Origin of the sequence: Streptomyces sp. NBC_01217 (assembly GCF_035994185.1) — a bacterium.
Classification (GTDB): domain Bacteria; phylum Actinomycetota; class Actinomycetes; order Streptomycetales; family Streptomycetaceae; genus Streptomyces.
This window is the reverse complement of record NZ_CP108538.1, coordinates 2986568-3909313: the sequence shown is the minus strand read 5'-3', so window position 1 is coordinate 3909313 and position 922746 is coordinate 2986568. Positions and strand designations below refer to the sequence as shown.

Here is a 922746-nt window from a genome sequence, read left to right as displayed (position 1 = left end):
CGGCAGCGACTCCACCCCGTCCTCGTTCGTCGTGCTCGCCACCGCCGATCTGCGGCACTGGCGCGACTACGGGCAGGGCGGCGCCGCCACCATGGGGATCTTCCGGCTGGGCGCGGGCACGGTGTTCAACGCCGCCACGATCAACTGGGGCAGCGTGCTCGACGAGGACCCCGTCGCGGACCGGATCACCCGCAACGTGCTCGACCGGCTGAGCGGCGCCGCTCCGGGCGACGCCTGGGAGATCGCGGGCGCCCCGGCCGAAGTGCACGCCCTGGCCGTCTGCGAGGGGGTGCTGTTCGGTGTGGACGGCGCCGGCTCACTGCTGTGCCGGGAGCCGTCGGGGCAGAACCTTCCCTGGCGGCGGATCGGCGAGGCGCCCGGGGTGCGTGCGCTGGCCTCCTCACGGGAGGCCGCGGGCGCGCTGCCGCTGGAGCTGTACGCCGCCACCGACGACGGCCTGCTGCTGCGCCGCGACCCGGTCGCGGGCCCCGCCGAGTGGCACGAGGCGGGCACCGTGCCTCCCGGGATCACCGCACTGGCCCTGTGCGACGCAGGGGTGTTCGCGGTGACCCCGCACGACGACACCCTGCACCACCTCTCCGCGCTGGAGCCCCATGCGCCCTGGCGGGTCCTCGGCGACGCGGGCGGTGCGGTCGCGCTCACCACGATGAACTGCAGGCTGTGGGCGGTGACGGCCGACGGCCGGCTGCGCACCCGCCTCCCGGAGGCCTCCGGCACGAAGGACGCAGGCTTCACGGACTGCTCCTCGCCGGGTCCCTCGGGCGGCTGCGACGCCCTGGCCGCCCGCGCCGGAACGCTGTACGCGGCGGGCAGCGGCGGCCCGCTGCGGATACGACGGCAACCGGCCATCTGACCCCGCGCGGCCCCTGCTCCGTACGACGGCGACGAGACCCGCGCCGTACTCTTGCCGGGAGTGGCACAGCGGGGGTGGGAGGAAGTCGACGTGGGTGCTGTGAAGAGCAAACGGATGCCGCGTGCCGTGCGTGAGCAGCAGATGATGGACGCCGCCGTGCGGACCTTCGGGCAGCTCGGATACCGTGCCGCATCGATGGACGAGATCGCCGAGCTGGCCGGGGTGTCCAAGCCGCTCGTCTACCTCTACCTCAACTCCAAGGAAGAGCTTTTCACCGCGTGCATCAGGCGCGAGGCAAAGGCGCTGGTCGACGCGGTGCGGGCGGGGGCGGAGCCGGATCTGCCGGCCGATCGGCAACTGTGGGCCGGGCTGCGCGCGTTCTTCACGCACACGGCGGAGCATCCGGACGGCTGGGCGGTGCTGCACCGCCAGGCGCGCACCCACGGGGAGCCGTTCGCCACCGAGGTCACGGTCATGCGGGACGAGATCGTTGCGTTCGTGACGGGTCTGATCGGGGCCGCGGCGCGCGAGGCGCACCACGATCCGGCGCTCCCGGACCGCGATGTGTCGGGGCTGGCGCAGGCGCTCGTGGGGGCGGCGGAGTCGCTCGCCGGGTGGGCGAACGAGACCCCGGGTGTCTCGGCCAAGGAGGCCGCGGCGACCCTGATGAACTTCTCCTGGGCGGGTCTGGAGAACCTCATGAACGGCCGTCCGTGGCAGCCCCCGGCCCCTGCCCCGGCTGCGGGCCGGGCGCGCCGAGCATCCTCCCGGTGAGGTGGACGCGGCTTGCGCCGCGCAGCTGGAAGCCGGTGGAGTCGGCCGCGTAGGTGACGGTGGAGGGCAGCAGGACGGGGGCCCTGAAGTCGGCCCGCACCCAGCGGATCTCGTGGGGCCGCGGCGCCTCGGCCAGACAGCGGGCGACGGTCCACATGCCGTGGGCGATGGCCCGGGGAAAGCCGAAGAGCCGGGCGGTGAGCGGATAGAGGTGGATGGGGTTGCGGTCGCCGGACGCGGCGCCGTAACGACGTCCCAGATTCCCGGGCAGCGACCATTCGGCGACGACGGGCAGCTCCACGTCGGCCGGGGCCGCGTCCGCCGCGGTGGGGGCCGCGTCCGTCGCGTGCCGGGAGAGGTAGCCGCTGCGGGACTCCCAGACCAGTTCGCCCGCGATCCGTGCCTCGGTGACCATCGTGACCTCGGTGCCCCGCCGGTGCGGGGCCAACCCGTCGGTGTACACGGTGAGTTCGAGCAGATCGGTCGGGTGCAGGACCCGGTGGCAGGTGATCTCGATCCAGGTGTGGACGAGCCCGATGACCGGCAGCGGGAACCTCCGGGCGGTCATCAGCCGCATGGCGAGCGGGAAACCCAGCACATGCGGGTACGCGAGCGGCAGTGTGCCCGGATCGGAGCAGCCGCAGATCCTGCTGTACGAGGCGAGGGGGCCGGGTGCGACCGGAGCGGCCGGGAGCACCGCCCGGCCGGCGGGCACGGTGGCGCCCGGGCGGCCGGCCTTCTTGAACGGGGACGTGACGGCCGCCCGTACGAGTGTCACGTTCGGACTCGGCACGTGGTCACGCACCCAGCAGGCTCTGGCCGCAGACCCGCACGATCTGGCCGTTGACGGCCGTCGACGCGGGCTGGGCGAACCAGGCGGTCGTCTCGGCGACATCGACCGGGAGGCCGCCCTGCGCAAGGGAGTTCATCCGGCGGCCCGCCTCCCGGATGAGGAGCGGGACGGCCGCGGTCATCTTCGTCTCGATGAAGCCGGGGGCCACCGCGTTGACCGTGACGCCGTGCTCGGCGGCGGCGCGCGGGGCCAGCGAACGGACCAGGCCGATGATGCCCGCCTTGCCGGCCGCGTAGTTCGTCTGGCCGTTGTTGCCCGCGATTCCGGCGATGGACGCGGTGGCGACGATCCGGCCGCCGCGGTTGACGGCGCCCGCCTTGAGCAGGGCGTCCGTGGTGCGCAGCACGCTGTCGAGGTTGACGTCGATGACCGGGGCCCAGCGGTCGGCCGGCATGTTCGCGAGGCGGCGGTCGCGGGTGATGCCCGCGTTGTGCACGAGGACGTCGAGACCGCCGGGGACCGCGGCGGCGATCCGTTCCGCGGCGTCCGCCGCGGTGATGTCCAGCGCCAGCGCGGTGGCGCCGAGCCGGTCGGCGGTACGGGTCAACTCCTCGTGCGACTGCGGGATGTCGAGGCAGAAGACCCGGGCGCCGTCGCGGGCCAGCACGGAGGCGACCGAGGCGCCGATGCCGCGCGCCGCGCCGGTGACCAGCGCGGTGCGCCCGGCGAGCGGGGCCGCCCAGTCGGCGACCGTGCCGGGGGCGTCCGCGGTCAGCTCGATCACCTGGCCGCTGATGTATGCGGACCGGGGCGAGAGCAGGAAGCGGAGGGTGGACCCGGCCGGGGCGACGGCATCCGGCGCGATACGGAGCAGCTGTACGGTGGCGCCCCTGCCGACCTCCTTGCCCAGCGAGCGTACGAACCCTTCGAGGGCCTGCTGGGCGGCGGCCTGGTGGTGGTCGTCGGCCGACGGGCGCACCCCCACCACCACGATGCGCCCGCCCGGCGCCAGGGAACGGACCACCGGGTGCAGGGCCGCATGGACATCGCCGAGCCCGCGGGGGGTGTCGACGGCCGTCGCGTCCAGCACAATCCCCGCAGGACGTTCGGCGCGCGCGGCGATTTCGAGTCCGGTCGCCGCGAGAAGTGCGCCGAGCTCCTCCGTGACGGCGGAGTCCCCGGCGGTGAGGTGGAGAAGCGGCCCGTCCAGCGACGGGGTCTCCAGGGACCAGCGGCGCAACGGGGCGGGCTGCGGCAGACCGAGCCTCCGGGTCAGAAAACGGCCGGGTGCTGTGCCGGTGAAGTGCAGATATCGGTCGGCCATTGTCCGGACTCCCTGCTCGGTCGTAGATTTACTACAGAGTAAGGTTACTCAAGGGTCAGGAACAGGTCGAGATGAGTTGGTCGAGTTGATCCCCCTCGCGCTTCCGCGGCCCGGCAGGGCCGCGGTCATCGGCGGGCCGCCGCACCGAACGGCCCGGTCGAGCGGTTCAACCTGGACCGGACAGGACCGAATTCCAGCCCGTCCGGCGACTGAGGACACCTATTGAGCCCGTCCGGCGACTGAGGACGAACCGGCCGCCGGGCGGACCCGGCGAACCCGCCCGACCCCACGTTGAGGAGCCGCACGTGTCCACGCCACCCACCACCGCCACAGTCCCCACCCCCACCCTCGTCGAGCCGACCAAGGTCAAAGCCGCGGACGGATCGGTACGGCAGGTCTCCGTACCCCCCTTCGCACCCCCCGTCCGCCGCGGCTCCCTCGCCGAGATCCCGTTCGACAACGCCCGCGAGGCCCCCGCCGACGCCGTCCTCAGCCGCAAGCGGCCCGACGGCAGCTGGCAGGACGTGACGGCGGCCGAGTTCGCCGACGAGGTACTCGCCGTCGCCAAGGGCCTCGTCGCCGAGGGCCTTGCCACCGGCGACCGGATCGCGATCATGGCGCGTACGACGTACGAATGGACACTGCTCGACTTCGCGGCCTGGGCCGCCGGGCTCGTCACCGTGCCCATATACCCGACCTCCTCCGCCTTCCAGGCCCGCTGGATCCTCCAGGACTCCGGCGCCGTCGCCTGCGCCGTGGAGACCGCGGACCAGGGCCGGCTGATCAGCCAGGAACGCAAACAGCTCGGTGACCTCACCCATCTGTGGCAGTTCGACACGGGAGCGGTCGGCCGGCTGAAGAGCCACGGCCGGGACGTACCCGACGACATCGTCGCCGCCCGCCGCGCCACGCTCGAACCGGAAACCCCCGCCACCCTCATCTACACCTCGGGCACCACGGGCCGCCCCAAGGGCTGCGTCCTCACTCACGGCAACTTCTTCGCCGAGGTCGACAACGCGATCGAACTGCTCCACCCGGTCTTCAAGTCGGTCAGCAAGTACCCCGCGTCCACGCTCCTCTTCCTCCCCCTCTCCCATGTCTTCGGACGCATGGTCGCGATCGGCTGTCTGCGCGCCCGGGTCCGCCTCGGCCACGCCCCGTCCATCCAGACCGAGGACCTCCTCGCCGACCTGGCCGGATTCAGGCCGTCGTTCCTGCTGGCCATCCCGTACGTACTGGAGAAGGTCTACAACACCGGCCGCGCCACGGCCGAGAAGATGGGCCGCGCCTCGTCGTTCGACCGCGCCGCGAGGATCGCCCGGCGGTACGGACAGGCCGTCGAGGCCGCCGAACACGGCACGGGCCCCGGCCCCGGACCGCTGCTCCGTGCGGCCCGTGCCCTGTACGACCCGCTGGTCTACCGCCGCATCCGGGCCGCACTCGGCGGACACGTCCGGTACGCGATCTGCGGCGGCTCCCCGCTGGGCCGCCGCCTCGCCTCGTTCTACGCGGGCGCGGGCATCGAGATCTTCGAGGGATACGGCCTGACGGAGACCACCGCCGCCGCCACCGTCACCCCACCGCTCAGGCCACGCCTCGGCACCGTAGGCTGGCCGCTGCCCGGCACCGCCGTACGGATCGCGGACGACGGCGAGGTGCTGCTCAGCGGCGGCCAGGTGTTCCAGGGCTACTGGGACGCCGAACGCGCCGAGCCCGTACCCGTACAGGACGGTGGCTGGTTCGCCACCGGCGACCTCGGCGCGCTCGACGAGGACGGCTACCTCACGATCACCGGCCGCAAGAAGGACATCATCATCACCTCCGGCGGCAAGAACGTCGCCCCGGCCCCCCTGGAGGACTGGCTGCGCGCCCACCCGCTGGTGAGCCAGTGCATCGTGGTCGGCGACAACCGGTCGTTCATCACCGCGCTGATCACCCTGGAGGCGGACGGAATCACCCACTGGCGGCGGATGAAGAAGAAGCAGGACGTGCCGATCCGCGAACTGCTGGCGGACGAGGAACTGCTCAGCACGCTCCAGCGCGCGGTCGACGAGGCCAACCGACTGGTCTCGCGTGCCGAATCAATCCGGAAATTTGCCGTGCTGCCGGTGGACTTCACGGAGAGCAGCGGCCACCTGACACCGTCGCTGAAGCTGAAACGGGACGAGATCGCACGGGACTTCGAGAAGGAGATCGAGGCGCTATACCGGAAGTGACCGCGCAGTCGGCGGCGCAGCGCCACCCGCGCAGGCCGCCCTGTCCCGTGCCACGCCCCGGTCTCCTCTCCGCCTCTCGTGTGCCCGTCATGCGCCCCTCATGCGTCCCTCATGCGCTCTTCGGGCGGGCAAAGGTGGCCGGTGCGGACCGGCCGGGGCCTGCGGCGACACGATCGGCCGCGAATTTCCGGTTGCTGATGGTCTGATCGCGGTAGGAGGCCGGAAGGTCGGGCAGGGCGAGGAGGCGGTCGCAGGAATCCAGCGATCCGCGCGCGTCGCCGGTCCAGTAGGCCGTGATGGAGTGCTCGAAGAGCAGGCCCCAGCTGTAGATCCAGGGTTCCATGAACAGCCAGTCCTTGGGGGCGGGGCGATTGAGGCCGGCGACGGCAATGGCGTGCGCGGCCTGATAGCGCCCCATCTTCCGCAGCCGGGAGGCGAGTTCGAAGCACGCCTCCAGCCGCTGCGGACGGCTTTCCCAGGCGCGGGTGAGCGCGTCCATGGCACCGGGCCAGTCACCGCTGCCGGCCTTGAGCACCCCCACTTGCAGCAGGGCGTAATACACCTCCTCCTCCCAACCGCCCATGCCGGACCGGCGCTCGTACGCCGCGATCGCCTCCCGGGTCTCACCCATGTCACGGAGCGTCTGCGCGAGGTAGAAGACCGTGCGGGGATTGTCCGGATCGCGCTTGAGGTCCTGGCGCAGCAGGCGGGCGTCCCGGGTGAACTTGTCCCCGCGCGAGCCGCCGTCGGCGAAGTGCTCGATGCTGAGCACCTGGAGATCGGCGACGGTGTGCTGCTGCGCGGTGGTCAGATACTCATGGGTCGCACCCTCGTACCGCCATGGGATGTCCCCTCTGACCAGCCGGGGGATGCGGTATTCGAGGGCGCCGAGATGACGCACCATGTACGAGTCGGCGCTCAGTTCGGACAGTGCGGACAGCGGACCCTCTCGTCGGACGGCCATATCGGCGTCGATGAGAAGGAGATAGTCGGCCCTGCCGCGTGCGCGCTGGATGTTCAGTGTGCGGTTGTGGCCGAAATTGGTCCACGGGTCCTCGTGAAGCTCCCCCGGAATTCCCTTCATCGTGGCGCGGATCAATTCCTGTGTTCCGTCACGGGAACCGGTGTCGGAAATGACCCATGCATCCACCAGGTCGCGCACGGAGTCGAGGCACCGCTCGATGACCTTTGCCTCGTCCTTGACAATCATGCACAGGCAGATCGACGGCTTGCGGTGCAGGGTGGGAGGCCGTTCTTCGGTCGGGCGGTCGATCAGATTTGTCATATACGTCTCCTGATCCGGCTTGTATGGAGTAAAGCCACGCGGCGAATCCGTGCGGTGTACGGGATCGGCCGATCCGGTCACCGCGGAAAGCGACGCTAGTGCGCATGAATCCGGCTGCCATGACGCGACACGGGGTTCTCGGGGGCGTGCAGGTGGTCAGGCAGACATTTCGAATGCGCCTAACCAGGCTGTAAATAGGGGCAGATAGAGCAGATAGCCGAAGCACCCCTCACTCACAAGGGGAGCGGTCTGCACCCAGACGGAAGATCATCGGCGTGGCGCATATGCGCTGGCCCTGTTCCGCCTGTCACAGTCACGGCTCCGATCCACGCAGAACCGGTAAGGAATCCGAGATGCATAAATCGAGAAGCTGGGACATTCTGTCCCGTTCAACCCTGGGTGCCATGTCGCTGGGGATGACCCTGGCTCTGTGCCCCATGGACATCGCTCACGGGGCGCCGAACCCCACGGGTTCGCAGGCGGCCAACCGGGTCATGGCCAGCCGGGTGGCGGCGAGCGTGTCCGGGACGGTCACTGCCCAGACCTCTCAGAACATCCGCAGCGGTCCCACGACCCAGTCGTCGATCGTGGGCAGCGTGCCCTCCGGCGGCACGGTGTCCATCGCCTGCCAGGTGTTCGGTCAGAGCGTCCAAGGGAACTCTCTGTGGTACCTGCTGTCCAACGGCAGCGGCTGGATGAGCGCCCGCTACATCTCGACGCAGACCTCTGTGCCGTTCTGTGACGACTTCCCGGGAGATGGCGCCACCGGTCCCACGGGGCCCACCGGGCCCACCGGGCCCACGGGCCCGACGGGCGCCAACGGCGCGACCGGTCCTACTGGTCCGACGGGTGCGACGGGTCTGACGGGCGCCACTGGTGCCACTGGTCCGGCGGGTGTCGACGGTGCGACCGGTCCGACCGGTCCCAGCGGTCCGACGGGTGCGACGGGTCTGACGGGCGCCACCGGTGCCACGGGCGCGTCCGGTGCGGTCGGTGCTCACGGTCCGACCGGTGCGACCGGTCCGACGGGTGCGACGGGTCTGCCGGGCGCCACTGGTGCCACTGGTCCGGCGGGTGTCGACGGTGCGACCGGTCCGACCGGGCCCACGGGTCCGACGGGTCCGACGGGTGCTGCCGGACTCGATGGTACTGACGGACTCGATGGTGCCACTGGACCCACTGGTCCGACGGGCGCCACCGGTGACACGGGTGCCGCAGGCCTCCCCGGTACCAATGGTGCTGACGGTGCGACCGGTCCGGAGGGTCCTGTGGGTCCGACGGGTGCTGCCGGTACCAATGGTGCTGACGGTGCGACCGGTCCGGAGGGTCCTGTGGGTCCGACGGGTGCTGCCGGTACCAATGGTGCTGACGGTGCGACCGGTCCGGAGGGTCCTGTGGGTCCGACGGGTGCTGCCGGTACCAATGGTGCTGACGGTGCGACCGGTCCGACTGGTCCGACTGGTCCGGCTGGTGCTGACGGTGCGACCGGTCCGACTGGTCCGGCTGGTGCTGACGGTGCGACCGGTCCGACTGGTCCGACTGGTCCGGCTGGTGCTGACGGTGCGACCGGTCCGACTGGTCCGGCTGGTGCTGACGGTGCGACCGGTGCGACCGGTCCGACCGGTCCGACGGGCCCTGTTGGTCCGTCGCAGACCGCCACCAGCGCCGCCACGCTCATTCCCGCCGGCGGCAGCGTCGAGAACATCAACGCCCAGTGCCCGGCCGGGACCGTGCTGACCGGGGGAGGTGCCGTGAACCAGCTGCAGAACGAGGAGATCCACTGGACCGCGAGCTACCCGGACACCGCGACCAACACCTGGCACGTCTCCGCGTACAACAGCGGTGCCGGCCCGCAGACCGTCCAGTCGTACGCGGTCTGCGTCCCCGCCACCCCGTGAGGTGACTGAATCGAAGGGGGAGGGACAGGAACCCGCTTAGGGTCCCGGACAGCCCCCAGTGGTTGCTGCCACAGCAGATGAAGGGTCTTCCGCTGCGGCAGCTCCGTGTCGATCACGTCGCGTTCCGCAGCCCCTGAGTTTCCCTCCGGTGCAAACCGCACCGGTGCACGCCGACCGCACGTCTCCATAGCGGCCGGCCCGGGTACTCGGGGGCTGCCGGGTCTGTCGAGGCACCCCCGCTCACGCAGGTGGAACACTTCAAAGCGTCCCCGGCCTCTTCGCTGCGCCCGCTGCCATCGACGCCTCGTCGGCGGAGCTGATGGAGAAGAACGTCAGCAGGCACCACGCCGGCCGCGATGCCGCGTCCGTCTGACGCGAACGGGCGCGAGCGGGCGGGAAGCAGGAGCGGGATCACGAGGCGGGAGCGAGCCGTGTTCGCGCCCGCCTCTTGTCTGATGTGACGTGAGGCACGACGATGGCCCCGCGCCGTCAGATGACGATGCGTCAGATTGCGTCGGGAAGGGGACCGGTCGATGCCGATATCGCCCACCGGACCGCTGTCGTACGGGATGCAGCTGCCGATCCAGTCGCAGAGCACCATCTACGCGGAGGGGTGGGAGGCCGAGGCCACCCCCGCCGACCTCGCCGAGATCACCCGCACCGCCGATCGCACCGGCTTCGCCTACCTGGCGAGCTGTGACCATGTCGCGATCCCGCGGCGGCTCGCCGGGGTCATGGGCACGGTCTGGTACGACCCGGTCGCCACTCTTGCCTTTCTTGCGGGGATCACCGAGCGGGTCCTGCTGATGAGCCATGTCGCCGTCGTCGGCCTGCGGCACCCGCTGGCCACCGCCAAGCAGTACGCCACCCTCGACCACCTCTGCGGCGGCCGGCTGATCCTCGGGGTCGGGGCCGGGCACGTACCGGAGGAGTTCCGGGCGCTCGGGGCGGACTTCGAGGGGCGGGGCGGGGTCCTGGACGAGACCATCGACGCGCTGAAGGCGGCGCTCGGGCCCGAGGAGTACCCGGAGTTCGCGGGGGAGCGGTTCTCCTTCGCCGGGCTGGGGCAGCTGCCGCGTCCGGCCCAGGAACGGGTGCCGGTCTGGGTGGGCGGCTCCTCGCCCGCCGCCGTGCGCAGGGCCGCGGTGCGCGGGGACGGCTGGTTGCCGCAGGGCGATCCGCGGGACAGGCTGCCCGCCCAGATCGCCCGGCTGAAGGAGCTGCGCGAGGCGGCGGGCGTCGGGGAGCCGATCGTCATCGGAGCGATCACCGAGCCGTTGTACGTCGGTGAGCCGGAGTGGTCCGTGGGGAGGCGCACCCTCACCGGAAAGCCGGAGGCCGTCGCCGAGTCGCTGCGCGCGTACCGGGCCATGGGCGTCCACCAGATCCAGGTGCGGTTCCGCAGCCGGAGCCGCAGTGAACTGACCGACCAGATGACGGCGTTCGCCGCCGAGGTCGCACCCCTTCTCGACAGGTAGGAGTCAGGCCATGGGAGAGCTGGACGGGCGGGTCGTGCTGATCAGCGGTGCGGCGCGCGGGCAGGGCGAGCAGGAGGCGCGGCTCTTCGCCGCGGAGGGCGCACGGGTGGTGATCGCCGATGTGCTGGACGAGCAGGGCGAGGCGCTGGCCAAGGAGCTGGGGGAGGACGTCGCCCGGTTCGTCCATCTGGATGTGAGCCGGGAGGAGGGCTGGCGGGCCGCCGTCGCCGCCGCGAAGGACGCCTTCGGCAGGATCGACGGGCTGGTCAACAACGCGGGGATTCTCCGGTTCAACGAGTTGGTGACCACGCCGCTGGAGGAGTTCCAGCAGGTGGTGCAGGTCAACCAGGTGGGCGCGTTTCTCGGGATCAAGAACGTCGCGCCCGAGATCGAGGCCGCGGGCGGCGGGACCATCGTCAACACCGCCTCGTACACGGGGCTCACGGGTATGGCCTTCGTGGGCGCGTACGCCGCCGCCAAGCACGCGGTGCTCGGTCTGACCAAGGTGGCGGCGGTGGAGCTGGCGGCAAAGGGGATACGGGTCAACGCCGTCTGCCCCGGGGCCGTGGATACCGCGATGACCAACCCGGCCGCGCTGGACCCGGCCGCGGACCCGGAGGAGTCCAGGGCCGCGGTGGCCCAGCTGTACAAGAAGCTCGTACCGCTGGGGCGGATCGGGCAGCCGGAGGAGGTGGCGGCCCTGGCGCTCTTCCTGACCTCGGACGACTCCTCGTACATCACCGGGCAGCCGTTCGTCATCGACGGGGGATGGCTGGCGGGCGTCAGCCTGTTCTGAGCGAGTGCCGAGCTGACGAGGTGTCAGGTATTGACGGGTCGGGCCGTCGGTGGAACAGTCGGTCGCATCACGATCTGACGGTGTGTCAGAAATGATTGAGGACGGTGAACCTCCTTGGAATTCGGGCTGTTTGTGCAGGGGTACGTGCCCGCCGCGCGTGCCGAGGTCGATCCCGAGGCGGAGCACAAGGCGCTGATCGAGGAGACCGAGTACGTCATCCAGGCGGACAAGTCCGGCTTCAAGTACGCCTGGGCCTCCGAGCACCACTTCCTGGAGGAGTACTCGCATCTCTCGGCCAACGACGTGTACCTGGGCTACCTCGCGCACGCCACCGACCGCATCCACCTCGGCTCCGGCATCTTCAACCCCCTCGCCCCCGTCAACCACCCCGTGAAGGTGGCCGAGAAGGTCGCCATGCTCGACCATCTGTCGGAGGGAAGATTCGAGTTCGGCTCGGGGCGCGGGGCCGGCAGCCACGAGATCCTGGGCTTCATGCCGGGCATCACCGACATGAACCACACGAAGGAACTCTGGGAGGAGACCATCGCCGAGTTCCCCAAGATGTGGCTCCAGGACGAGTACGTCGGCTTCCAGGGCAAGCACTGGTCGCTGCCGCCCCGCAAGATCCTGCCGAAGCCGTACGGGAAGTCGCACCCGGCGATGTGGTACGCGGCCGGGTCGCCGTCCTCGTACGCCATGGCCGGCAAGAAGGGGCTCGGCGTGCTGGGGTTCAGCGTGCAGAAGGTCTCCGACATGGAGTGGGTCGTCGAGTCGTACAAGACGGCCGTCAAGGACGCGGAGCCGGTCGGGGACTTCGTCAACGACAACGTCATGGTGACGTCGACGGCCATATGCGCCGAGACGCACGCGAAGGCCGTCGAGATCGCGGTGGGGGGCGGGCTCAACTACCTGCAGTCGCTGCTGTTCCGCTACCACGACACGTTCCCCCGGCCCGAGGGCATTCCCGAGTGGCCCGAGCTGCTCCCGGAGTACTCCGAGGAGATCATCGAGCTCCTGATCGCCGAGGAGCTGATGATCTGCGGCGATCCGGACGAGGTGCTGCGGCAGTGCAAGCGGTGGGAGCAGGCGGGGGCGGATCAGCTGAGCTTCGGGCTGCCGATCGGGATGAGTCGGCAGGACACGCTGAATTCGATCCGGCTGATCGGTGAGCATGTGATTCCGGAGATCGATACGGATCCTGTGCACAGGACCTCGCGGTTCCGGGGGGCGGCGGGGGCGTAGGGGGCGGGGTGCGGGTGCGGTGCGCCTGCGGCGGGCGTTGTCCCCTACCCGCCCCTTCCCGAACCGGGGCTCTGCCCCGGACCCCGCTCCTCAATCGCCGGAGGGGCTGGAATCGCCCCGGTGAGGCTGGATTTCGCGGCGGCGGGGCTGAAGACAGCGGCGTCTTCCCGGATCGCCGCTCTGTGGGGCCGGGGTGCGTACCGCGGTCGTGCGCACCCCGGCTGCATTTCCGTACAGGAAGAAGGGACCCCGTCATGCTCGACCACCTCATCCGCGGAGCGACCGTCGTGGACGGCGCCGGCGGACCCTCGTACCCCGCCGACGTCGGCCTCCGTGACGGCCGCATCGCCGTCATCGCCGAACCGGGCGCACTCACCGGGAAAGAGCAAGCCGTCACCACCGAGGACGCCACCGGCCTCGTCCTCGCTCCCGGCTTCGTCGACCCCCACACCCACTACGACGCCCAGCTCTTCTGGGACCCGTACGCCACCCCGTCCATGAACCACGGCGTCACCACCGTCGCCGGAGGCAACTGCGGATTCACCCTTGCCCCGCTCCACCCCGACCGGCCCGAGGACGCGGACTACACCCGTCGCATGATGTCCAGGGTGGAGGGCATGGCCCTCAAGGCCCTGGAGGAGGGCGTCGACTGGACCTGGTCCAGCTTCCGCGAGTACCTCGACGCCCTCGAAGGGCGGATCGCCGTCAACGCCGGGTTCATGGTCGGCCACTGCGCCCTGCGCAGACACGTCATGGGCGCCGACGCGATCGGCGGACAGCCCACCCCCGAACAGCTCGACGCCATGCTCGCGCTCTTCCACGACACGATGGACGCCGGAGCCTGGGGGCTGTCCACCACCCAGTCCTCCACCCACTCCGACGGCGACGGGCAGCCGGTCGCCTCCCGTCACGCGCTCCCCGAGGAACTCCTCGCCCTCGCCCGGGCCGTCGGTGAACACGAAGGCACCCAGCTCGAAGCGATCGTCGCGGGCTGCCTCGACCAGTTCTCCGACGAGGAGATCGACCTCCTCGTCGACATGACCGCCACCGCGGGACGGCCGCTGAACTGGAACGTCCTGACCATCGACGCCGCCGTCCCCGAACGCGTACCCCGCCAGCTGATACCCAGCGAACGCGCCCGCCGGGCGGGCGGGCGGATCGTCGCGCTCACCATGCCGATCCTCACCCCCATGAACATGTCGCTCGGCACCTTCTGCGCCCTCAACCTCATCCCCGGCTGGGGAGAGATCCTCTCCCTTCCTGTTCCCGAACGGATCGAGCGGCTCCGCGAGGCCGCCACCCGTGCCGAGATGCTCCGCCGCGCCCACAGCAAGGAGGCCGGTGTCTTCCGCCGCCTCGCCGACTTCGGCCGGTACGTCATCGGCGACACGTACAGCGCGGCGAACGAGGGCCTCAGCGGCCGCGTCGTGCGCGACATCGCCGCCGAACGCGGACAGGACCCCTTCCACTGCCTCGTCGAGATCTGCGCCGCCGACGGACTCCGTACGGTGCTGTGGCCCATGCCCACCGACAACGACCCCGACTCCTGGGCGCTGCGGCGCCGGACCTGGGAGCACGAGGACGTCATGCTCGGCGGCTCCGACGCGGGCGCGCACCTGGACCGGATGTGCGGCGCCCCGTACACCACCCGCTTCCTCGGCGACTGCCTGCGACGGCGCAAGCTCCTCCCTCTCGAACAGGCCGTCAAGATGCTCACCGACGACCCCGCCCGCCTCTTCGGGCTCCGCGACCGCGGCCGCGTCCAGGAGGGCTTCCACGCCGACCTCGTCCTCTTCGACCCCGAACGCATCGACGCCGGGCCGGCCACCCTCGTACACGATCTGCCCGGCGACAGCCCGCGCCTCGACTCCAGGGCCATCGGCATCGTGTCGGTCCGCGTCAACGGGGTGGAGACCCTGCGCGACGACAAGGTGACCGGCGCGGTCCCCGGCACGGTGCTCCGCTCCGGCCGCGACACCCGGACGGTGAGCACTGTATGAGCGACCGCAGCGGGCGGCTCTTCATCGGCGGACGGTGGACCGAACCCGACCACGGGCACTACGAGGTCGTCAACCCCGCCACCGAGGAGGTCGTCGGCCTCGCCCCCGAGGCGAGCCGCGAGCAGGTGTACGCGGCAGCGGCCGCGGCCCGCGAGGCCTTCGCCGCCTGGGCCCGTACCCGCCCCGAGGAGCGCGCCGCGATCCTCGACCGCGCCGCCGACCTCATGCAGCGCGACCTCACCGCCAACGCCGCACTCGCCGGGGCGGAGAGCGGCGCCACCACGGCAACGGCCAGGGGTATGCAGGTCGCCGTCGGCGCCGCCCGCTTCCGCCGGTACGCCAGGGGCGCCCTGGAACCGGTCGAGGAGGCCATCGCGCCACAGATCAACGAGGCCGGGCCGATGGGCCGGGCCGGTGTCTTCGGGGCGCTCGCCGTACGCCAGCCGGTCGGTGTCGTCACCTGCATCACCTCGTACAACAACCCCTGGGCCAACCCGGCCGGCAAGGTCGCCCCCGCGCTCGCCATGGGCAACACGGTCGTCGTGAAGCCCGCACCGCAGGACCCGCTCTCCGTCTACCGGATGGCCGAGGCGCTCGAAGAGGCGGGCGTTCCGGCGGGCGTCGTCAACGTCGTCACCGGATCGGGCCCCGGGGCGGGCGAGGCCGCCGTCGACTCACCGGACGTCGACATGGTCAGCTTCACCGGCTCCACGGCAGTGGGGCAGCGCATCGCCGAGGTGTGCGGGCGGGGGATGAAACGGCAACTGATGGAGCTGGGCGGGAAGGGGGCCGCCGTCGTCCTCGACGACGCGGACCTGGACTCCACGGCGGCGGGCATCGGCACCACGTTCTCCTTCTACAGCGGACAGATCTGTACGGCTCCGACCCGCGTCCTCGTCCAGCGCGCGGCCCACGACGCCCTGATCGAGAGGCTCACCGCGTACGCGGGCCGTCTGAAGGTGGGCGACCCGACGGACCGGTCCACCGTCGTCGGCCCGGTCATCTCCGCCGCCCACCGCGACCGCGTCGAGTCGTACATCGAACTCGGCCGGAAGGAGGGCGCGAGGATCGTCACGGGCGGCGAACGCCCGGTCGGCCTCGACCGGGGCTTCTATGTCGCCCCCGCCCTCCTCGCCGACTGCACCAACGACATGCGCGTCGTCCGCGAGGAGATCTTCGGCCCGGTCGTCGTGGTCGTCGTCTTCGACGACGAGGAGGAGGGCATCGCACTCGCCAACGACAGCGACTACGGACTGATCGACTACGTCTGGTCCTCGGATGTGGCACGAGCCTTCCGGGTGGCCCGGCGACTGCGCGCCGGAGGGGTCGGCGTGAACACCACCGGGCGGAACATGGAGGCCCCGTTCGGCGGGTTCAAGAAGAGCGGGGTCGGGCGCGACGTCGGCTCCTACGCCCTGCACGCGTACAGCGAAGTCCAGGCGATCGTCTGGCCGGGCTGAAGCGGGGCGCCCCAGACGGCCGTCGGCTCCGGATGCGGAGACGGCTCTCTCGCCCATCGGGATGAGGTGGACACCGGAGGGGCGACCCCTGCCCTGGTCAGGGCTGTCGGATCCCGGCGCAGTGTGCTCCGGGGGACCTCGACCCGGGCAAGGTTGCTCGCGCGGTGCGCGCTGGTGCGGTATGCCGCCCTGCTCGAACCAGATCCTGCCCCACATTGTCGGGTGCGTGCCGCAGGTCGCGGCGAGCAGCCCGCCGTCGGTGAGGTGCACCCGGTGGAAGGCCCCGGTCACGGTGAACGTCAACTTCTCGGCCGTGAACGGCCGAGCCTGTGCACTCGGTTCAGTTCACACCTTGTCGCGCTCCCGACTACCCCCTACGACGGGACGGTCACGGGTGGGCCGGTTGGCCCGCTCGGTGTGTCCGCAGCGCGGGCAGCGCTGCGAGGTGTAGGCCGGATCGACCTCCAGGAACGGCACCCCGGCCCGACGGGCTTTGTACCTCAGGTGCTGTCCGAGCTGTGGAACGGCCAGGAGGAGAGCGTGCCCTGCTGGTCGCGTCGAAGCCGTACCCGGTCCCGGATGCCGTCGAGTGCTTCGACGGCGATCCCTCGACCGGTGCGTTTCGCGACGGACACGATCTCTTTGGAGATCCTGTGGTTCACATGCGTGGCAAAACGCTGTTTCCTTCCCCGCGCGGCGGGCGAGACGGCGTTTCGCAGAACGGGTGCCCACCGCCTGGAGCTGAGCCCGCTTGCGGGCGTGCCACCTTCGGCAGCGGTTGAGGCGGCGGCCTTGGTAGTTGGTGGCGTCACTGGTGGTGGCGAGGTTGACGATGCCCCGGTCGACCCCGATGAAGTCGGCCGGTTCGACCACCTCGGGGTCCTTGAGGACAACGCCCTCCCAGCCGTGGCCCACAGCTGTCCCTCCCCGTCCGAAAGATTACTTTAGGTTAGGCTAACCTAAATTCTGGGGGCTTGGGAAGTCGAACGGACCGGCACGGACTGGCAAGGGGCGGAATACGGCATGCGTGGAACCATCTACCGGGACGGCTGGGGCATACCCCACCTCCGGGCGGGCAGTGCCCTCGAACTCGCCCGCGCCCAGGGCCGTAACGCCGCCCGGGACCGCGCCTGGCAGATCGAGGTCGAACGGCACCGGGTGCAGGGCAGCACGGCCGCGTTCCTCGGCGCCGACGCCGTCGACTGGGACCGGTTCGCCCGGCAGGCCCGGCTCGCCGACACCGCGCAGCGCTGCTTCGACCGTCTGGAGCGCGTCGCTCCGGAGGCCGCCGCATGGGTCGTCTCGTACGTCGACGGCGTCAACGAGGGCCTGGCCGAAGGGGCCCGCCCCGCACCGGAGTTCGCGGCCGCCGGGCTCGCCCCCGGACGGTGGGAGCCCTGGACCCCGCTGGGCGTCTGGCTCTCCACCCACATCCTGTTCGCGGGCTTCCCCGCCAAGCTCTGGCGCGAGGAGGTCGCCCGCCGGCTCGGCGACGGCGCGACGGAGCTCTTCGCCACCGACGGCCCCGGCACCTCCGGCTCCAACGGCTGGCTGCTGACCGGGGACCGCACCGCCACCGGGGCGGCGGTCATCGCGGGCGACCCGCACCGCTTCGTCGAGGACCCGGGCGTCTACCAGCAGATCCGGCTAGCCTGCCCCGAGTTCGACGTGGTGGGCCTCGCGGTTCCCGGCGTACCCGGCATCGCCCACTTCGGGCACACGGGCGGCGTCGCCTGGGCGATCACCAACGCGATGGCCGACTACCAGGACCTGTACCGGGAGCGGTTGCGGCGCACGGCGACGGGCGGGGTCGAGGCGTTCGGCCCCGAGGGCTGGGAGCCTGCCGCCGTCCACACCGAGACGATCGAGGTGGCGGGCGCCGGCCCGGTCACGGTCGAGATCATCGAGACCGAGCGCGGCCCGGTGATCATCGGCGGCCCGGACGGGGACGGCGGCGCTGGCGGTGACGCGGGTGGCATCAGTCTTCGTTACCCGCCCCGCGTCACCCATGAGTTGGGCTTCGAGGTGCTGCCCGCCCTGCTGCGGGCCCGTACCGTCGCCGATCTCGACACCGCCCTGGACCACTGGGCCGAGCCGGTCAACGTCGTCCTCGCCGCCGACACCGCGGGCGCCACCCTGCACCGGGTCGCCGGGCACGTCCCGCTGCGCCCGCGCGAGAACCGGCTGCGCGTCGTACCGGCCCACGATCCCGCGTACGCCTGGCGCGGCCGCCATGCGCCGATGCCCCGCGCCGGGGTCGAGGACGGTGCGGCCGTGATGGCCAACGCGCGTGGCCTCGCCTCCCCGCTCGGCGTCGAGTTCGCGCCCCCGCACCGGGAGGAGCGGATACGGGAGCTGCTCGGCCGGAGCGATCAGTGGTCCGCCAAGGGCATGGCGGACATCCACACCGACACCCGCCTCGCCTCCGCCGGCCCGCTGCTGGAGCTGCTGGCCGCGGCGACCGGTCTCGGCCCCGGGGCCACCCGTCTGCGGGACCGGCTCCTGCGCTGGGACCGGCACATGGAGGCCGACAGCACGGACGCCACGCTCTACGCGGCCGTGCGCGCCGATGTCGTCCACCGGCTGGCCGCCCACCCCGCCCTGGCCGCCCTCACCGGCTCCGCCGACCCGGCCGCCTCGCCCGCGTACCCGGCGATGTTCCGCCCCTGGCTGGCCGCGCTGCCGAGGATCGCGTACGCCCTGGAGACCCTGCTGACGCACGGGCCGCTGCCGCACGCCGACCGGATGGCGGCCGTCGCCGCGGCGGCGGAGGCGGTGGCGGCCCGGTATCCGCAGGACGACGCCCCGCCGCGGCCCTGGCGCGAGGTGCACCGGCTGGCGCCCTGGCAGGCGCTGCCCGGCGAGGACCCGGACGCCGACTGGCCGGGCCTCGCAGGTGACCACGACTGCGTGCTGTCCACCTCCAGCGTCCCCGGCATCACCGACCGGTTCGCCCGCGGTCCCGCCGCCCGCTACGTCTGGGACCTGGCCCGCCGTGAGGACAGCCTGTGGGTGGTCCCGTTCGGGGCGTCCGGGGTCCGCGGCGAGGCCCATCACCGTGACCAGCTGCCGCTGTGGGCAGAGGGCGGGCTCGCGCCCGTGGTCATGGACTGGAACAAACTGCACCGAACGGAAGAGAGACCCGAGATGGCCGCCGACCCCGCCGTGAGCGCGGTGCGCACCCCCGTCCACGAGCAGGAGATCCCCGGATTCGGGACCGTCCGCCTCGTGCCCGTGGACCCCGCCGCGGACCTCGACGTGATCCACGGCTGGGTCACCGAGGAGCGCGCCCGCTTCTGGGGCATGGGCGGCGCGAGCCGCGAAGAGGTCCTGGAGACCTATGAGTTCCTGGACTCGCTCACCACGCACCACGCCTATCTGGCCGTGCGCGAGGGCGTTCCGGTCGCCCTCTTCCAGACGTACGAACCGGCCGCCGACCCGATCGCGGACTGCTACGACGTCCAGCCCGGCGACTTCGGCGTCCACCTCCTGATCGGCCCCGGCGACACCGCCGAACACGGCTACACCGGCGCCCTGCTCTCGGTGCTCATCACCTACGTCTTCAGCGACCCGGCGCACCTGCGGGTCGTCGTGGAACCGGACGTCCGCAACGAGAAGGCCGTCGCGCGGATGGTCCGGGCAGGCTTCGAACTCGGCCCGGAGATCGACAAGCCGGAGAAGCGGGCCCGCCTGGCGTTCCTGAGCCGGGCGACTGTGGTGGGGGCGTAGGGGGGCCGGGGCCCGGGAGGCGGGGCGCCGGGTCCTCTCAGGCCTGCGCCTCGACGTCGTCCACGACGTGCTTGTCCAGCGCGGCGCGCACCAGGGCCGCCGCGAGTGTCGCCGGGCCGTGGTCGGCAAGATGTCCGGACTCCCCGGCGGGCTCCGCCTGCTCTGCTTGTTCCGCCAGGCGTACGAGCTTTGCCGGGGAGGCGGGCAGCCCCAGGTTCTCGGCGCCCTGGAGTGCCTTTCCGTCCAGGAACGGTGCCGTCTCCGGCCATACGGCCTGCACTTCGCGTACGAAGATGTCCGCACCGGCCGGTCCCACGCCCGGGGTCCTGCGCAGACCGGACCGCAGGATGTCGAGGTCGCCGTCGGCCTCCCCGCGCAGTCGCCGCAGGTCGCCGCCGTACTCGAAGAGCAGGAGCTCCGCCCCGTCGCCGAGCTGGGTGGCGGTCCGTTCGTCGTAGCGCCGGTAGCCGCCCTCGCCCAGGGCGTCGACGCGCTGCTGCCAGGTCGCCCCGATCATCCGGTCGGGGGACCGCAGTCCGTGGGCGAACAGTGCGCGTGCCGCCGCCACCGCCACGGATGCCCGGATGCGGGCGCTCAACAGGTCGCTGAGGACGAGGAGTTGGTAGAGCGGCTGCGGTGCGTTCCGCAGCCTGATACCGGCCTCTGCGGCATATGTGGTGCCGTAGCGGCTGAGCAGGACCTCCACGGTTCTGCGGTCGGTCACGGTCGCGGTCACGAAGGCCTGCCCCCTTCCTCGGCGGCGACCTGCTGCAGCGTGCGCCCCGTACGGGCCGAACGGGCCAGGTACGGATCCGGGGTCTCCGGCCCGTCATGGGTGGCGCGCCCGTTCTTGGCCTTGATCAGCAGCCAGATCTCCTCGCCTGGGGCGTCGCCCTCGCCGCGTCCCTTGAAGCGGGTGAGGGCGAACTCGCCGTGCAGCTTGGTGCCGTCGAGCCAGAAGGTCGCGTGCCCGTTCTCCAGGGACTGCTCGAACGGCACGGGCGCGCCCCAACGGTCGTGGCTGAGCGGGCGATACGTGCCCTGGTCCCAGACGATCACCGTGCCGCCGCCGTACTCGCCCTTCGCGATGACTCCCTCGAACGTGCGGTACTCCAGCGGGTGGTCCTCCGTGGGGACCGCCAGCCGTCGCTCGCGCGGGTTCTCCGACGGCCCGCGCGGGACCGCCCATGACTTCAGCACGCCGCCGACCTCCAGCCGGAAGTCGAAGTGCATGCGCCGCGCCTGGTGGATCTGGACGACGAAGCAGGGCGCCGCGCCCGTGCGCCCGCCGTCCCCGTACGGCTCCGCGGTCGCGTCGAAGTGCCGTTTGCCGCGGTAGTTCCGGAGCCGGTCGTCGTTTTCGCCGGTCACATCCATCCGGATACCTCCTCCGGCAGCCCCGCCCGGTGTCCTCCTTCCACTGTGACGCCCCCGGCCGCGAAGCGCACAGGGACGGGCGGGCGGTATCTCGACATCAAGTATCTTGACATCGAGATGACTTCTCCGGCAAGGTCCTCCCTGGTCTTTGATCCATTGATCTCCTGGTGTCGAGATATGTCATGGGGGCGTGCTATGCGGCGCGGCAAGGGGAACGGGGAGCCGGCGAAGGGCGGACGGGGGAAACGAGGGCTGCTGGCCCAACTGCGCAACCCACCGGGCGGCCGCAACGCGCGCATCATGCTGCTCGCCCTGGCCGTGGACCGCACCGGATCGGGGCTGTGGGCCGCGTCCTCGGTCCTGTATCTCACCTTCGTGACGCAGCTGAGCGCCCAGCAGACCGGTGTGCTGCTGGGCGCGGCCGGGGTCGCGGGCATCGCGGGTTCACCGCTGGCCGGGCGGCTGGCCGGCCGCTTCCCGGTGCGTCCGCTGCTGATCGGCTGCCATCTGCTCCGCCTGGTGACGCTCGCCCTGGTGCTGGTGTGCGGCGGCTTCGACGCGCTGCTGCCCGTCGTCGCCGTCACGTATCTGGGGGACAGGGCGGCGAAGACGCTGGAGATGCTGTTCGCCACCCGGACCGCCGGCGAGCGGCGCGCCGCCTATCAGGCGCTGTCCCGCAGCGCGGCCAACGCGGGCTACGCCCTCGGCGCGGGGATCGCGGCCATCGGCCTGGCCGTGGGGACCGACGCCGCCTACCGGGCGCTGATCCTGGGCAACGCGCTGTCCTTCGTCGTCGCCGCTGCGCTGGTGTGGCGTACGCAGGAGCCGCGGGAGACGAGCACCGTGGTGGCCGGTGCGCCGACGGCCGCGGACGGGAAGCGGCCGCCGGTCCGCCCGGCCGGCCCGTGGCGGGACCGCGGCTATCTCACGTTCGTACTGCTGGACATCCCGATGAACCTCGACGACTCGATCCTCAACGTCGGCCTGCCGCTGTGGCTGGTGAACCGCACCTCCGCGCCGCACGCCCTCGTCCCGGCATTCCTGATCATCAACACCGTGATGGTCGTGGTGCTGCAGATCAGTGTGTCGGCGCGGGCCGAGGGCCCGCACCGGGCCACCCGGGCGGTGCTGCTGTACGGGGCCATGGTGTTCACGTGCTGCGGGTTCCTGGCCGCGGCCACCCGGGGCGGGACCTGGGTGGCCACGGCCGTCCTGCTCGCCGCGGCCCTGGTGGTCACCCTGGCGGAACTGATGCGGTCGGTGAGCTCCTGGGAGCTGGCGGTCCTCCTCGCGCCCCCGGACGCCCGCGCCGAGTATCTGGGCGTGGCCGGGATGTCCCAGTCCATCCAGAAGTCCGCCGGGCCGCCGCTGCTGACCGGTGTGGTGATGGCGGCGGGACCGGCGGGCTGGCTGGTGCTGGGCGCGCTGGTCGCGGGCCTCTCGGCCGTACAGCGACGAGCCTGTGCTCGACGGCTCCGTACCCTTTCGGCATCCGCGCCGGCGAGGGCCGCCCCCGTACCCGCGCCCTGATCCTCAGCCCTCCAGGAACACCGGATTGGTGAGCGCCGCCAGCGCGCCCGGCAGGCCCGGCACCGTCGCCGGGTGGCGGACCTCGGCCCGTACGTAGGCGGCGTAGACCGGCGTCGTACGCCACTGCACCGTCCCCGTTCCCGACTCCGGCAGCGTGGCCGTGAACAGCGTGCCCTGGTCGGTGACGAAGTGCGCGGTGCAGCCCGGAGCCCCGGTCACCTCCAGCCGTACGGTGACCGGGGCGTCGTCCCCGTCCACCCGCAGCCGCTCACCGATCCCCGCGTGCCGGCCGCGCCCGCCCGAGGCGCCGAAGGACAGGGTGATGTCGCGGGACTCGGCGATGTACGAGTGCCCGGCCCGGATTCCGTCCGTGATGGCCTCGCGCGACAGCTCCTCGGCGAGGACGACGGTCTGCGGGAGCCCCACCTTGTCCGGCTCCCGGTGCGCGTCGCTGTTGCCCATCGCCGGAACCCACGGCTTCGACGTACGGACCGCGGCCACAAGGGAGTTGTCCCACTCGGCCAGGGCGATCTCGTCCTCCGGGGTGTACGCCCCGTTCCACACCTCCACCGCATCCGCCTCGCCGAAGCCGAACTTCCAGTGGCAGCCGATGCAGGTGGCGTGCGGATGCGCGGGCACGACCAGGCCACCGGCCCGGCGCACCGCCTTCGCGTAGTGCCCGAAGCGGTTGTCACGGGCCCGGTAGCGCCAGTCGACGAACGTGCCCGGGTCGGTGGCGAGCGCGATCACATGCCCGTTGCGGGTGGTGACCTCCTCGCCCGTCAGGACGAGCAGATCGTCGCCCCACAGCCCGCCCCACGCGCCGTGCGCGGAGTACGTGTTGTGCTCACTGCTGTTGATGAAGTCGAGCCCGGCCGCGCGTGCGGCGGCGGCGATCTCCGCCGGGGTGCGCCTGCCGTCGGAGTGGACGGAGTGCAGGTGGCAGTCCCCGCGGTACCAGGCGCGCCCGCGCCCCTTCGCGCGTTCCGGCGGATACACCGGCTTCGGCGTGGACCCGGTGGGCCCGAAGCGCAGGGTGATCGTCACCTCGTACGGGAGTCCCTCCGGGGCGACGGTGTACGGCCCGAGGGCGATGTTCCAGGTCCCGGCCCGTACCGGACCCGCGATGTAGCCGGGCGTCGCCTCGTCCGCGCGGATGAAGAAGCCGGTGCGCGCCCCGCCGGACCAGCCCCGGAACCCGCGCCCGCCCAGCTCCGTGCCGCGCTCGTCGAAGATGCCGATGTCGAGGGCGTTGCCCTGCGTCCCGGCCGGGACGGGCGTCTTCTCGTACGTGTACGAGACGGCTATCTCCCTTACCCCGCGCGGCACTTCGACCGGCAGGTACACATAGTCGGGCGACCCGGTCGGCAGAGTGCCGCGCACGGTCGTGGTCCGGTCCGGGGCGCCGTCCCCGGTCGCGGCGTCGGCGAAGCTCACAGTGCCCAACGTTAGAGCGGTGGCGGCCGTCCCGACGAGAAGGCCGCGCCTGGCCATCGGGTGGCCGTGGGCGGATTGCGATGCGGACATACGAATGGCTCCCCGGGGTGTGGTGACTGGTGAGAGGTGACATACCCGACCCTGGCCGGGGGCCGTGAACTCCGGGGAAACGGCGGGCGGCACGACCGGGGCCCGGACAACCGCGCGTCCGGGCACTCGGCTTTCCGCACCGCACGGCATACCTTGGGGCCCTCACCGGACCACGACGGAGGTGTCCTCTACATGCGGATCGCCACAACGATCTTCCTCACCGATGAGACGATCACGCCGCTGCGGCTCGCCCACGAGCTCGAACAGCGCGGGTTCGCCGGGCTCTACCTGCCCGAGCACACCCACATCCCGGTGAGCAGGGACACCCCCTACCCGGCGGGCGGCGAACTCCCGCCCGAGTACGGCCGCACCCTCGACCCCTTCGTCGCCCTCGCCCAGGCCGCCGCGGTCACCGAACGCCTCGCCCTCGGCACCGGCATCACCCTCATCGCCCAGCACGACCCGATCGACCTGGCGAAGCAGATCGCCACCCTCGACCATCTCTCCGGCGGCCGCTTCACGCTGGGCCTGGGCTTCGGCTGGAACGTCGAGGAAGCCGCGGACCACGGCGTGAACTGGTCGACGCGCCGGGAGCTCGGCCGCGACCGGATGGCCCTGATGCGCGCTCTGTGGTCGGAGGAACCGACGGCGTACGACGGCGAGTTCGGCTCGGTCCGCGCCAGCCACGCGCACCCGAAGCCGGTCCAGAAGCCCCGCGGCCCGGTGAACGGCCCCCGCACCCTGATCGGTGGCGCGGCGGGCCCGAAGCTGTTCGCGCACATCGCCCAGTACGCGGACGGCTGGCTCCCGATCGGTGGCCGGGGCCTGACGGAGTCCGTACCGAAGCTCCGCGAGACCTGGGAGTCGGCGGGCCGAGACCCGAAGCAGCTCCAGGTGGTCCTGTACGCGGTGCTCCCGAGCCCGGGGAAGCTGGCGCACTACGCGGACCTGGGCATCGAGGAGGTCGTCCTCCAGCTGCCCCCGGCGGGGGAGCCGGAAGTGCTGCGGGTGCTGGACGCGTACGCGGAGTATCTGTAACCGCACTCCGTATTCGTACCCGTAGGGGGGCGTTTCGGGCCTATTGCCCGTACGCATGGTGACCCAGAGCACTTCCGGCCACGGATTGTGCATGCTTTCCGCGCCCCAGGGCAGGGGCTTTCGACGTCGCGGGCTCTTTGGAAAAAGGGAGATCCGGCGGCGCTCGGGGGACTGACCGGGAACGGAAGGCAAAACGGGACGTGTCTGAACAGCAGAGCATTTACGTGGACGGAAAGTGGCGCCGCGCCGCCTCCGGAGCCACGCGCGAAATTCTCGACCCCGCGGATGCCCAACCGTTCGCGCTGATCGCCGAGGGCGGTGCAGAAGACGTGGACGCCGCGGTCGCCGCCGCGCGCCGCGCCTTCGACGAAGGGCCATGGCCCGGGACGCCCGTCGCCGAGCGCGCCGCGCTACTGCGCCGCGTCGCCGATCTCCTCGTACGCGACCGGGAGAAGATCGGCCGGCTCGAAAGCCGCGACGCGGGCAAGACCGTGGAGGAGGGGCGCATCGATGTCGACTGCGTCGCCGATTCCTTCCGGTACTTCGCCGACCTGGTCGTGGGCGAGGGCGGCGGGCGCGTCGTCGACGCCGGGTCCGACGAGATCCACAGCGTCGTCGTGCACGAGCCCGTGGGGGTCTGCTCCCTCATCACGCCATGGAACTACCCGCTCCTCCAGGCGAGTTGGAAGGTCGCCCCGGCCCTCGCCGCGGGCAACACCTTTGTCGTCAAGCCGAGCGAGATCACGCCGCTGACGACCGTGGTCCTCATCGAGCTCCTCGAAGAGGCGGGGCTTCCCGCTGGTGTCGCCAATATCGTGACCGGGCCCGGCCATTCCGTCGGCGCGCGCCTCGCCGAGCACCCGGACGTCGATCTCGTCTCCTTCACCGGCGGGCTCGTCAGCGGCACGAAGGTCGCGCGGGCCGCGGCCGCCGACGTGAAGAAGCTCGCCCTCGAACTGGGCGGGAAGAACCCGAATGTCGTGTTCGCGGACTCGTGCGGGACCGAGGCCGGGTTCGACACCGCCGTCGACCAGGCACTCAACGCCGCCTTCATACACAGCGGGCAGGTCTGCTCCGCCGGGTCCCGGCTCATCATCGAGGAGTCCGTGCGCGAACGCTTCGTCGCCGAACTCGCCCGGCGCGCCCGGAAGATCAGGCTCGGCCGCGGCGACGGGGACGGAGTGGAGTGCGGTCCCCTCGTCTCCGCGCAGCAGCGCGAGAAGACCGAGGCGTACGTCGCCTCCGCGCTCGCCGAGGGCGCCGTCCTGCGCTCCGGCGGCAAGCGGCCCGAGCCGAATGAAGTGCGCCCCGCCACCGGGTACTTCTACGAGCCGACCGTTCTCGACCGGTGCCACCGCGAGATGCGGGTCGTGCGTGAGGAGGTCTTCGGGCCCGTCCTGACCGTCGAGACGTTCCGGACCGAGGACGAGGCCGTCGCCCTCGCCAACGACACCGAGTACGGCCTCGCCGGCGCCGTCTGGACCGCCGACGCGGGACGCGCCCGGCGCGTCGCAGGGCGGCTGCGCCACGGCACCGTATGGATCAACGACTTCCACCCCTATCTCCCGCAGGCGGAGTGGGGCGGCTTCGGGAAGAGCGGGATCGGACGCGAGCTGGGCCCGGCAGGGCTCGCCGAGTACCGGGAGACCAAGCACGTGTACCAGAACCTGGCGCCGAAGCCGGTGCGGTGGTTCGCGGGCTGAGCGCGCCCGCGCCCCCGCCCCGTACGACCGGCTCATCACGCGCAGAACCTTGGAGTCAACGCATGTCCGAATACGAGAGCGTGCACGAAAACGCGTACGACTACGTCATCGTCGGCGGCGGCACCGCCGGGTCCGTCATCGCGTCCCGGCTGACCGAGAACCCCGACGTCACCGTCGCCGTCATCGAGGGCGGGCCGAGCGACATCGACCGGGACGACGTCCTGACCCTGCGCCGCTGGCTCGGCCTCCTCGGCGGCGAACTCGACTACGGCTACACGACCACCGAACAGCCGCGCGGCAACTCGCACATCCTGCACAGCCGCGCCAAGGTGCTCGGAGGATGCTCGTCGCACAACACGCTCATCTCGTTCAAGCCGCTGCCGGGCGACTGGGACGAGTGGGCCGCGGCCGGCGCCGAGGGCTGGGACCACAAGGCGATGGACCCGTACTTCGGCAGGCTGCGCAACAACATCGTGCCGGTCGACGAGAAGGACCGGAACGCCATCGCCCGGGACTTCGTGGAAGCCGCGCGGACCGCGACCGGCGTGCCGCGCGTCGACGGGTTCAACAAGGCCCCCTTCAAGGACGGCGTCGGCTTCTTCGACCTCGCGTACCACCCGGAGAACAACAAGCGCTCCTCCGCCTCGGTCGCGTATCTGCACCCCCACATGGAGGCGGGCGACCGGCCCAACCTGACTCTCCTGCTGGAGACATGGGCGTACAGGCTGGAGCTGGACGGCCCGCGCGCGCGTGGAGTCCGCGTACGGACGAAGGACGGAAGCGAGTCGCTCGTCGTCGCGCGGCGCGAGGTCGTCGTGTGTGCGGGCGCCGTCGACACGCCCCGGCTGCTCCTGCACTCCGGCATCGGCCCCAGGGCCGACCTGGAGGAGCTCGGGATTCCCGTCGTGCACGACCTGCCCGGCGTCGGCGAGAACCTGCTCGACCACCCCGAGTCCGTGATCGTGTGGGAGACGGACGGGCCGATCCCCGACAACTCCGCCATGGACAGCGACGCGGGTCTCTTCGTGCAGCGCGACCCCGGGGCGAGCGGGCCGGACCTGATGTTCCACTTCTACCAGATCCCGTTCACCGACAACCCGGAGCGCCTCGGCTACGAGAAGCCCGAGCACGGGGTGTCGATGACGCCGAACATCCCCAAGCCGCGCAGCCGCGGCCGCCTCTTCCTGACCAGCGCCGACCCGGAGGAGAAGCCAGCCCTCGACTTCCGCTACTTCACGGACGAGGACGACTACGACGGGCGGACCCTGGTCGACGGCATCAGGATCGCCCGCGAGATCGCGAGGACTGAACCGCTCGCCGGCTGGCTCGGGCGCGAGGTGTGCCCGGGGCCCGATGTCGTGGGCGACGAAGAGCTCGGCGAGTACGCACGGAAGGCCGCACACACCGTGTACCACCCCGCGGGTACCTGTCGCATGGGTGCGAAGGGTGACGAACTCGCTGTCGTCGACCCGGAGCTGAGGATTCGGGGACTCGAAGCGATCCGCATCGCCGACGCGTCCGTCTTCCCGACGATGCCGGCGGTGAACCCGATGATCGGGGTGCTCATGGTCGGGGAGAAATGTGCCGAGCTGCTGGGCGGTGAGGCGTGATGAGTACGGACGCAGAGGTGACGGTCGAGGCGGACGCGCAGATGAGTCCGCCCGTGTTCTCGGTGCGCAACCTGTGGAAGGTCTTCGGGCCGAAGGCCGACCGCGTGCCGGGCGACCCGGAGCTCGCCGCTCTGGGCGCCGCCGAGCTGCGCACCCGCACCGGGTGCACCGCCGCCGTGCGCGATGTCGGTTTCGATGTGCGCAGGGGCGAGGTCTTCGTCGTCATGGGCCTCTCCGGCTCCGGCAAGTCCACCCTCGTACGCTGTCTGACCCGCCTCATCGAGCCGACCTCCGGAGACATTTCCATCGACGGCGAGGACGTCCTCGGCATGGACAAGGGGCGGCTTCGCCGACTGCGGCGCCACCGTGCCGCCATGGTCTTCCAGCACTTCGGACTGCTGCCGCACCGGTCCGTGCTCGACAACGTCGCGTACGGGCTCGAAATCCAGGGCGTGGGGCGCGCCGAGCGGCGCGCCAGGGCGGCGGAGGTCGTCGCCAAGGTGGGCCTGGAAGGGCTTGAACAGCGGCGTCCCGGGCAGCTGTCCGGTGGTCAGCAGCAGCGCGTCGGACTCGCGCGTGCCCTCGCGGTCGACCCCGAAGTGCTGCTGTTCGACGAGCCGTTCAGCGCACTGGACCCGCTGATCCGGCGCGATATGCAGGAGGAGGTCATCCGGCTCCACCGCGAGGAGGGCCGGACCATGGTCTTCATCACGCACGACCTGAACGAGGCGCTGCGGCTCGGCGACCGGATCGCGCTCATGCGCGACGGCCGGATCGTGCAGCTGGGCACGTCCGAGGAGATCGTGGGCTCGCCCGCCGACGACTACGTACGCGAGTTCGTACGGGACGTGCCGCGCGAGCAGGTCATGACCGTGCGCCGGGCGATGCGGCCCGCAGGCGCCGACGAGGCGGGGCGCGGTCCCGCCGTCGCGGCCGGCGCGACCGTGTCGGAGGCGATCGAGGCGGTCGCCAGGACCGGGTTCGCGGCTCGGGTGATGGACGAGGGCCGGTGCCTGGGGGTCGTGGACCATGCGCGGCTGCTGAGGGTGGTGGCGGGGGCGGAGTTCGGTTCGGCGGCTGATTCCGGTTCGGGCTCCGACGGTGGTGTTTCTGCTGATGCCGGCTCCGGCGCGGGCGATGTACCCGCGCCCGCGGTGTCGCCGGGTGAGGAGGTGGCCTGATGGCTGCCGTCGGTACCGCCCCCGCGGCGGGCACCACCCCGCGCCTTGCCGCCCTCCTGCGCAATCACGCCCTGGGCAAGCTCCTGCTGCTGGCCGTGGTGGCATCCGTCCTCGTGCCGGTCCTCCACGCCAAGTGGGCGAGCGGGAGCTGGCCTGACGCACTCACCGTCGACCTGTCCGAGCCGCTCGGCAGAACCAGCGACTGGATCATCGACAACCGGGACAGCCACCCGCTGTTCCTCCACTTCTTCGGCCACATCAGCAACGCCGTCGTCGTCTGCGTGCGCGCCGTTTACCTGGTGCTGCTCGCCGCAGGCTGGGCCGGTGTCACTGCCGCGGCCGGGCTCGTGGCCTGGCGTGTCGCGGGCCTGCGGCTCGCGGCGGCGGCCGTCGTCGCGTTCCTCGCCTGCGGCTGGCTCGGCATGTGGGTGCCGACCATGCAGACCCTGGCGCTGATGGTCGTCACCGTCCTCGTCTCGGTCGTGCTCGGCGTGGTCCTCGGGCTGGCGGCCGGGCTGTCCGACCGTACGTACCGGGCGCTGCGTCCCGTCCTGGACACCATGCAGGTGCTGCCGGCCTTCGCGTATCTGCTGCCGGTCGTCCTCGTGTTCGGCATCGGTGTCCCCGCGGCCGTCCTCGCGACCGTCGTCTACGCCGCCCCGCCGATGGCCCGCCTGACCGCACTCGGTCTGCGCGGCGCCGACGGAGGCGTCATGGAAGCCGTCGCCTCGATCGGTGCGACCGCGAGGCAGCGGCTGCTGACGGCCCGGCTCCCGCTCGCCCGTAAGGAGCTCCTCCTCGGGCTCAACCAGACGATCATGATGGCGCTCTCGATGGCCGTCATCGCGTCGGTGATCGGCGCGGGCGGTCTCGGTGACCGCGTGTACCAGGCGCTGGCCTCCGTGGACGTCGGCGCGGCCCTCGCGGCCGGCATCCCGATCGTGCTGCTCGCCGTGATCCTGGACCGTACGACGGGTGCGGCGGGGGAGCGCCTCGGCGCCGCCGAGCCCGACGGCCGCCGTCTGCACGGCCTGCACGGCTGGGGGGCCGCCGCCGTCCTCGCGGCCGCTGTCGCCCTCGTTGCCCGCTTCGCCGGCCGGCTCGACTGGCCCGGCTCCTGGAGCGCGGACATCGCGGACCCGGTCAACGAGGCCGTCGGCTGGATGACCGACCACCTCTACTCCGGCGTCCCCTACATCGGCGGAACGGCCGACTGGGCCGGTCACTTCACCACCTGGGTCCTCGACCCGGTGCGCGACGGCCTGCAGGGGCTGCCCTGGTGGTCCGTGCTCCTCGTCGTCGCCGCGCTCGCCTGGCTGATCGGCACGTGGCGGACCGCGCTGACCGCCGTACTCGCCATGGCCGCGACCGGTGTCCTCGGCGTATGGAAGCCGTCGCTCGACACGCTGTCGCAGGTACTCGCCGCCGTCGCCGTGACGCTGGTCGTCGGCTTCGCGGCCGGGATCGCGGCGGCGCGCAGCGAGCGGCTCGAACGGCTGCTCCGCCCCGTGCTCGACGTCTTCCAGACGATGCCGCAGTTCGTGTATCTGATCCCGGTGGTCGCGCTCTTCGGCGTAGGCCGCGCACCGGCGGTCGCCGCCGCGGTCGTCTACGCACTCCCGGCCGTCATCCGCATCACGACGCAGGGCCTTCGCCAGGTGGACGGAGCCGCGCTGGAGTCCGCGCGGTCGATGGGGGCGACCAGCGGTCAGCAACTGCGTCAGGTCCAGCTGCCGCTGGCCCGCCCCGCTCTGCTGCTCGCCGTCAACCAGGGGGTCGTCCTCGTCCTCGCCGTCGTGATCATCGGCGGTCTGGTGGGCGGTGGTGCGCTCGGATACGAGGTCGTCCTCGGCCTCGCACAGGGCGACCTGGCGACCGGGCTCGTGGGCGGCGCGGCGATCGTGTGTCTGGGTCTCATGCTCGACCGGGTCACCCAGCCGACCGGGCGCCGTACGAAGAAGGGAGCGTGACATGCGCGCACGCAGGATGACCATGGGGCTCGCGGCCGCGGGCACCCTCCTGGTGACGACCGGTTGCGGCGCCGCCGACATGACCGAGCAGTCGTCGCCGTACGCCAATGCCCGGGGCGCGAAGACGGTGACCCTGTCCGTCCAGTCCTGGGTCGGCGCGCAGGCCAATGTCGCCGTCGCGGAGTATCTGCTCAAGCACGAGCTCGGCTACCGCGTCGACACCGTGCAGGTCGACGAGGTCCCGGCCTGGGACGCGCTCAGCCAGGGCCGCGTCGACGCGATCATGGAGGACTGGGGCCACCCCGACCAGGAGCAGCGCTACGTCAAGGACAAGAGGACGATCGTGAACGGCGGCGACCTCGGCGTCACCGGACACATCGGCTGGTTCGTCCCGACGTACTTCGCGAAGCGGCACCCGGACGTCACCGACTGGAAGAACCTCAACAAGTACGCGTCACAGCTGCGCACCGCGGAGAGCGGCGGCAAGGGGCAGTTGCTGGACGGCTCCCCGTCGTACGTCACGAACGACAAGGCCCTGGTCGGCAACCTGAAGCTGGACTACCAGGTCGTCTTCTCCGGTTCCGAGGCCGCGCAGATCACCCAGATCAAGCAGTTCGCCAAGGCCCAGAAGCCGTTCCTGACGTACTGGTACCAGCCGCAGTGGCTGTTCAAGAAGGTGCCGATGACGGAGGTGAAGCTGCCCGCGTACAAGGAGGGCTGCGACGCCGACCCGGAGAAGGTGGCCTGCGCCTATCCGAATACGCCGCTGCAGAAGTACCTCAACGCGGACTTCTCGAAGAGCGGCGGCGAGGCCGCCGCCTTCCTGAAGAACTTCGAGTGGACGACCGAGGACCAGAACGAGGTCTCCCTGCTCATCGCCGACCGGAAACTGTCGCCGGCCGAGGCGGCGAAGAAGTGGCTCGACGGGCATGAGTCCACGTGGCGGTCCTGGCTTGCGAAGTAGCCGCGGCAAAGGCGCCGAAGGCGCCGGGCGGCCGCCGGTCAGCGAAGGCGCGAGGAGGACAGGATCGAGGCCAGGTGCGCCACGACCATGACCCACGTGATGGCCGCGATCGCCAGCACCGTCGCCTGGGTCGCCCCGATGCCGCCGACGAACAGGTCGACCACGGCGACCACCAGCAGGACGAGGGATGCCTCGATGCCGTTGGTGATCCGGTGGATCTTGAAGGCCGAGGCCAGACGGCGGGCCGAGGCGAGCCCCTCCGAGCGGGGCCGGGTCGCCTCGTCGTCGGCGACCGGCAGACCGCGGCGGTGGCGTGCGACGTCCACGAGGTCGGTGGACGCCTTCAGCAGGACGACTCCGAGTGCCGCGGCGAGCCCCACCGACACCCAGAGGTCCGAGGAGCCGTGCGCCGCCCGGAACCCCGCCCCGATCATGAGCGCGGCGTCGGCCAAGTAGGCGCCCAGCCGGTCGACATAGATGCCCGTCGCGCTGTTCTGCCCCCGCCAGCGGGCCACTTCGCCGTCCACGCAGTCGAAGAGCAGGAACAGCTGGAAGAGCACCGCCGCGAGCACGGCCCCTGTCAGGCCGGGTATGAGGAGTGCGAAGCCGGACGCCACGCCGCACACCACCATCGTCCAGGTCAGGGCATCGGGCGTCACCCGGGTACGCACGAGCTGCCGGGTGGTCCGCAGGGAGATCCGCCGCATGTACATGCGGCCCGCCCAGTGCTCTCCGTTACGGCTCGCAAGCTTCGCGTTCGGCTGGCAGACCTCACGCAGCTCTTCCAATGCCGGAGCACTCGTCATGACGTTCCTTCACCCACCTGTCCCATCGGCCCAGCAGTGATCACCACAGGGTAGAGACCCCGCTCGGGCGGACCGACAGGAGGTGCGATCCATCGGCCCGCGCGGCCTTCGGGGGCTTCCCGGGGGCTCCCCGTGTACTCGCGGTGGCAGGTCGGGCCGCCGCTGGGGCAGGATGGACCCATTGCCCCCCGACCAGGGAGAACCCATGTCCATCGCGGTACTCGGCGCGACCGGCGGCCAGGGCGGCGCGGTGGCCGCCGCCCTTCTTGAGGCGGGGCGTGCCGTGCGCGCCGTGGTGCGTGATCCCGGCAGCGGGCGGGCCAGGGCGCTGGTGTCGGCCGGGGCGGAGGTCGTCCCCGGGGATCTGTTCGACGCGGACTCGCTCGCCGAGGCGTTCCGGGGCACGACGGCCGCGTACGCCGTCACCACGCCGTTCCAGGACGGTCTGGACGCCGAGGTCGCCCAGGGCGCGGCGATCGTACGGGCCGCCGAGGCGGCCGCCCTGCCGCATCTGGTGCTGGCCTCCGTCGCCAGTGCGGACCGCGGCACCGGCATCCCGCACTTCGAGACCAAGGCCAGGACCGAGGAACTGCTCGCCGCCTCCGGACTCCCGGCGACGGTGGTGGCGCCGAGCTACTTCTACGACAACGCGCTGGGCGCGCTGGACGAGGTCGCCGCGGGCATCCTCACCATGCCGCTCTCCGGCGACACCCCGCTCCAGCAGGTGGCACGGCAGGACCTCGGCCGGGTCGTGGCCGCGGTCGTGGCCGATCCGGACCGGTGGATCGGGCAGCGGATCGAGGTGGCGGGCGACGATCCCACACCGGTCCGGATGGCCGCGGAGATCGGACGGGCAGCGGGCGGCACGGTGGCGTTCCGGCAGACATCGCTGGAGGATCTGCGCACGGTCAGTCCCGACATGTTCGCGATGTACAACTTCCTGGAGGGCACGGGATACCAGGTGGACCTGGAGGCGCTGCGCGCGCAGTTCCCCGATGTCCCCTGGACTTCGTACGCGGCCTGGGCGGACACCCAGGAATGGCCGACGCCCCGCGTGTGACGTCACGCAGGGCGCGCGGGTGACGGGGTCCTGTCCTCGAACGCCGGACGGGCGGATGAGGCAGGTCGCCTGCGCCGGGTCCTGCGGCCCAGGCGCCCCGCCGCTGCCCCGGAGTCGCCGGTCCGGGTCGCGCGCGCCGCTCGTATGCTCGGTCCATGACCGATCCTCAGCGCGGACGTCCGACCACCAACTCCATGCGGCGCGCCCTCAAGCGGGCCCGCGACGGTGTCGCTCTCGATGTGACCGAGGCCGCCGTTCTGCTCCGGGCGCGAGGTGACGACCTGACGGATCTCGCCGCCTCGGCCGCCCGGGTGCGCGACGCCGGCCTCGAAGCCGCCGGCCGGCCGGGGGTCATCACGTACTCCCGCAAGGTCTTCATCCCGCTGACCCGGCTCTGCCGCGACAAGTGCCACTACTGCACCTTCGTCACCGTCCCCGGCAAGCTCAGGCGCGCCGGCCACGGGATGTTCCTGTCGCCCGACGAGGTGCTGGACATCGCCCGCAAGGGCGCGGCCATGGGCTGCAAGGAAGCGCTGTTCACCCTCGGCGACCGGCCCGAGGACCGCTGGCCCGAGGCGCGGGAGTGGCTGGAGGCCGAGGGGTACGACGACACCCTCGCGTACGTACGCGCCATGGCGATCCGGGTACTCGAAGAGACCGGACTCCTTCCGCATCTCAACCCCGGCGTGCTGACCTGGACCGACCTCCAGCGCCTCAAGCCCGTCGCCCCGTCCATGGGCATGATGCTGGAGACGACGGCCACCCGTCTGTGGTCCGAGCCGGGCGGCCCGCACCATGGCTCCCCGGACAAGGAACCCGCCGTACGCCTGCGCGTCCTCGAAGACGCGGGCCGCTCCAACGTCCCGTTCACGACCGGCATCCTGATCGGGATCGGCGAATCGTACGAGGAGCGCGCCGACTCCCTCTTCGAACTGCGCAAGACGGCCCGCGCCTACCACGGCATCCAGGAAGTCATCGTCCAGAACTTCCGCGCCAAGCCGGACACGGCGATGCGCGGCATGCCGGACGCCGAGCTGGAGGAGCTGGCCGCGGCCATCGCCGTCGCCCGGCACATCCTCGGCCCGTCCGCCCGCATCCAGGCCCCGCCGAACCTCGTCGACGCCGAGTACGCGCTGCTCATCGGCGCGGGCATCGACGACTGGGGCGGCGTCTCCCCGCTGACGCCCGACCATGTGAACCCCGAACGCCCATGGCCCCACATCGACGAACTGGCCGCAAGGACGGCCGAGTCGGGCTTCACGCTCCGCGAACGCCTCACCATCTACCCGGAGTTCATCCGGCGCGGCGAGCCCTGGCTCGACCCCCGCCTCCTCCCGCACGTCCGCGCCCTCGCCGACCCGGAGACGGGCCTCGCGAAGGAGGGCGCGATCCCCGCCGGTCTGCCCTGGCAGGAGCCCGACGAGGAGTTCGGCGCCACCGGCCGCACCGACCTGCACCACACCATCGACACCGAGGGCCGCACCGGTGACCGCCGCGAGGACTTCGACGAGGTGTACGGGGACTGGGAGGCCCTGCGCGAGGCGGCCACCCCCGGCATGGTCCCCTCCCGCATCGACGCCGACGTGCGCCAGGCACTGAGCCGGGCTGCCGACGACCCGACGAGGCTCACCGACGACCAGGCCCTCGCCCTGCTCCACGCGGACGGCCCCGCGCTCGACGAACTGTGCCGGATCGCGGACACCCTGCGCCGTGACGTGGTCGGTGACGACGTCACCTACATCGTCACCAGGAACATCAACTTCACCAACGTCTGCTACACCGGCTGCCGCTTCTGCGCCTTCGCCCAGCGGCGCACCGACGCCGACGCGTACACCCTGTCCGTGGCACAGGTCGCCGACCGCGCCGCGCAGGCGTGGGACGTCGGCGCGGTCGAGGTCTGCATGCAGGGCGGCATCCACCCGGACCTGCCCGGCACCGCGTACTTCGACATCGCGCGGGCGGTGAAGGAACGCGTCCCCGGCATGCACGTCCACGCCTTCTCGCCGATGGAGGTCGTCAACGGCGCGACCCGCACCGGCATGTCCATCCGCGACTGGCTGACCGCCGCGAAGGAGGCCGGACTCGGCTCGATCCCCGGCACGGCGGCCGAGATCCTGGACGACGAGGTCCGCTGGGTCCTCACCAAGGGCAAGCTGCCCACGGCGACCTGGCTGGAGGTCATCAGGACCGCCCACGAGGTGGGCCTGCGCTCCTCGTCGACGATGATGTACGGCCATGTCGACCAGCCCCGGCACTGGCTCGGCCACCTCAGGACCCTGGCCGGCCTCCAGCAGGAGACGGGCGGCTTCACGGAGTTCGTCACCCTCCCCTTCATCCACACCAACGCCCCGGTCTATCTGGCAGGCATCGCCCGCCCCGGCCCGACCGACCGCGACAACCGCGCCGTCACCGCCATGGCCCGGCTGCTGCTCCACCCGCACATCACCAACATCCAGACCAGCTGGGTCAAGCTCGGCACGGAGGGCGCGGCGCAGATGCTGCGCTCGGGCGCCAACGACCTGGGCGGCACGCTGATGGAGGAGACCATCTCCCGTATGGCGGGCTCCGGTTACGGTTCGTACCGCTCCGTCCAGGACCTCGTCGCGATCGCCGAGCTCGCGGGCCGCCCGGCGAAGCCGCGTACGACCCTGTACGGAGAGGTCCCCGAGGAGCGGATCGCGGCGGCCGCCGCATCCGACGGCCACCTTCCGGAGCTGCTGCCGGTGCTGCCGGGCTGAACGGACCGGCATGGGGTCCGACCGGTCAAAAACGACCTGCGGGACGTCCGTCCACATACCCCCGCTTACCCGATTTCGCCCCCTCAGCCGTCCGTTGCCGTTCGATTACAGTGCTGCGCAGTCGGAGGCGGGCGGGCGGACGGGTCGACGGGGAGGGGCGCGGTGAGTACGGGGACCACAGCTGTCTGGGGCCGTGCCGAGCAGCAGGACTTCCGCAGCCGGGTGCGTGGTGCTCTGCTGGGCGGGGCCATCGGTGACGCGCTCGGGGCGGGGGTCGACGGGCTCACGCTCGAAGAGATCCGGGCGGCCCACGGCACCGACGCCGTCACCGACTTCGTGCCCGCGCACGGCGGACGCGGCGCCGTCACCGCCGTCACCCAGCTCAATCTGTTCACCGTCGACGGACTGATCCGCGCCCAGGTCCGCCGCGACACCGGTGCCTGGCACCCGCCCACCGATGTGCACCGGGCCCATCTGCGGTGGGCGGCCACCCAGCGCGACTGGGGGCCCGACGAGCGCCGCACGGATGACGGCTGGCTCGCCCGGCAGGAGTGGCTCTACGCCCGCCGCGCCCCCACCCGGGAGTGTCTGACGGGGTTCGGGGACGCCACGATGGGCACCCTCGACAAGCCCAAGAACCCCACCGCGCGCGACTCGTCGGCCCTCACCCGGTCCGCGCCGTTCGGGCTGCTCGTCGGATGGGAGCCCCAGCTCGTCCTGCAACTGGCCGTCGAGTGCGCCTCCCAGACCCACGGCCACCCCGCCGCCCTGCTCTCCGCGGGCGCCCTCGCCGTCATGGTGCACGGGCTGGCCCGCGGCGAGACCCTGGACGGCTCCGTCCAGCACGCCCTGGCCCTGCTCGTGGAGCGCCCGGGGCACGAACCGGTGACCGGGGCGCTGATGCAGGCCCTCGGCACCGTACGCCAGGGCATTCCGGGACCGGCCCTGATCGAGTCGCTGGGCGCCACGGACGCCGCCGAGGAGGTGCTCGCCGTCGCCGTGTACTGCGCCCTGGTCGGCGAGGACGTACGGCACGGTCTGCGGCTGGCCGTCAACCACGGCGGGCCCTCCGCGGCCACCGGAGCGCTGTGCGGGGCGCTGCTCGGCACACTGCACGGCGAGACCGCGCTGCCGCCGGCCTGGCTCGCCGAACTTGAGGGCCGGGCGACCCTCCTGGAACTCGCCGACGACTTCGCGATGGAGATGACCCAGGGCCCCGCCCTGCACGGCCCGTCGGCCGCGGCGCCGGGCTGGCTGACCCGCTACCCGCGCGGCGGGCAGTGAGCAGGGAGGGGCGGGGTACGGATGCCGCCGCGTCCGTACCCCGCCCCTCGCCGTAAACACCCTCTACAACCGCGGATGTCAGTCCTTCAGGCCCTCCGCGACCGCGGCATCCCCGGAACCGGCCTGGGCCGGAACCATCGCCCCGGCATCCGAGCCGCCGTCGCCGTCCGTGTTGATCTGCTCGATGATCGCGTCGCGCTCCGGGGTGTCCTCCGGCTTGATGAAGCCGATCACGATGTAGAGGATCAGCGAGATCGCCAGCGGCAGCGCCACCTGGTACTGCAGCGCGACGTCCGTCTTCACCGAACCGTCGAAGTTGTAGTTGGTGAAGTAGAACGCCAGCAGACCCGCCGCCCAGCTGACGAGCGCCGCCGTCGGACCCGACTTACGGAACCTGCGCAGCAGGCCCAGCATGAACGGGATCGCGATCGGACCCATCAGACCGGCCACCCACTTGATGACGACGGAGATGATGTCCTTGAACGTCGGCGAGTTGATCTGGGTGGCCAGCGCCATCGACAGACCGAGGAAGCCGAGCGTGGACAGCCGCGCCGCCAGCAGCCCCGCCCGGCTGCCCCAGGTGCGTGCCGCCTTGGAGAGGACGGGGGCGATGTCCCGGGTGAAGACCGCCGCGATGGCGTTGGCGTCCGAGGAGCACATGGCCATCGTGTGCGAGAAGAAGCCGACGACGACCAGGCCCAGCAGACCGTGCGGCAGCAGCTGCTCGGTCATCAGGGCGTAGCTGTCGGACGCGTCCGGCTTCTGCGCCTGGACCAGCAGCGGGGCGCACCACATCGGGAAGAACAGGACGGTGGGCCAGACCAGCCACAGCACCGCGGAGAGCCGGGCCGAACGCTTCGCGGCGGCGGGGGACTCCGTGGCCATGTAGCGCTGGGCCTGGTTCCACATGCCGCCGTTGTACTCGAAGGTCTTGATGAAGAGGTACGCGAGCAGGAAGGTCACGGTGTACGGACCGGCCGTCGGGTCCGTGTGGCCCTCGGGCAGCTTGTCCCAGACCGTCCACAGGGTGCTGACGCCGTCCAGCTCGGCCATCGCCGTGACGAGCATCGCGACACCGGCGAAGAGCTGGATGACGAACTGCCCCAGCTCCGTGAGCGCGTCGGCCCACAGACCGCCGACCGTGCAGTAGACGGCGGTGATGCAGCCGGTGATGAAGATGCCCTGGGTGATCGAGATGCCGGTGAAGACGGAGAGCAGGGTGGCGATGGCCGCCCACTTGGCGCCGACGTCCACGATCTTCAGCAGCAGACCGGACCAGGCGAGCGCCTGCTGGGTCGGGATGTTGTAGCGGTTCTTCAGATATTCGAGCGGGGACGCGACATGCAGCCGCGAGCGCAGCCGGTTGAGCCGGGGCGCGAAGAGCTGGGAGCCGATGCCGATGCCGATGGCGATCGGCAGCGACCAGGTCACGAAGGACGTGACGCCGTACTGGTACGCGATACCGGCGTAACCGGTGAACATCACCGCGCTGTAGCCGGACATGTGGTGCGAGATGCCCGACAGCCACCACGGCATCTTGCCGCCGGCCGTGAAGAAGTCGCTGACGTTGTCCACACGCTTGTGGGACCAGATACCGATCGCGATCATCACGCCGAAGTAGCCGATGAGCACGACCCAGTCGAGACTGTTCATGTGTCCCCTCCGGGGGTCCGCCTTGTGAACGGGTACGCACTTCGTCAGTACGGCCGCTCAGCGGTGCCCCCGTGCGGGAGCGGGGACTTCGGGGATTGAACCGCCAGTCCGGGCCTTCGGTCAAGGTTTTTGGCGATCAGAGATGTGAACATCGATCAGCAAGTCGAACGTTTTTACTTGTTATTGACCAACGCGGGCGTTGTCGTGAACGTGACGACAGCCACACGATGGGCGGGCACTTCGTCAGGCTGTGCAGAACATCAGGAGTACCGAGGAGCGCAGAAAGACCGCACGGGATGCGGGTCCCGTGCGGCCGAGAAGGAGGAGCCGCTTCGTCAGCGCGCTGGCGCGCCAGCACGCGCATGCCCTTCTTGGGGGTATGCCGGAAGTGTGCAGGCGAGCAGGTTGTGACGTTTTATGGTCACGATGAAGCGCGGCTCGATTTATGAGACGGCGATGTCGACCAGTTCCGATCTTGTCGCACGGGTCGTCGAGTCTCAGTCGTACGGTCGTGCGTGTGCAGCTTCGCTATTCGTTTCGAATCGAGCCGAGTCCTGGTCAACGCAAGGCGTTGGGCCAGGCGTTCGGCTGTGCGCGGGTGGTGTTCAACGACTGTCTGCGGGCCCGAAAGCAGGCCCATGAGCAGAGCCTGCCGTATCCGACGTCGGCAGAGCTGTCGAAGCGGTACATCACCGAGGCGAAGAAGACCCCTGAGCGGTCGTGGCTCGGGGAGGTGTCGTCGGTTGTGCTGCAGCAGTCGTTGCGGGATCTGGACGCGGCGTACCGGGGTTTCTTCGGAAGTATCAAGGGCGCCCGAAGGGGGCCGAAGGCCGGCGAGCCGCGGTTCAAGTCGAAACGTGACAGCCGCCAATCCGTGCGGTTCACAGCGAACGCCCGGTGGTCGATCACGGCGGACGGGAAGCTGAACCTGCCGAAGATCGGCCCGGTGCGGGTGCGCTGGTCCCGGACCCTGCCGTCGGTCCCGTCGACGGTGACGGTGGTCAAGGACGCTGCCGACCGGTACTGGGCCAGCTTCGTCGTGGAGACCGACCCGGCGGACGAGGTCCTGCCCCCGCTCGACCGTGACCAGGGCATTGACCTGGGGCTGACGCACTTTGCGGTCATGGCGGACGGCTCCCGCGTACGGTCGCCCCGGTTTCTGCGCCGGGCGGAGAAGAAACTCAAACGCGAGCAGCGGAGCCTGTCGCGGAAGAAGAAGGGGTCGAAGAACCGGAACAAGCAGCGGGTCAAGGTTGCGCGGGCTCACGCCAAGGTGGTCGACGCGCGCCGGGACTTTCACCACAAGCTGTCCACGAAGCTGATACGCGAGAACCAAGCGGTCAGTGTGGAGAGCCTGGGTGTGAAGGGCCTGGCTCGTACGCGGCTGTCGAAGTCCGTGCACGACGCGGGCTGGTCGGCGTTCGTGACCATGCTGGAGTACAAGGCGTCCCGGTACGGGCGCACTCTGACCAAGGTCGACCGGGCGTTCCCGTCCTCGCAGATCTGCTCGGCCTGCGGACACCGCGACGGCCCGAAGCCGTTGCACGTCCGTGTCTGGATGTGCTCCGCGTGTGGTGCCCGGCATGACCGGGACCACAACGCGGGCCAGAACATCAGGGACGAAGGGCGGCGCATCCGCGCCGCAACAACAGGCTGAACCATCCACCCCCGGGCCGGGGGCCTCACGCTGGTAACGACGTGAGTACACGCCTGCGGAGCACAGGTAAGACCAGGACTTGTCCCGGCACAGTGCACAACCCCCACCCCCATGGGTGGGAAAGAACCAGGAACCCACCTCAAGGCGATCCGTTCGCACGGACACCAGAGAGAGAATCCCCCAGACTCATGCGGGGGAGGAGGTCAAGACGACCACATGAAGTGGACCGTCGGGATCAATAAGCGGCTGTACAAGGACGACCAGGCCTACCAGGGCCGCACCCATGCCTTCACAGCCTTCCAGGGGCAGGAGGCCCCGCGGGACTGCTGGGCCGAGCGCTTCACCGGGTTCGAAGCGGTGGTCGCGGAATCCGGCCTGGGGCGGGTGGAGCTGGTGGCGCTGTTCCTCCCGACCGTGCCCCGCACCGATTTCCATGTCGATCGGCTGCGCCGACTTCGACAATGCGTTTGGCTCTGTCGTGCCGGACCACGCCCGACGGTGGGCCCACCTGACAGCGCAAACCGCCGCACCTATTGTGGGCGTTCGACCCAGGTGCTGACGGGTACCGGCGGAGTGGGGGCGTAGATGGAAGCACAGATGATCGAGCTGGCGCGGGCTGCAGGAACCGCTGTGGTCACGCTCATGGCCACCGATGCGTGGGAGAGGACACGGGAGGGGATTGTTGCTCTGTGGCGACGGGCCAGCCCGGCGCGTGCCGAGGGGGTCCTCAACGAACTGGATGCAGCTCGGGATGATCTGCTCACGGCCAGGGAAACCGGCGACGAACTGACGGAGCAGGAGCTTCGCGAGGCGTGGACGGGCCGTGTCCGACGCCTTCTCAGCGAAAGGCCCGAGGTGGCCTCGGACTTGCGTCAGATTTTGTCGGAACTTGATCCCGAACTGCGGGACGGTGCGCCGCGCACGGTGCGGATGCGTGCCGAAGCGTCTGGTAGCGGCCGTGTTTACCAGGCAGGCCGCGACCAGCACATCACCGAACGGTGAGCGGGGCCGAAAAGGGCGCAGAGCATCTGGTGCAGGGGCGGGCATCAGGCCAGGGCCGCGTATACCAGACGACCGGCGACCAGTACATAACTGAACACCACCACCATCACCTTCCGGGCCAGAGCGCGTCCCTCTTCGGGCCGTCCATGCAGCGAACGGTGGTGCGGGCGCAGCCCAGTCATCGGTTCGACTGGCCGGCCCCGGATTCGGTGCGCACTCCGCTGGTCGGTCGGACTCCTCTGGTCCTTCGGGACCGGAAGGACCTCGTGAGCAGACTGATGGGCGCCGTTCAGAATGAGAGCGGAGGAATTCACGTCCTTTACGGGCTGGGTGGCTGTGGCAAGACGGCTGTGGCCCAGGGCGTCTTCAACGCAGTCACGCGCCAGGACGGCCGCATAGGCTTGTGGGTCAACGCCTCCGAACGAGCCACCCTCCGAGCAGGAATGCTTGCAGTGGCCGCCGACCGTGGTGCTGAGTCGTACGAGCTTGCTGCTGCGTATGACGGACAGCGCGCGTCGGCTGACCTTGTCTGGCATTACCTGCACTGCTCGTCGCAGCCGTGGGTCCTGGTTCTGGACAATGCGGATGACCCTGCAGCCCTCGAAGAAGGCACGTGGCTGAGGCCGAGTTCGCAAGGCACTGTCATCGTGACCACCCGCCAGGCCAGCTCACATGTATGGAATGGAGCAGAGCTGCACCGCGTGGGCGTACTGCCTGTGGAAGATGCGGCATTGGTGCTGCGCGATCTGGCTCCTGCGGCCGGCACCCTGGAAGAGGCCGAAACCGTGGCCCGAAGACTCGATTGCCTCCCGCTTGCACTGACCTTGGCCGGATCCTTCCTGTCCCGTCAACTTCTGGAGAGTTGGTCCATGAGCGATTACCGGCGGCACTTGGACAGCAACCCGACCGAACTCATTGACCGAGGAGTGGCGCCAGGGAGCTCGGAGAAGAATGCGCGGCAACTCGTGGGCCGGACGTGGGAGATTACGCTGAGAGCTCTCGCCGAAGAAGGATTTCCCGAGTGCGTTTCGTTGCTACGTCTGCTGTCCTGTTGGAGCTCTGACCCGGTTCCGCTTTCGCTGCTGCTTCCCTCGTCTGTCGATGCCGCCGGTCTGAGCGCCTTCGATCCGCCACTGTCTGGGCATCGGATCGAGATGGCGCTCCGCGGCCTACTGGATCATTCGATGGTTTCGCTCGTCGAGTCGGAGGAGAGCGGCGAGGTAGTGCGGTGTATCAAGACGCATGGCGTTCTTCTCGACAGCGTGGCGGCTGCGGCGCCGAAGGATCAGTGGCCGCTCCTGGTCGAGGCGGCAGCGCGTCTGCTCGGCGGTGAGATCCCTTCCGAGACGCGCGGAGCGCAGACGGTAGGCCGTGTTCGGCGACTCGTCCCGCATGCGGCGAACCTGCTTCGCCGCGTGGAGGATGCAGCCACAGGCCTCAATGCGGTCGGGGTCACAACTCTCGTGGCCAAGCACGTTTTTGAGAGCGGAGACTACCAAGCCTCCCTCTCCTTGGCTCAGGCCGCCGCGGAGACGGCGCAGACGCACCTGGGCTCGGATCATCCACTGACATTCCGTGCGGAGCATCGCGCTGCCGTGGCCCTGTTCAGGCTCGGCCGCTTCGAGGAGTCCGAGACCCTGCACCGGAGAGTTCTTGACGGGCGGGAAAGGGTGCTCGGGGCGCAGCACGCAGAAACAATGGAGAGTCGCCAGGACATCCATGAGCCGCTCGCCCAACTGGGAAGAGTGGAGGATTGTATTGCGATTCTGAGGGAGACGGAGGGAATTCGCAGCAGAGTTCTTGGTAACACCCATCCGGACACGCTCTACGTTCGAGCGCTTCTCGTCGAATATTTGGCTGTTGCCAATCTCGTCGAGGAATTCGACAGAATGGGGCCGGCAACTGTGGCAGTCTGTGAGGAGATTCTCGGATGTGACTCCCTGGTCACCGTGACTGGGCGCCACAATCTCGCCTACGGTCTCTATCATTTCGGTAGGTACGAGCAGGCTGAGCCGATTGCCCGAAGGGCCTTGTCGGACCGTGAACGTGTGCACGGCGCTGCTCACCCACTGACTCTCTCGGCCACGGTCCTCCTGAGCTGGATCCTTGCTGAGCGGGGATTGCTGGAGGAGTCCATTTCGTTCGGGCGTCTTGCGGTGGCCGGCCAGGAGCGGGCTCTCGGGCCCGAGCACCCCTATCTGCTCTCGAATCGAGCGGGACTGGCTGCTTCGCTCGCGGCCTTCGGCCAATTGACCGAGGCGCAGGCGCTTGCACGGCTCAATCTGCCGTTGTGTGAGCGCGTGCTGGGGGCAGAGAGTTCCGTCACGACGAAGACCCGCAGCCTGCTGGTTGACCAGTAGGCGGGCAACCAGCCCTCTCGGCCAGGACGGCGGGCCAGTCGAGAGGGCTTGACTCAGGCTGCGGCTCACGTGATCGGCTGGCCGCTCCGTTCAGCTTCAGTGCTGAGTGGTCCGGCTGACGTCCAAGAGGAACATCGACCACGTCGTCGCGGTGAAGTCGAGGACTCCGCAGCGCGGATCCTTCGAATCGCGAACCGCTACGGCGTGGTGCCCCGTTGCCTTGACCTCTACGCAATCCCCATTTACGGCGGAGTATGAGGACTTGGTCCATTCCGTCAGCGCGTCATGCCGAATCAGCATATTGACTCCGATGGTTGTGCCAGGTGTTGGGCCTAGTGTGCCCAGCCGCTGCGCTCAGCGGCTCTACGGGCGACGCTACGCCGCAACATCACCGGAGGTGAGTGGCGTTCACTCATACGGATGGCAGATCTCTTTGAGGCCTTCCCGGCTGGGGTTGCGTACGTGTACTGTCCGTCCTTCCGCGCCGGGGTGGATCGCTCATGTGCCGCAGCTTTCAGCTGCTCCGAGGATGAACTCGCGGGATTTCTCGGCGCTCAGTGCCTTGGCTCGCAGGTGCTCGTACATCACGGCGTAGCTCTGAACGTCGTTCGCCTTCTCCAGGTACAGGTCGCTCGTGACGCCCTCAAGGTAAACGACACTTGCGTCCATGGCTTCCTGGAACTCAAGGATGGCGAACTTTCCGTACATGCCCGGATGTGCTCCGACGGCATATGGCAAGACCTGCAGCGTCACGTGCGGCAGTTCACTCAACTCTGCCAGGTGCGACAGCTGGTCAGTCATGATCTGCGGATTGCCCACGACGCGACGCAGTAGCGCTTCATCGATCACTGCCCAGAAGCGGAGTGGGTTGACCGGATCGGTAAGGCGATCCTGGCGCTTGAGGCGGATCTGGATGCGCTTGTTGATCTCGCTGGGCGTGGCCTCGGGCCACATCCCCTCGATGACCGCTTGTGCGTACTCCCGTGTCTGCAGCAGGCCGGGAACGATCAGTGACTCGTATACACGGAGCGAAGCTGCGTCGGTCTCCAGACCGATGTAGACGCTGTACGGGATGTCGCCGAAGGCATGCCACCAGCCCTGCTGGCGGGAGTCCTTGGCCATCTGCATGAGCGAGTCGACGATCCGGTGGTCCTCGACCTCGTACACCCCGCAGAGATCGCGTACATCGCGCTGGCTGATGGAACGGCGGCCGTTCTCGAGGCGGCTGATCTTCGACTGCGAGACCAGCAGCCGCTCCGCCACCTCCTCGGCCGTCATACCCTTGAGCTCGCGCAGTCGGCGCAATTCCTGGCCCAACCGGCGTCGCCTGACGGTGGGATTGACGTTGGACGGCACGGAAACGGCACCTCCGGCTATGTAGCTGTGTGTATCTACTGCTGAGCAGATTGCCACCCCTGCCCCCGGCCGCGCTGGGAAATGACCACACGCAGACGCGCGGGGCAGCCGTGATTCCGGCTGCCCCGCGCTTGGTGCGGCTCCCGAACCGGGTCATGGGGACGACGGTGCGGCGGGTATTCGGTTGGTACTGCGGTGTTGCGGTGCTGCGGTGCGTGTGGCGACGGGTGCGGTCCTAGTGGACCGCGGTGTGCGCCATGCTGCCGCGGCGTGACTGCGACTGCACTTGCGGTTGCAACGGCACTCCGGCCGCCTGGTTACGGCGCGGCTGTGCGACCGCCCCGTTCTGGACGTCCATCACGGCGTGCGCCACGAGTCCGCCCATCGGGTCGTGTCTGATCAGGTCCCGGAGCCGGGAGCGCGATGAACGCCCCTCGTTCCCGGGGTACAGGTGCTTGCCGAGTCCGACCGCATGGGCCAGCGCGGCAAGCGCCGCGGTCCGCGGGTCCGGCGGTACGCCGGTGCGGATCGCACTGTCCAGCCTGGCTCTGATGTCCCGGCTGATTGCCGTGTCCGTCGCCTGGTAGCGAGTCGTCGGCAGCACTCCGCACATCTGGCCCGCCACGGCATGCACCATGCCGCACCGCTCCAGATGAGCGAGGTAGATCTGGCGAAGCCCCAGCCGGGGTCCGCCGATCCAGTGGACCGCCCGAACCGGGCTGCCGCGACGGCGCAGCAGTTCCAGTGCGGAGTCCAGAGTCGGATCTCCTGTCGGCCGTGGCATCACCACGGCGATACGATCCCCGTCAGGGGCTATCCGTCCTGCCAGAGCCAGCTCCACTAGCTGAGCTCCGGCGAGGCCGAGGTCGAGCGACTGCGGCTGCGCTGTGGTACCCGTGGCCGGGTCCAGAGCGAGCAGCAGAAGCTCCTCCGGAATTGTTCTGCGGCTCCTGCCCATCCATGCCTCCCCGCGTGGATGAATGACAGGGTGACCCCTCTCACATTGGTCTGTCGAGAGTGCCTGGGTGCTTTGTATGGGAACCAGTAAGTATGTCGTTCTCGTCTAGCAGCCGGGCCGGTGGTTCACACAGGACACTGGTAGATGGTTCGGACAGCGCGGGGATGTCCCCGCGCCGCATGGAGGAGGCATCGGTGGCGGGCGAGTCCCCCGACAAGTCGAAGCAGCAGAAGTCGTCGGGAACGGCTCGGAGCGAGAGCGATCCGCGGCTTGCCGTCTTCCGTGAACCGTCAGCCGGGGACGAGACCGGCGGCGGGACGGACACGGCGACGGCCGTCTTCCGGACGCGGCCGTCCGGGCCGTCCGGGGATGGCGAGGGCGCCGGAGAGGACGCCGGAACCGTCGAGTCCGGCGAGAGCCCGGAGCAGCCTGAGGGCTCCGGGGCCCAGGAGGGCTCCGTGGACGCGGAGGGCGCTCGGGGTGCCGAGAGGGCTGGGGAGGTCGCCGAGGGCCCGGAGGAGGCCTCTGAGACCTCCGATGAGTCCTCCGAGCCCGAGGCCGCCGAGTCCTCGGAGGACGCGGAGCCCGCGGAGGCCTCGGACGTCGTCGATGCTGCTGAGGGTGCCGAGCCCTCGGAGAGCACGGACGTTGCCGAGTCCTCGGAGGGCGAGGACGTCGCCGAGCCCGCCGATGCTGCCGTGCCCGAGGAAGGCGACACGCGGCTGCGGGCGGCGGTTGCTGCGTGGGTCGGCAAGGGGGACGGCGCGAAGGACGGCGCCTCCGAGGACGCCGACGTCGTTGCGGAGGGTGACGCGCCTGAGCCGGCAGCTCCGGCCGCTCCCGTCGCTGAGGTCTCGGACAAGGCGACCACCTCGGATGAATCGGATGAAGCCGACGAGGCTGATGAGGCTGATGAAGCCGACGAGGTCGATGAAGCCGACGCCAAGCGCACCGAAGAACGCCCGGTTGATCAGCCGACCGCCGTCTTCAGGGCCCCCGTGGTCAAGGTCGACCAGCCGACGACCGCGCTGAAGATCGTCCCGCCCGTCCCTAAGCCCGAGTCCGCCGCGGAGCGGACCAGCAAGTTCGTACCGCTGCGCGGGGAGGACGCCCCGCCGGCACCGGCACCGGCACAGGCGCCCGCACCCCGCAAGCCGCAGATGCCGACCGCGCTCTCCGGTGCCGAGCGGACCACGCAGCAGCCGATGCCGCCCAAGCCGCCGCTCGATCTGCTCGCCGAGCTGACGAACACGCCCCCGCCGCCGCAGACGCCGGTCCGCACCGCCGTCCGCCGGGTCAAGATCTGGACCCCGCTGGTCCTGCTCCTGTTGATCGTCTTTGCGATCGCGCAGGCGGTGCGTCCGCTCCCGGAGCCCGAGCTGGGCCTGTCGGCGCAGTCGACGTACACCTTCAAGGGCACTGACCTGGACCTCGCCTGGCCGGAGCAGGGGCAGTCGGCGGTGAGCGTGGACGGCGTCGGTTCGCTCGGTTCCGCCGGGGCGCAGAAGCCCGCGCCCATCGCCAGCGTCGCCAAGGTCATGACGGCGTACGTGATCCTCAAGGAGCACCCCCTCACCGGCAAGGAGGAGGGCGAGAAGATCACCGTCGACCAGCAGGCGGAGGACGAGTCCAAGCGCGAGGACGAGTCGACGGCGCCGATCACGAAGGGCCAGCAGTTCACCCAGAAGCAGCTGCTCCAGCTGCTGATGATCCCGTCCGGGAACAACGCGGCGCGCCTGTTCGCCCGCTGGGACTCCGCGTCCGAGGAAGAGTTCGTCGCGAAGATGAACGACGCCGCCAAGGACCTCGGCATGACCGGCACCACGTACACGGACCCGAGCGGTCTGGAGAAGAGCACCGTCTCCACCGCCCAGGACCAGCTCAAGCTGGCCAAGGCGGTCATGCAGAACGATGTGTTCCGGGAGATCGTCGACACCCCGGAGATAAAGATCCCGGGTATCGACCAGACGATCTACAACAACAACACCATCCTGTTGCAGCCGGGCGTGAGCGGCATCAAGACCGGCTCGTCCACCCCCGCGGGCGGCAACCTGCTCTGGTCCGCGAACACGGTTGTCGACGGGAAGAAGCTCTGGATCTACGGCGCCGTCATGGGCCAGCAGGCGGGCACCGGCCAGCCGTACGACAGCCTCGTGATGTCGCTGGACAACAGCCTCAAGCTGATCAAGGGCGCCCAGAAGGCCGTCACCTCGGCCACGGTCGTGAAGAAGGGCGACGTCGTCGGGTACGTGGACGACGGACTCGGCAGCCGGACACCGGTGGTCGCCACCCGCGACCTGAAGGCGAAGGGCTGGTCGGGCCTCGATGTCGAGCTGTCCATGACGGACAACGGCAAGGAGATCCCGCACAGCGCGGCGGCAGGCACCGAGGTGGGCGTGGTGACCGTGGGCACGGGGCCCGGCAAGGTCAGCGCCCCGGTGGCACTGCAGCAGGACCTGAAGGCTCCCGGGTTCGGCCAGAAGCTGACCCGGATCGCCTGACCCGGATCAAGCGCCTGAAAGACCTGTGCCCCGCAGCGCGTACCGCGCCGCGGGGCACAGTCCGTCCGCCCACCTGCCCACCGACTCGATGATCTTGAACGCCCATTGCCGGGCACATCGGGGAACATCCCGCTTCAGGGACCTTTCGGATCAGGGCAAAAAGCCGCGTGCTAGCGTCCCGGAAGCAACGTGTGGACCCCGGGACGCGTCTTCCGGCCAAGAGGCCCGTGCAGTACATCGTCGGTTCCGACGCGTCCGGGCGAGGACGGGGGAGAGTCGCAGTGACCACTGCTGAGCCCACACGGGCGAAGCGCAGCACCGCCCGCACGTACTCGGCCGAGGATTCCGGACGGGCCCCCGCGCCGGGGGAGGGCAACCGGGCCGGCCGTTTCCAGGAGCGCTGCCGCCGCCACCCGGTCCTGCTGACGACCGCGGTCGCCGCGGCCGCCCACCTGCTCTGGTTCTTCTTCTTCGCGAACAGCGGCGGCGACCTCGCCGCCCAGGACGCCTGGGCGGAATTCGTCGGCCGGCACCCCGGGACCGCGTACAACCTCGCCTGGTACGGGGGCATGCACCCCGTCTCGTACAGCGTCGTCTCGCCGTATCTGATGTCGATGCTCGGCGTGCGTACGACGATGATGATCGCCGGTACCGTGTCGGCGGCGCTGACCGCGCTGATCCTGGTACGGGTCCGGGCCGTCCGTAATCCGCTCGCCTGCTCGCTCGCCGGGGCGTTCGCGTACCTGTGCAACGCGCTGTCCGGGCGGGTGACGTTCGGGCTCGGCATGATGTTCGCGGTGGGGGCGGCCGCAGCGGTGTTCTGCTGGCCCCACCGGTGGCGGTACAAGCGCTGGGCGAAGGCGGCCGTCGCCGCCCCGCTCGCCGGGCTCGCGACGGCGAGCAGCCCCGTGGCCGGACTGTTCCTGGGCGTGGTCGCCGCCGCGCTCTTCCTGAACAAGCGGCGCCCCGGGGCGTACGCGCTGGGCCTGGCCCCGGTCGTGGTCGTGGCGCTGTCCTCGTGGCTGTTCCCGTTCTCCGGCACGCAGCCGATGTCGATCGCGACCCTGTCGCTGCCGTTCCTCTTCGCGGTGCTCGTCTTCGTACTCGTACCGCGCGACTGGAAGACGGTCCGCACCGCGGCCGCCGTGTACGGCGTCGGGACGCTGCTGACCTATGTGGTCGACTCGCAGATCGGCTCGAACGTCACCCGGATGGCGATGCTGTTCGCCGGTGTGGTGCTGCTCGCCGCACTGCCGTACACGGAGCCGCGCTCCCGCCGCTGGTACGCGCTCGTTCTCGCGTTCGCCGGGCTGAACTTCTGGATCGGTTTCAAGGGCGTCGACGACATCGTCCGGACCGCCCCCACCGCCTCCTGGACACGTGAGCTGGCCCCGCTCGTCAATGAGCTGCAGGAGGTCGGCGCCGAGCGCGGCAGGGTCGAGGTCGTGCCCGCGAGCAGCCACCGGGAGGCGTCCGCGCTCGCGCCGTACGTCAATCTGGCCCGCGGCTGGAACCGGCAGGCGGACATGGAGCGCAACCCGCTCTTCTACGACGACACCCTGGACAGCGCCAATTACCGGCAGTGGCTCGACCGCTGGGCCGTGCACTACGTGGTGCTGCCCAGCGGGACGCCGGACTCCACCGGCGCCATGCAGGAGGCGGAGCTGGTCGATGGGGGGCTGTCGTATCTGAAGCTCGTCTGGTCGGACGCCAACTGGCGGCTCTTCGAGGTCGACAGCCCGGTGCCGCTGGCCGATCCGCCGGCCACGGTGGACCAGGCCGGTGCGGGCGAGCTGACCATCCATGTGAAGAAGGCCGGCCGGATCCTGATCCGTATCCCGTACTCGCGCTGGCTCGCCCTGGTCGACGAGGAGGGCAAGAGCGTGGAGCGGCCGCAGGAGACCGAGGCGTCCAAGCGGCGCGAGGACGAGAACAGTCCGCGTACGTATCTCAACACCAACGGCTGCCTCATCAAGGTCGAGGAGGACGGCGACGGCGACGAGTGGACGGAACTGCTCGCGCCGCGGCCGGGCGTCTACCGGCTGGCCGCGCCCTATCAGCTGTCACCCGGCACACCGTGCCCGGAGGAGCTGCGCTGAACCCGCCCGCTGCCGCGGGGCGGGGGCCGATCGTGCGCGATCCCTCCCTCCGGGCGCGATGCCCTGGCATGGTGTGCTGCCATGAGGTGCCAACGGTGCGGTGGTGAACGGCGGGGTGCGCTACCGGGAATGGTCTGTCCGGACTGCGGCTCGGTGACCCGCGCGAATGGCCCGGGCGGCCCGGACGGTTCCTGGATCGTTCGCGAGACGCTCGCGGGCCGGATATCCACGCTGTCCCGCAACCGAAAGGCGTTGCTGCTGGCGGGAGTCGTGGCGCTGACCGGTTCGCTGGTCGCGGCCGTCACACTCCTGGCATCGGCGGGCGGCGCGGGCAGCCGTACGGAGGCGGTGGGCCGCACGGGCGTGGCACCGGACGACATCAGGGGCGGCGCGCCCACCCGGATCGGCCCCTCGGGCACCGAGATCCCGGAGCCGTCACCCGTCAACACCCCGTCCCCGTCCCGTACCGCCGGATCGCCGTCGGGGAACGACCGCTACCGGTACACGGCATGGGCCGGGCCCGGCTGCACCACCGGCGAGTACCGCGAGCACGGCCGCTACGAGAACGGCGACGACGGCTGGTACACGGTCGACTCGGGCGGCTACCACGGCAGTTCGTGCGACGGCCGGTTCAGCGCCGTCCCCATGTCCGGCAGCCCGGACCAGGACCGGGGCAACACCGCCACGTGGTCCTGGCACCTGGGTGACGGCTACCGGGAGTGCGCGCTGACCGTCTTCGTACCGAGCAGCGCCCACGACCGTGATGTCGCCGGTGACCCCACCTTCTACCGGCTGCTCTTCGACCCCGACGACGCGGACTCCGCCTACCGGGGCTTTGCCGTACGCCAGAGCGCGCACCGGGGCAGCCAGGTGGCGGTGGGCAGTTACCCGGTCAAGGGCGACATCTTTGCCGTGCGGCTGATCGACCGGGGGCGGGACTGGGGCGACGAGGAGCGGGTGGGCGCGCATCACGCGGCGGCGCAGCTGATGGTCTCCTGCCGCTGACGGGCGGTCCGGGCCTGTACGGCGGTCCGGGCCTGTGTGGCGGGCCGCGCCCGTGCGGTGGTCCGGTGCCCGGAAACCGGCACCGCGGGGCCGACTCCCCGTCCATAGTGGGTGTATGAGCCTGACCACAGACGGAGAGCCACCCGGCCCTGTGCGGTTCTACCTCGCGTGCGACCGCCGCGGCTGCCCGGCACGGGCCGTGTTCGACCTGGTCATCGCGGAGCCGCCGCCGGACATCGAGACCGACCTGTTCGGCCATGTGCTGCACAGCGCGACGGTTGCCTCGCCGTACATCGCGGAGCGCGGCTGGATATTCATCCAGCAGGAGGGCTACTGGTGCCCGAACTGCGCCTCGCCGGGCCGGCGTCCGTGGTCGAAGGACGTCACGTCGTCCTGAACCCGGGCGGACTGGGACGGACTGGGGCGGGCCGGGGTGGAGACCACCTGGCCGGTGTTCGGGCGCGGCCGGACAGTAGAGTTCGGCTGCGTCAGCCCCCCGAGCACCGAGGTACCGGCCGTGACCCTTGCACCACCCGAACACCCCGCCCCACCTGCGGTGACCGTCGTGGGAATCGGTGCCGACGGATGGGCGGGACTGACCGAGGCGGCGCGCTCGGAGCTGGTCGGCGCACAGGTCCTGATCGGTGGCGAGCGGCAACTGGGACTGCTCCCGTCATCGTGTCCGGGACAACGCGTGCCGTGGCCCTCGCCGTTGCGGCCCGCCGTCCCCGGCCTGCTCGCCGCGCACGCGGGGAGCAGGATCGCCGTCCTGGCCAGTGGCGACCCGATGTTCTACGGAATCGGCCGGGCCCTCACCGAAGTGCTGGGCGCCGACGCGCTGCGGATCCTGCCGCACCCGTCGTCCGTCTCCTACGCCTGCGCCCGCATCGGCTGGCCGGTGGAGGACACCGAGGTCGTCACCCTGGTCGGCCGCCCCGCCGCCCGGCTGGCCGCCGCCCTGCACGACGGCCGACGGCTGCTGGTCCTCAGCGCGGACGCAGGCACTCCCGCCGCGGTGGCCGGGCTGCTGAGCGAGCAGGGCTTCGGGCCCAGCCGACTGCGCGTGCTCGAACAGCTCGGCGGGGCGGACGAAGCGTGTGTGGAGGGCACCGCGGAGCACTGGCCGCACCCACCGGGCGACCCGCTGAACGTCATCGCCGTCGAGTGCCGGCGCACTCCCGACGCCCTGCGGCTCGGCGCCGTCCCCGGCCTGCCCGACGAGGCGTACGAGCACGACGGGCAGCTCACCAAGCGTCACATCCGGGCCGCCACCCTCGGCGTGCTCGCGCCCGCCCCCGGCGAACTCCTGTGGGACATCGGCGGAGGCTCGGGATCCATCGCGATCGAATGGATGCGGACCCATCCGTCCTGCCGCGCGATCACCGTGGAAAGCGATCCGGCACGGGCGGAACGCATCGCGCACAACGCCGACCGCCTCGGGGTGCCCGCCCTGCACGTGGTCACCGGCCGGGCCCCTGACGATCTGGCCGAACTGCCCGTGCCCGACGCGGTGTTCATCGGCGGCGGCCTGACCGTGCCCGGCCTGCTCGACACCTGCTGGGACGCCCTGCCCGCCGGGGGCCGGCTGGTCGCCAACACGGTCACGCTGGAGTCCGAGGCACTGCTCGCCGAGCGGTACCGGCGCTACGGCGGCGACCTGGTCCGACTCGCGGTCGCCCACGCCGTCCCGGTCGGTGGCTTCACCGGCTGGCGGCAGGCGATGCCCGTCACGCAGTGGTCCGTACACAAACCCGCGAGCACTCCGGGCTCCGGAAGCAACAGCTGACCGCGCCGCCCTCCGCCTCGCCTCGCCCATGGACGGACCCGATGCACGTACTCGTACTCGGCGGGACGACGGAGGCCCGCCGCCTCGCCGGGCTGCTGGTGGCGGAGCTCCCCGGGGCCAGGGTGACCAGCTCGCTCGCGGGACGCGTGGCCGGTCCGAGACTCCCCCCGGGCGAGGTGCGCATCGGCGGCTTCGGCGGGGCCGACGGGCTCGCCGCATGGCTGCGTACGCACCGGGTGGACGCGCTGATCGACGCCACCCATCCCTTCGCCGGGACGATCGGCTTCCACGCGGCCGCTGCCGCCGCTGCCGCCCATGTCCCCCTGCTGGCGCTGCGCCGGCCCGGCTGGGTGCCCGGCGACGGCGACGACTGGCGCCCGGCGGGTTCCCTGGCGGAGGCCGCGGCGGCACTGCCCGCGCTGGGGCGGCGCGTCTTCCTCACCACCGGACGGACCGGGCTGTCCGCCTTCGCCGGCCTGGATGAGCTGTGGTTCCTGATGCGTTCGGTGGACGCCCCGGACGCGCCGCACCCCGCGCGGATGGAGGTGCTGCTCGACCGGGGCCCGTTCACGCTCGACGGGGAGCGCGAGCTGATCCGCCGCCATCGCATCGATGTCGTCGTCACGAAGGACAGCGGCGGAGCCGCCACCGCCCCCAAGCTCACCGCGGCCCGCGAGGCGGGGATTGCGGTCGTGGTGGTCAGGCGCCCGCCCGTTCCCCCCGGCGTCCCGGTCGTCGGCGCGCCGGAATCGGCCGTCGCCTGGCTGCGCGAGCACGTCCTCCACAAGGCGTAGCCGACGGCGACCCGGGCCCGCACGCCCGCACGCTCATTCCTCCTCGCTGGCGATCGCGTTGAGGACGGCGGCCGCGATGGCGCTGCCGCCGCGACGGCCTCGCACGATCAGATGCTCCAGCCCGGACGGGTGCGCGGCCAGGGCGTCCTTGGACTCGGCGGCCCCGACGAAACCGACCGGCACGCCGATGATCGCGGCGGGCCGCGGTGCGCCCTCCTCGATCATTTCGAGCAGCCGGAACAGGGCGGTAGGCGCGTTTCCGACAGCGACGACCGCGCCGTCCAGCCGGTCGCGCCACAGCTCCAGGGCGGCGGCGCTACGGGTGGTACCCAGCCGCGCCGCGAGGCCGGGCACCGCCGGGTCGGACAGGGTGCACACCACCTCGTTGGCCGCGGGCAGCCGCTTGCGGGTGACGCCGCTGGCAACCATGGCCACATCGCACAGGACGGGCGCACCGCCCCGCAGCGCGGCACGGGCGCGGGCCACCACGTCCGGCGTGAAGGCGATGTCGCGTACGAGGTCGACCATGCCGCAGGCGTGGATCATGCGGACCACGACCTGGCTGACATCGGCGGGCAGGCCTGCCAGATCCGCCTCCGCGCGGATGGTGGCGAAGGACTGGCGGTAGATCGCCGGTCCGTCCTTCTCGTACTGGTGCACAGCGCTTTCGCTCTCTTCATCGGGCGTGGAACGGTCAGGTGTTGGGGGTGTCGGGCGGGTAACGGGTCAGCCGCGACCGCGGCGGCGTGAGCGGAGGTCGCGATCTCCGCCCCGTACAGGGAACATCCGATCGCACCCGGACCTGCACACATGCAGCACTCCCGCGTTCCTTTGCTTTCCGGTCGACCAAGGGCAGCATCGTCGAGGCCGAGGACGACGCAGCCCGAGTCGCCCCACGGGCGTCCCCCAAGTCGGCGAACCTCAAAGCCCTCAGGCTTCGCGAGGTCGTCCAACGCCGCTCCTGTCTGCTGTCGTTGATACCGGTCGTAGCTGTCTGATGACACGCCTGCCGTGAGGCGCCGCGCCAACTGTTCCCGTTCTAAAGGAGATCATCTTCTGGGAGGATTTCGCCATGTGGATGGCAGTGTTGGGCTTGATTCTGCTACTCAGTGTGGCATCGGCCATCAACCAGGCGCGCAAAGGGCGGTGGTACACCGCTGGTGGGATCCTTTTCCCGACCCTGGGCATTGACCTGATGGTGTTTGGCGCAGTGGAACGGCAAAGCCTGTTGCTCTTCCGGCTGGGTATCGTCCTCGCCGTCGTCGGGTTCGGCATGGAGTTCATGGCCTACTGGAGGACTCGTGCTTCCGGCGCCGAACGAGATGCCTGAAGTCCCAGGTCGAAAGAGCGCGCATGCGGATGGCATCTGACCTGGCGCGATGCTGGCTCGTGCCACGGCGCTCGCGCATGGCGATGGCCCGGGACCGGACCATGTGGGGCCGCAGGGGGCGATGTCACGGGGCCAGTGAGAAGTAGTTCTCCTCCTCCTGGGTGAAGTGCAGGCGCAGGACGGTGTTCAGCCCGTAGAGGCAGGAGCGCAGGTCGTCGAGTTGCCCGGGGGCCAGGCCGTCGTCGGCGTGGGCCAGTTGCAGGTGGGTGGCGATGCGCCGGGAGAGGCGTTCGATCTCGGCGTGGGCGCGGCTCATGGTGGCGGTGGCCTCGGGGCCGCCGAGGGTGGGGGCCAGGGCCGGGTAGAGCTGGTGTTCTTCGGCGTACTCGTGCGGCAGCAGCCGTTCGGTGAGCAGCCGGTGGGTCTCTTCGACGGCGGCGAGGGCTTGCGGGCCGGGGCTGTCGGAGAGGCGGTCGGCGGCGTCGCGTACGGCTTCGAGGACGTCCTGGAGGTCGTCGTGTTCGGCCGCGAAGCGGTGGATGAGTGCTTCGGCGCCGGGGGCGAGGGCGGGCTGCGCGGTCCGGTCGACGCGCAGGGCGCGCAGGGCGTTGAGGATGACGGCGACGTCGATGCCCTCCTGGAGCAGCGCACCGGCGGCGGGTGGGAGCAGGCCGAAGGCGGCTGCGGCCATGGCTGCCAGGGACATGAGCATGCCCCCGAGAGCGCTCTGGACGGCGATGCGCCGGGCGCGTTGGGCGATGATGACGGCGTCGGCGAGGCGGTCGACGCGGTCGGTGGTCAAGACGATGTCGGCGGCCTCGGAGGAGGCGGTGGAGCCGTGTGCTCCCATGGCCACGCCGATGTCGGCGGCGGCGAGGGCGGGGGCGTCGTTGACGCCGTCGCCGACCATCAGGGTGACCGCGTGTTCGCGTTCGGCGCGCACGGCGGAGACCTTGTCGGCCGGGCTGAGCTCGGCGCGTACGCCGTCGAGGCCGAGGACGGCGGCGATTTCCTGGGCGGGTTCGGCGCGGTCGCCGGTGAGCATCAGCAGCCGTTCGATACCCGCCGCCCGCAGGAGGCGCAGGGTGCGTGGCGCGTCGGGCCGTACAGGGTCGCGCAGCAGGACGGCGCCGGCCGGCCGGCCGTCGACGGTGAGCCAGGCGACGGCCGCGCCGTCGAGGAGCGCGCGGTTGTCGACGGCTTCTGCCCAGGGCGGCTGTGCGTCCGAGGTGTCGACGCGGCCGATGGAGACCTGGTGCCCGTCCACGGTGCCCGAGGCACCCCGTCCGGGTTCCTCGGTGACGTCCGACGGAACCGACAGCTCCAGCTTGCGTTCGCGGGCCGTGTCGACGATGGTCCGGGCCAGGACGTGCGGCGAGTACTGGTCGATCGAGGCCGCTAGGCGGAGTATTTCCGCCGGTTTCCGGTCCGGCGCGGCGGTTACGTCCAGGACACGGGGGCGGCCGCCGGTGAGGGTGCCGGTCTTGTCCAGCAGGAGGGTGCGGGCGCGGCCGAGGTTCTCCAGGGCGCCGCCGTCGCGGATGACCACACCGAGGCGGGAGGCGCGGGAGAGGCCGGAGACGATCGCGATCGGCGCGGCCAGCAGCAGGGGGCACGGGGTGGCGACCACCAGGACCGCGACCGCCCTTACCGCAGAGCCGCCGACCAGCCAGGACAGTCCCGCCACCACCAGGGTCAGGGGCAGGAACCACGCCGCGTAACGGTCGGCGAGCCGCACGACGGGCGCGGATTCCGCCCCGGCCTGCTGGGCCAGGCGGACGATGCCCGCATAGGTGCTGTCCTGCTCGGTTGCGGTCGCCCGAAGCTCGAAGGCGCCGCCCGCGTTGACCACACCGCTGCGGACCCCTTCGCCATTCGCCCGTTCGACCTGGAGAGGCTCACCGGTGAGCACCGATTCGTCGAGGACGGCGGAGGTGCTCTCCACCCGGCCGTCCACAGGGACCACTTCGCCGGGACCCACGACGAGCAGGTCACCGACGACAACCTCGGCCAGCGGCACTGTGTCCACCCCGGCATCGGTGCGGCGGCGTGCCGAGCGCGGCGCGTGTTCCAGCAGGGCGCGCAGGTCGTGGGAGGCACGCCGCTGGGCGGCGGTTTCGAGGGTGCGGCCGGTGGCGAGCATCAGCGCGATCAGGGCCCCGGCCAGGTACTCGCCCACAGCCAGGGTGCCGCCCAGCGCCAGTACGGCGATCAGGTCCACGCCCGCGTGCCCGTGCCGCAGCGCGGCCAGCACCCACCCGACCGCCGGGAGGACGGCGGATACGGTGCCCAGGCCCCAGAAGAGGTCTGCGAGGCTGCCGTCCCCGACGAGCCAGGCGATGCCGCCGGCCACCAGGGCCGCCGCTGTGACGGCCAGGAGAACGGGTTCGAGCCGTGGCGGGACGAACGCGCCGGTCAGGAGGCGCGGCCGTGCGGTGGGGGTGGGGGTGGGGGAGTTGTGCATGGCGCACCTCGGTCCGTCCTGCGCGGCGACCCTCGGTCCGGTCCTCCTCCATCACATCGCGGCACCCGGCGTCTCCGGCAGGGGCCGAACGGTCCCGTCATCAGGGCCGTACGACGGTGTGGACGTCTGCCGTTCAGGTCCGGCCGTCGTCCATGTGCAGGGCCGGAACGCTTGTGCAGGGCCGGAGCGGGGCAGGCGGCCTCATGTGTGCCGAACCCGTCCCGCTCGGCCACTGGGCCGGGAGTGGTACCTGGTGACGAGGACGGCCGGGCGGACTCCGTAGGAGTGCCCTTGGCCGTGATCTGCGTCCGGCCGATCCAGCCGGCTGCCGGGGCGCACGCGATGGTCTCGATGTCGATGTCGATGTCGATGTCGATGTCGAAGTCCGAGTCGGTGTCGGCCGTGAAGTCCGCAGCGGCCTTGAGCGTGGTGCTGCCCTGCGGTGCCATCTCGTTTCCTTCCTGTGCGGGCGGATGTGCCTTGCTGCCCGATCCGGAGCGCTCTCCACGCTCAGGGCCAGGTGATCAGGGCCCGTGTGTGCGTCCGGTCGACGTGCGGCCCACGGGAAGCTGCGTGTCCGGCGTGCCCGCCGTCGGTCCGTGGCCGATTGCGCCCAGATCGAACCGGTCCGGCATGTCGGTGCAGCGGACTGTGCGGTAGGCGAAGCTGTTGCCATCGACGAGAGTGGGCACGCCGAGCGGCGAGACCAGGCCGCGCTTGCGGGCGGCCGGTGTTCCTGCCAGGAGCGGCGAATCGGCCCGAACGACCGCGGCTCTGGTCACTCTCTTGATGCCAAGGTCACGCACGAGGACGCGCCGCTCACGGGCTGACCAGTTAGTTGCTGTCGCATGTCAGCGTCGATTCGCCTGGGACAGCTTGGATGCGGCCCGGATCCTTGCTCTTGTGGGCAGGGATCGGGCACGGTTGCGTTCTCATCCGCAGCCCGACAAGCGCTCGGCTGACGCTTCCCGGTCAGGTATGACGAGCGTCATGAGCTGGGGTGCCAGTGTGGTGGTTTCGATCGATCCGGACGACTGGGTCAATGCTGAGGCCCTGGGTGATTGGCTGCGTGAGGAGGCACCGTGGCGCAGACAGCCGGATCAATTGACTTCCGCCGCACGCTGGTTCGCCCGCCGCTGAGGTTCGACGTTGGGCGGAGTCGTTCCCGCCTGTTGGCGTCAGCGGTTGATGTCAGGAATCGGTGCCCTCTTGACGAACCTGTGCTCGCCATTCCCGGTGAGAAAAGGATGGGCGCGCCAGCAGTGAGTGGATAGGTTCAGTCCGGCCACGCGTCGTCCAGCGGCCCAGGACACCGCACTCGGGTTCGCCCCGATGCGGAAACCCCGGTTCGAATCCGGGCGATGGCCACCCTCGGCTCGCATGCACCACTTCGCGGGAGGCGAGCCACCTCGATCCACCACTCACCCCAGCTCCCGTCCCGCCCGCCTTCGGCCCACACATACGGCCCCGGACGAGGAGTCCGAGGCCGAATGGAAAGTGCTTCCCTGGGAGAGAAACCCCAGGTCAGTGGCTTAACGTGCTGCGCCCGGCAGGATTCGAACCTGCGGCAGCCGCTTTGGCGGTTCGATCGCCGCGTGGGGCGACCTCATGGAACGGGCCCTCATGGCTGTCTGCCCTCGTGCGGCGATCTGTGCCTCGCCGGGATCCGCCCGGTCCCGGCGAGGCGAGGGACCTGGTCGGCTAGCCGTTGACGCAGGCGTTACCCGTTGCCGGGTTGAGTACTCCGAGGACGTTCACGGAGTTGCCGCACACGTTGACGGGGATGTCCACCGGGGCCTGTACGACGTTGCCGGACAGCAGGCCGGGCGAGCCTGTCGCGGTGCCCACGGCTGAGTCCTTTGCCATGACGGTCAGGGTCGCGGGGTCCGGGAGATTCAGGCCGACCGTGGTGATGGATTCGGGGCGGTTGACGTAGGTGCCGGGCCTGTTGGTGGTGACGTCCACCGTGACCGTGCAGGACTTCTCGCCGACGGCCAGGTCGCCGCCGTCCAGAGCGACGGACGCACCCCCCGCCGTCGCGGACACCGTGCCGTTGCCACAGGTCGTCGATGCGTTCGCATTCGAGGCCACCTCCACTCCGGCGGGCAGGTTGTCGGCGAAGCTGAAGTCGTCCTTCGCCGCCAGTTCGCTGGTGTTGGTCACCGTCATGGCGAGTGTCGAGGTGCCACCCTGATCGATCGTGGCAGGACCGAACGCCTTGTCCAGCTGCGGTGTCGCATCCAGGATCCGGATGTTGTCGAATGCGTGGTCATTACCGAACCAGTCGCCTTGCTCATTGACCAGCTTGATACCCAACTGGCTGTCGTTGAACAGTACAGCTCTGTTGCCGGCGAACGTCCCGGCCCTCAGCCCGCTTCCTTCGGGATAGGGCTTGGAGTTGGGATCGGTACAGGGATTGATGGGGGTGGTGAAGGTAGGGATGTCCGACCCGTTGCCGGTCAGATAGAACTTCAGCAGCGGGTTCGCTTGGTCGCAGTTCATGGCGGCTGCGTCCACTGCGAAGGTGATGTAGCGGTTCGGCTTCGCGATCGGGATCGGCTGCTCGGTCCGGAACTCCACCCGGTCGGCGCCGGGTGGCACCCAGTTGGTGTAGGCCGCGACCACGTGGTTGGTCGGCGGATTCGTTCCCCCCACCTGCCCCAGCGCATTGGCCATGTCCTTCAATACTGCCGGGCAGTTGGGCTGATCAGCACCGGTCTGATTGAGGATGATGCCGTTGCACTGGTCGTGGTCAAGCCACGAGGGGTCGGCCGTGTACGTCGCGTTGAGCGGTGGAGCGCCGACGTAGTCCTCCAGGAAGGTCGGAGTCTCGCCCGTGTTTTCGAAGTCCTCGACGAACACCGTGACCGGGGTTTGCGGGGCCCCCGGAGTGCCAGGTGCATGCAGGGCGTTCACACCCGGCGACATGACCAGGGCCTGGGCTTGAGAGACCAGCGGGGCACTCGCGATCGCAAGTGCTGCCAGGGACACCGATACAGTGCGCGTGCGCCGGGAAAGCTTAGAGGGTGTCTCACGTGGCAAGTTTCGCGAGTTTCTTGTAGCAGGTCAGGACGGCGGCCAGGCCGAGGAAGGCGAGGAAGTGCGAGCCCTTTCGTTCGTACCGGACGGTGAGGCGGCGGTAGCCGAACAACCAGGCGATGGACCGCTCGATCTTCCAGCGGTGCCGGCCGAGCCGTTCGCCGGATTCGATGCCCGGCCGGGCGATGCGCGGGATCAGCCCCCGTTCACGCAGCCAGGCGAGGTGGTCAGCGGAGAAGTACGCCTTATCGGCGCGGAGTTTGACTGGGCGGCGCCGACGGGGTCCGCGCCGGGAACGGATGGCGGGTATGCCACGGATCAGCGGCTTGAGGGCGAGGCTGTCGTGCATGTTTGCGCCGGACACGGCGATGGCGAGTGGGATGCCCTGGGCCTCGGACAGCACGTGCAGTTTGCTGCCCTTCTTGCCGCGATCGACCGGGTTCGGCCCGGTCAGCGAACCCCCCTTTTCGCCCGCACCGACGCGGCGTCAACGATTGCGGAGGTCCAGTCGAGCTCGCCCCTGGCGCCGAGTTCGTCCAGGATCGCCCGGTGCAATCGGCGCCACAGCCCCGCCTGGGTCCACGCGGTGAACCGACGGTGTGCCGTCGCGGGCGACACCCCGAACGTCTCCGGCAGGTGCCGCCAGGCGCACCCGCTGGTCAGCACGTACACCACCGCCGTGAACACAGCCCGCTCATCCAGCGGCGCAGTCCCACCACCCTGCGGACGGGAGTTGAACGACGGCAACAACGGGGCGACGAGTTCCCACAGACCGTCAGGAACCAGCCGCTGCGACAGATCGGCACTCACGAAGAGACATCATGCCGCAGCTCACACCATCACCACGTGAGACATCCTCTTAACTGTGGAAATTTCCACCATCTCTTTTCCAATCACCACGGCGTACAAGCAACAGCGGACATGGGCAGAAAATGGCGCAGTCCAGACCACGAGCTATGCACCCCGATAGGCAGGTCGCCTTAATCCCATCACACTCCCTAAAAAAAGGCGGCCAGCTACCTCAGTGACTGCATATTTCACTGTGTTGGCTGAACCGGGAACGGGCGCTGTGGGCTCATACAGTAATTTGATCCAGCAATGTAATTCATGAATGTGCGTCTTCCGGAAATTTCCAGCGAGTTCGAATTGATGTCGGTGGAACGGGGAGGTGGCTGAAGCCGTGGAGCCGACCGGCCCAGCCGCGGAGGCGGCGCGCGTACGCGCCGTGCGCGGACCATGCTGTGGCGCCGGAGGGTGTTTTCTCCCGTGTGGGAGTTCCTGCCGGCGGCGCTCAGCGATCCGGTCTCGGCCTTTCCGGTGTCGGCAAAGAGCTTGCTCGCCGCGGAATTTCCCCAGCAGATGCAAGCCCGCACCGTCCTTTCGGCGATCGGCAGTGAGCGGACGTTCTCGACAGCGCCGACGATCGACCTGCCGAGGTGTTCCGTAAGGGGATCCCTCAACGGAACACCGGCCGACGGGAACGGAGCCCCAGGTCAGGGTCTTCCGTACAGGTGTTCCGCGAACCGTCCCGGTGAAGGCGGCTATACGGACCAACCCGGGACCTGTCCTCGATGACGGCATCCTGGCCGACACCGCCTACCGTCTGCTGACCGCCAGACGGCCCGGCCTCACTTCAGGTGCCGGTCCAAGAACCTGCACCCGTCCTCCAGCTCGAAGCGCGGGGTGCCGGTGTGCCCTCCCAGATTGGCGTGCAGCGTCTTCTCCTTGCTGCCGAAGGCGTCGAACAGGTCCAGGGCCCGTTGCCGAGGGTTCCCTTCGTCGTCCCACTGCAACAGGAACAGCAGCGGAATGGTGACCTGCCGGGCCTCCTCGCGCTGGGCACGGGGCACGTACCCCCCGGCGAAGAAGCCTGCGGCCGCGATGCGCGGCTCGGCCACTGCCAGCTGAATGCCGAGGGCGGTCCACCCCCCGGAGTACCCGACCGGGCCGCCGATCCCGGGCAGTTCAAGGAGGGCGTCCAGAGTGGTCTGCCATTCCGGGACCGCGTTTTCGACCAGCGGGCCGATGAAGGACTCCAAGATCTCGTCGACCGGCTCGCCGGCCTGCATCGCCCGCCGGAGGTCGGCACGGGCCTGCTCGTCGGCGGCGGAACGGGGACGGTCACCGCACCCGGGGGCGTCGATGGTGGCCACCGCGTAGCCGCGCGCCGCGGTGTACCGGGCCCGGGCCACCAGCCGGGGATCCGCCTTGGGCAGGCCGTTGTTGTGGGCCATCAGGACCAGCGGTGCCGGTGCGGATCCAGGCGTCCACAGGGTGCCGGGGATCTCGCCGAGGGTGAATTCGCGTTCGAGGACGCCGTCGTCGAGGCGCTGTTCGGAAGTGAAGTGCATGGTCGTGCCTTTCGGGAGTGCTCAGAGCGGCGCTCCCGGACGACCTATCGCCCGACCGTGACCCCGGAGGGGAGCACCCATGTCGATACTGCGTTCACGGGTACCACCTCCTCGTTCTCTCGCACGGCCTCCGGGAAAGTAGCAGTGGTCGCCGTGGCTCGCCAAACGGGTTTTTGCGGAGGCTTCGTGGCCGGATGCCACGGAGCCACTCACCCAAAGGCCAAGCCGGCCCGGCGCACATCCTTGAGATCGCCCATCTCCTCGGGGTCGGCCTCGCCCAGGACCAGCTGCCCCCGGTAGCCCTCGTACTGGGCTTTCGGAGTCCTCCGACCGCCGTTGTCTCGACTGGACAACACGAGACCGCCCGACTCCAGGGGCTGACTGCACTCGGGAGGGGACGGGGCGTCGTCGGCCGTATGACGAACCCCAAGTGGTCGGCTCCGGAAGTCCTTCGGGGGTTGCCCCCGGCACCGGCGGGTGGGTTCGGGGGTCGGGTGTCAAAGACGGTGGGGTAGAGGTCGATTCGATCGCCGGCCGAACAGAGCCGCAGGCATCTCGCGCGCGTCCCGCGCATGCTCCATGACGTTCGACAGGACATCCGCTTCAGCTCACGCGGACCGGACGGCGGCCCCCCTCAGCGGCTCCATCATCGTCCCGCTCATCCCTCGGAGCGCAGGCGCGCGTGCACGTGCACGTCGTGCCGACCGTCCGACTGGAGCCATGCACTGCGGAGCACGCCCTCCGCGACGAAGCCGGTCTTCTCCGCCACGCGGCAGGACGCCGTATTGCCGATGGCGTGTTTGAGATCAAGACGGTGAAAGCCGGCGACTTCGAAGGCCCAGCGCGCCATCGCGTCGACTGCCCGCGGACAGACGCCCTTTCCTCGGGCGGCTGGTACGGTCCAGTAGGCGACGTCGGCGGCACCGTCTGCGAACTTCAGCCCCTTCAACGCGGCGCGAGCCAGCAGGACATCGCTCGCCGAGTCGACCACTGCCCAGTGCGCACCGGTCTCGGCCGCCCAGCCGCCCTGCCAGCCTGCGATCCACTCCCGGGCCTCGGCAGGGGAGTCGGCCCGCTGCACATGCCAGCGCTGGATCTCCCCGTCCTGGTAGGCGTCCATGACGGCCTGGGCATCGCCGGGATTCCACGGCCGCAGCAGCACGCCGCCGCCGGCGGTCAAAGTGGGCTGGGACCGCGCAGCGAGGGAGCCGACCGGAACTGTTGGGTCGACGAGAACAGACATGGCCCGGATTATTCGAGATCGCCGGCCACGTTGTCCAGAGCCGGACCGGCTCCGGCGGGCTGCGGCCGACCTGGTCCACTTCTGCTGATCGTTCTGCCTGCCCTGCCTGTTGCCACCGCGCGCCCGATGGTCCCGACTGCCGCCGAGCGGCACGGCACCGGTTGAAGAAGCCGGCCCGGGGTCACAAGACCGAGCACCAGGCTCGGGTGCGTGCGCGGTGCCGCTGTCGCGGTGGTCGTGCCGGAACCAGTACGTCATCAGCGCGGACGAGAAGACCTCCATCCTGGCCTACCTGTCCGCCTGCGATGTCCCGCGCGAGCGTGAAACGCATGTTCTGGGTCGTGGTCAACGGCTCCTCCCACCGCGGCAAGAAGGCCGCCGCCCGCCCGGCCGCCGCGTTCCCCAACGCGGTGCTGGTCCACACCCCGTGCACGCCTCCTGGCCGAACCAGGTGGAGATCTTCTTCTCTGTCGTGCAGCGCAAGCTCGTGGCGCCCAACGACTTCACCGACCTTGCCCGGGCCGGGGTCGCCCATGCCCATGCCCATGCCCGTATACCTGCTCTCCAACGGGTATCTCACAGCCGAGAATGTGCTCGGCAGTCCCGCGGAGAGCGAGCGGGTACGACCAGGGCCGTGCCATTGTTGAACCCGTTGATGACCGGTTGGCGCGGGGGGAACGGCGTGCGGCTGTCGCGGGACATCACTGGGTGGGCGTTCACGGTGGAGGTGGACGGTGTCCGGCATGCCGGACTGGCGGTAGGACTGGCCGGCATCAGCCCGTTCACCGCCGGTGACGGGGCCGGAGGCAGCCTGTTCACCCGCGCGAACGGCTGGTGGGGCCTGCCGGCGCTCCTCTCGCTGAACGAACTGCCCTTCGGCCACCCTGTCGATCACAGGTGGTGTGTCACGCGGGATGACGGAGGCGTGCTGTCCGTCCTCAGCCCGGATGGCGCGGACTTCGTGCACGACCTCTGCCCGGAAGAGCCGCCGGGCTGGCGGGAGGCGGCGATCGCCTCGGGTTCGGTCATGCTGGTCGTCTCCCATGTGCTGCCGGCCACGGACGATCCGATCGGCGCGCTCGACCTCGAGACGCGGCAGGGGATGGTGTGTGCCGGCCCCGTACGCTTCGGCGAGCCGGGCCACGAACCGCGTGATGAGAAGGACAGCGCGCCGACGGTCAGGTTCCTCATCGACCCGGTCGGCACGCTGATGGAGCTGGCACATCACGTGTGCGACCGGATCCTGTCGTTGTCCCAGGCGAAGCAACAGGCGCGCGAACTGGAGCAGACGCGAAAAGCCCTGGCGGAACACGCGGACCAGGCGCTGCCCGCCGAGGCGATGGTGGAACTGCTGTTCCGGGACGAGTTCCTCGACCATCGCGGTCTGGTCGAGTACATGTACGTCTACTGGAGGCTGGTCGCCGAGGTCGCCGACGCCTGCGGGGCGGAGGCCGCCTGGCGGGACGCGGCGCTCCGTACCGTCGAGTCGGCCGTCCACCTGGTGGCGGACCGGTGCGATCGCGCGGTGTTCGAGGAAGCCGACGCGGTGGTGTCACGGCTGATCGACAAGCTGAGCGAGCCCGCCGAGCTGGAAGCCGGGTTGCTGGCCGCCGCCCGTTTGCGGATGGCCACCCGGGGAGCGGAGGACTTCGCCGCCGATCACTACGCCCGCGGGATGTGTACCGTCTGGTCCGCCCGGCTGGACGCGGACCTGTACCGCACGTGGTTCACCGACGAGGAGCCCTTCCAAGCCGAGTCCCACCGGCTGGTGGCGGAGGCGGGACATCTGGTGGTGCGCGCGCTGGAGCTGGACGGCGGGTCGCGAAAGCCCCGGCTCCTGGCGTTGTTGGCGCAGATCCTCGCGGACGAGGAGGGAGTTCACCGGGATGCCGCCGGTGCCGCGCTGTCGGCGTGGCTCGACTCGTCCACCGCCGACGATCCGGATGTCGCCCTGTTCCTGCTCAGGGTGGTGGACGGGATTCCCCCGGCCCTGGCCGACGGGTTGCCCAGGGCGGTGTTCGGGTCGCCCCTGGCCGACTTCGTCGCCGCCCATGGCAGCAACGTAACCGCGAAGGTGATCAGCCAGGGCGTCAACCTGGCCCGGGAACACGCCGACCGGCCGCTGCTGCGCACCGTGCTGGACTGGGCAGAACAGCTCGACGTCCGCTGGGACCCCGCCCACCGCCGGCAGTTGACCGAGGCACGGCTTCACGTGCTGCCCGACGACCCCACCGACTGCCCGGGGCCCGACCATCCGCTCGCGGCGTCGCTCCCGCAGTCCTCGCAGTCCTGGACCCCGGCGCAGCGGTCGGCGGCGCTGCTGCATACGGCCGCACACGCCCGCGACCTGCGGCAGCCGGCGCTGGGGCTGACCCTCCTGCGGCAGGCGGGCGACGTACGGAGCGAAGAAGCCAGACTGCTGACGGCGGACCTGTACCACCAGTCGGCCCAGGCGGGCGAGCCGGTCTCCAGCCCTGTCCCGTTCCCGTGGGGTTACTACGCGTACGCGGCACTCGGCTACGCCTCGCTCGGCTTCGAGGAACTGGCGCGGGCGAGCCTCGTGCCGTTCGTGCAGCAGGTGGGCAACCTCCACGGTGAAGAACTCCAGGCAGCGCTGTTCGCGATCATCGTGGACGTGCCGAACTTCGACACGAGCCGCACACCCGAACTCGGCGGGGTACTGCGCGACCTCGTGCACTCGGCGGTCTGGCAGCTCACCGCAGAATCCGAGACGCTGCCGATGGGGCTGATGCTCGGTCTGCACCAGGCGGGCAAGGGGCCGGAGCTGGGCGCATGGTGGCGGATCGACGGTCCGCTCGCGCTGCCCGCGCACATCCAGCACCTTCTCGGCAAGCTGCGCGACCTGGAGGATCCCGCCGCCTCCCGCGGTGCGTCCGGCACGTCGCCGCACCTGCTGAACGTACTGGACTCCGACCGCCGCCTGGGAGGCCACGACACCCAGCAGACCGCCCGTAACGTGCGGTGGCGCATCTCGTCGCTCATCGACGACGAGCTGAGTCGCCGCTCCGCACCGCTCATCGACGATCAGCGCCTCTGGGCGAAGACGCACGAACTGCTGGACGACCGGACCGTACTGCTGACCTGGTTCCTGCCCGCCGCCGTGAACGGCGCGGCCGTGCTTCTCGCGGTCACCAGGCAGGGCCGGGAGCTCATCGTGCACCTGGGCGACGGCGCGGACGAGAACGACGACCGGCACCCGGTGGCGGACCGGGTCGAGGCGATCCGGACGGAGGCCGAACGCGACCCGCTGTTCGGCGACGTGACACCGGAAGGCAGCCGACTGCTGCGGCAGCCGGGCGACATGCCGCTCGGCGGCAGCGAACTGTGGGACAAGTGGCGGGCCCGGGGCAAGGACCGGATCCTGGCGTGGCCGCACGGCGCGCTGCACTACCTGCCGCTACCGCTGTGCCGCACCGGGGACCGGATGATCGCCGACGACTGGACGGTCACCACCATCGCCGGCCTCGAAGCCCTGATGCCCACCGCAGGTCCCGTACGGCCGCGCCGCACCGCGGTGCTGGCCTCCGCCGACGGCGGCGTGCCCTACGGGCTGCACGCCGAACCGGCGCTGGAGGAGCACGCGCGGAAGGTCGCCGACGCGGTCGGCACGGACGCCGTCACCGGGTCCGCGGCCACGCGCGACAGGCTGCTCGCCGAACTGGCCACCGCGGACGTGGTCCACATCGCCGTACACGGGACGCTGGACCAGGACGCGCCGTGGATGCACTGTCTCTACCTCACCCCTGACCGTGACGACGACGGCCGGGTCTTCGCCTACGACTTCCTGGAGGCCGACCTGCGCGGTGTCCGCCTGGTCACTCTCGCCGCGTGCGAGTCCGCGCTGGGCCGGTTCGACCGCGCGGACAACGTCCGTGGCATCCCGTCGGCACTGATCACCGCCGGCGCGCAGGCCGTCGTCGGGTGTCTGTGGCCCGTACGCCCGGAGCCGGCCACGTACTTCTACCACCACATGCACCATCGGATCGCGCAAGGCACGGACCCGGAGCGGGCCTTCCGCGAGGCCCAACTCGCCACCCGTGCCCGGCATCCCCACTACCGTGACTGGGGAGCGTTCACCTACCTGCATGGTCGGAGCAAGGGAGCCGTGGCATGACCGAGGTCCGGTTGCACGATGTCGAGCTCGTGCCGGAGCGCACGCTCGGCAGCCCGGCCGACGACGAGCCGCTGCGCGGCAGGCTCACGTTCGGCTGGGACGTGCTGCCCGCCGACCACGAGGGCGTGCCCGATCAGTGGGCGTCCTACGTCAAGGCAACGCCCGACCGCGAGTTCCGGCAAATGCTGTTGGTGTGCTCGTTCCGTCCGGAGACACCAGCCGGCAAAGGTGCGTTCCGCCACGCCTCCCTGGGGGTGGCACTGTCCACACCGGACGGCCGGTCACGGCCCGTCGCGCGGCTGATCGACCCCGGCGAGCGCACCCGTCCGGTCGTCGGCTCCGACATGGGCATGAGCTTCACGGTCAAGGCAGGTCTGCTGGACGTGGGCGTGGAGAGGCCGTCGGGTGCGGGGCCGGAAAGGAACGAGTGGATCGTCCGCGGCCACGGCGCGTCCCAGCCGAACCCGCAGTGGGAGTTCCGTCAGGTCAAGGGCTTCCCGCTGGTCGGTGACCATCCGGTGGCAGCGCTGGTGGAACTCGTGCCCGATCGGCTGAACACGGCGGAGGTGCTGGTGGCGGCAGAGCTGGAGCACCGCAGCTGGGGGATCCGCCGCTACCGGGCACGGCTCGCGCCGTCGCCGCACGCCATCGTGCTGGCGGGGTGACCCCGCCCCATTCCGTCACCGGCGGGCCCCTGCGCCGAGCAGAGACGCGACACAGCCGTCGGACACTCGCCGCCGACGCGGACCGAGTGATTGGCGGGAGTGCGCAGTCAACTGCCAACCGCTGGAAGCTGCTGGTGAGCGCATTTCCGGAAAAACGACACCAGGAGAGGCGGGACATACTTCTGTCTCCAGCGAACCCCGGGTGGTTCAGTAGTGGAGGTCGACCGGCGGCCGGCGCGGATCCCGGGCGTACGTCACCGGTGTCTGTCGTCCCTGCCGCCGCAGAAACCCGACGTGCGTCCACTTGGCGGGGGTCGGCAGGTCGTGAACACCGACGGCGTCACTGCACTGCGTGTCATCCGGATGCCGCAACGGAAACCGCATCACCCATACGGCAGACCTGACGTGCCGTTGGGTGCCGGGCCGGGAAGCCTAGGATCCGCCACTAGAGAGAGGGACGTCGCCTGCCTCCGGCCGGCATCGGCGAGCCCACCTCATGACCGGAGGAGACGGGATGCTGCACCGCGCCGGCAAGACCTCCTGGAAGCGCTTTGCCGGCGTCCTCGTACCGAGTGTCATGGCTGCCACGGCCCTTGGTATCGGCATGGCGCAAGGAGCGCTGGCAGCGTCGTTCCTCATCTCCGGCCAGAAGTTCCAGGTGGCCATGGACACTCTGGACGTCCGTGGTCTGAGCATCTACGGCATGGTGGACGTGACCAGGAAGGGTGCCCTCGTGCCGGTCGTGGTCACCGGGGCCAGTCGTGCGGAGATCAGCGGACTGTGCCAGTCCGTCGTGGTCCCGATCCCAGCCCTGGGCCCGTACACGCTGAGGATCACCGGCGGCGAACGCAGACGGGTCGAGGCGAGGAACTTGTTCCTCGACGCGACATCCTTGTCGAGCGGGCAGGCCAATTTCGACGACCTCGACATCGGTGTGGCAGCGGGAGCGGTCAGCAAGGGCCCGATCAATCAGGGGGACAGGAACTCCCGGTTCTTCGATCCCAACGGCTTTGCTCAGCAGGCGGATTCGGCCCTCCTGCGCGACGTGCGCTTCACTACGGTCGCAGCCTCGGCCGCCACGTTCAACATTCCGGACCTCGATGTGCGGCTCAGACAAGGCAACCACGAGTGCTTCTGACTCACCGGCATGAAACACGCGTGTTTCGCGCCCGCTCGCCGCACACTCCCGCCGCCGAACATCATGGAAAGCCCACGTGTTCTTCGAACGATTCGGCAGGAGCCGGAACTTGCGCGTCGCCGCTAACGACGCCCGACGAGGATTCAGGACCTGGCGGGACGAACGTCCCTTCTGGGCAGGCCTGTTCACCTTCACCGCGAGCCTGCCCATCATCTACTTTCCGTACGCGCACTTGGACTTCGGCGCCATCCCACTGGCACTGTCGACCTCGGCAGGTGCGGGTTCGCTGATCATCGGGGTGCTGCTCGTGGTCCTTGCCATCTCCCTCTGGTTCCACCAGCAGGTGCACGTATTCGCGGGGATCACGGTCATTCTGCTCGCCCTCGTCTCGTTTCCCGTCGCCAATTTCGGCGGCCTCCTCATGGGGTTGATTTTCGGCCTGATCGGTGGATCCCTGGCCTGTGCGTGGATTCCTCCGACGGGCGCCCCCGAGTCGCAGCCCGCAGCGAACCGTGCATCAACGGCCATTCCCGCGGGTGAGGACCGCGGTGGGAAGTGACGACCTGACCGGCTGTGCAGCAAGCGGACCGGAGTCCGATCCCTGCCATCCGAGCAGTGCGGTGAACAGCCGCTGGGCCGGCCGACTGCTGCGACCCCTCGCCTGCGCACTGGCAGTGGCCGTCCTGTCCTTGGCCCTACAGCTCGCCACACCAGCGGCCTCGAAGGCATTGCTCACCCCTGGTGGCATCCGTACGTCCGATGCACCAGCAGGTGCCGGAACGCCGGTCGCCGAACTGCCGGACCGTCCGGCGAACGTCCCCTGGGTGCTGCGTGCCGACAGACTCGTGCTGCACGGCGGTGCCTTCCGCGGCGTGGTCACCGCCCGGACCGCGGCCGGGTCCGAGCGGGTGCTGAAGTTCACCGCACGGTCGCTGGGCTTCGACGACCTCGACCTGACGGCGGGCCGCGGCCATGCGGCGATGCGTCTGCGGGCCAAGTCCGCGACCACATCCACGGTCAAAGGCAAGGACGTGGTGACCCTGTACACCCAGAAGCTGTCCGGCACGCTCGTCGGACTGGGCGGCGATCCGCTCCCGGCGCACCGCAGCGTCACCGTCACCCCCGACGCGCTGCCCGCATGGCTCGCCCACCCCGCTGTTCCCACCCGCACAATCACCTTCGAGAACGTGACCGTTTCACAGGTCGCCCAGCTCAGCGGCGACATATCCATCGACGGGCCGACGACCCTCGGCGTCGTGGCCGGGTGACCGGAGCAAATCCGCTGCCTTCGGCAGATCAACGTCACCATGGACGTCTGCACGCACGTCGTGCAGGACACGCAGCGCGAGGTCATGAGCCACATCGGAGAGGGGTCACCTCCCGAACTCGTGAGGTGACCCCTCTCCGAACCGGTGCCCCGGCAGGATTCGAACCTGCGACGCCCGCTTTAGGAGTGGGGTCGAGTCCTTGCCGGGGGGTGCCTGGCGCTGCCGCACGGTGCTGTTTCCCCTGGTCAGAACCGCACGGCGAGCCACTTGATCCGGCTCATGCCGCTCTGTAGCGGGCCATCCGCTCGCGCATCGCTCACGCGCTGCCGGCTGCTGAGCAGCGCGTGGGTCAGATCTGGCCGAGGTCGATCTCCACCGGGAAGGGAGCCGCTGCCTTGAGGACGCCGGTGAACACGTCTCCGTCGCGGTAGGTCTTCGTCGCAGGGTCGAGAACGTAGGTGTATACGAGAGGAACGCCTGTCGCGGCCTGCTCGATCCGCCAGTAGAAGCCGATGCCTGCCTTGGCGTACTGGTCGACCTTCACGATCCGGTCGGTGGTCTCCGAGCCTGGCGACACCACCTCCGCGACCAGTAGCACGTGCTCAGGACGGGTGGGGGTGATGTCGATCGTGTCTGCGCGGTACACGACGACGTCCGGGCGGCGATTGGTGAGAGGGACGTCCTGAAGCCGGACGTCGAAGTCCGTGTCGGCGTTCCACTCCGGGCCCGAGGCGGCGTCCAGGGCGTTCGCCAGGATCCGGGCCAGCCGGTTGTGCCGCTTGGACGCACTCGGACTCACGACGACCATCCCGTCCACGATCTCGATACCGGCGCACTGCTCCTCGGACCAGGACTCGTACTCCTCCGCCGTGATCTGCTCATGCATCCATGCCGGGGCCGTCATCTCGGCCGTCATGAAGCACCTCCCGGACACTGTGCTGCGGGCCCGATCCCGTTGGAGTCAGCGTACTGTCTGCCGTCCGTCCGGCACGCTGATCTCGCTCACACCCCTCCCCGTCGGCCGGCATCCGACCAGTGAGCCCACGACAAGTGAGGAACCGGCGTCGGCCTGCGGAACGTCCCGGTCGGCAGCCGCGCCTTCGTCGAGGGACCGTACGGGGCGTTCACCTCGCTGCTCCGGACCCGGCCCGGCACCCTGCTGATCGCCGGGGGTGCGGGTATCACGCCCGTGCGGGCCATGCTGGAGGAGGAAGCGCCCGGTGAAGTTCCACCGTTGACTGGGACGGATGGGTCCCGGAGGAAGCAGTCCAGGTAGTGAGTAGCAAGAGCAGCATGAGCAAGCGGTATACCGCCGAGTTCAAGCGCGATGCCGTGGAGCTGGCGCTGGCCTCCGGCAAGACCGTTACCGAGGTCGCCCGGGACCTCGGAGTGAGCCCCGAGAGTCTGCGTGGCTGGGTCAAGCAGGCCAAGGCCGACCGGGGCCAGGGCCCCGAGGGTGCTCTGACCAGCGACGAGAAGGAAGAACTGCGGCGGCTGCGGCGGGAGAACCGGGAACAGCAGCAGACGATCGACATCTTGAAAAAAGGTCTGGCCTTCTTCGCGAAGGACACGATGAAGTAGGCCAATTGTGCCGCTTCATCGACGCGGAGAAGGCCGCCGAGGACAACCCCGGCGGCTACAGCGTCAGTCTGCTGTGCCGGGTCGCGGGCGTGAGCCGCTCCACCTGCTGCTCCTGGCTCGCCGCTCGGCCGGCGGTCGCCGGGCGTCGGCGTGTGGAGGACGAACTCGCGGAGGAGATAGGGGAGATTAACGCCGCTTCGCGCGGCGCGTACGGTGCCCCGCGCGTCCACGCCGCGCTGCGGCGAGGGGGCCGTGCGATCAGCCGGAAGAAGGTCGGGCGGATCATGCGCGAGCGTGACATCCGTGGCGTCACCCGCCGCAAGCGCCGCCATCTGACGAAGCAGGACACCAGGGCCGCCCCGGCCCCGGACCTGATCGGCCGCGACTTCACCGCGGCCGTACCCGGCACGAAGCTTGTCGGGGACATCACGTACCTGCCGACGATCGAGGGCTGGTGGTATCTGGCGACGGTCATCGACCTGGCGACACGCGAGGTGATCGGGTACGCGATGGCCGACCATCACCGCGCCGGGCTGGTCACCGACGCACTGCGGATGGCTGCGGCCCTCGGCGGCCTGCAGCCTGACTGCATCATGCACACCGATCGCGGCAGCGAGTACACGAGCAGCGAATTCCGCCGTGAAATAAGGAAGTTGAACCTGAGGCAGAGCATGGGGCGAACCGGTATATGTTATGATAATGCCGCAGCCGAGAGCTTTTTCGGACTGCTGAAAGCGAAGATCGGCACCACGGTCTGGGAGAGCCGCGAAGCGGCCCGCGCCGACGTCTTCCGCTTCATCGAGGTCGAGTACAACCGCACCAGGCTCCGCAAACACCCCGAGTTCGGGTACCTCACCCCACTCGAAACCCGAGCCAGGCTGCAACAAGACTTCACCCCCGCAGCGTAAGCAACCGCTGTCCACGATCAGGGTGGAACTTCAGGTGTCGGCGGCGATGCCGGTTGCGATGCAAGCGAGGTCGGCTCTTCTGTCGAGTGGGAGACCCGTAGCGAGAAGGCCGAAGACCGCCAGCGAGGATCAGTAGAAGTCGAAAGAGGCGCTTCGTGCTTCCCGGGGCTGGGGTCAGTGGCTGGTGAGTTCGCCGGTGAGCTTGCCGTGCAGGTCGGCGCTGGGGTCGTTCAGGCCGATGATCTCCACCGTCTTGCCGCGCTGGGCGTATTTGGCCTCGATGGCGTCCAGGGCAGCTACCGAGGAGGCGTCCCAGATGTGTGCGGCGGAGAGGTCGATGACGATCTTCTTCGGGTCGCCCGCGTAGTCGAACTGGCCGACGAGGTCGTTGGATGAGGCGAAGAAGAGTTCGCCGGTCACGGAGTAGACGACTGTGCTGCCGTCGGGGTCGGTGACGGCGGTGACGTCGGCGAGGTGGGCAACGCGCTTGGCGAAGATGACCATGGCGGTAATGGAGCCGATGACGACGCCGATGGCGAGGTTACTGGTGGCGACCACGCAGATCACGGTGATGACCATGACGGCGATCTCACCGGCGGGCATTCGCTTGAGGGTCTTGGGGGCGATGGAGTGCCAGTCGAAAGTCGCGCAGGACACCATCACCATGACGGCGACCAGGGCCGCCATGGGGATGTCGGAGACGACCGGGCCGAAGACGATGCACAGCACCATCAGGAACGCGCCGGCGAAAAAAGTGGAGAGGCGGGTGCGGGCGCCGGAAACCTTCACGTTGATCATCGTCTGGCCGATCATGGCGCAGCCACCCATGCCGCCGAAGAAGCCGGTGAGGATGTTGGCGATGCCCTGGCCGATGGATTCGCGGGTCTTGGAGGAGTGGGTGTCGGTGATGTCGTCGACCAGTTTGGCGGTCATGAGCGACTCCATGAGGCCGACCAGCGCCATGGCGAGGGCGTAGGGGGCAATGGTGGTCAGGGTGTCCATGGTGAAGGGCACGTCCGGCAGGCCGGGTACCGGCAGGGAGGAGGGCAGGTCGCCCTTGTCGCCGACGGTCGGCACCGCGATCCCCGCGGCAAGAGTGATCACGGTGAGGATGACGATGGAGACGAGCGGGGCCGGGATCACCTTGGTGACCTTCGGGAAGAACACCATGAGCGCCAGGCCGCCGATGATCAGCGGATATACGGCCCACGGAACGTCGTGCATCTCGGGGACCTGGGCCATGAAGATGAGGATCGCGAGAGAGTTGACGAACCCGACCATCACGCTGCGGGGCACGAATCGCATCAGCTTGGCGACGCCGAGTGCACCGAGGACGATCTGGAAGAGGCCGGCCAGGATCACGGCCGCGACGAGATACCCGAAGCCGTGCTCACGGTTCAGGGGCGCGATCACCAGCGCGACGGCGCCGGTCGCCGCGGAGATCATCGCCCGGCGGCCGCCGACGATCGAGATGGTCACAGCCATTGTGAACGAGGCGAACAGACCGACCGCCGGGTCCACTCCGGCAATGATGGAGAACGAGATCGCCTCGGGGATCAGTGCGAGGGCGACGACCAGGCCCGCGAGGACCTCGGTACGCCAGACCTTCGGGTTGTTCAGCCAGTCAGGGCGCATGCCGCGCAGCCGCGCGGCGGGAGACACAACGGAAGAAGACAAGAGGGAAAGAACCTGTCGTGCGCGGGCACGCCCCGTTCCTGGGAGGCTCGGGTGTGCGGGAGGACGCGGAAGTGCCGGGCTTGACATCCCGCGGGCGGCCCACCAAGTGTGGGCCGGAAGTAAGAAGGGGACGGAGCAAGGGCTGTGCGAAGGCACGGCCGGACTCACGTTCCGAGGCGAAGCGTCACGGCGGGCAGGCGGCGGCGATGGGCGTCATGAGCTCGCGCACGCTCTCTCCTGCAGGAATCGGATCTTCGCCGGGGGCGCCATCGGCCCCGACACGGCAGTGCGGGGCAGCGGGGCCGCCCTCGTCGAATGCAACTGTACCCTAACGTTAGAGTAGGGATGGTTGAGGTCGCTCGGACGCGGCCGACCACGACGAGAAGGGCCAGGACCACAGGCGTGGAAGACAAGCACATGCAGATCGGCGAAGTCGCCACGCGGACGGAGCTGTCCCTGCGCACCATCCGGCATTATGAGGAGACCGGCCTAGTCATCCCCTCCGCACGCTCCCAGGGTGGATTCCGTCTCTACACTGAGGCCGACGTACAGCGGCTCATGGTCATCCGCCGCATGAAGCCGCTCGGCTTCACTCTGGACCAGATGCGCGAGCTGCTGGAGGCCACCGACCGCCTCGATGGCGAGGACGCACTCGACGCCGGTGAGCGCGAGGCTCTGCTGGGCCGCGTGCACGAGTACGAGCGGGCCGCCAACGAGCAGGTCGACAAGCTCCGCGTCCAGTTGTCCCGAGCCGAGGACTTCGCCGCCACCCTCCGCTCCCGCCTGGAGCAGACCGTGCCGACTGTGCGTCCCTGACGCGGCGTCGTCACGCCGGGGCGGCGCCCCGGATGGACGACTGTGCGTCCCTGACGCGGCGTCGTCACGCCGGGGCGGCGCCCCGGATGGTGCGGGCCTTGCCGCACGGACCTGTGGGGGCGGGCGGTGCTGGGTAGGGTGTGAGTAACGCGTTAAGAATCGCGCTGGTGTGCCGGGAAGCCTGGTCGGCGGTCAGGGGACAAATGACTCCCGATCACGACAGCAACCCGGAGGACACCCCTGATGACTGGCGCACCACGTCAGCGCTCCGCGTTCCTCTCGCTCCTGCCCTGGGGTGAACGCCGAGCGATCTCTGGAGCGCTACGGACGGAGACCGTCGGCGGTCTGGTCCTCCTTGCGGCTGCTTTGATTGCCCTGATCTGGGCGAACTCTCCTTGGAGTGGCGCTTACGAAACCGTGCGTGAGACCCACTTCGGGATTCGGGCGCTGGGAGTGGATCTGTCGGTGGGGCACTGGGCCTCGGACGGGTTGCTGACCGTCTTCTTCCTGGTCGCGGGGATCGAGCTGAAGCGTGAACTGGTCGTCGGTGAGCTGCGGACACCGGCGGCCGCAGCGTTGCCGGTAGTTGCCGCGGTGTGTGGCATGGCTGTCCCGGCCGCCCTCTACGCGGTCATCGCGGCCGCGGGGGGTGGTTCGCTGTCGGGGTGGGCGGTGCCGATGGCCACCGACATTGCGTTCGCACTGGCTGTCCTCGCTGTCCTCAGCACGAGCCTTCCCACCGCTCTGCGCGCGTTCCTGCTGACCCTGGCGGTGGTTGATGACCTCGGCGCGATCCTGATTATCGCGGTGTTCTTCACCAGCAACCTCAACTTCCTCGCACTCGCCGGCGCCGTCGGCGGTCTGATGCTGTTCTACGTGCTGCAGCGCAGACGGGTCCGCGGCTGGTGGTGGTATGCGCCCCTGGGCGTGCTGATCTGGGCGCTGATGTACAACGGCGGTGTCCACGCCACCGTCGCCGGCGTCGCCATGGGACTGATCCTGCGCACCAAGTCGGACACCCCAGCACCCCAAGGCAGGCAGCCAGGGCTGGAAGTTATGTCGGCCGGGGACCGGACGGCACACCTGTTGCGCCCGTTCTCCGCCGGGGTGGCCGTCCCGCTCTTCGCTCTGTTCGCGGCCGGTGTGAGCGTGTCCCCGGCATCCATCGGCGCGGTGTTTGCACGGCCTGAGCCTCTGGGTGTGGTGGCCGGACTCGTTATCGGCAAGAGTGTCGGGATCTTTGCCGGAACCTATCTGACGGCGCGGTTCACTCGGGCCCGGCTGAATCCGGATCTGGCCTGGGCCGATGTCTTCGCCTTGGCTGTCCTCGCCGGTATCGGGTTCACCGTCGCGCTCCTGATCGGTGAACTCGCCTTCCCGGATCCGGCAGAGGCCGCCCATGTCAAGGCAGCTGTCCTGACCGGATCCGTAATCGCGGCTGTGCTCGCCGCCGTCCTTCTCAAAGGCCGCGACCGCGTCTACCGGCGGCTGTGTGAGGAGGAAGACCGCGACGACGACGGGGACGGTATCCCCGACATCTACCAGCACGGTGGGCGAGGCGCGGCATGAACGCCCGCCGGAAGAAGGCGCTGACCACGACCGTCTGGCTGGCGTGGACCGGCGCCGCCGTCTGGACCGGAGTGGTCGCCGACCCGTACTGGCTCCAGATCACCTGCCTGATCGCCGCGGCCACAGCACTTCGCCTGGCCCTGCGCGGAGTGCGGCCCGCCACAGGGCACGTCCGCCCGGGCCTCCGCTTTGGCGGGGGACGCGCCGTCGTGCGCCTGAAAGGTGACCTCACCGCAACGAGCGCCGAGAACGCGACCCGCCGCCTAACCGAGGCACTCGACCCACCCCCCAGCGTCCTGGAGATCGACCTGGCCAACGTCAGCTCACTCGGCAAGGACAGCATCCAGGCCCTCTTCACAGCCCTGCGCACAGCCGGCGAACAAGGCATCCCGGTCCTCGTCAGCGGTGCCAACCGGCAGACCCGCACGACTCTGCACGGCAAGGGCCTTGACCGGTTCTTTCGCTACGCCGACGTCCCCGGCCAGCCCGGCCACGAGGACCGCCGGTGAACCTCCCCGCCGCACACTCCGACCACTGCACCGGCTACACCGCCCTCCTGGCCGATGCAGCGACCACCGGCCGGCGCCTCACCCGCACCGAACTCGACAACCTGCGTGCCTTCGGAGAACAGGCAGCCGCAGACGGGACCCCACTGCGCGAGATCGTCGCGCAGCACCTTCAGCTCACCCGTTCGGCCTGGCCCGCCCGCGACAGCCGACAGTGCCCTGGCCGTGATGGCTCAGACCATCGATGCCATGGCCGAGGGCTACGACCGGGCCCAGCACTTGGCCGTCCGCCGGCAAGAAGCGGAGCGCCGCGAGTTCATCGACGACCTTCTTTACGGCCGCAGCAAGCGGGTCATGCCCCGCGCCGTGCAGTCGGTGCGAGAAGTCCTGCCGCTCGCTAGCGGCCGGGGCGGGGCTCTGACCTGGGGGCTCTCCAGTAAATGCCTGCCGCGAGAGGGTTGCCTGCGATGGCGCGAGTGCAGTCTTCGGGAGTCAGGCGCGGTGCTTCTCGGCCCACACGGTGACCACAGACGGGCGAGGGATGTTGCCGGGCCCGTCGGGCCAGGCGGAGGCGGGCTTGTCCGCTGTTGAGCCGTCGGCCTCGCCCGGGTGCTGGGCAGCGACGAGTACGCGCTCTTCGGTGATGATCGGGCCGCAGGTCTCGGCCGACTTCGGGACGGTCAGGAACTGCTTGACGTGTCCGCGGTGCGGACCCTTGACGGGGACGACGAACAGGCCGTCGTTGGAACCAAGGGCGTTGCCGTCGGTGGCGAGCCAGAGGTTGCCGTGTTCGTCGAAGGCGATGTTGTCCGGGCAGGAGATCGGGCTGACCTCGGACTTGTCGTAGCCGGCGAAGTACGTCGACGGGTCTGCGGGGTCGCCACAGACGAGCATGAGCCGCCAGCGGAAGGAGGTGGCACCCGCGTCGGAGTGGTGCTCGTCGAGTTCGAGGATGTGACCGTGCTTGTTGCCTGTGCGGGGGTTGGCTTCGTCCGGTCCGGCCTTGCCGGCCTTGCCACGGTCGGAGTTGTTGGTGAGGGCGACGTACAGGCGGCCGTTGTGCGGGTGGGGTTCGACGTCCTCGGGACGGTCCATCTTGGTGGCGCCTGCCTTGTCGGCGGCCAGGCGCGTATAGACGTATACCTCCTCCGCTGTCATGCCGGGGACGAAGGATTTCGTACCGCTGGCGAGCGGGATCCAGCCGCCACTTCCGTCGAAGACACCATCCTCCGGGAGCCTTCCGGTTCCGTCGATCTCGGCGGCGGGGCTGTCGCCGGTGAACTTGGCGACGTACAGGGTGCCCTCGTCGAGGAGGCGCAGGTTGTGCTCGCGTGCCGAGCGGCTGTTGCCCTTCTTGTACCTGTTGGTGGAGACGTACTTGTAGAGGTAGTCGAAGCGTTCGTCGTCGCCCATGTAGAGAGCCACACGGCCGTCGTCGGTCAGCCGGGGCTCGGCGGCCTCGTGCTTGAACCGGCCGAGCGCTGTGCGCTTACGCGGGGTGAAGTGAGGGTCGTACGGGTCGATTTCGACGATCCAGCCGTGTCGGTTGGGCTCGTTCGGCTCCTTGCCGATGTCGAAGCGGTCGTCGAACCGCTCCCACTTGCGCTGACTGGTTCCGGTGGGCAGGCCGTAGCGGGCGAGCCTCTGCTTGGCTGTGGGGTCGGTGATTGCGGCGGCGTTGGCGAAGTACTGGTTGAAGTTCTCCTCGCCGGAGAGCACGGTGCCCCACGGGGTGACCCCGCCGCCGCAGTTGTTCAGGGTGCCCAGGACCGTGCGGCCCGTGGGGTCGGCGCTCGTCTTGAGGAGATCGCTGCCCGCGGCCGGGCCGGTGAGCCTGATCGGGGTGGTGGCGGTGACGCGCCGGTTGAGGACGTCGCCCGGGACCGGCCACAGCCGTCCGGAGCCGTCGTCGCCGTGGACGACCACGATGCTCAGGCCGTGTGCCGCCCAGGCCGTCTCGACCTGCTCGCGGGTGGGGTTGGCGGGGTCGTACCCGAAGAACATGATCTCTTCGTTGGTGTACTCGTGGTTGACGACCAGGAGCTGATGCCTGTGCCGGTGCGGCAGGTCGAGGAGCGCCATGTAGTCGCAGTTGTAGCCGAACTGGCGGGCCTGGTTCCTCGCCGTCTGCCGGTGGGCGTCGAATCGCGGGGCGCCGGACAGGATCGGGTCTCCCCAGCGGATGACAACCTGCTGCGCGTAGCCGGGCGGCACGGTGACGGCGTCAGCGGCATTCGGCGGGACCGGCTCGAATTGCAGACCGCGGGGGAGATGCCCCCCACCAGGGTGCGGAGTGGCTGCAGCTTCGGTGAGGGCTGTTGTGCCGGCCGCTGCCGCCAGAGTCAGTACCGCGCCGGTCTTGAGGGCACCTCTGCGGGAGAGAGCCTGGCGGGCGATGTCTCCGAAGTAGGGGTTCAGTGATCGGTTGGGCGCCTCGTGGGAACACGCGTCCGCGCACCGGTATCGACAGGTCAGGGCTGAGCGGGCGGTGTTGTGGGCGGGCAGCAGGGGCAGCCGCTGCGTACGGGCAGCGCTGTCGCCGGGCTGTTCGGGCACGTTTGCCTCCACGCGAAGGGGTTCAAATGAGCGCGAGCCGACCCATAGATAGGCGGCCATCGATCTCAGACGGTAGGCGTGGGACACGCGAGTCGAGGCGGCTGGCCGGTGAACACCGCTGGAACAGTGGCCACTTGCCGGAGCTCGGCTTCACGGTGGGTCGCGCGCGCCAGTAGATGCAGCCTCTTTGCATCATGATTCATCTATATAGATGAACGACTATCGTTCATCGTCGAGGGGTCTCCCGTGCACCGTCTATTCATATAGACACGTTTCGATCTAAGCGTCCGAACGGCGCGCGCCGCGCACCTGATACAGACAGCCGGGGCACCCGGCAGACACGAGGGTCGAGAGTCGTGAACATTTCCACTTCGTTGCGCCGGTCCAGGGTTCCCCTGGCGCTGACGGCTGCTGTGATGCTGGCCGCGAGTGCGTGCGGCGGTGCCGACGCGGGCTCTGGCAGCGGTGACGGTGACAAGCTGGCCGGAACCATCAAGGCCGACGGCTCCAGCACGGTCGCTCCGCTTTCCACGGTGGCGGCCCAGCTCTTCCAGGGTGAGAACGCCGGGGTGAAGGTCACCGTCGGTACCTCCGGCACCGGCGGCGGCTTCGAGAAGTTCTGCGCGGGCGAGACCGACATCTCCAACGCCTCACGTCCCATCAAGGACGAGGAGAAGGCGGCCTGCGACAAGAAGGGCATCAAGTACGAGGAGTTCCAGGTCGCCAACGACGGTCTGTCCGTCGTGGTGAGCAAGGACAACGACTTCGCCGACTGCCTGACCGTCGAGCAGCTGAAGAAGATCTGGGAACCCGGGTCCAAGGTGAACAACTGGAACCAGGTCGACCCGAAGTTCCCGAACCAGAAGCTGGAGCTCTTCGGCGCCGGTACGGACTCGGGCACCTTCGACTACTTCACCGACGCGATCAATGGCGAAGAGGGCGCGTCCCGCACCGACTACAGCCCCAGCGAGGACGACAACGTCACCGTCCAGGGTGTCTCCGGCTCCAAGGGCGGCATGGGTTACTTCGGTCTCTCCTACTACGAGGAGAACCAGGACAAGCTCAAGCTCCTGAAGATCGACGGCGGCGATGGTTGCGTTGCCCCCGACACCAAGACGGTGCAGGAGGGCACGTACAAGCCGCTCTCCCGTCCGCTGTTCATCTACCCGAAGGCCAGCTCGCTGGAGAAGAAGGAGGTCGAGGCGTTCGTCGAGTTCTACGTCGAGAACAACGCCGACATCGCCTCGAAGTCCCAGTTCGTGCCGCTGAACGCGCAGCAGGAGACCGAGCTGAAGAAGGACCTCGAGACCCTCAAGGCGCAGCACAAGTCATGAGTTCCCCCTCCCTCGGGCGGCGGACCGCTTCAGGAAGCACCAGCTTCCTGGGGCGGTCCCAGCCGCGCTACGGTGAGAAGGCCATCAAGGTCCTCTTGGTGGCCGCCTCCCTGGTCTCGGTGCTGACCACGATCGGCATTGTCATCGCCCTGATCCCGCCGGCCGTCACGTTCTTCGGAAAGGTCGACTTCGGCGACTTCATCGCCGGCACCAACTGGTCGCCCCTGTTCAAGCCACCCTCCTTCGGTGTGATCCCGCTGGTCACCGGCACCCTCATGGTCACCCTCATCGCGCTGCTGGTAGCCGTGCCGCTGGGCCTTGGCGCGGCCGTCTATCTGAGCGAGTACTCCAACGCGCGGGTGCGGAACATCTTCAAGCCGATGCTGGAGGTGCTCGCGGGCATTCCCACCGTCGTCTACGGCTTCTTCGCGCTGAAGGCCATCACGCCGCTTCTGCAGGACATCTGGCCGGGTGGCGAGGGACCGCAGGTCTTCAACGCTCTCGCGGCCGGCTTCGTCATGGGCATCATGATCATTCCGACGATCGCCTCGCTCGCCGAGGACTCCATGAGCGCGGTGCCACGCGCCCTGCGCGATGGCGCATACGGGCTCGGGTCATCGCGCATGCAGGTCTCCACCCGCGTGGTGGTGCCTGCCGCTCTGTCCGGAATCGTCGCCGCTGTGGTGCTGGGCATCTCCCGCGCCCTGGGCGAGACGATGATCGTGGCCATCGCGGCCGGCGGCCGTCCGAACCTCTCCTTCGACCCGCTCGAAGGCATGCAGACCATGACCGCGTTCATTGCCGCAGCCGGTATCGGCGACCTGCCCACCGGGTCCGTCGGCTACCAGACGATCTTTGCTGTGGGATCGCTGCTCTTCGTGATGACCCTGGTGATGAATCTGCTCAGCATCCGTCTCGTGCGCAAGTACCGCGAGGTGTACGAATGAGTTCTCCTGTCATCGAGCGCAACCGCGTAACAGACACGCCTGAAGTGCCCCGGCTCAAGGGCCGTGGCACGCCGTGGCGGGAGAGGTTCTTCCACCTCAGCCTGTGGGTGTCCCTCGCCGTCGCTGTCGTCTTCCTCGCCTCCCTCCTCACCTACGTGATCGTCGAAGGATGGCCCCGCCTGGATCCGCGGATCTGGTCGAACTTCCCCGACATCATCGACCCGGGTAAGGCCGGAGCCCAGTCCGCGATCATGGGCACGATCTGGGTGATCGCGTTCACCGCTCTGTACTGCCTGCCGACCGGCATCCTCACCGCGATCTACCTGGAGGAGTACGCCGACCCCAACCGGTGGTGGAACCGGGCGATCGAGATCAACATCCAGAACCTCGCTGCGGTGCCATCCATCGTCTACGGCATCTTGGGGCTCGGCGTCATCTCCCGCGGCCTGGGCTTCGGACAGACCGTCATGACGGCCTCGCTCACCCTGTCGCTGCTGGTCCTGCCAGTGGTGATCATCTCCTCCCGGGAGGCGATCCGCGCAGTGCCGCAGTCCATCCGACAGGCGTCCCTCGCCCTGGGGGCAACCCAGTGGCAGACGATCCGCCGCCAGGTCTTGCCCGCCGCCGTACCAGGTATGGCGACCGGCTCGATCCTGGCCCTGTCCCGCGCCATCGGCGAGGCGGCCCCGCTCCTGCTGCTCGGCGGGCTGACGTTCATCACGTTCAACCCGACCGGCGCACAGAGTGCCTTCACCGTCCTGCCCATCCAGATCTTCAACTGGATCAGCCAGTCCCGCGCCGAGTTCACCGCCCTGGCATCCGCCGCGATCGTCGTCCTGCTGGTGATCCTGCTGGCCATGAACTCTGTGGCGATCTGGCTCCGTAACCACTACTCCCGCCGCTGGTGACCACCATGGATTCCGTAACAGACCTCACGAAGAAGCCAGTTGACTCTGCGCAGGAGAACGCGATGACCCCTCCTTCCGACGCCACCGGCGGCACCAAGACGCCGCAGGTCAGCTTCCGGTTCGCTCCGCCCCTGGCCAGCCCGGTGTTCGAGGTCGGCAGCCTCTCGGTCTTCTACGGCGACCACGAAGCCGTCCGCGACGTCAACATGAACATCGGACACCAGCAGATCACCGCGATGATCGGTCCCTCCGGGTGCGGCAAGTCCACGGTGCTGCGCTGCTTCAACCGGATGAACGACCTGGTGCCCACGGCCCGCGTCGTGGGCAAAGTCCGCTACCACGACCAAGACCTGTACGGCCGTGAAGTCGACCCCATCGAGGTGCGCCGCCGCATCGGCATGGTCTTCCAGAAGCCCAACCCGTTCCCCAAGTCGATCTACGACAACATCGCTTACGGGCCCAGGGTTTCCGGATTCAAGGGCAACCTTGACGACCTGGTCGAAGAGACCCTCACCCGTGCCGCTCTGTGGGACGAGGTCAAGGACAAGCTCAAGACGTCCGCGCTGGCGCTGTCCGGCGGTCAGCAGCAGCGGCTGTGCATCGCCCGGACCATTGCGGTCAAGCCCGAAGTGATCCTGATGGACGAGCCGTGCTCCGCGCTGGACCCGATTGCCACCGCCAAGATCGAAGACCTGATGGAGCAGCTGTCCCAGCAGTTCACGATCATCGTCGTCACCCACAACATGCAGCAGGCCGCACGCGTCTCGCACCGCACGGCGTTCTTCACCGCGGACGTCGACGGCAACGGCGTACGACACGGCCGCCTGATCGAGTACGACGAGACCGCCAGGATTTTCGGCAACCCCTCCGACCAGCGCACCGAGGACTACATCTCCGGCCGCTTCGGCTGACGGACCCGTCCGATGTCCGCCCCTTTACGCACGACACGTGAAGGAGTACCCCGGGTGACCCCCGATGCACACCGGCTCCCAGAAACCGCAACGCAAGGCAGTTCCGGCGGCCCAGAGGACGGCAAGGCCCCAGGTCTGCTGCTGGCCGAGCCGGACATGCGACTCGCCGACGAGACGGTGAGCCGCTTCGCCGCGGCAGGTGTTACGGCTGTTGTCTGTCACGACGGCGCCGAAGCACTGCTTCAGGTCGGCGCCCGCCGCCCTCGAGCGGTGCTGCTCGGCGCCCCGTTGCCGGTTGTGGGCGCGGCAGCGGTTACCGAGCTGATCGCACGTCTGCACCCGGTCCCCGTCATCGTGGGTGCGGGCACCGACGGTTCGCAGGAAGCCACAGCAGCGTTGGCTGTCGGCGCCGTTGCCGTCGTGGCCCGCCCCTACCGGACCGAGGAGATCCTGCCCCTGCTCCTGGGCACCCGGCCGAGTGGCGACGGCTCGGTGCAGACGTTGGTCATCGGTGATATCGAGCTTGATGCCGCGGGCTTTCACGTCTATGTACGCGGCCGTGCACTTCAGTTGCCGGTGCGTGAATTCATGCTGCTGCGCTACCTGATGGAGCACGCCAACCGTGTGGTCAGCCGCAGCGAACTCACCCAGGCGATCTGGGGCGTGGAGTCCTTGGACAGCAACAGCCTCACCGTCCACATCCGACGCGTACGCAACCGTCTTCGCGAAGACTCCGGCAGCTGCTGCACGATCGATGCCATCCGCGGCATGGGCTACCGCCTGGATTGCGGCACCAAGAGACGGCAGAGTGCGTCCTCAGGTCTCTCCGCTCCCGGATCGGCCACGTAGCGGCCGAGGCGGTGGTGCAGTTGGATGCCAAGACCACTGCTCCGGGGTATCGCTCAGGTATCAGCGGCTCGGGACGGACGCCGAACCCGCGGGCGGTCCTGATTCGGGGCTGCGCGCGTCGAGCAGCTCCTGTGCAAGTCTGCCGACACGAATTGCCAGTGCGTCGCGGACTGCTCGCGCGCTCTCGATGTCCAGGCCGCTCAGGTCGGGCAGGTCCCAGTCCTGGTAGCGGCGACCGGGCCGCACCGGGCAGGCGTCGCCGCAGCCAAGGGTGACAACGACATCGGCAGCGGTGAACACTTCGGGTGTCAGAGGCTTCGGGAACTCGTCATCGATGCCGAGTCCGGCTTCGGCGAGCAGCCGGCGCACCACCGGCGCGATCTCGACACCGGGCTCGGACCCGGCGCTCAGGACCCGGACCGCCCCCTGGACCTGCTGACGCATGAGGGCAGCGGCCAGTTGAGAGCGGCCCGCGTTCTCCGTGCAGACGAACAGGGCCTCGGGAACCCGCTTGGGAGACAGACCCAGCCCCCGGGCCAGGGCGCTCAGCCGCTGATCTGCGAAGCGTTCGATCAGGACAGGCAGATGGGTGCCCACCCGGGCCCGGCTCGACAGCTGCTCGGCGCATTCCTCGACGTAGCCGGCCACCGTCTGCCGGGAGAAGGCCCGGCTGTGCCGTGCGGACAGCCGTCGGACGATGCGTTCCAGCACCGTGCGTGTGTCCCGGAGCGGGGGCGTGGCAGGGCCGAGCGAAGCGTGATCTTCCATGGCGCACCCCATCCGGTCGGCGGAGATTTGCTACTCTCCGCACCCCAAATTATAGATGGATATCTATGTTCTGAGTAGGCTGCAACCAAAGTGAACGCTCGGTGAACACACGGTCGGCGGGGCCTCTGACCACGGGGGTGTCACTCGAACGGCGCTTATGGTGAATAGATGGCTATCACTGCATACGGTGTGGCGGGTACGGCGGTGGACGCAGCGGAATCGTCGTCCTGCACCTCCGGCCTGGCCTGCCTGCTCATCGAACGAGAAGAAGCCCAGCGCCTCGCCGACATGCTCAAGGCCATCGCCGACCCCACCCGGCTACAGCTGCTGCGGCTGATCGAGCAGGCGCCCGGCGGCGAAGCGTGTGTCTGCGACCTCACAGAGTGCCTCGGCCTTCGCCAGCCGACCGTCAGCCACCACCTCAAGAAGATGACCGAGGCCGGCCTTCTGGACCGGGAACGCCGGGGCACCTGGGCCTGGTTCTCGGTCAACCACGACGGTCTGCGCCGCGTGCGCCAGATACTGGATCCAGCGGTCAGCTAGGGCCGGTTCTTCCGCTCCCACGCCTGTGCGGCGACCTGGACGGCGTCCCAGGGTGAACCGAGCGGCGGCGTGTACGAGAGGTCGAGGTCGCTGATGCCGTCGACGCTCATTCCGTGGAAGAGCGCGGTGGCGTACGTGTCGACCCGCTTGGAGATCTCCGCGCCGCGATGCCCGACGAGCTGGGCACCCAGGAGGAGACCGGTCGAAGCGTCGCCGGTGACGCGTACCGCGATGGGCGTCGCGCCCGGGTAGTACGCCTTGTGATCGTCCGGACTGCTGGCCGTGGTGACCGGGGCCCAGCCACGGGCCGCCGCAACGGCCTCGTGCTCGCGCAGGCCCGTGCGTGCGGCGACGAGATCGAAGACCTTCACCACTTGAGTGCCGAGGCTGCCTGCGAAACGGCGGTCGCCGCCGAGGGCGTTCTCACCGGCGACTCGGCCCTGCTTGTGCGCGGTGGTGCCGAGAGGCAGCCAGGTCTCTCCAAGCAGCCGGTGGTGGGTGACGACGCAGTCTCCCGCGGCGTACACATCCGGGAGCGAGGTGCGCATGTGGGCGTCGACCTCGATGGCGCCCTTGGCTCCCGTACGGGCTCCGGCCTCGACGGCGAGCGCGGTGTCGGGTCGTACACCCACGACGACCAGGACCAGGTCGACGTCGCGGGTGAGAGCTTCTCCGTGCGGACCGGTTGCCCGGATGCGCAGCGAGCTGCCTTCACGCGAGACAGCGGAAACGGTGGTGCCGGTGATGACTTCGACGCCGTGAGCGGTGAGCTCGGTGTGGACCAGGGCGCCGAGTTCGGGGTCGACGGTCGGCAGGACCTCGGGCAGGGCTTCGATCTGCGTGACGGCGATGCCGCGCGTAGTGAGGGCTTCCGCCATCTCCAGGCCGATGTATCCGGCGCCGATCACGGCCGCCTTGGCGGGCCGACGTTTCTCGATGCTGCGCATGACCTCGAAGGTGTCGCCCATGCTGTGCAGCAGATGGACACCGTCGCGCGGGCCGAGCGGGTCGGGGCCGGTCAGGCCCGCGATCGGCGGCCGGGCGCTGACCGCACCCGTGCCAACGACGAGCGCTTCGTACGGCAGGTCCTCGACCTGTCCGTCCTCGCCGCGGACGGTCAGGAGCTTGCCGGCCACATCGATCGAGGTGGCCAGGGTGTTCGTCCGGACCTGCATGCCCGTGGCCTTGAGGTCCTCGGCCGTGCGATGGGCCAGGTCGGTCCAGTGCGGCACGTCGCCCGAGACGTAGTACGGGATGCCGCAGATGGAAAAGTTGGGGTACCCGTCGGCCACGACCACGGTCACGTCGCTGTCGGGGTCGAGTTCGCGTGCACGGAGCGCGGCACTGATTCCGGCGTCGCTTCCGCCGACGGCGACTATGCGCTTGCTGGCCACGTGGACCTCCCAGGAGGGGCGTCGTACTAAAGGATCAAGGGCGGGACACCGCGCCCCCGGCAGAGTGGGACCTCTGCCGGGAAGCGACGGTGCTGATCAGCTGATGAAGTCTTCGAGGTCGCGTTCCAGCGCGGCCTTCGGCTTCGCGCCGACGATGGTCTTGGTGACCTCGCCGCCCTGGTAGACGTTCATCGTGGGGATGGACATGACGCCGTACTTGGCGGCGGTGGCCGGGTTCTCGTCGATGTTGAGCTTGACGATCTCGATCTTGTCGCCGTGTTCGGCGGCGATCGCCTCCAGGGAGGGGGCGAGCTGGCGGCACGGGCCGCACCAGGCGGCCCAGAAGTCGACGAGCACGGGCTTGCCGCTCTTGAGGACTTCCTCGTCGAAGCTGTCGTCGGTGACGCTCTTGAGAGCCATGGCGGCCTCCTGTTACAGGTGGTTCAGACGGTGGCCGGGGCCTTGACCGGCTCCGCGGCGTTCTCAATGTCGGCGAGGGCGGCGAGGTAACGCTCGGCGTCCAGGGCCGCCGCGCAGCCGGAGCCGGCAGCGGTGATGGCCTGACGGTAGGTGTGGTCGACAACGTCGCCGGCGCCGAAGACGCCCGGGATGTTCGTCCGAGTGGAGGGGAACTGGACCTTGAGGTATCCCTCATCGTCCAGGTCCAGCTGGTCCTTGAACAGTTCGCTGCGCGGGTCGTGGCCGATCGCGATGAACAGTCCGGTGGCGTCGATGTCGCGCGTGGCGCCGGTGAAGGTGTCACGCAAGGTCAGGCCGGAGAGCATGCCGCCCTCGTCCTTGATCTCGGCGACCTCGCTGTCGAACGCGAAGGAGATCTTGTCGTCGGCGAACGCGCGGTTCTGCATCACCTGCGAGGCCCGCAACGCGGAGCGGCGGTGGACGACGGTGACCGACTTCGCGAACCGGGTCAGGAAGGTGGCCTCTTCCATCGCGGTGTCGCCACCGCCGACCACGACGATGTCGCGGTCGCGGAAGAAGAACCCGTCGCAGGTGGCGCACCAGGACACACCCCGCCCGGAGAGTTCGTCCTCCTTGGGCAGGCCGAGCTTGCGATAGCCGGACCCGGTCGCGACGATCACGGCCTTCGCCCGGTGGACGGTACCGGTGGTGTCTGTGACGGTCTTGATGTCCCCGGTGAGATCGACTTCGACGATGTCGTCGTCGATCATCTCGGCGCCGAAGCGCTCGGCCTGGGCCCGCATGTCCTCCATGAGCTGCGGACCCTGCACGCCCTCGGGGAAGCCGGGGAAGTTCTCGACCTCGGTCGTCGTCGTCAGGGAACCCCCGACGAAGATCGCACCGCCGAAGACCAGCGGGTTGAGGTCCGCGCGCGCCGTGTAGAGCGCGGCAGTGTAACCGGCCGGACCGGAGCCGATGACGATCACATTGCGGATCTCCGCGCTCATGCCGTCTTCTCCGGGGCGATCTCCTTGATCAGGCCCTCAACCATCGTCTTGATCTCGTCGCGGATGGGGCGGACGGCCTCGACGCCCCGGCCGGCCGGGTCGTCGAGCTTCCAGTCGAGGTAGCGCTTGCCGGGGAAGACCGGGCAGGTGTCGCCACAGCCCATCGTGATGCAGACGTCCGACTCCTTGACCGCGTCCACTGTGAGGATCTTCGGGGTCTCGGCGGAGATGTCGATACCGACCTCGGCCATCGCCTCGACTGCGGCGGGGTTCACGGCGTCCCCGGGGTTGGACCCCGCAGAGCGGACCTCGACGCGGTCCCCGGCCAGGTGGGTCAGCCAGGCAGCGGCCATCTGGGAACGGCCGGCGTTGTGGACACAGACGAACAGCACAGAAGGCTTGTCGGACATCAGAGATCTCTCTTGTCTCACGGTGGAATCAGGTGCAAGTGATGTCAGCACCCGGTGGCGTCAGCCGTCACTGATGTGAGAGTATCAGTCCATGATGACGTCAGTCGACACTGACCTGATTCGGGTTCTGGCCGACCCGCTCAGGCTCCAGATCGTGACCCTGCTCGCCCACGAGACGCTCTGCACCACGCACCTGGTCGAGGAGACTGGTGCCAAGCAGACAAACCTCTCCAACCACCTGCGCGTGCTGCGCGAGGCCGGGGTGGTGGAGACGGAGCCGTGCGGACGCTTCACGTATTACAAGCTCCGCCCGGACGTCATCGAAGCTGTGGCGGGCTCCTTCACCACCCTCGCTGCAGCTGCTCGTGCCACCCAAGCCACCGACACGAAGAGGGCCTGTCCGTGACCAGCACCGAACCGACCACCACCCCACGCACAGAGCAAGGGGAAGACTCGGTTGTCGCAAAGCTCTCCACACTGGACCGGTTCCTGGCCGTGTGGATCCTGATCGCCATGGGCCTCGGGCTCGGTCTCGGCCGGCTGATCCCCGGCCTGAACGACGCCCTGGCCAAGGTCGAGATCGGTGGTATCTCCCTGCCGATCGCCGTCGGCCTGCTGATCATGATGTACCCGGTCCTGGCGAAGGTCCGCTACGACAAGCTCGACGCCGTCACCGGCGACAAGAAGCTCATGGTGTCGTCGCTCGTCATCAACTGGATCGTCGGCCCGGCCGTCATGTTCGCGCTGGCCTGGATCTTCCTTCCCGACCTGCCCGAATACCGCACCGGCCTGATCATCGTCGGGCTCGCCCGCTGCATCGCCATGGTCATCATCTGGAACGACCTGGCCTGCGGCGACCGCGAAGCCGCCGCCGTACTGGTCGCCCTCAACTCGGTCTTCCAGGTCATCGCCTTCGGTCTCCTGGGCTGGCTCTACCTCGACCTGCTGCCCGGCTGGCTCGGCCTCGGAGACGGCGAGAAGCTCGACATCTCGATGTGGAAGATCGCGCTGAACGTCGTCATCTTCCTGGGTGTGCCGCTGCTGGCGGGCTTCCTGACCCGGCGGATCGGCGAGAAGAAGCTCGGCCGCGAGCGTTACGAGTCCAACTTCCTGCCGAAGATCGGCCCCTGGGCGCTCTACGGCCTGCTGTTCACGATCGTCATCCTCTTCGCACTGCAGGGAAAGACGATCACCTCGCAGCCGCTGGACGTCGTACGCATCGCCCTGCCGCTCCTCGTCTACTTCGCCGTGATGTGGTTCGGCACCTTCGCCCTTGGCAAGGGCCTCGGCCTGAACTACGACCGCACCGCGACGCTGGCCTTCACGGCGGCGGGCAACAACTTCGAACTCGCGATCGCGGTAGCCATCGCCACCTTCGGCGTCACCTCCGGCCAGGCGCTCTCCGGAGTCGTCGGCCCTCTCATCGAGGTCCCGGTGCTGGTCGCACTCGTCTACGTCTCCCTGGCCTGGCGCAAGAAGTTCGCAGCGTCACAGCTGGGTTCATGACGTCACGCATCGATGTGGTGGTGATCGGCGGCGGCCAGGCAGGACTCGCCGCCGGCTACCACCTGCGCCGCCTCGGCCTGGACTTCGTCATCCTCGATGCCCAGGCCGGGGCGGGCGGCGCCTGGCAGCACGCCTGGGACTCGCTGCACCTGTTTTCCCCGGCCGCCTACTCCTCACTGCCCGGCCGCCCGATGCCGAACCAGCCCGGCGAGACCTATCCGGACGCCGCCCACGTCGTTCAGTACCTCAACGCGTACGAACAGCGCTACGAACTCCCCATCCACCGCCCCGTGCAGGTCCGCGGCGTCCACCGCGACGGACCGCACCTGTGCGTCACGTCCGACTCCGGCGCCTGGTTGGCACGCGCCGTGATCAGCGCCAGCGGAACCTGGTGGCGGCCCTTCCTCCCCACCGTCCCCGGCATGGATCTCTTCACCGGCCGCCAACTCCACACCGTGGAGTACCGCAGTCCGACGGACTTCGCCGGGCAGCGCGTCATCGTCGTCGGCGGTGGCAACTCCGGTGCTCAAGTAGCCGCTGACCTTGCGTACAGCACCGAGCTGACGTGGGTCACCCGGCGTCCGCCCCGGTTCCTCGCCGACGACATCGACGGCCGCGCGCTCTTCGACACCGCCACCGCCCGCCGTCGCGCCCTCGACGCGGGTGCGGCCGACACCGGGGGCGTGGGTTCACTGGGCGACATCGTCGCCGTACCACCGGTGCGGGAAGCACGCGACGCAGGACTCCTGAAAACGTCCCCGATGTTCACCCGGCTCACCACCAATGGAGTCGAATGGGCCGATGGAACACGAGCCGACGCCGACGCCGTCATCTGGTGCACCGGCTTCCGTCCCGCCCTCGCTCACCTCGCACCCCTGGGACTGCGCGGACCGCGGGGCCACATCCCCACCGACGGCACCCAGGCGATCGGTGAACCCCGTCTCCACTTGCTCGGCTACGGCGACTGGACCGGCCCCGCCTCTGCCACGCTTATCGGCGTGGGTCGTGCCGCCCGGGACGCCGTGCGCCAGGTCGCCGATCTGCTGGACTGATGGCGTCCGCGAGGTGCGTTCGAGTGTCGTGAGCGGCTCGGCACAGGAGCGGGTCGTCAAGACAGCGTGCGAATCACCTCACGCACCTGGTCGGCAACGGTCTGAGGAAGTGGCGCGTAGTGGATGCCGGGAAGGATCTTCTGCCCCTCCTTACTGGCGGTGTAGGACAGAAAGGACTTCAAGGCGGGGAGGGTAGCTGCGTCGTTTCCCGTGTCGCACACGATCTCGTACGTGATCAGGACGATCGGATACGCCCCCGCAGCAGCGGTCCCGTAGTCGAACTCCAGAGTCAGGTCCTTGCCCTTACCGGCGACCCGGGCTTCGCCCATCCCTGCCGAGGCTGTCTTGGGAGCGGGACCGACGGGCCGGGACGCACCCGTGTCGATCCTTACGGTACTGATCTTGAAGGAGGCGGCGAACGACAGCTCGAAGTACCCGATCGAGCCGTCCTGCGACAGAACCTGCCGGGCAACGGCGGTTGACCCGCTCGCTGATTCACCTCCCTTGCCCTGCCAGGACTTCACCACCGGATGCGGCCACTCCCGGCCGGCGGCTCCCGCAAGATAGGCATTCAAGTTCTGTGTGGTGCCGGATCCGTCCGACCGGTGCACCGCGCGTATGGGCAGCGAAGGGAGCCTTGCATCGGGATTCAGCCGCTGGATGTCAGGATCGTTCCAGGAGGTGATCCGCGCGTCGAAGATCTTCGCCAACGTCTTCGCGTCCAGCACCAGTTCGTCGACTCCGGAAACGTTGTAGCCGATCGCAATCGGGCCGCCGGCCATCGGAACATCAATGGCATGGCCGCCGGGGCAGACATCTGCGGACCACTCGATCTCCTCGGGATCCAGTGCACTGTCGGTGCCGCCGAATCTTGTCGCACCGCGGAGGAACTGGGCCACGCCGGCGCCCGAACCCAACGCGTTGTACGCAACCTGCACACCTGGACAGGCGCGTTGGTAGTGATCGATCCAGTACTCCATGGCGTTCTGCTGGGCCGTGGACCCGGATCCGGGCAGTTGGCCTTCGGCAGCGCAGTCAAACCCGGCCCCGGCGTGCTCGACTGCCGGATGTGTGCCGGTGGCGGAGTCGCCCGAGTCACAAGCAGCCGACAACAGGCAGGCGGCCACGCCTGCAACTGCCCACCCGATCCGTCCGTTTCCACGGTGACGCCGCACTTTGCTCCCCTGAAGTACCGAGACCGAAAGGCCGTACCGCGACGGGTGCCGACGGGCACCACATATCAATCGACAGCCGGGAATATAGATGTTTGACGATCTATAGTGCGCGCGGGTGACATGTGGGGGAACATCTGTCGTCGCTCTGTCGTCGTGGAGGGGGAAGCTCCCGTCTGACGTTCCCCTGACGGCCGACTGGGTCAGTCGCTTCGTCCGCAGCGCGACGCGGGTGCGCACTTCATCTGCGCAGAAGGGCGTGCGGGCAAAAAACTCGATGTGACTCACTCTCGCGGTGCTGCCTGTGGTCAAGCGCTGACCGGATCGTTGGAGCAGGACACGGAGGTGCCGGTGTGGCCAGGTCGGGACGACTGGGCTGGTGAGGATGGTGTACGCCGGGCGCCGCCCACAGTGGAGGCAGGGGGGCCTGCTGCGTCGACCCGGAGCTGTGGGGAACCTCTTACGTGGGCATGGACGATGTCGACCGCTGCGGAACGACGCCTGCGCTTTGGCCCGGGCACCGTGTCGTCATCGCCCTCCGGCGCGTCCCGCTTGCCGAGGCTGAGTGGGGTCAGCTCTGCGACGCCAGCATCTGGCCCATCGAGGCCAGGACGGACGGCTCGACGCGGTAGTAGACCCAGGTGCCGCGCCGCTCCGAGGAGAGCAGGCCGGCTTCCTTGAGCTTCTTCAGGTGGTGGGACACGGTCGGCTGGGAGACACCCACGTCGGAGATGTCGCACACGCAGGCTTCGCCGCCCTCATGCGAGGCCACCAGCGAGAACAGGCGCAGCCGGACCGGATCGCCGAGCGCTTTGAACATCGCGGCCGTCCGTACGGCCTCCTCGGCGGTCAGAGCGCGCTCGGTCATCGGCGGGCAGCACGGCGCGACCACGGGCTCCAGCACGGGCAACGCCTTCACATTCGACATATGTCTATGTTGACACACATCGAACTAGTCACCCAGGTGTGCGGTCAGGTGCGGGCGAGGTGCTTGGTCAGGCGGCGGGCGACGCGGTCGGCGTCGCGGCCGACGCCGCGCAGGGAGGCGGAGGACAGGCTGCGCTGCCACTCAAGGCCGACGAAGCCGAGCCCGGGGTGGGTGAGGGATGTTCCGTCCCGGTGGCGTGGGCAGCCGTCCTCGTCGAGTGCGCCGAGCGGGGCGAGGTATTCGAGGTCTGGGCGATATCCGGTGGCGAGGATGATCGCATCGATGCTCTCGCTCACTCCGTCCTCCCAGGTCACCTTGGCGCCCTCGATCGCGGTGAACAGGGATCGGCGCTCGGGCCTGCCCGAGTCGAGGGCGCCCCGATACCGGCCGTCGTCGATGACCGCCATGGTGGGCGGATCGGGCATGAACCGGCCCAGCGGCGCGATGTCCAGGCCCGTGATCCTGAGCCAGAAGTGCAGGTCACGGCCGCCCAGCGGGCGCTGCTTGAACCACTTCACCGGCGCGCGGCTGGCCAGCGTGACACTGGCGCGGGAGGCCAGTTCGGTGGCCACCTGGATCGCGGAATTGCCCGCCCCCACCACCACGACCCGCTGCGCCGTGAATGCTTCTGGGGAGCGGTAGTCCTTCACGTGCAGTAGCTGCCCCGTGTACGTGTCGAGGCCCGGCAGTGTCGGCAGGTTCGGGTATCCGAAGCCGCCAGTGGCGGCGATCACGCCGCGCGCGGCCAGTTCGCTGCCGTTCTCCAGGGTGAGGGCGAAGCCGTGGTCCGCACTGCGAACCTGCCTGACCCGGTGCCCTGTGCGGATGTCGGCGTCCAGGTGGTCGGCGTAACGAAGGAGGTACTCGACGACCTCGTCACGGCGTGGGTACCGGTCCCCGTCGCCGCCGAAGGGCAGGCCGGGAAGGGAGCTGTACCGGGCGGGCGAGAAAAGCGTAAGGCTGTCGTAGTAGCAAGGCCAGGACCCCGCTGTCTGATCGGATGCCTCAAGCACCACGGGGGTCAGGCCGCGACTGCGCAGTGCGTATGCGGCAGCAAGGCCGGACTGTCCGCCACCGATCACCGCGACGTTGAGCTGTTCCATGAATCCATCCCTGCTTCGATGAATGTCTATGTTGACGTATATCGAAGCAGGTGCAATGCTGGCCGTGCAAGTCATCGACGGATGTCGAAGCAAAAGGGGAGTCATCGTGAACGCGCACACCGCCGCCCTGCCCACCGTGGTGATCGGGGCCGGACCCATCGGCCTGGCAGCCGCAGCCCACCTTGTTGAGCGCGGCATCGAGCCCCTGGTCCTGGAAGCTGGTCCGCGTGCTGCCAGTGCGGTGCGCGAGTGGAGTCACGTACGGCTGTTCTCCACCTGGTCCGAGCTCGTCGATCCGGCCGCCGAGAAGCTCCTCGCCCCCACCGGCTGGACCGCACCCGACGGCGCCACCTACCCGTCGGGCGGGGACTGGGCCGAGAAGTACCTCCAGCCGCTCGCCGACGTGCTCGGCGACAGGGTTCGTTACGGCGCCCGGGTCACGGGTGTCTCCCGCCTCGGCCGCGACCGCGTCGTCGACGCCGACCGCCACGAGCAGCCCTTCACGGTCCACATCGCGTTTGCGGACGGTACGCAGGAGCGGATCACCGTCCGCGCAGTCATTGACGCCTCTGGTACCTGGACCACGCCCAGCCCCATTGGCGGCGACGGCCTCCCCGCTTTGGGCGAGCACGCGGCAGCCGAGCGCATCTCCTATCGCGTGCCCGACCTCAAGAGCCCGGCCGTCCGCGCCCGTTACGCAGGAAAGCGCACTGCTGTCATCGGTTCCGGCGCCTCCGCCTTCACCGCCCTCGCGTACTTGGCGGACCTTGCCAAGGACGTCCCCGGTACCCATGCCGTGTGGATTCTGCGGCGTGGCATCAGCGGTTCCACCTTCGGTGGCGGCACCGCCGACCAGCTCCCCGCCCGGGGCGCCCTCGGGCTCGCCGCAAAGGCGGCTGTCGACAACGGATACGCCGACGCGGTCACCGGCTTCCGCACCCTGGCCACGGAGAAGTCCGGCGACCAGCTGGTGCTCGTCGCCGAGGACGGCCGTCGCCTCGACCCGGTTGACGAGGTCATCGCCCTGACCGGCTTCCGCCCCGACACCGATGTCCTGTCCGAGCTGCGTCTGAACCTGGACGAGCGCCTTCAGGCTCCGGTGGAGCTGGCCCCGCTGATCGACCCCAACCAGCACTCCTGCGGCACGGTCTACCCGCACGGCGCCAAGGAACTGGCCCACCCGGAGCGGGACGTGTACGTCGTCGGCATGAAGTCCTACGGCCGCGCCCCGACCTTCCTCGCCATGACCGGATACGAGCAGGTCCGTTCCATCGCCGCCGCCCTCGCCGGAGACCAGGAGGCGGCCGAGCGCGTCGAACTGACCCTGCCTGACACCGGCGTCTGCGGCGGCGCCGGACTCTTCGACGCCCCGAACGGCGCACAGACCGAGGGTGACGGCGGCGGCTGCTGCGCCGCCCCGGCCACGCTCCAGATCGGCATCGGCGCTCCCGCAGCCACTTCCGGCGGCTGCTGACCGGCAGCCGTGACCAGCGCCCCGAGCGACGTGGCCGCGACAGGAGTCCACCTCCGGTCGCGGCCACGCGCCGCTCTGCCCGCACTGTGCGCCACCCAGATCACTGGCTGGGGCATCGTCTACTACGCCTTTCCCGTCCTGCTGCCGTACCTGACCGCTGACACAGGTTGGTCCACTGGCGGCGCCACCGCCGCATTTTCCCTGGGACTTCTCGTCTCGGCTGCGGCGGAGATCCCCGTTGGTCGCCTCCTGGACCACCGGGGGCCACGGGCTGTAATGACCGCAGGATCCGTTCTCGCAGTTCTCTCTGTGCTTGCCCTGGCCTGTGCACCCAACCTGGTTGTTTTCACCGGCGCCTGGATCTTTGCGGGCTTCGCCATGGCCGCGACGTTCTACCAGCCGGCGTTCGCCGCACTCACGCGCTGGTGGGGCGCCGACCGCGTCCGCGCCCTCACGATCGTCACCCTCGCCGGAGGTCTGGCCAGCACCTTCTTCGCACCCCTGACCGCCACTCTCGCCGACCACCTCGACTGGCGCACCACCTACGCCGTCCTCGCTGCGATCCTCGCCCTCGTCACCATCCCCGCCCACGCCCACGCCCTCGCACTGCGGGCGCCCTGGCCCCAAACACCCGCTCCGGCACCGGAGACCAGCGGCAGTGACTCGGTCATCCGTAGTCGGCCCTTCATCCTCCTGGCAGTCGCCTTCACCCTTTCGGGCTTCGCGTTGTACGCCGTCCCTGCCGGAGGACCGGCGTCGGCACTTCGACGCTGAGCTCGCCGACACGGAGATCGAGGCGCTGCCCGAGATGCTCCATCGCTGGGTGACACTGAGCAACGACGGCTTCGAGGAGTTCATGCTCTCCCGGCCCTTCGACGGCCTGGAGTTCGGTGCCCGCTCCTACGACGAGCAGACGGACGCCGAGTGATCTAGCTGTTCGACACCAATGTCGTCGCCGAGCTCACGACCCGGGCGAAGCCCGACCCCCGCGTCATGGCTTGGTTCCGCTCCACGGCTAGACCCAACCGCTTCCTGAGTGTGATCACTGTCGCTGAGATTGAGGTTGGCGTGGCCGCCACCCCGGATCCCGTACGACAGGCCCGTTACGCCCGAGCCCTTGCCGCGGTGCGGCACGAATACGGCGACCGCATCGCGCCGATCGGCGAACGGGAGGCGGCTGCCTACCTCGCCATCCACAAGACGCTCAAGGCCACCGGCACCAGCATCGATCCGCCGGACGCACTGATCGCCGCCACCGCCCTGGCCAACGGCTGGACGGTCGCCACCCGCAACATCAAACACATGGCCCGAACCGGGGCTCTGGTCGTCAATCCGTGGGAACAGCAACTGGGAGTGGGCGGTAACGGTCAGCGTTCCTGACTCACGGGCGACACCGCAGGAGGACAACGAGATCCTGCGCAAGGCTGCCGCCAAATTCCCCAGAAGACGACAGGCTGATCCGCTTTCGTTTCGTCGACAAGCACCGGAACGCCCACGGAGCGAGCGGGCGGGGAACAGAACTACCGGCTGACTCCGCCAGGAGAAGAAGACGACACCCGGTCGTCCCGACGCCGGGTCAGCTCGTGCCGTATATGTGCTGTGAGCGCAGAGGCCCTGCCGTCCGCTAGGACGACAGGGCCTCTGGCCTGCTGCTCTGCTGTGCCCCCGGCAGGATTCGAACCTGCGACACCCGCTTTAGGAGTGGGATTGGATCCTTGCCGGGGGATGCTCGATGATGACGGGTGGTGCTGTCTTACCTGGTCAGCGTCACCCGACATCGTGGACGATCCCGCTCATGACGTCTCGTGCCGAGCTATCCGCTCACGCATCGCTCACGCACTTCGCGGCCACAGGCAGTCTGCGGTGGTTGCCTCCACTCGACGCGCCGCGCGCGGCCGTCACTCCTGACCCACCCCTCAGGACCGAGGGCGCACACCGTCGTCACACCCCGGACAGTCCTCTGTGTCGAGGGCCTGGACCGTCCGGCAGTGGTTGCAACTCCAGTGCGTCGGGCCAGGCGTCGCTTGATGCGCGTCCTTCGGACGGACCGACAGGTCGGTGTCCCGGCGTAGCGCCTCCACGATCGAACCGTTGGGGTCGAGACGCGGTACGGCAGAGATCAGTATTTTCGCCGCCACTCGGTGGTCTGCCGACTCCGAGGAAGCAGCCCGTGCCAGGAGCGAAGGGCGCCGATCGCCTGAGGTCATGAGGGCGACGGCGTGGAATAGGGCCGCCCGGTGGCGAGGCCAATGGGTCATGTCCCTGTCTAACAGCTCCTGACCGTCCCACGGAACACGACCTCCCTCCAGGTTGATCAGCACGTTCGCCGCCGACCACGCCATCCACGAGGAGTCCGCTTCCAGGCACGCCAGCAACGCCGTCTGCTGGGCGTCCGTGAGGACCTGCCCGACGCCGGGGATGGGCGAGGGCTTGACCAGAGGCGGTGTGCCCGCGACGAGCCATTCGCCCAGCAGGGCATCGGGCGCGGTGATCTGCTGGAGGTGACGAGCCTGGGTGGCCACGGCCGCCTTGTCGATGCCGTACGCGTCAGCCATCGCGTCGAGCCACGCCCGGCGTTCCGCCGCGCTGTCGTGGGCGAAGGCGCGGTCGATCTCGTTCGCCGGGGAATCAGAGTATCCGGTCGCCGCGAGAAGGTCGCCGAGGGCGGTGAGCGACCAGAAGTCCCCACCTGTGGACTCCGGGCACGGGCCGTGGAGTGACACGAGGTCCGAGAGGAGAACCGCTCTGTCGTCCCAGGCGCCGGATGCCCAGTCTCGCAGCTGGGTGGCGATGTTCCCCCAACGCCGACTCGTGTCGAATCCCGCGCGTGCGAGTACGGCGTAGATCCTCTCGGCGACGTACCCAGGCGTGTGCATCGCGAGGGCGAACACGTACTCACCCGCGTCGTCGGGAAGCTCTCCCAGGTGCTCGGCCGCGCCTAGGGCGACCTGCTCGAGCCCTGGTGTGAGGCGGCCGCCGCCGACCATCTCCCAACTGCGACGCCCTTTTTGCACCATCTCGGAGTCCTGCGGCAGGGGAAGCGCCAGCACCCCGCGGAGCGCGTCGATCTCCGCTCCGCCCAAGGGGGCCGCGTCCGTGCGGGCGTCCGTCAGCGCGCAGAGGGCCCGGGCGATCGACTCGGCGGTGCCATCGAGCTCGGACAGTTCCACAAGGTCCGCTCGCCGACGCCGCGATGTCGAGGGCAGGGCCAGCAGACACGCGGCCTCCACGAAGGGCCAGGGCCCCGCGTCACGCGTCTTGTCCCACAGCGCCGGGAAGAGCTCCGGGGGTTTGCCAGGGCCGCGCGGGAGTACCGGCTCGCCCGCGAGCGCGCCAAGAGCACCGTCCGTGAGGTGGTCCAGGGCCCGTTCCAGTTCGCCGTCGGAAAGAGTCACGACACCGCGCGCCGCGAGGTCAGCCACCATGAGGGTGGCCTCCCGCTGTGTCTCGCCGACATCGAGCAGAGCCTCAGCCGTACGGGAATCGAGTCCGGCGGCGAGTGCGATAGCCCCGTCGGAGTCCGTGTGGACGAGGGCGTGGCGCAGCCAGTCCCGCAGTTCCTCTGCCCCGCACGACCGTGCCCACATGGCCGTTGCGATCTCAGCGAAGACCTTGCTGCGGGCGGTGAGTTCGCCCGCGCCGTTCACCACGAACACGGCGACGTGCTCGTCCCAGAAACGGAGCACGTGCTCCGCCACCTCGCCGGCTGCGGCGGGCGGCATGGCCCATCGCAGCGGGGCCCTCAGCATGCCGGTCAGTGACTCGAGGGCGCGTCCCGCTGGAGGAGTCGCCTCGCCGTCGAGGAGCCGTCCGAGCGTGACGAATCCGTCGAGGAGCATGCCCGTCGTCAGGGCGGGTGCCCAGGGCCGGGCCGGGTCGAGCGTCCCCCGTAGCCTCTCCCACCGGTGCACGGACTGTTCCACCGCGCGGTGCAACAACGCCGCACGCCCTTTGGGAAGGTCGGCGTCCGGCGCGTCCGCGCAGACGAGGGCGAGCAGAGCGGCGAGCAGCGGCACCGCGAGCAGATGCGCGTGCTCCTTCTTCGCATCCTTGATCCAGGCGCGTCGCGTTGCAAGGAAGGCTGCTCGGTCCGGCCCGGGAATCCGTGCTTTGGCACAGGCGACGAGGATGCTGTCGACCGTTGCGTCGAGATCCTGTGGAGGCGCGAGCTCGACCCGGGGCAGGCCGAGCCGCGCCGCGGCCCCTTGCCCGTTCGTCCGTGTCGTGACCACGAACCCGCAGGAGGGGTGCAGAGACGCGAGAATCTCTTCGAGTTGTTGCGCGACCCACGGCGCGCGCGCCCCGCATTCGTCCAGCCCGTCGCAGAGGAGGAGCACGCGCCCCTGACCGATTTCCTCATGGAGGTACGCGGCGAGCGGTCCCCGGTCCGCGTCCTGCACGGTGTCCGCCACGGCGTCATTGACCAGGCCGTCGAGGGTCAGGCGTCGCGGCTGTCCCTTCAGTAGACGCGGCAGCGACACGAGGATCGGGGCGGGGGCGTCGGCGTGGCTGGCGCAGTGGGCCGCGATCTCACGTACCGCCACAGACTTGCCTGAGCCCGGTTGCCCCACGATGAGCATGCGGCGCCAGCGCCTCATGTATCGGTGGAGGAAGGAGGAGGTGCGCTCGCCCTCCACGTCGATTCGGAGGCCGCCGATGAGGTCGTCGACGACGAGGGGCGGGAGGTCATCGGCGAGCAGGCTGAGGTCGATCCGTCCGGCCTCCGCTGTAAGCCGGGTGCGGTACGAGTCGACGGCGTTCCGACGGGAGGCCAGACGCATCGCCACCGGACCCCCCTGGTCCGGGAGCACGGTCACCCCCGAGGCGGTCAGGGCGGCAACCCAGTCCTCGGCGGAACTCCCGAGCGCCTCGCCCGCCTGCCGATGGAAGAAGTCGGCCAGGGCGCTCACGGCACGGTGTCCCTGCGCGTCTGCCACGACGAGGTCCATCAGGGCAGCCAGGAAGTCACGGTGCGGTGCCGGTCCGGTCGAGCCGGGTAGGTGGAGAACACGCGCCCGGTCGAGGACGAGCCCGCGGACCCGTGAAGGAAGCCGGTCGGCGAGGAGCGCGAGGGCCCTGGACTCGTCACCAGTCTCCATGCGCAGGCCCGCACGGTGGCGTCGCAGAGCCCGGTCGAGGTTCTTTACCGGCCCGACGAGTTCCTCGCCGGCGATGACCAGAAGATCGTCGGGGCCGAGCGTCGGAACCTGTCCCACCCACCCCGTCAGCGTTTCTTCCAGCGGACGCCCTCGGTCGATCTTCCGCTTCGCGGACACGTAGGCGCGGCGCCCGTCGGAGAAGGTGACACGGATGTCGTCGGTCGGGTCGCTGGTCTCGAAGTCCAGCCGGACGGGCCACACCCCTGCGGGAACGACCAGCCCCGACACCGGGCGGCCACGGAGCCCGTGTACGGCCAAGTGCGCGGCCAGCTCGCATCGGAAGACACTGCCGACCTCCCCAGCCTGCCCCGCCCTGCTCACCCCGACCGTACCCCGTCCGACCGACCCACACTGCTTGCCCCGAACCTCCGGCGGAGCACCGCCTCATGGTAAGACGTCACACTGAGAGGCGGGGGCGAGACAAGGACGGTTCGCGTTCGGGCGCCTGAGCCCTCGTGGTCTCCGCCCTGTGAAAGTCCGGGCGCGATCAGCGTCCGCCCGGACCAGTACCGCGAGTCCCGCAGCCGGGGCTCCTGCTTGCCGTCCTACCAGCGTGGCCGGGCATCAGCACGAAGCACATCAGAGCCTCCACCAGAACCGGGGCCGGTTCACCCTGCTGGTGGCGGAGAGCTGTCTCTTGCCACTTGCGCAGCGATTGGTGAAGGGAGGGCGCTGACCTGTTGTTTCGCAAGGAAATGCGCTTTGACTTGTGAGAACTCCTCTCGGCAGTTCTCACAGGTCAACGCCGTTTCCCAGGCTCATGTGCCCTGGATGTGCCCTCGCGGCCTCTCACCAGAGGGCGCCTTGCTCGGCTGACGGACGGGTAGTGGGCGGCGTCGCAGCCAGGCTCACTCGCGTCTTGGAGTTGATGGCACGAGGTTCCGTTGTCACGGCCCCCGCCTCACGCAACTGTCGGATGGCCTCGATCACTTGGGCGGGCCGATAGACGGTTTCCAACAGGGCGTATCGCTTGAGCTCGGGGATGGTTCGCCCATCGGGCATTTCGGAGATGAAGTCGTGCAGGATCCGTCGCAGCGGAGCCGTATCCGGCTCGAACACGAGATCAAGCATCTGCTGTTGAGTGTCCCTGGGGTCGCGGTAGCGGACGCCATAGGAAGGGTCCACCTTCCACATGGCGTCCTTCATCTTCTCCAGTCCCAGTTCGTGCTGGGTGCCGAAGATCAGGTAGAGCATCCTGCCGCCCTCGTCGACCATCTCGAAGTAGAGCGTGTGCGTGAAGCCGGCCTGGCGCAGGGTGTTCCGGTATTGCTCGCGCAGGAAGGTGAACTTGCCTGACGGCGGCTGTTGGAAGACGCTTTGCCACTCCTGGCTTCCGAAGGCTTCGTCGCCGAGTTGGCGGTGGCCGTCGTGCTTCTCGGCGAACCGGGTGAGGAAGCTAGTGTCTCGTGATCCTGTTCATGTCAGTTCGAGTTGTTATTAACGAGTTTCTTCACGTTGGTCGCGACGAGTCGGACCTTCGCGAGGACCTCGCCGGCGGTCGCGGTCCAAGTGAACGGTTTCGCTGTCGTGTTCCAGGAGTTGATGTAGTCGCGGATCTGTTTGATCAGGACGTTGACGCTGGAGAACGTGCCGCGGCGGATGGACTGCCGGGTCAGGATTCCGAACCAGATCTCGATCTGGTTCAGCCACGAGGAACCGACGGGAGTGAAATGGAAGTGGACTTGCGGGTTCTTGACCAGCCACTCCTTGACCTCCGGGGTGGTGTGCGTCGAGAGGTTGTCCAGGACGACATGGATGTCCTTCCCGGCGTGCGGTTTCACCGCCTTCTTCAAGAAGGCCAGGAAATCCTTGCCGTTCCGGGTCGGCCTGCACTCGCCGAGCACTTCACCAGTGGTCACGTTCAGGGCGGCGAACAGGTTCGTGGTGCCGTGCCGGACGTAGTCGGCGGTGCGCTTCTCGCTCGCCGCGAAGGCGACCGGCAGCACCGGCTGGGTCCGGTCCAGCGCCTGGATCTGCGTCTTCTCGTCGATCGAGAGGACCACCGCGCCGCCCGGCGGGGCCAGATACAGGCCGATCACGTCGGCCACCTTCTCCGCGAACGCGGGATCTTTGGAAATCTTGAAGGTGCCGGACCGGTGCGGCTTCAGGCTCTCCTCCCGCCAGACGCGCGCGATGTAGTGCCAGGACACGGTGATGTTCTCGGCCCGCTCCAGATACTTCGCCAACTCCCGCGTGGACCAGCGCGAAAGCCCCGTGCCGTCCGGCGGCGTCATGCGCGTCAGCGCAATCACCCGGGCCCGCACCCGCGCCGGCACCTGTTCCCGCGCGCCACCGGGACGCTCACCTTCCAGCCCGGCCAGGCCCTGCTCGGCATAGCGGATCTTCCAGCGGTCCACGGTCGGCAGCGACACCCCGAGCAGCTCCGCAATGTCCTTGCGCCGACGCCCCTCACTCGACCACAGAACGATCCGGCCCCGCGTAGCGATGTCCGCAGGAACGTCCCGGCTGTTCACCAACTCCCGCAACTCGGCGGCCTGTTCCACGGAGATCTCCACACCAAGAGACCCTGCCATACAAGATCAAGTAACGCTGACGGAATCACGAGACACTAGGCTCGAAGGTCACCATCACTTCGGTGCTGGGATGCCGCCCCAGCTCCTGGAGGAGCGAGAAGGGGATATCAGGTCCGCCGAAGCTGTCCAGCAGGACGAAGAGGGGTTTCCCCAATGCTCCGATGCCCCGCAGCTTCTGGAGGAGGGCCGGGTGGAAATCTCCGTGACGTATGTCCACAGCTATTCGTTTGGTGATGCCGTCCGTTTGCCGGGAGCGGACGAGCTCCATCTGGCGCTGTAACTCTTTGACGCGCCGAGCGTTCTCCTCCATGAGGATCACGCGCATACGTTTCGGGAACCTGTGCAGAGTGTCGGCGAAGACTTCGTAAGCGATGACCGGGGAGCCGGGCTCGCCCTGTTTGTAGACGCCAGCACCCGCGAAGCCTTCGGCGTAACTGATCACGTCGAGTCGTGACAGCAGAATCGGCGCCCATGCCGCCAAGTACTGCTTCAGTAAGTCATGTTTGGCCGCCGTGTGCGGATCGCGTTCCCACACGGCATCCTTCGGTACGGCCACGATCGGTCCCCCTACTCCCGTCGGCCCCGCTAGGGAGAGGGTCACACACCGTTGCCATGTGCCACCAGAGTGCGTACGGCGTCTGCTGGACTTTGGCCGTTAATGGGCTGCGACAGGCAGTCGGGGCGGCATCTCGTCCCAGGTCGCTCCGTCGAGTTCGCGGCCCCCTGACTTCGGGCTGCGGCCACCCCATTGCTTGAAGAAGAAGGGCACTCCGGCGTCATTGCAGGCGTCGCGGATGTCCACCAGCCACTCCTCCTGTACGGGGCGATGGTGGGGCCCGGACTCGCCTCCGGCGATAACCCAGCCGATGCCGTCCAGTTGCAGACCGGTAAGCGGGCCGAGAAGCGGCTCGCAGGAAAGGAAGCGCACGGCAGCGGGAACGTGTCGAAGGTCGTCGACACGATCCAGGTGCTCTGCATCTTCGACGGATACGCCCATCCACAGGTTGGAGGGCCAGTCGAGTTCGTCAGCCACACGTCGCAGCCTGCGGGCTCTCTTGGTCAGTAGCTGATAGGTGTGCTGGGGTGTCTCGGCAATCACCTGGAAGACCTGCCGGACGAAGTCCAGGGGGACCTTGGCGTGGAAGAGGTCGCTCATGGAATTGACGAAGACCATCCGTGGGGCCTTCCACTGACGGGGGATGGCCAGTGCGTCAGGGTGAGGGGCGAGGCCGAAGCCCGGGCCGGATGTCCTGGGATCCCCGTCCGTCTGGTACTTGGCAACACCCATGGCCTTGAGGCGCCTGGATAACGTCAAGGCGTAGCAGTTGTCACACCCGGGGGAGATCCGGTCGCATCCTGTGGTGGGATTCCAGGTCGCCTCGGTCCACTCGATTGTGCTGCGATCGCCCATGGGTCCCCTCCCGTAGCGGGTGGACACTGGTCATCAGCGCTTTCCCACCCGGCGCTTCGACTGCGCTGCCTAACGAGCGACGTGCCGAACTGACACGCGATCGCCCCCATCTTTCAGGTCGAATGCATGTTCTGTGAAGAGGGTCCCCCCCGGCGTCATCGTCAACGAGTGTGCAGCTGGGTACTTGGCCAGTTCGACCGAATGCACCCCTCTGCCCTGGATGCGCCCTCGTGGGACGGCTGGGATCAGATCCACACGCTCCAGGCAACGGCGGCAGCAACGGCGAGGAGGGTGATCGAGACTGTCCATGCAACTGCTGCTTGCGGAAAGCTCTGCTGCGGTCCTCCGGCGATCTCGGTTCGGGCTGATCCGCGACGGTGCGCGACGGCGACGGGCGCAGTGACGGTCACGGAGGAGTTGTCGCCTGCCACGATGTTGATGTTCTGGAGGGCCTGCGCGACTTGGGCGGCAGTCGGATCGTGCTGGCCGTGAGGCATCGTGGCGCGTAGTTCCCCGACCAACTGAACGAGTCGGGTGCGCACCTGGTCGAGAACGCCTTCCAGGGCCGACGGGTGGACGGCCCAGTACAACCGGAGCACCTGACGATGGGAGTTCTGGCTCATGAGCACGGCGAGGTCGGCAGCCATGGCGTCCCCAAGCTGTACGGTCTGGCCAGCGCTTCCGGCGACGAGGGATTCGATCTGGCCGACTCCCTTACCGAGGCGGAGTTCGCTGCCCAGGTCGTCGCGGGCGAAATCCGGGAGGTCGAACATGCTCACCGGTTGCTCCTTGAACCGGTACATCCCGGCAAAGCCGTCCATCACCAGAGGCGCCGATACGCGTCGATAATCGGGAAGTGGTACGTCGATGCCCTCGTAGCCCTGGAGTTCGCGCAGTGCCCATGCTCTCAACGGTTCGGAGTGAGCGTGTCCACCCAGGGCGATCACCTGGCGCAGGATCGGGGCGAGAGGACGTCTCTCGTCTAGAACGTCCGCCTCCAATCGGTCGAGGCGGCTTCTACGGAGCCTCATTTCACGACCACGGTGGCAATGACGCCGGCGACGGCCGCGAGCGCCGCGACGGCGCCCCAGATCACCGTGGTGCGGTGCCACCAGGGCTGGGGGGTCGTGGTTGCGGACTCGTTGACGTTGGCGTTCGCGGTGCTGCCACGATCCGCCTTCGCGTTCGGAGCGACGATGTGGAAGGTGGAGTTGTCACCTCCCGTGATGTTGAGGGCCTGCTGCGCGGCCGAGTCGATCTGGCTGGGGTCGGGGTTCTGCTGGCCGGGGGGCATGGCTGCTCTCACTTCCGCGACGAACTGGGTCAGACGGGTTCTGATGTGGTCGAGGACGCCCTCGACGCTGGCCACGGAGACATCCCAATGCAGAGACGTGATGTCGGCGGCCTCGTTGCCGAGGCGATGCTGCTCCTGCGTCATCTGCAGGACGTACTCCGCGGAGCCAGGCGGGCTGAGACGTAGCACCCGGTCGCCGTGCGCGACCAAGGCTTCGAGTTCTCGGACGCCTTGCCGGATCGGTGCGCTCTCCCCGATACGGCGATCACGAGCGTGCTGGGGAAGTTGGTGGGGGCTGATTCGCCGGGTGTTGCCCTGAATGATCTGGCCCGGGAGGTTGAGATCCACCGCGACTTCGAGCGCTGCTGGCACCTTGCGGTACGGCGGCAGCTCATCCGTCGCCGTGTACCCTTCCAGCTCCTTCAGCGCCCAGACACGCAGTTCCGCATGGTGGGCGTAGCCAGCGAGCATGAGGCACTGGCGGAGGGCGGTCGCGAGAGAAGCGGTGTCGTCCAGGACGGTGCGCTCAAGCTGCTCCAGCCCTCGGACGTCGGGTGTCGTCACGACATCCAGTCTGCACTGCCCCACTGACAACACCGGCTGACTTCGTTGTTCCGCCGCTCAGCCACGCCGCGGCGGTTCAGTCTTGGCTGGTCAGTGGCTGGCCCGGATCATCACACTGAGGACCGGCGAGGCCGGTGACGGCTGGCTCTGGCCGATGTCCTCGTACCCCCACGACTTGTAGAGCGCGTGGACCTTTCCGTCCCCAGCGGCTGGGTTGACCATGAGCGTGACGAAGGGCTCGTCGCGGGTGACGAGGAGGGCGTCGTGGATGCGGCGGGCGGTGCCGGTCTTCCGCCAGGTCGGTCGGACGCCGATCTCCTTCAGGGCCACGGCCGGGCGCTCGGTGTACTTCTCCGCCGGCGTCGGGCTGGTGCGCTGCCAGTAGCGGTCGCCGTGCTCGATGGTGTTGCCGTAGGCGTAGCCGACTGGATGTCCGTCTGCGTACGCGAGGACGGCTGTGAACCCCGGCTCGGAGCCGTGTCGGTCCAGGCGTTTGCCGAACGCGGTGACGGCGTAGTTCGGCAGGTGGAGGAGTGGGGCGCGTACTTCGGCGTACACGTCGAGGAGGTCGCCGCGGGCGGTTTCAAGGGTGGTGAAGGTGCGTAGCTCGATGGCGGGCGCCGTGGTCATGCGGTCATCCTCCAGGCGGCGGTGTGCTCGGTCCAAGTCTGCACGGTGGAGGTGCCCGGCGCGGTGGCGCGCAGTGCGGCTCCGAACTCCTGCAGCATGCGCGTGACCCTGGCGTGCTGGGTGGCGGCTTCGGCGGGGACCTTCATCGCGGTGGCCGTGGCGGCATCGGGGGCGCCTTGTGCGAGCTGGGCGTGGGCGAGCCGGGTGGTGGTGATGGCCCGGGACCTGATCATGTGGGGTCGTAGGGCTGACAGGCAGCGGTGGGCGTGGTACTCGGCGGTGGAGTAGTCGCCGAGTGCCAAGTGTGCGGAGAGGGCCAGGGAGTCCAGTTCGGCCTGGTCGTAGAAGGCGAGCATCCATACCGGCCGGTAGTTGGCGGGGTCGGCGCGCAGCATGGCGTCTTGCGCCTGCTCGAAGGCCCGGCGGGTGCCGGTGCGGTCCTGTGCCGTGCCGTGAATGGCTCCCTGGCGGGCCAGGCCGAGGGACGCGAACAGGGGGTCTCGGCGGGTGAGGTGCAGGTTGCGGGCTACGTCGTTGGCGGCAAGCGCGTCGGCGGGACGGCCCATGTGGCGGTACATGGTGCCCGCGTGGCTCCAGATGCGGAACTTGATCGCCTGGTCGCCGGACATCTCTGCGAGGGCCTGGGCCTCGCGCATGTGCGCCTTGGCGACGTCGTAGCGTCGGCCGTCGATGGCGGCCCACATCGCGGAGGAGCGGAAGGCGGCTGCGGAGGCGTAGAGGTTGCTGCGTACCCGCTGGGTGGCGCTGCCGGCGTTCTGGAGGTTGAGCGCCTCCTCGGCGAGGGCGGCGGCCCGCTGTTCGATGCCGAGTTGTCCGCCGTGGCGGTGGTCGCTGGCGATGATCTCGGCGAAGCGCTTGTTGAGGCGGTTGACGTCGCTCATGCCGATACGGCGCGGCGATACGGTGCCGGGAGCGGCGGCTGCTGCTGCGGCCGCCGCTGCGATGCTGCCGACGAGGGTGCGGCGCTTCATGTCGGGATCCTCCTGCTGCGGTGGGACCGGGGCGGACGAAGGCCGGCTCCGTGGCACGAACCCTAAAGCGACGGCGGGTAGTCCGGTGACGCCCTCAAGTGCCTTGCGGGCGGCTGACTTTGGCCACACGACGCGGCCCGCTTTCCATGCCCGGACCGATGAACCGTCGAGTCCTCCAGGGCGCCCGGTCAACCGTTCAATGGCCCTGTTCACTGCCTCGGCGAGGCTGTTGGAGCTGTAGCCGTGTTCGGTCATCCACGCCTCAAGAACGGTGTTGCGGGTGGTGTCCATGCGGGCACGGTAGCCCGCGCGATCCCCACCCGCCAGGTAAAGGAGAGGTCAAAACGTCCTAGGTGAGTCCGTCGGCTGAGTGGCTGAACACCCTAACCAACTGGCGAGTGAAGGGAGTTGTCTGGGTGCTGGTCGCCCGCCGCGCCCCACCGTGCGGGCGGCTGTTGACGGCCCGGACCGCCCCTGAGGTTCCCCCGCGGGGGCGGGCCGGGCGCCGAGACGACACGAAGGCTCTGCCCCAATGACGAGTGCGAGAACACCAGTTGAGGCCCTCTCCGTCGGCCACCCCACGTACAGCCAGACCTTCCCGTGCGAGCCGTCCACGGCCGAGCTCGGCCGTCGACTCGTCCGAGACGTCCTCGACGTGTGGCACCTCGACGGCCTCGCCGACCGCGCCGCGCTGATCATTACAGAGCTGATCGCGAACGCCTCCAGGCACACTCCGTGTCCCGAGATCCGCCTCACGGTTGGGCGGCCGAGCGCGACACGACTGCGTGTCGGGGTTGTGGACCGGGAACCATCGCGTCTGCCCATACTCAGCCAGGCGGCTGACGACGACGAGTCGGGGCGCGGGCTGCTCCTCGTCGATGCCGTCGCCGACCGGTGGGGCTACGACCTGCACGGCTCAGGCAGACGCCCTTGGGGCAAGGAGGTCTGGGCGGAACTCCGTACCGAGGGCGGCAAGTGAGCATCTCGGCCACGGCACCCTCGCCCCTTCCGGATCTCGCCCGACTCCGGTCCCGCCAGCAGATGGCCATGGACTGCGCCCTCTGCGCCCGGCCGCTGGGAGCAAGCGGTCGACGGCTGGGCGATCTACGCCACCGGGGCCTGCCGTTCCAGCTCTGGGCCTGCGCTCCCAACTGCCAGGCCACCAATCGACTATCCCGACCAGCTGAGAAAGGGGACGTCCTTTCATGGAGTGGCCGTGGATCACCGGTGATTGCTGGCTCGGCTGCGGGCGTACGGGAGTCCTGGTGATCTGGCTCGGCCCGGTGCAGTGGGACGGGCAATACGCCCTTTTCTGCACGTGCGAGCCGTGCCTCGATCGCCTCAAGGCGCAGGCGCTCGCCTACTTCATGGAGCGGCGACCGGCATCCGCTTGATCAGTCTCCCGGCACACGACTTCCCGGCGTGAGGGAGGCAGCCCGCGAGGACTTCCTACGCGGAGCACGTCCCCTCGCGCCGGGCGGCCAGGAGCCGTCAGGGGAGCAGCCGCTGGCAGCGCTCCCGTGGCGGCACCTGGTGGGCGCTCCAGCCCAGTAACACCACAACGATTACGAGGAGTTGAAGCATGACGCGCAGCACCGTAGTTCCCAGCCGCACGGAAGTACGCCCGCAGATCCCTGGGGCGTCGGACGGATTCGACCTGGATGTCTCTCTCGTCGAGATCGCCGACCCGGCTGGCCTGGTCAACCTGACCGACGACAACTGCGGGTCCACCTGCGGCGCCTGCACCACCAACGTCGCCTGACCTGGACTCCAGATCACCCAGGGCTGGTGCCGCCGCGTCTCCGCGCGGCGGCACCAGCCGCCCCCCTCACCTACGGAGGTACTTGGTGGTTGCTCCGCCTGCAGCGTTCCGCACCGCTTCCACTGTTCTCGTGCGCGCCGTGGCCCGGCCCTCGCTGCCGATTCCTCCATGCCCTGACCTCGACGACCGCTCGCCCAGTGGTTCGTTTGCCCGTGTGTCGTGGCTACGCGCGGCCTGGGCGGACAGGGATGTCGCCGAGGCCCTCCGGTACTCCAGCCCGGTCCTGGCTGAGCAGGTAGGGGCCTTGTGCACGGCCGAGCACCCAGCCCTCCGGGATGTGCAGCGCGCGGCGCTGTCCGTGGCCCGCTACCTGCTGCGGGCCCAGCACCGGGCGACACCCTTCGGCCTGTTCGCCGGCGTGGCCACCGCGGCGTTCGGTCCGCAGGCGCGGGCCGACTGGGGCGAGGAGCACGTGGCCGTCGGCCGGGCAGGGGCGGAGTGGTTGGCGGCCCTGGTCACACGGCTGGAGTCATGCCCGGACCTCCTCGAACGGCTGCCCGTCGTCATCAACAACACCGTGATGTACCGGGGAGACCGGCTCATCGTGCCGTTCCAGCCCGACGTTAAGGACGACCGGACTCGCGCGGTCGAAGCGTCTTTGGCCCTGACTGGACCGGTGCGCGCGGTCCTGGCCGCGACCCGGGCGCCGATTCGGTTCGGCACCCTCGTGGACAAGCTCCAGGCGGAGTTCCCCGAGGCTGATCCCGAGAAGGCGCGTCAACTGCTGGCGGAACTGATCCGGCGGCGGGTACTGATCACGGGCCTGCACACTCCGAGCACCGAGACCGATGCCCTCGGGTATCTGGTGGGCCAACTCGACGCGATCGACGCCGGCAGCCTCGTCCCGGTCGCCGAGACCGTACGCGAACTCCACGCCATCCGGGCGGGTCTGGAGGAGTGCGCCACGTACGGCGGCCGGGACAGCGTCGCGGCGCGGATGCGAGACCTCGTCTCGGGCCTGCGTCGCCACCCCGTCGCGCTCGACCTCCGCCTGGATGCGCGGCTCGTTCTGCCGGAAGCGGTCGCCCGAGAGATCGAGCGCGCCGCTCTCGTCCTGTCCCGCTTGAGCATCCGCCCGTACGGGACCGCCGCCTGGAAGGATTACCACCAGCGCTTCTACGAGCGGTACGGCATCGGCACGATGGTGCCGCTCAAGGAGGCCGTGGCGGACAGTGGCACCGGCTATCCCGACGGCTACCCAGGTGCTCCGGCCGGCGCACGCAGGTCCCGCGTCTCCGCTCGGGATGACGCCCTCGTACGACTGGCTCAGGCCGCCGCGCTCGACGGCCGTGACGAAGTGATCCTCACGGACGAACAGATTGAGGCCCTGGACGTGGGTCCCGACGAGCCCCGGTTGCCGTCGCACTTGGAGATCGGAGTGCGGGTTCACGCGGCCAGCCTGGAGGAATTGCAGCGCGGGCGGTTCCGGCTGGAGATGGTGAGCGTGTCCCGTGGCGCCGGCGTCTCCACGGGCCGGTTCCTCAGCGTGCTGGCCCCCGCCGACCGCGAGGCCCTGGCCGCCGAGCTTGCCGACCTCCCGGCCGCAGACGGCAACACCATGCCCGCGCAGCTCTCTTTCCCGCCCCTGCTCCCCGCGAGCGCCCACGTCACTCGCACCCCACAGGTCCTGCCCACTGTGATCAGCCTTCAGGAGCACCGCGTCCCGCAGGACACCGTCCTCACCCTGGAGGACTTGGCCGTGGGATGCGACGGCCGCCGCATGTACCTCGCCGTCCCCGAGCGAGGCCACCGCGTGGAGGCCGTTGGGATGCACGCGTTGAGCCTGCGCACCCACACCCCGCCGCTGGTGCGGTTCCTCACTGAACTGTCCCGCGCCCAGTGCGCGCAGGTCACCGTCTTCGACTGGGGTGCCGCGGCAGCGATGCCGTTTCTTCCACGTCTGCGGTACGGCCGCACTGTGCTCGCCCCGGCACGCTGGCGGCTGGAAGCGTCCGAACTGCCCGGCCATGTCCGCCCTCGGGCCGAGTGGGACGCCGCGCTCAGCGACTGGCGTGCCCGGCGGAGGCTGCCGCGCCGTGTCCATCTCGTTGAGGACGACCGACGTCTCTTCCTCGACCTCGGCGAGGCCGGCCACCGTGCGCTCCTGCGCAGACACCTCGACCGTTCGTGCCTGGCCGTGCTCGTCGAGGCCCCGGAACCAGAGGCGTACGGCTGGTGCGGTGGGCGAGCCCACGAGGTCGTAGTTCCGCTCAAGGCGACCCGACCGCCGACGTGGCCACTACTGCCCGCCCCCAGCCGTGCCCGTGCCCTGTCTGCGGCCCAGACGCAGACGCCCGCCGCTTCCTCTGTTCTTCTGGCCGCTCTGTACGGCGATTATCGACGCCAAGTCGTCCTGATCTCCCGGTACTTGCCTGGCCTTCTCGAACAACTCGGCAGCCCGCCGTGGTGGTTCATCCGCTTCCGCGACCCGGACCAGCACCTCCGCGTACGCATCGCCCTCCCCGACCCGGAAGCCTTCGCCGACACGGCCCGAACGGTGAGCGCCTGGGCCGACGAGCTACGAAGCATCGGCTTGCTGACCGACCTGCGCTATCCCACCTCCTACCGCGAGATGGGCCGCTGGGGCTCCGGCACCGCATGGGAGGCGGCCGAGGAGGTGTTCCGGGCGGACTCGCGCGCCGTCCTGGCCCAGCTCGCGCAGCCACAGTGCCCCGGACTGCGCACGCTGGTGGCGGCCCACACCGTTGCCATCGCCTCCGCGTTCCTCGGCAGCACCGAGGCCGGGACGCGATGGCTGATCGACCACATCCCTCCGAAAGCCCCCGCTCCCGTTCGGCGCCCGCAGTTCACCGACGCCGTACGGCTTGCCGACCCGAGCGACGACTGGGCGGCGCTGCGCTCTGTCCCGGGCGGGGACGCCATCGTGTCGGGATGGGCTGACCGGGACACGGCGCTCGCCGCGTACCGGCCGCACCTGCCCGGCCCGGACACCCAGGGCATCGCCGTCGACGATGTCCTGACCTCCCTGTTGCACGTCCACTTCGTGCGCCACGTCGCCGTGAACTTTCCGGAGGAAGAGGTGTGCCTCTACCTGGCGCGTGCCGCGGCCCTGGCCTGGACCGCCCGCACTCGGGGGAGGGCCTCGTGACCGCCCACCCCGCGCTCGGCTTGGTCGCAGCCATCGCCGCGCGGCTTGCCGACCCCGACATCGTGCCCCTCGGCTCCAGGACGCTTTCCTCGGACCGGCAGCACCTTGCTTACGGCCCGCCCGGGATGGCGCTCCTGCACATCGAGCGGGCCGCGAGCGGCCTCGGCTCGTGGCAGCGCGCCCACGACTGGCTCGCCGCCGCCTCCCGGCAGCCGCTCACCAGCGGCCCGGACAGCCACCCGTTCTACGGGGCGTCCGCCTTCGCCCACGCCCTGAGCTGTGCCGCCGACCATCTTCCCGGCTCCTACCAGCGTGCCCTCAAAGCGATGGACGGACAGATCGCCGTCGACGTCGGGCGCCGTCTCGATGCCGCGTACCGCCGCATCGACGCCGGACGCCTGCCGCAGCTCGCCGAGTTCGACGCCATCCGGGGCCTCACCGGATACGGCGCCTACCTACTGCGCCGAAACCCCGGCAGTTCCACGATGCGCGCCGTTCTCGACTATTGCGTGCGCCTCACTGAACCGATCACCCATCACGGCGAGACCCTGCCGGGCTGGTGGACGGAGACCGGGCCCTCCGGCAGCCCGGACGACCGCTTCCCCGGCGGACACGCCAACACCGGCATGGCGCACGGCATCGGCGGCGTGCTCGCGCTCTTGGCCCTCGCCGCTCGGAACGGCTCCGTGGACGACGGGCACCACGCGGCAATGCGCACCATCCTGACCTGGCTGGACTGCTGGAAGGAGAAGAGGGCCGACCGTGGACCGGTCTGGCCGTACTGGGTCACTCGGGGCGAGCTGCGGACGGGGCGTCTCGCCTCGTCCGCGCCCCGGCGGCCCTCCTGGTGCTATGGCACCGCTGGCCTCGCCCGCGCCCAGCAACTTGCCGCACTGGCCCTCGGCGATACCAGCCGCCAGATCTACGCGGAGAACGAGCTCGTGGCCGCCCTCACCGACCCCGCGCAGCTGAAGGCCACGACGGACAACGGCCTCTGCCACGGGTTCGCCGGCCTTGCCCACGCTGCCGCGCGTACGGCAGACGACGCCCACCCCTCGACCGCGGGAAAACTCCGAGCCACTATCCCGGCCCTCCTGGCTGCGGTCATCCCGCCGGGCGCCGACCCCGAACTCATGGCCACGGCGCTCATCCAGGACGAGGAAGGAGGCCACGGCCTCCTCGACGGCGCCGCCGGCATAGCCCTGGCCCTCCTTGCGCCCAGCACCGCCGCACCACCCCGGTCCGCCTGGGACGCATGCCTCCTCATCGCTTGATTCACCGACCGAAGGACCCCTATGCCTCCCGATCTCTGGCACCAGCACAACATCACCTTCGTCGACCGCGAGAGCGCCCGCCGCACCATCGCCGAACGCCTCGGCCCCGCCTTGATCGCGGCTGAGGCCGACGGGCAGCTCACCGGCTGGTGGTTCATGAACAAGCAGCCTTGGCCACTGCGTTACCTCGCCGACAAGCCCTCATCAGCAATCGAGTCACTCCTGAGCGACCTCATCGGCGACGCCGTGGTCGTGTCGAGCCTGCCCTGCGTCTACGAGCCCGAGACCGACGCATTCGGTGGGCCCGAGGCCATGGATGCGGGCCACGAACTCTTCCACCGTGACTCCCGCCACCTGCTCACCTACCAGCCGGGCCTGGTGCACTTGGGACGCCGGGAAACCGCCATCCTGCTCGCGAGCGCCATGATGCGCGGCGCCGGACTCGACTGGTTCGAACAGGGCGACGTATGGGCGAAGGTCGCAGCTCTTCGACCGGTCACCAATCCACCACACCCCGAACGATCCGCCGAACTGATCACGCCCATGCTTAAGTTGATGACCGCGGATGCCCGCAGCCTCAGCCGCCCGAACGGTCCACTGCACAGGTATGACGAGTGGGTAACCGCCTTCGAACGGGCTGGAGCCATGCTCGCCGACCTCGCAGCCCGCGGCGCCCTCACCCGCGGCCTGCGCGCCGTCATCGCCCACCACGTGATCTTCCACGCCAACCGCGCCGGTCTCCTCCGGGACGACCAGAGAACCCTGTCCCACATCGCACGAGAGGTAGTCATGGGAACAAGTGACCGGACCGCATCGCCCACTGAGGCAACGGCCGACGCCGATAGCGTCAGCGCGGTGAACACCGACACGATCACCACCCCCACGGCGGACGCCGAGCGCCTCCGCAACGCCCTTGTCGACCAGCTCCGCGCGGACGGACACGCCCGCACGCCCGCCGTCGAGACCGCGTTGCGGACCGTGCCCCGCCACGTGTTCGTGCCCGAGGCGTCGCTCGAAGACGCCTATGCCAACGCACCCGTGCACATCAAGTACGACAGCGACGGCACCTCCATCTCCTGCGCCTCCCATCCAGGCGTCGTCGCCCTCATGCTGGATCAGCTCGAAGCTCAGCCCGGCGAGCGCATCCTCGAACTCGGCGCCGGCACCGGCTACAACGCCGGTCTCCTCGCCCACCTGGTCGGCGAGAGCGGACACGTGACCACCCTCGATGTCGACGACGACCTCGTGGAAGGCGCCCGTGCGCACCTCGCCGCCGCAGGGATCACCAACGCCGAGGCCGTGACCCGCGACGGGGCTCTCGGCTACGCCGAAGCAGCGCAGTACGACCGGATCATCGCCACCGTCGGCGCCCACGGGGTGCCGCACGCCTGGCTGCAGCAGCTCGCCCCCGGCGGCCGGCTCCTCGTCCCCCAGCGCCTCAAGGGCACGGTGTCTCGCTCCATCGCCTACGAGCAGCGTGACGGCCGGTGGGTGTCCCTCGGCAGCGAGATGAACACCTTCATGCCGCTTCGGCGGGGCATCGCCGACGATGACCGCCGAGTGATCCCGCTCAGTACGGACGGCGCCGTACGGCTCCAGGCCCCCGCCGGGCTCAACATCGACGCCGATGCCCTCGCAGGTGTGCTTGACCAGCCGCGTACCGAGGAGTGGACCGGCATGACGGTCCGCGCCATGGAATCGCCGGAGTGGATGGAACTGTTCGTCACCTGCTCCCTCCCCTCTGGCCTCATCCGGATGCTGTTCCCCCGCAGCGCCAAGGGCACCCTACTCACCGAGGACCCCTACCCCTCGTCGACCGCGGTCGTCGACAAGGGTGCCGTCACCTACCTCGCCCGGCGCCTGTCGAAGGAGCAGACCCCCGAGGGCGACAAGCTCTGGGAGTTCGGCGTCATCGGCCACGGCCCCGGCAGCGACGAGTTGACCGCGAAGGTCGCCGACGCCATCCGTACCTGGGACCGCTACTACCGCGACCGTGAGGCCACGTTCGAGATCCAGCCCCTCGACGCCCCCGCCATCGAGCAGCGCCCCGGTCTTTTCGTCCTCGACACGCCGCTGAACCGCATCGTCGTCGACTGGCGATGACGCACGACGCGTAGCGGACGGTGCCCGTCGGTACACGGCTGGCGGGCACCGTCGCCTCAGCAATCCTTACTTTCAACCCGGGGGAGATCCATGGACCCGCACGGCCTCACAGCCCAGCGCTTCCCGCTCGTCGCCCGATTCCGCCCCGCCTGCCTGCCCCTGCCTGAACGTGTGCGTGCACTCGTCGACCTGGCCGACACCGCGGTGAGGAAGGCCGACCAGGGTCTCGCATCGGCCGTCTACAACCAGGCCGCGCTCATCGCCTCCGACCTCGGCCTCCCCGACCTCGCCCGCGAGATGTGCCACCAGCACGCCGCCGCCTACCTCCACGCCTGCCCCTTGCCCGGCATGACCGCGATCCGAGGACTGGAGCCGGTCGTCAACCTCGCCCGCCTCAAGATCCGCGCTGGCCACGCCGACGAGGGGCGCCAGCGACTCCTCGACCTGTACAAGGCCGTCGAGACGGGCACAGCGGCACGGTTCGAGGGCGTCAACGTCCCTGCGGACCTCACAGCGACCGGCGAAGACCGCCAGGAAGTTCGCGCGTGGCTGTGGCGCGTCCTCCTCGCCGACGGCACCCGCACCCTCACCACCGAGGGGCGCTGGGCCGAGGCGCTGGTGCACATCAAAGCCCACCATGGCATCGGACAGCGGATGCTCGACGGTCGGCAGGTCGCCGTACTCGCCGCCCTCGTTGCGAACGACACGGCAGGGGCTGCTGGTCTCCTCGCCGGCACGCTGCCCGGCGACCCATGGGAACAAGCCGTCACGGCGTGCCTGACGGTTCTATGCCGCCGCGACGCCGGGCAGCTGATCGACGGTCACCTGGCCGACCTGGTGACGACCTACTCCGGACGGAAGGCCGAACCCGGGATGACCGTCTTCGACACCCGGCTCGGCCTTACAGTCCTCGACGCGATCGGTTCCGCCGAGGCGCTCGCCGCGCACCGCATCGTCGAAGACCTCCACCGCAGGACGACGGACGCCGAGGACGGCTACGCGGCCCGCGAGAACTTGGCTCACCCTCTGTTCACCGCGATCGCCACGGACCGGCAAGTGCAGGACTGCCGAGCGCTGGTGCGCGCCTGCGCCCTCGGCACAGGGGTCCTCTCGGACGAGCTGCGAAGAGAACTGACGCCAGCTCTGCGCGTCAGCGACAGCGTGATCCGAGAAAGCCTCGTATGTTCCTCCAGGCCCGGAGGAACGTAACCCCCTGCGGGCCTGACGGTGTCTGTCGGCTCTGTCGGCGCTGCTGTTCGGTAGGCGGCGTAGCCGCCGACGGAAGCTGACCGTCGTGGGTCTGCCGGACGCGGACCGAGGCTGCGAGGGCGGAGCGTCGGCGGGCGGCTTCGGCGCGGCGGTTGGGTGCTGGGTTTCGGCCAGTGTGCTGGATGCGGGTGATGAGGACACGGGCGGGTTGGCGGGCGGTGGTTAGCTCACTCTGAGCTGCGGCTTCCCGAAGGAGTTGGCGGGGTTGGTGGCCGCGGGCTTCGGCGTCGGCCAGGACGGTGGCGAGCGCGGGCCAGGCCGGGTCGGCGAGGATCCGCCCAGCGTGGCCGGGGACGGCTGCTCGCACGTCGCTGGCGAGGGCGCGACGGGCTTGATCCCTGGGCGGTCGCACACTGCCCGCCCCCCTCATGCGACGGCACATTCCCGTACCCGAGCGCCGGGCCGCGCTCTGGGTGGACGCCGCCCGCGCCTACAGCCAGCAGGGCAGACTCGCCGACGGCTACCAGGCGCTGCGCATCGCTGAGAGCTGCGCGGCACAGGACGTCCGCCGCCCGGTCGTACGCGAACTGGTCGCCGACATGGCAGCCCGCGACCGCCGCCGGACACTGCCCGAACTGCACCACTTCAGCCGCCAACTGGGAGTACCCGCGTGAGCGATCAGCACGACACGCCGCTCCTCCAGATCGTGGTCTGCGTGGCCGGAGTCGCCGCCGACGTCGGCCGGCTGATCACCGCGGCGCAGGAGCGCTGCCGTTTTTCCGAGGAACCGCGTTCGTAGGGAGCGTGCGACGCGGCAGCTCGTCGACCGTCTGCGCCCGTAGAGCAACGCCCTGAACGGCGGAGAACGGGAGGGCAGTGGACGCGACCGTAGCCAGTGGGGGTGGGGATGTTCGTCGGGTGGCCGGTTTTCGGGCGGTGTCAGTGGGGGCGGCCAGACTGGGCGCATGGATGTTTCTCACGAACCCGACCGCAGTGACCGTGCTGGGCTGGTGTGGGTCCGGTCGATGGGCGGCCCCTTGATCGTCGTTCCGGAGTCCTCGGTGAACGCCTGGGGTGGATGCACCGAGGACGGTTCCGTTGTCGGTGATGCCGGTGGCCGTGACGACTATGACCGTGCCTGCGAGGTGGAGGACTTGGCCGGGCTGATCACCGTGGGCGCAAGCGGCGCCACCGCGCTTGTTCTGGCCGATGAACCTGCGAAGACGTCTTTCCTGCCCAAGGAGCTGATGTTCGTGCGCTGGCTGGCTGCGGACTCGGAGGACGAGTTGTTCGAGGGGGTTGAGGCGGTCCTGGCCGATCCCGACACCGAATGGGAAGACAGCGGGCTGTGGGTCACTGATGGCCCGGCGGTATTGATGGATTCGGCCGAAGCGGGCGCCGATCTGGGAGTGGAGTATCCCGATGGGGGACATCCGGATCAGACTCTGGTGCAGCTCCCTGCCGGTCGATGGAGGGTGCGTGCGGCCCACAAGACAGGCGAGTTCCCCTGGGTGGGTGTGGTGCAGCTCGTCGCCGAGAGTGGCCGGGACTGACGAACAAGACCCCGTGACAATGAAGTTCGGTGACACGGGACACCGACACATGAAGCCCGCAGTGCAGCACCGCGTCCACGGCAGACTGTGACCGAGCGCTCCACTTGGCCGGTGAGTGGTTGAGATGGCCAGTTGAGCAAAGGACGTGGAGGGGGGACGGCGTGTGAAGACGCTGGTGGAAGAGACCGTCGTGGCTGAGCTTCAGACCGGGGCAGACGAGGCGGTTCGTCTGTACGTTGCAGCCTGTGCAGAACGGATGGCTCCGATGTTCATCGGTCTGCGGGCGGGTGAGGCGGACCGGGAGGCCGATGTGAGCTTCTACAGGGAGTCTGCGGGCGACCTCTGGAGCGTCGACCGTCCGCTTCCGGACGCCGCTGACCGTGCATGCCGACTGGAGCAGTTCCCCGAGTGGCAGTCAACCGAGGATGGGATCACCGATGTCGCCGGTACCTACGCGTTCTTCGCGAGTCTGGTCCTACGGTACGCCCTGCTGGCCAACGGTTCTGGAAACGCCGAGCACGCGGTCTCCTGCGGTCACACGGCGCTCACCGCGATGGGCATGCTTGACCAGAATGTGACGGGCGCCGATTTCAGCAGCGAAGAGCAGCGGCTTCAGTCGCTCTCCGTATCCGGTACCGCCGCAGGTCTATGGGAAGCCAGCGTCAGTGCCGGACGGGAGCGATTCCGCGCGGTGCTGAGCCGTACCCCAGCCGGAGGGATCCAGACCTGACTGTATGTCGGTGTGAGCGCTCGACTGGCCAAGTTAATCGCTCAGTCGCGCAGACTCCTACGAGCCCGCCGCGTCGACTGCATTGATCTTGCACCCGAAAGGAAGCCTTCAGTGAACGATCAGTCTGATGAACTCGTGCTTCAGATCGTGGTCTGCGCGGCCGGGGTCGCCGCCGACGTCGGTCGGCTGATTACCGCGGCGCAGGAACGGCACTGGGACGTGGCTGTCATCACCACCCCGGACGGGCTCGGTTTCCTGGACGTGGAGGCGATCGAGACGCAGACCGGCCGTCCCGTCCGATCGGCCTGGCGGGCACCTGGCGAACCGCGTCCGACGCGCCCCGCGGACGCGATCGCGGTCGCTCCGGCCACGTTCAACACGGTCAACAAGTGGGCCGCGGGGATCTCCGACAATCTCGCGCTGGGCATCCTGTGCGAGGCGCCGGCCATGGGTGTCCCGGTGGCCGTGCTGCCGTACCTGAACTCCGCCCAGGCAGCCCATCCCGCTTACCGGCAGAGCCTTGATCGGCTGCGGGAGATGGGCGTCCTGGTCGGCTCGTACGAGCCTCACCTGCCGAAGGCCGGGGGTGGGGCCGACCGGTACCGCTGGGAGGAAGTGCTGGAGCTGCTTGCTCCCAGGGTGTCCGCGCGGTCGTGATCAGCGCTGTCGTGGGCGTGGTCGCTGCGGGGCCGTGATCGCGACGGTCGTTTCGGGGGCCGGGGTGGTGGGGTGCTGGGGCGCGGTCCGAGGGGTCACCGTGCTGCGGGCTCGTGCTGCGCGGGCTCGTGCGCTCGGGGCCGGCCGCTCGCTGAGGCGCTGGACGCGCCAGGTCAGTACCCGTGCGGGGCGGCGGGCGTCGTGGAGAGCGCGCTGGTCGGTCGCTTGACGTAGGAGATCGTCCGGGTTGTGGCCTGCTGCTTCCGCGTGGGCGAGGGCGGCGCTGAGGGCGTCGAAGGCGGGGTCCTCGATGATCTGCTCGGCGTGCCCGGGCAGCGTCTCGCGGAGGCGGCGGACGTGCCGGGCTGCGGTCGCCGCTGGTGGCCGGTTCCGGGCGAGCGCGGCCAGGGGAGCGGGCGCGGCTTGCTCGTAGGCGGTCTGCAGGTGGAGCAGTGCCCGCTGGGCTGCGGCGACCTGCTGGTCGTGGTGGCGGAGCTGGTGCCAGTGCGAGGCGGCGATGACGACGAGGATCGCGGCGTCGAGGAGCATCGCCAGCGCGGCGCCCTCCTTGGGCGCGGGCTCGCGGACCATGGCGCGGATGGCGCCGCGCAGGGCGCGGGCGTGGTGGTGTTCGGCGTGGATGCGGGAGCGGGTGGCGCGCTCGAACACGAATGCCGCTTCGCGGAGTTGGGACTTCAGGGGGTGGGGCGCGAGGAGGGGGAGGGCGTCGAGGGCTTCGCCGAAGGCGGCGAGGTGGGCCTGGGAGGCGTGGTCGTCGTCCTGGGCGAGATGGTGGGGGATGCGTTCGGTGGCGGCGGTGGCATGGTGCCAGGGGTTGGTCCGGCGCACGCCCGGCTGGATGGTGGGCTGCGGGGCGGTGCTGGCCAGGCGTTCTTGGATCTTGGGGAGGGAGAGGTCCGGGGCGAGCTTGGAACCCGAGTACCAGATCGGTGCGTCGGCGCCGTCGGTGAGGGCGACCTTGTAGCCGCGTACGTCGCCGGAGGGGAAGTAAACGACCTCGGCGAGCACGCCCTCGGTGTGGCTGAGGAACTGGATGAACTCCTCCATGCCGGTTGCGGCGGCCACGGCGGTGCGGACGAGGGCGCGCAGGCGTTCGGGGGCGGTCTTGTCGTGGCCGGCGCGGCGGGCCTTCTCCTGTTCGGCACGGGTGGGTCGCTTGGCGGCCGTGCGGTCCCCGCGGACGACCTCGAAGAGGCCGTGTTCTTTCTCGATGGCGGCGAGTTCGCGGTCGGCGGTGAGGTAGTCGTTCCAGTGGCGGGCGGTGCGCAGGTCGGCGCGGACCTTGGTGGCGGCGATGTGGATGTGGTCGGGGGCGTGGCGCACGGCGACCCAGCGGCAGCCGTCCGGGTCACCTTCGGGCGCGATGCCGGTGGCGGCGACGATCCGGCGGGCGACGTGGGCCCACTCCTCGTCGTCGAGGATCCGGTCCTCGGGCGCGGCACGGACCGAGCAGTGCCACACGTGGCGCTCGGGGGCACGGCCCAGACGCCTGGCCTGCTTGACGTGGAGGTCGAGGTCCGCCACGAGGAGCTTCCTCGTGGCGTCGATGTCGTCGGCGCGGCCGGGGTCGGGGGCGAAGCCGTCCCAGGAGGCGACGAGGTGGGGGTCGGTGTGGCTCTTGGCCCTGACGGTGTCGAACAGATAGCGGATCAGGCCCCCGGTGTCCTTGCCGCCGCTGATCTTCGCGATCACCGGGGGGCCTTCGTGGTGGACACGGCCTGGTTCGTGGCGGCGGCGATGTGGCGGACGGTGGCGCCGACCGATGCCAGGGTCTGCTCGGCGCGGGCGAGAAGCCTGCTGTCCCCAGGGTGTGGATGTCCGCCGGAGTTGAGCCTCTTGGCGATCTGGTTGACGTTGTGGCCGATCCTGGCGACCTCGCCACGCAGAGCGGTCAGCTCGTCGATGTAGTCGTCGAGCGCGGTGCGCTGGCCGGGCAGGGCCAGGTCGCCGTGCACGTGGGCCATGACGACGGCGCCGACGTAGTGCGCGCCGGCGATGTTCAGCGACCGGGCCACGCGCAGGATGTCCGCCTTCTCGCCGACGCTGTAGCGGGCGTCGACACGCTGCTTGCGCTGGCCGTTCGGATCGCGCCGACGGCGTCGGGCGACGCGGTGGAGGGCGGCGGCTTCGGCGGCGCGCGGGAGCGGCGGGTACGCGGTGGTGCCGACCAGCTGCTCCTCCTCGGGCACCCCCTGGTGCCCGAGTGCCTCCGCCACCCCCGGGGCGGAGGCTTCCCCGTGGAACCGGCCCGTGGACGGTCCAGCGGGATACCTTGCTCCGCCTGGTGCTGGGGAGGAGGTCAGCTGCTGCTGTGATGACGAGGGTTCGTGGTCGGGGCTGTGCATGTGGGCTCCTGCAAGCGGTGGTGGAGGGAGAGGGCCCGTTCCTCCCGTCCTGATTCACGGGAGGAACGGGCTGGGGGACGTGGGCTGCGAGTATCAGCCGTTGCTTGTGGTGGCGGCGTCGAGCTCGGCCTGCAGCAGGTCCTTGACCTCATCCAGACGGCTTCGGGAGATCCCGAAACCCTCGTCCCTGACTGCCTTCTCGATGCTGCGGCGCGAGGCACGGCCGGCTCGTCCGAGCGGAGCCGTGCGGCCGATAGCCACGGCCTGCTCTCGGGAAACGCTCGGCCGTTTGCTTCCCGGCTTCCCAGGCTGCTGTGGCGTCTCCGTCTCTCGCTTCGCGGGTGGCCCAGGCACGCCGTCGTCGGTGTCCGTGACGGCTGGCGGAGCGAGCGGGCCGGTCTGGTGTTCCTTGGCGGGTTCGTGGCGGTCTTCGGGGTTGTGGCGGTCAGGGGTATCGGGGCGCCGGGCGACGAGGAGGTAGAAGTGGACGGCTCCGGCCAGGGCGAGTGGCGCGATGGCGGAGATGGCCCCGACGGTGAGGTCGTCGAGGGAGAGCCCGTTGTGGCGGGTCTGCTGGTTGAGGCGGATGGCGTGCAGGACGTTGGCCCAGATGCTTGTGGCGGTGGCGGTGCCGACCAGCGCCGAGACGTAGAGGCGGGCGGACAGGGGCGCGGTCCGCAGGACGAGCAGGGCGCCGATCCCGATGGCGATGAACCCGTCGATGACGAGCGGGAAGGCGTAGGTGAGCGCCGGGTGGATGTGGCTGGCGGCGGCCATCTGACGCAGGGCGTCGTAGGAAAGCGCGAAGGCTGCCACGGCCAGCAGCGCCACGCCCGTGCGGATCGCTGCGGTCAAGGGCACCGGGGCAGGGGAAGGTGCCGCGGTGAAGGTGGGAGAAGGCAAGGGGAAGCGCTCCAGGAGTACGGAGGTGGGACTGGTGTGGCCCGGTGGCGGGTGGGAGTGACCCGTCGCAACTCGTCGCGTGCCTGGTCAGGGCAGGTACGGGTGCGGAGGTGACATCGAGTCGACTCGTCACCGGGTCCCGACTCGTCACCGCTCTGACCTGCGCAGAGACGAGTCGCGCCGGGTCGCGCCGGGTCAGGCCCCGGTCGTGGCTTCCGGTACGGGCTCGGGGCAGTAGCGTGCCCAGGAGTCGGTGAAATGCAGGAGGGCGTAGCCCCGGGCCTGGACGTTGCCGTGGAAGCGGCGGGGGGCGGAGCTGATGCCGTACTCCTTGAGCAGGATCTGCAGGCCCCGAGGAGTCAGGCCGTTGGTGGTGTACTCCGGCCAGGGGGTTTCGGCGTCCTGGTTGAGGATGTCGAGGAGCCGACTGGTACGGAGAGCCGGCGGATTGCCTTCGGTGGCGAAGGCACGGCGGATGTCGGCCAGGAGGCGGATGCCGAGGCTACTGCTGTCCTGGTCCTGCTCTGCCTCGTGCTTGGCCATGACACGGCAGGCAGTGCGGGCGAGGTCGGGCCATGCTCCGCCGGCGAGGTCGGCGACGGTCACCAGCGGCTGCCAGGTGTCGGCCGCACGGTCTTCGACCGGCATGGCCGGTGTCAGCTCCATCGCCTCGGCGTGGAGCGGGGCCAGCCAGGCGGCGAGCCGGTCGCGCAGGGCGTGGAGGGGCGGGGTGTCCCGGAAGGTACGGAACTCCGCCACCTTCTCGCCCGGCCTGCGGCGGCGCATCCGGATGACGATCGACCGGTCCATGATCGTGTCCGGCAGGTCACCGATGCCGGCGAGGGCGGCCATGGCGAAGGTGGGGAACTTCGCCACCTCGTGGTTGGGTCCACTGACCCGGAGGGTGGGGCGGTTGCGCTGGTGCCCTGCGTTGAGCAGGCCACGCATCTCCTCGTTCTTCTCCGCGACCTTCGCGGAGCCGAAGAGAGTGTCGGCCTCGTCGACCAGCAGGGTGGGCGGTGTGGCGGTGATCGACCGGAACACCGCGGCGGCCGACGCGTTGACCGTGATCAGCGGGTTGTGGACGCTCTCCGTGATCACGTCCAGCAGCCGTGACTTGCCGCAGCGCTTTGCAGGCCCGACCACGGCCAGCCGCGGAGCGTGCTGCCATGCCGTCTGCAGATGGGTCGCCGCCACCCACAACGTCACTGCCGTGAACGCTTCCTCGCTGGGCAGTACGACGTAATGACGGATCTGCTCCCGCAGCTCCGTCAGCACCTGCTCCCCCTCGGATACCGGGGCAGCCTCGGAGACGGCTGCGTGCGGCTCTCCCGGTGAAGCAGGGCGGCCCGTCGGCTGGCCGGGTATGGCGACCGGCGGCCAGGAGGGCTTGTCAGGGGTGGAATAGGGCTCGGTTCCCGCGTGTTCCACGGGGCAGCTCCTCGTCTGGCGGTGGTGGGCTTGCCTGCCCTTGCCGCCGGGTTGGTTCTTCCAGGGCCGTTCGGGGCTGCTCGGGCCTCCGGCGTTGCCTCGCCGGAGGCCCACTTCGTACCCCGAGGGAACACGGACCGTACGTCCACTCCTGCCAACAGTCCAGCGATTCTGTGTCAGCTCAACGCAGAACGCTTTGCTAGGCTGCCGTCCCTTCATGCCGCCAGCCCGAGCAGATTCAGCAGGTCTGCGGTCACGACGCGGTAGGCGTTACCGAGCCGCAGGACCTTGCACGGGTACGCGCCCCGCTTCGCCAGCTCATACCCCTTGCTTCGGCCAAGCCCCAGGGCGCGATTGCTCGTTTCCAGGTCAACGGCTACCGGCAAGGCCAACAGGTCTTCTCGGCTCATCCCCTTGGGCTGCCCTCCTGTGGTGTTTTCGCGCATGCGGCATCCCTTTCGGTACAGCCCTCGGCGAACGTGGTCATCCCGTCCGGCTCCAGGCGTCTACCAATCAGCATCCTCAAGCTAATGTGTCTGCATGACACAACGCCATTCGGATGATGAAGAGGATGACTTCCCGGAGTGGGTGGACCGGGTCCAGGCAAACGTGGCCGGTGAGGTCCGCCGGAGAAGGAAGGAGATGGGGTGGAGCGCGCAGGATCTGGCCGACCGGTGCGAGGAGCTCGGGCACCCCATTCCCCGCAACGTGATTGCCAACATGGAGTCGGGCCGCCGGGCCGGCCTCCCGCTGGTGGACGTCATCGTCTTGGCCGCCGCGTTGGAGACGTATCCGGCCTGCCTGATTTTCCCGGTTGGTTACGTCGACCGGACGCAGGAACTCCCCTTTCAGGGACTTGTGCCGACCTGGGATGCCCTGCGCCGCTTCACCGGCGAAGAGGAAGTGCTCGGTTATGACTCGGGCCTCGTGCCCGATTTCGAAGCCCACACCAGTCTCGTGCGCACCGCGCTGGCCGCGCTCGACGAGGAAGAGCAGGCACGGTTCGCGGCCAGGACGGCAACGAGCCGCGCCCAGCAGGAAGAGGCCGAACGCAAGCAGAGCGCGTACGCCGACCAGGCCATCTCCGCCAAGTACAAGCTCCGCTACCTCCGTCGCGAGCTCCGCGAAGACGGAGCCACCCCACCCGACCTCCCACCCGCACTTCACGACGTAGACCCGCCCGAATGGGCCCCTGAGACCACCCAGGAGGAACGCCCTTGAAGGGCTCCACCCACCGCCGCTGCTACTGCCGCGACCCCAAGACCGGCAAGCCGCTCGGCAAGAAGTGCCCCAGGCTCGCCGGCCGCAAGCACGGCTCCTACTCCGTACGCCAGGAGCTCCCACCCCGAGCCGACGGAACCCGCCGCTCGTTCAGCCGTGCCGGCTACGAGAGCCTCAAAGCCGCCCAAGCCGACCTCGACCACATACGCGCCCTTCTCGGCCTTGCCGACACCGATGACTCCGAAGGTCTCGATCAGATCGCCGAGTTGCTGGAGAAGGTGGCAGACGAGAAGGCTCCGCTACCGGACATCGAGGCGACCCGTCGGCGCCTGAGCCACGGCCTGGACCTCACCAGCCGCCTCACGGTCGGTGAGTGGCTGGACATCTGGCTGGCGGGCAAGAAGGGGCGGCAGAGTGCAATCAGCCGCGACGAGAGCAACATTCGCGTCCACCTTCAGCCGCGCATCGGGTACGTTCGGCTCGACCGCCTTCGGGTCACTCACCTCTCGGAGATGTTCGAGGCCATAGCCGAGGCCAACGTCGAGATCGCCGAGGGGAACGCCGCACGACGCAAGGCGTTCGAGGATCTCGCGCAGATTGCCTGGAAGGGGCGCGAGCCCCGCGCCCGCCGTAAGGCGATGAAAGCGGCCATCGCCGAGATGGATCCCTACCGCCGCATTGTCGGTCCAGCGACGCGGCAACGTGTTCGCTCCACACTGCGGGCAGCGCTGAACGCGGCGATCGCCCAGCAGCTGATCACCTTCAACCCGGCCGCCCACGTCGAGCTGGAGGCAGGCAGGCGCCCCAAGGCGCTCGTGTGGACCGAGGAGCGCATCCTCCATTGGAAGCGCACCGGCGAGAAGCCCTCGCCGGTGATGGTCTGGACGCCGGAACACACCGGCCTCTTTCTCGACCATGTAGCCGAGGACCGGCTGTACGCGTTGTTTCACCTGGTCGCCTTCCGCGGACTTCGGCGAGGCGAGGCGTGCGGTCAGAGGTGGACCGACGCGAACCTGGAGGCCGGGCTTCTTACGGTCGCCAAGCAACTCGTCGTGAATGGCTGGGAGGTGTACGAGGACGATCCGAAGACGGACGCCGGAGCGCGCACCATCGCCCTCGACGCCGACACCGTCCAGGCACTCAAGCGGCACCGAGCCCAGCAGGACAAGGATCGCGAGAAGTGGGGGAGCGCCTGGGCGGAGACCGGAAGGGTCTTCACCCGCGAGAACGGAGAACTGCTCCACCCCGCCAACGTCACACGACGATTCATCGAGCTGTATGAGGAGATCGGCCTCCCGCCGGTCCGGCTCCACGACCTCCGCCACGGTGCCGCGACCCTGGCTCACGCTGCAGGTGCCGGCCTGAAGGACATCCAGGAGATGCTCGGCCACTCCTCGATCACCATCACGTCGGACACGTACACGAGCCTGCTCCCCGAGGCGGATCTGGCGATCGCGGAGGCTGCGGCCCGGCTCGTGCCGCGAGCGCGCACAACCCCCGAGAACACCGCTCCCGAAGCGGAGGCCGAGCCCGACGACGCGGAGTCCGCCGAAGCGGAATCCGTGCCGGATGGTGCTGATCCTTTGGGGAAAATTCGGGAGATCAACTCCCCGTCCGCTCACGCACCGCTCACGCAAACGGCCCCGGACGAGGAGTCCGAGGCCGAGTAAGACCCCTCCCTGGGGAGAAACGCCAGGTCAGAGCGGTAACGCGTTGTGCCCCCGGCAGGATTCGAACCTGCGACACCCGCTTTAGGAGAGCGGTGCTCTATCCCCTGAGCTACGAAGGCGGGGATCTGTCGGAAGCTGTGCCCGGGGCCCGGCCCGGATGGGCGATGGAGTTCCGGTCAGCTGTCGACAGGGTTGTGGTGGTCTCGCCCCTGAGGGTTCGGCCACCGGGGTCAGTGTAGCGGGTGGGATGCAGCCGGTACCTGGGGTTCTTGATCAGTGGTGCCTGTGGCGTGTGAGCCCGGGGGTGTGGTGGCTGGGTGCGGGGGCTGTGGGGCGGGTTCGGGAAGAGGGCTGGTCATTTCGGTGGAAGTGTTGGCCTGTGTGGTTTGGTGGCGCTTTGGGTTGGTTCGGGTTCTGTGTTCGTCCATGGTCGATGGGGCCTCGGCGCTTGGCGTCGTCAGAGCGTGTGGCGAGGCCCCATCGGGCCGTTCGGTGGTTGAGTTCGTTGCGGTCCGAATCCGGGCGGCTACAGGGCGAGTTGGGCTATGGGGGTGGTGGTGGGCTGCTGGGAGCCGCCGGCCGGTTCGGTGGTTACGGCGAGTGATGTGGTGGTCGTCTTCAGTCCGGTGGCGATCAGTGGGGTGTCGCCGTGGAGCAGGCCGAGGGAGCGGGGTGGTGTGTCGGGGGTCATGAGCCAGAGCTGGTGGACCTTGCCCGTGGGCGGGGTGCCCAGTCCGGTGACGGTCACTACGGCTCGTCCCTGTGTTGCGGAGGCGACCACTCCGATGCCGCCTCCGCTGGTTGCGCGGGCGTCGGGGGCTGCCAGTACTGACGTGATCGCCTGTGTCCGGGCCCGCTCCTGTGCGAGCTGGTCGTCGGCGCGTACCGCCTGTACGGCGAAAAGCACCGCCGCGACAAGGGACATGACGGCCGTGCCCAGGGCGAGTGGGACCAGGAGGGGGCGGCGTATCCGGGGGCCTTGCGCCGCGGCCGGTGGTGGTGATTGTTGTTGTCGGGGACCGGCGACGGGCTCTGGGGAGTTGTCGGCCCGGGCCGTCGTGCGGATGGCCGTGAGGACCCGCTCGCGCATCGCGGGCGGTGCCGGAGTGGTTGTCGGCAGCGCGAGGCGGACCACGCCTTCGGCCAGGGTCCGCACCTCGCCGGCGCACCTCGGGCAGCCGTCCAGATGCCGTTCGAATTGCCGGCGCTCGTCGGGCTCCAGCGCGTCGAGCACGTAAGGGGCGGCGAGTGCGTGCCGGTCACGGCCGAGCAGGCGGCCGAGGGTGATCATGCGGCACCTCCCAGGCATGCGCGCAGCCGCGTGAGTCCGTCGCGCATGCGCGTCTTGACCGTGCCCAGGGGCAGGGAGAGCCGCTCGGCCACTTCACGGTACGTGAAGCCGTCGTAGTAGGCGAGAGTGACGGACTGCCGCTGCAGCTCGGTGAGCTTGTCCAGGCAGCGGCGCACCCAGTCGCGTTCGAGCCCGGCCTCGACCTCCTCGGCGACCTGGTCGAAGGCCGGCTGCTCCGCGCGCCGGGCCTCGCGCTGCTCGCGCTCACCGGCCGCGCGGGCGCTGCGTACCCGGTCGACGGCCCGGCGGTGCGCCAGGGTGAGGATCCAGGACTGGGCGCTGCCGCGGTCCGGGTCGAACCGTGCAGCGCTGCGCCAGACGTCGAGCAGCACCTCCTGGGCCACCTCCTCCGACTGGTCGGGGTCACGCAGGACCCGGCGTACCAGACCGAACACCGGTCCCGACATCGTGTCGTACAGATTCTCGAACGCCGTCTGGTCGCCCCCGGCCACGAGCACCAGCAGCTCGTCCGTCCCCACTGTCCCCACCCGCCCCACCTCTCGGTCCCGTTCCTGCCCGCCCCGCCCCGCCACTTCCGGCAGGCGCGGTGAACGCGCCGTCAGATGTGGTCGTCGAACAGCCTCCCGAAGACCAGGACCGTTGTCGACGCGACGAAGTCGAAGATCTGACCAATCCGCCCCGGCGACCGCACCGAATGGCATGCGTCAGGCAACCGAGACCTCAGGACGGATGGCATGAATCCTTCTTCCAGGAGCGGCGTGGGACGCAGGAGTCTCACCACCCTCATATGCGCAGCGCTGGCAGCCGGGGGCCTCGTCGCCGTCGGCGTGAGCGCGCTGGAGCCCGGGGCGGCCACCGCCTCCAGTCACCGGGAGGCCCCGCTGATCTCGGGGCAGCCGCAGTACGACAACACGGACCTGTACGCGTTCGTGAGCCCCGACGCGCCCGACACGACGACCATCGTGGCGGACTGGACGCCGTTCGAGGACCCGGCCGGCGGACCGAACTTCTTCACCTTCGCCGACGACGCCCAGTACGACATCCACATCGACAACAACGGTGATGCACAAGGTGAGTTGCTCTACCGGTACACCTTCACCACGCACCGCAAAAACGGCAGCACCTTCCTGTACGACACCGGCCCCGTCACCAGCATCGACGACCCGGACCTCAACATCACACAGACCTACGACATCGACCTGCTGAGGCTGCACAACCAGGCCGTCGTCTCCAGGTCGAAGGTCGCGAACGATGTGCCGGTGGCGCCGTCGAACGTCGGCAAGGCATCGATGCCGGACTACGGGAAGCTGCGCGATCAGGCCGTGCGCAGGCTCCCCGGCGGGGCCACCACGTTCGCCGGCCAGGCGGACGACCCGTTCTTCCTGGACCTGCGCGTTTTTGACCTGCTGTACGGCGGGAACCTGTCGGAGGTCGGACGGGACACGCTCGCCGGTTACAACGTCAACTCGATCGCCCTGCAGGTGCCGACGTCGGTGATCCGGCAGTCCGGGAGCCAGCCGGTCGTCGGGATCTGGTCGACCACGCAGCGCAGGAACGCCGGGGGGCAGTGGACCCAGGTCTCACGGCTCGGCAACCCGCTGGTCAACGAGGTCGTCAACCCGCTGAAGGACAAGGACAGGTTCAACGCGTCCGCTCCCTGGACCGACGCCCAGTTCCTGAGGAACGTGACCAATCCGGAGCTGCCCAGGCTCCTCCAGGCGATCTACAAGGTCCCGGCCGCCAAGGAGCCCCGGAACGACCTGGTGGGCGTCTACCTCAAGGGCGTCAAGGGCCTCAACCAGCCGCCTCGCGTACGCCCGGCGGAGGAATTGCGGCTCAACACCTCGATCCCGCCGTCCGCCGACCCCAAGAGGCTCGGTGTGCTGGACGGCGACAACGCGGGCTTCCCGAACGGACGCCGGCTCACCGACGACGTCGTGGACGTCTCGATGCAGGCCGCCGCCGGTGAACTCGTCGGCAACAAGAACGACTTGGGTGACGCCGTCGACAAGAACGACCGGAAGTTCGGCAGCACCTTCCCGTACCTGGCTCTGCCGGAAACGGGCTCGCGCGGGCCGCTTGCCGGGGTCAAGGGCAGCGACGTCAGCAAGCAGGACGACGTCGGCAGCTCGCTCGGCGGCGGCGTGAGCACCGTCGGTTCCAGTGACGACTCCCGCACCACGCTGATCGCCGCCTCCGCCGCGGCGGGCGCGGCCGGCGTCCTGTTGACCGGCACCGGCCTGCTGTGGTGGCGCAACCGCCGCCGCAACCCGGTCGTCTGACCCGCCCCGCCCCGCCCCGCCCCGTCCTCCGGCGCGGCCCGCGCGTACTCATCCCTCACAGCGCGGGCCGCGCCGCCGGCACCGCATCATCCGTTCCACCGAGAAGACCGAGAAGACCGAGAAGACCGAGGAGAGGGCATGTTCCCGCGCGCAGATGACAGCGCACTCAAAAGTGAACGCAGCCAGGAGGGCGGGCTCCACGCCCCGCAGGGCACCTTCACCCCCGGAGGGAGGCGGAGGGCCGTCCTCCTCGCCGTATGCGCCGCCGCGCTCGCCGTCGTACTCACCGCCGGAGCCGCCGTTCTCGGCTCGCAGGGCCGTGACGGCGGCAGACCGGCCGCCGCCTCCGCCGCCCGCGGCGTCGACCCCGTCCTGTTCGCCGCAGGCGATTTCCGTACGACCATCGGCGCCCTGCAGTCTCAACTGCGCGCCCAGCCCGAGGACTTCGGCTCCTGGGCCACGCTGGGGCTCGCCTACGTCGAGCAGGCCCGCACCGACGGTGATCCGTCGCGCTATCCGCAGGCCGAGCAGGCGCTGAACCGGTCTCTGGCGCTCCGCCCCGGCAACGACCCCGCGCTCGCGGGCCGTGCCGCTCTCGCCGCGGCCCGGCACGACTTCGACGGCGCTCTGCGGTACGCGGACCAGGCACTCGCGGTGAATCCGTACAGCGAACGCGCCCTGTGCTCGCGTATCGACGCCCTGGTCGAACTCGGCCGCTACGACGAGGCGTCGAAGGCCGCGGACGTCGCCGACGCGCGGCGCCCCGGCATTCCGGTCTTCACCCGGTACGCCCACGTCCGCGAGCTGCGCGGTGACGTGGCGAGCGCGAACCGGGTCCTGGAGCAGGCCTCCGCCACGGCCACCAGCCCCGGCGATGTGGCGTACGTGGCCACCGCGCTGGGGCAACTCGCCTGGAACCAGGGCCACTACCCGGCCGCGTTGCGGCACTACGCGCGCGCCCTGCAGGCCGACGCGTCCTACCTACCCGCCCTGGAGGGCCGCGCCCGCGCCCTGGACGCCGACGGCGACCACGCGCAGGCGATCCGCGACATGGAGGCGGTCGTGGCCCGCTACCCGCTGCCCGGTCCCCTCGTCGCGCTGGGCGAGATGTACGAGGCCCGCGGCGGCGAGGGCGACCGGGCGAAGGCCCGGCAGCAGTACGCACTCGTCGACGTATGGATCTCGCTGGCCCGTGCCAACGAAGTCGACGCGGATCTCGACACCGCCCTCGCTGCCGCCGATCACGGCGACCGCACGGCCGCGCTGAGTGCGGCCCGCGCCGAGTGGGCCCGCCGCCGCACCGTGCACACCGCGGACGCCCTTGCCTGGGCCCTGCATGTCAACGGCCGGGACGCGGAAGCCCTCCCCTACGCCCGTCGGGCCACGGCCACCGGCTACCGCAGCGCGGCCTTCCGCTACCACCGGGGCGTGATCGAGTACGCCACCGGCGACACCGCGGCCGCACGCCGCTCCCTGTCCGCGGCGCTCGGCCTCAACGCCGGTTTCTCCCCGCTCGGCGCCCGCCGGGCCCACCAGGTGCTGGAGGCCGCCAAATGACCGCCCACCACGCCGGATCGACCGTACGCGGAGCCCGCAGGACTCCGGCGCCGCGTCGCTTCGGCGCCTCGTGCGCGGCCGTCCTCCTGGCCGTCTGTGCCCTCGTGCTAGTTCCCTCGGGAGCAGCGAGCGCGCATCCGCTCGGCAACTTCACGGTCAACCGTTACGACGGTCTGGTCGCCGCTCCCGGGCTGCTGCGGATCGACCACGTCGAGGACCTCGCGGAGATACCGGCAACCCAGGCCGAGCCGCAGATCAAGCAGTCCGGGATGGCGGACTGGGCCCGACAGCGCTGCGAGATTGCCGCGCGCGGCAGCGAGATCACGGTCGACGGCCGCCGGGCCGTGCCGACGGCAGGCGCGAGCCGGGCGGTCCAGCGCCCCGGGCAGGCCGGACTCCGCACCCTCCGGGTGGAGTGCCGGCTGACCGTGCCGCTCCCACAGGGGCGCACCGTTTCCGTCGCCTTCCGCAGCGACCGGCCCGACTCGGGGCCCGGCTGGCGCGAGATCACCGCGCGCGGCGACGGGATGACGCTCACCTCCCGTGACGTACCCGAGAATTCGGTGTCCCACGAGCTGACCCGGTATCCCGAGGAACTGCTGTCCTCACCCGCCGACACCGCGACCGCCTTGCTGCGGGTTCGCCCGGGTGGTCCCGCCCTGGCGGACACCGGCCGGGACGCGCCCGCGTCGTCCGTCCTCCCGCGCGGCGCCGACCGCTGGACGCAGGCGCTCGACGGGCTGGTCGCCCGCCGCGACCTCACCCCCGGCTTCGCCGTGCTCGCCCTGGCCGCCGCCGTGGCCCTGGGCGCACTGCACGCGCTGGCACCGGGCCACGGCAAGACGCTGATGGCAGCCGCGGCCGCCGCCCGCAGGCGCGCCACGCTCCGCGACGTCCTGCCCCTGGCCGCTTCCGTGACCGTCACGCACACCCTGGGGGTCGTCGCCCTGGGCCTCCCCATCGCCGCGGGATCCGCGGCGGCGCCCTCCGTGATCGGATGGCTGGGCGTCACGAGCGGGATCCTGGTGACGCTCGCGGGCGCCGGTCTCGTACGACGCGCCTGGCACAACCGCGGACACGGACACGCGCATCACCATCAGCACGCGCACGACAACTCCCACGACCATGCGCACACCCACGGCGGTCACACCCACACACACCCCACCGCCCCCACAGTGCGCGGCACGATCCTGCTCGGCTTCGCCGGTGGGCTCGTCCCCAGCCCCTCGGCCGTGGTCGTCCTGGTCGGCGCGTCGGCCCTGGGACAGGCATGGTTCGGCGTGCTGCTCGTCGTCGCCTACGGGGCCGGTCTCGCCCTCACCCTCACGGCGGCCGGGTTCGCCGTGGTCAAGGCCGGCGGCCGAGTGGCGCGCCTGCTGGACAGGCCGCCCCGCTGGATCGGCGGCAGGTCCGCGGCGCTCATCAAGCGGGCCGTACCCCTGGGTTCGGCGTTCGCGGTCGTCGCCCTGGGGGCGGGTCTGGTGCTGAGGGAGGCGTCATCCGTACTCGGCTGAGCCGCGCGGCGGAGCCGGTCACCCGCCTCGCCGCGCCATCGGCGTCAGGACATCCGTCAGCACGGCAACGCGAAAAGGAGAAGCCCCATGACCGACGGCACAGCGCGCACAGCGGGGGACCGGGTGATCGCGGGGCGCTACCGTCTTCTCTCCGTCCTGGGAGAGGGCGGCATGGGCACCGTGTGGCAGGCCGAGGACGACGTACTGCACCGCGAGGTCGCGCTCAAGGCGATACGCGCCCCCGCCGGACTCCCCACGGGGATGGTCGAGCGGCTCTACACCCGCCTTGAGCGCGAAGCCCGGGCCGCGGCCCGTATCTCGAACCCCAACGCTGTGACCGTCCACGACGTCGTCATCCACGACGGCCGCCCCTGGATCGTCATGGAGCTGATCCGGGGCGTGGCGCTCTCCGACCTCCTGAACGCCGAGGGCCCCCTGCCCCCGCGACGCGCCGCGCAAGTGGGCGCCGAGGTTCTCGCCGCCCTGCGCGCCGCGCACGCGGCCGGGGTCCTGCACCGCGACGTCAAGCCGGGCAACGTCCTCATGGCGAACGACGGCCGTGTCGTCCTGACCGACTTCGGCATCGCCATGGTCGAGGGCACTTCCAAACTGACCCTGGCAGGCGAGGTGGTCGGCTCGCCGGAATTCCTCGCCCCGGAGCGGGCCCTGGGGCAGAGCGCGCGGCCCGAGTCCGACCTGTGGTCCCTCGGAGTGCTGCTGTACGCGGCGGTCGAGGGAAATTCGCCCTTCCAGCGGAACACCCCGCTGGGCACCGTACGGGCCGTCGTCGAACAGGAACTGCCGCCGCCCCGCCGCGCGGACGCGCTGGCACCGGTGATCGAGGGGCTGCTGCGCAAGGACCCGGCCCAGCGGCTGGACGCCACGCGGGCCGCTCAGGAACTGCGCGTCATCGCGGCAGGCGGTCCCTCGCAGCGGCGCCCGCCCGCAGCGTCCTCCTACGCGCCGACACCCCCACGCAACCTCCGCGCCGCGGCCTTCCTGATCGCCGGCCTGCTCGCCCTCGCTCTCGCCCTGGCCGGACTGACGTACGCCCTGCTCAATGGCGGCAGCGCAGGCAGCGCAGGCAGCGCAGGCAGCACGGGCAGCGCAGGCGGCACGGACGGCACGGGCAGCGCAGTCAGCGCGGGCAGTGGTCCGATCGCTCCGACGGGTGTCCGGGCCACCGGCGCAGTGGCGGTGTTCTTACCGACCGGTGACGTGCCGCGCCGGAACCCGGTCATGTGACTCCGGGCGGCCTAGCGTGGGCGCCATGCGCGTACTGGTCACCGGCGGAGCCGGGTTCATCGGGTCGGAGATCGTCCGTGCCCTCGCATCTGCCGGGCACCGGGCCGTCGTGTTCGACGCCCTGCTGCCCTCGGTGCACGGTGCGCAGGCGCCCCCTGCGGACGCCGACGCCGAGCGGAGAATCATCGCGGACGTACGCGATCGCGCGGCGGTGGACGGGGCGTTGCGGGGCATCGACGCCGTGTGTCATCAGGCGGCGATGGTCGGCCTGGGCACCGACTTCGCCGACGCGCCCGAGTACGTCGGGTGCAACGATCTCGGGACAGCGGTGCTGCTTGCCGCGATGGCCGACGCGGGTGTGCGGCGTCTGGTGCTGGCCGGATCGATGGTGGTCTACGGCGAGGGGCGCTACGACTGTCCGCGCCACGGCACGGTCCGGCCGGGGCCGAGGGCGGCGGCCGACCTGGACGCGGGGCGGTTCGAGCCGCACTGTCCGCGCTGCGGTGCGGAGTTGGCGTCCGGTCTGGTCGCCGAGGACGCGCCCACGGACCCGCGCAATGTGTACGCGGCCACCAAGCTCGCCCAGGAACACCTCACCGCGGCCTGGGCGCGCGCGGCGGGTGGGTCGGCGGTGTCGCTGCGCTACCACAATGTGTACGGGCCGGGGATGCCGCGAGACACCCCGTACGCCGGTGTCGCGTCCTTCTTCCGCTCGGCTCTGGCACGTGGAGAGGCTCCCCGGGTCTTCGAGGACGGTTGCCAGCGGCGGGATTTCGTCCACGTACGGGATGTGGCGGCCGCGAACGTGCTGGCGCTGGAGGCCGTCCAGGAGTACGAGCCGGGCGGGTTCGACGCTTACAACACGGGGAGCGGGGAACCGCACACCATCGGCGAGATGGCCTCGGCGCTGGCCTCGGCACACGGTGGTCCCGCTCCGGAGATCACCGGCGAGTACCGGCTCGGTGACGTACGCCATGTCACGGCGGACTCGCAGCGACTGCGCGACGAGCTGGGCTGGAAACCGAAGGAAGGGTTCGCCGAGGGAATGGCGGAGTTCGCGACCGCCCCGTTGAGGGGGATGCGCCCGAACGCCGACGCCCAAAGGCCCTGAGGAGTGTTCGAGCCGGATTGCCGTCCACCGTGCTCAACGCGCAGAGCGCCGGTGCCCGACCGGTGCCAGGGGGAGTGTGACCTCGAAGCAGCAGCCGCCGGCCACGTTACGGACGCCCGCGCGGCCCTCGTGCGCCTCGACGATGCCGCGGACGATGGCGAGTCCGAGGCCCGCGCCTGCCGGGGGCGTCCGGGCATGACTGCCGCGCCAGCCGGTGTCGAAGACCCTGGGCAGATCCTCCTCGGGGATGCCCCCGCAGCCGTCCGTCACCGAGAGCACCACCGTGTCGTCGCTGCGCTGCGCTGCCACGGCGACGGTTCCGTCGGCGGGCGTGCGGCGGATCGCGTTGATCAGGAGGTTGCCCAGGACCCGGCTCATCTCCTTGCTGTCGACGTCCACCGGAAGGGCGTCGACACGGCTCCCGACCAGCCGCACACCGTGCTCGCGGGCCAGCGGATCGGCGCCCGCGAGAGCGTCGCCGACCAGGTCGTGGACGGAGGTGCGGGAGGGCGTCAGGGTGAGCGATCCGGCGTGGATACGTGAGAGTTCGAAGAGGTCGCCGACCATGTCGTTCATGCGCTCCACCTCGGTGCGGATCTGCCGCAGATAGCGCCCGGTGTCGGTGGCCATGCCGTCCTCCAGCGCCTCCGACATGGCCCGCAGCCCGGCCAGCGGGGTCCGCAGATCGTGCGAGATCCAGGCGACGAGCTCGCGCCGCGATGCCTCCAGCGTGCGCTCCCGAGCGCGGGAGCTGTCGAGCTTGGCGCTGGTGGCGGCCAGTTCCTCCGCCAGGGAGGCCAGTTCGGCCGTCGTCTGTTCCACGGGGGCGGCGAATGTGCCGCCTTCGCCGAACGAGCGGGCCGCGAGCGTCAGTTCGCGGCTTCTGGCGGCTACCCAGCGGCCCAGGAGCATCGCGGTGACGAGCGACACCACCGCGGCCATGGCGACGACGGTGGTGACGACGGTCAGATCGTGCGGTGACAGGAACATCGCCCAGGCGACCGCGAGGGTTCCGGCGAGCATCGCGGTGACGGCGACAGCGGCGACGACGGTCAGCGACACGACGAGCGAACGGTGCCGGAAGAGCCGCAGGACGAGCGCACCGAGCAGTCCGGCCACGGCGGCGCCCAGGAACGCGAAGAGTGCGATGAGGAGTATGTCGGTCACGCCGGCTCCGTATCGGTCGTCGCACCCCGGTGCTCGTCCGGGGCCGGGTCCAGGCGGTAGCCGACACCCCACACCGTCTGGATCACCTGCGGACGGGCCGGGTCCGTCTCGACCTTCCCGCGCAGCCGCCGCACATGGACCGTCACCGTCGACAGGTCGCCGAAGTCCCAGCCCCAGACCTGCCGCATCAGTTCCTCCCGGGTGAATACCCGGCCGGGGTGGCGCAGCAGGAACGCGAGCAGATCGAACTCCCGCAGGGTCAGGGTCAGTTCACGGCCGCGACGCGTCGCCCGGCGGGCCGTCGGGTCGAGGTGCAGTCCGGCGCCCCGCAGCGGGGCCCGGGGAGCGTCCGCGGTGGTGGCAGCGGCGCGGCTGCGGCGCAGCACCGAGTCGACGCGCAGCACGAGCTCGCGCGGGCTGAACGGCTTGGTGACGTAGTCGTCCGCGCCCGTCTCCAGGCCCAGGATGCGGTCGTCCTCGTCGCCGCGCGCCGTCAGCATGATGACCGGTACGGAACTGTGGGCGCGGATGCGACGGCAGACCTCGAACCCGTCCATGCCCGGCAGCATCAGATCGAGGACGACCAGGTCCGGCCGGCGCCCGGCGAAGCGCTCCAGCGCCGCCGGGCCGTCCTCCGCCCGCTCGACGTCGTACCCGGCCCGGTCCAGGTAGCTGACGACGACCTCTGCGACCGTCGGATCGTCGTCGACGACGAGGACGTGACTGTGTACGGGGGCGGGCGATGAGGCGGTACCTGGGCCTGGGCGGTCCGGGATGTTCTGCATCTCACCACCCTGGCACGCATATGAGGCGGCCGGACCGCCGGTTTGCCGCCCCCGGGCCGACGTCCATATTTCGTAAGAAAATGGAGCCCGGAATGTCGGTTTCCGCTCCGTAGGGTGAGCGGCGTGACCGATTCCCCTCCGGCGGGCCTGTCGTCCGCCGATCTTCCTGCCCCGACCGCCGATGTGGTCCTGCCCTGCCTGGACGAGGCCGCGGCCCTGCCCGGGGTGCTGGGCGCCGTCCCGGACGGCTGGCGCGCGATCGTCGTCGACAACGGGTCCACCGACGGCTCGGCGGAGCTGGCCCGCTCGCTCGGTGCGACCGTCGTGCACGAGCCGCGGCGCGGCTTCGGCGCCGCCTGCCATGCCGGACTGCTCGCCGCGGAGGCGGAGTTCGTCTGCTTCTGCGACTGCGACGGCTCCCTCGACCCGGCCCTGCTCCCCGCCTTCGTACGCCGGATCGCCGAGGGGGAGACCGATCTGCTGCTCGGCCGTCGCCGCCCCCGGGGCCGCGGTGCCTGGCCGCTGCACGCCCGGGCCGGCAATCTCGCGCTGGCCCGGATGCTGCACCGCCGCACCGGTCTGCGGCTGCACGACCTCGGCCCGATGCGCGCCGGGCGGCGGACGGATCTACTGGTGCTCGGCATCGCCGACCGGCGCAGCGGCTATCCGCTGGAGATGGTGGTCCGCGCGGCCGACGCCGGGCTGCGGGTCACGGAGACCGATGTCCCGTATCTCCCCCGTACGGGGAGGTCGAAGGTCACCGGTACGTGGCGGGGCACCTGGCAGGCGGTGCGCGACATGCGTGCGGTGCTGCTGCGGCCACCGGCCGGGACGGTGCCGGGGGCTGCGCGCCAGGGGGTCCGGCGGTGAGCGCCCCGGCCGGGCCGACCACCCTGCTGGTCATCGCGAAGGAGCCGCTGCCGGGCCGGGTCAAGACCCGGCTCACCCCGCCGTTCACGCCTGCCCAGGCCGCCCGGCTCGCCGAGGCGGCGCTCGGCGACACCCTGCGGACCGTGTGCGCCCTGCCCGCCCGGCGCCGCGCCGTCGTTCTGGACGGCCGGCCGGGACCATGGCTGCCGGCCGGTATCGAGGTGCTGCCGCAGAGCACCGGCCGCCTCGACGAGCGGCTCGCCGCGGCGTTCGCCGCCGTCACCGGCCCGACGCTTCTCATCGGCATGGATACGCCGCAGGTCACCGCCGCCCATCTGGCCGCCGCGCTCGGTCCGGCCGCCTGGGACGGCTGCGACGCCTGGTTCGGGCCGGCCGACGACGGCGGCTTCTGGGCGCTGGGCCTGGCCGTCCCCGCCCCGGAACTCCTGCGGGGCGTGCCCATGTCCGTACCCGAGACCGGCGCGGTTCAGCGCAGACGTCTGGTCGATGCCGGGCTGACCGTGCGTGACCTGCCACGGCTGCGTGACGTGGACACCGCGCAGGACGCCACAGCCGTCGCCGCCGCCGCGCCGGACGGCGGCTTCGCCGCAACCTTGGCCCGGCTGACCGGACCGGAGGCGCGGTGAGCACGGCTTCCCGCCGCAGCCGGCTCGGCACCGCGACCCCGGCCGCGGATCGTGATGCCGCGTCCTGGGGCATCGACCCGTATGCCAACGCGTTGCGCAACGGTCATGGGCCGCTCTTCCTCCGGCGCACCGATGGCTGGCTGCTGCCCCTGGACGTCGAGCGCTGGTGCGCGGATGCCGATGCCGCTGATCTGTCGGCGCTGCGTCGTTGCGAAGGGCCCGTCCTGGACATCGGCTGCGGGCCCGGGCGGCTGGTCGTCGAGCTGTCCGTCCGCGGCCATCGCGCGCTGGGCATCGACATCAGCGAGACGGCCGTCGCCCGCACTCTCCGGCTCGGTGGTGCGGCGCTGCACCGTTCTGTCTTCGACCCGCTGCCGGGCGAGAGCCGCTGGGGAACCGCCCTGCTCCTCGACGGCAACATCGGCATCGGCGGGAACCCGCGCCGCCTGCTGCGCCGCACGGCCGACCTGCTCTACCCGGGCGGTCTGCTCATCGCCGAGACGACACCGCAGGACATCGACGAGCGACTCCAGGTCCGGTTGGACGACGGACGCGGGCACGGATACGGACGCGGACACGGCACAAGGAACGTCGGCGCAGGCGCGGTCGAGCCCGCGGACGGCTCGGCATTTCCCTGGGCCCGGCTCGGCACACCTGCCCTGCTGCGGTACGCGCAGCCGTACGGATGGCAGTCCGTCGATCAGTGGGAGGCCGGCGGCCGGTGCTTCGTGTCCCTGCGCCGCAGCCGTACGGCCCTGGCCACGAGCAGGAGCGCCGACGCCCCGAACAGCACGGCCGTGATCAGTAGCCAGTTCCCCAGGAACACATCGAGAGACAGCCCGCTGTAGGGCTCGTAGCGCACCGCCCACCGGGTGATCAGCGGGAGCCACATCAGCAGGAGCAGGCCGGAGAGGAAGGCCGGGACGCGGATGTGGTTGATCAGCCCGGAGCGGGGCCCGAGCGACCGGCGTACGGCCAGGTCCGCCGACGCGTACAGCGGAAGCAGCACCAGGTCGTGCAGGAGGGCCGAGCCGACGAACCACAGCACCACCGCGAACGTCTCGCCCTCCAGCAGCCGCATGCCCGCATAGCCCGCCAGGGCGAACGTGGCGGCCAGCAGGAGGAGATGCAGCGGCCCTTCCCCGTACCAACGGCGCAGGAACATCCGAGGACTCACCCTGTTCACAGCTCTCCAAAGGCCAGCCGGGCCACCCATTTGGTGTTGAGCACACCGGGAGCGGCCGGGACGATGATCCGTGCGGGGTATCCGTGGTCGAGCGACAGTTCCTCGCCGTTGACCTCCAGGGCCAGCAGTGAACGCGGGTCGCGCACCTGGTTGTCGCGGAGCGCCGCCCTGCGGAACGCCCCACTGCGCTGGAGGGACTCAACCAGCACTCCCGGCGGCCGGTCCGGATACCCCGCGAGCGCCGCCAGATCCCGCAGCCGTACTCCTCGCCACCACTGGTCCGAGGTCGCCCAGCCCTCCACACAGGCGATGGGCAGCGCCGCGCTGTACTGGTCCATGGCCAGCAACTGTTCGCGGCCGAGCCGGAACTCCCCGGCCGGCCCGCTGACGGTGAGCTGCCACCCCTGCCCCGTGTCGGCCGCCGTCACTCCGACCGACGCGGCCGTCTTGTTGATCTGGAAGCCGTTCGGCCCCGGGCCGGGTTCGGCCGCGCCGTGCGGGGTGAGGAGGGCGATCTGCCGCAGTGGCCCGTCGAAGCTCCGGCCCGCCGAGGTGATCAGCAGCAGCAGCGACCCGCTGCCCACCATGGCGAGCGCGCCGCGCCGGGAGATGGTCGGCGCGTGGGGCGCGGGGGCAGCAAGCTCATCCACTTCACCGCGCAGTTCTCCGTTGCGCAGCACCCTTACGGCCCGCGGGAGTTTCAGTCCGATGTGAGCGAGGAACGCGGCGAAGAACACCCACGCCCCGTAGAAGTGCAGCGGATAGAACGACCCCGGAAACACGTACTCCAGCTGGATGTTGAGCAGCCCGGTGATGAACTCGAACAGCGCCCCGCCCACGAGCAGCAGCAGGGACACCCGCTCCAGCGCATGCGCCACCGAACGGGCCGGAGGCAGCGTGAAGAGCTTCGGGATCACCGACCACAGCTTCGCCAGCAGTACGGGGACGAGCGCGATGCCCACCGTGACGTGCAGCCCCTGAGTCAGCCGGTACAGCCAGTGCGGACTCGTCGGCCAGGCGAAGAGATAGAACCCCAGCAGCCCCTTGCCCGGAGTCTTGTCGTTGACCCGTGCGAGATCCGGGTTGTACGCGGCGTACGACAGCAGACCGGTCACGAACAGCAGGGTGAGCCCGGCGAGCAGGACGAGCCCGAGCACCGCCGTGAACCTGACGCCGCGCACCGGACTGCGCCAGAACCCGGGCGAGGAGGGAAGCCGCTCCGCAACGGCCGGGCCCCGACCCGCAACCGTGCCGGAGCGGGGGAAGGGGAAGCCTTTGCCGAAACGTCTGTCGCCCATGTCCCGAAGCTATGCCCGGGACACCCGGCCGGAGCGCGTACGACTCCTGACGAAAGTCTGACGTCACACGCCGGAGCGGCTGGTCGGAGCAAGGACAGGAGCAAGGACAGGAGCAAGACGGGAGCAGGACGGGAGCAGGACGGGAGCAGGACGGGAGCGGGTCCGGAGCAGGACCGGAGCAAGATCTGACGGTTCGGTGACGCGCCCCGGTGGCACCGCGCGCAACGGCCCCTCTGCGCATACCGTGCGTGCGTGAAGACCGAGGAGCGCACAGCACATCCCACCAGGGACGACACCGAGGACCGCACCGGCCGCCGCCTGGACCTGACGGCCGCCGCCGCGGGCGTCCTGCTCGTCACCGCCGCCGTGGTCGTGGGCCGGGCGATCCAGAGCGCCGACCAGAGCCTCTTCGTCCACTGGCCTCCCCTGCTGGCGTCCTGGTACCCGCACATCGGCCCCGGCACCCCGGCCGCCGCGGCCGTCGCGGCGGCCGTCGTCGCGTACGGGCCGCCGCTGGCCGACCGTATCCGCCGGCGGGCGCTGCTCCCGGCGGCCTGGGCGGCATCGCTCGCCTGGGTCCTCTCACTGGCGATGATCGACGGCTGGGGACGGGGCATCGCCGAACGGCTCACCACCAAACATGAATACCTACAGGTCATCGACCGCTTCCACGACATCGGCGCGGCCCTGCACGGCTTCAACGGCCACATCCTGATCGGCCCTGCGGGCAACTGGCCCGCCCATGTCGCCGGTCACCCGCCGGGCGCCACGCTCACCTTCGTCCTCCTCGACCGCATCGGGCTCGGCGGCGGCGCCTGGGCCGGGGTCTGGTGCATCGTGGCCGGCACCTCCGCCGTCCCCGCCGCACTGATCGCGCTCCGCGCCCTGGCCGATGAGCGCCTGGCCCGCCGCGCCGCGCCGTTCCTGGTCCTCGCACCGGTCGCGGTGTGGACGGGCACCTCGGCCGACGCCTACTTCACCGCCGTCGCCGCCTGGTCCGTGGCACTCCTCGCCGTGGCCGCGACCCGGTCGGTCCGTCTCCCCTGTACCGCGGCACTCGCCTCCGGTCTGCTGTACGGCCTGACCTGCTACCTCAGTTACGGCCTGACGCTGATCGCGGTCCTGCTCCTGGCCGTCCTCGTGCTCACCCGCACCGTCCGCCCGCTCCCCTTCGTCCTCCTCGGAGCGCTGGTCGTCCCGGCCGCCTTCACCCTGGCGGGCTACAACTGGTGGGAGGGCTACCGGCTGTTGGTCGAGCGCTACTACCAGGGGGCGGGCGGACTGCGCCCGTACTCCTACTGGGTCTGGGCGAATCTCGCCTGCACCACGATCGCCGCGGGCCTCGCCACGGTCGCCGGACTCCGCCGTGCCGCGGCCGGAGCCCCCGGAGCCGTACGTGCCCTGCGCACCGGTACCGGGGGCCCGGCCCAACGGCTGATCCTGCTCACCCTGGCGGCGCTCCTGGCACTCCTGGTCGCCGACCTGTCCGGGATGAGCAAGGCGGAGACCGAGCGCATCTGGCAGCCCTTCATCCTCTGGCTGCTGCCCGCCGCCGCGCTGCTGCCCACCGGCACCCGGCGCGGCTGGCTGGCAGCTCAGGCCGTCGTCGCCCTGCTCGTCAATCACCTCGTGTGGACCGGGTGGTGAGGAGAGGGCGACCGCGGTTGGCTGTCTTGACGGGGCGCGGGTGCGGGCATAGCGTCGCGAACGTCCTGAGCAAGCGCTTAGAGAGGCCGTTCGTGCCGCACACCGACCCGACCCCCGCCGCCGAGGAAGCTGCCGCCGCGGAGGCCGCCGCCCGTATCGAAGGCGTGCTCACCGGTCCCGGAGCCCCGTTCGCCGTGGTGCGGGCGGAGGACGGGACGCATGCCGGGTCGCTCGTGTACGCGGACGGGCCCAGGACACTCCGTGAGTTCGTGGAGGCCACCTGGGCCTTCGGGGACCGGCCGTTCCTGATCGCGGAAGAGCGCAGCTACTCCTACGCCGAGTTCTTCGCCGCCGCGTCCGCGCTGGCCTGCCGGATGACCGGGACGTACGGGCTGCGCCGGGGCGACCGGGCCGTCGTCGCGATGCGCAACCACCCGGAGTGGCAGATCGCCTTCTGGGCCGCGCAGCTGGCCGGACTGGTCGCCGTACCGCTCAACGCCTGGTGGACCGAGGACGAGTTCACGTACGCGCTGGACGACTCCGGGCCCAGGGTGCTCCTGGTGGACGGCGAGCGGCTGCCCGGGATCGCCGGGTGGGCGGCGAAGAACGGGGCGCGCGTGGTCGTCTTCCACGAGGAGGGGGAGGTGCCCGACGGCGTCGAGCGGTACGAGGACCTGCCCGCGCCCGATCCGCTCGCCGCGCCCCCCGAGGCCGAGATCCGGCCCGAGGACGACGCGACGATCATCTACACCTCCGGCACCACCGGCCGGCCCAAGGGGGCCGTCGCCACCCATCTCGCCCAGGCGGGCGCCGCGCTCAACCCGCGGTACCACGCGGCCGCCTCCGCGCTCGGGCGCGGGATCATCCCCGGGCAGGGGCCCGCCCCGGTGCCGCTGCTGACGTTCCCGTTCTTCCACGTCGCCGCGTTCACCGGCTTCTACGCGGCGATGGCGGCGGGCGGCACCCTCGTCCTGATGCGGAAGTGGGACGCCGAGGAGGCGCTCCGGCTGATCCGTGAGCACCGCGTCACGCACTACGCGGGCGTCCCGGCGACCGCGCTCCAGCTGCTCGCCGCGGCCGAGCACGCGGGCGACGGCCTGGAGAGCCTCCAGATGCTGAACACCGGCGGGGCCGCCGCCCCGCCCGACCTCGTCGCGCGGCTGACCGCCCGCCACGGCGACCGCATCGAGCCCCGCAACGGCTACGGCCTGACCGAGACCAGCGGCGGTGTCCTGGCGAACTTCGGCGCCGAATACCGGCTGCACCCCGGCAGCGTCGGCCGTCCGACACCCACCACCGAGGTGCGGATCGCCGGTCCCGCGGGCGAGGCGCTGCCCGAGGGCGAGGTCGGTGAGCTGTGGCTGCGCGGTCAGTCCCTGGTCCGCGGCTACTGGCGCGACGAGGCGGCGACCGCTCGGGCGTTCACCCGCGGGTGGTTGCGGACCGGTGATCTCGCGGTGGTGCACGGGGGGCTGGTCAGCGTCGTCGACCGGATCAAGGACATGGTGATCCGCGGCGGGGAGAACGTGTACTGCGTGGAGGTCGAGGCGGCGCTGCACGACCACCCGGACGTCGAGGACGCGGCGGTGCTGGGGGTGGCGCACCCGGTCCTGGGCGAGGAGGTCGCCGCCGTCGTCCGGCTGCGGGCCGGTGCCACCGTCACGGCCGAGGAGCTGCGGGCGCACGTCGGGCGGAGCCTGGCCGCGTTCAAGGTCCCGGCCCATGTGCTCGTACGCGAGGAACCGCTGCCCCGGAATCCGACCGGGAAGATCCTCAAGCGGGAGCTGCGCGGGCCTGTCGAGGCCGAGGTGCGGCAGTCGGCCGGCGGCGCGTGACGCGGGTGGCGTCCACGGACCCTGCGGCGATCCGCAGGGTCTGCGGGGAGGGGGAGCGGGTCAGGGGCGAGTGATCCGGACGTGGTAGTTCCCCTTGTCGTCCTTGTCGACCACGGTTATGCGTATCCCGTTGGTCCGGTCGGTGAACGTCCCGCCCTTCTGGTAGGTGGCGTCGGAGAGCTGGGCATGCACATTGGGCAGCCGGGTGCAGCCGCTGCTGTCCTTGGTGCTGTCGGCCACGGACACCGGCTTCTGGCCGGTGTCGACGTCCGAGCTCACCTTGTAGATCAGCACGCCGGGGCGGCAGACCGCATGGTCGTTGCCCGCCTGGGTCCGTACCTCCACGGCGTAGCCGGACTCGCCGCTCAGCGGTACGAACGCCAGCTTCGTGCCGCCCCGGGTGGAGAGCGGTTCGAGTACGTGGTCGCTGGTGCCGGACCCGGAGGCGCAGCTGATCTGCTTGTTGTCCAGCCAGCCGAGCTTCCACTTGTGCCAGCCCAGCAGGTCGTTGTTGGCCCCCCAGTCCTCGGACATGATGTCCCAGTGCCCGACCGAGCCGCCGCCCTCCGTCGTATAGAGGTCGGGAAGGCCGAAGACATGGCCGTTCTCGTGCGGCAGGACGCGGTAGCCGGTCTGCGGGTAGGACCCCGAGCCGTCGTCCTGGCGGCTGTATATGAAGGACATGTTGGAGAGCGCGACACCGTCCGCGTGCAGGGCGTCGTCGTTGCCGGAGAAGGTCACGGACAGGACGGTGTCCAGGGCGGAGGGCCCGGCGTTGGGTGTGACCAGGATGTTGACCAGGTCGTACCTGCCGAAGTCGATCTTCGGGTCGGCCGTGGCGACTATGTCCTGGACGAGGTGGCGGTAGCCCGGTTCGTACGGCGATCCGCGGTCTATCCCGTACTCCGAGAACGGCAGTGGCATCCGCAGCCAGGACTTCAGGGGGGCGTCGGGGATGTAGGTGAGCCGTCCGTACGAACCGGTCCGGAACCAGTTCGTGGTCTGCGGGAAGAATTCGGCGTACCGGTCCATCGCCGGCTCGGTGCCCGGTGCGTCCGGGAAGTCGACCATCAGGTTGAGGGCGTGGACCTTGCCCGTGGAGCGGGCGTAGCCCGTCGGTGTCGGCATGCCCTCCGACATCTGTACGCCCATGGCCGCCGGTATCCGGCACGGGGCGATGCCCGCCGAACGGGCCTCGGCGGTGGGGCCGGCCGAGGCCCGGCTGGGTATCGGGAGACTGCTGCTGGCCGTGGCCATGGTGGTGACGACCAGGGCCGTTGCGGAGACGAGCGCGACCGGGTGGCGGTGCTTGCGTATCCGGCGGCGGGATTTCTGCATAGAGGCGCCTCGGGGTCCGCGGCAGTCGGCCGGCCCTGACTGCGCTCTGCGGATCAGCCTGTGGCGGGTGATGCGGCACCGCTCGTTGAGTGCGCCGATCGGCTGGTTTTCCCGTTCCGGGGATGTGCTTCAGGTCACATTGTGCTGGGAAATAACCGGGGATCCCTTCCCCGTTTGAACCTGTGTCCCCGCCGAAACGGGGAGACGGTCCCCGGTTACGGGAAAGTATCGTCAATGAGAACGAAGAGCGTCGTCACGGCGAAGAGTGAAGAGCGTCGTGACGAGGACCGGAAGAGTCGGAAGGCAGGGGCACTCGTCGTGGATACCGTCACCCGCACCGCCAGCGCGGCCGCGCAGCCCAGGACGACCCGTCCGCGGGCCGATGCACTGCGCAACCGGGAGCGGATCGTGGCGGCGGCGCGCGAGATGTTCGTCGAGTTCGGGCCGGATGTGCCGCTCGACGAGGTGGCCCGCCGTGCCGGTGTCGGCAATGCCACGCTCTACCGGAATTTCCCCGACCGGGCCGCGCTGACGCACGAGGTCGTGCTCGCGGTCACCTCCCGCACCACCGACCGCGCCGAAGAGGCGACGGCCGGGGAAACCGATCCCTTCGCCGCGCTCAGCCGCTTCGTGCACGCGGCGGCCGACGAACGGATCGGTGCGCTGTGCCCGATGCTGGCCGGCGGCTTCGACAAGTCCCATCCCGATCTGCTCGCCGAGCGCCGGCGCCTCGAAGAGGCCGTCGAAGGGCTCGTGTCGCGCGCCATGTCCGCGGGGCGCCTGCGTACCGACATCGCCGTCGGTGACGTCATGGTCGCCCTCTTCCAGCTCACCCGGCCCCTGCCCGGCACCGGCTGCCTGGCCATCGACCGGTTCACCCACCGCCATCTACAGCTGTTCCTGGACGGACTGGAGGCTCCGGCCCGGTCCCGACTGCCCGGAACGGCTGCGACCCTGGAGGATCTGCGGCGACGGCCATGACTCCCGCGCCGGGCGCCTGAACCAGGCGCCCGGGGGCGCGCCCGCCACGCCTTGACCATCCCTTTCCTTGCATCGCAGACCACATCGCACACCACGACGCGGACCGCATCGCAGACCACATTGCGCACCGCGTTTCCCTTTGCCGACTGTCGCCCCGCCGACCGTCGTCGACCGACTGCCCGTTCACCGACCTTCCGGTTCATGACTTCGCGCGCCCACGCGCGTCCTTAGGTGGATACATCCATGTCAAAAACAGCTGATATCCGACTTCCGGACCCCAGCCGCTGGAAAGCGCTGGCGTTCATCGCCCTCGCGCAGCTGATGGTCGTGCTCGACGCCACGATCGTGAACATCGCGCTGCCGCACGCCCAGACGGCCCTGGGCATATCCGACGCCAACAAGCAGTGGGTCATCACGGCCTATGCCCTCGCCTTCGGCGGACTGCTGCTCTTCGGCGGCCGGATCGCCGACCTCTGGGGCCGCAAGCGGACCTTCGTCGTCGGCCTGATCGGCTTCGCGCTGGCCTCCGCGCTCGGTGGCGCGGCGCAGAACCAGGGCATGCTCTTCGGCTCCCGGGCACTCCAGGGTGTCTTCGGCGCGCTGCTCGCCCCGGCGGCCCTGTCGCTGCTCGCCGTGATGTTCACCGATGCCAAGGAGCGCGCCAAGGCGTTCGGCATCTACGGTGCGATCGCCGGTGGCGGTGGCGCCGTCGGCCTGATCCTCGGCGGCTTCCTCACCCAGGCGCTGAACTGGCGCTGGACGTTCTTCGTCAACATCCCGTTCGCCATCGTCGCGGCCGCGGGCGCGTACTTCGTGATCCGTGAGCCGTCCGGCAGCCGCAACCGCTCGTCGCTCGACATCCCGGGCGTCGTCCTGTCCGCGCTGGGTCTGGTCTCGCTGGTGTACGGATTCACCCGCGCCGAGTCCTCCGGCTGGTCGGACGCGGTGACCATCGGCATGTTCGTCGCATCCGGTGTGCTGCTCCTGGCGTTCGTGCTGACCGAGGCCCGGGTCAAGTCGCCGCTGCTGCCGCTGCGGGTCGTGCTGGACCGCAACCGCGGTGGTGTCTACCTCTCGCTGGGTCTGGCCATCATCGCGATGTTCGGGCTGTTCCTCTTCCTGACGTACTACCTGCAGGTCGTGAGGGGCTACTCGCCGATCAGGACGGGCTTCGCCTTCCTCCCGATGATCGCGGGCATGATCACCGGCTCGACGCAGATCGGTGCCCGGCTGATGACCCGGGTCCCGGCGCGCAGGCTCATGGGCCCCGGCTTCCTGGCCGCCGCCATCGGCATGCTGCTGCTGACGCAGCTGGAGATCGACTCCTCGTACACCGCGCTCATCCTGCCCGCACAGCTCCTGCTGGGGCTGGGCATGGGTACGGCGTTCATGCCGGCCATGTCGCTGGCCACGCACGGCGTCGAGCCGAGGGACTCGGGTGTCGCCTCCGCGATGGTCAACACCTCGCAGCAGGTGGGCGGCGCGATCGGTACAGCGCTGCTGAACACCATCGCCGCCTCCGCCGCGACGGCGTACGCCACCTCGCACGCCGCACTCGGCGCCTCCGACCCGGAGCTGCTGAAGCTCCAGTCGATGGTGCACGGCTTCACCGGCGCCATCTGGTGGGCCGTCGGCATCCTGGTGGTGGCCTCCGCGATCGCGGTGACCTTCATCAACGCCGGGCGCCCCTCCGCGACCATCACCGGAGCCTCCGGTTCGGGTGACGCGGACGGTGCCGAGGAGTTCAAGGTCCCGGTCGTCGCTCACTGACGTGGGTCGCGCGACGCGCGAAGTGAAGTGAACGCGGCTCTGCCCCGGTTCCGTTCGACGGAACCGGGGCAGAGCCGTTTCGGTATATGGAGTGCGGCGTGTCGCTCAGCGCAGCCAGGGCAGGTCCGCGTCCGTGCCCTCCGGCTGCAGTCCGGTGGCGACGGCCTGCATGATCTCGCCGAGCGAGCGCACCTGCTCGGGTGTGAGCCGGTCGAACATCGCCTGGCGTACGGCGCTGACATGACCCGGCGCGGACCGGCGGAGCATCTCGTAGCCCTCGTCGGTGAGGACCGCGTTCTGGCCGCGCTTGTCGGACGGGCAGTCCTCGCGGCGCACCCAGCCGTTCTTCTCCAGCCGCGCGACGGCGTGCGAGAGCCGGGAGCGGGTGATCTTGGCGTCCTTGGCGAGCTCGGTCATCCGCTTCTGGCGGCGCGGCGCCCGGGAGAGCTGGACGAGCAGTCCGTAGTAGATGTGCGGCATCCCGGCATCGCGCTGCAACTGGCGGTCGAGGTGGTCCTCCATGAGCGTGGTGGCGTGGAGATACGCACTCCAGACGCCCTGCTCTTCGTCGGAGAGCCAGCGGGGCTCGCCGGGTGGTGCCGTGGTCATGTACTCCACTGTACGACCTTTTCTTGAAAGTTTAACTAGACAGGGCTAAGGTCTGCGGTAGCAGAAGCTTGAAGATTAAAGAAATCTTCTTTCTCGAAGACTCAAAGCTCAAAGACTCAAAGAGAAGACTTACCTCGATCAGCAGCGGATGGGGAGTGTCATGACAGTCACCGCGGAGCGCATGCCCGCCCTCTATCTCTCCCACGGCGCACCGCCGCTGGCGGACGACCCGGTCTGGCCCGGCGAACTGGCCGCCTGGTCCGCCCAGTTGCCCCGCCCCCGCGCGATCCTGATGGTCTCCGCCCACTGGGAGGAGGCCCCGCTCGCCCTCGGCGCCACGCAGGCGGTCCCGCTCGTCTACGACTTCTGGGGTTTCCCGGAGCACTACTACCAGGTGCAGTACGCCGCCCCGGGCGCGCCCGCGCTGGCGGAGAACGTACGCAAGCTGCTGCGCGGCGCCGGTACACCGGTCCAGGACATCCCGGACCGCGGGCTCGACCACGGGGCGTACGTCCCGCTGGTGGAGATGTTCCCCGGCGCCGACATCCCCGTACTCCAGATCTCCATGCCCACGCTGGACCCGCAGAAGCTGATGGACATCGGACGCAGGCTCGCACCGCTGCGCGACGAGGGCGTCCTGATCGTCGGCAGCGGCTTCTTCACCCACAACCTGGCCGCCCTGCGGCATGCGGGCGGCGGCACGCCCGGCTGGTCGGCGGAGTTCGACGACTGGGGGAACCGGGCGCTGCGGGCGCAGGACATCGACGCCCTGCTCGACTTCGAGCACAAGTCCCCGGCGGGCCGGCTGGCCCACCCGCGCACCGAGCACTTCGCGCCGCTCTTCGTGACGCTCGGCGCCTCGGAGAACGAACTGGACCGGGGGCGCAGTGTCATCGACGGGTTCTGGATGGGGCTCGCGAAGCGTTCGGTGCAGTTCGGCTGAGAGCGTCGGCGAGGCCGGGTGCATGGGCCGGCTGTCACAGGACCGGCGGGTTCAGCTCGATCGAGCGGAGAGCGGCGGCGAGGGCCGTCGTATCGCCGACGTCCAGCGCGGTGTCGGTGAACTTGATGGTGTGATCGTCGCCGTGCGCCGCCGCCCGGGCGAAGAGCTCCCCGGCGGACGCGGACGCCGGTGTGTACGGGGCCAGCCCGGCCGGACTGTACGCGGCGGTGACCGCCGCGCTCGCCGCCCAGGCGGCGTGCAGGCTCGCCACCCACAGGGCGCGGGGGAGCGCGGGCAGCGTACGCAGCACGGCATTGGGCGCGGTCGCGGCGTGCACCAGCATGATCGGTTCGCCGTGGCCGTGCGTGGCATAGCGGTGGGTCGCGGCCCGCACCAGCTCCTCCAGCCCGGCCCGTGCCTCGTCCGGGTCGTCGGTGAACCGCTGCGGCCACACGGGGAACGCGGTGAGCTGCGCCAACCGGTCCCGGATGCCGCCGCTCTGCTCGGGCACCGGCGGTACGGCGTCCAGCGCGGCCGCGGCGCTCGGCGCGGGCGGGAGCGGGGCCAGGGCGCGCAGTGGCTGGTGGCGGGCGGCCCAGTAGCCGAGGCCGTGGGCGAGCTCGGCGATCCGGGGCGCGCTCGCCTCACCGGCGAGCAGGGTGCGCACGGAGTGGCCGACCCGGATCACGGGGTGGGTGGCGCCCGCCGCGATGCCGGGCAGCAGCCGCGGCCACCACTCGGTCAGCACGTCCCGCCAGGGGCGCTCGGCCGTCTCCCGCTCGAAGTGCGCCGTCCAGTCCGCGATCCGGCGCGGGTCGCCCAGGGCCTCGCGCCAGTTCTCCGCGGTCACCCGGGACGCGGTGGCCGGCATGTCCTCCAGCTTGTGGCTGTAGTGGTCGAGCCATCGGTGGACGGCCGGTGCCTGACCGTGCCGGACCAGCGCCTCTACGGCCATCGGGCCGTGATTGCTCAGCCAGCCGTTCCGTTCGGGGCCCGCGGTGTGGAGGCGCTCCAGTGCCTCGTCGAGCGTGCCCGTGGTGTCGGGGGCGGCCTCTTTCGTCGTGTCGTCCATACGGAGGCACGCTAGGCGCGGCGCCCGGGGTGCGTAACGGGCCGTGGACCTAGGACGCGGCGGGGCCGGGCCCTAGGACTGTGGTCCCAGCGGCCTCTCGTACCAGGCCACGTCCCAGTACGTGCCGAACTTCCGGCCCACCTCGGCGTACGTACCGACATGGCGGAAACCGAAGCGCTCGTGCAGCCGGACCGAGGCGTCGTTGGGCTGGGTGATGCCCGCGTACGCGCGGTGCACGTCCTCGCCCGCCAGCGCCTCGAACAGGGACGAGTACAGGAGCGTGCCGATGCCGCGGCCGGTGGCCGACGGGGCGCAGTACACGCTCACCTCGACCGAGGTCGCGTACGCCGCCTTGGGGCGGAAAGCGCTGCTGGTGGCATATCCCAGAACCGAGGCCGGGCCGACAATGCGGACATCCTGAGCAACCAGAAGACGGTGCGGGCCGTCTTCAGGATGGGAACGAAGCCACGGCAGCCGCTGTTCGAGTGAGAAGGGAGCCGTATCGAAGGTGAGCGCGGTCTCACGCACGTAATGGTTGTAGATGTCCGTGAGCGCCACCAAATCATCTTCGACGCCCGGCCTGACCTGCACTTCTGTCTGGGTGCTCGGCATGTGCACTCCCTTCGCGGCCGAACAGGGTACTGCATGATCGCGAAATCAATGCCAGGCATGGGAATTCTGTCCGGATTCCAGTCGTTGTTTCCATCGGATGCAGGGCACCCGGGAAGGGTGTCGCGACCTACTCAGCAAGGGAGCACGCATGGCAACCCGTGCCGTCGCCCGTCGTTCGTCCGCCTCCGGCGGGACCAACCGGGCAAGCAGCGTTCGCGCCTCGGGCGGGGAGATCGCCGATCGCGACCTGGTCGGCATGTACCTGGACGAGATCGCGCGTACGCCACTGCTCGATGCCGCAAAGGAGGTCGAGCTGTCGCAGACCATCGAGGCGGGTGTTTACGCGCGACAGATACTCGACGGCGCGGTGGAGAGCGAAGCCGGTGGAGCGACGCGAGAAGAGCTGGAGGCGCTGGTCGCCGAGGGCGAGCGCGCCAAGGACATATTCATCCGTTCCAACCTCCGACTCGTCGTTGCCGTCGCCCGGCGCTATCCGCGGGCAGGGCTGCCCCTGCTCGACCTGATCCAGGAGGGCAACGCCGGCTTGGTGCGCGCGGTCGAGAAGTTCGACTACGCCAAGGGCTTCAAGTTCTCCACGTATGCGACGTGGTGGATCCGTCAGGCCATCACCCGATCCATAGCCGACCAGTCCCGTACGATCCGGCTCCCCGTCCACCTGGTGGAGGAGCTCGGCCGGATCCGCAGGGTGCAGCGCGAATTCAACCGCGAGCACGGGCGCGAGCCGGAGCACGCGGAGATAGCCGCCGAGCTGGACACCACGCCGCAGCGCGTGGGCGACGTCCTGGACTGGGCCCGTGACCCGGTCAGTCTCAACATGTCCGTGGACGACGAGGGCGACACGCAGTTCGGCGATCTGCTGGAGGACACCTCCGCGGTGTCGCCCGAGCAGTCGGTGATGACGCTGCTGCGCAGCGAGGAGCTGGAGGACCTGATCGGCAAGCTCGACAACCGCACCGCGTCGATCATCCGCATGCGGTACGGCATCGAGGACGGCCGTGAGCGGACCCTCACCGAGGTGGGCAAGCAGCACGGGCTGACCCGTGAGCGGATTCGCCAGATCGAGAAGCACGCGCTGCTCGAACTGAAGCGAATGGCCCACGACACGGGTTTTGACGCTGCGGCGTGAGCCCTCGTCCAGTATCCTCCGAAATAGGTCGCTTCGTGCGACCCCTGAGCTGAGTCCCGGCGCCCACCCCCCCTGGCGCCGGGGCTCATTCTTTTCTGCGTGCTGCGTGCTGCGTGCTGCGCTCTCAGTGGGCCGTCGCGCGGGTCAGCCGGGCCCCCAGATCGCCCAGGTACTCCACCAGCTGCGGCGGCTCGTGCGCGGTGAACTCGCAGTCCACCAGCGCCAGCCGGAGCGCCACCCACTCCAGCGAGTCCGCCAGCACCGCCCGCAGCCGGCAGCCGTTCTCGCCGGTCCGCTCCAACGGCCGGAACGAGGCCGGCAGCCGCGCGGACACATAGTCCGCCGGCGCCGCGAAGCTCACATCGACCGCCAGCTCCGGCTGCCGCCGGGCGATGGAGCGGCCGAGGAACGCCGCCGCGTCACCCGTCGGAAGCTCGCGCGGCGTGAACCGGACCCCGGTCGCCAACGGCTCGCTGACCCGGTCGACCCGGAACGTACGCCAGTCCTCGCGCTCCAGGTCGTATGCGACGAGATACCAGCGCCACCCCGTGCTCACCAGCCGGTACGGCTCGGCCTGCCGCTTCGTCTCGGCGCCGTCCCCCGCGCGGTAGGCGAACCGCAGCCGCTCCCGGCCGGTGACCGCCGCGGCCATCACTGTCAGCGTGTGCGGATCGATCGTCGAGCCGTCGCCGCGGGTCAGCGGCATCGTGGCGTTCTGCAGCGTCGAGACCCGGTGCCGCAGCCGCGACGGCAGCACCTGCTCCAGCTTCGCCAGAGCCCGCACGGAGGCCTCGTCGACGCCCTCGATGGCATGCCCCGCGCCCGCCCGCAGGCCCACCGCGATGGCCACCGCCTCCTCGTCGTCGAGGAGCAGAGGCGGCATCGCCGCGCCCGCGACGAGGCGGTAGCCGCCGACCGATCCGCGCGAGGCCTCCACCGGATAGCCGAGCTCGCGGAGCCGGTCGATGTCGCGGCGGATCGTGCGCGGGCTGACACTGAGCCGTTCGGCGAGTTCGCTGCCGGGCCACTCGCGGGGCGTCTGGAGGAGCGACAGCAGATTCAGCAGCCGTGCCGGGGTGTCGGTCATGGGCTCGGCCTCCTTGCCGGGGTGTCCGTCATCTCACCAGGGTGCGCCCCCATTGGGTCATGATCTGACCTAATGGCCGTTTAGCTTCCTTCCATGACTTCTTCCACATCTCTGCCGTCCACGGCATCCGGGCCCACGGTGTCCTCGGACCCGTCGGACCGGCGACGCTGGTTCGCGCTCGCCATCGTGATGACCGCGGCCTTCATGGACCTGGTCGACGTCACGATCGTCAACATCGCCATACCGAGCATCAAGAGCGACACCGGTGCCTCGTTCAGCTCGATCCAGTGGATCACCGCCGGGTATGCCCTGGCCTTCGCCGCCGGTCTGATCACGGGCGGCCGGCTGGGCGACATCTACGGCCGCAAGCGGCTCTTCCTCATCGGCATCGGCGGCTTCACGCTGGCCTCCGCGCTCTGCGGCTTCGCCGCGAACCCGGAGATGCTGGTCGCCTCCCGCATCCTCCAGGGCGGCACCGCCGCGCTGATGGTTCCGCAGGTGCTGTCGATCGTGCACGCCACCTTCCCGGCGCACGAGCGTGGCAAGGTCTTCGGCCTCTTCGGCGCGATAGTCGGTCTCGGTGCCGTCTCCGGACCGCTGCTGGGCGCGCTGCTCACCGAGTGGAACATCGCCGGTCTCGAATGGCGCCCGATCTTCCTGATCAACCTCCCGGTCGGCATCGCGGGCCTGATCCTGGGAGCCAGGTTCATCACCGAGTCCAAGGCCCCGAAGGCGCTCCGGCTCGACCTGGTCGGCGTCGCGCTGGTGACGCTGGGGCTGCTGATGCTGATCTACCCGCTGACCCGTGGGCGCGAGCTGGACTGGCCGCTGTGGGGCCACCTGTCGATGGCGGGCAGCCTGCTGGTCCTCCTGGTCCTGGTGCTGTTCGAGCGGGCGAAGGCGCGCAAGGACGGTTCGCCGCTGATCGAGCTGTCGCTGTTCCGGGTCAAGAGCTTCGCGGCGGGCATCGCCGTGCAGCTGACCTTCGGCATCGGCCTCGGCATCTTCTTCCTGGTCTGGACGCTGTACATGCAGATGGGCCTCGGCTGGAGCGCGCTGCGGGCCGGCCTGACCGGCGTCCCGTTCTCGATCGCCGTCTCGTTCGCCGCGGGTATCTCCGTACAGAAGCTGGTGCCCCGCTTCGGCCGCAAGGTCCTTCAGGCGGGCGCGCTGCTGATGGTCGTCGGCCTGCTGCTCTACATCTGGGAGTCCGACCGGTACGGCATGGGCATCACGTCCTGGCAGATGGTGCCGCCGCTGGTGCTCATGGGCCTCGGCATGGGGCTGATCGTGGCCCCGCTGACGGACGTGGTGCTGTCCGAGGTGCCGAAGGAGCACTCCGGCTCGGCCTCCGGCCTGATCAACACCGTGCAGCAGATGGGCAATGCGCTCGGGCTCGGACTGGTCGCGGTCGTCTTCTTCGGCTCGATCGGGGACCGGCTGACGCCCCAGCAGGTGGGCCCGGCGTTCGCGGAGGCGTTCCAGAACTCGCTGTGGTGGGTGGCGGGGGTGCTCGCGGTGATCTTCCTGGTGATGTTCGCGCTGCCCGCGCAGCCGCGGCAGCACGTGGAGGGCAGCGGCGAGGGGGCGGACGCCGTGGACGAGCCCGAACTCGGCAAGGAGCCCGCGCTGACGCCGTGACGTTCTGAAGTGCTGACGTTCTGAAGTGCGAAGGTGCCCGCGCCCCTTGGGGTGCGGGCACCTTCGTGTGTGCGGGCGCGGGCGCGGGCCCCGGCCCCGCCCGGTCAGCAGATGCGCGTACGGCTCTCCATGGCCCCGCGGGCGGAGTCCTCGTCGCCGTACACCTCGCACATGTGCCGGCCGTCCGGCGTGGCCGTGTGCTCGACCTCCCACAGGCTCGTCTCGCTGCCGTCGAGCAGCAGGAAGGCGTGCTCGTACAGCGTGAATCCGGCGTCCCGTCCGTCCACCCGGCACTGTCGGCCGAAGACCTGGGTGATGTGGTGGGCGAAGGCGGCGCGCAGCAGCCGGGCGGTCTCCTCGCCGGGGCTGTCGCCGTTCTCCGCGCGGCGCAGGACGCGGCGGGCGTGGTCGGCGGAGTTGTCAGGGGCGTAGGTCCGGGGCATCGGGGCCGGGGGAGCCGTCAACAGGACCGTGAGGATCTCCAGATCGCCCTGCGATCCGTCGTCCCCGAACACCGGGACCTCACTGACGCCGCCGGTCAGCCGGGCGGCGGCGATGCGGACATCGGCCTCGTCGTTGTACAGCTCGTGGTGCCGCAGGTCGGGCCCCGTCCCGGTCCGCGGGTCCGTCGCGCCCCGCGGGCCGCCGTGCACCAGCTCCCACAGGGTGAAGGGGGTGCCGTCGGACAGCAGGTAGGTGTGCCGGTAGGTCTCGCGGTGGAGTACGGAGCTGTGGTGCGAGGAGTGCAGGGAACTGCTGTGGGCGAGCGCGGTACCGAGTCTCTCGACCGTGCTGTCGGGCAGGTCGAAAGAGTTGAGTGCCCGTCGCAGGAGTCGCTCGAGGTGCTGCTCGGTTGTCTCGTACGGATCGCTCAAGGTGCTGTCTCCAGGCCGTCGCCGCGTGTTACGTGGTGCGTGCTTAACGTAGTCCCTGGGTCCGACATCGTGACCGGGGTTCTGGAAAACGTATGACGCACATGGATGGTTCCTGGGGGTTCGTCCGAACTTCCTTGACCGGCAGGCGAGTCGAGATTCGGACGGCCGTGCGGTTACGGTCATGAGAGGTGCGGGCGGGCGCCGTAGAGATCGCTGTACGAGGGGTAGTTGCCGCCGCCCGGTCCGCCGTCGACGCTCTGAGCTGCCCGGACGGCCTTCACGATGGCCCGGGTCAGGGCGTCCGCGCCGGCCGCCAGCAGATCGTTGAGCGCGATCGGGTTCTGCGGATCCATCGGCCGGTCACCGGTGGCCAACGCGAAAACGGTGTCCCCGTCGGTCAGCAGATGTACGGGGCGGACGGCGCGCGCCAGTCCGTCGTGGGCCGTACCCGCGAGCTTCTGCGCCTGGGCGCGGGTCAGGCCGGCGTCCGTGGCGACGACCGCGAGCGTGGTGTTGAGCGGGGGCCGTGCGGACTCCTGACGCGCCTCGGCCAGACGCTGCTGCGCCGCGCGGTGGACCTCGGGCGCGGGGTGCACCGGCGGTTCGGCGGCGCCGTACTCCCCGTACAGCACTCCGGTACGCGGATCGAGGACCGAACCTGCCGCGTTCACCACGACGAGCGCGCCCACCGTGATCCCGGACGCCAGCCGCACGCTCGCCGTGCCCACCCCGCCCTTGAGCTGCCCGGCGACCGCGCCCGTACCGGCGCCGACGCCTCCCTCGGCGACCGGGGCGCCCGGCTCCGTACCCGCCGCGTCCTCCACCGCCGCGCGACCGGTCGAGGCATCCGGACGGGCCCGCCAGTCACCGCCCCGCCCCAGGTCGAAGATGCATGCGGCCGGAACCACGGGCACCACCTGCGCCGGATCGGGGCCGACCCGCACCCCGCGCCCCTGCTCCTCCAGCCAGGCCATCACACCGGACGCCGCGTCAAGTCCGTACGCGCTGCCGCCCGTAAGGACGACGGCATCGATGCGCTGCACCAGATTGCGCGGATCGAGCGCGTCCGTCTCGCGGGTGCCGGGGCCGCCGCCGCGTACGTCGACGGCGGCGATGGCACCACCCTCGGGAGCGAGGACGACGGTGGTGCCGCTCAGCGCACCCGCGCCCGCCACCTGCGCGTGACCGACCCGCAGCCCGGCGACATCGGTCAACGCGTCCAGCGGCCCGGACGGTATGGCCGACGCGTCGAGGGGCCCGGACTGCGCGGCCGACGCGCGCTGCCCGGCGGAGCCTGCCGGCTTCCGCGACTCTTGCGTCACTGCGAGCTCCTCACCGGGTCCACCGCGGGCCGCCGGGACAACAGCACCCCCACGGTCACCGTCGCGGCCGCCACCAGGCCCGCCGCGAGCACCGCCCACCCGCCCCCGGCGAACGTACAGGCCAGGATGGCCAGCGCGGCCACGGGAAGGGACAGTTGCTCCGCGAGATCGCGTTTGAAGTGGCGGGCGTGCAGCGCCCACACCGTCAGCAGGAAGAGCGCGGAGGGCACGGTCACCGCGGCGGCGGCCACTGTGTCCGAGACATGGGCCTTGCCCACGGCCTCCTCCACCGCGACCTCGATGCCCGCGCCGATCGCGGCCGCGGAGCCGAAGATCAGGAAGTGCCCGTACCCCCAGACGAACGCTTCCCTGCTGCCGCGGAGGTAGTCATGGATCGGCACGGCGAAGTAGATCCACCAGGCGGAGAAGACGATCAGCAGCCCACCCGCGGCGATCGGCAGCAGTTCACCCAACGCCTCGTGCTCATCCACCGCCTCCTGGACCGCGACCGTGGCCGCCGCGATCGTCTCGCCCAGCACGATGATCGTGAACAGGCCGTACCGCTCGCCGATGTGGCGCGGATGCCAGCTCGTCGCGCGGTCGCGCTCGGCGATCGCCGGAACGGACATCTCCGCGAGCGCGAGCACGACGAAGACGACGGCACGTGCGCTGCCCCTGTCGTCGGTCAGCAGCATGGCGATCCAGCCCAGCTGCACCACGGTGATCCCGACGGCGTACCGCAGCGCGACGCGCCGCTCGCTGCCCCGGGTGCAGTACGCGGCGCGCAGCCACTGGCTGGTCAGGGCGAGCCGCATCACGACATAGCCGATGACGCCGAGCGTCCAGTCGCCCGCGTCGAAGGCGCGCGGCACCCCGGCGGCGAAGATCAGCACACCGGTGATCTGGACGAACGTGACCACGCGGTACAGCGGGTCGTCGGTGTCGTACGCCGAGGCGAACCAGGTGAAGTTGACCCAGGCCCACCAGATCGCGAAGAAGACAGCCGCGTAACTGACGACTCCGGTGGCGGCGTGGCCCTCGGCGACGGCATGCAGCAGCCTCCCGCCCGCCTGGGCCACGGCGACGACGAAGCAGAGATCGAAGAAGAGTTCCAGCGGGGTCGCCGCACGATGTTTCTCGGCGCGGCTGCGGGCAGTCATTCCAGGCATGTGGATCAGCACACCAGACGGGGTCTTCGGCGTTCGGGGGACGCGCCCCCGACGCGGGTCGGGATTCTTATGAACACATTCACAAATGGGCAGGGGTCCAAAGTCCCCCGAGAACTCGCAGGTCGGCGCGGCCGAGCCGGACCGAACCCGATATCTGACGGGACCTTGGGCCTTCGACAGGGACCATTGCGGGCTCCGAGCGGTGGAGAACGGGAGTGCAATGGACGGAGCTGCGAGAGACGCACGGACGATATCGGAAGGTGCGGGCCATGACGGCTGCTTCGGAAGAGGCGGCGACGGACACCGGGGCTGAGAGGTCTTCAGGGACGGGCCGTGGCGCGACGCGATCGACGTCCGTGACTTCCTCCAGCGGAACTGCACCCCGTACGAGGGCGACGGCTCCTTGGGCGGTCAACTTCGTGCGGCCGGCCCGCGAACAGCAGCTCGACGTCATCGACCGCACCTTCCACGGCTCGCCCTGATCCTCCTGATCCTCCTGATCCTCCTGCCGAGCCGTCTGAGACGCTGCGAGCCGGTCGGGCGTACGACTCACCCCGCTGAGCCGCAAATCAGGACCAAGCGCCCCATACAGCCCTACGGTGACGGGGTGACCGAGCCACCAGACGCCTCTGCCGCGGCCGCGCACCCCACCCCCGGTGCACGCACCACCGGCTCCGCTGGCCCCCGGGCCGCCGCGCCCCGGTCCGTCACCGCCCGCGCGACCGCGGCCGGTGTCATCGTCTCCGCCCTGCTGATCCTCGCGATGGTGTTCGGCAGCCGGCTGCTGGAGAACTTCGACTCCGCCCTCCTCCCGTACGCCGTCGCCACCGTCTTCCTCGCCTTCGGCGTCGCCTACCGCTACACGGTCTGGGTCTCCGCTCCCGGCGCCCGGCGCCTGTTCAAGCAGGGGTGGGGGAGCTTCTTCTCCCTGGCCAACTTCCGCAAGGCCCCCACCGCCCTGCCCAGGATGATCGCCACCTATCTGGGCTTCCAGAGATTCCTCGGCGCCCGCTCCTACCCCCGCTGGGTCGCCCACCAGCTGATCTTCTGGGGCTGCATCCTCGCCGCCCTGATCACCTTCCCGCTGACCTGGGGCTGGTTCACCTTCACCTCCGGTTCCGGTTCGGGCCCCGGCTACGAGATGCGCATCTGGGGCTTCAAGGTCATCGGCTTCGACTCCCTGGACATCCTGGGCTGGCTGATGTTCCACGGCCTGGACATCGCCGCCGTGCTCGTCATCCCCGGCGCCTCCTACTTCCTCTGGCGGCGGATGAAGGACCGCGGCGCCATCACCGGCCAGCGCTTCGCCTACGACCTGGTGCCGCTGATCGCCCTGATCGTCATCTCCGTGACCGGTCTGCTGCTCACCTTCTCTTCGATCTTCCTGCAAGGCGGCGGCTACGAATTCCTCGCGATCCTCCACATGGTGTCGGTGGTCTTCACCCTCATCTACATCCCGTTCGGGAAGTTCTTCCACATCGTCCAGCGCCCGGCCGCGGTCGGCATGCAGCTGTTCAAATACACCGCCCGGCAGGACCAGGAGGTCTTCGGCTGCCGCCGCTGCGAGGAGCCCATCGACACCGGGCCGTACGTCGAGAACCTCCGGGGCACCATGCGCGATCTCAGCCTCGACTTCGACGGGTGGGCCGAGTACTGCCCGCGCTGCAAGCGGGTGCTGCGCGGCAGCGCCTATCTCTCCCAGGTGAAGAAGGGCTTCAAGTGACCCCGGACCCGCGAGCGGCCGAACCCGGTACGGACGTCCCTCTCGACCCCTCCCTCGCGCCGCCCGGCACCCGGGCCTTCCGGGACGCGGGCGGTATCCCCGCCGACCGCTGGCACGCCGACCAGGAGGGCGAGACGCTCGTCCCCACCCACTGCTGCTTCTGCGGGGTCCAGTGCGGGATGTATCTGCGCGTCGACCGGGGAGGCAAGGTCTTCGGCGTCGAACCCCGCAACCACGACATCAACCGGATGCGGCTGTGCCCCAAGGGCATCAACGCGTATCAGCAGGTCAACCACCCCGACCGGCTCACCGCCCCGCTCCTGCGCCGCTCCCGCGACGAGGACTTCCACGAGGTCTCCTGGGACGAGGCGCTCGACTTCACCGTCGCCGAGATCAAGCGCATCCAGCAGACCCACGGGAACGACGCCTTCGGGCTCCTCGGCGGCGCCAGCCTCTTCTCCGAAAAGACCTATCTGGTCGGCAAATTCGCCCGGGTCGCCCTCAAGTCCCGGCATGTCGACTACAACGGCCGACTCTGCATGGTCAGCGCCGCGGGCGCCAACAAACTCGCCTTCGGTATCGACCGGGCCGGCAACCCCTTCTCCGACATTCTGCTCACCGACTGCCTGCTGATCGCGGGCTCCAACGTCGGCGAGTGCTTCCCCGTGATGACCCAGTACGTATGGGGAGCCCGGGACCGCGGCGCGATCCTGATCGTCGTGGACCCGCGGCAGACCGCGATCGCCCGCACCGCCGACATCCATGTCGCACTCAAGCCCGGCACCGACTCGGCCTTCTTCAACTCCGTACTGAACGTCGTCATCGAGGAGGGCCTGACCGACGAGGCCTATCTCGCCGCCCACGCCACCGGCTGGGAGGAGGTGAAGGCCAAGGCTGCCGAGTACCCGCCGGCCCGGGCCGCCGAGATCTGCGGCATCCCCGCCGAGCAGATCGTCCAGGTCGCCCGTGCCTTCGCCCGTGCCCCCAAGGCCATGGCCTGGCACGCCCGCGGCATCGAGCACCACTCGCAGGGCGTCGAGAACTGCCTCAGCGTGATCAACCTCTGTACCGCCACCGGCCACATCGGCAAGCCCGGCGCCGGATACGGCACCATCACCGGCCAGGGCAACGGGCAGGGCGGCCGCGAACACGGCCAGAAGGCCGACCTCCTCCCCGGAGGCCGCTCGATCATGAACGAGGAGCACCGCAGGCAGATCTGCGAGATCTGGGGCATCGAGGAGTCCGAACTCCCGCGGGCGGGAACCTCGATGATGGAAATGGTCTGGCAGATGCAGCGCCGCGAGATCCGCGGACTGATCGGCATCTGCAACAACCCCTTTGTCTCCCTGCCCAACTACAAAGTGGTCAAGGAGGGGTACGACGCCACAGAGTTCCATGCCCAATTCGACTTCTTCCTTTCCGAGACCGCTGCCAACGCACATGTCGTCTTCCCCGTCACCACCTGGGCCGAGGACGAAGGGGTGATGGCCAACGCCGAGGCCCGGGTGGTCAAGCACAACAAGGCCCAGGACCCGCCCCCCGGCGTACGGACCGACACCTGGGTGATGTGCGAACTCGCCAGGCGGCTCGGCTCGGGCGACAAATTCGCCTTCGCCGACTCCCGCGAGGTCTTCGACGAACTGCGGACCGCCTCCGCCGGCACCGTCAACGACTACTACGGCATCACCTACGAACGTCTGGAGGAGACGGGCGGCATCGCCTGGCCGTGCCCCTCCACCGACCACCCCGGCACCCCCCGGCTCTTCGAGGACGGGAAGACCTACCACCCCGACGGCAGGATCCACCTCCAGGTCGTCGAGTGGCATCCGCCGATGGATCCGTACGACGACGAGCACCCCATGTCGCTCACCACAGGACGCACCGTCGCCCACTTCCTCTCCGGCAACCAGACCCGCCGCCTGGGCGCCCTCGTCGAACAGACCCCGCGCCCCTGGGCCGAGCTCCATCCCTCCCACGGCTTCCGCAACGGCGAACCGGTCCGCGTCGTCACCCGGCGCGGCAGCGAGGTCTTCCCCGCCCTGGTCACCGAGGCGATCCGCCCCGACACCGTCTTCATCCCGTACCACTGGCCCGTCCCCACCGCGGTCAACGCCCTGACCATCGACGCCCTCGACCCCCGCTCCAAGATCCCCGAGTACAAGGTGTGCGCCTGCCGCATCGAGCACGCCCGGACGATCGACGAGGTCCCCGCACCCCCTGTCGCCCCCGGCCATGTCGCCTACCCGCAGGCCCAGGTCTCCCGCACCGACCCGCTGCCGCCCACCTCCCCCCAGGGCCGCGGCACCTCGGAGAGGGGCTGATCACCGCATGATGGGCAGAACGATCTTCATCGATCCCGGGCGTTGCATCGGCTGCCAGGCCTGTGTCTCCGCCTGCCGCGAGTGCGACTCGCACCGCGGCAAGTCGATGATCCACCTCGACTACACCGACGAGGGCCAGTCCGTCGCCTCCCTTCCCACGGTCTGCATGCACTGCGAGGACCCGGTCGCCCCGTGCGCCGAGGTCTGCCCCGCCGATGCGATCCTGGTGACCGCCGACGGCGTGGTGCAGCAGGCCGACACCACCCGCTGCATCGGCTGCGCCAACTGCGTCAACGCCTGCCCCTTCGGAGTCCCGAAGATCGACCTGCAGGCGAAGCTGCAGATGAAATGCAACCTCTGCTACGACCGCACCGCCTACGGCCTCGCCCCCATGTGCGCGACCGTCTGCCCGACGGGAGCCCTGTTCTACGGGACCGTCGAGGAGCTCCAGGCCGAGCGCCCCGGCGTCCAGGTGGCCGACACCTTCGTCTTCGGCCGGAGCGAGGTCCGCACCGGCGTCGCCATGGTCGTCCCCGCCGACAAGGTCCAGTGGCCGGTGCCCGGTGGTCTTCCCGTGGTCGAGATCAACGGGAAGGACGTCCGCCGATGAGCATCACCGGCCGGCAGCCCGCCGGGGACCCGCGCGAGGCCCTGCACGACCGGATCGCCGCCGACTCCCTCACCACCCGGCGCGACTACCTCCGGATCGTCACGACCGTCTCGGGCGGACTCGCCGCCGGCGGCCTCGGCGTGGCCGGCGGAATCCTTCCACGCCACGGCGACCCCGACGACGCCAGGACACCCGCGCCGAAGAAGATCACTCCACAGCTCCTTCCCGGTGAGTCCATCGCCTTCCGCTACCCGGACGAAGAGGACCGTGCGGTCGCCGTCCGCCTCGACGACGGCACACTCGTCGGCTACTCCGCGATCTGCACCCATCTCGCCTGCGCGGTGCTCTGGCGCAAGGACCGCGGATCCGAGGGCGAGCTGTACTGTCCCTGCCACGAGGGCGTCTTCGACGCCCGCACCGGCGAGGTCACCGCCGGGCCGCCGCCCCGCGCACTGCCCAAGGTGGTGCTCACCGAACAGGCCGACGGCAGCGTCTGGGCGGTCGGCACGACCCGCTCCGGCGAGAGCATCGAACACGGCCTGTGCCGCCAGCTCAGCACCGACCGCCCGGACCTCGCGTCCCGCATCGGCTGCCCCGCGGTCAAAGGCGCAGGCGCGGAGGCCCCCGGCGCAGCCGAGCCGTCGGGGACAGCCAAGCCGTCCGGAGCAGCCGAGCCGTCCGGGACAGCCAAGGCGTCCGGTGCGGCAGGTTCGCGGGGCGGTGTGTCCCGTATCCCGGCCGCTGAGGACGAGACTCCGGGGAGGCGGACATGACCGACGCCCGGCAGCCCCGTGACCAGGAGTCCACCGACTACCCGGCCTATCACCCGGGCAGCGCCCACCCCGAGCTCAACCGCCCCGTCCGCGACCGTTATCCGCAGATCCGCTCCACCAGCGGCTACGGCGACCCCCGGGTCCGCCACACCGGTCCCGGCCCGGGCGCGGGCACCGACCAGGAACCCGAGCGCACCTCGAAACTGACGGCCCGGCTGGCCCTGGCGATGACCGTCGTCATCGGACAGCTCTGGGGCCTGATCACCGTCGTCGACGCGTGGATGGAGGGCAACACCGGTACGGCCTGGTGGGGTGCGGGCTTCCTCTGTCTGTCGTTCCTCGTCGTCCTCGGGCTGTGGCTGCTCGATCCGAAGGACCGCTGACCATCGCCGTACTCTTGAGGTATGAGCACCGCCCCCGCCCCCGGCCCGCGCGATTCGAAGCCGCCCCAGCCGGCACAGACGAAACCGAAACCGGCTCTGATCTTCGACGATCCGCTGGACCAGCAGTCCGCGGACGATACGGACCGAGGGTGGGGCGAGCGGGCCCCGGCCGGTGGCAGCGCCGCCGATCTGGCGCGCTTCCTCGACGAGAAGCCGCCCCACCACATCTGAGCCCCCGCTCGGACGCTGGTCCGACGACGCCGCTGCCGGTCCTCCCGAAGCGCGTCCCGCTACTGCCCCGGACCCCGGCCGGGGGTCTCGCCCCCGGGGGCGCCGCGCTGGGGGACCAGGGCGTCGCGGATCTCCTTCAGCACCTCCAGCTCGCTGACCTCCAGCGTCTCCTGCACGCCCTCCTTCGCGGCCTGCATGGCCGCCCGCCTGGCGAGGTACTTGGCCATGGGCAGCACCATCAGGAAGTAGACGACGGCCGCCGTGATCACAAAGCTGAGAGTGGCGCTGAGCACCGAGCCCCACAGGATCCGGATGCCCTCGGTAGCCTCGCCCGTCTTCGGGTCCGTGACGCAGGGCCCCTTGAAGCACGAGCTGTAGCTCTCCAGGTCCTTGGTGCCGAACGCGCCGACCAGCGGGTTGATGACGCCCTTGACGATCGCGTTCACGATCTGTGTGAACGCGGCGCCGATGACGACGGCGACCGCCAGGTCGATCACATTGCCGCGCAGCAGGAAGGCTTTGAACCCCTGCAGCAGGCTGACCTTCTTCTCGCTCACGGATGAGTCTTTCTGCGCATGTGCCATAAGCGGAGCAAACTCCTCCGCAACTTACGGCAGTAGGCGATGAAACCACCCCATCTGCGCCTTTGGGTAGGTGACTTGACAGCTCATCAGTACGAATCAGCACAGGGTCACCGCCAGCCTGGCCGAGATGCCCGCACCGGCCAGCGCGGCGGCCGTGCCCCGGGGAACGGACAGCACGATCAGCGCGCCGTCCTCCGCGAGCCCTTCGGTGCCGGCCCGCGGCACATCCGCCACCCGCGCGCCCTTCGCCAGCACCCTGGCATCGGCCCCGGCCCCCTCGGCGGCGATCACGTCGACACGGTCACCCGGCCGTAACAGCCGCACCGTCCCCGCATCCGCGATCCGTACCGGCGCGGACACCAGGGGAACCGGCCGCCGCACCCGCTCCGGCGCCGCCCCGGCCGTACCCCCGGCCCCCGCACCATGCGCCGCGTCGCCACCCCCGCCCAGCCCTGTCGCGGCCAGCGTCGCAGCCGTCAGGGCCAGCCCGGCGGCCATGGCGCGGCGCTGTCGCCACACCGCCCGCCGCAGCCGGTGGCCACCGCCTCCGCGCACCCGCAGCGGCTCGAACGCGGGCACGCCGCAGGGCGGGGGTGCCGGTGCCGGAGGCCCCGGCACCGTCGGACGTACCTCGCTGGATGACTGAGACGACGGGAACATGGCCAACACCACCTGCCGTGAGGAGTTTCGGACGAACACCCCTCACGATCCACCGTCCGCGAGATTCCCGCCGAGGCCTGTGGACGGCCCCGGCATTGTGGATATCTCCGTCACCCACGCACGCCGTAACCGTCACCCACGCACGCCGTAACCGTCACCCACCCACGCCGTAACCGTCACCCACCCACGCCGCCAATCGTCACCCACCCACGCCGCCAATCGTCACCCACCCACGCCGCCAATCGTCACCCACCCACGCCGCCAACCATCACCCAACCCACCCGCTACGGAAGCTCGATCCCCGTCTCCAGCCCGTCCAGCGCATGCGAGCACGGGCAGTCCCGGTCCGCCTCCGCAGGCAGCGCCGTCACCACGTCGAAGAGCACCGCGCGCAGCCGGTCCACATTGGCCGCGAACACCTTCAGCACCTCTCCGTGCGAGACGCCCTCCCCGGCCTCCGCGCCCGCGTCGAGGTCCGTCACCAGGGTCATCGTCGTGTAGCAGAGGCCCAGTTCGCGCGCGAGAACCGCCTCCGGGTGCCCGGTCATCCCGACCACCGACCAGCCCATCGCCGCATGCCAGCGCGATTCCGCCCGGGTCGAGAAGCGCGGTCCCTCGACGACCACCAGCGTTCCGCCGTCCACCGGCTCCCAGCTCTTCGCGCGAGCCGCCGCCAGCGCGGCCCTGCGCCCGTCGGGGCAGTACGGATCGGCGAAGCCCAGATGCAGCACGTTCGGCTCGGCGCCGTCGGCCCGGGTCTCTCCGTCGTAGTACGTCTGCGTCCGGGCCTTGGTGCGGTCCACCAGCTGGTCGGGAACGAGCAGCGTGCCCGGCCCGTACTCCGGGCGCAGGCCGCCCACCGCGCACGGGCCGAGCACCTGACGTACGCCGACGGAGCGCAGTGCCCACAGATTGGCCCGGTAGTTGATGCGGTGCGGCGGCAGATGGTGACCGCGTCCGTGGCGGGGCAGGAAGGCGACCCGGCGGCCGCCGACCTCGCCGAGGAAGAGGGAGTCGCTCGGCTGTCCGTACGGAGTGTCCACACGCACCTCCGTGACGTCCTCCAGGAAGGAGTACAAGCCTGATCCGCCGATGACACCGATCTCTGCGTTCGCCATGCGATCACAGTAGCGGCGCCGAAAAACGCCGAGGACCCCGCCCGAACGGATCGGCGGGGTCCTCAAGGAGGTGCGGTTCGGCTAGGCGGCCGAAGACGTACCGCTCGTCGACGACGAGGCGGACGAAGAAGAGGACGCGGTGGACGAGGAGGAGGCGGACGACTTCGTGCCGGACCCCGTCGACGACGATGAATCGGACGAAGCGGAACCGGACGTCTTCGCCGAGGACGACGCCGGCGCGCTGCTCGATGAGGAGCCGCGGCTGTCGTTCCGGTAGAAACCGGAACCCTTGAAGACAATGCCGACCGCCGAGAACACCTTCTTCAGGCGTCCATCGCAGTTCGGGCACACGGTCAGGGCATCATCGGTGAACTTCTGCACCGCCTCAAGGCCCTCGCCACATTCGGTGCACTGATACTGATAGGTCGGCACTTGCTCCTCCTGGCACTCTGACTCAATGAGTGCTAACGACGCTCCATACTGACGTATTCCGCTGGATCAGTCCACCGTGACCGGCTCCCGGTGACCGATACCACGTGCCACGGTCCGTCCCGGAGCGGTCGGCACGAGCCTGGAACGCAGTGCCACCAGGGTGACCAGCGCCAGTACGGTCCCCACCAGCGGTACGACGAATCCGGTGCTCGCGCCGTGGGCGTCGGCGAGCCGCCCCGCGACCGTCACCGCGGCCGCCTGGCCGAGGGCGACCGAGCCCGTCAGCCAGGTGAACGCCTCGGTCCGCGCGGACCCCGGCACCAGCGCCTCGACCAGCGTGTAGCCGCTGATCAGGGCCGGCGCGATGGAGAGACCGACCAGCAGTCCGAGCCCGGCCAGCAGGGGTACGGAGTGCACCGCCCACAGTCCGGACGCGGTCAGGGTCAGCGCCGCGTACCCGACGATCAGCCGCCGCCGCGGCCCGCTCTTCCAGGCGATGGCGCCGCAGGTGATCCCGGCCAGCATGTTGCCGGCCGCGAAGACCCCGTACAGCAGGCCGTTCGCCCCCGGCCGGCCGATCTCGTCGGCGAAGGCGGTCAGCGAGACCTGCATGCCGCCGAAGACCGCGCCGATCCCCAGGAAGGCCACCGCGAGCACCCGTACACCCGGTACGGACAGGGCGGACACATGCCGCTGGGAGGTGCCGGACGCGGCGCCGCGCACCGCGGGCTGGGTGCTTCGCCGTGCGGCGAAGAGCAGCCCGCCGACCAGGGTCAGCCCGGCCTCCGTGATCAGGCCGGCCGCCGGGTGCACCCCGGTGCACAGCGCGGTGGCGAGCACCGGGCCGATGACGAAGGTGAACTCGTCCGTCACCGATTCGAAGGCTGCCGCGGTGGACATCAGTGGTGAGGCCTTGCGGCCCGGTGCCGCGCCCAGCACGGCCGCCCAGCGGGCCCGTACCATCGGCCCGATCTGCGGAACGGACGCACCGGTCGGCACGGCCGCCGCGAACAGGGCCCACAGGGGCGCGCCCGCCAGCGCAAGCGCCGTGAGGGCCGATACGGACGCCGCGTGCACCAGGACACCGGGCAGCAGCACGGCGCGCTGTCCGAATCGGTCGGCGAGCTTGCCGGTCTGCGGTGCGAACAGGGCCATGGAGACACCGGTCACGGCGGCGACGGAGCCCGCGCTGCCGTAGGAGCCGGTGGTGTGCTGAACCAGGAGCACGATGCCGATCGTCAGCATCGCGAAGGGCTGCCGTGCGGCGAAGCCCGGCAGGAGAAACGTCCACGCACCGGGGGTGCGCAGCAACTGCCCGTAACCGGGGCGGTCGGAGACCGTGGATGCCACGGTCCATGCCTTTCTGCCGCCTGGTGGCCGAGCTCCCGCGGGTCCGGGCCGGCACGGATGGGTGCGGGCTCGTGCGGGTGCTGCCGAGAGCTGTCCTCTTCGCGCGGAACTGCGGTAGATGCCGGGCGCTCAGCAGAGGCGGAGGACGCCACGACCGCCATACGGTCGCGCCAGCTCTGCATCAGGCAGAGTTGGTCGTTCGGGTTGGTCGATCAGATCGGCCGGCCCCTCGACGGGGGTCGGTCAGGTTTCCTTGATGATACAGGCAGGTTTCCCTGCGCACCTCTGATTGTGCGCAGGGACACCGCCCCCGCCTCGGATCGTCAGCACGCGACGCCCGGTTCGCCGGCTCTCAGGAGTGTGCCTTCGGCCCTTCGGCCTTCCCCAGCTTCTTCGCGGACTTCAGCGCGTGTGCCACATCATGTGCCATATGGGGCCTGGCGAGGTTCTCGCCGCCGCTGCCGCTCTTGCCCAGCCAGCCCGCGAGCTTGCCGCCCTCGCCAACCGCGCGCAGCCGTTCCTCCGCCGCGTCGCGCACCGGGTCGGTGGTGATCACCAGCAGCTCGTCGCCGCGCCGCAGCACGGTCGACGGCGCCGGTACGAAGCTCTTCCCGTCCCGTACGACCAGGGTGACCGCGGCCCCGGCGGGCAGTCGCAGCTCCCCGATCTCCACGCCGTGCATCTTCGACTTCCCGGGGATCGCCACCGACAGCAGATGGCCGCGCAGCCTCTCCAGCGGCGCCGACTCGATGCCCAGGTCGGCGGCCTCGGCCGGGTCGTCGGCGATCTTCAGGGCCCTTGCCACCCAGGGCAGGGTCGGTCCCTGGATGAGGGTGTAGACGACGACGAGCACGAAGACGATGTTGAAGACCCGGGTGGAGCCCTCGATTCCGGACACCATCGGAATGGTCGCCAGGATGATGGGCACGGCGCCGCGCAGCCCCGCCCAGGACATCAGCGCCTTCTCCTGCCAGGGCAGCCGGAACGGCGCCAGCGAGATGAAGACCTCCAGCGGGCGTGCCACCACGGTCAGCACCAGTCCCACGATGACCGCGGGCCAGAAGTCGTCGAGCAGATCGTGCGGAGTGACCAGGAGTCCGAGCAGCACGAACATGCCGATCTGGGCCAGCCAGCCGAGCCCGTCGGCGAAGCCGCGGGTGGCGGGCCAGTGCGGCAGTTTGGCGTTGCCGAGGATCATCGCGGCCAGATAGACGGCGAGGAAGCCGCTGCCGTGGGCCATGGCGCCCGCCGCGTACGCGGACACCGCGATCGCCATCACGGCGATCGGATACAGACCGGACGCGGGCAGTGCCACATGACGCAGTCCGAACGCGCCGAGCCAGCCGACGGCGAGACCGATGGCCGCACCGATCGCGAGCTCCAGGGCTATCTCGCCGACCAGTACGTACCAGCTCTCCACCGGCCCCCTGGTCGAGAAGGCCACCACCAGGATCACGACGGGTGCGTCGTTGAATCCGGACTCGGCCTCCAGTACGCCGGTGACCCGGGCGGGCAGCGGCACCTTGCGCAGCACCGAGAAGACCGCGGCGGCGTCCGTCGACGAGACGACCGCGCCGATGATCAGCGACTGCCGCCAGTCCAGGCCGACCAGGTAGTGCGCCCCGGCCGCGGTGACGCCGACGCTCACCGCGACACCGACGATCGAGAGCATCGCGGCAGCCGGCAGCGCGGGTTTGATCTCTTTCCACTTCGTGCCCAGGCCGCCCTCGGCGAGGATCACGACAAGTGCGGCATAGCCGAACACCTGGGTCAGTTCCGCGTTGTCGAACTTGACGTCGAAGATGCCGTCCTGCCCTATGGCGATCCCGATGCCGAGGTACAGGAGCAGGCTGGGGAGCCCGCTGCGGGACGAGATGCGTACCGCCGCCACGGCGACGAGCAGGACGAGTGAGCAGACGAGCAGGAGTTCGTTGAGCGCGTGGACAGTCAGTGGCCGTTCCTTCCCTGCGTACGTCTGCCGAGTCGATTCTCGGCATCGGCCGTTGACGGCCGGTACTTCGTTACCTTACCTAATCTTTAACGTTTTCTTGACGCGGTCGACCATTCGTACGATCGCCATGCAATGCGAACCATGCCGATGCCGCGTCAGAGCCGCCCGGGCGCTGCGCCTATGGTTGCTCCTGCACTCCCTGGACCACCTGCCCCTCGAAGGACAGCGATGCCCGCCAACACAACCGCCTCTTCCGGCACCACGGGTTCCGCCGGTGGGAAGACCGGCAGGAAGAAGGGGCGACGCGCCCGCCTGATCGTGATCGTTCTGGTGCTGGCGCTTGTCGCGGGTATCGGATACGGCGCGTTCTGGTCCGTATCAACCGTGCGGGCCTCGTACCCGCAGACGACCGGCTCCATCAAACTCGACGGCCTCGACGGCAGCGTCGACGTCCGGCGCGACAGCTACGGGATCCCGCAGCTGTACGCGGACTCCGACACCGACCTCTTCCGCGCCCAGGGATTCGTACAGGCGCAGGACCGCTTCTGGGAGATGGACGTCCGCCGTCACATGACGGCGGGACGGCTCTCCGAGATGTTCGGCTCCGGACAGGTCGAGACGGACTCCTTCCTGCGCACGCTCGGCTGGCACAGGATCGCGCAGGAGGAGTACGACGACGTCCTGTCCGCGGACACCAAGAAGAACCTCCAGGCGTACGCGGACGGCGTGAACGCCTATCTCAAGGGGCGCGACGGCAAGGACATCTCCGTCGAGTACGCCGCCCTCGGCCTCACCAACGACTACAAGCCGGCCGAGTGGACCCCGGTCGACTCGGTCGCCTGGCTCAAAGCCATGGCCTGGGACCTGCGCGGCAACATGCAGGAGGAGATCGACCGCTCGCTGATGACCAGCAGGCTCGACTCGAAGCAGATCAAGGATCTCTACCCGGCCTATCCGTACAAGACGCACGAGCCGATCGTCAGCGAGGGCGCGATCTCCCCGGTCACCGGGAAGTTCGACCCGGAGGCGACACCGTCCGACAGCATCGGCTCGAACACCATGGCGGGCGCGACGGAGGGCCTGAACACCCAGCTCTCCTCGCTCTCCGACACCCTGGACCAGATCCCGGCACTGCTCGGCCCGAACGGCAACGGCATCGGGTCCAACTCCTGGGTGGTCTCCGGCGACTACACGACGACCGGCAAGCCGCTGCTCGCCAACGACCCGCACCTGGCGCCGCAGCTGCCCTCGCTCTGGTACCAGATGGGGCTGCACTGCCGCGAGATCACGGCGAAGTGCCGGTACGACACCGCCGGCTACACCTTCTCCGGCATGCCCGGCGTGATAATCGGCCACAACCAGGACATCGCCTGGGGCTTCACCAACCTCGGCGCCGACGTCACCGACCTCTTCCTGGAGAAGGTCTCGGGCGACGGCTATCTGTACGACGGCAAGGTCAAGCCCTTCACCGCCCGTGAGGAGACCATCAAGGTCGCGGGCGGCAAGAGCCGGAAGATCACTGTCCGCGAGACCAACAACGGTCCGCTGGTCTCCGACCGCAGCAGCGAACTGGAGAGGGTCGGCCAGAAGGCCCCCGTCACCAACGCGGCTCCGGACCGGGCCGACGGTTACGCGGTCGCCCTGAAGTGGACCGCGCTGGCACCCGGCCACTCCATGGACGCCGTCTTCGAGCTCAACCGGGCCAAGGACTTCCCGTCCTTCCGCAAGGCGGCCGCACACTTCGAGGTTCCCTCGCAGAACCTCATCTACGCCGACACCAAGGGCCACATTGGCTACCAGGCGCCGGGGAAGATCCCGGTCCGTCTCCAGGGCGACGGCACGATGCCCAGCCCCGGCTGGTCCTCGGCGTACGGCTGGAAGAAGGAGCCGGTCCCGTTCGACGAGCTGCCCTACGAGTACGACCCGAAGCGCGGCTACATCGTCACCGCCAACCAGGCCGTCATCGACGAGAACACGTACGCCCCCATGCTCACCAAGGACTGGGGCTACGGCACCCGCAGCCAGCGGATCAACGACCTCATCAAGTCGAAGATCAAGGGCGGCGGGAAGATCTCGACCGAGGACATGCAGAAGATGCAGATGGACAACAGCAGCGAGATCGCCGCGCTGCTGGTGCCCGAGCTGATGAAGATCAACATCTCGGACAAGAGCGTCCGCGAGGCACAGAAGCTCCTGGAGGGCTGGGACTACACGCAGGAGCCCGACTCGGCCGCCGCCGCGTACTTCAACGCGGTCTGGCGCAACATCCTCAAGCTGGCCTTCGGCGACAAGCTGCCCAAGGAGCTGAGGGTCAAGGGCGAGTGCCTCTACGTGCCCAGGGCCGACACCTCGGGCCCGGTCGACGAGCAGGGCAAGCTGGTGCGCGAGTGCGGCAGGCGCGACGCGGACACGGCGCAGCCGGACGGCGGCGACCGCTGGTACCAGGTGGTCGACAAGCTGATGGACGACTCGGACAGCGACTGGTGGAAGTCGCCGGAGCGCGGCCGTGACGAGGCGACCCAGAACCGGGACCAGCTCTTCGCCCGAGCCATGGAGGACGCCCGCTGGGAGCTGACCGCCGAGCTCGGCAAGGACATCACCACCTGGAGCTGGGGCCGGCTGCACCAGCTGACCCTGAAGAACCAGACTCTCGGCACCGAGGGCCCCGATCTGCTCCAGCGGGTCCTCAACCGCGGCCCGTGGAACCTCGGCGGCGGCGAGGCCGCGGTGAACGCCACCGGCTGGAACGCGGCGGGCGGCTACGAGGTCGTCTGGGTGCCGTCGATGCGGATGGTCGTCAACGTGGGGGACTGGGACAAGTCCCGCTGGATCAACCTCACCGGCGCCTCCGGGCACGCGTTCAGCGCGCACTACACCGATCAGACCGAGAAATGGGTCGACGGTGAACTGCTCGACTGGTCCTTCGGGACGAACGCCGTCGCCCACTCGACGACCGACACCCTGACCCTCAAGCCCTAGGGCCCGTCCGGCGGGTCATGGCCGGTGTCACCACCACGTCCACGGGGTGGTCGTGCGGTTCCTCGGGGACCTGCGCGACCACCTCGTCGTCGTACAGCAGGACGATCAGCGCCGGGTGCGCCCCCGCCGCGGCGAGCCGGGCCAGCACCCGGTCGTAACTGCCGCCGCCGCGGCCGAGCCGCATCCCGCGCGCGTCCACCGCGAGGCCCGGCAGCAGGACAGCGCCGGCCTCCAGGACCGCGTCGGGGCCGAGCCGCTCCCCGTCCGGCTCCAGGAGCCCGCGGCCGGCCCGGACCAGACGGTCCGCCCCCTCGTACGCCGCCCAGTCCAGATCGTTGTCCGGAAGGAGCACCGGAAGCAGCACCCTTGCGCCCCGCGCGCACAGCGCGTCCAGTAGCGTGCGGGTGCCCGGCTCGCTCCCCACCGAGACATACGCGGCGACGGTACGGGCCCCGGACAGTTCCGGAAGACTCAATGCGCCCCGGCACAGAACCATCGCGGCGTTTTCCACGTCTTTTCCGGTCAGAAGGCGCCGGGCGGCCAGCAGTTCACGTCTGAGCAATGCTTTTTCGGACATGTCCTTATTCAACGGGCACCCCGGGCCTCTCGTATGTGCATATAGGCGTACAAAGTTAACCGGAACCTCATCTTCCTCCCATACGCACCGGTTATGGTTCTGCTCATGACTCAGTCGCACCCCAGGATCAGCAAGGCTGTCATCCCGGCCGCAGGCCTCGGTACCCGCTTCCTGCCGGCCACCAAAGCCACTCCCAAGGAGATGCTGCCTGTCGTCGACAAGCCCGCGATCCAGTACGTCGTCGAGGAAGCGGTGGCCGCCGGTCTCTCCGACGTCCTGATGATCACCGGCCGCAACAAGCGCCCCCTTGAGGACCACTTCGACCGCAATTACGAACTGGAGTCCGCGCTCACCCGCAAGGGAGACGCCGAACGGCTCCAGAAGGTCCAGGAGTCGAGCGACCTGGCCACCATGCACTACGTCCGGCAGGGCGACCCGCGCGGCCTCGGCCACGCCGTGCTGTGCGCCGCACCGCACGTCGGCGACCAGCCCTTCGCGGTCCTCCTCGGCGACGACCTGATCGACCCGCGCGACCCGCTGCTGGCCCGCATGGTCGAGATCCAGGAGCGTGAGGGCGGCAGCGTCATCGCACTGATGGAGGTCGCGCCGGAGCAGATCCACCTGTACGGCTGCGCGGCCGTCGAGCTCACCGCCGAGGACGATCTGGTGCGCGTCACCGGCCTGGTCGAGAAGCCCGATGTGTCCGATGCGCCCAGCAACCTCGCGGTCATCGGCCGCTATGTCCTGGACCCCGCCGTCTTCGACATACTGCGCAAGACCGAGCCGGGCCGCGGTGGCGAGATCCAGCTCACCGACGCCCTTCAGCTTCTCGCCGATGACGAGAAGATCGGCGGCCCCGTGCACGGCGTCGTCTTCAAGGGGCGCCGCTATGACACCGGTGACCGCGGCGACTACCTCCGTGCCATTGTCAGACTCGCGTGCGAACGTGAAGACCTGGGCCCGGACTTCCGGACCTGGCTCCGCAGTTACGTCACCGAGGAGATGTAGCAATTTGAGCAGCACGACCTGGTCGGTGGACGAGCACCTGGAAGACATTCTCGGCGCGGTACGACCGCTCGAACCCATCGAGCTGCAACTGCACGACGCCCAGGGCTGCGTCCTCGTCGAGGACGTCGTCGTGGAGATCGCCCTGCCGCCCTTCGACAACAGCTCGATGGACGGGTACGCGGTCCGCGTCGCCGATGTCGAGGGCGCCGACGAGGAGTTCCCCGCGGTGCTCACCGTCATCGGTGACGTCGCGGCGGGCAGCGACGGGCTGCCCGGCGACCGGAGCGTGGGCCCCGGCGAGGCCGCCCGCATCATGACCGGAGCCCCGCTGCCGGCCGGCGCCGAGGCCGTGATCCCGGTCGAGTGGACCGACGGCGGTACGGGCGGCGGCCCCGCCGACACCATGCGTGCCCATCGGGACGCCCCCGAGGGCGCAGGCGGTGAGGTCCGGGTCCACCGCCCCGTCGAGGCCCGCGCCCATGTAAGGGCCCGCGGCAGCGACGTCGAGCCGGGCGATCTGGCCCTGCGCGCCGGAGCGGTGATCGGCCCGCCGCAGATCGGGCTGCTCGCCGCGATCGGCCGCTCCACGGTGAAGGTACGGCCCCGGCCGCGCGTCGTCGTCATCTCGACCGGCAGCGAACTGGTGCAGCCCGGCGAGGAGCTGACCGGCGGCCGGATCTACGACTCGAACAGCTTCGCGCTCACGGCCGCCGCCCGGGACGCCGGAGCGATCGCCTACCGGGTCGGCGCCGTCACCGACGACGCCGACACGCTCCGCGCCACGATCGAGGACCAGCTGATCCGCGCCGACATCGTCGTCACCACCGGAGGCGTCAGCGTCGGCGCGTACGACGTCGTCAAGGAGGCCCTGTCGTCGGTGGGCGACGAGGACGAGCCCGGCAGCGGCGTCGACTTCCGCAAGCTCGCCATGCAGCCGGGCAAGCCGCAGGGCTTCGGCTCGATCGGCCCCGAACACACACCGCTGCTGGCGCTCCCGGGCAACCCCGTCTCCTCGTACATCTCCTTCGAGCTGTTCGTGCGGCCCGCGATCCGTGCCCTGATGGGCCTCAAGGACGTGAACCGCCCCACCGCCCGGGCCACGCTCAACACCGACAAGGTACTCACCTCGCCGTCCGGCAAACGCCAGTTCCTGCGCGGTACGTACGACGCGGAGGCCGGCGCGGTCACCCCCGTCGGCGGCTCCGGATCGCATCTGATCGCCGCCCTCGCCCAGGCGGACGCCCTGATCGTGCTGCCCGAGGACGTCACCTCCGCCGAGCCCGGCGCGGACACCGAGGTGATCCTGCTCCGCTGATCCCCGGGCGGTGGCGGTACGGTATCTGCCGCTGTGCCTTCCCGGGGACACCCCCGGGCCCCCGGCCCGCACCCCGGTGCGGGCGGGCGGGCAACCGGCGCCCTACCGCGAGGCGGAGTTAGTTGAGTACGCAGAACAGGCTGACGCACATCGACGAGGCGGGCGCGGCCCGCATGGTCGACGTGTCCGAGAAGGAGGTCACCGCGCGCGTCGCCCGCGCGAGCGGCCGGGTCCTCGTCTCGCCGCGCGTCGTCGAGCTGCTCCGCGGTGAGGGCGTTCCCAAGGGCGACGCCCTCGCCACCGCCCGTATCGCCGGGATCATGGGCGCCAAGCGCACCCCCGACCTGATCCCGCTCTGCCACCCGCTCCCCGTCTCCGGCGTGAAGGTCGACCTGAGTGTCGCCGACGACGCGGTGGAGATCGCCGCCACGGTGCGGACCACGGACCGCACCGGCGTCGAGATGGAGGCCCTGACCGCCGTCTCGGTCGCCGCGCTCACCGTGATCGACATGATCAAGGCGGTCGACAAGGCGGCGGTCATCACGGACGTAAGGGTCGAGTCGAAGTCGGGCGGCAAGTCCGGCGACTACCGGCGCACCGCGGCGGACGGGGCGGACGCATGACGGCGCCCGCCCCCCGTACCGCGCTCGTCGTGACCGCGTCCAACCGCGCCTCCGCCGGGGTCTACGCGGACAAGGGCGGTCCCCTGATCTCCGAGGCGCTCACACGGCTCGGCTTCGCCGTCGACGGGCCGCAGGTCGTGCCCGACGGCGACCCGGTCGAGCAGGCCCTGCGCGCCGGGGTGGCCGCCGGGTACGACGTCATCGTCACCACCGGCGGTACGGGCGTCTCGCCCACCGACCGCACCCCCGAGGCCACCCGCCGCGTCCTCGACCACGAGATCCCAGGCATCCCCGAGGCGATCCGCGCCGAGGGCCGTGACAAGGTCCCCACAGCCGCGCTCTCCCGGGGCCTCGCGGGCGTCGCCGCCCACACGCTCATCGTGAATCTGCCGGGCTCCACCGGCGGGGTGCGCGACGGCCTCGCCGTCCTCGAACGCCTTCTGGTGCACGCCGTCGACCAGCTTCGCGGCGGCGATCACCCCCGACCCGGGAGCCCGAGCTGAACGTCCCGACCTGGCCGGTGGTCCTCCGCGACGGCGAGATCACCCTTCGTCCGGTGAAGCTGCGCGACCAGCGCATGTGGCGCGAGGTCAACCGGCGCAACCGCGACTGGCTGCGCCCCTGGGAGGCGACCGTGCCGCCGCCCGCCCCGGGCGGCCCCGTGGCCCAGCGCCCCACCTACCGTCAGATGGTCCGTCATCTGCGCTCCGAGGCCAACGCGGGCCGGATGCTGCCCTTCGCCATCGAGTACGAGGGCCGTCTGGTCGGCCAGCTGACCGTCGCCGGGATCACCTGGGGCTCGATGTGCTCGGGCCACATCGGCTACTGGGTCGACCAGGACGTGGCGGGCCGCGGCGTGATGCCGACCGCGGTCGCCCTCGTCGTCGACCACTGCTTCCGCCGGGTCGGACTGCACCGCGTCGAGGTGTGCATCCGGCCGGAGAACGGGCCCAGCAGAAGGGTCGTCGAGAAACTGGGATTCCGTGAGGAGGGTCTGCGTCCGCGCTATCTCCACATCGACGGCGCCTGGCGGGACCATCTGATCTATGCGCTCACGGCGGAGGAAGTGCCCGACGGACTGCTCCGGCGCTGGCACCGGGCGCACCCCGGAACGCCACGAGAAATAAAATAAGTGTTCGATATTGATCGGCAGATGACCACTAACGAGCGCGCAAACACCCACCGCTGATCTGAACAATCACAAAAAAAGTCCTTGATATCAGCCGGATCGTGCGACACACCGGGCCAATTGGCGGATGTCCCCGTGCAAACCCCTCTACGGTGTGAGACGTGAGCAGCAGCGGCCTGATCTATGCAGTCATCGTCGGGGCCTGGGCCGCCTACTTGGTGCCGATGTGGCTCCGCAGGCAGGACGAGCTCAACGAAGCCCGTCCGACGGAACGCTTCAGCACCGCCATCCGGCTGCTGTCCGGACGGGCGGCCATGGAGCGCCGGTACGCCAAGGAGCTGCGGGAGCGCACCACCGAGGAGGCGGCACCCGACGCCGACCCGGACGTGATTACGGACCGAATGGATTCCGTGGACGTCCGGGCCTTCGCCGCGCCCGAGGCGCATACCGAAGCCCGGGTGCACGACCCGGCTCCCGCGCCCGAGCGCATGGCGCGGGAGCGCCCCGAACCCGGTCCCGCGCGGCGCGCGCGCCAGCGCCCGGGCGGTGAGGCGGACGCCGAGCGCGTCCGGCGCGCCCAGCGCCTCCAGGTCCTCGCGCGCCGTCGGCGTACCACCGTCGTCCTCTTCCTCGCCTTCACCCTCGGCGCGATCGTCGCGGCGGTCGGCGGCCTCGGCTTCCTCTGGGCACCCGCGGTTCCGGCGGTGCTGCTGAGCACGTACATCGTGCATCTGCGCGCCCAGGAGCGACGCCGGTTCGCCTTCACCATGGACCGGCGCCGGGCCGAGGTGGCGGCGCAGCATCTGCGCGAGAACCGTCCCCGCAGGCACCAGCCCGCGACCACGGCCCCCGCCGAGGCCGACGAGGAGCCCGAAGGGCGCCGCCCCGAGCCCGAGCCGGCTCCCGCGCTCTCCCCGCAGGAGGCCGGCCGCCGCGCCCTGGTCGAGCAGACGGACCACGCGGAATGGGTGGACCAGCAGCGCGAACGGGGCCAGGTCCAGGGCGACAGCTGGGAGCCGGTCCCGGTTCCCCTGCCGACATACGTCACCGCCCCGGTCGCCCCGCGCGCCACGGGCGGCGTCGAGGTCGGCAACCCGGAGACCTGGAGCGCGGCCCGCTCCAGCACCGCCGAGCCCACCCAGACGGGCACCTCGCACCCCACGGTGCCCCCCGTCGACCCGGCCCCGCGCCAGCGCACCAACCAGTCCCGCCGCACCCGCGACCGCGGCCGGACCCCGCTCTTCGACCAGTACGAGGACGGGGAACGCCCCCGAGCGGCCAACGAGTGAGCCCCTTCGGCCCCGCTGTGACCCCGACTCGGCTGACCAGCAAGGACCGGATTTCCGAGCACCCCCGAGGGGGTGCTAGAGTTTCTCTCGTTGCAAGGGCCTGTGGCGCAGTCTGGTAGCGCACCTCGTTCGCATCGAGGGGGTCTGGGGTTCAAATCCCCACAGGTCCACCGCACACAAGATCCCGTCAGGTCGTGAAGACCTGGCGGGATCTTGGCGTTCCGGGAGGTGCGGTTCTGACCCTGCCGGCCCCGCGGAAATGACTCTCCTCAAGTGCGCTCGCGCATGAAGGAATTGCAGATCCGGCCGTCAGGGGCCTTGGCCGGCGGGGGCGAGCTCGGCTGACCCGGCGGGGGCGAGCTCGGCTGACCCGGCGGGGCCCTCGCCCGGCGTGGACCATTGCTTAAGCTCGGTGCGGCGTAGGCGGCGGCATTGGATGTGCTGAGGGGTGGAATTCATGGCTCGTTTTTCTCTCCGTCGAAGATTCTTCGTTCTCGGTTTGGTCGTGATTGCTGTGGCGGGTGCGGTGAAGGTGCAATCCGGGGCGGACGAGCCGGACGACAGGGCCAGGGGTTCGGAACGAGGCTGCACGCTGTCGATTCCGTACAGCTCGGGTTCCGGTGGCTATGCCTCGTTCCGGATACCTGCCGTCGTGCGGACGCGCGCGGGTGCGCTGCTTGCGTTCGCCGAAGGCCGTGTCGGCGGGCGGGGGGACAGTGGTGACATCGACGTCGTGGTCAGGCGGTCCCGTGACGGGGGCTGCACCTGGGGGCCGCTGCAGGTTGTCGCGGCAGGCCGGGGGGACACCCGGGGCAATCCGGCACCGGTGGTCGACCCGCGTACCGGCGACATCGTGCTCGTCACCTCGTACAACAGCGGTGAGGTGACCGAGGATCAGATACTCAGGGGCGAGGCGGCGGATGCGGAGAGCCGTCGGGTGTTCGTGCAGACGAGCCAGGACGAGGGGCGGTCGTTCTCGGAGCCGCGTGAGATCACATCAGCGGTGAAGCGCGCGGACTGGCGGTGGTACGCGACGGGGCCGGGCCATGCGGTCGCGCTGACCCGCGGTGAGCATGCCGGCCGGCTGGTGGTGCCCGCGAACCACTCCGCTGCGCCCCTTGCCGGGTCCGGGGACACCGGTCAGGAGCCCAAGTACTACGGGGCGCATGCGATCTACAGTGACGATTCGGGCCGGTCCTGGCACCTCGGATTTGTGGATGACACTTACGACGGTGCGGTGAATGCGAATGAATCCATTGCCGCACAACTGCCGGACGGTCGCCTGTACTTCGGCGCCAGGAATCAGCGCGGGACGAGTCCGGGCAATCGTCTGGATGCCTATTCCGGTGACGGTGCTGCGTCGCTCGACCGACCCTACGCGGTGCAGCCGACCCTCGGCGACGTCCCGATGGTCCAGGGGAGTGCGCTGCAACTGGCGGGCGAGCGAGGTGAGTTGCTGTTTTCCGGACCTTCGGTGCCGTCCGGCCGAGTCGCCATGGCCCTCTGGAACAGCGCGGATGGTGGGCACTCGTTCCGGAAGGTGCTGACCTTGTCGTCACGGAAGGCCGGGTACTCGGACCTGGTGCAGCTCGATGACAGGACGGTCGGGATTCTGTATGAGACAGGGGACGGCAGCCCGTACGAAGAGATCGCATTCCATCGCGTTCCTGTGGGGTCTTCAGGAGGGGACGGGGTCACACGGACCGTCAACGACGGTGGGCGGCTCAACTAGGCTGGCCGTGCTCGTCCGTTCCGTGGAGCCTGCCAGGGGCTCGCGGCGGGGTGAGTGCACAGTTGCTCGTGATGTCCCCGTACGGAGGAGTGTCCTGTGACGGCCGGAATGCCCAAGCCTCGGATCGACACCAGCAAGCCCCACCCCGCTCGCGTCTACGACTGGCTGCTGGGCGGGAAGGACAACTATCCGGTCGACCAGCAGGTGGGGGAGACGCTGCCCGAGGAGGCGCGGGGCAACGCGGCGCGGAACCGGGCCTTCATGCATCGGGCCTCCGCCTGGCTGGCAGGCAAGGGGGTCGATCAGTTCCTCGACATCGGCACCGGTATACCCACGGCGCCCAATCTGCACCAGGTCGTCCAGGCCGTCGCACCGGCCGCCCGGGTCGTCTACGCGGACAACGACCCGATCGTCCTGCGTCACGCGGAAGCGTTGCTGATCAGCAGTCCGGAAGGCGTCACCGACTACATCCACGCGGATGTGCGGCAGCCGCAGCTGATCCTCGAACGCGCCCGTGAGCTGCTGGACTTCAGCAGGCCCATCGCGTTGTCCCTGATCGCCCTGATGCACTTCCTGCCGGATGACCAGGACCCGTACGGCATCACACGCACCCTGGTCGACGCCCTGCCCGCGGGCAGCTTCCTGGTGCTTTCGCACGGTACCGCCGACCAGCATCCCGAGCTGCGGCAGGAGACCGAGACCGCGTACAAGAAGGGGGCGATTCCGCTGCGGATGCGTACCCGGAGCGAGGTCGAGCCCTTCTTCGAAGGCCTGGATCTCGTCGAGCCCGGGCTGGTGTACGCCACGCAGTGGTATCAGGAGGAGCCCGCACCGGCCGACGAACGCAGTGGCTTCTATGTGGGAGTCGGCCGGGTGCGACGCTGACGCGGGAGTTCCGGCAGTACGTGGCCGGGGCTTGCGGCCCGGGGTTCCGCGGCTGCGGTTACCGCAGCGGCTTCGCGAAGCAGCGGCTGCTCTCGTATTTGCGGTAGTGGCCGAACTTCTCGCACGGGGCGTAGCCGCTGGATGTGTACAACGCGATCGCCTCGGGCTGCTTGTCCCCGGTCTCCAGCACCATGCGGCTGCGGCCCGCCGCCCGGGCGTCGGCCTCCAGGGCGGCCAGGATGCGGCGCGCCAGCCCGTTGCCGCGGCCCTCGGGGATCACGAACATCCGCTTGAGCTCGGCGTCGCCGTCGGAGTAGCCCTCGTCGTTCTGCTCCTGGGAGCGCCAGCCGCCGGTGGCGACCGGGTAGCCCTGCGCATCGTAGGCAAGGAGATACAGACCGTTCGGCGGCTCGAACATCGACGCGTCGAGCGGTGTGACATCGCCCTCGTCGCCGTACCGCGCGGCGTATTCGAGCTGCACCTGATCGTTGAGTTTGACGGCATCGGCGTGATCGAAAGGCCGAGGGTGGATATTCATGCAGGCAATGGTACATGTATGCGAACGCCGGGTGTCGGTATCGTGCCGGAATGCTCACTGTGACCACCGTCAATGTAAACGGGCTCCGCGCGGCCGCCAAAAAGGGCTTCGTCGAGTGGCTGGCCCGGACCGAAGCCGATGTGATCTGTCTGCAGGAGGTGCGGGCCGAGCCGCAGCAGCTGCCCGACGAGGTGCGTGAACCCGAGGGCTGGCACACCGTGCACGCACCGGCCGCCGCCAAGGGGCGGGCGGGGGTCTCCCTCTTCACGCGGCGTGCGCCCGAGCGCGTGCAGATCGGGTTCAGCGGCTTCGGGGACGCCGGGAGTGAGGAGTTCGACACCAGCGGCCGCTACATCGAGGTCGACCTGCCCGGTGTCACGGTCGCGAGCCTGTATCTGCCCTCCGGGGAGGTCGGCACGGAGAAGCAGGACGAGAAGGAGCGGTTCATGGCCGCGTTCCTGCCGTATCTGAAGGGCCTCAAGGAGCGGGCGGCGGCCGACGGGCGTGAGGTCGTGGTGTGCGGCGACTGGAACATCGCCCACCAGGAGGCCGACCTGAAGAACTGGAAGGCCAACAAGAAGAACTCCGGCTTCCTCCCCGAGGAGCGGGAGTGGCTGACCCGGGTCTTCGACGAGGCCGAGTACGTCGATGTCGTACGGGCGCTGCACCCGGAGGAGGAGGGGCCGTACTCGTGGTGGTCCTACCGCGGGCGGGCCTTCGATAACGACGCGGGCTGGCGGATCGACTACCAGGTGGCGACGCCGGGGCTGGCCGGGCGCGCGGTGAAGGGCTGGGTCGAGCGGGCCGCGACGCACGGTGAGCGGTGGAGTGACCACGCGCCGGTGACGGTGGTCTTCGAGCTGTAGCGGGAGCGGGCGGGGGCGGGCGGGGGCGGGCTTGGGCCGTCCCGTCAGGGGGCGGGCGTTTGCGGCGGGTGCTCGGTGTTCTCGTGGCGCAGGCGGCGGTCCAGTGCCATGGAGAGTTCCGCGTCCACCACCGCGCGGGCGAGCGGGCGCAGTTGGGGCGGTTCGGTCTCCGCGGCGTGGGCCCGCATCACCCCTACGAACAGCTCGGCGAGCGCGTCCGCGTGCGCGCGGACCCGGCGGCCGGCCGCGAGCACCGTGGCCAGCGGCACCCCTTCCCGTACCAGCTCCGCCGACACCTCCAGCAGGCGGCGGCTGATGTGGACGATCTCGTCGCCGTCGGTGGCCAGATAGCCCAGGTCCAGGGCGGCGGCCAGATTCTCCGGGGTGACCTCGCCCTCGAAGTAGTCCGCGAGCTGTTCCGGAGTGAGGCGGACCGGGGTCTCCTCGGTCGGTTCGCCCAGCCCCAGCACCTCGGCGACATCGCGGCCGCTCTCGAAGGTGCGGGCGAGATCGGCGATGCCGGTGAGGGTGTGGCCGCGCTCCAGCAGGCCCGCGATGGTGCGCAGCCGGGCCAGGTGGTGGTCGTCGTACCAGGCGATGCGCCCCTCGCGGCGGGGTGGCGAGATCAGGCCGCGCTCCCGGTAGAAGCGCACGGTCCGCACGGGGATGCCGGCCTCCTTGGCCAGCTCCTCCATCCGGTATTCACGGTGCTCGCGTTCGTCGGCCACACCCGCACCCTATGTTGTACCGTCGGTAACTTTCCCTTGTCGCACCCCTACCCATCGGTACTGGGCTGCTCTACTCTCCCAACAATGCCAGTGATTGCTGGCGGAGTCGTGTGACGTACCGCGGGAGGCGGCAGCATGGCCCAGCACGAGCACGTACGAGTGGCGGTGATCGGATCCGGATTCGGGGGCCTCGGGGCCGCGGTCCGGCTGCGCCGCGAAGGCATCACGGACTTCGTCGTCCTGGAACGTGCCGGCTCCGTCGGCGGCACCTGGCGCGACAACAGCTATCCGGGCTGCGCCTGCGACGTACCGTCCCACCTCTACTCGTTCTCGTTCGCCCCCAACCCCGAGTGGCCGCGCACCTTCTCCGGGCAGGAGAACATCCGCGCCTACCTGGACCATGTCGCGGACACCTTCGGGCTGCGCCCGCACATCAGGCTCAACCATGAAGTGACGCGGATGCGCTGGGACCGCGACGAACTGCACTGGGTCATCGAGACCGGCAACGGGGCCACGTTCACCGCCGATGTCGTCGTCTCCGCGACCGGGCCGCTCTCCGACCCGAAGACGCCCGATGTGCCGGGGCTCTCCGGCTTCCCCGGCAAGGTCTTCCACTCGGCCCGCTGGGACCACGACTACGACCTGACCGGCAAGCGCGTCGCGATGATAGGCACCGGTGCCTCCGCCATCCAGATCGTGCCCTCGATCCAGCCGAAGGCCGCCAGGCTGACGCTCTTCCAGCGCACGCCGCCCTGGGTCATGCCGCGCATGGACCGGAAGATCAGCGGCGCCGAGCGCTGGCTGCACCGCACGCTCCCCTTCACCGGCGCCGCACGCCGCGGACTGCTCTGGGGCATAAGGGAGTTGCAGGTCAGCGCCTTCACCAAGCACCCGGGCGAGCTGGGCCTGGTCGAGAAGATGGCCAAGTCCAACATGGCGCGGTCCATCAAGGACCCGGCGCTGCGGGCCAAGCTGACCCCCTCGTACCGCATCGGCTGCAAGCGCATCCTGCTCTCCAGCGCCTACTACCCGGCGCTCGCCCGGCCCAATGTGGACGTGGTCGCCTCCGGTCTGGCCGAGGTGCGCGGCTCCACGGCCGTCGCCTTCGACGGTACGGAGACCGAGGTCGACGCGATCATCTTCGGCACCGGCTTCCATGTGACCGACATGCCGATCGCCGACCGGGTGGTGGGCGCGGAGGGCATCACGCTCGCCGAGTCCTGGAAGGACGGCATGCAGGCGCTGCGCGGTGCGAGCGCGGCCGGTTTCCCCAACTGGATGACGATCATCGGCCCCAACACGGGACTCGGGAACTCCTCGATGATCCTCATGATCGAGTCCCAGCTGAACTACATGGCCGACTATCTGCGTCAGCTGAACGTGCTGGGCGGCCGCGTCGCACTCGACGCGCGGGCCTCGGCGGTCGGGGCGTGGAACCGCCGGGTCCAGGAGCGGATGAAGCGCACCGTGTGGAACACCGGCGGCTGCAACAGCTGGTACCTGGACGCCAATGGGCGCAACACCACGGTCTGGCCGGGCACCACCTCCGAGTTCCGCAAGGTGACGCGGTCGGTGGACCTCGCGGAGTACGAGGTCGTGCGGATGCCGAAGCAGGCCGCCGCGAAGAAGTCCGTCGCCGAGGAGGTCGTGGGATGAGCCGGCTGCTGCGGCGCGAGGACGCCCCGCCCGTTCCCGCGCGCGAGTTGACCGTCGTCTCCGCCGACGGCGCCCGGATCCATGTCGAGGTGCACGGGCAGGACGGCGCCCCCACGGTGGTCCTGTCGCACGGCTGGACGTGCAGCACCCACTTCTGGGCGGCGCAGATCCGGGACCTCGCGGTGGATCACCGGGTCGTCGCCTACGACCAGCGCGGTCACGGCCGTTCGCCCGCGGCCGGGCGCGACGGATACAGCACGAAGGCCCTCGCCGACGACCTCGAAGCGGTGCTGGCCGCCACCCTCGAACCGGGCGAGAAGGCCGTGCTCGCCGGGCACTCCATGGGCGGCATGACGATGATGGCCGCCTCGCGGCGGGCCGGGGTGCGGGAACATGCGGCCGCCGTACTGCTGTGCAGCACCGGAAGTTCACGGCTGATCGAGGAGTCGCTGGTGGTGCCCTTGCGGGCCGGGGCGGTCCGTACCCGGATCACCCGCGCGATTCTCGGGGCGCGCGCGCCGCTCGGGCCCGTCACGCCGGTCTCCAGGCGGATACTCAAGTACGGGACGATGGGGGCGGGTTCATCCCCCGAACGGGTCGACATCTGTGCCCGGATCGTGCACGCGTGCCCGCGGGCGGCCAGGGTGGCCTGGGGGCACGTCCTCGCGGAGCTCGATCTCGACGCGGGGGTACGGGAGTTGCGGGTGCCCACGGCGGTGATCGCGGGTACGGAGGACCGGCTGACGCCGCCCGTGCACGCCCGCGCCATCGCGGCGGCGCTGCCCGACTGCCTGGGCCTCACCGAGCTGGCGGGCATGGGGCACATGACGCCGGTGGAGGCGCCGGAGGCCGTCACCGCGAAGATCCGGGAGCTCGTCACCGCGTACGTCCCGGCGGGCGGCGCGGGCAGTGCAGACGGTGTGGACGGTACGGCCGAGAAGGAGGATGTCGCATGAGAGGCAGGCGGAGTCTCGAAGGACAGGTCGTCGTCGTCACGGGCGCGGCGCGCGGCGTGGGCGAGCTGCTGGCGCGCAAGCTCTCGGCGCGCGGGGCCACGCTCGCGCTGGTCGGTCTGGAACCCGACGAGCTGAAGAAGGTCTCCGAGCGGCTGCACTCGGAGAGCGACCACTGGTTCGCGGACGTCACCGACCACGAGGCGATGGCGCGCGTCGCCGAGCAGGTCAAGGAGCGGTTCGGGAAGGTCGACGTCGTCGTCGCCAACGCGGGAGTGGCGTCGGGCGGTCCGTTCGTCGACTCGGACCCCGAGGCGTGGCGCCGGGTCATCGAGGTCAATCTGATCGGTGGCGCGGTGACGGGGCGGGCGTTCCTGCCGGTGCTCATGGAGAGCCGCGGGTACTTTCTCCAGATCGCCTCGCTCGCCGCGATCACCCCGGCGCCGATGATGACCGCGTACTGCGCGTCCAAGTCGGGCGTGGAGGCGTTCGCGCACAGCCTGCGGGCCGAGGTCGGCTACCGCGGGGTGAAGGTCGGGGTCGGCTATCTGTCCTGGACCGACACGGACATGGTGCGGGGCGCCGACGAGGACGACGTGATGCGGGAGCTGCGGCAGCGGCTGCCCTGGCCGTCGAACCGTACGTATCCGCTGGGCCCGGCGGTCGACCGGATCGTGGCCGGTATCGAGCGGCGGTCCGCGCACGTGTACGCGCAGTGGTGGCTGCGCGGGATGCAGTCCGTGCGGGGCTACCTGCCCGCGCTGATCGGGGTCGTCGGACAGCGGGAGATGCGTCGGTTCGGGCCGCGGCTGGAGGGCGTGAGCAAGGGGCTCGTGGGCGCGGGAGGCGCTGCGGACCGGGATGCGCAGGCGGTGCGCACGGAGAGTAAGTGATCGAAATGCGGTGAATGTCCGGGCGTGTCACTCTGGTCGAGGTCCTTACGGACCGTCCCCCACACACCCACTAGGAGTGAACAGCATGGGTATCGCAGACCAGTTCAAGGACAAGGCGCAGGAGCTCGCCGAGCAGGCGAAGCGCAAGGCGAACGAGGGCAAGGACTCGTCGGGCCGCGAGCGGACGCACGACGCGTCCGAGCGGGCCTCGAAGACGTCGCAGCAGGGCCAGAACAAGGCCCAGCAGACGGGGCGTCAGGCGAGGGACGACGTCCGCAACGAGTTCGACCGCTGACGCGGCTTCGCGAATCTGCGCACTGTCTCTGAGAGGGGCGCACCCGGGTGACCGGGTGCGCCCTTTCGCGTGCGTGTGCGTTTGAGTGTGCGCGGGGTTGGGTGCGGGTGCGACCGGGGCTCTGCCCCGGACACCGCGCCTCAAACGCCGGCGGGGCTGGATTTTGCCTGGCCGGGCTGGATTCTGCTTGCCCTACCTCGGGGGGAGCGGGGGGCGTCGGCGGTCGGGGGCCGATTCGTAGGTCGGGGGTGTTGCCGCCGGGTGCGCTGCGAGCAGGTCCAGTGCCACCCGGACCGCGTCGTCCAGCACCGCGTACCGGCCCTCCGCCCAGTCGAGTGGCGTGCGCAGGGCCTCCAGATCCGGTTCGACACCGTAGTTCTCCACCGACCACCCGTACGCGTCGAACCAGGCCGCGTTCATCGGCACCGTGATCACCGTCCCGTCACCCAGCCGGTGCCGCCCGGTCATGCCGACCACACCGCCCCACGTCCGCTGGCCCACCACCGGGCCCAGTTTCAGCAGGCGGAACACGGCGGTGATCATGTCGCCGTCGGAGGACGTCGCCTCGTCGGCCAGCGCGACCACCGGGCCGCGGGGGGCGTTCGAGGCGTACGAGACCGGCTGGGCGTTGCGGGTCAGGTCCCAGCCGAGGATCGTGCGGGTGAGCTTCTCGACCACCAACTCGCTGATGTGGCCGCCCGCGTTGCCGCGTACGTCGACGATCAGGGCCGGGCGGGAGACCTCCATGCGCAGGTCCCGGTTGAACTGGGCCCAGCCCGAGCCGCCCATGTCGGGGATGTGCAGATACCCGCACTTGCCGCCGCTCAAGTCGCGTACGACTTCGCGGCGTTTGGCCACCCAGTCCTGATAGCGCAGGGGTCGTTCGTCGACCAGGGGGACGATTGCCACGCGGCGGGAGTGGCCCTCGCCGCCGGGCGATCGGAAGGTCAGCTCGACCGTGGTGCCGCCCGCCGCGGAGAGCAGGGGGTACGGGCCCGTCACCGGGTCGACCGGGCGGCCGTCGATATGGGTGAGGGCCGCGCCCTCCCGGATGCCCGTACCGGCCAGCGGGGAGCGGGCCTTGGAGTCGGAGGAGTCACCGGGCAGGATGCGCTGGACCGTCCAGTCGCCGTCCCGGCACACCAGGTTCGCGCCGAGCAGCCCGATCGCCCGCTGGTAGTGCGGCGGGCCCTCGTTGCGCCGAGCCGGTGCCACGTACGCGTGCGACGTACCCAGCTCGCCCAGGACCTCGCGCATCAGATCCGCGAACTCGTCGGGGGAGGCGACCCGTTCGACCAGGGGACGGTACTGGTCGAGCACGCCGTCCCAGTCGATGCCGCACATGTCCGGTTCCCAGAAGTACGAGCGGATGATGCGGCCGCCCTCCCCGTAGGCCTGGCGCCACTCCGCCCCCGGGTCGACCTCGTGCAGGATGCGGCGCAGGTCGATGTAGACCGTCGAGTCGCTGTCGCCGATCTCGGTGGCGGGCACGGCGCGCAGCTCGCCCTCGTCCATGACGACCAGCCGCGTCGCGTCGCCGCTGACCGAGAACCAGTCCAGATCCTTGACGAGTTCGGTCTTCCTGGCCTTGGAGATGTTGAAGTGCTCGAGCGTGGGGCGGCCCGACATGTCCGCCGGGTTGGCGAACGTCTCGCCGAGCGCGCCCGAGATCGGCCAGCGCAGCCAGACGAGACCGCCGCCGCTCACCGGGTGCAGGGCCGAGTACTTCGACGCGGAGACCGGGAACGGCGTCACCCGGTTCTCCAGGCCCTCGAACTCGACCGTGACCGTCGATGTCCCCTCGCCCGCACCGGTGTCGGGCACGTCGTCGGCCGGGTCGAGACCGCCCGCCGCCGGGCGCCCCTCCGGCGACAGGGCGAAGGGCGAGGGTGTGGCGGAGGAGAGCGGCACCAGATACGGGCGGCAGCCCAGCGGAAAGGAGAGGTCGCCGGTGTGGACGTCGTACACCGGGTCGAAACCGCGCCAGGAGAGGAAGGCGAGATAGCGTCCGTCGCCCGTGAAGACGGGATTCTCGTCCTCGAAGCGGCCGTTGGTGACATCGACGATCACCGGGGAGCCGGACCCCAGGATGCGCGCCAGTTTGATCTGGCGCAGGGAACGGCCGATCCCTGGGTGCGACCAGGCCAGCCACGCGCCGTCCGGTGAGAACGCCATGTCACGGACCGGGCCGTTGATGGAGCGGACCAGTTCGGTGGGTTCGCCGGTGGACGTCTCCTCGTCCGTGTCCAGGAGCAGCAGCCGCCCGTCGTTCGTGGCGATGGCCAGGCGTTCGCCGTCCGGGTCGGCGATCAGCTCCTGGACCCTGCCGACCTGGCCGGAGGCCAGCCGGCGCGGCTCGCGGTCGCCGCTGGCGCGCGGCAGATAGGCGATCTCGACGGCGTCCTCGCCGTCCGCGTCCGTGACGTAGGCGACCTGGCCGCCGCTGCCGAGCATCTCGGGCAGCCGGACCCGGACCCCCGGGGTGTCGGAGATCGTCCGGGCGGGGCCGTCGCGGTGGGTGAGCCAGTACAGGCTGCCGCGTACGGAGACGGCGCTGGCCCGGCCCGTCTCGTCCACGGACAGCGAGTCGACGTTGCTGGCGGCCGGCACCTGGTACGTACGCCGTCCGGCGCGCGGCCCGCCGAGCCGCACCTCCAGCTTCCGCGGCACCGCGTCCGGCGACTCCAGGTCGTCCACCAGCCACACCTCGCCCGCGCACTGGTACACGACCCGGTGTCCGTCGCTGGAGGCGTGCCGGGCGTAGAAGGCGTCGTGGTCCGTGTGGCGGCGCAGATCGCGCCCGTCCGGCAGGCAGGAGTACAGATTGCCGACGCCCTCGTGGTCGGAGAGGAACGCGATCCGGCCGCCGACGAACATGGGTGAGTCGAGATGGCCGCCGATGTCCGGGAGCAGCCGCTTGCCGTGCAGCCACAGCCGCCCCATCGCGCCGCCCCGGTACCGCTTCCAGGCGGCCGGTTCGTGCGGCGGCTTGCCGGTGAGCAGCAGGGTGCGCCGCTCGCCGTCGATGTCGGCGACCGCGATGTCGCAGACCGGCCCCCAGGGCAGCTTGCCGCCGGGGCCGCCGTCCGTGGAGACGGAGTAGGCCCAGGAGAAATACGAGAACGGCTGGTTGTGCGAGGACACGGCGAGGATCTGGGAGGCGTCCCCCGGATCGGGGGTCCAGCCGCAGACCCGGGCGTCCGTCGACCCCCAGTAGGTGAGCCGGCGCGTCGGGCCGCCGTCCACGGGTGCGAGATGGATCTCGGGGTCCAGGCTGCGCCAGGTCGTGTACGCGATGCGGCTCCCGTCGGGGGAGAACCGTGGGTGGCTGACTCTGGTCCGGTCGACGGTCACCCGCCACGCGCGGCCGGGCCGCTGCCCCTCGGGGGCGAGGGGAGCGACCCAGAGGTCGTCCTCGGCCGCGAAGCAGAGGAGATCCTCGTGGAGGTGCGGGAAGCGGAGATACGCGGCGTCGTCACTCACCCTCCAATGCTTTCCGCGCGGAAGGGCCCCGGCAACTTGTGGTGGGGAACACAAGCGAAACGATTTCGTTTCGCTGGGCGGGCGGGGTACCGTCGATGTGTACGAAACAGTTTCGTTCGATTGACTGATGTACGGATACGCGAACAGGAGGTCGGCGCATGGCGCGCACCCGGCTCACGCCCGAGCGTGAGAGCGAGCTGTACGCCGCCGTGCTCGACCTGCTCCGCGAGGTCGGCTACGACGCCCTGACCATGGACGCCATAGCCGCCCGCACCCGTTCCAGCAAGGCCACCCTCTACCGCCAGTGGGGGAGCAAGGCCGAGCTGGTCGTGAAGGCCATGCGGCACAACAAGCCGGTCTCCCTCGCGGAGATCGACACCGGATCGCTGCGCGGCGACTTCAGCGCCGCGCTGGGCCGTAGCGACGACTGTCAGATGGAGAAGGACTCCGCGCTGATGCGGGGCCTGATGCATGCCGTCCACGAGAACCCCGATCTTTACCAGGCGCTGCGCGAGCTGCTCGTCGAGCCGGAGATGACCGGTCTCGACACGCTGCTGCGCCGAGCCGTGGACCGGGGTGAGCTGCGTCCGGACAATCCGGCGCTGAAATATGTACCGCACATGCTGATCGGCGCCTTCGCCGCTCGGCAGCTGGTCGAGGACCGCGCCGTCGACCAGGCGTTTCTCATCGACTACGTCGACTCCGTGGTTCTCCCCGCCCTCGGCGTCTGACCCCCGTCCCCTTAGTACGGCCCCCTCCCCAAGCTCCACCTGACACGCCGCTCTCGTCGTCGGGCTGGTTTCTCACGCCCTTTCCACTCAAACGACCTGACCGGGAGTACCCCTCCGTGGCCACATTCCTCTACAAGCTCGGACGGCTCGCCTTCCGGCGCCGCCGCTATGTCGCCCTGATCTGGGTGGCACTGCTGGCACTCGCCGGATTCGGCGCGGCCTCCGCGTCCACCGCCACCTCCAGCTCCTTCTCGATCCCGGGTACGGAGGCTCAGAGGGCCTTCGACCTGCTGGAACAGCGCTTCCCGAACTCCAGCGCCGACGGCGCGACCGCACGAGTCGTCTTCAAGGCCCCCGACGGCCAGAAGATGACGGACCCGGCCAACAAGGCCGAGGTGAACAAGATCGCCGACGAGCTGAAGTCCGGCTCCGACCAGATCGCCTCGGTCACCGACCCGTACACCGGCAACGCCGTCAGCAAGAACGGCTCCACGGCGTACGTCTCCGTGTCCTACAAGGTCAACTCGATGGAGCTGACCGATGCGACCCGGGACGCCCTGGAGGAGGCGGGCCACACGGCGCAGAAGAGCGGGATGACCGTGGAGATCGGCGGTGACGCGCTCCAGGCCATGCCGGAGACCGGGGCCACCGAGATCATCGGTGTCGCGATCGCCGCGGTGGTGCTGGTCATCACCTTCGGCTCGCTGATCGCCGCCGGGCTGCCGCTGCTCACCGCCCTGATCGGGGTCGGCATCGGTGTCTCGACGATCACGGCGCTGGCGAACGTCCTGGACCTGGGCTCCACCACCTCCACCCTCGCGATGATGATCGGCCTCGCGGTCGGCATCGACTACGCGTTGTTCATCGTCTCCCGCTACCGCGCCGAGCTGGCCGAGGGCCGGGAGCGCGAGGAAGCGGCCGGACGGGCCGTCGGCACCGCGGGTTCCGCGGTCGTCTTCGCCGGTCTCACCGTCGTGATCGCGCTGGTCGGCCTCGCCGTCGTGAACATCCCGATGCTGTCGAAGATGGGCTTCGCCGCGGCCGGTACGGTCGCGATCGCCGTCCTCATCGCGCTCACCCTGGTCCCGGCCATGATGGGCTTCGCGGGCAAGCGGATCATGGGACGCAGGGCGCGCAGGGCCGCCGAGGCCGAGAACCGGCCCGAGGCCAAGCCCAACATGGGCACCCGCTGGGCGCGGTTCGTGCTGCGCAAGCCGGTGTGGGTGCTGCTGGTGGGGGTCCTCGGCCTCGGTGCGATCGCCGTACCGGCCGCGTCCCTGGAGATGGGTCTGCCCGACGACGGCTCCCAGCCCACCAGCACCACACAGCGGCGCGCCTACGACCTGCTCTCCGACGGCTTCGGCCCCGGCTTCAACGGGCCGCTGATGGTCGTCGTCGACACCGCGGACAGCTCCGACGGCAAGACCGCCGCCAAGCAGGTGTCCGACGAGATCTCCGGCATCCCGGGCGTCGTCGCCGTCACTCCGGCCCAGTTCAACAAGGCCGGTGACGCCGCGATGATCACCGTGATCCCGAAGGACCGGCCGAGTTCCACCGAGACCGAGAACGTGGTCCACGCGATCCGTGACACGGGCAAGGACATCAGGTCCCAGACCGGCGCGGAGGTCCTGGTCACCGGCTCCACGGCGATGAACATCGACTTCTCGCAGAAGATGAACGACGCGCTGCTGCCGTACCTGGCGCTCGTGGTCGGCCTGGCCTTCCTGCTGCTGATGGTGGTCTTCCGGTCGGTGCTGGTGCCACTGAAGGCGGCCCTGGGCTTCCTGCTCTCGGTCGTCGCGGCCCTGGGCGCGGTCGTCGCGGTCTTCCAGTGGGGCTGGCTCGGCTCGCTCTTCGGTGTGGAACAGACCGGCCCGATCATGTCGATGATGCCGATCTTCATGGTGGGTGTGGTCTTCGGTCTCGCGATGGACTACGAGGTCTTCCTCGTGACCCGGATGCGGGAGGCGTACGTCCATGGCGAGAAGCCCGGCCAGGCGATCGTCACCGGCTTCAAGCACGGCGCCCGGGTCGTCACGGCCGCCGCCGTGATCATGATGGCGGTCTTCTCCGGCTTCATCGGCTCCAGCGAGCAGATGATCAAGATGATCGGCTTCTCGCTCGCCATCGCCGTCTTCTTCGACGCGTTCGTCGTCCGGATGGCGATCGTGCCCGCGGTCCTCGCCCTGCTCGGCAAGCGCGCCTGGTGGCTGCCGCGCTGGCTGGACCGGCTCCTGCCGAACGTGGACGTGGAGGGCGAGGGGCTGCGCAAGCAGCTCGGCGAGACGTCCGGGGGTCTGGCCGGCCACGACGGACGCGGCGGTGACGCCGAGGACGAGCGTGAGCTGGTCCGCGTCTGAGCCGTGTACGGCCCGGGTCCGAGCCGTGTACGGCCCGGGTCGTAGAGCCTCCGGGGTCCGCGTCTGAGCGGAGCGCGGCCCCGGATGCGCCGGTTACCTGTGGGGACGGGGGACCGGGGCAATGACAGAAGCCCCCGTGCGAGCTGCACGGGGGCTTCTGTCATGCGTACGCCTTCTGTCGTGCGTACGTGTCGTGTGCAGGCGTCATGCGGGTGTCTGTGTCCTGCCTGCGGGAGCGGCTGCGGCGCTCTCGCCGTGTGTGCGGTGCAGGAAGCGGATCAGCGGCGCGTTGTCGAACTGCACCACCTCCACGCCCTCCTTCGAGCGCAGCTCCACGACCAGCTGTGTCCGTCCGCACGGCCACACCCGGATGCCGCCGCGCTCGGCGGGGGAGCGCAGTCCGCGCTCCAGCAGGTCGCGACCGAACGCCCAGTCGGTGCCGCCGGGGAAGGCGACATGGACGGTGCGCGGGTCGACATCGGCGTCGTACAACAGGTCCACCGGCACCGCCGGGAGATCAGGGGTGTCATTGACGAGCCAGGCCTCGGCCTGCTCATGGATCACGGGGGGCATGGGCCGACTCCTCCTGTGTGTTCTTCTTCAACCTCTAATGTCGCATATTTCACATTATGTGCGCGGCGAGCAGTCGACTGTGACATCTGCGCTCTTGCGAATGGTTTGCAACAAGGCTCTATCATTGAACGGTTCACGACACCGTCCGCGGCAACGCAGGTCGCAGGAAGCGGAGCCTCACCCATGCATGTACCCGACGGATTCATCAACGCGCCCGTCTCCGCCGTCGCGGGAGTCGTAGCCGCCGGTGCCGTGGCCGTCAGTCTGCGGGGCGCTCGGAGGGAGCTGGACGAGCGCACCGCGCCGCTCGCCGGTCTCGTCGCCGCGTTCATCTTCGCCGTACAGATGCTGAACTTCCCGGTCGCTGCGGGCACCAGCGGGCATCTGCTGGGCGGGGCGCTCGCCGCGATCCTGGTCGGGCCCTATACCGGGGTGCTCTGCATCTCCGTCGTCCTGCTCATGCAGGGCATCCTCTTCGCCGACGGCGGCCTCACCGCGCTCGGTGTGAACGTGCTCGACATGGGCATCACGACCACCGTCGTCGCCTACGCCCTCTTCCGCGGACTGGTCGCCGTGCTGCCGAGGACACGCCGCTCCACGACGGCCGCGTCCTTCGTCGCCGCCCTGGTCTCCGTACCGGCCGCGGCCTGTGTCTTCACGCTGATCTACTGGATCGGCGGCACCACCGACATCCCGATCGGCAAGGTCTTCACCGCCATGGTCGGGGTCCATGTCCTCATCGGCATCGGCGAGGCCGCGATCACCGCGCTGACCGTCGGCGCCGTCCTCGCCGTACGCCCCGATCTCGTCCACGGCGCCCGCGGACTCACCGCACCGCTCAAGCTCCGTGTCGACGGCGAACTGATCGACATCCCCGCCCGGCAGCCCGGCGCCCCCGCCCCCGTCGCCGCCCGGTCCACCCGCGGGATCTGGGCCACCGGCCTGGTCACCGCCCTCGTCCTGGCGGGCTTCGTCTCCTTCTACGCCTCCGCCAGCCCCGACGGCCTGGAGAAGGTCGCCGCCGACCAGGGCATCGACAAGAAGACCGAGGAACACGCCGCCAAGGACTCCCCGCTCGCCGACTACGGCGTCAAGGACGTCTCCGACGCCCGGATCTCCGGAGGCCTCGCCGGAGTGATCGGTGTCGGCGCGACGATCGTGGCCGGCAGCGGAGTCTTCTACCTGGTCCGCCGCCGTCGCACGCCGGACGCCCCCGTCGCCGCGACCCGGGAAGCCGTCTGACATGGGCGCCGGACACTCTCACCGGCTCTACCGGCACGGGCACTCGCCCGTGCACGGCCTGCCACCGCACTGCAAGCTCGCCGCCGCCTTCTGCTTCGTCGTGGTCGTCGTCTCCACGCCGCGCGAGGCGGTGTGGGCGTTCGCGCTGTACGCGGTACTGATCGGCGCCGTCACCGCCCTGGCCCGCATCCCCGCGGGCTTCCTGCTGGGGCGGCTGCTGATCGAGGTGCCGTTCGTCGCGTTCGCGCTGCTCATGCCGTTCGTGGTGCCCGGCGAGCAGACCCATGTCCTCGGCCTCTCCGTCAGCGTCCCCGGCCTCTGGGGCGCCTGGAACGTGCTGGCCAAGGGCACCCTCGGCGTCGCCGCCTCCGTGCTCCTCGCCTCCACCACCGAACTGCGCTCACTTCTGCTCGGCCTCCAACGCCTCAGGCTGCCGCCGCTGCTCGTCCAGATCGCCTCCTTCATGCTCCGGTACGGCGATGTGATCACCGACGAGATGCGCCGGATGTCGATCGCCCGCCGCTCCCGCGGCTTCGAGGCGCGCGGGATACGGCAATGGGGTGTCCTCGCCAAGTCGGCGGGCGCGCTCTTCATCAGGTCGTACGAGCGCGGCGAACGCGTCCACCTCGCGATGGTCAGCCGCGGCTACGCCGGATCGATGCCGGTCATCGACGAGGTGACGGCCTCCCGGACCCAGTGGGCGTACGCCTCGGCACTCCCCGTCCTCGCCCTCGTCATCTGTCTGCTGGGATGGACCCTATGAGCCCCACCACCACCGCCCCCGCGCCGTCCCTGGAGGTCAGCGGCCTCGCCTACGCCTACCCCGACGGCCACCAGGCGCTCTTCGGAGTGGACCTGACGGTCGCCCGCGGCGAACGCGTCGCCCTGCTCGGCCCGAACGGCGCGGGCAAGACCACCCTCGTCCTCCACCTCAACGGCATCCTCGACGCCGGCGCGGGCACCGTCCGGGTCGCCGGGCTCCCGGTCGAGAAGCGCAACCTCGCCGAGATCCGCCGCCGCGTCGGCATCGTCTTCCAGGACCCCGACGACCAGCTCTTCATGCCCACCGTCCGCGAGGACGTCGCCTTCGGACCCGCCGCCTCCGGAATGCGCGGCGCCGAACTGGAGGAACGCGTCACCGAGGCGCTCAAGCAGGTCGGCATGGAGGAGTACGCGGACCGGCCGCCGCACCACCTCTCCTTCGGCCAGCGCCGCCGCGTCGCCGTCGCCACCGTCCTCGCCATGCGGCCGGAGATCCTCGTCCTGGACGAGCCGTCCTCCAACCTGGACCCGGCCTCGCGGCGCGAGCTCGCCGACATCCTGCGGTCCCTGGACGTCACCGTGCTCATGGTCACGCACGACCTGCCGTACGCCCTGGAGCTCTGCCCCCGCGCGGTCGTCCTGAGCGAGGGCGTCATCGCCGCCGACGACCGCACCCAGGACCTGCTCTGCGACGAGGAGCTGATGCGCAGCCACCGTCTGGAGCTGCCCTTCGGCTTCGATCCGCGTTCCGTGACTGTGAACATGAGGTGACCCGCCACGCGTTCCACCTGCGAAGGGATGCACCATGGGGGGATGAGCGGCAGCGCAGGAGCAGGTGTGGACGTACGGGGCACGGTGGCGGCCGGATTCGAACCGGTCCGGGATGCTTTCGTCCGTAACTTCGAGCAGCGCGGCGAACGCGGTGCGGCCGTCACGGTCTACCGGGACGGCCGCAAGGTCGTCGATCTGTGGGCCGGTACGAGAGACGTCGACGGCGTCGAACCGTGGGCCGTCGACACCGTGCAGATCGTCCGCTCGGCGGGCAAGGGCATAGCCGCCGCGGTACCACTGCTGCTGCACCAGCGCGGCCAGGTCGACCTCGACGCCCCGGTCGGCACGTACTGGCCGGAGTTCAAGGCCGCCGGCAAGGAGCGCGTGCTCGTGCGCCACCTCCTCGCCCACCGGGCCGGCATCCCCGCCCTCGACTGCCCGCTGACCCCCTCCGAGGCGGCCGACGGGATCTCCGGGCCGCAGGCCGTCGCGGCCCAGCGCCCCCAGTGGGAACCCGGCACCGACCACGGCTACCACGCCCAGACCTACAGCTGGCTCGTCGGCGAACTGGTGCGCAGGGTCACCGGCCGCACCGTCGGCCGCTGGGTCGCCGAGGAGATCGCCCGCCCCCTCGGCCTCGACTTCTGGTTCGGACTCCCGGCGGACGAGGCGCACCGGGTGGGCCGGATCGGCCCCGCCGAACCGCCCGCCGACGAGGGCAACGGTGGCTCCCTGCGGATGCGCCCCAAGCGGTCGGTCACCGAGGCCTACCGCGACCCGGCCTCCCTCACCCGCCGCGCCTTCGGGGCCATCGACCCCCTCCCCGACGAGAACGACCCCTCCTACCGGGCGGCCGAACTCCCCGCGTCCAACGGCATCGCCACCGCCCGCGCGCTGGCCCGCTGCTACGCCGCGATGATCGGCCCGGTCGACGGCCACCGCCTGTTCGCCCCGGCCACGCTGACCCTCGCCCGCACCGAGGAGTCGGCGGGCCCGGACCGGGTCCTGGTCGTCAACACCCGCTTCGGCCTCGGCTACATGCTGCACGGCCCGGCGGCACCGCTGCTGGCCCCCGGCTCCTTCGGCCACCCCGGCCGGGGCGGCTCGCTCGGCTTCGCCGATCCCGAATCCGGCATCGCGCTGGGCTATGTGACGAACGGTCTGCAGAAGGGAGTCACCGCCGATCCCCGTGCCCAGGCCCTGGTCAGGGCAGTACGGTCGGCGCTATGACTCCTCCTTCCTCCACCGGTTCACGGTTCGACGGATACGGCGTGCTCATCACCGGAGCGGGCCAGGGCATCGGCGCGGCCACGGCCCGCCGGCTGGCCTCGGAGGGCGCGCGCGTCCTGGTCACCGACCTGGACGGCGACCGCGCCGCACGCACCGCCGCGGAGATACGCGAGAGCGGTGCGACGGCCGGTTCGCTGCCCTGCGACGTGGGCGACCGGGCGGCGGTCGAGGCCGCGGTCGCCCACGCCGTCAGCGCCTTCGGCTCCCTCGACGTACTGGTGAACAACGCCTACGCCTGCACCCCCGACGCCCCGCTCTTCGAGGACGAGCCGGACGAGGTCTGGCAGCGCGACCTGGACATCACCCTCACCGGCCCCTACCGCTGCGCCCGCGCCGCCCTCCCGCACCTGGCGGCCTGCGGCCGGGGCGCGATCGTCAACATCGGCTCGGTCAACGGCGAACAGGACTTCGGCAATCACGCCTACAGCGCCGCCAAGGCGGGCCTGGGCAGCCTGACCCGTACCCTCGCGGGCCATGCGGGACCGCGCGGCGTACGCGTCAATCTCGTCGTCCCCGGCACGATCCGCACGGACGCCTGGGCGGGCCGCGACGCGGAACTGTCCCGGGTGAGCGGCCTCTACCCGCTGGGCCGGGTCGGCGAGCCGGACGACATCGCCTCCGCCGTCGCCTTCCTCGCCTCGCGCGACGCGGCCTGGATCACGGGAACGACACTGCGCGTGGACGGCGGCCTGACCGCGGCGAACTACGGCTTCCGGCAGGCGGTTTCGGGCGGGTAGCGGCGGCCTGGGTGCGGGGGCATTCGCCCGCGTAGGTGGCGCCCCGCCCCCGCCGTGCTCAGCTCGTGTGCAGCATCAGCCCGATGCCGACCACCATCAGCCCCGCCGCCGCGATGCGCGGTGCGCCGAAGCGTTCCTTGAAGAACACCGTCCCTATGGCCGCGCCGACGATGATCGACGACTCGCGGAGCGCCGCGATCGGGGCCAGTGCCGCCTGCGTCTGGGCCCACAGGACGAGGCCGTACGCGGCCACGGACAGCGCCGCCCCCAGCAGTCCGCGCGCGACGAACGGCTTCAGCTGGGCGGCGAGTTCGCCCCGGCGGCGGTGGAGCGCGTAGAGGGGGATGGCCGTCCCCTGCAGGACGATCAGCCAGGCGATATAGCCGAGCGAGGTGCCGGAGGCGCGTACCCCGACCCCGTCGACCGTGGTGTACCCGGCGATGGCCAGGCCGGTCGCGACGGCGGCCAGCAGCGCCGGCCAGTCCGGGCGGCTGCCGGAGCCCCGGATGCCCCAGAGGGCGAGCCCGACGAGCCCCGCGGAGGCCACCGCGACGCCCGCGGTGGCCCAGGCGTCGGGGCGTTCACCGACGAACACGGCGGCGAGGACCGTCACCACCAGCGGTGCCGTGCCCCGGGCGATCGGGTACATCTGGCCGAAGTCGCCCAGGGTGAACGAGCGCATCAGCAGCAGCATGTACGCCACGTGCAGCACGGCCGAGGTGAGGAGATACGGCCAGGCCCCGGCGGCCGGGAAGGGGGCGAAGCAGGCCAGCGGCACGCAGATCAGCAGCCCGCACCCGGAGATCAGGGTGAAGGAGAGGAGCTGGTCCTTGACCGCGTGCGCGATCGCGTTCCAACTGGCGTGCGTGATCGCGGCGATCAGTACGGCGAAGGCGACCAGCGGCGTCACCGGGACTGCTCGCGCACATCCACCAGGGTTCCGCCGGCATGCCCGATCAGCGTCTTGGGGTCGAGGGGGAAGACGGTGTGCGGGGTGCCCGCGGCCGCCCACACCACGTCGTGGTCCAGCAGCCCGCGGTCGGCCAGCACCCGGGTCCTCGTACGGTGGCCGAAGGGCGGCACGCCCCCGATCGCGTACCCGGTCGTCTCCCGGACCAGATCGGCCCCGGCCCGCTTGACCTTCCCGGCGCCCAGTTCCTCGCGTACGAGCTCGACGTCGACGCGCGACGATCCGTCCATCAGGACCAGCACCGGGTCGCCGTCGGCCTCGAAGACCAGGGACTTGACGATCTCGCTGAGTTCGCAGCCGATCGCGGCGGCGGCCTCGGCGGCCGTCCGCGTGGCCTCCGGGAACCGGCGGATCTCGACCCGCAGCCCCAGCTCCCGCAGGGCTTCGGCGAATCGGGGATGGGCTTCGGCGGCGGTGGTGTCGGGAGTGCTCATGCCGTGCACGCTAGCGAACGCTGTATGGGGCACGCGACGGGATTGCACGCATGGCGCAACCCCGGCCGCCCGCCACGCCTCCCGTCCGCGCGGGCGGCCTTGCCGGCCGGCGCGTCATGAACCCGCTCGCAGCACCGCAGCCACCACCGGTCCCGCCGCGTCCCCGCCGTGGCCGCCGGACTGGACGACCGCCGCCGCGGCCAGGTCGTTACTGAAGCCGGTGAACCAGCTGTTGGACGTGGCCTGGCCGTCCACCTCCGCCGAGCCCGTCTTGGCGCCCTTGTCGCCGCCGACCGAGGCCATCGCGTTCTTGCCGGTGCCCCAACTCGCGGTCTGGCGCATCATGTTGGTGAGCTGTTGGGAGACGGACGGAGACAGCGACCGGGAGGCGGTGGCGAGCGTCCGGCCGTCCAGGGAACGGTCCACGAGGATCGGCTGGTGGAAGGTGCCGTTCTTCGCGGTGGCGGTGATGGACGCCATGTTGAGGGCGTTCATCTGGACCGTGCCCTGACCGATGTACTGCGCTGCCGCCTCGCCGTGGGTCTCCTCGGGCACGCTGCCGTCGAAGGACACCACACCGGTCTGCCAGTCCAGGCCGATCCCGAAGACGTCGCGGGCCTCCTTGGCGAGCGCCGCGTCGTCCTTCGCGTCGTCGATCAGCTTGATGAAGGCCGTGTTGCAGGACCGGGCGAAGCTGGTCGTCAGGGTGCCGTCGGGAATGGAGAAGTCGTCCAGGTTCTTGAAGGTGCGGCTGTAGTACGTCGCGGTCGGCGGGCACTCGATCTTCTGGTTGGCCGAGGTGAGGCCCTTCTCGATCAGCATCGCCGCGGTCACGATCTTCATCGTCGATCCCGGCGCCTGCTTGCCCTGCATCGCCGCGTTGAATCCGGTGGCCGGATTGTTGGCGACCGCGCGGATCGCGCCCGTGGACGGCCGGACCGCGACCACCGAGGCCTGGCTGAACTTCTTCACGGCCACCTCGGCCGCCGCCTGGGCGTCGGCGTCCAGCGTCGTCTGCAGCCTGCCGGGCTTTCCCTTGGTGAGGGTCAGCAGGGTCTTGTCCGTGCCGCCCGCGTCCGCGCTCTCGATCCAGGTCTCGATGCCCGCGGTGCCGCCCGACTTCTCCCCGTACTTCTCGCGCAGCGCGTCCAGGATCGGCCCCAGAGAGGGGTACTTCTCCTTGGTGAGCACCTTGCCGTTGTGGTCGAGGGCCTCGATCGACGGCGTCGACGCCTCACCCGTCTTCAGCGACGCGCCGGCCGTCAGATCAGGGTGGATCACGGTGGGGGACCAGTCGACCAGGGGCCTGCCGGTGGTCAGGCCGCGCACCACGGTCAGTTCGGAGGAGTACGACCAGGGCTTGGACTTTCCCCCGAACGACACGGTCGCCTTCACCGTGTACGGCACCTTCGTGCCGACCGCGGGGCCCGGAGTGATCACGGCCTCGGTGACATGGGCGATCTCGCGGTAGCCGCTCAGGGCCGGTTCGGCCTCGGCCGCGTTGTTGGTGAGCTGGGACGCGACGGCCGCGTCACCGCTCGCCCAGGCCTTGAGGAACTTCTCCGACGCGTCGTCGATCTCCGCCTTGGTGACCGGTCCCGTCTTCACCTCGGCGGCGGTGGACTTGCTGTCCGTGCCGCCGCCCCCGCCGTTCAGTGCGTCCAGAACGTTGTAGGCCCCATAGCCCACCCCGCCGACCACGACCGCGAACACTCCGCCGACTATCGCAACCTTCGCTCCACTGCGCATCCCTGCAGTCCCCCTCCCCAGGAAGTTCCCCTTGAACGTGTTCAAGGGGATGCTGCTGGCACCCTACGGGACGGTGGTGACGGCCGGGACGGTCTTTATCGGAACGCAATGCGTGGGGGTTGAATACATCGTGAATACATCGGTCAAATCAAGGTGTGACGGTCAAATCCAGGTATCCAGCCACATCCGGTCCCGCCATGAACCGTCGGGAATGGGCGTTCCCGTGTAGATGGGCCAGAAGTAAATGAAGTTCCAGATGATCAGCAGCACCAGCACGCCCGCCGCGATCGCCCCCAGTGTCCGTCGCCGTTCCCCCGACAGATCGCCGGTCACCAGACCGAGTTCGCGTCTGGCCCCGGTCCCCGCCGCCGGTCCCAGCATCGCGCCGATCATCATCGTGACCGCCAGACACAGGAACGGCACGAACACGACCGCGTAGAAGAGGAAGATCGTCCGCTCCTGGTAGAGGAACCAGGGCAGCCAGCCCGCCGCCACACCGCAGGCGATCGCGCCCGCCCGCCAGTCACGCCGGAAGAACCACCGCCACAGCACGTACACCAGGGCGAAGCACGCCGCCCACCACAGCAGCGGCGTCCCGATCGCCAGCACCTCGCGCGAGCACTTGCCGGTCTCCGACGCCGCGCAGCCGGGCTCCTCCGCCCAGAAGTACGAGACGGGCCGGCCGAGCACGATCCAGCTCCAGGGATTGGACTGGTAGGTGTGGCCGGACGTCAGATTCACATGGAATTCGTAGACCTGGTACTCGTAGTGCCACAGGCTGCGCAGCCAGTCCGGCAGCCACGTCCAGCTGCCGCCCCTGCCGTCGGTCTGCGCCCAGTTCCGGTAGTAGCCCTTGTCGGTGACGATCCAGCCGGTCCAGGAGACGAGGTAGGTGAGGACCGCGACCGGGACCGTCGAGGCGAACGCCGGCAGCAGATCCCGCTTCAGCACCGCCTCGTGCGGCCGGACCGCACCCGCGGTCCGGCGCGCGCCCACATCCCACAGCACCGTCATCAGACCGAAGCCGACCAGGATGTACAGACCGTTCCACTTGGTGGCGAAGGCGAGCCCCAGCATCAGCCCGGCGACGAGCCGCCAGGGACGCCATCCCAGCCGCAGGTTCTCCGCGACCCGGGCGTCCGGGCGCAGCACCCCCTCCTCGTCGACCGGCAGCGCGGCGGCGAGGCGGCGCCGCGCCCAGTCGCGGTCGGTCAGCAGAGCGCCGAACGCCGCCAGCACGAAGAACATCAGCACCAGGTCGAGCAGTGCGGTGCGGCTCATCACGAAGTGCAGACCGTCGACGGCGAGCAGCGCGCCCGCCAGACACCCCAGGAACGTCGAGCGGAACAGCCGCCGCCCGATCCGGCACAGCATCAGCACCGACAGCGTGCCGAGCACCGCGACCATGAACCGCCAGCCGAACGGCGTGAAACCGAAGAGCTGCTCACCGAAGCCGATGATCCACTTGCCGACCGGCGGGTGCACCACATAACCCGGATCCACCGGGATGTGCACCCTCGACGGATCGTCGAGGATCAGCTTGTCGACGTCCTTGGGCCAGTCGCCCTCGTACCCCTGGTGGATCAGCGCCCAGGAATCCTTGGCGTAGTACGTCTCGTCGAATATCAGCGCGTGCGGGCTGCCCAGGTTCCAGAACCGCAGCACCCCGGCGACCAGCGCCACCAGCAGCGGACCGCCCCAGGCGGACCACCGCACCAGCCGCTCGGCCGTCGGCGGGGAGATCCCGAGCACCGCCCACAGCTGGGCTCCGGGCCTGGTGTACGGCGGTACCAGCCGTTCACGCAGCCCGATTCCGGGCCGGGGCGAATGGCCGAAGCGGCGCAGCCGCTGCTGCCAGGAGGCCGGCTCTTCGCCGCAGGATTCCCCGGCGTCTTGGCCCTGTCGGGCTTCGGGCGCAGTACTCGTCACCGCGCCATCGTAGGGAACGCTTCTGTGCGAGTGCTGTCGCCCGTGCTGGGAGGATGACTCATGTGACTGGAACGACTGGAACGCTGGTACTCGCAGGAACCCCCATCGGCGATGTGGCGGACGCCCCGCCACGCCTCGCCGCCGAACTGGAGACGGCCGATGTCGTCGCCGCCGAGGACACCCGCAGGCTGCGCCGCCTCACCCAGGCCCTCGGCATCCACACCACGGGGCGGGTCGTCTCCTACTTCGAGGGCAACGAGTCGGCGCGTACGCCCGAACTCGTCGAGGCGCTGACCGGCGGCGCCCGCGTCCTGCTGGTCACGGACGCCGGGATGCCGTCCGTCTCCGACCCCGGCTACCGGCTCGTGGCCGCCGCCGTGGAGAAGAACATCAAGGTCACCGCGGTCCCCGGCCCGTCCGCCGTGCTCACCGCGCTCGCCCTGTCCGCGCTGCCCGTCGACCGTTTCTGCTTCGAGGGCTTCCTGCCGCGCAAGGCCGGCGAACGGCTCGGCAAGCTGCGCGAGGTCGCCGAGGAGCGCCGCACCATGGTCTTCTTCGAGGCCCCGCACCGGCTCGACGACACCCTCGCCGCGATGGCCGAGGTCTTCGGCGCCGACCGCCGGGCCGCCGTGTGCCGGGAGCTGACCAAGACGTACGAGGAAGTGAAGCGAGGCCCGCTCGGCGAGCTGGCGGCCTGGGCGGCCGAAGGGGTACGCGGCGAGATCACCGTCGTCGTCGAGGGCGCGGCCGACTCCGGACCCGGGGAACTGGATGCCGCGGAGCTGGTGCGCAGGGTGCGGGTGCGCGAGGAGGCGGGGGAGCGGCGCAAGGAGGCCATCGCCGCCGTCGCCGCGGATGCGGGGCTGCCCAAGCGCGAAGTCTTCGATGCGGTCGTCGCGGCAAAGAACGCGGAGCGAACCGGCCCCCAGTAAGAGGGTGTCTCACGTGGCAAGTTTCGCGAGTTTCTTGTAGCAGGTCAGGACGGCGGCCAGGCCGAGGAAGGCGAGGAAGTGCGAGCCCTTTCGTTCGTACCGGACGGTGAGGCGGCGGTAGCCGAACAACCAGGCGATGGACCGCTCGATCTTCCAGCGGTGCCGGCCGAGCCGTTCGCCGGATTCGATGCCCGGCCGGGCGATGCGCGGGATCAGCCCCCGTTCACGCAGCCAGGCGAGGTGGTCAGCGGAGAAGTACGCCTTATCGGCGCGGAGTTTGACTGGGCGGCGCCGACGGGGTCCGCGCCGGGAACGGATGGCGGGTATGCCACGGATCAGCGGCTTGAGGGCGAGGCTGTCGTGCATGTTTGCGCCGGACACGGCGATGGCGAGTGGGATGCCCTGGGCCTCGGACAGCACGTGCAGTTTGCTGCCCTTCTTGCCGCGATCGACCGGGTTCGGCCCGGTCAGCGAACCCCCCTTTTCGCCCGCACCGACGCGGCGTCAACGATTGCGGAGGTCCAGTCGAGCTCGCCCCTGGCGCCGAGTTCGTCCAGGATCGCCCGGTGCAATCGGCGCCACAGCCCCGCCTGGGTCCACGCGGTGAACCGACGGTGTGCCGTCGCGGGCGACACCCCGAACGTCTCCGGCAGGTGCCGCCAGGCGCACCCGCTGGTCAGCACGTACACCACCGCCGTGAACACAGCCCGCTCATCCAGCGGCGCAGTCCCACCACCCTGCGGACGGGAGTTGAACGACGGCAACAACGGGGCGACGAGTTCCCACAGACCGTCAGGAACCAGCCGCTGCGACAGATCGGCACTCACGAAGAGACATCATGCCGCAGCTCACACCATCACCACGTGAGACATCCTCTAAGGCAAAGGACTATCGTGAAATGCAAAGCGCGAGCCGTGCGCCGGGCCTTTCTGCCACGGAAAGGCCAAATCCGCTCCAACACTCGACAGGCCTGATGCGCCCCCGCCGGTAAAGGCGTCCACTGGATCGGGGACGCACTTTTCGGAGTGCCAGTCCGGCGGACTAAGGAGCAGGCATGAGCGAGAGCGCAGCAACCACCGTGCACGAGGCGTATGCCTTCGCCTGCATGAGGTGCGGATACGGCTGGGAGCAGGCCTACGAAATAGAGCACCACGTCGACGGCTCCAACAAGGATTTCGTCATCTACAAGGCCGACGGGGAACGGGTGCCCTCCCCCCTTTCCAGGCCGACGTGCACGAACTGCGGCGGACACGTGGTCCGGATCATGGGGGCCGGCCGGGTCTCGACCGTCCAGCAGCTGCTCCACAACCCCGGGCCGAAGCGGCGGGCGATCGAGGACACCGGCGCCCGGGACGGCGGGGCCGTGGCCGCCGCCGTCGCCCACACGGGCGCGGAGCGCCACTGGCACCTGTCCGACCTGCTGCACCCCTTCCACCGGAAGTAGGACCCGGCCCATCGGGCGCAAGGCCCCCGGCGCGGTCCTCGTACGATCGTCGGCATGAGCCGTACCGAAGCCCCGCCGCTGCCCGAACCCCTCCGGGTGCCGGTCGCCGATTCGCACACCCACCTGGACATGCAGGACGCGACCGTCGAGGAGGGTCTGGCCAGGGCCGCCGCGGTCAATGTGACCACCGTGATCCAGGTGGGCTGCGACGTGGCCGGTTCGCGCTGGGCCGCGGAGACCGCCGCCGCGCACGCGAACGTGCACGCGGCGGTCGCCCTGCACCCCAACGAGGCGCCGCGCATCGTGCACGGCGACCCCGATGGCTGGTCCCGGCAGGGGGCGCGGGAAGGGGGCGGGGCCGCGGCGCTGCACGAGGCGCTCGCGGAGATCGACGCGCTGGCCGCACTCGACCACGTACGCGGTGTCGGCGAGACCGGGCTCGACCGCTTCCGCACCGGCCCCGAGGGCCTGGCCGCGCAGGAGGAGTCCTTCCGGGCCCACATCGAGATCGCCAAGCGGCACGGCAAGGCACTGGTCATCCACGACCGCGAGGCGCACGCGGACGTGCTGCGGATCCTCGCCGACGCGGGCGCCCCCGAACGGACCGTCTTCCACTGCTACTCCGGCGACGCCGAGATGGCCAGGATCTGCGCGGAAGCCGGGTACTTCATGTCCTTCGCGGGCAATGTCACCTTCAAGAACGCCCAGCCGCTGCGGGACGCACTGGCCGTCGCGCCGACGGAACTGGTGCTGGTCGAGACGGACGCGCCTTTCCTGACCCCCGCCCCGTACCGCGGACGGCCCAACGCGCCGTACCTCATTCCCGTCACGCTGCGTGCCATGGCGGAGGTGAAGGGCGTGGACGAGGACACTCTGGCCTCGGCCGTCTCCGACAACACCGCGCGGGCATTCGACTACTGACCGGTACCGGTCGCTGCCGGTCAACTCCCCGGCGACGGTGCGTAGTCGAGCCGTTTTGGAGAGTCACCGATGCTCCGCTATCGTCCCGGGCGCCATCGGGCGAGCCGGCCGATCCGATCCTCTGGAGCGTCGTGAGCAATTCGAAGGGCAGTCACCGCGCAGCACGCGGCAGGGGGCGCACGGCGGTGGCGACGCCGCCCGCCGCTTCTCCGCCGGCCCCCGCGTCCGTACCGCTCCACGAGCGGCTGACGCTCGTCGTCCGGGCGGTCCGCACCCCGACCGTCCTCGACACGCCCCTGGTGCCCCGGCAGGTCCGCCCCGGCGCAAGCGGCGCGACCGGTACGACCGGCGGGCGGGCGGCGGCGCGCAGGGCCGCCCGGCGGCGCAAGGCGCCCGTACGCCCCGAGAGCCTGCGCCGCCTCGTGCCGCAGGCCCTCGTCGTCGCGGTCCTGGCCGGTGGCACCACCGCGTTCGTGGTCTGCGACAAGGCGGTGACGCTGGACGTCGACGGCACGCCCCGCACCCTGCACACCTTCGCGGACGACGTCGACGGACTCCTCGACGACCAGGGCGTCACCGTCGCCGCCCACGACACGGTCGTCCCCGCCCTCGGCAGCCCGCTCGCCGACGGCGACGCGGTCGTCGTCAGGCCGCGGAGGTAGCGGACCGCCGTACGGCCGTAGGCTTACCGGGTGAGCACCACTGATCCCGACGCCCTCCTGGGCCCCGCAGACATCCGCGAGCTGGCCGCCGCGCTGGGCGTACGCCCGACCAAGCAGCGCGGTCAGAACTTCGTCATCGACGCCAATACGGTCCGCAGGATCGTGCGGACGGCGGAAGTCCGCCCGGACGACGTCGTCGTGGAGGTCGGACCGGGGCTCGGTTCGCTGACCCTGGCGCTGCTGGAGGCGGCGGACCGGGTCGTCGCCGTCGAGATCGACGACGTGCTGGCGGGCGCCCTGCCGGCCACGGTCGCCGCCCGGATGCCGGGGCGCGCCGACCGGTTCACCCTGGTGCACTCCGACGCGATGCTGGTCCGGGAGCTGCCGGGTCCGGCGCCGACCGCGCTGGTCGCGAACCTTCCGTACAACGTCGCCGTGCCGGTCCTGCTGACCATGCTGGAACGCTTCCCGACCATCGAGCGGACCCTCGTCATGGTCCAGGCCGAGGTCGCCGACCGGCTGGCCGCCAGGCCGGGCAACAAGGTCTACGGCGTGCCGTCGGTGAAGGCCAACTGGTACGCGCACGTCAAGCGGGCCGGGTCCATCGGCCGCAATGTCTTCTGGCCCGCCCCGAACGTCGACTCCGGTCTGGTGTCGCTGGTCCGGCGCACCGAGCCGATCACGACGAGCGCGAGCCGGACCGAAGTCTTCGCGGTCGTCGACGCGGCCTTCGCCCAGCGCCGCAAGACCCTGCGGGCGGCCCTGGCCGGCTGGGCGGGCTCCGCACCCGCCGCCGAGGCGGCCCTGGTGGCGGCCGGGATCTCGCCCCAGGCCCGCGGTGAGGCGCTGACGGTCGAGGAATTCGCCGCCATCGCCGAGAACAAGCCGGCCGGGACCGCCGGCAACGGGACTTCGGCGCCTGCCGGCGACGAGACCTCCGGGAGTGGCGAGTGAGCGTCACCGTTCGCGTGTCCGCCAAGGTCAACGTCCAGCTCGCGGTCGGCGCGCCGCGCTCCGACGGCTTTCACGACCTGGCCAATGTCTTCCTCGCCGTCGGTCTGTACGACGAGGTCACCGTCACCCCCGCCGACGAGCTGCGCATCACCTGCTCGGGCCCGGACGCCGCCAAGGTGCCGCTGGACGCGACGAACCTCGCCGCACGCGCCGCGATCGCCCTGGCCGGGCGGTACGGCATCGCACCCGATGTGCACATCCACATCGCCAAGGACATCCCCGTCGCGGGCGGCATGGCGGGCGGCAGCGCCGACGGTGCGGCCGCTCTGCTGGCCTGCGACGCCCTGTGGTCCACCGGCGCGACGCGCGATGAGCTCCTCGCCATCTGCGCGGAGCTCGGCAGCGACGTCCCGTTCAGCCTGGTCGGCGGCGCGGCCCTCGGGGTCGGGCGCGGCGAGCAGCTGACCCCGATCGACGTCGGCGGAACCTTCCACTGGGTCTTCGCGGTCGCCGACGGCGGGCTCTCCACCCCCGCCGTCTACGGCGAGTTCGACCGGCTCACGGCCGATGCGGACGTCCCGGAGCCCACCGCGTCCGCCGCACTCCTGGACGCGCTGCGGTCCGGCGACACCACCGCGCTCGCGGACGCCCTGAGCAACGACCTCCAGCCCGCCGCGCTCTCCCTGCGCCCCTCGCTGGCCGACACCCTCGCCGCGGGCACCGGGGCCGGGGCACTGGCCGCCCTGGTCTCGGGCTCCGGACCGACCACCGCGTTCCTGGTGGCGGACGCGGAGTCGGCGCGGAAGGTGGCCGAGGCGCTGATCTCTTCGGGGACGTGCAGAAACGCACGGGCCGCGGTGTCGCCGGCCCCGGGCGCCACGGTCCAGCAGTCCGGCTGACCGGGTTGCACCGCCGCCCGGTCAGCCGCCGAGGCGCATGCTCTTCTTCGCCAGCTCGTACGCGGGGAGCATCGCCTCGTGCTCCGCGGTGTCCATCCCGCCCAGATGGACCACGACCGGCCCGTCCGGGGTGGAGACGGCGAAGGCCCGCTCCTTCTTGAGCTCGTCCAGCAGCTTGCTCCTGACCGTGTAGCCGGCCTCGGCCGCGGGCAGCTCACCGGCCCTGGTCCCGCCGTACGTGATCTTCTCGGCGCCGTCCTCGTCGGCCAGGAACGCCTCCAGGACCTGGCGCGGGGTGAGGTCGGACCGCTCGCCCTGCCACACCCGCAGATACCCGATGTTCCCCGCGGGCTTCGCGTCGATCTCGCAGACCATGGTGACCCCGCCCTGCATGCCCAGCGCGGCACCGAGCTCGGAGTCCGGATCGACGTGGACGGCCTTCGGCTTCCAGGACGCCGCGAGGTCGAAGGCGACGGGCAGCGGACAGGCCGAGCCGGAGCCGCCGACCGTGCCTCCATCGGCGGCGGCTGCGGAAGCGGCCTTCCCGGCTGCTTCCGCCTTCGGCGACGGCGACGGCGACGGCGGCGGCGACGAACAGCCCGCCAGTACGGCCGTCACCAGCAGCGCCGCCGGAACCACTGAAGCCCTCGCTGAAATCCCCATGAAGTCCCCACCCCTGAGATGTCCGACGCTCTCGCGACCCGGGCCCACGCCCCTTGATCGATCGCAGCACGTTATCGCGGCCGCGAGCCGACTACCCTGGGACGTCGATCGAACCCCCGGACAGGAGTGAAATGGCCGTCAATCTGGTCAATGTCGAGCAGGTCAGCAAGGTGTACGGCACCCGTGCCCTGCTCGATGGTGTGTCCCTCGGAGTGTCCGAGGGGGACCGGATCGGTGTCGTGGGCCGTAACGGCGACGGCAAGACGACCCTCATCCGGATGCTCGCCAGGCTGGAGGATGCGGACAGCGGCCGCGTCACCCACAGCGGCGGGCTGCGCCTCGGCGTCCTCACCCAGCACGACTCGCTCGACCCGCAGGCGACCATCCGCCACGAGGTGATCGGCGACCTCGCCGACCACGAGTGGGCGGGCAGCGCGAAGATCCGCGACGTGCTCACCGGACTCTTCGGCGGGCTCGCCCTGCCGGGCTTCGAGCACGGCCTGGACACCGTCATCGCCCCGCTCTCCGGCGGCGAGCGGCGCCGTATCGCGCTGGCCAAGCTGCTCATCGCCGAACAGGACCTGATCGTCCTCGACGAGCCGACCAACCACCTCGACGTCGAGGGCATCTCCTGGCTGGCCGGCCATCTGCGCGCCCGCCGCTCGGCGCTCGTCTGCGTCACCCACGACCGCTGGTTCCTCGACCAGGTCTGCACCCGCATGTGGGACGTCCAGCGCGGCACGGTCCACGAGTACGAGGGTGGCTACAGCGACTACGTCTTCGCGCGGGCCGAGCGGGAGCGGATCGCCGCGACCGAGGAGTCCAAGCGGCAGAACCTGATGCGCAAGGAGCTGGCCTGGCTGCGCCGCGGCGCCCCCGCCCGTACCTCCAAGCCGCGCTACCGCATCGAGGCGGCCAATGAGCTGATCGCCGACGTGCCGCCGCCGCGCGACACCAGCGAGCTGATGAAGTTCGCCAACGCCAGGCTCGGCAGGACCGTCTTCGACCTGGAGGACGTGACCGTCCAGGCCGGACCCAAGACGCTGCTCACCCACCTCACCTGGCACCTCGGCCCCGGCGACCGGATCGGTCTGGTCGGGATCAACGGCGCGGGCAAGACCTCGCTGCTGCGGGCGCTCGCCGAGGCGGCCCGCACCCAGGGCGAGGCGCAGCCCGCGGCCGGGAAGATCGTCGTCGGCAAGACCGTCAAGCTCGCCTACCTCTCCCAGGAGGTCCACGAGCTCAACCCGAACCTGCGGGTGCTCGAAGCGGTTCAGCAGGTACGGGACCGGGTCGACCTCGGCAAGGGCCGGGAGATGACCGCGGGCCAGCTCTGCGAGCAGTTCGGCTTCTCGAAGGAGAAGCAGTGGACCCCGGTCGGCGACCTGTCCGGCGGTGAGCGGCGCCGGCTCCAGATCCTGCGCCTGCTGATGGACGAGCCGAACGTCCTCTTCCTCGACGAGCCCACCAACGACCTCGACATCGAGACGCTGACCCAGCTGGAGGACCTCCTCGACGGCTGGCCCGGATCGATGGTCGTGATCTCCCACGACCGGTTCTTCATCGAGCGGACCACGGACCGGGTGATGGCGCTGCTCGGCGACCGCACGCTGCGGATGCTCCCGCGCGGGATCGACGAGTACCTGGAGCGCAGGCAGCGGATGGAGGAGACGGCGACCCCGTCCGCCGCACCCGCGGCCGCCAAGGAGAAGGCCGCTGTGGCCACGGCCGTCTCCCCGCAGGCCGCACGCGCGGCGAAGAAGGAGCTGCAGAAGGTGGAGCGGCAGCTCGACAAGATCTCCACGCGGGAGACCGCGCTGCACGCGCAGATCGCGGACTACGCCACGGACTTCGAGAAGGTGGCGAAGCTGGACGCGGAGCTGCGCGAACTGGTCGTGGAGCGCGATGAGTTGGAGATGCGCTGGCTGGAACTGGCCGAGGACGCCTGAGCGTCGGAGCGCCTTCGGTGTGACCGATGGGGCTTGTGGGGTGGGTGGTAGAAAGAAACCCTGCCCGGTACAGGTTGAGTTGCCGGACCGGTCCGCACGAAGGGGGACGTGCTGCTGGCCGGCGGTGGCATCTGGTTCGCCACCGGCGGGAGCGACGAGGGGCCGGGGCCCACGGCGGGGGCGAGCACCGATCCCGGACCGGGTTCCACGAGCGACGGCAGCGACGGCAAGGGCAAAGCCAAGGACCGGGACCAGGGCACGCACGACCTCCGCGCCGAGGCCGACGCGCTCAACGCCGAGCGCGGGCCCGGCGAGGCGAGGGACCTCTGGCTCCAGGAGGGCGGCGTCGACCTGCCGCGCAACGGCTCGGACGTGTACGGCCCCTGGATCGTCGGCGACACCATCGTCAAGGCCATGTTCCACACGCTCACCGGGTATTCGGTCACCGACGGCAGCCTGAAGTGGCGTCTTCGCATGCCGTCGGAGCTGTGCGCGGCGCCCTCGCAGGCCACCGCCGACGGCAGGATCGTCCTCGGGATCGAGACCGGCACCGCGGACGACGCGCTCTGCAACTCCCTCCAGATGGTGGATCTCACGACGGGCAGGGCGGGCTGGCGCAAGACGTACAAGCGCCAGGGCGCCTGGGATCTGCTCTCCGACGTCTCGATGGCGATCAACGGGGACACCGTGACCGTGGGGCGCACCAGCAGGACGGACGCATTCCGGGTCGGCGACGGCAAGGTGCTCTTCGGTGAACTTCCGGGCAACTGCCAGCCGTTCGGCTTCGCGAGCGGTCCGGTGGCGATCGCCGCCACCAGCTGTCGGACGGCGGCCGACGACCACAAGGAACAGCAGGTGCAGCGGATCGATCCGGTCACCGGCAAGGTGCTGTGGACGTACAAGGTCAAGAAGGGCTGGGAGATCGCCCAGTTCTACTCTGTCAGCCCGCTGGTCGTCTCGCTGAAGCAGGAGGACAAGTGGGCGGTCATCGTGCTTGGCGAGAACGGCACCTACCGCTCCCAACTGGTCGGCGGCACCGACGACTACGCGACGAAGTGCGGCGGTGACCTCCTCACCCAGGGCAAGAACCTCGACAACTGCCTCGGGGTGGCGGCCGACGACCGGACGGTCTATCTGGCGACCAGGCCCGGCGAGGACGACCTCACCCCCACCAACCAGGTCGTGGCCTTCGACCTGAACACCGGCCGGGCGAAGTGGAAGGCCGCGGCCCCGGCCGGGCAGACCCTGATGCCGCTGCGGGTGGAGGGCGGCAGGCTGCTGATGTATCTGGCGGCGGGCAGGAACAAGGGCGGTGGCATCGCGTCCCTCCCGCCGGCCGGCGGCGCCCCGCAGATGGTGCTGCGGCACCCGGTGGCGGCGGCCCAGGTCGAACGGGGCTTCTTCGATTCCAGGGTCGCCTATCTGAACGGGCGTTGCTTCCTCGTGCACGCGAGGATCAGCGGGATCGAGGACGACGACGAGAAGTCGATGAAGTCGATGGCGGGCTTCGGCAGCTGACGGGCCGGGGCGTAACGGGGGCATCACGGGGCGGTTCTCCCTTGGGAACAGGGGGCGGACCGACCCGGTGCCCCCGGTGTTGCGGGTGGTACAAAGAAGCCCCGCTCGACTGTCGTAACGCCGCGGGATCCATGCCCGATTCGCTCCTTTCCGAGGAGTTCTGGGGGTCTTGCCGGACCCTTCGAACTCTGCGGAATCGCGGGGGAGAACGGAACGGGCACCGGACCGCACGAAGGGGGACGTGCTGATGACCCAGCCACCCAGCCAGCAACCGCCGCAGGGAGGCTTCGGCGCACCGCAGGAGCCGCCGCAGGGAAGTCCTCAGCCGAAGCCGCAGGGTCCGCCGCCGAGCGGCCCGCCGCAGACCCCGCCGCCCGCGCAGCCGCCCCAGGCCCCGCCCGCCCCCCAGACCCCGCCGCCCGCGCAGCCCGGTTACGGCTATCCGCAGACGCCCGGTCAGGCGCCGGGCCAGGCCCCCGGTTACGGCTACCCCCAGCAGCCCGGACCGTACAGCCAGCAGCCCGGTCCCTACGGTCAGCAGCCGGGTCCGTACAACCAGCAGCCCGGACCGTACGGTCAGCAGCCCGGACCGTACAGCCAACAGCCGGGCCCCTACGGTCAGCAGCCCGGTTACGGCTACCCGCAGCAGCAGTACCCCGGCGCACCGGCCCCCGCCGGCCCCGGCGGTGGCAACCCCCTCAAGCGCAAGCCCGCGCTGATCATCGGCGCCGCGGTCGTCGCGCTCCTGGTGATCGGCGGCGGCATCTTCCTCGCCACGAGCGGGAGCGACGACGACAAGAAGCCCGTCGCGCACAAGAGCGACGACGCCAAGCCGAGCACCTCGCCCTCCGTCGACGAGGGCAACGGCAGCGGCGACGGCCGCGAGAGCGACGAGGACCTCAACGCCGGTCGCAAGGAGGGCGAGGCGAAGGTCCTCTGGCTGCAGAAGAACGACATCGACCTGCCGCGCAACGGCTCGGACGTGTATGGCCCGTGGGTCGTCGGTGACACCCTCGTCAGGGGCATGTACCGCTCGGTCTCCGGTTACTCCGTCGCCGACGGCAAGCAGAAGTGGACGCTGAAGCTGCCCGCCGACCTGTGCGCGGCGCCCTCGCAGCCCACCGCCGACGGCAAGATCGTCATCGGGGTCGAGAACGGCACCACCGACAAGGCGGACTGCTCGGACCTCCAGATGATCGACCTCGCCACCGGCAAGGCCGGCTGGAAGAAGTCGATCAAGAAGAACGGCATCTGGGACATGATGTCGGACATCTCCCTCGCCATCAGCGGCGACACCGTGACGGTCGGGCGCACCGGCAACTCCAACGCCTACCGGGTCAGCGACGGCAAGGAGCTGTTCGGCAAGTCGGCGGGCAACTGCCAGCCGTTCGCCTTCGCGGGCGGGCCCAGGCTGATCGCCGCCTCCAGCTGCCGCACCGACGACGTCGACAACCCGCAGCACCAGATCCAGGAGATCGACCCGGTCACCGGGAAGCCCAGGTGGACGTACCGGCCCAAGGCCGGATGGGAGGTCGACCGGGTCTATTCGGTGAGCCCGCTCGTGGTCTCCCTGAAGAAGGACAAGGAGTGGAGCATCCTCTCGATCAAGGAGAACGGCACGCTCCGCTCCGGACTCGTCAGCGACAAGGGCGACAAGTTCTCGCCGGACTGCGGCAACACCTTCGCCATCTTCGGCAAGTCCCTGGACGGCTGCACCGGTGTCGCCGCCGACGCCAACACGTTCTACATGGCGACCGCACCCGACTCCGGCGGAACCGCCCGTACGAACAAGGTCGTGGCGTTCAACCTGAACACCGGCAAGCCCAGGTGGAAGGCGGCGGCCCCGGCGGACCGCATGGTGAAGCCGCTGCGTATGGAGGGCGGCAACGTGCTGCTCTACGTGGAGGCCGGGTACAACAAGGGCGGCGGGATCGCCACCCTCGCACCGGCCGGCGGCACGGTGCAGATGGTGCTGAAGCACCCCGTGTCCACGGCAGAGATCGAGAGCTCCTTCTACAACTCGAAGATCGTCTACGCGGGCGGCCGTTCCTTCATCGCGAGTGGACGGGTCAGCGCGCGCAACGACGAGGAGGAGCTGGAGACGAAGACCATGATGGCCTTCGGCAACTGACGGCTCACGAAGGCTTTCCACGGCCCCGACCCACCGACTCCCTTTTCCCAGAGGTACGTACGCCATGACGCAGCCCCCCCAGCCGCCCAACGAGCCGCCCAACGAACCGCCCCAGGGCGGATTCGGAGCCCCGCAGGACCCCCCGCCGGGCGGGTTCGGAGCGCCGACCCCACCGCCCGCGGGCACCCCGCAGACCCCGCCGCAGCAGCCGGGCCCGGGTTACGGCTACCCGCAGGGCCAGCCCCCGCAGCCGGGTTACGGCTATCCGCAGGGCCAGCCGCCACAGCCGGGTTACGGCTATCCGCAGGCGCCCGCGCCCGGTCAGCCGCCGCAGGGTTACGGATTCCCGCAGGGTCTGCCGCCCGGCCAGCCGCCGCAGCAGGGATACGGCTACCCGACCGCCCCGATGCAGCAGCCCTACCCGCCGCAGCAGAACGGGAACGGGGGCAAGAAGTTCAGCACCCAGATGCAGATCATCGTCGCCGCGTCGGTCGCCGTGGTGCTGATCATCGCCGCGGGCGTCTGGTTCTCCTCCAGCAGTGGTGACGACGGCAAGAAGGACCAGGCGTCCCGGTCCAGCGGCGGCACCGAGGGCAAGGGTGGCGGCCAGGGCGGCGCGGTAGGTGGCGGCGGCAAGGAGAAGGCCCCGGCGGACCCCAAGTCCAGGGTCGCCTTCCAGCTTCCGGAGCCGAAGGTCGACGACGTCACCAAGGTCGACGGCTCCTGGCTGACCGACAAGGCGTATGTGAAGACCGGCATGAACGAGATCGTCGGCTACGACATCGTCAAGGGCACCAAGCTGTGGTCGATCCCGCTGGCCGGCCAGCTCTGCGCCGCCTCCCGGCACATGTCCAAGGACTACAAGACGGCCGTCGCCTTCGAGGCGGGCAGGCCGACCAAGGCCAAGAAGTACCAGCCGTGCAACCAGGTCGGCGCGATCGACCTGAACACCGGCAAGCTGATGTGGAGCAAGTCGGTGACCGCCGCCACCAGCGGTGACGAGCCGGTCAGGTACGACGAGATCACGCTCAGCGGCACCACTGTCGCCGCGGCCGGCACCGAGGGCGGCGCGGCGTTCGACCTCGATACCGGCGCCGAGCGCTGGAAGCCCAAGGTCTCCACCGACGGCTGCTACGACTCGGGTTACGGCGGCGGCGAGGCGCTCGCAGTCGTCCGCAAGTGCGGTACGTACGACGACCCGCAGCTCGTCATCCAGGCGCTGAACCCGACCACCGGCGCCCCGCTCTCCTCGTACAAGATGCCGCCCGGCGTCGACTACGCGAGCATCGTCTCCACCAAGCCGCTGGTCGTCGCGGCCGACGTCGGCGACACCGCCGGTGACGGCAGCGGCATCTCGGACTTCTTCTCGATCGACGCCGCCACCGGCAAGCTCCTCACCAGGATCGCGGCGGACGGCGAGAAGTACGCCGCGCGCTGCGCCTCCACCGAGGTCGAGAGCTGCCGTGCGGTGGCCGTCGGCAACAACCGCATCTATGTGCCGACCGAGGACCACGAGGGCACCGGGGAGTACGGCGACACCAACGAGATCGTCTCCTTCGACCTCACCACGGGCAAGCCGACCAGTGACCGGGCCGACGCGGGCGAGCGGTACACGATGTTCCCCTTGCGCATGGACGGCGGCAACATCATCGCGTACAAGTCGCCCCCGTACGACAAGGGCGGCCAGATCGTCTCCATCGACGGCTCCACGTTCAAGCAGACCGTGCTGATGGAGAACCCGAGCGAGAAGTCCGTCCGCGACGCCGAGACCAGCTTCTCGGGGGACTACTCGGAGATCCTCTACTCCGCCGGCCGGCTGTGCATCTCCCAGACGGTGATCAGCAAGGGGGGCGGGAGCTCGCTGATCGACAAGGAGTACCTCGCCATCTCCTTCAGCACCGGCTGATCCCCGCGCGGGATCCGTGCCCCGGCCCTGCCGGTCGATCATTCGACCGGCAGGGCCGATCGTTTTGCGCCTGCTTTCCGCCCGCTGAATGGCCTTGAATGGCACATAATCCGACACTCCGGGGGTCTTCTGCCCGGTAAGGGGTCCGCAACGTCGAACAAGCGTGTAGCTTGCCGGGTCAGGGCGGGCCGGGGGCCTGGCGCCGGTGCTACGGGGGTGTGCTCGATGGGCGTGCGGCTCATGGTGGTCGATGATCACCGACTGCTCGCCGAGGCGCTCGCCTCGGCGTTGAAACTGCGGGGCCACCGGGTGCTCGCGGCGGCCGCGCCGGCCTCGGGGGCGGCGGAGCTGGTGGTCAGCAGGGCTCCGGAGGTCTGTCTGTTCGGTACCGCGGCGCCCGCGGCCCCCGGCGCCTTCGACGCGATCGTACGGATCCGGCGGGAGCGCCCGCAGGTGGCCGTGGTGGTGCTCGGCCCTGTGCCCAGTCCGCGCGGGATCGCGGCGGCCTTCGCGGCGGGCGCCGCCGGATACGTCCGGCACGACGAGCGCATGGAGGGTGTCGAGCGGGCGATGGTCAAGGCGCGCGCCGGGGAGGCCGCGGTGGCGCCGCAACTGCTCCAGGGCGCCTTCGCCGAGCTGCTCAATCCGGCCGCGGCGCCGGACGACGAGGGGCAGCGGCTGCTGCAGATGCTCACCCCGCGCGAGGTCGAGGTACTGGTGCGGGTCGCCGAGGGCGAGGACACCCGGCTGATCGCGGCGGGGATGCGGATCGCGTCGAGCACCGCGCGTACGCATGTGCAGCGGGTGCTGATGAAGCTGGGCGTCGGCTCCCGGCTGGAGGCCGCGGCGCTCGCGGCCCGCACGGGACTGCTGGACCGGGTGCCGCTCGAAAAGCAGGAGCCCGACGGCATCGGGTGATGCGGCCGGGCCCCTGCCGAAGGCGGTACGGACGTCAGTCGTCGGCCCGGTCGGGACCGTCGGCAGGCGTCGGCGTCTGCGCCGGGCGCAGCTTCAGCCAGATCAGGAAGAACAGGCCGAGGACCAGCATGGCCAGGCCGGTCCACAGGTTGATGTGGACGCCCTGGGCCTTCTTCAGGTCCGCGTCGGACGGGCTGATCCCGGCGATGGTGACGATCACGCCGTAGACCACGAAGAGGCCGCCGATGATCCGCCGGATGTCGAAGAGACGGGCCGCGGTCGCGGACTTCTGCTCCAGTTCGGAGACTTCCTTGCGCAGGTCGGACATGGTGTTCCTCCGATCAGAACGAGTACGGGACGTAGCACAGGGCGGCGAGCACGATCGCGCCCCAGCCCAGCAGGGCCGGCTTGCGGTACCAGGCGCTGTCGCCCTCGGCCGGTGCCTCATCGGCGTCCGGGGACTCGGTTCCGTAGACCAGACCGGCCAGTTCGGCCTCCGGCTTCGGGGCCGTGAAGAGCGTGACGGCGATCATGACCACCGCACCGGCGACGAAACCGACGATCGCGGAGACGAAGTTGGCGCCCTGGTCGGTGGGGATGTCGATGACCCCCTGCTTGTAGATCACGAAGTAGTTGACCATCGCGGCGGTGGTGCCCGCGACCAGACCCCAGACGCCGGACTTCATCGAGGCCCGCTTCCAGAACATGCCGATGATGAAGACCACGAACATCGGGACGTTGAAGAAGGAGAACAGCGTCTGGAGGTAGCTCATGATGTTGGAGAAGCTGGCGGCGATGAAGGCCGTGCCGATCGAGGCCAGCACCCCGATCGCCGTGATGAGCCGGCCGAAGCGCAGGTAGTACGTGTCCGGCTGGTCCTTCTTCACGTACCGGGCCCAGATGTCGGTCGTGAACACCGTGTTGAACGACGAGACGTTCGCCGCCATACCGGCCATGAACGCGGCCAGCAGCCCGGTCACCGCGATGCCGAGCACACCGTTGGGCAGCAGCTCCTGCATCAGCAGCGGGATCGCGTCGTTGTAGGTCAGGTCGGAGCCGGGGGTGCCGATCTTCGGTACGAGGACGGCGGCCACCAGGCCCGGGATCATCACCAGGAAGACGATGAAGATCTTCGGGAACGCGGCGATCAGCGGGGTGCGCTGGGCGGCGGAGAGGTTCTTCGCGGACAGGGCGCGCTGCACCTCGGCGAAGTTGGTCGTCCAGTAGCCGAAGGAGAGCACGAAGCCGAGGCCGAGGATGATCGTCAGCCAGTTGGCGCCGAGCGGGTTGGCGTCACCGATGCCGGTGCCGCCCCAGGCGGAGAGGAAGTCGGAGCCGTGGCTCTTCTCCAGCGAGCCGGTCAGACCGTCCCAGCCGCCGACGCGCTTGAGACCCAGCAGGGTCAGCGGGATCAGCGCGGCGAGGATGACGAAGAACTGCAGCACCTCGTTGTAGATCGCCGAGGAGAGACCGCCGATGGTGATGTAGACGAGGACGAAGAGGCCCGCGACGACGATCGCGACCCACTGCGGCCAGCCGAGGAGCGCCTCCACGACGATCGACAGGGCGTAGAGGTTGACGCCCGCGATCAGGATCGCCGCGAAGGCGAAAAGTATGGAGCTCAGCAGGTGCGCCGACTTGTCGAAGCGCTGGAGCAGGAACTCCGGTACGGAGCGGACCTTCGACCGGTAGTAGAACGGCATCATCACCAGGCCAAGGAAGACCATGGCGGGGATGGCACCGATCCAGTACCAGTGCACGACCGCGACGCCGTACTGCGCGCCGGTCGCCGCCATGCCGAGGATCTCGGTGGCGCCGAGGTTGGCCGCCACGAAGGCGAGCCCGGTCACCCAGGCCGGCAGTGACCGCCCGGAGAGGAAGAAGTCGAGGCTCGTCTTCACGCTCGCCCGTGCGGCGAAGCCGATGCCGAGGACGACGACGAAGTAGATCGCCAGGATCGTGTAGTCGAGCCCGTTCGTGGGGAGCCGAAGCCCTTCGGCCAGGTAGTGCATGTGGGGGTACTCGCTTCTTTGCGCGAACTGAACGCGAAGGAAACTACGCTCTTATGTTCAAAAACTGAACAGTTTTCCTGGGGTTCTTTGTTTGATTGTGATCGCATGGCCGAAAACCTGGGCAGAAGGCGGTAGAGATCCTGCTCACATGCGCTCTGGCGGCGTCATTGACGCGTCTGTTGACTTGTGGTTCATTGTGTTCGGTTATGTTTGGAGGAACCTGGTGAAGAAGACGGTTACGACGCTCGCCGACGGCCGTGAGCTGCTCTACTACGACAGCCGGGACGACGTCGTGCGCGACGCCGTCGACAAGCGGCCCCTCGACGCCGTGTCGACCTCGTCCGAGATCCGTCGTGACCCGTTCCTCGGCGACAGCGTCGCCATCGCCTCGCACCGCCAGGGCCGCATCTACCACCCGCCGGCCGACGAGTGCCCGCTCTGCCCCTCGCGGGAGGGGCGGCTGAGCGAGATCCCCGAGGCCGACTACGACGTCGCCGTCTTCGAGAACCGCTTCCCCTCGCTCGCCGGTGACTCCGGCCGCTGCGAGGTCGTCTGCTTCACCTCCGACCACGACGCCTCGTTCGCCGACCTCACCGAGGAGCAGGCCGCCCTGGTCCTTTCGGCATGGACCGACCGCACCGCCGAATTCGCCGGACTTCCGCAGGTCGAGCAGGTGTTCTGCTTCGAGAACCGGGGCGCCGAGATCGGCGTCACGCTCGGCCATCCGCACGGACAGATATACGGCTACCCCTTCGTCACCCCGCGCACCGAGCTGATGCTCCGCGCCATGGAGGCCCACCGCGCCGAGACCGGCGGCAACCTCTTCGACGACGTCGTGGCCCGCGAGGAGAAGGACGGCTCGCGGATCGTCATCAGCGGCGAGCACTGGATCGCCTTCGTGCCGTACGCGGCGCACTGGCCCTACGAGGTCCACCTCCACCCGCGCCGCCGCGTCCCCGACCTGCGGGAGCTCGACGAGGCCGCGCGCACGGAGTTCCCACAGATTTATCTGGAACTCTTGAGACGATTCGACCGGATCTTCGGCCCCGGCGAGCCCCCGACCCCGTACATCTCCGCCTGGCACCAGGCCCCGTTCGGCGTCGCGGGACGAGAGGACTTCGGGCTCCATCTGGAGCTTTTCACCATCCGACGCACCTCCGGCAAGCTGAAGTTCCTCGCGGGTTCCGAATCCGGCATGAACGTGTTCATCAACGATGTGCCGCCGGAGGCCGCGGCCCAGCGACTGCGAGAGGTAGCGAGCGAGTGAGCAAGCCCCAGAAGAAGTACCTGGTCACCGGTGGTGCGGGCTATGTCGGCAGCGTGGTCGCCCAGCATCTGCTGGAGGCCGGACACGCGGTCACCGTCCTCGACGACCTCTCGACCGGGTTCCGGGAGGGCGTCCCGGCCGGGGCCGAGTTCATCGAGGGCCGCGTCCAGGACGCGGCGAAGTGGCTGGACCCCTCCTACGACGGGGTGCTGCACTTCGCCGCGTACTCGCAGGTCGGCGAGTCCGTCGTGGACCCGGAGAAGTACTGGGTGAACAACGTCGGCGGCTCCGTGGCGCTGCTCGCCGCCATGCGGGACGCCGGGGTGCGGACGCTGGTCTTCTCCTCCACCGCCGCCACCTACGGCGAACCGGTCACCACCCCCATCACGGAGTCCGACGCGACCGCGCCCACCAACCCCTACGGCGCCACCAAGCTCGCCGTCGACCACATGATCACCGGCGAGGCCGCCGCGCACGGACTGGCCGCGGTCTCGCTGCGCTACTTCAACGTGGCGGGGGCGTACGGCAGTCAGGGAGAGCGGCACAGCCCCGAGTCGCACCTCATCCCGCTCGTCCTCCAGGTCGCGCTCGGCCGACGCGAGTCGATCAACGTGTACGGCGACGACTACCCGACCCCCGACGGCACCTGCGTACGCGACTACATCCACGTCGCGGACCTCGCCGAGGCCCACCTGCTGGCCCTGGGCGCGGCCACCGCGGGCGAGCACCTGATCTGCAACCTCGGCAACGGCAACGGCTTCTCGGTGCGCCAGGTCATCGAGACCGTGCGCGAGGTCACCGGCCACCCGGTCCCCGAGACCGCGGCCCCGCGCCGCGCCGGTGACCCCGCCGTGCTGGTCGCCTCCGCCGCCACCGCCAGGGAGAGGCTCGGCTGGACGCCCTCGCGCGCCGACCTGACCGGAATCGTTTCCGACGCCTGGACGTTCGCCCGCCGAGAGGAGCCCACCACGCCATGACCGACAACGCCATGACCGACAACGCTGAGCTGGTCACCGCTTTCACCGAGCTGTACGGCGCCGCCCCCGAAGGAGTCTGGGCGGCGCCAGGCCGGGTCAACCTGATCGGCGAGTACACCGACTTCAACGACGGCTTCGTGATGCCGCTCGCGCTGCCGCACACCGCGCGCGCCGCAGTCGCCCGCCGCACCGACGGCGAGCTGAGGCTCCACTCGACCGACGTGCCCGGCGGTGTCGTCCGGCTCCGCGTCGAGGAGCTGGCCCCGCACCAGGGCCACGGCTGGGCGGCGTACCCGGCCGGAGTCGTCTGGGCGCTGCGCGAGGCCGGTCACCCGGTCACGGGGGCGGACATCCAGCTGACCTCCACCGTTCCCACCGGCGCCGGGCTCTCCTCCTCCGCGGCCCTCGAAGTCGTCACCGCGCTGGCGCTGAACGACCTCTTCGAACTGGGGCTCTCCGCCGCGGAGCTGGCGGTCATGGGCCAGCGCGCCGAGAACGAGTTCGTCGGCGTGCCGTGCGGGGTCATGGACCAGATGGCCTCCGCCTGCTGCACCGAGGGCCATGCCCTGTACCTCGACACCCGCGACCTCGGCCAGCGCCAGGTCCCCTTCGACCTGGCCGCCCATGGGCTGCGGCTGCTGGTCGTCGACACGCAGGTCAAGCACGCGCTCGGCGACGGCGCGTACGCCGAGCGGCGGGCAGGCTGCGAGGCGGGGGCCGCCGCGCTCGGCCTGCGGACGCTGCGCGAGCTGCCGTACGAGGGTCTCGGCGAGGCCCTGGACACCCTGGCCGCGCTCGGCGTCGACGAGTCCGTGGTGCGCTACGTGCGCCATGTGGTCAGCGACAACGAGCGGGTGGAGCAGGTCATCGCGCTGCTCGACGCGGGCGATGTGCGGGCGGCGGGCCCTGTCCTGGACGCGGGTCACGTCTCGCTCCGGGACGATCTGCGGGTCTCCTGCCAGGAGCTGGACCTGGTGGTGTCGGCGGCAGGCGCGGCCGGGGCGCTCGGTGCGCGGATGACCGGCGGCGGCTTCGGCGGCTCGGCGATCGTGCTGGTGGACGAGGCACAGGCGGACACGGTCGCGAAGTCCGTGCTGGAGGCGTTCGCCTCGGCGGGGTACGCGGCGCCGCGGATCTTCCCGGCCGTCCCCTCGGCGGGTGCCCGCCGCATCGGCTGAGGCTCTCCGCCCGGGCACATGGGCTGAGGCTCTCCGCCCGGTGCCTCAGTGGCCGAGGTCCTTCGTCAGGATGAACTCGGTGACACCGGGCGGGTAGTTCTCGACCCGCCCGCTCACCTCGTAGCCCCGCTTCCGGTAGAAGTCCGGGGCCTGGAAACCCCAGGTCTCCAGCCGGGAGCGGGTACAGCCCCGGTCGGCCCCGGCCGTCCGTTCCGCCTCGGCGAGCAGCCGTGAGCCGAGACCGCGGCCGCGATGGCGGGCGTCCACCCAGAGCTGGTCGACATGGAGCCAGTACGCCCAGGTGCGGCCGGTCAGGCCACCGGCCAAGGCGCCGCTCCCGTCCAGCACCCACACTTCCAGGGGCAGTTCCTGCCCCGCGGGGCCGGTGCGCAGCGCACGGAGCTCGGGGGAGCCGGCCGTGTTGTCGTCGTGCAGCCGCCGGCTCAGCAGGGTGCGCCGTCCTTTGTCCACTTCTGTCACAAGACGGAACATGTTTCACAGGGTACGGAGCAGAGCCTGTCAGTTCTGCGAATCGCTTTCCGCACCGGCGCCCCGGCCGTACCCTGATGCACAGCACCGGTGGGGGCCGGTGCTGATTCAGGGGTACGAGACAGTCGGGTACGGCGCCCGGGGCGGGTAGCAGTCAGAACACGGCGGCGGTCGTGGGACTGCGGTCCACCTCCCCGATCCGGGCGGCCGTACCCGCGCCGTTCCGTCCCTTCGTCGGGCCGGGGGTGGCCCAGCAACAGAGGCAGCATGGGGGTGCCTGTGGTTCGTATCCGGGTTCTCGTGGTGGACGACCACCGAATTTTCGCCGAGTCGCTCGCAGCGGCGCTCGCGGCCGAGCCCGACGTCGAGGTGGCGGCGGCGGGCAGCGGCCCCGCCGCACTGCGCTGTCTGGAACGGGCGGCCGCCGAGGGGCGGGGCTATGACGTGATGCTGATCGATGCCGAACTGGGCATCCTGGCCGCGGCGGGGGGCCGCCGGGCGCCCGTCCCGGTCCCGCGCAGCGGGGTGGACGGCCCGGTGGACGGCATCTCGCTGGTCGCGGGGGTCCGTTCTGGCCGGCCCTCGGTGCATACGGTGGTGCTCGCCGAGAAGGACGACCCGCAGCGGGCCGCGCTCGCGCTGCAGGCCGGGGCCTCGGGGTGGGTCGCCAAGGACTGCTCGCTGCAACGGCTGCTCACGGTCATCCGGGGGGTGCTGAGGGATGAGACCCATCTGCCCCCCGCGCTGCTCACGGGCGTGCTGCGGGAGCTGACGGCGGCGCGCAAGCACCGCACCGAGAGCGAGGAACTGGTCGCGTCGCTGACCCCGCGCGAGCGCGAGGTGCTGCGCTGCATGGTGGCGGGCCTGGGGCGCAAGGCGGTGGCGGAGCGGCTCTATCTCTCCCCGCACACGGTGCGTACGCACATGCAGAACGTGCTGGGGAAGCTCGGCGTGCACTCCACGCTGGCCGCCGTCGCGCTGGCCCGGCGCGCGGGCGTCGGACCGGCCGACCTGGAACCGCCCGGGATCCTAACCGGGGACGTTGTCGAACGGGGCGGTCAACTGGCGTAGCAGTCCGGCCAGTTCGCTGCGCTGGTGGGGGGAGAGCTCGCCCAGGATGGCGCGCTCCTGGGCGAGCAGGCCGGCCAGCGACTGGTCGGCCTTGTCGCGCCCTTCGGCGGTGAGCCGGACGAGCACGCCGCGGCGGTCGCTGGGGTCGGGCAGCCGTTCGACGAGGTTCTTCTTGGTCAGCCGGTCGATGCGGTTGGTCATCGTGCCCGAGGTGACCAGCGTCTGGGTGAGCAGCTGGCCGGGGGAGAGCTGATAGGGGGCACCTGCGCGGCGCAGGGATGTCAGTACGTCGAACTCCCATGGCTCCAGATGATGCTCGGCGAAGGCGATCCGGCGGGCCCGGTCCAGATGGCGGGCCAGGCGGGAGACGCGGCTGAGCACCTCGAGTGGTTCCACGTCGAGGTCGGGGCGCTCGCGGCGCCAGGCAGCAACCAGTCGGTCGACCTCGTCCTCCATGTGGATCAGTGTAGAGGGTCTGTCGACATGAAGTCTCTTGAATTCAAGTGTCTTGACATCAAGATATTTCTCGCGTGATCCTGAACCCATGACCTCACCCACCTGGGATCCACAGCAGTACCTGCGCCACGCGGACCATCGCACCCGTCCCTTCCACGACCTCCTGGCCCGCATTCCCGAGCCTCCGGCCGCCCCCGCACCCCGTGTCGCCGACCTCGGCTGCGGAGCGGGAAACGTCACCGTCCTGCTCGCCGACCGCTGGCCGAAGGCCCGGATCACCGGCTACGACAACTCCCCCCAGATGCTGGAACGGGCCCGGGCCCGGGCCCACGCCACCGCGTTCCTGGACTTCGCCGAGGCCGACGCCACGACCTGGACGCCGTCGGAGCCGTACGACGTGATCGTCTCCAACGCCCTGCTCCAGTGGGTCCCGGACCACACGGCCCGCTTCCCGGCCTGGCTGGACGCGATCACCCCCGGCGGTACGTTCGCCTTCCAGGTCCCCGGCAACTTCGACCGGCCCAGCCACGTCCTGATGCGGGAACTCGCCGAGTCCCCGCGCTGGCGCGACCGTCTGGCCGGCGAGCTGCGCCACTCCGACGCGGTGCTCGACCCCGCTGCCTATCTCGACGCGCTGACAGGCCCCGGCATCACCGCGGACGTCTGGGAGACCACGTATCTGCATCTGCTGCCCGGCGAGGACCCCGTGCTCGACTGGGTCGAGGGCACCGGCCTGCGCCCCGTCCTGACCGCCCTCGCCGACGACCCCGAGGCCCGCGAGGCATTCATCACCGAATACCGCGACCTGCTCCGCGCCGCCTACCCCCGGGGCCCGCACGGGACGGTCTTCCCGTTCCGCCGCATCTTCGCCGTCGCCCGCAAGGAGCAGCGATGATCGCCGCCGTCCGGCCTCAGTTCTTGCGGTGGCCGATCAGGCGTGGCTTCGACTCCAGGTTCTCCAGGCCGTGCCAGGCCAGGTTCACCAGGTGGGCCGCCACCTCGGCCTTCTTCGGTTTGCGGGCGTTGACCCACCACTGGCCGGTCAGGGCGACCATGCCGACCAGGGCCTGGGCGTACAGCGGGGCCAGCTTCGGGTCGAAGCCGCGGGCCTTGAACTCCAGGCCCAGGATGTCCTCCACCTGGGTGGCGATGTCGCTGATGAGGGAGGCGAAGGTGCCCGTCGACTGGGCGACGGGGGAGTCGCGGACCAGGATGCGGAAGCCGTCCGTATACGTCTCGATGTAGTCGAGCAGGGCGAACGCGGCCTGTTCCAGGAGTTCGCGGGGGTGGCCCGCGGTCAGGGCGCCGGTGACCATGTCGAGGAGCTGGCGCATCTCGCGGTCGACCACGACGGCGTACAGGCCCTCCTTGCCGCCGAAGTGCTCGTAGACGACCGGCTTGGAGACCCCGGCACGAGCCGCGATCTCCTCCACCGATGTGCCCTCGAAACCCTTGTCGGCGAAGAGGGTGCGGCCGATGTCCAGCAGCTGTTCGCGGCGTTCCTTGCCGGTCATCCGCACCCGGCGGGTGCGCCGTGCGGGGGAGGGACGGTTGTTCTCGCTGCTGGTGCTGGAGTCGGTCGCCACGTCGTCAATCATGCCGCGTCGGCGCGCGCGGGGTCGCGCCGGGAGTCGATCCGGCGGGACTCGATCCGGGCGGCGTCCGGCCAGCGCACGTCGTACGCCCAGCCCAGTTTCTCGAACCAGCGGATCAGCCGGGCGCTCGAATCGATCTGGCCCCGCATCACGCCGTGGCGCGCGCTCGTCGGGTCCGCGTGGTGCAGGTTGTGCCAGGACTCGCCGCAGGACAGGACCGCGAGCCACCACACATTGCCGGACCGGTCACGGGACTTGAAGGGGCGCTTGCCGACCGCGTGGCAGATGGAGTTGATCGACCAGGTGACGTGGTGCAGCAGGGCCACCCGTACGAGAGAGCCCCAGAAGAAGGCGGTCGCCGCGCCCCACCAGGACATCGTCACCAGACCGCCGACCAGCGGCGGGAGTGCCAGGGACGCGATGGTGAACGTGAGGAAGTGGCGGGAGATCCCGCGGATCGCCGGGTCCTTGATCAGGTCGGGGGCGTACTTCTGCTGCGGGGTCTGCTCCTCGTCGAACATCCAGCCGATGTGGGCCCACCACAGGCCCTTCATCAGGGCGGGGAGGGTCTCGCCGAAACGCCACGGCGAGTGCGGGTCGCCCTCCGCGTCGGAGAAGCGGTGGTGCTTGCGGTGGTCGGCCACCCAGCGCACCAGCGGACCCTCGACAGCCAGCGAACCGGCGACGGCCAGGGCGATGTGGAGCGGGCGCTTCGCCTTGAAGGAGCCATGGGTGAAGTAGCGGTGGAAACCGATCGTGATGCCGTGGCAGCCGATGTAGTACATCGCCACGAGCAGGCCCAGATCGAGCCAGCTCACGCCGCGGCCCCAGGCCAGCGGCACCGCCGCGACCAGCGCCAGGAACGGCACCACGATGAACAGCAGGAGGGCGATCTGCTCGATCGACCGTTTGTTGTCCCCGCCGAGCGTGGCGGAGGGAAGGTTCTGACCGTCGGCCGCCGGTGGCTGGGCGTCGTCGATCACGGAGGGGCGGGTGTTCATGGGGAGTCCCCTGGGGATGAGGAGTACGACGGATAGCTCTGGCTACGATTCCGTAACCTACGGCTACGTAAGTATGGCAGCGCGGAGGCCCGCTGTACGAGAGCGCGGCGGCCGCCCGTGAAGGGGAAACCCGATCGGGGCGCGAGCGGCGCCGACGGCGTGGACACCTATCCTGGTGGGGTCGGACAGCGCGGTCCGCACTCTGCTTTCCCGGGGCCCGTGCCGGCCGCCGGCCCCGGATCCGGTGCTCAACCACTGCAAGGAGCCGCACACTGTGAGCAGTGCCGACCAGACTCCCGCCGCCAGCCCCGAGCTGCGCGCCGACATCCGCCGCCTCGGTGACCTGCTGGGCGAGACCCTCGTACGCCAGGAGGGCCAGGAGCTTCTCGACCTCGTCGAGCGGGTGCGCGCCCTGACCCGCACCGACGGCGAGGCCGCGGCCGAACTCCTCGGCGACACGGACCTGGAGACCGCCGCGCAGCTGGTGCGCGCCTTCTCCACCTACTTCCACCTCGCCAACGTCACCGAGCAGGTCCACCGCGCCCACGAGATGCGCGACCGGCGTGCCGCCGAGGGCGGTGTACTCGCCCGCACCGCCGACCGGCTGAAGGACGCGGACCCGGTCCACCTGCGCGAGACCGTCAAGAACCTCAACGTACGGCCCGTCTTCACCGCCCACCCGACCGAGGCCGCGCGGCGCTCCGTGCTGAACAAGCTCCGCCGCATCGCCGAGCTGCTGGAGACGCCCGTCATCGACGCCGACCGGCGCCGCCAGGACCTGCGTCTCGCCGAGAACATCGACCTCATCTGGCAGACCGACGAACTGCGTGTGGTCCGGCCCGAACCGGCCGACGAGGCCCGCAACGCCATCTACTACCTCGACGAGCTGCATACGGGCGCCGTCGGGGACGTGCTGGAGGACCTGGCGGCCGAGCTGGAGCGGGTCGGCGTCGAACTGCCCGCCGGCACCCGCCCCCTCACCTTCGGTACGTGGATCGGCGGCGACCGCGACGGCAACCCCAACGTGACGCCCGACGTCACCAGGGAGGTGCTGATCCTCCAGCACGAGCACGGCATCACCGACGCCCTGGAACTCGTCGACCACCTGCGCGGACAGCTCTCCAACTCCATCCGCTACACCGGCGCCACCGACGAGCTGCTGACCTCGCTCCAGGCCGATCTGGAGCGCCTGCCCGAGATCAGCCCGCGCTACAAGCGGCTGAACGCCGAGGAGCCGTACCGCCTCAAGGCCACCTGCATCCGGCAGAAGCTCGTCAACACCCGCGAGCGCCTCGCGGGCGGCACCCCGCACCGCCCCGGCTGCGACTACCTCGGCACCGCCGAGCTCATCGCCGACCTGAAGCTCATCCAGACCTCGCTGCGCGAGCACCGCGGCGGCCTGTTCGCCGACGGCCGCCTCGACCGCACGATCCGTACGCTCTCCGCGTTCGGCCTGCAGCTCGCCACCATGGATGTGCGCGAGCACGCCGACGCCCACCACCACGCCCTCGGCCAGCTCTTCGACCGGCTCGGCGAGGAGTCCTGGCGCTACGCCGACATGCCGCGCGACTACCGGCAGAAGCTGCTCGCCAAGGAACTGCGCTCGCGCCGCCCGCTCGCCCCGACCCCGGCCCCGCTGGATGCCGCGGGCGCGAAGACCCTCGGTGTCTTCCACACCGTCAAGGAAGCCTTCGAGCGGTTCGGTCCCGAGGTCATCGAGTCGTACATCATCTCGATGTGCCAGGGCGCCGACGACGTCTTCGCGGCCGCCGTCCTGGCCCGTGAGGCAGGGCTGCTCGATCTGCACGCCGGCTGGGCCAAGATCGGCATCGTGCCGCTCCTGGAGACCACCGACGAGCTGCGCGCCGCCGACGTCATCCTCGACGAGATGCTCGCCGACCCCTCGTACCGCCGTCTCGTCTCGCTGCGCGGCGACGTCCAGGAGGTCATGCTCGGGTACTCCGACTCCTCCAAGTTCGGCGGCATCACCACCTCGCAGTGGGAGATCCACCGGGCCCAGCGCCGGCTGCGTGACGTCGCACACCGCTACGGCGTACGGCTGCGGCTCTTCCACGGCCGCGGCGGCACCGTCGGCCGCGGCGGCGGCCCCTCGCACGACGCGATCCTCGCGCAGCCGTGGGGCACCCTCGAAGGCGAGATCAAGGTGACCGAGCAGGGCGAGGTCATCTCCGACAAGTACCTCATCCCGGCGCTCGCCCGGGAGAACCTGGAGCTGACCGTCGCGGCCACCCTCCAGGCCTCCGCGCTGCACACCGCGCCCCGCCAGTCCGACGAGGCCCTGGCCCGCTGGGACGCGGCGATGGACACCGTCTCCGACGCCGCGCACGCCGTGTACCGCAGGCTGGTGGAGGACCCGGACCTGCCCGCGTACTTCTTCGCCTCCACCCCGGTCGACCAGCTCGCCGAGCTGCACCTCGGTTCGCGTCCGTCGCGGCGTCCGGACTCCGGCGCAGGTCTGGACGGGCTGCGGGCCATCCCGTGGGTCTTCGGCTGGACCCAGTCGCGGCAGATCGTGCCCGGCTGGTACGGCGTCGGCTCCGGGCTCAGGGCGCTGCGCGAGGCCGGTCTGGACACCGTCCTGGACGAGATGCACGAGCAGTGGCACTTCTTCCGGAACTTCATCTCGAACGTGGAGATGACGCTCGCCAAGACCGATCTGCGGATCGCCCGCCACTACGTCGACACGCTCGTCCCGGACGAGCTGAAGCATGTCTTCGCCGACATCGAGGCCGAGCACGCGCTCACGGTCCAGGAGGTCCTGAGGGTCACCGGCGGCTCCGAGCTGCTCGGCTCCAGCCCGGTGCTCCAGCAGACCTTCGCCATCCGGGACGCCTACCTGGACCCGATCTCCTATCTCCAGGTCTCGCTGCTGGCCCGCCAGCGCGAGGCGGCGGCGCGCGGCGAGGAAGCGGACCCGCTGCTCGCCAGGGCCCTGCTGCTCACCGTGAACGGTGTCGCGGCGGGTCTGCGCAACACCGGCTGAGCGGCCCGGACGCGGGTGCGGCCCTGCTCAGAGGGCGATGAACGTCGCCATCAGCAGGGTCGCGCCCGCGATCCCGGTGCCCCAGGCGATCCGGGGCAGCCGCAGACCGCCGCCGATGACCAGGGCGGCCAGCAGCAGCGCACCGCCCAGCGGCACCCAGGCGTGCAGGAAGCCGGGCGTGCCGGTGCGTATGACCTCGTCCGTGCCGGGCTTCACGACGACGGGGAAGCGGTCGCCCCTGCGCGCCGCTACGGACTTCTCGATCGTCACCCGGGGGCGCGCGGCGGCCTGTCCGGACGGTACGAACGGTCCGGTGCAGACATCGCCGCCGCAGCCCGTGACCGTCATCGTGCCGTGCTCGCGGCCCTTGGGCAGAACGATGTGGTGCGCCGAACCCCAGGAGGACATCGCGCCCGCGACGAGCAGCAGCAGGACTACACAGCCCATGGCGGCGCTGCGGGCGTGGACAAGGGCGCGGTGGGAGGAGCTCCGCTTCATGGGGAGCGATCCTTGGGCAGAGCCACGCTCTCGGTCAACTCATGGCCGAGAATCGCCAGGGTACCGGCGGGAATGTCAGGCTTGTACTCGCCCTGCCGCTCTACGAGTTGTACGCGCTCTGCGCGCGCTCCAGGCCCTCCGCGAGCAGGCACTCCACCGAGTCGGCGGCCCGGTCCACGAGGTAGGCGAGTTCCTTGCGCTCGGTGGAGGAGAAGTCCTTCAGCACGAAGTCCGCGACCTGCATCCGGCCCGGCGGCCTGCCGATCCCGAACCGGATCCGGTGGTAGTCGGCGCCCATCGACTTCGTCATCGACTTGAGCCCGTTGTGCCCGTTGTCGCCGCCGCCCAGCTTCAGCCGGAGGGTGCCGTAGTCGATGTCCAGCTCGTCATGGATCGCCACGATGTGGTCGGTCGGCACCTTGTAGAAGTCGCGCAGCGCGGTGACGGGGCCGCCGGAGAGGTTCATGTACGACATCGGCTTGGCCAGGATCACCCGGCGGTTCTCCGGTCCGGGCGGGCCCATGCGGCCCTCGACGACCTGTGCCTGGGCCTTCTGGGCCCGCTTGAACTTCCCGCCGATCCGCTCGGCGAGGAGGTCGGCGACCATGAAACCGACGTTGTGCCGGTTCGCCGCGTACTCGGGACCGGGGTTGCCGAGGCCCACGATGAGCCAGGGTTCGGTGGCGTCGGACATCTGCGCTCGGTCTCCTCGCGTACGGATGGTTCCGGATGGTCCGGTGGCAGGGAAGAAAAACGGGGCGGCGGGCCCTGGATGAGGAACCGCCGCCCCGTCGGTGAAGCAGTGGGGGCGGGGCTCAGGCCTCGGTGCCCTCAGCGGCCTCGGCGGCCTCGGCGGTCGGCTCCTCGGCCTGCGCGGCGACGACCTGCAGGACGACGGCGTCCTCGTCACCGGCGAGCACGGAGCCCTTGGGCAGCGGGATGTCCTTGGCGAGGATGGAGTCGCCGGCGTCCAGGCCCGCGATGGAGACCGTGACGGACTCGGGGATGTGGGTGGCCTCGGCCTCGACGAGCAGGGTGTTCTGCACGTACTCCAGGAGGTTGCCGCCCGGGGCCAGCTCGCCCTCGACGTGCACGGCGATCTCGACGTTGACCTTCTCGCCGCGCTTGACGGTCAGCAGGTCGACGTGCTCGATGTTGCCCTTGAGCGGGTTGCGCTGCACGGCCTTGGGGATGACGAGGGCGTCCTTGCCGTCCAGCTCCAGGCCGATCAGGACGTTGGCGGTGCGGAGCGCGAGGAGCAGCTCGTGGGCCGGCAGCGTGACGTGGACCGGCTCGGCGCCGTGGCCGTAGACGACCGCGGGGACCTGGTTGTCACGACGGGCGCGGCGGGCGGCACCCTTGCCGAACTCGGTACGGACCTGGGTGGCGAGCTTGATCTCGGCCATGACTGCACTCCTCGTGGGGTGACGGAAACTGAATGGTCACCCGGCCCACGACAGGCCTGCTACGAAGAGCGCGTCGATAACGGACCGCCGTACATATGAGTACGGCCTCCCTCGCCGAGCAACTCGCTGAGTCTACCCGGCGGGGAGGCCGCACCCAAAGTGGATCTTCGGAACCCTGTTGCCTACTGCCCCTCTTACTGCTCCTCGAAGAGGCTGGTGACCGAGCCGTCCTCGAAGACCTCGCGCACAGCGCGGGCGATCGTCGGGGCGATCGAGAGCACCGTGATCTTGTCGAGCTCCAGCTCGCTCGGGGTCGGCAGGGTGTCCGTGAAGACGAACTCGCTGACCTTGGAGTTCTTCAGACGGTCCGCGGCCGGGCCGGAGAGCACACCGTGCGTGGCCGTCACTATGACGTCCTCGGCGCCGTGCGCGAACAGGGCGTCGGCGGCGGCGCAGATGGTGCCGCCGGTGTCGATCATGTCGTCGACCAGGACGCAGACGCGGCCCTTGACGTTGCCGACGACCTCGTGGACGGTCACCTGGTTGGCGACGTCCTTGTCACGGCGCTTGTGGACGATCGCGAGGGGGGCGTCCAGGCGATCGCACCAGCGGTCGGCGACGCGCACGCGGCCGGCGTCCGGGGAGACGATCGTCAGCTTCGAGCGGTCGACCTTGGCGCCGACGTAGTCGGCCAGGATCGGCAGCGCGAAGAGGTGGTCGACCGGGCCGTCGAAGAAGCCCTGGATCTGGTCGGTGTGCAGGTCGACGGTGAGGATGCGGTCGGCACCGGCCGTCTTCATCAGGTCGGCGACCAGACGGGCCGAGATCGGCTCGCGGCCGCGGTGCTTCTTGTCCTGGCGGGCGTAGCCGTAGAACGGCACGATCACCGTGATGGAGCGGGCCGAGGCGCGCTTCAGCGCGTCCAGCATGATGAGCTGCTCCATGATCCACTTGTTGATCGGAGCGGTGTGGCTCTGGATCAGGAAGCAGTCGGCGCCGCGGGCGGACTCCTGGAAGCGGACGTAGATCTCACCGTTGGCGAAATCGAAGGCCTTCGTCGGCACGAGGCCGACACCCAGTTGGTGCGCAACCTCCTCGGCCAGCTCGGGGTGGGCGCGGCCGGAGAAGAGCATCAGCTTCTTCTCGCCGGTCGTCTTGATCCCGGTCACAGCACAGTCTCCTCAGACGTGTTCCTGGCGCTGCACGCATGTGTCCCGATGTGCAACGAGCCAGCCGAAATGGGGTGAGCATCTATCACGGTACGCCGTGCGCGGCGCACCTGTTTCCGGTCAGCTTTCGTCGTCGTGCTCCGGGACGGCGGCCTGAGCCGCCTGCGCGGCGGCGCTTCCCGGACGCTTGCGTGCCACCCAGCCCTCGATATTCCTTTGCTGGCCGCGGGCGACGGCCAGCGAACCGGGCGGTACGTCCTTGGTGATGACCGAGCCGGCCGCTGTGTAGACGCCGTCCCCGATCGTGACGGGAGCCACAAACATATTGTCCGAGCCGGTGCGGCAGTGGGAGCCGATCGTCGTGTGGTGCTTGGCCACACCGTCGTAGTTCACGAAGACGCTGGCGGCACCGATGTTGGTGTGATCGCCGATCGTCGCGTCGCCGACGTAGCTCAGGTGCGGGACCTTGGTGCCCTCACCGATCGTGGCGTTCTTCATCTCCACGTACGTACCGGCCTTGGCCTTCGGGCCGAGCTTCGTGCCGGGCCGCAGATAGGCGAACGGGCCGACGCTCGCGCCCTCGCCGACCTCGGCCCGGTCCGCGACCGTGTTGTCCACGTGGGCGCCCGCGTGGACGACGGTGTCCGTGAGCCGGGAGTTGGGGCCGACCTCGGCGTCCTCGCCGAGGTGCGTGGTGCCGAGCAGCTGGGTGCCGGGGTGCACGATCGCGTCGCGCTCGTAGGTGACGGTGGCGTCGATCAGCGTGGACGCCGGGTCGACGACGGTCACACCGGCCAGCATGGCCCGCTCCAGCAGCCGCTGGTTCAGCAGGCGCCGGGCCTCGGCGAGCTGGAGGCGGTTGTTGATGCCGAGGATCTCGCGGTGGTCGCCCGCGACCGAGGCGCCGACCCGGTGCCCGGCCTCGCGCAGGATGGAGAGCACATCGGTGAGGTACTCCTCGCCCTGGCTGTTGTCGGTACGGACCTTGCCGAGGGCCTCCGCGAGCAGCCGGCCGTCGAAGGCGAAGACCCCGGAGTTGATCTCCCGGATCGCGCGCTGGGCGTCGGTGGCGTCCTTGTGCTCGACGATCTCGGTGACCGCGCCGCTGGCGGCGTCCCGGACGATCCGGCCGTAGCCGGTGGAGTCCGGGACCTCGGCGGTCAGCACGGTCACGGCGTTGGCGTCGGCCGTGTGGGTGGCGGCGAGCGCGGTGAGGGTCTCGCCGGAGAGCAGCGGGGTGTCGCCGCAGACGACGATCACGGTGCCCTCGACGGTCCCGCCGAGCTCGTCGAGTCCGACGCGTACCGCGTTTCCGGTGCCCTTCTGCTCGGCCTGGTAGGCGGTCCGCAGCCGGTCGTCGACGGCGGTGAGATGCGCGCTGACCTGCTCGCTCGCGTGGCCGACGACCACGACGAGGTGCTCTGGGTCCAGTTCGCGGGAGGCGGCGACGACATGTCCGACGAGCGAGCGCCCGGAGATCTCGTGCAGAACCTTGGGAGTCTTCGACTTCATGCGGGTGCCCTCACCCGCTGCGAGGACGACGACGGCTGCCGGGCGTTCGGAGCTCACAGAAATGCCCTTCGGCTTCGGGTGGTGGACACCCGAAGGATACCGGGGCGCTTCTGGACCGACATGGGCGCGGGCCCCGACCGCACTGGTCGGGGCCCGCTCGCAGAAGCTCCCCTGCCAGGATTCGAACCCGGACAAATGGCACCAAAAGCCACTGTGCTGCCGTTACACCACAGGGGACAGCAAAGCCGATCGACTGGACATACCGTCAGGTCGTCGACCGGGCAGACAACACTATGCCGTACCACCGGCCCCGGACGCGACGGGTCACGGTGCACCGATCCGCGCCCGCTGTCCGGGTCGCCCGAAAATGAGGTGCGCCCGCCCGTAGGCTGGACGGCATGACCACAACGGGGGCATACCGGGAAGCCGCGGGTACGACCACCCGCGGCTATTGGTGGTGGGAACGGCGGCGCGGTGTCGCCCTGGACGTGGGGCTCGCGCTCCTGTCGGCGCTGGAATGCGCACTGGAAGGGGTGGAGTTCGCCGGGGACACCGGGCTGCCGGTGCCGGTCGGAGTGGTGTTCGGACTGCTCGCGGGGGCCGTCCTGGTGGTACGGCGGCGCTGGCCCATCGCCGTGGTGCTGGTGTCGATCGCGACGACGCCCGCCGAGATGGGTTTCCTGATGGGACTGGTCGGCCTCTACACGCTGGCCGCCTCCGATGTGCCGCGAAGAATCACCGCGGTACTGATGGGGATGTCCTTCGCGGGGACGTTCATCGTCACGTACGTACGGCTGCGGCAGAGCGTCTCGGCGCAGGCCGACTTCGGACGCGACGACTGGTACGTACCGCTGCTCTCCCTCTTCATGTCGCTCGGGCTCACCGCGCCGCCCGTGCTGTTCGGCCTCTACATAGGGGCCCGGCGGCGGCTGATGGAGAGCCTGCGGGAGCGGGCGGACTCGCTGGAGCGGGAGCTGTCGCTGCTCGCCGACCGGGCCGAGGAGCGGGCCGAGTGGGCGCGCAGGGAGGAGCGCCACCGGATCGCCCGCGAGATGCACGACGTGGTCGCCCACCGGGTCAGCCTGATGGTGGTGCACGCCGCCGCGCTCCAGGCCGTCGCTCCGAAGGACCCTGCGAAGGCGGTACGGAACGCGGCCCTGGTCGGCGACATGGGGCGCCAGGCGCTGACAGAACTCCGCGAGATGCTCGGGGTGCTGCGGAGCGGGGAGCCCGCGGCGGTCCGGTCCGCAGCGCAGGTGCCGCTCGCCGCGGTCGGCCAGGCGGCCGCCGCCGCCGCGGCCGCCGCTGTGGAGGACGGGCCCCGGCTGCACGAGGTGGAGATCCTGGTCGGGGAGTCCAGGGAGGCCGGCATGACCGTGGAACTCTCGGTGGACGGCGAGGCCCGCCCGTACGCCCCCGAGGTCGAGCAGACCGCGTACCGGGTGGTGCAGGAGGCCCTGACGAACGTGCACAAGCACGCGGCGGGCGCGCGGACGTGGGTGCGGCTCGCGCACCGGGGCTCGGAAGTCGCGATGCAGGTGGAGAACGGCCCGTCGGACGCGACCACGGCGGACGCGGGGCTGCCGAGCGGGGGCAACGGGCTCGTCGGCATGCGGGAGCGCGTGCTGGGGCTGGGCGGCGTCTTCGTCTCCGGTCCGACGGATGCGGGGGGTTTCCGGGTGTCGGCGGTACTGCCGGCCCAGGGGACGGCCTGATCCTGCGCCCGGACGGGTTGCCGGTTCCGGGAGGCGGGCCCGGGCCGGAACGGGTCGCTCAGCCCGACACGAGCCGCTCCGGCTGGATGCCGCCGATCAGTGTCGCCAGCGCCTGGTCGATGTCCTGGCCCAGGTACCAGTCCCCGGTGTGATCGATGCTGTACACCCGCCCCTGTATGTCGATCGCGAGGACCGCCTGCCCGTCCCCCTCCTCGCCCAGCGGGCTGACCTCGGTCTCCAGCGCCCGGCCGAGGTCGCCGAGCGTGCGCGCGAGATGCAGCCCGCCCAGCGGATCGATCCGCACCGCGGCCGGTGCGATCTGCCGGCCCGGCGCGGAGGCGGTGATGTGCAGCCCGCCGAACTCCGCCCATGCCTCCACGGCCGCCGGGAAGACCGCGTGCTGATGGCCGGCGGGCGAGGCGTGCGAGCGCAGCGCGTCGGCCCACCCCTCGGCCTGCCGGATGTCCCAGCGGCCCGGCAGCCAGCCCGCGGCGCGCAGGGCGGCGTCGACGGCGACGGGGAAACGGGTCGTGGCATGGCGGTCGCGGTCCGCGGGGCCCGCCTGCTCGGGTAGATCGGTTCTGTCGTGCATCGGAGCGCGATCAGCCCTTCTCGGCGGTGGTCGCCGCCCCGGTGGCGGTGAGGTCGACGGGACGCACGCCGAAATGGGCGAGCATCGCCGCGCAGGAGCGGCACGGCGGCGCGTAACTGCCGTGCATCGGGTCGCCGTCCTCACGGATGCGCCGTGCGGTGAGCCGCGAGTGCTTCAGGGCGCGGCGGGCCTCGCCGTTGGTCAACGGCTTGCGCTGGGCCCGCTTGGAGCGGCCGGCGTCCGTCGCGGTGAGCTGCCGGGAGAGCAGTATCGCCTCGGGGCAGCGGCCGGTGAATCGTTCGCGCTGGCCGCTGGTGAGGGTGTCGAGGAAGTCCTGGACCAGCGGGTGCAGTACGGGCGGCTGGTCGCCCTTGCCCGCGGTGCAGGTGAGCGTCTCACCGCGTACGGACAGCGCCGCGGCCACCGCGGGCAGGATGCCGTCGCGGCGGTGGTGCAGACGGGGTGTGTGGCCGCTCCCGGTGCTGCTCCAGTTGAGGCGCGGATCGCCGGATGTGACTGTTTGTGCGCTGTGCATGGTGCTTTTCCCTCCCGTGCCCGCAGCGGTAGCTGCGCGATGTGCACGCCCCCGAGTTGCGGTGACAGCCTGCCAAATGTCCGGGCTGGTGGGGAAGCTGGGGCGGACAAACACCCTTCCGTGTCGCGCGGCGGGGGCAGGAGTGTCGCTCGTCCGTCACGCCGCTGTGACGGTTCGTGACGAGGCGTACCAACGGGTACCAGGGGTGGGACCAGCCCTTGCGCCACCGCATAGGCTGTGCCCGGACCGTCCCCTTGGGCAGGCCGGTCCTCACCAGTCGGACGCAGCAGGGGGCAACCGCCATGACGACAGGTCGGCTCGGGCAGCAAGCCGCGCCACCGAACGCGGCCTACGCCGGGCAGCTCGTGCATTTCCCGGACCCGGTCCGGGCGTCCCGCCACCCCAGAGGTGTGCGCATGGACGAGAACGGCAGCCCGGACTTCGCGCCGTACGCGCGCGCCGCCGCGGAGATCGCCGAGCCCCCGCAGGGCTTCGGCGTCGACGAGCTGCGGCTCACCGACTACGTGTCGGCCAACGCGGCGCTGGCGGCGAGCGGCCACGAGCTGTGGGACACGATCCCCGCGGTCGCCACCCCGCACGGCTGGACCTGGCACCACGTCCCCGGCGGCCGGCGCATGGAGCTGATCCCGGTCGAGGTCAAGGCGCTGCTCAGGCACCACGGCGGTCTCGCCGCCACCGCGGTCGACCAGAACAAGCGCGGCACCCGGCCGCTGCAGGAGACCCGGCCCGCGCACTTCCGGCTGCCCAAGGGCGCCGTGGCGGTGAGCGAGCAGCAGATCCTGGGCGTCGAGGAGGACCTCGGCTACCGGCTGCCCGGTGCGTACCGCTCCTTCCTCAAGGCGGCGGGCGGCTCGGCCCCCGTCGGCGCGGCGCTCGACGCGGAGCTCGGTCTCCTGGTCGACCAGCCGTTCTTCACGGTGCGCGAGGAGGCCGCCGTGAACGACCTGGTGTACGTCAACAAATGCCTGCGGGACCACCTCACCAAGGACTACCTGGGCGTCGGCTTCGTCCAGGGCGGCATCCTCGCGGTGAAGGTGAGGGGCAACGGCGTCGGCTCGGTCTGGTTCTGCGCGTACGACGACGCCCGCGACCAGGACGGCTGGGACGTGCAGGAGCGGGTGGACCGGCTGCTGCTGCCGTGCGGCGGCGACTTCGACGCATTCCTGCAGCGGCTGGCGGGCAATCCGCCGGAGCTGGAGACCGTGGCGAACCTGATGGTGGACGGCGGCTTCGCGCGGGCCGTCCCGGTGGAGGGGTGAGCGCGATGGTGACCTTTGCGCAGGCGCAGCAGCGCGCGGACGAGTGGATCAACGGTGATGTGCCCGCGTACCAGCACCGCGAGGTGCGGGTGCGGGAGTTCGAGCTGGGCTTCGTGGTGTGGGCCGAGGACCGCGCCGAGGGTCCGGTCTCGGACGGCGGCCGGCAGCGGCTGGTGATCGCCAGGGACAGCGGCGAGGCCACCCTGTGGCCCGGACTGCCGGTGGGCGAGGTGATCCGGCGGTACGAGGAGGAGTACGGCGCGCTCGACGCGGCACCGGCCGCTCCGGAGCCGCCGCAGCGCATCGATCTGAACCAGACGTCCTTCCTGCTGAGCCCCCCGCAGTGGCTCCAGGAGGCGGCCGACAAGCTGGGCATCCCGGACCACCGGGCGGACCGGGACGGCGCCCCTCGGCCCTCCGCGGGTGCGGCGGGCGGACCGGTCGCCTACGAGCCCACCGCCAACGACGGCATCCCGGCATCCCCGCCGAACGTGCCCGCCGGGTCCACCCCCTGGGCCGGGACCGACACCAACGCGGGCTCCGACGAGGGTGCGGTGCCCCTGCCGGCCACGGTGTTCGCACCGCCGCTCTCGGGCACCGACGACGACGGCACCCCGCCGCCGGCGGTACCGGCCGATGCGCCGACCGCCCTGATGTCCGGCGGCAGCCGGCTGCCCCGGACGGCGATCGTCCCCGGACAGGGAACACCCGCACCGGGAACACCCGCACCGGGCGCCCCGAATGCTCCGGGTGCTCCCGGTCCCGGCGCCGGTGACATAGCGGACGCGGCCACCAGCAAGGCCGTCGTGCCGCCGCGCGGTGCGCGCGGGGGCGGCCAGACCACTCCGCCGCCGCCCGGTGCCCCCGGCACTCCGGGAGCCAGGCCGGGCGCGCCCGTGCCGCCGCCCTCGGGACCGGGTGCGCCCGGCGCCCCGGCGGGCGGATACCTGCCGACGCAGCTCGTCCCCCAGCAGGGCCCGCCCGGAGTCCCTGCCGCACCCCAGCCGCCCGCGCCTCCCGGTCCGCCCGGACCTCCCGGTGGTGGTGTGCACCACGCCGCGACGATGCTCGCCGATCCGGGCCCGGGCGGCCCTGGCGCGCCCCAGCCGCCCGCGCCTCCGGGCCCGCCCGGAGCCCCTGGCGCGCCCCAGCCCCCGGCGCCTCCCGGTCCGCCCGGTGGCGGGGTCCACCACGCCGCGACGATGCTCGCGGGCCCCGGCCAGGTCGGGCCGTCGGCGCCGCAGCCGCCCGGTCCGCCCGGTCCGCCCGGAATGCCGCAGAGGGGTGCCCCCGGCCCCGTACCGCCGAATCCGCACACCCCGCCGCCCCCGCCTTCCCCGGCGTACGGATATCCGCAGGCGCCGGCCGGTCAGCCGACCGTCGGGCCCGGCTACCAGGCCGTGCTGCGCTACCGCGCGCCCGACGGCAGCGAGCAGCAGCTGATCCGCCGCTCGGCGCCCGGCACCCCGCACCCCGAGTGGCAGATGCTGCACGAGCTGCGGGCCATGAACGTGCCGCCGCAGCAGGTCATCGAGCTGCACACCGAGCTGGAGTCGTGCGAGCTGCCCGGTGGCTACTGCGCGCGGATGATCCGCGAGACCTGGCCGCAGGTACGGATCACCAGCGTCGCCCCGTACGGCACCGATCACGCCAGCCGCCAGCAGGGCATGCAGCATCTGCTCACCCATCAGGGCGAGCTGCACCAGGTGGCGGACGGCCCTGCGCGTCCGGCGCCGGTGCGGGCGCCGCTGCCGCAGATGCCGCCCGCGCCGCCGGTGCCGCCGGAGGCCATCGCCGAGGAGATGCTGCACACCTTCGGGCCGCAGGGCGTCCTGCGCTTCGACCAGCGCGCGGTGTCCCGCCAGGGTGTGCCCGAGGCGGTGGCACGGACGCTGGTGTGGGCGGGGCTGCCCGCCGACTTCGGGCCGTTCTTCTGGGCGCAGCCGGGTCAGCCGGTGGTGCCGACGCTGGCCGAGCTGGCCGCGCAGCGGCAGGTGCAGGCCGCACCCGACGCGGGGTCGTACCTCGTCATGGGGTCCGACTTCGGGCGGGCGATCTGTGTCCAGTACGGCACGGCGAACATCGTGGCCGTACCGGTCGAGGCAGGTTCCCCTGCGGGCGGGCACAGTCATCCGGTGGCGCCGCAGTTCGTGAACACCGGGCTGCCGGAGTTCCAGCGCTCGATGGCGCTGCTCGGCCGGATGTGGCGGCTGCGCTTCGGGCTCAACCCGGAGCAGGCGGGCCGCTGGACGGTCGATTTCCAGGCCCAGCTGGTGGCGCTGGACCCGGCGGCGCTGGCGTCGCCGGAGAGCTGGTGGTCCGTACTCCTTGAGCAGATGTGGGACGGGCTGATCTGACCCGGCAGGCTCCGCGTACGGCGCCCGGCACCCCGAGACAGGGGGCCGGGCGCCGTCGTGTGTGCGGGCTGTGATGCCGGTCGCTTCCGTCCGGAAAGCAGCGAAACGATTCCGACTTCTGAGTCAATTGCCGCATCCTTGACGTATCGCAACTGGGTCGGAGAGTCGGAAAGAGGCTTCTGGGATGAGTTCTGCACCGGTGTCCGCGTATGACGTCGTCGGAGTACGGGGGCGTGGTTACCGTCCGGAGCAGGTCGACCGCACCGTGGCCGCCCTGTCGGCGGAGCGGGACGAGGCCCGGGAGCGGGTGGCCCGGCTGACCGCGCTGGTGGAGGAGCTCTCGGCCGAGTCGGTCCGGCTGGGCGAGGTCGTTGCCGGGCTCGCCCCGCAGACCTACGAATCGCTGGGCGAGCGCGCCCGGCAGATCCTGGCGCTCGCCGAGAGCGAGGACCGGGATCTGCGGGGCGCCGCACAGGAAGCCGCGCAGGCGCTGCGGGACGCGGCGGACGCGGTGGGTCGCAGGCTCCGCGAGTCGGCGCGCGCGGACTGCGATGCGATGCGGGCGGCGGCCGGGAACCACGCCGACCAGGCGTTGACGGCGGCCACGGCCACCGCCGAGGAGACCCTCGCCGAGGCACGGCAGGAGGCCGCGCGGATGCGGGAGGAGGCGGAGGCCGTGATGGCCGGGACACGCCGCCGCACCGCGAGCGTCCTCGCGCACCAGGAGACGGAGCACGGCGAGCGGTGGCAGACGGCCGAACGCGAACTGGCCGAGGCGCAGGCCGCGCAGACCGCACACCACGACGAGCTGACCGAGCGGGCGGAGGCCCGCCTGGCCGAGGCGCGGCGGGCGCTGGCGCAGACCGAGGAGGCCGTACGACACGGCCAGGAGGACGCCGAGGCGCAGGGCGCGGAGCTGATCGCGGCGGCCAGGGCCCGCGAGGAGCGGGTGATCCGTGAGACGGAGCGGATCCTGCGGGAGCACGAAGAGGGCCGCGAGGAGGTCCGGGCGCACATGACACATGTACGGAACGCACTCGCGGCCCTCACCGGGCGGGTGACCCCGGACCCGGCGGAGGACTGAGGCCGGGGCGGCTCGCCGGCCGGACCGGCCGGGGCCTTCAGGGGCGGGTCGTCGGTTTCTGTGGGGGGCCTGCCAGGATGCGGGGTTCCTCGGTCTCGTACCGGCGTCGTTCCCGCGCCGCCGTGCGGCGGCCGAGCACCGTTCCCAGCCAGCCCGCCAGGAAGCCGGCCGGGATGGAGACGAGGCCGGTCGTGGTGAACGGGAACCAGTTGAAGTCGTACTCGGGGAAGACCGAAGAAGGGGAGCCCGAGACCAGGTCGGTGCCGGTGATCAGCACCAGGACGGTGACGGTGCCGACGATCAGGGTGCAGAGCAGCCCGGTGCGGCTGAAGCGGCGCCAGAACATGCTGTAGACGAGCGCCGGGGCCAGCGCCGACGCACCGACGCAGAACGAGAGCGCCGCCAGCGCCTGTACGTTCCAGTGCCGGGCCACGACGGCGAGCGTGGTGGCGAGCAGTCCGACGACGACCGCCGCGACCTGTGCCGTACGCATTTCGGACAGGCCCGGCAGCGGCGCCCTGTCCGGGTCGCGCACCCCGTGCAGGCCATGGGCGACGAGATCGTGGGCGAGGGAGTTCGCGCAGGCCAGGATCATTCCGGCGACCGAGGCGAGCAGCGTCAGGAAGATCGCCGTCGTCATCGTCGTGACGACCAGCGCGCCCAGCTGGCCACCGCCCGCGACCACCCCGCTGACCTGAAGGATCGAGCTGTTCCCGGAGGCCCCGGCAGCCGTGATGCGGGCATGGCCGACGAGCGCCGCCGCACCGAAGCCGATCACGACGAGCAGCAGACAGAGCCCGGCGACCACGGCGACCGCCCAGGACAGCGAGCGGCGGACGGCCTGGGTGGAGCGGGCGTTCGTCATGCGCATGGTGACGTGCGGCAGACAGGCCGCGCCGAGCACCACGGTCAGTTCGGAGCTGACCATGTCGAGTCCGCTGCCGTCGAACTGGAGCCCCGAGCGCAGATACGCGGCCCCCGCGCCGCTGCCGCGCCGGGCGGCCGAGAGCAGCGCGCCGGTGTCCCAGTCGAACCGGTTCATGATCAGTACGGCGATGGTGAACGCCGCGGTGAACAGGACCACGGTCTTCACGATCTGGATCAGCGCGGTGCCCTTCATCCCGCCGATCGCCGCGTAGCCGATCATCAGCATGCCGAGCCCGATGATGACGCCGCTGCGGAATCCGGAGCTGTCGAACCCCAGGATGAACGCGAGCAGATCGCCGGTGCCCGCGAGCTGGACGACCATCAGCGGAACGAGCGCGGCGACGGTGGCCGCGCAGGCGGTGATGCGGACCGCGCGGCCGGGTGCGCGGCGCACGAGCAGGTCGCCCATGGTGAACCCGCCCGTGTTGCGCAGCGGTTCGGCCAGCAGGAACATCAGCAGGACGAGCGAGAGGGTGATGCTCAGCGCGAGGATCATCCCGTCGTAGCCGGTGAGGGCGATGATGCCGGTGGTGCCGAGAACGGTGGCCGCGGAGAGGTAGTCACCCGCGAGCGCGAGGCCGTTCTGCAGGGGCGAGAGCGCGCGGGAGCCGGTGTAGAACTCGTCGAGGTCCTCGCGGTCCGGGCCGGTCATCACGCAGAGCAGCAGGGCGATGGTGGCCACGGCGAGGAAGGCCACCAGGGACATCGACTGCGCGGAATCGTCGAATCCGTTCACCGGGCCGCTCCCGCCCTTCGGAGCCGGGCGGCGAGCGGGTCGACCGTGCTGCGGGCGGTCCGCTCGTACACGACGATGGCGAGCAGCGTCACGGGCAGCTGACAGAGCCCCAGTGCCAGGCCGATGTTGAGACCGCCGGACAGGGGGCGGTCCATCAGGTCCTCGGCGAATCCGGAGAGCAGCAGGAAGACCACGAAGTAGCCGAGCGCGGTCAGGGTCGCGATGCGCCGCAGCAGCCGGTACGCGGTGCGCAGCCGGCGCAGATCGCTGTGGCGTCCCGGGGCGGGCACGGGTGCCGCGGGCGGGTCCGGCCACGGCGGGGGCGGTGCCGGCCGCGAACTCTGCCAGGGCAGCAGGTATTCGGGCTGATGCGGAGGTGGGGGCTGGCTTCCGTACGACATCTGGTGCTGCTCCTTGCGTGGCTCGGGTCCTGGGCTGGACGGCAAGGCAGGAGTGCGGGTGTGCTGTCGGAAGCGCGAACATTACTCGCGGGTACGGGAGTTGGGGAGGGTCTGGCCAGAACTACCCACGGTAATGTCTCGGTCGCATGAGGTTTTGGCCAAAGGCGGCATCCGCTACGGGATCGGGACACGGACGTACACGAGCTGCTGACTACGGCGCCGGGGTGTCGCTCCCGGATTCCTCCGCGAGGACCGGGAAGCGGCGCGGGGCCATCAGGACAAGCACCAGCAGGGCGAGCGCCGCGGCCCCGGCGGCACCCAGGTAGACATGGTCGACGGCGGCATCGACGGCCCGGCGCAGATAGTCCGCCGCCGCCGAGAGCCTGCCCGGGTCGTCCAGGGCGTGCGAGATCGCGTCCAGGTCGCCCGGCAGCCCGGGGACGGGGGCGGCGGCCAGCCGGGATGCGAGGACCCCGTTGGCCACGGCCCCGAAGAGCGCGGCGCCGACGCTCTGGCCGACCTGGCGGCAGAAGAGCACGGAGGCCGTCGTCGTACCGCGCTCGGCCCAGCCGACCGTCGACTGGACCCCGACGATCAGCGGCAGCTGGAACAGCCCGAGCGCCGCGCCCAGCAGCAGCATGATCAGGGCGGGCTGCCAGGGCTCGCCGGGATACGGCAGCAGCGGGAAGGCGAGCAGGATCAGCAGCGCGCAGCTCATGCCGATGATCGCGGTGCGGCGGAAACCGATGCGGTTGTAGACGCGGTTGGAGAACGCCGCCGACACCGGCCAGCTCAGCGTCATCACGGAGAGCACGAAACCGGCGGCGATCGGGCCGAGGCCCAGCACCGACTGGGCGTACGTCGGCAGGAAGACGGTGGGGGCGACCATCAGCAGCCCCATCGCGCCCAGCGCCAGATTGACCGAGGCGATGGTCCGCCGCCGCCAGACCCAGCCGGGGATGATCGGCTCGGCGGCGCGACGCTCGATGACGACGGTCAGCGCGGCGAGAGCGGCGCTCGCGCCCAGCAGGCCGAGCGACGGGGCCGACAGCCAGGGCCAGGCGACCCCGCCCTGGACGAGCGCGGTCAGCAGCAGCGTCCCGGTGGCGAAGACGGCGAGCGCGCCCGCCCAGTCGATCCGGGGGCGGGGCGCGCCGGCCGCCCGGCGGGTGCGGGACGGCTCGTGGAGATGGCGTACGACGAGCCAGAGCGCGAGCGCCCCGATCGGCAGATTGATCAGGAAGATCCAGCGCCAGTCCGCGTACACCGCGAACAGCCCGCCGATCACCGGCCCCGCGACCGCCGATGTGGCCCATACGGTCGACAGCCTGGCCTGGATCCTGGGGCGTTCCTTGAGCGGGTAGAGGTCGGCGGCGATGGTCTGCACCGTGCCCTGCAGCGCGCCGCCGCCCAGGCCCTGGACGACCCGGAAGGCGATCAGTGCGGCCATGTTCCAGGCGGCGGCGCAGAGCACCGAACCGAACAGGAAGAGGACGATCCCGGCGATCAGGACCGGCTTGCGGCCGAAGGTGTCGGAGAGCTTCCCGTACACCGGCAGGGTGACCGTCACGGCCAGCAGATAGCCGGAGAACAGCCACGAGAAGACGGAGAAGCCGCCGAGGTCGCCGACGATCTGCGGAACGGCGGTGGAGACGATGGTGCCGTCGATGGCCGAAAGGGCCATCCCGAGCATCAGGGCGGCGACCACCGGGCCGCGCCTGTGCGGCACCACGGGGGAGGGCGCCGGGGCGGCCCCTGGCCCGGACACCGCTTCGGTACTGCCGCCCGCACTGCCGCCCGCGCCGCTCACCAAGATTCCTTCCCCTTGCACGTATTTCCTCGGGACACTGTCTCACCCGGGGGTCCCGGCGGGGAGGGCGCTGCCGGCGGACGGGGCGCAGGACCTCCGGGCGCGCCGGGTGTGCACCCATGGGTCCAGTCCCCGATACGGGTCTCCACCCGGGGGCCGAGACCCCTAGGGGACACTCCTCAGTTCTGCCCAGGGGCGGTTCCTCCCGGCGGAGGACGTGAGGGCGGGGGCCCGCTCCTTACTGTTTTCCTACACCGCGAAAAGCGGCTGACCACAGGGGACGGGGTGGGGAAAACCCCACCCGAAGACTGCGCCGGGCACCAGCGCGCCGGACCCCCTCGCCGCACCAGACTTCACACGTACACCGCAGCAACCCACACGCTCACCGACATAGGAGAAAAAACGTGACAACGGCTGTGACCATTCCCAGGCACGGGGGTACTGGAGGGCGTACGGCCGTCGCTGCGCGAGCGCGGCAGGTCGTCAAGGCGTACGGCACGGGGGAGACCCGGGTCGTCGCGCTCGACCATGTCGATGTGGACATCGCCCGCGGGCAGTTCACGGCGATCATGGGCCCCTCCGGCTCCGGCAAGTCGACCCTGATGCACTGCCTGGCCGGCCTGGACACCGTGACCTCGGGTCAGATTTACCTCGACGAGACCGAGATCACCGGGCTCAAGGACAAGAAGCTCACCCAGCTCCGCCGCGACCGGATCGGCTTCATCTTCCAGGCGTTCAACCTCCTCCCGACGCTCAACGCGCTGGAGAACATCACGCTGCCGATGGACATCGCGGGCCGCAGGCCCGACGCGGCCTGGCTGCGGCAGGTCGTGGAGACGGTCGGACTCGCCGAGCGGCTGAAGCACCGGCCCACCGAGCTCTCCGGCGGCCAGCAGCAGCGCGTCGCGGTGGCCAGGGCGCTCGCCGCCCGGCCGGAGATCATCTTCGGTGACGAGCCCACCGGAAACCTGGACTCGCGGGCCGGTGCCGAGGTGCTGAGCTTCCTGCGCAGGTCGGTCGACGAGCTGGGCCAGACCATCGTCATGGTCACCCACGACCCGGTCGCCGCCTCCTACGCGGACCGGGTGCTGTACCTCGCCGACGGACGCATCGTCGACGAGATGCTGAACCCGACGGCCGACCAGGTCCTCGACCGCATGAAGGACTTCGACGCGCGCGGGCGGACCTCATGACCGTCTGGAAGACATCGAGGCGCAACTTCTTCGCGCACAAGGGACGCATGGCGCTCTCCGCCGTCGCGGTCCTGCTGTCGGTGGCGTTCGTGTGCGGCACGCTCGTCTTCACCGACACCATGAACACCACGTTCGACAAGCTCTTCGCCGCGACATCGGCCGATGTCACCGTGAGCCCCAGGAGCGCCGAGGACGACGAGCAGCTCCCGCAGAACGGCAAGCCCGTCACGCTCCCCGCCTCGACCGTCGAGCAGGTCGGCCGGGCCACCGGTGTGAAGGCCGCCGAGGGCGCGGTCACCAGCATGTCCGTCACCGTCGTCGACAGCCACGACAAGAACATGGGCTCGACGACGGGTGCCCCGACGATCGCGGGCAACTGGACGAAGAACGACCTGCGTTCGATGGAGATCACCTCCGGCCACGCACCGCGCGGCCCGACCGAGGTCATGGTCGACGCCGACACCGCCGACAAGCACCATCTGAAGATCGGCGACGAGCTGCGCACCATCGCCGCCACCGGCGACATCAACGCGAAGATCAGCGGCATCGCCACCTTCAAGGTCACCAACCCCGGCGCGGCGATCGTCTACTTCGACACCGCCACCGCGCAGACGAAGCTGCTCGGCAGGCCCGACGTCTTCAGCCTCATCTCCGTCACCGCCGACTCCGGCGTCACCGACGCCCAGCTGAAGCGGAACGTCGCCACGGCGCTCGGCGACACCTCCGCGTACAAGCTCCAGACCCAGAAGGAGGCCGCGGCCGCCAACAAGGACTCGATGGGCTCCTTCCTCGACGTCATGAAGTACGCGATGCTCGGCTTCGCCGGGATCGCCTTCCTCGTCGGCATCTTCCTGATCGTCAACACCTTCTCGATGCTGGTCGCCCAGCGCACCCGTGAGATCGGCCTGATGCGGGCCATCGGCTCCAGCCGCAGGCAGGTCAACAGGTCCGTGCTGATCGAGGCGCTGTTCCTCGGAATCCTCGGCTCCGTCCTCGGCGTCGGAGCCGGGGTCGGCCTCGCCGTCGGCCTGATGAAGCTCATGGGTGCCATGGGCATGGACCTGTCCACCAAGGACCTCACGGTCGCCTGGACGACCCCGGTGGTCGGCCTCGCGCTCGGCATCGTCGTCACCGTCGTCGCCGCGTACATCCCCGCCCGCCGGGCCGGGAAGATCTCCCCGATGGCCGCCCTGCGCGACGCCGGAACTCCGGCGGACGGCCGCGCCGGACGGGTCCGGGCCGCGATCGGACTGGTCCTCACCCTCGGCGGAGGCGCCGCGCTCTACACCGCGACGCGGGCCGACAAGGCGAGCGAGGGCTCGCTCTTCCTCGGCGCCGGCGTGGTCCTCACCCTGATCGGCTTCATCGTGATCGGCCCGCTGCTGGCCGGCTTCGTGGTCCGGGTGCTCAGCGCGGTCCTGCTGCGGATGTTCGGCCCCGTCGGACGGCTCGCGGAGCGCAACGCCCTGCGCAACCCGCGCCGCACCGGAGCGACCGGCGCCGCCCTGATGATCGGCCTCGCCCTGGTGGCCTGCCTCTCGGTCGTCGGCTCCTCCATGGTCGCCTCGGCCACCGAGGAACTCGACAAGTCGGTCGGCGCGGACTTCATCGTCCAGGCGACCGGCGGCGTGCCCACCCTGATCGTGGACCAGGCCGTCAAGTCCCTGGAATCCGCACCGGACATCGAGCACTTCACCAGCTACAAGGTCGTCGACGCCAAGCTCACCGCCCCCGACGGCTCCACCGAGGACGAGGGCCTGGTCGCCGCCGATCCGACGTACAAGGACGACGTCCGCCGCGAGACCGTCTCCGGCAACCTGGCCGACGCCTACGGCAAGGACGCCATGTCCGTCGGCGACGGCTACGCCACCCGCCACCACATCGAGGTCGGTGACCGGATCACCGTCGCGTTCAAGGGCGGTGAGAGCGCGAAGCTGAAGGTCGCCGCGATCACCTCGGACGACGTGAACATCGACAAGGGCGCGATGTACATGAACATCGCGACCGCCGCGAAGTACGTCCCCGCCGACACCCTGCCGGAGAACATGATCATGTTCGCCAAGGCCGCGGACGGCAAGGAGAAGGAGGCGTACGCCGCCCTCAAGGACGCCCTCGTCAAGTACCCGCAGTACGAGGTGAAGAACCAGGCCGACTTCAAGCAGCAGCTGAAGGACCAGATCGGCCAGCTGCTGAACATCGTCTACGGCCTGCTGGCCCTCGCGATCATCGTCGCGGTGCTCGGTGTGGTGAACACCCTCGCCCTGTCGGTGGTCGAACGGACCCGCGAGATCGGCCTGATGCGCGCCATCGGCCTCTCCCGCCGCCAGCTGCGCCGGATGATCCGCCTGGAGTCGGTGGTCATCGCGGTCTTCGGCGCCCTGCTCGGCCTGGGCCTCGGCATGGGCTGGGGCACGGCGGCCCAGAAGCTGCTGGCCCTGGAGGGCCTCGGTGTCCTGGAGATCCCGTGGCCGACGATCCTCACGGTCTTCGTCGCCTCGGCCTTCGTGGGCCTGTTCGCGGCGCTGGTCCCGGCGTTCCGGGCGGGCAGGATGAACGTTCTGAACGCGATCGCCACGGAATAGCGGGAGCGACGGCCGACGTAGGATGACGGATCCGGCCCCCGGGGTGTTCCTCCAAACACCCCGGGGGCCGGATCCGTGTCCGGTGCCGATGTCAGGCGGGCATGACGGGGACGTCGTACTTGGGGATCCACTTGTCGCGGGTGACGAGTGTCATCGCTTCGAGCTGGGCCTGCGCGACGAGAACCCGGTCGAAGGGGTCTCGGTGAATCTGGGGGAGGCGTCCGGCGCGAACGCCGTGTGCCGCGGTGATGGCCAGTGTGGTGAACTGCATGTCCCGCGCGCGTTCAGCGAGGTCTCCGGAGCCCTCCAGCTTCCCGAGGCCCTGTTTGATTGCGATTTCCCACGGGGTCACAGCGCTGATGTACACCTCGGGTTCGGTACGCAACAGGTCCTTCAGGTCGTTGGACAGCTCGGGCGAGGCGTCCAGCCACCACAGGACGACGCGCGTGTCCAGAAGCAGTTTCATCCGCGCATCCCGAAGGCATCGGCGATGTCGTCGGGAAGGTCGTCGAAGTCCTCGGCGATGTGGATCTGCCCCCGGAGCACCCCGTAGTCGGTCCGGTCGACCTTCGGATGCAGCGGTACGACCTTGGCGATGGGCTTGCCCGCCCTGCTGATCACGACCTCTTCACCGGTCTCGACCTGTTGCAGTATCCGGGAGAAGTGGGTCTTGGCCTCGTGCACGTTGTACTGCCGCGCTGCTTCCACGACTGCCTCACAGGGAACGAGATCGGACTAGGTGCGGACTAAGGGTAGCTCCGGCGCCACCGCACGGGCAACGGCGTTCCCTCGCCCGGGCGCGCACACGGTGGCCCGATACACCGGGCAGTGACCGGCGGAGCGAAAACGGCGCAGGGCGGGACGTCCTTGACCCGCGGACAGGGTCCGGGGCCGGATCCTTGTCCGTACGGGTATGGCCCGGGCCGCTTTTCGGACGCTGTGGCCGGGGCGTTTGCACAAAGCTGCCGTGGTCCGTGCAGCAAGCTGACACGGCCGGGCACGCCCCCGTGCCCTCCTCGCTGGCATGGTCGTCGTGCCGGGAATCCCCGGCAGGACGCAACAGCCGAAGGGGAAAACGTGTTCAGGTCTTCGCTTTCGCGGCATTCGGCCGGCGCCGTGCGCACCGCCGCCGTCACCGGTCTCGCCGTCGTCATGCTCGCGCTCTCGGCCGGTGCCGCCACCGCCTCGGGCCCGGCAACCCCCGGGTCCGCGTCCCAGCACGGCGGCGGTCCGGAGCATGCGGCCCAGACGATATGTACGCGGCTGGAGGCGGTGGTGGACCGGCTCCCGGACGTCGCCGCACCCGTAGAGGTGTGCAAGCTGGTCAACGGCTGGGACTAGACCGCCGTGATGCGGTTTCAGCTGCTCGGGCCGCTGACCCTCGCGGACGGCCCCGAAACCGTCGTGCTCCCGCCGTCGAAACCGACGATCCTGCTGGCCGCGCTTCTCCTGCACGCCAATGCGGTCGTGTCCGCCGACTACCTCCAGCGGGCCGTGTGGGGCGAGGAGCAGCCGGCCACCGCCAAGGCCGCGCTCCAGACCTGCGTGCTGCGGCTGCGCCGGCTCTTCACCAAGCACGGAGTGACGCAGACCTCGATCGAGGCGGTGCCCGGCGGTTACCGGATCACCGCGGGACCGCACTCCCTCGATCTGCTCGGTTTCCGGGACCAGGTGCGCCGGGCGGTGGTGCTGTCGGAGGATCCGGAGGCGGAACTCGGCACGCTCAGGGACGCGTTGTCCCTCTGGCAGGGCTCGCTGCTGGCCAATGTGCGCTCCGACGTGCTGCACCGGGACGAGGTGCCGCGCCTCGCGGAGGAGCGGCTGCGCAGCGTGGAGCGGGTCTGCGATCTGCTGCTGGGGATGGGGCGTTACGGAGAGGCCCTCGTCGAACTGTGGACGGCTACGCGCGTATACCCGGGCCATGAGCGGCTCCACGAGCAGCTGATCGAGGCGCTCTACCGCACGGGACGGCAGACCCAGGCACTCGCGGAGTACCGCAGGGTCAAGGGGTTCCTGCTGGACGAGCTGGGTGTCGACCCCTCACCCGCCCTCCAGCAGCTGGAGCTCGCGATCCTGCGCGGCGAGGAGCCGGGGGCGGCGGACGGGCGCGGCTCTCAGCTGCCCCGTGCCGTCGCCCGGGTCGTGGAGGGCTCCCGGGTCGTGGAAGGGGAGGTGGTTGTTGCCAAGGACGCCGGGGTTCCGGGTCCGCCGTCCCCCTCCAGGGTCACGTCCGTGGAGCCGCCCGCGGCCGTCCCGGCTGTACCGAACTTCACCGGGCGGGACGCCGGTACCGCCGCGATGGTTGCCCGGCTCACTGCCCCCGACGCACCCGGCGAGGGCGGCCGCCAGCCGCTCACCGTCCTGGTGTCGGGCGCGCCCGGCATCGGCAAGTCGGCCCTCGCCCACCATGTCGCGCACCTGGTGCGCGACAGCTTCCCGGCCGGCCGGCTGCTCGTCCGGATGACCCGGCCCGACGGCGAACCCCGCGGCGCCGCCGATGTCGCGGCCGAGGTGGCGGCGGCCCTCGCAACCGGATCCGGACCGGCGGACGGGCGGACCCTGCTCGTCCTCGACGACGTGGTGGACGCCGACCAGGTGCGCCCGCTGCTGCCCCTTGTCGCACAGGCGCAGGGCGCGGTGATCGTCACCAGCCGGATGGGGCTCGCCGGGCTCATCGCCACGCACGGCGGCTGGGTGCACCGGCTCTCCGCGTTCACCGGGGCGGAGTCGTACGCGCTGCTGGAGTCCGTGCTCGGCACCGAACGCGTCGAGGCGGAACCGGACGCCGCGCGCCGGCTCACCGCGCTGTGCGGTCACTTCCCGCTCGCGCTGCGCATCCTGACGGCCCGGCTGCTGACCCGGCCCGGGCTCCGGCTCGCCGACGCCGTCGGCTGGCTGGGCGAGGACCCGCTCGCCCGGCTCACCCTCACCGACTCCCCGGACCTCTCCGTGACGGCCCGTGTCGACGGTGCGCTGAACCGGCTCGACCCGCGCCTGTCCGAGGCGTTCCTGCGGCTCGCGGCGGCCCCCGGGGACGCCTTCACGGCCGAGGACGTACCCGCCGTCACCGAAGCGGTACTGGAGCGGCTGGCCGACGCCGGACTGCTGGAGGACGGCCCGCCGGGCCCGTACCGCATCCATGAACTGCTCCGCGCCTACGTACGAAGAACCGACCAGGAACGCATCCGCCGCACAGAGAAGGTGTGACCCCATGGCCGAGACTGCCGAGACTGCCGCGAGTTCCGTTGGTGCCGTGAGTGCCCGGACCGCAGCGACCGCGACGTTCGACGCGCTCGCCGCGACCCGGCCGCGCATCCGCCGGGACGTGCTGTTCACCGAGACCCCCGGCGGAGTGCTCTTCCACAACGCCGACGGCGGGTTCCACCTGTCCGGTCGCACCGCCTACCGCTTCGCCTCCCTCGTCGTCCCGCACCTGGCCGGCCACCACCGGCTCGCCGACATCTGCGCGGGCTTCGGACCGGGGCAGCGGGCGATGGCGGCGGAACTGGTCAAGACTCTGTACGAGCGGGAGTTCGCCCGCGACGTGCCGGAGGAATCCGCCGGGCCCCGGCCGGTACCGGACGAGGTGGCGGAGCGGTTCGCAGCCCAGATCGCCTATGTCGACCACTACGCCGACGGCGCGCCGGAGCGCTTCGCCCGCTTCCGCGCCACGCGTGTCGCCGTCCTCGGTGACGACGAGACCGCCCGGTGGTGCGCACTGAGCCTGCTGCGCAACGGGTGCGCGCGGATCGGCACGACCGCGCGGTCGGGCGAGGTCACGGCCGAGGCCGCCGGGGTGGCTGCCCGGGCGGACCGCATCGGCGCCGGTACCGACGCAGGCTGGGCGGAACTCGACGGCTACGACGTCGTAGTGGTGACCGGGGCGGGGGCCGGGCCACGCACCCACCGGCTGCTTGCCGCCGGGGTGCCCGAGGGCCGGACCCTGATCCCCGCCTGGCTGTTCGGCGAGCGTCTGGTCGTCGGCCCGCTCTCCACCGCCGCCTCCACCGGCTGCTGGTCCTGCGCCCTGCTGCGGCTGGGCGGCAATGTCTCCGCCGCGCAGGCCGCCGCGCTCTGGGGGGAGGCGGCGGGCGCCACACCCGTGTCCGGGGACGAACTGTCGGGCCCGGTCGCCGCGATGGCGGGCAACCTCATCGGCTACGAGATCTTCCGCCTCACCACCGGGGCGCTGCCCGCCGAGACGGACGGCCAGATCCTGGTCCAGGACCTGGCCTCGCTGGACGTGGTGTCCGAGCCGGTCCGCCCGCACCCCCGCTGCGTCCGCTGCACGGCCGCGAAGGCGAGTGAGGCGGCGGCCTCGCTGCCGGACGGCCTGGCGCTGCCGGTCACCCCGACCGTGGAGACCGCCCGCGAGGCGGAGGCCGTGGTCGAGGACCTGAACCGGATCGGCACGGCTCTGGTGCGCCCGTACACCGGGGTCTTCAGCCGTTACGACGACGAGCGGCTGACCCAGACCCCGCTGAAGATCAGCCGGGTCGAGGTGGCGCTCGGCGCCGGGGAGCGGCGCCGGATCGCCGCCTTCGACGTGCACCATCTGGCGGGTGCGCGGATGCGGGCGCTGTACGCGGCGGCGACGGCGTACGTCGAGCACATGGTGCCCCTCGACACGGCGGCCGGGGCGGCGGTGGACCGGACCCTGGGCCCGGACGCGCTGACCACCGGCGGCGGGAGCGGCGCACAGCCGGGTGCCTGGACCCTCGCGACCTCGCTGATCGGCAAGGAACCGGTCAGGGTGCCGGCCGCGGCCGTGCGGACCTTCGGGGCGCACAACCGGGGCCGCCTCCACCTCGCGACGGCCGCGGGTGCGGGCGCGGGCGCCGACGCGCGGGAGGCGGCGGGCACCGGTCTGCTGTCGGCGCTGGCGCACGACGCGCTGCTGCGGGCGGTCCGGGGCACGACGGTGGTGAGCCCCGTCGCCGCCGACGGCGACGACCCGGAGCTGGTGTTCCTGCTGAAGTCCGCGGCCAACCTGGACCTCGCGGTGGAACTGCTGGACCTGGGGGAGGGGGAGCGCACCTCGGCCCAGGTGGTGCTGGCCCGGGAGTCCGACGGCGCGCAGGGGCGTTGGGCGGTCGGTGCGGGTCTGTCGCGCCGGGCGGCGGCCTGCGCCGCGCTGCGGGACCTGCTCGGGCAGGCGCAGCTGGCCGCCGAGGACGGGGAAGGGGAGGCCGACCTCGGCGACCCGCTGGTCGGTGATCTCGCGGCCGGGAGCATCGCGGTGACGGGCGGCCCGGTCACGGCGGACGGGTCCGAGGCGACGTTCGACGCGGTGCTCGACCGGCTGCGGCTCGCCGGGCGCGACGCCCTGTACGTGCCGACCACGCCGGCCGATCTCGCCGGTTCCCTCAGCACCGCCCGGGTGCTGCTCACCGTGGACGGCGAGGGCGGAACCGATGCCCGTTGAGACCCCGGTGCGCGAACAGGGCCGGGCGGTGGACTCCACGGCCGCGTTCGCGGCGCTCCTCCACGACGCGCTGGCCCTGATCCGCCGCGGCACCCCGCCACCGCTGGACGTGGCGCCGCTCGGCACGTACGACGCCTTCGCGGACGGGGCCGCGGCCACCGGCGCCCCGGCGGGAGCCGTGCCCGTACGGCTCTACGGACGGCACGCCGTCGTCGGCCCGTTCGCACCGCCCGTACACGCGCACGCAGGCCGGAGGCAGCCCTGTGCCCACTGTCTCGAAAGGCGCTGGCAGGCGGTCCGCTCCATCGCGCTGCGCGAGGCGCTGGAGCTCGGTGCGGGCACCCGGGCGGCCGGGGAGTCCCCCCACCTCACCCCGTTCGCCGCACACGCGCTCGCCGGGGTCGTCGCCGCCCGGCTCGGCGGCACGGGGCCGGAGACCGGCGCCCTGTCCGCCGTACACCTGGTGGACCTCGCTGCCCTGACGGTCCGCCACTACCCGCTCGTCCCCGACCCCGAGTGCCCGCGCTGCGGGGTGCCGGAGCCGGACACCGACGAGGCCGCCACGCTCGCCCTGCGCCCGGCTCCCAAGCACCGGCCCGGCAGCTTCCGGGTCAGGTCCATCGAGGAGTACGAGCTGCCCGTCGAGCCGTACGCCAACCCGGTGTGCGGCTCGCTCGGCCCCTCCGTCGTCCAGGACGTCTCCTCCACCTCCACCTCCGCCACCATCGGCTGCTTCTCCCTGCGCTCGGGGGAGTATCTGCGCGAGACCTTCTGGGGCGGCCACGCCGACACCTTCGCCGAGAGCGTGCGCATCGGTGTGCTCGAAGGGCTTGAGCGGTACGCGGGCATGCGCCCCCGGTCCCGGAAGGCGCGGACACGGGACTCCCTGAACGCCCTGCGCGCCCGCGGCGAGCACGCGCTCGACCCGCGGGTGTGCGGGCTGTACTCGGACGCCTTCCACCGCGCCAACCCCCGCGTCACCCCGTTCACCCCGGACCGCGCGATCCCGTGGGTGCGGGGCTGGTCCCTGCGCGAGGGCCGCACGGTCCTGGTGCCCGAGGTCCTCACGTACTACCACGCACCAGGCCTGGAGAACCGCTTCGTCCAGGAGAGCTCCAACGGCTGCGCCTCCGGGGGCTGTCTGGAGGAGGCCGTCTACTTCGGGCTCATGGAGGTCGTCGAGCGCGACGCGTTCCTGCTCGCCTGGTACGGGCGGGCATCCCTGCCGGAGATCGATCCGCGCACCAGCCGCCGCCCGGCCACCCGGCAGATGGTCGACCGGCTGGAGATGTACGGCTACGAGGCCCGTTTCTTCGACACCCGGATCTCCTTCCCGGTCCCGGTCGTCACGGGGGTCGCCGTGCGCAGGGACGGCGGCCCGGGGCTGATGTGCTTCGGCGCGGGCGCCGGACTGGACCCGGAGGCGGCCCTGGCCGGTGCGCTGTGCGAGATCGCCACCGACGCGGTCAACCTGCGCCGGCGCACCGAGCGCGACGAGGAGCGGCTGCGCGCCATGGCGCACGACTTCGACCGCGTCGAGGCGCTGCACGACCACCCCCTGGTCTACGGCATCCCGGAGATGGGCCGCCACGCGCACTTCCTGACCGGCGGACCGGGAGAGCCGCGCCCGCCGCTGCGGACCTTCGACCAGCTGTACGGGGACGGGTCCGTGCTGCCCGTCTCCGACGACCTGCGGGACGACCTGACCCGCTGCGTCGACGCCGTCACCGCCGCCGGATTCGATGTGATCGTCGTCGACCAGACCATGCCGGCCCAGCGCGAGCTGGGACTGACCACGGTCGGCGTCCTCGTGCCCGGGCTGCTGCCGATCGACTTCGGCTGGACCCGGCAGCGCGCCCTCGGCATGGACCGGCTGCGCACCGCACTGCGCGAGGCCGGGCTGCGCGAGCGCGATCTCACCGACGCCGACCTCAACCCCGCCCCGCACCCCTTCCCATGACCGAGGAGCCCGCCATGGGGTACGCCCATGACTATGCAGCCGCGATCCTTCGGCGCGGCCGGGTCCCGATGGACCCCGCCGATTTCGTACCGAACTGGTCCGACGGCCCGCGCAAGGCCAAGTTCTACCCCGGCGTCGACAGCCTGCCGCTGCCCGCCTGCGACTACCCGCCCCACGCGGCACTCGACCGGGGACTCGCCCAGGACGTGGACGAGGGGGCGGAGTTCGACCTCGCGCTGCTCTCCGGGATGCTCCGCGACTCCTACGGGCTGACCGGCCGCCGCCTGGGCGTCCAGGCCAACACCGACCTCGGCGCCCTGCCGCACTACCCGCTCGCCAACTGGTCCCGGGGCTCCGCGTCCGGCGGCGGTCTCTACCCGGTCAGCCTCTACTGGGTGTCCGGGCCGAGCGCTCCCGTACCGCCGGGGGTGCACTACTACTCCACCCGGCACCACGCGATGCAGCGGCTGCTGACCGGCGATGTGTCGGGCGAGGTGCGGGAGGCACTCGGCGACGGGGCGCCGGGTCCGGACACCGACCAGTACCTGATCCTCGGCATCAAGTACTGGCAGAACGCCTTCAAGTACAACAACTTCTCCTTCCACGCCGTGACCATGGACCTCGGGGCGTGCGTCCAGACCTGGCGGATGTGGGCCGGGGCGCGGGGGCTGTCCGTGCAGCCCGCGCTCTGGTTCGACGAGGAGCGGCTCGGACGGCTGCTCGGCGTGGACACGGCGGAGGAGGGCGTCTTCGCCGTCGTACCGCTGAAGTGGGCCGCCTCCGTACCGCCGGTGCGATCCGCGCCGCCCGCCGGTCCGGTCTCCGTGCGCCACCGGGACCATGAGCGTTCGCGTACGGTCCTCACCTTCGACGCGCTCCGGCGGATGCAGGCCGTCACCGCCGCCGGTGCCACCGACCGCCCCGGCCCCGCGGCCCTCGACCCGGCCGTCGCGCACCCCGCCGACCCGGCCCGCCCGGAGGTCGCGCTGCCGTCCTGCCCGCCGCTCGGCACGGACGTACGCACCGCACTGCGCGCCCGCCGCAGCAGCTTCGGCCGCTTCGATGCCCAACGCCCGCTGGAAGCCGCGCAGTTGGCGGCATGTCTGGCGGCCTCCGTGGCCGGTTCGCGGATCGGCGGGGATGCCGGAGGGCAGCGGCTGGCGAAGCTCTACGCGTTCGTCGGCCATGTCGAGGGGATCGCGCCCGGCGCGTACGAGTACGACCCCGACGCGCACGCCCTGCGGCTGGTGAAGGCGGGCGGGCCGGGCGAATTCCTCCAGAAGAACTACTTCCTGGCGAACTACAACCTGGAGCAGGCCGGTGCGGTGCTGGTGCCCACCGTCCGCAGCGAAGCCGTCATCGACGCCGTCGGGGACCGTGGATACCGCGTGGTCAACGCCACTGTCGGGGCGATCGCCCAGACCGCGTACACCACCGCGTCCGCGCTGGGCATCGGCTGCGGGGTGGCGCTCGGCTTCGACAACATCTCGTACATCGAGGAACTCTCCCTCGCCGGGACCGGCGAAGCGCCGCTGCTGATCATGCTGATCGGCAACGAACGGCCCGCCCCGGCCGACTTCCGGTACGAGCTCGCCTGAGCGCCGCCTCCCGTACGAGCTCGCCCCAGCGCCGCCACTTCCTACGACGACCGGAACGAGAAGGGGAGACCCCGCCATGACGCCGGACCACCCACCCACCGCCGCAACCCGCTCCCGCTTCATGCTGCGGGTCGCCGGGCTGCCGGTCGAGAGCGTGCGGGCGCTGCGCTGCCCGGACAGCCGCCGCTGGGCCGACGAAGTCCTGTACGCCACCGAGCGGTTGCGCGCCGACGGCGAACGGCTCGGCGACCTGATCCACGGCCTCGTCGGCGGCAGTGAGGACGAGGCGCTGCGCCGCACCCTCCTCGCACTGCGCCGCGACGTCTTCAACAACCGGCTGCCCAGGCCCGAGGCCGCCGACCGCGCCACGGACCTCGTGGAGAAACTCGACACGGCGGCCGGCGAGGCGCTGGCGGCCTGGCTCACCGGCCGCCGCCGACTGGAGGAGCACAGGGCGGCGGGCGCCGCCCTGCTCGCCGACGAGACCGGGCGTGCCCGCGCCGCGCTGCGCCGGATGGCGGGGGAGGAGCGGCTGCGCAAGGGGCTGCCGCTGGCGTCCCCGACGCTGGACGCCCAGCTCGACGCGTACGCGAGGAGCGATGCGGCCGCGCCCCCGGACAAAAAGCAGCGCAAGATCGAACGCTCGCTGCTCTCGTACCTCTACCGCACGGCGTGCAAGACCAGCCCGTTCTCCACGTTCACCGGCGTCGCGCTCGGCACCTTCACCAAGGGCGCGGGGGACGGGGGCCAGGGGCTTGGAGTCCAGGGGCTCGGAGTCCGGGTGGACGACGCATGGGCCGGGCGGCTGCGCCTCAATGTCGCCGCCGTCGGCAGGCTCGCGGAAGCCGTGATCGCGGACCCGGTCCGCCGCGCCGATCTGCCGGTCGCCCTCGCCTCCGGCTGGGGCCGGGACGACGACCGGGTCCGCTATGTGCGCCGCTGGGTCACCCAGGGCGACGAGGACAGCGCCGTCACCTTCGACGCGGTGAAGGACCGGCTGTTCTTTCTGCGCCGCAGCGGCACCCTGGAACGCCTCCTCGGCCTGTTCGAGGAGCACGGCACCCTCCGCTACGGGGAACTGGCCGGCTGGCTGGCCGAGGACCGGGGCGCGGACGAGCCGGAGTGCGCCCACTACCTCCGGGCGCTCCTCGACCTCGGCATGATCCAGGTCCCCTGCCTGCGGACCGAGGTCCACGACACCGATCCGCTGCGCGCCTTCCAGACCTCGCTGCGCGGACTCGGCCGCCCCTGGGCCGACCGCCTCGCCGAGCGGCTCGAAGCCCCCGCGGCCTGCGTCGAACGCTTCGCGGACGCCGGCCCGGACGAACGGCGGTCCCTGATGGAGGAGTTGCGCACCGCCCTGCGCGCCCTTCAGGAGGAGGAGCTCGGCACGGACCGGGCGAGAGTCCCGCAGACCCTGCTGTACGAGGACGTGTCGGCCGGGCGGCACACCGAACTCTCCGCCCCGGCCTGGGAGGAGCTGGCGGCCGGACCGCTCGGCGCGGTGGAACGCGTCCTGCCCGCCTTCGACCTGACCCTGCCGCAGCGCGTCACGTTCAAGGGGTTCTTCCTCGCCCGCTACGGGCAGGGCGGGCGCTGCGACGACCTGCTGAAGCTGGTCCACGACTTCCACGAGGACTTCTTCGACCAGTACATGTCGTTCACCGCGAAGCGCACGACGTTCGACGCGGACGGGAACTACGTACCCGAGGAGAACTGGCTCTCGCTGCCGCAGCTCAAGGCGCTCGACACGGCCCGGCAGACCTTCGTGGAGCGGATGCGCACGCTGTGGTCGCAGTGGGAGAAGGAGGGTGCGGGCAGCGGCGAGATCCGGATCGGTGACGACTTCCTCGACGAGGTGGCGTCCCAGCTGGAGCCGGTGGCAGCGGAGTTCACCCCGCTCGCCCACCATGTGCAGATCGTGGACCGGCCCGCAGACCCGCTGCTCGTCCTCAACCGTTCCTACGGGGGCGTCTCCTTCCCGTTCAGCAGGTTCACGCACCTCTTCGACGGCCTCGACGAGCAACTCCTCGATGCCGACGCCGACCTCGTGCCCGAGGGCGCCGTCCTTGCCGAGGTCACCGGCGGGCCCGTCACCAGCAACCTCAATCTGCACGGCCGGCTCACCGAGTACGAGATCGTCTGCCCCGGCGAGCGCGGCACCCTGCCCGAGGCGAACCGCATCCACCTGGACGACCTCCACCTCGCCCACGACCTGGCCACCGACCGGCTCGTGCTGCGCTCCACCCGGCTGGGCAAGGAGGTGGTGCCCGTCTACCTCGGCTATCTCGTCCCCCTCGCCCTGCCCGAACTGCCCCGCACCCTGCTGCTGCTCTCGCCGACCTCCATGTCCCCGCTCAATGTGTGGGGCGGCGTGCCCGAGGGCGCACCGGAGGGCGGGGTCACGACGAGGCCGCGGGTGCGGCACGGCAGCGTGGTGCTCGGCCGGCGCAGCTGGAGCGCGCCCGCCGCCGTACTTCCGCTGCGCGGACCGGGGGCCGGGGACGACGCGTGGTTCCTGGACTGGCACGCGTTCCGCCGCGCCCACGCACTGCCCGACCGGGTCTTCGCCACCATCGCGGACAGCGGCGCGCGCGGGGCGACCGGGGCCAAGCCGAGCTATGTCGACTTCGACAGCCCGCTCTCCCTGGCCGCCTTCGAGGCACTGATCAAGACCGCCGGGGCCCGGGTCGTCTTCCGGGAAATGCTGCCCGACGAGGACGGGCTGCACACCGTCTCCGGCCGGGGCCGCCATGTCGCCGAACTGGCGGTGGAGACCGCCGCCCCCGCCCGAAGGAGGGACCACTCATGACCTCAGCCCCGCCCACCCCCGCCGCCACGGAGACCCGCGGGGCGGGAGCCTGGCAGGCGCACCACATCTTCTACGCCGCCAACCCCCGCTTCATGCTGACCCGGTGCATCCGCCGGCTGGTGGAGGAGTTGGAGGCGGACGGCCTGCTGGACGGCTACTTCTTCATCAACTACTGGCTGGAGGGCCCCCATGTGAGGCTGCGGATCAGGCCCTCGTCCCCGGACGCCGAGGCCGAGGTCCGGCGCCGCACTGAGGCCGCCGTCGACGCGTTCCTGGCCGAACGGCCCGCGCTGTACGAGGTGGACTCCGGATTCCTCAACGACTTCTACAACACCCTCTTCGACATCGAGTTCCCCGGCGCCGAACGCGGCCAGTACCTGGACGACCGGGGCCGGATGAACCTGCGCCCCAACAACTCGCGCAGCGAGGAGCGTTACGAGCCGGAGTACGGCAAATACGGCGGCCCGGCCGGGATCGAGCTCGCCGAATGGCACTTCAGGCACTCCAGCGATCTGGTCATCGACGCCTTCCGGACCAAGAACCTCCATCTGCGGACCGTGCTGCTCGGCACGTCCGCCCAGCTCATGATGGTGATGGCCGCCGCCTTCCTGCCGGAGAGGCGGGAACTCGCCGACTACCTCGACAGCTATTACGAGTTCTGGCACCGGGCCTTCCCGGGCACCGGCTTCATCGGCAGCGACGAGTACGACCGCAACTACGCCTCGATGGCCGCCGGTCTGGCCGCCCGCTTCGCCGGCATCCGGGCCGCCGTGGCCGGCGGGGAGGGCGCGGCGCGACTGCCCGGCTCCCTCGCGGGCTGGGCCGAGCACTGCATCGAACTGCGTGACAGAGCGGTCGAGTTGACCCTCAGAGGTGATCTGACGTTCCGTTCGTGGAACGGCGAGCGCGACGAGGTGGTCACCGACCCGGCACTCTCCCTGCCGCTGCTCCTGTCCCCGTACATGCATATGACCAACAACCGGCTGCACGTGACGATCAGGGACGAGGCCTACCTCGCGCATGTGCTCGGCCGGGCCCTGCGGGAGCCGGAATGAGCGCCGCAGCCGATGCCGACGCCGCTGCCGGCGCACTCGCCGAGTACCGGCCCGCACTGCGGTCCCGGGTCCTGCTCAGCGGCGCGCTGCTGCAGGGCGCCGCGACGGTGCACCTGATCAAGGACGCCGACAGCGGCAGCTCCTTCAGGGTCGGCCCCAAGGAGCACTTCCTCATCGCCAGGATGGACGGGGAGCGCAGCCTGCGGGAGATCGGCGAGGAGTACGCGCGGGAGTACGGGCGCAGGCTGGACGGCGCCCGCTGGCAGCAGATCCTGCGGACGCTCGGGACGCGGGGTCTGCTGGCCGGGGCCGACGCGCGTACGCCCGCCACTCCGGCGCCTGCGCCTGCCGTGAAGGCTCCCGCCGAGTCCGGGCGCGGGGTGCTGCGCGGCAGCATCCGGGTGGTCGCCGACGCGGACGCCACCACCGCCCGGCTGCACCGGGCGGTCGGCTTCCTGCTGACCCCGGGATGGCTGGTGCCGCTGTTGGCCCTGGTGGTGGCGATGGAGGTGCTGGTAGTTCTGCGGGCGGGTGAACTCCTCATCGACGTAAGGGGATTGTTCGCCGACCCTGTCCTGCTCACGGCCGCCGCCATGCTGCTCTGGCTCAGCACCGCCCTGCATGAACTCGCCCATGGAGTCGTCGCCCGGCACTACGGCGGCACAGTGGCCGAAATCGGACTGCGCTGGCGGCTGCCCGTGGTCATCATGTACTGCACGGTCGACAACTACCTTTATCTGGGCACCCGTTGGCAACGCATTCACACGGCACTGGCGGGCGCGGTCATGAACCTGCTGTTCCTGCTGCCGTTCTGCGCGCTGTGGCTGTACGCCCCGCTCGACACGGCCACCCACGAGGCGCTCGGCGCCCTGCTGCTCATCGGCAGCGCGCAGGCGCTCGCCATGCTGGTCCCCCTCCCGCCGCTCGACGGCTACCGGGTCGTGAGCCAGCTGTGCGGGGCCACCGAACTGGCCGCGTCGACCGGTGCGTACCTGCGCCTGGCTGCCCGCCGCGACCCGGCGGCGGGCGGCTACCCGCGCCGCGCCCGGACCGCGTACCTCGCCTACGGGCTGGGCACGGTCCTCGTCCTCGTACTGATCCTCGCCGCCTTCGTGGCGGGCACCCGCCACCTGCTGACCGCATGACCGCCGACCGCACGCCGACCCGCAGCCCAGCAGGTCCGACCCGCCGATCAGCGGCGGACAAGGAGAAGTCCATGACCCCCACCGCCCCTTCCGCCTCCCCGGGGAGCCAGGCAGGACCTGACGGCGGCGGCCGTCCGGCGGCCGTCGTCCTCGACGACGTACACAAGCGGTACGGCGACACACATGCGGTCGACGGGGTGTCCTTCACCGTGGCGCGCGGCGAGTTCTTCGGACTGCTCGGCCCCAACGGGGCGGGCAAGACCACCCTCGTCGAGATCATGGAGGGGCAGCGCAGGGCCGACTCCGGGACCGTGACCGTCCTCGGCGCCGCCCCCTGGCCGCGCAACACGGCCCTGCTGCCCAGACTCGGCGTACAGACCCAGACCTCGGCGTTCTTCGTCCGCCTCACCGCCCGGGAACATCTGCGCACCATGGCCGCTCTCTACCGGACGGACCACGCGGCGGCCGAACGCGCACTGGCCGGTGTCGGTCTCACCGAGCAGGGCGACACCCGGGTCGACGACCTCTCCGGGGGCCAGCGCCAGCGGCTCGCCATCGCCTCCGCGCTGGTCCACGACCCCGAGCTGATCTTCCTGGACGAGCCGACCGCCGCCCTCGACCCACAGGCCCGGCGCGCCCTGTGGCAGGTGCTGCGCGACCTCAAGGGCGCGGGCCGCACCATCGTCTACACCACCCACCATCTCGACGAGGCCGAGGCGCTCTGCGACCGCGTCGCCATCATGGTCGACGGCGCCGTGGTCGCCCTCGACAGCCCCGCCCGGCTGATCGCCGCCGCCGAACCCACCACCCGGCTGCTGGTCCCGGCGGGCCGGATGACCCTTGACGAGGCGCGGGCCATCGAGGGCGTCGACAGTGTCACCGAGGAGTCCGGCGCCCTCGTGCTGGAGACCCTCGAATCGGGCAGGGTCCTGGCCGCGATCGACGCCCTGGCCGGACTCCAGGGCGTACAGACGCGCACCGTCGGCCTCGAAGACGTCTATCTGACGCTCACCGGGACAAGGCTCACCGGGACACAGTCCGGCGCACCGCAGCCATAGGCCCGAACAGCCGCCCCGGCCCCTGTGGCCCCCGCGCCCCCACCACCCTCGCACCCAGCGATACGGAGACACCCCGATGAGCGCATACACGGCGCTGAGCCAGGCCGGATACCGGGCCTACACGCGCGACCGGACCACCCTCTTCTTCACCTTCGCCTTCCCGCTCATCTTCCTGGTGGTCTTCGGACTGATCTTCCACGGCAAGACGGTCGAGGAGAGCGGCAAGCCGTACATCAACTACATCGCCCCCGGCGTCCTGTCGTGGGGCGTTGCCAACGCCGCCGTGTTCGGGGTCGGATTCGTCCTCATGCAGTGGCGGCGCGACGACATCCTGCGTCTGATCCGGATGTCCCCGACTCCGGTCTCCGCCGTCCTGGCCTCCCGCTACGTCCTGACGCTGGGCATCGGAGCCGTACAGGCCGTGCTGTTCGTGGCCGTGGCCCTGCTGCCCTCGTTCGGCCTCCGGCTGGACGGCCGCTGGCCGCTCGCCCTGCCGGTCCTGGTCATCGGCATCACCGCGTTCCTCGGGCTGGGGGTCATCGTCGGCAGTTACGCCAGGACGCCCGAGGCCGTCGCCGCCGTCGCCAACTGCCTGATGATTCCCATGGCGTTCCTGTCCGGATCGTTCTTCCCGCTGGACGCCATGCCCAACTGGATGCAGAACCTCTCGCGCGTACTGCCGCTGCGCTACTTCAACGACGCCGTCTCCGGCGCCCTCACCGGCGACGGCACCACCGGGGACATCGCACTGTCCTGCGCGGTGCTCGCCGGTTTCGCCCTCGTCCTGTGCGCGATCGCGATCAAGACCTTCCGCTGGAGCGACAAGTCATGACGACCGCCGCCGCCATCGCCACGACCCCGCCCGTGCGCGGCGAGAGCCCACTGGAAGCGGCCCGCGCCGACCTCCAGCGGGAACTGACCCTCCGATACGGGAAGCTGTCCGCGCCGCCGTCCCTGCCCGCCCCGCTCGTCGTCCCCCTCGGCGCGGCTGACACCCTCGGCCACGGCCTCCCCGACCCGTACGCGGACACCCGCCCGCCCGCCAACATCCAGCTCACCGCCCGTGCCGTGCTGATCGGGCCCTGGGGCGGTGAGCCCGGCACCACCGTCTGCGGGCAGTGCCTGGCCATGCGCTGGCAGCGGCTGCGCAGCCGCTCGGAGCGCGAGGCCCTGGAGCTCGGCCACGCACCGCAGGGTGCCGCCCACTGGCCGGTCCTCACCGACTACGCGGTCGACGCCGTCTGGGCCCTCTACCGCGCCGTGCTGGGCGGCGGCCACGACACCCCCGACGCGACCCCGGCCGACCGCGCCCTGCCCCGGGTCACCCGGCTCGACGTGGTGACCCTCGCCACCGCGACGTTCCCGCTCCTGCCCGAACCCCTCTGCCCCTCCTGCGTCCACGAGGTCCCCGACACCGCCGCCTCGGCCCGCATGGTCCTGCGCCCCGCGCCCAAACCCGACCCGGACGGCTACCGGCTGCGCACCCTCGCCTCCTACCCCCTGCCGCTCGCGGCCCTCGCCAACCCGGTGTGCGGCGCTCTTGGCTCCGACATCCGGATCAACCCGACGTCCACCACCACGGCACCGGTCGCGGGCAGCCATTTCGTACGCGGTCACGCCGGCCTCAACGACGTCACCTGGAGCGGCCAGGCCAACAGCTACGGCACCAGCCGCACCCTCGCCCACCTGGAGGGCCTGGAGCGGTACGCGGGCACCACGCGCAGACGCGGCACCTCACCCGTCGTCGGCGCCCACACCCGGCTGGCCGACCACGCGCTCGACCCCGCCGACTGCGGTCTCTACGCCCCCGAGACGTACGCGAGCGACCCCATGGTCTCCCCGTTCGACCCGGACCGGCCCATTCCATGGGTGTGGGGGCACTCCCTGCGCGACGACCGCCCTCTCCTGGTACCCGCCAGGCTCGCCCACTACAGCTCCGGGACCGACGCCGACAACTTCGTCTTCGAATGCTCCAACGGCTGTGCCACCGGCGCCGCTCCGGAGGAGGCCATCCTCTACGGGCTCCTGGAAATCATCGAACGGGACGCCTTCCTCCTGGCCTGGCACGGCCGCGTTCCGCTCACCGCGATCGACCTCACGAGCTGCCGTTCCCCGGCCGTCCGCACGATGACCGACCGGGCGGCGCTGCACGGCTACGACGTCCATGCCTTCGACACACGGATGGACCTGGGCGTCCCCGTCGTCACGGCCCTCGCGGTGCGCAGGGACGGCGGGCCGGGGACGCTGTCGTTCGCGGCCGCCGCCGGATTCGACCCGGAGAGCACGGTCGAGTCGGCCCTGTCCGAAGTCCTCACCTACATTCCGCACCTGCCCCGCCAGGTCGCCGAACGCCACGGTGAACTCGCCGCCATGGCCGAGGACTTCACTCTCGTGCGGCAGCTGAAGGACCACGCCCAGCTCTACGGGCTTCCCGCGATGACCGAGCACGCGAAGGAGTACCTGAACCCCGTCGCCGTACTCCCGCTCGCCGAGACCTTCGCTGACTGGGAGCCGCAGCGCCCCCGCACCGGAGACCTGCTGGACGACCTGAACCTGCTGCGCGACCGGCTCACCGCCGCCGGGCACGACGTCATCGCGGTCGATCAGACCACCCCCGAGCAGCGCCGGATGGGCCTGCACACCGTCGCCGCCCTCGTCCCTGGCCTCCTGCCGCTGGACTTCGGCTGGAGCAGGCAGCGCGCCCTGCTGATGCCCCGGCTGCGGACGGCGCTGCGGGCGGCGGGACGGCGGGGCGAGGACCTTCCGGAGTCCGCGGTCAAGCGCGTCCCGCACCCCTTCCCGTGACCGGCACGGACGCAACGGCCGCAGGCCCCCTTCGCGTTCGCGCCGCGAAGAGGGCCTGCGGACGTGCGGGGTGTGCGACCGGCTCAGGCGGAGCAGGAGGTGGTGCTGGTGGTGCTGGAGCAGGTCGACGTCGAGGAGCAGGACGTCGAAGCGGCGAGCACGACCTCCGCGGCGTCCGAGTAGTCCGAGATCTCGAAGGTCTCCGACTCCAGCTCCAGGATCTCGTCGGCGAGAGTGGCGAGCTCGGTCTTCGGGGCCATGGTGTTCTCCCTCGGGTCGTGGGGACCGGCCGGTTGTTCCGGCGCTGTTCCCCTGTGGGTGAAGCCATTGGAGCGGGGGCCGCTGTCAGATCGGCCGCGCTTTCGCTGTCAGATCGCTGGCACCCGATGACAGCGGAACGCCGAATTTCTGAGGCCGGGGCGGCGCAGGCTCACGGAAGAGGCCGAACCCGCCCGGCGGAACGAGGTGAGATGCCATGAAGGAGACCCCCACCCCGCCCGAATCCCCGCCCCCGCTCGGTGATGTTCCGCGGGAGATCCTGCGCAGCGCGATCGAGCTCTACCTCGATGTGCACGCACACCCGGAGCTCTCCGGGGCCGAGAGGCGCACCGCCGACCGGTTCGCCGCCCATCTGGAGGCGAGCGGCTGCACGGTCACCCGCAAGGTCGGCGGCGGCCACGGACTCGTGGGCGTCCTGCGCAACGGGGCGGGTCCGGTCGTCATGCTCCGCACCGAACTCGACGCGCTCCCGGTCACCGAGCGCACCGGCCTCGCCTACGCGAGCACCGTGCCCGGTGTGATGCACGCCTGCGGACACGACCTCCATCTCGCCGCGGTCGCCGGTGCGGTGGCCGAACTCGCCCGGACACGCTCCGCATGGCGCGGCACCGTCCTGGTGGTGGGCCAGCCCGCCGAGGAGACCCTGACCGGGGCGCGGCAGATGCTGGCGGACGGGCTGTACGAGCGGTTCGGGACGCCGGACGTGGTCCTCGCCCAGCACACCTCGCCCGCACCCGCGGGAACCCTCGCGCATGCCGCGGACTTCCGCACCCCGCTGATGGCGGCCGGCGCGGCGGTGGACGTCACCCTGTACGGCCGCGGCGGCCACGCGGGCACCCCGCACCTCGCCGTCGACCCGGTCCTCGCGGCGGCGGCCACCGTCCTGCGGCTCCAGTCCGTCGTCTCGCGGGAGACCGCACCGGCCGAGCACGCGGTGCTGAGCGTCGGAACGCTGCGGGCCGGGGAGCGCGGCAACGTGATCCCGGACACGGCCGAACTCACCCTGTGCATGAGGGCGTTGTCCGATCCGGTGCTCGACCGCATGACGGCCGCCGCGCTGCGGATCGTGAGGGCCGAATGCGCGGCGTCCGGCTGCCCGAGGGATCCGGACTTCACCGTCACCGCCCGCTCGCCCGCCCTGCTGACCGACGCCGCCGCCACCGCGTCCGTACGCGGGGCGCACGAGGCGCTGTTCGGACCGGAACGCGTCACGGACTGCGGCCCCCTCACGGCCACCGAGGACTTCTCGTGGTTCGGCTCCCGGGGCGTGGCGACGGTGTACTGGATGCTCGGCGTGAGCGGGGTACGGCAGTGGCGCGCGGCACGGGACGGCGGGACGCACGTGCCGCCCAACCATTCCCCGGAGTTCGCCCCGGACGTCCGTACCGCGCTGCCTGCCGGGATCACGGCGATGGCGTCGGCCGCCGGACAGGTGCTGACCCGGGAAGGGGACACGACATGACCCACCCCGATCCTCCGCAGCCCCCGCCCCGCGCCAACCCCGCCCATGTCGACATGGTCACCGTCCGCCGGGACAGCACCGCGCCGACCGGCGAGACCACCGTCGTACGCCTGTTGAGCCTGCTCCCCGCCCACTGGGCCTGCACCCCGCGGTTCGTGGGCCCCGACCGGATCGCCCTGCGCATCGCCCTGGACCCCGCCGTCGATCCCCGCACGGTCCGCCGCGCCGTCTCCAGTGCCCTCGCCGACCGGGCACTGGAGGGCTGGGCGGAGGAGAAGCGGTGAGGACACGCAGGCGCCCCGCGGCCCGGTTCAGATCCAGCCGCGTTCCCGGGCCAGCAGCGCCGCCTGAGCCCGGCTGGCCGCGCCGAGCTTCTGCATCAGGTCGGCGACGTGCCGCCGGTAGGTCCGCACCGAGACGCCCAACTCACGGGCGCCCGCCTCGTCCTTGCCGACGGTGCACATCGACACCAGCACCCGCCGTTCGGTCTCCGACAGGCCGGCGTCCGACACCGCGGTGTCCGCGCCGATCGCCTGCGAGAGATCGTCCGCCTGGTCCCAGATCTTCTCGAAGAGGGCGATGATGTTGGAGACCAGACCGCTGCGGTGGGCGAGCAGCGCGCCGCGCGAGGTGTTGTGCGGATCGAGGGGTACGAGCGCCGCCTTGCGGTCGTACACCAGCAGCCGCTCGGCGGCGTGCGCCGTGACCCGGATCGAGGCCCCGTGCTCGGCGAGCTCCCGCAGATAGGCGGCGGTCGCCGGGTCCCGCAGCGCGGCCTGTGCGACGACGTTGCGGATGCGCACGCCGCGCCGCAGGCATCGCAGGTCCAGCGGGCGGGAGCGGGCGATGTTCTCGGGCGACAGCTTGGTGTACGGCTCCACGGAGAGGATCTCGTCCCGGGCGAAGAAGGCGAGGTCGTCGATCCGGTTACGGATCTGCGCGAGCCCCTCCAGCTGCTCGATGCCCGGGGGCGGGGGTCTTCGCGTCCCCTGCTCCGCGCGTAGACCGTCGATGACATGGCGGGACCGGGTGACGCGCTGCAGCTCCTGGTGGAGGGTGTGCAGCCGTAAGTCGATCAGCCGGGCCAGCGCGACTTCGGGGTCTGTCGGGAAGATGCGCAGGTCGGTGCCCTCGGGGTGGAGCAGTCCGAGCTCCTGGAGCCGGTCGACGCACGAGCGCGCGAGCTGTGGATCGGTGTGCAGCAGGAGGTGCAGATCGTCGGTGGCGGTGCCGGGGTTGCGCAGGAAGTGCCGGTAGATCTCTTCCTCGGTCTCCGAGACCCCGAATATCGACATCTCGTTCTCGCCCACGTGTGCCCTCGCTGCCTGGTCCATGCGCGGCCGCGCACTTCCGGGGATCGCCCGTGAGTGCCGGTCGACGGCTGCCGTACTCACTACCCGTGCAACTGTTTGTGGAATCTTGACCAAAGCGTAGACGCTGGGGACATTTCTGTGACGGTCCGGGACGCAACTGTGTGGGATCACGGAGATGAATGGTGCGTGGCCGACGACGAGCGGCGCCGGACGGGCGCCGGACGGTGCGACTCCCCGTCGTCCGCTCCCGTCGCCCGCGCCCCGAGCCGACCCGCTGGCCGGATTGCGCACGCGGCTGTCACAGGGGAGTCGTACGCTGGGAAACACCCCGGCCCGTGAGACGTGTCGGGTCCTTCGCGTTGCCCCCTGGCAGCAGCCGGCTGTCAGACCTCGCCCTCGTTACCCGGACGGAAGCCCTTCATGAGCCTGCACGGCCTGCTGGATGTCGTCGTACGTGACCCGGCACTCTCCGAAGCGGTGAAGGCCGCCGCCGACGGTCACCGGATGCATGTCGACCTCGTCGGCCCGTCCGCCGCCCGGCCCTTCGCCGTGGCCGCGCTGGCCCGTGAGACCGGGCGCACCGTGCTCGCCGTCACCGCGACCGGCCGGGAGGCCGAGGACCTCGCGGCCGCGCTGCGCACCCTGCTGCCGCCGGACACGGTCGCCGAGTTCCCGTCCTGGGAGACCCTGCCGCACGAGCGGCTCTCGCCCCGCTCCGACACCGTGGGCCGCCGCCTCGCCGTGCTGCGGCGCCTGGCGCACCCGCGGAAGGACGACCCGGAGACCGGTCCGGTCAACGTGGTCGTCGCACCGGTTCGTTCCGTGCTCCAGCCGCAGGTCAAGGGGCTGGGCGACCTGGAACCCGTAGCGCTGCGCATCGGGCAGAGCGCCGACCTCGGCAAGACGGTCCAGGCGCTGGCGGCAGCCGCGTACTCCCGGGTCGAACTGGTCGAGAAGCGCGGCGAGTTCGCCGTGCGCGGCGGCATCCTGGACGTCTTCCCGCCGACCGAGGAGCACCCCCTTCGGGTGGAGTTCTGGGGCGACGACGTCGAGGAGATCCGCTACTTCAAGATCGCCGACCAGCGGTCGCTGGAGATCGCCGAGCACGGGCTGTGGGCACCGCCCTGCCGTGAGCTGCTGCTGACCGACGAGGTGCGCGAGCGGGCCGCCGCGCTCGCCGAGCTCCACCCGGAGCTGGGCGAACTGCTCGGCAAGATCGCCGAGGGGATCGCGGTGGAGGGCATGGAGTCCCTCGCCCCGGTCCTCGTCGACGACATGGAACTGCTGCTGGACGTGCTGCCGAAGGGCTCGATGGCGCTGGTCTGCGACCCTGAGCGGGTCCGTACCAGGGCGGCGGACCTGGTCGCCACCAGCCAGGAGTTCCTCCAGGCGTCCTGGGCGGCGACCGCGGGCGGCGGCGAGGCCCCGATCGATGTCGGCGCGGCCTCCCTGTGGGGCATCGCGGACGTCCGGGACCGGGCCCGCGAGCTGGAGATGATGTGGTGGTCGGTCTCCCCGTTCGCCGCGGACGACGAGCTCGACGAGGACACCCTCAAACTCTCGATGCACGCTCCCGAGACGTACCGCGGCGACACCGCCCGCGCGCTGGCCGACACCAAGGGCTGGATCGCCGACGGCTGGCGCACGGTGTACGTCACCGAGGGCCAGGGGCTCGCCTCCCGTACCGTCGAGGTGCTGAGCGGCGAGGGCATCGCCGCCCGCCTCGACGCGGACCTGGCGGAGATCTCCCCGTCCCTCGTCCATGTCTCGTGCGGCGCGATCGACCAGGGCTTCGTCGACCCGGCGCTCAGGCTCGCCGTCCTGACCGAGACGGACCTGACGGGTCAGCGCACCGCGACCAAGGACCTGGGCCGGATGCCGGCCCGCCGCCGCAAGACGATCGACCCGCTGACGCTGGAGACCGGCGACTACATCGTCCACGAACAGCACGGTGTGGGCCGCTACATCGAGATGGTGCAGCGCACCGTGCAGGGCGCCACCCGCGAGTACCTCCTCGTCGAGTACGCCCCCGCCAAGCGCGGCCAGCCCGGCGACCGTCTGTACATCCCGACCGACCAGCTGGAACAGGTCACCAAGTACGTCGGCGGCGAGGCGCCCACCCTGCACCGGCTCGGCGGCGCCGACTGGACGAAGACCAAGGCGCGCGCGAAGAAGGCCGTCAAGGAGATCGCCGCCGACCTGATCAAGCTGTACTCGGCGCGGATGGCGGCCCCCGGCCATGTCTTCGGCCCCGACACCCCCTGGCAGCGCGAACTGGAGGACGCCTTCCCGTACGCGGAGACGCCCGACCAGCTCACCACCATCGCCGAGGTCAAGGAGGACATGGAGAAGTCCGTCCCGATGGACCGGCTGATCTGCGGCGACGTCGGCTACGGCAAGACGGAGATCGCGGTACGGGCGGCCTTCAAGGCGGTCCAGGACGGCAAGCAGGTCGCCGTCCTCGTCCCCACCACCCTCCTGGTCCAGCAGCACTACGGCACGTTCACCGAGCGCTACTCCCAATTCCCGGTCAACGTGAGGGCGCTGAGCCGCTTCCAGTCCGACTCCGAGTCCAAGTCGACTCTCGAAGGACTCCGCGAGGGCTCCGTCGACCTGGTCATCGGCACCCACCGCCTCTTCTCCTCCGAGACGAAGTTCAAGGACCTGGGCCTGGTCATCGTCGACGAGGAGCAGCGCTTCGGCGTCGAGCACAAGGAGCAGCTGAAGAAGCTCCGCGCCAACGTGGACGTCCTCACCATGTCCGCGACGCCCATCCCCCGTACGCTCGAAATGGCCGTGACGGGCATCCGCGAGATGTCGACGATCACCACGCCTCCCGAGGAGCGCCACCCGGTCCTCACCTTCGTCGGCCCGTACGAGGAGAAGCAGATCGGCGCGGCGATCCGCCGTGAACTGCTCCGTGAGGGCCAGGCGTTCTACATCCACAACCGCGTCGAGTCGATCGACCGGGCCGCCGCCCGCCTGCGCGAGATCGTCCCCGAGGCGCGGATCGCGACCGCACACGGCCAGATGTCCGAACAGTCCCTGGAGCAGGTGGTGGTGGACTTCTGGGAGAAGAAGTTCGACGTCCTGGTCTCCACGACGATCGTCGAGTCCGGCATCGACATCTCCAACGCCAACACCCTGATCGTGGAGCGCGGCGACAACTTCGGTCTCTCCCAGCTCCACCAGCTGCGCGGCCGCGTCGGCCGTGGCCGCGAGCGCGGCTACGCCTACTTCCTGTATCCGCCGGAGAAGCCCCTCACCGAGACGGCCCACGAGCGCCTGGCCACGATCGCCCAGCACACCGAGATGGGCGCGGGCATGTACGTGGCGATGAAGGACCTCGAAATCCGCGGCGCCGGAAACCTTCTGGGAGGCGAACAGTCCGGCCACATCGCGGGCGTCGGCTTCGACCTCTACGTACGCATGGTCGGCGAGGCGGTGGCCGACTACCGGGCCTCCCTCGAAGGCGGCGTCGAGGAGGAAGCGCCCCTGGAGGTCAAGATCGAGCTCCCGGTCGACGCCCACGTCCCCCACGACTACGCCCCCGGCGAGCGGCTGCGCCTCCAGGCGTACCGCGCCATCGCCTCCGCCAACACGGAGGACGACATCAGGGCCGTCCGCGAGGAACTCACCGACCGCTACGGCAAGCTCCCCGAACCGGTCGAGAACCTCCTCCTGGTCGCCGGCCTGCGCATGCTCTCCCGCGCCTGCGGCGTCGGCGAGATCGTGCTCCAGGGCCCGAACATCCGCTTCGCCCCGGTCGAGCTGCGCGAATCCCAGGAACTCCGCCTGAAGCGCCTCTACCCCAAAACGGTCATCAAACCGGCCGTCCACCAGATCCTGGTCCCCCGCCCCACCACCGGCAAGATCGGCGGCAAGCCGGTCGTCGGCCGTGAACTGCTGGCGTGGACGGGGGAGTTCCTCGCGACGATCCTGGGGTCGTGAGGAGGACGGGCGCGGCCTTGAACACCAGCCACACGGTCTTGCCGACGACGTGATCGTCGACCCCGAAGTCGTCGGCAAGATCGTTCACCAGGTGTAACCCGCGCCCCGAGCAGGCGCCGTCGTCAGGGCGCCGGACCACTGGCCGACCGGGCCCACTGTCACGAACCTCCAGCCGGACCAGCTCCTCGCTCCGGTGGAGGCCGACGCAGAACTCGCGCCCGGCGGCACGCCGTGCAGCAGCGCATTGGTGGCGAGCTCCGAGACGCACAGCTTTATGTCCTCGATCAGAGGGTGTAGCTCCCACTCGATGAGGACGCCGGTGACGAAGTCGCGTGAGGCACCAACGGAGGTGCGCCTGCGGGGGAAGTGTCGTTGCTGCGACAGGGACACAGTGGTTCACCGCCTTGCTCGCGGGCCGTAATGTGACGATGACTGTACTGCTATTCGCGAAAAGCGGCAAGGTTTACCCTGTGGAGTTGCGTCTGCCTCGCCTACCGTGTGGTGCGGCAGGCTGTTACGGGTGTCGGCTGCGGAGGAGAAGGACATGGGCGGCAGTGAATGGATCAGCACCTCGGTGCCGTACCTTGCGGCGTCTCCCGGAGCCCGAGGTGACATGTGGGCCGCAAAAGCCGCCGCAGAGGGGCGCAGGGGCAGCCAGCGCGTTGTTCAGGCGGGTGAGGTGAAGGCGCCCGGAGCGGTCGCCGAGCTGTTGGGAGTGCCCGCCGGACAGAACGTTGTCGCTCGTCGCAGAATCATGTATCTCGACGACGAGCCCTGCGAGTTGACAGACACGTACTACCCCGTGGACATCGCGCGTGGCACCGGCCTGGCCGGGACGGCCAAGATCCCGGGCGGGGCGATTCGGCTCCTGGCGGACCCGGGGCATGTCGGCGTCCGCGTACGCGAGGACGTGACCGCGCGGCCGGCGACCGGCCACGAACAGGAGCAACTGCGGCTGACGGCCGGGGAACCCGTCCTGCAACTGACCCGGCTCACGCTGGACGACGCCGACCGGCCCATTCAGGTCGACGTGCTGGCCATGCCGCCACGGCGTCAGAAGCTGCGATACGAGATCAGGATCGGATGACTGTGCCCAGACCCGAAGCGGATGCCGTCGACCGCCGTTCGCTGCATGAGCGGATCGCGGCCGACCTCAGGGACCAGATCATGGACGGCGACCTCGCCCCTGGCGCCAGCCTTCCGTCCACCGTGCACCTCAAGGATCGGTTCAACGCCTCGAACGCGACCGTGCAGAAGGCCCTGCAACTGCTCAAGGATGAACAGCTGGTGGTCGGCAGGGCCGGAGCCGCGGTGACGGTCCGCGAGCATCGGCAGCGGACCGTCCGCCCGGCCTCGTACATGGCCCCGGCGGCTTCGGGCGAGTCGTACCGCTGGCTGACGGAGACCGCGAAGAACGGCTCCCGCGCACACAGCACACTCCTTGAGGTTGCGGAGAGTACGCCGCCCGCGGACGTCGCCGAGGCGCTCCGACTCCCGAAGCCCGGCATCGCGCTCCTGCGACGACAACTCCTCATGATCGACGACGAACCGGCGGAACTGGTCGCGTCGTACTACCCACTGGAGATCGCCCGCGGCACGGCGATGACGGAACGCCGAAAGACCCCCGGCGGGACACCGACCCTGCTCGCGGAGCTGGGTCACCCACCCCGGCTCAGCGTGGACCGGGTCTCCGCGCGAGTGCCCACCCAGGACCAGTACCAGGCGCTGCGGCTGCCCGGTGGGCTGCCGGTTCTGCGGACGCTGCGTGTCGTCTACAGCGACGACGAGCGGCCCATCGAAGCGACGGTGATGGTCAAGGCGGGACATCTGTATGAGGTGCAGTACGAGTTCGCGACCGAGGGCGCCTGAGGCGAGATGGGCCGGCTGCGCTCGTCGGGCGCGCCGCGGAGGCGACCTCCGGTGGTGCTGGCCGTGGCGGCCGTGAGCCCGAGCAGGGGTCCTCCCGCGGGACCGGGCAGAAGGGCGGCGGACAGGGCGGCCGGGCGCGGCTGCGGGCATTGGAGAGTGCAATGCCCACGCGGTCTTTCACAACCACCGCCGCTGTGTTCCGATGGGCGGTATGGGCGGGCGGGGGCGCAAGGGTTACCGAGGAACCGGACCAGGAGCAATCACGCCGGATGGGTGTGCGGTCGAACTGTATGAACGGCTCCCTGTGGGCGACGAGCCTGACATTGTCGAACAGGCGGTCTCCGCCCGGGCTCGTATCCTCGAACTGGGATCCGGTGTGGGCAGGGTGACGCATCCGCTGGTGAAACGAGGTTTCACCGTGACGGCCGTCGATGAATCTCCCCAGATGCTGGAGCGGGTCCACGGCGCCCGGACCGTCTGCAGCCCGATCGAGGAGCTGGAGCTCGACGAGCGCTTCGATGTGGTGTTGCTGGGGTCGTTCCTTGTTCACGCCGGTGATCCGCAGGTGCGTCAGGGACTGCTGCGGACCTGTCGACGGCATGTCGCGGAGGACGGCTGCGTGCTGATCCAGCGAGAAAGCGAGGACAGGCACGAGAGCCTGCCGCGAGAGAGGGAGATTGCCGGCGGCCTCGTCCGGGTGGTGTCCTCCGATCCGGTCGGCCCTGGTGTGCGGTCTGTTCACGTCGAGTACGTCTTCTCGGACGCGCAGTGGACCCAGACGTTTCTGTCACGCCCCCTGACCACGGAGGCCTTCGAACTTGCTCTGGCCGAGGAAGGGCTCGCCGTCAATGCCTACCTGACTCCCGACCGCACATGGGTACGGGCTCGGCCGGTCACCGGTCAGCTGTAGTGGGCAGGCCGGTACCAGGTCGGTGCGGGGGCTGATGGCCCAGCGGTCGCTTCGCGGAAATCGGTCCGCGAACGTTACGTTGCGTTCGGCGGAGGAGATCGGCGCATGCCGTTCAGCGGGAGGCGGTGCTCACTCGCGGGGGAGTGAGTCCAGGAGCTCACGCGCGGCCTCCAGGTCATTGTTGTCCGCCGTGTCGCCGAGGGCGAGGAGCCGGCGGAGGCAGGAGCGGGCCTCGTCGGTCTCTCCCAGTTCGATCAGGGCCTGACCCAGGTCCAGGAGCAGGCTGCCCTCCACGTCGGGAACGCCGATGCGCTGCATCTGGAGCAGACCGCTGCGAAAGTGGTCGGCTGCCTCGCGCCACCGCCCCAGAGCGGCGTAGTCGCGGCCGAGTCCGCTGATCGTCTTGGCGCGGCACCTGTCGGCGATGTGCCCGCGCACCGGGCAGTCGGGCGCGTCCAGGAAGGCGATGATGCGCTCGTGCAGGGGCAGGGCTTCCTCGGCACGGCCGAGTGCGCGCGGGAAGACCCGGTAGAAGGTCATGGCCTGGAGCCAGGCCTCGTGGTCGCCGGCGGCTTCGAACAGGTCGACGGCGGCGCGAACCTTGTCGAAGCCCTCCTGGCTCTCTCCGAGGTAATAGTGGGCCAGTGCCGCATAGTTCAGTGCCCAGGCCTGCTGGGAGGCGTTTTGGGCGCGGCGGGCGCACTCAAGCGCTTCGTCGGCTCGTTCGAGGGCCTCGCGGTAGCGTTGCCCGCAGTCGGCCAGGGTCCAGGAGTAGTGGTTGAGGTGGACGGCCTGCAGGTGCGGGTCGTCGAGTGCGGCGGCGGCCTCGCTGGACAGGCGGAAGACCTCGGGCCAGTGCCCCCAGAAGGCCCACAGGCCGACGAACCATTCCATGGCGGCGGCGGTCTCCACCACCCGGGTGTGCTCGCCCCGGGCGGCCGCGCTGCGCAGTGCGGCGAACCAGGCGGGGGCTTCGCTCTCGAGCCAGGCCCGGGCCTGCTCCGGGCTCTCCAGCGGGACGGGGTCCTGCCAGGACAGGGGCGGTGCGCCGTCCACCCAGTGGCCGGCGACGGCGGCGGTGTCCAGCAGCCAGGCGCGCAGCCGGTCCTCGGCCGCTTCCCGCTCGCCGGGCTCCTCCTCGCGCGACAGGCGGGTGCGCGCGAACAGCCGCAGCAGGTCGTGCAGCTGATACCGGCCGGTGAAGGAGGCCTGCAGCAGTCCGGCCTCCGCCAGATCCTCCATCACGTCCTCGGCCTCGAAGACGTCGGTGCCGGTGAGGGCGGCGCCATAGGCGGCGGTCATGTCCGGACCCGGGACCAGGCTCAGCAGCCGCAGCATCCGGGCGGCCGGGGGAGTCAGCTGGCGGTAGGAGAGCTCGAACGCCGCCTCCACCCGCACGTCACCCGCGGCCAGGGCGCCCAGCCGGCGTTCCTCGTCGGTCAGGCGGCGGACCAGGTGCTCCACGCTCCACCCCGACCGGACCGTCAGCCAGTTCCCCGCCACCCGCAAGGCCAACGGCAGGCGTCCGCACAGCTCCGCCACCCGCGCCACGGCCTCGGTTTCCGCCTCGGCCCGTTCCTTGCCCAGGATTCGGCTCAGCAGCTCGACGGCTTCAGCCTGCGCCATCTCCGACAGCGCCAGGCGGTCGACGTTCTCCAGCCCGGTCAACGGCCGCCGGCTGGTGACCAGCACCAGACTCCGCCCGCCCGGGGGCAGCAGCGCACGGACCTGCCCCTCGTCGCGGGCGTTGTCCAACACCACCAGGCACCGGCGCTCACCCAGCAGAGCCCGCAGCAATCCCGCACGGCCCTGCGCATCCTCCTGCGCCAGCCGGCGGTCCGGCACCCCCAGGGCCTTCAGCAGCTTCAGCAGCGCCTCACCCGGGTCCACAGCGCCTTCCACCCCGTGCAGGTCCACCACAAAACGCCCGTCAGGGAATTCCCCCGCCAGATCCGCCGCCGCCTTCAGCGCCAGCGTCGTCTTCCCGCACCCCGGAGGACCCGAGACGACCGACACCGACACCCCCACACCGGTACGTGACCGGTCCGCGGCCTCCCGCAACCGCGCCAGCTCACGATCGCGCCCCGTGAAGTCCCCCACGGACCGCGGCGGCACAGACGCCCCCGCCACCGCTGCCGCACCCGTTTGACGCCCCACCCGGGCAGCCGCGAGCAGAGCCTCCCGCTCCGCATCCGCCAGCCCCAGCCCCTCCGCCAGCGCCACGACCGTGCGCCGCTGCGGAACCCGGCTGCGCCCCCGCTCTATATTGCCGATCGCCCGGGCACTCACACCCGACGTCTCGGCCAACTCCTCCATCGTCAAACTGGCCTGCCGCCGCAGACCACGCAGCACAACCCCGAACGGCTTCTCCCCGGACACAACCCCAACCTCCTTCTCCACCCCGACGCTGCTGTGGACGGTCGGCCAGGCACCGAACTGCCGAGGCGTCGCCCGCCCCGTCGTGAACCTCGCAGTCGGGGAGGGGAGTGGTCACCGTAACCCTCCAGCGGTGGATCCGTGGTGGCTCCGGCGGCCGGTGCGCGTGTGATCCGGGCCGCATCCGGCCCGCGCTGTAGCCATGAGCATGCCTCGCGGGTAAAGGCCTCCGTAGGATTCCCGGGTCCAGCTCTCCCCCCGTCAGGACGGCGTCGAGTGATATCTCCCCGTACGTATCGAGTGATGCTGCCCGCCCTCGGCGTGGCTGCGGTGCTGGCCGTGGCCGGCTGTGAGCCCGGACAGGGGTCCTCCTCCGGGGCCGGGCAGAAGGGCGGCGGGGCCGGAGGCGGCGGACAGGCCGTTGCCGGATTCGGGGCCAGTCCGCTCGACAATGCCGACGGTACGAAGCCGGGGCTCGCGCCGCTCACCTCCGAGGCGGACAGGGCGGCCGGGCGGAAGGTCATCGAGAAGGTGGCGACCAAGGGGCGCGGTCCCAGGACCGGGTACGCGCGGGACGAGTTCGGCTACGCGTGGAAGGACTCGATCGACGGGATACCGCTCGCGAGGAACGGCTGCGACACCCGCATTATCTCCATGCTTCGCGCCGTGATGAGACTGTTCTCGCAGCGTATGCAGGGTGTGGTCGGCTGTGCGTAGTGAGAGGTACGTGAGTCACAGGACGCTGTCTGCTCGCGGGAAGAGGGCCGTCCTTACGATCGCCGTTGCCGCCGCACTCGTTGCGGGCTGTGATGGCCTGGAGCCGGGCGGCAGCTCTGCGGGGTCCGGACCATACGCCGCTGCCGGGCGGGCGGCGAGCCCGCTGACGAATCCGGACGGAACGAAGCCGGGGCTCGGCGCGCTCACGTCGGAGGCGGACAAGGCCAACGCGCGCAAGCTCGTCGACGAACTCACAGCCAAGGGGCGTGGGCCGAAGACGGGCTACGAACGGGACAAGTTCGGCTATGCGTGGATGGACACGGCGGACGGGGTGCCGCTGGCGCGGAACGGTTGTGACACGCGGAACGACTTGCTGAAACTCCATGGACGGGACGTGCAGTTCCGTACAGGTTCCGACTGCGTGGTCGTGTCGATGGACCTGCACGACCCGTACACCGGCAAGGACATTGCCTGGACGAAGGCGAAGGCCGCCGAGGTGCAGATCGACCATGTGGTGCCGCTGTCGTACGCCTGGCAGTTGGGGGCTGCCCGGTGGGACAAGGAGAAGCGGCAGAGACTGGCCAACGACGTACTGAATCTTCTGCCGGTCTCGGGCTCCGCGAACTCCGCCAAGCGCGATTCCGGTCCGGCGTCCTGGCTGCCGCCGAACAAGGAGATCCGCTGCTCGTACGCGGTGCGGTTCGCGCAGGTGTCCCTGAAGTACGGCCTGCCGGTGACGGCCGCGGACAAGCGGACCATGCTGGAGCAGTGCGGCGGGTGAATCCGCGGACGGAACCCGCCCCGGGTGGGGCGGGTTCCGTCGTTCTGTCGTCCGCTTCGGGTTCTTCGGGTTGTTCGGGCGCTTCAGGTCTTTGGCCTGCTTGCTGTGAACGGCTTGTCGAAGGCGGAGAACTCGACCGTTACGGAGCCGGTGTCACGTCCTGTTCCGCCCTGCGGGAAGTGCAGGTTCAGCAGGTAGGGCCTGCCGTCCGTCGCGACGTTCGCCGCCCACTTCCCGCCGTCCGCCCTGCCGGTGACGGTCAGGACGCGCGCGCCGGAGTCGAGTGTCGCCGTCTCTTTCTTGCGGGCCGTTCCGCTCTTCGGCGCGAGGAGGCCGAGGAACGTCTCCCGGTCGCAGTAGCGCAGGGCCAGCTTCGTGTGCCGGTCCCCGGCGGGCGGCTTCACCCAGCGGCCCGCGAGTTTCCCGACGTCGGCGGCGGAGGCCGACCGCAGCATCGCGGCGTCGGACTGGGTGTAGACCGTGCCGCCCGTCCGCACCAGTTGCATGGTGTCCGCCGCGCCGATCGACAGCGTGACCGTGCACTCACCCCTGATGTCCGTGGCGACGTACGCCTCGACCGGGCCCTCGGGGGAGTCCGTCTTCACCGTCATGCGTACCGACTTGGCGCCCCGGGTCGCCGCGAGGGCCTTGTTGACTACCTCGGGGCCGGTCAGCCGTGCGTAGGGCGCGGTGTTTTGCGCATCGTCGAAGAGCGTGTCACAGGCCGCCGTGAGACCGAGGGCGGTCACGGTGCAGAGGGCGGCTGCCGCGGTGCGGGCGAGTGGATGCATGGTGGTCGGCTCCGGTCGAGGGGGAAGGTCAGAGCTTCAGGTCCCACTGGGTGGCGTCGTACGTAAACCCGGGGTTGACCTCGACGGTCAGGTTCTTGGTGTCCGCGGGGGCGTCGAAGGCGAACTGGACCGTGACCTTCTTGCCCGGCAGCACCGTGCCGCTGAAGCCCTGGCCGACCTTGCCGTCGAAGATCTGCTCGGCGTCCACACCGTCCTGGCCGGCGCGCGCCGTGACGTTCGCGAGTGCGGAGTCGTACTTCTCCTTGCCCGCGTTCTCGATGACGACGGCGATCCGGTAGGCCTTGTTTCCCTTGGTGTGCCCGGCGGCGTACGCGTCCGGGGTGTACGAGGTGGCGTCGCCGACCGTGACCGTCAGATCGTCGTCGTACACGGCCGAGTCACCGGCCTCCAGCGCCTTGCCGGTGCTCTTCTCCTTGTCCGCGCCGTCGTCCTTCGTGTCGCCCTTGGCGCCGTCCTTGGCGGAACCGTCGCCGCCGGGCTCCGGCTTCGCGGAGGCCGTGGTGTCCGACACCGCCTTGTTGAGGTCGTTCACCGCGTCGTCCACGGCCTTGAACGTGATCACCGCGCCCACCACCGCGAGGATCAGCGAGACCAGGCCGAGGACCGCTCCGAAGGTCGTCACGCCCTTGTTGGTGGCCTCGCCGCGCTTCGCCCGGCCCCGACCGGCCAGGCCCAGGATCAGGGCGATGACGCCGAGGGTGCCCGCCAGCCAGAACAGGAACGGGATCAGTCCCGAGACGGCGCCGATGACACCCAGGACGAGAGCGGCGATGCCCAGTCCGTTACGGGCCGGGCGCGTGCCCGGCGCCTGGGCGGGGGCGTACGGCTGCTGAGGCTGCGGGGACTGCGGCGGCTGAGTGAACTGGGACATGGCTGTGCCCTCCGGCAAATGCAGAGATGAGTGGTGGTGAGCGGTTCCGTGCATCGCTCTCGTGCAGCGACAGGTCAATAAGACCAGAGCCTGTGAACCGAGTCAACACTGTTAACGCCGGAGAGGTTGATGCACGCTGTGAATCGGTGTCGCGCGAACGGGATCGGTATGCTCGCCGACACCGCACAAAGGCGAGCGCCAGGACCAGGGAGACAGTCAGTGCCGGAGAACTCGACAGAGGTGACCGCGGCCGGGATCGCCCGGCTCGCGGGAGTGGGGCGCGCCGCCGTCAGTAACTGGCGCCGCCGTCACGCCGACTTCCCCAAGCCCGTCGGCGGCACCGAGACGAGCCCGTCCTTCGCACTGCCCGAGGTCGAGCAGTGGCTGCGCGACCAGGGGAAACTCGCCGAGGTTCCGCTCCGCGAGCGGGTCTGGCAGCAGCTCGCGGGGCACCCGGCCGGTGCGGTCCCCGCGCTGGTCCACACGGGCTGCGCGCTGCTGCTCCTGCGGAACAGCCCCACCGCCTGGCAGGAGATCACCCCCGTGTCGGACGAGGCGATGGCCGGTGTGCTGTCCCTCGTCCTCAACGACGTGCTCACCGTCCGCTTCGGACCGGCCGTGGAGGCCGGGCGGGCTGTCCGCACCCCCAGCCGTGCGGAACTGCTGCCGTCCATCCCGCTGCTCCGCGGCGCCGCAGAGCTCGCCGCCGGGGCCGGGGTCCGGCAGACCTTCGAGTTCCTGCTCGGCCGCCAGCTGGACGCCAACCCGCGCCAGTACACACTCACCCCGCCCGGACTCGCCGAACTGATGGCCGCCCTGGTGGAGACCGGAAAGCGGCCCGCCCGCACGGTCCTCGACCCCGCCGCGGGCACCGGAGCCCTGCTGAGCGCCGTCGGCCGCCCGGCCGCCCTGTACGCGCAGGAGGCCGACCCCGACCTCGCCGCTCTCACCGCACTGAGGCTCGCCCTGCACACCGGCACCGACAACAGCTGCGCCCTCGCGGTGCGGACCGGCGACACCCTGCGCGCCGATGCCTTCCCGCAGCTCGCCGTCGACGCCGTGCTCTGCCACCCGCCGTTCAACGAACGCAACTGGGGCCACGACGAGCTCGCCTACGACCCGCGCTGGGAGTACGGCTTCCCGGCCCGCACCGAGTCCGAACTCGCCTGGGTACAGCACGCCCTGGCCCATCTGCGCGAGGGCGGCACCGCCGTACTCCTGATGCCCCCGGCCGCCGCGTCGCGTCGTTCCGGCCGCCGGATCCGCGCCGACCTGCTCCGCCGCGGCGCCCTGCGCGCCGTCATCGCGCTCCCCGCCGGTGCCGCACCCCCGTACGGCATCCCGCTCCACCTCTGGGTGCTGCGCGGGCCGGGCAGCGGCCTGCACCCCTCGCCCGAGCTGCTGCTCGTCGACACCGCCGAGCCCTCCGAATCCCCTTCGGCGGGCCCGGCCGCCACCGTCCCGTCCGGCGGGCGCGACCGGCTCGACTGGCAGGCCGTGCGCAGCGCCGTGCTCGGAGCCTGGCAGTCGTTCCAGGGCGAGGGAGAGGGCGAGCACGGGGGAGCGGGAGAGAGCGGGGGCGAGGACGCGGGCAGATCCGCCCGCCCTGGCGTCAGCCGAGCCGTCCCCGTCATCGAACTCCTCGACGACGACGTGGACCTGGCCCCCGCCCGCCATCTGCCGCCCCCGGCAGCCGGGGGCGGACCGGCCGAACTGGTCCGCGTACGGGAACGGCTCACCGAGACGCTCGGCCTCACCGGCACCCTCACCCCGCCGGCCGTGACCCTCTCCGACCCGGCCCACTGGCCCCTCACCACCGTCGGCGAACTCGCCCGCGCCGGCGCACTCCAGCTCCGCACCGGCGGCTCCGGTACCGGTACCGGCTCCGTCCCTGCCCAGGCCCCCGTCCCCGTCCTCACGGAACACGACGTCCTCGGCTCCACCGCCCCTTCGGGAAGCCTCCCCGTCGACGGACCCCCCGAGGAGCCGGTCCTCGTCGAGACGGGCGATGTCGTCGTCCCCGTGCTCGGCGGTGGCTCCGTCGCCCGCGTCATCGACGAGGCCACCGCGGGAGCCGCGCTGGGCCGCAACCTCCAGCTGCTGCGCCCCGATCCGGCCGCCCTCGACCCCTGGTTCCTCGCCGGTTTCCTGCGCGGCACCGCCAACAACCGTCAGGCCAGCAGCTACGCCTCCACCGCCACCCGACTGGATGCCCGCCGCCTCCAACTGCCCCGGCTCCCGCTCGCGGAGCAGCAGAGGTACGGGGAACGGTTCCGCTCCCTCGCCGAGTTCGAGGACGCGCTCCGGCTGGCCGGCCGGCTCGGCGGGCAGCTGGTCCAGGGGATGTACGACGGACTGACGGACGGCACGGTCACGCCCGGGTGAGCCGAAGCGAGCCGAAGCACAACGGTTCTGCACAACCCGGGGCCTGTTGTCGGTGTCGCCCCTTACGCTCGGGTCTGCGTGCACGCAGCGTGTGCGTGGACGTTCAACGACCAGGTCTCCAGGAGCAGCCATGTCCGCCCCGGGTCATCCGCCGACGCCTTCGCGCCGGGTTCCGAGCAGGGCCTGGATCGTCTCGATGCGGGTGCTGTTCGTCGCGCTCTCGGTGTGCTCGCTCGGACTGCTGCTGTGGAGTCCGCTGCTCCGGCTCGCGATCGTCCGCCGCCGGACGTCCGACTGGTGGCTGACCGGCGCCGGTTTCGTGTTCGTCTGTGTGCTCCTGCCGATCCTCGGCAGGGACGGCAGCGACGACCCCACCGGCATCGACAACGTCCTCATACCGCTGCTGTTGCTGGCGATGGTGGGCGCCCCCGCGTACTACCTGGTCGCGGACATCCGCCACTACGAACAGCTCACGAAGCGCAACCTCATGGGCGGGTTCCAACCCCCGGCGCCGGGATACGGATACGCACCCACGGCGCCGATGTACGGTCCCGCACCCATGCCCGTACCGGCGCCCGCACCCATGCCCGTACCGGCGCCCGCACCCATGCCCGTACAGCCGCCCGCCGTGCCGCCGCAGCAGTACCAGCAGCCCCGACCGCAGCTCCGTTCCCAGCCCCAGCGCATAGACCAGGTCCGTGCCGAGCTCGATGAGTTGAGTGACTACCTCCGTAAGGAGGAGGGGCGGTGAGCGGACGCCTCATCGGCGGGCGGTACGAGCTGGCGACCATACTCGGCCAGGGCGGCATGGGCCAGGTCTGGACGGCCTACGACCAGCGCCTGGACCGCCGGGTCGCGGTGAAGCTGCTCCGCCCCGACCGGGTCACCGGCCCCATCGGCAGCGAGGCCGCGGGCGAGCTGCGCCGCCGCTTCGTCCGCGAGTGCCGGGTCACCGCCCAGGTCGACCACCCGGGCCTGGTCACCGTCCATGACGCGGGCAGCGACGGCGACGACCTGTTCCTCGTCATGCAGTACGTCGAGGGCGCCGACCTCGCCGACCATCTCGCCGAGCACGACCCGTACCCCTGGCAGTGGTCCGTCGCGGTCGCCGCCCAGCTCTGTGCCGTCCTCTGCGCCGTGCACGCGGGGCCGATCGTCCACCGCGACCTCAAGCCCCGCAATGTGATGGTGCGTCCGGACGGCACCGTCACCGTCCTCGACCTGGGCGTCGCCTCGGTCCTGGACACCGACACCACCCGTCTCACCCATACCGGTTCACCGATAGGCTCCCCGGCCTACATGGCCCCCGAGCAGGCGATGGGCGGCGCCGTCGGCCCGTACACCGATCTGTATGCGCTCGGTGTGCTCCTCCACGAACTGCTCAGCGGGGATGTGCCGTTCGCCGGATCCACCGCCCTCGGCGTGCTCCACCGCCACCTCTACGAGCCGCCGCTCCCGGTCCGCCGGATCAGGCCCGACATCCCCGAGCCGCTCGAAGCGCTGGTGCTGCGGCTGCTGGCCAAGGATCCGCAGCACCGCCCGTCCGGCGCCCAGGAGGTCTACGAACACCTCGCCCCGCTGCTCCCCACCCGGGGCGCCGGGCTCCCGACGGGACCGCTCGACCCGACCCGCCCCTTCCTGCGCCCGCACGCCCCCTGGCCCGACCGCACCGCCGCCGCCACTACGCCCCCGCTCCCGGCCCCGCCCGCTGCACCGGCGGCCGCCCGGCCCGATGTCGCCGCCGCCGTCGACGACGTCAAGAAGCTGCTCGGCGAGGGCCGCATCACCCAGGCCGTGGACATCCTCGGCTCCATCCTCCCGGTCGCGGCCCAGCAGCACGGCGAGGACTCCGCCGTGGTCCGCATCCTGCGCAAGCAGTACGCGGCGACGCTGATGGACGACGGCCAGTACCGCCGCGCCCTGCCCGAACTGCGCCGCCTCGCCGACGACCGCGCGGCGGAGGCCGGCCCGGCCGACGCCCAGACCCTCCAGTTCCGCTACGACGCGGCCCAGTGCCTGGAACAGCTCGGCGAACCGGCCGCCGCGCTCGCGGAGTACCGCGCGGTCCTCCCGTACTACGAGAACCACCGTGCCACGGGCGGCGACCCGGCCCGCTCCTTCGAGATCCGCAACCGCATCGGGCACCTCCTGCTCGCGGTCGGCGACCACATGGCGGCGCGCGTACAGCTCCAGGGGCTGCTGTACGACACCGAGCGGGCGTACGGACCGCACCATCCGCTGCCGGTGGAGCTGCGCCGCCGCCTCGACCGCCAGATGGAGGTGCGCGGCGGCTGACCCGCGGTCACGGCGAGGTGGGCGCCGCCAAGTAGTGGACGCGCCAAGCTTCCGCAATGGATTGCCACGGAGATCGCCGCCGGGGGTGAAGACCGGCCGCGGCGTGAGACCGTGATCTGCCGCCGGGTGGCTGACCACTCGCCCGTCCCGTCGGCCTCTCACTTCTCCCGAGCTTTTTTCGAGCACTGCTGAGGTCTCTGTGCCTTCTCACCGAATATCCAAGAAGCGCCGCCGCATCTCCATGGCCGTCGCAGGCGTCGCCGTTCTCGCCGGTGGCGCGTTCGCCGCCGAGGCCGCCACCGCCACCACGGTCTCCAGGCCCGCGCCGAAGATCTACACCGGGCATGTCTTCGACACCTGCACCGCACCGTCGCTGACCACCATGAAGGGCTGGTACAGCTCCTCCGTCTACCACGGCGCCGCCGTGTACGTCGGTGGGAAGAACCGCGGCTGCGCCCAGCCCAACCTGACCGCCTCCTGGGTGAAGTCCGTCAGCGCCACCGGATGGAAGCTGGTCCCGCTGTACGTCGGCGCGCAGCCGCCGTGCCAGACGAGCGCCAACCCCGAGAAGATGACCGCCACCAACGCCACCTCACTGGCCGTCACCGACGCCAACGACGCCGTGGCGAAGGAGGCGGCCCTGGGGATGAAGCCCGGCAGCCCGGTCTACCTCGACATGGAGTACTTCGACCCGAAGAACACCTCCTGTGTGAACACCGTCCTCGCCTACATCCGGTCGTTCGACAAGACGGTCAAGGCCAAGGGGTACTGGTCCGGCTTCTACGGCTTCAGCAACTCCAGCGCCGCCGTCGTCGCCAACGCCACGAACCGCACGGACCTGCCGGAGATCCTCTGGTACGCCCGTTACGACGACGTCTACTCCACCACCACGGGCTTCCCGTACGCCTCGACGCTGTACACCGGCCACCGCCGCGGCCACCAGTACGCCGTCAACAAGAAGGTGACGCACACCGGAGGCACGCTCACGATCGACCGGAACGCCTGGGACGCCCCGGTCGCGATCGTGGGCTAGTTCAGGAAGGCCGGGTCCCGCTCCCGACGCCGCTGCCGCGCCGCCCACACCCCCGCCACCAGCAGGGCGAGCGCCGCGCCCGCGCCCACCGCCGCACCCGCCCGCAGGCCCGGGGGCCGGAACGTGCAGTCGACGGACGTGCCGCGGGCGGGGACCGGGGTGGCGACCAGGCCCAGGTAGCTGTCGGCGGGGCGGCCCTGACAGGTCCAGCCGGCGATCCTGGGCGCGGCGATCACGGCCGTCCCGGTGGCGCCGGGCGGGAGTTCGGCCCGGATGCCGTCCGCGGTGACATGGACGGCGGTCGCGCCGGTGCGCTTCAGCCCGGCGACCGCCGAGGCCAGCCGCGCCCGGTCCAGGCAGCCGATCGCCTCGTGAGGCACGGTTCCTTCGCGTACGGAGGTCAGCCTGACCACCACCGGCGCACTCCCGCCCGCCGTCCCCAGGTGCTCCATCGCGGCGCGGCGGGCCGGGAGCCGCCCCTTGAGCTCGACCATCGGGCCCGTGCCGAGCCGCGCCGAGCCGAACAGGTCGGGCGTCCACAGATACGCCTCCGAGGCGGCCGGACAGCGGGCGGTCAGCGTGTACGTGCCGTGCCCCACCCGGTAGTCGTACGCGCCCCGGTCCGCCACCGCACCACCCCCGGCCGCGCGCAGCGCCGTAGTGGGCACCGTGTACACCGCCGAGCCCAGTAGCTCCTCCTGGTTGCGGAACGGCGAGCGGCCGTAGGGCACCGGCCCGCCCGGACGCCGTACCGTCACCAGCGGCGGCGCCTCCTCGCGGGTCACCGTCACCGGCCGGTCGTCCGGGGCGTTCCACTTCTGATACGGATCGCGCGGCCCGCGCACCCGTGCGCCGACCGAGAAGATCGCGTCCGTGACGGGGTTGTCGAGGCTCTGCACGGCCCGTCCGTTCGACGTCCATCCGCCGCCCAGCGCACGCAGCGTGCGGGTCAGCACGGCGGGTGTGTGGCTGCTGTAGTACGCGGCGCCCTGCCCGCCCACCAGCAGCGGGTCGTTGGCCGTGGTCTCCTCCAGGCCGGGGTCGGTGCGATAGTGCGGCCAGTCGTCGGCCCCCGCGACGGCGGCCGCCTGTGTCTGCTGCCGCTCCCCCAGGGGCGCGTAGTGGTCGAGCCGCCGCAGCTTCTGCCGGTCGGCGAACGCCGTGGTCGTGGCGGCCTGCCCGGCCTGTGCGCCGATCAGCAGCACGGCGGCCAGCACCGCGAACCTCCCGCCGCGGCCCGCCAGCAGCAGCGCCCCCACCGCCGCCACCAGACCGGCCGCGAACAGTGGATACGTCCACCGCGTGACCAGGCCGCTGAAGCCCGCCCCGGCCGCGATCAGCACCAGCACCGCGCCCCCGCCGAGCAGTGCCCGCCACCCCGGCCAGTCGTACGAGACCGTGATCCAGGCGGCGATCACCACCAGCCCGGCCAGTACGAACGTCTGCCGGTACGGGCTGCCGTTGGGCGTGGCGAACGCATGCCAGAGCAGATGCGTCGGCCCCCACTGCAACGACAGCGCGACCCCTGCCACCAGCCCCGCCCACGCCCACCGCTCGCGCCGCGGCACGGACCGCTGGAAGGCCAGAGCACAGGCCAGGAGCAGGGTGCCCGTGCCGAGGAAGAGCGCCGGGGTGAAGAAGCTGTACGTGTCGGGCAGCAGCCGGGCGAGCACATCGGGCCAGGCGGCCGGCGCGAACGTGCGGTCCCAGCCCGGGTAGGCGTGCTTCGTGCCCAGGTAGACGGGGATCAGCACGGGGGCGGAGAGGCCGATCCCGATTCCGACCGTGCAGACGGCCCGCACCAGTCCCCGGCCCACCGCCCGCCGGTCGTCCCGCTCGGTGAACAGCCGGACCGCGAGCACCAGAGCGGCCCCGAGCGTCGCCATGTAGGCCGTGTAGAAGTTGGCCGCCCACACCACCGCGACGATCAACGGCGCGGCGATCCGGTGCCGTCCCCTCCGGGCCCACTCACCGACCAGACAGAGCAGCGGCAGCGCGACCAGACCGTCCAGCCACATCGGGTTGTACGACGCCTCGATGACCGACCAGCCGCACAGCGCGTACGAACCGCCGAGAACCCCCGCCGCCCACCAGCGCCCGCCGCGCAGGGTCAGCAGCAACAGGGCCATGAGCGCCGCGGCGGACGCCATCTTCAAGGCCGTCACCACATAGACCGCGAGATCCATTCGGTCGCGCGGGAAGACCCCGACGAGCAGGGCGAACGGGCTGGTCAGATAGGTACCGAGATCCGGCAGGAAGCTTGTCCCGTACCCGGACGACCAGTTGAGCAGCACCCCGCCGTCGGCGTTCTTGTGCAGCAGGTCCCACAGCCGGGCGTGGAACGGGACGAACTGATTGCCCAGGTCGCTGACGCTCCGCGTGCGCGGCCCGAACGGAAAGCTGCGTGCCCAGGCGTCACCCGCGCAGACGGCGGCGACGGTGAGCAGCACGGCGAGCGAGCCCGCACGAAGGCGGGGACGGAAAGTCGGCATACGCAGAAATATGCCAGCCTCGAACGTATGAACCCGTCCCAAAATGGGTCAGTTCACTTGATGGGCGCCCATCGGTCGTATGAAGCATTGGATTCCGACATGTGGGCAGGCTGGTGTACATCCGTGCTGATCTCGCTGGTGGTGCCTTGTTTCAATGAGGAAGAGATCCTCGAACGCTTCCACGAACGCGTCACGAACGAAATGAGCAGGCTGGGACATGAATTCCAGCTGGTGTACGTCGACGACGGCAGCGCGGACCGGACCCTGGTGATCCTCCAGGATCTGGCAGCCGTCGATCCGCGGGCCCGCTATGTCTCCTTCAGCCGCAACTTCGGCAAGGAGGCCGCCATGCTGGCCGGTCTCCAGCACGCCGAGGGCGACGCCGTCGTCATCATGGACGCCGACCTCCAGCACCCGCCGGAGCTCGTGGGCCGCATGCTCCAGGAGCACGCGGACGGCTACGACCAGGTGATCGCACGCCGCACCCGCAAGGGCGACCGCGTCACCCGCACCATCAGCGCCCGCGCCTACTACTGGCTGATCAACCGCCTGGTGGACGTGGAACTGGTCGACGGCGTCGGAGACTTCAGGCTGCTGTCCCGCCGAACCGTCGACGCCGTACTGGAACTCACCGAGTACAACCGGTTCTCCAAGGGCCTTTTCGCATGGGTGGGATTCCGGACGGCGACCTTCAGTTACGAGAATGCCGTCCGCGAACAGGGCCGTTCCGCCTGGACCTTCGGAAAGCTTCTCAATTACGGTCTCGACGGACCTCTCTCCTTCAACAACAAACCGCTGCGCGCCGCGCTCTACCTGGGCATGCTGCTGCTTTCCGTCGCCTTCGCCTATGCCGCGTGGATCGTCGGCGTCGCACTGGTCGAAGGGGTCGACACGCCCGGCTATGTCACGCTGATCGTCGTGGTCACGGCCCTCGCCGGGGTACAGATGGTGATGGTCGGGGTGATCGGCGAGTACGTCGGCCGTATCTACTACGAGGTGAAGCGGCGCCCGCACTTCCTGGTGAAGGCCACGAACACCGAAGCGGCGCCGCAGCCGATACGCGAGCCCCGGGAGTTCGTACGCCGATGACGGTCACAGCGCAGATGGCCCGATTCGCCCTCGTCGGAGTCGTGAACACCGCCACGTACTACGGCTGCTACCTCGTCCTGCTGACCTGGCTGCCGTACATCGCCGCCCATGTGGTCGCCTTCGCGCTGAGCATGACCGGCTCCTTCTTCCTGAACTCGTACTTCACCTACCGGACCCGCCCCACCTGGCGGAAGTTCCTGCTCTTCCCGCTCACCAACGCCGCCAACTTCGTCATCACGACCGGCGGTGTCTATCTGCTGGTCGACCTCGCCGGGTTCAGCAGCCGGTACGCGCCGCTGGTGGCGGCCGCGGCGGCCATCCCGATCACGTTCGTCGTCTCGCGCACGATCATGCTGCGCCCGGACAGCGACGGCGACACGGCCCGGGCGGCCGAACGCGTGCTCTGATCACCGCCTCCGGCGCTCCCGGGCGGGCCCACATCCCCAACTCCTTCCGAATCGTTGGTCGAACCAGTGGCCCCAACCACATCCACTGCCTAACATCGATCACCGCAAGGCTTGTGCACTGATGCACAAACTCTCCCCGGGAGGTTCCTTTGCACCGCCGCCGTCGCACCGCGCTCACCGTCTCCGCCGCCCTGCTCGCCGGAGCACCGCTCCTGGCCGCCTGCGGCAACCAGGCCCACCCCGGCGCCGCGGCCCTCGTGGGCGGGGACCGCATCGAGGTGTCCACGCTCCAGGGCCAGGTGGCGGCGGTACGCGAGGCCCAGCGCGAATCGAAGGACGCCACCCAGCTCATCGACAAGTCCGGGCAGCTCAGCCGGGCCAAGCTGCACGGCATGATCTTCGACCGGGTCCTGGACCGGGCCGCGCAGGACGCGGGCGTGACCGTCAGCCGCAACGAGATCCAGCAGATGCGGAAGGCGGCGGCCGCCCAGTCCGGGGGAGAGGCGCAGCTGCGGACGGCGATGCTCCAGCAGAGCTGGGTCGCCCCCGCCCAGATCGACGCCGTCCTGCGCGAGCAGGTCCAGCTGACGAAGCTGGCCCAGGCACTCGGCGCCGACCTCCAGCAGCCCGAGGGCCAGAAGGCCGTCGGTGACGCGCTCAGCAAGGCGTCCAAGGCGCTGAGCATCGACGTCAACCCGCGCTACGGGGCGTGGGACGACAAGCAGACCCAGCTGGCCAACTACAAGGCCCCCTGGATCACCCAGGTCACCAAGCCCGCCACGACGGGCGCGGAGGCCGGGGCCTAGGAGGCCGCGGAAGCGGAAATCGGCGGCCCGGCCGACCGGGGTAGATTCGAACGGTGAACGCTGAAGACCCCGGCCGTATCGTCCTGCTCACCGCCAGCCACCGTGTCGCGCCCGGACTCCTGTCCTGGCCCGCATGGCAGACGCTGCACGCCGCCGACCGGGTGCTCTGCGCCGAGCAGGACCATCCGCAGCTGCCGTATCTGCGCGAGGCGGGCGTCACCGTCGAGCACGTGGCGCCCACCGCGCAGGAGCTCGTCGACGCCTGTGCGGGCGGCCGGAGCGTCGTCGTCCTCACCGGCGGCGAGGGCAACCAGCCGCTGACCGACGGGCTGGCCCGCCTTGCCGGATCGGGCCGGGTGCAGATGCCGAACCTGGAGCTGCTGCCCGGATCGTACGATCTGCCCGGCGCCCGGTTCCTCGATCTGGTCCAGGTCATGGACCGGATCCGGATCGAATGTCCCTGGACCTCGCAGAAGACCCACAAGGGCCTCGCCAAGTACGCCATCGAGGAGGCGTACGAACTCGTCGAGGCGATCGAGGACGGCGACCGCGACGAGCTGCGCGAGGAACTCGGGGACGTACTCCTCCAGGTCGTCTTCCACGCCAGGATCGCGGAGGAGGACGAGAACGGGCCGTTCTCCGTCGACGATGTCGCGGCCACCCTCGTCGAGAAGCTGATCCACCGCCATCCGCATGTCTTCGGCGACGAGAGCGCCGAGACCCCGCAGGACGTACACGCGCACTGGCTGCGCACCAAGGCCATCGAGAAGCAGCGCGACTCGGTCACCGACGGAGTCCCGCTCGGCCAGCCCGGGCTCGCGCTCGCGGCGAAACTGGCCGGCCGGGTCCGTACCGCAGGGCTCGATGTGGCGCTTCCGACGGGCGACGGCATCGGTTACGAGCTGCTCGCCCTCGCCGTACGCGCCGAACAGGACGGCATCGACCCCGAGGCCGCACTACGGGCCGCGGGCCGCGCCTACCGGGACGCCATCCGGGCGGCGGAGACCAACGGATAACGTCAGGGGGTGAACGACAGCCCCGCCGACGCCCCCGCCGACGCCCCTGAACTCTTCACGTGGGAGTTCGCCACCGATCCGTACCCGGCCTACGCCTGGCTGCGCGAGCACAGCCCCGTGCACCGGACCGTGCTGCCCAGCGGCGTCGAGGCCTGGCTCGTGACGCGGTACGCGGACGCCCGGCAGGCGCTCGCCGACACCCGGCTCTCCAAGAACCCGGCGCACCACGCCGAGCCGGCGCACGCCAAGGGGAAGACGGGTATCCCGGGCGAGCGCAAGGCGGAGTTGATGACGCATCTGCTGAACATCGACCCGCCCGACCACACCCGGCTGCGCCGCCTGGTCTCGAAGGCTTTCACCCCGCGCCGGGTCGCCGAGTTCGCGCCGCGCGTGCAGGAGCTGACGGACCGGCTCATCGACAACTTCATCGAGGAGGGAAGCGCGGACCTCATCCACGACTTCGCCTTCCCGCTGCCCATCTACGCGATCTGCGATCTGCTCGGCGTTCCGCGCGAGGACCAGGACGACTTCCGGGACTGGGCGGGCATGATGATCCGCCACGGCGGCGGCCCGCGTGGCGGGGTGGCCAGGTCGGTGAAGAAGATGCGCGGCTATCTCGCCGAGCTGATCCACCGCAAGCGGGAGAACCCCGGCGACGACCTGATCTCGGGGCTGATCCGGGCCAGCGACCACGGCGAGCACCTCACCGAGAACGAGGCCGCCGCGATGGCGTTCATCCTGCTCTTCGCAGGGTTCGAGACCACGGTCAACCTCATCGGCAACGGGATGTACGCCCTGCTGCGCGACCCGGCACAGCGCGAGCGGCTGCAGCGCTCGCTCGACGCGGGGGAGACGGGGCTGCTGGAGACCGGGATCGAGGAACTGCTGCGGTACGACGGGCCGGTGGAGCTGGCGACCTGGCGGTTCGCCACCGAGCCCATGACCCTCGGCGGACGGGGCATCGCGGCCGGCGACCCCGTACTGGTCGTGCTCGCCGCCGCCGACCGCGACCCGGAACGCTTCGAGGACCCCGACACGCTCGACCTCGCACGGAGTGACAATCAGCACCTCGGATACGGGCACGGCATCCACTACTGCCTGGGGGCACCGCTCGCCCGTCTGGAGGGGCAGACCGCGCTCGCCACGCTCCTGAGGCGCCTCCCGGACCTGCGGCTCGCGGCGGAACCTACCGATTTGCGCTGGCGGGGCGGGCTCATCATGCGCGGACTGCGCACGCTGCCCGTGGAGTTCGAGCCCCAGGCCGCCGCGACGCAAGGTGACACTCTGTCAACTCTGTGACTTTCACGTGATCTGCGCTGCATCGACTTGTGACACACGTTCGAGTCCGGCTAGGTTCACCGTTCGACTCACCAGTCACTCTTCAGTCACACGGAAGGCATCTCCATGGGCTCCGCGAACGGCAGACACCGTCGCCCTCGTCAGGCACCCGCCATCGTCGTCGCCGCAGGCGTGACCGGATCGGCCATCGCCATCCCGCTGCTCGGCGCGGCCGGTGCGCACGCGGCCGAGGCCACGACCTGGGACCGGGTGGCCGAGTGCGAGAGCGGCGGCATGTGGAGCGCCGACCTCGGCAACGGCTTCTACGGCGGTCTGCAGTTCTCGCAGGAGACCTGGAAGGCTTACGGCGGCGATTCGTACGCCCCGCGTGCCGACCTCGCCAGCCGCTCGCAGCAGATAGCGGTGGCCGAGAAGGTCCTGGACGACCGGGGCCCGCAGGCCTGGCCCAGCTGTGCGGTCATCTCCGGCCTCGCGGAGGACGGGACGCTGCCGGGCGTCGACCCGGGGTCCGCGCCTTCCGCGGAGCCGACGCAGAGCGCGGACCCGGCTGACGGTGCGTCGTCGGACAGCGCATCGGACGGCAAGGACGGCTCCAAGAGCTCGAAGGGCTCCAAGGGCTCCAAGGGCTCGGGCGGTGCCGACACGTCGGCCGGTGAGACCGACGCGTCCGCGAAGTCCCCGGCCACCGAGTCGGCCACGCCGTCCTCCGAAGCGTCCGACTCCTCCGAATCATCCGACTCGTCCGACGGTGTGAGCGGCAAGCACCGCGGCGCGCCGGCCCCCGAGGGCAGTCAGGGCGCGAACGGCGGCACCGACCGCGAGTCGGGCCGCCACGCCTCCCGCAGCGACAGCGACGTGCGCGACGAGGGCGGTCCGGCCGCCGATGGTACGTACACCGTCCGCCCCGGCGACAACCTCTGGGCGATTGCTGATGCACAGAAGGTTCACGGCGGTTGGCCCGCGCTCTATGAGGCCAACAAGGCTGCCGTCGGCTCCGACCCGGACCTCATCCTCCCTGGCCAGAGCCTCGATCTCGACGTGAAGGCCGAGTGAGCGCGGTCTGATAATCAGCTGAAAGAGCCCCAAAAACTGGGGTAGTTCAGAGGCCTATGTCCGCTTATGCGTAAGTGAGACATGGGTCTCTTTGCGTCAACTGGCGTGTCGCACCTGGAGGGCCCTTCCGCGTCACCTCCCACCTGCGGAAACGATGGTTCCTCAGATGCAAGTAAGGGCAGATTGTCCGATGTGTCCATCTTTGAATGTAGGGGTTGCGTATGTTTACGGTCGGAACCGCTCGCACCGCGGGCCCCGTCGACCGTCACGCCGAATCCTGCCGTCGGTCGAAGGGAACAGACGCGTAAAGCGCCGTAGGCAGGAGCGGGGGACCCAGGTAAGCGCCGGGCCCGATCGTCGAAAGACGCATCAGGACCGGCTTGGGGTGAAGTCGCGTGCTAGGACGTGCGACCGGGCAACTCACTTGGCCCGAACCCGACAGCTCACCTCGTAGGCGTCGGTGAGGAGAAGTTCCATGCTGTTTTCCAGCAAGGGCAAGCACCGCCGCCCGTCCAAGGCCGTCCGTTTCGCCGCGCTCGCCGGTGTCGCCGGTACCACCGTGGCCCTGCCGCTGATGGGCGCGACCGGCGCCTCCGCCGCCTCCGTCGCCACCTGGGACGCCGTCGCCCAGTGCGAGTCCGGTGGCAACTGGTCCATCAACACCGGCAACGGCTACTACGGCGGCCTGCAGTTCTCGCAGTCCAGCTGGGCCGCCGCCGGCGGTACGCAGTACGCCCCCCGCGCCGACCTGGCCACCAAGGCCCAGCAGATCGCCACCGCCGAGCGGCTGCTCGACATGCAGGGCCCGGGCGCCTGGGGCTGTGCGGGTGCGGGCAACCTGACCAACGACGGTGTCGACCCGGGCGTCGACACCGGCTCCGGCGCCGCCGAGCAGGAGAGCGCCCCCGCCGCTCCGAAGCAGCAGGCCCAGCCGAAGAAGGCCGAGCGCACCGAGGCCCCCGTCGCCTCCCGCTCGGACCGCTCCGCCGCCCCGAAGGCCGAGTCGGAGAAGACCGTCACCACCCCGACCGGCGAGAAGGTCAAGAAGGGCGACGGCGAGTACAAGGTCGTCTCCGGCGACTCCCTGAGCAAGATCGCCGCCGACCACAAGGTCAAGGGCGGCTGGCAGCACCTGTTCGAGCTGAACAAGGACATCGTCAAGGACGCCGACCTGATCTACCCGGGTCAGCAGCTGCACCTGACGAAGTAGTCCGGGCTCTCTCCTCCCGAACCACCCCGACCCGGCGCGGAATCCCCCGTGCGCGCCGGGTCGGGGTTTCTTGCTGCTGTCTGTCCGGCAATGAGCGCTCTCGGGTCCTTTTTCGTCCCAGGGGGCGGGCGGTCGTCCGATGGAGCGGGCCGGGCCGGTTAGGCTCTTGTCGCAAGGCCAAAGTGACCCTGCACAACCAGTGTCATATCCCAGAAGGAGATGCCTCGTGCCGTCCATCGACGTCGTCGTAGCCCGGGAAATCCTCGACTCCCGCGGAAATCCCACGGTCGAGGTCGAGGTCGGCCTCGACGACGGCAGCACGGGCCGTGCTGCCGTGCCGTCCGGCGCCTCCACCGGTGCGTTCGAGGCCATTGAGCTTCGCGACGGTGACCCCAACCGTTACCAGGGCAAGGGCGTGGAGAAGGCCGTCCTCGCCGTCATCGAGCAGATCGGCCCGGAGCTCGTCGGCTACGACGCGACCGAGCAGCGGCTGATCGACCAGGCGATGTTCGACCTGGACGCCACCGAGAACAAGGGCTCGCTCGGCGCCAACGCCATCCTCGGTGTCTCGCTGGCCGTCGCGCACGCCGCCTCCGAGGCCTCGGACCTGCCGCTGTTCCGCTACCTCGGTGGCCCGAACGCGCACCTGCTGCCCGTCCCGATGATGAACATCCTCAACGGTGGGTCGCACGCCGACTCCAACGTGGACATCCAGGAGTTCATGATCGCCCCGATCGGCGCGGAGTCCTTCTCCGAGGCCCTGCGCTGGGGCGCCGAGGTCTACCACACGCTGAAGAAGGTCCTGAAGACCAAGGGCCTGTCGACCGGTCTCGGCGACGAGGGCGGCTTCGCGCCGAACCTGGAGTCGAACCGCGCCGCCCTCGACCTCATCCTGGAGGCCATCAAGGAGGCCGGCTACGCCCCGGGCAAGGACATCGCGCTCGCGCTCGACGTCGCCGCGTCCGAGTTCTACAAGGACGGCAAGTACGAGTTCGAGGGCAAGTCCCGCTCGGCCGCCGAGATGACCGAGTACTACGAGGAGCTCGTCTCCGCGTACCCGCTGGTCTCCATCGAGGACCCGCTGTACGAGGACGACTGGGCCGGCTGGAACGTCATCACCCAGAAGCTCGGCGCCAAGGTGCAGATCGTCGGCGACGACCTGTTCGTCACCAACCCGGAGCGCCTGGCCCGCGGCATCGAGGAGGGCTCCGCCAACGCCCTGCTCGTCAAGGTCAACCAGATCGGTTCGCTGACCGAGACCCTGGACGCCGTCGAGCTGGCCCAGCGCAACGGCTTCAAGTGCATGATGTCCCACCGCTCCGGTGAGACCGAGGACGTCACCATCGCCGACCTCGCCGTCGCGGTGAACTGCGGCCAGATCAAGACCGGTGCCCCGGCCCGCTCGGACCGCGTCGCCAAGTACAACCAGCTGCTGCGCATCGAGGAGATCCTCGACGACGCCGCGGTGTACGCCGGCCGCTCGGCGTTCCCCCGCTTCAAGGGCTGATCCGGCCAAGGGCCGATCCGACGGCCCGTCACGGGCCCGAAGGCCCCGGCCTCCGTCCGTCCCCGCACTCGGTCCCGTACCGTGTGCGGGGACGGACGTGCGTAATGGGGAGGCGGGGACATGGCCGCGAAGGACCGGGACCGGTTCTCCACCGCGACCCGGCTGCGGCTGCTCGGCGAGCAGACCGCCGCCCGCGTCTACCGGTCGCAGAACCGCCGTCAGGCCCGCCGCTCCCGCCTCACCGGCAGGGCGGCCTTCCTCGCCCTCGTCGTCTGCTCCCTGGTGGTCGCGCTCGCGTACCCGATGCGCCAGTACGTGTCGCAGCGTGAGGAGATCGCCGACCAGGAGCGCATGGCACGGGAGGCCCGGGCCCGCACCGAGGAACTGCGCGACGAGAAGGCGCGCCTCCAGGACGATGCGTACATCAGGCAGCTGGCCCGCAAGCATCTGCACTACCTTCTCCCCGGGGAGACCGGTTACACGGTGATCGACCCCGACGCGGTCAAGGAGCGCAACGGCGAGACGGACGAGTCCGGGCGGCCGTGGCACTCCAACCTCTGGGACGGCGTGGACAGCGCCGACCGCGACTGACCGACTTCATCCATCTGCAGAACCGCAGTTCGAGCAGCCCGATCAGAACCTAGGCAGGCATGGAAACCCCCCCTCCGCAGACCGAGTCCACCGCGCCCACCGAGGCGGACATCGCCGCGTTCCAGCAGCAGCTGGGCCGCCCGCCGCGCGGGCTGCGCGCGATCGCGCACCGCTGCCCGTGCGGCAACCCGGACGTGGTCGAGACACAGCCCCGGCTGGAGGACGGTACGCCGTTCCCGACGACGTACTACCTGACGTGCCCGCGAGCCGCGTCGGCCATCGGCACGCTGGAGGCGAACGGCGTCATGAAGGAGATGACCGAGCGTCTCGGTACGGACCCCGAGCTGGCCGCCGCGTACCGGGCGGCGCACGAGGACTACATCGCGCGGCGCGATGCCATCGAGGTGCTTGAGGGCTTTCCGAGTGCGGGGGGCATGCCGGACCGCGTGAAGTGCCTGCACGTACTGGTCGGGCACTCGCTGGCCGCGGGGCCCGGGGTGAACCCGCTCGGGGACGAGGCGATCGCGATGCTGCCGGAGTGGTGGCGCAAGGGGCCTTGCGTTTCGCCGTGCGGCGCGCCGGACGAGGGCTGACCGTCGCCACGGGGGCTCTGCCCCCGGCCCCCGCTCCTCGATCGCCGGAGGGGCTCCATCTGCTTGATTCGGGAGTACTTCATGAGCCGCGTGGCCGCCATCGACTGCGGTACCAACTCCATCCGTCTGCTCGTCGCCGACGCGGATCCGTCCAGCGGTGAGCTCGTCGAGCTCGATCGCCGGATGGAGATCGTCCGGCTCGGGCAGGGCGTCGACCGCACCGGGCGGCTCGCGCCCGAGGCGTTGGAGCGTACGTTCGCGGCCTGCCGTCAGTACGCGGAGGTGATCAAGGAGCACGGGGCGCAGAAGGTCCGCTTCGTCGCGACCTCCGCCTCCCGCGACGCGGAGAACAGGGACGAGTTCGTCCGCGGCGTGCTGGACATCCTGGGCGTCGAGCCCGAGGTGATCAGCGGCGACCAGGAGGCGGAGTTCTCGTTCACCGGCGCCACCAAGGAGCTCGCGGGCCGCAATCACCTCGCGAAGCCGTATCTCGTCGTGGACATCGGCGGCGGCTCCACCGAGTTCGTCGTCGGCGACGACCATGTGCGGGCCGCGCGCTCCGTGGACATCGGCTGCGTACGGATGACCGAGCGGCACCTCGTGCACGACGGTGTCGTGAGCGATCCCCCGACCCCGGGCCAGGTCACCGCGATCCGCGCCGACATCGAAGCCGCCCTCGATCTCGCCGAGGAGAGCGTCCCCCTCACCGGGGCCGCCACCCTCGTCGGCCTCGCCGGCACGGTCACCACCGTCGCCGCGATCGCCCTGGGACTCGACGCGTACGACTCCGAGGCGATCCACCACTCCCGTATCGCCCTCGGCCAGGTCCAGGAGATCACCGGACGGCTCCTGGCCTCCACCCACGCCGAGCGTGCCGCGATCGGCGCGATGCACCCGGGAAGGGTCGATGTGATCACCTCCGGGGCGCTGATCCTGCTCGCCGTGATGGAGCGGACCGGGGCCCGGGAGATCGTCGTCAGCGAGCACGACATCCTCGACGGAATCGGCTGGTCGATCGCGTAGCTCCGCCGGTGCGCGGGCGGGGCGCGACGGGCCTTTTGCAGGGTGCCGGAACGGTGCTCATGCGCTCTTTGGCCTGCACTTATGAGCCCGCGTGGGCCACCCGGGGGGTACTCCGCGGGACACGTCGCAACGAAGTTCGTGAACTTCTTCACAAGGAATTCGGCCCGGTGGAGGGCAGTTCTGGTCCGTATGGCCATCCGGGGCCGCTCGCGGGGTCGTTCCCTGTCGATACGGGACTGTTCCGGACGCGTTGCCGGAGTGTGAATCGGGACGGCGGCTCGCCCGGTTCTCCGGCTCAACGGCCAGCTCACAGGCGGTGAACAACGTTCGCAACCGCACCGTGGTTCCCCTGCGGTGTCATGACCTCGGTTACGCGGGCGGCGAAGTGTAGCAGAGGGTGGGTCAAACCTTGTGAAGGGGCTCACGAGCCCTCCCCGCGAGGGGGGTGGATACTCGATGGCATGAGCACCACGGAGCGTCCCAGGATCCTCGTAGTAGGCGGTGGGTACGTAGGCCTGTACGCAGCTCGGCGCATTCTGAAGAAGATGCGCTACGGCGAGGCGACCGTCACGGTCGTCGACCCCCGGTCGTACATGACCTACCAGCCCTTCCTCCCCGAAGCTGCCGCCGGCAGCATCTCGCCCCGGCATGTCGTCGTCCCGCTGCGACGCGTACTGCCGAAGGCCGAGGTGCTCACCGGCCGAGTCACGACCATCGATCAGGACCGCAAGGTCGCCACGGTCGCGCCGCTCGTCGGCGAGGCCTACGAGCTGCCCTTCGACTACCTGGTCATCGCGATGGGCGCGGTCTCCCGCACCTTCCCGATCCCCGGCCTCGCCGAGCAGGGCATCGGCATGAAGGGCATCGAGGAGGCCATCGGCCTGCGCAACCACGTCCTCGAGCAGCTGGACAAGGCCGACTCGACGACCGATGAGGACGTCCGGCGCAGGGCGCTGACGTTCGTCTTCGTGGGCGGCGGGTTCGCCGGTGCGGAGACCATCGGCGAGGTTGAGGACATGGCCCGCGACGCGGCGAAGTACTACACGAGCGTGAAGCGCGAGGACATGCGTTTCATCCTCGTCGACGCCGCCGACAAGATCCTTCCCGAGGTCGGCCCGAAGCTGGGCACCTGGGGCCGGGAGCACCTGGAGTCCCGTGGCGTCGAGGTCTTCCTCTCGACCTCCATGGACTCCTGCGTGGACGGTCACGTCGTGCTGAAGAACGGCCTGGAGGTCGACTCCAACACGATCGTGTGGACGGCCGGTGTGAAGCCGAACCCGGCGCTGGCCCGCTTCGGTCTGCCGCTCGGTCCGCGCGGTCACGTGGACACCTCCGAGAAGCTCCAGGTGCAGGGCACCGACTACATCTGGGCCGCGGGCGACAACGCCCAGGTTCCGGACCTGGTCGGCCGCAGGGCCGGCAACCCGAACGCCTGGTGCCCGCCGAACGCCCAGCACGCGCTGCGTCAGGCCAAGGTCCTCGGCGACAACGTCATCTCCGGCATGCGGGGCTTCCCGCAGAAGGAGTACAGCCACGCCAACAAGGGTGCCGTCGCCGGTCTGGGGCTGCACAAGGGCGTTGCGATGATCGTCATGGGCAAGATGAAGATCAAGCTCAAGGGCCGTCTCGCCTGGTACATGCACCGTGGCTACCACGGTCTGGCCATGCCGACCTGGAACCGTAAGATCCGGATCTTCGCCGACTGGACCCTTGCGATGTTCCTCAAGCGCGAGGTCGTCTCGCTCGGCGCCATGGAGACGCCGCGCGAGGAGTTCTACGAGGCCGCCAAGCCGGCCCCGGCACCGGCCGCCGTCAAGGCCGAGGGCGAGAAGGCGAAGGCCTCCTAGCCCGCCCGCGCAGTACGTGCACAACGCCCGAAGGGGCCGTCCGCCATCCGTGGTGCGGGCGGCCCTTTCGGTGTTTGCGGTTTCCGACGGACGGACCCGTGGGCGGCGTACCCGCGGGTATATGTGCCGTACAGGTATTTTGCCGTTCCATTGCGCCGTAGCGGGATGGCCCGTGCTTCGCAGACTGTTGAGGAGTACGTACCGCGTCGTGGCGCCGTGGGTGTCCGGCGTGGTTGCACGCATGGTTGGGCATGTTTGGGCACATTGGGAACACCATCACGGAGGTGTGCGCCATGGCAGACGCCGCATCGCGGCTGACCGATCTCGCCGAGGAGTTGCTGGGAGAAGGGCTGCCGGTCCGTATCCGGGCCTGGGACGGCAGCGAATCGGGACCGCCCGGTGCCCCCGTCCTGGTCATCCGGAGCCGCCGCGCGCTGCGCAGGCTGCTCTGGAAGCCGGGCGAACTGGGCCTGGCCCGCGCCTGGGTGGCGGGCGAGCTGGACATCGAAGGCGACCTGTACGAGGCCCTGGACCTGATGGCCTCGCTGATCTGGGACCGCGGCGCGGAGGCCAAGGACAGCGTCCACCCGGTCCGCGACCCGAAGGTGCGGGCCTTCGGCAAGGGGCTGCTGCAGCTCGCGGGCCCCTGGCCCCCGCCGCCCCCGCCGCCCGAGGAGGTACGCCGCCGCGCCGGCACCCTCCACACCAAGCGCCGCGACAAGGAGGCCATCAGCCACCACTACGACGTGGGCAATGACTTCTACGAACTGGTCCTCGGCCCGTCCATGGTCTACTCCTGCGCCTACTGGGAGGACGACGGAAACCTTGAGGACGCCCAGCGCGACAAGCTCGACCTGGTCTGCCGCAAGCTCGCGCTGAAGGAGGGCGACCGCCTCCTCGACGTCGGCTGCGGCTGGGGCTCCATGGCCATCCACGCGGCCCGTGAGTACGGCGTCAAGGTCACCGGAGTGACCCTCTCCGTCGAACAGGCCGCCTACGCCAGGAAGCGCATCGCGGAAGAGGGCCTGACCGACCGGATCGAGATCCGGGTCCAGGACTACCGGGACGTCAGGGACGGCCCGTACGACGCCATCTCGTCCATCGGCATGGCGGAACACGTCGGCTCGGTCCGCTTCCGCGAGTACGCCGACGCCCTCCACGCGCTCCTCAAGCCCGGCGGCAGGCTGCTCAACCACCAGATCGCCCGCCGCCCCGAGAAGGACGAGTCCGCGTACCACGTGGACGAGTTCATCGACTCCTACGTCTTCCCGGACGGCGAACTGGCCCCGGTGGGACGCACCGTGGCCACCCTCGAAGAAGCGGGTTTCGAGGCCCGTGACGTCGAGTCGATCCGTGAGCACTACGCGCTGACCCTGCGCGGCTGGGTCGCCAACCTGGAGAAGGGCTGGGACCGTGCGGTTCGGATGACCTCGCCCGGACGGGCCAGGGTCTGGCGCCTCTACATGGCCGCCTCCGCCCTCTCCTTCGAGCACAACAAGATCGGTGTCAACCAGATCCTGGTGGTGCGCCCGGCGGAGGGCGGGGCCTCCCGCATACCGCTGCGGGCCCGCGACTGGACGGCGTCGGCGAAGGGCTGACACCGGGACAGGGAGACTCCGGCACCGGAGGGAACACACCGAGGGCCGGTACCCGCAGTTCCGTACTGCGCGTACCGGCCCTCGGCCGCCTTGGTGCCGGCCGGCTGCTACTCGGTCTTGATCGCGTTCAGCATGTTCAGCCTCGCGGCGCTGCGGGCCGGCCACAGCGAGGCCAGGACGCCGACCAGTCCCGCGAGCACCAGGAAGATCCCGATCCGGTCCCAGGGCAGGACCAGTTCGTAGCCCGGGATCGACGCCCTGATGGTCTCGCCGATCGCCCAGCCGAGGAACGCGCCGAGGCCGATGCCGATCAGTGCGCCGAAGAGGGAGATGACCACGGCCTCCAGCCGGACCATCCGTTTCACCCTGCGCCGGTCGAGACCGATCGCGCGGAGCATGCCGATCTCCTGCTGCCGCTCGAAGACCGACATCGCGAGGGTGTTGACCACACCGAGGACGGCGATGAGGAGGGCCATCGCGAGCAGACCGTACAGGATGTTCAGCATCAGGTTGATCATTCCGCCGAACTGGTCGCGGATGTCCTGGTGGTCCATCACCGTGATGGCGGGGTTCTCACCGAGGGCGCTGATCAGGGCCTTCTCGTTCGCCGCGGTCTGACCGCCGTCCATCTTGACGAAGATCTGCGGGATGAACGGCTTGGCCTCGTGCGGGTTGACGACCTTGGTGCTGACGATGACGGGGGACACGAACTCGCTGTCCTTGTAGACCGCGCCGACCGTCAGGGTGCCCTGCTTCTTGTCGCCGAAGGTGACGGGGACGTCCGTGCCGACCTTCCAGCCCCTCTTCTCGGCCGTCTTCTCGGCGACGGCGATCCGTCCTTCGGCGAGCGAGCCGAGGCCGCCCTGCACGACGTCGATGTTCAGGACCTGCTCGATGGCGCCCGGGGTGACCGCCGACGCCGACACGAAGCCGTCCCTCCCGGCCTTGCCGCCCTTCCTGAGTTCGAGGTACACGGACTGCTGCGGCGAGACCGCGCTCACGCCGTCCGCCTTCTCCAGGGCGGTCAGCGCGGACTGGTCGAGGTCACCGCCGTTCGCCATCACGACCATGTAGTCGGCCTTGATGTTGTCCGTGGTCATCTTGTCGAGGGCCTGGCCGACCGTGACACCGAGCACCGACAGACCGGTCACCAGCGTCAGACCGATGGCGAGCGCGGAGGCCGTGGCGCCGGTGCGGCGCGGGTTGCGGACCGCGTTCTGCCCGGCCAGCTTGCCGGAGACCCCGAACGGGCCGGTGAGCAGCGGGCGGATGAGCGCGATGACGGGCCGCGAAAGCAGCGGGATCAGGACGATGATGCCGATCAGCGCGAAGAACGCGCCTGCCGCGATACGGAGGCGGCCGTCGTCGCCGCCCATTCCGGCGCCCCACACGATGGCGGCCGCGCCGAGCGCGGTGATGAACGCGCCGATGGAGTTCCGTACCACCAGCGACTTGGTGGTGGCGACCGCGTGGACGCTGCTCATCGCCGCCACCGGCGGGATCTTCGCGGCCCTGCGGCCCGGCAGCCAGGCGGCGAGCATCGTGATCAGCACGCCGACGGCGAGGGCGGCGATCACCGGCGTGGCGGTCAGGATCAGCGGTCCGGGCGGGACCTTCATGCCGAACGCGGCCATGCCCGAGCGCAGCCCGAGCGCCAGGCCGACGCCGATGACGAAGCCGATCGCCGAGGCGATCGCACCGACGACTGCGGCCTCGATGAGCACCGAGCGGGTGATCTGCTTGCGCGAGGCGCCGACGGCGCGCATCAGCGCGAGCTCCTTGGTGCGCTGGGCGACCAGCATCGAGAAGGTGTTGGAGATCAGGAAGATACCGACGAAGAGCGCGATGCCGGCGAAGCCCAGCAGCACCTGCTTGAGGGCGCCCAGGCCCGACTCGATGTCCTTCGCCTGCTCTTCGGCGATCGCCTGGCCGGTCTTGGCCCCGGCGGACTTCGGCAGCAGCGGTTCGATCGCGTCGAGGAGCTTCGTGTCGTCGGCGCCGGCGGCGGCGACGACGGTGACGTCCTGGTACCAGCCCTCCTTGAGGTACTGCTTCTGAGCGACGGCCGTGTCGAAGAGCACGAGGCTTCCGCCGGCCTTCACCTCGCCGTCGTCGGTGGTGAAGACGCCGCTGAGGGTGAACTCCTTGACGGGGCCGTTGCTGGCGACCCGGACCCGGTCGCCGACCTCGTACGCGCCCTTGGCGGCGGTGCCCTCGTCCAGCGCGATCTGGTCGGCCTTCAGCGGACCCGATCCGTCGGTGAAGGTGTAGGCGGGGTCCTTGCCGTCCTTGCCGGGGGCGAAGTTGGCGCCCTTGGGGCTGCCGAAGGTGCCGTCGATGAGCTTGCCGTCGGGGTCGGGAACCCCGGCAAAGCCTTCGACGCGGCCGTACGCGGCGGCGACGCCGTCCAGCGCGCGGATCTTGTCGAGGGTCTTCTGGGAGACGCCGGGGTCGGCCTCGGGGTCGCTCGGGTCGCCGTACGAGGTGACGGCCACTGCCACGTTGTCGTAGCTCTTGGCGGACTGGCTTCGGAAGGCGTTCGAGAGGGTGTCGGTGAAGACCAGGGTGCCGGAGACGAAGGCAACGCCGAGCATCACGGCGAGGACGGTCATCAGCAGCCTGGCCTTGTGCGCGAGCACATTGCGCAGGGCAGTACGGAACATGTCTGTCAGTCCTGGGATGGGGAGGGGGCCGGAAGAGGGCGCGGGGAAGGGCGGAATCAGCTGGTGCGGCCCTTGGCGTCGAACGCCTTCATCCGGTCGAGGACCCCGTCCGCGGTGGGGTGCATCATCTGGTCGACGATCCGGCCATCCGCGAGGAAGACGACCCGGTCCGCGTAGGAGGCCGCCGCCGGGTCGTGGGTCACCATGACGACGGTCTGTCCCAGCTCCCGTACGGAGTTGCGCAGGAAGCCCAGCACCTCGGCGCCGGAGCGTGAGTCGAGGTTTCCGGTCGGCTCGTCACCGAAGATGATCTCGGGCTGGGAGGCGAGGGCGCGGGCGACGGCGACGCGCTGCTGCTGGCCGCCGGAGAGCTGGGCGGGCCGGTGGCTGAGCCGATCGGCGAGCCCGATCATGTCGATGACCCGGTCCACCCACTGCTTGTCCGGCCTGCGGCCCGCGATGTCCATGGGGAGCGTGATGTTCTCCAGTGCCGTCAGGGTCGGCAGCAGGTTGAACGCCTGGAAGATGAAGCCGATCTTGTCCCGGCGGAGCTGGGTGAGCTGCTTGTCCTTGAGGGAGCCCAGCTCCGTCTCACCGATCCGTACCGAACCGCTGCTGAAGCTGTCGAGGCCGGCCACGCAGTGCATCAGCGTGGACTTGCCGGAGCCGGACGGGCCCATGATCGCGGTGAACTCGCCCCGCGGGAAGTCCACGGAGACCCGGTCCAGGGCCGTGACCCTGGTCTCGCCCTCTCCGTAGACCTTCGACAGATCCGTGGCGCGGGCAGCCACCGTGGTGACGCGGTGTGCGGTGGAAGTGGTCACGGGAAACTCCTGATTCGGGCTCCGGCCGAGGGCTCGTCCGGGGGGCGGGGTCGGTTGCTTTGGGAACCCCTCCATCGTCACCGCCGCAACCCCGCGGATCGTCAGCCCCCGTGCCCGTTCCAGGGGCCGTCTTGAGTCGCACCGAGGGGGCTTGTGCGTCCTCCTCGGGTATGACACCGACCCTGACGCGGGTACGACCCCGGCGGCCCGCACGGCGAGCCGTCCCGCGCGACCGGGAAGCGCCTCGGGTTCCTGTTCGATCGGCCGAGCGGGTGCGGCGACTTTACGTCAATCCGGATTGCCGCCCGCCGCGCCCGCTACCCCGCCCAGGCATGTGGCGATGCCCTCTCGCGAGTGCTGACGATCCCTCAAACGGTCAATAAAATAAGACAACATCGCGCCACTGATCCGCTGATCAGAGGAAGCCCCCGGATAGGGTCATGTGCCAACGCGGAGCCGCGCGCCAGGCCCGGATGGTGGAATGCAGACACGGCGAGCTTAAACCTCGCTGCCCCTCGGGGGCGTACCGGTTCGAGTCCGGTTCCGGGCACCACAGCGCGCACGACGGGACGCCGGCACGAGCCATCGCGTGGTCTTCCGGTGCCGCCGCCACGGCGCTCCTTCCCGCACCTGCCCCAGGGCATTCCGAATTGCTAATCTTAGGAATTCACGAGGTCCGCACGTTGGAGCGGACGCGCGAGGATGGCCCCATGGCGAAAAGTTCTGGGTGGACGCGATGCACGAGGCCGGTTCGATGAGCGCGCCCCTGTACCAGCTGAAGGCGGAGTTCTTCAAGACGCTCGGGCACCCCGTACGGATCAGGGTGCTGGAACTGCTCAGTGAGCGGGATCACGCGGTGTCCGAGATGCTGTCCGCGATCGGGGTCGAGCCCGCCCATCTCTCGCAGCAGCTGGCCGTGCTGCGGCGGGCCAACCTGGTCGTCGCACGCCGGGAGGGCTCGGGCGTGTACTACTCCCTGACCAATGCGCAGGTGGCGGAGCTCCTCCGGGTCGCCCGGACCATCCTGTCCGACGTCCTCGCAGGCCAGGCCGAACTCCTGGCCGATCTGCGTGCCACGGACAGGGAAAGCGGGGACAGGTCCTAGGCGACTTCCCCAAAGATCCTCCCCAAGCACTAGTCTGATTCTTTTGCCTACCCATTACTCTTATGGGAAGGCCACGCAGGGTGGCCATGGAGGAGTGAGATGAGGAGCAGCAACCCGGTCTTCTCGCGACGGGGCTTCAGCCGCGACAACGGTTACGCGGGCTTCAACGCGGCGCCGCAGGCCGGGGCCACCGCAGCGGGCGCCAACCCGTACGCGCAGGGCACCGCCGCGAACCCGTACGCCACCAACCCCTACGCCCAGCCGGACACCCAGTACGGCGTCCCGCAGGCACCGGCGCGTTCCGGTGCGATGACGATCGACGATGTCGTCACGCGCACCGCGATCACACTGGGCACCGTGGTGCTCGGTGCCGCGCTCGCCTGGGCCCTGCTGCCGGTCGACGAGGCCAACCTCGGCAAGTCCTACGGCATCGCGATCGGCGCCGCCCTGGTGGCGTTCGTCCTGTCGCTCGTCCAGTCCTTCAAGCGCAGGCCGTCCCCGGCGCTGATCGTCTCGTACGCGGCCTTCGAGGGTGTCTTCCTCGGAGTGATCTCCAGCGCGGTCAGCACGTACATCGGGCCGGGCGTCGTGATGCAGGCGGTGCTGGGCACCATGTGTGTCTTCGCCGGTGTGCTTCTCGCGTACAAGATGCGCTGGATCCGCGTCACCCGCCGCTTCTACGGCTTCGTGATGGCCGCCGCCGTGGGCTTCATGCTCCTGATGGTGGTCAACCTGCTGTTCGCCGTCTTCGGCGGGGGCGACGGCCTGGGCTTCCGCAGCGGCGGCCTCGGCATCCTCTTCGGCGTCATCGGGGTCATCCTCGGTGCGTGCTTCCTGGCCCTGGACTTCAAGCAGGTAGAGGACGGCATCGCCTACGGCGCCCCGCGCGAGGAGTCCTGGCTGGCGGCCTTCGGCCTCACCATGACCCTGGTGTGGATCTACCTGGAGATGCTGCGTCTCTTCTCCATCCTCAGCGGCGACGACTGACCGCACCGCCCCGCACGACGGAACGGCCCGCAGGCACCGCCTGCGGGCCGTTCCGCCTGTCCGGGTCTCGTACGTGCCTAGAGCAGCTTCCGCGCCGCCCTTCTCAGGTCGTACTCGTGGATGAGTGCCTTCGCGTGTCCGTAGGCGAGGTCGTGTTCGCTCCGCAGCCAGCTGACCTTCTCCTCGAAGCGGAGAGCGGGTCCTTCCTCGACGGTGCGGAGCCAGTCGGAGACTTCACGACCGGTGCAGCGGGGGATTCGGGAGAGCAGATTGCGATGGGTCTCTTCGGAGAAGACTTGGGACATCGGCGCCTCCGACGCAGTGCGCGTTGCTGGTCCTTCCCGACACCGTGCCCGAGCATCGGCCCGTTGGCAACCATCCCCGGGGGGCGCGTAGGGTCGCGGAGTGCTCGATACGACCCCGCTGATCACCGCCGTGGACCGATTCGCCGACCGGCTGCGTGCCGCCCCGCAGAGCCGTCTGCAGCGCGGCGCGGCTGCCGAAGGGCTGGCCACGGCCAGGGAATTGGCCCTGCGGGCCCAGCGCATCGAGGCTCCGGACCGGGAGCCGCGGATCATGGCGGACGCCGGGATCTTCGCAATCGGCGACCAACTCGCCGTAGCGGGCCGTGACTTGGCGGTGGCACTGGAAACGGCCCCGTCTGCCGAGCTGGACGAGGCCGTGCAATTCGTTACGGAGGCGGCTGCGCGGGCGTTCGCGTAGCGGCGGGCGATGGCCGGAGGGCGGCGGCCGGCGAGAGCCGCTCCGCCCGGATGCGCCGGGGGCTAGAACGAGGCGATGACGCGGTCGGCGAGGATGTAGACGTTCTCCTTGCCGCAGGAGAACGTCAGGGCGTACGCACCGGAGACACCGGAGCCGCCCAGCAGTACCGGATGCTCACCCGCGAGCAGCGACTCGGCCAGGCGCTCGGCCGTCTCGCGGTGGCCGGGGGTCATACAGAGCGTGGTGCCGTCGGCGAAGACATAGACATCGAGGGTGCCGAGCGGGCCGGGGCGCACGTCGGCGAGCTCCGTACGGCTGTCGGCGAGCTCTTCGAGGCGGCTCACGGTGCGCTCGTGGTCGGTGACCACCGGGGTCTGCACCGGTACGAAATCGGGGTGCGAGGGGTGGCGGCGACGGGCCGCGGCCAGCTCGGGGGAGTCCTCGGCGAACTCCGCCGTCTCGGGCAGCTCGGTCATCTCCGCCAGCTCGGCCAGCTCCGTCAGCTCTTCGAGCGCCTCGGTGGCGTCGAGGTCCATCGCCTCAAGGCCCGCGAAGTCGGCCTGGCGCGGCAGGAAGAACGGCGCGTCCTCGCCCATGCCGGCCAGCCCGCCCAGCAGCGAGGGGGCATCGGCGGCATCGCGCGCTTCCTGGGTGGCCCAGAAGGCGCGGGCCTCGGCGAGCTCCCGCTCCCGCTCCTCGGCGAGCGCTTCGGCCACCGCCGCGCGTATCTCGTCGGCCGCGGTGACGCCGCTGCGGCTCTGCGAGGGCACCGCGGCACCGTGGACGGGGGCCGTGGCCAGTTCCGTACGAAGAGCCGTGATCTGCTTGCGCAGCCCGTGAGCAGCGTGCAGAGCGGCAGCACCGACGACCGTGGCGGCGGCGGTGGTCAGCAACAGGGCAAGAGACAAGGCGCTCACTCACATACTCCCGGTTTCAATCGATCCCCCGACTTCCTACCTCAGCTTGTCTTCTACCTGCACCCTGTGTCAGTGCATTACGTCACGAATTGGACAGGTCTTTATGCCTGGGGTTTAACCCAGTTATGGGTGTGACCTGCGGGAATGACTCTCCCCCAGGACATAGGTCACATCCTGGGGGAGATTCGGTCACGCTCGGAGCTCGGAACCGGCCGACGGGCAGGTGCCGCCTTCGTGCCTCAGGCGACCCCTACCCTCCGCTGCAGCTCAGCTCAGCCGCTCGATGACCATCGCCATGCCCTGGCCGCCGCCCACGCACATGGTCTCCAGGCCGAACTGCTTGTCGTGGAACTGCAGGCTGTTGATCAGCGTGCCGGTGATCCGGGCGCCGGTCATGCCGAAGGGGTGGCCGATGGCGATGGCGCCACCGTTGACGTTGACCTTCTCCAGCGGCAGGCCGAGGTCGCGGTAGGAGGGGATCACCTGGGCGGCGAACGCCTCGTTGATCTCGGCCAGGTCGATGTCGTCGATGGTCAGCCCGGCACGCTTCAGCGCCTGCTTGCTGGCCTCGACCGGTCCGTACCCCATGATCTCGGGGGAGAGACCGCAGACACCGGTCGAGACGATCCGGGCCAGCGGGGTCAGGCCCAGCTCGCGCGCCTTCGTGTCGGACATGATCACGAGCGCGGCGGCGCCGTCGTTGAGCGGGCAGCAGTTGCCCGCGGTGACCAGGCCGTCGGGGCGGAAGACCGGCTTGAGGCCCTGCACGCCCTCCAGGGTGACGCCCGCGCGCGGGCCGTCGTCCTTCGAGACGACCGTGCCGTCCGGGGTGGTGACCGGGGTGATCTCACGCTCCCAGAAGCCGTTCTTGATGGCTTCCTCGGCGAGGTTCTGCGAGCGGACGCCGAACTCGTCCATGTCCTGGCGGGTGACACCCTTGAGCCGGGCCAGGTTCTCCGCGGTCTGCCCCATCGCGATGTACGCGTCCGGGACCAGGCCGTCCTCGCGCGGGTCGCGCCAGTCGTCGCCGCCCCGCTCGGCGCGGGCCGCGGTGCGGGCCTCGGCGTCGGCGAAGAGCGGGTTGTGCGTGTCCGGCAGGCTGTCGGAGTTGCCCTTCACGAAGCGGGACACCATCTCGACACCGGCCGAGATGAAGACGTCGCCCTCGCCGGCCTTGATGGCGTGCAGCGCCATGCGGCTGGTCTGCAGGGAGGACGAGCAGTAGCGGGTGACCGTACATCCGGGAAGGTGGTCCATTCCCATCTGTACGGCGATGATGCGGCCCAGGTTGTTGCCCTGTTCACCGCCCGGCAGGCCGCAGCCGAGCATCAGGTCGTCGATGTCCTTCGGGTCCAGCTCGGGCACCTTGGCCAGCGCGGTCTGGATGATCGTGGCGGTCAGGTCGTCCGCGCGCAGGTCCTTCAGCGAACCCTTGAAGGCCCGGCCGATGGGGGAACGGGCAGCAGAGACGATCACGGCTTCGGGCATCACGCGGCTCCATGAGGGCTGGAAGGCGGGTTCTGGCAGGTGCTGACTTGGAAGTTACCTGTACGTAGGTGCTTGGTCACCGGGCAGCGCATGTGACGCCGACCTCTTTTCTAAGCGGCCGCTCAGTCGATCGGACCGGTCGAGCCGGTCGAGCCGGTCAATTGGCAGGCAGGTTGTGCGACTCCCCGGCGGAGCCCCCTTGCGACTCGCCGTAGGGCGCTTGGGGTGCCCGCTGTGGTTCCGCGTCCGTCTCCCCGTTCATTTCTCCGTCCATCTCCGGGTGCGGATGGGGCTCCGTGGCCGCAGGCAGACGCCGTCGCCTGCGGTGCTTGAGGAGTGCCCAGGGCGCCCGCGCCCCCGTGACCTCCGTACCGGCCTCCTTGGCCGCCTGGGACGCCGCCTTGGCCACCGGCAGCATGTCCTCGCGCCGGGCCCCGTCCAGACGGTCGGACTCCGGCCACAGCCCGAGCACCGCACAGAGCGTGGGCAGGACCGCCATCGCCGCCGTGGCGTACCCCTCCGCCGACGGGTGGTAGTTGTCGGGCCCGAACAGCTCCCGCGGATTCGCCTCGAACTCCGGCCCCAGCAGGTCGCCCAGCGACACCGTGCGTCCGCCCTGTTCCACCGAACCGATCGTCTGGGCCGCCGCCAGCTGCCGGCTCACCCGCCGGGCCAGCCAGCGCAGCGGCTGGTAGACCGGCTCGATCGTGCCGAGATCCGGGCACGTGCCGACCACCACCTCCGCGCCCGCCGTACGAAGCCTGCGCACCGCCGTGGTCAGACAGCGCACCGACTGGGTGGCGGGCATCCGGTGCGTCACATCGTTCGCCCCGATCATGATCACGCAGACGTCGGGCGTACGGGACGGGTCGGCGAGCAGCAGCGAGACCTGACGCTCCAGATCGTCCGACCGGGCGCCCGGCTGTGCCACATTGCGCAGGTCCACCGGCCGCTCGGAGACCGCCGCGAGCCCCGATGCCAGCAGCGCTCCCGGTGTCTGCCCGGCCCGGCGCACCCCCTGTCCGGCCGCCGTCGAATCACCCAGCAACCCCAGCCGCAGCGGGTCCTCCAGGCCCGCGAACGCCACGCCGTACCGCCCGTCCGCGCTCGGCGGGACCGGCGCGATGCCGCCGCCCACGTGCCGTTTCGCCAGCTGGACCTCCGCCAGCAGTACGCCCACCGCCGCCGCGCCGATCAGCCCGATGCTGCCGCCGCCATAGGCCGCGCCCGCCGCGATCCGCCGTGCCACCCTTGCCCTTGACACAGTCCGGTCCACCTCCTCGTTGCCGTACCGCCGTACATACAGCTAACTGCCCCGCAGCGACCGTCGCTCAATCGCTTCGCCCAATCCCGTCCCCGGTACGCATACGCTTGCCGCAATATCTCGGAGACCCCGGAGTACACGGTGCAATTCCACGATTCGATGATCAGTCTCGTAGGCAATACCCCGCTGGTGAGGCTGCGCAGTGTCACGGCCGGCATCCAGGCGACGGTCCTGGCCAAGGTCGAGTACTTCAATCCCGGAGGTTCGGTCAAGGACCGCATCGCCCTGCGCATGATCGAGGCCGCCGAACAGAGCGGTGAACTGCAGCCCGGCGGCACGATCGTCGAGCCGACCAGCGGCAACACGGGCGTCGGCCTGGCGATCGTCGCCCAGCAGAAGGGGTACAAGTGCGTCTTCGTCTGCCCGGACAAGGTGTCGACGGACAAGATCAATGTGCTGCGCGCCTACGGGGCCGAGGTCGTCGTCTGCCCGACGGCCGTTGACCCCGAGCATCCCGACTCGTACTACAACGTCTCCGACCGGCTGGTCCGCGAGACGCCGGGAGCCTGGAAGCCCGATCAGTACTCCAACCCGAACAACCCCCGCTCGCACTACGAGACCACCGGTCCCGAGCTGTGGGAGCAGACGGACGGGAAGATCACCCATTTCGTCGCGGGCGTCGGCACCGGCGGCACGATCAGCGGCACCGGCCGCTATCTGAAGGAGGTCAGCGGCGGCTCGGTCAAGATCGTCGGCGCGGACCCGGAGGGCTCGGTCTACTCCGGCGGCTCCGGGCGTCCGTACCTTGTCGAGGGCGTCGGCGAGGACTTCTGGCCGAGCGCGTACGACCGTACGGTCACGGACGAGATCGTCGCCGTGTCCGACAAGGACTCCTTCCAGATGACCCGCCGCCTCGCCAAGGAGGAGGGCCTGCTCGTCGGCGGTTCCTGCGGCATGGCGGTCGTGGCGGCCCTGGAGGTCGCGCAGCGCCTCGGCCCGGACGACGTGGTCGTCGTCCTGCTGCCCGACAGCGGCCGCGGTTACCTGAGCAAGATCTTCAACGACGAGTGGATGGCCGACTACGGCTTCCTGGAGGACACCGGCCCGTCGGCGCGTGTCGGGGACGTACTCGCCCACAAGGAAGGCGCGATCCCGACGCTCGTCCACATGCACCCGGAGGAGACCGTCGGCGAGGCGATCGACGTCCTGCGCGAGTACGGCGTCTCGCAGATGCCGATCGTGAAGCCGGGCGCGGGTCACCCGGACGTGATGGCCGCAGAGGTCATCGGCTCGGTGGTGGAGCGGGAGCTGCTGAACGCGCTGTTCGCGCAGCGCGCCTCGCTCACCGACCCGCTGGAGAAGCACATGTCGCCGCCGCTGCCGCAGGTCGGCTCCGGCGAGCCGGTCGAGGACCTGATGTCGGTGCTCGGCGGTACGAACGCGGCGGACGCGGCGATCGTGCTGGTGGAGGGCAAGCCGAAGGGCGTGGTCAGCAGGCAGGACCTGCTGGCGTTCCTCGCCAAGGACGCCTCGGCCGGCAAGCCGTAGCGTTTCGCGGCGTCGGGACGCCGAGGCGGTCCGGGACGCCGAGGCGGTCCGGGATGCCGGGCTTCGCGAAAACGGTACGAGCGCGACACGTACGCGCAGCACCGGCTTAACACGAGTCCGGCACATTGATGGGTGTCGGCAGGGAAACCCGCCGACACCCGATACGGCGACACGGACTACGGAGCGGCTCCCGGACCTCCACCGTCGCCAGGACGCGGTGACCGGCCCTGACCCGGACCGTGTCCCTCGCGGGGACCGCCGTCGTCCCGCCCCCTGGGAAACCGGGGGTGCGGCGGTCCCCGCGATACAACCATGTGCCCGGACGCGAGGTACGGGCAGGTGCAAGGCGTAGCCCCTGCCGCCCTCAGTCCTCCCAGTCGGAGCCCGCGCGCCCGGAGCGGCGCTGGAACCAGGGCCAACCGCGTGCGGCATGCACGGCGTTGACGGCGACGATCCCGAACCACGCGACGACCAGGCCCTCGGTATGAGCGGTCGCGGCGCCGATCGCCGACAGCGGGATGGCCAGGATCAGCGAGATGATCCCGAAGCCGTAGCGCTCGCCGAAATTCCCCATGGGCTGCGCCGTACGCGCCCCCCTGGCGACGCTCACCTGCTGCTCGGCGAGATGACGCCGGACACGCCGGTCGAGCGTGGTGTCGAGCCGCTGTTCGACCTTCTCCAGAAACGACTCGACGAGCGCGGACTCGTAATCCGAACCCAGCTCACTACGGGCGTGCAGGGTGGCATCGAGCTCGCTCTTGAGCTCAGGGTCACGGGTATCCATGTCCATTACGGTACGAATCGGGGGCGCCGGGGGCAGTGGGGCTAACCCCCCTCTTTGCCGGCTGCGCGTCCTTGCCGGCTACGCGCGGGCGGCCGCGGCGTCGGAGGTGCCGGTCCCGCTGTTCTCGCCCGCTGTCGTCCGGGCGGGGAGGATCGTACGTTCCGGGATGTGCGCGGTGTTGCGGCGGGCGAGCAGCCAGTACAGCAGTGCCGGTACGAGCAGGCCGATCACCCACGAGATGTCGGCCCCGCCCAGTGGCTCGACCAGCGGCCCGGTGTAGAAGTGCGTCACCAGGAACGGCAGCTGGGCGATCAGCCCGATCCCGTAGACCGCCAGGGCGTCCCAGCGCCACGCGCCGTAGCGCCCGCGCGGATCGGCCAGGGCCGGGATGTCGTAGCGCTCTCGCGAGATCAGGTAGTAGTCGACCAGGTTGATCGCCGACCACGGGGTGAAGAAGGTCAGCAGGAAGAGCAGGAAGTCCTTGAAGGAGGTGAGGAAGCTGTCCTTGCCGAGCAGGGCGACGGCCGTCCCGGCGAGCATGATGACCGTGATGTAGAGAACCCGGCCGCGCGGGGAGAGGGTCTTTTGACCGCGGAAGCCGCTGATGCCGGTCACCATCGACATGAAGCCGCCGTAGGTGTTGAGGACATTGATGGTCAGCTTGCCGAGCGCGATCACGAAGTACAGGAACGAGGCGATCAGACCGGTCCCGCCGAGGGCGACGACATAGCCGACCTGGCCCGCCAGGAACGCGTCCCCGGCGGTGGCCGCGACCAGCACGCCGAAGACCATGGACCACTGGGAGCCGAGCGCCGAGCCGGAGAGCGTCCACCAGAAGGTGGCGCGGGCACTGGTCGTACGCGGCAGATAGCGGGAGTAGTCGGCGACGTACGGGCCGAACGCCAGCTGCCAGGACGCGGCGAGCGAGACCGCGAGCAGGAACATCGGGAGATCGAAGGCGCGGTCGGCGAGGACGGCCCCGAGGTCGATGCGTCCGAGCAGCCGCATGCCGAGATAGACGAAGGCGAGCGCGCAGATCACGCCGGCGACCCGGCCGAGCACATGGATGACGCGATAGCCGATCGCCGCCATCACGGCTGTGACCAGCGCGAAGATGACGATGCCGGGCGTCTCGCCGAGGTGGGTGAGCTCCCCGACCGCCTGCCCCGCCAGCACGCTGCCGCTGGCGAAGAAGCCGACGTACATCACGATCACCAGGAGTAGCGGTACGACTGCGCCCTTCACCCCGAACTGGGCGCGGGACTGGATCATCTGGGGCAGTCCCAGACGCGGGCCCTGCGCGGAGTGCAGGGCCATCACGGCTCCGCCGAGCAGATTGCCCAGCGCCAGACCGATGACCGACCAGAACGCGCCGCCGCCGAAGACGACCGCGAGCGCGCCGGTGACGACGGCGGTGATCTGGAGGTTCGCGCCGAGCCAGAGCGTGAACTGGCTGAACGCGGTGCCGTGACGTTCGTCGTCCGGTACGACGTCGATCGAGCGGCGCTCGACGAGAGAGTCGGCCATGAGGGTGCTCCTTTTCGCTTACTTCTGTGCCAGGCCGTGCGCCGCGGCCCAGTCGTGCGCCACGTCCTCTGGATCCTTCTTGTCCTTGTCCACCAGGCGGTTCAGCTCCGTGAGGTCCTTCGTCGTGAGCGTGGCGCCCAGGCGGGCCAGTGCCTTGCGGACCGTGGAGTCCGCCGCGCGGTCCGCGATCAGGGGGACCACGTGCTGGCCGGGGATCAGGTTCTTGGGGTCGGTGAGGACCACCCAGCCCTCGGTGGTGATGTCCGTGTCGGTGGTGAAGAGGTTGGCGACGTCGACGTCGCCTTTCTTCAGGGCCCCCTTGACCAGCGGTCCGGAGGAATCCAGCGACTTGAACTCCTTGAACTCGACTCCGTACACGTCCTTCAGGCCTACCGCCCCGACCGTCCGCTTCTTCACCTCGGGGGCCGCGCCGATGATGAGCTTTCCGTTCTGCTTCGCCAGGTCGGCGAGGGAGGACAGGCCGTACTTCTCGGCGGTCGCGGGGGTGACGACGAAGGCGTCCGAGTCCTCGGCCATGCCGTACGGGAGGATCTGGAGGCCCTTGGGCAGGGCGATGGCCAGGGCGTTCTGCATCTCGCCCTCCTCGGTGGCCTTCGCCTTCGGGTCGAGGTAGTGCAGGAGTGCGCCCTGGTACTCGGGGAGCAGATCGATGTCGCCGCCCTTGAGAGCGGGGATGAGGATCTCGCGGGTGCCCAGGTTGGCGCGGACCTTCGTCTTCACTCCGGCGGTCTGCAGGGCTTCGGCGTACAGGTAGCCGAGCAACTGGTTCTCGGTGAAGTTGGCCGTGCCGATGGTGATGCCGCCGGCGCTGGAGCCGGCGCCGCCGCTGCTGCCTGCGTCCTGGCCGTCGAGCGAGGTGATGCCGCTGCTGCAGGCCGCGAGTGCGGGTACGGCGGCCGCGGCGAGGAGGCCGCCCAGCAGGGAGCGGCGGGTAGGGCTGTGGGGGTGGTGGGTCATGGGTGGTCTCCTCAGGCGGTGCGGTGGCGGAAGAGGATGCGCTGCAGTCCGGACAGGGCCAGGTCCAGGGCGACGGCCACGACCGCCACCAGGACCGCGCCGCCCAGTACCTGGACGAGGTCACGCTGGGCCAGGCCGTCGAAGACGTACCGGCCGAGGCCGCCGAAGCTGACGTAGGCGGCGACCGTGGCGGTGGCGACGACCTGGATCAGGGCGAGGCGCAGGCCGGTCATGATCAGGGGGAGGGCGAGGGGGAGTTCCACCTGCCACAGGATCTGGTGGCCACGCATGCCCTGGCCGCGGGCGGCGTTCTTCACCTCCGGGTCGACGGCGGTCATCCCGGCGTAGGTGTTGGTGACGATCGACGGGACGGCGAGGGCGACCAGCGCCACGTACACGGGGGTCATCGACAGACCGCTGGCCAGGAAGACCAGCACCACCAGGCCGACCGTGGGGAGCGCCCGGCCGAACGACGAGAGGTTGATGGCGAGGAACGCGCCGCGCCCCGTGTGGCCGATGAGCAGGCCGATCGGGAGCGCGATGGCCGTCGCGATCAAGGTGGCGAGGAGCGAGTACTGGAGATGCTCGGCCAGGCGGTGCCCGATGCCGTCCGGGCCCTGCCACTGTTCGGCGCTGGTCAGCCAGGTGCCGAGGTTCGCGAAGAGTTCGTACATCGGTCAGGCCCTCTGCTTCCGCTTCCAGGGGGTGAGCACGTACTGCACGGCCACCAGCGCCGCGTCCGCGACCAGCGCGAGCAGCAGGGTCAGGGCGGTGCCGACGACCACCGGGGTCGGGAAGTTGCGCTGGAACCCGTCGGTGAAGAGCTGGCCGAGGCCGCCGTCGCCGATGTACGTGGCCACGCTGACCAGCGAGATCGACATGACCGTGGCGATCCGTACGCCCGCCATGATCACGGGGAGGGCGAGGGGGAGCTCGACGGCGAGCAGGATGCGCAACGGGCGGGTGCCCATGGCTTTGGCGGCCTCCCTGGTGCGCGCCGGGACGGAGTCCAGGCCCTCGACCGTGTTGCGGAGGAGCACGACCAGTGTGTAGACGGTCAGGCCGATCACCGTGGTGGTGCGGGTGAGGCCGGACACCGGCAGGAGAAGGACGAAGACCGCGATGGACGGGATCGTGAAGAGGATGTTCGACAGGCCCAGGAGGAAGCCGCGCAGGGGGCGCACCCGGTGGGCCAGGACGGCCAGCGGGAGCGAGATCAGCAGGCCGAGGAGCACGGCGGTCAGGGCGGCCTGGAGATGGGAGACGGTGAGGGTGGCGAGGTTGCTCGCGTGGTCGGAGATCCACGACCGGTCGATGGTCATGCGCTGCCCTTTCCGGCCGGAACCGTCATGGGCCCAGGGGTCGCGACCGCTGCGGTGTGGGCGTCCCCAGCCCGCACGTGGACGGCCTCGCGCGCGGTGACCCCGGTCAGTACGCCCGCCTCGTCGACCCGGGCTATCAGGCCGGCCGGGGAAGCGACCGACTCGTTCAGCGCGGAGAGCAGCGAGTCGGTGTCGCGCAGCGGCCGTACGGGGAGCAGCGGGGCGTCGCCCGCCGGGCCCGACGGAGCGGCTGCCGGGTCCAGCCAGCCGAGGGGTTCGCCCTTGGCGGAGACGACCAGCTGCCAGTCGGCGCGCCCGGCGGGGGCGGGTTCGTCGGCCCGTACCGTCGTCGCCGGCTGTCGGGGGAGATCCGCGAGCGTGCTCAAGGAGAGCAGCTTCAGGCCGCGTTCGGCGCCGAGGAAGTCGGCGACGAAGTCGTCGGCCGGGCGCGCGAGGAGTTCGGCGGGCGGTGCGCACTGCACCAGATGACCGCCGGTGCGGAAGACGGCGATCCGGTCGCCGAGCCGCACCGCCTCGTCGATGTCATGGGTGACGAAGACGATGGTCTTGTTCAGCTCCTGCTGGAGGCGGAGCAGCTCGTCCTGGAGCTGGGTCCTGACGACGGGGTCGACCGCGCCGAACGGCTCGTCCATCAGCAGCACCGGCGGATCGGCGGCGAGCGCACGTGCGACACCGACGCGCTGCTGCTGGCCGCCGGAGAGCTGGTGCGGGTAGCGCTTGGCGGCGTCTGCCGGAAGTCCGACCGTCTCCAGCAGTTCGGCCGCGCGGGCCCGGGCGCGCTTTCGTCCGTGGCCCAGCAGCAGCGGGACCGTGGCGATGTTGTCGAGGATCGTGCGGTGCGGAAAGAGCCCGGCCTGCTGGATGACGTATCCGATGCCCCGGCGGAGCTCGGCGGCGTCCGCTTCGAGGATGTTCCGGCCGCCGAGCGTGATCGTGCCGGAGCTCGGATCGACCATACGGTTGATCATCCGGAGAGTGGTGGTCTTGCCGCAGCCGGACGAACCGACCAGGACGGTGATGCCGCCCTCCGGCATGGTCAGGCTGAGCTCATGAACTGCTGTCGTGCCGCTCGGGAAACGCTTGTTCACTGCGTCGAATTTGATCATCGATCGTCCCTTGCCCCGGCTGCATATAGTCATGCAGAGTTCTTGTTGACTGAATAGGTTGTCAATGCCTCGGGGTAAAACACTGGTTACAGAAGCCCGAGCGGCGAGACGCAGTGTCTGAATGAGGAGGGTTCGCGCATGATGTCGTCCCACATGATGGACTCCTCGCCCTTCGGTGGGTGGGCCGCGGACCATGCCGTCTCCGTCGTCGAGCTCGACGGCCGGACCCTTCCCGTCGCCGATGTCGTCCGGATCGCCCGTGGTACCGCCCGGCCCGTGCCCGGTGCCGAGGCGATGAGGCGTGTCGACCGGTCCTGGACGGCCGCCCGCGAGCTCGCCGCGACCGGGCGGGTGTACGGGCGCTCCACCGGGGTCGGCGCCAATCGCAGCGAGGGCGTACCCACCGAGGCCGCCGCCGATCACGGGCTGCGCCTGCTGCGCAGCCACGCCGGGGCCATCGGCGACCCGCTGCCCGCCCGCGAGGTCCGCGCCATGCTCGCCGTGCGCGCCAACCAGCTGCTCGCGGGCGGCGCCGGACTGCGGCTCGCCGTCGTCGTCGCTCTCTGCGAGGCGCTGGAGGCCGGCGCGCATCCGGTGGTCAACGAGTTCGGTTCGGTCGGTACCGGTGACATCGCGGCTCTCGCCCAGGTCGGACTCGCGATCGCCGGGGAGCACCCCTGGCAGGGGCCCGGCGCCGCCCCGGAGCCCCAGCCGCTCGACAACAACGACGCCCTCGCCCTGATCAGCAGCAACGCCCTGACCCTCGGCCAGGCGGCCCTCGCGCTCGACGAGCTGCGCCGGCTCGTCACCGCCACCGAAGCGGTCGCCGCGCTCTCGCTGCTCGCGGTCGACGGTTCGTACGAGGCGTACGCCGAGCCGGTCCACGCCGCCCGTCCGCACCCCGGCTCGTACCAGGTAGCGGCGCGGATGCGGCAGTTGCTCGGCGCCCCCGACCGCCCGGGACCGCCGCTCGGCCGGATCCAGGACCCGTACGGATTCCGCTGTCTGCCGCAGATCCACGGCCCCGCGCAGGACGCCGCCGACGCGCTCGAACGTGTCCTCGCCGTCGAGATCAACGCCGCCGCCGAGAACCCGCTGATCTGCCCGGACGCCGGTCTCAACGACAGCCCCGCCGCCTACCACCACGGCGGCTTCTACATGGCCCAACTCGCCCTGGCTCTCGATCACTTCAGGCTCGCGGTCACCCAGGTGGCCCGGCTCTCCACCTCCCGGCTCTCGGCTCTCAACGAGCCGTCCTTCACCCGGCTGCGGCCGTTCCTCGCGGACGGCGAGCCCGCCGCCTCGGGCGTGATGATCCTGGAGTACGCGGCCGGGGCGGCCCTCGGTGATCTGCGGGCGTTCTCCGCGCCCGCCTCGCTCGGGCATGCCGTGCTCTCCCGCGGGGTCGAGGAGCAGGCCAGCTTCGCCTCGCTGGCCGCCCGTCAGGCACTGCGCGCCTGCGGTGCCTACCGGCAGGTCGTCGCCTGCGAACTCGTCTCCGCCGTACGGGCGTTGCGCCTGCGCGATCTGCGGCCCGATCCTGAGCTGCCGGTCGGGCGGGCGTTCGCGCTCGCCGATTCACTGCTCGACGCGGACCTCGCGGACCGGCCGCTCACCGATGATGTGAAGACGGCGGCCGGGGAACTGCTCGACCGCTGCACGGATCTGTGGAACACCGGACTCACCGGAACGAGCCGGGACACCGGACTCACCAGTACAAGGGGGACAGCATGAGCAGCCCGGCCGCGCGGTTGCAGCAGCTCTTCGAGGGGCACCGGCTCACGCCCACCCAGCGGCGCATCGCGCACTCCATGGTCCGGCGGGCCGCTGATGTGCCGTTCCTGTCCAGCGTGGAACTGGCCGAGCTGGCCGGGGTCAGCCAGCCGTCCGTCACCCGTTTCGCCGTCGCGCTCGGATTCGACGGGTATCCGGCGCTGCGCAAGCACCTGCGGGAGGTCGCGCCGGGATCCGGTGAGGCGGCGGGCGCCGTCGACGACACGTACAACGAATACCAGCAGGCCGTCCACGCCGAGATCGAGAACCTGCAGCACCTCGCCGAGCTGCTCGCCGACCCCACTCCCGTCGAGCGGGCGGGACGGCTGCTCGCCGCGTCACGGCCGCTGCCCGTGCTCGGGCTGCGCGCCGCCTCCTCGCAGGCGCGTGGCTTCGGCTACTTCGCAGCCAAGGTCCACCCGGATGTGCGGGTGCTCGACGAGGGCGGCAGCATGCTGCGCGACCGTATCGACGCCGCGCGGCGGGCAGGGGCGAGCGCGCTGGTCTGCTTCGCGCTGCCGCGCCACCCGAAGGAGGTCGTGGACGCGCTCGCGTACGCCCAGGAACAGGGGCTGACCGTGGTGTCGGTGGCCGATTCGGCGTTCGCCCCGGTGGCCAGACACAGCGATCTACTGATTCCGGCGGCCGTCGGCACCGGGCTCGCCTTCGACACGGCATGTGCGCCGATGCTGCTGGGGCGGGTGCTGCTGGAGGCGATGTGCGACGACCTGCCCGACGCGCAGGCGCGGCTGGAGGAGTTCGACGCACGGGCGGCGGCGCGCGGTCTGTTCGCCGAGTGAGCGCGGGCCGGGGCTACTGACGGATGCTCGGCCGGGAGTCCGGGAGTCCGGGAATCACTGCGGATTTTCAGAAATTGCTCAGACACGGCCATTAATCTGCGCCCACGTAAACAGCACCGATGGCTGTCGAGAGGGGTACGGACGTGGGGCGCGGAGCGCAGTCGTTGGCAAGGGTGGCCGTGATCGTACGGGCAGGAGCCGCAGTGCTGTGGTGGCCGGGGCTGCTCGCCGCCGCTGTCGGCGCGCTCGTCCCGGGGCTCACCGGCCGGCGGATCGGACTGCTCGCCGGAGCCGCGCTCTTCCTGGTCACCGCAGTGGTGGTGGCGCTCGTACGTGGAGGCAGGTACGCGGAACTGGCCCGGGCCGCCACCCGTGCCGGGCGGACCGACTTCCTCCAGGACCGGGCCGTGACCGTACGCAACTGGCGTCGCGGGCACCGGTGGTGGCTGCTGGGCGCATTCCTCGTGGCGATCGCCAGTGGGTTCCTGCTGCCCGGCGCCGGTGGGCTGGTGCTCGCGGGTGCCGGGGCCGGGCTGTGGCTCAAGGCCGTGCGGATCGGCCGGCGGGAGCGCAAGGACGACGTCCTGTACTGGGTGCGGACCGACTGGGTGGAGAGGGGGCGGCCGGCGGGCAGGCAGGTTGCGGCGTACCGGACGACCGGGCCTGTGGCGGGCGACGCCGCACCCGGTGGGGCGCGGCGCCGCTGAGGGGCGTGCGGCGGAGGTCAGACCTCCAGTTCTGCTTCGATCCGCTTCAGCCGGTGGCGGGCCATCGCCAGGTTGGCGCGGGCGGAGTCCAGCACCAGGTAGAGGAAGAGACCGCTGGTGCCGCGTGCCTTGAGCAGCCGGATCAGGTGGTACTGGGTGCCGAGGGTGATCAGGATGTCCTCGATGCGCCGGTGGCGCCCTCGGCGGCGAGGCGCTGGAGCATGGGAGAGAGGGCGGAGGCTGCTCTCGCGGGGGAGGTTCTCCCGGGCGCGGTGGTTCTCATGCCAGGACCAGCCGCTCCGTCATCTCGCCCAGCCGGATCCGGGCGAGCGCCAGGTTGCCGTCGGAGCGGTCGAGCCACAGATGCAGGAAGACGCTGCTGTCGAAGGCCGTATCGACGAATCGGAGGATGTGGTAGCCGGTGCGGGTGGTGACGATGACGTCCTCCACCACAGGCGCCGCACCCGTCCGCGTAACGGCGTTCTCGCCTGGGGTGGGGGTTCTGGCATTTTCCATTGGTACATGCGAAAGGCGGTCGGAAACGGTCGGACCCGTCGACGCCCCTGTCGCGTTCTGTCCGTCTTCGGTGCCGCTCCCCGGCTTCCGGACTGGTCTTTCGGGCGCGGGCTGTTGACTACAAGTATTCATGGCGACAGGATGTGAATAGAAGCATCACAGACGCGAGGAGGCATTGCCATGTCAGGACCCCGCCCCGTACGGGCACCGCGCGGTACGGAACTGAGCGCCCTGGGATGGCAGCAGGAAGCCGCCCTGCGCATGCTGCAGAACAACCTCGACCCCGAGGTGGCCGAGCACCCCGACAAGCTCGTCGTCTACGGCGGCACGGGCAAGGCGGCCCGCGACTGGCGCTCGTTCGACGCGATGGTGCGCACGCTGCGCACGCTCAAGCAGGACGAGACGATGCTCGTCCAGTCCGGGCGGCCGGTCGGCGTCATGCAGACCCACGAGTGGGCGCCGCGCGTCCTGATCGCCAACTCCAACCTGGTCGGCGACTGGGCGAACTGGGAGGAGTTCCGCCGCCTGGAGGCGCTCGGACTCACCATGTACGGCCAGATGACCGCCGGGTCGTGGATCTACATCGGCACGCAGGGCATCCTGCAGGGCACGTACGAGACCTTCGCCGCCGTCGCCGCCAAGAAGTTCAACGGGACGCTGGCCGGCACGATCACCCTGACCGCCGGACTCGGCGGCATGGGCGGCGCCCAGCCGCTCGCGGTCACCATGAACGACGGCGTCGCGATCTGTATCGACTGCGACCCGCGCGCCATCGAGCGCCGCATCGAGCACCGCTACCTGGACGTGCGCGCCGACTCCCTGGAGCACGCGCTCCAGCTCGCCACCGAGGCCCGCGACGCGCGCAGGCCGCTCTCCATCGGGCTGCTCGGCAACGCCGCGGAGCTGCTGCCCCGGATGCTCGCCGAGGGCGCCCCGATCGACATCGTCACCGACCAGACCAGCGCGCACGACCCGCTCGCCTACCTGCCGCTCGGCGTCGACTTCGACGACATGGCCTCGTACGCCGCCGAGAAGCCCGCCGACTTCACGCAGCGCGCACGGGAGTCGATGGCCAAGCACGTCGAGGCGATGGTCGGCTTCATGGACGCCGGGGCCGAGGTCTTCGACTACGGCAACTCGATCCGCGGCGAGGCCCGGCTGGCGGGCTACGACCGGGCGTTCGACTTCCCCGGGTTCGTCCCCGCGTACATCCGGCCGCTGTTCTGCGAGGGCAAGGGCCCGTTCCGCTGGGCCGCGCTCTCTGGCGAGGCATCGGACATCCACAAGACCGACAAGGCGATGCTCGAACTCTTCCCCGAGAACGAGTCGCTGCACCGCTGGATCAAGATGGCCGGCGAACGCGTCCACTTCCAGGGACTGCCCGCCCGGATCTGCTGGCTCGGCTACGGCGAGCGCGACCGGGCCGGCGAGCGGTTCAACGACATGGTGGCGAGCGGCGAGCTGGCCGCCCCGCTGGCCATCGGCCGGGACCACCTGGACTGCGGGTCGGTGGCCTCCCCGTACCGCGAGACCGAGGCCATGCTGGACGGCTCCGACGCGATCGCCGACTGGCCGCTGCTGAACGCCATGGTCAACGTGGCGTCCGGCGCCTCCTGGGTCTCCATCCACCACGGCGGCGGCGTCGGGATGGGGCGCTCCATCCACGCCGGACAGGTGACCGTCGCCGACGGTACGAAGCTGGCCGGCGAGAAGATCCGCCGGGTGCTCACCAACGACCCGGGCATGGGCGTGATCCGGCATGTCGACGCCGGGTACGACATCGCGGAGTCCGTCGCCGCGGACAAGGGTGTGCGCGTGCCGATGACGGAGGAGCAGTGACCCGGGACGGTGGCGCGCAGGCCGTGGTCCGTGCACGGAGCGGGGCCGGGGGCGGTGCATCCTCGTTCCAGGACATGTGGCGGGAGCTCCTTCCCGTCGGCAGGCACCAGGACAGCGGCGGCTACCGCCGCTACGCCTGGACCGGGGCCGATGCCGACTGCCGTGCCTGGTTCCGGGCGCAGGCCGAGGCGCGCGGACTCACCTACGAGGTCGACCGGAACGGCAACCAGTGGGCCTGGCTCGGGGACCCGCTCGGTGACGATGCCGTCGTCACCGGGTCGCACCTCGACTCGGTGCCCGACGGCGGCGCCTTCGACGGACCGCTCGGCGTGATCTCCTCCTTCGCCGCGCTCGATGAACTCCGCCGCAGGGGAGCGGAGTTCACCCGGCCGCTGGCCATCAGCAACTTCGGCGACGAGGAGGGGGCCCGGTTCGGGCTCGCCTGTGTGGGCTCCCGGCTCGCCGCCGGGCAGCTGACCGTCGAGGCGGCGCACCGGCTCCGCGACGGCGACGGCATCACGCTGCCGCAGGCCATGGAGGCGGCCGGGTACGACGCCGACGCCATCGGCCCGGACCCGGAACGGCTCGCCCGTATCGGTGCGTTCGTCGAGCTGCACGTCGAGCAGGGGCGCGCCCTCGACCTCACCGGCGATCCGGTCGGCATCGCCTCCGCGATCTGGCCGCACGGGCGCTGGAGGTTCGACTTCCGGGGCGAGGCCAACCACGCGGGCACCACCCGCCTGGCCGACCGGCGCGACCCGATGCTCACGTACGCCGAGACCGTGCTGGCCGCCCGCCGCGAGGCGGAACTCGCCGGGGCCGTCGCCACCTTCGGCAAGGTCGCCGTCGAGCCGAACGGTGTCAACGCCATCCCCTCCCTCGTCCGCGGCTGGCTCGACTCCCGCGCCGCCGACCAGTCCCGCCTGGACGCCGTGGTCACTGGCATCGAGCGGGCCGCCCGGGAACACGCCGAGCGCGCCGGGATCGACCTCGATGTCGTACGCGAGTCCTTCACGCCCGTCGTGGAGTTCGAGCACGCCCTGCGCGACGAGCTCGGCAAGATCCTGGCGGGCCGGGACGAGGCCGAGCGCGCCGTACCCGTCCTCGGCACCGGCGCCGGGCACGACGCGGGTATTTTGTCCGCATCGGCCCCGACCGCCATGCTGTTCGTACGGAACCCCACCGGGATCTCGCACTCGCCGGCCGAACACGCCGCCGAGGACGACTGCGTGGCCGGGGTGATCGCTCTCGCCGATGTACTGGAAGGTCTCGCGTGCAGCTGACAACGGAGCCGACGGGCGGGCCCGTCACCGACACGTACTGGTTGTCGCACGCCTGGCTCGGCACCCATGTCGAGCCCGGCGTCGTCCTGGACGTGTCCGGCGGGGTCATCGCGGGCGTCCGCACCGGCGTCGCCACCCCGCCGCCGGGCGCCACGGTGCTGCGCGGACTCACCCTTCCCGGGCTCGCCAACACCCACTCGCACGCCTTCCACCGCGCCCTGCGCTCCACCGTCCAGGTCGGCTCCGGCACCTTCTGGACCTGGCGCGAGACCATGTACCAGGTCGCCTCCCGGCTCACCCCCGATTCGTACTACGACCTCGCCCGTGCCGTGTATGCCGAGATGGCCCTGGCCGGCATCACCGCGGTCGGCGAATTCCACTATCTGCACCACGCGCCGGGCGGCACCCCGTACGCCAACCCGAACGCGATGGGCGAGGCGCTGATCGCGGCGGCGGGCGAGGCCGGTATCCGGATCACGCTGCTGGACACCGCCTATCTCTCCGCCGGATTCGGTCGGCGCCCCAACCGGTACCAGGAGCCCGACCAGCACCAGCTGCGGTTCTCCGACCTCACCGCGGACGCCTGGGCCGAACGCGCCTCCCTCCTCAAGGGCGGCGACCACGCCCTGATCGGCGCGGCCGTCCACTCCGTGCGCGCCGTACCGGCCGCGCAGCTCGCGACCGTCGCCGCCTGGGCCGAGGAGCGGCAGGCTCCGCTCCATGTCCACCTCTCCGAACAGACCGCGGAGAACGACGCCTGCCTCGCCGCCCACGGCTGCACACCCACCCGGCTCCTCGCCGACCACGGGGTCCTCGGCCCGCGCACCACCGGCATCCACAACACCCATCTCACCGGCGAGGACATCGCGCTCCTCGGCTCCTCGGCGACCGGCACCTGTATGTGCCCCACCACGGAACGCGACCTCGCCGACGGGATCGGCCCCGCCGTCGCCCTCCAGCGCGCCGGCTCGCCGCTCTCCCTGGGCAGCGACAGCCACGCCGTGATCGACCTCTTCGAAGAGGCCCGGGCGATGGAGCTCAACGAACGCCTGCGCACCCGGGCGCGCGGTCACTGGACGGCCGCCGCCCTGCTGCGCGCCGCGACGGCCGACGGACATGCCGCACTCGGCCGGCCGCAGGCGGGCACCATCGAACCCGGTGCGCCCGCCGATCTGGCGACCGTCGCCCTGGACTCCGTCAGAACAGTGGGAGCGGCGCCCCGGCTCGCTGCCGAAGCAGCCGTATTCGCCGCCTCCGCAGCCGATGTGCGGCACACGGTCGTGGCAGGCCGGCACATCGTCCGCGACGGGCAGCACACGCTGGTCGAGGACGTCCCCGCAGCACTCGCCTCGGCCATCGCAGCCCTGCACGGCTGACGCCGGACCCCCGCAAGGAGAGCAGCCCCCCGATGACGACGACCGCCATCATCAACATCGCCAGTCTGGTCACCAACGACCCCTCCCTCCGCGCGGATTCCCCCCTGGGCCCGATCCGGAACGCGGCCGTCGTCATCGAGGGCGACCGGGTCGTCTGGACCGGTGAATCAAGCAAAGCACCCGCCACTGACAACGCCGTCGACGCGGGCGGCCGGGCAATGATCCCCGGCTTCGTCGACTCCCACTCCCACCTCCTGTTCGCGGGCGACCGCACCGAGGAGTTCAACGCCCGGATGTCCGGCCGCCCCTACAGCGCGGGCGGCATCAGGACCACGGTCGCCGCCACCCGCGCCGCCACCGACGACGAACTCTCCGCCAACGTCACCCGCTACCTCGCCGAGGCCCTGCGCCAGGGCACCACCACCTTCGAGACCAAGTCCGGCTACGGCCTCACCGTCGAGGACGAGGCCCGCGCCCTGCGCATCGCCGCCCGGCACACCGAGGAGGTCACCTACCTCGGCGCCCACATCGTCCCCCCGGACTACACCGACGACCCGGCCGGCTACGTCGACCTGGTCACCGGAGCGATGCTCGACGCCTGTGCCCCGTACGCCCGTTGGGTCGACGTCTTCTGCGAGAGGGGCGCCTTCGACGGGGACCAGGCCCGCGCGATCCTGACCGCGGGCATGGCGAAGGGCCTGCACCCCCGCGTCCACGCCAATCAGCTCGGCCACGGCCCCGGTGTGCAGCTCGCCGTCGAACTCGACGCCGCGTCCGCCGACCACTGCACCCACCTCACCGACGCGGACGTCGACGCCCTGGCCCAGGGCAACACCGTCGCAACGCTGCTCCCCGGCGCCGAGTTCTCCACCCGCGCCACCTGGCCGGACGCCCGCCGCATCCTCGACGCGGGCGTCACCGTCGCGCTCTCCACCGACTGCAACCCGGGCTCGTCGTTCACGTCCTCCGTACCCTTCTGCATCGCCCTCGCCGTACGCGACATGGGCATGACCCCGGACGAGGCCCTCTGGTCCGCCACCGCGGGCGGCGCGACGGCCCTGCGCCGTACGGACATCGGCCGCATCGCCCCCGGCGCCCGCGCCGATCTGGTCCTCCTCGACGCACCCAGCCATGTCCACCTCGCCTACCGGCCCGGCGTCCCGCTGGTCCACGCGGTCTGGCAGCGCGGCGAACGCGTCGTCTGAGCGAGCGTCAGCCGCCGCAGTCCCAACGTTCCTGCTTGCTGCGTCATAGTTCCTGATGCTGCGTCAAGCGCGCGGAAGGACCCGCCCCTTGCCGGGCAGGTCCTTCCGTGGGACGGCGTGCGACGGTCCCGTTCACTCCTCCAGCGTCAGGCCCTTGCGGAGCCTGCCCAGCGTGCGGGAGAGCAGCCGCGACACATGCATCTGGGAGATGCCCAGCTCCTCGCCGATCTCCGACTGCGTCATGTTGGCGACGAACCGGAGCGAGAGGATCCTGCGGTCGCGGCCGGGCAGCGCGGCGATCAGCGGCTTCAGCGACTCGACGTACTCGATGCCTTCGAGCCCGTGGTCCTCGTAGCCGATGCGGTCCGCCAGTGCGCCCTCGTGGTCGTCCTCCACGGGCTTGGCGTCCAGCGAGCTCGCGGTGTACGCGTTGCTCGCGGCCATACCCTCGACGACCTCGTCGTGGGTGATGCCCAGGCGGTCGGCGAGCTCGCCCACGGTGGGTGAACGATCCAGCTTCTGGGCGAGCTCGTCGCCCGCCTTGGCCAGGTCGAGCCGCAGCTCCTGCAGCCGGCGCGGTACGCGCACGGACCAACTGGTGTCGCGGAAGAAGCGCTTGATCTCACCGACGACGGTCGGCATCGCGAACGTCGGGAACTCCACGCCCCTGCTGAGCTCGAAGCGGTCGATCGCCTTGATCAGTCCGATCGTGCCGACCTGGATGATGTCCTCCATCGGTTCGCTGCGGGAGCGGAACCGGGAGGCGGCGAACTTGACCAGGGCCAGGTTCAGTTCGACGAGCGTGTTGCGTACGTACGCGTGCTCGTGGGTGCCCTCTTCGAGGGATTCGAGCCGCGCGAAGAGCGTCTTCGACAGGGCCCTGGCGTCCAGCGGTCCCACTTCGCCGAAGGGCGGGATCTCGGGAAGTCCTTCGAGACCTTCGGGGGCGCCGTAGTTGTGGACAGCGGTGCTGCTGCTACTGCTGTTGCGCGTGCCGTCTCCGGCGTTCGCGGCAGGGGAGTCTGATTGGGTCAGTCCCTGAGGACGTGCTGACGTCGCGTCGGGGGTACGCGGTCCGTCGAGCCGGGGTGACATGGTCTCCTCCATCGTTCTCGGCATATGGCTGCCGATGCCCATACGTGTGCGTGCGGTGAAGCGGCGCCTCCGAGCCGGCCGTGTTTTGGGTGGACCTCTACCCTTACCCGGTCCGGACGGGCAGTTACAAGCGCCAATTACTGCTATATGTCCGGTTTGTTGGGTTTTTCGGGTACCGCGTGGCGTACGGAACGCGTACTGTTTCAAGAACGTCAGCGACAGCACGTACGAATCTGCGTACACAGAGACGCAGGCAGTGACGAACGGCGAAGAGGAACGGGCATGGACCGCGGGACGGTCGGCAGTGCGAACCAGGGTCGGCTTCAGGTCGAGGCCCGCACCGAAGGGCGCAGCGAGGTCGTGACGCCGGTGGGTGAGCTGGATCACCACACGGCGGATCTGCTGCGGGAGCCCCTGGAGAGCGCGGTCGAGCAAGGGCGGGTACGCCTGGTGGTCGACTGCTCGCGACTCGAATTCTGTGATTCCACCGGGCTCAATGTGCTGCTCGGTGCCCGCCTCAAGGCGGAGGCGGCCGGGGGAGGGGTCCATTTGGCCGGAATGCTGCCCGTGGTGGCGCGGGTCTTCGAGATCACCGGGGCCGAGGCGGTCTTCACCGTCCACGACTCCCTCGAAGAGGCCCTGGATACGTGATCGTGGCGCGGTTCACGCGCCCGGGAGCCCCATGTGTTGCCCGTGTCACGCGATCCGCGTAGATGAAGTGGGTGTTGTCACGATTCGGCCGGGCAGGAGACACCCGGCGGAGCCATGGGCGGCCCGCACACTCCGTATCCGTACCTGCGACTATCTGTACTCGTAACTGTTCAATGGCGACATGGTGAATCGGTGAGGTGAAGCGCTGATGAGCACCACCCGGCAGCATCCGCCGGGCGATCTCGGCCGTGAGCCGGAGGACGCCGGCGTGGGCGAACGCCCGGACGCGGGTGCCGGTGCGGCCTCCCCCGAACCGGCCGAGCGGCAGTGGCGCACGCTGTCGCTGCGGGGAATCGGCGGCATCGTGCCGACGGCCCGTGACTTCGCCCGCCAGGCGCTCCACGACTGGGGCTGGCTCCCCGCGTCGAGCGCCGACGGAAGGGCCGCCGCCGAGGACGTCCTGCTGGTCGTCTCCGAGCTGGTCACCAACGCCTGTCTGCATGCGGAGGGCCCTGAGGAACTGCGTATCGCCTGCACGGTGAAGGTGCTGCGGGTGGAGGTCGTCGACGGGGGTGCGGGACAGCCCGCGCCGCGCACCCCGCACCGGGCCGGACGGCCCGGCGGGCACGGCATGTTCATCGTGCAGCGGCTCTGCCTGGACTGGGGCGTCCTGCGGGTGGACGGCCGGGCAGGGAAAACGGTCTGGGCGGAACTGGCCGCCCCCGCATAGCCACTTGTCCGGGCCGCGGATGCGCGTATGCATTCGGATACCTGTGTGGATGTGTGTGCGGACACGCGTACGAGTGCCTGCGTCCCCGCATTTGCGCCCTTGAAGAGCGCGCCGGATCGGCGCGCTCTTTGTCTTCCCTCCACAAGGCCCCGGGCGTACCTTGAGCGCCCGATCTGATGTGTCGTCAGTAACTTGCGTCGGTGAGAGACGGCGCGCGGCGACTTCCGGCATGAGGGGAACTCAAGGTGTCCTACCAGAAGCGAACAGCTCTCGCGCTGGCGTCCGCGCTGGCGGGCACGGTGGTGCTGCTGGCCGCGCCCGCCGCCCACGCCACGGTCGTGGACGTCGACTACCAGTGCAAGACCCCGATCGGGGACAAGAGCGCTGTGTCCCCCATCGACATCAAGAGCGTCAGGAGCGGCGGCGGATACAAGCTCACGATGTCCTTCCAGAAGGGCGTCTCGTCCAGCCCCGTCGAGCTGGGCAAGGGCGCGATGAACCCCAGTGCGGTCATCAGGGTGAGCGGCGCCGACACGGGCCAGGTCCGGGTCTCCGGCGCGCCGAACCCCGCGGCCATCCCCGCCAACACCCCCATCAAGATCAGTGACCTGACGGGTACGTACACCCCGAAGAACAGCGGAAAGGTCGACTTCACCGCCGGTGTGCTGACCATCAAGGCGCTGGGTACGACCACGACCTGCACCCCCTCCAACAACCCGGGGCCTTCGCTCCGACTCGATGTGACGGCCGCGGGCAACGCGTCGCAGAGCACCCCGGACAACGGCGGTCAGCTGCCGAAGACCGGTCCGCTCGACTCGGCCGTGGCGCTCGGCACGCTCGGCGGCACGGTGCTGCTGACCGGCGCGGCCGGGGTGCTCTGGCTGACCAGACGCGGACAGGGGGCCGTCGGCCGCTAGGGACCTTCCTTCCGGATCCTGCCGGACCCGGAAGGAAGGTCCCGGCCCCACGATCCCTCCGCCGTCGACCACGCACCAGGGAGCAGCCCATGCCGTCGCCGACCGGTCACGCCACCCGACTCGCCCTCGCCGTACTGCTGTTCACCCTCGCCATGACCCCGGCGGCCGGTGCCGAGACGCGGACACCGAAGCCCGCGGGCACCGAGTCGTGGACGGCGCAGCCCGCGGTGAGCGGTTCCGGTACCGGCGGCGCAAGACCGTACTTCTATCTGGAGGGACCGCCCGGCACCGTGCTCCAGGACCGGCTCTCCGTCACCAACTCCGGTACGGCCCCGGTCACCGTGCGGCTGCGCGGCGCCGACGCGTACAACACCGACGACGGCGGATTCGCGGTACGCGACGGCAAGGGCTCCACCGGGACCGGCGCCTGGCTGCGGACCGCCGCCGCCGAGGTGACCGTGCCGGCCCGCACCCGCGCCGATGTGCCGTTCTCCGTCACGGTCCCGGCGGGCGCGACGCCCGGCGACCACCCCGGCGCGATCATCGTGCGCAGCGGCGACCGCTCGATGGGCGTACGCATCCAACTACGGGTCGGCGGACCGACGCTGGCCGCGCTCACCGTCGAGGACGTCTCCGTGTCCGGGCGGACCATCCACTACACGCTGGTCAACCGCGGCAACACGGCACTGACCCCGCGCCTCGCCGTCGGCGCCGACGGGGTGTTCGGGAAGCTGCTGCGGCGCGGGGCGCGCACGCTCCCGGTGGAGCTGCTGCCCGGACAGCGCGTCAGGCTCAGTGAGCCGTGGCGGGACGCCCCGGCCCTCGATTCGGCGACCGTCCGGCTGCGCGTCACGGCGGCGGGCGGAGCGCACGGCGAGGCGACGGCCCGCGCGGTATTCGTCCCGTGGGCGGCGGGCGGCGCCGCGCTGCTGCTCCTGGCCGCGGTCGCCGCAGGCGCGTACGCCTGCCGGCTCCGGCGCGCACGCGGACGGCCACCGGGCGATGGCGACGGCGGCCGGCCCGGACCGTCCTCGGGAGGCCAACGGCATACCGGAAGAAGGTATTTGGTGAAGGCGGGAGTGGAATCGTGACTGGACAGGCCGGACCGGCATCACTCCGCGGCGGCAGCCACCGGCGGGCGGCCGTGCTCCTCGGCACACTGCTGACCGCCCTGCTGATGGTGTCCGCGACCGGCGCCGACGCGGCGGGTGCACATGCGCGGGGCGTAAGAGCCGCGGACACGAAGCCCGTCGTCACCCTCTCCGAGCAGCAGGCGGGCAAGGGCGGTGAGATCACCGTCAAGGGCAGCGGCTGGCGTCCGGACACGCTGTTGATGATGCTGATCTGCGGACGGTCCACGCCGGATCGCGGGGTGATCGGCGGCACCAACTCCTGTGCCAACGCCGAGGGCCGCGCCGTCACCACCGGCGCCGACGGCGGCTTCAGCAAGAAGATGCCGGTCGCCGAGCCGCCCGTGCCCTGCCCCTGCGTGGTGCATGTCGCCACCGTCACCGGGGAACAGGTCCTCACCGACGCCGTGTTCGTCGTCGCCGGACACCCGGTCGCCGCACTGCCCGAGGAGACCGAGGGCGGCAGGCTCGCGGTGCTGGCCACCACCCGGCTGGAGGGCGACAGCGGAATCCTCACCTGGTTCGGCGCCCCGCCCGCCCGGCACCTGGTCTTCACCGTGGGCAACCTCGGCTCCGCCCCCGTCAAGGACCCGGTCTTCCAGGTCGGCACCGCGCACGGCGTCTTCGCCCCGCAGTGGGAGGAGCGGCAGTGGCGCGGCACCATCGAGTCCGGCCGCAAGGCGCAGATCAAGCTGCCGGTCGAACTCACGGCGGGCGCCCACGGCGGCTACCAGGTCTCGCTGAAGTACGGCGGCAAGGTGCTGGCCGAGCAGCCGTGGGGGGTCGGCCGCCCCTGGGGTGTCACCCTCTTCTGGATCCTGCTGTGTGTCGTCGTACCGGCCGCCGTGTTCCGGATCGGCATGGCGATCGTCGACAAGGTACGCCCCCGCAGCTCGCGCACTCCTGTCCGCGCCGGGCGCCACCGCCATCCGCAACCGGCCGATGCGAGCGCGAAGCTCCCCAGGCTGCGCCGCGCGCCCGAGCCCGCCGTGAGTCCCCCGGCCCCGACCGTCACCACCGCCACGCTGCCGTGGTTCACACCGGATTCCGCACCGCCAGAGAACAGACCGACGACGAAGGGACATTCGTGAGTACGCAACGCAGGACGGTCGCGGCGGGAGTCGCGATGATGCTCGGCGGCGCGGGCATGCTGCTGGCCGCGAGCCCGGCACAGGCCGCGGAGATCTCGTACAGGACGGAGTGCATTCCGCCGTCCATCTCGGGACTGCCGCCCGTGCAGGGCACGACAAAGGCGCAGTTGACCGCGCCTGCCGAGGCGAAGGTCGGGGACACCGTCGAGGTGGTGTGGAAGACGGTCGCGGCCGCCTCCGACAACCCCGACGTACTCGACCTGGAGAAGGACACGGTCAAGCCGACCGGCACGATCAAGGTGGGCGGCGCGGCCAGTGGCGATCTGTCGATGGAAGGGCCCCGGCAGAACCCGCCGATCCCCAAGAACAGCCCCATGGTGCTGCCCGACATGAAGGGCACGCTGAAGCTGGAGAAGGCTGGTGAGATCACGCTGACGCCGGACGCGTACAACATCAACGTCTCCAAGCCGATCTCCACGGACACCAAGTGCTCCCCGAAGGAGACCGTCCAGCCGGGCGCGACCATCAAGGTCACGGACGGCGGCGGCGGTACGGCGGGCGGCACGACGAGCGGCTCCACCACCGCAGGCGGTACGACCACCACGGGTGGTTCGACCGCCGACGGCGGCACCACGGCAGGTACGACGGCCGGCGGTATCGACTCCGGCGGCACCACCGCCGGGTCGAGCGGTGGGGCAACCGGTGGCGGCGGTGGTCAGACCGACTTCGAGGGCAAGGAGGTGTCCGTCGCGTACGCCTGCAAGACGCCGATCGGCGACAAGAACGCCACCTCCCCGGTGCAGATCAACGCGAAGAAGAACGGCGGCGGCTTCGACCTCACGGTGAAGTTCAGCAAGTCGGTCATGGACAGCCCCGCCGACATTCCTGCCGATTCGGTGAAGCCCTCCATGGAGGTCGAGCTGGGCGGAGCCGACAAGGGCACGGTCCATGTCGAGGGTCCCGCCAACAAGGAGCCCATCAAATCCGGCGCCCCGATCGAGATCCCCGATCTCACGGGTACGTACAAGCCGGGCGCGAGCGGCACGTCCACCCTCAGCCCGGGCGTACTGACCGTCATGGCGCTCGGCACGACGACGACCTGCACTCCGCCCGCCGGTGTCGGGGTCTCCCTGGAGCTCGACACCTCGGCCCAGCCCGGCGGGGCCGTCGGCGGCTCGGACGCGGGCGGGGCCACGAGCGGCGGCGGTACGGACTCCGGCGGTACGGACTCCGGCGGCGGACTGGCCGCCACCGGGGCCGGGGACAACGGCACCCTGCACGCCCTCGGCCTGGTCGCGGGGACGACGATCCTGCTGGGCGGCGCCGTGTTCACCTTCACCCCGTGGCGCAGGCTGCGCGGCACCAGGTGAGCCGAGCTCCGTACGGAAACACGCGGAGGTACGGATACACGTAGAGGTACGGATACACGTAGAGGTACGGAAAGAGCGGAGGGCCGCCGCACCGGAATCCCGGTGCGGCGGCCCTCCGTACAGCAGGGGCGGGTGCGTCAGTGCACGTCGCCCATGAGCTGCTTGACCTTGCCGCGGTACATGAAGATCGCGACACCCGCGGCCACCGCGAGGGCGGCCTGCAGCGCGACCACACCGGTGCCGTTGAGGTCGACACCCGCGATGGAGAGCAGACCCGTGGTGCAGTCACCGGCGGTGACTGCCAGGAACCAGACACCCATCATCTGACTGGCGTACTTGGCCGGGGCCATCTTCGTGGTGACGGAGAGACCCACCGGGGACAGCGTCAGCTCGGCGACCGTCTGGACGAAGTAGATCGCGACCAGCCACATCGCGGCGGCCTTGTGGCCGTCCGAGGCGATCGTCAGCGGCATCAGGAAGAGGAAGAACGACGCACCGACCAGCACCAGGCCGGAGCTGAACTTCACGATGGTGCTGGGCTCCTTGCCGCGCCGGTTCAGCGACAGCCAGAAGGCGGCGAAGACCGGGGCCAGCGCCATGATCAGGACCGGGTTGACCGACTGGTACCAGGAGACCGGGAAGTCCCACCCGAGGACGCTGTTGTCGGCCGAGGAGTCGGCGAAGATCGCGAGGGTCGAACCGCCCTGGTCGTAGATCATCCAGAAGATGGCGGCGGCGACGAAGAACCAGATGTAGCCGGACATCTTCGACTGCTCGGTGGCGCTGAGCTCCTTGTCGCGCTTGATGCGCGCCAGGACCACGATCGGAATGATCAGACCCGCGACGGTGATCGGGACCAGGATCCAGTTGAGCGTGTAGACGCCGGTGACCACGGTGACGATGTAGAAGACCGCGGCGACGGCCATCCAGATCATGGCCTTGCGCAGCGTGCTCGTCCGCTCGACGTGCGACAGCGGCTTCGGGACGACCAGGCTGCGCTCGTTCAGGTGGCGGGTGCCCATCATGAACTGGGCGAGACCCAGGCCCATGCCGAGCGCGGCGAGGGCGAAGCCCAGGTGCCAGTTGACGTTCTCACCGACGGTGCCGATGATCAGCGGCGCCGCGAAGGCACCGATGTTGATGCCCATGTAGAAGATCGTGAAGCCGCCGTCGCGGCGCGGGTCGTCCGGGCCGTCGTAGAGCTGGCCGACCATCGTCGAGATGTTGGACTTCAGCAGACCGGAGCCGATGGCGACCAGTCCGAGTCCGGCGAAGAAGGTGCCCTGCGTGGGCAGCGCCAGCGTCAGGTGGCCGAGCATGATGACGACGCCGGCGACGGCGACGGTCTTGCGCGGACCCCAGACACGGTCACCGAACCAGCCGCCGGGCATGGCGAGCAGGTAGACCAGCGACACGTAGACCGAGTAGATCGCCGTGGCCGTGGCCGGGTTCATGTGAAGCCCGTTGGGGGCGATCAGGTAGAGGGGAAGCAGGGCCCTCATGCCGTAGTAGCTGAAGCGCTCCCACATCTCGGTCATGAAGAGAGTGGCCAGGCCGCGGGGGTGGCCGAAGAAGGTCTTCTCGGAGCCGGAAGTGCCGGCCGAGTCCTTCGTCAGGCTGGACGCCATGGTCGATCCTTGGGTGCTCGGGACGCGGTGCCTCGTGAGCGTTACGCGCCCGGTGGGGGGAGGCCGGCACCGGCGCGGTCACGCCCCACCCCCACGCCTGACAGGGGATTCGTCCCGACCGCCGGACTCATCGAGGAGCCGACCGGAGGAGACGGGGGACCGACCGCATCGGGATCCACGCCCGGTGCGCATCCTCACGCTCCGGGCCCGGCCACAGGTCATTCACTGAATTCACGACTGGCGGGAACCAGCCGGCAGAACAAAAGAGACCCTCGGCGCTAAAAGCTGCCCAAGGGTCCTTGAGTAGTGCAACAGGCGTCGAGCCACCATACGACATGACTCAGTCGGAAATAAATGCACTTGAGAGATGGATCACAGGCGGCACTGGAATCACACTCCCATATTCGAAGGCATTTCTCCGATTTCCTCACGGACCCGCAGGCCTTTTGGATCACCTCACGGCAGGCGCCCCGCGCGGACTACCATCACTCCATGACCCGTGTACTGCTCGCCGAGGACGACGCATCCATCTCGGAGCCACTGGCCCGCGCACTGCGTCGGGAGGGTTACGAGGTCGAGGTCCGCGAAGACGGTCCGACCGCTCTCGACGCCGGCCTCCAGGGCGGGATCGACCTGGTCGTACTCGACCTGGGCCTGCCCGGGATGGACGGCCTCGAAGTCGCCCGCAGGCTCCGTGCCGAAGGCCACACCGTGCCGATCCTGGTGCTGACCGCCCGTGCCGACGAGGTGGACACCGTCGTCGGCCTGGACGCGGGCGCCGACGACTACGTCACCAAGCCCTTCCGCCTGGCCGAACTGCTCGCCCGCGTCCGGGCCCTGCTGCGCCGCGGCGCCACCGAGCCCGCCCCGCAGCCCGCCACCCACGGCGTCAGGATCGACGTCGAATCGCACCGGGCGTGGATGGGCGACGAGGAACTCCAGCTCACCGCCAAGGAATTCGACCTGCTGCGGGTCCTGGTCCGCGACGCGGGCCGGGTCGTCACCCGGGACCAGTTGATGCGCGAGGTCTGGGACACCACCTGGTGGTCGTCGACCAAGACCCTCGACATGCACATCTCCTGGCTCCGCAAGAAGCTCGGTGACGACGCGGCCAATCCCCGCTACATCGCGACCGTACGGGGCGTCGGCTTCCGCTTCGAGAAGAGCTGACGTACAGAAACACCCATGCGCCGCAGACTGATCAACTCCACGCTCGCCGTGGTGCTCGTGGTGATCGCCGTCTTCGGCGTCTCCCTCGTCATCGTCGAGAGCCGCACCATCAGCAACAGCGCCCAGGAGAGCGTCGACTCCGAGGCGCTGCGGCTGATCAGCGTGGTCGAGAGCCGGCTCCTGGGGGCCGAGCGGATCAACCCCGCGCTGCTGGCCGAGCAGATCTCCAGCAAGCGCTACGCCCTGGTCACGATCCCCGGACGCGCCCCCATCGAAGTCGGTACGCGCCCCACCGGCAGTGTGATCAGGAGCACGGCCGAGGGGGAGCAGGGTGAGCGCGTCACCGTCGAGGAGTCCAGCTCCGCCGTCACCCGTGAGGTCGGCCGCACCCTGATGATCATCGGCGCGGTGGCGCTGCTGGCCATCGTCTCCGCCGTGCTCCTCGCCGTACGCCAGGCCAACAAGCTGACCTCGCCGCTGACCGACCTCGCCGAGACCGCCGAGCGCCTGGGCTCCGGCGACCCGCGCCCGCGCCACAAGCGGTACGGAGTACCGGAACTGGACCGGGTCGCCGACGTCCTGGACTCCTCCGCCGAACGGATCGCCCGGATGCTGACCGCGGAACGCCGGCTGGCCGCCGACGCCTCGCACCAGCTCCGTACGCCGCTGACCGCGCTCTCCATGCGGATCGAGGAGATCTCCGTCACCGACGACCCGGACACGGTGAAGGAGGAGGCGAACTTCGCCCTCACCCAGGTCGAGCGGCTCACCGACGTGGTGGAGCGGCTGCTGACCAACGCCCGCGATCCGCGTACCGGCTCCGCCGTCGTCTTCGACCTCGACGAGGTCGTCAAGCAGCAGATCGAGGAGTGGCGCCCGGCCTACCGGGGCGAGGGCCGCGCCATCGTCCGCTCCGGGAAGCAGGGGCTGCGGGCCGTCGGCACACCCGGCGCGGTCGCCCAGGTGCTGGCCGCACTGATCGAGAACTCACTGATGCACGGCGGCGGTACGGTCGCGCTGCGCACCCGGGTCACCGGCAATCAGGCGGTGATCGAGGTCACGGACGAGGGCCCGGGCGTGCCGCCCGACCTCGGTGCCCGGATCTTCGAGCGGACGATCAGCGGCCGCAACTCCACCGGTATCGGCCTCGCGGTGGCCAGGGACCTCGCGGAGGCGGACGGCGGCCGTCTCGAACTGCTCCAGCAGCAGCCGGCGGTCTTCGCCCTCTTCCTCAGCCGGGTGGCCCTGAAGAGACAGGAACCGGAACGCCCGGTGCGCTGAGCGGACGCGGCGAGCGGTGCTACGGCCGCACCGAATCGGCCTCGACCCGCGGCACCTGCTCCGTACGCCCCTGCTTCAGGAACCCCTCCGCGCTCAGCACGGTCTCCTTCGCGGGCAGCGCCTTGAACACCCACGTCCGGTAGGACCAGAAGCGGAACAGCGTCGCGATACCGATGCCGAGGATCTTGAAGACATTGCTCTGGACCGGGCTGTTCCACCCGAACCCGTACGTCGCCGCGTACAGCACACCCGTCTCGATGACCGCGCCCACCGCGCTGAACAGCAGGAACAGCGTCAGCTCCCGGGTCCGGCCGCTCTTGTCGCGGTCCCGGTACGTCCAGTAGCGGAAGCCGACGTAATTGAAGAGGATGGCGACGAGCGTGGCCAGCAGGCCTGCACGCACCACCTGGAGGTCCGTGGTGCGCCAGAGCAGGTTGGATACCGCGATATTGACGACCAGGCCGAGTGCGCCGACCGCGCCGAACTTGGCGACCTCCCGGGCCAGCAGATCCAGCCGGGTCCGCAGTGCGCCCCGTTCGCTCATGGTGATCGCTCAGCCCGTCTGTCGGTTACGTCGGTCCAGCCATGCTAACCAGCCCGTCCAGGGGCCACCCGTGGATGAGCCGGCAGGTGTGGCGATGCTGTGACGCACCCCGCAGGCCGGGGCGGGCACAGGGCTTCGTCGGGCGACCCCCGGGGCGCCGGATACCCTGGAGGAGTGACGTTCCCGGTAGTCGGCATGGTCGGCGGCGGTCAGCTCGCCCGTATGACCCACGAGGCGGGCATCCCCCTCGGCATCAAGTTCAAGCTCCTCAGTGACACCCCCCAGGACTCGGCGGCCCAGGTGGTGAGCGAAGTCGTCGTCGGCGACTATCGCGACCTGGACACGCTGCGTGCCTTCGCGCGCGGCTGTGACGTGATCACCTTCGATCACGAGCACGTACCGACCGAACACCTGCGGGCCCTGGAGGCGGACGGCATTCCCGTGCGCCCGGGACCCGATGCGCTGGTGCACGCCCAGGACAAGGGGGTGATGCGCGCGAAGCTCACCGAGGTCGGCGCGCCCTGCCCCCGTCACCGCGTCGTGGAGGACCCGGCCGACGTCGTGGCCTTCGCGCAGGAGGTCGGGGGCTTCCCCGTCGTCCTCAAGACGGTCCGCGGCGGCTACGACGGCAAGGGCGTCTGGGTGGTCCGCTCCGAGGCGGACGCGGCCGACCCCTTCCTGGCCGGTGTCCAGGTCCTCGCCGAGGAGAAGGTCGACTTCGTACGGGAGCTGGCGGCCAACATCGTCCGCTCGCCGCACGGCCAGGCCGTCGCCTACCCGGTCGTCGAGTCGATCCAGGTCGACGGGGTCTGCGACACGGTCATCGCCCCGGCCCCGGAGCTGGACGAGCGGCTCGCGGGCGAGGCCCAGCAGCTCGCCCTCCGCATCGCCGCCGAGCTGGGCGTCGTCGGCCACCTCGCCGTCGAGCTCTTCGAGACGCGTGACGGACACATCCTGGTCAACGAGCTGGCAATGCGTCCGCACAACTCCGGGCACTGGACCCAGGACGGCGCGATCACCTCGCAGTTCGCCAACCACGTCCGGGCCATCCTGGACCTGCCGCTCGGCGACCCGCGCCCGCGCGCCACCTGGACGGTCATGTCGAACGTCCTCGGCGGCGACTACCCGGACATGTACCAGGCGTATCTGCACTGCATGGCCCGCGACCCGCAGCTCAAGATCCACATGTACGGCAAGGACGTGAAGCCGGGCCGCAAGGTCGGACACGTCAACACCTACGGCGACGACCTGGCGGACGTGCGAGACCGGGCCCGTCATGCAGCTGACTACCTCAGAGGAACGATCACCGAATGACCTCCCCTGCCACCGCCGCGCCCCTCGTCGGCATCGTCATGGGCTCGGACTCCGACTGGCCCGTCATGGAAGCGGCGGCCAAGGCCCTCGCCGAGTTCGAGATCCCCTACGAGGTCGACGTCGTCTCCGCCCACCGCATGCCGCGCGAGATGATCGCGTACGGCGAGCAGGCGGCGGACCGCGGCCTCAGGGCGATCATCGCGGGCGCGGGCGGCGCCGCCCACCTGCCCGGCATGCTCGCCTCGGTCACCCCGCTGCCGGTCATCGGCGTCCCGGTCCCGCTGAAGTACCTCGACGGCATGGACAGCCTGCTCTCCATCGTGCAGATGCCCGCCGGAATCCCCGTCGCCACCGTCTCGGTCGGCGGCGCGCGCAACGCGGGCCTGCTCGCCGCGCGCATCCTCGCCGCCCACGACACCGACCTTCAGGGCCGTATGAACGAGTTCCTGCAGGAGCTGAACGACCTGGCGACGGAGAAGGGCAAGCGGCTCCGCAGCAAGGTCGAGGGCGCCGACTCCTTCGGCTTCGGGAAGTAGGCGGCCGTGGAGCAGCTGGAGCGGGCGAGGGAACTCCTCGCCGAATACCCCGTCGTCGACGGCCACAACGACCTGCCGTGGGCGCTGCGCGAACAGGTCGGCTACGACCTCGACGCCCGTGACATCGCCACCGACCAGTCCGGCCATCTGCACACCGACATTCCGCGGCTGCGCGCGGGCGGCGTCGGCGCGCAGTTCTGGTCCGTTTACGTACGGTCCGACCTCGCGGGCGACGCGGCGGTCAGCGCCACCCTCGAACAGATCGACGTGGTCACCGAGCTGCTGGAGCGCTACCCCGCGGACCTGCGGCGCGCCCTGACCGCCGACGACATGGAGGCGGCCCGCGCCGAGGGCCGTATCGCCTCTCTGATGGGCGCCGAGGGCGGCCACTCCATCAACAACTCGCTGGGCACCCTGCGCGCCCTGCACACCCTGGGCGTCCGCTACATGACGCTCACACACAACGACAACATCGCGTGGGCGGACTCGGCGACCGACGAACCGGGCGTAGGCGGTCTCTCGCCCTTCGGCCACGAGGTCGTACGGGAGATGAACCGCACCGGCATGCTGGTCGACCTCTCCCACGTGGCGGCCACCACGATGCGCGACGCGCTCGACACCTCCACCGCGCCGGTGGTCTTCTCGCACTCCTCGTCACGCGCGATCTGCGACCACCCGCGCAACATCCCCGACGACGTCCTCGGCCGGCTCCCGGCCAACGGCGGCATCGCGATGGCGACCTTCGTGCCGAAGTTCGTCCTTCCGGCGGCCGTCGCCTGGACCCACGCCGCGGACGAGAACATGCGCGCCCACGGCCTGCACCACCTCGACACCACGGCGCAGGCCATGAAGATCCACGCCGCCTTCGAAGCGGCCAACCCGCGCCCGATGGCCACCGTGGCGACGATCGCCGACCATCTCGACCACATGCGCGAGGTCGCCGGGATCGACCACATCGGCATCGGCGGCGACTACGACGGCACCGCCTTCCTCCCGGAGGGCCTCCAGGACGTCGCGGGCTACCCGAATCTGATCGCGGAGCTGCTCGGCCGCGGCTGGTCCGGCGCCGATCTCGCCAAGCTGACCTGGCAGAACGCGGTACGGGTGCTGCGCGACGCGGAGGACGTCGCCCGCGAACTGAGCACGCACCGGGCCCCGTCCCACGCCACGCTCGAACAGCTGGACGCCCCCTCGGGCCCGTCCGGCGATTGAGGACGGAGTGGTCACCGGGCGCCCCCGGTGACCGCCACGCTCCCGGTACCTAAGACGCGCACAGACAGAACGGATGCCCCGCAGGATCCGCGTACACCCGGAAACTCCGCTTCCGGTCCTCCGCGTCCAGCACGGTCGCACCCAGCGCAAGAACCTCCCGCTCCGCCGCGTCCAGATCCGGCACGGTCAGATCCAGATGGAACTGCTGCGAGCCGTCCGGACGCGGCCACTGCGGCGGTACGAAGCCGGGCGCGGCCTGGAACGCGAGCAGGGTGTTCGTGGCCTCGATCAGCTCCGCCCAGCCCTCGCCGTCCTGCACGACCTTCCCGCCGAGCAGCCCGGCGTAGAAACCGGCGAGCGCGGCGGGATCGGGGCAGTCCACGACGACGGCACCCAGTGTGGCGACAGCCATGACACATCCTCCTACGGACTTCGGACCTTCGGACCTTCGGGCAGAGGCGGTTACCGCTAGATCCACTCAACGGGTAACCGTTACTGCATGCTCCCGTATTGGAGGTAACGTCGCAACCATGAACGCGAAGGATTCCGCGCCCGGTGGACTCGCGCTGATCGAGGACCTGGTCAACACACTGAACATCGAGACCGGTGCGGACACCCTCGACACGGTGGAGGGGCGCGCCGCCTTCTCTCTCACCGAGCCGGACGTCCCGGACGCCCGCGTCCTGCGCGAGGCGCTCCGCAGCGCCTGCCTCGCCCATGCCGGACACCGCCCGCCGGACGGCGCCGCGGCGCCCCCGCTCGACCGGCTCCTCGCCGAAGCGCCCCTGCGCGTCACCGTGGACGCGGCGGGCGCCGCCGCGCTGCGGCCCGCGGCCGAACCGGCCGGCCTGACCGCCCGCGTCGCGGCAGCCATCGCCACCGCGGCGGCCGATGGCACCTGGTCCCGGCTCAAGGCGTGCGAGGCCGAGGACTGCCAGTGGGCCTATTACGACCGCAGCCCGGCGGGGCGCCGCCGCTGGTGCTCCATGTCGGTGTGCGGCGCCCGCGCCAAGATGCGCACCTACCGCGCCAAGCGCGGCTAGGGCTTCCGCCGGGGTGGGGCTGTTTGCCGGTCAGGGTTTTTGCGCGGACCGGACGTGTCAGGCCTTCGGGCGGCCCATCGCCCGGTACGTCCAGCCGGCCTCGCGCCACAGCCCGCTGTCCAGGGCGTTGCGGCCGTCCAGGATGATCCGGCGGGAGGCGACCTCGCCGAGCGCCGCCGGGTCCAGCTCGCGGAACTCGCGCCACTCCGTCAGATGCAGCACCACATCCGCGCCGCGCACCGCGTCCAGCGCCGAGTCGGCGTAACCGAGCGTCGGGAAGAGGCGCCGGGCGTTGTCCATGCCCTTCGGGTCGAAGACCGTGACCTGACCGCCCTGGAGATGGATCTGCCCGGCCACGTTCAGCGCGGGCGAGTCCCGTACGTCGTCCGAGTCCGGCTTGAACGTCGCGCCGAGGACCGCCACCCGCTTGCCGAGGAACGAATCGCCGCCCACGGCCTCCCGGGCCAGCTCCACCATGTGGCCGCGGCGCCGCATGTTGATCGAGTCGACCTCGCGCAGGAAGGTCAGCGCCTGGTCCGCGCCCAGCTCACCGGCGCGCGCCATGAAGGCCCGGATGTCCTTGGGCAGACAGCCGCCGCCGAAGCCGATCCCGGCCCGCAGGAACTTGCTGCCGATCCGCTCGTCGTGCCCGATCGCCTCGGCCAGCTTCTTCACATCGCCGTCGGCGGCCTCGCAGACCTCCGCCATGGCGTTGATGAACGAGATCTTCGTGGCCAGGAAGGAATTGGCCGCGGTCTTCACCAGCTCGGCGGTCGGGAAGTCCGTCACCACGAAGGGCGACCCGTCCGCGACCGGAATCGCGTACACCTCGCGCAGCAGCTTCTCGGACCGCTCGCTCGCCACACCGACGACGATCCGGTCGGGCTGCAGGGTGTCCTTCACGGCGAAGCCCTCGCGCAGGAACTCCGGGTTCCAGGCCAGCTCCGCATCCGCGCCCGCCGGTGCCAGCTCCGCCAGCCGCGCCGCGAGCCGGGCCGCCGAGCCCACCGGCACGGTCGACTTGCCGACGACCAGGACGGGCCGGGTCAGATGCGGCGCCAGCGACTCGAAGGCGCTGTCCACGTAGCTCATGTCGCAGGCGTACTCGCCGTGCTTCTGCGGGGTGTTCACGCAGACGAAGTGCACATCGCCGAAGGCCGCCACCTCTTCCCACGAAGTGGTGAACCGCAGCCGCCCGGTGGACCCCTCGATGCCCTCGACGTGCTGCCGCAGCAGCTCCTCCAGGCCCGGCTCGTACATCGGGACCCGGCCTGCGCCGAGCATCTCGATCTTCTCGGGCACGACATCGAGGCCGAGTACTTCGAAGCCCAGTTCCGCCATGGCCGCTGCATGGGTGGCGCCGAGGTAGCCGGTGCCGATCACGGTGATCCTGAGGGCCATGGTGTGCTCCTGGGAGATGCGGACAGACGTGCGGTGAACGAGCATAGTCGTGCCCCCGGAGGCCCGTATTCCTGCCGCCGGTGCAGCTTCTGCCACCCCTGTCGCCAAGCTCACGCGCGCATTGCATAGGCCATTGCGGGAGCGGCGCTCTAAAATCTGGTTACTTAACGGTAGTTAGCATCTTTGGGGAGTGAGCGTCTTGGCGGGTTCGACCGATTTCGACCTGTACCGTCCGGCCGAGGAGCACGAGATGCTTCGCGAGACGGTGCGTGCGCTCGCCGAGGCGAAGATCGCCCCGTACGCGGCGGCGGTCGACGAGGAGGCGCGCTTCCCGCAGGAGGCGCTGGACGCCCTGACCGCCGCGGACCTCCAGGCGGTGCACGTCCCCGACGAGTACGGCGGCGCGGGCGCCGACGCCCTCGCCACGGTCATCGTGATCGAGGAGGTGGCCCGTGTCTGCGCCTCCTCCTCCCTCATCCCGGCCGTGAACAAACTCGGCTCGCTGCCCGTGATCCTCTCCGGTTCCGAGGACCTGAAGAAGAAGTACCTGGGCCCCCTCGCCAAGGGCGACGGCATGTTCTCGTACTGCCTCTCCGAGCCCGACGCGGGTTCCGACGCTGCGGGCATGAAGACCCGGGCCGTGCGCGACGGCGACTTCTGGGTGCTCAACGGCGTGAAGCGCTGGATCACCAACGCGGGCGTCTCCGAGTACTACACGGTCATGGCCGTCACCGACCCGACCAAGCGTTCCAAGGGCATCTCGGCCTTCGTCGTCGAGAAGTCGGACGAGGGCGTCTCCTTCGGCGCCCCGGAGAAGAAGCTCGGCATCAAGGGCTCCCCGACCCGCGAGGTCTACTTCGACAACGTCCGCATCCCCGCCGACCGCATCATCGGCGAGGAGGGCACCGGCTTCGCCACCGCGATGAAGACCCTGGACCACACCCGCATCACGATCGCGGCCCAGGCCCTCGGCATCGCCCAGGGTGCCCTCGACTACGCCAAGGGCTACGTCCAGGAGCGCAAGCAGTTCGGCAAGCCGATCGGCGACTTCCAGGGCGTCCAGTTCATGCTCGCCGACATGGCCATGAAGCTGGAGGCGGCCCGTCAGCTCACCTACTCCGCCGCCGCCAAGTCCGAGCGCCTAGACAGCGACCTCACCTTCTTCGGCGCCGCGGCCAAGTGTTTCGCCTCCGACGTGGCGATGGAGATCACCACGGACGCGGTCCAGCTGCTCGGCGGCTACGGCTACACGCGGGACTACCCGGTGGAGCGGATGATGCGCGACGCCAAGATCACGCAGATCTACGAGGGCACGAACCAGGTCCAGCGCATCGTCATGGCGCGCAACCTGCCGTAACCGGCACCCGTGGTCCGAGGTACGCAGCGAGAGAACCGGTCATTCCGGCGTCGGCAACCGGCGCGGGGATGACCGGTTTCCCATATTTCCCCCATCTTCCGCCGAGCGCCTCGGCACACTGGGTGCATGGGCGATCACCTTCAGAAACCGCCGGATCACCTCGTGATCAACGTGGAGCACCGGGACGATCCGGTGTCCCTGGTCACCGAGGCGGACGCCTTCGCCGCGTCCCGGACGTACGGGAGGATCGCGCTCCGGGGGCCGCTCTTCGGCATCGCCGAGCAGCGGCGCGGCGAGCGGCCGCGATGGCGGCTGATCACCGACATGGGCACCGGCTTTCCGCAGGACGCCCGCGACGAGCTGAACTCCCATCTCTGGTTCAGGGCCAAGGACGACACGGACGACCCCCGCGAGCGGCGTGTCCTGCTCGACGCGGTGCACCGGCTGGAGACCGAGCCGCTGAACGAACTGACCGTCGGCGACACGCGTTACCGCGTCGTGCGCGCCGACGAGTTCGCCAGGAGCAGCGGGGGCCGCCTGGAGCCGCCCAGGCCCACCGACGTCGACTCGGAGGGCTGGGACGTCCAGACGCGCACGCCCTCGACCACCAAGGGCTTCGTCATCGACCACGCGGCGGCGGTGGGGCTGACGGAGGGGCTCGACCGGGTGGGCCTGCTGCCGCTCTCGTACACCTCGGACCGCTACCCGCCCGACGTACTGGCGGATTCGCAGAGGGCGTTGCGGACGCATCCCGGTGTGGTGCTGCTACCGGTCGTCTTCCGGGTCATGGAGCGCAAGGAGAAGTCCTGGTCGATGGCGTCGAGCCAGCACCCCACCCCGCAGGACGCGCGGCGCTCACTGGCCCACTATCTGAAGGAGGTCATGCCGCTGATCGGGGAGGTCGACGAGCGGGAGGCCGCCGTGTACGCGCGGGCGGCGGACGGGTTCATGAAGCGGCTGAGGCCCAATGAGCTGGAGGTACGGGGGCGTTGCTACCAGATCGTCCGGGTCGAACGGATGATGCGCATCGGGCCGGCGGGACCGGAGGGTCCACGGCGCTCGGACATCGACGTCCAGGAACCCATGAAGATCCGCCCCACGATGGACGAGTGGGGCAACATCGAACACAACGAATAGCCGACCACCGCGGCTTCGTGGCCCGTGGCGTACCTTCCCCTTCCATGACCGACATCGACATCGACAAGCTCACCGACCTGTTCACCGCGCTCGGTGCCGAGGACGCCGTCGGCTGGGCCGACTCCGAGGCCGAGGAGAACATCCCGCAGCTCGCCCGCTACCGCTTCCTGCGCATGGTCTGGCAGGACATCGACGGGTGGAGCTCGGCGGCCGCCGACTGGGTCGAGGCCTACCGGAAGGACGGGCTCGCCGGTGGCGCCGTCGAGCGGGCGCTGGCCCTCGGTCTGAGCCCCGGCGATCTGGGGGAGATAGCCCGCGAGGTGGCGAAGGAGACCGCGTTCGGCCTTCTCTACGGACTGGCCGACCCGGCCGACGGCGATCTGCCGCCCGTGATCGAGCAGGAACTGCCCGGCTGGTGCCTGGCCGAGCTCTCGCCGCAGGGCGAGCCCACAGGGCGGATTCTGGACGCGCTGTACGAGGACCTGGACGAGGTCGAGCCGCAGGGGCCCGCGGTAGGCGGGCGATGACCGCGGGCGACGCGGCGAGCGGGCGGCGGATCCGGGGAGGGGTCGACTGACGCAGGGCCCGGACGGTTCGCCGTCCGGGCCCTGCGTGGGCTGCTGTCAGTCGTTTCCGCCGTCAGTTGCTGGAGACGGTGACCTTCTCGTCGTTGTTGAGCTGTTCCACCAGCTGCTTGACCTTGGCCTTGTCCCAGACCAGATTGCCGCCGGTGGAGCCCGAGATCGGCATGTTCATCGAGGTGCCGTCGCCGCCCGTGACGCCCTTCATCGCGAAGAACATCTGGCTCAGCGACCAGAGCGACATGTCCTTGTCCACGATCAGGGTGTCCAGGCCGGCGCCCATCGTCGGGTACAGCTTGAACGGGTTGAGGATCGTGGACGGCGTCGCCGTCTGGCTCGCCAGCGCCGCGAGGAACTTCTGCTGGTTCTTCGTACGGTCCAGGTCGCTGCCCGCGAACGCGTACCGGGTCCGCACGAAGGCGAGCGACTGCTCGCCGTTCAGCGTCTGCTTGCCGGCCTGGAAGTCGGCGCCGGAGTTCTTGTCCTTGAACGCCTTGGGGATGTCGAGTTCCACCCCGCCGATCGCGTCCACGATCTGGGCGAAACCGCCGAAGCCGATCTCGACGTAGTGGTCGATGTGCAGTCCGGTGTTGAACTCGACGGTACGGACGAGGAGTTCGGGACCGTCCTCGGCATAGGCGGCGTTCAGCTTGGTGAAGCGGCCACGGCCCGGGTAGAGCTTGCCGGAGTCGGAGCCCTTGAACGAGGGGATCTCGACGTTCGAGTCACGCGGCAGGGAGATCAGCGTCGGGCCGTTCGACCCGTCGTGCAGGATCATCATCGAGTCGGTCCGCTTGCCCTCGGCGGAGCCGGTGTGCAGCCGCTTCTTGTCCTCGTCCGTCATGCCCGCGCGGCTGTCGGAACCGACGATCAGGTAGTTGGTGCCGTCGCCGCTCTCCGGCCGCTCGATGACCTTGGAGAGGTCCACCTCGCGCTTGAGCTTGGAGTCGGCCCAGAAGTAGGTGCCTATGGAGACCGCGAGCACCACGACGACCAGGGACAGCGCGCCTATCTTTATTCGGCGGCGCCAGTCGGGCGCCGGGCGCCCCTGGGGGTAACCGCCCTCCCCCCGGCCGTCGCCGCCACCGTGGCCGTTGCCCTGGCCGCCGCCGTAGACGTGGCCCGTGTTGTAACCGCTGTCGTACCCTGCGCTGTCGTTGTAGCCGCCGGCGTACTGCGGCGGCTCCGGCTGCCGCTGCCTCGGCGGTGCGGGACGCTGCTGAGGCGGTGCGGGGCGCCGCTGGACGTGCGGCATCACACGGGCGCCCTCGGGCCGGTCGCTGTCGCTGCCCTGCCCGTAGCGGTTGCCGCCGCGGTCGTTGTCGGTCCAGCCCTCGGGCCAATCGTTCATGCGGACCAGTGTGCAGGCCGGGCGTACTGCTATCACAGGGTGTACGGGAAATCGCATCAGGGCTGTTGCGAAGCTGATGCATTGCTGTCGGACGGAAGACCCCGCATAAGGTGGACGGTATGACAGATCAGGCCCCGCGTCCGGAGGGCGACATTCCGGGCAAGCCGACCGCCGCTTCCCGGACCACCCTCAGCCACATCATGACCGGCAACGACACCAATCTGCTGGGCACGGTGCACGGCGGCGTGATCATGAAGCTGGTCGACGACGCGGCGGGCGCCGTGGCCGGCCGGCACTCCGGCGGACCCGCGGTGACGGCCTCGATGGACGAGATGGTCTTCCTGGAGCCGGTCCGCGTGGGTGACCTTGTTCACGTCCGCGCCCAGGTGAACTGGACCGGCCGCTCCTCCATGGAGGTCGGCGTGCGCGTCATGGCCGAGCGTTGGAACGAATCCACCCCCGCCCAGCAGGTCGGCAGCGCGTATCTGGTCTTCGCCGCGGTCGACGCGGACGGCAAGCCGCGCCCCGTACCGCAGGTGATCCCGGAGACGGAGCGCGACAAGCGGCGCTACGAGGAGGCGCAGATCCGGCGCACCCACCGCCTCGCCCGACGCCGCGCGATCAAGGAACTGCGGGAGAAGCGCGTGGCGGACGGCATCGACGACTGAGCCCCCCGCCCGCCCGTGGTCACGGGCAGGCCACCTGGTCGCCCCTGACCGCGTCGAACTCGCCCCGGTGCGGCTCCTCGGCCCCTACCCGCTGCACCTTCTCGAAGTCCGCGCCCGCCGTCACCTTCATCGTGGCGCCCTGCCCGTTCACCGCCCGCAGCTCCGCCCCGGGCAACGCGATGGCCAGGGCCTTCGCGGAGCGGTCCCAGCGCGGGTCGTAGGTGATCAGGGTGCGCTTGAGATCCTGCGGCTCTCCGTTCAGCGGGGCCCGCGTGGTGGCGAAACCGGTGGCGCGCAGTCCGTCGTCGACCGTCCTGCCGAGCCCGTCCTTCGGGGTCCCGTTGTAGACCTGGACCCGGATCTGCCGCGGGGCGACATCGACCTTCACGGTCTTCGGCTGCTCGGGCCGCCCCGGGGCGAGCGGCCGGTCGTCGCGCAGCGCCTGGAAGAGCTTCTTCGACTTCACCTCGTCCCACCTGACCGTGGAGCCGATCTTCTTGACCGGGTAGGCGACGTTCGCCAGCGGTACGGAGGTGAACTCGGACGAGGCGGGGGAGAAGCCGCGCATAGCCTGGCCGAGCTCCAGCATCTGCTCCGTACCGAATCCCTTGTCGGCCCGGACCGAGCTCAGCATCGTCGAGGCGAGGTCCCGGAACTTCACCGGGTTCAGCAGCACACCGCTGTGGGTCGCCTGCTCGATCAGCGAGGCGAGGAATTTCTGCTGGCGCTGCATCCGCCCCAGGTCGGAGGCCCCGTCGATGTGCCGGGAGCGCACGAACTGGAGCGCCTGCCCGCCGTTCAGATCATGCGTGCCCGCGGCGAGGTCGAGACCGGTGTACGCGTCCTTCAGCGGCCGGGCCGTGCAGATCTGCACCCCGCCCAGGGTGTCCACCGTCTTCATGAAGCTGGTGAAGTCGACCTCCAGATAGTGGTCGATCTTGATGCCCGTCATGTGCTCGACGGTCCGTACGGTCAGCCCGGGCCCGCCCTCGGCATAGGCGGCGTTCAGCTTCACCGGGTGGGCGGTGTGCGCCTTGCCGGTGGTCCGGTCCGTGTGCTCGGGAATCTCGGCGTAGCTGTCCCGCGGCAGCGAGACGATGCTCGCGCGCTCCTTGTCCGCCGACAGATGCACCAGCATGACCGTGTCGGTGCAGTTGCAGGGCGCACCGCCCAGCCGGTATTTCCGCTTCTCCTCCCGGGTGATCCTGTCGCGGCCGTCGGTGCCCACGAGCAGCAGATTCATGCCATGACCGGCTCGGGGCCGGTTCTTCATGTCCTTGAACGGGTCGACCCGGTCGATCCCGGTCTCCAGGCTGGTCACCACCGCGTGGCCGATCCCGCCTGCCCCGAGCACCAGCACGGAGAGACCGGTCACCACCCGCATTCCCCAGCGTGGCCGTTCGTCCTGCCTTCTGGACCTGCGCTGCGGCGGAACCGGGCGGTGGCGGGGTGAACGGGGGGAGGGGTGCGGCGTGGGCACGGGGGGAACCTCCGTGGTGCAAAGGGGATTATTCGCACAGTAGGTCCATACGATCTGCACTCCGCGAAGCCGCCCGGCGGCGCGCGCCGGTGTCCCCCATTCGCGGTAACGTGGCGGCCGAATAACGCCGCCTGGTGGGGTGCGAACCCCCGGCGCCCCCGAGGACCACCCGAGGACCACCATGTCTGCCGCGCAGCACCCCGCCGTCTCCGTGATCATGCCGGTGCTCAATGAGGAACGTCATCTCAGGAACTCCGTCCGGCACATCCTGGAGCAGGAGTACGCAGGTGAGATGGAGGTGGTGATCGCGCTCGGCCCCTCCACGGACCGTACCGACGAGATCGCCGCGGAGCTGGTACGGGAGGACCCCCGGGTCCACACCGTCCCGAACCCGACCGGCCGCACCCCGGCCGCCCTCAACGCCGCGATCAAGGCTTCCAGCCACCCCATAGTCGTGCGGGTCGACGGTCACGGCATGCTCTCGCCGAACTACATCGCGACCGCCGTCCGCCTCCTGGAGGAGACCGGCGCGCAGAACGTCGGCGGCATCATGCACGCCGAGGGCGAGAACGCCTGGGAGGACGCCGTCGCCGCGGCCATGACGTCGAGGATCGGCGTCGGCAACGCGGCCTTCCACACCGGAGGCCAGGCAGGACCGGCGGAGACCGTGTATCTCGGTGTCTTTCGCCGGGAGGCCCTGGAGAAGGCCGACGGCTACAACGTGGAGTTCATCCGCGCCCAGGACTGGGAGCTGAACTTCCGCATCCGCGAGGCGGGCGGTCTGATCTGGTTCTCACCGGAGCTGAAGGTGCAGTACCGTCCGCGGCCCTCCATCAGGGCACTCGCCAAGCAGTACAAGGACTACGGCCGCTGGCGGCACGTCGTCGCCCGCTACCACTCCGGCTCGATCAACCTGCGCTACCTGGCTCCGCCCACCGCCGTCTGCGCGATCGCGGCGGGCCTCGTGCTCGGTGCGGCGCTCACTCCATGGGCGTTCGTCGTCCCCGCCGGATACGCCGCGGCGATCGTCGCCGGGTCCGTACCCGCCGGCAAGGGCCTGTCGCTGAAGGCGCGGGCACAGATCCCGGTGGCCCTCGCGACCATGCACATGGCGTGGGGGTACGGCTTCCTGACCAGCCCGCGTTCGCTGGCGAAGAAGGTCATCGCCAGCCGGCGCCCGGCCGTCACCGTGTAGCGGCCGACAACCGCGTGGGGGCCTTCCGGCGCATCGGAAGGCCCCCACTGTCTTGCTACCGGGCGTCGTTAAAAGCCGAAGCCCGGCTGGATGTCCATACAGGCCCCTTCGTCGTCGCCGTTGAGGGCGCGCGCGCTGTCAGGGGTCTTCTCCTCGGCGCTGGGCGCCTTGTAGTCCCCGCTCTCGCGCCAGTCGGCCCCCACGGTCAGGGTGATGCCCGAGACGGCGGTCGACTTCTTCACAGCCGTCAGCGGGATGCCGAGCGCCTTGGCCACGGCCTGGGCGTTGCCCTCCATGTCGACGCTGGGGAAGAGCACCCCGGTCCGTACCGCCGCATCGGTGTTCTGCGCGTCGATCGCGGCCTGGGTGAAGCCCTTCGCGGCCAGCAGCTCCTGGACCGCCGAGGCGCGGCCCTTGACCGGGTACTCGGTCTCGGTACGGGTTCCGTTGCGGACGCTGACCGGGATCTCGGCGTCGGGCGAGGTGGGCTCCTTGGCGGCCGGGGCCTTGCGCTTGGACGCCTTGCCGTCGAGCGGGACGTCGTCGCGGACCATCTGGAACAGCTGATCGGCGTCGACGGGCTTGGGGAGCACCCGGCCGTTGTTCACTCCCGTTCCGTAGACGTTCGGCATCGTCGTCATCGTGATGCGCCCGGTGGGCGCCTTCTTGAGCTCGTCCGCGAGGTCGTACAGCTTCTTGACCGAGTCGAGGCCCTTGTCGACCGTCAGCGCGCTCGTCGCCGCCTCGGCAAGGCCCATCAGCTTGCCCGGGTCGGTGAGCTTGGTGCCCTTGCGCAGCTCACGGACCATCGAGTTCATGTACATGTGCTGGGCGTGGGTGCGGCCGAGGTCCGTGCCGTCCTCGAAGCCGTAGCGGGTACGCAGCCACTGCAGGGCCTGCTTGCCCTTGATCTTGGTGGTGCCCTTCTCCAGCTTCAGCCCGGAGCCCTTGCCGTCCCTCGTGTGGGAGTAGACGTTGCCCTTGACGCAGACCGGGACGCCGCCGATCGCGTCGGCCATCGAGACCACACCGGCGAAGTCGATCATCATGAAGTGGTCGATGGTGATGCCGGTCAGCTCGTACCAGGTGGCCACGGTGCATCCGGGACCGCCGCGGCCGAGCGTCTCGTTGGTCATCGCCAGACCGGTGGTGGCGGGGTAGACGCGCCCCGTCTTCGGGTCGGTGCACTTCGGGATCTTCAGCAGCGTGTCGCGCGGCATGCTGATCACCGACATGTTGCTGCGGTCGGCGGAGAGATGGAGCAGCATCTGCACATCGGCCAGCGGCGGCGCCCCGAAGGTGTCCTTGGCCCCGCCGAGCTTCTGGTTCTCCTTGGAGTCCCGTGCGTCCGAGCCGATGAGCAGGATGTTCAGCGGGGTCTGACCGGCGGAATTGGCCTTGTGGTCGGCCATCTTCTTGTCGCCGATGTTCAGGTCCTCTTTCTTGAGGTTCCCGTTGAGGTGCTGGTAGTAGGCGTATCCGGCTCCCGCGCCGCCGAGTATGAGCAGCGCGACAACGGCGGCGACCCAGCGCAGTGCCCGGCGCTTGCCCTTCTTGCCTCGCTTCTTCGGACCGCCGCGCCGATGGCCGCTGTCCGCCGGGGCGGACCGCCGGCGGGACGCGCCGGAGTCCGGTTCCGTCTTCGGCGCGTCCTCGTAGAGCCCGTCGTCCCAGCCGAGTTGACCGGCGTGCCGGACGCGTGGTCGCGTCCCCTCCCCGGGCGTACTGCTCCGTCCCACCAGGACCCCCTGCTGCTCAGACTCGTGGTTTGGCGCAGTGACCCGGTGTCACTTGGCGCACTCTGCCTTGTCGGCGTTTGCCTGCTGAATACCGTCCGGCACCTTTGCCGGCCCCGTGAGGGGAATGCCCGCGCCCTTGAAGTCGGCGCCGAGCGTCAGCACCATCGCCTGGAGCCCCTCGGCGTCCGTGGTGCCCTGCTTCAGGGCCGAGCCGGGCAGGCCCATCATGGCGGCCAGGGCGCGGGCCTGGTCCGCCTGGTTCGGCGCGTACTCCAGTGTCGTCTTGTCGATCTTCGCCGGGGCGTTGGCCTTGTTCGTGGACTTGAGCACGCCCTGGTCGTTCTGCAGCCAGGTGACGGTCGTCTGGGCGGCACCGGCGATCTCGCCGCCGTTGTACACATCGACGCGGACATCGGCCGCGGCGGCCTTGGTGCCCTTGAGGAGCGCGTCCTGCTTGCTCTTCGCGGCCTGCTTCTGCGCCTTCACCTCGGTCAGCGAGGTGTCCTCGCGCATCATGGCGAACAGCGGGTCGGCCTTGGCCGTGTCCACTACGACGGTCGCCTTTATCTTCTCTGCCGGGTTGTCCAGCACCGGCACCGTCACGAAGGTGACGTTCTTGGTGTTGACCTTGCCGAGCTCCTGGGCCAGCGACGTCAGCTTCTTCACCGAGCCGATGCCGGAGTCGACGGTGAGCGCCTTGGTCGCCGCGTCCGCCAGCTTGAACATCTTGGTCGGGCTGGTCAGGGTGTCGTCCGACTGCATCTGCCGGATCATCGAGCCGATGAACTGCTGCTGGACCTTGATCCGGTCCAGGTCGCTCTGATTGCCGAAGCTGTGCCGGGTACGTACGAACGCCAGCGCGTCCTCGCCCTGGATCGTGCTCTCGCCCTTCGGGAGGTCGAGGTGCGACTTGGGGTCCTTGACCGGATGTGCCAGGCAGACCTTGACGCCGCCGACCGCCGTGGACAGCTCCTTCACCGCGTTGAAGTCGACCATCATGAAGTGATCGGGCCGCAGGCCGGTGATCTCCTCGACCGTACGCATGGTGCAGCCCGGGTCGCGGCCGTCCTGGCCGAGGCTGACGTTGAAGCGGGTGTTGTCCGTCCCCGGAATGACCTTGTCCGAGCCGTCCGGCTGCTTGCTGGTGCACTCCGGGATGTCGGTGATCAGGTCGCGGGGGATGCTGAGCGCCGTCGCGTTGGTGCGGTCCTTGGAGACGTGGAAGAGGATGTTGGTGTCGGCGTGGCCGGTGCTGCCCTTGTCGCCGTAGCCCTCGTTGCCCTTACCGGTGCGCTTGTCGGTGCCGATGATCAGGATGTTGAGCGGGGCGTTGCTGACGACGTTCTTGTTCCCGGCGCTGCCGATGTCGACGGTGTTCAGGTTGCCGTTGAAGTGCTGGTACAGCGCGTACCCGCCCACCGACAGGCCGACCAGTACGAAGGCCATCACGCCGCCCGTCCACAGCAGCGCCTTCTTGCGGCGCGCCTTGGGGGCCTTGCGGCTGCGGCGTCCTGCGCTCTCGCCGCGGCCGGGGCCCTCCTGGCCGCGCGGGCCATTGGCGGAACGGCGGCCGCGCTGTCCCGGCACCTCGCGGCGCGGGGCGGAGCCGTGTCCGTCACGGGCCGGCCCCCTGCGCTCGCCACTGCTCTCGCGTACCGGCTCCCTGCGACGGGGGACACGCGGTTTCGGCGGCTGCGAAGTGCCGGCCGAATCCCCTCCGGAATGATTCAGTCGCAGTTCGTAATCGCCGGTATGCGGGTTGAGAACCCACTGGTCTGCCGGGTCGATTTCATCGGCCCGCCCACGGCTTTGCGCATCCACGGTTGCTTGAGTCCTCCGTCGGTGCCACGCGAGGCGCCTCCCCCGATCAGGCGCTCGATCTTTCGCTCCGGAAGTGCGCGGCCTGATGGCCGGAAGTACCGGATCGCGTCACACTATCGGCCCTGTTCGGCGTGGAGCGACGAGCGTGACAAATTCCACGGTCCTTACAACTGGTCATTCTGCTCATTACACGCCGAACACCTGCTTCTGCTTGGGAATTGCTTTACTGCTTGCACAGGTCGGCCGCGGCGTTGTTGCCCGAATAGGTCGGTGTGGGGCTGGGGCCCGCGGCCCCCGGCGTATCGGTCGCGTCATTGTTTTTCCCGTCGCTCCCGCCGCCGTCGCGCTTGAACACGTCCGCCGGGACCACGGCCACCGGGGTGTCGTCGCGCAGCCGCTTGAAGAGCCGTTTCGCATCGGGCTGGACGAGTTCGTCCCGGTTCGGGTCGGCGGTGTAAGGCTGCCGGGGCACGGTCAGGAACTGCACCTTGTCGGTCGGTACGTCGCGCAGGCCGCGCACCAGCTCGTACAGGTCCTTGAGGCTGTCCAGGCCCGGGTCCGTGGTCAGCGCCTTGGTGGCCGCGTCGAGCACCGGGTAGAGGCGGGTCGGATTGAGCAGGACGCCGTTGCTCTGCACCTTGTTCACCAGCGCGCCCAGGAACTGCTGCTGGCGGTCCATCCGTTCGGTGTCGCTGCCGTCGCCGATGGACTTGCGGGCCCGTACGTATCCCAGCGCCTGCTCGCCGTTGAGCTTCTGGCGCCCTGCGGGGAGTTTCAGATGGGCGGCGGTGTCGTCGACCGGCTTCTTGAGGCAGACCTCGACGCCGTGCACGGCGTCGACCATGTCCTTGAAGCCGTTGAAGTCGACGACCATCTGGTGGTCGATCCGGATACCGGTCATCTTCTCGACCGTACGGATCGTGCAGGCGGTGCCGCCGAATTCGAAGGCCCAGTTGAACTGGGCGAATTGTTTCTTCGTGGTCGTACCGTCCGCTTTGTGGCAGACCGGGATCTCCACCATCAGATCACGCGGAAGCGACATGGCGGTGACGCTTTTGCGGTCCGCGGCCAGGTGCAGCAGGATCGTGGTGTCCGAACGCTGGCTGCCGCCGTCGTCACGGCCGTACTCACGGTTGTCACCGGCCCGGCTGTCGGAGCCGATGAGCAGAATGTTCTCCGCGTCGTGCACCACGGATGCGGGCCGCTCCCGCTCGTACGTCTTGAGTTCGGCGGCCGCCGAGGTATCGGTCCTGATGTTGCCGTCGAGCTTCCGGTACAGCCACCAGCCCGCGCCCGCGGCGGCCAGGACGACGAGCGAGACGCCGAGCGCGGTCCAGCGCAGCCAGCGGCGCCGGTGCCCGCCGAGGGGCTCGGGGGCGGCGCCGGAACCATCTCCGTCCCGCGGCCTGCCCTCGTCCGCGGCCGAGTCGTCGGAGTCGTCCGGCGGGCCGGCGCTTTCGCTCACGTCTGCGTCCATCCTTCGCGTTCGGCGGCGCGCTGGGGCCGCCGGTCGCAGAAGTAGACGGCTGAACCTCACGCTTGGTTGTGTTCCGAGTGGTCTGTACCGCCGATCATGTACCGCAGTTGACGTGCAGCCCCGAGGACTCGGCCCGGCATGGGCCGGACGAGTGGCATCAGGATGCTTGTCAAACCGCGGTGTTGGTGACCCGTTCACTCTCGACGCGCTTCGCCAGGCCGTCCTCGCCCAGCTGCCCCAGGTGCCGGCACAGGACCACGGACCCCCCGGAGGCCAGCGGCGCGAACAGCCCCGCGCTCAGGCCCTCCCAGCTGTCGTACGTACGCCCCGTCAGCAGCCGCGACCCGGCGGTCAGGCCGAGAGCGGACGCATCCTCGCGGGCCCGCGCCACCAGTTGCGCGGCAGTCAGCTCGCCGCCGCCCACCGCCAGTGCGGGAGCGTCCGGGTCCACGGGTGCGAACGGGGTGAAGCGGTCGCCCTGGCTCGGCACCTCGACCGCGTAGTCCGCGAAGCCCTCGGGAGCCTGCGGGAACCTGCCGCCCAGCGGGCGCAGTGCCAGGGCGACCCGCTCGCCGCGGCAGGCGCGCGCGGCCTCCAACGTGTCCGGGCCGCTGACGACGAGGTCGGCACCGGCCGGGTCGCCCTGCACATCGGCGATCACGCCGACCGAGGAGCAGGCGAGCAGCCAGACCGCGGACTGCCAGTGCGCGGGCAGCAGAAGGGCGAGCCGGTCGCCGGGTTCCGCGGCGAGGTCGCCCTGCAGAAGGTTGGCGGTCTTGGCCACCCAATTGGCGAAGGTGGCCACCGACAGTTCGACGCGTTCTCCGGTGGCGTCGTCGTAGAAAGTGACCAAGGGGCGGGCCGGGTCCGCGGCGAGCGCGGAACGCAGCAGGTCGGCGGGGGTGCGGTCGGTGGCGTTCATCCGCGCAAGGGTACGCGGCGGCGCCGGGCCGGGCGGGGGCAACAGGCGTCGGGTACACCGGTTCGGCAGACGGCCCGTCAATTGTACGGAGACACCCCGGTAGCCGGAGTTGTCAAAATATGGCCAGGATCGTTCGTATGCGTGCCTTCCTTGCATCCTCGATCGGTGTCACCTGCGCGGCGGTTCTCGTACTGCCGCTGGCCGCGCCCGCGGGCGCCGTCCCCGACACCCGCACCGCCCCCGCCGAGTCCGCCGAGCCCTCCGATGCGGCGGGCTCGACGCAGTCCCTGGCGATGTCGCCGCTGCCGGCGCCGTCCGGCCGGACCACCGAGTCCACCGAGTCCGCCGAGCAGGGCCTGCCCGAACGTGAGGTCGACCCCTTCTCCCTGGTCGGCGTCGTCTGGGATGACGCCGGCGCCGAGCTCCACGGCACCGTCCAGGTCCGCACCCGCGCCATCGGCACCACCCGCTGGTCGGACTGGCAGTCCCTGGAGACGCACAACGCCGAGCACGGCGCCGACCCCGGGACCGCCGAGCGCGAGTCCGGCACCGTCCGCGGCTCCACCGCCCCGCTCTGGGTCGGCGCCTCGGACGGCGTCGCGGTCCGCGTACGCCCGGAGACCACCGACCCGCAGGACCGCGGCGCCCCCGCCGTACCGCTGCCCACCGGTCTGCGCCTGGAACTCGTCGACCCCGGAGAGGACCCGCAGCGGCTGCCCGCAGCAGGCGCCGAGGCGGCCGAGGCGGCCGGGGATGTCCGGCCCGTCGGGGACGCCAAGGACGATCGCACCGGCGCGCTCGACGAGAGCGTGCTCCCCGCCCTGAGCAAGGCCGAGACCGAGGCGCTCGCCGAGGAGGAGGCCCGGCTCGCGCCCGGCGCCCAGCCGTTCATCGGACCCCGGCCGGGCATCATCACCCGCAAGGGCTGGGGCGCCGACGAGAAGCTCAGGGAGCGCACCTTCGTGTATACCAAGAGCGTCAAGGCCGCGTTCATCCACCACAGCGCCACGGGCAACAACTACACGTGCTCCCAGGCGCCCTCGGTCCTGCGCGGCATCTACCGCTACCACGTCAAGAGCAGCGGCTGGCGCGACATCGGCTACAACTTCGCCGTCGACAAGTGCGGAAACATCTACGAAGGACGTGCGGGAGGCGTGACGAAGGCAGTCCTCGGAGCCCACACCCTCGGCTTCAACAGCAACACCATGGGCATCGCGGTGCTCGGAACCTTCACCAGCTCCAACCCGCCCGCCGCCGCGGTGAACGCCATCGCGAAGCTCACCGCCTGGAAGCTCGGCCTGTTCGGGGCCGACCCGCGCGGCAAGACCACGCTCGTCTCCGCCGGAAGCAACAAGTACAAGAAGGGCAAGAAGGTCAAACTCAACGTCATCTCCGGCCACAGGGACGGCTATGTGACCGAATGCCCCGGGGCGCGGCTCTACGTGAAACTGGGCTCGGCCCGGACCAGCTCCGCCCAACTGCAGGGACGCTGAGCGGAACACCGAGAAGGCTGCCGCGGACCGCTGTGGGCTGCCGACCGGGTACGGCAGAACCGGTCTGCATACACTGGCCAGCCGAAACCAGGCCAGGCCCCACCAGGAAGCAGAGTCAGCGCTGTGACAGAGGCAAGAGAAGCGATCCTCCTGGCCGGCGGCAAGGGAACCAGGCTGCGCCCGCTCACGGTGCACACGCCCAAGCCGATGGTTCCGGCGGCGGGGGTCCCGTTCCTCACGCACCAGCTGGCACGCGCCCGGGCCGCCGGGGTCGAGCACATCGTGCTCGCGACGTCCTATCTGGCGGAGGTCTTCGAACCGTACTTCGGGGACGGTTCGTCGCTCGGCCTCCACATCGAGTACGTCACCGAACGCGAACCGCTCGGCACCGGCGGAGCGATACGCAACGTCGCGTCCCGGCTCACCGCGGGACCCGACGAACCGGTGCTCATCTTCAACGGCGACATCCTCACCGGCCTCGACATCCGGGCACTGGTCGCCTCGCACACCACCTCCGGCGCGGACGTCTCCCTCCACCTCACCCGCGTCGAGGACCCGCGCGCCTTCGGTCTCGTACCGACGGACGGCAGCGGCAGGGTCACCGCGTTCCTGGAGAAGCCCCAGACGCCCGAGGAGATCGTCACCGACCAGATCAACGCGGGGGCGTACATCTTCCGCCGGTCGGTCATCGACACCATCCCGGCGGACCGGCCGGTCTCCGTCGAGCGCGAGACCTTCCCCGGACTGCTCGTCTCCGGTGCGCATCTGCAGGGCATGGTCGACTCCACGTACTGGCTGGACCTCGGCACCCCGCATGCCTTCGTACGCGGCTCCGCCGACCTGGTGCTCGGCCACGCCCCGTCCCCGGCCGTCCCGGGCCGGTGCGGCGAGCGGCTGGTCCTGCCGACGGCCTCCGTGGCCGCCGACGCCAAGCTCAGCGGCGGCACGGTCATAGGCGAGGGCGCCGTGATCGGCGAAGGGGCCCGGATCGACGGCTCCGCGGTGCTGGCCGGCGCGGTCGTCGAACCGGGAGCCGTGATCACCGACTCGCTGGTCGGAGCCGGTGCCAGGATCGGCAGCCGTACGGTGCTGGCCGGCGCGGTCATCGGGGACGGGGCCCGGGTCGGCGCCGACAACGAACTGCGCGACGGCATCCGCATCTGGTGCGGGGCGGTCCTGCCGGACGCCGCGGTGCGCTTCTCGTCCGACGAATAGCCCGGCGAACGGCACGGGCACCCGCCGCTGCGCATACCCTCGACAGGCACCCGACGACCGAGGACCTCACCGTGGCAGGACGATTCGCACCCCGCAGCGCTCCTCGCGCGGCCATCCCGCACCAGACGGCGGCCACGGCGGCGGCGGACGCGCTGACCCGCGACTGGACCCCGCCCGGCCCGCTCGATCTGCGCCTGGTCCTCGGCCCGCTGCGCCGCGGCCCCGCCGACCCCACCTTCCGGATGACCCGGGACGGCGCCGTCTGGCGGACCGGCCGCACACCCGCGGGCCCCGGCACCCTGCGCGTCACGGCCCGGGGCGGCCGGATCGAGGCGGCGGCCTGGGGAGCCGGCGCCCCCTGGCTGCTGGACCGGCTCCCGACGCTGCTCGGCGCGCAGGACGACCCGGACGCCTTCAGCCCGCGCCACCGGCTGCTCGCCCTGACCCGGCACAGCCGCCCCGGCCTGCGCCTGCTGCGCACCGGGCTGGTCATGGAGTCCCTGATCCCGTCGATCCTCGAACAGAAGGTCACCACGGACGAGGCCTACCGCGCCTGGCGTCATCTGGTCCGTAAACACGGCACCCCGGCGCCCGGTCCCTCGGACCACGCCGCGTTCAACGCTCTCGGCCTGCACGTCATGCCGGACGCCCGCACCTGGTCCCTGATCCCGTCCTGGGAATGGCACCGCGCGGGCGTCGACGCCAAACGCTCGGCCACGATCCTGCGCGCGGTACGCGTGGCCCGCCGCCTGGAGGAGGCGGCCGCCATGGAGCTCCCGGAGGCCATGGCCCGTCTGGAACTGATCCCCGGCATCGGCCCCTGGACCTCGGCCGAGACCCTGCAGCGCTCGAACGGCGCGGCGGACGCGGTCACGGTCGGCGACCTCCACCTCCCCGGCATCGTCGGCCACGCCCTGGCAGGCAACAGAGACGCCGACGACGAGGAAATGCTGGCCCTCCTGGCCCCCTACGAGGGCCAGCGCCACCGGGCCACCCGCCTCATCCTGCTGTCGGGCCACACCCCGCCCCGCCGGGCCCCGCGCATGCCCCGGGGCGACATCGCCGCCCTGTAACGCGAGTTGACCCGGCGATTTCCCCCACCTCACCGCACCGCGACAAACCCCTCCGCGTCCCGTCCCACCCGCGCCACAGGCGCGACCGCCGCCCGCCCCACCGCGACCGCCCCCAGCGGATCCCACGCCCCGGGCAACTCCAGCACCTCACGCACCACAGCGCGGCAGAACATCGTCGACGACACCCACGCCGAGGCGAGCTGCTCGCCCGCGAGCGCCACGAGGAAGTTCTGGATGCCCGCCCCCGCGGCGACCACGAACATCTCGCGCTCCGCGGTGTCCCGCCGCTCGTCCCCGTACGTGTGCGCGCCGTCCATCACCAGACACGGCACCACCAGATACGGCGCCCGGCGCAGCACATCGCCCCGCCGCACCCGCTTGGCGATCGACTCCTCGCTCCTGCCGTCCCGGCGCAGATCCGCGATCCACGCGTCCCGCATCGCGTCGAGCAGCCGGGTCCGCGACTCCTCGGACTCCAGCAGGACGAACCGCCACGGCGTCGTGTGATGCGGCGCGGGCGCCGTCACCGCCGCGGCCACCGCCCGCCGCACCGCCCCGGGGTCCACCGGATCGTCGGTGAACTCGCGCACCGTACGCCGCTGGGTCACCGCTTCCCGTACCGCCTCCGACGTGCCCAGACGGAACATGTCGTCGGCCGCGACCCGCACCATCGCCCGGGCCCCGCCCGCCGAATCCGCCGGGTCCACGACATGGCCGAGCCCGCGCACCACCGCGACCGGCAGCCCCGAGGCCTTGCCCTTGACCAGATCACCGGCCGAGGCCAGCTCATCGGCGGTGGCGACCACCGTCGCGCTCAGCGGATTGCCGTACGCGTCCCTGCCGCCGCGCAGATCGTCCAGCACCAGGACCCCGGCCGCCCCGATCGCGACATCGGTCAGCCCGTTGCGCCACGGGCGCCCGAAGGTGTCCGTGACGACGACCCCGACCTCGACGCCGAGCGTGTCCCGCAGCCCGTCCCGGATCGCACGCGCCGAGGCGTCCGGGTCCTCGGGCAGCAACAGGACCGTCCCGGCAGGGGTGTTCGAGGCATCGACCCCGGCCGCGGCCATGACCAGCCCCTGCCGGTTCTCGACGATCCGCAGCATGCCGCGCCGGGCCACCACCCGTACCGTCTCGGCATCGATCGCCGCCTCCCGGTCGGTGGCCTCGACGATCCGGCCCTCCGCCTTGGAAACGATCTTCGAGGTGACCAGCAGGACGTCGCCGTCGGCGAGCCCCGGCTCGGTGGCGGCGATCAGCTTCGCCAGGTCGTCCCCGGCCCGCACCTCGGGCATCCCGGGCAGCGCCCAGACCCGGTACGAGGGCGCCTCGCCGGAGGCCGCACCGGCGCTCACGCCCGCACCTCCCCGGCCAGCACCAACGCCTGCCGGGCCATCTCCGCCGCGGCATCGACGTCGGTCATCATCAGCGGTACGGAACGGCAGCGGATGCCCGCGGCCTCCACCTCGTCGACCGCCCCCGCGTCCACCGTGTCCACGAGCCAGCCGTCGAGCAGCCCGGAGCCGTAGTGCGTGGCGACGGCCGCGGCCGTCGACTCGACGCCCACCGCGGCGAGCACCTTGTCCGCCATGCCGCGCACCGGTGCGTCCCCGACGATGGGGGAGAGGCCGACGACCGGCACCCCGGCCTCGGCGATCGCCTCACGGATCCCGGGCACGGCAAGAATGGTCCCCACCGACACGACGGGGTTGGACGGCGGGAAGATGATGACGTCGGCCTCGGCGATGGCCTCCAGCACGCCTGGCGCCGGCTTGGCCTGCTCCGCGCCGACCGGCACGATCGCCTGCGCCTCGACCGAGGCGCGCAGCTTCACCCAGTACTCCTGGAAGTGGATCGCTCTGCGCTCGCCGTCCATGTCGACCGCGACATGCGTCTCGACCCGGTCGTCGGACATCGGCAGCAGCCGGACCCCCGGCTTCCAGCGCGCACAGAGCGCCTCGGTGACGGCGCTCAGCGGATAGCCCGCGCCCAGCATCTGCGTACGGACGATGTGGGTCGCGAAGTCGCGGTCGCCGAGCCCGAACCATTCGGGCCCCACGCCGTACGCCGCGAGCTCCTCCTTGACCTGGAAGCTCTCGTCCGTACGCCCCCAGCCCTGCTCCTCGTTGATGCCACCGCCGAGGGTGTACATCACGGTGTCGAGGTCGGGGCAGACCTTCAGCCCGAACAGATGGATGTCGTCACCGGTGTTGCCGATCACCGTGATGTCCGCGTCGGGCGCGGCCTGCTTGAGGCCACGCAGAAAACGAGCACCACCGATACCGCCGGCCAGAACCACAATGCGCATGCACAGCAGTTTGTCAGGCGGGTACGACATCCACAGCCGCCGGGGCGCATTGCGCCGTGTGCATCGGCATCTCGGTCAGACCCGGGTAGTAGATGTGCAGACTGACGGCCGGTTCGAGGGAGTCGTTGACCACTTCGTGCACATAGCCGGGCGCGAAGACGCGCTCCGCGCCGGCGTGCAGCGCCCGTGCCCCGCGCTCGGTGCGCTCGGTCAACCGGCCTTCCAGGACGGTCAGTACACCGGAGGACGGCCCGTGGTCGTGGCGCCCGCTGCCCTGACCGGGCACCCAGCTGAGCAGCCAGACCTCGTAACCGGGGCCCGTGTGCACCCGGTGGTACCAGCGGGTGGTGGTGTCGTACCGGACGAGCGGCGCCCACTGGGCGCGGTCGGCGGCGATGTTGCGGGCGAGTCCGACGAACTCGGCCACGGTGGAGGGGTGCTCGCGGGCCGGCTGGAGGAGGTGCTGGACCTCAAGGATGTCGCCGGCGATCTGAAGGTCGCTGTCGCTGTTCATGGAAGCGGTGGTTCCTCGGCATGGGGAGTGCATGTGCGGGGTGTCTCGGAGACCGGAGAGCCGCGAAAGGGCAGAGAGAAAGCTCTGCGTAAGGAAGCCCTGCGGAGACGCTCTGCGCGAAGCTCCGCGAAGAGGAGCTGGATCAGAGCCGGTGCCTCATGGCATCAACAGCTGTGACAGCTGGAACAGCAACAGCGGGCCTGGACAGCGGTGCGGAACCCACGGACATGGGTGGCGTACATCGCTGCGGTCGCTGGCATGCAGTCAAGGAGACCGGCTCGGCCCCCCGCTGTCAACTCAATGACCGATTTGGGGGTAATGTTTCACCTCATCCGGTTGCTGAGAGTGGGGAAAGGTTTGTGCGGCCACCGTCGCGGAGATGTGGCGCATCAACCGCGTCCGCAAACGTCGTTGGGGTCTCGTGACCCGACTGTGATCTTGATCGCTTCGGTGATCGAATCGAAACATGAAGGTGGCCCCGGTCGTCTCACTCGGTGAGAGGGGGTGCGGTGAAACCCGTGGCATATGTCAGTTTTTTTGGTGATTTGCACACTTTCCGCATACGCTTGGTTCCGCAGAGTGAATACCGGGACCAATAGCAGATCTTCGCTTGACTGGCCTGGAGCTACACACTTGTAATTTCACTCGTGTCGTTCGGCCGCAATCAGTAACGGCTGCATCACGGGGACGCAAGAGACAGACGAGGGGCGCACATGACCGAGCTGTTCCAGCAACTGCTGGTCGAGGACGCGGACGAGGAACTCGGCTGGCAGGAGCGCGCACTGTGCGCCCAGACCGATCCCGAGTCCTTCTTCCCCGAGAAGGGCGGATCGACCCGCGAGGCCAAGAAGGTCTGCCTCGCCTGTGAAGTCCGCTCCGAATGCCTTGAGTACGCGCTTTCGAATGATGAGCGGTTCGGAATCTGGGGCGGTCTTTCGGAACGTGAGCGGCGCCGCCTGAAGAAGGCCGCCGTCTGACCGCGGATCACCCGGAACGCAGGAACGCCGGAACAACAGAACATCGGGACCACGGACGACGAAACGTCCGGACCGCGCACCGGAGCGCCACGACCACGCACCGGACCTCGCGCGAAGCACGCACCGGCCGCCCACCGGACCGCGAGCGACCATGGCCCGCCGCCTGCACCCACCCCGCAGACGACGGGCCATCGCCGTTCCCGCCGCCGCTCCACCACCGCCCTGTCGCCGCCCTCGTTCACCGCTCGGCGCCACCTCGGTTATCCGTACCGTTAGTGTGGGGCCCCGTCCGAGACGCGCCAACGCCCCGACAGAGCGCGCGTGTACACCGATGCAGCCCCCGGGGGGACGTCCCCCGGACCCGGCCGGAGGGCCCGTACCTCGATGTCCGTGCACAGCCAATCGACGGCGCCGTACGCGGCTGCCGCCGCCCCAGAGTTCCCCCGGCATGTCGTCACCGCCGTGCTCGTCTCCCACGACGGCGCACGCTGGCTGCCCGACGCGCTCGCCGGGCTGCTCGGGCAGGAACGCCCCGTACAGAACGTCGTCGCCGCCGACACAGGCAGCGCCGACGACTCCGCGCGGCTGGTCACCGAGGCGCTCGGCGCCGAACGCGTCCTGCACCTCGCGCGCCGTACGAGCTTCGGCACCGCCGTCGACGAGGCGACCCGCACGGCAGGCGTCCTCACCCCCGAGGACCTGCCGTACCTGAAGCGCCCCAGCGGCTGGGACCCCGTCACCAGGACCTGGCGCGACGACGCCTACGACCTGCCCGAACTGCCGCACGGCGAACCGGTGCAGTGGCTCTGGCTGCTCCACGACGACTGCGCACCCGAGCCCGACGCGCTCGCCGAGCTGCTGCGCGTCGTCGACACCGACCCGCACGCCGCGATCGTCGGCCCCAAGCTCCGCGGCTGGTACGACCGCAAGCAGCTCCTCGAAGTCGGCGTCTCCATCGCCAACAGCGGGCGCCGCTGGACCGGACTCGACCGGCGCGAGCAGGACCAGGGCCAGCACGACCAGGTCCGTACCGTGCTCTCCGTCTCCTCCGCGGGCATGCTGATCCGCCGTGACGTCTGGGAGGAGCTCGGCGGGTTCGACCGCAGGCTCCCGCTGATGCGTGACGACGTCGACCTGTGCTGGCGCGCGCACACCGCCGGACACCGGGTGCTCATCGCCCCCGACGCCATCCTCAGGCACGCCGAGGCCTCCGCCCGCGAGCGCCGCCCCATCGACTGCGCGGGACGCTCCGTCGCCTCCCCGCACCGCGTCGACAAGGCCGGCGCCGTCTACACGATGCTGGTCAACGCGCGGGGCAAGGCCCTGCTCTGGGTGATGCTCCGGCTCGTCCTCGGCACCCTGCTGCGCACCCTCGCCTATCTCGTCGGCAAGGTGCCCGGCCAGGCCCTCGACGAGGTCGCCGGACTCTTCGGCACCCTGCTGCGCCCCGGACGGATCCTCTCGGCCCGGCGCAGCCGCGGCAGGGGCGCCGTCGACCAGGCGGAGCTGCGCGCTCTCTTCCCGCCGCCCGGCGCCACCGTCCGCGCCACCTTCGAGCAGGTCGCCGGAAACTTCGGCAGCTCCGACGCCGACTCGGGCGGCTCACGGCACGGCGCCGTCGAGTCGGGTCCCGGCGGGGACGACGCCGACTTCCTGGAGATCGAGCAGTTCGCGCGGCTGAAGCGGATCGGGCGCAAGCCGGGCCCGGTGCTCTTCGCCATCCTGCTGTTCGTCTCGCTCGTCGCCTGCCGCAGCCTCCTCGGCGGCGGAGCACTGGCGGGCGGCGCGCTGCTGCCCGCGCCCGCCGACGTCTCCGACCTGTGGGGCCGGTACGCGGACGGCTGGCACACGGTCGGTACCGGCGGCACCCAGATCGCACCGCCCTACCTCGCCGTGATCTCGGCCCTGTCCGCGCTGTTCCTCGGCTCGACCGGCTTCGCGCTCACGCTGCTGCTGGTCTGCTCGGTCCCGCTCGCCGGACTCACGGCGTACTTCGCCTCCCGGCCGCTGCTCGAATCGAGGCTGCTGCGGGCCTGGGCGAGCATCGCGTACGCCTTCCTGCCCGCCGCGACCGGCGCACTGGCGACGGGCCGCCTCGGCACCGCCGTACTGGCCGTCCTGCTCCCGCTGATCGCCCGTGCCGCCGTCGCCGCGCATGGCATGCGTGCCACCGGCGATGCCCGCGGCAGCTGGCGCGCCACCTGGGCCTACACCCTGCTCCTCACCTTCGCGATGGCCTTCACACCCATCGTCTGGCCGCTCGCCGTGGTCCTCGGCATCGGGGTGCTCGCCCTGCGCCGCGACGACATCGCCGCGTACGGGCTCCGCTTCCTCGCCGCGATCGGCACCCCGCTGCTGGCCCTCGCGCCCTGGTCGCTCTCGCTCCTGACCGGACCGTCGGCCTTCCTGAAGGAAGCGGGACTGGAGTTCGGTACGGGCACGGCCTCCGCACTCGATCTGCTCGGCATCAGCCCCGGCGGCCCGAAGGCGGCGGGCGGCGTACTGCTGCTCGGCATCGTGTTCGCGGCGCTGGCGGCGCTGCTGCGCGGGGAGCGTCAGTTCGCGGTACGCACCGCGTGGGCGGTCGCGCTCGTGGCGCTGGTCTTCGCCGCTCTCGCCAACGGCTCGGGCTGGGCCGGACCCGCGACCCTCGTCTACGGCATCGCGCTGATCGCCGCCGCACTGGTCGGCGCGGACGGCGCCCGGGTACGCGTCGCCGAGCTCAGCTTCGGCTGGCGCCAGCCCGTCGCCGCAGTGATCGCCCTCGCCGCGGGCATTGCCCCGGTGCTGGCCGCCGCGGGCTGGATGATCGGCGGTGCCGCGGGCCCGCTGGAGCGCCGCGACCCGGTGCAGGTGCCCGCGTTCGTCGCGGAGGAGAGTGCCACCCGCGACCAGCCGCGGACCCTGGTACTCGGCGGCACCTCGCCCGCCGCCGTCTCGTACACCCTGGTACGTGGCTCCGGCGCGCGGCTCGGTGACGCGGAACTGGCCGAGGCGGGCGGCAGCAACAGCCACCTCGACAAGGTCGTCGCCAATCTGGTCGCGGGCTCCGGGGCCGACCAGGGCAGCCAGCTCAGCGGCTTCGCGATCCGTTACGTACTGGTACGGGACGGCGCTCCGAAGGAGATGAGCCGGGTCCTCGACGCGACCCCGGGCCTCAGCCGGCTGAGCCAGCTGGACGGCAGCGCGCTGTGGCGGGTCGACCGCCAGGTCGCCCGCGTCATGATCATCCCGTCCGGCACCGGTGGCGAACCCCTGCCCGTGGGCTCGCTCCCCGTCGAGGCGCACACGAAGATTCCCGCGGGCGGCTCCGGCCGGGTGCTGCGGATCGCCGACGCCGCCGACCCCGGCTGGGAGGCCACACTCAATGGGCGTGCGCTGAACCGCAAGACCGTCGACGGCTGGGCCCAGGGCTTCGAGCTCCCCTCCGAGGGCGGCACGCTGGACCTCACGTACAACACCCCGCTCACCCACACCGCCTGGATCTGGGCCCAGGTCCTGCTGGCCGTGGTCCTGGTGGTCCTCGCCCTGCCGGGACGGCGCCGGGAGATCGACGACGACCTGCCCGAGGAGGCCATGGCGGTCTCCGCGGAGCCCATCGAGGGCGAGGGCCGCCGGGCACGCAGGCTCCGCGCGGCCGCCCAGGCGGAGGCGGAGGCGGAGGCGGAGGCCGAGCTGGAGCAGGCCGGGAGCGCCGAGGGGGCGGGGGAGTACATCCCCGCTCAGCGGACCGACGACCAGGACGTCTACCCGGCACAGGCCGACGGCCAGGACGCGTACACCCAGCAGGCCGACGGCCAGGACGCGTACACGCAGCAGACCGACGGCCAGGACATCTACGGCTCGCAGGCCGACAGCGGTCAGTACGCGGCGGTGCCCCAGCAGCAGTACGGCGAATGGGACGCGCAGCAGTACCAGGGGGCCGACTACCAGCAGTACCAGGGCGGCGAGCAGTACCAGGACGGTGGCCAGTACGGCACGCAGCAGGAGCACCAGGGCGCCGCCGACCCGTACCAGCAGAACGCCTACGACCCGTACGGCTACGCACAGCAGCAACAGCAACAGCCGTACGACCCACAGGCCCAGTACGCCCCGCAGCCCCCCCAGTACGACCCCCAGGCGCCGTACGACCCGCAGGCCCACTACGGCCAACAGGGGCACTACGACCCGCAGAACCCCGACGAGAAACCCGCCCCGGGCCAGAACCCGTGGCCGACCGGTAACGCATCGCGAGGCGAGTCCGAGTGAAGTCCACCAGCCTGTCCCTCATCGCGGGCACCGTCGCCCTCGCCGCCGTCACCGGATTCGCCGCGCTCACCGCACCCGGCGACGGGGACACGACCCAGGCGGGGGCCGCCACCCGGCTGCCGGTGGAACGGTCCAGCCTGCTCTGCCCGGCACCCGGTCTCTCGGAGCTCGCGGAGACCACGTACACGTCCTTCACCCCGGCGGGCGGTGGCGGCGAGGCCGGTACGGCCGAACTGCTGCAGTCCACGGCCACGACGGCCGACGACGCCACGACCGGGGACGAGAACGACGAGAGCAAGGACAAGAGCAAGGACAAGGACGAGGAAGACAAGGGCAAGAAGAAGGCGGACCCCGAAAAGCCGGTCGTCTCCCTCAAGGAGCCCGGAAAGCCGGCGACGGCCGATGTGTCCGGCGGCGACGCCCCCGCGCTGGTAGGCACCGCCACCGGCCGTCTGGCCCCCGGCTGGACCACCCAGCAGACCACCACGGTCGAGGTGGGCAGCTCCCGCGGCCTGCTCGGCGTCAGCTGCACCGGCCCCGACACCGACTTCTGGTTCCCGGCCGCGAGCACCGCGAAGTCCCGTGAGGACTACGTCCACCTCACCAACCCGGACGACACCGCGGCCGTTGCCGACATCGAGCTGTACGGTCCGGACGGCACCCTCAAGTCCGATGTGGGCGAAGGCATCACCGTGCCCGCCCGGTCCAGCGTCCCGGTCCTGATCTCCACGCTGACCAGCGAGGCGGCCGAGGACGTGACCGTCCACGTCACCACCCGTACCGGACGCGTCGGCGCGGTCGTCAGGGCCGCGGACGAAGCCACCGGCAGCGACTGGCTGGCCGCCTCCGCCGACCCGACGGGCACCCTGGTGCTCCCGGGCATCCCGGCGGACGCCACCTCGGTCCGTCTGGTGGCCTTCGCACCCGGCGACGACGACGCCGATCTGAAGGTGAAACTGCTCGGCAAGAACGGCGCGATCTCCCCGGCCGGGCACGAGGACCTCCACGTCAAGTCGAGGATGACCGCGGGCGTCGACCTGAAGGACATCACCAGGGGCGAAGCCGGCTCCCTGCTGCTGACCCCGGCCGATGGCGGCAAGGGCACCCCGGTGGTGGCCGCGCTGCGCGTGGTCCGCGGCAAGGGCGACGGGCAGGAGGTCGGCTACATCCCGGCGACCGGCCCGGTGGGCGCACAGGCGACCGCGGCCGACAACCGGGCCAAGGGCACCACTCTCTCGCTCACCGCGCCGGATGCCACCGCCACCGTGAAGGTCACCGCCTCCGCGGGCAGCGAGGGCGGCGAACAGGCCGTCAAGACGTACACGGTCAAGGGCGGTACGACGCTCGCGGTCACCCCGCCCGTACCGGTCGGGCTCAAGGGCAGTTACGCGCTGACGGTGGAGACGCAGTCGGGCGGCCCGGTCCATGCCGCGCGCACACTCGCCCTGCCGCAGGACGGCATCCAGATGTTCACCGTGCAGACCCTGCCGGACGACGGCGGAACGGTCGAGGTACCCGCGGCCGAGCAGGACCTGTCGGTCCTGGACGACTGAGCGAAGACGGTACGGGCGGGCAGTACGGGCGGGCCCGGTCTCCGGGCCCGCCCCGTCCGTGCCACCGCCCCTACTCCTGCCCGTACCGCGGATCCACCGACTCCGGCGAAAGACCGAGCAGGTCCGCGACCTGCTCCACCACGACCTCGTGCACCAGCAGGGCGCGCTCGTCGCGGTTCTTGGTACGGATCTCGACGGGCCGCCGGTAGATGACGATCTGCGCGGGCCGGTTCTTCTCCGCGGAGACCGCACGCCCCAGCGGTACGGTCTCCTCCTGCGTCCCCGGCACGTCGAGAACCATGAAGTCGACATCGGCCAGCTGCGGCCAGCGCCGCTCCAGTCGTTCCACCGAGTCCTGCACGAGATCGCGGAAGTTCTCCGCCCTGCTGGCCGAGAGCGGCACCTGGGGCGGGGCGACCGGCCCGCGCATGCCGCGGCCATGGCGGTCACGACGGCGTGGGCGTGGCTCGGACGGGTGGGGAGGTACGGGACTGTCCATCACTGACGCAGGGTAACTCCCGGCGGGGCGGCAGGATCGCCGCTCCCTGACAGGGCGTCGGCATGTCCAATCCTGAACAATCCGGCCAGACAGGAGCACGTTTCAGGCCCCGCTCCTGACCATTGATCTCTCGCTGAATGACAGCTTTTGTGCCGAGTGGTGACAGCAATCGTTGCCGGTACGGCCTGTGCCGCCGTGTTCCTCCGCAGGTCAGAGGGACTGCCCGGAAGGCGGCTGTGCCGGAGGTCACAGGACGACACGGTGGGGTGACCTGAGGGAGAGTCGTCGCAGCCCGCTCAAGAGTGCGGTACCGTCCAACATCGTGAGCCCTGTACGTCGCTGTTCGCGCACCGCGTGCGGCCGCCCTGCCGTCGCGACACTGACGTACGTCTATGCCGACTCGACTGCGGTCCTCGGCCCGCTCGCCACCTATGCCGAGCCCCACTGCTACGACCTCTGTGCCGAGCACAGCGAGCGGTTGACCGCGCCACGTGGCTGGGAGGTCGTCAGGCTCTCCGATCCCTCCGCTCCCATGCGCCCCAGCGGTGACGACCTCGAAGCGCTCGCCAATGCCGTAAGGGAAGCAGCGCGTCCGCACGACCGCGGTGCCGACAGCAGGAACGGCGGCCAGCAGACCGCGGACCCGTTGGAGGTCGCGCGCCGCGGCCATCTGCGGGTGCTGCGCTCACCGGACTCCTGAGTGCGGCGCGCCTCGCCGCGATCGCCGTCGGCTCGCTCGCGTACGGCATGCCCTTCGGCCAGACCCTCTCCGCAGGCGCTCAGGGCGTGCTCTTCGGCCTTTTCCCATCATGTGGATCGTCGTCAACGCGCTCTGGGTGTACCGGATGACCATACGCACCCAGCACTTCGACATCCTCCGCCGCTCCTTCGGCAGGCTCTCCGACGATCCCCGCATCCAGGCGCTGGTCATCGCCTTCTGCTTCGGCGCGCTCCTCGAAGCGCTCGCCGGATTCGGTGCGCCCGTGGCGATCTGCTCCGTGATGCTGGTGGCGCTCGGCTTCGACCCGGTGAAGGCGGCCGTCGTCTCGCTCGTGGCCAACACCGCACCGGTCGCGTTCGGCGCCATGGGCACCCCCGTGGTGACGCTCGCCCAGGTCACCGGCCTGCCGCTGGACGACGTGGCCTCCGTCGTGGGCCGCCAGACCCCGCTGCTGGCCCTCCTCGTACCACTGATCCTGGTCTTCCTGGTGGACGGCAGGCGCGGACTGCGCGAGACCTGGCTGCCCGCGCTTGTCTGCGGAACCGCCTTCGCCGCGGCACAGTTCGCCGCGTCCAACTACGTCTCCGCCCAGCTCGCGGACATCGCCGCCGCGCTCGTGGGCGCGGCAGCGCTGATGGCCGTCCCCGGGGCGCGCAGGCCGGCCGAGGAACCGGTACGCACGGCGGTCCTGACGGGCGTACGGAGCGAGGACCTCGACCAGGAGGACCCGCACCGCGAGGTGCTGCGCGCCTACGCCCCGTACGCCCTCATCGTCGCCGTCTTCTCCGTCGCGCAGATCCCGCCGGTCAAGGATCTGCTGGCCGAGGCGACCCGGGTGTTCGACTGGCCCCTCCTCGATGTGGCGAGCCCGGCGGGCAAGCCGGTCGGCGCCAACCTCTTCACGCTCCCGCTCGTCGCCACCGGCGGCACGCTCGTCCTGCTGGCCGGCCCGATCACCGCCGTCGTACTCGGCGTACGGCCCCGCGCCGCGGTGCGCGAGTGGGCGGGCACGGTGCATGAACTGCGGTACGCGATCCTCACCGTGACCTCCGTACTGGCACTCGCGTACGTCATGAACCTCTCCGGACAGGCCGCCACGATCGGCCAGTTCGTGGCCGCCGCGGGCGCCGGCCTGGCCTTCCTCTCCCCGGTGCTCGGCTGGTTCGGCGTCGCGGTCTCCGGCTCCGACACCTCCGCGAACGCCCTCTTCGGCGCGCTCCAGGTCTCGGCGGCACACGAATCGGGTCTCTCACCGGAACTGCTCGCCGCTGCGAACAGCTCCGGCGGGGTGCTCGGCAAGATGATCTCCCCGCAGAATCTGACGATCGCGTGCGCGGCCGTCGGTCTGGCCGGACGCGAGGGGGATCTGCTGCGCAAGGTGCTGCCGTGGAGCCTGGGACTGCTGCTGGTGATGTGCCTGATCGTGCTGGCGCAGAGTACGGCGGTGCTGGGCTGGATGCTGCCGTGAGCACCGGGGCCGAGAGATCCTGGGGGCCCGAGAGCCTGAAGGCCTGAGGTCCGCCCTCGTTCACCGCACGTGCCGGCCCGCCGGTAGTTTGGGCGGTCCGCAGATATCTCAGGAGGACCGGCCGTGGCTGCTGATCTGTCGCAGATCGTCAAGGCGTACGACGTGCGCGGAGTGGTGCCCGACCAGTGGGACGAATCGCTGGCCGCGCTGTTCGGGGCGGCGTTCGTCGAGGTGACGGACGCGGACGCGATCGTGATCGGCCACGACATGCGGCCCTCCTCGCCCGGCCTCTCGGGAGCCTTCGCACGCGGCGCGGCGGCGCGGGGCGCGGATGTCACGCTCATCGGCCTCTGCTCGACCGACCAGCTGTACTTCGCCTCCGGGAGCCTCGGCCTGCCCGGCGCGATGTTCACGGCCTCGCACAACCCCGCGCAGTACAACGGCATCAAGCTCTGCCGGGCGGGCGCCGCACCCGTGGGCCAGGACACCGGGCTCGCAGAGATCCGTGCCCTGGTCGAGAAGTGGACGGAGACCGGCGCCCCGCAACCGTCCCCCACCCCCGGCAGCGTCACCGAACGCGAGACGCTCACCGACTACGCGGCGCACCTGCTGTCCCTGGTCGACCTCGCATCGATCCGCCCGCTGAAGGTCGTCGTCGACGCGGGCAACGGCATGGGCGGCCACACCGTCCCGACCGTCTTCGCGAACCTCCCCGTCGACCTCGTACCGATGTACTTCGAACTCGACGGCACGTTCCCCAACCACGAGGCCAACCCCCTCGACCCGAAGAACCTCGTCGACCTCCAGGCCCGCGTCGTGGCCGAGGGCGCCGACCTGGGCCTCGCCTTCGACGGCGACGCGGACCGCTGCTTCGTCGTCGACGAGTGCGGCGCGGGCGTCTCCCCGTCCGCGATCACCGCCCTGGTCGCGGCCCGAGAACTCGCCCGCAACGGGCACAAGGGCACCGTCATCCACAACCTGATCACGTCCCACTCGGTCCCCGAGGTCGTCCGGGAGAACGGCGGCACCCCGATCCGCACCCGCGTGGGCCACTCCTTCATCAAGGCGGAGATGGCCGAGCACGGCGCGATCTTCGGCGGCGAGCACTCCGCGCACTACTACTTCCGCGACTTCTGGAACGCCGATACGGGCATGCTGGCCGCCCTCCACGTCCTGACCGCGCTGGGAGGCCAGCCGGGCACGCTGTCGGACCTGCTCGCCCAGTACGACCGCTACACGGGCTCCGGCGAGATCAACTCCACGGTCGCCGACCAGTCGGCCTGCACGGCAGCGGTACGCGACTCCTTCGCCCCCCGCACCGGCGTCACCACCGACGACCTGGACGGCCTGACGGTCACGGCGCCGGACTGGTGGTTCAACCTCAGAGCATCCAACACGGAACCTCTGCTGCGTCTGAACGTCGAGGCCCGAGACGAGCAGACGATGACAGCAGTACGGGACGAGGTCCTGACCTTGATCCGAACCACCGCCGGCCCCTTCGGGGTTTGAGGACGTCTTTCAGCCTCTCCGGCGTTTGAGGAGCGGGGCCCGGGGCAGAGCTCTGCTCGCGCCCGCCTCAGCCCGTCCGGCGTTTGAGGACCTGGGTCCGGGGCGGAGCCCCGGTTTCGGGAAGGGGCGGGTAGGGGACAAGCCCGCCGCAGGCGCCTCACCGCTCCCGCACCCGCTTCCGTCCTGCCAAGCCCCACCCCGCCAAGCCCTACCCCTACCCCCACCCCGGCCCAGGCCGCGCCCCCCACCCCCCAGCGGTAGGCTGACGTCGCCCGATCCGCCCGCCCCGAACCGCTTGTTCGAATGCTCGAAGGGACGCACCCCATGCCGCTCGAAGCCGGCCTCCTGGAGATCCTCGCCTGCCCGGCCTGCCACTCTCCGCTCGACGACCGGTCGGCAGCCGACACCCCCGAGCTGGTCTGCACCGGCAACGACTGCGGCCTGGCCTACCCGGTACGGGACGGCATCCCCGTCCTCCTCGTCGACGAGGCCCGCCGCCCCGCCTGACGGCAGCCGCGCCCCGCGCCCACACCCCGCACGGTGATCAGCACGTGATCGGAGGACCGTCCCCATGCTCGACGAGTCGCTGCTCGACGCCCCGGAATCCCTGGCCCGAGCCGACCGCCGCGGCCTGCTCCGCGGCGCCGCCGAGGCCGGGGCCCGGGTCCGTACCGCCGCCCGGCACGCGGCGGAGGCCGGGATCGCCGCGCTGAACCCGGAGGGCCGCCCCCGCGCCGTGCTCGTCGCGGGCTCCGGCACCGCCGCATCCGGCGTCGCCGACCTGATCACCGCCCTGGCAGGCGCCTCCGCCCCGGTCACCCGCATCCGCCCCACCGGCGTCGCTCCCGCCGCGGGCGCGATGCGCTGGACCCTGCCCGGCTGGGCCGGCTCCGTGGACCTGCTGCTCATCGTCACGGCCGACGGTTCCGAGCCGGGACTATCCCTCCTCGCCGAACAGGCGTACCGCCGCGGCTGCAGCGTCGTAGCCGTCGCTCCCCACCAGTCACCGCTGCGCGAGGCGATCGACGGCGTGCATGGACTCGTCGTACCGATGGCCTCCGCCCCGCACGGCGAGTACGACGCCGAGACATCGGCGGCCGGCCCCGGCACGCTCTGGGCCCTGTTCACCCCGCTGCTCGCGCTGCTCGACCGGGTCGGCCTGGTCACCGCGCCCGCCGAGGCCCTGCAGGGCGTCGCCGACCGCCTCGACCGCACCGCGGAACGCTGCGGTCCGGCCATCGCCACATACAGCAACCCGGCCAAGACCCTCGCCGCCGAACTCGCCGACAGCCTGCCCCTCATCTGGACGGAGGGCGACGCCGCGGCCCCGGTCGGCCGCAGATTCGCCGCCGTCCTGGCCGAGCTGTCCGGCCGCCCGGCCCTCGCGGCCGAGCTCCCGGAGGCGCTTCCCGCCCATGGCGCGCTGCTGGCGGGCAGCTTCGCCGCCGGGGCCGACCCGGACGACTTCTTCCGCGACCGGGTCGACGAGCCGGAGCCCCTGCACGCCCGCGTCGTACTGCTCCGCGACCGCCCCACCGGCGGCCTGAGCGCCGGTCCCGCCGCCCGCGAACTGGCCCTGGGCCACGACACGGCGATCAGCGAACTCGAACCGGACGAGGGCACCGAACTCGAAGCCCTCGCCGAACTGCTCGCGGTCACCGATTTCGCCGCGGTGTACCTGGCACTGGCGTCGGCATCCCACGCCTGACCGCACCCACACACCACCCCCCCCCACGCCCCCGATCCACGCATCTCATCTCATCTCACAAGGACGAACCCATGGACCGGCTGTCCAACACCGTGCGCCCATACGCCTGGGGCTCCACCACGGCCATCCCGGAGCTGCTCGGCATCGCCCCGACCGGCGAACCCCAGGCCGAGATGTGGATGGGCGCCCACCCCGGAGCCCCCTCCCGGCTCATCCGCATAACCGGCACCGGAGAGGCCGGCCCCGAACAGCCCCTCACCGAGGTCATCGCCGCCGACCCCGAGCGTGAACTGGGCCGGGCCACCGTCGAGAAGTTCGGCCCCCGCCTGCCCTTCCTCCTCAAACTCCTCGCCGCGGGCGCCCCGCTCTCCCTCCAGGTCCACCCCGACCTGGCACAGGCCAAGCAGGGTTACGAGGACGAGGAACGCCGGTCCGTCCCGATCGATGCCCCCCACCGCACGTACAAGGACGCCAACCACAAGCCCGAGCTGATCTGCGCGCTCACCCCCTTCGCCGGCCTGTGCGGCTTCCGCAGGCCCACCGAGGCGGCCGAGGCTATGGCGGCTCTCGGCGTCGACTCCCTCAAGCCGTACGTCGACCTGCTCGGCGCCCACCCCGAAGAGGCGGCCCTGCGCGAGGTGCTCACGGCGATCCTCAGCGCCGACCCGGCCGAGATGGCCGAGACGGTGACCGCGGCGGCCGCCGCCGCGGAACGCCTCGGCGGCGCCCACGCCCTATACGCCCGGATCGCCCACCACTTCCCCGGCGACCCCGGTGTCATCGCGGCGATGCTGCTCAACTATGTGGAACTCCAGCCCGGCGAAGCCCTCTACCTCGGCGCGGGCGTCCCGCACGCCTACCTCGACGGCCTCGGCGTCGAGATCATGGCCAACTCGGACAATGTGCTGCGCTGCGGACTCACGCCCAAGCACATCGACGTACCCGAACTCCTGCGCATCGTCCGCTTCGAGGCGACCGACCCCGGCGTCCTGCGCCCCGAGGCATCCCCGTCCGGTGAGGAGCTGTACGAGACACCCGTGGACGAATTCCGGCTCTCGCGCTTCGACCTGTCACCCGGCGCCGAGCCCGTCGACCTGACCAGGAACACCCCGCAGATCCTGCTCTGCACCGCGGGCGCCCCGAAGGCCGGCACGCTCGGCCTCACCCCCGGCGCCTCGGTCTTCGTACCCTCCGGCGAGAAGGTCGAAGTGTCCGGTACGGGAACCCTGTTCCGCGCCACAGTGGTGGTCTGACGTACCGTCCGCATCAGCGACTGCAACAATGTCCGGCCGTACCGCGGCGCCAGGGCCGCAGCACCGAAGAAGGGACACCAGGCACCCATGAGTGCGTCAGGCGGAACCAAGGCGATCGTGGCGGCACTCGGCGCCAACCTCGCGATCGCAGTGGCCAAATTCGTGGCGTTCCTGTTCAGTGGCTCGTCATCGATGCTCGCGGAGAGCGTCCACTCGCTCGCCGACTCGGGCAACCAGGGACTCCTGCTGCTCGGCGGCAAGAAGGCCCAGCGCGAGGCCACCCCCCAGCACCCCTTCGGCTACGGCCGCGAGCGCTACATCTACGCCTTCCTCGTCTCCATCGTGCTGTTCTCGGTCGGTGGCATGTTCGCCGTGTACGAGGGCTACGAGAAGATCAAGCACCCGCACGAGATCGAGGCCTGGTACTGGCCGGTCGGCGTGCTGGTCTTCGCGATCATCGCCGAGAGCTTCTCCTTCCGTACGGCCATCAAGGAGTCCAACGAGACCCGCGGATTGCTCTCCTGGAAGGAGTTCATCCGCCGCGCGAAGGCCCCCGAACTCCCCGTCGTTCTCCTGGAGGACCTCGGCGCGCTGATCGGTCTGATCCTCGCCCTCGGAGGTGTCGGCCTGGCCCTCGGAACCGGCAACGGCGTCTGGGACGGCATCGGCACCCTCTGCATCGGTGTCCTGCTGATCGCCATCGCGATCGTGCTCGCCGCCGAGACGAAGTCACTGCTGCTCGGCGAGGCCGCCGGCACCGACCAGGTCGAGAAGATCAAGGCCGCGGTCGTCGACGGCGCGACGGTCACCGGCGTCATCCACATGCGTACGCTCCACCTCGGCCCGGAGGAACTGCTCGTCGCGGCCAAGATCGCGGTGCAGCACGACGACACGGCCACCGAAGTGGCCAACGCCATCAACGCCGCCGAGAACCGCATCCGCGCAGCCGTCCCGATCGCCCGGGTCATCTATCTGGAGCCGGACATCTACAGCGAGGCGGCTGCCGCAGCGGGCACCAACCCCGGCAAGACCCCAGGTGGAACCCCGAGCACCCCGACGGATCCCGCCCACTGACCCGGCCCGCTGCCCCCGCCCGCGCACACCTCCCAACCGCCCCGACGAGCCCTCCCAACCACCCCCGACAAGCCCGTCGGCCCGCCCCGGACACGGCTTTCCAGCCACTGACAGCCCCGGGCGGGCTGGGAGCGGCTGGGCCGATCGGTGTAGATTCGACGGCAGTGTCAGACGTCGCTGCTGATGGCGGTCGATCGGTCCGTATGCACGGACCGGCCGAGGGAGAGAGGGCCTCCGACGGACTGTGCTGCGAGCGCCCGGGCATTCGTGTGCCCGCCGCCGCAGAGCCAGCCGTGCCCCACCTCGACACCCATCACGAGGAGCAGCCCGTTATGACGACGGTCGCAAATCAGCAGGACTTCAAGGTCGCCGACCTGTCCCTCGCGGCGTTCGGCCGCAAGGAGATCACCCTCGCCGAGCACGAGATGCCCGGCCTGATGTCGATCCGCAAGGAGTACGCCGCCACGCAGCCGCTGGCCGGCGCCCGCGTCACCGGTTCGCTGCACATGACCGTGCAGACAGCCGTGCTGATCGAGACCCTGGTCGCCCTCGGCGCCGAGGTCCGCTGGGCCTCCTGCAATATCTTCTCCACCCAGGACCACGCCGCCGCGGCCATCGCCGTCGGCCCGAACGGCACCCCGGACGCCCCCGCGGGCGTCCCGGTCTTCGCCTGGAAGGGCGAGACGCTCGAAGAGTACTGGTGGTGCACGGAGCAGGCCCTGACCTGGCCGAACACCCCCACCGGCGGCCCGAACATGATTCTCGACGACGGTGGTGACGCCACCCTCCTCGTCCACAAGGGCGTCGAGTTCGAGAAGGCCGGAGCGGCCCCGGACCCGTCGACCGCGGACAGCGAGGAGTACGGCCACATCCTCACCCTGCTGAACCGCACCCTCGGCGAGTCCCCGCAGAAGTGGACCCAGCTGGCGTCCGAGATCCGCGGTGTCACCGAAGAGACCACGACCGGTGTGCACCGGCTGTACGAGATGCACCGCGACGGCACCCTCCTCTTCCCGGCGATCAACGTCAACGACGCCGTCACCAAGTCCAAGTTCGACAACAAGTACGGCTGCCGCCACTCCCTGATCGACGGCATCAACCGTGCAACCGACACCCTCATCGGCGGCAAGACCGCGGTCGTCTGCGGCTACGGCGATGTCGGCAAGGGCTGCGCCGAGTCGCTGCGGGGCCAGGGCGCCCGCGTGATCATCACCGAGATCGACCCGATCTGCGCGCTGCAGGCGGCGATGGACGGCTACCAGGTCACCACGCTCGACGAGGTCATCGACAAGGCCGACATCTTCGTCACCACGACGGGCAACAAGGACATCATCATGGCCGCCGACATGGCCAAGATGAAGCACCAGGCCATCGTCGGGAACATCGGCCACTTCGACAACGAGATCGACATGGCCGGCCTGGCCAAGATCGACGGCATTGTCAAGGACGAGGTCAAGCCGCAGGTCCACACCTGGAAGTTCCCCGACGGCAAGGTCCTCATCGTGCTGTCCGAGGGACGCCTCCTGAACCTGGGCAACGCCACCGGCCACCCCTCGTTCGTGATGTCCAACTCGTTCGCGGACCAGACCCTGGCCCAGATCGAGCTGTACACCAAGCCCGAGGAGTACCCGACCGACGTCTACGTGCTGCCCAAGCACCTGGACGAGAAGGTCGCCCGTCTCCACCTCGACGCGCTCGGCGTGAAGCTGACGACGCTCCGCCCCGAGCAGGCCGCCTACATCGGCGTCGAGGTCGACGGTCCGTACAAGTCCGACCACTACCGCTACTGATCCCGCCCGTCAGCGACCGCGCACATCACCACCGGTCAGTGACGACCGGCCGCTGACAGACGGAACAGCCTCAGCAGCGGCTACGAGCGCAGGCCCCCGCACCCCCGTGTCGGGGGCCTGCCCCGTACCGCACCCGCTCAGCGCGAGGAACCTCGAAGGACCCCATGCCCCGCGGCCGATATTCGCTCCACGATCTCCACGATCACACCCCCCTCGGCGAAGAACACTTCCAGTGCGCCCCCGGCCCCTCCGGCTGGCGCTATGTCTCCCAGACCACCGCCCCTTCCGGCGACCACCTGGGCTCCGTCGACCTCACCCTCGACGAACTGGGCCGCCCTATCCGCCTCGAACTCCACGCCGCGAGCTGGCAGGTCCGCGGCGCCGCCCTGGAAGGCGTCACCTGGGTCCGTACCGACCCGACCGGCACTCATGCCACCGACGGCAATGTGCGCGCCCACGCCTTCACCGGCACATCTCCCGCATTCCTCATCGCGACTTCACGACTGCTGCGCCTCACCCCCGATTCCCCCGCTACCCGCGTCCGTCTGGTCGCCTTCACGGACCCGGTCCTCGCCCCCCGCACCGTCGACCAGTCCTGGGCCCTGATCAACAGTGAAGCGCACGCCACTGACAACGGTCCCCTGACGGTGGACGAATACCAGGTCAGCGCCCTGGACACCGGCGAGCAGTACACCGTCCACATCGCCGGTGACGTGGTCCTCTCGGCCCCCGGGATCGAGCTCGAAGATCTGGAGTCCCCGCCCTCACCGCGCTAGGCAGGCGGCGCGAACCCCGTCGCAGCGGGCCGAGCCGCGCCCTCCTCCGCCACCGGGACCACAGGAACACCCGCCCCCGCGGCCGCCTCGGCAGGCACCCCCGACCCCATCTCCGGCCGGGAAGCAACGACCCCACCCTCCGGCACCCCGCTCCCCGCGTACGCAGCACCGACCCGAGCAGCGACGAGCACCCGCCGCGCATCCCGTGCCTGCCGCTCGTTCACCACCGCAGCCAGATACGCCCCGGCAGGCACCCCCTCGGGCACCGGAACCCCGGTCCGCGCCGCCAACTCGCCGGCCAGCCGTTCCGCCATCGATCGGCCCACCTGCGCGTCGAGCTGATGCATCCGCGTCAGGTACTGCCGTATCGCGAGCCACAGACCGTCCGGCACCGCCGACAGGTCCAGCTCCGCGAACCGCCCGACCAGCCAAGGCGGCGGAGGCGGCACAGCAGCCGCCCGCCCCGCCGGCACCCGCTCCCGTACGACGAGCGTCCCCGCGAACACATCCCCGAGCCGCCGCCCCCGCGCCGAAACCAGCGAAGCGATACAGGCGACGACCCCGACCGTCATCAGGATCTCGACGACCCCCATGGCCCCACGCACCAGTGCATGGCGGAATCGGATCGGCCCCCCGTCATCCCGGACCACCCGCAGCCCGCACGCCAGCTTCCCCAGCGAACGCCCGTGGCTGAGCGTTTCCACCGCGATCGGCCCTCCCACCAGCACCAGCAGGAAGGCCGCGACGGACACCGCCGCGAGAGCCGCCTCGTCCAGCGTCGCCGTCGCTATGGCCAGCCCGATCGACACCAGGACGAACGCCGCCCCCACCACCACAAGATCGATGGCCAGCGCCAGCGCGCGACTCGGCAATTTCGCCGGCTGCAGCCCCAGCACGACCGCGTCCCCGGTCACGAGCTCACTCATCGCCGCCCCATCCTTCGCCGGTCTTCCCTGCCCCTCGGGGCCACAGTCTGCCAAGCTGACCCGCAGCGCGCCGCCGTAGTACGAACCCGTACGCACCCATGCCTGGAGCAACAGCCGACCATGGACCTCGACGTCTTCGTGACCGCCCACCGCACCGAGTGGGACCGTCTGGACCATCTCCTGCACCGCGGGCGCCGACTCACCGGCGCGGAAGCCGACGAACTTGTCGAGCTCTACCAGCGCACGGCCACCCATCTCTCCCTTCTCCAGTCCAGCGCCCCGGATCCACTGCTCACCGCACGCCTCACCCAGCTCGTGGCCCGCGCCCGATCCACGGTGACAGGAACCCGCCGAGCCTCATGGCGCGACGCGACACGCTTCCTGACCGCCGGATTCCCCGCCGCGGTCTACCGATCCAGGCACTGGTGGATACCCACGGCAGTGTTCTCCGTACTGCTGGCCGCGGTCATCGGCTGGTGGATCGGCACGCACCCGGAAGTCCAGTCGGCCATAGCGGCCCCGGACGACCTCCGTCGCCTGACCAGCCCGGGCGGAGAGTACGAGACCTACTACTCCAGCCACCCGGCCGCGTCCTTCGCCGCCCAGGTGTGGACGAACAACGCCCGGGCCGCAGCCATGTGCCTGGTCCTGGGAGCGTTTCTCGGCATCCCGGTCATCTGGATCCTCTTCGTCAACGTGCTCAACCTCGGCGTCGGCATCGGCCTGATGTCCTCAGCCGGCCGACTCGACGCCTTCCTGGGCCTGGTGCTCCCGCACGGCCTGCTCGAACTCACCGCCGTCTTCGTCGCAGCCGGTACAGGCCTGCGCCTCGGCTGGACGGTCATCGACCCGGGCCCGCGGTCCCGCCGCTCAGCCCTGGCGCAACAAGGACGAGCCGCGATCGGCATGGCCATCGGCCTCGCCCTGGTCCTCTTCGTCTCGGGCGTCATCGAAGGCTTCGTCACCCCCTCCGGCCTGCCGACCTGGGGACGCATCACCATCGGCATCGCAGCGGAACTGGCCTTTCTCGCGTACATCTACATCCTGGGCAGCCGAGCAGCCCGGTCGGGTGACCAGGGCGACGTCGATCCCACGGAGCGCAGCGCCGAGCTTCCAGTCGCTGCGTGATGTGCGTACGACCCCGCTGACCTGCTAGTCTCCTCTTCGCCCCAAAAAACCATTGACATGGTCGGCTGGGGGAGGTAGATTTTAACGGTTGCGTCGGACTGGACAGGTCCGATCCCAACGGTTAGTGTCTTCCTCGCTCTCACCGGAAATTGAATTTCCGCAGAGCCATTGATTCTCTTACTTACTCGGATCGCGCAGCTGATTAGCTCAGCTGAACGCTTCTGATAAAGTCGGATCCGCCGAAAGGCAAAGGCCACTCCAACGGCCACCGGAATTCAAATTCGGACCGGAAACGGAACGAAAAGGTTCTGGTAAGGTTGGAACCGCCGGAAAGGGAAACGCGAAAGCGAAGAACTGGAAAGCGGAACCCGCTTCGACCGGGAATCGGACACGAAAGAGTCTGATAGAGTCGGAAACGCAAGACCGAAGGGAAAAGCCCGGAGGAAAGCCCCAGAGAATGTTCTGTGGGTGAGTACGAAGGAAGCGTCCGTTCCTTGAGAACTCAACAGCGTGCCAAAAGTCAACGCCAGATATGTTGATACCCCGGCCTGCTTCGGCAGGTTGGTGGTTCCTTTGAAAGTCCTGCCGGATCACTGATCTGGTGGGCAATGTACACAGCGAGGACGCTGTGAATAACCGGTCTTATTCCGACCGGTTATTCCGCTCTCGTGTTGTGTTGTCCCGATTACGGGAAAACATTCACGGAGAGTTTGATCCTGGCTCAGGACGAACGCTGGCGGCGTGCTTAACACATGCAAGTCGAACGATGAAGCCTTTCGGGGTGGATTAGTGGCGAACGGGTGAGTAACACGTGGGCAATCTGCCCTTCACTCTGGGACAAGCCCTGGAAACGGGGTCTAATACCGGATAACACTCTGTCCCGCATGGGACGGGGTTGAAAGCTCCGGCGGTGAAGGATGAGCCCGCGGCCTATCAGCTTGTTGGTGGGGTGATGGCCTACCAAGGCGACGACGGGTAGCCGGCCTGAGAGGGCGACCGGCCACACTGGGACTGAGACACGGCCCAGACTCCTACGGGAGGCAGCAGTGGGGAATATTGCACAATGGGCGAAAGCCTGATGCAGCGACGCCGCGTGAGGGATGACGGCCTTCGGGTTGTAAACCTCTTTCAGCAGGGAAGAAGCGAGAGTGACGGTACCTGCAGAAGAAGCGCCGGCTAACTACGTGCCAGCAGCCGCGGTAATACGTAGGGCGCAAGCGTTGTCCGGAATTATTGGGCGTAAAGAGCTCGTAGGCGGCTTGTTGCGTCGGTTGTGAAAGCCCGGGGCTTAACCCCGGGTCTGCAGTCGATACGGGCAGGCTAGAGTGTGGTAGGGGAGATCGGAATTCCTGGTGTAGCGGTGAAATGCGCAGATATCAGGAGGAACACCGGTGGCGAAGGCGGATCTCTGGGCCATTACTGACGCTGAGGAGCGAAAGCGTGGGGAGCGAACAGGATTAGATACCCTGGTAGTCCACGCCGTAAACGTTGGGAACTAGGTGTTGGCGACATTCCACGTCGTCGGTGCCGCAGCTAACGCATTAAGTTCCCCGCCTGGGGAGTACGGCCGCAAGGCTAAAACTCAAAGGAATTGACGGGGGCCCGCACAAGCAGCGGAGCATGTGGCTTAATTCGACGCAACGCGAAGAACCTTACCAAGGCTTGACATACACCGGAAAGCATCAGAGATGGTGCCCCCCTTGTGGTCGGTGTACAGGTGGTGCATGGCTGTCGTCAGCTCGTGTCGTGAGATGTTGGGTTAAGTCCCGCAACGAGCGCAACCCTTGTTCTGTGTTGCCAGCATGCCCTTCGGGGTGATGGGGACTCACAGGAGACTGCCGGGGTCAACTCGGAGGAAGGTGGGGACGACGTCAAGTCATCATGCCCCTTATGTCTTGGGCTGCACACGTGCTACAATGGCCGGTACAATGAGCTGCGATGCCGTGAGGCGGAGCGAATCTCAAAAAGCCGGTCTCAGTTCGGATTGGGGTCTGCAACTCGACCCCATGAAGTCGGAGTTGCTAGTAATCGCAGATCAGCATTGCTGCGGTGAATACGTTCCCGGGCCTTGTACACACCGCCCGTCACGTCACGAAAGTCGGTAACACCCGAAGCCGGTGGCCCAACCCCTTGTGGGAGGGAGCTGTCGAAGGTGGGACTGGCGATTGGGACGAAGTCGTAACAAGGTAGCCGTACCGGAAGGTGCGGCTGGATCACCTCCTTTCTAAGGAGCACTTCTTACCAGGTCTGGCCTGGTCAGAGGCCATTACGCTGGCAAATGTCCGGCGGTGGTTGCTCATGGGTGGAACGTTGACTATTCGGTGCGACAGGTTTTTTTCACTAGTACTGCTTCGGCGTGGAACGTGGGAAGGGGCCGGTTGTGCCGGGCACGTTGTTGGGTGTCTGAGGGTTCGGCCGTGAGGTCGCCTTCAGTTGCCGGCCCCAGTGAACTCGCCTTTCAGGGTGGGGTGGTGGGTGGCTGGTCGTTGTTTGAGAACTGCACAGTGGACGCGAGCATCTGTGGCCAAGTTTTTAAGGGCGCACGGTGGATGCCTTGGCACCAGGAACCGATGAAGGACGTGGGAGGCCACGATAGGCCCCGGGGAGCTGTCAACCGAGCTTTGATCCGGGGGTGTCCGAATGGGGAAACCCGGCAGTCGTCATGGGCTGTCACCCGCTGCTGAACACATAGGCAGTGTGGAGGGAACGAGGGGAAGTGAAACATCTCAGTACCCTCAGGAAGAGAAAACAACCGTGATTCCGGGAGTAGTGGCGAGCGAAACCGGATGAGGCCAAACCGTATGTGTGTGATACCCGGCAGGGGTTGCGCATGCGGGGTTGCGGGAGTTCTCTTGATCAATCTGCCGATTGGTCGACGAGTCAGAAACCGTTGATGTAGGCGAAGGACATGCGAAAGGTCCGGCGTAGAGGGTAAGACCCCCGTAGCTGAAACATCAACGGCTCGTTTGAGGATTTCCCAAGTAGCACGGGGCCCGAGAAATCCCGTGTGAATCTGGCGGGACCACCCGCTAAGCCTAAATATTCCCTGGTGACCGATAGCGGATAGTACCGTGAGGGAATGGTGAAAAGTACCGCGGGAGCGGAGTGAAATAGTACCTGAAACCGTGTGCCTACAAGCCGTGGGAGCGTCGCATGCGAGCTTGCTTGCATGTCGTGACTGCGTGCCTTTTGAAGAATGAGCCTGCGAGTTTGCGGTGTGTTGCGAGGTTAACCCGTGTGGGGAAGCCGTAGCGAAAGCGAGTCCGAATAGGGCGTTTTAGTAGCACGCTCAAGACCCGAAGCGGAGTGATCTAGCCATGGGCAGGTTGAAGCGGAGGTAAGACTTCGTGGAGGACCGAACCCACCAGGGTTGAAAACCTGGGGGATGACCTGTGGTTAGGGGTGAAAGGCCAATCAAACTCCGTGATAGCTGGTTCTCCCCGAAATGCATTTAGGTGCAGCGTCGTGTGTTTCTTGCCGGAGGTAGAGCACTGGATAGGCGATGGGCCCTACCGGGTTACTGACCTTAGCCAAACTCCGAATGCCGGTAAGTGAGAGCGCGGCAGTGAGACTGTGGGGGATAAGCTCCATGGTCGAGAGGGAAACAGCCCAGAGCATCGACTAAGGCCCCTAAGCGTACGCTAAGTGGGAAAGGATGTGGAGTCGCAGAGACAACCAGGAGGTTGGCTTAGAAGCAGCCACCCTTGAAAGAGTGCGTAATAGCTCACTGGTCAAGTGATTCCGCGCCGACAATGTAGCGGGGCTCAAGCGTACCGCCGAAGTCGTGTCATTCACACATTGAGGGCCAACGCCTGTGTGGATGGGTAGGGGAGCGTCGTGTGCCGGGTGAAGCAGCCGCGGAAGCGAGTTGTGGACGGTTCACGAGTGAGAATGCAGGCATGAGTAGCGATACACACGTGAGAAACGTGTGCGCCGATTGACTAAGGGTTCCTGGGTCAAGCTGATCTGCCCAGGGTAAGTCGGGACCTAAGGCGAGGCCGACAGGCGTAGTCGATGGACAACCGGTTGATATTCCGGTACCCGCTTTGAAACGCCCAGTACTGAATCAGGCGATGCTAAGTCCGTGAAGCCGGCCCGATCTCTTCGGAGTTGAGGGTAGTGGTGGAGCCGACGGACCAGACTTGTATTAGGTAAGCGATGGGGTGACGCAGGAAGGTAGTCCAGCCCGGGCGGTGGTTGTCCCGGGGTAAGGGTGTAGGGCGTGTGATAGGCAAATCCGTCACACATTAAGTCTGAGACCTGATGCCGAGCCGATTGTGGTGAAGTGGATGATCCTATGCTGTCGAGAAAAGCCTCTAGCGAGTTTCATGGCGGCCCGTACCCTAAACCGACTCAGGTGGTCAGGTAGAGAATACCGAGGCGTTCGGGTGAACTATGGTTAAGGAACTCGGCAAAATGCCCCCGTAACTTCGGGAGAAGGGGGGCCATCACTGGTGATCCGATTTACTCGGTGAGCTGGGGGTGGCCGCAGAGACCAGCGAGAAGCGACTGTTTACTAAAAACACAGGTCCGTGCGAAGCCGTAAGGCGATGTATACGGACTGACGCCTGCCCGGTGCTGGAACGTTAAGGGGACCGGTTAGCTGACTTTCGGGTCGGCGAAGCTGAGAACTTAAGCGCCAGTAAACGGCGGTGGTAACTATAACCATCCTAAGGTAGCGAAATTCCTTGTCGGGTAAGTTCCGACCTGCACGAATGGCGTAACGACTTCTCGACTGTCTCAACCATAGGCCCGGTGAAATTGCACTACGAGTAAAGATGCTCGTTTCGCGCAGCAGGACGGAAAGACCCCGGGACCTTTACTACAGTTTGATATTGGTGTTCGGTTCGGCTTGTGTAGGATAGGTGGGAGACTTTGAAGCGGCCACGCCAGTGGTTGTGGAGTCGTCGTTGAAATACCACTCTGGTCGTGCTGGATGTCTAACCTGGGTCCGTGATCCGGATCAGGGACAGTGTCTGATGGGTAGTTTAACTGGGGCGGTTGCCTCCTAAAGAGTAACGGAGGCGCCCAAAGGTTCCCTCAGCCTGGTTGGCAATCAGGTGTTGAGTGTAAGTGCACAAGGGAGCTTGACTGTGAGACCGACGGGTCGAGCAGGGACGAAAGTCGGGACTAGTGATCCGGCAGTGGCTTGTGGAAGCGCTGTCGCTCAACGGATAAAAGGTACCCCGGGGATAACAGGCTGATCTTCCCCAAGAGTCCATATCGACGGGATGGTTTGGCACCTCGATGTCGGCTCGTCGCATCCTGGGGCTGGAGTCGGTCCCAAGGGTTGGGCTGTTCGCCCATTAAAGCGGTACGCGAGCTGGGTTTAGAACGTCGTGAGACAGTTCGGTCCCTATCCGCTGTGCGCGTAGGAATATTGAGAAGGGCTGTCCCTAGTACGAGAGGACCGGGACGGACGAACCTCTGGTGTGCCAGTTGTTCTGCCAAGGGCATGGCTGGTTGGCTACGTTCGGAAAGGATAACCGCTGAAAGCATCTAAGCGGGAAGCCTGCTTCGAGATGAGTATTCCCACCAACTTGATTGGTTAAGGCTCCCAGTAGACGACTGGGTTGATAGGCCAGATGTGGAAGCCTGGTAACGGGTGGAGCTGACTGGTACTAATAGGCCGAGGGCTTGTCCTCAGTTGCTCGCGTCCACTGTGTTAGTTCTGAAATAACGAACGGCCGTGTTGTTCCGGTGTTTGTTTGTTTCATAGTGTTTCGGTGGTCATTGCGTTAGGGAAACGCCCGGTTACATTCCGAACCCGGAAGCTAAGCCTTTCAGCGCCGATGGTACTGCAGGGGGGACCCTGTGGGAGAGTAGGACGCCGCCGAACTCCTTTTACGGGAAAGCCCCGTGCCCTTGTGGCACGGGGCTTTCCTGCGTTCAGGGCACATTGAGAGGCCCCTTTCTCGACGGACGATTTTCATTTGACGCACGGGGTGGGTCAGAGGCGTCCCGCTCCCTTGAGAGCGAGATAGGCGTCGGCGAGAGCCGGGGCGAGGTTGTCCGGGGTGGCATCGACGACCACCGCGCCATGACGCTGGAGCTGCTCAGCGGTGTGGAGCCGCCTCGCTTGGGCCTGTGCGCCGGCTGCGGACTCGTAAATCGCGTCCACGGTTCCCCTGGCCCCCGCCATCTGTTCGATGTGTGGGTCGGCCACTGAAGCCACCAGCACGGTGTGGCGCTGGGTCAGTCGACGGAGGACCGGAAGCAGGCCCTCTTCTACGGGGGCTGCGTCCAGACCGGTGAGAAGCACGATGAGGGAGCGACGAGGAGCGCCGGCGAGCACGGCAGCACTGAGACCTCGGGCATCCGTTTCTACGAGTGCGGGTTCGATCGGTGCCAGCGCATTCACCATGGCTGACAGGACTTCTCCCGCGGACCTGCCCTGGACCTGGGCGCGGATGCGGCGGTCGTAGGCGAGCAGGTCCACGCGGTCGCCCGCACGAGTGGCAAGCGCGGTGAGGAGCAGGGCCGCGTCCAGAGCGGCGTCGAGGCGGGGCACATCACCTACGCGACCCGCCGAAGTACGGCCGGTGTCCAGGACGACGAGGATGTGACGGTCCCGCTCGGGGCGCCAGGTTCGCACGGCGACGGTGGACTGACGTGCTGTGGCCCGCCAGTCGATGGAGCGCGTGTCGTCACCGGGCACATAAGCACGCAGGCTGTCGAACTCCGTGCCTTCTCCACGAGTCAGGACGCTGGTGCGGCCATCGAGCTCGCGGAGTCTGGCCAGGCGGGACGGCAGATGCTTGCGGCTGGTGAAGGGGGGCAGAACACGTACCGTCCAGGGGACTTCGTGATTTCCCTGGCGGGCCGCGAGCCCCAGAGGTCCGAACGAGCGGACGGTGACACGTTCGGCTCGGCGGTCACCTCGCCGTGTTGGTCGCAGGAAGGTGGTCAGCCGACGGCGTTCCCCGGCCGGGATCGTCAGCGTGTGACGGGATGAGGACTGTTCCGTCCCGGTGGACCAGCTGCTGGGCGGCCAGGCGTCGCGAAGGTGTCCGCGCAGGCGGCGACGGGAAGGATTGGTTACGGTGAGTTGCACCTCGGCGGTCTCGCCGAGTCGAACGGTTGTTTCACCGGATCGGGTGAACTGGAGCGTTCGCACTGGTGCAGCCAGGGCATAGTCGCACAGAATTGCTAGAGAGAGCGGTGCGTTGACCGCGAGCATGCCTGTCCAGCTGGGCGTCAGGATGCCTACGGGGAGTGACCCCAGGGCGGCCAGCAAGGCGGTTCGTCCGGTGAGGGCCACGGTCACCGCCTCATCGGGGTACGGGGACGTGTGCGAGGACTGCGGTGATGACGGAGTCGGGGGTGACTCCCTCCATCTCCGCTTCGGGGCGCAGTTGGATGCGATGGCGAAGCGTGGGGAGTGCCAGGGCTTTCACGTCATCCGGAATGACGTAGTCGCGGCCGGTGAGCCAGGCCCAGGCTCGTGCGGTGGACAACAGCGCGGTAGCGCCTCGGGGAGAGACGCCGAGGGAGAGCGAGGGGGATTCACGCGTGGCACGACAGATATCGACGACGTATCCGGCGATCTCGGGGGAGACCTTGGTCTGGGCGACTGCGTTGCGGGCGGCTTCCAGATCGGCCGGGCCGGCGACGGGGCGGATGCCTGCTGACTTGAGATCGCGCGGATTGAAGCCGCTGGAATGACGGGTGAGGACGCTGATCTCCTCGTCGCGGGACGGCAGAGGCACCGTCAATTTGAGGAGGAACCGGTCCAGTTGGGCCTCGGGGAGAGGGTAGGTGCCTTCGTATTCGACGGGATTCTGTGTGGCGGCTACGAGGAAGGGATCAGGCAGCAGCCGTGGGGTGCCGTCGACGGTGACCTGGCGCTCTTCCATCGCTTCCAGGAGAGAGGACTGCGTCTTGGGAGGGGTGCGGTTGATCTCGTCGGCGAGAAGCAGGTTGGTGAAGACGGGGCCGGGCTGGAAGGAGAACTCTGCTGTGCGGGCGTCGTAGACCAGTGAGCCGGTGACGTCGCTCGGCATCAGGTCGGGGGTGAACTGGACGCGTTTGGTGTCGAGTTCGAGTGAGGCCGCGAGAGCCCGGACCAAGAGGGTCTTGGCCACGCCGGGAACGCCTTCGAGCAGGACGTGGCCTCGGCAGAGTAGCGCGACGACGAGCCCGGTGACTGCAGGGTCCTGGCCGACCACGGCCTTGGCGATCTCGGAGCGCAACGCTTCCAGGGATGCGCGGGCTGTGTCGCCGTTCCCGATGGTCTCGGTAGTCCCGGCGGGCACTGGGGGCGGGGCGCTCATGACGTGCGTACCTCTCTTTCGAGGGTGTCGAGTTGGTCTGCCAGATGTACGAGAGCGGTGTCGTCGGACGGGGCGGGTCCGAAGAGCAGGGCTTGGAGGTCGTTGTCGGTGGCGCTGAGACGGGCGGAAACGGCGGGGAGGAGTTTTGCGGCGGAGTGGGCGTCGCGTGGGGAGACGCCGATGAGTGGGGCGATACGGGTGCGGGTGGCGGCGCGCAGTGAGTCGGCGGCCCGGTCGCGGGCGTTCGCCCTGCGGTAAAGGCGGGCTCGGCCCTCGGCGGATTCGGAGGCGCGGATGGCCACGGGCAGCCGTTCGGTCACCAGGGGGCCCAGACGACGGGCCCGCCAGATGGCGGCGAGCACGGCGGCGAGCGCGAGTTGGAGGGTTCCCCACAGCCAGCCTTGAGGGATCAGGTCGGCGAAGCTGCGATCGTCGTGGGCCCCGTCGCTGCCGTCGCTGCTGTCCCCGTTGTCCGCGCCGGTCCCGGCGGTAGCAGAGGTATCAGGGGGCGAGGGGAGGTACCAGACCAGATGTGGGCGGGAACCGAGGAGTTGCAGGGCCAGGGAAGCATTGCCCTGGTTGTCGAGTCGGTCGTTGTAGAGAAGGTCGGGGGAGCCGAGGAGCACGGTGTCTCCCGCGCCCTGTTCGATCAGGAGGAGGGTGGGCAGACCGTCGATCGGGAAGCAGGCGATCGTGTCGAGGACGGCCGAGGCGTAGCGGAAGCCCCCCGTTTCGGAGCTGCCGGCGTTACGGGCGGCGGGCAGGGAGCACTGAGGGGTGCGGGTGGCCACCGGTCCGGAGGACTCCGCGCGGACGCCGGGGACCAGTGTGCCGACGGAAGGGGGGCCTGCCGCGAGAAGGACGGTGCGGCCGGCCGAGTGCTCGGTCGTGGCACGGAGTTCGTTCTGCTGGCGCGGTGTCAGCAGATTGGGGGAGGCGACGAGCAGCGTGGTTTCGGGGCCGGTCCGGGCCATGGCCTCGTCGAGCGTGGTGACCACGCGAACGGAGACGCCACGGTCCTTGAGGAGTTCGGCGACGGCCCGGCTGCCGTAGCGGTCGGCGGAACGGGGGTCGAGGCGGCCGTGCTGGTCGCCGGAGCGCACGCTTGCCAGAGCGATTCCGGCAGCGACGAGTATGAGCAGGGCGAGCAGCAGGCCGCGGATGCGGACCCAGATCTGGTGCGGGGTGAGCGATGCCGAGGTGGTGGGGGCGGCGGAGACCTCGGTCATTCGGCTGCTCCCTGGGCCGCGGTTGTCAGGAGAGGCTTGGCGTTCTCGAGGTCGAGGTCCAGGGCTCGTATGTCCAGATACGCCTGCTGGTTCGCGGTGCGGCCGCCGTATGTGACGTCGTCGAATTCTCTGGCGGCGGCGTGGAGCCGCGTGGCGTGTGCGGGCAGTGGACGGCCCGCTTCGGCGGCGGCCTCGTCGGCGGTGCGCCCGGGGCGGGGGTCGAGCAGGGCGCGTTCCTCCAGGGAGCGGACGATGGCGCGCATGCGCTCCTGGACCGCCTCGTTCCAGCGGTGGGCGGAGGCGTGGGCCTCGGCGGCCGCCCGGTGTTCGCCCGCGCTGTGGGGGCTGTCGCCGAAGAGCGCGTCCGCGGAACGCACGGTTCGGTGCGGGGTGCCCAGTCGCCACCAGAGTGCGGCGACCAGGCCGATGACGACCAGTACGAGCACGACGAGCCCGAGTGGGCCGCCGGGTGCGGCGCCGGAGGCCGTGCTCAGCAGATCGCCGATCCACCCCCAGAGGCGGTCGAGACCGCGCTGGAGGAGGTTGGGATCGTTCTCGTGGTACATCGGTTTGGACAGCTCGTGCTCCGCGGCCTCGCGGGCTGGGACCCGTGGAGTGTCCACGGGTATGTCGCCGCCGGCGCGTATGAGTAGCTGTGCTGCTGTTTTGCCCCCCGCCCCCGACACGGCATCAGCTCCTGGTGTCGTATCCGGGCAGGCCTGCGGCCCGGGCGAGATCGAGGTCGAGTGCCTCGCGACGGATGCGCTGATCGATGTAGAGCAGGGCCGCCACACCGGCGGAGAACGGGTAGGTGATCGTTGCGGTGATCACCTGACCGATGCCGGAGATGATCAGGAACGGCCAGCCGAAGTCCGGGGAGCTGCCCGTGAGGAGGGAGCCGATACCGTCGCCGTCCGCGGCCATCGCGATGACGGTGAAAGGGATGGCGATGATCACGGTCACGACGACAGTCAGCAGCCAGGTGAGCGCGAGGATGCCGAAGGTCCGCCACCATGCGCCCCTGACCAGCTTTGCGGAGCGGCGCATGGAGGCCGTGATCGATTGCCGTTCCAGCATCAGCGCCGGCGAGGCGAGGCAGAAGCGGACCATCAGCCAGATGAAGACGACGATCGCGGCCACGAATCCGACGACGACGAGTGCGGCGCCTGCAGCGGAGCCGATCAGCATCCCCGGCAGCAGGCCCGCCGTCAGGATGGCGGCGCTCATCAGGGCCAGCAGCAGCGTCAGACCCAGCAGCTGAGCGAGCCGGGGCCGGGCCTCGGCCCATGCGTCGGAGAGCGTCACCGGGCGGCCCAGCACAGAACGGCTGATCACCACGGTCAGTACGGATGTCGTGACCAGTGTGGTGATCATGGTGATGAGCAGGGACGGGACACTGTTGACCAGTGCCGACTGAGTCGAGTCGGCGGCTTGTCGGAGTGCTTCAGAACCGGTGGCGTTCGGGTCGATCGCCGCGGGTTCCGGCAGCAGATAGCGCTGTACGAGGATGATCGCGATCTCGGCGATCACGGACACGGTCAGCGTGATGCCGAGGACCGTGCGCCAGTGGGCACGCATCGTGGAGACCGCGCCGTCGAGGATCTCGCCCACGCCCAGTGGCCGGAGCGGGATGACACCGGGCTTGGCCGCGGCGGGCGGCTGCTGCAGGCCAGGGCCGTGCGGCCCACCTACCCAGCCGGCGCCCCGAGGTGCGCCGCCCCAGCCGGGGGCGGGGGGTGGTGCGCCTGGACCGGTGCCGGGAGCACTCGGTGGGGACCACTGCCCTGCGGGCGGCTGCGTGGGAGACCAGTTCCCTGCCGGGCCGCTGCCGTCGACGGGCTCGGAAGGCCGGGGGATACCGGCCTCCTGGTCCTCGGAGGGGGCAGATCCGGGCGAGGCCCAGCCCGGAGTGTCGTTCATTCTCGCTCCTTAACGGTCCTGTCCGCTCATCGGGGCGGCAGGTTGGCAGCCATCGTGCCACGCGTTGCTTCGGTACGGGCCTGGCGATGTATGTCCTTCGTACCTTCATTTGTGGGCGGCTCACCGGGCAGACTGGGCGGATGTTTGATCAGGACGCGCAATCGCCGGTGGGCAGCGAGCCTCCCGCGCTTTCCGTACTCCGTTGGGACGAGCTTCCGGAAGGTCCCGCGCTGGTGCTCCTCGACCAGACTCGGCTGCCTGCCGAGGAGGCCGAACTGGCGTGTACCGATGTGCCCGCGCTGGTGCGGGCGATCCGGACGCTGGCGGTCCGCGGGGCGCCCTTGCTGGGTATCGCAGGGGCTTATGGGGTGGCTCTCGCGGCGGTGCGGGGGGACGACGTGGTGGAGGCCGCCGGGTTGTTGGAGCGGGCGCGGCCCACCGCGGTGAACCTCGGGTACGGGGTGCGCCGGGCTGCCGGGGCGTACCGGGTGGCCGTGGAGAAGGGGGCGGCGCCGGAGCGGGCCGCGGCGGCGGCATTGGCCGAGGCCAGAGCGTTGCACCGGGAGGATGCCGAGGCCAGTGGGCGTATGGCGCGGTACGGGCTTGCCCTGCTGGACGAGCTGCTGCCCGGTGGTGCGCATCGGCTGCTGACCCACTGCAACACGGGGGCCCTGGTCTCGGGTGGTGAGGGCACCGCCTTCGCCGTGGCGCTAGGGGCGCACCGGGAGGGGCGGTTGCGCCGGCTGTGGGTGGACGAGACACGTCCGCTGCTGCAGGGCGCACGGCTGACCGCGTACGAAGCGGCGCGCAATGGCATGCCGTACAGCTTGCTCACGGACAACGCAGCAGGTTCCCTGTTCGCTGCGGGGGAGGTGGATGCCGTGCTCATCGGGGCGGACCGCATCGCTGCGGACGGATCGGTGGCGAACAAGGTGGGAAGCTATCCGCTGGCGGTGCTCGCGAAGTACCACCACATACCCTTCATCGTGGTGGCGCCGACCACGACCGTGGATCTGGATACCGCGGGCGGGTCATCGATCATCGTGGAGCAGCGGCCGGGGAATGAAGTGACGGAGCTCACATCGCCGCAGGTTGGGGTGGTGGGCGAGGAATCCGGCGGATTGCTCGTGGCACCGGTGGGAACCCCGGCGTACAACCCCGCGTTCGATATCACGCCGCCGGAGCTGGTCACGGCGATCGTCACGGAGGAGGGCGCAGTTTCCCCGGTCACGGGGGTCGGACTGGCAGAGCTGTGTGCCAGGTCATCGCAGATAACGATTAGCTAATGGGATGATGTCGATTATGAAGGGACGCGTCCTTGTCGTCGACGACGACACCGCACTGGCCGAGATGCTCGGGATTGTGCTGCGTGGTGAAGGGTTCGAGCCGTCGTTCGTAGCGGACGGCGACAAGGCACTTGCCGCATTTCGTGAGGCCAAGCCGGACCTGGTCCTGCTGGATCTGATGCTGCCCGGTAGGGACGGCATCGAGGTCTGCAGGCTGATCAGGGCCGAGTCGGGTGTGCCGATCGTCATGCTCACTGCCAAGAGCGACACGGTTGACGTGGTGGTGGGCCTGGAGTCCGGGGCCGACGACTACATCGTCAAGCCGTTCAAACCTAAGGAGTTGGTTGCCCGGATCAGGGCACGTCTGCGGAGGTCCGAGGAACCGGCGCCGGAACAGCTGGCCATCGGGGATCTGGTCATCGATGTGGCCGGTCACTCGGTGAAGCGGGAGGGGCAGTCGATCGCCCTCACCCCGCTGGAGTTCGACCTGCTGGTCGCGCTCGCCCGTAAGCCGTGGCAGGTCTTCACCCGTGAGGTACTGCTCGAGCAGGTATGGGGGTACCGCCACGCCGCCGACACCCGGCTGGTGAATGTCCATGTCCAGCGACTGCGCTCCAAGGTCGAGAAGGACCCGGAGCGGCCCGAGATCGTGGTGACCGTCCGTGGTGTCGGTTACAAGGCCGGACCGAGCTGATATGTCCCTGAGTAGCGCTGCTCCGCAGCCCGGGGAGCCGGGAGCCCGTGCGGAGCGGGCTGCTGCTCCAGGACACGAGGCGTCCCAGGCCGGGCGCCTTCTGCAAGGTGGCCGGTTGTTCCACGACCGGATGCACGGCGGCCCCGTGCCGCGACTGCTGATGCGCTGGGTGCGGCGTCCGCTGCTGCCCGCCGTGCGGCTGTGGCGGCGCAACCTCCAGCTGCGGGTCGTCGCGGGCACGCTGCTCATGTCGCTCGGTGTGGTGCTGCTTCTCGGGCTGGTGGTGATCGGGCAGGTGCGCAACGGCCTGCTCGACGCGAAGGGCAAGGCCGCCCAGACCCAGGCCGCCGGTGGTTTCGCGGCGGCCCAGGAGAAGGCGAACGCCCCGCTCACCCCCGGTGGGCCGGGCGGCGACACGGCGGACGGCACCTCGGCCAACAACTCCTGGCGGACCGAGCTTGTCGACCAGCTCGCCAGTGGCGGCAAGAACGCCTTCAACGTGGTGGCGCTCAGTGCCGACGAGGGCACCCGTGCGCCGCGCGGCTCGGGCAGCGTGGAGGCGGCGAGCATTCCGCAGAACCTGCGGGACTCCGTGAACAAGGGCCCGGGAGCGTTCCAGACCTACTCCCTGATCCAGTACGCGAACGGGCAGGAGCCGCAGCCCGGGCTCGTCGTGGGCAAGCGGCTCTACGACATCGACCACAATCCGTACCAGCTCTACTACCTCTTCCCGCTGACGCAGGAGGAGAAGTCATTGACGCTGGTCAGGGGCACACTGGCGACCGCGGGACTCTTCGTGGTCGTGCTGCTCGGGGCCATCGCCTGGTTCGTGGTGCGCCAGGTCGTCACGCCCGTACGGATGGCGGCTGGCATTGCCGAGCGGCTCTCCGCCGGCAGGCTCCAGGAGCGGATGAAGGTCACCGGCGAGGACGACATCGCCCGGCTCGGTGAAGCTTTCAACAAGATGGCGCAGAACCTGCAGCTGAAGATCCAGCAGCTGGAGGAGCTGTCCCGGATGCAGCGGCGCTTCGTCTCCGACGTCTCCCACGAGCTGCGGACGCCGCTGACGACCGTACGGATGGCCGCCGATGTCATTCATGAGGCCCGCAGCGACTTCGATCCCGTGACCGCACGCTCCGCGGAGCTGCTCGGGGATCAGCTCGACCGGTTCGAGTCGCTGCTCTCCGATCTGCTGGAGATCAGCCGGTTCGACGCGGGCGCGGCCGCGCTGGAGGCCGAGCCGATAGATCTGCGGCAGGTCGTGCGCCGGGTGATCGGTGGGGCCGAGCCGCTGGCCGAGCGCAAGGGCACCCGGATCCGGGTGGTCGGCGACGAGCAGCCGGTGATCGCTGAGGCCGACGCGCGGCGGGTGGAGCGCGTCCTGCGCAACCTGGTGGTCAACGCCGTCGAGCACGGCGAGGGCCGGGACGTCGTGGTGCGGATGGGGGTGGCCGGAGGCGCGGTCGCCGTGGCCGTCCGGGACTACGGCGTGGGGCTCAAGCCCGGCGAGGCGACGCGGGTGTTCAACCGTTTCTGGCGGGCCGACCCGGCCCGTGCGCGGACGACCGGTGGCACCGGACTCGGACTGTCCATCGCCGTGGAGGACGCCCGGCTGCACGGCGGCTGGCTGCAGGCATGGGGTGAGCCGGGCGGCGGTTCGCAGTTCCGGCTGACCCTGCCGCGCACGGCGGACGAGCCGCTGCGCGGATCGCCGATACCGCTGGAACCCGAGGACTCCCGGCGCAACCGGGAGAACCGGGAACGGGCCGCGGCCGCTTCCACGACCGGGAGCGAGCACCGGCTGACGACGGTGCCGACCCAGCCCGGTGGCAACGACCGGTCGGCGCTGCCCGTACCCTCGCGTACCCCCGCGGCTTCCCGGACGGCGCCGGTCTCGGTGCATCCGGCTGCCCTGCCGGGGAACGGCGCACGGGTGGTCGCACGCGCCGCCGAGGACCGGCCGGGCGGCGATTTCGAATCTGCAGTGAAGGATCCGGAGCGGGGGGACAGGAATCGTGGGCACTGACCGTCGCAGGGACGGCCATGGACGTGCGCTGGGGCTGTTCGCGTTGCTCGGATGCGGTGTCGCGCTGCTGTCTGCGTGCGGCTCGATGCCCGTCACCGGGGATGTCAAGGCTGTCGACGCCTCGCAGCCCGGTGACTCCCAGGTGCAGGTGTACGCCGTGGCGCCGCGTGACAACGCCACGCCCAACGAGGTCGTCGACGGCTTCCTGGAGTCCATGACCAGCGATGACTCCGACTTCAGGACGACCCGCAAGTATCTGACGAAGAGGGCGGCCAGTACCTGGAAGCCGAGTGCGTTCACGACGGTGCTCGCCAAGGCGCCGAACCGGAGCGACCGCCCGTTCCACGAGAACGACCCCGGCGTCACGGAGGTCACCTACACCCTGACCGGTGAGAAGGTGGCGACGATCGACGCCCAGAGCGCCTATCAGCCGCTCGCGCCCACGGACTACAACCAGAGCCTGCATCTGGTGAGGGAGAACGGTCCGGAGGGCAAGGAGTGGCGCATCGACCTCGTGCCGGACGGCCTTCTGCTCGGGCAGTCGGACTTCAAGCGCCTCTACCGCTCCGTCGACAAGTACTACTTCGCCGCGGGGCGGACGGCGGAGCAGTCGGCCCTGGTCGCCGATCCTGTCTATCTCCGCAGCCGGACGGATCCCGTCACCGGGATGGACACCGTGACGCAGGCGGTCCGCAGCCTTCTGGCCGGGCCGACCAACTGGCTGCGGCCGGTGGTCGACTCCCGCTTCCCCGCCGGTACGGCGCTGAGGAAGGGTGTCACCTCGCTGGCGCCCGACGACCGCAACGTACTGAAGGTACCGCTCAACAAGAAGGCCGACGGGGTCGGGCAGCGCTCCTGCCGCATGATGGCCTCGCAGGTCCTGTACACCCTGCGGGACCTGACGTCCGCACGGGTCGAGCAGGTCGAGCTGCAGCGCTCCGACGGCTCCCCGCTGTGCGTCCTCGGGACGGACCAGGCGGAGGAGTTCGCCCCTGACGGTTCGTCGAGCGGGCCGGACAGCCAGTACTTCGTCGATGCCAAGGGGCATGTGGAGCGAATTCCCGGCAGCACCAAGGGCAGTGGCACCCCCGAGGTGGTGGCCGGTCCGCTCGGCGACGGTCCGATGCGGATGGGCTCGGTCGGTGTGTCCAGGGACGAGCAGTGGGCGGCGGCGGTCTCGCGCGACAGGGCGGCTCTCTATGTGTCGTCCATCGTCGCGGACGGCGAGCTTCCCGCGGCCGCGGTGACCAGCAGCGCCAAGAACCCGAACGACCGCCTGTCGGTGCCGAGCTGGGACGGCCGCGGCGACCTCTGGGTGGCCGATCGGGATCCCCGCAGACCCCGGCTGCTGCGGCTGACCGGTGGCGCCGGCAAGCCGCAGGAGGTCACCGTGCCGAGCCTGGACGGCGGGCGCATCGAGGCGCTGCGGATGTCTGCGGACGGAGTGCGGATCGCCCTTCTGGTGACCCAGGGCGGCCACAACACGCTGAAGATCGGCCGGATCGAGCGGCGTGTGCCGGAGGCGGAGCAGAAGGTCTCGGTGGTGGATCTGCGACAGGCCGCACCACAGCTGATGGATGTGACCGCGATGTCGTGGTCGGGCCGGAGCCGTCTCGTGGTGGTCGGCAAGGAGCAGGGCGGCGTGCAGCAGGTGCGCTATGTGCAGGCGGACGGCTCGGCGCCGGCATCGGGTGTTCTGCCCGGTGTGAACCAGGTGTCGTCGGTCGCGGCGGCCGACGACGAGCAGTTGCCGCTGATGGCGGCCACGTCGAGCGACGGGATCGTCAAGCTGTCGCCGGGTGACAACTGGCAGACGGTGGTCAAGGAAGGCTCGTCGCTGGTCTACCCGGGCTGAGGTCCAGCAGGGCCGCTCCCGCGTTTTCCACAGGGGTGGCCCGGTCCCTCCGAGGAGGGCACAGTGGAGTCATGCGGGGATGGTGGCGGGAGATCTCCGGACTGGTTCTGCCGGTGGCCTGCGGTGGCTGCGGCAGACCGCGTACCGAACTGTGCGACGAATGCTGTACGGAGCTGTACGGCGGGGCACCGCGCCGGGTACGGCCCGTGCCGGAGCCCGTGGGCCTGCCGGTGGTGCATGCGGCCGCCGCGTACGAGAACGCGGTACGCGCGGTGCTCCTGGCTCATAAGGAGCGGGGCGCACTGGGGCTGGCCGGGGCGCTCGGCAAGGCGCTGGCGGGGGCCGTACGGGCCGGGACGGGGCAGGTGGGCGGCGGCGGCCCGCTCCTGCTCGTACCCGTGCCGTCGACACGGCGGGCCGTGGCGGCGCGGGGGCACGATCCGATGCGCCGGATCGCGCTGGCCGCCGCGGGCGAGCTGCGGCGCGCAGGTGCCCGGGCCCGGATGGCCGCGGTGCTGCGGCAGCGGCGCCCGGTGGTTGATCAGGCGGGGCTCGGAGCCCGGCAGCGGCTGGCGAATCTTGCAGGGGCGCTGGAGGTCGTGGCCGGGGGTGAACGGCTGCTTGCGGCCGGACGGGTGGTGCTGGTGGACGACCTTTTGACGACCGGTGCCTCGCTGGCCGAGGCGGCCCGGGCGATCGGGGCCGCGCGCGGGCGCACAGATGCTGCATTCGGCAGCGGGCAGGCGGCCGTTGTCGCAGTATCTCCGTCTGCCTTCGAAATAAACCGGAACTGCTGATGAACTTGCATCGTCGCAGGTGGTGAGTGGGTAAAAAGACCTGAACGGAGGTACGTGCGAGTAGCGGGTGCCGACATCCGGCCAGGCAGGCTATGTTCGGTTGTGAGGAATGGTGAATGCCAGACCTCGGCGAATGTGCCACCAGGTTTCGGGCAGGCAACTCACCGGTAGTCCAGAGGCAGAGAATTCGGTGGGGTGGAGACCTTGCCGATGGGGGAGGAGGAGGTGGAAGTCACCGAGTCCGCGGCTCCGGCGACCACCGGGGCCTGGTGCAAAAGGGAGATGCTCCGCCGCTGAGCGGAGTGATCCGGGAACGGAGTTCTGCGTGGACATCGTCGTCAAGGGCCGCAAGACCGAGGTGCCCGAGCGGTTCCGCAAGCACGTGGCCGAGAAGCTGAAGCTGGACAAGATCCAGAAGTTCGACGGCAAGGTGATCAGCCTCGACGTCGAGGTGTCCAAGGAGCCGAATCCCCGTCAGGCCGACCGTTCCGACCGGGTGGAGATCACGCTCCGCTCGCGTGGGCCGGTCATCCGGGCGGAAGCGGCCGCAGGCGACCCGTACGCAGCGCTGGACCTGGCCACCGGCAAGCTGGAGGCGCGGCTGCGCAAGCAGCACGACAAGCGCTACAGCCGCCGTGGCAACGGCCGGATTCCCGCTGCCGAAGTCGCCGAGACCGTGCCGGGCGCGGCGTCGTTCAACGGCGAGGGCGATCTGGTCGGCAACGAGACGGCTCAGTCCGTACCCACCACCAGGTTCGGCTCGCTGGAGGTACAGGGCGAGGGACCTCTGGTGATGCGCGAGAAGACGCACGTCGCCGCACCGATGTCGCTCGATCAGGCGCTCTACGAGATGGAGCTGGTCGGGCACGACTTCTATCTGTTCGTCGACTCCGAGACGAAGGAACCCAGTGTCGTCTACCGACGGCATGCCTATGACTACGGTGTCATCCACCTGAGGACCGATCCGCTGGCCGCCGACGAGGCGGGCGGCGCGGGCGGTGCGCTCGGCGGCTGACGCCACCCTTCTGTGGTGCCCCTGGAGCGTCTGTGCGCCCCCAGGGGCACCCGTGTGCGGACACAGGATCACCGCTCCGACGTCCAGGCATGAAATCATGTCGTCCCAAGCCAACCGGTGCTCTGTGAACTGCCGTTGGCGGACGACTCATGAACTTCAGGCCATGGCCTTCAGGGGGAGGAACGATGGCGGACACCTTCGGGCCCGTGCGCGATGCGAATGACGCCGGCGATGCTGCCGGTGGTGATACCGGCGCGGACGCGGACAGCGGCTCACGCAAGGAGCCGATCCGGGTCCTCGTGGTGGACGACCACGCGCTCTTCCGCAGAGGTCTGGAGATCGTCCTCGCCCAGGAGGAGGACATCCAGGTCATCGGTGAGGCGGGTGACGGGGCGGAGGCGGTCGACAAGGCGGCGGACCTGCTGCCCGACATCGTGCTGATGGACGTACGGATGCCCAAGCGCGGCGGCATCGAGGCCTGCACGTCCATCAAGGAGGTGGCCCCCAGTGCGAAGATCATCATGCTGACGATCAGCGACGAGGAGGCCGACCTCTACGACGCGATCAAGGCGGGCGCCACCGGCTATCTCCTCAAGGAGATCTCCACGGACGAGGTGGCCACGGCGATCCGGGCGGTCGCCGACGGGCAGTCCCAGATCAGCCCCTCCATGGCGTCCAAACTGCTCACGGAGTTCAAGTCGATGATCCAGCGGACCGACGAGCGCAGGCTGGTGCCGGCGCCTCGGCTCACCGACCGGGAACTCGAGGTCCTGAAACTCGTTGCAACGGGCATGAACAATCGCGATATCGCGAAGGAGCTGTTCATTTCCGAGAACACCGTGAAGAACCACGTCCGCAACATTCTGGAGAAGCTGCAGCTGCACTCCAGGATGGAGGCCGTGGTCTATGCCATGCGGGAGAAGATCCTGGAGATCAGATGACCGGTCCCACGACGGGACCGGTCAGGGCGACGCCGGGTAAAGGGACGGAAATGCGTGCTCACGCCAGAAGGCGGGAGATTTCCCGATCGAGCGGCCCGCGCAGTTCGGGTGCGTCGACCCGCTCCAGCCGGACATCCGTACAGCCGACCCAGGACGCGGCCTCCACCAGCGCCTCGGCCATCGGTACCACGGCCTTCCCGCCCTCCAGAGTCACCTGACGGGCGACCAGCGTGCTCCCCTCGCGCGCCGGGTCGACGCGGCCCTGCAGTTTTCCGCCCGCCAGCAGAGGCATCGCGAAATAGCCGTGTATCCGCTTGGCCTTGGGGACGTAGGCCTCCAGGCGATGCGTGAAACCGAAGATCCGCTCGGTGCGCGCCCGCTCCCAGACCAGTGAGTCGAACGGCGACAACAGGGTCGTACGGTGCCGCCCGCGCGGCTCCGAGGCCAGCGCCGCCGGGTCCGCCCAGGCCGGCTTCGCCCAGCCCTGTACCGTCACGGGCACCAGACCGGAGTCCGCCACCACCGCGTCGAACTGCTCGCCCTTGAGACGGTGGTAGTCCGCGATGTCCGCGCGGGTGCCGATGCCCAGGGACTGCCCCGCGAGCGCGACCAGCCGGCGCAGACACTCCGCGTCGTCCAGATCGTCGTGCAGCACGGCATCGGGCAGGGCCCGCTCGGCGAGGTCGTACACCCGCTTCCAGCTGCGCCGCTCGGTGCACACCACCTCGCCGTACATCAGGGCGCGCTCGACGGCGACCTTCGACTCCGACCAGTCCCACCACTCCCCGCCGTTCTTCGCGCCGCCCAGCTCCGTCGCCGTCAGAGGGCCCTCGGCGCGCAGCTGCTTGATCACCGTCTCGTACGCGCCGTCGGGCAGGTCGTGGTGCCAGTGGGGGCGCGAGCGGTAGGCGCGGCGCCGGAACGCGAAGTGCGGCCACTCCTCGACCGGCAGGATGCAGGCCGCGTGCGACCAGTACTCGAAGGTGCGGCCACCCGACCAGTACGCCTCCTCGACCGTGCGCCGGCCGACCGCGCCCAGGCGCGCGTACGGAATCAGCTCGTGCGAACGCGCGAGCACCGAGATCGTGTCGAGCTGTACGGCACCGAGATGCCGCAGCACGCCCGGAACCCCGGCCCGGCGGTCCGGGGCGCCCAGGAAGCCCTGGGCGCGCAGAGCGATCCTGCGCGCCTGGTCGGCGGAGAGTTCGGCGGCGGGAGGCGGCACAGACGTCATGCCTCGCACCCTAGAGGGCGGCACTGACATTCGGCCGGGGAGTCCACCGACCTGTGACCGGACGCCGGTGAGTCAGCCGGCGGCGGGCAGATAGGCATGGGCGCCGGGCAGGCCGAGATCGGAAGGGAGCAGCGCGCCGATCCAGGCGTCGCGCCGTACGCCATTGTTCAGCAGACCCGACCGCTGCTCGCCCTCCATCCGGAATCCCGTCCTCAGCGCCACGGCACGCGAGGCAAGGTTGCCGACCTCGGCCCGCCACTCCAGCCGGTCGCCGCCGAGCGAGGTGAAGGTCCAGCGGGCGGCGCACAGCACCGCCTCCGTCGTGTAACCGCGGCCCCGGTGCTCCTCGGCCGTCCAGAAGCCCACCTCGTACGTGTTCGGCAGGTTGCGGCGGTTGATGCCGAGCGCGCCCGTCAGGGCCCCGTCCTCGCGCAGGACCACCGCGAAGTTGTACATGGAGTCGTCGTGCCAGCCGCCAGGGGACAGCTTCCCCGCGAAGAACTCCGCGTCGGCGCGGCTGTACGGGGAGGGCACGGTCGTCCAGCGCTGGATGTCCGGATCCTGACAAGCTGCGTGGATCTCGTCCACGTCATCGCCGGCGAAGGGGCGCAGCAGCAGACGCTCAGTGGTGAGGGTGATCGGCTCCATGTACGGATTCTGGTGAGGCACCGGCCGCGAAGCGAACACTTTTCGGACTTCCCGGCACCTTCGGAGCTTCCCGGCCGTTGACTCGGAAGGGACGACGGAGCCGACGCGGCGGCGGCCCTCCCGGCGCGGCGGGGTCCTCGCTTACGATGGCCGTTGCGGTGGGGCCCACCTGCCGTGCCCGCGCCAGAGTCCATAACACGACCCAGTGCCAGGCCCGACCGGCAAGGAGACCAGCCTCAGTGTCCGTCTTCAACAAGCTCATGCGTGCAGGCGAAGGCAAGATCCTGCGCAAACTGCACCGCATCGCGGACCAGGTCAGCTCCATCGAAGAGGACTTCGTCAACCTCTCCGACGCCGAGCTGCGGGCGCTCACCGACGAGTACAAGGAACGGTACGCGGACGGCGAGAGCCTGGACGACCTGCTCCCCGAGGCATTCGCCACCGTCCGTGAGGCCGCCAAGCGGGTCCTCGGACAGCGCCACTACGACGTCCAGATGATGGGCGGCGCAGCCCTGCACCTCGGCTATGTGGCCGAGATGAAGACCGGCGAGGGCAAGACCCTCGTCGGCACCCTGCCGGCGTATCTCAACGCGCTCTCCGGCAAGGGCGTTCACCTGATCACGGTCAATGACTATCTGGCCGAGCGTGACTCCGAAATGATGGGCCGGGTCCACAAGTTCCTGGGCCTGACCGTCGGCTGCATCCTGGCCAACATGACGCCGGCCCAGCGCCGTGAGCAGTACGCCTGCGACATCACGTACGGCACGAACAACGAGTTCGGCTTCGACTATCTCCGCGACAACATGGCGTGGTCCGCCGACGAGCTCGTCCAGCGCGGCCACAACTTCGCCGTGGTCGACGAGGTCGACTCGATCCTCGTCGACGAGGCCCGTACGCCGCTGATCATCTCCGGCCCGGCCGACCAGGCCACCAAGTGGTACGGCGACTTCGCCAAGCTGGTCACGCGTCTGACCAAGGGTGAGGCGGGCAACCCGCTCAAGGGCGTCGAGGAGACCGGCGACTACGAGGTCGACGAGAAGAAGCGGACCGTCGCCATCCATGAGCCCGGCGTCGCGAAGGTCGAGGACTGGCTCGGCATCGAGAACCTCTACGAGTCGGTGAACACCCCGCTCGTCGGGTACCTCAACAACGCCATCAAGGCCAAGGAACTCTTCAAGAAGGACAAGGACTACGTCGTCATCGACGGCGAAGTCATGATCGTCGACGAGCACACCGGCCGTATCCTCGCCGGCCGCCGCTACAACGAGGGCATGCACCAGGCGATCGAGGCGAAGGAAGGGGTGGACATCAAGGACGAGAACCAGACGCTCGCCACGATCACCCTGCAGAACTTCTTCCGCCTCTACGGCAAGCTCTCCGGCATGACCGGTACGGCGATGACCGAGGCCGCCGAGTTCCACCAGATCTACAAGCTCGGTGTGGTGCCGATCCCGACCAACCGGCCGATGGTCCGTGCCGACCAGTCGGACCTGATCTACCGCACCGAGGTCGCGAAGTTCGCGGCGGTCGTCGACGACATCGCGGAGAAGCACGAGAAGGGCCAGCCGATCCTGGTCGGCACCACCTCGGTCGAGAAGTCCGAGTACCTCTCGCAGCAGCTCTCCAAGCGCGGTGTCCAGCACGAGGTCCTCAACGCCAAGCAGCACGACCGTGAGGCGACGATCGTCGCCCAGGCCGGCCGCAAGGGCGCTGTCACGGTCGCGACGAACATGGCCGGACGAGGCACCGACATCAAGCTCGGCGGCAACCCCGACGACCTCGCCGAGGCGGAGCTGCGCCAGCGCGGCCTCGACCCCGTGGAGCACGTCGAGGAGTGGGCGGCCGCGCTGCCCGCCGCGCTGGAGAAGGCCGAGCAGGCCGTGAAGGCGGAGTTCGAAGAGGTCAAGGAACTCGGCGGGCTGTATGTGCTCGGTACCGAGCGGCACGAGTCGCGGCGTATCGACAACCAGCTGCGCGGTCGTTCCGGCCGTCAGGGCGACCCGGGCGAGTCCCGCTTCTATCTGTCGCTCGGCGACGACCTGATGCGGCTGTTCAAGGCGCAGATGGTCGAGCGCGTCATGTCGATGGCCAATGTGCCGGACGATGTGCCGATCGAGAACAAGATGGTGACGCGGGCGATCGCGTCGGCGCAGTCGCAGGTCGAGCAGCAGAACTTCGAGACGCGCAAGAACGTCCTGAAGTACGACGAGGTGCTCAACCGGCAGCGTGAGGTCATCTACGGCGAGCGCCGCCGGGTCCTGGAGGGCGAGGATCTGCAGGACCAGATCCGCCACTTCATGGACGACACGATCGACGACTACATCCGCCAGGAGACCTCCGAGGGCTTCGCCGAGGAGTGGGACCTGGACCGGCTGTGGGGTGCGTTCAAGCAGCTCTATCCGGTGAAGGTCACCGTCGAGGAGCTGGAGGAGGCGGCCGGGGACCGGGCCGGGATCACCGCCGAGTTCATCGGCGAGTCCATCAAGGACGACATCCACGAGCAGTACGAGGAGCGCGAGAAGCAGCTCGGGTCGGACATCATGCGTGAGCTGGAGCGGCGTGTGGTGCTGTCCGTCCTGGACCGCAAGTGGCGCGAGCACCTCTACGAGATGGACTACCTCCAGGAGGGCATCGGCCTTCGTGCCATGGCGCAGAAGGACCCGCTGGTCGAGTACCAGCGAGAGGGCTTCGACATGTTCAACGCCATGATGGAGGGCATCAAGGAGGAGTCCGTCGGCTACCTGTTCAACCTGGAGGTCCAGGTCGAGCAGCAGGTCGAGGAGGTTCCGGTGCAGGACGAGGCCGAGCGGACCTCGCTCGCGAAGGAGGACCTCGTGCCGGCGGCGCGTCCGGAGATCCGGGCGAAGGGGCTCGATGCTCCGCAGCGTCCCGACCGGCTGCACTTCTCCGCTCCCACGGTGGACGGGGAGGGCGGGGTCGTCGAGGGCGACTTCTCCAACGGTGACGGTGGGGTCGTGTCGGAGTCGGACGGGCTGACTCGGGCGGAGCGGCGCAAGGCGCAGAAGAATGGTGGGGGTGGGCGGCGCCGCAAGAAGTAGCGCGTGGCTTGATCGGCCGGGGTCGGGCACCTTTGTGGGTGGCCGGCCCCGGCTTTTTTGGCCCGGGGCAGGGGTTTGGGCTTCGGGCTCGGGCTCGGGCGTGCGGGGGCTGGTGCGGGTGGGTGGGCCGCTGCGCGGGGCTGTCCCCTCCCCGCCCCTTCCCGAAACCGGGGCTCCGCCCCGGGCCCCGCTCCTCAAACGCCGGAGGGGCTGGGGATGCAGGGCGGGGCTGGGAATGCGGGCGGGGCTGGGGACGCGGGGCGGGGAGATGGGCCTGCGGGCGCAGCCCGTGGATTGCCGGCGAGGTGGGTGTCGTGGGTGTCGGGCGGGTGCTCATCGGGTGAGTGCGGCCCGCAGGGCCGCCGGGTCGGTGTGGTCGCTCGCCTTTCCAGTGGGCGTGCACCAGCAGGGTCAGCGGGGGCGGGCCGGCTGGGAGTGGTCGTTGCCCAGTTCCACTGCTGCGCAGCGCCAGCGGAGGTCTGTGCCTTGTTCCAGGCGGAAGGCCATGGCCCTTACCTGTTCGCCCGCTGCGATGCTCGCGCAGGCCTCCACCACGCCCGGGGCCGGCTGGGCGCCGTGGCACATGCGGATGACGGGGCGGGCGCCGCGGGCCCTGAGGGGGGTGTGGGGGGCCAGTTCGGCCAGCTGGTCGTATGCGGCACCGATGGTGTGCCCGAGCATCCAGTGCACCGGGCGCTGGCCGCTGAGGACCGCCAGGAGGCGTTCCGCGAACCAGTGGTGGGGGCGGATGCGTCGGGGAGTCCTCGCGCGTTGCGGAGGTACGGCTTCGGGCCTGCGTCCGTCGTGTCGCCCGGCGGGCCGGGTCCTGTTCGTGGTCATCGCTCATTGCCCCCGTGCTTCGGAGCCCGGCGAATACCGGGCGGTAACTTCTGCTGTGGACCTTCTACGGCGGCGGTGGAGGCCGCCGCAAGCGGCGGTGGGGTGCCGGGCGCGATCGGGAGGAATCACCTATCCGGGTGATGCACCCGGTGTCGCGCGGTGCGCGGGGCGGGCGTGGGGAGGGTGAGAAGCGGTTGCCGGGTGGACGGGGCGGGAGTGGTACACGTAACCCCAAAGGGGGACGTCGCACGTATCCTGAGGGCGTTTCCGACTACGAAAGCGGCCAGCCATGCGCGTGTACGTCCCCCTGACGCTCCCCGGTCTCGCAGCGGCGCACCAGGCGGGCGAGATCGGTCCCGGTCCGCTGACCGCCTACGCGGTGACCCCCGGACTGCGCGAGTGGTACGTCTCCGACGACATCGAGGAGCTGGAGTACGCGGCTCTCAACCGGGCCGCTTCCGCCTCGCTGCGTCTGATCGCCGGGAACCCCGACGCGGTCCGCCGACGGGTCGTCGTCGCCGTCGACGTACCGGACGGCGCGGCCGTCGCCGACCCCGACCGCAGCCTCGACTCCTCATCGCTCGGCGAGGTGCGGATCGCGTCCTCCGTCGCGCTGGCCGAGGCCGCCGCCGTGCATGTCGACGCCGACGACGCGGAGAAGGACGTCACGGCCGCCGCGGCCGTGCTGGGCGCGGCGGACCTCGGTGACGACGACGCCCAGTTCACCGTCGACGGCGCCGAGGACCACGAGCTGCTGTGGTTCGGCATTCAGGAGATCCCGAATCTCATCGGGTGAGGACCGGGTGAGGCGGGACATCCCCGCCGATGGAACGGGTGTCAGTGCCTGCGGGTACTTTCTTGTGCATGGGGACGCATGGGAAGCACCGCACGCATCTGGTCTGGGACTGGAACGGCACACTGCTCGACGACAACGCCGCCGTCGTCGGCGCGACGAACGCTGCGTTCGGTGAGGTCGGCCTGGAGCCGATCACGCTGGAGCAGTACCGCGAGATGTACTGCATCCCGATCCCCCGCTTCTACGAACGGCTGATGGGCCGGCTGCCCACGGAGGCCGAGTGGGAGCGGATGGACGGGATATTTCACCGGTACTACACCGAGCAGCGGGCCGCCTGCGGGCTCACCGAAGGTGCCGAGGAGCTTCTCTCGCAGTGGCAGCTGGCCGGGCGCAGCCAGTCACTCCTGAGCATGTACGGGCATGACCAGCTGGTCCCCGTGGTCCGGGGATACGGCATCGAGCGGCACTTCCTGCGCGTCGACGGGCGCACCGGGCCGTCCGGCGGCAGCAAGGCGCGGCACATGGAACGGCACATCGCCGCGCTGGACGGGATATCCCCTGAGCGCACCGTGGTCATCGGCGATGCCGTGGACGACGCCGTGGCCGCCGCCCATGTCGGTGCGAAGGCCGTGCTGTACACCGGCGGATCGCACAGCAGAGTCAGCCTTGAGGCGGCCGGGGTGCCCGTGGTCGACAGCCTCGCCGAGGCCGCGCACCTCGCCGAGCAGATGGCCGGATAGCGACCTCCGGGCGCCGTCAGGCGGTCACCGGGGCCTTCGTGCGGAGCACCTTCAGGAATTCGCGCATCCACGCCGAATGGTCCGGCCATGCGCGCGACGAGATCAGGGTTCCGTCGACCACCGCCTCATGGTCCTCGAAGGTGGCGCCCGCCGCCTGCATGTCCAGCTCCAGCGCGGGGTACGCGGTGACGTGCCGGCCGACCAGTGCGCCGACCGCCGCCGTCATCAGCGGGCCGTGGCAGATCTGGGCCACCGGCCGGTCGGAGTCGAAGAACGCCTTGAGGATCTTGCGCAGCTCGGCATCGTTGCGCAGATACTCCGGGGCCCGGCCGCCCGGGACGACCAGGGCCACGTAATCTCCGGGGTCGACCTCGGAGAAGGCCAGGTCGGCGGGCCAGGTGTAGCCGGGCTTCTCGGTGTACGTGTCGAAGCCGGGCTCGAAGTCGTGGACCACGAAGCGGAGCGTCTTGCGGGCGGGGGCCGCGATATGGACGTCGTAACCCTCCTCGCGCAGCCGCTGGTAGGGATAGAGGACTTCCAGGGATTCGGCGGCGTCGCCGGTGACGATCAGGATCTTCGGTGCCATGGCGGGGCTCCCACGGTTCGTCTGCCTGTTCCGTCTACCAGAGTGCGGCAATCCGGGCCGATGCGCTGTCCAGAGTGTCAAACTTCGGGGCCATCTTTTGTACACATACGGCTCGTGACGGTGACGGGGGCGGGCGAGATAGCCTGGACCCCGTGATCAGCGCGATACGCCTCGGGGGCAGCGAAGCCCCCGGCCTGCGCCCGGAGTGCCACAACACCCGGGCCATCACTGATCCTCACAGCCCGGACCGACTGCCAAAAATGGCCAATATGGTCCCGGGCATCTCTCATAGCGGCATAGCGTCGACTCAGACCGGAAACCCCGTGTCGTGGCGGTACGTCGTCTTTTTCACCTACGTCACGCAACGGCGCGCGACAGGAGCCAGAGGACATGCAGACCAAGCTGGACGAAGCCAAGGCCGAGCTGCTCGCACGGGCCGCCAAGGTAGCTGACAACAGCCCGGGCGGTGGTGTCGGTGGCCCGGGCGGTACCCCCCGGGTGCGTGTCGCGGCCACCGGCACCGGGGCCGACCAGGAGCGCCCCGGACAGGACGTACTCCTCGCCTACCTCCAGCGCTACTACCTGCACACCGCTCCGGAGGACATCGCGGGCCGCGACCCCGTCGACGTCTTCGGTGCCGCCTCCTCCCACTACCGGCTCGCGGAGACCCGTCCGCAGGGCACGGCGAACGTCCGGGTGCACACCCCGACCGTCGAGGAGAACGGCTGGACGTGCAGCCACTCCGTCGTCGAGGTGGTCACCGACGACATGCCGTTCCTGGTCGACTCCGTGACCAACGAGCTGTCCCGGCAGGGGCGCGGCATCCATGTCGTGATCCACCCGCAGGTCGTCGTACGCCGCGATGTCACCGGCAAGCTCATCGAGGTCCTCGCCGAGGGCAACGGCATCTCGGCCGGCCCGCAGGGCCGCAAGAACACCGGGAACGGCAAGAAGGGCGGTACGGCCGAGCTGCCGCACGACGCCCTCGTCGAGTCCTGGATCCACGTCGAGATCGACCGCGAGACCGACCGCTCCGACCTTCAGCAGATCGCCACCGACCTGCTGCGCGTGCTGTCCGACGTACGGGAGACCGTCGAGGACTGGGAGAAGATGCGCGAGGCCGCGCTGCGCATCGCCGACGACCTGCCCGGTGAGCCGCTCGACGCCCTCGCCGACGAAGAGGTGAACGAGGCCAGGGAGCTGCTGCGCTGGCTCGCCGCCGATCACTTCACCTTCCTCGGCTACCGCGAGTACGAGCTGAGGGAGACCGACGCGCTGGCCGCCGTACCCGGCACCGGCCTCGGCATCCTGCGCTCCGACCCGCACCACAGTGTCGACGAGGCGCACCCCGTCAGCCCGTCCTTCGACCGGCTGCCCGCCGACGCCCGGGCCAAGGCCCGCGAGCACAAGCTCCTCATCCTCACCAAGGCCAACAGCCGGGCGACCGTCCACCGCCCCAGCTACCTCGACTACGTCGGTGTGAAGAAGTTCGACGCCGACGGCAACGTCATCGGTGAGCGCCGCTTCCTCGGACTGTTCTCGTCCGCCGCCTACACCGAGTCCGTGCGCCGGGTGCCCGTCATCCGCCGCAAGGTCGCCGAGGTGCTGGAGGGCGCGGGCTTCTCGCCCAACAGCCACGACGGCCGCGACCTGCTGCAGATCCTGGAGACGTACCCGCGCGACGAGCTCTTCCAGACGCCCGTCGACCAGCTGCGCTCCGTCGTCACCTCCGTGCTGTACCTCCAGGAGCGCCGCCGGCTGCGGCTCTACCTGCGCCAGGACGAGTACGGGCGCTACTACTCCGCGATCGTCTACCTGCCGCGCGACCGCTACACCACCGGCGTACGGCTCCGCCTGATCGACATCCTCAAGGAGGAACTGGGCGGCACCAGCGTCGACTTCACCGCCTGGAACACCGAGTCGATCCTCTCCCGGCTGCACTTCGTCGTCCGGGTCGCACCCGGCACCGAGCTGCCCGACCTCACCGACGCCGAGAAGGACCGCATCGAGGCCCGTCTCGTCGAGGCCGCCCGTTCCTGGTCCGACGGCTTCCAGGAGGCGCTGGGCGCCGAGTGCGGCGAGGAGCGCGCCGCCGAACTGCTGCGCCAGTACGGCCACTCCTTCCCCGAGGGCTACAAGGCCGACCACACGCCGCGCGCGGCCGTGGCCGACCTGGTCCACCTCGAAGCGCTCAAGCACGACGGGAAGGACTTCGCCCTCAGCCTGTACGAGCCGGTCGGCGCAGGCCCCGGCGAGCGCCGCTTCAAGATCTACCGGACCGGTGAGCAGGTCTCCCTGTCCGCCGTGCTCCCGGCGCTCCAGCGGCTCGGTGTCGAGGTCGTCGACGAGCGTCCGTACGAGCTGCGCTGCGCGGACCGCACCCACGCCTGGATCTACGACTTCGGGCTGCGGATGCCGCAGACCAACGGCAACGGCAGCTACCTCGCCGACGACGCCCGCGACCGCTTCCAGGATGCCTTCGCCGCCGTATGGACCGGTGCGGCCGAGAACGACGGCTTCAACTCGCTCGTACTGGGCGCCGGTCTGAACTGGCGGCAGGCGATGGTGCTGCGCGCCTACGCGAAGTACCTGCGCCAGGCCGGGTCGACCTTCAGCCAGGACTACATGGAGAGCACTCTCCGCAATAACGTCCACACCACCCGGCTGCTGATCTCGCTCTTCGAGGCGCGGATGTCGCCCGGGCGCCAGCGGGCCGGTACGGAGCTGATCGACGGGCTCCTCGAAGAGCTGGACGGGGCCCTGGACCAGGTCGCCTCGCTCGACGAGGACCGGATCCTGCGGTCCTTCCTCACCGTCATCAAGGCCACCCTGCGTACCAACTTCTTCCAGATGGCGGACGGCGGCAAGCCGCACAGTTACGTCTCGATGAAGTTCGACCCGCAGTCCATCCCGGATCTGCCCGCGCCCCGCCCGGCGTTCGAGATCTGGGTCTACTCGCCGCGCGTCGAGGGCGTGCACCTGCGCTTCGGCAAGGTCGCCCGAGGCGGTCTGCGCTGGTCGGACCGGCGTGAGGACTTCCGTACGGAGATCCTCGGCCTGGTCAAGGCGCAGATGGTGAAGAACACCGTCATCGTGCCGGTCGGCGCCAAGGGCGGCTTCGTCGCCAAGCAGCTCCCGGACCCGGCCGTCGACCGCGACGCCTGGATGGCCGAGGGCATCGCCTCGTACCGCACCTTCATCTCGGCGCTGCTGGACATCACCGACAACATGGTGGCCGGCGAGATCGTGCCGCCCGGGGACGTCGTCCGTCACGACGAGGACGACACGTACCTGGTCGTCGCCGCCGACAAGGGCACCGCGAGCTTCTCCGACATCGCCAACGAGGTCGCCGTCTCGTACGGCTTCTGGCTCGGCGACGCGTTCGCCTCCGGCGGCTCCGCCGGTTACGACCACAAGGGCATGGGCATCACCGCCCGAGGCGCCTGGGAATCCGTCGAGCGGCACTTCCGTGAGCTCGGCCACGACACCCAGACCGAGGACTTCACCGTCGTCGGCGTCGGTGACATGTCCGGTGACGTGTTCGGCAACGGCATGCTGCTGTCCGAGCACATCCGGCTCGTCGCCGCCTTCGACCACCGGCACATCTTCATCGACCCCACCCCGGACGCCGCCACCTCCTACGCCGAGCGCCGCCGCCTCTTCGACCTGCCGCGCAGCTCCTGGGCCGACTACAGCAAGAACCTGCTCTCCGCGGGCGGCGGCATCCACCCGCGCAGCGCCAAGTCCATCCCGGTCAACGCGCACATCCGTGAGGCGCTCGGCATCGAGTCGGGGGTCACGAAGATGACGCCCGCCGACCTGATGCAGACCATCCTCAAGGCCCGTGTCGACCTGCTGTGGAACGGCGGCATCGGTACGTACATCAAGTCCTCCGCCGAGTCGAACGCGGACGTCGGCGACAAGGCCAACGACGCGATCCGCGTCAACGGGCAGGACCTGCGGGCCAAGGTCGTCGGCGAGGGCGGCAACCTCGGAGCCACCCAGCTCGGCCGGATCGAGTTCGCCCGCAACGGCGGCCGGATCAACACCGACGCGATCGACAACAGCGCCGGTGTGGACACCTCCGACCACGAGGTGAACATCAAGATCCTGCTCAACGGTCTGGTCCGGGACGGCGACATGACCATCAAGCAGCGCAACAAGCTGCTTGCCGAGATGACCGACGAGATCGGCCGCCTGGTGCTGCGCAACAACTACGCGCAGAACGTGGCACTGTCCAACGCCACCGCCCAGTCGCCCTCCCTGCTCCACGCCCACCAGCGCTTCATGCGCCGGCTGGTCCGGGACGGGGACCTCGACCGCGGGCTGGAGTTCCTGCCCAGCGACCGGCAGATCCGTGAACTGCTCAACGCCGGCAGGGGGCTCAGCCAGCCCGAACTGGCCGTGCTCCTCGCGTACACGAAGATCACGGTGGCCCGGGAGCTGATCCACACCAGCCTGCCGGACGACCCGCACCTGCAGAAGCTGCTGCACGCCTACTTCCCGCAGCAGCTGCGGGAGCAGTTCCCCGAGGCGGTCGACGGGCACGCGCTGCGTCGCGAGATCATCACCACGGTCCTGGTCAACGACACGGTGAACAGCGGTGGTTCGACCATCCTGCACCGGCTGCGGGAGGAGACCGGCGCGTCGATCGAGGAGATCGTGCGGGCGCAGTTCGCGGCTCGCGAGATCTTCGGCCTCGGCCAGGTGTGGGACGCCGTCGAGGCGCTCGACAACAAGGTCGCCGCCGATGTGCAGACCCGTATCCGGCTGCACTCGCGCCGGCTCGTCGAGCGCGGTTCGCGCTGGCTGCTCGGCAACCGGCCGCAGCCGCTGGAGATCGCCGGGACGATCGACTTCTTCAAGGCGGGTGTCGAGCAGGTCTGGGCCGAGCTGCCCAAGATGCTGATGGGCGCCGACCTCGACTGGTACCAGTCGATCCTGGACGAGCTCACCGAGGCGGGTGCCCCGGGCGAGCTGGCTCAGCGGGTCGCCGGATTCTCCTCCGCCTTCCCGGCGCTGGACATCGTGGCGATCGCGGAGCGCACCGGCAAGGACCCGCTCTCCGTCGCCGAGGTGTACTACGACCTCGCGGACCGGCTGGGCGTCACCCAGCTGATGGACCGGATCATCGAGCTGCCGCGGGCCGACCGCTGGCAGTCCATGGCCCGGGCCTCCATCCGCGAGGACCTGTACGCCGCGCATGCCGGACTCACCGCGGATGTGCTGTCGGTGGGCAACGGGACCTCCACGCCGGAGGAGCGGTTCACGGCGTGGGAGGAGAAGAACGCGGCGATCCTCACCCGGTCGCGGTCGACGCTGGAGGAGATCCGGGGGTCGGACGCGTTCGATCTGGCGAATCTGTCGGTGGCCATGCGAACGATGCGGACGCTGCTGCGTACGCACGCGTAGGGAGTGGTGACGGGGGCGGGGTGGCCGGCCGGGGGTTTCCGGTGGCCGCCCCGCCCCTATCGCCGGGCGGGCTGTTTTTCGGTTACTTCTTGCCCGTGAACTTCTCGTACGCCGCCACGACCTCCTGCGCCGGACCGTCCATCCGAAGCGTCCCCGCCTCCAGCCAGATCGCCCGGTCGCAGGTCTCGGTGATCGACCTGTTGCTGTGGCTGACCAGGAAGACCGTGCCCGCCTCCTTGCGCAGCTCCATGATCCGTTCCTTGCTGCGCCGCTGGAACCTGGCGTCGCCGGTGGACAGGGCCTCGTCGATCAGGAGGACGTCGTGGCTCTTGGCGGCCGCGATCGAGAAGCGCAGCCGGGCGCCCATGCCGGAGGAGTACGTCCGCATCGGCAGGGTGATGAAGTCGCCCTTCTCGTTGATGCCGGAGAAGTCGACTATCTGCTGGTAGCGCTCGCGGATCTGGTCCCGGGTCATGCCCATCGCGAGGCCGCCGAGCACGACGTTGCGCTCACCGGTCAGATCGCTCATCAGCGCCGCGTTCACACCGAGCAGCGAGGGCTGGCCCTGGGTGTGCACCCGGCCCTTCGTCGCGGGCAGCAGTCCGGCGATCGCCTTCAGCAGCGTCGACTTGCCCGAGCCGTTGGAACCGATCAGTCCGATGGCCTCCCCCTTGTACGCCGCGAAGCTCACGCCCTTCACGGCGTGCACCTCGCGCACCCCGGGGGTCTGCCGGCGCGAGACGATCCGGCTGAGCGCCGAGGTGGCGCTGCCCTTTCCGGTACGGGCGCCGTTGACCTTGTAGGTGATGTGGACGTCGTCCACGACGACGGTCGGCACCCGCTCGTTGTTGTCGCTCACGTTGTCAGCCACGTCCGTACCGCTCCTCCGCCTGCCAGAAGTACACGAAACCGCCCGCGCCGCAGACGAGCGCCCAGCCCGCGGCGACCGCCCACACATGCGGCGGCAGATGGGACGCGCCGAAGCTGTCGATGAGCGCGAACCGCATCAGATCGATGAACACGGCGGCCGGATTGCACTCCAGCATCACCATCACGAAGTGCGGGACCCGGTTCCCCTTGAGCATGGTGTCCACGCTCCACATGACGCCCGAGGCGTACATCCAGGTGCGCAGGATGAACGGCATCAGCTGGGCGATGTCCGGGGTCCGGGCGGCCAGCCGCGCCACCACCATGGAGACGCCGGTGTTGAACACGGCCTGCAGGAACAGCGCCGGGATCGCCAGCAGCCAGGACGGCCTGGGGAACTGCCCGAACCCGATCAGGATCAGCACCAGCGCGCCCAGCGAGAACAGCAGCTGCTGGAGCTGCTGGAGGGCCAGCGCGATCGGCAGCGAGGCGCGTGGGAAGTGCAGGGCCCGGACGAGGCCGAGGTTGCCGCTGATCGCACGGGTGCCCGCGGTGATCGAGCTGCTGGTGAAGGTCCAGATGAACACGCCCGTGACGAGGAACGGAACGAAGTCCTCGACGTTGTGCTTCGTGTTCAGCAGGACGCCGAAGATGAAGTAGTAGACCGTCGCGTTCAGCAGCGGGGTCATGATCTGCCAGATCTGGCCGAGCTTCGCCTGGCTGTACTGGGCGGTCAGCTTGGCGGTGGCGAACGCCGTGATGAAGTGCCGCCGCCCCCACAGCTGCCGGATGTACGCGCCCAGCGAGGGCCGGGCCCCGCTCATGGTCAGTCCGTGCCGGGCGGCGAGCGCGGCGAGCTCACCCGGTCCGTACACCGGGAGGGGCGCAGCGGCGGGGGTGTCGGCCGGGGCCACTGGGGTTGTTGTCTGGCTCACCACGATCGCTTTCGACGGGGGGCGGGAACGCGACGGTCGATGGGACGGAACCGTATCGTCGCAACGCCGAGGGTAGGGCGCATTCACGTCGCAACGCAACCGTTTCGTCGTTACGGTCTATGATTCGGCCATGACCACCGACCCGGGAACCCGCCGTCGCGTCCCCGCCGGAGCCGCGGTGCTGCGCGAGGACGTCACCGATGCGATTCGCAGCGCCGTCTTCGAGGAGCTGGCCGCGGTGGGCTTCGCCCGGATGTCGATCGAGGGCATCGCCCGCCGCGCGGGCGTCGGCAAGACCGCCGTCTACCGCCGCTGGAAGTCCAAGCTGGCCCTGGTCCTCGACCTGGTCTCCGCCGTCGCCGTCCAGGGCATGCCGGCTCCGGCCACCGGTTCGCTGTACGGGGATGTCCGCGCCGTGCTCCAGCTGGCCTCCTACGCCCTGCGCCACCCCGTCGCCTCGCAGGTCATCCCGGATCTGCTGGTCGAGGCGGCCCGCAGCCCGGAGATCTCCGACACGATCAAGGCCGCCCTGCTGGATCCGCAGCAGGGCATCGCCGCCGTCGTCGTACGCGATGCCGTGGCGCGCGGCGAGCTGCCCGAGGACAGCGACCCGGACCGGGCGCTGGACCTGATCGTCGGCCCGCTCTACTGGCGGCTCGCCGTCGTCCGCACCCCGCTGCCCAAGGGCTATCTCGACGACCTGGCGGCGTCCGCCGTCGCTGCGCTCAAGAACCGGGCCCGGTAGAACTGGACCCGGTAGAACCGGACCCGGTAGGTACCGCTCACCCCTCGGCCAGCAGCCGGTCCGCGACCCGCGCCGCCGCCTTGCCGTCGTCCAGGTCGCAGAAGTCCCTGCGGAAGCTCTCGTACGCCTCCGCGTGCCGGGCCGCCGACGCGGTCAGGGCGCCCAGGTCGCGCAAAACCGCGGCGATCTCGTCCGTGGCGACGAGCAGCGGCCCCGGCGCCCGGGTCTCGAAGTCCAGACAGAAGCCGCGCACCGTGTCGCGGTAGTGCTCCAGGTCGTACGTGTGGAAGAGCATCGGGCGGCCCGTGAGCGCGTAGTCGAAAATCAGCCCCGCGTAGTCCGTGACCAGCACATCGGCGATCAGGAGCAGCTCCGCGGTGTCCGGGTGCGCCGACACGTCGCGTACGCCGTGCCCCTCGGACATGCTTCCGGTCACCCGAGGATGTCGCCGCACCAGCACGGTGTGGCCGTCGCCGAGGGAGCGCGCCAGCGCTGTCAGGTCGAGCGCCGGGTCCCAGCGGTAGCGGGGCCGCTCGCCGCCGTCGCCGGGCGGGTGGGCCAGCTGGTCGCGGTAGGTCGGCGCGTACAGCACGACCCGGCGGCCGTCCGGGATGCCGAGCCTGCGCCGGACCCGCTCGGCGGTCCTGGCCCGGTCCGCCGAGAAGAGCAGATCGTTGGCCGGGGAACCCGCCTCCAGGACTTCGCCCCCGTAGCCGAGCGCGCGGCGCAGCAGCGGAGTGGAGTGGCTGTTGGGGGAGACCAGGACGGACCACTGGGCCGCCCGGCGCGGCAGCGAGGCGAGGCGGTGGTGGTCGGCGTACAGGGTGCCGCCCAGATCCGTGCCGAAGCGGCCGAGCGGGGCGCCGTGCCAGGTCTGTACGACGAACTGGCCGGGCCGCCGCTCGAACCATTCGGGCAACTGGTCGGCGGTGACGATCCGGCGGGACCGCGCCAGCGCCTCGTGCCAGGCGGCGCTGTGCTCGATGACGGGGACGGCGGCGGACGGGACGTGCCCGTGGAGCCCGTCCGTGACCCAGAGATGCTCCGACTCCACGCCTCGGCGCACGAGCTCGGCGTGGACGGCGCGCGGTGAGTCGCCGCCGGTGTAGAGGACGGCGTCCCGCAGCGGCAGCGCGCGCCGGGCCGGATAGTGCGTGCCGCGCAGTTCGGCCTGGCGGTACGCGCCCCGCTCGGCGACCGCGAGCACGGAGCCGGCCTGCACGGTCAGCCGGTCGCCGGAGCGGCGGTCAAGGGCGAACTCCCGGCCGGGGGCGGGGGCCGTGGCATCCGTGCCGGGTCGGCGGAGCGGCAGGCGGGTGCCGAGCGCGGTCAGCACCCGGACCGGGCGGCCGCCCAGATACGCGTCCCAGCGGCCCTCGTGCAGCCCCGCCGCCACCGACGGCGCGAGGAAGGCGGTGAAGCGGCGCCCTTCGTACACCCCCGCGCGTGCTCCCTCGTGCGTGACGGGGACCGTCACCGTCTCGCGCAGTGCCTCGTGGCGCAGTACGAGGTGGGACGGGCCCTCGTCCTGCCGTCCCCCCGTCCCGGCGCCGGTCACCCCCTCCATCCGCAGCGCCCCGTCCGACGTCCACACCGCCCCGTCCACGAACGGCTGCCCGCTCAGGTCCAGCACCAGTTCGCCCGCAGCATCGGCCACGACCGGCGGCGCCGCCTCCGGGGCCGCGGCCAGTGCCACCCTCGACCCGTCCGCCAGCACCAGCCGCGCCCGCCACTGCCCGCCGGGCCCGGGCTCGACCTCACGCGGCGCCCGGTGCGGTGCCTGGGGTGCGGCTGCCATCCCCGCGAGGTCGGCGAGCGGAATCCGTACCGTGAAACGGTCGCCCGCCCGGCACTCGACCGGGTGACCGAACTCCTGGTCCGCCACCCCTTCGCAGGTCAGCACCAGGGCCTTCGGCCGGGCGCCCCCGTACAGCCGGCCGGTCAACTCCAGCTCCTCGCCGGTGCGATGGGCCTCGCACCGGGCGGGCAGCTGCGTCAGGGTCAGCCGGAGCCGCCCGCCCAGGTAGTCGAGCACCGCCCGTCGCCCGTCGCCCAGATCATGCACGAGCGGCTGCACGGCCCCCGCCTCCACGGCACGCACGGCCACCCGGCGGACCGTGCCATGAGCGGCCACCATCATGCCCACCAGCCAGCCGCCGGGCCGCAGCCGACGCGGGTCGAGCGTCAGCTCGAAACCCGAATGATCGTAACTGTGCATCTCCTGGCCCGAGTTGATAGTCGCCTCGGGTGCGGGCACGTCCCGTACCGGTACCGTCCGCAGCTGCTGGCCGCGCGTCGCGCGCACCATGCCCACCTTCAGCGAGTGACGCGGCGACGCGGTCGGCAGGTTGCGGATGTACGCGTAACCGCGCAGCCGCAGCTTCCCGTCGTCGCCCCACTGCGCATCCAACAGCCGTGCCACGGCCGGGAGATCGGTACGCGCGATGCGGGGAGTGTCCGGGACGCCGGGAAAGCCGGCCTGCCGCCGCCCCGGCACGCCGCCGACCATGAACGTCCCTGCGCCGTTGGCCCGTTCGAAGGCAAGCGCCGACAGCAGTTCCGCAAGCCTGCGCTCCTTCACCAGCTGCCACTTGATCCGCAGCTCCACCGGCAGCTCGTGGGCCACGGCCCGGCCCGACCTGGCCGCGCCGTCCATCCTCTCCATCCGGTCCAGGAACGCCCCCGCGTCCGTCATGAACGCCTCGCGGTACTCGGGCCCGCCCATCGCGAGCCCCTCCAGGAAGTACACGAAGTCGTCGCGCAGACACGAGAGGTCGTAGCGGCGCCGCGCCCCGCTGTTCGCCGCCCCACCCCGGCCCGCCAGGAACGCGCTGACCTGTTCGCACGCCGAGATCCTGTCCCGTACGCCCCTTACGTCCGTACGTCGCCGGGTGATGGAGCCCTCCCGCACCCGCCAGTAGTAGACGTGCTCGTGCAGCACATCGACCGAGCTCGCGAGGAAGTGCGCCGGGATCATCACCGGGGTGTCCTCGTAGAGCTTCCCCTCGGGGAACGCGAAGGCGTGCCGGTCCCAGAAGGAGCGCCGGAACACCTTGTTCCAGGCGACCCGGTCGGCGAGCAGCCGGGGATCGCGGCTGATGTGGGTGCGGGGCCGGGTGGCGGTCAGCCAGCGGTACTGCCAGGCCTGTTGCCGTCCCTGCTCGGTCAGCCGCCACACGTTGCCGGTCGCGAGGTCGGAGCCGGTCGACTCCAGCGAGGCGAGCATCCGCTCGTAGGCGTCGTGGACGACGATGTCGTCGCTGTCGACGAACGCCAGATACGGCACGTGCGCCGTGGTGTGCCGCACACCCGTGTTGCGGGCCGCGCTCAGCCCGGCGTTGGGCTGGTGGACATAGCGGAAGCGGCGGTCACGGGCGGTGAACGCCCTGGCGACGGCCGCGCTGGCGTCGGTCGAACCGTCGTCGACGAGGACCACCTCGATGTCGGTGACCGACTGCTCGGCCACCGACCGCAGGCAGTCCTCCAGACAGTCCTCGACGTTGTGGACCGGGACGACGACACTGAGGCGCGGCTTCATGCCCGGTCAACCGGGGCGGACGCCCCTGGTCACCGGCACTGCCCCGAACGGGTGAACTCGCGATTCGGCGCGCGGTGGGTGCGCGATTACGCTCGGCTGCCATGCTTCTCAGTGTTGTCGTGCCTGTCCACCGCGTTCACGGATATCTCAGGGCGACCCTGGAGTCCGTGCTCGGCCACGGCCCCGGTGACCTGGAGCTTCTGGTCGTCGACGACGGGTCGCGGGACGGCGGTGCCAAGATCGCCGCCGAGTTCGCGGCGCGCGACCCGAGGGTCCAGGTGATCACGCTCCCCGAACACCGCGGCCCGGGCCCGGCCCGCAACGCCGGGGCGGACGCGGCGCGCGGCCGGTACCTGCTCTTCCTCGACGGCGACGACCTGCTGCGGCCGGGCGCCCTGGAAGCGATCACCGGCCGACTGGCCGAGAGCGATCCGGACGTGCTCCTCCTGGGCCACGACCGGGTCGACTGGTGGGGCAAGGCCCAGCCCGCCGAGCCTGCGCTCCCGGACCCGGCGCCCACGGCCCGGCCCCCCGCAGCGGCAGGCCTCTCCACCGACGTCCCACGCCTCTTTCGCCGCGGCTTCTGGAGCGGGCACGGTCTTCACTTCACCGACGGGTCGTACGAGGACATCCTTCCCGTCCTCCGGGCCACCCTTCTCGCCTCCGACGCGGGCACGCTCGATGTTCTCGGGCGGGTCTGCGTACGGCACCGGACCCGCCGCTGTGGCACCTTCGGTACGACGCCGGGGCGTCACCACTTCGCGGTCCTCGACGCGTACGAACGGCTGCTCGCCGAGACCGGGCGCGATCCGCGGATCCAGGCGGCGCGCACCCGTCACCTGCGGGCCGTTCTCGCCGACCCCGGCCGGATCGCACCGAAGGACCGTGCCGCCTTTTACCGTGCCGCAGGTCTCCCCGGCAGTTACGCCGGCCACCGCGCCCGGGAAGCCGTCCGCACCGTCCGCACCCGCGCCCGGGCCGCCCTGCGCCACCGTAAGAGGACGCTCCGGGCCCTTGTGACGCGCGCCGCCTACCGCGTCGACCTGCACCGGCCCCTGGATCCGAACCTCGCGGTGTACGGGGCCTACTGGAACAGGGGCGTCGCCTGCAACCCGGCAGCCATCCATGCCAAGGCCCTCGAACTCGCCCCGCACATCCAGGGTGTCTGGGCCGTCTCCTCCCGGCACCGCGACCGCATGCCGCCCGGGGTTCCGTACGTCATCGAGGGCTCCCTCGCCTACTGGCGGATGATGGCCACGGCCACGTACCTGATCAGCAACTCCAGCTTCCCCGGCGGCTTCACCAAGCGCCCCGGCCAGCGCTACCTCCAGACCCACCACGGCACCCCGCTGAAGACGATGGGCCTGGACCAGCGCGCCTACCCGGCCCTCACCAACGGCATCAGCTTCGAGAGGATCGTCGCCCACGCCGACCAGTGGGACTTCTCCCTCTCCGCCAACCCGCACACCACCGAGATCTGGGACCGGGTCTACCCGTCCCGGTACGAGCATCTGAACCTCGGCTACCCCCGCAACGACATCTTCTTCACCGCCACCCCCGAGCGCATCACCGGGATCCGGCAGCGCCTCGCCCTCGCCCCGGACCGGACCGTGCTGCTGTACGCGCCCACCCACCGCGACTACCGCAAGGGCTTCGTCCCCCACCTCGATCTGGACCGGCTGGCCCGCGAACTCGGCCCGCGGTACGTGGTGCTGGTCCGGGCGCACTACTTCTACGGCCGCTCGGCGCGGCTGGACAGTGCCCGGGTGGTGGATGTGACGGGGCATCCCTCCGTCGAGGAACTCTGCCTGGTGTCCGACGCGTTGATCACCGACTACTCGTCGCTGATGTTCGACTACGCCTGCCTGGACCGCCCGATCATCAGCCACGCCCCGGACTGGGCCGCCTACCGGGCCTCGCGCGGCACCTACTTCGACCTGCTCTCCGGACGCCCGGGCGACACCCCGGGCGCGGTCACCACCACCGAGGACGAGCTGATGGAACTGTTCAGGACGGGCGAGTGGCGCTCGGCGCGGACGGCACGGCTGCGGGCGGCGTTCCGGGAGCGCTTCTGCCCGTACGACGACGGACACGCGGCCGAGCGGGTGGTGCGGCGGCTGTTCCTGAGCGACGAAGGGAGCGACGAAGGGAGCGACGAAGGGTAAGCACGGCGCAGCCGATGTCACTCGTTCGGGAAAGACCGCAACCGGTGACCCCCGGCCCTTCACGGGGTTGAGCCATACGGACAACCAGGCTCCCGATGAACGGACGTGCTCAACATGCCGCCACGGCTCAGTGTCGTCGTACCCGTCCACAACGTCGAGCTCTATCTGACGGACTGCCTGAAGTCCCTCGCGGAGCAGACCATGACCGACCTGGAGGTGGTGATGGTCGACGACGGGTCCACCGACGACAGCGCGGCCCTGGCAGCCGGATTCGCCGCACAGGACGGCCGGTTCCGGCTGGTGAGCCAGGAGAACGGCGGACTCGGGCACGCCCGCAACACCGGGGTCCGCAACTGCGACCCGGGCGCCCGCCATCTCGCCTTCGTCGACAGCGACGACGTGCTCCCGCCCCGCGCGTACGAACTCCTCGTCGGCGCCCTGGACGAGACCGGATCGGACATCGCGTCCGGCAATGTGCTGCGGCTGCGGCCCTCAGGCAAGCTCCAGCAGTCGCCCAACTTCCGCAAGCCCATGGCGACGACCCGGCTGCGCACCCACATCTCCCGCGACTGGGACCTCGCCGCCGACCGGATCGCCTGCAACAAGGTCTTCCGCCGGTCCTTCTGGGACGAGCACGCCTTCGCCTTCCCGGTCGGCGCCCTCTACGAGGACATCCCGGTCGTCCTGCCCGCCCACTTCCTGGCCCGCTCCGTCGACGTACTGAAGGACCCCGTCTACCACTGGCGCGACCGGGCCGGCTCGATCACCGCCCGCCGTGCCGTCGTCCGCGGCATCCAGGACCGGGCCTCGCATGTGCTGGGCGTCTCCACCTTCCTCGACGAGCACCGCGGCGCCGCCGACAAACGGCGCTACGAGGCGCACGTCCTCGCCAACGACCTCTGGTACTTCATGGAGGCGCTGCCCGACGGCGACGAGGAGTACCAGCGCGCCTTCCTCACGTACGCGAACGAGTTCACCGACCAGGTCGACCCGGCCGTCCTCGACGCGCTCCCGCTGCGGCTGCGCCTGATGTGGCACCTCGTGCGCGAACGCCGGACCGAGGAACTGCTGGCGCTGCTCGCCTTCGACAAGGCAGAACCGGGAGCGTTCGCAGTACGGGGCATGCGGCGCCGCAGCGCCTTCTTCCCGGCCCTCACCCGGCCGGTGCCGCGCCCGGTGCTGCGGGTCACCGACCGGGAGCTGCCCCTCACCGCCCGGCTGCGGGAAGCCCACTGGCAGGGCGGCAGGCTGCACCTCAAGGGGTACGCGTACGTCCGCAACCTGCCCGCCGCCTCGCGCGGCAGCGAGTTCCGGGCCGGCTGGCTGCGGGCGGGGCGGCGGCATGTGGTGCCGCTCCGGCTGCGTACGGTCGTCGAATCGGAGGCCACCGCCCGGTCCCGGCAGAGCCTGCACGACTACGACCGGTCAGGTTTCGAGACCGTCATCGACCCGGCCAGGCTCCGCATCCACGCAAACGGCAGTCCCGAACGGCTCACCTGGCGCCTGGAGATCGGCATCGCCGGACACGGCATGCTGCGCCGCTCCGACCTCTCGACGAACGAGGCGGCCGCACCGCCGCCCGTGCACCGGCCCGACGGCGACCACCGTATCGTGCCCGCCTTCGAGAACGACAGGCTCGTGCTGCACGCCGAGCGGATCGACGCCCGCTTCGAGACGCACCGAGCGGCCGGCACGGGCGACGGCGCGGCAACCGTGGTGATCGACGGCATGATCCGTGACCGCCTCGGCAGGGGGCCGCTGCGCCTGGCACTCACCCACCGGGCCTCCGGCACCTTCTTCGACTGTCCGGTCACCGTGCAGGAGGGGACCGTGCCCTCGGCGGCGGGATGGCGGCGCTTCACGGCCGTCGTCCCGCTCGGCGCCTTCGCCGAGGCCCGGCGGAGCGCGGGGGAGGGGGCGGCGCCCGCGCAACTGCCGTACAGCCCGCATCTCGTCGGCCCGGACGGGCGCAGGACACCGATCGATGTGCCGGGGCCCGTACCGCCGGGCCGCTACCCGCTGGGCGGGGACGGCGGGGAGCGGCGCGAACTCGGTCTCACCGCCGGTTCCCGCGGCAATCTGCTGATCAGCGACCGGACCGTGCAGCCCGCCGTCGACCTGGCAACCTGGACCGAGGACGGACAGCTCCTGCTGGAGGGCAGCTACCCCGACGTCCCCGGACGGCCCGTCGAGCTGGTGGCCCGGCACAGCGGGCACGGCGAGGAGGCCGTCTTCCCCCTCACCTCCTCCGGGGCCGCCGGGGTCCGGCGGTTCAGGGCGGCGCTCCGGCCGGACGCAGTAGAAAGCCCCGGCGGGAAACTGCCGCTGGGCCAGGGCCACTGGTACCTCTTCCTCCGCGAGAGGGGCGCGCGGGACGACGCGTACGACACCCCGCTGCGCATCCCGGCCGCCGCCCACCGCACCCTGCCCGCCGCCCGCACCCTCGCGGGCCGGACGTACCTCATCGACCGGCGCTTCCACGACCAGCTGCTGATCGACTGCGCATCGGTCCTGACCGCCACGGAGCGCGGCGCGCGCGGCAAGCGGCTGCTGCGCGAGGCGTACCGGGCCCTGCGCATGGCGCCCCTGCGCGACACCGTGCTCTACAGCAGCTTCGACGGCCGCCAGTACTCCGACTCGCCGCGCGCGATCCACGAGGAAGTGGTCCGGCGCGGACCCGATCTGGAGCACCTGTGGGTGGTCCGTGACCAGCAGGCCGTCGTCCCGCAGGGCGCCACGGCCGTCGAGCACGGCTCCACCGCCTGGCACGAGGCGCTGGCCCGCAGCCGGCACATCGTCACCAACACCCAGCTGCCGGAGTGGTTCGAGCGGCGCGAGGGCCAGTGCGTCGTCCAGACCTGGCACGGCACACCCCTCAAGCGCATCGGACTCGACCTCGCGGGCACCGACCGGGCCAACGCCGCCTATATCGCCACCATCGAGGAGCGCGCCCGCCAGTGGAGCGTCCTGGTCTCCCCGAACAGCTTCTCCACCCCCGTCCTGCGGCGCTCGTTCGGCTACCGGGGCGAGGTCCTGGAGTGCGGCTACCCCCGCAACGACCTCTTCCACGCCTCGGACCGCACCAAGGTCGCCGCGGCCGTACGGGAGCGGCTCGCCGTCCCCGAGGACAAGCGGGTCGTGCTGTACGCCCCGACCTGGCGCGAGGACCGGCCGCAGGGCGGCGGTCGTTACGCCCTCGACCTGCAGCTCGACCTGGCCGCCGCCGAACGCGAACTCGGCGCGGACACCGTCCTGTTGGTGCGCCGCCACTATCTGGTCACCGACCGCCTCCCGGACAGCGGCAGCGGCTTCGTGCGCGACGTCTCGCGCTACGGGGACGTCGGCGAGCTGATGCTGATCAGCGACGCACTGGTCACCGACTACTCCTCACTGATGTTCGACTTCGCCCAGACCGGCCGCCCGATGCTCTTCCACACCTACGACCTGGCCCACTACCGCGACACCCTGCGCGGCTTCTGCTTCGACTTCGAGTCCCGTGCCCCCGGCCCGCTGATCCCCGGCTCCGCCGGACTCGTCGAGGCGTTGCGCGACCCGGAGCGGGCCACCGAGGGACACGCGCAGGCGTACGAGGCATTTCGCCGGGACTTCTGCGACCTGGACGACGGACACGCGGCGACGGCGGTGGTCGACCGGATGCTCCAGGGCCCTGACCGGCCTTGACGGGCGGGGTGGCCGCAGGCCCGGGGCCCCCGGGCCACCGCGCCCGTCTGAACCGTTCGAGTGATTCGGGGATTCGGACGTTTGCACTGATACACGGGGCTGTGGAGCCGCGATCCATATAAGTGTGGTCATCGGTGCGTTGCTCTGCGTCTCCCGGTTGCTACGTTCTGTGTTCATGGGTATCCGGATGCGATGCGAAACCTGGGACGTACGTCGGGCGAGAGCGGTGGTGCTCATTGCCGCAGCCGCCGGTCTCCTCACCCGAATGCTGATCGCGGCGAACATGCCGGGCCCGGCCGACGTGCGAATCTTTCAGGGTTTCGCACAGGCCATCGCGCGGTACGGCCCCATTCGGATTTATGAACAGCCCTTGCCGGGACTGCCCGTCTACAACCATCCGCCACTGGCCGGCTGGATGCTCCTCGGGATGGACGAACTCACCGAACTCGGAATTCCGTTCGGGACGCTGATCAGATCACCCGCCTCGATCGCCGACTTCTTCTGCGCACTCCTCGTGTTCGAAATCGTGCGCAGGCGCGGCTCCCTCGGCACGGCGGCCGCCTGCGGGGCGGGCGTGGCCCTCAGTCCCGTACTGATCGCCACCTCCGGCTATCACGGCAACACCGATGCGGCCGCCATCACGTTCGCCCTGGCAGCCGCCCATCTGCTCGTGGACCGGAAGTCCCCGCTGGCCGCCGGGATCTGTGCCGCGCTCTCGATCAGCATCAAGTTCATCCCGGTGGTGGTGATCCCGGCGCTGTTCCTGGTCGCGCTGCGGTCGGGCCGGCCGGCGCTCATCCGCTTCACCGCCGGGTTCACCGCCCTGGCCGCGCTCCTCTGGGTGCCGGTTCTGGTGACCGTTCCGCAGCACCTCAGGGAGAACGTCCTGGAGTACGCGGGGGGCGGCTACCGGCTCTGGGGCCTCGTCCGGTTCGCCGATGTGCTCGGCCTGCCGCAGTCGTCCATCACGTTCATCCAGGGCGACGGACACTTCCTCTTCGTGCTGGCCTGTGTGGCGGCGGGCGTCTGGCTCGCCCGGCTGCGGCCCGGTCAGCTGCCCGGTGTCGTCGCCGTCACGATGTGCCTCCTGCTGCTGCTCTCCACCGCATCCGCCCTGCAGTACCTGACCTGGGCGGCCGCCGGGCTGTTCGTCATCGGGTTCTGGGAAGGCGCCGCGTACAGCTGTCTGCTCGGCCTGACCGCGGTCCTCGGCTACCAGGGGCGCTCCGCCGTGCACTGGAGCGACACGGTGCTGCACTTCGGCGAGGCCGGCTGGTTCGTCCTCGCCGCCGCTCTCGTCAGCGCAATCCGCAAGATCCTCGCCGCGCCGCCCGCCGTACCCCCGCAACCCTCCGCCGAGCGGTCCCCGGCCCCGGCGCCCTGCGCCTCGCAGTCCACCGGTTCCGCCGTCAACTGACCGCCCGCCCGAGCACCGAGCACCGAGCACCGAGCACCGAGCACCGAGCACCGAGCACAACTGGAGAACGCCCCGTGAAGGAAAGCCCGAGCCCCAGGATCGGCATCCTGGTGGTCGCGTACAACGCCGAGACGACGCTGGAGAGGACCCTCGACCGCATTCCGGAGGACTTCCGGTCCAAGGTCGCCGAGGTCCTCATTCTCGACGACGCGAGCCATGACGCGACCTTCACCGCGGGCTGCCGCTGGTCGCAGACGGAGGGCATGCCGCGGACCGTGGTGATGCGGCACACCAAGAATCTCGGATACGGCGGAAACCAGAAGGCCGGATACGCGCTGGCCGCCGAACACGGACTCGACATCATCGTGCTGCTGCACGGCGACGGGCAGTACGCCCCCGAATTCCTCCCCGAGATGGTCGCACCCATCGAACGCGGTGAATGCGAGGCCGTGTTCGGATCACGGATGATGAAATCCGGGTCCGCCCTCAAGGGCGGCATGCCGATGTACAAATGGCTCGGCAACCGCATTCTCACCCGTCTGGAGAACACCCTTCTCGGCTCGCAGCTCACCGAATTCCACTCCGGGTACCGCGCCTACAGCGTCGCGGCACTCAAGAAGCTGCCGATCCACCGGAACACCGACGCGTTCGACTTCGACACCCAGATCATCGTCCAGCTGCTCAACGAGGGAATGCGGATCAAGGAGATCCCCGTCCCCACCTACTACGGCGACGAGATCTGCTACGTCAACGGCATGAAGTACGCGAAGGACGTCGTCAAGGACGTCCTCGAATACCGGCTCGCCGTCAAGGGATTCGGCACCTGCGCCTGGATCCCCAAGCCCGTCGAGTACGCGTTCAAGGAGGGCGACGGCTCCTCACACGCCGTCATCCTGGAGAGGATGCGCAGTCTCCCGCCCGGCCGGGTCCTCGATCTCGGCTGCTCCGGCGGCCTGTTCGCACAGCGCCTCGAAGCACTCGGCCACGAAGTGACGGGCGTGGACTACGTCGAGGTCCCCGGCGTGCGCGAGAAGTGCACCCACTTCCACCTCGCCGACCTGGAGGAGGGGCTGCCCGCGGAGATCGGCGCCGACTACGACTACGTGGTCGCCGGTGATGTCATCGAGCACCTCTCACGCCCCGAGCGTGTGCTCTGTGAGGTTGCCGGGGTGCTGCGGCCGGGCGGCCATGTGCTGCTCTCCGTACCGAACTTCAGTCACTGGTACTCACGGCTGCGGGTCGCGTTCGGCGTCTTCGACTACGACCGGCGCGGCATCCTCGACGAAACGCATCTGCGCTTCTTCACCCGGGCCAGCCTGCGCCGCACGGTCAGGAACGCGGGCTATGACGTCCTGGACATCACCTCCACCGGGGCCCCGTTCTGGGCGCTGCTCGGCGGCGGACCGCTCCCCGCGGTCCTCGGCGGGGTGTCCAAGCTGCTCACCCGGATCCGGCCGACGCTGTTCGGCTATCAGCACGTCGCACTGCTCACCCCGCATGCGGCCGAGACGATCATCGCTGGAGAGCACGTCGATGTACAGGACATCCTCAACCGAGAGTACGCCGCTGCCGACCGGGTCGGCGTCTGAGGCCGCAGTCCCCCGTCCCGTCCCCGCCCCGGCGTCCGGGACCCCGGTCGCCGCAGTCAGGAGCAAGACCTTGACCCTCCCCAGTCTGATGCTGCTGCTGTTCGCCGTGTTCTCGTCGGCGGGTGGCCAGATCATGCTCAAGCACGGGATGAAGGGGGCCGCCGCGGCCGCCGCGCAGAGCGGTGGGTCCGTCGCCCTGCGCGCCGCGACCAGCCCGTGGGTGGTCCTCGGACTGGTGGTCTTCGCGGTGTCCGCCGTCGCCTGGATGACCACCCTGGCCAAGGTGCCGCTGTCCATCGCCTACCCGTTCAACGCCCTCGGGTATCTGCTGATCGTGCTGGCCGGAGCGACCGTGCTGCACGAGCGGACGTCGATGTGGACCTGGGGCGGCTCGCTCCTCGTGGTCGTCGGCCTCGTGACGGTGATGGCCGGCCAGCAGCGCTGAGGGGAATGCTGAGGGGAATCAAGCCCGTCCGGCGGCCGAGGACACGCCGCCGGACGGGCCCGGCACCGCGCTCTTCCCCAGCAGCACCTGCCGGACCACCCGCTCCGCCGCGCGCCCGTCGTCGTACGGACAGAACCGGGCGCGGAACGCGGCCCGCAGCGCATCGTTCGCCGGGCTCCGCCAGCTGCCGTCGAGGAAGATCCGGGCCAGCTCCTCCGTATCCGTGGAGACCGCCCCGGGGGTGTCGCCGGGCTTCCCGGACAGCAGGTCGAAGCAGACCCCGCGGACCGTGCGGTACGTCTCCCAGTCGGGGGCGTGCACCACGATCGGGCGGTCCAGGTGCGCGTAGTCGAACATCACCGATGAGTAGTCCGTCACCAGCGCGTCCGCCGCCAGGCACAGCTCCTCGATCCGCGGATGGGCGCAGACGTCGACGAGCGAAGGGTGCTCCGGCAGCCCGGCACCCTCGTAGAAGTAGTGGGCGCGGACCAGCACCACGGTGTCCGGGCCGAGCGCCTCGCAGAGCCGGACCAGATCGAGCCGGCTGGTGAACGCCGCCTCGTAGTCGCGGTGCGTCGGCGCGTACAGGACGGCGCGCTGACCGGGCCGGATGCCGAGATCCTCGCGGATCCGTGCGATCCGCCCGTCCGTCGCCGTCGCGAAGACGTCATTGCGCGGATAGCCCGATTCGAGGGACCGCGCGGCGCCCGGATAGGCACGGGCCCACACCTCGGTGGAGTGCGGATTGGCGGAGACGCTCCAGTCCCACCGGTCGACGCGCTGGAGCAGCCGGTCGAAGTTCAGCCCCTGGGCGGCTGCCGGATGGTCCTGCTGGTCGAGCCCCATGATCTTCAGCGGGGTGCCGTGATGGGTCATCACATGGATCTGGCCGGGGCGCTTGACCAGGTGGTCGGGGAAGTTGACGTTGTTGAAGAAGTACGTGGCCCGGGCCAGCGCCTGCCAGTAGCGGCGGGTTCCCGGCACCACGTGGTCGATGCCCTTGGGCACCGTGTCCACCTGGTTCCTCGACACCACCCACACCCCGCGCACCCGCGGGGCCAGCTCCTGGGCCTTGCGGAAGATCGCCTCCGGATTGCAGCTCACGCCACGGTTCCAGTACGCGGCGTAGACGGCGAGCCCGGGGTCCAGCGGCAGCCTGCGCTGCCACCAGTAGTAGCGCGGCGCGAGCGTGCGCCTGGCCCGCGCCCGCACCGCGCCGGGCGCCGCCCGCAGGCCCCGGCGCAGCGCCAGGACGGCATCGAGGGCGCCGAGCAGGGCGTACCGGCCACCGCCGATCAGCTTCGGCCGCAGCCCCTTGGCGCCGCCCGGGAAGCGGTGCCCCTCGGGCCGGTGCGCACGGTGGAACGCCGCGACGGACCGTACGTAGCGCCTGCGCCGCCGGGTCACCGACGGGTATCCGGCGAGGAGTTCCTGGACTGCCCGTTCGAAGAGCAGGGGCTGTACGGGGTGCAGGAGCGGCCGGTCCCGTACGAACTGCATCAGAGCGGCGAACGCGTCGACCAGCTCGTGCGGCGTGGAGCCGTCGGCGGGTTCCGTGGCGTCGGCCGGAACGGGCAGACTGCGTCGGCTGCGGTGCTCGACGCAAGGGGTCGGGAGCACGGCGACGGACTCGGCCGCGGCGAGGGTCTGGAGCGCGTACATCCGCTCTCCGTGCCGACCAGGTCCGAAGGTCAGCTTCTCGCCCTCGTGGAGGGTGCGGCGTACGGCGCGGTTCCAGGAGACCGGTGCGATGTCCAGGAGTGCGGGGTGCCCGGTCAGGGTGAGCCGCCCCTCGGGCAGTTCGCCGAGCAGCTCCAGCGACCGGGTCGGGCGGGGGCGGCCCCGGAACGGGCGCCGGTGATGGCCGAACAGCAGCAGTTCGGGGTCACCGGTGGCCTCCAGCCGGTCGGCGACGGCCCGCAGGGCGCCCGGCAGATGAACGAAGTTGCCCTCCAGGAAGAGGAGATAGTCCCCGACGGCACGCTCGGCCCCGGCGTTGCGCCGACCGTCCTGGCCGGCCCCCGGCGGCAGATGAATGGCCTGCACCCGCCCGTCCCGTGCGGCGAACTCGTCGAACAGCAGCCCCGAACCGTCCGGAGCGCCGTCGTCGACCCCGATCACCTCGATGTCCGTGAACGACTGGGTGAGCACCGACTCCAGGCACTCGCGCAGCTGTCCTCGGGCGCGGCGGACGGGGATGATGACACTCAGCCGGGGCATACAGGCTCTTTCTCGGACTGGGGAAACGGGAAACGGGGCGCGGTCAGGGGCGGTTGGCGGGCCGGGCCCCGGCGAGGCCGAGGCCCGGGGGCGCGTGCCGGCCGGCGGGAACCGCGGCGGTGGCCGGTGCGGGGACCGGCACCGGAGCCGGGTTGTCCGCCGCCGGTGCGGGCCGACGCCCGGCCAAAGGGAGCGCGGGCGGCCGGGCGGATGTGTCGCCCAGGAAGACCCGGCGCACCACCCGCTCAGCCGCGTGCCCGTCGTCGTAAGGGCAGAAGCGCTCCCGGAACGCCTTGCGCAGCCGGTCGGAGCGGGAGCCCCGCCAGTGGCCGGTCACGAAGATGTCCAGCAGTGCGTCCTGGCTGTGCGCGGTCGGACCGGGCGGGCAGGAGTGCAGGTCGAAGTAGGTGCCGCGGGCCGCTTCATACGCCTCGCGGTCGCCGCAGTGGATGACGACGGGGCGGTCCAGATTGGCGTAGTCGAACATCAGCGACGAGTAGTCCGTGATCAGCGCGTCCGAGGCGAGCGCGAGCGCCTCGACGCAGGGGTGGCCGCTGACGTCGATGAGCCGCGGGTGCGGCTCGTGGAGGGGCACGGCCCCGTACGAGTAGTGCGCGCGGGTCAGGATCACGAAGCCGGGACCGAGGACCCGCAGCATGTGCGCCAGGTCCAGCTGGGGGTGCCTGTCGCGCCGGTAGTCGCGGTGCGTGGGCGCGTACAGCAGGGCCAGGGTGCCCTCGGGGATGCCGAGGGACTTGCGCAGCCGTGCCACGTCGTCGGCGGTGGCCCGCTGGTAGACGTCGTTGCGCGGATACCCGTACTCCAGCGTCACGCAGTTCGCCGAGGCCGGGGGATAGGCCTTCTCCCAGACGAGGGTGGAGTGCTGGTTCGCGGAGAGGGAGTAGTCCCACTTGTCGACATTGGCGAGCAGCCGGCCGAAGTCCATCCCGCGGGCCGCCGCGGGACGGTCCTGGAGGTCGAGGCCCATGGTCTTCAGGGGGGTGCCGTGGTGGGTCTGGAGCAGTACCTGGCCGCGCCGCTTGACCAGCCGCCGGTCGAAGTTGACGTTGTTCACCAGGTACTTGGACCGGGCCAGCGCCCGCCAGTAGGCGTACGTTCCCGGGGTGATCCTGCGCGTCGCGGCGGGCACGGTGTGGGCGTCCTCGGGTCGGCAGATCCAGGCGGTCCGCAGGCCGGGGACAAGTTCACGGGCCTTCGCCTCGATCGCCGCCGGATTGCAGGCGTAGCCGCGGTGCCAGTACGCGGCGAACACAGCCCGGTCCGTCCGGACGGGCAGCCGCAGCTGGATGCGGTAGTACGCCTGGAGCGTGGCGGCCCGCAGCACCCGGCGAACGGCCGCCGCGGTCCTGCGCAGCCTGCCGTGCGCCAGCTGCGCGGTCCACAGCGCGCGGTAGGTGCGGTGCGCGCCCAGCCGGATCAGGCCGTGGCGCAGCCGGGCGCGGCGCGGGGCGGGGGCGCCCGGGGCGCGGTAGCGGCCGTGGTGGGCGCGGGCGCGGCGGAAGAACTCGGCGCGGCTGCCGCGCGGCAGCCGGCCCGGGGCGGTGAACAGGGTGCAGAAGTGGTCGAGCATCCTGCGGAAGATCACCGGCCGCCAGGGCGCGAGTTCGGGGCGGGCCTCGATGAACGCGAAGACCCGGTCGTACTGTTCGAAGATGTCGAAGTGCTTGCGGCTGGTGGTGGCCAGGATGTTGCCCTGGCGCCGCTGCCGGTAGCCGACGCACACCCGGTCGAGGACCGCGATGGAGCGGGCGGCCATCAGCACCGGGTAGGTCCAGGGCGTGTCCTCGTAGTAGCCGGGCGGGAAGACGAACCCCTCGGTTTCGACGAAGGCGCGGCGGTACGCCTTGTTCCAGACGACCATCAGGACCTTCAGCAGCCCGGGCCGGCCGGCGAGCGTGAAGGTGGCGGGGCCGGTCTCGGAGAGGTGCTCGGCGAAGCTGTTGCGTACGCTCTCGCCGGTCCAGTACGTACGGGCGTAGTCGTAGACCACGACGTCCGGTTCGCCGGTCTCCTCGATCCGGTCGGCGACGGCCCGCAGCGCGCCGGGGGCGAGGGTGTCGTCGCTGTCCAGGAAGATCAGGTAGTCGCCGGTGGCCTGTGCGATCCCGGCGTTACGGGCCCGGCCCAGGCCCACGTTCTCCGGCAGGTGCACGGCCCGTACCCGGTGGTCGCGGGCGGCGAACTCGTCGATGACGGCGCCGCAGGCATCGGGCGAGCAGTCGTTCACCGCGATGATCTCGAAGTCCTCGAAGGACTGGGCCAGCACCGAGTCCAGGCTCTCGTGCAGATACGCCTGAACCCGGTACGCGGGCACGATGACACTGAACCGGGGCACAACACATCCATGGGTCGTTCGCAGCGCGGGGGCGGTCCGCAAACGGCCGATGGAGTGACAGAGTTACGCCAAATCGTGGCAAATCTGCGAAGTTGCAGGTGGGGCGGTCCTGTTGTGATGAACAGGACCGCCCCGCGTTGACGCACGGCTGTGCGTATTACTTCACTGCTTGCTGCACCGGCTGGTTCACCGCCTACTTCACCGCGCCCGCCATCACCCCGGAGACGAACTGACGCTGGAAGGCGAAGAAGACCGCGAGCGGAATCACCATCGACACGAAGGCGCCGGGCGCCAGCACATCGATGTTGTTGCCGAACTGCCGTACCTGCTGCTGCAGGGCCACCGTGATCGGCGGGGAGTCGGAGTCCGCGAAGATCAGCGCGACCAGCATGTCGTTCCACACCCAGAGGAACTGGAAGATCCCCAGCGAGGCGATCGCCGGACCGCCCAGGGGCATCACGACCCGGGTGAAGAGCCGGATCTCGCCCGCCCCGTCGAGCCGGGCCGCCTCCAGCAGTTCCCTCGGGATCTCCGCGAAGAAGTTCCGCAGCAGGAAGATCGCGAAGGGCAGCCCGAAGGCCGTGTGGAAGATGATCACGCCGAAGGTCGTCTCGAAGATCCCCACCGCGCCGAAGAGCTTGGAGACCGGGACCAGTGCGACCTGCACCGGCACCACCAACAGCCCCACGACCAACAGGAACCACCAGTCGCGGCCGGGGAACTCCATCCAGGCGAAGGCGTATCCGGCCAGTGAACCGATCACGACGACCAGGACGGTCGCCGGGACGGTGATCATGACCGTGCTGAGGAGGGAGTGGGTGATGGTCGAATTGTCCAGCAGGCGTGAGTAGTTGTCGAAGGTGATCTGGGACGGGGCCGTGAAGATCTTCCACCAGCCGGTCGCCGCGATGTCGTCCGCGCCGCGCAGCGAGGACAGCAGCAGCCCGATGGTCGGCATCAGCCAGAACAGGCCCACCAGGATGAGGAAGGCCCGCATCACACCGCCGCCCGCGCGGGCGGCGATGCGCGAACCGAGGGACTGCTCGGCCTTCACCGCTCCGGTTCCGGCTGTCGCGGTCGTGTCCGTGTCCGCGGTCGACGCTGTCGTCATCGGCGTCCCTCCTTCCGGATGCGGCGAATATTGAAGAACATCACCGGGAGCACCAGCAGCAGCAGGAGTACGGCGATGGCGCTGCCGATCCCCAGGTCCGCGTCCGTGCCGAACGAGGAGCGGTAGAGCTGGAGCGCCAGCACGTTCGCGTCGTCCTGCGAGGAGCCGGGTGCGATGATGAAGACCAGGTCGAAGATCTTCAGGACGTTGATCATCAGCGTGACCAGCACCACTGCGAGGACGGGCGCCAGCATCGGCACCGTGATCCGGCGGAAGACCTGCCACTCGTTCGCGCCGTCCACCCGGGCGGCTTCGAGGAGTTCACGCGGCAGGCCCGCCAGGCCCGCGGCGATCAGCACCATCGCGAACCCGGCCCACATCCAGACGTAGGAGCCGATGATCCCCGGGGTGACGAGGGTCGGGCCCAGCCATTCGACTCCGTTGTACGGCTCGTTGAAGTTCGAGGCGGGGAGCCGGAGTCCGGCGCCGTCGGCCGAGGCGGGCAGGGTGAACGTACCGTCCGCGCCCGCCGTCGCCGAGGCGACCACCTTGCCGTCCTTGACCGCCTCCACCTTGATGCCCTTGAGCCCCAACTCCTTGGCGTCGATGACATTGGGCTTTCCGCCGCCGCCCCGGGTGAAGTCCAGCCACGCGGTGCCGGTGATCTTCCCGGCCTCCGTCGCGGCGGCCTTCGCGGGCTTCGCGTCCGTCGGCATCTTCGCCGGTGCCACGCCGACCAGCGGCAGTTGCACCGGCTGCCCGGCCCGTACCGGCGCCTTGGTGACGAACGAGCCGCCGCCACCCTCCTTGAGCGGGTGGACGGGCAGCGGATGCGCCTTCGGATAGCCCGCCGACTCGGCGAACGTGTCGTGCACACCCACCCATACGGCGTTGGCGACCCCGCGTTCCGGGGCCGCGTCGTACACCAGCCGGAAGATGATGCCCGCGGCGAGCATGGAGATCGCCATCGGCATGAAGACGATCAGCTTGAACGCCGTGCCCCAGCGGATCCGTTCCGTCAGCACCGCGAAGATCAGCCCGAGGGCCGTGGAGACCGTCGGCGCGAACACCACCCAGATCGCGTTGTTCTTGACCGCCGTACGGATGGTGTCGTCCGTGAACAGCGCCTTGTAGTTGTCGAGTCCGGCGAAGCCCGTACCCGCCTGGTCGAAGAACGACCGGTAGACGGAGTACACGATCGGATAGACCACGAGCGCGCCCAGCAGCACCAGCGCGGGCGCCAGGAACAGCGCCGCGAAGATCCGGCGGGTGCCGGTCACACTCCTGCGGCTGCGTCCCGGGCCGCCGGCCGGGGTGTCGGACGGCTTTCTGGGTGCGGGCAGCGACGGCTGTCCGGACGGATGCTTGTCGGCGGGGGGCACCGCTTCGGCGCCCCCCGCTGCGGCTGTCGTCATCCCGTCAGCTCTTGTACGCCTTGGCCGCGTCGGACTCCAGCTTCGCCTGGGTCCCCGCGATGTCCTTCGGGTTCTTCAGGAAGTCCTGGAGGGTCTTCCACTCGCCCTTCCCGGGCGTCCCGCCGAACGACTGCGGGGCCTGGTCGGACATGTCGAACCGGACGGCGTCACCGGCCGCGATCAGCGCCTTCGCCATCGTGCTCTGCACCTCGTTCGGATACGCGGCGGCGTCCAGGGACTTGTTCGGCGAGATGAACCCGCCCTGCTCGGCCATGATCTTCGCCGCGTCCGTCGAACCCAGCCAGGTCAGCAGCGCCTGGGCGCCCTTGCCGTCCTTCAGCGCCACCGCCGCGTCGCCACCCGTCACCACGGGGGACTCGGCGCCGACCGCCGGGAACGGGAACACCTTGGCGTCGGTCCCGATCTTCGCCTTCGTCTGCGCGATGTTGACGGCCACGAAGTCGCCTTCGTATACCATCGCGGCCTTTGGCTGGTCGCCGCCGGTGAAGGTCTGGGTGACCGAGGCCGGGAACTCCGTCTGCAGTGCGCCATCGGCACCGCCCGCGATCAGCGACGGCTTGCCGAACAGCTCCGCGAGCGTGGTCAGCGCGTCCTTGACGGACGGGTCCGTCCACTTGATCTCGTGCTTGGCCAGCTGGTCGTACTTCTCCGGGCCCGCCTGGGAGAGATAGATGTTCTCGAACCAGTCGGTGAGGGTCCAGCCGTCCGCGCCGCCGACCGAGACAGGGGTGACACCCGAGGCGGAGACCGTCTCGGCCGTCGCCAGGAAGTCCTTCCAGGTCTTCGGCTCGGACGCGCCCGCGTTCTCGAACGCCTGGGCGTTGTACCAGATCAGGGACTTGTTGGCGGCCTTGAAGTAGACGCCGTACTGGGTGCCGTCAACGGTGCCGAGGTCCTGCCAGACCTTCGCGTAGTTCTTGGCCAGCTGGGCCTTGGCCTCGGCGCCGACCGGCTTGGCCCACTTCTTCTCGGCGGCCTGCTGGATCGCGCCGACCTGCGGGATCATCGCGACGTCCGGCGGCTGACCGCCCGCGATCTTCGTACCGAGGAAGTTGACAATCGGGTCCTGCGCCGGGACGAAGGTGACCGTCGCCCCCGTGCGGTTCTCGAACTCCTTGAGGACCTTGACGAAGTTGGCCTGCTCGACCCCGGTCCAGACCGCCGCGACCGAGAGCTTCTCGCCGTCCAGCTTCGGCAGTGTGACGCCCGACGAGTTCTTGTCGCCGCCCCCGGAGCTCTTGTCCGGCTTGCCTTTCCCGCTGCCACCGTCGTCGCCGCAACCGGTGAGGGCCAGTGCACCTATGGCTGTGAACACCACGGCGGCCCTGCTGATCCGAAGGGTTGTGCGCATCGCTGCCCCGTCTCTCACGTCGTCGTGTGCGCACAGTCCTACGCCCGGTGTAACGGCGCCGCAATACCGCTTCCGGTCCCAACTCGATGATCGTGATGGGCTCGTGACATGATGTCAGTGAATGTACGGAACAGGTATCCCCTCAGGTGTGAACGGGCCCGAACGGGGCTATCGGCTCGGCGTTCACCGACCGGGCCGCCCGCTCCAGCGCACTGGCCAGCAGCGCCAGGTCCGTCGGACCGTTGCCCAGCTCACGGACCGGGCGCCTGGTCGGCGGATCGCCCATCCGCTCCCACTCCAGCGGGACGACGGTGGGGCGCAGGGTCGCCGTACGCGGAATGCGCCCCGTCACCCTGCCGCCCTGGAACGGGGTCACCCGCCCGTCCGGATGCCCCAGCCTGCCCCGTCCGGGCGCCGGGTCCTCCGGTGACTGCGGGACGACCGGCGCGTCGAGCACGATGCGCAGCCGGGCGCCATGAGCCAGGTCCGTGTCGTCCGTACGGTCCGGGCGGGCGGACGTCGCGACCAGATGGACGCCGAGCCTGCCGCCGTCCCTCGCCACGGCCTCCAGGGCCCGCACGACCGAACCCGCGGCGGGGCGGCCGGGGCTGCCGAGCGCCGGGGCGACCAGCGCGTCGAAGTCGTCGACGAGGACGACGAGCCGGGGCAGCGGGGAGGGACCGGGGTCCGTGGACCGCGCGGCGGCGGGCCTCAGCCGCAGCGTGCCGCTCATCGGGGAGTCCACGTCGCCGCGCTGCTCCGCGGCGCTCGGCGGGCGCTGGCCCACCATCCGCTGCGCCACCTCGTGCCGGTGATGCCATTCGGTGAAGTCGTACGGGCCGAGCAGCTCGGCGCGCCGCTTCAGCTCGCCGCCCAGCTCCTGCGCGAACTCCCGCATCCTGACCGGATCGGAGGCCACCAGGTGGGCGAACGCGTGCGGGAGCTCGGTGCACGGGCGCAGGCTCTCGCCGCGCTCGCCACCGGCGCCGTCGACCAGGAGCAGGCCCAGCCGGTCGGGCCGGGCGGCCGCGGCCAGCGAGGCGGCGACGGCCCGCAGCAGCTCCGTACGTCCGCTGCCGGACGGCCCCTCGATGAGGAGATGGGGGCCCTCCTCCGCCAGATCCACACCGACCGCGCCCCGGGGCCCGGCCCCGAGCACCACGACGGGACGGCCCGCGGCCACGGCAGCGGTGCCTTCGGTGGAGGCGGGCGTTTTGGTGCTCGCGTCCGTGTTCGTGTCGGTGTCCACGGCGGTACGTACGGCCGCCGCCCCGCTCTCGGAGCCCCGGGCCGCGACCCGGGGTGTGTCGCCGCCGCGCGGACCGCTGACCCGGTTCGAGGTCCGCCCGGACCCGGTGGAAGGGAGACTGGCGGCCCCCTGGGCATCGCCACCGCTCCAGGTGCCGGACCCGGGAACGGTGCGGGAGCTGGGGGTGTCCCCGGGCGAACCGCCGTAATGCCCCGGGTACGGGGTGCGCCCCGAGCCGTGGGTGTCGCGGGTGTCGTCGCGCGCGAGGCCGTGGCCCGCTGTGCCGACGTGGGTGGTGGTCTCGCTGCCGGGGTACAGGGTGCGGCCCGGGCCCGGGCCGTATCCGCCCTCGCCGCTCGTGCGCTGGGCGCCGACGCGCGGACCCGTGCCGCGCGGGTACTCCGTACGGCCCGAACCGCGGGCATCCGTCTCGGCCGCGCCCGCAACACCACCGGCGCCCGCGGGCCCGCCGGACCAGCGGCCCGAGCCGCTGACCGTGGCGCCGGGCTGGTGGTCCGCCGTGGAGGCCCAGCGTGCCATCAGGGAGGCCGGGGTGGCACGGGCCAGACCCAGCTCGTCCAGCAGACGGGCGGTCGGCGGGAGCGCGGCCGAGGCGGACCGGCCGTGGGCTGTCGCCGAACCCTCCGTACGCAGCGGGGCCAGCGCCCGGCCGAACCGCTCGGCCCAGTGCGCCGACACCGCGTCCACCGCGGCGACCGTGCCGTGGCCCGCGGCCCGGCCGTCCGCCGTGCGCAGCAGCCGCAGCGCCGTCGCCACGTCGCCGCTCAGCATCGCCACCGCCCCGCACTCGCGGAACGCGATCGAGGCGTGGCACGCGGCCTCGTACGTCGCCGCGACCGGCGAGGTGGGTGTGGCGGCCGGGGTCTCGGCCAGGCAGATCAGATGGATCCCGGCGGCGGCACCCGCGGCGGCCAGCCGCGCGGTGTTCTCGCGCAGCACCGCCGAGCCGGGGTCGCCGTCGAGAATCACCACGGTGTACGGACCCGTGTACTGCGCGGCGGCCTCGGCGACCGTGCTCCGGTCCAGGCTCGCCCAGCCGGGCCCGAGAGGTCCGTCGTCCAGCCGGCGCACCAGCTCCGTCGTACGGGCGGCGGCCTGCTCGCGGTCGTACGCGAGGAGCAGCCGGCAGTCCTGGCCGTGCATCGGCCGCAGATGGGGCAGCCAGCCGAGCCAGGCCCACTCGCGCCTGCGCTCGTCCGCGCCGCGGGCGCGGTCCGTGCTGATCAGGACGATCTCCAGATCGGCGGGGGAGTGCAGCGCGGCGAGCTGCGCGACCGTGGAACGAGCGAGTCCGGCCAGCCGGGTCCGCGGCCCGGCGAGGCCGAGGGAACCGGCCTCCCGCAGCGCCACGGTCACCGGCACGGCGGGCAGCCCGGCCCGGTCCGTCGTCCCCAGACGCACCACGAGTGCCTCCGGATGCGCCGTGTCACGCTCCCACAGGCGGGGGCCGGGGCCGAGCGCGGTCAGCAGCACGGCCGAGGGGTCGGGCCAGGTGCTCTCCGGGGCGGCCCCCGAGGGCATCACGGGGGAGGTGGCCGGGAAGGGCTGTTCGGCCGCGCCCGTCTCATCGGGTGCCGCCTCGTGCACCGGCTCGCCCTTGTTGCCCGCGAGTCTGCGTGCCCAGGCACCTATCCCGCCCCGGCGGGGCGTTTCGTCGTCCGGAAAGCGGGGGGAGCGCTCGGTGGAGGGCGGGCGGCCGGTGTCCGATCCGCCGTCGCCGCTCCCGTACGTGTGAGAGGCGCCGGGTCCTTCATGCGGGGTAGGGGCGGCCGGGGCGTAACCGTGGCCGGAGCCGTACTCCTCGGCGAAGCCGTCGTCGGCGGCGCCCGCGGCCGCCGTACCGGACACCCGTAGATGTCCCTCGCCGTCCGGGGCCGTCGCCAGCGTCGGCGTACGCGCGCCGGAGGTCAGCCGGAGCGACGATTCGCCGAGCCGCAGCAGCGCGCCGGGCTTCAGGCGGACCGGGCGGTCGCCGACCTCCCTGCCGTCGAGCAGGGTGCCGTTGGTGGAGCCCAGGTCGGCCACCGCGACCAGGCCGTCCGCGGAGACCGTCACCGCGCAGTGCAGCCGGGACACATCGGGATCGTCGAGCGGGACGTCCGCCTCGGTGGAGCGGCCGATCCTTATCCGGCCGCCGTGCAGCAGATGGACCCCGCCCGCGTCGGGCCCCGCGACCACGTGCAGCTGTGCCGGAACGGCGTCGTCCACCGCCTCGTCCTCGCCCGGGACCTGGAGGGAGAGCACCGCTCCGTCCACCAGCGGGGGCTCACCCAGCGCACATCGCTGCGCGTCGAGCCGCTCACGCCCGGCATACAGCACCACCGCGCCGCTGCCGAGCGAGCCGTCTGGCCCGGAGACGGCCGCGGCCAGCTGGGACGTCACGGTGTTGAGCGCCGTCCCCGGCGGGGCGGTGACCAGCACGTCGCAGGCGCGCGCCGGGGTCTGGCCGCTGCGCGGCGCGAGGACGGTCAGCCGGATCTGCATCGCCGTCAGCGGTCCCTTCTGCGCGGGGCGCCGGGCAGGGGAAACGCCCTGTGATTCCCCCCACCCGACACGGACGCGTCGTCCGGTACAGGTTCGTCACGCACCGCAGGGCTCCCTGAGCCCACAGTCCGTGCTGGAGGCATCCTCGCACCTGCCACTGACAACACGCCCGGGGGTCACCGCTAAGTGATCTTGAAAGGTCGGCTGTGCGCCCATAAGTGCCTGCTTGGAACGTTCTCGACGGTGGCCGATTCCTTACGGGAGGGTGCTGGGAGAGGTTCGTCGCACGTCTGTGCGGCAACCATCCGCCCGGTGTGAGCGTCTTGTTCCGCAACCGGCCGGTACCTCCTTCCAGGAGGCACCCGGAGCCGGCGGACAGGTGCGGCGGAGGCAACCGGGCGGACCAGCCCGACCTCGCCGGTCACCCCACTAGAGTGGGCCGGAACTCCCGGGTGTATCCGGGAGCACCGTAAGCACCACGATCTGCAGGGAGCGCATGACGTGCGGCCGGTAGGCAGCAAGTACCTCCTGGAGGAGCCGCTGGGACGCGGCGCCACGGGCACCGTCTGGCGTGCCCGCCAGCGGGAGACCGCGGGCGCCGAGGCGGCCGTCGCCGGCCAGCCCGGCGAGACCGTGGCGATCAAGGTCCTGAAGGAGGAGCTCGCCAACGACGCGGACGTCGTGATGCGGTTCCTGCGCGAGCGCTCCGTGCTGCTCCGGCTCACCCACGAGAACATCGTGCGCACCCGCGACCTGGTCGTGGAAGGCGATCTCCTCGCCCTCGTCATGGACCTGATCGACGGCCCCGACCTGCACCGCTACCTGCGCGAGAACGGCCCGCTCACCCCGGTCGCCGCCGCGCTGCTCACCGCGCAGATCGCGGACGCGCTCGCCGCCAGCCATGCCGACGGCGTCGTCCACCGCGACCTGAAACCCGCCAACGTCCTGCTCGACGAGCGCGACGGCCAGATGCACCCGATGCTCACCGACTTCGGCATCGCGCGTCTGGCCGACTCCCCGGGGCTCACCCGGACCCATGAGTTCGTCGGCACGCCCGCCTATGTGGCGCCGGAGTCCGCCGAGGGCCGCCCGCAGACCTCCGCCGTCGACATCTACGGCGCGGGCATCCTGCTGTACGAGCTGGTCACAGGCCGCCCGCCGTTCTCCGGCGGCACCGCCCTCGAAGTCCTGCACCGGCACCTCAGCGAGGAACCCCGCCGCCCCACCACCGTCCCGGCCCCGCTGTGGACGGTCATAGAGCGCTGCCTGAGCAAGGACCCGGACCGGCGGCCCAGCGCCGAGAACCTGGCCCGCGGACTGCGCACCGTCGCGGCCGGCATCGGTGTGCACGCCAACTCCGCCCAGATCGCGGCGGCCGACGGCGTGGGCGCCCTGCTCGCACCCGACCCCGCGCCGACGGCCGTGCCCCGGACCCCCGGAGCGGCCGACCCGACCCAGGTGCTGCCCGGCAACGCGGGCTCGTACGATCCGAACGCCGCGACCAGCGTCATGCAGCACGCCCCCGGCCCGGGCCAGGGCGCGGGCGGGCACGCCGACCCGACCACGGTCATGCCGCCCGTACCGCCGCACCCGGACGGCCCGCCGCAGCCCGAGGAGCCGCACCCCTGGCAGTCCCAGCTCCGGGCGGCCCGCGACCGCAACGAGCAGACGCAGGTCCAGTACCTCGACCCGAGCCAGGACCCGCTGCGCCGCCGGCCCCAGCGCTCCCAGCCGCAGCAGCAGTCCCAGCAGCCTCAGCGACGGCAGCAGCCGCCGCAGCATCAGCAGTACCAGCAGCCGCAGCAGTACCCCCAGCCCCGGCAGCAGCAGTACCAGCCGCAACCCCAGTACCAGCAGCCGCAGCAGCCCCAGCGCCAGCAGTACGCGCCCCCGCAGCAGCCGGCGCCCCAGCAGCCGGTGCCGCGCCAGCCCCGCGAGCCGAGGCAGGGCAACGCCAACCCGATGAAGATCCCCGGCCTCGGCTGCCTCAAGGGCTGTCTGTTCACCCTGGTGCTGCTGTTCGTCGCGGGCTGGCTGATCTGGGAACTGACCCCGCTGCAGGACTGGATCGGCCAGGGCAAGAGCTACTGGCAGGCGATCAGCGACGCCGTCTCCAGCTTCACGGACTGGGTCTCGAAGTTGGGCGGCGACAGCGGCAGCAACGGCAGCAACGGCGCCTGAACACCCGCGACATCATCAATTCTGTAGCTATATCGACTTCTGCGGGCCAGTTTCCACCGCAATTCGCCCGCAGAAGTGAAGGTTGGCGCCGACCCGGGCACTCAACACCCCGATCGACGCGTAACTTTGTCGACCGGGGGTCATGAGCGACGGTCCATCGCCAGCCGCTGAGGGAGCAGTCTTGGCACGGAATATCGGCAGCCGGTACACCGCCCACCAGATCCTGGGGCGCGGCAGCGCCGGCACGGTGTGGCTCGGCGACGGGCCCGAGGGCCCGGTGGCCATCAAACTGCTCCGCGAGGACCTCGCGTCCGACCAGGAGCTCGTGGGCCGCTTCGTCCAGGAGCGCACCGCCCTGCTCGGCCTGGACCATCCCCATGTCGTCGCCGTCCGCGACCTCGTGGTGGACGGCAACGACCTGGCGCTGGTCATGGACCTGGTGCGCGGCACGGACCTGCGCACCCGCCTCGACCGCGAACGCCGCCTCGCGCCCGAGGCCGCCGTCGCGATCATCGCGGACGTCGCCGACGGCCTGGCCGCCGCGCACGCCGCCGGAGTCGTCCACCGCGACGTCAAGCCGGAGAACATCCTGCTCGACATGGAGGGCCCGCTCGGTCCCGGCGGCTCGCACCCGGCGCTGCTCACCGACTTCGGCGTCGCGAAGCTCATCGACACCCCGCGCCGCACCAAGGCCACGAAGATCATCGGTACGCCGGACTATCTGGCCCCCGAGATCGTCGAGGGTCTCCCGCCGCGCGCCGCCGTGGACATCTACGCCCTTGCGACGGTGCTGTACGAGCTCCTCGCGGGCTTCACCCCCTTCGGCGGCGGCCACCCCGGCGCGGTGCTGCGCCGCCACGTCACGGAGACGGTCGTCCCGCTCCCGGGCATCCCCGAGGAACTCTGGCAGCTCCTGGTCCAGTGCCTGGCCAAGGCCCCGGCCTCCCGGCTGCGCGCCTCCGAGCTCGCGGCCCGGCTGCGCGAGCAGCTCCCGCACCTGGCCGGCATCCCACCGCTCGACGTGGACGAGCCGGACGCCGAACCGGAGCCCCCGGTCTACGACGAGCAGCAGTACACCCCCGTACCCGAGGAACCCCGCCGCCGCGGCGCGGTCCCGCTGGTCCCCGGCTCGTCCACCGATTCCAACCGGGACACCCACACGAGCATGCGGGTACCGGCCCCCGACGAGCTCTCCGGCGGCCCCCGCGGCACGGCCAGGGCCCCCCGCTCCCCGGGCAGCCCCCGCCCCGGCTCGGCCCGCAACAAGTCCGCGGCCGTCCGCAAACGCCGACTGACGCTGGGTGCCGCGGCGCTGGTGCTGGTGGTGGCCCTCGGTGTGGGCGGCTGGCTGGCACTGGGCGGCGACGACACGGAGGCACCTGCCCAGGACACGGAGAACTCGGCGCCGGGAACACCCTGACCCGTGAGCCCCGGCAAGGCGGTCCCCGGTGGCCTCAGGGGCCTTAGGGGCCTTTAGGGCACGCCGTCCCCATACCGCCCGCGGACGCGTCCCGCACCCGGTCGCCGGGTCGTGATCCTGCGGCCCGAGGAACGTCCGTGCCGACAGCCGTTACGCTGGACCCGTGGCAGTCGTCGATATTTCCGAAGAGCTGAAGTCCCTCTCCTCGACCATGGGGTCGATCGAGGCCGTCCTGGACCTGGATGCGCTGAGGGCGGACATCGCCGCGCTCGAGGAGCAGGCGGCCGCGCCTTCCCTCTGGGACGACCCGGAGGCGGCGCAGAAGATCACCAGCAAGCTTTCCCACCTCCAGGCCGAGGTCCGCAAGACCGAGGCCCTCCGCGGCCGGATCGACGACCTCGAAATCCTCTTCGAGCTCGCCCAGGACGAGGGCGACGCCGACGCCCTGGCCGAGGCCGAGTCCGAGCTGGCGTCCGTCAAGAAGGCGCTGGACGAGATGGAGGTCCGTACGCTCCTGTCCGGCGAGTACGACTCCCGCGAGGCGCTGGTCAACATCCGGGCCGAGGCCGGTGGCGTGGACGCCGCCGACTTCGCCGAGAAGCTCCAGCGCATGTACATCCGCTGGGCCGAGCGGCACGGCTACAAGACCGACGTCTACGAGACGTCGTACGCGGAAGAGGCCGGCATCAAGTCGACCACCTTCGCCGTCCAGGTGCCGTACGCCTACGGCACGCTCTCCGTCGAGCAGGGCACCCACCGGCTCGTCCGGATCTCGCCCTTCGACAACCAGGGCCGCCGCCAGACGTCCTTCGCGGGTGTCGAGGTGCTGCCCGTGGTCGAGCAGACCGACCACATCGAGATCGACGAGTCCGAGCTGCGCGTCGACGTGTACCGCTCGTCGGGCCCCGGCGGCCAGGGCGTCAACACCACGGACTCCGCGGTGCGCCTGACCCACCTCCCGACCGGCATCGTCGTCTCCTGCCAGAACGAGCGCTCGCAGATCCAGAACAAGGCGTCCGCGATGAACGTCCTCCAGGCGAAGCTCCTTGAGCGCCGCCGCCAGGAGGAGCAGGCCAAGATGGACGCCCTCAAGGGCGACGGCGGCAACTCCTGGGGCAACCAGATGCGGTCGTACGTCCTGCACCCGTACCAGATGGTCAAGGACCTGCGTACGGAGTACGAGATGGGCAACCCGGAAGCGGTCTTCAACGGCGAGATCGACGGCTTCCTGGAGGCGGGCATCCGCTGGCGCAAGCAGCGGGAGAAGTAGGCGGCCTGTTCCAGGTCTTTACGGCGGTGCCGGAATCCCCGAGGGGTTTCCGGCACCGCCGTTTTCGTCGGGGACGGGCACGGGGCGGCCCCCGAAGGGGAGTTGGGGTTCCGAGTTACGAAGGAGCCGTGGTGAGTGCGTCACAGTCGTGGTTCTGAATGGGGGTCAACTGCGAGCAAAACGGTGCGCATTGCACGGAACGGCCTTGACGTAGCCCTTAACTCTGGACAGGGTGCTGGAACAGCATGCGTATGTCTGGGACGGATGTGAACGGGGGCGGGCGGCATGACCACGGTTTTAGGTGGCACCGCTCGGAGCGAACTCCGCAGCGCCGGGGCCCGCATATGGCTGCTCCATTGACGAGAACAGCTACTGGGGGTAGCAGCAGATGACCAAGAAGACGCGAGTACGCGTCGCGCGGATAGCCGCGGGTGCGGTGATCGCCGCGGGCGCCTCGCTCACCGCTGCGGGTGCGGCGTCGGCCGTCGGCATCGGGATTGGCGTGGACGCCGGTGACGCCTCCGTCAGCGCCAATGTGCAGGTGAACGACTTCAACGGTGCCTCCGAGGGCAGTGACGGCGCCGGCGGTGCCGACGTTTCCGGCGGTGGCGATGTCTCCGGTGGCGGTGACGTGTCCGGCGGTGCCGATGTCTCCGGCGGCGGTGATGTGTCCGGCGGGGGCGACGTGTCCGGTGGCGAGGATGTCTCCGGTGGCGGCGATGTCTCCGGTGGCGGTGACGTGTCCGGTGGCGAGGATGTCTCCGGTGGCGGTGACGTGTCCGGTGGCGAGGATGTCTCCGGCGGGGGTGACGTCTCCGGTGGTGGCGACGTGTCCGGTGGCGAGGATGTCTCCGGCGGCGGCGACGCCACCGGCGGTGGTGACTCCGCTGCGGGCGGTGGCGACGCGGCTTCCGGCGGCGGCCACTCGGCCACGGGCGGCAACGCCTCCGGCGGCAACCAGTCCGGTGGTACCAGCACCTCCGGCGGCTCCGGCACCACCGGCAGCGCCTCCTCCGGCTCCGCGACCGGTGGCGACACCGGCACCTGCACCGTCGACCTCGACGGTGCGAAGTGCGTGGACAACACCACCCCCGACTCCGCCGGCAACCAGCCGGTCGAGCAGGGCAAGGGCAAGGACGAGCTCGCCGAGACCGGTGCCGCCGAGACCACGTTCCTGCTGGTCGGCGCCGCGACGATGATCGCCGGAGGCATCGGCTTCCGGATCCTGCCGCGCCTGGTGAACGGCCGTACGGTCGCCTAAGGGCCGCCTGCGGTACTGATACGCACAGAGGGGCCCGGGACGCCAGTGGCAGATTCTCGGGGTCCTCGCAACACCTGATGGCTTACGTGGTCGTCAGTAGATCACGCAGACGCTCGGCTGGAGTTTTCCAGCCGAGCGTTTTGCGTGGGCGGCCGTTGAGTTGCTGAGCGACGTGTTCGAGGTCTTCGGGGCTGTGCACGGACAGGTCGGTGCCCTTGGGGAAGTACTGCCGTAGCAGGCCGTTGGTGTTCTCGTTCGATCCGCGCTGCCAGGGTGAGTGCGGGTCGCAGAAGTAGACCGGAACACCGGTGGACACGGTGAACTGCTTGTGCGCGGCCATCTCGCAGCCCTGGTCCCAGGTCAGCGAGCCGCGCAGGTGCTCGGGAAGGGTCTGGATCAGGGGCACCAGCACGTCACGGACTTCCTCGGCGGTGTGCCCGCCGGGCAGGTGGCCGAGCATGACATAGCGGGTGGAGCGCTCGACCAGGGTGACGATCGCGCTCTCGTTGCGGGTGCCGACGATCAGGTCGCCTTCCCAGTGGCCGGGAACCGCCCGGTCTGCGACCTCGGGCGGCCGCTCGGAGATCATCACCATCTCGTCGACGAACCGGCGCGTTCGCTGGTCCGGGCTGCGGTGCGGCTTGCGGCGGGTGCGCCCGGTGCGCAGCGCTGCCGCGACTTCACGGCGCAGTCCGCCACGGGCCTGCACGTAGATCGCCTGGTAGATCGTCTCCGGACTCACGCGCATGCTCTCGTCGTCGGGGAACTCGGTGACCAGAGCGTGACAGATCTGCTCAGGTGACCACTGCTGCTGCAGCTTGTGGGCGACGTAATCACGCAGCGGACCGTCCGTAGCGAGCTTGGACGCCTTGGGCCTCGGACGGCTCTTCGCCCACGCCCGCTGTGCCCGGTGCGGCTGATAGACGCCCTCGACCGAATGGGCGTCGATCTCCCGCTTGACCGTGGAGGCCGGTCGGCTCAGCGCTCGCCCGATCGCCCGCAGCGATTGACCCTCACGACGCAAGTCAGCGATCAACTCCCGCTCCGCCACCGTCAGGAACCGGTGGTGCAGCTCGGCCTCGACCGCCGCAACGGACGGCTCCCGCGATGCGGCACTGGTGGTTGTCACACCGGTCTTGTAATCGATCCGGCGCCCGTCCGGGTGCAGGCGCGCGCCGTTGCTCTTCCTGATACCACGGTCCCAGTCCCGCGCAGTGCGTTCATGGACCCCGACCAGTGCCGCGGCCTCCCGCTGCCGGACCCCGGACGCGCGAAGCCTGTCGTACTCCACTCGCCCCGGATGCCCGGCCGCGCCCGGCTTCCCACGCCCACGCACGCCGGCTTTCCGCGCCCACCCGGCCGCCGTGTGACGGCTCACCCCGACCACCCGAGCAGCCCCCGCGACACTGCCGTTCTCCCGGTCCAGCGCCTCGAAGAACCTCACCTTCAAGCCCTCAAAATCCACGATCCCCGCAACTCCCTGAAGACCAGGGTGTTGCGGGGATCGCTAGAACCCGCCAGTCGGCATCCCGGGCCCCTCTGTGTACGCGTACACGCTCCGGCAGGCGGGCGGACGGCCTTGGCTGTGCAGTCGCTACACGGTCTGGTGCGCCAGCAGTGCCAGCGCGCCCACCAGCACCACCAGCAGGGCCACCAGCGTCACAGGGCTCAGCCCCGCGAACATTCCCTGCCCCTGTTCCTGCTGCAGCCGTGCGCGGCTTGCCCGGCACACGGGGCAACGCCCCTCGTTCACGGGCGCCGCGCAGTTCGCGCACACCAATCGGTCATAGGTCATGCGCTTTCCTCCTCCCGCGCGGCGGAGCCGCACAAGCTTTCACTCCGCACAACGCTCATGGAAACGCAAACGTTCCCTACCACTGTGCCAGCTCGCGCGGAATTCGGCGCGGCCCGCCGGACATCACCCGTTCCGTAGCGCTTCGCGCCCGCAGGTCACCGGTGCCGTTCCGCCATAAATCGCCCATCCTCGGACGCTCGCCTGCACGCGTCAGCCCGGTTCGCGTATGGTCACGCACACCTACTCCCGGCCGACCGTGGTGCATCCGTGATCCGATTCGACAACGTCTCCAAGACCTACCCGAAGCAGAGCCGTCCCGCTCTACGGGATGTGTCTCTCGATATCGAGAAGGGCGAGTTCGTCTTCCTGGTGGGCTCCTCCGGCTCCGGCAAGTCCACCTTCATGCGACTCATCCTCCGCGAAGAGCGCGCCAGTCAGGGCATGGTCCACGTCCTGGGCAAGGACCTCGCGCGCATGTCCAACTGGAAGGTGCCGCACATGCGCCGCCAGCTGGGCACGGTGTTCCAGGACTTCCGGCTCCTCCCCAACAAGACCGTCGCGGAGAACGTGGCGTTCGCGCAGGAGGTCATCGGCAAGCCGCGCGGTGAGATCCGCAAGGCCGTCCCCCAGGTCCTCGACCTGGTCGGCCTCGGCGGCAAGGAGGATCGGATGCCCGGCGAGCTCTCCGGTGGTGAGCAGCAGCGCGTGGCGATCGCGCGGGCGTTCGTGAACCGTCCCATGCTGCTGATCGCGGACGAGCCGACCGGCAACCTCGACCCGCAGACCTCCGTCGGCATCATGAAGCTGCTGGACCGGATCAACCGGACCGGCACCACCGTGATCATGGCCACCCACGACCAGAACATCGTCGACCAGATGCGCAAGCGCGTCATCGAGCTGGAGCAGGGCCGTCTCGTACGCGACCAGGCCCGCGGCGTCTACGGCTACCAGCACTGAGCATCGAGCACTGAAAGGACGCCATGCGCGCCCAGTTCGTCCTGTCGGAGATCGGCGTCGGCCTCCGTCGCAACCTCACGATGACCTTCGCCGTCGTCGTCTCCGTCGCCCTCTCGCTCGCCCTGTTCGGCGGCGCGCTGCTCATGCGCGAGCAGGTCAGCACGATGAAGGACTACTGGTACGACAAGGTCAACGTCTCGATCTTCCTGTGCAGCAAGAGTGATGTGACCTCGACGCCCAAGTGCGCCAAGGGTGCTGTCACCAAGGAGCAGAAGGAGCAGATCGAGGGCGACCTCAAGAAGATGGACGCCGTCCAGACGGTCACGTACGAGTCGGCAGACCAGGCGTACAAGCACTACCAGCAGCAGTTCGGCGACTCGCCCATGGCGAGCAACATCACGCCGGACCAGATGCAGGAGTCGTTCCGGGTCAAGCTCCACGACCCGAAGAAGTACAAGGTCGTCGCCACCGCCTTCGCCGGCCGTGACGGGGTGCAGTCGGTCCAGGACCAGAGATCCATCCTGGACAACCTCTTCGGGCTGATGAACGGCATGAATGTGGCAGCCCTCTTCGTGATGGCGCTGATGCTGGTCATTGCGCTGATGCTGATCGTGAACACCGTCCGGGTGTCCGCGTTCAGCCGGCGGCGCGAAACCGGCATCATGCGGCTCGTCGGCGCGTCCGGCTTCTACATCCAGATGCCGTTCATCATGGAGGCCGCGTTCGCCGGTCTCATCGGCGGTGTGCTCGCCTGCGTGATGCTGCTGGCCGGGCGGTACTTCCTGATCGACGGTGGTCTGGCGCTCCAGTCGAAGCTGAACCTGATCGACTTCATCGGCTGGGACGCGGTCTTCACCAAGCTGCCCCTGGTGCTGGCAATCGGGCTGCTGATGCCCGCCGTTGCCGCTCTCTTCGCGCTCCGCAAGTACCTGAAGGTGTGAGAAGCGCCCCTGTGGCGCGCGGCCAACCGGCCGTGCGCCTCAGGGGCGTTGTCCTAGACTCGTCGCCATGTCCGGCCCCACGCAATGTCCTGGGCCCCGCGGTGTGCGCCGCGGGGCGGCCCTGACATTGGTCTTCGCGACCGTGCTGGCCACCGCGGCGGCCACCGGCTCGCTGCCGCACGGCGGGGCGAAGTCCCCGGACCTGGCGACCCGTTCCGTCGCCTCCACCGTCGACGGCGAGGAGGTGGCCGAGGCCGCCGCCCGGGCAGTGGCCGACGGCAAGTCCGGCAAGGAGGCGGCCGAGGAGGTCGTCAGCCGCAGCGGCGACCGCTGGGGCGCGGTGTACGACGAGCGCCAGTACGAGGAGTTCGAGCAGGCACTCGACGGCTCTTACACCGGGGTCGGGCTCGCCGCCAAGCGCTCCACCGGCGGGCTGGTCGAGGTGGCCCGGGTCCAGCCCGGCGGCCCCGCCGACCTGGCCGGCATCGAGCGGGGCGACCTGCTCCGTACGATCGACGGCCACCGGGTCGACCGGCGCCCCGTCGCCGACGTCGTCGCCCTGCTGCGCGGAGACCGTACGGAGGCGGCCGCGGGTACCACCGTCGTGCTGGGGGTCCAGCGGGGCGCCGCCCTGTGGACCGAGACGCTGCACCGGGCCACGCTCACCACCGAGCCCGTCACCGTGCGGCGAATCGGACCGGCCCGTTCCGATTCCTCCACAGCTGTACTGATCGAGGTCGACTCGTTCACCAAGGGCTCGGGTGCCGAGGTCCGTGACGCGGTCCGGAACGCACCGGCGGGTGCCGGGGTTCTCCTGGATCTCCGCGGCAACTCCGGCGGCCTGGTCGCCGAGGCCGTCACCGCCGCCTCCGCCTTCCTGGACGGCGGCCTCGTCGCCACGTACGACGTGCACGGCGAGCAGCGCGCCCTGTACGCGCAGCCGGGCGGCGACACCGTCCGCCCTCTCGTCGTCCTCGTCGACGGCGGCACGATGAGTGCTGCCGAACTCCTCACCGGCGCCCTCCAGGACCGGGGCCGCGCCGTCACCGTCGGATCGCGCACCTTCGGCAAGGGGTCGGTCCAGATGCCCAGCAAGCTCCCGGGCGGCTCGGTGGCCGAGCTGACCGTCGGCCACTACCGCACCCCGGCGGGCCGCGGCGTCGACGGCCAGGGCATCACCCCGGACCTCGCGGTCAGCTCCCGGGCCGAGCAGCGGGCCGAGATGGTATTGAGTGGCCTCGGGGGTGGGTCGTAGTGCGAAAATGGCCACACTATGGCTAAGGAAAAGGACACGGGGCGCAAGCTCATCGCGCAGAACAAGAAGGCGCGGCACGACTACCACATCATCGACACCTACGAGTGCGGCGTCGTACTCATGGGTACCGAGGTCAAGTCGCTGCGGCTGGGCCGGGCCTCGCTGGTGGACGGCTTCGTCCAGATCGACGGGGGCGAGGCGTGGCTGCACAACATCCACATCCCCGAGTACGTGCAAGGGACCTGGACCAACCACTCGGCCAAGCGCAAGCGCAAGCTGCTGCTGCACCGGGCGGAGATCGACAAGCTGGAGTCGAAGTCCGGCGAGACGGGGCACACGATCGTGCCGCTCGCCCTCTACTTCAAGGACAGCCGGGTCAAGGTCGAGATCGCGCTCGCCAAGGGCAAGAAGGAGTACGACAAGCGGCAGACCCTGCGAGAGAAGCAGGACCTGCGGGAGACCAACCGCGCCATCTCGGCCGTGCGCCGACGTCAGCGCAGCGCCTAGCCGGGAGCGTACGGACGTGGCCGAGAGGCGTACGGGCGGGCCGGCAGGAATGGGCTGGCATCGTCATGCGTTGGTCACGTACGATGGCACTGCACCGCACAGCAGGTGCGCATTTTGAAAAAACAACATGGGGATGATCGGTTTCGACAGCGGATGTCGAAGCAGGGGAAGCGAGTCGAGGAAGCGGCAATGATCTCGTAAACCATATGTCGCAACCAATAATCGCCAATTCCAAGCGCGATTCCTCCGCCTTCGCCCTCGCTGCCTAATTAGCAGCTAAGCGAAGACTCTGCGGAGTGTCAGCCCGGGGTTGATCCCGACCCGGATCCTGACATCATCAAGGGATCTAAACTTCTGGACCCGGCCACGGGGCCCGGAAGGAAATCAAACAGTGGCTGGGCCCGTCGGCAGCTTGTCCGCGTGACTGCCGGGGCCGAGAAAAGCGCAGCGGACTGCACTCGGAGAAGCCCTGATTCTGCACCGTTGGACGCGGGTTCGATTCCCGCCATCTCCACAATTCCCATGTGAACGAGGACCCCGTTGCCCACCGGCAACGGGGTCCTCGTTTTTCTGTCCCGCTTTCTCCGCCGCATTGTTTGTTCCCGTCATCGGGTCCGGGGCGCCCGGACCCCGGCCGCCGCGACGGCCAGCGCCAGTGCTGCCGCGCACACCGGTACGGCATAGCCCGTCACCTGCCCCGTGTGCTCCACCATCCAGCCGCCGGTCGCCGAACCCGCGGCTATCCCGCCGAGCAGCGCGGTCACGGCCAGGGTCATGCCCTCGTTCAACTGGCTCTCGGGGGTGAGGCGTTGGACCAGCGTCATGCCGGTGACCATGGTCGGGGCCGTCGCCGCACCGGCCAGCAGCAGGGCGCCCGCGAGGGCGAGCAGCGAATCGGTCGAGGAGGCGGCGAGCAGTGGCAGGGACATCAGCGTCGTCATCCCCGCCAGGCAGCCCAGCAGCCGGCGCCGGATGTCGGTGGCCGGGCGCAGCGATCCGTACAGCAGCCCCGCCGCACACGACCCGGTCGCCTGGAGGGCCAGGATCGCGCCCCCGGCGTGGGCGATCGTGACGACCTCCATCGCGCCGAAGACCGCGCCGGTGGCGAGGAAGGCGGCGAGCAGGGCCGGCATGCCCGGGGCCCGGAGCGGGGAGCCCGCGTGGGTGCGGGGGGCCACCGGAGGTTCGGTGGCGCGCTGGGCGGCGAAGATCAGCACGCCGGTCATGAGCAGGATCGCCCCGACGAGGGTTCCGGCCTCCGGGAAGAGCGCCGCGCACAGCAGCGCGGCGAGCGCCGGGCCGAGCATGAAGCAGAGCTCGTCGACGGCCTGTTCGAAGGAGTTCGCGGTGTGCAGGGCGGCCGGGTCGCCCCGGTGCAGATGGGCCCAGCGGGCCCGGGACATCCCGCCGGTGTTGGGCGTGGTGGCGGTCGCGGCGTAGGAGGCGAAGAGCGTCCAGGCCGGGGCGTCGTAGTGCACACAGAGCAGCAGCGCGAGCGATCCGAGCGCGGCGAGCGCGGTGGCGGGCACCGCCACCTTCGCCTGTCCGTACCGGTCGACGAGCCGGGCCGTCCAGGGCGCGACGACCGCTGTCGCGGCGAGGCCGGTCGCGGTGACGGCACCGGCCAGGGCGTACGAGCCGCGCGAACCGGCGATCATGATCACCGCGCTGACGCTGAACATGCCCATGGGGAGCCGGGCCAGGAGATTGCCCGCGGTGAAGGCGCGGGCACCTGGGGTGGCGAGCAGTCGGCGGTACGGGTTGGTGGACGCGGGCCGGGAGGGGGCGGCGGTGACCGGCAGGTCCCCGGAGGCGGCAGTGCGCGGGGCGATGACCAGCAGGTTTCCTGAGACGGTGAGCATCGGGTCGGCGTGCGGGGTTCTCTCGTACGGCATGGATCAACCCTTGCGGTGTGCGGCCCGCGGGGTCCAACACCTTCTCCGTGCCGATTAACGCATCTGTGTTGTAAATTGCCGGGTGTGGTCTCATCCGCTGCCGATCCGGGCACCCCGACGCATCCCCCCACCGACCCCCGGCTGCTCCGAGCCTTCGTCACCGTCGCCGAGGAACTGCACTTCACCCGTGCCGCAGCCCGGCTCTACATCGCCCAGCAGGCGCTGAGCCGGGACATCCGCCGGCTGGAGCGCGAGCTGGGTGCGGAACTGTTCGTACGCACCACCCGGCAGGTCACCCTCACCGCCGACGGCGAGCGGCTTCTTCCGTACGCCCGGCGGGTGCTGGAGGCGCATGCCGATCTTGCCGCCGCCTTCGCCGACCCCGCGGCCCGGCCGCTCTTCGTCGACCTCAACACCGACGGCATGACGGCCGCCCGCGTGCTCACCCGCGCGCGGGAGCTGGCTCCGGCATGCGAGCTGATGGCGCGCTTCGAGAGCGGGCTCACCTGGGCCGCGGACGAGATCCTCGCCGGGCGGCTCGACGTCTCCTTCGGCCGCGCCGCCGGGCTCGCCCCCGCGGTCCGGGCACGGCTCGGCGTACAGCCGGTGCGGTACGAGCCGATGGCCGTTCTGCTCCCCGACGATCACCCCCTCGCCGCGCACGAGGTCGTCGCGCTGGACGAGCTGACCGATGAGACCGTCTACGCGGGCGCCGGGAATCCGCGCACCGAGGAGTGGACGGACCTCGCCGGGCTGCTCTTCGCCGAGTGGGGCATCTCGCTGGCGCCACCCGCACCCCTCGCGATCGGCGTGGCCGAATTCCAGCGGGTGATGGCGAAGTCGGGGAACCCCGTTCTGTGCGTGGTCGACTTCCCCCCGATGCCGGACACCGTGGTGCGTCCACTGGTCCGTCCCGTACCGCTCTCGCCGCTCCTGCTGGTCTGGCGCAAGGGGCTGCGCCACCCCGGGCTCGACGCCCTGCGTAAAGCCGCAGTTCAACTCGGATCCGAGGAGGACTGGATGGTGCGGCCCGGCGGAAGCTGGCTGCCGGAGATCGATGCATCTCTCATGTTGAAAACCACCTGATCGGGGGACAGAAGTACGTTTCGCATGCGCTACATTCATCGCTCGGGTGCAATGTGATGGGGGCGCGGACAGGGTGGGGGCCCGGTCCGGAAGCACATAATCGGACAGCCGTGCGCACCCGATCCTTGAGTGGGGGAAGTGCGTACACCTGTGGAAACCTGGCGTGAAGGTGCCCGTTCGGGGCACACACACGAGCCGAACGAAGTCACGGTCCAGCTCGACGGCCTCGGCCGGCAGCTCTCCGAGCTGATCGCGCAGCCGAGCGAGCCCGAGGGCTCGGACAACCCCGTGTTCGTCGACGAGAGCGGCCGGCGCAGCAAGACGTTCAGGCGTCTGGGCTGGGTCCTCGCCGTGGGCTGCGCCTGTTACGCGGTGACGCTGGTCGTCGCCGTGCTCGGCGGCAATTCGAGCGCGCCCTGGCTGCCTCTCTCCGGCCAGGAAGGGCACAAGAACGCGGACGTGGTCCAGGCGCCGCCCGCACCGGCGGACAGCACCGGCGCGGCGCTCCCGCCCGGCAGTCCGTCCGGCCGCGCCACCACCGGCCCGACCCCGGGCGGTGGCGTGACGCCCTCGGGCAGCGCGGCCGCCAGTGCCTCGTCGAGCCCCGGCAAGGGCGCCTCGGCCTCCGCGTCCGTCGCACCGCCCAAGGCGCACAACGGCACCGGCGGCGGCACGAAGCCCGGTCCGTCCAGCTCGGCCCCCGTACCGCCCGTGGACAGCGCGACACCGTCCGCCGAACCCCCGACCCCGCCCGCGGACAGCACGTCGCCGCCCGCTCAGTCCCCGGAACCCCCCGTGCAAGAGCGAGAAAGCGCCGAGTAAATGACCTCCCCCGCCCCGCGGGGCAGACGCAACGTCAGGAAGCGGATCCGGCAGCGCAGACTGCCCATGCGCTACCTGCTGCCGTCACTGCTCCTCGTCGCCCTGCTCGCCATGCTGATGCTGCGCGGCTACGTACACAGCGAAATCCTCGCCGACCACCGGATCCAGCCCCCGGCGGCCACCGACCAGGTACCCGAGGCGATCCTCGGCGGCGGCCCGGTCATCGACGCCCGGAGCACCACCCGGCCCGCCGGGTCGCTGCGCATCCCCGACCACCGCATCGTCCTGACCTTCGACGACGGCCCCGACCCCGAGTGGACCCCGAAGGTGCTCGACGAGCTGAGGAAGCACCACGCGCACGGCGTCTTCTTCGTCACCGGCACCATGGCCTCGCGCTACCCCGACCTCGTACGGCGCATGGTCGACGAGGGGCACGAGGTCGGGCTGCACACCTTCGACCACCCCGATCTCTCCTACCAGTCGCACTCCCGCATCGACTGGGAGCTGTCCCAGAACCAGCTGGCACTGGCGGGCGCGGCCGGTATCCGTACGTCCCTGTTCCGGCCGCCGTACTCCTCGTTCGCCGACGCCATGGACAACAAGTCCTGGCCCGTCACCCGGTACGTCGGCAGCCGCGGCTATCTCACCGTCGTCAACGACACCGACAGCGAGGACTGGAAGCGCCCCGGCGTCCCCGCGATCATCGAGCGCGCCACCCCCGAGGGCGGCAAGGGCGCCGTCATCCTGATGCACGACTCCGGCGGGAACAGGTCCCAGACCGTCGCCGCCCTTGGTGAGTTCCTGCCGCGGATGCAGCAGCGGGGCTATGAGTTCACCAACCTCACCACCGCCCTCGGCGCCCCCAGCGCGCACACCCCGGTCACCGGATTCGCGCTCTGGAAGGGCAAGGCGTTCGTCCAGGCCGTGGACCTCTCGGAGAACGTCACCGGGGTCCTGGTGGCCGGGCTCGCGGTGATCGGCGTCCTCGTCCTCGTCCGCTTCGGGCTGATGCTGCTGCTGTCCTTCCTGCACGCCCGCAGGGTCCGCCGCAGGGACTTCAGCTGGGGACCGGCGCTCACCCGCCCGGTCTCGGTCCTCGTGCCCGCGTACAACGAACGCGAATGCATCGCCAACACCGTGCGCTCCCTGGTCGTGAGCGACCATCCCGTCGAGATCATCGTCATCGACGACGGCTCCACGGACGGCACCGCCGACATCGTCGAGGCGATGCGGCTGCCGCGGGTGCGTGTCATCCGCCAGCGCAACGCCGGAAAGCCCGCCGCCCTCAACAACGGCATCGCGCACGCCCGTCACGACATCGTCGTGATGATGGACGGCGACACCGTCTTCGAACCCGCCACCGTCCGCGAACTGGTCCAGCCCTTCGCCGACCCGCGCGTCGGCGCCGTCGCCGGGAACGCCAAGGTCGGCAACCGCGACTCGCTGATCGGCGCCTGGCAGCACATCGAGTACGTGATGGGCTTCAACCTGGACCGCAGGATGTACGACGTCCTGCGCTGCATGCCCACCATCCCCGGTGCGGTCGGCGCCTTCCGCAAGGAGGCGCTGGACCGGATCGGCGGCATGAGCGAGGACACCCTCGCCGAGGACACCGACGTCACCATGGCACTGCACCGCGACGGCTGGCAGGTCGTCTACGCGGAGAACGCCCGCGCCTGGACCGAGGCCCCGGAGAGCGTGCAGCAGCTGTGGTCGCAGCGCTACCGCTGGTCGTACGGCACCATGCAGGCGATCTGGAAGCACCGCCGCGCCGTCGTCGAACGCGGCCCGTCCGGCCGCTTCGGCCGCGTCGGACTGCCCTTCGTCGCCCTGTTCATGGTGGTCGCCCCGCTGCTCGCCCCGCTCATCGACGTCTTCCTGCTGTACGGACTCGTCTTCGGCCCCACCCAGAAGACCGTCCTCGCCTGGCTCGGCGTCCTCGCGGTACAGGCCGTCTGCGCCGCGTACGCCTTCCGGCTCGACCGGGAACGCATGACGCATCTGATCTCGCTGCCCCTCCAGCAGATCCTCTACCGGCAGCTGATGTACGTGGTGCTGCTCCAGTCCTGGATCACGGCGCTCACCGGCGGCCGGCTGCGCTGGCAGAAGCTGCGCCGTACGGGAGTGGTGGAGGCGCCCGGAGCCCTGCCGGGGCGGCCGCGGCCGAGCAGTGACCGGAGGCCGGTCGCATGAGCCACCACTCCACCGCGCGGCTCCCGCAACAGGCCCCGGCCGCTGACCATGAGCCGGTGTCCGCCCGCGAGCAGAGCGCCGTCTCCGAGCCGGGTGGCGGTCGGGCGTCGGGCGGCGGCCGGGACCGCTATCTCGATCTGCTGCGTACCGTCGCACTCGTACGCGTCGTCGTCTTCCATGTCTTCGGCTGGGCCTGGCTGACCATCCTGTTCCCCTCCATGGGCGTCATGTTCGCCCTGGCCGGTTCGCTGATGGCCCGCTCGCTGGCCCGCCCGGCACGGGACGTCATCCGCGGCCGGCTCCGCAGGCTGCTGCCCCCGATGTGGGCGTTCGCGGCGGCCGTCGTTCCGGTGATGTTCCTGCTCGGCTGGAAGCCCGTGAAGGAGGAGGGCATCTGGTGGTTCATCAAGCTGGGCTGCTACCTCCTACCCGTCGGCACCCCGCCGTACCCATGGGAGAACGGCTCGCCGAGCGGCCTCCTGGAGCAGTCCTGGGCCGACCAGGCCGTGGGCCCGCTCTGGTACATCCGCGCCTACCTGTGGTTCGTGCTCGCCTCGCCGCTGCTGCTGAAGGCCTTCCGCCGCATGCCCTGGCCGACGCTGCTCGCCCCGCTCGGACTGACCGCCGTGATCGGCACCGGACTGGTCACCGTCCCCGGCGAGACCGGTGAGGGGCTACTCGACTTCGCGGTGTTCGGCTCCTGCTGGATCCTCGGCTTCGCCCACCACGACGGCCTCCTGAAGAAGATCCCGCGCTATCTGACGGTCTCGCTCGCCGCGTTCCTCATGGCGTTCGGGCTGTGGTGGGCCTCGGGGCACCTCACCGAGGAGGGCTGGAACCTCGACGAGATCCCGCTCGCACAGGCGACGTGGTCGTTCGGCTTCTGCGTGATCCTGCTCCACTACGCACCGTCCTGGCGGCAACTGCCCGGCCGGCTGGCCCGGTGGGACGGACTGATCACTCTCGCCAACAACCGTGCCGTGACGATCTACCTCTGGCACAACCTGCTGATCCTGACCGCGGCACCGCTCGTCGACGAGCTGTGGAACGTCCCGTACGTCGGCGACCACTTCGGTACGTACATCGGCGCCGCGTACTCGGAGCTGACGCTGCTGCTCGTCTGGCCGTTGCTCGCGCTGACGATCCCGGCGGCCGGCTGGGTCGAGGACATCGCGGCCGGGCGCGCACCGAGGCTCTGGCCGAACGGAGCGCGCAAGCGGTCCCGGTGACCGGGGACGGTATACCTTCGCCGCTCCCGGTCCCACCACGCCCGCGCCCACGAAGCCGCAGCTCAGCCGTACCGGAGCAGTGCCGGTGACCGCCCGGTGTCCTGTGACGTAACGGCCGGGAAATACGGGTGAACCAGCGCTGTCACGCACCGTTGGCAGGCTCGCCCCTCGGCATCATCGGGCAGCAGCGGGACGAGAGCCGGGTAGACCACATGCACGAGGGCGAAGAGCACGGGCCCCTCGCGGGCTTCACCGTCGGGGTCACCGCCGCACGGCGCGCGGAGGAGTTCGGCGCGCTGCTGGAGCGGCGGGGCGCCGCCGTCCTGCACGCACCCGCCCTGCGGATCGTGCCGCTCGCCGACGACGGCGAACTCCTCGCCGCCACCCGCGAAATCATCGAATCCGCCCCCGATGCGGTCGTCGGCACCACCGCGGTCGGCTTCCGGGGCTGGATCGAGGCCGCCGAGGGCTGGGGCCTCGGCGACCGGCTGCTGGAGACCCTGCGCGGCGTCGAACTGCTGGTCCGCGGCCCCAAGGTCAAGGGCGCCGTCCGGGCCGCCGGACTGACCGAGGCGTGGTCACCCGGCTCCGAGTCCATGGCCGAGGTACTGGACCGGCTCCTTGCCCAGGGCGTGGCGGGCCGCCGCATCGCCCTCCAACTGCACGGCGAACCCGTCCCCGGCTTCATCGAGCCGCTGCGTGCCGCGGGCGCAGAGGTCGTCGCCGTACCCGTCTACCGCTGGGTGGACCCCGTGGACATCACCCCGCTCGACCGGCTGCTCGACATCACCCTCGCCCGGGGCCTGGACGCCCTCACCTTCACCAGCGCCCCCGCCGCCGCCTCGCTGCTCGGCCGGGCCGAGAAGCGCGGGCTGCTCCCGGAGCTCCTGAGCGCGCTGCGGGACGACGTCCTGGTGGCCTGCGTCGGACCGGTCACCGCCCTGCCGCTGAGGGCCCGCGGGATCGACACCGTCCAGCCGGAGCGCTTCCGGCTCGCCCCGCTCGTCCAGCTGCTGTGCGCGGAACTCCCCGCCAGGGCACATACGCTGCCGGTCGCCGGGCACCGGGTCGAGATCCGCGGTCACGCCGTGCTCGTCGACGGCGGACAGCGCCCGGTGCCGCCCGCCGGAATGGCCCTGCTGCACACCCTGGCCCGCCGTCCGGGCTGGGTGGTCTCCCGCGCCGACCTGCTGCGCGCACTGCCCGGCAGCGGCACGGACGAACACGCGGTGGAGACAGCCATGGCGAGGCTGCGCACGGCCCTGGGCGCGCCCCGCCTCATCCAGACGGTCGTCAAGCGCGGCTACCGGCTGGCGCTGGACCCGGTGGCGGACAACCCCGATGTCAGTGGCGCTTGCTAGAACTGGGCAGGTACCCAACGACCGGCGGAGGGGGGGCCTCATGGGCACCTGGGGCAGTGGGAATTTCGACAGCGACACGGCCGCGGATCACCTGTCGAGCATCACCGGGCGCCTCGTCTCGGAGATCGAGGAGGCGATGGCGGATGACCCGGTCGGTCTGGAGCCCGACGCGTACTGGGGCGTCGCCGTGCCGTGCAACGTCGAGCTGCTGTGCCTGATCGCGGAGCGGCATCACGTCGGCGCGGCGGTGCCGGAGGCGGCGGTGACCGAGGGCTGGAAGAAGACCTTCATGGACGTGTGGGAGCGGACCATCGACGGCCTGGAGCCCGAGCCGGAGTACAAGGAGATACGCCGGGCGGGGCTGATCCGCACCTTCGACCGCCTGGCAGCCCTGGCCGCGCCGGACGCGGCGAACTGAGGGCGGGATGAGCTGAGGCCGCGAAGAGCGGTGGCCGGGAAGAACTGCGGCCGGGGAAAGCCGGGGCCGGGATACCGTGCGGGGATGATCAATGACATCCACCGCCTGGACGCGGAGGTACGACTCCGTCCCGTCACCCCGGCCGACGCCGCCTCCCTCGCCGTGTCCCTGACCCGCAGCCGCGCGTATCTGCGGCCCTGGGAGCCGGTGCGGCCCGACGCCTTCTACACCGAGCAGGGACAGCGGGAACGGCTGGCCGCAATCCTCGCGGAGCGCGACGAGGGCCGGGTGATGCCATGGGTGCTTGCCGACGAACAGGACCGCGCGGTGGGCGCGTTCACGCTCTCCGGGATCGTGCTCGGGGTGTTCCGCAGCGCGGTTCTCGGCTACTGGGTGGATGTCGAGCACGCGGGCCGGGGCCTGGCCACGGCCGCCGTGGAACGGATCTGCGAGCTGGCGAGGGACGGGCTGGGCCTGCACCGGGTCGAGGCGGGGACGGTACTGGACAACGTGGCGTCGCAGCGGGTGCTGGCCAAGTGCGGATTCGAGCAGTACGGGATGGCGCCGCGCTACCTCCACATCAACGGCGAATGGCGCGACCACCGGCTGTTCCAGCGGATCCTGCACGACGGAGGACTGACGGGCGCGAACGGCTGACGGTCACCGGACGCCTCCGGCGCGCAGCCGCACATGCAGGTGCCCGTCCAGCGGCCACGGCGGCTGCGCCGGAAGCACCTGCGCGAAGTCGTACCCGCTCTTCTCGGCCACCCGGCAGGAAGCCTTGTTGTCCACCTGATGCAGCAGGTCCAGCCGCACGAGCCCGTCCCCGGCGAACGCCTCGAACGCCCAGTCGGTGAGCGCCCCCAGCGCCCGCGGCGCGATGCCGCGCCCGCGTGCCCGCGCCGCCGTCCAGTAGCCGACCTCCGCGCTGCCGGAGCCCGGTGCGGGGTACTTGAGCACCACGTTCCCGACCAGCTCGTCGGCGTGATCGCGATCGACGACCGCGAAACTGAAGCGGATGCCGGTTTCCCTGCCCTCCCGCTGCACCCGCAGCCACCGCTGCGCGTCCGCCTCGTCCGCGACGGGCATGCGCAGCGCGGCGTGCATCGCGGGATCGCGGTACGTCTCGATCAGGGCAGGTATGTCGTCGGTCAGCCACGGCCTGAGCAGGAGCGGGCCCGCCTCAGGGCTTGCGGAACGGAGATCGTCCTCCATCAGGACACCGTACGGGCTCGCGCACGCACCGACCCGCGTGGCGGCAGGGGTTCCGGGGCGGCGCGCCGAGGGGCACTCTGGGGGGACCCCACCGGTGACCCCGAGGCGGTGACATACGCATGACGGCGGGCAAGAGCTCGTACGACTGGCGGTTCGACTCCGGCCGCCCCTGCCTGGACCTGGTCGCCACCGGCATCGGCACCTCGGGCGCGTGCGAACTGCTGGACGGCGCCGAGCGGCTCGCCGACTGGCTGGTGGCCACCGGGCTCGTACCGGGTGGCACCCACCTCGGCGCCGTGGATGACACCTGGGTGGGGCGCTTCCGGCAGCTGAGGGCCGGCGTCGACAGCCTTCTGACCGCCGAACTCGGCGGCCGCAGAGCCGAGAGCGCCCTGGAACGGGTCAACGCCTTCGCCGCGGCCGCGCCACCGGGGCTGCGCGCCGTACGCGGCACGAGCGGCACGCTGGTCCGGACACTGAGCGCCGACCCCGAATGCGGGGCACTGCTGGCAGCCGTCGCCCGTGACGCCGTGGAGCTGCTGACCGACCCCGTGGCGCGGGCCGGCCTGCGCCGCTGCGAGGCCGACAACTGCCGCCGTCTCTACCTGGACACCTCGCGCGGCCGACGCCGCCGCTGGTGTTCCAGCGAGGTGTGCGGGAACCGGGAGCGGGTGGCCCGGCACCGGCGCCGGGCGGCGGCCGTGACGGACGCGGGCGCGGGCGAGCGGCCGAGAACACCGTAAAGAATCTTGGAACCCGTTTGAATGGATCGCGGTTCCTCTCCGTATTCGATGGCCAAGGAGCTCTACAGGGTCTCGACCGGGAGGTTCGGGTGCGCAAGGATGCGGCCGTGGCCGATGACCGTCCGCACAGGGCTCGACATCGCAGTGAGCCGCCCCCGTCCTCCTCCGACGTCCCCGACGAGGAGCTGATGCGGGCGCTCTACCGCGAACACGCCGGACCTCTGCTCGCGTACGTGCTCCGCCTCGTCGCCGGCGACCGACAGCGCGCCGAGGACGTGGTGCAGGAAACGCTCATCCGTGCCTGGAAGAACGCCGGTCGGCTCAACCGGGCCACCGGATCGGTCCGCCCCTGGCTGGTGACGGTCGCCCGGCGCATCGTCATCGACGGCCACCGCAGCCGGCAGGCCCGGCCGCACGAGGTCGATCCGTCGCCGCTGGAGGTCATTCCCGCGGAGGACGAGATAGACAAGGCGCTGTGGCTGATGACGCTCTCGGACGCGCTCGACGATTTGACCCCTGCCCACCGGGAAGCATTGGTCGAGACCTACTTCAAGGGACGTACGGTCAATGAGGCGGCCGATGTGCTGGGCATACCCAGCGGGACGGTGCGGTCCCGGGTCTTCTACGCACTGCGTTCGATGAAGCTCGCACTCGAAGAGAGGGGGATCACGGCATGAGCGACCACGAGTGGGAGCCCTTCGGGCCCCGGCCGACCGGTCCCTCCGGCCCTGGTGGCCCCGCAGGCCCGGCCCGCCGTACCGCCCCCGGCGGAGCCGTCGAGGGGCCTGGGCACGACGCAGCGGGTGCCTATCTCCTCGGTGTTCTGGACGATGCCGAGGCCTCCGCCTTCGAGGCACATCTGGCCGGCTGCGACCTGTGCGCCGCCCACCTCGACGAGTTCGCCGGCCTGGAACCCATGCTCGCGATGCTCTCCGAGTCCCCGGCCGCCGCACCGGGCACCCGCCCCGTCCCGCACGTGCCGCAGCGGCCCGCGCCCCGCATGCTCGACCGGCTGGTCGACGAGGTGGCGGTCAAGCGGGCCCGGCGCAGGCGCCGCTCCATGTATCTGGTGGCGGCGGCAGCGGCGCTGGTCATCGGCGGTCCGGTGGTCGCGGTCCTGGCGACCGGCAACGAAGGCACCTCGGCGCAGGCCGCCGACCCGCACCCCACCAGCCCCGCCGAGGACGCCTTCTTCCACCACATGACGGAGAAGGTGCGGGCCACCGACCCCACCACCAAGGTCGACGCCACCATCGGCATGGAGAAGAAGGCCTGGGGCACCCACACCGTGCTGGAGCTCAAGAACGTCACGGGGCCGGAGAAATGCAGCCTGATCGCCGTGTCCAAGACCGGTGAGGAGGAGGTCGTCACCTCCTGGTCCGTACCGAAATGGGGATACGGCATCAAGGACTCCCCGCACCCGGGCGCGAAGTACCCGCTCTATGTCCACGGCGGCGCGGCCATGGACCGCGGCGACATCGACCACTTCGAGGTGCGTACGTTCGACGGCGAGCGGCTGGTGGAGGTCGACGCCTGATCGAGACCCTGCCCGCGTCATTTCGATACGCGCGGCAGGTGCGCGGCGGCCCCCGCTTCGCATAGGGTTGACGGCTGCCCAATGCACGTCAGAAGGGGGCCTCGGTGGCCGCGCAGGATGCCGCTGTCGATTCGATGCGGGACCGGGAAATCGGTGTCGAGCAAGAACATCTAGACCGTGTTTATCACCGCCTCGAAGAGAAGATCCACGAAGCGGAATTTCTCATGAGTGACGCCGTCAAGCGCGGCCAGGTCGGTACCCCCGGCGCGCTTGCCGAGCGTGACGCCCAGGTGTTCCGGGCCGGAATACACCTCAACCGGCTGAACAGCGAGTTCGAGGACTTCCTCTTCGGGAGGATCGATCTGCTGCTCGGCAAGGACGGCGAGCGCGGCCCGGACGGCGCGTTCACCTCCGTCGAGCCGGCCGACGACGCCGTGCGCGACGACAGCACGGCCGATATCGCGGAGACGCTCCATATCGGCCGGATCGGGGTCCTCGACTCCGACTACGCGCCGCTGGTCATCGACTGGCGGGCACCGGCCGCCGCGCCGTTCTACCGGTCGACGCCCAAGGATCCGGGCCGGGTGGTACGCCGCCGGGTCATCCGCTCCAAGGGCCGCAGGGTCCTCGGGGTCGAGGACGACCTGATGCGCCCCGAGCTGACCGCGTACCTGGGCGGCGACAAGCTCCCCGTCATCGGAGACGGCGCCCTGATGGCGGCGCTCGGCCAGGCCCGCAGCCACACCATGCGGGACATCGTCTCCTCCATCCAGGCCGAGCAGGACCTGGTGATCCGGGCGCCCGCCGCCTCCGTCACCGAGGTCTCCGGCGGCCCCGGCACCGGCAAGACCGCCGTCGCCCTGCACCGCGCCGCGTACCTCCTCTACCAGGACCGGCGGCGGTACGCGGGCGGCATCCTCGTCGTCTCACCGACCCCGCTCCTCGTCGCGTACACCGAAGGCGTGCTGCCCTCGCTGGGCGAGGAGGGGCAGGTCGCGATCCGCGCGGTCGGCTCGCTCTCCGACGAGGCGGCCGGCGTCGAGGGTGCCACCACGTACGACGATCCGGCCGTCGCCCGGATCAAGGGCTCCTCCCGGATGCTCCAGGTGCTGCGCAAGGCGGCCCGAGGGGCGCTGGAGCAGCCCGGCACCCCCCGCGGGGCGGTCGGCCAGGACGGCCAGCTCTCCTTCGGTGACGGAGCAGACGCAGCAGACGGAGCCGACGAGGCCCCGGCCACCCCGACCCGGCTGCGGGTCGTCGCCTTCGGTGCCCGCGTCGAGCTGAACGCCGACGAGCTGCACCGCATCCGGCAGTCCGTCCTCGGCGGCACCGCCCCGGTCAACCTGCTGCGCCCGCGCGCCCGCCGAGTGCTTCTGGACGCCCTGTGGAACAAGTCCTCGGGCCGGGGCCGCTACACCGACCCCGAGCTGGTCGCCGAGCTGCGCTCCTCCTTCGACGAGGACGTCTCCACAGAGACGCCCTTCCTCGAATTCCTCAACGCCTGGTGGCCCGAGCTCACCCCGCGCGGGGTGCTCGCCGCGATGGCCGACGAGAAGCGGCTCGGCCGCTGGGCGCGCCGGGTCCTCAACCAGGGCGAGGTGCGCCGCCTCGCCCGCTCCCTGAAGCGGCTCGACAGTGAGGGGAACGGCCCGCTGTCCGTACACGACGTGGCGATTCTCGACGAGCTGCACACGCTGCTCGGCACCCCGCACCGGCCGAGGAAGAAGCGCGAGTTCGATCCGCTGGACCAGCTCTCCGGCCTGGAGGAGCTGATGCCGCAGCGCGAGGAGACCCAGCGCGAGCGGGCCGAGCGGCTGGCCGCGGAGCGTACGGAGTACGCGCACGTCATCGTCGACGAGGCGCAGGACCTCACGCCCATGCAGTGGCGCATGATCGGCCGCCGCGGCCGGACGGCCACCTGGACGATCGTCGGCGACCCGGCGCAGTCCTCCTGGTCCGATCCGGACGAGGCGGCCCGCGCGCGCGACGAGGCGCTCGGCAACCGGCCGCGCCGCCGCTTCACGCTCACGGTCAACTACCGCAGCCCGGCGGAGATCGCCGAGCTGGCCTCGAAGGTCCTGGCGCTCGCGATGCCCGGAATGGAGTCACCGGCCGCGGTACGTTCCACGGGCGTGAAGCCGCGCTTCGAGACCGTACGGGACGGCGATCTGGCGGCTTCGGTCCGCGAGCAGGCCCGGCGGCTGCTGGCCGAGGTGGACGGCACGGTGGGCGTGGTCGTCGCGATGAACCGCCGGGCGCAGGCCCGCGACTGGCTCGCCGAGCTCGGCGAGCGGGTGGTGGCGCTGGGCAGCCTGGAGGCGAAGGGCCTGGAGTACGACGCCACGGTGGTCGTCTCGCCCGCGGAGATCGCGGACGAGTCCCCGGCCGGCCTGCGGGTGCTGTACGTGGCGCTGACGCGTGCGACGCAGCAGCTCACGGTGGTCTCGGGCGCGCGCGATCTGCCCGACGAGAACGGTGTCCCGGACCTGCTGAGGGACTGAGGAGGACCGAGGCGGGCAGCGGCGGGGCGCGGACGCGCGCACCGCCGGTGGGACGGTTTTTCGAACCGGCCCCTCCCGCGGGAATCACTTCTCCGGGGTCTTTGTTAGCCTGGTGTCGGCACCGGCTCGATCCAAGCCCCCGGGCCCAACCTTCGTCGCTTCGAGCGACCACTTGCCGCGAGGCGAGCATGGCGGGTCGGTGCCGCTTGACCGAGAAGACAGACCCGCGTCACCTTTTGGTGGCGCGGGTCTGTTCTTGTTTACGGACCTGGCTGGTTCCGCCCCGTCGTCGGGAGCAGCCGAGAGCGGTCGGAAGCGGCCGCGGACCGGTTGGGACTTCCACTGAAGTGGTCATCTCTCGTATGTTGGAAAATACTTTCCGAAATGTGGCAGTCATTACCGGGTACCAGCCAGTAGGTGCGACGATCGGGAAGCGCGCCCGGGGCGAGTGCTCCGGCCGCGCGGCAAAGAAGCTAAAGGAAAGCGAAGGACTCGGCCATGGCAACGGCGCCCAGCGTCTCGTACTCGATGACGGTCAGGCTGGAGGTGCCCGCGAGCGGCACAGCGGTCTCCCAGCTCACCACGGCCGTGGAGTCCTCCGGCGGTTCGGTCACCGGCCTCGATGTGACCGCCTCCGGCCACGAGAAGCTGCGGATCGACGTCACCATCGCCGCCAGCTCCACCTCGCACGCCGACGAGATCGTCGAAGGCCTGCGCGGCATCGAGGGCGTCGTGCTGGGCAAGGTCTCCGACCGTACGTTCCTGATGCACCTCGGCGGCAAGATCGAGATGGCGTCCAAGCACCCCATCCGCAACCGTGACGACCTCTCGATGATCTACACCCCGGGCGTGGCCCGGGTCTGCATGGCGATCGCCGAGAACCCCGAGGACGCCCGCCGCCTCACCATCAAGCGCAACTCCGTCGCAGTTGTGACGGACGGCTCCGCGGTGCTCGGCCTCGGCAACATCGGCCCGATGGCCGCCCTGCCGGTGATGGAGGGCAAGGCGGCCCTCTTCAAGCGCTTCGCCGGCATCGACGCCTGGCCGATCTGCCTGGACACCCAGGACACCGACGCCATCGTAGAGATCGTCAAGGCGATCGCCCCCGGCTTCGCGGGCATCAACCTGGAGGACATCTCGGCGCCCCGCTGCTTCGAGATCGAGGCACGGCTGCGCGAGGCCCTGGACATCCCCGTCTTCCATGACGACCAGCACGGCACCGCGATCGTGGTCCTGGCCGCGCTGACCAACGCACTGCGCGTGGTGGGCAAGGGAATCGGGGACGTGCGCGTCGTCATGTCCGGCGCCGGAGCGGCCGGTACGGCCATCCTGAAGCTCCTCATCGCCGCGGGCGTCAAGCACGCCGTCGTCGCCGACATCCACGGCGTGGTGCACGCGGGCCGCGAGGACCTGGTCGACGCCGACGCCGACTCGCCGCTGCGCTGGATCGCCGACAACACCAACCCCGAGTCCGTCACCGGCACCCTCAAGCAGGCCGTCGTGGGCGCCGACGTCTTCATCGGTGTCTCCGCTCCGAACGTGCTGGACGGCGACGATGTCGCCGCCATGGCCGACGACGCGATCGTGTTCGCGCTCGCGAACCCGGACCCCGAGGTCGACCCGGCAATCGCCCGCCAGACCGCGGCAGTTGTCGCCACCGGCCGCTCCGACTTCCCGAACCAGATCAACAACGTGCTGGTCTTCCCGGGCGTCTTCCGCGGTCTGCTGGACGCCCAGTCCCGCACCGTCAACACGGAGATGATGCTCGCCGCGGCCGGCGCGCTCGCCGAGACCGTCGCCGAGGACGAGCTGAACGCGAACTACATCGTTCCGTCGGTCTTCAACGACAGGGTCGCGGGAGCGGTCGCCGGTGCCGTCCGCGAAGCCGCGAAGGCCGCGAGCGGTTCCGTGACGGGCTCGGGCGACCTCGGCTGAACCAGCCGCTCACCGAACCCGCCGCGGCCCCTGCCGACGGCGCCCACGGCCGCGGTACACCCCCACGTCGGCCCGATGTACGGCGCGTCGCGGGTCGCGGCGCCCCAAACGCCCCTTTAGGGTGGGCGGGCGGCGAGTCCCGCTGAGCCCGCATCGCTGCGGACCGCTTTCGGGGAGTCGACGGAACGTCACCACGACGAGGCAGTGGCGCTTTTCGTGTGACTCCGGAGGGTGCCGGATTGGCTTTCCCGCCGCAGGTGGGGGCAGGATGCGTAATCGGGCGCGAGGGTCTGACGACAGACCCGGGTCCGGGGACTGTCCGAGGGCCCTGGCAGCATCGGCTTCGATCTCACGCCTCACAGGCAAGAAGAACACGGGAGTAACAACATGAACCGCAGTGAGCTGGTGGCCGCCCTGGCCGACCGCGCCGAGGTGACTCGCAAGGACGCCGACGCCGTGCTGGCCGCGCTCGCCGAGACCGTCGGTGAGATCGTCGCCAAGGGCGACGAGAAGGTCACCATCCCCGGCTTCCTGACCTTCGAGCGCACCCACCGTGCCGCTCGCACCGCTCGTAACCCGCAGACCGGCGACCCGATCAACATCCCGGCCGGCTACAGCGTGAAGGTCTCCGCGGGCTCCAAGCTCAAGGAAGCCGCCAAGGGCAAGTAAGCCCCACAGGCGCGACGAAGGGCGGTCACCCGGCCAGGGTGACCGCCCTTCGGTGTACCGGCCCGAGAGGCCCCGTTCTGTGCCTCTACGGGCCGGTACACGGCCGGTGGACGGGAACGGGGGCCCGGGGCAGCGCCCCGAACCCCCGTCAGCAGCCCTGGGGCCGCCCGTCTCAGACCAGCGCCCCGCCCGGCAGCTCCACCTTCGCGCCGAGCTTCTCCAGCTTCTCCATGAAGTTCTCGTAGCCGCGGTTGATCAGGTCGATGCCGTGCACCCGCGAGGTGCCCTGTGCCGCCAGCGCGGCGATCAGGTACGAGAAACCGCCGCGCAGGTCCGGGATGACCAGATCCGCGCCCTGCAGCTTCGTCGGCCCGGACACGACCGCGGAGTGCAGGAAGTTGCGCTGGCCGAAGCGGCAGTCGGAGCCGCCCAGGCACTCGCGGTAGAGCTGGATGTGCGCGCCCATCTGGTTGAGCGCGGAGGTGAAGCCGAGCCGCGACTCGTACACCGTCTCGTGGACGATGGACAGGCCCGAGGCCTGCGTCAGGGCCACGACCAGCGGCTGCTGCCAGTCGGTCTGGAAACCGGGGTGCACGTCCGTCTCCAGGGCGATGGCGTTCAGCGCGCCGCCCGGGTGCCAGAAGCGGATGCCCTCGTCGTCGATCTCGAAGGTGCCGCCGACCCGGCGGAAGGTGTTCAGGAACGTCATCATCGAGCGCTGCTGTGCGCCGCGCACATAGATGTTGCCCTCGGTGGCCAGCGCCGCGGACGCCCAGGAGGCCGCCTCCAGGCGGTCCGGGATCGCCCGGTGCGTATAGCCGTCCAGCCGGTCGACACCGGTGATCCGGATCGTCCGGTCGGTGTCCATGGAGATGATCGCGCCCATCTTCTGCAGTACGCAGATGAGGTCCTCGATCTCCGGCTCCACGGCCGCGTTGGACAGCTCGGTGACGCCCTCGGCGAGCACGGCGGTCAGCAGCACCTGCTCGGTGGAGCCCACCGACGGGTACGGCAGCCGGATCTTCGTGCCGCGCAGCCGCTGCGGGGCCTCCAGGTACTGGCCGTCCGCACGCTTCTCGATGGTCGCGCCGAACTGCCGCAGCACGTCGAAGTGGAAGTCGATCGGCCGTCCGCCGATGTCACAGCCGCCGAGCCCGGGGATGAACGCGTGTCCCAGCCGGTGCAGCAGCGGGCCGCAGAAGAGGATCGGGATGCGCGACGAGCCCGCGTGGGCATCGATGTCGGCGACGTTGGCGCTCTCGACATGGGTCGGATCGAGGATCAGCTCGCCCGGTTCGTCACCCGGCCGGACCGTCACACCGTGCAGCTGCAGCAGCCCCCGCACCACCCGCACGTCGCGGATGTCGGGCACATTGCGCAGCCGGCTGGGCCCGCTGCCGAGCAGCGCGGCGACCATCGCCTTCGGCACCAGGTTCTTGGCGCCTCTGACGCGGATCTCGCCCTCCAGCGGGGTTCCGCCGTGGACAAGCAGGACATCGTCTGTGCCGGTCATGAATCTCGCGTTCCGGAGTGGTCGGGCAGGGGGCCAAACGAAAGAGTAATGGCCGACCGCCCCCCTTCCGTAAGAGTGCGGGCGGTACGCGAACGTCATGAATTCGCCACAACACGCTCTGCTCCCCGTCTCTTGCGGAGGGTTACCGTCCGCAAAACCCTCCGGGCCGTGCGCTCCCCGTGCATCCGTGCGCCCTGAGCTGCGCTCGGGCCCCGCGGGTGACCGGGCGGCCCGCTTGGCCCCCGCGGGGAGCGAAGATGCGGGATCATTTCTGCCATGACCGAGGTGTCCTCGCTCACAGGGCGACTGCTCGTGGCCACACCCGCGCTGGCGGACCCGAACTTCGACCGCGCGGTGGTGCTGCTCCTCGACCACGACGAGGAGGGCTCGCTCGGCGTGGTCCTGAACCGCCCGACCCCGGTCGGCGTCGGCGACATCCTCACGTCCTGGGCCGGCCTGACCGGCGAACCCGACGTCGTCTTCCAGGGCGGTCCGGTCTCGCTCGACTCGGCGCTCGGTGTGGCCGTCATCCCCGGCGACGAGGGCCCTCTGGGCTGGCGCCGGGTGTACGGGGCGATCGGCCTGGTGGACCTGGAGGCCCCGCCGGAGCTGCTGGCCGCGGCGCTCGGTTCGCTGCGGATCTTCGCCGGGTACGCGGGCTGGGGCCCCGGACAGCTGGAGACGGAACTGGCCGAGGGCGCCTGGTACGTCGTCGAGTCCGAGCCGGGGGACGTCTCCTTCCCGCGCCCCGAACACCTCTGGCGGGCGGTCCTGCGCCGCCAGCGCAGCGAACTGGCGATGATCGCCACCTATCCGGACGACCCTTCGCTGAACTGAAGCCCGGGGCTTTCAGTACCCTTGGCGGTTATGAGCACTCTTGAGCCCGAGCGCGGGGCAGGTACGGGCACCCTCGTAGAGCCGACGCCACAGGTGTCGAACGGCGACGGCGACCACGAGCGCTACGCCCATTACGTCCAGAAGGACAAGATCATGGCGAGCGCCCTGGAGGGCACCCCCGTGGTCGCACTGTGCGGGAAGGTCTGGGTACCGGGCCGCGACCCGAAGAAGTACCCGGTCTGTCCCATGTGCAAGGAGATCTACGAGTCCATGGGCGCCGGTGGCGACAAGGACAAGGGCAAGGGCGGCAAGGACAAGAAGTAGTCCGGAGCCGTTCGGCCGTTTCTGCTTCGGGCCCCCGGAGCGCGCATCGATGCGCGCTCCGGGGGCCTTTTGCGTTGCACGGGGTGCATCACCGGGTCACAGAGTGATTGAGACCACTTGTCGGCGTCTGCGTGCGGACCTACTCTCCTGCCAGTTGTGCAGAACGAAACGCACGTTGCGTATGTTGCAACGCCTACCGGTAGAGGTTCCCAGATGAAGCTGTCTGCCCGAATTGCCGCCCCGGCCGCGGCGCTTGTGCTGGCGGGTCTCACCGCCACCGCCTGCGCGCCGCAGACCTCCGACACCGGTGCCAAGGGGGACGAGAAGTCCGGCACGCTGCGCGTCTGGCTCTTCCAGGAGGTCGGCAACAAGCCCAAGGAGCAGGTCGTCGACGCCGCGGTGGCCGGCTTCGAGAAGGCGCACAAGGGCGCGAAGGTCGAGGTCGAGTACATACCGGTCGACACCCGTGCCCAGCGCATCAAGGCGGCGTTCAACGACCCGAAGAGCGCCCCGGACCTCATCGAGTACGGCAACACGGACACCGCCGGATACGTCAAGGACGGCGGACTCGCCGATGTGAGCGCCGAGTTCGCCGCCTGGGACGAGGCCGAGGACACCGACCCGACGGCCAAGCAGTCGGTGACGGTCGACGGCAAGATCTACGGAGCGCCGCTCTTCGTCGGCGTACGGGCGCTCTACTACCGCACCGACATCTTCGAGGACCTGGGGATCGAGGCTCCCAAGTCCCAGGCCGAGCTGATCTCCACCGCCAAGAAGATCCACCGGAAGAAGCCGGACCTGTACGGACTGGCGGTCGGCGGCGCGTACACCTACGGCGCGATGCCGTTCATCTGGGCGAACGGCGGCGAACTGGCCGACGGGAGCGGCGGTACGTACAAGGCGGCCATCAACAGCGACAAGGCCCGCAAGGGCATCGAGGCCTACACCTCGCTCTTCGGCGACGACAACTGCCCGGCCGCCAAGTGCGCGGCCATGGGCGGCAACGCCACCGTCACCGCGTTCGCCTCCGGCAAGGCCGCCATGGCGATCGGCGGCGACTTCAGCCACGCGGCCGTCGAGGCGGGATCGGTCAAGGGCAAGTACGCGGTGGTGCCGCTGCCCGGCGTCGGCGAGGGCTCCATCGCCCCGGCGTTCGCGGGCGGGAACAACATCGGCGTACTGAAGAGCAGCTCGCACCGCACCCTCGCCGTCGACCTGATGAAGTCCCTGACCGGCAAGCAGACACAGACGAAGATGTTCGACGCGATGGGCTTCCTGCCCACGTACACGGACGTGCGGACGACGGTCGCGCAGAAGGCGCCGTTCGTCGAGCCGTTCGTCAAGACGCTCGGCGCGGGCGCGAAGTTCGTCCCGGCCTCGCCGGGCTGGGGCCAGATCGACTCCTCGCTGGTCCTGCCGACGATGTTCCAGGAGATCGTCAGCGGCCGCAAGGACGTGGCGAAGGCCTCGGACGACGCGGCGAAGAAGATGGACGCGGCGTTCGCCGACGCGGGCTGACGATGACCACGAACAGCACGGCGTACAAAGCGCCCAGCACGTCCGGAGCGGGCGGCGCGTCCCCCCGCCCGCTCCGGCAGCGCCGCCCGGCCTCGCCCGCACGCCGCTCCGGCTGGACCCCCTGGCTCTACCTCCTGCCCGCGCTCGTCCTCCTCGGCGGGCTGCTCGTCTACCCGATCTACCAGCTCGGCCTGATCTCCTTCCTGGAGTACACCCAGGCCCAGGTCAGCGGCGGTGAACCGACCACCTTCCAGGGGCTGGGGAACTACGCGACGCTCTTCGGGGACAGTCAGTTCTGGCAGGTGCTCCTGGCGACCGTGGTCTTCGCCGCCACCTGCGTACTGGCCACCCTGCTGGTCGGCTGCGCGCTGGCCGTCCTGCTGACCCGGATCCGGGCCCTGCCGCGGCTCGCGCTGATGATGGCCGCGCTCGGCGCCTGGGCGACCCCCGCGATCACCGGGTCCACCGTCTGGGTGTTCCTCTTCGACCCCGACTTCGGCCCGGTCAACCGGGTGCTGGGGCTCGGCGACTTCTCCTGGACGTACGGGCGCTACAGCGCCTTCGCCCTGGTGCTCCTGGAAGTCCTGTGGTGCTCGTTCCCGTTCGTGATGGTGACGGTGTACGCGGGCATCCGGGCGATCCCCACCGAGGTGCTCGAAGCGGCCTCGCTGGACGGCGCCTCGCAGTGGCGGATCTGGCGGTCGGTCATGGCCCCGATGCTGCGGCCGATCCTCGTCGTCGTCACCATCCAGTCGATCATCTGGGACTTCAAGGTCTTCACCCAGATCTATGTCATGACCAACGGCGGCGGCATCGCGGGACAGAACCTGGTGCTCAACGTGTACGCGTACCAGAAGGCGTTCGCGTCCTCGCAGTACAGCCTCGGCTCGGCGATCGGCGTCGTGATGCTGGTGATCCTGCTGGCCGTCACGCTCGTGTATCTGCGCCTGGTGCGGCGCCAGGGGGAGGAACTGTGAGCGCACGGAGCATGCTGCGCATCCGCCGGCCCGGCCGGCTGGCCGCCGAGGCCGCGGCCCTGCTGATCGCCGCCGCGGTCGCCTTCCCGCTGTACTGGATGGTGCTCTCCGCCCTCAAGCCGGCCGGTGAGATCCAGTCCACCGACCCCCGCCCCTGGACGCTCTCGCCGTCCCTGGACTCGTTCCGCCGGGTCTTCGAACAGAACGACTTCGGGCGGTACTTCCTCAACAGCCTGATCGTCGCCGGCACGGTCGTGATCGCCTCCGCGCTGATCGCCTTCCTGGCGGCGACGGCGGTGACCCGGTTCAAATTCCGTTTCCGCACCACGCTGCTGATCATGTTCCTGGTCGCGCAGATGGTGCCGGTCGAGGCGCTGACCATCCCGCTGTTCTTCCTGATGCGGGACTTCGGTCAGCTGAACACGCTCGGCTCGCTGATCCTGCCGCACCTCGCCTTCTCGTTGCCGTTCGCGATCTGGATGCTGCGCGGCTTCGTCAAGGCCGTCCCGGACGCGCTGGAGGAGGCCGCCTACATCGACGGTGCCAGCCGCACCCGCTTCCTGTGGCAGATCCTCTTCCCGCTGGTCTTCCCCGGCCTGGTGGCCACCAGCGTCTTCTCGTTCATCTCGACCTGGAACGACTTCCTGTTCGCGAAGTCGTTCATCATCAGCGACACCTCCCAGTCGACGCTCCCGATGGCGCTGCTGGTCTTCTTCAAACCCGATGAGAACGACTGGGGAGGGATCATGGCAGCCTCGACGGTGATGACCGTCCCCGTGCTGGTCTTCTTCGTACTCGTACAGCGCCGCCTGGTCTCGGGACTGGGCGGAGCGGTAAAGGACTGACGCCATGGACAGGGATACGGATACGGATACGGATACGGGCATGGACACGGACGCGGACGCGGCCATGGGTGCGTCCGTGGACGCGGACATGGGCCTGATCCCGGCGCCCGTACGCGTCGGCCACCAGGGACGCCGCGGCTTCCTGCTGGACCGGGCCACGGCCATCTCCGCGCAGGACGGCACCGAGAACACCGAACGCTGGCTGCGCTCCACGCTCGGAGCCGCCTTCGGCCTGCCGCTGGCGCCGGGCAGCGAGGGCGGGGACAACACCATCCGGCTGAGCATCGACCTCGCACTGGAGCCCGAGGGCTACCGGCTGTCCACCGGGACCGGCGGGAGCGTCGAGATCACCGGCGGCAGCCCCGCCGGGGTCTTCTGGGGCGCCCAGACCCTCCGTCAGCTCCTGGGCCCCGAAGCCTTCCGCCGCGCACCCGTCAACCCCGGCGCGCGGCCCGCCATCCCCGTCACGGACATCGAGGACGGCCCCCGCTTCCCCTGGCGCGGCATGATGCTCGACGTGGCGCGGCACTTCCTGCCCAAGGACGACGTCCTGCGCTATCTCGACCTCCTCGCCGCGCACAAGCTGAACGTCTTCCACTTCCACCTCACCGACGACCAGGGCTGGCGCATCGAGATCAAGCGCCACCCGCGGCTGACCGAGGTCGGCTCCTGGCGGTCCCGCACCAAGCACGGCCACCGGGCCTCCGAGCTGTGGGACGAGACCCCGCACGGCGGCTACTACACGCAGGACGACATCCGCGAGATCGTGGCGTACGCCGCCGAGCGGCATATCCGGGTCGTCCCCGAGATCGACATCCCGGGCCACTCGCAGGCCGCCATCGCCGCGTACCCCGAGCTGGGCAACACCGACGTCATCGACACCACCACCCTCTCCGTCTGGGACACCTGGGGCATCAACCCGAACGTACTCGCCCCCACTGACAACACCCTGCGCTTCTTCGAGGGCGTGCTCGAAGAGGTCCTCGACCTCTTCCCCGCGGCCACCTCGCCGTTCATCCACATCGGCGGCGACGAGTGCCGCAAGGACCAGTGGAAGGAGTCCCCGGCTGCCCAGTCCCGGATCGACGAATTCGGCCTGGCCAACGAGGACGAGCTGCAGTCCTGGGTCATCAAGCACTTCGACGCCTGGCTCACCGCACGCGGACGCCGGCTCATCGGCTGGGACGAGATCCTCGAAGGCGGCCTCCCGGCGGGCGCCGCGGTGTCGTCCTGGCGGGGTTACGGGGGAGGTATCGCCGCCGCCGAGGCAGGGCACGACGTGGTGATGTGCCCGGAGCAGCACGTGTACCTGGACCACCGTCAGGACGGCGGCGCCGACGAGCCGATGCCCATCGGCTTCATCCGTACCCTGGAGGACGTCTACCGCTTCGAGCCCGTACCGGCGGGCCTCTCCGAGGAGGCGGCCCGTCACATCCTCGGCGCCCAGGCCAATGTCTGGACCGAGGTCATGCAGAACCGGGCCCGCGTCGACTACCAGGTCTTCCCGCGCCTTGCGGCGTTCGCGGAGGTCGCCTGGTCGCCCCTGCCCGCCTCCGCCGACCGGGACTTCGCCGGCTTCGAGCGCCGAATGACCCCGCACTACGCCCGACTTGACGCTCTCGGCGTCGACTACCGGCCGCCGAACGGCCCGTTGCCCCGGCAGCAGCGCCCCGGCGTCCTCGGGCGCCCTCTTGAGGGGCCGCCCCCGAACGTGTGATCCCGGCCGCACTCCGGGTCCGGCCGTCGCCCTCCCAGGGAGCGCGACGGCCGGTGTCCGTTCCCCGGAACACGCCCCCGCCGGACGGAAATGTCCGGAACGTTCTCCCTCGCCGGAACGGAACACTCCGGAATGCGCTCTCCCTGGAACGGAACGACCGGGACGGAACAAGCCGCACAAGGTTCGCCGAAGAGCGGCAATTCGTACTCCATGCCAAAGCGGGGTGAATCGGGAGTATCTCCCCGAGTGCGGACGGATGCACCCTTCGCGGACCCTCGCGTCGGTCCGATCGGAAGATGTGCCAGAGTTGCCACGTCCAGGCTTTGAGCACGTACCGTACGGCGAAACAAGCCGGACAGCCGGGACACCGGGAAGGGGCAGCTGGGTTGACCACGCACGCACCGCAGGCGACGCAGTCCGTGACGCTGCCGGCCTCGCTCGACGAGGCCGTGGCGGCGCTCGGAGCCATGCCTGCCGCCGTTCCCGTGGCAGGCGGTACAGACCTGATGTCGGCCGTCAACAAGGGGCTGCTGCGCCCCTCGGGGCTGGTCGGACTCGGCCGGATCAGCGAGCTCCGCGGCTGGCACTACCAGGACGGCCACGCCCTGCTCGGCGCCGGACTCACCCACGCGCGCATGGGGCGGCCGGACTTCGCCGCCCTCATCCCCGCCCTGGCCGCCTCGGCGCGTGCCGCGGGCCCGCCCCAGATCCGTAACGCCGGAACGCTCGGCGGCAACATCGCCACCGCTGCCCCGACCGGTGACGCCCTGCCGGTGCTCGCGGCCCTGGAGGCCGAGCTGGTCATCGCGGGCCCGGGCGGCGCCCGCCGCGAGATCCCGGTCTCGCACCTGCTGGCCGGCCGCGACATGCTCGAACCCGCCGAACTGATCGGCTTCGTCCGGGTACCGCTGCTGCACGCCCCGCAGGTCTTCCTGAAGGCCACCGGCCGCACCGGCCCCGGCCGCGCCACCGCATCCGTCGCGATCGTCCTCGACCCGGCCCGGCGCGGGGTGCGCTGCGCGGTCGGCGCCATCGCGCCGATGCCGCTGCGGCCGCTGGAGGCCGAGCGCTGGATCGCCTCGCTGATCGACTGGGACGGCGAACGGGGCCTGGCACCCGACGCGCTGGCCGCCTTCGGCGAGTACGTCGCCGCGGCCTGCATCCCGGACCAGGCACCGCCCGCCGACGGGGGAGAGGCGCCACCGCTGTCCCCCGCCGTACTGCATCTGCGGCGGACCGTCGCCGCGCTGGCCCGACGCGCGCTGGGGAGGGCACTGTCGTGAGCAACGAGGACCACAACGACCAGCACGGACAGCGGGAGCAGCCGCAGCACGGTGGCTGGCAGCCCACGCCGCAGAGCGGCGAGTACGACGCCGAGGCGACCGCCTTCGTCCACCTGCCGCCGGAGGACCTGGCGAACATCCCGCTGGCCGCGCCCGGCCAGGGCTACGTACCGCCGATGATCGTGCCGCTGACCCCCGCGGCCGGGCTCGACCCGGCGGCCACGGGCAGCTGGGTCGTGCAGACGCAGAGCCAGCAGGAGCGGGAGCGGGGTACGGGAGCGGAGCAGCCGGCCCCCGGCGCGGTGCACTGGCCGGACGCGAACCAGCAGCAGCCGCAGTACGGGTACGAGTACCCGCAGGCGCAACAGCAGCAGGCACAGGAGCAGCAGGAGCAGTACCAGGAGACGTCGGCGGCGACGGGCCAGTGGAACTTCACCGAGCCCACGGAGTTCGGCGGCCACACCGACCACACCGACCACGGCGGCCACACCGACCACGGCGGTCACACCGACCCCGGCGGCCACACCGACCACGGCGGTCACACCGACCACGGCGGCCACACCGACCCCGGCGGGCAGGCCGGCTCCGTCGGCCACACCGGCCAGTGGACGATTCCGGTCGCCGACGGTGACCTCCCGGAGGAGTCCGGCGAGTTCGCGGCCTCGGCCCTGGCCTCCCAGTGGTACGCGGACCGGACTCCGCCGGCCACGCTGCCGGGCGGTGCGCCCGCGCCCTGGGCGCCCCAGCAGCCGGCAGCGGACCCCGAGCCCGAGCCTCCCGTGACGTCCTCCGTGTCGTACTCGGCCCCCGAGGCGGCACCGGAGGAGCCCGCTGCCGCGGACACCCCCGCTCCAGGCGTGGACCTGGCACAGATCCCGGCGGACGAGGCGGCCGACTTCGAGCCGGACACGACGACCGCGACGCCCCCCGACGTACCCCTCCAGAGCACCCCGCCCGAATCCCAGCCGCTCGAAGCCCAACCCGACGAGACCGACCTCCCCGAAGCTGACCTCCCCGACTCCCAGCCCGTCGACTCCCAGCTCCTCGACTCCCAGCCCGTCGACGTCCCCAGTGAGCACCCTGCCGCCTCGTACGTCCTGCATGTGAACGGCGCCGACCGCCCCGTCACCGACGCCTGGATCGGCGAGTCGCTGCTCTACGTGCTCCGTGAGCGCCTCGGCCTTGCCGGTGCCAAGGACGGCTGCTCGCAGGGCGAGTGCGGTGCCTGCAACGTCCAGGTGGACGGCCGTCTGGTCGCCTCCTGCCTGGTCCCCGCTGCGACCGCGGCGGGCAGCGAGGTCTGTACGGTCGAAGGCCTGGCCGTTGACGGCGAGCCGTCCGACGTCCAGCGCGCCCTCGCCAAGTGCGGTGCCGTCCAGTGCGGCTTCTGCATCCCCGGCATGGCCATGACCGTCCACGACCTGCTGGAGGGCAACCACGCCCCAAGCGAGCTGGAGACGCGCCAGGCGCTCTGCGGCAACCTCTGCCGCTGCTCCGGCTACCGGGGCGTGCTCGACGCCGTGAACGAGGTCATCGCGGGCCGCGAGGCGCTCACCGACCTCGCCTCGCCGGACCCGGCGTCCCCGGGCCCCGACGAGGCCCGCATCCCGCACCAGGCCGCCCCCGGCGCCGGTAGTGTCCAGCCGCACCCGCAGGACGGAGGCATGGCGTGAGCAACGACGCAGCCACCGCTGCCAACGCGACCAGTACACGGATCACCACCCCGCCGTTCGAGGGCCCCGACACCGAACCGCCCGCACTCGGCATCGGCGCCTCCCTCCCGCCCGCCGACACGCGTGCCAAGACCGAGGGCACCTTCCCGTACGCCGCCGACCTCTGGGCCGAGGGCCTGCTGTGGGCGGCCGTCCTGCGCTCCCCGCACCCGCATGCCCGCATCCTGTCGATCGACACCTCCGGTGCTGTCGGGATGCCGGGGGTACGGGCCGTCGTCACGCACGAGGACGTCCCCGGGGAGGGTGCGTACGGGCGCAGGGTCGTCGACCGCCCGGTCTTCGCCTCCGACCTGGTGCGCCACCACGGCGAGCCGATCGCCGCGGTCGCCGCCGACCACCCGGACACGGCCCGGCTCGCCGCCGCGGCGATCGCAGTCGAGTACGAGGTGCTCGAACCGGTCACCGACCCGGAGAAGGCATTCGAGGCCGAGCCCCTGCACCCGGACGGCAACCTGATCCGGCACATCCCGCTGCGCTACGGCGACCCGGACATCACCGGCGAGGTCATCGTCGACGGGCTGTACCGCATCGGCCGCCAGGACCCGGCCCCGATCGGCGCCGAGGCCGGGCTCGCCGTGCCCCGCCCCGACGGCGGCGTGGAGATCTACACCGCCTCCACCGACCCGCACGCCGACCGCGATCTCGCCGCCGCCTGCTTCGGCCTCGAACCGGACCGGGTGAAGATCGTCGTCACGGGAGTCCCCGGCGCGACCGGCGACCGGGAGGACCCCGGTTTCCAGCTCCCGCTCGGACTGCTCGCCCTGCGCACCGGCTGCCCGGTCAAACTGGCCGCCACCCGCGAGGAGTCCTTCCTCGGCCACGCCCACCGCCACCCGACGCTGCTGCGCTACCGCCACCACGCGGACGCCGAGGGCCGGCTGGTGAAGGTCGAGGCACAGATCCTGCTCGACGCGGGCGCGTACGCCGACGCCTCGTCCGAATCGCTGGCTGCGGCGGTCGCGTTCGCCTGCGGTCCGTACGTCGTACCGCACGCCTTCATCGAGGGCTGGGCGGTCCGTACGAACAACCCGCCGTCCGGCCATGTGCGTGGCGAGGGCGCGATGCAGGTCTGCGCGGCGTACGAGGGCCAGATGGACAAGCTGGCCGCCAAGCTGGGCATCGACCCGGCGGAGCTGCGCCTGCGCAACGTCCTGTCCACCGGCGACATCCTGCCCACGGGCCAGACGGTGACCTGCCCGGCACCGGTGTCCGAACTCCTGCAGTCCGTACGGGACTTCCCCCTCCCCACGCTTCCCAAGGACGCCCCGGAGGACGACTGGCTGCTCCCCGGCGGCCCGGAGGGCGCGGGCGAGCCGGGCGCGGTGCGCCGGGGCGTCGGCTATGCGCTGGGCATGGTCCACATGCTCGGGGCGGAGGGCGCCGACGAGGTCTCCACGGCCACTGTCAGGGTCCACGACGGCATCGCGACGGTCATCTGCGCCGCGGTCGAGACGGGCCAGGGCTTCTCGACGCTCGCCCGTCAGGTGGTCCAGGAAACCCTGGGCATCGAAGAGGTCCACGTGGCGTCCGTCGACACCGACCAGCCCCCTGCGGGCCCGGCGACGCACGGCCGCCACACCTGGGTCTCGGCGGGAGCGGTGGAACGCGCCGCCAAGATGGTCCGTACGCAGCTTCTCCAGCCCCTGGCCCACAAGTTCGGCATGTCCACGGAGCTGCTGCAGATCGCGGGCGGCAAGATCACCTCGTACGACGGGGTGCTGTCCACGACGGTCACGGAGGCGATGGACGGCAAGGAACTCTGGGCCACCGCCCAGTGCCGGCCCCACCCGACCGAGCCCCTGGACGACTCCGGCCAGGGCGACGCCTTCGTCGGCCTCGCCTTCTGCGCGGTCCGCGCGGTGGTGGACGTCGACATCGAACTCGGCTCCGTACGGGTCGTGGAGATGGCGGTCGCCCAGGATGTCGGCCGCGTCCTCAACCCGTCCCAGCTGGCGACCCGTATCGAGGCGGGCATCACCCAGGGCATCGGCGCCGCCCTCACCGAAAACCTCCGCAGCGCCCGCGGCGTGATCCGCCACCCCGACCTCACCGGCTACGCCCTGCCAACAGCCCTGGACGCACCGGACATTCGCATCGTCAAACTCATCGAGGAACGCGACGTGGTCGCCCCCTTCGGCGCCAAGCCCGCCTCGGCGATCCCCGTGGTGACGTCCCCCGCAGCAGTGGCAGCAGCCGTACGAGCCGCCACCGGCCGCCCGATAAACCGCCTCCCCATCAGACCCCAGGCGGCAGTGGCAGCCCCCAAGTCCTGATCCCCGCACGGTTGGCGCGATCCGGGTTGCAGATGCAACCCGGAGATGCACACAGTCACCGCCGCTGACTAAGGTGAACCCCGAAGCTGAGGCCGAAGCGGTAATCGGCTGTTGCTAAACGGGGGAGGGTGCAGTGCGACCGAGCGATCCGGGAACGGAATCACCAGCGTTTCCACCGGGCGTCCTGGGCGGCGTCGTCGCGGCGGCCCAGAACGCAGTGGGCGAACTGGTCACCGAGCTTTCATCGTTCACAAAATTCCGCGACCGCATAGACGAACTCCTGCGCGACCTCAAGACATCTCCGGCCGGCCCGGGGAAGGTCGGCGAGGACACGATGGGGCGCGGCCGGTTCGGCGGCGGCAAGGGCGAGTGGTCGGAGGCGGACGGCCTCCACGGCGCGTACTACAAGGTCGTCAAGGAACTGGAAGGGCTGTCCCAACTCCTGTCCGACTCCATCGAGGGCATGAGCATCGCGGTCCTGGCATCCCACAAGGGCTACGAGAACGTCGACTTGGACGTCCGCGACCGCATGCGCGCGATCCAGAGCAGCACGATCGCCCACCACGAGGCCGAGCAGGCCGCGGCGGACGCTGCGGCGAAGCAGGAGCACAAGTCCACGGCCAAGCAGGAAAAGCCATTGGACACGTCCGACGGCGCCTATTGATGCCGACGACGGTGTGTTCTGCACGCGATTGACGGGGACGGGGAAAGAGGGACGGCGTCATGGGTACGGATTTCGACAAAAAGACTCACGAGGAGATGCTGGACTGGCTGGACCACGCCAACAGCGGCGAGATCCAGGCCGCGGCGGACCGTCTGGTGAGCGCGGCCTCCGAGATCCGCAAGATCGCCGAGGACTTGAAGGTCCGTCCGCAATGGGTGGAGTGGAAGGGCAAAGGAGCCGACGCCTTCCGCACATGGAGCGCGGACCTGGCCAACGCGACGCTGCGCCTTGGGGACTACAGCGAGGGCGTCTCGAAGTGGCTCGGTGAGGCGTCGAATGCGATTGCATCGGCGCAGACATCGATCCCTAGGACGGAAGCGGGCGCGCAGGCGAAGCTGGAGGCAGCTCTCGCCGCACGGAACGACCCGGACGCGTCGGCAGTGGAGAAGAAGTCCGCAGAGACGCTGATCGAGTCCGGGCAGAGGAACCGCGCAGATGCGGCCGCGCAGATGCGGAGGCTGTCGCAGACGTACAGCTTCTCGTCGTTGCAGATGGCGTCTCTGGAGAAGCCGGTATTTCCGGCCATGCCGGAGGTGATCGCGCCGGACGGTGCCGGAGACAGGGCGGGAAGTGGAGAGCATCTGCAACGGGATGGAGGAGCATCCGGCGCTGCAGAGGGTCATGTGGGCCGTGCCACTGCGTCTGTGCGCGGTCCTGAGCCGGAAGGCGGAGCAGTAACCCAGTCCGGGACGGCAAGCACGCCCTCATCGGCAGTTCATGCGGTGTCGCGACCGGTAGGTATGGACATAGACAGCGTTGCTGTGTTGCCGGATACGTCAGCGGTGACGCCGGTGACTCCCCCGGCTGTGCCCAGCGGAGGAACGGCCGACCGCACTGGTACTCCTGCACTTGGGGCAGTTCCTCCCATCGTCAGCACGAGCCCCGTCTCGCCACCGGCGACGACTGGCGGCGGCAGGAATCCGGGAGGTGTGCGCCAGCCAGTGACCTCGGCCGGCAGGGTAGGTCCGGGCATCGGGCCGCTCGGCCGACCAGCAGGCGGTGACGGCATTGTTGGTGGCCGTCCGGCTCCGCAGACTTCCGGTCGGCCGACGGGTGGCCTTCCTCGCGGCACCGTGATCGGGGGCGAGGGAACCCAATCCGGCCGTGCGCCAATGGGGCACGGTATGGGTGCGGGCGGCATCGGTGGCGGTCAAAGCGGCATTGTCGGCGGTCGACGTCTGGCGGGTGAGACCGGTGGAGTGGTGGGTGGCCGCTCACAGCAGTTTGGACGCGCGAGCGCTCGCCCCTTCACTCCAGGCGGCACCGGTTTGGTGCGGGGAACTGAGGGGGTGGGTGCTGGGGGACCGGCAGGACGGGCGGGCGCAGTTACTCCGCAGCGCCAGGGTGATTCCCGTCGTAATGAGCGGGAAGAGAGGCCGGATTACCTCACAGAGGATGAGGAGACCTGGCAGCCCAACGGGCGGCGTGTAGTGCCCCCAGTGATCGACTGAATGGCTCGAATTCATTGAAAGGGATTGCATGTATACCAGTAGTAGCCGCGCGAGAGTTTCTCGCTTCGGAACTGTGGCGTCCGCCGCTTTGGGGCTGCTACTGGTTGGAGCGGTCCCTGCATCTGCAGATTCTGTGCGTTCAAGGCAGTGGCACCTGGACACCATGAAGGCTGAGCAGATGTGGGAGTCAAGTACCGGGAAAAATGTGACGGTTGCAGTCATCGACACCGGTGTGGATGCCACAAATCCTGACCTTCTTGGACAGGTGCTCAAGGGGCTGGATCTGGCGCCTGGATCGCCCGGTGACGAACGGGTCGACTATGACTCCCACGGAACGGCCATGGCTGGCCTGATCGCAGGAACGGGAAAGTCGGGCGGAGGTGATGGTGCATTCGGGCTCGCTCCGGGAGCAAAAATCCTGCCAATTCGTCTAAGGGACGACACTGGAAGGGTAAATGGCGCCACGGGGAGTGTGAATTTTAGCGAGGATGTGTCTGCAGGTATCCATTTCGCAGTGGACAATGGTGCCAAGGTTATCAATATCTCGCAAGGTGACGAAATTGGCTCACGGGAGATTTCGGATGCAGTGAAATATGCGATCGAAAAAGGGTCGCTCATTTTTGCTGCAGTGGGAAATGCTGGGGATAAGGGGAATGGGCTGGAGTATCCAGCAGCAACTCCCGGTGTTGTCGGCGTCGGGGCGCTTGGCAGGAACGCCAAGAAGACCGAAGAATCTCAGCATGGTGCGCAAGTGGACCTCTCGGCTCCCGGAATCGACATGGTCCACCCCTGCACAGGTGGAACCCAGTTGTGCAAGACGAGCGGAACCAGCGATGCCACCGCCATCGCTTCCGCCTCCGCCGCCCTCATCTGGTCCAAGCATCCCGACTGGACCAACAACCAGGTCCTCCGCGTCATGTTGAACACGGCAGGCGGACCGACCAGCGGTGCGAAGCGCAACGACTACGTCGGGTACGGCGCGGTCCGCCCCCGCATCGCCCTGAAGACCCCGGGCGACCCCGGCCCGGCCGACGTGTACCCGCTCCCCGATCTGGCGGCGGCCGAGACCCCCAGCCCCTCGGCCAAGCCCTCCAAGGCGACCGGAGGCTCGGAGGACGCCGACAAGCCCGCTGCCGCAGCACCGGCGTACGACGACGACAGCAGCAACACAGGTCTGTGGATCGGCCTGGGTATCGGCGCAGTCGCACTCATCGGCGTAGTGGCCGCAGCCCTGGCCATCCGCTCCCGCCGCCGCAAGGCCACCGCAGCAGCCCCGCCCGCGTACCCGCACCAACCTCCGTACCCGTACCCCTACCAGCAACCCCAGCCGCAGCAGCAGCCCACGCACCCCGCCTACGCGCCCCCTCCGCACGGCGATGGGTCGCGCAACTGAAGTCGTTCTCATTTGGGTGCAGATCCAATGAGGGTTCTGCCGATCAGGTGTGGAGGTGGCGGGCCTGGTGGCTGCGGGTGAGCTCCTGCTTCTCGTGCCGGACCCAGTAGACGTCGAAGTCGCCGTTGCTGCGCAGGGCGCGGAGTTTCAGGACCGCCTCGGCGCGGGAGAGGCCAGCGTGCGCCGGTGATGTCGCGCCGGTCTTTGACCAGGGGGCGGCAGGCTCCTTCGGTGATCCCGGTGGCGATCGGGAGGCATTCGTCCAGCGCGAGGCCGTAGCGCAGTTGGGCGGCCCATGAAGAACCCGTACATATGATTGATCGCCTGTCGCGGATCGTTTGATCACATGGGTAGCGTGGCGTGCGGGGCAACTTTCTGTTCAGGAACACGGGGTTGTGGACGATGTCGTTCGAAGACGAGTGGGCCGCGGAGAAGGCCGTCGCCATGAGGCTGAACCAGGCCGGCAGCACCGGCGGTTCGACGCCGGCGAAGGGATCGGCCGACTACGTGGTCGCGGACGACGAGCTAGGGGGTATCGGCCACGCCGCCTATGGGCTTTTCAACGGCCTCGAACCGGGCGGCAAGCACGCGAACGCGGCGAGCGAGACCGCCGGCACGAGCCTGAAGGGCGACGGCTTCGAAACCGGCGCGGCGCTCGCCGAGGTGAACCGCACCTGGGAGACGCAGGTGAAGACCCTCCTCCAGGCGTGCGCGCACATCTCCAACCACCTCGACTACACGAAGGCCTCAAGCAAGGCCGATGACGAATGGATCGAGGCACAGATGCGCATCGTCGGGCCCGTCGCCCCCGGGGCCGATGCGTCCGTTTCCGCCTCCAAGATCGACAAGTACTTTCGGTAAGGAGCTGCCGCCATGCCCACCTTCGAGCAGCTCCTCAACGCCAGACTCGGCCCGCTCGACACCGCCGCCACCCAGTGGACCGAGATGATCGGCAAGCTGACGGCCCTCCAGACCGATGCGTCGGCCATGAAGACCAAGGCCGACAAGTCCACCTGGAAGGGCGAGAACGCCACCGTCACCAAGGAGTTCGTCACCAAGACCGCGAAGGAGTTCAGCGACGCCGTCACCGAGGCCGAGTCCGTACGCGACCTCCTGAAGGACGCCCACGCCCTTCTCAAGTTCGCCCAGGACGACCTCAAGGACACCTACGAGAACCCGCCGCCGGGCATCACCATCTACCCCAACGGCGTCCTCAGTCACCGCGTCCACCCCGACCACAGGTCCAAGGACAGCACTGAACCCATCGCCACCGAAGCGCAGTTCGACGCACTGCGCAGCAAGCTCGAAGGCATCCTGCAGCGCGCCAACGAGGTCGATGAGCTCTGTGCCTGGGGTCTGCGGGCGCTGATCCGGAACCACCCCAACGACTTCGGCAGCACGGACCTCGGCGGTGTCGCCGACGCCAAGAAGATGCGTGCCGAGGAGAAGCAGCAGGCGGAGAACGGTCGCGAGGCTGCCAAGCTCTACGCCCGGTGGGACTACCTCGACGGCAAGGAGCGCGAGCGGCTTCTCACGCTCGTCGAGGGCGGGCAGGACTCGCCGGCGTTCTCCGCCGAGCTCATGCAGAACCTCAGCTACAACGGCCGCGAGGACCAGGAGGCGCTGCTGCTGCTCGCCGGCGGCCTGGAGGGCGGTGGCCGCGACGGCCAGGTCTCCGCCACCGATGCCCGCCTCTACAAAGCCCTGTCCGGTAGCCTCGCCACCGCCACCGCCACCGCCACCGCCACCGCCACCGCCACCGGCCCCGACTCCCCGATCGGGTCGCCCGGCGGCGTCACCTCCGCCTGGACCGACCGACTCGTCGCCATGGCCCGCGACGGCAACGGCCTGCCCGACCGGCACCCCGGGGCGCTCAAAGGCGGGGCTGCGGGCTGGAACGCCCTCACTCACCTGATGGCCGCCGACGCCGGAGACTCGACGTACGACCCGAACGTCAAGGGGTCCTCCCCCTGGAGCAAGGACAAGGACGACCCGGTCTACAGCGCAGCCTTCCTGACCGAGGTCGGCGACTCCATCCGCGAGTGGGAGACCAACGACAAGGACGCGTACGACGGCGTCATGAAGAACTGGCAGGGGACGCAGGAGGACCCGATGAAGGGCCTGCTGAACGCGATGAGCCGCAACCCGTCCGCCTCCACCCACTACTTCGACCCGAACACCACGGACAATCTGAAGTACTTCATGGAAGACCGGCACTGGCCCGGCGGAGACGTCGAGAACAAGATGCCGCCCGAGTCCCAGTACACCTCGGCTCGCGCCGAGTTCGGGGCAGCGCTGGAGGCGGCGGCGACCGGCCGGGCGCCGGGTACCCCTCTGCACCCCATTCCCGCCCACCACGACGGTGCGCAGACAGCGATCTTCGAGCGGGTGATGGACGAGTACGCCGAGGCGACGAAGAAGGACCAGAGCGCCGTCCCCCTCCCCATGCGCGTGCCCATGGGCGACATGATCGCCGACTACGCCTCCGACGTGCACCAGATACTTGGCAAGAGCATGGACGGGCCCACCGACTTCAACAACCTCGACATCGATCGGGGTGCCCTCACCCGGATCATCCGGTCCACGGCCGAGGACCCGAACGCCTTCGGCGTCATCCACAATGCGCAGAGCACGGTCATCGCCGACGGGCTCGACCGCTTCCCGGCGGACTCGTACCGGAAGGAGGACCCCGAGCTGCGTGCCTGGATCAAGCAGTCCGCGGCGGTACTGGGCCACATCGACGGTGTGCGAGGCGACATCATCTACGACCTCGGCCAGGCGCAGAAGGACGCGAACGGCTGGAACAAGATGATGAACTACCACATCATCGGCGCGCCCCTGACAGCCATCCCTATCGCTGGCGACGCCATCCAGCGCACGGTCGACGTCGGCACGGCCGCATACATGAACGAGCTGAACGCCAAGGTCGATGCCGAAACCCGCAACAACATGATCAACCACTACGACAACGGCGAGCGTCAGATGTACGCCATGCTGCGGGGGACAGCGATGGCAAAGGGGATCAAGGAGTCGGAACTGGACGTGAGCCCCGGCGAGTACGAGGACGGCCTTCAGCCGACTGCCCAGCAGTGGTACCAGAGCGGCATCAAGGACGCCGACATGAAGATGGGCCAGCCGTAGCGATGAACCGGAAGTACCTGATCCTGCCAGCCGCACTCGTGGTCGCGGCGGCCGTCGTGGCCGCCGTCCAGCTGTGGCCCAGTCCGCTGAAGGACCTGCGCGCACGCAATCTGTGCCTGGGCATGCTCACCAAAAAGACCGCGGGTCTCCTGAACGACGGCAACGGAGGCCGCCTCACCGTCGACGAGGAGACGGCGGACGGATCCGCGTCCAAGGCGTCGGACCCGGTCTTCTCCACCATCTGCTTCGTCAACCGGGACCCCGAAGGGGACGCGGCGGACCGGCTTCAGTACACCCTCGACGTGCGGCCGACCGACACCCTCAACAAGCCCGCCAAGGACGCAACCCCGGTCGGCGGCGGGCAGTCCGGCTGGATCGGGCCGCGCCAGAGCGAAGTCCAGCTCCCCGCCTCCTGCGCCAGACCCATGGGAACCAGCGCCCCTCACGTCACCGTGACTCTGAAGATCGCCCCGGGCGTCCTGGTCAAGGAGAACTGGGACACGGCAGCTCTGATCTCCAAAAGCCGCACCATCCTCCTGGAGGGCATCGACAACCTCACCGAGCAGTACGACTGCACAGCCTAGAAGCGCGAACGGGACTTCGCGCGATCAGGCGAGCTGGAGCGATCTGCGCCGGTGGTTCGGCCGACAGTACGTCTGCCGATTCGGTCGTGCGGTCCTCTCCGCGCCCGTCTCACCCCTCCTCCGGGGCCAACTGAGCCATCACCAACCCGTACAGCAACTCCGCGTCCACAAACTCCCCTTGCTGCGGCGCCCCGCACCGCCAACTCAGTGGGTACGTGTTGCCGGTCGATGCGGGGATTCCCACGTACTGGTCCCTGGCGGCCGGCCCGAAGCATCTGGCGCCCGGCGGCCAGTCGTACTCCTTGCTCGACCCGGGCGGGATCAGGAAGTACATCCACCTTCCGCCCGCCAGCTCCCGTACGACCGGGCCCGGTTCGCCCTCGGTGAAAGTTCCGAGGTGGTGCAGCACCGCCTCGCCCCGTATGCCCCGCAGTCGGATCGCGTCGAAGTGGATGCCGGTCAGGTGGAGTTGGTGCCCGGTGGCGGGTACCCATTCGGGGAGTTCCTTGCTCGTCATGACCCCAAGGATTCCGATGGCTGCGTAGCGTGACCAGGAGGACGCGGTCCACATCGAGGGGATGTAGTGAGGGTGGTGGTGACTGTGGGGACGAGTGGTGAGCCGTCACAGGTGCGGAGGCTTGTGGGCGAACTGATCCGTATCCACCGGGTACGGGCGGCGCTCACGCAGAAGGACGCTGCGGACAGGCTGTTGATCTCCGAGTCGCTGATGGGTGCGGCCGAGCGGGCGGAGCGCATCCCGACGCTGGAGTTACTGGCCGACGCGGACCGGGTCTTCGTCGCGGGGGGTGCGCTGAAGGCGTGCATCGAGCTGATCGACGAGGAGAAGTACCCGGCGAAGTTCCTGGACTGGGCGCGGCTGGAACGGAAGGCGCGGGTCATCAGCGCGTACGAGACGATGCTGATTCCGGGGCTGCTTCAGACGGAGGCGTACGCGTACGCCCTGTACCGGTCACGCAAACCCGCCTACACCGAGGACGAGGTCGTCCGGCACGTCGAGGCGCGGCTGGAACGGCAGGCGGTGCTGATGCGTACGCCTCCGCCACACGTGGGGCTCGTCATCGAGGAGTCGGTCCTGGACCGGACGCTCGGCGGCGCTGCGGTGCTGAAGGAGCAGCTGTTGCATCTGCTGGATTGCATGGGGCGGATGAACCACCTCACGGTGCAGGTGATGCCTGCGGATCAGCACACGCACGCGGGATTGAACGGGCCAATGCAGTTGATGTGCACGGCGGAAGGCCGCAATCTGGTGTTCGCGGAGAGCCAGGGCGGCGATAGGTTGATCTCCAGGCCGGAGCAGGTGGGCGATACGTTCGACCTCTTCGGAATCCTGCGGGCCCAGGCGCTCACCCCCTGGAAGTCGGCGGAGATCATCGAAACGAAGGCGAGACAACTGTGACCACCGGGCCCGAGCTCTCCTGGTTCAAGTCCAGCTACAGCAACAACGAGGGCGGCGCCTGTATCGAAGTCGCCTACGACTGGCGCAAGTCCAGCTACAGCAATAACGAGGGCGAGGCATGCGTCGAGGTGGCCGCTTGCCCTCACGCCGTCCACGTTCGCGACTCCAAGGTCACCGACGGCCCCACCTTCGCCGTCGCCTCCGCCGCCTGGACCGCCTTCCTGGCACATGCCATCGAGGGCTGACCGTGAGCGTGTCGCGAACTGCTGACCCCGGCCCCGCCGTTGTCGTCATCACCGGCGTGATGGCCTCGGGGAAGTCCACCGTTGCCCAGGGCCTCGCCGAGCGGCTGCCGCGGGCCGTTCATGTGCGTGGGGACGTCTTCCGGCGGATGGTGGTGTCCGGACGGGCCGAGATGGTGCCGGGGGCGTACGAGGAGGCTCTCGCCCAACTCCGGCTCCGGTACCGGCTGTCGGCGATGACGGCCGACGCGTACGCGGGCGGGGGGTGGACCGTCGTGATGCAGGACGTGGTGCTGGGGGAGGAGTTGGCCGCGTACGTCGAACGCGTGCGGACCCGGCCGCTGTACGTGGTCGTGCTCGCCCCCGAGCCGCGAGCCGTTGCCGAACGGGAGGCCGGGCGGGGCAAGAGCGGCTACGGGGCCGGGTGGACGGTGGAGTCGCTGGACCGGGTGCTCCGGGAGGAGACGCCGCGGATCGGGCTCTGGCTCGATACGACCGGGCAGAGTGTGGAGCAGACGGTCGACGCGGTGCTCGCGGGGCTCGACCGGGCACGGGTGATGGATGCGGCGGAGCTGTGCTGAAGTATCTGTGCGGCAGCCCAGGCGGACTGAGTATCGGCGCGCACGGAATGATTCAACGCGTTGGTTTCACCACATGCCCCAACGCGACGAGGCCGATGCCGATGGCGAGAAGTGAGGGCGAGTGGGCGTACAAGCTGAGCACCATGAGCAGCGCACCCGCTCCCCAGAGCCTGGGCTGTCGGACATGTCGCTGAAGCCGGCGACCCGGCATGCGGCCGAGCAGGAGGGCGTGGATTCCGATGGTCGTCCAAGCCACAGCCAGGGCGAGCATCGCGACAAGCATTGAGATGACCAGTAAGCCGAGCCTGACCGTACCTCCGGTGATTTGGTAGGTCCCCTCCCATCCGAGGATGCCTGGTGTGTCAGCGGCCGGGCGGCTCTTTTGTCATGCAGCGGTGTTCCGGCGCGCGGCGCCGGCGGAAGACCGGTCAGAGCTTGAACAGCACTCCGCGCCAGGTCCATCCCGCGTTGAGGACCGCGTTCCGCAGGGGATTCTTCATCTCCTGCGAGTCGAAGCCGAACGTCTCGACCTTGCGCCGGTGGCCGTCGGGCCCTCGCTCGTACGTCCACTCCTTGGAGACCGTGGGCGCCGGGCCGCGACCGTACTTGCGCGATACGGCAGGCCCTGATGGATCCCCGATCCGCGTCTTCTCCCACTGCTCGTCGAGGCTCCGCACCTCGCGCTTCGTGTGGACCAGACGCATGCGGATCTTGAGGGTCCGCTCCAGCTGTATGCGGGAGGAGGCGGAACCCACGGCAGGCAGCAGGATCCGCCACTCCGCGACCAGATCGGCCTTTTCCTCAGGGCGGGCGTTGCGCACGGCGAACGGCACGTCTGTGCCGTTGAGCGCGAGCAGTGTGGCCCGGACTTCCAGGGCGGGAAGCGGTGCGACGTCACTGGCTGGGTGCTTGGTGCCCATGTATGTGTCCCGGAGGCGCCCCATCGTCAGATCCCCGCCCCGGTGGTGGTGGTGAGCGTCGGCTTCTTCGGACGGGCCGGGAATCGGCGTTCCGGGGGGCGGATTTCGATTGGCAACGGCACTGCTGCGGGCATCTCGGGCCCTCCTTCCACGCGAATGTGCAGTCCCAATTTGCCACCGGGCGAGCCGAGATGGTGCCGGGGGTGTGGAGAAGAGGCTGTCGCTCATTTTCGGCCCCGGCTCCGACCCCCGGCTCCCGCGGGCGGATCCGACTGGATAGCGTGGGTGGTTGATGAATGCGGAGCCGAGGCTTCGGCAGCGCCAGGGATGTGGATACGGGGGAAAACGTGACGTTCGACGCGGAATGGGCGGCGCTTCGGGCGGAATCGGTGCAACGGGTCGATATGCGACTCAACAGCACCGGTGGTGGCAGTGGAGGGCAGAGCGGCCCCGCTGCCCCGGACCTGGCTGTCAATCGGGACGACCTCGGTGCAATCGGACATGATGCCTACGACCTGCGTACCCGGCTGTCCAAGGACGGCGACCACGCCCGGCCTTCGACTTTCGATGCGGCGATCGCGCTCACCAACGGCAGCTTCGAGAGTGGATCCGCACTTCTGAAGGTCCACGACCGGTGGAACACGCATCTGCATACCCTGCTCGACGCCTGTTCGCAGATCTCGAACCATCTCGACTACACGAAATCCGCCCATGCGAAGGACGATGTCCAGATCGGTGGCGATCTGCTCTCTGTTTCCAAGCTCAACGAGTATCTGAAGTAGTACGCGGGGGAACCAGTACATGCTGAAGTTCGAGGACATCGTCGACGCGCCTGTGACCAAGCTGAAGACGGCGGCCGATGACTGGTCGGAAATGGTCGCCAAGCTGGACCGGCTGGCCGAGGACGCTCAGGACGGCATGAAGGCCAAGGCGGACAAGGCCGAGTGGGAGGGCGTCAACGCGGGCGTCACCAAGGGGTTCATCGGCAAGACGGCCAAGGAGTTCAAGGATGCCGCGGCCGAGGCCAAGGGCGTCAAGCGGATCCTTGAAGACGCTCACACGGCCATCAAGAAGGCCAAGGACGACCTGATCGGTATCAGGGACGACGAGGGGCCCGCGGCCGGTATCCATGTCGACGCCAAGGGCAAGGTCACGGCACGGCACCCGATAGAAGAATCCGGCATCTCGCCGAACCAGGATCCCGACTACTTCGAAATTCTGGGCCAGCAGAAGAAGACGATCGAGGCCTGGCAGAAGAAGATCGACCTCATCGTTGACAACTGCAACGATACCGACGCCGCCTTCAAGAACGCCCTTGAGGCCAACGTCACCGGGCGCCGCGACTTCAGTGCGCCGAAGTACGAAAACCTGGACCAGGAGGAGGCGGCCCGCGCCGCGGCACTCGCCACCAAGGGCCGCGATATCACACACACCGAGCTGCGGGCGCTCAATGAATTGCTTCACGACAATGGCAATTCGCCCGATTTCGCGAAGGGCTTCTACGAGAAGCTCGGCCCGGAGAAGTCGCTCGCGTTCTTCGGTCAGCTCTCGACGGATACGTACGAGCACGGAAAGGTCGACAAGGAGCGGCTCAAGGACGTCCAGGCCCTCCAGAAGAACCTGGGACTCAACCTGGCCACCGCGTCCCACGACAAGGACTTCACCGCCGAGTGGGGGCCGGAGCTGCGCAAGCTGGGTACGGAGCGCGTCCCAGTTGGGGCGGGGCGTTACGGCTACGACGCCGCATATGGCTACCAACTGCTCGGCGGCATCATGCGCTACGGGAACTACGACGCGAAGTTTCTGAACCCGATCGCCGAGCATGTGGCCCAGTTGCACCAGAAGGACCCGGGCATGTTCGCCGGGACCAGGGTGCTGAACGGTCTGCTCACGAATCCGTTCAACCCCTCCGGCATCAACGGCGCCGGCTACGACCCGGCCATCGCCATGCTGGAGGCGCTCGGAAACAGCCCGGACGCGGCCAAGCACTTCTTCACTGATGATCCGACGGCCTACAACGAGGACGGCACGGTCAAGAAGGGCGCGCAGGCGGACCTGGGCAAGGACGAGCACGGCAACCCTGTCGAGAAGTACCTCGACTTCTTCGCGAACGAGAAGTGGGAGTCCTTCCCGGATGCCGAAAGCGGGGCCCAGGAGGGGGCGAAGGGGACGGCTGACTTCATGCCGGATGCTCTTGGACACGCCCTGGAGTCCGCAACCCTCGGTTACCCGTACGGTCATCCGGACGCGAGTGTGGTGCGGGATGCGGACAACGCGGAGGTCATGCGCCAGGTGATGGAGAAGTACGGCGCAGACGCCGGACTGCTGAAGCATCAGGAGGCCCTGGCGGACAGCCTCGGCACCATGGGCGCCGGGTACATCGACGACATCAACTGGTCGCTGGACAAGAATCACCCGGACAGCATCTTCGCGCCGAGCAAGAACCCGGACGGACACCTCGACTTCTCGGAGTCGGATGAGAGGAACGGCCGGGATCCCGTGCGCAAATTCCTCAGCACCCTGGGACAGCATCCGGACGCGTACGCCACGCTGTCCAAGGCGGAGCAGGTGTACTCAACCAGTCTGTTGGAGTCTTTGGTCGGTCCGGACGGAAAGTTCGACCAGGGGGCAGCCCGGTCGACGGTGCACGTTGGTGCCGAGGTCCAGGGCATGCTCGACCAGTCCCGTGCGGACCAGGTCGAGGCCACGAATATGAAGACGCACGAAGACTATGAGAAGGCGGTTGCCAAACGGTCGAGCTGGGTGGAATTCGGCGCCGCGACAGGCATTGCAGCCGGCGTTGCCTTCCTTCCGGCAACCGCTGCGGTGGGCACGGCCGCCGTACTCATTCCGCTGGCGACCGACACGGGCATCGGCGCGGTGGAGCAGGCCGTTGGTCAGGTCATCGGGGATGTTTCGGACAACTCTGTGGACAAACACAAGGAGAAGGTCGAGGAACTCACCGACGAGGAGCGGGACAAGATTTACTCCTCGGGTGAGGCCATGGCGGAGGCTCCGATGGAGCAGTTCCTGGACCGGCACACCACTGCTGAGGACAGAGGGTTCCGTCAGGACATGCTGGAGTCGATGAGGATCGGTTATGCCACAGGGAATGACCGCGAGAATCAACAGGGCAGCGCCCCGGAAACCGACTGATGCACACTGAAGAGGCAGGAAACGCGAGAATGAAGGTCGGAAAGTCTGTGCGTGGGGGAAGCGCGCTCTCGATAGCAGTGTTTGTGCTGGTTTTCGGTGTCGGGGCGGCGGGGTGTATTTCGGACAGGCCCGAGGAGCCCGAGGGGCCTTTGTATGTCGGGGCGGAGGAGGTCTGTGATGGGTTGTTCGCGGGGCCGATGGCGAAGAAGGTCGAGTCTGTTACGGACGCCACGGTGTTCGGCAGATCAGGGGCCCATGGGATGCAGGATGTCGTCGAGGCGCTCAAGGAGGGGTATGCGTCCGGCCATAGTTGGGCTGGTGGTGACAAGCTGTGCGTATTGGATCCGAAAGGGGGCAAGCAGGGGGACGTTGGGGGGCTGAGTTTCTCCATGTATGCCCCTCAGGATGTGAGAGACATCCGCCCCTCCGCCGACATTGACTATTATCCCATGGGGAAGCTGTCCGAGGTCGGACGCGGCAATGCGGGGCTCTATTTCGAGTGTGTCAGTCCTCACCTGAAGGGGTCGGAGGAGACCCCGTTGCGCATCGCGGGGGGTTTCGGGCGCGGGAACAAGAGGGCGCCTGACACGCGCGAATTGCGTGATGCCAATCTGGAAATCATCCACCGCGCGTCGCTTGCCGTGGCGAAGGAACTCCAATGCGAAAACAACGGCGGCCTGCCGGAGAAGCCCGTATTGAGGCCGTTCAAGAAAGGCATGAGTACCCCTCCGTCCCCAAAGGCTTCGGCTTAGTTGCGTGATGTCACGGCAATGGTTTTTGAGGTGAACCAGATGTGCCCAAGGATCTCGCCCGCTGTCATCAGTTTCTGGGTGAGCAGATCGTGGGTACGGTGATCGACGCGATGGGGGAGGGGGATCCGAACGTCTCCGCCCGTCGTGGGGTCAGGGATCTGGCCAGGGCGGCCGGCGAGGGAGGCCGAGGCGTGGACCGAGCCCCTTCGCCGACGCGCACTGGTACCTCAGGCTGGGGAAGGGCGCCGGGCCGAAGGGCGGTGCAAAGTGTGCCGTCCTTGTCGGGCTCCGCGAATCCGCGCCCGTATACGAGGAGGTCGGCGGGTGTCGTAAAGCGCTCAAGGGATTCATCAACGGTTTCGTGCCGTCCGCGCTGAAGGACCGGAACTGTTCCTGAAGAAATGCCGAAGCCCGCCCGGTGCGCATGTGGCGCCTGCTGGGCGGGCTTGGCGGCTGGAGGCCGTGACCGGAATCGAACCGGCGTAACTCGCTTTGCAGGCGAGTCCCTCAACCACTCGGGCACACGGCCGTGTGTTCCTCGTTGTGGTTCGACCGTAGGGCCGGGTGTGGTCGTCGCTCAAGGGCGCGGGGCGGGGTGCAATGCGACTGCCATACCGCGTTCACGATTCGATCCGCGGTCCTACGACCAACGGACCAGCGGTGGACCGTCCCGCGACAGGGGCCAAAGGAGATCTTGCCCCTTACTCTTGGGCTCATGAGTGCCCTGGAACCACGAGACACCGGTGTCGGCGTCGAAGCGGCGATACCGGTCCCGTCCACCGAGTCCGGAGGGGTTCTCGGGCGGAGTTACAGGGCGCTCAGCGTCCGCATCGTCTCCGTCGTGTTCCTGATCGCCTTCGAGGCGACCGCCGTGGGGACCGCGATGCCGGTCGCCGCCCAGGAGCTGCACGGGATCCCGCTCTACGCGTTCGCGTTCTCGGCGTACTTCACCACCAGTCTGTTCGCCATGGTGCTGTCCGGGCAGTGGGCTGACCGGCGTGGGCCGCTGGAGCCGCTGGCCACCGGGATCAGCGCGTTCGGGGCCGGGCTGCTGCTGTCGGGTACGGCGGGCGGCATGTGGATGTTCATCGCCGGGCGGGCCGTCCAGGGGCTTGGCGGCGGGCTGGTGATCGTGGCGTTGTACGTGGTGATCAGCCGGGCCTACCCGGAGCGGCTGCGGCCGTCGATCATGGCCGCGTTCGCCGCGAGCTGGGTGATCCCGTCGGTGGTCGGGCCGCTCGCCGCCGGGAGCGTGACCGAGCACCTGGGGTGGCGGTGGGTCTTCACCGGCATCCCCGTGCTGGTGGTGTTCCCGCTGGCGCTCGCGCTGCCCGCGATCCGGCGCCGGGCGTCGGGGCCGGCCGATCCCGCGGCGCCCGTCGAGCCGTACGACCGGCGCCGCATCCTGCTCGCGCTCGGGATCTCGCTGGGGGCGGGGCTGCTCCAGTACGCCGGGCAGGAGCGGAGCTGGATTGCGCTGGTGCCGGCTGTCGCGGGACTCGCTCTGCTCGTCCCCGCCGTGCGTGGGCTGCTGCCCGCGGGGACCGGCCGGGCGGCGCGCGGGCTGCCCTCGGTGGTGCTGCTGCGCGGGGTGGCGGCCGGGTCGTTCATCGCCGCCGAGTCGTTCGTACCGCTGATGCTGGTGACCCAGCGCGGGCTGAGCCCGACCTTGGCCGGGCTCTCGCTGGCGGCCGGGGGCGGGACCTGGGCGCTCGGTTCGTACGTGCAGTCCCGGCCGCGCCTGGAGCCGTACCGGGAGCGTCTGATGGTGGGCGGCATGGTGCTCGTCGCCGCGGCGATCGCGGCCGCGCCGTCGGTGCTGATCGACTCGGTGCCGGTCTGGACCGTGGCCGTGGCCTGGGCCTTCGGGTGCTTCGGCATGGGCATGGTGATCGCTTCGACGAGCGTGCTGCTGCTGAAGCTGTCGGCGCCGGAGGAGGCGGGGGCGAACTCGGCCGCGCTCCAGATCTCCGACGGGCTGTCCAACGTCCTGCTGCTGGCCGCGGGCGGGGCGGCCTTCGCGGCGCTCGGCGGCGGCGCGGTGGGGGCCGTGCACGGGGCGGCGGAGGCGGGGGGCGCCGGTTCCCATCCGGTGGCGTTCGCGGTGGTGTTCCTGCCGATGGCGGGGGTTGCGCTGGTGGGGGCGTGGGTGGCGGGGCGGGTGCGACAGCGTTAGTTGGTACCAGGATGGCCCCAGTGGTGGTACTTTTTTGGTATGGCTATGAATCTGCGTCTGCGTGACGACCAGCAAGAGGCGCTCAAGCTCCGCGCGGAAGAGGAGGGGCGGAGCATGCACGCCATAGTGCTTCAGGCGATTGATCGGTACCTGGAACAGGAGACGGACCGGCACGAGGTCCGCAGGCTCGGGGCGAAGTACGCGGTGCGTCACGCCGACCTGCTTCGGAGGCTTGGGGAGTAGTGAAGTACTTGACGGTCCAGGAGGTCCTGGACCTGGCGGAGCTCGCCTGTGGGGGGCAGCAGGTCGCGGTCCGCGATCTGGGGCTGCTCAGCTCGGCGGTTCACCGCCCCCAGTCCCAGATGTTCGGCATCGAGGCGTACTCGGATGTCTTCGAGAAGGCTGCCGCACTGCTTCAGTCGCTTGCCGTGAACCACCCCTTGGTGGACGGGAACAAGCGCATGGCCTGGATGTGCACAGTCGTGTTCCTCGACTTCAACGGTTCGGACATGGTCGACGTCGATCAGGACGAGTCGTACAAGCTCGTCATCGAAGTGGCGATGGGCAGTCTCGACGACGTCGGGCACATCGCTCGGCGCCTGCGTTCCCTGCACGCGGGCGTGTGAGCTGAGTCGCACTCGCGCGGAGCCTCGGTCCGTTCGTACGAGGTTCCGCGCGGCGCGCCGGTAGGGTGGCCCGGTTGTCCTACGGACAGCGCCCCACGTACCCGAGAGACCCGAACCGGAGACCGTGACTACTACCGCCTCCCACCACCTCTCACCCGCCTTCCCCGGCCGCGCCCCCTGGGGCACGGCCGGCAAGCTGCGAGCCTGGCAGCAGGGCGCCATGGAGAAGTACATCCAGGAGCAGCCGCGCGACTTCCTCGCGGTCGCCACGCCCGGCGCAGGGAAGACCACCTTCGCGCTGACCCTCGCGTCATGGCTGCTGCACCACCACGTCGTGCAGCAGATCACCGTCGTCGCGCCGACCGAGCACCTCAAGAAGCAGTGGGCCGAGGCAGCGGCCCGGATAGGGATCAAGCTCGACCCCGACTACAGCGCGGGTCCGCTGAGCAAGGAGTACCACGGCGTCGCGGTCACCTACGCGGGCGTCGGCGTCCGGCCGATGCTGCACCGCAACCGGTGCGAGCAGCGCAAGACCCTTGTGATCCTCGACGAGATCCACCACGCCGGTGACTCGAAGTCCTGGGGCGAGGCGTGCCAGGAGGCGTTCGACCCGGCCACCCGGCGGCTCGCGCTCACCGGTACGCCGTTCCGGTCCGACACCAACCCGATCCCCTTCGTCGTGTACGAGGAGGGCAACGACGGCATCCGGCGTTCCTCGGCCGACTACACCTACGGCTACGGCAACGCGCTTGCCGACGGCGTCGTCCGGCCCGTGATCTTCCTCAGCTACAGCGGCAACATGCGCTGGCGCACCAAGGCCGGTGACGAGATCGCCGCCCGGCTCGGCGAGCCGATGACCAAGGACGCCATCGGGCAGGCCTGGCGCACCGCCCTGTCGCCCACCGGGGAGTGGATCCCCAATGTGCTGAAGGCCGCGGACACCCGTCTCACCGAGGTCCGCAAGGGCATCCCCGACGCCGGTGGGCTCGTCATCGCCACCGACCAGGAGTCGGCCCGCGAGTACGCCAAGATCCTCAAGCGGGTGACCGGTGAGAAGGCGACCGTCGTCCTCTCCGACGAGAAGGCCGCCTCGAAGAACATCGACCGGTTCAGCGAGGACGGTTCGCGCTGGATGGTCGCGGTCCGCATGGTGTCGGAGGGCGTCGACGTGCCGCGTCTGGCTGTGGGCGTGTACGCCACCACCATCTCCACGCCGCTCTTCTTCGCCCAGGCCGTCGGGCGTTTCGTGCGCTCGCGCAGGCGCGGCGAGACCGCTTCCGTCTTCGTACCGACCATTCCGATGCTCCTCGACTTCGCCAACGAGATGGAGGTCGAGCGGGACCACGTCCTCGACAAGCCCAAGAAGGGCAGCGACGAGGAGAACCCGTTCTCGGAGGAGGACAAGCTCCTCGCCGACGCCGAGAAGCTGGAGGACGAGGAGACCGAGGAGCAGCTGCCCTTCGAGGCCCTCGAATCCGACGCGGTCTTCGACCGGGTGCTGTACGACGGTGCCGAATTCGGCATGCAGGCACACCCCGGGAGCGAGGAGGAGCAGGACTACCTGGGCATTCCGGGGCTCCTGGAACCCGACCAGGTGCAGTTGCTGCTCCAGAAGCGGCAGACCCGGCAGATCGCGCACAGCCGCCAGAAGCCGGCCGAGGACGCCGATCTGCTGGAGAAGCCGGCCGAGTCGCGGCCGGTGGTCACGCACAAGCAGCTGCTCGGACTGCGCAAGCAGCTCAACACGATGGTGTCGGCTTACACGCATCAGAGCGGCAAGCCGCACGGAGTGATCCACACCGAGCTGCGGCGGGCGTGCGGCGGGCCGCCGAGTGCGGAGGCCACGGCCGGGCAGATTCAGCAGCGGATCAAGAAGGTGCAGGAGTGGGCCACGCGTATGACGTGAGCCGACTCCTGTGAAGTGCCGGCCCGGGGCGGGGACAGCGGTCCTCGTCCCGGGCCGGCGTCGTTCGTGCGGATCGCGTGCGGCTGCCGGGCGTATCGCTACCGGACGAACGCCGCGGGCCGGCTGGCCGTGGCCACGCACGGAACCGTGGCCGCGCACGGAACCGTGGCCGCGCGACGCTCAGCGCGGACGCGGCGAAGGTCGAGCCCGGCGGGACGATCGCCCTCTCCGGCGGCGACCGGCCGACCGGGACCATGCCGCCGCCGCGCTCTGCGCCGCCGACGGCAGTGCCTGCGACAGCGGACGGATCAGCGGTTCCACGCTCCGGATCAACGCCGGCGGAACGCTCGCCGGTACGGTCACCGTGGCTGGATCCACGCGGCGTTCACCGTCCAGGACGAGACCGTCCCGGCCGGACCGTCCTTCGCGCTCTCGCCCTGCGAGGGGCCCGTCGGCACGGTGGTCCAGGTGACCGGCCGGGGCTTCGCCCCCGTGGCGACGGTCGCGGTGACCGGCCGCACCGCGGACGGGAGGCAGACCTCGGACTCGTACGTCACCCGGGTCATCGGACTCGACGGCACTCTCGCCCTCGACTGCACCGTCCGCGACCCGGCGACGAAGGCGATCAGGGCCTGCGAGGTGCTCGTGAACGGAAAAAAATGTTCAGCAGTCGTTCACAGTGAGTTAACGACGGTTCGCATCTGGTGTGCAGAGCGGCGCCGGACCGTCCTTCGACCTGGACGCGCGTAGACGTCCAGGTTTCGGCCGGCGCCGCGCTGACCGGCGCTTATGGTTCTGCGCCGCGACTCCGCTTTCGCCGACGCCCGGATTCTGGACGAGGTCTTCCGCTGAGCGGACTGGCTCGCTACTGTCCCCAAAAATGCACGCCCCGTGGCAATGCCGCCGCGGAGCGCAGCCGGTTGCCTTGGCCAGGCCGGCGGCCTCTCCGTGCGTCGCCGCTGGGACCGGTGGCACACATCCCGTGGGAATCAGCCGCCGCCGCTCACCAAAGAGGAGAGGGCGTCGTGACCGCGGAGACCTCCCAGACGCTCGACCGGGGACTACGGGTCCTCAAACTGCTCGCCGACACCGACCACGGCCTGACCGTCACCGAGTTGTCCAACAAACTCGGTGTCAACCGGACCGTGGTCTACCGTCTGCTTGCCACCCTGGAGCAACACGCCCTGGTACGCCGCGATTTGGGCGGCCGGGCCAGGGTGGGCCTCGGCGTGCTCCGCCTGGGCCGCCAGGTGCACCCCCTCGTACGGGAAGCCGCGCTGCCCGCGCTGCGGTCGCTCGCCGAGGACATCGGGGCCACCGCCCACCTCACGCTGGTGGACGGCAGCGACGCGCTGGCGGTCGCGGTCGTCGAGCCGACCTGGACCGACTACCACGTGGCCTACCGGGCCGGCTTCCGCCATCCGCTGGACCGGGGCGCCGCGGGCCGGGCGATCCTCGCCGCCCGCCAGAAGCCGGTGGGCGAGACGGCCTTCACCCTCACCCACGGCGAACTGGAGGCCGGAGCGAGCGGGGCCGCGGCGGCGCTGGTGGGGGTGACGGGGGTCGAGGGCAGCGTGGGCGTGGTGATGCTCGCCGACGCCGTACCCGAACGCGTGGGCCCCCGCGTGGTGGACGCTGCCCGCGAGGTGGCGGACGCGCTGAGGTAACCCCTGGGCGCCCGGGTTGCCCGGCGTGGGCTGTGAAGGGTGCCGGACGCGGAAAGGTCTCCCCGGCAGAACAAGCCCGTCCGGCGCTTGAGGACGGAACCGGCCACGTGGTCGGCCCGGGCAGATTCGAGCCCGTCCGGCGATCGAGGACAAAGCCGGGGTGCGCGGGGCCGGGGTCTCGCGGGGTGTGCCCCGGCCCGGCGGCTAGATTGGGCGGGTGTTCACTCGTCTCTCGCGCCCCCGCACCCTCACCCTGTGCGCCCTCCCCGTCCTCGCCCTGTTCGGCGTGGCCGCATTCACGCCGCTGCCGTTCACGCTCGCGCAGCCCGGCACCACCGCGAACGTGCTCGGGAGCGATCACGGCACCCCGGTGATCAGCATCAAGGGCGCGCCCACCCGCCCCACCAGGGGCGAGCTGCGGATGACGACGATCGTCGCGACCGGGCCCACCGCCGACGTCGGCATCGGTGATGTGATCGACAGCTGGTTCCGTACGGACCGGGCGGTCCTGCCCCGCGACTCCGTCTACCCGACCGGCGGGTCCGAGAAGGAGATCGAGAAGCACAACCTCGACGACATGAGGAAGTCGCAGAACTCCGCCGTCGACGCCGCCCTGAACTACCTCGACAAGCCCGAGGGCTCCGTCGACGTAACCCTGCACCTCGCCGATGTGGGCGGCCCCAGCGCGGGCCTGTTCTTCGCGCTCGGCATCGTCGACAAGCTCGACGGCGACGGCTCGGGCGGCGATCTCACCGGCGGCCGCACCATCGCCGGCACCGGCACGATCCAGGCGAACGGCGAGGTCGGCGCAGTCGGCGGGGTCTCGCTGAAGACTCAGGCGGCCAAGCGCGACGGCGCGAGCGTCTTCCTCGTCCCGAAGGCCGAGTGCCGGGAGGCGGGCGCCGAACTCCCCGAGGGACTCCGGCTGATCCCGGTCACGACCCTGAAGAGCGCGGTGTCCTCGCTCCAGGCGCTGGAGCAGGGGCGCAAGGTCCCGAGCTGCTGACCTCGGCGTCCTCCTCCGCCGTGTCCCCGGAGCCGGCAGTGAACTCCACCTCCGCCCCGTCCAGCGTGCGCCACACCGGGAACACCAGCGGGCTCAGCGTCGCCAGCAGGTACACCCCGCCCATCGCCAGCAGCGCACCCCTCGCGCCCGCACTCTCCACCAGCAGCCCGGCCGCGAGGCCGCCCACCGGCATCGCCAGTTCGCAGCCCGCCGTGATGACCCCGGACACCCTGCTGCGCAGTTCCTCGGGCACGCTTCTGTAGGCCACCGTCGTCAGGATCGGGTTCAGCACCCCGCCCGCGACCCCGCTCAGGGCCATGGTCACGGCCAGCGGCAACGTCGTCCCGGTCAGCGCGGCGACCGCGTACCTGGGCGCGCCGCACAGCACCACGCACACCGTGAAGACGGTCCACCGCGAGAAGCGGTGTCCGACCGCCCCGTACAGCAGCGCCCCGGTCAGCCCGCCCGCGCCGAACAGCGCGGTGAGCAGCCCGATGTCCCTGGCCCCGCCCAGTTCCTCGGAGGCGTGCACCGGCAGCAGGACGGCGTTCCAGCCCTGGTCGGTGCCGTTCATGAAGAGGACCATCACGACGGTCGCCAGCAGCAGCCGGTTGCGCAGCAAGTAGACGTATCCCTCGCGCAGTTCGGTGCGGTAGGCCCGCATCGAGACGGGCGCCACGTCCTTGCGGGGCTCGGCCGCGCGTATCCCCCGTACCCCTGTCGCGACCAGCAGCGCCGACGTCACGAACGTCGCGCCGTCCAGCAGCAGTACGGTCTCCGCGCCGACCAGCGCGATCAGTACGCCCGCCAGTGCCGCCCCGACCATCCTGGACCCGCGCGCGACGGCGTCGAAGAGGCTGGCGGCGCGGGCGAGGGTGGTGCCCGCGTGATCGGCGAGATCGGGTACGAGTACGAAGCGCGCCGTGTTGCCCGGGGTGTGCAGGAGTCCGCTGACCGCCATCAGCGCGCACAGTATCCAGAATTCGAGCGCGTCCGCGTAGTGCAGCAGGGGTATGGCGGCGACGGCCGTGCCGCAGACGAGGTCGGAGGCGACGGAGACCCGGCGCCGGCCGATCCGGTCGATGACGGGCCCGCCGATCAGTGCGGAGACGACGATCGGCAGGGTCGCGCAGAAGGCGACCACGCCGGCTCGTCCCGCGCTGCCCGTGGTCTCCAGAACGAACCACGGGACACCGATGAGAGTGAGCGAACTTCCTATGGTCGAGATCGAGTTGGCTGCCAGCACGGACGCGAACGGCCTGCGGTCACGAATGCCCGCGGACGTGCTGCCCCGTGCGGTGCTCCGTGTGTTCTTCCCCCCGTCCACGGCTCTAGGCCGTACGAGGCGAACGGGCCGGCAGTGCGGGCCGGGCCGGCATCAGGCGCAGGCCCAACTCGACCATGATCCAGCCGAGTTCGGTCCGCAGATCCCTGCGCGGGGCGCGGTGGACGAGGCGGAACCGGGCGGCCCGGTGCTGCAGTTCGGCTGAGCGGAGGGCGTGCAGCTGCAGGTGCGTGTCGGGGTGCATGGCAAGGGATCCCTTCGGTCGGTTCAGGCGCTGGGACGCGGGAAGACGTGCAGGTGCGTACGGACCACGGCGGAGCCCTCGGCGTCCTCTGGGACCCGTCCGCGATAGCTGTTGACCAGGTCGTGGATCCTGTCGGCCAGCTCCCGGGAGAGCTCGGGCGTGAGCCGGATCTTGAAGTCGCTGAGGTTCCAGCTCTCGTTCCACTCGCTGGACCAGTCGTGCATCGTGCCGAGCCAGGTGTTCAGCTCCTGGGCGTGGGTCGTGGCGATCTCATGGAGTACGAAGTTCATCGCGCCGCGGACCTCGGGGTCGGCGTCCTGGATGATCCGCGGGTCGAAGGTGGAGCCGGAGTGCAGTGCCCGCCACCACCGCTCGCGTCCCTTGCCGAGCTTCGGGTCGTCCTCCACGAAGCCGTACGAGGCCAGTTGGCGCAGGTGATAGCTGGTGGCTCCGCTGGACTCGCCCAGCCGGTCGGCGAGCCCGGACGCGGTGGCGGGGCCGAACTCCCGGAGGGTGTTGAGCAGTCGGATGCGCAGGGGGTGGGCGAGCCCGCGCAGTGCGCGGGCGTCGATGTTGAGCAGCTTCGGATCGTCGGCGGGCTTGTTGCCGTCGGCGCTTTCTCTCGCGTCCATGCCTCGACTGTAGAGTTGCAAAGCTCCCTTTGCAACACCTTCTTTGCATCGAGTTCTTTGCAACTTCCCGGCGGGCCTATCCGTTCCTGATGAAGCCCTCCTGGATCAGCCAGTCCTTCGCCACCTGGTGCGGGTCCTGCCCGTCCACGTCCACCTTGGCGTTCAGCTCCTGCGCGACCTCCGTCGTCAGCTTCCTGCTGACCGGGTCGAGCAGCCCCGCGATCGCCGGGTACTTGTCGAAGGTCGCGGTGTGGATGACGGGCGCCGCGTTGTAGTTGGGGAAGAAGTGCTTGTCGTCCACGAGCACATCGAGGTCCATGGCCTTGATCCGGCCGTCCGTGGTGAACACCTCGCCCAGCAGGCAGGAGTTGGACTTCGAGACCTGGGTGTAGATGATCCCGGCGTCCATCTTCTTGATGTTGGCGGCCGGGACCGACATCCCGTACGCCTTCTCCATCCCCGGCAGCCCGTCGTCGCGCGAGGCGAACTCGTTCTCCACACAGATCGTCACCGCCGACGGATCCCTCCTCGCCAGCGCGGCGACATCGGAGAGCGTCCGCAGGCGGTATTTCGCGTTGTTCCTCCTGCTGATGGCGAGCGCGTAGGTGTTGTTGAGGGTGGACGGCGTCAGCCACGTCACCCCGTTGTCCCGGTCCTCGTCGCGTACCGCCTTCCACTGCTCCAGCGGGTCGGCGATCGGCTTCGCATGACCCAGATAGGTGATCCAGGCGGTGCCCGTGTACTCGTACATCGCATCCGCGTCGCCCTTGATGATCGCCTCGCGCGCGCTGATCGAACCGGGCAGGTTCGTGCGGTCCAGGACCTCCGCACCGGCGGCCTTGAAGACCAGGCCGATCATCTGGCCCAGGATGATGTTCTCGCTGAAGTTCTTCGAGGTGACGGTCAGCGAGGCACCGTCCAGCGGCTGCCCCAGGCCGACGGAGCCCGGCACCACGGTGTCCGCCATCGGGGAGCCGCTCTTCAGCCCGCATCCCGAGAGCGCCAGCGCCAGTGCCACCGCGCCCGTGAGCCCGGCGCGCACCGTGCGCGCGCCCATCTCACCCCACCTCCAGACCGCGCGGCGTCAGCGCCACCTCGACCAGCGAGGCCAGCCAGTCCACCAGCAGTGCCAGCACCACCGTCAGTACGGAACCCAGCACCAGCACCGGCATCCGCTGGGTCTGGATGCCAGAGGTGATCAGGTCCCCGAGGCCGCCGCCACCGACGAAGGTGGCCAGGGTCGCCGTACCGACGTTGAGCACCAGCGCCGTCCGCACACCGGCCAGGATCAGCGGGACGGCGAGCGGGAGTTCGACCTTGGTGAGCGTCCCCGTCGCCGACATGCCGATGCCGCGCGAGGCCTCGACCAGGCTCGGTTCGATCGCCTTGAGACCGGCCACCGTGTTGGAGAAAACCGGCAGCACCGCGTAGATCACCATGCCGATGATCGCCGTCGACGGACCGATGCCCAGCCAGATGACCAGCAGAGCCAGCAGACCGATCGCCGGGGTCGCCTGGCCGATGTTGGCGACGGCCGTGACCACCGGGGCGCCCTTGCGCAGCCGCCGCCGGGTCAGCGCGATCCCCAGCGGGATGGCGATGATCAGCACCCAGAACGTCGAGATCGCGGTCAGCCTCACATGCTGCCACCAGCGCAGCTGCACATTGCCGCCGGTGAGAGAGTTCCTCGCGATCGAGTCGAGCTGGATGCTGCTGATCCACAGATACGTGACGGCCAGGACGACCGCGAGCGCCGCCGGCAGCAGCACCAGCTTGCGCCAGGTGATCCGGCGCTGCGGCCCCGCCGGTGGTGGTGGAGGCTCCTCCTCCTCGTCACGGAAGGCATGCCCCATGACGTCGTGTTCGCCGGGCGGGCGGTCCTTGTCGGAGGAGGGCGCGGACAAGGGCGCGGACGCGGACGTGGGCGCGGACAAGGGCGTGCGGCGTCCGGAGCGCGGGGACCGCGAGGACCCGGCGTCCCGCGGGGAGTGGGGATTCATCCGCCCGCACCGCCCTCCAGCTCCTGTTCCGTCTGGTGGGCGCGCATCTCCTCCAGGTCGTGCTGGTGCTCGATGGCGGCGAGCCGGTCGGCCTCCAGCAGCTCCTGGACGCAGTTCATCAGGGTGTGCATGTCGACGACCCCGATGAACTCGCCGCGCCGCCCGGTCACCGCGACCCGCCCGCCACTGTCGATCAGCACCGCCTCCAGCGCGTCGTGCAGCGTCGCGTCCCGCGTCACCGTGTCATGGACCAGCTGCCCGGCACGCGCCAGCGAACCCCGGGCCCGCATCAGATTGCCGCGCCGCAGCCACTTGTACGGACGGTTCCTGCGGTCCAGCATCAGCAGCTCGTTGTGCAGGCTGTTGCGCAGCTTGTTGAAGATCGACTGGAGCGGGTCGTCGACCGTCACCGTCGGGAACTCGGCGATCTCCACGTCCCGTACGCGGGTGAGGTTGAGCCGCTTCAGCGCCGCCCCGGCACCGACGAAACCCGAGACGAAGTCGTCCATCGGATTGGTGAGGATCGCCTCGGGGGTGTCGAACTGCGCGATGTGCGAACGCTCCCGCAGCACGGCGATCCGGTCACCCAGCTTGATCGCCTCGTCGAAGTCGTGGGTGACGAAGACGATCGTCTTGTGCAGCTCGCGCTGGAGCCGGATCAGCTCGTCCTGGAGGTGGTCACGGGTGATCGGGTCGACCGCGCCGAACGGCTCGTCCATCAGCAGCACCGGCGGATCGGCGGCCAGCGCCCGTGCCACGCCCACCCGCTGCTGCTGGCCGCCGGACAGCTGGCGCGGGTAGCGCCCGTGGAACTCCCTCAGGTCCAGCCCGACCAGGTCGAGCATCTCCTCGACGCGGTCCTTCACCTTCGACTTCGACCAGCCGACCATCTTCGGTACGAGGGCGATGTTCTCGGCGACCGTCATGTGCGGGAAGAGCCCGGACGACTGGATCGCGTACCCGACCTTGCGGCGCAGCTTCACCGGGTCGATGTCGGTGACGTCCTCGTCGTTGATCCTGATCCGCCCGGACGTCGGCTCGATCAGCCGGTTGATCATCTTCAGGGTGGTGGACTTCCCGCAGCCGGACGGGCCGACGAAGATCACCGTCTCGCCGGCCTTGATGTCCATCGTGACGTCGTCCACCGCCGGGTTCGGATTGCCCGGATAGCGCTTGGTCAGATTGTCCAGATGGATGGTGGCGCCGGACGTGGTCCTCGCCGTCCCGGGGCCGGGGTTCCCGGGGCCGGGGTCCAGGGAGTCGACGTTCCCGGAGGCGGCGGTCTCAGACACGGATCCCCCTGGGAATGGTGAGCCGCCCGAGCAGGACGTACGCGGCGTCGAAGAGCAGGGCGAGGACGACGATGCCGAGCGTGCCGGCGAGCACCTGGTTGATCGCGTTGGCGCTGCCCAGCGAGGCGATGCCGCGGAAGATCTCATTGCCCAGTCCTGGGCCCGACGCATACGCGGCGATGGCGGCGATGCCCATCAGCATCTGGGTGGAGACCCGGATGCCGGTGAGGATCGGCGGCCAGGCGAGCGGCAGCTCCACCCGGCACAGCCGGGCCGGCCGCGACATCCCGATGCCCTTCGCCGCGTCGACGAGCGCCGGATCGACGCCGCGCAGCCCCACGATGGCGTTACGGACGATGGGCAGCAGCCCGTACAGCGTCAGGGTGATCACCGTGGGCGCGACCCCGAGCCCGACCAGCGGGATCAGCAGACCGATCGCGGCGAGGGACGGGATGGTCAGGATCGTCGCCGTCGACGTGATGGCCAGCGAGCCCGCCCAGCCGCTGCGATAGGTGACGACCCCGATCAGCACACCCAGCACGGTGGCGATGACCATGCACTGGAATACGGCACTGACGTGCTGGTACGCGTCGGTGAGCAGCTGTTGGTGCCGGTTGCCCAGGTACTCCCAGAAGCTCACACGCCACTCCTCGGCTCAGTCGTCGTCCCCCGCGGCCTGCTCGACGAGCGGGATGATGCGCAGCGGCACCGGGTTCTCCATGACGATGGCCGTGGAGGCCCGGACAATGCCATCAAATCCGACAACCCGGTCGATCACCCGCTGGAGGTCGGCGTTGGAGCGCGCGACGAGACGGCAGAGCATGTCGCCGTGCCCCGTGGTGGTGTGCAGCTCAAGCACCTCCGGAACGCCGGCCAAGTGGGCCCGTACATCGGCGCCTTGGCCCTGCTTGATCTCCAGCGTCGCGAACGCGGTGACGGGGTAGCCGAGCGCCGCCGGATCGACGGTCGGGCCGAATCCGCGGATGACGCCATTCGACTGAAGCCGGTCGAGCCGCGCCTGCACCGTCCCGCGTGCCACGCCGAGCCGGCGCGACGCCTCCAGGACACCGATACGGGGCTCGCGTGCCAGCAGTAGGATGAGCCGCCCGTCCAGATGATCGATCGCCATGGTGCGCCTCCGGGGGTCGCTGTGATGGTCATCATGTACAGATAGCCCGGCCATCATCCCCATCCGCTGTGCAGATTGACCAGCGGATTCGCGAACTGTTGCGCACCTTGCGAAGCGGCGAGAGCCTTCGGGCATGACTGAGACTCTGCACACCACCCCCGACACAGCCCGGCAGGCCGACCCCTTCCCGGTCAAGGGAATGGACGCGGTCGTCTTCGCCGTCGGCAATGCCAAGCAGGCCGCGCACTACTACTCGACGGCCTTCGGTATGAAGCTGGTCGCCTACTCCGGACCGGAGAACGGCAGCCGCGAGACGGCGAGTTACGTCCTGACCAATGGCTCCGCCCGTTTTGTCTTCACCTCCGTCATCAAGGCCTCCACCGACCACGGCCACTTCCTCGCCGACCATGTCGCCGAGCACGGCGACGGCGTCGTCGACCTGGCCATCGAGGTCCCGGACGCCCGTGCGGCCTATGCGTACGCCGTCGAGCACGGCGCCCTCGGCCTCGCCGAGCCGCACGAGGTCAAGGACGAGAACGGCACGGTCGTGCTCGCCGCCATCGCCACGTACGGCAAGACCCGCCACACCCTCGTCGAGCGCACCGGCTACGACGGCCCGTACCTGCCCGGCTTCGCCGCCGCGTCCCCGATCGTCGAGCCGCCCGCCAAGCGCACCTTCCAGGCCATCGACCACTGCGTCGGCAACGTGGAACTCGGCCGGATGAACGAGTGGGTCGGCTTCTACAACAAGGTCATGGGCTTCACCAACATGAAGGAGTTCGTGGGCGACGACATCGCCACCGAGTACTCCGCCCTCATGTCGAAGGTCGTCGCCGACGGCACCCTCAAGGTGAAGTTCCCGATCAACGAACCGGCGATCGCCAAGAAGAAGTCCCAGATCGACGAGTACCTGGAGTTCTACGGCGGCGCGGGAGTCCAGCACATCGCGCTCGCCACGAACGACATCGTCGCCTCGGTACGCGCGATGCGGGCGGCGGGCGTCCAGTTCCTGGACACCCCCGACTCGTACTACGACACCCTCGGCGAGTGGGCGGGCGAGACCCGCGTGCCCGTGGAGACCCTGCGCGAGCTGAAGATCCTCGTCGACCGCGACGAGGACGGCTACCTGCTGCAGATCTTCACCAAGCCGGTCCAGGACCGCCCGACCGTCTTCTTCGAGATGATCGAGCGTCATGGCTCCATGGGCTTCGGCAAGGGCAACTTCAAGGCCCTGTTCGAGGCGATCGAGCGCGAGCAGGAGAAGCGCGGCAACCTCTGAGTCCTGGGAGTGCTCCGGACCTGAAGGCGGGCCCCGGTGAATCCGGGGGCCCGCCTTCACGTGTCCGGCCCCCGATGCGCAGTCCGATCGGGTCCTTGACCGCGCTGATCGAGTGAGCCGGTGGGGCCTGCGGGCGCGAAGGGGCGGTGCAGTGGGACCGATAGGGGGCTGCGACGCGTCGTCGCGGCCCCTGCGGCAGAGCGCCGCAGGCTTCGATGGGAGCCCCCACGCATGAACCGTCTCACCGCGTCCGTCTCCGCCGCTGTCGTGGCTGCGGGCGCATCTCTCGCACTTCTCGCCCCCGCCGCCGTCGGCGCGGCGGCGGTGAACACCGTACAGAAGGTCCTGCCCACCGACCTCGGGCCGGGAAAGCCGTGGATCCGACTGCAGGACCCACCCAACAACGTCCCCACGCCGCCCGGCGTCCAGGAGGTCTCGCCGTTCGCCGACCCCGTCCGGTTCAACGGCAGCCTGCATCTGGCTGTCGGCGGCGGTCAGCAGGCGCAGGCCGGGCACGCCTTCCCTCAGGTGGTCCCGCTGAGCACCATCGCTGCGGCGAGGCTCTCGTACGACACCTACGTGAAGAGCACCGTGCCGCCCGGGGCCACCGGCGTCGGACCCAACCTCCAGCTCCCGATCCTCTGCCAGGGCGTGTTCACGACGCTCAGCTTCCGGCCGGAGAACAACACCGACTCCCAGGGGCGCCCGGGCGTGGTGCCGGACACCTGGCAGCACTTCACCTCCACCGCGTCCAGCCCGTGGCGCACCTCCCAGGCGGTGGCGGCGTTCCCCGCGCAGAGCGACCATCCGCTGAGCGACTACGTCGCCGCCTGCAACGCCCCCGGTGACGGGGCGGGCGGGGTCATCGCGAACGTCGGCCGGCTCGGCGACATGTCCGCCACGCTCGACACCTACGTGGACAACCTGACCGTGAACGGAACCGTCTACGACTTCGCCATCGGCGCTCTCGCCACCGGCCGGGTCGCTCTGCGGAACACCGGCCCGGGCGACAACTGCAACCGCCCCGGATGCCGCTCGGCGGGCGGGGACCACGACTCGGCGGCCGGCACGGTCACCTTCACCAGCCCGTCCGACGGCCCGGAGTACCACGGCGTCGGCACCCGCCTGGTCATCGCCGACGGACGCTCGCTCTCGCACCGGGACCTCACCGTGAAGGCGAACGGCCGGAACGTGCCCCTCGTTGCCGGTCCGAACCGCACGGTCATCGGCATCATCGCCCCCAACCCGAGCGTCAACCTCTTCCCGAACGGCACCTACACCACTCCGATCACGATCACCCACCGCGACCGTCCGGGCCGGGTAGGACCGAAGGACTCCCTGACCGTCACGGCCGAACTGCTGGCCCAGGGCTACGGCCCCCTCCAGAGGACCGGGGTCAAGGCCCACGCCACCCTGCGCCGTTGAGCGGTTCGCAGGAGCGGGAAAAAACCGGACGGCCCGCGCATCGCGGGCCGTCCGGCGACCGGACCGGAACAGGAGCGGGGCGAAGCAACGCCCGCCCCGTCAGCGGCTGCTCCGCACATGCGAGGCCGGGGCCTTGGCGGGCTCCACGTCCGCCCCGGCGGGCTCCGCGTCCTGCGGGCCGTCCGTCACAGGGCCGCCCAGGTCCTCCAGGGCCTCCTTGGCCGCCGGGGCCTCCAGCGGCGAGAAGTGCGGGTTGATGCGCAGGGCCTCCCCCAGACTGCGGCGCGCCGGGCCGTCGTCGTTCAAGTCCTTCTGGATCGCGCCCAGATGGGCCGTGTACGAGGCGTTCCGACTGCCTGCGCCGACCGCCCGCGTCGCGTACTCCAGCGCGGCGGAGGAGTCGCCCGAGCGGTGCAGCGCCCAGCCCAGCGCGTCCGCCACCGCCGCGCTGCGGTGCGACTTGGCCCACTCCGCCTTCAGCAGCTGCACCGCCACGTCGGCGTCCCCGTGGTCGGCCTCGTAACGGCCGCGCAGCAGCGCGTTGTCCACGCCCTGGCCCGCGTCACGCGCGAGGTCCTCGGTGAGCTGTTCGTACTGGCTGCGGGCCTCGTCGTCCCGGCCCAGCGACTCGTACAACTCTCCCAGCTCCAGCAGGTACTCGGGCCGGGGGAGGTCGGCCAGCGCCGCCTTGTAGTCGCGCTCCGCCTCGTCCGTACGGCCGAGCGCCACCAGCGCCCTGGCCCGGCCCGCGAGCGAGGGATGGTGGGCACGGTCGGTCCGCAGTGCCGCGCCGTACTGCGCCACCGCCTCGTCGGGCTCGCCCCGCTCCCAGGCCAGTTCGCCCAGCAGATACAGGCACTCCGCCTTCTGCGCCTGTGTGGTGGCCCGGTCCGCCGCGCTCTGCGCGCCTGCCAGCGCTTCGTCGCGCCGGCCGAGGTCCCTCTGCCGCTGCGCCGCGCGCATGAGCGCGGGGGCGCCGAAGTGCAGCGCCGAGAACTTCTCCACCGCCGTGTTCGCGGACTTGTAGTCACCCAGGCCGTTGTACGCGTCGATCAGGGCCGGATACACGCTCCACTGCTTCGGCTGCCGCGCCCGGACCGTCTCGCCCCACTTCTTCGCCGTGACGAAGTCCTGCCGGGCATTGGCGAGCGCCGCGAGCCCCACCCAGGCCGCCGTGTTCCCGCTCTCACCCGGCTCGACGTTCAGCGAGCGCTTCAGCGCCTGCTCGGCCCGCCCGTAGTACGTCGCGTCCGCGGAACGCTGACCCCACTCCACGTAGGCCGTACCGAGCAACGCCCACGACCGCGCGTCGGAGGGATGCGTGCCCACCCACATCTGCCGGTCCCCGATCAGCGCCGTCAGATCGGAGAGCGAGGCGGGGGAGCCCATGTCCCTGGCCTTCAGCGCCCGCGAGACCGGACCCGGCGCGGGCGGTGGCGGCGCGGACTTCTGCTCGTCCTCCGGCACGGCCACCACCGCACCCGTCACCAGCACCGCACCCGCCACCGCGCCCATGGCCGCCCTGCGCAGCGTCGTGCGCAGCGAGACGGGCGGCAGCTCGGCCGGAGCGGGGTCCGGCGGCACCGGATCCGACGGCACGCGCTGTGCGGGGTCGGTTCCGGGAGGCTCAAGGGGAGGAGCGGTCGAATGGGGGGACTTCGGAGGCTGCTGCGGCGTGACATCCATGCCGATCACTCTGCGTCAGTACGAAGAGCACACCACGTCTTGCGAAGGCTGCGGCAGACGGGTTCACACCAATGGGCCCGGGTGTCACGCTTGGATCATGAATGGACTCCTCGAACAACTGCGTGCGGGGCTTCCCGCCGAGGCCCTGATCACCGATCCGGACATCACCGCCTCGTACGCCCACGACATGGCGAGCTTCTGCGATGCGGGCACTCCGGCCGTCGTGGTGCTCCCGCGCACGGTCGAGCAGGTCCAGCACATCATGCGCACCGCCACGGCCCTGCGCGTCCCGGTCGTCCCGCAGGGAGCCCGTACCGGTCTGTCGGGCGCGGCCAACGCCTCCGACGACTGCATCGTGCTGTCCCTGGTGAAGATGGACCGGATCCTGGAGATCAACCCGGTCGACCGGATCGCCGTCGTCGAGCCGGGCGTCATCAACGCGGTGCTCTCCCGGGCGGTCAACGAGCACGGGCTCTACTACCCGCCGGACCCCTCCAGCTGGGAGATGTGCACCATCGGCGGCAACATCGGCACCGCGTCCGGCGGTCTGTGCTGCGTGAAGTACGGGGTCACCGCCGAATACGTACTCGGCCTGGACGTCGTCCTCGCCGACGGGCGGCTGCTCACCACCGGCCGCCGTACCGCGAAGGGCGTCGCCGGATACGACCTCACCCGGCTCTTCGTCGGGTCCGAGGGCAGCCTCGGAGTCGTCGTCAAGGCCGTGCTCGCGCTGAGGCCCCAGCCGCCGCAGCAGCTCGTCCTGGCCGCGGAGTTCCCGAGCGCGGCCACCGCCTGCGAGGCGATCTGCCGGATCATGGAGCGCGGTCATACCCCGTCACTCCTCGAACTGATGGACCGTACAACCGTCCAGGCCGTCAACAGGCTGGCCGGCATGGGCCTCCCCGACAGCACCGAGGCGCTGCTGCTCGCCGCCTTCGACACCCCGGACCCGTCGGCCGACCTGGCCGCCGTAGCCGAGCTGTGCACCGCCGCGGGCGCCACGGAGGTGGTCCCCGCCGAGGACGCCGCCGAGTCCGAGATGCTGCTCCAGGCCCGGCGGATGTCGCTCACCGCACTGGAGACCGTCAAGTCGGCGACGATGATCGACGACGTCTGCGTACCGCGCTCGAAGCTCGGCGCGATGCTCGAAGGCACCGCCGCCGTCGCCGAGAAGTACGACCTCACCATCGGTGTCTGCGCGCACGCGGGTGACGGCAACACCCACCCCGTCGTCTGCTTCGACCACACCGACGCCGACGAGTCCCGGCGGGCCCGCGAATCCTTCGACGAGATCATGGCGCTCGGCCTGGAACTCGGCGGCACGATCACCGGCGAGCACGGCGTCGGCGTCCTGAAGAAGGAGTGGCTGGCGCGCGAACTCGGCGAGGTGAGCGTCGAACTGCACCGGGGCATCAAGCAGGCGTTCGACCCGCTGGGGCTGCTCAACCCGGGCAAGGTGTTCTGACGGAGGTCCGGGCGTTGACGGCGGTGCGGGGGCCGGATCCGGGGTACGGCCGGGAAGGCTCCGGCTCACGCGTCGCCGTCCTGCGAGTCGTCCGGACCCCAGGGGTCGCTCAGCCACAGATCGTCGGCCGGCAGCGGCGCGAGCAGCTCGGCGAGGCCCTCGTCGATGCCGAGCCGCTCGGTCTCCGAACCCGGCGGAACCAGCCGCAGGGTCCGCTCCATCCAGGCGGCCACGGCGGCTGACGGCACCTCCAGAAGAGCGTCGCCGTCCGGCGAGGTCAGCGCCACGAAGATGACGTTGCGCCGGTCGACCTTGGTCGGCCAGATCCGCACGTCCCCGTGTCCGCACGGCCGGAACACGCCCTCGACCAGCAGATCGCGGGCAAAGGTCCAGTGGACGGGGAAGTCGGAGCCGATGTGGAAGGTGATGTGCACGGCGTACGGGTCCTCCGTGCGATAGGTCAGCCGGGCGGGGACGGAGATGCTCCGCTCGGGCGACAGGACCAGCTTGAGCTCCAGCTCGCGTTCCACGACGGTGTGCATGAGTGCGTCCTTTCGGTGCCTGTGGGCCGGTCCCGCGACCGGTCCGCACAGGGAGAGAGCGCCCTCCCCGCCATCTATTACGCGAGTTCCGGAAAAAATTTCCGGGTGACCGGAAAGTGGCCCAAACCCCGGGACTGGCCCAGGGGCAGGCGGGTGTCTGATAGATGTGGACCCGTTGTATTGAGGACTCGAAGAGATACGGGACCACGGTGATGAGCGCCCCAACCCCGGCACCCGGTGACGAAAGCCCCCGCGAGGGGTATTACCCCGACCCGTCCATCCCCGGATACGTCCGGTACTGGAACGGCGCTTCATGGGTGCCCGGCACGAGCCGGCCCGCCCCCCAGCAAGGCGATTCGGCGCCCGCGGAGGCGGCCCAACCGCAGCAGCAGCCGTCGGCCCCGGCGCCCGCGCCGGTGGACGAGACCGGTCCGGTCTTCCTCGACGAGGAGCCGTACGCGGCCGAGCGGCCCGAGCCGGCCACCGCCTGGCAGGCCGACGCCTCCCGCCAGACCGGCTTCGGCGGGGAACGCGATCGACGGGTCTCCTGGGGCGGGACGGGTCAGAGCGGCGGACCTGGCGAACCGGGCCGGGCCTCGGGGCCGTCGGGGCCGCAGTCCGGGGGAGGGGCCGTGGCGGGCTCCGGCTCCGGACCGGAGTCCGGCCGCGATCCGCGTACGCCTGCGGGCCCGAGCCCGGCCGACCATGCGCCCGCGGACCGGGCCCCGTCGGATCCGCGTCGGGCCGCTTCTGCGGACCCGACGGGCGGTGCGCTGCCCGGTATGCGTGGCGGCAGCAGCCGGACCCCTGAGAAGACCGTCGCGATCCGGGCCGACCGTCCGGCCGCTCCCCGGACGACGGAACAGGGGCCCGCGGAAGGGACGATGACGATCCGGGCGATCGCCCCCGGGACCGGCACACAGCCCCCCGCCCAGCAGACGCCCACACAGCCCCCCGCCCAGCAGACGCCCACACAGCCTCCGGCCCAGAACCAGGGCCCGGTCCAGAGCCAGGCTCCCGCCGAGCTCAACAACCCGCTCACCCCGGGCCCCGGCGGCGGTGCCGCCTCCTGGGCGCAGCAGGTCCACCAGCTCGCCCAGCCCGACCAGGCGGTCCGCCGACAGCCGCAGCCCCAGCAACACCAGCCCCACCTCCCGCTCCAGGGGCAGCAGCCCCAGCAGCCCCAGCCCCGGCCGCAGTTCGGTGGTGGGCACGGTGGCCGGCCGGACCAGCCCGTCGTGCCCTGGAAGCCCCCGGTCGACGACCCCTTCCAGCGGCTCGTGCAGGCCCAGGCAGCGGCCAGGCCCGCCGGCCTCGGCAAGCGGTTCGCCGCCCGGCTCGTCGACACGGTGGTGCTGGCCGCGCTCGCCGGCGCGATCGGCTTTCCGCTCGTCTCGCGGGCGATGGACCACATCGACGAGAAGATCAGCGCGGCGAAGCTGTCCGGTGAGACGGTCACGGTGTGGCTGGTGGACTCCACCACGGCCGGGCTCTTCGGCGGGGTGCTCGGCGCGTTCCTCGTGCTCGGCGTCCTGCTGGAGGCGCTGCCGACCGCCAAGTGGGGCCGTACGCTCGGCAAGAAGCTCTGCGGACTCGATGTGCGGGACATCGAGTCCCACGAGGCCCCGTCCTTCGGCGCCGCACTGCGCCGCTGGCTGGTCTACGGCGTACTGGGCGTCCTGGTGGTCGGGGTCGTCAATGTGCTCTGGTGCCTGTTCGACCGGCCGTGGCGCCAGTGCTGGCACGACAAGGCGGCGCACACCTTCGTGGCGGGCTGACCTCGCGCGAGGGCCGTGGAGCCCACTCCTCCGGCTGACCGCCCATCGGGGGAGGGGCTTCGGGGGCACCCCGTTCCCCCGAACGCACCTGAGCCGTTGCGGGCGCCCGTGGGCCGGGGTGCACTGCCCCCATGAGCAACGATCAGCCGCCCGAGGACGACCCGTTCCTCAAGAAGCCGCAGGAACCCCAGGGGCCGCAGGGGTCACAGGGGCCGCAGGGGCCGGAAGGACCGAAGGAGCCGCAGGGGCCGTCATCGGGCTCGCCCTACGACAGCGCTCCGCCGCCGCCCCCTCCGCCGCCGTACGATCCCGGTCCCTACGGCGGCGGTGGCCCGTACGGGGGCGTGGATCCGCTGGCCGGCATGCCGCCGCTCGGCGAGCCCGGCAAGCGTATTCTGGCCCGGCTGATCGACTTCCTGATCATCTCGATCCCGCTGTACCTGGTCTCGTTGCCGTGGGGCGGGGCGGTCGAGCTGAACGACAACAACAGCAACAGCAGCGACGTCAGCGATGTCTTCAGCCAGACGTACAGCGGGCACCAGCTGCTCTGGTCGCTGATCGGTCTGGCGGTCTACGTCGCCTACGACACGTACTTCACGCACAAGGACGGCCGGACCCCCGGCAAACGGCTGCTGAAGCTGCGGGTCGCGATGCTCAACGACGGCCGGGTGCCGGACACCGGTGCCTCCTTCATGCGGGCCGTGGTGCTCTGGCTGCCGGCACTGCTGTGCTGCCCGTGCCTGTGGTGGCTGATCAACATCGTGCTCATGTTCACGGACAAGCCCTACCGGCAGGGCCTCCACGACAAGGCGGCGAAGACGGTGGTCGTCCAGACCAACTGAAGCCCGTACCACGCCATACGGCCTCGGTCTCCGTACCGGCTCGATGACCGAGCCGGTACGGAGACCGAGGCCGTATGCGTCAGCGCCGCAGTGAGTGCTCGCCCAGGAGCTCGTCCACACGCGCCGCGGCACGCTGCTCGGGCGTGCGGGCGGCGGGGATCGAGGCCGGGACCCCGTCGCGGGCGAGACCCTCGGCCTCGACGGCGGCCGAGACCGCGTCCTGGTTCGTACGGACCGCGGCCCCGGCCCTCGCCGACTTCACTGTTTTCGCCCGGGACGGGTGGGGTACGGTCACGGCCACCAGCAGGCCGAGCGCGAGCGCCGCGGTCCCGATGACGGCGATGCCGAGGCCCGAACCCGTACGGGAGAGCAGCAGCATGGCGAGGGTCGAGAAGACGACGGTGACCGAACCGTAGGAGAACTGTGCGGCAGTGATGCGCGGCATGTCGGTATCCGTCCTCGGGACATCGGATGGGCAGTCTCTCAACACGGTCGCACTGTCGAGCGACTCTACGACGGTGGATGCCCGAGAGGAACCGGCAGTAAGCATCACCTAACCCACGGTACCGGTGCACGGGGGGCGCACGGAGTCATTCCGTATCCCAACCGCAGGCCGTGACGCGCCGGTTGTCCACATGTTGAACGTCCGGATAACGAAAATGTGCTCCTGCATAGTGCACTTGGCTTGTTCAAGTCAAGGTCTGTCTTTTCTCTCGTAACTCCGGTCGAATGTTGTCACTTGTGACGCGTATCCGCGCGCGGCCCCTCCACACCACCCCAGGCCGCGGTCGCGGACGCCGGGGAGGACTGCATCAAGTGACCACTAACAGACGGGCGCTTCGCGCCGCAGCGGTTGTCGTGGCCGTGGCCGCCACTGCCGCCACGGCGTCGGCTTTCGCCACTGCCCAGGCAGATGAGCACACATCGGGGGCGAAGGCATCCGTAGTCGACCGCCGGGACCCGGGTTCGGCCAAGGGCGTCGACCACGACCTGCAGGGACCTTTCAGCGAGCAGCAGGCCGCCCAGCGTCAGGCCGCCCTGGAGCAGGTCATAGCGGGCGACAAGAAGGTGACGACACGGGACGGCTCCAAGGTCGTCAAGCTCGACGACAAGAAGTACGTCGAGCTCGGCCGTGAGAAGACCGACAAGATCTTCACGGTTCTCGTGGAGTTCGGCGACCAGGTCGACAACACGACCATGTTCGACCCGGACGGCGACGGCCCCGAGCCGGCCGTTCCGAAGTACGGCGGCACGCCCGGCCCGCTGCACAACAAGATAGCCAAGCCGGACCCCAAGAAGGACAACAGCACCGCCTGGCAGGCCGACTACAACCAGGCGCACTTCCAGGAGCTCTACTTCGGTACGGGCGCCGGCAAGAACTCGCTGAAGACGTACTACGAGAAGACGTCCTCCGGGCGCTACTCGGTCGACGGCGAGGTCTCCGACTGGGTCAAGGTGCCTTACAACGAGGCCCGTTACGGCTCCAACTACTGCGGTTCCAGCAACTGCGCCAACTCCTGGGACATGATCCGGGACGGCGTGAACGCCTGGGCCGCCGACCAGAAGGCCAAGGGCCGTACGCCCGAGCAGATCAAGGCGGATCTCTCCCAGTACGACCAGTGGGACCGCTACGACTTCGACAACGACGGCAACTTCAACGAGCCCGACGGCTACATCGACCACTTCCAGATCGTCCACGCGGGCGAGGACGAGTCCGCGGGCGGCGGCGTCGAGGGCCCGAACGCCATCTGGGCGCACCGCTGGTACGCGTACGGCACCAACGCCGGTGCGACCGGCCCGGGCGACAACAAGGCCGGCGGCACCCAGATCGGTGACACCGGCATCTGGGTCGGCGACTACACCGCGCAGCCCGAGAACGGCGGCCTGGGTGTCTTCGCCCACGAGTACGGCCACGACCTCGGTCTGCCGGACCTCTACGACACCACCAACACCGCCGAGAACTCGGTCGGTTTCTGGTCCCTGATGTCGGCCGGCTCCTGGCTCGGCACCGGCAAGAACCAGATCGGTGACCTGCCCGGCGACATGACCGCCTGGGACAAGCTCCAGCTGGGCTGGCTCAACTACGGCGAGGCCAAGGCCGCGACGAACTCCACCCACAAGCTGGGCGTGTCCGAGTACAACACCAAGGACAAGCAGGCGCTCGTCGTCTCGCTGCCCGACAAGCCGGTCACCACCGCTGTCACGAAGCCCGCCGAGGGCTCCAAGCAGTGGTGGAGCGACATGGGTGACAACCTCAACAACACCCTGTCCCGTCCGGTCGACCTGACCGGCAAGTCCAAGGCCTCCCTGGACCTTTCGGGCTGGTGGGACATCGAGAAGGACTACGACTACCTCTACACCGAGGTATCGGAGAACGGCGGCAGCAGCTGGACCGCGATCGACGGCACGGCCGACGGCAAGGCGATCCCGCGCGACGCCAGTGACAAGCCGGCCCTGACCGACGTCTCCGGCCAGTACCAGACGCTGTCCTACTCGCTGGACGCCTACGCGGGCAAGAAGATCGACATCCGCTTCCGTTACGCCACCGACGGCGGCGCGGGCGGCATCGGCTTCGCGGCCGACACCATCTCGGTCAACGCCGACGGCGCCGCGCTGTTCACGGACAACGCCGAGGGCGACGACAATGGCTGGACCGTCAAGGGCTTCTCCCGCGTCGGTGAGTCGTTCACCCAGGAGTACCCGCAGTTCTACATCGCGGAGAACCGCCAGTACGTCAGCTTCGACCAGACCCTCAAGGTCGGCCCGTACAACTTCGGCTTCTCCAAGACCCGTCCGGACTGGGTCGAGCACTACCCGTACCAGAACGGTCTGCTCATCTGGCTCTGGGACACCTCCCAGAAGGACAACAACGTCTCCGCCCACCCGGGCAGGGGTCTGATCCTGCCGGTCGACGCGCACGCCAAGCCCCTGAAGTGGGCGGACGGCACGATCATCCGCAACAAGATCCAGCCCTTCGACGCACCCTTCAGCCGGTACGCGACCGACGGCTTCACCCTGCACAACGCCGATGTCGCGGTGAAGATCAAGCCGCAGCTCGGCGTCCCGGTCTTCGACGACCACAAGGGCACCTACTGGTACAAGGAGAACAAGACCGGAAGTGTTCAGGTCGCTGACACGAACACCCGGATCACGATCGTCAAGGAGCCGCGTGATGGCTCGACGATGATCGTCAAGGTCGGTGCCTCGCACAAGTAATTCCGCATCGCCGCAGGTCAAACCTTGATCGGCCGTCGCCCCCTAGCGGGCGGCGGCCGATCGTGTTTAGGTGCGTCTTATTCGGATCCTTATTGACACGATGTCTTACGGGGGAGCGCGGAGCATGGCAGGCGGAGGGTTCAGCAAGTTGCCGAACGGCAGTGTGGTGGTGGCGATCACCCTGACCGGTCCCGCGGACGGAACGGAGCCGGGCGCTCCGGTCCGGGTCCTGGTGTACGCGGCCAACCGGGCCCGCGCGCTGACCCGGCTGCGCAATCTGGGCCTGCGCGCCGTCTACCTCCGGGGCAACGCGGAGCCGCCCACGCCGGACGAGATCACCGCCGTGCTGCACCACCCGGACGGGGTGCTCTGGCGGGCGAGACCGGAGGAGGCCCAGGAGCTCTGGCACCCGATCCGGGCCCTGCTCCGCCGCCCGGCGATCCCGGCCAGGCGCCCGGCCTGAGGCATGGGGACGGGGGCGGGCCCGGCTGGGGAAACTACACCACGGGCTTTCCGGTGAGCTTCACGCCCGCCCGGCGGAGCTCTTCGAGCGTCCGCTCGGTGGTCTCCTCGGCGACTCCCGCGGTCAGGTCGAGCAGCACATGGGTCGTGAAGCCCGCCCGGACCGCGTCCAGCGCCGTCGCCCGCACGCAGTGGTCGGTCGCGATGCCGACCACGTCGACCTCGGTGACCCCGCGGTCGTGCAGCCAGTCGGCGAGCCCCATACCGTTCTCGTCGAGGCCCTCGAATCCGCTGTACGCCGCGGCGTAGGCGCCCTTGTCGAACACCGCGTCGATCGCACCCGAGGCGACCGCGGGGGCGAAATTGGGGTGGAAGCCCACGCCCTCCGTACCGGCGACACAGTGCGCAGGCCAGGAGTGCTCGAAGTCGGGCTGCGCGGAGAAGTGGTTGCCCGGGTCGACGTGGTGGTCACGGGTGGCCACCACATGGCGGTACCCGGCCTGGGCCTCGCCGATCAGGTCGGTGATGGCGGCGGCGACATCGGAGCCCCCCGCCACGGCGAGGCTGCCGCCCTCGCAGAAGTCGTTCTGAACGTCCACGACGATCAAGGCGCGGTGCATGGCGGGTGTCCTTCGATGGGGGACGGTCGGCGGTCACTGGGGGCCGCATTCGAGCCTAGAGACTCCGAAGCGGCTTAGGGAGGGGACGAAGAAAGCCCGTCCGGCGGTCAAATCGAGCCTGTCCGGCGATTGAGGACAAAGCGGAAACCGGGAGCTCCCGGCCCCCGCCCCGCCCCCTCACACGTACTCGGTAGGAATCACCGGCTCCCCACGGGACAACTGCATCGCCGACATCGGCAGCCCCGCCCGCGCGGCCATGTGCCGCTCGCGCGCCGCGTCCAGCGGCTCGCGGGCTATCACCTCACCGCCCCTGACCAGCTCGACCAGCAGCTGCCGGTCGGCCAGCCCGTCCGGTACGGGACCGGTGCCGATCACCTCGGCCTCGGCCACCCCGCTTTCGTCCAGCCGGCGCGCGGCCCACTTGCGGCCGCCCACCGAGGACTTCGCGCCGAGCGACTTCTTGGCGACTGGCCGCAGCGGTTCCGCCGGATCGGCGGAACCCGCCCGGGCGACCAGCTTGTAGACCATCGAGCAGGTGGGCTGCCCGCTGCCGGTCACCAGCTGCGTGCCCACCCCGTACGCGTCGACCGGCGCCGCGGCCAGCGACGCGATCGCGTACTCGTCCAGATCCGAGGTCACCACGATCTTCGTCCCGGTGGCCCCCAGCTCGTCCAGTTGCTGCCGCACCCGGTGCGCGACCAGCAGCAGGTCCCCGGAGTCGATCCGTACCGCGCCCAGCTCGGTCCCGGCGACCTCGACCGCCGTACGGACCGCCTCGGCGACGTCGTACGTGTCGACCAGCAGTGTCGTACCCCGGCCCAGCGAGTCGACCTGGGCCCGGAACGCGTCGCGCTCGGTGTCGTGGAGCAGCGTGAAGGCGTGGGCGCTCGTGCCGACGGTCGGGATGTTGTAGCGGAAGCCCGCGGCCAGGTCGGACGTGGTGTCGAAGCCGCCGATGTACGCGGCACGCGCCGACGCCACCGCGGACAGCTCATGGGTGCGTCGGGCACCCATCTCGATCAGCCCGCGCCCGCCCGCCGCCGCCGACATCCGCGACGCCGCCGCGGCGATCGCCGAGTCGTGGTTGAGGATCGACAGGACCACCGTCTCCAGCAGCACGCACTCGGCGAAGGAGCCCTCGACCCGCAGGATCGGAGAGCCGGGGAAGTACACCTCGCCCTCCGGGTAGCCCCAGATGTCACCGCTGAAGCGGAAGTCGGCCAGCCAGGCGAGCGTGGGCCCGTCGACGACGTCGCGTTCGCGCAGGAAGGTGAGCATCTCGTCGTCGAAGTGGAAGTTCTCCACCGCGTCCAGCACGCGTCCGATGCCCGCGACGACGCCGTAGCGCCGTCCCTCCGGCAGCCGGCGGGTGAACGCCTCGAAGACCGAGCGCCGGTCGGCCGTGCCGGCCTTCAGCGCGGCCTGCACCATCGTGAGCTCGTACTGGTCGGTGAAGAGCGCGGTCGACGGCACACCGACCCGTCGCCCAAGGTCCGCAGAGTTCATGTCCCGGATGCTACCCCTATTTCGTCAGAGTGACGAGATCTCGGGTCGTTTGTGCGATGACCCCTCCCTGGTGGCAGCATGGGGTGGGTGAGCGTCGCCCCCACAGAGATCGAGCGTCCCGAATCGGCCGAGGAGAGTCTCGTCGTCCCCGAGCCCGACGTCCCCTGGGTGACGCTGGTCCACAACGACCCGGTCAACCTCATGAGCTATGTGACCTATGTCTTCCAGGCCTACTTCGGCTACTCCAAGGACAAGGCCCACAAGCTGATGCTGGACGTCCATCAGAAGGGCCGCGCAGTCGTCTCCAGCGGCAGCCGCGAGGAGATGGAACGCGACGTCCAGGCCATGCACGGCTACGGGCTGTGGGCCACCCTCACCCAGGACCGCAACTAGACCGGCCGTCCGGACCGGTCGTCCTCCTGCCCCGCCCGACCCACCATCGGAGAAAACCCATGGCCGGCCACTTCGAGGCCACCCCAGGCGGCGGCGCGGCCGTCGCGCTCGACGAGGTGGAGATCGCGATCCTGCGCTCCCTCGCCGTACAGCTGCTGGAACTGATCGGACCCGGCGACCAGCCCGCCGAGGGCGAGGACCCGCTCGCCGCCCTCTTCGCCGAGGGCCCCAGCGAACCGCCCACCGACCCCGCGCTGGCCCGCCTCTTCCCCGAGGCGTACGGCGACGAGGACAGCGAACTGCGCGCCGCCTCCGCCGAGTTCCGCCGCTTCACCGAGAACGATCTGCGCACCCGCAAGCGCGACGACGCCCTCGCCGTCGTACGCACCCTGGACGGCCTCACCATCGCCGGGGACGGCGGCGCCGTGCTGGAGCTCACCGGCGACGAATGCCGCAACTGGCTCGGCGCGCTCAACGACCTCCGCCTCACCATCGGCACCCGTCTGGAGGTCTCCGACGACGACGAGGGCGAGGTCGGGTCGCTCTACCGGCTGCCCGACAGCGATCCGCGCAAGCCGATGGTCATGGCCTATCTCTGGCTCGGCGCGCTCCAGGAAACCCTCGTGGAAACCCTGATGCCGTAGCGCGGTCCGTAGCGCTGGGCGGGCTTCTCGATTACGCATGCATCACGTTCGCTCAACGGACACTCAAATCCGAATAACGATCCCATCACCTGAACAGTCGCTTTTGCGGCGACTGGGAATGCTTGTCCGCTTTTACTTGTGTTGTGCGCCACAAATGGTCCGATGAATCACCCGTGTGGCCGTGATAAATCTTCACGACCACTCGGGGACGCCACCCCTGTTCCCGAGGGCGCTACAGGCCGGCGACCGCCGGCGGCACTCCATCCATATCCGGGGGGATCAGGAACCGATCCGCTGCCTCAATGGCGCGGATCGGCGTGGAGAAAGGCGCAGCACATGACATCGGCGCAGGTCGACGACAAGGGACAGGGCGGCCGGGAGGCCGCGGCGGTCGCGGACGCCGGTACGGCGGGCGAGGGATACCAGCGGGCCCTCGGCGCCCGTCAGATCCAGATGATCGCCATCGGCGGAGCCATCGGCACCGGCCTCTTCCTCGGTGCGGGCAAGGCGATCGCCAAGGCCGGACCCAGCCTCATCCTGGCCTATGCCGTCGCGGGTCTGGTGATCTTCTTCATCATGCGGGCCCTGGGCGAACTCCTCATGTACCGCCCGGTGTCGGGCTCCTTCTCGGAGTACGCCCGCGAATTCGTCGGCCCCTTCGCCGGCTTTGTCACCGGCTGGACGTACTGGCTGTTCTGGGTCGTCACCGGAATCACCGAGGTCACCGCAGCGGCCCAGTACATGACGTTCTGGTTCGACATTCCTCAATGGGTGTCGGCGCTGATCTTCACGATCATCCTGTACGGCGTGAACCTGATCTCCGTGAAGCTCTTCGGAGAACTCGAATTCTGGTTCTCGATGGTCAAGGTGACCGCCATCGTCGGCATGATCCTCATCTGCGCCGGAATTCTCACCCTCGGCTTCTCCGACGCCGGGGACACCGCGAGCGTGACCCACCTCTGGGCCGACGGCGGCTTCTTCCCGCACGGCATCAGCGGCACGCTCATGACCCTGCAGATCGTGATGTTCGCCTTCCTCGCCGTCGAGCTCGTCGGCGTCACCGCGGGCGAGTCCAAGGACCCGAAGACCGTCCTGCCCAAGGCGATCAACACCGTGCCGTGGCGCATCGCCGTCTTCTACGTCGGCGCCCTCATCATGATCCTCTCCGTGGTCCCGTGGACCGAGTTCCAGCCCGGGATCTCGCCGTTCGTCGCCGCCTTCCAGAAGATGGGCCTCGGCGTCGGAGCGGGCATCGTCAACTTCGTCGTCCTGACCGCGGCCCTCTCCTCCTGCAACTCCGGCATGTACTCCACCGGCCGCATGCTGCGCGACCTCGCGCTCAACGGCCAGGGCCCGCGGTTCTTCACCAGGCTGACCAGGAGCGGCACCCCGCTGATCGGCACCACCTTCTCCGCGGCCCTGATGCTCGTCGGCGTGTGGATCAACTACCAGTGGCCCGGTGACGCCTTCACCTACGTCGTCTCCTTCGCCACCATCTCCGGCATGTGGGCCTGGATCATGATCCTCGTCTGCCAGATCCGCTACCGGGGCCTGGCCGACCGCGGAGTGCTCCCGCAGTCCACCTTCCGGGCCCCCGGCGCCCCGTTCACCAGCATCTTCGCGCTGGCCTTCATCGGCTTGGTGATCGTGATGATGGGCATCGACAAGGACACCAGGGTCTCGCTGTACTGCGCCCCGCTGTGGGCGGCCGTCCTCGGCGTCTCGTACCTGGTGCTCAAGTCCCGCAACCCCGAGAACAAGGCGTTCGCAAAGAGCTGACGCGAGGGCGGCACGGCCTCTGCTCCACCTCCGGCCGCCCCAACGGCCGCGTCCACCATGCGGGCCCCGGCGTACCACTCCTCGGTACGCCGGGGCCCGCATGCCTATCCTGGCGCCATGCTGACCATCACCCAGACGCTCTACGACCAGATCGTCGCGCACTCCCGTGCCGACCACCCCGACGAGGCGTGCGGCGTGGTCGCGGGCCCGGCCGGAACCGGCCGCGCCGAACGGTTCATCCCCATGCTCAACGCCGCGCGCTCGCCCACGTTCTACGAATTCGACTCGGGCGACCTCCTCAAGCTCTACCGCGAGATGGACGACCGCGACGAGGAGCCGGTGATCGTCTACCACTCCCACACCGCGACCGAGGCCTACCCCTCCCGCACCGATGTCTCATACGCCAACGAACCCGGCGCCCACTACGTCCTCGTCTCCACCGCGGACACCGACGACGCGGGCCTCTTCCAGTTCCGCTCGTACCGGATCGTGGACGGCGAGATCACCGAGGAGGACGTCGAGGTCGTCGAGGCGTACGAGGCCGTCTGACCTCCTCGCACCGCCCGACTCCGGCATTCCGCAGGCGGGACGGGACCGTGATGGAGACCCGTCCCGTCCACCTGTCGAACGCCGACCATCCAGCAGCTGAGATCACACTCCGGGTCACGGACCGGGAATCGATACGATGACCGCATGGTTTCCGATGACGTGAGCGACAAGACGCCGGGCATGCTGCTCGTCGCGCGGCTGCACGTCGACCTGTGCAGGCTCTCCAGCGCGATCTGTACGTGCCGCCTGCCCGCCGGCCGCGAGGCCTGAGCCGGGCTCGCGGCGCGAGCACCCATTCGTAGAGCACCAACCCCCGCGCGGGGGCAGAGCCGCGCGCCCCGCCACCTCTCCGCTTCCGAAGGAGCCCACGCCATGGCCATCGAGGTCCGCATCCCGACCATCCTCCGCACCTACACCGACGGCGCCAAGGCCGTGCAGGGCAACGGAGGGACCCTCGCCGACCTCTTCACGGACCTCGACAGCCGCCACAACGGCATCCGTGAGCGCATCGTCGACGGCGACGAACTCCGCCGCTTCGTGAACGTCTACCTCAACGACGAGGACGTCCGCTTCCTCGACGGCATCTCCACCAAGCTCAGCGACGGCGACAGCGTCACCATTCTCCCGGCCGTCGCCGGCGGCATGAACTGATGCGGTACGACAGCCCGCTCGCCGCGGTGGGCAACACCCCGCTCGTCCGTCTGCCGCGGCTGTCACCGTCGGACGAGGTCCGCATCTGGGCCAAGCTGGAGGACCGCAACCCCACCGGCTCGATCAAGGACCGCCCCGCGCTCCACATGGTCGAACAGGCCGAGAAGGACGGCCGGTTGACCCCCGGCTGCACGATCCTGGAGCCCACCAGCGGCAACACCGGCATCTCGCTCGCCATGGCGGCCAAGCTCAAGGGCTACCGGATGGTGTGCGTCATGCCGGAGAACACCTCCCAGGAGCGGCGCGACCTGCTCGCCATGTGGGGGGCCGAGATCATCTCGTCCCCGGCGGCGGGCGGCTCCAACACGGCCGTGCGCGTCGCCAAGGAGCTGGCCGCCGAGCACCCCGACTGGGTCATGCTCTACCAGTACGGCAACCCGGACAACGCGGGCGCCCACTACGCCACCACCGGCCCGGAGATCCTCACCGACCTCCCGTCCATCACCCACTTCGTGGCGGGCCTGGGCACCACCGGCACGCTCATGGGCGTCGGCCGCTATCTGCGCGAGCACAAGCCAGACATCAAGATCGTCGCCGCTGAGCCGCGCTACGACGACCTGGTCTACGGGCTCCGCAACCTCGACGAGGGCTTCGTCCCCGAGCTCTACGACGCCTCGGTCCTCACCACCCGCTTCTCGGTCGGCTCCGCCGACGCCGTCACCCGCACCCGCGAACTCCTCCAGCAGGAGGGCATCTTCGCGGGCGTCTCCACCGGCGCGGCGCTCCACGCCGCGATCGGAGTGGGAAACAAGGCCGTGAAGGCGGGGGAGCAGGCCGACATCGTCTTCGTCGTCGCGGACGGCGGCTGGAAGTACCTGTCGACGGGCGTCTACACGGCCCCGACGACGGAGGCAGCCATCGAAACGCTGCACGGCCAGCTCTGGGCGTAGCCCGGAATCACGCCGGACGGGCCGGATGTCTCAGCCCGTCCGGCCAACCACTCAGCCCCTCAGGCGGGCCCTTCAGCCCGTCCGGCGCTTGAGGAGCGGGGCCCGGGGCAGAGCCCCGGTTTCGGGAAGAGTGGGGTCTCCCCTGCTCGAACGAAGTTGAGAGCTTGGGGATGGGTAGGGGACAGGCCCGCCGCAGGCGCCCCACAGCCTCCGCGCCCCACGTCCCCGCACCCCACGCCCCCGCACCCTCACCCGGCCCCAAGCCCCCGCACCCGCTCCCAAACCCCCGCATCCACAACCCCCACCCGCCGCCGAAACCCCCGCACGGCGACCTCCCGCAGCTCATCCGTCTCCAGGAAGCTCGCCCGCCCCCGCGCATCCCCCACCGTTCCCGCGGGCAGCGCGATCACCCCGGGCCGCTCCTCGTGGTACTTGCTGGTGATCTTCGCGACGAGCGCCGAGTCACCCCGTACCGACAGCACCAGGCAGGGCCGGTCCTTCGCCCCGGGCCCGTCCTCGTACGGCACCTCGGCCCACCAGATCTCCCCGGCCCGCGGCCTCCGCTCCGGCCCGCGCGTCGGCTCGCGCCCCGGCCCCGCGGGCGGACGCGTCCGCCCGCTCGGACGCCCGCCGGAACGGCCTCTGGGCCGCCGCCCACCCCGCCCCCGCCCATCGGCAACCGCCGCCACGAGCGCGAGCAGCACGACAACGGCGAACGCGATCCACCACCAGGACATGTCCATGCCCCCGACCGTACCGGCGTCCCCGCCTCTTCCATCGAACCGGTGACAGAGCAGGTGAGTTCCCCCACAACGGACGGCCGTGGAGGAGCGACCGGCTCTTTCGCGCCTTACGCTCGACAAACCGCTCAACAGACCGCACGAACCCTCCCCGTTCCCACGTCTCGGAGGTTCACGCTCCATGAAGCTCACCGTCGTCGGCTGCTCCGGCTCGTTCCCGTCCGCGGGATCAGCATGCTCGAGCTACCTCGTAGAGGCCGACGGCTTCAGGCTGCTCCTCGACATGGGCAACGGCGCCCTCGGCGAGCTGCAGCGCTACGTCGGTCTCTACGACCTCGACGCCATCTTCCTCAGCCATCTGCATGCCGATCACTGCATCGACATGTGCGCGTACTTCGTCGTCCGCTACTACCGGCACGACGGCGGCCGTCCCGCCCCCATCCCGGTCTACGGCCCCGACGGCACCGAGCAGCGGCTCACCACCGCCCACGCCGACACCCCGTCCGAGCGGGCGATGAGCGAGGTCTTCGACTTCCACACCCTGAAGCCGGGCTCCTTCGAGATCGGGCCCTTCTCGGTCCGTACGGAGAAGGTCTGCCACCCGGTCGACTCGTACGCCATCCGGATCGAGCACGACGGCCGCTCGCTCACGTACTCCGGCGACACGGGTGCCTGCGAGGCGCTGGACGAACTTGCCGAGGGTGCCGATCTGTTTCTCTGCGAAGCATCGTTCATCCATGGCAAGGAGGACATTCCAGACCTCCACCTCAACGGCCGCGAGGCGGGCGACATCGCCGCCCGCGCCGGAGTGGGCCGGCTCGTCCTCACCCACATCCCGCCGTGGACCGACGCCGACCACAACCTTGCCGACGCCCGCCTGCTCTTCGCCGGACCGGTGGAAGTGGCGGCGCCGGGCGCGGTGTACGAGATCTAGCGTCCCTCCCGGCACCAGCCGTTCGGCGGACGCCGCGGACACGACGAAGCCCCCACCTCCCGACGGGAAGGTGGGGGCTTCGTCGTGCGCCGGACGGGGCCTGCGGTGAGACCTACTTCGCCTCGGCCTTGAGGAGCTCGGCAAGCTCCTCGTCGGACTCGCGGCCCGGGGTCGGCAGGTTGAACTTGGTGATCGCGAAGCGGAAGATCACGTAGTAGACCACCGCGAAGCAGAGGCCGACCAGCACCAGCAGCCATGGCTTGCTCGCGATGCCGAGGTTCAGTCCGAAGTCGACCAGACCGGCCGAGAAGCCGAAGCCGTCCTTCATGCCGAGCCCCCAGGTGAGGGCCATCGAGACACCGGTGAGCACCGCGTGGATCGCGTACAGCGCCGGGGCGATGAACATGAACGTGAACTCGATCGGCTCGGTCACACCGGTGACGAAGGAGGTGAGCGCCAGGGAGAACATCATGCCGCCGACGACCTTGCGGCGCTCGGGGCGGGCGCAGTGGACGATCGCGAGGCAGGCCGCCGGGAGGGCGAACATCATGATCGGGAAGAAGCCGGTCATGAACTGTCCGGCCGTCGGGTCACCGGCCAGGAAGCGGTTGATGTCGCCGCTCTTGCCGTGGTACTCACCGGCCTGGAACCACGGGAACGAGTTCAGCAGGTGGTGCATGCCGACGGGGATCAGCGCACGGTTGGCGACACCGAAGATGCCTGCGCCGACCGCACCGGAACCGACCAGCCACTCACCGAAGTTGTGCAGCCCGGTGCCGAGCACCGGCCAGATGTAGCCGAAGACGATGCCGATGACCAGACCGGCGAAGGCGGAGAGGATCGGGACCAGGCGGCGGCCGCCGAAGAAGCCCGCCCAGGCCGGCAGCTTCGTCCGGTAGAACCGCTGGTAGAGCAGCGCGACGACGATGCCCATCACCACGCCGCCGAGGACCTTCGCGTCCACGGGCGCGTCCGTCATGACTATCTTGCCGTCGACCACGGTCGAGACCTGCGGGAGGTTGCTGTCCGTGAAGGTGGCGAGGACGTTCTTGAAGACCAGGTAGCCGGTGACGGCCGCGAGCGCGGTCGAGCCGTCCGACTTCTTGGCGAAGCCGATCGCGATGCCGACGGCGAACAACAGCGCCATGTTGTCGAGGATCGCGTTGCCGCCTGCCGCCATGAAGCTTGCGATCTTGGTGATGAAGTCCGGGAACGACTCCCTGCCGAGCATGTCGGCGTTGCCGAGGCGGACCAGCAGCGCGGCTGCGGGCAGCACCGCGACCGGCAGCATGAGGCTGCGGCCGATGCGCTGCATGACCGCCATCACGCCGGCGCCCCTCTTCTTGGCGACCGCAGGTGCGGTGTCTGCCGTGGACATCAACTTCCTCCATTGGGCAAGGCGCCGCCCAGGTCGTTGACGGGGGGAGGCGGCGACTCGAGAAACGCGGCAGAACGCACGCGGTCTGGACCACTCAGTGGTGTAGACCAGTTGTAGCACGGTGAGGGTTGGATAAGGAACCTGCAATTTCGACTACTTCGCATGAGCTATCACCCACGTTCGGTGACATGACGAAGGCCCCCGGACCGACAAGGTCCAAGGGCCTGCTCCGGCCGGGTCGAAGGCCCGGCTGAGGTGCTACTTCGTGAGGTTCCTCTCGATCTCCGCCTCCAGCTCATCGGGCTCCCGGCCCGGCGTCTGCAGATTGAACCTGGTGATCGCGAACCGGAAGATCGCGTAGTACACGACGGCGAAGGCCAGCCCGATCGGAATGATCAGCCACGGCTTGGTCGCCAGGCTCCAGTTGATGACGTAGTCGATCAGACCGGCCGAGAAGCTGAAGCCGTCCTTGACCCCGATCGCCCAAGTCACCGCCATCGAGACACCCGTGAGCACCGCGTGGATCGCGTACAGCAGCGGCGCGACGAAGAGGAACGAGTACTCGATCGGCTCGGTGATCCCCGTCACGAACGACGTCAGGCCGACCGAGAGCATCATGCCGCCGACCGCCTTCCGGCGATGCGGCTTGGCGCAGTGGTAGATCGCCAGCGCCGCCGCGGGGAGGGCGAACATCATGATCGGGAAGAAGCCCGAGGTGAACTGCCCGGCCGTCGGGTCGCCCGCCAGGAACCGGTTGATGTCACCGTGCACCACCGTGCCGTCCGGCTTGGTGAAGTCGCCGAACTGGAACCAGACGAACGTGTTCAGGAACTGGTGGAGGCCGATCACCAGCAACGCGCGGTTGGCGATGCCGAAGATGCCGGAGCCCACCCAGTTCAGGTCCACCAGCCACTTGGAGAAGCTGGTCAGACCGTCGCCGATCGGCTGCCACAGCCAGGCGCAGAGCGCCGCGAAGAGGAGGCCGACGAACGCCATGATGATCGGCACGAGCCGGCGGCCGTTGAAGAAGCCCAGCCAGTCCACCAGCCTGACCCGGTGGTACCGCTGCCAGAACCAGGCCGTGAGCAGACCCATCACGATGCCGCCGAAGACCCCGGGGTTCTGGTACGCCGCCGCTGTCACCTTGGCGTCGCCGGTGACGCAGGTGCCGAACCAGGTGCCTCCCGTGGTGAACGTCGAACCGGGCGCGCAGTCCACCGGGAAGGCGTGCAGCACGGCGTAGTAGACGAGGAAACCGGCCACGGCGGCGAGCGCGGTCGAGCCGTCCGACTTCTTCGCCATGCCGATCGCGACGCCGACGCAGAACAGCAGCGGAAGCCCGAGCCCCGAGTCGAGCAGCGCACCGCCCGCGGCCGCGAAGACCTTGGCGACATTGCCCCAGCCCAGGCCCTCGTCGCCGAACACGTCCGGCTGGCCCAGCCGGTTGAGGATGCCCGCCGCGGGCAGGACGGCGATCGGCAGCTGGAGGCTGCGCCCCATCTTCTGGAGGCCCTGGAAGAGGCCGTTCCACCACGTCTTCTGCGGCACTGCGGCGCTGCTCGCACTCATCGGCGTACTCCCGGAACAAGGCGCGGTCGGCGGTCGTTGCAGACTGGTGTAGACCACTTGAGGTACGGTGCGTAACCCGCCCGGAAGGCAGGGCACCGGTGATCGTCATCATTGAGGACGGCCCAGTCGCTCGCTCGCGAAGTTGGGCCAAACGTGCGTTACGGTGACGAAACGGACCCAGGGTGGGCCGTTGCATGCATGTGAACTACCAGGGAGAAGGCCATGGCCAGCAAGGCTGAGAAGATCGTCGCCGGGCTCGGCGGTATCGAGAACATCGACGAGATCGAAGGCTGCATCACGCGCCTTCGCACCGAGGTCCACGACCCCAGCAAGGTCGACGAAGCCGCGCTCAAGGCCGCCGGAGCCCACGGTGTCGTCAAGATGGGCACCGCGATCCAGGTCGTCATCGGCACCGATGCCGACCCCATCGCCGCCGACATCGAAGACATGATGTGACCAGCCGCCGCGCCCCCCGCTGAACGAGCCGCTCAGCACTCCCAGGCCCCGCCCACCCGGACGGGGCCTGCCGCACACCCGAACGGCCGTCACCCCGGCACCCGATAAAGTCGACGCCATGTCTCGTATCGACGGCCGCACCCCCGAACAGCTCCGCCCCGTCACCATCGAACGCGGATGGAGCAAGCACGCCGAAGGCTCCGTACTCATCTCCTTCGGCGACACCAAGGTCTTCTGCACCGCCTCCGTCACCGAAGGCGTCCCCCGCTGGCGCAAGGGCAGCGGCGAAGGCTGGGTCACCGCCGAATACTCCATGCTGCCCCGCTCGACCAACACCCGCGGCGACCGCGAATCCGTGCGCGGCAAGATCGGCGGCCGCACCCACGAGATCAGCCGGCTCATCGGCCGCTCCCTGCGCGCCGTCGTCGACTACAAGGCCCTCGGCGAGAACACCATCGTCCTCGACTGCGACGTCCTCCAGGCCGACGGCGGCACCCGCACCGCCGCCATCACCGGCGCGTACGTCGCCCTCGCCGACGCCGTCACCTGGGCCCAGCGCAAGAAGCTCGTCAAGCACGGCCGCAAGCCGCTGACCGACACCGTCTCCGCGATCAGCGTCGGCATCGTCGACGGCACCCCCCTCCTCGACCTCTGTTACGAGGAGGACGTCCGCGCCGAGACCGACATGAACGTCGTCTGCACCGGCGACGGCCGCTTCGTCGAAGTCCAGGGCACCGCCGAGGCCACCCCCTTCGACCGCAAGGAACTGGGCGCCCTCCTCGACCTCGCCACCGCCGGCTGCACGGAGCTCACCGTCCTCCAGCGCGAGGCCCTGGCCCGAACTCTCGGCGAGTGAAAAGGTAAAGAAGCAACCAAGTACGCACCACAGAGCGTCGTTACGAACACGGGCGCACGGGTCGAACCGTGCGCCCGTCCGCGCATCCGCACCTGGGGAGGACCCGCACCATGGCCAAGGCCACCCGCCACCGCCGCATCACCGTCGCGCTGACCCTGACCGCCCTCACCGTCGCCGCCGCAGCCGGCTGCGGCGCCGTCGACAAGGCACTCGACTGCGTCCGCACCGCCGACGCCATAGCCACCAGCGTCGACAACCTCCAACAGGCCGTCTCCAACGCCTCGAACGACCCCACCCAGGCATCCGAGGCCCTCGACGAGATCGACAAGGAACTCGGCAACCTCGGCGACACGACCGACAACGCCGACCTCGGCAAGGCCGTCGACGACCTGCAGGCCGGCGTCGGCAACGTCCGCGACTCCATCGACAAGGGCGACGCCACCCCCGACATCACCCCGGTCACCGACGCCGCCAAGGAGATCGGCCAGGTCTGCACGCCCTGACCACCCCCGATACTGGGTGACATGACCCGCCTCATCCTCGCCACCCGCAACGCCGGGAAGATCACCGAACTCCACGCGATCCTCGCCGACGCAGGCCTCGACCACGAGCTCGTCGGCGCGGACGCGTACCCCCACATCCCCGACGTCAAGGAAACCGGCGTCACCTTCGCCGAGAACGCCCTCCTCAAGGCCCACGCCCTCGCGAAGGCCACCGGCCACCCCGCCGTCGCCGACGACTCCGGCCTCTGCGTGGACGTACTCGGCGGCGCCCCCGGTATCTTCTCCGCCCGCTGGGCCGGCACCCACGGCGACGACCGGGCCAACCTGGACCTGCTCCTGGCCCAGCTCTCCGACATCGACAACGCCCACCGCCGCGCCCACTTCGCCTGCGCGGCCGCCCTCGCCCTCCCCGACGGCACGGAACGCGTGGTCGAGGGCCGCCTGACGGGGACCCTGCGCCACACCCCGTCCGGCACGAACGGCTTCGGCTACGACCCGATCCTCCAGCCCGACGGCGAAACCCGCACCTGCGCGGAACTGACCCCGGCGGAGAAGAACGCGATCAGCCACCGCGGCAAGGCGTTCCGGGCGCTGGTGCCGGTGGTGCGGGAGCTGTTGGGGTAACAGCCCGTTCGGACGCAGTGGGCCCGACTCGTCATGGGTACGAGCCGGGCCCACTGCTGGGGTGCGCGAGAAGGGACTCGAACCCTCACGCCGCTAGGGCACTGGTTTCTAAGACCAGCCTGTCTCACCAATTCCAGCACTCGCGCTTCCCTGGCAGTCTACAAGGGGAGGAGGCGCGGGCCAGAAGAGTTATGTGGTGTCCGTCTTGGCACCGTGACGGTTGCGGCACCACGTTTCGGTCAATGCGTGGCAGTTGGGGCAGAGGTAGCGGAGATTCTCGGCTCGGTTGTCGAGCCAGTCGCCGTTGATGTGATCGATCTGGAGCGTGAGGGGCCGGCCCAACCACTCGCCAGGGTTGTCACAGGACTCGCACTGGTATGCGACACCGATCTCCTGCAAGGCGCGGTGAAGTCTTTGCCGGTTTACGCGCGTTGAGCCCTGTGGCATCACCACGAGGGTCGTCGGTGCAATCGCCCGGGGCCCCTGTGCTTGAGCTGAGCCCCAGGCTCGGCGCGTGAAGTGGCTTGTGTCGAGCTTCAGCTGAAGGGCCTTGCGCCGCACACGTCGGTGATTCGTGCCGTTGACCTCAAGGCCGAGTACGCGCATGACGTCTGCGTAACTGCTGGCCCGCGGAACGGCTTCCCGCAACGTGTCCTCCGGGATCACGAGGCGTGCATTGCGGAAATGGGAAGTGTCGATCCCTTTTTTGCGCAGCATGCTCGCCAACGCGGAGCGCGACTGGCCGTCGTCACGTACTCCGAGGCTCCGTGCCACTCCTCGAACGCTCTCGGCGGAAGCGGCGGCCCTCTGCAGTTCCTCACCAGTGAACAGCAGGCCGAGTTGCGGACGGTTCATGCCGGGGAAGTGGCTGACGTCGATCCCTGCGGCTGCGATGCGGCGGCTTATGCGAGAGAGCGTGCCACTTGCTGGTGGCACTCCGAGCTTGGTGACGACCTCGCGCAGCGACGAGGAGGACGCAACAGCGGCGGCAATGGCTGCGTCCGGATACTTTCGCCACGGGCTGCGCTGATTGAAGTGGGCTGTGTCCAGCCCGTGCCTGGCTACCTTCTCTTGAAGCACACGCCGCTGGCCGCCGCTCTTCCTGAGCCCGAGCCGGCGCATCAGATCCGTCCAGTTCCTTGACTCGGCGACGGCGGTGGCGAGCCTTTCCCGTTCGTACGCATCAGACACGACGCCCCCTGGCGGAAGCCGAACTGGGTCCTTGGTGTCTGCCTTCCCGGGCAGTGTCGTACGGGTGCTCCCGCGCGTGTGGATTCACCGACATGCTCCCCTCCGCATCCGACCGCATGTTCGCGGCCTCGTACGGATCAACGAGCTGTTTATCGGAGAGCGGCGTCCGATATCCGAGAAAATGCGGAATGGCCTGCACCGCTTCAATCGCGGTTGAAGCGGTGCAGGCCATTTCGTCGGGGGTCGGATCTGGATCGGCCCCGGTGGGGTTCGGGGTGGTTCAGATGCCGAGGTCTTTGATGATCTTGGCCACGTGGCCGGTGGCCTTGACGTTGTAGAGGGCTCGTTCGACCTTGCCATCTTCGTCCACGACGATCGTGGAGCGGATGACGCCCGTCACCGTTTTGCCGTAGAGCTTCTTCTCGCCGAAGGCGCCGTAGGCCTCAAGGGTCTCCTTGGAGGGGTCGCCGACCAGGGTGACCTTGAGGTTCTCCTTCTCGCGGAACTTGGCGAGCTTCTCGGGCTTGTCGGGGGAGACGCCGATCACGTCGTATCCGGCGCCGGCGAGCAGGTCCAGGTTGTCGGTGAAGTCGCAGGCCTGCTTGGTGCAGCCGGGGGTGAGGGCGGCCGGGTAGAAGTAGACGATGACCTTGCGGCCCTTGTGGTCGGCGAGTGAGATCTCGTTGCCGTCGGCGTCGGGAAGGGTGAAGGCGGGGGCGGTGTCGCCGGGCTGGAGTCGCTCGCTCATGGTTCTCCTCAGTTGGACACGCGGGGTGTATGGGACCGAGCGTAATAGGGGTGCCGCCGGGTGCGTGGGCGGTCGAGCTGACAGACTGTCGACGAAGGTTTACCGGACGAGGACCACGGAGGCGGCGCGGTGTCGGATGCCAGGACCCCTGCGCAGATCGAGGCGGACATCATCAGCAGGCGTGAGCAGCTGGCGGTGGTGCTCGATGAGATCGGGGTGCGGGTGCACCCGAAGACGATCATGGGGGATGCGAAGGCCAAGGCCGCCGAGGCCGTGGACCGGACGGCGGGACGGGCCTTCGTCGCGGTGAACCGGACGGTGTCGGACGTGAAGGCGCGGTTCGTGTCCGAGGAGGGCTCCCCGCGTCTGGAGCGGGTGATTCCGGCGGCGTTGCTCGTGGTGGGTGTCGTGGGGCTGTTCGCGGTGTCGAAGCGGCGGCGGAAGAAGTGACGGAGCGGTCGGTGCACCCCGGAGGCGTGGGGAGCCGCGGTGGGCAGGTAGGTTGCGGGGCGTGAGCGAGAACACCGACGACAAGCTGCCCATCCGTATGCTGCACGACCGTGTGCTGGTCCGGTCCGATACACCGGAGGGCGAGCGGCGGTCCGGTGGCGGCATTCTGATTCCGGCGACGGCCGCGGTCGGCCGCCGCCTGGCCTGGGCCGTGGTCGTCGCGGTGGGCCAGAACGTGCGGACGGTGGAGCCGGGCGACCGGGTGCTGTACGACCCCGAGGACCGTGCGGAGGTCGAGGTGCGCGGTGTGGCGTACGTGCTGATGCGCGAGCGGGATCTGCACGCGGTGGCGGCGGACCGGTTCGAGGGGTCCATGGATTCCACCGGGTTGTATCTGTAGGCCGCCCGCGGCGGCGCTCGACGCAGGGCCTGGTGACCGTTGTCACCAGGCCCTTTACATGTTCTTTGCTACGGTTGAGTGATCCCGACGAGACGCGCCGTACCGGGCTCCGCAAAGACGACGCACCCCGTGTTGTTCGCGTTTCTGTCTCGTCGGAGGTGCCGTCATGGCCTGGGTTCTGCTCGTTGTCGCCGGTCTGCTGGAAGTGGCCTGGTCGATCGGGATGAAGTACACCGAGGGGTTCACACGGCTGTGGCCGAGTGTGTTCACGGGGCTGGGGATCGTGGTGAGCATGGTGTTGCTCTCGCATGCGGCGCGGACGCTGCCGATCGGCACGGCCTACGGCGTGTGGGTCGGTATCGGGGCGGCCGGTGCGGCGGTTCTCGGCATGGTGGTGCTGGGTGAGCCGGTGACCGCCGCCCGGATCTTCTTCGTCTGTCTGCTGCTGGTGGCCGTCGTGGGCCTGAAGGCGACCGCGGGTCACTGAAGCGGTACCGGGGTGCCCTGCGGCGCTGCGGGCGCCGGGGGTGCCTGCGGGGCCGGGGTGCCTCGGGCGCCCGGGAGGAAGTCGTAGCGGTCCTCGTCTTCGCCGTAGTTCCTGCCGCCGTCCTCCGGTCCGCCGCCCGGCGGGAAACCCGTGTCCGTGCCGCCGGTGTCGGGTTCGCTGCTCCCGGGGGTCGGCGGGCTGCTGGGCGGGGTGCTCGCGGGGCTGCTGGGAGGGGCGCTGAAGGGGGGCTCGGACGGGCTCCCGGTCCCGGCGGGGCTGCTGCTCTGCCCGGTGGGCGGGAGGGTTTCCTCGGCGCCCTTTTCGACGGTGAGGTCGAAGCCCTTGACCGTGGTGCCGCGCAGCGCTGCCTCGGTGTACTGGGCCCAGGTCTGGGCGGGTGCGCCGCCGCCGTTGATGCGGGCCAGCCCGAGTGCTCCGTAGAGCGGTTTCTGTACGCCGGTCTCGGGGTCCTGGCCCATGACGGCGATGACGGTGGTGAGGTCGGGGGTGTAGCCGGCGAACCAGGCCGCCCTGTCCTCCTCGGCGGTGCCGGTCTTGCCCGCGGCGGGGCGCCCCGCGGCCTGCGCGGCAGTGGCGGTGCCGCCCTCGACGACGCTCTGGAGGACGGCGGTGGTGGTGTCGGCGGCCTCGCGGCTGACGGCCTGCCGGGTGCTCCTGCCGGGGAGTTCCAGCTCCACGCCGTCCTTGCTGACCTTGTCGACGAGGGTGTACGCGCCGTGCCTGCCGTGGTTGGCGAGGGTGGCGTACGCCTCGGCCATGTCGAGGACGCTGGCGGTGGCGACACCGAGCGCCACGGACGGGGTCGGGGTGAGGTCGGGGGTGTCCGCGGGGATGCCGAGACTGATGGCGGTCTGCTTGACCCTCTCCGGGCCGACGTCCTCGGCCATCTGGGCGTAGACGGCGTTGACGGACTTGTCGGTGGCGGCGCGGACGGTGATGGGTCCGTAGCTGACGTCGTCCTCGTTGGCGGGGGCGTATCCGGTGGGTCCGCCGGGGCCCTGGACCATGCGTTTGTTGGTGCCGTCGTACACGGTGTTGGGGGTGATGCGCCGCCCGTCCTGGGTGGTGGATCCATTGGCGACGGCGGAGGTGAAGACGAACGGCTTGAAGGTGGAGCCGACCTGGTAGTCGCGGCGGGTCGCGTTGTTCACGTACTGCCTGGTGTAGTCGACGCCGCCGTACATGGCGACGACCCGGCCGGTCTTCGAGTCGACGGAGGCGCCGCCGACGCGGACGTTGCGGTCGGCCGTACGCTCGCTGCTCGTCTTGGACATGACGTTGTCGTCGACGGCCTTGACGAGCGCGTTCTGTTTCTTCTTCTCCAGTGTGGTGGTGATCCGGTAGCCGCCGGTGGCCAGGGTGTTCTCGTCGATGACCTTGTTGCTGGTGAGGTAGTCCTCGACGGCCTGGACGATGTAGCCGCGTTGTCCGGAGAGCCCGGTGGAGGACTTGACCTTGCCGGGTACGGGGAAGGTCATGGCGGCGCGTTCGGCGGGGCCGAGCCACTTCTCCTTGACCATGCCGTCGAGTACGTAGTTCCAGCGGGCGAGGGCCGCGGGCTTGTTCTGGGGGTGGACGACGACGTCGTACGCGCTGGGGGCGTTGAGCAGGGAGGCGAGGTAGGCGCCCTCGGCGGTGGTGATGTCGCCGACGTCCTTGCCGTAGTAGGCCTGCGCGGCGGCCTGGATGCCGTAGGCGTTGCGGCCGAAGTAACTGGTGTTGAGGTAGCCCTCGAAGATCTGGTTCTTGGACTCCTCGCGGTTGAGTTTGACCGCGATGAAGAACTCCTTGATCTTGCGGATGACGGTCTGTTCCTGGCCGAGGTAGTAGTTCTTGACGTACTGCTGGGTGATGGTGGAGCCGCCCTGTCTGCCCTTGCCGGTGAGGGTGTTCCAGGCGGCGCGGGTCATGGCTTTGAGGTCGACGGCCCGTTCGGAGTAGAAGTCGCGGTCCTCGGCGGCGAGGACGGCGTGCTGGACGGTGAGCGGGACCTGGGCGAGTCTGACGTTCTCCCGGTTGACATCGCCGGAGCGGGCGATGACGCTGCCGTCCTTGTAGAGGTAGACGTTGGACTGCGCGGTGGCGCTGGCGTTGGCGGGCGGGATGTCGACGACTTCGTATCCGGCGATGAAGCCGCCGATCAGCAGCAGGGCGACGACGAGTACGGTGCCGAGGGCCATCCGCCAGGTGGGGACGGCGCGGCGCCAGCCGGTGCGCTTGGGGCGTTTGGGGCTCCTGGAGCCCGTGGGCTGCTTCCCCGTGCCGGCGTTGCCGCCCTGTTCCGCGCCGACGTTGCCGTTGTCTCTGCCGTGGGCGGACGGGTCCCTGGGGGGCCAGCCATGGGGTTCGTGCTCCCCGCTCGGCTGCTGTGGCTCGTCGCTCATGTCCGTGCAGACTCCTCGGCCGCGGTCAGTTCCCCCATAGTGCCCTTTTCTGCGGAATAAGCCCCGGATCGACCCCCGAAAAGCGGTCGCGGCGATCGTCTGCGCTGGGCTAAGGTCGTGCGCTTTGGTGTCCAACGCCGGTGGGCACCCGGGCGATGGGGGTGGATGCGGTGCGGCTGTACGCGGTGGTGGCGGCGGGAGGGTTCCGGCGCTATGCCACTTACCGGACCGCGACGGCGGCGGGGGTGTTCACCAACACCGTCTTCGGCTTCATCATGGCGTACACCTATACGGCGCTGTGGGACGAGCGCCCGCAACTCGGCGGCTACGACATGTCCCAGGCGCTCACCTACGTATGGCTGGGCCAGGCGCTGCTGATGACCTGCGCCATGATGGGCGGCGGCTTCGAGGACGAACTGATCGAGCGGATCCGTACCGGCGATGTCGCGGTCGATCTCTACCGGCCCGCTGACCTCCAACTGTGGTGGATGGCAGGCGACTTGGGCCGGGCCGCCTTCCATCTGCTGGGCCGGGGCATCGTACCGATGCTGCTGGGCTCGCTCGCCTTCGATCTGGCGCTGCCCGCCTCGCCGGGGATCTGGCTGGCCTTCCTCGTCTCGGTGGCGCTCGGTGTCCTGGTCAGTTTCGCGATCCGCTATCTGGTGGCGCTCTCCGCGTTCTGGCTGCTGGACGGGGCGGGGGTGGCGCAGATGACCTCCCTGGCCGGGATGTTCTTCTCCGGGATGCTGCTGCCGCTGACGTTGTTCCCCGGGGTGCTGGGCGATGTGGCGCGGGTGCTGCCGTGGTCCTCGCTGCTCCAGGTGCCGGCGGATGTGCTGCTCGGCAAGAGCACGGGGTGGGGGCTGGTGGAGGCATACGCCTTCCAGGGCGGCTGGGCGCTCACGCTGCTGCTGGTGGGGCGCTCGGTGCAGTCGGTGGCGACGAGGAGGGTGGTGGTTCAGGGTGGCTGAGACGGCCGGTGCGGTGGAAGCGGCGGAGGTGGCCGGGGCGGCGGCGGACGTGCCCGCGGTGGTGTTCGTCGAGCGGTCGCGGTTCGTCGAGGGGGTCCGGGCATACGGGCTGATCGCGGCGATGTGGCTGCGCTCGACGATGGCGTACCGCGCCTCGTTCGCGATGACGGCGTTCGGGAACTTCGCGGTGACCGCCTTCGACTTCGTCGCGATCCTGCTGATGTTCCAGCACGTGGACGCGCTGGGCGGTTACACGCTGCCGGAGATCGCGCTGCTGTACGGGGCCTCGGGCACCGCGTTCGGTCTCGCGGATCTGGTGATGGGCTCGATGGACCGGCTGGGGCGGCGGGTGCGCGACGGCACGCTGGACACGCTGCTGGTGCGGCCGGCGCCGGTGCTGGCCCAGGTCGCCGCGGACCGGTTCGCGCTGCGCAGGATGGGGCGGATCACCCAGGGGGCGCTGGTTCTCGGGTACGCGCTGGTGACGCTGGACATCGACTGGACCCCGCTGAAGGCGGCGATGATCGTGCTGATGCTGCTGAGCGGGGCGGCGATCTTCGCGGCGGTGTTCGTGGCCGGGGCGGCGTTCCAGTTCGTCGCGCAGGACGCCTCCGAGGTGCAGAACTCCTTCACGTACGGAGGGAACACGCTGCTCCAGTACCCGCCGTCGATCTTCGGGAAGGACCTGGTGCGCGGGGTCACGTTCGTGGTGCCGCTGGCCTTCGTGAACTGGCTGCCCGCGCTGTACGTCCTGGGCCGGGACTATCCGCTGGACCTGCCGGAGTGGGTGGCGTTCCTGCCCCCGGTGGTGGCGGGGCTGTGCTGGCTGCTCGCGGGCCTGGCCTGGCGCCGGGGCCTGCGCGCGTACCGCAGCACGGGAAGCTGACGGAAACACGGAACATTGAGCACCGAGCACCGAACACCGAGCAGGGCGAGGGCATCGGACATGAACGCAGAAACCGACACCGACTTCATCGAACTCGACCACGTCGAAAAGGTCTTCGACGTGCGCCGCAAGACCGGCTTCATGCGCGCTGAACGCCGTCAGGTGCGGGCGGTCGACTCCATCAGCTTCCGCGTCGCGCGCGGCGAGATGGTCGGCTACATCGGCCCGAACGGCGCCGGGAAGTCGACCACGATCAAGATGCTGACCGGCATCCTCACCCCGAGCGGCGGCCGGCTGCGGGTGGCGGGCATCGACCCTTCCAGGGAGCGTACGAGGCTGGCGCACCGGATCGGTGTGGTGTTCGGCCAGCGCACCACGCTCTGGTGGGACCTGCCGTTGCGTGACTCGTACCGGCTGATGCACCGGATGTACCGGATTCCCGATGCCCGCTACCGGGAGAATCTGGACCGCTGTGTCGAACTCCTCGATCTGGCCGAGCTGTTGGACGTCCCCGTGCGGCAGCTGTCGTTGGGGCAGCGGATGCGCGGAGACATCGCGGCGGCGCTGCTGCACGATCCCGAGGTGCTGTACCTGGACGAGCCGACGATCGGCCTGGACGTCGTCTCCAAGGCCAAAGTCCGGGGATTCCTGAGGGACTTGAATGCCGAACGCGGCACGACCGTGCTGCTCACCACGCACGATCTGACCGATATCGAGCAGCTCTGCAAGCGCGTGATGGTGATCGACCACGGCCGTCTGATGTACGACGGGGCGCTCGCCGGACTGCATGAGGTGGGCGAGAGCGAGCGGATGCTGGTGGTCGATCTTGAGCGTCAACTCCCGCCGATCCGGCTTGAGTCGGCTTCGGTCCGTACAGTGAAGGTGGAGGGGCCGCGTCAGTGGCTGGCCTTCCCGTCCTCGGAGTCGGCGGCGCCGCTGGTCGCCAGGATCGCCGCGGACTATCCGCTGGTCGACCTCTCGGTGCGGGAGCCGGACATCGAGGCCGTGATCGCGAAGATGTACGCGTCGGCCGGCGGGTGACCGTTGGACCAGTGGATCGGTGACGGGAGCGTACACGTTCAATAGGCTGCGCGGTATGACAAGTGACCTTCCGGAAATGCGTGCTTCGGACGCCGAGCGTGAGCGTGTCGCCGAGATCCTGCGCGAGGCGGTGGCCGAGGGCCGGCTGGAGATGGAGGAGTTCGAGCAGCGGCTCGAAGCGGCCTACAAGGCGCGTACGCATGGGGAGTTGGCACCGATCGTCCGCGATCTCCCGGCGCCGGGCACCCAGTTGTCCCCGTTGTCCCCGGCAGGTTCCGCCCCCGCCCCCGCGGTGGCCGGTTCGGCGGTGCGCTGGGCCGACCGTGTCGGCAAGCCCGCCACGTCGGGCGGTGCGTTCGCGTTCTGGGGCGGGTTCGGCCGCCGGGGTAACTGGACAGTGGCCCGGAAGTTCACCGCGTTCGCGATGTGGGGCGGCGGCGAGATCGATCTGCGCGAGGCGAACTTCGAGGACCGCGAGGTGGTCATCCGCTGCTTCACGATCATGGGCGGCATGCACGTGACGGTCCCGCCCGAGCTGAATGTCGAGGTCAGGGGCATCGGCATCATGGGCGGCTTCGGGGAGCACTCGAAGGACGAGGGCGTTCCCTCACCGGATGCCCCGCGGGTACGGATCACCGGGTTCGCGCTGATGGGCGGCGTCGGGGTGGAGCGCAAGCGGAGCAGAGCGGAGAAGCAGCGGCTGAAGGGCGCGGCGCGGGAGCGGGAGCTGGACCGTGAGCGCGAGCGGGGGCGGCTGGAGAAGGGCGAGGGGCGCGCCGGCTAGGGCTCTTCCGAGCACACCGCCTCCGCCGCTGCCGGGCGGGCCCCGAACCGTCCCCCGGCCCCGTCCCGCCGTCAGAGCCGGTCCGAGACCGGTCCGTGGTGTTCCAGGGCCGCCGGGTCCACCAGTGAGCCCAGCCGCTGGTAGCCCGTGTCGTTCAGGTGGAGGTGGTCGCCGCAGTCGTAGGCGGGCAGGAGGCGGGCCGGGTGGTACGGGTCGCGGGCCGCCCTGTCGAAGTCGATGACCGAGTCGAAGACCCCGCCCGCCCTGATCAGCTCGTTGACCCGTTCCCGTACGGCCTCCTGTGCGGGTGTCCAGGAGCGGTACCCCTCGTACGGCATCAGGGTCGCCCCGACGGCCCGCAGTCCGCGGGCGTGGGCGCGGTGGGTCATGGACCGCAGAGCGTCCGTGATGCGCCGCGGGTCGGTCTCCTGCGGGAACTGCTGTACGTCGTTGATGCCGAGCGCGATGACGACCGTCCTCACCCCGGCGACGCCCAGTACGTCGCGGTCGAAGCGGGCGCTCGCCCGTACGCCGCCTCCGTCGCGCAGGATGCGGTTGCCCGAGATCCCCGCGTTGGCCACCCCGTACCGGCCGCGCAGCCGGTCGGCGAGCACGTCGGGCCAGCGGCTGTTCGCGTCGACGGTGGAGCAGGTGCCCGCGGTGAGCGAGTCGCCGATCACCGCGATCGTTCCGGCGACGGTGGCGGCTGCGCTCTCGTTGCGTACGTCTACGGCGGTGAGGTAGCGCCAGCTGGTCGTGCTCCAGGTGCCGTGCTCGTCCTCCACGTACGACGTCTGGTGGGAGCCGGGGTGGACGGTGACGGGGCCCTCGGCGGTGGGGGTGCGCAGGGTGACGACGAGATCGGCGTCGGCGGCGACCGGGAGGAGCACCGGGTCGCTGACGATCCGCCCGCCCGCGGCGACGGTCGCGGTCCCGGCGCCCCGGAAGGTCACCGGGCGGGTGTTCACCGTGGCGTGGTCGATGACCAGCGGGTGCGTACCGAAGAGGTTGGAGAGGGTGATGCGGGCGGCGTCGCCACCGATGCTGGTGTGCACGACGTTACGGATGGTGCGCCGGGTCAGGTCGCTGCCGCGGTACGTGTCGCTCACCCCGGCGACGGGAGCCGCCGCCCAGGTGGCGGTCCACAGGCCGGTGGAGTGCGCCGGTGCGGCGGGAGTACGGGCCACGGACCGTTGCTCGGGCACGGCGATCCGCTCCGGCCGGGCGCCGGGGCCGGAGAACAGCAGGGAGCCGGCGAACGCCACACCGGCGGCGAGCGCGGCGGTGCCCGCCACGAGGGTGATGAGCAGGGCGTACCCCTGGCGCCTGGGCATGGGCGGTGTGTCTCCTCGTGGTTATCGGACTGATCCCATGATGGGGCAAGGTGTCGGGAACTCGACGTGCGGCCCGGGAGTAGGTCAGGTAGGGACAATGCGTACGGGGCACCGGGGGCGATGCGTACGCGGACGGGTGGAGCGGATGGAACGGATCGATGGGACCGGACCCGGGGAACAGGGTGCGGGACAGCCGGGGCATGCCCGGGAGCAGGTGGCGGGCGTGCCCCGTCCCGCGCCGGGCGTCCGCCCGGCCCCCCTCGCCTCGTTCGCGTACACCGCGGCCGACGAGGAGAAGCGTCGCGGCGTACGCCGGATGAAGACCACGGCCACGGGCCTCCTTCTGCTGGTCGCGCTCGTGTACGTCCTCGCCACCTGGGCGAAGAACGCGGGTGTGGGCGGCTGGCCGGGCTTCGTCGCCGCGGCCGCCGAGGCGGGGATGGTGGGTGCGCTGGCCGACTGGTTCGCCGTCACGGCGCTGTTCAAGCGTCCGCTCGGCCTGCCGATCCCGCACACCGCCATCATCCCCACCAAGAAGGACCAGCTCGGAGCCTCCCTGGGTTCCTTCGTCGGCGAGAATTTTCTCTCCGGCGATGTCGTGCGCAGCCGGATCCACGCCCTCGAAATCGGCGGCAGGCTCGGTGCCTGGCTGGCCGAACCGGAGCACGCCGACCGGGTCACCGCCGAGCTGTCGACCGCGCTGCGCGGCGCGCTGACGGTGCTCCGGGACTCCGATGTGCAGGCCGTGGTGGCCGAGGCGATCACCCGGCGGGCCAACGCGGCGGAGATCGCCCCCGGGCTCGGCAAGATGCTGGAGAAGATCGTCGCCGACGGCGGCCACCGCAGGGTGGTGGACCTGATCTGTGTGCGCGCCCACGACTGGCTGGTGCTGCACGGCGATTCGGTGATGGACGCGGTGCAGGGCGGGGCGCCGGGCTGGACGCCGCGGTTCGTCGACAAGCGGGTGGGCGAGCGGGTCTACAAGGAACTGCTGCGCTTCATCACCGAGATGCGGGACATGCCGGGGCACCCGGCGCGCGGTGCGATCGACACGTTCCTGACGGACTTCGCGGCCGACCTCCAGACGGACTCGGACACCCGGGCGCGGGCGGAGCGGCTGAAGTCGGAGATCCTGGGGCGCGGCGAGGTCCAGGACGTCATCGCGTCGGCCTGGTCGTCGGTGCGCACGATGATGCTCGCTGCGGCGGAGGACGAGCAGAGCGAACTACGGCTGCGGGCGCGGGCCTCACTGCTGACCTTCGGCGCGCGGCTCGCGACGGACGGGCGGATGCAGACCAAGCTGGAGGGCTGGCTGGAGGACGCGGCGGTCCATGTCGTCACGAGGTACCGCGCGGAGATCACCTCGCTGATCAGTGACACGGTCGCGAGCTGGGACGCGGACCAGACGTCGAAGAAGATCGAGGCACACATCGGCCGTGACCTGCAGTTCATCCGGATCAACGGCACGGTGGTGGGCGCGCTGGCGGGGCTGCTGATCTATACGGTGTCGCGGGCGTTCGGCGCGTAACGCCACCGCTCCGAGAGGGGCTCCGGGTGCGCACCCGTCCTGTCGTACGGATACGCACCCGGCTTACGCGGGGGAGTGCCCTTGAATACGGCCCGGCTCCCGCCCGCGTTCAACGCGTCCGGAAAATCATCACCGGCTGTCTGCCGGCCGGTCTCAGACGGCCCGGCGGGTGACCGCCCACGACGCGGCGGCCACGCCGCCCGCCACGGCGAAGACCGCGGGCCAGGCGCCGACCTTCTTGGCCAGCGGGTGCGAACCGGCGAACGCGGCGACATACGCCGTGCTCAGCCCGACGGCCGCGCGCGGCCCGGCCTGCCGGTTCCACTCGTACGCGGCGACGGTGCCCGCGGCGGCCAGCGCGACCCCGCCCAGCGGCCGCTTCCCGGTCCACCGCGCGACGGCGTATCCGCCGACCAGCCCGCCCGCCGCCACCGCCGCTGCCGGAACCTTCGCCATCGCAGCCACCTTCGCCTTCTTGTTCCTTGTCGTCCGGACTCGACTCGTTCTTGTCCGGGGCGTCCGGACTCGACTCGCAGCCCGGGGCTTCGAGGCTAACGCGGTGTGCGGTCCTCCTGTCGCCGAGGGGGTGCACAGCCGTTTACCCTGAGGGGTGAACGCGCGTGCACCCCTGCGCGAGCCACCTGCCGCCGAGCACCGTACGGAGACCCATGCCCGCGGACATACCCGCCCCGACCGCCACCGCTGCCACGGACAGGGCCCCGCACCCCCGCTTCGCCGTCGGCGTGCTGGCCTTCTGTGGTGTGGTGGTCGCGGTCATGCAGACCATTGTCGTACCGTTGCTCCCGCACATCCCGGCCCTCACCGGCGCCACCCCGGCCGCCGCCAGCTGGCTGGTCACCGTCACCCTGCTCACCGGCGCCGTCTTCACGCCCGTCCTGGGCCGGGTCGGTGACATGTACGGCAAACGGCGGGTGCTCGTCGCCTCGCTCGGGGTGCTGGTGATGGGCTCGGTCCTGTGCGCGGTCAGCTCCCACATCGGGGTACTGATCGCGGGCCGCGCCCTGCAAGGGGCGGCGCTCGCCGTCGCACCGCTGGGCATCAGCATCCTGCGCGACGAACTCCCGCCCGAGCGGGTGCTGTCCGCCGTGGCGCTGATGAGCTCGACGCTCGGCATCGGCGCGGCGATCGGGCTGCCGGTCGCGGCGCTCGTCGTCGAGAACTTCGACTGGCACACGATGTTCTGGGTCTCGGGCGCGGTCGGTGTCATCGACATCGTGCTGGTGCTGTGGTTCGTACCGGAATCCCCGCTCCGCACCCGCGGCCGTTTCGACGCCGTCGGTGCGCTGGGTCTGTCCGGGGCCCTGGTCTGTCTGCTGCTCGCGGTCACCCAGGGCGCCGACTGGGGCTGGACGTCGACCCGGACGGTCGGACTGCTGGTGGCCGCCCTCGTCGTGGCGCTGGTCTGGGGCGCGTACGAGCTGCGCGTCCCGACCCCCATGGTCGACCTGCGGGTCTCGGCCCGCCCGGCCATCCTGTTCACCAATGTCGCCGCCCTGCTGATCGGCTTCGCCTTCTACGCGAACTCGCTGGTCACCGCCCAGATGGTGCAGGAGCCGAAGTCGACGGGTTACGGGCCCGGCGCCTCGATCGTCGTCAGCGGGCTGTGTCTGCTGCCGGGCGGCGTGATGATGGTGGCGCTGTCGCCGGTCTCGGCGCGGATCTCCGCGAAGTACGGTCCGAAGGTCAGCCTGGCGCTGGCGGCGGGGGTGATCGCGGCCGGATACGTGGTGCGGTACTTCACCAGCCACAGCCTCTGGCTGATCATCGCCGGTGCGACCGTCGTCGCCTCCGGCACGGCCATCGCGTACTCGGCGCTGCCCGCGCTGGTCATGCGCGGCGTCCCGGTCAGCGAGACGGGCGCGGCCAACGGCCTCAACACCCTGATGCGGTCGATCGGGCAGGCCTTTTGCAGTGCGACGGTGGCCGCGGTCCTCGCCAACCTCACGTTCCTGGTGGGCGGCCGGACGGCCCCGACGCTCCACGCCTACCAGGTGGTCTTCCTGATCGCGGCGGGCGCGGCGCTCGCGGCGCTGCTGGTCACGCTGTGCCTGCCGGGCAGCCGTACACCCGCGACGGGTACGGTCGAAGAGAGCCGCGACACCCCGGGCGACCGGAAGGACGGTGTGCGGACGATGCCGATCCAGGAGAGCGCATGATCAGCGGCCGGGCCACCGTGCCGGCGCCGGGTGCCGTGGACGCGGCCGGCAGCGGCCGGGACGCGATCCTGCGCGCCGCCCGCCGGGCGTTCACCCAGCGCCCGTACGCCGAGGTGACCATCAGGGGGATCGCGGCGGATGCCGGAGTGAGCGCGTCCCTGGTCGTCAAGCACTTCGGCCGCAAGGAGGAGCTCTTCAACACCGTCGCCGACTTCGGCCCGGCGGCCGCCGAACTCTTCGACGCCCCGCTCGGCACGCTCGGCCGCCACATGGTGGTGACGCTGGTGAACCGCCGCCGGGAGCTGCAGTCCGACCCGCTGCTGCGGGTCGTCTTCTCGCTCGGCAACCGCGACGAACGCTCCCTGCTGCGCGACCGCTTCCACGAACAGGTCACCGATGCCCTGGCGGCCCGCCTCACCGGCCCCGAACGCACCCTGCGCGCCGAACTGATCGCCGGCCACCTCCTCGGCCTCGGCGCCACCCTCAGCCTCCACCGCGAGGGCGCGGGCGCCGAGGCCACCCCCGAACACCTCGCGGACCTGTACGCACCCGCGTTGCAGACCTTGATCACGGGGTGACGGATCCGCGTAGCCGGACCGGGATGTATGGTCTGGGCCAACCAAACGAGGGGGGGCCTCATGTTCATCCGTAGCAACGCGCGTGGCGCTGCGACAGCCGTGGCCGCGGCAGCGGTTCTCGGCGCGTTCCTGGTGGGCTGCACCGGCCCCACCACCTCTCAGGGGCCGGGTGACGACGTTCCCTACGTGGCACCGTCCGCCAACGAGGCCGCCGCGTCCAAGGCGGCCGACGCCGCCGCCGCGGCGAGGAGCGCCTCGGACGAGGCGAGCGCGAACGCGGAAGCGGAAGCGGCGGCCGAGGCCGCCGCGAACAGGCCGGTGGCCGTGCGCGACGCCTTCGCCGGCCTCCAGGCCACCCTGAACGACAACTGCACCCCGGGATCGCCGAACTGCGCCTACTTCCTGGGCCGGGTCAACGACGAACTGGCCGGCCTGGACAAGTCCATGAAGGCGGACGCCCAGGGGCCCGGCCACTTCAGGGAACCGCTGGCCTGGATCAGCACCCTGCGCAAGACGCTGGACGGCGACACCTCCACGGAGAACCTGGAGATGCATCGCTCCGAACTGCTGGGCACCCGCGACCGCATCAACACCTGGATGCAGGGCCACCCGGAGGACTACCGCTGACGGTTCGAGGCCGTACGCATCTACTGCATTCCAAGGTCCTCGCACGAGAGAGGGGCCGCCCCCGGGACGGCCCCTCTCGGTCTGTGCGGTGGTGCGGCGGGATCAGTGGAAGATGACGGAACGCAGCTTCAGCCGCTCGGAGGCGTGGCCGCCGTCCGGCCGCAGGACGAAGATGTCGCCCTCGCAGTCGGCCTCCGAGAACACGACGGCCGTCGAGTCCGTGTAGTTGCGCGGGGAGTGAGCGGGGCTCGACGAACCGGGATCCGCGACCTCGGGCAGGTTGATGCAGCTCCTGCTCGGCGGGTCGGACAGGATGCCGACCTGCGGGGAGCCGTCGAGACCGCTGAACGTGTACCTGAACTCGCCCCAGGCCGCATTGGCGGAGGTCGGCACAGTCACGATGAGCGCGAGTGCGCCGAAGGCGGCAGCGACGGTGGAACGAAGACGCATGGCGGGCACTCCTTGTGCGGGAAAGATCGAAGCGCACCAAGTCTGTGCCGCTGACCTGCGGTTACGGTCGGATGCGAGGGTCCGTCACCCGGAAGAGAGCTGCCGAATCGGTTCTGCCGACGGCCATATGGGTCATGCGCTTCACTCGCGGGCTCGGGCCAGGCTTCGGCGTTCCCTGCCGGTCGCTGCGCCGGTCACTTCTTGCGGCCGTCCCAGGGAGAACCGAACCAGCCGTCGAAGGACCGCAGCAGGGCCAGCAGAGCCGCCCCCAGCCGCCAGTCCGATTCGGGTGCGTGCAGCTGCAGCCGGTCCCCGAACGGTCTGAAGTCCAGGAGCAGTCGGCCACCCGCGCGCCACCGGATGCGCCGGGGGGCGCGGGGCAGGTCGCTTGCGTTGAACACGGCGATGAGCAACGCGAATGGCAGCAGAGGGGACAGCGGCCAGCACACGAGCCACCAGAACATCCGGCCCTTGTAACCCACCGCTTCAGGGAGGCCGGGCTGTGCCACCGTCCAGCGGGTTCGTACACCCCTGCCTCTGAGCGCCTTCTCGCGTACGAGAGTGCCGATGACCTCGCCGTGCGCGCCGAGCACCTGATACGTCGCCACCCCGTTGTGTGCCGACTGAGTCACCACGGTGGCCACCCGGCTGCCACGGTGTTCGTCGGCCCACAGGACGAACGAGCGGGCACCGGTCTTGTGCGCCGCGAGGTAGGCGGGTATGCCGCCGGGCGGGAGTTCGCGCTCCACATACGCGACAGCCCGGGGCGGCCCTGATCCGTCGGTGAAATCGACCACGTTCCTGACAATTGGAGGGGCGCCCTCTGCCTCCATGTCACTGAGCCTCGCCGGAGGAATCCTCATGGTCAGATCGGCTGTCACTCTGCATGCTCCTTCGTGCTGTGTCCTGTGAACGTGGGGAAGGCGGCCCCGTCGGCACCGCCCTGCGACCAGAGGTCAGGCGCCGTTCGTGGTGATGACCCGGACGGCGGCGGCGCCCAGGCCCGGTGCCGCTCTCCGTGCGAGTTCGAGGGCATCGGCCTGATCCGCCGCGTCCGCCACGGTGATGCTCACGTAGTCGGATCGCAGAGCCGCGTAGACGACCGGGTGCTCAGCGACCACCGCCTCGTACGCGGCGGTCGCCTCGGTCGGGAGGGCGCCGTTGACGTCGGACTGGACGGAGATGCCGGGCCGCACATCACGCCCCGTGGAGACCACGACCGATGTCACATCCGATGGCGGCCGGTGCCGGCCGCCCTTGCCGACCAGGTCGTCGAACACCGCCATGGCGCCGGCGGAGTCGACTGCGGTGACCTCGGACTTCCAGCGGTGGACCTTCTTCCAGGTCGAACCACTGATATCGCCGTCCACCACCCGTTCGTCGGCCGTCAGCGACCGCCACAGTGCCACGACTTCGCGGGCACGCGTCTCGTCCGCGTCAACGGTGATGGTGATGCCGTCCGCCGTGATCCGGCCGGTGACCGAGTCGTTGCGCGCGACGTACTCCCTCAACTCGTCCGCTCGCTCGGCCACGCGGTCGGGCGGGGTACCGTCCTTGAGGACGAGCACCCCGGTCGCGGTTCCGCTGAAGGGCAGGGTGTTGTTCTTGGTGGTGCGGACCTGTTCGACGTCCGACGTGCCGGCCCAGTCCTTCTCGAAATCCGCAGCGAGTGCTGTGCCCTCGTCGATGGCGCAGCCGCTCAGCAGGGGCAGGGCCAGTGCGAACGCGATGATCGGTATCGGCCACCGCGAGGCGTTGCTTCTCACTGCCGTCTCCTTGAAAGCGGGTGTGAGCAGGCGGAAGCGGATCGGCCTCTGGGCCTGGCCTGCAGTAGTCATGACAGCCGTAGCTTACGGCGCTGTTCGCTGACGGGAAGCAGGTTTGCCTTACCTCACGGCTGGCATCCACCAGCTGACAGCAGGCATCCGACGGTCCGGGCAACACCGTGACGGCGCACGAACTCGCTTCGGCCGTCTTCGCTCACGCCTTAGTGTGGCGCGGTGATGACACAGATGATCGTGCTCAACGGTGGTTCCAGCTCGGGGAAGTCGGGGATCGCCCGGTGCCTCCAGGCGGTTCTGCCGGACCCCTGGCTGACCTTCGGGACGGACACGCTGGTCGATGCGATGCCCGCCGCCATGCGCGCGTCGGACGCGGGCATCGAGTTCGCTCCGGACGGAGAGGTGGTCGTCGGCCCCGAGTTCCGTACGTTGGAGGCGGCGTGGATCGAGGGTGTCGCCGCGATGGCCCGCGCGGGGGCCCGGGTCATCGTCGACGAGGTCTTCCTCGGCGGGCCGGCGTCCCAGCAACGATGGCAGAAGGCGCTCGACGGAGTGCGGGTGTTGTGGGTCGGTGTCCGCTGCGAGAGTGCGGCCGCCGCGGCCCGTGAGGTCGCGCGCGGCGACCGGGTCGTGGGGATGGCGGCATCACAGGCGGACCTGGTCCACCGGGGCGTGTTCTACGACCTGGAGGTGGACACGACGCGGAGCGAGTCCATGGAGTGCGCGCGGACCATTGCCGCGCACGTCGAGTGATCTCGTTGGGTTTGCTGTGCTGTTGCTGTGACCCGCGGCGCGCACCGAAAGCGCCTTCGCCCCCGTTACGGCCACAGGGCCGTGACGGGGGCGTGTGCGAGGGGAGACGTCAGTTGGCGGGGGCCTGGTAGAGGCCCCGGCCGGCGCGGTGGGCCCGGGAGGTGGCGACGAGCCGGTCGAGGGTGCTGCGCACGGTGTTGATGCCGTTGGGGCTGAGCTCACGCCCCAGGGCCTCCGTGACCTGACGGGCGCGGACGGGGGTGTTGCCGAACGACGCCAGCACCTTCATGGCCATCTCGGTGAGGCTGGCACTGTCGTCGACGACGGGCGTGGCAGGTGCGGCCTTCTTCGTCGCCCTGGCCTTCGCGGGCTTGGCGTCCTTGGTGTCCTTTGCGTCCTTCGTGTCCTTGGCGGGCGCGGCGGCCTTGTCGGCCTTCACGGCAACGGCCTTCTTGGCCTGCCCGCGCTCGCTCTTCGGCTTGGCTGCAGCCGGCTTGCCGCCCTTGGGCGCGGACGCCTTGCGGGCGGCGCGACGCGCGGGGGCGGCCGCTGCCGGGGCGGCGGAGTCGACGATGGACTCCTGCGCCTGCTGCGGAATCCGGAGAGCGACACCGCTCTCCGCCTCGGGCTCGGCCTTCACCTCGGCCACTGCCTTGACGTCCTCGTCCTTCTCCTCTGCCTTCGCCTCGGTGTTCGCGGAGGGAACGGAAGAAGTGGACAGGACCCGCAGCGCTGTCAGAGCGGTACGCACCGACTCCAGGCGCTCCGTGACAGTCGCGAGTTCCTTCCCCAGGGCCTGCTGCTGCCCTTCCAGGCGCGGAAGTTCCGCCTCCAGCAAGGCAGTTGTTGCGTCGATGGTGCCGAGTGCGGTGGTCTCGGAGGTCATGTTGTCGCCCTTCTGTCCCGGCCGACCGTTGGTGACCGATTGTTGCAGGGTAAGGGGCGTTGTGTTGTGGCCGGAAATCGACCTTCGATGCGAACTGTCGAGAAGGCACCTTCAACACGGACCGCCAGTGTCCTGAACCCCCCTGCCGCGTGTCCCGGAATTCGCGTGATCGACACTCATTTGGCCGCACAAACTGCGGTGGCCGCCGCGCGAGGCGCCACCGCAGACTGTCGTGCTGTCAGCCGACGGGGACCAATGTGAGGTAGGCCAGCCCGAGCACTTCCCGGTAGCCCTTCAGCCAGCTCGCCCGGTGCCGGTCCACTCGCTCCCGTGTTTCGTCGGCCAGCGGGTGATCGTGATGGGCGGCCAGCCACTCCTCCACGTCGGACTGGTAGCCGGACTCGAACTCCTCCCATTCGTCGTTGTTGGCCGTCTCGATCCAGGCGGGGCGGAACCCGCACTCGACGGCGAGATCGACGAGTCCGGACAGGTCGGGGAACTCGTCGGCGCGGGCGTCCGGCCACATCGCGTCGAGTTCGGCCGGTGTGGGGACGCGCTGCCAGAAGGATTCACCGAGGAGGACGCGTCCCCCGGGCCGGACCAGCCGTCGCAGCGCGTGCAGTGCGGCGGTGGTGTGCTCGGGCGGCTGCGCGTCGCTGAGCGCGTGGCTGGCTCCGAGACACAGGACGAGGTCGGCAGGGTCGAGGGTCGTCCCGGCGGCGGATTCTTCGACGAACTTCACGCGGTCGGCCAGCGCACGGCCCTCGGCGTTCTCGCGTCCCCGGGCGATGTCCGCGCCGTTGAGGTCGATGCCGAGACCAGTCGCCCCGGGCACCGCCTCAAGGGTGCGGAGCATCAGCTCCCCCCAGCCACAACCGATGTCGAGGACCGTCGACGGTGTCGCTGAGGCAAGCCTGCCGATGATCCGTGCGGCCCGGGCCTCGGAAAGGGGGCCGTGGAAGGTGAGTCGGGTGAGGCGCGGCGGGAGATCTTTTTCATCCATGTGGCGCAACGCTAGCTCCGCAAGCCTGCCCCGGACATCGAGTTTCGGCGGGGGCCGTCGGGCCGCACCTCGCGGCCCCCACCGCACCCCTGGCTCAGCTGCCCGAGCCGGTGTTGACTGCGTTGCGCCAGACGGTCAGGTCCAGGGTCATGTAGGTGCTGGGCGAGTCCTCGGACGAGAAGCCCTGGACCGTTACGAGACCCATGTGGCCCGAACCCGTGGTGACACAGACCTGTCGACCCTTGGAGAGCCTGTTCACGTAGATGTTCTTGGTGAACCGGGTGTCCGCGCGGCAGGCGGCGAGCGATCCCTCCTGCCCCGGATCGAGCAGCACCAGGTTCCCGTCCATGCTCTCCGCGTCGAGATATCCGCCGGTGTCGTAGGAGAGTTCGTACTCGCCGTCCTCGCCGTCCCGCGGCCGGACGTCGTCGTCCCCGAGCGTCAGGTGGTAGCCGGCGGTGAGGTTGATGCCTTTGTAGTCGACGGGCTTCGGCTCGGGCTTGGCGCTCGGCTTCCCGCTGGTCTCCGTACCCCCGTTGCCCGACTCCTCGCCCTGCGGCGATCCGCCTGAAGTGCCGTTTCCCTGGGCGGAGTTGTCGTTCTGCGCCTGCTTCCCCTCGTCCTTGAGCAGGGAGTAGATCGTCGCGCCTCCGGCGATCCCGACGACCAGTGCGGCGGCGATGGCGATGACCGCGCCCCGGCTGCCCTTGCGTTTCGCGGGCTGCGGCGCCTGGGGCATGAGGTGCCCGGGGTACGGCTGCGCATGCGTCGGGAACTGGGCGGGGGCGTAGGCGCGGGCCTGCGCTTGAGCCTGGGCCTGGGCCTGGGCCTGGGCCTGGGTCTGGGCTTGAGCGGGTGTGCGGTACGGCCCGTGGGTCTGAGCGTGCTGAGTGGGCTGCGCGTGCTGAGCGGGCTGGGCGTGTGGGGGCGGGACGGGCGGACCGTATCCCGGGGGCGGGGTGGCCGGAGCGACCGGCGTGGTCGGCGAGTAGGCCGCGGGTGGGGCGGAGGCCGGCGGAGGCGGGGTCTGGACAGGGGCGGGGGCAGCCGCGCGTACGGTGATGTCGGCGGCGACCGAGCCCGGCAGCCAGTCCTCGGGGCGGCGCAGCACCGTCTCCGCGTTCGCGGTCCGGCAGAGCTCGATGATCTCGCTGATCGACGGCCTGGCCCCGGGATCCTTGGCCAGGCAGCGGGTGACCAGCTCGACCAGCCGCTCGGGGACCGCGCTGAGGTCGGGCTCCTCATGGACGATCCGGTAGAGCACGCCGTGCGAGGTCCCCTCGCCGAAGGCCGGGGATCCGGTGGACGCGTACGCCGCGACCTGACCGAGCGCGAAGATGTCGGTGGCCGGGGTCACCTTGCGCCCCGCGGCCTGCTCCGGTGCCATGAACGACGGGGTGCCGATGGTGACGCCGCTGCCGGTGAGCGAGGTCGCGTCGGCGGCGTAGGCGATACCGAAGTCGATGACGCGGGGCCCGTCGGCGGCGAGCAGCACATTGGACGGCTTGAGGTCGCGGTGCACGATGCCCGCACCATGGATGACGTGCAGCGCCTTGGCCATCCCGGCGATCAGCAGCAGCACCGCCTCGGCAGGCAGCGCCCCGTGCGCGACGACCGCGTCGGCGAGCGAGGGCCCCGGCACGTACGCGGTGGCCAGCCAGGGCTGCGCGCCCTCGGTGTCGGCGTCGATGACGGGCGCAGTGAACAGCCCCTGCACGCGCTGCGCCGACTGCACTTCCTGCGCGAAGCGACGACGGAACTCGGGGTCCTCCCCGAACTCCGGCCGGATCACCTTGATGGCCACGGGCCGACCACCGGGCGTGTACGACAGATACACCTTGCCCATCCCGCCCGCACCGAGCTTGGCGGCGAGTCGGTATCCGGCGATGGTGGTCGGATCGTCCCCCGCGAGAGGCTGGAAGACCTGGGAGGCACTGCCTCGTTCCGGTTGCTGACTGCTCATCAATTCACGTCCCCCGAAGCGCGCCGATGTCGAACGGCACCCTATCCAAGGACGGCCGCCGCCATCCGGCCCCGAGGGACGCCGGATCCCCCCTCGATGCCCCGATCCCTTGACGACCAGGACCGCTGACCACCCCGACGGGGCCGTCGTCCTCAATCGTTATGCGGGACTAATGGGATGAGCGAAGCGTTATGTGACATAAGTGAATTGAGGTGGCTTGACCGGCCTACCCGGTCGCAGGAAGCTGAGCCGCCCCCACGGCAGCCCCCTCATTTCCCACCCTCACCGTTGGATTGCCCATGCGCTCACTCGTCCCCGCAGGCACGCTCACGGCCGCCGTGGCCGCGGCCCTGATGCTCGCCCCTACGGCATACGCCACCGCCCCCGGCGACAACGGCACCGTAAAGATCCACGACGCCGCGACCGGTGAGGAGCTCCGTAAGAACGAGCCTCACGTATGCACCTTCTATCTCGACGCCTTCGGCTTCGATGCCGACCAGGACGTCGACTGGCACATCGAAGCCTGGGCCCCGACCGCCGACGTCAAGGGCGAAACCGTGAAGTCCGGTTCGCTGACGCTCGACGGCGAGGGGCACCGCCGTTCGCAGGACCAGTCCCTGCCCGACGGCCATTACAAGCTGTTCTGGAACTTCGACGGCGAGCACGGCCGCGCAAAGCACAAGGTCTTCTGGGTCGACTGCGACGGCGATACGCAGCCGGGCGGCGGCAAGCCGTCGGCATCCACGTCGTCCGCCCCGGAAGGCGCGGCCCCGACGTCCTCGGCGTCCGCCCCGGAGGGCACCGCCCCGTCGTCCGGGGCCTTTGCGCCCTCGTCGTCACCGTCCACGCAGACCGGCGGCGACCTCGCCGAGACCGGTAACGGCGCGCCCGTGGGCCTGTTGTCCGCGGCGGCCGCCGCGCTGGTCGCGGCCGGCGGCTACCTGGTGCTCCGCCGCCGCAAGGCGCAGCAGCAGCACTGACGCACCACTGCCCCTGTGCCCCCGTGCCCCGTAGTTGCTTACGGGTGCGGGGGCACAGTGCTGCGTGCCTGTCCTCGGCCGGTCCGAGGCAGCTCACCGCGCGGCGGTCACATCACCACGACCTGCACCGAGATCATCACAGATGGATCACTCGGGCGATCCACTGCTCACAACAGACCCTAACGTTGGCCCATGTCCGAAATACCATCACGGGTCGAACTGTGCCCGCTCACCCTCTCCGACCAGGACGAGTTCTGCTCGCTCGTGCGGGCCAGCACCGAGCTGCACCTGCCATGGATGCAACTGCCCGCGACCGCGGAGGAGTTCCAGGCCTGGATGCGGCGCTTCGACGACGGCACCAACCTGGGCTTTCTGATCCGCGTCCGAGAGACCGGCGAAGCCGCCGGCACGGTCAACATCAACTCGATCATCCGGGGCCGCTACCAGGGCGCGTCCCTCGGCTATGCGGCCTTCGCCCCGTCCGCAGGGCAGGGTTACATGACCGAAGGGCTCACCGTCACCCTGCAGCACGCCTTCACCGACCTGCGGCTCCACCGGCTGGAGGCCAACATTCAGCCGGCGAACAAAGCATCCCTGACCCTGGCCCAGCGCCTGGGCTTCCGTTACGAAGGGCTGTCGCCCGCCTACCTCTACATCGACGGGGCCTGGCGCGACCACGAGCGCTGGGCCATCACCGCGCCACACCCCTGGACACCCGATCCCTCCCTTCCAGAGGTATGAGCCACACGGCGGCCGCTGATGAAACACGTCCTGGGTCCATGCCCGGGGCCGGGCACGGCCGCTGGGGGACTGCTGGGCCCCCGCTCTGCGTCTGCCGCTAGAGTGCGATGCTTGTTCGATTCGCCGTGGGGCGGAGGGGGATTCGCTGTGAGCGCGCAATTGAGGGACACCGCCGTGGAGTTGGCGGAGATATTGTGGCGGGAACACACCGTGTACCGGGAGCGGTCCGGCGGCGCGGTCATCCGGGGTGAGCATGTACGGCGGTGGATCAGCCTCGCCCCGGCGGGCGGCCGGGACGAGATCCTCGTACGTGCGGGGCGCATCCTGGACGGCGGTACCACCGCTCCGGCGCGTTCGGAGGCCGTGGTGCCCCTCTCCGCCGGTACAGGCGCGCTCGCCGCGACCTGCCGTCGCCTGCTCGCCGAGGCGGCGGCCGATGCGACGCCGGTCGCGCCAGGACGGGCAGCGCCCGAGCCGTCCAAGCGGTCCGCGAAGGCCGCGCGGCCCAAAGGCATGGGGAAACACACCGGTTTCGGTTCATGGGTGATCCTCGCCTGCGTCGCCGGTGTGATCGCCCTGTACGTCTACGGCACCGCGATGCACCGCTGACGACCTCACCCACGATTGGCAGCGGCACCGTGGGCCGTGTCTACCGGCTTTCCGCCAGCCGGGATCCCGCCGGAGTGCGGCGATAGAGCACCGACCGTCCGGACCGGGCGCGTGTGACGAGGCCCGCCCGGTGCAGCACACCCAGGTGGTACGACACCGTCGCGGGGCTGAGGAAGTGGCGTGCCGCGAGTTGCGCGGTGGAAGCCGGTCGCGCCAGCGCCGCGAGCAGCCCGGCGCGGGTGGGTCCGAGCAGCCTGGCCAGCTCGGTGGAGGAGGTCGTCGGCGCGGTGGCCCTGTCGCGCACGGGATAGGCCACCATCGGTGGCCTCTGTCCGTCCGGCACCGGGTCCACTGTCACGCCCGGCCCCGCCGCCACCAGCGATGGCACCACGATCACCAGGGACACGACCAGCTCCACCGTGAACCGGCTGTCGACGCGCAGCGTGCCGTCGGCCCACCGGATGCCGGGATGCAGCGAGTTGAAGAGCCTGGCTGCGCCGCGCCGGGCAAGCACACCGGCGCACCGGTCGACCTCCGATTCCAGGGCGGCTTTCGCGCCCTCCCAGTGTGGGGCGAATGCCAGGTCCCAGTAGCGCCGCAGTTCCTTCGCGGCCTGCCGGGCGACGTACCCGCCGCCCCGGGCCATTGCCCGTCGCACCTCCGGAGGCAGCTCCGACCCCGCCAGGCCGTTGCACGGGCGGCCGTTGCGCAGCGCTTCCAGTTCGCCCATGACCCGCTCAGGCGGGGTGTGCCGGACCCGCTCCAGCTCCTCCTCGATGGTGGGCGAGGGCCCGGACGGATGCGGACTGAGGAAATCCGGCACATAACCGCCGCCGTCCAGGGCCAGCTCCGACAGCAGAGGCAGCGGCGCATGGCGCAGCACGCGCCGGGCACGCGTGACCCATGGATCGACGTCCGAGCCCGGACACAAGCCCCATGGCAGCAGCGTCGCCGCGACCTCGTGCAACGGCGAGAGCGCGAAGCGGGAACGGGCCAGCCCGCCGGCGTCCACGGTGAGTTCGATCACGGCCCCCCGCTGCCCCCGTCCGGTGTCCCTTCGAACCTGCTCGAATCGTGGCACGAAAGCTCGCCCGGTGGTCCTGCTCGGCGCAGTCTGGTGGCCGACGGAGACGATGGGGCGCGGAGGCGCGTGAGGACCGGGGGGATGTCGGGGATGCGGGGAGCACAGAGGGTCAAGAAGGTACGGGGGATGCGGAGGCCCAGAGCGCTGGCGACGGTCGCGCTGGCCGCCGGCGTGCTGGTGCTGTCAGGGACGTGCGCGTCGACGGCGCAGGACCGGCCGGCCGGGGCGTCGGCCGGGGGGAGCGGGGGACTCTCCGGCGTCGCGGCCTGCTCCGGCCTGGAGGGTTTCAGCTGCGGCACTCTGACGGTCCCGCGAGACCACAGCGGCAGTGTGCAGGACCGGCTGGACCTGAGGGTTGCGATGGCGGACAACGTGCAGGCCCCGAAGGGCGTACTGCTGTTCCTGACGGGCGGTCCGGGGCAGCCGGGTGTGCCGTTCGTGGAAGGACTGAGCAAGAAGCTGACGCCAGTGCTGAAGGACTACCGCCTCGTGATGATCGACCAGCGCGGCACCGGCACAGGCGCGCTGCAATGCCCGCAGCTGCAGAAGGAGATGGGGTCGTCCGATCTCACGCCGCCCACCGCGCGGGCGGTGACGGACTGCGCCGCGGCCATCGGTCCCGACCGCCGCTTCTACAGCACGAGTGACACGGTCGCCGACCTGGAGCTGCTGCGCCAGGCGCTGGGCGTGCGGAAGATGACGCTCGACGGTGTCTCGTACGGCACGTACACCGCCGAACAGTACGCCCTGGCGTATCCGCAGCACGTGGCTCGGCTGGTACTGGACTCGGTGGTGCCGCAGACCGGCTACGACCCGATGGACCGCGCCGCCATGCGAGCGGCGCCGCGCGTGCTGACGGCGGCATGCGAGGCGATCGGCTGCCGTACGGACCCGGCGGCGGATCTGGCCGAGGTGGTGGACACGTACGACAACGGCGTCGATGTCTTGGACGCGCTGACCACCTGGGAGTTCGTGGACCCGGACTACGCGGCGATGATCGACGCCCTGCACCAGGCAGCCGACGGCGACCCCGCAGCGCTGCGGGGCCTGATCGCGGGTGTACGGCAGGGAAGCGCGGCGACCGCGGAAGAGCTGAGCCAGGGGCTGCACGCCTCGACCCTGTGCCTGGACGGGCGCTATCCGTGGGGCAGGTCCGACACACCGGTGGCGGGGCGCCAGGAGGCGCTGGAGAAGGCGGCCGCGGACCTGACCCCAGCCGACTACGGCCCCTTCGACGCGGCCACGGCGACGGGCCTCGGCTCGATGCTCAGCTGTCTGCACTGGCCGCGCACGCCGGTGCCGCCGCTGCCGCCGGAGCACCGCCGGCTTCCGGGCGTACCGGTACTGCTGCTCGGTGGGGACCGGGACCTGTCGACGCCGCTGGAATGGCTGTACGACCAGAAGAAGCTGACGCCGCGAGCTCAGGTCGTGGTGGTGCCGGGTGCCGCGCACTCGGTACAGAGCAGGGCGGCGAGCGACAAGGGCCGTCAGGCGGTGTTCGACTTCCTCTTGAGGCGCTGACCACGGCGTGGCTCACCGCGCGATCATGTGGGTGGGAGTCCGGGCATCGGCCGGGACGCGGCCCTGATTGCTCATGATGGCCGGTAACGGCGCGCCTGTCGGCCTGTTGTCCGCAGCGGCCGCCGCGCGGGTCGCGGCCGGCGGCTACCTGGTGTTCCGCCGCCGCAAGGCGCAGCAACAGCACTGACGCACACCTGTGCCCCCGCGCCACGTAGGTACGAACGCTACGTGGCGCGGGGGCACAGTGCTGCGAAGTCCCGTTCGTGTGGCGGGAGATGGAAACTGTGGGGTACGGTGACGAAATCATCACGCTCTGTGTGTTTACGCACACATGGAGCGGCCCCCGGCGGTGCACCAACACCATTCCGAGGGCCTACACCCCAGTGGATGCAAAGGGAACCACCGGAAATGCTGCGTCATGCTATCGCGCCGTCCGCGCGCTATACAAAGGCATCGCACGATGTCGTACGCCATCGCCGCCTGAACAGCGACGCGAAGATCCTGCTCCTGTACGTACAGGGCCTCCCCGAGGACGCCACGTACAAGCCGCTGAGCGAACTGGCCCAGAAGCTGGGCATCAAGGGCCGCGCGTACCAGCGGGCAAAGGGACAGCTGGTCGAGCACGGTTACGTACACGAGTGGCGAAGCCAGGGCAGCGGGGGCCGCTGGATCACCGAGCAGCTGGTCGCGAACAATCCTCTGACGTGTGAGCAGGCGGTACGCGCACGAGGGGCCGCGCCCACCGCGCCCGCCTCCGTAACCGCGCCGCCGAGTACGCACTCTCCGACCGTCGGCGTACCGGCTGCCCGGACGGCCGGTGGCTATGAACCGGTAGAAGACCACAGTGATAAAACCACTCCCCACCCACCCTCCGAAGCCGAGCCCGAGCCCGAGCCTGAGCCGCCGGTGGACGTTGCCAAATCTCTCCAACTGGCCCGAGCGGAACGCGTCCTGCTCTCCCTGCGCCACACCCGCCGGGAACTCCATCTGGGCGTACGCGAAGCCCGTGCCCTCGCCACGGAAGCCGTCAAATGGCTGGAACGAGGCCTGAGTGAATCCGAACTGCGTCACGCCTTACTCTCCGAACGCCCCGAGAGCGGCGTCCGCTCGGCAGTCGGCTTCCTGCGCTACCGCCTCATCCAGAAACTCCCCGAGCCCCTGCCCGGCCAACAGCCCCACGAGCTGCCGTCCGTACGGGAGTTGATCGAATGCGAGGGTCCGGGCGACAAACACGTCTTCCGTCCCCTGGGAGACGAAACGGAATGCTCCCCCTGCCGCTACGCCGCAGCGGGCCCGGAGGAGGACCGCGTCCCGTGGCGGGAGCGATTCGCAAGGATCAACGGGACGCCGATGGCTGCGCCGGGCGAGGCCTGACACCGTCAGCGATGAGTTTTCGCGGCCCGGAGAGTCTCACCACCGTTATCGACAACACAGGAGGAACACATGGCTCAGCTGGTGAGAGTCCAGAACTTCAACGTCTCAAGTGACGGGATCGGTGCCGGTGAAGACCAGAGCCTTGAGCGTCCGTTCGGCCACGTACATCCCGAAAGGCTGTTCGCCTGGGCCGGCGCCACGGCGAGCTGGCCCATGCGCACCGACCCCGGGGGGAGCCGGGGCCTCGACGACTACTTCACACGGGACTACGCACGCAACATCGGCGCCGAGATCATGGGCCGCAACAAGTTCGGGCCCCAGCGCGGGCCCTGGACCGACCATGAATGGCAGGGCTGGTGGGGTGACGAACCCCCCTTCCACACCCCGGTGTTCGTCATGACCCACCACAAGCGTCCTTCGTTCACGCTCTCCGACACCACGTTCCATTTCGTCGATGGCGACCCGGCCACGATCCTCGACCAGGCGCGGGAGGCAGCGCAGGGCAAGGACGTCCGGCTCGGCGGCGGGGCCACCACCATCCGGCAGTTCCTCGACGCCGACCTCGTCGACACCATGCATGTGGCGGTCTCGCCGGTGAAGTTCGGGTCCGGAGTGCGGCTCTGGGAGTCACCCGATGAGCTGCTCGACCGGTTCCACCTCGACGTCGTGCCCAGCCCGAGCGGCGTGACGCACCACCTGTTCTGGCGAAAGTGAGCAGCGCCCGGCTGAGCGGCCGGTCGAGCACGCTCGCTTCCGGCATGCGGCTCGGGCCGGTCACGACCGGGGGCTGTCGTTCCCGGGCGGGGTCAGGCCCAGCCGGATCTGGCTGTCGGCGGTTGCCACGACCGTCTCGGTGACATCCCGGGGCTCCCAGCCCAGCACCGAACGGGCCTTTTCATTGCTGATGACGGGGATCCTGCCCTGCAGAGCCGCGGCATCCCGCAGGGCGGGCTCGGTCTTCGCGGCCTCGCGCACCTGCTCGATGGTGAGTTCGGCGGAGGGCAGCAGGCCGGCTGCGGCGGGGAAGTGCTCACGCAGGATCTGCGCCATGTCGAAGAGGCTGATCGACGATCCGCTGACGGCGATGAAGCGCTCGCCCGCCGCCTTCGGGTGCAGCATGGCCCGCAGATGCAGGTCCACGACATCACGCACGTCGACGACGCCGAAGTACATGACCGGCACCACGGGCATCTGCCCGGCCAGCATGCCCCTGACCAGTCCGACCGAGCCGGAGGGCCGGTTGCCCAGCTGGGGGCCGAAGATACCGGTGGGGTTGACGACCGTCAGCTCGATGTCCGGGTGGGTGTGGGCGTAGTCCCAGGCCGCACGCTCGGCGAGGACCTTCGACTTGTGGTACGCGGGCAGGCCCTCGGTGTCCGGGTCGGTCCAGTCCGCCTCCGAGTAGTGGTTGCCGGGCTTCACCGTGTATCCGACCGCGGCGTACGAAGACGTCATCACGACCCGCGGAACCCCGGCCTTCCGGGCCGCGGAGATGACCCGCAGCGCACCGTCACGGGCGGGGAGGATGAGTTCCTCCTCCGTCTCGGGCGGAGTGAACGGGAAGGGCGACGCGTGGTGCAGTACGTGGGCGACACCGTCCACGGCCTCTGCCCAGCCACTGTCCGCGCTGAGGTCCACGACGGCGAACTCCAGCCGGTCCGCCGGATCGACCCCGGCCTCCCGGAGCGCTGCCAGCACCTCGGCCTCCTGCCCGGACTCCCGCACCGTCACACGGGTCCGGTACCCCTCGCGCAGCAGCCGGGCGACCGAGTGACTGCCGACGAAGCCGGTACCGCCCGTGACCAGCACGGTTCCGCTCTCGGGAGCCGAGGCGGCGGGATCTTCCGTACTCATTTCGTTGCTCATCTCGTTCAGTCCTTCAGTGTGTGAATCGGTCCACTACACGCGTGATCTCTTCGACCGCGCGGTTCTCGGCGGCGGCGTCCCCACGGACACGGGCGTCCCACAGGTCGGCTTTTCGCCGCAGATACGTCAGGCGCAGCTGAAGTTGCTCGATGTCGGCGGCCAGCTTTTCCGCCTGCGAGGCAAACAGCTCCCGCTGCTCGGCCGCCGCGGAGTCGCCTTGGGCAAGAAGGTCCAGGTAGCGACGCATCCCGCTGACCGTCATCCCCGCCGACCGCAGACAGGACAGCGCCTCGACGCGGGCCACAGTCGCCGCCCCGTACCGGCGATGCCCACTGGACTCGTCCCGGCCGACCGCTCCCAGGAGGCCGATCTTCTCGTAGTAACGCAGCGTGGCCTCACTGAAACCCGACCGCCGCGCCATCTCCTGAACGGTCAGTTCCACTGTTTGCTCACCGCTTGCTGCTGCCATGTGTGAAGCCTCCGATACCTGAAGCGCTTGAAGTCAACTTCACACATAGGGCAATGTGCCGTATATCATCAAACGCCCCGGTCTCCACGGCAGGTACGCGAAGGCTTCCTGCCGGGCGGAGCGCCGCGGAGGTGTCGCGGTCCTCCAGGAGTGTCAGATCCCCCGTGCGTACCAACGCATCACCGGTACGGATCGCCTGGCGGGACAGCCCCAGGCCGTGCTTGGTCACCAGCCGTGGGCAAATCTCGAACAGGGTCTGGCCATCCCGTTCCACCAGTTCATCAGGGGCGACGAGTGGGGTCGGGCAGCGCTTTGAAGACGTCCTCCGTCATGGGCAAGTGGCAACTTATCTATCAAGTCAGGTGCCTGCCTCCACGTGATCGAAGAGCGTCGCTCCCCGAGGACCCGGCGGGCACGCCCGAACTGCTCGTGCTGGAGGCGACGCCAGCAGGCCAGGGAGTCAGTGGGCGACTACCGCGGAGGCGATCAGGGTCTCGATGTGGTCTGGAGCCGGGGCATCGAGTACGCGCACCTCGGCGTCCTGGAATCCGGCGCGGGTCAGGAAGCGTGCCCACACTTCGGGTGTGTAGCTGTACCGGTAGGTGAACATCTTGGGGCCGGCGAAGCCGCCCTTGTACATGCCCTGTGGGCCGTAGGCGCCTGGGATGGCCGGGGGCTGCGAGAACACGAACCGGCCGCCTGGGTTCAGGCGTGCGGCCACCAGGGGGAAGAGGCGGGACGGGTCGGTGAACCAGGCGGCGCCGAAGTTCGAGTACACGGCGTCGTATGTCGTCTCGTCCGTGGCGAGGAAACCCAGAACTTCCGCGCACACGAAGTTGCACCCGAGCGGGCCCCACCGCCGCGTGTTGTGCTCGATCGCGACAGGGGACAGGTCCACGCCCCTCGTCTTCACCCCCTGCTGCCTGAGGTAGGCGAGCGCTCTGCCGGTCCCGCAGCCGATCTCCAGCACACTCTCAGGCGAGCCGAGGAGTTCGGGCCCCGGCCCGTGACCCTTGTACTGGGTCCAGTGGAAGACGGGTTGGGCGTTCGGGGCGTCGTTGATCGCGCTCTTGGCGAAGGTGTTCCAGAGTTCGCGCTCTGACGGGATGTCGTGAGGTACTGGCAACTCGGTTCCCTGGTAGTGCTGTTGGTAGATGCGCCTGCCCCTGCCACGGGAGGGGTCGGGCGGGGGCAGGCACTCTACCGGCGTACCGACTCAGTGGCTGTCAGGCACCTTGCTGTCGCAGGGCGAGCACGTTGCTTCGTCCTTGGCCCACAGCTCCTCATCGACCGTGAAGCCGTTGTCCGCGAGGAGCTGCGCGGTACGCATGACCAGGCCGTCACAGCGCCGCCGGATCAGCGGGGCGTGGTGCTTGTACTCGCCGCCGTTGTACTCGTCGCAGAAGGCGAACATGAGCGGCGTGTCGAGGATGATCGCGTGTACGGCCTGGTCGACCGTGTAGCCGACGCCCATGCCGATCCCGGGTTTCTCCATGGCGAGCGGGTTGCATGCGCTTGCACGACCATCACCCGTGCGGACCTGCCGCGTCAATGACGCCAGATCCCCGAAGGAGCGTGTGTCGAAAGGCAGTTACGGACTGCCGTCAGGCGGTCGGTGTCGGGACGGCACCAGCCTTGATGCCGAGGTGAGTCAGTGAGTACTCCCACCCGATGAATCGTTGTCGACAGCGGCCAACGAGCTGACGTCGTGCGTTGTGATTATCGGGGCGCGGCATACCGCCCCGTTGTGGATGGCTGCGCTCAGGGGCTCCGCCGCGACGGCGTCGGGGGTAGCTCGTCAGGCTGACCGTACGGGTTCGGCTCAGCCGGCTCGATCGGTCGCCGGTGGCTATTGGACGCGCAGAGAGGTGACGAACTGCTCCCAAGCGCTGTGGCACACGGCTATGTGGAGCCCGCCAGGCCGCTTGGAGTCCCTTACGCCAACCGCCGATTGCAGATCGGCGACCTCGACGCACTCGCCGCCCGTGCCGTTGCTGTAGCTGCTCTTCCGCCACTGCGGGTTTGTGGAAGACCGGTCTTTCATGAGCGCACGTCCCCTCCAGCCCGCTGGTGCCGTACGGCGGTGACAAACCCCGACCACGACGTGTTGCCGAACGTCAGTACCGGACCGTCAGGGGTCTTCGAATCGCGAACCGCCACGGCCTGCGGGAGGCGGGCGGCCTCGACGCACTCGGTCGTGTTCCCGCCGCTGTACGACGACTTGAACCAGCTGAGGGGCTTGGCGAAGTGAGGGGTCGACAGCATTACATCTCCTTGAGTACACGCTTGATCAAGGCCGACGACGCGGCCATGTCCAACGCTTGTGCACGCAGGTAGTCGAACGCAAGTCTGTATCGGTCGAGTTCTTCGTCCTTCTCCAGAAAGAGCGAGCCGACATGCAGATCGACGTACACGACATCCAGGCTGGCCTCGGCCCCGCCGAGGATCACGAAACTTCCCAAGGCCGCACAGTGGGCGCCCTTCGCGAACGGCAGAATCTGCAAGGTGATGTGCTGCGATTCGTTGGCTTCCAGCAGCTGACTCAACTGATCGCGCATGATGTCGGGGGATCCGACCACACGTCGGACGACCGACTCGTCGAGGATCGCCCACAGGTGGGGCGGCTTCGGTCGACTCAGGATCTCCTGGCGCTTCATGCGGATGTCCACGAGGCGCTGGATCTCGTCCGGTGCCAGACGCATTTCGTTGGCACTCTGAATCGCCGCGCTGTAACTCCGCGCCTGTAGAAGGCCGGGCACGTACGTGCAGGAGAAGTGGTCCTCGCGCACTGCCTCGTCTTCAAGCGTCAGCAGGAGATTCATGTCAGCGGGGATGGAGTCGGTGTATGGGGCCCACCAGCCCTGCTGCTTGGCATCTTTCGCTAGAGCGACCACGGCATTCCGCTCCGTGTCGGTTGCGTCGTACTCTCGGCAGAGAGCGTCCGCGATGGGCCACTTCACCGGCCCTTCCTGGGTCTCGTAGCGGCTGACCGTGGCCTTTGAGACCCCGACGAGCCGTCCGGCCTCCTCCAGCGTCATGCCTTTTCGTGCGCGTAGCTTGCGCATCATCGCGCCGAGCTGTCGGCGTCGTGTTGTGGTCCTGACGGACATGGAGGGGCCTTCCGTTCCGTGCACTTGCGGCTCTTCTGCGCCAACCAGGCTATGGGCGTGGTGAGTTGCGAGTGCCGGGATTCACCCGATCGATTCGCGTGAGAAGTTTCATGGCGAGACTTCCCGGTGCCATACTCGCAGACCTGGCCACTCAGCGCAGCCGTATGGATGCGGCGAGTGCGTGGCTGAGGTGGTGCCGGAGGGAGAGTGCATGTCCAGGCAGGAAAAAGGTTCGCAAGTGCGCAGCGTTCTGCCGTTCGAGGCCGAGCCCTCGGCGGTGCAGGAATTACGAAGAGCTGTCAGGGGACAACTGGCCCGGTGGGGCCTTCCGGCCTTCACTGAGGAGGCCGAACTCGTGGTGAGTGAACTGGCCACGAATGTGATCAAGCACGTGGGGAGCGGCGTCGCGGCCACCCTGGTGCTGGAAGCGGCGCGGGATCGACTGCGGATCGAACTGCACGACAAGAGTTATCGCGTGCCGGTACTCGGGCCGGTGAGCTGCGATGACGAGTGCGGCCGGGGTTTGCATCTGCTGGCCGGCATGGCTGCCGATTGGGGAACGCTGCTGACTGCGACGGGGAAGGCTATCTGGTGTGAGCTGTCAGCCGGTCCGGAGACGCATTGCCGTCGGGTGCGGCGGGCCGAGACTGCCCTGACGAAATACCGGAGCGATATCGGCGCACCACCACTGCTGCGGAGCCGCTCCTCTCAGATCCTTGAGGAATCCGCCGTCGACCTCATCGCGGATGTCTTGCACTGGGTCACTGCCCGGGGCGGAGACCCGGACGGGCTGCTGGACCGCGCGCAGATGCACTTCGAGGCGGAGGCGGCGTGACGGGCGTAGCACGTGGGGTGAGTGAGAGCAGGTGTCTACGCGGTCTGGCGGGTTTCGGCGGCTTTTTCGATCTCAGCGCGCAGGGCCGCAGGGGTGCGCCAGGAAGTGCCGCGATGGCCCCGGTGACACATGCGGTGGCAGTTCGCGCAAAGGAAGTCGAGGTCTTCCAGCTTGGTCTCGCGTGGGCCCGAGAGGTGGAGGGGGAGGACGTGGTGCACCTCGATGTAGCCCTCGCCGAGGATTCCGTACCGCTGACCGAAGTCGAAGGTGCACACAGAACACCGGAGAGGGCGGCCCAGCCTGCGCGCCTGGGCGATCTTGCGCTTGCGGAGCGCAGGGTTTCGCTCGCGAAAGGTTGCCCAGCGGGTCAGGAGGCGCCCTTCAGCTGCCGGGACCCCGTCCTCATCCACCTCGTCGGGCTGCTCAGGGATGAGGACGAGTTCGCCGGACGCAATCCCGTCTTCGATGGCCTGGGCGGCGAGCAGCATTTCTGCTTCGCGTTCCATGAACGCCTCAGCTACGAGTCTGGTCAGCTGGCCGCCTCTGGTGGCGGGGCCGGAATAGCCGGGCCGGCTGGTGATCAGGTCCGCACTCTTGCGGCTGATGCTGGCCGCCGACCGGAACTCGGGTACGTCGCGAGCCGTGTCCCCATGAAGGGGCAGGGATCGGAGAAGGTCGGCAAGATCGTGTGTGGGCTGCTGGTACGTCCTGAGCTGGCCCCAGTTGTTGCTTACGACACGCGAGCAGATCAGCAGCAACTCATCCCAGGTCCAGTCAGGGCTACGCATGGGCAATATCGTATGTGCGTTCAACATGGTGCGGGTGGTGTCTGGGCAGGTCGGCTCGTGCCGCACACTGGAGGACGGTCGTGATGTCAGTGGGGTCTGTCACCCTCTGTGATGGCTGGTGGCAATCGGTGCCAGTCGGGCAAGTCTGGAAGGAGGGTGCATGACCAGCACCAAGAGGGAGTTCACCTCGGTAGAGATCTGCGCCGGGGCGGGCGGGCAGGCGTTGGGCCTGCATAACGCACTGTTCAGGCACCTTGCGCTGATCGAGATCGACATGCATGCGGTAGCCACCCTCAAGGAAAACGTGGAGGGGAACGCGGAGTGGGAGGGCTGCAAGGTCAAGCAGGCTGACTTGACGCAGCTCAAGCCGCTCGATCTGAGGCTGGAGCTGGGGCTGCAAGCGGGGGATCTTGACCTGCTTGCCGGCGGTGTCCCCTGCCCTCCGTTCTCCATTGCAGGCAAGCAGCTGGGACGGGACGACGAGAGGGACTTGTTCCCGACCATGCTCGATCTGGTCGAGGAGCTTGAACCAAAGGCCGTCATGATTGAGAACGTCCGTGGTCTCCTTGAGCCGAAGGAGAAGTTCCAGGGGTACCGGGAAGAACTTCTTGAGCGTCTTGAGTCCCTGGGCTATGAGAAGTGCTACTGGGAAGTTCTGGAAGCCAAGAATTACGGAGTTCCCCAGCTCCGCCCGCGCGCCATTCTGGTGGCGATGAAGAAGGCCTACACTCCGTTCTTCGCCAACACGAAGCCAGAAAAAAGGCCGCTCGTCACTGTGGGGGAGGCGCTGGAACCGACTATGAGAAAGCGCTTCGACGACGTAGATGACCCGCGGGCCGAGAAGGTATTCCAGAGGTGGCTGATTCAGGCATCGAAGGGTGTCGCGCCCACGCTCGTTGGAGGCTCCAAGAAGCACGGCGGTGCTGACCTCGGCCCCACGCGGGCCAAGAAGGCGTGGGAAGCGCTGGGTGTATGCGGGCTTGGCGTTGCGAACAACGTAAAGGACATGGAGCGGCTGGAAAGCCAAGACCGCGATCTCTTCGCCAAGGCCGGGCCAAAGCTCACAGTGACGCAGGCAGCCATCATCCAGGGCTTCCCGGAGACCTGGAAGTTCTCAGGCAAGAAGACCGCTGCATACCGGCAAGTGGGGAACGCCTTCCCCCCGCCGGTCGCTCAAGCAGTGGGGGAACAGATCATCGCTGCCCTCAAAGCGGCTCGCGAGGCCAAGGTCGTAGCCTCGGTGCGGCAAGAACGGGTCCTGACCAGCGAACGCGACAGCGAGTTGTTGTTCAAACTGGCCGACCTCTCAGCGCCTGTCATCCCGGAGCCGACTGACCGCAGCGGCGATCGCAAGGGCGCAGTCGTTGGGTGACTCATGCTCCCAGAACCGGAGCACGGTCCACCCAGCTTCACGGAGGCGTTCGTCTGTGTCTCGGTCCCGGGTCACGTTCCGCATGACCTTGTCGGACCAGTAGCCGGAATTGGTCTTCGGAGAGACGTAGTGGTCCGGGCAGCCGTGCCAGTAGCAGCCGTCAATGAACACTGCAAGCTTCGCCGGACGGAAGACAATGTCTGCCGTCCGGCGAAGCTCTGGCAGCGGCTTGGCCGCTACTCGGTAACGCAATCCCTGCGCGTGCAGAAGCCTCCGGACCAGGAGCTCCGGCTTGGTGTCTCTGCTTCTGATCGCCTGCATGTTCCGACGCCGGGCGGCCGACGAGGCCCAGGAGCCTTCTGGCGGTTCCCAGCGGCTATCGCTATCCATTCTCAGAAATGCCCGCGTTCTTGAAGATATTTTGCTTCTCGCTCTGTGTGAGTGATTTTTTTCTTCTCACTTTGTTCCTTATGATGGCCGGAATCATGTCGAAATCCAGATCAAGTGATTTGAGTTCGTAGACACTGATTTCCTCAGTCTCATACCAGTGAACATCGAATCCAAGCTCGCGCAGTTCGCGAGCCCGTCGTTCGGTATGAACGTCATCTCCGGTCACGATACGCAGCATGGCAGCCGGTACAGGTCGGGCCAGACTTTCCTGAAGCAAGGAGAACAAGCGCTCGTGTGTTTTTCCACTGTACGGAGCTCCGAGGAGCCCATCCGGGATCTTTCCTTGATAGCGCGAGTGAATCTCCTGTTGAACCCTCGCGTGCAGCGCTTTGAACTGCTGGTTCTCGGCCGGCAAATGCATCAACATACGGGATTTTATGGCACGGGCAGCGATGTCCTTGGCGTAGGTGTAAGCCTCGAACAATGACTGAGGATCCTGATGATCAGAGATTTCTGAAAGCAGGTTTCTCAGTGCATGCTCGGCATCCGGCCTGAGCCGTTGCCACTCATCTTCAGGAGAATGCAGGGCGGTCATGCGGTGACTCCGTTCTGCCGGGTTTCTGTGAGGTGTTAGCCCTGATCTGCCAGCTCGAAGGCTAGCTGCTGGGCAGCGAGCACCTGCAAGATTTTTCTGTCACGCCGAGATGAGCAGTTGACGGACTCTGCGAACCATGGGGCGATCCACGATGAGCTCCTGTACGGCCACTCGCCGAGATGGAGACTGAGCCCAGGCACCCAGTCCGGATCCGGCTTTGCCGCTGAGCGAGTTGCTGGCGCGAGTGAGACGTCTGGTTCATCGGCGAGGCGCGGACGCCGCTCCAATTGTGCCGTGACGCCGATCAGCCACCAGATGAAGATCAGGCGTGAGGAACCATCACCGATATTCTCTACCAATGACTCGTCCAGACCTGCTGCATCGAAGGCCGCGGCGACAAGGCCAGGCGGAGCCTGTGTGCGGATGGCGCTCTGCTCTGTGACGACCGTCTCGACAGTGCTCACAGCGGCGCGGTCGATTTCTGCGTAAGTGGCCTCGGCGATTTCTGCGTCGAGGAATCGGTTCACTCCGCGGTAAAAGTCCCCCGGTGTCTCGATCCGCAGCTCAGCGCCTGTGCGCTGCCTCAGCTCACTTGCCAAGGAGGGCCAGGGACGCGAGACACTCCGGCCTTCTCCCTGCGGCTGATACCAGTCTTCCTTCGTGTCGTTGGAGACAAAGAGCAGGCGAGAGCGCTTTGTTGAGTCTGCCATGTAACCGATGGTTTCCTCCCAGAGAAGGAAATCGCCAGATGATGCCAGAGCGGTCCCTTTCCCTGCATCTTTAAAGCCGGGAGGGATGAGGTTGGGGAATCTGTATGACGAGGCCTCTTCGACGCGCCGCCGGGTCTCCGCAGCATCTGGAGGGACCGCAACCCTATCGCCGAACAGGGCAGCCACTTGGGAGAGCACGGGATCGCCTTGGCCACCTGGCGATATGGAGATGTCGTACTCTCTGAGCCGCTTGACCTGTGCTTCGAGCGTTGCACTCCATCCGCTGAGCAGCTCTTCGATGGCCTTGTTTGACATTTCGGTGTCAAGCTCGCGGCTGGCCTCGGTGTCCTGTGCGTACTTGATCAGCAGATCTTGAGTGAACGAGCGTGCGTCCTTGATTGCCGTTTTCGCGTCGCGGAGTTTGTTCTGGAGGGAACGCTGGGCATCGTCAAGCGCCTTTTTCCTGCCAGTGATGATACGAAACCGGTTCTGGACGAACTCCAGTCCAACCTGGTGTGGGAGCCAAAGGCGTTGCTGCACACTCTGGAGAGCTTTCAGTACCTGCTCGCGTGCGGTAGGGGTGTACTCGTACAGGCTGAGCAGGACGTTTGTGTCAAGAACGACGATTCCGTCCGTGAAGAAGGTGGCGCGGTCTGGATCCTTCTCAGACGGACCGTTCTGAATCCAGTCCCGGTACTGCCTGATCAACGGGTACTCGCCCTCAGGGCTGACCACCGATCGCTCCTTGTTCTCGGGTCGGGATGCTGAAGAAGATGATCCCGCCTTCAGTGTGCTCGCGCTACTGAGCGATTTGAGCGGCTCACTCGTGTTCCGGCCTGGCCCTGCTTTTCTGGGCCTCGGGCAGCCGTGGTGCTGCATCATCTGATGCTTCACCAGGCTGGGCCACAACCCAGTACTCCCCGGCAATCTCTGCTTGTGGGCGGTTGCTGTGCTCCGGCCGGGCGCGGATAACTCGGTGGGCGACGAACTCCCCTTCATGCGGCACTGGGCCGCCGAGGGCGCGGGCTACCGCCTGGTGTGACTGGTAGTCGCCCAGGATGATGATCCCCTTCGGGCGAAGGGCAGGACGTGCGCGCCCCTTGTCCCCCTCACGGACCCGCGCCATGTAGTCGAGCTGCTGAGCCGCGGTTCGCACCACGCCGCGGCCGATTCGCTTGCCGTGCACGGAACGGAACAACTCGCGGACACGGGCTTGGCCCTTCTGCTTTCCCGGGATCAGGATGCGGGCCCGGGTCGCTGGGTCAAGGTGGAGCAGCACGTTCTCCGGAAGGGCTTCGTCCTTCCAGAGCCAAGTGATCTTGTTCCGGTGCTCCGCCTTGATGGTGAACTTCAAGTCCCGGTTAGTTCCGCCGTTGAGCCACTCGCGCTTGATGCGCAGCAGCCCGGCACTCCAGCGGCTCTGGTAGTCATCCGCCCAGACAAGCAGGCACAGGTGACCCTGTGCCTCGGGCGGAATCATCCAGGAGCCAAACTTTTGCGAGTACTTGCAGTCGACGTCGATTCCCTCTATGCGGTAATCCATGTCGATGCCGTCCGCGAACTCGAACTCACGCTGCAGGTTGATCTCAACGAGGGTTCCCGCGTGTGTTTTCTCTGTCTTGAAGAGGGTGCTCCAGTCATACCGGCCAGTTACTTCACCATTCAACAACTGGTCAATAGTGTCACGCAGCACGCGGGCGAAGCGTACTCCCGCAGGGTCGAGCGCCATCAAGTGCTGGTGAACCAACATGAGTTCAGGGTCGTCGCACACGCCGGATACTGGCCCTGGGGGGTCAAAAAGGGTCACTCTGCACTCTTTCGTGAAGCAAGGCGGAATGTTGATGATGACACCTGTCCTGACTCCCGGGGCTTGGGCGGAGTTCCCGTCAGGGGAAAGTTGCTGCTACGAAGATGTCGTTGGCGCGCCCAGAGTCCTTGGCTCGGAATCGGAGCAGGCGTTTCGATGCGTCGGTTGCGGATGACGGGGGGATCAGAGTGAACGCCATGATGACCTTGGATGGGTCAGCCACACCCTGTGGTGCAGCAGTGCGTGTATCGGCGTCGTTCTGACCTTCGATGACCGGGTAGAGCAGAACCACGCCTGTCGCGGAGCCGATGGACAGTCCGTCACTGCCAGCACCCTGGATCAACTGCATTGCCGCGATCCGGTGTTCCACGCTTGCGATACGGCCGAAGGCCGTCTTCCCTGCCTGTCGGCTACGGCGGACGAGCGAGAACTGGGGTGAGCCGAGGATGCTGGCTTCGATCCGGCTGGAACGCGACAACTGCGGGGCGATGACCAACCAGCCGTCCACCTTGGCTAGCCTGCCGTCGAGCTGCGAAAGGTAGCTCAGGTGGGGGCGAAAAAGGTCTGGGTATTCCCACTCAAGTCCGCTCAGGATGCGCATGATGTCTGTGTGCGGTACTCGGGCAGTGAGGGCGGAAAAGGACCGGGCCTGCGAACTACTGCTGTCCGGAGGATTGGTGAACGTGACAGGAGCTTCACTGAATGTGTCAAGCAGTGGGCGCCAGCGTTCGGTGTTGCGCCGAATTGCCTGAGAGTCCACGGGATAGGACGCGGGTTCAATCGGCTGCCCCGGTGACCGGATCTCCACCAGCTCCGCGTTGAACATCTTGTTGCGGGCGGACGGCTTGATCCAGGGCAGGTGCTGGGACACCAGCGGGGGGATCTGGGCGGGGGTCACCTGTGGTTTGCCGTCGACCAGTTCGGCGTACCGTGACAGCTGGGAGCGGAAGGTCTCCTCGTCGCGGCAGATCGCCTCGAAGGCCTCGTACAGGTCGACGGTCTTGGATTTGCCCATGGCCTCTTCGCGCCCGATGTACAGGCGGACCAGGTCCCGGTAGTTGGGGCGGAAACCGAACCAGCGGCCCATCTGCATGAGGGTGTCGGCCTGCTGCGTGGTGCGGCGGTAGTACGTGACCGTGAGGCCCTCGATCGTGAAGCCGCGGGAGAGCTTGGTGCCGCCGACCAGGATCTTCCACACGTGCGGCGTGCGGTCGAAGTCCAGCTCCGGCTGCTCGTAGTCCCGTTCGGTGTCACCGTTGACGATGATCACCGGTTCGCCGCCGGAGTTGATGAGCTGGCGTGCCCGGGAGACGTACGGCTTGAGGTCGTCGTACGACGCCGGTGTGGGCAGGTCGTTGTCCGCGAAGCGTTGGAAGTCGTCGGCGAGGAGGGCGGCGAGGCGGGCGTGACCCTCCTGACCGGTGTAGGCCGACCGGTGCCACATCGAGTTGATGCGCAGGGCGAGAATCGCGTGTTCACGCTGCCGCACGGACTCGTGGACGAGCATAGTGTGGTGGCGGAACGGGCCTTCGGGAACGCCATGGGCTGCTCGGTACAGCTTCAGCGCGCCGGTGAGGACGAAGGCATCCAGGGCTTCCTGGAGACGGTCGACGGCGCCGGCGCAGATCCCGCGTACGTGTGTCTCCTCGGCGGTTCCCTCGGACTCCAGGTCGTGGAAGTCCTGCACGCCCATGTAGCCGGTCGGGCGGGGCAGTGAGATCAGGAAGTCCCGCGGGAAGATGTCCTCCTCGTCGCCCGGATCCACGAAGACGTTGGCGAAGGGCGTTGCCGTGTAGCCGACGTACTGGGAGCGCGGAAGCAGGCTGAGGAGCTGCGTGATCTGGCCGTTGATGGCCTTGCGGGTGACCTTGCCGTCCTCCCACTTCTTCGGGTCCGTCGTGTTCACCGACGCCTGGTCGGACTCGTCGTCGATGATCAGAGCGGGGATCTCGGAGAGGATCGGGCCGATCTTCTTCAGGTCCTTGATCAGCTTGGCCAGGACCAGCGAGTTCTTCTTCACCACCATGACGCGCGCGGCCGCGTGGTGCAGGTTGTCCGGGACGTACAGGGGCTGGGTGCGGTCCTGCTTGTCGAATTCGAGGGCCCGGATGCCGGTTTCCAGGCTCTTGTAGTCGTTGTCCCGTGTCGTGAGGCGCTCGATGTCGAAGGAGCCCAGCGCCGACGGACGGCCGCCGTGGCTGACGAACTTCGCCGGCCAGTCCTCGTCGTCCTGGTAGTCGACGCCGACGAGCGCGTCCGTGTCCGCCGGGTCGGCGCCGCGCAGGATGTTCTCCTGGCCGATCAGCTCCATGTCCAGACGGCGCTGGGTCTGGCCCCGGAGGAGATTCAGGGTGCCGCCGAGGATGATGACCAGGCGGTAGCCGGCGTCGATGGCCTTGGCCGTGACACCCGTGAAGTTGGCGGTCTTGCCCGACTGCACGTAGCCGACTACCAGACCCCGCGCACCGTATGCCCGGCGCGGGTGGGATCGGAAAGGCGCTCGACCACGGCGTGGCTCGCCTCGTCCAGGCTCGATACGGCCGCGTCCGACCAGCCCTTGCGGCGCAGTGTCTGCTCGTAGGAGTTCCAGTAGAACGCGCGCGCTGCCGCCGTGTCCCTGGAGTACCAGGACGTGAACTCCTTGCTGATGACCGTCGCGCCGGGCTCCTTGAAGACCGGGACCGCGTGGTCGAGTGCCTTGCGCAGGTCGGGGCCGAAGCCGAGACGGTCGTACGTGTCCGAGCGCCGGGCGTCCGTGCGCGCAGGGGCGGCGGACCAGTCGGCCTGTTCGGTGAGGTCCCAGGTGGTCAGCGTGCGATGCCAGAGCGCGGTGAGCTCGTCGCCCGGACCCGTCGCCACTATCCGGTCCCGGAAGTGACCGAGTGCGGTGTCGGCCGGCTCCTCCGCCTCGGACAGTGCGAAGGCCAGCTTCGAGAAGGCCTTAGGGCCCCGGCGCATCGCCGCCAGGACATCGCCGTGGAGGTTGAACAGGTGGTCGGTCATGGCAGGCGCGGCTTTCTCGGAGGCGTGGCGGGGATGGGCGGTTCGGGCCTCAGCGGGCCAGTTCGCAGCGGGCGGCTGTCACCAGGACGCTGTTCCACAGGGCGACGTTGTCGGTGTGCACTGCCCGGACGCGCTCCTTCTGGAAGATCTCGTTGGCCATCAGATAGAGCATGCTCTTCACGACCGGGGCGTCGTTCAGCCCCCCGCGACGGCCGCCGGTGAAGGCCTGCCGGTACTCCTTGTTGAGCCTGATCACCCGCTCGTCACGGTCGAGTTCGAAGAACACCTCGGACGGCAGCGTGTCCCATCGGAACGTCACGGGGTCCTCGCCCTCCAGCTCCGGCAGTTCGTCACGCAACGTGCGCTTGAGGCGCGGGTCGAGCCCCTTTCCTGCGGGAATCACCGCCTTGCGCTGCGGCTCGGAGGCGCGCTTGGCCGCTTCCCGGTACGTCGTCTGCGCCTCCAGGACGTACTCGGCGAAGGTGTGATCCGCGTCGTCCACGGCCTGCTCCAGCCCGCGTGCGAAGGCCGGGGTGACCGTCACGCCGTCCTTCTTGACCGTGAGGCCGAAGACCTCGTTGGGCCGGGCCGGAAGGTCGATCGCGATACGGGCGAGGGCGAGGTGGCCCTCCGCGCTGCGGGTACTGTTCCAGCCGCCCGCCTGGACGAGGCGGTCGTTGCGGTAGATGTAGAACCCCTGGCGTTCGGCGAGCGGACCGATGCCGCGGAAGCTGACCAGGGGCGACTTCGGCGGCCAGACATGAGCGGTCAGCGCCACTTCGCCGACGCCCTCGACCGGTGCGGTGTACGTACGGGGGTAGCCGGCCCGGCCGGGCACGCGGTAGCCGAACGGGTCGATCGGCTCGACACCGCGGTGGTCCAGCTCCTCCTTGGTCCGTACGTCCTCGACGACGATGTCGATGTTGAAGTCGTCGCCGACGAGGAAACGGTGCAGATAGAGCCCGAGATGGGTCTCCAGCTTCTCGATCGCGTCGTTGAGGAAGCGATCGGCCTGGCCGACGGTGACGGTGTCGAAGGCGCGGACGTGGTCCCAGCGGACGATCGTGCCGTGCCACTCGATCAGTCCGTCGTAGCGGTCGACGAGGTCCTGGCAGTAGCCCGGGTCGACGATGTCGCAGGTGAAGTCGGCCTGGGCGCGCGCGGTCAGCCAGCGGCGGCCGGTCGACGGGCTGCGCCTGGTCCGGCTGATGACGGTGAGCGATTCGGCGTGGGAGAGGGAGGCGGCCTTGAGACCCGCACCGAAGTGACCGAGCGCCGTTTCGGAGTACCCCTCGCGGCCGCCGACCGTCATGGCCGTGTCCAGGGACTCGTCGTTCATGCCGCATCCGTCGTCGATGACGAGCAGGCTGACGAGCCGGTCGTCGTCCCGCAGGAAGCTCACGACGACGTTCCGGGCGCCCGCGTCGATGGAGTTGTCGACGAGGTCGGCGATGGCCGCCTCGAAGCCGTAGCCCTGGTGTGTCAGCGATTCGACGTAGCGGGCGGCAGGCGGGAGCCGCTTGCTGCCGGAGGTCGGGATCTCGAACTGCCAGTCGGCGGACGGCTGATAAGGCGGCATAAGGACTTCCTCGCGCGCACAGAGCTGAGACCTGCGTGCGGAGGTGTGGCCCTGAGATGGGTAGTTGGGATGTGATGATATTGCAAAGGTGAGACAGAGGGGAGTCCTGTTGACAAAACCCCTGTCGGGGAGGCGGTGACCCGACGGGACCTCCCGGCCGGGCGGACTGTCCCGGCCTGATCCCGTTGCCGCAACCACGATCACGACCGCCACGCCACCGGTGCCTCGCCTGCCGCCTGCGCGTTGGCCCTCACGGGTGGGTCAGGGCTTGTACTCGGTGTGTGGGGTGGCTACGGCCCGGAGCAGGTCCCGCAGGCGGATGCATTCGGCCACGGGGTCGCGGCAGCCGGCGGATGTCCTCGCCGGCCTCCATGTTGAGGCGGGTCAGCGAGTTCTCCCACCCGACGTACTGGGAGTGCTGTTCAGGGCTCGCCCCTCTGCCGGTTCGTCACGCCGGGCGCTGATGATCAGGTCCACTGCTCTCTTCCGGTGGAGCCTCCCGACTCCCGGGCCCTCGTCAAGTCCCGCACATAGCCCGTGCCCGGTTGGCCGTTCAACAGGATGTCTTCTCCGGTGGGGGTGAAGCCCGTGCGGGTCAGGACTGCGCGGGAGGCTGTGTTGGTGAGGGTGGCGGCTGCGCGGAGTGTGGTCAGGGCGTACTCCGTGGCGGCCAGGGTGCAGAGTTGGAGGACGGTGGTTGTGGCCAGGCCCTGGCCGGTGGCTTTTTCGGCCATGCGGAAGCCCAGGGCGGCGGAGCCGTCCGCCACGTCCACCAGGTTGAAGCGGCCCAGGATCTCGCCGGTGGGGGCCACCAGGACGTGGAAGTGGCAGGCGCCCGTTGCCTGTTCGGCGAGGAGGGCGGCGTGCCGGGCCTCGAAGTGGGCGAAGTAGTCGTCCCCGCGGTCCGGTATCGATGCGGCGAAGAAGGCGCGGTTCTCCCGCTCGAACGCGAGCAGGGCCGGGGCGTGATCGGCGCGTAGGCGCTGGAGTTCGGGCATGGGGGAAGGGTACGGGGGAGGGGAGCGTACGGGGGAGGGAAGCGTACGGGGCCCGTTGTGGGTGGGCCCCGTACCCGGGCGACGGAGCTATTGCGTTCCGTGGCATTCCCGGTACGCGCGTCCCGAGCCGCACCAGCACGGGGCACTGCGGGCCGGGGGCCAGGGGATTGCCCGGCCGCGGGCGGCGAGGGTGGTGGCGTACTGGGGGAGGAGGTCCGGGTCGGCCGGGGACGTGGCTTCCGAGGCGGCGAAGGCTTCGTAGGAGGGGACCGTGCCCGTCACGATGCCCAGGTTCGGGGTGCCCGCGGCGTGGAGGTCGCGGAGGGCGGCTTCCAGGGCGGCCAGGTGGTCGGTGTGGGAGGGGTACTCGCTGCGCAGGACCGGGTACGCGGCGAGGAGTTCGTCGAGTTCGGAGGCCGGCCAGTGCAGCACCGCCACCGGGAACGGGCGGGACAGCGCGGTGCGGTACGTGCCCAGTTCGGCGCGGAGGCGGATGATCTCGGCCCGGAGCTCGCCCGGGTCCGAGGAGCCCAGCGACCACAGGCGCTTCGGGTCGTGCAACTCGTCCAGTGGGACGGCGGCCGCGTGGACGGCGTCGGCCAGCTCGTCCCACACGTCGTGCGCCACGCCCATCAGCCTTCGCACCCGGTGGCGGCCGATCAGCAGCGACTGCGTGGCGTACGGGACCTCCTCGCCCGGGGTCAGCAGGAGCGTCAGCGCGGTCGTGAAGTAGTCGTGGGCCGCTTCCAGCTCGTCGTGCGATTCGAGGGTCTCGGCCGCGATCTCCCAGACCGCCGGGTCGAGCGGGCCCACGACCCGGATGCCTTCGATGATCGCGCGGGCCTCGGCCTCGTGGCCGTACTCCCACAGGTTGGCCGCGTTCAGGGCCTTGACCAGGTGCGGGTGGTCGAGGTCGGGGGAGGCGAGCAGTTCGTCGTAGAGAGTGGTGGCACGGGCGCGGTCGCCGGCGAGCTCCAGATGGGCCGCGGCCTGGAGAAGCAGTGGCTCGCGGTCCTCGGGGTACTGCGCCGCGGTGCGCAGCAGGCGCTCGGCTTCGGTGATGTGGTCAGCAGGCGTGTCGGGGCGCATGAACCACACCGTACTGCTGTACGGCACCTGGGCGGAGGGTTGTTCCGGCCCTGGAGAGTTACGGAACATGGCCCTATCGTGCGGGCCGTGCGGGAGCGGATACCGGTCGTGGTGCAGCGGAACTCGCGAGGGCGGCGGATCGCCGCGCGCGGGTTGTGGACGGCTGCCGAAATGGTGGTGACCCTCGGCGTCGTCCTGTTGTTGCTCGTCGTTCATCAACTGTGGTGGACCAACCGGCAGGCCCGTGCCGACGCCGAGCACCAGGTGCAGACGCTGCAACGGGAGTGGGGGGAGCCGGAGCAGTGGGGGGAGCGGGAGGAGCCGGAGGAGGAGCCGGGGGACGGGGGCGGGCGCGGCGGTGGTGATACGCGTTCCTCCCCCGCAGCGCGCGCCCCGTCCCCCGCGCCCCGATGGGACCAGGCGTACGCCGTCATCCACATCCCCCGTCTCGGGCTCACCGCCCCCGTCGCCCAGGGCATCGGCAAACGCGGCGTCCTCGACAAGGGGTACGTCGGGCACTACCCGCGAACCGCGCAGCCCGGCCAGGCCGGGAACTTCGCGCTCGCCGGGCACCGCAACACCCACGGCGAGCCCTTCCGGTACATCAACCGGCTGCGGCGCGGGGACCGGATCGCCGTCGAGACCCGGGACTCCGTCTTCACGTACACCGTCGACCGGACGCTCGGGCAGACCGGCGCCGGTGACAGCGGTGTCATCGCGGCCGTCCCGCGCAGCAATGTGAAGCCGTATCCCGGGTACAGCGAGGCCGGTTCCTATGTGACGCTCACCACCTGCACGCCCGAATTCACCTCCCGGTACCGGCTCGTCGTGTGGGGGAAGCTGACGGGCGTACGGGCGCGGTAGCGGGGCTCAGCGGCGTTCCCGCAGCAACAGGACGCTGACCGTCGCCAGCAGGGCCAGGCCCACCGACAGCAGCAGCGCTCCGTCCGTGCCCGAGCCCGTCGTGGCGATCGCGATCGTCAGGGCCACACCCGCCGACGAGCCGATGTACCGGGCCGTGTTGTTCGCGCCCGAACCCATCGCCGCCCGCTCCGGCGGCACCGACTCGACCGCCAGACGCGGCAGCGCGGCGTTGAGCAGTCCGCTGCCGATGCCGGACACGACCAGGGCCGGGAGCAGCCGCAGCCACACCGAGGCGTCGATGTGCGTGGTGCCCGCCGTGTCCAGGGTGCCCAGCAGCGACAGCACCGCCACCGCGTGCAGGACGAAGCCCAGGGCCAGCTGGTGCCGGGCCGCGACCCGGCCCGCCAGCCGTCGCGTCTGCAGCGCCACCACGAACGCCGTACCCGACCACAGCAGGAACAGCCACGCCGAACTCAGCGCCGACATCCCCAGCGCCTGCTGGAGCAGCGTCGGCAGATAGCTGAACAGACCGATCACCGCCAGGCCGGTGAACAGCCCGCCGGCCGACGACGCCAGGAACGGGCGGCTGCGCAGCAGCGACAGATCGATCAGCGGGGCCGCGGCCCTGCGCTCCACCACCACGAACCCGGCGGTCAGGGCCAGCGCGGCGAGCAGCAGCAGCCCGATGGGCGCCCGCAGCCAGCCGTCCCGGCCGAGCGTCAGTGCGGTCAGCAGCGCCGTCATCGCCAGGCCGAGCACCGCGGCCCCCGCCAGATCGGGGCGGCCATCGCGCGGGGCACGGGATTCTTCGAGCGTACGGAACGCGAGTACGGCCGTGAGCAGGGCGGCGAGTGCCAGTACGACGTACGGCAGCCGCCAGTCGGCGGGGCCGAGCGAGCCCGCGAGCAGCGGGCCGAGGGCGATCCCCGCGCTCACGAACGCGCCCCAGATGCCGATCGCCCTGATCCTCGCCGCCCCTGCCGGGAACGCGCCGACCAGCAGGCCCAGGCTGGCCGCGAGGATCGCGGCGCTCGCCGCGCCCTGGGCCACGCGCGCCAGGGTGAAGGCGAGGGTGTTCGTCGCGAGCGCGCCCAGGCCGGTGGTGACGCCGAGGGCGAGGGTGCCTACGAGGAAGAGTCTGCGGCGGCCGTAGTCGTCGGCGAGGCTGCCCGCCACCAGGAGGAAGACGGCGAGCCCGAGCGGAGCGCCGTTCAGCAGCCAGGCCCGACCCGACGCGGGGGTGGCGAGGGCGGCGGAGAGGCCGGGGACGGCCGTCATCGGCGCCGTGTAGTTCATCAGCGCGATGGCGGTGGCCGCCGCGGTGGCGGCGAGGGTGCCGGTGGCGGTCTTCGCGGAGAAGGGCCGGGGCTGCGGTGGGGCGTCACGGGTCTGGTGCGCGGCGGGGGCGGTCTCCGTGGGGCGGACGGGCTGGGCCATGACTTCGCTCCGGGGGCTGGAAAGGGGCGCGGGTTGGGAAAGGGGCACTGACTGGAGAAGTGGTGCGGGCTGGGGCGGCCGGCGGTCCGAAGGCATGGTTCGATCAATGAACTCACGCTGTCGGGTCGACGTTAGCACGATAGGTTCATTCATTGAACTGTGACGGGGTAAAGTGGTCGTCATGGCTCTCGGCAAGGACTACGCGACACAGCAGTGCTCGATCGCCCGCGCACTCGAAGTGATCGGCGAGCGCTGGACCTTGCTGGTGGTGCGCGACGCCTTCTACGGCGTACGCCGGTACAACGACTTCCTCGTCCACCTCGGCGCACCGCGCGCCGTGCTGGCCACCCGGCTCCAGTCGCTCATCGAGGCCGGTGTCCTGGAGAAGCGCCGCTACCAGGAGTCGCCGCCGCGCGACGAGTACGTCCTCACCGACAGCGGCCAGGCCCTCTGGCCCGTCGTCCGCAGCCTCGGTGTGTGGGGGCGCGACCACATTCCCGGCACCCGGCCGATGCGAGTCTTCGTCCATGCCTCCTGCGGTACGGAACTGGGCGCGTACGGCGAATGCCCGGTCTGCGCACGGCCCGTACCGCCCGGGGACGTCGAGATGCGGCCCGGCGACGGACTCGATCCGGACCCCGCCGATCCGGTCAGCCGCGCCCTGCTGGCACCGCGCCGGCTGCTGCGGCCGCTGGAGAGCGATCGCCGCTGAGCGCGGGACCGCACGGGACCGGTGTGTCGGACCCATCGTGTATAACGGCTGGAGAGAAGCGTGATGGGGAAGAGATGAAAGGGAGGGGCCGATGAGCGGTGAAGTGAACCGTCTGCGCGGTGGCCTCGCCCGGCTGCTCCGCCCCGCGGGGCTGCTGCTCTTCCTCGTCACCGAGGTCCTGCTCGCCGAAGGCGGCAGCCTCTCCGCCGCCGTCGCGCTCGCCGCCACCGCGGCCGCCGGCTCCGCGCTCGCCGTCGCCTCGGTCATCAGCGCCCGCTGCGCCGTCCCCGTACCCCGCACCCGGGTCCGTACGGCCATGCGCGACCGGGAGAAACGCACCGCGTTCCTGCCGCAGCGAGACCCGGACGCCAAGGGGCGCAGACGCCCCCGAGCCCCCGGACGCGCCCTTCCGACGGCCGCGTAGGGGCTCACAGCAGTGCAGTACGGGGCATCCCCGTAGTACCCCGCAGTACCCCTCGCGGTTCGTCATGCCGAGTTCGTTCTTCTTCCCGGCACGACGAGACCCCCGGAGGGCTCATCCATGTCCGTCTTCATGTCCGCATTCGCCGCCCTGGTCGGCGCGCTGGCCGATGTGCTCCACCCGCTCTTCCAGACCGCGTCCACCGCCGCCGCGATCGTGCTGTTCACCGCACTCGTACGGCTGGCCGTGCACCCCCTGTCGCGGGCCGCGGCGCGCGGGCAGAAGGCCCGCACCAGGCTCCAGCCGCAGATCGCCGAACTGCGCAAGAAGCACGGCAAGAACCCCGAGCGCATGCAGAAGGCGCTCATGGAGCTGCACAAGGAGGAGAAGGTCTCGCCGCTGTCCGGCTGCCTGCCCAGCCTGCTGCAGATGCCCGCCTTCTTCCTCCTCTACCACCTCTTCTCCAGCCAGAAGATCGGCGGCGACCCCAACGCGCTGCTCGGCCACCAGCTCTTCGACGCCCCGCTCGGTGAGCGCTGGCACAACGCGCTGGCGCACGGCGGGCTGTTCGGGGCGCAGAGCATGGTCTACCTCGGTCTGTTCGCGATCGTCGCCGCCGTGGCCACCTTCAACTACCGGCGTACGAAGCGGCAGATGGCCGCCAACCCCGTCACCCCGGCCACCGGCCCCGACGGACAGCCCGTCCCGGGCATGGGCGCGATGACGAAGCTGATGCCGCTGCTGTCCTTCGCCACGCTCTTCACCGTGTCCGTCGTACCGCTCGCCGCCGCGCTGTACGTCGTCACGAGCACCACCTGGACCGCGATCGAGCGCGCCGTCCTCTACCGCGACATGCCGGTCGCGGGTGCCGCCATGGCCACCGTGGCGTGATCGGCGCGGCGAGTACGCCGGTCCAGTGTGTGAACAGGGTCTTGCGGAGTGATCGGATGTCTTGGACGATCGGACAAGCCTGCGATGGCCGCCACCCATCCGACGGGCCCGATCTCGACGAAGGGGAGAAAGACCGTTGAAGCTGCTTCGAGTGGGTACGGCAGGTGCGGAACGACCGGCGCTGCTGGACGAGGACGGAACCCTGCGTGACCTGTCGGGAGTCGTCACCGACATCGACAGCGCACTGCTCGCCGACGAGTCCGCGCTCGCCCGGGTACGGGCCGCCGCGGCCGCGCCCGGCGGGCTGCCCGCGCTCGACGCCGAGGGGCTGCGGGTCGGGCCGCCGCTCGCCCGGATCGGCAAGATCGTGTGCATCGGGCTGAACTACCACGACCATGCCGCCGAGACCGGCGCGGCGATTCCCACCGAGCCGATCCTGTTCTTCAAGGCGCCGGACACCGTCGTCGGGCCCGACGACACGGTGCTGGTGCCGCGCGGCAGCGTGAAGACCGACTGGGAGGTCGAGCTCGCGGTCGTCATCGGGCGCACCGCGCGCTACCTGGAGTCCGCCGAGGAGGGGCTCGCGCATGTCGCCGGATACGCGACGGCGCACGACGTCTCCGAGCGCGAGTTCCAGATCGAGCGCGGCGGCACGTGGGACAAGGGCAAGAACTGCGAGACGTTCAACCCGCTGGGGCCGTGGCTCGTGACGGCGGACGAGATCGCCGACCCGCAGACGCTGCCGCTGAAGCTCTGGGTCAACGGCGAGCTGAAGCAGGACGGCACGACGGCCGACCAGATCTTCCCGGTGGGTGAGGTGGTCCGCTACCTCAGCCACTTCATGACGCTTTACCCGGGCGATGTGATCAACACCGGGACGCCGGCGGGAGTTGCTCTGGGACAGCCCGAGCCCAAGCCGTATCTGAGGGCGGGCGATGTCGTGGAGCTGGAGGTTGTGGGGCTGGGGCGGCAGCGGCAGGAGCTGAAGGGGGCGTAGCGGGTGGGGTGCCCGGGCGTTCCGGGGCGCCGTTTTGCCCTCAAGCGCCGGACGGGCTGAAAGATGTCCTCAATCGCCGGACGGGCTTGATTTTGGCCGATGCGGGATGGATCGGCCGGTGTCGGCTCGATTCGGCCGACGTGGGCTGGATCCGCCGGCGGCGGCTTGATTTTGATCGGCGTGGGATGGATTGGTTGATATCGGCCGGATCGATCGGTGAGGGCTCGGCGTAAACGTCGGAGGGGTGGGGGCCGTGTCAGTGCGCCCCACCCCCTCCTCTCGTCATGCGCCGATTGTCGTCGCGAACTGTTCCAGGGCCTCTACCACCAGGGCGTGGTCCTCCGCCTGGGGCAGGCCCGAGACCGTCACCGAGCCGATGACGCCCGCGCCCTCGACCGCGATCGGGAACGAACCGCCGTGCGCGGCATACGTGTTCGGGTCCAGGCGCGAGGCGTCGTCGAAGGTCGTCCCCTTCGCCCGGAACCGGGATCCGACCAGGTACGAACTCTCGCCGTACCGTTCGACGACCTTGCGCTTGCGGTCGATCCAGGCGTCGTTGTCCGCGCTCGAACCCGGCAGCGCGGCGTGGAACAGCTGCTGTGCGCCGCGGCGGATGTCGATCGCGATCGGGGCGTGCCTCTCCCGGGCCATCGCGACGAGCAGGCCGCCGAGCGCGTACGCGTCGTCGTAGCTGAAATGCGGCAGCGTCAGCCGGCGTTCCTGGGCGATGAGCTCGGAGATGGTCGGAGCGGTGGGGTTCATACGGGCTGCTCCTCGGAATCGGCGGAGGTGGGCAGGGATACGGTGACGCCCTCGCGGGCCGAGCGGCGCGCGGCCTCCAGTACGTCCAGCGCCGCGGCGGCCTGGAGGGCGGTCACTGGATTGTCACCCTTTCCGCGCAGTGCGTCGGTGACCGCCGCGTAGTACGCGGGGTAGTCGCCCGGCGATGTACGGACCGGGGTGCCGCCGCCCGTCAGCGGGGACTCGCCCGAGCCGATCCGGCCCCACAGCTCCTCGGGCTCCTCGCCCCACGGCCCGTCCGCCGTCGGACGCGCGCCCTCGCGCAGGTCGGCCTCCTGCGGGTCCAGGCCGTACTTCACATAGCCGGCGGCCGAGCCCAGCACCCGGAAGCGCGGGCCGAGCTGGGCCGTGGTGGCGCTGACGTACAGATGTGAGCGGACCCCGTTCGCATGGGTGATCGCGAGGAACGTGTCGTCGTCGGCGGCGGCGCCGGGGCGGCGTACATCGGACTCCGCGTACACCTGCACGGCCGGTCCGAACAGGACGAGCGCCTGGTCGACGACATGGCTGCCCAGGTCGTACAGCAGCCCGCCGATCTCCTGCGGGTCGCCCGACTCGCGCCAGCCGCCCTTCGGCTGCGGACGCCACCGCTCGAAACGGGACTCGAAGCGCTGTACGTCGCCCAGCTCACCGTTCGCGATCAGGCGGGCGAGGGTGAGGAAGTCGTTGTCCCAGCGGCGGTTCTGGAAGACCGAGAGCAGCAGCCCGCGCTCCTCGGCGAGGGCCGCGAGCTCCCGCGCCTCGGCGGCCGTACCGGCGATCGGCTTGTCCACGACGACCGGCAGACCGGCCTTGAGCGCGGCGGTCGCGATCGGGACGTGGGTCCGGTTCGGCGAGGCGATCACGATCAGACCGAGCGCGTCGGGGCCGTCCGCACGCTCCCACAGCTCCTCCGGCGACGCGGCGAACCGTACGTCCGGGAACTCGGCGCGCGCCTGCGCCCGTCGTTCCTCGTTCGACGTGACGATCGTGTCGAGGACGAGGCCCTCGGTCGCGGCGATCAGGGGGGCGTGGAAGACGGAACCCGCCAGGCCGTAGCCGACGAGTCCGACGCGCAGGGGGGTCTGGGAGGTCTCGGACAGCCCGGGCGTCTCGTGAGTCGCGTTGCCAGTCATGTCCGACACTTAAGCAACGCTGTTGCCAAAGTGCAAGCGACAGGGACAATGGGGCTGTGAACAGGAGCAATAGCGGCGCGAATCTGCCGACACTGCGCAGCCACAACGCGGCGCTGGTGCTGGAACTGCTGCGGACGGCGGGCGAGCGCGGCATCAGCAGGCTCGAACTCGCCGAGCGCACGGGGCTCACGCCGCAGGCCGTCAGCAAGATCACCGCCCGGCTGCGCGCCGAGGGCCTGGCGACCGAGGCGGGCCACCGCGCCTCCACCGGCGGCAAGCCGCGCACCGTGCTGCGGCTGGTGCCGGACGCCGGGTACGCGATCGGGCTGCACCTGGACCGCGACGAGCTGACGGTGGTGCTCGTCGACCTGGCCGGCACGGTCGCCGCCGGACGCACCGCCCCGCTGGACTTCGGCGCCCCGGCGGACGAGGTGGTCGCGGTCGCGGCGTATGCGGTCGCGGAGGTACGGGACGGGTGCGCGGCGACGAGTGCGGTTTCGGCCGGACGGGACGGGGGCGCGCGGCCTGTGGATCTGCCGGTGCTCGGGGTCGGCGTGGCGGTGCCGGGGCCGCTGGACCACCGGGGCGGGGTGCTGCACCGCGTCACCGGGTTTCCGCAGTGGGACGGCTATCCGTTGCGGGACGCGCTCGCCGCGCGGACCGGGCTGCCCGTCGTCGTCGACAAGGACACCAACGCCGCCGCCCTGGGGCTCTCCCTGCGTGCGGCGGGTGCGGGCGACTTCGCCTATCTGCACCTCGGGACGGGGCTCGGCGCCGGTCTCGTCCTCGGCGGGGGGCTGCATCGCGGGGCCCGCACGGGGGCCGGTGAGTTCGGGCACCAGACCGTCCAGCTGGACGGGCCGGTGTGCAGTTGCGGAGGGCGCGGCTGCATCGAGGCGCTCTGCCTCGCCGCCGTCGCCCGCGGCGATGTCGCGGAGGCCGCACGCGTCCTGGGGACCGGCGCCGCGAACCTCGTCGGGCTGCTCGACATCGACCGGGTGATGCTGGGCGGCCGTACCGTCGCCGCCGATCCCGACGCGTACGTACGAGGCGTCCTCGCCGTGATCGAGGAGCGCGCCCGGCGAGGCGGCATCGACGCGCCGGTGCCGGTCATCGCCGCCGGGGGAGGGGAACGGCCGGTCGCGGAGGGGGCCGCGCAACTGGTTCTGGCTCCGCTGTTCGGACGGGTCGGGGGCGTGGACGGGGTGTGAGGCGGGGCGCGTCACTGGGCCGATCGAGCGGTTCGCGGCCGCCGGGCGGGCGGCCGTGCGGCATGTCGGCGCCGGTCGCCTCGCGCGTGCGTGGCAGCGTCGCCGCTCAGAACCGGTGAACTCCGGCGCACGGGGCGAGCCGACCGTTTCGCAAGCAGCGAAGGGTGCCCCCGATGCCCCCCACACCACCCCCGTCCGCCGGGGGCCCCGAGTCCACTCCTCCGTGCGTCCCCACGGCCAGCCCCGTGTCCATCCCGCTGGCCTCCGCCGCCTCCCTCCCCGTATCCACCGCCACCGCGTGTCCGCCCTCGCTCTCGGCCTCGCCGCCGGCCGCGACCCCGCTCCCCGGGCGGACGCGGCACGGGCTCGCGCTCGGGCTGGCGGCGGCGAGCGTGGTTCCCGTCGTCCTCGGCGGTGCGTCCGCCGCCCCCGCGTCCGCCGCGTCCTCGGCCACCACGGTCTCGAAGCCGGACTCCGTCACCGCCGACCAGCAGCCCGCCTGCGGTGATCCCGAGGCGGGCGAATTCCCGATCACCACCCGTATCCACAGCGGCCCCGACACCTACGCATCCGGCGGCGGCTACGGAACCTGGTACCTGGACCTCACCAACACCACCACCGAGTCGTGTCGCGCCATCCACCCGGTGCTCGTCCTCACCGACGAGGAGCGGAAGCTGACCTCCGACCAGATCCAGCTGGAGTTCGCCGACCAGGACCGTCCCGATGTGCAACACCGCGTCATCTGGGAGACCACCGACCAGGACGAACACATCGGTGTCTTCGGCGGCGACAGCGCGGAGGACGCCGAGGACGCCGACTCCTTCGCCGGCTTCACCGTCCCCGCGGGCCGCACCGTCACCGTCGAGGTCCGGATGGCGTTCACCTCGGACACCGGCCCGGGCCGGATCACTGCCAGGGCCGCGATCGTCCAGCGGCAGCAGGCAGCGGGCGGCAAGACCGGGAACGACGACGGGGCCTGGGTCGGCGAGTCCGACGACTACTCCTTCAGCGTCGTCGACGACAGCGACAGTTACGGCGATGAGACCGGCGACACCCAAGAGGTCGGTGGGACCGGCGACGTCCCCCGCGACACCCCCCGAGACGCTCTGCCGGACGGAGCGCTGCCCACCTCAACATCCGCCCCCGCCCCCACCTCCACCTCCACCCGAGACGCCCCGGCCCGCCCGGTCGCGTCCGGCCGGACCCCTGCCGCGAGCGACCGCCCCGAACGCCCCGACCTCCCCCAGCTGGCCGCCACCGGCCCGGCCGCCGTTCCACACCCCGGCATCACCGTCGCCGGGTTTCTGATCGGTGGCGGGGCCATGGTGCTCTGGTCCAGGCGCCTGCGCCGCCGCCCCTGAGCCCGGTCGATACCGCGCGCTCCGGTCGTATCTGATGGTTGAACGGACCGCCTAAAATCGGGGTCGTCGGCGCTGCACAACGCGGTGCCGCCGACGTCCCCGCACTCGGCGTACGGCAGGAGTCCCACATGGCAGAGCGCAAGCCGATCTCATCCTGGCTCACCGACATGGACGGAGTCCTGATCCACGAGGGGACACCGATTCCCGGGGCGGATGCCTTCATCAAGCGGTTGCGGGACTCGGGGCTGCCCTTCCTCGTCCTCACGAACAACTCGATCTACACCGCGCGCGACCTGCACGCCCGCCTCCGGCGCATGGGCCTGGACGTGCCCGTGGAGAACATCTGGACCTCCGCCCTGGCCACCGCCCAGTTCCTGGACGACCAGCGGCCCGGCGGCACGGCGTACGTCATCGGCGAGGCCGGGCTCACCACCGCCCTGCACGACATCGGCTACGTCCTCACCGACCACGAACCGGACTACGTGGTTCTCGGCGAGACCCGTACATACAGCTTCGAGGCGCTCACCAAGGCGATCCGGCTGATAAACGGCGGCGCCCGCTTCATCTGCACCAACCCGGACGAGACCGGCCCGTCCGCCGAGGGCCCGCTGCCCGCCGCCGGGTCCGTCGCCGCCCTCATCACCAAGGCCACCGGCAAGGCCCCGTACTTCGCGGGCAAGCCCAACCCGCTGATGATGCGCACCGGGCTCAACGCGATCGGCGCCCACTCCGAGTCGAGCGCCATGATCGGTGACCGGATGGACACCGATGTGCTGGCCGGTCTGGAGGCGGGGATGCAGACGTTCCTGGTACTCACCGGGCTCACCACGGTCGCCGACATCGACAGGTACCCCTTCCGGCCGTCCAGGGTCGTCGATTCCATCGCCGATCTGGTCGACCTCGTCGACCTGGGCTGAGCGCTGCGGGTTGCCGGCCCGAGGGGGCGAGGGGGACGGTTCCGGGTGGGTGCTCGCGGGGCCGTCCCCCCGCGCCCCTGCGGATGCGAAAAGCGGGAGCAGGCGTGACCCTTCTTTAAGGAGGTTCACGATGCGTTCGATACCCCTCACGTTCTGTGCCGCCGCGGTCGTCGCGGCGACCCTGGTGCCGGCTTCCGCCGCACTGGCCGACTCCGAATCCGATTCCGGGACCGGCTCCGGGACCGACTCGGGCTCCCGTACCACTCTCTCGGCGACCCCGCCCTCCGCCGTCCCCGGCGGCGATGTGGCCCTGCGGCTGGACGCCTGCAAGGGCAAAGAGGCCAAGGGCACCTCCGAAGTCTTCGCCTCCGAAGCGCTCTTCTCGCCCGCCGCGGACGGGGGTCTCATCGCGCAGGCCCGGATCAGTTCGGACGCCTCCCCGGGCGACTACAAGGTCCAGATCGTCTGCACCGACGACAAGGACACCAAGGCGTCCGGCACGGTCACCGTCATCGACCGGGACCAGGCGACCCCGCTCGCCCCGGTCAGTGCGGGAGGCGGCGGCACCGCCCCCCTCACCGAGCAGGAAGCCCATCAGGACGGCCCCGGCATCGTGCACGCGGTGGTCGGTCTGGCCCTGGCCGCCGTCGCGGTCGTCGCCGTTGCGTTCCGCAGCGCGCGCCGCCGCCGTCCGGCCACCGACTGACATGGGTGCCCCGGACCGCCCCGCGGGCCATGGACGGCTGCTCACCGGAGTGGCCTGGGCCGTCCTGCTGATGGGTCTGTGGCTCTGGGGCCGCGACATCACCGACGGCTCAGGTGCCAGTTCCGCCCCCACCACCGGCGACGTCGCCGCGGTCGGGCGGCCGCTCGGCGTTCCGCTGCCCCCGCCGCACGACCCGATCGAGGGCGCGGTGCCGGAGCGGGTCGAGATCCCGTCGATCGGCATCAGGGCGCCCGTGGTCGCCCGCGGCCTGGACGAGGACGGGGCCATCGAACCGCCGCCGTTCGACACGCCCCAGACCGTCGGCTGGTACGGCGACGGCACCGAGCCCGGCGCGAAGGGCCCAGCCCTCTTCGTCGGCCACGTCGACACCGAGACCGAACAGGCCGTCTTCTACGGGCTGAGCGCGGCCCGCCCCGGCGCGAAGGTCGAGGTGACCCGCGCGGACGGCACGGTCGCCGAGTTCACCGTCGACGACGTCCAGGTCTTCACCCGGGAACGCTTCAACGCCGACAAGGCGTACGGCCCGCGCCGGAGCGGCCGCGCGGAACTCCGCCTGATCACCTGCGGCGGCACCTACGACCGGGAGTCGCAGTCGTACGACGCGAATGTGGTCGTCTCGGCCTATCTGACCGGCGAGAGGTCCCGGGGCGGCGGCAGCGCCTGACGCATTCGGTACCCGGCCCGGCCGGCGGCCCTTTTCCCCCGGGGTGCCGGCCGGGCCGGTCCTCGACCGCGGTGGGCGGGCTGCGGGAGTAGCCGGCGCCGACACGGGAGGGCAGGGGCGGTCCGTGCCCGACACTCTAGGGCGGTGAACCGCCCCGGCCCAGAGGTTTTCTGACGTACGGTCGATAACCGGTCACTCTCGGCTTCCGGGCGAACGGGCAGAAGCCCTGTGCCAGGATGAAGGGGACGCGCGGCAGGGGACCGCCGTCGCACCGAGGGGGAGTGGATGCACGGCAGGCACAACGGCCGGTCGGGCGCGGTGGCCATGGCCGGAGCCGTGCTGCTGCTCGCGGGGTGCACCTCGTCATCGGGGCGTGCCGAGGCAGGCGACCCGTACTGGGTAAACCCCGACGGGAACGCGGCCCGGCAGGTCGCCGCGTACACCGAGGACGGGGACGGGGAGAGCGCCGGTCTGATCGAGAAGATCGCGCGGCAGCCCGTCGGGGAGTGGATCGGCCCCGACCACCCCGAGGCCGAGGTCAAGGGCGTCACGGAAGCGGCCGAAAAGACCGGCAGGGAAGCGCTGCTGGTCCTCTACAACATCCCGCACCGCGACTGCGGACAGTTCTCCAGGGGCGGCGCCGCCGACGGCCGCGCGTACCGGGCCTGGCTGGAGGGCGTCGCCCGGGGCATCGGCGACCGGCGCGCCACGGTCGTCCTGGAGCCGGACGCGCTGCTGCACATGGTCGACGGGTGCACGCCGCAGGAGTTCCACGAGGAGCGGTACGACCTGCTGAAGGGGGCCGTCGAGCGGCTCAAGCGGCAGCCGGACACCCGCGTCTACATGGACGCGGGCAATGCGGGCTGGCGCACCCCCGACGCGCTCCACCAGCCGCTGCGGCGGGCGGGCATCGAAGCGGCCGACGGCTTTGCCGTCAACGTCTCCAACTTCCAGACCACGGCGGTCAGTACGGACTTCGGCAAGCGGCTCTCGGCGAGGGTCGGCGACAAGCCGTTCGTCATCGACACCAGCCGCAACGGCAACGGCCCGTACAGCGGCGGCGCGCCCGAGGAGAGCTGGTGCAACCCGCCCGGCCGTGCGCTCGGCGAGCCGCCGACGACCGACACGGGGGACGCACTGGTCGACGCGTACCTCTGGATCAAGCGGCCCGGCGAGTCCGACGGCGACTGCAGGGGCGGCCCGAAGGCGGGCGCCTGGTGGCCGCAGTACGCACTCGGTCTGGCCCGGGCGACGAAGTAGCGGCGCGGGGGCGAGCGAGGGGAGTCGCCTCGATCACGGGACGCCCCACACCGCCCGTACGCCTACGGCACCTCGACCCACACCCCCTCCGAGGGTGTCCCCCTGTCGTCCGTCACGAACAGCATGTACCACCCCGACGGCACCAGCGCCCGGTTCCCCGGCACAGTCACCGTGATCCCGCCCGCCGTCCTCCTCAGGCCCAGCGCCACCGACCGCTGGTCGGTGTCCGTGACATGGGTGACCGCACTCGGCCGCATCAGCCTCGCCGAGGTGATCGCCGCCCCCCGCGCCGTCGCGAACGTGCCCGTACCGCCGCGCCGGATGCTTGCCGGACCGGATGTCAGCTCAGGGCGCGCACCGCGGTACAGATACGGCGGGGAGTAGATCTCGATGCGCTGCTCGAAGACGCCCGGCCGGGTGTTCGCCCGGTCCGCGTAGAGCGAGTCCGAGCCGAAGACCATGACGCGGCCGTCGGGCAGGAGTACGGACCCCGAGTGGTAGTTGCGCCCCACCGCCGGGTCGGCGACCCGCTTGTACGTGTCCGTCCCCGGGTCGTACAGCCGGGCCTGGAGCACATTCGACCCGCCGCGCCCCCGGTAGTCGTTGGAGCCGCCGGTGACCAGCAGCGAGTCGTCGGGAAGCAGCGAGGCGCTCGGATAGCGGGTGCCTTCCGCCAGCGGGGCGCCGTCCCGGAACCGCGGGGCGGGGTCCTTCAGGTCGACCAGGCGTGACTTCGCGCTCGACCGGCCGGACTCACCGACCCCGCCGCCGCCGATGACCAGGAACTTCTCGTCCTGGGCCGGGGGCAGCCGTACCGTCGCCGAGGTCTCCATCTCGTCGGCGTCGCCCAGGCCGGGGATCTTTGTGAAGCTGTTCGTCGCCAGGTCCCAGATGCCGGGCTCGCGGCCGACGTCGGCGGGGCCGTATCCGGCGTTCGAACCGGAGTAGAAGAGTTTCCCGTCGTTCATCAGGAAGACGGCGGGGTAGGTGGGGAATCTGCGGACGATGCCGGTGTACTGCCACTTCCCGGTCCTCGGGTCGTAGATCTCGTCCTTGCCGGGGACGATCTGCCCGATCTCGTCGAGACCGGAGAGAGCCAGGACCCTGCCGTCCCGGAGGGTGGTCAGCGTCGGGTACCAGCGGGCCTCGTTCATCGGGTCGACGGTGATGTACTTCTCCGCCGCCGGGTCGAACTCGAAGGCTTTCCTGATGCCCTGGAAGTCCTTCTTGTCGAGGGCGAGCTTCTGCGCGATTCCGTAGACGTTACGGGCGTCGGAGCCGGTCAGGCCCGCGATCCGGTAGTTGTCCTCGGCGCCCGTCCCGTACCGCGTACCGGATTTCTCCGCCTCGACGTAGATCCGGCCGAGACCGGCGTCGTTGCGCAGGAACGTGCCGGTCCTTCTGTCGAAGACCTTGGTGGCCCGCTCGATGAGCACCGGGTCCTTGGAGACGAACGTCCTGCCGTTCGCACGGCCCGTGAACCGGGTGCCCGCGGGCAGGGTGACCGGCTTGTCCGGGTCCTCGTTGTGGACGATCATCAGGCCGCCGGCCTTGGTGACATCGCCCTTGAGCTTCTCGTAGCGTCTGGTGCCGCCGGCTATGAGCAGCTTGCCGTCGGGCAGCTGGGTGTGACCGGAGCAGAACATGTCATCGGGCGTGGGTATGTTCTTGAACGTGCCGGCCCCCGGGTCCCACAGCACGGACCGGAAGCTCTTCGCGTCGAAGTTCTTCCGGTTGTTGCCGGAGCCCGCGACGAGCAGCACCTTGCCGGTGTGCAGCAGCGCCGCGTGGATCGTGTTGATCCGGTACGCGGAGGGGACGTCCAGGAAGTCCCAGTGGCCGTTCGCGGCCTTGTAGTCCGGCTTGTTGATCCGGTACTCGTGGTAGCGCTCGGTGCCGAATCGGTACACCCACGGCCCGTTCGCCCCGGAGAGGGCCAGGACCGCCGCCGTGGTGATCGCCAGGCGGCGGGTACGGAGGCTCGGACGGTACTTCATCGTGCACGTCCCTCCAGGTTCCGGACGGTGTACTGCCAGCCGAGGATCGGCGCCGCGGTGATCAGCAGGGCCAGGGCGGCCCAGGTGAGCATCGCCGGATGGCTGTGCCCGCGTACGAAGGAGGCGGCGATGGAACCGCCGAAGACCACGATGAAGAAGAGGTGGATCCGGAAGGTGCCGAAGAGGGTGTCCGGGCTGGACGAGTCGCCCTTGGGCGTCACCACGAACGAGCTCCTGCGGCGCAGCACGGCGTCCAGCAGCGAGCGTGCGTAGACCGGGGCGGAGAGCGCGGACATCATCATGCCGGCCAGACCGCCGGAGCCCTCGGGCTCGTGCGGCGAGACATTGTGCCGCCGGTTCCAGATGTACAGGCCGATCTGGAGCGCCGAGGCATTGCCGTACAGCATCATCCAGACCGTCGGGTCGATCTGTACACCGGAGGCGCCCATCCCCAGGAACAGTGCGCAACTCAGCGCCGCGAGAATCCAGTTCAGGGCGGACATCGGGTAGAAGATGATCATCATGGTGTAGTTGAAGAGCCTGCCGAGGGGGAGCGTCCCGATTCCCCTCCAGTACTGCTTGATGATCGTCTCGTACGTCCCCCGTGACCAGCGCAGCTGCTGGGTGAAGAAGTCCGTCCACGCGGTCGGGCCCTCACCGACGGCCAGCACGTCGGGCGTGTAGACCGAGCGCCACTTGCGGCCGGTGTGCGGATTGCGGGCGCGGTGCATCTCGAAGCCGGTCGCCATGTCCTCGGTGATCGAGTCGTACAGACCGCCGATCTGCTTGAGGGCCGAGATCCGCACCGCGTTGCTGGTGCCGACGAACATCGGGGCGCCGTAGCGGTTGCCCGCGCGCTGGATCAGCGCGTGGAAGAGGAACTGCTGGGACTCGGCGGCCTTGGTGACGAACGAGTCGTAGTTGCCGTAGACCTGCGGGCCGATGACGAAGCCGACGTCCGGGTCGCGGAAGTAGCCGAGCATCCGCTCCAGATAGTTGGGCAGCGGTACGTGATCGGTGTCGACGGAGGCGAAGAAGTCGTACGCGCCGCCGTGCGCGTCCAGCCAGGCGTTGTAGTTGCCGTGCTTGGTCCTGGCGCGGTACGGGCCCTCGGCCCGGTTCCACTGCGCGACGCCCTTGCGGGAGAAGTGGTGCACCCCGAGCCGGGCGCAGACCTCCTTCACCGCCGGGTCGTCGCCCTCGTCGAGCAGCCAGACGTGCATCAGCCCGCGGTGCCGGATGCGGACGGCGGCCCGAAGGGTCCTCGTCACCATCTCCAGGGGCTCCTTGCCCGGGACGAAGGAGGTGAGGAAGGCGACCCGGGTTCCGGTCTCCGGCACGACCGGGACCGGGTCGCGCGCGACCAGCGTCGCGTGCGCGTTCGACAGGACGTTGAGCGTGCGGAAGAGCTCGATCAGGCCGATCGAGACCAGCATCACCAGGTCGAGGACCAGCAGCGTGCCGTTCTTGAGGTCCGGGTCGCGCCGCGTCCAGTGGTCCGGCTGCATCAGCCAGGCGAACAGGCCGAGCGAGACTAGGGGCGCGGCGCCCAGCAGGAGCGCCGCGCGGATTCTGTGCGGCTCCTGGGAGAGCAGAGACCGGTATTGCATCCGGTACGGTCGGTCCGGATCGGGCCGGGTCAGCGGCCCGGCGAGCCGGCTGGAGTGCTCGTAGTCGTAACGCGGCAACGCGATCTTCGGGTGCCGCCGTTCCTTTCCGGTGTCCGGCTGCGCCGGTATCCGGAGCCGAGCGGTCGTGGAAGGGTCGTCGTTCTGCTGCCGGGCGCCTGTCGGCGTCGACGTCATGAGCCATCCCCCTGCACGCATGGTCGGTGCGTGACTGGTCGGTCGTCTCGGCCACGGCGATTCCCCGTCGGTCGCCGCGGACGACATCAATGGCGGGCGGCCTTCCGCTCAGACACGGAACGGCGCCCTTCCGGCTGTCTGATGCCTCCCCGACATCTGTCCCCGAGCGGGGCCCCACCCCACGTAGCGGACAACCGGAACTTCCCCCTCTGCATCCCCCAACTGCACGGCCCATCAGCCTGGTTGGAGCTGACGGCCCCTAGACAGGTTGTCCGACCCCGGCCCCGACCGCAAGGGTGGAACGGGTGGGTTGCCAGTCATTTGTACGATTTAGGGCGCCCTTGCGGAGGGGGCGTGCGGAGGCGTATGTGAGAGCTCTTCGCGCCACTGAGTGACGGAGCGTGACTGTGTGGCAGGTGTGCGGAGGCTGCGCGGCGACCATGAGGCACCATGAACGGACAAGGCCCCCTCATGCGTGGTGAGGGGGCCTTGTCTCTGCGTGCGCCGCCAGGGACTCGAACCCCGGACCCGCTGATTAAGAGTCAGCTGCTCTAACCAACTGAGCTAGCGGCGCCTGCTGACCTGGAGAACTCTACCCGAAGGCGGGGTGTGCTCCTGACCATTTCCCGTCCATCACGGCCTGTCGGATGGTCGTTTTTTCTCTCCTATCCGTCAAAATGCCATATGTCAGGAGAGTTGAGACACTGGCGCCCTTGCAGATGCGCCCGAAGATCTTGACGAGTGCGGAGGGGAATCGCATGACTGTGCCGGTTTTCGAGGAGTACGTACCCGCCAGCGACTGCACCTGTGCGGGGTGCGCCGCACAACGGCGCACCGCCGCCAGCGCCTTGCCCGTACGGGACGGAGGCCACCCGGCCGCACATGGCGCGCGCCGTGCGCTGGTGCTGGTCACCGCGGCCGGAGTGGTGCTGAGTACGGGTGCGGCCGAGGCGGTGGGCGCGCCGGGCGGAACGGCGGCCCGTACGGATGAGACGACGGTGGCGGTGGACCCGGTGGACGATCCGTCCGGCTCGACGGACACGGCGGGCTCTGTCACCGCGGCCGACGAGGGTGACCCGCTCACCAGGGCCGATCCGGATACGGGCCCGAATACGGATACGGATACGAACCCGGATACGGACCCGGACACGGACAGCCCGCAGGGTGGGCCGGGACCGTTGCAGGGCGCGGGGGCCCCGGGCCCGCCCTCGTCCACCGAGCCCGCGCTGCGCAAGACCAGCCGGGCCGCGATCGTCAACCGCGCGAAGAAGTGGGTGTCCTCGCAGGTTCCGTACAGCATGAGCAAGTACTGGTCGGACGGCTACCGGCAGGACTGCTCCGGCTATGTGTCGATGGCCTGGAGCCTGCGCGGCAACGAGTGGACCGGCAGCCTCGCCAAGTTCGGGACGCGGATCGCGCGGGAGAAGCTGCAGCCCGGCGACATCCTGCTCTTCCACAACCCTGCCAACCCCGCGAAGGGTTCGCACGTCACGATCTTCGGTGGCTGGACCGACTACACGCACACCCACTACACGGCGTACGAGCAGACGAAGCCGCACGCCCGCAAGCAGACGACGCCCATGGCGTACTGGACCAACTCGGGCAGCTACGTCGCGTACCGCTACAAGGGCCTCAGCAGCGCCACCACCGGGAGCGGCGGCGGTGAGTCGACGACGGCGTTCCCGGGCGCCGCGAAGTTCGGCCCCGGCGTCGGCAACGAGTACGTCACCCAGCTCGGGAAGATGCTTGTGGACCGGGGCGGCAAGCGCTTCTACGGGGTCGGCCCCGGGCCGGACTGGAGCGACGCCGACCGGCGCGCGACCCAGGCGTTCCAGAAGGCCCAGGGCTGGAAGGGCAAGGAGGCGGACGGCATCCCCGGTCCGGACACCTGGCGCCTGCTGATCAACGGGACCGGCCGTGAGATCCCCGCCGCCGGGAGCGGCCAGGGCGGTTCGAACTCGGCTTCGAAGTTCCCCGGGCGGGGCTATTTCCGGCCCGGTCAGTCGAACAGCCATGTCGACAAGCTCGGCAAGCAGTTGGTGAAGAAGGGATACGGCAAGTACTACCTGTCGGGCCCGGGGCCCCGCTGGACCGAGGCGGACCGGCGCAACGTCGAGGCCTTCCAGCGGGCCCAGGGCTGGCGGGGCGGAGCGGCCGACGGCTACCCCGGCCCGGAGACCTGGCGGCGACTCTTCGCGTGACACGACGGACATGACGGAGGCGGGAATGGGATCCACGGTGTCGGACAACTCCGGAACTCCGGAGGACGGGGGGAAGCGGGAGGGGGAGCCGGAACGGGCGCGACGACATGCGCAGACGCAGGCCGGGGACTCGGGAACGGGCGGGGTGTCGGCTCCGGGCACGGGCCCGAGGGCTGGTGCGGGCCCGAGGGTGGGTCCGGGTTCAGCCTCGGGCGTCGGGCCGGAGGCCGGTCCCGGTCCCGGTCCCGGTCCCGGTCCCGGTCCGGGTTCCGGCTCAGGCAGGCAGCCCGGTTCCGCCGCCGACTCCGTCGTCGACCTTGTACTGGACCTGGTGCCGGGGGACCGCGTGGACTCCGCGGCTCTGGGTGCGACCTCGGCCTCGGTGTCGGTTCCGGCTGCGGCCGTCGCGCCTCTTGCGGTTCTGGCCGGCCGCCGAGCAGCCCACGCTGCCGGGGACGAGCAGCACGGGCGGCGTCGCTCGGTCGTCGCCGATGAGCGGTCCGCCTCCATCCCCGTACACCTGGTCTTCCGCGAGGACCCCGAGCGCACGGCCGCGGCCGCGCTGCCTGCGGATGTGCTGCGTAGGGGAGCCGACGGGGTCGGGGTGCGGCGGCCGCCCCTGCCGAGGGGGCCGCAGGTGCGGCCGTCGACGCGGCCCGCGCCGGTCGGTGATCCGCGGCTCGTCGAGCGGCCGGGGCCCGCGCTGCCCGGCTGGGTGGCGCTGCTCGCCGGGCTGGCCGGTACCGCCGCCGCCGGCGCCGTCCTCTGGTGGACCGGCGTGCTGCCCGCCGCCGCGCTCAGTCGGTTCGGGATCGGCTCGCGCCCGTACGACGGAATCGGTCCCGGCGCCTGGGCGGCGCTCGCCGCGCTGGTGACGGCGGTGCTGTTCGCGCTCGGCGGGCTGAGCCGCGGGCGGGTCGGGTACGTCTGGGTGCTGACGCTCTTCGGCGACTACCGGGGCAGCGTGCGCCGGACGGGGCTCATGTGGGTCAGCCCGCTGCTGCTGCGCCGTCGTGTCGACGTACGCCTGCGTCACTGGCGCAGCGAACCGCTGCCCGCAGTGGACGCCAACGGTACGGCGCTGCGCGTCGTCGTCCTCGTCGTCTGGCGGATCAAGGACACCGTCCGGGCCACGCTCGGGGTCGCGGACCACGAGGAGTATCTGCGCGAGCAGGTCGAGGCGGCGATGGCCCGAGTCCTCTCGCAGCTGCCCGCCGATGCCTTCCACGAGGACGCGCACACCCTGCGCAACGCGGAGGCGGTCGGTGACGCGCTGACCCGGATGCTGAAGGCGGACTGCGAGCCCGTCGGCATCGAGGTGTACTCCGCGCAGCCGACCGGAATCGAGTACGCGCCGGAGGTCGCCGCGGCCATGCAGCGCCGCCGGATCGCCGCCATCGACGCCAAGCACCGTGACAGCGTGCTGACTTCGGTGGTTGACGCGGTGGACGACACTGTCAACCGGCTGACCGCGAGGGGGCTCGTGGAACTGGACGACTACGAACGGAAGTCGCTGGTCAAGGACCTGACGGTGGCCTTCTACACCGGACGCAGTGGTGGAGAGGGCGCCTGACAGTTCCCGGGGCCGCTCCGGAGGAGAAGCGGAATCCAACTCCCATTGGTCTGGACATGTTCATATCACGTCAATAATCTAGGACTTGGTCTAGACCGCAGCACATGCGCGCAGCACAGCTCATGGAACCTCCCCCACGTTCTTGAGGAGCGACAGCAATGCGTAAACGGGCAAGTGCGGCCGTAGTCGGCCTCGCGATAGCGGGCGCCTCGATGTTCGCGACGAGCAGCGCCAGCAGCCACGGCTACACCGACAACCCCATCAGCCGCCAGAAGCTCTGCGCCAACGGTACGGTGACGAACTGCGGCAGCATCCAGTGGGAACCGCAGAGCGTCGAGGGCCCCAAGGGCTTCCCGGCGGCAGGTCCGGCCGACGGAAAGATCTGCTCCGGCGGCCACTCCGAGTTCGCCCAGCTCGACGACCCGCGCGGCGGCAGCTGGCCCGCGACCCGCGTCACCGCCGGGCAGGGCTTCGGCTTCCGCTGGCAGTTCACCGCACGGCATGCCACGACGGACTTCCGCTACTACATCACCAAGAACGGCTGGGACCCCACCAAGCCGCTCACCAGGGCCGCCCTGGAGTCGCAGCCCTTCATGACGGTGCCGTACGGCGGTCAGCAGCCCCCGGCGACGCTGACCCACCAGGGCACCATCCCCACCCAGAAGACCGGGAAGCACATCATCCTGAGCGTCTGGACCATCGCGGACACGGCGAACGCCTTCTACGCCTGCTCCGATGTTCAGTTCTGACGTGTAGCCGGCTGCCGTGCACGGGCCGCGTTCCTGGCGGATCCGCTGTCGGCGGGCAGTGCACCGCACCTCGGGGTGCTGCTGGGCAACACCCCTGAATTCCCTCTCCGGTTGAGCGCGGCGGCCCTGACCGGGGTCGCCGTCGCCGGTATCGACCCGCGCTGGCTCGTCAGGGCCGCTCCCTCCCGCGCAGCGGCCCTCCGCAGCAGCGTCACGGCCAGCACCGCCCCCGCCAGCAACAGCGCGGCCCCCGCCACCGAGGCGTACTGCATGCTGTGCACGAAGGCCTCCCTCCCGACCGAGATCAGCGAGGCGTCCCCCATGGCCACCGCGCCCGGCAGCGTCTTGCGGGCGGCCTCCGGCGCCGAGCCCGGCATGTCGGCGGTGTAGACGGCCGTGGCCACCGCACCCAGCAGCGCCATCCCCGTCGCACCGCCGAACTCCTGCCCGGTCTCCAGCAGCGAGGCCGCCGAACTCGCCTTCTCCGGCGGGGCGGTGGACAGCGCCAGGTCCGAGACGAGCGCCATCACGGTCACGATGCCGCAGCTCATCACGGCGCACCCGCAGAGCAGCAGCCACAGCGAGTCCGTACCGGTCAGGGCGAGGACGGCGAAACCGGCGGCGGCGATGACGAAACCGGCGCAGATCACACGCGTACGGTCGGTCCGCTGGGCGATCACCGTGGCCGTCGGGGCCGCGACTCCCACCGCAAGCGACGGGGCCATGCTCCACAGCGCGGCCTCCATCGTGCCCATGCCGAGTACCGACTGCAGATACTGCGTGGTGAAGAAGGCGGAGCCCATCATGGCGAAGGCGGCCAGCGCGTTCAGCCCGATCCCCGCCGCGAAGCCGCGGTCGCGGAACAGTTCCCGGCTGATCATCGCGTCACCCCGGCTGCGCTGGCGGCGGACGAAGAGCCCGCCGACGAGGAGGCCGGCGGCGATGGTCAGCGCGTTCGGCAGATCGAGCCCATGGGCGGCGCTCTCCTTGATCCCGTAGACGACGGGCAGCACGGCACCCATCGACAGCGGCATGCTCAGGAGGTCGAACCGGCCGGGGTCCGGGTCCTTGAACTCCGGGACCAGCACCGGTACCAGGACCAGCAGCAGCACCATCGCGGGCACGTTGATCAGAAAGACCGAACCCCGCCAGAAGCGCTGCAGCATGACCCCGCTGAGCACCGAGCCGAGCGCGATCCCGCCTGCCATGGCACCCGACCAGATGCCGACGGCCCGGCTGCGCTGCCGCTCGTCGCGGAACATGTTCCGCACGAGCCCCATCGTGGAGGGCATCAGCGTCGCACCGCCGACCCCGAGCAGGGCGCGGGCCGCGATCAGCATCCCGGGGCCGGCGGCGTACGCGGCGGCGACGGACGCGGCACCGAACGCGAGCGCCCCGAGGAGCAGCAGCCTGCGGCGGCCGATCCGGTCGCCGAGCGAGCCCATCGTGATCAGCAGGCCGGCCAGGACGAAGGCGTACACATCGAAGATCCAGAGCTGCTGGGTGGCGCTGGGTGCGAGGTCCCGGTCGATGGACGGAATCGCGAAGAAGAGGACGGAGACGTCCATGGAGACGAGGAGAAGGGGCAGCAGGAGGACCACGAAGGCGGTCCACTCCCGGCGGCCCGCGAGGCCGTCGCGGTCGACGGTGGTGCGCATGGCGTTCGTCATGCCGTGAAATGTACGAGTGTATAAAACGTATGTCTAGTACGGATGTGTAAAACATCCGTACATCCAGAGGGGCAGCAAAAAACGCACTGGGCGGTTCACGTGTGTACGTGAACCGCCCAGTGCGTTGTCTGTGCGCCGCCAGGGACTCGAACCCCGGACCCGCTGATTAAGAGTCAGCTGCTCTAACCAACTGAGCTAGCGGCGCCTGCTGACTCGAAAATAATACCTGCTCCCGAGGGGTGCTGATGACGGCCTGAAGTCGGACAAATCAAGCCCGTCCGGCGTTTGACGACAAAGCCGTCCCGGGCCGGCCCCGTTGGGCCTTGCCGAGTCCCCGCCCCTAGAGCGCCAGCGACAGGAGTACGGGCGCCGCCCGCCGGTTCAGCGCGGCCGCCGCCGCGCGCAGGCGATGCGCATCCTCGACCGGAAGCGACAGCGCGAGGCACCCCGCCGACGATCCGGCCGTCAGCGGCACCGCCGCGCACACCGTGCCGACCGCGTACTCCTGGAGGTCGAGTACCGGGACCGTCGGCGGCTGGCTGTCCAGCTTGGAGAAGAGCACCTTCTCGTTGGTGATCGTCCGCGATGTGAGCCGGGCCGTCTTGTGGCGCGAGAGGTGGTCGCGGCGGCCGTTCTGGTCGAGCTGGGCCAGCAGGCACTTGCCGACCGCCGAGGCGTGCGCGGCGGAACGGAAGTCCACCCACTCGTTGACCGCGGGTGTACGGGGGCCGTCGGCGTACTGCGTGACCCGGATCTCGCCGTCCACGTACCGACTGATGTAGACCGCCGCGCCGACCGAATCGCGCAGCTGTGCCAGCATCTGCTGGAGCCTGGTCTCCAGGGCCTGTCTGCGGGCCGCGCCGGAGCCGAGGAGCAGCAGAGAGGATCCGATGACGTACGCGCCGTCGGTGACCTGCTCGACGTATCCCTCGCGGCGCAGCATCAGCAGCAGGGAGGTGAGATGCCCGATGGGCAGCCCCGTCTCCCGGGAGATCTGGGCGTCCGTCACACCGTTGCCGTGCTTGGAAACCGTTTCGAGAATGCGAAGGGCGTACTGCACCGAATGGAACGGTGCGGTCGGTTCGGGCTTCAATGCCACGGTTTCCCCCACCAGGTTGTGACCCCAAGCTCTGTCACCACGATAGCCGTCAAGAGCCCTTTACGGGGCGGCTGTTGGCGACTTGATGGGGTGCTCCGGGCCCGTAAGCTGGGGTGCACCCGTATGGCATATGCCAGCGTCATTGGCGTGCAAGGAGTGGGGAGGTCACGGCGCCGCGGTGAGCGGTTCGCGCATACGTTCGCCCCCGAGGGAGGGGAACTTTTTCTGCCGGCCGGGTTCATTCGCCCGGGTCCGTGCCGGGAACGTACCCGTGCTGTTTGTCCACCACGTTCGGCAGGGGCTCACCGGCCGCCCAGCGTTCGTACATCTCGACGAACTGCTCGCCCAGCCGGTCCCGCCAGCCCGCCGCGTCTCCGCTCATGTGCGGCGACACGATCAGATCCGGTACGTCCCAGAGCGGGCTCTGCGGCCCCAGCGGCTCCTGCTCGAACACATCGAGCGCCGCGCCCGCGATCCAGCGCTTGCGCAGTGCGGCGACCAGATCGTCCTCGACGACCATCGGGGCGCGCCCCACGTTGATGAAGCGGGCCGACGGCTGCATCAGCCCGAAGAACCGCGCGTCGAACATGCCACGGGTCGACTCCGTCAGTGGCGCCGCGCAGATCACCCAGTCGGCCAGGGAGACCAGCCGGTCCAGGTCCGCCATGGCGTGGATGGTGCGCCGCGCCCGGCGTCCCACCAGCGCCACCTGGACCCCGAGGGCGATCAGCAGCCGGGTGATCTCCCGCCCGATCGGGCCCGCGCCGACGACCACCGCGCGGCTGCCCGCGAGCTGTGTGCTCTCCCGGTGGCGCCACAGCCGCCGGCGCTGGAGCTCCAGCGTGCCCGGGAGGTCCTTGGCGAACGCCAGCACCAGGCCCGTCACGTACTCGGCGATCGGCCGCTCGAAGATGCCCCGCGCATTGGTCACCACCGTGTCGGAGGCCGTCAGCTCCGGGCAGAGCAGCCGGTCCACGCCCGCGCTCGCCGTATGCACCCATGCCGGGCGCGGTCCGTCACCGGGCCAGGCGGCCCGTACCGCGTCGGAGGTGAAGTCCCACACCAGGAGTACGTCGGCCTCCGGGAGCCGTGCGGCGAGTCCGGCCTCGTCCGTGTACCGCACGGTGGCCCGGCCGGTCAGTCGGCCCAGGCGCGGCGACGGATCGGTGTCCAGGACGAGCAGGGTGGGCTCTGGCATGAGAGGCGGTAGCTCCGCTGCGTCTTCGAGGTGCGGATTGACCACGCTCGCACCCGCGTCCGCCTTCGTCAACAGGTCGCGGTGGGGGTGGCGGCGGATGGGGGAATACTGGGGGGAGACGGTGGAAAACGGACAGTGCTCCCGCAGGAACGGTGCGCCGCTGGAGCACCGCAGAACAGGAAGGGTGGACATGACGACCCTCGGTTTTCTCTACCCGGGCCACCACGTCGCGGAGGACGACTTCCCGCGGATGGAGATCCTGCTCGATGCCGTCAGGCTGGTCGTGAACCACACCGACGTCGACGAGGACGCCTATACGATCGACGCGCTGACCCGGACCGGCGCACCCGAATGCCTGGCCGCCGGGGTGGCGGAGCTGCAGCGCGCCGGGGTCGAGTCCGTCGTCTGGGCGAGCAGCGCCGGCGGTTTCCTGTACGGCTGGGAGGGCGCCCATCAGCAGATCGCCGCCCTGGCCAGAGTGGCCGGCGTGCCCGCCTCCAGCACCTCCTTCGGCTTCGTCCATGCGGTACGGGAGCTGGAGGCGGCCCGTGTCGCCGTCGCCGCGACCTATCCGGAACCGATCGCCGCACAGTTCACGGCCTTCCTCCGCTCCGCGGGCATCGAGGTGGCCGCCACCAGTGCTGCCGGTCTCGCTTCCGCGGCCGAGGCCGCTGCCTGGGACCTGGACAAGGTGAAGGAGCTGGCCACGGCCGCGGACCGGCCGGAGGCGGAGGTGGTGCTGCTGCCCGACACGGCCCTGCACACCGTCTCCCACGTGACGGAGCTGGAGGAACTCCTCGGCAAGCCGGTCCTCACCGGGAACCAGGTGACGGTCCGGGAGGGGCTGCGGCTGGCGGACCGCCGGTCCTGGTCCCCGAGGCTCGGCAAGATCTTCGCCGAACGCGAGGCTCCTCCGGCCCCGGTGTCCAGATGGGGCGAGGGCCGGGAGCGCGCACACAGCGGGAGGAAGGGGCGGCCCGGAAAGCAGCCCCACATCGGCTGGTGAGCCAGGGGCGACCGGGCGGCCGGGGAGTGGGGGAATAAACGGAGACCACCTCCTGTTCTGCCTTTCCGGACGTACGAGACGGACGTAGGCGCATCACCGGAGAGGCCAGGACGTGGACGAGATTCGAGGCGACGAGATCCGTGGCAAGGCGGAGGGGACGGCCACAGTCCCGCTCTCCGTGCTGGACCTGGTGACCGTGGGCCAGGGCCGCACCGCCACCCAGGCGCTGCGTACGAGCGTGGACATCGCACAGCTCGCCGAGCGCCGCGGATTCCACCGCTACTGGGTGGCCGAACACCACTCCATGCCCGGCGTCGCCTCCTCGTCGCCCGCCGTCATCCTGGCCCACCTCGCCGCACACACCGAGCGCATCAGGCTCGGCTCCGGCGGTGTGATGCTGCCCAACCACGCACCGCTCGTCATCGCCGAACAGTTCGGCACCCTGGAGGCCATGGCCCCCGGCCGCATCGACCTCGGCCTCGGCCGCGCCCCCGGCACCGACGGCGCGACGGCTGCCGCCCTGCGCCGCACGGACCGGCTGAACGAGGGCGCCGACGACTTCCCGCAGCAGCTCGCCGAGCTGACCCGGTTCCTGGACGACGACTTCCCCGACGGCCACCCCTACTCCCGTATCCACGCGGTCCCCGGCCCGGTCCAGGCCACCTCCGAGGGCGGGGTCCAGTCCCCGGCCCGCCCGCCGATCTGGCTGCTCGGCTCATCCGGCTTCAGCGCCCGGCTGGCCGGTGTGCTCGGCCTCCCGTTCGCCTTCGCCCACCACTTCTCGGCCCAGAACACGGTCCCAGCCCTCGACCTGTACCGGGAGTCGTTCCGCCCGTCCGCGGTGCTCGACGCCCCGTACGCCCTGATCGGTGTCGCGGCCCTGGCCGCCGACGACGAGCGCGAGGCCCGCCGCCAGGTGCTCTCCGGCGCCCTGTCCATGGTCCGGCTGCGCACCGGCCGCCCCGGCCTGGTCCCGACGCCCGAGGAGGCGGAGACGTACTCCTTCAGCCCCATGGAGCGCGAGTTCGTCGACGGCTGGCTGGTCAACATCGTCCACGGCACGGCGGACGAGGTCCGCACCGGCCTCGACGACCTGGCCAAGCGCACCGGCGCCGACGAACTGATGATCACCGCCAACGCCCACGGCGGCGAGGCGCGACTGCGCAGCTACGAACTGATCGCGGACGCGTACGGGCTGCCGACGGTCTGACACCGCCCTCCCCGGTGACCGGCAGTCGGTCACCGGGGTCAGGCCATCAGCTTCCCGCCGCCGATCAGTTCGGCGATCCGCTCCGGAGCCACCGCGCGCGAGTACAGCCAGCCCTGCCCGGTGTCGCAGCCGATCCTGCGCAGCCGTTCCGCCTGGCCCGCCGTCTCCACGCACTCCGCGGTGACGGTCAGGCCCAGGCGGTGTGCCAGCTCCACCATCGCCTCGACGATCGTCTCGTCGGCGGGGCTCGGCCGGTCGCCGTCTTCGTAGCGGAAGCCGCGTACGAACGAGCCGTCCAGCTTCAGTACGGAGACGGGCAGCCGGCTCAGATAGGCGAGGTTCGAGTAGCCGGTCCCGAAGTCGTCGATGGCGATGCGTACGCCCATGTCGCTGAGGGCCTGGAGGGCCTGGAGGGGGCGGCCCGCCGAGCCCATCACGGCGGACTCGGTCAGCTCCAGCTGCAGCAGCCCGGGGTCGAGGCCGGTCTCGGCGAGGATCTCCGCGACATCGGTGACCAGGTCGGAGTCCCAGACCTGCCGCACGGCGACATTGACGCTGATGAACAGCGGCGGTTCGGCCGGGTGGTCGAGCTGCCAGCGCCGGGCCTGGCGGCAGGCGGACCGCAGTACCCACCGGCCGAGCTGGACGATCGAGCCGTCCTCCTCCGCGATCGCGACGAACCGATTCGGCGAGAGCATCCCGAACTGCGGGTGGTTCCAGCGGACCAGCGCCTCCACCCCGCGGACGACTCCGTCGGCCATGCCGACCAGCGGCTGGTACTCGATGGTGAACTCACCGCGCTCGACGGCGGGCCGCAGATGAGAGGAGAGCGTCTGACGGGTCATCCGGTGGGCGTTGCGTTCCGGGTCGAAGACCGTCCAGCGGTCCTTGCCGTCCGCCTTCGCCCAGTACAGCGTGGTGTCGGCGGCCTGCATCAGACCGGTCGCCGAAGTGCCGGCCACGGGCCGTTCCACCACCCCGATCGAGGCCGAGACGCCCAGCCGCTGCCCGCCCAGGTCGAAGGGCTTCTGCAGTGCGGCCAGGACCGTGCGGGCCAGATCGGTGAGCTGCTGCGTACCGGCGGAGTCCTCGACCAGGATGGCGAACTCGTCGCCGCCCAGGCGCGCCACGAGATGGGAACCGGGGCGGTGCGGGCCCTCCTGGGCCGCGCAGTCGGTGAGCCGTGCGGCGACGGCGGCGAGCAGCCGGTCGCCGATCCGGTGGCCCATCGTGTCGTTGACGGCCTTGAAGCCGTCCAGGTCGAGATAGCAGAGCCCGATCCGGCCGCCTCCGGGGTGTCCGGGGAGGCTGCCGTCCTGGTGCGGCGGGGTCTCCAGGACGGCCGAGAGCCGTTCGAAGAACAGTGTCCGGTTGGGCAGCCGGGTCACCGGGTCGTGCATCTGGAGGTGGCGCAGCCGCTTCTGCAGCTCGCGCCGGTCGCTGATGTCCGCGACGGAGAGCAGCACCCGGCCGGGCCCGGGGCCGTCGGCCCGGACGGCCTCCGGCTCGGGCATCGGCACGACGGTGATCTCGGCCCACATCGAGCGCCCGTCGGGGTGTTTGAGCCTGCGGGTGCAGCGGAACCGTGAGCGCCGGCGGTGCAGCACCTCGCGGTACGCGCGCCAGGTGCGGCCGTCCGCCACGAGGTCGAGCAGATCGGCCGCCGACTGGGTGGCCAGCGCCGCGGCGGGGAAGCCGAGGAGGCCGCCGAGCGCGTCGTTGGCGGCGACGACCAGGCCCTCGTGATCGACGACGGCCATCGGGAGCGTGGCGGCCCGGAAGGCGGCCCGGTAGCCGTGCGTCTCGGCCCTTTCGACTCCCGCAGGGGGCCACGGGGGATGACGCTCCGTGACCGACGGTCCTGCGGAATGAGGGGCCGTGCCCGCCGCGGGCCTCGGCCCTTCGGAGGTTCCGCTCACCGTTCGCTCCCGCCGTGCAGTTCTGTCCTGAACAGGTGTGGCCGGACTGGCCGCCGCGCGGACGCCGCTGTCGCAGGCGCACGCCACGCGGGAAAGCCTGGTGAAGCATAGAGGCTGCGGCGTCGGCCGTTCCAGCGCCCGAGCCCTCCGCGCCCCGCGTTCGCCCCACTTGGGCCAGTCGGCCGCCGATCCGGTTTGCCCATGACTGATCATTTCTGAGCGATTTGGTTCTCTCGCGATGCCCTGGTGATCGATTGTGACTGTCCGTGAGGGTGAATCTCTCGGTCGACTACTGACTCGACTGGGGCAGCTAAACAGGACGAAAGCCTCAAATCATCACAAGGTGAGTGGGTGACCACGTCTCGCCCCGGAGGTTGATGTGCCGCGTCAGCCCGGAACCGGGGCAGTGGAGAGACCGAGCCTGCGCCGCATCACCGCGGCCGCGACCTCTCTGATGGCGCTCGTCGCCACCTCTCTGGTCGCCGGGCCGGCCGTGGCCGCCACCGGCGAAGCGGGGCCGTGCGCACTGCCCCGCACCGAGGCGCACCACTCGCTGGGCGTGGGGGACTGGAACGACGCCTATCCGCGCCCCGACCGCTCCCTCGACGCGGTCATGATCTTTCTGTCCTTCCCGGACCACCAGCCCGCCAACACCACCAAGGAGCTGACCGCCGACTACTTCCCCGCAACCACCCAGTTCTTCCAGCGCGCCTCGTACGGAAAGTTCACCCTGCGCCCGCACCCGCTGCGGCAGTGGATCCGGATGCCCAAGGCGTCCGGCTGGTACGGCATACAGCGGGACTGGAACAACGAGCGGCGCGGCGCCTATCTGCGCGACGCCATCGCCGTGGCCGACCCGAAGGTCGACTTCTCCCGGTTCGACGTCGTCTATCTGGTCGCCGACCCGGACGCCCCGGGCGTCGACTCCGATGCCACCAAGGTCGTCAACTTCGACCAGCCGCTGCACGCCGACGGTACGGACATCCGGCGCGTCGTCACCGTCTTCGAGCAGCACCCCCCGGACCACAACGTGCTGTCCCACGAGACCGGGCACGTCTTCGATCTGCCGGACCTCTACCACCGGCCGACCGACGGCAAGGGGGACTGGGACACCTATGTCGGCGACTGGGATGTGATGGGCAGTCAGTTCGGGCTCGCACCGGACTTCTTCGGCTGGCACAAGTGGAAGCTGGGCTGGCTGGACGGCAGGCAGGTGGTCTGCGTCCAGCGCAGCCGCGACATCACCCTGGAGCCGATCGCCGCGGTCCCCGTACCCGGCGCCTCCATCGGCACCCGGCTCGCGGTGATCAGGACCGGTGAGGGCAGTGCGGTGGCCATCGAGGCCCGCAGCGCCACCGGCAACGACCGGACGACCTGCACCGAAGGCGTCCTGCTCTACCGGGTGCGCAGCGCAACCCCGTCCGGCGGCGGTCCGGTCGAGGTCATCGACACCCACCCCCGCTCCGACGCCTGCTGGGACCGGTCCGTCTACGCGCCGCTCGCGGACGCCCCGCTGCGGGTCGGCGAGACGTACAGCATCCCCGGCGCGCACGCCAGGATCGAGGTCGCCGACCGGACGCCCTCGGGCGCCTGGACGGTCCGGATCACCACAGGAACGTAGGTCCCGCGAGCACGAAGAAGCCCTCTCGCTCTCGCAAGGGGGCTTCTTCCGTCTGTGCGCCGCCAGGGACTCGAACCCCGGACCCGCTGATTAAGAGTCAGCTGCTCTAACCAACTGAGCTAGCGGCGCCTGCTGACGTCGTAGACATTAGCATCCTGATCGGTGGTAGGAAAAATCGAATTCCGGGCCGCCGGGGAGGTCGCCGACCTGGTCACCCGTACACAGGCCCAGAGCAGTACGTCCGGGCCCGGCAGCCAGGGGCTGCGGGTGTCGGGGGCGACCACCCAGCGGGGCCCGGGGGCGGCGGAGACGCAGGTCAGCGGCGGGACGGTCACCGCATCCCCGATGCCGTGGCAGAGCAGTGGCGGGACCTTGCCCCCGCCGCCGTCCCGCCCCCGCGGGTCTGTTGCGTCGCGCGGTTCGAGGCCGCCGCCCCACTCCTCCCAGTCGAGCAGCGAGGGCAGCCGCTGGGCGGTGCCCGGGGAGGCGAAGAGCAGCATCCGTCCGCGATGGGTGGCGACGGGGCCGGAGCCGGGGCCGTCCGCCCACAGGTGTTCCAGCATCCGGCGCCCGAAGAGAGTGGGCACGTTCACCACATCGAAGGCCGATCCGCACGGCAGCACCCCGGGTGCGGAGGGGTGGGCCTCCCACTGGGCCAGCGTGCTGCGCGGATAGGCCGCGGCGCCGGCGAGCCAGGCGGCACCGGCTGCCGTGATCTGAGCCGTCCGGTTCGCGGCCCGGTCGCGCAGGAGGGCGAAGACGTCGGCCCCGTGACAGGGGCCGTCGCCGTGATGCAGGGGCGTCTCGTCTGGCAGCCATGCGCTCATGCGCCCATGTCTACCGGGAGTGATCAAGCGGATTCCGAGAGTTGCCGGAAATCGGGACAGGGCGGGGCGGAGAGGAGTATCTTGCGCCCGGGCATATGCCACTGGTGGTACCCGATGTCAGGACCGGGCCCGGGCGGGTGACGAGGACGGTCGGCCCGGACAGTGCGACGCGAGGCCGGGTACGGGCCGGTACGGCGGTCAGGGCGTCGAGCCGCCCAGCAGGCTCCGGCCGAACTCGACCATCTTCTTGGCATAGTCCTCGGTCCACTCCGCACGCAGCGCGATGTCCGCGGTCGTCAGCCGGTCGAACCGGCGCGGATCGGCGAGCTGGGCGGCCGCGATCGCCTGGAACTCGACCGCGCGGTCGGTCGCGGCACGGAACGCCAGGGTCAGCTCGGTGGCGCGGGACAGCAGCTCCTTCGGATCGTCCATCGACTCCAGATCGAAGAAGTGCTCAGGATCGGCGACTGCCGCCGACGGCTCGAAGAGCAGGGGCGCGGGGCGCAGCCGCTGCTGCTCGTTCCGCTCGGGTTGTGCCATGTGGTGATTCCTCCTTCGGTGGGCCGGGCGGCCACCCTCCATTGTCCAACGTCGCGCAAGGGGGCTGTCCGGCACGCCCGCGCGTGGGTACCGTCACACCTCCCAGCGCACCCGGTGCTCGCCCAGATGCGACAGCACCGCGTGGTTGGCCTCCCAGCCGTCCGGGAACTTCACCGTGACCCCCAGCTGCACCGGCTCCGTCGACGGGTGCTCGTCCAGCAGCTCCGCGACGCCCGCCCGGCACACCACGATGCACGCGTGCCGGTGGCGCGAGGCCAGGACGCACAGCCGGCCCGTCTCCAGATGGAAAGCCGTGGCGTCCGGGCGGCCGGACAGCGGATGCAGGACCACCGTCACATCGAACTCGCGGCCCTGGAGCCGGTTCGCCGTGTCCACCGCCACGCCCGTCACACCCAGCTCCGCGAGCGCCGCCCGTACCGCCGCGGCCTGGTCGCGGTGGGCGGTGCCGACCGCGACCCGGTCCGCCGTCACCGGAGCGGGATCGGGGGAGCGCTCGCTCGTCGCCGCGCCGCCCCGGTCCAGCAGTCGGCGGACGACCAGGGCCACCGCCCGAACCGCCTCCGGGTCGGTGCGCGGGGTGTGCCGGGCCGGGAGTTCGAGCAGACCCCAGCCCGACTCCGCGGCCTCGTCCAGCACCCGGTCCTGCGCCGAGCCGTCGGACGCGACGCCGAACGACAGCCGCCGGTCGCCGTGGTCCGTACCGCTGCGGAACGGGGTGTACGGGTAGAACGCGTCCGAGACGAGCGGCGCGGCGGAGGCGGGCAGCCGCCACGACACCGGCAGCCGGTGCTGCGGCAGCCCGGGATTGTGCGCGAGCAGCGTGGAGACCGCGCTCGCCGACGGGTCGTAGCTCAGCCCCGCCCACTGGTCCGCGCCGACGATCGAGAACGGGTCCAACTGCCCCGGATCGCCGACGAACAGCGCCCGCTCGAAGAGGCCGGCGACGGCCAGCAGAGCATCCGAGCGCATCTGGTACGCCTCGTCGACGATCGCGTGCCCCCACGGCTCGACGTTCTTCACATGCGCCCACTTGGCGGCCGTCGAGATGACGACGTCGAGCCCGGCGAGATCCGACGCCTTGGCCGACTTCCGTACGTTGGCCAGGCCGTCCAGCACCTTGTCGTACGGGTCGGAGTCATTGCTGTGCAACCGGCCGACCGGCAGCCCCGGGTCCTTCTCGGCCAGCCGCACGACGAGGTCGTCGACCTGGGCGTTGGTCTGCGCGACCACCATCAACGGACGCCCGGCCGCCGCGAGTTCCAGCGCGGCGCGCACCACGAGCGTCGACTTCCCCGCGCCCGGCGGGGAGTCCACCACGATGCCGCGCGACGTACCGCCCAGGGTGTCGGCGAGGATCGCGTCGGTAGCCCGCGCGGCCTGGGCGCCCGGGTCGAAAACGGCCGTCACAGAAGGTCCTCCGCGGTCACGGGGTCGGGATGCTCGGCGTGCCCGGCGGCGGAGCCCGGCGGGCCGCCGTGCGTCCAGGGCGTCTCCTCCGGGTCCGGCAGTTTCGGGCCGCCGCGCTGATCGTGCTCGAACAGCGTCCAGGCGATCCGGTCGCCCGGCTCGGGCACCGAGCCCGGGGCCGGCTCCTTGCTCCGGCCCATCCGGTCGGTGATCCGCAGCACCAGCTGGGGCGCGCCCCCGCCCTCCGGCTCCTGCGCGTACTCCACGAACTCGGCGGTCTGCGGCTTGCCGTCCAGCGAGCGGTACACCTTCGTGCGCTCGCCGAGATGCGGGCGCTCGTCCGTGCGGACCGTGACCAGCGGGCGCGGGGACGGGCGCTTGGACTCGCTGTACGCCATCACCACCTCCGTCACCTCGCCGACGAACGCCTCACCGGCCAGCCGCCGCCCGGCCAGCACCAGCGGATCGTCCAACGCCTCCTGCGCCTCCAGCTGGGCCTGCGCCGTCTCGCGCGAGGCCAGCTTCTGCGCGGCCGTCACCGCGTCGTCCCGGCGCGGCTGCGGGGGCTCACCGGAGCGCACCCGGTCCCGGTGACCGGTGAACGACCAGCGGTCCCTCGTCCAGCGGTCCTCGGCCCGCGCACCCTCGGGCAGCTCCCTCAGCAGATCCAGCCCCCGCCACACCGCATCCCAGGTCGGCCGCATCACAGCGGCCAGCAGCGCCCTGATCTCCCGCTCGGCCGCGCTCAGTTCGCCGAGCCGGGCATCGGCCGCCAGACCGTCCTCGGCCGCGGCGAGCGAGGTGCGCGCCCGGTCGTACTTCTCGATGGCGGGCGCCAGCAGCCGGTTGTCGAACGCCGGGTCCGTCGCCGGACCGGCAGGCGGGCACAGCAGCTGTCCCCTCCCGTCCCGCTCCAGCTCCGCGCGGAGCGCCGCCCGCGCCCCGGACTCGCCCGCCGGGGCGTCGATCCAGGCCAGCAGCGCACCCAGATGCTGATCCTCCAGGCTGCTCTGCCCGGTCGCCCAGTGTCTGTTCAGCAGATCGGTCGTCGCCAGCAGCAGCGAGGAGCCCGGCACCCTGGCCCGCTCCCCGTAATGCGTCAGCCAGCGGCCCAGCAGCGGGACGCGGGCGGGGGCGGGGTACGGGGTGTCGGGATCGTCCTGCGCCGTGCGCCGGAACCGCATCGAGCGGCCGAGCAGCCGTACGAAATCGATGCCCGCCCGGCTCGGCACGATCAACTGCGGTGCGTCCGCACACAGCTCGACCTCGACCTTGACCTTCTTCCCGGTCTCCGCATCGGTCTCACTGCGCTCGGCGGGCTCGACGACATCCACGTACGCCTCGATGTGCGGAAGCACCGCCTCGGCCAGCTCGGCGAGGAACGCGAAGCGCAGATCCCGGTCGCGCGGCTGCGAAACCGCCAGCAGCCGGGGCGCGTCCCGGTCCGTCCCGACGAGCGCCCCCAGCGGGGCGCCCGCCTCACCGGCGGTGGTCAGCGGCACCAGGACGAGCGGCCGTCCGGTGAGATGGCGGTGCAGGACCGTCGCCATCGGCTGCGCCCGGCCGCTCTCCACGGCCTCCAGCCGGGCCAGGGTGCTGATCAGCGACATGCCGCACCGCCCTCCAGCGCCTCGGCACGCAGCGCCGCCGCACGCCGCAGCGCCGCGACCGTCGGATCCGCCGGGTCGCCCTCCTTGCCCGCGGCGGCGGCCAGCACCGCACCCACCGTCGTCAGCCCGCCGAGCTCACCTCGCACGCTCCGCCCCAGCGCCTCCACAGCACCGGCCGCGCGGGCCTTCGCCCGGCAGTGGAAGGCCAGCTCGCACGCGGCCAGACACTCCGGGGCATAGGCCGCGCCGACCGACTCGACCGCGGCGTCCAGCTGCTGCGGGGAGCACTCCGGATCGAAGGTGGTGCCCTCGGGCAGGGCCGCCGCGATGTCCTCGATCCGGGTCAGCCTGGCCAGCTGACGCCGGGTGACCGCACGCTGCTTGCGTACGTCGACGACGGAGGCGGTGGGCAGATTGGAGAAGTCCTTCGGGCAGACCAGCAGCACCCGGTGGCCGACCTCCGCGCCCTCGGTCAGCTCCGCGATCCGCTCCAGCGCCAGTACGTAGACGGCGGACTGCCGGGCCGCCGCGCCGACCTTCGCGGCATCGGCGGAACCGTCGATCATGGGGAAGGACTTGATCTCCACGACCGTCCAGGTGCCGTCGGGATGGACCGCCACCGCGTCCGGCTCCAGATAGGTGGGGGAGCCCGCCACCTCCAGGGCCAGCATCGGGTGGTCCAGCAGCGTCCAGCCGCCCGCCCCGGTCGCCTCCCGCAGAGCGAGCGCCGTACGCGCCGCGCGGCCCTCGGGTCCTGCCGCGGTCAGATCGGGCACCAGGATCTCGCCCGGCGGCTCGCCACCGCCGCCGAGGCGCTCGTACAGCAGCCGCATCAGCTCCGTACCGCCGTCGGCCTTGACCTTGGCCTCGAAGGCGTTGCCCCGGACGAAGGCGAACTGCGACTGGCCGAAGGGGGCCGGTGAACCGAGCGCGGTGGCCAGAGCGGCCTTGTCCACCCCGGCGCCGTCCAGCAGGGCGCGGCGCCGGCAGCCGGGGTTGGCGGCGAGGGCGGCCAGCGCGCGGGCATCCAGCGGACGCGGTGCGACCGCCGGGCCCCGCAGCTCAGCGAGCCGCTGCCGGAGTGTCGTCCCCCGCTGCTCCCGCCCCTGCGGGGGCACGGGTGTCGGCCCGGGGTGCACGACCGGCCGGGGCGTCTGCGTCGGCCGATGCCGCGGCATCGGTGGAGTCTGCGGAGGCGGTCCGCTGGCCAGGGATTCGCTCACCCGCCGAAGTCTTGCATCCGGCACTGACAATCGGGGACTTCGTGGTCTCGGCGACCCGCGGGAAGCGGGCCCCGATCAGGGCCCCGAGCCGGTCCCTGACCCGGTCGGAGACACGCATCACCGGTCCGGCCAGCAGGGCACCGGCACCCATCACGGCGGCCCCCGCGACCGCGTCGAGGAAGTAGTGGTTGGCCGTGCCCATCACCACGAACGTGGTGACGAGGGGGTACGCGATGCCCGCGGCCCTCACGAGCGGGTGCCGTCCGTGCCGCCACAGCAGGATTCCGCACCACAGCGCCCAGCCGACGTGCAGGCTCGGCATCGCCGCGTACTGGTTCGTCATTCCGCCCATGCCGCGCGGGGCGCTCGCCTCGGTGCCCCACCAGCCGTACGAGCTGTACTGCGCCATCGTGTCGACGAAGCCGTGCGCGGCGTGGAGCAGCCGGGGCGGGCAGGTCGGCATCATCGTGAAGCCGATCAGACCGAGCAGCGTGGAGGTCATCAGCCAGGTGCGGGCCCGGCGGTAGGCGGCGTGGCGGCGGCGGAAGAGCCAGACCAGAACGGCCGGGGTGAGCAGATAGTGCAGGGACGCGTACGCGAAGTCGGCGGGTATACCGATCGAGGGGTGGGCGGTGAGCAGCCGGTTGAGCGGGTGCTCGAAGTTGATGCGGAGCGTCTTCTCCAGGTGCAGGAGGCGCAGACCGTGGTCGACGGCCGTGGACACATCGCCGCGCGCCACCAGCCGGCCCGCCGAGTAGGCTCCGTACACCAGGGCCAGCAGCGGCAGCTCGGTCCACCAACGGGGCCGCGGGCGCGGTGCTGGCGCGGTGCTGGCATGCTGCTGCATCCGGAAGCTCTCCATCATGTGTTCAGGCGACCGACGGCGGGCGTTCAACCGTACGGCGCAGGTCGCCCTTGATTCCCCCGGGGTCCATGTCGGATCCCCCGTATGTGCGTACGGATTTCTCCGCGCAGGGATTGACGTCGGTTCGGCCCGGGGGGTTGCCTCGCGGAGGCGTGCGCGATGATGGAAAAACCGGACGATCCGTTTCCTGTTCCGATCTCCGGCATCAGATCTCAGCTTCAGATCTCAGTCTCAGGTCTCAGTCTCAGGGAGAGCCGTCATGGCACCGCGTATCCTGCTCGCCCGGCACGGCCAGACGGAATGGTCCGTCAAGGGCAATCACACCGGCAGGACGGACATCCCGCTGCTCGACACCGGCCGTGCGGGCGCCAAGCTTCTCGGCGAGCGGCTGCACCGGGGGCCGTGGGCGGACCTGCCGGGCCTGGAAGTCCGCACCAGTCCGCTGCTGCGGGCCAAGGAGACCTGCGACATCGCGGGCTTCGCGGACCGGGCGGAGCCGTGGGACGCACTGCTGGAGTGGGACTACGGGGCGTACGAGGGGATGACTCCGGCCCAGATCAAGGCGATCCGGCCGGACTGGTTCATCTGGCGTGACGGGGTGCCGGAGGGGGAGACCCTGGCCGAACTGTCCGCCCGCGCCGACGAGATCGTCGCCTGGGCCCGCTCGGCCGACCGCGACGTCCTGGTCTTCGCCCACGGCCACATCCTGCGGGCGCTGGGGGCGCGGTGGCTGGGCGAGGATGTGTCGTTCGCGGCACGCATCCGGCTGGATCCGACGTCGCTGTCGGTACTGGGTTGGGCGTACGGCGCGCCCGCGATCGAACGCTGGAACGACACGGGGCACCTGGACGGCTAGGCCTTGCCGGCCCCGGCAATCCCATCCAGCCCGTCCGGCGTTTGAGGACGGAACCGGTCACGCGGTGCGGGGCGCGGGAAACTCGGGCGGAGCCGTACGCGGCCGCCTACCCCTCCCCGTACCGCTCCAGAAACCCCCGCACCTCCACCGCACCCCGCTGCGGCGCCAGCACCCCCGCCGCCTCCGCCAGCATCCCGCGGATGCGCGAGGACTGGACGCGGTCCAGCAGGTCCAGCACCTGGTGACCCGCCGTCGCCGCCTCCGCGGAGCGGCCCGCACGGGCCAGGTCCGTGGTCAGCTCGGCCCGGTACAGCGCAAGGTTCCGCGTGAAGTGCGGGTCCTGCAGCCGCGTCGCCCGGCGCGCATGGCGGGCCGCCCGCGACCAGTCGCCCAGCGCCGACCAGCACTGCGCCTCCAGCATCTCCAGTTCCGCCTCCCGGAAGAAGGTCATCCACTCCGGATCGGCATCGGACGGGCCGCGGCCGAACGCGGTGTGCGCCCGGCCGATCGCCCGCTCGCAGCCCGTGCGGTCCCCGAGCCCCGCCCGGCCCCCCGCCTCCCGCAGCGCGAGCAGCGCCAGCAGCCGGGACGAGCCCAGCGGCTGCGCCGCCCGCTGCCCGGCCTCGGCGGCGCGTACGGACTCGCGGGGCCGCCCCGTGTCCCTGGCCAGGAACGACGCATTGCAGAACGCATGCGCCTCCAGCGCCGCGTCGCCCGCCACCCGCGCCGTGGCCAGCGCCTCCGCATAGTGCGAGCGGGCGTCCTCGAACCGGCCCGAGTCATGGGCCAGCCAGCCCACCGAGATGGCCAGCTCGCCCGCCCCGGCGTGCAGTCGGTCGGCCGTGGAGCGCTTGGCCACGGTCCCGGAGTCGAGCAACGCGTACGCGGCCCGCAGCGGCTGGGACGCTCTGCGGTACAGGCCGTCACCGCCGTGCCGGTCGTCGAGCAGCCGGATCTGCCGTACCGCCTTCTCGACGGCGCTCACCTCGGCCTCTCCGACCCGGTGCCGGTCGGGCAGGGTGGCGGCGGCAGCGGCGGACGTGCCGCCGAGGCCGAGACCCAGGGTTGCGGTCGCCATCGCGGTGGTGCCGCTCGTCATGAATACGCGACGCAGCACGTCGCACTCCTCGTCGGTGTCGCTGTGGAGCGTGGGGGGTGGTGGACTCCCGGCGGTGGTCCGCGCTCCCCGCCCACGTACCGTCTCGCGCGGTGAGAAGCCCAGGTCCGCCAGGGTGGTGCCGGGGAACATGTGCAGGAAGACCCGCTCGTACGCGTAGTTGGGGCAGCGGATCTCGCCGGACTCCACGCGTCCGATGTACCGGGCGTCGCACGCGACCTGCTCGCCGATCTCACGGGCGGACCTGCGTACTGCGGCAGCGAACTCCCCGGCGGAGCGCGGACCGCGCAGCCGCCGGAAGGCGAGGTTGGGAACTGCCCCTGTCGACACCATGGCTGAGCCCTCTCTGGTGCAGCCGGGCTCCTGCTTCCGGTGTCCCGGCGGAGCAAGAACGTACCTGCTGTGGCAGACCGCACACACAGCGTTTGCCAACAAAGGGGACATCTCGCCCGCGATCCGCCATGAACTGCCACCCTTTGCGGCGGCGTGGCACCGTAGCCCTTGACGCCGTCGGCGCGTTGGTCCATGTGGAGACGGAATCCGGCTCCGCCCGGCGATGAGAGGAGAGGTCCCTTGTTGCACATCGGCACGGAGACCGGCTCGCGGACGACAGCGAAGACCCCGGCCGCCACGGGCGCCACGGCGCCCACGGAGCACCACGGCACCGCCCCCTGCGACCTGGTGACCGTCCCGGCCCGCCAGGGGCTGGAGGCCGTGGACATCCTGCGCCGGGGCTCCGATCAGGAGCCCGTCGGCCCGGTTCTGCACGACGGCGCCTGCGACACCCTCGGCTTCCTGGTCCCTCCGGGGACCGCCGAGGCGTGGGACGTACCGGGCAGCGCGTGTACGCGGACCGACGGCCGCGGGCTGCGCATCCCCGCCGAGCCGCCCGTCACCGGCAGCGGCTGGCTGCTGCCGCCCGAGGATGACACCCCGGTCACCGACCCGGCCGTGCTGCGGGCCGCCCTCGACCAGGCGGCCCGGCTCATCGAGGCGGCCGACAACTGCCGCTGACCGCGGGTGCCCCGCCCACGCGCCCATAATGGGCCGGTGGCCGGATTCCCCCGGCACGGCCGGCTCCGTACCGGCCCGGAGCGATGAGCAGTGAGCAGGCAGAGCAGCAGTGGCACGTCAAGGAGCGTCGGGCGCAGGCGCGGGCGCCCGCAAGCGGTCCGACCGCAAGGCCGGCCCGAAGGCCGACGGCAGGACCGAACGCGGCGCCGGGCGCAGAGCGGAGCCGCTCGCCGAACCGGTGGGCGGCGGTCTCGCCGAGCTGGTGCCCGACCGGGAGCGCCCGCACGCCTGGACGCTGACGCTCGACGGCGCCCCCCAGTCCCATGTGGACCTCGACGACCCCACGTTCCTCTCCTTCGAGTACCAGCGCAGGATCGGCCACATCGCCGACCTCGTCGCACCCCCCGGGCAGCCCCTGCACGTGGTGCACCTGGGCGGCGGCGCCTTCACGCTCGCCCGCTACATCGCCGCGACCCGGCCCCGCTCCACCCAGCAGATCGTCGAGGTGGACGCCGCACTCGTCCAACTCGTCCGCCGGGAACTGCCGCTGGACCCACAGGCCAGGATCCGCGTCCGGGCCACCGACGCCCGTGCCGGACTCGGGAAGATCCAGGACGGCTGGGCGGACCTCGTCATCGCCGATGTGTTCAGCGGAGCCCGTACCCCGGCACACCTCACCAGCACCGAGTTCCTCGCCGAGGTGCGCCGGGTCCTGAAACCCGGCGGGAGTTACGTCGCCAATCTCGCGGACGGTCCGCCGCTGACCCACCTGCGCGGCCAGATCGCCACCGCCGCCACGGTCTTCCCCGAACTCGCGCTCGCCGCCGACCCGACCGTATGGCGCGGTCGCCGCTTCGGCAACGCCGTACTGCTCGCCTCGGACCTGCCGCTGAAGGTCGCGGAACTGACCCGCCGGGTCGCGACCGACCCCCACCCCGGACGAGTCGAACACGGCCGAGCGCTCGCCGACTTCACCGGCGGCGCGCCACCGGTGAACGACGCGGACGCGAAACCGTCACCGCCGCCACCGCCCTCGGCCTTCGGCTAGGACCTCGCACGGGAGTTGCACACATTGAACGGGAAGTACGAGTACCTCGAAGACATTTACGTCGAGGACATCGGACTGACTTGGTTGACCTCGAAGTGGGACGTCCCGCGCTCCCTCTCCCCGGCAGACGCCGAGCGTTATCTTCCCAAGGGCGGGCCGGTCGAGTTCTGGCTGGAACTGCCGGAGACGGCGGTCGAGGATTTCGACCGGTCGCACGCGTGCCAACTCGGACAGGACGTACGACGTCTGTCGGAGTCCACGCTGCCGGACGCGACCATCCGCACCGTGTGGCTCGGCGCCACGCACGGGTGCTTCGACCCTGCCGAGCACGGTATGGACGCCCGTACCTGGCTGCGGAGGATCGAGGACGTCTGGCTGGCGGCGGTCCGCCGTAGCCACCCCGCGTTCGTTCCGCCGCCGCCCCGGCCCGTGACGGACGAGGGCCTGAGACGGGCTGTCCTCCAGGTGATCCGCCCGGTCATGAACGACCTGACGCAAGCGGTCACCACAGTCGGCTACGGGCCTGCGCTGCCGAGTCTGGTGCCCTCGCTGGAACAGGTCGTCACCCGGGCCTGCGCGGACCTCGGCTACCGGCTGTTCCTGCGTGCCATGAAGGCGTACTTCGTGGAGATCGACAAGAACAGTTACGACGCGTTCATCGAACTCGGGAAAGGGTTCGGCTATCCCGAGTTCCTGGTAGGCGGTCTGAACCATCGGGGGTGATCAAAGCCCTGCCGTCTGATCCGCGCCGGCGGAGGGCAGACGGCCGGACAGGACGGCGCGTGCGACCGCGCACCTCCGCCCTGTCCGGCTCCCGGCGCGCGTCTACACGATCTCGACCTGCGGCGGATGGTCGTTCCAGGTGCAGAAGACCGACACCGTCGTGCCGTTGTCCTGGCTGAAGTTGACCCGGATCCAGGTCGAGTTCGTCCAGACCTGCATCGACCAGTCCGGTGCCGGTGTCGCCGAGACCAGTTTTGCCCAGTCCTTGCCGAGTTCGAAGACGACCCGGCCGCCGTCCGTCCCGTAACTCTTCACCGTGCCCTGGCGAGGGGTGGAGCCGGCCGGGGAGGGGCTGTTGTTCTGCGGGGTGCGGGACGGCTGACGGGAGGGGGGTGTGGAGGCGGACGGTTTCGGGGTGGTGGGGGGAGGTGGCGCGGTGGCCGACGGGGACGGCGGCGGTGTCGGTTCGGGGCGCCGGGTCGAGGACGACAGTCCGTCCGAGGGGCCCTGGTCGCCCCGGGCGCCCGCCGAGATCGGCACCGCGCGCGGCGGGTCGTACGCCGTGCCCGCCATCACCGTGTGCACACCCCACCACGACAGCGTGACCGCCGCCCCGGTGGCGAGCGACCACGCGAGCGCGTGTACGAGTCCTCGTTGCATCCGGCACATCCTGCACCACCGGACCCCGCGCTGTCCCCGTACCCTCATGGGCAGGACTGCGCACCGCCGAATGGCGTACGGTGCCGCCCATGCCAAGTGTGCTCGTGGTCGAGGACGACCAGTTCGTACGATCCGCCCTCATCCGGCACCTGACGGAGGCCTCCCACACGGTACGGAGCGTCGGCACCGCGCTCGAAGCGCTGCGCGAAGTGGCCCATTTCCGCTTCGATGTGGTCATCCTCGACCTCGGCCTGCCCGATCTCGACGGCTCCGAGGCGCTGAAGATGCTGCGCGGCATCACCGACGTACCCGTGATCGTCGCGACGGCGCGGGACGACGAGAGCGAGATCGTCCGGCTGCTCAACGACGGCGCCGACGACTACCTGACCAAGCCGTTCTCGGTGGAGCACCTGTCCGCCCGGATGGCCGCCGTGCTGCGCCGCTCGCGCGCCGCCGGGGGCGAGGCGCCGCCGCCGAGCGTCATCCGGGTCGGCGGGCTCTCCATCGACCCGCTGCGCCGCCGGGCCGAACTCGACGGCACAGCGCTCGACCTCACCCGCCGCGAGTTCGACCTGCTGACCTTCCTCGCCGGCCGGCCCGGAGTCGTCGTCCCACGCAAGGAACTACTCGCCGAGGTCTGGCAGCAGTCCTACGGTGACGACCAGACCATCGACGTCCATCTCTCCTGGCTGCGCAGGAAGCTGGGCGAGACGGCCGCCAGACCGCGCTATCTGCACACCCTGCGCGGCGTCGGCGTGAAGCTCCAGCCCCCGGAGCAGTCCGCATGAGATGGGCGCTGGTCAAGGTCTGCCTGGCCGTCACCGCGATGGTCGTGGTCGCCTTCGCCGTACCGCTCGGGCTCGTCATCAAGGAAATGGCCCGCGACCGGGCCTTCTCCGACGCCGAGCGGCAGGCCGCCACCATCGGCCCGACCCTCTCCATCACCACCGACCGCACCGAACTCGAAACGGCCGTGCTCACCACCGAACCGGGCGGCGCGGGCCGGATGGCCGTGCACATCCCCGCCGCCGACGAGCCGGACAGCGGGCCCCTGGAGATCGGCACCCGGCGCGCCACCCGCAAGGACCTGGAGACCGTACGGAAGTCGGGGCGCGCCTCGATCAGCGAGGTGGCGGGCGGCTCCGCGCTGCTCCAGCCGACCGCGCTCGGCTCCGGGGACATCGCCGTCGTCGAGGTGTTCGTGCCCGAGGACGAGGTCTCCAACGGGGTCACCACCGCCTGGCTGATGCTGGCGGGCGTCGGCACCGCGCTGATCGTCGGGTCCGTCGCGGTCGCCGACCGGCTCGGCGTACGGATGGTGCAGCCCGCCAGACGGCTCGCGGGCGCCGCCCACGACCTGGGCGAGGGCAGGCTGGGCACCAGGGTTCCGGAGGAGGGGCCGACCGAGCTGCGCTCGGCCGCCGTCGCGTTCAACTCCATGGCCGACCAGGTCATCCAGCTCCTCGCCAACGAACGGGAACTGGCCGCCGACCTCTCCCACCGGCTGCGCACCCCGCTCACCGTGCTCCGGCTCAACGCCGCCTCGCTCGGCGAGGGCCCGGCCGCCGAGCAGACCCGCGCCGCGGTCGAGCAGCTGGAGCACGAGGTCGACATCATCATCAGGACCGCCCGCGAACAGCGCCCGCAGACCCAGGGCCTGAACGCCGGCCCCGGGGCCGGCTGCGACGTCTCCGAAGTGATCCGGGAACGGATGGACTTCTGGTCGGCGCTCGCCGAGGACGAGGGCCGCGAGGTGCGTCTGGCGGGAGTGGACCGTACGGTACGCATCCCGGTCGCCCGGACCGAACTGGCCGCCGCGCTCGACGCGTTGCTCGGCAATGTCTTCCGGCACACCCCCGAGGGCACCGCCTTCGCCGTCGATGTCCACCACAGCGGTGACGCGGTGATCGTGCTGGTCTCGGACGCGGGCGGCGGAATCGACGACCCGAAGGCGGCCCTGGCGCGCGGCGGCAGCGGGCGCAGCGGTGCGCGGTGCGCGAAGGGAACGGTGGGCTCGACCGGGCTCGGCCTCGACATCGTCCGCCGGGTCGCGGAGTCCACCGGCGGCGATGTGCGCATCGGCCGCTCTGTCCTCGGGGGCGCGGAGATACGCATCTGGATCGGCCTCGACGGACAGCGGCCGCAGCGCGGCCGGCGCGGCCACCGGGTAGGGCGGAAGCGACGCGGAGTGAACGGTCGGAACGCTGTGCTCCGATTCCGGTCCGGGGCGGGTCCGAACCTTTAACCAGCACCGATGCGCCCCTTAAGGCAGTCCTAAGAACTCCAAGCCGGGTCCGAAGGGCGTCATTTGTCGGATTGTCTGCCGCTAGCGTGCTCACGCATCCCCACTCCCGTAGGACAGAGGCAGGCACGCGATGGGCACCAGTACGCACCGGCGCACGGCGAGCACCAGGACCAAGGCGATCGGCGCGGTCGTCGCCGCGGCCGTGATCGGCGGGGCGGTCTTCGCCCTCACCGGAACGGCCCAGGCCTCCTCGGTGGGTGCCGCCTACACCAGGACCAGCGGCTGGACCGGCGGTTACACCGGGCAGTACGTCGTCACCAACGACACCGACAAGGCGCAGACGGACTGGACACTCGAATTCGACCTGCCCGCGGGCACGAAGCTCAGCTCCCTCTGGAACGGCGAACACACCGTCAGCGGCAGCCATGTCACCGTGAAGCCCGCCAGCTGGGAGACGGAGCTGGCGCCCGGCAAGTCCGTCACCGTCGGCTTCGTCACCAACTCGGACGGCACGGCGGGCGACCCCACCGGCTGTCTCATCAACGACGCCAAGTGCTCCGTCGACTCCGGCGCCACACCGGAACCCAGCGGCCGCCCCACCGAGACCGCGCCCCCCACACCCACCCCCACGGCCACCGCCTCTCCGACGGCCGAGCCGACCCGTACCGCCACGGCCACCCCCACGCCCAGCCCCACGGAGACCGGTGGCAGCGGCGGCGGTTCGGCGAGCGGCGCGGGCTTCGCCCCGTACGTCGACACCTCGCTCTACCCGGCCTACGACCTCCTCGACACCGTCACCAAGACCGGTGTGAAGGAGTTCAACCTCGCCTTCATCACCGCGGGCGGCGGCTGCACCCCGCTCTGGGGCGGCGTCACCGCGCTCGGCGACGACCACGTCGCCTCCCAGATCGGCGCGCTGCGAGCCAAGGGCGGCGACGTGCGGGTCTCCTTCGGCGGCGCGGCCGGTGCCGAACTGGCGCTGCAGTGCTCATCCGCGTCCGAGCTCGCCGCGGCGTACGGCAAGGTCATCGACACGTACAAGCTCACCAAGGTCGACTTCGACATCGAGGGCGGCGCACTGCCCGACACGGCGGCCAACACCCGCCGCTCCCAGGCCATAGCGCAGCTCCAGAAGTCCCACCCCGGCCTGGACGTCTCCTTCACCCTGCCGGTCATGCCCGAGGGCCTCACCCAGCCGGGCGTCGACCTGGTCGCCGACGCGAAGAAGAACGGCGTCGAGGTCGGCGCGGTCAACATCATGGCGATGGACTACGGCGCCTCGTACAGCGGTGACATGGGCACGTACGCGATCCAGGCGGCCACCGCCACGCAGGCCCAGATCAAGGGCGTGCTCGGGCTCTCGGACGCCGCCGCGTGGAAGGCCGTCGCCGTCACACCGATGATCGGTGTCAATGACGTCAGCACCGAGATCTTCAAGGTCGAGGACGCCACGCAGCTCGTGGAGTTCGCCGGGCAGAAGGGGCTCGGCCGGCTGGCGATGTGGTCGGGCACCCGCGACAAGGCGTGCGCGGGCGGACCGAAGCCGAGCGCCGACGCGTCGTGCAGCTCCATCTCCCAGGAGCCGCTGGCGTTCACGAAGGCGTTCGGCGCGTACAAGTAGACCGTCCGCAGAGCAGACCGTCCGCCCCTCCCGCGGACCTCAGGACCTCGCGGTCCGCAAAGACCCCACAGGCCCCCAAGGCCCAGCGGACCGCTACAGATCACCACATACCGCCACCCACACCGCGCATCCCGGCCGGCCCCACACCCCCCACAACCGGCCGGGGTGCGCGCCCCTTTCTGCGGGGAGTGCTCGCCGGAGCCGTCGCCGTGGTGGGCGGGCCGCGGAAGCCGCGTACGGATCGGCTCCCCGTCCCGTACTGCCCGCCCCCAAGCGCCGGGTTCGACGAAAGAACGCGGACCCGCCCCCGACCGCCCCCCTCGCGCGCTGCCCCGTTCACCTTCCGGCGGGCGGTCGGGTGTGAACCGGGGGTGACGGGGGCCGTTTCCGGAGGCGGGCGGAAATGCCGGGCGCTCCGGGCGGCGCGGGGCCGGCGCTTCGGCTGACCTCCGGCCATACGTCCTTGACCTGCACCTTTTCGAAGCGGCCCAGGTTTCCTCCCCATGCCGACGGGCTATGGCAAGACTTCGGCGGGATACGGTCTCGTGACTTGCAGGACACACTCGGGCAACGGAAGCGTCTTCAACTCTTGACACCCACCCCCTCAAGGAAGGAACCTTCCGACATCGGTGCATGGGAGCGCTCCCACATCGTGCGGGATTTTCCGCTCGAACGGCACTGCCCGTGTCCTCCCCCCTGAACCACCTGGCACCCGCAGTCACCAGCGCGTATGCCGCGCAGTCAGAACGCCAGTCCCACCCTGGAACAAGGAGTAGTGGAATGCGTATCACCCGCACCGTCGCCGGTCGGAGCCGCAGAGCCGCGGTTCTGGCCACCACGGGCCTGACAGCCTCGGCCCTGTTGCTGACCGGCTGCAGCAGCGATTCGGATTCATCGGACACGGGCTCCGATGCGAACGGGAAGATAACGCTGACCGTCGCCGACTACGGGCAGTTCGGCTACAAGGAAGCCGGTCTCTTCGCCAAGTACCACGAGCTGAACCCGAACATCACGGTCAAGGAAGACGTCACCGCCGACGAGAAGGTCTACTACCCCAAGCTGCTCCAGCAGCTGAACTCGGGCAGTGGTCTCGCCGACGTCCAGGGCATCGAGGTCGGCCGGATCAAGGAGATCGTCGACACCAAGGCGAACGAGTTCGCCGACCTCAGCAAGGTGATCAACGCCGGTGACTGGGTGTCCTGGAAGGAGAAGCAGGCCACCACGCCCGACGGCGCGGTGATCGGCGCGGGCACCGACATCGGTCCGATGTCCCTCTGCTACAACGCCGACCTGTTCAAGAAGGCCGGTCTGCCGACCGACCGCGCGGAGGTCGCCGCGAAGGTCGCCGGGGGCTGGGAGGACTACCTCAAGCTCGGTGAGGAGTACAAGAAGAAGGCCCCCGCGGGCACGTACTTCATGGACTCCGCCAGCGCGATGTTCAACGCCGTCGTCAGCTCGAACGCGCAGCAGTACTACGACGAGAGCGGCAAGCCGGTCTACAAGGACAGCCCCAGCGTCAAGCAGGGCTGGGACCTGGCCGCCGAGGCCGCGGACAAGAAGCTGACCCAGGGCCTCGCCCAGTTCAGCGACCCGTGGGCCGCCGCCCTGCGCAAGGGCACCGTCGCCACGGTGGCCTGCCCCGCGTGGATGGCCGGTCAGATCTCGGTCAACGCCGGTGACGCCAACAAGGGCAAGTGGGACATCACCACCGCACCCGGTTCGACCGCCGCCAACTGGGGCGGCTCCTTCCTCGCCGTGCCCAAGAAGGGCAAGAACGTCGACGAGGCCACCAAGCTCGTCAAGTGGCTGACCGCCCCCGAGCAGCAGGCGGCCGTCTTCAAGGCGATCGGTGTTTTCCCGTCCAACAAGGGCGCGTACGAGCTGGCGGACGTGAAGGACGCCAAGCTCCCGTACTTCAACGACGCGCCGATCGGCCAGATCTACGCCGACGAGGCCAAGTCCATCCCCGAGGCGGTCCTCGGCCCGAAGGACGGCGTCGTCAAGGACACCATCTCCACCCAGATCAACAACATGGAACAGCGCGGCACCAGCCCTGACGACGCGTGGAAGGCGGCGACCAGCGCGATCGACAAGGCGATCGGCTGACCGTCGCCGGTGCGGGCGGCCCCCCCAGGAGCCGCCCGCACCGGCACGCGCAGCTCCTAGCGCGGGTCATTCGATTCACCCGGCAACTCAGCAACGCAGGGAAGGACTCCCGCCCGTGGCCACCTCGACTCCCACCCGGGACGCATTTGCCCCGCCACCCGGCGGTTCCCAGCAGAAACCGGCCTCATCCCGTCGGCAGACCTGGCGGAGCCGGCTGTGGCGGTTCGACGACAAGGCATCGCCGTACGCCTACATAGCCCCGTTCTTCCTCGTCTTCGGCGCCTTCGGGCTCTATCCGCTGCTGTACACCGGATGGATCGCCCTGCACCGGGTGGAGCTGACCGGCCTGGACCAGATGGAGTGGGTCGGCTGGGACAACTTCGACAAGATCCTGCACGACTCCGAGTTCTGGACGGCCGTCAGCAACACCTTCCTGATCGGGGTCATGTCTACGGTCCCGCAGCTGCTGGTCGCGCTCGGCCTGGCCCATCTGCTGAACTACCGGCTGCGGGCCAGCACCTTCTGGCGGACGGTCATCCTCACCCCGTACGCCACCTCGGTGGCCTCCGCGGCCCTCGTCTTCGCCCTGGTCTTCCGGGCCGACGGCGGCCTGCTGAACTGGGTGCTGCAGATCGTCGGCTTCGGCGACACCAACTGGGCCAACGGCCACTGGACGTCGAAGATCGCGATCTCCGTCATCGTGATCTGGCGCTGGACGGGCTACAACACACTGATCTACCTGGCCGCGATGCAGGCCGTACCGACCGATCTGTACGAGGCCGCGTCGCTGGACGGGGCATCGCGCTGGCAGCAGTTCCGCAAGGTGACCATCCCCTCGCTGCGGCCCACGATCCTCTTCACGATCGTCATCTCGACCATCGGCTCCATGCAGCTGTTCGGTGAACCCCTGCTGCTGGAGGGCGGCACCCTCGGAGCCACCGGCGGCAACGAGAATCAGTACGAGACGCTCAGCGTCTACCTCTACAACTACGGCTGGAATCTGGGGCACCTCGGTCCGGCCGCCGCAGTGGCCTGGGCGATGCTCGCCCTCCTGCTGATCATCGCCGCGGTCAACTGGCTCATCGGCCGCTTCGTACGCAAATCCGCGGTCTGACCGGGAGCGATTTCCATGACCATGACCAGCCCCACCAAAGCCCCGGAACTCGGCCTCCCGCAGCCGGCCGAGCGGGCGGCGCGGCGCCCGAGACGCTTCAGGCCGGGCGCGGGCAAGCAGCTGCAGGGCGGCCCGTTCACCTATATCGCCCTGGCAGTCGTCGGCATCGGCTCGCTCCTGCCGCTCTACTGGACCCTGGTGGCCGCGTCCCACACCCAGGACGAAGTGCTCGCCACCACACCGCCGTTCCTGCCCGGCGGGCGGCTGATGCACAACCTCGACGCGGCCTGGACCCAGGCGAACCTCGGCAAGGCGATCGTCAACAGCATCATCGTCTCCGGCTGCATCACGGCGGCGACGCTGTTCTTCTGCACCCTGGCCGGCTACGCCTTCGCCAAGATGCGCTTCACCGGCCGCGGCGCGCTGATGACCGGAGTCATCGCCACGCTCACGATCCCGCCGCAGCTCAGCGTCGTCCCGCTGTTCATGATGATGTCCGACATCGGCTGGGGCGGAAAGCTGGAGTCGGTGATCTTCCCGACCCTGGTGAGCGCGTTCGGGGTGTTCTTCATGCGGCAGTACCTGAGCGAGGCGCTGCCCTACGAACTCATCGAGGCCGCCAAGATCGACGGCGCGAACAACTTCCGCATCGTGCTGAGCGTGGTCCTGCCGGTGGCCCGTCCCGCGATGATGGTGCTGGGGATGCTCACCTTCGTACAGGCGTGGAACGACTTCTTCTGGCCCTACCTCGCCCTCAACCAGCAGAACCCCACGCTCCAGGTGGCCCTCGGCCAGCTGAGCGCCTCCTACACCCCCGACCAGAGCATCGTGATGGCCGGTGCGCTGATCAGCACCCTGCCGCTGCTCGTGGTCTTCGTGATCTTCGGCAAGCAGATCGTCGGAGGGATCATGTCCGGCGCCGTCAAGGGGTGACCCCGCGTCACCCGCCGTCCCCCGGACGTCCCGTACGGCCCGTTCCCCGACCTCGGGCCGTACGGGCCCCGGAGCTCCACCCCTTATCTTCCCCTGTCCGTCCTTCCCTGGGAGCGCTCCCGCATGACTGCTGTACGACCCGACATCGCCCCGAGGCAGGCGCCCGAGGCAGTGGACTTCCCGACCGGTTTCGTCTGGGGCGCGGCCACCGCCGCCTACCAGATCGAGGGCGCCGCGGCCGAGGACGGCCGCACCCCTTCCATCTGGGACACCTTCAGCCGCACTCCGGGCAAGGTCCGCAACGGTGACACCGGAGACATCGCCGCCGACCACTACCACCGCTACCGCGACGACGTGGCGCTGATGAAGCAGCTCGGCCTGAAGGCCTACCGCTTCTCCATCTCCTGGTCCCGGGTGCAGCCCACCGGCCGCGGCCCCGCCGTGGAGCGCGGCCTCGACTTCTACCGCAGGCTCGTCGACGAGCTGCTCGAAGCGGGCATCGCGCCCGTCGCCACCCTCTACCACTGGGACCTGCCCCAGGAGTTGGAGGACGCCGGCGGCTGGCCCCAGCGGGAGACCGCCGAGCGCTTCGCCGACTACGCCGCCATCATGGCGGGCGCCCTAGGGGACCGCGTCCCCACCTGGACCACCTTCAACGAGCCGTGGTGCTCGGCCTTCCTCGGTTACGGCTCCGGCGTGCACGCCCCCGGCCGCACCGAGCCGGCCTCCGCCCTGCGCGCCGCCCACCACCTCAACCTCGCCCACGGCCGGGCGCTCGAAGTGCTGCGCGGTCAGCTCCCCGCCACCGCGCAGACCTCGGTCACCCTCAACCTCCACCAGGTCCGCCCGCTGACCGACAGCGCGGCCGACGCGGACGCCGCCCGCCGCATCGACGCGGTCGGCAACCGGGTCTTCACCGGCCCGATGCTGCACGGCGCGTACCCCGAGGACCTGATCGCCGACACCTCGCACCTGGTCGACTGGTCGAAGCTGGTCCACGACGGCGACCTGGCGGCCATCTCCCGCCCGATCGACGTCCTGGGCGTCAACTACTACACGCCGACGCTGGTTTCCACGCCGGCCGACGGCGCCGGCGACTCGCGCGACGACGGTCACGGCAACAGCGACCACTCCCCGTGGCCCGGCTCCGAGCACGTCGCCTTCCACCTCGCCGAGGGCAAGAAGCGCACCGCGATGAACTGGGCGATCGACCCCGAGGGCTTGTACAACCTGCTCATGGACGTCACCCGGGACAACCCCGGTCTGCCGCTGATGATCACCGAGAACGGCGCGGCCTTCGACGACTACGTCTCGCCCGAGGGCCGGGTGGAGGACCCCGAGCGGATCGAGTACCTGCGCGGCCACCTCGACGCCGTGCAGCGGGCCGTGGCCGACGGGGCGGACGTCCGGGGCTACTTCCTGTGGTCCCTGATGGACAACTTCGAGTGGGGGTACGGGTACTCCAAGCGCTTCGGCGCCGTCTACGTCGACTACGCCACCCAGCGCCGCATCCCCAAGGCGAGCGCCCACTGGTACGCCGACGTCATCCGCCGCCATGCACTGCCCCCGCTCACGCACCTCGGCTGACCCCGTACGCCTCCTCCCGGGACCCGGCAGCCCGTGCCGGGTCTCCGGCATTTCTGCCCGGTCCCGTGAGCCGCGGTACCCGGCGCGGTGGCCCCGTAGTATGGGAGCGCTCCCAAGTCTGATGCTGCCGGGAGGCCGCCCGGCCCGGACGAGCGTCAAGGGATCCAACACCAGGACTTGGTTCGGTTATCCGACTGTGAGAAATTGACCGCGAACGGGAGGCAGCCATGACGGCAGCGCGAGTACGGAGCGGTGGGCGGCCCACGCTCGAAGAGGTCGCGGCACGCGCGGGGGTGGGCCGCGGCACGGCCTCACGGGTCATCAACGGCTCCCCACGGGTCAGTGCGCACACCCGCGAGGCGGTGGAGGCGGCCGTCGCCGAACTGGGGTACGTACCCAACCGTGCGGCCCGCGCGCTCGCCGGGAACCGTACGGACGCCATAGCTCTGGTCGTGCCCGAGCCGGAGACCCGGTTCTTCGCCGAGCCGTACTTCTCCGACATCGTCCGCGGTGTCGGAGCGGCGCTCGCCGACACCGAGATGCAGCTGCTGCTCACCCTCGTCGGCAACGACCGCGAGCGCCGCAGGCTGGCCCAGTATCTGACCGCGCACCGCGTCGACGGCGTGCTGCTGGTCTCCGTCCACGCCGACGACCCGCTGCCGGACCTGCTGGAGCAACTCGGTATGCCCGCGGTGATGAGCGGTCGCAGATCCGCCTCCGAACCGCTCGCCGCGGTCGACTCCGACAACTTCGAGGGCGCCCGCGTCGCCGTCGACCATCTGATCTCCCGGGGCCGTCGCTCCATCGCCACTATCACCGGGCGCCTGGACGTCTACGGCGCCCAGCGCCGTCTCGACGGCTACCGCAAGGCGGTCTCCGCGGCCGGCCTCGTGCCGGACGAGCAGCTGATCGCCCCCGCCGACTTCAGCGAGGAGGGCGGCGCACAGGCCATGCGCGACCTGCTGGCCCGCCGCCCCGACGTCGACGCGGTCTTCGCCGCCTCCGACGTCATGGCCGCAGGAGCCCGCCAGGTGCTGCGCGAGGCGGGCCGACGCATCCCGGACGACGTGGCGCTCATCGGCTTCGACGACTCGGCCGTGGCCCGTCACATGGACCCGGCGCTCACCAGCGTGCGCCAGCCGATCGAGGAGATGGGCCGCACGATGGCCCGCGTGCTGCTCCAGGAGATCGGCGGCGAGAACCAGGACCGTCCGCAGATCGTGCTCCCCACGGAACTGGTCGTCCGCGACTCCTCGTGACGGCTGCTGTCCCGGGCGACCGTTCCTCGTGACGGTCGTCACACCATCACCCGGTGAGGGTGGTTCAGACACGAGAAGGGCCCCGGTCATCGACCGGGGCCCTTCTCTTCAGGGTGAGTAACGGGACTCGAACCCGCGACATCCTGGACCACAACCAGGTGCTCTACCATCTGAGCTATACCCACCATGTCCGGTCTTTTTCCGACCGGCCGAGAAAAAGTGTACAGGGTCCGAGAGGGTGCTCGCGCCTCCATTGTTCAGCCGCTGATCCCGGCCCCCGAAAGGCCCATGACCAGCGGCTTCGCAATGCCCTACGGCGTGGGCGGCGCGACGCGTGCCGCGATTGCCTTCGCCCGCTCCGAGTCCGGTCCGGGCTGCGGCACGAAGATCGCCTCGCGGTAGTAGCGCAGCTCCGTGATGGAGTCACGGATGTCCGCGAGCGCCCGGTGGTTGCCGTTCTTGTCCGGACTGTTGAAGTACGCCCTCGGGTACCAGCGGCGCGCCAGCTCCTTGACCGAGGACACATCGACGATCCGGTAGTGGAGGTAGCCCTCCAGGGCCGACATGTCCCGTGCCAGGAAGCCGCGGTCGGTGGAGACCGAGTTCCCGCACAGCGGGGCCTTGCCGGGCTCCTTCACGTGCTCGCGGACATAGGCCAGCACCTGGGCCTCGGCGTCGGCCAGGGTGGTGCCCTGGGCCAGCTCGTCGAGGAGACCCGAGGCGGTGTGCATCCGGCGCACCACCTCGGGCATCGTCTCCAGGGCCGCGTCCGGCGGGCGGATCACGATGTCCACCCCTTCACCGAGCACGTTCAGCTCCGAGTCGGTGACCAGTGCGGCCACCTCGATGAGTGCGTCTTCCGTCAACGAGAGCCCGGTCATCTCGCAGTCGATCCACACCATGCGGTCGTTCATGGCCCCACCCTACGGGGCGCTCCGTTGACCCGGCAGGGTCGGACGCCCGGCGGTGTACGCGTCGGGTCCCGGTTTCCCGTGCTCCGGCTGCCCCGCCCCGACCGTCGCCGACGTGACGACGTGCGGCCCCGGTGGGGCTGCCGCAGCCGTGGCACGCCGGCCCGCCGAGGTGCTCTGCGCGGGCACGCCCGGCTCGATCGCCGCACCGGCCGCCTCCCCGCCACCGCCCTGCGGACGACGGGCCCGGTAGGCGGCCCGGTACGCGGCGGGGGAGGAGCCCAGCTGGCGCCGGAAGTGTCCGCGCAGCGCGACCGGCGAGCGGAAGCCGCAGCGGCCCGCCACCTCGTCGACCGAGTACTCGGACGTCTCCAGCAGCCGCTGCGCCTGCAGCACCCGCTGGGTGATCAGCCACTGGAGCGGTGCGCTGCCAGTGAGCGAGCGGAACCTGCGGTCGAAGGTCCGCCTGCTCATGTAGGCGCGCGCGGCCAGCGTCTCCACGTCGAACTGCTCGTGCAGATGCTCCAGCGCCCAGGCCACGACCTCGGCGAGCGGGTCGGAGCCGATCTCCTCAGGTAAAGACCTGTCGAGGTAGCGCTCCTGACCGCCACTGCGCCGCGGCGGCACGACGAGCCGGCGGGCCAGTGCCCCGGCGGCCTCCGTGCCGTGGTCCGTGCGAACTATGTGGAGGCAGAGATCGATCCCGGCCGCTGTCCCGGCGGAGGTGAGCACATCGCCGTCGTCGACGAAGAGCTCGCGCGGATCGACGTGCACCGACGGATAGCGCTTGGCCAGCGTCGGTGCGTACATCCAGTGGGTGGTCGCCGGACGGCCGTCCAGCAGACCGGCGGCGGCGAGCACGAACGCGCCGGTGCACAGCCCGACGATGCGGGCCCCTTCCTCATGGGCGCGACGCAGCGCGTCCAGCGCCTCCGCGGGCGGCGGAGAGGTGATCGAGCGCCAGGCGGGCACCACGACGGTGCCTGCCCTGCTGATCGCCTCCAGCCCGTAGGGCGCGGTCAGTTCGAGTCCCCCGGTGGTCCGCAGCGGCCCCTCTTCCCCGCCACAGACGAGGAGTCGGTAGCGCGGAACTCCCGCGTCCTGGCGGTCGATTCCGAACACGGAGAGCGGGATCGAGCTCTCGAAGATAGGGCCGCCGCTGAACAGCAGCACGGCGACGACTTCTCGTCGTCGTCGTCCACTGAGCTTCCGTACAGCCTCCGTTGCGGCGGCGGAGTCCTGGCTCATGACGCTAAGCCCCCCTCGGTGTTCGCGTCTTCCTGGTCCTTACGGGCCTGTCGCTCCTGCACTTTTCCCCTCGGTCCTGCACGAGACCCCCGTCTTCGGTACCCAAGATCGAATCTACTGCGTCCCGTGGTGCCGACGTGACAAGTTCACCAACCGGCGTTATGTCGACAAGGCAACTTGGCGGGAAGCATTCGATCACGAAGGGTTTCATTCAGCGGCCGTGCAGGGAAGTGCGCGTCGCGTTCATGGCCCGTCCCTATCGGGTGGAAGCGTACCGCGCGGTCTCTTCCTGCCTGGTGGCAAGGGGGTTGATCGGCCAATTCGGCAAGGATGAGACAGGGGTGTGAAGTTGGCTGAAAATAGACGGTTGTGCGTACGTGATTCAGTCAGGCGACCGGCGCACAACCCTGATGGACGGCTGCTTCTTTGCGCCCCCACGGCAGGTCGGACGGCGGATCGAGCGCAATCGCGCGGCGGCTGCGGCAGGTGCGTGATCCCTGCCGGCGGGCCGGTATCGTCCGCCGGCCGTTCGGCTGTCCGTCCGGTGTCCGTCCGGCTGTCCGTCCACGGCTCGTCCCGCCGTGCGTCCGCCGCCCGTCCGCGGCCGGGCGGCGGGGTCAGGGAGGGGTGATCCTCGCCGGGTGTACGGGCGGTCCCGGGAGCTCTGCGGGGGCGTTGCGGGACGGATGGCGGCTATGTCCCCCGTCGTCCCCCGTCCGGTCACCGAACGCTCCTCTCCGGTCACCGAGAGGAGCCGTGGCGGCCCGGCAGCGTCGGTGTACAGCGCAACCGGCATTGCCATACGGGTCCGCCTCGGGCATGCTCCGTGAAACGTCGCACGCGCTTTGCGCGGGTCTGGGCAGTGGAGGAGTGGCGCCGTACCCTTGGGGGTAAGGGGTTGGGAAGACGATTCCCGGACACCGCAACACCGCCCGCTGACGCACCTTCCCCAAGTCGCTCTCCTCACGAGGACTCTCTTCGCCGAGACACCGATGGCCGGTCACGAAATCCCCGAACCCGCCGACCGCAAGCAGGTAGCCGACCCCATGTCGGGCCCGCAGGCGGCCGAAGAAACACGTCATTCCTGCGACCCCGCCTTCAGGCATGGGGTCGTGGTCGGCTTCGACGGCTCGACATCCAGTGAGCGGGCCCTCGCATACGCCATCGGAATGGCCAGGAGATCAGGTTCCGGCCTGATCATCGTCCATGTCGCCAATCGGCTGCCGACCACGGTCTGGGCAGGCTGCGAGCCGCCCGTCTTCGTCGATGTGCCCGATCACCGCACCGAGGTGCTCGGCCTGGAGCTCGCCTGTGCGGACTACCTCTCCGAGATTCCCTGGGTGCTCGTCGAGCGCGGCGGGGACATCTGCCACGAGCTGGAGGAGGTCGGCCGGGAGTACTCGGCCGACGCGATTGTCGTCGGCTCCACGCACGGCATAGTCGGCCGCATCTTCGGCTCGGTGGCGGGGCGTCTCGCCCGGCGCGCACAGCGCCCGGTCGTCGTCATCCCCTGAGCGCTCCCCGTCCCGGACACCTCTGCCGTCACTCCTGGCGCCTCTGGCACCCCCTTCACCGGGGGCGGGCCCCATTACCGACATGGCGTCAACTCGCCCGTAGAAACCGGCAATCTACCGGTGCGTAGAGGTGGATTGTGCGCTTGTGAAGGGTACATAAGGGCCACTGGGAAGCAGGACCACTGCATGTGAAGGGAGCCCGCCGTGGACAATGACGTCTCTGCGGGAAGCACCAGCACCTCTACCCTCGGCCATCTCGCCCTGGGACTCACCCTGTTGGCGTTCGGAATCGGTCACACCGGGGTCGTGGACGGTGTGACGGCGGCCGATGCCGTCTCGCTCGCGCTGTATGTCGGCGGTATCGCCCTGTTCGTCGCCGGACTCCTGGAGTTCCGGGCGGGAAGGGGCTTCACCGGCACGGCCTTCGCCGGGCTCGGCGCCTTCTGGTTCACCTGGGGCACCGGCGCCGACGCGCAAGTCTCCAGCCATGCGGCAGGGCTGTTCCTGCTGCTCTGGGCCCTGTTCGCGCTCAGCCTGACCCTCGGCGCCGCCGGTGGCGGCCTGCTCGCCCAGGGGACGTACGCACTGCTGTTCCTGGGGCTTCTGCTCCTGGGCGTCGGGCAGTTCGCGGACAGCGGGAGCCTGGCCAAGGCGGGCGGCTGGTTTGCCGCGGTCTCCGGCCTCGCCGCCTGGTACGGAGCGACGGCAGCGCTGGCCAACTGGCCGACGGCGCTGCCGGGGCGTGCTGCCGGCCGAGGGGTGACGGCCACCGGCTGAGGCAGCGAACGGGCCGGTGAGGCTCCGGGGATGCACCGGCCCGACAGGAGCGGCCCCGTACCCGCGGCGGCGGTGGGTACGGGGCCGCTCTGCCGGGCAAAGCCCGGACGCACGCGCCTACTCGACGGTGACGGACTTCGCGAGGTTCCGCGGCTTGTCGATGTCACGGCCCATGGCCAGCGCCGTGTGGTAGGCGAAGAGCTGGAGCGGGATGCCCATCAGGATCGGGTCCAGCTCGTTCTCGTTCTTCGGCACGACGATGGTGTGGTCGGCCTTCTCCTGCACCTGGTGGGCGACGGCGAGGATGCGGCCGCTGCGGGCCTTGATCTCCTCCATCGCGGCGCGGTTCTTCTCCAGCAGCTCGTCGTCCGGCACGATCGCGACCGTCGGCATCGCGGGCTCGATCAGGGCGAGCGGGCCGTGCTTCAGCTCGGAGGCGGGGTAGGCCTCGGCGTGGATGTACGAGACCTCCTTGAGCTTCAGCGAGGCCTCACGGGCGACGGGGTAGCCGCGCACCCGGCCGATGAACATCATCGACTTGGCGTCCGCGTACTCCGCGGCCAGCTTCTTGATCTCGTCCTCGTTCTCGAGGATCTCGCTGATCTGGGCGGGCAGCCTGCGCAGGCCCTCGATGATCCGCTTGCCGTCGGCGACCGACAGATCCCGGATCCGTCCCAGGTGCAGGGCGAGCAGCGCGAACGCGACGACCGTGTTGGTGAAGCACTTGGTGGAGACGACGCAGACCTCGGGGCCCGCGTGGACGTACGTACCGCCGTCGGCCTCCCGGGCGATCGCGGAACCCACCACGTTGACCACACCGAGGACCCGGGCGCCCTTGCGCTTGAGCTCCTGGACGGCGGCCAGTACGTCGTAGGTCTCGCCGGACTGGGAGACCGCGACGTACAGGGTGTCGGGGTCGACGACCGGGTTGCGGTAGCGGAACTCGGAGGCGGGCTCGGCGTCCGCGGGGATACGGGCCAGCTCCTCGATGAGCTGGGCGCCGATCTGGCCCGCGTGGTACGAGGTGCCGCAGCCGAGGATCTTGATCCGGCGGACCCCGCGCGCCTCACGGGCGTCCAGGTTGAGACCGCCCAGGTGCACGGTGGAGAAACGGTCGTCGATCCGGCCGCGGAGCACCCGGTCCACGGCGTCGGCCTGCTCGGAGATCTCCTTGTGCATGTACGTGTCGTGGCCGCCCATGTCGTACGACTCGGCCTCCCACTCCACGGTGGTCGGCGTGGCCGTCGTGGACGAGCCCTCCGTCGTGTACGTACGGAAGTCGTCGGCCTTGAGGGTGGCCATCTCGCCGTCGTCGAGGGTGACGACCTGGCGGGTGTGGGCGACCAGCGCGGCGACGTCGGAGGCGACGAACATCTCCTTCTCGCCGATGCCGAGCACGACCGGGGAGCCGTTGCGGGCGACCACGATGCGGTCGCTGAAGTCGGCGTGCATGACGGCGATGCCGTACGTGCCCTCGACCGAGCGCAGCGCCTCGCGGACCTTCTCCTCCAGGGTCTCCGCCTGGGCGCGGGCGATCAGGTGGACCAGCACCTCGGTGTCGGTCTCGGAGAGGAAGACGACGCCGTCGGCGACGAGCTTCGCGCGGAGCTCGGAGGCGTTGTCGATGATCCCGTTGTGGACGACGGCGACCTTGTTGTCGGCGTCCAGGTGCGGGTGCGCGTTCTCGTCGCTCGGGGCGCCGTGGGTGGCCCAGCGGGTGTGGGCGATACCGGTGGTGCCGGTGAAGCGCTTGGGGATACGGGCCTCCAGCTCGCGGACCCGGCCCTTCGCCTTGACCATCTTCAGCGCGGCGGGCTTCCCTGCCGACGCCTTGCCGGTGATCACGATGCCCGCGGAGTCGTAACCCCGGTACTCCAGCCGCTGCAGCCCTTCCAGCAGCAGCGGAGCCACATCACGCTTCCCGATGTATCCGACGATTCCGCACATAAGGTCTCTGCCCCTCCATCGACGAACTTGTTGGTGCCCGTTGCTCAGCCGTAGACGATGCGGCGCAGCTGGCGGAGCGAGAGCTCCGGCGGCGCGACCGCCCGGTGTGGCAGCTCGGCCGCGATCCGCTCGAAGATCTCCGCGTTCACCAGGCCGCCGGACTGCAGTTCGCGGTGGCGGCGGCGGACGAAGTCGTCGGTCGTCTCGTCGAAGTACGCCAGTACGTCGAGGATCACCCGGGCGGCCTCACCACGCTGGAGCGCGGTGCTGCGCACCAGGTGATCAATGAGGTCGTCATGCGACGGGCGGCTTTCGAGCACTCGTAGATATTGCGTGGAGCGGAGCACTTTCGCAACAATTCTGCCCGATATCGGGCAGGAGTGGGTGTGATCACGCTCTCGGCGGCCCTAGAGACGCTTCAGGACGGCCTGCTTGGCGGCGGTGAACTCGTCGTCGGTGAGCACCCCGGCCCGGTGCAGCTCGCCGAGTTCCCGCAGCCGCCGCAGCAGTACGTCGTGATCGTCGGCGGGCGCCGGGATCGGTGCGGGCTCCGCCGCGCTCTCGACGGCGGCCACCGCCTGCGCCGCCTCCGGAAGCCGGACCAGCACCGCCGCAGCGACCAGCACCGCCGTGTACTCCTTCTTGGACAGCCCCCACAGATCCAGCGAGTACGGATCGAACGCGGCCGCCGGAGCCGGAGTCGCCCCCGGCCCTCCGTCGCGTACGAAGCGCAGATGCCCGTTCTCCAGGCCGATGGCGGGCAGCCAGTGCACCCCGGTCACCTCCGACACCGGGAAGGCGACCGGCCCGCCCGAGGTCTTGACCCCCTTGGCCTTCCAGTTCCAGGTGAGCCGGACGATCTCCCCGTCGAACGAGGCCGTGCCGTCCCCGCCGCCCCCGGCGACCGGCACCGAGGGCCCCGGCAGCAGAAAGCCGTCCGACGCCCCGGAAGGCACCTGCTCGATCAGGAGGGCGCTGCGCACCTCGCCGACCAAGTACTCCGCTACTCCGCTGCGGTCCTTCTCGACGGCCAGCCGGTACGGGTCGGCGGCGTCCCCGAGTCTGCCGTCCGCGGCGCGCAGGACCGGGCAGGCGCCGTCGCGCAGCCGCAGTCGCAGCCGGCCGCCCCTGCGGTCCGGTTCGAAGGTGATGCCCGCCAGGGCCCGGATCGGGACCACGCACTCGCCCAGTTCCTGCCGGAGCGGATGGACGCTCTTCCCTCGGCCGGGCACGATCCGCACCGCTTCGCCGTCGAAGGTCCATGTGCCGTCGCGCTGGATTATTTCCGCCATGGGGCAGATTCTCTCAGCCGCATAACGGGGAAGTGGTCTACACCTTGACCGTGCGTGGTGCAGGCGATACGCATGGTGATGGTTCGTTTCTCAGGAGATCCACAGGTGTGAACCGTCGAAAGGGACCCGGCTTGTGAGACTGCACAGGACACAGCGCACCGCCCTTCCCCGTCTTCTCGGCTCGCTGCTGCTCGTCACAGCGGCCGGTATCTCCGGCGTCGGCGCCACGCCGGAAGGGCGGGCGTCGAGCAGCGGCCCGCCCGCCGCCGCCACGCCCCGTCCGCTCGGGCAGATCGTGCCCGCCCCCGCCGAGGCGAAGCCCGGCGGCTCCCCGTACGCCATCACATCGGCCACCAGGATCCGCGTCGAGGACGACTCCGGCGAGGCCCGGAAGATCGGCGACTACCTGGCGGGCGTGCTGCGCCCGTCCACCGGGTACGCCCTGCCGGTCACCGGCCGCGGCGGCGACGGCATCCGGCTGCGCCTCGACCCCCGCGACGGCGGGGCAGGCGCCGAGGGCTACACCCTGAAGTCCGGCCGCGGCTCCGTCACCATCACCGCACGCGGCCCGGCAGGGCTCTTCCACGGCGTCCAGACGCTGCGTCAGCTGCTCCCCAGCCAGGTGGAGAAGAACAGCCGCCAGAAGGGCCCGTGGGAGGTCGCGGGCGGCACGGTCAAGGATGCGCCGCGCTATGCGTACCGCAGCGCGATGCTGGACGTCTCCCGGCACTTCTTCTCCGTCGCCGAGGTCAAGCGCTACATCGACCAGCTCGCCCTGTACAAGATGAACAAGCTCCATCTGCATCTCTCCGACGACCAGGGCTGGCGGATCGCCATCGACTCCTGGCCGCGGCTCGCCACGTACGGCGGGCAGACGGAGGTCGGCGGAGGAACCGGCGGCTACTACACCAAGAGCGACTACAGGGAGATCGTGCGGTACGCCTCCTCCCGCTATCTGGAGGTCGTACCGGAGATCGATCTGCCCGGCCACACCAACGCGGCACTCGCCTCGTACGCCGAGCTGAACTGCGACGGCGTCGCGCCGCCGCTCTACACCGGCACCGATGTCGGCTTCAGCTCGCTGTGCGCCTCGAAGGCCGTCACGTACAGGTTCGTGGACGACGTGGTCCGCGAGCTGGCCGCCCTCACCCCCGGCAAGTACCTCCACATCGGTGGCGACGAGGCGCACTCCACCAGCCACGACGACTACGTGGCCTTCATGGACAAGGCGCAGGCCGTCGTCGCCGAGCACGGCAAGACCGTGATCGGCTGGCACCAGCTGACCGGCGCCACACCGGTGAAGGGCGCGGTCGCCCAGTACTGGGGTTACGACCGGACGGGAGCGGCCGAGCGCAAGCAGGTGGCGGACGCCGCGAAGAACGGCACGAAACTGGTGCTGTCCCCGGCGGACCGCAGCTACCTCGACATGAAGTACGACAAGGACACGAAGCTGGGCCTGGCCTGGGCCGGTTACGTCTCCGTCCAGCGCTCCTACGACTGGAACCCGGCGACGTACCTGGACGGCGCCCCGGAGAGTTCGATCCTCGGCGTCGAGGCACCGCTCTGGTCGGAGACCGTGACCGACAGCGGCGAGATCGAGCAGATGGCGTTCCCGCGGCTGCCCGGTGTCGCGGAGCTCGGCTGGTCGCCCGCGGCCACGCACGGCTGGGACGCGTACAAGGTGCGGCTCGGCGCGCAGGGGCCGAGGTTCTCGGCGCTCGGCGTCGACTACTACCGGGCGCCGCAGGTGCCCTGGGCCGCGCGATGAGGTGACGGCCGGGCGTCCGGCCGCCGGCTCGGTCCTGATCGCCGGACGGGTCCGATTTCTCGGGCCCGTCCGGCGACCGGGGCAACGACGGTCTAGAGCCCCGCGATCGGGTTCCTCAGCGTGCCGATCAGCTGGAGCGCCCCCGAAGGATCGGTCAGATCGACCATCTGCTTGTTGTTCCGCAGCTGCAGCCGGTTCAGGCAGGACCGCGCGAACTCCTCGGCGAATATGTCGTACTGCTTGAACTTGTCGGCGAGATACGGCACCGACTCCTGGTACCCGGTGACGCATTCGGCGACCGTCCGCCAGAACGTCACCTCGTCGAGCACGCCCTCACCGGCCAGCCCCGCGCCCAGGAAGCGCAGGAAGCAGTCGAAGACATCGGTGAGGACCGAGAGGAGTTTCATGTCCTCGGGCACCTCGGCCCGGATCCGCTCGACCTGGGGCGGCAGCACCGCGTCCGGGTCCATGACCGCGATCTCCTCGGCGATGTCCTTGAAGACCGTGCGCCGTACGACCCCGTCCTCGACGACCAGGATGACGTTCTCGCCATGCGGCATGAACACCAGGTCGTACGCGTAGAAGCTGTGCAGCACCGGCACCAGGTACGCGTCCAGGTAGTGGCGCAGCCACACCGCGGGCTCCAGCCCCGACTCGGCGATCAGCGCAGCGGCGACGGAGCCGCCCTCGTGGTCGGTGTGGAGCAGCGAGGCCATGGTCGCGACCCGCTCGCCGGGTGCGAGGCCCGGTACGGGGCTCTCCCGCCACAGCGCGGCGAGCATCTTCAGATACGGGGAGCCCTTGGCGGTGGCCGCCTCGTACGTCCGGTGGTGGTACCCGATGGCCGCCCGCTCCCGGATGATCGAGAAGCGGGCCTCGCGCAGCAGCTCGTCGCGCTCGACCAGCTCGGCCAGCCAGTCGTTGATCGCGGGGGTGGCCTCCATGTACGCGGCGGAGAGCCCGCGCATGAAGCCCATGTTCAGGACGGAAAGCGCCGTCTTGACGTAATGCCGGTCCGGGTTGCTGGTGTTGAAGAACGTACGGATGGACTGCTGCGCGAGGTACGCGTCGTCGCCCTCGCCCAGGCAGACCAGATGCCGCTGCGCCAGTTCCCCGGCGAAGGTGACGGCCAGCTTGTTCCACCACTGCCAGGGGTGGACGGGGATCAGCAGATAGTCGTCGAGGTCGAGCCCGAGGCCGGTCATCGTGGCGGCGAACCGGGCCAGGGTCTCCCCGCCCAGCTCGTCCGCGATCAGCGTTTCGTAGTCGAGCCCGGCGCCGGCCGTGAAGGTGGCGCGGTCGCGGCGGGCGGCGAGCCAGACCAGACGGATCTCGGACGCCGCCTCGGGGGCGTACGCCCGGTACTCGTCCACGCCGAAGCCGAGCCGCCCGTTGTTGGCGACGAAGCAGGGGTGGCCCTCGGTCATGCCGGTCTCGATGGCCTGGAAACCGGCCCGGACCAGCTCGGCGGAGGTGACGGGCGGCTTGGTCAGCTTGTACGCGGTGCCGGCCAGGGTGGAGGAGATCTCCTCCAGATAGACCGGGAGGATCTCCGCCGACAGACCGAGCGTGGAGCGCAGCTCGACGAAGAACTCGCCCGCGTCCAAGGGCAGTTCGGAGCCGTGCCGGTGCCGGGTGATCGAGCCGGCCTCGACCTGCCAGTGGTCGAGGGCGAAGAGCCGGGCGGCGAAGCGGTACTCGGTCGCCGCGTCGTCGCTGCGCACCGAGTAGCGGTCGTCGCCGAGCGGTGCGGGCGTCAGCAGCCGCTCATGGCTGAACTCGGCGAGCGCCTTGCGGATCAGCAGCCGGTTGGCGGTGGCCCAGTGCCCGGGGGTGAGATGGGCGACGCCGTCGATGGGGGAGGACATCAGGCACGGCCTCCGGTCGCTGCGGCGAACTGTTCCCGGGTGCACGCGCTGAGCAGGGCGTCCTTCTCCGGCTTGGCGATCTCGCGCAGCACCTCGAAGCCGACCTCCTTGTTGAGGGCGTGCACCGCGCTGTTGCGTACATCGGGCTCGACGACGACCCGGCGTACGGACGGGTCGGCGAACAGCGTCTCCATCACGGCGGTGATCACGCCGAGCGTGAAGCCGTGCAGCGGGGTGTCGGTCGGGGCGGTCAGGAAGTGCATCCCGATGTCGCCGGGCTCGGCCTCGTACAGCCCCTTGAGCTCGACCTCGGTGGGGTCGTACCGCTCCATCAGGAAGGCGGGCTCCCCGTTGTGCAGTCCGACGAAGGCGTCGTGGTGCGGGTGGGCGGCGATCGCCATGTACTCCCGCTCCACGTCCTGGAGCTTCGCGTCGCCCATCAGCCAGAAGGCGGCCTTGGGGTGGGTGACCCAGCCGTGCACCAGCTCGGCGTCGGCGAGAGGGTCCAGCGGGCGGGTGGTGAAGACACCGGGATCGATGGTCATACGGCGAACTCCTGGAAGGCTATGGACTTCTCGACCTGGTAGTACTCACGGCCGAGCAGTTCGCCGATGATGTACGCGTTGCGGTAGGGACCCATGCCCAGGTCGGGCGAGGTGATCGAGTGGGTGTGCGTGCTCGCGTTCTGGAGGAAGACGCCGCGCCCGGTGATGTCGATGGAGTAGTTGCGGGCCACGTCGAAGCGGCCCCGGCTGTCGTGGCGCAGCCGGTCGGCGATCGGCTCCAGGAAGGCCGGCGGGGCGTAGCGGTAGCCGGTGGCGAGGATCAGGCCCTCGGAGGTGAGGGTGTAGTCCCTGCCCTGCTCCTCCTGGTGCAGCCCCAGCGTGTACGTACCGCTGCTCTCCTCGTAACCCGCACTGTTCAGCGAGGAGTTGGTGAGCAGCCGGGTCGGTACGGGGCCGGGCAGGTTCTTCTGGTAGAGCAGGTCGAAGATCGCGTCGATCAGCTCGCCGTCGATGCCCTTGAAGAGGCCCTTCTGTCCGGACTCCAGGCGGTAGCGGGTCTCCTCGGGCAGTGCGTGGAAGTAGTCGATGTACTCCGGGGAGGTCATCTCCAGCGTCAGCTTGGTGTACTCCAGCGGGAAGAACCGCGGCGAGCGCGTCACCCAGTTGAGCCGGTAGCCGTGCACGTCGATCTCGGAGAGCAGGTCGTAGTAGATCTCCGCCGCGCTCTGCCCGCTGCCGACGAGGGTGATGGACTTCTTGGCCTGGAGAGCGGCTTTCCCCTCCAGATAGCGGGAGTTGTGCAGGAAGTCGCCGCCCAGGTCCCGGCAGGCCTCCGGGATGTACGGGGGAGTGCCGGTGCCGAGCACGAGCCGGGGGGCCCGCAGGACGCCGCCGTTGACGGTACGGACGGTGTAGAGCGCGGTGCTCTCGTCGTACGTGACCGACTCGACGGTCTCGTTGAATCGGATGCTGCTCAGTTTGGCGGCGGCCCAGCGACAGTAGTCGTTGTACTCGGTCCGCAGCGGGTAGAAGTTCTCCCGGATGTAGAAGGAGTACAGCCGTCCGCGTTCCTTGAGGTAGTTCAGGAAGGAGTACGGCGAGGTCGGGTCGGCCATCGTGACCAGGTCCGACATGAAGGGCGTCTGGAGGTGGGCCCCTTCGAGGAACATCCCGGAGTGCCATTCGAAGTCCGGCTTGGACTCCAGGAACACCCCGTTCAGCTCGTCGATCGGCTCGGTCAGGCAGGCGAGCCCGAGGTTGAACGGGCCGAGCCCGATACCGATGAAGTCGTGGGGTTCAGGAAGCGCGGTCAAGGGAGTCTCCCAGGTACTGCTCGGCGTGGCCGGCGATCAGGTCGAGTACCGCGGAGATGTCCCGCGCGGTCGTTTCGGGGTTGAGTAGAGTGAATTTCAGGTACTGGCGGCCGCCGACCTTCGTACCGGCGACCACGGCCTCGCCGGATGCGAAGAGGGCCTTGCGGGCATGGAGATTGGCCCGGTCGATCTCGGTCGGCGCGGTGATGCCCGACGGGATGTAGCGGAACACCAGCGTGGACAGCCGGGGCTCGACGACGACATCGAAGCGCGGGTCGGCGGCGAGCAGCCGCCAGCCCTCGGCGGCCAGGTCGCAGACCTCGTCGAAGAGCTCGCCGATGCCGTCCGCGCCCATGACGCGCAGCGTCATCCACAGTTTCAGGGCGTCGAACCGGCGGGTGGTCTGCAGCGACTTGTCCACCTGGTTGGGGATGCGCTCGGCGGCCGTCCGCTGCGGGTTGAGGTACTCGGCGTGGTACGTGGCATGGCGCAGCGTGGCCCGGTCGCGGACCAGCACGGCGGACGAACTCACCGGCTGGAAGAAGGACTTGTGGTAGTCCACGGTGACCGAGTCGGCGCGCTCGATGCCGTCGAGGAGATGGCGGCGTGCGCGTGAGGCCAGCAGCCCGCAGCCGTACGCGGCATCGACGTGCATCCAGGCGGAGAACTGCTCGCAGAGCGCGGCGATCTCGGGCAGCGGGTCGATGGAGCCGAAGTCGGTGGTGCCCGCGGTGGCGACGACCGCCATCGGGACGGCGTCCTCGGCGGCACACTGTTTCAGCGCGCGGGCCAGGGCCACGGTCTGCATGCGCTTGTTGTGGTCGACGGGGACGGCGACGACCGAGTCCGGTCCGAGGCCGAGGAGCTTCGCCGACTTCTGCACGCTGAAGTGGCTGCACTCGGAGGTGAATATGCGCAGCCGGGTGAGCTGGTGCGGCAGCACCTTGGCCTCTTCGCGGGCGAGCAGCAGGGCCTGCAGATTGGACTGCGTACCACCGCTGGTGAAGATGCCGTCCGCGGCCGGCCCGAGTCCGATCCTGGCCGCGGTCCAGTCGATCAGCCGCCGCTCGATCAGGGTGCCGCCGGCGCTCTGGTCCCAGGTGTCCAGGGAGGAGTTGACGGCCGAGAGCACGGCTTCGCCGAGGACGGCGGGGATGACGACCGGGCAGTTGAGGTGGCCCAGGTAGCGGGGGTGGTGGAAGTAGACGGCGTCGCGCAGGTAGACGCGGTCGAGTTCGTCGAGCGCGGCGGACGCATCGCCCAGTGGCCGGTCCAGATCGATCGCGTCGACGACGGGAGTGAGCTCGTCGACGGAGACTCCGGTGAACGGCCGGTCTGTGGCGGCGAGTTTGGCTGCGACCCGTTCGACTCCTGCGGTCACGGAGCGTCGGTATTGCTCCGCGGTCGTGTCGTTGAGCAGGTGCGAACGCATGAAGGGGTCCTCCCGGGTGCGGGGACTTCATCGGTCCTCAGGACAGAAGGAGGGGGCGAGGACCCAATGTCGAAGTAAGGTTAGCCTAACCTAACTTCTGCATGTTCCCGGCCCCTGAGGGAGTGTGGATTGTCCGAATTGCAGGCAAGGGGTGACCGCATTCGGCCTGCGTGCGGGCGTGCGGGGGTGATCGGTGGGGTTCGGTCGACCGGGCCGGGCGTGAGGGCCGGCTGACGGCGTGTCCGGTGATGGGTGACGGCTGGTCGACAACGTGTCCGGCGGTGGGTGACGGCTGTTCGGCGACGCGTCCGGTCGCGGCTGGACACCGGTCGATGGCCTGCCCGGTGCACGACTGACGACCGTTCGGCGGCCTGTACGGCGCGACCGGCGACCGGTGGGCGGCCTACTCGTCCGCGGCGGTCTCCGCCGTCTCCGCCGTCTCCGCCACCTCGCGCAGCTGCTCCTCGCTCAGCCCGCGACGCCAGTACCCGACGAACGTCACGCGTCTGCGGTCGAACCGCCGTTCCTGTACGAGGTGACGGCGCACCGCCCGCACCTGCGAGGACTCGCCCGCGATCCAGACGTACGGCGTCCCCTCGGGGAGTTCGGCCGCCCGGACGGCCTCCACCGCGGCGGGTGCGCCCTCGTCCCGTACGAGCCAGGTGATCCGGGCCTTTGCGGCGGTGTTGAGGGCCTGGCGGTCCTCGGTGTGCCGGACCTCCAGCCAGACCCGGGCGTTCATGCCGGCCGGCAGCCACTCCAGGGCGGCGGAGGCGGCGGGCAGGGCGGTCTCGTCGGCCCAGATCAGCACCCAGTCGGTGTCCTGCGGAGGGCGGAAGCGGACGGAGGTGTTGTCCTCGACGGCCGGGCCCAGCGCCTTGAGGGGATCACCGGGGGAGGCCGCGGCGGCCCAGCGGCAGGCGGGCCCGCCGTCCTCGTGCAGTGCGAAGTCGATGTCGATCTCGGTGGAACCGTCGGGCGTGCGGCGCTGGGCGCGCACGGTGTACGAGCGCATGACGGCCCGTACGTTGTCCGGAAGTGCGCGCCAGGCGGCGAACCAGTTGCCGTCTTCATCGACCGGAACGACTGGTTCCGGCTGGCCGGGATGCGGCAGGAACAGCGACAGGCTCTGGTCGCGGCCTCCGGCGGCGAAGCCGTCGAGTCCCGGGCCGCCGAAGGTGATCCGGAGCATGGAGGGTCCGAGCCGCCGGGTCCGCGTGACGGTCAGACCGAAGAACCGGAACGGGGCGACAGGGGGCGCGACGGACGTCGTCATGCGGGGCTCCTCCCAGGAACCGGAAGCGAAGCCGGGGATCGACCGTCGGCGTGTTCGAGGAAAGGTTAGCCTAACCTCATTGAATGTACGCGGGTGCCCCGGGACCGCTCACCGGACGAGGACCCCGCCGCCCACCGTGCGGGCTCGCAGGGTGGCGGTGATGTCGGCGAGCCGGGTCGCCACGTAGCCCTCCCGGCAGCGCGTACGCACGCACCGGAAGGGTCATGCGTCGAACTCCTCCAGGCATCCGCCGAGCCCCTCGACCGTCACGTCGACGGCCCGGAACTCCTCCCAGCGGGAACGGTCCAGCCGCAGTCGCTGGAGAGTGACGGGCGCACCCCGTACCGCGGCGACCTCCAGCCCGTCCGGCAGATAGCCGAGCCGGCGCGAGACACCCAACGAGCGCGGGTTGTCGGTCATGGCGGCCGAGGCCGCGGCCCGCGCCCCGAGCCCGGCGAAGGCGAGATGCAGGGCGGCGGCCCGCATCTCGGTGCCGATGCCCCGCCCCTGATGGGCGAGCCCCAGCCATGAGCCGGTGCTGACCTCACGGGTCACACCGAAGTCCTTCGCCATCACGTCCTGCCGCCCGACCGCCCTGCCCTCGTGCAACACGGCGAGGCTCAGCGCCCAGTCCCGCGTGGACCAGTTGGCGACGGTGGCCAGCACATGCTGGAACACGGCCCTGCCGCACTCGGCGGGCGGCACGTCGGTCCAGGGAACGGTGAACGGCATCTCGGCCGCCGGATGCACCCCAGCGGCGGCCACCGACGCGAGTTCGTCCAGCAACTCCAGGTCCGGGAGCCGGAGTTCCAGACGGGGCGTGCGGAGGCGAAGCCCGTACAGGGGCCAGTGCTGCGACGTCATGTACGGACTCTGCCGCTCGGCGCTGGGCCCTGTCGAACGAATTGCGCCGCGCCGGGCGCGAAGGGTCACGGGCGGGGCCAGGGGCGGCCGCCCAGGCGTTCGATGTCGGTGTTGAAGCGCCTCAGGTACGCGGCGAAGCCGGCGATGTCCTCGTCCGACCAGTCGGTCATGACTCGCTCCAGGGAGTGGACGAGGCCCTCGCGTTCCTCGTCGAGCATGCGCGCACCCTCGTCGGTGATCCGGAACTTGCGGGCCATTCCGCCTTCGGGGTCCGGGATGCGTTCCACGAGCCCGGCGCGCATGGCCGCCGCGGTCTGCCGGTTGAGGGTGGAGGCGTCGAGTCCGAAGGCGTCGCTGAGTTCGCCGATCGACATCGGCCCCTGGACGCGTATACGGCTGAGCAGGATGTAGGCGCTGCGGTCCATCAGGCCGTCCTTGCGGCGGCCGCCCTTGTTCTGCAGGAGGCCGTGGCGGCTGAGGAGCATCTGCTCGTACTCGACCTCGTGTGTGGGCCTGATCATGCGCCTGCCGCCTCCAGCTGTCGTCCGGGCACCCCGGCACGTTTCCGGATGGCCCGCCTCCATTCTCCCACAGACTTGTGCAGCATACATATAGCGTGCCTGATACATAAAGTATGTACGATGCATAAGCTTCTTCCGACAAACACCCGAGGAGTCCCGGATGGGTGCCCCCCAGCCATCAGCTCGTTCAGGCGGCGTAGTGGCCACGCTGGCAATCGCCGGCACCACTGCGGCGATCATGCAGACCCTGGTCACCCCGCTCATCGCGGAGCTGCCGCAGATCCTGAACACCACCCCTTCGAACGCGGCGTGGGTGATCACCGTCACCCTGCTGGTGTCGGCTGTCTGCGTGCCCGTCTCCGGACGCCTGGGCGACATGGTCGGCAAGCGCCGGATGCTTCTCGTGTGTGCGGTGCCGCTGGTGGCGGGTTCGGTGGTGTGCGCGCTCTCCTCCACCGTCGTCCCCATGATCGTCGGCCGCGGTCTGCAGGGCATGGGCATGGGTGTGCTGCCGCTCGGAATCGCCCTGCTGCGTGACGTGGTCCCGGCGGAAAAGCTCAGTTCCTCCATCGCGCTGGTCAGCGCCTCCATGGGAATCGGCGGCGCCCTCGGCCTGCCGATCGCCGCGGCGGTGGCTCAGTACACGAACTGGCGGGTGCTGTTCTGGGGCTCCGCCGGCCTGGCCGCGGTGGTCGCGGTGCTGATCTGGTTCCTGATCCCCGACGTGCCGGCCGGTGCCAAGGGCCAGCGGTTCGACGTGCTCGGTGCGCTCGGCCTCGGGGTGGGCCTGGTCTGCCTGCTGCTCGCGGTCTCCAAGGGCGCCGACTGGGGCTGGGGCTCGGCCACCACGCTCGGCCTGTTCGCCGCCTCCGTCGTGGTGCTGGTCGCCTGGGGGCTGTGGGAGATGCGAACCCGGGATCCGCTGATCGACCTGCGCACCACCGCGCGCCCCCGGGTGCTGATGACCAACCTCGCCTCCGTCTTCGTCGGCTTCGGCATGTACGCCAGCATGCTGATCTCGCCGCAGCTTCTGCAGTTCCCCGCCGCCACCGGCTACGGCCTGGGCCAGTCGATGCTCGCGGCGGGCCTGTGGCTGGCACCCGGCGGCATCATGATGATGATCATCTCCCCGCTCGGCGGAAAGCTCAGCGACGCCCGTGGCCCGAAGTTCACCCTGGTCTGCGGCGTCCTGGTCGTCGCGGGCGGCTACGGCCTGTCACTGGCACTCATGGGCTCCGCATGGGGCCTCATGGTGGTGGGCATGGTGATCAGCAGCGGTGTGGGCCTGGCGTACGGTGCGATGCCCGCACTGATCATGAGCTCGGTTCCGCTGTCCGAGACCGCCGCCGCCAACGGCTTCAACACACTCATGCGCGCCCTCGGCACATCGATCGGCGCCGCCGTGATCGGTGTGGTCCTCTCCCACATGAACGTCACCGCCGGCGGCTACACCTTCACGTCCGAGGACGGCTTCCGCACAGGACTGCTGCTCGGCTGCGGCGTCGCCCTGGTCGCCGCGGCGATCGCGGCCTTCATCCCGGCCGTGCGCCGTGTCACGGCCGGGCCCGGAGAGAGCGACACCGGCGCCATGTCCGAGCAGGCCACGGTCAAGGCCTGACCTGCTGTCCAGGTGCGGGGAACCCGGCTCGTCGACCGGTGGCGGCTCACGCGGCCACCGGTCGACGAACACGGTCTGACGAAGACCGCTTGACGAACACGGCCTGACGAACACGGACCGACGAATACGGCCCGACGCGGCCCGGCCCACGTCAGGCCGGCAGGCCCAGCTCCCTCGCGATCAGCATGCGCTGCACCTCGCTCGTGCCCTCGCCGATCTCCAGGATCTTGGAGTCGCGCCACATCCTGGCCACCGGGTACTCGTTCATGAAGCCGTAGCCGCCGTGGATCTGGGTCGCCTCGCGGGCGTTGTCCACCGCGACCGTCGAGGAGTACAGCTTCGCGATCGCCGCCTCCTTCTTGAAGGGTTCGCCCGCCACCAGGCGCGAGGCCGCGTCACGCCAGCCGATGCGGGCCATGTGGGCGCGCGTCTCCATGTCCGCGATCTTGAACTGGATGGCCTGGTTGGCGCCGATCGGCCTGCCGAAGGCGTGGCGCTCCTTGGCGTACTTCACCGACTCGTCCACACAGCCCTGCGCCAGGCCCGTGGACAGGGCGGCGATGGCGATCCGGCCCTCGTCCAGGATGCGCAGGAACTGGGCGTAGCCGCGGCCCTCCTCGCCCAGCAGGTTCGCCAGGGGCACGCGGACGTCGGCGAAGGACAGTTCGCGGGTGTCGGAGGCGTTCCAGCCGACCTTGGAGTACGGGGCGGCGACCGTGAACCCGGGGGTGCCGGACGGCACGATGATCGAGGAGATGAGCGGGGCGCCGTTCTCCTTGCGGCCGGTCACCGCCGTCACCGTGACCAGTTCCGTGATGTCCGTACCGGAGTTGGTGATGAAGCACTTGGAGCCGTTGATCACCCACTCGCCCGTGGCCTCGTCGCGCACGGCCGTCGTGCGGGTGCCGCCCGCGTCCGAGCCGGCGTCGGGCTCGGTCAGGCCGAACGCGCCGAGCGCCTCGCCCGAGCAGAGCTTCGGCAGCCACTGCCGCTTCTGCTCCTCCGTACCGAAGTGGTAGACCGGCATCGCGCCGAGCGAGACCCCGGCCTCCAGCGTGATCGCCACGGACGAGTCGACCCGGGCCAGCTCCTCAAGGGCGATCCCGAGGGCGAGGTAGTCGCCGCCCATGCCGCCGTACTCCTCCGGGAACGGCAGCCCGAACAGGCCCATCCGTCCCATCTCCCGCACGATCTCGTACGGGAACTCATGGCGCTCGTAGAAGTCGCCGATCTTCGGCGCGATCACATCGTGCGCGAACTCCTCGACGGTGCGGCGCAGTTCCTCGTGCTCGGCGGTCAGCCGGTGGTCCAGAGGCATGGCAGGGATCACTCCTTGTGGGACTGTGTTTATCGCACCGAGAGCGCGCGGACGGTACGGGACGGGCTGGGTCGGCCCAGCTGTTCGGCGAGCCACACGCTGGTGGCGGTGAGCCCGTCGAGGTCGACCCCGGTTTCGATGCCGAGGCCGTCGAGCATCCACACGAGGTCTTCGGTGGCGAGGTTTCCGGTCGCGCTCTTCGCGTACGGGCAGCCGCCGAGGCCGCCCGCGGAGGCGTCCACGGTGGTGACACCGTGCTGGAGCGCGGCGAGTGTGTTGGAGAGCGCCTGGCCGTAGGTGTCGTGGAAGTGCACGCCGATGGTGTCGGTGCGCACGCCCTCCTCGTTCAGCTCGGAGAGCAGATCCTGCACATGGCCGGGTGTGGCGACGCCGATCGTGTCGCCGAGGGAGAGTTCGTCGCAGCCGAGGTCGATGAGCGCCTTGGCGACCCGGACGACCTGGTGGACGGGGACGGGCCCCTCCCACGGGTCGCCGAAGCACATCGACAGATAGCCGCGGACATGCACCTTGTCGGCCTTGGCCCGGGCGACGACCGGCTCGAACATGGCGAGCGACTCGTCGACCGTACGGTTGAGATTGCGGGCGGCGAACGTCTCGGTCGCCGAGCCGAACACGGCGATACGGCGGGCGCCGAGCGCCAGCGCCCGGTCCAGGCCGCGCTCGTTCGGCACGAGCACGGGCAGGGCGACGCCCCCGATGTCGCCGAGCCGGGGGAACAGGTCCTCCGCGTCGGCCAGTTGGGGCACCCACTTGGGGTGCACGAAGCTGGTCGCCTCGATGGTGGTCAGACCCGCCGCGGCCAGGCGGTGGATGAACTCCGCCTTCACCTCGGTCGGCACGACGGACTTCTCGTTCTGCAGCCCGTCGCGGGCGCCGACCTCATGGATGCGTACCCGTGGGGGCAGATCCTGGGCGGGCACGGTCATGGGCAGGGTGCGGGTGGTGGTCATGCGTCCTCCCCGGGTTCGGCCGCGGGTGCCACCACGGCCAGGATCTGGTCCATGGCCACCGTGGCACCGGCGGTGACGTCCAGCTCGGTCACGGTCCCGGCGTGCGGGGCGGAGATGACGTGTTCCATCTTCATCGCCTCCACGACGAGCAGGCTCTGACCGGCCACGACCTCGTCCCCGACGGCCACCTTCACGACCGTGACGGTGCCGGGCATCGGCGCGGCCAGCGTGTCCGCGCCGGACCGGGCGGCACCGGCGAGCGACGCCTCCACGGGGTCGTGATCCTGTACGTGCCAGGTGTCGCCCTCGCGGCCCAGCCAGGTCCCGTCCGGCGACGCGGCATGGGTGAACCTGTGGGTGACACCGGCGAGTTCGAGGGTGAGGTGGTGCGGGGACAGCTCGATCAGCCTGGCCGTCTCCCTGCCGCCGGGCATCGGAGCCAGCGGGCCGCAGGCGCCCGTCGCGGGCTCCGGCGGCTGCGCGCCCTCTCCGACATGGCCGAACGTCAGCTCCGTGCCCGTCGGGCAGGAGCGCAGCGACACCTGCACCGGGTCGTGGCCCGGCAGCCGGAAGTCGAGCACCGTGCGCGCCGGGGTGCCGCCCAGTCGCCAGCCGTTCGCCACCGAGAACGGGTCCACCCAGCCGGGGGCGGCCGCGGGGGGTGTGGACGCCGGTGGGCCCTGCCGCAGCAGCGCCGCCGCCGCGTACACCTCCTCCGGCACCCCCTCCGGCACCAGCCCGGCCACCTCGCGCTCCACCAGACCGGTGTCCAGATCGCCCGCCACCACCGCCGGGTGGGCGAGCAGCCGGCGCAGGAATCCGGCGTTCGTCGGGACGCCGAGGATCACCGTGTCCGCGAGCGCCGCGCGCAGCCGGCGCAGGGCGGCGGCGCGGTCGGGGCCGTAGGCGATGACCTTCGACAGCATCGGGTCGTACAGGCTGCCGACCTCGCCGCCCGCGCCGAGCCCGGAGTCCGTCCGTACGCCGTTGCCCTGCGGTTCGTGCAGGGCGAGCACCGTGCCACCGGACGGCAGGAAACCGCGGAACGGGTCCTCCGCGCAGATCCGGGCCTCGATGGCATGGCCGGTGAGTGTGATGTCCTTCTGCCCGTACGGGAGTTGCTCGCCCGCCGCGACCCTGAGCTGCCACTCCACCAGGTCCAGACCGGTGATCAGCTCGGTCACCGGGTGCTCGACCTGGAGGCGGGTGTTCATCTCCATGAAGTAGTACGAGGCCGGGTCGTTGCCCGGGACGATGAACTCCACCGTGCCCGCGCCGACGTAGCCGCAGCTGCGGGCCGCCTGGACGGCCGCCTCGCCCATCGCCGCCCGGGTCTCCTCGTCGAGCAGGACGGACGGCGCCTCCTCGATGATCTTCTGGTGGCGGCGCTGCAGCGAGCACTCGCGCTCGCCGAGGTGGACCACGTTGCCGTGGGTGTCCGCCAGCACCTGGATCTCGATGTGCCGGGGCCGGTCGATCCACCGCTCCACGAGCAGCGTGTCGTCGCCGAACGAGGCCCGTGCCTCGCGCCGGGCGGCCGCGATCTCGTCCGCGAGCAGCGCCTCGTCACGCACCAGCCGCATGCCCTTGCCGCCGCCGCCCGCCGAGGGCTTCAGCAGCACGGGCGTCCCGATCTCGCGGGCCGCGTCGACCAGCTGGGCATCGCTGAGCCCGCTCCCCGCCGAGCCGGGCACCACGGGAACCCCGGCCGCCGCGACCGTCTCCTTGGCCCGGATCTTGTCGCCCATCAGCGAGATGGCCTCGGCGGTCGGCCCGATGAAGGCCAGCCCCGCCTCCGCGCACGCCCGCGCGAAGCCCGCGTTCTCGGCGAGGAATCCGTACCCGGGGTGGACGGCCTGCGCGCCGGTGCGGCGGGCCGCGTCCAGCAGGGCGGGCACGCTGAGATAGCTCATCGCGGCGGGCGCGGGCCCGATCCGTACCGCCGTGTCGGCCTCCCGTACATGCCGGGCGTCCGCGTCCGCGTCGCTGAAGACGGCGACGGACCGCACACCCAGCTCGCGCAGGGTCCGGATGACCCGGACCGCGATCTCGCCGCGGTTGGCGACAAGAACGGTGTCGAACATCGTCATCTGTTCCTCACATCCGGAAGACGCCGAAGCCGGGCGCTGTGTGGTCCCTTTGGGGAAGCGGGGCGTTGGCACACGCGGTCAGAGCGAGCCCCAGCACCTGCCGGGTCTCCAACGGGTCGATCACCCCGTCGTCCCAGAGCCGGGCCGTGGCGTAGTAAGCGTTGCCCTGGGTCTCGTACTGCTCGCGGATCGGCGTCTTGAAGGCCTCTTCGTCCTCTGCGCTCCAGTCGTCGCCCAGCTGGTCGCGCTTGACCGTCGCGAGGACGGACGCGGCCTGCTCGCCGCCCATGACCGAGATCTTGGCGTTGGGCCACATCCACAGGAAGCGCGGCGAATAGGCGCGCCCGCACATGGAGTAGTTGCCCGCCCCGTACGACCCGCCGACCACGACGGTCAGCTTCGGTACGCGGGTGCAGGCGACGGCCGTGACCATCTTGGCGCCGTGCTTGGCGATGCCACCGGCCTCGTAGTCGCGCCCCACCATGAAGCCCGAGATGTTCTGCAGGAAGACCAGCGGGATGCCGCGCTGGTCGCACAGCTCGATGAAGTGGGCGCCCTTCTGGGCGGACTCGGAGAACAGGATGCCGTTGTTGGCGACGATCCCGACCGGGTGGCCGTGGATCCGGGCGAAGCCGGTGATCAGCGTCGTGCCGTACTCCGCCTTGAACTCGGCGAACCGCGATCCGTCGACGACCCGGGCGATCACCTCCCGTACGTCGTACGGCGTCCGGGAATCGACCGGGACGGCGCCGTACAGCCCGGCGGGATCGACCTTCGGCTCCTCGACCGTCCGTACCGACCACGGGAGCGCCCCGCGCTCCGGCAGCGTGGCGACGATGTTCCGCACGATCCGCAGCGCGTGCGCGTCGTCCTCGGCGAGATGGTCGGTGACGCCCGACGTACGGGAGTGCACCTCGCCGCCGCCCAGCTCCTCCGCCGTCACGACCTCGCCGGTCGCGGCCTTCACCAGCGGCGGCCCGCCCAGGAAGATCGTGCCCTGGTTCCGTACGATCACGGCCTCGTCGCTCATCGCGGGGACGTACGCCCCACCGGCCGTGCACGAGCCCAGCACCGCCGCGATCTGCGGAATCCCGGCCCCCGACATCCGGGCCTGGTTGTAGAAGATCCGCCCGAAGTGCTCCCGGTCCGGGAAGACCTCGTCCTGCATCGGCAGGAACGCGCCGCCCGAGTCGACCAGATACAGACAGGGGAGCCGGTTCTCCAGCGCCACCTCCTGGGCGCGGAGGTGCTTCTTCACGGTCATCGGGTAGTACGTGCCGCCCTTGACGGTCGCGTCGTTGGCGACGATCACGCACTCCCGGCCACTGACCCGGCCGATCCCCGCGATCACCCCGGCCGCCGGGGCGGCGCCCCCGTACAGCCCCTCGGCCGCCAGGGGTGCCAGCTCCAGGAACGGCGAACCCGGATCGAGCAGGGTGTCCACCCGCTCCCTGGGCAGCAGCTTGCCGCGCGCCACATGCCGGGCGCGGGCCTTCTCACCCCCGCCGAGCCTGGCCGTGGCGAGCCGCTTGCGCAGCTCGTCGGCGAGCGCGTGATGCGCCGCCTCGTTGGCCTGCCAGGCCTCGGAGGCGGGATCGGCCGCGCTCGCCAGCACCGGTGCCTGCTGCATCCTGTCGAGCCCCCTTGCCCGTACCGCAGTGGTTAATGAGCGTTAACGTCTGCCCTCAGGTTAACGACCGCTAACAGCCTTGTCCAGGCCGCCCGGCCGGTGCCCCGGCGGTTCACCACGCCCAGCGCCGCCGCGACGGCCCGGACCCTCGCGCCTGCGGGGCGCATGGCGCTGCCCGCGCGGGCGGCGGATCGACATAGTGCGCTTCGGTTAACGTTCGCTAACCCGACTGTCTAGAATCGAATCCATGACCACCAGGACGGACGCCCCCACCCGCCGCGAGCAGATCCTCAAGGAGGCCGCCCGCCTCTTTGCCGAGCGCGGCTTCCACGGTGTCGGCGTCGACGAGATAGGTGCCGCCGTCGGGATCAGCGGCCCCGGCCTCTACCGGCACTTCCCCGGCAAGGACGCGATGCTCGCCGAGCTGCTGGTCGGTATCAGCGAGCGGCTGCTGGCGGGCGGACAGCTGCGGGTCTCGGAGGACGCGGCCTGTGGGGACGGCTCCCCGCAGGCCCTGCTCGACGCGCTCATCGAGGGCCACATCGACTTCGCCCTCGACGACCGCCCGCTGATCACCCTCCACGACCGCGAGCTGGACCGCCTGCGGGACGCCGACCGCAAGCGGGTCCGCCAGCTCCAGCGGCAGTACGTCGAGGTGTGGGTGGAGGTGGTCCGCGAGCTGTATCCGGACCTGCCCGAGCACGAGGCCCGCGCTACCGTCCACGCCGTCTTCGGGCTCCTGAACTCGACCCCGCACCTGGGCCGCCCCGGTGCGCTGCCCGACCGCACGGACACGGCGGCGCTGCTGCACCGACTGGCCCGCGGGGCGTTCGAGGCGGCGGCCCGCGTTTGAGCGGCCCGCGTTTAAGGGGCGCCTGCCCGCGCGCCAGGGGGCTGCCGCTGGTGTGGTGTCGCCCCCTGGGGACTTCACTGCCATGCGCCGGGCTCGGCACGGACGAGGGCGCGGACGGTCTGTTCATACAGTTCGTGGCCGCTCCGGGCGCAGTGTCCGGCGATCCAGCGGGTCAGCTCGTCCGGGGTATGCAGCGTGCCTGACGTGGCACCGCAGCTGCGCTCGTCGCCGGTGACGCAGATCGCCTCCATGGTCGGCAGCGCCAGAGGGTCGGGGACTGTGGTCACGCGGTACTCGCGGAAGTGGTAGCGCCCCCGAGAGGCATCGCGTACTGGTGCGCCGACGTTCGGAGAGTCAGGCATCCTCGGTTCGCTCTCCCTGATCCGGGATGCGATGTCCGCGCGATTCCGCGACCCTGAGCGCGTCCGCCAGGGCTTCTGTCAACCGGCGGGCCAGCCAGCGATACTCGGTCGCCGACAGGGTTTTCGCGCCGGGTGCCGTGGCGTCGCGGGCGTAGTCCAACAGTTCCTGGCCCATGCTGAGCTGCACCGTCTCGATGCTGTCGGCGAGAGTGGAGAGGTAGCCCCGGCCGTCGCTGCTCAGGTAGCAGGGTTTCCCCTCCGGGCTGGTCCACGGCAGTAAGCGGGGACCTCCCCGACCCGACGCGGCGTCGTACAGCTCTCTGCGACGCATGCGGTCGGCATCGCTCCTGGGCTGGCTCACTGGGCACCCCCGGCCTGGGTCACTGATGGTGGACACACCGACCGTAGGTACTGACTGATCGTCACCCCAGGCGGGAACCGTGGCAGTTCGCGACTGTTGGTTCGCGAGCTGCCACGCTGCGTGGCAGCTACCCGACGACGCCCAGGTAGTCAGCCATTTCGCGCATCTCCGTCGTGAGGGTGCGCTTGCGCTTGCCGAGGATCTCCTGCATGGTCTCGGCGGCACCGTTCTGGTGCCGCAGCCACTGCGGGGCGGCTTCCCTGGCACGGGTCAGCTCGTCCATGGCGGCGGACAGGTCGCCGGTCCGGGTGTGGGCGCGCGCCACATCGAGGGTGAAGCGGTTCCCGTCGTTGGTGCTGGGCCTGCCCAGGCGCTTCCACGCCTTGGGTGACAACTCCTCCTGCTCGCCTGCCTTGCGCACCACCGCGCGGGCGTCGCCGATGACCAGAGAGTCTTCGAGCGCCTTGACCGCGACGGTGACCGGCCCGAAGACGGACCAGTGCCGGGAGACGTTGCGATGCGCTGTCCCGACAGCGGTTGCCGCGACCCGGGCGGCTTGACGGTACGCCTTCGCCTCGTCGGGACGGTTGTTCCTCGCGGCTGCGGCGGCGGCCTCCATCGCCAGGCCGCCCCACACCGCGTAGTGGTCCGGCTCGGCGCCGGTGATCTTCGGCTCCACCGCGTCCATGCTCTGGGCGGCAACCTGTTCCGCCTCGTCCAGCCTTCCCTGTCTCACCAGCAGCCAGCACATGCAGCCGACACCGGAGCCCGCCGCAAGCATGTCTCCGGCCTGACGGGCGTCCACGATGGCGCCGCGCACAGCGGCGTACGCGATGTCGTACTGCCGTACCTGGGTGAGGTAGGTGCCGGCCAGACGCAGAGCCTCGGCGCGGGCCAACAGAGCCTGCCGGTGCTCGTCCCCGCTGTCGTAGTAGGCGACGGCTTGTGCGGCATCACGCAGCAGGCCCGGCAGTTGGGCCGTGACGCTCTTGTAGCTGTCGGAGAAGTACAACACCCGTGCGTCTTGCAGCATCCGCCGGAAGGTGCGCAGGTTCGGTTCCTCGACGATGGCTTCGGCATCCTGGTCCACGAGCCCAACGGCTGGGGTGAGGGCGGCGCGGAGCTGGATCAGATTGACGCGGTTCGGCTCCTCGGTCCGCCCGACGGGCTCCGGGGCATCGGACGCCATCAAGGCGGCGGTGGTCACCCCCAGCGCTCGGGCGAGAGTATGCAGGGTCTCCATGCGGAGAGTGCGGCTTCGTCGTGCGGAGTGAGACTGATGGTCAAGTCGGCACCAAGGGCACGGGCCAGGCGGCGCAGCAGCGGAAGGGTGGGCACCGTGCCGCCGGCTTCGAAGCGGGAGATCTGCGGCTGTTTCATCCCGCACCGCTCAGCCAGCTCGGCCTGGGACAGCCCGAGCTCGGTGCGCCGGTCGTGGACGAGTCGGCCCAGCTCGCGGGCGAGTGCTGTGGGGGCGTCATGCATGGCTCCTCCCGGGCTCAGGCGGCCGGGGTGACGATGGTGACGGTGGGCTCATCCCCGGGGGCGAGGTGCATGTCGACGGTGAGGTCCAGGGCTCGGGCCAGGCGCATAATGACGGCGATGGGCGGCAGTTCGGTGGCGGTCTCGATGCCGTCGATCTCGTCGGTTGTGGTGTGCAGTCGCTCGGCCAGGTCGGCCTCGCTCAGCCCGAGTTGCTTGCGCCGGTCGTAGACGGCCTTGCCCAGCGTCATGGCCAGGTTGGCTTCTTCGTAGACGCGGTCGTACTCAGGGTCGGCGTCGAGGTGTTCGCCGATCAGCTGGCGGTGGCGGCGGGTCCTCCATTCGCTGTGATTCATCGGTTCTCCTTGAGGTCGCGGCTGTAGAGGTCGTGCTCGGCGGCTGCCTGGTGCTCGGCTTCGCACAGCCGTTGAGCGGCGTGCGCGCGGTCCACTTCGGACTGCTCGCGCATCTTGGTCTTGCGGAACACGGTGAGCAGCACGACGCGTCGGTCGGGTGCGAGCCAGTAGGTAATGCGCTGGTGGGCATCGCCGAGCCGGAAGCGCAGCTCGCGGAGCTTGCCGCCCAGGTGGCGGGAGTGCGGTTCGTCGAGCGTGGTGGGCTGCTCGGCGAGCAGGTCGGCGACACGTTCGGCCTGCTTGTAGTGCTGGGCGGGAATGTTCTCCAGCCACAGCCGCACCTCCGGCTCGATCTCGATCGAGTACCATCCGCTGTCCATAGCACGCATGATATATGGCGCAGGGGGCCGCGAGCGTGATTTCGGAGCTCAGGTCGTGTGCCGTCGCCGCGACCGCCGCCACTCCAGCCTTGTACACCCCCAGGCGCCCCTCTCCCTCGCCCTGATGCCAGAGCGCCGCCGCAGTCCAGTCGCAACCGGCCGAAGCGGCGCGGGGCCGACCACTTTCGGCAGGATCGGGGCCTGAGCGGGAGGGGGTTCCTGGTGCGCCTCCGGTGACCGGGCGAGCCGCCTGATGACTACACCCCGCCCCGTCTCGTCCCGCCGCTCCCGTACCCGTGCGAACGGCGACGGGACCGTCTACCAGCGCAAGGACGGCCGCTGGGAGGCCGCGGGATACGTCCTCGCCCCCGGCAACACCCGCAAACGCGTCCGCGTCTACGGCACCACCCGCAAACGCGTCCGCGTCTACGGCACCACCCGCAAGGACGCCCTGGCCAAGCTGACCGAGAAGATCGCCGCCAGCAACCGCGGTCTCCCTGTCGCGGCGGCCGACAGCACCGTGAGTGCCTATCTCGCGTACTGGCTGGACGGCGTTGCTGTCCACCACCTGCGCGAGAACACCCACACCCGGTACGCAGCCGCCATCCGTCTCCACATCAACCCTGGCCTCGGCGTCAAGAAGCTCGCCCGGCTCACCACCCGCGATGTGCGCGCCTTCCTCGACGGACTCCGCACCACCTGACAGTGCTGCGTCCAGGAACGTGACGTGGACCGGCGGCGCTGCTGCGCCATCGGCCAGTGCTGCGGAAAGCGACTCTCCCCGCTGACCGTGACGTACGTTCACGCCGTACTCAAGTCCGCCCTGGAACACGCCGTCCGCGAGGACGAACTGCCACGCAACGTCGCCCGGAACGTCAAGACGACCACGCCCCGCCCCCGGCGCTTCCAGCCGCTCACCGCCACCGAAGCCCGGCAACTCCTCCAGGAAGCCAACGGCGACCGACTTCACGCCCTGTACGAACTCGCCCTACGCACCGGACTCCGCAAGGGCGAACTCCTCGGCCTCCACTGGGAAGACCTCGACCTCGACGGAGGCACCGCCACCATCCACCGCTCCCTCCAGCGCACCCGCACTCAGGGCCTGACCGTCCTGAACACCAAGACCCTGGCCTCCGAGCGCCGCATCGCCCTCCCCGCTGAATGCATCAATTCCCTCAAGATCCACCAGGAACAGCAGCAGGATGCGCGTCAGGCAACCCGTGCGGATTGGACGGACAACAGGCTCGTCTTCACCACCCCGAAGGGCAGGCCGCTCGACCCCGGCAACCTCACCCGCCGCTTCCGGCGCCTCCTCCATAAGGCGGAGCTCCGGACGATCCGCTTCCACGACCTCCGCCACTCGACCGCCACCCTGCTCCTGGAACAGGGCGTCGACCTCGTCGTCATCAAGGAACTCCTCGGCCACGCCCACATCGGCGTCACCGCCAGCGTCTACGCCCACGTCCGACTCCGCCTCCAACTCCAGGCCATCGACACCCTCGGAGAAGCCCTCGGCCGGAGCGACGACAACCCCGAAGACCCACCCGCCTCAGCCGTCGTCCGCTGACGTTGCCGTCACCGTTGCCGTCAAGCACCCCAGAAGCCCCGCCCCGGATGAACCGGGGCGGGGCTTCTGCGGATTCCTTGAGAAAATCAAGAAGACCAAACTATCAGCCCGCCAAGTCTCCTAAATTTTCATCCTTCAACCCTCCAATTGAATGCCAAGCTCGTCGAGATACCCCAACTGTTCGGCATCCAATATCTCTGGCGTCAACCGCTGCAACGGATGAAGCAGATCCGTGCCCACCGCCAACGAATCAGAGATTTCGAGGATTGCATGAAGCTGAGCCTCGCGGACTCGCCCATCCGACTCAATTGAAGCCATGATTGCGAGCAACCGCACGACCGTATCCGCCTCTTCCTGATCGAAGATGCGCGACCAGTCGCTTGCATTCTCGGCACCAGCTTCTCGCTCATCAAGGGCTTCGGACAGGATTCGCCTGGCCAGCCCAACCACGTGTTCAGCGCCGACAGCCATTACAACCCCGGGAATTGTAGAGGCCATGGAATGTGTGTTGCATTTGCCGCGTCAGGATTGAAGTTCGGGCTACCCGGGTTATGCACCTGATGGTGGAATAGATTTCCAGCCTCATCCTGATATTGACGCCCAATCTGCAGCCTGTACGTCTCACCTGTTGCCGAGTTAGATCCCGGTGGAGCCGTTCCGTCCGGACCGTGAATCCGAAGACGAACAGTCTTCCCCGCATCGTTCTGCCACTTGAACTCAAGACCGTACTGCGAGCCACCATTCGAATGCGGCGTCAGTTCTCGAACGCTCGCATTGTCGGGGACGACACTCATCGGATCCTCCCCTCTCAGGTCGTATCCGCCGCAATTGTGGACAAGGACAGGAGTCGCCCCTGCCAGCACATAGTACGTGTGCAGGTTGTCGACGGTGAGGTTGTACATGTCGCGGTCGCCGGGGCGCGGGGTGACGTCGGTGACGTGGACGTGGTGGTCGCTGGCGGTGTTGAGAGTGTGGCCTGTGCGGAGTTGGCCGGCGGGGACCCAGGCGTGGAGGGTGTCGTCCCAGAAGGTGTGTTCGGCCGTGGTGTGGAGGGTCTCCGTTTCTCCGTCGGCGCTGCGAATCTTGAGGTCGACGAGGTCGTAGTCGTGGTTGATGTGGGTGGCGGTGACCTTGCGGAGACCCTTGTGCTTGCCGTTGGCGGGGTCGCCGGCTTCGACCTTGTCTCCAGTCTCGATGTCACCGATGGGTTTGGACTCGCCGTCGGCCATCAGGACCAGGGTGGAGGGAGTGAAACTGCAGCCCTTCAAGGCTCTGGCTACGCCGACTTCACCCTCTACCCTGGCACCTACGCCCCGCGTTCCCAAGAGCAGGACCGCGTCGAAAATCAGCTTTCCGGTGCCTTCGGCGCTCCTGCCGTTTGAGTAGTCGCCGTATATCTCCTCCACGCGCGACGTTACCGCCATCGCGACAGCGGCGCCCGGGTTGATGCCGAGAAACAGTTGGGTGAGCATGTCTTTGCAGTTCTCGCCGTCGAGAACGCATCGTTTGTCGGTGAGGAGTTGCTGGTAAGGGGCTTCGACGAAAGAGACAACCGTCTGTTGTGCCTGGTCGACAATGGTGGTGCCGACATCATCGAGCCACCCCCGAAAACCGCCTCCACCACCGCTGCCTCCACCACTCGTGTTGCCGTTGGCGGTTCCACCGTTGCTGTACTTCTGGCCGGTTTCGGCATAGATGGTGTTAGCGGATTTCTTCTTCTTTCCTGGTACGTGTACTACAGCCGGAGATCTTGTGACGGACTCCCGGTGGCGTCGTTGACCGAGCATGCTGCTGGATGTGACGGCTGAGCAGATAGCCGAGTGGGACGCCGAACTGTCGGTGTTGACCGGTTCGTTGGGGCACTTGTTCAACCGGCCGGAGCCGCGGGTGGTTTTCGCGCAGTTCATCGAGGGGCTGCCGGCGAAGAACGGCTGGACGCTCGCCGAGCGGGCTGGGCATGTGACTGCGGATCGGATGCAGTGGCTGCTCAACGGCTCGGTGTGGGATGCGGACCGGCTGCGCGACGCGGTCCGCGACTATGTGGTGGATCACCTGGGCGATGCGGATGCGTCGCTGGTCATCGACGATACGCAGGCCCGGAAGAAGGGCAGTAAGCCGGTCGGCGTGGCCTTCCAGCACTGCGGACCGACCGGCGACGTCCGCAACTGCCAGGTCATGGTGATGCTCAGCTACGCCACCGCCGCCGGGCACGCCTTCATCGACCGGCGCCTGTACCTGCCCGAGGACTGGACCACCGACCGGGACCGCTGCCGGGAGGCCGGCATTCCCGACGAGGTCGCCTTCGCCACCAAGCCCGAGCCGGCCATCGCCATGCTCGAGCAGGCCCGGTCCGCGCAGGTGCCGTTCGCCTGGATCCTGGCGGACGCCGGCTACGGGCGGGACCCACAACCGCGCGCCTGGTGTCACCGGCAGAGCGCGCCGTACGTCTTCGGCGTCCCGGTCGACCTGCCGCTTGACGGCCCGCCGGGCAAGCCGCGTCAGCCGGCCGTCAAGCGAGCCGATGACCTGTTGCACTACGCAAAGACCCGTGACCAGTGGGAACGCCGCTCCTGCGGGGACGGCGCCAAGGGCGAACGGCTCTACGACTGGACCGCCTCCGCCGTGCACGTCAAGGACGAGGACCCCGCCGACACCTTCACCCACTGGCTGGTGCCGCGGCGTTCACTGCACCCCAGCCGGCGCGCCAGGGACGGCGAACTGCGCCGCGAGGTCGCCTACTTCCTCGTCCACGCGCCGGCCGGGATCACGGTCTCGCAGATCATCGCGCGGGCCGGCGGACGCTGGCAGATCGAGGAGGACAACGAGATCAACAAGCAGCCAGCCGGCCTCGCCCAGTACCAGGTCCGCAAGTGGACGCCCTGGCACCGGCACGTCACTGCCTGCATGCCGGCCAGCGCCTTCCTGGCCGTCCAACGCGCCCAGACACCCGAACCCGATCCAGCGCCGGAAGAGGGGGCCGACCTGGGAAAAGACCACAGCCCCGGCGTGAGCGAGGCCGCTGGCTGATCCCTGGACCGCTGCTGCGGCCCTCCGTCCACACCATCCGGCACTGCCTGGCCGCCACCCGCCTCAACCCGCACCACCCCGTCGAAACCATCCTGACCTGCGAGTTATGGCGCCGCCTACACCAGACCCGAGCCCAGGTCAGCCACTACCGACGCCGCGGCGACCCACTTCCGATCCGGCTACAGCCCTGGGCGCACCACCGACCGATCCCGCCGATCACCGACCCTCAAGATCTCCGGCTGTAGTACCAGGAGGAGTCCCGCGCTCGCGTACCGTCGATGGCGTGCCGGCCTGCCCTTGAGAGGATGTCTCACGTGGTGATCTTGGCGAGTCTCTTGTAGCAGGTCAGGGCTGCGGCGAGGCCGAGGAAGGCGAGGAAGTGGCTGCCCTTTCGCTCATACCGGACGGTGAGGCGGCGGTAGCCGAAGAGCCAGGAGATCGACCGCTCGATCTTCCACCGGTGTCGGCCGAGGCGCTCGCCGGACTCGATGCCGGGACGGGCGATGCGTGGGACGAGGTTCCGGGCGCGGAGCCAGCGCAGGTGTTCCGCGGAGTAGTACGCCTTGTCCGCGCGGATCTTCACGGGCCGTCTCCGACGGGGCCCGCACCGGGAGCGGACGGCGGGTATGCCGAGGATCAGCGGCTTGAACGCCTGGCTGTCGTGCAGGTTCGCACCCGAGACCGCCACGGCCAGCGGCAGGCCCTGGGCCTCGGACAGCACGTGCAGTTTGCTGCCCTTCTTGCCGCGATCGACCGGATTCGGCCCGGTCAGCGAGCCCCCTTTTCGCCCGCACCGACGCCGCATCGACGATCGCGGAGGTCCAGTCGAGCTCACCCCTGGCGCCGAGTTCATCCAGCACCGCCCGGTGCAATCGGCGCCACAACCCGGCCTCGGTCCACGCGGTGAACCGGCGGTGCGCCGTCGCGGGCGATACCCCGAACGTCTCCGGCAGGTGCCGCCAGGCGCACCCGCTGGTCAGCACGTACACCACCGCCGTGAACACGGCCCGCTCGTTCAGCGGCGCAGTCCCACCGCCCTGCGGACGGGAGCTGAACGACGGCAACAACGGGGCGACGAGTTCCCACAGACCGTCAGGAACCAGCCGCTGCGAAAGATCGGCACTCACGAAGAGACATCATGCCGCAGCTCACACCATCACCACGTGAGACATCCTCTGAATATATGAATTGATGCAACAGGGAGGAGATGATTCCTCCGAATTGCTTTTCTTTTCCACGGCGCAACTCCGTCGGTAGGAGCGTCGTGGCGGCCCCCAGGCATATGGTTTGAGCTGTCTCGCCCACGCCTGATGGGGAAATTAAATGAAAACATGTCAGGTTTCGATCGTTGTCCCCTGTTTCAACGAGGACGAGGTGATCGAGGCATTTCACCGTGCGTTGGTCTCCGCCCTCGAACCGACTCGGCGGACCTTCGAGATCTGTTATGTCGACGACGGCAGCAGCGACCGGACCAGGATCCGGATCGGCTCGCTCGCCACCGCGGACCGGCGGGTCCGCTACACCTCCTTCAGCCGCAATTTCGGCAAGGAGGCCGCCATGCTCGCGGGGCTGCGCATGTCCCGCGGCGACGCCGTCGTCCTCATGGACGCCGACCTCCAGCACCCGCCCGAACTGCTGCCCCGCATGCTGGAGTTGCGGCAGCGCGGCTACGACCAGGTCGTCGCGCGGCGTGACCGTACGGGCGAGGGCGCCCTGCGTACCGTTCTCAGCGCCGCCTTCTACCGGGCCATGGGCCGGTGCATGGACGTCGAGGTGGTCGACGGCGAGGGCGACTTCAGGCTGCTGTCGCGCAACGCCGTGGACGCCGTGCTCGCACTGCCCGAGACCAACCGGTTCTCCAAGGGGATCTTCTCCTGGATCGGCTTCGACACCGTCAGCTTCACCTACCGGAACGTCCGGCGCGCGGCGGGACGTTCGAAATGGGGCGGCAGGCATCTCCTCAACTACGGGATCGACGGACTGATCTCCTTCAACAGCCGTCCCCTGCGCCTGGCCATCCACGCCGGTCTCGCGCTCGCGCTGGCGGCTCTGGGATACGCCCTGTGGATCATCGGCGGGGTCGTTCTGCACGGGGTAGCGGTGCCCGGCTACACCACCCTGCTGACCGCCGTCGTGGCGCTCGGCGGAATCCAGCTCGCCACGCTCGGCGTCATCGGCGAATACGTGGGACGCATCTACAGCGAGGCGAAACACCGTCCGCACTATGTGGTGCGTGAGACGGACGAATCCCCGAAGACGCCTCCCGAGGTTCCCCGGAGCGAGCCCCCGAATGCCCTCACGATCGATGTTCCGGTAGGTACTCCGGTCGGCGGCCCGGCGGGAACTGCGGATGAGTTCCGTGTCGCCCCGTCCGCACCGGCGGCCGAGAGGCGGGCTGCGGCGCCCACCGGGTCGACCGCGCTCGGGGCCGCCAGGTCCCGCACCGTACGCCAGTTCGTCGTTTTCGCGATGATCGGAACCATCAATACGGCGGTGTACCTGGCGGTATACGCCTCGCTGAACACCTGGATTCCCTATCTGACCGCGCATGTCGTCGGATTCGCGATCAGCATTGTCGGATCGTTCCTGCTCAACTCGCACCTCACCTGCCGTACGAAACCGACCTGGCACGCCTTCGCCCGGTATCCCCTGTCGAGCGCCGTCAATCTCGTCCTCACCGGCGTCCTGCTCCACCTCGGCGTCAGCAGGCTGGGCCTGGGCGAGAACACCGCCGCCCTGGCCGCGGGAATCCTCGCCACCCCCTTCTCGTTCCTGCTCGCCCGCTGGGCCATCGACTCCGGTGCCGCCCCGGCCCGGCAGCCCGCCGCCCTGACCCGGAGCCGTGCCGGACACACCACACCTTGAACCCACACCGCCTGAACCTCTTGGCGCGCACGTCGCGAGCAACGTACGAAAGGCACCAGTGCACATGAGCGCGGACACCGTGAAAACCGCTGACGTACAGCAGGAGAGCGTGGAATCCCTCCAGCCGGGCGACCGCCCACGTCCCGCACTGCAGTGGACGGCGGCCCTCGCCCTGCTGCCGCTCGCCCTGCTCGGCGTGGCCTTCTGGATCGGCCGCCTGGTCCGCCCGGGAGCGGACGACTGGTGCTTCCTCCCGGTCGTACGGGACGAGGGCGCCTCCGGAATGATCGACAAGTTCTTCCAGCACGACAACGGACGCGTCGCCAACGCGCTGCTGGTCGTCGCGTACGGGGCCTTCGGCGTCCCGGGCCACCGGTGGTTCGCCCTGGTCAGCGGGGTGCTCATGCTGGGCATCCTCTGGGCGCTGACCGCCTCGGTGCTCAAGAGAGCCGGCCTGACCGGGCCGCGCGGGCTCGCGCTGCTCGTGGCGGCGATGACGACGGCGGTCTTCCTCCTCGCGACGGTCAACACGTACAAGACGTTCTACTGGCCCGCCTCCTCCGTCTCGCACACCCTCGCCCCCGTGCTGGCCTGCGCGGCCGTGATCCCCCTGCTGTGCGCACGGACCTGGCGGGGACGCGTCTTCGCCTCAGGCGTCGCGTACGTGGCCGGGATCTTCATCGGCATGCTGTCGGAGGAGACCTCGGTCGTCGCGCTCGTCGTGCTCTCCACCGTCCTGCTGGTCAGCCGCTGGGCCTTTCCCGCGCCGGGCAGGACGCATGCGCGCGTCTGGTGCGCGCTCGCCTTCGCCGGGATCGTGATCGGAGCGGTCATCCTGTACGTGTCGCCCGGCGCACGCGCACGGCGTCTGCGGTTCGCCGCCGACCCCTCCTCCGTGTTCGGCCCGGAGACCCTGACCGCGGCGCTGCGGGCGTTCGGGCAGATCCTGGAGACGATCTGCACGACCTGGCAGTACCTGGGAGCGGTCGCCGTCGGCGTACTGCTGGGGCTGCTGGTACGCAGAAGCAGTGGCGGGGAGGGCGGCAGCGACGGAGAGGGCGGAGGGCAGGCGTCCGGGCCTCTGTGGCGCCGGCTTCTCCTCCTGGTCGTCGCCGGATCCCTCGCCTTCCTGGTCTCCGGCTACCTCTGCACCGTCATCGCCTACCCGGCCTTCGGGAAGGGCGTGGTGACCGCGTCGCGCATCTGGGGCGACTTCCTGCTGCTGTACGTGCTGCTCCTCGTCGGCGTCGGAGCCCTGCTGGGACGGGCACTGCGCGCCCGCCGGTGGCGGATCCCCGCGGTCACGGCGGTGGCCGCCGGTACCGTGTGCGCCGTGGCGTGCGTCGGTCTTGCCGTCCCGCTGCTGCGGCTGGAGCCGAGGATGGAGACGCGCGCCGAGCGCTGGGACCGGCAGGACCGGTCGCTGAAGGCGCAGGTGGCGCGTGGTGCGCAAGTGCTTCCGTACACACCGGTGTCGGTCAGCGGGATGTTGGAACCGTTCCGCGACAACGGCCGAAAGGCGTGGCCGGCGCAGTGCGTCGCCCAGTACTACCACCTCAAGAAAGTCACGTACTCGACCCGGCTTCCCTAGCGTCCGGCCTGTGCCGGCTGTCCGTCGTACAAGACACCCGGCACACTGCGCACACCGGACGGCACAATGGGTTCCATGCCGATACCCAGCCGTGCCGCCCTCGTCGAACACCTCGTCCGTACGCGTATCGCCGGAGACGTCGCCACACCCCGCGACAACAACCTCTCCCACTACCGCAAGCTCGCCAACGGCGACCGTCACTACTGGCTGGGCCTGGAGCTCGGGGACCGGTGGTGCGACGAGCAGGACGTGCTGGCCGTGATGGCCGAGCGCTGCGGGGTCAGCGACGACCCGGAGCACCGGTTCGGGCAGGACACCATCGACCCCGAGCTGACGGTCGACGCCCTGGAGCGGATGGCGGCGCGGCTGCGGAAGGCGGCGGCGGGCTCGGAGCGGGTGCTGTTCGCGACCGGGCACCCGGGCGGGCTCCTCGATGTGCACCGGCAGACCGCGGCCGCGCTGCGGGCCGCCGGATGCGAGATCGTACGGATTCCGTCGGGGCTGGTGGCCGACGAGGGCATGGTGTTCCAGTTCGCGGACGTCGCGGTGCAGGAGCGCGGCGCGACGCTCTGGCACACGCACTCGCCCGCCCCGATGGCCGCGATCCTGGACGGTCTGGAGCGGGAGGAGCGGCCGCTGCCGGACCTGGTGGTCGCCGACCACGGGTGGGCGGGGTGCGCGGCGCAGCGCGGGCTGGACGCGGTGGGGTACGCGGACTGCAACGACCCGGCGCTGTTCCTCGGCGAGGCGGAGGGGACGCTCCAGGTGGCCGTGCCGCTGGACGACCATGTGCTGGACCCGCGGTTCTACGACCCGCTGACGGACTACCTGCTGGACGCGGCGGGGCTGATCTGAGGCCCGGGGCCCGCCCCCATCCCCATCCCCATCCGCAGGCTCATCCTCATCCTCATCCGCCGGGCGGGCGCGAACCGGCTGCCCGGCGCTGCTGACCCAGCCCCGGCGTCGGATCCAGATACACTCGCCGGATCGCCGGATACCGCTCCTGCAACTGCTCCTCCGCCTCCTCGCACGCCCACTCGATCTGCTCCGCGGTCGACGCGTCCCGGAAGTCGATCTTCGCGGCGACGAGGACTTCCGTCGGTCCCTGGATCAGGGTGGTCAGCTCCAGGACCTCGATGATGTGCGGTACGGAGAGAAGTTCCTCGCGGACCCCGGCCCGCATCTCCTTCGGCAGCGGGCGGCCGATCAGCAACTGGGCGTTGGAGCGGCCCAGCACCCAGGCGACGTACACCAGCAGGGCGCCGATCAGGATCGATGCGATGCCGTCCCACATGCCCGAGCCGGAGAGCTGACCGCCGAGCAGGCCGCCCGCGGCGAGCAGCAGCCCCACCAGCGCCGCCGAGTCCTCCATCACCACGGCCTTGACCGCGGTGTCGGGGGTGTGGCGCAGATAGTGGGCGGCGGGTGCGCCCAGACGGGCGGCCTCGCCGCGGACCTGGCGCAGACCCGTGCGCAGGGAGTAGCCCTCCAGGAGGAAGGCGGCGGCCAGCACGAGGTACGAGACCAGCGGGTCGCCGAGTTCCTCGCCCCGGACGAGGGTGTGGATGCCGTCGTAGACGGCGAACACCGCGCCGCCGACGAACGTGGCGACCGAGGCGAGCATCGCCCAGATGTAACGCTCGGGGCCGTAGCCCAGCGGGTGTTCCTCGTCGGCGGGCTTCTCGCTGCGTTTCAGGGCGGTGAGCAGCATCAGCTCGGTGACCGTGTCGGCGACCGAGTGCGCCGCCTCGGAGAGCATCGCGCTCGATCCGCTGACGATTCCGGCGACGGCCTTCGCCACGGCGATGCCGAGATTGGCGGCCGCCGCGACGACGACCGTGAACGTGGACTCCCCACCACCGGTTTCCGCATCGTTCATGGTGTCGCTCATGGTGGGGAGTATGTCCGAATCGGCGGACCGTGGCCCGGTCAGTCCCGGGGGACGCGGACCACGCCCTCCTGGATGACGGTGATCGCCAGCCCGCCGTCCTGGGTGTAGATACGGGCCTGGCCGAGCCCGCGCCCGCCGGACGCGGACGGCGACTCCTGGTCGTACAGCAGCCATTCGTCGGCCCGGAAGGGACGGTGGAACCACATCGCGTGGTCCAGGCTCGCGCCGACCACGTCGCCGACCGCCCAGCCCCCGCGCCCATGGGCGAGGAGCACCGAGTCGAGCAGCGTCATGTCGGAGACGTACGTCGCCATGCAGACATGCAGCAGCGGGTCGTCGGCGAGCTTGCCGTTGGTGCGGAACCACACCTGGGAGCGGGGCTCGCGCGGTTCGCCGACCGTGCCGAAGGGCGGGGCGTCCACGTACCGCAGGTCGACCGCCTCCCGCGCCTCGATCAGCCGGTCCACGACACCCGGATCGCTGAAGCGGTCCGCGTACCGGGGCAGCATCTGCGCGGCCGTGGGCAGCGTCTCCGGGTCCGGGGCGGTCGGCATCTCCGCCTGGTGCTCCAGTCCCTCCTCGTACGTCTGGAAGGACGCCGAGAGATGGAAGATCGGCTGGCCGTGCTGGACGGCGACGACCCGGCGGGTGGTGAAGGAGCGGCCGTCGCGGATGCGGTCGACGGTGTAGACGATCGGTGCGCCCGGGTCGCCCATCCGCAGGAAGTACGAGTGCAGGGAGTGGGCGGTGCGATCGGCGGGGACGGTACGGCCCGCGGCGACCAGGGCCTGGGCCGCGACCTGGCCGCCGAAGACGCGGGGGACGATCGCCGAACGGCTCGTACCCCGGAAGATGTCCTGCTCGATCTGCTCCAGGTCGAGCAGATCGAGCAGGGAATCAAGTGCTGAGCTCATGGAAGGAACGTAGCCGCTCTCACAGACCCATGGACTTGGCGATGATCGACTTCATGACCTCGCTGGTGCCGCCGTAGATGCGGTTGACGCGGTTGTCCGCGTACAGGCGGGCGATCGGGTACTCGTTCATGAAGCCGTAGCCACCGTGCAGCTGGAGGCAGCGGTCGATGACGCGGTGCGCGACCTCGGTGCAGAACAGCTTCGCGGAGGCTGCCTCGGCGGCGGTCAGCTCACCGGCGTCGAGGGCCTCAAGCGCGCGGTCGGCGACGGCCTGGGCCGCGTCCACCTCGGCCTGGCAGGCGGCGAGCTCGAACTTGGTGTTCTGGAACGAGGCGACGGTCTTGCCGAAGACCGTGCGGTCCTGCACGTAGCTCTTGGCGAACCGGACGGCGGCGGCGGCCTGTGCGTACGCGCCGAAGGCGATGCCCCAGCGCTCGGAGGCCAGGTTGGTGCCGAGGTAGCCGAAGCCCTTGTTCTCCTCGCCGAGCAGGTCCTCGGCCGGGACCTTGACGTCGACGAACGCCAGCTCGGCGGTGTCGGAGGTCTTCAGGCCGAGCTTGTCGAGCTTGCGGCCGACCGAGTAGCCCGCGGACTTGGTGTCGACGGCGAAGAGCGATATGCCGAAGCGGCGGTCGTCCTCGCGGGGAGCGGACGTACGGGCGCACACGATCACGCGGTCGGCGTGCACACCACCGGTGATGAAGGTCTTGGCGCCGTTGAGGACGTAGTGCGTGCCGTCCTCGGAGAGCTTGGCGGTGGTCTTCATGCCCGCGACGTCGGAGCCGGTGCCCGGCTCGGTCATCGCGAGGGCCCACATCTCCTCGCCGGTGGCGAACTTCGGCAGCCAGCGCTTCTTCTGCTCGTCGGTGGCGAGCATCTTGACGTACGGCAGGCCGAGCAGGGTGTGGACACCCGAGCCGCCGAAGGAGACGCCGGCGCGGGCGGTCTCCTCGTAGATGACGGCCTCGTACTTGTGCGAGTCGATGCCCGCGCCGCCGTACTCCTCGTCCACCTCGATGCCGAAGATACCCAGCTCCCCGAGCTTGTGGTAGAACTCGCGCGGCACCTGGCCGGCGGCGAACCACTCGTCGTACACGGGGACGACCTCGGCCTCGATGAAGGCGCGGATGGTCTCCCGGAACGCCTCGTGGTCCTCGTTGAATACCGTACGGCGCACGGGATGCCTCCTTGGTCAGCTTCGGGGGTTTTCGGGTGAGCTTTCGACCGGACTGGCTAAGCGCTTGCTCAGTCCTGGTCAAAAGTTACCCGGCAGTCACCGAAGCTGTCCAGGGTGATGCTCAGCACGCCCACGCGAGTGCCCTTCCCCGCCGGGGGCCGGGAAGGGCACTCGCGCCGACTCCGTTCCCTACTGGGGCTTGAAGGAGCGGATCTGGTAGCTCCCCTGGAGGTTGCCGCCGCTTCCGGCAGGGGTGGATCCGACCCGGGCGTTGTAGTTGGTCTGGGTGTAGTACTGCACGCGATGCCCGGTCGCGTTCCACACGGAGCGGACGTTCTGGCCCCGCTGGATGAACGAACAGTCGTCGGCGGTGTTCGCCCGCTTCTTGTCCGACCACTGGCAGCGGGTGCCCCCTCCGTTCCAGTCGCTGTAGATACAGAAGTACCCGGGACTACAACTGTAGGAAGCCCGGGCGCCTTCTACGGTGGCCTTCTCGACGACGGCGTTCTCTGCGGCCCCGGCCGCGGCGGGCCCGGCGCCCAGCCCCAGGGCCAAGGCGATCGAGGTGACGGCGAACGCGGTGATGCGGTTCATGACAGAAGCCCCTTTTCCTGACGATGATCAGGGCTCCGCGCCCTGATCATCAGCAGCCTGGCACGGCTGCGACCTGCGCAGACAGGCGGAAACGGGGGCGCTCGAAGCCCGCGACGGGGGCCGCGGTGCTTCTCCGTGCACCGGCGTGAATCCGTGCCGTGTCACCCCACCACGATCTGACGTCGAAGATCGTTGACGGCAGGAGCTAGAGAGGTTCGGCCGCTTGAAGGAGACGGGGCGGCAGGTAGGGGGACATGACTCGGATGTTCCAGCCCCGGCGGCGGGCGTGGCAGGTCAGAGCCAGGATGTCGAGGCTGATCGCGGCGTCGGGATCGTCGGCGCGGTCGGCGACTCGGTAGTGGTCGCGGTGGGCTTCGAGGGTGTCCAGAAGCGCGAGGTTGAAGCTCTCCTCGTCGCCTTCGACCAGCTGCGAGAGGAGGACTGCCGGCGGGGGAAAGAAGCCCCAGCTCTTGGCCTTCTCGCAGTCGATCAGGGCCCGGTCCGTGGCGGGCTCGGGGTCCACGCACCGCAGATAGTCGTGGAGGGCCTGGCGGTACGAGGCGAAGGCGGAGCCGTCCTGCTTGAGAATGGCGGAGCCGCTGAGGACGAGCGCGGCGAGGTCCGTGCGGCTTCCGGCGATCAGGGCGAGGTCCGTAGCGGTGTGCCAGTGGCCGGGCCCGGCGTAATCACCGTGGTAGGCGGGGTAGGTGAGCGTGCTGCCGTTGATCGTCACGTCGACATCCGTGCCGGGTTCAGCGAGGGTGGTACGGAAGAGCGCGGCACCCAACTGGGCAGCAAGGTGAAGGTTTTCGATCTGCAGATCCGTGGCGTCGGCGGACAGCGAGGCGCGCGCCTTGAAGAGAATGACCAGGTTGCTCACGGCACTCGACAATCGCCGGGTGGAGAGCGGCTCCGTGCCCACCGGCGTGAAGGCCTCCCTGATGTGCTGCTCGAACAGGGCCTCGCTCTCCGGGGAGAAGGGCCGAGGGCTTTCGGGCCGCTCGAACATCACGGGCCCGGCGGCCAGTTCGACGACCGCGTCCGGGCGCCTGTTGAGGCCGTACCCGTCGACCCGCGGTCCCGCGGTCTCGAATCCGGTGACCAGCGCGCGCGGGAGGTAGCCGGTGTCGACGGGCGGCTGCCAGCCCTCGCGGCGATAGGCGAGAGCCGTCAGGGCGAGCGGGAGAAGGGGAAGCAGGGAGCGGGGCTGGGCCCCGGGGCCGGGGATGGCGCTGTGAGGGAGCAGCAGCTTGACCAGTTCGTCGCGGAAGACCTCCTGGTCACCGATGTGCAAGGCGCGCAGAGCGAAGAGGGCGGTGCTCTGCGGGTGATCGAAGAGGCCCTCGTCGATCTCGTCGTCCAGGGCATGGATCCGGGCGAGCGCGGCGTCGAGCGCGGCGAGCTTCTCCTCGTTGGACGGCGGGTAGCTCGCGTCATCGTCTCCCGTGTCCCCGATGACGTACGCCATCAGGCCGTTGATGAGCTCGACGGCCGGACGCCCGGCAGCGTCCTTCTGGGGTGGCTTGCGGGCGAAGTGGAATGCTTCGCCGTGCCATTCGGCCTTGCCGGAAAGGACCGCCAGACAGAAGGCGTCGAGCCACCAGCAGGCGCTGATGGACTCGGGGCCGCCTTCGCTTCCGGACTCGTAGCTCATCCCGAAGTTCACGTAGTCGAGGAAGACGTTGAAGTCGTTGTGCGGGTAGTACGCGGCGTACGCCACGGCACCGGCAGCGGCCTCGGCAGCGTTGTCCAGGACGGCCTTGGCCTCCGGGGTGCCGAGGTCGGGAGTCCCGACGGAGAGCGCGCCCAGGTGATCGAGGAACTCCTCCGAGATCAGCCACCAGTCGTGGGCGGACATCCGGTCCGCCTTCGACATGGAGTTGACCTGTGAGCCGATCCTGTCAGCGAAGTCGTCGAGAGCCGCTGAAACCGCGGCCTGCCCCACCTGGTGTCGCTCTATTCGCACTGTCCCGCTCCCCGTGTCCGCGTCCGGACGCCAGCCTAGGTCCTGCGGGGGCTGGGCTCCTGGGGCACGGTGCTCATGGGGCCTGGTTCCGGACGTCTCAGGCCGGCAGCTCGCCGCGCTTGACCGCTGCGATGAACGAGGACCAGCCAGGTGCCGGGATGACCAGGGCGGGGCCGTGCGGGGTCTTGGAGTCGCGGACGGGGACGCCTGAGGGGTAGTCGTCCAGCACTTCGACGCAGCTGCCTGATTCGTTCCCGCTGTGAGACGACTTGCGCCAGCCGCTCAGGGTGGAAGTGTCCGCGATGGTGTGCTCAGTCATGGTGCCCGTATTCCTTTGCAGTCGCCCTCATCAAGGCGATGGACTCCTTGAGCGGGAGCGCGTCGCCCAGGGCGAGATCGTAGACGCCCTGCAGCCGCTGGACCACAGCCGGGGAGTCGTGGACCTTGCCGATGGACATACCTTCGCTGTAAGCGGCAGGAGGCTGGTCCTCGAACCACATCAACGTCAGCATGCTCTGCATCAGCGGATGGGCGCCCAGGCCAAGCGGCAGGATGTGAGCGCGCACCCTCTTGCTCTCGACCAAACGGACGATGTGCAGGACCTGTTCGGCCATGATCTCCGGTCCGCCGACCGGGCGTCGTAGCACCATCTCGTCCAGTAGCACCCACACTACGGGCGCCACCGGGTCGTTCAAGATCTTTGCGCGCTCAAGGCGTGCGACAACGTGCCTGTCACGTTCCTCGTCACTCCGAGGGGGGAAAGTGGTGCCGAGAACCGCACGAGCGTATCCCTCCGTCTGAAGGATGCCTGGCACGAAGTTCAGGCCGAACTCCCTGATCATGGTCGCCTGTTGTTCGAGTTGGCGTGCGGGTTCGAAGTAATCGGCAATTGTGCCGTCATCCTTGTCCGGCAGGAAGCTGCTCAGCACGTCCCCCGTGTTCAGGGCCTTGTCCAGGCGCCGTGCGTCCTCCTGGGACGGGATGCGGCGCCCCGCCTCGATGTGCGAGATGTGCGACCGCGTCATGATCGCCGTGTCGGCCAGCTCCTGCTGTGTCAGGCCTGCTGCCTCGCGCTGGGCCTTCAACCAATCGCCATAGGTATTACTCATGGTCAACTCCCGTGCGACAACGGCTCTGTCACCTGCAACCCCCTGGCGAGCCTAGCCCGCCACGTCTCACTCTGTGAGCGGATCGCTACACAGCGGTGGATGTCCAAGAGTCGACCGCTGTCGCCGCGATGGGACCGGTCCTTGGAGGCCGGCCGCGACCGCAAGACCCCCGCGACCGCTGTACACGGCCCAGGGGCATGGCCTTCAACCTCAACGGAGTTGACGACGTGCTGCACTGTATTGCCCGTATCTTCGAGCCGCTGCTGCGGCTTCTGTGGCCCGCCCAGGGGTGTCACCGACCAATTGAGTCGCACCCCGCCGTGCCTCCCGTAGCCGTATGTCTCACGCCCGACCGGCGCCCCGCGCCCGTGCTGCGTGGCGAGGACAGCCCTCTCGTACGCCCGTACCTCGTCGCTCACGAACGGCGCGAGGAGGTCCGTCTCCGACGGGTGCGGCGGAGGACGTTGTGGCTTGCCGTGCACGGCATCGACGTCGGGCCACGTCTGATCCACGGCATCGAGGTACCCGCGTGATCTCTCAGACCCCCGGCGCTTCAGCACGACTGCTTCCGTGGTCCAGCCCGGAGGGCAAGCCCTGCTACGTCATCGGTGACGGGACCGGATACATCTCACGCGTGGCCGACAACATCGAGAGCGTGCAGCTCGGCATGGCTGTCGAACTGCTCGACCACGCCGCCGACATGCTCGACGACCGCCAGGTCACTTCGGCGCAGCTCCGCTACGTCGTGGCCCGCATGGCCGAGGCCTTGCGCGATGTGCACAGGATCGCTCGGAGCCGGGGAGCCCGGCTCGCTGCTTCAGCCTGTGACGCGAGCAACTCACCCCAGTCGCAGGCCTGAACCTCCCTGCCGGCCCAGGAGGCGTGCCCCACATGTCCTGGTACACCTCCGGGCCCCGCTGTGCCCCGTTCGGCCGGAACCCTCCTGTCTCGCCTGCTGAGGGCGACGCAGAATGGATCACCTGGGCGGGCACGGCGACGGTGGTCGGCGGAAGGGTCGTCAATCTTGACAGCGCCCTCCGCCTTGGTCGCACGGGGACCGTCGGCGTCGATCTGCTGGAGCGGTTGCACTCTCCTTGGCGCGGAGGCCGGGAGTGCGCTGTTCAGTCTCCGCTCGCGAGCTCGCGCAGCATCGGCAGGCTGAGTGTTTTTGGTCTGTTGTCGTCCGTCAAGTTCGCAAGTTCGGCGAGGGCTTGGGAGGGGGACAGTCCGCGGTCGTGCGTGGAACGTAGGCGGTCCAGCCATAGAAGTCCGGCCGCGTAGCTCTCCTCGTCCCCGATATCCCGGGGCTCGAAACTTGCGGCGTTCTCCGCATCGGAGGCCCAGAGGTAGCCGAGCAGCCCGTGCTCGCCGCGCACGGGGACGTACTGGACCTCGCCGTCCGCGGACCGCGCATAGCCGATACGGCCGAATCCGGGCGCGTGCGTGAACTTGTTGTAACGGTAGAGGATCTCAAAGCTGCCCCATACATCGGATGCGGTGCCGTCGCGGTCGAAGCGGTTCTCGATGCCGGTCTCGGTCGGCTTGCCGAAGTAGGTCGGGTCATCCGGGTCGGTCTCAGAGTCGAGCGCTTCCGAGAGATCACGAAGGGCGGCTGCCAGTCCTGGGGCGTTCGCGGCATGCACGGCGGGCTGAGCGCGGCCTTTGAGGTCGTACTGCATCCAGGCGTCGGAGAATGTCACCAGACTGGTGCTGACGTAGTCGAGAAGCGCTGAGGCTCCGAGCAAAAACAGTCCCTCCTCACGGACGTGATTGTCCCCGCTGATGATCAGGCCGCCGCTCTTGACGTGGGCGGACACACTTCCGATGTTCCCGGGGCGCAGTGCGGCCTCGACCTGGCCGGCCAGTCGCTGCGCGATGTCCGACGAAGGCGACGTCGCATCGGGCTTGAGATCCCCCTGGAACAGGTCGCTGTTCGACTTTCCGGCCTCGTGGACGGACACGGACATGCTCGGGGGACCGACCGCGAATCGATGCCTCGCCAGAACGGCGTAGGCGGTCAGCAGTTCATGGAGGCATGCGACGATTTTGTCCCCGACCTGGTCGTCGCGCCCCCACGTCCATCCAGCTACGGGAGTGGTGGCGATCACGGTGTTCCCTTCGGCATGAACTTACCGCTGGGCGGGATGGTCAGGACTTCGTGAGCGTGAGCGTCGGCCAGGGGTAGCACCCCTGTTACTACTCGAACTCGCCCAAGGGCCATCGCGCAATGGGTGTGGTAGCGATCAAAGATGTCCTCCTGACAGGAACTGAAGCATGGTTATTGTCGGGACCCGATGTCGCGGCTTCAGGAAATCACACGCACTCCCAGCTCCTGAAGAAGGAGTTGGCAGACGCTGCACGGCGCGGTGACCTTGCCGTGATCGGGGTGTCCGTGACCGCGAATCATCTTGGAGACGATGGCGGACTCCGTGAAGTGGGGTGTCGCTTCGCCGAGGGTTGTCGTGCGGCCGTCGTTTCGCGCGGAGTCGAGGGCCCATAGTTGGTCGGACACGAGGGCTGTTTCGGCGCAGCTGCCAGTGAAGGATTTGCGTACGTTCGCCGGAAGTGAGTTCACGAACGCCCTGATGGCCGGATGGAGTTCTGCGGTGCCTTCGCCGATCAAGCTGGTGTGACTGACTACCCGGCCGCTGATCAGTAGGGAGGAGGCTACGGCGGGGAACTGCTCAGACAAAGAAATCCTCCGCATCTGGGTCGGATACGCCGCTCAGAAACCTGGAGAAAGCGTCTGATGCGTTCTCGCCCAAATAATAACCTCCAGTATGGTGGAGGTGAAATAGGCGCCCTTCCTCGTCAGCCAGAAGAATTCCATACTCCGAAGATTCGTAGCCGATAGGAAAGAGTTCCTTTCCGAGTCCGGATGCCAGTTCCTTGATGGCCGCCGCGTCGCCGTCGTACCCGATCGTCGGTTTCATTACCCAGGCCATGTCCGGCACTCTGGGGTGGGTGAGACGCAGCAAGCCATATGTGTGGACGAGGTGCACTGCGGCGGGTACCGGATTCAGGGAAACTCCTTGCCGCCGTGCATCCTCTGCCCGGACTTGAATGAGTTCTTCGGCCTGCTCTCCGATATCGCGACCCGGCGACCAGCCGTTCGCGGTTAGCCAGTCGCGTACTCCAGGAGTCAAATCTTCGGAGCTCATCTTCCGTTCCGTTCCGTGAGCAGAGTAATTACGAGTGTACGTGAATGCCGAACTGGGGCAGTACATGCCTGCATGTGTAACACGGGGCAAGGAAGTCGCCATGCGACCGTTCGAGCTCGCCAGTGAAGCGATCGTAGATGATTCCGATTTGCCGTGTATGTATCACACCCCCCTTCGAGTGCCTTTCTTGCGTCATCAATTGTACGGATCGACGATCCTGTTGGGTCCAGCTGATGCAAGCGGTCGCTGATTAGAGAAACCTCGGCGCATTTTCCATGACCCAACCCCCTTTTCATTCCAGCAGCATCAAGTTTTTCGCCGACCTCCTTTAGGACCCCATCAAGGACTTGATGGGTTTTTGGTAGATTCTGGCCGTGCATTTTCGTGGTGCTGGTGTGCGTGTTGATCACGTTGTTATGCAAGAAGCTTCCTGCGCATCCCGAGTTGAGCTGGTTCTGGCCGGGGTGTGCCGCTCCGGGCACAGCGTCAAGGGCGTCGTCGGCGAGGGCGGCTGACTCGCGTTCCAGAACAGAAAGCTGATCCTCCAGAGAAAGGTGCGAAACATCCAGGGCTGGGCGCCGGTAGTGACGCATCTGGTCCGCGCTCTGGCCGTGCCAGCCTGGCTGAGGGTCTATGGGCCTGCCTTGCGGCTCGCCGCCCGGGCCGTGGCCGTCGTGGTGGTTCGAACCGTCGGAGCCGTGTTCGCCATGCGAGTGATGGGCGCCGTGATCATGGGGCAGTCCGTTGTCGGCACGGCTGTTCGGTGTGGGGTCGTTTTGGTGAGAGGGCGTCGGGTCGTGAGGTTCGCCGGGCCGGTCACCGTGATGGGTGGGCGGCTCGTGTCCGGCGGTGGGGCCGTGGCCGAGGTCGTCGGCGTGACCACTCGGGACGTGGTTGGTGCCGCTGCTGGGAGGCTTGTCCCCGGTGTGGTTGGTGGTGGAGTTGTTGAGGCCGTCTTCGGTGCGGCCGACGTCTCCGAGCCTGTCGCCGTTGCGGATGACGTTGCCTGTGTTTTCGCCCGCGTGGATGCCCGCGCTGACCAGGGCCGGTTCGCGTATCGGGGCCGGGGTCTCCACACGAGGGCTTTGCCCCGGCTGGTCGGTGTGTTGGGCGAGGGTGCCGTCCTCGTTGTAGAGGTTGCCGTCGCGGTCCATGTACGGCGCGCCCTCGTCGAAGGGGGACTTGATCGTGCCCTCCGGCAGTGCCACCGCCCCCTCCGGGAGCTTGATCGTGCCGTTCGGGAGGGTGGTTGCGCCGTTCGGGATGGTGGCGCCTTCGGGGAGGTGGACGGTGCCGTCGGGCAGTTTGAGGGAGCCCTCGGGGAGGGTGATGACGTGGTCGGGGAGTGGGGGGAGTTCGATGCGGCCCATGCCCTTGAGGGCGGTCATCACGTCGCTGATCTTTGACAGGCCCGCGCCCGCGCCTTTGAAGACGTATGTCATCGGGTCGACGATTCGGCCTGCCTTGCCTGCGGCGGACAGGGCCTTGGCCGTCATGCCGGCCTTTCCGCCGCCTGCCACGGCTCCGCCGCTGCCGCCGGTGAAGACGGTGGTCAGTACGTTGAAGATGACCGCGCCTGCGGCCCGGGAGGGGTTGTTTCCCCATTGGTCCCAGGCCACCAGGGCCTTGCCGGTCTCCTTCATCGCGGTGCGTGAGTCCCTCACCCAGGAGGGAAGTTGGTCGTCGGGGAGCAGCCAGAAGGCGATGTTCGCGCCGGGGGTCAGCATGATCCCGACTCCGGTGGCGAGTTCGGCCAGGCCGTTCCAGGCCTGTTTCGCCGCGTCCCAGCCGTCGAAGCCGGTGAGGGTGCCCAGGCCCTTGACAGTGACCCAGACGCCGTCGACGACGAAGCCCTTGCCGAAGTCGTAGGCGTGCTCCCACACCTGCCACCAGGGGGTCGACTCCTGGACCGCGTCTCCCCAGGGCAGGCTCTTCGCCTGCTTGAGGGCTTCGGCGTCGTAGCCGTACGTGCCCTGTTTGGCGGAGCCGTCGTTCGTCTTGAGGGCCTTGCCTCCGACCAGGGCGACGATGGTGGCGTGGCAGGTCCGTTCCACTTCCTGGAAGGCGGCCCAGACCTCGGCTGTCTCGTTGCGGCGGCTGTTGTTCTCCTCGACCAGATCGCCGTCCTCACGCCACTTGTCGTCGCCGTCGACCTTCACGCGGAAGGTGACCGCTTCCCGCTTCAGTTCCTTGAGTTTTTCGACCAGGGGGTAGGCGTCGTCCGAGTAGGTGCCCAGCGCGCCGGCGATGACGCACAGGTCCGAGCTCAGGTCGAGTCCGGTGTCCGCGACCGGCTTCGTGGTGGCGAACAGCTGCTCCGCCTCGGGTGCCTTGTAGAAGGCGCGCAGTTGGCCGAAGCTGCTGTGGACGTCACCGGCGGCCGTCGCGATCCTGGCGCCGCTGCCCGACAGTGCCGTCACCTTCGTGTCGAGCAGGGCCAGATCGCCGGTGAAGACCGGTATCCCGACCGGGTCGACCGGATCGTTGCCGCTCACCGCTGCTCTCCGGCGTCCTTGAGGAGGTCCAGGCGTACGGACTTCGCCGCGTCCTGTGCGTGCTTGGCCGCTTCCAGGTCGCCCTCGCAGTACGCGTTCGTGGCTTCGACCGCTCCCAGGATGGCCGCCTCGATGCGCTCGGCCATCGCCTTCAAATCCTTCTGGCGCTCTTCCAGGTACTCGCCCAGTGCCGCCGCCACGGGCCCTACCGCCTTCCGCGACAACGGCGCCCTCCCCGGCGCCACCGGACCCTGCACAGGCGTCGCGGCCTGCGAGCCCGGAACGGCCGTACCCGCCGCCTGCGCAGCCTCCGACATGGTCGCCATCAGTGCCGTCAGGGCCTTCTCCAGGTCCCCGGCATGAGTACCCGTGACCTTCAACTGGCCCTGCACCCCCTGCGGCCTGATGTCCCACGCCACCATGAAGAGCCCCCCCGTGAGCCGAAATGATTGAACAGTCGTTCGCCTGTTCATCTCTATCAACCGGGGCATCGCTCCTGCAATCAGCAAATCGGCAATCGGTCAACTATGGCCGACGTGTGACGAGGCGTCGGGTGCCCCGGCGGTGACGGTCGTTCACCGCTGCCGCAGTGCGAACCACAGCTCCGTCCGTACGTCCATGTCGTCCAGGTCCGCGTTCAGCAGCGCCGCGCAGCGGGTGATGCGCTGGCGGACCGTGTTGCGGTGGACCTGGAGGGCCGTCGCCGTGCGGTCCCAGCTGCCGTGCAGGCTGAGCCAGCAGCGCAGGGTCTCGGTGAGGGGCTCGGTGAGCGGGGCGAGGAGGGCGCGGGCGTGGGCCTCGGCCTGGTCCGGGGGGATCAGGGCGGCCAGGCCCGCCCCGGTGTCGGTGTGGTGGTGGGCCAGCGGGGTGCGGGTGGCCACGGCGCGGCCCAGGGCGCGGGACGCCTGGCCGTCGGCGAGGTCGAGGGCCGTGATGGGCGCGGGGGCGGAGGCGCCGAGGGTCCAGCCGGGCTGCGGGGTGATCCGGTCGCCGCCGGGGACCAGCACCCTGACGGCGTCACCGCCCCGGCCCGCGTCCACCAGGGCCGAGCCGAGGGCGGCGCCCAGGGCGCCCGCCGTGAGCGGGTCCACCGGGCCCTCACCGCTGCGGCGCGCGTGCACCACCGTCCACCGCTCGCCGCCACCGAGCAGCGGTGCGACATCCTGCGCGTCCGCGCCCAGCAGCATCCGTACGAGGGCTGCCGACCGGCCCGCCGCGTCCGCGCCCTGATGCGGGGCGGCCAGGAGCGAGAGCAGGACGACCGCCACCCCCGCGATCGTGTGGTCGCCCGCCTCGCGCCGGTCCGTCGCCAGGGCCAGGACCAGACCCTGGCCGCCGCCCAGCGCGTACGCGGACAGGTGCGCGTCCCGCAACGTATCGGTGGCCGACGTCGGGGCGGGGCGCGTCACCGCAGAGACCACCCGGGTGAGCCGGGCCAGCGCCACCGCGGACCCGGGGGCCGGGCGGCGGCCCGCCGCGTGCAGCTCCTCCCCGTCCGCGGACAGCAGCACCGCCCGGCCCTCCAGCTGCGCCGCCAGCTGATGCAGCACCGCGGGGATCGGGTCCGGCCGGGCCGCCGCCGTGGCCAGGGCCTGCTGCGCCCGGGTCACCCGGCGCAGTTCGCGAAGCCGTGCCTCGGCCATCAGCCGCCACACCGCCCGGGCGATCGCCGTGAACGGGGTCTCGGGCGGCACCTCCACCAGCGGCAGGCCGTGCCGGTCGCACGCCTCGATCAACGCCTGCGGCACCGTGTCGAACACCGGCGCCACCCCGAAACCCAGCGCCGCCGCCCCCGCCTCCACCAGCCGGGCCACATACGCGTCCGGGTCCTTGAGCAGCACCCCCGCGCTCAGCAGCAGCTCACCGCCGAGCAGGTACGGATACGGATCGGCCATCTCCGAGGTGTGCACCCACAGCAGCTCCGCCTCGGCCGGACCCGCGATCCGGCGCAGCCCGAGCTCCTCACGGGCGAGCAGCTCCGTGAGCGGGATCGGGGGAGTGGGAGGAGCGGGAGCAGGAGGGGGCGGGACGGGTGCCGCCTGGGGTTCCGGCATGGACGGTCCATCCATCGGTGGCTTCGATTATGGATGAAACGTACACTTCAGCGCCGCCTGTGGGCCACCTACCGTCTTCACCACGTACGACGAGCGCACACGACTGAAGCGGAGGAAGCCCATGGCTGTCGACTACGCGGTGATCATCGTGTATCTGGCCGGCATGCTCGCCATGGGCTGGTGGGGCATGCGCCGCGCCAAGTCCAAGAGTGAATTCCTGGTGGCCGGACGCCGTCTCGGCCCCTGGATGTACTCCGGCACTATGGCCGCCATCGTCCTCGGCGGCGCCTCCACCATCGGCGGCGTCGGCCTCGGCTACCAGTACGGGCTCTCCGGCGCCTGGATGGTCTTCACCATCGGCCTCGGACTGCTGGCCCTGTCCGTCTTCTTCTCGGCGCGCATCGCACGGCTGAAGGTCTACACCGTCTCCGAGATGCTCGACCTGCGCTACGGCGGCCGGGCCGGGCTCATCTCCGGTGTCGTCATGTGGGCGTACACGCTGATGCTCGCGGTCACCTCGACCATCGCGTACGCAACCATCTTCGACGTCCTCTTCGACATGAACCGGACCGTCGCGATCATCCTGGGCGGCGCCATCGTCGTCGCGTACTCGACGCTCGGCGGCATGTGGTCGATCACGCTCACCGACATGGTGCAGTTCGTCGTCAAGACCATCGGTGTGCTGCTGCTCCTGCTCCCCATCGCGGTGATCAAGGCGGGCGGCTTCAGCGAGATGAAGGCCAAGCTGCCCACCGAGTACTTCGACCCGCTGGGCATCGGCGGCGAGACGATCTTCACGTACGTGCTGATCTACACCTTCGGCATGCTCATCGGCCAGGACATCTGGCAGCGCGTGTTCACCGCGAAGAGCGACCGGACGGCTCGCTGGGGCGGCACGGTCGCCGGTACGTACTGTCTGGTGTACGCGATCGCCGGCGCCGTCATCGGCACCGCCGCCAAGGTCATGTACCCGAAGCTGCCCAGCGCGGACGCCGCGTTCGCGACCATCGTCAAGGACGAGCTGCCGGTGGGCGTACGAGGGCTGGTCCTGGCCGCCGCGCTGGCCGCGGTGATGTCCACGTCCTCCGGCGCGCTGATCGCCTGCGCCACCGTCGCCAACAACGACATCTGGTCCCGGCTGCGGGGCGTCGTGTCGCGCGGCGGTGAGGAGCACGACGAGGTGAAGGGCAACCGCGCCTTCATCCTCATCATGGGCGTCGCCGTCATCGCCATCGCCATCGTGCTCAACAACGTGGTCGAGGCCCTGACCGTCGCGTACAACCTGCTCGTCGGCGGGCTGCTGGTGCCGATCCTCGGCGGGCTGCTGTGGCGCCGCGGCACGGCGGCCGGTGCGCTGGCCGCCGTGGCCGTCGGTGGCGTCGCCGTGATCGGCCTGATGGCGAGGTACGGAATCCTTGCCAACGAACCCATCTACTACGGGCTGCTCGCCTCGCTCGCGGTGTACGTGATCGTCTCCCTGGTGACGAAGCCGACCGATGAGGCGGTGCTGGTCGCCTGGCGCGAGCGGTTGGCGGGGCGGGGTACGGGGCCGGAGGCCGGCGAGGCCGTCCCGGAGCCGGTCACCGCGTGAGGCTCTGTCCTCGATCGCCGGACGGGCTTGATGGTGCCCCGCGCACCCCGCCGCACCCCGCACACTGAACAACGTACGAAACCCGAAGGAAAGGCACCCCCCATGAGCAGCAACGAAACGCCGCGCGGTCCGATCGACTCCTCCCGCGTCCCGAGGTACGCCGGACCCGCGACGTTCGCCCGGCTGCCCCGCCTCGACGAGGTCGGCACCGCCGATGTCGCCGTCGTCGGCGTGCCCTTCGACACGGGTGTCTCCTACCGCCCCGGCGCCCGCTTCGGCGGCAACGCGATCCGCGAGGCGTCGCGTCTGCTGCGCCCGTACAACCCGGCGCAGGACGCCTCGCCGTTCGCCCTCGCGCAGGTCGCCGACGCCGGTGACATCGCCGCGAACCCGTTCGACATCAACGAGGCCGTCGAGACGATCGAGGCCGCGGCCGACGATCTGCTCGGTACCGGCGCCCGTCTGATGACGCTCGGCGGCGACCACACCATCGCGCTGCCGCTGCTGCGTTCCGTCGCGAAGAAGCACGGCCCGGTCGCCCTGCTCCACTTCGACGCCCACCTCGACACCTGGGACACCTACTTCGGCGCCGAGTACACCCACGGCACCCCGTTCCGCCGTGCCGTCGAGGAGGGCATCCTCGACACGTCCGCGCTCTCCCACGTCGGTACGCGCGGCCCGCTCTACGGCAAGCAGGACCTGGACGACGACGCGAAGATGGGCTTCGGCATCGTCACCTCCGCCGACGTCATGCGCCGCGGCGTCGACGAGATCGCCGACCAGCTGCGCCAGCGCATCGGCGACCGGCCGCTGTACATCTCCATCGACATCGATGTGCTCGACCCGGCGCACGCCCCCGGCACCGGCACCCCCGAGGCGGGCGGGCTCACCTCCCGCGAGCTCCTGGAGATCGTCCGCGGGCTGTCCTCCTGCCATCTGGTCTCCGCCGACCTGGTCGAGGTCGCCCCCGCGTACGACCACGCCGAGATCACCTCCGTCGCCGCCTCCCACACTGCGTACGAACTGACCACGATCATGTCCCGCCAGATCGCAGAGGGCCGTACGAAGTGAGCCACGACCACCACGACGAGCGGCCGCCGCTCACCCCCGGGCAGATCGCGGCCGCGCTGAACCCCCCGGCCGGACGCAACGGCGGCGACCTCGTCGTCGAGACCCTCCAGGGCCTCGGCGCGACCACCGTCTTCGGCCTGCCCGGTCAGCACGCGCTGGGCGTGTTCGACGCGCTGCGCCGCTCGTCCCTGACGTACGTCGGCCTGCGCGTCGAGAACAACGCGGGCTTCGCCGCCGACGCCTACGGCCGGATCACCGGCGAGGTCGCCCCACTGCTGCTCTCCACCGGCCCCGGGGCCCTCACCTCCCTCGCAGCCCTCCAGGAGGCGGCGGCCGCCTCGGCGCCCGTGCTGGCCATCTCCAGCCAGATCCCGACGGCGGGCCTCGGCGGCGGACGTCACGGCTACCTGCATGAGCTCCGGGACCAGAAGACGTCGTTCCGCGACATCGTGAAGTCCGTCCACACCGTCCGTACGGCGTCGCAGATCCCGTCCGCGATCGCCGCCGCCTGGGAGTCCGCGCTGACCGCCCCGCACGGCCCGGTCTGGATCGAGATCCCGCAGGACGTGCTCCTGGCCGAGACCACCCTGCCCGTCGTCACGGCGATGGACGCCACCCCGCGCGCGCTTCACCCCCGCCCGGAACTGACCGCCGTGGCGGCCGACCTGCTGTCGAAGGCCGAGCGTCCGGCGATCATCGCGGGCGGCGGAGTCGTACGCTCCGACGCGTCCGGCAAGCTGCTCGCGCTCGCGGAGAAGATCGACGCACCCGTCGTCACCACCTTCGGCGGCAAGGGCGCCTTCCCGTGGGAGCACCCGCTCTCGCTCCAGTCCTGGCTGGAGGACCGGTACACGACGGAGTTCCTGGAGTCCGCCGACGTGCTGCTGGTCGTCGGCTCAGGGCTCGGCGAACTCTCCTCGAACTACTACACGTTCGCCCCGCGCGGCCGGGTCATCCAGATCGAGGCCGACGCGGGCAAGCTGGAGTCCAACCACCCCGCACTCGGCATCCACGCCGACGCCCGCGAGGCCCTCTCCGACCTCATCGACGCGGTCGGCCGTCGCGAGGACCCGTCGGCGCCGGACCGTGTCCGTACGGTCCTCGAAGCGGTACGGGCCCGGATCGCCGGCCAGGGACTCACCCTGGAACAGCAACTCGTCGCCTCGGTCCGCCGGGCGCTGCCCGACACGTCCCCCAGCTTCTGGGACATGACGATCCTCGCCTACTGGGCCTGGTCCGCCTTCGACGCCCGCCACCCGAACACGATGCACTCGGCCCAGGGCGCGGGCGGCCTCGGCTACGGCTTCCCGGCCGCGCTCGGTGCGGCGGCGGCCGACCGTACGAAGCCGGTCCTGGCGGTCTCCGGCGACGGCGGTGCGATGTACTCGATCGCGGAGCTGGCCACGGCCCGCCAGTACGACCTGCCGGTCACCTGGCTGATCGTCGACGACGGCGGCTACGGCATCCTGCGCGAGTACATGACCGATGCCTTCGGCGAGACCACGGCGACGGAGCTCTCCCGCCCCGACTTCGTCGCCCTCGCCGAGTCCTTCGGCGTGCCTGCCGTCCGTACGACCCCCGAGACGCTCGCCGACGACCTGGCGAAGTCCTTCGCCGAGCCGGGCCCTTCGGTGGTCGTGCTCCCGGCCCTGCTGAGGATGTTCGAGCCGACGCATCTGTGAGATGTCGATATCTGTGACGCGTCTGCGGGGCGTCCGCCCGCTGCCCGCCCGCGTATCCGGTCGCCCCGGGTGCGCGGGCGGGCTCATCTCTTCGGCGGGTGTTCCTTCGCGATGAGCGCCGCCTGGGCCTCCCGGCCCCGGTGGAAGTCCACCTGCTGATCGGGGTTCAGGCTGTTGGGTACGTCACTGTCCGGTGGCAGGAAGTCGGGCAGCGAACGGAAGACCGGGTCGGCCGCCGCTCTCCGGCCGCGGATCCGCGCCTGTACCAAGTAGTGGCCGACCTCCCGCAGATACGGTCTGAGGTTTTTCTCCGGCTGTGCTGCCGCCCTCGCCACGAACTCCGGCCGCCCCAGCCTGTGGTGCTCGTTCTCCGCGAGCCTCTGCAGGGCCGCGACCGCGGCGTAGAGCCGGCCGCAGCGGTACGCCTCCGGGTGCCGCACCGGCTGATCGCTCGTCATCGTTCTCCCCCTCGATCCCGTGCCGGACCGTACCGGGCCATCGATACCCGGGCGGAGACGGTGACGAACCGCACAGTTCGGACGCGCAACTTTTCGGCCGGTCGGGAGTCGTTAATGACAGATGCACTGACAGCTCGAAGGGGCCGACCGCATGAACGAACAGCCTCGTATATCCCGCCGCGCGCAGGCCGCGCTCTCCGTCGCGCTCGCCGCAGGCGTGCTCGCGCCCGTGGCGCTCGGCGCCGCGCCCGCTTCCGCCGCGACGCCGGCCGTGAGCTGCACCTCCGGCAGGGCGGGGCTGGCCGCCAAGTTGTCGAAGGACATCGCCGCCGCGCTCAAGGGGCGGAAGTCGACGACGGCCGTGGCGCTCTACGACCGGACCACCGGGACGAACTGCACCCTGCGGGCGACGACGAAGTACGACTCCGCCAGCGTCGTGAAGGCGACCGTGCTGGCGACGCTGCTCTGGGACAACAAGAAGCACAACCGCTATTTCACCCAGCGCGAGATCAACCTCGCCACCGCCATGATCACCAAGTCCGACAACAACGCGACCACCAGCCTGTGGAAGCAGCTCGGAGCGACCAAGGTCAAGGCGTTCCTGAAGGCCGCCGGGATGACGCACACCGTGCCCGGCTCCGGTGGTTACTGGGGGCTGACCCAGATCACCGCCCAGGACGAGCTGCGGCTGCTGACCCTGCTGACCGCCAGGAACTCCGTGCTGAGCGACAACGCGCGGGCGTACGAGCTGGGCCTGATGCGCAAGGTCGTCTCCTCCCAGCGCTGGGGCACGCCCGCCGGTGCGCCGTCCGGGGTGACCGGCCAGGTCAAGAACGGCTGGCTGCCGCGAGCCACCCACGGCTGGCGGGTGCACAGCATCGGCGCCTTCACGGGCAAGGGGCACGACTACGCGATCACCGTGCTCACCCAGGACAACAAGACGATGAACGACGGCATCAACACCATTCAGGCCGTCGCCCGTGCCGTGCACAAGGACCTCAACCCGGTCGCCGCCGCGGCGACGACCATCGCCCCGCCCGCCGCCCCGCAGGAAGCGGTGCCCGCGGTGCCGGAGGCTCCGGCGGTACGGATGCTCACCGCGACGCCGCGGCCGTGACCTGACGGGGCCGGAGCCGTAGAGGGCCCGGCCCCGGTCAGCCGCCGACCGCCTGCGCATCGGCATCCGCCTCCGCGCCGGGAGCCGCCTCCGAAGCCGCCCCGGAGCCCGCATGGGCGGTGAACGCCACCCGCATCGTGTCGCCGTCGAGCTCCATGCTGAACGTGGAGTCCATGGCCCGCGCCAGGCGGGCCAGCAGCGCGACTGTCGGCAGTGTGCCGCCCAGCTCAAGCTTTGACACCTGCGGCTGGGTCATCCTGGCGCGTCTGGCCAGCTCGGTCTGCGAGAGCCCGGCCTCGGTGCGACGGTCGTACACGGCCTGTCCGAGGTCGTAGCGGAGCCGGATCTCCTCGCGGCGTTTCTCCACATCGGGATCTTCGGCGATTTCCTGGGCGACCTTCTTGTCGCGGGCGATCTTCCAGTGTGCGTGGCTGACCATTACCGGTCCTTCCTCTCCGCATCCACATCGCGTGTGTACACATCGTGTGCCGCTTCGTGCTCGGCCTCGCATAGTGCTTTGGTGCGCCTGGCCCGTGCCACTTCCGTGCTCTCCCGCTGCCGGGTCTTGCGGAAGACGGTGAGCAGAACGATCCTCCGGCCGGGTGCGAGCCAGTAGGGAATCCTCGTGGCTTCCCGATTGCAGCCCAGGTGGAATCGCAGTTCCCGAACGCCGTCGCCGAGATACCGGGAGTACGGTTCGCCGAGCGTGGTCGGCCGTGCCCGCAGCAGGTCGGTGATGTGCTCGACTGCGAGGTAGTCGTCGCCGCGCAGATTCATCAACCACAGCCGAACCTCGGGTTCGATCTCGATCGTGTAGCCACTATCCATATGTCGGAACGTATAGTTCCCTCAGTGTATAACGCGCGAGTTTGCCATGCATTCGCCCGTACGGGTGAGTGTGCCTAGGGCCGATGTCGGACCGGCCTACGCCGCAGGCCCCGTCTTTGTGACGGCGGGATGAAATCCGCTGCCCACCGCGTTGGTGCCTTCCGGTAGAGCAGGTCGAACGGGAGGCACCGGTGACGGACGCAGGGGACGCGGAGCGCGCGGCGCAGGGCCAGGGGTGGGCCCGGCGGCTGGGTGGTTACGCATGGCGCTACCGGCTCAACGTGCTGCTGGCGCTCGGCTCGTCGCTCGCGGGCATGGCGGTGATGGCCCTCGTCCCGCTGATCACCAAGGTGATCATCGACGACGTCGTGGGGAACCACACGCGGTCCCTCGCCGTCTGGACCGGGCTCCTGATCGTCGCCGCCGTGCTCGTGTACGTATCCACGTACATCCGCCGCTACTACGGCGGCCGGCTCGCCCTCGACGTACAGCACGACCTGCGCACCGAGATGTACGGGACGATCACCCGCCTCGACGGGAAACGGCAGGACGAGCTGTCCACCGGGCAGGTCGTCGGGCGCGCCACCAGCGACCTCCAGCTGATCCAGGGGCTCCTTTTCATGCTCCCGATGACCATCGGGAACGTACTGCTCTTCCTCATCTCCCTGGTGATCATGGCGTGGCTCTCGCCGCTGCTCACCCTCGTCGCGGTCGCCGTCGCCCCCGCCCTCTGGTTCATCGCCCGCCGCTCCCGCTCCCGGCTCTTCCCCGCCACCTGGTACGCCCAGGGGCAGGCCGCCGCCGTCGCCGGAGTCGTCGACGGGGCCGTCTCCGGGGTCCGGGTCGTCAAGGGGTTCGGGCAGGAGGAGCAGGAGACCGGCAAGCTGCGCGAGGTCGGGCGGAAGCTGTTCGCCGGACGGCTGCGCACGATCCGGCTGAACTCCCGCTACACCCCCGCCCTCCAGGCCGTCCCCACGCTCGGCCAGGTCGCGATGCTGGCCCTCGGCGGCTGGCTCGCCACCCGGGGCGAGATCACCCTCGGCACGTTCGTCGCGTTCTCCGCCTACCTCGCCCAGCTCGTCGGCCCGGTCCGGATGCTCGCCATGGTCCTGACCGTCGGCCAGCAGGCCCGGGCCGGCGTCGAGCGCGTACTGGAGCTGATCGACACGGAGCCGGCCATGAAGGACGGCACCAAGGAACTCCCGGCCGACGCCCCCGCGAGCGTCGAGTTCGACGACGTACGGTTCGGCTACGACGCGGACCGCCCCGTCCTGGACGGGTTCTCGCTGACCATCGAGCCCGGTGAGACCGTCGCCGTCGTCGGCGCGTCCGGCAGCGGGAAGTCCACCGTCTCGCTGCTGCTGCCCCGCTTCTACGACGTGACGCACGGAGCCGTCCTGGTCGGCGGGCACGACGTCCGCGAGCTGACCCAGCAGTCCCTGCGCGCCGCCATCGGCCTCGTGCCGGAGGACAGCTTCCTCTTCTCCGACACCGTCCGCGCCAACATCGCCTACGGATTCCCGGACGCCACCGAGGAACAGATCGAGGAAGCCGCCAGGGCCGCCCAGGCCGACCGGTTCATCGCGGAGCTGCCCGAGGGCTACGACACCAAGGTCGGCGAGCACGGGCTCACCCTCTCCGGCGGCCAGCGCCAGCGCGTCGCGCTCGCCCGCGCCATCCTCACCGACCCCCGGCTGCTCCTGCTGGACGACGCCACCTCCGCCGTCGACGCCCGCGTCGAGCACGAGATCCACGAGGCCCTGCGGCAGGTCATGGCCGGGCGGACGACCCTCCTGATCGCCCACCGCCGCTCCACCCTCGGCCTCGCCGACCGGATCGCCGTCCTGGAACACGGCAGGCTCGCCGACATCGGTACGCACGAGGAGCTGGAGCGCCGCTCCCCGCTCTACCGGCGGCTGCTCACCGACCCGGACGAGCTGGGCGGCACCTCGCCCGGACACCGGCCGGTCGTGGCCGACATGGCACCCGAGGACGACCGCGCGTTCCAGGAGGAGCTGGAGGCCGATTTCGACGCCGAGCGCGGCATCAGCCCCGGGCTGTGGGTCCGCAAGGAGGAGCCCCGCGACACCGACGCGGCCGGCATGCCCGCCACGCCCGAGCTGCTCGCCCAGGTCGAGGCGCTGCCGCCCGCCACCGACACCCCCGACATCGACGAGGCCCGCGCCGTCCGCGCCGAGGAGTCGTACGGGCTGCGCAGGCTGCTGCGCGGCTTCGGGCCGCCGCTCCTGGTGAGCCTGGCTCTGGTGGCGGTGGACGCGGGCGCCGGGCTGCTGCTGCCGGTGATGATCCGGCACGGCATCGACCAGGGCGTCTCGCAGGTCGCGTACGGCGCCGTCTGGGCGGCCTCCGCGCTGGCCCTGGTGGTCGTGCTCGTGCAGTGGGCGGCCCAGATCGGCGAGACCCGGATGACGGGCCGCACCGGCGAACGGGTGCTGTACTCACTGCGGCTGAAGATCTTCGCGCAGCTCCAGCGGCTCGGCCTCGACTACTACGAGCGCGAGCTGACCGGCCGCATCATGACCCGGATGACGACGGACGTGGACGCGCTGTCGACGTTCCTGCAGACCGGTCTGGTCACGGCCTTCGTCTCCGTCGTCACCTTCTTCGGCATCATGATCGCGCTGCTGGTCCTCGACGTGCAGCTGGCCCTCGTCGTCTTCGCGACGCTGCCGGTGCTGGTCATCGGTACGTTCTTCTTCCGCCGCAGGAGCGTCAAGGCCTACGAGCTGGCCCGGGAACGCATCAGCGTCGTCAACGCCGACCTCCAGGAGTCCGTCTCCGGGCTCCGGATCGTGCAGGCGTTCCGCCGCGAGCGCGACGGTGCGGACCGGTTCGCCGGCCGCAGCGACCACTACCGCGAGGCCCGGGTCCGGGGGCAGTGGCTGATCTCGGTCTACTTCCCGTTCGTGCAGTTGCTGTCGTCGGTGGCCGCGGCCGCCGTACTGATCGTCGGCGCGGGCCGGATCGACAACGGCACGCTCACCACCGGTGCGCTCGTCGCGTATCTGCTCTACATCGACCTGTTCTTCGCGCCCGTGCAGCAGCTCTCCCAGGTCTTCGACGGCTACCAGCAGGCCACCGTCTCCCTCGGCCGCATCCAGGAACTCCTGCGGGAGCCGACCTCCACCGACGCCGACGAAGCACCCCTGGACGTGCTGTCGCTGCGCGGTGAGATCGCCTTCGAGGACGTGTCCTTCGCCTACGGCCGCGGCGACGACGCCGAGGAGGCCCTGATGGGGGTCGACCTGCGGATTCCGGCCGGTCAGACGGTCGCGTTCGTCGGTGAGACCGGCGCGGGGAAGTCCACCCTCGTCAAGCTCGTCGCCCGGTTCTACGACCCGACGGGCGGCCGGGTCACGGCGGACGGCGCCGATCTGCGCCGCCTCGACCTCACCGCCTACCGGCACCGGCTCGGAGTCGTACCGCAGGAGGCGTACCTCTTCGCCGGTACGGTCCGTGACGCCATCGCCTACGGGCGACCCGAGGCCACCGACGCCGAGGTGGAGGCGGCGGCGCGGGCGGTCGGCGCCCACGACATGATCGCCACTCTGGACGGCGGGTATCTCCACGAGGTCGCCGAGCGGGGCCGCAACCTCTCGGCCGGCCAGCGCCAGCTGATCGCGCTCGCCCGCGCCGAGCTCGTCGACCCGGACGTCCTGCTGCTCGACGAGGCGACCGCCTCCCTGGACCTCGCCAGCGAGGCCCTGGTCAACCAGGCGACCGACCGTCTCACCGGCCGCCGCACCACCCTCGTCGTCGCCCACCGGCTGACCACCGCCGCCCGCGCCGACAGGGTCGTGGTGATGGACCACGGCCGGGTCGTCGAGGACGGCACGCACGACGAACTCCTCGCCAGGGACGGGCACTACGCCGTGCTGTGGCGCACCTTCATAGGGGAGGACGAGCCCGCCGGGGTGTGAGGAGGAGGGCCCGTCCACCGGCTCACCCGTCGATGCCGGAGATCTTGCCGGTCTGCAGATCCGAGCGCACGGTCAGATACGAGTACGTGGGGTGCTTGCCGTTGCTCCAGGTGAGCCGCACCTTCGACCAGGTGTGGCCCGCGCCGCTGTCGCCCGGGGTGACCCGGAAGGCGAGCGGGACGTTCTGGGCGCGCAGCACACCGTTCGCATGGTTGCGCTTCTCCCAGGCGGCCAGCTGGGTGCGCAGACGGGGCGTCAGATAGAAGGTCCTGAGGGCGGTGGCGAGTTTGCCACCGCCCTTTGCCGTGACGGCGTCGATGTAGGCGCCGTAGAAGTGGGAGACCTGCTGGTACGCCGGGGTGCCGGCCTCGCTGCGCACCGGCGCCGCGGCCACCGGAGCCTGCGGGGCAGCCGCGGCGGCCGGGACCGCGGCGACGACGGTGAGGAGGGCGGTGGCGAGGAGCGCCCGGCCGATGACACGCCGACTGTGGGGGCGCCGGGCGTGGGGGCTGCGGGCGTTGCGGAGCTGAAGCATGGCAGTTCCTGCCTTTCGTATGGCTATGTCCCTTTGGATTGATGCTGTGTCGATTCGGTTGCCCCGGAGGCCGAGCTCGCCCGATGCAACCTCCGGATGGCCTACTGCGTCGTACGCATGTATGCGTAAGTGCCGAGCGAGGGCGTAAGTGTTCGATTAGGCGATGGGGCTGCTGGTGATCAGAGGGACCGGAAGAGCCGGAGAGGCCGGAGAGGCTGACGAGGCGGGAGAGGGCGGTGAGGCCGGCAGGGGTGGCAGGGGCGGCCGCGGCCGTCCGCACCGGGTGCTGGTGAGCCTGTTCGTCCTGCCGCTGGTGGCCGCCGTCGGTCTGGTGCTCGGCGGTACCGGTGCCGGCAGCGCCGACGCTGCGACGGTCTGCGCCGGGCGCCCCGCGAAGACGGTCGGGTTCGAGACCGGCGAGCTGCGCGTCTACAAGAGCCGCTCCTACGCCTGCGCCGTCGCGGTCGCGAAGAAGCCGGGCCCCCGCCGCCGGATGTCCGTGAGCATCCAGGCGCGCGGTGGCAACCCCGTCGTCGACAGCGGCAAATACACCAGACGGGCCGGCCCGGTGACGGTCCACGCGCTGAACCGCTGCGTCCGGGCCTCGGCCACGATTTCGGGAAAGTCCGGCTCCACGGGCTGGATTCTCTGCTGACGGCGGCGAATCGCCCTTTCCCGTGCCAACAGGGTCTGGCGGCACGGGTGTTGCCCCGCTAGGTTCACGACGTCTGTTGTGAATCAAGGGGAGGGTGCATGCGCAAGGCGCTCAGAGGGTTCCTGTCGCTCGCGGTGCTCATCGGCACGGTGAGTGCGACGGGCGCCTCGGCCGGGGCGGCCACCGCCGCGGAACCGACCGCGTTCCGGAACACGGCCGGCCGTGACAGCGGCACGAGCACGGACATCAAGGACCGCATCCTGGCCATCCCGGGAATGAGTCTCATCGAGGAGAAGCCTTACGCGGGCTACCGCTACTTCATCCTCAACTACACCCAGCCGATCGACCACCGCCACCCGTCCAAGGGCACCTTCCAGCAGCGCATCACCCTGCTGCACAAGGACACGTCCCGCCCGACGGTCTTCTACACCAGTGGCTACAACGTCTCCACGAACCCCAGCCGCTCCGAGCCGACCCGGATCGTCGACGGCAACCAGGTCTCCCTGGAGTACCGCTTCTTCACCCCCTCCCGCCCGGCGCCCGCCGACTGGTCCAAGCTCGACATCTGGCAGGCCGCCAGCGACCAGCACCGCGTCTTCACCGCGCTGAAGCAGATCTACACCAAGAACTGGCTGGCCACCGGGGGCTCCAAGGGCGGCATGACCGCCACGTACTTCGAGCGCTTCTACCCCAAGGACATGGACGGCGTCGTCGCGTACGTCGCGCCCAACGACGTGGTCAACAAGGAGGACTCGGCGTACGACCGGTTCTTCCAGGGCGTCGGCACCAAGGAGTGCCGCGACAAGCTGAACGGTGTGCAGCGCGAGGCGCTGGTCCGCCGTGCGCCGCTGGAGAAGAAGTACCAGGAGTACGCCGCGGCGAACGGCTACACCTTCGACACCGTCGGCTCGCTCGACAAGGCGTACGAGGCCGTCGTCATGGACTACGTCTGGGCCTACTGGCAGTACAGCCTGGTGTCCGACTGCGACACCATCCCGGCCGACGCCAAGAACGCCCCCGACCAGGCGATCTGGGACTCGATCGACTCGATCTCCGGCTTCTCCTTCTACACCGACCAGGGCCTGGCCACGTACACCCCGTACTACTACCAGGCGGGCACCCAGCTCGGTTCGCCCGACATCGAGCAGCCCTGGCTCGGCAAGCTGAGCCGGTACGGGTACCAGCCGCCGCGCAACTTCGTGCCGCGGTCCATCCCGATGAAGTTCCAGCCGTCGGTGATGCGCGACGTCGACAGCTGGGTCAAGCACCACGCCGACCACATGCTGTACGTGTACGGGCAGAACGACCCGTGGGGCGCGGAGCGCTTCCGGCTCGGCGCGGGCGCGCGTGACAGCTATGTCATGACCGTGGCCGGGGGCAACCACGGTTCCAACGTGGCCGGGCTCGCCGCCGACGACAACGCGAAGGCCACCGCGGCCATCCTGCGCTGGGCGGGCGTCGCCCCGGCCGCCGTGCAGGAGGGCCAGGCGAAGGCGAAGCCGCTCGCGAAGTTCGACGCACAGCTCGACAAGCGGGACGTGACGAGCGAGCGCAGGCTGCGCCCGTAAACGGTCTTTGAGGGGCTGTGCGTGTGCACAGCCCCTCAAAGGGTTTGTTCCAGCAGGTCGGATCAGAACCGACCAGGTCAGTACGTCAGCCCGTATCCGACCGGGTGCAGCACCTGTGTCGGATCGTCCGCGCGCTGCACCGGCACCGGCAGGGTGCCCTCCGGTTCCGCGCGGCCCGCGATCACCCGGGCGGCGGCCCGCAGTTCGACATCGGTCCAGGAGTACGTGGCCAGGTTCGCCGCGAACCCGGTCCCGGCCAGCCGGGCGATGTCGTACGGATTGCGGATCGCGACCGTGATCACCGGGATGCCGGTCGCCGCGAGTGCGCTCACCAGGGTGCGCTGCGAGCTGGTCGCCGAGACGTTGTACGTCCCCACGATCACCGCGTCCTTGCCCTGTGCGGCCGCCACCGCCTCGTCGATCTTCGCCCGGCTGGGGGCCGTGCCGGTGGACAGCGCGGTTGCCGCGTACCCCAGTTCACCGAAGGCGCCGGCCAGGGTGGTGGTCGGCGGTCCGGTGGTGCCGGAAGGGGAGGCCGGATCGGCGCCGACCACGAGGAGGTTCTTGTGGGAGCGGCGGGAGAGCGGCAGCACCGCGCCGTCGTTGGCGAGCAGCGTGGTGGTGTGCTCGGCGATCCGGTCGGCGGCGGTGAGGTGGGCCCGCGTCCCGACGGTACGGTCCACCCCCCTGTGGCTGACGAACGGGTCGTCGAACAGCCCGAGCTTCGTCTTCAGCCGCAGGATGCGCAGGATCGATTCCTCGATCCTGGCCTCGCTGATCTCACCGCTCTTCACGGCCGCCAGCACGGCGTTCCAGGAGACGTCGAGGCTCGGCGGGTTCAGCAGCTGGTCGACGCCCGCCTGAAGCGCCAGGACGGGTACGCGCTCGTCGCCGTACTTCGTCCGCACGCCCTCCATGCCGAGCGAGTCGGTCACCACGACACCGTCGTAACCGAGCTCCTCGCGCAGGATGCCGGTGAGGATCGGGCGGGACAGCGTCGCCGGGTCCTCGGCCGGGTCCAGCGCCGGGACCACGATGTGCGCGGTCATGATCGAGTCGATGCCCGCGGCGATCGCGGCCCGGAACGGCGGCTCGTCCAGCTCGGCCCACTGCTCCCGGGTGTGGAGGATGACGGGCAGGCCGGTGTGGCTGTCGGTGCTGGTGTCGCCGTGGCCCGGGAAGTGCTTGGCCGTCGAGGCGATCCCGCTGCTCTGATACCCCTTCACCTGGGCGGCGACCATCCCGGCCACGGACTGGGGGTCGGCGCCGAAGGAGCGTACGCCGATCACCGGGTTGGCCGGGTTGACGTTGACGTCGGCGTCCGGGGCGTAGTTCTGGTTGATGCCGATCGCGGCCAGTTCGGCGCCCGCGATCTGCCCTGCCCGGCGGGCGTCCGAGCGTGAACCGCCCGCGCCCAGCGCCATCGCGCCCGGCATCAGGGTGGCGGGCTCGCCGACGCGGCAGACGATGCCGTGCTCCTGGTCGGTGGAGATGAGGAGCGGCAGGGGAGTGGGGCCGGCGAGACCGGCGCGCTGGATGCCGTTGGAGAGGTCGGCGATCTGGTGCGGGTCGCGGGTGTTGTGCGCCCAGGCGAAGTAGATGATCCCGCCGACGTGGTACTCGGCGATCATCTCGGCAGCCGTACGGACCCCGATCTCGGCCAGGTTGGCGTCGATGTCGGCCTGGTCGGGCTCGGTCGCGGAGTGCCCGTACACGCGCATCACGAAGAGCTGGCCGACCTTCTCCTCCAGGCTCATCCGGGAGATGAGCCGCTTGAGTCGCTCGGTGGTGGCGGCTGAGGTGTGGTGCCCGCCGCTGTGGCCGCCGCTCGCGGACCTCTGGGCGGCGACGGCGCCGGGGGCGGTGGCCGCGCCGGTCACGGCTGCTGCGGCGGTCGCGGCGGTGGCGGTGAGGAGGGTGCGTCTGGAGGTGCGGTGGGGCACGTGAGCTCCTTCGGCCGTACTCGGGGACGAGAGATGGTGAAAGAAACTTCCAAGAAGCACGGATATCCAGAAAATAACTTCCGGTCAAGGGGGCGGACCGTTTTGAGCCCGTCCGGTGCGTGAGGGTTCCCACCACGGCCCCTACCTCAGCCCCGCCGTGTCCCCGTGTGCCTGGAGTGCCGACACCGCCGCCGTGATCGCGGGCCGACGGGCCGCCTCCGTACGCCACAGCGCGTACAGCCTGCGCACCGGTACGGGATCCAGCGGCACCGCCACCACCCCCGCGGGCAGCGGCCCCCGCCCGAGCCGGGGGATGAGCGCGACCCCGAGACCGGCGGCGAGCAGGGCCAGTTGGGTGTGGTTCTCCTCCGCCTGGTGCCGGATGTCGGGCTCGTAACCCGCCGTCCGCAGCGTCCGTACGAGCCAGTCGTGGCAGACCGTCCCCGGCGGCTGGCAGATCCACCGCTCCTTCGCCAGCTCCTCGCGCCGCACCGCGTCGCGCCCCGCGAGCCGGTGGCCCTCGGGCACCAGCAGGTCGCACAGGTCGTCACCGATCACCGCCTGCGCCACGCCGTCGGGGGCGGGCAGCGGGGCAATGTCCCAGTCGTGCGCGACCGCCAGATCGATGACGCCCTTGGCCACCAGGTCGACCGAGAGATGCGGATCGACCTCGGTCAGCCGGACCTCCAGGGCCGGATGGTCCCGGTCCAGCTCCGCCAGTACGCCGGGCAGCAGCCCGCGTGCCGCGGATGCGAACGCGCCGATCGAGAGCCGCCCGGTCGGCAGCCCCCTGCGCTCCTCCAGCGTGGTCTCCGCGCGCTCCACGATCGCCAGCAACTGCTGGGCCGTGGCGGCGAGATGGAGCGCCTCCTCGGTCAGCGCGACACCGCGCCCGCGGCGTTCCAGGAGCGTCGTACGGGTCTCCCGCTCCAGCTTGGTGATCTGCTGCGAGACCGCCGACGGGGTGTAGCCGAGCGCGGCGGCGGCGCCCGCGACGGAGCCGTGGACGGAGATGGCGTGCAGTGCGCGCAGCCTGGACAGATCAAGCACCAAAACCTCCCGGACCTCGGTGATTCACTGGCGACCCGTTGGTGGTTCGTCAGGTGATTCATTAGCGATGCTCAATTTCATCATGAAGAAATCCGCGCTGGTGCTACATGGTCGGTGCGGGTGATCCTCGGTCCATGCGTCCCCTTCACATCGCCCTTGCCGCTCTGGTGGCCGCCGTCTGGGGTGTCAATTTCGTCGTCATCGAGGTCGGCCTCGGGCACTTCCCGCCGCTGCTCTTCTCCGCCCTGCGCTTCCTGGTCGCCGCGCTGCCCGCGGTGTTCTTCGTAGGCCGGCCCAAGGTCGCCTGGAAGTGGATCGTGGGCGTCGGACTCGTCCTGGGAGTGGCGAAGTTCGGACTGCTGTTCATCGGGATGGACCGCGGAATGCCCGCAGGTCTCTCCTCCCTCGTGCTCCAGGTCCAGGCGGTCTTCACGGCCCTCTTCGCGGCGCTCGTGCTGGGCGAACGGCCGGGGAGAATACGGGTATTGGGGATGGGAGTGGCCCTGGCGGGCATCGGAGTGGCCGCGGTCGACGAGGGTGCGAGCGGGCCCGTGCTCGCCTTCGTCCTGGTGATCGCGGCGGCGGCCTGCTGGGGCGTGTCCAACGTACTGACCCGCAGGGCCGCGCCGCCCGACTCCCTCAACTTCATGGTCTGGGTCTCGACCGTGCCCGTGCTCCCGCTGCTCGGCCTCTCCCTCCTCTTCGAGGGCTGGGACCGCGACGCCGACGCACTGGCCGCGCTCGACTGGAGCGGCGTCGGGATCGTCGTCTACGTCGCCTGGATCACCACCGTCTTCGGCTTCGGGGCCTGGGGCTTCCTGCTGCGCCACCACCCGGCCTCGTCGGTGGCGCCGTTCACCCTGCTCGTCCCGGTCTTCGGGATGTCGTCGGCCGCGCTGCTGCTGGGCGAGTCGGTGAGCCCGCTGCGGTGGTGCGCGGCGGCGCTGCTGGTCGGCGGGGTGGCGCTCACCTCGCTGGCGGGGGCGCGGCGGGCACGCGCCGCCGCGCCGGAGGCACCCGAGGCGCCGGAACCGCGGCCGGTACGGGCCTGACCGACCGTGACCTCCTACGCCCTGGGTGCACCCGGCCTCCTACGCCCTGGGTGTATCCAGCCGCAGCAGATGCTCCCGGCCGGCGGCCAGCAGCCCCGGTAGCTCCGCCGCCCCCGGATGCCACCGCTTCTCGTACTCCCAGCAGACCCAGCCGTCCGGGTCCAGCGTGTCCAGACAGGCCCCCAGCGGCAGCACCCCGGCGCCGAGGGGCAGCGGGGCGACGTCGTCCGCCGAGGCGATGTCCTTCACCTGTACGTAGCCCAGGTGCGGGGCCAGCACCGCATGGCTGGCGGCCGGTTCCTCGCCCGCCAGCCAGGTGTGCATGATGTCCCACAGCGCACCGACCTGCCCGTGCCCGACCGCCCCGACGACCCTGGCCGCATCGGCGCCCGCCCGGTGCGAGTCATGGGTTTCGAGCAGGATGCGTACGCCCGCGCCGGCGGCGTGCGGAGCGGCGGCGGCCAGCCTGCGTACGGCGGTCGCATCGGCCACGGCCGGGTCCTGGCCGCCGCCGCCCGGGAAGACCCGGACGTTCCCCGCACCCAGGTCATGGGCCAGCTCGACCAGCCCCGCGAGCTCGTCCAGCACGGCCCGGTCGTCCCCCCCGGCCGCGATGCGGACGTACCCGGCCACGGTCAGGATCTCGACGCCGCCCCTCTTGAACTCATCGACGACAGCGGCCCGTTCGAGCGTCGAGATGCCCGGATGCACCGGCTCCTCGGGATGGGCACGCAGTTCCACCCCCTGATAGCCGTGCTCCGCGGCGAGCCGCACGACGTCGGCCACCGGCAGCCCCGGCACTCCGAGGGTCGAGAAAGCGAGCTTCACGTGCGTGGTCCTTCCGTCGGTACGTGCCACCGCGCCGTACACACCGGACAGCGGCCAGCACATCATCGGCCCGGGGTACGTGTGACGGGTACCCCGAGCCTGGGGAGGAGTCAGCGTGAGGAGCCGTCCGTGACGGGGAATCCGTCCGTGGTGACGACGATGTCCCGGCCTTCGAGCGGGAGCACGAGATCCTGCCCGAAGGGCACCTCGTCTGCGTCGCTGTAGGTACCGGTACGGGTCGGGTGCCGGTACACGGTGCAGGATCCGGTCGACGGGTCGATGATCACGTAGACGGGGATGCCGCACTCGGCGTACATCCGGAACTTCTTGCTGAAGTCGTTGTCCTGCGTGCTCTTGGACACGACTTCCAGCACTGCCTCCAGACTGTGCCACTCGAACCGCCCGCGGCTGTTGCGCTCGGAGCCAGGAGCGATGATGGCGAGATCGGGGGCGTAGCCGTACAGGCTGGACGGGAAGTCGATCATCACGTCCGAGAGGATGTCGCCGTGGTCGGCGAGCTGCTGCTCGATCTGCGGGGCCGCCTCAAGGATGACGTTCCACTGGTTCTCGCCCCGCGGCGTCATGGTGATCTTCCCGTCCGTGATCTCGACGCGGTAGCCGCGGGGCAGGTGGGCACCGTCCAGCGCGTCCCAGGCGCTTGCTGTGTCCATGCTCGTGGTCGTCATGCGGTCCTCCCGAATGCCGGTATCTACACGATATTCGCGGGGGTCACCCCCGCGGTGGCGCCGTGGACCCCCGCACCATCAGTTCCGCCGGAATCGTCGCGATGCCCCCCGGAGGCGGCGGCTCCTTGCCCATCGCCAGCCGGCCCGCCCGCGCGCCCGCCTCGAAGAGCGGCAGCCGTACGGTCGTCAGCGCCGGGACCGCGTCCACCGAGAACGGCAGATCGTCGAAGCCCGCCACCGAGATGTCCTCGGGGATACGCAGACCGCGGTCGCGGATCGCCGCGCTCGCGCCCAGCGCCACCGTGTCGTTGGCGGCGACGATCGCCGTCACCTCAGGTTCGCGGCGCAGGAGTTCGAGGGTGGCGTCGTAGCCGGAGCGGCGGTCGTAGGGGCCGTGGACGGTGAGGCGATCCTCGTCGTACGCGCTCGGGCTCCCCTTCGTGCCCCTCCCGTCGCCGACGATGCCCGCCGCCCTCATCGCGTCGCGGTGGCCTTCGAGGCGGTGGCGGGTCGTCGTCCGCTCCGGCGGGCCCGCGACATAGCCGATCCGCCGGTGGCCGAGCGAGAGCAGATGCTCGGTGAGCCGGCGTCCGCCGCCCCGGTTGTCGAAGACGAGCGCGGCCACGACCGCCTCGCTGTCCGGCAGCGGGGGCCGCCCGCACAGCACCACCCGGGTGCCCGCGTCCGCGAGTTTCGCCAGTTTGGCGGCCATCGCCGCCTGGTGCGCCGGGTCCTCCACGGCGCCACCGGTCAGGACGACGGCCGCGGCGCGCTGGCGCTGGAGCAGGGTGAGATAGGTGAGCTCACGCTCGGGGGAGCCGCCGGTGTTGCACACGACGGCGAGCTTCTCGCCGCCCGCCCGGCCCGAACCGTCCCCGGGCCCGCCGATCTCGGTCTGCGCCGCTCCCGCCATGATCCCGAAGAACGGGTCGGCGATGTCGTTGACCAGGATGCCGACCAGGTCGGACGTGGCCGCCGCCAGCGAACTCGCGGGCCCGTTGAGCACATAGTCCAGATCGTCCACCGCGCGCAGCACCCGCTCCCGGGTGGATGCGGCCACCGGGTAGTTGCCGTTCAGCACGCGGGAGACGGTGGCCGGGGACACCCGGGCGCGGGCCGCCACATCCGCCAGGGTGACTGTCATCGCTTTCCTCCGAGGAATGACGGGGAGTGAGAGGAGTTGCCAGCGTGCCCCCTCTTGTCCGGGCCGCTGTCGGCAGGCTAGCGTCATACCGCGTAGAAAGCGCTTGCTACGGCTGTATGGAGGGAACTTCGTGACACGCAGGACAGTGCGCATCGCCATGAACGGCGTCACGGGTCGCATGGGACACCGGCAGCACCTGGTGCGCTCGATCCTCGCGATCCGCGAGCAGGGCGGCCTCGATCTCGGCGACGGCGACGTGCTGTGGCCCGAGCCCGTCCTGGTCGGCCGCCGGGCCCACGCGCTGGAGGAACTCGCCGCACAGCACGGCCTGACAGAGTGGTCGACCGACCTCGACGCGGTCCTCGCGGACGACAGCATCGACATCTACTTCGACGCCCAGGTCACCTCGGCCCGCGTCGAGGCGATCAAGAAGGCGATCGCCGCGGGCAAGCACATCTACACCGAGAAGCCCACCGCCACGGACGTCGAAGGAGCCCTGGACCTGGCCCGCCTGGCCCGTGACGCCGGGATCAAGCACGGCGTCGTCCAGGACAAGATCTTCCTGCCGGGCCTGCTGAAGCTCAAGCGCCTCATCGACGGCGGCTTCTTCGGCGAGATCCTCTCCGTACGCGGCGAGTTCGGCTACTGGGTCTTCGAGGGCGACTGGCAGGAGGCCCAGCGCCCGTCCTGGAACTACCGCGCCGAGGACGGCGGCGGCATCGTCGTCGACATGTTCCCGCACTGGGAGTACGTGCTCCACGAGCTGTTCGGCCGGGTCTCCACCGTCCAGGCGCACGTCCAGACGCACATCCCGCAGCGCTGGGACGAGCGGGGGAAGCCGTACGCCGCAACCGCCGACGACGCCGCGTACGGCATCTTCCAGCTGGAGAGCGGCGCCGTCGCGCAGATCAACTCCTCCTGGACGGTGCGCGTCAACCGCGACGAACTCGTCGAGTTCCAGGTCGACGGAACGCACGGCTCCGCCGTCGCGGGCCTGCGCAACTGCCGCGTCCAGCACCGCTCGGCCACCCCCAAGCCGGTCTGGAACCCGGACCTCCCGGTCACCGAGCCGTTCCGCGACCAGTGGCAGGAAGTCCCCGACAACGCCGTCTTCGACAACGGCTTCAAGGCCCAGTGGGAACTCTTCCTGCGCCACGTCGCGCTCGACGAGCCGTACACCTGGGACCTGATGGCCGGCGCCCGCGGCGTGCAGCTGGCCGAACTGGGCCTGAAGTCCTCCGCGGAGGGCCGCCGCTTCGACGTACCGGAGCTGACGCTGTGACGGCGCACCCGGCGTGCGGCGTGCGGGAGCTGATCCCGCGACCATTCACCTCCCGTACGGCGCATCGGAGCTGATCCCGTGACCATCCACCTCCCGCAGGGCCCCTACGAACCCCGCACCACCCCGCTCGACCTCGCCCCCGGCGGGGCGCCCCTCGCCTCGCGTACGGTCTTCTCCGCGGCCCATGTCGTCGCCGACCCGTACGCCGACATCAGCCCCGACTCACCGGCCGCCGTCGACTGGGACGCCACCCTCGCCTTCCGCCGCCACCTCTGGTCGCACGGCCTCGGCGTCGCCGAGGCCATGGACACCGCCCAGCGCGGCATGGGCCTGGACTGGGCGGGCGCGGCCGAACTGATCCGCCGTTCCGCCGCCGAGGCGAAGGCGGTCGGCGGCCGCATCGCCTGCGGCGTCGGCACCGACCAGCTCCCCGCCGGACCCGCTTCCCTCTCCGGGGTGCGGTCCGCGTACGAGGAGCAGCTCACCCTCGCCGAGGACAGCGGCGCCCAAGCCATCCTGATGGCCTCCCGCGCGCTGGCCGCCACCGCGAACGGCCCCGAGGACTACCTGGAGACGTACGCGCACCTCCTGCGCCAGGCCTCGGAACCGGTCGTCCTGCACTGGCTGGGCCCGATGTTCGACCCGGCGCTGGAGGGCTACTGGGGTTCGACGGACCTCGACGCCGCAACCGACACGTTCCTGAAGGTCATCGCCGAGCACCCGGACAAGGTCGACGGCATCAAGATCTCCCTCCTCGACGCCGAGCGCGAGATCGACGTACGCCGCCGTCTGCCCGGCGGGGTGCGCTGCTACACCGGCGACGACTTCAACTACCCCGAGCTGATCGCGGGCGACGACCGGGGCTTCAGCCACGCCCTGCTCGGCATCTTCGACCCGCTGGGCCCGCTGGCCGCCCACGCGGTACGGGTCCTGGACACGGGGAACGTCCAGGGCTTCCGGGACCTCCTCGACCCCACGGTCGAACTCTCCCGCCACCTCTTCCAGGCACCCACCCGCTTCTACAAGACGGGTGTGGTCCTCCTGGCCTGGCTGGCCGGCCACCAGGACCACTTCACGATGGTCGGCGCCCTGCAGTCCGCCCGCTCGCTGCCGCACCTGGCGAAGGCGTACGAACTCGCGGACCGGCTGGGCCTGTTCCCCGACCCGGAGCTGGCCGAATCCCGGATGCGCGCCCTGCTCGCGGTCAACGGAGGCACACGATGAGCGACGGCCGTCTCTCCATCAACCAGGAGACCATCAAGCAGTGGTCGCTGCCCGAGCTGGCCGAGGGCTGCGTCAAGGCGGGCATCGACAAGGTCGGCCTGTGGCGGGCCCCCGTCCAGGAGTACGGCATCGAGCGCACCGCCCGACTGCTCGCCGATTCCGGCCTGTCCGTCACCAGCCTCTGCCGGGGCGGCTTCTTCACCGCCGTCGACCCGGCGGAACGGGCCCGCGCCCTGGACGACAACCGCGCCGCGCTCGACGAGGCGGCCGCCCTGTCCACGGACACCCTGGTCCTGGTCTCCGGCGGCCTCCCGGCGGGCAGCAAGGACCTGCACGGCGCCCGCGAACGCATCGCGGACGCCCTGGGCGAACTCGCCCCGTACGCGGCCGAGCGGGGCGTACGTCTCGCGATCGAACCGCTGCACCCGATGTTCGCCTCGGACCGCTGCGTCGTCTCCACCCTGTCCCAGGCCCTGGACATCGCGGAACGTTTCCCCGCCGAGCAGGTCGGGGTGGTCGTCGACACGTACCACATCTGGTGGGACGACCGGGCGGCCCCGCAGATCGCCCGGGCGGGCGCGGGCGGCCGTATCCACTCCTTCCAACTGGCGGACTGGATCACCCCGCTCCCGGCCGGTGTCCTGTTCGGCCGGGGCCAGCTCGGCGACGGCTCCGTGGACTTCCGTGCGTTCCGCTCGCTGGTCGAGGCCACCGGCTTCGACGGCCCGATCGAGGTGGAGATCTTCAACGAGGACCTCTGGGCCCGCGACGGCACCGAAGTCCTCGCGGAGGTCGCGTCCCGCTACGCCGAACATGCCTGCTGAGGCCGGACGAGGGGCGCCAAGGTAAAGAGATCGTCAAGGCGCGCAACCGTTCGGCACCCCGCCGGGTCGTATCTGTCGTCGGACGCTTCCGGGGGGATCCGGGGGGATCGGGAAGCCCCGACGGAGGGGGACAGCGAGGGGGGTCCGGTCTTATGACCGGGCCCCGTTTCGCTGTCCGGGCGCGGGCATGCGCCCTCGTCCCCGGGTATGTGCCCCGGCCCCCGGGGAACCGCCTGCCTTCCGGGCTGTCAGTGCGACGCAGTAGCGTCGGGTCATGTCCAACATGGCCGTCCTCGAAGGCGTGCTTGAGCGCATCACGTACGCCAACGAGGAGAACGGGTACACGGTCGCGCGCGTCGACACCGGGCGCGGGGCCAACGACCTCCTCACCGTGGTCGGGGCGCTGCTCGGTGCCCAGGTGGGGGAGTCGCTGCGGATGGAGGGGCGCTGGGGCTCGCACTCCCAGTACGGCAAGCAGTTCACCGTGGAGAACTACACGACGGTGCTGCCCGCCACCATCCAGGGCATCCGCCGCTATCTCGGCTCCGGTCTGATCAAGGGCATCGGCCCGGTGATGGCCGACCGGATCACCACGCACTTCGGGGTCGACACCCTCGACATCATCGAGCAGCAGCCGAAGCGGCTCGTCGAGGTGCCCGGTCTCGGGCCGAAGCGGACGAAGATGATCGCCGCGGCCTGGGAGGAGCAGAAGGCGATCAAGGAGGTGATGGTCTTCCTCCAGGGGGTCGGCGTCTCCACCTCCATCGCCGTCCGTATCTACAAGAAGTACGAGGACGCGTCGATCTCCGTCGTGAAGAACCAGCCCTACCGGCTGGCCGCCGACGTCTGGGGCATCGGCTTCCTCACCGCCGACAAGATCGCCCAGGCCGTCGGCATCCCGCACGACAGCCCGGAGCGGGTCAAGGCCGGGCTGCAGTACGCGCTGTCGCAGTCCACCGACCAGGGCCACTGCTTCCTCCCCGAGGAGCGGCTGATCGCCGACGGGGTGAAGCTGCTCCAGGTCGATACGGGGCTGGTCATCGAGTGCCTCGCCGAGCTGGCCGAGGACCCGGAAGGGGTCGTACGGGAGAAGGTGCCGTCGCCCGAGGGAGGCGAGCCGGTCACCGCCGTGTACCTCGTGCCGTTCCACCGCGCCGAGGTCGCGCTCGCCGCGCAGGTGCAGCGGCTGCTGCGGACGCCCGAGGAGCGGATGCCGGCCTTCGCGGACGTGGACTGGGACAAGGCGCTGGCCTGGCTCGCCACGCGTACGGGGGCGGATCTGGCCCCCGAGCAGGAGGCCGCGGTCCGGCTCGCGCTGAGCCGTAAGGTCGCGGTCCTGACCGGCGGGCCCGGCTGCGGGAAGTCGTTCACCGTCCGGTCCATCGTGGAGCTGGCCCGCGCGAAGAAGGCCAAAGTGGTGCTGGCCGCGCCCACCGGGCGTGCGGCCAAGCGGCTCTCCGAGCTGACCGGGGCCGAGGCGTCCACCGTGCACCGGCTCCTCGAACTGAAGCCGGGGGGCGACGCCGCGTACGACCGGGACCGCCCGCTGGACGCCGATCTCGTGGTCGTCGACGAGGCGTCGATGCTCGATCTGCTGCTCGCCAACAAGCTCCTGAAGGCCGTGGCACCCGGTGCCCATCTGCTGCTCGTGGGGGATGTCGACCAGCTGCCGTCGGTCGGCGCGGGGGAGGTGCTGCGCGATCTGCTCGCCGACGGCGGCCCCGTTCCGGCGGTCCGGCTGACCACGATCTTCCGCCAGGCCCAGCAGTCCGGAGTCGTCACCAACGCGCACCGGATCAACTCCGGTGTACCGCCCCTCACCCAGGGCCTGAAGGACTTCTTCCTCTTCGTGGAGGACGAGACGGAGGACGCGGGAGTGCTCGCGGTGGACGTCGCGGCCCGCCGTATTCCGGCCAAGTTCGGGCTGGACGCGCGGCGTGACGTCCAGGTCCTCGCCCCCATGCACCGCGGCCCGGCCGGCGCGGGCACGCTCAACGGGCTCCTCCAGCAGGCCATCACCCCGGGCCGCCCGGACCTCCCCGAGAAGCGGATGGGCGGCCGGGTCTTCCGGATCGGGGACAAGGTGACGCAGATCAGAAACAACTACGACAAGGGGGAGAACGGCGTCTTCAACGGCACGGTCGGCGTTGTCACCGCCCTTGACCTGGACGAACAGAAGCTGACGGTCCTCACGGACGAGGACGAGGAGATTCCGTACGACTTCGACGAGCTGGACGAACTGGCCCACGCGTACGCCATGACGATCCACCGCTCCCAGGGCAGCGAGTACCCGGCCGTCGTCATCCCCGTCACCAGGAGCGCCTGGATGATGCTCCAGCGGAACCTGCTGTACACCGCCGTGACCAGGGCCAAGAAGCTCGTCGTGCTCGTCGGCTCACGGCAGGCGATCGGCCAGGCAGTCCGCACGGTTTCCGCAGGCAGACGCTGTACGGCGCTGGATTACCGGCTGTCGGGCGGCCCGGGCGGAGGATCCACCGAAAAAAATGATCGATCAAATCGGTGGGAAACATCACGGAGGTCTTCCGGAACCGGTGTCAAGGGGGCAGGATGAGTAAGTTCGCGGCACTGAGTGCCGCGAGTAGGTCCAATGGACGACCCCGAGTGCACTCTCCTGAGCCAAATGGGGGAGGGTGGAGACAGTCAGGGAACCTCGAAGAAGAGGCACTACGTCGGTGAGGGATGACGTGAGCGACAACTCTGTAGTACTGCGGTACGGCGACGGCGAGTACACCTACCCGGTGATCGACAGCACCGTCGGCGACAAGGGCTTCGACATCGGGAAGCTCCGGGCCAATACCGGTCTGGTGACGCTGGACAGCGGGTACGGCAACACCGCAGCGTATAAATCGGCCATCACGTACCTCGACGGCGAGCAGGGCATCCTGCGGTACCGCGGCTACCCCATCGAGCAGCTGGCGGAGCAGTCGACCTTCCTCGAGGTGGCGTACACGCTCATCAACGGTGAGCTTCCCAAGGTCGATGAGCTGTCGACCTTCAAGAACGAGATCACCCAGCACACGCTGCTGCACGAGGACGTCAAGCGGTTCTTCGACGGCTTCCCGCGCGACGCCCACCCGATGGCCATGCTGTCCTCGGTCGTCAGCGCGCTGTCCACGTTCTACCAGGACAGCCACAACCCGTTCGACGAGCAGCAGCGCCACCTCTCGACGATCCGGCTGCTGGCCAAGCTGCCGACGATCGCCGCGTACGCGTACAAGAAGTCGATCGGGCACCCCTTCGTCTACCCGCGCAACGACCTCGGGTACGTCGAGAACTTCCTGCGCATGACCTTCTCGGTCCCCGCCCAGGAGTACGACCTGGACCCGGTCGTCGTCTCCGCGCTCGACAAGCTGCTCATCCTGCACGCGGACCACGAGCAGAACTGTTCGACCTCCACCGTGCGTCTGGTCGGCTCCTCGCAGGCGAACATGTTCGCCTCGATCTCCGCCGGTATCTCGGCGCTGTGGGGCCCCCTGCACGGCGGCGCCAACCAGTCGGTGCTGGAGATGCTGGAAGGCATCCAGGCCAACGGCGGCGACGTCGACTCCTTCATCCGCAAGGTGAAGAACAAGGAGGACGGCGTCCGCCTGATGGGCTTCGGCCACCGGGTGTACAAGTCCTTCGACCCGCGCGCGAAGATCATCAAGGCCGCGGCCCACGACGTGCTGTCGTCGCTCGGCAAGTCCGACGAGTTGCTCGACATCGCGCTCAAGCTGGAGGAACACGCGCTCTCCGACGACTACTTCGTCTCGCGCAACCTCTACCCCAACGTGGACTTCTACACGGGTCTGATCTACCGGGCCATGGGCTTCCCGAGTGAGATGTTCACCGTGCTCTTCGCGATCGGCCGGCTTCCCGGCTGGATCGCCCAGTGGCACGAGATGATCAAGGAGCCGGGTTCCCGCATCGGCCGCCCGCGCCAGATCTACACCGGCGAGGTCCTGCGCGACTTCGTCCCGGTCGAGAGCCGCTGAACTTCGTAGTACCCCTGCATCACCCCGGCCGTCCGAGGCCGGTCGTCTTCGCCCCGAGGTACCGCGCTTTCGCACAGAGCGCGGTGTCCGGGGCGATTTGCGTATGCGGCAGGCCCGGCAGCGAGAAGCGCCCCGCCATCGATCCCCCCACGGGCCGACAGCGAGGCGCTTCCCATGTCCCGGAGCGGATTCCCCCCACGGGATCCGGCCGGGCGTCTGCGGGAGCCGCGGCAAGCCGGGGCTCCTGGGCGCTCCTCACATACTGCGAGCTGCGCTCTTCACTTGTACTTCCAGTGCGATCTGCCGGGGTACGTACGCACGGGAGGGCCGCTCAAAGCTCCCCGGTGCACGTGCCCCGGCCAACGCTTGCCCGAAGCATCCCCCAAGACACTTCGACGGACGTCCCCCAAGACATCCATGGCATCGCACTCTTAGACTCGCGAACCCACCGGATGGTTACCCTGAAACCGGTGTGATCTAAATCTCTTTGTGGAAGTTACGTGAAGGAGCGCAACCGCAGGCTGTTCGTCACGACGAAGACCGATGAGAACGCCATCGCCGCTCCTGCAATCATAGGGTTGAGCAGGCCAAATACCGCAAGGGGCAAGGCAGCTGTGTTATAGGCGAATGCCCAGAAGAGATTACCCCTGATGGTGGCCAGTGTGCGCCGGGAGAGCCGGATCGCATCGGCCGCCACCTTGAGATCTCCACGAACCAGGGTCAGATCGCTCGCCTCGATCGCGGCGTCCGTGCCGGTCCCCATCGCCAGTCCGAGATCGGCGGTGGCCAGGGCGGCCGCGTCGTTCGCCCCGTCACCGACCATGGCGACGGAACGCCCCTGGGCCCGGAGCCGCTCGATGACATGGACCTTCTCCTCGGGCAGGACCTCGGCGTGGACCTCGTCGATTCCGACGGCACGGGCCACGGTGTCCGCCACGGCCCGGTTGTCACCGGTCAGCAGAACGGGACGCAGGCCGAGTGCGCGCAGCTCGGCGACGGCCGCCGCGCTGGACTCCTTGACCGCGTCGGCGACGGCGAGGACGCCGCGCGGCTGCCCGTCCCAGGCGATCACGATCGCGGTACGGCCCCGGGCAGCCGCGTCCGCCACGGCGCCTGACAGGGCGTCGGGGACATCGATGCCCGCGTCGGTGAGCAGCTGCGGACGGCCGGCCAGGACCCGGTGTCCGTCGACCGTGCCGCGTACGCCGAGGCCCGGGACGGTGGCGAAGTCCTCGGGGGCGGGAAGGGGGCCGCCGATACGCTCCATGGCTCCGGCGGCGACGGCGCGGGCGATGGGGTGCTCGGAGGAGTGCTCCAGCGCACCGGCAAGCTGCAGCAGCCGGGTCTCGTCGGTGCCGGGCGCGGGGTGGATGCCCTGGAGGGTCATCCGGCCGGTGGTGACCGTGCCGGTCTTGTCGAGGACGATCGTGTCGATGCGGTGCGTGCTCTCCAGGACCTCCGGGCCCTTGATCAGGATGCCGAGCTGGGCGCCGCGCCCCGTACCGACCATGAGGGCGGTGGGGGTGGCCAGGCCCAGGGCGCAGGGGCAGGCGATGATCAGTACGGCGACGGCGGCGGTGAACGCGGCGGTCATGTCGTCCGTGACGAGCAGCCAGCCGATCAGGGTCGCCAGCGCGAGCAGCAGCACCACGGGTACGAAGACGGCGGAGATCCGGTCGGCGAGGCGCTGGGCGGCCGCCTTGCCGTTCTGGGCGTCCTCGACGAGCCGGGCCATCCGGGCGAGCTGGGTGTCGGCGCCGATCCGGGTGGCCTCGACGACGAGCCGGCCGCCCGCGTTGAGGGTGGCCCCGGTGACGGAGTCGCCGACGCCCACGTCGACGGGTACGGACTCGCCGGTGAGCATCGACGCGTCGACGGCCGAGGCGCCCTCGACGACCGTGCCGTCGGTGGCGATCTTCTCGCCGGGGCGGACCAGGAACCGGTCCCCGACGGTGAGCCGGGCGATGGGAATGCGTACTTCTGTACCGCCCCGGAGGACGGAGACGTCCTTCGCGCCCAGGTGCATCAGCGCGCGCAGGGCGGAACCGGCCTTCCGCTTGGACTTCGCCTCCAGATAGCGCCCCAGCAGGATGAAGGTGACGACCCCGGCCGCGACCTCCAGATAGAGGGCGGACGAGCCTTCGGTCCGCGAGACGGTGACGTCGAAGCCGTGCCGCATGCCGGTCATGCCCGCGTCGCCGAGGAACAGCGCCCACAGGGACCAGCCGAAGGCGGCGAGGGTGCCGACCGAGACCAGGGTGTCCATGGTGGCCGCGCCGTGCCGGAGGTTGGTCCAGGCGGCGCGGTGGAAGGGCAGCCCGCCCCAGATGACGACCGGTGCGGCGAGGGTGAGGGAGAGCCACTGCCAGTTGTCGAACTGGAGGGCGGGGACCATCGCGAGCACGATGACGGGGACGGAGAGAACGGCGGAGACGGCCAGACGCTGACGCAGTGAGGCAAGGGCGCCGACGGCGTTCCGCTCGGCGGGGTCGTCGGTGTCGGTGTCGGTGTCGGTGCCGGCGTCGGTGCTGGTGCGGGCTTCGCCGTCGGTACGGGGCTCGGCGGCGGTACGGGCTTTGGTGCTGGTGCTGGTGCTGGTGCTCGTACCCGTGCCGGTGCCTTCAGGCGCAGGCGTCACTCGTGCGGGGGCGGGCAGGGCCGGTTCGGGGCGGTGTACGGGCTGCGCCGTGTAGCCGGTCTTCTCGACCGTGGCGATCAGATCCGCGAGGCCGGTTCCCGGGCCGAAGGCGACACGGGCCTTCTCGGTCGCGTAGTTGACGGTGGCGGTGACGCCGTCCATCCGGTTGAGCTTCTTCTCGACGCGGGCCGCGCAGGAGGCGCAGGTCATCCCGCCGATCGTGAGTTCGGCCCGCGAACTCTCCACTGCCGGGGTTTCGGCCTCTGTTGCGCTGTGCATGTCCGAACTCCTGAAACGCCGACCGGACCGTACCCCACCAGTATCTGCTGGTCGGTTCGGCCCGGTGGCAAAGGGGGGTGGTGCGGGTGCGTCCGGCGTATCGGGTGTGCCCCGACGGTGTTCAGGCCCGGCCGACGAGCTCGTACCCGGCCTCGTCGACCGCGGCGCGTACGGCGTCCTCGGTCAGCGGGGCCCGCGAGACGACGGTCACCCGGCCGGTGGAGGCGACGGCCTTCACCGAGGTGACGCCGTCGATGCCGGAGATCTCCTCGGAGACGGCGCCCTCGCAGTGTCCACAGGTCATACCGGCCACCTGGTAGACGGTGGTCACACCGTCCGCGCCGGCGCCGGAGTCCGCGCCGTCGTGGCAGGAGCCGCTGGGCGAGCAGCAGGAGCCGGTGGCCTGGGGGAGCTGGGTCTCGGCGGTCATGGTGTTCTCCTCTTCGACGAGCACAAGGGTGTGATGTCGGAAGCCCCGGAGACCGGTGTGCCCCAACACTCATCAGACTATACCCCTAGGGGGTATGAATGCGAGCGCCCTGCCCGGCGAGAAGGGGGATTTGTCCGAATCCTATGGCGTACGGGATTGCGGGCGCTCAGGGGGCGGGGAGCGGGGCGGTGCCGACCAGTGGTTCCAGGTAGCGGAACAGTGCGGTCTTCAGCTCCCTGGCGTACGCGTCCCGCTCGTCGCCCTCGTGGGCCATGATCAGGGCGAGCCCGCCCTTGAAGAGGATGAAGATCATGTTGGCGATACGGGTGATCTGGTCGGGCGGGGTGGCCGGCAGGTAGTCGCCCAGGATCATTTCGACGCGGTCGAGCATGGTCATGTGCAGCGCGTCGTGACCCTGGGTGATCATTCCGGGGACCTCGGAACCGTGCATCAGGACGGTGAAGGCCGGATTCTCGCAGTTGAAGGCGATCAGCGGGTCGAGGATGGCGTCCAGCATCCGGTCCAGCGGGAGCGTCAGATGGTGCGGGAGGAATGCGGCGCCATAGGTCGGAGCGGTCGTCTGGGTCTTCCAGGACGGGCATCTGTCCGGGCTGCTCTCCTTCACCAGTACCGGAGACATAGAGACGACCCTGCCGGTACTGATGTTCTGCGTCGCCTTCGGACTCTCCATGGACTACGGGGTCTTCCTGCTCTCCCGGATCAAGGAGGAGTACGACCGCACCGGGGACCACGAGCGGTCGGTGACCTTCGGGCTGCGGCACACCGGCGGGCTGATTACCGCGGCAGCCGTGATCCTGGCAGTGGTGATGGTCGCCATCGGTACGTCACGGGTGGCCAACACCAAGATGCTGGGCCTCGGCATCGCCGTGGCCGTGCTGATGGACGCCATGGTGGTGCGCAGCCTGCTGGTTCCTTCCGTGATGAAGCTGATGGGCAAGGTCAGCTGGTGGGCGCCCGCCCCGCTGCGGGCCTTTTACCGGAGATTCGGCCTGAGCGAAGGAGAGTCCGCGCCGGTTCCGGTGGAGGAGATGTCGAAGGACGCTCCGGAGCGGGACAAGGTCATCAGCGGGGCGTAGATTCGGCCGCCCGGACAGCGGGGCCGAACGAAGGGCTGGGCCGATGCGAGCGGTGGTGTTCGAGGAGTTCGGGCAGGACGCCCGGGTGCGGGAGGTGCCGGATCCGAGCCCCTCCGGGCAGGGCGTCGTGGTCCGCGTCGAGGCCACCGGGCTGTGCCGCAGCGACTGGCACGGCTGGATGGGTCACGACCCGGACATCGCTCTGCCCCATGTGCCCGGTCATGAACTGGCCGGTGTGGTGGAGGCGGTGGGGAGCGGTGTCGTCAACTGGCGGCCAGGCGACCGGGTCACCGTGCCCTTCGTCTGCGCGTGCGGCCGTTGCGCCGCCTGCGCGGCCGGAGCCCAGCAGGTCTGCGAGCGGCAGACCCAGCCCGGCTTCACGCACTGGGGTTCGTTCGCCGAGTACGTGGCGCTGGAGCAGGCCGACGTCAATCTGGTCGCCGTGCCCGAGGGACTCTCCTTCGCCACGGCGGCCGGTCTGGGGTGCAGGTTCGCCACGGCGTTCCGGGCGGTCGTGGCTCAGGGGCGGGTGGCGCCGGGGGAGTGGGTCGCGGTGCACGGCTGCGGAGGGGTCGGACTGTCTGCCGTCATGATCGCGGCGGCCTGTGGGGCCAGGGTCGTCGCGGTCGACATCTCGGCGGACGCTCTCGAACTGGCGCGCGCATTCGGCGCGGTGGAGTGCGTGGACGCCTCCGCGTACCCGGGCGGGGCGGACGAGGCGGTGCGCGAGCTGACGGGCGGCGGGGCCCATCTGTCGCTCGACGCCCTGGGCTCCCCGGTCACCTGCGCCGCCTCCGTGCGGAGCCTGCGTCGACAGGGCCGCCATGTGCAGGTCGGGCTGCTGCCCACGGCGGCCGGTGACCCCGTCGTGCCCATGGCGCGCGTGATCGGCCTGGAGCTGGAGATCTTCGGCAGCCACGGCATGGCCGCGCACGCGTACCCGCCGATGATGGACCTGGTCCTGGCCGGCGCACTCCGCCCCGACCTGCTGGTGACCTCCACCATCGGCCTGGACGCGGCCCCCGCGGCGCTCGCCGCGATGGGGACGGCGCCCGGGGCAGGGGTGACGATCATCGAGCCGTCGAGAGTCTGACCGTACGCCCGGACGAAGAGTGAGGCCCCGTACGGCGGCGGGGTGGGGGCCGTTCGCCGTACGGGGCCTGAGGTGTCAGTCCCTGCGTCCTCGATTGCCGGGTCTTGAGGCGACCCAGGCACGGATGGTGTCCGCGTACCAGTAGGGCTTGCCGCTCTCCACGTGGTCGGGTGACGGGAGGAGGCCGTGTTTGCGGTACGAGCGGACGGTGTCCGGCTGCACCCGGATGTGCGCGGCAATGTCCTTGTAGGACCAGAGTCTTCTGTCCGTCATAGATGACACCTCTCTGCACCGCAGCGGCAGCCGGGAAGGCCGTCGGGGGAGCCGCGGCGCGGACGCTGACGATCGCTCAGCCTGTGCCCGGTGCAACGACATGGACCGAGTTCCGGGGAGGGGCTGTCGAGCGCCTGTTACGCAAGACCCGCGTAATGGAGACATGCGTGACGAGAAGGTGATCTCTGTGACAGAAGGCATGCATGGTGCCCAAGGGGGCCGCCGGTAGGGGAGGAGGCGTGCGGAGTTACGCCCGCGGATACGGCAGCGGGGTCACGCGATCGGGTCCCGCGTGCCAGAGCGCCGACCAGGTGGCCGGGGTGACCAGGCCGTCCGGTGTGAGCGGCGGGTGGTTTGCCTGGAAGCGCTGTACGGCGAGGAGGGTCTCGGGGCCGAACGTTCCGTCGACCGCGGACCACGGCAGGTAGTGCCGGTTGGCCAGAATGCACTGGACCTGGGACACCCGCTCGCCCTGCTCGCCGTAGACGGTGAGCCCGTCGCCGTCGTAGAAGGCGCAGACCGCGCTGGAGCCGGGTGGTGGCGGCGGGTTGTGCTCGTCGGCCGAGGCGCCGGGGGCGGTGGCGAGGGCGGCTGCCAGGGCGACGGCGGCCAGGGCCGAGGTTCCGGCCGCCCTGCGGGACGACAGCATCTTCCGGATCATGGCGAGTTGCTCCTAGTGCGTGGAGGTGCGTGGAGGTGCGTGGAGGTGCGTGGTGATGCGCGCGGCGGCGGTGCGCGGCCGGGAACCGCGCACCGACTCCTCATCGAGGACAACACCGCCTACCGCCTCCACGTCACTTCCCGGGGCCGCTCGGCGTGTCAGGGGGCCCGGTGCGCGCCGCCGCAGGAGCGTAGGAATTCCCGGGTGCGGCGGGCGATGGGAAAGGGCTTGTCGGGCGGGCACGGATACATGTCCTGCTCGACGATGGCGAAGAGGTCGACGTCCAGCTTGCGGGCGGCGGCCAGCACGGGCTCCAGCGCGGGCACCCCGCCCGGTGGTTCGCACATCACCCCGCGCGCCACGGCGGGCCCGAACGGCACCTCGCCGGCCACGACTTCGGCCAGGATCTCCGGGTCGACCTGCTTGAGGTGCAGATAGCCGATCCGTTCGCCGTAGGTCTCGATCAGTCTGACGCTGTCGCCGCCGCAGTAGGCGTAGTGGCCGGTGTCGAGGCAGAGCGAGACGAGGTCGGGATCGGTGGCGTCGAGGAAGCGGCTGACGTTCTCCTCGGTGTCGATATGGGTGTCGGCATGCGGATGGACGACGATCCGCAGCCCGAAGCGGTCCCGCACCTCGCGGCCCAGCCGCTCCGTCTGGGTGGTGAGATCGCGCCACTGCCGCGCAGTGAGGGTGCGGTCCTCCAGGACCTCGCCCGTCCTGTCGTCGCGCCAGAACGACGGGATGACCACGAGATGCCCGGCGCCCATCGCCCGGGTGAGTGCCGCGATGTCGGCGACATGCGCCCAGGTCCGGTCCCAGACGTCCGGGCCGTGGTGCAATCCGGTGAAAACGGTGCCCGCGGAGACGGTGAGACCACGGCCGCGGGTCTCGTCGGCAAGGCGGGCCGGATCGGTCGGGAGGTAGCCGTACGGGCCGAGTTCGATCCACTCGTAACCCGCCGCGGAGACCTCGTCGAGGAAGCGTTGCCAGGGCACCTGGCGCGGATCGTCGGGGAACCACACACCCCACGAGTCGGGTGCCGAACCGATACGGACACGGGTCGGGGCCAATGCGGAGGAGGTCATGCGGCCCAGCCTCCCGGCCCCCGGGGCGAGTGTCAATCATTCGTCCGTATGTCCGGACAAAGCATTGACAGGGTTCCGGGGGAGGGCTAGACCTGGGAGCAGCCGCCCCGGTCGCCGGTCGAAGGGATGCTTATGCCTGAGCTGTACGACGTGATCACCATGGGCCGGATCGGTGTGGATCTCTACCCCTTGCAGACCGGGCTGCCCCTGGCCCGGGTCGAGACTTTCGGGAAGTTCCTCGGTGGCTCGCCCACCAATGTCGCTGTCGCGGCGGCCCGGCTCGGCCGGCGGACCGCCGTGGTGACCCGCACCGGCCGGGACGCCTTCGGGGAGTATCTCCACCACCAGCTGCGGGAGTTCGGGGTGGACGACCGGTGGGTGACGCCCGTCGACGCGTATCCGACCCCGCTCACCTTCTGCGAGATCTTCCCGCCCGACGACTTCCCGCTCTACTTCTACCGGCAGCCCAAGGCCCCCGACCTGGAGATCCACGAACGGGAGCTGGACCTCGAAGCGGTGCGTTCCGCCCGGGTCTTCTGGATGACGGGCACCGGGCTGTGCGCCGAACCGAGCCGCACATCGACCCTTGCCGCACTGCGCGCCCGCGACCGGTCCGGCATCACCGTCTTCGACCTCGACTGGCGCCCGATGTTCTGGGACACCACAGAACCCGCACGGGGCTCCACCCCCACCGCCCGCTACCGCGAGGCCCTCGCCCATGCCACCGTCGCCGTCGGCAACCTCGACGAGTGCGAGATCGCGACCGGCGAGCGCGAACCGTACGCGGCCGCCCGCGCCCTGATCGCCGCGGGCGTGGAACTCGCCGTCGTCAAGCAGGGCCCCAAGGGCGTCCTCGCCGTCCACCGCGACGGCACGGTGGCCGATGTGCCGCCGCTGCCCGTCGAGGTCGTCAACGGCCTCGGCGCCGGTGACGCCTTCGGCGGGGCGCTCTGCCACGGCCTGCTCGCAGGCTGGGAGACCGAACGCGTCATGCGGTACGCCAACGCAGCCGGCGCCATCGTCGCCTCCCGGATCGCCTGCTCGTCCGCCATGCCGTTCCCCTGCGAAGTCGAAGCGGCCCTGACCGAAGGCGCCGTCACCTCCCGCCCCACCGGAGCCACCCCATGACGCCCCCGGCCTCCTCGGTCTCCGAACTCGTCCAGCTGCGCATGCGCCACCCCGAAGCCGTCGCCGAAGCGGCCGCGCGCCGCCACAGACGCCCCCTCGTCGGCAGCGGCGGACGCCTGATGATCATCGCGGCGGACCACCCGGCCCGTGGCTCCCTCGCCGTCGGCGACCGCGAACTGGCCATGGCTAACCGCTTCGAGCTCCTGGAACGGCTCTGCCTCGCCCTCTCCCGCCCCGGCGTCGACGGCGTCCTCGCCACCGCCGACATCCTCGACGACCTGCTGCTCCTCGGCGCACTGGAGAACAAGGTCGTCATCGGCTCGATGAACCGCGGCGGACTCGCGGGCGCCGCCTTCGAACTCGACGACCGCTTCACCGGCCACCGCCCCGAAGACCTCGCCCGGCTCCGCTTCGACGCGGGCAAACTGCTGCTCCGCATCGACTACGACGACCCCGGTTCGCTCGACACCATGCACGCCACCGCCCGCGCCATCGACGCCATGGCCGCGCACCGGCTGCCCGTCTTCGTCGAGCCGTTCCTCTGCCGCCGCCTGGACGGCCGCCTCCGCAACGACCTCGGCGCGGAGGCGGTCACCACCTCGATCGCCATCGCCTCGGGCCTGGCCGGGACATCCGCGTACACCTGGCTCAAGGTCCCCGTCACGAAGAATCCCGACGACATGTCCCGGGTGATGGAGACATCGACACTTCCCGCCGTGCTGCTGGGCGGGGAGGTGGGCAACGACCTGGACGGCGCGTTCGAGAAATGGCGCACGGCCCTGCGGCTGCCGACCGTCCAGGGCCTGGTCGTGGGGCGTTCGCTGCTCTACCCGGCCGACGGGGAGGTGGCCGCGGCCGTCGACACGGCCGTATCGCTGCTGGAGCCGAGAGGAACGGGTACGTACGGGGTACCGGACAGGAAATGGGTATGACGACGCACGACGAACCGCGGTACCACCTCCGCGCCGGGAGCGCGGCAAGCGGCCCCTACGCCCTCGGTATCGACCCGGAGCGGGCCGGCTGGGAACGGTCGAGCCTGCGCGTGCTCGAACTGGCGCCGGGAAGAGTTCACACGCTCGTCACCGGGGAGAGCGAGTGGATCGTCCTGCCGTTGACCGGTGGCTGTACGGTGCATACCTCAGATGAGATCTTTGAACTGCTGGGCCGGGAAAGCGTGTTCAGCGGGGTATCCGACTTCGCGTACGTACCGCGTGACGCCCATGCACAGATCGCCTCCGGCGCAGGAGGCCGCTTCGCCCTGGCAGGAGCGAAGTGCGAGCGACGACTCCCCGCTCGCTACGGCCCCGCGCCGGAGGTACCCGTCGAGCTGCGCGGCTCCGGGAACTGCTCCCGCCAGGTCAACAACTTCGCCGCGGCCGACGCGTTCGAGTGCGACCGGCTGATCGCCGTCGAGGTCCTCACCCCCGGCGGCAACTGGTCGTCCTACCCACCGCACAAGCACGACGAGCACCGCCCCGGCGTCGAGTCCGTACTGGAGGAGATCTACTACTTCGAGGTGGAGAACGACGGCCTCGGCTACCACCGGGTGTCGCCGTCGCGGGACGGCGGTACGGACGTCCTCGCCGAGGTCCGCAGCGGCGACGCGGTCCTCATCCCCGACGGCTGGCACGGCCCGTCCATCGCCGCCCCCGGCCGCACCCTCTACTACCTCAACGTGATGGCGGGCCCGGGGGAGCAGCGGGAGTGGCTGATCAGCGACCACCCCGACCACGAATGGATCCGCGACACCTGGTCCTCGCAGCCGGTGGACCCCAGACTTCCGCTCTACAGACTCCCGCTCCATGGACCGGAGGCGACCCCGTGAGCGCACCGCACACCCGCAGGCTCACCACGGCCCAGGCCCTGGTGTCCTTCCTGTCCCGCCAGTACACCGAGCGCGACGGCCGTCGACAGCGCCTGATCAGCGCCACCTGGGGCATCTTCGGCCACGGCAACGTCGCCGGAATCGGCCAGGCGCTCGTCGAGTCGGGCCGGGCCATGCCCTATCTCCAGGGCCGCAACGAGCAGGCCATGGTGCACGCAGCCGTCGGCTACGCCCGCCAGTGCGGCCGGCTCTCCGCACACGCAGTCACCACCTCCATCGGCCCCGGCGCCACCAACCTCGTGACCGGCGCCGCCCTCGCCACCATCAACCACCTCCCCGTCCTCCTCCTGCCCGGGGACACCTTCGCGACCCGGCCCGCCGACCCCGTGCTCCAGCAGCTCGAAGTCCCGGCCGCGGGCGACATCTCCGTCAACGACTGCCTGCGCCCCGTCTCCCGCTACTTCGACCGGATCACCCGCCCCGAGGCCCTGATCCCGGCCGCCCTCCAGGCCATGCGGACCCTCGCCGACCCGGCGGAGACCGGAGCGGTCACGCTCGCGCTGCCGCAGGACGTACAGGCACAGGCGCACGACTGGCCGGAGGAGTTCTTCGCCGAGCGCATCTGGTACGTACGCCGCCCCGCCCCCGACCCGTACGAACTCGACCGGGCGGTGCGAGCCGTGCGCAGCGCCCGCAGGCCGCTGATCGTGGCGGGCGGAGGGGTGCACCACAGCGCGGCGCAGGAGACCCTCGCCGCGTTCGCCGCCGCCACCCGCATCCCCGTCGCCTCCACCCAGGCCGGCAAGGGCTCCCTGCGCCACGACCACCCCGCCGACGTCGGCGGCATCGGCCACACCGGCACCGCGACCGCCGACGAGCTGGCCCGCACCGCCGACCTCGTGATCGGCATCGGCACCCGCTACTCCGACTTCACCACTGCCTCCGCCACCCTCTTCCCGAACCCGGCGGTCCGCTTCCTCAACCTCAACATCACCGGCTTCGACGCCCACAAGCTCGGCGCGCTCCCGCTCGTCGCCGACGCCCGCACCGCCATCGAAGCCCTCACCGCCGCGCTCGCCGCACGCAACCACCGTGTCGACCCGTCCTACGAGACCGAGTACACCGACGCCAAGGAGAATTGGGAGCAGCGCGTCACCGCCGCGTTCACCGCCGATGACCCGCACACCCGCCCCACCCAGGCCCAGGTACTCGGCCTCCTCGACGCCCTCGTCACCGAGGACGACATCCTGATCAACGCCGCCGGCTCGCTCCCCGGCGACCTGCACAAACTCTGGCGGGCCCGCTCCCCGCACCAGTACCACGTCGAATACGGCTACTCCTGCATGGGCTACGAGATCCCGGCCGCGATCGGCGTCCAGCTGGCCGCCCCCGGCCGCCCCGTCTGGGCCCTCGTCGGCGACGGCACGTATCTGATGAACCCCACCGAGATCGTCACCGCGGTCCAGCAGGAACTCCCCGTGAAACTGGTCATCCTCCAGAACCACGGCTACGCGTCCATCGGCGGCCTCTCCGAGACGGTCGGCGGCGAACGCTTCGGTACGGCCTACCGCCACCGCGCCGCGGACGGCTCTTTCACCGGCCCCCCGCTCCCCGTCGACCTCGCGGCCAACGCGGGCTCGCTGGGGATGCGGGTGCTGCGCGCCAAGACCGTACGTGACCTGCGCGAAGCACTCGCCGAGGCGCGCGCCGCGGACCGCCCCACTTGTGTCTACGTCGAGACCGAAACGGCAGACACAGTGTCGGGCCCCCCTCCGGCGCAGGCGTGGTGGGATGTTCCCGTAGCCGAAACGGCCACCCGGCCGTCGGCCGTGAAAGCCCGGGAAGAGTACGACCGCCACGTCGCCGACCGACGCCACCACCTCTGAAGTCGCCGCTGAAGGAGTTTCTGTCATGAAGACCGTCAACCACTGGATCGGTGGCAAGACCGTCGAGGGCGCGTCGGGCAACTACGGCCCGGTCACCGACCCGGCCACCGGCGCCGTCACCACCCAGGTCGCGCTCGCCTCCCTCGAAGAGGTCGACGCCGCGGTCGCCGCCGCCAAGGACGCCTACGCCACCTGGGGCACGTCCTCGCTCGCCGCCCGCACCGCGGTCCTCTTCCGCTACCGCGCGCTCCTCGACGCACACCGCGACGACATCGCCGCGCTGATCACCGCCGAGCACGGCAAGGTGCACTCGGACGCGCTGGGCGAGGTCGCCCGCGGTCTGGAGATCGTCGAGCTGGCCTGCGGGATCACCACCCAGCTCAAGGGCGAGCTGTCCACCCAGGTCTCCAGCCGGGTCGACGTCTCCTCGATCCGCCAGTCGCTCGGTGTCGTCGCGGGCATCACCCCGTTCAACTTCCCGGCCATGGTGCCTATGTGGATGTTCCCGCTCGCCGTCGCCTGCGGAAACACCTTTGTGCTCAAGCCCAGCGAGAAGGACCCGTCGGCCGCCAACCTGCTGGCCGAGCTGGCCTCCGAGGCCGGACTGCCGGACGGCGTGCTGAACGTGCTGCACGGCGACAAGGTCGCCGTCGACGGACTGCTGAACCACCCGGACGTCGCCGCGGTCTCCTTCGTCGGCTCCACCCCGATCGCCCGCTACATGCACGCGACCGCCTCCGCCAACGGCAAGCGCGTCCAGGCGCTCGGCGGTGCGAAGAACCACATGCTGGTGCTGCCGGACGCGGACCTCGACGCCGCGGCCGACGCCGCCGTCTCCGCCGCGTACGGCTCCGCCGGTGAGCGCTGCATGGCGATCTCCGCGGTCGTCGCGGTCGGCTCCATCGCCGACGAGCTCGTCGCCAAGATCAAGGAGCGCGCCGAGAAGATCAAGATCGGCCCCGGCAACGACCCGACGTCCGAGATGGGCCCGCTGATCACCGCGGCCCACCGCGACAAGGTCGCCTCCTACGTCACGGGCGCCGCCGCCCAGGGCGCCGACGTCGTCCTCGACGGCACCGGCTTCACCGTCGACGGCTTCGAGAAGGGCCACTGGATCGGCCTCTCCCTCCTCGACAACGTGTCCACCGACTCGGACGCGTACAAGGACGAGATCTTCGGCCCGGTGCTGTGCGTCCTGCGCACCGAGACGTACGAAGAGGGCGTCGCCCTCATGAACGCCTCGCCGTTCGGCAACGGCACCGCGATCTTCACCCGCGACGGCGGCGCCGCCCGCCGCTTCCAGCTGGAGATCGAGGCCGGCATGGTCGGCGTCAACGTGCCGATCCCGGTGCCGGTCGGCTACCACTCCTTCGGTGGCTGGAAGGACTCCCTCTTCGGCGACCACCACATCTACGGCAACGACGGCGTGCACTTCTACACCCGCGGCAAGGTCGTCACCACCCGCTGGCCGGACCCGGCCGACGCCCCGGCGGGCGTGGACCTGGGCTTCCCGCGCAACCACTGACCGACCGCCCCACCTCGACGGCCCGTACGGACGCTGTATCCGTACGGGCCGCCGCCGTGTGATCTCGGAGCCGCCGCGGGCCCACGCACCGCAGCGCGATCAAGTCGTTGCCGGCACCCGTAACTCGCTCGCCGCGCGGGCCGCGCCGGTGCTGTGATGGGGCCATGACCATCCCGACCAGGCCACAGCACGAGATCCGCGCCCAGCACACGGACACGACCGTCACCGTCTACCAGGCGTACAGCCCGTTCATCGGCCTTCCTGCTGCACGTGACGGGCGCTTCCCGAGCGCCTGGAAGCGTGATCGCATGACATGGATCAAGCCGAGCTTTCTGTGGATGATGTATCGCTGCGGCTGGGCCCTGAAGGAGGGTCAGGAGGCCGTCCTGGCCGTCGAGATCACCCGTGAGGGCTTCGACTGGGCCCTGGCGAACTCCGAACTCTCGCATTACGTACGGGGAGTGCACCCCGACCGCGCCACCTGGCAGCGCGAACTGCGCCGGAGCCCGGCCCGCGTCCAGTGGGATCCCGAGCGCGACCTGCGCCTGAACCGGCTCCCGCACCGCTCCCTCCAGCTCGGGCTCTGCGGTGAGGCGGCGCGGCGTTACGCGGACGAGTGGACGGTGTCCATCCGTGACGTCACCCCGCTCGCCCGGCAGATCCACGAACTGGTGCGGGACGGAGGGCTCGACGAGGCGGCGGAGCTCCTGCCGGAGGAGTTGCCGTACCCGACCCATGTGCCGGGAACGTGACACATGGCCGACATCGGCCGGTGCGCTTCATGCCAGGACGAAGCAGCCCCGGCGTTCCAGTTCGGTCAGGAGGGGCAGAGACGGGTCGATCCCGTTCCAGCGCAGGTCCAGTTTCTCCAGCGACGGCATCTCCGCGAGCCAGTCCGGCAGTTGGACAAGGCGGTTGCTCCGCAGGTCGATGTGACGCAGTCGCGGAAGGCGGGACAGCGACTGCGGCAGCTCGGACACGGAGTTTTCGCGCAGGTCCAGGTGGCGGAGTTCGCGCAGGCCGACGATCGAGGGCGGCAAGGTCGTGATCGCGTTCCCCCGGAGCCAGAGCTCACGCAGGTTCCGGAGCTGTCCGATGGACGTGGGCAGAGCGGTGAGGCGGTTGTGCTGGGCCCTGAGTTCGATGAGGGAGGCCATCTCGCCGATGGGATCCGGGAGAGTGGTGAGGTGGTTCTCGCCGATGTTGAGGTAGCGCAGTCGTGTCAAGTGTCCGATGCGGTCCGGCAGGTGTGACAGCTGGTTGTCGTGCAGGTAGAGACAGCCGCTGAGCCCGGTCAGTTCTCCCAGTTCGCCGGGCACCGCCGTGAGCGCGTTGTGACCGAGGTCCAGGGTGTGGAGCAGGCGCAGTCGGCCGATCCCCGGAGGGAGGGCCGTCAGTCCGTTGTCCGCGAGGATCAGCACACGGAGCTCGGTGCGTTGCCAGACCGATTCCGGTACTTCGCCGAGTTCTTGGCGCCAAAGGTTCAGCACGCTTCTCACAACCACGCACCTCTTGTGTTCATGCCGCGGCCCCGCACCATCACGCGCTGATCCGGCAGTACAGCCGGTGGCCGCGCGTGGAGGCCCTCTCCGCGAGAGCGGCGAGATCCTTCAGGAAGCCGGCGATTTTGCTCAGGTCCGCCTCGGCGTCGAACACACCGGACGCGGACCAGTCGCGGGCCACGTCATCCAACCGATCCCGGTCGCAGCGGGCGAGCGAGTCGCGAAAGGAGTCCGTGAGTGACAGGCTGACGACCTGGCCGCCTTCCGCCATCGCGACCAGGTGGCCGTGCCTGGGGTCGGCCTCGACGGCGTCGGCCGATCTCCCCGTGAAGAGCGCCTCTGCCGGGAGCAGATCGAGGACCGGGTCCATGCCCTTCACGACGAGTTCGTCGTACCCCGCCCCGGTCGGTGGCTGTCCGTCCTCACGGACCACGGCCCGAGCGGCGTCTTCGTCATCAGCGGCGGCGTAGTAGCCGAAGAGAACCCCCATGCCGTCGATCCTGCCAGTCACCGGCCCCACCGTCATCCGCGTCAGGGACCGGAGCGGCCCTCTGCGGCCTGGCCGTGAGGCGTGGCTGAGCGCGTGGCCGAGTGCGTGGCGCACGCCCGCGATCCGTTGAATCAGGCAAAAGGGTTAGTCGGTCTGCGGGCCGACATAACCGGCGTTACGTTCCGTTCATGACCCTTCTCGCCCTCACCCTCGCGGCTCCCGGCCTGAAGATCGACTGGACCGGGCTGACGCTGTACAACACGATCATTTCGTTGTCCGCCGGTGCCGGGCTGCTGCTCGTGGTGGCGTTGGGGCGCCAGCTGCTGGCGTCCGGGCGCACCGTCACCCCCGACGGCTGGGCGCTGGCCTTCGGCGCCATCGGCCTCGTCCTGCTCATCACCGGCCTCCATATGAGCTTGGCCTGGCCGCTCGTCGGAGGCGGCTTCCCGCAGAACAACATCATCTTCGGCGAACCGGCCGTGATCTTCGGTGTCGTTCTCCTCGCCGCGTCCCTCTACCTGTGGAAGCGCGGTGCCGGGATCAACGCCTCCGACCGCATCGTCCACACGGTCCGTGTCACCGCACCCATCTCCGTTCTGGTGTTCGGCGTCGGGCTGGCCTGTCTGGGAATCGCCGCCGCAGGCTGGAAGTACACCATTTTCGCCGCACCCGCCGAAGAGCCCATCGCGGGGTTGTTCGCCGAGTGGCCGGTGGTGGAGACGAGCTTTGTGTCCGGGGCGTACCTTCTGGTGGGTATCGGCGCGATTCTGTTCCCGTTCGCGCTGCGCAGGCCGAGCGGGCGGACGGTCCAGGTCGTCGGGGTCGCCTGGGGACTGGCCGGACTGGCGTACTTCCTCTTCGGGGCGCTCGCCTACTTCACCCACATCGGTCTGATCATGAACACCAAGTGAGCCGCGCCCGCCGCCGGTGGGTCCCGACCGTCCGGCCGATGGTCCGGCATACCGCGTCTGGAGTACGGCGGGGGAGTGCCGTACGCCGCAAGGAGGCCGCGGAGTTCCCCCTGGCGGCTGCCCGTGCGCGGCGGCCGTCCGCTTAGGGTCGGGAAGTATGGAGACCCCTATTGCGCGTACGTCCCGGTGGCGGCGGCTGCTGCCCCGTAAACGCGGCCGGTGGGCCGCGGGCCTCGCCGCGCTCGTCGTGCTGGCCGGTGCGGGCACCTGGACCGCCGCGGCCGACGACGGCGCACCCGCCGTGCACCGCCAGGACCGGATGATGCGCGTCGACGGCGTGTCCATCGACACCTCGTACTTCACCACCGGGGGCACGGAGCACCGGCCCGCCGTGCTGATCGGGCACGGGTTCGGCGGCAGCAAGAGCGATGTGCGGGCGCAGGCCGAGCAGCTGGCCGATGCAGGCTACGCCGTGCTGACCTGGTCCGCCCGCGGGTTCGGGAAATCGGGTGGGGAGATCTCGCTCAACGCCCCCGACCGCGAGGTCAAGGACGTGTCCCGGCTGATCGACTGGCTCGCGGACCGGCCCGAGGTGGAGCTCGACGGCAAGGGCGACCCCCGGGTCGGGATCACCGGCGCCTCCTACGGCGGGGCCGTCTCGCTCCTCGCCGCCGGATACGACAAGCGCGTCGACGCCATCGCCCCGCAGATCACCTACTGGAACCTGGCCGACGCCCTGTTCCCCGACGGAGTCTTCAAGAAGCTCTGGGCCGGAATCTTCGTCACCACCGGCGGCGGCTGCCAGAAGTTCGAGAAGCAGCTCTGCGACATGTACGAACGGGTCGCCGTCAGCGGAGAGCCGGACGCCGCCGCGCGTGCCCTGCTGACCGAGCGTTCCCCGAGCGCCGTCGCCGACCGCATCAAGGTCCCCGCGCTCATCGTGCAGGGTCAGAGCGACTCCCTCTTCCCGCTCGGCCAGGCCGACGCCATGGCCGAGGCGATCAGCGGCAACGGCGCACCGGTCGCCGTCGACTGGATCGCAGGCGGACACGACGGCGGCGACCTGGAGACCGACCGCGTGCGACAGCGCATCGGCGGCTGGTTCGACCGGTATCTGAAGGGCGACAAGGGCGCCGACACCGGGCCCGGATTCCGCGTCACCCGGACCGGAGGCATCGACTCCACCGACGGGGCCGCCCTCACGCGCGGGGCGAGCAGCGCCACGTATCCGGGGCTGGGCAGCGGAGGAGAAGCGATCGATCTCGGGCGCCGGACGCAGACGTTCCGTAACCCCGCAGGGGCCAACCCGCCCGCCATCTCGGCCGTTCCCGGCGTCGGCGGCGGACTCTCCCAGCTGTCGTCCCTCGGCGTCGGCCTCTCGCTCGACTTCCCCGGGCAGTACGCCCGCTTCGAATCGGCCCCGCTGACCACATCCCTGCGCGTCACCGGATCACCGACCGTACGGGTCGAAGTGGACGCGGCGCAGGGTGATGCCGTGCTGTTCGGCAAGGTGTACGACGTGTCGCCGGACGGCAGGCAGCAGGTGCTGCCCTCCCAGCTCGTCGCGCCCTTCCGGATCCCGCAGTCCCAGCAGGGCAAGGACGTGCGGCTGACCCTCCCCGCCGTCGACCACCAATTCGACGCGGGACACCGGCTCCGCCTGGTCCTCTCCGCCACCGACCTCGGTTACGCCTCGCCGGCCGCGCCGACCACGTACAAGGTGACCCCCGCCGGCCCGCTGACCGTCCCCACCGCCCCGGCCCTGAAGACCGCGGCGGCCACCCTGCCCTGGTGGACCTGGGGACTCCCGGCCGCCGCCGTCGTGATCGCCGCCCTGCTGCTGCTCACCGCCCGCCGCCGCACCGCGACCCCCGCACCCGACCCGGCGCTCACCGGCGTACCCCTCCAGATCACCGGCCTGTCGAAGAAGTACGCCGGGTCCGCCGACCGGTACGCCGTGAAGGAACTCTCCTTCCGTGTTGAGAAGGGACAGGTGCTCGGCCTCCTCGGACCCAACGGCGCGGGCAAGACCACGACCCTGCGCATGCTCATGGGGCTCATCACACCCGACGACGGCGAGATCCGTGTCTTCGGGCAGGCCATCGGGCCGGGCGCGCCCGTGCTGTCGCGCGTCGGCTCGTTCGTCGAAGGGGCGGGCTTCCTGCCGCATCTGTCCGGGCGCGCCAACCTGGAGCTGTACTGGCAGGCCACCGGGCGCCCCGCCGAGGACGCGTACATCGAGGAGGCCCTGGAGATCGCCGGGCTCGGTGACGCGCTGGCCCGCGCCGTGCGCACGTACTCGCAGGGCATGCGGCAACGGCTCGCCATCGCCCAGGCCATGCTCGGCATGCCGGACCTGCTCATCCTCGACGAACCGACCAACGGACTCGACCCGCCCCAGATCCGCGAGATGCGCGACGTGATGATCCGGTACGCGGCCGGGGGCCGGACCGTCATCGTCTCCAGCCATCTCCTCTCCGAGGTCGAACAGTCCTGCACCCACCTCGTGGTCATGGACCGCGGCCGGCTCGTCCAGGCAGGCCCGGTCGCCGAGATCACCGGCTCCGGCGACATGCTGCTCGTCACCAGCGCGCAGGAGGTGGCCGAACCCCTCGTGGAGAAGGTCGCCGCGCTGCCGGGGATCGGCTCGGCCGTCCGCACGGAAGACGGCCGTGGACTGCTCGTACGGCTCGACGGCGCCGGCCCGTCCGGGCTGATCGCCGAACTGGTCAGGCTGGACGTGCCGTTGACCGGCGTCGGGCCGCACCGCCGCCTGGAGGACGCGTTCCTCACCCTGATCTCCGGAGGCTCCGCATGAGTGCCGCAGTCGATGTCACAGAAGCTGTCGATGTCACAGAACCCGCCGTGGCGCCCGGCTACCGGGCCCGGCACACCCTGCCGCTGCGCGTCGAGGCCGTACGCCAGCTGCGCAGGCGCCGCACCCTGCTCATGGGCGGGGTGCTGGCGGCGCTGCCGTTCATCCTGATCGCCGCGTTCGCGATCGGCGGCACACCGTCCTCGCGGGGCGGCGGCGACCGGCTCACTCTGATGGACACCGCGACCGCGTCCGCCGCGAACTTCGCCGCGACCTGCCTCTTCGTGTCCGCCGGGTTCCTGCTCGTCGTGCCGGTGGCGCTGTTCTGCGGGGACACCGTGGCCTCCGAGGCCAGCTGGTCGTCGCTGCGCTATCTGCTCGCGGCGCCCGTGCCACGGGCCAGGCTGCTGTGGAGCAAGCTCGTCGTGGCGCTCGGCTTCAGCCTGGCCGCGATGGTGCTGCTGCCACTCGTCGCGCTGGCCGCGGGAGCCGTCGCGTACGGCTGGGGGCCGCTCGAACTCCCCACCGGCGGCGCACTCGCGACCTCGGACACCGTGCCGCGCCTCGCGCTTGTCGTCGCGTTCGTCTTCGTCTCCCAACTGGTCACCGCGGGGCTGGCGTTCTGGCTGTCGACGAAGACCGACGCCCCGCTGGGCGCGGTCGGCGGGGCGGTCGGGCTGACCATCGTCGGCAATGTGCTGGACGCCGTCACCGCGCTCGGCTCCTGGCGCGAATTCCTGCCCGCGCACTGGCAGTTCGCCTGGGCGGACGCGCTGCAGCCCGATCTGGAATGGGGCGGCATGGCAAAGGGCGCGGCGATCTCGGTGACGTATGCCCTGATCCTGTTCGCTTTCGCGTTCCGGGGGTTCAGTCGTAAGGACATCGTGTCCTGAGCTTGATCTTCCACCGACCTCCCGGCCTCCGTTGCCGCATCGAGATTCATCCGCAACGTCTTCGACTGCTCCTGGCCGCCCTCTCGCGCGTCACATTCACAAGTGCTGACACGACGACGTTGGGGGCAGGTCATGGAACGCCGGACAGGGACGTACATACGGACATGGCGAGGGGCACTCGGCGTGCTGCTGGCGGGAGGGGTGCTGCTCACCGGGTGCTCGGGGGGATCCAGCGGAACGGCGTACGACTCCGCCCAGCGCCGGGGCGCCCCGGCGCCCGTGCCCGCCGCGTCGGGCGGTGCGGCAGACAACGCGGAGGGTGCGGACGGTTCGAAGAAGCGGGACGGGCTGCGGGAGTCCGCGCCGCCCGACTACCTTTCCACGTTCGCCCTGGACGTCGACACCGCCTCGTACGGCTACGCGCGCCGCACCCTCTCCGACGGCAGCCTGCCGGATCCGGTCACCGTGCGGCCCGAGGAGTTCGTCAACAGCTTCCGCCAGGGCTACCGCCGCCCGGCCGGCAACGGCTTCACCGTGAACGTGGACGGGGCACGCGCCGGGGCCGGGGCGGGGGCCGACGGCTGGTCGCTGGTACGGGTCGGCCTGGCCACCCGGGCCGCCCCCGCCCGTGACGAACGCCCGCCCGCCGCACTCACCTTCGTCGTCGACATCTCCGGCTCGATGGCCGAGCCGGGCCGTCTCGACCTGGTGAAGGAGTCCCTGGGCATCCTCACCGACGAACTCCGCGACGACGACTCGATCTCCCTGGTCACCTTCAGCGACGAGGCGAACACCCTGCTGCCGATGACCCGGCTGCGCGACCACCGCGGGAAGATCCGCGACAAGGTCGACTCCATGGAACCCACCGACTCCACCAACGTGGAAGCCGGCATCACCCGCGGGTACGAAGAGGCCGTCGACGGCCGCGTCAAGGGTGCCAACAACCGGGTCGTCCTGCTCTCCGACGCCCTCGCCAACACCGGCGAGACCGGCGCCGACGCCATCCTCGAACGCATCGACTCCGCCCGCCGCGAGTACGGCATCACCCTCTTCGGGGTCGGCGTCGGCAGCGACTACGGCGACGCGCTGATGGAACAGCTCACCAACAAGGGCGACGGCCACACCACCTACATCGCCGACGACACCCAGGCGCGAAAGGTCTTCGTCGACCAGCTGCCCGCACACCTCGAACTGACGGCGCGCGACGCCAAGGCCCAGGTCGCCTTCGACCCGAAGACCGTCGAGAAGTTCAAGCTGATCGGTTACGAGGACCGGAAGGTCGCCGACGAGGACTTCCGCAACGACCGCGTCGACGGCGGCGAGGTCGGCCCCGGCCACACGGTGACGGCGCTCTACGCCGTACACCTCAGGAACGGCGCGTCCGGGCACGTGGCGACCGCCACCGTCCGCTGGCTGGACCCCAGGACGCGTACGCCGCACGAGCAGACGGGCAAGGTCGGGACGGACGCGATCGACGGTCCGCTGTGGGACGGCGACAGCAAGCGGCTACAGGTCACCGCGGTAGCCGCGTACTTCGCCGATGCACTGCGCGGCGGCGAACTGCCGGGCGCACCGGGCCTCGGGGAACTCGCCTCGAAGGCCGATGAGTTGGCGTCCGCGACCGAGGACGATTCGGTGCGGAAGCTGGCGACCGCGATCGGACAGGCGAACCGGCTCAAGGGCGGCGGGGACGACAACGGGTCCGGGGGCGCGCCGGAGGGCGAGATGGACTGACCGGGGGAGGCGACGGGCCGCACCGGATTGCGGAAGCCGGCTGTGCGGCCCGTCCGCCGACGCCATGATGTGGACCATGTTCTCCCTGCCCTCCTCGTCGTCCGTGTCCTCCCTGTTCCTGGTGCTCGCCGTGCTCGCGACCGGCCTCTACGCGGGCTTTCTGCTGACGTTTCTGATCGCGGTCATGCCCGGCATCGCGGCGCTGCCGGACGAGCGGTTCACTGCCGCGATGCGCCGCTTCAACGAGAAGGTGCCCGGACCGGTCTTCCTGGTCCTCTTCCTGGGAGTGATCGCCTTCCCGGCCGTCGCTGTCGCGGTCACGGTCGCCGGAGGCGACAACGTCGACGGGGCGCTCGCCGTGGCGGCGCTGGTCTGCGCGGTCGGCAGCCACCTGATCACGATCACCGGGAACATTCCGCTGAACAAGGCGCTCGCCGAGTCCGAGGGCGGCGACGACGGCGCGGCCCGCGAGGCGTTCGAGTCCCGCTGGAACTCTCTCCACCGGATCCGGACCGCCCTGTCCCTCGCCGCTTTCGGGCTGCTGGCCGTGGCCGCCGCATAGCCCCCTTCCGCGTCGGGGGCGTGCGCCCGTGGAGAAGCTGTGACGGGACGCCGGGCACGGTGGCGAAGGCCGCGGAGCCGGGCTCGTCGTTCAACCGCCGACCGCACCCCGCGAGTCCTGGAGGTATGGCAGGCCCCACCCCCAGGACTACGGCAGCACGGATGTTCCCGCCCCGGGACGATCTCCTACGGTGAGGCCATGCGCCCTCGCACCGTGTGGCAGGCCCTGCCGACCCCCCGCTATCTGCTGACGCCCTGGCCCTGGAGGTCGGCCGGATACCTGATCAGCGGCGCGGCGGCAGGCGCGGTCGTCCTGCTGGTGACCGTGACGGGAGCGGCGGTGGGCGCCGCGCTCTCCCTGGTACTGATCGGCCTGCCGCTCCTGGCCCTCCTCGCTCTCTCCGGGATCCCGGTGGCGGCCCTGGAGCGGCGCAGGCTGCGCCTGATGGACCCCGCCCCGGCCCCCGGCCCGCACCGCCGCCCGGACGAACCGGGGCTGTGGAGCTGGGTGACGTGCCGGTTCCGGGAGCAGGCGACCTGGCGGGAACTCGGGTACGCGCTGCTGTTCGCGGTGGTCCTGTGGCCGCTGGACGCCCTGGCGGTGGGCTTCTGCGCGGCCGTGCCGCTGGCGGTGATGAGCACCCCGCTGGTGATGGAGGTGTACGGGACGGGGCGGAGGCCCGGGTGGTGAAGCTGTGGACGGTCACGACGTGGCCCGAAGCCTTCGCGACCGCGGCGGGCGGACTCGTACTCCTGGCGCTCGGCGGCTACCTCCTGGGCGTGCTGGCCGGAGCGAGGGCGGAGCTGACGCACGTCCTGCTCACTCACAGACACGGATCGGCCGACCCGGACGCCCGAGTCGTGGAACTCACCCGCTCCCGGGTCCGGTTGGTCGACGCCTTCGAGGCGGAACGCCGACGGATCGAACGCGATCTGCACGACGGGGCCCAGCAGCGCATCGTCGCGCTCACGATGATGCTCGGCCTGGCCCGCCTGGACGCCCCGCCCGGCGCGCTCGCCGACCAGCTGGCCAGGGCCCACGAGGAGGCCGGCAAGGCCCTCTCCGAGCTGCGCGAGCTGATCCACGGCATCCATCCCCAGGTCCTCGCCGACTACGGCCTCCAGGCCGCGGTCGCCGACGCCGCCGACCGCTCCGCGATCCCCGTCGACCTGGACCTCGAACTGCCCGGCAGGCTCCCCGGGGCCGTCGAGGCGGCCGCGTACTTCGTGGTCTGCGAGGCACTGGCCAACGTCGCCAGACACAGCGGCGCACACCGCGCCGCGATCAGCGGCGGCCATGCCGGAGGACGGCTGTTCCTGGAGATCCACGACGACGGCCGGGGCGGCGCCGGCACGTCGGGCGGCGGCAGCGGACTGACCGGCTTGGCCGACCGGGTGTCCGTACTGGATGGCAGACTTGCCCTGTCCAGTCCGGCCGGTGGCCCGACCCGATTGCGAGTGGAGATTCCTTGCGAGTGGACCGATCGCTCCGCGTAGTACTGGCCGAGGACAGCGTGCTGCTGCGCGAGGGTCTGACCGGCCTGCTCACCCGCTTCGGCCACCAGGTGGCCGCGGCCGTCGGCGACGCGGAGGCGCTCATCGCGGCAGTGGCCGAGCACGGCCCGGACATCGTCGTGACCGACGTACGGATGCCGCCCGGCTTCCAGGACGAGGGCCTGCACGCGGCGGTACGGCTCCGCGAGAAGCAGCCCGCACTCCCCGTACTGGTCCTGAGCCAGTACGTGCAACGCACCTACGCCGCGGATCTCCTCGACTCCGGGGACGGTTCGGGCGTCGGCTACCTCCTCAAGGACCGGGTCGGCCAGATCGAGGAGTTCATCGACGCCCTCCAGGAGGTCGCCGACGGCGGCACGGTCGTCGACCCCGAGGTCGTACGCCAACTCCTGCGCCGCCGCCGCGACCCACTGGAACGCCTCACCACCAGGGAACGCGAGGTGCTCGCCCTGGTCGCCCAGGGCAGATCGAACGGCGCGATCGCCCACGCCCTGGTGGTCTCCGAAGCCGCAGTGGGCAAGCACATCGGCAACATCCTCGCCAAACTGGATCTCCCGCCGGCCGACGAAACACACCGCAGAGTACTGGCGGTCCTGACGTTCCTACGCGCCTGACCGGCGGTTCACGCCCGGGCCACGGTGTCGTGCTGAAGCACCGGCAGCGCCCCATATCTGCGGCAGCACTGAACACGGCGGCTGCCAGAAGACGTTCAGTGCCCTGCCGGCTGCCCGCCGGTTCGGCAGCCCCGGCCTCTGAGCAGGGGGCGGGCCGCCCATCATCGGGTGGTCCGTCCAGTCTTATGCCGCCACTACGCCGTGCCCGCTAGCGTGCTCTGACCAGTAAAAAGGCCCTCCCGGAGGAGGGCCCGACACCGGCTGGACTGAAGTGCCCCCGGCAGGACTCGAACCTGCGGCCAAGCGCTTAGAAGGCGCCTGCTCTATCCACTGAGCTACGGGGGCCGGGTGGTGGCCTCGGCGGCCTGGAGCCCTGGGGCCGGGCCGGTCGGGGACCCGCCGGGACAAGGATAGGGCTCCGATCGCCTCGACCCGGTTGCTTCACCTGCGTGGCACGATGTGGAGGTTCGGTGAAGCGAACCGATAATCGCAGGTGGGTGGGATTCGTGCATCGCTTTTGACGCCTCGCGCCCCGGGTGTTGTGCACTCGTTATGCCTGCGCCCCACTCGTCCCCTCTGTCCCGACTCCGCCCCTGGGGGAGAACCGGCGCGCAGAGGTGGCTATACGCTTCAAAAAGGCGCCAAAATTGGGCATTCTTCGCATGTGGTGACCTTGGACGTACGGCCTCAGCTCATCGACGCACTTTCCGCCCTGCGCGACCGTGTCGCTGCCGTGCGTCTTCCACTGCCGCTGCCGGGGGCCGCGCGCGCCCGGCAGACCCGGAGCGAACTGCTCGCCCAGCTCGACGACTATCTGCTTCCCCGGCTCAGAGACCCCGAAGCGCCCCTGCTCGCGGTCATCGGCGGGTCCACCGGGGCCGGGAAGTCGACGCTCGTCAATTCGCTGGTGGGGCGGCTGGTCAGCGAGGCCGGGGTGCTGCGGCCCACCACCCGGACGCCCGTGCTCGTCTGCCATCCGGATGATCATCACTGGTTCGCGGGGGTCCGCGTACTGCCGCAGCTGACCAGGGTCTGGCTGCCGCCGCAGGAGAACGGGGACCCCGGCAGGTGCGAGGACCTCGACGGGCTCCACGGTCTGGACGGTCTCGACGGAAGCGAGGACGAGAACGGGACCGCGTTGCGAGTCGAGACCGCCGCCGGGCTGCCGCGCGGGCTCGCACTGCTCGACGCGCCCGACATCGACTCACTCGTGGTACGGAACCGGGTACTGGCCGCCGAGTTGATCTGCGCCGCGGACGTGTGGGTGATGGTGACCACGGCCTCCCGGTACGCGGACGCGGTGCCGTGGCATCTGCTGCGTACCGCCAAGGAGTACGACGCCTCGCTCGTCACCGTCCTGGACCGGGTGCCGCACCAGGTGATCGCCGAGGTGTCCCGGCAGTACGGGGCGCTGCTCACCAGGGCGGGCCTCGGCGAGGTGCCGCGCTTCACCATTCCCGAGCTGCCCGAGTCGGCCGGCGGCGGCAGCGGACTGCTGCCCACCACCGCGGTCGCCCCGCTGCGGGCCTGGCTCAGCCACCGCGCCCAGGACCCGGCGGCCCGTCAGCAGGCGGTCGGGCGCACGGCGGCCGGGGTCATCGACTCGCTGGACGTACGGATGCCCGCGCTGGCCGGAGCCGTCGCGGCGCAGTACGCGGCGGCCGTGCGGCTGACCGGCGTGGTCGAGGACGCCTACCGCACCGAGGGCGCCCGGGTCCGGCGGCGGCTGCGCAACGGCGGTGTGCTCGCCGGGGACGCCCGGACCCGGTGGCGCGGATACCCGATGTACAGCACCTCCGAGGAACTCCTCGAAGCACTGGTGGAAAGCCTTGCCGCACTTCTGCAGTGCGCAGTGGCCGCTGCCGACGAACAGATCCGCACGACCTGGCGGCGTGAGCCCGCGGCCGGGGCGTTCGGCTTCGCGGGCGTCGGGCGGGAGACCGGGGGATGGGGGCCCGCCGAGGACATCCGGGGCCGGATCGCCATGGCCGTACGGCGATGGTGGCGGGTGCTGGACGAACTGGCCGAGGAAGAGGTGCGCCGGCTCGAACGCAACGCCGCACCCGACGCCGAGACGGTGGCGGCGCTCCTGGCCGCCGCGCTGCTCGGCGGCCGCCGTACCCGCGGCGCCGGAGAGCAGCTCGCCGAACGGATCGGCGCCCAGGGCGCGCTGCGGCTGCGCGACAAGGGCGGCGCACTGCTCACCGACTGCCTCGACCGGGTGCTGGACGGCGAGCGCGACCGGCGGCTCGCACCGCTGGACGCACTCGACGTGGCCCCGGAGCCGCAGGCCGAACTGATCGCCGCGCTGTCCGTACTGCAGAAGGAGAGGTGGCAGCGATGACTGCCGTCATTGACGAGGGGCCCGGCCGGGGCGAGAGTCCCGCTTCTCACGAGGACCGGGGCTTTCACAAGGACTACCCCGGCCGGGGACGGGCGCCGGACAGGCACGCAGCCGTGCCGGAGGCGGGCGGGGGCTGGAACGACGGGCTCATCGCCCGGCGCGCGGCCGCCAAGACGGCGGACGCCGGGCCCGGGACCGCCCAGGACGACGACGTACGGCCGCCCCAGGTCGAGGCGTACGTACCGTCCGGCGGTCCGCTCCGGCCGCGGCTCGACGCACTGCGTGAACTGGTCGGGCTGTCCAGGGCCAGACTCGACGGGGCAGCCCTCGCCGAGGCCGGGCGCGTGCTCGACGAAGCGGCGGCCCGCCAGCGGCTCTCCTCCCGGCACACCGTTGTCGCCATCGCCGGAGCGACCGGCAGCGGCAAATCGACCCTCTTCAACTCCCTCGCGGGCGTCCAGATCTCCGACACCGGGCTGCGCAGGCCGACCACCTCCGCCCCGATCGCCTGCTCATGGACCGACGGGGCCGCCGGGCTCCTCGACCGGCTGGCCATTCCGGGACGGCTCAGGCGCAGGCCGCAGCAGGGCGGCGCGGAAGCCGACGAGGCGCTCCAGGGGCTCGTCCTCGTCGACCTGCCCGACCACGACTCGGCGGCGGCCGGGCACCGCGAGCAGGTCGACCGGGTGCTCGCGCTGGTCGATGCGGTGATCTGGGTCGTCGACCCGGAGAAGTACGCGGACGCGGCCCTGCACGAGCGCTATCTGAGGCCGCTCGCCGGGCACGCCGAGATCACCTTCGTCGTCCTCAACCAGATCGACCGGCTGCCCGGCGACGCCGCCGACCAGGTCCTCGACGATCTGCGCCGGCTGCTCGACGAGGACGGCATGGCCCTCGGCGAACACGGCGAACCGGGCGCCACCGTCATGTCCCTGTCCGCACTCACCGGCGAGGGCGTGGGCGAACTGCGCGAGATGCTCGGCCGGTTCGTCCAGGAACGCACGGCAGCGGCACGCCGGCTCTCCGCGGATGTGGACGCCGCCGCGGCCAGGCTCCGTCCGGTGTACGTCGCCGAGGGGCGACCCGGCCTCGGTGAAGGGGCCCGCGAGGAGTTCGCCGACCGGCTCGCGGAAGCCGTCGGGGCGGCCGCGGCGGGACAGGCGGCCGAGCGCGAGTGGCGCAGGAACGCCGGACGGGCGTGCGGCACGCCGTGGCTGCGGCTGTGGCGCTGGTACGAGTCCTCCCGGCGGCCGGGAGGCCTGGAGTGCCCGGTGCGGCCCGCGCCCCCCGAGGAGCAGCTCACCGCACGCCAACGCGTCGAACAGGCGGTACGGACGGTGGCCGACGAGGCCGCCGACGGGCTGCCCGCCCCCTGGGCGCAGGCGGTACGTGAGGCCGCGGTGAACGGTGCGGAAGGGCTGTCGGAGGCGCTCGACGAGATGGCGGAGAGGATCGGCACGGGGGACGGGCGGGGGCGGATGGTGAGCTGCCCCTCGGGCGATGCGGGTGGTGCGGGCGTCGGCGCGTACGGTGCGGCGGCCGGGCTGGGTGTTTCGGGTGGTCCGGGCGGTTCGGTGGTCGTGGCGACGGGGGTGGCCGGGGCCTCCGGTGTGGCGCACAGCGGTCGCGTGGGCGGGAGGCCGCCGCGGCCCAGGTGGTGGCCCGCCGCCGTGCTGGCGCAGGCGTCGATGACGTTGCTGCAGGTCTTCGGCGGTCTCTGGCTGGTCGGCCAGATCGTCGGCGTACTCGAACCCGGATTCCTCACGCCCGCCCTGGTGATGCTGGCCGGTGTCGTCGGCGGCCCGCTGGTGGAGTGGTCGTGCGCGGCTGCGGCGCGGGGGCCCGCGCGACGGTACGGGCAGGAGGCCGAGCGGCAATTGCGCGAGGCCGCGGCGGCCTGCGGGCGGGCGGGGGTGCTCGATCCGGTGGCGGCGGAACTCGTGCGGTACCGCGAGGTGCGGGAGCGGTATGTGGCGGTGACGGAGTTTTCCACAACTGGCCGGTAGTCCACAGGCGTCAGCAGGAATTCCGCCTCTCCTTCAACCTGGGATCAGTGACCGCGCGGGTGCGGTCACTGGAGCCGAAGGCCGAAGGGGAGGCGGAGTCATGAATGACACCTTGGTGACACTGGTGGGCAATGCGGCGACGGGCGTGGAGTTCCGGGAGACCGCGACCGGCGGAATGGCGCGATTCCGGTTCGCGGTGACACCGCGCCGCTGGGATCGCGAGAAGCAGTTCTGGACGGACGGGCACACGAGTTTCTACACCGTGTGGGCTTGGCGGACTCTGGCGTCGAATCTTTCCGGTTCCGTATCGGTCGGAGAACCACTGGTCGTGCACGGCAGGTTGAAGGTGCGCGAGGAGGAACGGGAGGGCGGGCGCAGGACGTTCGTGGACATCGAGGCGCTCGCGGTGGGACACGATCTCACCCGGGGGACGGCCGCGTTCCGGCGGGTGATGAGGGCCGAGCCGGGGCTGGTCGCGCGTGCGGGAAGCATGGACAGGGTGGGTGACCTGGGAGACCTGGGCGAGGAGGGTGGACAGGAGGAAGGGGGCGAACGGAGCGATCGGAGTGAACGGGGCGGGCGACAGCGGGGCAAGAGGCCAACAGAGCGTCAGAAAGGTGACCAGGAGCTTGCGTCGGCGCCGTGAGCGGGCCGGATCGGGCCGTGACCGGACGTGACCGATCCTGACCGGACAGAGGTGGAATGGGCGGCCGATACGCAAGGCGGCGCGCGGACGGGATACCGGCGATAACGATTCCGAGTCGGAATGGTTGTACGACGGTATGACGGGGGATTGTTCAACGCCGCATCCATAGGATTCCCAGTACTCACGGGGCACTTGAGTCGACTGGCGGGACAGTCCCCACACGCGCATCAGGCGCGGAGAGTCCTGCCCGGAGGGGAATTCTGTGTTTTCTGCTTCTTCAGCGACCGTTTTGTCATCAACGGAGACGACCGGATCTCCACGGCGGCGGGGCATAGCCCGGCTGGCCGCTTCGGTGGTGGCATCCGGTCTGGTCATGACAGGCGCCCTTGTCGGCGCGGGCAGCGCGGTCGCCGATGAGGCGCCGCAGCATCAGGGCGGCGCGGCCGCGGTCCTGGACGGGTTGAAGACCTACGACCGCGCCCTGCTCCACGCGGACGGCAAGGACCAGGTGCTGCCCGCCGGGCTCTTCGAGATGACCGTCGACGGCGGCGGCAAGCTCAAGACGTACTGCATCGACATTCACAACCCCACCCAGGACCGGGCGAAGTACCTGGAGACCCCCTGGAACCAGACCTCGCTCGGCAGCAACAAGAACGCGGGCAAGATCCGCTGGATCCTGGAGCACTCCTACCCGCAGGTCGACGACCTCGCGGCGCTCGCCGACCAGGCGGGCACCGGGCCGCTCACCGAGAAGACCGCGGCGGCCGGCACCCAGGTCGCCATCTGGCGCTACTCGGACGGCGCCGACGTCGACGCCTCCGACAAGCAGGCCGAAAAGCTTGCCGACTGGCTGGAGGACAGCGCCGTCGACCAGGCCGAGCCCAAGGCGTCCCTCGCCCTGGACCCGGCCGCGGTCTCCGGCAAGTCCGGTGAGCGGCTCGGGCCGGTCACCGTCCGCACCAACGCGGGCCAGGTCTCCGTGACCCCGCCCGCCGACGCCGCCAGCGGTGTCAAGGTCACCGACAAGAGCGGCAAGCCCGTATCCGCCGCCGCCAACGGTGCCGAGCTCTACTTCGACGTTCCGGCGGGCACCGCCGACGGCTCCGCCTCGCTGACCGTCCAGGCCACCACGTCGGTGCCGGTCGGCCGTGCGTTCGCCGGGGTGACCAAGAGCCAGACCATGATCCTGGCCGGCTCCAGCGAGTCCACGGTCTCCGCGACCGCCACCGGGACCTGGGCCAAGCAGGGCGCGATCCCGGCCGTCTCGGCGAAGAAGAACTGCGCCAAGGGCGGCGTGGACGTCACCGCGAGCAACAAGGGTGACGAGGCGTTCACCTTCGAGCTGGCCGGGGAGAAGCACACCGTCGAGGCGGGCAAGTCCGAGACGGTGACCGTCCCGGTCGCCGAGGACCAGGCGTACGACATCACGGTGACCGGCCCCGGTGGCTTCACCAAGACGTTCAAGGGCGTCCTGGACTGCAAGACCACCAGCACCGGCACCGGCGGCACCGGCACTGACACCCAGACCGGCGGTGACAAGCCCGCCCCGGCCACGGCCGGCGGCAGCTCGACCGGATCCACGGGCGACCTCGCCGAGACCGGTGGCTCCAGCGCCACCCCGATCATCGCGGGCGTCGCGATCGCCCTCGTCGTCGTCGGCGGCGGCGCGGTCTTCCTCCTGCGCAAGCGCAAGACGCAGTCCGCCGCCCAGTAGGCACGCACTGAGCACGGAGTGACGAACGGCAGGCAGTCCGTCACGGCCACCTGATGACGGCCTCGGTACTGCCTGATGACGGCCCCGGCACGCGTCCGCGTACCGGGGCCGTCGCATGCCCTGGGACGGGGAGCGATGCGTGCCGGAAGGCGGGACGGGGCGTACCGCGGACCGGACTGGTTTCCGTCCCGGGATGGACGTCAGGCAAGATGGGGTGTATCTGCCCACACATCGATTGCCGGACGGTTTCTCTTGGCTGAGTACATCTACACGATGCGCAAGACGCGCAAGGCGCACGGCGACAAGGTGATCCTTGACGACGTCACGCTGAGCTTCCTGCCCGGGGCGAAGATCGGTGTGGTGGGCCCCAACGGTGCCGGTAAGTCCACGGTGCTGAAGATCATGGCGGGCCTGGAGCAGCCGTCCAACGGTGACGCGTTCCTGTCGCCCGGTTTCAGCGTCGGAATCCTCATGCAGGAGCCGCACCTCGACGAGGCGAAGACGGTCCTGGAGAACGTCCAGGACGGCGCGGCCGAGATCATGGGCAAGCTCAAGCGCTTCAACGAGGTCGCCGAGCTCATGGCGACCGACTACTCCGACGCGCTCCTGGACGAGATGGGCAAGCTCCAGGAGGACCTGGACCACGCCAACGCCTGGGACCTGGACGCCCAGCTGGAGCAGGCCATGGACGCCCTGGGCTGCCCGCCCGGCGACTGGCCCGTCGTCAACCTCTCCGGTGGCGAGAAGCGCCGCGTCGCGCTCTGCAAGCTGCTGATCGAGGCCCCCGACCTGCTGCTCCTCGACGAGCCCACCAACCACCTCGACGCCGAGTCGGTGAACTGGCTGGAGCAGCACCTGTCGAAGTACGCGGGCGCCGTGGTCGCCGTCACCCACGACCGGTACTTCCTGAACAACGTCGCCGAGTGGATCCTCGAACTCGACCGCGGTCGCGCCATCCCCTACGAGGGCAACTACTCCACGTACCTCGACAAGAAGGCCTCCCGCCTCAAGGTCGAGGGCCGCAAGGACGAGAAGCGCGCCAAGCGGCTCAAGGAAGAGCTGGAGTGGGTCCGCTCCAACGCCAAGGGACGGCAGACCAAGTCCAAGGCGCGTCTGGCCCGTTACGAGGAGATGGCGGCCGAGGCGGACAAGATGCGGAAGCTGGACTTCGAGGAGATCCAGATTCCGCCGGGCCCGCGGCTCGGTTCCATCGTCGTCGAGGTCGAGAACCTCTCGAAGGCCTTCGGCGACAAGGTCCTCATCGACGACCTGTCGTTCACGCTGCCGCGCAACGGCATCGTCGGCGTCATCGGTCCGAACGGCGCGGGCAAGACCACGCTGTTCAAGATGATCCAGGGCCTGGAGACCCCGGACACCGGCTCGATCAAGATCGGTGACACGGTAAAGATCTCCTACGTCGACCAGTCCCGCGCCAACATCGACCCGAAGAAGACCCTCTGGGCCGTCGTCTCGGACGAGCTGGACTACATCAACGTCGGCCAGGTCGAGATGCCCTCGCGGGCGTACGTCTCCGCGTTCGGCTTCAAGGGCCCGGACCAGCAGAAGCCGGCCGGTGTCCTCTCCGGTGGTGAGCGCAACCGCCTCAACCTGGCGCTGACGCTCAAGGAGGGCGGCAACCTGCTGCTCCTCGACGAGCCCACCAACGACCTCGACGTCGAGACCCTGTCCTCGCTGGAGAACGCCCTGCTGGAGTTCCCGGGCGCGGCGGTGGTGATCTCCCACGACCGCTGGTTCCTGGACCGCGTCGCCACGCACATCCTGGCGTACGAGGGCGACTCCAAGTGGTACTGGTTCGAGGGCAACTTCGAGTCGTACGAGAAGAACAAGGTCGAGCGCCTCGGTGCGGACGCGGCCCGCCCGCACCGTGCCACGTACAAGAAGCTCACGCGAGGCTGATCGACTTGGCACGTCACATCTACAGCTGCCCGCTGCGCTGGTCGGACATGGATGCCTTCGGGCACGTCAACAACGTGGTCTTCCTCCGCTACCTGGAGGAGGCGCGCATCGACTTCATGTTCCGGCTGGCGCCGGGGGACGGCTCGCCGTCCTTCTCGGGCGGGTCCGTCGTGGCCCGGCACGAGATCGACTACGTACGGCCGCTGGTCCACCGGCACGAGCCGGTGACCGTCGAGTCGTGGGTCACGAAGATCGGTGCCGCGTCGCTGACGATCGCGTACGAGATCAAGGACCCGGACCAGGTGTACGTACGGGCCTCGACCGGCGTCGTGCCGTACAACCTGGCCGAGGAGCGGCCTCGGCGGATCTCCGCCGAGGAGAAGCTCTTCCTCCAGCAGTATCTGGCAGAGGAGCCCGCCGCAGCATGACGGTGCCCGTGCGGTCGCTGGAGTTCGCCGACCCGAGGGAGGCCGCGGATCTCGCGGCCTTCCTCGGCCGGCTGCTCCACTACGACCGGGCGGCCGCGGTGCGGCTGCAGGCGGGGGGCGGTGCGCTGGCCGTGTTCGGCAGGCCGCCGTCGTTCGAGGTCCTGGCGATCCGGGCGGCGCGGCTGTCCGGATCGCACGACTTCGACATCACGGTCTCCGCCGGTGAACTCCTCGAATCCCTCGGAGTCGAGGGTGCGCCTGCCGGTTCGGGCGTCCTGCCCGCGCCTGTCACCGGGCCGCCGTGGACGGGTGTCCTCCCGCCCCGCGGCGGCTGGAACGAACTGCCGGGCCTGCCCGGCCCGGTCCCCCTGCGCACGGCGGTCACCGCCGCGGTGGCGGAGTTCCGCTCCCGCGACGAGGCGCTGCCCGAGGACCGCCGTACCCGGGCGGAGCGGGACCTGATCGGCCGCGAGATCTGGTCGCGCACGGTCGGCTCCACCGCACTGCCGCTGCGGGCCGTCCACGCGGCCCAGTCCCTCGGCTTCCTCCGCCGGACCCCGGACTTCCCGGTCGCCCTGCTCGCGGCCGGCTCCTGGCTGCGGCTGCGCACCCCGTTCGGCTCGATCGCCCTGCGCGACCGGGGCAGCGGCCTGGGCACACTCGCGGTGACGGTGGGCGCGGGCTGAGCGGTGGCGGCCGGCTGAGCAGCCGTTGTTGCCCCGGCGGCGGGCCTGTGAGCGCCGTCGGTGACCCGCTACCCGCGTGGCTGGTCGTCCGGCCAGACGCCTATGTGGTCCTGTTCCAGCTCCAGCATCACGCGGTGCTCCATACCGAGCGCCTCCGTGTAATCGGCAGGCAGCTGCAGCCGTCCCGCGCGGTCGAGCATCGCGTACTCGCGTGCCACCTGCGACTCCAGGCCCGTCGCCGCGTCCACCTCGGTGCGGCGCAGGACCTCGGAGGACGTACGGCCGTCGCGGATGGCGACCGTACGGCGGACCTCGCTCGCCACCGCCTGGTCGTGCGTGACGATCACGATCGTGGTGCCCAGCTCCTCGTTGGCGCGGCGGAACGCGGCGAAGACCTGCTCACCGGTGGCCGAGTCGAGCTCGCCGGTCGGTTCGTCGGCGAGCAGCACCGACGGGTTGTTGGCGAGCGCGACGGCGATCGCCACCCGCTGCTGCTGACCGCCGGAGAGCTGCTGCGGGCGCCGGTCGCGGCAGTGCTCCAGGTCCAGCATCCGGAGCAACGACTCGGCGCGCTCGGCCCGTTCGCGGCCGTGGCCCCGGCCGCGCAGCTGCATCGGCAGGGTGATGTTCTGGACGGCGGTGAGGTACGGGAGCAGATTGCGGGCGGTCTGCTGCCAGACGAACCCGACGACGTCACGGCGGTAGCGGAGCCGTTCCTTCGGCCCCATCGCCAGCAGATCGGACCCCGCGACCTTCGCCGACCCGGCCGTGGGCACATCGAGGCCCGCCAGGATGTTCATCAGGGTCGACTTGCCGCTGCCGGACGCGCCGACCAGGGCCATCAACTCGCCCTCGGCGACCAGCAGATCGAGTCCCTGGAGGGCCTGCACCTCCACCCCGTCCGTGGAGAAGATGCGGACCAGGCGGTCGCAGGCGATCAGCGCGTCGTGCCCGTACGAGGGCCGTTCGCGGCGTTGGGCGGCCCGCTGTTCGAGCTCGGCCAGCGTGGTGTCGGTCGACGACGGCGTCATCGGGAGTCTCCTGCCCTGAGTTCGGTGATCGATCCTCGGCGGCCGGTCCACCAGGCCTGGACGGCGGCCACCGCGGCGGCGAGCACGACCACGCCGAGCGCCGGGAGCGCCAGCGACCGGAGGTCGGCCCGCAGCGGAGCGGTGTCGGATGCGCCGGAGCCGGGTCCGGCGGAGAGCGCGATGCCGGCCAGGTCGACGCCCGGTGCCAGCAGGGCGATCGTCGCCCAGCCGACGAGCAGCCCGCCGACGGCGGCCAGCAGCGCCTGCGGCATCGCTTCGAGGCCGAGGAGCCGTCTGCCCTGCCGGGGAGTGAGGCCCATGGTCCGCAGCCGGGCCAGCAGGGCGGTGCGTTCCGGCGCGGTCTGCAGCAGCGACAGCAGGACTGCGAGCAGGGCGTAGCCCGCCCCGGCCGCGATCGCCGCCGTGTAGATCCTCTCGGCGCCCCGCTTCATGGGGGTGTCGACGAACGCCTCGCGTGCCTCGGAGCGCAGTTGTACGGAGAAGTCCTTGCCCGCGCGCTCCGTCGCGGCGCGCAGCGCCTTCGTGTCCAGGGAGGCGCCGGTGACCAGCAGGGTGGTGGTCTGCCGGCGGGTGAGCGACGCCGCGTCGATGATCAGGAAGTCGCTGTTGGAGATGGCGGGAGCGCGCGTGACGGTACCCGCCACCCGCACCTTGAAGGCCCCGGCCACCGAGGAGAGGTCGCGCACCCGGTCGCCGAGCTGCCTGGCGACGGACGGCGAGGCGATGACGGGCAGCACCCGGTCCCCGGACGGGGCGGTTGTCTTCGTTCCTGCCGGTCCCGAGGCCTTCAGCCGGTCGGCGGGGAACGGCCCGAAGCCCGTCGCGCGGGCCAGCCGGGCGTACGTCGCCGGGTCGACGCCCACCAGGGTGGTGAAGTCGGTGTGCGGGCCCCCGGGCCCCTCGGCCGGCAGCGGAACACCGTACTCGATCTGTACGTCCGCCACCTCCCGCACACCGCCCGCCTCCCGCACCTCGCCGATCAGCCGGGCCGGCAACGGCACGGCGCCGCCCGGGCCGCTGATCCGGGCGTCCGCGCCGGTCGCGAGCATCGCCGCGTCGTTGCGCGCGTCCGCGACACCCGCGAGCACCGAGCCGCCGAACGCCGCCGTGGTCAGCGCGGTCAACAGCGCGAGCAACGGCAGTGCGCCGCCCGCCGACGTGCGCCCGGCGCGGGCCAGCGACAGGAAGCCGATCGCGCCGCGCCACCGGGCGATGGGACGCGAGGCGAGACGCAGGGGCAGCGGGTAGAGCCGTACGAGGACCAGGGCGGCGATCAGCCCGACGAGTACGGGGGCGGCGCTGACCAGCAGATCGCCGCCGCCTTCGGCGCCCGTACCGCGTCGGCGCAGGGCGACGACCGCGCCGACGGCCAGCACCAGCACGGTGATCTCGGCGACCGTGCGCCGCCGCGACGGGCGGGCGCTCATGAGGTCGTCGCGCGCTCCGTGCAGCTGCGGCCTGCGGTGCAGCAGCGTCGTACGCAACGGCAGGGCGACGCAGACCAGTACGGCGACGGCGGCCGCCCCGGCGACCGAGGGCCACAGCCGGGCGTGCCCGACGGACAGCACGGCGATCAGCAGACCCAGCGCCGCCGCGGGGACCGCGGTGACCACGGTCTCGGCGAGCAGCCGGCCGCCGATGCCGCGAAGCGATCCGCCGCGCGAGCGCAGCAGGGCCAGTTCGCTGTGGCGCCGCCCGCCGATCAGCCCGCCGGTCATCAGCAGGACGACGGCGGCGACGGTCCCGATCCCGACGGCGGCGACGGTGACGATCGGACCGATCGCCCCGCGCACGCTGTCGTACCGGGCGAGGATCTCGTCCAGGTCGGTCGAGAGCGCGGTGTTCCGGTCGACCGTCGCCCGCAGCTTCACCAGCTCGGGACCGCCCTCCAGCGAGGCGACCGACGAGCGCAGTGCGGCCAGGTCGGTGGCGGTGAGGTGGGAGGCGTCCGGGGCGATCCGCCAGAACGCCTCAGGCCGGCCGGCCGTCGCGAGCAGCGCGGGCGCGGCATCCGGCGGCAGCAGAACGGTGGCTTCCCAGTAGTACTTCGGGTCCTTCTTCGCGCCGGCGGTGGGAACAAGGGACGGGGTCCGCAGCAGCTCCTGGGCCGACCAATAGGCGCCCTCGGGGTGCTTCGGGGCGATGACACCGGTGATCCGCACGGTCAGCGGACCGCCGAGCAGGGTCGGTACGGAGATGACCGAACCGGCCTTGATCCGCAGGGCTTTCGCCGTCTCCTCGGTGACCGCGCCCTCGATCCCCGACCCGTCCGCCGTGACCTCGCCGTGGACGGCGGGCCATGTCCCCGCGCGCAGGGTGGCGTGCTCAGGGAGGTCCGACAGGGTCGAGTAGGACAGTGCGGGGTCGATGCCGTTCGGCCGGGGCAGCCAGGCCTCCCCGGCGGCGATCGGGTTTGCGGTGCGGAAGCCGTACGAGGACTGCGCGGTGTCTGCCCGCACCACGTCGGGCAGCCCGGACAGCACCTCGCGATGGGCGGCCGCCAGCGGCGCCTCGCGCACCGCGGCCTCGCGCTGCGCCGGGGACAGCTGCAGATCCGGCTGCGGCGCGCTCAGCTTCAGAACGCTGAGCCGGGGAGCCGCGGTGGTGATGTCATGGCGCAGCCCCTCGTTCTCGTAACGTTCGACGGCACGCGGGAAGGCGGCGGCGAGGAACGCCGTCAGCAGCACCAGCAGCCCCAGCGCCCAGGACGCGCCGGGAGCGGTGCGCAGCCGGGTACGGACCCAGGGCGCACAGGCGGGGGCGCGACGGCCCTTGTCGGAACGCGGACGCGGGTTCATGTCAGTTGTCCCCCTGGTGGCGCAGCGAGGTCGCGGGGTCGGCGCCGCGCAGGGCGAGGGACGCGACGATCAGCAGCGGCAGCGCGGCGACACCCGCCAGCAGTGCCGCGATCTGTCCGGCGGGCAGCTGCACCAGCACCGGAGGAACCGGCACGGTGGCCTGCCCGGTCAGCACGATGAGCGGCACGACGGCACGGTTCAGCAGCACCCCGAGCACGGCCCCGACCAGCAGCGCGATCGCGATCAGGACACCCTGCTCGGCGGCGATCATCCGGGTCAGCCGCCGTCGCGGCGTCCCCAGCGCCCGCAGGACGGCGAACTCGGCGTTCCGTTCGCGCTGCGCACCGACGGCGCTCACCGCGAAGCCGACCGCGGCCAGGGCCGCGGCGACCACGGCCACCGCGGGCAGTGCCGCCTGCGGCCCGGCCCCCAGTGGATCGCTGACCAGTTCGCGCGCGATCTCGTCGCGCACCTGGACCTGCGTCGGATCGGTGTCGGGCCGCGCGCGCAGCGCGGCGGCCACCTCAGCGGTCCGCCCGGGGGCGGTGTCCAGCCACCACTCGGTGGGGGTGAGCACGGTGTTCGGGCGGTGCGCGAAGACCTGGCCGAGGGCCCTGAGGTCGAGCAGCAGGGCTCCGCCGTCCCGGGCCCGGTCGGAGGCGGTGCCGGTACCCGTGCCGGAGACGTCCGAGCCGGTTCCGGGGCCGGTGGTCGGCAGCCGGCGCACCGACTTCACGATCTTCACCCGGACCGTCTCGCCGGCCAGCGTGACATCGACGCTCTGCCCCTCCTTCGCCCCGGCGGCCTTCAGATAGGTGTCGGTGACGATGGCGTTCAGCGTCGGAGCCTTGGGACGGGGCGCGGTGGCCCGTACGGAGAAGGAGGACATCGATGCCATCTGGTCCGTGACCGAGCCGGTCTCGTACCCGAAGGCCAGCGGGGTCTTCGCGGAGGCGGTCGCGTGCAGCGGCTCGCCCGGCTCCGTCCCGCCGACCCCTGTGGGGGTCGTCGCGGCGTCCCAGCCGAACCCGTCGGGCACCGGGACGGGCTGCTCGCTGCCGTCGGCCGTCATGGTCCTCAGGGCGCTGATGGCGACCCGGTGCGACTCGCTCGGGCCGTCCGGGCGGCTGCCGTCCAGCTCGAACCCGGTCAAGGCCAGGTCGCCCGCCGCCGCCACCGCGAACGCGAGCGGATGCGGCTTCCCGTCGGCGGGTACGCCTCCGGCCGGTGCCCGGTACGCGAGGCCGTAGCGGTCCTCCAGCAGCACGGTGACGAGCGGGGCGGTGTCCGACGGTGACGGCCGGCCAGTGGCCCCGGCCTTCGTGATCCGTACGTCGAACCGGACCTGTTCGCTGTTCTTCGGCAGCGTCAGCCCGGCCCGTGGGGTCCTCGGCGGGGCGAGCGGGGCGAACAGCGGCTCCTGCGGGCGGTCGGTGAGGTCGTCGCGCATCAGCATCCGCTCGGTGGTGTGCGCGGTGTCCAGGGCGAGGACCTCGGCCGTGCGCTCATCGGAGAGCCCCGAGGTCGCACGGAACGCGGGCGCCGCATCCGCCACGCCCGGCAGCCGTGCGTATGCGCCCGCCTTCGCCGGATCGCCGTCGGAGCCGCTCAGTACACGCAGCGACGCACCCGCCCTGAAGTCCGCCTGGTCGCTCTGCGAACGGTCCCAGGACGCGCGCTGCCCGACCGCCAGCATGCCCATGGCGACCGACAGGATCAGCAGCAGCACCGGTCCCGCGTTGCGCAGCGGGCGCCGGCTGAACTGCCAGCCGGCCAGCGCGGTCATCAGGCCCCGGCCGCCCGCCGCCCGGCGTTCCGCGAGCCTGGCCGCGGGCGGCAGCAGCCGCAGCGTCAGTACGGTGCCCGCGAGCAGCAGCAGGGCGGGAGCCACGACGAGCAGCGGATCGATACCGAGGCCGCCCTGCCGGTCGCCGCTCAGCGCGCCGCTGCCGGAGCCCGTGGTCTGGCGGTCGAGCTGCCAGTACGCCACCCCGGCGATCACCAGCAGTCCGACGTCGGCGCCCGCCCGGAGCGGCGCGGGCAGCGCGACGGCACGGCGGGCGCGGCCCTCCACGGCCCCGGCCGTCAGCGCCGGAGCGACGACGGCAAGCGCACATGTCATCGCGGCGACGAGGGCGACCAGCCACACGGTGGTGGTGGCGCCCCCGTCGAGTCGCAGCCCGATCCCGGACAGCGTGCTGCGGTCCGCGAGCAGCCTGGTCAGCGGTCCGGCGAGCAGCGGGGCGAGAAGCGCGGCGGGCAGCGCGAGCAGCAGCGCCTCGATCGCCGCGAACGCCGTGATGCGGCCGCGCGATCCGCCGCGGGCCCGCAGCAGCCGGGTCTCCCCCTCGCGCTCACTGCTCAGCAGCCGCGCCACCAGCAGCAGCGCGTAACCCGCGAGCATCACCAGCTGGACGGCCACGATCATCAGCGTCGAACGGGAGACCAGCAGCGCCCGGTCGATCTGCTCCAGCACCAGGGGGAGCGAGGTCCGCACGGTGGCCCCGTTCCGGAACTCGGGTGCGGCCTGCAGCTTCTTCGGGGCAGCCGTGGCGGTGCTGTGCAGCGCGTCCATCCGGTCCGTGGTGACCGTACGGAAGTCGGCGGTCGCCAGCCAGGACAGCTCGCCGGAACTGACCCGTCCGGAACCGGTCACGGCAGGGTCGGTGAGCAGCGGACCGTACGTCGTGAAGGAGATCTTGCGGACGCCGCGCCCGCCGAGCGCGTCCAACTGCCAGTACGGATCGGCCTGGTCGGGCACCTCGTACACCCCGGTGACCAGGACGCGCAGCGGCTTGTCGTCCAGCCGGTCCGTGAGCGTGAGCCGCGAGCCGGGCCGCAGCTTCAGGTCCCGGGCGGCGGTGCGGGGCAGGGCGACCTCGACGGGATCGCCGGCCTTCCCGCTACCGGCCGCCGGCATGCGGCCCGCGGTGAGCCGGATGCGGCTGCGGTCGAGGGAGGCGAAGTGGGTGAGATCCGGGTCCTCGCCCTGCACCGCCGGGGCCCGCAGACCGCGCGGCAGCGCGTACGCCCCCGACGTCTCCAGCGTCCGGACGGTCACCGGAAGGCCGTCGAAGGTGTCGCGGGCGGTTCTCCGCGCGGTCGCGTCGGCCGCGTCCTTCTGCGCGGGTGCCACCTGCGCGGACATGACGAGGGAGGCGGCGGCCGCCGAGCGATGGGTGAGGGAGTGACGCAGCGCCGCGTCGCCGATGGAGCCGGAGAAGGCGGTGAGCGCGGCCAGTACCGAGGTGGTGAGCAGGACGGCGAGGACAGCGGCGGCGAGCAGGAGCCGGTAGGCCCTCACCCGCAGAAAGACAAACCCCGTCACACGTGCCCCCTTGGACCCTCACTGCACACACGCCCCCAGCGTCATGTGGATGCTGTCAGGAGGTACATGCAGTTGGAAACCGCCTATGGGCACACCTTGATGGGATTGTGACCGTTATCCGGAGACGGAGGCACGCATTCCGCACTTGTGGAGAAGGACGGAAAGGGGCGGACGGGGGGCGGAGGCGCGTGCTCAGCCCTCGGTGTTCACCATCGAGGCGGCGGCATAGGTGAGGTAGTCCCACAGCTGCCGCTCGTGCTCCGGCGCCAGTCCGAGCTCGTCCAGGGCGACCCGCATATGGCTCAGCCATGCGTCGTGCGCCGCCCGGTCCACCCGGAACGGAGCGTGCCGCATCCGCAGCCGGGGATGTCCGCGCTGCTCACTGTAGGTACGGGGGCCGCCCCAGTACTGGATCAGGAACAGCCTGAACCGCTCCTCGGCCGGACCGAGCTCCTCCTCCGGATACATCGGCCGGAGCAGCGGGTCCTCGGCGACCCCCTGGTAGAAGCGGTGCACCAGGCGCCGGAAAGTCTCCTCGCCGCCGACCTGCTCGTAGAAGGTCTGCTCCTGCAGCGTGTCGTGCGGAATCTCTGTCACCCGTCCATCGTCGCAGACGCACCGGCCGAGGACCGGGGTCCTAGGTCCTCCCCACCTGCCCCGGCCCGGTTCCTGGCCCCCGGCCTCCCGGCGCAGGAAGGTGGAGGTATGGATGACGCGTACCCGGACCCGGACCCGTTCGCCGAGGCCGCCGCCGAGGAACGGCGGGCGATGGTGCGCGGGATCGTGGCAGGTGGGGCGCTGGGCGACCCGCGGTGGCTGGCCGCGTTCGAACAGGTGCCGCGGCATCTGTTCGTGCCGTACTACTACGTGGGCGGCGGATTCGACCGCCTGTGGTGCGAGGACCCCGACCCGGTCAGACGGGCCCGGTGGCTGCACGGGGCGTACGCGGACGGGGCGCTGGCCACCCGGATCCGCGACGGTGAGCTGATCTCGTCGAGCAGCCAGCCGTCGCTGATGGCCCGGATGCTCGAAGAGCTGGACGTACGGGACGGGCAGCGGGTCCTGGAGATCGGCGCGGGCAGCGGCTACAACGCGGCACTGCTCGCGCACCGGCTCGGCGACGACGCCGTGACCACCATCGACCTCGACCCGGAGATCACCGAATCGGCCCGCCGGCACCTGACGGCGGCCGGATACCGCCCGGCGGTGATCACCGGTGACGGGGCCCGGGGCTGGCCCCCGCGCGGCCCGTACGACCGGATCATCGCGACCTGCACACTGCCGTGCTTCCCGCAGGCCTGGCTGGACCAGTGCGCCCCGGACGCGCGGATTCTGGCGCCGTTCGCCACCGGACTGATCGTGCTGCGGGTACGCGAAGGGGCACACGGGCGGTACGCCGAGGGCCGGTTCCTGCACACGCCCGCGTACTTCGTACCCCTGCGCGGCATGCCCCTGCCGTCCGCCCGGCGCCCGCACACCCGCACACTGCCGAGGCGCTTCAGCGAGAACGAGCTCTTCCGCTTCCTGCTGACGCTGACCGAGGCCACCCTCGACCCGCGCGAGGCCCTCTCCCTCTGGCAGCGCGAACGGCGCCCAGGGCGGGAGAGGTTCGGCATCACGGTCCGCGACGGACGGCAGTGGGCCTGGCTGGACGACCCCGAGGGGCCGTACGCCTGGCCACTGCCCAGCGGGTAGTGCCGCGACAGGCTCTCAGCCCCGGCGGACCGTGATCGTCGTCCACGCCCCGACATGGACCCGGTCGCCGTCCTGGAGCGGAACGGGGACATAGGGCTGGATCGGGTCCTCGGCGCCGTTGAGCGTGGTGCCGTTGGTGGAGTTCTGGTCGACCACGGCCCAGCTTCCGTCGGGCTGCTGCACCAGCACCGCGTGCTGGTGCGAGACGCCCGGGTCCTCCGGCGGCACGGACAGATCGATGTCGGGGGACTCACCGGTGCTGTGTCTGCGGCGGCCGATGGTGATCTGGTTGCCGGTCAGTGCGAGCTGCTGCTCCGGGGAGTACGCGGGCAGGTTGAGCCCGGTCGCCTCGGGGCCGCTGCGCTGCATCATCGCCAGGAAGTACTCACGGTCCGGGGCGACGACCGCGGTCCAGCTCGCGGGCTGCCGGCTCTGGGGCTGCCCCGGGAACGGCGGTTGATGCTGCTGCTGCGGCGGGGCCGGTGGCTGCGGGGCCTGGGTCCGGGAAGGCGGCGACAGCATCCAGTCGTCGTCGTTGTCGCCGGACCGCGGCGGTGCGGGCGGCTGCGGGGCCGGGGGCGCGGGCGGACCGGGACGCTCGAACGCGGGCGGCGCCGACTGCTGCTGGAACGGCGAGGGCGGGGACTGCTGCTGGAACGGCGGGGGCGGCGCGGTCTGCTGCTGGAAGGACGGCACAGGCGGCGGCCCCTGCTGCTGGAACGGCTGCGGCGACTGAGGCCCCGGCGGCGGGGGTACGGGCCGGCTCGCCTGGTCGGGGGAGAGCGGCTCGGCCGGGCGGTTCACCTGCGAGGGCCGCGAGCCCTGGTACTCGAACGGATCGCGCTGCTGCTGAGGGCCCGACGGCTGCTGCGCCTGGAAGCCGGGCGGCAGATTGAGACCGGGCGGAGGGGCCGGAATGCTGTGGGACGGGGCCAGCGGCGTGTAGGACGTCGCGGTGTTCGTGAGGAAGTTCCAGCGGCACTCCTCGCAGAACGGCGCCATCGCCTCACGCGGCGTGCGGCACTGCGGGCAGAGTTCTGCCTGCTGGGTCGCATCGGAGCCGGGGCCACCGGGGCCCTGCGGGTAGCCGTAACCGGGAGCGGGCGGCGGGGGAGGCGGCGGGGGGACTGCACCCGCAGGCGCGCCCGCCCCGGCCATGCGATGGCCGCAGACCTCGCACCAGTCGTCGGAACCCGACTGGTGTCCGTTCGGGCAGGTCGGCATGTCGGCGCTTCCCCCTCTCCTCGTCCGGCCCCGGGGGCCGTCATTTTTTGTTGCTCAGTGCCACCCGGCGGATCGATCCGGCCGGGCGGCTCGACTGTGTGGCTGTGTGGTTGTTCCCGGTTATTTCTTGACGCGAACGGTCTTGGTCGAGCGTGTTTCGAGTGTCATCGAGTTGGCTTCCGCGACCTTCGCCTTCAGTCGCACAGTACCTGTCGCGGCATCGACGACGTCCACCACCTTCGAAAGCAGTTTCGCAGTGTCCTCGTTCCCGGACGCCGATGCCAGCTGCACCGCACGGCCCAGTTTCGCGGTCGCGCCGTCGAAATCTCCCGACTTGCGGGCATCGAGCCCCTGTTGGATGACTTGTGCCAGTTCCGCCTGCCCCGTGTAGTGCGCGACCTGAGGGTTGATCGAGGTGGACGCGACCATGTCCTCGGTCCACACCGCCCGTACCAGGCCCTGCGAAAGGGTCTGCGGGGCCCCGCCCGAGGGGTCGGGGAGGACCAGTGAGACCCGGGACGCCAGCATCTCCTGACCGATCCCGGCCTGCGGCACCTGTACGCAGACGTGGTAGTCGCGGGACTCGTCGCCCCAGGAACCCGTGGGATAGTCCCCGGCGCGGGGGCCCACCCCGGTGCGGCGGCCGGTCAGGTCGACGACCGTCGGTGCGACCTGTTTCACGAACCTGATCTCGACGCCGACGGGCGTCCAGAGCCGCAGCGCGACGTCCGCGACCTCCTTGCCCATCGCGTTCTCCATCATCTGTGTGAAGTCCGCGGCCAGCCCCGCCGGGTCGGCGACGATGTCGGCCGTGCCGAGCAGCGCGGAGGCTATGGCCGTGACCTCCTTCACCTCCCAGTCGGTGCCGACACCGCGGGCGTCACAGGTGAAGCGGCCCGCGCAGGATTCGAGCGCGGCCCGCAGATCCTCCGGTGCCTCGTGCTCGTTGCGGCCGTCGGTGAGGAGGATGCCGTGCCGGATCTCCACATCGGCGGCGCCCAGCAGCCGGTCCGCCAGCCGCAGCCAGGTGCCGATCGCCGTACCGCCGCCGGCGCTGAGCGCACGCAGGGCCTCCTTCGCCTGGGCCTTGGTCCGCGCATCGGCGACGGCGAGCCTGCCGTTGCCCGGGTAGACCTCCTTGGCCACATGCGTACCGCCGACCACGGCGAACGAGGTGCCGTCGCGCAGGGTGTCGATGGCCGCGGCCGTCGCATCGCGGGCGTTGCGCATCTTCGTCGGCGGATAGTCCATCGACCCCGAGCAGTCGACCATGATCACCACGGCGGCCTTCGGTGCCTGCCCCGGTACGTGCGCGGGGGAGGCGGTCGCACCGGACAGCGGGACGCCGCCGGTGGTGCCGCCTCCGGTCGAGGTGACCGTGACGATCGCGTTGACCTCGCGGCCGCCCTCCGGCAGATATTCGTTCTGGTACACCTCGACGGAGAACTGCGGCACGTTCGACTTGGAGAAGTTGGCCATCTGATCGGCTCCTTGAGGCTCCAGGTGTCGGTTGAAGACAGCTGTGAGGGCAGAAAAAAACGGGCGAAGGCGTCAGGGAACACGCGGTCGGGTGGAAACGGAATCAAGCGTTACGGAACGGGACTCATGGGGTGCCGCAGGCCGATCCTGCCCCTTGCGGCGCCACGGTGAACGGCAGCAGAGCCACTGTTACGTTGTCGTGGCCCCCACCGTCGAGCGCGTGACCCACCAGCACCTGGGCGCCGTGCAGCGGCCGCAGCTGTGCGTCGGCCGGTACCGCCGCGGCCATCTCGGCCGCCGACTCCGCGTAATTCCACAGGCCGTCCGTGCACACCACCACGAGACCGGACCGGTCGGGTTTGAAGGACGCGGTGTGCGGCTCCAGTTCGTACGCGTCGGCGCCGAGCCAGCCCGTGATGGCGTGGGCGCGCTCGTCCGCGTACGCCTCGGCCTCGTTCATCAGGCCCGCCGCCACCATCTGCGCGGCCCAGGAGTCGTCCTCGGTCAGCCGGGCGGGCGGAGTGGTGCGGTCCTCCGGCACCCAGTAGACGCGGCTGTCGCCAACCCAGCCGATGACCAGCAGGCCGCCCGCCATCACCGCGCCGACCAGGGTGCACGCGGGGGCGTTCTGGTGGCGGTGCGGGTCGTGCTCCATGGCCCGGCCGGGCTCCTCCGCCAGGGAGTTGACCGACTCGGCGGCCGCGACGATCGCCTCGTGCATCGCCTGCTGCGGATGCGTGCCGCGCGGCAGTGACTCCAGCAGCGCCTCGTTGGCGGCGCTCGCGGCGGCGGCCGACGCCTCGTCGGGGCGGCTCGCCGACGAGACGCCGTCGCAGACGATCGCGACGACGGCCGGTGAACCGTCGGGCAGGGCGGTGGTCGACACCGCGAACGAGTCCTCGTTGCGGTGGTGGCGCAGACCCCGGTCGCTGACGGCGGCCACCGAACCGAGCTCCTGCTCCATGTGGTCGCGCTCGCGCGGCTGGGCGTGACCGCAGTTCTCGCAGTAGCCGTCGGTGTCGACACGACCGGCGCGGCAGGCGACACAGAGCTTGGTGCCGGCCGGTGGTGTGGAGTGCAGCTCCGCGGCAGGGGTACGGGGATCGGGCGTGGATACGGGTGCCGGCGCGGATGCCTCGGCGGACGGCGCGGACACGGGCGCGGCACCAGGCGTGGCCCCGGGTGCCGCCAGCTCGAAGTCGCCCGAGGCGGCCGGGTCTTCCGGCCCGCCCGGTCCTTCCGCACCGCCCGGCTCGTCGAACCGGAACCCCGACGGAGTGCGGGCGGCGGCCGCCGTGCCGTTCTCCGCCGGTACGGCGATGGCGATCGTCGGGTGGTCCTGCGCAGGCTCGGGCACGGCCGACAGGTCGTACCCGCACGCACCGCAGAACAGGTCCCCCGGCTCCAGCGGCTCCGCACAGCCGGGGCACTTCGACAAGGCCGTCTCCTGGGGCTTCTGTGACATTCTCACACCCACGTCCGGGGGCGGAAGCGGTTGGCCCGCTCCACCAGTTCGATCCTCTCGTCGCCGGGCTCCGCAAGCCGGGCGAGCATCCGGTACGAACGCTCGAGCCCGAAACGCAGGCCGCGCTCGTCCACCTCACTGCCGAGCAGCGTTCTCGGCGCGTGCGGTCCGGCCGGTCCGTGCGGCTGCCGCGCCGGGGACGCAGCCGTGGGACTACCGGAGAGTACCCAGTCGAGGGCCGTCCCCAGCACCTCTGTCGACAACTGTTCGCGGCGCACCGCGTCGAGACCCAGGCCGGCCAGTCCCGATACCTGGGCCGATGCGGCCATCAGGTCGACGATCAGCGGCTCGTCCGGGGCCCGTTCACGCAGCCGGGCACGCACCGCGGCGACCCGGGCCGCCGTGTAGTGGATCGACGCCTCCGGCACGGACTCCAGCGTACTGACGGCCCCGGCCCGGTCCCCGGCGGCGATCTGCACCCGGGCCAGGCCGAACGCGGCGCTGACGAAGCTCGGGTCGGTCGTCCACACCAGGCGGTAGTACTCGGCGGCGTTGTCCAGCTGGCCCAGCACCTCCGCGCAGATCCCCAGCGCCAGCTTGGGCGCCGGCTCCCCGGGAAACGCGTCGTACACCGCGTCGAAGGAGAGCGCCGCGTTCTCGTGGTCACCGGTCACCAGCGAGGTGATGCCGCGGTACCAGACGACCCGCCAGTCGTCCGGGAACTGCCCCTCCAGCGCCGTCAGGGTCTGCCCCGCGGCGCCGAGTTCGTGCAGCTCCAGACGCGCGCGCAGTTCACGCAGCCGGGTCTCCAGCGAGGCGGCCGGTATGGCGCTCAGCACCGTGATCAGTTCAGCGGGGGCGGTGGTCATCAGCCCGGCCAGGAAGCCCGCGTTGGGATCGCTCGCGTCGACCCGGGGCACGGGCAGCGCGAGCGCGGTGGACCGTGCGTCGAACCAGGTCAGCCGGGGCGCGGCCGGGGCGTACTGCCCGGTGTACGTCCCGGAGGGCGCACCGGGATCGGTGACCGGCATCCGGGGCGCCGGAATCGCGACCCGGGTCTGCGCGTACGAGAGGGCCGTACCGCCCTGCACGGCCGCCGGGCCCGTACCGCTGCCCGCCCGTACGTGGGTGGGCGGCGCGGTCAGCGGACCGGCGCCCGCCGCGGCGTACCCCGGCGCGGTCGGAGCACCCGTCGCCGGCGCACCCGCGGGCAGTGCACCGGGCCCCGGCGCTGCGGACGGCACTGCGGGTGCGCCCGGGACCGCCCCCGCCCCCGTCCCTGTCAGAGTACCCGCCCCCTTCCGCCGCCGTCCGAAGCGGCCCGACGGCGCCGGAGCGGCAGCCCGTGTCCCCAGCCGCGACACATCGTCCGTCAGCTCGGCGAACAACTGCGTGTCCGTGACCCGTACTTCCGTGCCGAACAGCGTCGACAGCGCAGGGCGCGGCCGCCCCGTCTGAAGCGACACCACCTCGCGCAGCACACCCGTCAGCTGCTCCGCCATCTCCGCCGCCGAGGCGAACCGCTGCGCCGGGTCGGGGTCGGTGGCCCGCACCAGCAGCCGGTAGAACGACTCATAGGTCCGGAACACCTCGATGTTGTCCGGGTCCGGCAGCGAGTCCACGAAGACGTTGGTATAGCCCTGGAAGTCGAAGGTGAGCACCGCGAGCGTCCGCGCGACCGTGTACAGATCGGAGGCGACCGAGGGGCCGACCTCCGCGACCTCCGGTGCCTGATACCCCACCGTGCCGTAGATGGCCGACTCGTCGTCGTCCATCCTGCGGACCGCGCCCATGTCGATCAGCTTCAGCTGGTCCTCGGTCTGGATCGCGTTGTCGACCTTGAAGTCGCAGTACAGCAGGTTGCGGCTGTGCAGATGGCCGAGCGCCTCCAGCGCCTCGATGCCGTACGCGCACGCCTGCTCGACCGGCAGGGGATCGCGTCTCCCGGCCGGCGTGCGGCGCTCGTTCGCGATCTCCTTGAGCGCCTTGCCGCCGACGTACTCCATCACGATGTAGCCGTCGAGCGAGCCGGTGCGCTGGTCGAGATGCTCGACGAAGTTGTAGATCCGGACGATGTTGGAGTGCTCGATCTCGGCGAGGAATCGGCGCTCCGAGATGGCGGCCGCCATGGCGTCCTGGTCACCGGTGTCGAGCAGGCCCTTGAGGACCACCCAGCGGTCCGAGACCGCGCGGTCGACCGCGAGATAGACCCAGCCGAGACCGCCGTGCGCCAGACAGCCCGCGACCTCGTACTGGCCGTGCACGATGTCGCCCTCGTGGAGCTTGGGCACGAAGGAGTAGGGGTGACCGCACTTGGTGCAGAACCCCTCCGTGCGGCCCGCCCGTTCGCCGCGGGCCCGGCCCACCGGGGCCCCGCAGTCCGAACGCGAACAGAACCGCTTGCGCTCCGGCACCTCCGGGTTCTCCATCACCGCCGAGCGCGGGTCGGGACGCGGCACGTCCGGCACCTGCACCAGGCCCGCACCCAGCCTGCCCCGGCCCGACGCGCCTGTGGACGAACCGGAGGAACGCACCGACACCGAACGGGACGTGGCTCCACCGGACACCGAGCGCGAGAGCCGTCCCGAAACGGAACGCCGCGACGTCGACGAGCGCGAAGAGGAACGCGAGGACGCCCGGGACGAGGAACGCGAACTGCTGTCGCTGCCCCGGCTGCCCCTGCTGCTCGCACCGCCGCCCGCGATCCCGGTGGGCGGCGAACTCACCATGCCCGTCGGCGAGACGACCGGAGCCAGACCGCAGGTGTCGCAGTACAGCTCACCGCCGCCCATGTCCTCGTAACTGCCCTCGCACGCGGGGCGCTGGCACTGCGTACTCATGGTCCGTCCCCCTGTTCGCCCCGCCGCTGCCGCGGCCCTTCCACCTTGCATCCGTCCGTGCTCATCGCCGGTCCTCCGGTCCCGAGGTCCGGCGCTGGGACAGCAGTTCGGCCGCCGCCTCCTGATAGCGCAGCACCGTCTGCGCGGCGACCCGCAGATCGCACGGCGCGCTCCACAGCATGCGCCGCGCCGCGTCGTACCGCTCGATCAGCAGCGGGTCCTCGGCCAGCCCGTGCTGGGCGATCTTCGCCTTGTACGCGTCGAGCCTGCCGCGCAGTTCCGCCCGTACGGCCAGCGGGGCCGTGACCGCGGTCAGCGACTCGCGGGCCCGCAGCAACTCCTCCTCGGCCTCCCGCTCCAGCGTCTCCAGGAGCGGGGAGAGCCGGTGCCACTGGGCATGCCTGCGGTACTCCGAAGCGGCGGCCAGCCGCTCCTGGAGCGCGGTCGCCGGACCGCTGACCGCGGGCACCTCCGAGGCGGCGATCTTCGCCAGCACCTCCCCGCGCGCCGACCGGGCCTCGGCCAGGGTGCGGTCCGCGCGGGAGAGGACGTCACGCAGGTGGACCAGGCGCTGCTCGGCGTCCTGCCGGACCGCGAGCACCGCCTCGATCTCACGGCGTACGTCGTCGAGCGCGCGGGCCGCCCGGTCGTATCGTGTCGTGTCGGGGCGTCCGCCGCCGGGCGCCGAACTCCCCGGGCCCGACAGCCAGAACGCTAGCGGATCGGAGATCACCTGGACCCGCAGCGTGGTCAGCTCCTGGGTGATCGCCTCCAGGTCGTCACCCGCCGGGTGCTCACCGGGCCTTACGCCGACGGAGTGCGCCAGCGAGCGGGTGCGGTGCAGCTCGGCGGCGAGGAGGTCTATCCGGGCGGGCAGCGCGGACCACACGGAGTCGGAGGCGACGACCATGTCCAGCGAGCGGGCGTACAGGTCGTTCATCCGGGCGACCAGCTCCTCCAGCGTGAACCGCTCGGAGAGCCTGGCCGGGCCCGTGATCGACGGATCGGGGCGACCCGCCGCGTGCGCCACGGTGACGCCCTGGCCGCGCAGCAGCTCGGTGAGGGCCATCAGGTCCTCCCGGTTGGGGTGGCGGCGGCGGGACCGCACCGCGCGCGCCTCGGACAGCGCCCCCGCGTAGGCGTCGAAATATCCCCACAGCAGCGTGATCGACTGCTCGGTGGAGGCCCAGCGTTCCTTGGTGACACCGGTCAGATCGGCGCCCTCCAGGAGCCGGCGGCCCGCGTGGTCCTGCAGGGCGAGGAGCGAGGTCTCGATAGCCTCGTGCTCCGCGTCCAGCCGGGCCAGCGCACGGTCCGCCTCGTCCCGGTCCATGACCGGGCCGGGGGGCCTCCCCGCGTAGCCGGGGAAGGGGCCCGCGACGCCCATCGATCATCTCTCCGCTCTTCCTGCCGGGACGGGCCCGGCAGGATCAGTGCCACTGCCTCGCCGGTCCGGTCGCGCGCTGTCGCGCACACCTGGCCGGCCCGGCGCTAGTTGCTCCGGTACTTGGGGGCCGGTGGCGCCGATATCCCCGGCAGACCGGCCTCCAGCCACTTCCGGTACGACACCATCCAGGGGCTGTCCGCACCTCCCCTGCGGTAGTCGACCAGCACCTGATTGACCCGGGCCACCAGATCGTTCGCACCGCGCTTCGTCGCCACGCCGTAGTACTCGGTGGTGAACGGCTTGTCGCCCTTGAGCTCGACCGCCGGGTCCTGGGCGGCCTGGCCGGCCCCCAGCGCGTTGTCCGTGACCACCGCGTCGACCTCGCCCAGCTGCAGCCGTACCAGGCAGTCCAGCTGGTTGGGGACGGTGAGCCGGTCCTCGTCCGCCTCGGTGCTGTCGTGCTCGTCCTTGAAGACCGAGCCGAACGACTGCTTCTCCAGTGCCTCGTAGGCGGTGGAGCCCTCGGCGGTGCAGACCCGCTTGCCTGCAAGGGACTTGTCGAACCCGGTGATCGGTGAGCCCTTCGGCGCGAGGACCTGCTGCCCGGCCTGGAAGTAGGCCGTGGAGAACGAGACCTGGTCCAGCCGGGTGCAGTTGATCGTCATCGTCCGGACGACGACGTCGACCTTGTCGTTCTCCAGGGCGGCGATCCGCTGATTGGTGGGGATGGCCCGGAAGATCACCGCGTCGGGATCGCCCAGGATGTCCTCGGCGATGGCCCGCACCAGATCGATGTCGAAGCCTTCGAGCTTTCCGGTCTCCGGGTTGCGGTAGCCCCAGCGGAAGCTGTTCTGGTCGACGCCCGCGATCAGCTTTCCGCGCGTCTTGATCTTCGCGATGCTCGGACCGTCGGCGCTCGACGGCGGCAGGCTCGCCTCCGGGTCGGTGCAGTCGTCGGCCCGGGCCTGCACCGCCTGCGCCGTGTCCGGTCCGGAGGAGTCCCCGACGAAGGCGTCGGCGCCGCCGTGGGAGAGCGGCAGCAGGGTGAGCGAGGCCGTCACCGCGCAGGCCACGGCCATGCCGGTCACCCCACCCCAGCCACGCAGCCTGCGGTCGGCCCGGGGGCCCGTGCTCTTCCTGGTCATCGCTCCCCCTCTCACCGGTACTCCGAGAGCCTGCGGTTGACCCCGACGATGGCGGCGAGGGCCGCCAGCGCGGCGAGCGCCGAGGCCCCGACCGGCAGCCCGCCCAGCGCCCCGCGCCCGTCCTTCGCGGCCCGGGTGAATTCGCCCTGTTCATGGGCGAGTGCCTGCTTCAGCGCCTCGTCCACCCGGTTGAAGGACTCACCCGTGGAGTCCTTCGGCCCGATGATCTGCTTCAGCGCGCCCTCGTAGTCGCCGCTGTCGTCGGTCGTGCGGGCGGTCCGGTGGCGGCCCTGCCACTCGGAGACACCGTTGATGGCGTTCGCCACCGGCCCGCTCCCCTGGGAGTCGTCGGCAAGCTTCCTGGCTTTCCCCAGCTCTGCACCGAGAGCCTTCATCCCCGTGCTGTAGTCGGTCTCGTACTTGTCGTTCCTGCCGTCCGCGGTGAGCACCGCGCCACGGGCGACAAGAGTGAGGTTCTCATTCGCGCGCGCCTTGAGCGAGTCGATCCGCGCGTGGTTGAGGACATCGAGGGACTGCTGCCCGTGCACATCGGCGTCCAGCAGTTCGGCACGCGCAACCGTGTGCCCCACGGCCAGCCACAGCAGGACGACGGTGGACGCGGCGGTCGCGACGAGCAGCCCCTGGTTGAAGACCCGGTTCGTCCTGCGGTAGTTGCGCCGCTGAGCCCAGAGCAGTCCGGCCAGCGCGACGACACCGAGCCCGAGCGAGAAGAACGGCCAGGCCCTGGCCGAGTCGTTGTCCCGGTCGAGCCGCCCGGTCTCCGCCGTGTACAGCCGCTCGGCGGCCGGCAGCAGCACATTGGTCATCTTCTGGTTCGCGTACCGGAGATAGGCACCGCCCAGCGGCAGACCCTGCCGGTTGTTGGCGCGGGCCCGCTCGATCAGGCCCGCGTACCGGGGGAGTTCCACGTTGAGCGTGGTGATCTCGTGCCCGGAGGCCGTCGACGCGTCCGTGTTGGCCGCGGCCTTCACCAGCAGCCGGGACGCCTCCTCGATGTCCTTGTCGTACCGGTCGTGGACATCGCGCGGCTCCTGTGCCCCGGCCAGGAAGCCGCTCGCCGCCGCGGTGTCGGCATCGGCCAGCGAGCGGTAGATGTCCGCCGCGTCGGCGCTCAGCGGCTGGCTGCGGCTCACCACGTCATCGGCCGCGGCCGCCCGGTCGGCGATCTCGAACGCCGTCACGGCCCCGAACGCGACGACGAGCAGGGCCAGTACGGCCCCGATGATCTGCAGCCTGCCCGGTTCGGTCGTCGCCGCGGTCCGCAGCCGCTCCGCCGTCGCGGACCGGGCCCCGCGCTGTGGCGGAGCGGGTACGGTCGCGGGCACGGGCGGCTGCGCCCGCGCGTGTTCCGGCGCCGTACGTACATTCGGCGGGTGTGTCACTCGACCTCCCCCTCGGTCACTGACGGCGGTCAGGCCCCCGGCCGATCGGGGGACTGGTACCCGGCCAGAAGTATGGCCGCAGGGACTGACATCCACACAAGGAACGCCCTGATCCTGCATCGGTCCACGAACACGATCCACTGACACGATCGACGAACGCGATCACACGCATTCGACCAAGGCCCGAGCCGCCGATCAAGACGATCGGCGGACCAATCCCCGAAGCGGACCGATCTCCCCACTCATGAACACGTCCGGGACAACTGATCGGTTCCCGTACGCAAGGGGCGTCCTGCGGCATTTGCATCGCAGGACGCCCCTCACGTACGGCAACCGTGTCAGCCGTACTGCGCACGCAGCCTCTCGTGCACCTCGTCGGCCGCCCCCGTGTGATCCAGGCCGAGCAGCGCGGCCCCCAGAACCGGAGGCTCCGTCACCACCCTGACCACCGCCTTCGGGGCGCGCACCGCGAGGAGTTCGCCGATCTTGTCGTCCAACTGCGGGTGACGGGCCGCCAGTACGCCGCCGCCCAGCACCACCGGTGCCTCCTCGTCCAGCAGACCGAGCCTGCCCAGCGCGACCGATGCCATCGCGACGACCTCCTCCGCCAGCCGGTCCACCAGCGCACCCGCCACCCGGTCCCCGGCCGCAGCGGTCGCGAAGAGCACCGGAGTCAGCTCGTACCGCCGCTCGAACCCGAGCCGGCCCAGATGCAGCGCCTCGATCAGCGCGTACATCGAGCCGAGCCCGAAGTGCCCGGGGAGCGCACGCGCCAGTTCGGTCGGCTCACCGCGGCCGTCCTCCGCCCGCGAGGCGAACCACATCGCCTCCTCGGCCAGCCCCGAACCACCGCCCCAGTCACCGGAGATCCGGCCTATGGCCGGGAAGCGCGCGGTCCTCCCGTCCGGCACCATGCCGACGCAGTTGATCCCCGCACCGCAGACGACCGCCACCCCCCGCGGCTCGTCCACCCCCGCACGCAGAATCGCGAAGGTGTCGTTGCGGACCTCGACCGTGGCACCCCAGCCACGGGCCCGCAGCGCCGCCGCCAGCTGCTCCTCCTCCACCGGAAGGTCGGCGTTGGCGAGAGCGGCCGACACATGCGCGACGGAGCCGGACGGCACGCCGGACAGCTCCAGCGCCCGGCCGACGGCCGCACCGAGAACGTCCACGGCCGCCTCGATGCCCACGACCGGCGGCTGGAAGCCACCGCCGCGGGCCGCCGACAGCACCGTTCCGTCCTCACCGACGAGTGCCACATCGGTCTTGCTGTTCCCCGCATCGATCGCGAGGACCGAAGCGTTCACGCCCACGCCAGGTGCTCCCGGTTGTGCGCGATCAGCTTGTCGGTGAGCGCCTCGGCGTACTCGAACTGGCCGATCAGCGGGTGCGCGAGCAGCGCCTTGAAGACCCGCTCGCGGCCCCCGCGCAGCGCGGCTTCCAGGGCGAGGTCCTCGTACGCCGTCACATGGGAGATCAGGCCGGCGTACAGCGGATCCAGCTCGGGAACGGCGAGCGGCGTCGCGCCCGTGCCGTCGACCCGGGCCTGCACCTCGATCACCGCGTCGTCCGGCAGGAACGGCAGCGTCCCCCTGTTGTACGTGTTGACGACCTGCACCGCCGAGCCGCCCGAGCCGAGCAGCGAGGACGCCAGGTCCACGGCCGCCTCCGAGTAAAAGGCGCCGCCGCGCTTGGCGAGCAGTGCGGGCTTCTCGTCCAGCGCCGGGTCGCCGTACATGGCGAGGAGCTCCTTCTCCATCGCGGCGACCTCGGCCGCCCGGGACGGCTTGGTGCCGAGTTCCCGTACGACCTCGTCGTGCGCGTAGAAGTACCGCAGGTAGTACGAGGGGACGACGCCGAGCCGGTCGACGATCGCCCGCGGCATGTGCAGATCGTCGGCGATCGCGTCGCCGTGCTCGGCGAGCAGCTTCGGCAGGACGTTCTCGCCGTCCGGGCCGCCGAGCCGGACCCCGAGCTCCCAGGTCAGATGGTTGAGCCCGACATGGTCGAGGTGTACCTCGCCGGGGGTGACATCGAGGAGCCGGGCGAACTTCCGCTGGAAGCCGATCGCCACGTTGCACAGGCCGACGGCCTTGTGCCCGGCCTGGAGCAGCGCACGGGTGACGATGCCGACCGGATTGGTGAAGTCGATGATCCAGGCGTCCGGGTTGGTGCGGCGGACCCGCTCGGCGATGTCCAGGACGACGGGCACGGTGCGCAGCGCCTTGGCGAGGCCGCCGGCCCCGGTGGTCTCCTGGCCGATGCAGCCGCACTCCAGCGGCCAGGTCTCGTCCTGGTTGCGGGCGGCCTGGCCACCGACGCGCAGCTGGAGCAGGACCGCGTCGGCGCCGTCGACGCCCGCGTCGAGGTCCGAGGTGGTGACGATCCTCCCCGGGTGGCCCTGCTTGGCGAAGATCCGCCGGGCGAGGCCGCCGACGAGTTCGAGACGGTCGGCCGCCGGGTCGACGAGGACGAGTTCCTCGATGGGCAGCGTGTCCCGCAGCCGGGCGAAGCCGTCGATCAGTTCAGGTGTGTAGGTGGACCCGCCACCAACTACTGCGAGCTTCATAGGTCAGCCCTTTACTCCGGTCAGTGTGACGCCCTCGACAAAAGCCTTTTGAGCGAAGAAGAAGACGAGGATCACAGGGGCCATGACCAGTACGGTCGCGGCCATGGTCAGGTTCCAGTCGGTGTGGTGTGCGCCCTTGAAGGATTCCAGGCCGTAACTGAGCGTCCAGGCGGCCGGGTTCTCGGAGGCGTAGATCTGCGGTCCGAAGTAGTCGTTCCAGGCGTAGAAGAACTGGAAGAGCGCGACGGCGGCGATGCCCGGTCTGGCCATCGGCACCACGACCTTGAGCAGGGTGCGCAGTTCGCCGCAGCCGTCGACCCTCGCCGCGTCGAGGTACTCGTTCGGGATGGTCAGCAGGAACTGCCGCAGCAGGAAGATGGAGAACGCGTCACCGAAGGCCATCGGGATGATCAGCGGCCAGAGCGTGCCGGACATGTCCAGCTGCTTCGCCCAGAACAGATACATCGGGATGACGACGACCTGCGGCGGCAGCATCATCATCGAGATGACGAGCATCAGCGACAGATGCCGCCCGCGGAAGCGGAACTTGGCGAGCGCGTACGCCACGGGCAGCGACGACACGACCGTGAGGACGGTGCCGAGGCCCGCGTACAGCAGGGTGTTCTTCCACCAGGTCAGAAAGCCCGGGGTGTCGAACACCTTCCTGTAGTTGCTCCACTCGAAGGGGTGAGGCCACAGATCGCGGGTCAGCGCCTGCTGGTCGCTCATCAGCGAGGTGAGCAGGAGGAAGACGAACGGCAGCACGAAGAAGAGCGCGGCGGCGACGCCGAGCGAGTGCACGGCGATCCAGTGCAGCAGCGTCTTGCGGCGGGCCGTGCGCTCGGCCGGGGTGACCGGGTCGGGCGCGGGGCCGGCCGCCTTGAGGGTGTCGAGAGCCTGCGCCACGTCACTCACCTGCCTGGATCAGCCCGCTGCGACGCCGCATCAGCAGTGCGGTGAACGCCATCGCGAGGACGAAGAGAACGAGCGCGACCACGCAGGCGGAGCCGTAGTCGAAGCGCTGGAAGCCGAGGTTGTAGACGAGCTGCGGAAGCGTCAGTGTCGACTTGTCGGGATAGCCCGGTTCGAACTGCTGCCCGGAGCCGCCCATCACGCCCGAGGCGACCTTCCCCGCCACGAGCGGCTGGGTGTAGTACTGCATCGTCTGGATGATCCCGGTGACCACGGCGAACATCACGATCGGCGAGATGTTCGGCAGGGTGACGAAGCGGAACCGCTGGAACGCGGTCGCCCCGTCCAGCTCCGCCGCCTCGTACTGCTCCTTCGGTACGTCGAGCAGCGCGGCCATGAAGATCACCATCAGGTCGCCCACCCCCCACACCGCGAGCGCGGTCAGCGCCGGTTTGGACCAGGCGGCGTCGGTGAACCAGCCCGGCGTGGGCAGCCCCAGATCGCCGAGGATCGAATTGACCGGCCCCGTCCCCGGGTTGAGCAGGAAGACGAAGCCGAGGGTCGCCGCGACCGGCGGGGCCAGATACGGCAGATAGAACAGGGTGCGGAAGACCCCCGTACCTGTCTTGATCCTGGTGATCAGCATCCCGACACCGAGCCCGAACACCACCCGGCAGGTCACCATGACCACGACCAGCCAGAGCGTGTTGCGCAGCGCGGGCCAGAACAGCGGGTAGTCGGTGAAGACGTACGACCAGTTCTTCAGCCCGCTGAATTCCGGGGCCGCGAAACCGTCGTAGCTGGTGAAGGAGAAGTAGAGCGTGGAGATCAGCGGATAGGCGAAGAAGACGCCGAACCCGATCAGCCACGGCGACATGAAGGCCGCCGTCCGAAGGGCCGACCGGCGGCGCTTCGAACGCAGAGCGTACGTGTGCGTGCTCGTGCTCATCGCGGTGCTACTTCGCCTGGGCGATCGCCGCGTCGATCTCCGCGGCGGTCTTCTCCAGACCGGCCTTGATGTCCGTCTGCTTGCCCTTCTCGATGTCGAATCCGAGGTTCTGCAGGGACACCAGGTACGCGCCGCCGTTCACCGAGGGCGGGGTGGTGGTGCTGTCCGGGTTCGCGGCGATGTCCAGGAACGTCTTGAACCGCGGGTCGTACTTCAGCTTCGGCGACTTCAGCGCGTCCAGCGTGGACGGCACGTTGTGGATGGCGTTGGCGAAGTCGACCACCGCGTCGGTGTCGGTCGTCATGAACTTCACCAGCTCCCAGGACGCGTTCTGCTTCTTCGACGTGGACGCGATACCGGCGATGGTGCCCGTCAGATAGCCCTTGCCGTAGGTGTCGGCCTCGTCGTCGGCGACGGGCATCGGGGCCACCCCGATCTCGAAGCCCGGCTTGGTGTCCTCGGCCATGCCGAGCCGCCACTCGCCGTCCAGTTGCATGGCCACCTGGCCTGTGTGGAACGGGTGCTTGGCGCCCCACTCGTCACCGAACGAGGTGCGGTACTTCTCCAGCTTCTCGTAGCCGCCCAGGTCGTCGACCAGCTTCTTCTGGGTGGTGAGCATGGAGGCGAACGCCGGGTCCTTGGCGATGTTCGACTTGCCGTCCGTGTCGAAGTACGTGGGGTTCCAGCCGCCGAGGTAGTGCTCGGTCGTCGACTCGTAGCCGTGGTAGTTCGGCATGAATCCGAGCTGCTGGTACGAGTCACCCTTGGTCTTCGTCAGCTTCTTGGCGTCCGCGGCCAGTTCCGACCAGGTCTTCGGCGGGGCGGTGATCCCGGCGGCCTCGAACGCGTCCTTGTTGTAGTACAGCCCGTACGCGTCACCGAGCAGCGGCACGGTGCAGCGCACACCGTCGAACTGCGTGTACTCGTTCATCGCCTTGGGGAAGGTCTTGTCCGCGTCGATCCCGTCCTTCTTCAGGAAGGGGTTGAGGTCGACGAACGCCTTCGACGAGCAGAACTTGCCGACATTGTTCGTGGTGAAGGACGACACGACGTCCGGGGCCTTCGAACCGCCCGCCCGCAGCGCCTGGTTGATCTTGTCGTCGGTCATGTTACCGACGACCTTCACATGGATGTTGGGGTGCGCCTTCTCGAAGGCGTCGACCGTGGCCTGGATCGCCTTGACCTCGTTCGGGGCGCTCCAGCCGTGCCAGAAGTTGATGGTCGTCTCCTTGGACGCGTCATCACTGGCACCGGAGTTGCTCTGGCCCGTACAGGCGGAGGCGAACAGCGATATCGCGGCGGTCGCGGCGAGCGCGGCGGCCGTCTTCCGGCGGTTTCCGGACATGGCGGAGTCTCCCGATGAAGGATTGGGACGGAGAGTGGCTCGGACGGATCAGTGGGTACGGGGTCAGCGCGACGTGTCGAAGACTTCGTCGCGGGTGGTGGCGAGCGCGCTCTCCAGCGCGCCGCGCAGTACGGGGCGGTGGGTCACGTCACCGACGATCAGCCGGGGCCGGGAGGCCGCCAGCTCGATGAGCTCGGACTCCACCCGGCCGCGCAGCGGCTCCCCGCCGACCGCGATCAACTCGCCCGACAGCACGACGAGTTCCGGATCCAGCACGGCGACCATCGAGGCGAGACCGGTCGCGAGTCCGGTGGCGAACAGATCGAGGAGCCGGGAGTACGGGCCGTCCTCGCCCGACTCCGCGGCCTCGGCGGCCCGGGCGACCAGCCGGGCCGCGACCTCGTGATGGGTGCCCGAGCCGCGGCTGAGCTCGTCGTCGATGCCGAGCTCCCGGGCCAGCCGGGACAGCACCTGCGCGCCCGCCAGCTCCTGGAATCCGCCCGCGTTCGCCTTGGTGACCTGGCGGACCAGGGGCACGCCGGGCACCGGCAGGAAGCCGACCTCACCGGCACCACCGGTGAAGCCGCGGTGCAGCCGCCCGTTGATGACGAGGGCGGCACCGAGCCCCTCCTCGTTCCACAGCAGGACGAAGTCGTCGTGCCCGCGCGCCGCGCCGAGCCGCTGTTCGGCCACCGCGACGAGGTTCACGTCGTTCTCGTACTCGACCGGCATCGGCAGAAAGGCGGCCAGCTCGTCCAGCAGGGTGGGGGAGTGCCAGCCGGGCAGGTGCGAGGCGTACCGCAGCCGCCCGGTACCGGGGTCGAAGGCCCCCGGCGTCCCGATGACGACCCGGTGCACATCGGCGCGGGTCAGCCCGGCGTCCTTTACCGCCCCGTCCAGCGCCTCCGCCACCTGCCGCACCACGGAGTCGGCACGCCGCCCCGGGGTGCGCAGCTCGAACTCCCCGACCGTCTCACCGGTCACATCGGCGACGGCGGCGACGATCCGCTGGGCGTTCACATCCAGCCCAGCGACATGGGCGGCCCGCGCGTTCACCGCGTACAGCTGCGCATTGGGCCCCGGCCGCCCGGCCACGGTCCCGGTGGCGACAACCAGCCCGGCCGCCTCCAGCCGCGCCAGCAGCTGCGAGGCGGTGGGCTTGGAGAGCCCGGTCAGCTTTCCGATCCTGGTCCGCGGCAGGGGCCCGTGCTCCAGCAGCAGATCGAGGGCGGCCCGGTCGTTCATGGCCCGCAGAACGCGGGGGGTACCCGGTGTGGTTCCGGCCACGAGCGCTGCACCTGCCCTCTGTTAGGAAAGTTTCCTATTCGGTGAGAGGACGGTATGCGCACGTCACCGGAGCGTCAATGGGCAGCGCCCCGGTGGCAACCAAAGCGTTACCTGGGGCGCCGGCGGGACGCATGGTTCCTCGCCTGCACCCTCCAACCAGGTTATGGGCGAACAGAGTTGAGGTCACCCCGGCGCGCTCATGCGTGAGGGGCGCCCCGCAGACCTCGCGGGGCGCCCCTCATCCGTACGGCCGAGGCCTACTTCGACAGGTTCGGCGGCGGGGTGATCGGGGTCGTGGCCAGGGACTGGGGGGACGTCGTCGAGGCGTACGCCGAGGGGGCGGCCACGGCGGCCGTCGCGTCGGCCGCGGAGGGCTCCTCCGGCTGGAGGGGGACGCCGCCGACGATGCGGATGCCCGCCTCGTCGAAGGACCGCTTGATCCGCCAGCGCAGCTCGCGCTCCACGCCCAGCGCCTTGCCCGGCATCGTCTTCGCGCTCACCCGGACCGTCATGGAGTCCAGCAGCACGGAGTCCAGTCCCAGGATCTCCACGGGGCCCCACAGGCGCTCGTTCCAGGGGTCCTCCTTGGTCATAGTCGCCGCGGCCTCGGTGATCACCGTACGGACCTTGTCGAGGTTCTCCGTGGGGCGCACCGTCACATCGACGCCGGCCGTCGACCAGCCCTGGCTGAGGTTGCCGATCCGCTTCACCTCGCCGTTGCGGACGTACCAGATCTCGCCGTTGTCGCCGCGCAGCTTGGTGACCCGCAGGCCGACCTCGATGACCTCGCCGGAGGCGACGCCCGCGTCGACGTTGTCGCCCACGCCGTACTGGTCCTCCAGGATCATGAAGACACCGGAGAGGAAGTCGGTGACCAGATTGCGCGCACCGAAACCGAGCGCCACACCGGCCACACCGGCGGAGGCCAGCAGTGGGGCCAGATTGATCTGGAACGCGCCCAGGATCATCAGCGCCGCGGTGCCGAGGATCAGGAAGGAGGCGACCGAGCGGAGTACGGAGCCGATCGCCTCGGAGCGCTGACGGCGGCGTTCCGCATTGACCAGCAGCCCGCCGAGCGCGGTGCCCTCCACCGCCTGGGCGCTGCGGTTCATCCGGTCGATGAGCTTGGTGAGAGCACGGCGGATCGCGATGCGCAACACGACCGCGATCGCGGCGATGAGCACGATGCGCAGACCGGTGTTCAGCCAGGTGGACCAGTTCTCCTCCACCCAGCCCGCGGCGTTGCCGGCCTGCTCGGCGGCCTCGTCCAGCGAGCCACCTGGCCCGGGCGACGGAGCTGCGGCCAACAGGGCGGACAGGAACACGACGGGACCTCCAGGTGGGGCGACTGCAGACCAACCACACTAACGGGGTATCGGGAGTGTTCCAGTGCCGCGTGCGGGGGGAGAGACACGTCTCACGAGGTGCGTACAGGCGCCGTGTGGCCGATCGCACACCGGGCCGCGACCGCTGTCGAAATGGCTCAGAACCGCCTGTTCCGGCGGGCGGCGGCGGTGCGGGCGGCCGGGAGCGGAGAAAAATCCTCCCGGCCCGTTACCCGCACGTGGTGGCGCTTTGACCAGGCGTGAGTAGAGACTGAGATCGGATCGTCCCGGCGCGAGCCACGCGCCGCCGGCGTACAAGGAGGCATCCGCCGTGCCGCATGTCCTGGTTCTCAATGCGTCGTACGAGCCGCTCGGCGTCGTACCGCTCCGCCGCGCGCTCGTCCTCGTACTCGAAAACAAGGCCATCTGTCTTGAGGAGTCCGGCGCCTTCATGCACAGTGCCACCCGGGCCGTCCCGGCCCCCAGCGTCGTCCGTCTGAAACGTTTCGTACGGGTTCCCTACCGGGGGCCCGTACCACTCACCCGAAGAGCGCTCTTCGCCCGGGACGGAGGGCGCTGCATGTACTGCGGCGCCACCGCGACCAGCGTCGACCATGTCATTCCGCGCAGCCGCGGTGGACAGCACGCCTGGGACAACGTGGTGGCCGCCTGCCGCCGCTGCAACCACGTCAAGGCGGACCGGCACCTGCCGGAGCTCGGCTGGCGGCTGCACCAGCAGCCCGCCCCGCCGACGGGCCTGGCCTGGCGCATCATCGGGACGGGACACCGCGACCCGCGCTGGCTGCCGTACTTGCAACCGTTCGGCGCGGACGACGCGATGGCCCGGATCGACGGCATCTCAGCCTGAGAGATCCGGGCCTTTGTCGTCCCCGGAGCCGGACCGGGGCCCGCGAGGACGTTCCGCGGGCCCGGCGTTACTCCGTCGGAGCGACGGCGTACGCCTGGACCGACCAGAGCGAGTAGCCGAACTCCGTGGCCCGGGCATCGCCCTGGACCCGGATGAAGCGGGTGTCCTTCGCGTCCATCCGGACCGACTCGTGCCCGCCCCTGCCGCCCCGTACGGTCGCCGCCGTGCGCCAGCTGCGGCCGTCCGCGGAGACCTGGATGCGGTAGCGGGAGGCGTACGCGTCCTGCCAGTCCAGCACCACCCGGCCGACCCTCGCCGACTGCGGCAGCTGCGCCTGCCACCAGGCGCCGTCCTCGACGGGCGAGGACCAGCGGGTGTCCGGATCGCCGTCGGCGGCGGCCGACGCCGGGAAGTCCGGGGTCTCGTCGCCGGACGAGGAGACCGTGGCGGTACGCACCAGGTCGGGGCCCGCGGTGCGCGGGTACGCCCGGACGGTCAGCGTGCTGCTCTCCTCACCGAAGCTGAACGGCACCTCGTACTCACCGGCCGGGGTGCCCGCCGGGACGGTGATCTCGACGGGGACGTCGGTACGGGAACCGCGCGGCACCCTCGTCTGCTTCGGGACACGCACCTCGATGCCCTCGGGAGCCTGCGCGGTGAGCGTACCCCGCACCTCGGCGGGGCGCCGGGCGGCCAGGCGCGCCGCGACCCGCTGCGGGCCGCCGCCGATCTCGGCGTCCGTCTCACCCCGTACGAGAGCGAGCCGGGCGGCGGGCTCGTCGCCGAACCACGGCACGAGCGCGCGCACCCGCGGGGCACGGCCCTGCGCACTGCCGGAGGCACCGGCCGCGATACCGCTTCCCATCGGGCCTCCCGAAACGAACGGCGGCATCGTGCCCGTGATGACCGAGGGCGCCGACGGACCGCCGAGGGGCCAGCTGATCCGGATCGCGTCGGCCCGCAGCCCCCTGGCCGGAATCTGGGTCCAGCCGCTCGCCGACACCGGGCCGAGGCTCCGCCAGCCCTCGCCGGGCACATGGGCCTCCAGCGTCGCACCGGCCACCGCGCCGCTGTCGGGAACGGTCATCACCGTCACGGTCTCCACCGGACGCGACCGGCTCAGCCGGACCGTATGGCTGCCCGGAGCCTCGGTCACCGTACCGGTGTCGCGGTCCGCGCCCGTCCAGGCGTCCGCCTCCCGGCGCACCCGGTCCAGGAACGGGCCGAGGACGCCCTTGCCGACCGTCGCACCGCTCGCCTTCGCGGCCTTGCGCACCGGCTCCAGCGCCAGCGACGCCCGCCACGCCGCAGCGCCGTCGCCGCGCGACTGGGCCTGCAGCAGATCCACGGCCAGCTCGCCCGCCCGGCCGTACCGGGACAACTGCTCGCTCCACGGCCGCACTTCGCCGTCCAGACCCCCGCCAGCCAGGCCCTTCAGCCGCTGCGGGGTCTCCCGCATCACGGTGAACGCCTCCCGCAGCCTGCGCGCCGCATCGTCCCGGGCCGTGACGTCGGTCGCCGTACGGGACTGCCAGAACGCGGCCAGCAGCGGCCGCAGATACGCCGACTCGTCACCGCCCAGCACGGACGTCGCGTTGTTCCCGGCCAGCGCGCGCAGCGCGGCCCCGGTGCGGGCGTCACCGCCCGCCAGATCGTCGATCGCCGCCTGCCAGGACTCCTGCGGCCGGTAATCCTTCGGGTTCCAGGCGAAGTCGGCCGCGGTGAACAGCGGAATGCGGGACGCGGACGGCTGCTCCATCGCATTGGCGAGCAGCGCCGCGGAACCGATCGCCACCGCCGGGTCCCGGCCGGTGTACGGGCCGAGGAAGATGCGGTCCTGCGCGTAGTCGTTGACCGGGTAGTTGTCCATCGTGACCAGCGGATGCCTGAACGTGGCGCGCGCTCCGGCCAGTTCCCCGCCGGTGATGGTCCTCGGTACGACCCCGACCCCCGTCCAGGCGACCTGGACCCGCTCGTCCAGCTCGTCGGCGAGCGCGCGGCGGTAGTCGGTCGACCCGTCCTGGTAGAACTCCGTCGGCATCACCGACAGCGGCTCCGCGCCCGGATGACGGTCCGCGAGATGCTGCGCCACCTTGCTCGCCACCCGCGCCTGCGCCCTGGCCGCCGCCTCGGGGCCGCGGCCGAAGGTGTCGGCGTCGCTGTCGCAGTGCCACTCGCTGTAGCTGACGTCCTGGAACTGCAGCTGGAAGACCCGCACTCCCAGCGCCCACATCGCGTCGAGCTTCTTCGTCAGCGCCTTCACATCGTCGTCCGACGACATGCACATGGCCTGGCCGGGAGCGACGGCCCAGCCGAGCGTCACATGCTCGGCGCGGGCCCGCTCGGCCAGTGCCCGGAAGTCGGCGCGCCGGTCGGCGGGGTACGGGTCGCGCCAACGGGCCTGCCGGTACGGGTCGTCGCCCGCCGCGTACAGATACCGGTTCTGCTTCGTACGCCCCATGAAGCCGATCTGTGCCAGCCGCTCCTCGCGGGTCCACGGCTGCCCGTAGAAACCCTCGGTCATTCCGCGTACGGCGGTGCCCGGCCAGTCCCTGACGGCGACCCCGGCGACGCCGCCGTCCCGGATCAGCTGACGCAATGTCTGCACGCCGTGGTAGAGGCCGTCCTCGCCGACGCCGTCCACGGCGACGGTGTCCCGGCCCGCGACCCGGCCGACCGCGATGCGGTAGCCGCCGGACGGCAGATCGCCGCGGTCGGGGGTGCGCAGCGTGCGCAGGGCGTCCTGGGCGCCGTCGCCGCCGAGCCGGATGACCGGGCCGCGGCCCGGCAGCGACTCGTGGACGGTGCGCACGCCCGCGTCGCGCAGGATCTGCCGGAGCGCGTCGGCGGCGTACGGATCCGCGAGCGCGTCGGCCACGAGGGTGACCTCGGTGGAGAGCGCTACGGAGGGCCCGGCCGCCTTGATGGACTGGGGCCGCGGCCACACGGCGGGCAGGGTGCCGTCGTCCGTGCGGTCTGGGGTGGTGACGGCGGGGGTGCCGGGCGTCGAGGGGGCCGCGACGGCGGCCGGGGTCCCCGTGGAGAGCAGCCCGCCGAGCACGGCGACCGCCACGGCCGTTGCCTGCTTTCTGCGCCTGAGCCGCATCGCTCTTTCTCCCTCGCTCCACCGGTGGGCTCCGAGCCCACCACCCGCGCGCGAGGGTGTCAATGCAGGTGGTTGTCGTGCCGCAAATGCCCGATGTGGCAGATGGGGTGAGGGATGCTCGGCCATCGGCGGGTGACGCCAAGGATGACGTCGCATGGCCGAAAACAGCGGACAACTTGACGGAGAACCGGCCTGCGGGGAACGGAATGTGACCCGGGGCACGTTGAAGTCGTTGTGATAGCGCCTATGTCTGCGGGCGAGCCCGCTGGGTAGGTCTCCTGTTGTCCCGTTCTTCTTCCGCTGCCCTGTTCCTCCGCTTCCTCCACGGTCGGGAGGCCACCGTGCCCGCTGCCTCGCAGCCTCTGCTCTCCGCTCTCCGTGTCCTCTCCGAGGGGGCGCCCGGCCCCGGCCCGCTGACGAGCGAGCCGCCGCTCGCCGACGCGATACCGCTCACCAGCGAGCCGCCGCTCGCCGACGCGATACCGCTCACCAGCGAGCCGCCGCTCGCCGATGCCACGCCACTGACCAGCGAAGCCCCGCTCGCCGTCAACGCCCCGCTGACCAGCGAGCCGGCCGGCCCCGGCGGCGCGTGGGGCATGGAGTTCCCAGGAGTCTGAATGGGCTTGTCCCGGCTCGCCGCACTGCACGGCGTCGCCACCTCCTACTCCCCGTCCGCCGACGTCACGGTGTCCGTCGCCGACGACACGGTCGTCGCCGTGCTCGCCGCGCTCGGTGTGGACGCCACCACGCCCGAAGCGGTAGGGGAGTCGCTCGCCGCCGCCGAGTTCTCGGCCCGGTCCCGGCTGCTCCCGCCGACGCTGGTGGTGTGGACCGGGGAGCCGCTGCCCGCGGTCCTGACCGCCCTGCCGCCCGGCTCCACGCTGGACATCGCGCTGGAGGACGCCGGCTCGCGCCCGCGGATGCGCGTTGCGGCCGACCGTCCCGATCCGGCCGTTGCGGGACGGGGCGCGGGCACCGAAGCCGGAGCAGACGCGGGTACCGGCACGGGCGCCGGGAAAGGCGTGCCACCGGTCCCCGCATGGTGGGCCGAGCCGCCGCTCGGGGTGCACCGGCTGACCGTACGCGCGCCGGGCGGCCCGGGCGCGGTCTGCACGCTCGTCGTCGCCCCGCCCCGGGTGCCGCAGCCGCCCGCCCGCAGCCACGGCTTCCTCGTCCAGCTCTACTCCCTGCTCTCCGCCCGCTCCTGGGGCATGGGCGACCTCGGGGACCTCGCCGACCTCGCCGCCTGGTCCGGACGGACCCTCGGCGCCGGGTTCGTCCAGGTCAACCCGCTCCATGCCGCCGTGCTCGGCAGCCCCACCGACCCATCCCCGTACCGCCCTTCGTCCCGGCGCTTCCCCGACCCCGTCCATCTGCACATCGAGTCCGTCCCCGAGTACGGGCACGTGCCGGACCGGGCCGCCCTCGACGACCTGCGGCAGGACGCGGCGACGCTCAGCGACACCGTCCTGAACAAGGGCGCCCTGATCGACCGGGACGCCGTCTGGGAACTCAAGCGCCAGGCCCTCGAACTCGTGACGGAGGTGCCCCTCACCCCCGGCCGCCGCGCCGCCTACTGCGACTTCCTGGCCGAGCAGGGACAGGCCCTGGAGGACCACGCCCTGTGGTGCGCCCTCGCCGAGGTGCACGGCTCCGACTGGCACACCTGGCCGGCCGCGCTCCGCGACCCCCGCTCCAAGGAGACCGCCCGCGCCCGCCGCGAACTGCTGGACCGGGTCGACTTCCACTGCCGGCTCGCCTGGCTGACCGACAGCCAGCTCGCCGCCGCCCAGCGTGCCGCGCTGGACGCGGGCATGGGCGTCGGCGTCGTCCACGACCTCGCCGTCGGCGTGCACCCCGGCGGCGCCGACGCCTGGGCCCAGCAGGACGCCTTCGCGCACGGCATGTCCGTCGGCGCGCCGCCGGACGCCTTCAACGCCCGCGGCCAGGACTGGGGCCTGCCGCCCTGGCGTCCCGACGTCCTCGCCGCGTCCGGCTACGCCCCCTACCGAGGACTGCTGCGCGGACTCCTCGCCCACGCGGGCGCCCTGCGCATCGACCACGTCATGGGCCTGTTCCGGCTCTGGTGGGTGCCCGAGGGGCGCCCGCCCACCGAGGGGACCTATGTCGGCCACGACGCCGAGGCGATGCTCGCCGTCCTCGTCCTGGAGGCGCACCGGGCCGGCGCGGTCGTCATGGGGGAGGACCTCGGCACCGTCGAACCCGGCGTACGCGAGGCACTGGCCCGGCGCGGCGTGCTCGGTACGTCCGTGCTCTGGTTCGAACGGGACTGGGCGGGCACCGGCCGCCCCCTGGCCCCCGAGCAGTGGCGCGAGGGCTGCCTGGCCACCGTCACCACACACGATCTGCCGTCCACCGCCGCCCGGCTGACCGGCGACCATGTGACGCTGCGCCACCGCCTCGGCCTGCTCACCCGCGGCCTCGCGGAGGAGCAGGCCGCGGACGCCGCCGACACCGCCGAGTGGCTGGCGTATCTCGCCCGGCTCGGCCTGCTGCCCGAGGGCGAGGGCGACGAGGAGGGCGCCGTCCGCTCCGTGCACCGCTTCCTGCTGCGCACCCCCGCCCGCATGGTCGGAGTCTGGCTGCCCGACGCCCTGGGCGACCGCCGCCCGCAGAACCTCCCCGGCACCTGGGACCAGTACCCCAACTGGCGACTGCCCGTCGCCGACGCGGAAGGCCACCCGGTCACCCTGGAGGAACTGGCCGCCGCACCCCGCCTGCACCGGCTGATGGAGGTCCTCCGCCCCCGCGAGGACCGCCCCTGACCCCGTACGGCACCCCCGGGCGCGCGCCCGTCCAGGGCGTTCGCTACGTTTGCACCGTGGACAAGAAGAACGCTATGCGCGCCGGCGCCGTCGCGGCCGGAACGACGCTGATGATGCTGCTCATGTCGTCCCCCGCGCTCGCGCTCACCCGCGACGACGGTGACGACCCCGGTCCGGGCCTGAGCGTGATGGAGACCATCGGTCTGTACGTCGTGGCCCCCATCGCCCTGTTCGTGGTCATCGCGGGCCTGGTCATGGTCCTCGACAAGTCCAAGAAGCAGGCCTAGCAACCACACCGTTCCCGAGTGCGCCGCAGGTACCCCGTACCGTGCGGCGCACACGCGTGTCCGGAGCCGGGTGCGGTCTCTTCACCGTCGCCCGGTCGAAAGCCGACCGCACGACGCCGAAGGGGCGGGCACGGTGCGCAGCCCCGTAGGGCCATGCACCGTACCCGCCCCGGCAACCCGCAACCGCGCTACGCGGAAGCCGCCGCGTCGGCCGCCTGGGCCTTGAGCGCGCGCTCCACGCCCGAACGCGACTCGGACGTCAGCCGGCGCAGGGCCGCGGTCGGCTCCGTCGAGGACAGCCAGGCGTCCGTGGCGTCGAGGGTGGCCTGCGAGACCTGGAGGGCCGGGTAGAGGCCGACCGCGATCTGCTGCGCCATCTCATGGCTGCGCGACTCCCAGACGCCCTTGACCGCCGCGAAGAACTTCTCCGTGTACGGGGCCAGCAGCTCGCGCTGGTCGGTCTGGACGAAGCCGGCGATGACCGCCTCCTGGAGGGAGTTCGGCAGCTTGTCGGAGTCGACGACCGAGGCCCACGCCTCCGCCTTCGCCTCCTCGGTGGGGCGCGCCGCGCGGGCGGTCGCCGCGTGGCGCTCGCCCGCCGCCGTCTTGTCGCGCTCGGACTCGGCGGCGATCTCGTCCTCTTCGAGCAGACCGGTCGCGGCGAGCCGCTCGACGAACGCCCAGCGCAGCTCGGTGTCGACGGCCAGGCCCTCGACCGTCTCCTTGCCGTCGAGCAGCGACTGCAGCAGGTCCGTCTGCTGCGGGGTGCGGGCCGTAGCCGCGAAGGCGCGGGCCCAGGCCAGCTGGTGGTCGCTGCCCGGCTCCGCGGCGCGCAGGTGCGCGAGCGTGGCCTCGGTCCACTGCGTCAGCCCGGCCTCGCGCCACTCCGGCGCCGCGTACAGGTCCAGTGCCATCTTCACCTGACGGTGCAGCGACTGGACGACGCCGATGTCCGTCTCCTTGCCGATGCCGGAGAGCACCAGGGAGAGGTAGTCCCGGGTCGCCAGCTCGCCGTCGCGGGTCATGTCCCAGGCGGAGGCCCAGCACAGGGCGCGGGGGAGGGACTCCGCGAAGTCGCCGAGGTGCTCGGTGACGACGCGCAGCGACTCCTCGTCGAGCCGGACCTTCGCGTACGAGAGGTCGTCGTCGTTGAGCAGGATCACGGCGGGGCGGGCGGTACCGGCCGGGAACGGCACGGTCGTGCGCGCGCCGTCGACGTCCAGCTCGATCCGGTTCGTACGGACCAGCTTGCCGGAGTCGTCGGTGTCGATGTCATAGCAGCCAATGGCGATGCGGTGCGGCCGCAGCGTCGGCTCGCCCTTCGCACCGGCGGGCAGGGCCGGGGCCTCCTGGAGGACCGTGAACGACGTGACGCGGCCGTCCTCGTCCGTGGTGATCTCCGGGCGCAGGATGTTGATGCCCGCCGTCTCCAGCCACGCCTTCGACCAGGTCTTCAGGTCGCGGCCGGAGGTCTCCTCCAGCGCGCCCAGCAGGTCGGGAAGACGGGTGTTGCCGAACGCGTGCGCCTTGAAGTACGCCTGGACGCCCTTGAAGAACTCGTCCATGCCGACGTACGCCACCAGCTGCTTCAGGACCGAGGCGCCCTTGGCGTAGGTGATCCCGTCGAAGTTGACCAGCACATCGTCCAGATCGCTGATGTCCGCCATGATCGGGTGCGTGGACGGCAGCTGGTCCTGGCGGTAGGCCCAGGTCTTCTCGGAGTTGGCGAACGTGGTCCAGGAGTTCGGCCACTTCGAGCCCTGCGCGTACGCCTGGCAGGCGACCGAGGTGTACGTGGCGAACGACTCGTTCAGCCACAGGTCGTTCCACCACTCCATGGTGACGAGGTCGCCGAACCACATGTGCGCCAGCTCGTGCAGGATGGTCTCCGCACGCCGCTCGTACGCCGCGTCCGTCACCTTCGAGCGGAACACGTACTGGTCGCGGATGGTGACCGCGCCCGCGTTCTCCATCGCGCCCGCGTTGAACTCCGGGACGAACAGCTGGTCGTACTTGGCGAACGGGTAGTCGTAGTCGAACTTCTCCTGGAACCAGTCGAAGCCCTGCCGCGTCACGTCGAAGATCTCGTCCGCGTCGAGGAACTCGGCCAGCGACGGGCGGCAGTAGACGCCGAGCGGAACGGACTGGCCGTCCCTCTCGTAACTGCTGTGCACCGAGTGGTACGGGCCGACGATCAGGGCCGTGATGTACGACGAGATGCGCGGCGTCGGCTCGAAGGACCAGACGTTGTCCTGCGGCTCGGGCGTCGGCGAGTTCGAGATGACCGTCCAGCCCTCCGGCGCCTTCACCGTGAACTGGAACGTCGCCTTCAGGTCGGGCTGTTCGAAGCTCGCGAAGACGCGGCGCGCGTCCGGCACCTCGAACTGGGTGTAGAGGTACGCCTGCTGGTCGACCGGGTCGACGAAGCGGTGCAGGCCCTCGCCCGTGTTGGTGTACGAGCAGTCGGCGACGACCTTCAGCTCGTTGGAGCCCGCGACCAGATGCGGGAGCGTGATGCGCGAGTCACGGAACACGGCCGCGACATCCAGCGCCCTGCCGTTCAGCTCGACCTCGTGCACCGCGGGGGCGACCAGGTCGATGAAGGTCTCCGCACCGGCTTCGGCGGAGTCGAAGCGCACGGTGGTGACGGACCGGTAGGTGCCACCCTCCTGCGCTCCGGAGAGGTCGAGATCGATCTCGTACGCGTCCACGGTCAGCAGGCGCGCCCGCTCCTGTGCCTCTTCGCGGGTCAGATTCGTGCCAGGCACGCGGTCATCTCCTTGGTGTGTGACGTTTCGGGTCATCCTTCCACGTCGCACCCGGAGATGGAGTAGCTATAGCTTGGCTACTCCGGTAGCATCAACGGTATGAAGATCAGTGTGAGCTTGCCGCAGGAGGATGTCGCCTTCGTCGACGAGTACGCCACGAAGACCGAGGCGGATTCCCGGTCCGCGGTGATTCACGCCGCCATCGAGCTGCTGCGTGCCTCGAATCTGGAGGCCGACTACGAGGCGGCGTTCGCGGAATGGGACGCGAGCGAGGATGCCGTGCTCTGGGACCGGGTCTCGGGTGACGGGCTGACCGATGAGGCGCGGTGACATCTACCTGGTCGACTTCGAGCCCGTGCGGGGCAGCGAGGTGAACAAGGCGCGCCCGTCGGTGATCGTCTCGAACGACGGGGCGAATTCCGTGGTGACCCGGACCGGGCGGGGCGTGATCACCGTGGTGCCCCTGACGTCGAACACCGCCCGCGTCTATCCGTTCCAGGTGCTGCTCCACGCCGACGAGTCCGGTCTGCACAGGGACTCCAAGGCCCAGTGCGAGCAGGTACGGGCGGTGTCCCCCGACCGCGTCCTGAAGCGGGTCGGCACCATCCCCCGCCGGCGCATGGCCGAGATCGATGCCGCGTTGCGACGGCATCTCGCACTCTGAGGGACATGAGGGCGTACGGAAAGGGGCGGCCACCGAGCACCGGTGGCCGCCCCTTTCCGTACGCGTCGGGCGTCAGCCGTTCAGCTCCGCCGCCACCAGCTCCGCGATCTGTACCGCGTTCAGCGCCGCACCCTTGCGCAGGTTGTCGTTGGAGACGAAGAGCGCGAGGCCGTTGTCCACGGTCTCGTCGACCCGGATCCGGCCGACGAACGAGGCGTCCTTGCCCGCCGCCTGGAGCGGGGTGGGGATCTCGGAGATCTCGACGCCCGGGGCGTCCTTCAGCAGCTCGTAGGCGCGCTCGACGCTGATCGGACGGGCGAAACGCGCGTTGATCTGGAGGGAGTGGCCGGAGAAGACCGGCACCCGGACGCAGGTGCCGGACACCTTCAGCTCCGGGATCTCCAGGATCTTGCGGGACTCGTTGCGGAGCTTCTGCTCCTCGTCGGTCTCGAACGAGCCGTCGTCGACGATCGCACCGGCCAGCGGCAGCACGTTGAAGGCGATCGGACGCTTGTAGACAGCCGGCTCGGGGAAGTCGACCGCCCCGCCGTCGTGGGTGAGCTTGTCGGCGTCGGCGACGACCTTGGACGCCTGGCCGTGCAGCTCGGCGACACCGGCCAGACCGGAGCCGGACACCGCCTGGTAGGTGGCGACGGTCAGGGTCTGGAGGCCGGCCTCGTCGTGCAGCGGGCGCAGCACGGGCATCGCGGCCATCGTGGTGCAGTTCGGGTTGGCGATGATGCCCTTGGGCCGGTTCGCGATCGCGTGCGCGTTGACCTCGGAGACGACCAGCGGGACCTCGGGGTCCTTGCGCCAGGCGGAGGAGTTGTCGATGACGACGGCGCCCTGCGAGGCCACCTTCTCGGCGAGCGCCTTCGACGTCGCGCCACCGGCCGAGAACAGCACGATGTCCAGCCCGGAGTAGTCGGCCGTCGAGGCGTCCTCGACGGTGATCTCCCGGCCCTCCCACTCGATCGTGGAGCCCGCGGAGCGCGCGGAGGCGAACAGGCGCAGCTCGTCGGCCGGGAACTTCCGCTCGGCCAGGATCCTGCGCATGACTGTGCCGACCTGACCGGTGGCGCCGACGATTCCGACCTTCACAGGGACTCCTTCAAACGTACGGACTGGCACGGTTGCCGCTCCATGATGCGTATGGGAACGGCTTCCTTGTCCAATCCATTGTCCGCGCTGCGGACAGTGCCCGCCCGGCCGGGCACGGAGCAGTGGGGTGGGTGCTCCGGAGAGCACCCACCCCACTGTCGTACGGATCACACGGCGACCGAGGTCACCGCTGCGGAGTCACCGCTACGGCGTGACCTTCTCGATCACGACGCTGCCGGTGCCCGCCGCGGTCCCGCGGCTGTTCACCAGGTGGACCTCGCCGAAGAACTGCCGGCCCTCGGGGGCCGCCCCGGCGACCGAGACCTCGGCACCGATCTGGGCCGAGGCGCCGTTGGCCAGGTTCACGGCCTTCGACTCGTCGACAGCGATCGTGCCGAGCGACGGTGCGTAGTACACGTCGCGGTAGTCGTACGTGGTCGTGCCGGCCGGGACGTTGTAGCCGTCGATCACGATGGTGTACGTACCGGCGGCGGGCTTCACCAGGCTGACCGACTCCTCGGAACCGGCCGAGGTGGACGAGCCGACCTCGGTGGCGCCCTGGTAGACGTACAGGTCGATGTCTGCGTTGGCGTCCGACGTGCCGCCGATGGCGACGTCCAGCTTCTCGACGCCCTCACCGATGGTGACCGTGTACTCCTGCTCGTCACCCGTACTGATCGACGGAGTGTCGACCTTGGCCGAGCCCAGCGAGCCGCCCTTGAGCGTGCCCTGCAGGTCACCGGCGTTGTTGGTGACCGTCCAGTTCACCGCTGCGGGCGTGCCGACCTTGGCCTCGGCGATGGTCTGCACCGCCGGGTCGAAGGTCGCACCGAGCAGCGAGACATCCAGCTTGTACGGGTTGTCCAGCAGCGGCGACGTACGCCGTGCCTCGACCTCGATCTCCCAGACACCCGGGGCCGGACTGGCGTACGAGCGCACGTCCGGGCGGCAGGTGTTGGCCGGGTTCTCGTAGTTCGGGTAGCAGAACGGCGTACCGCTGTCCTCCATCGCCACCCCGTAGGGGTGGATGGAGATGAAGCGGGTCTGGCTGCCCGAGCGCAGCGCGCTCATCGCGACCTCAAGGGTCTTGGCACCCTCCGGCACGGTCACGAAGTACGACGTGGTGCCGTTGCGCTGCACCGAGCCGGACGCCTTGAACGCGTAGCCGGGCTTCACGAGCGGCGTGGAGACGACGACCGTGGAGAGGATCTGCTGGTCCACGCCGACGGTCCTGCTGTCGTCGACCTGGAGGATCGCGCTGTGCACGCCCGCGCTGCGCGGCTTTGCCTGGACCTTGACGGTGACCGGCTCGCCGAGCGGCAGGGAGACCGTGTCGGAGCCGGTCAGCTTGAACGTGCCGTCGTTGTTCTTCCACGACAGCTTGTGCTTGACGGCCTTGTCCGGACCCGTGGTGCGGGTGATCGTGACGTCGTAGGACTTCTGCTGGCCGGCCTTCAGGCCGCCCTCGCGGTCGTACAGACCGGTACCGAAGCCGGGGGTCTTCAGCGCGAAGTCGATCGCCGTGTCGACCGGGGCCTTCACGGAGTACTCGTGCGCCGGGGAACCCTGCTTCTCGATCTGCTTCCACGCGCCCACGATGTTGATCAGGCCGGAGCCCTGGGCGTGCGCGGGCACACCCTCGATGTGGGTCGCGGTGCTGGTCAGCGCGGTACGCAGGTCGGCCGGCGGCAGCTCGATGTGCTTCTGCTTCGCGGCGGACAGCAGCAGCGCGGTCGCACCGGCGGCCTGCGGCGAGGACATCGAGGTGCCCTGCAGCATGGAGTAACCGGCCGGCAGGCTGTAGCCCGCCTCCTTGACCGGGCCGCCGGGCAGCCAGGTCTGGGTGGTGTTGATGGACGCACCCGGGGCGGTCAGGATCGGCGCGAAGCCGCCGTCCTCACGCGGACCGCGCGAGGAGAAGGGCAGCATGTCGTACTTCTTGGTGACGTTCGAGCCGTAGTTGGCGGCCCAGGTCTCCTTGGAGATGGACGCACCGACCGAGATGACGTGGTCGGCGAGACCGGGGTCACCGATGGTGTTGACACCCGGGCCGTCGTTGCCGGCCGAGATGACCAGCTGGACGCCGTAGATGTCGATGAGCCGCTTGTAGAGCTCCGCGCGGGCGTTGTTGCCGTCGTTGAGCGGCGGCAGGCCACCGATCGACATGTTGACGACATCGACACCGCGGTTCACGACGAGGTCGATCATGCCCTCGGTGAGCGCGATGTTGGTGCAGCCGCCGGACCAGGTGCAGGCACGCGAGGAGACGATCTTCGCGCCGGGCGCGGCACCGTTCATCTTGCCGCCGAACAGGCCGTTCGCGGAGGTGATGCCCGCGACGTGGGTGCCGTGCTCCGACTCGATGACGCCGATGTTGACGTAGTCGGCCTTGTCGCCGGCCGCGTTGTAGACGACGTCCTTGCGGGTCTCGACGACGAACGGAATGCGCTCGACGACCTCGGTCGCCGGGTTGTCCGTGCCGAAGTAGCCGACCTGGTGGCCGTCCTTGTACGGCTTCATGACGGCGTCGTTGGTGAAGTTGCCGTCGTTGTCCAGGTCGACGCGGGCGGTGCCGGCGACCGGGTCGTAGAGCACGGCCCAGACGTCGGTGGTGTCACCGTCGCGGTTCAGGTCTCCGGCCATGTCGCCGCCGCTGGTGGCGGACTCGGAGAAGAGCTGGATCTTGTACGAGCCGTCCGGCGCCGAGTAGGTGCGGCCGCCGATGGTGAAGGTCGGGCCGGTCACCGATGCGGTCATCCGCAGCCAGGTGCGGTCGCCGTCGCTGACCGGGTCGGTGGCGGTCACCCAGTCGACGATCTTGCGCTCGCCGGTGGTGGTCTTCTGGAGCGCCGGGTGACCGAGGTCCACGCCGGAGTCCAGAATGCCGATGGTGATGCCCCGGCCGTCGGCCTTCGGGTGCTGCTTGACGAAGTCGACCGCGCCCGTCTCGAAGGACGGGTTGTACGGGTTCTTCGCCGGGGTCTTCTTGCCGGGCGCCGGGTAGCTGCCCGTGGACTGCGTCCTCGCCCCGGCGGCCCGGTCGGCCGTGGGGGTCGGGTCGTCCAGCTTGATCTCCTGCTCGAGATCGATGCCGTGGACGGACGACAGCTTGGAGGCCGCCTTGATGGTCGCCTCGGCGGACGCGGTGGGCACGGTGGCCCGTACGTAGCCGAGCTTGTCGTACGCACGTCCCAGCACGGACCCCTTGACGGCGTCCAGTTGCTTGGTGACCTGCTCGGTCGCACCGGGGGCGGTGGCGACCATCATCGTGACGTTCTTCTCGCCCTTGGCCTTGGCCTTGGCCAGAACGTCGGCGTCGGCCGTGCCGAGCTTGTCGGCCGCGGCGGAGTCGGCGGCGGACTTGACGGGAGCGGGGTCGTCGGCGGCGAAGACCGGGGCGGCGCCGGTGGCGGCCAGTGCGGCCACCAGGCCGGCGGCAGCCGCCACTCGGGCCACGCGTCTCGCCCCGGCTATGGAACTGGGGGACTCGGAGGTCATCAGCATCCCTGAAGTGGAAGAGAGAGTCCGGAATTCGGTACCGGATGACCGCTCACCCTTTCGTAAATGACAGGGGTTTGTGGAGAGTTGAGGGGAGTGAGATGTGGACATGGCGGAATTCCGCCAGTGGGGATGATGTGCCAGAAGGGGCGAAACGCCAAATAAGTTCCTCCTGTGCCTGTTCTCGGTGGTCCCGGCCTCGGTGGCCCGTCCTCAGCGGGGCAGGATCATCACATACGCGGCCGGTTCACGATCGGCCGCCGCCATCAGGGCCGTACGCACCACGACGGCCTGCTGCTCCTTCGCCTCGCGGAGCTTGTGCGGCGAGAGATGGACGACGGTGACGCCGAGCCGCTCCAGGTGCTCGCGCTTGGCCGCGTAGGCGGACCACTGCGCGTCGTGCTCCTCCTGGCGCCGCTCGTCGTCGAGCCTGCTGTGCCGGGGCGCTCTGGTGTCGAGCACCACGGCGACGGCCTGCTCGGGCCAGTAGGCGTCCACCCCGCCCAGATGCGGGCCGCCGGGCAGTCGCAGGTCCACGTTCCAGAGCGGCTCGGGCAGTCCGTACGACCGGACCATCTCGTACAGCCGGCCCTCCGCCAGCGCCCGGCCCTCGGCGAGCAACGAGTCGACGGCGTTCACCACATGGGGGCGGCCCAGCAGCTTCGCCCGGCTGAACTCGCGTACGACGGCGGCCGGTTCGCAGTGCCCGCCGCGGACCGCCTCGGTGAGCAGACGGCGTACGGCCGGGGCGTCCCCGAGCCCGGAGACCGCGTCCGCGAGCGCCCGCTCCACCGGGGCGACGGGCAGACCGTGCACCTGCTCGGGGCGGGGCGGCTCGGAGGCCCGCACCAGATGAACGTACCGGACCGAGCGCAGCCGCCGGGTGCGCGGCACCAGCACATCGATCCGCTCCGACGACGCGGGCGCCGGTGCGGCCGTGAACCCGTACAGGGCGAGCGCGGCAAGCCCGGTGACCATGGCCTCGCCGTATCCGGCCTCCGGTTGCGCGGGAATTCCTCTGCGGCCGGGGGCCGGTGGCCGGCCGGCGTAGAGCAGTGCGGAACGCAGCCGTTCCTCGCCGGTGGGCGGTCCCGGGTGCAGGACGTACACGCCGGGCAGCGGCCGCTGCCAGGGCCCACCGGCCCTGCACAGCGCGGCGGCCTCCGCGGCGGACACACCGTGTGCCCTCAACTGAGCTGAGGACAGCACGCGTTGACGGACCTCGTCGGCGATACGGAGGTGACAGGGGGAGAGCGGGGTGTTCTGGGTCATGTTCCGGGGTTTCCCGCATGCGGTCGTGCTGCTAACCCCTGTTACACACCCGTCGACAATTCAGGACAACGCCGTCCTAAAGTACGCACGTTCGACAACCGAAAAGATCCGACCCACCCCATCCGCCCCCCAGCCCGTCCAGCGCTGGAGGACGGAACCGCAGCGGGGTTGCCGAGCGCCTTCATGTGGCACCTCGCCCTGGAGGGCCGGACATCCAAGCCCACCCCGGCCATATATCCAGCCCGTGCGGCGTTTGAGGACGGAACCGTTGCCGGGTTGCCGGGCGCCCTCATGGCCCCGCCCCGGACGGGCCGGAAAATCCAGCCCGTCCGGCGTTTGAGGGCGCCGCGGACGTGCGCAGCCCAGCCGCACCCGTCAGACCCCGGCCCCCGCTGCCGCCGCCTCGTCACACCCCTGTGCCCGCAACGCCCGAGCCAGATCGTCCCGCGCCTCCAGCACCAGCCTCCGCAGCGCAGGCGCCGCATCCGCATGCGCGGTCAGCCACGCGTCCGTGGCCGCCAGCGTCGAAGGATCGTCCTGAAGGGCCGGGAACAGCCCCCGCACCACAGCCATCCCGATCTGGATCGACCGCTCGGCCCACACCCGCTCGATCGCGTCGAAGTACTTCTCCGCGTACGGCGCCAGCAACTCCCGCTGCGACGACTGCCCGAACCCCGTGATAGTCGCCTCCACCAACGCGTTGGACAGCGCCTCCGACTCCACGACACCCGCCCAGGCCTGCGCCTTCACCGCAGCCGAGGGCCGCGAGGCCAGGCACCGCACCTGGTGCCGCTTCCCGGACGCCGTGTCGTCGCGGGCCAGTTCGGCATCGATCACCGACTCGTCGGCCACCCCGTGCGCCGCCAGCGGGGACAGGAACGCCCACCGCAGCTCCTGGTCGACATCCAGCCCGTCGATCCGCGCCGAACCGTCGAGCAGCCCGGACAGCAGCTGGAAGTCCGCGTCCGAATCGGCGACCGACGCGAAGAACCGCGCCCACGCCAGCTGGTGCTCGCTGCCCGTCTCGGCGGCCCGCAGCTCGCCCAGCGCACCCTCGGCCAGCGCCCGGCCGCCCTCCTCACGCCACTCGGGCGCCGCGTAGTGCACGAGCGCGGTCCGGGTCCAGGCGTGCAGCATCTGCAGGACGCCGATGTCGGACTCCCGGCCGGAGAAGGCCAGCACGAGCGAGACGAAGTCCCGGGCCGGCATGAGACCGTCCCGGGTCATGTTCCACAGCGCGGACCAGCACAGCGCCCGCGCCAGAGGATCGGTGATGTCACCGAGGTGCTCCCGCAGCGTGGCCAGGGACGCCTCGTCGAAGCGGACCTTGCAGTACGTGAGGTCGTCGTCGTTGACCAGGATCAGCTCGGGCCGCTCGGCCCCGGCCAGCTCCCCGACCACCGTGCGCGGCCCCGCCACATCCACCTCGGCGCGCGCGTACCGCACCAGGTTCCCGTCGGCGGCCCGCCGGTACAGGCCGACCGCGACCCGGTGCGGCCGCAGCTCGGGGTGCGAGTCGGCCGCCTCCTGGAGGACCGCCAGCTCCGTGATCCGGTCCGCCGCGTCGTACGTCGCCACCGGCGTCAGCGAGTTCACGCCCGCGGTCTGCAGCCACGACCGCGACCAGGCGCTCATGTCACGCCCGGACGTCTCGGCCAGGACGGACAGCAGATCGCCCAGCTGCGTGTTGCCGTAGGCGTGCTTCTTGAAGTAGCGCCGCGCGCCTTCCAGGAACGCCTCCCGCCCCACGTACGCCACCAGCTGCTTCAGCACCGAGGCGCCCTTGGCGTACGTGATGCCGTCGAAGTTGAGCTTGGCGTCCTCCAGGTCACGGATGTCGGCCGTGATCGGGTGCGTGGACGGCAGCTGGTCGGCGCGGTACGCCCAGGACTTGCGGTTGTTGGCGAAGGTGATCCAGCCGTCCTTGAAGCGGGTCGACCCGACCATGGCGAAGACGCCCATGAAGTCGGCGAACGACTCCTTCAGCCACAGGTCGTCCCACCACTGCATGGTGACGAGGTCGCCGAACCACATGTGCGCCATCTCGTGCAGGATGACGTTTGCCCGGCCCTCGTACGCCGCCTGCGTCACCTTGCCGCGGAAGATGTACTCCTCGCGGAACGTGACACAGCCCGGGTTCTCCATCGCGCCGAGGTTGTACTCGGGCACGAACGCCTGGTCGTACTTCCCGAAGGGGTACGGGTAGTCGAAGTTGTCGTGGAAGAAGTCCAGGCCCTGCTTGGTGACGAGGAAGACGTCGTCCGCGTCGAAGTGCCGGGCGAGCCCCTTGCGGCACATCGCGCCGAGCGGGATCTCCAGCTCGGTACCGTCGTCGAACGTACGGCTGTAGGAGTCGGTGACGTAGTGGTACGGACCGGCGACGACCGCCGTGATGTACGTGGAGATCGGCTTCGTCTCGGCGAACCGCCAGACCCCGCCCTCCCGCGACTCCTCGGCCCCGTTGCTCCAGACCGTCCACCCCTCGGGCGCCGTCACCTCGAAGCGGAAGGGAGCCTTCAGATCGGGCTGCTCGAAGTTCGCGAAGACCCGCCGCGCGTCGGCCGGCTCGTACTGCGTGTAGAGATAGACCTCGCCGTCCTCCGGGTCGACGAACCGGTGCATCCCCTCGCCGGTCCGGCTGTACGCGCACTGCGCGTCGACCACCAGGACGTTGTCGCCCTCCGGCAGCTCCTCCAGTGCCACCCGCGTCCCGTCGAAGACGACGGCGGGGTCGAGCGGCCGCCCGTTCAGCGTCACCGCGTTCACGCCCGGCGCCACCAGATCCGCAAAGGTCGACACCCCCGCCCGCACAGTGCGGAACCGGATCGTGGTCACCGAGCGGAAGGTCCGCGGACCGGAGGAGGTCCCGTCGCCGTCCCCGTCGGGCCCACCGACGGCGGAACGCAGATCGAGACCGACCTCGTATCCGTCGACGGTCAGCAGCTCGGCCCTCACACGGGCCTCGTCGCGGGACAGGTTCTCTCCGGGCACGAGCGCACTCCTTTGTGTCACGTTCGAATAGTTTGATCCTCCCATGCCGCTGCTCGGCCCGGCATTCGGGAATGGCCGGTGCGTCCTGAGGCGTTCTGCCGGTCAGGTGCGAACGCCCTTATGAGGAGAAACATGTCTGACAACAGCACGGCGACCGCCAAGACCCCCGCCGATTTCTGGTTCGACCCGCTCTGCCCCTGGGCCTGGATGACCTCCCGCTGGATGCTGGAGGTGGAGAAGGTCCGCGACGTCGAGGTCCGCTGGCATGTGATGAGCCTTGCCGTTCTCAACGAGGACAAGCTCGACGAGCTTCCGGATGAGTACCGCGACCTCCTGGAGAACAAGGCCTGGGGCCCGGTCCGCGTCGTCATCGCCGCCCAGCAGAAGCACGGCGACGACATCGTCGGCCCGCTCTACACCGCGCTCGGCACCCGCTTCCACAACCAGGGCGAGGGTCCCACCCGCGAGGCGGTCGTCGCCGCGCTCGCCGAAGTCGGCCTGCCGGCCGAGCTGGCGGACTACGCCGACTCGGACGAGTACGACACCGAGCTGCGCGCCTCCCACAAGGAGGGCATCGACAAGGTCGGCCAGGAAGTCGGCACCCCGGTCATTGCCGTCCCGGGCTCCGACGGCGAGCAGATCGCCTTCTTCGGCCCGGTCGTCACCCCCGCCCCGAAGGGCGAGGAGGCCGCGAAGCTCTGGGACGGCACGCTGATGGTGGCGTCGATCCCGGGCTTCTACGAGATCAAGCGGACCCGGACGCAGGGCCCGATATTCGACTGATCCCGGGGATGCGGGCTCCGCGAGTGAAAGACCGCGGGGCCCGTGCCGTTCCACCTCAGACGTACAGCGCGTCCAGCTTCGGCAGCCGCAGTGCCACCCGCTCCGCGTCGTCGAAGCTGAAGGCCCACGCCGGGTCCAGAGGCGGGTAGTCGATGGTGAACGAGCCCGTGGGCAGATCCTCACCCGTCACCGCCCGATGCGCCTCCCAGGCGATCCCGAGCATCCGCTCGCACTCCATCTCCCACCCCTCGGACGCCGCGGCCCTGATCACCGGCAGCTCGGCCAGCACGTCCGGATCGGCGACGACCCGCTCGAACACCTCACGGCCCTGCGCTATCAGCCAGCCCCGGAAGTACTCGAACCCGTCGTCGGAACACCCGCCGTTGACCGTGTACGCCGCAGCCCAGAGCGGAGCCTGGTAGGACGCCGCCATCAGGTCCCAGAACAGCTGCTGCGCGACGACGATCTCGTCCACGGGCCGGGCGGCGAGAAGCGCGGAGGCCCGCTCGGCAATGCTCTCCGCGTCCGCCGGGTCGCTGACCCGGGCGCGGGCGTCGGCGATCAGTTTCCAGAAGTCCGTGATGTCCATACGGTTCAGCATGGCGGAAGGGTCTGACACTCTCGGAAACGGTGGGCTGCGGAGGCAAGAGGAAGGGAATCCGGCGGGTATGGCGAGCACGAACATACGACCGGCACGCAGGTCCGAGGCCGGGGCACTGACCGAGCTGGCCCTGGATTCGAAGGGCCACTGGGGTTACGACGAGGAGTTCCTCGCCGCCTGCCGTGACGAACTCACCATGCGCGCGGCCGACATCGAGCGCCGCCGCACGAGGGTCGCCGAGGCGGGCGGCCGTGTCCTGGGATTCACCACCCTGGACGGCATCCCACCCGAAGGCGCCCTCGGCATGATGTTCGTCGCCCCGGACACCCTGGGAAGAGGCATCGGCCGACTCCTCTTCGAGCACACCATGACCGAGGCCCGCCGCCTCGGCTTCGTACGCCTCACCATCGACGCCGATCCGCACGCGGAGCCGTTCTATCTCGCGATGGGCGCGGTACGGATCGGGGCGACCCCGTCCGGATCGATCCCGGGCCGCGAGCTTCCACTGCTGGAGTTCTCCCTCACACCGCACTGACGCCCTGCCGGGCGCCGGGGCCTCCTTCGACGGGCCTGGAGGTTCGGTGCCCGGCTCGGCGATCGGCCCATGCCAGGGCCAGGGTGAACGCGAGGGAGGACGCCGCCATCACGGTCATGGCTGTCGCCGGTGAGGTCCGCTGGGCGATGGTGCCCGCGAGCGCGGCCGCGACGCCCTGCATGGTGAGCATGCCGGAGGAGTGCAGTCCCAGTGCCTGACCGGTGATCTCGTCCGGGGTGAGGGCCATCAGCCGCTCCTGGAACAGCAGACTCGCCGAGAACCCGACCGACGCGAGCGCTGCCAGTGCAAATGCCACGGGCAGCGCCGGTCGCGCAGCGAAGAGCAGATACGGGGTGGCCAGAAGCAACTGCATCGGCGTCGCCAGCAGCCCCCGCCGGTGCCGCGCGACGAACCGGCCCACCACGGTGTCCCCGACCAGCATCCCCATTGCGGCGAAGGCGAAGAGCAGCCCCGCCTGCTCGGGGGCGTAAGGGACGAACAGCGACTCGCAGCCGACGATCAGTCCGTTCGGCACCCAGAGCGCGAGATAGACACGGCGGCGCGGACCGCAGGACCACAGAACGGCGTTGGTCCGCCACGTCTGCGCGACCGACGGCCGCCCGGCGGTGCGCGGCGGACGCCGTGCCAGTCCGAACCGGGCGACGGCCGCACCCGTCAGATACAGGGCGGCGGCCACCAGCAGCGTGCCGCGCGCGGACAGCGTCGTCAGCAGCAGTCCACCGAGCGCGAATCCGCCGATCTGCATGAGACCGACGCACATGTTCAGTACGGAACGCCCCAGCAGATAGCCGTCCTTGGGCAGCACCTCATTGAGTAGCCCGTACTGCACCCCGCCGCCCACAGCAGCGATCACGCCCTCCATCAGGGTGATCGCGAAGACGACCGGCAGCGGAATCCCGGGGATGGCGAGGAGAGCGGTGGCCAGCCCGAAGGAGAGCGCCATGCCGGTCATCGCCGCCCGTGGCGGCAGCCGGTCCGCCGCCGACATCAGCACGGTCGCCCCGATCACCTGGGCGAGCGAGGAACCGAACATGGACAGCGCGGCGAGCAGCGGTGAGCCGGTCGCGGCGTAGACGAGGGTGCCGAGGGCCAGCCCGCTCATTGTCGACCCGGCGACCTGCACAGCACTGGTCGCGAAGAGTGGCCCGAACTGCGGCGTACGGAAGAGTTCCCGGTAGGTGCGCATGCGGGGAGTCTCAGCGGCTGTCCATGGCGACCGTTACTGTTTCGCGTGGAGGCGAAACATCATGGGCTGGTGGCAGATCAACGCGGACACTCTCGCCGCGAGCCGGTTCGTCGTCTCGCCGCTCGCCGAGACCATCTCCTCCCTGAACTCCCTGGAGACGGGACGGGCCGAGCATCCCGGTGACCGGGCCTGGCTCGATGCTCATGTGCCTGCCTACCGTGCGCGGCAGACCGCCGACCCGATCGCCGCCCGACTCGTACCGGCGGCCCTCGGCGGCAGCTGGAACGCGGACTTCCTCACCCCTACGCCGATGGGTGAGGGCACACCGTCCTTCGAGGAGGAGCTGATCCCTGTCCGGGGGACCTCTCCCGAGCGTGCACGAGCGGATGTGGAGGTGTCCGTGGGCGGCACTCTCCCGGCGCTCCTGAACCGCGACGACCTCCCGCAGCGCGCAGCCGACGTACTGGACTGGGTCTGGCAAAGGACCGTACGGCCCGACTGGCCGCGCCGTCGCCGGATCATCGAGGCGGACATCATCGCGCGCACCGGCCAGCTGAGCCAGGGCGGCTGGGCCGCCGCTCTGAGTGGCCTGCGCCCGGGCATGCGGTGGCTCGGCGGGAGCCGGCTCCAGATCAACGCGCACGACTACCCGCCGAAGCAACTGGCCGGTGTGCGCCTGCTGTTTGTGCCGGTCACCCAACGCACGGGCTGGGTGTCCTGGGACGACGACGCTCAGCGGTACGCGGTCGTCTACCCGTGTTCGGGAGCCCTGGCCGATGCCGGGCGGACACGGGTGCCCGACAGCCTGGGCCGACTGCTCGGCCCGGCGCGGGCGGCGGTCCTCGTCCTCCTTGCCAGCCCCAAGAGCACCACCCAGTTGGTGGCCCTGACCGGTCAGGGACTGGGGTCGGTGGGCCGCCACCTCAAGATCCTGCTGGACAGCGGCCTGGCCGCTCGTCGCAGAGCCGGGCGGTCGGTTCTGTACTTCCGTACGGACGTGGGTGACGCGCTGGTGGAGGCCGGGGTCTTCATCGGAGGGTGAGCCAGTCCGCGACCTCGACCACGTCCCCGACGGTCACCACGCCCTCGCGGACCACCGCGTTCTTCGCGCCGAAGCTCACCCTGTTGTTGTACTCCGGCTCGCGCCGGTACGTCGCGAGGGTCCGGACCGGTTCCGGGCCCTCGCGGCGGCCGGTCTTCTGGTCGACGAGCGGGACGTTGCACCGCGTCGCCCGTACCGAGTGGGCGAGTTCCGCCGTGCCGAGGGTCATCCGGCGTACCCGGTCCTCGAAGTGCGGCTCGTCGTTGCCGGTCAGGACGATGTTGGGGCGGAAGCGGTTCATCGGTACCGGGTCCGCGTCGCCCCGGGGGACGATGCGGGCGTTGAGGCCGTCGAGCGAGGCCGTCGAGGCGACCAGCACCGCGTGTGCGTCGGCGAAATTGACCTTGCCCGGGGTCTCGCCCCAGCCGTCCCGGTCGAAGCCGGGGGCCACCCGTACCAGACGGGACTTCGCGCCGAGCGCGTCGGAGAACCAGTCCGCGACCAGGTCCCCCTGATCGGCGGCCGCGCCGAGGGGGCGGTCGAACATGCTGACCTCACGGCGCGGACCGTTCCGGTCGACGTCCAGGCGCAGCGGCTCGACACCCTCGGCGCAGAGGGCCAACGCCGCGCCGCCGTCCAGGACTTCGACCCTGATTGCGGCCATCGAGGGGTGCGTACGCTGGCTGCGGAACGAGCCGTCCACCGCGTCCACCACCATGAACGTCCGGTCGTGATCGAGACCGGTCGCGGTGACCCGCGCGGAGTCGACCGTGATCCCGGCGCAGCCCTTGACCGGGTAGTAGACGAGTTCTCGAATGGTGATCGTCACGATGTCCCCTCCGGGGCGGCCGCTTCGAGGTCGTCGACGCTGCCGGACATGATGGTGCGGATGTGCCGGGTGAGGTGCTCGGTGGGCCAGTCCCACCAGGCCACGGCGAGGAGCCGGGCAATGGTTGCGTCGTCGTACCGGGTACGGATCAGCCGGGCGGGATTGCCGCCGACGATGCCGTAGTCGGGCACGTCACCGACGACGACGGACCCGGCGCCGATGATCGCGCCGTGCCCGATCCGTACCCCCGGCATCACCATGCAGTGGTAGCCGAACCAGACGTCGTTGCCGACGACCGTGTCGCCCCGGTCCGGCAGCCCGGTCAGCAGGTCGAGGTGCTCGGCCCAGGAGCCGCCCATGGTGGGGAAGGGGAAGGTGGACGGGCCGTCCATCCGGTGGTTGGCGCCGTTCATGATGAACCGCACCCCGGTCCCCAGCGCGCAGAACTTCCCTATGACCAGCTTCTCGGGGCCGTAGTGGTACAGCACGTTGCGGGTCTCGAACGCGGTCGCGTCGTCGGGGTCGTCGTAGTACGAGTACTCGCCGACCTCGATCAGCCCGGACTTCACCAGGGGCTTCAGCTGCACGACCCTGGGCCGGCCCGGCATCGGGTGAAGCAGGGCGGGGTCGGCGGGCACGGGGCTCATGACGCCCATCATCGCATTCACCTCGCGCGAGGTGAGTTTCTTTTAGGAACTCAATTTCGGCAGAGGGACCCGCGCCTGTCACGTCCAGGCGGGGGCCCCTCCTTCATCCGCCTGCCCGGTGAAGGTTGAGAAGACGATCACGAGGCAGGACGTACTTGGGGCTTTCCGGGCAGGGGCTTTCCGGTCAGGGGGCGAGCAGCAGCACGTCGGCGCGCTCCTTGGCGGCCGCGTAACGCTTCGCCACGTCCTGCCAGTTGACGACGGCCCACATCGCCTCGATGAAGTCGACCTTCTGGTTCCTGTACTGGAGGTAGAAGGCGTGCTCCCAGGCGTCGAAGACCAGGACCGGGACGGAGCCCTGGCCGACATTGCCCTGGTGGTCGTAGACCTGCTCGACGATCAGCCTGCCGCTGACCGGCTCGTACGCGAGCACGCCCCAGCCGGAGCCCTGCGTGGTGGCCGCGGCCTTCGTCAGCTGGGACTTGAATCCGGCGAACGAACCGAACGACTCCGTGATCGCGTCCGCGAGGTCACCGACCCCGTCCGCGGCGAGGGGCTCGCCGCCGCCGTCGCCGGTCATGTTGTGCCAGTAGATCGAGTGCAGGATGTGGCCGGAGAGATGGAACGCGAGGTTCTTCTGGAGACCGTTGATCGCTCCCCAGGCCTCCTTGTCACGCGCCTCCTCCAACTGCTCCAGAGTGTCGTTCGCGCCCTTCACATAGGCGGCGTGGTGCTTGTCGTGGTGGAGCTCGATGATCTGCGGATTGATGACCGGTTCGAGCGCCGCGTAGTCGTACGGGAGTTCCGGAAGCGTATACGTGGCCATGTGGTCGAACCCTCCAGCTGCTGTCCTGTTGTTATTGCAATCTATATGCAAGAGCAGGCTAACAGCAGGAGGATGCCTGAGCTGATCAGCCCTTTGGACCAGGACTCGGTTCGGCGCGTACCGCGCGATAAGTGGAGCCGTACCTCACGCTGGTGGGCGGACCTGAGTGACGGGGCCGGCGCCTGGGCCGGGTTGCCGCCCGTGCCCGTACCCGAACGGAGAAGACATGACCGGCAGTTCGGCCGTCCTGCTGCTCGCCCGCCATGGTCAGTCCGTCTGGCACGCCGAGAACCGCTATGCCGGGGTCAGCGACATCGCGCTCAGCGGCGAAGGGCGGCGCCAGGCCGGGCAACTGGGCGCGTGGGCGGTGCGGCACCCGGTCGACGCGATCTGGACGTCGACGCTCACGCGCGCGATCGAGACGGCGCAGCCCGCGTGCGAGGCCCTCGGTCTCGTCCCCCGGCGCGAGTACGACCTGCGCGAATGCGACTTCGGGGAGCTGGAGGGGCGCACCCTGGCGGAGTTCGCGGCCGAGCATCCGCAGCGGGCCGGGGAGTACCGCGCCGACCCGGTGACCCATCCCTTTCCCGGGGCCGAGGACCCCCGGTCGGCGGCGGCCCGGGGGACGGCGGCGCTGCGCCGGATCGCGGACGGGCACCCGGGGCAGCGGGTTCTCGTCGTCGCCCACAACACCCTGCTGCGGCTCGTGCTGTGCGAGCTGCTGTCGGTCCCGCTGGGCGCCTACCGCAGGGTTTTCCCGCGGCTGCGGAACGTGGCGTTGAGCGAGGTGCGGATCGGGGAGGAGGGCGGTGCGCTGCTCTCGCTCAATGTGCCCTGCGCGCCGGACGTCAGCCCTTGACGGCCGCGGCCCGCCGCTGCCGTACGACACCGATGGCCGCCAGTACGAGGGTCAGGGCGCCGGACGCCATCAGCTGGTCACGGGTGTCGGGCTGGCGGAGCATCAGGAAGAAGATGCCGAGCATCGCCAGCAGCGCCACCACGGTCAGGACCGGGAAGAGCCACATCCGTACGACGAGCTTCTCCGGGGCCTCGCGCTCCAGCCGGTCGCGCAGGATCACCTGGGAGACGCCGATGAAGATCCAGACGACCAGGATCACCGCGCCGATCATGTTGAGCAGCCACGGGAAGACGTCGTCCGGACGCCAGTAGCTGAGCAGCACGCACAGGAAGCCGAACACGGACGAGACCAGGACGGCCGTGCGCGGGACACCCGAGGAGATCCGGCCGAGCCGCTTCGGGCCCTGGCCGCGGGCGACCAGGGAACAGGCCATGCGCGAGGCGCCGTAGATGTTGGCGTTCATCGCGGAGAGCAGGGCGACCAGGATGACCACGTTCATGATCTCGGCGGCGCCGCCGATGCCGAGGTGGTTCAGGGCCGCGTAGAACGGTCCGACCTCCACCACCTTCGGGTCGTCCCACGGGACCAGCGTGACGACGACGGCCATCGAACCGACGTAGAAGAGCGCGATCCGCCACATCGCCGTCCGCACGGCCTTCGCGACACCCTGCACCGGGTTCTCGGACTCGGCGGCGGCGATGGTGACCGTCTCCAGCCCGCCGTACGCGAAGACGGAGGCGAGCAGCCCGATCACCAGGCCCTCGGTCCCGTTCGGCATGAAGCCGCCCTCGCCGCGCAGATTGGCGGCGCCGGGCGCGTCCGTACCGGGCAGCACACCCAGGATCGCCAGCACACCCAGCACGAGGAAGAGCGTGATCGCCACGACCTTGAGGGCCGCGAACCAGAACTCGAACTCACCGAACTTCGTCACCGAGGCCAGGTTCGCGCCCAGGAACACCACCATGAACAGCGCGACCCAGGCCCACTCCGGCGTGCCGGGCAGCCAGCCGGTGACGATCTTCGCGGCACCGATGCCCTCCAGGCCGACCGCGACACAGAGCAGCACCCAGAACGCCCAGCCCACGGTGAACCCCGCCCACGGCCCTATCGCCCGCTCGGCGTGTACGGAGAAGGAACCGGAGGCCGGGTTCGCGGCCGACATCTCGCCGAGCATCCGCATCACGAGCATGACCAGCAGCCCGGAGACGGCGTACGCGATGACGATCGACGGGCCGGCGGCGGCGATACCCGCGCCCGAGCCGACGAAGAGCCCGGCGCCGATGACACCGCCGAGGGCGATCATCGAGAGGTGGCGCTGCTTGAGCCCGTGGGTGAGCGCCGAATCGGCCTTGGTGTCGGGGACGGCGACCGGGGAGCCGGTGGGGGGAGACGCGGAAGTCCGAGACATGGACAAGCTCTGTTCGGTAGGCGAGACGTGGGGGGAGGTGGGGGGAGGTGTGCGCGCACAGTTTGTGCGTGCACACCGTTTACGCGGAACCGGTGTCCGCTATACGGGCACGATGCTCACACATGGTGCACAAGCGGGCACGGGATGACGGACCGGGTTACGGACGGGATGGCGGCCGGGTGACGGCCGGGAAGATCCCGGGACCGCCGCCCGGACGACTCCTGGACGGTTTTGGCGGGAACCTACAGTCTCTCCCGGTGACTCCTCCCGGCAAAATATGACCCACTCCGCCCCCACCTCAGTGACGAGCGTCACGCCGCCACCTGATTGCGCAAGCCTCTTTGTGCGACCCCCACCAACGCCTCAACTGCCGCTTTGTGGGCCACTGACGGTGATCGAGCGTTAACCCGTGGGCTAACGTCAGGCTCAGACTGTCCCCCTGCCCCACCTGCCCTCACCCCGCGGAGTCCCGATGAGCACTGCTGCCGCCACCCCTGCCCGTACCGGAGCGGTCCTCGCCGACCTGCTGCCCGCGGCCAGGCACCGTTACGCCGTCGACACGGCCCTGGTCCTCGGTGGCGCCGCGCTCACCGGCATCGCCGCCCAGATCGCGGTCCCGGTCCCCGGCTCCCCGGTCCCGGTCACCGGCCAGACGTTCGCCGCGCTCCTCGTCGGCACCGCGCTCGGCGCCCGCCGCGGCTTCCTCTCCCTCGCCGCGTACGCGCTCGTCGGCATGGCGGGCATGCCGTGGTTCGCGGGCGGCAGCTCCGGCTCGGGCGGCGCCTCGTTCGGCTATGTCCTCGGCATGCTGCTCGCCGCGACCGTGGTCGGCGGCCTCGCCCGCCGCGGCGGCGACCGCTCCGTGCTGCGCACCGCGGGCACGATGGTGCTGGGCTCCGCGATCATCTACGCGGTCGGCGTCCCGTACCTGGCGCTGTCCACCGGCATGTCGGCGAGCGCCGCGATCGCGGCCGGCCTGGTGCCGTTCCTGCTCGGCGACGCGCTGAAGGCGGCGCTGGCGATGGGCGCGCTGCCCACGGCCTGGAAGCTCATCGGCCGTCGCGGCTGATGCCGTAACTCCCCAACACCCTCCGAAGAGGCTCGCCGGGTCGCGAAGCGACACCGGACCGGCGAGCCTCTTCCGCGTTCGCGCATCGGCGCCGGCATGCGAAGAAGGCTCTCCGGTCGCTCGCTCGGTGGCGTTGCGAAGGAGAGCCTTCTCGGTGGATCGGCAGACCTGACGTCGGCCGTCAGGCATTCAGCCCGTCAGATGTCGCTGGGCGTCTCCACCGCGGTGCGGTTCTTGCGGTCCCGGACCTCACGGACCAGCGAGATCGCCACCACCAGCGCCGCGACGAGCAGCGAGAGCAGCACCTGCTCGCGTCCGCTGTCGTCCGTCAGCATGTAGACGAGGACGAACGAGATGCCCGCGATGGTCGCCCAGGTCAGGTACGGGAAGAGCCACATCCGTACGACCAGCTTCTCCGGCGACTCGCGCAGGATGATGCCTCGCATCCGCAGCTGGGTGAAGCAGATGACCAGCCAGACGAACAGGGCGACCGCACCTGAGGAGTTCAGCAGGAACTGGAAGACGGTGTCGGGCCACTGGTAGTTGAAGAACACGGCGACGAAGCCGAAGACGACCGAGGACAGGGTCGCCGCCTGCGGCACGCCCCGCTTGTTCACCCGGGCGAAGGCCTTGGGCGCGTCGCCGCGGCCGCCGAGCGAGAAGGCCATCCGCGAGGCGGTGTACAGGCCGGAGTTGAGGCAGGACAGCACGGCCGTCAGCACGATGACGTCCATCACCTGACCGGCGTGCGGAGTGCCGATCGAGTTGAGAGCGGCCACATAGCTGCCCTCTTCCAGGATCGACGCGTCGTTCCACGGCAGCAGGGTGAGCACGATGAAGATCGAGCCCAGGTAGAAGACGGCGATCCGCCAGATCACGCTGTTGGTGGCCTTCTGGACGGCGCGCTGCGGGTCCTCGGACTCACCGGCCGCCAGCGTGACGATCTCGCTGCCCATGAAGGAGAAGACGACCATCAGCACACCGGTGAGGATGGCGCCGGGCCCCTTGGGGAAGAACCCGCCGGAGTCGGTGAGGTGTGCGAGCCCCGAACCGGGGTTGTCCGAGCCGGGCAGCAGCCCGAAGACGGCGAGCAGTCCGACGACCACGAACGCGCCGATCGCCACGACCTTGATCCCGGCGAACCAGAACTCGAACTCTCCGTACGACCCGACCGAGACCAGGTTCGTCGCGGTCAGCACGACCATCACGATCAGCGCCCACGCCCACTGCGGGACGCCCGGCACCCAGCCCTCCAGGATCTTGGCACCCGCCGTGGCCTCGACGGCGAGCACCACGACCCAGAAGAACCAGTACAGCCAGCCGATCGAGAATCCGGCCCAGCGGCCCAGCGCCTGGTCGGCGTAGGCGGAGAAGGAACCGGAGGTGGGGCGGGCCGCGGCCATCTCGCCGAGCATCCGCATCACGAAGACGACCATCAGGCCGACCAGGGCGTACGACAGGAGAATGGCCGGTCCTGCTGCGGCGATACCGGCGCCGGAGCCCACGAAGAGGCCCGCGCCGATCACGCCGCCGATGGCGATCATCGAGAGATGGCGGTTCTTCAGACCTGCCTGCAGGCCGTTGGAGGAGTCCGGTGTGTCCGGACCGGTCGACCGGTCCGGCTTGCCGGGCTGCTGGCCCGGACCCGCCAGAGTCGTCTGCGACGTCATGGATGGAATCCTTACGTTCTCGGATCACTCACTGCGTGCCCGGCCGCCGCAGGTGGTGCGGCAGCGAGCGATGCATTGAAACGCGCCGGAACGCATAAGCGGAACCATTTCCTCCGAATCGTTGGCCGGATCGTTGCGCGAGTGGCGTTGCGCACACCGGGCCTGCACACGGGGTCCACAAGAGGGTTCCGCCGCCGTTCCACCGCCGGCTCGCCGCCGATCCGCCGGCTCGCCGCCGATCCGGCGGCTCCGGCCGACCCGGCCGGAGGGTCCCGACCCCGATGACCGCTACCCGGCGTTGCTCATGCCACACTCGGAGCATGCGCGTGTACCTCGGCTCGGACCATGCCGGCTATGAACTCAAGAACCACCTCGTCGAGTGGCTCACGGCCCAGGGCCACGAGGCCGTCGACTGTGGCCCCCACATCTACGACGCCCAGGACGACTACCCGCCGTTCTGCCTGCGTGCCGCCGAGAAGACGGCCGCGGACCCGGACAGCCTCGGCATCGTGATCGGCGGCTCCGGCAACGGCGAGCAGATCGCCGCCAACAAGGTCAAGGGCGTGCGCGCCGCGCTCGCCTGGAGCGAGCAGACCGCCGCGCTGGGCCGCGAGCACAACAACGCCAATGTGGTCGCCATCGGCAGCCGGATGCACTCGGTGGAGGAGTCCACCAAGTTCGTCGAGATCTTCCTCGCCACCCCGTACTCGGGCGAGGAACGTCACACCCGCCGCATCGAGATGCTGACGGCGTACGAGACGACCGGCGAGCTCCCCCCGATCCCGGCCCACCACCCGCAGCAGGGCTGACCCGCCACCACCCCCTGTGCCGCCGGTGCTCCCGGCGGCACAGCCGTTTCCCGTACGTGAGGAGAGTCGCAGTCGTGCCCGAGGGACACACGATCCACCGCCTCGCGGCGGATCACCGGGACAGGTTCGCCGGGCGGCCGGTGCGGGTGAGCAGCCCGCAGGGCAAGTTCTCCGACAGCGCCGCGCTGCTCGACGGGCGGACGTTCACCGGCGTCGACGCCCACGGCAAGCACCTCTTCCTCGGCTTCGCGGACGTCGGCTGGGTCCACATCCACCTGGGCCTCTTCGGCAAGCTGGGTTTCGGTACGGCTCCGGCCCCGCCGCCCACCGACACGGTCCGGCTGCGCCTGGTGAACGACGACCACCACGCGGATCTGCGCGGCCCCACCACGTGCGCGCTGATCACCGGCCCCGAGAAGCGCGCGATACACGACCGCCTCGGCCCCGACCCGCTGCGGACCGACGAGGACGGCGAGCGGGCGTGGCGGCGGATATCCGGCAGCCGCATCACCGTCGCGGCCCTGCTCATGGACCAGAAGGTCATCGCGGGCGTCGGCAACGTGTACCGGGCGGAGGTGCTGTTCCGGCACGGGATCGACCCGTACCGGCTGGGCAGGGACCTCACGCGTGCGCAGTGGGACGCGATCTGGGCGGACCTGGTGGTGCTGATGCGCGAGGGCGTACGGAACAACCGCATCGACACGGTCCGCCCCGAGCACATGCCGGAGGCGATGGGGCGTCCGCCGCGGGTCGACGACCACGGCGGCGAGGTGTACGTCTACCGCAGGGCCCGGCAGGCCTGCCACATCTGCGGCACCGAAATCCGCACCGCCGAACTCGCGGCCCGCAACCTCTTCTGGTGCCCGGCCTGCCAGCGCGGCTAGGCGCGGTGCCGGGGCACGCGAGTCCGGCAAGATCCAAACGAGAGGCCCTCGGGTCTCGGCCGCGCCCGCCGGGCGGACGCCGCGCCCCTAGAACCCCCGGGGCAGCCACGGCGCCGCGTCCGAGGAGAACGCCAGGGACGCCTCCGCCAGCGCGCCCGCCCGCAGCTCCCGAACCCGTCCGGCCAGGGCCAGCGCGCTCAGCGACTCGCCGCCCAGATACGCCGAGCCCAACTCCCGTACCGAAAGCGCGAGATCGGCCGCATCATCGGTCCGGCGGCACGACGCGGCACCCTTCGCGTCGCCCGTGAGCCGCCAACGCCCCGCGTTCCAGGGGCAGAACGCGTCCTCGACCTCGAACACCACGTCCACCGGCGCCCGGTACGCCCGCGCCTCCAGCGCCGCCCCCAGCTCCACCAGCCGCACATGGAGCGAGTCGCGGATCCGGATGTTGCACCGCCGCACATCCGACACCAGGTGCAGCACCGCGTCGTCGACCGGCCGGTTCCGCGCCTCGACCGTCGACGTCAGGTCGATCTCGAAGACGAACCGCCACAACGTCGCGTACGCCGCCGGATCCAGCGCCGCGAGGTCGTTCACCGTGACCGTGCCCTTGGGCCCGGACAAGTCCCACTCCGGCTTGATGCGATACGTCACACAGCCGACGATCTCCCCGTCCCGCTCCGCCAGCACGCACTGCTGCGCCGAACCGCCCTGCCGGGAACTCACCGGGTCCACCAACGGCTTTTGTTCCCAGCCGGGCCCATGGGCCGGTGTGCCTGGACGGCCGGCCACCAGCTGCTCGTACACGCCCTCGCACGCGGCCACCGCCTCGTCCGGCTTCGCGTGGCGCAGGCGTACCTCGTCCGTGCCCTCGGGCACCGTCAGCCGCACCCGGTCCGTGTCGATCGTCAGGGACATCTGGCGCGAGGCGGCGCCGTATCCGAACCGGCCGTAGATCACCGGTTCGGACGCCGTCAGCACGGCGATCGGCTCACCCAGCGCCCGGACGTCGTCGAGCTGCCGGCGCATCATCGAGGTCAGCAGTCCGCGCCTGCGGTGGGTGGACGCGACACTCACCATCGTGACCCCGGCGGCGGGCACCAGCGCCCCGCCCGGCACGGCGACCCGGAAGCTGAACGCCCCGGCGGTGGCGACGACATCGGTGCCGTCCCAGATTCCGATCGACCGCCTGTGCTCGGTCAGCTGCTCGTCCAGCTCACGCTGCTCCGCAGGCTCCGCGACACCGCCGAACGCGAGCTCCAGACACTCGAACCATTCGTTCCATTCGGACGGCCGCAACACACGAAGCTCAGTAGTCATGGGCCATGCCTATCAGGGGTACGACGGCCGGTCGACCCGATTTCGAACACATTGTCACGGGGTCCCCCTGCACCGGAGGCGGTCGGGTAGATAAGGTCCCCGCAATGGCCCGTCGCACAGGAGCAGACTCGTACCCGGCCCGATTGCGGAAATCGGCGCACCGGGTACGCATCGCGCTGCGCAAGTCCGGTGTCGACTACTTCCGCGGCGACGGATCGGACTGGATCGCGCTGGCCGGTCTGCTGCTGACCATTCCGGCCATCACCTGCGCCACCCTGCTGAATCCGGTGTGGTGCTCACCGGCCGCGCTCGTGCTGCCGATCGTCGCGGGCGGTCTGCTGCTGCGGCCCGCGAGCCTGCTGGGTCTGTACGCGACCGCCGCCACCGCCCTGATCGTGGAGTCGCTCGGACTCGGCCCGTACGAGGACGGCCCGGCCCGGGTGACGCCCGGCATCGTGCTGGTGGTCGCGGCCTGCGGCTTCTTCGGGCTGGTCCTCGCCCAGTTCCGGGCCAGAGTCGGCGTGCCGTGGCGGCGCGGCGGCACGATGCTCTTCGACCTGCGCGAACGCATCAGGGTGCAGAGCGCACTGCCCCGGCTGCCGCAGGGCTGGCACCGCGAGATGGCGCTGCGCCCGGCGGGCGGTCAGTCCTTCTCCGGTGACTTCGTCGTCGCCGCCCGTACCAACGGCGGACGCACCCTGGAGGCGGTCCTCACCGATGTCTCCGGCAAGGGCATGGACGCGGGCTCCCGCGCCCTGCTGCTGTCCGGCGCCTTCGGCGGCCTCCTCGGCTCGCTGCCCCCGAACGGCTTCCTCCCGGCGGCCAACGCCTATCTGCTGCGTCAGGACTGGGACGAGGGTTTCGCCACCTCGATCCATCTGGTCCTGGATCTCGAATCGGGCGACTACGAACTCCTCTCGGCGGGCCACCCGCCTGCCCTGCAGCTCCACTCGGGCAGCGGCCAGTGGGAGGAGATGGTGGCGGAGGGCCCGCTGCTCGGGGTGTACGACGGGGCGCAGTTCGACGCAGTGAAGGGCTCGTTGGCCCCCGGCGACGTACTGATGCTGTTCACGGACGGCCTGGTCGAGGCGTCCGACCGCGACATCGCGGAGGGCATCGACCGGTTGACCGGTGAGGCCGACCGCTATGTCGCCACCGGTTTCGAGGGCGCGGCCTGGCATCTGATCGAGGCATGCGCCAAGGACGTCAACGACGACCGGGCGCTGCTGCTGTTGTCACGCAGGTCCTGAACCCGTACGCGAACGGCCCGAACCGGGCGTACGTCAAGGGCGGTCGGCGCCTCACCGGAACGTGGGCAGGACGCGCGCCAAAAGGTGTGACTTCCCGGCGGCCAGCGGCGCGAGGACCGCGAGGAGGAGCACGTATCCGGCGATGAACGGGGAGAGCCGCTCGTCCAGCCCCGCGGCCGCCGCCATCGTGGCGAGGATCAGGGCGAATTCGCCGCGGGCCACGAGCGTGGTGGAGATGTTCGCCGTGGCCTGCGGGCCGAACGCGTACACCTTGGCGGCGGCGAGTCCGGCGACGACGTTCATGGCGAGGGTCACCGCGACGGCCGCCAGCACCGGCCACAGGACGGTCGGCAGATCGCCCGGGTTGATGGAGAGGCCGAAGGCGAAGAAGAAGATCGCACCGAAGGCGTCGCGCAGCGGGTGGACCAGCTTGAGGATGCGGGTGCCGGAGGACGTACTGCCGAGCATCAGACCGACCATGAAGGCGCCGATCGCGTCCGCGACCCCGAACCACTCCGAGACGCCGGCCACGAGGACCGCGGCGCCGAGGAAGGAGATGACGAGGAGCTCGTCGTCACGGGTGTTGAGCAGCCTGCCGATGACCCTGGTGCCGAACCGGGCGGCCAGGGCGAGCAGCAGCAGGAAGCCGAAGGCCTTGCCGCCGTCCACCGCCGCGGCGGAGAGGCTGTCGGCGCCCGACAGGATCGGCTGCAGGGCGGCCAGATAGAGGGCGAGGAACACGTCCTCGACGACGATGATGCCGAGGATCGGCTTGGTCTCCGAATTGCCGATCCGGCCCAGGTCGACCAGGACCTTGGTGACGATGGCCGACGACGAGATGCCCAGCACACCGGCGAGGACCAGCGCCTCGGACGTGCCCCAGCCCAGCGCGAAGCCGAAGCCGAGCCCGGCGCCCACGTTCAGGGCGAGATAGGTGCCACCGGCGAGCGCCATCCTGCGGCCGCCGGCCTTGAGGTCGTCGAGGTGGAATTCGAGGCCGAGGTAGAAGAGCAGCAGCACCAGACCGAGTGCCGAGAGCATCTCCAGGTCGTGCGGGTCGGCGACGAGCACGATGCCGGGCGTGTGCGGGCCGAGGAGGATCCCGGCCAGGATGAACAGGGGGATGGTCGGCAGCCCGATGCGTCTGCCGACGCGGGCGAGGACGGCGGCGGCGAGGAAGGCGCCGCCCATGGCGATGAGCGTGTCTGCGTGTCCGATGAGCCTGATCCTTCGATAGATAGGTCAAGAGAGCGTCAAGGAATCGTCAGTAATTAGTTTACCGAACGATTGATGTCGGAACTATGCCCACCCGTGCGGCCCCGCGCGCAGCGGCCGCACATCCGTAGAGTCGGGGCCATGACCGCGCCGCACGCACATCTGACCCTGGCCGAAGTCGAGGCGATCGCCCGCAAGGCCCACGCCGACCAGCGGGACAAGGCGGGACGCCCGTACGCCGAGCATCTCGCCGCCGTCGCGGAGGGCGTACGGATCAGGGGCGGCAGCGAGGAACAGATCGCCGCGGCCTGGCTGCACGACGCGGTCGAGGACGACGCGCTGTCGGCGCAATGGCTGGCCGGTGCCGCGCTGCCGCAGCAGGTCAAGGACATGGTCCTCGCCGTCACCAAACGTGACGGCGAGGACCTCGGCTCGTACACCCGGCGCATTCTCGCCGCCCCGGGCGCCCTGCTGATCAAGGAGTCCGACCTGGCACACAACGCCGACCCGGCCCGCCTCGCCGTACTGGAACCGGCGACCCGTACCCGACTGGCCGAGAAGTATGCGCAGGTACGGGGGCTGCTCGGGCTCACCCCGGGGGAACCGTCCGCCGAGCAATCGGTTCAAGCCAACACGGCGAAGGACTGATCCACCCGGATCAGAGTCGCACCGCAGCGCGCCGGAACGCCCAGTCCATGTCCGGCTCGGTCACCGGGCGCAGCGCCCGCCGCACCGGTGGCGTACACATCACTGTCACCGCGGCGGCCGCGACCAGTGAGACGAGGACCAGGCCGAGGGGCTGCGAGAGCCAGCCGTAGATGTCGAACACCCCGGCGTATCCGGCTCCCTTGATCAGGAATCCGTGCAGCAGATAGCCGCAGATCGTCCCGGCGCCGAGCACGGTGAACCACATGTGGCGGCGCGGCACCCAGGCCAGGAACCCGATGGTGAGCAGCAGCGCGCAGCCGAACATCGCCACCGTCATCACGGCACCGGACCACCACGGGGCGCCCATCTCCGGCGCGCTGTTGCTGCGGTAGAACCAGCCCAGCTGCATCCGCGGCGCCGCCCAGTAGGCGAACGCAAGCGCCCCGGCGAACAGCGGGAGCGCGAGCATCCGCACCTCACGCCTGCGGACGAGTCGGAAATGCTCGGGCCTCAGCTGGAGTCCGAGCACGAAGAACGGCAGGAACTGCAGAACGCGCTGGAGATCGAGATCATCGCCGATCGTCGGGGAGAACGAGGCGAGCACGGCGATGACGAGTGCCACCGGCAGCGGATGGCGCAGCGCTTTCCACAGCGGTGTGGTGATCCGCCAGACGAACAGCGCGGCCAGGAACCAGGTGAGATACCAGGGGTCGACCAGGCTGACCGGATGACCGGGCGCGTCGCCCACGTACCGCTTGAACAGCGAATACGCGGTCTCGAACACCACATAGGGCACGGCGACGCCGGTGACCAGGCGTTTCACCTTGGCAGGGGACATGTCGAACGAGCGGGAGAAGTAGCCGGAGACGATGATGAACGCCGGCATGTGAAAGGTGTAAGCCACCATGTACAGCGCCCGGGCGGTCCGGCTGCCGTCCATCACCGGTTCCCACGAGTGCGCCACCGCGACGAGCACGATGGCCAGATATTTGACGTTGTCGAAGTAGGCGTCGCGCTTCTTCGCCGCGGCGGCGGCCGGAGGCTTTTTCGCCACCGGTGCGGGGGGTGGCGCGGTGGCGGTCATCGTCCCTTGGCGTCTGGGCTCCGACTCCCGGGTCGCCGATGGGAGCGGGGCCCTCTTGAATGCGTTCGGAGCGTGGAACATCTAAAGCACCATAGACGTCTCGATTGCAATGCGTAAAACCGCCCACGGATATTGCGTGTTCGCGTCCAATCAAAAGCGAAACCGGTGAAAACCGCCCACTATGCCCAGATTCATACCTATTAAATAGGGCATATCGGCAGTCTGTCGGGGGAGGTGAATTTCGTCGCACTCGGGCCTTGGAATTGAGTGTGAATGAAGTGTGTGGATATGGAAATCATCACGGTTGCGCGTTGTTGCGATTATTTGATTCACAGTTCACCCACAGGTGTGCGGGACCTCGGTGGGGCCCTGCCGCCCCTCGGCGGGGTCCCGTGCCACCCCTCGTGCGGCCGTGCGCCCCGGGCGCACGCGGGGCGCAAGGATGGCGCGATCCCGTCCGTTCGATCCGTCACCTGGCAGCGACCACAGGGGAGTTGGTGGCACGATGGACGGAACGGAGGAGTGCTCGGCCGCACGCCTCCGGGCCGGCAAGGCGGACCGACCAAGGGTGTGATCAGTCGTGGCCATTTCACTGTCTGTGGTGCTTCTTTTTGCGATCATCCTGGTGGTCCTGATCCGAGGTGGCTCCATCAAGCCGGGGCCCGCGATCGTCGCGGTGCTCTTCGGCTTCTTCCTGGCATCGACCGGCATGGCGCCGTCGATCAACAGGTTCATGAACTCGATAGCGGAGACCATCAACCAGATCACCTTCTGATCCGGCCGAGCCGGATCAGGCGGCCCGACAGGACTCGGGCGGAACGCACAAGGCCCGGCGCGACGAGGAATCCGTCGGGCCGGGCCCAGGCATGGAGCGGGCGACGGGAATCGAACCCGCGTAGCTAGTTTGGAAGACTAGGGCTCTACCATTGAGCTACGCCCGCAAGCACCGCACCGCAGGTCCGGGGACCAGCGGCAACGAGAAGCATCGTAGCGGGTCGCGGACGCTGCCCGCACACCCGATTGCGGTCACCCGGTGCCGCGTTCGGTGCGGCCCGCGCAATCCGGCCAATGGACTGCCTTTCTGCATGTACCCTACGTGTCGCACCGACGGGGTGTGGCGCAGCTTGGTAGCGCGTCCGCTTTGGGAGCGGAAGGTCGTCGGTTCGAATCCGGCCACCCCGACCACCGGCAAGATCGCAGACCACCGGCAAGATCGCATTGTGGGAGTCCGTCTCCTTGCCGTTACTATGCAAAATGCGTGCCCGTGTGTCTGATGTACCGGGCTCGGTCCGCGAAGCCGCCTCCCGTGCGGCGGAGCAGAACCCCAAGAAGTCAGCCACAAGGAGACCGAACCGTGAAGAGCGCCGTGGAGACCCTGAACCCGACCCGGGTTCGGCTCACTGTCGAGGTGCCCTTCGAGGAGCTCAAGGACAGCCTCGACGCGGCGTACAAGAAGATCAACCAGCAGGTCACGGTGAAGGGCTTCCGCAAGGGCAAGATCCCCGCCCGGGTCATCGACCAGCGGTTCGGCCGCGGTGCGGTGCTGGAGGAGGCCGTCAACGACGCCCTCCCGAAGTTCTACACCGAGGCTGTCAACGAGGGTGAGCTCAACGTCCTCGGCCAGCCCGAGGTCGACATCACCGAGCTGAAGGACGGCGAGCTGCTGGCCTTCACCGCCGAGGTTGACGTACGCCCCGAGATCGAGATCCCGGACTACTCCGGCATCGAGGTCACCGTCGACGCCCTCGAGGTCAGCGACGAGGACATCGAGAAGGCCGTGGAGCAGCTCCGCGAGCGCTTCGCCTCCACCAACCCGGTCGAGCGCGCCGCCGCCGAGGGCGACGTCGTGACGATCGACCTGCAGGCCAAGGTCGACGGCGAGGTCCTGGAGGACGGCGTGGCCGACGGTGTCTCGTACACCATCGGTTCCGGCGAGCTCCTCGACGGCATCGACGCCGCCGTCACCGGCCTGGAGGCGGGTGGCGAGGCCACCTTCACCTCCGAGCTGAAGGGCGGCTCGGCCGAGGGCAAGGAGGCCGAGGTCACCGTCAAGGTCACCGCCGTCGCCGCCCGTGAGCTCCCCGAGCTTGACGACGAGTTCGCCCAGATGGCGAGCGAGTTCGACACCCTCGACGAGCTGAAGGCGGACAGCCGAAAGCGCCTCGAGAACACCAAGCAGTACGACCAGGCCACCCAGGCCCAGGAGCGCGTCCTCGACGAGCTGCTGAAGCTGGCCGAGGTGCCGATCCCGGAGAAGCTGCTCGCGGACGAGATCCAGACCCGCAAGCACAACCTGGAGCACCACCAGCTCGGCCAGATGGGTCTGACCCTCGACAAGTACCTGGAGATCCAGGGCAAGACCGTCGAGGAGTTCGAGACCGAGACCTCCGAGCAGGCGATCAAGGGCATCAAGACCCAGTTCATCCTGGACGAGATCGTCAACAAGGAGAAGCTCAACGTCAACCAGGAGGAGCTCACCGAGCACCTCATGCGGCGTGCCGCTTCCTCCGGCATGAGCCCCGACCAGTTCGCCCAGGCAGTCGTCGAGGGCGGCCAGGTGCCGATGCTCGTCGGCGAGGTCGCCCGCGGAAAGGCGCTGGCCGTGGTCGTCGAGGCCGCCAAGGTCGTCGACACCAACGGTGAGGTCGTCGAGCTGGAGGACGACGAGGAGGAGGCCATCGAGACGGTCGAGGCCGCCGACGGTGCCGCCGAGGCCGTTGCCGAGGCCACCGAGGAGAAGAACGAGGCCTGAGCCTCGCGCTGAACCCGTACGACGGGCTCCGGACGCTGTGCGTTCGGAGCCCGTCGTCGTATGGCGTACGGTGCCCCGCAACCCTTGTGCGGACTGCGGAGCTTGCGCTCCCAGCGAACAGTTGCGGAAGCGGGATGGCGTTGTCCTACCTGCGCGTTAGGGTCCATGAATAGGAAGGGCAGGGGAGTCCCCGCCCACCCGGTACGAAGACGCTGAGACGGCCGGAGCCGTCAGAGACGAGCAGGTGGATACGTGACGAATCTGATGCCCTACGCCGCCGGAGAGCCGTCCCTCGGTGGAGGCCTCGGTGACCAGGTCTACAGCCGACTGCTCGGCGAGCGCATCATCTTCCTCGGTCAGCAGGTCGACGATGACATCGCCAACAAGATCACGGCGCAGCTGCTTCTCCTTGCCGCCGAGCCGGACAAGGACATCTACCTCTACATCAACAGCCCCGGCGGCTCGGTGACGGCCGGCATGGCGGTCTACGACACCATGCAGTACATCCCGAACGACGTGGTCACCATCGGCATGGGCATGGCGGCCTCGATGGGCCAGTTCCTGCTCACCGGTGGCACCGCGGGCAAGCGCTTCGCGCTCCCGAACACCGACATCCTCATGCACCAGGGTTCGGCCGGCATCGGCGGCACGGCCTCGGACATCAAGATCCAGGCCCAGTACCTGCTGCGCACCAAGCAGCGGATGGCCGAGATCACCGCCCGCCACTCCGGCCAGACGGTCGAGACGATCATCCGCGACGGCGACCGCGACCGCTGGTACACCGCGGAGGAGGCCAAGGAGTACGGCCTCATCGACGAGATCATCACGATCGCTTCGGGCGTTCCGGGCGGCGGCGGCACCGGCGCCTGATCCGGTACCCACCGGATCCGGCTCCACCGCCCCGCGTACCTCTCGTACGCCGAGACCCCCAGCCACAGAACGCCACCAGGATGGTGAACACCCACATGAACAACTTCCCCGGCGCCTCCGCGAGCGGCCTCTACACCGGCCCGCAGGTGGACAACCGCTACATCGTGCCGCGCTTCGTGGAGCGCACCTCGCAGGGCGTGCGTGAGTACGACCCGTACGCGAAGCTCTTCGAGGAGCGCGTGATCTTCCTCGGCGTGCAGATCGACGACGCCTCGGCCAACGACGTCATGGCGCAGCTGCTGTGCCTGGAGTCGATGGACCCCGACCGGGACATCTCGATCTACATCAACAGCCCCGGCGGCTCGTTCACCGCGCTCACCGCGATCTACGACACGATGCAGTTCGTGAAGCCGGACATCCAGACGGTCTGCATGGGCCAGGCGGCCTCCGCCGCGGCCGTGCTGCTCGCCGCCGGTACGCCCGGCAAGCGGATGGCGCTGCCCAACGCCCGCGTGCTGATCCACCAGCCGTCCTCGCAGACCGGCCGTGAGCAGCTCTCCGACCTGGAGATCGCGGCCAACGAGATCCTGCGCATGCGCACCCAGCTGGAGGAGATGCTGGCCAAGCACTCCACCACGCCGATCGACAAGATCCGCGACGACATCGAGCGCGACAAGATCCTGACCGCCGAGGACGCCCTCGCCTACGGTCTCGTCGACCAGATCGTGTCGACCCGCAAGAGCGCGGCCGGAGCGGCCGCCTGACGTCGCCCTTCGCCCCTTGGCACGGCGGGTTCACACGGTCTCGGCTGTGTGAACCGTGCCAAGGGGGGCCCGAACGGGGGGCCAGGCAAGGTACCGTCGGATAGAGGCACCAGGAGCCGCTGAACCAAGCTGCTCCCAGGCGAAGGGGAAGCACCTCGTGGCACGCATCGGTGATGGCGGCGACCTGCTCAAGTGCTCGTTCTGCGGAAAGAGCCAGAAGCAGGTGAAGAAGCTCATCGCGGGACCCGGTGTGTACATCTGCGACGAGTGCATCGATCTCTGCAACGAGATCATCGAGGAGGAGCTCGCGGAGACCTCCGAGGTGCGGTGGGAGGAACTCCCCAAGCCGCGCGAGATCTACGAGTTCCTCGAGGGGTACGTCGTCGGGCAGGAGCCCGCGAAGAAGGCCCTCTCGGTCGCTGTGTACAACCACTACAAGCGGGTCCAGGCCGGCGAGAACGCCGGCGCGCAGGGCCGGGACGACGGCATCGAGCTGGCCAAGTCCAACATCCTGCTGCTGGGCCCCACGGGCTCCGGCAAGACGCTCCTGGCGCAGACCCTGGCCCGCATGCTCAACGTTCCGTTCGCCATCGCCGACGCGACGGCGCTGACGGAGGCCGGATACGTCGGCGAGGACGTCGAGAACATCCTGCTGAAGCTGATCCAGGCCGCGGACTACGACGTCAAGAAGGCCGAGACCGGGATCATCTACATCGACGAGATCGACAAGGTCGCCCGCAAGAGCGAGAACCCGTCGATCACCCGCGATGTCTCCGGCGAGGGCGTCCAGCAGGCCCTGTTGAAGATCCTGGAGGGCACCACGGCCTCCGTACCGCCGCAGGGCGGCCGCAAGCACCCGCACCAGGAGTTCATCCAGATCGACACGACGAACGTGCTGTTCATCGTGGGCGGTGCGTTCTCCGGTCTGGAGAGGATCATCGAGTCGCGGGCGGGCGCCAAGGGCATCGGCTTCGGCGCGACGATCCGCTCCAAGCGGGAGATCGAGGCGAGCGACCAGTTCCAGGAGGTCATGCCGGAGGACCTGGTGAAGTTCGGGATGATCCCGGAGTTCATCGGCCGTCTGCCGGTCCTCACCTCGGTCCACAACCTGGACCGCGAGGCGCTGCTGCAGATCCTCGTCGAGCCGCGCAACGCGCTGGTGAAGCAGTATCAGCGCCTGTTCGAACTCGACGGTGTCGAGCTGGACTTCGACCGCCCGGCGCTGGAGGCCATCGCCGACCAGGCGATCCTGCGCGGCACCGGCGCGCGCGGCCTGCGGGCCATCATGGAGGAGGTCCTCCAGTCCGTGATGTACGAGGTGCCGTCCCGCAAGGACGTCGCCCGCGTGGTCATCACGGCGGACGTCGTCCGCAACAACGTGAACCCGACCCTGGTCCCGCGCGAGCCGCGGACCATCGGCAAGGGCGACGACGGACGGCACGAGAAGTCCGCGTAGCGGTTCGTAAACGCAAGGGGCGCCCGGCCGGTTGGACCGGCCGGGCGCCCCTTTGCCGTTCTCCGCGCGCTACTTGGCCGCGACACGGATCTCGTTGCGGAGATCCGTCGTGATCTTGACCGCGGTGTCCTTGTCCACGTTCTTGGTCACGTCGCCGGGGGACACCATGGCCATGGTGCTGTAGTCCGACCAGGCGCAGAACCAGTCGGTCTTCTCCTTGCCGGTCTTGGCGTCCTTGGCCTTGGCGGCCTGGCACTTCATGATGCCGTTCTCGAAGCCGGAGGGGGACACCTCCTCCGGCTCGCCGAGCAGCTCGGTGTCGTTCTTCGAGTCCTCGGAAGCGCTCTTCTTCAGTGTGGCGAAGAATTTGTCGAGCGCCTTGGCCGGGTCCTTGACCGTGCCGTACGCGCCGAGATAGGTGATGCCCTTCGCCGTGGTGATGTCGGGCATGGTGCTCGGGTCGCTGGGGTCGTAGTTGCTGAGGTCCGCGGTCGAGTAGATCCCGGTGACGGTCTTGCCGTTCTCGATGCCGCTGGCCGTCAGCTCCTTCGTGGCTTCGGCGTCCTGCTTCACACCCGAGTTGTCATCGCCGAAGCGCTGGTATTTGTCCAGCACCTTCGCCGGCGTGGTCAGCTTGTGCGGCCCGTCGTCGCTGAGCGTGCCGCTGCCCCCGCCCGACGTCAGGAAGTACGCCCCGCCCGCGATGACCGCCAGCGCCACGACCGCGCCGCCGATGATCAGGCCGGTCTTCTTCTTCGGCTGGGCCGGGGGGAACGGGGGCTGGCCGCCGTACGGGGCCTGGCCGTAAGGGGCCTGGGGCGGCTGGCCGTACGGGCCCGGCTGCTGGGACTGCGGGTAGCCGTAGCCGGGCTGGGGCTGCTGCGGGACACCCTGGGGGGCCTGCTGCGGGTATCCGTACCCCGGCTGGCCGCCCTGCGGAGGCTGACCGCCGTACGGGCCCGGCTGCTGGCCGTACGGGCCGGGCTGGCCCTGCGGAGGCTGGCCGCCGTACGGGCCGGGCTGGCCCTGGGGCGGCTGGCCGCCGTACGGGCCCGGCTGGTTGTAGCTCATCTGCGGTGTCCCCTGTTCGGAAATGCTCATCGGAATGCTTATGCGTTCCGAACATCCTGACGGAAGGTGCGTCGTCATGGAGCGCCGGGAGTCACACCGTTACTGAACAAACCGGTTTCAGTGCACGACTGTGACGGCCCTAAACTGTCCCCCGTGACCGAGAACACTCAGCAGACGCCAGCCAGCAACCCCGAACTGCCGACCCAGTACGCACCGGCCGAGGTAGAGGGGAAGCTGTATGAGCGCTGGGTAGAACGTGGTTACTTCGAGGCCGACGAGCACAGCGAGAAGCCGCCGTACTCCATCGTCATCCCGCCGCCGAACGTCACGGGCAGCCTGCACCTGGGGCATGCCTTCGAGCACACGCTGATCGACGCCCTCGTCCGCCGCAAGCGCATGCAGGGCTTCGAGGCGCTGTACCAGCCCGGAATGGACCACGCCGGCATCGCCACCCAGAACGTCGTCGAGCGCGAGCTCGGCAAGGAGGGCAAGTCCCGCCACGACCTGGGCCGCGAGGCCTTCGTCGAGCGCGTCTGGAAGTGGAAGAACGAGTCCGGCGGCCAGATCTCCGGCCAGATGCGCCGGCTCGGCGAGGGCGTCGCCTGGTCCCGCGAGCGCTTCACCATGGACGAGGGCCTGTCCACCGCCGTCCAGACCGTCTTCAAGAAGATGTACGACGACGGGCTGATCTACCGCGCCGAGCGCATCATCAACTGGTGCCCGCGCTGTCTGACCGCGATCTCCGACATCGAGGTCGAGTACCAGGACGACGACGGCGAGCTCGTCTCCATGACGTACGGGGAGGGTGACGACACCATCGTCGTCGCCACGACCCGCGCCGAGACGATGCTCGGTGACACCGCCGTCGCCGTTCACCCCGACGACGAGCGCTACAAGCACCTGGTCGGCAAGCAGATCAAGCTCCCGCTGACCGACCGCACGATCCCGGTCGTCGCCGACCACCACGTCGACCCGGAGTTCGGCACCGGCGCCGTCAAGGTCACGCCCGCCCACGACCCGAACGACTTCGAGATCGGCAGGCGCCACGACCTGCCGTTCCTCACGGTCATGGACGAGCGCGCCGTCATCACGGTCCCCGGCCCCTTCGAGGGCCTGGACCGCCTGGAGGCCCGCTCCGCCATCGTCGGCGCGCTGCGTGCCGAGGGCCGGATCGTCGCCGAGAAGCGTCCGTACCTCCACTCCGTCGGCCACTGCTCGCGCTGCAAGACCACCATCGAGCCCCGGCTGTCCCTCCAGTGGTGGGTCAAGGTCGCACCGCTCGCCAAGGCGGCCGGTGACGCCGTCCGCGACGGCAGCGTCAAGATCCACCCGCAGGAGATGGAGAAGCGGTACTTCGACTGGGTCGACAACCTCCACGACTGGACGATCTCGCGCCAGCTCTGGTGGGGCCACCGCATCCCCGTCTGGTACGGCCCGAACGGCGAGGTCGTCTGCGTCGGACCGGACGACGAGGTCCCCGCGGGCGAGGGCTGGACGCAGGACAGCGACGTCCTGGACACCTGGTTCTCCTCCGGCCTGTGGCCGTTCTCCACGCTCGGCTGGCCGGAACGGACCGACAGCCTCGCGAAGTTCTACCCGAACTCCGTCCTCGTCACCGGCTACGACATCCTCTTCTTCTGGGTCGCCCGGATGATGATGTTCGGCCTGTACGTCAACGACGGCGTCCCGCCCTTCAAGACCATCGTGCTGCACGGCATGGTCCGCGACGAGTTCGGCAAGAAGATGTCGAAGTCGTTCGGCAACGTCGTCAACCCGCTGGACTGGATGGACAAGTACGGCTCCGACGCCCTGCGCTTCACCCTGGCGCGCGGTGCCAACCCGGGCACCGACGTCCCGATCGGCGAGGAGTGGGTCCAGGGATCCGCCAAGTTCGCCAACAAGATCTGGAACGCAACCCGTTTCGCCCTGATGAACGGCGCCACGATCGAGGGCGAACTGCCGTCCGCCGACGAGATGTCGGTGACCGACCGCTGGATCCTGTCCCGGCTGAACAAGACCGTCGCCGAAGTCGACGCGTACTACGACGACTTCCAGTTCTCCAAGCTCAGCGAGGCACTGCGGCACTTCGCCTGGGACGAGGTCTTCGACTGGTACGTCGAGCTGTCCAAGACCACGTTCTTCGCGGGCGGCAAGCAGGCCGAGGTTTCGAGCCGGGTCCTCGGCGAGGTCCTCGACGTGATGCTGCGGCTGCTGCACCCGGTCGTCCCGTTCGTCACGGAGACGCTCTGGACCGCGCTCACCGGCCGGGAGTCCGTCGTCATCGCCGACTGGCCGACCGACTCGGGCTTCCGCGACGACGCGGCCGAGCAGGAGATCGAGCTCGTCCAGCAGGTCGTCACCGAGGTCCGCCGGTTCCGCTCCGACCAGGGCCTGCAGCCCGGCCAGAAGGTCCCGGCCGAGCTCACCCTGACCGGCACGGCGCTCCCCCCGCACGAGGCCGCCATCCGCCAGCTGCTGCGTCTGCAGCCCGCCGGGGACGGCTTCCACGCCACCGCGTCGCTGCCGGTCGCGGGCGCCACCGTCGCCCTCGACCTGTCCGGCACGATCGACGTCGAGGCCGAGCGCAAGCGCCTGACGAAGGACCTGGGCGCAGCCGAGAAGGAGAAGGCGCAGGCCAACGGAAAGCTGTCCAACGAGGCGTTCCTCGGCAAGGCCCCGGACAACGTGGTCGGCAAGATCCGTGGCCGGCTCGCCAAGGCCGAGGCGGACATCGAGCGGATCACCAGCCAGCTGGCGAACCTGCCGCAGGGCTGATCACCCGCGAAGGGCGAAGCCCCCGTACCCCCGCCGCCGGGAGTACGGGGGCTTCGCCGTCCCGCGCGCATGCGCCGGGCGCTGCGCGCGATGTCCGTGCCCATCCGTAGACTGGCCCCGTGAGTGAGCCCCGCCCTTCCGACCGGCACAACGCCTCCGATTCCGACGAGAGCTTCGCGGCGATCGTCGATGAAGCGACCCAGCGCGACCCCGACCTGGCGGTGATCGAGGCCGGTAGCCGTACGCTGCGCACCAGCTCCGGGCCACCGCAGGGCCACGACGTCCCCGCCCGACCCGCCGACCCCGAGGTGGACAAGGCGCTGCGCGCGGTGGAGCAGGAGCTCGCCGGACGCTGGGGCGAGACCAAGCTGGAGCCTTCCGTCACGCGCATCGCCGCGCTGATGGACGTGCTCGGCGAGCCGCAGCGCGCGTACCCCTCGATCCACATCACCGGGACCAACGGCAAGACGAGCACGGCCCGCATGATCGAGGCGCTGCTCGGCGCCTTCGACCTGCGCACCGGCCGCTACACCTCGCCGCACGTCCAGTCGATCACCGAGCGGATCAGCCTGGACGGCTCGCCGATGGACCCCGAGCGGTTCATCGAGACGTACCAGGACATCAAGCCGTACGTCGAGATGGTCGACGCCCAGCAGCCGTACCGGCTCTCCTTCTTCGAGGTGCTGACCGGCATGGCGTACGCGGCCTTCGCCGACGCACCGGTCGATGTCGCCGTCGTCGAGGTCGGCATGGGCGGCAGCTGGGACGCGACGAACGTGATCGACTCCTCGGTCGCCGTCGTCACCCCCATCTCGCTGGACCACACCGACCGGCTCGGCGGCACGCCCGCCGAGATCGCCGGTGAGAAGGCCGGGGTCATCAAGCAGGACGCCACGGTCATCCTGGCGCAGCAGCCGGTCGACGCCGCGCAGGTCATGCTGAAGAAGGCAGTCGAGGTCGACGCCACGGTCGCCCGCGAGGGCATGGAGTTCGGCATCGTCTCCCGCGAGATCGCGGTCGGCGGCCAGCTGCTGACGTTGCGCGGCCTGGGCGGCGAGTACGCGGAGATCTTCCTCCCGCTGTACGGCGCCCACCAGGCGCACAACGCGGCGGTGGCGCTCGCCGCCGTGGAGGCGTTCTTCGGGATCGGCGCCGAGCAGCCCGGCGCACTCGACACCGACACGGTCCGCCGGGCCTTCGCCTCGGTGGTCTCGCCGGGCCGCCTCGAAGTGGTCCGCTCCAGCCCGACCGTCGTCCTGGACGCGGCCCACAACCCGGCGGGCGCCCGTGCCACCGCCGACGGGCTCTCCGAGGCGTTCGGCTTCTCCCGGCTGATCGGTGTGGTCGGCGCCAGCGACGACAAGGACGTCAAGGGGCTCCTCGAAGCCTTCGAGCCGATCTTCGCCGAGGTCGTCATCACCCAGAACTCCAGCGGCCGGGCGATGGACGCCGACGCGCTGGCCGCCGTCGCGGTCGAGGTCTTCGGCAACGACCGCGTCCAGGTCGAACCGCGCCTCGACGACGCGCTGGAGGCGGCGATCACCCTCGCCGAGGAAGAGGACGAATACGCGGGCGCCGGCGTGCTGGTGACCGGTTCCGTGATCACGGTCGGCGAGGCCCGGCTGCTCCTGGGAAGGCACTGACCGACGTGCGTACGCTCTGTGCTTCGACGCTGATCGGCGAGTTCTTCGTGATCGGCTTCGCCGGACTCGTGGCGATGAAGTCCGACGATCTGACGAACGCCACGGTCTGGACGGTCTGCGGCATCGGCATGCTGCTGTCCGTGCTCCTCTGCGGGGTGATCACCCGCCCCGGAGGCATACAGCTCGGCTGGGCGCTGCAGATCGCCCTGGTGCTGAGCGGCTTCGTCGTACCGATGATGTTCATCCTCGGCCTGGTCTTCGGCGGCCTGTGGTGGGCCTCGGTGCACTACGGCCGCCGGATCGACGAGGTGAAGGCCCGCTGGGCGGCCGCGCAGGAGGCCTCCGAGGCCCCGGCCGGTGGCTGATCCCCCACCCCGCGGCCAAACCCGGCCGCAGGCCCGTCCCCGTACCCCTGTAGCCTCGCCTCACCGCACCCGCATGCCTGCAAGGAGCCGCACACCATGACCCAGCGCACCCTCGTTCTCCTCAAGCCCGACGCTGTCCGGCGCGGACTGGTCGGCGAGATCGTCGGGCGGATCGAGCGCAAGGCCGGCTGGCGGATCACCGCGCTGGAGCTGCGCACCCTGGACCGCGCCACGCTGGAGCAGCACTACGCCGAGCACGTCGGCCGCCCGTTCTACGAGCCGCTCGTCGAGTTCATGCAGTCCGGCCCGGTCGTGGCGCTGGTCGCCGAGGGCGAGCGGGTCATCGAGGGCATCCGTACGCTGGCCGGCCCCACCGACCCGATCGCCGCCGCGCCCGGCTCCATCCGGGGCGACTTCGGCACGATCACCCGGGAGAACCTCATCCACGCCTCGGACTCCGAGGAGTCCGCAGAGCGAGAACTGAAGCTTTTCTTCCCGGGACTTTCCTGACCTCGGATCAGCCGAACAGCGCTCATGACCTGGGGCGACCGAAGTAATTCGGCCGCCCTTCGGCATAGGGTCCCGGATCGCGGGAACGCATCACTCCGACGTAACGTCACCATGAGTGGAACGGCCACCCGTTCCGCCCACACAGGCGAAGGACCCTCGCGCGGTGTCCGTGCATACGGCACTACGATGGAATCTTCCACGCCCGCAGCGCTCACCTCGCCGACCATAACAAGCCAACATCGCTTTCTCGGAAGGCCCGACGCATCCTCATGGGGAACAAGGGGAACTCAATGTCGTTCATCGGCCGTGACATGGCTATCGACCTCGGGACTGCCAACACGCTGGTGTACGTCAGGGGGCGCGGCATCGTTCTGAACGAGCCGTCCGTCGTGGCCATCAACACCAACACCGGCGGCATCCTGGCGGTCGGTTCCGAGGCCAAGAAGATGATCGGGCGTACACCGGGCAACATCGTTGCCGTACGGCCCCTGAAGGACGGTGTGATCGCCGACTTCGAGATCACCGAGCGGATGCTCCGCTACTTCATCCTGAAGATCCACAAGCGCCGCTACCTGGCCCGCCCGCGGGTCGTGGTCTGCGTGCCCTCCGGCATCACCGGGGTCGAGCGACGCGCCGTCATCGAGGCGTCGACGCAGGCCGGTGCGCGTCAGGTGCACATCATCGAGGAGCCCATGGCGGCGGCCATCGGCTCCGGTCTGCCGGTCCACGAGGCCACCGGCAACATGGTCGTCGACATCGGCGGCGGCACCACCGAGGTCGCGGTCATCTCGCTCGGCGGAATCGTCACTGCCCAGTCGATCCGGGTCGCCGGTGACGAGCTGGACAACGCGATCATCCAGCACATCAAGAAGGAGTACTCGCTCCTCCTCGGCGAGCGCACCGCCGAACAGATCAAGATCACGATCGGTTCGGCGTACGAGATGGAGAAGGAGGAGCACACCGAGATCCGCGGCCGCGACCTGGTCTCCGGGCTGCCCAAGACCGTGGTCATCTCGGCCGCCGAGGTCCGCAAGGCCATCGAGGAGCCGGTCAACGCGATCGTCGACGCGGTGAAGACCACGCTCGACAAGTGCCCGCCGGAGCTCTCCGGCGACGTCATGGACCGCGGGATCGTCCTCACCGGCGGCGGCGCGCTGCTGCGCGGACTGGACGAGCGGCTGCGCCGCGAGACGGGCATGCCGATCCACATCGCCGAGGACCCGCTGGACTCGGTGGCGCTCGGATCCGGCAAGTGCGTCGAGGAGTTCGAGGCGCTCCAGCAGGTGCTGGACGCCCAGCCCCGCAGGTAACCGGGCCGGCCCGGCCCGGGGACAACAACACATCAGTCTGCCGTGCGGACCACTGCCGCTCCGTACGGCCGATCGTTGATATACAGGCACGAACATTCCGACGAGGAAGGCACGGCCGCCGCACGTGAGGGACACACGAGAGAGCCGGCTGCTCCTGGTGCTGCTGATCGCCATCGCATTCGCACTGATCACGGTGGACATCCGCGGCGGCGAGGGCTCACCGGTGGACGGCGCCCGGCGGGCCGCCGCCGCGGTCTTCGGGCCGGTGGAGAACGGCGTCGCGGCAGCCGTCGACCCGGTGGGCAACGCCATAGGGGCGGTACGCGACTCCGGGGCACGGCACAACCGGATCGCCGAGCTGGAGCAGCAGAACGCCGCGCTCAAGACGAAGCTCGGCAGCGACGACCAGAACCGCAGCCGGGTCCGCGAACTCGACAAGATGCTGAAGAAGTCGGCCGCCGGACAGTACGGCATCAAGGCCGCCGAGGTCATCGCCATAGGAGCGGCCCAGGGCTTCTCCTGGACGGTCACGATCGACGCGGGCTCCAACGACGGCATCAAGCGCGACATGACCGTCATCAACGGCGACGGTCTCGTCGGCCGGGTCACCACCGTCGGCCCGGACATCGCCACGGTGCTGCTGGCCAACGACCCCGACTTCACCGTCGGCACCCGCATGGAGAAGACCGACGAACTGGGCTTCGCCACCGGCCAGGGCTCCCAGCCGCTGTCCGTGCAGTTCCTCAACGGCAAGGCCAAGGTGAAGAAGGGCGACCGGCTGGTCACCTTCGGCTCCAGCAGGGACAAGCCGTTCGTGCCCGGCGTCCCGGTCGGCGAGGTCGTCCGCGTGGACCCGTCCAACGGCGGCCTGACCCGTACCGTCTACGTCCGTCCGTTCGTCGGGTTCACCAAGCTCGACATCGTCGGCGTCGTCGTCCAGGCCCCGCGCGAGGACCCCCGTGACATGGTCCTGCCGAAGCAGCCGGCCAAGCCCGCCAAGCCCAAACCCACCCCGACCGTCACCGTCACGATCTCGCCCAACGGCGACATCGTCGACACCGAAGGCAACGTCCTCGGGAACATCAACGAGAGCCCGGACCCGAGCGAGAGCCCGGACCCGAGCGGAAGTCCGGATCCCAGCGCCGGTCCGGGCGCCACACCGAACACCGGCAACACTGCAGACGAGCAGGAGTAGAGCTGATTCCCATGCGCTTGAACCGGACTCTGCTCTCCCTCGTCCTGGTCGTGATCGCCCTCGTCCTCCAGGTCTCCGTGCTCGCCCGCCTCCAGCTCCCCGGCGCCGTGCCCGACCTGCTGCTTCTCGTCGTCCTCGCACTCGCCTTCGTGTACGGGCATGTCAGCGGCGCCCTCATCGGCTTCGGCGCGGGACTCCTCGCCGACCTGGCACCGCCCGCCGACCACGCCGCCGGACGCTACGCACTGGTCCTCTGCGTCATCGGCTATGTCGCAGGACTGGCCAAGCCGGAGACCGGGCAGCTCAAGTCGGCCCTCGTCCCGATGATCGGGGTCGTCGCCGCGGCGATCGGCTCGACCCTGCTCTACGCGCTCGTCGGCGCGCTCGTGGGGGACACGGCGGCCCGTCATGTGGGCCTCGGCAGCCTGCTGTTCACCGCCGCGGTCTACGACCTGCTCCTCGCGCCGTTCGTCGTGCCCCTGATCATGGCGATCGCCAGACGCACGGTGAACGATCCGCTGGCCGACTCGTCCGGCGGCGGCGATGTCGCCGCGGGCTGGCTGGCCTCCGGCACCGGACTGCGGATCGGCAGCCAGCGCGGCGGACTGCGCGTCAAGGTCGCCCGCAACCGCGCGGCACGCGCCGGACGGATCAAGGGAGTCAAGCGACTGTGAGGCCGCACCACGGCGGGGACACCACCCGCACCTTCGGCCCGACCACCACCGGGGGCGCCCCGTGAGCAACATCCCCGAGACCGGCCGGACCCAGCGGGTCCAGATCCGCCTCGTAGTCATCCAGGTCCTCGTCTTCTCCCTGCTGCTCACCCTCGGCGGGCGCCTCTGGTACCTCCAGATCCGCAACGGCCAGGAGTACAGCGACGAGGCGAAGAGCAACCACGTCCAGCAGGTCGTCCAGCCCGCCGTCCGCGGCTCCATCCTCGACGCGCGCGGTGTGCCGCTCGCCGACAACGAGACCCGGCTGGTCGTCTCCGCCAGCCGGACCGAGCTGTTGAAGATGAAGGACGACGGCAAGGGCGTTCTGACCCGGCTCGCCGATGTCCTCGACATGAAGCCCAAGGAGGTCCTCGACAAGGTCCGGCTCTGCGACTCGAAGACGCCGCAGCCCTGCTGGAACGGTTCGCCGTACCAGCCGATCCCGGTCACCGACGAGGCCACCACCCAGCAGGCCCTCCAGATCCGCGAACGCGCCGAGGACTTCCCCGGCATCACGGCCGAGCCCACCGCCGTACGCCGCTACCCCGCTCCCGGCAAGTCCAACACCGCCCAGGTCCTCGGCTATCTCTCGCCCGTCACCGACGAGGAGATCACCAAGGCCCAGGACACCGACTCGCCGTACCTGCGCTCCGACCAGGTCGGCCGCTCCGGCCTGGAGCGCACCTACGACAAGGAACTGCGCGGCAAGGCCGGCGTCACCCGCTACGAGGTCGACAACCTCGGCCGGGTCATCGGCCAGGCGAAGAACGACAAGGCGGAGCCCGGATCCAGCGTCGTCACCTCGATAGACGCCCGCGTCCAGGCCGTCGCCGAGTACGAGCTCAACGAGGCCATGAAGGTCGCCCGGCAGTCCTTCGACAAGAACACCGGCGAGAACTACAAGGCCGACTCCGGCGCCGTCGTCGTCATGGAGGCCAAGACCGGCCGGGTCGTCGCGATGGCCTCCCTGCCGAACTACGACCCCAACGCCTGGGTCGGCGGCATCTCCGCCAAGGACTACGCCAAGCTCACCGGCAAGAAGTCCAACTTCCCGCTGCTGAACAGGGCCATCCAGGGCCAGGCCGCACCCGGCTCGATCTTCAAGGTCATCTCGTCGACCGCCGCGGTCAACGCCGGCTACCCCTTCGACGGCAACTACCCCTGCCCCAGCTCGTACAACGTCGGCGGACAGGTCTTCAAGAACTTCGAGTCCCAGGGTTATGGCTCCATCACCATCGGCCGGGCCCTCGAGGTCTCCTGCGACACCGTCTACTACGGCATCGCGCACAAGGAGTGGCTGAAGGACGGCGGCATCAACCCCAAGAAGCACCCCAAGGACTGGTTCTACAAGACGGCCCATCAGTTCGGCCTCGGCAAGGAGACCGGCATCGACCTCCCCAACGAGGTCACCGGCCGCGTCCCCGACCGCAAGTGGAAGCAGGACTTCTACAAGGCGAACAAGGACGCCTGGTGCAAGCAGGGCAAGAAGGACGGCTCGTACGTCGAGAAGATCGCGTACGAGAACTGCCTCGAAGGCAACAAGATGCGCGCCGGTGACTCCGTCAACTACTCGATCGGCCAGGGCGACACCCTCGTCACCCCGATCCAGATGGCGACCATCTACGCCGCCATCTCCAACGGCGGCACGCTCTACGACCCCACCGTCGGCAAGGCGATCGTCAGCGGCGACGGCAAGACCGTCGAGGAGATCGCGCCCAAGTCGCACGGCAAGCTGCCCTTCACGCGCAAGACCCGCAACGAGATCGACGGCGCCCTCGCTGGCGTCGCGACCCGTGGTTCGGCCGCCTGGCGCTTCGGCGGCTGGCCGCAGGACAAGATCCCGATGCACGCCAAGACGGGTACGGCCGAGGTCTACGGCAAGCAGACGACCTCCTGGTTCGCCACGTACACCAAGGACTACTCGATCGTCATGACGATCTCCCAGGGCGGTACGGGCTCCGGCGCGTCCGGGCCCGCCGTGCGCAACATCTACGACGCGCTCTACGGACTCGACGACTCCGGAAAGCAGGACCTGAAGAAGGCGCTGCTGCCCACCCCGCAGAAGTCCCTGCCGAAGATCCAGCACGACGGCTCGATCGAGGCCCCGGAGATCAAGCCGTACAACCCGGACTCGCAGAAGACCCCGGAGGAGCAGACCCTCGCGGCAGTGCTCGGGAGGCGCGACTGATGGCTGGATTCTCCGTCTCGCGGTACGCCCCCGAGCGCTCCGCCTGGGGCAAGCTCACCGCCCGCGACTCCCTCGTACGCAAACTCGACTGGCCGTTGCTCGGGTCCGCGATCGCGCTCTCCTTCATCGGCTCGCTGCTGGTCTACTCGGCGACCCGGGGCCGCGACACGCTCACCCACGGCGACCCGTACTACTTCCTCCTCCGGCACGCCCTCAACACCGGCATCGGCTTCGCTCTGATGGTCGGCACGGTCTGGCTCGGCCACCGCACCCTGCGCGGCGCCGTACCGATCCTCTACGGCCTCTCGGTGCTCCTCGTGCTGGCGGTCCTCACCCCGCTCGGCGCGACCGTCAACGGCGCGCACGCCTGGATCATCATCGGCGGCGGCTTCTCGCTCCAGCCGTCCGAGTTCACCAAGATCACCATCATCCTGATCATGGCGATGCTGCTCGCCGAGCGCGTCGACGCGGGCGACCAGCTCCACCCCGACCACCGGACCGTCGCCAAGGCCCTCGGCCTCGCGGCCGTGCCGATGGCCATCGTCATGGGGATGCCGGACCTCGGCTCCGTGATGGTCATGGCCGTCATCGTGCTCGGCGTGCTCCTCGCCTCCGGCGCCTCGAACCGCTGGGTCTTCGGCCTCCTCGGAGCGGGCGCGGGCGGCGCCGTCGCCGTCTGGCAGCTCGGCCTGCTCGACGACTACCAGATCGCCCGCTTCGCCGCCTTCGCCAACCCCGCGCTCGACCCGGCAGGCGTCGGCTACAACACCAACCAGGCACGCATCGCGATCGGTTCCGGCGGCCTCACCGGAACGGGCCTCTTCCAGGGCACCCAGACGACCGGACAGTTCGTCCCCGAGCAGCAGACCGACTTCGTCTTCACCGTCGCGGGCGAGGAGCTCGGCTTCCTCGGCGCCGGACTGATCCTCTTCCTGCTCGGTGTCGTCCTGTGGCGCGCCTGCCGGATCGCCCGCGAGACGACCGAGCTGTACGGCACGATCGTCGCCGCCGGAATCATCGCCTGGTTCGCCTTCCAGGCGTTCGAGAACATCGGGATGACCCTCGGCATCATGCCGGTCGCCGGGCTTCCGCTGCCGTTCGTGTCGTACGGAGGGTCCTCGATGTTCGCCGTCTGGGTGGCCGTCGGTCTGCTCCAGTCGATCAGGATGCAGCGGCCGATAAGCGCGTAGGGGCGTCTTCGTGCGCGGCAGCCCTCTGCCGGGGCCCGGCGTGGGGCCTGGCCCCGGCAGAGGGCTGCGCAGAGAACCGAATAGCGTCTAGATTCGGTTCGTGACTCCTCCACCCGGCAAGCGGGCGGCTTCTCACCCGGCTCGGTCGAACCTCGTGACGGCCAAGCCCTGACCGCTGCCCGGGGGCAGGATCACAACGTAGGACACGTCAGCGCCGCTGCAGTGGGCGAAGCCGACCGTTCACTCGAAAGAAGGTCCGATGAATCAGACCAAGCGAGAGATCGAGCGGAAGTACGAAGCCACCACGGAAACCCGGCTCCCCGACCTGAGCCGGGTGGCCGGGGTCTCGGCCGTCGCCCACCGGGGCGTCAGCGAACTGGACGCCGTGTACTACGACACCGAGGACCTCCGGCTCATGGCCGGCGCCCTCACCCTGCGCCGCCGCACCGGCGGGAGCGACGAGGGCTGGCACCTCAAATTCCCGGTCGCCACCGGTATCCGGGACGAGCTCCGGGAACCGCTCTGCGACACCCTGCCGCACTCTCTCGCCGGGCTGCTCCGCTCCCGGGTCCGCGACAGCGCACTCGTCCCCGTCGTCCGGCTGCGCACCGCCCGCGACGTCCACCATCTGCTCGACGATGGGGGCGCGCTGCTCGCGGAGGTAAGCATCGACGCGGTGCATGCCGAGCGGCTGACGGGCGGCAGTGGCACGGCAGCCTGGACCGAGATCGAGGTCGAACTCGCCGACGACGGCGACCCCGCCTTCCTCGACGCCGTCGAACGAAGGCTGCGCAAGGCCGGTGTCCGCCCGTCCGCATCGCTGTCCAAGCTGTCCAGGGCGCTCGCCGAGACCGCACCGAAGCGGAAGCAGGACAAGGAGCGGAAGAAGGGCTCCGGGGAGCAGAATGCGCCACTCACGGCGGGCGACCACGTCCTCGCGTACATCCGCCGGCAGGCCGAGACGATCGTCGCCCTCGACCCCGCTGTACGCCGTGACCTCCCCGACTCCGTGCATCAGCTGCGGGTCGCCACCCGCAGACTGCGCAGCGCGCTGCGGACGTACCGCAAGATCCTCGACCGGAACGTCACCGACCCGGTCGGCGACGAGCTGAAGTGGCTGGCCGCCGAGCTGGGCATCGACCGCGACCAGGAGGTCCTCGACGCCCGGCTGCGCGCCGGTCTCGCCGCACTGCCCCGCACGCTGGTCCTCGGCCCCGTGCGCAGCCGGCTGCGGATCTGGTCGGCGGCCCGCCGCGGCGGCTCCCGGCGCCGGACCGTCGCCGTACTCGACGGGAAGCGGTACCTGGCACTCCTGGAGAGCCTGGACGCCCTGCTCGACGCCCCGCCGCTGCTGCCCGCCGCGTCCCGCGCCCCCGCTCAGGCGCTGTCCCGCGCCGTGCTGAAGGAGTACGAGCGCCTCGCGACCAGGGTGGGCCATGCCCTCGGGCTGCCGCCCGGCCACGACCGGGATCTCGCCCTGCACGATGCCCGCAAGGCCGCCAAGCGCGCCCGTTACGCGGCGGAGGCGGCCCGGCCCGCGCTCGGGAAGCCGGCTGGGCGGATCGCCGGACGGATGAAGTCCGTACAGACCCTCCTCGGCGACCATCAGGACAGCGTGGTGGCCCGTGATGCCCTGCGCACCCTGGCCGTCCAGGCGCACGCGGCGGGGGAGCCGTCGTTCACCTGGGGACTGCTGTACGGACGGGAGGAGGCGGCCGCCGCGGGCCACGAGAGGGAGCTGCCGAAGCTGTGGGAGCGGGCGTCGCGGCCGCGTCTGCGGGCGGCGCTGGAAGGCTGAGCGCCGGGGTACGCTTGATGGTCACCCTTGCCGGCTCTCGAAAGTTCGCGATGTCTGTCGATTCGGTCTTCCCACAGCTCGAAGCTCTGCTCCCGCATGTGCAGAAGCCCATCCAGTACGTCGGCGGTGAGCTGAACTCCACCGTCAAGCCGTGGGACGAATGCGACGTCCGCTGGGCACTGATGTACCCGGACGCGTACGAGGTCGGACTCCCCAACCAGGGCGTCATGATCCTTTACGAGGTGCTCAACGAGCGCCAGGGCGTCCTCGCCGAGCGCACCTACAGCGTGTGGCCGGACCTCGAAGAGCTGATGCGCGAGCACAAGGTCCCGCAGTTCACCGTGGACAGCCACCGCCCGGTCAAGGCGTTCGACGTCTTCGGGCTGAGCTTCTCCACCGAACTCGGCTACACCAACATGCTCACCGCCCTGGATCTCGCGGGCATCCCCCTCAACGCCCGGGACCGCACCCTCGACGACCCGATCGTGCTGGCCGGCGGCCACGCCGCGTTCAACCCCGAGCCGATCGCGGAGTTCATCGACTGCGCGGTCATCGGCGACGGGGAGCAGGCCGTCCTGGAGATCACCGAGATCATCCGCGCCTGGAAAGCCGAGGGCCGCCCCGGCGGCCGCGAAGAGGTGCTGCTGCGCCTCGCGAAGACCGGCGGCGTGTACGTTCCGGGCTTCTACGACGTCGAGTACCTCCCGGACGGGCGCATCGGCCGTGTCGTACCGAACAAGTCGGGTGTGCCGTGGCGGGTGTCCAAGCACACCGTGATGGACCTCGACGAGTGGCCGTACCCGAAGCAGCCCCTCGTGCCCCTCGCCGAGACCGTCCACGAGCGGATGTCCGTCGAGATCTTCCGCGGCTGCACCCGCGGCTGCCGTTTCTGCCAGGCCGGCATGATCACGCGCCCCGTGCGGGAGCGAAGCATCACCGGCATCGGCGAGATGGTCGAGAAGGGTCTCAAGGCGACCGGCTTCGAAGAGGTCGGTCTGCTCTCGCTCTCCTCCGCGGACCACACCGAGATCGGCGAGATCGCCAAGGGCCTCGCCGACCGGTACACCGACGACAAGATCGGTCTCTCGCTGCCCTCCACCCGCGTCGACGCGTTCAACGTGGACCTGGCCAACGAGCTGACCCGCAACGGCCGCCGCTCCGGACTCACCTTCGCCCCCGAGGGCGGCTCCGAGCGCATGCGCAAGGTCATCAACAAGATGGTCTCGGAAGAGGACCTCATCCGTACCGTCGCCACCGCGTACGGCAACGGCTGGCGCCAGGTGAAGCTGTACTTCATGTGCGGTCTGCCCACCGAGACCGACGAGGATGTCCTCCAGATCGGTGACATGGCGGTCAATGTGATCGCCAAGGGCCGCGAGGTCTCCGGCCAGAACGACATCCGCTGCACCGTCTCCATCGGCGGCTTCGTGCCCAAGCCGCACACGCCGTTCCAGTGGGCCCCGCAGCTCGGCGCCGAGGAGACCGACGCCCGGCTGGCCAAGCTCCGGGACAAGATCCGCGGCGACAAGAAGTACGGCCGCTCCATCGGCTTCCGCTACCACGATGGCAAGCCAGGCATCGTCGAGGGCCTGCTCTCGCGCGGTGACCGCCGCGTCGGCTCCGTCATCCGCGCGGTCTACGAGTCCGGCGGCCGCTTCGACGGCTGGCGCGAGCACTTCAGCTACGACCGCTGGATGGCCGCCGCCGAGAAGACGCTGCCCGAGTACGGCGTCGACGTCGACTGGTACACCACCCGTGAGCGGACGTACGAGGAGGTCCTGCCCTGGGACCACCTGGACTCCGGTCTCGACAAGGACTGGCTCTGGGAGGACTGGCAGGACTCGCTCGACGAGACCGAGGTCGATGACTGCCGCTGGACCCCGTGCTTCGACTGCGGCGTCTGCCCGCAGATGGACACCAGCATCCAGATCGGCCCGACCGGCAAGAAGCTCCTGCCGCTGTCGGTCGTGAAGTAGGCGCATCGGCCGTTCCGTCCGGGTGACAGCTCGGTGACGAAGGCCCGGTCCGGGAAACTCCGGACCGGGCCTTCGCGTCATGTACGGCATGGACTACGGCAAGCACCAGACCCCCGCGCGGTACGAAGCGGGTGAGGGCTGTCTGACCACCCTGATCAGGATTCCGGTACGGATCGTGGTGGTGGTGATCGTCCTGCCCGTACGCATGGTCTGGGACGCCCTGGTGGTGGGCGCCCGCGCCGCCGACCGCATCCTGCTGCGCCCGCTCGGCCGGGCCCTGTCCTGGCTGTTCGCGACGCTGGTCGTGATCCCCGCCGTCCGGCTGTACGAGGCGGTGCTCACCCCGCTCGGCCATGCGCTGCTGTGGCTGGCCGAGTTGGTCTTCGTCCGGCTGTGGGTCGCGCTCTGGCGGTATGCGCTGGTGCCGGTGGTGCGTTACGGGCTCGTGGTGCCGGTGGTGTGGCTGTACGAGGCGGTGCTCACCCCGGTCGGGCACGGGCTGCGCTGGGTGTACCGCGTGCTGCTCACCCCTGCCGGACGGGGCATCACCACCGCGCTCCGCCGGGTGCTCACCGCCCTGTTCGTCCGGCCGGTGGTCGGCCTGTGGCGATACCTCCTGGTACCCCTCGCGCTCGCTGTCGTCTGGCTGGCGGAGCACCTGGTCGTACGGCCGCTGGCCTGGGCGTACCGGGAACTGCTCACCCCGCTCGGCCACGGCATCACCTGGCTGCTCGCACAGCTGGCGCGCGGGATCGCGGCCGTGGGGCGCGGGCTGTGGGCGGCGGTGGTATGGCTGGTCCTGACCCTGCTCGTCGCACCGCTCACCTGGCTGTACCGCCGGGTCCTCGCCCCGGTCGGCCGGGAGATCGCCGCCGCGTTCGGCATCGCCTGGCGCATCGCCGGGTACATCTCGCGGGCCGTCGGCCGGGCCATCGCCTGGCTGGCGTGGCATCTGGTCGGGGCGCCGGTGACCTGGGTCTACCGCACGATGTGCACGCCGGTGGGACATTTCGTCCGGGACGCCGTCTGGAACCCCGCCAAGCGGGCCGCCGTCGAAGCTGGACGCGCCACCCGGGCGGCGCTGCGCACGGCCCGCGAGACAGTGGCCCGGGCCCGCCGCGACACCTGGCGGGCACTGGTCGGCGGGACCGGGGTGCCCGAGCCCCGGGAACCGGGGAGCGCCCTTGCGCGTACTCTGGGTAGTACAACGACTGTGCCCAGCGCGGCGCCCGAACCAGAGATCTCCTCGCTCGGAGAGAAGAACGCCGAGCGGGGGTGAGCCGGAACGGACACCCCGGGCCACCCGCAATTTCGAGGGCGGCGTGCCACCGCGTCCGTCCCGCACCGAGGAGAAGAACCACTGGGCAAGCGACAGCCCGAAGGCCCGCCGCCCGCACCGGCGGTGCAGCGCATCCGACTGCGCTACACCAAGCGCGGCCGCCTCCGGTTCACCAGCCACCGTGACTTCCAGCGTGCCTTCGAGCGGGCGCTGCGCCGCTCCGAGGTGCCCATGGCCTACTCGGCGGGCTTCACCCCGCACCCCAAGGTGTCGTACGCCAATGCCGCCCCCACCGGCACCGGCAGTGAGGCCGAGTTCCTGGAGATCGCCCTCACCGAGGCCCGGGATCCGGCCGTCCTGCGCGAGCTGCTCAACGGCTCGCTCCCGGACGGTCTCGACATCACCGACGCCGTGGAGGCCCGTACCTCGGGTCTCGCCGACCGGCTGACCGCTTCCATCTGGGAGCTGCGCCTCGACGGAGTCCCCGTCGAGGAGGCCGCCAAGGCCGTGGCCGCTTTCAACGGCGCCGAGACCGTCGAGGTCCAGCGCCGGGCGAAGAACGGCATGCGCACCTTCGACGCCCGCGCCGCCGTGGTCGACCTGCAGGCCCTTGATCCACAGCCTGATAGGCCCGAGGACAAGCCCTGTGCGATACTGCGGCTGGTTGTTCGGCACGTGACACCTGCCGTGCGACCTGACGACGTCCTGTCCGGTCTCCGCGTTGTGGCCGACCTGGCGCCGCCGGTCCCCGCAGCGGTGACCAGGCTGGCGCAGGGGCTCTTCGACGAGGAGTCCGGCACGGTGACCGACCCGCTCGCGCCCGACCGCGAGGCAGCCCCGGCCGCTCCATCCACGGCCGCCGGGACCGCCGCCGCGACGGCGCCGGAAGGTGCAGGTTCCGCGTAAGGCGGTCGTTGCAGCGCAGCCCTCCGACTCGGGAGCCACCTGGGTCGGGCCGCGCGATGACCCATAAGACTTTCGCCAGGCCGTACGCACATCGCATACGGAACCGGCGAGCCAGACATTGAGTTCCCGTGCGGCGCCCGCGCCCCGGACGGCGGTCTCGCGTACATCACGCGGACCGTGCCGGACCGGAACAAGGCGCGGCGCCCGGGAGCCTGACGGGAGAACCGCCCGCATGCCCCAGTCCAACGAACCCGGCACGACCGGGAACGCCGAAGAGAACAACGCACCCGGGGACAAGCTGCCGCCGCGCCGCAGGCGCCGCGCCGCGTCCCGCCCGGCCGGTCCGCCGGTGGCTGAAGGACAGGGCGCCGCCGCTCCGGCCATACCGGCCGTTGACGCCGCAGTGTCCGACACCACCACCGCCGGGGCCGAGAGCGCCCCGGAAGCAGAAGCCGCACCGCCCGCGCGTCCGCGTCGCCGTGCCGTGCGCAAGGCGACCGCTCCGGCGGGTGCGCCGCAGGCCGTCGAGGCCGTCGAGATCGTGGAGCCCACCGAGCCCGTCGCCGAGGCAGAGGCCGAGCCCGAGGCCGAGGCCGTGGAGGCGGCGCCTGCGCGTACGCGTCGTCGTGCGGTCCGTAAGGCGACCGCTCCGGCCGGTGCGCCGCAGGCCGCCGAGCCCGTCGAGATCGTTGAGATCGTCGAGGAAGCAACGCCCGTGGCGAGTGCCGAGCCCGAGCCGGTTGCCGAAGCCGCCGCGCCGCGTGGCCGCACCCGGCGCCGGGCGTCGGCTCCGGCCGGTGCACCGCAGCCCGTCGAGGCGTCGGCCGAGTCCGCCGCGCCCGCGGAAGCGGAAGAAGAAGACGTCACCGTGGCCGAGGTCGAGGCTGAGGTCGTGGAGGCTGCGCCCGCTCGTACGCGCCGTCGTGCGGTTCGTAAGGCGACCGCTCCGGCGGGTGCGCCGCAGGCCGCGGAGACGGCCGAGACCACCGAGGACACCGGCGAGAGCCTCCCCGAGGCCGTGGTCGAGGCGCTGGCCGCCGAGCCCGCCGAGGTCGAGGAGGCCGCACCGCGCGGCCGCCAGCGCCGTCGGGCCACCGCCGCCGCGGGCCGGCCGGAGTTCACCGGCAAGACCGAGGAGCCCGTACAGAAGGGCCGTCGCGCGGCGCGCCCCGCCGTGGCCGTGTTCCAGGCGCCGGTCTTCGCCGAGCCGATGTTCCAGACCCCGGAGACCGCTGCTGCCGCCGCTGCCGCCTCGCGTCACGAAGAGGTCGAGGAAGAGACCGAGACGGTCGAGGAGCCGACCGCCGTCACGGAGGCCCCGGCCGCCGAGGCCGCGCCGCTGGGCGGTTCGCGCCGCCGTCGCCGCCGTCGCGGCGAGGCCGTCGAGCCCGAGCCGGCCGCCGCGGTTGAGGAGCACGCCGAGGAGGAGCCCGAGCCGGAGCACGAGGGCGAGGCCGAGCACGAGGGCGAGGAGACGGACGAGTACGGGGACCGGCCCTCGCGCCGTCGCCGTCGCGGAGGCCGCCGTCGCCGTCGTGGCGAGGCCAACGAGGGTGACGAGGCCGCGGAGCAGTTCGGCGACGAGGCCGCCGCCGAGCCCGCCGAGGAGGACCAGGAGCGCGCTCAGGAGTCCGAGGAGGGCGAGGAGGACGAGGACCACGAGGCGTCCTCCGCCGGTTCCAGCAGCAGCCGTCGCCGCCGTCGCCGCCGCCGTCGCAGCGGTGACGTCACGTCCGAGGCCGACAACGGCACGGACGACCCGGAGCGTACGGTCGTCAAGGTCCGCGAGCCGCGGGAACGGCGTGCGAAGGAAGCGGCCGAGCGCGAGCCCGGCACCGGCTTCGACGAGGTCCAGTCCATCAAGGGCTCGACCCGCATGGAGGCGAAGAAGCAGCGCCGCCGGGAGGGCCGTGAGCAGGGCCGCCGTCGCGTCCCGATCATCACCGAGGCCGAGTTCCTGGCCCGCCGCGAGGCCGTCGAGCGCGTGATGGTCGTCCGCCAGAGCGGCGAGCGCACCCAGATCGGCGTCCTTGAGGACAACGTGCTCGTCGAGCACTACGTCAACAAGGAGCAGGCCACCAGCTACGTCGGCAACGTCTACTTGGGCAAGGTGCAGAACGTACTGCCGTCCATGGAGGCCGCCTTCGTCGACATCGGCAAGGGCCGCAACGCCGTCCTGTACGCCGGCGAGGTCAACTTCGAGGCGCTCGGCATGGCCCACGGGCCGCGCCGGATCGAGACCGCGCTGAAGTCCGGCCAGTCCGTCCTCGTCCAGGTGACCAAGGACCCGATCGGCCACAAGGGCGCCCGCCTGACCAGCCAGGTCTCGCTGCCCGGCCGCTACCTGGTCTATGTGCCCGAGGGTTCGATGACCGGCATCAGCCGCAAGCTGCCCGACACCGAGCGTGCCCGGCTGAAGACCATCCTCAAGAAGATCGTCCCCGAGGACGCGGGCGTCATCGTCCGTACCGCGGCGGAGGGTGCGAGCGAGGACGAGCTGCGCCGCGACGTCGAGCGGCTGCAGCAGCAGTGGGAGGACATCCAGAAGAAGTCGAAGAGCACCGGCAGTTCCAACGCGCCGACGCTGCTCTACGGCGAGCCCGACATGACTGTCCGGGTCGTCCGCGACATCTTCAACGAGGACTTCTCCAAGGTCATCGTCAGCGGTGACGACGCGTGGGACACCATCCACGGTTACGTCTCGCACGTGGCGCCGGACCTGACGGACCGTCTGTCGCGGTGGACCTCCGAGGTCGACATCTTCGCGACCTACCGGATCGACGAGCAGCTGATGAAGGCGCTGGACCGGAAGGTCTATCTGCCGAGCGGCGGCTCGCTGGTGATCGACAAGACCGAGGCGATGGTCGTCGTCGACGTCAACACCGGCAAGTTCACCGGTCAGGGCGGCAACCTCGAAGAGACCGTCACCAAGAACAACCTGGAGGCGGCCGAGGAGATCGTGCGCCAGCTGCGGCTGCGCGACCTCGGCGGCATCGTCGTCGTCGACTTCATCGACATGGTGCTGGAGTCCAACCGGGACCTGGTGCTGCGGCGCCTGCTGGAGTGCCTGGGACGCGACCGTACGAAGCACCAGGTCGCCGAGGTCACCTCGCTGGGCCTGGTCCAGATGACCCGCAAGCGGGTGGGCCAGGGGCTGCTGGAGTCCTTCTCCGAGACCTGTGTCCACTGCAACGGGCGCGGCGTGATCGTGCACATGGAGCAGCCGACCTCGGTCGGTGGCGGCGGCAACGGCAAGCGTTCCAAGAAGCGCGGCCGGGGCGGCGTGGACCACGAGCACGTGATCGAGGCCGAGACAGAGGCCGAGACAGAGGTCGAGGCAGAGGTCGAGACCGAGGCTGAGGTGGCTGCCGAGGTGGCCGCTCCGGTGGCGCTGCCCGAGCCGGAGTTCGTCCCGGACGAGGAGCTGTACAGCAGCCCGGCCGAGGCCGAGGCGGCCGCCTCGCGCGGCCGTGGCCGGCGCCGCGCGACTCGTAAGGCATCGGCCCCGGCCGGCGCCCCGAAGGCTGCGGCAGCACCCGCGCCGGTCATCGAGCCGGAGCCGGAACCGGTCGTGGCCGCGGAGCCCGAGCCGGTTGCCGAGGCCGCTCCTCAGGGCCGTACGCGCCGTCGGGCGACCCGCAAGGCGACCGCCCCGGCGGGCTCGCCGGCCGTGTCCGAGCAGGTCGGGGAACCGGCGCAGGCGGCGACCGAGGTCGTCGAGGCACCGATCGTCATCGAGGTCCCGGTCGTTGTCGAGGCCCCGGTTGTCATCGAGGCCCCGCAGCCCGAGGCGGCACCCGAGGAGGTGGCCCCCGAGGAGGTGGCCCCCGAGGCCGCCCCGCCGCGTGCCCGCCGCCGGGTGACCCGCAAGGTCACCGCCCCCGCAGGCTCGCCCGCAGGTGCGGACGGCGCAGAGGTCGTCGTGGTGACCGCTTCCACCGAGCCGAAGCCCGACACCGAGCCGTCCGGGGCACCGGAGGCACCGGAGGCACCGGAGGCCGCGGAAGCGGAGGCCCCGGCCAAGAAGGCGGCGCGCAAGACCGCGAAGAAGGCCACCGCCAAGAAGGCAGCCACCAAGAAGACGGCTGCCAAGAAGACCGCCGCGAAGAAGACGACGGCCAAGAAGGCGACGGCGAAGAAGACGGTCGCTGCCGAGCAGTCGCCGAAGTCCTCGGTCTCGGCCGACACCGAGAGCTGATCAGTACCCGGCGAAGCAGGTAAAGAGGTGCGGTTCCCTTCGGGGGCCGCACCTCTTTCGCGTGCGGGGCCCGGCCGTGGGGGCGTGCGGGGCGCGTCTCTTTGCGCGTAACCTCAATGAAACCCCCTGTGAAAATCCTGATAATGTGACGCGGCTGCCGCCTGATGTGTCGTTCCGAAGAATGCTGATCGGCGCGTCGGCCCGCTTCACACAGGACAAATCAGCCTTATGCCCCTTGTGTGCAGCCCCTGGGGCAAAACGGCGAATTACGCGCAATATATTGGTACACAATCGGCCATGCGCCGGGGCGGCGGAGCCTCATCCTGCGTTCGTATGCCCCTGGAGTCATCGCCGGTCACAGCTCTTGTGGTGTTCAAGGAGGATGTCCATGTCGAGCGACAACAGGGAAGCGATCCCTGCTGCCCGGCCGGTGATCGGTGAGGAAGAGATCGAGGCCGTGGTACGCGTACTGCGCAGCGGTCGTGTGGTGCAGGGACCGGAGGTCGCGGCCTTCGAGGGGGGCTTCTCGGAGCTGGTCGACGGACGTCACTGCGTCGCGGTCAACTCGGGCACCTCGGCCCTCCACCTCCTGCTTCTCGCCCTGGGGATCGGTCCCGGCGACGAGGTCATCGTCCCGTCGTTCTCCTTCGCGGCCTCCGCCAACGCGGTCCGCCTGGCCGGAGCCGACGTGGTCTTCGCGGACATCGAGCCGGGCAGCTTCGGTCTCGACCCGGCCGCGGTCGAGGCCGCCATCACGACCCGCACGGCCGCGATCATGCCCGTCCACCTGTACGGTCACCCGGCCGCGATGGACGCACTGATGCCGATCGCGCGGAAGCACGGTCTCGCGGTCGTCGAGGACGCCTGCCAGGCGCACACCGCGGCGTTGGGCGGCACACCGGTCGGCGCCTTCGGCTCCGGCGGCACCTTCAGCTTCTACCCCACCAAGAACATGCACTCCCTCGAAGGCGGCATGGTCACCACCGCCGACGCCGAGGTCGCGCGAACCCTCAGGCTGCTGCGCAATCAGGGCATGGAGCAGCGGTACGCCAACGAGATCGTCGGCGCCAACATGCGCATGACGGACGTGTCCGCCGCCGTCGGACGCGTACAGCTGGCAAAGGTGCTCGGCTGGACCGAGCAGCGGCGCGCCAATGCCGCGTACCTCGACCAGCACATCACCGCGCCGAACGTCACCGTCCCGCCCGTCGCCGACGGTGCACGCCACGTTTACCACCAGTACACCATCCGGGTGCAGGGTGACCGTGACGCCGCCATGGCCAGGCTGAGCGAGGCGGGTATCGGCAACGCCGTGTACTACCCGACTCCGATCCACCGGCTGAAGCCGTACTGGGAGCCCGACCAGAAGGCGGGCCGGATCTGGGACCTGCCGGAGACCGAGCGCGCCGCTGCCGAGGTCGTCTCGCTGCCCGTGCATCCCTCGCTGTCGTCGGATGACCTGGACCGCATCGTCGGCGCCGTGAACTCGCTGGGAGAGATGCAGTGACCGCAGGACTGAGAGCCGGCCTGATCGGCCTCGGATCGATGGGCCGCCACCACGCCCGTGTGCTGGCCGGCCTGGAGGAAGTACAGCTGGTCGGCGTCGTCGACCCGATGGGGGACAAGAACGGCTGGGCGCAGGGCGCCCCCGTACTGTCCACGGTCGACGAACTGATCTCCCTCGGTCTCGACTACGCGGTCGTGGCCTGCCCCACCGCGCTGCACGAGGAAGTCGGCCTCCAGCTCGCCGAGGCCGGTGTCTGCGCCCTGATCGAGAAGCCGGTGGCCGACACCGTGGCGGGCGCCCGGCGCCTGGTCGAGGCCTTCGAGTCGCGCGGTCTGGTTGCGGGTGTCGGCCACATCGAGCGCTGCAACCCGGCACTGCGGTCGCTGCGCTCCCGACTGGAGGCGGGGGAGCTGGGCGAGGTCTTCCAGGTCGTCACCCGCAGGCAGGGCCCGTTCCCGCACCGCATCGCCGATGTCGGCGTGGTCAAGGACCTCGCCACCCACGACATCGACCTGACCGGCTGGGTGACGGGTCAGACCTACACGTCGATCTCCGCCCACACCGTGTCGAAGTCCGGCCGCCCGCACGAGGACATGGTCTCCGCCGTGGGCCGGCTCTCCGACGGAACCATGGTCAACCACCTGGTCAACTGGCTGAGCCCGCTCAAGGAACGCTTCACCTCCGTCACCGGTGAGCGCGGCACCTTCATCGCCGACACCCTCACCGCCGACCTCACCTTCCACTCGAACGCCGCGGTGGCCACCGAGTGGGAGGCGCTCCAGGCCTTCCGCGGTGTGTCCGAGGGCGACATGATCCGCTACGCGATCCCGAAGCGCGAGCCGCTGCTGGTGGAGCACGAGCTCTTCAGGGACGCTGTGCGCGGCATCTCGCAGGACATCTGCACACTGCGGGAGGGCCTGCGCACGGTGGAAGTCGCCGCAGCGGTACTGGAATCGGCGAGCAGCGGACGAACAATGCAGCTGACGGATAATCACAAGCCGAGATCCGATGGGGAGAGATGACCACACCTGACGTCACCGTTGTGGTAGCCGTCTTCAACACTATGCCTTACCTCACCGAGTGTCTGAACTCGCTCGTTGGGCAGTCCATCGGCCTCGACCGGCTGGAGGTCGTGGCGGTCGACGACGGTTCGACGGACGACAGCGGCGCCGAGCTCGACCGCTTCGCCGAGCGTTACCCCGGTACGGTCAAGGTCCTTCACCAGCCCAACTCCGGCGGCCCGGCGATGCCGAGCAACCGGGCGCTGGAGCTCGCCACCGGCCGGTACGTCTACTTCATCGGCTCCGACGACTACCTCGGCGAGGAGGCGTTGGAGCGGATGGTGACCTGCGCCGACACCAACGACTCCGACGTCGTCATCGGCAAGATGGTCGGCACCAACGGCCGGTACGTGCGTCAGTCGCTCTACAAGGCCAATGACTCCGACGTCAGTCTCTACGGCCCCGAGCTGCCCTTCGCGCTGGCCAACACCAAGCTCTTCCGCCGAGACCTCGTGGAGCGGTACAAGCTGCGTTTCCCCGAGGACGTGCCGGTCGGCAGCGACCAGCCCTTCACCATCGAGGCGTGCGTCCGCGCCCGCAAGATATCCGTTGTCGCCGACTACACCTGCTACTACGCGGTGAAGCGCGGAGACGCCAGCAACATCACTTACCGCGCCGACCATCTGGCACGACTGCGCTGCACCGGCGTGATCATGGACCACGCGGCCGGGCTGATCGAGGCCGGGCCGAACCGGGACGCCGTCTTCAAGCGCCACTTCACCTGGGAGCTCTCCAAGCTCATCCAGGACGACTTCGTCGGACTCGACGACGAGACGAAGCGGGACATCTGCGCCGGCGTCACCCGGCTCGCCGACACCTATCTGACGGACCCGCTGAGCGATTCGCTCCCGGTCAAACTGCGGGCGAGGCTCAGGCTCGCGCAGCGCGGCGCCGTCGACGAGCTCTGCCGTGCGATCAGCGAAGAGGCCGAACACGGTGCTCCCCCCTTCCACCTGGAGGACGGCCGGGCCTTCGCCCGCTACCCCGGCTTCCGTGACGCCGGCCTGGAACTCCCCGACCGCTGCTTCGAACTGGTCGGGGAGATCGTCCCCGGACGGCTTGCCAACAAGACCGAGCTCATCGAGTCGGAGTGGGTGCAGAACGGCGAGGAGCTGGCACTCGCGCTCACGGTACGGGTGGGCGTCGTCGGCGACACCGGCTCCGCGGTCGTTCGTCTCGTCGAGGGCGCCATGCCCAAGAGCGCCGACAAGCCGCGCGCCCGACGCCTGCCGGACAAACACGATCTGCCCCCGGCGCAGGGGGAGTTCACCCGGGAGACGGCGTCCGACGGCAACTCCACCCTGGTCCGGGCCCTGATCCCGCTCGCGCCCCGCAAGGCCAAGCGTGGGGTGCGGGTCTTCGTGGATGTGGCCGGAGGGACGTACGAGATTCCGGTACGCGGCGACGGAAAGCCCATGCCGCTGGCCCGCAGATGGCACAGCGAGGTGGACCCGTACCGTGCCGCGGCGCATCTCAACACCAAGGGGCGCGTGGTGATCAGCACCGGTCCGCTCCACCCGCCCAAGACATCGCTGGGCTCGCGGCTGCGATCCCGACTGACCGGCGCCATGCGCTCCAAGAGGAAGTAACCATGAACATCTGTGTAGTCGCCCTCGGCAAGATCGGTCTGCCGCTCGCCGTGCAGTTCGCCGCCAAGGGCCACCGGGTGATCGGCGCCGACGTCAACGAGAAGGTCGTCGAGCTGGTCAACGAAGGCGTCGAGCCGTTCCCCGGTGAGCACGACCTCGACGTCAAGCTCAAGGAGACCGTCGGGGCGGGGCTGCTGACCGCGACGACGGACACCACGTCCGCGGTCGCGCAGTCCGAGGCCGTCGTGGTCGTCGTACCCCTCTTCGTGGATGGCGAGGGCACGCCGGACTTCGGCTGGATGGACTCCGCGACCAAGGCGATCGCCGCCGGTCTCAAGCCCGGCACCCTGGTCAGCTACGAGACCACGCTGCCGGTCGGCACCACCCGTACCCGCTGGGCGCCGATGCTCGAAGAGGGCGCCGGCCTCAAGGCCGGCGAGGACTTCCACCTGGTGTTCTCCCCGGAGCGGGTGCTCACCGGCCGGGTCTTCGCGGACCTGCGCCGCTACCCGAAGCTGGTCGGTGGGATCGACGAGGCATCGGCCGCGCACGGTGTGTCGTTCTACGAGTCGGTCCTGGACTTTGACAACCGTACGGACCTGCCGCGCCCCAACGGCGTCTGGGACCTGGGCACTTCGGAGGCGTCCGAGCTGGCCAAGCTCGCCGAGACGACCTACCGCGATGTCAACATCGGTCTCGCGAACCAGTTCGCCCGCTTCGCCGACCAGCAGAACATCGATGTCCTCAAGGTCATCGAGGCCTGCAACTCCCAGCCGTACAGCCATATCCACCAGCCGGGCATCGCGGTCGGCGGCCACTGCATCCCGATCTACCCGCGGATGTACCTCTGGAACGACCCCTCGGCCACCGTGGTGCGTTCGGCGCGCGAGGCCAACGCGGCCATGCCGGAGTACGCGGTCGACCTGCTCGCCGCCGCCTACGGCGACCTGGACGGGGCGGGCGTGCTGGTGCTGGGCGCGGCCTACCGCGGCGGCGTGAAGGAGACGGCCTTCTCCGGCGTCTTCCCGACCGTCGAGGCGCTGAAGGCGCGCGGCGCGGTGCCGTACGTCTCGGACCCGATGTACACGGCCGAGGAACTGACCGCGCACGGCCTCGTCCCGCACGAGGGCCAGACCGTCACCGCAGCGATCCTCCAGGCCGACCACGCCGAGTACCGCGAGCTGGCCGCCGCCGACCTGCCGGACGTCCGCGTCCTGGTCGACGGCCGCCGCACGACGGACCCGGCCAACTGGGCGGGCGTCCGCCGCGTTGTCATCGGCGGCTGACGATGACCTGGCTGATCACCGGCGGGGCCGGCTACATCGGATCTCATGTGGTCAAGGAGATGGCGAGCCGGGAGCCCGTCGTCGTCTTCGACGACCTCAGCACCGGCCGGGCCGAGCGGTTGCCGGAAGGAGTACCGCTGGTCGTGGGCTCGGTCCTGGACCGGGAACTGCTCGACCAGGTCCTGGCCGGCCGCGGGGTGACCGGCATCGTGCACATCGCGGGCAAGAAGCAGGTCGCCGAGTCCGTCGAACGTCCGCTTCACTACTACCGCGAGAACGTCGACGGACTGCGCACCCTGCTGGAGGCAGCGGCCTCCGCCGGTGTCGGCCGTTTCCTCTTCTCCTCGTCGGCGGCGGTCTACGGCATGCCCGATGTCGACCTGGTGACAGAGGAGACCCCGTGTCGGCCGCTCAGCCCGTACGGGGAGACGAAGCTGGCCGGGGAATGGATGGTCGCCGCGGCCGGCCGGGCGCACGGTATGGCCACGGCGTCACTGCGCTACTTCAACGTGGCCGGAGCCGCTTCGCCGGAGCTGGGCGACGACGGGGTCTTCAATCTGGTCCCCATGGTCTTCGAACGCATCATGGCCGACGAGTCGCCCCGCATCTTCGGCGACGACTACTCGACACCGGATGGCACCTGTGTCCGCGACTACGTTCACGTCGCGGACATCGCCTCTGCCCATGCAGCCGCCGCCCACCGTCTGACCCGGGATCCGTCCGCGGAGCTGGTCCTGAACATCGGCCGGGGCGAGGGCGCCTCCGTTGCCGAGATGATCGACATCATCCTGGACGTCACCGGCCGCACCGGCCTTCCCGCGGTCACCGAGGCCCGTAGGCCCGGCGACCCGGCCCGGGTGGTTGCGTCCGTGGACGGCATCGGCAAGGAGCTGGACTGGTCGGCTCGGCACGGCATACGCACCATGATTGAGTCGGCCTGGGCGGGTTGGTGCCTCCGGCACGGGCGGCCTGCCTCGACGTGAAGTACCGCCGCCCGGCCGACCCGGTTACGAGGCGCCACGGAGAACAACCCCGATACTCAGTAGAACAGGAATGACTGAAGTGCCAGGCATGGACGAGCGAAGCGGACCCCGTCCGCATCTGCTGTATTTCGCCATCGGGTTTCCCCCCGCCGCGAAGAGTTCCGCGTTCCGAATGAGGGAGACCGCCAACCAGTTCGCCGCTGCGGGGTGGGACGTCACCGTGGTCACGATCGCGGAGCAGTCCTGGCTCCGTGACTCCGGCGTGGACCACACGCTCTCGGAGTCCGTGGACAAGCACGTCAGGGTCGTGGAGCTGCCGCTGTCGCGGGCCGACCTGGAGACGGACATTCGTCTGTACTCCGAGGATCGTGCCCTCGACCCGGGCAAGTGGCTGAAGAGCTACCGAGCCGAGGTACTCAAGAGCTTCCCCGAACCGGTCTTCGGGGGCTGGCGCGGAGCTCTGGAACAGGCCGCGCTCGACCTGCATCGCGAGCGGCCGGCCGATCTCGCCCTGGCCAGTTGTGTGCCGTACGTTCAGCTCGCCGCCGTCCGCAGGCTCTGGGACGAGCACCAGGTTCCGTACGCCGTGGACTTCCGCGACGGCTGGTCCCTGGACGTCATCGACGGCGTCGAGGCGTTTCCCAAGGACTCCGAGGCCGGGCGCTGGGAGCTGAGCCTGCTGGAGCACGCTCTGTCACTCTGGGTGGTCAACGACCAGATCGCTGACTTCTACCGCGCCCGCTACCCCGAGCACGCCGACCGTGTCCACGTGGTGCGCAACGGCTACGATCGGGACAGCGTGCCCCGGCCGCCGGACCGCGCAGCCGACGAGAGCGGCCTGGTCTTCGGTCACCTGGGCACGGTCAGCTTCTCCGTACCGCTGTTGGAGTCGGTGCTCGCCGCGTGGAAGACCGCGCGCAGCCGGGAACCGCTCCTCTCCGACGCCCGGTTCGAAGTGCGCGGACACATCGGTGCCGGAGCCAACCGCGAGGCCAACCGGCACATCGAGGTGCTCCGCAGCGCGGCCGACGACGGCGTGGTCGTGGGCGGTCCGGTACCGAAGGCAGAGGTCGCCAGTGTCTACGCCGCGTGGGACGCGCTGGTGCTCGTGATCATCGGCGGCCCGTACATGACTTCCGGCAAGGTCTACGAATACATGGCCACCGGACTGCCGGTCGTTTCCATGCACGCGGCGGACCACGACGCCTCACGGCTGCTGGACGGTCACCCGCTGTGGACCGGCCCCCGCGGACTGGACGAGGAACAACTGGCCGACGCGTTCTGCGAGGCTGCCCGCATGGCGGTGGAAGCCTCGCCCGAACAACGCGACGCCGCCCGTGACCACGGAACCGCTTACGCCCGTGATTCCCTGATGGCAACCGCCGTACAGCGTCTGACCGCTGTGGCACTCGGCCGGCAGCCCGTACTTTCCGGAGGTCCCGGCGCATGACCGACGTAGTGATGATCGCGAGCTCGACACCCCGTCCGGCCGTGATCACAGCCGCCCTGGAGACATACCGGGAACTGGGCGCCCGGGTTCATCTGGTCGGCAGCTTCAAGTCCGGCGAGATGGAGGCAGACCTGGGCTGGACCACCCTGCACAAGGTGCCTGCCCGCAGCTCGGCGGGTAAGCACGAGTTGCGCAAGACGGAAGCGATGCCCGCCGCCGAGCGGCTCTGGTTCCACCTTGAGCACGACCCGGCCGCCCGTGCGGCCCTGCGCACCGCCGACGTGGTTGTCGCGCTCGACAACCGCGCCGTCTACAGCGCCTGGCGCGTCGCCCAGTTCCGGCGCACGCCGGAGGTGTGCTTCGGGATCGCCGCTGGCCTGCGGGCCGTGGAACGGGGGCGGGAGCGGGTCGGTGAGGCTCTGCCCGAGCACGCGCCGAGCCCGGTGGCCGTGGCCACCGATGGGCTGCGGCGTCGGCTGCGAGGTCTGCCTGCTGATCTGCTGCGTAACGCCACCGGGCCGCTCACCCTGCGCAGCCGGGTCGGTGCCCGGGCCTGGCGTGCCGCCGTTTCCGCACCGGGTGTCCCCGACACCCTGCGCATGGCGGCCGCCGAGCAGGTTGTCGAGGGCATGTGGCTGGCCGGACGCCAGTCCGGAGCACTCGTCACTGCCCGTGCGGCCGCCGGGAAACTTTCCGACCCGGCCATAAGAGCCCGCCTGCTGAACGACGTGGCGTGGAGAGGCATCCGGAGCGGCCGGACTCCCGGCAACCTCGCCGACGCGGTCGGGGCCCACCTGGATCTGGCCGACGCGCATCATGCGGCCGGCGACCCGGCCGAGGCGTCCAAGGCCCTCCTGGAGGCCATGAAACTGGCCTTTCACCGCGTCGTCCATATCGACCAGGTCACCAGCCCTCTGGCCGCGGACCCGGCCGGGTTCACCGCCCGGTTCAGGAAGTCGGCGGCGGCCCGCGCCACGGTCGAGGCGAAGGGCAGGCTGAGCCCGGCCGCCGCCCCGCCGGAGGACCGACCGCTGCGGCTGCTCGTGGCCACCACTGCCAACGCGAACTTCCTGCACCTCATCCGGTCCCACTACGAGGCCAACCCGGACGTCGAGTTGAGGTTCCTCGACATGGCCGAACACCCGGGTATGAAGCGGCTCAACGGCGCTCCCCAACGCCACATCGAGCACCGGCTCGGCGGTGACCCGCTCTTCGCGCACGCCGCCGAGCAACAGCTGAGGCCTTATCTGGACTGGGCCGACACCGTGTTCGTGGACTGGTGCGTGGCTCCGGCAGCTCTCTTCACCGCGATCGACCCGGGCGACACGAGGATTATTGTCCGGCTGCACAGTTACGAGGCGTTCTCGCGGTGGCCCCACATGATGGACTTCTCGCGCGTGGACGACCTGGTGTTCGTCGCGGACCACATCCGGGATCTGGCGACGGCCTCCATTCCCGGGCTCAGCGGGGAGCGAGCCCCCCGCACGCATGTGATCGACAACGGCATGGATCTGGCCAACTTCCGACGCATGAAGGACCCATCCACCCGGTTCAACCTGGGTCTGGTCGGCATCGGACAGGTCGCGAAGGACCCGCTCTGGGCCCTGACCGTCCTCAACCAACTGCGTGAGCAGGACGAGCGCTACCGTCTGATTCTGATCGGCGGGGATATGAGCAAGCCGAGCAACGCGGCCAAGGCGTACTCACGGAAGCTGGAGAAGGCTCTCAAGCCCCTGGTGGAGAACGGAGCAGTTGTACGGGTCGGCTCGACCGACGATGTTGCCGGGAATCTGGAGGACGTCGGCGTCATTCTAAGCACTTCGGTACGCGAGGGCTGCCACGTGGGGCTCATGGAGGGGGCGGCCAGCGGTGCCGTCCCCGTGGTCCGCGACTGGCCGTTTTTCGCCGATGGCAAGCATGGTGCCGGGACTCTCTATCCGGCCGAGTGGGTCGTGGGTACTCCCGAGGAGGCAGTCGAACGTGTGCTTGCCCTCACGGCCTCCGACGAGAGCTGGCGCAACGCCGGAAAGCTGGCCACCGAACATGCGCTGACCACCTGGGACTGGCCGGTCGTCCGCCTGGACTTCGACCGGTTGCTCTTCAGTCGTTAGAGTCCACGACCGTGCGCAGGGGCCAGGGCCCGGTTCATTACCGGGCCGCGGCCCCTGCCGCTTCCTGTCTGGCCGCAGAGAGCCGCCGGGCAGGAATGCGGCCCGGCTCGGCGTTCCGTGAGTACCCCGTCCTTCTCCTCGTACAGCGCACCGGTCTGCGGGCACTCCCACACGTCCGGCTCACCCTCGCGCGCCACCAGTCGGACCCCGCTACGCCCCACCCAGCCGATCTGCCGGGCAGGTACCCCGACAGCCAGCGCGAAGTCCAGGACATCCTTGGTGACCACGGCCCCGGCCGCCACCATGGCCCACCGGCCAGCCCGTACCGGGGCGACACACACGGACCGCGCACCGAGTGAGGCACCCTCGGCGACCTTCACTCCGACGGCCTCCCAGTCGCCGCCGCGCTTCTGCCTGCCGTCAGAATCGACCGATCGCGGGTTGTGGCCGTTGGTGAGGACCACGGCTGGCCCGACGAAGACGCCGTCACCGAGTTCGGCGGGTTCGTACACGAGGGCGTAGTTCTGCAGCTTGACGTTGTTGCCGATCCGTACGCCCGTGCCGACGTACGCGCCGCGGCCGACTACGCAACGGGCCTTGACCCCGAATTGTGACGCTGAATCCGGACCCCGCGACGAGCAGGAAGCCGCACAGGACTGGGTGCTTCGCCATACCGGGCGCACCGGCCACATCCTCTTCAGACGCGTCGTCACCGACCACGCCAAGGTCACTTTCGTTGAGTAGTCGGCCATCAGCCACGACGTATCGCCGAGGCGGGATGGGTCCAACATCTTTTCTATGTCTTCAAGGTGACCGCTGACGCGGGTCGCGCGCGGCACGGCCGCCCACTCGGCCCGCTTTCGGCTCCTCCACCGCGGGCGGCCGGCGGTCAGGGCGCGCGAAAACGCGCAGCGGATCACCGGAAGCACGGAGAAGGTCGGACGCGCCCACACAGCCGAAGTCGCGGAACACTTTTCACGCCGACCGCGTCGCCACCGTCGGTCACCGGCGCTTCACCGTCGTCAAACCCAACGCGTCATCGTGCTGACCCTGCTTCCGTAAGGCTATGGAGTGCGCTCCGTCAGCACCCCGGCCTTCTCCTCGTACAGCGCACCGGTCTGCGGGCATTCCCAGACGTCCTGCTCGCCATCGCGCGCCACGAGCTTCACGCCTGCACGGCCCACCCAACCGACCTGTCGGGCCGGGACACCGACTACCAGAGCGAAGTCCGGGACATCGCGGGTGACCACTGCGCCGGCCGCGACCATTGCCCAGCGGCCGATGTGGACCGGGGCGACGCACACCGAGCGGGCGCCGACTGAGGCGCCCTCGGCGACCTTGACGCCGACGGCCTCCCAGTCACCGCCGCGCTTCTGCTTGCCGTCGGGGTCGACGGAGCGTGGGTTGTGGTCGTTGGTGAAGACCGCTGCCGGGCCGACAAAGACGCCGTCGGCGAGTTCGGCCGGCTCGTACACGAGGGCGTAGTTCTGCAGCTTGACGTTGTTGCCGATCTGGACGCCGGTGCCGACATAGGCACCGCGGCCGACCACGCAGCCCTCCCCGAGGCGGGCCCCTTCGCGGATCTGGGCGAGCTCCCAGACGCTGCTCCCGGCCCCGATCTCGGCGGAGTCGTCGACCTGGGCGGTGGGCTGGACCCTGTAATTCACTGAACGTCTGCCTCTCCGAGTACGTCGTCGATTGGTGAGCCTACGTCGTTCCCGGGCCCACTGATCAGGAGGTGACCGCGCCAAGGGTCGAGGGAGCATGTCGTGGTCTGCCGGAGCACAGGAATCCCCAGGGCTGTGGGATTCCGCATCAGCACCCCAGAACAGTCGGTCAACTCTGTGTGTCAGCGGATGCGCGATGGCCGGGCCGGTCCGCGGGGGTCCGGTTTGACCGCCGGTGTGCGGCCCCGTAATCTTGTCCATCGGCGTGTTTCCCATGCGCGCCCACCCCTGAGCACATTCCTCCTGCTGGATCCGTCCGTCAGGAGAGGCCGCTCATCCTTCCGGATCGTCGCGGGCTTCGGCCTGTGCGGGCGGCTGGCATCAGGGGATCCGTTCCGAGCGAGAGAGAGATCCGCGTGTACGCCATCGTGCGCAGCGGTGGCCGCCAGCACAAGGTTGCTGTCGGTGACATCGTTGAGGTTGACAAGATTTCCACTGCCCAGGTTGGCGACACGGTCGAGCTCTCGACCCTGCTCGTGGTCGACGGCGACGCCGTGACCAGCGACCCGTGGGTGCTGGCCGGGATCAAGGTCCAGGCCGAGGTCGTGGACCACCACAAGGGCGCGAAGATCGACATCCTTCGCTACAAGAACAAGACCGGCTACCGCCGTCGCCAGGGTCACCGCCAGCAGTACACGGCGATCAAGGTCACCGGTATCCCCGCGGCTGCGAAGTAAGGGACTGAGGAGACATGGCACACAAGAAGGGCGCATCGTCCACCCGGAACGGGCGCGATTCCAATGCTCAGCGGCTCGGCGTGAAGCGCTTCGGCGGTCAGGCCGTCAACGCCGGTGAGATCCTGGTCCGCCAGCGCGGCACCCACTTCCACCCGGGCACGGGCGTCGGCCGTGGCGGCGACGACACGCTGTTCGCACTCGCCGCCGGTGCGGTCGAGTTCGGCACGCACCGTGGCCGCAAGGTCGTGAACATCGTTCCGATCGCCGGCTGACTTTCGGCGCTCGTCGAGCGGTTTCTGCGGAGGCGGACCTCACTTCCCGTACGGGAAGCGGGTCCGCCTTTCGCGTGTTTCTCCCATGAGAGACGGCTTTCTCCCACGTGGGGACAGCGCGAGTGAGACATTTCTGCATGTATGTAACTGGAGGTTCCAACCATGACCACCTTCGTGGACCGCGTCGATCTGTATGTCGCCGCGGGTAACGGGGGCCACGGCTGCGCCTCCGTTCACCGTGAGAAGTTCAAACCGCTCGGCGGTCCGGACGGCGGCAACGGCGGCCGTGGCGGCGATGTGACCCTGGTCGTCGACCAGTCCGTCACCACGCTCCTCGACTATCACCACAGCCCCCACCGCAAGGCCACCAACGGCCAGCCCGGCGCGGGCGACAACCGTTCCGGCAAGGACGGGCAGGACCTGGTCCTGCCCGTGCCCGACGGCACGGTCGTGCTCGACCGGAACGGCAACGTACTGGCGGACCTGGTCGGCCAGGGCACCACGTTCGTAGCGGGCCAGGGCGGCCGCGGCGGCCTCGGCAACGCCGCGCTGGCCTCCGCCCGCCGCAAGGCCCCCGGCTTCGCGCTGCTCGGCGAGCCCGGTGAGGACCGCGACATCGTCCTGGAGCTCAAGACCGTCGCCGATGTCGCGCTGGTGGGCTACCCGAGCGCCGGCAAGTCCTCGCTGATCTCCGTCCTGTCGGCGGCCAAGCCGAAGATCGCCGACTACCCGTTCACGACCCTCGTGCCGAACCTCGGCGTGGTCACCGCGGGCAGCACCGTCTACACCATCGCCGACGTCCCGGGCCTGATCCCGGGCGCCAGCCAGGGACGCGGCCTCGGCCTGGAGTTCCTGCGGCACGTGGAGCGCTGCTCGGTGCTCGTACACGTACTGGACACCGCGACGCTGGAATCCGACCGCGACCCGGTCTCCGACCTCGACATGATCGAGGAGGAGCTGAAGCAGTACGGCGGCCTGGAGGACCGGCCCCGCATCGTCGTCCTCAACAAGATCGACATCCCGGACGGCCATGACCTCGCCGACATGATCCGTCCCGACCTGGAGGCGCGCGGCTACCGCGTCTTCGAGGCGTCGGCCGTCGCGCGTACCGGTCTGAAGGAGCTCTCCTTCGCGCTCGCGGGCATCGTCGCCGAGGCGCGCGCCGCCAAGCCCGTGGAGGTGGCGACCCGGATCGTCATCCGTCCGAAGGCCGTCGACGACGCGGGCTTCACCGTCACGCTGGAGGAGGACGGCATCTACCGGGTGCGCGGCGAGAAGCCGGAGCGCTGGGTCCGGCAGACGGACTTCAACAACGACGAGGCCGTCGGCTACCTGGCGGACCGCCTCAACCGTCTCGGCGTCGAGGCCGAACTGATGAAGGCCGGCGCCCGTGCGGGTGACGGCGTGGCCATCGGCGCCGAGGACAACGCGGTCGTCTTCGACTGGGAGCCGACCATGGCGGCGGGTGCGGAGATGCTCGGCCGGCGTGGCGAGGACCACCGCCTCGAAGCGCCGCGCCCGGCGGCACAGCGCCGTCGCGACCGCGAGGCCGAACGCGACGAGGTGCAGCGCGAGTTCGACGACTTCAACCCGTTCTAGACCGTGTGCCGGCCGCCGGACGGGCTTGTTCCGCAAGCCCGTCCGGCGGCCGGGCGTGCCCTCGGAGTCACGCAAATGGTGAAGCGATGCCTGCTCAAGGGTGATTCATGCCGCTCAACCGTGTGGCGTCGATCACTCGGTCAGGAAGCGCTGATTCCGGTATTCGCCCTGATCGCAGGGCAACAGAAGGTGTCGCCACGGCATGCAGCAGCCGACGTCCGCCTTGCGAGACGGTAACGGAGAGTGCAACCATCGCTGTATCTCCCAGCCCTCAAGGTAGGTCGTCTGTGTCTGCTCAGCACATAGCCAAAGCCCGAACCACAGCAGTCGTGCTCGCCGGCGGCACCGGCCAGCGCGTGGGTCTGTCCATCCCCAAGCAGCTGCTGAAGATCGCGGGCAAGGCCGTCATCGAGCACACACTGTCGATCTTCCAGCAGGCCGACTCCATCGACGACATCATCGTGCTGATGGCGCCGGGCTATGTGCCCGACGTGGAGAAGATCGTCGCCAAGGCCGGACTGACCAAGGTCACCAGGGTGATCGAGGGCGGCTCCACCCGTAACGAGACCACCGAGCGTGCCATCGCGGCGCTCGGCGAGGGCCTGGCCGAGGGCGAGGACCGCAACGTCCTCTTCCACGACGCCGTGCGCCCCCTGCTCTCGCAGCGCGTCATCAAGGACTGCGTCGACGCCCTGGACCGCTACCAGGCCGTCGACGTCGCCATCCCGTCCGCGGACACGATCATCGTGACCCGCACCCATGGCGGCGACGGCGAGTTCATCACCGACGTGCCCGACCGCTCGCGGCTGCGCCGCGGCCAGACTCCGCAGGCCTTCAAGCTCTCCACCATCCGCAGGGCGTACGAGGTCGCCGCGGGCGACCCGAACTTCCAGGCCACCGACGACTGCTCGGTCGTCCTGAAGTACCTCCCCGACGTACCGATCTACGTCGTCGCGGGCGACGAGTACAACATGAAGGTGACCCAGCCGGTCGACGTCTTCATCGCGGACAAGCTCTTCCAGCTGGCCTCCACGGCCGTCCCGCAGCCGACCGACGACGCCGCCTACCGTGAGCTGCTCACCGGCAAGACCCTTGTCGTCTTCGGCGGCTCGTACGGCATCGGCGCGGACATCGCGACACTCGCCGAGTCCTACGGCGCCACCGTCTACGCCCTGGGCCGCTCCACCACCGGTACGCACGTGGAGAACCCGGAGCACATCGACGACGCGCTCTCCAAGGCGTACGCCGACACCGGCCGCGTCGACTACGTGATCAACACCGCGGGCGTCCTGCGCATCGGCAAGCTGGCCGAGACGGACAACACGACCATCCAGGAAGCGCTGAACGTCAACTACCTGGCACCCGTGCAGATCGCCCGTGCCTCGTACAAGTACCTCGCCGAGACCAAGGGCCAGCTGCTGCTCTACACCTCCAGCAGCTACACCCGGGGCCGCGCGGAGTACAGCCTCTACTCCTCGACCAAGGCCGCCATGGTCAACCTCACCCAGGCGCTCTCGGACGAGTGGGCGGGCGACGGAGTGCGGGTGAACTGCGTGAACCCCGAGCGGACCGCCACGCCGATGCGCACCAAGGCATTCGGCGACGAGCCCGCGGGCACGCTGCTCTCCTCCGAGGCGGTCGCCAGGACCTCCCTGGACGTCCTGCTCTCCGAGATGACCGGCCATGTCATCGACGTAAGGCAGCAGGACCCGACGCGTGGTGCATCCGAGGCATCGGACTTCGAACAGGCCCTGGCCGCTGTGCTGGATCGACAGGCCGATGTGTAATACTGCTTGACAATCGACTATTCGGACCCCTGCAAATCGCACTCAGCGTGTGCAGGGGTCCGAATTCGTGAAGCTCTGCCTTCACATTTCCCCCGCAAGGTAATCAGTCGGCATCCTCGGGAGCGGTACTTCGTGATTTCGAAAGCCATTCGCATGGCTCGAGTGGGCAGCGGTTCGGAGCTGGCCGCCGCTCTCCTCCTGGCTCTGGGATTCCCGTGCATAATGCTCGCGGCGATAATCCCCAATCTGTGGTTCTTCGCAGGCGCTGCCGCGGTGACCTATCTGGCCGATCAGTATCTGCATCACTGCGGCAGCTACCTGGTCAACCGGCTCGCCGCGGTCCGCGCAGGGCTCTCGATCCGCTTCCTGGTGCGCCAGCTGCTGCTGATCCTGCTGCTCTCCCGCATGGGGTACGGAGAGCAGACGCTCTTCTATGTGACGGTCGCCGGCCTGCTGGCCTTCTACGGGCTCCAGGCGCCGCAGACCGCGACGGTCACCCTCATCAAGCTCCGTCGCAAGCTCCCGGTGATCACGCGCAACGTCGACCTGGAGCAGGTGCGGATCCCGGACGCCCCGCCGGCGCTTCTGATGAACCGTTCCGCCGAGAAGATGCTCCACCTGGACGTCTTCGCGGTGGCGGGTGTGCTGGTCGCGATCGAGACCGGGGTGTTCGGCTTCGCCTACGCGGGCCTCGCCCTCACGCTGGTGTTCGCGGTCGGCTACCTCGCGGCGCTCGTCCCGTACATCCGTCCGAAGCGGCTCGTGGCCCCCGATGCCAAGGTGCTGGGCGCGGTGAGCACCTGGCTGCGCGAGTACCAGCCGGACGTGGCCCTCTACTTCTCCGGCTCCAAGGAATCGGCCTACCAGGTCAACATGTGGCTGGAGACCATGGCGCAGGTCGACGGGCGCCCGCTGATCCTGCTGCGTGAACGCGCGATACTGCCCCAGCTGAGCACGACAGCGGTGCCTGTGCTCTGTGTGCCCGGTGGCGTGCACCTGATGAATCTGGATCTCTCGTCGGTACGGGTCGCGCTCTACGCGGCCAACGTCGGCAAGAACATCCACCTGCTGCGGGTGCCGACGATGAAGCACGTCTTCATCGGCCACGGCGACAGCGACAAGCTCGCCAGCGTCAACCCGTACAGCAAGGCCTACGACGAGGTGTGGACCGCGGGCCGGGCAGGCCGTGACCGTTACGCGCTGGCCGATGTCGGTGTGCGCGACGAGGACATCGTCGAGGTGGGCCGCCCGCAGCTGGCCTCCATCAAGTCGTGGACCGGCGCGCCGAAGAACCCGATCCCGACCGTGCTGTACGCCCCCACCTGGGAGGGCTGGGACGACAACCCGGGCAACACCTCGCTGCTGCTGGCCGGCGAGAACATCGTCAAGCGGCTGCTGAACTCCGACAAGCCGGTGCGGCTCCTCTACAAGCCGCACCCCTTCACCGGTACCCGCAACGCCAAGGCCAAGGCCGTGCACCAGCGGATCACCGCGCTGATCGAGAAGGCCGCCGCCGAGCGTGCGGCCGACCCGCGCTGGGCGGGGGAATCGGCGGCGCTTCAGGCGGTGCAGGCCGAGGCGCGGGCCGAGCTGACCCGTATCGAGACGCGTATCGATACGCTGTCGAGCGGCGGTAACGTCGCCGGTGACGAGGCCGAGACGTCTCGCGACTCGCTGGCCGATCCGGCACGCGAGGCCGAGATCGCGCGGCTCAAGGACGAGTGGAACGCGGCCTCCTGGCGTGCGCTCGGCTGGTGGGAGCACAAGGTCATCACGGGCGCCCGGATGCGTCTGTACGACTGCTTCAACGAGTCCGACGCCATGGTCTCCGACATCTCCAGCGTGGTGTCGGACTTCATCGCGAGCGGCAAGCCGTACGCGGTCACCGATTCGGCCGCACTCGGTGAGGACGAGTTCCGCAGGCAGAACACCGCGGTCCGTGCTGCGGTCATCCTGTCCAATGCCGCTACCGAGCTGGACGCCCTGCTCGACGCGGTGGCGGATCCCGCCGCGGACACCCTGGCCGCCGACCGGCGCGAGCTGAAGGAGTACCTCCTCGGCCCGGACGAGCCCACCTCGATCGTGCAGTTCAACACGGCGGTGAAGGCGCTCGCGGCGAGGGCGGAGGCCCGGAACGCGGGCCTGGAGAGAAACCTCGGCGAACGTGTGAGCGGCTGAGAGCTCAGCTGGTTCGTTAACACGATCCACCCGGCCCGGCATAGCCCCATGAGGGTTGTGCCGGGCCTTTGTGATATGGGTCACTCCATCGGGTGTACGGTGCCGGGCAACCAACGTCAGGGGTTGCCTGTCTTCTGTTGATGTGAACGACATGCCAATTCCTGACGTAACTGTGATCATCGGCGCATATGAGGCGATGCCCTATCTCGTTCGCTGCCTCGAATCGGTGGAGGCGCAGAGCATAGGCGCCGACCGGATCGAGATCGTCGCGGTCGACGACGGTTCGACCGATGGCACCGGTGAGTATCTGGAGGAGTTCGCGGCCCGGTCCGCGGTTTCGACCAGGGTGGTCAGGCAGGCGAATTCCGGCGGCCCCAGCGGCCCGCGCAATGTGGGTCTCGAAATGGCGCGGGGCCGCTACGTCTTCTTCCTTGACGCGGACGACTACTTCGGTGACGAGGCGCTGGAGCGGATGGTCGCGAGGGCCGACCGGGCACACACCGACGTGGTGCTCGGCAAGGTGGTCGGGGTCAATCGCGGAGCGCCCCGGTCGATGTGGACGGCCACCAAGGACCGGGTGAACGTATACAACTCCAAGGTCATTTACACGCTGAGCGCACAGAAACTCTTCCGGCGTGAACTGCTGGAGCGGATAGGCCTGAGATTCGACGAGAAACTCAAGACCGGTGAGGACGCGCTCTTCACCATGGAGGCGTATCTGCGGGGCGCCGGAGTCTCCGTCATCTCCAATTACACCTGCTATTACCTGGTCGGCCGGGACGACGGAAAGCACGTCACCAAGAGCGGCACCTATGAATGGCGCTTCGACTCCATGAAGGCCATGATGGATCTCATTCACCGGCTCGAACCCGCCGGTCCGAAGCGTGACTTCCTGATGATCCGCCCCTTCACGGTCGGGATGCTGCAGCAGTTCGGCCCCAACTTCCTCCGGGACTCGCAGGAGGTCCGGCGCCACAAGATGGAGCTCGCGGCGCCGCTCATGGACATGTACTGGAACGAAGGCGTGGCGCGTCTGATCAAGGTCGCCGAGAGGCTGCGGCTGGCCGCCGTCGCGCGGGGCCGGTCCGATGTGCTGGTGGACCAGCTGACGTTCCTGAAGGAGAAGTCCGTTCCGGATGTGGTCGGTTCACGCAAGGGTGACAAGCTCTTCCTCGCCTACCCGCACTTCCGGGACCGGTCGAGCGGTCTCTCGAACTCCGATTTCGAGGTCACCGTGCCCGACTGGCACGACGGCAAGCGCATAGAGAAGCCCGAGGCCGTGGTCCGTAGGGCGTCACTGTCGCGGCGCGTCGTCCGGCGCGTGCGACGGGACGTACGGCGCTGGAAGTCGCGGATCACCACAGGCTGAGCAGTCGCGCCCCCTCCCACCCTGCTCCGGGCATGTGCACGTACCTCGACCACTGAGTTGACGCGCCACGAATCGCGCAGCAATTCTCAGTAAAGTTGCCATGCAGGTCGCAGCCGCGACAAGACCGATATCTCAACCATGAGGACTGGTCACGTGAAGGCTCTCGTACTGTCCGGAGGGGCGGGCACCCGCCTGCGTCCCATCACACACACCTCGGCCAAACAACTGGTGCCCGTGGCGAACAAGCCCGTGCTGTTCTACGGCCTGGAAGCCATTGCGGAAGCGGGCATCACCGAGGTCGGCATCATCGTGGGCGACACCGCCGAGGAGATCCGCGAGGCGGTCGGTGACGGTTCCCGGCTCGGCATCGAGGTCACGTACATCCCGCAGGACGAGCCGCTCGGCCTCGCCCACGCGGTGCTGATCGCGCGTGACTTCCTGGGGGACGACGACTTCGTCATGTACCTGGGCGACAACTTCATCGTCGGCGGGATCACCGGTCTGGTGGAGGAGTTCCGCGCGGACAGGCCCGATGCGCAGATCCTGCTGACCCAGGTGCCCAACCCGACCTCCTTCGGTGTCGCGGAGCTCGACGCCGACGGCCGGGTGGTGGCCCTGGAGGAGAAGCCGAAGGAGCCCAAGAGCGATCTGGCGCTCGTCGGCGTCTACCTCTTCACCCCCGCCGTCCACGAGGCCGTCCGCTCGATCGAGCCGTCCTGGCGCGGTGAACTGGAGATCACGCACGCCATCCAGTGGCTGATCGACCAGAAGCGCGACGTGCGCTCCACCACGATCCGCGGGTACTGGAAGGACACCGGCAACGTCACCGACATGCTGGAGGTCAACCGGAGCGTCCTGGAGGGCATCGAGCCGACCCACGAGGAGGCCGAGGTCGACGAGGACAGCGAGATCATCGGCCGGGTCCGGATCGAGGCGGGCGCCAAGGTCAGCGGCAGCCGCATCGTCGGGCCCGCGATCATCGGAGCCCGGTCGGTGATCAGCGGCGCGTACGTGGGCCCGTTCACCTCGGTCTCGGAGGACTGCCGGATCGAGGACAGCGAGATCGAGTACTCCATCGTTCTGCGGGGCGCCTCCATCTCCGGGGTCCGCCGCGTGGAGGCGTCGCTCATCGGCCGCGACGTCGAGGTGACCCCCGCGCCCCGTTCCCCGTCCGCCCACCGACTCGTACTCGGCGACCACAGCAAGGTGCAGATCTCCTCATGACCACGAACATCCTGGTGACCGGCGGTGCCGGCTTCATCGGCTCGCACTATGTCCGTACGGTGCTCGGCCCCGGGGGACCCGGCGACACCGCCGTCACCGTGCTCGACAAGCTCACCTACGCGGGCAACCCGGCCAACCTCGACGAGGTGCGCGACCACCCCGGTTTCGGGTTCGTGCAGGGCGACATCTGCGACCCGGAGCTGGTTGCCGAGCTGATGGCCGAGCACGACCAGGTGGTGCACTTCGCCGCCGAGTCCCATGTGGACCGCTCCATCGACGGCGGCGCCGAATTCGTCCGTACGAACGTCGTGGGCACCCACACCCTGGTCCACGCCGCGCACCTGGCCGGCATCAAGACCTTCGTGCACATCTCCACCGACGAGGTCTACGGCTCGATCGACGAGGGCTCCTGGCCCGAGACCGACCCGCTCGCGCCCAACTCGCCCTACTCCGCGGCCAAGGCGTCCAGCGACCTGATCGCTCTCTCCTACCACCGCACCCACGGCCTCGACGTGCGGGTGACCCGCTGCTCCAACAACTACGGGCACCACCACTTCCCCGAGAAGGTCATCCCGCTCTTCGTCACCAACCTGCTGGACGGCAAGTCCGTCCCGCTGTACGGCGACGGCGCCAACGTCCGCGACTGGCTGCACATCGACGACCACGTCCAGGGGATCGAACTGGTCCGTACGAAGGGCCGGGCCGGCGAGGTCTACAACATCGGCGGCGGCACCGAGCTCTCCAACAAGGAGCTCACCGGCCTGCTGCTGGACGCCTGCGGCGCCGACTGGGACACCGGCGTCACCTACGTCGAGGACCGCAAGGGCCACGACCGCCGCTACTCGGTCGACTGCACCAAGATCCGCGAGGAGCTCGGCTACGAGCCCCGCAAGGACTTTCGCACCGGTCTCGCCGAGACCGTGCAGTGGTACCGCGACAACCGCGCCTGGTGGGAGCCGCTGAAGGACCGGGCCGCGCTGTGAGCACCGTCTGGCTGGTCACCGGAGCCGCCGGGATGCTGGGCCGGGACGTCCTGGCCCGGCTCGCCGGCGAGGACGTCACCGTCGTCGCCGCTGACCGCGCGGCCATGGACATCGCGGACCCGGCATCGGTGCGCGCGGGCTTCGAGAAGCACCGCCCCGCCGTCGTGGTGAACTGCGCCGCCTGGACCGCCGTCGACGACGCCGAGTCCCAGGAGGATGCCGCGCTGCGGGTCAACGGCACGGGCCCCGAGGTCCTTGCCGCCGCCTGCCGCGAACACGGTGCCGTCCTCCTCCAGGTCTCCACCGACTACGTCTTCGCCGGGGACGGCGAGAAGCCCTACGCCGAGGACGCCCCCACCGGACCGCGCAGCGCCTACGGCCGTACCAAACTGGCCGGTGAGCGGGGGGTGTTGGACACCCTGCCGGACACGGGCTACGTGGTCCGTACCGCCTGGCTGTACGGCGCGGGCGGCGGCAACTTCGTCCGTACGATGATCAGGCTGGAGGGAGTCAAGGACACCCTCGACGTCGTGGACGACCAGAGCGGACAGCCCACCTGGACCGTCGACCTGGCCGACCGGCTCGTCCGGCTCGGCCGGGCCGCGCTCGCGGGCACCGCCCCCGCAGGTGTCTACCACGGCACCAGCGGCGGCGAGACGACCTGGTTCGGCTTCACCCGGGAGATCTTCCGGCTTCTGGACACGGACCCGGCGCGCGTCCGCCCCACGACCAGCGAGGCCTTCGTGCGCCCCGCGCCCCGACCCGCGTACAGCGTGCTGGGACACGACCGCTGGGCGACAGCCGGAATCGAACCGATCAGGGACTGGCGCGCGGCCCTGGAAGAGGCATTCCCGGCACTCCTCGCAGCAGAGCGACCGTGATCGTCCAATGATCGTATCGACGGTCAATCGCGTCGAATTTCGACGATGTAAACAATGGAGGTTTACCTAGGGGTGAACGCTTACATCACAGTGCGTTCATGGGGTAACTTCGCCGGGGACCAGACCAGTTGGTTTCCTCCGAAGGGCTGCTCCACGTGAACCGCCATGACTTTCTTCGTCAATTGCACCGCGTCTACCGTCCTCGGAACTATTTGGAGATCGGGGTCAACGACGGCAGGAGCCTGGCGCTCTCGCGAGTGCCCTCCGTCGCCGTCGACCCCGCTTTCCGGGTGGTGACGGACATCAGCTGCGACGTCCACCTGGTCAAGGCGACGAGCGACGACTTCTTCGCCCGCAAGGACCCGCTGCTGCACCTGCGCAACGGCCGCAACCCGTTCCGCGCCCTCGCCCGCCGCGACCCGCTCAATCTGCTCGGCGGCGATCCGAAACTGGAACTCGCCTTCATCGACGGCATGCACCTCTTCGAGTACGCCCTGCGCGACTTCATGAACGTCGAGAAGCACGCCCGCTGGTCGAGTGTGATCGTGCTGGACGACATGCTGCCGCGCGATGTCGACGAGGCGGCCCGCGACCGGCACACCAAGTACTGGACCGGTGATGTGTACAAGGTGGTGCAGGTGCTGCGCCGCTACCGCCCCGACCTGGTCGTCGTGGAGCTGGACACGGCACCGACCGGCGTGGTCGCCGTGTTCGGCGCGGACCCGGAGAGCGACGTCCTGAAGAACGCGTACGACAAGATCATCGAGGAGTACGTCGTACCCGATCCGCAGGACGTGCCCGAGGAGGTGCTGGTGCGGAAGAACGCCGTTCAGCCCGAGGCACTGCTCGGTGCCGACTTCTGGCCGGCCCTGACCCGCGCCCGCAACCTGCGCCGCCCGCGCTCGGCGTTCGCACCCTTGCGGGGGCGCATCGAGGCCCTCGCCGGCTGACCGGCCCCAGGCAGTACGAAGCCCCCGTGATCCGTACGGACCACGGGGGCTTCGGCGTTCTGGGCCGGGCTCAGCCGCGGGCGCGCAGCCGCGCGTAGTACGCCTGGCACGCCTCGTACGACGGCAGCAGGCCCTGCGCCTCCGCCTCGGCCAGCGAGGGGGCCGCGGCGTCCTTGTCGGACAGCAGCGGGGTGATCCCCTGCGGCCACTCGATGCCCAGCTCGGGGTCGAGCGGGTCGATGCCGTGCTCGCGGCCGGGCGCGTACCCCTCGGAGCACAGATAGACGACCGACGCGTCGTCCGTCAGGGCCATGAAGGCATGGCCGAGACCCTCGGCGAGATAGACGGCGTGATGGTCCGCGTCGTCCAGCCGGACGGCCTCCCACCGCTTGTACGTGGGGGAGCCGACCCGGATGTCCACGATGACGTCGAGCACCGCGCCGCGTACGCACTTGACGTACTTCGCCTGGCTCGGCGGCACATCGGCGAAGTGGACGCCGCGCAGCGTTCCCCGGCTGGAGACGGAGAAGTTGGCCTGCGCGAGCTCCAGCGTGTGTCCGACGGCCTCGCTCAGCTCCGATCCCTTGAACCACTCGTGGAAGCTGCCGCGGCTGTCCGGGAAGACCTTGGGCTCATGCACCCAGGCCCCTGCGATGGAGAGCTGCCGCATGCGATCACGTCCTTGTCCGAGGTGTTTGTGTTGTCCGGTGCTTGTGGGGGCCGTCCTCGGCAGCGGATCAGCTGACGAACCGGGCGGCGAGTCGACGGGCGCGCTTGCGGCCCTGCGGCGGGAGCCTGCGCACGATCGGGCCGCCGACGGCGCGCAGCGCGCGACGCACCGTTGCCTTCCGGCGTTGCGCGGCCACGCCGGCCATGAACGTTTCCGCGGTCTCGGGCAGCTCAGGATCCAGCTGGATCCTGCCGCCCGTGCCGACGGTGACGTCGCAGAGGCTGAGCGCGGGGCCCTTCTCGCCGTCCAGCCGGACGGAGAGCTTCCAGGCGCCCGCCGCGACGCCGGGGGCGCGGCCGGGCACGGTGAGGTGGGCGCGGCCCCGCGTCGGTTGCAGGACGGTGCGCAGCGTGTGCACGGGCGAGTCGGTTCCGTCGGCCGGGCTCAGGACCAGCTGGGCGTCGGAGGCGGCGGTGGTGGTGGCGGTGAAGAGGTCCAGCCGGAGCTCGGGACGGCGACCCGGGGTCCGCAGAACGGGGCGGCCGTCCAGATAGTCGGCGAGCTTCTTGCCGCGACGGGCGACATCGAGCGTGAGGTTGCCGTACGGGTCGGTGAAGTACGGGATGACGGCGCGGGCCGGTGAGCCGAGCGAGGCGGGCAGACAGTCGGCGTCCACCTCGGGCGCGCGGTCGGCACCCAGCCTCGCCTTGCGGACCAGGCCCAGGCCGCGCAGCGGTACCCAGATGTCCCAGAAGCCGCGGGAGACCCGGCCGCGGCCCTTCACCGCCTCCGAGGAGACGTGACCGCTGCCGCGCAGGACGATCTCGCAGGCCCCGTCGCCGAGTTCCTCGGTCTTGGTGGTGAACGTCGCGGGGCAGGGCCACTCGACGGCCGTCTCGCGATTGCGCAGGGACAGCTCGGCGGAGAAGCCGTCGAAGTCGTCGGTGACATCGAGGAGTTCGTTCTCGGCCAGCAGCCCGCCCCCGTTGTCCGGGTGCAGGAAGTAGCGGCCGTCCCGGCGCAGCAGCTTCACCGGGGTCTCGTCGTCGCCCTGGACCAGCCGTGCGGTGACGGTGACGGCGACGCGGCCGTCCGGCTGCCAGGCGAACTCCTCCAGACGGGCCGACGCCTTGACGGACCCGGCGAACCGGGCGATCCGCAGCAGCCCCTCCCGGTCGTCCCTGCGCAGGAGTGTGGAGCGGATCCGCAGCAGCGGGCCGAGGCCGTCGCGCACGCCGTCGCCCATGAAGTCGACGGCCAGCGGCCTGATCGCATCGACCATCTCGCCGAAGAAATCGGGCTGGTACTTGACCACCGCGGGTTCGCTGAGGCGGCTCAGCATCTCGACCCGGTAGAAGCGGCGGAGCAGCAGATCCCGGAACTCGCCCGGCTCGGTGTTGGCCACGACGACGTCCAGGACCTCGCGGAGGTTCCCGTAGTAGAGGGCCGGAACGATCCTGGTGGATCCGGCATTCTTGCCGTCGTCGCGCCGGGAGTAGAAGTAACAGGTGTAGTTGCCCAGGATGGAGACGACCTCGGCCGGGAAGTACGCCTGCATCATGTAGAGCTGGTCCTCCAGACGACGCTTCCCCTCGGGGTAGGCGATGCCGTTCTCACGGAGGAAATCCGTCCGGAACATCTTGTGCGGTGTGAGGCTGTCGTACAGGGGCGCGTCGCGCAGGGTGCACTTCTCACGGTTCTTCTTGAACACGCCGTGCGGAACACCGCGGAAGTTGCTGGCCACCTTGCCGATGACGATGTCCGAGCCGTTGCGGTGCCCCATCTCGTACAGTCGGCGCAGGGCGTCGGAGGCGAGGTGGTCGTCCTGGTCGACGAACTGGACGTACTCGCCCTTCGCTTCGGCCACGCCGACGTTGCGCGGCTTTCCGGGCCACCCGGAGTTGGGAATGGTGATCACCCGGAAATGCGAGTGATCCACCGCCAGCTTTTCGAGCCGTTCAGGAGTGTCGTCCGTGGATCCATCGTTGACGAAGAGAACTTCGAACTCCCCCGCAGGGAGGGTCTGCCGCAGAAGTGAGTCGATGCAGGGGTCGATGTACTTACCCGGGTTGTATACGGGAATGACGACACTTACTTTGACGGGCATCGCTGCTGTCCCATGTCTGGTAGAGGTCCCTGGAGATGGCGGCGGGTGCGGGGCCGGCACTGTCCCTGCCGAAAGTGGGGGAGAGTCGCTGCCACGCACCCTATCGGCTGTTAGATGAGCGAGACCTACCAATGGTTGCCGGGTCGAGCGCGTCGAAATTCCCGGGCCCGTCCGCCCGCTGCGGCGCATCGGGCGGACGCACGGGTCACGGAGCCGCTCATGCGTCCACGGGCCGAAACGCACAGGCGCCGATTCCTCCGCTCCCGTAGATTGCCAGAGCTGGGCGAGGCCGAATCATTGGGGATGTACGTGTCAGGGGCAAGGCAGGGCGTCGCAGAGGCCCGCAGGATCGTGGTCAAGGTCGGTTCCTCCTCCCTCACCACCGCGGCGGGCGGCCTCGACGCGGACCGTGTCGACGCGCTCGTCGACGTGCTCGCCAAGGTGAGAAGCGGCGGAGAGCGCGAGGTCGTGCTCGTCTCCAGCGGGGCCATCGCCGCCGGGCTCGCCCCGCTCGGGCTGCACCGCCGGCCCAAGGACCTGGCCAGACAGCAGGCCGCCGCCAGTGTCGGCCAGGGGCTGCTCGTCGCCCGCTACACCGCCTCCTTCGCGCGCTACGGCGTACGCGTCGGCCAGGTGCTGCTCACCAGCAACGACACCAGCCGCCGCGCGCACTACCGCAACGCCTACCGCACCCTCGACCAGCTCCTGGACATGGGCGCCCTCCCGGTCGTCAACGAGAACGACACCGTCGCCACCGACGAGATCCGGTTCGGCGACAACGACCGGCTGGCCGCGCTCGTCGCCCATCTCGTCCGCGCCGATCTGCTGGTCCTCCTCTCCGACGTGGACGGCCTCTACGACGGCGACCCCGCCACCCCCGGCACCTCACGGATCGCCGAGGTGACCGGCCCCGAGGATCTCGCGGGTGTCACCATCGGCAGCGCGGGGAAGGCGGGCGTCGGCACCGGTGGCATGGTCACCAAGGTCGAGGCCGCCCGGATCGCCACGGCTGCCGGAGTCCCGGTCGTCCTCACCTCCGCCAGCAGGGCCGCCGACGCGTTGGCCGGACGCGACACCGGTACGTACTTCCACCGCACCGGACGCCGCTCGGCGGACCGGCTGCTCTGGCTGGCTCACGCCTCCACCCCGCAGGGCTCGCTGACCCTCGACGACGGGGCCGTACAGGCGGTCGTCGAGCGGCACAGCTCGCTGCTGCCGGCCGGGATCGCCTCGGTCGAGGGCGAGTTCACCGCGGGCGACCCGGTCGAACTGCGCGACCTCGAAGGCCGCCCCGTGGCCCGCGGACTCGTCAACTTCGACGCCAAGGAGATCCCGCAGCTGCTCGGCCGCTCCACCCGCGACCTGGCGCGGGAACTCGGTCCGGCATATGAGCGCGAGGTCGTACACAGGGACGATCTCGTCGTCCTGCACCCCCGACAGACCCCCTGAAACGGCTGAAAGTCCAGCCTCAAGGCAGAGACCTTCACCAAAACCGTCCCATCGTCGGCCGCGGGCTGGTCAACTTTGTAGCGGGGACACTGCGGGGTACAGCACAGCAAACGCATTCACAGGAGGCCGCCGGTGAGACGAGCGCGCCCGGGGGCGCCACCCCGAGGAACGGGTGGCAGGGCCCTGACCAGCGTCGGAGCAGGCGTCGGCTTCGACGGGAGACGGTCCACGGACCGTGGGGACGACCGGACCACCGGACCCGAGCCGACGGTGGCGAAGGAGGAGCAGCGCACCCCGTCGAGACTCTGGCACATCACGCTCAGCGTCTCGGGCACCGCGATTCCGCTGAAGGAGGTCAGACGCGGCCTCGAACAGCTCGCACACGACCACCCCTTCCTGCTGACCAGCCGCTACGCCAACGACCACGCGGAGATCCGCTACTGGGAAGAGGCCCGCGATCTGCACGACGCGGCTGCCGTCGCACTGCGGCTGTGGGGTGAGCACCGTTCCACCGCCGGCCTTCCGCCCTGGGAGATCGTCGGACTGGAGGTCATCGACCGCGAGACGTACCACCAGCGCGTCGCCGAGGGATACGGGCCGCCCCCGGCGGCACCGGTCGGCGTCCATCCGTACTGACCGGCCGGCTCCGTACTGACCGGCCGGCTCCGGCTGGGACGGCCGTCTCGCATCACGGGATACGTGAGGGATGCCCGCAGTGTGCGCACTACCCTGCGGGCATGACCACGCTTTCGCCGTACGACAACATGTCCCCGGTCGCCCAGGCCGCCTACCGGGCACGCTCCGCCGCCGACGACATCGCGCCGCTGCCGCGTGCAGCGAAGGACGACGCGCTGCTGGCGATCGCGGACGCGCTGGAAGTGCGGACGGCCGAGATCGTCGCGGCCAACGCCGAGGACGTCGCCCGCGCCCGCGAGGCCGGGACCAGCGAGTCGATCGTCGACCGGCTCACCCTCACCCCGGGGCGGATCCGGGCCATCGCCGCCGATGTGCGGGATGTGGCCGCGCTGCCCGACCCGGTCGGCGAGGTCGTCCGCGGCTCGACCCTGCCCAACGGCATCGACCTGCGACAGGTCCGGGTGCCGCTCGGCGTCGTCGGCATCATCTACGAGGCCCGGCCCAATGTGACGGTCGACGCCGCGGCCCTCTGCCTGAAGTCGGGCAACGCCGTCCTGCTGCGCGGCTCGTCCTCCGCGTACGCCTCCAACACCGCGCTCGTACGAGTGGTGCGCGACGCGGTGGGCGGCTCCGGCCTCCCGGCCGACGCGGTGCAACTGGTGCCGGGCGAGAACCGCGACTCCGTACGGGAACTGATGCGGGCCCGCGGCCTCGTCGACGTCCTCATCCCGCGCGGCGGCGCCTCCCTGATCCGCTCGGTCGTCGAGGAATCCACCGTGCCGGTCATCGAGACCGGCACCGGCAACTGCCATGTGTACGTGGACGCGCAGACCGACCTCGACATGGCCGTCGACATCCTGATCAACTCCAAGGCACAGCGCCCGAGCGTCTGCAACGCCGCCGAGACGCTCCTGGTCCACAAGGACGTCGCCGCGCGGTTCCTGCCGCGCGCCCTGGACGCGCTGGCCGACGCAGGGGTGACCGTGCACGGCGACGAGCGGGTCCTCGAATACGCCGAGGGGTCCAAGGCCACCGTCGTGGCTGCGACGCCGGAGGACTGGGAGACCGAGTACCTCTCGTACGACATCGCCGCGGCCGTCGTGGAATCGCTGGACGCGGCCGTCGCGCACATCCGGCTCTGGTCCTCCGGCCACACCGAGGCGATCGTGACCACCTCCCAGGCCGCGGCGCGCCGCTTCACCCAGTTGGTGGACTCCACGACGGTGGCCGTGAACGCGTCGACGCGTTTCACCGACGGCGGCCAGTTCGGCTTCGGCGCCGAGATCGGCATCTCCACCCAGAAGCTGCACGCCAGGGGCCCGATGGGCCTGCCGGAACTGACCTCGACGAAGTACATCGTCACGGGCGACGGTCACGTGCGGTGACCGTCGGGGTTCGGCGAATGTTGCGGGCTCCCTGCCCAGAACGACCCCGCGGGGCTAGTCTGGATCCGTGCCGGACGACGTGGGGGGCAGGCCGTTCCCGGACGGCTGGGAGCCCGACGACGACCGCGGGGGCGCGGACGAGGACTTCGCCTCCGTGGTGTTCGACGAGGACTTCGTACGGGCCGCCGAGATCCATGAACCCACCGCTGTGGAGCGACTGCTCGCGGCCGCACAGGCGCGCGCCGAGGCCGAAGCATCCCGGGCGAGGGCGGGCGGCGGACAGTCGGACGACGAACTCTATGACGAGGGATACGGGCCGGGCGGCGCATACGGCCGCGGGAGCGCCTACGGCGACTCAGCGGACCCTGATGACGACGACTGGTACGACAACGGCCCCTACGGGCGCCACGGCGGCGCCCTGCGCCCCTACCGGGGCACGGCACGCTGGCACCGGCCGGTGGCCTGGCTGCTGGCCGTGCTGATGGGCATCGGAATGGTCGCGCTGGCCTTCAGCGCCGTCTACCGCAACACTTCGGGCAACCGCCAGGACCCCGTCCCGCCGCCCGCGACCACCGGTGTGGACAGCACTCCGGGCCCCGTCCCAAGCGCCATCCCGCCGGCCTCGGCCGGCTATCTCCGCCCCACGGTCTCGGCGGTCCCGCGCCCGTCCTGAGGGCCGCGCCGAGGGGGCCGCTGCCGGAGCTCCGGGGCAGCTCTCGCCCGGTTCTGCGGCGGCTGAGCGTTTACCCCGGTCGTAATCGACCTACCCTGAAGGTATGACCCCTCTCTACGAGGGGGCTTCTCACTCGTCCGTACATGCGCAGTCATGCGACGTCATGCCAACCCATGACGGGCAGGCCCTGTCCGAAGCCGATCGGCCGAAGCAGAGCGAGGCGTTTCGGCCCCGGTCGGTGACGTGGAGTCGGGAGAAGTCATGGCAGACCGCGGAGAACCACCAGAAGGCCCGCCCGAGAACGCCCCGGGCGGCGGCGAGGACGAGTACCGCTCACTCGTCTTCGACGAGTCGTTCGTCCGTGCTGCCCGGCTGAAGGAATTCTCCGCCCAGGAGCGCATGGGCGACCACGCCCGTGCGGTGAGCAGCCTTCCGGCCCGGGGCTTCCGCGCCGGCTCCAAGGCCGCCATCGCCCTGGTCCTCCTGATCGCCCTGGCCTTCGGAACGGCCGTGTACATGGGCTTCCGCCACCCCTACCAGGCGCCCGTCGGCAAAAGGGCCGAACCGCTGCGGTCGACCGTCGTACCCCTGGCTCCCCGGGGCGCCGTACCCGGCGGAACCGCCGCCGACCTCCTCGCCAGGAGCCCCGCCGCACAGTTCGAAAAAGGTGCTGCAGGCATCAATTTCCCGGCGATCCGAGGCACGGGCAACTTCTCGGACAGCCAGGTGGCAACGGCTCTGACCACGGCCAAGGACTACCTGGTGGCCTCCTCGCTCGACCCCGACGTCCTCACCGGGGACGCGGTACGGCCGGTAAAACTCCTCCTCGACCCGGACCAGATGGCCCAGTTCGACCGCAGCATGAGCCGCCCCGCCGACGACGGGCAGCACACCGCGACCGGCTGGTTGGTGCGGTTCGACCCGGCGAAGGTGGCACTGGCCGCTCCGGACGTCCGGGTCCGGGGCACCCTGAGCTACACCGAGGCGGGGGCCGACACCCTGGAGGTGGTCTCGGACCACACCTTCACCTACACGCTCCGCCCGGCCGTTTCGGGGCCCCAAGAGCCAGGCGGCGCCTCGCTCTTCACCGTACGGCGCGAGCTGCACTTCCGCTTCGACCGGGACGACCTGCGGCTGCACCGGCTGGAGCTGCGCACCAGCTACGTACAGGCCGGACCGCAGGCCTGCCCGGCGGACACCAGCGGAGCACTGCAGCCGCTGCTCGCCGGAGCGCGCGCCACCTCCCGAGGCCCTGCGGGCACCGACCCGTACACGACGGACCGGCCCACCGCGGCGCTCTGCGGGACGCTGGCGGTCAGCTCCCCGCCGTCCCCCGCTCCTCCTCATCAGGGTTCCCAGGCTCCTGGGGCCGCGCAGAGCCAGCGGAGCCGTTCGTAGCGCCGCCCTTGCCGGCCGCGCCCCCGCCTCCCTGACCGGTGAACTTGTCACGGAGCTTGCCGCCCAGGTCCCCGGCGCCGCCCGCTATGTCGCCGACCAGCTTCATCAGCGGATCCTTGCTGGTGCGCACCGTGTCCGCGTAGTGGGCCGCGGACTCCCGGAAGGAATCCGTCACCGAGGTGTCCTTGTCCTCGTCACGTCGCGGGTAGTGGCCGTCCATGATCCGCTGGTAGTCGCGGGTCTCGGACCACTTCTTCAGCTCGGCGGCGCGCACCGTGGTGAAGGGGTGCGAGCGGGGGAGCAGATTGAGGATCTTGAGCACCGAGTCGCGCAGATCGCCGCCCTTCTCGTACTCGTCGGCCTGGGCGAGGAAGGCGTCCACATTCATCTCGTGCAGATGGTTGCCGCCCGCGATCTTCATCAGACCGCGCATCGACGCCTGCAGATCCTGGCCGACGAGCAGTCCCGCCCGGTCGGCCGACAGCTCCGACTTGCGGAACCACTCGCGCAGTGCCGTCACGATCGCCATGATCGCGACATTGCCGAGCGGGATCCAGGCGACCTTCAGCGCGATATTGGTGAGGAACAGCAAAATCGTGCGGTACACGGCATGGCCCGAGAGGGCGTGTCCCACCTCGTGGCCGATGACGGCCCGCATCTCCTCCTCGTCCAGCAACTCCACCAGCCCCGTCGTCACCACGATGATCGGCTCGTCGAGACCGATGCACATGGCATTGGGCTGCGGATCCTGGCTGACATACATCGGCGGGACCTTCTCCAGGTCCAGGATGTAACAGGCGTCGCGCAGCATGTCGTTGAGATGGGTGAACTGCGCGTCGCTCACCCGGACGGAGTCGGAGAGGAAGAGCAGTCGCAGGCTGCGCTCGGGCAGCAGACCGCTCAGGGTCTTGAACACGGTGTCGAAACCGCTCAGCTTGCGCAGGGCCACCAGGGCCGATCGGTCGGCCGGGTGTTCGTAGGCCCGGGACGAGATTCCCGCGAAACGCCTGCGCTGCCTGCTCGGCACGTTCTCGTGGCTCTCGTGGCTGCGTTCGGTCATGAATGGGCCCCCTGTTCGTACGAGACGTCGCTCGCCCCCCTGACAAATCCCAGCGTAGGTGCTGGGGCTACGGTGTGCGGGGGGCTGTGGATATCTGAGGAGACGCCCGACATGCCGCACACCGTTGCTCTGCTCGCCGCCGCATCCGAGGACCAGGGGCCTGGCAACACGCTCCGTATCGTGCTGCTCGCCTCGCTCGTCGGAGCCGTCCTGCTCGGCTGGTTCCTGCTCCGCGGATACCGCAACGACGACAACAACGACTGAGTCGGCGTGAGCGTGCCCGGGGCGCCCGCATACGATGTGCGCGACGTCTTCCTTCCGACTCCCGATCGATAGGTCCTGCCGAAGATGAGCCTCACGAGCACCGCGCACCAGCTGGTCACTCTCGCTGCCGAGGGCGGCGAGCACGGCGGCAACCACGAAAGCCTCAGCCCGTATGTCACCGGGGGCGGTGCGTTCGTCGTGCTGCTGCTCCTGCTGTGGATCACCACCCGCTTCAACCGCGACCGCTGAGGCGAAGGCGTACAGCTGTGCCAGTAGGCTCTGCACGCATGGGAGAGCAGGAAGTGCCTACCGGCCGCAAAAAGCGCCGAATCGGTGTGATGGGCGGGACGTTCGACCCGATTCATCATGGACACCTGGTGGCGGCCAGTGAAGTGGCCGCCCAGTTCCACCTCGACGAGGTGATCTTCGTTCCGACTGGGCAGCCGTGGCAGAAGAGCCACAAGAACGTCTCCCCGGCCGAGGACCGCTATCTGATGACGGTCATCGCGACGGCGTCCAACCCGCAGTTCTCGGTCAGCCGGAGCGACATCGACCGCAGCGGGCCGACGTACACCATCGATACGCTGCGGGACCTGCGCGCGAACCACGGCGACGCGGACCTCTTCTTCATCACCGGCGCCGACGCGCTCGCCCAGATCCTCACCTGGCGGGACGCCGAGGAGCTTTTCTCGCTCTCCCACTTCATCGGTGTGACGCGGCCGGGGCATGTGCTCACGGACCCCGGTCTGCCGGAGGGCGGGGTCTCCCTCGTGGAGGTGCCCGCGCTCGCCATCTCGTCCACGGACTGCCGCGAGAGGGTCGCGAAGGGCGAGCCGGTCTGGTACTTGGTGCCGGACGGTGTGGTCCGCTACATCGACAAGCGCCAGCTGTACCGCGGCGAATGAGCCACGCAGAGGGGCACCGGTGAACGACCGACAGAACCCGTACGACCCGTACTACCAGCAGCCGCAGATCATCGGCTACGACGAGTACGGGCAGCCGGTGTATCAGCAGCCCGGACAGCAGGCGTACGACCCGTATGCGCCTCAGCAGGCCCAGCAGGCCCAGCAGCCGCATCAGGCCGACCAGGGGTACGGATACGACCCGTACGCCCAGCCTCAGCAGCCGCAACAGCCCCAGCAGCAGCCTGCGCAGCCGCAGCCGCAGCCGCAGCCGCAGTCGTACGACCCGTACGGCTCGCAGCAGCCCCCCCGGCAGCCGCAACAGCCTCAGCAGCCTCAGCAGCCTCAGCAGCAGGCTTACGGCGGCTACGACGGCTATGGCTACGACACGGGTCAGCAGCCCGCCGCTGTCGACACCACGCAGCAGTGGAACATCCCGCAGCAGGCCGCCGCGCCGCCGTCCCCGCCCGCACCCGCGCCGCCCCGCCAGGACCCCGAGGCCGGGGCCGGGCCGGAACCGGTCGTTCCAGGACAGCGCCGGGCCGACCGTGACTACCGCACCGAGCAGTTCTCCTTCATCGAGGAGCCCGACGAGGACTCCGAAGACGTCATCGACTGGCTGAAGTTCACCGAGAGCCGCAGCGAGCGGCGCGAGGAGGCACGGCGTCGCGGCCGCAACCGCATGGTCGCGCTGATAGTCGTGGTGGTCCTGGTCGTGGTCGGCGGTGTCGGCTACCTCTGGTCCGCCGGAAAGATCCCCGGCCTCTCCGGCCCGGAGAAGGAGAACACGGCGACGACGGGCCCGCAGGAGCGGGACGTCATCGTGGTCCATCTGCACAACACCAAGAAGGGCGGCACCTCCACGGCGCTGCTCGTCGACAACGTGACGACCAAGCAGGGGACCACGGTCCTGCTCCCCAACTCGCTCGCGGTCTCCGACGACGGGGGCGTCACCACCACCCTCGGCAAGTCCGTCGAGGACGACGGGACCACCGGCACCCGCGATTCCATCGACACGCTGCTCGGCACCGAGATCAGCGGTACATGGCGGCTCGACACCCCTTATCTGGAGACGCTCGTCGACCTGGTCGGCAACATCGAGATCGACACCGACACCGAGGTGCCCGACACGAAGAAGGGCGCCTCCCCCCTGGTGAAGAAGGGCGAGGCACAGACCCTGAGCGGCCAGATGGCCGTCGCGTACGCCACCTACCGGGCGCCCGGTGAGGCCGAGGCGAAGCAGCTCATGCGGTTCGGGGAGGTCATGCGGGGCGTTCTGCGGAAGATCTCGGACGACCCGAAGGCCGCCACGGTCACCGTGCAGACGCTGGCGCAGATCCTCGACCCGTCGCTGCCGGAGAAGGACCTCGGCGCCTCCCTGGCGAAGCTCGCCCAGCACGCCAAGGTCGGCGACTACAAGACGGCACTGCTGCCCGTGCAGGCCGACGGCACCCTCACCGACGCGGCCACCGAGAGCGTCGTCAAGGACATCCTGGGCGGCACGGTGAAGGCTCCGGACGCCGGCGCGGCGGTGCGGGTCGGGATCAAGAACGCCACCGGGGACAAGGACGGCACGGAGTCCGCCCGGATCAAGCTGGTCAACGGCGGCTATGCCTTCGTCGGCGGCGGGACGGCCGAGACCGTGACGCTGTCCGAGGTCGTCTACAAGACCGCGGCGGACAAGGACAAGGCGACGCAGGTCGCCAAGACCCTGGGCCTGCCGACGAGCGCGCTGAAGCAGGGCAAGCCCGCCGCGAACGCTGATGTGTCCGTCGTACTCGGCCAGAACTACGAGATCGGATGACCGGGATCGACTACGGGATCGGATGACCGGGATCGACTACGGGATCGGATGACCGGAACCGCACCGCCCGGATGACGCCGGTCGGATCGGTGGATCGGTGCCGATTCGATCTTCGAACGTTCGCTGCGTGGGCTGTCGGCGGTCCGTGAGACCCTAGAGGTTGATCTGACCGCCGACGAAAGCCTGCTTGTGACCGCCACGGACCGCTCCATCGAGCTCATCAACGCCGCCGCTCAGGCGGCCGCCGACCGGCTCGCGCACGACATCATCGCGTACGACGTCAGCGACGTGCTGTCGATCACAGACGCCTTCCTGCTGGCTTCGGCCCCCAACGACCGCCAGGTCAAGTCGATCGTCGACGAGATCGAGGAGCGGCTCCAGAAGGAGCTCGGCGCCAAGCCGGTACGCCGTGAGGGCGACCGCGACGCGCGCTGGATCCTCCTCGACTACGTCGACATCGTCATCCACGTCCAGCACAGCGAGGAGCGGGTCTTCTACGCGCTTGAGCGCCTCTGGAAGGACTGCCCCGAGATCGCACTCCCCGAGGACGCCGTCAAGACCCGGGGCAAGGCCGCGGAGCACGCCCAGCTCACCGGCAGCACGGAAGGTGAGCAGAGCTGAACGGCAGCAAAAGCGGCAGAGGCCGCAGGATCGTCCTCTGGCGGCACGGCCAGACGGCATGGAATCTGGAGCGCCGGTTCCAGGGGTCGACGGACATCGCGCTCACCGAGGCCGGCGTCGGGCAGGCCCAGCGGGCCGCCCGGCTGCTCGCCTCGCTGAAGCCGGATGCGATCGTCGCCTCCGATCTGCAGCGGGCGGCGGCCACGGCCGCCGAGCTCGCCGCGATCACCGGCCTCGAAGTCGGACACGACGCGGGACTGCGTGAAACCTACGCGGGTGCCTGGCAGGGCCTCACCCACGAGGAGATCGTCGGGCAGTACGGCGAGCAGTACGCCGCGTGGAAGCGCGGCGAGCCCGTGCGCCGCGGCGGCGGTGAGCTGGAGACCGAAGTCGCCGACCGGGCCGCCCCGGTCGTACTCGGACACGCCGACAAGCTGCCCGAGAACGGCACGCTCGTCGTGGTCAGCCACGGCGGCACCATCCGCACCACCATTGGTCGGCTGCTGGGCCTGGAGGCGCACCACTGGGAAGGGCTCGGTGGGCTCTCCAACTGCTGCTGGTCGGTGCTGGGCGAGGGCGCGCGCGGCTGGCGCCTGCTGGAGCACAACGCCGGCACGCTGCCGGAGCCGGTGCTCGGCGACGACACGTAGGAGCGCCCGGGCCCGGGAACGCCCGGAGGCGACCTCCGGGCGGCGTCGGCCGGATTTCACTTTCCGGCTGGTCACAGGCTAAAGTTCTTCTTGTTCGCAGCGCGGAAACGCAGGGAAACACGGCGAACAGCGGGGCTATAGCTCAGTTGGTAGAGCGCCTGCATGGCATGCAGGAGGTCAGGAGTTCAATTCTCCTTAGCTCCACAATCGAGATCCCGTCCCCATCAGGGGGCGGGATCTTTGCGCTCCTCCGGGAGACGTTTCCCCGGGAGGCGCTCCCCCTGGTGGCGTTCTTTCCGGCGGTGGCGGCGCAGTGCCGCCACCTGTTTCCCGCTCGCCTCGTCGGCCGGGGTGTAGACCACGATGCGGCACTCCGGCAGTCCATTGACGGACAGCGACACCGAGGTCATCCGTATCTCGTCGGTCGCCGCCCAGTGCCGGAAGGTCTTCACCCGCGGCCCCGGCGGGGCGACATCCCCGCTGCGCCACAGCTCGGCGAAGTACGGACTGGCGGCCGAGAGCTGTTCGACGAACGACTCCCAGGTGGGCTCGCCCGTATGGCGCCCATAAGCGCCCCGCAGCGTCGCCACCATGATCGGCAGCTCCTGGGCCGGGTGGACGACGGGACAGGCCTCCTCGGACGCCGTGAACAGCGTCCACAGCACATTGCGTATGCCTGGTTCCCCCGTGTCGCGGATGCCGAACAGGTCGCGGTAGGCGGGGTTGGTGGCCAGGATGTCGTACCGGGTGTTGTAGACCACGGCGGGGTGCGGATCGAGCGCGTCGATGATGCCCTGGATCTCCGGCCCCACCTCTATCGCGTCGGCCTGTCTGCCCGGGGCGTAGGCGACCTCCGCCAGGTGGTAGAGGTGTTCGCGCTCCGGTGCGTCCAGCCGGAGGGTGCGCGCCACGGCGTCCAGGACCTGCGGCGACGCGTTGATCGGACGGCCCTGTTCCAGCCAGGTGTACCAGGTGACGCCGACGCCGGAGAGCTGTGCCACCTCCTCGCGGCGCAGGCCCGGGGTGCGGCGGCGCAGTCCGGGCGCCATGCCCACATCGGCGGGCGTCACCCGCGCGCGGCGGTTGCGCAGAAAGGCCGCGAGCTCCGGACGCCGCCGGTGCTGGTGATGTGCCGTCACCGTTGTCACACCCCCATCGTCCGCGCCTCGCAGGGGAGTTGCCAGGTGCTGTCGGTACCAGCATCAACGGGCTCTCGTTACCCGTATCAGGCCGGAGTCAGGCTCGATGCCATGACGACGACCTCCGAGACAGCTCCACGTTCCACGACCAGTAAAGACGCCGGCACTGACAAACGTCCCGGGAGAGTGCTCGCCCTGGTGCTCGCGGCCCAGTTCATGGCACTGCTCGACATCTTCATCGTCAACGTCGCCGCCCCGACGATCCGGAGCGAACTCGGTGCCTCCGGGGCCGGGTTGCAGCTCGTCGTGGCCGGCTACACCATCACGTACGCCGTGCTGCTCATCACCGGCGTCAGGCTCGGCGCTCTGCTCGGACACGGCCGGGCCCATCTGGCCGGACTCGCCGTCTTCACCACCGCCTCGCTGGCCTGCGGACTCGCCGCGGGAACCGGGCAGTTGATCGCCTTCCGGCTGGTCCAGGGGGCGGGCGCGGCGGTGATGATTCCGCAGGTACTCAGCCTCATCCAGCACCACTTCACCGGCGAGGCACGGGTGCGGGCGCTCGGTGCCTACAGCGCGGTGCTCGCCACCGGCGCGGCTGCCGGACAGGTGGCCGGCGGGGTCCTGGTCAGCGCCGATCTGTTCGGCGCGGGCTGGCGGCCGGTCTTCCTGGTCAACGTACCCATCGGGCTGGCTCTGCTGGCGCTCGGCATCCGCGTACTGCCCGGCGAGCCGCGCACGGGGGCCGCCAGGGCTCGGGAGAGGGCCCGCGGGCTCGACCTGCCGGGGCTGGTGATGCTCGCCGCCGCGGTCACCCTGCTCACCGTCCCCCTGGTGCTCGGGCAGGAGTTGGACTGGCCGGTCTGGTCCTGGGTCTGCCTGATCGCGTCCGCGGGGCTTTTCGCCGGGTTCGCCGGGTACGAGTCACGGCTGGCCGCGCGCGGTGGTGCGCCCCTGATCGCGCTCCGAGTGCTGCGCATCCCGGGAATCGCGCGGGCGGCGCTGCGGATTCTTCTGGTGATGGCGATCAATGCGGGCTTTCTCTTCGCGATGACGCTGCACGTCCAGGGCGGTCTGGGTTACTCGGCGCTGCGCGCGGGGCTCATGTTCGCACCGACCGCGCTGGTATTCGGTGCGATCGGGCTGACCTGGCGCCGATGGCCCGCGCGGCTCCAAGGGGTCCTGGTTCCCGCCGGGTTCGCCCTGGTGGCCATCGGCTCCGTGGCTCTCGGGCTGCTGATGCGGGGCGGCGGCGACGGCGGGCCCTGGCTCTACGCGGTCTTCGCGGTGATGGGCAGCGGCATGGCACTGGGCTTCAGTCCCACTCTCACCGGGGCACTGGCGAACGTACGTCCCAAGGACGCGGCTGATGCGAGCGGTGTGCTGGTGACCGTCACCCAGCTCGGCCAGCTGATCGGTGTCGCGGCATTCGGCACGCTCTATCTCAACCGCCTTGATTCGCCAGGGGCGCAGGGGTCGGGGCAGGCCCTGTGGGCATGCGCTCTGGCGTTGTCGGTGGCCGCGCTGGCGGGTGCTTCGGCGGGTCTCATGCGGCGCCGGTGACCGGCCGGATGTCCGGCGGGCTGACCCCCTTGCGGGGTCATGGCAGAATCGGAACGCCGGAGGGGGCGACGGACCGAACGGGAGGGAGCGCGCGATGCCTGCGAGCCGCCACGAGGTCCCGGACCTGCCCCTTGTTCCCGAATGTCCTGTCCGCGACGGTCATCCCGCCGATGGCCCACCCCATGCGGCCCCAGTGCTCGGTGAGAACGGCGCAGTCCCCTGCGTGTGTACCGCCCGCGGCCAAAGCCGGAGCTGACCCATGGGTGCACACAGGCGGAAATGCGACTGGTGCGGCAGTGGTACGCCGATCGTCAGGGACATGGATCCGATCAATCCGGAGTACCAGTACTGGTGCGAGGAGTGTGCGCGGGCGCTGATCATAAAGGGCGACCCGATCGAGACCTACCGGGAGCTCGAGGGGGAGCCGATCTACGGGCGGCTGCTGGAGGAACACTGCACGCTCAAGCGCTTCTACTCCTTCGCCACCGCGTGAACCCTTTCGTCACTTCTTGAACCGCCCCATCGGCACTGGTCGAGATACAGCAAAATCGGTCAGAGCGGTGCAGACGGGAAACGATTTGGTGGAGTGGCGGGGTCACCGGTAATGTTCTCGATGTCGCCGCGGGGAACCGGGCGGCGCACAGCACGGGGCTATAGCTCAGTTGGTAGAGCGCCTGCATGGCATGCAGGAGGTCAGGAGTTCAATTCTCCTTAGCTCCACAGTGAAGAAACAAGAAGCGGGTCATCCTCACCGGATGACCCGCTTCTTGTGTACGTACGTCAATTACGGCCGCTGCCAAGAGCCTTCCGGCCGGTGACCGGCGGCAGCGCGGGGCGCTCCGCCGCCTCCTGCTCGATGCGCAGCGCCAGCGCGGGACACCGGCGCACGGCGCGCTGCGCGCGCCCCCTCAGATGCATCGGAACCTCTGCGTCCGCGAGCGCCGGGTAGCCGTCCGGGCCCAGTCTGATCAGTTCGGGGGCGATGTCCGCGCACAGGCCGTGGCCCTGGCAGAGCGTCCAGTCCACCGCGAGCCGTCCGCCACTGGGAATGGACTCCTCCAGGCCCTCTTGGCCGGGTCCGGGAAGGGGCAGGACGCCGAGCGTCTCGCGGCCGCAGCCGCCGTCCAGGACATGGGCCGCCAGGTCGTCCGTGAAGGCGGACAGCGTCGAGGCCAGAAAGCGTGCCGAGCCGTCCGGATGCTTGCACGCACCCCGGCCCTTCACCGCCCGGGTCACCTCGCGCAGCGCCTCCAGGGCCGCGGGCCCGCCCCCGTTCAACACGTCGGACAGCCCGCCCGCCGCCGCCGGCAGGCCCAGCTTGCAGGGGCCGCACTGGCCCGCGGTCTCGGCGGCGAGCCAGTTCGCCACCCGCAGGGACTCGCCGAGCGGGCAGCTCTCGGGGCCGATCGGCAGGATCGCTCCCGCTCCCAGCGCGCCCCCGGCCGCGGCCAGGGACTCCCGGGAGATCACGGCGTCGTGCGAGGCCATCGCGTCGATCCAGTTGCCGTGGTAGCCGCCGGTCAGCACGCCCTGCGGCAACGGCGGCGCACCGGCCAGCTGGAGGACGTACCGCAGCGGCACACCTGTGGGCACCTCGATGACCATCGGGCGCGAGACGGCTCCGGAGAGGGTGAGCAGTACGGTGCCGGGCTCGCTGGGCAGGCCGGTGTGCCCGTAGCGGCGGGCGCCGATCCGGGCCGCGACGGCGAGCTGTGCGTACGTCTCCGCGTTCGACAGCAGGGTCGGGGCGCCCGAGACCCCGGACTCGGCGGCGCGCTCACGGCGGCCGGGCGGCAGGGCGGGGCCGCCGCCCGCCGCCCGGATGACCGCCGAGGCCTCGCCGGAGACCATTCGCTCGGGGGTGCGCACCACCCGGGCGCGCAACTGCTGGCCACGCCGGTCGGACAGACCGCGCTCGGCGAGGGCGGCGCGTACGGAGATCTCCGTGGAGTTACGGGTGACGGCCACGATCAGCGTACGGGCGCCCAGCGCCTCGGCCGCCAGGAGTGCGCCGTCCAGGATGAGGTGCGGGGCGCGGTTGAGCAGCACGGTGTCCTTGCGGCAGGCGGGCTCGCCCTCGCTGCCGTTGATCACGACGACGGGACGTACACCGCGTCGTATGGAGGCCTTTGCGACCGCCCGCAGTTTCCTCCCGAACGGGAATCCGGCACCGCCGCGGCCGCGCAGCGAGATGGTCTCGGCGAGCTCGGCCAGGCGCTCGCCGGTCATCGGTTCCAGCGGCCCGTGCACCTTCAGGTGCATGGTGAGGTCCAGCCGCTCGACCAGGTCGAAGCCGGTGGTGAGCTGGGGGAGGCCGACGACGCGGACTTCGGGGACGTCGGGGAGGGGGATGTTCACGGTCGGTCTCCTGCGGGTGCGTGCCAGGGTTCGCCGGCCGGGGGCGGATAGAGCGGCCCCGGCGGGGGTGTGGGTTCGTAGGAGGGGTGCGATTGCTGCACGGGAGCGGGTGTGGTCGGGGGGTCGGGCAGGGGGCGCAGTGCCTGTGCCGGTGGTGCGGGGGACGGTGTGGGCCACCGGCCCGCCGCTTGCTGCGAGCTCTGCCCGGGGGCCGGAACCGAGGATCCGGCGGCCAGGGAGACCGCGCGGTAGGCGGCGGCGATCCCGGGGCCGGGGCCCCAGGGGGCGGTGGACGCGCCGGAGCCCGCCGCGAACGTGCCCATGTCCGTATCCGTGGCCGGGTCCGTCCGCAGGCGGTCGGAGCCGCGTGGCGGGGCCTCGTACAACGGCGGGGCAGGGGCGGAGAGGGCGGTGCGGGGGCGCTCGAAGGACGACGGCAACGGGGTGGCGCGCAGCCCCTCGTCGAAGACGTCGTGGCCCGATGCTTCCCGGCCCGTTCCGAAACCGAGCGGAAGTACACCCTCCGCATCGGGTGGCGAGGCCGCACGTGCCGTCGGTTCGGGTTCGGCCGAGGAGACGTCCGGCCTGATCAGAGCGGTGATCAGGCCGGTGATCCGGCGCTTGGCCACGGGTGGGAGCAGGCGCAGACACAGGACGCCGGCCACCGCGAGCAGACACAGGCTGTACAGCACCACGACCCAGGCGGCCGGCGGCCGGCCCGCGTACAGGCCGTGCACCAGCGCCGCGCACCATGCCGGGTAGGACAGCGCGTGCAGGGCGCGCCAGCGGCCCGCGATCCTGCTGGGGGCGGCAAAGGCGCTGCGCAGTGCGCCGGTCGCGGCGGCGACCACCATCAGCAGTCCGGCCAGCGAGCCGAAGCCGATCAGCCCCGCCGTCCCGCGTACGCCCAGGCCGAAGGGTATGAGCGCGCCGATCAGCGCCACATGTCCGAGCGCCACCTTCACGGTGACATGGAGCAGCAGGAAGCCGAGCGAGGCGGCGGCAGCTGTCCGGTGGACGCCCTGGGCGAGCAGCCGCTGCCGTGAGGAGAGGAACAGCCGGTCGGTGGCGAGCAGGCCCCAGCCCACCGCGGCGGTGAGGGAGACCAGCGACAGGACACCGGTCGTGAAGTCGAGCGTGGCGCGCAAGTCGTCGCTCCCTGCGACGGCGAGCAGCGGGATGAGAACCAGCACGGCGACGGTCAGCCCGCCCTGCATGGGGCGACTCATGCCCGGGCTCATGGTGGGGGATGAGCGGATCTTGCGATGAGGGTTCATGGGGGCAACTCCGAATAGTTCGGCAAAGCGGTCCCGTTGCGGCATGCTAAGTCGCTCCATACCAGCCAGTACGGGCTTTGATCGGTTGCCCCGGTACAGGTCGGTACGCGGAGTAACCCCCGCTTCCCGGACGTTTCCGTCGTACGGCCGCTCCCGCCGCCCTGTCCACGGACCGGCCGCGCACGGCCCGGCTCCGGGACCTTGCGGTACCCTGACGCCATGCGTGCCGTACGCCTTCTGCTTAGCGAGCCGCGCTGAACAGTCCCGACCGGTGAGAATGCCTGGTCGGAATCGGCGCGGCGTCCCCTCCTGTGCGAGGGGATTTTTCGTTTCCGTAGACGCGTGTCCGTAGACATGGGCGCCGGCAGATGACGATCGATGGAGCTTTGAGGATCATGAGCGAGACGAATTCCGCAGCCGAGACGGCCGCGCCGCACCGCTACACGGCGGCGATGGCCGCCGACATCGAGGCACGCTGGCAGGACTTCTGGGACGCCGACGGCACGTACGAGGCGCCGAATCCGAGCGGTGACCTGGCGGGCGATACGGAACTGGCCGCCAAGCCGAAGAAGTTCATCATGGACATGTTCCCGTACCCCTCGGGTGCGGGCCTGCACGTCGGTCACCCGCTGGGCTACATCGCCACCGATGTCTTCGCCCGCCACCAGCGGATGACCGGGCACAACGTGCTGCACACCCTGGGCTTCGACGCCTTCGGCCTGCCCGCTGAGCAGTACGCCGTGCAGACCGGTACGCACCCGCGGGTTTCCACCGAGGCCAACATCGAGAACATGACCGCCCAGCTGCGCCGGCTGGGCCTGGGCCACGACAAGCGCCGCTCGTTCGCCACGATCGAGTCGGAGTACTACAAGTGGACCCAGTGGATCTTCCTGCAGATCTTCAACTCCTGGTACGACACCGAGGCCGACCGGGCCCGCCCGATCGCCGAGCTGGTCGCACAGTTCGAGAGCGGTGCGCGCCCCACCCCGGACGGCCGTGACTGGAGCGCGCTGAGCGCCCAGGAGCGCGCGGACATCCTGAGCGATTACCGCCTGGCGTACGCCTCCGACGCGCCGGTCAACTGGTCGCCGGGCCTGGGCACCGTACTGGCCAACGAAGAGGTGACGGCCGACGGCCGCTCCGAGCGCGGGAACTTCCCCGTCTTCAAGGCCAAGCTGCGCCAGTGGAACATGCGCATCACCGCCTACGCCGACCGGCTGCTGAACGACCTGGACGGGCTGGACTGGCCCGAGGCCATCAAGCTGCAGCAGCGCAACTGGATCGGCCGCTCCGAGGGCGCCCGCGTCGACTTCCCGGTCGACGGCGCCGACGCCATCACCGTCTTCACCACCCGTCAGGACACCCTGTTCGGTGCCACCTACATGGTGCTGGCGCCCGAGCACGAGCTGGTGGAGCGGATCACTCCGGCCGCCTGGCCCGAGGGCACCCACCCGGTGTGGACCGGCGGGTACGCGTCCCCGGCCGAGGCCGTCACCGCGTACCGCAAGCTGGCCGCCGCCAAGTCCGACGTGGAGCGGCAGGCCGAGGCCAAGGACAAGACCGGTGTCTTCACCGGCGCGTACGCGACCAACCCGGTCAGCGGCGAGAAGGTGCCCGTCTTCATCGCCGACTACGTCCTGATGGGGTACGGCACCGGCGCGATCATGGCCGTACCGGCGCACGACGCGCGCGACTTCGCCTTCGCGCGCGCCTTCGAGCTGCCGATGCGCTGCGTCGTCGAGCCGTCGGACGACCGCGGTACGGACCCCTCGACGTGGGACGACGCCTTCGGCTCGTACGAAGCGAAGCTGGTCAACTCCGCCAATGACGAGATCTCGCTGGACGGCCTGGGCGTCGTCGATGCCAAGGCGAAGATCACCGAGTGGCTGAAGGAGCACGGCGTCGGTGAGGGCACCGTCAACTTCCGGCTGCGCGACTGGCTGTTCAGCCGCCAGCGCTACTGGGGCGAGCCCTTCCCGATCGTGTACGACGAGGACGGCATCGCCCACCCGCTGCCCGAGTCGATGCTGCCCCTGGAGCTGCCGGAGGTCGACGACTACTCGCCGCGCACCTTCGACCCCGAGGACGCCGACACCCAGCCCGAGACCCCGCTGTCCCGCAACGCCGACTGGGTCAACGTCACCCTGGACCTGGGCGACGGCAACGGCCCAAGGAAGTACCGCCGCGAGACCAACACCATGCCCAACTGGGCGGGCTCCTGCTGGTACGAGCTGCGCTACCTGGACCCGAACAACGACCGGCAGCTGGTCGACCCGGCGATCGAGCAGTACTGGATGGGCCCGCGCGAGGGGCAGCCGACCGGCGGCGTCGACCTGTACGTCGGCGGTGCCGAGCACGCCGTACTGCACCTGCTGTACGCCCGCTTCTGGTCCAAGGTGCTGCACGACCTGGGACACATCTCGTCCGCCGAGCCGTTCCACAAGCTGTACAACCAGGGCATGATCCAGGCGTTCGTCTACCGGGACAGCCGCGGCATCGCGGTCCCGGCGGCCGAGGTCGAGGAGCAGGACGGGAAGTTCTACTACCAGGGCGAGAAGGTCAGCCGCGTCCTGGGCAAGATGGGCAAGTCCCTGAAGAACGCCGTCACGCCGGACGAGATCTGCGCCGAGTACGGTGCGGACACGCTGCGCCTGTACGAGATGGCGATGGGCCCCCTGGACGTGTCGCGTCCGTGGGACACCCGTGCCGTCGTCGGCCAGTACCGGCTGCTGCAGCGGCTGTGGCGCAACGTCGTGGACGAGGAGACCGGTGAGGTCACCGTCGTCGACACGGAGCCGGGCGACGAGACGCTGCGGGCGCTGCACAAGGCGATCGACGGGGTCGGCCAGGACATGGCCGGGATGCGCTTCAACACCGCCATCGCCAAGGTCACCGAGCTGAACAACCACCTGACCAAGGCCGGCGGCCCGCTGTCCCGGAGCGTCGCCGAGTCGCTGGTGCTGCTGGTGGCGCCGCTGGCGCCGCACATCGCTGAGGAGCTGTGGCGCCGGCTGGGCCACACGGAGTCGGTCGTCCACCAGGACTTCCCGGTCGCCGACCCGGCGTACGTCGTCGACGAGACCGTGACCTGCGTCGTCCAGATCAAGGGCAAGGTCAAGGCACGCCTGGAGATCTCCCCGTCGATCACGGACGAGGACCTGGAGGCGCTGGCCCTGGCCGACCCGGCCGTCGTCGCGGCGCTGGGCGGTGCGGGGATCCGCAAGGTGATCGTGCGCGCGCCGAAGCTGGTCAATATCGTCCCGGCGTGACGGTGCTGATCGTCCCCGTGTGACGGTCGTCGTCCGATCGCCGCTTGCTGTACGGCGGTGTGGGGGCGTTCCCCTACGGGCAGGTTGGGGGTTCCGAAGGAACCCTCGGCCTGCCCTTTCCGTTTACGGTGGAGGGGGGCCGGCACCCGGCAGCCGAAACGACATCCGAGGGGCGCTCATGGAAGCCGTGATCCTGATTCTGGGGTTGCTCTTTTTCGCGTTCGTGGCCCTGGGCGTGTACGCGACCGTCAAGGCCGTCGGCGCGGCGAAGAGGGGCGTGGACCGTACGATCACCCAGGCGCGCCGCACCGTCGAGGACACCGCGCTGCGGGCGAAGAGTTACGGCCAGGTCGGCGTGGGCGGAGAGCTGGCACAGCTGCGGCTCGCGCTGCGCACCTCCATGCGGGCCACGCAGGAGGCGCTGGAGACGGGAGCCGTCGAGGATGCCTCGCTCTCGGAGTCGCTCGGCCTCTTCCAGCGGCTCAGCGCGCACGGGCGCGAGCTGGACGACGAACTCAAGAGACTGGAGCGCGAGCCCGACCGTGCGACGGTCGCCTCGCTGCTGCCGGGCCTGAAGCAGCGCACGGAGCGGATCACACACTCCGCGGATTCGCTGCGCTGGGCCGCGCGTGACCGGGCGCGGCAGTTCATCGAGGACGATCTGGACGCGCTGAACGCGCAGATCGACGTGGAGGCCGGGGCGCTGCGGCACTGGACGGTGGAGCCGGACGAGCCGGTCGGCGGGCAGGGGAAACCGCAGCCGCGGGGCGACGGGCACGACCCGGGGCAGGGGCATGGGCCGGGGCGTGGGCCGGTCGACGATGTGGCGCAGGCGATCACGGCGCCCGACCCGCGACGGCAGACCGAATACCCGTGGCAGAAGGCCGCTCGGCCCGAAACGACGAACTGAGACGTTTCGATGACCAGCAGCGACGGGATGCGGTCCGAAGCGATCGGGAGCGATCATTCGGTCGGGGTCGGACTGCCGAGCTGCGGACTCGCCAGGTAACCTCCCGCTCATGTCCCGCCATGTCGCGATCGTCACCGATTCCACGGCCTACCTGCCGCCCGAAGCGATGGAGCGGCATGGCATCACCGCGGTGCCGCTGACCGTCGTCCTCGGTGATCAGGCCCTGGAGGACGGCACCGAGATCTCGGCCCGCTCCCTCGCGGTGGCGCTCCAGAAGCGACGCCCCGTGACGACCTCCCGGCCCAGCCCCGAGGTCTTCGCCGCCGCGTACCGGGCGGCTGCCGAGGCCGGAGCCACGGGCATCGTCTCGCTGCACCTCTCGGCCGAGATCTCGGGTACGTACGACGCCGCTGTGCTCGCGGCGAGGGACGCACCGGTTCCGGTACGGGTGGTGGACACCGGGATGGTCGCCATGGCCCTCGGATTCTGCGCCCTGGCGGCGGCGGAGTCGGTGGAGGCGGGCGAAACCCTGGACGAGGCCGTCGCAGCCGCGGAGAAGCGGTCAGCGGACACGTCCGCCTACTTCTATGTCGACACGCTGGACTACCTGCGCCGCGGCGGTCGTATCGGTGCCGCGCAGGCGCTGCTGGGATCGGCACTCGCCGTGAAGCCGCTGCTCCAGCTGGAGGGCGGCCGCATCGAACTGCTGGAGAAGGTACGGACGGCCTCGAAGGCGATCGCGCGCCTGGAGGAGATCGTCGCGGAACGGGCGGGCAGCGGCCGGGTGGACATCGCCGTGCATCACCTGGCGGCACCCGAGCGGGCCGAGCGGCTCGCCGAGCGGCTGCGCGAGCGGGTACCGGGTCTGGTCGATCTGCATGTCAGCGAGGTGGGCGCGGTGATCGGCGCGCACACCGGGCCCGGTCTGCTCGGGGCAGTGGTCTCGCCGCGCTGAATCCGGTTCGCCGACCTTGCTTCTCGGCTTCTCGGGTTTCACCCTTCGAGGTGGCCGAGTTATCCACAACTGGTCGGTTGTCCACCGGAATTGTGCCTGCTCAGCGGATTCGGGCAGATGTGCCTACCGTCGTGAGGCATGGCATCCCGATCACATCGTGCAACCAGCGGAAGCGGAAGCGGTCCCGGCCGCGCCCGTAGCGGTCCCGGCCTGGGACCCGGGCGGCGGCGGTCGTCGCGTGGGCGTGCGGACGTCGTGGCGGCAGCCTCGCGCCGTCGCGCGGACGCCCTCATGGACGCCGCGTACGGCGGACCGGCCGCGCGGCCCGGACCGGGGCCGGCCTCGGCCTCAGCAACGGCTCCGGCTCCTGCGCCGACCCCGACGTTGTCTCTGCCTCCGCCTTTGCCTCTGTCTCCGACCCCAGCCCCGGCCGCTACGCCGACCTCGGCCTCTACTACGGCTCCGGCTCCGGTTTCTGAGATGCCGAGGCGGTGGGAGAGGCTGGTTCCCGCTCTGCGGGAGCGGATTCCGGTGTGGCTGCAGCTCAGATGCGGTTTGGAGCCAAAGACCCTTGCCGCGCTGGCCGTTGTCCTGTTCGCGGCTGCCGCCTTCGCCGCGATGCATTTCTGGTCCGCGCGCCCCTACTCCGTACGCGCTCCTGATTCGGTCAACGAGGCCGCGCACGACGGGACATCGACCCCGGCACCGCACGACGTCGCAGTGCCCGAGCCGTCCCCGGGACTGCCACCGGGGCCGCCATCCGCGACGGAGCCGGGCGGGCACGTCGTCGTCGATGTGAGCGGGAAGGTGCGGAGGCCGGGAATCCATCAACTGCCCTCCGGCGCGCGGGTCGCCGATGCGTTGCGCGTGGCCGGCGGGGCCCGTCCCGGTGTCGACCTCACCGGGCTCAACCGGGCGCGGGTGCTCGTGGACGGGGAGCAGATCGTGGTGGGCGCCCCGCCGGGCCCTCCTGCCGTCAGCGGTACGGGAGGGGCCGCTACGGGCGGCAGCGGCGTGACCGGACCGGTCAGTCTCAACCGCGCGACCGTCGAACAACTCGACACCTTGCCCGGTGTCGGCCCGGTTCTCGCCCAGCACATCGTCGACTACCGCACACAGCACGGTGGTTTCCGTTCCGTCGACGAACTCCGTGAGGTAAACGGGATCGGTGACCGCCGGTTCGCCGATCTCCAGCCGCTGGTGGGGCCATGAACATCCCGGACGTCCATGCGGTGTCGGGCAGGCGGCTGGGTGCCTCGGATCCGCGGCAGGAGGGCCCGGTCGACCTCCGGCTGGTCCCACCGGCCATGGCGGCCTGGGCCGGAGCGGCGCTCGCGCTGAGCGCGCCGGGGCGATGGACGGCGGCGGGCGTGATGCTCTGCGTCGGCGCGGCCATGGTGCTCCTGGCGATGTCGGGAGCATCGGCAGCCCGTGCGAGGCGCAGGCTGTCGGCCGGGACCGTGGGAGGGGCGGCGGATGACGAGAGCGCCGTACGCGACCGGCGACGACCGCACGCCACCGCCACTGGCACCGCCACCGCCACTGTCACCGCAACTGCTGCCGTGCTGCTCTGTGTGGCGGCAGGGGCCGCGTCGGCCGGATTGCACGGTGCGGATGTACGGCAGGGGCCGGTCCATGGGCTGGCCCAACGGTTCGAGAGGGTCGAGGCGGAGGTGACGGTGATGTCGGACGCCCGGCAGACCCGGCCCCGGGTGCGTGGCGACCACAGCACGCCCGCCTCGCTCCTCATGGACGCCGAGATCACGCGGCTGACCGGGCCCGACGATGCGGTCGTCCGGCTGCACACGCCAGTGCTGCTGATCATCTCGCCCGGCGGATCGATGACCCGGTGGCAGCAGCTGCTCCCTTCCACGCGACTTCACATCGGCGGCCGACTGGCGCCACCGCTGCGCGAAGGAGAGCGCAATGCCGCGGTACTTCGCCCCGAGGGCAAAGGCCCGCCCCGCATCACCGGGCCGCCCTCCTTCCTCCAACGCACGGCGGGTGATCTGCGCGGCGGTCTGCGGCAGGCGACCGAGCGGCTCGATCCCGATGCACGGGCACTGCTGCCGGGCCTGGTGGTCGGCGACACCTCAAGGCTCACCCCGGAACTGCACGATGCCTTCCAGGCGACCGACCTCACCCACTTGATGGCGGTCTCCGGTGCCAACCTGGCGATCCTGCTCGTCCTGCTGATCGGACCGCCGGGCGCGGCATTGCGGGTCGAACGCCGGGGCCTGGCACCCCGGCTGGGGATCTCGTTGCGGATGACGGCGCTCCTCGGCGGCGGGCTCACGCTCGCCTTCGTCATCGTCTGCCGCCCCGAACCGAGCGTGCTGCGGGCCGCGGCCTGCGGACTGATCACCCTGCTCGCCATCGGCACGGGGCGCCGCAGATCACTGATTCCGGCCTTGGCCGCCGCGGTGCTGCTGCTGGTGCTGTACGACCCGTGGATGGCGCGAAGTTACGGCTTCGCGCTCTCCGTCCTGGCCACCGGCGCCCTGCTCACCATCGCCCCGAAATGGAGCGAGGCGCTGCAGCGGCGGCGGGTCCCGCCCCGGCTCGCCGAGGCGTTGGCCGCGGCCGCCGCGGCGCAGGCGGTGTGTGCGCCGGTCGTCGTGCTGCTCGCCTCCCGGGTCAGTCTGGTGGCGGTCCCGTGCAATCTGCTGGCCGAGTTCGCGGTGGCGCCGGCCACGGTCCTCGGGTTCGCCGCGCTGGCCACGGCGCCGGTCGCCATGCCGGTGGCAGAGCTGTTCGCCAGGATCGCGGGGTGGCCGGCCGGGTGGATCGCCTCGGTGGCCCGCACCGGGGCGGCCCTGCCCGGGGCGGAGACCGACTGGCCCGACGGCGGGAAGGGCGCCCTGCTGCTCACCGCGCTGACGGCCCTGGTGGTGCTCTTTGCCCGTCGTATCGTGCGCCATCCCTGGGTCTGCTCGGCCGCCGCGCTGCTACTGGTCCTCGCGGTGCTGCGCCCGGTGCCGCTCACCCGGGTGCTGACCGGATGGCCGCCGCCGGACTGGGCGTTCGCGATGTGCGACGTCGGACAGGGCGATGCGCTGGTGCTGGCCGCGGGGGACGGCACCGGCGTGGTCGTCGACACCGGTCCCGATCCCCGGCTCGCCGACCGGTGCCTGCGCGACCTGGGCATCACCGAGGTGCCGCTCCTGGTCCTCACACACTTCCACGCGGACCATGTGCGGGGACTGCCCGGTGTGCTGCGGGGCAGAGCAGTGGGGGCGATCCAGACGACGAGCCTGGACGAACCGCCGGAACAGGCCGCGTTCGTGCGGAGAACGGCCGCCGTCGCGCGGGTTCCTGTGATGAAGGCGGCCCCGGGAGAGCGCCGCCGCATCGGCCCGCTCGACTGGCGGGTCCTGTGGCCCGCCGACGGAGCGACCGCAGTACCCCAACCGGAGGAGCCCAACGACGCCAGTGTCACATTGTTCGTCCGGTCCGGCGGACTGACCCTACTGCTCCTCGGAGATCTCGAACCACCGTCCCAGCAAGGGTTGTTACGGCAGTACCCGGCGCTGCCGCGAGTGGATGTACTCAAGGTCGCCCATCACGGTTCCGCCCACCAGGACCCCGCGTTGCTGCGCAGCGCTCACCCGCGACTCGCGTTGGTGAGCGTGGGCAGGGACAACCCGTACGGGCACCCGGCGGCGCGTACCGTCGAGGCGCTCAGGGCCGGGGGAGCGGTGGTGCTGCGCACGGACCTGGACGGCGCGATCGCGGTGACGGGTGCCGGGCCGGGGTTGCGGGCGGTCGGACGCTCATGACTTCAGTCCGGCCGCCCGCGCCCGTCTCAGATCAGCCACCTGCCGTCGGCCATCAGCTCACGCCCGGTCAGTTCGTTCTCCTCCCGCCACGCCCTGACGGCGTACGGCGTGAAGCGGAGGTACACCCAAGGTGTGCGGCCACGCAGGTCCCAGTCGAGTTTCGTCGCGAAGGCGTCGCCCGATTCCGCGGGGAGTTCGGCGCCCTCCACGACCTCGGCTGTCGCGTCGATGAGCACTACATCGCGGGTGTGGCCCAGGCTGATCCTGGCCTGTCCGGTCGGTGTCACATTGCGCGCGGTCGGATTGGAGCGCCGGGTGGCCATCAGCAGCGTCCCCCCGTCCCACACGAACGACAGCGGCACCAGCGTCGGCACGCCGTCCGCCGAAGCGGTCGCCACCCAGGCGTCGTTGTCCTTCTCCAGACGGTCGAGGACATCCTGCTTGCGCTGTTCCCGGCTGCGCGCCGGCTCCGGATTCGTCATCCTCCGCACGCTAGCGAGTGCGCGCAACCGCGTGCCTCGGTCGACGGTCCTAGGTCCTGTACGGAGTTCAGATCACGGTTCGGGCAATCCGCAGCGCGGAACCGTGTGCGCTTGATAGGCCATCAGGTATGGCACGTGGCGATGTGACCGATGAGCAGTGGTCCCTGATTGAGCCCCACCTCCCGCTGGGAGTATCCGGACCCATACCTGACCTGCGAAAACACTTCAACGCGACGATGTGGCGGTTCCGCACCGGCAGCCCCTGGCGAGACGTGCCTGCCGAGTACGGTCCGTGGTCGAGCGTCTACGACCGCTTCCGTA

The 922746-nt window shown here is 70.1% G+C and carries 765 protein-coding genes, 17 tRNA genes, 3 rRNA genes, 1 other RNA gene, 25 pseudogenes and 2 riboswitches (2 of these 813 only partly in view); of the genes and pseudogenes, 479 read left to right on the top strand and 332 right to left on the bottom strand.

All coding sequences use genetic code 11. From position 1 onward, the window contains the following. Together OG507_RS17155 and OG507_RS17150 are read left to right on the top strand one after the other, a co-directional pair. On the top strand, positions 1-874 hold the 3' end of the coding sequence (locus OG507_RS17155) for a N,N-dimethylformamidase beta subunit family domain-containing protein (protein WP_327368063.1). The gene continues 1064 nt to the left of window position 1, outside the view; only the last 874 of its 1938 coding nucleotides appear in the window; the start codon falls outside the window, past its left edge; the stop codon is at positions 872-874. A 114-nt stretch (positions 875-988) separates the two neighbouring features. Further along, positions 989-1648, top strand: a complete 660-nt coding sequence (locus OG507_RS17150; protein ID WP_327372005.1) for a TetR/AcrR family transcriptional regulator — start codon at positions 989-991, stop codon at positions 1646-1648. Here OG507_RS17150 and OG507_RS17145 read toward each other — a convergent pair. Both OG507_RS17145 and OG507_RS17140 read right to left on the bottom strand, forming a co-directional pair. Beyond that, positions 1572-2441, bottom strand: coding sequence for a MaoC family dehydratase (locus OG507_RS17145; protein WP_327368062.1), 870 nt, complete (start codon positions 2439-2441; stop codon positions 1572-1574). The genes OG507_RS17150 and OG507_RS17145 overlap by 77 nt on opposite strands. Positions 2442-2445: 4 nt before the next feature. Further along, complete coding sequence (locus OG507_RS17140) at positions 2446-3765, bottom strand: 3-oxoacyl-ACP reductase (RefSeq protein ID WP_327368061.1); 1320 nt, start codon at positions 3763-3765, stop codon at positions 2446-2448. Positions 3766-4070: 305 nt separating this feature from the next. Here OG507_RS17140 and OG507_RS17135 point away from each other — a divergent pair, with 305 nt between their 5' ends. Beyond that, the gene (locus OG507_RS17135) at positions 4071-5981 is read left to right on the top strand and encodes an AMP-dependent synthetase/ligase (protein ID WP_327368060.1); all 1911 of its coding nucleotides are present in this window, start codon (positions 4071-4073) and stop codon (positions 5979-5981) included. A gap of 109 nt (positions 5982-6090) precedes the next feature. Here OG507_RS17135 and OG507_RS17130 read toward each other — a convergent pair whose 3' ends face one another. Beyond that, the gene (locus OG507_RS17130; protein ID WP_327368059.1) at positions 6091-7266 is read right to left on the bottom strand and encodes a glycosyltransferase; all 1176 of its coding nucleotides are present in this window, start codon (positions 7264-7266) and stop codon (positions 6091-6093) included. A 284-nt stretch (positions 7267-7550) separates the two neighbouring features. Between OG507_RS17130 and OG507_RS40395 the strand changes: the two are divergent. From OG507_RS40395 to OG507_RS17100, 7 genes and pseudogenes are all read left to right on the top strand, one after another. Further along, positions 7551-7970: pseudogene (locus tag OG507_RS40395) on the top strand (SH3 domain-containing protein); the annotation flags it as partial. 1047 nt (positions 7971-9017) lie between these two features. Continuing rightward, positions 9018-9164, top strand: coding sequence for a hypothetical protein (locus OG507_RS17125; RefSeq protein ID WP_327368058.1), 147 nt, complete (start codon positions 9018-9020; stop codon positions 9162-9164). 533 nt (positions 9165-9697) lie between these two features. Continuing rightward, positions 9698-10642 carry an LLM class F420-dependent oxidoreductase gene (locus OG507_RS17120; RefSeq protein WP_327368057.1) on the top strand — a complete coding sequence of 315 codons (945 nt, stop codon included), beginning with the start codon at positions 9698-9700 and terminating at the stop codon, positions 10640-10642. A gap of 10 nt (positions 10643-10652) precedes the next feature. Next, positions 10653-11438 carry an SDR family NAD(P)-dependent oxidoreductase gene (locus tag OG507_RS17115; protein ID WP_327368056.1) on the top strand — a complete coding sequence of 262 codons (786 nt, stop codon included), beginning with the start codon at positions 10653-10655 and terminating at the stop codon, positions 11436-11438. 114 nt (positions 11439-11552) lie between these two features. Beyond that, on the top strand, positions 11553-12680 hold the full coding sequence (locus OG507_RS17110; RefSeq protein ID WP_327368055.1) for an LLM class flavin-dependent oxidoreductase: 1128 nt from the start codon (positions 11553-11555) through the stop codon (positions 12678-12680). A 254-nt stretch (positions 12681-12934) separates the two neighbouring features. Next, complete coding sequence (locus OG507_RS17105; protein ID WP_327368054.1) at positions 12935-14680, top strand: N-acyl-D-amino-acid deacylase family protein; 1746 nt, start codon at positions 12935-12937, stop codon at positions 14678-14680. Then, complete coding sequence (locus OG507_RS17100; protein WP_327368053.1) at positions 14677-16140, top strand: aldehyde dehydrogenase family protein; 1464 nt, start codon at positions 14677-14679, stop codon at positions 16138-16140. The genes OG507_RS17105 and OG507_RS17100 overlap by 4 nt, the downstream gene beginning before the upstream one ends. Positions 16141-16305: 165 nt before the next feature. Here OG507_RS17100 and OG507_RS17095 read toward each other — a convergent pair. The 3 genes and pseudogenes from OG507_RS17095 to OG507_RS17085 form a co-directional block, all read right to left on the bottom strand. Continuing rightward, positions 16306-16443: pseudogene (locus OG507_RS17095) on the bottom strand (siderophore-interacting protein); the annotation flags it as partial. Between the two features lie 42 nt (positions 16444-16485). After that, entirely contained in the window at positions 16486-16617 is a 132-nt protein-coding gene (locus tag OG507_RS17090; RefSeq protein WP_327368052.1) for a zinc ribbon domain-containing protein, read from the bottom strand. Positions 16618-16640: 23 nt separating this feature from the next. Continuing rightward, positions 16641-16775, bottom strand: a complete 135-nt coding sequence (locus OG507_RS17085; protein WP_327368051.1) for a hypothetical protein — start codon at positions 16773-16775, stop codon at positions 16641-16643. Positions 16776-17163: 388 nt separating this feature from the next. On the opposite strand from OG507_RS17085, the gene OG507_RS17080 reads away from it, so the two are divergent. Then, entirely contained in the window at positions 17164-19869 is a 2706-nt protein-coding gene (locus tag OG507_RS17080; RefSeq protein ID WP_327368050.1) for a GNAT family N-acetyltransferase, read from the top strand. Positions 19870-19906: 37 nt separating this feature from the next. Here OG507_RS17080 and OG507_RS17075 read toward each other — a convergent pair whose 3' ends face one another. Beyond that, on the bottom strand, positions 19907-20593 hold the full coding sequence (locus OG507_RS17075; RefSeq protein WP_327372004.1) for an endonuclease: 687 nt from the start codon (positions 20591-20593) through the stop codon (positions 19907-19909). Between the two features lie 8 nt (positions 20594-20601). Next, positions 20602-21246, bottom strand: a complete 645-nt coding sequence (locus OG507_RS17070; protein WP_327368049.1) for a DNA polymerase ligase N-terminal domain-containing protein — start codon at positions 21244-21246, stop codon at positions 20602-20604. A gap of 195 nt (positions 21247-21441) precedes the next feature. Between OG507_RS17070 and OG507_RS17065 the strand changes: the two genes are divergently transcribed. Beyond that, positions 21442-22776, top strand: a complete 1335-nt coding sequence (locus OG507_RS17065) for an MFS transporter (RefSeq protein WP_327368048.1) — start codon at positions 21442-21444, stop codon at positions 22774-22776. 3 nt (positions 22777-22779) lie between these two features. Here the strand turns inward: OG507_RS17065 and OG507_RS17060 are convergent, their stop codons facing one another. After that, entirely contained in the window at positions 22780-24270 is a 1491-nt protein-coding gene (locus OG507_RS17060) for a CehA/McbA family metallohydrolase (protein WP_442811103.1), read from the bottom strand. 225 nt (positions 24271-24495) lie between these two features. On the opposite strand from OG507_RS17060, the gene OG507_RS17055 reads away from it, so the two are divergent. The 6 genes from OG507_RS17055 to OG507_RS17030 all read left to right on the top strand — a co-directional run bounded on the left by OG507_RS17055 (position 24496) and on the right by OG507_RS17030 (position 32769). Next, positions 24496-25341 (top strand): LLM class F420-dependent oxidoreductase, encoded by an 846-nt coding sequence (locus OG507_RS17055; RefSeq protein WP_327368046.1) that lies wholly within the window; start codon positions 24496-24498, stop codon positions 25339-25341. Between the two features lie 200 nt (positions 25342-25541). Then, positions 25542-27044 carry an aldehyde dehydrogenase family protein gene (locus OG507_RS17050; RefSeq protein WP_327368045.1) on the top strand — a complete coding sequence of 501 codons (1503 nt, stop codon included), beginning with the start codon at positions 25542-25544 and terminating at the stop codon, positions 27042-27044. Positions 27045-27106: 62 nt separating this feature from the next. Beyond that, positions 27107-28654 (top strand): GMC family oxidoreductase, encoded by a 1548-nt coding sequence (locus tag OG507_RS17045; RefSeq protein WP_327368044.1) that lies wholly within the window; start codon positions 27107-27109, stop codon positions 28652-28654. Beyond that, complete coding sequence (locus OG507_RS17040) at positions 28654-29835, top strand: quaternary amine ABC transporter ATP-binding protein (protein ID WP_327368043.1); 1182 nt, start codon at positions 28654-28656, stop codon at positions 29833-29835. Before OG507_RS17045 ends, OG507_RS17040 begins: the two co-directional genes overlap by 1 nt. Next, a complete protein-coding gene (locus OG507_RS17035; RefSeq protein ID WP_327368042.1) occupies positions 29835-31805 on the top strand; it encodes an ABC transporter permease in 1971 nt (656 codons plus the stop codon). Before OG507_RS17040 ends, OG507_RS17035 begins: the two co-directional genes overlap by 1 nt. A gap of 1 nt (position 31806) precedes the next feature. Further along, entirely contained in the window at positions 31807-32769 is a 963-nt protein-coding gene (locus OG507_RS17030) for an ABC transporter substrate-binding protein (protein WP_327368041.1), read from the top strand. Positions 32770-32807: 38 nt separating this feature from the next. On the opposite strand, the gene OG507_RS17025 is transcribed toward OG507_RS17030, so the two are convergent. Beyond that, complete coding sequence (locus OG507_RS17025) at positions 32808-33575, bottom strand: CDP-alcohol phosphatidyltransferase family protein (RefSeq protein ID WP_327368040.1); 768 nt, start codon at positions 33573-33575, stop codon at positions 32808-32810. Between the two features lie 205 nt (positions 33576-33780). Here OG507_RS17025 and OG507_RS17020 point away from each other — a divergent pair, with 205 nt between their 5' ends. The 3 genes from OG507_RS17020 (at position 33781) to OG507_RS17010 (ending at position 38657) form a co-directional block, all read left to right on the top strand. Continuing rightward, positions 33781-34635 (top strand): NmrA family NAD(P)-binding protein, encoded by an 855-nt coding sequence (locus OG507_RS17020; RefSeq protein ID WP_327368039.1) that lies wholly within the window; start codon positions 33781-33783, stop codon positions 34633-34635. A gap of 155 nt (positions 34636-34790) precedes the next feature. After that, positions 34791-37373: a bifunctional FO biosynthesis protein CofGH gene (locus OG507_RS17015; protein ID WP_327368038.1), complete on the top strand. Its 2583-nt coding sequence runs from the start codon at positions 34791-34793 to the stop codon at positions 37371-37373. Positions 37374-37535: 162 nt separating this feature from the next. Continuing rightward, on the top strand, positions 37536-38657 hold the full coding sequence (locus OG507_RS17010; protein WP_327368037.1) for an ADP-ribosylglycohydrolase family protein: 1122 nt from the start codon (positions 37536-37538) through the stop codon (positions 38655-38657). Between the two features lie 78 nt (positions 38658-38735). On the opposite strand, the gene OG507_RS17005 is transcribed toward OG507_RS17010, so the two are convergent. Beyond that, positions 38736-40310, bottom strand: coding sequence for a sodium:solute symporter family protein (locus OG507_RS17005; protein WP_327368036.1), 1575 nt, complete (start codon positions 40308-40310; stop codon positions 38736-38738). Between the two features lie 517 nt (positions 40311-40827). On the opposite strand from OG507_RS17005, the gene OG507_RS17000 reads away from it, so the two are divergent. The 3 genes and pseudogenes from OG507_RS17000 to OG507_RS16990 all read left to right on the top strand — a co-directional run bounded on the left by OG507_RS17000 (position 40828) and on the right by OG507_RS16990 (position 42969). Beyond that, positions 40828-41967, top strand: coding sequence for an RNA-guided endonuclease InsQ/TnpB family protein (locus tag OG507_RS17000; protein ID WP_442810990.1), 1140 nt, complete (start codon positions 40828-40830; stop codon positions 41965-41967). Positions 41968-42165: 198 nt separating this feature from the next. Next, positions 42166-42417 (top strand): annotated as a pseudogene (locus OG507_RS16995) (hypothetical protein); the annotation flags it as partial. A 147-nt stretch (positions 42418-42564) separates the two neighbouring features. Continuing rightward, on the top strand, positions 42565-42969 hold the full coding sequence (locus OG507_RS16990) for a hypothetical protein (protein WP_327368035.1): 405 nt from the start codon (positions 42565-42567) through the stop codon (positions 42967-42969). Positions 42970-43013: 44 nt separating this feature from the next. On the opposite strand, the gene OG507_RS16985 is transcribed toward OG507_RS16990, so the two are convergent. Beyond that, complete coding sequence (locus tag OG507_RS16985) at positions 43014-43151, bottom strand: hypothetical protein (RefSeq protein ID WP_327368034.1); 138 nt, start codon at positions 43149-43151, stop codon at positions 43014-43016. An 84-nt stretch (positions 43152-43235) separates the two neighbouring features. On the opposite strand from OG507_RS16985, the gene OG507_RS16980 reads away from it, so the two are divergent. Further along, entirely contained in the window at positions 43236-45329 is a 2094-nt protein-coding gene (locus OG507_RS16980) for a tetratricopeptide repeat protein (protein ID WP_327368033.1), read from the top strand. A gap of 96 nt (positions 45330-45425) precedes the next feature. Here OG507_RS16980 and OG507_RS16975 read toward each other — a convergent pair whose 3' ends face one another. From OG507_RS16975 to OG507_RS16965, 3 genes are all read right to left on the bottom strand, one after another. Then, positions 45426-45629, bottom strand: a complete 204-nt coding sequence (locus tag OG507_RS16975; RefSeq protein WP_327368032.1) for a DUF397 domain-containing protein — start codon at positions 45627-45629, stop codon at positions 45426-45428. Positions 45630-45827: 198 nt separating this feature from the next. Then, the gene (locus tag OG507_RS16970; protein ID WP_327368031.1) at positions 45828-46685 is read right to left on the bottom strand and encodes a helix-turn-helix domain-containing protein; all 858 of its coding nucleotides are present in this window, start codon (positions 46683-46685) and stop codon (positions 45828-45830) included. A 235-nt stretch (positions 46686-46920) separates the two neighbouring features. After that, positions 46921-47643 carry a GOLPH3/VPS74 family protein gene (locus OG507_RS16965; RefSeq protein ID WP_327368030.1) on the bottom strand — a complete coding sequence of 241 codons (723 nt, stop codon included), beginning with the start codon at positions 47641-47643 and terminating at the stop codon, positions 46921-46923. A gap of 164 nt (positions 47644-47807) precedes the next feature. Between OG507_RS16965 and OG507_RS16960 the strand changes: the two genes are divergently transcribed. The 6 genes from OG507_RS16960 (at position 47808) to OG507_RS16935 (ending at position 55828) form a co-directional block, all read left to right on the top strand. Further along, a complete protein-coding gene (locus OG507_RS16960) occupies positions 47808-50144 on the top strand; it encodes a serine hydrolase (RefSeq protein ID WP_442810989.1) in 2337 nt (778 codons plus the stop codon). A 281-nt stretch (positions 50145-50425) separates the two neighbouring features. Next, complete coding sequence (locus OG507_RS16955) at positions 50426-52243, top strand: MFS transporter (RefSeq protein ID WP_327368029.1); 1818 nt, start codon at positions 50426-50428, stop codon at positions 52241-52243. 129 nt (positions 52244-52372) lie between these two features. Further along, a complete protein-coding gene (locus OG507_RS16950) occupies positions 52373-53248 on the top strand; it encodes an adhesin (protein WP_327368028.1) in 876 nt (291 codons plus the stop codon). A 115-nt stretch (positions 53249-53363) separates the two neighbouring features. Then, entirely contained in the window at positions 53364-53645 is a 282-nt protein-coding gene (locus tag OG507_RS16945) for a hypothetical protein (protein WP_327368027.1), read from the top strand. A 120-nt stretch (positions 53646-53765) separates the two neighbouring features. Beyond that, positions 53766-55034: a precorrin-6y C5,15-methyltransferase (decarboxylating) subunit CbiE gene (cbiE, locus tag OG507_RS16940; protein WP_327368026.1), complete on the top strand. Its 1269-nt coding sequence runs from the start codon at positions 53766-53768 to the stop codon at positions 55032-55034. Positions 55035-55075: 41 nt separating this feature from the next. Further along, positions 55076-55828: a cobalt-precorrin-6A reductase gene (locus OG507_RS16935; RefSeq protein ID WP_327368025.1), complete on the top strand. Its 753-nt coding sequence runs from the start codon at positions 55076-55078 to the stop codon at positions 55826-55828. 33 nt (positions 55829-55861) lie between these two features. Here the strand turns inward: OG507_RS16935 and OG507_RS16930 are convergent, their stop codons facing one another. Beyond that, the gene (locus OG507_RS16930; RefSeq protein WP_327368024.1) at positions 55862-56488 is read right to left on the bottom strand and encodes a precorrin-8X methylmutase; all 627 of its coding nucleotides are present in this window, start codon (positions 56486-56488) and stop codon (positions 55862-55864) included. Between the two features lie 412 nt (positions 56489-56900). On the opposite strand from OG507_RS16930, the gene OG507_RS16925 reads away from it, so the two are divergent. Next, positions 56901-57158, top strand: a complete 258-nt coding sequence (locus tag OG507_RS16925; RefSeq protein ID WP_327368023.1) for a hypothetical protein — start codon at positions 56901-56903, stop codon at positions 57156-57158. Between the two features lie 124 nt (positions 57159-57282). On the opposite strand, the gene OG507_RS16920 is transcribed toward OG507_RS16925, so the two are convergent. After that, the gene (locus tag OG507_RS16920) at positions 57283-59622 is read right to left on the bottom strand and encodes a heavy metal translocating P-type ATPase (RefSeq protein ID WP_327368022.1); all 2340 of its coding nucleotides are present in this window, start codon (positions 59620-59622) and stop codon (positions 57283-57285) included. 524 nt (positions 59623-60146) lie between these two features. After that, positions 60147-60404, bottom strand: a complete 258-nt coding sequence (locus OG507_RS16915; protein WP_327368021.1) for a hypothetical protein — start codon at positions 60402-60404, stop codon at positions 60147-60149. 196 nt (positions 60405-60600) lie between these two features. On the opposite strand from OG507_RS16915, the gene OG507_RS16910 reads away from it, so the two are divergent. After that, the gene (locus OG507_RS16910) at positions 60601-60762 is read left to right on the top strand and encodes a hypothetical protein (protein WP_327368020.1); all 162 of its coding nucleotides are present in this window, start codon (positions 60601-60603) and stop codon (positions 60760-60762) included. A gap of 143 nt (positions 60763-60905) precedes the next feature. After that, positions 60906-60990, top strand: a tRNA-OTHER gene (locus OG507_RS16905). A gap of 173 nt (positions 60991-61163) precedes the next feature. Here the strand turns inward: OG507_RS16905 and OG507_RS16900 are convergent. The 3 genes from OG507_RS16900 to OG507_RS16890 form a co-directional block, all read right to left on the bottom strand. Beyond that, positions 61164-61243, bottom strand: a tRNA-Ser gene (locus OG507_RS16900). Positions 61244-61323: 80 nt separating this feature from the next. After that, entirely contained in the window at positions 61324-62484 is a 1161-nt protein-coding gene (locus tag OG507_RS16895) for a DUF7933 domain-containing protein (protein WP_327368019.1), read from the bottom strand. 169 nt (positions 62485-62653) lie between these two features. Continuing rightward, positions 62654-63471 (bottom strand): IS5 family transposase gene (locus OG507_RS16890; protein WP_442810986.1). Its coding sequence is split into 2 segments (ribosomal slippage): positions 62654-63129 and positions 63129-63471, totalling 819 coding nucleotides; the frame shifts between segments, so codons are not numbered across the junction. Positions 63472-63927: 456 nt separating this feature from the next. On the opposite strand from OG507_RS16890, the pseudogene OG507_RS16885 reads away from it, so the two are divergent. Beyond that, positions 63928-64071, top strand: a pseudogene (locus OG507_RS16885) (ATP-binding protein); the annotation flags it as partial. 218 nt (positions 64072-64289) lie between these two features. Here the strand turns inward: OG507_RS16885 and OG507_RS16880 are convergent. The 3 genes from OG507_RS16880 to OG507_RS16870 form a co-directional block, all read right to left on the bottom strand. Continuing rightward, positions 64290-65012 (bottom strand): dienelactone hydrolase family protein, encoded by a 723-nt coding sequence (locus OG507_RS16880; protein ID WP_327368018.1) that lies wholly within the window; start codon positions 65010-65012, stop codon positions 64290-64292. 209 nt (positions 65013-65221) lie between these two features. Beyond that, the gene (locus OG507_RS16875; protein WP_327368017.1) at positions 65222-65368 is read right to left on the bottom strand and encodes a hypothetical protein; all 147 of its coding nucleotides are present in this window, start codon (positions 65366-65368) and stop codon (positions 65222-65224) included. Between the two features lie 302 nt (positions 65369-65670). Next, positions 65671-66255, bottom strand: coding sequence for a GNAT family N-acetyltransferase (locus OG507_RS16870; RefSeq protein WP_327368016.1), 585 nt, complete (start codon positions 66253-66255; stop codon positions 65671-65673). Positions 66256-66937: 682 nt separating this feature from the next. On the opposite strand from OG507_RS16870, the gene OG507_RS16865 reads away from it, so the two are divergent. From OG507_RS16865 to OG507_RS16845, 5 genes are all read left to right on the top strand, one after another. Then, complete coding sequence (locus tag OG507_RS16865) at positions 66938-70390, top strand: CHAT domain-containing protein (RefSeq protein ID WP_327368015.1); 3453 nt, start codon at positions 66938-66940, stop codon at positions 70388-70390. Continuing rightward, complete coding sequence (locus OG507_RS16860; RefSeq protein ID WP_327368014.1) at positions 70387-71055, top strand: hypothetical protein; 669 nt, start codon at positions 70387-70389, stop codon at positions 71053-71055. Before OG507_RS16865 ends, OG507_RS16860 begins: the two co-directional genes overlap by 4 nt. Before the next feature lie 514 nt (positions 71056-71569). Continuing rightward, positions 71570-72193, top strand: coding sequence for a DUF6230 family protein (locus OG507_RS16855; protein ID WP_327368013.1), 624 nt, complete (start codon positions 71570-71572; stop codon positions 72191-72193). 76 nt (positions 72194-72269) lie between these two features. Continuing rightward, positions 72270-72752: a DUF6114 domain-containing protein gene (locus OG507_RS16850; protein WP_327368012.1), complete on the top strand. Its 483-nt coding sequence runs from the start codon at positions 72270-72272 to the stop codon at positions 72750-72752. Further along, complete coding sequence (locus OG507_RS16845) at positions 72742-73461, top strand: hypothetical protein (RefSeq protein ID WP_327368011.1); 720 nt, start codon at positions 72742-72744, stop codon at positions 73459-73461. Before OG507_RS16850 ends, OG507_RS16845 begins: the two co-directional genes overlap by 11 nt. 349 nt (positions 73462-73810) lie before the next feature. Here the strand turns inward: OG507_RS16845 and OG507_RS16840 are convergent, their stop codons facing one another. Further along, on the bottom strand, positions 73811-74377 hold the full coding sequence (locus OG507_RS16840; RefSeq protein ID WP_327368010.1) for a Uma2 family endonuclease: 567 nt from the start codon (positions 74375-74377) through the stop codon (positions 73811-73813). Between the two features lie 150 nt (positions 74378-74527). Here OG507_RS16840 and OG507_RS16835 point away from each other — a divergent pair. The 3 genes and pseudogenes from OG507_RS16835 to OG507_RS16825 form a co-directional block, all read left to right on the top strand. Further along, positions 74528-74689 (top strand): annotated as a pseudogene (locus tag OG507_RS16835) (oxidoreductase); the annotation flags it as partial. Positions 74690-74754: 65 nt separating this feature from the next. Next, positions 74755-75042, top strand: a complete 288-nt coding sequence (locus OG507_RS16830; protein WP_327368009.1) for a transposase — start codon at positions 74755-74757, stop codon at positions 75040-75042. A gap of 5 nt (positions 75043-75047) precedes the next feature. Further along, on the top strand, positions 75048-75950 hold the full coding sequence (locus OG507_RS16825; RefSeq protein WP_327368008.1) for an IS3 family transposase: 903 nt from the start codon (positions 75048-75050) through the stop codon (positions 75948-75950). 174 nt (positions 75951-76124) lie between these two features. On the opposite strand, the gene OG507_RS16820 is transcribed toward OG507_RS16825, so the two are convergent. Continuing rightward, entirely contained in the window at positions 76125-77585 is a 1461-nt protein-coding gene (locus OG507_RS16820) for a SulP family inorganic anion transporter (RefSeq protein WP_442811102.1), read from the bottom strand. Between the two features lie 444 nt (positions 77586-78029). Here OG507_RS16820 and OG507_RS16815 point away from each other — a divergent pair, with 444 nt between their 5' ends. The 4 genes and pseudogenes from OG507_RS16815 to OG507_RS16800 form a co-directional block, all read left to right on the top strand. Beyond that, complete coding sequence (locus OG507_RS16815; protein WP_327368006.1) at positions 78030-78443, top strand: MerR family transcriptional regulator; 414 nt, start codon at positions 78030-78032, stop codon at positions 78441-78443. Between the two features lie 243 nt (positions 78444-78686). Further along, positions 78687-80012: a Na+/H+ antiporter NhaA gene (gene nhaA / locus OG507_RS16810; RefSeq protein ID WP_327368005.1), complete on the top strand. Its 1326-nt coding sequence runs from the start codon at positions 78687-78689 to the stop codon at positions 80010-80012. Continuing rightward, on the top strand, positions 80009-80521 hold the full coding sequence (locus OG507_RS16805; RefSeq protein ID WP_327368004.1) for an STAS domain-containing protein: 513 nt from the start codon (positions 80009-80011) through the stop codon (positions 80519-80521). The genes nhaA and OG507_RS16805 overlap by 4 nt, the downstream gene beginning before the upstream one ends. Further along, positions 80518-80863, top strand: a pseudogene (locus OG507_RS16800) (PucR family transcriptional regulator); the annotation flags it as partial. The gene OG507_RS16805 and the pseudogene OG507_RS16800, both read left to right, overlap by 4 nt. Before the next feature lie 147 nt (positions 80864-81010). On the opposite strand, the gene OG507_RS16795 reads toward OG507_RS16800, so the two are convergent. After that, the gene (locus tag OG507_RS16795) at positions 81011-83074 is read right to left on the bottom strand and encodes a PhoX family protein (protein WP_327368003.1); all 2064 of its coding nucleotides are present in this window, start codon (positions 83072-83074) and stop codon (positions 81011-81013) included. Between the two features lie 356 nt (positions 83075-83430). Here OG507_RS16795 and OG507_RS16790 point away from each other — a divergent pair, with 356 nt between their 5' ends. The 5 genes from OG507_RS16790 to OG507_RS16770 all read left to right on the top strand — a co-directional run bounded on the left by OG507_RS16790 (position 83431) and on the right by OG507_RS16770 (position 88023). Next, entirely contained in the window at positions 83431-84408 is a 978-nt protein-coding gene (locus OG507_RS16790; RefSeq protein ID WP_327368002.1) for a PstS family phosphate ABC transporter substrate-binding protein, read from the top strand. Continuing rightward, a complete protein-coding gene (pstC, locus tag OG507_RS16785) occupies positions 84405-85355 on the top strand; it encodes a phosphate ABC transporter permease subunit PstC (protein ID WP_327368001.1) in 951 nt (316 codons plus the stop codon). Before OG507_RS16790 ends, pstC begins: the two co-directional genes overlap by 4 nt. Then, entirely contained in the window at positions 85352-86263 is a 912-nt protein-coding gene (gene pstA, locus OG507_RS16780; protein ID WP_327368000.1) for a phosphate ABC transporter permease PstA, read from the top strand. The genes pstC and pstA overlap by 4 nt, the downstream gene beginning before the upstream one ends. Before the next feature lie 62 nt (positions 86264-86325). Then, on the top strand, positions 86326-87174 hold the full coding sequence (gene pstB, locus OG507_RS16775; RefSeq protein ID WP_327367999.1) for a phosphate ABC transporter ATP-binding protein PstB: 849 nt from the start codon (positions 86326-86328) through the stop codon (positions 87172-87174). Positions 87175-87228: 54 nt separating this feature from the next. Then, complete coding sequence (locus tag OG507_RS16770; RefSeq protein ID WP_327367998.1) at positions 87229-88023, top strand: winged helix-turn-helix transcriptional regulator; 795 nt, start codon at positions 87229-87231, stop codon at positions 88021-88023. A 60-nt stretch (positions 88024-88083) separates the two neighbouring features. Here OG507_RS16770 and OG507_RS16765 read toward each other — a convergent pair whose 3' ends face one another. Beyond that, positions 88084-88791, bottom strand: coding sequence for an arsenate-mycothiol transferase ArsC (locus OG507_RS16765; RefSeq protein WP_327367997.1), 708 nt, complete (start codon positions 88789-88791; stop codon positions 88084-88086). A gap of 168 nt (positions 88792-88959) precedes the next feature. Between OG507_RS16765 and OG507_RS16760 the strand changes: the two genes are divergently transcribed. Further along, positions 88960-89334, top strand: coding sequence for an ArsR/SmtB family transcription factor (locus OG507_RS16760; protein WP_327367996.1), 375 nt, complete (start codon positions 88960-88962; stop codon positions 89332-89334). Here the strand turns inward: OG507_RS16760 and OG507_RS16755 are convergent. The 4 genes from OG507_RS16755 to OG507_RS16740 form a co-directional block, all read right to left on the bottom strand. Next, entirely contained in the window at positions 89331-90728 is a 1398-nt protein-coding gene (locus tag OG507_RS16755) for an FAD-dependent oxidoreductase (RefSeq protein ID WP_327367995.1), read from the bottom strand. The genes OG507_RS16760 and OG507_RS16755 overlap by 4 nt on opposite strands. A 96-nt stretch (positions 90729-90824) precedes the next feature. After that, positions 90825-91148 (bottom strand): thioredoxin, encoded by a 324-nt coding sequence (gene trxA / locus OG507_RS16750; protein WP_327367994.1) that lies wholly within the window; start codon positions 91146-91148, stop codon positions 90825-90827. Positions 91149-91171: 23 nt separating this feature from the next. Next, positions 91172-92155, bottom strand: a complete 984-nt coding sequence (trxB, locus tag OG507_RS16745) for a thioredoxin-disulfide reductase (protein ID WP_327367993.1) — start codon at positions 92153-92155, stop codon at positions 91172-91174. Then, positions 92152-92565, bottom strand: coding sequence for an arsenate reductase ArsC (locus tag OG507_RS16740; protein ID WP_327367992.1), 414 nt, complete (start codon positions 92563-92565; stop codon positions 92152-92154). The genes trxB and OG507_RS16740 overlap by 4 nt, the downstream gene beginning before the upstream one ends. A 91-nt stretch (positions 92566-92656) precedes the next feature. Between OG507_RS16740 and OG507_RS16735 the strand changes: the two genes are divergently transcribed. The 3 genes from OG507_RS16735 to OG507_RS16725 are packed head-to-tail and all read left to right on the top strand — an operon-like array spanning position 92657 to position 95123. After that, a complete protein-coding gene (locus tag OG507_RS16735; protein ID WP_327367991.1) occupies positions 92657-92971 on the top strand; it encodes an ArsR/SmtB family transcription factor in 315 nt (104 codons plus the stop codon). Next, entirely contained in the window at positions 92968-94071 is a 1104-nt protein-coding gene (gene arsB, locus OG507_RS16730; protein WP_327367990.1) for an ACR3 family arsenite efflux transporter, read from the top strand. Before OG507_RS16735 ends, arsB begins: the two co-directional genes overlap by 4 nt. After that, positions 94068-95123: an ArsO family NAD(P)H-dependent flavin-containing monooxygenase gene (locus OG507_RS16725; protein ID WP_327367989.1), complete on the top strand. Its 1056-nt coding sequence runs from the start codon at positions 94068-94070 to the stop codon at positions 95121-95123. The genes arsB and OG507_RS16725 overlap by 4 nt, the downstream gene beginning before the upstream one ends. Positions 95124-95179: 56 nt before the next feature. Here the strand turns inward: OG507_RS16725 and pstS are convergent, their stop codons facing one another. From pstS to OG507_RS16710, 3 genes are all read right to left on the bottom strand, one after another. Next, positions 95180-96250, bottom strand: coding sequence for a phosphate ABC transporter substrate-binding protein PstS (gene pstS, locus OG507_RS16720; protein ID WP_327367988.1), 1071 nt, complete (start codon positions 96248-96250; stop codon positions 95180-95182). Positions 96251-96866: 616 nt separating this feature from the next. Further along, positions 96867-97223 carry an ArsR/SmtB family transcription factor gene (locus tag OG507_RS16715; protein ID WP_327367987.1) on the bottom strand — a complete coding sequence of 119 codons (357 nt, stop codon included), beginning with the start codon at positions 97221-97223 and terminating at the stop codon, positions 96867-96869. Positions 97224-97267: 44 nt separating this feature from the next. Then, on the bottom strand, positions 97268-98326 hold the full coding sequence (locus OG507_RS16710; RefSeq protein ID WP_327367986.1) for a flavin-containing monooxygenase: 1059 nt from the start codon (positions 98324-98326) through the stop codon (positions 97268-97270). Between the two features lie 106 nt (positions 98327-98432). Here OG507_RS16710 and OG507_RS16705 point away from each other — a divergent pair, with 106 nt between their 5' ends. The 3 genes and pseudogenes from OG507_RS16705 (at position 98433) to OG507_RS16695 (ending at position 101180) form a co-directional block, all read left to right on the top strand. Further along, positions 98433-99800, top strand: coding sequence for an NAD(P)-binding domain-containing protein (locus OG507_RS16705; RefSeq protein WP_327367985.1), 1368 nt, complete (start codon positions 98433-98435; stop codon positions 99798-99800). Between the two features lie 9 nt (positions 99801-99809). Continuing rightward, a pseudogene (locus tag OG507_RS16700) lies at positions 99810-100538 on the top strand (MFS transporter); the annotation flags it as partial. Positions 100539-100733: 195 nt separating this feature from the next. Further along, positions 100734-101180, top strand: coding sequence for a type II toxin-antitoxin system VapC family toxin (locus tag OG507_RS16695; protein WP_327372002.1), 447 nt, complete (start codon positions 100734-100736; stop codon positions 101178-101180). 536 nt (positions 101181-101716) lie between these two features. Here the strand turns inward: OG507_RS16695 and OG507_RS16690 are convergent. The 9 genes and pseudogenes from OG507_RS16690 to OG507_RS16650 all read right to left on the bottom strand — a co-directional run bounded on the left by OG507_RS16690 (position 101717) and on the right by OG507_RS16650 (position 112675). Next, a complete protein-coding gene (locus OG507_RS16690) occupies positions 101717-105280 on the bottom strand; it encodes an NACHT domain-containing protein (RefSeq protein ID WP_327367984.1) in 3564 nt (1187 codons plus the stop codon). Positions 105281-105748: 468 nt separating this feature from the next. After that, positions 105749-106345 (bottom strand): annotated as a pseudogene (gene tcmP, locus OG507_RS16685) (three-Cys-motif partner protein TcmP); the annotation flags it as partial. Positions 106346-106380: 35 nt separating this feature from the next. Further along, positions 106381-107493: an IS630 family transposase gene (locus OG507_RS16680; RefSeq protein ID WP_327365137.1), complete on the bottom strand. Its 1113-nt coding sequence runs from the start codon at positions 107491-107493 to the stop codon at positions 106381-106383. A gap of 25 nt (positions 107494-107518) precedes the next feature. After that, positions 107519-108049, bottom strand: coding sequence for a three-Cys-motif partner protein TcmP (tcmP, locus tag OG507_RS16675; RefSeq protein WP_327367983.1), 531 nt, complete (start codon positions 108047-108049; stop codon positions 107519-107521). Between the two features lie 99 nt (positions 108050-108148). Beyond that, positions 108149-108904: a DUF5131 family protein gene (locus OG507_RS16670; RefSeq protein ID WP_327367982.1), complete on the bottom strand. Its 756-nt coding sequence runs from the start codon at positions 108902-108904 to the stop codon at positions 108149-108151. A 245-nt stretch (positions 108905-109149) separates the two neighbouring features. Next, a complete protein-coding gene (locus OG507_RS16665; RefSeq protein WP_327367981.1) occupies positions 109150-109935 on the bottom strand; it encodes an AbiTii domain-containing protein in 786 nt (261 codons plus the stop codon). Beyond that, positions 109932-110762 carry an AbiTii domain-containing protein gene (locus tag OG507_RS16660; RefSeq protein ID WP_327367980.1) on the bottom strand — a complete coding sequence of 277 codons (831 nt, stop codon included), beginning with the start codon at positions 110760-110762 and terminating at the stop codon, positions 109932-109934. Before OG507_RS16660 ends, OG507_RS16665 begins: the two co-directional genes overlap by 4 nt. 90 nt (positions 110763-110852) lie before the next feature. After that, the gene (locus OG507_RS16655) at positions 110853-111392 is read right to left on the bottom strand and encodes a GNAT family N-acetyltransferase (protein ID WP_327367979.1); all 540 of its coding nucleotides are present in this window, start codon (positions 111390-111392) and stop codon (positions 110853-110855) included. Continuing rightward, complete coding sequence (locus OG507_RS16650; protein WP_327367978.1) at positions 111389-112675, bottom strand: XRE family transcriptional regulator; 1287 nt, start codon at positions 112673-112675, stop codon at positions 111389-111391. The genes OG507_RS16655 and OG507_RS16650 overlap by 4 nt, the downstream gene beginning before the upstream one ends. A gap of 241 nt (positions 112676-112916) precedes the next feature. On the opposite strand from OG507_RS16650, the gene OG507_RS16645 reads away from it, so the two are divergent. The 7 genes from OG507_RS16645 to OG507_RS16615 all read left to right on the top strand — a co-directional run bounded on the left by OG507_RS16645 (position 112917) and on the right by OG507_RS16615 (position 121901). Continuing rightward, entirely contained in the window at positions 112917-113363 is a 447-nt protein-coding gene (locus OG507_RS16645) for an ATP-binding protein (RefSeq protein ID WP_327367977.1), read from the top strand. A 226-nt stretch (positions 113364-113589) separates the two neighbouring features. After that, on the top strand, positions 113590-113778 hold the full coding sequence (locus OG507_RS16640; RefSeq protein ID WP_327367976.1) for a hypothetical protein: 189 nt from the start codon (positions 113590-113592) through the stop codon (positions 113776-113778). A gap of 188 nt (positions 113779-113966) precedes the next feature. Continuing rightward, a complete protein-coding gene (locus OG507_RS16635) occupies positions 113967-114146 on the top strand; it encodes an FxLD family lanthipeptide (protein WP_016825826.1) in 180 nt (59 codons plus the stop codon). Between the two features lie 214 nt (positions 114147-114360). Continuing rightward, complete coding sequence (locus OG507_RS16630) at positions 114361-117315, top strand: lantibiotic dehydratase (RefSeq protein ID WP_327367975.1); 2955 nt, start codon at positions 114361-114363, stop codon at positions 117313-117315. Next, complete coding sequence (locus tag OG507_RS16625; protein WP_327367974.1) at positions 117312-118589, top strand: lanthionine synthetase C family protein; 1278 nt, start codon at positions 117312-117314, stop codon at positions 118587-118589. Before OG507_RS16630 ends, OG507_RS16625 begins: the two co-directional genes overlap by 4 nt. Positions 118590-118610: 21 nt before the next feature. After that, complete coding sequence (gene fxlM, locus OG507_RS16620; RefSeq protein WP_327367973.1) at positions 118611-120692, top strand: methyltransferase, FxLD system; 2082 nt, start codon at positions 118611-118613, stop codon at positions 120690-120692. Between the two features lie 90 nt (positions 120693-120782). Continuing rightward, entirely contained in the window at positions 120783-121901 is a 1119-nt protein-coding gene (locus OG507_RS16615; RefSeq protein ID WP_327367972.1) for a hypothetical protein, read from the top strand. Between the two features lie 25 nt (positions 121902-121926). Here OG507_RS16615 and OG507_RS16610 read toward each other — a convergent pair. Beyond that, positions 121927-122316, bottom strand: a pseudogene (locus tag OG507_RS16610) (mobilization protein); the annotation flags it as partial. Positions 122317-122323: 7 nt separating this feature from the next. Between OG507_RS16610 and OG507_RS16605 the strand changes: the two are divergent. The 5 genes and pseudogenes from OG507_RS16605 to OG507_RS16585 all read left to right on the top strand — a co-directional run. Then, positions 122324-122575 (top strand): annotated as a pseudogene (locus OG507_RS16605) (helix-turn-helix domain-containing protein); the annotation flags it as partial. Continuing rightward, positions 122572-122670, top strand: a pseudogene (locus OG507_RS16600) (flavoprotein); the annotation flags it as partial. The pseudogenes OG507_RS16605 and OG507_RS16600, both read left to right, overlap by 4 nt. A gap of 196 nt (positions 122671-122866) precedes the next feature. Further along, positions 122867-123454, top strand: coding sequence for an Imm21 family immunity protein (locus OG507_RS16595; RefSeq protein WP_327367971.1), 588 nt, complete (start codon positions 122867-122869; stop codon positions 123452-123454). Between the two features lie 163 nt (positions 123455-123617). Further along, positions 123618-124184 (top strand): hypothetical protein, encoded by a 567-nt coding sequence (locus tag OG507_RS16590; protein ID WP_327367970.1) that lies wholly within the window; start codon positions 123618-123620, stop codon positions 124182-124184. A gap of 111 nt (positions 124185-124295) precedes the next feature. Further along, positions 124296-124841, top strand: coding sequence for a flavoprotein (locus OG507_RS16585; RefSeq protein ID WP_327367969.1), 546 nt, complete (start codon positions 124296-124298; stop codon positions 124839-124841). On the opposite strand, the gene OG507_RS16580 is transcribed toward OG507_RS16585, so the two are convergent. From OG507_RS16580 to OG507_RS16560, 5 genes are all read right to left on the bottom strand, one after another. Then, positions 124842-126554, bottom strand: coding sequence for a relaxase/mobilization nuclease domain-containing protein (locus OG507_RS16580; protein ID WP_327367968.1), 1713 nt, complete (start codon positions 126552-126554; stop codon positions 124842-124844). It lies immediately after the preceding gene. After that, on the bottom strand, positions 126551-127207 hold the full coding sequence (locus OG507_RS16575) for a MobC family plasmid mobilization relaxosome protein (protein ID WP_327367967.1): 657 nt from the start codon (positions 127205-127207) through the stop codon (positions 126551-126553). The genes OG507_RS16580 and OG507_RS16575 overlap by 4 nt, the downstream gene beginning before the upstream one ends. A gap of 93 nt (positions 127208-127300) precedes the next feature. Beyond that, positions 127301-128110, bottom strand: a complete 810-nt coding sequence (locus tag OG507_RS16570) for a DUF2637 domain-containing protein (RefSeq protein WP_327367966.1) — start codon at positions 128108-128110, stop codon at positions 127301-127303. A gap of 195 nt (positions 128111-128305) precedes the next feature. Next, a complete protein-coding gene (locus OG507_RS16565; RefSeq protein WP_327367965.1) occupies positions 128306-129541 on the bottom strand; it encodes a DUF3631 domain-containing protein in 1236 nt (411 codons plus the stop codon). A 215-nt stretch (positions 129542-129756) separates the two neighbouring features. Then, positions 129757-129987 carry a hypothetical protein gene (locus OG507_RS16560; protein ID WP_326742090.1) on the bottom strand — a complete coding sequence of 77 codons (231 nt, stop codon included), beginning with the start codon at positions 129985-129987 and terminating at the stop codon, positions 129757-129759. A 94-nt stretch (positions 129988-130081) separates the two neighbouring features. Between OG507_RS16560 and OG507_RS16555 the strand changes: the two genes are divergently transcribed. Together OG507_RS16555 and OG507_RS16550 are read left to right on the top strand one after the other, a co-directional pair. Continuing rightward, positions 130082-130762 carry a helix-turn-helix domain-containing protein gene (locus OG507_RS16555; RefSeq protein WP_327367964.1) on the top strand — a complete coding sequence of 227 codons (681 nt, stop codon included), beginning with the start codon at positions 130082-130084 and terminating at the stop codon, positions 130760-130762. Further along, a complete protein-coding gene (locus OG507_RS16550; RefSeq protein ID WP_327367963.1) occupies positions 130759-132432 on the top strand; it encodes a site-specific integrase in 1674 nt (557 codons plus the stop codon). Before OG507_RS16555 ends, OG507_RS16550 begins: the two co-directional genes overlap by 4 nt. A 46-nt stretch (positions 132433-132478) precedes the next feature. Here OG507_RS16550 and OG507_RS16545 read toward each other — a convergent pair. From OG507_RS16545 to OG507_RS16535, 3 genes are all read right to left on the bottom strand, one after another. Next, positions 132479-132551, bottom strand: a tRNA-Arg gene (locus OG507_RS16545). A gap of 407 nt (positions 132552-132958) precedes the next feature. Then, positions 132959-133723, bottom strand: coding sequence for an anti-sigma factor (locus OG507_RS16540; RefSeq protein ID WP_327367962.1), 765 nt, complete (start codon positions 133721-133723; stop codon positions 132959-132961). Next, positions 133720-134262 carry a sigma-70 family RNA polymerase sigma factor gene (locus tag OG507_RS16535; RefSeq protein ID WP_327372001.1) on the bottom strand — a complete coding sequence of 181 codons (543 nt, stop codon included), beginning with the start codon at positions 134260-134262 and terminating at the stop codon, positions 133720-133722. The genes OG507_RS16540 and OG507_RS16535 overlap by 4 nt, the downstream gene beginning before the upstream one ends. Before the next feature lie 216 nt (positions 134263-134478). Between OG507_RS16535 and OG507_RS16530 the strand changes: the two genes are divergently transcribed. The 5 genes and pseudogenes from OG507_RS16530 (at position 134479) to OG507_RS16510 (ending at position 141453) form a co-directional block, all read left to right on the top strand. Beyond that, entirely contained in the window at positions 134479-136026 is a 1548-nt protein-coding gene (locus tag OG507_RS16530; protein ID WP_327367961.1) for a DUF4331 domain-containing protein, read from the top strand. Positions 136027-136164: 138 nt separating this feature from the next. After that, a complete protein-coding gene (locus tag OG507_RS16525) occupies positions 136165-137583 on the top strand; it encodes a tetratricopeptide repeat protein (protein ID WP_327367960.1) in 1419 nt (472 codons plus the stop codon). Further along, complete coding sequence (locus OG507_RS16520) at positions 137580-139097, top strand: nickel transporter (protein WP_327367959.1); 1518 nt, start codon at positions 137580-137582, stop codon at positions 139095-139097. Before OG507_RS16525 ends, OG507_RS16520 begins: the two co-directional genes overlap by 4 nt. An 87-nt stretch (positions 139098-139184) precedes the next feature. Then, positions 139185-140255, top strand: a pseudogene (locus tag OG507_RS16515) (serine/threonine-protein kinase); the annotation flags it as partial. Positions 140256-140367: 112 nt separating this feature from the next. After that, the gene (locus OG507_RS16510; RefSeq protein WP_327367958.1) at positions 140368-141453 is read left to right on the top strand and encodes an NAD-dependent epimerase/dehydratase family protein; all 1086 of its coding nucleotides are present in this window, start codon (positions 140368-140370) and stop codon (positions 141451-141453) included. Positions 141454-141486: 33 nt separating this feature from the next. Here the strand turns inward: OG507_RS16510 and OG507_RS16505 are convergent, their stop codons facing one another. Both OG507_RS16505 and OG507_RS16500 read right to left on the bottom strand, forming a co-directional pair. Continuing rightward, complete coding sequence (locus tag OG507_RS16505) at positions 141487-142620, bottom strand: sensor histidine kinase (protein ID WP_327367957.1); 1134 nt, start codon at positions 142618-142620, stop codon at positions 141487-141489. After that, positions 142617-143405: a response regulator transcription factor gene (locus OG507_RS16500; protein ID WP_327367956.1), complete on the bottom strand. Its 789-nt coding sequence runs from the start codon at positions 143403-143405 to the stop codon at positions 142617-142619. Before OG507_RS16500 ends, OG507_RS16505 begins: the two co-directional genes overlap by 4 nt. 123 nt (positions 143406-143528) lie before the next feature. Between OG507_RS16500 and OG507_RS16495 the strand changes: the two genes are divergently transcribed. The 3 genes from OG507_RS16495 to OG507_RS16485 are packed head-to-tail and all read left to right on the top strand — an operon-like array spanning position 143529 to position 145770. Beyond that, on the top strand, positions 143529-144275 hold the full coding sequence (locus tag OG507_RS16495; RefSeq protein ID WP_327367955.1) for a glycosyltransferase family 2 protein: 747 nt from the start codon (positions 143529-143531) through the stop codon (positions 144273-144275). After that, positions 144272-144922 carry a TIGR04282 family arsenosugar biosynthesis glycosyltransferase gene (locus OG507_RS16490; RefSeq protein ID WP_327367954.1) on the top strand — a complete coding sequence of 217 codons (651 nt, stop codon included), beginning with the start codon at positions 144272-144274 and terminating at the stop codon, positions 144920-144922. Before OG507_RS16495 ends, OG507_RS16490 begins: the two co-directional genes overlap by 4 nt. Beyond that, positions 144919-145770 (top strand): class I SAM-dependent methyltransferase, encoded by an 852-nt coding sequence (locus OG507_RS16485; protein WP_442810988.1) that lies wholly within the window; start codon positions 144919-144921, stop codon positions 145768-145770. Before OG507_RS16490 ends, OG507_RS16485 begins: the two co-directional genes overlap by 4 nt. A gap of 334 nt (positions 145771-146104) precedes the next feature. Here OG507_RS16485 and OG507_RS16480 read toward each other — a convergent pair whose 3' ends face one another. Continuing rightward, positions 146105-147406, bottom strand: coding sequence for a molybdopterin-dependent oxidoreductase (locus tag OG507_RS16480; RefSeq protein ID WP_327367953.1), 1302 nt, complete (start codon positions 147404-147406; stop codon positions 146105-146107). Between the two features lie 252 nt (positions 147407-147658). Here OG507_RS16480 and OG507_RS16475 point away from each other — a divergent pair, with 252 nt between their 5' ends. Together OG507_RS16475 and OG507_RS16470 are read left to right on the top strand one after the other, a co-directional pair. After that, entirely contained in the window at positions 147659-149053 is a 1395-nt protein-coding gene (locus OG507_RS16475; RefSeq protein WP_327367952.1) for a hypothetical protein, read from the top strand. 92 nt (positions 149054-149145) lie between these two features. Further along, positions 149146-150888, top strand: a complete 1743-nt coding sequence (locus tag OG507_RS16470) for a class I adenylate-forming enzyme family protein (RefSeq protein ID WP_327367951.1) — start codon at positions 149146-149148, stop codon at positions 150886-150888. Positions 150889-150948: 60 nt separating this feature from the next. Here the strand turns inward: OG507_RS16470 and OG507_RS16465 are convergent, their stop codons facing one another. Continuing rightward, on the bottom strand, positions 150949-152226 hold the full coding sequence (locus OG507_RS16465) for a M6 family metalloprotease domain-containing protein (protein WP_327367950.1): 1278 nt from the start codon (positions 152224-152226) through the stop codon (positions 150949-150951). Positions 152227-152544: 318 nt separating this feature from the next. Between OG507_RS16465 and OG507_RS16460 the strand changes: the two genes are divergently transcribed. Further along, positions 152545-153207 (top strand): TetR/AcrR family transcriptional regulator, encoded by a 663-nt coding sequence (locus OG507_RS16460; RefSeq protein ID WP_327371999.1) that lies wholly within the window; start codon positions 152545-152547, stop codon positions 153205-153207. A 243-nt stretch (positions 153208-153450) separates the two neighbouring features. Continuing rightward, positions 153451-154977: an MFS transporter gene (locus tag OG507_RS16455; RefSeq protein ID WP_327367949.1), complete on the top strand. Its 1527-nt coding sequence runs from the start codon at positions 153451-153453 to the stop codon at positions 154975-154977. Positions 154978-155082: 105 nt separating this feature from the next. On the opposite strand, the gene OG507_RS16450 is transcribed toward OG507_RS16455, so the two are convergent. Then, positions 155083-155595: a MarR family winged helix-turn-helix transcriptional regulator gene (locus OG507_RS16450; protein WP_327367948.1), complete on the bottom strand. Its 513-nt coding sequence runs from the start codon at positions 155593-155595 to the stop codon at positions 155083-155085. Positions 155596-155746: 151 nt separating this feature from the next. Here OG507_RS16450 and OG507_RS16445 point away from each other — a divergent pair, with 151 nt between their 5' ends. Next, positions 155747-156529 (top strand): dioxygenase family protein, encoded by a 783-nt coding sequence (locus OG507_RS16445; protein WP_327367947.1) that lies wholly within the window; start codon positions 155747-155749, stop codon positions 156527-156529. A gap of 34 nt (positions 156530-156563) precedes the next feature. On the opposite strand, the gene OG507_RS16440 is transcribed toward OG507_RS16445, so the two are convergent. After that, the gene (locus OG507_RS16440) at positions 156564-157601 is read right to left on the bottom strand and encodes a questin oxidase family protein (protein WP_327367946.1); all 1038 of its coding nucleotides are present in this window, start codon (positions 157599-157601) and stop codon (positions 156564-156566) included. 72 nt (positions 157602-157673) lie between these two features. Next, positions 157674-158213 (bottom strand): GNAT family N-acetyltransferase, encoded by a 540-nt coding sequence (locus OG507_RS16435; protein WP_327367945.1) that lies wholly within the window; start codon positions 158211-158213, stop codon positions 157674-157676. A 148-nt stretch (positions 158214-158361) separates the two neighbouring features. Here OG507_RS16435 and OG507_RS16430 point away from each other — a divergent pair, with 148 nt between their 5' ends. Continuing rightward, positions 158362-159360, top strand: a complete 999-nt coding sequence (locus OG507_RS16430) for a sigma-70 family RNA polymerase sigma factor (RefSeq protein WP_327367944.1) — start codon at positions 158362-158364, stop codon at positions 159358-159360. A gap of 124 nt (positions 159361-159484) precedes the next feature. Here the strand turns inward: OG507_RS16430 and OG507_RS16425 are convergent, their stop codons facing one another. Further along, a complete protein-coding gene (locus OG507_RS16425) occupies positions 159485-160447 on the bottom strand; it encodes a helix-turn-helix transcriptional regulator (protein ID WP_327367943.1) in 963 nt (320 codons plus the stop codon). A 93-nt stretch (positions 160448-160540) separates the two neighbouring features. Between OG507_RS16425 and OG507_RS16420 the strand changes: the two genes are divergently transcribed. Beyond that, entirely contained in the window at positions 160541-162088 is a 1548-nt protein-coding gene (locus OG507_RS16420; protein WP_327367942.1) for an MFS transporter, read from the top strand. Positions 162089-162192: 104 nt separating this feature from the next. Here OG507_RS16420 and OG507_RS16415 read toward each other — a convergent pair whose 3' ends face one another. The 3 genes from OG507_RS16415 to OG507_RS16405 all read right to left on the bottom strand — a co-directional run bounded on the left by OG507_RS16415 (position 162193) and on the right by OG507_RS16405 (position 165454). Next, positions 162193-162963 carry a DUF6227 family protein gene (locus OG507_RS16415; RefSeq protein WP_327367941.1) on the bottom strand — a complete coding sequence of 257 codons (771 nt, stop codon included), beginning with the start codon at positions 162961-162963 and terminating at the stop codon, positions 162193-162195. A 179-nt stretch (positions 162964-163142) separates the two neighbouring features. Continuing rightward, positions 163143-164201, bottom strand: coding sequence for a P1 family peptidase (locus OG507_RS16410; protein WP_327371998.1), 1059 nt, complete (start codon positions 164199-164201; stop codon positions 163143-163145). 80 nt (positions 164202-164281) lie between these two features. Next, positions 164282-165454: a low temperature requirement protein A gene (locus OG507_RS16405; RefSeq protein ID WP_327367940.1), complete on the bottom strand. Its 1173-nt coding sequence runs from the start codon at positions 165452-165454 to the stop codon at positions 164282-164284. A gap of 607 nt (positions 165455-166061) precedes the next feature. Between OG507_RS16405 and OG507_RS16400 the strand changes: the two genes are divergently transcribed. The 6 genes from OG507_RS16400 to OG507_RS16375 are packed head-to-tail and all read left to right on the top strand — an operon-like array spanning position 166062 to position 171495. Further along, a complete protein-coding gene (locus tag OG507_RS16400; protein WP_327367939.1) occupies positions 166062-167177 on the top strand; it encodes an MFS transporter in 1116 nt (371 codons plus the stop codon). Then, positions 167174-169498: a molybdopterin oxidoreductase family protein gene (locus OG507_RS16395; protein WP_327367938.1), complete on the top strand. Its 2325-nt coding sequence runs from the start codon at positions 167174-167176 to the stop codon at positions 169496-169498. The genes OG507_RS16400 and OG507_RS16395 overlap by 4 nt, the downstream gene beginning before the upstream one ends. A 7-nt stretch (positions 169499-169505) precedes the next feature. Continuing rightward, positions 169506-170108: a 4Fe-4S dicluster domain-containing protein gene (locus OG507_RS16390; protein WP_114245025.1), complete on the top strand. Its 603-nt coding sequence runs from the start codon at positions 169506-169508 to the stop codon at positions 170106-170108. Continuing rightward, positions 170105-170881, top strand: a complete 777-nt coding sequence (locus tag OG507_RS16385; protein WP_327367937.1) for a Rieske (2Fe-2S) protein — start codon at positions 170105-170107, stop codon at positions 170879-170881. Before OG507_RS16390 ends, OG507_RS16385 begins: the two co-directional genes overlap by 4 nt. Continuing rightward, positions 170878-171264, top strand: coding sequence for a hypothetical protein (locus OG507_RS16380; protein ID WP_327367936.1), 387 nt, complete (start codon positions 170878-170880; stop codon positions 171262-171264). Before OG507_RS16385 ends, OG507_RS16380 begins: the two co-directional genes overlap by 4 nt. A gap of 21 nt (positions 171265-171285) precedes the next feature. Then, positions 171286-171495, top strand: a complete 210-nt coding sequence (locus OG507_RS16375) for a hypothetical protein (RefSeq protein WP_327367935.1) — start codon at positions 171286-171288, stop codon at positions 171493-171495. A gap of 59 nt (positions 171496-171554) precedes the next feature. Here the strand turns inward: OG507_RS16375 and OG507_RS16370 are convergent, their stop codons facing one another. The 6 genes from OG507_RS16370 to OG507_RS16345 all read right to left on the bottom strand — a co-directional run bounded on the left by OG507_RS16370 (position 171555) and on the right by OG507_RS16345 (position 177530). Beyond that, positions 171555-172052: a large conductance mechanosensitive channel protein MscL gene (locus tag OG507_RS16370; RefSeq protein ID WP_327367934.1), complete on the bottom strand. Its 498-nt coding sequence runs from the start codon at positions 172050-172052 to the stop codon at positions 171555-171557. A 123-nt stretch (positions 172053-172175) separates the two neighbouring features. After that, the gene (locus OG507_RS16365) at positions 172176-172739 is read right to left on the bottom strand and encodes a hypothetical protein (protein WP_442810987.1); all 564 of its coding nucleotides are present in this window, start codon (positions 172737-172739) and stop codon (positions 172176-172178) included. A 284-nt stretch (positions 172740-173023) separates the two neighbouring features. Further along, positions 173024-173857 (bottom strand): S-methyl-5'-thioadenosine phosphorylase, encoded by an 834-nt coding sequence (locus OG507_RS16360; protein WP_327367933.1) that lies wholly within the window; start codon positions 173855-173857, stop codon positions 173024-173026. Between the two features lie 81 nt (positions 173858-173938). Then, complete coding sequence (locus OG507_RS16355; protein WP_327367932.1) at positions 173939-174289, bottom strand: FmdB family zinc ribbon protein; 351 nt, start codon at positions 174287-174289, stop codon at positions 173939-173941. A gap of 66 nt (positions 174290-174355) precedes the next feature. Next, positions 174356-175639, bottom strand: coding sequence for an MFS transporter (locus OG507_RS16350; RefSeq protein WP_327367931.1), 1284 nt, complete (start codon positions 175637-175639; stop codon positions 174356-174358). 352 nt (positions 175640-175991) lie between these two features. Continuing rightward, positions 175992-177530: a potassium/proton antiporter gene (locus OG507_RS16345; RefSeq protein ID WP_327367930.1), complete on the bottom strand. Its 1539-nt coding sequence runs from the start codon at positions 177528-177530 to the stop codon at positions 175992-175994. Between the two features lie 288 nt (positions 177531-177818). Between OG507_RS16345 and OG507_RS16340 the strand changes: the two genes are divergently transcribed. Beyond that, on the top strand, positions 177819-180569 hold the full coding sequence (locus OG507_RS16340; RefSeq protein ID WP_327367929.1) for a penicillin acylase family protein: 2751 nt from the start codon (positions 177819-177821) through the stop codon (positions 180567-180569). Here the strand turns inward: OG507_RS16340 and OG507_RS16335 are convergent. Next, complete coding sequence (locus OG507_RS16335; protein WP_327367928.1) at positions 180559-181146, bottom strand: 5-formyltetrahydrofolate cyclo-ligase; 588 nt, start codon at positions 181144-181146, stop codon at positions 180559-180561. The genes OG507_RS16340 and OG507_RS16335 overlap by 11 nt on opposite strands. A 105-nt stretch (positions 181147-181251) precedes the next feature. Between OG507_RS16335 and galU the strand changes: the two genes are divergently transcribed. From galU to OG507_RS16290, 9 genes are all read left to right on the top strand, one after another. Further along, the gene (gene galU, locus OG507_RS16330; protein ID WP_327367927.1) at positions 181252-182154 is read left to right on the top strand and encodes a UTP--glucose-1-phosphate uridylyltransferase GalU; all 903 of its coding nucleotides are present in this window, start codon (positions 181252-181254) and stop codon (positions 182152-182154) included. 4 nt (positions 182155-182158) lie between these two features. After that, on the top strand, positions 182159-183469 hold the full coding sequence (gene glp / locus OG507_RS16325; protein ID WP_327367926.1) for a molybdotransferase-like divisome protein Glp: 1311 nt from the start codon (positions 182159-182161) through the stop codon (positions 183467-183469). 122 nt (positions 183470-183591) lie between these two features. After that, positions 183592-184092: a cyclic pyranopterin monophosphate synthase MoaC gene (gene moaC / locus OG507_RS16320; protein WP_327367925.1), complete on the top strand. Its 501-nt coding sequence runs from the start codon at positions 183592-183594 to the stop codon at positions 184090-184092. Beyond that, positions 184089-184595: a MogA/MoaB family molybdenum cofactor biosynthesis protein gene (locus OG507_RS16315; RefSeq protein WP_327367924.1), complete on the top strand. Its 507-nt coding sequence runs from the start codon at positions 184089-184091 to the stop codon at positions 184593-184595. Before moaC ends, OG507_RS16315 begins: the two co-directional genes overlap by 4 nt. A 17-nt stretch (positions 184596-184612) precedes the next feature. Then, positions 184613-185224, top strand: coding sequence for a GNAT family N-acetyltransferase (locus OG507_RS16310; protein ID WP_327367923.1), 612 nt, complete (start codon positions 184613-184615; stop codon positions 185222-185224). A gap of 158 nt (positions 185225-185382) precedes the next feature. Next, the gene (sepX, locus tag OG507_RS16305; protein WP_327367922.1) at positions 185383-186510 is read left to right on the top strand and encodes a divisome protein SepX/GlpR; all 1128 of its coding nucleotides are present in this window, start codon (positions 185383-185385) and stop codon (positions 186508-186510) included. A gap of 96 nt (positions 186511-186606) precedes the next feature. Continuing rightward, positions 186607-186680, top strand: a tRNA-Ala gene (locus OG507_RS16300). A gap of 287 nt (positions 186681-186967) precedes the next feature. Next, positions 186968-188242, top strand: coding sequence for a sialidase family protein (locus OG507_RS16295; RefSeq protein WP_327371996.1), 1275 nt, complete (start codon positions 186968-186970; stop codon positions 188240-188242). Positions 188243-188338: 96 nt separating this feature from the next. Further along, positions 188339-189127 (top strand): SAM-dependent methyltransferase, encoded by a 789-nt coding sequence (locus OG507_RS16290; protein WP_327367921.1) that lies wholly within the window; start codon positions 188339-188341, stop codon positions 189125-189127. A 58-nt stretch (positions 189128-189185) separates the two neighbouring features. On the opposite strand, the gene OG507_RS16285 is transcribed toward OG507_RS16290, so the two are convergent. After that, positions 189186-189665, bottom strand: coding sequence for a GNAT family N-acetyltransferase (locus OG507_RS16285; RefSeq protein WP_327367920.1), 480 nt, complete (start codon positions 189663-189665; stop codon positions 189186-189188). 50 nt (positions 189666-189715) lie between these two features. On the opposite strand from OG507_RS16285, the gene OG507_RS16280 reads away from it, so the two are divergent. After that, a complete protein-coding gene (locus OG507_RS16280) occupies positions 189716-190531 on the top strand; it encodes an exodeoxyribonuclease III (protein ID WP_327367919.1) in 816 nt (271 codons plus the stop codon). A gap of 44 nt (positions 190532-190575) precedes the next feature. Here OG507_RS16280 and OG507_RS16275 read toward each other — a convergent pair whose 3' ends face one another. Then, positions 190576-191226, bottom strand: a complete 651-nt coding sequence (locus OG507_RS16275; RefSeq protein WP_327371995.1) for a MerR family transcriptional regulator — start codon at positions 191224-191226, stop codon at positions 190576-190578. 168 nt (positions 191227-191394) lie between these two features. Here OG507_RS16275 and OG507_RS16270 point away from each other — a divergent pair, with 168 nt between their 5' ends. The 4 genes from OG507_RS16270 to OG507_RS16255 all read left to right on the top strand — a co-directional run bounded on the left by OG507_RS16270 (position 191395) and on the right by OG507_RS16255 (position 195056). Beyond that, positions 191395-192915 (top strand): flavin-containing monooxygenase, encoded by a 1521-nt coding sequence (locus tag OG507_RS16270; protein WP_327367918.1) that lies wholly within the window; start codon positions 191395-191397, stop codon positions 192913-192915. Next, positions 192912-193871 (top strand): alpha/beta fold hydrolase, encoded by a 960-nt coding sequence (locus OG507_RS16265; protein ID WP_327367917.1) that lies wholly within the window; start codon positions 192912-192914, stop codon positions 193869-193871. Before OG507_RS16270 ends, OG507_RS16265 begins: the two co-directional genes overlap by 4 nt. Beyond that, a complete protein-coding gene (locus OG507_RS16260) occupies positions 193868-194761 on the top strand; it encodes an SDR family oxidoreductase (protein WP_327367916.1) in 894 nt (297 codons plus the stop codon). The genes OG507_RS16265 and OG507_RS16260 overlap by 4 nt, the downstream gene beginning before the upstream one ends. 85 nt (positions 194762-194846) lie before the next feature. Continuing rightward, entirely contained in the window at positions 194847-195056 is a 210-nt protein-coding gene (locus tag OG507_RS16255) for a hypothetical protein (RefSeq protein WP_327367915.1), read from the top strand. Positions 195057-195248: 192 nt separating this feature from the next. Here the strand turns inward: OG507_RS16255 and OG507_RS16250 are convergent, their stop codons facing one another. After that, positions 195249-198539, bottom strand: a complete 3291-nt coding sequence (locus tag OG507_RS16250) for a S41 family peptidase (RefSeq protein ID WP_327367914.1) — start codon at positions 198537-198539, stop codon at positions 195249-195251. A 158-nt stretch (positions 198540-198697) separates the two neighbouring features. Between OG507_RS16250 and OG507_RS16245 the strand changes: the two genes are divergently transcribed. Together OG507_RS16245 and OG507_RS16240 are read left to right on the top strand one after the other, a co-directional pair. Next, the gene (locus OG507_RS16245; protein WP_327367913.1) at positions 198698-199270 is read left to right on the top strand and encodes a TetR/AcrR family transcriptional regulator; all 573 of its coding nucleotides are present in this window, start codon (positions 198698-198700) and stop codon (positions 199268-199270) included. A 116-nt stretch (positions 199271-199386) separates the two neighbouring features. Next, on the top strand, positions 199387-201630 hold the full coding sequence (locus tag OG507_RS16240; RefSeq protein WP_327367912.1) for an MMPL family transporter: 2244 nt from the start codon (positions 199387-199389) through the stop codon (positions 201628-201630). A 204-nt stretch (positions 201631-201834) separates the two neighbouring features. Here the strand turns inward: OG507_RS16240 and OG507_RS16235 are convergent, their stop codons facing one another. Beyond that, positions 201835-202203 (bottom strand): SsgA family sporulation/cell division regulator, encoded by a 369-nt coding sequence (locus tag OG507_RS16235; protein WP_327367911.1) that lies wholly within the window; start codon positions 202201-202203, stop codon positions 201835-201837. A gap of 183 nt (positions 202204-202386) precedes the next feature. Between OG507_RS16235 and OG507_RS16230 the strand changes: the two genes are divergently transcribed. The 5 genes from OG507_RS16230 to OG507_RS16210 all read left to right on the top strand — a co-directional run bounded on the left by OG507_RS16230 (position 202387) and on the right by OG507_RS16210 (position 207005). Further along, positions 202387-203445, top strand: a complete 1059-nt coding sequence (locus OG507_RS16230; RefSeq protein ID WP_327367910.1) for an energy-coupling factor ABC transporter permease — start codon at positions 202387-202389, stop codon at positions 203443-203445. A 1-nt stretch (position 203446) separates the two neighbouring features. Continuing rightward, on the top strand, positions 203447-204208 hold the full coding sequence (gene cbiQ / locus OG507_RS16225) for a cobalt ECF transporter T component CbiQ (RefSeq protein ID WP_327367909.1): 762 nt from the start codon (positions 203447-203449) through the stop codon (positions 204206-204208). After that, complete coding sequence (locus OG507_RS16220) at positions 204205-204978, top strand: energy-coupling factor ABC transporter ATP-binding protein (protein WP_327367908.1); 774 nt, start codon at positions 204205-204207, stop codon at positions 204976-204978. The genes cbiQ and OG507_RS16220 overlap by 4 nt, the downstream gene beginning before the upstream one ends. 66 nt (positions 204979-205044) lie before the next feature. Continuing rightward, positions 205045-206208: a serine hydrolase domain-containing protein gene (locus OG507_RS16215; RefSeq protein ID WP_327371994.1), complete on the top strand. Its 1164-nt coding sequence runs from the start codon at positions 205045-205047 to the stop codon at positions 206206-206208. Beyond that, on the top strand, positions 206205-207005 hold the full coding sequence (locus tag OG507_RS16210; RefSeq protein ID WP_327367907.1) for an SDR family NAD(P)-dependent oxidoreductase: 801 nt from the start codon (positions 206205-206207) through the stop codon (positions 207003-207005). The genes OG507_RS16215 and OG507_RS16210 overlap by 4 nt, the downstream gene beginning before the upstream one ends. Positions 207006-207063: 58 nt before the next feature. Here the strand turns inward: OG507_RS16210 and OG507_RS16205 are convergent, their stop codons facing one another. From OG507_RS16205 to OG507_RS16190, 4 genes are all read right to left on the bottom strand, one after another. Beyond that, entirely contained in the window at positions 207064-207915 is an 852-nt protein-coding gene (locus tag OG507_RS16205; RefSeq protein WP_327367906.1) for a DMT family transporter, read from the bottom strand. Continuing rightward, positions 207912-208409: a YbaK/EbsC family protein gene (locus OG507_RS16200; RefSeq protein WP_327367905.1), complete on the bottom strand. Its 498-nt coding sequence runs from the start codon at positions 208407-208409 to the stop codon at positions 207912-207914. Before OG507_RS16200 ends, OG507_RS16205 begins: the two co-directional genes overlap by 4 nt. A gap of 114 nt (positions 208410-208523) precedes the next feature. Further along, positions 208524-210158 carry a penicillin-binding transpeptidase domain-containing protein gene (locus OG507_RS16195; RefSeq protein ID WP_327367904.1) on the bottom strand — a complete coding sequence of 545 codons (1635 nt, stop codon included), beginning with the start codon at positions 210156-210158 and terminating at the stop codon, positions 208524-208526. Positions 210159-210320: 162 nt separating this feature from the next. Continuing rightward, positions 210321-212087 carry a dolichyl-phosphate-mannose--protein mannosyltransferase gene (locus OG507_RS16190; protein ID WP_327367903.1) on the bottom strand — a complete coding sequence of 589 codons (1767 nt, stop codon included), beginning with the start codon at positions 212085-212087 and terminating at the stop codon, positions 210321-210323. A 53-nt stretch (positions 212088-212140) separates the two neighbouring features. Between OG507_RS16190 and rsmI the strand changes: the two genes are divergently transcribed. Further along, a complete protein-coding gene (gene rsmI, locus OG507_RS16185; RefSeq protein ID WP_327367902.1) occupies positions 212141-213019 on the top strand; it encodes a 16S rRNA (cytidine(1402)-2'-O)-methyltransferase in 879 nt (292 codons plus the stop codon). Positions 213020-213028: 9 nt separating this feature from the next. Here rsmI and OG507_RS16180 read toward each other — a convergent pair. Next, positions 213029-213846, bottom strand: a protein-coding gene (locus tag OG507_RS16180) for an IS5 family transposase (RefSeq protein WP_442810986.1) whose coding sequence is annotated in 2 segments (ribosomal slippage) — positions 213029-213504 and positions 213504-213846 — 819 coding nt in all. Because the reading frame shifts where the segments join, the coding sequence is not laid out codon by codon here. Positions 213847-214073: 227 nt separating this feature from the next. Here OG507_RS16180 and OG507_RS16175 point away from each other — a divergent pair. The 5 genes from OG507_RS16175 to OG507_RS16155 all read left to right on the top strand — a co-directional run bounded on the left by OG507_RS16175 (position 214074) and on the right by OG507_RS16155 (position 217899). After that, positions 214074-214463: a hypothetical protein gene (locus tag OG507_RS16175; protein ID WP_327367901.1), complete on the top strand. Its 390-nt coding sequence runs from the start codon at positions 214074-214076 to the stop codon at positions 214461-214463. A 54-nt stretch (positions 214464-214517) separates the two neighbouring features. Next, positions 214518-215384: a TatD family hydrolase gene (locus tag OG507_RS16170; RefSeq protein ID WP_327367900.1), complete on the top strand. Its 867-nt coding sequence runs from the start codon at positions 214518-214520 to the stop codon at positions 215382-215384. 131 nt (positions 215385-215515) lie between these two features. Then, positions 215516-216046: a ubiquitin-like domain-containing protein gene (locus OG507_RS16165; RefSeq protein ID WP_442810985.1), complete on the top strand. Its 531-nt coding sequence runs from the start codon at positions 215516-215518 to the stop codon at positions 216044-216046. 30 nt (positions 216047-216076) lie between these two features. Beyond that, positions 216077-217000 carry a 16S rRNA (adenine(1518)-N(6)/adenine(1519)-N(6))-dimethyltransferase RsmA gene (rsmA, locus tag OG507_RS16160; RefSeq protein ID WP_327367899.1) on the top strand — a complete coding sequence of 308 codons (924 nt, stop codon included), beginning with the start codon at positions 216077-216079 and terminating at the stop codon, positions 216998-217000. Continuing rightward, positions 216997-217899 (top strand): 4-(cytidine 5'-diphospho)-2-C-methyl-D-erythritol kinase, encoded by a 903-nt coding sequence (locus OG507_RS16155; protein ID WP_327367898.1) that lies wholly within the window; start codon positions 216997-216999, stop codon positions 217897-217899. The genes rsmA and OG507_RS16155 overlap by 4 nt, the downstream gene beginning before the upstream one ends. A gap of 21 nt (positions 217900-217920) precedes the next feature. Here OG507_RS16155 and OG507_RS16150 read toward each other — a convergent pair whose 3' ends face one another. Further along, positions 217921-218562, bottom strand: coding sequence for a lipoprotein (locus tag OG507_RS16150; protein ID WP_327367897.1), 642 nt, complete (start codon positions 218560-218562; stop codon positions 217921-217923). Between the two features lie 131 nt (positions 218563-218693). Here OG507_RS16150 and OG507_RS16145 point away from each other — a divergent pair, with 131 nt between their 5' ends. The 5 genes from OG507_RS16145 (at position 218694) to OG507_RS16125 (ending at position 226984) form a co-directional block, all read left to right on the top strand. Beyond that, positions 218694-220511: an ABC-F family ATP-binding cassette domain-containing protein gene (locus tag OG507_RS16145; RefSeq protein ID WP_327367896.1), complete on the top strand. Its 1818-nt coding sequence runs from the start codon at positions 218694-218696 to the stop codon at positions 220509-220511. 108 nt (positions 220512-220619) lie between these two features. Next, positions 220620-222029, top strand: coding sequence for an outer membrane protein assembly factor BamB family protein (locus OG507_RS16140; RefSeq protein ID WP_327367895.1), 1410 nt, complete (start codon positions 220620-220622; stop codon positions 222027-222029). A gap of 247 nt (positions 222030-222276) precedes the next feature. Further along, on the top strand, positions 222277-224160 hold the full coding sequence (locus OG507_RS16135) for an outer membrane protein assembly factor BamB family protein (RefSeq protein WP_327367894.1): 1884 nt from the start codon (positions 222277-222279) through the stop codon (positions 224158-224160). Positions 224161-224224: 64 nt separating this feature from the next. Next, entirely contained in the window at positions 224225-226066 is a 1842-nt protein-coding gene (locus OG507_RS16130; protein WP_327367893.1) for an outer membrane protein assembly factor BamB family protein, read from the top strand. 225 nt (positions 226067-226291) lie between these two features. Beyond that, a complete protein-coding gene (locus tag OG507_RS16125; RefSeq protein WP_327367892.1) occupies positions 226292-226984 on the top strand; it encodes a helix-turn-helix transcriptional regulator in 693 nt (230 codons plus the stop codon). Between the two features lie 34 nt (positions 226985-227018). Here the strand turns inward: OG507_RS16125 and OG507_RS16120 are convergent, their stop codons facing one another. Next, positions 227019-227312, bottom strand: coding sequence for a hypothetical protein (locus OG507_RS16120; protein WP_327367891.1), 294 nt, complete (start codon positions 227310-227312; stop codon positions 227019-227021). Positions 227313-227325: 13 nt separating this feature from the next. Continuing rightward, positions 227326-228996, bottom strand: a complete 1671-nt coding sequence (locus tag OG507_RS16115; protein WP_327367890.1) for a sodium:solute symporter family protein — start codon at positions 228994-228996, stop codon at positions 227326-227328. A 223-nt stretch (positions 228997-229219) separates the two neighbouring features. Here OG507_RS16115 and galT point away from each other — a divergent pair, with 223 nt between their 5' ends. The 3 genes from galT to galK are packed head-to-tail and all read left to right on the top strand — an operon-like array spanning position 229220 to position 232418. Next, a complete protein-coding gene (gene galT, locus OG507_RS16110) occupies positions 229220-230263 on the top strand; it encodes a galactose-1-phosphate uridylyltransferase (protein WP_327367889.1) in 1044 nt (347 codons plus the stop codon). Then, complete coding sequence (gene galE, locus OG507_RS16105; protein ID WP_327367888.1) at positions 230260-231240, top strand: UDP-glucose 4-epimerase GalE; 981 nt, start codon at positions 230260-230262, stop codon at positions 231238-231240. The genes galT and galE (OG507_RS16105) overlap by 4 nt, the downstream gene beginning before the upstream one ends. An 11-nt stretch (positions 231241-231251) precedes the next feature. Continuing rightward, positions 231252-232418 (top strand): galactokinase, encoded by a 1167-nt coding sequence (gene galK / locus OG507_RS16100; RefSeq protein WP_327371992.1) that lies wholly within the window; start codon positions 231252-231254, stop codon positions 232416-232418. Positions 232419-232463: 45 nt separating this feature from the next. On the opposite strand, the gene OG507_RS16095 is transcribed toward galK, so the two are convergent. After that, complete coding sequence (locus OG507_RS16095) at positions 232464-232910, bottom strand: GNAT family N-acetyltransferase (protein WP_327367887.1); 447 nt, start codon at positions 232908-232910, stop codon at positions 232464-232466. 264 nt (positions 232911-233174) lie between these two features. Here OG507_RS16095 and OG507_RS16090 point away from each other — a divergent pair, with 264 nt between their 5' ends. Continuing rightward, positions 233175-233978, top strand: a complete 804-nt coding sequence (locus OG507_RS16090; RefSeq protein WP_327367886.1) for a response regulator transcription factor — start codon at positions 233175-233177, stop codon at positions 233976-233978. On the opposite strand, the gene OG507_RS16085 is transcribed toward OG507_RS16090, so the two are convergent. Then, the gene (locus OG507_RS16085) at positions 233937-234434 is read right to left on the bottom strand and encodes a MarR family winged helix-turn-helix transcriptional regulator (RefSeq protein ID WP_327367885.1); all 498 of its coding nucleotides are present in this window, start codon (positions 234432-234434) and stop codon (positions 233937-233939) included. The two genes, OG507_RS16090 and OG507_RS16085, sit on opposite strands and share 42 nt — an antisense overlap. A gap of 88 nt (positions 234435-234522) precedes the next feature. Between OG507_RS16085 and OG507_RS16080 the strand changes: the two genes are divergently transcribed. Next, positions 234523-235329, top strand: coding sequence for a trans-aconitate 2-methyltransferase (locus OG507_RS16080; protein WP_327367884.1), 807 nt, complete (start codon positions 234523-234525; stop codon positions 235327-235329). 16 nt (positions 235330-235345) lie between these two features. On the opposite strand, the gene OG507_RS16075 is transcribed toward OG507_RS16080, so the two are convergent. Continuing rightward, on the bottom strand, positions 235346-236032 hold the full coding sequence (locus OG507_RS16075; protein WP_327367883.1) for a TetR/AcrR family transcriptional regulator: 687 nt from the start codon (positions 236030-236032) through the stop codon (positions 235346-235348). Next, on the bottom strand, positions 236029-237030 hold the full coding sequence (locus OG507_RS16070) for an acyl-CoA desaturase (RefSeq protein ID WP_327367882.1): 1002 nt from the start codon (positions 237028-237030) through the stop codon (positions 236029-236031). Before OG507_RS16070 ends, OG507_RS16075 begins: the two co-directional genes overlap by 4 nt. 274 nt (positions 237031-237304) lie before the next feature. On the opposite strand from OG507_RS16070, the gene ppc reads away from it, so the two are divergent. Next, positions 237305-240034, top strand: coding sequence for a phosphoenolpyruvate carboxylase (gene ppc / locus OG507_RS16065; RefSeq protein WP_327367881.1), 2730 nt, complete (start codon positions 237305-237307; stop codon positions 240032-240034). A gap of 27 nt (positions 240035-240061) precedes the next feature. Here the strand turns inward: ppc and OG507_RS16060 are convergent, their stop codons facing one another. The 6 genes from OG507_RS16060 to OG507_RS16035 form a co-directional block, all read right to left on the bottom strand. After that, on the bottom strand, positions 240062-240532 hold the full coding sequence (locus OG507_RS16060) for a hypothetical protein (protein WP_327367880.1): 471 nt from the start codon (positions 240530-240532) through the stop codon (positions 240062-240064). A gap of 100 nt (positions 240533-240632) precedes the next feature. After that, entirely contained in the window at positions 240633-241226 is a 594-nt protein-coding gene (gene pth / locus OG507_RS16055) for an aminoacyl-tRNA hydrolase (protein WP_327367879.1), read from the bottom strand. Between the two features lie 121 nt (positions 241227-241347). Beyond that, complete coding sequence (locus OG507_RS16050) at positions 241348-241938, bottom strand: 50S ribosomal protein L25/general stress protein Ctc (protein ID WP_327367878.1); 591 nt, start codon at positions 241936-241938, stop codon at positions 241348-241350. A gap of 194 nt (positions 241939-242132) precedes the next feature. After that, entirely contained in the window at positions 242133-243107 is a 975-nt protein-coding gene (locus OG507_RS16045) for a ribose-phosphate diphosphokinase (protein WP_327367877.1), read from the bottom strand. Between the two features lie 120 nt (positions 243108-243227). Next, positions 243228-244676, bottom strand: a complete 1449-nt coding sequence (gene glmU, locus OG507_RS16040) for a bifunctional UDP-N-acetylglucosamine diphosphorylase/glucosamine-1-phosphate N-acetyltransferase GlmU (RefSeq protein ID WP_327367876.1) — start codon at positions 244674-244676, stop codon at positions 243228-243230. Positions 244677-244785: 109 nt separating this feature from the next. Continuing rightward, positions 244786-244856: transfer RNA gene (locus tag OG507_RS16035), tRNA-Gln, on the bottom strand. Positions 244857-245017: 161 nt separating this feature from the next. Between OG507_RS16035 and OG507_RS16030 the strand changes: the two genes are divergently transcribed. Beyond that, positions 245018-246334, top strand: a complete 1317-nt coding sequence (locus OG507_RS16030) for a sensor histidine kinase (RefSeq protein WP_327367875.1) — start codon at positions 245018-245020, stop codon at positions 246332-246334. A gap of 58 nt (positions 246335-246392) precedes the next feature. On the opposite strand, the gene OG507_RS16025 is transcribed toward OG507_RS16030, so the two are convergent. Both OG507_RS16025 and OG507_RS16020 read right to left on the bottom strand, forming a co-directional pair. Then, on the bottom strand, positions 246393-246926 hold the full coding sequence (locus OG507_RS16025; RefSeq protein ID WP_327367874.1) for an SUKH-3 domain-containing protein: 534 nt from the start codon (positions 246924-246926) through the stop codon (positions 246393-246395). A gap of 10 nt (positions 246927-246936) precedes the next feature. After that, on the bottom strand, positions 246937-247461 hold the full coding sequence (locus tag OG507_RS16020; protein WP_327367873.1) for a YwqJ-related putative deaminase: 525 nt from the start codon (positions 247459-247461) through the stop codon (positions 246937-246939). Between the two features lie 302 nt (positions 247462-247763). Here OG507_RS16020 and OG507_RS16015 point away from each other — a divergent pair, with 302 nt between their 5' ends. The 3 genes from OG507_RS16015 (at position 247764) to OG507_RS16005 (ending at position 252182) form a co-directional block, all read left to right on the top strand. Next, positions 247764-248741: an SMI1/KNR4 family protein gene (locus tag OG507_RS16015; protein ID WP_327367872.1), complete on the top strand. Its 978-nt coding sequence runs from the start codon at positions 247764-247766 to the stop codon at positions 248739-248741. A 5-nt stretch (positions 248742-248746) separates the two neighbouring features. Beyond that, positions 248747-251098: an SUKH-4 family immunity protein gene (locus tag OG507_RS16010; RefSeq protein ID WP_327367871.1), complete on the top strand. Its 2352-nt coding sequence runs from the start codon at positions 248747-248749 to the stop codon at positions 251096-251098. 184 nt (positions 251099-251282) lie between these two features. Next, on the top strand, positions 251283-252182 hold the full coding sequence (locus OG507_RS16005; protein ID WP_327367870.1) for a cellulose-binding protein: 900 nt from the start codon (positions 251283-251285) through the stop codon (positions 252180-252182). Positions 252183-252219: 37 nt separating this feature from the next. On the opposite strand, the gene OG507_RS16000 is transcribed toward OG507_RS16005, so the two are convergent. The 3 genes from OG507_RS16000 to OG507_RS15990 all read right to left on the bottom strand — a co-directional run bounded on the left by OG507_RS16000 (position 252220) and on the right by OG507_RS15990 (position 255939). Beyond that, entirely contained in the window at positions 252220-253845 is a 1626-nt protein-coding gene (locus OG507_RS16000) for a sodium/solute symporter (RefSeq protein ID WP_327367869.1), read from the bottom strand. Continuing rightward, complete coding sequence (locus tag OG507_RS15995) at positions 253842-254246, bottom strand: DUF485 domain-containing protein (protein ID WP_327367868.1); 405 nt, start codon at positions 254244-254246, stop codon at positions 253842-253844. The genes OG507_RS16000 and OG507_RS15995 overlap by 4 nt, the downstream gene beginning before the upstream one ends. Positions 254247-254457: 211 nt before the next feature. Then, on the bottom strand, positions 254458-255939 hold the full coding sequence (locus OG507_RS15990) for an MFS transporter (protein ID WP_327371991.1): 1482 nt from the start codon (positions 255937-255939) through the stop codon (positions 254458-254460). Between the two features lie 521 nt (positions 255940-256460). Here OG507_RS15990 and OG507_RS15985 point away from each other — a divergent pair. Then, a complete protein-coding gene (locus OG507_RS15985; protein WP_327367867.1) occupies positions 256461-257249 on the top strand; it encodes an ABC transporter ATP-binding protein in 789 nt (262 codons plus the stop codon). Further along, positions 257246-259831, top strand: a complete 2586-nt coding sequence (locus OG507_RS15980) for an ABC transporter permease (protein ID WP_327367866.1) — start codon at positions 257246-257248, stop codon at positions 259829-259831. The genes OG507_RS15985 and OG507_RS15980 overlap by 4 nt, the downstream gene beginning before the upstream one ends. 91 nt (positions 259832-259922) lie before the next feature. Here the strand turns inward: OG507_RS15980 and OG507_RS15975 are convergent, their stop codons facing one another. Further along, a complete protein-coding gene (locus OG507_RS15975) occupies positions 259923-260297 on the bottom strand; it encodes a type II toxin-antitoxin system VapC family toxin (RefSeq protein WP_327367865.1) in 375 nt (124 codons plus the stop codon). Beyond that, complete coding sequence (locus tag OG507_RS15970; protein WP_327367864.1) at positions 260294-260539, bottom strand: type II toxin-antitoxin system Phd/YefM family antitoxin; 246 nt, start codon at positions 260537-260539, stop codon at positions 260294-260296. The genes OG507_RS15975 and OG507_RS15970 overlap by 4 nt, the downstream gene beginning before the upstream one ends. A 369-nt stretch (positions 260540-260908) precedes the next feature. On the opposite strand from OG507_RS15970, the gene OG507_RS15965 reads away from it, so the two are divergent. From OG507_RS15965 to OG507_RS15915, 11 genes are all read left to right on the top strand, one after another. After that, positions 260909-261172, top strand: a complete 264-nt coding sequence (locus OG507_RS15965) for a hypothetical protein (protein ID WP_327367863.1) — start codon at positions 260909-260911, stop codon at positions 261170-261172. A 9-nt stretch (positions 261173-261181) separates the two neighbouring features. Further along, entirely contained in the window at positions 261182-263038 is a 1857-nt protein-coding gene (locus OG507_RS15960; protein WP_327367862.1) for a BTAD domain-containing putative transcriptional regulator, read from the top strand. 4 nt (positions 263039-263042) lie between these two features. Further along, positions 263043-265256: a TOMM precursor leader peptide-binding protein gene (locus tag OG507_RS15955; protein ID WP_327367861.1), complete on the top strand. Its 2214-nt coding sequence runs from the start codon at positions 263043-263045 to the stop codon at positions 265254-265256. Beyond that, positions 265246-267216: a TOMM precursor leader peptide-binding protein gene (locus tag OG507_RS15950; protein WP_327367860.1), complete on the top strand. Its 1971-nt coding sequence runs from the start codon at positions 265246-265248 to the stop codon at positions 267214-267216. The genes OG507_RS15955 and OG507_RS15950 overlap by 11 nt, the downstream gene beginning before the upstream one ends. Before the next feature lie 14 nt (positions 267217-267230). Beyond that, positions 267231-268814 carry a SagB family peptide dehydrogenase gene (locus OG507_RS15945; RefSeq protein WP_327367859.1) on the top strand — a complete coding sequence of 528 codons (1584 nt, stop codon included), beginning with the start codon at positions 267231-267233 and terminating at the stop codon, positions 268812-268814. Positions 268815-268890: 76 nt separating this feature from the next. Then, a complete protein-coding gene (locus OG507_RS15940; protein WP_327367858.1) occupies positions 268891-271626 on the top strand; it encodes a lantibiotic dehydratase in 2736 nt (911 codons plus the stop codon). After that, a complete protein-coding gene (locus OG507_RS15935) occupies positions 271623-272681 on the top strand; it encodes a lantibiotic dehydratase C-terminal domain-containing protein (protein WP_327367857.1) in 1059 nt (352 codons plus the stop codon). The genes OG507_RS15940 and OG507_RS15935 overlap by 4 nt, the downstream gene beginning before the upstream one ends. Continuing rightward, positions 272678-273826, top strand: a complete 1149-nt coding sequence (locus OG507_RS15930; protein ID WP_327367856.1) for a metalloprotease — start codon at positions 272678-272680, stop codon at positions 273824-273826. Before OG507_RS15935 ends, OG507_RS15930 begins: the two co-directional genes overlap by 4 nt. Positions 273827-273897: 71 nt before the next feature. Next, positions 273898-274884: an ABC transporter ATP-binding protein gene (locus OG507_RS15925; RefSeq protein WP_327367855.1), complete on the top strand. Its 987-nt coding sequence runs from the start codon at positions 273898-273900 to the stop codon at positions 274882-274884. 76 nt (positions 274885-274960) lie between these two features. Continuing rightward, positions 274961-275716 (top strand): ABC transporter permease, encoded by a 756-nt coding sequence (locus OG507_RS15920; protein ID WP_327367854.1) that lies wholly within the window; start codon positions 274961-274963, stop codon positions 275714-275716. Then, entirely contained in the window at positions 275713-277689 is a 1977-nt protein-coding gene (locus tag OG507_RS15915; RefSeq protein WP_327367853.1) for a TOMM precursor leader peptide-binding protein, read from the top strand. Before OG507_RS15920 ends, OG507_RS15915 begins: the two co-directional genes overlap by 4 nt. A gap of 83 nt (positions 277690-277772) precedes the next feature. Here OG507_RS15915 and OG507_RS15910 read toward each other — a convergent pair whose 3' ends face one another. Next, positions 277773-277949 (bottom strand): thiazolylpeptide-type bacteriocin, encoded by a 177-nt coding sequence (locus tag OG507_RS15910; protein ID WP_327367852.1) that lies wholly within the window; start codon positions 277947-277949, stop codon positions 277773-277775. Between the two features lie 215 nt (positions 277950-278164). On the opposite strand from OG507_RS15910, the gene OG507_RS15905 reads away from it, so the two are divergent. Continuing rightward, positions 278165-279430, top strand: a complete 1266-nt coding sequence (locus OG507_RS15905; RefSeq protein WP_327367851.1) for an amidohydrolase — start codon at positions 278165-278167, stop codon at positions 279428-279430. Next, complete coding sequence (locus tag OG507_RS15900) at positions 279427-279714, top strand: hypothetical protein (RefSeq protein WP_327367850.1); 288 nt, start codon at positions 279427-279429, stop codon at positions 279712-279714. Before OG507_RS15905 ends, OG507_RS15900 begins: the two co-directional genes overlap by 4 nt. Positions 279715-279741: 27 nt before the next feature. Here OG507_RS15900 and OG507_RS15895 read toward each other — a convergent pair whose 3' ends face one another. Then, positions 279742-280740 (bottom strand): LuxR C-terminal-related transcriptional regulator, encoded by a 999-nt coding sequence (locus OG507_RS15895; protein ID WP_327371990.1) that lies wholly within the window; start codon positions 280738-280740, stop codon positions 279742-279744. 423 nt (positions 280741-281163) lie between these two features. On the opposite strand from OG507_RS15895, the gene mfd reads away from it, so the two are divergent. Then, on the top strand, positions 281164-284694 hold the full coding sequence (gene mfd / locus OG507_RS15890; protein WP_327367849.1) for a transcription-repair coupling factor: 3531 nt from the start codon (positions 281164-281166) through the stop codon (positions 284692-284694). Positions 284695-284707: 13 nt separating this feature from the next. On the opposite strand, the pseudogene OG507_RS15885 reads toward mfd, so the two are convergent. Then, a pseudogene (locus tag OG507_RS15885) lies at positions 284708-285084 on the bottom strand (ATP-binding protein); the annotation flags it as partial. Between the two features lie 154 nt (positions 285085-285238). Here OG507_RS15885 and OG507_RS15880 point away from each other — a divergent pair. From OG507_RS15880 to OG507_RS15870, 3 genes are all read left to right on the top strand, one after another. Continuing rightward, positions 285239-285781 (top strand): GntR family transcriptional regulator, encoded by a 543-nt coding sequence (locus OG507_RS15880; protein WP_327367848.1) that lies wholly within the window; start codon positions 285239-285241, stop codon positions 285779-285781. Next, complete coding sequence (locus OG507_RS15875; protein WP_327367847.1) at positions 285778-286563, top strand: GntR family transcriptional regulator; 786 nt, start codon at positions 285778-285780, stop codon at positions 286561-286563. Before OG507_RS15880 ends, OG507_RS15875 begins: the two co-directional genes overlap by 4 nt. A 211-nt stretch (positions 286564-286774) precedes the next feature. Continuing rightward, positions 286775-287473: a class I SAM-dependent methyltransferase gene (locus OG507_RS15870; protein WP_327367846.1), complete on the top strand. Its 699-nt coding sequence runs from the start codon at positions 286775-286777 to the stop codon at positions 287471-287473. A gap of 129 nt (positions 287474-287602) precedes the next feature. Here OG507_RS15870 and OG507_RS15865 read toward each other — a convergent pair whose 3' ends face one another. After that, entirely contained in the window at positions 287603-289852 is a 2250-nt protein-coding gene (locus tag OG507_RS15865; protein ID WP_327367845.1) for an ATP-binding protein, read from the bottom strand. A gap of 300 nt (positions 289853-290152) precedes the next feature. Here OG507_RS15865 and OG507_RS15860 point away from each other — a divergent pair, with 300 nt between their 5' ends. After that, positions 290153-290566 (top strand): hypothetical protein, encoded by a 414-nt coding sequence (locus OG507_RS15860; protein WP_442810984.1) that lies wholly within the window; start codon positions 290153-290155, stop codon positions 290564-290566. A 58-nt stretch (positions 290567-290624) separates the two neighbouring features. After that, positions 290625-291347: an HNH endonuclease family protein gene (locus tag OG507_RS15855; protein WP_442811101.1), complete on the top strand. Its 723-nt coding sequence runs from the start codon at positions 290625-290627 to the stop codon at positions 291345-291347. 83 nt (positions 291348-291430) lie between these two features. On the opposite strand, the gene OG507_RS15850 is transcribed toward OG507_RS15855, so the two are convergent. Continuing rightward, a complete protein-coding gene (locus tag OG507_RS15850; protein WP_327367844.1) occupies positions 291431-292138 on the bottom strand; it encodes a hypothetical protein in 708 nt (235 codons plus the stop codon). A gap of 28 nt (positions 292139-292166) precedes the next feature. Next, positions 292167-293030: a DUF4190 domain-containing protein gene (locus tag OG507_RS15845; RefSeq protein ID WP_327367843.1), complete on the bottom strand. Its 864-nt coding sequence runs from the start codon at positions 293028-293030 to the stop codon at positions 292167-292169. Between the two features lie 219 nt (positions 293031-293249). Between OG507_RS15845 and OG507_RS15840 the strand changes: the two genes are divergently transcribed. The 4 genes from OG507_RS15840 (at position 293250) to OG507_RS15825 (ending at position 298743) form a co-directional block, all read left to right on the top strand. Beyond that, entirely contained in the window at positions 293250-295415 is a 2166-nt protein-coding gene (locus OG507_RS15840) for an N-6 DNA methylase (RefSeq protein ID WP_327367842.1), read from the top strand. A 130-nt stretch (positions 295416-295545) separates the two neighbouring features. Then, the gene (locus OG507_RS15835) at positions 295546-296166 is read left to right on the top strand and encodes a hypothetical protein (RefSeq protein WP_327367841.1); all 621 of its coding nucleotides are present in this window, start codon (positions 295546-295548) and stop codon (positions 296164-296166) included. Then, positions 296163-297710: a serine/threonine-protein kinase gene (locus tag OG507_RS15830; RefSeq protein WP_327367840.1), complete on the top strand. Its 1548-nt coding sequence runs from the start codon at positions 296163-296165 to the stop codon at positions 297708-297710. The genes OG507_RS15835 and OG507_RS15830 overlap by 4 nt, the downstream gene beginning before the upstream one ends. 199 nt (positions 297711-297909) lie before the next feature. Next, positions 297910-298743 (top strand): glycoside hydrolase domain-containing protein, encoded by an 834-nt coding sequence (locus OG507_RS15825; protein WP_327367839.1) that lies wholly within the window; start codon positions 297910-297912, stop codon positions 298741-298743. Here the strand turns inward: OG507_RS15825 and OG507_RS15820 are convergent. Then, the gene (locus tag OG507_RS15820) at positions 298740-301235 is read right to left on the bottom strand and encodes a YfhO family protein (protein ID WP_327367838.1); all 2496 of its coding nucleotides are present in this window, start codon (positions 301233-301235) and stop codon (positions 298740-298742) included. The two genes, OG507_RS15825 and OG507_RS15820, sit on opposite strands and share 4 nt — an antisense overlap. Positions 301236-301358: 123 nt before the next feature. Here OG507_RS15820 and OG507_RS15815 point away from each other — a divergent pair, with 123 nt between their 5' ends. From OG507_RS15815 to OG507_RS15755, 13 genes are all read left to right on the top strand, one after another. Then, the gene (locus tag OG507_RS15815; protein WP_327367837.1) at positions 301359-302324 is read left to right on the top strand and encodes a glycosyltransferase family 2 protein; all 966 of its coding nucleotides are present in this window, start codon (positions 301359-301361) and stop codon (positions 302322-302324) included. After that, complete coding sequence (locus OG507_RS15810; protein WP_327367836.1) at positions 302321-302731, top strand: GtrA family protein; 411 nt, start codon at positions 302321-302323, stop codon at positions 302729-302731. The genes OG507_RS15815 and OG507_RS15810 overlap by 4 nt, the downstream gene beginning before the upstream one ends. 149 nt (positions 302732-302880) lie before the next feature. Further along, positions 302881-303537: a SurA N-terminal domain-containing protein gene (locus tag OG507_RS15805; RefSeq protein WP_327367835.1), complete on the top strand. Its 657-nt coding sequence runs from the start codon at positions 302881-302883 to the stop codon at positions 303535-303537. A 53-nt stretch (positions 303538-303590) separates the two neighbouring features. After that, complete coding sequence (locus tag OG507_RS15800) at positions 303591-304553, top strand: nucleoside triphosphate pyrophosphohydrolase (protein ID WP_327367834.1); 963 nt, start codon at positions 303591-303593, stop codon at positions 304551-304553. A gap of 9 nt (positions 304554-304562) precedes the next feature. Beyond that, entirely contained in the window at positions 304563-305852 is a 1290-nt protein-coding gene (locus OG507_RS15795; RefSeq protein ID WP_327367833.1) for a cytochrome P450 family protein, read from the top strand. Positions 305853-305957: 105 nt separating this feature from the next. After that, positions 305958-306905: a transglycosylase family protein gene (locus tag OG507_RS15790; RefSeq protein ID WP_327367832.1), complete on the top strand. Its 948-nt coding sequence runs from the start codon at positions 305958-305960 to the stop codon at positions 306903-306905. A gap of 300 nt (positions 306906-307205) precedes the next feature. After that, a riboswitch (cyclic di-AMP (ydaO/yuaA leader) is annotated at positions 307206-307377 on the top strand. 3 nt (positions 307378-307380) lie between these two features. Next, positions 307381-308115, top strand: a complete 735-nt coding sequence (locus tag OG507_RS15785) for a transglycosylase family protein (RefSeq protein ID WP_327367831.1) — start codon at positions 307381-307383, stop codon at positions 308113-308115. 226 nt (positions 308116-308341) lie between these two features. Further along, positions 308342-309622, top strand: a complete 1281-nt coding sequence (gene eno, locus OG507_RS15780) for a phosphopyruvate hydratase (RefSeq protein WP_030926869.1) — start codon at positions 308342-308344, stop codon at positions 309620-309622. A gap of 120 nt (positions 309623-309742) precedes the next feature. Beyond that, positions 309743-310213: an FtsB family cell division protein gene (locus tag OG507_RS15775; RefSeq protein ID WP_327367830.1), complete on the top strand. Its 471-nt coding sequence runs from the start codon at positions 309743-309745 to the stop codon at positions 310211-310213. 59 nt (positions 310214-310272) lie between these two features. Then, positions 310273-310806 (top strand): DUF501 domain-containing protein, encoded by a 534-nt coding sequence (locus OG507_RS15770; protein ID WP_124722936.1) that lies wholly within the window; start codon positions 310273-310275, stop codon positions 310804-310806. 81 nt (positions 310807-310887) lie between these two features. Continuing rightward, positions 310888-311829, top strand: coding sequence for a Ppx/GppA phosphatase family protein (locus OG507_RS15765; protein WP_327367829.1), 942 nt, complete (start codon positions 310888-310890; stop codon positions 311827-311829). A 461-nt stretch (positions 311830-312290) separates the two neighbouring features. Then, on the top strand, positions 312291-313676 hold the full coding sequence (locus OG507_RS15760; RefSeq protein ID WP_327367828.1) for an NAD(P)/FAD-dependent oxidoreductase: 1386 nt from the start codon (positions 312291-312293) through the stop codon (positions 313674-313676). Between the two features lie 293 nt (positions 313677-313969). After that, a complete protein-coding gene (locus tag OG507_RS15755; RefSeq protein ID WP_327367827.1) occupies positions 313970-315274 on the top strand; it encodes a cyclopropane-fatty-acyl-phospholipid synthase family protein in 1305 nt (434 codons plus the stop codon). Between the two features lie 107 nt (positions 315275-315381). Here the strand turns inward: OG507_RS15755 and OG507_RS15750 are convergent, their stop codons facing one another. Beyond that, positions 315382-317937 carry an ABC transporter permease gene (locus OG507_RS15750; protein WP_327367826.1) on the bottom strand — a complete coding sequence of 852 codons (2556 nt, stop codon included), beginning with the start codon at positions 317935-317937 and terminating at the stop codon, positions 315382-315384. A 56-nt stretch (positions 317938-317993) separates the two neighbouring features. Then, positions 317994-318761, bottom strand: a complete 768-nt coding sequence (locus OG507_RS15745) for an ABC transporter ATP-binding protein (RefSeq protein WP_327367825.1) — start codon at positions 318759-318761, stop codon at positions 317994-317996. A 467-nt stretch (positions 318762-319228) separates the two neighbouring features. Between OG507_RS15745 and OG507_RS15740 the strand changes: the two genes are divergently transcribed. The 3 genes from OG507_RS15740 to OG507_RS15730 all read left to right on the top strand — a co-directional run bounded on the left by OG507_RS15740 (position 319229) and on the right by OG507_RS15730 (position 320853). Further along, positions 319229-319314: transfer RNA gene (locus OG507_RS15740), tRNA-Leu, on the top strand. Between the two features lie 201 nt (positions 319315-319515). After that, the gene (locus tag OG507_RS15735) at positions 319516-319866 is read left to right on the top strand and encodes an ArsR/SmtB family transcription factor (protein ID WP_327367824.1); all 351 of its coding nucleotides are present in this window, start codon (positions 319516-319518) and stop codon (positions 319864-319866) included. A 99-nt stretch (positions 319867-319965) separates the two neighbouring features. Next, on the top strand, positions 319966-320853 hold the full coding sequence (locus OG507_RS15730; protein WP_327367823.1) for a Bax inhibitor-1/YccA family protein: 888 nt from the start codon (positions 319966-319968) through the stop codon (positions 320851-320853). A gap of 77 nt (positions 320854-320930) precedes the next feature. On the opposite strand, the gene OG507_RS15725 is transcribed toward OG507_RS15730, so the two are convergent. Further along, positions 320931-321158, bottom strand: a complete 228-nt coding sequence (locus tag OG507_RS15725) for a DUF4287 domain-containing protein (protein ID WP_266361054.1) — start codon at positions 321156-321158, stop codon at positions 320931-320933. A gap of 100 nt (positions 321159-321258) precedes the next feature. Between OG507_RS15725 and OG507_RS15720 the strand changes: the two genes are divergently transcribed. Beyond that, the gene (locus OG507_RS15720; protein ID WP_327367822.1) at positions 321259-321576 is read left to right on the top strand and encodes a hypothetical protein; all 318 of its coding nucleotides are present in this window, start codon (positions 321259-321261) and stop codon (positions 321574-321576) included. A 62-nt stretch (positions 321577-321638) separates the two neighbouring features. Here OG507_RS15720 and OG507_RS15715 read toward each other — a convergent pair whose 3' ends face one another. From OG507_RS15715 to OG507_RS15705, 3 genes are all read right to left on the bottom strand, one after another. Then, positions 321639-322469, bottom strand: a complete 831-nt coding sequence (locus OG507_RS15715; protein WP_327371988.1) for a hypothetical protein — start codon at positions 322467-322469, stop codon at positions 321639-321641. 291 nt (positions 322470-322760) lie between these two features. Next, positions 322761-323981 carry an acetyl-CoA C-acetyltransferase gene (locus OG507_RS15710; RefSeq protein ID WP_327367821.1) on the bottom strand — a complete coding sequence of 407 codons (1221 nt, stop codon included), beginning with the start codon at positions 323979-323981 and terminating at the stop codon, positions 322761-322763. Between the two features lie 157 nt (positions 323982-324138). Continuing rightward, positions 324139-325230, bottom strand: a complete 1092-nt coding sequence (locus OG507_RS15705) for an SGNH/GDSL hydrolase family protein (RefSeq protein WP_327371987.1) — start codon at positions 325228-325230, stop codon at positions 324139-324141. 156 nt (positions 325231-325386) lie between these two features. Between OG507_RS15705 and OG507_RS15700 the strand changes: the two genes are divergently transcribed. After that, positions 325387-326793, top strand: a complete 1407-nt coding sequence (locus tag OG507_RS15700; RefSeq protein ID WP_327367820.1) for a cystathionine beta-synthase — start codon at positions 325387-325389, stop codon at positions 326791-326793. Positions 326794-327157: 364 nt separating this feature from the next. On the opposite strand, the gene OG507_RS15695 is transcribed toward OG507_RS15700, so the two are convergent. The 6 genes from OG507_RS15695 to OG507_RS15670 form a co-directional block, all read right to left on the bottom strand. Continuing rightward, a complete protein-coding gene (locus OG507_RS15695; protein ID WP_327367819.1) occupies positions 327158-327577 on the bottom strand; it encodes a hypothetical protein in 420 nt (139 codons plus the stop codon). Between the two features lie 78 nt (positions 327578-327655). Beyond that, positions 327656-329104 carry a purine-cytosine permease family protein gene (locus OG507_RS15690; RefSeq protein ID WP_327367818.1) on the bottom strand — a complete coding sequence of 483 codons (1449 nt, stop codon included), beginning with the start codon at positions 329102-329104 and terminating at the stop codon, positions 327656-327658. 18 nt (positions 329105-329122) lie between these two features. Further along, positions 329123-330082, bottom strand: coding sequence for an ABC transporter substrate-binding protein (locus tag OG507_RS15685; RefSeq protein WP_327367817.1), 960 nt, complete (start codon positions 330080-330082; stop codon positions 329123-329125). 11 nt (positions 330083-330093) lie between these two features. Beyond that, the gene (locus OG507_RS15680; protein WP_327367816.1) at positions 330094-330756 is read right to left on the bottom strand and encodes an ABC transporter permease; all 663 of its coding nucleotides are present in this window, start codon (positions 330754-330756) and stop codon (positions 330094-330096) included. Between the two features lie 3 nt (positions 330757-330759). Then, the gene (locus tag OG507_RS15675; protein WP_327367815.1) at positions 330760-331404 is read right to left on the bottom strand and encodes an ABC transporter permease; all 645 of its coding nucleotides are present in this window, start codon (positions 331402-331404) and stop codon (positions 330760-330762) included. After that, positions 331401-332531, bottom strand: coding sequence for an ABC transporter ATP-binding protein (locus OG507_RS15670; RefSeq protein WP_327367814.1), 1131 nt, complete (start codon positions 332529-332531; stop codon positions 331401-331403). The genes OG507_RS15675 and OG507_RS15670 overlap by 4 nt, the downstream gene beginning before the upstream one ends. A 141-nt stretch (positions 332532-332672) precedes the next feature. Between OG507_RS15670 and OG507_RS15665 the strand changes: the two genes are divergently transcribed. From OG507_RS15665 to OG507_RS15655, 3 genes are all read left to right on the top strand, one after another. Beyond that, entirely contained in the window at positions 332673-334265 is a 1593-nt protein-coding gene (locus OG507_RS15665; RefSeq protein WP_327371986.1) for an aromatic amino acid ammonia-lyase, read from the top strand. Next, a complete protein-coding gene (locus OG507_RS15660; protein ID WP_327367813.1) occupies positions 334262-335104 on the top strand; it encodes a MurR/RpiR family transcriptional regulator in 843 nt (280 codons plus the stop codon). Before OG507_RS15665 ends, OG507_RS15660 begins: the two co-directional genes overlap by 4 nt. Before the next feature lie 119 nt (positions 335105-335223). Then, positions 335224-335811, top strand: a complete 588-nt coding sequence (locus OG507_RS15655; RefSeq protein WP_327367812.1) for a hypothetical protein — start codon at positions 335224-335226, stop codon at positions 335809-335811. 279 nt (positions 335812-336090) lie between these two features. Here the strand turns inward: OG507_RS15655 and OG507_RS40390 are convergent, their stop codons facing one another. Continuing rightward, the gene (locus OG507_RS40390) at positions 336091-336459 is read right to left on the bottom strand and encodes a hypothetical protein (protein WP_442810983.1); all 369 of its coding nucleotides are present in this window, start codon (positions 336457-336459) and stop codon (positions 336091-336093) included. A gap of 48 nt (positions 336460-336507) precedes the next feature. On the opposite strand from OG507_RS40390, the gene hutU reads away from it, so the two are divergent. The 4 genes from hutU to hutI all read left to right on the top strand — a co-directional run bounded on the left by hutU (position 336508) and on the right by hutI (position 342030). After that, positions 336508-338166 (top strand): urocanate hydratase, encoded by a 1659-nt coding sequence (gene hutU, locus OG507_RS15645; RefSeq protein ID WP_327367811.1) that lies wholly within the window; start codon positions 336508-336510, stop codon positions 338164-338166. 74 nt (positions 338167-338240) lie between these two features. Then, entirely contained in the window at positions 338241-339449 is a 1209-nt protein-coding gene (locus tag OG507_RS15640) for an allantoate amidohydrolase (RefSeq protein ID WP_327371985.1), read from the top strand. After that, entirely contained in the window at positions 339440-340825 is a 1386-nt protein-coding gene (locus OG507_RS15635; RefSeq protein ID WP_327367810.1) for a formimidoylglutamate deiminase, read from the top strand. The genes OG507_RS15640 and OG507_RS15635 overlap by 10 nt, the downstream gene beginning before the upstream one ends. Positions 340826-340857: 32 nt before the next feature. Continuing rightward, positions 340858-342030: an imidazolonepropionase gene (gene hutI / locus OG507_RS15630; protein WP_327367809.1), complete on the top strand. Its 1173-nt coding sequence runs from the start codon at positions 340858-340860 to the stop codon at positions 342028-342030. Between the two features lie 132 nt (positions 342031-342162). Here hutI and OG507_RS15625 read toward each other — a convergent pair whose 3' ends face one another. Then, positions 342163-343125 carry an RNA polymerase sigma factor SigF gene (locus tag OG507_RS15625; protein WP_327371984.1) on the bottom strand — a complete coding sequence of 321 codons (963 nt, stop codon included), beginning with the start codon at positions 343123-343125 and terminating at the stop codon, positions 342163-342165. A gap of 282 nt (positions 343126-343407) precedes the next feature. Between OG507_RS15625 and OG507_RS15620 the strand changes: the two genes are divergently transcribed. The 6 genes from OG507_RS15620 to OG507_RS15595 all read left to right on the top strand — a co-directional run bounded on the left by OG507_RS15620 (position 343408) and on the right by OG507_RS15595 (position 349014). Continuing rightward, complete coding sequence (locus tag OG507_RS15620; protein WP_327367808.1) at positions 343408-343776, top strand: STAS domain-containing protein; 369 nt, start codon at positions 343408-343410, stop codon at positions 343774-343776. 208 nt (positions 343777-343984) lie between these two features. Continuing rightward, positions 343985-344506: an ATP-binding protein gene (locus OG507_RS15615; RefSeq protein WP_327367807.1), complete on the top strand. Its 522-nt coding sequence runs from the start codon at positions 343985-343987 to the stop codon at positions 344504-344506. 245 nt (positions 344507-344751) lie between these two features. Beyond that, entirely contained in the window at positions 344752-345423 is a 672-nt protein-coding gene (locus OG507_RS15610) for a peptidase (protein ID WP_327367806.1), read from the top strand. An 89-nt stretch (positions 345424-345512) separates the two neighbouring features. Further along, on the top strand, positions 345513-346514 hold the full coding sequence (locus tag OG507_RS15605) for a COG1470 family protein (RefSeq protein WP_327367805.1): 1002 nt from the start codon (positions 345513-345515) through the stop codon (positions 346512-346514). 86 nt (positions 346515-346600) lie between these two features. Then, positions 346601-347644, top strand: a complete 1044-nt coding sequence (locus OG507_RS15600; protein ID WP_327371982.1) for a hypothetical protein — start codon at positions 346601-346603, stop codon at positions 347642-347644. 38 nt (positions 347645-347682) lie between these two features. Then, complete coding sequence (locus OG507_RS15595) at positions 347683-349014, top strand: hypothetical protein (protein ID WP_327371981.1); 1332 nt, start codon at positions 347683-347685, stop codon at positions 349012-349014. A gap of 137 nt (positions 349015-349151) precedes the next feature. Here OG507_RS15595 and OG507_RS15590 read toward each other — a convergent pair whose 3' ends face one another. Then, a complete protein-coding gene (locus OG507_RS15590; RefSeq protein WP_327367804.1) occupies positions 349152-350642 on the bottom strand; it encodes an oligopeptide:H+ symporter in 1491 nt (496 codons plus the stop codon). A 492-nt stretch (positions 350643-351134) separates the two neighbouring features. On the opposite strand from OG507_RS15590, the gene OG507_RS15585 reads away from it, so the two are divergent. Then, positions 351135-351812 (top strand): response regulator transcription factor, encoded by a 678-nt coding sequence (locus OG507_RS15585; protein ID WP_327367803.1) that lies wholly within the window; start codon positions 351135-351137, stop codon positions 351810-351812. Positions 351813-351827: 15 nt separating this feature from the next. Next, positions 351828-353093, top strand: coding sequence for an ATP-binding protein (locus OG507_RS15580; RefSeq protein ID WP_327367802.1), 1266 nt, complete (start codon positions 351828-351830; stop codon positions 353091-353093). Positions 353094-353112: 19 nt separating this feature from the next. Here the strand turns inward: OG507_RS15580 and OG507_RS15575 are convergent, their stop codons facing one another. Further along, positions 353113-353637 carry a GtrA family protein gene (locus OG507_RS15575; protein WP_327367801.1) on the bottom strand — a complete coding sequence of 175 codons (525 nt, stop codon included), beginning with the start codon at positions 353635-353637 and terminating at the stop codon, positions 353113-353115. A 174-nt stretch (positions 353638-353811) separates the two neighbouring features. Here OG507_RS15575 and OG507_RS15570 point away from each other — a divergent pair, with 174 nt between their 5' ends. The 3 genes from OG507_RS15570 to OG507_RS15560 are packed head-to-tail and all read left to right on the top strand — an operon-like array spanning position 353812 to position 356699. Continuing rightward, the gene (locus OG507_RS15570; protein ID WP_327367800.1) at positions 353812-354951 is read left to right on the top strand and encodes a 5-(carboxyamino)imidazole ribonucleotide synthase; all 1140 of its coding nucleotides are present in this window, start codon (positions 353812-353814) and stop codon (positions 354949-354951) included. After that, positions 354948-355487, top strand: a complete 540-nt coding sequence (gene purE / locus OG507_RS15565; protein ID WP_327367799.1) for a 5-(carboxyamino)imidazole ribonucleotide mutase — start codon at positions 354948-354950, stop codon at positions 355485-355487. The genes OG507_RS15570 and purE overlap by 4 nt, the downstream gene beginning before the upstream one ends. Positions 355488-355493: 6 nt before the next feature. Further along, on the top strand, positions 355494-356699 hold the full coding sequence (locus tag OG507_RS15560; RefSeq protein WP_327367798.1) for a dipeptidase: 1206 nt from the start codon (positions 355494-355496) through the stop codon (positions 356697-356699). A gap of 49 nt (positions 356700-356748) precedes the next feature. On the opposite strand, the gene OG507_RS15555 is transcribed toward OG507_RS15560, so the two are convergent. Beyond that, positions 356749-357111 (bottom strand): VOC family protein, encoded by a 363-nt coding sequence (locus OG507_RS15555; protein ID WP_327367797.1) that lies wholly within the window; start codon positions 357109-357111, stop codon positions 356749-356751. Positions 357112-357229: 118 nt separating this feature from the next. On the opposite strand from OG507_RS15555, the gene OG507_RS15550 reads away from it, so the two are divergent. Further along, complete coding sequence (locus OG507_RS15550; protein ID WP_327367796.1) at positions 357230-357742, top strand: CGNR zinc finger domain-containing protein; 513 nt, start codon at positions 357230-357232, stop codon at positions 357740-357742. 57 nt (positions 357743-357799) lie between these two features. On the opposite strand, the gene OG507_RS15545 is transcribed toward OG507_RS15550, so the two are convergent. Then, positions 357800-359143 (bottom strand): UDP-glucose dehydrogenase family protein, encoded by a 1344-nt coding sequence (locus OG507_RS15545; RefSeq protein WP_327367795.1) that lies wholly within the window; start codon positions 359141-359143, stop codon positions 357800-357802. 199 nt (positions 359144-359342) lie between these two features. Here OG507_RS15545 and OG507_RS15540 point away from each other — a divergent pair, with 199 nt between their 5' ends. The 3 genes from OG507_RS15540 to OG507_RS15530 all read left to right on the top strand — a co-directional run bounded on the left by OG507_RS15540 (position 359343) and on the right by OG507_RS15530 (position 362164). Then, positions 359343-360500 carry an acyl-CoA dehydrogenase gene (locus tag OG507_RS15540; protein ID WP_327371980.1) on the top strand — a complete coding sequence of 386 codons (1158 nt, stop codon included), beginning with the start codon at positions 359343-359345 and terminating at the stop codon, positions 360498-360500. 126 nt (positions 360501-360626) lie between these two features. After that, positions 360627-361637 carry a DUF5954 family protein gene (locus tag OG507_RS15535; protein WP_327367794.1) on the top strand — a complete coding sequence of 337 codons (1011 nt, stop codon included), beginning with the start codon at positions 360627-360629 and terminating at the stop codon, positions 361635-361637. 44 nt (positions 361638-361681) lie between these two features. Then, positions 361682-362164 carry a hypothetical protein gene (locus tag OG507_RS15530; RefSeq protein WP_327367793.1) on the top strand — a complete coding sequence of 161 codons (483 nt, stop codon included), beginning with the start codon at positions 361682-361684 and terminating at the stop codon, positions 362162-362164. A 112-nt stretch (positions 362165-362276) separates the two neighbouring features. On the opposite strand, the gene OG507_RS15525 is transcribed toward OG507_RS15530, so the two are convergent. Beyond that, on the bottom strand, positions 362277-363569 hold the full coding sequence (locus tag OG507_RS15525; RefSeq protein ID WP_327367792.1) for an LCP family protein: 1293 nt from the start codon (positions 363567-363569) through the stop codon (positions 362277-362279). Positions 363570-363688: 119 nt separating this feature from the next. Here OG507_RS15525 and OG507_RS15520 point away from each other — a divergent pair, with 119 nt between their 5' ends. Further along, positions 363689-364237 (top strand): acyl-CoA thioesterase, encoded by a 549-nt coding sequence (locus tag OG507_RS15520; RefSeq protein WP_327367791.1) that lies wholly within the window; start codon positions 363689-363691, stop codon positions 364235-364237. Positions 364238-364256: 19 nt separating this feature from the next. Here the strand turns inward: OG507_RS15520 and OG507_RS15515 are convergent, their stop codons facing one another. Then, positions 364257-365717 (bottom strand): LCP family protein, encoded by a 1461-nt coding sequence (locus OG507_RS15515; RefSeq protein WP_442810982.1) that lies wholly within the window; start codon positions 365715-365717, stop codon positions 364257-364259. Positions 365718-365898: 181 nt separating this feature from the next. Here OG507_RS15515 and OG507_RS15510 point away from each other — a divergent pair, with 181 nt between their 5' ends. Then, positions 365899-366912 carry a glycosyltransferase family 2 protein gene (locus OG507_RS15510; RefSeq protein ID WP_327367789.1) on the top strand — a complete coding sequence of 338 codons (1014 nt, stop codon included), beginning with the start codon at positions 365899-365901 and terminating at the stop codon, positions 366910-366912. Positions 366913-366980: 68 nt separating this feature from the next. On the opposite strand, the gene OG507_RS15505 is transcribed toward OG507_RS15510, so the two are convergent. The 4 genes from OG507_RS15505 to OG507_RS15490 all read right to left on the bottom strand — a co-directional run bounded on the left by OG507_RS15505 (position 366981) and on the right by OG507_RS15490 (position 372871). Next, positions 366981-368651, bottom strand: a complete 1671-nt coding sequence (locus OG507_RS15505; RefSeq protein WP_327367788.1) for an LCP family protein — start codon at positions 368649-368651, stop codon at positions 366981-366983. A 48-nt stretch (positions 368652-368699) separates the two neighbouring features. Continuing rightward, complete coding sequence (locus OG507_RS15500; protein WP_327367787.1) at positions 368700-370472, bottom strand: LCP family protein; 1773 nt, start codon at positions 370470-370472, stop codon at positions 368700-368702. A gap of 223 nt (positions 370473-370695) precedes the next feature. After that, positions 370696-372009, bottom strand: coding sequence for an LCP family glycopolymer transferase (locus OG507_RS15495; protein ID WP_442810981.1), 1314 nt, complete (start codon positions 372007-372009; stop codon positions 370696-370698). 109 nt (positions 372010-372118) lie between these two features. Beyond that, positions 372119-372871: a TIGR03089 family protein gene (locus OG507_RS15490; protein WP_327367785.1), complete on the bottom strand. Its 753-nt coding sequence runs from the start codon at positions 372869-372871 to the stop codon at positions 372119-372121. Positions 372872-373008: 137 nt separating this feature from the next. Between OG507_RS15490 and OG507_RS15485 the strand changes: the two genes are divergently transcribed. From OG507_RS15485 to OG507_RS15475, 3 genes are all read left to right on the top strand, one after another. Beyond that, positions 373009-374364 carry an N-acetylmuramoyl-L-alanine amidase gene (locus OG507_RS15485; protein ID WP_327367784.1) on the top strand — a complete coding sequence of 452 codons (1356 nt, stop codon included), beginning with the start codon at positions 373009-373011 and terminating at the stop codon, positions 374362-374364. Between the two features lie 123 nt (positions 374365-374487). Further along, positions 374488-375579 (top strand): NDP-sugar synthase, encoded by a 1092-nt coding sequence (locus OG507_RS15480; protein ID WP_327367783.1) that lies wholly within the window; start codon positions 374488-374490, stop codon positions 375577-375579. 71 nt (positions 375580-375650) lie between these two features. After that, positions 375651-376652 carry a DNA-3-methyladenine glycosylase family protein gene (locus OG507_RS15475; protein ID WP_327367782.1) on the top strand — a complete coding sequence of 334 codons (1002 nt, stop codon included), beginning with the start codon at positions 375651-375653 and terminating at the stop codon, positions 376650-376652. Between the two features lie 29 nt (positions 376653-376681). Here the strand turns inward: OG507_RS15475 and OG507_RS15470 are convergent, their stop codons facing one another. From OG507_RS15470 to OG507_RS15460, 3 genes are read right to left on the bottom strand one after another with little or no spacing between them, the layout of a single operon-like run. Further along, a complete protein-coding gene (locus tag OG507_RS15470; RefSeq protein ID WP_327367781.1) occupies positions 376682-378007 on the bottom strand; it encodes a coenzyme F420-0:L-glutamate ligase in 1326 nt (441 codons plus the stop codon). Continuing rightward, positions 378004-378960 carry a 2-phospho-L-lactate transferase gene (gene cofD, locus OG507_RS15465; RefSeq protein WP_327367780.1) on the bottom strand — a complete coding sequence of 319 codons (957 nt, stop codon included), beginning with the start codon at positions 378958-378960 and terminating at the stop codon, positions 378004-378006. Before cofD ends, OG507_RS15470 begins: the two co-directional genes overlap by 4 nt. Positions 378961-378973: 13 nt before the next feature. Beyond that, positions 378974-379474, bottom strand: coding sequence for a cysteine dioxygenase (locus tag OG507_RS15460; protein ID WP_327367779.1), 501 nt, complete (start codon positions 379472-379474; stop codon positions 378974-378976). Between the two features lie 713 nt (positions 379475-380187). Here OG507_RS15460 and OG507_RS15455 point away from each other — a divergent pair. From OG507_RS15455 to OG507_RS15445, 3 genes are all read left to right on the top strand, one after another. Continuing rightward, positions 380188-380451 carry a WhiB family transcriptional regulator gene (locus OG507_RS15455; RefSeq protein ID WP_030927001.1) on the top strand — a complete coding sequence of 88 codons (264 nt, stop codon included), beginning with the start codon at positions 380188-380190 and terminating at the stop codon, positions 380449-380451. 384 nt (positions 380452-380835) lie between these two features. Then, positions 380836-384699 carry a glycosyltransferase gene (locus OG507_RS15450; RefSeq protein ID WP_327367778.1) on the top strand — a complete coding sequence of 1288 codons (3864 nt, stop codon included), beginning with the start codon at positions 380836-380838 and terminating at the stop codon, positions 384697-384699. Then, entirely contained in the window at positions 384696-386252 is a 1557-nt protein-coding gene (locus OG507_RS15445) for a DUF5719 family protein (protein ID WP_327367777.1), read from the top strand. The genes OG507_RS15450 and OG507_RS15445 overlap by 4 nt, the downstream gene beginning before the upstream one ends. Positions 386253-386322: 70 nt before the next feature. Here the strand turns inward: OG507_RS15445 and OG507_RS15440 are convergent, their stop codons facing one another. Then, positions 386323-386751 carry a metallopeptidase family protein gene (locus tag OG507_RS15440; RefSeq protein WP_327367776.1) on the bottom strand — a complete coding sequence of 143 codons (429 nt, stop codon included), beginning with the start codon at positions 386749-386751 and terminating at the stop codon, positions 386323-386325. Positions 386752-387073: 322 nt separating this feature from the next. Between OG507_RS15440 and OG507_RS15435 the strand changes: the two genes are divergently transcribed. From OG507_RS15435 to OG507_RS15395, 9 genes and pseudogenes are all read left to right on the top strand, one after another. Next, positions 387074-387451: a DUF3499 domain-containing protein gene (locus tag OG507_RS15435; protein ID WP_327367775.1), complete on the top strand. Its 378-nt coding sequence runs from the start codon at positions 387074-387076 to the stop codon at positions 387449-387451. Then, positions 387430-388940, top strand: a pseudogene (locus OG507_RS15430) (L-lactate permease); the annotation flags it as partial. The gene OG507_RS15435 and the pseudogene OG507_RS15430, both read left to right, overlap by 22 nt. A gap of 123 nt (positions 388941-389063) precedes the next feature. Then, complete coding sequence (locus OG507_RS15425; protein ID WP_327367774.1) at positions 389064-390449, top strand: phosphomannomutase/phosphoglucomutase; 1386 nt, start codon at positions 389064-389066, stop codon at positions 390447-390449. Positions 390450-390773: 324 nt separating this feature from the next. Continuing rightward, on the top strand, positions 390774-390956 hold the full coding sequence (locus OG507_RS15420; protein WP_327367773.1) for a Trm112 family protein: 183 nt from the start codon (positions 390774-390776) through the stop codon (positions 390954-390956). A gap of 64 nt (positions 390957-391020) precedes the next feature. Continuing rightward, positions 391021-392157, top strand: a complete 1137-nt coding sequence (locus tag OG507_RS15415) for an SIS domain-containing protein (protein ID WP_327367772.1) — start codon at positions 391021-391023, stop codon at positions 392155-392157. A gap of 71 nt (positions 392158-392228) precedes the next feature. Then, positions 392229-393410 carry a mannose-6-phosphate isomerase, class I gene (gene manA / locus OG507_RS15410; protein ID WP_327367771.1) on the top strand — a complete coding sequence of 394 codons (1182 nt, stop codon included), beginning with the start codon at positions 392229-392231 and terminating at the stop codon, positions 393408-393410. An 87-nt stretch (positions 393411-393497) separates the two neighbouring features. Further along, positions 393498-394484 (top strand): cation diffusion facilitator family transporter, encoded by a 987-nt coding sequence (locus OG507_RS15405; RefSeq protein ID WP_327367770.1) that lies wholly within the window; start codon positions 393498-393500, stop codon positions 394482-394484. Positions 394485-394816: 332 nt separating this feature from the next. After that, complete coding sequence (gene ahcY, locus OG507_RS15400; RefSeq protein WP_327367769.1) at positions 394817-396274, top strand: adenosylhomocysteinase; 1458 nt, start codon at positions 394817-394819, stop codon at positions 396272-396274. Positions 396275-396438: 164 nt separating this feature from the next. Further along, complete coding sequence (locus tag OG507_RS15395; protein WP_327367768.1) at positions 396439-397050, top strand: hypothetical protein; 612 nt, start codon at positions 396439-396441, stop codon at positions 397048-397050. Here the strand turns inward: OG507_RS15395 and OG507_RS15390 are convergent. Continuing rightward, positions 397047-397976: an RDD family protein gene (locus OG507_RS15390; protein WP_327367767.1), complete on the bottom strand. Its 930-nt coding sequence runs from the start codon at positions 397974-397976 to the stop codon at positions 397047-397049. The genes OG507_RS15395 and OG507_RS15390 overlap by 4 nt on opposite strands. A 120-nt stretch (positions 397977-398096) precedes the next feature. Between OG507_RS15390 and OG507_RS15385 the strand changes: the two genes are divergently transcribed. The 4 genes from OG507_RS15385 to rrf all read left to right on the top strand — a co-directional run bounded on the left by OG507_RS15385 (position 398097) and on the right by rrf (position 404943). After that, the gene (locus tag OG507_RS15385) at positions 398097-399104 is read left to right on the top strand and encodes a stage II sporulation protein M (RefSeq protein ID WP_327367766.1); all 1008 of its coding nucleotides are present in this window, start codon (positions 398097-398099) and stop codon (positions 399102-399104) included. A gap of 698 nt (positions 399105-399802) precedes the next feature. Further along, positions 399803-401328 (top strand): 16S ribosomal RNA (locus tag OG507_RS15380). 298 nt (positions 401329-401626) lie between these two features. Next, positions 401627-404749 (top strand): 23S ribosomal RNA (locus tag OG507_RS15375). 77 nt (positions 404750-404826) lie between these two features. After that, positions 404827-404943 (top strand): 5S ribosomal RNA (gene rrf / locus OG507_RS15370). The 16S, 23S and 5S rRNA genes sit together here, the layout of an rRNA operon. Positions 404944-405054: 111 nt before the next feature. Here the strand turns inward: rrf and OG507_RS15365 are convergent. Genes OG507_RS15365 through OG507_RS15345 form a run of 5 tightly spaced genes read right to left on the bottom strand, consistent with a single transcriptional unit; the run spans position 405055 to position 410526 of the window. Beyond that, positions 405055-406365, bottom strand: a complete 1311-nt coding sequence (locus tag OG507_RS15365; RefSeq protein WP_327371979.1) for a DUF58 domain-containing protein — start codon at positions 406363-406365, stop codon at positions 405055-405057. Between the two features lie 10 nt (positions 406366-406375). Beyond that, complete coding sequence (locus OG507_RS15360; protein ID WP_327367765.1) at positions 406376-407377, bottom strand: AAA family ATPase; 1002 nt, start codon at positions 407375-407377, stop codon at positions 406376-406378. Further along, positions 407374-408606 carry a DUF4350 domain-containing protein gene (locus tag OG507_RS15355; protein WP_327367764.1) on the bottom strand — a complete coding sequence of 411 codons (1233 nt, stop codon included), beginning with the start codon at positions 408604-408606 and terminating at the stop codon, positions 407374-407376. Before OG507_RS15355 ends, OG507_RS15360 begins: the two co-directional genes overlap by 4 nt. Continuing rightward, complete coding sequence (locus OG507_RS15350) at positions 408603-409292, bottom strand: DUF4129 domain-containing protein (RefSeq protein ID WP_327367763.1); 690 nt, start codon at positions 409290-409292, stop codon at positions 408603-408605. Before OG507_RS15350 ends, OG507_RS15355 begins: the two co-directional genes overlap by 4 nt. A 4-nt stretch (positions 409293-409296) precedes the next feature. Then, complete coding sequence (locus OG507_RS15345; protein ID WP_327367762.1) at positions 409297-410526, bottom strand: glycerophosphoryl diester phosphodiesterase membrane domain-containing protein; 1230 nt, start codon at positions 410524-410526, stop codon at positions 409297-409299. A gap of 140 nt (positions 410527-410666) precedes the next feature. On the opposite strand from OG507_RS15345, the gene mtnA reads away from it, so the two are divergent. From mtnA to OG507_RS15310, 7 genes are all read left to right on the top strand, one after another. Next, a complete protein-coding gene (gene mtnA, locus OG507_RS15340; RefSeq protein ID WP_327367761.1) occupies positions 410667-411812 on the top strand; it encodes an S-methyl-5-thioribose-1-phosphate isomerase in 1146 nt (381 codons plus the stop codon). Between the two features lie 4 nt (positions 411813-411816). Continuing rightward, positions 411817-412506, top strand: coding sequence for a two-component system response regulator MtrA (gene mtrA, locus OG507_RS15335; protein ID WP_187438793.1), 690 nt, complete (start codon positions 411817-411819; stop codon positions 412504-412506). A 1-nt stretch (position 412507) separates the two neighbouring features. Next, the gene (gene mtrB / locus OG507_RS15330; protein WP_327367760.1) at positions 412508-414532 is read left to right on the top strand and encodes an MtrAB system histidine kinase MtrB; all 2025 of its coding nucleotides are present in this window, start codon (positions 412508-412510) and stop codon (positions 414530-414532) included. Next, complete coding sequence (locus OG507_RS15325; protein ID WP_327367759.1) at positions 414522-416387, top strand: LpqB family beta-propeller domain-containing protein; 1866 nt, start codon at positions 414522-414524, stop codon at positions 416385-416387. The genes mtrB and OG507_RS15325 overlap by 11 nt, the downstream gene beginning before the upstream one ends. Before the next feature lie 71 nt (positions 416388-416458). Further along, positions 416459-417184, top strand: a complete 726-nt coding sequence (locus OG507_RS15320) for a ComF family protein (protein ID WP_327367758.1) — start codon at positions 416459-416461, stop codon at positions 417182-417184. Positions 417185-417509: 325 nt separating this feature from the next. Continuing rightward, on the top strand, positions 417510-418199 hold the full coding sequence (gene hpf, locus OG507_RS15315; protein ID WP_327367757.1) for a ribosome hibernation-promoting factor, HPF/YfiA family: 690 nt from the start codon (positions 417510-417512) through the stop codon (positions 418197-418199). Between the two features lie 185 nt (positions 418200-418384). After that, positions 418385-419140 carry a response regulator transcription factor gene (locus tag OG507_RS15310; RefSeq protein ID WP_327367756.1) on the top strand — a complete coding sequence of 252 codons (756 nt, stop codon included), beginning with the start codon at positions 418385-418387 and terminating at the stop codon, positions 419138-419140. Between the two features lie 58 nt (positions 419141-419198). Here OG507_RS15310 and OG507_RS15305 read toward each other — a convergent pair whose 3' ends face one another. Then, positions 419199-420374 (bottom strand): winged helix-turn-helix domain-containing protein, encoded by a 1176-nt coding sequence (locus OG507_RS15305; RefSeq protein ID WP_327367755.1) that lies wholly within the window; start codon positions 420372-420374, stop codon positions 419199-419201. A 72-nt stretch (positions 420375-420446) separates the two neighbouring features. Beyond that, positions 420447-421022, bottom strand: coding sequence for a GNAT family N-acetyltransferase (locus tag OG507_RS15300; protein WP_327367754.1), 576 nt, complete (start codon positions 421020-421022; stop codon positions 420447-420449). A gap of 239 nt (positions 421023-421261) precedes the next feature. Here OG507_RS15300 and secA point away from each other — a divergent pair, with 239 nt between their 5' ends. Continuing rightward, the gene (gene secA / locus OG507_RS15295; RefSeq protein ID WP_327367753.1) at positions 421262-424081 is read left to right on the top strand and encodes a preprotein translocase subunit SecA; all 2820 of its coding nucleotides are present in this window, start codon (positions 421262-421264) and stop codon (positions 424079-424081) included. 411 nt (positions 424082-424492) lie between these two features. Here the strand turns inward: secA and OG507_RS15290 are convergent, their stop codons facing one another. Further along, on the bottom strand, positions 424493-424921 hold the full coding sequence (locus tag OG507_RS15290; RefSeq protein ID WP_327367752.1) for an Rv3235 family protein: 429 nt from the start codon (positions 424919-424921) through the stop codon (positions 424493-424495). Positions 424922-425210: 289 nt separating this feature from the next. Here OG507_RS15290 and OG507_RS15285 point away from each other — a divergent pair, with 289 nt between their 5' ends. Both OG507_RS15285 and OG507_RS15280 read left to right on the top strand, forming a co-directional pair. Then, the gene (locus OG507_RS15285; protein ID WP_327367751.1) at positions 425211-425717 is read left to right on the top strand and encodes a DUF6912 family protein; all 507 of its coding nucleotides are present in this window, start codon (positions 425211-425213) and stop codon (positions 425715-425717) included. A gap of 68 nt (positions 425718-425785) precedes the next feature. Beyond that, on the top strand, positions 425786-426457 hold the full coding sequence (locus OG507_RS15280) for an HAD family hydrolase (protein WP_327367750.1): 672 nt from the start codon (positions 425786-425788) through the stop codon (positions 426455-426457). A 16-nt stretch (positions 426458-426473) separates the two neighbouring features. Here the strand turns inward: OG507_RS15280 and OG507_RS15275 are convergent, their stop codons facing one another. Beyond that, positions 426474-427043 (bottom strand): DJ-1/PfpI family protein, encoded by a 570-nt coding sequence (locus OG507_RS15275; protein WP_327367749.1) that lies wholly within the window; start codon positions 427041-427043, stop codon positions 426474-426476. Between the two features lie 390 nt (positions 427044-427433). On the opposite strand from OG507_RS15275, the gene OG507_RS15270 reads away from it, so the two are divergent. Beyond that, positions 427434-432455 (top strand): NAD-glutamate dehydrogenase, encoded by a 5022-nt coding sequence (locus tag OG507_RS15270; RefSeq protein WP_327367748.1) that lies wholly within the window; start codon positions 427434-427436, stop codon positions 432453-432455. An 82-nt stretch (positions 432456-432537) separates the two neighbouring features. Here the strand turns inward: OG507_RS15270 and OG507_RS15265 are convergent, their stop codons facing one another. Together OG507_RS15265 and OG507_RS15260 are read right to left on the bottom strand one after the other, a co-directional pair. Beyond that, complete coding sequence (locus OG507_RS15265) at positions 432538-433326, bottom strand: ABC transporter ATP-binding protein (RefSeq protein WP_327367747.1); 789 nt, start codon at positions 433324-433326, stop codon at positions 432538-432540. Next, positions 433319-434260, bottom strand: coding sequence for an ABC transporter permease (locus OG507_RS15260; protein ID WP_327367746.1), 942 nt, complete (start codon positions 434258-434260; stop codon positions 433319-433321). The genes OG507_RS15265 and OG507_RS15260 overlap by 8 nt, the downstream gene beginning before the upstream one ends. A gap of 127 nt (positions 434261-434387) precedes the next feature. On the opposite strand from OG507_RS15260, the gene OG507_RS15255 reads away from it, so the two are divergent. Beyond that, entirely contained in the window at positions 434388-435002 is a 615-nt protein-coding gene (locus tag OG507_RS15255) for a TetR/AcrR family transcriptional regulator (RefSeq protein ID WP_327367745.1), read from the top strand. A gap of 37 nt (positions 435003-435039) precedes the next feature. Here OG507_RS15255 and OG507_RS15250 read toward each other — a convergent pair whose 3' ends face one another. Beyond that, complete coding sequence (locus tag OG507_RS15250; RefSeq protein WP_327367744.1) at positions 435040-438540, bottom strand: bifunctional glycosyltransferase/CDP-glycerol:glycerophosphate glycerophosphotransferase; 3501 nt, start codon at positions 438538-438540, stop codon at positions 435040-435042. Between the two features lie 101 nt (positions 438541-438641). Here OG507_RS15250 and OG507_RS15245 point away from each other — a divergent pair, with 101 nt between their 5' ends. The 5 genes from OG507_RS15245 to OG507_RS15225 all read left to right on the top strand — a co-directional run bounded on the left by OG507_RS15245 (position 438642) and on the right by OG507_RS15225 (position 447837). Next, positions 438642-440705: a bifunctional glycosyltransferase/CDP-glycerol:glycerophosphate glycerophosphotransferase gene (locus tag OG507_RS15245; RefSeq protein ID WP_327367743.1), complete on the top strand. Its 2064-nt coding sequence runs from the start codon at positions 438642-438644 to the stop codon at positions 440703-440705. A gap of 114 nt (positions 440706-440819) precedes the next feature. Continuing rightward, positions 440820-444386, top strand: a complete 3567-nt coding sequence (locus tag OG507_RS15240; protein ID WP_327367742.1) for a bifunctional glycosyltransferase/CDP-glycerol:glycerophosphate glycerophosphotransferase — start codon at positions 440820-440822, stop codon at positions 444384-444386. A gap of 370 nt (positions 444387-444756) precedes the next feature. Next, positions 444757-445803 (top strand): glycosyltransferase family 39 protein, encoded by a 1047-nt coding sequence (locus tag OG507_RS15235; protein ID WP_327367741.1) that lies wholly within the window; start codon positions 444757-444759, stop codon positions 445801-445803. A gap of 74 nt (positions 445804-445877) precedes the next feature. Next, positions 445878-447392, top strand: coding sequence for a bifunctional glycosyltransferase/class I SAM-dependent methyltransferase (locus tag OG507_RS15230; RefSeq protein WP_327367740.1), 1515 nt, complete (start codon positions 445878-445880; stop codon positions 447390-447392). A gap of 70 nt (positions 447393-447462) precedes the next feature. After that, positions 447463-447837 carry a hypothetical protein gene (locus tag OG507_RS15225; protein ID WP_327367739.1) on the top strand — a complete coding sequence of 125 codons (375 nt, stop codon included), beginning with the start codon at positions 447463-447465 and terminating at the stop codon, positions 447835-447837. 18 nt (positions 447838-447855) lie between these two features. Here OG507_RS15225 and OG507_RS15220 read toward each other — a convergent pair whose 3' ends face one another. The 6 genes from OG507_RS15220 to OG507_RS15195 form a co-directional block, all read right to left on the bottom strand. Then, positions 447856-450057, bottom strand: coding sequence for a bifunctional glycosyltransferase/CDP-glycerol:glycerophosphate glycerophosphotransferase (locus OG507_RS15220; protein ID WP_327367738.1), 2202 nt, complete (start codon positions 450055-450057; stop codon positions 447856-447858). Positions 450058-450100: 43 nt separating this feature from the next. Beyond that, entirely contained in the window at positions 450101-452413 is a 2313-nt protein-coding gene (locus OG507_RS15215; protein ID WP_327367737.1) for a bifunctional glycosyltransferase/CDP-glycerol:glycerophosphate glycerophosphotransferase, read from the bottom strand. Between the two features lie 193 nt (positions 452414-452606). After that, positions 452607-453524: a carbohydrate ABC transporter permease gene (locus OG507_RS15210; protein WP_327367736.1), complete on the bottom strand. Its 918-nt coding sequence runs from the start codon at positions 453522-453524 to the stop codon at positions 452607-452609. Further along, on the bottom strand, positions 453521-454939 hold the full coding sequence (locus tag OG507_RS15205) for a carbohydrate ABC transporter permease (protein ID WP_327367735.1): 1419 nt from the start codon (positions 454937-454939) through the stop codon (positions 453521-453523). The genes OG507_RS15210 and OG507_RS15205 overlap by 4 nt, the downstream gene beginning before the upstream one ends. Positions 454940-454943: 4 nt before the next feature. Then, positions 454944-456311, bottom strand: a complete 1368-nt coding sequence (locus OG507_RS15200; RefSeq protein WP_327367734.1) for an ABC transporter substrate-binding protein — start codon at positions 456309-456311, stop codon at positions 454944-454946. Positions 456312-456453: 142 nt separating this feature from the next. Then, a complete protein-coding gene (locus tag OG507_RS15195) occupies positions 456454-460065 on the bottom strand; it encodes an FtsK/SpoIIIE domain-containing protein (RefSeq protein ID WP_327367733.1) in 3612 nt (1203 codons plus the stop codon). Between the two features lie 501 nt (positions 460066-460566). Between OG507_RS15195 and OG507_RS15190 the strand changes: the two genes are divergently transcribed. The 4 genes from OG507_RS15190 to OG507_RS15175 all read left to right on the top strand — a co-directional run bounded on the left by OG507_RS15190 (position 460567) and on the right by OG507_RS15175 (position 466197). Further along, entirely contained in the window at positions 460567-462246 is a 1680-nt protein-coding gene (locus OG507_RS15190; RefSeq protein ID WP_327367732.1) for a serine/threonine-protein kinase, read from the top strand. Positions 462247-462427: 181 nt separating this feature from the next. Then, positions 462428-463666, top strand: coding sequence for a serine/threonine-protein kinase (locus tag OG507_RS15185; RefSeq protein WP_327367731.1), 1239 nt, complete (start codon positions 462428-462430; stop codon positions 463664-463666). Between the two features lie 163 nt (positions 463667-463829). Beyond that, positions 463830-464936: a peptide chain release factor 2 gene (gene prfB / locus OG507_RS15180; RefSeq protein ID WP_327367730.1), complete on the top strand. Its 1107-nt coding sequence runs from the start codon at positions 463830-463832 to the stop codon at positions 464934-464936. 388 nt (positions 464937-465324) lie between these two features. Beyond that, positions 465325-466197, top strand: coding sequence for an LPXTG cell wall anchor domain-containing protein (locus OG507_RS15175; protein WP_327367729.1), 873 nt, complete (start codon positions 465325-465327; stop codon positions 466195-466197). Positions 466198-466279: 82 nt separating this feature from the next. On the opposite strand, the gene OG507_RS15170 is transcribed toward OG507_RS15175, so the two are convergent. Together OG507_RS15170 and OG507_RS15165 are read right to left on the bottom strand one after the other, a co-directional pair. Next, complete coding sequence (locus OG507_RS15170) at positions 466280-467488, bottom strand: IS30 family transposase (protein ID WP_442811097.1); 1209 nt, start codon at positions 467486-467488, stop codon at positions 466280-466282. A 303-nt stretch (positions 467489-467791) separates the two neighbouring features. Then, a complete protein-coding gene (locus OG507_RS15165; RefSeq protein WP_327367728.1) occupies positions 467792-467992 on the bottom strand; it encodes a hypothetical protein in 201 nt (66 codons plus the stop codon). Positions 467993-468259: 267 nt separating this feature from the next. Between OG507_RS15165 and ftsE the strand changes: the two genes are divergently transcribed. From ftsE to ssrA, 5 genes are all read left to right on the top strand, one after another. Beyond that, positions 468260-468949 carry a cell division ATP-binding protein FtsE gene (ftsE, locus tag OG507_RS15160; protein ID WP_024489199.1) on the top strand — a complete coding sequence of 230 codons (690 nt, stop codon included), beginning with the start codon at positions 468260-468262 and terminating at the stop codon, positions 468947-468949. A 23-nt stretch (positions 468950-468972) separates the two neighbouring features. After that, the gene (gene ftsX, locus OG507_RS15155) at positions 468973-469890 is read left to right on the top strand and encodes a permease-like cell division protein FtsX (RefSeq protein ID WP_327367727.1); all 918 of its coding nucleotides are present in this window, start codon (positions 468973-468975) and stop codon (positions 469888-469890) included. Between the two features lie 67 nt (positions 469891-469957). Then, complete coding sequence (locus OG507_RS15150) at positions 469958-471145, top strand: S41 family peptidase (RefSeq protein ID WP_327367726.1); 1188 nt, start codon at positions 469958-469960, stop codon at positions 471143-471145. Positions 471146-471163: 18 nt separating this feature from the next. Next, positions 471164-471652 (top strand): SsrA-binding protein SmpB, encoded by a 489-nt coding sequence (gene smpB / locus OG507_RS15145; RefSeq protein ID WP_327367725.1) that lies wholly within the window; start codon positions 471164-471166, stop codon positions 471650-471652. 129 nt (positions 471653-471781) lie between these two features. Then, positions 471782-472169: a transfer-messenger RNA gene (ssrA, locus tag OG507_RS15140) on the top strand. An 88-nt stretch (positions 472170-472257) separates the two neighbouring features. On the opposite strand, the gene OG507_RS15135 is transcribed toward ssrA, so the two are convergent. Beyond that, positions 472258-473514, bottom strand: a complete 1257-nt coding sequence (locus OG507_RS15135; RefSeq protein ID WP_442811100.1) for an MFS transporter — start codon at positions 473512-473514, stop codon at positions 472258-472260. 117 nt (positions 473515-473631) lie between these two features. Here OG507_RS15135 and OG507_RS15130 point away from each other — a divergent pair, with 117 nt between their 5' ends. The 7 genes from OG507_RS15130 (at position 473632) to OG507_RS15100 (ending at position 481313) form a co-directional block, all read left to right on the top strand. Continuing rightward, the gene (locus OG507_RS15130) at positions 473632-474633 is read left to right on the top strand and encodes a LysR family transcriptional regulator (RefSeq protein WP_327367723.1); all 1002 of its coding nucleotides are present in this window, start codon (positions 473632-473634) and stop codon (positions 474631-474633) included. 138 nt (positions 474634-474771) lie between these two features. After that, positions 474772-475455, top strand: a complete 684-nt coding sequence (locus tag OG507_RS15125; protein ID WP_327367722.1) for a hypothetical protein — start codon at positions 474772-474774, stop codon at positions 475453-475455. Continuing rightward, entirely contained in the window at positions 475456-477648 is a 2193-nt protein-coding gene (locus OG507_RS15120) for a bifunctional polysaccharide deacetylase/glycosyltransferase family 2 protein (protein ID WP_327367721.1), read from the top strand. Further along, complete coding sequence (locus OG507_RS15115) at positions 477645-478877, top strand: acyltransferase family protein (RefSeq protein WP_327367720.1); 1233 nt, start codon at positions 477645-477647, stop codon at positions 478875-478877. Before OG507_RS15120 ends, OG507_RS15115 begins: the two co-directional genes overlap by 4 nt. A gap of 212 nt (positions 478878-479089) precedes the next feature. Further along, a complete protein-coding gene (locus OG507_RS15110; protein ID WP_327371978.1) occupies positions 479090-480238 on the top strand; it encodes a uroporphyrinogen-III synthase in 1149 nt (382 codons plus the stop codon). A gap of 40 nt (positions 480239-480278) precedes the next feature. Beyond that, positions 480279-480656 (top strand): DUF4259 domain-containing protein, encoded by a 378-nt coding sequence (locus OG507_RS15105; RefSeq protein ID WP_327367719.1) that lies wholly within the window; start codon positions 480279-480281, stop codon positions 480654-480656. An 84-nt stretch (positions 480657-480740) separates the two neighbouring features. Beyond that, a complete protein-coding gene (locus tag OG507_RS15100; RefSeq protein WP_327367718.1) occupies positions 480741-481313 on the top strand; it encodes a GNAT family N-acetyltransferase in 573 nt (190 codons plus the stop codon). Positions 481314-481316: 3 nt separating this feature from the next. On the opposite strand, the gene OG507_RS15095 is transcribed toward OG507_RS15100, so the two are convergent. Beyond that, the gene (locus OG507_RS15095) at positions 481317-481871 is read right to left on the bottom strand and encodes a GNAT family N-acetyltransferase (protein ID WP_327367717.1); all 555 of its coding nucleotides are present in this window, start codon (positions 481869-481871) and stop codon (positions 481317-481319) included. A 119-nt stretch (positions 481872-481990) separates the two neighbouring features. On the opposite strand from OG507_RS15095, the gene OG507_RS15090 reads away from it, so the two are divergent. From OG507_RS15090 to OG507_RS15065, 6 genes are all read left to right on the top strand, one after another. Then, on the top strand, positions 481991-482614 hold the full coding sequence (locus OG507_RS15090; RefSeq protein WP_327367716.1) for a CGNR zinc finger domain-containing protein: 624 nt from the start codon (positions 481991-481993) through the stop codon (positions 482612-482614). Between the two features lie 89 nt (positions 482615-482703). Next, positions 482704-483291, top strand: coding sequence for a sigma-70 family RNA polymerase sigma factor (locus tag OG507_RS15085; RefSeq protein ID WP_327367715.1), 588 nt, complete (start codon positions 482704-482706; stop codon positions 483289-483291). Beyond that, positions 483288-484151, top strand: coding sequence for an anti-sigma factor family protein (locus OG507_RS15080; protein WP_327367714.1), 864 nt, complete (start codon positions 483288-483290; stop codon positions 484149-484151). The genes OG507_RS15085 and OG507_RS15080 overlap by 4 nt, the downstream gene beginning before the upstream one ends. A gap of 104 nt (positions 484152-484255) precedes the next feature. Then, positions 484256-486652 (top strand): HelD family protein, encoded by a 2397-nt coding sequence (locus tag OG507_RS15075; RefSeq protein WP_327367713.1) that lies wholly within the window; start codon positions 484256-484258, stop codon positions 486650-486652. Between the two features lie 498 nt (positions 486653-487150). Continuing rightward, positions 487151-488587, top strand: a complete 1437-nt coding sequence (locus OG507_RS15070; protein WP_327367712.1) for an NAD-dependent malic enzyme — start codon at positions 487151-487153, stop codon at positions 488585-488587. A 387-nt stretch (positions 488588-488974) separates the two neighbouring features. Further along, a complete protein-coding gene (locus OG507_RS15065) occupies positions 488975-489256 on the top strand; it encodes an HU family DNA-binding protein (protein WP_003968811.1) in 282 nt (93 codons plus the stop codon). A 172-nt stretch (positions 489257-489428) separates the two neighbouring features. Here the strand turns inward: OG507_RS15065 and murA are convergent, their stop codons facing one another. Continuing rightward, positions 489429-490769, bottom strand: a complete 1341-nt coding sequence (gene murA, locus OG507_RS15060; protein ID WP_327367711.1) for a UDP-N-acetylglucosamine 1-carboxyvinyltransferase — start codon at positions 490767-490769, stop codon at positions 489429-489431. Between the two features lie 276 nt (positions 490770-491045). Here murA and OG507_RS15055 point away from each other — a divergent pair, with 276 nt between their 5' ends. The 12 genes from OG507_RS15055 to mycP all read left to right on the top strand — a co-directional run bounded on the left by OG507_RS15055 (position 491046) and on the right by mycP (position 505844). Beyond that, positions 491046-491606 carry a YqgE/AlgH family protein gene (locus OG507_RS15055; RefSeq protein ID WP_327367710.1) on the top strand — a complete coding sequence of 187 codons (561 nt, stop codon included), beginning with the start codon at positions 491046-491048 and terminating at the stop codon, positions 491604-491606. 30 nt (positions 491607-491636) lie between these two features. Then, the gene (locus tag OG507_RS15050; protein WP_072484142.1) at positions 491637-491930 is read left to right on the top strand and encodes a DUF3039 domain-containing protein; all 294 of its coding nucleotides are present in this window, start codon (positions 491637-491639) and stop codon (positions 491928-491930) included. Positions 491931-492143: 213 nt separating this feature from the next. Continuing rightward, positions 492144-493448 (top strand): extracellular solute-binding protein, encoded by a 1305-nt coding sequence (locus OG507_RS15045; protein WP_327367709.1) that lies wholly within the window; start codon positions 492144-492146, stop codon positions 493446-493448. Between the two features lie 2 nt (positions 493449-493450). Beyond that, positions 493451-494425, top strand: a complete 975-nt coding sequence (locus tag OG507_RS15040; RefSeq protein WP_327367708.1) for a carbohydrate ABC transporter permease — start codon at positions 493451-493453, stop codon at positions 494423-494425. Then, entirely contained in the window at positions 494422-495270 is an 849-nt protein-coding gene (locus OG507_RS15035; protein ID WP_327367707.1) for a carbohydrate ABC transporter permease, read from the top strand. Before OG507_RS15040 ends, OG507_RS15035 begins: the two co-directional genes overlap by 4 nt. Positions 495271-495310: 40 nt before the next feature. Next, positions 495311-496987, top strand: coding sequence for a beta-N-acetylhexosaminidase (locus OG507_RS15030; protein ID WP_327371977.1), 1677 nt, complete (start codon positions 495311-495313; stop codon positions 496985-496987). 386 nt (positions 496988-497373) lie between these two features. After that, positions 497374-498270 (top strand): FAD binding domain-containing protein, encoded by an 897-nt coding sequence (locus OG507_RS15025; protein WP_327367706.1) that lies wholly within the window; start codon positions 497374-497376, stop codon positions 498268-498270. After that, positions 498267-499943: a (2Fe-2S)-binding protein gene (locus OG507_RS15020; protein ID WP_327367705.1), complete on the top strand. Its 1677-nt coding sequence runs from the start codon at positions 498267-498269 to the stop codon at positions 499941-499943. The genes OG507_RS15025 and OG507_RS15020 overlap by 4 nt, the downstream gene beginning before the upstream one ends. Then, positions 499940-502276: a xanthine dehydrogenase family protein molybdopterin-binding subunit gene (locus OG507_RS15015; RefSeq protein WP_327367704.1), complete on the top strand. Its 2337-nt coding sequence runs from the start codon at positions 499940-499942 to the stop codon at positions 502274-502276. The genes OG507_RS15020 and OG507_RS15015 overlap by 4 nt, the downstream gene beginning before the upstream one ends. Before the next feature lie 133 nt (positions 502277-502409). After that, positions 502410-502940 carry a hypothetical protein gene (locus OG507_RS15010; protein WP_327367703.1) on the top strand — a complete coding sequence of 177 codons (531 nt, stop codon included), beginning with the start codon at positions 502410-502412 and terminating at the stop codon, positions 502938-502940. Between the two features lie 59 nt (positions 502941-502999). Next, entirely contained in the window at positions 503000-504451 is a 1452-nt protein-coding gene (locus OG507_RS15005) for a hypothetical protein (protein WP_327367702.1), read from the top strand. Between the two features lie 28 nt (positions 504452-504479). Beyond that, complete coding sequence (gene mycP / locus OG507_RS15000) at positions 504480-505844, top strand: type VII secretion-associated serine protease mycosin (protein WP_327367701.1); 1365 nt, start codon at positions 504480-504482, stop codon at positions 505842-505844. Positions 505845-505887: 43 nt separating this feature from the next. On the opposite strand, the pseudogene OG507_RS14995 reads toward mycP, so the two are convergent. Continuing rightward, positions 505888-506131: pseudogene (locus OG507_RS14995) on the bottom strand (hypothetical protein); the annotation flags it as partial. 115 nt (positions 506132-506246) lie between these two features. Between OG507_RS14995 and OG507_RS14990 the strand changes: the two are divergent. The 3 genes from OG507_RS14990 to OG507_RS14980 are packed head-to-tail and all read left to right on the top strand — an operon-like array spanning position 506247 to position 509569. Continuing rightward, positions 506247-506705 carry a hypothetical protein gene (locus OG507_RS14990; protein ID WP_327367700.1) on the top strand — a complete coding sequence of 153 codons (459 nt, stop codon included), beginning with the start codon at positions 506247-506249 and terminating at the stop codon, positions 506703-506705. 12 nt (positions 506706-506717) lie between these two features. Continuing rightward, positions 506718-508985 carry a DUF6571 family protein gene (locus OG507_RS14985; protein ID WP_327367699.1) on the top strand — a complete coding sequence of 756 codons (2268 nt, stop codon included), beginning with the start codon at positions 506718-506720 and terminating at the stop codon, positions 508983-508985. Positions 508986-508987: 2 nt separating this feature from the next. Beyond that, on the top strand, positions 508988-509569 hold the full coding sequence (locus OG507_RS14980) for a hypothetical protein (protein ID WP_327367698.1): 582 nt from the start codon (positions 508988-508990) through the stop codon (positions 509567-509569). Between the two features lie 109 nt (positions 509570-509678). Here OG507_RS14980 and OG507_RS14975 read toward each other — a convergent pair whose 3' ends face one another. Beyond that, positions 509679-510086 (bottom strand): hypothetical protein, encoded by a 408-nt coding sequence (locus tag OG507_RS14975; RefSeq protein WP_327367697.1) that lies wholly within the window; start codon positions 510084-510086, stop codon positions 509679-509681. Between the two features lie 123 nt (positions 510087-510209). Here OG507_RS14975 and OG507_RS14970 point away from each other — a divergent pair, with 123 nt between their 5' ends. From OG507_RS14970 to OG507_RS14960, 3 genes are read left to right on the top strand one after another with little or no spacing between them, the layout of a single operon-like run. After that, complete coding sequence (locus OG507_RS14970; RefSeq protein WP_327367696.1) at positions 510210-510986, top strand: helix-turn-helix domain-containing protein; 777 nt, start codon at positions 510210-510212, stop codon at positions 510984-510986. Beyond that, positions 510983-511231, top strand: coding sequence for a DUF397 domain-containing protein (locus OG507_RS14965; RefSeq protein WP_327367695.1), 249 nt, complete (start codon positions 510983-510985; stop codon positions 511229-511231). Before OG507_RS14970 ends, OG507_RS14965 begins: the two co-directional genes overlap by 4 nt. Before the next feature lie 8 nt (positions 511232-511239). Next, positions 511240-511809 (top strand): AAA family ATPase, encoded by a 570-nt coding sequence (locus OG507_RS14960; protein WP_327367694.1) that lies wholly within the window; start codon positions 511240-511242, stop codon positions 511807-511809. A 428-nt stretch (positions 511810-512237) separates the two neighbouring features. On the opposite strand, the gene OG507_RS14955 is transcribed toward OG507_RS14960, so the two are convergent. Beyond that, the gene (locus OG507_RS14955; RefSeq protein ID WP_327367693.1) at positions 512238-512729 is read right to left on the bottom strand and encodes a hypothetical protein; all 492 of its coding nucleotides are present in this window, start codon (positions 512727-512729) and stop codon (positions 512238-512240) included. Between the two features lie 347 nt (positions 512730-513076). On the opposite strand from OG507_RS14955, the gene OG507_RS14950 reads away from it, so the two are divergent. From OG507_RS14950 to OG507_RS14940, 3 genes are read left to right on the top strand one after another with little or no spacing between them, the layout of a single operon-like run. Continuing rightward, positions 513077-513511 (top strand): hypothetical protein, encoded by a 435-nt coding sequence (locus tag OG507_RS14950; RefSeq protein WP_327367692.1) that lies wholly within the window; start codon positions 513077-513079, stop codon positions 513509-513511. Between the two features lie 19 nt (positions 513512-513530). After that, positions 513531-515885, top strand: a complete 2355-nt coding sequence (locus OG507_RS14945; RefSeq protein WP_327367691.1) for a hypothetical protein — start codon at positions 513531-513533, stop codon at positions 515883-515885. Next, complete coding sequence (locus tag OG507_RS14940) at positions 515885-516637, top strand: hypothetical protein (protein ID WP_327367690.1); 753 nt, start codon at positions 515885-515887, stop codon at positions 516635-516637. The genes OG507_RS14945 and OG507_RS14940 overlap by 1 nt, the downstream gene beginning before the upstream one ends. Before the next feature lie 454 nt (positions 516638-517091). Here OG507_RS14940 and OG507_RS14935 read toward each other — a convergent pair. After that, positions 517092-517166 (bottom strand) — tRNA-Cys (locus OG507_RS14935). A gap of 186 nt (positions 517167-517352) precedes the next feature. Here OG507_RS14935 and OG507_RS14930 point away from each other — a divergent pair. The 4 genes from OG507_RS14930 (at position 517353) to OG507_RS14915 (ending at position 521345) form a co-directional block, all read left to right on the top strand. Further along, a complete protein-coding gene (locus OG507_RS14930) occupies positions 517353-518813 on the top strand; it encodes an MFS transporter (RefSeq protein ID WP_327367689.1) in 1461 nt (486 codons plus the stop codon). Between the two features lie 45 nt (positions 518814-518858). Beyond that, complete coding sequence (locus OG507_RS14925) at positions 518859-519056, top strand: Arc family DNA-binding protein (protein ID WP_327371976.1); 198 nt, start codon at positions 518859-518861, stop codon at positions 519054-519056. After that, positions 519056-519439 carry a type II toxin-antitoxin system death-on-curing family toxin gene (locus OG507_RS14920; protein WP_327367688.1) on the top strand — a complete coding sequence of 128 codons (384 nt, stop codon included), beginning with the start codon at positions 519056-519058 and terminating at the stop codon, positions 519437-519439. Before OG507_RS14925 ends, OG507_RS14920 begins: the two co-directional genes overlap by 1 nt. A gap of 124 nt (positions 519440-519563) precedes the next feature. Beyond that, positions 519564-521345: a DEAD/DEAH box helicase gene (locus OG507_RS14915; RefSeq protein ID WP_327367687.1), complete on the top strand. Its 1782-nt coding sequence runs from the start codon at positions 519564-519566 to the stop codon at positions 521343-521345. 359 nt (positions 521346-521704) lie between these two features. Here OG507_RS14915 and OG507_RS14910 read toward each other — a convergent pair whose 3' ends face one another. Further along, positions 521705-521902: a hypothetical protein gene (locus tag OG507_RS14910; RefSeq protein ID WP_327367685.1), complete on the bottom strand. Its 198-nt coding sequence runs from the start codon at positions 521900-521902 to the stop codon at positions 521705-521707. A 468-nt stretch (positions 521903-522370) separates the two neighbouring features. On the opposite strand from OG507_RS14910, the gene OG507_RS14905 reads away from it, so the two are divergent. Together OG507_RS14905 and OG507_RS14900 are read left to right on the top strand one after the other, a co-directional pair. After that, complete coding sequence (locus tag OG507_RS14905; protein WP_327367684.1) at positions 522371-523012, top strand: IclR family transcriptional regulator; 642 nt, start codon at positions 522371-522373, stop codon at positions 523010-523012. A gap of 217 nt (positions 523013-523229) precedes the next feature. After that, complete coding sequence (locus tag OG507_RS14900) at positions 523230-524018, top strand: S16 family serine protease (protein WP_327367683.1); 789 nt, start codon at positions 523230-523232, stop codon at positions 524016-524018. Here OG507_RS14900 and OG507_RS14895 read toward each other — a convergent pair. The 8 genes from OG507_RS14895 to OG507_RS14860 all read right to left on the bottom strand — a co-directional run bounded on the left by OG507_RS14895 (position 523948) and on the right by OG507_RS14860 (position 530600). Next, entirely contained in the window at positions 523948-525291 is a 1344-nt protein-coding gene (locus OG507_RS14895; RefSeq protein ID WP_327371975.1) for an MFS transporter, read from the bottom strand. The genes OG507_RS14900 and OG507_RS14895 overlap by 71 nt on opposite strands. A 58-nt stretch (positions 525292-525349) precedes the next feature. Then, positions 525350-525547: a hypothetical protein gene (locus tag OG507_RS14890; RefSeq protein ID WP_327367682.1), complete on the bottom strand. Its 198-nt coding sequence runs from the start codon at positions 525545-525547 to the stop codon at positions 525350-525352. Between the two features lie 23 nt (positions 525548-525570). Next, positions 525571-526179, bottom strand: a complete 609-nt coding sequence (locus OG507_RS14885; protein WP_327367681.1) for an ArsR/SmtB family transcription factor — start codon at positions 526177-526179, stop codon at positions 525571-525573. Positions 526180-526255: 76 nt separating this feature from the next. Beyond that, entirely contained in the window at positions 526256-527236 is a 981-nt protein-coding gene (locus OG507_RS14880; RefSeq protein WP_327367680.1) for a glycine betaine ABC transporter substrate-binding protein, read from the bottom strand. Position 527237: 1 nt separating this feature from the next. Beyond that, positions 527238-528032 carry an ABC transporter permease gene (locus OG507_RS14875; RefSeq protein WP_327371974.1) on the bottom strand — a complete coding sequence of 265 codons (795 nt, stop codon included), beginning with the start codon at positions 528030-528032 and terminating at the stop codon, positions 527238-527240. A gap of 143 nt (positions 528033-528175) precedes the next feature. Further along, positions 528176-529435: an ABC transporter ATP-binding protein gene (locus OG507_RS14870; RefSeq protein WP_327371973.1), complete on the bottom strand. Its 1260-nt coding sequence runs from the start codon at positions 529433-529435 to the stop codon at positions 528176-528178. Between the two features lie 28 nt (positions 529436-529463). After that, the gene (locus OG507_RS14865) at positions 529464-530111 is read right to left on the bottom strand and encodes an ABC transporter permease (protein WP_327367679.1); all 648 of its coding nucleotides are present in this window, start codon (positions 530109-530111) and stop codon (positions 529464-529466) included. 15 nt (positions 530112-530126) lie between these two features. Further along, positions 530127-530600, bottom strand: coding sequence for an Lrp/AsnC family transcriptional regulator (locus OG507_RS14860; RefSeq protein ID WP_327367678.1), 474 nt, complete (start codon positions 530598-530600; stop codon positions 530127-530129). A 133-nt stretch (positions 530601-530733) separates the two neighbouring features. On the opposite strand from OG507_RS14860, the gene hppD reads away from it, so the two are divergent. Both hppD and OG507_RS14850 read left to right on the top strand, forming a co-directional pair. Beyond that, positions 530734-531879, top strand: a complete 1146-nt coding sequence (gene hppD, locus OG507_RS14855; RefSeq protein ID WP_327367677.1) for a 4-hydroxyphenylpyruvate dioxygenase — start codon at positions 530734-530736, stop codon at positions 531877-531879. Between the two features lie 231 nt (positions 531880-532110). Beyond that, positions 532111-533304 (top strand): hypothetical protein, encoded by a 1194-nt coding sequence (locus tag OG507_RS14850; protein WP_327367676.1) that lies wholly within the window; start codon positions 532111-532113, stop codon positions 533302-533304. A 99-nt stretch (positions 533305-533403) separates the two neighbouring features. Here the strand turns inward: OG507_RS14850 and OG507_RS14845 are convergent, their stop codons facing one another. Next, on the bottom strand, positions 533404-534990 hold the full coding sequence (locus tag OG507_RS14845) for a tetratricopeptide repeat protein (protein ID WP_327367675.1): 1587 nt from the start codon (positions 534988-534990) through the stop codon (positions 533404-533406). A 97-nt stretch (positions 534991-535087) separates the two neighbouring features. On the opposite strand from OG507_RS14845, the gene OG507_RS14840 reads away from it, so the two are divergent. Continuing rightward, positions 535088-536455, top strand: coding sequence for an FAD-binding oxidoreductase (locus OG507_RS14840; RefSeq protein ID WP_327367674.1), 1368 nt, complete (start codon positions 535088-535090; stop codon positions 536453-536455). Between the two features lie 65 nt (positions 536456-536520). Here the strand turns inward: OG507_RS14840 and OG507_RS14835 are convergent, their stop codons facing one another. After that, entirely contained in the window at positions 536521-536997 is a 477-nt protein-coding gene (locus OG507_RS14835) for an SsgA family sporulation/cell division regulator (protein ID WP_327367673.1), read from the bottom strand. Between the two features lie 212 nt (positions 536998-537209). On the opposite strand from OG507_RS14835, the gene OG507_RS14830 reads away from it, so the two are divergent. Continuing rightward, complete coding sequence (locus OG507_RS14830; protein WP_327367672.1) at positions 537210-538775, top strand: RDD family protein; 1566 nt, start codon at positions 537210-537212, stop codon at positions 538773-538775. 131 nt (positions 538776-538906) lie between these two features. Further along, positions 538907-539617, top strand: coding sequence for an RDD family protein (locus tag OG507_RS14825; RefSeq protein WP_327367671.1), 711 nt, complete (start codon positions 538907-538909; stop codon positions 539615-539617). 79 nt (positions 539618-539696) lie between these two features. Here OG507_RS14825 and OG507_RS14820 read toward each other — a convergent pair whose 3' ends face one another. Continuing rightward, complete coding sequence (locus OG507_RS14820; protein WP_327367670.1) at positions 539697-540062, bottom strand: hypothetical protein; 366 nt, start codon at positions 540060-540062, stop codon at positions 539697-539699. A 371-nt stretch (positions 540063-540433) separates the two neighbouring features. Between OG507_RS14820 and OG507_RS14815 the strand changes: the two genes are divergently transcribed. Further along, on the top strand, positions 540434-542833 hold the full coding sequence (locus OG507_RS14815) for an immune inhibitor A domain-containing protein (protein WP_327367669.1): 2400 nt from the start codon (positions 540434-540436) through the stop codon (positions 542831-542833). Positions 542834-542957: 124 nt separating this feature from the next. Continuing rightward, complete coding sequence (locus OG507_RS14810; RefSeq protein ID WP_327367668.1) at positions 542958-543296, top strand: hypothetical protein; 339 nt, start codon at positions 542958-542960, stop codon at positions 543294-543296. Positions 543297-543330: 34 nt separating this feature from the next. Here the strand turns inward: OG507_RS14810 and OG507_RS14805 are convergent, their stop codons facing one another. After that, positions 543331-543915, bottom strand: a complete 585-nt coding sequence (locus OG507_RS14805; RefSeq protein WP_327367667.1) for an isochorismatase family protein — start codon at positions 543913-543915, stop codon at positions 543331-543333. A 177-nt stretch (positions 543916-544092) separates the two neighbouring features. Continuing rightward, positions 544093-545421: a nicotinate phosphoribosyltransferase gene (locus tag OG507_RS14800; protein WP_327367666.1), complete on the bottom strand. Its 1329-nt coding sequence runs from the start codon at positions 545419-545421 to the stop codon at positions 544093-544095. A gap of 78 nt (positions 545422-545499) precedes the next feature. Between OG507_RS14800 and clpS the strand changes: the two genes are divergently transcribed. The 7 genes from clpS (at position 545500) to OG507_RS14765 (ending at position 550387) form a co-directional block, all read left to right on the top strand. Then, positions 545500-545814 carry an ATP-dependent Clp protease adapter ClpS gene (gene clpS, locus OG507_RS14795; RefSeq protein WP_327367665.1) on the top strand — a complete coding sequence of 105 codons (315 nt, stop codon included), beginning with the start codon at positions 545500-545502 and terminating at the stop codon, positions 545812-545814. Positions 545815-545873: 59 nt separating this feature from the next. Next, on the top strand, positions 545874-546458 hold the full coding sequence (locus OG507_RS14790) for a DUF2017 domain-containing protein (RefSeq protein WP_327367664.1): 585 nt from the start codon (positions 545874-545876) through the stop codon (positions 546456-546458). 336 nt (positions 546459-546794) lie between these two features. Then, complete coding sequence (locus OG507_RS14785; RefSeq protein WP_327367663.1) at positions 546795-548237, top strand: amino acid permease; 1443 nt, start codon at positions 546795-546797, stop codon at positions 548235-548237. Positions 548238-548354: 117 nt separating this feature from the next. After that, the gene (locus OG507_RS14780) at positions 548355-548786 is read left to right on the top strand and encodes a M67 family metallopeptidase (protein ID WP_327367662.1); all 432 of its coding nucleotides are present in this window, start codon (positions 548355-548357) and stop codon (positions 548784-548786) included. 144 nt (positions 548787-548930) lie between these two features. Further along, on the top strand, positions 548931-549056 hold the full coding sequence (locus OG507_RS14775) for a putative leader peptide (protein ID WP_327367661.1): 126 nt from the start codon (positions 548931-548933) through the stop codon (positions 549054-549056). Between the two features lie 102 nt (positions 549057-549158). Beyond that, positions 549159-549437: a MoaD/ThiS family protein gene (locus OG507_RS14770; protein WP_327367660.1), complete on the top strand. Its 279-nt coding sequence runs from the start codon at positions 549159-549161 to the stop codon at positions 549435-549437. Continuing rightward, the gene (locus OG507_RS14765; protein ID WP_327367659.1) at positions 549437-550387 is read left to right on the top strand and encodes a PLP-dependent cysteine synthase family protein; all 951 of its coding nucleotides are present in this window, start codon (positions 549437-549439) and stop codon (positions 550385-550387) included. The genes OG507_RS14770 and OG507_RS14765 overlap by 1 nt, the downstream gene beginning before the upstream one ends. A gap of 248 nt (positions 550388-550635) precedes the next feature. Here the strand turns inward: OG507_RS14765 and OG507_RS14760 are convergent, their stop codons facing one another. Next, a complete protein-coding gene (locus tag OG507_RS14760) occupies positions 550636-551130 on the bottom strand; it encodes a type II toxin-antitoxin system PemK/MazF family toxin (RefSeq protein ID WP_327367658.1) in 495 nt (164 codons plus the stop codon). Between the two features lie 178 nt (positions 551131-551308). On the opposite strand from OG507_RS14760, the gene OG507_RS14755 reads away from it, so the two are divergent. Continuing rightward, entirely contained in the window at positions 551309-552061 is a 753-nt protein-coding gene (locus tag OG507_RS14755; protein ID WP_327367657.1) for an MBL fold metallo-hydrolase, read from the top strand. Positions 552062-552173: 112 nt separating this feature from the next. On the opposite strand, the gene OG507_RS14750 is transcribed toward OG507_RS14755, so the two are convergent. After that, a complete protein-coding gene (locus OG507_RS14750) occupies positions 552174-553439 on the bottom strand; it encodes a PTS transporter subunit EIIC (RefSeq protein WP_327367656.1) in 1266 nt (421 codons plus the stop codon). Between the two features lie 258 nt (positions 553440-553697). Then, on the bottom strand, positions 553698-555008 hold the full coding sequence (locus tag OG507_RS14745) for a PTS transporter subunit EIIC (protein ID WP_327367655.1): 1311 nt from the start codon (positions 555006-555008) through the stop codon (positions 553698-553700). A gap of 222 nt (positions 555009-555230) precedes the next feature. Here OG507_RS14745 and OG507_RS14740 point away from each other — a divergent pair, with 222 nt between their 5' ends. From OG507_RS14740 to rdgB, 4 genes are all read left to right on the top strand, one after another. Further along, complete coding sequence (locus tag OG507_RS14740; RefSeq protein WP_014156020.1) at positions 555231-555464, top strand: glucose PTS transporter subunit EIIB; 234 nt, start codon at positions 555231-555233, stop codon at positions 555462-555464. Between the two features lie 118 nt (positions 555465-555582). Next, the gene (gene rph, locus OG507_RS14735) at positions 555583-556320 is read left to right on the top strand and encodes a ribonuclease PH (RefSeq protein ID WP_327367654.1); all 738 of its coding nucleotides are present in this window, start codon (positions 555583-555585) and stop codon (positions 556318-556320) included. A 110-nt stretch (positions 556321-556430) separates the two neighbouring features. Next, a complete protein-coding gene (locus OG507_RS14730; RefSeq protein ID WP_327367653.1) occupies positions 556431-556823 on the top strand; it encodes a hypothetical protein in 393 nt (130 codons plus the stop codon). A gap of 21 nt (positions 556824-556844) precedes the next feature. Beyond that, positions 556845-557447, top strand: coding sequence for an RdgB/HAM1 family non-canonical purine NTP pyrophosphatase (gene rdgB / locus OG507_RS14725; RefSeq protein WP_327367652.1), 603 nt, complete (start codon positions 556845-556847; stop codon positions 557445-557447). A gap of 62 nt (positions 557448-557509) precedes the next feature. Here rdgB and OG507_RS14720 read toward each other — a convergent pair. The 3 genes from OG507_RS14720 to bcp all read right to left on the bottom strand — a co-directional run bounded on the left by OG507_RS14720 (position 557510) and on the right by bcp (position 559386). Further along, positions 557510-557593 (bottom strand) — tRNA-Leu (locus OG507_RS14720). Positions 557594-557636: 43 nt separating this feature from the next. Then, positions 557637-558638 (bottom strand): HNH endonuclease signature motif containing protein, encoded by a 1002-nt coding sequence (locus OG507_RS14715; RefSeq protein WP_327367651.1) that lies wholly within the window; start codon positions 558636-558638, stop codon positions 557637-557639. Between the two features lie 280 nt (positions 558639-558918). Continuing rightward, on the bottom strand, positions 558919-559386 hold the full coding sequence (bcp, locus tag OG507_RS14710) for a thioredoxin-dependent thiol peroxidase (RefSeq protein ID WP_327367650.1): 468 nt from the start codon (positions 559384-559386) through the stop codon (positions 558919-558921). 129 nt (positions 559387-559515) lie between these two features. Here bcp and OG507_RS14705 point away from each other — a divergent pair, with 129 nt between their 5' ends. The 3 genes from OG507_RS14705 to OG507_RS14695 all read left to right on the top strand — a co-directional run bounded on the left by OG507_RS14705 (position 559516) and on the right by OG507_RS14695 (position 560723). Continuing rightward, positions 559516-559836 (top strand): DUF3618 domain-containing protein, encoded by a 321-nt coding sequence (locus OG507_RS14705; RefSeq protein WP_327367649.1) that lies wholly within the window; start codon positions 559516-559518, stop codon positions 559834-559836. A gap of 61 nt (positions 559837-559897) precedes the next feature. Further along, positions 559898-560236: a GroES family chaperonin gene (locus OG507_RS14700; protein WP_327367648.1), complete on the top strand. Its 339-nt coding sequence runs from the start codon at positions 559898-559900 to the stop codon at positions 560234-560236. A 61-nt stretch (positions 560237-560297) separates the two neighbouring features. Then, positions 560298-560363: riboswitch (guanidine-III (ykkC-III) riboswitch) on the top strand. Positions 560364-560402: 39 nt separating this feature from the next. Beyond that, the gene (locus OG507_RS14695) at positions 560403-560723 is read left to right on the top strand and encodes a DMT family transporter (RefSeq protein ID WP_327367647.1); all 321 of its coding nucleotides are present in this window, start codon (positions 560403-560405) and stop codon (positions 560721-560723) included. On the opposite strand, the gene OG507_RS14690 is transcribed toward OG507_RS14695, so the two are convergent. After that, a complete protein-coding gene (locus OG507_RS14690) occupies positions 560717-563128 on the bottom strand; it encodes a transglycosylase domain-containing protein (protein ID WP_327367646.1) in 2412 nt (803 codons plus the stop codon). The genes OG507_RS14695 and OG507_RS14690 overlap by 7 nt on opposite strands. A gap of 170 nt (positions 563129-563298) precedes the next feature. Here OG507_RS14690 and OG507_RS14685 point away from each other — a divergent pair, with 170 nt between their 5' ends. The 4 genes from OG507_RS14685 to OG507_RS14670 all read left to right on the top strand — a co-directional run bounded on the left by OG507_RS14685 (position 563299) and on the right by OG507_RS14670 (position 566810). Next, complete coding sequence (locus OG507_RS14685; RefSeq protein WP_327371972.1) at positions 563299-564099, top strand: ABC transporter permease; 801 nt, start codon at positions 563299-563301, stop codon at positions 564097-564099. 49 nt (positions 564100-564148) lie between these two features. Beyond that, positions 564149-564985: an ABC transporter permease gene (locus OG507_RS14680; RefSeq protein WP_327371971.1), complete on the top strand. Its 837-nt coding sequence runs from the start codon at positions 564149-564151 to the stop codon at positions 564983-564985. A gap of 60 nt (positions 564986-565045) precedes the next feature. Next, complete coding sequence (locus tag OG507_RS14675; RefSeq protein ID WP_327367645.1) at positions 565046-566026, top strand: ABC transporter ATP-binding protein; 981 nt, start codon at positions 565046-565048, stop codon at positions 566024-566026. Between the two features lie 76 nt (positions 566027-566102). Then, complete coding sequence (locus OG507_RS14670) at positions 566103-566810, top strand: DUF1707 SHOCT-like domain-containing protein (RefSeq protein ID WP_327371970.1); 708 nt, start codon at positions 566103-566105, stop codon at positions 566808-566810. Positions 566811-566881: 71 nt separating this feature from the next. On the opposite strand, the gene OG507_RS14665 is transcribed toward OG507_RS14670, so the two are convergent. Then, the gene (locus tag OG507_RS14665) at positions 566882-568144 is read right to left on the bottom strand and encodes an SGNH/GDSL hydrolase family protein (RefSeq protein WP_327367644.1); all 1263 of its coding nucleotides are present in this window, start codon (positions 568142-568144) and stop codon (positions 566882-566884) included. Between the two features lie 145 nt (positions 568145-568289). On the opposite strand from OG507_RS14665, the gene OG507_RS14660 reads away from it, so the two are divergent. Then, positions 568290-569672, top strand: a complete 1383-nt coding sequence (locus OG507_RS14660; RefSeq protein WP_327367643.1) for a DUF445 domain-containing protein — start codon at positions 568290-568292, stop codon at positions 569670-569672. A gap of 153 nt (positions 569673-569825) precedes the next feature. Here OG507_RS14660 and OG507_RS14655 read toward each other — a convergent pair whose 3' ends face one another. Then, positions 569826-570128 carry a hypothetical protein gene (locus OG507_RS14655; protein ID WP_327367642.1) on the bottom strand — a complete coding sequence of 101 codons (303 nt, stop codon included), beginning with the start codon at positions 570126-570128 and terminating at the stop codon, positions 569826-569828. Positions 570129-570340: 212 nt separating this feature from the next. Here OG507_RS14655 and OG507_RS14650 point away from each other — a divergent pair, with 212 nt between their 5' ends. From OG507_RS14650 to OG507_RS14640, 3 genes are read left to right on the top strand one after another with little or no spacing between them, the layout of a single operon-like run. Continuing rightward, complete coding sequence (locus OG507_RS14650) at positions 570341-571849, top strand: MFS transporter (RefSeq protein WP_327367641.1); 1509 nt, start codon at positions 570341-570343, stop codon at positions 571847-571849. Further along, complete coding sequence (locus tag OG507_RS14645; RefSeq protein WP_327367640.1) at positions 571846-572427, top strand: TetR/AcrR family transcriptional regulator; 582 nt, start codon at positions 571846-571848, stop codon at positions 572425-572427. The genes OG507_RS14650 and OG507_RS14645 overlap by 4 nt, the downstream gene beginning before the upstream one ends. A 60-nt stretch (positions 572428-572487) precedes the next feature. Continuing rightward, positions 572488-573054 carry a hypothetical protein gene (locus tag OG507_RS14640; RefSeq protein WP_327367639.1) on the top strand — a complete coding sequence of 189 codons (567 nt, stop codon included), beginning with the start codon at positions 572488-572490 and terminating at the stop codon, positions 573052-573054. Positions 573055-573156: 102 nt separating this feature from the next. On the opposite strand, the gene OG507_RS14635 is transcribed toward OG507_RS14640, so the two are convergent. The 3 genes from OG507_RS14635 to OG507_RS14625 all read right to left on the bottom strand — a co-directional run bounded on the left by OG507_RS14635 (position 573157) and on the right by OG507_RS14625 (position 575270). Further along, positions 573157-573504: a hypothetical protein gene (locus OG507_RS14635; protein WP_327367638.1), complete on the bottom strand. Its 348-nt coding sequence runs from the start codon at positions 573502-573504 to the stop codon at positions 573157-573159. 194 nt (positions 573505-573698) lie between these two features. Further along, entirely contained in the window at positions 573699-574301 is a 603-nt protein-coding gene (locus OG507_RS14630; protein WP_327367637.1) for a hypothetical protein, read from the bottom strand. Between the two features lie 159 nt (positions 574302-574460). Beyond that, complete coding sequence (locus OG507_RS14625) at positions 574461-575270, bottom strand: hypothetical protein (protein ID WP_327367636.1); 810 nt, start codon at positions 575268-575270, stop codon at positions 574461-574463. A gap of 246 nt (positions 575271-575516) precedes the next feature. Here OG507_RS14625 and cpt point away from each other — a divergent pair, with 246 nt between their 5' ends. Next, positions 575517-576038: a chloramphenicol phosphotransferase CPT gene (gene cpt / locus OG507_RS14620; RefSeq protein ID WP_327371969.1), complete on the top strand. Its 522-nt coding sequence runs from the start codon at positions 575517-575519 to the stop codon at positions 576036-576038. A gap of 109 nt (positions 576039-576147) precedes the next feature. Here the strand turns inward: cpt and OG507_RS14615 are convergent, their stop codons facing one another. The 3 genes from OG507_RS14615 to OG507_RS14605 form a co-directional block, all read right to left on the bottom strand. Further along, the gene (locus OG507_RS14615; protein ID WP_327367635.1) at positions 576148-576924 is read right to left on the bottom strand and encodes a hypothetical protein; all 777 of its coding nucleotides are present in this window, start codon (positions 576922-576924) and stop codon (positions 576148-576150) included. Between the two features lie 238 nt (positions 576925-577162). After that, positions 577163-577927: an SAM-dependent methyltransferase gene (locus tag OG507_RS14610; RefSeq protein ID WP_327367634.1), complete on the bottom strand. Its 765-nt coding sequence runs from the start codon at positions 577925-577927 to the stop codon at positions 577163-577165. 94 nt (positions 577928-578021) lie between these two features. After that, positions 578022-579890: a serine/threonine-protein kinase gene (locus OG507_RS14605; protein WP_327367633.1), complete on the bottom strand. Its 1869-nt coding sequence runs from the start codon at positions 579888-579890 to the stop codon at positions 578022-578024. Positions 579891-580189: 299 nt separating this feature from the next. Between OG507_RS14605 and OG507_RS14600 the strand changes: the two genes are divergently transcribed. The 3 genes from OG507_RS14600 to OG507_RS14590 all read left to right on the top strand — a co-directional run bounded on the left by OG507_RS14600 (position 580190) and on the right by OG507_RS14590 (position 582220). Beyond that, positions 580190-580870 (top strand): LPXTG cell wall anchor domain-containing protein, encoded by a 681-nt coding sequence (locus OG507_RS14600; RefSeq protein WP_327367632.1) that lies wholly within the window; start codon positions 580190-580192, stop codon positions 580868-580870. 192 nt (positions 580871-581062) lie between these two features. Beyond that, positions 581063-581611, top strand: a complete 549-nt coding sequence (locus OG507_RS14595) for a GNAT family N-acetyltransferase (RefSeq protein ID WP_327367631.1) — start codon at positions 581063-581065, stop codon at positions 581609-581611. Between the two features lie 147 nt (positions 581612-581758). Beyond that, on the top strand, positions 581759-582220 hold the full coding sequence (locus tag OG507_RS14590; protein ID WP_327367630.1) for a hypothetical protein: 462 nt from the start codon (positions 581759-581761) through the stop codon (positions 582218-582220). 40 nt (positions 582221-582260) lie between these two features. Here the strand turns inward: OG507_RS14590 and OG507_RS14585 are convergent, their stop codons facing one another. Beyond that, positions 582261-583247, bottom strand: a complete 987-nt coding sequence (locus OG507_RS14585) for an ArsR/SmtB family transcription factor (protein ID WP_327367629.1) — start codon at positions 583245-583247, stop codon at positions 582261-582263. Between the two features lie 183 nt (positions 583248-583430). On the opposite strand from OG507_RS14585, the gene OG507_RS14580 reads away from it, so the two are divergent. The 3 genes from OG507_RS14580 to OG507_RS14570 all read left to right on the top strand — a co-directional run bounded on the left by OG507_RS14580 (position 583431) and on the right by OG507_RS14570 (position 586913). After that, on the top strand, positions 583431-584825 hold the full coding sequence (locus OG507_RS14580) for an alpha/beta fold hydrolase (RefSeq protein ID WP_327367628.1): 1395 nt from the start codon (positions 583431-583433) through the stop codon (positions 584823-584825). Between the two features lie 408 nt (positions 584826-585233). Continuing rightward, entirely contained in the window at positions 585234-586199 is a 966-nt protein-coding gene (locus OG507_RS14575) for a hypothetical protein (RefSeq protein WP_327367627.1), read from the top strand. A gap of 69 nt (positions 586200-586268) precedes the next feature. Beyond that, on the top strand, positions 586269-586913 hold the full coding sequence (locus OG507_RS14570; protein WP_327367626.1) for a dihydrofolate reductase family protein: 645 nt from the start codon (positions 586269-586271) through the stop codon (positions 586911-586913). 60 nt (positions 586914-586973) lie between these two features. On the opposite strand, the gene OG507_RS14565 is transcribed toward OG507_RS14570, so the two are convergent. The 8 genes and pseudogenes from OG507_RS14565 to OG507_RS14530 all read right to left on the bottom strand — a co-directional run bounded on the left by OG507_RS14565 (position 586974) and on the right by OG507_RS14530 (position 591644). Then, a complete protein-coding gene (locus tag OG507_RS14565) occupies positions 586974-588053 on the bottom strand; it encodes an SDR family oxidoreductase (RefSeq protein WP_327367625.1) in 1080 nt (359 codons plus the stop codon). A 25-nt stretch (positions 588054-588078) separates the two neighbouring features. After that, positions 588079-588534, bottom strand: coding sequence for a MerR family transcriptional regulator (locus OG507_RS14560; RefSeq protein ID WP_327367624.1), 456 nt, complete (start codon positions 588532-588534; stop codon positions 588079-588081). 154 nt (positions 588535-588688) lie between these two features. Further along, positions 588689-588866: pseudogene (locus OG507_RS14555) on the bottom strand (transcriptional regulator); the annotation flags it as partial. A gap of 128 nt (positions 588867-588994) precedes the next feature. Then, the gene (locus OG507_RS14550; RefSeq protein WP_327367623.1) at positions 588995-589660 is read right to left on the bottom strand and encodes a class I SAM-dependent methyltransferase; all 666 of its coding nucleotides are present in this window, start codon (positions 589658-589660) and stop codon (positions 588995-588997) included. A 90-nt stretch (positions 589661-589750) separates the two neighbouring features. Beyond that, a pseudogene (locus OG507_RS14545) lies at positions 589751-590032 on the bottom strand (hypothetical protein); the annotation flags it as partial. Positions 590033-590383: 351 nt separating this feature from the next. Then, positions 590384-590578, bottom strand: coding sequence for a DUF397 domain-containing protein (locus tag OG507_RS14540; protein WP_327367622.1), 195 nt, complete (start codon positions 590576-590578; stop codon positions 590384-590386). Continuing rightward, positions 590575-590799: a DUF397 domain-containing protein gene (locus OG507_RS14535; RefSeq protein WP_327367621.1), complete on the bottom strand. Its 225-nt coding sequence runs from the start codon at positions 590797-590799 to the stop codon at positions 590575-590577. The genes OG507_RS14540 and OG507_RS14535 overlap by 4 nt, the downstream gene beginning before the upstream one ends. Next, positions 590799-591644 carry a helix-turn-helix domain-containing protein gene (locus tag OG507_RS14530; RefSeq protein WP_327367620.1) on the bottom strand — a complete coding sequence of 282 codons (846 nt, stop codon included), beginning with the start codon at positions 591642-591644 and terminating at the stop codon, positions 590799-590801. The genes OG507_RS14535 and OG507_RS14530 overlap by 1 nt, the downstream gene beginning before the upstream one ends. Before the next feature lie 211 nt (positions 591645-591855). Between OG507_RS14530 and OG507_RS14525 the strand changes: the two genes are divergently transcribed. Further along, positions 591856-592479, top strand: coding sequence for an ATP-binding protein (locus OG507_RS14525; RefSeq protein ID WP_327367619.1), 624 nt, complete (start codon positions 591856-591858; stop codon positions 592477-592479). 35 nt (positions 592480-592514) lie between these two features. Here OG507_RS14525 and OG507_RS14520 read toward each other — a convergent pair whose 3' ends face one another. Then, a complete protein-coding gene (locus OG507_RS14520) occupies positions 592515-593267 on the bottom strand; it encodes an HNH endonuclease (protein ID WP_327367618.1) in 753 nt (250 codons plus the stop codon). 160 nt (positions 593268-593427) lie between these two features. Between OG507_RS14520 and OG507_RS14515 the strand changes: the two genes are divergently transcribed. Then, positions 593428-594639, top strand: a complete 1212-nt coding sequence (locus OG507_RS14515) for a DNA cytosine methyltransferase (RefSeq protein WP_327367617.1) — start codon at positions 593428-593430, stop codon at positions 594637-594639. On the opposite strand, the gene OG507_RS14510 is transcribed toward OG507_RS14515, so the two are convergent. The 8 genes and pseudogenes from OG507_RS14510 to OG507_RS14470 all read right to left on the bottom strand — a co-directional run bounded on the left by OG507_RS14510 (position 594574) and on the right by OG507_RS14470 (position 604810). Further along, positions 594574-595029, bottom strand: a complete 456-nt coding sequence (locus OG507_RS14510) for a very short patch repair endonuclease (protein WP_327367616.1) — start codon at positions 595027-595029, stop codon at positions 594574-594576. The genes OG507_RS14515 and OG507_RS14510 overlap by 66 nt on opposite strands. Continuing rightward, the gene (locus OG507_RS14505; RefSeq protein ID WP_327367615.1) at positions 595022-595624 is read right to left on the bottom strand and encodes a hypothetical protein; all 603 of its coding nucleotides are present in this window, start codon (positions 595622-595624) and stop codon (positions 595022-595024) included. The genes OG507_RS14510 and OG507_RS14505 overlap by 8 nt, the downstream gene beginning before the upstream one ends. A gap of 35 nt (positions 595625-595659) precedes the next feature. Then, positions 595660-597069 (bottom strand): PIN-like domain-containing protein, encoded by a 1410-nt coding sequence (locus tag OG507_RS14500; protein ID WP_327367614.1) that lies wholly within the window; start codon positions 597067-597069, stop codon positions 595660-595662. A gap of 85 nt (positions 597070-597154) precedes the next feature. Then, positions 597155-598084, bottom strand: coding sequence for a NaeI family type II restriction endonuclease (locus OG507_RS14495; RefSeq protein ID WP_327367613.1), 930 nt, complete (start codon positions 598082-598084; stop codon positions 597155-597157). A gap of 136 nt (positions 598085-598220) precedes the next feature. After that, positions 598221-601144 (bottom strand): annotated as a pseudogene (locus OG507_RS14490) (Z1 domain-containing protein). Between the two features lie 49 nt (positions 601145-601193). Next, positions 601194-602723 carry an ATP-binding protein gene (locus tag OG507_RS14485; protein WP_327367612.1) on the bottom strand — a complete coding sequence of 510 codons (1530 nt, stop codon included), beginning with the start codon at positions 602721-602723 and terminating at the stop codon, positions 601194-601196. 467 nt (positions 602724-603190) lie between these two features. Further along, on the bottom strand, positions 603191-603721 hold the full coding sequence (locus OG507_RS14475) for a GNAT family N-acetyltransferase (protein WP_327367611.1): 531 nt from the start codon (positions 603719-603721) through the stop codon (positions 603191-603193). An 87-nt stretch (positions 603722-603808) separates the two neighbouring features. After that, positions 603809-604810: an SEC-C domain-containing protein gene (locus OG507_RS14470; protein ID WP_327367610.1), complete on the bottom strand. Its 1002-nt coding sequence runs from the start codon at positions 604808-604810 to the stop codon at positions 603809-603811. Positions 604811-604888: 78 nt separating this feature from the next. Between OG507_RS14470 and OG507_RS14465 the strand changes: the two genes are divergently transcribed. Further along, positions 604889-605674 carry a class E sortase gene (locus OG507_RS14465; protein WP_327367609.1) on the top strand — a complete coding sequence of 262 codons (786 nt, stop codon included), beginning with the start codon at positions 604889-604891 and terminating at the stop codon, positions 605672-605674. 6 nt (positions 605675-605680) lie between these two features. Here the strand turns inward: OG507_RS14465 and OG507_RS14460 are convergent, their stop codons facing one another. Next, positions 605681-607111, bottom strand: a complete 1431-nt coding sequence (locus tag OG507_RS14460; RefSeq protein ID WP_327367608.1) for an MFS transporter — start codon at positions 607109-607111, stop codon at positions 605681-605683. Positions 607112-607292: 181 nt separating this feature from the next. Here OG507_RS14460 and OG507_RS14455 point away from each other — a divergent pair, with 181 nt between their 5' ends. From OG507_RS14455 to OG507_RS14440, 4 genes are all read left to right on the top strand, one after another. Continuing rightward, complete coding sequence (locus OG507_RS14455; RefSeq protein WP_327367607.1) at positions 607293-607823, top strand: winged helix-turn-helix transcriptional regulator; 531 nt, start codon at positions 607293-607295, stop codon at positions 607821-607823. Positions 607824-607914: 91 nt separating this feature from the next. Next, positions 607915-608247, top strand: coding sequence for a DUF6412 domain-containing protein (locus OG507_RS14450; protein WP_327367606.1), 333 nt, complete (start codon positions 607915-607917; stop codon positions 608245-608247). Between the two features lie 117 nt (positions 608248-608364). Then, complete coding sequence (locus OG507_RS14445; protein ID WP_327367605.1) at positions 608365-609135, top strand: YidC/Oxa1 family membrane protein insertase; 771 nt, start codon at positions 608365-608367, stop codon at positions 609133-609135. 136 nt (positions 609136-609271) lie between these two features. Beyond that, complete coding sequence (locus tag OG507_RS14440) at positions 609272-610132, top strand: fumarylacetoacetate hydrolase family protein (RefSeq protein WP_327367604.1); 861 nt, start codon at positions 609272-609274, stop codon at positions 610130-610132. 282 nt (positions 610133-610414) lie between these two features. Here OG507_RS14440 and OG507_RS14435 read toward each other — a convergent pair whose 3' ends face one another. Beyond that, entirely contained in the window at positions 610415-610894 is a 480-nt protein-coding gene (locus OG507_RS14435) for a heme-degrading domain-containing protein (RefSeq protein WP_327367603.1), read from the bottom strand. Further along, complete coding sequence (locus tag OG507_RS14430; RefSeq protein WP_327367602.1) at positions 610891-612048, bottom strand: Gfo/Idh/MocA family oxidoreductase; 1158 nt, start codon at positions 612046-612048, stop codon at positions 610891-610893. Before OG507_RS14430 ends, OG507_RS14435 begins: the two co-directional genes overlap by 4 nt. Before the next feature lie 56 nt (positions 612049-612104). Here OG507_RS14430 and OG507_RS14425 point away from each other — a divergent pair, with 56 nt between their 5' ends. The 6 genes from OG507_RS14425 (at position 612105) to OG507_RS14400 (ending at position 618188) form a co-directional block, all read left to right on the top strand. Further along, positions 612105-613259: an ROK family transcriptional regulator gene (locus tag OG507_RS14425; protein ID WP_327367601.1), complete on the top strand. Its 1155-nt coding sequence runs from the start codon at positions 612105-612107 to the stop codon at positions 613257-613259. Between the two features lie 245 nt (positions 613260-613504). After that, positions 613505-614620 carry a hypothetical protein gene (locus OG507_RS14420; protein WP_327367600.1) on the top strand — a complete coding sequence of 372 codons (1116 nt, stop codon included), beginning with the start codon at positions 613505-613507 and terminating at the stop codon, positions 614618-614620. A gap of 128 nt (positions 614621-614748) precedes the next feature. Beyond that, positions 614749-615537 carry an HAD-IIA family hydrolase gene (locus OG507_RS14415; RefSeq protein WP_327367599.1) on the top strand — a complete coding sequence of 263 codons (789 nt, stop codon included), beginning with the start codon at positions 614749-614751 and terminating at the stop codon, positions 615535-615537. Between the two features lie 130 nt (positions 615538-615667). After that, positions 615668-616243, top strand: a complete 576-nt coding sequence (locus tag OG507_RS14410; protein ID WP_327367598.1) for a hypothetical protein — start codon at positions 615668-615670, stop codon at positions 616241-616243. A 1-nt stretch (position 616244) separates the two neighbouring features. After that, positions 616245-616928 (top strand): class F sortase, encoded by a 684-nt coding sequence (locus tag OG507_RS14405; protein ID WP_327367597.1) that lies wholly within the window; start codon positions 616245-616247, stop codon positions 616926-616928. Between the two features lie 285 nt (positions 616929-617213). Then, entirely contained in the window at positions 617214-618188 is a 975-nt protein-coding gene (locus OG507_RS14400) for a glycoside hydrolase family 6 protein (RefSeq protein WP_327367596.1), read from the top strand. A gap of 62 nt (positions 618189-618250) precedes the next feature. Here OG507_RS14400 and OG507_RS14395 read toward each other — a convergent pair whose 3' ends face one another. From OG507_RS14395 to OG507_RS14385, 3 genes are all read right to left on the bottom strand, one after another. Next, positions 618251-620185: a galactose oxidase-like domain-containing protein gene (locus tag OG507_RS14395; RefSeq protein WP_327367595.1), complete on the bottom strand. Its 1935-nt coding sequence runs from the start codon at positions 620183-620185 to the stop codon at positions 618251-618253. After that, positions 620182-621990 (bottom strand): glycosyltransferase family 2 protein, encoded by a 1809-nt coding sequence (locus OG507_RS14390; RefSeq protein WP_327367594.1) that lies wholly within the window; start codon positions 621988-621990, stop codon positions 620182-620184. Before OG507_RS14390 ends, OG507_RS14395 begins: the two co-directional genes overlap by 4 nt. Positions 621991-622490: 500 nt before the next feature. Next, a tRNA-Lys gene (locus OG507_RS14385) sits at positions 622491-622564 on the bottom strand. Positions 622565-622748: 184 nt separating this feature from the next. On the opposite strand from OG507_RS14385, the gene OG507_RS14380 reads away from it, so the two are divergent. The 3 genes from OG507_RS14380 to OG507_RS14370 all read left to right on the top strand — a co-directional run bounded on the left by OG507_RS14380 (position 622749) and on the right by OG507_RS14370 (position 626513). Next, positions 622749-624191 (top strand): peptidoglycan-binding protein, encoded by a 1443-nt coding sequence (locus OG507_RS14380; protein WP_327367593.1) that lies wholly within the window; start codon positions 622749-622751, stop codon positions 624189-624191. Positions 624192-624216: 25 nt separating this feature from the next. Continuing rightward, the gene (locus tag OG507_RS14375) at positions 624217-625764 is read left to right on the top strand and encodes an SPFH domain-containing protein (RefSeq protein ID WP_327367592.1); all 1548 of its coding nucleotides are present in this window, start codon (positions 624217-624219) and stop codon (positions 625762-625764) included. Positions 625765-625922: 158 nt separating this feature from the next. Further along, positions 625923-626513 carry a lytic polysaccharide monooxygenase auxiliary activity family 9 protein gene (locus OG507_RS14370; protein ID WP_327367591.1) on the top strand — a complete coding sequence of 197 codons (591 nt, stop codon included), beginning with the start codon at positions 625923-625925 and terminating at the stop codon, positions 626511-626513. Here OG507_RS14370 and OG507_RS14365 read toward each other — a convergent pair. The 4 genes from OG507_RS14365 to OG507_RS14350 all read right to left on the bottom strand — a co-directional run bounded on the left by OG507_RS14365 (position 626504) and on the right by OG507_RS14350 (position 630480). Further along, on the bottom strand, positions 626504-628183 hold the full coding sequence (locus OG507_RS14365) for an MFS transporter (protein WP_327367590.1): 1680 nt from the start codon (positions 628181-628183) through the stop codon (positions 626504-626506). The two genes, OG507_RS14370 and OG507_RS14365, sit on opposite strands and share 10 nt — an antisense overlap. A gap of 131 nt (positions 628184-628314) precedes the next feature. Beyond that, positions 628315-628388: transfer RNA gene (locus OG507_RS14360), tRNA-Lys, on the bottom strand. Positions 628389-628523: 135 nt separating this feature from the next. Next, a complete protein-coding gene (locus tag OG507_RS14355) occupies positions 628524-629282 on the bottom strand; it encodes an IclR family transcriptional regulator (protein ID WP_327367589.1) in 759 nt (252 codons plus the stop codon). A gap of 238 nt (positions 629283-629520) precedes the next feature. Next, a complete protein-coding gene (locus tag OG507_RS14350; protein ID WP_327367588.1) occupies positions 629521-630480 on the bottom strand; it encodes a D-2-hydroxyacid dehydrogenase in 960 nt (319 codons plus the stop codon). A gap of 190 nt (positions 630481-630670) precedes the next feature. Between OG507_RS14350 and OG507_RS14345 the strand changes: the two genes are divergently transcribed. Both OG507_RS14345 and OG507_RS14340 read left to right on the top strand, forming a co-directional pair. Beyond that, positions 630671-631486, top strand: coding sequence for a maleate cis-trans isomerase family protein (locus OG507_RS14345; RefSeq protein WP_327367587.1), 816 nt, complete (start codon positions 630671-630673; stop codon positions 631484-631486). A 112-nt stretch (positions 631487-631598) separates the two neighbouring features. After that, complete coding sequence (locus OG507_RS14340; protein WP_327367586.1) at positions 631599-632696, top strand: LLM class flavin-dependent oxidoreductase; 1098 nt, start codon at positions 631599-631601, stop codon at positions 632694-632696. Positions 632697-632734: 38 nt separating this feature from the next. Here OG507_RS14340 and OG507_RS14335 read toward each other — a convergent pair whose 3' ends face one another. Beyond that, positions 632735-634615 carry a putative bifunctional diguanylate cyclase/phosphodiesterase gene (locus tag OG507_RS14335; protein WP_327367585.1) on the bottom strand — a complete coding sequence of 627 codons (1881 nt, stop codon included), beginning with the start codon at positions 634613-634615 and terminating at the stop codon, positions 632735-632737. A gap of 406 nt (positions 634616-635021) precedes the next feature. Between OG507_RS14335 and OG507_RS14330 the strand changes: the two genes are divergently transcribed. Continuing rightward, a complete protein-coding gene (locus OG507_RS14330) occupies positions 635022-636236 on the top strand; it encodes a M6 family metalloprotease domain-containing protein (protein ID WP_327367584.1) in 1215 nt (404 codons plus the stop codon). A gap of 55 nt (positions 636237-636291) precedes the next feature. Here OG507_RS14330 and OG507_RS14325 read toward each other — a convergent pair. The 7 genes from OG507_RS14325 to OG507_RS14295 all read right to left on the bottom strand — a co-directional run bounded on the left by OG507_RS14325 (position 636292) and on the right by OG507_RS14295 (position 642726). Next, positions 636292-636365 (bottom strand) — tRNA-Lys (locus OG507_RS14325). Then, positions 636356-637063 (bottom strand): bifunctional DNA primase/polymerase, encoded by a 708-nt coding sequence (locus OG507_RS14320; RefSeq protein ID WP_327367583.1) that lies wholly within the window; start codon positions 637061-637063, stop codon positions 636356-636358. Before OG507_RS14320 ends, OG507_RS14325 begins: the two co-directional genes overlap by 10 nt. A gap of 198 nt (positions 637064-637261) precedes the next feature. Further along, on the bottom strand, positions 637262-637603 hold the full coding sequence (locus OG507_RS14315) for a hypothetical protein (RefSeq protein ID WP_327367582.1): 342 nt from the start codon (positions 637601-637603) through the stop codon (positions 637262-637264). A 93-nt stretch (positions 637604-637696) separates the two neighbouring features. Continuing rightward, on the bottom strand, positions 637697-639031 hold the full coding sequence (locus tag OG507_RS14310; protein WP_327367581.1) for an AAA domain-containing protein: 1335 nt from the start codon (positions 639029-639031) through the stop codon (positions 637697-637699). Next, positions 639028-640641 (bottom strand): hypothetical protein, encoded by a 1614-nt coding sequence (locus OG507_RS14305; RefSeq protein WP_327367580.1) that lies wholly within the window; start codon positions 640639-640641, stop codon positions 639028-639030. Before OG507_RS14305 ends, OG507_RS14310 begins: the two co-directional genes overlap by 4 nt. Next, positions 640632-641819, bottom strand: a complete 1188-nt coding sequence (locus tag OG507_RS14300) for a hypothetical protein (protein ID WP_327367579.1) — start codon at positions 641817-641819, stop codon at positions 640632-640634. Before OG507_RS14300 ends, OG507_RS14305 begins: the two co-directional genes overlap by 10 nt. Continuing rightward, positions 641704-642726: a phosphatase PAP2 family protein gene (locus tag OG507_RS14295; RefSeq protein ID WP_327371967.1), complete on the bottom strand. Its 1023-nt coding sequence runs from the start codon at positions 642724-642726 to the stop codon at positions 641704-641706. Before OG507_RS14295 ends, OG507_RS14300 begins: the two co-directional genes overlap by 116 nt. Before the next feature lie 262 nt (positions 642727-642988). On the opposite strand from OG507_RS14295, the gene OG507_RS14290 reads away from it, so the two are divergent. Further along, on the top strand, positions 642989-643585 hold the full coding sequence (locus tag OG507_RS14290) for a histidine phosphatase family protein (RefSeq protein WP_327367578.1): 597 nt from the start codon (positions 642989-642991) through the stop codon (positions 643583-643585). Between the two features lie 106 nt (positions 643586-643691). Here the strand turns inward: OG507_RS14290 and OG507_RS14285 are convergent, their stop codons facing one another. Then, on the bottom strand, positions 643692-645035 hold the full coding sequence (locus tag OG507_RS14285) for a tetratricopeptide repeat protein (RefSeq protein ID WP_327367577.1): 1344 nt from the start codon (positions 645033-645035) through the stop codon (positions 643692-643694). Between the two features lie 240 nt (positions 645036-645275). On the opposite strand from OG507_RS14285, the gene OG507_RS14280 reads away from it, so the two are divergent. From OG507_RS14280 to OG507_RS14270, 3 genes are all read left to right on the top strand, one after another. Next, positions 645276-645716 (top strand): hypothetical protein, encoded by a 441-nt coding sequence (locus OG507_RS14280; RefSeq protein ID WP_327367576.1) that lies wholly within the window; start codon positions 645276-645278, stop codon positions 645714-645716. 109 nt (positions 645717-645825) lie between these two features. Further along, the gene (locus OG507_RS14275) at positions 645826-646764 is read left to right on the top strand and encodes a spermidine synthase (protein WP_327367575.1); all 939 of its coding nucleotides are present in this window, start codon (positions 645826-645828) and stop codon (positions 646762-646764) included. A gap of 24 nt (positions 646765-646788) precedes the next feature. Then, positions 646789-647487, top strand: a complete 699-nt coding sequence (locus OG507_RS14270; protein WP_327367574.1) for a hypothetical protein — start codon at positions 646789-646791, stop codon at positions 647485-647487. A 102-nt stretch (positions 647488-647589) separates the two neighbouring features. Here the strand turns inward: OG507_RS14270 and OG507_RS14265 are convergent, their stop codons facing one another. Continuing rightward, positions 647590-648147 (bottom strand): hypothetical protein, encoded by a 558-nt coding sequence (locus tag OG507_RS14265; RefSeq protein ID WP_327367573.1) that lies wholly within the window; start codon positions 648145-648147, stop codon positions 647590-647592. A gap of 89 nt (positions 648148-648236) precedes the next feature. Between OG507_RS14265 and OG507_RS14260 the strand changes: the two genes are divergently transcribed. From OG507_RS14260 to OG507_RS14225, 8 genes are all read left to right on the top strand, one after another. Further along, a complete protein-coding gene (locus OG507_RS14260; RefSeq protein ID WP_327367572.1) occupies positions 648237-648935 on the top strand; it encodes a response regulator transcription factor in 699 nt (232 codons plus the stop codon). Next, positions 648932-650392 (top strand): HAMP domain-containing sensor histidine kinase, encoded by a 1461-nt coding sequence (locus tag OG507_RS14255; protein WP_327367571.1) that lies wholly within the window; start codon positions 648932-648934, stop codon positions 650390-650392. The genes OG507_RS14260 and OG507_RS14255 overlap by 4 nt, the downstream gene beginning before the upstream one ends. A gap of 130 nt (positions 650393-650522) precedes the next feature. After that, the gene (locus OG507_RS14250; RefSeq protein ID WP_327367570.1) at positions 650523-652013 is read left to right on the top strand and encodes a glycoside hydrolase family 18 protein; all 1491 of its coding nucleotides are present in this window, start codon (positions 650523-650525) and stop codon (positions 652011-652013) included. A gap of 780 nt (positions 652014-652793) precedes the next feature. Next, the gene (locus tag OG507_RS14245) at positions 652794-654119 is read left to right on the top strand and encodes an ABC transporter substrate-binding protein (RefSeq protein ID WP_327367569.1); all 1326 of its coding nucleotides are present in this window, start codon (positions 652794-652796) and stop codon (positions 654117-654119) included. Positions 654120-654234: 115 nt separating this feature from the next. Beyond that, on the top strand, positions 654235-655233 hold the full coding sequence (locus OG507_RS14240) for a carbohydrate ABC transporter permease (RefSeq protein ID WP_327367568.1): 999 nt from the start codon (positions 654235-654237) through the stop codon (positions 655231-655233). 15 nt (positions 655234-655248) lie between these two features. Continuing rightward, entirely contained in the window at positions 655249-656166 is a 918-nt protein-coding gene (locus tag OG507_RS14235; RefSeq protein ID WP_327367567.1) for a carbohydrate ABC transporter permease, read from the top strand. Between the two features lie 123 nt (positions 656167-656289). After that, positions 656290-657753, top strand: coding sequence for a GH1 family beta-glucosidase (locus OG507_RS14230; RefSeq protein ID WP_327367566.1), 1464 nt, complete (start codon positions 656290-656292; stop codon positions 657751-657753). A gap of 227 nt (positions 657754-657980) precedes the next feature. Continuing rightward, positions 657981-659012 carry a LacI family DNA-binding transcriptional regulator gene (locus tag OG507_RS14225; protein ID WP_327367565.1) on the top strand — a complete coding sequence of 344 codons (1032 nt, stop codon included), beginning with the start codon at positions 657981-657983 and terminating at the stop codon, positions 659010-659012. 112 nt (positions 659013-659124) lie between these two features. On the opposite strand, the gene OG507_RS14220 is transcribed toward OG507_RS14225, so the two are convergent. From OG507_RS14220 to OG507_RS14210, 3 genes are all read right to left on the bottom strand, one after another. Further along, positions 659125-659197: transfer RNA gene (locus OG507_RS14220), tRNA-His, on the bottom strand. Positions 659198-659323: 126 nt separating this feature from the next. Beyond that, positions 659324-659926: an oligoribonuclease gene (gene orn / locus OG507_RS14215; RefSeq protein ID WP_327367564.1), complete on the bottom strand. Its 603-nt coding sequence runs from the start codon at positions 659924-659926 to the stop codon at positions 659324-659326. Between the two features lie 9 nt (positions 659927-659935). Then, positions 659936-661171 (bottom strand): helix-turn-helix domain-containing protein, encoded by a 1236-nt coding sequence (locus tag OG507_RS14210; RefSeq protein ID WP_327367563.1) that lies wholly within the window; start codon positions 661169-661171, stop codon positions 659936-659938. A 992-nt stretch (positions 661172-662163) separates the two neighbouring features. Here OG507_RS14210 and OG507_RS14205 point away from each other — a divergent pair. Together OG507_RS14205 and OG507_RS14200 are read left to right on the top strand one after the other, a co-directional pair. Next, the gene (locus OG507_RS14205; RefSeq protein WP_327367562.1) at positions 662164-662685 is read left to right on the top strand and encodes a universal stress protein; all 522 of its coding nucleotides are present in this window, start codon (positions 662164-662166) and stop codon (positions 662683-662685) included. Between the two features lie 204 nt (positions 662686-662889). Next, positions 662890-663462 carry an acetate uptake transporter gene (locus tag OG507_RS14200; protein WP_327367561.1) on the top strand — a complete coding sequence of 191 codons (573 nt, stop codon included), beginning with the start codon at positions 662890-662892 and terminating at the stop codon, positions 663460-663462. 117 nt (positions 663463-663579) lie between these two features. Here the strand turns inward: OG507_RS14200 and glmS are convergent, their stop codons facing one another. From glmS to OG507_RS14185, 3 genes are all read right to left on the bottom strand, one after another. Beyond that, complete coding sequence (gene glmS / locus OG507_RS14195; protein WP_327367560.1) at positions 663580-665409, bottom strand: glutamine--fructose-6-phosphate transaminase (isomerizing); 1830 nt, start codon at positions 665407-665409, stop codon at positions 663580-663582. A gap of 44 nt (positions 665410-665453) precedes the next feature. Then, complete coding sequence (locus tag OG507_RS14190) at positions 665454-665729, bottom strand: hypothetical protein (RefSeq protein ID WP_327367559.1); 276 nt, start codon at positions 665727-665729, stop codon at positions 665454-665456. 87 nt (positions 665730-665816) lie between these two features. Beyond that, positions 665817-666701, bottom strand: coding sequence for a DUF4429 domain-containing protein (locus OG507_RS14185; RefSeq protein WP_327367558.1), 885 nt, complete (start codon positions 666699-666701; stop codon positions 665817-665819). A 133-nt stretch (positions 666702-666834) separates the two neighbouring features. Between OG507_RS14185 and OG507_RS14180 the strand changes: the two genes are divergently transcribed. Beyond that, positions 666835-668469 (top strand): beta-N-acetylhexosaminidase, encoded by a 1635-nt coding sequence (locus tag OG507_RS14180; protein WP_327367557.1) that lies wholly within the window; start codon positions 666835-666837, stop codon positions 668467-668469. 92 nt (positions 668470-668561) lie between these two features. On the opposite strand, the gene OG507_RS14175 is transcribed toward OG507_RS14180, so the two are convergent. From OG507_RS14175 to OG507_RS14145, 7 genes are all read right to left on the bottom strand, one after another. After that, entirely contained in the window at positions 668562-670337 is a 1776-nt protein-coding gene (locus OG507_RS14175; protein ID WP_442810980.1) for an IucA/IucC family protein, read from the bottom strand. Then, a complete protein-coding gene (locus OG507_RS14170; protein ID WP_327367556.1) occupies positions 670337-670882 on the bottom strand; it encodes a GNAT family N-acetyltransferase in 546 nt (181 codons plus the stop codon). Before OG507_RS14170 ends, OG507_RS14175 begins: the two co-directional genes overlap by 1 nt. Beyond that, positions 670879-672156 carry a lysine N(6)-hydroxylase/L-ornithine N(5)-oxygenase family protein gene (locus tag OG507_RS14165; RefSeq protein WP_327367555.1) on the bottom strand — a complete coding sequence of 426 codons (1278 nt, stop codon included), beginning with the start codon at positions 672154-672156 and terminating at the stop codon, positions 670879-670881. The genes OG507_RS14170 and OG507_RS14165 overlap by 4 nt, the downstream gene beginning before the upstream one ends. After that, the gene (locus tag OG507_RS14160) at positions 672140-673588 is read right to left on the bottom strand and encodes a pyridoxal phosphate-dependent decarboxylase family protein (RefSeq protein WP_327367554.1); all 1449 of its coding nucleotides are present in this window, start codon (positions 673586-673588) and stop codon (positions 672140-672142) included. Before OG507_RS14160 ends, OG507_RS14165 begins: the two co-directional genes overlap by 17 nt. A gap of 403 nt (positions 673589-673991) precedes the next feature. Next, positions 673992-674864, bottom strand: coding sequence for a siderophore-interacting protein (locus OG507_RS14155; protein ID WP_327367553.1), 873 nt, complete (start codon positions 674862-674864; stop codon positions 673992-673994). 222 nt (positions 674865-675086) lie between these two features. Beyond that, positions 675087-675728 (bottom strand): GNAT family N-acetyltransferase, encoded by a 642-nt coding sequence (locus tag OG507_RS14150; RefSeq protein ID WP_327367552.1) that lies wholly within the window; start codon positions 675726-675728, stop codon positions 675087-675089. A gap of 65 nt (positions 675729-675793) precedes the next feature. Continuing rightward, entirely contained in the window at positions 675794-676249 is a 456-nt protein-coding gene (locus tag OG507_RS14145; protein ID WP_327367551.1) for a MarR family winged helix-turn-helix transcriptional regulator, read from the bottom strand. Between the two features lie 160 nt (positions 676250-676409). Here OG507_RS14145 and OG507_RS14140 point away from each other — a divergent pair, with 160 nt between their 5' ends. After that, positions 676410-677867 carry an MFS transporter gene (locus OG507_RS14140; RefSeq protein WP_327367550.1) on the top strand — a complete coding sequence of 486 codons (1458 nt, stop codon included), beginning with the start codon at positions 676410-676412 and terminating at the stop codon, positions 677865-677867. 151 nt (positions 677868-678018) lie between these two features. Here OG507_RS14140 and OG507_RS14135 read toward each other — a convergent pair whose 3' ends face one another. Genes OG507_RS14135 through OG507_RS14120 form a run of 4 tightly spaced genes read right to left on the bottom strand, consistent with a single transcriptional unit; the run spans position 678019 to position 683876 of the window. Then, positions 678019-679185, bottom strand: coding sequence for an acyl-CoA dehydrogenase family protein (locus OG507_RS14135; RefSeq protein WP_327367549.1), 1167 nt, complete (start codon positions 679183-679185; stop codon positions 678019-678021). Between the two features lie 29 nt (positions 679186-679214). Then, positions 679215-680156: a hydroxymethylglutaryl-CoA lyase gene (locus OG507_RS14130; protein WP_327367548.1), complete on the bottom strand. Its 942-nt coding sequence runs from the start codon at positions 680154-680156 to the stop codon at positions 679215-679217. Next, positions 680153-682246, bottom strand: coding sequence for an acetyl/propionyl/methylcrotonyl-CoA carboxylase subunit alpha (locus OG507_RS14125; protein ID WP_327367547.1), 2094 nt, complete (start codon positions 682244-682246; stop codon positions 680153-680155). Before OG507_RS14125 ends, OG507_RS14130 begins: the two co-directional genes overlap by 4 nt. Positions 682247-682253: 7 nt before the next feature. Continuing rightward, the gene (locus OG507_RS14120; protein ID WP_327367546.1) at positions 682254-683876 is read right to left on the bottom strand and encodes a carboxyl transferase domain-containing protein; all 1623 of its coding nucleotides are present in this window, start codon (positions 683874-683876) and stop codon (positions 682254-682256) included. 247 nt (positions 683877-684123) lie between these two features. Between OG507_RS14120 and OG507_RS14115 the strand changes: the two genes are divergently transcribed. Continuing rightward, positions 684124-684729: an SACE_7040 family transcriptional regulator gene (locus OG507_RS14115; protein ID WP_327367545.1), complete on the top strand. Its 606-nt coding sequence runs from the start codon at positions 684124-684126 to the stop codon at positions 684727-684729. 74 nt (positions 684730-684803) lie between these two features. Here the strand turns inward: OG507_RS14115 and OG507_RS14110 are convergent, their stop codons facing one another. The 6 genes from OG507_RS14110 to OG507_RS14085 all read right to left on the bottom strand — a co-directional run bounded on the left by OG507_RS14110 (position 684804) and on the right by OG507_RS14085 (position 687670). Continuing rightward, positions 684804-685091, bottom strand: coding sequence for a DUF7848 domain-containing protein (locus OG507_RS14110; protein ID WP_327367544.1), 288 nt, complete (start codon positions 685089-685091; stop codon positions 684804-684806). Further along, positions 685084-685422: a hypothetical protein gene (locus OG507_RS14105; protein WP_327367543.1), complete on the bottom strand. Its 339-nt coding sequence runs from the start codon at positions 685420-685422 to the stop codon at positions 685084-685086. The genes OG507_RS14110 and OG507_RS14105 overlap by 8 nt, the downstream gene beginning before the upstream one ends. A 157-nt stretch (positions 685423-685579) precedes the next feature. Further along, on the bottom strand, positions 685580-686695 hold the full coding sequence (locus OG507_RS14100; protein WP_327367542.1) for a transcriptional regulator: 1116 nt from the start codon (positions 686693-686695) through the stop codon (positions 685580-685582). Beyond that, positions 686656-686937, bottom strand: coding sequence for a helix-turn-helix domain-containing protein (locus tag OG507_RS14095; protein WP_327367541.1), 282 nt, complete (start codon positions 686935-686937; stop codon positions 686656-686658). The genes OG507_RS14100 and OG507_RS14095 overlap by 40 nt, the downstream gene beginning before the upstream one ends. Before the next feature lie 14 nt (positions 686938-686951). Beyond that, entirely contained in the window at positions 686952-687290 is a 339-nt protein-coding gene (locus OG507_RS14090; RefSeq protein ID WP_327367540.1) for a helix-turn-helix domain-containing protein, read from the bottom strand. After that, positions 687287-687670: a type II toxin-antitoxin system RelE/ParE family toxin gene (locus tag OG507_RS14085; protein ID WP_327367539.1), complete on the bottom strand. Its 384-nt coding sequence runs from the start codon at positions 687668-687670 to the stop codon at positions 687287-687289. Before OG507_RS14085 ends, OG507_RS14090 begins: the two co-directional genes overlap by 4 nt. Before the next feature lie 253 nt (positions 687671-687923). On the opposite strand from OG507_RS14085, the pseudogene OG507_RS14080 reads away from it, so the two are divergent. Beyond that, positions 687924-689237, top strand: a pseudogene (locus OG507_RS14080) (tyrosine-type recombinase/integrase). 135 nt (positions 689238-689372) lie between these two features. Here OG507_RS14080 and OG507_RS14075 read toward each other — a convergent pair. Further along, complete coding sequence (locus tag OG507_RS14075; protein WP_327367538.1) at positions 689373-689708, bottom strand: hypothetical protein; 336 nt, start codon at positions 689706-689708, stop codon at positions 689373-689375. After that, the gene (locus OG507_RS14070; protein WP_327367537.1) at positions 689708-691024 is read right to left on the bottom strand and encodes a polymorphic toxin type 30 domain-containing protein; all 1317 of its coding nucleotides are present in this window, start codon (positions 691022-691024) and stop codon (positions 689708-689710) included. The genes OG507_RS14075 and OG507_RS14070 overlap by 1 nt, the downstream gene beginning before the upstream one ends. A 10-nt stretch (positions 691025-691034) precedes the next feature. Here OG507_RS14070 and OG507_RS14065 point away from each other — a divergent pair, with 10 nt between their 5' ends. Then, a complete protein-coding gene (locus tag OG507_RS14065; RefSeq protein WP_327367536.1) occupies positions 691035-692264 on the top strand; it encodes an IS701 family transposase in 1230 nt (409 codons plus the stop codon). A gap of 310 nt (positions 692265-692574) precedes the next feature. Here OG507_RS14065 and OG507_RS14060 read toward each other — a convergent pair. Further along, positions 692575-693391 (bottom strand): IS5 family transposase gene (locus OG507_RS14060; protein WP_327367535.1). Its coding sequence is split into 2 segments (ribosomal slippage): positions 692575-693042 and positions 693044-693391, totalling 816 coding nucleotides; the frame shifts between segments, so codons are not numbered across the junction. A 196-nt stretch (positions 693392-693587) separates the two neighbouring features. Between OG507_RS14060 and OG507_RS14055 the strand changes: the two genes are divergently transcribed. The 3 genes from OG507_RS14055 (at position 693588) to OG507_RS14045 (ending at position 697575) form a co-directional block, all read left to right on the top strand. Beyond that, positions 693588-695129 (top strand): glycosyltransferase, encoded by a 1542-nt coding sequence (locus tag OG507_RS14055; protein WP_327367534.1) that lies wholly within the window; start codon positions 693588-693590, stop codon positions 695127-695129. 64 nt (positions 695130-695193) lie between these two features. Continuing rightward, on the top strand, positions 695194-696720 hold the full coding sequence (locus OG507_RS14050) for a DUF6056 family protein (protein WP_327367533.1): 1527 nt from the start codon (positions 695194-695196) through the stop codon (positions 696718-696720). A gap of 75 nt (positions 696721-696795) precedes the next feature. Beyond that, entirely contained in the window at positions 696796-697575 is a 780-nt protein-coding gene (locus OG507_RS14045; protein WP_327367532.1) for a phosphatase, read from the top strand. 52 nt (positions 697576-697627) lie between these two features. Here OG507_RS14045 and OG507_RS14040 read toward each other — a convergent pair whose 3' ends face one another. The 7 genes from OG507_RS14040 to OG507_RS14010 form a co-directional block, all read right to left on the bottom strand. Next, positions 697628-698599: a cation diffusion facilitator family transporter gene (locus tag OG507_RS14040; protein ID WP_327371965.1), complete on the bottom strand. Its 972-nt coding sequence runs from the start codon at positions 698597-698599 to the stop codon at positions 697628-697630. Between the two features lie 50 nt (positions 698600-698649). Further along, positions 698650-699525 carry an acyl-CoA thioesterase gene (locus OG507_RS14035; RefSeq protein WP_327367531.1) on the bottom strand — a complete coding sequence of 292 codons (876 nt, stop codon included), beginning with the start codon at positions 699523-699525 and terminating at the stop codon, positions 698650-698652. A gap of 19 nt (positions 699526-699544) precedes the next feature. Further along, positions 699545-700702, bottom strand: coding sequence for an acyl-CoA dehydrogenase family protein (locus tag OG507_RS14030; protein WP_327367530.1), 1158 nt, complete (start codon positions 700700-700702; stop codon positions 699545-699547). 189 nt (positions 700703-700891) lie between these two features. Beyond that, positions 700892-701296 (bottom strand): peptidase inhibitor family I36 protein, encoded by a 405-nt coding sequence (locus OG507_RS14025; protein WP_327367529.1) that lies wholly within the window; start codon positions 701294-701296, stop codon positions 700892-700894. Positions 701297-701501: 205 nt separating this feature from the next. Next, entirely contained in the window at positions 701502-703172 is a 1671-nt protein-coding gene (locus tag OG507_RS14020; RefSeq protein WP_327367528.1) for an immunity 49 family protein, read from the bottom strand. A gap of 187 nt (positions 703173-703359) precedes the next feature. Further along, entirely contained in the window at positions 703360-703581 is a 222-nt protein-coding gene (locus OG507_RS14015; protein WP_327367527.1) for a DUF397 domain-containing protein, read from the bottom strand. Continuing rightward, positions 703574-704371, bottom strand: a complete 798-nt coding sequence (locus tag OG507_RS14010) for a helix-turn-helix domain-containing protein (protein WP_327367526.1) — start codon at positions 704369-704371, stop codon at positions 703574-703576. The genes OG507_RS14015 and OG507_RS14010 overlap by 8 nt, the downstream gene beginning before the upstream one ends. A gap of 532 nt (positions 704372-704903) precedes the next feature. Between OG507_RS14010 and OG507_RS14005 the strand changes: the two genes are divergently transcribed. Next, the gene (locus tag OG507_RS14005; protein ID WP_327371964.1) at positions 704904-705230 is read left to right on the top strand and encodes a hypothetical protein; all 327 of its coding nucleotides are present in this window, start codon (positions 704904-704906) and stop codon (positions 705228-705230) included. Positions 705231-705492: 262 nt separating this feature from the next. Here the strand turns inward: OG507_RS14005 and OG507_RS14000 are convergent, their stop codons facing one another. The 6 genes from OG507_RS14000 to OG507_RS13975 all read right to left on the bottom strand — a co-directional run bounded on the left by OG507_RS14000 (position 705493) and on the right by OG507_RS13975 (position 712096). Then, a complete protein-coding gene (locus OG507_RS14000; RefSeq protein WP_327367525.1) occupies positions 705493-706479 on the bottom strand; it encodes a hypothetical protein in 987 nt (328 codons plus the stop codon). Between the two features lie 197 nt (positions 706480-706676). Continuing rightward, the gene (locus OG507_RS13995; RefSeq protein ID WP_327367524.1) at positions 706677-707063 is read right to left on the bottom strand and encodes a YwqJ-related putative deaminase; all 387 of its coding nucleotides are present in this window, start codon (positions 707061-707063) and stop codon (positions 706677-706679) included. Next, positions 707056-707532 (bottom strand): SUKH-3 domain-containing protein, encoded by a 477-nt coding sequence (locus OG507_RS13990; protein WP_327367523.1) that lies wholly within the window; start codon positions 707530-707532, stop codon positions 707056-707058. The genes OG507_RS13995 and OG507_RS13990 overlap by 8 nt, the downstream gene beginning before the upstream one ends. Next, a complete protein-coding gene (locus OG507_RS13985; protein ID WP_327367522.1) occupies positions 707529-710027 on the bottom strand; it encodes a YwqJ-related putative deaminase in 2499 nt (832 codons plus the stop codon). The genes OG507_RS13990 and OG507_RS13985 overlap by 4 nt, the downstream gene beginning before the upstream one ends. Then, complete coding sequence (locus OG507_RS13980; protein ID WP_327367521.1) at positions 710024-710449, bottom strand: DUF6507 family protein; 426 nt, start codon at positions 710447-710449, stop codon at positions 710024-710026. The genes OG507_RS13985 and OG507_RS13980 overlap by 4 nt, the downstream gene beginning before the upstream one ends. A gap of 153 nt (positions 710450-710602) precedes the next feature. After that, positions 710603-712096 (bottom strand): PucR family transcriptional regulator, encoded by a 1494-nt coding sequence (locus tag OG507_RS13975; RefSeq protein WP_442810979.1) that lies wholly within the window; start codon positions 712094-712096, stop codon positions 710603-710605. A 106-nt stretch (positions 712097-712202) separates the two neighbouring features. Between OG507_RS13975 and OG507_RS13970 the strand changes: the two genes are divergently transcribed. The 3 genes from OG507_RS13970 (at position 712203) to OG507_RS13960 (ending at position 716425) form a co-directional block, all read left to right on the top strand. Next, positions 712203-713672: a sodium:solute symporter gene (locus OG507_RS13970; RefSeq protein WP_327367519.1), complete on the top strand. Its 1470-nt coding sequence runs from the start codon at positions 712203-712205 to the stop codon at positions 713670-713672. A 102-nt stretch (positions 713673-713774) separates the two neighbouring features. Further along, on the top strand, positions 713775-714743 hold the full coding sequence (gene speB / locus OG507_RS13965) for an agmatinase (protein WP_327367518.1): 969 nt from the start codon (positions 713775-713777) through the stop codon (positions 714741-714743). Beyond that, positions 714740-716425, top strand: coding sequence for a thiamine pyrophosphate-binding protein (locus OG507_RS13960; protein WP_327367517.1), 1686 nt, complete (start codon positions 714740-714742; stop codon positions 716423-716425). The genes speB and OG507_RS13960 overlap by 4 nt, the downstream gene beginning before the upstream one ends. Positions 716426-716508: 83 nt before the next feature. Here the strand turns inward: OG507_RS13960 and OG507_RS13955 are convergent, their stop codons facing one another. After that, the gene (locus OG507_RS13955) at positions 716509-716883 is read right to left on the bottom strand and encodes a hypothetical protein (protein WP_327367516.1); all 375 of its coding nucleotides are present in this window, start codon (positions 716881-716883) and stop codon (positions 716509-716511) included. A gap of 151 nt (positions 716884-717034) precedes the next feature. Here OG507_RS13955 and OG507_RS13950 point away from each other — a divergent pair, with 151 nt between their 5' ends. Then, positions 717035-718000, top strand: coding sequence for a serine hydrolase (locus OG507_RS13950; RefSeq protein ID WP_327367515.1), 966 nt, complete (start codon positions 717035-717037; stop codon positions 717998-718000). A 37-nt stretch (positions 718001-718037) separates the two neighbouring features. Here the strand turns inward: OG507_RS13950 and OG507_RS13945 are convergent, their stop codons facing one another. Both OG507_RS13945 and OG507_RS13940 read right to left on the bottom strand, forming a co-directional pair. Further along, entirely contained in the window at positions 718038-718439 is a 402-nt protein-coding gene (locus OG507_RS13945) for a helix-turn-helix domain-containing protein (protein WP_327367514.1), read from the bottom strand. Then, entirely contained in the window at positions 718439-718828 is a 390-nt protein-coding gene (locus OG507_RS13940) for a type II toxin-antitoxin system RelE/ParE family toxin (protein WP_327367513.1), read from the bottom strand. Before OG507_RS13940 ends, OG507_RS13945 begins: the two co-directional genes overlap by 1 nt. Before the next feature lie 191 nt (positions 718829-719019). Between OG507_RS13940 and OG507_RS13935 the strand changes: the two genes are divergently transcribed. Further along, a complete protein-coding gene (locus OG507_RS13935; RefSeq protein ID WP_327367512.1) occupies positions 719020-722769 on the top strand; it encodes an ABC transporter ATP-binding protein in 3750 nt (1249 codons plus the stop codon). 22 nt (positions 722770-722791) lie between these two features. On the opposite strand, the gene OG507_RS13930 is transcribed toward OG507_RS13935, so the two are convergent. Continuing rightward, the gene (locus OG507_RS13930; RefSeq protein WP_327367511.1) at positions 722792-723304 is read right to left on the bottom strand and encodes a hypothetical protein; all 513 of its coding nucleotides are present in this window, start codon (positions 723302-723304) and stop codon (positions 722792-722794) included. Positions 723305-723467: 163 nt separating this feature from the next. On the opposite strand from OG507_RS13930, the gene OG507_RS13925 reads away from it, so the two are divergent. After that, positions 723468-723959, top strand: a complete 492-nt coding sequence (locus tag OG507_RS13925; protein ID WP_327367510.1) for a hypothetical protein — start codon at positions 723468-723470, stop codon at positions 723957-723959. A gap of 98 nt (positions 723960-724057) precedes the next feature. Further along, on the top strand, positions 724058-725527 hold the full coding sequence (locus OG507_RS13920; RefSeq protein ID WP_327367509.1) for a S28 family serine protease: 1470 nt from the start codon (positions 724058-724060) through the stop codon (positions 725525-725527). Between the two features lie 77 nt (positions 725528-725604). Here OG507_RS13920 and OG507_RS13915 read toward each other — a convergent pair whose 3' ends face one another. Both OG507_RS13915 and OG507_RS13910 read right to left on the bottom strand, forming a co-directional pair. Next, on the bottom strand, positions 725605-727470 hold the full coding sequence (locus tag OG507_RS13915; RefSeq protein WP_327367508.1) for a glycoside hydrolase family 3 protein: 1866 nt from the start codon (positions 727468-727470) through the stop codon (positions 725605-725607). Between the two features lie 141 nt (positions 727471-727611). Beyond that, positions 727612-728520, bottom strand: coding sequence for a LysR family transcriptional regulator (locus OG507_RS13910; RefSeq protein ID WP_327367507.1), 909 nt, complete (start codon positions 728518-728520; stop codon positions 727612-727614). A gap of 134 nt (positions 728521-728654) precedes the next feature. On the opposite strand from OG507_RS13910, the gene OG507_RS13905 reads away from it, so the two are divergent. Then, positions 728655-729572 (top strand): EamA family transporter, encoded by a 918-nt coding sequence (locus OG507_RS13905; RefSeq protein ID WP_327367506.1) that lies wholly within the window; start codon positions 728655-728657, stop codon positions 729570-729572. Between the two features lie 39 nt (positions 729573-729611). On the opposite strand, the gene OG507_RS13900 is transcribed toward OG507_RS13905, so the two are convergent. The 3 genes from OG507_RS13900 to OG507_RS13890 all read right to left on the bottom strand — a co-directional run bounded on the left by OG507_RS13900 (position 729612) and on the right by OG507_RS13890 (position 732230). Beyond that, the gene (locus OG507_RS13900; RefSeq protein ID WP_327367505.1) at positions 729612-730400 is read right to left on the bottom strand and encodes a sugar phosphate isomerase/epimerase family protein; all 789 of its coding nucleotides are present in this window, start codon (positions 730398-730400) and stop codon (positions 729612-729614) included. 110 nt (positions 730401-730510) lie between these two features. After that, complete coding sequence (locus OG507_RS13895) at positions 730511-731086, bottom strand: Uma2 family endonuclease (RefSeq protein ID WP_327367504.1); 576 nt, start codon at positions 731084-731086, stop codon at positions 730511-730513. 43 nt (positions 731087-731129) lie between these two features. After that, entirely contained in the window at positions 731130-732230 is a 1101-nt protein-coding gene (locus tag OG507_RS13890; protein ID WP_327367503.1) for a LacI family DNA-binding transcriptional regulator, read from the bottom strand. A gap of 130 nt (positions 732231-732360) precedes the next feature. On the opposite strand from OG507_RS13890, the gene OG507_RS13885 reads away from it, so the two are divergent. The 5 genes and pseudogenes from OG507_RS13885 (at position 732361) to OG507_RS13865 (ending at position 739555) form a co-directional block, all read left to right on the top strand. After that, positions 732361-733512, top strand: coding sequence for a Gfo/Idh/MocA family protein (locus tag OG507_RS13885; protein ID WP_327367502.1), 1152 nt, complete (start codon positions 732361-732363; stop codon positions 733510-733512). Between the two features lie 78 nt (positions 733513-733590). Next, entirely contained in the window at positions 733591-734736 is a 1146-nt protein-coding gene (locus OG507_RS13880) for a dihydrodipicolinate synthase family protein (protein WP_327367501.1), read from the top strand. Beyond that, on the top strand, positions 734733-735560 hold the full coding sequence (locus tag OG507_RS13875) for a sugar phosphate isomerase/epimerase family protein (RefSeq protein WP_327367500.1): 828 nt from the start codon (positions 734733-734735) through the stop codon (positions 735558-735560). The genes OG507_RS13880 and OG507_RS13875 overlap by 4 nt, the downstream gene beginning before the upstream one ends. 274 nt (positions 735561-735834) lie before the next feature. Beyond that, positions 735835-738045, top strand: a pseudogene (gene recD2, locus OG507_RS13870) (SF1B family DNA helicase RecD2); the annotation flags it as partial. A 220-nt stretch (positions 738046-738265) separates the two neighbouring features. Beyond that, positions 738266-739555, top strand: a complete 1290-nt coding sequence (locus tag OG507_RS13865; protein ID WP_327367499.1) for a citrate synthase — start codon at positions 738266-738268, stop codon at positions 739553-739555. Positions 739556-740051: 496 nt separating this feature from the next. On the opposite strand, the gene OG507_RS13860 is transcribed toward OG507_RS13865, so the two are convergent. From OG507_RS13860 to OG507_RS13850, 3 genes and pseudogenes are all read right to left on the bottom strand, one after another. Continuing rightward, positions 740052-742472: a heavy metal translocating P-type ATPase gene (locus OG507_RS13860; RefSeq protein ID WP_327367498.1), complete on the bottom strand. Its 2421-nt coding sequence runs from the start codon at positions 742470-742472 to the stop codon at positions 740052-740054. A 121-nt stretch (positions 742473-742593) separates the two neighbouring features. Next, positions 742594-742902: a heavy-metal-associated domain-containing protein gene (locus tag OG507_RS13855; RefSeq protein WP_327367497.1), complete on the bottom strand. Its 309-nt coding sequence runs from the start codon at positions 742900-742902 to the stop codon at positions 742594-742596. A 166-nt stretch (positions 742903-743068) separates the two neighbouring features. Next, positions 743069-743470, bottom strand: a pseudogene (locus tag OG507_RS13850) (TetR/AcrR family transcriptional regulator); the annotation flags it as partial. 1 nt (position 743471) lies between these two features. On the opposite strand from OG507_RS13850, the pseudogene OG507_RS13845 reads away from it, so the two are divergent. After that, a pseudogene (locus tag OG507_RS13845) lies at positions 743472-743999 on the top strand (MMPL family transporter); the annotation flags it as partial. Between the two features lie 43 nt (positions 744000-744042). After that, entirely contained in the window at positions 744043-745092 is a 1050-nt protein-coding gene (locus tag OG507_RS13840) for a zinc-dependent alcohol dehydrogenase family protein (protein ID WP_327367496.1), read from the top strand. A 75-nt stretch (positions 745093-745167) separates the two neighbouring features. On the opposite strand, the gene OG507_RS13835 is transcribed toward OG507_RS13840, so the two are convergent. The 3 genes from OG507_RS13835 to OG507_RS13825 form a co-directional block, all read right to left on the bottom strand. Further along, on the bottom strand, positions 745168-745365 hold the full coding sequence (locus OG507_RS13835) for a helix-turn-helix transcriptional regulator (RefSeq protein WP_093898674.1): 198 nt from the start codon (positions 745363-745365) through the stop codon (positions 745168-745170). A 247-nt stretch (positions 745366-745612) separates the two neighbouring features. After that, positions 745613-746026 carry a peptidoglycan-binding domain-containing protein gene (locus OG507_RS13830; RefSeq protein WP_327367495.1) on the bottom strand — a complete coding sequence of 138 codons (414 nt, stop codon included), beginning with the start codon at positions 746024-746026 and terminating at the stop codon, positions 745613-745615. A 158-nt stretch (positions 746027-746184) separates the two neighbouring features. After that, complete coding sequence (locus OG507_RS13825; protein ID WP_327367494.1) at positions 746185-747111, bottom strand: sugar phosphate isomerase/epimerase family protein; 927 nt, start codon at positions 747109-747111, stop codon at positions 746185-746187. A 132-nt stretch (positions 747112-747243) separates the two neighbouring features. Between OG507_RS13825 and iolC the strand changes: the two genes are divergently transcribed. The 6 genes from iolC to OG507_RS13795 all read left to right on the top strand — a co-directional run bounded on the left by iolC (position 747244) and on the right by OG507_RS13795 (position 754227). Further along, complete coding sequence (gene iolC / locus OG507_RS13820; RefSeq protein ID WP_327367493.1) at positions 747244-748239, top strand: 5-dehydro-2-deoxygluconokinase; 996 nt, start codon at positions 747244-747246, stop codon at positions 748237-748239. Then, complete coding sequence (locus tag OG507_RS13815) at positions 748236-749171, top strand: Cgl0159 family (beta/alpha)8-fold protein (RefSeq protein WP_327367492.1); 936 nt, start codon at positions 748236-748238, stop codon at positions 749169-749171. Before iolC ends, OG507_RS13815 begins: the two co-directional genes overlap by 4 nt. After that, the gene (gene iolB / locus OG507_RS13810; protein ID WP_327367491.1) at positions 749168-750064 is read left to right on the top strand and encodes a 5-deoxy-glucuronate isomerase; all 897 of its coding nucleotides are present in this window, start codon (positions 749168-749170) and stop codon (positions 750062-750064) included. The genes OG507_RS13815 and iolB overlap by 4 nt, the downstream gene beginning before the upstream one ends. Beyond that, positions 749974-751950, top strand: a complete 1977-nt coding sequence (gene iolD, locus OG507_RS13805; RefSeq protein WP_442810978.1) for a 3D-(3,5/4)-trihydroxycyclohexane-1,2-dione acylhydrolase (decyclizing) — start codon at positions 749974-749976, stop codon at positions 751948-751950. Before iolB ends, iolD begins: the two co-directional genes overlap by 91 nt. Before the next feature lie 25 nt (positions 751951-751975). Next, positions 751976-753475, top strand: a complete 1500-nt coding sequence (locus tag OG507_RS13800) for a CoA-acylating methylmalonate-semialdehyde dehydrogenase (protein WP_327367489.1) — start codon at positions 751976-751978, stop codon at positions 753473-753475. A 164-nt stretch (positions 753476-753639) separates the two neighbouring features. Then, positions 753640-754227 carry a DUF4291 domain-containing protein gene (locus OG507_RS13795; protein WP_327367488.1) on the top strand — a complete coding sequence of 196 codons (588 nt, stop codon included), beginning with the start codon at positions 753640-753642 and terminating at the stop codon, positions 754225-754227. Between the two features lie 27 nt (positions 754228-754254). On the opposite strand, the gene OG507_RS13790 is transcribed toward OG507_RS13795, so the two are convergent. Continuing rightward, positions 754255-754974, bottom strand: a complete 720-nt coding sequence (locus tag OG507_RS13790; protein ID WP_327367487.1) for a leucine-rich repeat domain-containing protein — start codon at positions 754972-754974, stop codon at positions 754255-754257. Positions 754975-755014: 40 nt separating this feature from the next. Further along, positions 755015-755488 (bottom strand): hypothetical protein, encoded by a 474-nt coding sequence (locus OG507_RS13785; RefSeq protein WP_327367486.1) that lies wholly within the window; start codon positions 755486-755488, stop codon positions 755015-755017. Between the two features lie 167 nt (positions 755489-755655). Between OG507_RS13785 and OG507_RS13780 the strand changes: the two genes are divergently transcribed. The 7 genes and pseudogenes from OG507_RS13780 (at position 755656) to OG507_RS13750 (ending at position 764510) form a co-directional block, all read left to right on the top strand. Beyond that, a complete protein-coding gene (locus tag OG507_RS13780; protein WP_327367485.1) occupies positions 755656-756378 on the top strand; it encodes a DUF981 family protein in 723 nt (240 codons plus the stop codon). A 157-nt stretch (positions 756379-756535) separates the two neighbouring features. After that, on the top strand, positions 756536-759196 hold the full coding sequence (locus OG507_RS13775) for an alpha/beta fold hydrolase (RefSeq protein ID WP_327367484.1): 2661 nt from the start codon (positions 756536-756538) through the stop codon (positions 759194-759196). Next, positions 759193-760086, top strand: a complete 894-nt coding sequence (locus OG507_RS13770) for an ABC transporter permease (RefSeq protein ID WP_327367483.1) — start codon at positions 759193-759195, stop codon at positions 760084-760086. Before OG507_RS13775 ends, OG507_RS13770 begins: the two co-directional genes overlap by 4 nt. 132 nt (positions 760087-760218) lie before the next feature. Next, complete coding sequence (locus tag OG507_RS13765; protein WP_327367482.1) at positions 760219-761820, top strand: vWA domain-containing protein; 1602 nt, start codon at positions 760219-760221, stop codon at positions 761818-761820. A 76-nt stretch (positions 761821-761896) separates the two neighbouring features. Next, positions 761897-762382: an anthrone oxygenase family protein gene (locus OG507_RS13760; RefSeq protein WP_327367481.1), complete on the top strand. Its 486-nt coding sequence runs from the start codon at positions 761897-761899 to the stop codon at positions 762380-762382. A 198-nt stretch (positions 762383-762580) separates the two neighbouring features. Continuing rightward, positions 762581-763878: pseudogene (locus OG507_RS13755) on the top strand (sensor histidine kinase). After that, positions 763851-764510 (top strand): response regulator transcription factor, encoded by a 660-nt coding sequence (locus tag OG507_RS13750; protein ID WP_327367480.1) that lies wholly within the window; start codon positions 763851-763853, stop codon positions 764508-764510. The pseudogene OG507_RS13755 and the gene OG507_RS13750 overlap by 28 nt, the downstream one beginning before the upstream one ends. 272 nt (positions 764511-764782) lie before the next feature. On the opposite strand, the gene OG507_RS13745 is transcribed toward OG507_RS13750, so the two are convergent. Further along, positions 764783-764855 (bottom strand) — tRNA-Arg (locus tag OG507_RS13745). 328 nt (positions 764856-765183) lie between these two features. Between OG507_RS13745 and OG507_RS13740 the strand changes: the two genes are divergently transcribed. The 7 genes from OG507_RS13740 to OG507_RS13710 all read left to right on the top strand — a co-directional run bounded on the left by OG507_RS13740 (position 765184) and on the right by OG507_RS13710 (position 774251). Then, a complete protein-coding gene (locus tag OG507_RS13740; RefSeq protein ID WP_327371963.1) occupies positions 765184-766854 on the top strand; it encodes an ATP-binding protein in 1671 nt (556 codons plus the stop codon). Further along, the gene (locus OG507_RS13735) at positions 766851-768860 is read left to right on the top strand and encodes a YfjP family GTPase (RefSeq protein WP_327367479.1); all 2010 of its coding nucleotides are present in this window, start codon (positions 766851-766853) and stop codon (positions 768858-768860) included. The genes OG507_RS13740 and OG507_RS13735 overlap by 4 nt, the downstream gene beginning before the upstream one ends. A 100-nt stretch (positions 768861-768960) precedes the next feature. Continuing rightward, a complete protein-coding gene (locus OG507_RS13730) occupies positions 768961-769506 on the top strand; it encodes a single-stranded DNA-binding protein (RefSeq protein WP_327367478.1) in 546 nt (181 codons plus the stop codon). A gap of 262 nt (positions 769507-769768) precedes the next feature. After that, complete coding sequence (locus tag OG507_RS13725) at positions 769769-771220, top strand: Cys-Gln thioester bond-forming surface protein (protein ID WP_327367477.1); 1452 nt, start codon at positions 769769-769771, stop codon at positions 771218-771220. Positions 771221-771472: 252 nt separating this feature from the next. Further along, complete coding sequence (gene ettA, locus OG507_RS13720) at positions 771473-773137, top strand: energy-dependent translational throttle protein EttA (protein WP_327367476.1); 1665 nt, start codon at positions 771473-771475, stop codon at positions 773135-773137. A gap of 5 nt (positions 773138-773142) precedes the next feature. Beyond that, complete coding sequence (locus tag OG507_RS13715; RefSeq protein ID WP_327367475.1) at positions 773143-773565, top strand: acyl-CoA thioesterase; 423 nt, start codon at positions 773143-773145, stop codon at positions 773563-773565. After that, entirely contained in the window at positions 773562-774251 is a 690-nt protein-coding gene (locus OG507_RS13710) for a hypothetical protein (protein ID WP_327367474.1), read from the top strand. The genes OG507_RS13715 and OG507_RS13710 overlap by 4 nt, the downstream gene beginning before the upstream one ends. A 68-nt stretch (positions 774252-774319) precedes the next feature. Here the strand turns inward: OG507_RS13710 and OG507_RS13705 are convergent, their stop codons facing one another. The 4 genes from OG507_RS13705 to OG507_RS13690 all read right to left on the bottom strand — a co-directional run bounded on the left by OG507_RS13705 (position 774320) and on the right by OG507_RS13690 (position 782026). Beyond that, positions 774320-775282 carry an ABC transporter ATP-binding protein gene (locus OG507_RS13705; protein ID WP_327367473.1) on the bottom strand — a complete coding sequence of 321 codons (963 nt, stop codon included), beginning with the start codon at positions 775280-775282 and terminating at the stop codon, positions 774320-774322. After that, a complete protein-coding gene (locus OG507_RS13700; RefSeq protein WP_327367472.1) occupies positions 775279-778101 on the bottom strand; it encodes an FtsX-like permease family protein in 2823 nt (940 codons plus the stop codon). Before OG507_RS13700 ends, OG507_RS13705 begins: the two co-directional genes overlap by 4 nt. 1 nt (position 778102) lies before the next feature. After that, positions 778103-781429, bottom strand: coding sequence for an ABC transporter permease (locus tag OG507_RS13695; protein WP_327367471.1), 3327 nt, complete (start codon positions 781427-781429; stop codon positions 778103-778105). A 192-nt stretch (positions 781430-781621) separates the two neighbouring features. Continuing rightward, on the bottom strand, positions 781622-782026 hold the full coding sequence (locus OG507_RS13690; protein WP_327367470.1) for a globin: 405 nt from the start codon (positions 782024-782026) through the stop codon (positions 781622-781624). A 108-nt stretch (positions 782027-782134) separates the two neighbouring features. On the opposite strand from OG507_RS13690, the gene OG507_RS13685 reads away from it, so the two are divergent. Beyond that, entirely contained in the window at positions 782135-783124 is a 990-nt protein-coding gene (locus tag OG507_RS13685; RefSeq protein ID WP_327367469.1) for a methyltransferase domain-containing protein, read from the top strand. Between the two features lie 15 nt (positions 783125-783139). Here OG507_RS13685 and OG507_RS13680 read toward each other — a convergent pair whose 3' ends face one another. From OG507_RS13680 to OG507_RS13665, 4 genes are all read right to left on the bottom strand, one after another. Further along, positions 783140-784348, bottom strand: coding sequence for an FHA domain-containing protein (locus OG507_RS13680; protein WP_327367468.1), 1209 nt, complete (start codon positions 784346-784348; stop codon positions 783140-783142). Between the two features lie 120 nt (positions 784349-784468). Further along, positions 784469-785827, bottom strand: coding sequence for a vWA domain-containing protein (locus OG507_RS13675; RefSeq protein ID WP_327367467.1), 1359 nt, complete (start codon positions 785825-785827; stop codon positions 784469-784471). A 124-nt stretch (positions 785828-785951) separates the two neighbouring features. Next, complete coding sequence (locus tag OG507_RS13670) at positions 785952-787298, bottom strand: PP2C family serine/threonine-protein phosphatase (protein WP_327367466.1); 1347 nt, start codon at positions 787296-787298, stop codon at positions 785952-785954. Further along, a complete protein-coding gene (locus tag OG507_RS13665; RefSeq protein ID WP_442810977.1) occupies positions 787295-789832 on the bottom strand; it encodes a tetratricopeptide repeat protein in 2538 nt (845 codons plus the stop codon). Before OG507_RS13665 ends, OG507_RS13670 begins: the two co-directional genes overlap by 4 nt. A 10-nt stretch (positions 789833-789842) precedes the next feature. On the opposite strand from OG507_RS13665, the gene OG507_RS40385 reads away from it, so the two are divergent. After that, positions 789843-790094, top strand: coding sequence for a hypothetical protein (locus OG507_RS40385; protein WP_442810976.1), 252 nt, complete (start codon positions 789843-789845; stop codon positions 790092-790094). Between the two features lie 99 nt (positions 790095-790193). Here OG507_RS40385 and OG507_RS13660 read toward each other — a convergent pair whose 3' ends face one another. The 10 genes from OG507_RS13660 to OG507_RS13615 all read right to left on the bottom strand — a co-directional run bounded on the left by OG507_RS13660 (position 790194) and on the right by OG507_RS13615 (position 802454). Beyond that, the gene (locus OG507_RS13660; RefSeq protein ID WP_327367464.1) at positions 790194-791519 is read right to left on the bottom strand and encodes a hypothetical protein; all 1326 of its coding nucleotides are present in this window, start codon (positions 791517-791519) and stop codon (positions 790194-790196) included. 104 nt (positions 791520-791623) lie between these two features. Beyond that, positions 791624-792664, bottom strand: coding sequence for a glutamate ABC transporter substrate-binding protein (locus OG507_RS13655; protein ID WP_327367463.1), 1041 nt, complete (start codon positions 792662-792664; stop codon positions 791624-791626). A gap of 11 nt (positions 792665-792675) precedes the next feature. Continuing rightward, entirely contained in the window at positions 792676-794010 is a 1335-nt protein-coding gene (locus tag OG507_RS13650; protein ID WP_327367462.1) for a hypothetical protein, read from the bottom strand. 395 nt (positions 794011-794405) lie between these two features. Beyond that, entirely contained in the window at positions 794406-795380 is a 975-nt protein-coding gene (locus tag OG507_RS13645) for an N-acetylglucosamine kinase (protein WP_327367461.1), read from the bottom strand. Then, complete coding sequence (locus OG507_RS13640; RefSeq protein ID WP_327367460.1) at positions 795371-796636, bottom strand: 6-phospho-beta-glucosidase; 1266 nt, start codon at positions 796634-796636, stop codon at positions 795371-795373. The genes OG507_RS13645 and OG507_RS13640 overlap by 10 nt, the downstream gene beginning before the upstream one ends. A 3-nt stretch (positions 796637-796639) precedes the next feature. Beyond that, on the bottom strand, positions 796640-797542 hold the full coding sequence (locus OG507_RS13635) for a carbohydrate ABC transporter permease (RefSeq protein ID WP_327367459.1): 903 nt from the start codon (positions 797540-797542) through the stop codon (positions 796640-796642). A gap of 1 nt (position 797543) precedes the next feature. Then, positions 797544-798425: a carbohydrate ABC transporter permease gene (locus OG507_RS13630; RefSeq protein ID WP_442811099.1), complete on the bottom strand. Its 882-nt coding sequence runs from the start codon at positions 798423-798425 to the stop codon at positions 797544-797546. A 79-nt stretch (positions 798426-798504) separates the two neighbouring features. Continuing rightward, positions 798505-799842: an ABC transporter substrate-binding protein gene (locus OG507_RS13625; protein WP_327367457.1), complete on the bottom strand. Its 1338-nt coding sequence runs from the start codon at positions 799840-799842 to the stop codon at positions 798505-798507. A gap of 63 nt (positions 799843-799905) precedes the next feature. Further along, complete coding sequence (locus tag OG507_RS13620; RefSeq protein ID WP_327367456.1) at positions 799906-801129, bottom strand: ROK family transcriptional regulator; 1224 nt, start codon at positions 801127-801129, stop codon at positions 799906-799908. A gap of 257 nt (positions 801130-801386) precedes the next feature. Beyond that, positions 801387-802454 (bottom strand): mechanosensitive ion channel family protein, encoded by a 1068-nt coding sequence (locus tag OG507_RS13615; RefSeq protein WP_327367455.1) that lies wholly within the window; start codon positions 802452-802454, stop codon positions 801387-801389. A gap of 331 nt (positions 802455-802785) precedes the next feature. On the opposite strand from OG507_RS13615, the gene OG507_RS13610 reads away from it, so the two are divergent. Further along, entirely contained in the window at positions 802786-803322 is a 537-nt protein-coding gene (locus OG507_RS13610; protein WP_114244529.1) for an HNH endonuclease, read from the top strand. A gap of 67 nt (positions 803323-803389) precedes the next feature. On the opposite strand, the gene OG507_RS13605 is transcribed toward OG507_RS13610, so the two are convergent. Continuing rightward, entirely contained in the window at positions 803390-806428 is a 3039-nt protein-coding gene (locus OG507_RS13605) for a beta-N-acetylglucosaminidase domain-containing protein (RefSeq protein ID WP_327367454.1), read from the bottom strand. A 341-nt stretch (positions 806429-806769) separates the two neighbouring features. On the opposite strand from OG507_RS13605, the gene OG507_RS13600 reads away from it, so the two are divergent. From OG507_RS13600 to OG507_RS13590, 3 genes are read left to right on the top strand one after another with little or no spacing between them, the layout of a single operon-like run. Beyond that, positions 806770-807045 carry a hypothetical protein gene (locus OG507_RS13600; RefSeq protein WP_442810975.1) on the top strand — a complete coding sequence of 92 codons (276 nt, stop codon included), beginning with the start codon at positions 806770-806772 and terminating at the stop codon, positions 807043-807045. After that, the gene (gene malQ, locus OG507_RS13595) at positions 807046-809214 is read left to right on the top strand and encodes a 4-alpha-glucanotransferase (RefSeq protein ID WP_327367453.1); all 2169 of its coding nucleotides are present in this window, start codon (positions 807046-807048) and stop codon (positions 809212-809214) included. 56 nt (positions 809215-809270) lie between these two features. After that, complete coding sequence (locus OG507_RS13590) at positions 809271-809501, top strand: hypothetical protein (protein WP_327367452.1); 231 nt, start codon at positions 809271-809273, stop codon at positions 809499-809501. Positions 809502-809689: 188 nt separating this feature from the next. On the opposite strand, the gene pepN (OG507_RS13585) is transcribed toward OG507_RS13590, so the two are convergent. Beyond that, entirely contained in the window at positions 809690-812269 is a 2580-nt protein-coding gene (gene pepN, locus OG507_RS13585) for an aminopeptidase N (RefSeq protein WP_327367451.1), read from the bottom strand. A 99-nt stretch (positions 812270-812368) separates the two neighbouring features. On the opposite strand from pepN (OG507_RS13585), the gene OG507_RS13580 reads away from it, so the two are divergent. Beyond that, a complete protein-coding gene (locus OG507_RS13580; RefSeq protein ID WP_327367450.1) occupies positions 812369-812599 on the top strand; it encodes a ribbon-helix-helix domain-containing protein in 231 nt (76 codons plus the stop codon). Continuing rightward, positions 812586-812933 carry a type II toxin-antitoxin system PemK/MazF family toxin gene (locus OG507_RS13575; protein ID WP_327367449.1) on the top strand — a complete coding sequence of 116 codons (348 nt, stop codon included), beginning with the start codon at positions 812586-812588 and terminating at the stop codon, positions 812931-812933. The genes OG507_RS13580 and OG507_RS13575 overlap by 14 nt, the downstream gene beginning before the upstream one ends. Before the next feature lie 72 nt (positions 812934-813005). Here the strand turns inward: OG507_RS13575 and OG507_RS13570 are convergent, their stop codons facing one another. The 4 genes from OG507_RS13570 to pepN (OG507_RS13555) form a co-directional block, all read right to left on the bottom strand. Next, the gene (locus OG507_RS13570; protein ID WP_327367448.1) at positions 813006-814034 is read right to left on the bottom strand and encodes an aspartate-semialdehyde dehydrogenase; all 1029 of its coding nucleotides are present in this window, start codon (positions 814032-814034) and stop codon (positions 813006-813008) included. A gap of 204 nt (positions 814035-814238) precedes the next feature. Continuing rightward, positions 814239-817538, bottom strand: a complete 3300-nt coding sequence (locus tag OG507_RS13565; RefSeq protein WP_327367447.1) for a S8 family serine peptidase — start codon at positions 817536-817538, stop codon at positions 814239-814241. Between the two features lie 207 nt (positions 817539-817745). Continuing rightward, positions 817746-818804 carry a hypothetical protein gene (locus tag OG507_RS13560; protein WP_327367446.1) on the bottom strand — a complete coding sequence of 353 codons (1059 nt, stop codon included), beginning with the start codon at positions 818802-818804 and terminating at the stop codon, positions 817746-817748. Between the two features lie 375 nt (positions 818805-819179). Beyond that, positions 819180-821795: an aminopeptidase N gene (gene pepN, locus OG507_RS13555; protein ID WP_327367445.1), complete on the bottom strand. Its 2616-nt coding sequence runs from the start codon at positions 821793-821795 to the stop codon at positions 819180-819182. A gap of 132 nt (positions 821796-821927) precedes the next feature. On the opposite strand from pepN (OG507_RS13555), the gene OG507_RS13550 reads away from it, so the two are divergent. Further along, positions 821928-822578 carry a mycothiol-dependent nitroreductase Rv2466c family protein gene (locus tag OG507_RS13550; RefSeq protein ID WP_327367444.1) on the top strand — a complete coding sequence of 217 codons (651 nt, stop codon included), beginning with the start codon at positions 821928-821930 and terminating at the stop codon, positions 822576-822578. Between the two features lie 55 nt (positions 822579-822633). On the opposite strand, the gene OG507_RS13545 is transcribed toward OG507_RS13550, so the two are convergent. Beyond that, positions 822634-823167, bottom strand: coding sequence for a DUF4240 domain-containing protein (locus OG507_RS13545; RefSeq protein ID WP_327371961.1), 534 nt, complete (start codon positions 823165-823167; stop codon positions 822634-822636). 79 nt (positions 823168-823246) lie between these two features. On the opposite strand from OG507_RS13545, the gene OG507_RS13540 reads away from it, so the two are divergent. Next, positions 823247-823714 (top strand): GNAT family N-acetyltransferase, encoded by a 468-nt coding sequence (locus tag OG507_RS13540; RefSeq protein WP_327367443.1) that lies wholly within the window; start codon positions 823247-823249, stop codon positions 823712-823714. On the opposite strand, the gene OG507_RS13535 is transcribed toward OG507_RS13540, so the two are convergent. Then, entirely contained in the window at positions 823701-824921 is a 1221-nt protein-coding gene (locus tag OG507_RS13535; protein WP_327367442.1) for an MFS transporter, read from the bottom strand. The genes OG507_RS13540 and OG507_RS13535 overlap by 14 nt on opposite strands. A gap of 61 nt (positions 824922-824982) precedes the next feature. Between OG507_RS13535 and OG507_RS13530 the strand changes: the two genes are divergently transcribed. Beyond that, entirely contained in the window at positions 824983-825963 is a 981-nt protein-coding gene (locus OG507_RS13530; protein WP_327367441.1) for an ArsR/SmtB family transcription factor, read from the top strand. On the opposite strand, the gene OG507_RS13525 is transcribed toward OG507_RS13530, so the two are convergent. The 3 genes from OG507_RS13525 to OG507_RS13515 form a co-directional block, all read right to left on the bottom strand. Continuing rightward, positions 825950-826792: an MOSC domain-containing protein gene (locus OG507_RS13525; protein WP_327367440.1), complete on the bottom strand. Its 843-nt coding sequence runs from the start codon at positions 826790-826792 to the stop codon at positions 825950-825952. The genes OG507_RS13530 and OG507_RS13525 overlap by 14 nt on opposite strands. Continuing rightward, positions 826789-827439 (bottom strand): CatB-related O-acetyltransferase, encoded by a 651-nt coding sequence (locus tag OG507_RS13520; RefSeq protein ID WP_327367439.1) that lies wholly within the window; start codon positions 827437-827439, stop codon positions 826789-826791. Before OG507_RS13520 ends, OG507_RS13525 begins: the two co-directional genes overlap by 4 nt. A gap of 184 nt (positions 827440-827623) precedes the next feature. Next, positions 827624-828265, bottom strand: a complete 642-nt coding sequence (locus OG507_RS13515) for a superoxide dismutase (RefSeq protein WP_327367438.1) — start codon at positions 828263-828265, stop codon at positions 827624-827626. 226 nt (positions 828266-828491) lie between these two features. On the opposite strand from OG507_RS13515, the gene OG507_RS13510 reads away from it, so the two are divergent. Beyond that, positions 828492-829124, top strand: a complete 633-nt coding sequence (locus OG507_RS13510; protein WP_327367437.1) for a histidine phosphatase family protein — start codon at positions 828492-828494, stop codon at positions 829122-829124. On the opposite strand, the gene OG507_RS13505 is transcribed toward OG507_RS13510, so the two are convergent. Then, a complete protein-coding gene (locus OG507_RS13505; RefSeq protein WP_327367436.1) occupies positions 829114-830532 on the bottom strand; it encodes an amino acid permease in 1419 nt (472 codons plus the stop codon). The genes OG507_RS13510 and OG507_RS13505 overlap by 11 nt on opposite strands. A 472-nt stretch (positions 830533-831004) precedes the next feature. Between OG507_RS13505 and OG507_RS13500 the strand changes: the two genes are divergently transcribed. Continuing rightward, entirely contained in the window at positions 831005-831601 is a 597-nt protein-coding gene (locus OG507_RS13500; RefSeq protein ID WP_327367435.1) for a biotin transporter BioY, read from the top strand. Positions 831602-831798: 197 nt separating this feature from the next. Here the strand turns inward: OG507_RS13500 and OG507_RS13495 are convergent, their stop codons facing one another. Next, positions 831799-833271, bottom strand: a complete 1473-nt coding sequence (locus OG507_RS13495; RefSeq protein ID WP_327367434.1) for an amino acid permease — start codon at positions 833269-833271, stop codon at positions 831799-831801. Positions 833272-833591: 320 nt separating this feature from the next. Here OG507_RS13495 and OG507_RS13490 point away from each other — a divergent pair, with 320 nt between their 5' ends. Both OG507_RS13490 and OG507_RS13485 read left to right on the top strand, forming a co-directional pair. After that, the gene (locus tag OG507_RS13490; protein ID WP_327367433.1) at positions 833592-834080 is read left to right on the top strand and encodes a ribose-5-phosphate isomerase; all 489 of its coding nucleotides are present in this window, start codon (positions 833592-833594) and stop codon (positions 834078-834080) included. A 74-nt stretch (positions 834081-834154) separates the two neighbouring features. Beyond that, positions 834155-834964: an Fpg/Nei family DNA glycosylase gene (locus OG507_RS13485; RefSeq protein WP_327367432.1), complete on the top strand. Its 810-nt coding sequence runs from the start codon at positions 834155-834157 to the stop codon at positions 834962-834964. 87 nt (positions 834965-835051) lie between these two features. Here the strand turns inward: OG507_RS13485 and OG507_RS13480 are convergent, their stop codons facing one another. Further along, positions 835052-836284, bottom strand: coding sequence for a GNAT family N-acetyltransferase (locus OG507_RS13480; RefSeq protein WP_327367431.1), 1233 nt, complete (start codon positions 836282-836284; stop codon positions 835052-835054). 104 nt (positions 836285-836388) lie between these two features. On the opposite strand from OG507_RS13480, the gene OG507_RS13475 reads away from it, so the two are divergent. Next, the gene (locus OG507_RS13475; RefSeq protein WP_327367430.1) at positions 836389-837534 is read left to right on the top strand and encodes a PP2C family protein-serine/threonine phosphatase; all 1146 of its coding nucleotides are present in this window, start codon (positions 836389-836391) and stop codon (positions 837532-837534) included. A gap of 51 nt (positions 837535-837585) precedes the next feature. On the opposite strand, the gene OG507_RS13470 is transcribed toward OG507_RS13475, so the two are convergent. Continuing rightward, complete coding sequence (locus OG507_RS13470) at positions 837586-838725, bottom strand: cation:proton antiporter (RefSeq protein ID WP_327367429.1); 1140 nt, start codon at positions 838723-838725, stop codon at positions 837586-837588. A 165-nt stretch (positions 838726-838890) separates the two neighbouring features. On the opposite strand from OG507_RS13470, the gene OG507_RS13465 reads away from it, so the two are divergent. Next, positions 838891-839397, top strand: coding sequence for an HD domain-containing protein (locus OG507_RS13465; RefSeq protein ID WP_327367428.1), 507 nt, complete (start codon positions 838891-838893; stop codon positions 839395-839397). Positions 839398-839407: 10 nt separating this feature from the next. Here OG507_RS13465 and OG507_RS13460 read toward each other — a convergent pair whose 3' ends face one another. Further along, positions 839408-840562 carry an acyltransferase family protein gene (locus OG507_RS13460; protein WP_327367427.1) on the bottom strand — a complete coding sequence of 385 codons (1155 nt, stop codon included), beginning with the start codon at positions 840560-840562 and terminating at the stop codon, positions 839408-839410. A gap of 499 nt (positions 840563-841061) precedes the next feature. Between OG507_RS13460 and OG507_RS13455 the strand changes: the two genes are divergently transcribed. Then, entirely contained in the window at positions 841062-841256 is a 195-nt protein-coding gene (locus OG507_RS13455) for a hypothetical protein (protein WP_327367426.1), read from the top strand. Positions 841257-841348: 92 nt separating this feature from the next. On the opposite strand, the gene OG507_RS13450 is transcribed toward OG507_RS13455, so the two are convergent. Further along, positions 841349-841422 (bottom strand) — tRNA-Gly (locus OG507_RS13450). Positions 841423-841589: 167 nt separating this feature from the next. Here OG507_RS13450 and OG507_RS13445 point away from each other — a divergent pair. The 5 genes from OG507_RS13445 to clpX all read left to right on the top strand — a co-directional run bounded on the left by OG507_RS13445 (position 841590) and on the right by clpX (position 846323). After that, positions 841590-841666: transfer RNA gene (locus OG507_RS13445), tRNA-Pro, on the top strand. 169 nt (positions 841667-841835) lie between these two features. Next, positions 841836-843233 (top strand): trigger factor, encoded by a 1398-nt coding sequence (gene tig, locus OG507_RS13440; protein ID WP_327367425.1) that lies wholly within the window; start codon positions 841836-841838, stop codon positions 843231-843233. Between the two features lie 264 nt (positions 843234-843497). Continuing rightward, the gene (locus OG507_RS13435) at positions 843498-844103 is read left to right on the top strand and encodes an ATP-dependent Clp protease proteolytic subunit (protein WP_267008104.1); all 606 of its coding nucleotides are present in this window, start codon (positions 843498-843500) and stop codon (positions 844101-844103) included. An 80-nt stretch (positions 844104-844183) separates the two neighbouring features. After that, positions 844184-844867, top strand: a complete 684-nt coding sequence (locus OG507_RS13430) for an ATP-dependent Clp protease proteolytic subunit (RefSeq protein WP_124717721.1) — start codon at positions 844184-844186, stop codon at positions 844865-844867. Positions 844868-845024: 157 nt separating this feature from the next. Further along, complete coding sequence (gene clpX / locus OG507_RS13425; RefSeq protein ID WP_327367424.1) at positions 845025-846323, top strand: ATP-dependent Clp protease ATP-binding subunit ClpX; 1299 nt, start codon at positions 845025-845027, stop codon at positions 846321-846323. 69 nt (positions 846324-846392) lie between these two features. On the opposite strand, the gene OG507_RS13420 is transcribed toward clpX, so the two are convergent. Next, the gene (locus OG507_RS13420; RefSeq protein ID WP_327371960.1) at positions 846393-847394 is read right to left on the bottom strand and encodes a hypothetical protein; all 1002 of its coding nucleotides are present in this window, start codon (positions 847392-847394) and stop codon (positions 846393-846395) included. 153 nt (positions 847395-847547) lie between these two features. Between OG507_RS13420 and OG507_RS13415 the strand changes: the two genes are divergently transcribed. From OG507_RS13415 to OG507_RS13315, 21 genes are all read left to right on the top strand, one after another. Further along, positions 847548-850169: a valine--tRNA ligase gene (locus OG507_RS13415; protein ID WP_327367423.1), complete on the top strand. Its 2622-nt coding sequence runs from the start codon at positions 847548-847550 to the stop codon at positions 850167-850169. 119 nt (positions 850170-850288) lie between these two features. Then, complete coding sequence (folC, locus tag OG507_RS13410; protein ID WP_327367422.1) at positions 850289-851812, top strand: bifunctional tetrahydrofolate synthase/dihydrofolate synthase; 1524 nt, start codon at positions 850289-850291, stop codon at positions 851810-851812. A 5-nt stretch (positions 851813-851817) separates the two neighbouring features. Further along, a complete protein-coding gene (locus OG507_RS13405; RefSeq protein ID WP_327367421.1) occupies positions 851818-852177 on the top strand; it encodes a DUF4233 domain-containing protein in 360 nt (119 codons plus the stop codon). A gap of 96 nt (positions 852178-852273) precedes the next feature. Further along, complete coding sequence (ndk, locus tag OG507_RS13400; protein WP_327367420.1) at positions 852274-852687, top strand: nucleoside-diphosphate kinase; 414 nt, start codon at positions 852274-852276, stop codon at positions 852685-852687. Between the two features lie 290 nt (positions 852688-852977). Continuing rightward, on the top strand, positions 852978-853997 hold the full coding sequence (locus tag OG507_RS13395) for a rod shape-determining protein (protein WP_327367419.1): 1020 nt from the start codon (positions 852978-852980) through the stop codon (positions 853995-853997). Positions 853998-854121: 124 nt separating this feature from the next. Next, complete coding sequence (gene mreC / locus OG507_RS13390) at positions 854122-855192, top strand: rod shape-determining protein MreC (RefSeq protein ID WP_327367418.1); 1071 nt, start codon at positions 854122-854124, stop codon at positions 855190-855192. Between the two features lie 11 nt (positions 855193-855203). Beyond that, a complete protein-coding gene (mreD, locus tag OG507_RS13385; protein ID WP_327367417.1) occupies positions 855204-855866 on the top strand; it encodes a rod shape-determining protein MreD in 663 nt (220 codons plus the stop codon). A gap of 61 nt (positions 855867-855927) precedes the next feature. Further along, a complete protein-coding gene (gene mrdA, locus OG507_RS13380) occupies positions 855928-858093 on the top strand; it encodes a penicillin-binding protein 2 (protein WP_327367416.1) in 2166 nt (721 codons plus the stop codon). Beyond that, positions 858093-859283: a rod shape-determining protein RodA gene (rodA, locus tag OG507_RS13375; protein ID WP_327367415.1), complete on the top strand. Its 1191-nt coding sequence runs from the start codon at positions 858093-858095 to the stop codon at positions 859281-859283. Before mrdA ends, rodA begins: the two co-directional genes overlap by 1 nt. A 259-nt stretch (positions 859284-859542) precedes the next feature. Beyond that, positions 859543-861081, top strand: a complete 1539-nt coding sequence (locus OG507_RS13370; protein ID WP_327367414.1) for a CYTH and CHAD domain-containing protein — start codon at positions 859543-859545, stop codon at positions 861079-861081. Between the two features lie 50 nt (positions 861082-861131). Further along, positions 861132-863057: a TIGR03960 family B12-binding radical SAM protein gene (locus OG507_RS13365; protein WP_327367413.1), complete on the top strand. Its 1926-nt coding sequence runs from the start codon at positions 861132-861134 to the stop codon at positions 863055-863057. Positions 863058-863145: 88 nt separating this feature from the next. Continuing rightward, positions 863146-864336, top strand: coding sequence for a hypothetical protein (locus OG507_RS13360; protein ID WP_327367412.1), 1191 nt, complete (start codon positions 863146-863148; stop codon positions 864334-864336). A gap of 123 nt (positions 864337-864459) precedes the next feature. Beyond that, positions 864460-865242: a TIGR03936 family radical SAM-associated protein gene (locus OG507_RS13355; protein WP_327367411.1), complete on the top strand. Its 783-nt coding sequence runs from the start codon at positions 864460-864462 to the stop codon at positions 865240-865242. Between the two features lie 232 nt (positions 865243-865474). Continuing rightward, positions 865475-869440, top strand: a complete 3966-nt coding sequence (locus OG507_RS13350; RefSeq protein WP_327367410.1) for an Rne/Rng family ribonuclease — start codon at positions 865475-865477, stop codon at positions 869438-869440. 388 nt (positions 869441-869828) lie between these two features. Beyond that, positions 869829-870947 (top strand): DegT/DnrJ/EryC1/StrS family aminotransferase, encoded by a 1119-nt coding sequence (locus OG507_RS13345; protein WP_327367409.1) that lies wholly within the window; start codon positions 869829-869831, stop codon positions 870945-870947. Continuing rightward, entirely contained in the window at positions 870944-871969 is a 1026-nt protein-coding gene (locus OG507_RS13340; RefSeq protein WP_327367408.1) for a Gfo/Idh/MocA family protein, read from the top strand. The genes OG507_RS13345 and OG507_RS13340 overlap by 4 nt, the downstream gene beginning before the upstream one ends. Then, positions 871966-873597, top strand: coding sequence for a glycosyltransferase family 2 protein (locus OG507_RS13335; protein ID WP_327367407.1), 1632 nt, complete (start codon positions 871966-871968; stop codon positions 873595-873597). The genes OG507_RS13340 and OG507_RS13335 overlap by 4 nt, the downstream gene beginning before the upstream one ends. A gap of 2 nt (positions 873598-873599) precedes the next feature. Then, positions 873600-874883: a nucleotide sugar dehydrogenase gene (locus tag OG507_RS13330; protein ID WP_327367406.1), complete on the top strand. Its 1284-nt coding sequence runs from the start codon at positions 873600-873602 to the stop codon at positions 874881-874883. Positions 874884-874885: 2 nt separating this feature from the next. Further along, positions 874886-875866 carry a UDP-glucose 4-epimerase GalE gene (galE, locus tag OG507_RS13325; protein ID WP_327367405.1) on the top strand — a complete coding sequence of 327 codons (981 nt, stop codon included), beginning with the start codon at positions 874886-874888 and terminating at the stop codon, positions 875864-875866. Positions 875867-875954: 88 nt separating this feature from the next. Further along, positions 875955-877316 carry a glycosyltransferase gene (locus tag OG507_RS13320; RefSeq protein ID WP_327367404.1) on the top strand — a complete coding sequence of 454 codons (1362 nt, stop codon included), beginning with the start codon at positions 875955-875957 and terminating at the stop codon, positions 877314-877316. Further along, complete coding sequence (locus tag OG507_RS13315; protein ID WP_327367403.1) at positions 877313-879427, top strand: glycosyltransferase family 1 protein; 2115 nt, start codon at positions 877313-877315, stop codon at positions 879425-879427. The genes OG507_RS13320 and OG507_RS13315 overlap by 4 nt, the downstream gene beginning before the upstream one ends. Here the strand turns inward: OG507_RS13315 and OG507_RS13310 are convergent. Continuing rightward, a complete protein-coding gene (locus OG507_RS13310) occupies positions 879424-880110 on the bottom strand; it encodes an acyltransferase (RefSeq protein ID WP_327367402.1) in 687 nt (228 codons plus the stop codon). The two genes, OG507_RS13315 and OG507_RS13310, sit on opposite strands and share 4 nt — an antisense overlap. Between OG507_RS13310 and OG507_RS40380 the strand changes: the two are divergent. After that, positions 880067-880171: pseudogene (locus OG507_RS40380) on the top strand (DUF7848 domain-containing protein); the annotation flags it as partial. The gene OG507_RS13310 and the pseudogene OG507_RS40380 overlap by 44 nt on opposite strands. Before the next feature lie 320 nt (positions 880172-880491). Here OG507_RS40380 and OG507_RS13305 read toward each other — a convergent pair. After that, positions 880492-881094: an acyltransferase gene (locus tag OG507_RS13305; protein ID WP_327367401.1), complete on the bottom strand. Its 603-nt coding sequence runs from the start codon at positions 881092-881094 to the stop codon at positions 880492-880494. A 416-nt stretch (positions 881095-881510) separates the two neighbouring features. Between OG507_RS13305 and rplU the strand changes: the two genes are divergently transcribed. The 10 genes from rplU (at position 881511) to OG507_RS13255 (ending at position 893074) form a co-directional block, all read left to right on the top strand. Then, a complete protein-coding gene (gene rplU / locus OG507_RS13300; RefSeq protein ID WP_030921216.1) occupies positions 881511-881831 on the top strand; it encodes a 50S ribosomal protein L21 in 321 nt (106 codons plus the stop codon). Positions 881832-881845: 14 nt separating this feature from the next. Then, positions 881846-882103 carry a 50S ribosomal protein L27 gene (rpmA, locus tag OG507_RS13295; protein WP_018103204.1) on the top strand — a complete coding sequence of 86 codons (258 nt, stop codon included), beginning with the start codon at positions 881846-881848 and terminating at the stop codon, positions 882101-882103. A gap of 162 nt (positions 882104-882265) precedes the next feature. Next, on the top strand, positions 882266-883702 hold the full coding sequence (obgE, locus tag OG507_RS13290; RefSeq protein ID WP_327367400.1) for a GTPase ObgE: 1437 nt from the start codon (positions 882266-882268) through the stop codon (positions 883700-883702). Between the two features lie 287 nt (positions 883703-883989). Then, positions 883990-885489, top strand: coding sequence for a bifunctional cytidylyltransferase/SDR family oxidoreductase (locus OG507_RS13285; protein ID WP_327367399.1), 1500 nt, complete (start codon positions 883990-883992; stop codon positions 885487-885489). Positions 885490-885642: 153 nt separating this feature from the next. Beyond that, complete coding sequence (locus OG507_RS13280) at positions 885643-887667, top strand: hypothetical protein (protein ID WP_327367398.1); 2025 nt, start codon at positions 885643-885645, stop codon at positions 887665-887667. 151 nt (positions 887668-887818) lie between these two features. Next, the gene (locus OG507_RS13275; protein WP_327367397.1) at positions 887819-889036 is read left to right on the top strand and encodes a glycosyltransferase family 2 protein; all 1218 of its coding nucleotides are present in this window, start codon (positions 887819-887821) and stop codon (positions 889034-889036) included. 153 nt (positions 889037-889189) lie between these two features. After that, the gene (locus tag OG507_RS13270; protein WP_327367396.1) at positions 889190-890260 is read left to right on the top strand and encodes a glucose-1-phosphate thymidylyltransferase; all 1071 of its coding nucleotides are present in this window, start codon (positions 889190-889192) and stop codon (positions 890258-890260) included. Beyond that, positions 890257-891243, top strand: a complete 987-nt coding sequence (rfbB, locus tag OG507_RS13265; protein ID WP_327367395.1) for a dTDP-glucose 4,6-dehydratase — start codon at positions 890257-890259, stop codon at positions 891241-891243. Before OG507_RS13270 ends, rfbB begins: the two co-directional genes overlap by 4 nt. After that, positions 891240-892124 carry a dTDP-4-dehydrorhamnose reductase gene (gene rfbD / locus OG507_RS13260; protein ID WP_327367394.1) on the top strand — a complete coding sequence of 295 codons (885 nt, stop codon included), beginning with the start codon at positions 891240-891242 and terminating at the stop codon, positions 892122-892124. The genes rfbB and rfbD overlap by 4 nt, the downstream gene beginning before the upstream one ends. Before the next feature lie 155 nt (positions 892125-892279). Next, complete coding sequence (locus OG507_RS13255; RefSeq protein WP_327367393.1) at positions 892280-893074, top strand: class I SAM-dependent methyltransferase; 795 nt, start codon at positions 892280-892282, stop codon at positions 893072-893074. Between the two features lie 70 nt (positions 893075-893144). Here the strand turns inward: OG507_RS13255 and rfbC are convergent, their stop codons facing one another. Together rfbC and OG507_RS13245 are read right to left on the bottom strand one after the other, a co-directional pair. Beyond that, complete coding sequence (gene rfbC, locus OG507_RS13250) at positions 893145-893744, bottom strand: dTDP-4-dehydrorhamnose 3,5-epimerase (RefSeq protein ID WP_327367392.1); 600 nt, start codon at positions 893742-893744, stop codon at positions 893145-893147. Positions 893745-893811: 67 nt separating this feature from the next. Next, positions 893812-895851 carry a glycosyltransferase family 2 protein gene (locus tag OG507_RS13245; RefSeq protein ID WP_327367391.1) on the bottom strand — a complete coding sequence of 680 codons (2040 nt, stop codon included), beginning with the start codon at positions 895849-895851 and terminating at the stop codon, positions 893812-893814. Between the two features lie 351 nt (positions 895852-896202). Between OG507_RS13245 and proB the strand changes: the two genes are divergently transcribed. The 5 genes from proB to OG507_RS13220 all read left to right on the top strand — a co-directional run bounded on the left by proB (position 896203) and on the right by OG507_RS13220 (position 901392). Then, positions 896203-897300 carry a glutamate 5-kinase gene (gene proB, locus OG507_RS13240; RefSeq protein ID WP_327371959.1) on the top strand — a complete coding sequence of 366 codons (1098 nt, stop codon included), beginning with the start codon at positions 896203-896205 and terminating at the stop codon, positions 897298-897300. A 132-nt stretch (positions 897301-897432) separates the two neighbouring features. Further along, positions 897433-897936: a hypothetical protein gene (locus tag OG507_RS13235; RefSeq protein WP_327367390.1), complete on the top strand. Its 504-nt coding sequence runs from the start codon at positions 897433-897435 to the stop codon at positions 897934-897936. Positions 897937-898037: 101 nt separating this feature from the next. Then, positions 898038-899321, top strand: a complete 1284-nt coding sequence (locus tag OG507_RS13230) for a glutamate-5-semialdehyde dehydrogenase (protein WP_327367389.1) — start codon at positions 898038-898040, stop codon at positions 899319-899321. A gap of 67 nt (positions 899322-899388) precedes the next feature. Further along, positions 899389-899994: an SCO2584 family spore wall biosynthesis protein gene (locus OG507_RS13225; RefSeq protein ID WP_327367388.1), complete on the top strand. Its 606-nt coding sequence runs from the start codon at positions 899389-899391 to the stop codon at positions 899992-899994. 261 nt (positions 899995-900255) lie between these two features. After that, entirely contained in the window at positions 900256-901392 is a 1137-nt protein-coding gene (locus tag OG507_RS13220; protein WP_327367387.1) for an SCO2583 family membrane protein, read from the top strand. On the opposite strand, the gene OG507_RS13215 is transcribed toward OG507_RS13220, so the two are convergent. Next, positions 901310-902452, bottom strand: a complete 1143-nt coding sequence (locus OG507_RS13215; RefSeq protein ID WP_327367386.1) for a M48 family metallopeptidase — start codon at positions 902450-902452, stop codon at positions 901310-901312. The two genes, OG507_RS13220 and OG507_RS13215, sit on opposite strands and share 83 nt — an antisense overlap. Positions 902453-902563: 111 nt before the next feature. On the opposite strand from OG507_RS13215, the gene OG507_RS13210 reads away from it, so the two are divergent. The 7 genes from OG507_RS13210 to OG507_RS13180 all read left to right on the top strand — a co-directional run bounded on the left by OG507_RS13210 (position 902564) and on the right by OG507_RS13180 (position 906897). Then, complete coding sequence (locus OG507_RS13210) at positions 902564-902716, top strand: hypothetical protein (RefSeq protein WP_176740246.1); 153 nt, start codon at positions 902564-902566, stop codon at positions 902714-902716. Positions 902717-902800: 84 nt separating this feature from the next. After that, positions 902801-902965, top strand: coding sequence for a hypothetical protein (locus tag OG507_RS13205; protein ID WP_327367385.1), 165 nt, complete (start codon positions 902801-902803; stop codon positions 902963-902965). Positions 902966-903003: 38 nt separating this feature from the next. Next, positions 903004-903621, top strand: a complete 618-nt coding sequence (nadD, locus tag OG507_RS13200; RefSeq protein WP_327367384.1) for a nicotinate-nucleotide adenylyltransferase — start codon at positions 903004-903006, stop codon at positions 903619-903621. A gap of 19 nt (positions 903622-903640) precedes the next feature. Then, complete coding sequence (locus tag OG507_RS13195; RefSeq protein ID WP_327367383.1) at positions 903641-905422, top strand: LCP family protein; 1782 nt, start codon at positions 903641-903643, stop codon at positions 905420-905422. 189 nt (positions 905423-905611) lie between these two features. Then, complete coding sequence (gene rsfS, locus OG507_RS13190; protein ID WP_266361561.1) at positions 905612-906043, top strand: ribosome silencing factor; 432 nt, start codon at positions 905612-905614, stop codon at positions 906041-906043. Beyond that, complete coding sequence (locus tag OG507_RS13185; protein WP_327371958.1) at positions 906040-906693, top strand: histidine phosphatase family protein; 654 nt, start codon at positions 906040-906042, stop codon at positions 906691-906693. The genes rsfS and OG507_RS13185 overlap by 4 nt, the downstream gene beginning before the upstream one ends. 131 nt (positions 906694-906824) lie before the next feature. After that, positions 906825-906897: transfer RNA gene (locus OG507_RS13180), tRNA-Ala, on the top strand. A gap of 20 nt (positions 906898-906917) precedes the next feature. On the opposite strand, the gene OG507_RS13175 is transcribed toward OG507_RS13180, so the two are convergent. After that, positions 906918-907841 carry a helix-turn-helix transcriptional regulator gene (locus tag OG507_RS13175; protein ID WP_327367382.1) on the bottom strand — a complete coding sequence of 308 codons (924 nt, stop codon included), beginning with the start codon at positions 907839-907841 and terminating at the stop codon, positions 906918-906920. A 102-nt stretch (positions 907842-907943) separates the two neighbouring features. Between OG507_RS13175 and OG507_RS13170 the strand changes: the two genes are divergently transcribed. From OG507_RS13170 to OG507_RS13160, 3 genes are all read left to right on the top strand, one after another. Then, complete coding sequence (locus OG507_RS13170; protein WP_327367381.1) at positions 907944-909395, top strand: MFS transporter; 1452 nt, start codon at positions 907944-907946, stop codon at positions 909393-909395. Between the two features lie 259 nt (positions 909396-909654). Continuing rightward, positions 909655-909888, top strand: a complete 234-nt coding sequence (locus OG507_RS13165; protein WP_015608461.1) for a hypothetical protein — start codon at positions 909655-909657, stop codon at positions 909886-909888. A 154-nt stretch (positions 909889-910042) separates the two neighbouring features. Next, positions 910043-910115: transfer RNA gene (locus OG507_RS13160), tRNA-Ala, on the top strand. Between the two features lie 60 nt (positions 910116-910175). On the opposite strand, the gene OG507_RS13155 is transcribed toward OG507_RS13160, so the two are convergent. Beyond that, a complete protein-coding gene (locus OG507_RS13155) occupies positions 910176-911753 on the bottom strand; it encodes a ferredoxin (protein ID WP_327367380.1) in 1578 nt (525 codons plus the stop codon). Next, entirely contained in the window at positions 911750-912982 is a 1233-nt protein-coding gene (locus OG507_RS13150) for a hypothetical protein (RefSeq protein WP_327367379.1), read from the bottom strand. Before OG507_RS13150 ends, OG507_RS13155 begins: the two co-directional genes overlap by 4 nt. A 443-nt stretch (positions 912983-913425) precedes the next feature. Here OG507_RS13150 and leuS point away from each other — a divergent pair, with 443 nt between their 5' ends. The 5 genes from leuS (at position 913426) to OG507_RS13125 (ending at position 921943) form a co-directional block, all read left to right on the top strand. After that, entirely contained in the window at positions 913426-916299 is a 2874-nt protein-coding gene (gene leuS, locus OG507_RS13145) for a leucine--tRNA ligase (RefSeq protein WP_327367378.1), read from the top strand. Between the two features lie 178 nt (positions 916300-916477). After that, positions 916478-917209: a hypothetical protein gene (locus tag OG507_RS13140; RefSeq protein ID WP_327367377.1), complete on the top strand. Its 732-nt coding sequence runs from the start codon at positions 916478-916480 to the stop codon at positions 917207-917209. Positions 917210-917318: 109 nt separating this feature from the next. Next, positions 917319-918164, top strand: coding sequence for a DegV family protein (locus OG507_RS13135; protein ID WP_327367376.1), 846 nt, complete (start codon positions 917319-917321; stop codon positions 918162-918164). 555 nt (positions 918165-918719) lie between these two features. Beyond that, complete coding sequence (locus tag OG507_RS13130) at positions 918720-919376, top strand: ComEA family DNA-binding protein (protein ID WP_327367375.1); 657 nt, start codon at positions 918720-918722, stop codon at positions 919374-919376. Further along, entirely contained in the window at positions 919373-921943 is a 2571-nt protein-coding gene (locus OG507_RS13125) for a ComEC/Rec2 family competence protein (protein WP_327367374.1), read from the top strand. The genes OG507_RS13130 and OG507_RS13125 overlap by 4 nt, the downstream gene beginning before the upstream one ends. Positions 921944-921969: 26 nt before the next feature. Here the strand turns inward: OG507_RS13125 and OG507_RS13120 are convergent, their stop codons facing one another. Next, entirely contained in the window at positions 921970-922425 is a 456-nt protein-coding gene (locus OG507_RS13120; protein ID WP_327367373.1) for a pyridoxamine 5'-phosphate oxidase family protein, read from the bottom strand. A 128-nt stretch (positions 922426-922553) separates the two neighbouring features. Between OG507_RS13120 and OG507_RS13115 the strand changes: the two are divergent. Beyond that, a pseudogene (locus OG507_RS13115) lies at positions 922554-922746 on the top strand (IS5 family transposase) (it continues 791 nt past the right edge of the window).

Excerpts from the sequence above, each read along its gene's own strand:
- OG507_RS14850 (WP_327367676.1), top strand. The coding sequence starts at position 532,111 with ATGAACCGTCTCACCGCGTCCGTCTCCGCCGCTGTCGTGGCTGCGGGC.
- OG507_RS16910 (WP_327368020.1), top strand. The coding sequence starts at position 60,601 with ATGACGAGCGTCATGAGCTGGGGTGCCAGTGTGGTGGTTTCGATCGAT.
- OG507_RS15955 (WP_327367861.1), top strand. The coding sequence starts at position 263,043 with ATGGCCGAGACTGCCGAGACTGCCGCGAGTTCCGTTGGTGCCGTGAGT.
- OG507_RS15735 (WP_327367824.1), top strand. The coding sequence starts at position 319,516 with ATGAGCGCGCCCCTGTACCAGCTGAAGGCGGAGTTCTTCAAGACGCTC.
- OG507_RS15385 (WP_327367766.1), top strand. The coding sequence starts at position 398,097 with ATGGACCTCGACGTCTTCGTGACCGCCCACCGCACCGAGTGGGACCGT.
- OG507_RS14530 (WP_327367620.1), bottom strand. The coding sequence starts at position 591,644 with ATGTCCGTCAGGACCACAACACGACGCCGACAGCTCGGCGCGATGATG.
- OG507_RS16385 (WP_327367937.1), top strand. The coding sequence starts at position 170,105 with ATGAGCATCACCGGCCGGCAGCCCGCCGGGGACCCGCGCGAGGCCCTG.
- OG507_RS14985 (WP_327367699.1), top strand. The coding sequence starts at position 506,718 with ATGCCCACCTTCGAGCAGCTCCTCAACGCCAGACTCGGCCCGCTCGAC.
- OG507_RS13815 (WP_327367492.1), top strand. The coding sequence starts at position 748,236 with ATGACGCCCCCGGCCTCCTCGGTCTCCGAACTCGTCCAGCTGCGCATG.
- OG507_RS14050 (WP_327367533.1), top strand. The coding sequence starts at position 695,194 with ATGAGCGCGGACACCGTGAAAACCGCTGACGTACAGCAGGAGAGCGTG.
- OG507_RS15875 (WP_327367847.1), top strand. The coding sequence starts at position 285,778 with ATGACTGTGCCCAGACCCGAAGCGGATGCCGTCGACCGCCGTTCGCTG.
- OG507_RS13605 (WP_327367454.1), bottom strand. The coding sequence starts at position 806,428 with ATGCGGCTCAGGCGCAGAAAGCAGGCAACGGCCGTGGCGGTCGCCGTG.
- OG507_RS15625 (WP_327371984.1), bottom strand. The coding sequence starts at position 343,125 with ATGTCACCCCGGCTCGACGGACCGCGTACCCCCGACGCGACGTCAGCA.
- OG507_RS16070 (WP_327367882.1), bottom strand. The coding sequence starts at position 237,030 with ATGAACACCCGCCCCTCCGTGATCGACGACGCCCAGCCACCGGCGGCC.
- OG507_RS15910 (WP_327367852.1), bottom strand. The coding sequence starts at position 277,949 with ATGGCCCCGAAGACCGAGCTCGCCACTCTCGCCGACGAGATCCTGGAG.
- OG507_RS14265 (WP_327367573.1), bottom strand. The coding sequence starts at position 648,147 with ATGCAACGAGGACTCGTACACGCGCTCGCGTGGTCGCTCGCCACCGGG.
- OG507_RS15590 (WP_327367804.1), bottom strand. The coding sequence starts at position 350,642 with ATGGCGTCCAGCCTGACGAAGGACTCGGCCGGCACTTCCGGCTCCGAG.
- OG507_RS14025 (WP_327367529.1), bottom strand. The coding sequence starts at position 701,296 with ATGAACCGCATCACCGCGTTCGCCGTCACCTCGATCGCCTTGGCCCTG.
- OG507_RS15665 (WP_327371986.1), top strand. The coding sequence starts at position 332,673 with ATGTCGTCCCACATGATGGACTCCTCGCCCTTCGGTGGGTGGGCCGCG.
- OG507_RS13435 (WP_267008104.1), top strand. The coding sequence starts at position 843,498 with ATGCCCTACGCCGCCGGAGAGCCGTCCCTCGGTGGAGGCCTCGGTGAC.
- OG507_RS14305 (WP_327367580.1), bottom strand. The coding sequence starts at position 640,641 with ATGTCGCTGATCAGCACCCTGGCCCGGCTGGAGGCCGTGGAGAGCGGC.
- OG507_RS16280 (WP_327367919.1), top strand. The coding sequence starts at position 189,716 with ATGCTCACTGTGACCACCGTCAATGTAAACGGGCTCCGCGCGGCCGCC.
- OG507_RS16855 (WP_327368013.1), top strand. The coding sequence starts at position 71,570 with ATGCTGCACCGCGCCGGCAAGACCTCCTGGAAGCGCTTTGCCGGCGTC.
- OG507_RS14640 (WP_327367639.1), top strand. The coding sequence starts at position 572,488 with ATGTTCATCCGTAGCAACGCGCGTGGCGCTGCGACAGCCGTGGCCGCG.
- OG507_RS15585 (WP_327367803.1), top strand. The coding sequence starts at position 351,135 with ATGACCCGTGTACTGCTCGCCGAGGACGACGCATCCATCTCGGAGCCA.
- OG507_RS40390 (WP_442810983.1), bottom strand. The coding sequence starts at position 336,459 with ATGAATACTTGTAGTCAACAGCCCGCGCCCGAAAGACCAGTCCGGAAG.
- OG507_RS14110 (WP_327367544.1), bottom strand. The coding sequence starts at position 685,091 with ATGCCTGACTCTCCGAACGTCGGCGCACCAGTACGCGATGCCTCTCGG.
- OG507_RS15710 (WP_327367821.1), bottom strand. The coding sequence starts at position 323,981 with ATGCCCGAAGCCGTGATCGTCTCTGCTGCCCGTTCCCCCATCGGCCGG.
- hutI (WP_327367809.1), top strand. The coding sequence starts at position 340,858 with ATGACGACGACCGCCATCATCAACATCGCCAGTCTGGTCACCAACGAC.
- OG507_RS16665 (WP_327367981.1), bottom strand. The coding sequence starts at position 109,935 with ATGAGGCTCCGTAGAAGCCGCCTCGACCGATTGGAGGCGGACGTTCTA.
- OG507_RS16985 (WP_327368034.1), bottom strand. The coding sequence starts at position 43,151 with ATGACTGGGCTGCGCCCGCACCACCGTTCGCTGCATGGACGGCCCGAA.
- OG507_RS13980 (WP_327367521.1), bottom strand. The coding sequence starts at position 710,449 with ATGGTGGCGTGGGACATCAGGCCGCAGGGGGTGCAGGGCCAGTTGAAG.
- mreD (WP_327367417.1), top strand. The coding sequence starts at position 855,204 with ATGCGCTTGAACCGGACTCTGCTCTCCCTCGTCCTGGTCGTGATCGCC.
- OG507_RS16880 (WP_327368018.1), bottom strand. The coding sequence starts at position 65,012 with ATGCACTTCACTTCCGAACAGCGCCTCGACGACGGCGTCCTCGAACGC.
- OG507_RS14875 (WP_327371974.1), bottom strand. The coding sequence starts at position 528,032 with ATGGGGCATGCCTTCCGTGACGAGGAGGAGGAGCCTCCACCACCACCG.
- OG507_RS17120 (WP_327368057.1), top strand. The coding sequence starts at position 9,698 with ATGCCGATATCGCCCACCGGACCGCTGTCGTACGGGATGCAGCTGCCG.
- OG507_RS15575 (WP_327367801.1), bottom strand. The coding sequence starts at position 353,637 with ATGAGCGAACGGGGCGCACTGCGGACCCGGCTGGATCTGCTGGCCCGG.
- OG507_RS15535 (WP_327367794.1), top strand. The coding sequence starts at position 360,627 with ATGGGCGATCACCTTCAGAAACCGCCGGATCACCTCGTGATCAACGTG.
- rph (WP_327367654.1), top strand. The coding sequence starts at position 555,583 with ATGTCTCGTATCGACGGCCGCACCCCCGAACAGCTCCGCCCCGTCACC.
- OG507_RS13460 (WP_327367427.1), bottom strand. The coding sequence starts at position 840,562 with ATGTTCCACGCTCCGAACGCATTCAAGAGGGCCCCGCTCCCATCGGCG.
- nhaA (WP_327368005.1), top strand. The coding sequence starts at position 78,687 with ATGACTGGCGCACCACGTCAGCGCTCCGCGTTCCTCTCGCTCCTGCCC.
- OG507_RS14515 (WP_327367617.1), top strand. The coding sequence starts at position 593,428 with ATGACCAGCACCAAGAGGGAGTTCACCTCGGTAGAGATCTGCGCCGGG.
- OG507_RS16725 (WP_327367989.1), top strand. The coding sequence starts at position 94,068 with ATGACGTCACGCATCGATGTGGTGGTGATCGGCGGCGGCCAGGCAGGA.
- OG507_RS14100 (WP_327367542.1), bottom strand. The coding sequence starts at position 686,695 with ATGGAGACCCTGCATACTCTCGCCCGAGCGCTGGGGGTGACCACCGCC.
- OG507_RS15670 (WP_327367814.1), bottom strand. The coding sequence starts at position 332,531 with ATGATCAAATTCGACGCAGTGAACAAGCGTTTCCCGAGCGGCACGACA.
- OG507_RS14655 (WP_327367642.1), bottom strand. The coding sequence starts at position 570,128 with ATGGCGAAGGTTCCGGCAGCGGCGGTGGCGGCGGGCGGGCTGGTCGGC.
- OG507_RS15995 (WP_327367868.1), bottom strand. The coding sequence starts at position 254,246 with ATGTCGTACGGAAGCCAGCCCCCACCTCCGCATCAGCCCGAATACCTG.
- clpS (WP_327367665.1), top strand. The coding sequence starts at position 545,500 with ATGGGGTGGGTGAGCGTCGCCCCCACAGAGATCGAGCGTCCCGAATCG.
- OG507_RS14745 (WP_327367655.1), bottom strand. The coding sequence starts at position 555,008 with ATGAGTGCGAGCAGCGCCGCAGTGCCGCAGAAGACGTGGTGGAACGGC.
- OG507_RS14505 (WP_327367615.1), bottom strand. The coding sequence starts at position 595,624 with ATGACCGCCCTGCATTCTCCTGAAGATGAGTGGCAACGGCTCAGGCCG.
- OG507_RS16560 (WP_326742090.1), bottom strand. The coding sequence starts at position 129,987 with ATGCGCGAAAACACCACAGGAGGGCAGCCCAAGGGGATGAGCCGAGAA.
- OG507_RS13855 (WP_327367497.1), bottom strand. The coding sequence starts at position 742,902 with ATGACCGCCGAGACCCAGCTCCCCCAGGCCACCGGCTCCTGCTGCTCG.
- OG507_RS14455 (WP_327367607.1), top strand. The coding sequence starts at position 607,293 with ATGGCTCTCGGCAAGGACTACGCGACACAGCAGTGCTCGATCGCCCGC.
- OG507_RS13545 (WP_327371961.1), bottom strand. The coding sequence starts at position 823,167 with ATGGACATCACGGACTTCTGGAAACTGATCGCCGACGCCCGCGCCCGG.
- OG507_RS14835 (WP_327367673.1), bottom strand. The coding sequence starts at position 536,997 with ATGCACACCGTCGTGGAACGCGAGCTGGAGCTCAAGCTGGTCCTGTCG.
- OG507_RS15870 (WP_327367846.1), top strand. The coding sequence starts at position 286,775 with ATGGGCGGGCGGGGGCGCAAGGGTTACCGAGGAACCGGACCAGGAGCA.
- OG507_RS14400 (WP_327367596.1), top strand. The coding sequence starts at position 617,214 with ATGCACGGCAGGCACAACGGCCGGTCGGGCGCGGTGGCCATGGCCGGA.
- OG507_RS15395 (WP_327367768.1), top strand. The coding sequence starts at position 396,439 with ATGCCCCGCGGCCGATATTCGCTCCACGATCTCCACGATCACACCCCC.
- OG507_RS13700 (WP_327367472.1), bottom strand. The coding sequence starts at position 778,101 with ATGAACCCGCGTCCGCGTTCCGACAAGGGCCGTCGCGCCCCCGCCTGT.
- OG507_RS14105 (WP_327367543.1), bottom strand. The coding sequence starts at position 685,422 with ATGCGTCGCAGAGAGCTGTACGACGCCGCGTCGGGTCGGGGAGGTCCC.
- OG507_RS13780 (WP_327367485.1), top strand. The coding sequence starts at position 755,656 with ATGACCCTTCTCGCCCTCACCCTCGCGGCTCCCGGCCTGAAGATCGAC.
- galK (WP_327371992.1), top strand. The coding sequence starts at position 231,252 with ATGACCGACAACGCTGAGCTGGTCACCGCTTTCACCGAGCTGTACGGC.
- OG507_RS13825 (WP_327367494.1), bottom strand. The coding sequence starts at position 747,111 with ATGACCTCCTCCGCATTGGCCCCGACCCGTGTCCGTATCGGTTCGGCA.
- OG507_RS13245 (WP_327367391.1), bottom strand. The coding sequence starts at position 895,851 with ATGCCCGTCAAAGTAAGTGTCGTCATTCCCGTATACAACCCGGGTAAG.
- OG507_RS14045 (WP_327367532.1), top strand. The coding sequence starts at position 696,796 with ATGCCGATACCCAGCCGTGCCGCCCTCGTCGAACACCTCGTCCGTACG.
- OG507_RS15280 (WP_327367750.1), top strand. The coding sequence starts at position 425,786 with ATGGGGACGCATGGGAAGCACCGCACGCATCTGGTCTGGGACTGGAAC.
- OG507_RS13320 (WP_327367404.1), top strand. The coding sequence starts at position 875,955 with ATGGACGAGCGAAGCGGACCCCGTCCGCATCTGCTGTATTTCGCCATC.
- OG507_RS14565 (WP_327367625.1), bottom strand. The coding sequence starts at position 588,053 with ATGAGTACGGAAGATCCCGCCGCCTCGGCTCCCGAGAGCGGAACCGTG.
- OG507_RS15275 (WP_327367749.1), bottom strand. The coding sequence starts at position 427,043 with ATGGCACCGAAGATCCTGATCGTCACCGGCGACGCCGCCGAATCCCTG.
- OG507_RS16375 (WP_327367935.1), top strand. The coding sequence starts at position 171,286 with ATGAGCACCGCCCCCGCCCCCGGCCCGCGCGATTCGAAGCCGCCCCAG.
- OG507_RS16555 (WP_327367964.1), top strand. The coding sequence starts at position 130,082 with ATGACACAACGCCATTCGGATGATGAAGAGGATGACTTCCCGGAGTGG.
- OG507_RS13365 (WP_327367413.1), top strand. The coding sequence starts at position 861,132 with ATGTCTGTCGATTCGGTCTTCCCACAGCTCGAAGCTCTGCTCCCGCAT.
- OG507_RS16195 (WP_327367904.1), bottom strand. The coding sequence starts at position 210,158 with ATGCGCAGTGGAGCGAAGGTTGCGATAGTCGGCGGAGTGTTCGCGGTC.
- OG507_RS15760 (WP_327367828.1), top strand. The coding sequence starts at position 312,291 with ATGAGCACCACGGAGCGTCCCAGGATCCTCGTAGTAGGCGGTGGGTAC.
- OG507_RS13135 (WP_327367376.1), top strand. The coding sequence starts at position 917,319 with ATGTCCCGCCATGTCGCGATCGTCACCGATTCCACGGCCTACCTGCCG.
- OG507_RS15405 (WP_327367770.1), top strand. The coding sequence starts at position 393,498 with ATGAGTGCGTCAGGCGGAACCAAGGCGATCGTGGCGGCACTCGGCGCC.
- OG507_RS16735 (WP_327367991.1), top strand. The coding sequence starts at position 92,657 with ATGATGACGTCAGTCGACACTGACCTGATTCGGGTTCTGGCCGACCCG.
- OG507_RS15440 (WP_327367776.1), bottom strand. The coding sequence starts at position 386,751 with ATGGACAGTCCCGTACCTCCCCACCCGTCCGAGCCACGCCCACGCCGT.
- OG507_RS15860 (WP_442810984.1), top strand. The coding sequence starts at position 290,153 with ATGCTGCCCGCCCTCGGCGTGGCTGCGGTGCTGGCCGTGGCCGGCTGT.
- OG507_RS16920 (WP_327368022.1), bottom strand. The coding sequence starts at position 59,622 with ATGCACAACTCCCCCACCCCCACCCCCACCGCACGGCCGCGCCTCCTG.
- OG507_RS14695 (WP_327367647.1), top strand. The coding sequence starts at position 560,403 with ATGGCCTGGGTTCTGCTCGTTGTCGCCGGTCTGCTGGAAGTGGCCTGG.
- OG507_RS14605 (WP_327367633.1), bottom strand. The coding sequence starts at position 579,890 with ATGAGCAGTCAGCAACCGGAACGAGGCAGTGCCTCCCAGGTCTTCCAG.
- OG507_RS14860 (WP_327367678.1), bottom strand. The coding sequence starts at position 530,600 with ATGGCGATCGATCATCTGGACGGGCGGCTCATCCTACTGCTGGCACGC.
- OG507_RS15450 (WP_327367778.1), top strand. The coding sequence starts at position 380,836 with ATGTCCGTGCACAGCCAATCGACGGCGCCGTACGCGGCTGCCGCCGCC.
- OG507_RS13565 (WP_327367447.1), bottom strand. The coding sequence starts at position 817,538 with ATGCTGATGACCTCCGAGTCCCCCAGTTCCATAGCCGGGGCGAGACGC.
- OG507_RS15660 (WP_327367813.1), top strand. The coding sequence starts at position 334,262 with ATGAGCAGCCCGGCCGCGCGGTTGCAGCAGCTCTTCGAGGGGCACCGG.
- iolD (WP_442810978.1), top strand. The coding sequence starts at position 749,974 with ATGGATCCGCGACACCTGGTCCTCGCAGCCGGTGGACCCCAGACTTCC.
- OG507_RS14315 (WP_327367582.1), bottom strand. The coding sequence starts at position 637,603 with ATGGCACAACCCGAGCGGAACGAGCAGCAGCGGCTGCGCCCCGCGCCC.
- OG507_RS13530 (WP_327367441.1), top strand. The coding sequence starts at position 824,983 with ATGGGCTGGTGGCAGATCAACGCGGACACTCTCGCCGCGAGCCGGTTC.
- OG507_RS14260 (WP_327367572.1), top strand. The coding sequence starts at position 648,237 with ATGCCAAGTGTGCTCGTGGTCGAGGACGACCAGTTCGTACGATCCGCC.
- OG507_RS15290 (WP_327367752.1), bottom strand. The coding sequence starts at position 424,921 with ATGACCACGAACAGGACCCGGCCCGCCGGGCGACACGACGGACGCAGG.
- OG507_RS13765 (WP_327367482.1), top strand. The coding sequence starts at position 760,219 with ATGGAACGCCGGACAGGGACGTACATACGGACATGGCGAGGGGCACTC.
- OG507_RS14845 (WP_327367675.1), bottom strand. The coding sequence starts at position 534,990 with ATGGATGTCACGCCGCAGCAGCCTCCGAAGTCCCCCCATTCGACCGCT.
- OG507_RS14460 (WP_327367608.1), bottom strand. The coding sequence starts at position 607,111 with ATGGCCCAGCCCGTCCGCCCCACGGAGACCGCCCCCGCCGCGCACCAG.
- OG507_RS14675 (WP_327367645.1), top strand. The coding sequence starts at position 565,046 with ATGAACGCAGAAACCGACACCGACTTCATCGAACTCGACCACGTCGAA.
- OG507_RS16805 (WP_327368004.1), top strand. The coding sequence starts at position 80,009 with ATGAACGCCCGCCGGAAGAAGGCGCTGACCACGACCGTCTGGCTGGCG.
- OG507_RS14785 (WP_327367663.1), top strand. The coding sequence starts at position 546,795 with ATGACATCGGCGCAGGTCGACGACAAGGGACAGGGCGGCCGGGAGGCC.
- OG507_RS16575 (WP_327367967.1), bottom strand. The coding sequence starts at position 127,207 with ATGCACAGCCCCGACCACGAACCCTCGTCATCACAGCAGCAGCTGACC.
- OG507_RS14645 (WP_327367640.1), top strand. The coding sequence starts at position 571,846 with ATGATCAGCGGCCGGGCCACCGTGCCGGCGCCGGGTGCCGTGGACGCG.
- OG507_RS14485 (WP_327367612.1), bottom strand. The coding sequence starts at position 602,723 with ATGCCGCCTTATCAGCCGTCCGCCGACTGGCAGTTCGAGATCCCGACC.
- OG507_RS14760 (WP_327367658.1), bottom strand. The coding sequence starts at position 551,130 with ATGGACATGTCCTGGTGGTGGATCGCGTTCGCCGTTGTCGTGCTGCTC.
- OG507_RS13230 (WP_327367389.1), top strand. The coding sequence starts at position 898,038 with ATGACCACGCTTTCGCCGTACGACAACATGTCCCCGGTCGCCCAGGCC.
- OG507_RS15990 (WP_327371991.1), bottom strand. The coding sequence starts at position 255,939 with ATGCTCGGGATGGCCCTTTCGGCCATCGACGGCACCATCGTCTCCACC.
- OG507_RS16090 (WP_327367886.1), top strand. The coding sequence starts at position 233,175 with ATGGGGGTGCCTGTGGTTCGTATCCGGGTTCTCGTGGTGGACGACCAC.
- OG507_RS14610 (WP_327367634.1), bottom strand. The coding sequence starts at position 577,927 with ATGGATGAAAAAGATCTCCCGCCGCGCCTCACCCGACTCACCTTCCAC.
- OG507_RS16445 (WP_327367947.1), top strand. The coding sequence starts at position 155,747 with ATGACAGTCACCGCGGAGCGCATGCCCGCCCTCTATCTCTCCCACGGC.
- OG507_RS15620 (WP_327367808.1), top strand. The coding sequence starts at position 343,408 with ATGGACCGCGGGACGGTCGGCAGTGCGAACCAGGGTCGGCTTCAGGTC.
- OG507_RS14155 (WP_327367553.1), bottom strand. The coding sequence starts at position 674,864 with ATGACGACGTCCGTCGCGCCCCCTGTCGCCCCGTTCCGGTTCTTCGGT.
- OG507_RS13275 (WP_327367397.1), top strand. The coding sequence starts at position 887,819 with ATGCCAATTCCTGACGTAACTGTGATCATCGGCGCATATGAGGCGATG.
- OG507_RS14300 (WP_327367579.1), bottom strand. The coding sequence starts at position 641,819 with ATGCCGCGGCATCGGCCGACGCAGACGCCCCGGCCGGTCGTGCACCCC.
- OG507_RS17115 (WP_327368056.1), top strand. The coding sequence starts at position 10,653 with ATGGGAGAGCTGGACGGGCGGGTCGTGCTGATCAGCGGTGCGGCGCGC.
- manA (WP_327367771.1), top strand. The coding sequence starts at position 392,229 with ATGGACCGGCTGTCCAACACCGTGCGCCCATACGCCTGGGGCTCCACC.
- OG507_RS13795 (WP_327367488.1), top strand. The coding sequence starts at position 753,640 with ATGACCATCCCGACCAGGCCACAGCACGAGATCCGCGCCCAGCACACG.
- OG507_RS13800 (WP_327367489.1), top strand. The coding sequence starts at position 751,976 with ATGAAGACCGTCAACCACTGGATCGGTGGCAAGACCGTCGAGGGCGCG.
- OG507_RS15005 (WP_327367702.1), top strand. The coding sequence starts at position 503,000 with ATGGGTACGGATTTCGACAAAAAGACTCACGAGGAGATGCTGGACTGG.
- OG507_RS14495 (WP_327367613.1), bottom strand. The coding sequence starts at position 598,084 with ATGTTGGTTCACCAGCACTTGATGGCGCTCGACCCTGCGGGAGTACGC.
- OG507_RS14290 (WP_327367578.1), top strand. The coding sequence starts at position 642,989 with ATGGCACCGCGTATCCTGCTCGCCCGGCACGGCCAGACGGAATGGTCC.
- OG507_RS14570 (WP_327367626.1), top strand. The coding sequence starts at position 586,269 with ATGGCTCAGCTGGTGAGAGTCCAGAACTTCAACGTCTCAAGTGACGGG.
- OG507_RS14415 (WP_327367599.1), top strand. The coding sequence starts at position 614,749 with ATGGCAGAGCGCAAGCCGATCTCATCCTGGCTCACCGACATGGACGGA.
- OG507_RS14540 (WP_327367622.1), bottom strand. The coding sequence starts at position 590,578 with ATGAAAGACCGGTCTTCCACAAACCCGCAGTGGCGGAAGAGCAGCTAC.
- OG507_RS13430 (WP_124717721.1), top strand. The coding sequence starts at position 844,184 with ATGGTGAACACCCACATGAACAACTTCCCCGGCGCCTCCGCGAGCGGC.
- OG507_RS13760 (WP_327367481.1), top strand. The coding sequence starts at position 761,897 with ATGTTCTCCCTGCCCTCCTCGTCGTCCGTGTCCTCCCTGTTCCTGGTG.
- OG507_RS15940 (WP_327367858.1), top strand. The coding sequence starts at position 268,891 with ATGACGCCGGACCACCCACCCACCGCCGCAACCCGCTCCCGCTTCATG.
- OG507_RS15305 (WP_327367755.1), bottom strand. The coding sequence starts at position 420,374 with ATGACGTCTGTGCCGCCTCCCGCCGCCGAACTCTCCGCCGACCAGGCG.
- OG507_RS17105 (WP_327368054.1), top strand. The coding sequence starts at position 12,935 with ATGCTCGACCACCTCATCCGCGGAGCGACCGTCGTGGACGGCGCCGGC.
- OG507_RS15285 (WP_327367751.1), top strand. The coding sequence starts at position 425,211 with ATGCGCGTGTACGTCCCCCTGACGCTCCCCGGTCTCGCAGCGGCGCAC.
- OG507_RS15205 (WP_327367735.1), bottom strand. The coding sequence starts at position 454,939 with ATGACGACAGCCGCAGCGGGGGGCGCCGAAGCGGTGCCCCCCGCCGAC.
- OG507_RS15545 (WP_327367795.1), bottom strand. The coding sequence starts at position 359,143 with ATGGCCCTCAGGATCACCGTGATCGGCACCGGCTACCTCGGCGCCACC.
- OG507_RS13735 (WP_327367479.1), top strand. The coding sequence starts at position 766,851 with ATGACTGCCGTCATTGACGAGGGGCCCGGCCGGGGCGAGAGTCCCGCT.
- OG507_RS13120 (WP_327367373.1), bottom strand. The coding sequence starts at position 922,425 with ATGACGAATCCGGAGCCGGCGCGCAGCCGGGAACAGCGCAAGCAGGAT.
- OG507_RS14145 (WP_327367551.1), bottom strand. The coding sequence starts at position 676,249 with ATGATCAGGCCCACACACGAGGTCGAGTACGAGCAGATGCTCCTCAGC.
- OG507_RS15600 (WP_327371982.1), top strand. The coding sequence starts at position 346,601 with ATGGTGTCCGCGACCGGCGCCGACGCGGCGGGTGCACATGCGCGGGGC.
- OG507_RS13895 (WP_327367504.1), bottom strand. The coding sequence starts at position 731,086 with ATGACGACCACGAGCATGGACACAGCAAGCGCCTGGGACGCGCTGGAC.
- OG507_RS13515 (WP_327367438.1), bottom strand. The coding sequence starts at position 828,265 with ATGGCCACGTATACGCTTCCGGAACTCCCGTACGACTACGCGGCGCTC.
- OG507_RS15080 (WP_327367714.1), top strand. The coding sequence starts at position 483,288 with ATGAGCGACCACGAGTGGGAGCCCTTCGGGCCCCGGCCGACCGGTCCC.
- OG507_RS16530 (WP_327367961.1), top strand. The coding sequence starts at position 134,479 with ATGAATCCTTCTTCCAGGAGCGGCGTGGGACGCAGGAGTCTCACCACC.
- OG507_RS13830 (WP_327367495.1), bottom strand. The coding sequence starts at position 746,026 with ATGATCCGGAAGATGCTGTCGTCCCGCAGGGCGGCCGGAACCTCGGCC.
- OG507_RS13705 (WP_327367473.1), bottom strand. The coding sequence starts at position 775,282 with ATGACGCCGTCGTCGACCGACACCACGCTGGCCGAGCTCGAACAGCGG.
- OG507_RS13475 (WP_327367430.1), top strand. The coding sequence starts at position 836,389 with ATGGCCCGTCGCACAGGAGCAGACTCGTACCCGGCCCGATTGCGGAAA.
- OG507_RS14535 (WP_327367621.1), bottom strand. The coding sequence starts at position 590,799 with ATGCTGTCGACCCCTCACTTCGCCAAGCCCCTCAGCTGGTTCAAGTCG.
- OG507_RS13835 (WP_093898674.1), bottom strand. The coding sequence starts at position 745,365 with ATGACGGACAGAAGACTCTGGTCCTACAAGGACATTGCCGCGCACATC.
- OG507_RS14840 (WP_327367674.1), top strand. The coding sequence starts at position 535,088 with ATGAATGGACTCCTCGAACAACTGCGTGCGGGGCTTCCCGCCGAGGCC.
- OG507_RS13655 (WP_327367463.1), bottom strand. The coding sequence starts at position 792,664 with ATGACCAGGAAGAGCACGGGCCCCCGGGCCGACCGCAGGCTGCGTGGC.
- OG507_RS14380 (WP_327367593.1), top strand. The coding sequence starts at position 622,749 with ATGACTGTGCCGGTTTTCGAGGAGTACGTACCCGCCAGCGACTGCACC.
- OG507_RS15165 (WP_327367728.1), bottom strand. The coding sequence starts at position 467,992 with ATGACCTATGACCGATTGGTGTGCGCGAACTGCGCGGCGCCCGTGAAC.
- OG507_RS16115 (WP_327367890.1), bottom strand. The coding sequence starts at position 228,996 with ATGCACTACCTGGCCGAAGGGCTTCGGCTCCCCACGAACGGGCTCGAC.
- OG507_RS15055 (WP_327367710.1), top strand. The coding sequence starts at position 491,046 with ATGACCGAGGTGTCCTCGCTCACAGGGCGACTGCTCGTGGCCACACCC.
- OG507_RS15525 (WP_327367792.1), bottom strand. The coding sequence starts at position 363,569 with ATGAACGATTGGCCCGAGGGCTGGACCGACAACGACCGCGGCGGCAAC.
- speB (WP_327367518.1), top strand. The coding sequence starts at position 713,775 with ATGAGCAGCAACGAAACGCCGCGCGGTCCGATCGACTCCTCCCGCGTC.
- OG507_RS14020 (WP_327367528.1), bottom strand. The coding sequence starts at position 703,172 with ATGTCGAAGGCGGACCGGATGTCCGCCCACGACTGGTGGCTGATCTCG.
- OG507_RS15920 (WP_327367854.1), top strand. The coding sequence starts at position 274,961 with ATGAGCGCATACACGGCGCTGAGCCAGGCCGGATACCGGGCCTACACG.
- malQ (WP_327367453.1), top strand. The coding sequence starts at position 807,046 with ATGGGCTTGTCCCGGCTCGCCGCACTGCACGGCGTCGCCACCTCCTAC.
- OG507_RS16125 (WP_327367892.1), top strand. The coding sequence starts at position 226,292 with ATGGGCGTGCGGCTCATGGTGGTCGATGATCACCGACTGCTCGCCGAG.
- OG507_RS16270 (WP_327367918.1), top strand. The coding sequence starts at position 191,395 with ATGGCCCAGCACGAGCACGTACGAGTGGCGGTGATCGGATCCGGATTC.
- OG507_RS15195 (WP_327367733.1), bottom strand. The coding sequence starts at position 460,065 with ATGCAGATCCGGCTGACCGTCCTCGCGCCGCGCAGCGGCCAGACCCCG.
- OG507_RS16360 (WP_327367933.1), bottom strand. The coding sequence starts at position 173,857 with ATGGCGAACGCAGAGATCGGTGTCATCGGCGGATCAGGCTTGTACTCC.
- pstB (WP_327367999.1), top strand. The coding sequence starts at position 86,326 with ATGACCCCTCCTTCCGACGCCACCGGCGGCACCAAGACGCCGCAGGTC.
- OG507_RS14150 (WP_327367552.1), bottom strand. The coding sequence starts at position 675,728 with ATGACGTCGCAGCACTGGCCCCTGTACGGGCTTCGCCTCCGCACGCCC.
- OG507_RS17030 (WP_327368041.1), top strand. The coding sequence starts at position 31,807 with ATGCGCGCACGCAGGATGACCATGGGGCTCGCGGCCGCGGGCACCCTC.
- OG507_RS14245 (WP_327367569.1), top strand. The coding sequence starts at position 652,794 with ATGCGTATCACCCGCACCGTCGCCGGTCGGAGCCGCAGAGCCGCGGTT.
- OG507_RS15345 (WP_327367762.1), bottom strand. The coding sequence starts at position 410,526 with ATGAACGACACTCCGGGCTGGGCCTCGCCCGGATCTGCCCCCTCCGAG.
- OG507_RS15105 (WP_327367719.1), top strand. The coding sequence starts at position 480,279 with ATGGGCACCTGGGGCAGTGGGAATTTCGACAGCGACACGGCCGCGGAT.
- OG507_RS16295 (WP_327371996.1), top strand. The coding sequence starts at position 186,968 with ATGGCTCGTTTTTCTCTCCGTCGAAGATTCTTCGTTCTCGGTTTGGTC.
- OG507_RS16640 (WP_327367976.1), top strand. The coding sequence starts at position 113,590 with ATGGAGTGGCCGTGGATCACCGGTGATTGCTGGCTCGGCTGCGGGCGT.
- OG507_RS13495 (WP_327367434.1), bottom strand. The coding sequence starts at position 833,271 with ATGACGTCGCAGACGACTCTGGCGGGTCCGGGCCAGCAGCCCGGCAAG.
- OG507_RS14210 (WP_327367563.1), bottom strand. The coding sequence starts at position 661,171 with ATGAGCCAGGACTCCGCCGCCGCAACGGAGGCTGTACGGAAGCTCAGT.
- pstC (WP_327368001.1), top strand. The coding sequence starts at position 84,405 with ATGAGTTCCCCCTCCCTCGGGCGGCGGACCGCTTCAGGAAGCACCAGC.
- OG507_RS14405 (WP_327367597.1), top strand. The coding sequence starts at position 616,245 with ATGGGTGCCCCGGACCGCCCCGCGGGCCATGGACGGCTGCTCACCGGA.
- mfd (WP_327367849.1), top strand. The coding sequence starts at position 281,164 with ATGAGCCTGCACGGCCTGCTGGATGTCGTCGTACGTGACCCGGCACTC.
- OG507_RS15110 (WP_327371978.1), top strand. The coding sequence starts at position 479,090 with ATGCACGAGGGCGAAGAGCACGGGCCCCTCGCGGGCTTCACCGTCGGG.
- OG507_RS13315 (WP_327367403.1), top strand. The coding sequence starts at position 877,313 with ATGACCGACGTAGTGATGATCGCGAGCTCGACACCCCGTCCGGCCGTG.
- OG507_RS14885 (WP_327367681.1), bottom strand. The coding sequence starts at position 526,179 with ATGGACGCGAGAGAAAGCGCCGACGGCAACAAGCCCGCCGACGATCCG.
- smpB (WP_327367725.1), top strand. The coding sequence starts at position 471,164 with ATGGCTAAGGAAAAGGACACGGGGCGCAAGCTCATCGCGCAGAACAAG.
- OG507_RS15090 (WP_327367716.1), top strand. The coding sequence starts at position 481,991 with ATGACGGCGGGCAAGAGCTCGTACGACTGGCGGTTCGACTCCGGCCGC.
- OG507_RS16820 (WP_442811102.1), bottom strand. The coding sequence starts at position 77,585 with ATGCGCCCTGACTGGCTGAACAACCCGAAGGTCTGGCGTACCGAGGTC.
- OG507_RS16945 (WP_327368027.1), top strand. The coding sequence starts at position 53,364 with ATGAGCCTGACCACAGACGGAGAGCCACCCGGCCCTGTGCGGTTCTAC.
- OG507_RS13925 (WP_327367510.1), top strand. The coding sequence starts at position 723,468 with ATGGGGCTGCTGGTGATCAGAGGGACCGGAAGAGCCGGAGAGGCCGGA.
- OG507_RS13580 (WP_327367450.1), top strand. The coding sequence starts at position 812,369 with ATGAAGATCAGTGTGAGCTTGCCGCAGGAGGATGTCGCCTTCGTCGAC.
- OG507_RS13930 (WP_327367511.1), bottom strand. The coding sequence starts at position 723,304 with ATGCTTCAGCTCCGCAACGCCCGCAGCCCCCACGCCCGGCGCCCCCAC.
- OG507_RS16870 (WP_327368016.1), bottom strand. The coding sequence starts at position 66,255 with ATGTCTGTTCTCGTCGACCCAACAGTTCCGGTCGGCTCCCTCGCTGCG.
- OG507_RS13220 (WP_327367387.1), top strand. The coding sequence starts at position 900,256 with ATGGCAGACCGCGGAGAACCACCAGAAGGCCCGCCCGAGAACGCCCCG.
- OG507_RS17060 (WP_442811103.1), bottom strand. The coding sequence starts at position 24,270 with ATGGCCAGGCGCGGCCTTCTCGTCGGGACGGCCGCCACCGCTCTAACG.
- OG507_RS16175 (WP_327367901.1), top strand. The coding sequence starts at position 214,074 with ATGAGCGAGAGCGCAGCAACCACCGTGCACGAGGCGTATGCCTTCGCC.
- OG507_RS13875 (WP_327367500.1), top strand. The coding sequence starts at position 734,733 with ATGAGCGACGGCCGTCTCTCCATCAACCAGGAGACCATCAAGCAGTGG.
- OG507_RS14450 (WP_327367606.1), top strand. The coding sequence starts at position 607,915 with ATGAGCGGTGAAGTGAACCGTCTGCGCGGTGGCCTCGCCCGGCTGCTC.
- OG507_RS15850 (WP_327367844.1), bottom strand. The coding sequence starts at position 292,138 with ATGCATCCACTCGCCCGCACCGCGGCAGCCGCCCTCTGCACCGTGACC.
- OG507_RS14595 (WP_327367631.1), top strand. The coding sequence starts at position 581,063 with ATGTCCGAAATACCATCACGGGTCGAACTGTGCCCGCTCACCCTCTCC.
- OG507_RS13955 (WP_327367516.1), bottom strand. The coding sequence starts at position 716,883 with ATGACGAGCGATCAGCCGGTGCGGCACCCGGAGGCGTACCGCTGCGGC.
- OG507_RS13970 (WP_327367519.1), top strand. The coding sequence starts at position 712,203 with ATGGCTGTCGACTACGCGGTGATCATCGTGTATCTGGCCGGCATGCTC.
- OG507_RS15845 (WP_327367843.1), bottom strand. The coding sequence starts at position 293,030 with ATGTCCCAGTTCACTCAGCCGCCGCAGTCCCCGCAGCCTCAGCAGCCG.
- mtrA (WP_187438793.1), top strand. The coding sequence starts at position 411,817 with ATGATGTCGATTATGAAGGGACGCGTCCTTGTCGTCGACGACGACACC.
- OG507_RS16025 (WP_327367874.1), bottom strand. The coding sequence starts at position 246,926 with ATGCACGACAGAACCGATCTACCCGAGCAGGCGGGCCCCGCGGACCGC.
- OG507_RS13920 (WP_327367509.1), top strand. The coding sequence starts at position 724,058 with ATGCGCAAGGCGCTCAGAGGGTTCCTGTCGCTCGCGGTGCTCATCGGC.
- purE (WP_327367799.1), top strand. The coding sequence starts at position 354,948 with ATGACCTCCCCTGCCACCGCCGCGCCCCTCGTCGGCATCGTCATGGGC.
- OG507_RS13560 (WP_327367446.1), bottom strand. The coding sequence starts at position 818,804 with ATGACCCAGAACACCCCGCTCTCCCCCTGTCACCTCCGTATCGCCGAC.
- OG507_RS13505 (WP_327367436.1), bottom strand. The coding sequence starts at position 830,532 with ATGTCTCGGACTTCCGCGTCTCCCCCCACCGGCTCCCCGGTCGCCGTC.
- cbiQ (WP_327367909.1), top strand. The coding sequence starts at position 203,447 with ATGGGCGCCGGACACTCTCACCGGCTCTACCGGCACGGGCACTCGCCC.
- OG507_RS14575 (WP_327367627.1), top strand. The coding sequence starts at position 585,234 with ATGCTGCGTCATGCTATCGCGCCGTCCGCGCGCTATACAAAGGCATCG.
- OG507_RS14295 (WP_327371967.1), bottom strand. The coding sequence starts at position 642,726 with ATGGAGAGCTTCCGGATGCAGCAGCATGCCAGCACCGCGCCAGCACCG.
- OG507_RS13345 (WP_327367409.1), top strand. The coding sequence starts at position 869,829 with ATGTCGAGCGACAACAGGGAAGCGATCCCTGCTGCCCGGCCGGTGATC.
- OG507_RS14130 (WP_327367548.1), bottom strand. The coding sequence starts at position 680,156 with ATGACCACCACCCGCACCCTGCCCATGACCGTGCCCGCCCAGGATCTG.
- OG507_RS13770 (WP_327367483.1), top strand. The coding sequence starts at position 759,193 with ATGAGTGCCGCAGTCGATGTCACAGAAGCTGTCGATGTCACAGAACCC.
- OG507_RS16015 (WP_327367872.1), top strand. The coding sequence starts at position 247,764 with ATGACGACAGGTCGGCTCGGGCAGCAAGCCGCGCCACCGAACGCGGCC.
- OG507_RS16715 (WP_327367987.1), bottom strand. The coding sequence starts at position 97,223 with ATGTCGAATGTGAAGGCGTTGCCCGTGCTGGAGCCCGTGGTCGCGCCG.
- OG507_RS14475 (WP_327367611.1), bottom strand. The coding sequence starts at position 603,721 with ATGCCCGAACTCCAGCGCCTACGCGCCGATCACGCCCCGGCCCTGCTC.
- OG507_RS16455 (WP_327367949.1), top strand. The coding sequence starts at position 153,451 with ATGTCAAAAACAGCTGATATCCGACTTCCGGACCCCAGCCGCTGGAAA.
- OG507_RS15070 (WP_327367712.1), top strand. The coding sequence starts at position 487,151 with ATGGCAACGGCGCCCAGCGTCTCGTACTCGATGACGGTCAGGCTGGAG.
- rsmI (WP_327367902.1), top strand. The coding sequence starts at position 212,141 with ATGACTCATGTGACTGGAACGACTGGAACGCTGGTACTCGCAGGAACC.
- OG507_RS14750 (WP_327367656.1), bottom strand. The coding sequence starts at position 553,439 with ATGTCCACGGCAGACACCGCACCTGCGGTCGCCAAGAAGAGGGGCGCC.
- fxlM (WP_327367973.1), top strand. The coding sequence starts at position 118,611 with ATGCCTCCCGATCTCTGGCACCAGCACAACATCACCTTCGTCGACCGC.
- mycP (WP_327367701.1), top strand. The coding sequence starts at position 504,480 with ATGTATACCAGTAGTAGCCGCGCGAGAGTTTCTCGCTTCGGAACTGTG.
- OG507_RS13575 (WP_327367449.1), top strand. The coding sequence starts at position 812,586 with ATGAGGCGCGGTGACATCTACCTGGTCGACTTCGAGCCCGTGCGGGGC.
- OG507_RS14115 (WP_327367545.1), top strand. The coding sequence starts at position 684,124 with ATGACCACCAGGACGGACGCCCCCACCCGCCGCGAGCAGATCCTCAAG.
- OG507_RS15120 (WP_327367721.1), top strand. The coding sequence starts at position 475,456 with ATGACCTCCCCCGCCCCGCGGGGCAGACGCAACGTCAGGAAGCGGATC.
- OG507_RS14125 (WP_327367547.1), bottom strand. The coding sequence starts at position 682,246 with ATGACGATGTTCGACACCGTTCTTGTCGCCAACCGCGGCGAGATCGCG.
- OG507_RS13860 (WP_327367498.1), bottom strand. The coding sequence starts at position 742,472 with ATGCACAGCGCAACAGAGGCCGAAACCCCGGCAGTGGAGAGTTCGCGG.
- OG507_RS14225 (WP_327367565.1), top strand. The coding sequence starts at position 657,981 with ATGACGGCAGCGCGAGTACGGAGCGGTGGGCGGCCCACGCTCGAAGAG.
- OG507_RS14095 (WP_327367541.1), bottom strand. The coding sequence starts at position 686,937 with ATGCATGACGCCCCCACAGCACTCGCCCGCGAGCTGGGCCGACTCGTC.
- OG507_RS15690 (WP_327367818.1), bottom strand. The coding sequence starts at position 329,104 with ATGGCCGACTCTCTCGTCGAGCGCCGCTCGATCGACGTCGTACCGGAC.
- OG507_RS15580 (WP_327367802.1), top strand. The coding sequence starts at position 351,828 with ATGCGCCGCAGACTGATCAACTCCACGCTCGCCGTGGTGCTCGTGGTG.
- OG507_RS16655 (WP_327367979.1), bottom strand. The coding sequence starts at position 111,392 with ATGACCACGGCGCCCGCCATCGAGCTACGCACCTTCACCACCCTTGAA.
- OG507_RS13660 (WP_327367464.1), bottom strand. The coding sequence starts at position 791,519 with ATGGGCGTCGCGGGCCCCTTCCCCGGCTACGCGGGGAGGCCCCCCGGC.
- OG507_RS14370 (WP_327367591.1), top strand. The coding sequence starts at position 625,923 with ATGCGTAAACGGGCAAGTGCGGCCGTAGTCGGCCTCGCGATAGCGGGC.
- OG507_RS16130 (WP_327367893.1), top strand. The coding sequence starts at position 224,225 with ATGACGCAGCCCCCCCAGCCGCCCAACGAGCCGCCCAACGAACCGCCC.
- OG507_RS14175 (WP_442810980.1), bottom strand. The coding sequence starts at position 670,337 with ATGTCCTCCCCCATCGACGGCGTCGCCCATCTCACCCCCGGGCACTGG.
- OG507_RS16200 (WP_327367905.1), bottom strand. The coding sequence starts at position 208,409 with ATGAGCACTCCCGACACCACCGCCGCCGAAGCCCATCCCCGATTCGCC.
- OG507_RS14230 (WP_327367566.1), top strand. The coding sequence starts at position 656,290 with ATGACTGCTGTACGACCCGACATCGCCCCGAGGCAGGCGCCCGAGGCA.
- OG507_RS15730 (WP_327367823.1), top strand. The coding sequence starts at position 319,966 with ATGAGGAGCAGCAACCCGGTCTTCTCGCGACGGGGCTTCAGCCGCGAC.
- OG507_RS13535 (WP_327367442.1), bottom strand. The coding sequence starts at position 824,921 with ATGCGCACCTACCGGGAACTCTTCCGTACGCCGCAGTTCGGGCCACTC.
- OG507_RS14740 (WP_014156020.1), top strand. The coding sequence starts at position 555,231 with ATGGCCAGCAAGGCTGAGAAGATCGTCGCCGGGCTCGGCGGTATCGAG.
- OG507_RS14010 (WP_327367526.1), bottom strand. The coding sequence starts at position 704,371 with ATGAGTAATACCTATGGCGATTGGTTGAAGGCCCAGCGCGAGGCAGCA.
- trxB (WP_327367993.1), bottom strand. The coding sequence starts at position 92,155 with ATGAGCGCGGAGATCCGCAATGTGATCGTCATCGGCTCCGGTCCGGCC.
- OG507_RS14820 (WP_327367670.1), bottom strand. The coding sequence starts at position 540,062 with ATGCCGCGCATCACTGCCGCACAGTTCTCCTACGGTTCGGTCACCGTC.
- OG507_RS16260 (WP_327367916.1), top strand. The coding sequence starts at position 193,868 with ATGAGAGGCAGGCGGAGTCTCGAAGGACAGGTCGTCGTCGTCACGGGC.
- OG507_RS15980 (WP_327367866.1), top strand. The coding sequence starts at position 257,246 with ATGACCGTCTGGAAGACATCGAGGCGCAACTTCTTCGCGCACAAGGGA.
- OG507_RS16670 (WP_327367982.1), bottom strand. The coding sequence starts at position 108,904 with ATGGGCGATCGCAGCACAATCGAGTGGACCGAGGCGACCTGGAATCCC.
- OG507_RS13730 (WP_327367478.1), top strand. The coding sequence starts at position 768,961 with ATGAATGACACCTTGGTGACACTGGTGGGCAATGCGGCGACGGGCGTG.
- OG507_RS13490 (WP_327367433.1), top strand. The coding sequence starts at position 833,592 with ATGCGCGTGTACCTCGGCTCGGACCATGCCGGCTATGAACTCAAGAAC.
- OG507_RS16135 (WP_327367894.1), top strand. The coding sequence starts at position 222,277 with ATGACCCAGCCACCCAGCCAGCAACCGCCGCAGGGAGGCTTCGGCGCA.
- OG507_RS15240 (WP_327367742.1), top strand. The coding sequence starts at position 440,820 with ATGCCGCCACGGCTCAGTGTCGTCGTACCCGTCCACAACGTCGAGCTC.
- OG507_RS14375 (WP_327367592.1), top strand. The coding sequence starts at position 624,217 with ATGGGATCCACGGTGTCGGACAACTCCGGAACTCCGGAGGACGGGGGG.
- OG507_RS16245 (WP_327367913.1), top strand. The coding sequence starts at position 198,698 with ATGGCGCGCACCCGGCTCACGCCCGAGCGTGAGAGCGAGCTGTACGCC.
- OG507_RS13685 (WP_327367469.1), top strand. The coding sequence starts at position 782,135 with ATGGATGACGCGTACCCGGACCCGGACCCGTTCGCCGAGGCCGCCGCC.
- OG507_RS14255 (WP_327367571.1), top strand. The coding sequence starts at position 648,932 with ATGAGATGGGCGCTGGTCAAGGTCTGCCTGGCCGTCACCGCGATGGTC.
- OG507_RS16095 (WP_327367887.1), bottom strand. The coding sequence starts at position 232,910 with ATGTTCCGTCTTGTGACAGAAGTGGACAAAGGACGGCGCACCCTGCTG.
- OG507_RS14075 (WP_327367538.1), bottom strand. The coding sequence starts at position 689,708 with ATGGCTGTCGGCGCTGAACACGTGGTTGGGCTGGCCAGGCGAATCCTG.
- OG507_RS15595 (WP_327371981.1), top strand. The coding sequence starts at position 347,683 with ATGCTCGGCGGCGCGGGCATGCTGCTGGCCGCGAGCCCGGCACAGGCC.
- OG507_RS14520 (WP_327367618.1), bottom strand. The coding sequence starts at position 593,267 with ATGCGTAGCCCTGACTGGACCTGGGATGAGTTGCTGCTGATCTGCTCG.
- hutU (WP_327367811.1), top strand. The coding sequence starts at position 336,508 with ATGTCAGGACCCCGCCCCGTACGGGCACCGCGCGGTACGGAACTGAGC.
- OG507_RS16420 (WP_327367942.1), top strand. The coding sequence starts at position 160,541 with ATGACTTCTTCCACATCTCTGCCGTCCACGGCATCCGGGCCCACGGTG.
- OG507_RS17015 (WP_327368038.1), top strand. The coding sequence starts at position 34,791 with ATGACCGATCCTCAGCGCGGACGTCCGACCACCAACTCCATGCGGCGC.
- OG507_RS13675 (WP_327367467.1), bottom strand. The coding sequence starts at position 785,827 with ATGGCCAACTTCTCCAAGTCGAACGTGCCGCAGTTCTCCGTCGAGGTG.
- OG507_RS16425 (WP_327367943.1), bottom strand. The coding sequence starts at position 160,447 with ATGACCGACACCCCGGCACGGCTGCTGAATCTGCTGTCGCTCCTCCAG.
- OG507_RS14980 (WP_327367698.1), top strand. The coding sequence starts at position 508,988 with ATGAACCGGAAGTACCTGATCCTGCCAGCCGCACTCGTGGTCGCGGCG.
- cpt (WP_327371969.1), top strand. The coding sequence starts at position 575,517 with ATGATCGTGCTCAACGGTGGTTCCAGCTCGGGGAAGTCGGGGATCGCC.
- OG507_RS14890 (WP_327367682.1), bottom strand. The coding sequence starts at position 525,547 with ATGCACCCCGACACGCACCTGCAGCTGCACGCCCTCCGCTCAGCCGAA.
- OG507_RS15725 (WP_266361054.1), bottom strand. The coding sequence starts at position 321,158 with ATGTCCCAAGTCTTCTCCGAAGAGACCCATCGCAATCTGCTCTCCCGA.
- OG507_RS15655 (WP_327367812.1), top strand. The coding sequence starts at position 335,224 with ATGGCTGTCGAGAGGGGTACGGACGTGGGGCGCGGAGCGCAGTCGTTG.
- OG507_RS15310 (WP_327367756.1), top strand. The coding sequence starts at position 418,385 with ATGGCGGACACCTTCGGGCCCGTGCGCGATGCGAATGACGCCGGCGAT.
- OG507_RS15935 (WP_327367857.1), top strand. The coding sequence starts at position 271,623 with ATGACCTCAGCCCCGCCCACCCCCGCCGCCACGGAGACCCGCGGGGCG.
- OG507_RS14810 (WP_327367668.1), top strand. The coding sequence starts at position 542,958 with ATGGCAGGCGGAGGGTTCAGCAAGTTGCCGAACGGCAGTGTGGTGGTG.
- OG507_RS14690 (WP_327367646.1), bottom strand. The coding sequence starts at position 563,128 with ATGAGCGACGAGCCACAGCAGCCGAGCGGGGAGCACGAACCCCATGGC.
- OG507_RS16680 (WP_327365137.1), bottom strand. The coding sequence starts at position 107,493 with ATGGCAGGGTCTCTTGGTGTGGAGATCTCCGTGGAACAGGCCGCCGAG.
- OG507_RS15945 (WP_327367859.1), top strand. The coding sequence starts at position 267,231 with ATGGGGTACGCCCATGACTATGCAGCCGCGATCCTTCGGCGCGGCCGG.
- OG507_RS15095 (WP_327367717.1), bottom strand. The coding sequence starts at position 481,871 with ATGGAGGACGATCTCCGTTCCGCAAGCCCTGAGGCGGGCCCGCTCCTG.
- OG507_RS15950 (WP_327367860.1), top strand. The coding sequence starts at position 265,246 with ATGCCCGTTGAGACCCCGGTGCGCGAACAGGGCCGGGCGGTGGACTCC.
- OG507_RS15520 (WP_327367791.1), top strand. The coding sequence starts at position 363,689 with ATGACAGATCAGGCCCCGCGTCCGGAGGGCGACATTCCGGGCAAGCCG.
- OG507_RS15765 (WP_327367829.1), top strand. The coding sequence starts at position 310,888 with ATGAGCCGCGTGGCCGCCATCGACTGCGGTACCAACTCCATCCGTCTG.
- OG507_RS14665 (WP_327367644.1), bottom strand. The coding sequence starts at position 568,144 with ATGCCCAGGCGCCAGGGGTACGCCCTGCTCATCACCCTCGTGGCGGGC.
- OG507_RS14955 (WP_327367693.1), bottom strand. The coding sequence starts at position 512,729 with ATGGGCACCAAGCACCCAGCCAGTGACGTCGCACCGCTTCCCGCCCTG.
- OG507_RS17035 (WP_327368042.1), top strand. The coding sequence starts at position 29,835 with ATGGCTGCCGTCGGTACCGCCCCCGCGGCGGGCACCACCCCGCGCCTT.
- OG507_RS14600 (WP_327367632.1), top strand. The coding sequence starts at position 580,190 with ATGCGCTCACTCGTCCCCGCAGGCACGCTCACGGCCGCCGTGGCCGCG.
- ftsX (WP_327367727.1), top strand. The coding sequence starts at position 468,973 with ATGCGCGCCCAGTTCGTCCTGTCGGAGATCGGCGTCGGCCTCCGTCGC.
- OG507_RS13170 (WP_327367381.1), top strand. The coding sequence starts at position 907,944 with ATGACGACGACCTCCGAGACAGCTCCACGTTCCACGACCAGTAAAGAC.
- OG507_RS16960 (WP_442810989.1), top strand. The coding sequence starts at position 47,808 with ATGTCCCCGCGCCGCATGGAGGAGGCATCGGTGGCGGGCGAGTCCCCC.
- OG507_RS17130 (WP_327368059.1), bottom strand. The coding sequence starts at position 7,266 with ATGACAAATCTGATCGACCGCCCGACCGAAGAACGGCCTCCCACCCTG.
- pstA (WP_327368000.1), top strand. The coding sequence starts at position 85,352 with ATGAGTTCTCCTGTCATCGAGCGCAACCGCGTAACAGACACGCCTGAA.
- OG507_RS13890 (WP_327367503.1), bottom strand. The coding sequence starts at position 732,230 with ATGACAGTCACCCTGGCGGATGTGGCGGCCCGCGCCCGGGTGTCCCCG.
- OG507_RS15255 (WP_327367745.1), top strand. The coding sequence starts at position 434,388 with ATGACCACCGACCCGGGAACCCGCCGTCGCGTCCCCGCCGGAGCCGCG.
- OG507_RS16005 (WP_327367870.1), top strand. The coding sequence starts at position 251,283 with ATGAGTTCTGCACCGGTGTCCGCGTATGACGTCGTCGGAGTACGGGGG.
- OG507_RS15615 (WP_327367807.1), top strand. The coding sequence starts at position 343,985 with ATGAGCACCACCCGGCAGCATCCGCCGGGCGATCTCGGCCGTGAGCCG.
- OG507_RS15960 (WP_327367862.1), top strand. The coding sequence starts at position 261,182 with ATGCGGTTTCAGCTGCTCGGGCCGCTGACCCTCGCGGACGGCCCCGAA.
- OG507_RS16335 (WP_327367928.1), bottom strand. The coding sequence starts at position 181,146 with ATGTCCGAAAAAGCATTGCTCAGACGTGAACTGCTGGCCGCCCGGCGC.
- OG507_RS16405 (WP_327367940.1), bottom strand. The coding sequence starts at position 165,454 with ATGCCTGGAATGACTGCCCGCAGCCGCGCCGAGAAACATCGTGCGGCG.
- pth (WP_327367879.1), bottom strand. The coding sequence starts at position 241,226 with ATGTCCGACGCCACCGAACCCTGGCTCATCGTGGGCCTCGGCAACCCC.
- OG507_RS15555 (WP_327367797.1), bottom strand. The coding sequence starts at position 357,111 with ATGGCTGTCGCCACACTGGGTGCCGTCGTCGTGGACTGCCCCGATCCC.
- OG507_RS16120 (WP_327367891.1), bottom strand. The coding sequence starts at position 227,312 with ATGTCCGACCTGCGCAAGGAAGTCTCCGAACTGGAGCAGAAGTCCGCG.
- OG507_RS15065 (WP_003968811.1), top strand. The coding sequence starts at position 488,975 with ATGAACCGCAGTGAGCTGGTGGCCGCCCTGGCCGACCGCGCCGAGGTG.
- OG507_RS16430 (WP_327367944.1), top strand. The coding sequence starts at position 158,362 with ATGGCAACCCGTGCCGTCGCCCGTCGTTCGTCCGCCTCCGGCGGGACC.
- OG507_RS14395 (WP_327367595.1), bottom strand. The coding sequence starts at position 620,185 with ATGAAGTACCGTCCGAGCCTCCGTACCCGCCGCCTGGCGATCACCACG.
- OG507_RS16020 (WP_327367873.1), bottom strand. The coding sequence starts at position 247,461 with ATGCACAGCGCACAAACAGTCACATCCGGCGATCCGCGCCTCAACTGG.
- OG507_RS14830 (WP_327367672.1), top strand. The coding sequence starts at position 537,210 with ATGAGCGCCCCAACCCCGGCACCCGGTGACGAAAGCCCCCGCGAGGGG.
- OG507_RS14615 (WP_327367635.1), bottom strand. The coding sequence starts at position 576,924 with ATGACCTCCGAGACCACCGCACTCGGCACCATCGACGCAACAACTGCC.
- OG507_RS15775 (WP_327367830.1), top strand. The coding sequence starts at position 309,743 with ATGGCCGCGAAGGACCGGGACCGGTTCTCCACCGCGACCCGGCTGCGG.
- OG507_RS15835 (WP_327367841.1), top strand. The coding sequence starts at position 295,546 with ATGTCCGCCCCGGGTCATCCGCCGACGCCTTCGCGCCGGGTTCCGAGC.
- OG507_RS16435 (WP_327367945.1), bottom strand. The coding sequence starts at position 158,213 with ATGCCGAGCACCCAGACAGAAGTGCAGGTCAGGCCGGGCGTCGAAGAT.
- OG507_RS15040 (WP_327367708.1), top strand. The coding sequence starts at position 493,451 with ATGACCACGAACAGCACGGCGTACAAAGCGCCCAGCACGTCCGGAGCG.
- OG507_RS16645 (WP_327367977.1), top strand. The coding sequence starts at position 112,917 with ATGACGAGTGCGAGAACACCAGTTGAGGCCCTCTCCGTCGGCCACCCC.
- OG507_RS13540 (WP_327367443.1), top strand. The coding sequence starts at position 823,247 with ATGGCGAGCACGAACATACGACCGGCACGCAGGTCCGAGGCCGGGGCA.
- OG507_RS17100 (WP_327368053.1), top strand. The coding sequence starts at position 14,677 with ATGAGCGACCGCAGCGGGCGGCTCTTCATCGGCGGACGGTGGACCGAA.
- OG507_RS14990 (WP_327367700.1), top strand. The coding sequence starts at position 506,247 with ATGTCGTTCGAAGACGAGTGGGCCGCGGAGAAGGCCGTCGCCATGAGG.
- OG507_RS16465 (WP_327367950.1), bottom strand. The coding sequence starts at position 152,226 with ATGCAGAAATCCCGCCGCCGGATACGCAAGCACCGCCACCCGGTCGCG.
- rfbB (WP_327367395.1), top strand. The coding sequence starts at position 890,257 with ATGACCACGAACATCCTGGTGACCGGCGGTGCCGGCTTCATCGGCTCG.
- OG507_RS16950 (WP_327368028.1), top strand. The coding sequence starts at position 52,373 with ATGGTCTGTCCGGACTGCGGCTCGGTGACCCGCGCGAATGGCCCGGGC.
- OG507_RS15605 (WP_327367805.1), top strand. The coding sequence starts at position 345,513 with ATGCCGTCGCCGACCGGTCACGCCACCCGACTCGCCCTCGCCGTACTG.
- OG507_RS16935 (WP_327368025.1), top strand. The coding sequence starts at position 55,076 with ATGCACGTACTCGTACTCGGCGGGACGACGGAGGCCCGCCGCCTCGCC.
- OG507_RS16540 (WP_327367962.1), bottom strand. The coding sequence starts at position 133,723 with ATGATCACCCTCGGCCGCCTGCTCGGCCGTGACCGGCACGCACTCGCC.
- OG507_RS15355 (WP_327367764.1), bottom strand. The coding sequence starts at position 408,606 with ATGACCGAGGTCTCCGCCGCCCCCACCACCTCGGCATCGCTCACCCCG.
- OG507_RS13215 (WP_327367386.1), bottom strand. The coding sequence starts at position 902,452 with ATGACCGAACGCAGCCACGAGAGCCACGAGAACGTGCCGAGCAGGCAG.
- OG507_RS15420 (WP_327367773.1), top strand. The coding sequence starts at position 390,774 with ATGCCGCTCGAAGCCGGCCTCCTGGAGATCCTCGCCTGCCCGGCCTGC.
- OG507_RS14805 (WP_327367667.1), bottom strand. The coding sequence starts at position 543,915 with ATGCACCGCGCCTTGATCGTCGTGGACGTTCAGAACGACTTCTGCGAG.
- OG507_RS16765 (WP_327367997.1), bottom strand. The coding sequence starts at position 88,791 with ATGGAAGATCACGCTTCGCTCGGCCCTGCCACGCCCCCGCTCCGGGAC.
- OG507_RS14635 (WP_327367638.1), bottom strand. The coding sequence starts at position 573,504 with ATGCGTCTTCGTTCCACCGTCGCTGCCGCCTTCGGCGCACTCGCGCTC.
- OG507_RS15925 (WP_327367855.1), top strand. The coding sequence starts at position 273,898 with ATGACCCCCACCGCCCCTTCCGCCTCCCCGGGGAGCCAGGCAGGACCT.
- OG507_RS16340 (WP_327367929.1), top strand. The coding sequence starts at position 177,819 with ATGCCCGCCAACACAACCGCCTCTTCCGGCACCACGGGTTCCGCCGGT.
- OG507_RS14580 (WP_327367628.1), top strand. The coding sequence starts at position 583,431 with ATGCGGAGGCCCAGAGCGCTGGCGACGGTCGCGCTGGCCGCCGGCGTG.
- OG507_RS16235 (WP_327367911.1), bottom strand. The coding sequence starts at position 202,203 with ATGCCCCCCGTGATCCATGAGCAGGCCGAGGCCTGGCTCGTCAATGAC.
- OG507_RS16265 (WP_327367917.1), top strand. The coding sequence starts at position 192,912 with ATGAGCCGGCTGCTGCGGCGCGAGGACGCCCCGCCCGTTCCCGCGCGC.
- OG507_RS13950 (WP_327367515.1), top strand. The coding sequence starts at position 717,035 with ATGAACGAACAGCCTCGTATATCCCGCCGCGCGCAGGCCGCGCTCTCC.
- OG507_RS14055 (WP_327367534.1), top strand. The coding sequence starts at position 693,588 with ATGAAAACATGTCAGGTTTCGATCGTTGTCCCCTGTTTCAACGAGGAC.
- OG507_RS14825 (WP_327367671.1), top strand. The coding sequence starts at position 538,907 with ATGAGCAACGATCAGCCGCCCGAGGACGACCCGTTCCTCAAGAAGCCG.
- OG507_RS14390 (WP_327367594.1), bottom strand. The coding sequence starts at position 621,990 with ATGACGTCGACGCCGACAGGCGCCCGGCAGCAGAACGACGACCCTTCC.
- OG507_RS13335 (WP_327367407.1), top strand. The coding sequence starts at position 871,966 with ATGACCACACCTGACGTCACCGTTGTGGTAGCCGTCTTCAACACTATG.
- OG507_RS15390 (WP_327367767.1), bottom strand. The coding sequence starts at position 397,976 with ATGAGTGAGCTCGTGACCGGGGACGCGGTCGTGCTGGGGCTGCAGCCG.
- orn (WP_327367564.1), bottom strand. The coding sequence starts at position 659,926 with ATGAACGACCGCATGGTGTGGATCGACTGCGAGATGACCGGGCTCTCG.
- glmS (WP_327367560.1), bottom strand. The coding sequence starts at position 665,409 with ATGTGCGGAATCGTCGGATACATCGGGAAGCGTGATGTGGCTCCGCTG.
- OG507_RS14285 (WP_327367577.1), bottom strand. The coding sequence starts at position 645,035 with ATGGTGTCGACAGGGGCAGTTCCCAACCTCGCCTTCCGGCGGCTGCGC.
- OG507_RS13630 (WP_442811099.1), bottom strand. The coding sequence starts at position 798,425 with ATGTCGCCGTGGCTGATCGGGTTCGGCGTCTTCTTCGCCTATCCGCTG.
- OG507_RS15360 (WP_327367765.1), bottom strand. The coding sequence starts at position 407,377 with ATGAGCGCCCCGCCCCCAGTGCCCGCCGGGACTACCGAGACCATCGGG.
- OG507_RS15175 (WP_327367729.1), top strand. The coding sequence starts at position 465,325 with ATGACCAAGAAGACGCGAGTACGCGTCGCGCGGATAGCCGCGGGTGCG.
- OG507_RS16145 (WP_327367896.1), top strand. The coding sequence starts at position 218,694 with ATGGCCGTCAATCTGGTCAATGTCGAGCAGGTCAGCAAGGTGTACGGC.
- OG507_RS15270 (WP_327367748.1), top strand. The coding sequence starts at position 427,434 with ATGCAGACCAAGCTGGACGAAGCCAAGGCCGAGCTGCTCGCACGGGCC.
- hppD (WP_327367677.1), top strand. The coding sequence starts at position 530,734 with ATGACTGAGACTCTGCACACCACCCCCGACACAGCCCGGCAGGCCGAC.
- OG507_RS14880 (WP_327367680.1), bottom strand. The coding sequence starts at position 527,236 with ATGGGCGCGCGCACGGTGCGCGCCGGGCTCACGGGCGCGGTGGCACTG.
- rdgB (WP_327367652.1), top strand. The coding sequence starts at position 556,845 with ATGACCCGCCTCATCCTCGCCACCCGCAACGCCGGGAAGATCACCGAA.
- OG507_RS15755 (WP_327367827.1), top strand. The coding sequence starts at position 313,970 with ATGGCAGACGCCGCATCGCGGCTGACCGATCTCGCCGAGGAGTTGCTG.
- OG507_RS13150 (WP_327367379.1), bottom strand. The coding sequence starts at position 912,982 with ATGAGTCGCCCCATGCAGGGCGGGCTGACCGTCGCCGTGCTGGTTCTC.
- OG507_RS15300 (WP_327367754.1), bottom strand. The coding sequence starts at position 421,022 with ATGGAGCCGATCACCCTCACCACTGAGCGTCTGCTGCTGCGCCCCTTC.
- OG507_RS14435 (WP_327367603.1), bottom strand. The coding sequence starts at position 610,894 with ATGAACCCCACCGCTCCGACCATCTCCGAGCTCATCGCCCAGGAACGC.
- OG507_RS16635 (WP_016825826.1), top strand. The coding sequence starts at position 113,967 with ATGACGCGCAGCACCGTAGTTCCCAGCCGCACGGAAGTACGCCCGCAG.
- murA (WP_327367711.1), bottom strand. The coding sequence starts at position 490,769 with ATGACCGGCACAGACGATGTCCTGCTTGTCCACGGCGGAACCCCGCTG.
- iolC (WP_327367493.1), top strand. The coding sequence starts at position 747,244 with ATGCCTGAGCTGTACGACGTGATCACCATGGGCCGGATCGGTGTGGAT.
- OG507_RS15820 (WP_327367838.1), bottom strand. The coding sequence starts at position 301,235 with ATGCCGACTTTCCGTCCCCGCCTTCGTGCGGGCTCGCTCGCCGTGCTG.
- OG507_RS14930 (WP_327367689.1), top strand. The coding sequence starts at position 517,353 with ATGAGTGCCCTGGAACCACGAGACACCGGTGTCGGCGTCGAAGCGGCG.
- OG507_RS16255 (WP_327367915.1), top strand. The coding sequence starts at position 194,847 with ATGGGTATCGCAGACCAGTTCAAGGACAAGGCGCAGGAGCTCGCCGAG.
- OG507_RS13905 (WP_327367506.1), top strand. The coding sequence starts at position 728,655 with ATGCGTCCCCTTCACATCGCCCTTGCCGCTCTGGTGGCCGCCGTCTGG.
- OG507_RS16840 (WP_327368010.1), bottom strand. The coding sequence starts at position 74,377 with ATGACGGCCGAGATGACGGCCCCGGCATGGATGCATGAGCAGATCACG.
- OG507_RS15550 (WP_327367796.1), top strand. The coding sequence starts at position 357,230 with ATGAACGCGAAGGATTCCGCGCCCGGTGGACTCGCGCTGATCGAGGAC.
- OG507_RS16740 (WP_327367992.1), bottom strand. The coding sequence starts at position 92,565 with ATGTCCGACAAGCCTTCTGTGCTGTTCGTCTGTGTCCACAACGCCGGC.
- OG507_RS16080 (WP_327367884.1), top strand. The coding sequence starts at position 234,523 with ATGACCTCACCCACCTGGGATCCACAGCAGTACCTGCGCCACGCGGAC.
- rfbC (WP_327367392.1), bottom strand. The coding sequence starts at position 893,744 with ATGCGGCAGCTCTCCATCGCAGGGGCCTGGGTGCATGAGCCCAAGGTC.
- OG507_RS14120 (WP_327367546.1), bottom strand. The coding sequence starts at position 683,876 with ATGCAGCAGGCACCGGTGCTGGCGAGCGCGGCCGATCCCGCCTCCGAG.
- OG507_RS15220 (WP_327367738.1), bottom strand. The coding sequence starts at position 450,057 with ATGCCCCGGCTGAGTGTCATCATCCCCGTCCGCCGCGCCCGAGGACAG.
- OG507_RS13990 (WP_327367523.1), bottom strand. The coding sequence starts at position 707,532 with ATGAGCTCCGAAGATTTGACTCCTGGAGTACGCGACTGGCTAACCGCG.
- OG507_RS17065 (WP_327368048.1), top strand. The coding sequence starts at position 21,442 with ATGCGGCGCGGCAAGGGGAACGGGGAGCCGGCGAAGGGCGGACGGGGG.
- OG507_RS15135 (WP_442811100.1), bottom strand. The coding sequence starts at position 473,514 with ATGCTCACCGTCTCAGGAAACCTGCTGGTCATCGCCCCGCGCACTGCC.
- OG507_RS14445 (WP_327367605.1), top strand. The coding sequence starts at position 608,365 with ATGTCCGTCTTCATGTCCGCATTCGCCGCCCTGGTCGGCGCGCTGGCC.
- OG507_RS16220 (WP_327367908.1), top strand. The coding sequence starts at position 204,205 with ATGAGCCCCACCACCACCGCCCCCGCGCCGTCCCTGGAGGTCAGCGGC.
- OG507_RS13640 (WP_327367460.1), bottom strand. The coding sequence starts at position 796,636 with ATGAAGCTCGCAGTAGTTGGTGGCGGGTCCACCTACACACCTGAACTG.
- OG507_RS13975 (WP_442810979.1), bottom strand. The coding sequence starts at position 712,096 with ATGGATGGACCGTCCATGCCGGAACCCCAGGCGGCACCCGTCCCGCCC.
- OG507_RS16150 (WP_327367897.1), bottom strand. The coding sequence starts at position 218,562 with ATGGGGATTTCAGCGAGGGCTTCAGTGGTTCCGGCGGCGCTGCTGGTG.
- OG507_RS13125 (WP_327367374.1), top strand. The coding sequence starts at position 919,373 with ATGAACATCCCGGACGTCCATGCGGTGTCGGGCAGGCGGCTGGGTGCC.
- OG507_RS13350 (WP_327367410.1), top strand. The coding sequence starts at position 865,475 with ATGCCCCAGTCCAACGAACCCGGCACGACCGGGAACGCCGAAGAGAAC.
- OG507_RS14015 (WP_327367527.1), bottom strand. The coding sequence starts at position 703,581 with ATGACTGAGCACACCATCGCGGACACTTCCACCCTGAGCGGCTGGCGC.
- OG507_RS17055 (WP_327368046.1), top strand. The coding sequence starts at position 24,496 with ATGCGGATCGCCACAACGATCTTCCTCACCGATGAGACGATCACGCCG.
- OG507_RS16595 (WP_327367971.1), top strand. The coding sequence starts at position 122,867 with ATGGATGTTTCTCACGAACCCGACCGCAGTGACCGTGCTGGGCTGGTG.
- OG507_RS16085 (WP_327367885.1), bottom strand. The coding sequence starts at position 234,434 with ATGGAGGACGAGGTCGACCGACTGGTTGCTGCCTGGCGCCGCGAGCGC.
- OG507_RS15320 (WP_327367758.1), top strand. The coding sequence starts at position 416,459 with ATGCGGGGATGGTGGCGGGAGATCTCCGGACTGGTTCTGCCGGTGGCC.
- OG507_RS13280 (WP_327367398.1), top strand. The coding sequence starts at position 885,643 with ATGGCTCGAGTGGGCAGCGGTTCGGAGCTGGCCGCCGCTCTCCTCCTG.
- OG507_RS15930 (WP_327367856.1), top strand. The coding sequence starts at position 272,678 with ATGAGCGCCGCAGCCGATGCCGACGCCGCTGCCGGCGCACTCGCCGAG.
- OG507_RS13480 (WP_327367431.1), bottom strand. The coding sequence starts at position 836,284 with ATGACTACTGAGCTTCGTGTGTTGCGGCCGTCCGAATGGAACGAATGG.
- OG507_RS13500 (WP_327367435.1), top strand. The coding sequence starts at position 831,005 with ATGAGCACTGCTGCCGCCACCCCTGCCCGTACCGGAGCGGTCCTCGCC.
- OG507_RS15150 (WP_327367726.1), top strand. The coding sequence starts at position 469,958 with ATGTCCGGCCCCACGCAATGTCCTGGGCCCCGCGGTGTGCGCCGCGGG.
- OG507_RS15810 (WP_327367836.1), top strand. The coding sequence starts at position 302,321 with ATGACGGTCACAGCGCAGATGGCCCGATTCGCCCTCGTCGGAGTCGTG.
- OG507_RS14925 (WP_327371976.1), top strand. The coding sequence starts at position 518,859 with ATGAATCTGCGTCTGCGTGACGACCAGCAAGAGGCGCTCAAGCTCCGC.
- OG507_RS16050 (WP_327367878.1), bottom strand. The coding sequence starts at position 241,938 with ATGGCCGAGATCAAGCTCGCCACCCAGGTCCGTACCGAGTTCGGCAAG.
- obgE (WP_327367400.1), top strand. The coding sequence starts at position 882,266 with ATGACCACCTTCGTGGACCGCGTCGATCTGTATGTCGCCGCGGGTAAC.
- OG507_RS17150 (WP_327372005.1), top strand. The coding sequence starts at position 989 with ATGCCGCGTGCCGTGCGTGAGCAGCAGATGATGGACGCCGCCGTGCGG.
- OG507_RS17020 (WP_327368039.1), top strand. The coding sequence starts at position 33,781 with ATGTCCATCGCGGTACTCGGCGCGACCGGCGGCCAGGGCGGCGCGGTG.
- OG507_RS14765 (WP_327367659.1), top strand. The coding sequence starts at position 549,437 with ATGCGGTACGACAGCCCGCTCGCCGCGGTGGGCAACACCCCGCTCGTC.
- OG507_RS17040 (WP_327368043.1), top strand. The coding sequence starts at position 28,654 with ATGAGTACGGACGCAGAGGTGACGGTCGAGGCGGACGCGCAGATGAGT.
- OG507_RS16615 (WP_327367972.1), top strand. The coding sequence starts at position 120,783 with ATGGACCCGCACGGCCTCACAGCCCAGCGCTTCCCGCTCGTCGCCCGA.
- OG507_RS16230 (WP_327367910.1), top strand. The coding sequence starts at position 202,387 with ATGCATGTACCCGACGGATTCATCAACGCGCCCGTCTCCGCCGTCGCG.
- ndk (WP_327367420.1), top strand. The coding sequence starts at position 852,274 with ATGACCCAGCGCACCCTCGTTCTCCTCAAGCCCGACGCTGTCCGGCGC.
- OG507_RS16650 (WP_327367978.1), bottom strand. The coding sequence starts at position 112,675 with ATGGACACCACCCGCAACACCGTTCTTGAGGCGTGGATGACCGAACAC.
- OG507_RS16760 (WP_327367996.1), top strand. The coding sequence starts at position 88,960 with ATGGCTATCACTGCATACGGTGTGGCGGGTACGGCGGTGGACGCAGCG.
- OG507_RS16210 (WP_327367907.1), top strand. The coding sequence starts at position 206,205 with ATGACTCCTCCTTCCTCCACCGGTTCACGGTTCGACGGATACGGCGTG.
- OG507_RS16315 (WP_327367924.1), top strand. The coding sequence starts at position 184,089 with ATGACGGCGCCCGCCCCCCGTACCGCGCTCGTCGTGACCGCGTCCAAC.
- OG507_RS16170 (WP_327367900.1), top strand. The coding sequence starts at position 214,518 with ATGAGCCGTACCGAAGCCCCGCCGCTGCCCGAACCCCTCCGGGTGCCG.
- mtrB (WP_327367760.1), top strand. The coding sequence starts at position 412,508 with ATGTCCCTGAGTAGCGCTGCTCCGCAGCCCGGGGAGCCGGGAGCCCGT.
- OG507_RS14660 (WP_327367643.1), top strand. The coding sequence starts at position 568,290 with ATGGAACGGATCGATGGGACCGGACCCGGGGAACAGGGTGCGGGACAG.
- OG507_RS16520 (WP_327367959.1), top strand. The coding sequence starts at position 137,580 with ATGACCGCCCACCACGCCGGATCGACCGTACGCGGAGCCCGCAGGACT.
- OG507_RS13360 (WP_327367412.1), top strand. The coding sequence starts at position 863,146 with ATGGACTACGGCAAGCACCAGACCCCCGCGCGGTACGAAGCGGGTGAG.
- OG507_RS13420 (WP_327371960.1), bottom strand. The coding sequence starts at position 847,394 with ATGAGCTACAACCAGCCGGGCCCGTACGGCGGCCAGCCGCCCCAGGGC.
- OG507_RS15680 (WP_327367816.1), bottom strand. The coding sequence starts at position 330,756 with ATGTACGAACTCTTCGCGAACCTCGGCACCTGGCTGACCAGCGCCGAA.
- OG507_RS14670 (WP_327371970.1), top strand. The coding sequence starts at position 566,103 with ATGCGTGCTTCGGACGCCGAGCGTGAGCGTGTCGCCGAGATCCTGCGC.
- OG507_RS14160 (WP_327367554.1), bottom strand. The coding sequence starts at position 673,588 with ATGCGTTCGCACCTGCTCAACGACACGACCGCGGAGCAATACCGACGC.
- OG507_RS15750 (WP_327367826.1), bottom strand. The coding sequence starts at position 317,937 with ATGTTCCGTACTGCCCTGCGCAATGTGCTCGCGCACAAGGCCAGGCTG.
- OG507_RS17045 (WP_327368044.1), top strand. The coding sequence starts at position 27,107 with ATGTCCGAATACGAGAGCGTGCACGAAAACGCGTACGACTACGTCATC.
- leuS (WP_327367378.1), top strand. The coding sequence starts at position 913,426 with ATGAGCGAGACGAATTCCGCAGCCGAGACGGCCGCGCCGCACCGCTAC.
- OG507_RS13205 (WP_327367385.1), top strand. The coding sequence starts at position 902,801 with ATGAGCCTCACGAGCACCGCGCACCAGCTGGTCACTCTCGCTGCCGAG.
- OG507_RS15460 (WP_327367779.1), bottom strand. The coding sequence starts at position 379,474 with ATGAACAGCGACAGCGACCTTCAGATCGCCGGCGACATCCTTGAGGTC.
- OG507_RS14035 (WP_327367531.1), bottom strand. The coding sequence starts at position 699,525 with ATGAGCTCAGCACTTGATTCCCTGCTCGATCTGCTCGACCTGGAGCAG.
- OG507_RS14790 (WP_327367664.1), top strand. The coding sequence starts at position 545,874 with ATGGCCGGCCACTTCGAGGCCACCCCAGGCGGCGGCGCGGCCGTCGCG.
- OG507_RS17140 (WP_327368061.1), bottom strand. The coding sequence starts at position 3,765 with ATGGCCGACCGATATCTGCACTTCACCGGCACAGCACCCGGCCGTTTT.
- OG507_RS16380 (WP_327367936.1), top strand. The coding sequence starts at position 170,878 with ATGACCGACGCCCGGCAGCCCCGTGACCAGGAGTCCACCGACTACCCG.
- OG507_RS14170 (WP_327367556.1), bottom strand. The coding sequence starts at position 670,882 with ATGACCATCGATCCCGGTGTCTTCACCACCCGCCCGCTGGACCCTCTC.
- mtnA (WP_327367761.1), top strand. The coding sequence starts at position 410,667 with ATGTTTGATCAGGACGCGCAATCGCCGGTGGGCAGCGAGCCTCCCGCG.
- OG507_RS13680 (WP_327367468.1), bottom strand. The coding sequence starts at position 784,348 with ATGCCGACCTGCCCGAACGGACACCAGTCGGGTTCCGACGACTGGTGC.
- OG507_RS14085 (WP_327367539.1), bottom strand. The coding sequence starts at position 687,670 with ATGGACAGCGGATGGTACTCGATCGAGATCGAGCCGGAGGTGCGGCTG.
- OG507_RS13510 (WP_327367437.1), top strand. The coding sequence starts at position 828,492 with ATGACCGGCAGTTCGGCCGTCCTGCTGCTCGCCCGCCATGGTCAGTCC.
- OG507_RS14140 (WP_327367550.1), top strand. The coding sequence starts at position 676,410 with ATGGGTGCCCCCCAGCCATCAGCTCGTTCAGGCGGCGTAGTGGCCACG.
- OG507_RS14975 (WP_327367697.1), bottom strand. The coding sequence starts at position 510,086 with ATGACGAGCAAGGAACTCCCCGAATGGGTACCCGCCACCGGGCACCAA.
- OG507_RS16060 (WP_327367880.1), bottom strand. The coding sequence starts at position 240,532 with ATGAAGCGGAGCTCCTCCCACCGCGCCCTTGTCCACGCCCGCAGCGCC.
- OG507_RS14470 (WP_327367610.1), bottom strand. The coding sequence starts at position 604,810 with ATGCGCCCCGACACGCCTGCTGACCACATCACCGAAGCCGAGCGCCTG.
- OG507_RS13470 (WP_327367429.1), bottom strand. The coding sequence starts at position 838,725 with ATGGGCGGCGCCTTCCTCGCCGCCGCCGTCCTCGCCCGCGTCGGCAGA.
- OG507_RS16925 (WP_327368023.1), top strand. The coding sequence starts at position 56,901 with ATGTGGATGGCAGTGTTGGGCTTGATTCTGCTACTCAGTGTGGCATCG.
- OG507_RS15115 (WP_327367720.1), top strand. The coding sequence starts at position 477,645 with ATGAGCCACCACTCCACCGCGCGGCTCCCGCAACAGGCCCCGGCCGCT.
- OG507_RS16830 (WP_327368009.1), top strand. The coding sequence starts at position 74,755 with ATGAGCAAGCGGTATACCGCCGAGTTCAAGCGCGATGCCGTGGAGCTG.
- galE (WP_327367405.1), top strand. The coding sequence starts at position 874,886 with ATGACCTGGCTGATCACCGGCGGGGCCGGCTACATCGGATCTCATGTG.
- OG507_RS13370 (WP_327367414.1), top strand. The coding sequence starts at position 859,543 with ATGAATCAGACCAAGCGAGAGATCGAGCGGAAGTACGAAGCCACCACG.
- OG507_RS14560 (WP_327367624.1), bottom strand. The coding sequence starts at position 588,534 with ATGGCAGCAGCAAGCGGTGAGCAAACAGTGGAACTGACCGTTCAGGAG.
- OG507_RS16990 (WP_327368035.1), top strand. The coding sequence starts at position 42,565 with ATGATCGAGCTGGCGCGGGCTGCAGGAACCGCTGTGGTCACGCTCATG.
- OG507_RS14775 (WP_327367661.1), top strand. The coding sequence starts at position 548,931 with ATGGTTTCCGATGACGTGAGCGACAAGACGCCGGGCATGCTGCTCGTC.
- OG507_RS15915 (WP_327367853.1), top strand. The coding sequence starts at position 275,713 with ATGACGACCGCCGCCGCCATCGCCACGACCCCGCCCGTGCGCGGCGAG.
- OG507_RS13550 (WP_327367444.1), top strand. The coding sequence starts at position 821,928 with ATGTCTGACAACAGCACGGCGACCGCCAAGACCCCCGCCGATTTCTGG.
- OG507_RS14350 (WP_327367588.1), bottom strand. The coding sequence starts at position 630,480 with ATGCCAGAGCCCACCCTGCTCGTCCTGGACACCGATCCGTCGCCGCGC.
- OG507_RS14345 (WP_327367587.1), top strand. The coding sequence starts at position 630,671 with ATGACGACCCTCGGTTTTCTCTACCCGGGCCACCACGTCGCGGAGGAC.
- OG507_RS16860 (WP_327368014.1), top strand. The coding sequence starts at position 70,387 with ATGACCGAGGTCCGGTTGCACGATGTCGAGCTCGTGCCGGAGCGCACG.
- OG507_RS15490 (WP_327367785.1), bottom strand. The coding sequence starts at position 372,871 with ATGAACGCCACCGACCGCACCCCCGCCGACCTGCTGCGTTCCGCGCTC.
- OG507_RS16030 (WP_327367875.1), top strand. The coding sequence starts at position 245,018 with ATGACCACAACGGGGGCATACCGGGAAGCCGCGGGTACGACCACCCGC.
- OG507_RS14070 (WP_327367537.1), bottom strand. The coding sequence starts at position 691,024 with ATGCTCGGTCAACGACGCCACCGGGAGTCCGTCACAAGATCTCCGGCT.
- OG507_RS14510 (WP_327367616.1), bottom strand. The coding sequence starts at position 595,029 with ATGGATAGCGATAGCCGCTGGGAACCGCCAGAAGGCTCCTGGGCCTCG.
- OG507_RS14250 (WP_327367570.1), top strand. The coding sequence starts at position 650,523 with ATGGGCACCAGTACGCACCGGCGCACGGCGAGCACCAGGACCAAGGCG.
- OG507_RS13940 (WP_327367513.1), bottom strand. The coding sequence starts at position 718,828 with ATGGATAGTGGCTACACGATCGAGATCGAACCCGAGGTTCGGCTGTGG.
- OG507_RS15455 (WP_030927001.1), top strand. The coding sequence starts at position 380,188 with ATGACCGAGCTGTTCCAGCAACTGCTGGTCGAGGACGCGGACGAGGAA.
- OG507_RS16075 (WP_327367883.1), bottom strand. The coding sequence starts at position 236,032 with ATGATTGACGACGTGGCGACCGACTCCAGCACCAGCAGCGAGAACAAC.
- OG507_RS15415 (WP_327367772.1), top strand. The coding sequence starts at position 391,021 with ATGCTCGACGAGTCGCTGCTCGACGCCCCGGAATCCCTGGCCCGAGCC.
- OG507_RS15790 (WP_327367832.1), top strand. The coding sequence starts at position 305,958 with ATGGGCTCCGCGAACGGCAGACACCGTCGCCCTCGTCAGGCACCCGCC.
- bcp (WP_327367650.1), bottom strand. The coding sequence starts at position 559,386 with ATGAGCGAGCGACTCCAGCCCGGCGACACCGCCCCCGCCTTCACCCTT.
- OG507_RS16525 (WP_327367960.1), top strand. The coding sequence starts at position 136,165 with ATGTTCCCGCGCGCAGATGACAGCGCACTCAAAAGTGAACGCAGCCAG.
- OG507_RS15675 (WP_327367815.1), bottom strand. The coding sequence starts at position 331,404 with ATGACCATCGACCGGTCGTGGATCTCCGACCACGCGAGCAACCTCGCC.
- OG507_RS14780 (WP_327367662.1), top strand. The coding sequence starts at position 548,355 with ATGCTGACCATCACCCAGACGCTCTACGACCAGATCGTCGCGCACTCC.
- OG507_RS15100 (WP_327367718.1), top strand. The coding sequence starts at position 480,741 with ATGATCAATGACATCCACCGCCTGGACGCGGAGGTACGACTCCGTCCC.
- nadD (WP_327367384.1), top strand. The coding sequence starts at position 903,004 with ATGGGAGAGCAGGAAGTGCCTACCGGCCGCAAAAAGCGCCGAATCGGT.
- trxA (WP_327367994.1), bottom strand. The coding sequence starts at position 91,148 with ATGGCTCTCAAGAGCGTCACCGACGACAGCTTCGACGAGGAAGTCCTC.
- OG507_RS14650 (WP_327367641.1), top strand. The coding sequence starts at position 570,341 with ATGCCCGCGGACATACCCGCCCCGACCGCCACCGCTGCCACGGACAGG.
- OG507_RS14945 (WP_327367691.1), top strand. The coding sequence starts at position 513,531 with ATGCTGAAGTTCGAGGACATCGTCGACGCGCCTGTGACCAAGCTGAAG.
- OG507_RS16390 (WP_114245025.1), top strand. The coding sequence starts at position 169,506 with ATGATGGGCAGAACGATCTTCATCGATCCCGGGCGTTGCATCGGCTGC.
- OG507_RS13625 (WP_327367457.1), bottom strand. The coding sequence starts at position 799,842 with ATGTCCGGAAACCGCCGGAAGACGGCCGCCGCGCTCGCCGCGACCGCC.
- OG507_RS15210 (WP_327367736.1), bottom strand. The coding sequence starts at position 453,524 with ATGACGACAGCGTCGACCGCGGACACGGACACGACCGCGACAGCCGGA.
- OG507_RS17005 (WP_327368036.1), bottom strand. The coding sequence starts at position 40,310 with ATGAACAGTCTCGACTGGGTCGTGCTCATCGGCTACTTCGGCGTGATG.
- OG507_RS13840 (WP_327367496.1), top strand. The coding sequence starts at position 744,043 with ATGCGAGCGGTGGTGTTCGAGGAGTTCGGGCAGGACGCCCGGGTGCGG.
- OG507_RS14430 (WP_327367602.1), bottom strand. The coding sequence starts at position 612,048 with ATGACTGGCAACGCGACTCACGAGACGCCCGGGCTGTCCGAGACCTCC.
- OG507_RS16975 (WP_327368032.1), bottom strand. The coding sequence starts at position 45,629 with ATGCTGATTCGGCATGACGCGCTGACGGAATGGACCAAGTCCTCATAC.
- OG507_RS16440 (WP_327367946.1), bottom strand. The coding sequence starts at position 157,601 with ATGGACGACACGACGAAAGAGGCCGCCCCCGACACCACGGGCACGCTC.
- OG507_RS16710 (WP_327367986.1), bottom strand. The coding sequence starts at position 98,326 with ATGGAACAGCTCAACGTCGCGGTGATCGGTGGCGGACAGTCCGGCCTT.
- OG507_RS14365 (WP_327367590.1), bottom strand. The coding sequence starts at position 628,183 with ATGACGAACGCCATGCGCACCACCGTCGACCGCGACGGCCTCGCGGGC.
- OG507_RS13775 (WP_327367484.1), top strand. The coding sequence starts at position 756,536 with ATGGAGACCCCTATTGCGCGTACGTCCCGGTGGCGGCGGCTGCTGCCC.
- OG507_RS16480 (WP_327367953.1), bottom strand. The coding sequence starts at position 147,406 with ATGGGCGACAGACGTTTCGGCAAAGGCTTCCCCTTCCCCCGCTCCGGC.
- galU (WP_327367927.1), top strand. The coding sequence starts at position 181,252 with ATGACTCAGTCGCACCCCAGGATCAGCAAGGCTGTCATCCCGGCCGCA.
- OG507_RS14730 (WP_327367653.1), top strand. The coding sequence starts at position 556,431 with ATGGCCAAGGCCACCCGCCACCGCCGCATCACCGTCGCGCTGACCCTG.
- OG507_RS13165 (WP_015608461.1), top strand. The coding sequence starts at position 909,655 with ATGGGTGCACACAGGCGGAAATGCGACTGGTGCGGCAGTGGTACGCCG.
- OG507_RS14320 (WP_327367583.1), bottom strand. The coding sequence starts at position 637,063 with ATGAGCGCATGGCTGCCAGACGAGACGCCCCTGCATCACGGCGACGGC.
- OG507_RS14940 (WP_327367690.1), top strand. The coding sequence starts at position 515,885 with ATGCACACTGAAGAGGCAGGAAACGCGAGAATGAAGGTCGGAAAGTCT.
- ahcY (WP_327367769.1), top strand. The coding sequence starts at position 394,817 with ATGACGACGGTCGCAAATCAGCAGGACTTCAAGGTCGCCGACCTGTCC.
- OG507_RS13710 (WP_327367474.1), top strand. The coding sequence starts at position 773,562 with ATGACGGTGCCCGTGCGGTCGCTGGAGTTCGCCGACCCGAGGGAGGCC.
- OG507_RS16365 (WP_442810987.1), bottom strand. The coding sequence starts at position 172,739 with ATGTTCCCGTCGTCTCAGTCATCCAGCGAGGTACGTCCGACGGTGCCG.
- OG507_RS15880 (WP_327367848.1), top strand. The coding sequence starts at position 285,239 with ATGGGCGGCAGTGAATGGATCAGCACCTCGGTGCCGTACCTTGCGGCG.
- OG507_RS17080 (WP_327368050.1), top strand. The coding sequence starts at position 17,164 with ATGCGTGGAACCATCTACCGGGACGGCTGGGGCATACCCCACCTCCGG.
- OG507_RS16510 (WP_327367958.1), top strand. The coding sequence starts at position 140,368 with ATGCGCGTACTGGTCACCGGCGGAGCCGGGTTCATCGGGTCGGAGATC.
- OG507_RS15785 (WP_327367831.1), top strand. The coding sequence starts at position 307,381 with ATGCTGTTTTCCAGCAAGGGCAAGCACCGCCGCCCGTCCAAGGCCGTC.
- OG507_RS14090 (WP_327367540.1), bottom strand. The coding sequence starts at position 687,290 with ATGAATCACAGCGAATGGAGGACCCGCCGCCACCGCCAGCTGATCGGC.
- OG507_RS16285 (WP_327367920.1), bottom strand. The coding sequence starts at position 189,665 with ATGAATATCCACCCTCGGCCTTTCGATCACGCCGATGCCGTCAAACTC.
- cofD (WP_327367780.1), bottom strand. The coding sequence starts at position 378,960 with ATGCGCATTGTGGTTCTGGCCGGCGGTATCGGTGGTGCTCGTTTTCTG.
- OG507_RS14410 (WP_327367598.1), top strand. The coding sequence starts at position 615,668 with ATGCGTTCGATACCCCTCACGTTCTGTGCCGCCGCGGTCGTCGCGGCG.
- OG507_RS15045 (WP_327367709.1), top strand. The coding sequence starts at position 492,144 with ATGAAGCTGTCTGCCCGAATTGCCGCCCCGGCCGCGGCGCTTGTGCTG.
- OG507_RS17070 (WP_327368049.1), bottom strand. The coding sequence starts at position 21,246 with ATGGATGTGACCGGCGAAAACGACGACCGGCTCCGGAACTACCGCGGC.
- OG507_RS15975 (WP_327367865.1), bottom strand. The coding sequence starts at position 260,297 with ATGAAACTGCTTCTGGACACGCGCGTCGTCCTGTGGTGGCTGGACGCC.
- OG507_RS15245 (WP_327367743.1), top strand. The coding sequence starts at position 438,642 with ATGCTTCTCAGTGTTGTCGTGCCTGTCCACCGCGTTCACGGATATCTC.
- OG507_RS13395 (WP_327367419.1), top strand. The coding sequence starts at position 852,978 with ATGTCGTTCATCGGCCGTGACATGGCTATCGACCTCGGGACTGCCAAC.
- rpmA (WP_018103204.1), top strand. The coding sequence starts at position 881,846 with ATGGCACACAAGAAGGGCGCATCGTCCACCCGGAACGGGCGCGATTCC.
- OG507_RS14205 (WP_327367562.1), top strand. The coding sequence starts at position 662,164 with ATGGCCGGTCACGAAATCCCCGAACCCGCCGACCGCAAGCAGGTAGCC.
- OG507_RS15695 (WP_327367819.1), bottom strand. The coding sequence starts at position 327,577 with ATGGATACCCGTGACCCTGAGCTCAAGAGCGAGCTCGATGCCACCCTG.
- OG507_RS13520 (WP_327367439.1), bottom strand. The coding sequence starts at position 827,439 with ATGAGCCCCGTGCCCGCCGACCCCGCCCTGCTTCACCCGATGCCGGGC.
- OG507_RS15685 (WP_327367817.1), bottom strand. The coding sequence starts at position 330,082 with ATGACCCACCACCCCCACAGCCCTACCCGCCGCTCCCTGCTGGGCGGC.
- OG507_RS15510 (WP_327367789.1), top strand. The coding sequence starts at position 365,899 with ATGTCTGCCGCGCAGCACCCCGCCGTCTCCGTGATCATGCCGGTGCTC.
- OG507_RS14755 (WP_327367657.1), top strand. The coding sequence starts at position 551,309 with ATGAAGCTCACCGTCGTCGGCTGCTCCGGCTCGTTCCCGTCCGCGGGA.
- OG507_RS13140 (WP_327367377.1), top strand. The coding sequence starts at position 916,478 with ATGGAAGCCGTGATCCTGATTCTGGGGTTGCTCTTTTTCGCGTTCGTG.
- OG507_RS14235 (WP_327367567.1), top strand. The coding sequence starts at position 655,249 with ATGACCATGACCAGCCCCACCAAAGCCCCGGAACTCGGCCTCCCGCAG.
- OG507_RS15485 (WP_327367784.1), top strand. The coding sequence starts at position 373,009 with ATGCGTGCCTTCCTTGCATCCTCGATCGGTGTCACCTGCGCGGCGGTT.
- OG507_RS14040 (WP_327371965.1), bottom strand. The coding sequence starts at position 698,599 with ATGAACGATGCGGAAACCGGTGGTGGGGAGTCCACGTTCACGGTCGTC.
- rodA (WP_327367415.1), top strand. The coding sequence starts at position 858,093 with ATGGCTGGATTCTCCGTCTCGCGGTACGCCCCCGAGCGCTCCGCCTGG.
- OG507_RS15530 (WP_327367793.1), top strand. The coding sequence starts at position 361,682 with ATGACCGACATCGACATCGACAAGCTCACCGACCTGTTCACCGCGCTC.
- OG507_RS15905 (WP_327367851.1), top strand. The coding sequence starts at position 278,165 with ATGAAGGAGACCCCCACCCCGCCCGAATCCCCGCCCCCGCTCGGTGAT.
- OG507_RS16965 (WP_327368030.1), bottom strand. The coding sequence starts at position 47,643 with ATGGGCAGGAGCCGCAGAACAATTCCGGAGGAGCTTCTGCTGCTCGCT.
- OG507_RS14770 (WP_327367660.1), top strand. The coding sequence starts at position 549,159 with ATGGCCATCGAGGTCCGCATCCCGACCATCCTCCGCACCTACACCGAC.
- OG507_RS13210 (WP_176740246.1), top strand. The coding sequence starts at position 902,564 with ATGCCGCACACCGTTGCTCTGCTCGCCGCCGCATCCGAGGACCAGGGG.
- OG507_RS15050 (WP_072484142.1), top strand. The coding sequence starts at position 491,637 with ATGAGCACTCTTGAGCCCGAGCGCGGGGCAGGTACGGGCACCCTCGTA.
- OG507_RS14800 (WP_327367666.1), bottom strand. The coding sequence starts at position 545,421 with ATGAACTCTGCGGACCTTGGGCGACGGGTCGGTGTGCCGTCGACCGCG.
- iolB (WP_327367491.1), top strand. The coding sequence starts at position 749,168 with ATGACGACGCACGACGAACCGCGGTACCACCTCCGCGCCGGGAGCGCG.
- OG507_RS17025 (WP_327368040.1), bottom strand. The coding sequence starts at position 33,575 with ATGACGAGTGCTCCGGCATTGGAAGAGCTGCGTGAGGTCTGCCAGCCG.
- OG507_RS15030 (WP_327371977.1), top strand. The coding sequence starts at position 495,311 with ATGGACACGGACGCGGACGCGGCCATGGGTGCGTCCGTGGACGCGGAC.
- OG507_RS15200 (WP_327367734.1), bottom strand. The coding sequence starts at position 456,311 with ATGCGCACAACCCTTCGGATCAGCAGGGCCGCCGTGGTGTTCACAGCC.
- OG507_RS14185 (WP_327367558.1), bottom strand. The coding sequence starts at position 666,701 with ATGGCGGAAATAATCCAGCGCGACGGCACATGGACCTTCGACGGCGAA.
- OG507_RS14525 (WP_327367619.1), top strand. The coding sequence starts at position 591,856 with ATGTCCAGGCAGGAAAAAGGTTCGCAAGTGCGCAGCGTTCTGCCGTTC.
- OG507_RS15250 (WP_327367744.1), bottom strand. The coding sequence starts at position 438,540 with ATGAAGCCGCGCCTCAGTGTCGTCGTCCCGGTCCACAACGTCGAGGAC.
- OG507_RS16275 (WP_327371995.1), bottom strand. The coding sequence starts at position 191,226 with ATGGAGGAGCTGGCCAAGGAGGCCGGCATCCCCGTGCGGACCGTGCGC.
- OG507_RS16010 (WP_327367871.1), top strand. The coding sequence starts at position 248,747 with ATGGTGACCTTTGCGCAGGCGCAGCAGCGCGCGGACGAGTGGATCAAC.
- OG507_RS13945 (WP_327367514.1), bottom strand. The coding sequence starts at position 718,439 with ATGGTCAGCCACGCACACTGGAAGATCGCCCGCGACAAGAAGGTCGCC.
- OG507_RS15900 (WP_327367850.1), top strand. The coding sequence starts at position 279,427 with ATGACCCACCCCGATCCTCCGCAGCCCCCGCCCCGCGCCAACCCCGCC.
- OG507_RS16500 (WP_327367956.1), bottom strand. The coding sequence starts at position 143,405 with ATGCAGAACATCCCGGACCGCCCAGGCCCAGGTACCGCCTCATCGCCC.
- OG507_RS15770 (WP_124722936.1), top strand. The coding sequence starts at position 310,273 with ATGGAAACCCCCCCTCCGCAGACCGAGTCCACCGCGCCCACCGAGGCG.
- OG507_RS15640 (WP_327371985.1), top strand. The coding sequence starts at position 338,241 with ATGTGGCGGGAGCTCCTTCCCGTCGGCAGGCACCAGGACAGCGGCGGC.
- OG507_RS13330 (WP_327367406.1), top strand. The coding sequence starts at position 873,600 with ATGAACATCTGTGTAGTCGCCCTCGGCAAGATCGGTCTGCCGCTCGCC.
- OG507_RS13465 (WP_327367428.1), top strand. The coding sequence starts at position 838,891 with ATGACCGCGCCGCACGCACATCTGACCCTGGCCGAAGTCGAGGCGATC.
- OG507_RS14135 (WP_327367549.1), bottom strand. The coding sequence starts at position 679,185 with ATGCCTCTGGACCACCGGCTGACCGCCGAGCACGAGGAACTGCGCCGC.